Origin of the sequence: Tropicimonas sp. IMCC34043, from assembly GCF_003390845.1 — a bacterium.
Classification (GTDB): domain Bacteria; phylum Pseudomonadota; class Alphaproteobacteria; order Rhodobacterales; family Rhodobacteraceae; genus Tropicimonas.
The window spans coordinates 229036-1135533 of the sequence record NZ_QMEK01000001.1; the positions used below are offsets into that span (position 1 = coordinate 229036).

Below are 906498 nucleotides of genomic sequence, written 5' to 3' on the forward strand. Positions count from 1 at the left end.
ATGAAGATGGAGAACATCCTGCGCGCCGAGAAACACGCGACCGTGGTCAAGATCAACGCCGGGCCGGGCGACAGCCTGGCGGTGGACGACGTGATCATGGAGTTCGAGTGATCCCCGCGGGGATCATACCCTCGGGCCGCGGGCCGGAGTCTCCGGCCCTGGCCACCCCTGTGCGTCACGGGGCGGCCGGGGCGCGGTCTGTCGGGCGCCGGATCCGGCGTCAGCCTGCGGATTGGTCGTCTATCCGTTCCCGGATTTCGTCCTGCCGCAGCGGTGTCCGGTCGATTGACCGGGCAATCTCGCGGCTGTGCCAAGGACTGGGCTTGCGCAGCTTGACCGTGCCGTCCTTGTCGACCAGAACGAGAGAGAAGCCGCGCGGGCGCAGAGTCTTGCGAACGGCGCTGCCGTTGGCCGGGTCGGTGTCGATCACGACAACGACGTCACGGTCGCTGAGGTCGCGCGGCCATTGTTCGATGATCTGCATCTGCTTGATGAAACGAGGGTCGGCCGGCGTGTCTGCAAATATGACGAGCACCCGGTTGGTCCAGAGGAATTGTTCGAGCGTCACGTCTGCGGCGCTGAGGATGTCCAGCGTGACGACTGGCGCGGACTCGACGGGCGCCGGGAACGGCGTCTCTGTGGACCCGTCGGGCATTTCGGGCGCCGACGTGACCGGATCGAGGCCGGCTGGCGCATACGTCTGGGCGTCGCCCGAGGCCGGAATGGCCAGGGCGAGACTCAACAGAATGGCGCTCGACGACGGACGAAACACTCTCGGCACTCCCCTTGTCCCACAGGATATAGGCGTGTGGGCCATAATGGCCATGGGTGAAAGACGAAATTTGCGCACCGCGGGCAAGGCCGGCGATGCGATTGAGGTCCGGGGCAGATACCCGGACAGCCCGCGCAGAGCGCGGGAACCTGGACTGGAGGACTACCCCCGATGACCGATAAAAAGACCACCAAGGACTGGGAGGCGCTGGCCAGCAAGGAGCTGCGCGGTCGCCCGGTCGAAAGCCTGACCTGGGAAACGCTGGAAGGCATCGACGTCAAGCCGCTCTATACCGCCGAGGATACCGCGGACCTGCCGCATATGGGCAGCCTGCCCGGGTTCGAGCCCTTCACCCGCGGCGTGAAGGCGACGATGTATGCCGGCCGTCCCTGGACGATCCGGCAATATGCCGGCTTCTCGACCGCCGAGGAATCGAACGCCTTCTATCGCAAGGCGCTGGACGCCGGGCAGCAGGGCGTCTCGGTTGCCTTCGACCTGGCGACCCACCGTGGCTATGACAGCGACCATCCAAGGGTCGAGGGCGACGTCGGCAAGGCTGGCGTCGCGATCGACAGCGTCGAGGACATGAAGATCCTGTTCGACGGCATTCCGCTCGACAAGGTTTCGGTCTCGATGACCATGAACGGTGCGGTGATCCCGGTGCTGGCGAACTTCATCGTCGTCGGCGAAGAGCAGGGCCACGACAAGTCGGTGCTGTCGGGGACCATCCAGAACGACATCCTCAAGGAGTTCATGGTCCGCAACACCTATATCTATCCGCCCGAACCCTCGATGCGGATCATCGGCGACATCATCGAATACACCGCCAACGAGATGCCTAAGTTCAACTCGATCTCGATCTCGGGCTACCACATGCAGGAAGCCGGTGCGAACCTGGTGCAGGAGCTGGCCTACACGCTGGCCGACGGCCGCGAATATGTCCGCACCGCGATCAAGGCCGGGATGGAGGTCGACAAATTCGCCGGCCGGCTCAGCTTCTTCTTCGCCATCGGCACCAATTTCTTCATGGAGATCGCCAAGCTGCGCGCGGCGCGCACGCTTTGGGACCGGGTCATGACCGAGTTCGACGCGAAGGACCCGCGCTCGAAGATGCTGCGCACCCACTGCCAGACCTCGGGCGTCAGCCTGGCCGAGCAGGACCCCTACAACAACGTCATCCGCACGGCCTATGAGGCGATGTCGGCCGCGCTTGGCGGCACCCAGTCGCTGCACACCAACGCGCTCGACGAGGCGATTGCGCTGCCGACCGATTTTTCGGCCCGGATCGCGCGCAACACCCAGATCATCCTGCAGGAAGAGACCGGGATCACCAAGGTCGTCGATCCGCTGGCGGGCTCCTACTATATCGAGGCGCTGACCGGCGAGTTGATCGACAAGGCCTGGACGCTGATGCAGGAGGTCGAGGAGATGGGCGGCATGACTGCCGCTGTCAACTCGGGCATGCCGAAGCTCCGGATCGAGGAATCGGCCGCCAAGCGTCAGGCACTGATCGACCGCGGCCAGGACGTGATCGTCGGCGTCAACAAGTATCGGCTGGCCAAGGAAGATCCGATCGACATCCTCGATGTCGACAACGTCGCGGTGCGCAAGAGCCAGATCGCCCGGCTGGAGAAGATCCGGTCCGTACGCGACGAGGCAGCCTGCCAGGCGGCGCTGGAGGAAATCACGCGCCGGGCGAAAGAGGGCGGCAACCTGCTGGAGGCAGCGGTTGACGCCTCGCGTGCCCGGGCATCGGTGGGAGAGATCAGCATGGCGATGGAAAAGGTGTTCGGCCGTCATCGCGCCGAGGTCAAGACGCTCGCCGGCGTCTATGGCGCGGCCTACGAGGGGGACGATGGCTTTGCCGCGATCCAGAAAGCGGTCGAGGACTTTGCCGAGACCGAGGGCCGGCGGCCGCGGATGCTGGTGGTCAAGATGGGCCAGGATGGCCATGACCGCGGCGCCAAGGTAATTGCCACCGCCTTTGCCGACATCGGCTTCGACGTCGATGTGGGTCCGCTGTTCCAGACCCCGGAAGAGGCCGCGCAGGATGCCGTCGACAACGACGTGCATATCGTCGGGATCTCGTCCCAGGCTGCCGGCCACAAGACGCTGGCGCCGCGGCTGATCGAGGAGCTGAAGAAGAAGGGTGCAGAGGACATCATCGTGATCTGCGGCGGGGTGATCCCGCATCAGGATTATGATTTCCTCTATAACGCCGGGGTGAAGGCGATCTTCGGACCGGGCACCAACATTCCTTCGGCGGCGCAGGATATCCTGAAGCTGATCGGCGACCGACGCGTCGCGGCCGAGTAAGGCGGCGCAGATGGCACCTTCCGCCTTTGGCGGGGCTGTCTGAGCCGGAAAGAACGGGGGCGGGTCGGGCACGATCCGCCCCTTTTGCAATGGAGGGAAGGGATGTTCCGGTTCGATCATGTCGCAGTTAGCTGCGAAGTGCTGGAGGATGGGGCGGCAGCGGTTGCCGAGGCCCTCGGCGTGGCGCCGGGCGGCGGTGGGCAGCACCCGGATTTCGGCACCCACAACCGGCTTCTGTCGTTGGGGCCGGCGGAGTATCTGGAGGTCATCGCCATCGACCCCGACGCCCCGGCGCCGGGACGGGCACGCTGGTTCGGGCTCGACCATTTTGCGGGGCCGCCACGGCTGAGCAACTGGGTGCTGGCCTGCGAGGATCTGGATGCGGCCGTTGCCCGGCTTGGACCCCTTGTGGGGCAACCGATGCAACTGAGCCGCGGCGCCTATCGCTGGCGCATGGCGGTGCCCGAGACGGGCGTGCTGCCTTTTGACAATATTCATCCGGCGCTGATCGAATGGCAGGGGCCGCGTCCCGCGCCGACGCTGCCGGTCAGCGGCTGCGCGCTGGCCGAGCTGGTGGTGTCGCACCCCGAGGCGGGGCGGCTGGCCGCAACGCTGGGGCTTGACGACCCGCGAATCCGGTTCGCGGCGGGCAAGCCGGGGCTGCAGGCCCGGATCGACACGCCGACAGGCCCCGCGAGCCTTTGATGATCGCTCGCCGGGTGGGTCCCGGGGGCAGGGGGACCATCGCCGGATCGCTGGTTTACCGGGCTAGGACCCCGCCCTTGACTGCGGCGCGGCGACGCGGCGCCGACTGTCGGGGCGGCAGCCTGACGGGCGCAGAGCGGCGAAAAACCGGCCATACTCGCCTTTGAGGCGAGGAGAACGGCCTTGCGGAGCGGCGCATGTGTCCGCGCCGGCGGCATAATCGGCCGCCTTCCGCAGCTTGTGGCAACCAAAAAGCCCTGTCAGAGGCCCGGCGCCCGGGCTAGGGTCGGGCCATGTCGATCTGGTCGCGCATATCCGCGGCGCTTTCTGCGCTCAGCTCCGGGCAGCCTCTGTCCGAGGTGTTCAGCCACCTGCGCCGGCCGCCCGAGCGGACCGTGGCCTTTGCCATTGCGGTGATCGCGCTCGGGGCAAAGATCGCCAAGGCCGACGGGCAGGTCACGCGCGACGAGGTGCGCGCGTTTCGCGAGGTCTTCGTCATCCCGCCCGAGGAAGAGGCGAATGCCGCGCGGGTGTTCAACCTCGCCCGGCAGGATATCGCGGGCTATGCCGATTATGCCCGCCGGATCGCTGCGTTGTTCGACAGCGGGGATCCTGCACTTCGCGACCTGATGGAGGGGCTGTTTCACATCGCGACCGCCGACGGGGACTATCACGCAAACGAGGACAAGATCCTGGCCGAAGTGGCCGCGATCTTTGGCCTGAGCGACCGCGAGTTCCGCAGCCTGCGGGCCCGGTTCGTGCCCGATTGCGCCCACGATCCCTATGAGGTGCTGGGAGTCAGCCCGGAAATGCCGCTGGGCGATATCCGCCGGGCCTGGCATCGCGCGGTGCGCGACAGCCACCCCGACGTGATGATCGCCCGCGGCGTGCCGCAGGAAGCCGTACACATGGCCGAGCAGCGGCTGATTGCGATCAACCGCGCCTGGGAAGAGATCTCGTCGCGCGCCGACGCCTGAGACCGTCCCGCCCGATCCCGTCCCCTCCGGCCCGCCGGAGCCCCAACACGGCCGGGCTACACCGCCCCGCCGGATCTTTGGGCCGCGACCAGATCGTGCACGAAGCCGATCTTGCGCCGCACTTCCTGTGACAGCGAGAATGGATAAGGGTCGTGCTGCCCGATCGAGCGGTTGAGGGTGTTGAGCGCGACCGTCAGCGGCATCCACGACGCGATCAGCTCGCGCGATCCGGTGGGATTGTAGGGGTCGATATCGATATCGGCCGAAAGCTCGCCGTCCCTGTCCATCTCGGGGTCGATCAGGATGCCAAGCGCCGTTGCGGTTTCGAGCGTATCGACCATGTGCAGGTAATGCGCCCAGGTCTCGGCCCAGTCCTCCCACGGGTGCATGGTGGCATAGGCCGAAATATGGGCGGCCTCCCAGCCGGCCGGTGCGCCGGTCTGGTAGTGGCGTTCCAGCGCCTCGCCATAATCCGCCCGTTCGTCGCCGAACATTTCCCGGAAAGGATCCAGCGCGCCGCCGTCGCGGACCAGGATGTCCCAATAGTAATGCCCGACCTCGTGCCGGAAATGCCCCAGCAGCGTGCGATAGGCCTCGCCCATCTCGCTGCGCAACTTCTCGCGCGCGGCATCGTCGGCCTCGACCAGCGAGATTGTCACCACTCCCTCGGCGTGGCCCGTCATCACCCGCTTGGCGGAGCCCGGATCGTCGGCGAGAAAGTCGAAGACCAGCGGCTCGGGGTGGGCATCACCCGGCACCGGCCGCGGCAGGCCAAGCCGGATCAGGGTATAGATCAACCGCCGCTTCGATGCCTCGATCCGTTGCCAGCGGGCGTGGCGCTCGGGGTCCGACAGGTCGGGCACGGTGCGGTTGTGCTGGCAGGCCAGACAGAATGCCTCGCCTTCCTGCGACGCCTCCTCGGGCACCATCCAGTTGCAGGCGCTGAGTTCCCAGTTCCGGCAGAACCGCCAAAGCTGCGGCGACGCGACAGCCGCGTCGCCCGAACCGTCGGGCGACGGCGCGACGCGCCAGGCCGATCCGTCGGGCTCGACCGCGGCCATCCTGTCCAGTTCGGGCAGATAGCCGACGGTGTGGCCGCAATGCAGGCAGGTCGTGTTCTCGAAGAACAGCACCTGTCCGCAGCACTGACATTGAAACAGTTTCATCCAGTTCTCCTGATCTGCCGCGCGTGTCGTCGTGGCCTTCGCCGACCGCGGATCAGACCGCCGTGTTCAAGGGGTAACTATAGCATTCTCGGTGGTCCGGGCGAAAATCTCGTATCCGGGCAAACCGGGTGGCAGCCGATCTGCCGCTGCGCGGGCCATCACCGTCGTTTGAGTGTCGATACCACCCGTTTGCCTGTGGCATCGAGCAAACGAGGTGCGGGCCGAAATGTTCCGGATCTTGGCGGGCGCCCGCTACGGGTGGGTGTCCTCCGGGCCATCGATCTCTCCAGATTCACAAAAGACGGAAAAGGCCCGGAACGGCAGCGGTGCCACCATTCCGGGCCTAGCCTTCTCCCCGGGAAGTTCCTCGGGGGCCGGGGCGTCTCATGCCCCGGCCCCTGTCAAACGGTCTGGTCGCTGTCCTGCCAGGTGTCGGTGCGCATCTGGATGAAGCCCGTCGGGCATTCGTTGGCGCAGATCCCGCAGCCCTTGCAGTAGTCGAGATCGAACAGATAGTGCGAGCCGTCCGAGGCAAGCTCGGCAGTCTTGATCACGGCATTGTCGGGGCACATCACCCAGCAATTGTCGCAGGCCAGACAATTGCCGCAGCTCAGGCAGCGGGTGGCCTCGCGCAGCGCGCCCAGACGGCCGATGTCGCCCTCGATCTCGGCCTCGAAGGTGCGGTCTGCCACCGGCAGCTTCGGCACCCGTGCCCGCTCGATCGGGCCGAAATAGACGGTGTTGAGGCCCGCGGCCGGCATCTCGCCGCGGTCGTCTCTGACCGGATCGGGCAGGCCGAACAGCTTTGCCGCCACCGCCTCGACCGCCAGGCGGCCGTCGCCGATGGCCTCGGCCACGGTGCCGCGGTCGCCGCGGGCGTCGCCGATGGCAAAGACATTCTCCTGCGGCGTCCGCCCCCAGGGGTCGGTCGCGTCGAGGTAGTGCCGGCGGCTCAACAGGCTGTGCAGCCCGTCGGCCTTTACCCGTTCGCCGATGCAGGGGATCACCATGTCGACCGAAACCACCCTTTCGGTGCCCTCGAACTGGACCCGGTGCTTGCGCCCGTCGGTGCCGGTAAGCTTTTTCAGCGAGACGATCTCGACCCCGGTCACCCTGCTGCCCTTCATGATCAGCCGCTTGACGGTGGCGTGTTCGACAATCTCGATGCCTTCCTCAAGCGCCTCTTCCAGCTCGCGCGGGACGACGTTGATCAGGTCGGCCGGGTCGGTGTCGGGGCCGGGCAGGGCAGAGGCGGTGATCAGCGTCACCTGTTCGACCCCGTGCCGTTTCATCATCCGGCAAAGATCGATTGCGGTGTTGCCGCCGCCGTGGACGGCGACATGGTGCGCCGCCGGGAACTCGCCGTGGTCCATGAACTCGCGCAGCAGGTGCAGCCCTTCGTGCAGGTCGGTCGGCACTGCGCCGTCGACGTTCCACTCCTTGCTCTCCTGACAGCCGGGGGCGAGGATCACCGCGTCATGCGAGCGCCCGAGTTCGTCGAGCGTCACGTCGCGGCCAAGCTTGCAGCGCAGGTTGATCGTGATGCCGGGCAGCGCCAGCAGCCGGTTCAGTTCGGCGTCGAGCGCCGGCCGCGGCAGCCGGGTCGGCGGGATCGCCGAACGCAACAGGCCGCCCGCCTCGGGCAGCGCCTCGAAGATCTCCGCCCGCAGGCCGAGGCGGACGCAATGATAGGCCGCCGACAGACCGCCGGGACCGGAACCCACGATGGCCACGACCGGCGCATCCTCGGCCGGCGGTGCGACCGGATAGGCCCAGCCCTTGGCGATTGCCTCGTCGCCCAGCCAGCGTTCGACGTTGTGAATGGCCAGCGGCGCATCGATGGCATTGCGGTTGCACGCGGCCTCGCAGGGGTGCGGGCAGACCCGGCCGGTGACGGCGGGAAGCGGGTTCGCACGGACCAGTTCGCGCCAGGCCAGTTCGACATGGCCTTCCTGCAGCCAGGCGAACCAGGCCTGCTGATCCTCCCCCGCCGGGCAGGCGGCGTGGCAGGGCGCCTTGGTGTGCACGTGGCTCGGGCATTCGGTCGAGCGCCAGTTGCCGGTCTTGAACAGCAGCGATGTGCCCGGTTCGGCGTGGGCGCCGCGATTGATGACAACCATCTCAGCGTTCTCCTGCGGAACGGTCGCGGGCGACATGGGCGATGCCGGCGGTGTCGGCCGGATCCTCCCCTTCGCCGCGAAGATTGAAATGCGAGATGTTGTAGTCGGCCAGCGCCTGCAGATGGGTCAGCTCTTCGACCGCGCGGGGATCGTCGGGGTCCATCAGGTGGCCGAACCGGCCCTGCAGTTCCAGATAGTCCCTGACCGGGCGCACCTTGCGGATCGGCATCACGTTCGACAGGGCGCCGCGCTCCATCTCGACGATGGGGAACAGGCCGCAGTCGGCGGCGCGGCGCGCGACCTCGATGGTCAGGTGGCTGTCGTGTTTCCAGCCAAGCGGGCAGGGCGAATGCACGACCAGGAACGTCGGCCCCTCGATCCCCATGGCATAGCGCACCTTGCGCTGCAGGTCGGCCGGAAAGGCGACCGAGGCCGAGGCGGAATAGGGGATGTGGTGGGCGGCGATGATCGACAGCAGGTCCTTCTTGAGGTGCCGCTTGCCCATCCGTTCCGGCCCCGCCGGCGATGTCGTGGTCGAGGCCGCGTGCGGCGTCGAGGATGACCGCTGGATGCCGGTGTTCATGTAGGCCTCGTTGTCATAGCAGACATAGAGGATGTTGTGATAGCGCTCGAGCATCCCCGAGAGCGCCTGAAAGCCGATGTCATAGGTGCCGCCATCGCCGCCAAAGGCGAGGATCTTGGTGTTGCGGCCCTTGGCCTTCATCGCCGCCTCCATGCCCGAGGCAACGGCGGCCGAGTTCTCGAACAGCGAATGGATCCACGGCACCTGCCAGGCGGTCTGCGGCCAGGGGGTCGTGAACACCTCGAGACAGCCGGTCGCGTTGGCGACCATCACGTCGGGGCCGGCGCATTCCATCACAAGCCGTGCCGCCAGCGCCTCGCCGCAGCCCTGACAGGCACGATGTCCGCTTTCGAGGCCGCAGAACCGCGGCTGGCGGTCGCGCTGGCTGCCGCCCTGATGGAACCGGTCGGGCGGATCGACGGGATGGCGCCCGAATTTCTCGCGCAGCTCGGCAAGGCGCTCGTCCTTGCGGTCGGTTTCGTAAAGGCTCATCACCTGTCCTCCGGCGGCAGCATCGAGAGATCGGCGTCAAAGACCGAGAACGCCGGGGCATCCGGGTCCTCGATCGCGCTCAGCAGATCGGCGACGATGGTTTCGGGAATGTCGCGTCCGCCAAGGCCGATTGCGTGGTTGTGGATCCGCGGCGCGCCGGGCTGGCCGTAAAGCGCCGCGCGCACCTCGCAGCCGAGCACGCCGCCAAGCCCCGGGGAAATCGCCCGGTCGATCACGATCAGATGGTCGAGTCCCGCAACCGCCTGACGCAGGGCAGCTTCCGGGAAGGGACGGAAGGCGCGCAGCTTGATCAGTCTTGCGTCCGGCCCCTCGGTGCGGTGGGCAAGCCCGCTGCGCAGCGTCCCGACGGTCGATCCCATGGCAAGAAACCCGATCCGCGCCTCTTGCGGTCCCTCGACCGTCAACAACCCGCCGCAGTTGCGCTTGAAGGCCTTGCCCCAGGAGGCGTCGACCTTTTCGATGACCGGCAGGGCATTCTGCACGGCGGCATGGTGGGAATGGCGCACCTCGGGGAAGAACTCGGGCCCGACCAGCGCGCCGAGCGACTTCGGGTCGCTGGGGTCGAGCGCGCGCTTGAAGTTGAACGGCGGCAGCCACTTGCGCACCTGCGCCAGTGTCGGAAGGTCGATCACCTCCATGGTGTGGGTCAGCACGAAGCCGTCCATGCAGACCATGACCGGCAGGTCGGTGTCCTGGCTGATCTTGAAGGCCTGGACCGTGGTATCGACCGCCTCCTGGTTGTTCTCGCAATGCAGCTGGATCCAGCCCGAGTCGCGCACCGCCATGCTGTCGGAATGGTCGTTCCAGATGTTGAGCGGGGCCGAGACGGCGCGATTGGCAACCGTCATCACCAGCGGAATGCGCAGACCCGCGATATTGAACAGGACCTCGGCCATCAGCAGCACGCCCTGGCTCGACGAGGCGGTATAGGCCCGCGCACCCGAGGCCGCGGCCCCGAGCACCACCGAGGCGGCAGAGAATTCGCTTTCGACGCTGACGAATTCGGTGTGCAGATCGCCATCGGCGACAAGTTTCGAGAGGTTTTCGACGATATGGGTTTGCGGGGTGATCGGATAGGCCGCCACCACGTCGGGCTCGCACAGCGCCACCGCGCGGGCGATGGCCTGACTGCCTTCCAGCGCTTCACGCATCCTGCACCTCCCGCCAGCTTCCCTGCGGCATCAGTCCCGCGCTGTGTTCGATCAGTTCGAGGTTCCGGCTCAACGTTGTCCCCTTGAACCGCCCGCGCACCGCGGCGGCCAGCGCCTCGACCGGCAGATCGCCGGTCAGTGCCAGCAGTGCCGCCAGCAGTGCGGTATTGGGGATTGGCTTGCCAATATGTTCCAGCGCCAGTTCGGTTGCCGGAATGCATTTGGCGCGGCAGCCGAAGGTCTCGGACACCTCTTCGTCGGTTCGCTTCGTGTTGACGATCATGCTGCCGCCCGGCTTCAACCCCCCCGTTATGCCGCGATCCATCAGCAGGGTGTCGTCCTGGACGATCAGAAAGTCCGGGGCGCGCACCTGGCTGCGCAGATGGATCGGTTGATTGTCGATACGGACAAAGGCGGTGACCGGAGCCCCGCGTCTTTCCGCGCCAAAGGCCGGGAACGCCTGACAGGTGTGCCCCGCCTCGAATGCCGCGGATGCCAGAAGATAGGCTGCCGCCACACTTCCCTGTCCGCCGCGTCCATGGATGCGATATTCGATCATTGTGCTGCAAGGCTAGGCCCGCGGCGCAGGTCCAGCAATGATACGGGTCAATGCGAGCGCTGCAATTTGCGCATTCCCGAATCGATGTTAGCGTTCGTACCTAGACACTTGAAATCGCTTGAGAAACTATATTTCGCGTTTGGGCGCGATTCTATTTCATTTGCTTCTCGCAAGAAAGTTGCGAGCGTCCGGAACAGCGCTGAGTCTTGCCGAGGGGGGCATCATGCGGATCGCGACCTACAATGTCGAATGGATGAACGCGCTGTTCGACGACGACGGCCAGCCGCTTGCCGACGACGCCCCTTCGGCGCGCTACGGGATCAGCCGCGGCGCCCAGCTCGATGCGCTTGGCATCGTGTTCACGGCACTCGATGCCGACGCGATCCTGATCGTCGAGGCCCCCGACCAGAACCGCCGGCGCAGCACCGTGGCGGCGCTGCAGGCCCTTGCGCGAGGTTTCGATCTGCGGACCGGAACGGCAGTCGTCGGCTTTGCCAACGAGACCGAGCAGGAGATCGCGCTGCTCTATGACCCCGCGGCGGTGACCGCCCGCCACGACCCGCGCGGCACCTTCGCCGGCAAGAAGGGCTCGGGCGCCGCGCCGCGGTTCGACGGCACCTTCCTTATCGATCTCGACATCGACGCGACGCCCGATCTGGTGAAGTTCTCGAAGCCGCCGCTCGAGCTCGCGATGGCCGGTCCGGGGGGGCGCGAGTTCCGCATGATCGGCGTGCATGTGAAATCCAAGGCCCCCTATGGCGCCGCGACGCCGGACGAGATCATGCGGCGGTCGATCGCCAACCGGCGCAAGCAGCTTGCGCAGTGCATCTGGCTGCGCCAGCGGGTGGACGAACACCTGGCGGCGGGCGATCCGCTGATCGTGCTGGGCGATTTCAACGACGGCCCCGGACTGGACGAATACGAACGGCTTTTCGGCCGCTCGGGGATCGAGGTCGTTCTGGGCTCCGATCGCCCGATTTCCGAACGGCTGTACGATCCCAATGCCCATGTGGCGCATCTGGGTCCCGGCGTTGCCCGCCCGACCACCGCGCGGTTCTACAATGCGGCCAGCAAATGCTATCTCACGGCGCTTCTCGACTATATCATGGTCTCGCCCGGCCTGATGGCGCGTCGTCCGGCGTGGCGGGTGTGGCACCCGTTCGACGATCCGGCAATCTACAAGGTCCCCGAATTGCGCGAGGCGCTGCTGACGGCGTCGGACCATTTTCCGGTGACGCTCGACATCGAACTGTGACTTTCACTGCCGCCGGGGCAGCCGTATGATTGCGCCATGATCCGTTTCGCAACCCTCGTCCTGTTCCTTGCCCTGCCGGTCGGCGTGGCCGCGCAAGACACCGTGCCCGCGCCCGGCGTGATCCAGCCGCTGGACAACGCGCCCGCGCCCGAGATCGCCCCGCCGCCCGAGGATCCGGCCTCGAGCACAATCGAGAACGGGATCGACCTGCTTCAGCAGGGCGGCCGACAAGTGTTGCGCGGCCTTCAGGACCAGATGGCTCCGCTGATGCAGGACCTTGCGGACGAGGTGGAACCGAAGCTGCGGGCCCTTGCCGGGGAGATGCGGCCGATGTTCGAACAGCTATCGCAGATGATCGACGACATCACCGATTATGAGGCGCCCGAAAAGCTGCCGAACGGCGACATCCTGATCCGCCGCCGTCCGCGGCCGGATCCGGCACCGCCCGAACAGCCGGATGCCCCCGCGCAGGGCGACGAGATCGATCTGTGAGTGCGGCGCTGTCTGCGTGCCCGCGACTGCCGCCTCAGCCAAGGCGCTGGCTGGTCGAGCCGTGGTTCGTCATGGTGACGATGGTCTCGGCCCCGAGGGTCGTTGCCAGCGCGGCAAGCCGCGCCTCGGCCACTTCGCCGTAAAGCGGCTCTGCCTCGGGCAGCAATTGCAGTTCCAGGATCTTCATCTTGGGGCGGTATTTCAGCGTCCCCATCCGTTCGGGATTGGCGAACGAGAACATGGCGCCAAAGCGCATCGCCTTGCCCAGCACTTCGGCCTCGTGCATCAGCCGTTCGTCAAGCAGTTCCAGCAGCGGCGCGAACCGGTCACCGGGCCGCGCATTGCGATAGCGGTGCGACAGCGCCAGCCCGAGGAAGATCCGCCCCCGATGGTCGATGCCGCCGATGTTGCCGCGGATGGCATAGTCGAACCCCACCTCGGCGCGATAATCGGGGTGGGCGCGCCAGTTGACATCGTGCAACAGGCAGGCGGCCTTGATCCAGCGCATCTGCGTCGGCGGGACATGGAACAGCGGCGAGATGAAATCGAACAGGGTGCGGCCGAAGCCCGGCAGCCGCGACGAGGAATATTCGGCATAGCGCGCCGCCTCGATCAGCGGGTCGCGCGAGCGGATGCGATGGGGCATCTGTTCATAGAGCAGCCCCTCGCGGATGCCATAGCCCGAGGTCACGATCTCGTGGATGCGGAAGCTCGACATCAGCCGTCGCAGCACCTCGCCCGCCAGCGGCACCAGGCTGATCCGCGCCGAGGACAGGCTGGCACGAAGCCGCAGCGCCTCGAGATCCTGATCGGCGATCCAGTCGAGCGTGTCGCGCACGGACTTTGGCGTCATGCGATAGTCCTGCAGCACCAGCAGCGGATAATCGTGGCGCAGCATGTCGAGCCGGGCAATCGCGCGCCAGGACCCGCCGACAAGATACAGCCGGTCGTGGCGCTCGATCTTTCCGGCCAGATCGGCAATCACCTGCTTGATCTCTTTCGCGCGCGCCTTCTGCCCGCCGCCGAGCCCCTGCAGGCGCAGCGGCCCGAGCGGGCTGGTGGCCCGTTCCCAGACCCGGCTGCTTTCGATCCGCGCCAGTTCCATCGACGATCCGCCGATGTCGCAGACCAGCCCCTCGCCCTCGGGCCAGCCGAGCAGGACCCCCTGCGCCGAAAGCCGGGCCTCCTCGTCGCCGTCGATGACGTGGATCTTCTGGCCTGTCTCGCGTTCGACGTCGGCCTTGAACTCGGGGCCGTCCTCGGCCACCCGCATCGCCGCGGTCGCAACCGCGGTCAGGGGCATGATCCCCATGCCCTCGGCCAGCGCCACGAACCGCCGGATCGCCGCCATGGCGCGATCCTTGCCGCGAGGATTGAGCCGCCCGGTTTCGTTCATCCCGGCGCCGAGGCCCGCCATCACCTTTTCGTTGAAGAAATACGCCGGACTGCGGGCGGCGCCGTCGAAAACCACCATCCGAACCGAGTTCGAGCCAATGTCGATGACCCCCACACGTGCCAGCGCCCGCGCCGCCGGATCGTCAAAGATAGGTCGGCCGAAGGGGGCCCACTTGTCCTTTTCTTCGGGTGTCCCGCTCATATCGGTCTCCGATCGTCCCCTGGCCGAGAGTGCTCCGGGGGCGGTTGAAAGGTCAATCCCTGGTATGTGTAAGCTCCGGGACATCTGCCGCACCCGCCGAGCCACGGCCGGACAGGGACGGGTTTTCCAGGAAGAAGCGGTGGCAACTGAAGCCGCTGTCACCCTCGTCGGGTCTGCACCGCTCATAGCTTCCGTCGGGCTTCAGCATCCAGCTTTGCGCCTCGTCGGCCATGTTCGCGGCCATGATCTGGCTGACGATCTGCGCCTTCACGGTCGGGTTCTTGATCTCGACCATGGTCTCGACCCGGCGTTCGAGGTTGCGCCCCATCCAGTCGGCCGACGAAATGAAGACCTCGGAGCGTTTCGAGGGCAGGCCTGCGCCATTGCCGAAGCAGACGATGCGGGAATGTTCCAGAAACCGTCCGACGATGCTTTTCACCCGGATGGTTTCGGACAACCCCTTGATCCCGGGACGCAGCCCGCAGATGCCGCGGATCACGAGGCTGATGTTCACCCCGGCCTCCGAGGCGGCATAGAGCGCGTCGATCACCTCGGGTTCGATCAGCGAATTCACCTTGGCCCAGATCTCGGCCGGCTTGCCCGCGCGCGCAAACTCCGCCTCGCGCCCGATCAGGGCGATCAGCCGCTGCTTCAGGGTGTGGGGCGAGATTGCAAGGTTCTCCAGATGCTCGGGCCGGGCATAGCCCGACAGATAGTTGAAGACCTTGGTCGCGTCGCGACCGAGCGGCGGATCGCAGGTGAAGAAGCTGAGGTCGGTATATATCTTTGCGGTGATCGGGTGATAGTTTCCGGTGCCGTAATGGGTATAGGTCACCAGCCTGTCGCCCTCGCGGCGCACCACCGAACTGATCTTGGCGTGGGTCTTGAGCTTGGTGAAACCATAGACGACATGGGCGCCAGCGCGTTCGAGCTTGCGCGACTGCCGGATATTGGCGGCCTCGTCGAACCGCGCCTTGAGCTCGACCAGTGCCGTCACCGACTTGCCATCCTCGGCCGCCTCGCAAAGCGCGGCGACAATCGGCGAATCCCACGACGTGCGATACAGCGTCTGCTTGATCGCCAGGACGTTCGGGTCGCGCGCCGCTTGCTGCAGAAACCGCACCACCATGTCGAAGGTCTCATAGGGGTGGTGCAGCAGCATGTCCTTCTGGCTGATCGCGGCGAACATGTCGCCCTCGTGGTCCTGCACCCGTTCGGGCACCCGCGGCGTGAAGGAGGGCCACAGCAGGTCGGGCCGGTCATCGACCAGCAGTTCCTTGAGATCGGCCAGACCGATCAGGCCCTTGACTTCGACCACCTCGTCGCCGGTGATCGCGAGTTCATTCATGATCGTCGTGCGCAGGTTCTTGGGCGCCCCGGCGGTCAGCTTCATGCGGATCACCTCGCCGCGGCGGCGGCGTTTCAGCGCGGTCTCGAATTCGCGCACCAGATCCTCGGCCTCTTCCTCGACCTCGAGATCGCTGTCGCGCAACACCCGGAAGGCGCAGTGCCCCTCCAGCCGATAGCCGGGGAACAGCGATCCGAGATGCAGCACCAGCAGATCCTCGAGCGGGAAGAAGCGGTGCGCCCGGCTTTCGTCGGGCAACCGGATGAAGCGGGCGACCTGGGCCGGGATCGGCAGCAGCGCCTGACGCGCCACCCCGTCGCTGATCCGCGCGATCTGCAACGCGAGGCAAAAGCCGGTGTTGGGGATGAAAGGGAAGGGATGCGCGGGGTCGATTGCCAGCGGCGACAGCACGGGAAAGACCTGGGCCACGAAGTGCTGCTGCAGAAAGGCGCGGTCCGCTGCGGTCAGCTTGGAGGTTGTCAGCAGCTTGATGCCTTCGTCCTCGATTTCGCGCCTGAGCCCGTTCCAGGTGCTTTGCTGGGCTTGCAGCAACTCGCGCGCATCCGCGTCGATGCGTTCCAGTTGCTCGACCGGCGTCAGCCCGTCATGCGAGGTCGAAACATGCCCCTCGCGGGCAAGTTCGCGCAGGCCTGCCACCCGGACAGTATAGAATTCGTCAAGGTTGGTGGCCGAGATCGAGATGAACCGGACCCGCTCCAGCAGCGGCACCTTGGGGTTGCTGGCCTCTTCGAGAACCCGCCAGTTGAACGCGAGCCAGCTGAGTTCGCGGTTGAAGAACCGCTTCGGTCCGCTGGCATGGGCGGCCGGGACCTCGATCGGGTCGGGGAAGGGCGACTTCAGGAAGTCGGTCTGGGTCATCTTGCCTCGATGTCATCCTGGCGCCGCACGGCGGACCGGGCAGAGGCCCGGGGCTATGGCGTTACGCCTCTTTATCCTGCTCTGCGCCGGTCTCCAAGACTTCGGCGGCAAGCCTCGGGCCGATCGACCGTCCGGTGCCGAGTGCTTGCGCATCGAGTGCGGCGACAATCCGGCCGGCCGCCGCAAAGGATCGTTCCATGCGCCGCAGCAGCCAGGGGATCAGGCTGGGCTGCGGCACCAGTTGCCGGTCGGCGAACAGCTTGATCAGCACCGCCTGCAACAGCGCGTCGTCAGGTTCTGCAAGCCGCAGCGCCGGGGTGCCGCTGAGCCGGCTGGCAAGGTCGGGAAGCGCGATGCGCCAGCTTGCCGGCGGGGCGATCCCGGTCACCAGCAGCCGCCCGCCTTCGGCGAGAACGAAGTTGTGCAGATGAAACAGCGCCTCTTCGGCGGCGGCGTTGCCGGCAATCGTGGGAACGTCCTCGACCGCGATGTTGCCGGGGGGACAGTTCGGGTCGGGTTGCCAGCCTTCGATCCCGGCTGCGGGCAGGATCGTTGCGGCAGCGTCGTCGGCCCAGACCCGGGTCAGATGGCTTTTGCCCGCACCTTCGGGTCCGATCAGCGCCAGCTTGCCCGAAGGCCAGCTGCGCCAGCGGTCGATCTCGGCCACGGCGAGCGCATTCGACGGCGAGACATAGAAATCGTCGCGCCCGGTGGCAGTGCGCACCGGAAGGTTCAGTGGCAACTGGTTGCCCATCACCGGTCCTCGGCCCCGCCGGGCGCGGGCCTGTCGAGGTCGGTCTCGCCGGGGTCTGTCTGTCCGGGGTCTGTCTGGTCGTGCGTGGCGCGGCCGGCGGTGCCACGATACAGCAGCCCGCTTTTATACTGCTCGATCAGGAACCGCACGATGACCCCGATCACGGCCGAGACCGGTACCGCCACAAGCAGCCCGACGAAGCCGAACAGCGCGCCGAACACAGACAGCGCCATGAGCAGCCACACCGGGTGCAGCCCGACCGATCCGCCGACGAGCTTTGGCGTCAGCACATTGCCTTCGATCATCTGCCCGGACAGGAAGATTGCCGCGACCACCGCAATCATGGTCCAGTCGCCCCAGAACTGGAACAGCGCCAGCCCGATGGCGAGCGTGCCGCCGACCACCGAGCCGATATAGGGAATGAAGGTCAGGATGCCGGCCAACGCCCCGACCACCAGCCCGAAATCGAGACCCGCAAGCAAAAGCGCGATGGAATAGTATAGCCCGAGCAGGAAACACACGGTGCCCTGGCCCCGGACAAAGCCCGCGAGCGTGCTGTCTATATCGCTGGCAAGCCGGCGGATTGTCGGCGCATGGTCGCGCGGCAACAGATCGTCGAGCCGGGCCACGGCGCGATCCCAGTCGAGCAGCAGATAGAAACTGACGACCGGCACGATCACCAGCAGGGTGACGACCTGCACGAGGCTCGATACCGAACTGACCGCGCCCTTCACCAGTTCGCTGCCTTTGGACGAGACCATCTCTGCCAACGAGCCGATCGACTGGCGGATCGTCGAATCGGATTCGCTCAGCGTCGGAAACCGCGCCAGCAGCCACGCCTGCAGCTTCTGTGCCAGATCGGGGAGGGTCTCGATGAGCGAGGAGGCCTGATCGACCAGAAGCGGAATGATCAGCAGGATCGCTATGACGAACACGAGCGCGCCGCCGACGCTGATGATCGTGACCGCAAGCACGCGCGACAGTCCGCGCGCCTCGAACCAGTCGGCGACCGGGTCGAGCAGATAGGCGATGGCAGCGCCAAGGACGAAGGGCAACAGGACATTGCCAAGCAGCCACATGGCTACAAGGAAGGCCGCGGCGACGGCACTCCAGATCTTGACCTGTGACTGGGCGGATAGGGCCATTGGCGCTCCTTTCCCCCCTGATGTCGCCCAGGTGCCGGGAATTTGCAAGCAAGCCCGCAGCCAAAGCCGATGGGGCCGCCGAGGCCCCGCCGCGGGCCGCGCGGCAGCCCCCCGAGCGGCGGTGGCCCCGCGCTGGCCCGCGCAGTCGCTGCGGCACGGCCCCCGGACATGGGGCGGCTCGCCCGCCGGGTCCCGCCGCCATGGCGGAAATATTCCGTTCCGAGAGGCCGGGGGGTGGAAAACCGCCCGGCCATTGCGTAACGGGAGACAAACCTTCGAAAGGGACACCAGAGCATGCGCCTGAGCCGCTATTTCCTGCCCGTTCTGAAAGAAAATCCGTCGGAAGCGCAGATCGTCAGCCACCGCCTGATGCTGCGCGCCGGAATGATCCGGCAGCAGGCCGCCGGCATCTATTCCTGGCTGCCGCTCGGCTATCGCGTGCTGCGCCGGCTGGAGCAGATCGTGCACGAGGAACAGCAGCGCGCCGGTCACATCCCGCTGCTGATGCCGACGCTGCAATCGGCCGATCTGTGGAAGGAATCGGGGCGCTATGACGCCTATGGCCCCGAGATGCTGCGCATCCGCGACCGCCACGACCGCGACATGCTGTACGGGCCCACCAACGAGGAGATGATCACCGACATCTTCCGCAGCCATGTCGGCAGCTACAAGGACCTGCCGCTGACGCTCTATCACATCCAGTGGAAGTTCCGCGACGAGGTGCGGCCGCGCTTCGGGGTGATGCGGGGCCGCGAGTTCCTGATGAAGGACGGCTATAACTTCGACCTGACCAAGGAAGACGCGCTGCACGCCTATAACCGGCATCTGGTGAGCTATCTGCGCACCTACGAGCGCATGGGGCTGCAGGCGATCCCGATGCGGGCGGATTCGGGGCCGATCGGCGGCGACGACACCCACGAATTCCTGGTGCTGGCCGATACCGGCGAATCCGAGGTGTTCTATGACAGCCGCGTTACCGACATCCGGCTCGGCGCGCGCGACATCGACTATGACGACAAGGATCAGTGCCGCGGCGTGATGGAGGAGTTCACCGCGCTTTATGCCCGCACCGACGAGACCCACGATGCGGGACTGTTCGAGCAGATCCCCGAAGACCGCCGCCGGGTCGCGCGCGGCATCGAGGTCGGGCAGATCTTCTATTTCGGGACCAAGTATTCCGAGCCGATGGGGGCACTGGTCGCCACCCCGGACGGCGAGCGGGTGCCGGTGCACATGGGCTCGCACGGGATCGGGGTCAGCCGGCTTGTCGGCGCGCTGATCGAGGCCAACCACGACGACAAGGGCATCATCTGGCCCGAGGGGGTGACGCCGTTCCACGCCGGGATCGTCAACCTCAAGCAGGGCGATGCCGATGCCGATGCCGCCTGCGAGGGGCTCTATGCCGCGCTGCGCGCCCGCGGGCTCGACCCGCTCTATGACGACCGCGAGGAGCGGGCGGGGGCGAAGTTCGCGACCATGGACCTGATCGGGCTGCCCTGGCGGATCACGGTCGGGCCGCGCGGTCTGAAGGCCGGGGTCGTCGAACTGACCAGCCGCCGCACCGGCGAGAGCGAGGAACTGGCGCCCGAACTGGCTGTCGCGCGCATTGCCGAGATTTATGCCGGGCTGTGAGCGGGTGGGCGCATCGGGGCCGTCGGTGGGTTTTTGAGTAGGCTCGGAAACCCAAGTGGCCCCGTTCGGGTCGAGGCGTTTCCCTAGGGCAAGTCAGAAAGGCCGCCGCGCGGCCTTTCTCCGGCCGCAGCATTTGGCCAAGAGGAAGTAGTGATAATAGCAGCATCCGCGCTGTCGTCGGATGGGAACGCGAGCGTTCACACGATATCCCAAGGACCCTCGATCCGTCGGCACGGGCGCGGTGGCATTCGCCCTGTTTAACTGTGCCAAGCTGACCGCAAAGGAGCGCGTGCCCCGGTAACCGAGATCCAGGGCGTTTGTGGGATTTTCCCGCGCACTTTCCGGGCGTCTTCCGAATTCGAGCGGGCCTTGTCGGACGTGGAAGACCGGGTTGGATTCGCTTTGTGATGTTCGCGCAGGTAAATCCTGATCAATTGCGATAGTGATTTCCCGCTCGCATTGGTACCGGCGAGAAGCCACTCCTCGATCTCGGGAATGAGCGTTACTACCATGCGCTTGCTAGTCTTTGCGATCTCCGAGGAGGTCCCAAAGATTTGCCGCGGCGAAGGACAGCCCCAGAACGATCCCCATTTCCGAGATCGCGCTTCCGCCAAGTGGCAGGAAGCCAAAGAGATCGGGCGCCGCGCCTTGTGCGACGGTCAGAAGTACCAGCACGGCACTGCCGAATCCGAACATGATTCTCATCCGCGTCTCCATAGCAAATGGCGTCCAAGGAACATTAGCACAGGCAGAAAGCTCTCCCGGCCGAATTGCTGCAGTGCGGCATGGAAAGTCCTGCGACTAGTTTTCGACCGCAGGCGAAGCCTGCCCGGCCCAACGGCTGCCCCTGCTTCCTTGATGCAGGATCGGCGGGCGGGAGCGGCGCGGCTCCCGGTCGGTGCGGAATTCTCGGGCGGCATCGGAGCAGGCCCGGTCAGGCCCTTACAGCCCCAGATCGCGCAGCACCTGCGGCAGGCGCTCCGGCAGGTCCTCGGCAATCAGTCCGGGGCCAAAGCTGCGCGCGGCCTCGACATGCAGCCAGGCGGCGGTCTCGGCCGCAGTCACGGGATGCAGCCCGCGGGCGAGCAGGCCGGTGATCAGGCCCGACAGCACGTCGCCCGCACCCGCGGTCGCAAGCCAGGGGGCCGCACGGTCATAATGGGCCGAGTGGATCACCGCACGGCCGTCCGGATCGGCGATAATGGTATCGGCGCCCTTCAGCAGCACGGTACAGCGCGCCCGCGCCGCCGCCGCGCGCGCCGCGTCGAGCCGGGACATTGCCGGGCCGACCTTTGCGGGCTCTCTCAACTCGCGCCAGATCTCGGGGAACAGCCGGGCGAATTCTCCGTCATGCGGGGTCAGCACGACGTGCGAATGTACCATGGCAAAGAACCGCGGCTGTTCGGTGGCAAACGAACTGAGCGCATCGGCGTCAAGCACGGTGGGTCGCCGGCTGGCAAGCGCTGTGGCCACCAGATCGCGGGTACCGGCCCCGACGCCCAGCCCGGGGCCAAGGCACAGCGCGTTCAGCCGCGTGTCTTCCAGGATCGCTTCGAGTTCCGTGGAGCCGTTGCAGCGCGTCAGCATGACCGAGGTCAGGTGTGCGGCAGTTTCCGCCATGGCGGTGCCGGGGGCGGCCAGCGTCACCAGCCCCGCGCCGACCCGTAGCGCCGATCGGGCAGCAAGGCGCGCCGCACCGGTATGGCCCGGCCCGCCCGAGAGGATCAGCGCGTGGCCATAGTCGTATTTGTGGCGCGCCTCGTCCGAGGTCCCCTTGCCCAGCCGGGCAGTGGCGGGGCGGGCAAGACGGGTGGTTGCGACGGCGGGGGCTGCGCCGTCGGGCAGCGCGTCGAGGCCGATATCGGCCGTGGCGAGCGCGCCGCACCAATATGGTCCCTCGTCCAGCACATGGCCCAGCTTGGGGCGGTGGAACGACACCGTCAGGTCCTGGCGCAGCGGTTTCGCCCCCGTGGCGGCGCCCAGCACCCGGCCCGAATCCATGCACAGTCCCGATGGCGCATCGACCGCGACCCGCCGCGCCCGGCCCGGCGGCAGAGCAGCGTCGAGATCGTGCAGCTCGGTCATCAGATCCTCGGGCAGCGGCCGTGTCAGCCCGGTGCCGAAGATCGCGTCGATCACGAGGTCGGGCACCAATGGCTCGGCCGCGCCGCCGAGCCGGTGCATCATCCGCCAGTCGGCCAGCGCCAGGGTCGGCCCATAGGCGGCCCAGCGGTCGTGATTGATCGCGGCATCGGGCGGCAGCCGGTCCCTTTGGCCAAACAGGTAGCATTCGGCGCGCCAGCCGCGTTGCGCCAGCAGCCGGGCGATGACAAAGCCGTCGCCACCGTTGTTTCCCGGCCCGCAAAGCACCATCGCCTGACCCGGTTCGGTACCGAGATCGGGCCAGCGGGCAAAGACTGCCTGCAGCAGGCCGGCACCCGCGCGTTCCATCAGCGCAAGACCCGTGGTGCCGCCAGATGAAATCGCCGCCTGTTCGATGGCGCGCATTTGGGCAGAAGTCAGGACTTCGGTCATCGTACGACCCTCTCGTTTTCCCACGTTGTCTAAATTACACTCATATTGCCCAACTTTTAATCTCTCGGTTCCGAAACCGGCCTTTGGCATTGACCCACCCCGCGTCTTGAATTGTTCCTTGCCCGGTATGATGGTCTTTCCCGTTACCGGGACGGATCACAGGGGAGTCGGCCGCACCATGAAAAAAATCGAGGCGATCATCAAACCCTTCAAGCTGGATGACGTGAAAGAGGCCCTTCAGGACGTCGGTGTCCAGGGGCTGAGCGTTATCGAGGTGAAGGGCTTTGGCCGGCAAAAGGGTCACACGGAGCTGTATCGCGGTGCGGAATATGTCGTGGATTTCCTGCCCAAGGTGAAGATCGAGGTCGTTCTTCCGGACGATCAGGTCGAGGCGGCGGTGGATGCCATCATGGCGGCCGCCCGGACCGACAAGATCGGCGACGGCAAGATCTTCATCTCGAGCGTCGAGCAGGCAATCCGCATCCGCACCGGCGAAGAAGGCGACGACGCGCTCTGAGCCAACATCCTAAATGCGACCAGTACAACTGAAGACAAGGGAAACAAGGTCAAATGAGCAAAGAAGACGTTCTCAAGACCATCAAGGATGAGGAAGTCGCCTATGTCGACGTCCGCTTCACCGATCCGCGCGGCAAGCTGCAGCACGTGACCGTGATGTCGGACCAGGTCGACGAGGATTTCCTGGAAGATGGTTTCATGTTCGACGGCTCGTCGATCGCCGGCTGGAAGGGCATCGAAGAGTCCGACATGAAGCTGATGCCGGATGTATCCTCGAGCTACATGGATCCGTTCTACGCCGAGAAGACGCTCGCCATCCACTGCTCGGTCGTCGAGCCGGACACGGGCGAACCCTATGACCGCGACCCGCGCGGCACCGCCGAGAAGGCCGAGGCCTATCTGAAGTCGACCGGGATCGGCGATGCGGCCTATATGGGGCCCGAGGCCGAATTCTTCATCTTCGACGACGTGCGTTTTCAGGTCGGGATGAACAAGGTGTCCTTCGAGGTCGACGCGATCGACGCCTCTTGGAACACCGACACCCAGTACGAGATGGGCAACATGGGCCACCGGCCCGGTATCAAGGGCGGCTATTTCCCGGTCAACCCGATCGACGATGCCCAGGATCTGCGCTCCGAGATGCTCTCGACCATGAAGCGGATCGGGATGAAGGTCGACAAGCACCACCACGAGGTGGCGAGCTGCCAGCACGAGCTGGGTCTGATCTTCGGCACGCTGACCAAGCAGGCCGACGAGATCCAGAAGTACAAGTACATCGTGCACAACGTGGCCCATGCCTATGGCAAGACGGCGACCTTCATGCCGAAGCCGATCTCGGGCGACAACGGCACCGGCATGCACGTCAACATGTCGATCTTCAAGGATGGCAAGCCGGTGTTCGCCGGTGACAAATATGCCGACCTCAGCGACGAAGCGCTCTATTACATCGGCGGTCTGCTGAAGCACGCCAAGACGCTGAACGCCTTCACCAACCCCGGCACCAACTCCTACAAGCGCCTGATCCCGGGCTTCGAGGCGCCGGTGCTGCGCGCCTATTCGGCCTCGAACCGCTCGGGCTGCATCCGGATCCCGTGGGCCGAGAACCCCAAGGCCAAGCGCGTCGAAGCCCGCTTCCCCGATCCCTCGGCCAACCCCTATCTGGCCTTCTCCGCCCTGCTGATGGCCGGTCTGGACGGGATCAAGAACAAGATCCATCCGGGCGAAGCCATGGACAAGGACCTCTACGATCTTCCGCCCGAGGAACTGGCCGGCATTCCGACCGTCTGCGCCTCGCTGCGGGAAGCCATGGATTGCCTCGCGTCGGATCACGAGTTCCTGCTTGCCGGCGACGTGTTCACGCCGAGCCAGATCGAGGGCTACATGGATCTCAAGTGGGAAGAGATCTATGCCTACGAGCATTGCCCGCACCCGATCGAGTACAAGATGTACTACAGCTGCTGATCCGGCCCTTGCGGCATGGATCGAAAGGGGCGCCTCCGGGCGCCCCTTTTGCTTTGGCGATGCTGCCCTCAAAGCGCGAACAGCCGGTGCCGCAGGGCGACAGGGCATTCGCCGCGGAGCCCGGGACCTGCGTCTGCGCCGCCGCGCGCGCGAATTTCCGTGGGATGGTTGCGCAGCGCCAAAAGCTGTGATCCGCTTGGGGGGCAGGCGGCAGTGGCCGCCCGGCGGCGACAGGAGCGTGCGCAATGCAGGTCTTGATTCTGGTTTTTGTGGTCGGTCTGGCCGCCCTGCTGGTGGTGTTCCGTATGGCGCCCTCGGACCCGAAGCGATGGCACGTGGATCCGGCAACAGGCGTCTCAGGGAACGGGCGGTTCGTGGTCGCTCCTGCGGGCGGCGACAGGACGGGTCCTGTGGTGCCGCTCGCCCCGGAGGCGATGCTGCAGCAGATTGACCGCATTGCCGCGGCGACGCCGCGGACCTGCCGGCTGGCAGGCGATCCCGCCTCGGGGCGGGTTACCTATATCACTCGCTCGCGGGTCTTCGGGTTTCCCGATTATACCAGCGTCGCCGCGATGGCAGGCGACGGCGGGGCGCAGCCGGTGATCTTTGCGCGGCAGCGATTTGGAAAGTCGGACCTGGGCGTCAACCGCAAGCGGGTCGAAAGCTGGCTTGCCGCGCTGGAGCGGGGCGAGGGCGCCGCCGGTCCAACCTCGCAACCTTGCCAGCGCTGAGGACGCACCTGGTGCAGGCGCACGCGCGATGTCTGTCGGTCCCGACGCCCGGCGTCGGGGCCGTCGGAGCGAGGAGCATCGGTCGGATCCGGCCGAAACTGTCGCATTTCTTTCATTCGACATGCATCCCGTGCAGGAATATGCGAACAGACCAGCGATAGTTAAGCAAACCGGTCGGTGGCCGGAGGGAGATGACGATGCGTATTGCGGTTCTCGGCGGTGACGGTTTCTGTGGCTGGCCAACTTCGCTTCACCTGTCAAACCTCGGCCACGAGGTTCACATCGTCGATAACCTGTCGCGTCGCTGGATCGACACAGAGCTTGGCGTGCAGTCCCTGACGCCGATGGATTCGATCCAGGAACGCTGCCGGATCTGGAAACAGGTCTCGGGCAACGAGATCAAGTTCCACCTGCTCGACATTGCCAAGGAATACCAGCGCCTGCGCCTGTGGCTGGAGGAATACCGCCCCGACGCCCTGATCCATTTCGCCGAACAGCGCGCCGCGCCCTATTCGATGAAATCGGACCGCCACAAGGTCTATACCGTCGACAACAACGTCAGCGCGACGCACAACCTGCTGACCGCGATGGTCGAGACCGGGATCGACGCGCATCTGGTCCACCTCGGCACCATGGGCGTCTACGGCTATTCGACCATCGGCGCGCCGATCCCCGAAGGCTATCTGGACGTGTCGGTCGAAACCGACAGCGGCGCCAAGGGGATGGAGATCCTCTATCCGACGAAACCCGGCTCGGTCTATCACATGACCAAGTCGCTCGATCAGATCCTGTTCCAGTTCTATGCCCAGAACGACGGGGTGCGGATCACCGACCTGCATCAGGGCATCGTCTGGGGCACCAACACCGATCAGACCAGCCGCCACGAGCAGTTGGTCAACCGCTTCGACTATGACGGCGATTATGGCACGGTGCTGAACCGGTTCCTGATCCAGGCCGCGATCAACTATCCGCTGACCGTGCATGGCACGGGCGGACAGACCCGCGCCTTCATCCACATTCAGGATACCGTGCGCTGCATCGAACTGGCGCTCGGGGATGCGCCCGAGGCGGGCAACCGCGTCAAGATCTTCAACCAGATGACCGAAACCCACCGGGTGCGCGATCTGGCCGAAATGGTGGCGGGCATGACCGGCGCCAAGATCGCCTGGCTGCCGAACCCGCGCAAGGAAGCCGCCGAGAACGAGCTGATCGTGAAGAACGACAACTTCCTCGCCCTCGGGCTCGACCCGATCCGTCTGCAGGAAGGTCTTCTGGACGAGATCGTCCATATCGCCGAGAAATATGCCCACCGGGTCGACCGCAAGTTCGTGCCCTGCGTCTCGGCCTGGACCAAGGATCTGGCCAAGAAGGTCGTGCACGACCCCGAGGCGGCGCCGCAGCTCAAGTCGGTGTCCTGACCGACATGGCCGACGGACTGATCGCGGACCGCCCGGCCGGTGGTCCGCACGCCTTCGTGACGCTTGTCACCAATGCCGACTATGCGCTGGGGGCGAAGGCGCTCGTCCGGTCGATCCGCCTGACCGGCAGCACCGCAGATTGCGTGGTGCTGCATACCGGCGGCGTCGCGGCCGAGGATCTGGCGCCGCTCGTGTCGCTTGGCGCCCGGCTGGTGAAGACCGAGCTTCTGGCCACGTCGGACGCCTTCAACGAGGCCCATGCCCGGGCCCGGATCCACGGCCTGAACCCGTTTACCAAGGGCGAGAAGCCGCCCTTTCACACGCCACTCGACAATTTCGCCAAGCTGCGGCTGTGGCAACTGGTCGAATACGACTCGGTCGTGTTCATCGACGCCGATGCGCTGGTGCTGCACAACATCGACCGGCTGTTCGGCTACCCCGAATTCTGCGCCGCCCCCAACGTCTATGAAGGCCTCGCGGATTTCCACCGCATGAATTCCGGCGTCTTCACCGCCCGGCCGAATGTCACGACCTTCGAGTCGATGCTGGCCGCGCTCGACACGCCGGGGGCGTTCTGGAAGCGCACCGACCAGACCTTCCTGCAGCATTTCTTTCCCGGCTGGCACGGGCTGCCGGTGTTCGACAACATGCTGCAATATGTCTGGTTCAACATGCCGGACCTGTGGGACTGGGCCTCGATCCGCGTCCTGCATTTCCAGTACGAAAAGCCCTGGCAGGATCCCCACCCGAAGGCGGCCCAGCTTGCGCCGCTGATCGCGCTGTGGGAGGCCTTTGCCGGCGACGGGCCGGTGCCCGAGATTGCGAGCCTTCCGGGGCCTTTGGAGTGAGGGCCGCAGGGTGAGAATCGCCGTCACCGGCGGCACCGGGCTGGTCGGCCGGTTTGTCGTCGAGGCAGCGCTGGCTGCGGGCGACGAGGTTGTCGTGCTGGGGCGGACTGCGCCGCCGGAGAACTTCTTTTCCCGCCCGGTCCGATTCCTTGCCCACGATCTGCGTGCACAGGCACCGGCGCTCGACAAGTTCGAGGCGCTGGTCCACGCCGCTTTCAGCCATCTGCCCGGCCGCTATCGCGGCGGCGAGGGCGGAAACCCCGAGGGGTTTCTGGCCGACAACCTCGAGGGCAGCCTGCGGCTTTTCCGGGCTGCCAAGGCGGCAGGCGTGCGCCGGGCGGTGTTCCTGTCCTCGCGCGCGGTCTATGGCGCATATCCCCCCGGAACGGCCCTGAACGAGGCGACAGAGCCACGGCCCGACACGCTCTATGGTGAGGTCAAGCTGCGGGCCGAACGGTCGCTGGCGGCGCTCTGCGGCCCCGGATTTGCCACGGTCAGCCTGCGGGCCACCGGTGTCTATGGGCCGGCCGGCCCCGGGCAGCGGCACAAGTGGCAGGACCTTTTCGAGGCCTTCGCACGGGGCGAGGCGATTGCCCCGCGGGTCGCGACCGAGGTCCATGGTGCCGATCTGGCCGCGGCGGTTCGGCTTGCGCTGCACGCCGATCCGGCGGCGGTGTCGGGGCAGGTCTTCAACGTCTCGGACATCCTGCTTGACCGCCGTGATCTGCTGGGCGAGGTCGCGCGGCTGACGGGCACGTCTGCGCCGCTGCCGCCGCGGGCCGATGCGACGAAAGTCAATGCGATGGAATGCGACCGGCTGTTGGCATTGGGCTGGCGCCCGGGCGGCATGGATCGGTTGCGTGACAGCCTGCCCGGGATGCTCGGTCAGCCCTGAGGACCTGCGCGGGGCGTCCGGCGGGGCATTTTCAACAATTGGCTGGCGCCGGGACCGAAGCCCCGGCGCCCGATCTCTCGATCATCAGGCAGAAGGTTCGTCGCCGCCGGAATGGCCGGTGCTGTCCTTGCCCTTGCCAAGGCCGTGGACCCATTCGCGGAAGTTTTGCGCCACGACATAAAGCGACGGGATGACAAAGATCCCGACCGCGGCAGCGGCCAGCATCCCGTAGAAGACTGGCGTGCCGACGCCCTGACGCGCAAGTTGCGAGGCGCCTGTCGCCACCACCAGCGGATAGAGCCCGGCGACGAAGGCAAGGCTCGTCATCATCACGGCGCGGAACCGGGCCTTGGCGCCGAGGATCGCGGCCTCGGTGATCCCCATGCCGTGTTTGCGCCGATCCATCGCGAACTCGACGATCAGGATCGCGTTCTTGGCCGCCAGCGCGATCAGCACGACAAGCCCGATCTGCGCATAGAGGTTGTTGTCAAGCCCGGCGATCCGCAACCCGATCATCGCGCCCGCCATGCCAAAGCTGACCGACAGCAGCACCGCGACCGGGATCGACCAGCTTTCGTACAGCGCGACGAGGAACAGATAGGCGAACAGCAGGGCAAGCACGAGCACGATCTGGGTGGTTCCGCCGGCCTTGATCTCCTGGAGCGCGGTGCCGGTCCAGGCATAGGTATACCCGGGCGGAAGCGAACTGGCCGCGACCTCCTGCATCGCCGTGATCGCCTCGCCCGAGGCGACGCCGGGTGCTGGCCCGCCCGAGACCGTCACGCTGCGGTAATTGTTGAACCGCACCAGAGACTGCGGCCCGAGCACCATCTCGGGCCGGGCAATGGCCGCGACAGGCACCATTTCGCCGGCGGCATTTCGCACGTGCAGCCGCGAGATGTTGTCGACCGTGGTGCGATAGGGCGCATCGGCCTGGATGTTGACCTGCCAGGTCCGGCCGTAAAGGTTGATGTCGTTGACGTAATATCCGCCAAGGTTGGCCTGCAGCGCCGTGAACAGGTCCGACAGGTTGACGCCGAGGGTCTCGAGCCGCTCGCGGTCGATGTTGAGATAGACCTGAGGCGTGTTGGCGCGGAAGGTGGTATAGACCCCGGCAAGCCGCGGGTCGGAATTGGCCGCAGTGACCATCCCCACCGCCGTCGCGCCCAGATCGAGCGGGCTGCCGCCCTGCAGGTCGAGAAGCTGCATCTCGAACCCCGCGCCAGTGCCGAGCCCGATGATGGGCGGCAGGTTGAACGGGATCGCGATGCCGCCGGGCAGGCGCGAAAACGCCGCCCGCGCCTTTCCGATCGCGGCATCGACGGATTTGTCGGGGTCGGTGCGGTCCTCGAACGGCTCCATCATCGCAATGGCGAAGCCGCTGTTGGATTTCACCAGCCCGTCGACAAAGCTGTAGCCGGTGACGGTTGAGACATGCGCAACCCCGGGAAGGCCTGACAGGATGCTCTCGACCTCGTCCATCACGGCACTGGTGCGGTTGACGGAGGCCGCATCGGGCAGCGCGACCTCGGTGAAGAACACGCCCTGATCCTCGACCGGAAGGAATCCGCCCGGGGTCGTCTTGAACAGGTATCCGGTGGCGAAGATGCCGAAAGCCAGCAGCGCGAGGCCCAGCACCATGCGCCGGGCAATCGCCCCCATGACGACGCCATAGCCGTCGCGGGCATTGTCGATGCGCCGCGAGACCCAGGCCAGCGGGCCTTTGGGCGGCCCCGAGTGGCGTTTGAGCAGCAAGGCGCAGAGCGCAGGCGACAGGGTCAGCGCGTTGATCGCCGAGATCACCATCGAGAACGAAACCGCGACCGCGAATTGCTGGAACATGGTTCCGGTGATGCCCGGGATGAACGCCGTCGGCACGAAGACCGACAGCAGCACCAGCGTGATCGCGATGATCGGCGCGGTGATTTCCTGCATCGCGACCTCGGTCGCCTGCGGCACGGTCAGTTCTGGCCTGTCCGCCATCACCTTCTCGACGTTCTCGATCACCACGATGGCGTCATCGACGACGATGCCGATCGCCAGCACCAGCGCCAGCATCGACACGGTGTTGAGCGACAGCCCGAGCGCCAGCATGAAGGTCAGCGCACCGATCAGCGACACCGGGACGGCGATCAGCGGGATCAGCGTCATGCGGAAGCTGCCGAGGAACAGGAAGACCACGATGATGACCAGAACGAAGGCCTCGGCCAGCGTCACCAGCACCTCGTGGATACTGGCGTTGACGAAGGTGACCGAGTTATAGGGGATTGCCCATTTCACGTCCTTCGGGAACGAGTTCTCAAGCTCGGTGAGGGCGGTCTCGATGGCCGCCGCGCTTTGCAGGGCATTGGCGCCGGGCGCGAGATAGACGCCGATCATCGCCGCGGGCTTGCCGTCGAACTGGCTGTAGGAATCGCTGGTGCGTGCGCCAAGGTCGACGCGCGCGACGTCCCGCACCCGGACCTGTCCGCCCTGTTCGTCCGAGCGGATGATGACGGCGCCGAATTCCTCGGGCGTCGACAGCCGGCCCTTGGTCTGGATCGTCAGCTGAAGGGTCGGATCCTCGACCATGGGCTGGGCGCCGATCCGGCCGACCGCTGCCTGCACGTTCTGCGAGCGCAGCGCCGCGATCACGTCCGAGGCGGTCAGCGACAATGCGTTCATGCGGTTGACGTCAAGCCAGATCCGCATGGAGTAGTCCTGCGCGCCGAACAGCGAGGCATCGCCCACCCCGACCGACCGCTTGATCGTGTCGAGCATGTTGATGGTGGCAAAGTTCGACAGAAACAGCAGGTCGTGTTCGGGATTGTCCGAGGTCACGACGACCAGCATCAGCAGCGCGGACGACCTTTTCTTGGTGCTGAGGCCGGAACGGGCGACTTCGTCGGGCAGGGAGGACTCGGCCAGGCTGACGCGGTTCTGGGTGTTGACGGTGTTGAGGTCGGGGTCGCTGCCGGGCGCGAAGGTGACCGACAGGTTATAGCTGCCGTCCGATCCCGACGTCGACTTCATGTAGATCATGTCGCTGACGCCGATCACCTGCTGTTCGATCGGTTGGGCGACGGTGGCCTCGACCACCTCGGCCGAGGCGCCGGGATAGCGGGCGGAGACGGAAACCTGGGGCGGCACCACGTCGGGCAATTGTGCGACCGGCATCCGGGTCAGGGAAATCACGCCGGCAAGCGTGAGCACGATCGAGATGACCAGCGCCATCCGGGGGCGGGTGATGAAGACCTTCGAGATCATGGTCTAGTTCTGCTCGGTCGGAATGGGGGCCGCTTGCGCGGCGGGCTCTGCGTCGACCTTCATGCCGTCGCGGATCCGTTGCAGGCCCTCGGTCACCACCTGGTCGCCCTTCGCAAGGCCCGAGCCGACGATGGCGAGCGCGCCACTGGTGCGTGAAACCGCAATCGACCGCTTGGCGACGGTGCCGTCGCCATCGACGACCATCACAAAGTAACCGGCCTGATCCTTTTGCAGCGCCTCCAGCGGGATCGTCAGTTCCGGCGGCTGGTTCTGGTTGGCAAGGATGACCGTCACCAGCTGGCCGTCGCGTAACAGGCCGTTGGGGTTGGGAAAGCTCGCGCGGACGAGGATCGTGTCGGTGCCGCGCTGGACCTCGGCATCCAGCACCGCGAGGGTGCCTGTCTCGGGGTATTCCTCGCCGTTGGCAAGGATGAGCCGCGCGCTCGGGCGCTCGGCCACGTCATCGCCGCCTTCGGTCTTGAGACTGGCCTGATAGTCGAGCAGCAGCGCCTCGGCGATCGGCACGGTCACATAAATCGGATCGACGCTGAACAGCGACACGAGGGCGCCGGAATCGAGGCTGACAAAGGCGCCGACCGCAATATCCGTCAGGCCGACACGGCCTGCGAAGGGCGCAACGATCTTGGTATAGGACAGATCAAGCTGGGCCTGGCGCAGGCTTGCCTGCAGCTCCTGGATCTGGCCCACGACATTGCCCACCTGGGCCTCGGCCTCCTGTGCCGTCGCCTGCGAAACGGCCTGACGCTTGACGAGTTCGGTCTGTCGGTTGAATTCGATGTCGGCAAGCTTCTTTTGTGCTTCGGCCGAGGCGATCTGACCCTCGATCCGGGCGACCGCGGCTTCGTAGGCGTCGGGTTCGATCTGGAACAGCACGTCGCCCTCGGCCACATTCTGGCCTTCGCGGAAGTTCACCGACTGGACGAAGCCAGCACTGCGGGCGCGGAGCGCGACCCGGTCGACAGCATCGACCCGCCCGGTGAAATCAAGGCTGTTGCCGACACTCTGCATGCTCGCCGGCACCACGGTGACAAGCGGGGTCGGGGCAGCAGCCTGCTGGGCCGCGGCGGGCAGCGATACCGTACTCAGCGCCAGAAGGCAGAACGCGAGAAGGCGGGATGGGATCGTCCTGAACACGTCGAGACCTCGTCCTTGTCTGTGGAGGAGCCTGCAGCAAGCGGGCGGGCATCCTGCGGCTGGAATGGTGCGTCTGCCCATCCCGCTGGTTCGGTGCGGCGCCGAATTGCACATATCGGACCGGCACGGCCAAAGCGGCCGCCCTTTTCCGTCTATCCCGGCTGATGCCGTGGCGGCAAGGAAAAGCCTGCAGGGACGGGGCGATGGCCTGCGTCTGGGTGCCACGGGGGGCGGCAGGGCGGGTGTCGGTGCGAGCGGGGCGATCTGTCGCGCATTGCGGCTTCCCGGAAAATCCCTGCGATTTTCGCACCGCTCTGTGGCCGCCCGGCCGGTCCGACGCGGGTCTGGCGACCGGGACGGCGGGTCCGGTGGCGGCAGGTTGTTGCAACTGCCCATGGATGGACTAGGGTCCGCGAGTTCACTTCTCACAGGATCTGCCCGATGGTTAAAAGCCCCCGCCCGACTCTTCGCCTTCTGCCCTGTCTTGCGCTGGTTCTTGTGCTGGCGGCGGCCGGACCGGCGCTTGCGCATACCGGCGTGGGCTATGGCGGCGGTTTTACCTCGGGCTTCCTGCATCCGGTGCTTGGTTGGGACCATGTTGCCGCGATGGTCGCCGTCGGCCTCTGGGGCGCCTTCCTCGGCATGCCGGCAATCTGGGTACTGCCGGTGGTGTTTCCGCTCGTCATGGCGTTCGGGGCGATCCTTGGCATTCTCGACGTGCCGGTTCCGGCGATCGAGACCGGCATCGCGGCCTCGGCGGTGGTGCTGGGGGCGCTGATTGCCATGGCGGTCCGGGCGCCTTTGTGGATCGCGGCGGTGATCGTCGGATCCTTCGCGATCTTTCACGGCTATGCCCACGGCGCCGAACTGCCGGAATCGGCCAATGCCTTTGCCTTTGCGGTCGGGTTCGTGATCGCGACCGGGCTGCTGCATCTGACCGGTATCGCCTTTGGAATGCTGGTGAAGACGCCGGCGGGTGAAAAGACGGTGCGCGCGGCGGGAGCGGTGATCTCGCTTGCCGGTGTCGCGTTCCTGTTCGGTTGGGTCTGAGCCGCGGCATGCGCCGCTTTCCTGCGCTGGCGGCCGCGCTGGCAGTGATGCCGGCGCAGGCCTTTGCCCACAGTTCGGTCCCGGGGATCGAGGGTTTCTACACAGGCTTCATCCATCCCCTCACCACGCCGGCGCAGATCGTCGCCCTTCTGGCCACCAGCCTGCTGATCGGGCAGTTCCGGCCGTCGCGCTACGGGGTGCTGGGCGGTGGCTATGTCGCGGCACTGCTGGCGGGGCTGCTGTTCGGCGACCCGCTGGCCGACCTCGACCCGTGGCTGTTCGGAACGGCGACGCTGGCGGCCGGTCTTGCGGCGCTGCTGCCGGGGCGGGTCCTGCCGCTGGCCGCGGCGCTGGCGGTTGCCGCAGGCTTTCTGCTCGGCGCGGGGTCGGTGCCGGACGCAGGCGGGCCGCTCAAGGACCGGATCTTCACCATGGCGGGGTCGATGCTGGGTGGCACTGCGCTGATGCTCTATGCCGCCGGTCTGGCGACGGTCGCGCTCGACAAGATCCGCCGCAACTGGTTTTCGATCGGCCTGCGCATCCTGTCGGCCTGGGTCGCGGCAATCTCGGCGCTGATGCTGGCGCTCGCCCTTGCGGTGCCGGGGGCGAGCGTCTGAGCGCCGCTCCCCGCCTTTCGTGGGGCTTGGCAGCCCGGCGGCGGCACGGCTAGACACGAGAATGCGCCTGTTCCTGCTCGCAACCCTTGTCATGATTGCCTTTGCGGCCAATTCGGTCCTGATCCGGCTGGCGCTGGCGGGGGGCGAGATCGGAGCGCTGCCCTTTGCCACCCTGCGCATCGCCTCGGGCGGTGCGGTGCTGGCGCTGCTGGTTCTGGTCCGTCGTCGTGCGCTGCCCTTGCGCGCATCCGGGCGCTGGACCGGTGTGCTGTCGCTGACGCTCTATGTCATTGCGTTCTCGCTCGCCTATCTCGGGCTCGACGCCGGAACCGGCGCGCTGATCCTGTTCGGCTGCGTGCAGATCACCATGTTCTCCGCCACCGTGATCGAACGACAGCCGATCCCGCCGCTGCGCTGGCTTGGGGCGATGACGGCCTTTGGCGGGCTTGCCTGGCTGCTCTGGCCGCGCGGGGCCGATGCGCTGTCGCCGCTCCACGCCGGGCTGATGGCGGCGGCGGGCCTTGGCTGGGGGCTTTATTCGCTGGCCGGGCGGCGTGCGGGCCCGCCGCTGCCCGCGACGGCCGCGAACTTCGTGCTTGCAGCGCCGCTGTGCCTTTTGCTGCTGGTGCTGTCGCTTGCGGCCGCGCCCGCAGTGCCGATGACCGCTGCTGGCGTCGGACTGGCGCTCGCGTCGGGCATTGTCACCTCGGGCCTTGGCTATGCGCTTTGGTATGCGGTGCTGCCGCAGATCCCGGCGACGGTCGCGGCGCTGGCGCAGTTGTCGGTTCCGGTGATCGCCATGGCGGGCGGCATGGCGTTTCTGGGCGAGGCGCCGAGCCTGCGCTTTGCCGGCGCCACGGTGCTGGTTCTGGGCGGCATCGCGACCGGCCTGCTGGCGCGCAGGGGCTGAGCGTCGCAGAGGCGGCAAATTCGGTGCGGCGCCGTTGCCTTGGGCCCCCCCGGCGCCCATGATGGGGCCTGAGTTTCCGGACGAAAGGTAGGTCGGACAATGTCCATCATGCGCACGATTGCGATCCTGTTTCTGGCCCTGTCGGTCACGGCACCCTCGGCACGGGCCGAGGATGCGTCGGAGTACCGGATCGGTCAGGATGTCTTTGCCGCGGGCGAGCAGGTCAGCGCGGGCGGCGAGGCTGTCGACGACGTGTTCCTTGCGGGCGAGACGGTCAGCGTCTCGGGCCCGATCACCGGCAATGCGCACCTGGCCGGGCGCAAGATTTCGGTGCAATCGACGGTCGGCGGCGATATCTACGCCTTTGGCATGAATGTCGATGTCGCGGCGCCCGTCTCGGGCGATGTGACGGCCGCGGGCTTCCGCGTGACAATTGCCGACAGCGTGGGCGGCGATCTGCGGGCATCGGGCGCCCGGGTGACGGTGAAGGGCGATGTGGCGGGCTATGCGCTGATGGCGGGCGAAGACCTGCGACTCGACGGCGCGGTCGCGGGCGATGCGGCAATGGCGGGCGAGACCTTCCGCTTTGGCGATGCGGCGACGGTTGCGGGCAAGCTGACGATCTATGCCGATGATCCGCAGTCCGTGAGCGTGCCCGAATCCGTCGCCCCCGAGGCCCGTATCGAACGCCGCGAGGCAAAGGAATTCGACCGCAGCAAGGTGGCAAAGGCCGTTCCGGTCAGCAGCGGCGGCCTGATCGCGGGCTTCATCGGCGGCGTGATCTTCCTGGCGCTGATCGCGACGCTCATTGCAGCGCTGGCGCCCGAGGGCTTGGCGCGGCTGCGGCACGAGGCGCTGGCGCGGCCCGCTCGCACGATCTGGATGGGCATCCTCGGGCTGTCGGTGCCGCTTGGCGGCGCGATCCTGCTGGCCCTGACGCTGGTCGGCCTGATTGCCAGCCCGGCGCTGGTTCTGCTGGCAGTCCTGTTCGGGTTTGCGGGCTATATCGTCGGGGTCTATGCGCTTGGCGTCGCGGTCCTGATCGGCATCGGCCGGACCGAACCGCAGATCCTGCGCGAACGCGCGCTGGCGGCACTGGTCGGTGCGCTGCTCACCTCGCTGCTGCTGCTGATCCCGCTGCTTGGCTGGCTGTTCGGCTTCGGCCTGGCGCTGCTCGGCTGTGGCGCGATCCTCGAACGGGCGGTGCGGCCGCGGTTCTTTGCCGAGACCGTCTAGCGGCCCGTACCGCGATCACGAAACCAGGGGTTCCAGCGGGTCATAGACCAGGCCGGAGCCCCAGGCGACGGCGGCCAGACTGTCGGGCTTGACCCGCAGCGTCGCAATCTCGGTGCGGCTGACCCAGCGCCGGCGGCTGACGACGCCGGCGGGGTCGGGCCAGTCGTCCGACAAGGCTCCGGCGGTCAGGCGGCAGCGGAAGAACACCTCGACCTGATGGAACTTGCCTCCGGGGTCGTGGAATTCGTTGACGAGGCAAGGCTCGCCGACGTGGATCGAAAGCCCGGTCTCCTCGTGAATCTCGCGGGCGAGGTTCTGGGGCAGCGACCGGCCGCATTCGGCGCCGCCGCCCGGCGCGCACCACAGATCGCAGCGATCCCCCGGCCAGGCATTGACCAGCAGCAGCCGGTCCTCGTGCAGCAACACGGCCCGCACCGCCAGCCGAGGCCCGGTGTCGGCCACGCGATCAGCCCTCGGCACCCGAGGCCGGGCGCAGCCGATAGACCCCTTCGGGAAGGTTCAGCGCGGCCTGCAGGTCGCGCAGCTGGCCCAGCGAGAAGGTGATCTTCTGCACCCGGTCGCTGCGCGGATCGAGCTGTTCGATCGTCACGCAATCCTCGAAGGCATTGATGGTGATGTCCTCGAGGATCGGGGCAGGGCCCTCGTCGACGAGGGTGATGATGGTCGCGTCGAAGTCGTGTTCTATGGTAAACATGGACGCGACCCTAACGTCCCGGCGGTGCGCTGTCAGCCACATTGGTGTGATGGAACGGCACTGACCGGAACCTCGGCGCAAGCTCCATTGCGGGCGCGGGTGCCGGGCTGATAGGCTGGCGTCAGGTTCCCCCAAAGGTCGACATGCCCAGGCTTCCGATCCACTGCGCAGCCCTTGCCGGTCTTGTCCTTTTCGCGCTGTCGTCCTGCACGGTGGTGCCGCCCGGTGCCTTGCCCGCAGCCGATCCGAAGTTCGCCATGACGGACGAGGAACGCGCCGTCGCGCGGTTTTCTGCCGTGGCCGACCGGGTGGCGCCGGTGGCCGAGGATGTCTGCAAGGCCGAGGCGCGCGGGCGAAATTGCGATTTCCTGATCCTGATGGACGAAGAACCGGGCGCTGCCGCCAATGCCTTTCAGAGCCAGACCAGAGGCGGCCGGCCCGTCATCGTCTTTACCCTGCCGCTGGTCGAGGAGACTCGGAATGCCGACGAACTGGCCTTTGTCCTCGGCCACGAGACCGCGCATCACATCCTCGGTCATCTGGAGCGCACGGAATCGAATGCCCGCTATGGCGCGGCGATCCTGGCCGGGATGGCCGAGGCCGAGGGCTATGACGCGCAGATCGTCCAGAATGCGGCCGATCTGGGCGCCGAGATCGGCGCGCGCAGCTTTTCCCAGGACTACGAGCTTGAGGCCGATGCGCTGGGGGCGGTGATCACCAAACGTGCGGGCTATGATCCGGTGCGGGGGGCCGCCTATTTCACGCGCATCCCCGACCCCGGCGAGCAGTTTCTGGGGACCCATCCGCCAAATGCCGAACGCATGGCGCTGGTGCGGCGGGTAACGGCCTCGCTTCAATAAGCTTTTGACCTGCATCAATGTCTTTCCGGGCCAGCTGTGGCACGAGGTCGACGGACTTCAGAATGGGAAAGCGCGATGAAACCTCTTGGCCCGACACGCGAGCATTACTGGCTTGCCCTCGGAATGGCGAAGGCGGCAGGGGTGGACCTGCAGGGCGCCATCGACGACGGACGGTTCAGCCAGGAGAAATGGGCGAGGACCGTCGAGAGCTGCCGGGGCTGCGAATGGGGCGCCGACTGCAAGGGCTGGCTGCAGGAACACCCCGATGTCGAGAGGGCGCCCGAAACCTGCGTGAATGCCCAGCTCTTCGCACTTTTGAAATCCGCACAACAGGAGCCGGAGGACCCGCAGGAGGCCGGTGCGGTCTAGGTCCGGGGACGGAGTGAAACCATGTGCCTATCCGGTGAGATTGACCTGCATTTCTGGCTGACCCGCAGTGTCGGCCGCTGCATCGGGTTGAACTTTTGCCGCGCGCTCGATCAGGGCCGCTTGAGTCCTGAAACCTATATGCAACTGGTTCAGGCCTGCCGCGAATGCCCGCATGTCGCGTCCTGCCAAAGCTGGCTCGGCGATCAGCGGGGCGCGGCCAGCACCGACCGGGCGCCGGATTTCTGCCGCAACGGGCCGGCGCTCGATGCGTTGAATCATCCCTGAACCCGCGTCAATGTGCAGGGCAGGGCGGGCATGGTAGGCTTCCGATCACCTGAGGAGGAGAGCTTGGATGCGTGCGATACCCCTGCTTGCCCTGCCAGCCCTGCTGCTGGCCTGTGCGCCAACCCCGAAGACCCCGATCGAGTTGCCGATGATGGGCGGCTATCGCGACGCGGCCGACCAATGTCGGCGGGTCGGCGAAAGCGACTATACCAACCGGTTCCTCGGCGACGCCTCGGATCTGGTGGCCTGTCCGGCCGAGTATGAAGGCGTCGGTGTCTTCGTGACCGAGACCCGCGCCATCGAGGTCGACCGGGTGGGGGGATTTATCCTCTATACCGTGCCGCGCCGCTGATCGGGCGCCGCCGTCACGTATTGTCAGGCCAGGGGGGCCGCCGGGCGGGGCCCGAGCGGCGCTGGCGCCGCTGCGCGGCGCGGACCCGGCGTCTTCGGCTGGTCAGTCGACGAGCCGCCCCCAGAGGTCGTACTCGCCGGCCTCGTCCACCTCGACAGTGACGATCTGGCCCGGTTGCAGGCCCTCTTGATCCGTGTCGATGAACAGGTTGCCGTCGATCTCGGGCGCGTCGGCCATGGTGCGGCAGGTCGCGGCGTCTTCCTCGACCAGATCGACGATCACCTCGAGCCGTTGGCCGACCTTGGCGGCGAGCTTCGCCTCGGAAATCGCCTGCGCCTTTTCCATGAAGCGCTCCCAGCGCTCCTGTTTGACCGCATCGGGGACGTGGTCGGGCAGGGCGTTCGACCGCGCACCGGCGACATTCTCGTACTGGAAACAGCCGACCCGGTCGAGCCGCGCCTCGTCCATCCAGTCGAGCAGGTGCTGGAACTCTGCCTCGGTCTCGCCCGGATAGCCGACGATGAAGGTCGAGCGCAGGGTCAGGTCGGGGCAGATCGCACGCCAGGCTGCGATCTCGTCCAGTGTCCTTGCCGCCGCCGCCGGCCGGGCCATGCGCTTCAGCGTGTCGGGATGGGCGTGCTGGAACGGGATGTCGAGGTAGGGCAGCACCAGCCCCTCGGCCATCAGCGGGATCAGGTCGCGCACATGCGGATAGGGATAGACATAGTGCAGCCGCACCCAGGCCCCGAGCCGTCCCAGTTCGCGGGCCAGATCGGTGATGTGGCTGCGCACCTCGCCGCCCTTCCAGGGGCTCAGGTCATGCTTGCGATCGACGCCATAGGCCGAGGTATCCTGGCTGATCACCAGCAACTCCCGCACGCCGGACTCCACCAGTTTTTCGGCCTCGCGCAGCACTGCATGGGCCGGACGGCTGGCCAGACGGCCGCGCATGTCCGGGATAATGCAGAACTTGCACTTGTGGTTGCAACCTTCTGAAATCTTTAGATAGGAATAGTGGCGGGGCGTCAGTTTCACGCCCGAGGCCGGCATCAGGTCGATAAAGGGATGCGGATCGGGCGGGACGGCTGCGTGGACCGCATCGAGCACCTGTTCGTATTGATGCGGCCCGGTCACGGCCAGAACCCTCGGATGCACGCCCGTGATGAACTCCGGGTCGGCGCCGAGGCAGCCGGTGACCAGCACCTTGCCGTTTTCCTTCAGCGCCTCGCCGATTGCCTCGAGGCTTTCGGCCTTGGCGCTGTCGAGGAACCCGCAGGTGTTGACGATCACCGCATCGGCCCCGGCGTAGTCGGGCGAGATGCCATAGCCTTCGGCGCGAAGTCGGGTCAGGATGCGTTCGCTGTCCACCAGCGCCTTGGGACAGCCGAGCGAGACCATGCCGATCATCGGCTGGTCGGGCCGGGCATCGGGGCGGGCGGTTCCGGGCACTTGGGCGCGGGCAAGATCGGGGCGGAGGTCGGGCGGGTTCTGGCTCATTGCGGTCCTATAGGGCGCGCGGGGATCGGACGGAAGGCCCCGCAGACGCGGCCCCGGGGCTCAGACGGTCTCAGACTAGGCTCAGCTAGTCGCGGACGGGGCCTGGTCGGGGTCCAGTCGGGGCTCAGTCGGCCTCGACCCCGGCGGCGACCATCGAATCGACCCAGCGCGGATCGAGGTTGCGCCAGGTCGGCGGCAGGCAGGCAGTGAGATAGGACAGGGTCAGGCCGGGATAGGCCGCGCGCAGATGGCGGGCCGCCTGTGCCGCGGCGTCGTGATTGCCGGCCAGAGTGTGGATCGCGGCCAGCATCCGATAGGCCCAGGTGGCGCCCGGGGTGGTGCGGATGCCTTCGGTCACCAGGGCCGTCGCCTCGTCATAGCGGCCATGGGCGACCATGGTGCCGGCCTTCCCGAACAGGATCATGAAACGGTAGGGGTCGAGCGGGCTGAGCCGCTCGGCGCGTTCGAAACTGCGCAGGGCGCCGTCGGGGTCGCCCTTGTAGTTGGCGATCCAGCCCGCCTGCGTCCAGCCCCAGGCATTGTTGGGGTCGAGCCAGAGCGCGCGTTCGTTCAGATCCTCGGACAGCGCCAGATCGTCCGAAATCATGGATTTCGCAGCGGCGCAGGCGACCAGCGTCGGCGAATCCTCCAGCGTTTCGGCAATCGCGCGGGCAACGAGGGAATTTGCCATGGCGCGGTCGGCCTCGGGGTCGGCGGTCCAGAGATAGGCGCATTGCCCGGCGTGGCACCATGCCTTCATGCCCAGAGCCACCGGATAGGTCGGATCGCGGTCAAGTGCCTGACCGAGGATCGCGATTGCCTGGGCATTGTCCTCGCGCCGGTGGCGCCAGATATGGGGATAGGCGGTCAGCACCAGTTCATAGACCGAGCGGTCGGTCTCGCTGCGGCGCCGGGCGCGGTTGATCTCGGCGCTGCGCAGGCTGGGTCCGACGGCGATGGCGACATGTTCGGCAATCCGGTCCTGCAGGTCGAACAGATCGTCGATCCGGTCGTCATAGCGTTCCGACCAGATCGTGCGGCCCGATGCGGCCTCGACCAGCTGGGCCGTGATGCGCACCCGGTCGCCGGCCCGCCGCACGTTGCCTTCGAGAAGATAGTCCGCGCCCAGCCGCTTGCCGGCCGCGATGTGATCGAGCCGCTCGGCCTGCAGCGCGACGGTCGATTGCCGGGCGATGATATGGAACTCATGCGCCCGGCTGAGGGTTGCGGTGATTTCCTCGACAATGCCTTCGGCAAACATGTCGCCGGGGTCTGCGCCGATCTCGCCGAAGGGCAGGACCGCGAGCACCGGGCGCATGTTCTGCCAGCTTGCGTCGTGTCGCAGCTGATCGGCGGCACGGGCCGTGGGGCGGCGCAGGGCCTCGACCAGTTCCAGCGTCACCGAGGCGGGTTCGACATCGAGCTCGCGCTTCAGCGTGTCGCGGAAACGGGCGAATTCGGCGATGGTCCCGGCGCGATCCTCGACCTGTGCCGCGGCACGCAGCAACAACTGCATGGCGGTCTCGCTGGAGGGGTCGAGCCGAAGCGCCGTGCGGGCGCGGATCATGGCATCGCCCGGTTGGCCGTTGCGCAGGGCGGACTGTCCTTCGCCGATCGCGGCGTCCCGGCGGCGCAGCGCGCTGTTGAGGCGCGCATCGCGCAGCCAGTCGTCGAAATCGCCGGCATGCAGGTCGAACCCGTCGAGGAACGGCGCCTCGGCCTGTTCGACGATCGCGATGTTTGCGGGGTTCAGCCAGACCTGGCTGCGCGAGGCGTCAATCACGCCGTCGGGCAGGGCCTTGCGCAATTGCGAGAGTTCCTGGCGCAGCGAGGCGCGGGCCTGCTCTTCGCCGCGGTCGCCCCAGATCAGGCTGGTCAGCACCCCGCGCGGGGCGGTGCATCCGGGCTGGCTTGCCAGATAGGCAAGAATCGCCTGCCCGCGCCGAGGCAGGTTGTCGACCGCCGCGCCGCGCGAGTCGAGGGCGGCAAAGGGGCCGGATAGGTGCAGGGTCAGACGTGTTTCCATATGGGAGTCGATTTTCTGTTAAAATCGGCAGGGCGGAAAGGGAAATTTCGTCATCCAATCCGGCGCCCTGTTGCGGATGGTAATGACGCAACTGTCGATGAACCTGTCCAACGGTCGGTCCGGAGGGGTCTCTTGCGCCAGAATGATCGTTTTGACGGGTTTCTGACGGGTTGGATGACAGGGAACCCCAGGAAGTTTGCGGTCCTATGATGACCCAGGGGCAGGATTGATCCATCGCAAGGACTTTTGCCCCAAAGGAGATATCGACATGCTGAGAATCGCCCCCTCTTCCGTCATCGGTCATGTTCATACCGACGGCCTCGGCCACGTTGGCTCTCGGCGGCGCGGCCTGATCCTTCGCCTGCTCGACCGCCTCTCGCGGGCCGACCGGCGCTATCGCGACATGCGCGAGATGGAGCGCATGGACGACGACCGTCTGCGCGACATCGGCCTCAGCCGCAGCGAGTTCGTCCGGCAGTTCGAGTCGAATTTCGGTCGCCCACCCTCCGGCAAGGCGCCGCTGAATTTCTCGGGGCGTATGCCCTGGTGAACGATCCCTGCGGGACGGCTCCTCCCGCCAGGCTGCGCGTCCGGGGTCCGGCCCGGGCGCGCACTCAGGGCTTGATCCGCCAGCCGGTGCGGAAGATCGCCCAGATCACCACGAGGCAGATTGCGAGGAACGCCACGATTGCCGTGATCGACCAGCCCACGGGCACGTCTGCAACCTCGAAGAACGACCAGCGGAATCCCGAGATCAGATAGAGCACCGGGTTGAAAAAGCTCACTGCCCGCCAGGCCGGTGGCAGCATGCTGACCGAATAGAAAGCGCCGCCGAGGAACACCAGCGGCGTGATGACCAGCATAGGGATCAGTTGCAGCTGCTCGAAATTCTTCGCCCAGATGCCGATGATGAACCCGAGCAACGCAAAGCTGATCGCGGTCAGTACCAGAAAGGTCAGCATCCAGACCGGATGCGCCACCTGCAGCTCGACAAAGGCGCTTGCGGTCAGAAGGATGATCGCGGCGATCAACAGCGCCTTGCTGGCCGCGGCGCCGACATAGCCGATCACGATCTCGATGAACGACAGCGGCGCCGACAGCACCTCGTAGATGGTGCCGATGAACTTGGGGAAATAAATCCCGAACGAGGCGTTGGTAAGCGATTGCTGCAGGAGCGACAGCATCACCAGCCCGGGCACCAGGAAGGCGCCATAGGAGATACCCTCGACGGTTTCGATCCGTCCGCCAATTGCCGCGCCGAAGACGACGAAATAGAGCACCGTCGACAGCACCGGCGAGATCAGCGACTGGGCCACGGTGCGAAAGGTGCGGGCCATCTCGAACCGATAGATCGCCCAGATTGCGCGGCCGTTCATTGTGCCACCCCCGTCCGGTCCGCTGCGTCCCCGCCGTCCCGGACAAGGGTGAGGAACACCTCTTCCAGCGAGCTTTGCCGGGTCGAGAGATCGCGCAGGTCGAGCCCCGCGGCGGCGATGTCCGCCAGCAGCGGCGCAAGGCCCGGGCGGTCGGAATGGCCATCGAACTCATAGAGCAGCTGCATCCCGTCGGCCGAAAGCTGCAGCTTGTAGTCCGAAAGCCCGGCGGGCACGGCGTCCATCGGAACCGCGAGATCGAGCACCAGTTCCTTGCGGCCAAGCTGGCGCATCAGCTGTGCCGTCTGTTCGACCAGCAACAGCTTGCCGTGGTCGATCACCGCGATCCGGTCGGCCATCTCCTCGGCTTCCTCGATGTAATGGGTGGTCAGGATCACCGTCACGCCCGAGGCCCGCAGGTCGCGCACCACCGTCCACATCTCGCGCCTTAGCGTCACATCGACCCCGGCGGTCGGTTCATCCAGAAACAGCACCCTCGGCTCGTGGCTCAGCGCCTTGGCGATCAGCACCCGGCGCTTCATCCCGCCCGACAGTTCCCTGTTGCGGCTGTTGCGCCGGTCCCACAGCGACAGCGACCGCAGGATCCGTTCGATCACCGCATCGTTCCGCGGCCGTCCGAACAAACCGCGCGAGAATTGCACGGTGTTGATGACCTTCTCGAACGGTTCGAGGGTGATTTCCTGTGGAACCAGCCCGATCAGCGACCGCGCGGCGCGGAAATCGGCGATGATGTCATGGCCCGCCACGGTGACCCGGCCGGCGCTTGGTGTCACAAGACCGCAAATGATCGAGATCAGCGTCGTCTTGCCGGCCCCGTTCGGGCCGAGCAGTGCCAGGATCTCGCCCTCGGAGATCTCAAGGTCGACGCCCTTCAGCGCCTGAAAGCCGTCGTCAAAGCTCTTGGCGAGCGACTCGATCGAAATGATGGCCGGCACGATCCCCTCCCCGAACTCTTCCCCGACCGGCGCGCCGGCGTCGGACCTGCGCGCCCTCATTGGCATATGTCAGAAAAATCCCGGTCCACCCGCCGCCATTCGTGTGGCGGCGGCGCCGGTATTTGGCTCAGCGCCTGCGGTCGCGGCGGGCCGACATCGGCTGGAACGCGACGCCGACATGGGCCTCGCAATAGGGCTTGCCGGCCTTGACCGGCAGGCCGCAGAACCAGAAATCGTCGGTCGCCGGGTCGCCGATCGGCCATTTGCAGGTCCGTTCCGTCAATTCCATCAGCGACAGGCGGCGCGCCTTTTTCTCGATCTCGCGCACCGAGGCCAGCGCCTCGGGGCTGATCTCGTTGGCCGAGGGCTGCGGCGGCAGCGGCTGGCCGGCAGGAATGATCTGGCGACGCGCCGGAATGACCGGGGCGGGTTCCTCGGCCACAGTCTCGACCGGCGCTGGCGTTTCGGCAATCGCGGCGGCAGGCGCGGCCTCGACCACGGTCTCGGCCGCGACGGGCTCGGGCGCGTCGTGATGATCGGGGGCGGTATCGAGCCGCGCCTTGTCACCGACGGCGCCGCCATTGCGGTTCGACAGGCCAAGGCGATGCACCTTGCCGATTACCGCGTTTCGGGTCACGCCACCCAGTTCCTTGGCAATCTGGCTGGCGCTTTGGCCCTCGCTCCACATCTTCCTGAGGGTCTCGACCCGCTCTTCGGTCCAGGACATCGCAAGCCATCTCCAACTGCACAAGGGCAGCCCCCCGGATACCATCGCCAGGTGCCGCCCAATTATTTCGGATTGGCTCATTCTATGTTGCCGGCATCGGGGTTACAAGCGGGCGGCAACCCGGCGAGTGGCAGGAGCGCGTGATGACGGAAATATCGAATATGGGCGAGCGCCGGTTCGGGCGCGTCAACTGGCTGGGACTGGCCACGCTGACCGAACGCGAGATCCGCCGCTTCGTCAGTATCTGGATGCAGACGGTGCTGGCGCCACTGGTCACGGCGGGGCTGTTTCTGGCGATCTTCTCGATCGCCATCGGCCCGGCGCGGGGCGAGGTGATGGGGTTTTCCTATCTGCAGTTCATCGCGCCCGGCATCCTGACCATGACGGTGATCCAGAACGCCTTTGCCAATTCCTCGTCCTCGATGCTGGTCTCGAAGGTGCAGGGCAATATCGTCGACACGCTGATGCCGCCGCTGTCGGCGGGCGAAATCGTGGCGGGCTATATCGCGGGCGGCGTGGCGCGCGGGCTGTTCGTGGCGGTGCCATTGTGGCTGGTCATGCTGCCGGTGCTGGGGCTCGGGCTCGCGCATCCGTTGCTGGCGCTGATCTATGTGCTGCTTGGGGCGGCGCTGATGGCGGCGCTGGGGCTGCTTGGGGCAATCTACGCCAACAAGTTCGACCAGCTGGCGGCGATCTCGAATTTCATCATCACGCCGATGGCGTTCCTGTCGGGCACCTTCTATTCGGTCGAGTCGGTGCCGCCGGTGATGCGGCATCTGCTGCACTGGAACCCGATGTTCTATCTGATCGACGGGGTCCGGTTCGGCACGCTCGGCGTTTCCGACAGCCCGCCGATGCGCGGGCTTGCGGTTCTGGTCTGTGCGACGGTCCTGGTCACGCTGCTGTGCTGGCAGATGGTCCGCTCGGGCCACCGGCTGAAGCCCTGAGGCATTCCCGTGCCTTGGCATGGCCTGTTCCCGCGGCGCGAAATCCACTGGAACTGCGCCAGAAATTGCGTTATGCGCCCCCATGGCTTCTGTTTGTGCACCCCTCTGCCTGCGACGATTTCGACGTCGCGCCTGACCCTGAGTGTTTCAGGGCCGGCCACTGCCGTGCACCCCTTCCCCAAAAATCAGACGAGATCCTGCCCTGACCGGGCGACTCCTCATTTACTCGACGCGAGGACATCCGATGATCCCCTCCATCCTGCCGACCTATACCCGGGCGCCGCTTCACTTCGTGAAGGGCGAGGGCTCGTGGCTGATTGATCGCGACGGGCGCCGATTCCTCGATCTCGGCGCCGGGATCGCGGTCAATGCGCTTGGCCATGCCAACCCGGATCTGGTGGCGGCGCTGACCGAGCAGGCGGGGATGCTGTGGCACACCTCGAACCTCTATCCCATCGAACGGCAGCAGGCGCTGGCCGACCGGCTGGTCGATCTGACCTTTGCCGACACTGCGTTCTTCACCAACTCGGGGACCGAGGCCTGCGAACTGGCGATCAAGATGGCGCGCAAGTACTGGTCCGCAAAGGGCGAACCGGAACGGACCACGATCCTGACCTTCGAGGGCGCCTTCCATGGCCGCTCCTCTGCCGCGATCGCGGCCGCCGGATCTGCCAAGATGACCGACGGCTTCGGCCCGCTGCTGCCGGGCTTCGTGCATCTGCCCTTCGGCGCGCCCGAGGCCTTCGCCGAGGCGATGCAGGATCCGACCGTGGGTGCGGTCATGATCGAACCGATCCAGGGCGAGGGCGGCATCCGGGCGGTTCCGGAGGATTTCCTGCGCGCGATCCGGGCGGCCTGCGACGCCACCGGCGCGTTGTTGATCCTCGACGAGGTGCAATGCGGCATGGGCCGGACCGGGCGGCTGTTCGCCCACGAATGGGCCGGGATCGATCCCGATATCATGATGGTCGCGAAGGGCATCGGCGGCGGGTTCCCGCTGGGCGCGCTGCTGGCGACTGAGGCTGCGGCATCGGGCATGACCGCCGGAACGCACGGGTCGACCTATGGTGGCAATCCGCTTGGCTGTGCCGTGGGTCTCGCTGTGGTCGAGCGGATCGGAACGCCGGAATTTCTGGACGAGGTGTCGCGCAAGGCCGGGCGGATGCGTCAGGGGCTCGAGGCACTGGTCGGCGCCCATCCCGATGTCTTCGAGGAAGTGCGGGGGGTCGGGCTGATTCTGGGGCTGAAGTGCCGCGTGCCGAATGCGCGCCTCGTTCAGGCAGGCTATGACGAGGACCTTCTGATCGTGCCCGCCGCCGACAATGTGATCCGGCTGCTGCCCGCGCTCAACATCCCCGACGAGGATATCGCCGAGGGTCTGGCGCGGCTCGACCGCGCTGCGGCCCGGATCGAGGCCGCGCCCGACGCCTGAGCTTTGCCTTGGCGCGGGGCGGCCACAGGCGGCCCCGCGCTCCCCCCACCGCGAGACCATAGTGAGATAGTGAGAGTGCGATGAGACATTTTCTCGACATCAACACGACCGACGCCGGCGAACTGCGGGGGATCATCGACATGGCCCGCCAGATCAAGGCGGCGCGCCGCGGCCGGTTCAAGGGTGCGCCAGACGACGACCTGCCGCTCGACGGCCGGATGGTCGCGCTGATCTTCGAGAAGCCATCGACCCGGACCCGCGTCAGCTTTGACGTCGGCGCCCGCCAGATGGGGGCGCAGACCATGGTTCTGTCCGGCACCGACATGCAGCTTGGCCACGGCGAGACCATCGCCGACACCGCCCGGGTGCTGTCGCGCTATGTCGATCTGATCATGATCCGCACCTATGAGGAGGCGACGCTTCTGGAACTGGCCGAATATGCCGACGTGCCGGTGATCAACGGGCTGACCAACCGCAGCCATCCCTGCCAGATCATGGCCGACATCATGACCTTCGAGGAGCACCGCGGTCCGATCACCGGCAAGAAGGTCGTCTGGACCGGGGACGGCAACAACGTCTGTGCCTCGTTCCTGCATGCGGCGGCGGCGTTCGGCTTCGATCTGACCTTCACCGGGCCGCCGCCGCTCGACCCCGAGCCCGGCTTCGTGGCCGAGGCGCGGGCGAGGGGCGCGCATATCGAGATCGAACGCGATCCGTTCAAGGCGGTCGAAGGCGCCGATCTGGTGGTGACCGATACCTGGGTGTCGATGCACGATCCGCAGTCGGCGCGCGAGCGGCGCCACAACCAGTTGCGGCCCTACCAGGTCAACGAGGCGCTGATGGCGGCGGCACGGCCCGATGCCCTGTTCATGCATTGTCTGCCCGCGCACCGCGATGACGAGGCAACGAGTGCGGTGATGGATGGCCCGCAGTCGGTGATCTTTGACGAGGCCGAAAACCGGCTGCACGCCCAGAAGGCGATCATGCGCTGGTGCCTGGGGGTCTGAGCGGCGGCGGACACCTGCCGGTCAGCAGGGGCTGCGCGGAATCGCGCTGGCGCGCGATGCCTCCGGCGGAGGTATTTTCGCCAAGAAGAAGATCCGGTGCGAAGAGGGTTTGGGGCGAAGACGGCGGCAGTGACGCGGCGTGTCAACTGCCGCGCCGTTTGGCCCGCAGGGTGGGGTCGGCCTCGGTCGGGTCCTCGGGCCAGGGGTGGCGGGGATAGCGCGCGCGCATGTCCTTGCGCACGTCGGCATAGGAACTGGCCCAGAACCCCGGCAGGTCCTGCGTCGTCTGCACCGGCCGGCCGGCGGGCGACAGCAGCGTGATCCGCAGCGGCAGGTGGCGGGGGCCGATTGCGGGGTGGCGGGTGACGCCGAACATTTCCTGCACCCGGACCGCGATTTCGGGCGCCTCGCCCGCATAGTCGATCGGGATCCTGCGGCCGAGCGGCGTGGTGAAGGCGCCCGGCATCTCGCGATCGAGCCGGGCCATCGCATCCCAGCCGATATGCTGGCGCAGGGGTTCGAGCAGGTCGAGCGCGCGGATGTCCGCCTCGGTGCGCACCCTGTCGAGACAGGGCAGCAGCCAGTCCTCGGCGGTCTCCAGCAGCGCTGTGTCCGAAAGATCGGCGATGTCGCCGCCTTCGGCACGATAGAGCAATGCCCGCGCCTGAAGCCTGCGCGCGGCATCGTTCATCGGCAGGCCGATCTGGCGGATGCCGTCGAGCGCTGCGGCACCGAGCCGGTCGGCGGGGGCATCGCGCCAGATCCGGTCGGCAAGCACCAGCGCGCCGAAGCGTTCCTGCTGGCGGGCCACCACCTTGCGTTCGCGCCGCGACCATTCGGCGACATCGACCCAGGCGATCCTGTCGTCGAAAAGGCTGCGCAGCGCGCTTTCGGGCAGCGGCAGTGCCAGACGGATCCGCGCCTCGCGGGCGTCGCCGTCGAGATCGGTCGCGACCAGCAGCCGCTGGCCGGCCAGCGGGTCGCCCGGATCCATCGTCGCCCCCTTGCCGCCCGAGAGCAGCCAGCGCGGCGCGTCGCCCGGCCGGCGCAGCCCGATCCGGTCGGGATAGGCCAGCGCCGCCGCCTCGGCCGGTGTCGGGGCAGGGGCGCTGTCGGGCACCAGCCGGGCGAGCCGCTTTGCCTCGGTACGGATCCGGTCCAACGCGGCGCGGTTCGGCGCCCCCGGCGCGGCTCCGGGCCGGCGCAGCGCGTCGAGCCGCAGGCCGAGGTCGGCGGGCGCGCCGCGCAGCGGATCGCGGTCGGCCATCAGCGCCGCAAGCGGGGCCGCGCCGCGGCCTGCCCGCAACAGCATGTGTGCAAGCCGCGGATGCAGCGGCAGGCGCGCCATGGCGCGGCCGTGCTCGGTGATCCGGCCCGTGGCGTCGAGCGCACCGAGACCGGCGAGCAATGCCCGCGCCTCGGCCAGCGCGCCCTCGGGCGGCGGGGTCAGGAACGGAAGATCGTCGCCCCCCCAGAGCGCCAGATCGAGCGCGAGACCCGCGAGGTCGGCGACCTCGATCTCGGCGGGCGGGAAGGCGGCAAGCGCGCCCTCCTCGCCGCGGGTCCAGAGCCGGTAGCAGAGCCCGGGCGCCAGCCGTCCGGCGCGGCCCCTGCGCTGGGCGGCCTCGGCGCGCGTCACAGGCTCGGTCACCAGCCGCGACATGCCGGAATTGGGGTCGAAGCGGGCGCGGCGGGCGCGGCCCGCATCGACGACACAGGTGATGCCCTCGATGGTCAGCGAGGTCTCGGCGATTGCGGTCGCGAGCACGATCTTGCGCCCCTGTCCCGGCGGGGCGATGGCGGCGCGCTGGGCTGTGAACTCCATGGCGCCGAACAGCGGGTGCAGCGTGGTGCCTGCCGGCAGGCCGGATGACAGCGCCGCCTGCACGCGCCGGATCTCGCCCTCGCCGGGCAGGAACACCAGCAGGCTGCCGTCGGTCTCGGCCAGGGCCTGTCGGGTCAGATCCGCCACCGCGGGTTCGAGCCGGGTGCGGGGCGGCAGCGGGCGGTCGAGCCAGCGCGTTTCGACCGGATAGGTGCGGCCCTCGGCGGTGATCACCGGCGCCCCGCCCATCAGCTCTGCCACCGGGCCGGCATCGAGTGTCGCCGACATCGGCAGCAGGATCAGGTCCTCGCGCAGCGCGCCGCGAACCTCGAGGCAGAGCGCGAGGCCGAGATCGGCATTGAGCGAGCGTTCGTGGAATTCGTCGAAGATCACCGCGCCGATGCCATCGAGCCCGGGGTCGGCCTGCAGCATCCGGGTCAGGATGCCCTCGGTCACCACCTCGATCCGGGTCGCCTTGCCCACCCGTGCCTCGCCTCGGATGCGATAGCCGACGGTCTCGCCCACCGCCTGCCCGAGCGTCTCGGCCATCCGTTCGGCCGCGGCGCGGGCGGCAAGGCGGCGCGGTTCCAGCATCACGATCCGACCGCCGGTCAGCCCGGCCTGCAACAATGCCAGCGGCACGCGCGTGGTCTTGCCGGCGCCGGGCGGGGCCTGCAGCACGGCTTGGCCCGCGCCACGGAGCGCGGCGACAAGCGCGGGCAGGACGGCGTCGATGGGAAGTGGCTGCATCGGCCCGGGCGGATCAGCGGCGGTCGATGGTGACGCGGCCGAGCGTGGTCTGCAGCCGCACCTGCTCGACCCGCATCATCCCGTCGCCGATCGAACGATAGGTGACGGTGAAGGGCCAGTTGACCTTTTCCGCCATCTCCTTGGGGCTGAAGCCCGCGACGCGGGTGTACATGCCGGGGCAGACCAGCGTGTCGCCGTCGCGGGTGCCGCCAGCCATCCGGATCCTTGTCCGCTCGCGCCCGTCATAGGGGGAAACGTCGAGCTTGCAGGCAAGCGCCTCGGGCTGGTCGCGCAGGATCGCATAGCCGGCGGTCAGCATGTCGACGGTGCCGCCCTGTTCCTCGGGATTGGCATGCCAGGACCTGCGGCGGGTATCGGGCGGGTCCTTTTCGATCTGCGGCACGCCGGCGACATAGCGGATCCGGGTGCGCTTTGTCTCGCCTCTGGATTTCGATTCATCAATATATATCTGCGGATTATAGGTGTTTCCGCTGACCTGCCCGGTGACCGAGGCGGTGATGTCGGCGGGATAGAGCCCGCGTGTCAGGCCGGTGCTGCGCACCTGGCTCTGGGCCTTGTAGGTCCCGGCCGATTCGTCGCTGCGCAGCGACAGGGTTCCAAGGCGGAAACCGGCCAGCGAGATCGAATAGGTTGCCTGATCGGCGGCCTGCGCCGTGGCGGCGACAAACGCGAGCAGGATCGGCAGGGCGAGGCGGCGCATTTCTGACTCCCATCGGCGTCGTGACCCCAAGGGGCAGGAAAACGCCGGGGACGTCAACCGGGACGCTCGATCTGGACATTCACTGCATGGTGAGGGCAAGACAAGGCGCGATCCGCAGGCGGATCGCACCATGACAAGTGACGACAGGAAAGACGAGGGCAGGGGCCATGGATATCGATGATCTGGCACGCCGGGTACTGGATGGCGAACGCAGGGCGCTGGCCCAGTCGATCACACTGATCGAGAGCGCGCGCGCCGATCACCGGGCGAAGGCCGTGATGTTGTCGGACAAGCTGGCGGGATCGGGGCGGCAGGCGCTGCGGGTCGGGCTGTCCGGAACGCCGGGGGTCGGCAAGTCGACCTTCATCGAAAGCTTCGGGCTGATGCTGACCGAGCGCGGGATGCGCGTTGCCGTGCTGGCGGTCGATCCCTCGTCGGCGCGGTCTGGCGGGTCGATCCTTGGCGACAAGACGCGGATGGAGCGGCTGTCGCGCGACCCGAATGCCTTCATCCGGCCATCGCCAAGCCGCAGCCAGCTTGGCGGCGTCGCGCGCCGCACCCGCGAGGCCGTGGCGCTCTGCGAGGCGGCGGGGTTCGATGTGGTGCTGATCGAGACCGTTGGCGTCGGCCAGTCCGAAACCACGGTGGCCGAGATGTCGGATGTCTTCCTGCTGCTGCTGGCGCCCGCGGGCGGCGATGAGTTGCAGGGGGTCAAGCGTGGGATCATGGAGATCGCCGACATGATCGTGATCAACAAGGCCGACGGTGAGCTGAAACCGGTCGCAAACCGGACTTGTGCCGATTATGCGGGCGCCCTGCGGCTGCTGCGCAAGCGCCCCGAGGATCCCGAGGGGTTCCCCAAGGCGATGACCGTTTCCGCGGTGGCGGGCGATGGGCTGGAACAGGTCTGGGAAGAAATATCGGCACTGGCCGACTGGCGGCGCGAGACCTCGCACTGGCGCGCGCGGCGCGCCAATCAGGCCCGCAACTGGTTCGAGGAAGAGGTGCGGATGGGGCTGCTCGAGCGGCTGACCGCCACACCCGACATGCGGGCACGGATGAAGGCGCTTGGCCTGCGCGTGGCCGAGGGCCAGATCGCCCCGACCGCCGCGGCCTTCGAGATGCTCGACACGCTCGACGGCGCGCGGTGACACGCGCGAGGTTGCGCGGTCTTTCCGACAACCTCCGCGGTGCGGCCTTCATGGTCGCGGCGATGGCGGGATTTGCGCTCGAGGACATGAGCCTGAAGGGGGCAGCGCAAAGCCTGCCGGTCGGGCAGGTGATGATGCTGTTCGGGCTGGGCGGGACGCTGGCCTTCGCGCTGCTGGCCCGGCAGAAGGGCGAGCCACTGCTGCATCCCGATATGGTGGCGCCTCGGATGCTGCTGCGGATGGTGGCGGAATCGACGGGGCGGCTGTTCTATACCCTTGCGATTGCGCTGACGCCGCTGGTCAGTGCCTCGGCGATCCTGCAGGCGACGCCGCTTGTGGTGGTCGCGGGCGCCGCGCTGCTGTTCGGCGAAACCGTGGGCTGGCGGCGATGGGCGGCGATCCTTGCGGGACTTGCCGGGGTGCTGCTGATCCTGCGGCCGGGGCTTTCGGGGTTCGAGCCGGCCTCGGTGCTGGCGTTGCTGGGGATGCTCGGGTTCGCCGGCCGCGATCTTGCCACCCGCGCCGCGCCGAAACGCCTGTCGAACGCCCAGCTTGGGCTTTGCGGGTTTGCGGTGATCGCGCCGACCGGCGCGCTGCTGCTGGTGGTCATGGGGGCGCGGCCGGTCTGGAACGTGGCGGCCTTCGGGATGGTGGGCGCAGGCGTTCTGGTCGGCGTCGCCGCCTACTCGCTTCTGACCGCCGCCATGCGCTGTGGCGAGGTCTCGGTCGTCACACCGTTCCGCTATACCCGCCTGCTGTTTGGCATCGCACTTGGCATTCTGGTGTTCGGCGAACGGCCCGATGCGGCGATGCTGGCGGGCAGTGCCATCGTGCTGGCGGCGGGGCTTTATACCCTGCTGCGCGACCGGCGGGCCAGCCGCAGGGCCGGCGCGCCGGGTGGGTAAAGCTGACGTTTTGCGGCAGCTTCTGATCGGAGCGATCTGATTTATCGTGATTTCACTGTGGAGTTCTAGGTCCCCAGGGTCCGCTCCAGATGGGCCAACCAGTTCTCATGCGCCAGCTTTCGGATCAGCGCGCTGTCATAGCCATGCTCGCGCAGCGCGCCAATCAGCCGTTGCAGCCCGGCCGCATCGCCCAGCACCTCGGGGACCACGCAGCCGTCGAAATCCGAGCCGAAGCCGACGTGATCCTCGCCCAGCCTGCCGATCAGATGATCGAGATGGCGCAGCATCGGGTCCCAGCCGCAGTCCGTGCCGGGGCGTCCGTCGGGGCGCAGGAAGAAGGTGGCAAAGTTCAGCCCGACCATGCCGCCGCTGTCGGCGATGCGGTCAAGCTGGCGGTCGGTCAGGTTGCGCGGGCTGGGGCAGACCGCATGGGCGTTCGAATGGGTGGCAACCAGCGGTGCGGTGGACAGATCCGCCACATCGTCGAAGCCCTTTTCGTTCAGGTGCGACAGGTCGATCATGACCTTCAGCGCATTGCATTCCCGCACTAGGTCCTTGCCCGCCTCGGTCAGACCCGGGCCTGTGTCAGGGCCGCCCGGAAAGGCAAAGGGAACGCCATGGCCAAACACGGTCGGGCGGCTCCAGACCGGGCCGAGCGAACGCAGCCCGAGCGCGTGGAACACATGCAGCGCATCGAGGTCTGCGCCGATCGCCTCGGCGCCCTCCAGATGCAGCACGCCCGCGATCTTGCCCGCGGCCATCGCGGCGCGGATCTCGGCCGCGGTGGTGCAATGCGCGAAATCGTCGGGGGCAGACCGTGCCATCCAGAGCCATTGGCCCACCATGTCGAGCGTCTGGGTGATGGCGAGCGCCGGGTCGAGCGCCGGCGGCACGTTGATCTGATAGGGCGCGGCGGGCATCGGCCCCGATTCGTCGGGTCCGCCGCGATAGGGGGGCGAGGGCACGAAAATCGCGAACAGCCCGCCGGCAAAGCCGCCCGCGCGCATCCGCGGCAGATCGAGGTGCTTCTGGCCGCCCTGCGCAAGCCAGGTTGCCGCGCGCTGTGCGGGGTCGCGGGCAAGCCGCAGCAGGAAATCGTTGTGGCCGTCGAAGACCGGGACAGGTTCGTCCATGGCAGGCATTCCTCAGGCGCGGCAGAGGCCGCAGCCGGACGACACTAGACCGGTGCGGTATCGCGGGCCAGAGCCTGCGAAACGGTTGCGGGGAATCGGCTTGACACCGCCGGCAGGTTGGCTTTTAACGCGCGGACGGAATTCGGGGCGCCCCGGCCGGATCTGGCGCTGGTCATGCCAGCAGGATCAAGCCGATGGGACGGGCCCCATTTGTCATACGGAACTCGAGGAATAACCCATGTCGCGTGTCTGCGAACTGACCGGTAAAGGCCCGATGGTTGGCAACAACGTCAGCCACGCCAACAATAAGACCAAGCGTCGCTTCCTGCCCAACCTGCAGGTTGTCACGCTGATTTCGGACGCTCTGGGGCGTTCGTTCAGCCTGCGCATCTCGGCGGCTGCGCTGCGGTCGGTCGACCACCGTGGCGGGCTTGATGCCTATCTGGCGAAGGCCAAGGACGTCGAACTGTCCGAAAAGGCGCTGAAGATCAAGAAAGACATCGCCAAGCTTCAGGCTGCCGCCTGATCCAGATGCGATCCGGGCCTTGGCCCGAATGTCTGCCCGGCCCCGCTCTGCGGGGCCGTTTCGTTTTGACGGACGCAAGCGGTTGACGTCCGGTGCCCGATGGTCAGGATCTGCCGCTCGGCCGGGCTCCCTGCGGTGCAACATTTCCGACATTTCGCAGGTGAAGCGCGCCGTTCGACCCGGCATCGCAGCCCAAGCCTGCAATCCCCAGCCATTCCGGCCGATTCAAGGATTTCGGGCATTGCCATTGGGGGCGGTGCCCGTAGTCTGCGCGCCATGAATTCTCTGCGTCGCCTTCTGTTTTCCCTGTTGGTGCTGACCCTTGGCCTGTCGACCCACGCGGTCGGCATGGCGCGCGGGCAGATGCCGGCTGCGGGCGAGATCGTGCTGTGCACCGGGCAGGGGGTCGTCACGATCTCGGTCGATGACCGGGGCAACCCGGTCGAACGCCACACGCTCTGCCCCGAGAACTCTGCGACCCTGCTTGCGGCCGTGGCACTACCGGCGCCGGCATTGCCGGTGCTGCCGGTTGTCCATTGGCGGCGGGCGCGGCCCGTGGTGCTGGCATGCCCGCAGTGCGGCCTTGCGCGCACGCGCCACGCAAGGGCGCCCCCGGTCTGACCCTGGCTTGCGGTCCGTGCAACTGGCCGCCCCTTTCCACGTTTCAGACCTATTCGAGATTTCAGGAGACGACCCATGTCGTTCAAGCTTCTTGTGGCGGCCCCGACCGCCGTTGCCACCGTTCTTTCCCTCGCGCTCCCCGCGCTCGCGGATATCGAGATCCGTGATCCCTATGCCCGCGCCGCCATGGCCAATGCCAAATCGGGCGCCGCCTTCATGGAGATCGTCAATACCGGCCCCGAGGATGACCGACTGATCGGCGCTGATTCCGACATCGCGATGAAGGTCGAGCTGCACACCCATATCGAGGATGCGAACGGTGTGATGAAGATGATTCAGGTCGAAGAGGGCTTTCCGGTGCCCGCAGGCGAGAGCCACATGCTGCAGCGTGGCGGCGACCACGTGATGTTCATGGGCCTGACCCGGCCGATGGCGGATGGCACCGAAGTGGCGGTGACGCTGCATTTCGAGAAGGCGGGCGATGTGACGATCGAGGTTCCGGTCGACCTGCAACGCCAGCCGATGTCAGGCAACTGAGGTCCGACACCGCGTCGGGAGGTGTCGGCCCGCCTGGGCCGACGCCGCCGACAGGTCGCATGGCAGATTTCGATCAGACGTCGATCAGACGGTGGCCAGCAGATGATCGACCCATGCCGGAACGATCCGGGTCGCAGGGCCGATCAGGCTTTCCTCGAAGGCGTCGTTGCCGTCCGCGCCTTCGAGGTTGATATTGATCGTCCGCGCTCCTGCGGCGGCGGCAAGCATCACGAAGCCCGCGGCCGGATAGACCTGCCCCGAGGTGCCGATGGCGGCGAAAAGCTCGGCGTCGCGCAGATGGCGGTCGATCTCTTCCATGTGATAGGGCATCTCGCCGAACCAGACCACATCGGGGCGGGTCGCGACGCAGTCGCAGGCGGGGCAACGTCCCGCCGCCGACATCTCGCCCGCGACCGGCCAACGCGCGCCGCAGAGCACGCAGAGCCCCTGCATCAGCTCGCCATGCATGTGGATCACGGTTCGCTGCCCGGCACGTTCGTGCAGATCGTCGATATTCTGGGTAATCAGAACCACATCGCCGGGCCATTCGGCCTCGAGCCGCGCCAGCGCCGCATGGGCGGCATTGGGGCTTGCCGCCATGGCATTGGCGCGACGGGCATTGTAGAAATCATGCACCAGCGTCGGATTGCGAACGAAGCCGCGCGGGGTCGCGACATCCTCGAGATCGTATTGCGACCAGATCCCGCCGACGTCGCGAAAGGTCCCGAGCCCGCTTTCGGCCGAGATCCCGGCGCCGGTCAACAGGACGATCTTTCGCATGAAACCTGCCTTTGCTGAAACTGACCCCACGTCGTGCCCGTTTTCAGACCTAGGCGGCAGGGCCGTCTCCGTCGAGGCCTCCGAAAGTCGCAGGCGAATCGTGCCGGCCCTGCCATGCGGCGGGCGCCGGTCCGGTCGTGCCCGGGGGTCAGAATAGCTGCCTTGACCGCGCCGGGACGGGCGATATGGAAAGGGAATGTCGCTTGATGGAAATGCCAGACCGCCCAGTGTCCTGTTCGTCTGCCTCGGCAATATCTGCCGCTCGCCGACTGCGGAAGGCGTGGCGCGCCGCATGGCAGCCCTCGGCGGGGTCGAGGCGATCTTCGACAGTGCCGGAACCGATGCCTATCATGGCGGCTCCGCCCCCGATCCGCGAATGCAGAAGGCCGCGCGCGAGTACGGATATGACCTGAGGGGGCTGATCGCGCGGCAGTTTCTGGCCGAGGATTTCGAACGCTTCGATCTGATTCTGGCGATGGACCGCAACAATCTCAGGGCCATCGAGGATCTGCGTCCGCGCGGCAACACGACCCCGGTGCGGCTGTTTCTCAGCTATGGACCGTCAGAGCGGCTCGACGTGCCCGACCCGTATTATTCGGGCGGGTTCGATGCGGTGGTACGGCTGATCGAACATGGGGTCATGGGGCTGCTTGCCGATCTGCGCGAGATGCACCTATAGGTTCGCCGTCCCCGCAGCGGGGCCGGCAAGCAAGCGGCGCGGATACGCCGCGTCCCCGGCGGTGCCTATTGGCAGATGCTGCCGGCACTGACTCCGAAGGCCTTGTAGCGGCGCCAGAATTCCTCGTGCTGGTCGCGGTCGGACTGGCGGATGTCCTGCGCCTTCTGGGGATCCTTGAAGAACTTTGCCGCCTGGCGCTGGTCGGACGGCGTCAGCATCTGGTCGGCGACCCGCTGGATGCAATTGCACAGCGGCTTGGAAGCCGCGCGGCGGTCGGAGTTCATGCAGGCGCGTTCGATGGTGGAACGTGCCTCGGCGGTCTGTGTGGAGGAGATGACTGCCGGAACGGTCAATAGCGCTGCCACTGCGGCTGCGGTCAGGATTTTCATGGTGCTCTGCCTCAAATCGATAGGCCACCGTCTTGCTGCGGTATGGGCCCGAACGGGGTCCACCATGGCAGACTAGAAGCGATTCGCCAATTTTCGATGGAATGTTTCGCGACATTTGCTGTGTCGGCGGGGTTTTGCCGCCACGGACGAAACAGGCGCAGATCCCCCGCCCTGTCGCAACCTGTGCCTTCCGCAGCTAGATCGGCAGATCGGACGGCGAAAGCTGCCGACGAACTAGTTGCTGAGACTGTCTTTCCCGCCGGTAGAACGGGATGCTCCATTGGTTGTTTTCGACCTTCACGGCAAACGACCCAAGCTTGAACAGAACGGGCATCTCTTTGCCGCCGAAATCCGTGGCGTCGGCGCGGATGCACAGGATGAACGCGCCGGTTTCCAGTCTTATCCGGGGGACGGCAAGTGTGATCGACGTCGCCTTTCCAGGGTTGGCTATCCAGACGTCGTCGAGTTCGACCGAGGTGAGGTCTGGTGTCGTGTCCTCAGGGCAAGCGTCTTGTTCGGCGCCACGAAAGATCAAGAAGACCGGCGAATGGACCACAATGTCGCGCGTTCCGGTGTTCACAAGAACAAACTGCGCTTCGATGCTTGCCGGAACGTCCTGCTGCCTGTCCGTTCGTTGTACGGCATCCGTCAGGTGGATCAGGGTCGCCGCTGGCGTTGCCATCAGTCCGCGAACGTCGAACGCGAGCGTCGTTACTGATATCAGGAAGGCGGTGAAGGCGAAGAAAAGGGTGACGTAGTCTTTCGTTCCCATCGGTCGAAGATCCTGCTTGATGGCGTCACCCCTTCGAGCGAGACGGTGCGCCTGCTAACGAGATATCCGGAACCCCGCCGCCACGTCCTCGGACAGCGGATCGGTCTGAACGGCGTCGACCCTTGCGGCGGGCGGGCCCGACCACAACGCCCGCACCATCCCTGCCACGCGATCCGCAGGCCCGGCAATGACCGCCGCCACCGACCCGTCCCCCTCGTTGCGGACCCAGCCGTCGAGCCCGCGGGCCTGTGCCTCGGCACAAGTCCAGGCGCGAAAGCCGACGCCCTGAACCCGGCCGGTCACGCTGGCCCGGATTGCCACCCGTTTTGTCATCTGGCCCTCCCTCGCCGGACAGTCTGGCATGGCCTGCCGGGCACCGGCAAACCCATTCGACGGCCATTGACCAATCCTTGTTTCCCCCTCATATCCGGGCCATGACCGACCTTGATCACATCCGGAACTTCTCGATCGTCGCCCATATCGACCACGGGAAATCCACCCTTGCCGACCGGCTGATCCAGCTGACCGGCACGGTCGCCGAACGCGACATGAAAGAGCAGATGCTCGACGCCATGGATATCGAGCGCGAGCGCGGCATCACGATCAAGGCGAACGCGGTGCGGATCGACTATCCGGCGCGCAACGGCAAGACCTATGTGCTGAACCTGATCGACACCCCGGGCCACGTCGACTTCGCCTATGAGGTCAGCCGCTCGATGCGCGCGGTCGAAGGCTCGCTGCTGGTCGTCGATGCGACGCAAGGGGTCGAGGCGCAGACGCTTGCCAACGTCTATACCGCGCTCGATGCCGGCCACGAGATCGTGCCGGTGCTGAACAAGATCGACCTGCCGGCCTCCGAGCCGGACCGGATCAAGGCGCAGATCGAGGACGTGATCGGGCTTGACGCCTCGGAGGCGATCGAGATCTCGGCCAAGACCGGCGTCGGCATCCCCGAGGTGCTGGAGGCCATCGTCCACCGCCTGCCCGCGCCGACGGGCGAGCGCGACGCGCCCTTGAAGGCGATGCTGGTCGACAGCTGGTACGATTCCTATCTGGGCGTCGTCGTCATGGTACGGATCATGGACGGCGTGATGCGCAAGGGCGACCAGATCCGCATGATGCAGACCGGGGCGAAATACGGCATCGACAAGCTTGCCGTGCTGCGCCCGCAGATGACCGACATTGCCGAACTCGGCCCGGGCGAGATCGGCGTGCTGACCGCCTCGATCAAGCTGGTGCGCGACACCCGGGTCGGCGACACGATCACCCATGACAAGAAGCCCTGCGCCGAACCGCTGCCGGGGTTCAAGCCGTCGCAGCCGGTGGTGTTCTGCGGGTTGTTCCCGGTCGACAATGCCGAATTCGAGGATCTGCGCGACGCGATCGAGAAGCTGGCGCTGAACGACGCCTCGTTCAGCTATGAGATGGAGACCTCGGCCGCCCTCGGCTTCGGCTTCCGCTGCGGCTTCCTCGGGCTTTTGCACCTCGAAGTCATCCGCGACCGGATCGAGCGGGAATACGACATCGACCTGATCACCACCGCGCCCTCGGTGGTCTACAAGATCCACCTGCGCGATGGCACCGAGCTGGAACTGCACAACCCCGCCGACATGCCCGACCCCGCCACCATCGATCATATCGATGAGCCGCGGATCATCGCCACGATCATGGTGCCCGACGAATACCTCGGCGACGTGCTGAAGCTGTGCCAGGACCGCCGCGGCATCCAGCAGGACCTGACCTATGCCGGCAGCCGCGCCATGGTGGTCTATGACCTGCCGCTGAACGAGGTCGTGTTCGATTTCCACGACCGGCTGAAATCGGTCACCAAGGGCTATGCCAGCTTTGACTATCACCTGTCGGGCTATCGCACCGACAATCTGGTGAAAATGTCGATTCTGGTGAACGACGAGCCGGTCGATGCGCTGTCGATGATGGTCCACCGCGACCGCGCCGACGCCCGCGGCCGGCTGATGTGCGAAAAGCTGAAGGACCTGATCCCGCGCCACATGTTCAAGATCCCGATCCAGGCCGCCATCGGCGGCCGGGTGATCGCGCGCGAGACCCTGTCGGCCATGCGCAAGGACGTGACCGCCAAGTGCTATGGCGGCGACGCGACGCGGAAGAAGAAGCTGCTGGAGAAGCAGAAGGCCGGCAAGAAGAAGATGCGCCAGTTCGGGAAGGTGGATATCCCGCAGGAAGCGTTCATCAATGCGCTGAAGATGGATGGGTGAGTAGATATAAATTGCCTCCGATCTGACCGACATACTGGAGGGTATCGAGGCTAAGTCGGTGGACTCGAGAGCAAAAGGCCATTCATGCTTTTGGTGAGCACGAGCAACGCATTGAGGATCTGTGCAACTGGAAACGTCCGCATTTTTCGGCAGAGAATAAGAACTTTGGAGCGCCGGTGAGAAAGTTTTTCGTTTTCAAACAAAATGACATTGATCCAAACCCAGAGGTGCTTGAAGGTATTCGTAGGGCCTTGGATTTTGTATTTAAATTTGCCGAGTATGCTTTAGTCACTGGCGTTTTCATATTTTTGGCAATCACAACATCGAATTGGGCGGTTGGACTGATAGCGGTTATTCTGTTTTTTCTATTGTATTCCTATCTTGTCGCTTTGCTTACAGGGTTTCAATTTTTCTTCTGGCGAAGTGCCGGTTCATGGTGGACTAAAACTCTTCTCTTTGTTTTAGATTCATCGTTGTATGTTTTTTTATTTTTGACGCTACTCGCTGCGATGTATGCCGTGATTAAAGCAATGGCGGAAGGAGTAGGTATCTGAGTGCAGCGGCTACCAGAAAAAGTGTTCCGGGCTTTTTGCTCTCAATAGGTGGCCTGTGGCTCCGTCTACGGGCGACGTAAACGATTATGGTCTGGCGCTGTGGTCTGTTTCGATGATCGCGCACTAGATGCGGGAAGGAACGATCTATTGTTGCGGAAGATTCTCGTCTCCTGTTGAGTAGCAATCGCCGTTCAGGAAATATTGTCTTTTCCCACACGTAAGCTAGACAGGTGTTGTGGTTCGTCCACGGACGGACGCCATACCAAGCTGTTTCCACGTGCCGAAAGGGCCCAAGATGCTCCGCCTCAAAGTCTTCTCTGTCATCCCGATGATCGCTCTGGTCGCGGCCTGCTCGAACATGGGCGCCAATTATACGCCGATCATCGACGGCCCGGTGGGTCCGAACTATGCCAACGATCTGGCGCAATGTCAGGCGCTGGCGCGCCAGCAGGGCACGCTCGATGCGAATACGGCCGGCATGGCGCTTGGCGGCGCGGCCGTTGGCGGGGCCACGGCGGCAATCGTCAACAACAAGGGCAGCAATGCGCGCGACGCCGCGATGGTTGGCGCCCTGGTCGGCGGCGCGGCAAGTGCGGCCAGCAACGTCAACAGCAAGGAAGTCATCGTGCGCAACTGCATGCGCGGACGCGGCTATAACGTCGTCAAGTAAGGCTGACTGGAAGCGGCCCCTGCCTTTGTGGCGGGGGCCATCTGCGGGCGGGCCGAGCAGGGGGCATTCGCCCGCGGGGTCATGGCACGCTCCGGCCGTTGGCGGCCCCGCCGTCCGGTTTGACCTGGGTCAAGGCGGAAAAGGCATATCGCAGATAGAGGATCGGGCCGACAGCACCCCAGCCGGAGGCCAGGTCTCATGTACCGTCTTGCCATGCTCTTGTTTCTCGTGATCGGCGCCTCGATGGCCGGCATCCTCATCGTCGCGGTGCTGGTCGCCGGGATGGACACCAAGACGCCGATCCTTGTGGCGGCGATCTTGGGCTTTGCGCTGGCCGTACCGGTCAGCTGGATTGTGGCGCAGCGGCTGTCCTGAGCCGGGCCGACGCGGCGGTTCAGACCCGGCCGGTCCAGGCCAGCCAGGCGATCACCAGCGCGCCGATCAGCAGCAGATTGAACGCAAGCGGCGCCACGATGCCGAGGATGCGGCCGATCATCCGGTCGCGCGGGTCGATGGCGGTCAGATGGGCGCGCAGTTCGGCCTGGGCGCGGGCGACATGGTCGACGTCGATCTGACGGCGCAGCCGCGGGTGCTGCCACAGCTGCTCCATCTGAACCAGATAGGCGCCTTCCTGACGCAGCCGTCGCGGCAGCAACCGGCCGCCGCGGCGCATCTTGGCCGCAAGCGTTGCGTCCCCGCGCACGCCGAGTCTCTCGCGCATCAGCCGGGCAAGGTCGGCATTGGTCTCTGGCAACGATATGTCGATCATGGCGTGGTTCTAGCCTGTTGCCGGGGACGGGAAAACCGGGAATGAAGGGCGCGCGGCGCAGATCGCTCCCGCCTTGACCGAGAGGAACCGCCATGCTGAAGACCTATCGCTCCGGCCCCGAGACCGGCACGCCGCTGCTGATCGTGCACGGGCTGTTCGGATCGGCCCGGAACTGGACCGCGATCACCCGGCGGCTGGCCACGACGCGCCCGGTGATCGGCGTCGACATGCGCAACCATGGCGAGAGCCCGTGGCAGCCGACCCAGAGCTATGAGGACATGGCAGGGGATCTGGCCGAGGTGATCGCGGCGACCGGCGGGCCGGCCGATGTGCTGGGCCATTCGATGGGCGGCAAGGCCGCGATGGTGCTGGCATTGACGCGGCCGGACCTGGTGCGGCGCCTGATCGTTGCCGATATTTCTCCTGTGACTTATGGCCACACGCAGATGCCGCTGATCGAGGCGATGCAGCGGCTGGACCTGTCGGACCTGAAGACGCGCAGCGAGGCCGACCGGCGGCTGGCGGCAGAGGTCGACGAGCCCGCGGTGCGCGCCTTCCTGCTGCAGTCGCTGGACATGAAGGCCACGCCGCCGCGCTGGCGGCTCAACCTGAAGGTGTTGGCCTCCGACATGGAAAAGATACTGGGGTTTCCGAAGGTTTCCGGGTCTTTCGAGGGGCCGGTCCTGGTCGTCTCGGGCGGCAATTCGGACTATGTTCAGGCCGCGCATCGAGCCGAAACGACAGCGCTGTTCCCGCGGGCCCGCTTTGTGAAGATCCCCGGCGCCGGGCACTGGATCCACGCCGAGAAGCCGCAGGAATTTGCAGCGACGGTCGCCGCCTGGTTGGATCAGGCGGCCTGACGCTCACCCGCTTTTGATCGACATCAATGTTCGCTTAAGGAATTTTCTGCTAACGTTACGTCACGTGGGTCGCCGAAAGGGGAGGATAGGATGATCACACTTGACGATATCGAGGACATGAACAGCCTCGGCCGTGACCAGATTGCGGCAATCGCGGAACATGAACGCATCGGCGATTTCGATGCGTCCATGCTGGCGGAATATCTGATGCACATGCCGAAAGGCCCGCAGAAGGTGCAGCAGATGATCTGCGACGACATGCGCGAAGCGATGCGAAAGGCGGATCTGGACCATGCCAGGGCGCTGTTCCTGACGCTGCAGCGCTTCATGGTCGATCACCCCGAGGCGGTTCGCGGATCTGCATGAGCGCCAGGATCAGGCTGTTTAGAAACGACTACGCGGGTGTCAGTTCAACTCTCGTAGAGTTTCTTCGCAATCAGCCACGCCACCGGCAAGCCGAGGATCAGCCCGGCCACGATGGCAGCCACAATCGCCTGCGCGGTTACAAGGCCCATGACCAGCACGGTGACAATGCCCACGCCCATGATGACGGTTGAGGTAAGCGAATAGATCAGGGTGACCAGTCGAAGCATTCCGGGATCCTTCAGGACATCGGGTATATTCGCGCCGGGTAACAGCCCGTCCCGCAACAGTCCTTGATACCAATCAAAAGGCGCCTCTCGGAGGCGCCTTTTCTGTGAACAATCCTCTGTGCCCGGTTCCCTGCGCCCCGTTTTCTGAGCGCCGTTCTCTGCGCGCCGGGGCGTTCGCCGCCATATGACGTCTGGCGGGCGCCCATCCCCTGGGGCTGGTTCAGCAGGTCTGCAGCGGGCCGGTCGGGGCCAGCCGCCGCCCTTGCGGGCTAATGCCCGATCCGCTCGAGGAAGGTCACCAGCCTCTCGGCATAGTTGCGGGGCTGTTCGATCCCCGGCATGTGGCCTGCACCGCGGATCAGGTGAAACTCGGAGCCTTTCACAAGGGCTGCAGTCTCGCGCACCAGATCGGCCGGGGTCGAGCCGTCGTCGCTGCCGGCGATGGCGAGGGTCGGCAGTGTCAGGCCCGAGAGCGGGGTGTAGAAATCGGTGCCCGAGATCGCGTGGCAGCAGCCGATATAGCCCTCGAGCGGCGTCCGGGTCAGCATGTTGCGCCACAGCGAGACCTCGGGCGTGGCGCGATAGCCGGCGGTAAACCATTTCTCCATGGTCGCGTCGGCAATTGCCTCGATCCCGCTTTCGCGCAACGTGGCGATCCGCTGCTGCCAGATCTGGGCGGTGCCGATCTTGGCGGCGGTGTTCGACAGCACCATGGCGCGCACCAGATCGAGCCGCTTGATCGCCAGTCCTTGCGCCACAAGCCCGCCAATGGACAGCCCGACGAAGACACAGTCCGAGACGTCGAGCGCCTCGATCAGGCGTTCGGCGTCATGCACCAATGCGCCCATGGAATAGGGCGGGGCCGGGCAATCGGACAGGCCGTGGCCGCGCATGTCGTATCGGATCAGGCGATAGCGGTCGGGCAGGCGGTGGATCACCCGGTCCCAGATCCTGAGGTCGGTGCCGAGCGCATTGGCGAACACCACCGCCGGGCCCGTGGGGTCGCCGTCCTGACGCCAGTGAAGCGCGACGTCGCCAAGATCTGCCATCTGCATGGGCGCCTCCCTGGGGCCGGGGTCAGGATATTGCGGCGATCTCGGGCGCGAACCGCTCGAGCGCGGTCGCGAACAGCGCCGGGTCCACATTGCCACCCGAGGCGATCACGATCAACGGCCGGTCGGGCAATGCATCGCCGCGGAACAAGGCTGCTGCGAGGGCCGCCGCGCCGCCGGGTTCGACCACGATCTTGAGCCGCAGGAAGGCCTGTACCATCGCCTGCAGTGCCTCGTCGTCGGTGATCTGCAGTCCGGGGCCGCAGAGCCGCTGGAGTACCGGAAACGTCACCTGACCCGGTGCCGGGGTCAGGATTGCGTCGCAGATCGAACCATCGAGCCGTTCGTTGCGCAGGATCTCGCCCGCGGCGAGCGAGCGGGCGGTATCGTCAAAGCCTTGCGGTTCGGCCGGACGAACGCGGAACCCCGGCGCGCGCGCCTCAAGCGCCAGCGCCACCCCCGAGGTCAACCCACCGCCACCGCAGGGCACCAGAACCTCGGCCTCGGTGATCCCTGCCTCGGCGGCCTGTTCGGCGATCTCGAGCCCCGCCGTGCCCTGACCCGCGATCACCAGTGGTTCGTCATAGGGTTTGATCAGGGTCAGCCCACGGTCGGCGGCAAGTTTCAGGCCGATCTCCTCGCGGCTTTCCAAAGCGCGGTCATAGAGCACGACCTCGGCGCCAAGCGCGGCCGTATTGGCGCGTTTCAGTGCCGGCGCGTCCGAGGGCATGACGATCACCGCAGGCAACCCCCGCAGTCGGGCGGCCATCGCCACGCCCTGGGCGTGGTTGCCCGAGGAATAGGCGATCACCCCGCGCGTGCCCTCGGGCAGGACCGAGACCGCCGACCAGGCGCCGCGGAACTTGAAGCTGCCGGTATGCTGCAGGCATTCGGCCTTGATCCACAGCGGCCGGCCGACAAGCGCGTCGAGAAAGGGCGAGTTCAGCAGCGGCGTGCGCCGGACCCGGCCGGCGAGGCGGTGGGCCGCAGCCTCGATCGAGGCGATGGAGACGGGAGTTTCGGGAAGGTTGGTCATGTTGAAGGGCCTGCGAATGTTTGCGCGACGGGTCCCGTCATGGGCTGCGTGACCCGCGCAAGATAGGTTTCGATTGCCCCGATAGCCTCGGCTTCGTCGAGGAAGGGCACATGGCCGCGGTCGGGTACTGCGGCAAAGATGATGTCGGGCTTGCGCCGTATCATTTCGGCCGCCGTCTCGGCCGCCAGAACGTCGGAATTGGCGCCGCGTATCAGCGCCATGGGCAGCGGGGTCAGCGCGTCGAAAAGCGGCCAGAGGTCGGACAGCGCGCCATTCGCCGTCTGTTCGATCACCGCCTGCCGCAGCGCGGGGTCATAGCGCAGATCGAGCCCCTCGGGCGTCTCGATCCAGCGGTGGCGGGCAAAGGCAAGCCAGGTGTCCCGCGGCACGTTCCGGAACCGCGGTGCAAGCTGCTCGGGCAGTCGGTCGGCGGCGTCCTCATAGCTGCGGAACCCGGGTCTCGACCCGAGCTGGGCCATGATATGCGCCAGACCCGGGGTCTCGACGGCCGGGCCGATATCGACCAGGATCGCCCCGAGCAGCCGGTCGGCATGGGAGACCGCCAACGACAGCGCGATCAGCCCGCCACGCGAGGTGCCGAGGATCGTCGCGCGTTCGATCCCGAGGCGATCGAGCAGCGCCAGCGCGTCGCGGCCCTCGTGGATGATGTTGTAATTGCTGTGATCGGGGTCGAACTCCGACAGGCCGCGGCCGCGGTAATCCATGCGGATGATCCGCGCCCGGTCGGCGAAGGTCGCGACCACGGGGTCGAAGTCGGCCATGTTGCGGGTCAGGCCCGCAAGACAGAGGATCGGATGGCCCGCGCCCTGGTCGTCATAGGCAAGGCGCAGCCCATCTGGAGCGTTGAAATATTCGGTCATGGTCCCTTGACGAGTTCTGGAACGGGGGCGAGGTCCGGCAGGATGAAGCTCGGTCCCCAGGGAAGGCGGTCGACGGGCAGGCCCGCGCGGTTGACCCAGGCGGTGGCAAAGCCATAGCCGCGGGCGCCGGCGGCGTCCCAGCCGTTCGAGGACACGAACAGGACCTCGGACCGGTCGCAACCGAATTCTGCGCCGACGAGGTCATAGACCCGCGCGTCCGGTTTATAAACCCCGGCCGATTCGACGCTGAGCAGCGCATCGAGCATCGTGCCGACACCGGCCGAGGCGACGGCGGCCTCCAGCATCGCGGGACTGCCGTTCGACAGGATCGCGGTGCGCACGCCGGTCGCCTTGAGCGCGGCGAGCGTCGCGGGCACCTCGGGATAGGCATCAAGCTCGTCATAGAGCTTCAGCAGCCGGGTGCGAAGGGCGGGGTCGGCCAGTTCGAGCTGTTCGAGCGCATAGTCGAGCGCCTCGGCGGTCACCCGGGCAAAATCGGCATGGGCGCCGGTGATCGCGCGCAGCCAGGTGTACTGCAGCTGTTTGTCGCGCCAGAGCGTGGCAAGGCCCTGCCATCGCCCGGAAAGGGCGGCGCCCGCAGGTTCTGCGGCAGCCCGGCGTGCGGCCGCTGTCACGTCGAAGAGCGTGCCATATGCGTCGAAGACCGCGATCGGGAACCGCATTTCCGCTCTCCTGTCGTTGCGCTGCGACATTTGCACAGCGTTGCTGGCAAGGAAACCGGCCAAAGCGTCCCGCTGTGGCGCGACCGGGCAGCGCCTGTGCAGGCGGTTGCAACAGGTCTATGGTCAGGATGCGCGGACCCGGAAGCTGGAGGAGGAGCGATCATGAGCGTGAATCACGGGCTGATCTGGTGGAGCGAGTTGATGACCCGCGACGTGCAGGCGGCCAAGAGCTATTACCACGACGTCTGCGGCTGGAGTTTCGACACGATGCCGATGGGAGAGAACACCTATCTTGTGGCCATTGCCCACGGCAACCCGGTGGCCGGCATCATGGATGTCACCGGGCTGGACGGAATGGACAACGCTCAGCCGCATTGGTTCACCTACATCGCGGTCGACGATATCGACGCCGCGCTCGAGGGCACGGTCGCGACCGGCGGCGAAGTGCTGCGTGCGCCGTTCGACGTTCCCGACGTCGGTCGCATCGGGATCGTGCGCGATCCGTCCGGCGCGGCGGTGGGCCTGATGACCCCGGTGTTTCCGCTCGACGGCCAGGTCGACAGGGACTTGCAGGAGGAAATGGTCGATATGGATGCCCCGACGGACGACGAGAACTTTCCGATCTGACCGCTGGGGTCGGGCCGGCATGGCCGGTGCCTTTACCTTCGGCGCGGGCGGATCAGAGGTTCTCGGGCTGTGGCATTCCCAGAACGTGGAAGCCGCCGTCGACATGGATGATCTCGCCCGTGGTACAGGCGCCGGCATCCGATGCCAGATAGACAGCGGTGCCGCCCACGGCATCGAGCGTCGCGTTCGCGCGCAGCGGCGCATTGGTATCGCAATGCCGGAAAGTCGCCCGTGCGCCGCTGATGGCGGCACCGGCAAGCGTCTTCATCGGCCCGGGAGAGATCGCGTTGACCCGGATCCCCTCGGGGCCGAGGTCGTTGGCCAGATAGCGCACCGCCGATTCGAGCGCCGCCTTCGCCACGCCCATCACGTTGTAATAGGGCGTCACCCGGTTCGATCCCTGATAGGTGAGGGTCAGGATGCACCCGCCACCGGGCATCAGCAGCGCGGCGCGCCGCGAGACCTCGATCAGCGAATAGCAGGAGATCGTCAGCGAATTGCGGAAGTTCTCGCGCGAGGTGTTGATGAAGCGCCCGGCAAGCTCGTTCTTGTCGGAATAGGCAATGGCATGCACGAGGAAATCGAGCCCGCCCCAGCGTTCGGCGATGGTCGCAAAGGCTGCGTCCAGCGAGGCGTCGTTCATCACGTCGGCATCGACGAGGATCGTGGCCCCGAGCGAATCCGCCAGCGGTTTGACCCGCTTGCCAAAGGCCTCGCCCTGATAGGTGAAGGCAAGCTCGGCGCCTTCGGCAGCCATGGCTTTCGCGATCCCCCAGGCAATCGAGCGGTCGTTCGCGACGCCCATGATCAGCCCGCGCTTGCCCTTCATCAGATCAGCCATGGACCCTCACCCGTCAAATTTCGAAAGAAGCATGGACCCGTTGGTCCCGCCGAAGCCAAAGCTGTTGGTCATGACCGTATCCAGCCCGGCATCGAGGACAGTTTCGGTAGCGATCTCTTCCGGCTTCAGGTCCGGATCGAGGGTAGCGACATTGATCGAGGGGGCGATGAAATCGTCCCGTAGCATCAGAAGGCAGAACACCGTTTCCATCGCACCGGCAGCCCCCTGGGCGTGTCCGGTCATGGACTTGGTCGAAGACACCGGCGGGGTCGTGCCCGCGCCAAAGACCCGGCGCACGGCCGCGATCTCGCCGACATCGCCAACCGGGGTCGAGGTGCCGTGCGCATTGATATAGCTGATCTTGCGGCCTTCGGGAAGCCCGGTCAGCGCCAGGTTCATCGCGCGTTCGCCGCCCTCGCCCGAGGGTGCGACCATGTCGTGGCCATCCGAGGTGGCGGCAAAGCCCGTAACCTCGGCATAGATCTTGGCGCCGCGGGCCAGCGCGTGGTCGAGTTCTTCGAGCACCACCATGGCGCCGCCGCCCGAGATGACAAAGCCGTCGCGGCTGACATCGAAGGCGCGGGATGCGGTCGCGGGCGTGTCGTTGTATTTCGACGACATGGCCCCCATTGCATCGAACAGGCACGACAGCGTCCAGTCGAGTTCCTCGCCGCCGCCGGCGAACATCACGTCCTGCTTGCCCATCATGATCTGTTCCGCAGCATTGCCGATGCAATGCAGCGAGGTCGAGCAGGCCGAGGTGATGGAATAGTTGACGCCCTTGATCTTGTAGGCGGTGGCAAGGTTCGCCGAGATCGTTGAGGACATGCACTTCGGCACCGCGAAGGGACCGATCCGCTTGGTCGCGCCGGTCTTCAACACGCTCTGATGGGCGACGAGCAGTGCCGAGGTCGAGGGTCCGCCGGACCCCGCGACAAGCCCGGTGCGCGGGTTCACCACGTCTTTTTCCTCAAGCCCCGCGTCGGCGATCGCCTGGGTCATGGCGATATAGGCATAGGCCGCGCCTTGCCCCATGAAGCGCAGGGCGCGCTTGTCGATATGCTCGGCCGGGTCGATCCGAAGCTGGCCCGAGACCTGGCTGCGGAATCCGTGTTCGGCCATCGCCTCGTCGAAGACGATGCCCGACTGGCCGGCTTTCAGATTGGCGGTGACTTCCTCGGAGGAATTGCCGATCGGGGAAACGATTCCCAGACCGGTGACGACGACGCGACGCATTGGGATCTCCTCGAGCTCCGTTGCGGTTCAGGAGGCGGCTTCGGCGAGCCCCACCTTCAGACCCTTGACGTTATAGATCTCTTCACCATCGGCCAACACCCGGCCGTCAGCGACGCCGAGCTTGAGCTTGCGGTCGATGACCCGGGTGAAATCGATGAGGTAGGTGATCAGCTTGTTGGTCGGGCGGACCATGCCCGTGAACTTGACCTCGGCCGCGCCAAGCGCAAAGCCTTTGCCCTTCATGCCGCGCCAGCCCAGATTGAAACCGGTCAGTTGCCACAGGCCGTCAAGCCCGAGGCAGCCCGGCATTACCGGGTTGCCCGGAAAATGGCATTCGAAGAACCAAAGGTCGGGGGTGATGTCGAATTCTGCCACCACATGCCCTTTGCCATGCAGCCCGCCATCGTCAGAAATATCGGTGATGCGATCGGCCATCAGCATCGGCGGCAGCGGCAATTGTGCATTTCCGGGCCCGAACATCTCGCCGCGGCCACAGGCCAGCAGTTGTTCCTTGTCGAAACGTGTCGGTCTTTCCGCCATGCCACCTAGCCTCCCGTCATTATAGCCTGCTTTGCGCTCTCTATCACCCGCTGTCGATCCGGTGCAAGGCGGCAAGGACCGGGACGCACGCGGCGCGATCAGGTGTTTTTATTTGAATTCCAGCGACAAAGTGGCATATATCAGAAGATCAAAAGAGGTTAGCGACAACATCCGATGTTGGATCAGAGCTCAGGGCGCGGTGTAACATGGCTGGCGGGAGGTGCATTGCGCCCGACCCGGCAGCGGCTTGTTCTGGCCGAATTGCTTGTCGGCGACGGCATGAACCGCCACGTCACGGCCGAAAGCCTGTTCGATGCGGTGCGCGATGCCGGCGAGCGGGTGTCGCTGGCGACTGTCTACAACACCCTGCGTGCGTTCTGCGAGGCCGGGCTGATCCGCGAGATCACTGTTGACGGCACCAAGAGCTATTTCGACACGCGGACTGACGACCATCCCCATTTCTATTGGGAAGACACCCAGACCCTGACCGATGCCCCGGCTGCCGAATTGAAGATCGTCAGCCTGCCGGTTCCGCCCGCCGGCGCCGAAGTGACCAGCGTCGACGTCGTGATCCGGTTGCGGCGGGCCTGACCGCGGCAATTTGGCGTGACGCGTGACGCGGCGCCTGGCCTGCCGATGCGGGACGAGCCCTGAGCGGCCTCAATACCGCGCGCTGAGCCGTCCTGATGCCAATCGAATTCACCGTGTAAATTCCATCGTGTAACTGTGCGCCCGATGAGCAATCTGCCAAAAATACGGGCAGATCCCGTTCTGCGCCTCCGGGAAGCCGGCACGTGCTTGATCGCAGGGCACGACGTCGGCTGATTGGCAAGAAATTGGCAAGATGGGGACAGATACGATGAAGACGGCCATGATCGGCACGCCTGCACAGATGCGGGATCCGAATTTCACACCGCCCCTGGCAAAGACCATCCCGCTGGGGATCCAGCACGTCATGGCGATGTTCGTCGCCAACGTCACGCCGGCGATCATCGTTGCGGGGGCGGCAGGCTTCGGCTTTGGCTCCAATTCGCCCGATTTCCCGCAACTGCTCTACATGATCCAGATGTCGATGCTGTTTGCAGGCATTGCGACGCTGTTCCAGACTATCGGTTTCGGCGCCGTCGGGGCGCGTTTGCCGATCGTGCAGGGCACGAGCTTTGCCTTCATCCCGATCATGATCCCGCTGGTCGTCGGGCAGGGCGTTGCGGCGCTGCCGGCGCTGTTCACAGGCGTCTTCCTCGGCGGGTTGTTCCACGCCTGCCTCGGCTTCGTGATCGGCCGGATCCGCTTCGCCCTGCCGCCGCTGGTGACCGGGCTGGTCGTGTTGATGATCGGACTGGCGCTGGTTCAAGTCGGTATCCAGTATGCCGCAGGCGGCGTGCCCGCGCGCGGCACCGAAAGCTATGGCAGCCTGCTGAACTGGTCGGCGGCGCTGGTCGTCGTGTTCGTCACGCTGGGACTCAAGTTCTATGCCCATGGCATGATCGCGATCTCGGCGGTGCTGATCGGCATTCTTGCCGGCTATGTCTTCTCGATCTTCACCGGGATCCTCAGCATCGATTCGATCACGTCGAGCTGGACCAACGCCGCCGCGTTCTCGCTGCCGGCACCGTTCAAGTACGGTTTCGAGTTCAATATCGCCGCGGTCGTGGGCTTTTGCCTGATGGCCTTCGTGTCTGCGGTCGAGACGGTGGGCGATGTGTCGGGCATCACCAAGGGCGGCGCCGGGCGCGAGGCGACCGACAAGGAGATCCAGGGCGCGACCTTTGCCGACGGTCTGGGCACCGCAGTCGCGGGCGCCTTCGGCGGTCTGCCCAACACCTCGTTCAGCCAGAACGTCGGCCTGATCGCGATGACCGGGCTGATGAGCCGCCATGTGGTGACGGCGGGCGGGATCTTCCTGATCATCTGCGGTCTGGTGCCCAAGGTCGGGGCGGTGATCCGCACCGTGCCGATCCAGGTGCTGGGCGGCGGCGTGATCGTGATGTTCGGCATGGTCGTCGCGGCCGGTATCTCGATGCTGTCGGACGTGCACTGGAACAAGCGCAACATGGTGATCTTCGCCATCGCCCTTTCGGTGGGCCTGGGACTGCAGCTGGAACCGGGCGCGGTGCAGCATCTGCCGGATTGGTTGAAGGTGCTGGCAACCAGCGGCCTGCTGCCCGCGGCGCTGATCTCGATCGTCCTGAACCTCGTGCTGCCGGACCCGCTGGAGCCCGAAGCGACCGAGGAAATCTCGGGCGGCATGGCGCATACCGAGACCGCGGCCGAGTGATCTGCAGCGACCTCTCACGGCCGGCCGTGAGAGGACCCGCCGCAGAAGAACGCGTCGGGGTGGAAAGGGGGCGCTGCCCCCGTCGCGGCAGGCCGCGACCCCCCCGAGGTATTTCGCCCAAGAAGAAGCGCGAAGGGCCGCGAGCCGGCTTTTGCGAGGGCGGCGGGGACCGGGCGCTGTGGGCCGGTTTCGTGCCGCGACGTTGCGAAGTCGGCGCATCTCGGCTATGCCGCCCGCCAGCGGACAGGAGACCGGGCGATGACCGAGGCGCCGAAGAAGCTTTATATCAGGACCTATGGCTGTCAGATGAACGTCTATGACAGCGAGCGCATGGCCGAGGCCATGGGCGGGGTCGGCTATGAGCTGACCGACGCACCCGAGGGCGCCGACATGATCCTGCTCAATACCTGCCACATCCGCGAGAGGGCGGCCGAAAAGGTCTATTCCGAGCTTGGCCGGTTCAAGGCGCTGAAGACCGCGAACCCGGAGCTGAAGATCGGGGTGGCGGGCTGCGTGGCCCAGGCCGAGGGCGCCGAGATCATGGCGCGCCAGCCGCTGGTCGATCTGGTGGTGGGGCCGCAGGCCTATCACCGGCTGCCCGAGCTGGCAGCGCGGACGCGGGCGGGCGAACGCGCGCTCGACACCGAGTTTCCATCGGAACTGAAGTTCGACCATCTGCCGGCGCGCCCCAGACCGCGGCGCGGACCGACGGCGTTTCTGACCGTGCAGGAGGGCTGCGACAAGTTCTGCGCCTTCTGCGTCGTGCCCTATACCCGCGGCGCCGAGGTCAGCCGCCCCGTTGCCCGCGTGCTGGCCGAGGCCGAGGCGCTGGTCGGGCAGGGGGTGCGCGAGATCACGCTGCTCGGCCAGAACGTCAACGCCTATCACGGCGAGGATGGCGGGCGGGCGCTGGGACTTGCCGGGCTGATCCGGCGGCTTGCCGAGATCGACGGGCTCGACCGCATCCGGTTCACCACCAGCCATCCGCGCGACATGGAGGACGATCTGATCGCCGCCCACGGCGACTGCGCAAAGCTGATGCCCTATCTGCACCTGCCGGTTCAATCCGGCTCGGACCGGATCCTGAAGCGGATGAACCGCGGCCACACAGCCGAGGACTATATCCGGCTGGTCGAGCGCATTCGTGCCGCCCGCCCGGACATCGTCATGTCGGGGGATTTCATCGTCGGCTTCCCCGAAGAGACCGAGGCGGACTTTCAGGCGACGATGGATCTGGTCGCGGCGGTTGGGTACGGCCAGTGCTATTCCTTCAAGTATTCGGCCCGTCCCGGCACGCCGGCGGCCGAGCGACCCATGGTCGATGCCGCGGCGGCCGACGACCGGTTGCAACGCCTGCAGGCGCTTCTGACCCGCCAGCAGCGCAGCGTGCAGGACGCCATGGTCGGCCGCGAGGTCGGCGTGCTGTTCGAGAAACCGGGGCGGATGCCGGGCCAGATGGTCGGCAAGTCCGACCACCTGCACGCGGTGCATGTGCAGACCGACCTGCCGGTTGGCACGCTGGCGCGGGTGCGGATTACCGAAAGCGGCCCCAATTCGCTCGGTGGCGTTCTGGTCGATTGAGCCCGGGCAGCGAGCAATCCGACGGCAATGCCCTCGGGGCCCGGCCGGCGGCTTAGGTGTTTGAACAAAATTCACTTGATATGATCTTCCTGGTGGCGTTCCTATTTTGGCGGTGCAGGCGCAGTTTGTTCTGTCTCGATGCGGGGTGATCTCGACACCGGCGTCGTCAGTGCATCTGCAAAAACCGATCCGGCATGGGTGTATTGGTGCGGGGGAGGAAACTGTGCCGAGTCATCGTCAAGCTTCGCGCAGGTCGCGATCTTCGATACGCTTTCCTTCGACATGGGTGCGCAGGCTTCGACGACCGTTTCGATGACACTTCCCGTCGCGGGTTGGGCGAACATGTGGTTCGAAAGTGACGCCTACGCAGACGTCGAGGCACGAGCGATACTTCGACTCTACGATGTCACCGGCTCGGTATTCCCGTTCAAGGTGGCCGGAACCGACGGTGGCGTCGCGAACTCGATCCAGGCGAACACTCCTTCGATCGGCATCACCGACTATGCGAGCATCGAATTCCGGGGCGTCGCGGACGACGCATTCGACGATCTGCTCTCCGTGACGTTCGAGGCGCAGGCAGATCATGTCTATGCTCTCATGTACTTCATGAGCGGCGGGGTCTATGGCGAAGTCGCCAGCGCGTCCGCGGGAGCACGGGCGACGGGCCCTTTGCAGGTCCTTCTGGAGCCTGACGTGACAGTCCTGAGCGCGTCGGGTCGCTTGCCAGGCACTGTCTAGTCAGCGGATCTGGCAGATCTTCCGAGTGTTCCGCTGCCGCCGGCCATGGGTCTGCTGGCGGGAGGATTCGGCCTGCTCGGCCTTGCAGGGTGCCGCCGCCGGAAAACGGCCTGATCCGGCGGAGTGCCGTCTTGCGCCGGTCGGATCGGTCCGGCGCGAAAGCACTTGGCGGTGCGGCGACCACGTGTCGTGCGGCGAAACGGCGTTCGTTCCCTAGGTTTTGTGTCAGTCAGATGAATTTGCACTAAGATGCTTGCCAGAGCACCCCTTGTGGTTGCAGCATGGGGCCAAGAGAAACACCAGCATCGGAGCCGCATTTTTTGGGAATCACCGCGCTGACCGACCCTAGCAACGCCGAGGGTATCATCGAGCTCCCAGTGGAGTTTCCCGACAATCGCCTGCTGATAGAGCTTTGCGGACAGTTCGACCGCAACCTTTCCCAGATAGAGCATCAGCTTGGCCTGCAGATCATCCGCCGGGGCAATCACCTGGCGCTGATCGGCGAGGCCCCGGTCGCGGCACGCGGCGCGACGATCCTGCAGGAGCTTTACGAACGGCTGGAGGCGGGGCGGCAACTGGAGGCTGGCGATATCGACGGCGCGATCCGGCTTGGCACGCTCGAGGACGAAGCGGCCCCTCGGCCGGCCGACCAGCTCGAGATGTTCCATGGCGGCCGGGTCGAGATCAAGACCCGCAAGAAGATCGTCGAGCCACGGACCGAGGCGCAAAAGGACTATGTCCGCGCGCTGATGGCCAACGAGCTTTGCTTTGGCATCGGTCCTGCGGGTACCGGCAAGACCTATCTGGCGGTCGCCGTCGCGGTGAACCTGTTCATCGGCGGCCATGTCGACCGGATCATCCTCAGCCGGCCGGCGGTCGAGGCGGGCGAGCGGCTGGGCTTTCTGCCCGGCGACATGAAGGAGAAGGTCGATCCCTACATGCAGCCGCTCTATGACGCGCTGAACGACTTCCTGCCCAGCAAGCAACTGCCGCGTCTGCTGGAGGAAAAGCGGATCGAGATCGCGCCGCTCGCGTTCATGCGCGGCCGGACGCTGGCCAATGCGGCGGTGGTGCTGGACGAGGCGCAGAACGCCACCAGCATGCAGATGAAGATGTTCCTGACCCGCCTTGGCGAGGGCAGCCGGATGGTGATTACCGGCGACCGGACCCAGGTCGACCTGCCGCGCGGCGTGACCTCGGGCCTGTCCGAGGCGGAACGCCTGCTGAAAGGCGTCGCCGGGATCTCGTTCAGCTATTTCACCTCGAAGGACGTCGTGCGCCATCCGCTGGTCGCCCGGATCATCGAGGCCTATGACGCCGAGGCGCCTGTCGGCTGAACGGCCATCGGACTTGACGTTGAAAAGGGCACCCGTTGCGGGTGCCCTTTCGACGCTCCGGGTCGTGGGCGGCTTACTTGCGCCGGTTGCGTCGCACGAGGGCGAAAGAGCCGAGGCCAGCAAGGATCAGCGGCAGGGACGCAGGCACAGGCACCGCGGAGGGCGCGACATCCTCGGTAATGCCCGCGTAGCGGACGTTCTGCTGGGAGTAATTGTAAAAACCGAAAGATCCGTTTTCAAACGAGCCGGCGTAGCTGAGCACGGTCTCGCCGTTGACCGAAACCGCGATCAGGGACGAGGTGAATTCGAGATCGAAGGTATAGGTCTGATTGTCGACATACCCGACGTTGCCGTATGTCGTGGCGCGCAGGACTTCCTCCACAACGCCGGTATGGCTCCAGAAATCGACTTCGCCGGAACCGGTCAGGTCGCCGGTGACGTGGCTCAGCGCCAGGCCGGCCGGGGCAATGCCGGCGTAGGACTGAGTCGCCTGCTTCCAGTCGATCAGCCAGAAATCTGCATTTGTGCTTCCTAGCTCACCATCCTGATAGCCCAGAACGAAACCGACGAAGTCGTCATCGCTGGTGGTTTCGACCGTGATTGTTCCGGTCAGCGCCTTGCCCCGATCGTTGGCGCCCGGCTCGAAGAACACCGTGGGCAGACCATTGATGGATTGAAAGACCGTGTCGTTGTCGGCACCCTGCACCGTCCATGTCCCGGCACCATTGTTGCCTTTGAAACCATTCTCGGTCCATCCGGACAGATCGACCGTTGCGGCGCCGGCGACCATCGGAAAAGCCGCGACAAGCGCGGCCGAAAGAATTGACGTCTTCATAACATCTCCGTCGTGAAATTAAATTCGCGCATTAAGCGCTCTTAATTGTTTGGCAAATCTACTTCTGTGGGTCAATGGATTTGGTCGAGAGGCCGCGCGTGACGGTCTTCAGGCCGGGATGCCCCCCCGGATGCCCCCGGTCCGTGCCGGGCGCAGATGCCCCGATGTGTGTCGCATCCGGCGAGCGGGCGTCCTGAAACGCGCTGTTGCAACCTCTGGCTGAGACGGAAGCTTTGGCTTTGCGGGTCGTCTCGAACAGGGCTAGACCGCCCGTCATGACGACCGAGATTCTTTTCGAAGACGAGCGCTGGAAGGTCCTGGCGCTGGACGATCTGGCACGAACGGCCAGCCGCCAGACCCTTGCCCATCTGGGGCTGGATCCCGAGGCGTACGAGTTCAGCCTGCTTGCCTGCAATGACGCGCGCATTGCCGAACTGAACCGTCAGTTCAGGGGCAAACCCGCGCCGACCAACGTGCTGTCCTGGCCCGCCGAGGATCTGGCGGCAGAGCAGCCGGGGGGCACCCCCGATCTGCCAGAGCCGGACTTTCCGGACGAGCCGATCTTTCTGGGCGATATCGCGATTGCCTGGGAGACGTGCAGTGCCGAGGCCGAGACCGGCGGAAAACCGCTTGAAGCGCACCTCACGCATCTGATCGTTCACGGAATCCTGCATCTGTTGGGATATGACCACGTCCGCGAAGCAGATGCCGTCTTGATGGAACGGCTTGAGGTTGAGATACTTGTCGAACTGGGACTGCCGGACCCATATTAGAGGCACGATGCAGCCGGTGATTTTGGAAAGGATCGATGGGCGACACTTCCGAAGGCTCTCCTAGCGCAGCGCAGAGCGCGCAGGGGACCGAACAATCCTCAAACCGACAGGGGCTTTTCCGCCGCCTGGCGGATATATTTAGCGAAAACGGAGCGAGTGCACAGGACACCGGATCGGTGCCCCCCGTGCATGGCGCGCCTTCACCCGAACGGCGACGCGGGATGGCGAACCTGCGTCGGATGCGGGTCGAGGACGTGGGGACGCCGCGGGCCGAGATTACCGCAGTTCCGGTGGACATCGATCTTGCATCGCTGGTGGGGGTGTTCCGCGACAGCGGCAACACGAGGCTGCCGGTCTATGACGGCACGCTCGACACGCCGCTCGGGCTGATCCACCTCAAGGACGTGGCGCTGCGCTATGGCTTCAACGGCCACGAGCCGATGGAGTTCGACCTGCGCGACATGCTGCGGCCGCTGATCTTTGCGCCGCCCTCGATGCCGATTGGCGTTTTGCTGCAGAAGATGCAGACCGACCGCCGCCACATGGCACTGGTGATCGACGAATATGGCGGGGTCGACGGGCTGGTCACCATCGAGGACCTGATCGAACAGGTCATCGGCGAGATCGAGGACGAGCACGACGTCGAGGAAGAGGACTACTGGGTCGAGGAAAAACCTGGCTGCTATCTCGCCCTCGCGCGGGCGCCGCTTGACGAGTTCGAGGCCGAGGTTGGCATGAAGCTGGCCGAGGACGAGGACGAGGAAGACGTCGACACGCTGGGCGGTCTGGTCTTCATGGAGATCGGCCGGGTGCCGGCCCGGGGCGAGGTGATCATGCACCCTTCGGGGGCGCAGTTCGAAGTGGTCGATGCCGACCCGCGCCGGATCAAGCGGCTGAGGGTGCGCATGCCCGGATCGGCGCCGGCAATGGCGCCAGCGGTTCTGTCTCCGGCGGCCGAATAGGCCTCCATGATACTTGCGACATCGCAGACGGCCGCGCGCCGCGGCCGGGGGGTGGCCTTTGCCGCCGCTCTGGGGGCAATCGCGGCGACCGGGCAGGCCCCGCTGGGCTGGGCCTGGGTCAGTCTGGCGGCCTGGGCGGTGGCGCTTGGGTCTTTGTCGCGGATCGAGGCGTGGCGGGTGGCAGCATGGCGCGGCTGGGCGCTTGGCGCCGGATACTTCGCTGCGTCGCTTTTCTGGATTGTCGAGCCCTTCATGGTCGATCCGGCGCGCGACGGCTGGATGGCGCCTTTTGCGCTGGTGCTGATGGCGGGGGGACTGGCGCTGTTCTGGGCCGTGGCGAGCGGGCTTGCCATCGGGCTCGGCCGCGGGGCGCGATCGCGGGGGCTGTTGCTGGTGTCGGCCTTTGCCGCGGCCGAGATGCTGCGCTCGGTTGTCTTCACCGGATTCCCCTGGGCGCTGATCGGCCACATCTGGATCGGCTGGCCGCAGATGCAGCTTGCGGCCCTCGCGGGCGCCCACGGCCTGACCCTGCTGACGCTGCTGGCCGCCGCGATGCCGGTTCTGTTTGGTCCCAGACGGCTGGTTGCGGGCGTCGTGGCCGGTGCAGCCCTTGCCGCGCTGCCCGCGCTTTTTGCGATGCGCCATGTGCCCGCGGGGGCGGCGGTGCCGGCCGATCCGGCCGTCACGGTGCGGGTGGTGCAGCCCAATGCGGCGCAGCACCTGAAATGGCTGCCCGAGATGATCCCGGTGTTCTTCCAGCGCCAGATCGCGCTGACCGCCGCGCCCCCCGCAGCGGGCGGGCGCCGGCCCGACGTCGTCGTCTGGCCCGAGACGGCGGTGCCCGAGCTTTTGCGCTTTGCCGGCCCGGCCTTTGAGCAGATGGCCGCCGCGGCAGGCGGGGCCGAGGTTGTCGCCGGGGTGCAGCGTCAGGACCAGATCGGGCGCTGGTTCAATTCGCTTGTCGTGCTGGGGCCGGATGGCGGCGTCACAGCACTCTATGACAAGCACCACCTTGTGCCGTTCGGCGAGTACATGCCGTTCATGGATCTGTTCGCCGGCTGGGGGATCTTTGGCCTCGCCGCTCAGGACACCGGTGGCTATGCGTCGGGGCCGGGGCCGCAGCTGATCGACCTGAAAGCCGCAGGCACGGCCTTGCCGCTGATCTGCTACGAGGCGATCTTTCCCGGCGATATTGCGCGCGCGCCGGGGCGGGCGGACTGGCTGGTGCAGATCACCAACGATTCCTGGTTTGGTTCGCTGTCGGGCCCCTATCAGCATCTGGCGCTGGCGCGGCTGCGGGCGGTCGAACAGGGATTGCCGCTTGTGCGCTCGGCCCAGACCGGCGTCTCGGCCGTGATCGACCCCTATGGGCGCGTGGTGGCCTCGGTGCCGCTCAAGGTCGAGGGCTTTGCCGACGCCGCGCTCGCCGCACCGTTGAAGCCGACACCCTATGTGCGGTTCGGCGACTGGCCGGCGCGCGTGCTCTGCGCGATGCTGGCACTTTTCGGGCTTGCGCTGCGTCGTTGGCACCCAGGTGTGTGCAGTTGACCCTGTTGGGGAATGAGCCTAAGCGAAATCCATTCCGTCACAACGGCTTCCTGGCGTGACGAGGAATTACCCAACGGAGCGACCATGCCCAGACAGAACTATGTATTTACCTCTGAATCGGTGTCAGAGGGGCATCCCGACAAGGTTTGCGACCGTATCTCGGATGCGGTCCTCGATGCCTTCCTCGCCGAGGAAGCGAATGCGCGCGTTGCCTGCGAGACTTTTGCCACCAGCGGCATGGTCGTGATCGGCGGGGAGGTCGGGCTGTCCGACCGGGATCGCCTGAAGAGCTTCATGGGCGGGATCGGCCAGATCGCCCGCGACTGCATTCACGACATCGGCTATGAGCAGGAACATTTCCACTGGAACACCTGCCATGTGCTGAACTTCCTGCACGAGCAGTCGGCACACATTGCCCAGGGCGTGGATCGCGACGGGGCCGGCGATCAGGGGATCATGTTCGGCTATGCGGTCGATGAAACGCCCGAGCTGATGCCGGCGCCGATCCAGTATGCCCAGGCGATCCTGCGGCGGCTGGCCGAGGTGCGCAAATCGGGTGCCGAACCGACGCTGCGGCCCGATGCCAAGTCGCAGCTGTCGATCCGCTATGAGGATGGCAAGCCGGTCGAGGTGACCTCGATCGTGCTGTCGACCCAGCATGCCGACGAGGCGCAGACCTCGGACGATATCCGCGCCATCGTCGAGCCCTATATCCGCGAGGTGCTTCCCTCGGGCTGGATCACCGAGGCAACCGAATGGTGGGTGAACCCCACGGGCACCTTTGTGATCGGCGGGCCAGACGGCGACGCCGGGCTGACCGGACGCAAGATCATCGTCGATACCTATGGCGGCGCGGCACCGCATGGCGGCGGCGCCTTTTCGGGCAAGGACCCGACCAAGGTCGACCGCTCGGCGGCCTATGCGGCGCGCTATCTTGCCAAGAACGTGGTGGCCGCGGGTCTTGCCAAGCGCTGCGTGATCCAGCTCAGCTATGCCATCGGCGTGGCAAAGCCGCTGTCGATCTATGCCGATACCTTCGGCACCGGCGCGGTTGACGAGACGGCGATCGAGCGGGCGCTGGCGCGGGTCATGGACCTGACGCCGAGGGGTATCCGGACACATCTGGATCTGAACCGCCCGATCTATCAGCGCACCGCCGCCTATGGCCATTTCGGGCGCGAACCCGAGGCCGACGGTGGTTTCAGCTGGGAACGGCTGGATCTGGCCGAGGCGCTTAAAAAGGCGGTGGTCTGAGGCACGCGCCGGCACCTGTCCGGTTGCCCGGAACGCGGTGCCTGAACTGCCTTCCTGCGGGCCTTCGAACGTGAGGGCGCGATCCCGGCCATGGCGAATTGCCGTGACCGGGGCTCTCCCGCCCGGCCGGCGCCCCCTTGCGGGGGAGCCTCCGGTTGGGCCGGGCGCGCTTTCGCGCGCGGTCGTGCCGCTTGACGGCGTGGCCCCGGTTTGCGAAACCCGCGCCCCATGTCCACCCCCGACTCACCCCCCGCTGCGCCCTGGCGCAATTTGTATGGCCGCCGCCTGGGCAAGACCCTGCGGGCGAGCCAGCAGACCTATCTGGCCGAGGATCTGACGCGGCTTTCCCCCGGCCCGGTCGACCGGGAGGCCAACCCCGAACGGCGGCCGCTTGACCTTGATCGGCTGTTCGGCGGGCGTGAGGTCTGGCTCGAGATCGGCTTTGGCGGCGGCGAGCATCTGGTGCATCAGGCCGCCGCAAACCCGCAGGCCGGGATCATCGGCGCCGAGGCCTTCATCAACGGGGTGGCGATGCTGCTGGGCAAGATCCGTGCCGCCGGGGTCGAGAACCTGGCGGTACACCCTGACGATGTCCGCGATCTGTTCGACGTGCTGCCCGAAGCCTCGATCTCGAAGGCCTTCTTGCTTTATCCCGATCCCTGGCCAAAGGCGCGGCACCACCGGCGGCGGTTTGTGACGCCCGACTATCTTGTGCCCTTGGCGCGGGTGATGCGGCCCGGGGCCGAGCTGCGGGTCGCGACCGATATCCCCGATTATGTCCGCCAGACGCTGGAGCAGGTGCCGCAGCATGGCTTTCGCCTGCTCGCCGAACGGCCGGAGGATTGGCTCACGCCTTGGGACGACTGGATTTCGACCCGCTATGAACGCAAGGCGCTGCGCGAAGGGCGGGTGCCGCAGTATCTGACCTTCCGGCGGGTCTGACCTGCCGGAAGGCCAATGGCTGTTCGGGCACAGCGGGGGTCTTGAACTCGCGCGTGCGCAGCCGCAAGACCGCCATCCGGGTCAGAGCAGCCGGAACACCGACGGATCGGGACCGGTCCGCAGCCCGACGTCGAGCGTGGCGATTGCGGCCATTTCCGCCGCCGTCAGCTCGAAATCGAAAATGTCGAGGTTTTCGGCCTGACGCACCGGGTTGACCGACCGCGGGATCACCGAATTTCCCAACTGGATGTGCCAGCGCAGGATCACCTGGGCCGGGCTCTTGCCGGTGCGGGCCGCCGCCTCGGCAATCGGCGCTGCTTCGAACGAGCGGGCATTGCCAAGCGGCGTCCAGGCCTGACTGACGATCCCGTGGCGGGCATTCGCGGCCCGCAGTTCCGGCTGCTGAAGCGAAGGGTTCAGTTCGATCTGGTTGATCACCGGGACCTCGCCGGTCTCGCCCACGATGCGGTCGAGGTGATCGGCGTTGAAGTTCGATACACCGATCGACCGCACCAGCCCCTCGTCGCGCATCTCGATGAAGGCTTTCCAAGTTTCGACATAGAGGTCTTGCGTCGGCACCGGCCAGTGGATCAGCACCAGATCCAGCTGTTCGACGCCGATGGTCTTCAGACTGCGTTCCACCGAGGCGCGAGCCTTGGCCTGGCCCTGATCGGGGTTCCAGACCTTGGTGGTGATGAAGACCTCCTCGCGCGGGACGCCCGAGCGGCGCAGCCCCTCGCCAAGCCCCGCCTCGTTCCCATAGATATAGGCGCCGTCGATCAACCGATAGCCGGTTTCAAGCGCACTTTGCACGATCTCGGCGGCGGTTTCGGAGGGCACCTGCCAGATGCCGAAGCCGAGCTGCGGGATCGAATGGCCGTCGCGAAGCGGCAGGGTAGGAAGGTCGGTCATGTCTGTCTCCTGTAATGGCCGCACCGCATGGTGTTACCGGGCGTGGCGGATCCGCGCCCATTAAGTCCGTGGCGGTCGGGGGCCGCAAGGGCATCCGGCGCGAACGCGGCTTTCCGCCCTATTGCGACGGGTCGGCGGCGCGCACCGCCGCTGGACGCTGGGTCGCGGCTCCTGTAACCGACCGGAAATGACAGGACGAGGAGAACGCCCATGGGATCGCACGGCACGCCCGAGAAGATGACCGCCCAGAGCGCCGGGCCGTTGACGGGTGTGGCCGAGGTGCCGGGGGACAAGTCGATCTCGCACCGCGCGCTGATCCTCGGCGCGCTGTGCGTGGGCGAAACCCGGATATCGGGGCTGCTCGAAGGGCAGGACGTTCTCGATACGGCCCGGGCGATGGCGGCCTTCGGGGCCGGGGTGACCCGGCACGGGCCGGGCGACTGGTCGGTTGACGGCGTTGGGGTCGGCGGCTTTGCCGAGCCCGAGGATGTGATCGACTGCGGCAATTCCGGCACCGGTGTGCGGCTGATCATGGGGGCGATGGCCACCTGTCCGATCAGCGCGACCTTCACCGGCGATGCCAGCCTGCGCTCGCGCCCGATGGGGCGGGTGACCGACCCGCTGGCGCTGTTCGGGGCACGCGCGGTCGGGCGTGCGGGCGGTCGGCTGCCGATGACCATCGTCGGCGCCGAGGATCCGGTGCCCGTGGACTATGCAACGCCGGTCGCCTCGGCACAGGTCAAGTCGGCGGTCCTTCTGGCGGGCCTCAATGCGCCGGGGCGGACCGTGGTGACCGAACGCGTCGCAACCCGCGATCATACCGAGCGGATGCTGCGCGGCTTTGGTGCCGAGGTCGCGGTGGAGGAGGTGGCCTCGGGCCACCGGATCACCCTGACCGGGCGGCCCGAACTTAAGCCGCAGGTCATTGCGGTGCCGCGCGATCCCTCGTCGGCGGCCTTCCCGGTCTGCGCCGCGCTGATCGTGCCGGGATCGGACGTTCTGGTGCCGAACATCGGGCTCAACCCGACTCGCGCCGGGCTGTTCACGACCCTGCAGGAAATGGGCGCGGATCTGAGTTTCGAGAACGAACGCGAGGAGGGCGGCGAGCCGGTGGCCGACCTGCGGGCAAGGTTCTCGCCCGACATGAAAGGCATCGCCGTGCCGCCCGAACGCGCGGCCTCGATGATCGACGAATACCCGATCCTGTCGGTCGTCGCGGCCTTTGCCGAGGGCGCGACGGTGATGGCGGGGGTTCACGAATTGCGGGTCAAGGAAAGCGACCGGATCGACGCCATGGCGACCGGGCTGCGCGCCTGCGGCGTGACGGTGGACGAGACCGAGGACAGCTTCACCGTGCACGGGCAGGGCGCCGGCGGGGTTCCCGGCGGGGCGATCTGTGCCGCAAGGCTCGACCACCGCATCGCGATGTCGTTCCTGATCTGCGGTATGGCGGCGAAGAGGCCGGTTTCGGTTGACGATGCCGGGCCGATCGCGACCTCGTTCCCGATCTTCGTGCCGCTGATGACCGGGCTTGGCGCCGTGTTGACCCGCGACAACGGTTAAGGCCCGGGCGGCTTCACCTTGCGGCTCGGCTGCGCTATCAAGGCGTCCACGCAAGCGACCCGTGACTGGAAGGATCTTCCGCAATGAGCCTGACTGTTGCCATCGACGGACCCGCCGCGGCCGGCAAGGGCACCATCGCCCGCGCTGTCGCTGCGCGCTATGGCTTTGCCCATCTCGATACCGGGCTGCTTTATCGGGCCGTGGGGCTGCGGACCCTGCGCGGCGAGGCGGCTGTCGCGGCGGCGAAATCGCTGACGCGCGCGGATCTTGCCGACGAGGCATCGCTGCGTGCACCGGACGTGGCCCAGGCCGCAAGCCAGGCCGCGGCGCTGCCCGAGGTGCGCGCAGCCCTCGTGGATTACCAGCGCGCCTTTGCCCGCCGGCTGGGCGGTGCGGTTCTGGACGGGCGCGACATCGGCACGGTGATCTGCCCCGATGCCGAGGTGAAGCTGTTCGTGACCGCAACCGATGCGGTGCGTGCCGAGCGGCGGTTCCGGGAGCTTTCGGGCAAGGGACATGCGGTGACATTGCAGGACGTGGCGCTCGATCTGGCGCGGCGCGACGCCCGCGATGCGGCGCGGGTCACGGCGCCGATGGCACCGGCCGCCGATGCGCTGCAGCTCGACACCAGCGCGATGTCGATCGACGAGGCGATTGCGGCGGCCGCGCTGCAGGTCGACCGCGCGCTGGCACGGCTGCCAAAGCGTGCCGCGGCCGAGGGGCGATAGGCATTCCGGGCGGGTTGCTGCCGTCCCGCAATGCGGGCCTTCCCCCAACGCATTTACGCCGCGGTGGTCGGCTGGGGGAAACGAAGAATCGTCCCGAACCCATTGGAAAGATAAAGACATGTTGAAGCGCAGGATCGGACGGGATGGGCCCGAGGTCTCGGCCATCGGGATTGGCGCGATGTCCTTCTCCGACGCCTATGGACCGACCGACGAGGCGGCCTCGCACGCAATTCTGGACCGCGCCATGGCGCGCGGGGTCAGCCATGTCGATACCTCCAACATCTATGGCATGGGCCGGTCCGAGGCGGCGATTGGCAGCTTTCTGGCCGCAAGGGGACCGGTGGCGCGGGATTTCTTCCACATCGCGACCAAGGCGGGGATCACCCGCGATCCGGACACCGGCGCGCGGAAATTCGACAATTCGGCGGCACATCTGACCGCGGAACTCGAGGCCAGCCTGCGGCGGATGGGGATCGAGGCGGTCGATCTGTTCTATGTCCACCGGCGCGACCCTGAAGTGCCGATCGAGGCGGTGGCCGAGGCGGCGGCGGGTCTTGTGGCCGCCGGAAAGGCCCGCGCGATCGGGTTTTCCGAGATCGCGCCAAGTTCGCTGCGCCGCGCCGCGGCGGTGCATCCGGTGGCGGCGGTGCAATCGGAATACTCGCTGGCGACACGGTCTCCCGAACTGGGTCTGGTGCAGACTTGCGCCGAGCTTGGTACGACTCTGGTGGCGTTCTCGCCGGTCGGACGTTCGATGCTGACCGATGCGCCAATCGATGCCGACAGGATCCCGGGGCTGGCGTTTCTGTCGGCCTGTCCGCGGTTTCAGGCGCCGAACCATGCCGCCAACATCAAGGCAACGGCGGGCTTTCGGGCGCTGGCGGCCGAGATGGGGCTGCCCGCAGCCGGGCTGGCAGTGGCCTGGGTGCTGGCGCAGGGCGAGCAGGTGGTGGCGATCCCCGGCACCCGGTCGGTCGCGCATTTCGACGAGCTGCTGACCGGCGCCGGGCGGCGGCTGTCGGACGAGGATCTCGGGCGGATCGCGGCGGTGCTTCCGGTCGGCTGGGCCCATGGCGACCGCTATTCTGCGGCACAATGGGTCGGACCGGAGCGGTACTGCTGAGAACCGCCGAACCGGGGCTGCGGCGGAACATCCTTGCTCTGTGACGGATAAGAGCTTATATGGCCGCTGTCACATAAAGAGCGGTCAACGCCGGGATACGGGCAGGGTCGGGGCAACCTCCGGCCCTGATTGTTTATCCCGGGCAGACCGATCCGACCAAACCAAAGACCGGCGGAGACAACCGCTCGGCCAGCAAAATAGAAACGCAAGGAAAACCGACTGCATGTCAGCTAATGCGACCATGGAGGAATTCGAGGCCCTCCTTAACGAAAACCTCGAAATCGACACCCCGAACGAAGGTTCGGTGGTCAAGGGCAAGGTCATCGCCATCGAGGCAGGCCAGGCTATCATCGACGTCGGCTACAAGATGGAAGGCCGGGTCGATCTTAAAGAATTCGCAAACCCCGGCGAATCTCCCGAAATCGCCGTTGGCGATGAGGTCGAGGTGTTCCTCGATCGGGTCGAGAACGCCCGGGGCGAAGCGGTCATCAGCCGTGACAAGGCCCGCCGCGAGGAAGCCTGGGACCGTCTCGAAAAGGCCTATGCCGACGAGTCGCGTGTCGAAGGCGCCATCTTTGGCCGGGTCAAGGGCGGCTTCACCGTCGATCTGGGCGGTGCCGTGGCCTTCCTGCCCGGCAGCCAGGTCGATGTCCGCCCGGTGCGCGATGCCGGCCCGCTGATGGGTCTGAAGCAGCCGTTCCAGATCCTCAAGATGGATCGCCGTCGTGGCAACATCGTGGTCTCGCGCCGCGCCATCCTGGAAGAATCCCGTGCCGAGCAGCGCGCCGAGGTCATCGGCAAGCTGAACGAGGGCGATGCCGTCGACGGCGTGGTCAAGAACATCACCGAATACGGCGCCTTCGTCGATCTGGGTGGTGTGGACGGCCTGCTGCACGTCACCGACATGGCCTGGCGCCGCGTCAACCATCCCTCCGAGATCCTGTCGATCGGCGAGACCATCAAGGTCCAGGTCATCAAGATCAACAAGGAAACCCACCGTATCAGCCTGGGCATGAAGCAGCTTCAGGACGATCCGTGGAATACCGTCGAGCTGAAGTTCCCGCTCGAATCGGTCCACACCGGCCGGGTTACCAACATCACCGACTACGGCGCCTTCGTGGAGCTGGAGCCGGGGGTCGAGGGCCTTGTCCACGTCTCGGAAATGTCCTGGACCAAGAAGAACGTGCATCCCGGCAAGATCGTTTCGACCAGCCAGGAAGTCGAGGTCATGGTGCTCGAGATCGACACGGCGAAGCGTCGCGTGTCGCTCGGCCTCAAGCAGACCATGCGCAACCCGTGGGAGGTGTTCGACGAATCCTATCCCGAGGGCACCATGGTCGAGGGCGAGGTCAAGAACATCACCGAGTTCGGCCTGTTCATCGGCCTGCCCGGCGACATCGACGGCATGGTTCACCTGTCCGACCTGTCCTGGGATCAGCGCGGCGAAGAAGCCATCCAGCAGTATCGCAAGGGTGACATGGTTCAGGCCGTGGTCACCGAGGTCGATACCGACAAGGAACGCATCAGCCTGTCGATCAAGGCGCTTGGCGGCGACAAGTTTGCCGAGGCTGTCGGCGGCGTGAAGCGGGGCGAGATCATCACCGTGAACGTCACCGCGATCGAGGATGGCGGCATCGAGGTGGAATACGAAGGCATGAAGTCCTTCATCCGCCGCTCGGACCTGTCCCGTGACCGTTCCGAACAGCGCCCCGAGCGCTTCGGGGTCGGCAACAAGGTCGACGTGCGCGTCACCAACATCGACGCCAAGACGCGCCGTCTGGGTCTGTCGATCAAGGCACGCGAAATCGCGGAAGAACGCGAAGCGGTCGAACAGTTCGGCTCCTCTGATTCGGGGGCCTCGCTGGGCGACATCCTGGGCGCCGCGCTCAAGCGCGACGAGTGATCGCGACCCTTTGAAGGGTTCCGGAACCCCGCGGCATCTGCCGCGGGGTTTTTTCGTTTTTCGGTTACAATCCGGGGGAATTTCCCCGAATCTGATGGTCTGCCGGGCGTGTGCCGCAAGGTGTCGCGACGGAATTTCTGCGCCGCGGCGTTCATTTCCGTCCTGATTTCCGCGCCTTAGGGTGCAGATTTTCGCTCCGGGATCGTCTTTGGCGTTCCGCGAACGGGCGTTTACCCCTATAGTTCGCATTGCCGGGCGGCGTGCCGCCCGTATGCGGGCGCCCAGGGGGACATGTCATGATAAGATCGGAACTCATTCAGATCATTGCCGAAGAGAACCCGCATCTCTATCAGCGCGATGTGGAAAAGATCGTCAACACCGTGTTCGACGAGGTCATCGAAGCTATGGCGCGGGGGGATCGTGTGGAACTGCGCGGTTTCGGCGCCTTTTCGGTGAAGCGTCGGGATGCGAGGACAGGACGTAATCCACGCACCGGTGATGCGGTGGACGTGGAGCAAAAGCACGTACCCTTCTTCAAGACGGGCAAGCTGTTGCGCGACCGTCTTAATGGCAATGAGAGCTGAGAGGTTCAAGAGTCTGACCATGCTGCGTTTTCTTTGGTATGTTTTGCTGGCGGTCATTGTCGCCTGTCTTGTCGTCATGGCGATGGCAAACCGCGATTTCGTCACGCTGACCCTGCTTCCCCCGGCACTGGCCGAGGTGGCCCAATTCAACCTGTCAGTCTCGCTGCCGCTCTATTTTGTCGCCCTGGGCGGCGTCGCGGTCGGCCTGTTGATCGGCTTCTTCCTCGAATGGATGCGCGAGTCCAAGCATCGCTCGGAAGTCGCCAAGCGCCAGCGTCAGGTCAGATCGCTGAACCGCGAGGTCAACTCGCTGAAGGGCGAGAAGCACAGGGGCAAGGACGAGGTTCTGGCGCTGCTGGAAGAATCGCCCAAGAAGGCGGCGATCTGATTCCGCCATGGCATCCGGAATTCGTGTCAAGATCTGCGGCCTGACCAGGCCGCAGGACGTCTCTGCCGTGGTCGCGGCAGGCGCGGCCTATGCCGGGTTTGTCTTCTTCGCGAAATCGCCGCGAAATCTCGACCCCGCCGCCGCCCGCGCGCTGGCGCTGGAGGCGCCGTCCGGGTTGGCAAAGGTTGCGCTGACAGTCGATGCGACCGACGCGGAACTCGACCAGATTCTCGACATGGTGCCAATCGACATGCTGCAGCTTCATGGCAAGGAAAGCCCCGAGCGGGTAGCGCTGGTGCGCGAGCGCTATGGGCTGCCGGTGATGAAGGCGGTGGGCGTGGCCAGCGAGGCGGACCTGCCGGCAGTTGCGGATTATGGCCTTGTCGCAGATCAGCTTTTGATCGACGCGAAGCCGCCGAAGGGTGCGGTGCTGCCGGGTGGCAACGGTCTGTCGTTCGACTGGCGTCTGATTGGCGGGCGCCGCTGGGCCTTACCCTGGATGCTGGCCGGTGGTCTGACCCCCGACAATGTCGCCGAGGCGATCCGCCTGACCGGGGCGCGGCAGGTCGATGTCAGTAGCGGGGTTGAAAGTGCGCCGGGCGTAAAGGATGCGGCCCGGATCGCGGCCTTTGCAAAGGCGGCGATGGCGTGAGCGTGCTCTGGCGCGACGCGCGGCGCGAGGATGTGCCGGCGGTGATCGCGCTGCTTGCCGACGACATTCTGGGACAGGGGCGCGAAGGCATGGATCTCGCGCCCTATCTGGCGGCCTTCGATCGCATACAGGCCGAGGGCGGCAGCCGTGTCGTTGTCGGAGAAATCGATGGCGCGGTGGTCGCGACCTATCAGATCACGCTGATTTCCGGCCTGTCGCTGAAGGCCGCGCGGCGCGCCGTGATCGAAAGTGTACGGGTTGCGGCGCAGCATCGCGGCCAGGGCCTTGGGGCTGCGTTGATGGCGGATGCAGAGGCGCGCGCGCGGGCGGGCGGCTGCAGTCTGGTGCAGCTTACCTCGAACAAGGTGCGCGGCCGCGCACATGCCTTTTACGAAAGGCTGGGATATCAGGCGTCCCACATCGGCTTCAAACGCGTGCTTGACTGAGCCCTTTCGGCGGCGGCAAATCTGCTGCCGTTCTGGCCTCGAAACAGATCCTCGTGTCCCGATCGCGTGGCTTTACCCGGCGGGCCAATCGAACTAGACCGATGGATGGCCCAATTCGGAAGGCGGACCCAATGGCGAACGATCTCTTCAACTCTCTCATGAACGCTCCGGACGAGAACGGCCGGTTCGGGATATTCGGCGGGCGTTTCGTGTCCGAAACGCTGATGCCGCTGATCCTGGAACTGGAAGCCGAGTACGAACATGCGAAGACGGACGAGAGCTTCTGGGCCGAGATGGACGACCTGTGGAAGCACTACGTCGGCCGCCCCTCGCCGCTCTATTTCGCCGACCGGCTGACCGCGCGACTGGGCGGCGCCAAGGTCTATATGAAGCGTGACGAGTTGAACCACACCGGCGCGCACAAGATCAACAACGTGCTGGGCCAGCTTCTGCTGGCGCGCCGGATGGGCAAGACCCGGATCATCGCCGAGACCGGAGCCGGTCAGCACGGGGTGGCGACGGCGACGGTCTGCGCAAAGTTCGGGCTGAAATGCGTGGTCTACATGGGCGCGCATGACGTCAAGCGGCAGGCGCCGAACGTGTTCCGCATGAAGCTGCTGGGGGCCGAAGTGATCCCCGTGACCTCGGGCCGGGGCACGCTGAAGGATGCGATGAACGACGCCATGCGCGACTGGGTGACCAATGTGCGCGACACCTTCTATTGCATCGGCACGGTGGCGGGGCCGCATCCCTATCCGGCAATGGTGCGCGACTTCCAGTCGATCATCGGCAAGGAGGCGCGGGAACAGATGCTGGAGCGCGAAGGCCGGTTGCCCGACACGCTCGTCGCCTGCATTGGCGGCGGATCCAATGCCATGGGGCTGTTCCATCCCTTCCTGAACGATTCCGAGGTCGAGATTGTCGGCGTCGAGGCGGGCGGCAAGGGGGTCGACGACCGGATGCAGCACTGCGCCTCGCTCAGCGGCGGCCGGCCCGGGGTGTTGCACGGCAACCGGACCTATCTGCTGCAGGACGACGACGGGCAGATTCTTGAAGGATTTTCGATCTCGGCCGGGCTCGATTACCCCGGGATCGGGCCGGAACATGCCTGGCTGCACGACACCGGCCGGGCGAAATACGTCTATGTCACCGATGACGAGGCGCTGGCGGCGTTCCAGATGTGCTGCGAGACCGAAGGCATCATCCCGGCGCTGGAGCCAAGCCATGCGCTGGCGCATGTGATGAAGATCGCGCCCGACCTGCCGGCCGATCACCTCATCTGCATGAACCTGTGCGGGCGTGGCGACAAGGACATCTTCACCGTGGCGCGTGCGCTCGGTGTCGAGATGGGCACGGTGGCCTGATCGCCGGCACGCGCTGACCTGCTATAGCGGGATCAGCGCGTGTTCGCGCAGCACGTCGAGAGGGACGACCTCGAGCGTGCGCAGATGCGTCGCCTCAAGCACGACGGCCGGGGCGCAGCCTTCGTCATGCGCCTGCAGGAAACGGCTGGCGCAGAGGCACCAGCGATCGCCGGCCCTAAGACCCATGAAATGAAATTCGGGGCGCGGCGTGCTCAGATCGTTGCCGACGTATTTCGAATAGGCGAGGAACTCGTCGGTCATCACTGCGCAGACAGTGTGGAGCCCGCGATCTTCGCGGCAGGTGTTGCACGCACCGTCGCGGAAGAAGCCTGTCAGCGGCCGGGATGAGCAGGCGGTTAGCTCTCCTCCCAGCACATTGACCTGAGGGTCTTTCCTCATATGTGCCTCCTTCAGTGAGTCAGGGATTTGTCTGGGCAGGGCTGGCGCCGACAAATTGCCCTGTTGGCCCCGCACCCTATCACCCTGGCGGTGGATCTGGCCAGTTTTTTGCCTGGACAGTGTCGCTTGCGCGGCCCCGGGGCAGGCCGTTATTCGGCAGCGACGGGGGCAGCGACGGGGGCGGGGCCGTATTGACGCGAACGGCGGGCGCCGAGGTGGCGGCAGACCATGGCCACCGGCAACAGGCCCACGGCAACGATGACGAGGCTTGGCACCGCGGCGCCGTTGAGCCGTTCGTCCGAGGCGAGGCGATGGGCCTGCACCGCAAGGGTGTCGAAGTTGAACGGCCGCATGATCAGTGTCGCCGGCAGTTCCTTTGTCACGTCGACGAAGACGATCAGCATCCCGGTCAGAACCGAGGGGCGCAGGATTGGCAAATGGATGCGGGCCAGCATCGGCAGCGGCGACTGGCCAAGCGTGCGGGCAACGGCGTCGATATTGGGATGGATCGTGCCGAGGCCGCTGTCATAGGCATTGAGTGCTGCGGCCATGAAACGGACCATATAGGCGCAGACCAGAAGCCAGATCGAGCCGGTGAACAGCAGCCCGGTCGAAACGCCGAAATGGCTGCGCATGAAGGCGTCAAGCTGGTTGTCGAGGCCCGCGAAGGGCACCAGCAGACCGACCGCGATCACCCCGCCCGGCACCGCATAGCCGATCCGCGCCAGATGTCCCGCGACGGACGAGGCCGGACCGGGCCAGATCCGCTGGCGAAAGCCGATCAGGATGGCGCCAAGCACGGTCAGAACGGCGGCCGCGCCCGCCAGCGTCACCGTATTGCGCAGATACCCGATGTAGCGCGGGCTGAAGATGCTCTGATCCGACTTGAGCCCCATGCTCAGCAGAAGGATCACGGGCAGCACGAAACCGAGCAGAACGGGCAGCCCGCACAGCACCATCGCAGCCCATTTGCGCGGCCCGGCAAGTGTGGTTGGCGGGAGCCGTTCGAACCGTTTGCCGGCGCCGTAATGTCGGGCCGCCCCGCGCTGTGCCCGTTCGAACAGCGCCAGCGTCAGCGCAAAGCCCAGCAGGCACAGCGCAAGCTGGGCCGCCGCCGCGCGGTCGGCCATGGTGAACCAGGCGGTATAGATGCCGGTCGCGAAGGTCTGCACCGAGAAATACGACACCGTGCCATAGTCGGCGATCGTCTCCATGACCGCCAGCAGCACGCCGCCCGCAATCGCGGGCCGCGCCATCGGCAGGCTCACCCGGAAAAACGCCCGCCAGGGCCCGCTGCCAAGCGCGCGGGCGGCAAGGAAGGCGGTGGCGCTTTGCTGCAGGAAGGCGGCGCGGGCCAGCAGATAGACGTAGGGGTAGAACACGAGGATCAGCATGACCGCCGCGCCGGTGACAGACCGGATTTCCGGAAACCAGTAGTCGCGCGGCCCCCATCCGGTGACGGCCCGCAGCGTGGTCTGGACCGGGCCGGGATGGTCGAGGAAGTCGGTATAGGCATAGCCCATGACATAGGCCGGAAACGCCAGCGGCAGCGCAAGGGCGATTTCCAGCACGCGTGATCCCGGAAACCGGGTCATGGTGACAAGCCAGGCCGCGCCGGTGCCGATGGCCGCCGTGCCGATGGCAACGCTGATCACCAGCTGGAGCGTGGTCAGGGAATAGCGCGCCAGCACCGTATCGGCGAGGTGGCGCAGGGTCTCGGTCGAGCCGAGGAAGGCCGCGATGACCACCGCGACCATGGGCAAAAGGCAGAGCGCCGCGACGAGGAGCGCTCCTCCGCGCAGGAAACCGGTAGCGATATGTTCGACGGGTTTGCCCGGGGCGGCGGAGGAGCGGTGATTCATGTACTCTTTTTATCAGGCTTTCTGGAGCGCGTCGATAATGGCGCCGAAATCCGAGGCCTTGAGAGAGGCGCCGCCCACCAATGCGCCGTCGACATTCTCGACCGCAAAGATTTCGGTCGCGTTCGAGGGTTTGACCGAGCCACCGTAGAGCAGGCTGACGGCGGCGCCGACCTCGGCCCCGAATCGTTCGATGAGGCGGGTGCGGATGAAGTCATGGACCTCGGTGATCTGTTCGATGGTCGGGATCCGGCCGGTGCCAATGGCCCACACAGGCTCATAGGCGACGACAAGGGTGTCGCCGGTCACGCCCTCGGGGATCGATCCGGCAAGCTGGGTGCCGATCAGGTCGAGCGTCTCGCCCGCATCGCGCTGTGCCTCGGTCTCGCCGATGCAGACCACCGCGATCAGGCCGCCGGCAAGCGCTGCTTCGGCCTTGGCGCAGACGATGGCATCGGTCTCGCCATGGTCGGTGCGGCGTTCGGAATGTCCGACGATGGCATAGCTGCCGCCGGCATCCTTGATCATCTCGGCCGAGATGTCGCCGGTGTGGGCGCCCGAGGCCTTCATGTGGCAATCCTGCGACCCGGTTGCGATCGGGCCGTTGCCGGCACGCCTGGACAGCCGTTCGAGAAGCGTTGCGGGCGGGCAGATCAGCACCTTGCAGCCAGGGGCCGGGAAGGCCGCGATCATTGCGTCGATCTCGGCCAGCGAGGCCTCGGTGCCGTTCATCTTCCAGTTACCGGCGGCAAGTTTCTGCGCCATGGGACGTCCTTCCGTATGGGCTGTGCGGTTGGCGCCAATTTGCAGCGGTGGGGGGCGGGGTCAAGAGCAGTGGCCCGCGGCTCTTTGATGCCCATGCAGTGGCCACATGGCGGTTCTGGGCAGGGCGAGGGGGTTTCAACAATTTTGGACGCTGCTGCAGGGTCCCGGATACAGGCCTCGCCTTCGGGACCGGTTACGCAGGGTCGCGCAACGCCCCGGCAATGGCGTCGAGCGCTGCCCGCACCGGCGGATCGTTGCGCGCCTCGTGGTGGCAGACCAGCCATTCGTCGTGGCCGATCTCGGCGATCGGGTCGGACAGGCGGGCAAGCCCCGGTTCGGCATCGCCGGCAAAGCAGGGCAGCAGGATCCGGCCCGCCCCCTGAAGCGCGAGGTCGAGCGCGAGGCGGGCGTCGCTGGCAACCATGGCGATACGGTCTGCGTGGTTGGCCCGCAGCCAGCGTTCCGAAGGCGTGCCTGCGGAATCGGCCGGCTGGGTGACAAAGCCCGCGACCGAGGCGTCACGGCCGTATTCGGCGTAGTCGATCCGGCGGGTGCGGCGCCCGGCAAGCCAGCCCTGATCCGGCCTGCGGTTGCGGATGCCGATGTCGGCCTCGCGCCGGGCGATGTCCACATCCTTGTTCGAGGCGAGGAATTCCGGCGCCCAGGGCAGATCCTCGGTCCAGTAGCTGCGAAGCTTTCGGGCAAGGTGACGAGAGGTCCAGAGCCCGGCCGTGACGCGGACCCGCACCGCCCTTGGGCCGGCATCGCGCCAGCGCGCGATCCGGTGGGCGGCGGTCTGCAGATCGGCGGCCTCGGTTGCCAGCGCCCGCCCGTCGGCGGTCAGCGCATAGCCGGCGCTGCCGCGCCGGAACAGCCTGCGCCCCATCGCGACCTCGAGCCGGGTCATCCGCCGGCCGAGCGTCGGAAGGCTGGTGTCCGTTGCCCGCGCGGCGGCGGAAAGCGAGCCTGCCCCGGCCACCGCGAGGAAAAGGGCGAGATCGTCGAGGTCGAGCCTGGATTGATCGGGGGAAGGTTTCATTTCTGAAAGTCTGATTGAGATTTTCGCGGCTGCCCCAGAGCAGAACTTCATGAAATCTTAGGGCACGATTTGCAGAAATGAAAGGGTGTCAGGATGATCCTGCCAGAAATTGACCGGGCCCTCGATGGCTGGACAGCCTCGCCACAGGGTGAGGCGGCGCTGATCCGGGCACGAATCGAAAGCCGCCGAAAATGGCTTCGGCGGCGGCAATCCTTGAAGTTCAGGGTCTGGTTGTTCGGGCGCCGGAAGGCGCGATCCGGGCCTCAGGCCGGGCGGTCGGCGCCAATGGACGTGTCGAACTTGACCGACTCGCCACAGCCGCAGGCATCGGTGACGTTCGGGTTGCGAAACCTGAACCCGGCCTCGAGCAGCGAGCTTTCATAGTCGATCTCGGTCCCGAACAGGAACATCTGCGCCATCGGGGCGATCATCACCCGGGCGCCTTCCTGTTCCACGACCTCGTCCATCGGATCGACGGTGTCGGAAAATTCCATGGTGTATTCCATGCCGGCACAGCCGCCCTTCTTGATGCCGACGCGCAGGCCCGACTTGGCATCGCGTTTCATCAGCCGCACGATCTGTGCGACGGCGCTGGGAGTGAGGGTCACGGCTTGCTTGCCGGGAATGGAGAACATTGCGCGGATCCTTGGTGATTGCGGGTAAGATAGGCGCTGCCGGCGCATCACTCAAGGGGAAGTGGTGGGATGACCAAGTCCCAGCAACAGTGCCTCGGTCGAGAAAGCCACCAGCAGCGCCCAGCCGACCGAGGCGAGCGTGCCGATGATGACATATTCGGCGATCCGGCGGTCCTCCCTCGTGGCGTTGAACCGCAGCACGGATTTGGCGGCGATCAGGATCGCGACGCCGGTCGGGTAGCCCGCGATCACGAGGATGAAGGTCAGGCCGCGCTCCAGCTCGCCAATGCGGCGGCCGGCGTCCCGCAGTCCGCCCGAAAGCACGCGATAGCGGTTCCAGTAGCGTGCATAGGGCGCCAACAGGGCCGCGACCGCAAATCCGCCGGCGCGGACGGCAAAGATCATGCCGGCGGTCACCGCCATGGCCGCGGGCAGCCAGGTGGCACCCTGGTCGGCGGCAAGTGCGGCCCACCAGCCGCTGGCCCACAGCCCGGGGACCCAGGCGGCAACCAGCGCGATGGAGAGCAGATGGGCCGCCTGATCGAGCAGATAATAACGCAGGTCCTGACCGAGCCAGAGCTTGATCCGGTCGATTGCCAGATGAACGATCCCCAGCACCAGAACCGGCCAGGACCAGAGGTGACCGGCAACGAGGAGGCTGGCGGCCCAGGCGATGCCGGCGTGGAGCGCAAGCACCGGCAGGCGGGACTTGTTGGCGACCATCCAGCCGGTCTGGAACACGAAATCGGCCAGCGCATGGGCCAGCAGCAGGGCTGCGAGGGTCTCGATCATCGGCATGGCTCCGGAAAAATTGCGGGTGAAAAGGCTTGCAGTCGGGAAATGAAGGCGAGTTCGTATGTCATGTGCCGGCTGCCTCGATCATGTCGAGGGCGGCGGAAAGCGGGGCAAATCCGGCCCGGTCCAGCGCCTGTGTCACCGCCTGATGGGTGATCTGCAGGTCGCGGGCGATGTCGGCGTGGCGCGGGGGGGTAAGCGGGGTCAGCATCGGGTGCAGCGCGCGGGCCTGGGCGGCGGTCCAGCCCTGGGCAATGTGATCGGCAAGCCGTACCGCCGCGCCAAGCGCGCCGCCCGCGACGTGGCAGATCTGTTCGGGTGGCTCCATCGCGTCAAGCCCGCGGCCCGAGGCGACAAAGGCAGGCCCAGTCGCGCTGTTGAGGTCGGGACCGGGACCGGCGTCGCCCTCGTCCGTGGCGATCGAGATCCGGGTTGCCAGCCCCTTGCCAAGCGCACGCACGGCCGACTGGAAAAACAGGGCCGAGCGCAGCGCCAGTTCGGGGCGGGCCAGAACCACCTGCCAGCCGTCGCCGCGTTGCCGGGTGAACAGCAGGCTGCGCCCGTGCCAGGGTTCCATCGCCTCGGCGCAGCCGGCGAGGGCGCGCACAAGGTCTTCCTGCAGCGCGTGGGGCAGGGCGGTCGAGGCGACAATATCACCGGTCAGGACGGAAACGGCCATGGACCCCTCCTGAGACGATCCTGACGGCCCCGGCCTCAATTGCAAGCGATTTTGGTTGAGTTTCCGAAATGCAAGCGAATTAGCTTGCAAAATCTGCCCCGACAGCGGGGTGCTACATGAAGCCGAGTTCCAGCCGGGCCTCGTCGGACATCATGTCCATGCCCCAGGGCGGATCCCAGGCGAGCACGACGTCGACATGCTTGATCCCCGGCACCGGTTCGATCGCATCCGCGACCCAGCCGGGCATTTCGCCCGCAACCGGGCAACCCGGAGCGGTCAGCGTCATGGTCAGCCGCACCTCCGACGCCTCGTTGATCTCGATCGCATAGACGAGGCCGAGGTCGAAGATATTGACCGGAATTTCCGGGTCAAACACGGTGCGACAGGCCTCGACGACAGCGTCGTAAAGCGGGTGGTCGGTCGATGAAGGCGGAACCAGCGGCGCGCCTTCGATTTGTGTGGTCTGGTTGGTCATCGGGTTGGACTGCCCTCGATCCTAAACTTGACGGATTATATAAGGTAGCCGGAGCGATGCGTCCACCCTTTGTGGCGTTTCAGCCAGCCGCGGGCATTGCCCGGGCCGCGGGCCGCGCCCGGCGACGCACCCCGGTAACCCGCACACGCTTTTCTATCTCGTCATAGACGAGGCTGGCGAGGTTCTTGCCGGTGGCCTTCTCGATCCCCTCGAGCCCCGGCGAGGAATTGACCTCGAGCACCTTGGGCCCGGTCTCGGCGCGCAACAGGTCGACGCCTGCCATGTTGAGGCCGAAGGCACGCGCGGCCTTTACCGCCGCCTCGCGTTCGGGCTTCGAGATCCGCGCCGGCTCGGCATGGCCGCCCTGATGCAGGTTCGAACGGAACTCGCCGGGCTGGGCGACCCGGCGCATCGAGGCGACGACCCGTCCGCCGACCACCAGACAGCGAATATCCTCGCCCGCTGCCTCCTTGACGAAGTTCTGAACCAGAAAGTTGGCGTTCAGCCCGCGGAAGGCCGAGATCACCGATTGCGCGGCCTTGCGGGTCTCGGCCAGCACGACGCCCTTGCCTTGAGTCGATTCGAGCAGCTTGACGATCAGCGGTGCGGTGCCGACAAGATCGATCAGGTTGTCGGTGTCCTTGGGCGAGTTGGCAAACGCGGTCGCGGGCATCCCGATGCGGTGACGGGCAAGGATCTGGTGGGCGTGAAGCTTGTCGCGGCTTGCCGTTATGCCCTCGGATCCGTTGACGCAGTAGGTGCCGAGCGTCTCGAACTGGCGGACGAGCGCGGTGCCATAGGCGGTCACCGAGACGCCGATCCTTGGGATCACGGCATCATAGCGGGGCAGGCGCTTGCCGTCATAGTGGATTTCAGGTGCCAGAGTGTTGATCGCCATATAGCAGCGCGTGGTCTCGATCACCTCGACCACATGGCCGCGGCGCTCGCCTTCCTGCACCAGCCGGGTGGTCGAATAATTGTGCGCCTCGCGGCTGAGCACGGCAATGCGCAGCGCCCGGGCCGGAGCCACCTCGCGGATGTGCTGGGCGTGATAGGCCTCGTAACTGAGCGCGGGCTGGCAGAAGCCGTCGCTCGGGTTCACCAGAATGTCGTCGGACAGGGCCTGCCGGCCCAGCAGCATCCGATAGGCCATGCCGCCGCGGTCGGTCAGCGTCACCTCGATCGGCCAGCTGCGCGCGCCGACCCGGATCTCGGTGCCGATGACATAGCGCAGCTCGGATTCGCCGTTCGACGAGGTGACGTCGCGGCGGTCGACGATCTCGGCCGAACAGGGGATCGCCAGATCCTCCTCGCCCGGGATCGGATGGACCGAAAACCGCACCTTGGGGCTGTTGGCGGGGCCGAAGGGCTCGATGTCGAAGGCATGCAGCGCCGAGGTCCGCGCGCCGGTATCCACCTTGGCCTTCAGGGCAGGCAGGCCGAGGTCGGGCAAAGCCACCCACTCCTCCCAGCCCAGTCTGAACAATTCGGTCATCGCACGCTCCTTTTCGGGGGCCTTGTCGCGGGCCCCACTTGCACATTGCCGGAACCAAGAAAAGCCCTCGCGCCGGTCATTTGGTGGCGGTCGCTGCGAATCGGATATAATGGCCAAGCCTCACCGCTGCATGACGCCGCGGCGGGAATGCCGCCGGGAGACGGGCGGGACGTGGCATGACCGGTGCGCAGATGCGGCAGGGACGCTGTGCTGCAAAGCGCGGACAGGGGGAGCGGACAGATGGATGAAGCGACAGGGCAGACGCCCCTGGGGGTCGGACAACTGGTGTCAGACGTGTTCGGGATCTTCCGCGCGCGGTTTTCCGGCCTGTTCCTGTTCGGCCTGCTCTATTCGCTGTCGAGCATGCTGGTCGCGCTAATCCTGCGCGGGCCGAGGACCGTCTTTCACATCGAACAGCAGGTGGCGCGGGCCGATGGCACCGCGGTCATGTCGCAAAGCTCGGCCGCGTTCGGGATTGCCTCCGTCTCGGCCCAGGGGATCGGTGGCCTTGTCGAAGGCGCGTTGCAGATCCTGCTTTATGGCGTGCTTGTCGCCTCGGTTGCGCGGCTCGCGGTCGATTGCCTTGCCGGGCGGCGGGCCAGCACGGGCGATTACCTGCGTGCCGCGCTGCCGGTGATGGCCATGGTCGCCCTTCTGGCGTTGGTCGTTGGCATCGCGGGCTCGGTCGGCGCGGTCTTCATGATTGTCCCCGGCCTGTGGATCCTTGCCGTGCTCTGCGTCGCCCCGACGGTGGCGGTGTTCGAGGGCGCCGGGCTGAATGCGCTGGGGCGCAGCGCGGCGCTGACCAAAGGCTATCGCTGGCCGATCGTCGGCTTCGGCATCGTGATCGCGGCGATCTTCCTTGCGATGTCGCTGGCGATGACGGTTGTGATCGGTCTGCTTGGCTGGCTGACCATCGCCAGCGACGGCGGCATCAGCGTCGTTGGCGTCGTTCTGGCGGTGGCTTTGGGCGTGCTTGTCGGTGCGCTTTATACCGGCTTCGCGGCGCTGCCGATCCCGGTGCTCTATACCCGGCTGCGCCGGATCAAGGAGGGGGTCACGCCGGCCGAGATCGGCGGCTGAGCGAGCAAAACGTCGCGATCCGGCCTTTTCCTTGCAAGCCGATTGGCGCAGAGAGCGCCGGTCATGATGAAAGGCCCGCCCGATGTCCAACAGCCAGTCCGGATTTTCCTTCTCCCTCCATGCCACCGACGGCAAGGCCCGCACCGGGGTGATCTCGACCCCGCGGGGCGAGATCCGTACGCCGGCCTTCATGCCGGTCGGCACGGCCGCGACCGTGAAGGCGATGCTGCCCGAAAGCGTGCGCGCCACGGGTGCCGACATCCTGCTTGGCAACACCTATCACCTGATGTTGCGCCCGACCGCCGAGCGGATCGACCGGCTGGGCGGGCTGCACCGGTTCATGAACTGGGACCGGCCGATCCTGACCGACTCGGGCGGGTTTCAGGTGATGAGCCTTTCCGATCTGCGCAAGCTGACCGAGGACGGCGTGACCTTTCGCAGCCACATCGACGGCTCGAAGCATTTCCTCAGCCCCGAACGCTCGATGGAGATCCAGCGCCTGCTCGGCTCCGACATCGTGATGTGTTTCGACGAATGCCCGGCGTTGCCCGCAGACGAGGCGCGGGTTGCCGAAAGCATGCGGCTGTCGATGCGTTGGGCGGCACGCTCGCGCGAGGCCTTCGGCGACCGGCCCGGACATGCGCTGTTCGGGATCCAGCAAGGCGGGGTGACGCAAGATCTGCGCGCCGAAAGTGCCGAGAAGCTGACCGAGATCGGGTTCGAAGGCTATGCCATCGGCGGGCTTGCCGTGGGCGAGGGGCAGGAAGCGATGTTCGGCGTTCTCGACTATGCCCCCGACATGCTGCCCCGCGACCGGCCGCGATACCTGATGGGGGTCGGCAAGCCCGACGACATCGTTGGCGCCGTGAAGCGCGGCATCGACATGATGGATTGCGTGCTGCCCTCGCGCTCGGGGCGGACCGGGCAGGCGTTTACCCGCCGCGGCGTGGTGAACATCAAGAACGCGCGGCATCAGGACGATCCGCGGCCCCTGGACGAGGCCTGCACCTGCCCGGCCTGCCGCAACTATTCCCGCGCCTATCTGCACCATGTGTTCCGCGCGCAGGAAATCATCAGCTCGATGCTGCTGACCTGGCACAACCTGCATTATTTCCAGGAAATCATGGAAGGGATGCGGGGGGCCATCGCGGCGGGGCGGTTCGACGCCTGGGAGGCCGAGTTCCACGCCAACCGTGCCCTGGGCGATATCGCGCCGCTCGGCTGAGGCCGCATCGCGGCTTCACATCTGTGTCAGGTCTGCGTCCACTTTCATGCCGGACGCGTATATTCTTCTGCATGCAACAGGAGAGGACAGGAACATGGAACGCATGAAGGCGAGCGACTTCGACCCGAGGATCCTCGAGATATTCGATGGCTATGTGCATGGCCGGTTCAGCAAGCGCGAGTTCCTGAAACAGGCCGCGCAATATACCGCCGCGGGCGTCAGTGCCGCGGTGCTGCTCGAACAGTTGCGCCCGAATTATGCGCTGGCCCAGCAGGTGCCCGAGGACGATCCGTCGATCGAGACCGAATGGGTCACCTATGAGAGTCCCGAAGGCAACGGCACGATCCGGGCGCTGATGGCACGGCCCGCCGGGACCGAGGGGCCGTTGCCGGCGGTTCTGGTGATCCACGAGAACCGCGGGCTCAACCCCTATATCGAGGACGTGGCGCGTCGCCTTGCCAAGGCCGGCTATCTGGCGATGGCGCCCGACGGTCTGACGCCGCTCGGCGGCTATCCCGGCACCGACGAGGAGGGGCGCGAGATGCAGAGCCAGCTCGACCCGGCCAAGCTGATGCAGGATTTCTTTGCCGCCTTCGAGTATCTGCAGGCGCACGAGGGCACGACCGGCAGGATCGGCGCTGTTGGCTTCTGCTATGGCGGCGGTGTGGTGAACGCGCTTGCGGTGGCCTATCCCGAACTGGCTGCGGGCGTGCCTTTTTATGGCCGCCAGCCCGACGCGGCAGACGTGCCGAAGATCGAGGCGCCCCTGATGCTGCACTATGCCGGGCTAGACGAGCGGATCAACGCGGGCTGGCCTGCCTATGAGGCGGCGCTCGATGAGAACGGCAAGACCTATGAGGCGTTCATCTACGAGGGCGTCAACCACGGGTTTCACAACGACACCACGCCTCGCTATGACGCGGCGGCGGCCGAACTGGCCTGGCAGCGGACACTGGAACATTTCGACCGGTATCTGAACGGATAACCGTCGACAGGTGGCACCATGCAAAACGAACAAGGGGGGCCTTGTGGCCCCCCTCGGCATCACGGTCGGGATGGTGGCGCTCAAGCGGCACGACGACGACGGCGCGTGCCCACAAAAGCCAGCGCACCGCCCAGCAGCCAGACGCCGCCCGGCAGCGGGACGGCGGCCATTTCGTTCGGATCGTTGGCCAGCAGGAAGGCTTGCAGCCCCGACAGATCGTCGGTGTTGATCAGATCGACGTCGTGTTCGATCAGCTTTGCCCACAGCGCATCGCGCGCCGCGCCGGCGGCGTCGGGCGTGTTCCAGAACCGGACGATCTGGCCGTTCGCATGGGCCTTGGCGACATAGTCGGCCAGGAACTGTTCTTCGGTGGCCGACATCTCGCCGACGCCGCGCCAGCTGAACAGCTTTGTCCAGTTCTGGCTGACCATGGTGACAAGGTCGCCATCGAGCATGTCGCTGAACAGCAGATCGTTCGAGCGTCCGTCATAGCCGGCATAACGCAGATCGGAGTCAGCCATGGCGTCATAGTCGCGGTTGCCCGAGATATGCGCGGTGACGGCACCGTCGGTCCGGCCATCGCTGGTGCTGAAGGCGGTGAAGATGTCGGAATAGCTGGCAAGCACGCTGTCGAGCAGTTCCCAGGTGGCGGACGCACTCGACTTTACGTCAATCAGCAGGTTCATCTTGGTGCCGTCGCCATAGACCGACCCCTCGTTGGCTTCGATCATCTCGCGCAGCGGGTCGAGATAGAGCGATTGCAGAGTCTTCGAGGTGTCGATCTCGTCATAGTCGTGGGCGACATAAAGCTGACCGTCGACCAGCCAGACGTCGGCTTCGACCGAAGTGAAGCCGTTGTCGAGCGCGTCGAAAAGCGGGCGAGTGTGTTCGTAGTCGTTGTGTGCATGGGCCCGTTCGAGCGGTTGGACCGAGGTGGCGCAGGCAATGCCAGCCAGCGCCGGCGTCAGGGCGACGGCGGCTGCGAAAGGAAGAATCTTCATCGGAAACTCCGGATAAAGTGAAGCGTTGTGGCGTACCGCATATTGTTCCGTCTCCGGTAACGTGGCTGTGTAGTCTTCTTGAAGAATATTTGACTGCATTGATTCCATGCATTTTATCCGGCTTGCGCCGAACCCGGCGAAGGGCCTGGCTTCGTCGTTCCCTCAATGGGCGGACGAATTCCCGGTGCGGCGCCGGGATCGGGTGGCACCCGCTATCGCGTCTTCGAGATACCCCATCTGCACAGGATCATGGCGCAACGGGGCAAAAGACGTCTCGATTTTGACGCTTTGCGGGTTTTCCGGTGCGCGCCTGGCAGTGGGGGACCTGCGCCGTTCCGGCAGGGCGCTGTTCGGCCTAGACTCTCGGGAACGGCAGGGCATCCGCCCCAAGGCATCCCGAAACAGGAGGCGCGCGTGGAACATACTCACTACACAATCGTCGACGGCCATCCGTCGCTTTTCAACGACGACCTTGCACCGCTGGCACCGGCCGACCGGAAATGGGGCTGGTTCGAGATCTTCAATGTCTGGTCGAACGACATCCAGTCGCTGTTCGGATATACCCTCGCCGCGACGCTGTTCGTGTCCTCGGGGCTGAACGGCTGGTGGGTCTTTGCCGGGATCATCCTGGCCGGCGCCATCGTGATGGGGCTGGTGAACCTGACCGGCAAGCCGAGCGTGATGTACGGCATTCCCTATCCGGTGATGGCACGCGCGGCGATGGGGATCCGCGGGGCGAATTTTCCGGCCCTGATCCGCGGCACAGTCGCGATCTTCTGGTACGGGGTGCAGACCTATTTCGCCTCGACCGCGGTTGCCATGCTGCTGTACGCGCTGTTCGGCGGCGAGGGTGGCGCGACCTTCCTCGGGCTGACGGCGATGGACTGGATCGCCTATGTCTTTGTCTCGGTCTTCCAGGTGGCGCTGTTCATGCGCGGGATCGACTGGATCACCAAGTTCCTTAACTGGGCCGGGCCGCTCGTTTATGCGGTGATGATCGCGCTGGCGCTCTATATCTGGTTTGCGGCCGGCAATCAGATCTTCGGTGCGCTCGGCTCGATCTTTTCGCCGACCGAGGGCGAACGCGGCGGCATTGGCGCCTTCCTCGGCGTCGTCGGCACGATGATCGCCTATTTCGCCGCCGTCATCATCAACTACGGCGACTTCTCGCGTTTCGTGAAGACCGAGGGCGCGATGAAGTTCGGCAACTTCATGGGTCTGCCGGTCAGCCTGGCCGTATTCTCGTTTCTGGCGATGTTCATCACCGCCGGAACCGTCGTGATCTTTGGCGAGACGCTGACCAACCCGGCCGAGATCGTCGCCAAGGTCGATCACATCCTGTTGACCCTGATCGCGGCCGTGACCTTCTTTGCGGCGACCGTTGGGATCAACCTTGTCGCCAACTTTATCCCGCCGGCCTATGATCTGGCGAACCTTTCGCCGTCGCGGATCAGCGCCCGCACGGGCGGATTCATCACCGCCGGCATCGCGTTTTTCATCGGCGCGTTCTGGGTTTCGGTGATCTCGGCCATTGGCATCGCGGGGTTCGTCGACACGTTGGGCGCTGTGCTGGCGCCGCTCTATGGCATTCTCGTCGCCGACTACTATCTCGTGCACAAATCGCGGCTGAACCTGCAGGATCTGTTCGCAACCCCGCCATCGGGCGAATATTTCTATGACAATGGCTGGAACCGGCGCGCCATGATCGCCTTCGGCATCGCCGCCGTGTTCTCGGTCGCGACCGTGTGGGTCCCGGGGCTCGGGTTCCTTTCGGGCTTTGCCTGGATCATCGGGGCGATCGTCGGCGGCGCGCTGCATGTCTGGCTGATGCGCGACCGGATGCAGATGATCGCGCAGCGACTTGCCGGTGCATCCGTCGCGGAATAGCTTGAGGCATTCGCACCTGCGCCGGGCCTTCGACCCGATTGTGCGCTTGCCCTTGGTCGTTGGGCAGGTACACTCGGTCAGCCGAGTTGGCATGGTTGATTCAGGTGACTTTCGCCCCCACCTTATGTGACCATGACCGGAAAAGGCCGAGTGTCGCCGTCTGACGGGGCCGGGGCCTTTTTGCCAAGAACAGGAAAACGACCATGCAAGAGTCCCAGAGCCATTCCTTTCCCGTGCTGCCGCTGCGCGACATTGTGGTTTTTCCCCACATGGTCGTGCCGCTTTTCGTTGGACGCCAGAAATCGGTTCGGGCGCTCGAAGAAGTGATGAAGGACGACAAACAGATCCTTCTGGCCAGCCAGATCGACGCCGCCGAGGATGATCCCTCGGAGGAAAGCATCTATCGCACCGGGGTGCTGGCCAATGTGCTGCAGCTGCTGAAACTGCCCGACGGGACCGTCAAGGTCCTGGTCGAAGGCGTGGAGCGGGTGAAGATCGTCGAGTTCATTGCCAACGAGGACTATTTCGAGGCCAATACCGAAACCCTTGAGGAGACTCTGGGGGACGAGGACACCGTCCAGGCCTTGATCCGTTCGGTCGGCGAGGATTTCGAACGCTATTCCAAGATCAAGAAGAACATCCCCGAAGAGGCGCTGTCGGCGGTGTCCGAGACCCGCGAGGCGGCACGTCTGGCCGACCTCGTCTCGGGGCATCTCGGCGTCGAGGTGGCGCAAAAGCAGGAACTGCTGGAAACGCTCAGCGTCGCCGAGCGGCTGGAGAAGGTCTATGGCCTGATGCAGGGCGAGATGTCGGTCCTGCAGGTCGAGAAGAAGATCAAGACCCGCGTCAAGTCTCAGATGGAGCGCACCCAGCGCGAATATTACCTCAACGAACAGATGAAGGCGATCCAGCGCGAGCTGGGCGATGGCGACGAAGGCCAGGGCGAGATTGCCGAGCTGGAAGACCGCATCGCCGCCACCAAGCTGTCGAAAGAGGCGCGCGAAAAGGCCGAGGGCGAGCTGAAGAAGCTGAAGAACATGTCGCCGATGTCGGCCGAGGCGACGGTCGTGCGCAACTATCTCGACTGGATGCTGTCGATCCCGTGGGGCACCAAATCCCGCGTCAAGAAGGATCTGTACAAGGCGCAGGACGTTCTCGACAACGATCACTATGGCCTCGAGAAGGTCAAGGAACGGATTGTCGAGTATCTGGCCGTTCAGCAGCGCAGCCAGAAGCTGCGCGGACCGATCCTGTGTCTCGTCGGCCCTCCGGGCGTCGGCAAGACCTCGCTTGGCAAGTCGGTCGCACGGGCCACGGGCCGCGAATTCATCCGCATCAGCCTTGGCGGCGTGCGCGACGAATCCGAGATCCGCGGCCACCGGCGGACCTATATCGGCTCGATGCCCGGCAAGATCATCCAGGCGCTGAAGAAGGCCAAGACCACCAATCCGCTCATCCTGCTCGACGAGATCGACAAGATGGGGCAGGACTTCCGCGGCGACCCGGCCTCGGCGATGCTGGAGGTGCTCGATCCGGAACAGAACAACAGCTTCGTGGATCATTACCTCGAGGTCGAATATGACCTGTCGAACGTGATGTTCCTGACCACGGCAAACTCCTACAACATGCCGGGGCCGCTGCTTGACCGGATGGAGATCATCCCGCTTGCCGGCTACACCGAGGACGAGAAGCGCGAGATCGCAAAGCGCCACCTGATCGCCAAGCAACGCAAGAACCACGGCCTGCGCGATACCGAGTTCGTGCTGACCGACGGCGCGCTGACCGAGATCATCCGCACCTATACCCGCGAAGCCGGGGTGCGGAACCTCGAACGCGAGATCGCAAAGCTTGCCCGCAAGGCGGTGACCAAGATCGTCAAGAAAGAGGTCGAGACGGTCGTGATCGATGCCAAGGATCTGGAGGATTATCTGGGCGTCCCCCGGTTCCACTATGGCCTGGCCGAGCAGGAGGATCAGGTGGGCGTTGTCACCGGGCTGGCCTGGACCAGCGTTGGCGGCGATCTGCTGTCGATCGAGGCGCTGAAGCTGCCCGGCAAGGGACGGATGAAGACCACCGGCAAGCTCGGCGACGTGATGAAGGAATCGATCGATGCGGCCAATTCCTTCGTGCGCTCGATCTCGCCCGAGATCGGGGTGAAGCCGACCAAGTTCGACACCTTCGACATCCACGTTCACGTCCCCGAGGGTGCAACGCCCAAAGACGGACCGAGCGCGGGCGTGGCGATGGTGACCTCGATCGTTTCGGTGCTGACCCGGATCCCGGTTCGCAAGGACATCGCCATGACCGGCGAGGTCACGCTGCGCGGCAACGTGCTGGCGATCGGCGGGCTGAAGGAAAAGCTGCTCGCGGCGCTGCGTGGCGGGATCAAGACCGTGCTGATACCGGCAGATAACGCCAAGGATCTGCCCGAGATCCCCGACAACGTGAAGCAGGGAATGGTGATCATCCCGGTGGCCAATGTGCGTGACGTGCTGAAACATGCGCTGGTGCGCCAGCCCGAGCCCATCGAATGGGACGAGGTCGCCGAGGAAGAGGCCGCCGCCGCCCGGGCCCAGTCGCTGACGGCCGAAAAGGATGCGGCCGCACAGTCGGCCGCGCACTGACGGTCCGATCTTGACCCCCGATACCGGAAGGGCGCCCCATGGGGCGCCCTTTTTCCTGTCCGTTTCATCGTCCCCAAAGGGAAGGCGAAGCCATTGCGTGCCGCAGCCGGAGGTTGCCGGCCTGCCGGTATCGTGCAGCATGCGGAAAAACCCGCATAGACCCTTGCAGAGGGCGATCCGGGCCGCTAATGACAGCCCCCAAGGGTGATTAGCTCAGTGGTAGAGCGCTTCGTTCACATCGAAGATGTCGGGGGTTCAAATCCCTCATCACCCACCATTAACATCGGTAATGCATTGTTTTCGCGTTGTATTGTACGACCTGAAAATCTCTGCCCACCATTGTACCCCACAGCCCCGAAACGAACGCGCGCGACGAGGTGGTGCAGATAGATCGTCCTCCGGGTTCAGCATGTGCCGCCTGTGCGTGTCCTTATCCCGGTTTCCGGATCATATGACGAGGCGAATCAGCGTTGAACCCGCCTCTACCCAGCATTCACCGCCTCCGACTCGGATCAGAACCACCGCTCTCCCTTCTCGGTCGAGATGCGGGTGCGGTCGTAGGGGAGTGCGCCCCCTGCGGGTGGACAGGTCGGACCGGTTGAATTGCCCCCCCTCCGGGCTTTCAGCGGAAGAAAACTCGTGCCCGGACGCCAGCGAAGCCACAGTATCGAATTCAAGCGCCGGGTCGTCGCCGAGTTTCAGCGCCGACCAGACGCTCAACGCGCCCCGGCTGCCGTCTCTTGCATCAGCGGGACCGGTGCGGCCAGTTCGATCCCCAGCTCACGCATCATGCCAAGGACCGACAGCAGGATCCGCTCCTGTTCGGCCAGAAATACGTGGAAATCGACCGTCTGGACACGCGCCTGCAGCCGCACCCGGATCTGTCCGGGCAGGACGTCGACGGCGTAGATCCTCGGCCAGCCCTCTTTCTTTTCGATCAGGTCGCTGGCCTCGAACAACGCGCGCACCTGTACCAGAAGCCTCTCGATCGTTTCGGGCGCGCTGCTGTCTTTCACCGCCAGGGTCAGGTCCAGATAACAGCCGTCGCGCTGCGTGTAGTTGACGATGTGCATTCGGGCCAGATCGGCATTCGGCACCGTCCACAATGTACCGTCGCGGGCGCGCAGGCGGCTGGAGCGCGGGCCGATCCGTTCAGCGGTGGCGGACTGGCCGCCGATAAGGATGCTGTCGCCGATACGGAACGGCCGATCTGCAAACAGCGACAAGCCGCCGAACAGGTTTTCGAGCGTTGACTGAGAGGCGAGGGCAACGGCGAAGCCGCCGACGCCAAGGCCCGCCACCAGACCGAGGGCCGGTATGCCGACCCTATCGGCACCGATGGTCAGGATCGTGCCGACCGAGACGAAGCTGACGATCCGTGCCGTCAGGCGCAACAGATTGGCGTCATAGCTGTCGTTGGGAATACGCGGCGAAAGGATCACGGTCTCGACGGCGAAATGGATCAGCAACCACGCTAGCCAGGCCACCGTCGCGTACCAGACCAGCGTCGCGATCATCAGTTCGCTGGCGGCAAAGGTTCCGGCGGGATTGATCTGAGCGGCGACGAACCATTTGCTGCCCTGAAGCAGGACCAGAACCATCGCCGGAACGGTCAGGTGCCGCATGTACCGCCTCAGGGGGGGCTCGCCACGAGCACGGCGGAACGCCCGCAAGGTCCACAGCAGCGCGATCACCAGGACGGCGAAGATGATCCCGATGATGGCGAGGATCTTCCACGCCGGGGTGTCGAAATAGCTGGTCTTCAGAGCAGCGGGAAGCGATGCGACGAAGTCCTCGGAAATCAGCGGTCCGGTCGCGTTCATCTGTTCGGTATGAAAGCTGTCGTAGAGCCGCGGGTTCAGGACGTCGTTGGCCGAGACCTCCCGGTAGTACTCGGGAAAATTGGCGATGCTTTCGGCGGTGAACAGATAGTTTCCGCTGTGCGGACCGGTTGCGACATAGGCAATCTGGATGTCCGTGCCCGGAATGGTCCAGCTGGAAGGGGCGGCAGCGCTGTCGCCGTCAGGTCGGGATGCCGCGGGTGCGGGCGTGTCCGTGCCGGGAATGCTGGCCGGATCGAGCGGCGGCAGGCGGGCGAGAATGTCGTAGAGATAGCCGACGGCTGCATTGCCGACCTTGACACGTGTCGAGGGCGGCAGCGCGCTCAGGTCCATCAGTCGCCGGATCCGCCCGATCTGTCGGCGCAGGGAATGCACCTTTGCCGTGGTCTTGTCGGCGACATAGTCGGCGTAGCCTTCCTCGACCCTCCCGGTTGCCGCCAGAAAGGACTGATAGGTATCTCTCGGGCTCGAGCGGTTGATCGGCACGGTCAGCTCGCCCGTCTCGGCGGTGACCGGCGCGGGCAGGGACAGGGCAAGAAACAGCGTCAGGAATAGGTAAACAATGGCTCGCACCTGATACTCCTTTCGGGGCAGGCCCCGCGCGACCTTCCCTGTTCCTGCGGCGGGGGCGCGGAGCACGCGGCCATCCCCGGCATCGCCTAGGGCGCGGTGGCCCGCGCAGGCGATGCGCTCGATGTCATCGCACCCAGGGTGAATGCGAGGGTCGAGGCCGCAATCAGCGAGGCGGCATGGGCATCCGACCGGGCAAGCCGGGCATCCAGCAATCCCGATTCCGCGGCCGTCGCGTCGGTGACCGTGCCAATCCCGTTCTGATAGGCATCAAACGCCGCGTCATAGGTCAACTGCGATGCATCCGTCAGTGCGACGGCGGCGGCGTAGGATTCAAGCGCCGAGCGCAACGTGTCCGAGGCGACGATGATCTCGCGCATCGCGGCGTTGCGGGTCTGTTCGAAACTGGCGGCAGCGGCGGCGGTGGTCGATTTTGCCTGTCGCTTGCGGGCCTCGCGGATGCCGCCGTCATAGACCGGGATCGACACGCCGACCAGCACCCCCGAGGCGGTGGTCGCGCCGCCGATACTGGGCAGGTTTCCGGTCTGAAGGCTGGTATTGTTGGTGCCGGCCACGGCGCTGACATAGACCTTGGGCAGGAAATCGGCGTTGGCTGCGCGCACATTCGCCTCGGTCGCCTTCATCCCGGCATAGCTTGCCAAGACATCCGGCCGACGCGCCAGCGCGGTCTTGATCAGCGCGTCGGTCGGCAGGGCGCGCGGGCTCGGCAGCGGGGCGTTTGCCGAACTGGCGATCTCGATCCGCGATCTCGGCGAGATGCCGACGGCCCCGAGAAGATCCTGATAGGCATCGCGCAGACCGTCCTGCGCCTGCACCAGCCTCAGGTTCGACTGGGCGGCAAGCTGCTTGGCCTGCGCCACCTCGATCGAGGTGCCGGTTCCGTTGGCATACCGCGCTTCGGCGGCGTCCTGGATGCGGCGGCTGTTGGCCAGCGCCTGCTGGGCAATGGCAAGGCTGCTCTTTTGGGCGCCGTACATGTAATAGCTGCGGGTGACGTTGTAGATCAGCGCCTGGTGGGTGCCGTTGAAGTTGACGTTGGCGGCATAGGCATTCTGTTGCGCCGCCTGTCGCCAGGCCTGCCGCTGGCCAAAGTCGAAGATCAGCCATTGCAGGGCAAGGTTCGGCGCGACACCATTTGCCGTCGTGCTGACGTAGTCAGTGCCGCCTTCGAGGTTGGGCAAGGGTGTGACGATGTCTTGCCGCCCGCCGATCACGTTGGCGGTCAGGATCGGCAGGAACGTCGCCTCGACCATCCCGACCGCCAGTGCCGACTGACGTGCCTGCTCCCAGGCGATGCGGGTCGATGGATGGCTGCGTTGCGCAAGGTCGATCAGCGCGGGCAGGCCATAGGGCTTGCCGGACTGGATGCCGGCCGGCAGGCGCGCGACCTCGGGATTGGGCGGGACCGAGAAATCGCCCGCGCCCGTGCCATCCGGCGACCATGCCGTGTCCGGCGAGGCCGAGGTCTGTTTCAGCGCATCCGTCGCGCACCCCGGAACGCCGAATGCCAGCCCAATGAACAGGCCACACCGCGCAAACTTGCCTAAGTTCAGCATTCAAACCTTCGCAATCCGCTCGACCCGCGCAAGCTGTTGTTCAAGGTCACCATAGGTGACCTGTTCCTTTGGTAAACCGGAGGACGGGGCCGTTCCCGGATCGGCCTGTTCCGAAAGCATGTCCGCCGACAGCCGTGTCTTCAGAACATGCAGACGGCGCGCTATATCGCCCGCGTCCTGTTCGGCAAAATAGAGCCGGCTCGCAAGGCCGCGCGTCTCGTCAAGGATCTCGCCGAGACGGTCCAAAACCGCAGGCTCGGCGCGCTGCCGGGCCGGTTCGAACGGCGCCATGTCCAGCAGCTCTTCGGCCTGCGCAAGCGCGATCTGCGCGGCGGTCGCAGCCTCTGTCCGGGCGCGCTGATCGCTGTCGGGCAGGGTGCCGAGCCTGATCAGCGCATCGAACGCCGTCGACAGGTTCAGCAGCACGGCCTTGACCACGCTGCGTGGCCAGAACTGGGTAAAGATCACATAGATCACGAAGATCCCCAGCAGGATGCCATAGATCCGGTTGCTCGCCTGCGAGATCTCGAAGCTCGGCCCGAAGCCGTTCAGCGTGGTCAGCAGAAAGGCCAGCGCGATCTGCACGCCGGCGTAATAGATGCGCTCATTGCCCGACGAGACCCAGGCGCCGACCAGGATACCGCAGAAGACCATCGCCATCAGCCCGCCGATCGAGGTCAGATGCGGCATGACGAAGGCCAGCGCAAACGCCCCCATCGCCGCGCCGATCAGGCAGCCGACGATCCGCAACGTCAGCTTGCGCACGGTTTCGCCGGTGGTTCCAAGGGCCGCGACATAGCAGGTGATCATCGCGGTGTGGATGCCGTTCCACTGGATGCCGGTATAGATCAGGTAACACAATGTCGCCGCCACCGCGGTTTTCAGCGCATAGCGCTGATGGTCGGGATTGCTGAACGCATCGGCGGCCAGCAGCGGGATTTTCCGCGGGCGGGGATCGCCGCCGCCATCGGGCTGCGACAGCCCCGCCAGCGCCGCAAACGCCGTGCGCGTGGCAGCGTCTGCGGGGGGTGGCAGGATGTCGCCCGCGGCTTCGGGGCGACCGCCCCCGGCAATCACATGCGCCGCCGCCCGCAACCGCCCTGCAAGATCCGCCCTGACTTCATCGCCTGTCGTTTCCGGCAGCGCCTCGACCGCGATCAGGATCCGATAGCTGGTCTCGACCGCACCGTTCAGCCAGCGCGACCGGGCAGCCGGCACCAGATGCAGAACCCGGACCAGCATCATCTGTTGCAACGCCTGATCGTTGCCTTCGCCAAGCAGGTCGTCGAACGTGTCCGGCTTGTCCGCCCGGCCGATCCGGTCGGCGGCACAGCGCAGCCTGTCCACGATCTTGTTGCGCACATGGGTCTGGGCGGGAATGCCCAGCACAAGGTTGAACAGGATCATCAGGAACATCGGCATGCAGGCCATCTTCCAGGCCGCCAACAGGCCCTGGTTGCCGATCTGCCCGACCGGCACATTGCTCACCAGGGTCATGATGAACGCGATGATGAGCCCGACAATTGCCGCCTGTTCGCCCAGAGGCGTCGTGGAACTGAGGAACAGGAAGACGTAGGTGGCTAAGAAGATCACCGCAAGCCGCAGCGCCGGGCTGTCGATGCTGACATTGATAAGCGGGATCATCATCACCACGACCCCGGTGGCCAGCAGGATCAGACCGAAGCCCATGATGCAGTTCTGCACGGCATCCTGCTTCATCAGGAAGATGATCAGATAGCAACTGATCGAGGCTTCGGGGATCTTCAGGATCATCGCGGTCGCGGTGACGAAGGCACACAGCAACGCCACCCGCCAGGTCAGGCCGAACCGCCCCGGAAAGGGCTGCAGATCGTCCCAGGCCTGCCGGACGATCTGCGGCCAGGGAGATCTAGCAGCTGTCGTCATCGTGCACGATCGCAACCGCGGATGCGCCCGCGCGCATCAGATCCGCCGGTGGATCGATCAGCCGGATCCGCACGGGAAACCGTTGCTGGACCCGTACCCAGTCCAGCGATTTCGGCACAATCGGCAGCGCCGTCGGCAAATCGATCAGGCCTTTCGAGGCGACGCCCCAGCCAATCCCTTCGACGCGGCCCTGAATGGCGCGCTTTCGGTCGGCCAGCGCATAGACGGTGGCGCAGTCCCCGACGCTGATCTGCGGCAGGGTCGTTTCGGTATAATTGGCCGACGCGACCCAGGTTTGGGTGTCGATCAGGGTAAAGACGGTCTGGGCCGGCAGGATGAAATTGCCGACCGAGGTCGTCAAGCCGACAACGCGCCCGTCGTTCGGCGCGTAAAGCCTTGTCGCATCCAGATTGTGTTCGGCAATCGCGACGGCGGCCTGACGGGCGCGGATCAGCGCTTCGGCCCCGACGTCGTCCCCGATCAGCGCATCGGCGGCGTCGAGCTGACGCAGCGCCTCGTTCAGGCTGACCTCGGCGTCGCGCTGCGCGGTGCGGGCGTCATCGATCTGCTGGGTCGAGACATAGCCTTTGGACTGCATCGGCAACAGCCGGTCGAGGGTCTGCGTGGCAAGGCTCAGATTGGCGTTCGCGCGATTGACCTGTTCCTGTGCAATGGCGGCATTGGCCTCTTCGGCGCGGATATTGCGGGCCTGATCGCTGCTTGCCGCCATGGCAATGGCCAGATCGGCCCGGGTCTGTTCCACCGCCAGGCGATAGGACGTGTCGTCGAGCGTGACCAGAAGATCGCCCTTGTGGACGAAATCGTTTTCCCGGACCGGAATGGCCGTCACCCGCCCGGCAACCGATGGCGCGATTTGAACGACATCCGCGCTTAACGTCACATCGTCAGACATCGGGTTCGCGGCAGCAATAAGGTGGCTGCGATAGGCGAGGGCGGCTGCGGCGGCGATGATTGCAAGGCTGATCATCGCTCCGGCGATTGCCGCCACCCGGCCCGAAACAGGAAGTCTCATCAATCAGCGCCCGAAAAACAGATAGGAAAACAGAAAGGTCAGGCCCAGCGCCATCGACATGTAAACCGGGACGCGCCATTGCAGGATGTCGTCCAGCCGGATCACCACGAACAAGACCCGCAGAATGACAGTTGCGATCACTCCCGCGAAAAGACAGATCAGCCAGGACGGGAAAAAACTGCCAAACATCCCGATCGACGGCGCGGCGGAAATTGCGGGCGTTGCGGTCAGGCCCGACACAATGGCCGCGGCTGCGACGGCAAGATGCCGTGTTGACCAGATAGCACCCGTTTTCCGCACCAGAACCTCCTGTGCCCGGCAGGTTTCCCGGCATTGAAACCCAACGTGGAACGCCATCAGGCTGGCGGCTGACGTCACGGTTGTAGCTTAATTGCCATATAGTTAACGTCGTCGCGATAATTATGGCACGAGCGATTTGCGCTTGTCCAGACGTGAGCGTGGCGCCCTTGCGGCAGCCTTGCGCGGCGCAGCGGGTTTTGTATGAACGTCTCAGCCGGTCGTCGCAGGAAAGCCGCTTTGGCAAGACGTGGACCCTTGTCTCTGTCGGCAATCCTGTGTGGCCAGAGTGGCGCCCGTTTGGCACAGCAAGGGACGCGGCTCGCAAATCGCGGGCCGGGCCTTTCCAGTAGAGGACATTCAGTGTGCTTGCGATCTTTGTCGGAACCGGCGTCAGTCTTTTGAACATTGCCGTCCACGGTCTTTTGACCGTGGCGATGGTAAGTACACTGCACGCCCGCGCCAAACTGGATCACAACGCCAATGCGGTCTTGCGGGTAATCATGACCATGGTGGTGGCCGCCGCAATCCTGATGGCCGCGCATATCATCGAGGTCTGGCTGTGGAGTGTCTGCTACCAGATTGTGGGCGTCACGCCGGACGGCGAAGTGGATTTCACCTTTGCCTTCGTGAACTATACCACGCTCGGTTACGGAAACGTGGTGCCGGTGCCGCCGTGGAAGGTCATTGGACCGATGACCGCCATGAACGGGGTGCTGCTGTTTGGCTGGTCGACAGCGGTCCTGTTCCAGGTGCTTTCGCTCAGTTCGCGGCAGTTCGGCATAAAGTACTGAACGCTGTTGTGTTGAGGCGTCGGACGCTGCCGCGATCTGTGCCCGACCCCTCCGCGATGCCCGTCAAAGGGTGTTCTTGACGATCCGGCCACCCTTCATGACGACACGCAGCGTTGCCTCGGGGGTTGCAAGGAACGACAGGTCGGTCTCGGGATCGCCATCGACGACCAGCAGGTCGGCGAAGGCGCCGGGGACGATCCGGCCAAGCACCCCGTCATAGGGCGCTCTGGGACCCGACATGGCCAGCAGCCTGCCGTTTTCGCCGGTTGCGACGCGCAGGGCGGCAAGCGGGCTCGACATGAAACGGGCGGTCTTGGAAATCTGCTTGCCCTGTGTCTTCGTCGTCGCCGGATTCAGCAGGCTGTCGGTTCCGAAGGCCATCGGCACGCCGTATTTCTGCGCCCATTCATAGGCCTGCACCGTGCCCTGGGCGACCTTCCTTTGTTGCTCCTGCTGGGCGAGGGTCGGGTATTGGTTTGAATCCTCGTCGGCGAGGAAGGGCTGCAGGCTCCACCACACGCCGGCATCGGCCATCATCTGCACGGTTTCCTCATCGGCCAGTTGCCCGTGTTCGATGCTTTTCACTCCGGCGCGAACGCATTTCTGGATCGCGCGGGGAGTATAGACATGGGCGCAGACATAGGTGTTCCAGTCCTCGGCCGCCTCGACCGCGGCGCGCAGTTCGCGTTCGGTGTACTGGACCGTATCGAGCGGATCGTAGGACGACGCCACCCCGCCGCCGGCCATGACCTTGATCTGACTGGCGCCGCGCATAAGCTGCTCGCGGGCACGCAGCAGCACCTGATCGGCGCCGTCGGCAATGGCCGAGACCCCGACCTCGTCGGTATAGGCCAGATCGTCGGGACGCTTTGGCAGGTCGTGCAGCGACCGGAAGTCGCCATGCCCGGAGGTCTGCGAGATCATCGCGCCAGAGGGGAAGATCCGGGGGCCGCTGATGACGCCTTCGTCGATTGCCCGTTTCAGACCGAAGGCCGGCCCGCCGACGTCCCGAATGGTGGTAAACCCGCGCAAAAGCGTCGCGCCAGCCTCTTGCGCCGCCTTCATGTGGACATAGCTGATCTCGGCGGTCATCGCTGTCGCCACCGTGACGTTGCAAAGCGTCGCATGCCAATGCGCGTCGATCAGGCCCGGGATGACCGCGCGCCCCCCGCAATCGATGGTCTGTGCGTGCTCAGGTCCCTGACCGCGTTGCGGCAAGGCCGTGATGCGCCCGTTCTCGATCAGGACGTCGATGCCATCCTGCATGGCCAGTGTGTCGCCATCGAACAGGCGCAGATTGCTCAGAAGCAGCGGCTGACCCTCGCCGCTTGCCCGCGCCCAGGTCGGGGCAAGGCCGAACCCGGCGAACAGGCTCAACGTGGCCCCAAGCCCCCCCAGAAGCTCGCGGCGGGACAGATCCGCCTCGATCCTACGATAGGCGGCAAGCGTCACCGGGGCACCGCAAAGGCACCCGTTTCCGGCAAAGCCATGGCCGGGGGAGGGGTGATTGGGACAGGCACAATGTGTCATAGTCTACTCCGGTTCTGCTGTCTGTTCGGGTCCCGGCGCCCTCTGGCCCCGTCGTCTGCCGCGCGGGCTTGCCAGCATCGGTCTGCGTCAGCCCGTCGCTGCCTGCCGTGCCGGGGCCGACTGCGCGCTTTCGCGCATCAACAGCAGCGCCCCGGTCAGAAAGCCGAGCGCCCCAAGCCAGAGGCCCGCATTCGCCCCATAGGGCATCCAGCCCGGTTCCGGTCCTTCGGGGACATAGGCCAGGATGCCGCCGCCGAGAAAGAAGATGCAGCCCAGGAAGTTGATGAAGACGATCCACCAGTCGAGTTCCCGGGGCTTCCACGACCAGTAGCCGTGGCCCGCCTCGATATAGGCCAGATAGCCCGAAACCAGAAACAGCACCGACCCGATCATCCCCGGCACCCAGATCGTCAGGTCCTGCATCTCCCAGCCCCGGGCCGGGTGCAGCGCGTCGAACGTGTTGAAATTGAAGGCGACCGTGCCGACGAACTGGGTGAAGGTGGAAAGCCAGCCCGGGCTTTTCGGATGCCAGCCGATGAACGACACGCGCCCTGGCCGCGTGGCGTCCTTCGGATCGACGGTGAACTCCGGTGCATTCGCGGCCTGGAAATGCTGCATGTAGCCGGCCGTGGTGAATGGGAGCGACCCCAGGAAGAAGATGGCATTGATGGCGAAGGTCGAGGGCGTCATCGCCCAATGAGGCGGCAGCACCGAGACTGTCGCCCCCAGCATGAACAGCATCGAACCGATGGCAAAGAGCAGCCCGGTCAGCCAGTTGTAGCCGCGGGCCTGCCAGAAGGCGGGCGCGACGGCATCGTGCCCCCGCTCGGCCGGCAACAGGCCCTTGCGGCTTTGCCGCGCCCGCCACAGAAGCGGGCGGCCGCGGTGGACATAGCTGCGCCGTGTCACGAAGGGCCAGGGCCCTTCGATCAGCATCTCCGGCAGACCGCCGCTGCGGGCGCGCCCGCTCATCGCGGGTCTCGCGAAAGGAAGGGTGCGGGCATCGCGCGCCTCAGTGGTGGAAGCCCGAGGCCTCTTCGCTGGTCAGGGGCGTCTGGATCGGATGCGCGTCGAAATGCGCGATCGCGGCCGTCATGTCCTCGATCAGCAGCGCGCAGAGGTCATGGCTGACACCGTTGCGCACCAGGATCCGCTGGATCGCCTGGTCCTGGCAGTTCGCCGGCAGCGTATAGGCCGGCACCTGCCAGCCGCGCACCCGCAGCCGGTCGGCCAGATCGAACAGCGTGAAGCCGGGATCGGTGCCGTCCTTCAGCTTCCACGACACCGCCGGGATGCCCCGCGCCATGGCGCCGTCAAAGACGATTTCGAACGGTCCCATCGCGGCGATTTCCGCGGCAAGGTAGTTGGCGCTGTTGTAGCAGGCGGTATGAACCTTGCGGTATCCCTCGCGGCCAAGCCGCAGGAAGTTGTAGTACTGGCAGACGATCTGGCCGCCCGGGCGCGAGAAGTTCAGCGCGATGTCGCGCATGTTGCCGCCGAGGTAGTTGACCCAGAACACCATGCTGTCGGGCAGGTCGGCCTCCTGCCGCCACATCACCCAGCCGCAGCCAAGCGGCGCCAACCCGAACTTGTGCCCCGAGGCGTTGATCGAGCGGACCCGCGGCAGCCGGAAATCCCATTCGAGTCCGGGCGCGCAGAACGGCGCCAGAAACCCGCCCGAGGCGCCGTCGACGTGGATCGGAATGTCGATCCCGGTCTCGGCCTGATATTTGTCGAGCGCATCGCTGACCGCCTTCACGGGCTCGTATTCGCCGGTAAAGGTCACGCCCAGCGTCGGCACCACGCCGATGGTGTTCTCGTCGCACAGCTTCAGCACCTCCTCGGGCGTCATCAGCAGGCGGCCGTTCTCCATCGGGATCTCGCGATGTTCGATGTCCCAATAGCGGGTGAACTTGTGCCAGCAGATCTGCACCGGGCCGGTGATCAGGTTGGGCTTGTCGGTCGGCTTGCCCGCGGCCTTTTGGCGGGCTTCCCAGCGCCGCTTCATCGCCAGTCCGCCCAGCATCGCGGCCTCGCTCGAGCCCACCGTCGAGGTGCCGGTCGCGGCCCCGCCCGGCGCGTTCCACAGATCGGCCAGCATGCGCACGCAGCGCGCCTCGATCTCGGCGGTCTGGGGGTATTCGTCCTTGTCGACCATGTTCTTGTCGATGCAGGCATCCATCAGCTGGTGGATTTCCGGCTCTTCCCAGGTCTGGCAGAAGGTCGCGAGGTTCTGGCGCGAATTGCCGTCGAGCATCAGCTCGTCCCGGACCGCTGCCAGAACCCGGCGCGGGTCATGCTCGGCGGCAGGAAATTCCGCCTTGGGCAGCGCCGTCGACAGGTCGTTTGCGCCATAGATCTCGTCATCGGGGTTCTCGCGGTCCTGCACGAATTCATCCTGACTCAATGTTCCGTCTCCTTCAGCGCCGGAAATGGTTTGCGGCGAAAGCTGTGTCGCGGGCGTCCGGGTCACTCTGTGACGGGCGGAGCGCCGTCGCAACCGCGATTGCCCCGGCTGCGGGGCATCGCCTCATGCGGCCTTGGCGCCCTTCAGAATCTCGGTGCAATCGCCGGCCTGGCCATCGAGATGCCCGATCGGCAAAATCCTCGGTCCGTCGAGACCGGCCATTGCGGTCAGATCGAACCTAGTGAAGTTCAGGTTGCGGTAGGTTCGCAGATGGAACTGCTTGCGGTCGAGATCGGACAGATTGGTCCAGCAGGTGAACTCGGTGGCATAGGTCGTCTTCGACGTCTCCGTCAGGCCTGCCACTTCCAGATGCCCGCCACCCTCGGTCGGGTAATCGATTGTCACGCCACGGGCGCGATCGAAGTTGTTCATGATATGCGCCAGCGTCGCGACGGCCATATCCGGGGTGTCGGCCTTTTCGGTATATTGCGAATAGAACGCGGCGCGGACAAACCGGCCGACCGATGTGTTCGAGGCCGGCAATCCCGCGGTCGCGATGCCCGAATCCGGCTGCACGGCCTTGTAGGATCCGAAGACCGCGCTGGATTTGTCGACATTGCCGAGGAAGGTGTAGTTATTGAGATTGGTCAGGTGCCAGCTGAATTCGGGCCCGTTTGTCATCACGCCGACGGGGTTGTCATAGACGCTCATCTGGCCACGGTTGAATTCGATCACGAAGGCCTCGCCCGAGGCATCGTGCACGACATAATGGAACGGGGATTCGACGCCGCCCAACAGCGACAGCGCCTCCAGCATGACGGGCTGATCTTGCAGCGCTGCCTTGACCTCTGCGACCGTCGCAAACTGGCTCAGCGCCCAGGATCCCAAGTCCGATGCCGACAGCACCGCGCGCGTCGCATCGACCGATGCCTGCGTGCCGCCGGCCGCGGGATAGGACAGCAGGCTGAAGGTCAGGCCCTGATCGTTCATGCCTTCAAGCGCCTTGAAATCGGCAACCCCAAGCGGTGCATCGGGCGTTGGCATCCGGCCTGGCATGGTGACGGCGAGAAAACTGTATCTGGCGGTGTACTCGACGGCCGCATGGCCCTTGATGTCAGAGGAGAACGGCACTCCGCTTGGAAGAAACACGATCTGATAGGGCAAATCCGAAGTCAGTTCCAGGGTTCGACCGAAATAGACCTTGCCCGCGGTGTCACGGTACGTCAGCGAAGTGCACATAATACGCAGTCCAATCTTTTTACCTTGAGATTGCCGTAAAGGTGGGATGTCCGAACGCGCTGTTGTTGATGAGAGAAGGTTTATATGTCGTTTTGCCATTGTCAACCGATCGGCCCGGCGTTGTTTCGCAAATCCATTGGGGATTCATTTCGCAATTCCCTGGGGGATTCATCTCGTGAATTCCGCATGCTAGCGACCGGGCATGAGCAGACCTCCGAAGCCGACATGCAAGACCGCCAACTGGCAAAGCTACGATCAGGCTCTGAGGCAGCGGGGGTCGCTGACCGTCTGGTTCGATCCCCCGATGCCGTGGGAATCCGTGCCGTCCGGGCCGCGCGGCCGCCAGCAAGCCTGTAGCGACGCGGCAATCCAGGCCTGCCTGACCCTCAAGGTTCTGCTGGGGCTGCCTGCGTGTTGATAGCACCGGCATCAAGGTGGACGGCGAAGGCGAGTGGCACAGGCGCAAGCATGGCGGCTCGAAACGTAGGGTCTGGCGTAGGATCCACCTGGGGATCGACGAGGAAACGTTGGAGATCCGGGCGGTCGAGGTCCCCTCCAGCAATGTCGGCGACGCTCCTGCGCTTCCGGAACTGCTCGCCCGGATCCCGGCGGACGAGGTGATTGCAACCGTCACCGCCGACGGAGCCTACGACACGCGCGCCCGCCACGACACCACCGCTGCCCACGGTGCGGCTGCCGTTCGCCGGGCAAAAGGTCCCGCGGACCTTTTGCGGGCCCGCCTCCCTTCCGCCGAGGCGGAATGCGAGGCCCTGGAAACCGGACACGGCCGGAGCCCGGGCGCGCAACGAGGCCCTGCGGGCATCGAGATACCCCGGCCGCGCGCTCTGGCGGAACTGGAGCGGGTATCACCGCCGGCGCAGGGTGGAACCGAAAATGACCTGCGTGAAGCCGCTCTGGCAGCGACCGACGTCCCGGATCCCGGGACGACCACGCGGGGCGCCACGACAGGGCACCGGCCGTGGCACGTGACAGCGCTTGGACGCCGCTCAGGCGCGCGGGTGGGACTTGCGATAGACGTCCATCAGCCGGGCGGTATCGACCGCGGTATAGGCCTGCGTCGTCGACAGCGAGGCATGTCCCAGCAGTTCCTGGATCGTGCGCAAATCGCCGCCGGCGCCCAGCAGGTGGCTGGCAAAGCTGTGGCGCAGGGCGTGCGGGGTTGCCGTCGCCGGCAGGCCGAGCTGCATCCGCGTCTGTTCCATCGCGCGGGCGATCAGGCGGGCATTCAGCGGCCCGCCGCGCTTGCCCCTGAACAAGGCCTGATCGCGCTCCAGCGGAAAGGGGCAGAGCCGGGCATAGATCGCGACCGCCTCGCGGGCTGGCGGGATCACCGGCACGACCCGCTCCTTGCCGCCCTTGCCGACGATCCTGACGCTTTCGCCCAGCGGAAAATCGGCACCGGTCAGCCCGAGCGCCTCGGAGATCCGCAAGCCGCAGCCATAGAGCAGGGTCACGACGGCCGTATCGCGCGCCGCGATCCAGGCCTCGCCCGACTGCAGCGACACGGTGTCGAGAACGGCACGCGCGGCATCCTCGGCCAGCGGGCGCGGCAGCTTGCGGCGGAACTTCGGTGCCCGGGCCGACAGGATCGCGGTGGCGTCGAAACCCTCGCGCTCGGCCAGCCAGCCGGTGAAATTTTTGACCGCCGACAGCTCGCGCGCGAGCGACCGGGCGGAAAGCCCGCGTGCGCGTTCCTGTGCCATCCAGGCGCGCATGTCGCCCACCGTCAGCCGGGCCAGCACGCCAAGCCCGAGACTGTCGCCATGGTGCAGGGTCAGGAAGGTCAGAAACCCCAGCAGATCGTGGCCGTAGGCGACAGTCGTATTCTCCGCCACGCCGTCGATCGCTTTCAGGTGATCGAGCCAGCGGGCCAGCGCATCGGTCAGCGCCGGTGAGATATGGATCAGCTCAGCCAGCGTCGCATCTGCCGTTCGAAGATCCCTGCCAGAAATGCGAGCAGATCTGTCGCATGGCTGGGGCAGAAATGTTCGGGATCTTCGGCGCCCAGCACCAGCATGCCGGGCAGGCACCCGTCGCCGAAATCGAGCCGCAGCAGCGCCTCGGACCCCAGCCATGCCGCCGTCGGGCCATAGACCTCTGCAGCGTCCGGCCGGACCCGGCGCAGGACGATGTCGCGCCCGGGCGCCGCGCCGCGGCTGTTGCGCAGATAGCTGGCGACAAATCCGGGTTCTGTCAGCAACAGGCTGTCGCCATACTGGCCCGCCTCGACGGCGCCGCTTCCGGGCGCGGTTTCCAGCACCAGACGCAGGCAGTCGATCCTGAGGATCGACGCCACATCGCCGGCGAGGGTCGCGAGGAACTCCTCGAACGTCACGGGTTCCATGAGGGACAGGACGGCGCGGTGGATCTGCTGGGTTCCGGCAAGATTGTCATAGGCCGCGGCGATCACCGAACGGTGGGTATCCTCGAGCCGGTCGAGCCGGGTCTCCAGACGCGCCATCGCGACCCCGCGCAGGTCGATCACGTTGCCGCCCAGCGATCTGTCGTTGGCGGCAACGAGTGCCCGCATGATGTCGCGATCCTCGAGGATCACATCGGGTTCTGCGAGGATCTTGTCGCGAAACCCGTTCAGACTGCCGGCCTGATTGCTCATTCTTGCCTCATGACTTCAAGTTCGACCGGCAAGCCTGTGCCAGGTCAAAGAATTTTCTGTCCTGTTTTTGCCCAATCCTTGAGGAAGGCGTCCAGTCCTTTGTCGGTCATGACGTGGTTCGCCATGGATTTGATGACCGCTGGTGGCGCCGTTGCCACATCGGCGCCGATCAGGGCGGCCTCCTTCATGTGATTGGCCGAGCGGATCGAGGCGACCAGGATCTCGGTGCCGAAGCCATAATTGTCATAGATCTGGCGGATCTCGGCGATCAGATCCATGCCGTCGATGTTCAGATCGTCCAGCCGCCCGACGAAGGGTGAAATGAAGGTCGCACCGGCCTTTGCCGCCAGCAGCGCCTGGTTGGCCGAGAAACAGAGCGTGACGTTGACCATCCGGCCCTCGTCGGTCAGCACCTTGCAGGCCTTGAGCCCGTCCCAGGTCAGCGGCACCTTGATCGTGATGTTATCGGCGATCTTCGCCAGTTCGCGGCCTTCGGCGATCATGCCATCGGCATCGAGCGCCACGGTCTCGGCCGAGACCGGGCCGTAGATCATCTCGCAGATCTCCTTGGTGACTTCCTTGATGTCGCGACCGGATTTCATGATCAGCGACGGGTTGGTCGTGACGCCATCGACCATGCCGAGGGCATTGAGTTCGGCGATGGCCGCGACGTCGGCGGTATCAACGAAGAATTTCATGTCGTGTCTCCTCTGGGACTCCTGACGCGATGCGGCCAGTGTAACTCCAATCGCCTGCCGAAAGGGAGTCACGCGCCGAGGCCGAGGCGGCGGGCTGTTGTATGGCAGGGGGCAAGGACGACGCCTTGGGGGGCGATCCGGCACCTTGCCCTTGCGAGCGCTTGTGCGTTACCTCGGGTGGGTCCCGGCGGTGCCCCGCGGCGTTCGCGCGGGTGTCGGGGCAGGGCAGCCGGGAGCAGGCGGAATGCAGGGAAGCGAGGTCTTCGCAGAAGGCGCGCCGGTGGCGGTTCTGACCGCACAGCCGCTCGACCGGATGCTCGACTATGCCGCGCCCGAGGGCGGCTGTTCGGCGGGCAGCCTTGTCGTCGTGCCGCTGGGGCCGCGGCGGGTACTGGGCGTGGTCTGGGGGCCGGGGCAGGGCGGGTTCGATCCGGACCGGCTGCGCGCGGTCGAACGCGTGCTCGACGTCGCGCCGATGCGGGACGAGATGCGCCAGTTCCTGACCCGTGCCGCGGATTACACTATGACGCCGCTGTCGGCGATGCTGCGGCTTGCGACCCGGGCGCCGGGGCTGGCCGATCCGCCGGCGATGCGGCGGATCCTGCGGCGCGGCGAGGGGCAGCCCGACCGCAAGACCGATGCGCGGAGCCGGGTGATCGCGGCGCTGGAAGAATACGGCGGGCTCGCACTCACCCCGCGCGAATTGGCGGAAACGGCCGGGGTCGGCAGTGGCGTCATCAAGGGGCTGGTGGCGCAGGGCGTGGTGATCGAGGAGGCCGCGCCGCGCGATGCGCCGTTTTCGCGGCTCGATCCCGCACGGGCGGGGGTGCCGCTGAGCGAGGCGCAGGCGGCGGCGGCCGCGGCCCTGCGGGACGCCGTCAGGCGCGGCGCCTATGGCACCACGCTGCTGAAGGGCGTCACCGGATCGGGCAAGACCGAGGTCTATCTGGAGGCGGTGGCCGAATGCCTTGCCGCGGGTCGTCAGGCGCTGGTGCTGTTGCCCGAGATCGCGCTGACCGGCGAGTTCCTGTCACGGGTCGAGGCACGGTTCGGCGCGCAGCCCGCCGAGTGGCACTCGGGCGTCACCATGACCGAACGGCGCCGGGTCTGGAAGAGGGTGGGCGAGGGCGGGGCGCAGATGGTTGTCGGCGCCCGCTCGGCGCTGTTCCTGCCGTTCCGCGATCTTGGCCTGATCGTCGTCGACGAGGAACACGACGGGTCCTACAAGCAGGAAGACGGGGTTCTTTACAACGCCCGCGACATGGCGGTGCTGCGCGCCTCGCTGTGCGATGCGCAGGTGATACTGGCCTCGGCCACGCCAAGCCTTGAAAGCTGGGCCAATGCCGAGGCGGGCAAATACGCCCGGCTCGAGCTGTCGGCACGCCACGGCACCGCCGAACTCCCCGAGATGCGCGCCGTTGACATGCGGGCCGAGGCGCTGCCGACGGGGCGCTGGATCTCGTCGGTGCTGGCGCGGGCCGCGGCCGAGCGGATCGCCCAGGGCGAGCAGGCGCTGCTGTTCCTCAATCGTCGCGGTTATGCGCCGGTGACGCTGTGCCGGGCCTGCGGCCATCAGATCGGCTGCGAGCAGTGCGACGCGCGGATGGTCGAACACCGGTTCCTGAAGCAACTGGTCTGTCACCAGTGCGGCGCCACAAAACCCATGCCCGAGGCCTGTCCCGCCTGCGGGGTCGAGGGGCGTCTGGCGGCGGTCGGTCCCGGCGTTGAGCGGCTCGCCGAAGAGGTCGTGGGGCTGTTCCCCGATGCGCGGGTTGCGGTGCTGTCCTCGGATCTGTTCGGGTCGGCGCGGGCGCTGAAGGAACGGATCGCCGAGATCGCGGCGGGGGGCGCAGACCTGATCATCGGCACCCAGCTGGTCGCCAAGGGCCACAACTTTCCGCTGCTGACGCTGGTCGGGGTGATCGACGCCGATCTGGGGCTGCAGGGCTCGGACCTGCGCGCGGCCGAGCGGACATTCCAGCTGGTCCGCCAGGTGGCGGGCCGGGCCGGACGGGCCGAGGGGCGCCCGGGGCTGGCGCTGGTGCAGACCTATCAGCCCGAACATCCGGTGATCCGGGCGATCCTGTCGGGGGACGAGGAGGGGTTCTGGCGCGCCGAGGCGGCCGAACGCCGGGCCGCGGGCGTGCCGCCCTATGGCCGGATGGCCGGGATCGTGCTGTCGGCGACCGATGCGGCGCAAGCCTTTGAACTGGGGGCCGAGATGGCGCGCCGCGACGGCCCGCTGCGGGCGATCGGGGCGCAGCTCTACGGCCCCGCCCCGGCGCCGATTGCCCGGATCCGGGGCCGCCACCGGGTGCGGCTGCTGATCAAGGCCGACAAGGGCGCACCGCTGCAGGCCGCGTTGGCGCGCTGGCTGGCGCAGTTCCGGCCGCCGAACGGGCTGCGGCTGAGCGTCGATATCGACCCGCAGAGTTTCTACTGAGGGTTTGCCGGGCACCGGGGGGGGGGCGCCAGCGGGTCCTTTCAGGCGTCCCCGATGTCGGATCAGTCGTCGTCCGTTGTCGCGACGACGGCCAGACAATCGCCGGTCTGGATCAGGCCGGGAAAGTGCCGCGCCGCCAGAATGCCGGAGCGCTGCGCGAAATATTCGAGCGGCACCACACCCGTGCGATCCAGCGGCCAGATCCGGGCAATCGGCTCGCCCCGCACCAACCTGTCGCCGAGGTCGACCAGCGGCTCGACCAGCCCCTCGGTGGTAGCGAAGTGATAGCAATCCTGATCCGGCATATCGAGAACGCGGCTTCTTTCGACCTCGGGTTCGGCGTTCAATATCCCCATATGCGCCAGAACGTTTCGCGCGCCCCTGCGGCCGATGCGGGCCGACCGCGCCGTGGCGGTGCCGCCACCGCCAAGCTCGGTGGTCACGAAGATCTTGCCCTGGCTTTCCACCGCCGTGTCGTACATGCCGACATTGTCGATCTCGCGCAGCATCAGGGTGTAGGGCGCGTTGAACGCCTTGGTGGCGGCAACGCAGGCCTCCTGCTGGTCGGGATCGTCGAGGTGGTGGGCGCAGGCGAAGGGCAGGAAATCGAGGGTCTTGCCGCCCGAGTGATAATCGACCACGACATCGGCCATCGGCAGCAGGACGTCATTGAAATAGTTCGCGATCTTTTCGGTCGCGGTGCCGTCGGGCTTGCCCGGGAAGGCCCGGTTCAGGTTGACGTTGTCGATGGGCGAGACCCGAGTCGAGGCCCGGAACGCCGGATAGTTCATATATGGCACGATGATGACCCGGCCCGAGATCTCGTGCGGCTGCAGCTCCCACGCGAGCGATTGCAGGGCAATCGGCCCCTCGTATTCGTCGCCGTGGTTGGCGCCGGTCAGCAGGGCTGTCGGCCCCTCGCCATTCCGGATCACGCAGATCGGGATCATGACAGCACCCCAGGCGCTTTCGTTGCGCGAATGGGGCAGGCGGAGAAAGCCGTGGTACTTGCCGTCCTCGTCGAGCGGCAGCGTGGGCGTGATCGGGTTCTGGGGCATTAGTCTTTCACCATCAGCTTGCGCGGGACATCGGCAAGGCATTCGGGGGCGCCATCCTCGCGGATGACGATGCTTTCGGTGATCTCGAACCCCCAGTCGTCCATCCACAGGCCGGTCATGAAATGGAATGTCATGTTCGGCTGCAGCACGGTCTTGTCGCCGGGGCGCAGCGACATGGTCCGCTCGCCCCAGTCGGGCGGATAGCTGAGCCCGATGGGATAGCCGGTGCGGTTGTCCTTGACGATGCCATAGCGGTTGAGCACGGCGAAGAAGGCGTTGGCGATGTCCTCGCAGGTATTGCCGGCGCGGGCGGCGTCAAGTCCGGCCTCCATCCCCTCGAGCGTCGCCTTTTCGGCGTCGAGAAAGGTTTGGCTGGGTTTGCCCAGATAGATCGTGCGCGACAACGGGCAGTGATAGCGGTGATAGCAGCCGGCAATCTCGAAGAAGGTGCCTTCGCCCGATTTCATCGGCTTGTCGTCCCAGGTCAGGTGGGGGGCTGCCGCATCGGTGCCCGACGGCAGTAGCGGCACGATGGCGGCATAGTCGCCGCCGAAGCCGAGGCCGTCGTCATAGCGCAGCGCGGCATCGTAGATGTCGGCCACCAGATCGCATTTGCGCACGCCGGGCTCGCAGATCTCGAAGATACGGGCATGCATGCGCTCGACGATGCGGGCGGCATTGCGCATGTAGCTCAGCTCCTGCGGCGACTTCACCGCCCGCTGCCAGTTGACCAGCGCCGTGCCGTCGACGGGCGGATGCACCAGCAGCCGTTCGAGGATCTGGTGCCCGCGCGCGGTGTACCAGTAATTGTCCATCTCGACGCCGACGATGCCCTGGTCCCAGCCGCGTTCGGCCAGTTTGGCGGCGAGGTATTCGACGCTGTGGCGCTCGGCCGACTGAACGTAGTGGTCGGGATAGCCGATGATGTATTCGTCGGGCATATAGCAGGTGCGCACCGCGCCGTTCGCGTCCTGCCCGCGCCCGAACCAGACCGGCGGGCCATCGGGGCCGACGACGACGCATTGCTGCACATAAAAGGTCCAGCCGTCATAGCCCGTCAGCCAGGCCATGTTCGACGGGTCCGAGACGATCAGGGTGTCGATGCCGGCAAGGGCCATGGCCTTGCGGGTCTTGTCGAGCCGGGCCGCGTATTCTGCCGCGGTAAAGCGGGGTGTGGCATTGGGCATGGGGGCCTCTTCAGCTGTCGAACGGGGTGCCGGCGCCGGCGCGTTCGGCGCGGGCGAAGGCCAGGGTTGCGATGGCGGTGTCCTGAATGCCGGTGCCGGTCAGATCGGCAATCGTGATCTGGCTGTCCGATCCGCGTCCGGGGGCTGTGCCGCGCACCACCTCGCCCAGTTCGGGAAAGGCGGCATCCGGCGCGACAAGACCGGCGGCAATGGCGTTCTGCAACTCGCCAAGGTTGCGGGTCTGGCTGAGACGGTCGGGGACGTAGAGGTCGGCGCGAGCGATGCAGGCAGGCGCCAGCTCTCCCTTGCCATGCTGGTCCGATCCCATGGCGGTGACATGCTGGCCGGGCTGCAGCCAGTCGGCCTGCAGGATGGGCCGGGTGGCGGGCGTGGTTGTGACGATCACATCGGCGCCGCGCACGGCCGTCTCGGCGTCGGGTTCGGCCGTGACCGGGATGCCGAGGCTTTCGGAAAGCCCGGCTGCCAGCGCCGCGGCCTTGTCGGCATCGCGGCCCCAGATGCAGGCACTCTCCAACGTGCGAACCAGCGACAGCGCCGTCAACTGCAATCGCGCCTGCACGCCGGTGCCAAGGATGCAGGCCCGCCGCGCATCGCGGCGCGCCAGATGGCGCGCGGCCACGGCGCCTGCGGCCGCGGTGCGCACATCGGTCAAATAGCCGTTGTCGAGAAGCAGCGCCTGGGTCTGTCCGGTCCGGGCAGAGAACAGGATCATCAGGCCCGAGGTCGAGGGCAGGCCGATTTTCGGATTGTCGAAGAAACCGGGCGAGATCTTGATCGCGAAACCGTCGAGGCCGGGCACAAAGGCCGTCTTCACGTCGACCTCGCCATGGTGGGCCGCGATCGCCATCGACAGGATCGGCGGCATGACGACGCCACCGTCGGCAAGTGCGCCAAAGGCATCCTCGATGCAGGCAATGCTGTCGCGGTCGAGCGAGACCACGGCGCGCAGATCGGCCTCGGTCAGCAGCAGGATACGCGGCATCAGGCGGCCTCCTCTGCCATCAGGTCCACGTCTTCGCCGTTGACGATGCGGCGGTGCAGATCCATGTCGATGTTGCGCCCGGTGAGCGGCAGAACCAGCGGCCCCGTCACGCGCAGCTTTCCCGCCAGCAGGGCCGCGACGCCCACGGCGGCGGCGCCTTCGACGATCTCGCGTTCCGCGTGATAGCAATGCCGGATACCGGCGGCGATCTCGGGTTCCGACAGCACGATCACCTCGTCCACCAGATCGCGGACCATGGCAAAGCTGTGCCGGTTCTGCAGCCCGATGCCGCCGCCGAGCGAATCCGCAAGGCTGGGAAGCTCGGTCACCTGCACCGGCCGGCCCGCCTGCAGGCTTGCCTGCATCGCGGCGCCGCGTGCCATCGAGATGCCGATGACCCGCAGGCCCGGGCAACGCGCCTTCATCGCCGCAGCAACCCCGGCGATCAAACCGCCGCCCGACAGCGGCACGGCCACACAGGCTGCGTCCGGCACATCCTCGGCCATTTCCAGCCCCAGCGTGCCCTGACCGGCGATGATGCGCGGGTCATCGAAGGGCGGCACCATCTCCATGCCCCGCTCCTCGACCAGCCGCAGGGCTTCGATCTCGGCGTCGTCCTGGCTGTTGCCGATGATCCGTGCCTCGGCGCCGAGCGCCTCGATGGCCGCGATCTTGTTGCCGGGCACCAGCCGCGACATGCAGATGACACAAGGTACGCCAGCGCGGCGGGCGGCATAGGCGAGTGCCCGCCCGTGATTGCCGGTCGAGGCAGCGGTGACACCGGCCTTGCGCCCTTGCGCGCCAAGCTGGGCGACCGCATTCGACGCCCCCCGCAGCTTGAAGGCGCCGGTGTGCTGGCGATGTTCGAGCTTCAGCCAGACCGGGGCGCCCGCGATGTCGGTCAGAGCATCTGACAGGTCGCACTCGGTCCGCCGGATGACGTCGCGGATGCGCGCGCGGGCGGCTTCGATCTCGGTCACATCGACGCTCATGCTGTCCCCTTTACGTCAAAGACCCGGCCAAAGCCGCGCGGCATCGGCAGCCCCGCCTGGAGCAGTAGCGACCGGAACAGAACCTGGTTCGAGCAGAGGACAGGTTTGCCCAAAGCCGCCTCGATCCGTTCCACCAGCGGTACGGCCGGCAGCGCGGTGCAGGACAGAAACAGCGCCTCGGCCTGCGGATGGTCGGTGGCAAGCGCAGCCGCGATGACCTCGTCGGGGGCGATCCGCGCCATGTCGCGGTCGTCCGAAAAGCCGAGGCAATGAGCCTTGATCACGTCGATCCCGAAGTCCGCGAAATAGGCCACCATGGGTTCCGTCGTCTGCGGCAGATAGGGGGTCAGCAGCGCGATGCGGGTCAGCCCCATGTCTGCCAGCGCGCCGCGTGCCGCAAGGGTCGGGGTCATCACCGGGCAGGTAACGCCTGCACTGGCAACTGCGTCGGCGACGACTTTGTCCCCGATCACGGCCGAGGCTGCGGTACAGCCGAACCCCATCGCCGAGAACGGCCCGCTGTGCGCCAGCAGCCCGGCGGCGGCGGCCAGCCGCGGCTGCATCCGCGCCAGGTTTTCGGGCGTGGTCGGGTTGGCGTATTCGACCCGGGTGACATGCAGCGCCGCCTCGACCGGAAGCAGACGGCGCGCGTCGCCCTCGATGGTCAGATCGGTCGATAGCGCGATCAGCCCGATCCGCGTCACCGCCTCGGGCGGCAAAAGCCGTGGCTGACGATCTGCCACGGTGATCTGTCCGGAAGTTTCGGCGTGCATCATGGCCTCAGACCAGCATCACGGTGCACTCGGTGGTGCCCGGCACCTTGTGGGCGACGCTGCCGACCAGATAGCCCTCGATCGAGCCCAGCCCGCGCTTGCCCATGATGATCAGATCATAGTCGTGTTCCTTGGCAAAACCGGTGATCGTGCGCGAGGCATAGCCGGCCTTCACATAGGCCCGGACCTTGGAAACGTTGGAATCGAGCGCCTGCTGCTTGGCGAATTCGGCCACGTCGCGGGCATGGCCGCGCATGATGTCGTCCATGTTGCCGGGATCGCTCGGCCGTACCATCGAGAACGAGGCCTCGAGCATCGAATGATGCCGATAGACGGTCAGGATCGCCAGGTCGGCATCGCAGAGCTTTGCCAGCTCGATGGCCTTCCACAGCGCCTTTTCACTGCCCTTCGATCCGTCGAAGGGTACGAGTATCCGCTTGAACATTGTCCCTGCTCCTTATTTCGCGAATGCCAGATCCCGCAGGAACAGGGCGATCCCGGGGAAGAAGATCAGCGCCACGGACACGCTGAGCAGGATCAGGATGAAGGGCGGCGTTCCCTTGATCACCTCGATATAGGGCCGCTTGAACACCGCGATGGCCGTGAAGATATCGCAACCGAACGGTGGTGTTGCCGACCCGATGGCCACCTGCAGCGTGATGATCGTGCCGACCAGAACCGGGTCGAGGCCGACCGAATTGACCACCGGCGAAAAGATCGGCACCAGCACCAGGATGACCACGATCGGATCGACGAACATGCAGCCGATGAAGAAGGCGATCGAGATCACGAACAGCACGCCGATTGCCCCCATCTGGTCGATGCCGATGGAGCCGAGGATGTGCTGCGGGATCTGTGCGAAGGAGATGACCCAGGAAAACGCCGACCCGGCGCCGACAAGGATGAACACCACGGCGGTGATCAGGCCGGTCGATTTCGCCGTGTCCCAGACGCCCTGAAAATTCATCTCGCGAAACACTATGGTTTCGAGAAACAGCGCGTAGAGCACGCAGGCCGCCGCCGCTTCGGTGGGCGAGAAGACGCCGCCATAGATGCCGCCGATGATGATCGCGGGAAACCCCAAGGGCCAGATCGCGCCGCGCACGGCGCGCCCGCGTTCGCGCCAGGTCGCCTTCGGTTCGGTCGGCACGTTTTTCCGCAGCGCATAGATGTAGGAATAGATGCTGAACAGAACCAGGATCAGCAGCCCGGGTCCGACGCCGGCGATGAACAGCTCGGAAATCGAGGTGCCCGAGACGACGCCATAGATGATCATGCCGATCGACGGCGGGATCAGGAAGGCGATGTCCGAGGCATTCACGATCAGCGCCAGCACGAAGTTGTCGTTATAGCCGGCCTTCAGCATCCGCGGCCGCAGCGGCCCGCCGATGGCAACGACCGTCGCCTGGGTCGATCCCGAGACTGCGCCGAACATGGTGCAGGCCGCCGCCGTGGTGATGGCAAGCCCGCCACGCAGGTGGCCGACAAAGGACATCACCATGTCGATCAGCCGGTTGGCCGACTGGCCGCGGGTCATGATGTCGGCGGCAAAGATAAACAGCGGCACCGCGATCAGCGATGTCGGGCGGATCCCGGCCATGATCTGCTGGATCATGGTCTCCATCTGATCGAAGCCGCCGAAGAGCGAAAGAAATCCGACGAAGGAGCCGACGATCAGCGGGACCATCATGGGAAAGCCCAGCAACAGCAGGACGATCATGATGGAAAAGATTGCAGGTGCCATGGATCAGACCTCGAACTCGTCGCTTTCATAGCCGTCAAGCACGTTGGTGGAGAGGTAGATGTCCTTCTCCATGACGTTCTTGATGGCCGTGAGCGCGTATTGCAGCCCGGTCATGAGAAACCCGATGGGCGCCCAGACATAGATGATCCACTGCTTGATCCCGAGCGAGGGCAATACCTTGCCGTGGGATTGCAGGGTCAGGATGTATTGCAGCGAGTACCAGGCGAGCCCGAACATGAACACGGCCGTGACCACCGAAATCAGGATCATCAGCGCCTTGCGCAGGTGCGGGGTCAACTCGTCATAGATCGCCGACATGCGGATGTGTCGCCCTTGGCGGGCGGCATAGGAAATCCCGGCGAATGTGATCAGGATGATCAGGATCCGGTTCACCTCTTCGGTGAAAAACAGGCTCGACTGAAACACGAAGCGGCCGACGACATTGGCGATGGTGTTCGCCGCCATCAGCAGCACGCCGCTTGCCAGCAGCACCGCCTCGACCCGCGCGATCGTTGAATCGATCACGCCAAGGATGCCGGGCAGGCTGGAGACATAGGTATCGGCGGGCGGCTCAGCCGTGCCTGTCGCTGCGGTCTGTGTCTGGATCTCGGATTCTGTGCGATCTGTCACGCGGGTCTTTCCTGATCTGGAGATGCAAGGATCGGCGCGGGTGGGGTGGCCGCCCGCGCATCTGGCGCGGACGGACCTGCGATGGAGAAGGTCAGCTGCCGTTCGAGACGGAGTCGATGTCGGCCTTCATCTGGTCGAGGATCTTCTTGCCGCTGTCGCCCGTCATCTCGATGAACGCGGCCTCGACCTCGCCGGCAGCGGCCTTGAACGGCGCGCGCTGTTCGTCGGTCAGCACCGTGACGGTCATCGACGGCTTGGCGTCCATGATCTTCTTCAGGCTCTCTTCCTGAAGACCGCTCTGATAGTTCAGGATGTACTCGAATGCGGCATCCGTCGCGTCCTGAACCAGCTTCTTGTCGTCGTCGCCGAGGCCCTTGTAGAACTTCTGGTTCGCCATGACGGCGGTGGTGAAGTTGTTGTGGCCGGCGAAGGTGATGTAGTCGGTCACCTCGTACATCTTGGTCGACTCGATGAAGAACACCGGGTTTTCCTGGCCCTGGATGATGTTGGTCTGCAGCCCGCCATAGACCTCGCCCCAAGGCAGCGGCGTCGGTGTCGCGCCAAACGCCTTGTAGCTTTCGACCAGCAGCGGGTTGGTCATGACGCGGAATTTCACCTCGTCGAGATCCGCGGGGCCGGTCACCGGCTGCTTGGTGGTCATGGCCACCTCGCCTTCGGGGAACATGGTCAGAAGCTCGAGACCCTGTTCGGCATAAAGCTCGGGGAACATCTCGTTGATGGCGACCGAGGTGCGGAAGAATTCGAACAGCTCGTCGGATTTCTGCGGCAGCATGTAGGGCACGAAGAACACCTGCGCCTCGGGGATCAGCGCGCCGGTGAACCCTGGCGACTGGTCGACGAACTGCAGGATCCCGGCCTGCGCCTGTTCCATGATGTCCGCGGATTCGCCGAGCGTGCCATAGGGGAACAGCTGGATCTCGTGGTCCGAGTTCTCTTCGATGTATTCCTTGAACTTCTGGGCGTAGACGCCCTGAACCTCGTTGAGGGATTCCTCGAAGGCATAGCGCCAGGTATCGGCATGCGCCGCACCTGCCGTCACACCCAGAACAGCCAGTGCCGTGGTGGCAAGGAACTTTGCTCGGTTCATCGTCATTCTTGTCTCCTTGTTGGGTTGGTCGAGGTTGCCCCCGGTCGGCGGCTTCAGCCGCTCTCGCGTGTATCTGTGCCCAGTCCGCGTCCCGGCGGGCGCATGCGCCCTTGGCCAGACGTGCCAGCCTTGAGCCGGCAGACCAGTGTTCATTCCGGGCGCCCGCAAGACGCGGGCGCAGCCGGGGGCGTCTCTCGCCGCCAAGCATGTTTGGCTTGGCAAATCATGTCAAATGGAGAATTAAATCATAACAATTTGTGTCAACTTCCCGCACAAATTGCGGTCAGGTGCGCATAGGGACGCGGCATCGGCGCTGCAGCGGGCGCCGCAGCGGCGGTCAAATCGCGAAGTAGGACGGTTCGGCCGGGCTTTCGGCGAGTCGGCGCAACTGGACGAGGGCGCGATTGAGGTCGTGTTCGCTTGGCGCGCCCAGACAGATTCGCACGCCGTTTGCATATCGCTCGCCCATCGCGAAGGCCCGGCCAGAGGCGGTGGCGATGCCGTCCTGGCGCGCCCGCATCACGAAGGCGTCCGCCTCCCACGCGCGATCGAGCGGCAGCCAGACATGCAGCCCGCGTGGATTGCTGCGGATCGGGAGCCCGTCGAAGACCTTGCGGGCGATCCGGTTGCGGCGCGCCAGCGCCTGCCGCTGCCATTGCAACAGCCGTTCGGCCGTGCCCTCGCTGATCCAGTGCGCTGCCAGTTCCGACATCAGCGTCGTCGCCATCCATTGCAGCGCCAGATTGCGGGACGTGACCGCGTGGATCGACCGGTCCGGCACCACCAGCCAGCCGACGCGCATCCCCGGCATCAGGCATTTGGTCAGCCCGGTGATGTAGAACACCAGATCGGGCGCGAGTGCTGCCAGCGGCGAGGGGCGTCCCTGTTCCAGCGGGCCCCAGGCATCGTTTTCGATGATCTTCAGATCGAACTTGCGGGCGATCCGGCAGATCTCGCTGCGGCGGTTCAGATCCATCACCCGGGTTTCCGGGTGAGCGCCCGAGGGCATCAGAAAAAGTGCTTTGGGTTCAGACGTCTCGCAGGCTTTTGCCAGCGCGCCGGGATCCATCGCCTCGTTGTCGCTTGCCACTGTTCCAAGGCGCAGACCCAGATACCTCGCGGTCGAGCCGAGCATGTGGTGGCTCATCTCGTCGCACAGGATCAGATCGCCCGGCGCCGCGACCGAGATCAGGGCGAGCGTGATGGCAGCGGTGCAGCCGTTGGTGGTGACGACCCGGTCGGCATTGGTGCGGATGCCGCACCGTTGCAGCCAGTCGAGCGTCGCCCGGGTGTGCAGGCTGACCGATTGCCGGGCGCGGAACGAGAACAGCGCATCGGGCGAAAGCCGGCCCGCGACGGCAACCATCGCCTCGCGCATCGCCTCGCGGTGCAGGTCGTCCATGACCGGCGTCAGCATCGAACAATCGATGACATCCGCCCCGCGTTCCAGTCGCTGGAAGGGGATCGAACTGCCCTCGGCCGCGCGCGCGGTGACAAAGGTTCCCCGGCCGACATGGCCCGCGATCAGGTTCGAACGGATCAGCGCATCATAGGCCCGCCCGACCGTCTGCAGCGACAGGCCAAGGCTGTCGGCGAGGTCGCGCTGCGTCGGCAGCCGCGTGCCGGGCGGCAGCTCTCCGGCCTCGATTGCGGCAGTCAGTTGCTGCGCCAGCGAGCGATAGGCGGGGCGGGTCAGCGTGGATGGATCGGGGGGCCAAAGGGACATCAGGTCAGTCTGACAAGATCAAGACAATTGACAAGTCTTGTCCCCACCCAAATGTTACTTGTCATGGCACAATTTCCACTCGACTCGCGCGATATTGCAATCTTGTCTGCCCTCAGCCGGGAGGGACGGATGTCGAAGACCGAGCTTGCGAAGAGGGTCAACCTGTCCGCGACGCCGTGCTGGGAGCGGCTGCGCAAGCTCGAATCCTCGGGGCTGATCCGCAGCTATCACGCGGATATCGCCATCGAAAAGCTCGGCCCGCATGTCGTCGTCTTTGTCACGGTGGAACTCGAAAGCCACAAGGCCGAGAATTTCCAGACCTTCGAACGTGCGGTCGCGCTGCACGACGAGATCATTTCCTGCTGGGCGATTGGCGGCGGGTTCGACTATCTGCTGCAGATCGTGACCCGGGATGTCGGCAGCTATCAGGCGCTGATCGACGCGCTGCTGTCGGCACGGATCGGCCTCAAGCGCTATTTTTCCTATATCGTCACCAAGGAAGTGAAGCGCGTGCCGCTGCCGATCGAACGGCTTCTGGGGCAGGGCGAGTAATCCTCTGTATTCGGGGCCAATAAAAGAGAGTCTCTCTCTCAGGGCGCCAAGTCCAGACGATCTGCCTGCCAGGAGGACGGCATAGTCCCCGCAAGCACCGTGGGGGACGCCATGAACACCTATGCACCGCAGACATCCGAACAGCAGACGCCCGAACAGACGCTGATGCGCAGCGACGCCTTCATCAACGGCCGGTGGCTGGCCGGGAACGCGCGCTTTGCAGTGACCGACCCTGCCACCGGCGACAAGATCGCCGACGTGGCAAAGCTCGATGCAGCGCAGGCGCGCGCCGCCGTCGATGCGGCCGATGCCGCCTTTCACGGCTGGGCGATCCGGCTGCCGCAAGAGCGGTCGACGATCCTGCGCCGCTGGTTCGATCTGGTGCAGGCGAACCGCGAGGCGCTGGCGCGGATCCTGACCGCCGAGCAGGGCAAGCCCCTGTCCGAGGCGCTTGGCGAGATCGACTATGCCGCGTCCTTCATCGAATACTATGCCGAAGAAGCAAAGCGGCCCGACATCGAAGGCGTCACCTCGCACCTTGCGGATGCCGAGGTCGAGGTCTGGCGCGAGCCTGTCGGGGTGGCCGCCCTGATCACACCGTGGAATTTTCCCGCCGCCATGATCACCCGCAAGGCCGCCGCAGCCCTCGCGGCCGGCTGCACGGTCGTCATCCACCCCTCGGGCGAAACGCCGCTGTCAGCGCTCGCGCTCGCCGTGCTGGCCGAGGAGGCCGGGTTTCCCGCCGGCGTCTTCAATGTCGTGACCGGCGACGCGCCCGAGATCGTCGGCGCCTGGACCGCCGACACCCGGGTGCGGGCGCTGTCCTTCACCGGCTCGACCGAGATCGGCAAGCTGCTGTATCGCGACTCTGCCGAGACGGTGAAGCGCCTTGTGCTGGAACTTGGCGGCCACGCGCCCTTCATCGTCTTTGCCGACGCCGACCTGACGCAGGCGGTGGACGAGGCGATCAAGGCCAAGTTCGCCACCACCGGGCAGGACTGCCTTGGCGCCAACCGCTTTCTGATCGAGCGGCCGATCTACAACGCCTTCTGCGCGCTCTTCACCGAACGCGTGCGCAAGCTGACGCTTGGCCCCGGGATGCAGGATTGCGATCTTGGCCCGCTGATGAACGAAAAATCTGTGCGCAAGCAGGAGGCGCATGTCTCGGACGCGCTCGCCTGCGGCGCCAAGCTGTTGACGGGGGGCGAACGGGATCCGCAGGGGCCGTTGTTCTATCGGCCGACCGTTCTGTCGGACGTGCCGCCCCATGCGGCGATCATGAACGAGGAAACCTTTGGCCCGGTCGCGGCGCTGACCCCGTTCGATGACGAGGACGAGGTGATCGCCCGCGCCAATGCCACCGAATACGGGCTGGTCGCCTATGTGCACACGCTCGACCCGCGCCGGATCTATCGCGTCACGCGCGCCTTGCAATTCGGCATGGTTGCCGTCAACCGCACCAAGGTCACCGGCGCGCCGGTGCCCTTTGGCGGCATGAAGCAATCCGGACTTGCCCGCGAGGGCGCCCGTTGGGGCCTGCGTGCCTTTACGGACGTGAAATACGTCTGCCGCGACTGGGCCTGAGCCCGCGCGGCCGCTCTATCCACTCTGAAAGAAAGGTAGCCCATGTTGACCAATGACCAACTCGCCCAATGGGATCGCGAGAACTTCTTCCACCCGTCGACCCATCTGGCACAATTCGCCCGTGGCGAGGCCCCGCAGCGGATCGTGACCGGTGGCGAAGGCGTCTTCATCACCGACCGCGACGGCAACCGGCTGCTCGACGCCTTTGCCGGGCTTTATTGCGTGAATGTCGGCTATGGGCGGCAGGAGGTGGCGGAAGCCATCGCCAAGCAGGCGCGCGAGCTTGCCTATTACCACGCCTATGTCGGCCACGGCACCGAGGCCTCGATCACGCTTGCCAAGATGATCCTCGACCGGGCGCCGTCGAACATGTCGAAGGTCTATTTCGGCCTCAGCGGATCGGACGCGAACGAGACCAACATCAAGCTTGTCTGGTATTACAATAACGTGCGCGGGCTGCCGCAGAAGAAGAAGATCATCTCGCGCTGGCGCGGCTATCACGGCTCGGGGCTGATGACCGGCTCGCTGACGGGTCTCGACCTGTTCCACAAGAAGTTCGACCTGCCGCTCAGCCAGGTAATTCACACCGAGGCGCCCTATTACTATCGCCGCACCGATGCCGCGATGAGCGAGGAGGATTTCTCGACCCATTGCGCCGCGGAACTGGAAAAGCTGATCCTGGCGGAAGGACCCGACACCGTCGCCGCCTTCATCGGGGAACCGGCGCTTGGCACCGGCGGGCTGGTGCCGCCGCCTGCCGGTTACTGGAAGAAGATTCAGGCGGTTCTGGCGAAATACGACATCCTGCTGATCGCCGACGAGGTGGTGACCGGGTTCGGCCGTCTTGGCAGCATGTTCGGGTCCGATCACTACGGGATCGAGGCGGATTTCATCACCATCGCCAAGGGTCTGACCTCGGCCTATGCGCCGCTGTCGGGATCTATCGTTTCGGACAAGGTCTGGAAGGTGCTGGAGCAGGGGACCGACGAATACGGCTCTCTCGGTCACGGCTGGACCTATTCGGCGCATCCGATCAGTGCCGCCGCCGGGGTGGCGAACCTCAAGCTGGTCGATGACATGGGTCTGGTGGCCAATGCGGGCGTTATCGGGGCCTATCTGCGCGACAGCCTGCGGACCTCGCTTGGCGGTCATGGCAATGTCGGCGACGTGCGCGGCGAAGGGCTGATGATTGCCGTCGAACTGGTCGAGGACAGCGCGGCGCGCACGTTCTACAGCCCCGCTGGCAGCGTCAGCGGCAAGGTCGTGTCGGCGATGCTGAAACGCGGGGTTATCGCGCGGGCCATGCCCCAGGGCGACATCATCGGTATCGCCCCGCCGCTTTGCCTCACGCACGCCGAAGCCGACCGGATCGCCGAGGCACTGACCGAGGCCGTGACCGAAGTGCTTGGCTGACAGGACTGCGCCTCCCCGCATCGCGGGGAGGCCAATTTCGGTCCCTCGGGGGCGATCCGGGCGCCGCCGTTGAGGCCTCCTAGATGCCGCGGGTAAAGACGAGGCCCATCGAATCCTTCAGCGTGATCGGGCCGCCGGTATATTCCCCGCCGATGTTCGGACTGCGCATTGTCAGATGCCATCCGTCCCGCGACATCCCCTCTGGGGCAAGGTCGAACGGGTCGATATCCTCGGTCGGCAACCCCTCCATGTGGCAGAGCGAAAAGATCTCCTGCCCCTCGGGACCTTTGCGATGGGCAACGAACAGGGTGCGCCCGTCGATCGGTTCGGCATAGCGGAAATGATCTTCCGGGCCGAAGTTCTGCCGCAGCCAGGGGTTGGCAAGCCGGAACTCGCGCAGCTTTCGCATCGCGCCGATCTGTTGCGGGTCAAGCTTGGACAGCGAATGCGAGACGTTGCAGTATTCGTGCATGTCATCCATCCAGGCGCGGGCGATCTGCTTCAGCGCCTCGACCGTGACCGGGCTTGGCCCGGCCAGCGGCGGTTCGACCGCGTTCAGCAGCGTGGCGATGGTTTCCAGATCGTATTCGGTCACCTCGACCAGCGCCGGCAGGAACTCCATGAACCGGGCAAGGTCGTTGCGGGTCTCGAAGCCAAGCTCCTTGAGCCAGCGGAACGAGCCGGGCACCGAATAGCTGTAGGCGTCGACCTGCCATTTCAGGCTGATCGCTTCTTCGGCCACCACCTTCACCCCATAGCGGTCGTCCTGGTTGCGGATGAAGCCCCAGCTTGCGCGGGCGGTGGCGTTGAGGAAGTCCATTGGCACGCCGGGCAGGATCGCATAGGTCAGGATCGAGACCGCCGAATTGTCATAGGCCTTGTCGAGGATCTCCATCATCGTGTCGCCGAGGCGGGTGTTGATGTTGAGATTGGGGCTGAGCTGGGTGCCGCGACGCAGGGTGTCGTGGTTGGCGGTGCCGGAAATCCAGTTCGAGCCATGGGCGAGGATCTCGCGGATGCGCCAGTACTTGGACAGCCAGAAGGTATAGACGAAGGGGGTGTTGTGGGCAAAGGTCAGCGGCCCCCACTGGAACACGTCGTCGTCGCGCTGCCGGTCGATCACCGCGCGATAGCTCGAACTCAGCTCCCAGTCCTCCTCGGGCCAGGGGCGGCCATCCTCGAACACGAACCACGGCCGGTAGGATGTGCCGGCGACATTCTGAACGATGTCGGCCATTTCCTGCAGATAGTCGTCGTCATGCAGCATTTCCTGGGCCTGACGTTCCCACCATTTGAAATCCTGCGCCCCGTCGACCCGCACCCCATCGGCGCCGAAATCGACCTTGCGGCGCTGCATTTCCAGCAGGATCGCGCGCACGAAGGGGCTGCGATAGTCGAGGTTCTGGCCATACATGTTCGGGCCGGCGAAGTAATGGTGGTTCAGCGCGTCCAGCCCCTGATTGTCGGCGTGTCCGAAGACCACGTCGAGCACCAGCATCTTGGGGCGGCCCGGGAAGGTGTGCAGCGCCGCGGCAAGGTCCACCAATTCGTCCGGGCGTGCGGTTTCGAGCAGCACCGGGTTCACCGTTGCGGTGCCCGAGATCACCACGTCATAGCCCCAGTTCGTCGTGTCCGGCCGCATCAGGTGCGCCGACACGCTGTCATCGTCGGTGCCGGTCTCGGTCCAGAAGGCGGGGCCTGCCTCGTAGACGGTGGTCGGTTCGACCGGCAGCAGTTGCACCGCGTCATAGCCCATGAACAACTCGTCGTCGGGTTCGAGTTGCAGGTCGTTCGCCACCCGCCAGGCAATCCGTTCGATCTGCCGCGTCAGACTTGCAAGCGTGCCGCCAGAGGTCGCTGTCGGCACATGAACCTGCAGGATGCTGGTCGGCGGCGCGAACTTGTGCGGGACGTCGCCCTTCAATGCCTCGAAATACCCGGCGTCGGCGCGTCCCTCGTGCATCGAGGCGACGTCATAGATCTCGGCCGGGGCGAAGGCGCCATAGGGCAGCGACGCCGCCAAGGGGTCGAGGATGCGGTTGAGGTTGCCCTCCGTGTCGCGCCAGACCAGGGCATAGAAATCGCCAATCCGTTCGCGGCAACCAGCCGTCACACCGCGGGCCACGGCAAAGGTGAAGGCCTCGCAGCGCTCGACGGGCAGCAACACCCGGTCAAAGACCATATCCACCTTGCCGACCGTCAGGTCGATCGGCTCGCGCGGGGTCAGGATTTCCAGGAAAATGTCGCCATCCGGCACCCGCCAGTCCTGCAACTCCGGCGTCCAGAAGCCAAACGCCACGCGGTCGCCCTCGACACTGGCGCCAAGCTTCCGGGCGATCTTGCGGCCGGCGGCCAACCTGTCTTCGGCGGTGTTCAGCACCTCTTCGCACCAGACCGCCATCGCCGCGGCAGCCTCCGGATCCGCAGAAATGCGGCTCGTCTCTTGCAACATGAATTGTCCCTTCGTCTTTTGCTCGGCGATCAGGTCTCGGGGCGGAACATCACCACCGAAAGCGGCGGCAGCATCACCCGGGCGGCTGCGGGAAATCCCTTGCAGGCGCGCGCTTCAGCCGTGATCCGGCCCAAGTTGCCGCGCCCCTGACCGCCATAAATCTCGGCGTCAGTGTTCATCACTTCGGCCCATTCCCCGGTCTGCGGCAGCCCGATATCCCAGCCAGCGCGTTCGACCGGTGTTAAATTGCAGGCGATAACGACCGGCGGCTCGCCCGCATCGCCCATCCGCACGAAGGAATAGACGGATTCGTTGGCGGCATCGACGTCGCCCCAACGGAACCCGTCAGGCGAGGCGTCGTGGCGATGCAACGCCGGTGTTCCGCGATAAAGCGTGTTGAGATCGCGCACCAGCCGCTTCAGCCCGGCATGGCGCGGATCCTTCAGCGCTCCCCAGTCAAGCTCGCCCGCGTGGTTCCATTCCGCCGACTGGCCGAACTCCTGCCCCATGAACAGCAGCTTCTTGCCCGGATGCGCCCACATGAAGCCGTAATAGGCACGCAGGTTGGCGAATTTCTCGTCCGGGCTGCCCGGCATCTTACCCAGCATCGACCCCTTGCCGTGCACCACCTCGTCGTGGCTGATCGGCAGGATGAAATTCTCGGAAAACGCATAGGTCAGCCCGAAGGTCATCTTGTGGTGGCTTTGCTTGCGATAGAGCGGATCGGTCTGCATGTAATCCAGCGTATCGTGCATCCAGCCCATGTTCCACTTGAACCCGAACCCGAGCCCGCCGTCATGCACCGGGCGGGTGACACCGGGGAATGCGGTGCTTTCCTCGGCCACGGTCATCACCGAGGCGTCGTCGCCATAGGCCTCGATGTTCATCCGGCGCAGCAGGTCGATGGCCTCGTAGTTCTCACGGCCGCCATCCTTGTTGGGGATCCACTCCCCCGCCTTCCGCGAATAGTCGCGATAGAGCATCGAGGCGACCGCATCCACCCGCAGACCGTCGATATGGTATTCCGACAGCCAGAAGCGGGCGTTGGCCAGAAGGAAATTCGCCACCTCGGTGCGGCCGTAATTGTAGATGAAGGTGTTCCAGTCGTTGTGGAATCCCTCCTTCGGGTCGGCATGTTCATAAAGCGGCGTGCCGTCGAACCGGGCAAGCCCGTGAGCATCGGTCGGGAAGTGCGCGGGCACCCAATCCAGAAGCACGCCAAGCCCGGCGCGGTGCGCGGCGTCGATCAGGTCGCGAAATTCGTGCGGCGGCCCGTGGCGAACGGTCGGGGCAAACATCCCGACCGGCTGATACCCCCAGGACCCGTCGAAGGGATGTTCGGACAGCGGCAGGAACTCGATATGGGTAAATCCCATGTCGGTCACATAGGCGACCAGTTCCTCTGCCGCCTCCTTGTAGGAGATCGGCCTGCCGTTCTGGGTCGCGTCGCGTTTCCAGGACCCCAGATGCACCTCGTAGATCGAGATCGGGGCCGAGGCGGCGTTGTGCGCGGCGCGGCCCGACATCCAGGCGCCGTCATGCCAGCCGTAGCCCGAGATATCGCGCACGATGCTGGCCGTCTCGGGCGCGTGCTGCCCGCCAAAGCCCACAGGGTCTGCCTTCAGCGGCAGAACCTGACCGTCCGGGCCGAGGATCTCGTATTTATAGATCGTGCCTTCGCCCAGATCGGGCAGGAAGATCTCCCACACCCCGCTTGCGCCGCGACGGCGCATGACATCGCGCCGCCCGTCCCAGGCGTTGAAATCCCCGACGACGGACACCCGCTGCGCACTCGGCGCCCAGACCGCGAAATGCGTGCCCTCGATGCCTTCGTGTTCCATCACATGGGCGCCGAGCGCGTGCCACAGCTGGCCGTGGCGTCCTTCGCCGATCAGGTATTCGTCAAGCTCACCGAGCACCGGGCCAAAGCTGTAGGGATCGCGGTAGTCCATGGTCGTTCCGTCCTCGCCCGTGCGGTGCAACCGATAGCGGCCGTTCGCGGGGATCCGTCCGGTGAAAAAGCCCTGAGCGTCCGGTTCCTGGCTCAACTGGACCGGGACGCCGTCAACCATCGCAGACAGCGATGCGGCCCCCGGGGCGAAAGCTGTCAGAACGCGCGCACCCTCGACCGGGCGCGGTCCAAGCACGGCGAAGAGGTCGGAGGCCTTCCCCTGCAGAATCTCTGTATATGCTGATTTGGCCATTCGAATCTTGCCTCCTGTTCATTGCGGTCGTTGCAGGTGCGGTTCAGCGCAAATGCCTTGCGGGCTGGTGGTCGTTCGCGCTCCCTGCTGCCCTCGGTTCCAGGCCGGTTCTCCCAGCCCGTCGTTTCGCGCGGCCGCAGCGGGAGCCTTGCCCAATGCACAACCCAATGCACAACGTCTATGCCCAGTTTCCCGGACAGGACCTGACAAGCCTGCACCTGACGGGCCTGCGAATCGTAAAAAAATCGGGGGGAGCCTTCCCGGTCCGAGCAACTCGCTTCCTGCAACTTCGATCGTGGTCGCCTGTTTCAACGCGCGGCGGCGGAAAAAGTTTCAAACTTTATCGTCGCCTTGGAGTCAGCGACCCTGCCGCCGTTGCGGGGGATATTCTGGTGTCCGGGCTGAGCGCCGTTCAGAGCCACCTATCGAGGGGACTCTTCGAGATAGCTGGTCCGGGTTTGTGCACCGGCGGCTTCGACACGTCCGACAGCGCTGCGGCTACAGCACGGCCCCTATGTGCCAGGGCACGAACTCCGTGCCACCGAAGCCCAGGTCCTCGCTCTTGGTGCGGGCACCGCTGGCGACCGCGATCAGGGCTTCGAAGATCTCGGCCCCCTTCTCGGCAAGCGAGCGGCCTTCGGCGATGTCGCCGCAGTTGATATCCATATCCTCGCCCATCCGGGCATAGAGGTCTGAATTGGACGCCAGTTTCAGGCAGGGCGTCGGCTTGTAGCCCGACACCGATCCGCGGCCGGTGGTGAAGGCGATCAGATTGGCCCCCGACGCGACCTGTCCGGTGACCGAACAGGGGTCATAACCGGGGCTGTCCATGAAGACGAAGCCATGTGTCGTGATGGGCGCCGCATAGTCGTAGACCGCCGCCAGCGGCGCCTGTCCGCTTTTGGAAACGGCCCCGAGGGATTTTTCCAGGATCGTCGTCAACCCGCCGCGCTTGTTGCCGGGGCTGGGGTTGTTGTCCAGCTGCGCGCCATTGCGGGCGGTGTAGGATTCCCACCAGGCGACCTTGTCGACCAGGGCCTGACCGACGCTGTCGCTGACTGCCCGACAGGTCAGCAGGTGTTCGGCGCCATAGATCTCGGAGGTTTCCGACAGGATCGAGGTGCCGCCGTGCTGCACCAGCAGGTCGGATGCCACGCCAAGTGCCGGGTTGGCTGTGAAACCCGAATAGCCATCCGACCCGCCACATTGCATGCCGAGCATCAGATGCGACAGGGGTGCGGGCGCGCGGACGCACCGGTTGGCCTGATCGGCCAGTCCGGACAGTGCTTGCAGCCCCTTTTCGATGGTGCGCCTTGTGCCGCCCATCTGCTGGATCGTCATGTATTGCAGCGGTCCATCGGCGGTGATCTTCGCGTCGCCGACGAGTTCGGCCAGTTGCAGCACCTCGCACCCGAGACCGACCAGCAGGATGCCGCCGAAGTTCGGATGCCGCGCATAGCCCGCCAGTGTCCGCAGCAGGAGGTCATACCCCTCGCCTCGGTTCGACATTCCGCAGCCGCTGCTGTGGACGATGGGCATGATGCCATCGACGTTGGGGTAGGCGTCCAGCAGACCCGTTTTCTCGGCGGCCTCGACAATGAACCGCGCGACCGAGCCAGAGCAGTTCACCGACGTCAGGACGCCGATATAGTTGCGGGTGCCGACGCTGCCGTTGGCGCGGTGGTAGCCGTCGAATGTGCGGGTCGTGGTCGCTGCGGGCAGGGGGATGACCGCGCTGCCAAAGTCATGGGCCACGTGGTGATCGGACATTTCCAGATTGTGGCTGTGGACATGCGCCCCGGCGGCAATCGGCTGGCTGGCGCGGCCGATGATCTGGCCATAGCGCCGCACCGTCGCCCCGGCGGCAATATCGCTCAGCGCGACCTTGTGCGAGGCAGGCACCGTTTCGCAGGCGATGCTGTCGTCCGCCGCCGTCAAGGCAGTCAGGGCAATGGCGACGTTGTCTGCCTCGTGAAGCCGCAGAATGCCGGACATGGTGTTGGCCTTCACGACTGCATCTGGACGATGACCTTGATCAGGCTCGACCGATCCGCCGCGAGCTCACCGAAGGTCGCGGCGAATGCGTCGAGGCTCACTTGACTGGAACACAGCGCCGCGGCGTCGATATCTCCGGCGCCGAATGCCGCGATGACCCAGTCGAAATCCGCCCGCAATGCGTTGCGGCTGCCGATCAGGCGCAACTCGCGCTTGTGGAAGTCAGGGTCGTGGAAGGTGATGTCGTCCTTGACGACGCTGACCAGCGTATAGGATCCGCCGTGCGCGACGGCGGCAAAGCCCGCCTCGATCGCGCCGCCATGGCCGGTGGCGTCAAAGACGACGTCATAACCTTCGCCATGCGTCGCGGCGATTGCCGCATCGACGGACAGGTGGCCGCTGGCGAACCCGAACCGGTCCTGCGCCATCCGCAACCGGTCCGGGCTGTGGTCCAGCAGGGAAACCTCGGCCCCTGTCAGCCGCGCAAACAGGGCCGCGCCGATCCCGATGGGTCCGACGCCGGTGACCAGCACCCGGTCCCTTGCCGCGACCTCGGATCGACGCACCGCATGGGCGCCGATGGCAAGGAATTCGACCATCGCGGCCTGTTGCGGCGACAGGCCGTCGGCGGGATAGAGGTTTTCCGCCGGCACCGCCAGACGCCTCGCCAGACCGCCGTCACGATGCACGCCCAGCACCTGAATGTTGTAACAGCAGTTCGGTTTGCCCCGGATGCAGGCGCGGCAGGTGCCGCAGGACAGATAGGGGTTCACGACCACAAGATCGCCCTCGGCCCAGCCGTTGCCATCCTGCAGGACGCGTCCGCTCAACTCGTGCCCGATGATGCGGGGATAGGCGAGGAAGGGATGCTTGCCTTCGAGGATATGGTAATCGGTACCGCAGACCCCGACCGCGCAGATCTCGATCAGGACCCAGCCATCGGGGGCCGCCACCGGCAACGGGCGATCCTGCACCTCGAACGTTCCGGGGGCTGTGACAACGCCGACCTTCATCGTCTTCGCGCTCATTTGGTTGTGCCTCTCGGGGTCCAGTCGTCGGGCAGGGTGCCCTTGATGATCAGGCTCAGGACGTCGTCCTTGTTCACGTCTTCGATGCGGAAGGATCCGACGTTGCGGCCCTTGTTCATCACGACCACCCGGTCGCAGAGATCGAAGACGTCGTGCATGTCGTGGCTGATCAGAAAGATCCCGATCCCCTCGTCTTTCAGGCGCAGCGTCAGGTTGGACACCATCGCGGTTTCCGACGGGCCAAGTGCGGCTGTCGGTTCGTCCATGATCAGGACCTTGGCCTGAAAATAGATGGCCCGGGCAATCGCGATCACCTGCCGCTGACCACCGGAGAGGCACGACACCGGATCCTTGAGGTTGGTGAAATTGGGGTTCAACTGGCGCAAGGCGGCCTTTGCCTCGGCGAACATGCGCGCGTCGTCCAGATTGCCGAAGCGGGTCTTCAGTTCCCGCCCCAGAAACAGGTTTGCGGCTGCGTCCAGATGATTGGCGAGCGCCAGCGTCTGATAGATCGTCTCGATCCCGTATTTGCGGGCATCCTGCGGAGAGGTCAGCGTGATCTCTTCGCCGTTGACGAAGATCTGGCCGTCGCTGGCGGCAAGGGCACCGGACAGGATCTGCATCAGGCAGGATTTGCCCGCACCGTTGTGGCCGAGAACGCCCACGACCTCGCCGGGATAGAGGTCGACAGAAACGTCCTCGACGGCGTGCAACCCACCGAAGTGTTTGTAGATCCTCGACATCTCGACCATCGGTGTCGGGCGCGCGACCGTGTCAATCATGGGAAACCTGTGGGCATGGGGAAGGGGCCAGCGCGGTCACCGCGCTGGACCTGAACGGGTCAGTAGAGAACGTTCTGCGCTTCGGGACTGTCGATGTTGTCCTTCGTCACCATGACGACGCCGGTGTCGATGAAGGGTTCGACCGTCTCGCCGGCAAGCACGCCCATCACGGCCTGCACGCCCAGCTCGCCCATCTGGAACGAGCCTTGCACGGCGGTCGCCAGCAGCGTGCCGCTTTTGACCATGTCCTGCAGGTCCGCGTTGCCGTCAAAGCCGATGGCGGTCAGTTGACCGGCCTTGCCGGCCTGTTCGATGGCACGGCCCATGCCGATGGCCGTCGGTTCGTTGGCACCGAAGATCCCGACCAGGTCGGGGTTCGAGGCCAGAATGTCGGTTGTCTGGTTCAGTGCGGTCGCCATCTGCGACTGCGAATAGAACGGACCGACGATCTCGATCTCGGAGTTCTTGGCGAGATAGTCCACAAAGCAGCCGACGCGGCCGATTTCCGATCCGACGCCCGCGACATAGGACATGACGGCGACCTTTCCGGTGCTGCCGGCGGCATCGATCATCGTCTGGGCGGCGAGTTCACCGGCGGCGCAATTGTCCGTGGACAGGAAGGTCTGATAGTAGCCCTCGTTGCCTTCGGCCAGCATGCTGTCGATGATTGCGACCGGGATGCCCGCCTCGAATGCGCGCTTGACGACGGGGGCCAGCGCATCCGGATCGGAGGGGGCCAGCACGATGGCCGACACGCCGCGGTTGATGGCGTTTTCCACCAGCGCCACCTGATCGGCTACGGCGGCTTCGGATGCCGGGCCGTTGAAGCTGAGGGTATGTTCGCTCTGGCCCGCGATTGCGGCATCGGCGCCCTTGCTGACGTTCTGCCAGAAATTGGAGTTCGTCGTCTTCACGATGACGGCGATTTCACCGGCGGTGGCGACCGATGCAGTCAGCCCGATGATCCCGGTGGTCAGTGCTGCGGTAACAATGGTCTTCATGGTTTCCTCCCTGATGAAGCTTGGGTCGTGACGTTCAGTTGCGGTTGCGGATCTGGTCGATGAAGACCGCGCCGATGACCACGATTCCGATAATGATCTGCTGGATGAAGGCGCTGGTGCCGGCCATGTTCAGACCGTTGCGCAACACGCCGATGATGAATGCCCCGATCATGCTGCCCGAGATGCTGCCGACCCCGCCCATCAGCGACGCGCCACCGATCACGGCGGCGGCGATGGCGTCGAGCTCGTACATGACGCCCTCGTTCGGCTGCACCGTGACGAGGCGCGACATCAGGACCATGCCCGACAGACCGGCCAGGGCGCCCGATGCGGTATAGGCCCAGATCTTGGTGCGAGCGACGTTGACGCCCGACAGCCGGGCCGCTTCCTCGTTGGACCCGACTGCCAGGATATGCCGCCCGACCTGCCGCCGGGTCAGCACGTAGGACCCGAACAACGCCACGACCAGCAGCAGGACGGCGGGATAGGGGATGCCGGGAAAGATCACTTTGGGAAAGCCGTTGGCTTGCGTCTCGACGACGCGAAAGAACGATCCGTTGCCCAGCAGGCCAAAGCTCTCGCCAAGACGGCTGATCGGCGCGGCGCCGGTCAGTTGCAGCGCCAGACCGCGCGCAATCATCATCATCCCGAGGGTGGCAACGAAAGGCGTGATCCGCATTCTGGTGATGACCAGACCGTTCACCGCCCCGCACAGAGCGCCGGTCAGAACGCCCAGAGCCATCCCCGGCAGGACCGGCAGACCTGCCTTGATTGCAAGACCGGTAATGACGCCGGACAGGGCCAGCACGGAACCGACGCTCAGGTCGATGCCGCCGGTGATGATGACCATCGTCATTCCGATTGCCAGCAGGCCGATCACGGCGGTCTGCAACAGGACCGTCAGGCCATTGTTGACCGAAAGGAACGCCGGGCTGGAGAAGGAAAAGGCCATGACGAGCAGCAGCAGTGTGGCGACAGCCGACAGCTTGTGCAGCGCTGCACCTCCAAGGCGAAGGCGCGATATCCGCTGCGCCTGCAAGTCTGACATCCTGTCGTCTCCTCCCGACTGGTTATGGTTTTTATTATAATAAACATAGCGAGGCCTATGAAGAGGCGTCAAATGTTTTTAATGTTTTCTGAACAGCACATATAAACAGATACGATCGGCGCAGACCGAAGAGGACGACGGACCCATGGCACGCAACAACTCGCGATTTGTCGAGGCTCACAACAAACTTCTAACCATCTGCGATAAAATGGAAATCGGCGAAACCCTGCAGTCCGAAAACCTGCTCGCCGCCGATCTCGGGGTCAGCCGGACCGTCGTTCGCAGCGTGCTGGCACGGCTGGACGAGATCGGGCTCATTGCAATCGACGGCCGTGAAAAGGTGATACGGCGGCGGACGACACCGCAGGACCGCCTGGAAAGACCCGCGACCCTGCTGACCATCGAAGAACTCGAGGGGCGGTTCCTCGACTGGGTGCTGCGGATGGATGTGCCACCGGGCACGGCGCTCAACGTGGCGCAACTGGCCAAGGATTTTGCCGTCGCGCCGCACACGCTGCAGGAATTCCTGTCGTCGCTGTCGCGGTTCGGGATCGTCGTGCGCCGCCCCCGCGGCGGCTGGGTGCTGCACGGATTCACCAGGGAATACGCGCTCGAACTGTCCGATTTCCGCACGCTGCTGGAACTCAATTCGGTCCGGCATCTGGTGGCCTTGCCGCCAGAGCACCGGATCTGGGGACAGCTCGACGCGCTGGAGCAGGCGCATCTGGGGCTGCTGAACCGGATCGAGCGCGACTTCCACGACTTCTCGCTTCTCGACGAGAGGTTTCACGAGGCGATCAACAGCGTCGTGACGAACCGTTTCGTGAAAGAGTTCCAGAAGGTGATCTCGCTCGTGTTCCACTATCACTTCCAGTGGAACAAGGCGGACGAACGGACACGCAACGCCGACGCGATCCAGGAACATCTGGCCTATATCGATGCCTTGCGCAGTCGCGACCCGGAGCGGGCGCAGGCGGCAGCGCTGTGCCATCTGGCGACGTCGAAGCAGACGCTGCTGAAGGCGCTGAAGGCCAACAGCCACACGGATTAGGTGGTGACGAAGTCGAGCGCCGCATCCGACAAGGTCAGGGCCGCGGCATCAAGATTGCGTTGTAGTGACCGCACCTTGCCCGTGCCGAGCAGGATGGAACTGACCTGAGGTTGGTGCAGCGCGAACTGCAATGCGGCCTCCGCCAGGGTCAGACCCAACGCGCCGGCCCGATCCTGCAACACCCTCACACGGTCCAGAATGGCCTGCGACGCAGGGGCGTAGTCGAACCATGCGCCGGGCTGCGGCCCGGTCGCGAGAATGCCGGAGTTGAAGATGCCGCCCAGCACCAGACTGGTGCCCTGTGCGCTGCAAAGCTCCAGCAGACCCTCCTCGGCGCTGCGGTCGAGCAGGGTCAGCCGTCCCGCCAGAAGGATCACGTCAAGCGGGCTGTGCCGCATCACGTCGATGCAGACCTGACACTCGTTCACCCCGAGTCCGATCGTGCCGATCCGCCCGGATTGCCTGAGATCGTTCAGGGCACCCATGCCGGAGCCCAGCAGATCGTCCATGTGACGTGCGCCCTCGGCGGCGCCATGGGTGTAATCGCCGATGTCGTGGACATAGACGATGTCGATGTGATCGGTCCCGAGCCGTTCGCAGCTTTGCGCGAAGCTTTCCCGGATGCCGTCGGCGGAATAGTCATAGCGTACCGCGTTGGGAAGCGGGTCGACGAAGCCATCGGCTTCGGCCATCTGCGGTCCGGGCGACAGGACGCGCCCGACCTTGGTCGACAGCACATAGTCGGAACGGGGCAAGCCCCGCAGGAAGGCGCCGAGACGTTGTTCCGACAGGCCACGGCCATAGCGCGGCGCCGTGTCGAAATAGCGGATCCCGGCGTCCCAGGCGTGTTGCAGGACCGCGCGGGCATCGTCCTCGCTGACGACGCCACCAAGGTTGCCAATGCTCGCGCCCCCGAACGACAGCGCGGTCACGTGGACATCGGTCTGGCCGATCCGGTTCCGTTTCATGATGCCATGTCCGTGTTGCGGGCGACGATGGCCGACAGCGTGGGCTTGGCCGAAAGGTCGCCCTGCGCGCGGGCCCAGTCCAGCATCGCCGCAATCCTGCGACCGACCTTCTGTCCGTGGTTCTGCGCGATATCCGCAATGCGGTGGTCGAGGAACGGATTGGCGAACCGGTCGCGGGTGGTGACGACATAGGCATCGAAAGCCTCGGACAGGCCGGCTGCCACAAAGGCCGGGCGAACCTCGTCCTGCAACACGGCGTTCAGCGCGCCAAGCGTCACGGGGTCCGCCATCAACTGGCGCACCAGCACATCGTCCGGCCCCTGTGCCATGCGCCAGCGATCCGCCAGAAAGCTGTGCCCGAGGTTCAGAACGAACAGCTTCAGCGCTTCGATCTGCGCCAGCGACGGCAGGACCTGAATGGAGGGATGGCGGCAGGGCAGGCGCAGGCCCGGCTGATCCTCGATGGCCCAGAGCGCATAGGGTTCGGCCACCGCGCCGGCAGGTTCCAGCGGTTCGGACACGATCCGGTCGACCAGAGAGTTCACCCAGAGCACGTCATTCTGCAGCCAGTCACGCAGCGCTGCGGGATCATCGGCTGCGAGGTCAAGAACGCGCTGTCTGAGGACCGCGCCATTGTCGGCGATCAGTTCCATCGGCATGATCTGGATCGGGGCGGCCCCGGCGGCGTAACGTGCGCGCAGCAGGCACAGCAGCTTGGCGGGGTAGGACATGGATTGTTCGAACGTCGCCGCGGTATCGGCCGGTTGCGGCGCATAGCCTGCGTCGCCCGTGTTCGAGACCACGAACTCTGCCTCATTGACGAAGGTGCGGGTGATCGCGTCCCAGTCGGTGGCCGTCGACAGGGTTCGCGCGATGCTGCGGACGCTCACCTGCTGCTGCACCTTGGCTCCATTGGCCAGACCCTCGATCCTGACCGGATAGGCACCGACAAGGCCCTGCAACCGCCGCGCCCTGGCCGGATCGCCAGAGCTTTGCACCACCGTGATCGGCCCCACGTCCTGACCCTCGGCCATCGCCTCGGACACGAACAGATCGACATGTGCCTGCAGAAAGCGACTGGTGCCAAACTGGAGGATGGGGGTTGGCTGCATCGGGCTTCCTCTTGTTCCGAGCATTGACGGCGTCGGCATTCCGTTGCATTGTTTTTAATTATACAAAACATTACGAGTCAAGCGAGCAAACGAGGGGGACTGCAGATGGCGCAAGCCGACCGTATCGACGCCCATCAGCATTTCTGGAAGATCGCCCGCGGCGACTATGACTGGATGACCGACGAGGTGGCGGCGATCCGTCACGATATCCTGCCCTCGCAACTGGAGCCCTTGCTGCACCGTCACGTCATTGCCGGCACGGTCGTCGTGCAGGCCGCAGCGACCGTGGCCGAGACGGAATTCCTGCTCTCGCTCGCGCAGGATCACGCCTTCATCAGGGGCGTGGTCGGGTGGGTCGATCTTGCAGACCCCGCGGCGCCGGAAACGCTGGACCGCCTCTGCCTGAACCCAGCGTTCAAAGGTGTCCGGCCCATGCTGCAGGACATCGCCGACACGAACTGGATCGCGCAGCCGAGCGTCGTCGCCAACCTGCGCGCGCTGGCGGGTCGCGGCCTGCGGCTCGACGCGCTGGTGACGCCGCGCCATCTGGGGGTGCTGGCAGAGGTCGCGCAGCAGGTGCCGGAGCTACCGATTGTCATCGATCATTGTGCCAAACCCGTCATCGCCGGGGGTGCAGACCCCGGTGAGGACTGGCGTTCCGGCATGGCACGGCTTGCCGCGCTGCCGCAGGTGATGTGCAAGATCTCGGGCCTTGCCAACGAGGCGGGGGCGGGCTGGAGCGCCGCCAGCCTGCGTCCGGTCGTTGACCATGTCCTGTCGTGCTTCGGTGCGGATCGCGCGATGTGGGGCAGCGACTGGCCGGTGCTGAATCTGGCCGGGGACTATGGCCTCTGGTGCGCTGCGTCGGACCGGCTTTTCCGCAGCCTGTCCGAGGCCGAACGCCGTGCGGTCCATGGCGGCACGGCGACACGCTTTTACGGGCTGGAGGCAGCATGACCTGTCGCATCGTCTGTATCGGGGCGCCGCCGGCCGGGATTTCACTGACCCGCAAGCCGCTGCATGGCCAGCCTTCGTCGCCACAGGATCGTCAGAAAGGGGAGCTTCCATGAAGGATTTGACCGGACAGGTCGTGCTTGTCACCGCGGCGGCGCAGGGGATCGGGCGGGCCACTGCGCTGGCCTTTGCCCGCGCGGGTGCTGTCGTGCATGCGACCGATATCAACGAGGCGGGTCTCGCAGGGCTCGACGGTTGCACCACCCACAGGCTCGACGTGCTGGATGGGGAGTCGGTGCAGACGTTTTGTGCGGCAATCGGGAAGATCGACGTGCTGTTCAATTGCGCGGGCGTCGTGCACAACGGCAGCATACTGGACATGCCCGAGGGCGATCTCGACTTCGCCTTCGATCTGAACGTCAAGGCGATGGTGCGGATGATCCGTGCCGTGTTGCCGGGCATGCTCGACCGCACCGAGGGCTGCATCCTCAACATGAGCTCTGTCGCGTCGAGCCTGAAGGGCGTGCCGAACCGATGCGCCTATTCTGCAACCAAGGCGGCAGTGCTGGGCCTGACGAAATCCGTCGCGGCAGACTTCGTGGGGCAGGGGATCCGCTGCAACGCGATCTGCCCCGGCACCGTGCAGTCGCCGTCGCTCGACCAGCGCCTGACGGGCACCGGCGACTATGACAAGGCCCGTGCCGAATTCATCGCCCGTCAGCCCATGGGTCGCATCGGAGAGGCCGAGGAAATCGCCGATCTGGCTGTCTATCTTGCGGCGGCAACCTATACCACCGGTCAGGCCGTTTGCATCGACGGCGGCTGGACAATCTGAAGGACCTGAGATGAAACTCCTGCGTTACGGGCCTGCCGGGGCCGAAAAGCCCGGCCTGCTGCACACAGACGGCAGCATCCGCGACCTGTCGGGCCTGGTGCCCGATCTGGCGGGGGCGGTGCTGCACCCTGACGGGCTGGCAAGGATCGCCGCGGCCGACCCCGACAGCCTGCCAAAGGTGGCTGGAGATACGCGGCTCGGGCCCTGTGTGGCCGGCACCGGCAAATTCATCTGCATCGGGCTGAACTATGCCGACCACGCCGCCGAATCCGGCATGGACGTTCCGCCGGAACCGGTGATCTTCATGAAGGCGACCTCGGCCATCTGCGGGCCGAACGACCCGATCGTCATCCCGCGCGGCAGCGAAAAGACCGACTGGGAGGTCGAACTGGCCGTCATCATCGGCAAGCCTGCCAAATACGTCCCGGAAGCGGAGGCGATGGATCACGTCGCGGGCTATGCCGTGGCAAATGACGTCAGCGAGCGGGCGTTCCAGACCGAACGCGCCGGTCAATGGACCAAGGGCAAAAGCTGCGACAACTTCGGTCAGATCGGCCCCTGGCTGGTGACCAGGGACGAGGTCGCCGACCCGCAGGACCTGCAGCTGTGGCTGACCGTGAACGGCGAGAAGGTGCAGAACGGGTCGACACGGACGATGGTTTACGGTGTCGCCCATGTCGTCAGCTACCTGTCACAGTTCATGACGCTGCATCCGGGCGACGTGATTTCCACCGGTACCCCACCGGGCGTGGGGATGGGCATGAAGCCGCCGCGCTACCTCAAACCCGGCGATGTCGTCGAATTGGGGATCGACGGGCTGGGCCGGCAGCGGCAGGACGTAGTTGCTGACTGCTGAGATCGACTGAAGGTTTCCGTGGCCGCTTCGAACGGCCTTGACCACCGCCCGGGCGTCGAACCCCGTGGCGGCGGTCGCGCCCGGATCTCCTTTGAGACCGGAGAGCAGTGGCGCCGTTCGGAAGCTGTGGCCGCAAGAACTGGGGGAAGACGGGCTCAACACTGAGTCGCCTCGTCACATGATCCCGAAACCGGGATGAGGCAAATTGGGCGGCGCCACACGCGGGATCCGGAGGACAATCGGTCTGTCGCAATGTCTTGCGAGACCTCGTCCTGCGTATCTGGGGTACATTGCCGGGAAAACACTGGCGGACCAAACAAGGTCACCAAAATACAGTGCCTTACCACTGCGCGTGGTGGGCGACCCTGGAATCGAACCAGGCATGGGTCTCCCCGGCGGAGTTACAGTCCGCTGCCGCACCTTGCAGCTCGTCGCCCGACGCTGGGCGGGGATAGCCAAAGCGAGATTCGGGGTCAACAGGAAAATCGGCGTCGGCCGCGTTGTCCGATGGCGCCCGGGCGCAACCCTGCCCCTTGCCAACGCCCGCGGCTCGGGGCAGGACCGGGGAATGGAGGCCGCAAGATGAAGAAACCCGCCTGGGTGATCGAAAAGGAACGTGCCCGCCGCGGAGCCGAGGCCGAGACGCTGTGGCTCTTCGGTATGCATGCCGTGCGCGATGCACTGATGAACCCGGGGCGCGAGCGCCTGCGGCTGGTGCTGACCCGCAATGCCGCCGACAGGCTGGGCGAGGCGATAGCGTTTGCCGGCATGGAGCCCGAGATTGCCGATCCGCGCCGGTTTCCGGCGCCGCTCGACCCCGGCTCGGTCCACCAGGGGGCAGCGGTCGAGGTGCGGCCGCTCGACTGGGGCGGGGTCCGCGCGCTCTGCGAGCCGGGCGCGGGCTCGCCGCGCGTCGTCCTGCTCGACCGGGTCACCGACCCGCATAATGTCGGCGCGATCCTGCGCTCGGCCGAGGTGTTCGGTGCGCGGGCGGTGATCGCCCCGGCACGGCATTCGGCACCCGAAACCGGCGCCCTGGCCAAGACCGCCTCGGGCGCGCTGGAACGTCAGCCCTATGTCCGGGTCCGGAACCTCGCCGACACGATGCTGGAGCTGCGCGAGATGGGCTATCTTCTGTTCGGGCTCGATGGCGAGGCCGAGACCGGGCTGTCCGAGGCAGCGGCCGAGGTCGCGGATCTGCCGCTGGGGCTGGTGCTCGGGGCCGAGGGGCCGGGCCTGCGCGACCGCACCCGCACGACCTGCGACCGGCTGGTACGGATCGAGGCCGCGGGCGCCTTCGGCTCGCTCAATGTCTCGAACGCTGCCGCCCTCGCTCTCTATGCCACCCGGCCGCTGCCGCGGGCGGAGTGATGTTTCGTCCCACCAGGCGTGTCGCCTGCTGCCGTTGCGGCGCGTGCGCTGCGCTGCGCTGGTGCCGGATGCCGGGCATGAGAGGTTGAACTGTGCCAACTGCGGTGCCCATATCAGTGGTCTGAAAAGCCCGGGAAAACCAGAAAGCGCGCCGCGCGTGGGCCCGGGGTCCGCAGTGCCGAAAAGGCGAAGGCCGGCGGGCAGCGCGAGAGCCCGGAAAAGTCGCGGTCCGGCGAATGGCTCGATCAGATCGACGGTCGCCCGGATTGAACGGGACACCCCTTTACGCGCGTCAAACTCACGACCCCATCACAGTTTCATTACAAGGTCTTGGATGTTGACGCGCACAGCCTACATTTCTTGCATGAGTTGCGAAATTGGAACACCGCAACTCGCTGCACTGTCCCTCGTTCCATACCTGGCGCCCGTTTGCACGGGCGCCTTTTTCTTGGCAGAACGCTGTCATGACTGAGCTCGACGACATCCTGCGCCAGATATTCCGACGGACACGGGTGATTGCCTGCGTTGGCGCCTCGGCCAACCACGCCCGGCCGAGCCATTATGTCTCGCAATTCCTGGCGGATCGGGGCTACCGCGTGATCGGGGTCAACCCGGGCCTCGCCGGGCAGCATCTGTTCGGCGCCCCGGTGGTCGCCAGGCTGTCCGACATTGCCGAGCCGGTCGACATGGTCGACATCTTCCGTCGCGCCGGGGATGTCCTTCCCGTGGTTGTCGAGGCACTCGATGCCATCCCCGGCCTTTCCACGGTCTGGATGCAGCTTGGCATCCGCAATGCCGAAGCCGCCGCGACAGCGAGGTCCCGTGGCATTACCGTGATCGAGGACCGATGCCCCCGGATCGATTTTCCGCGCCTCTTCGGCAGTGCCACGCGCGCGCAGATCGACGCCGCTCAGTCCTGACGCGCTGCCTTTTCGGCAATGCCCGAGACGCCCTCGCGCCGCGCCAGTTCGGCCTCGATCTCTGCCAGCGTCACGTCGCGGGCCGCACACATGACCAGCAGGTGATAGAGCGTGTCCGCAGCCTCCGAAATCAGGCGTTCGCGGTCGCCCTTCACCGCCTCGATGATCGCCTCGACCGCTTCCTCGCCAAACTTCTCGGCGCATTTCTCGGGGCCGCGTGCCAGCAGGTTCGCGGTCCAGGAGCTTTCGGGATCCGCTCCCACGCGGGCCTCGATTACCCGGGCCAGACGCTCGATCGCATTCATCGCTCAGCCTCTTCTTCTGTTCATAAATATCCCGGGGGGTGCGGGGGGCTGGCCCCCCGCGGCGCCGCAGATCAGTTCAGCCGAACCGGGATCCCCGCTGCCGCCATGTGGTCCTTCGCCTCGCGGATGGTGAAGTCGCCGAAATGGAAGATCGACGCGGCAAGAACGGCACTCGCCCCGCCCAACGTTACGCCCTCGACCAGATGGTCGAGCGTGCCGACCCCGCCCGAGGCGATGACCGGGACATGCACCGCATCGCTGATCGCGCGGGTCAGCGGAATGTTGAAGCCCGCCCGCGTGCCGTCGCGGTCCATCGAGGTCAAGAGGATCTCGCCCGCGCCCTTGGCGACCACGGTTCTTGCGAATTCCACCGCGTCGATCCCGGTCGGGCGGCGTCCGCCGTGGGTGAAGATCTCCCACTTCCCCGGGGCCACCGTCTTGGCATCGATGGCGACCACGATGCATTGGCTGCCAAAGCGTTCGGCGGCGCGTGCCACGACGTCGGGGTCGGCCACGGCAGCGGAGTTGAAGCTGACCTTGTCGGCGCCCGCAAGCAGCAGGGCGCGCACGTCCTCGGGGGTGCGTACGCCGCCGCCGATCGTCAAGGGCATGAAGCACTGCTCGGCCGTGCGGGTGGCAAGGTCGTACATCGTGCCCCGGTTCTCGTGGGTGGCGTTGATGTCGAGGAAACACAGCTCGTCGGCGCCCGCGGCGTCATAGGCCTTGGCGGCCTCGACCGGGTCGCCGGCGTCGATCAGGTCGACGAAGTTCACACCCTTGACGACGCGGCCGTCCTTCACGTCGAGGCAGGGGATGATGCGGGTCTTGAGCATGGCGGAATCCTCGGATTGCAGCGCCGTTCTAGTGCAAGTCTCGCGGCGGGGAAACCGCTGTGTGGTTTGATCCCGGGGGAACATGGGGGCGCTGCCCCCGTCGCGGCAAGCCGCGACTCCCCCGGGATATTTTCGAACAGAAGAAGCACCGGCGGCGATGTGGCGTGGCCCTGGCCGGGCTTGCGTCAGGTCTTGAGCACCGCCAGCGCCTCGGCAAGGTCCAGTGCGCCGTCATAGAGCGCGCGGCCCGAGATCGCGCCCGCGATGCCGCCGACGTCGCGCAGCGCGGTCAGATCGGCAAGCGAGGAGACCCCGCCAGAGGCAATGACCGGCACCAGTGTCGCCCGCGCCAGCGCCGCGGTCGCGGCGACGTTCGGTCCCTGCATGGCGCCGTCGCGGTCGATGTCGGTGTAGATTATGGCGGCGATCCCGGCGTCCTCGAGCTGGCGGGCGAGGTCGGTCACCGAGATGTCGGTGGTTTCGGCCCAGCCGCGGGTCGCGACCATGCCATCCCGGGCGTCGAGCCCGACGGCGACGCGGCCGGGAAATTCGTAGGCGGCCTTGCGCACCAGATCCGGGTCTTCGACCGCAACGGTACCAAGGATCACCCTTGCCACGCCCTTGGTCAGCCACATCTCGATGGTCTCGAGGCTGCGGATGCCGCCGCCGAGCTGCACTGGGACCTCGACGGCGGCAAGGATCGCCTCGACCGCGGCGCCGTTCACCGGTCGGCCGGCGAAGGCGCCGTTCAGATCGACGAGGTGCAGCCACTGGCAGCCCGCGTCGGCAAAGCGGCGCGCCTGGGCTGCCGGGTCGTCGCCGAACACCGTGGCCTTGTCCATGTCGCCCTTCAGCAGGCGCACGCAGTGACCGTCCTTGAGGTCGATCGCGGGGTAGAGGATCATTCTCGGGGCCCTCCCGGATTTCTTGTCTGCGGCGGTCTCTGCCACGCCAGAGCGGCGAATGCAAAGCAATCGGAGCGTGGGAGAGGGTGCCGGGGGCGGGAGCCTCCGGCGGGGATATCTGGAAACAGAAGAAGCTGCGGGCCGCGAGATTGTCTTGCGGCGTGCCGAATTCTAGGGGGCCCAGGCGAGGAAGTTGGCGATCAGCTTCAGCCCGGCGCGTTGGCTTTTTTCCGGGTGGAACTGGGTGCCGACCATGTTGTCGCGGCCGATGATCGCCGTCACCTCGCCGCCATAATCGGCAAAGGCGAGGCGATGGGCCGGGTCTTTGACCCTGACCTGGTAGGAATGGACGAAATAGGCGTGATCGCCGGTTTCGAGCCCGTCGAGAACCGGGTGGGCCGTGGTCAGCACCAGATCGTTCCAGCCCATGTGCGGCACCTTGAGCGTGGGCTCGGACGGCTCTATCGGCACCACCTCGCCACCGATCCAGTCGAAGCCGTCGGTGTCGCGGTATTCGCGACCGAGCGTCGCCATCATCTGCATGCCGATGCAGATCCCGAGAAAGGGGTTTCCCTTGACGCGCACGACCTCTTCGATTGCCTCGTAAAGGCCCGAATGCCCGGCAAGGGCGGCCTTGCAGGCCGGGAAGGCGCCGTCGCCCGGCAGCACGATGCGGTCGGCGCGCAGCACGTCTTCGGGCCGCGAGGTGACGATCACCTCGCCGGCGCCAATTTCGCGCGCGACCCGTTGGAACGCCTTTTCGGCCGAGTGCAGGTTGCCGCTTTCATAGTCGACAAGGACCGTCAGCGGCATGTCACAGCGCCCCCTTGGTCGAGGGGATGGCGTCCGACTTGCGCGGGTCGGGCTCGACCGCCTCGCGCAGGGCGCGGGCCACGGCCTTGAACGCCGCCTCGGCGATATGGTGGCTGTTGATCCCGCGCAGCGCGTCGACATGCAGCGTGATGCCGCCGTGGGTCGAGAGCGCCTGGAAGAATTCGCGCACCAGTTCGGTGTCGAAGCTTCCGATCTTCTGGGTCGGGAATTCCACGTCCCACGCCAGCCAGGGCCGGGCGGACAGATCGAGGGCTGCGCGCACCAGCGTGTCGTCCATCGGCAGCAGGCAGGCGCCATAGCGGCGGATGCCGCGCTTGTCGGCGAGCGCGCGCATTAGCGCCTGGCCAAGCGCGATGCCGGTGTCCTCGACCGTGTGGTGATCGTCGATGTGCAGATCGCCCTCGGCGCGGACGGTCATGTCGATCAGCGAATGGCGCGCCAGTTGTTCCAGCATGTGGTCGAAAAATCCGACGCCGGTATGGCAATCGTAGTTGCCCGATCCGTCGAGGTCGATCTCGACGGCGATCCTGGTCTCGGTGGTGGACCGTTCGATCTGTGCCTTGCGCATTGGGGCCTCCGCTGGCTGACCTGCGCTCCATAGCGCCGGCCGCGGCCGGTTCCAAGGCCCGAGGCGCGCGGGACAGGATGTCCGCGACCGCCACGACACTTATCGAAGGGAAATTCTCTCTGGAGCGGGCGAGGCGATTCGAACGCCCGACCCTTACCTTGGCAAGGTAATGCTCTACCCCTGAGCTACGCCCGCATCAGAGAGTTTGCGGCAGGAACGGCCCACCGCGACCGGGCGTCAAACGGCACCATCCTGTGCCGCTGTCTGCCACTCTATGGAGCGGGCGAGGCGATTCGAACGCCCGACCCTTACCTTGGCAAGGTAATGCTCTACCCCTGAGCTACGCCCGCATCCTAGAGTGGGCGAGGATGTAGCGGCCCCGTCCGCGCTCTTCAAGTGGAAAATGCGCCGAGGCCGCGGATTTCCGGCGTGCCCTCTGCGTGGGTCCCGGCGCCTCTGCCGTGCCTTGTGCAGGGATCGCGCAACGCCGGTGTCGGCCACCGGCGGGGGGCGTGCATGGCGGTGCATGGTTTCGGGGTGTGGGCGGCTGAGGCGGCAAGGATCTGGCCGGATTGCGCCGCCAAGGGCCGGGACACAATACGATTCCCCACGCGATTCGGGACTGCCCGGTCAGGGTAGGGGGGCCGTGCGGATGAATGGCAGCAGGTAATCGCCGGATCGGAACAAGGCGGGACCCGGCGCGCGACCCGGAGTCTGACCCGAAACGCCATCCGAAGTCCCGGAAATGGCGTTGCCTTGATGTGCGTTTGGCGACCCCGGAAGGAATCGAACCCTCAACCTGGCGATTAGAAGTCGCCCGCTCTATCCAATTGAGCTACGGGGCCGCTGACGCACGGGTTGCCCCGGGCAGCAGTCATGTCCCATGCCCGAAACCGGCGCCGGAAATCAAGTGGCTTCTCCGGCGCAGGATGGGCAAGGATCAGTGGGTCCAGGGGGTTCTGCGGTCGGTGGCGAAGTTTTCGCCATACCCGCGGGGCCGGATGTTCGGCTTGCGGGTCTTCGGCTGCAGCGTGACAAAGTCGATCCCGTTCTCGCGGGCGTAGTCCTCTGCCTCCTGGCGGGTATGGAACCGCAGCTTCACCTGGCGGTCGGTGTCGGCACTGCCGATCCAGCCCATCAAGGGGTCGAGTTGCTGGGCTTCGGTGGGAACCATCTCCAGCACCCAGTGATGGGTCTTGCCCATGCCCGACTGCATGGCGTTCCGGGCTGGCTGATAGATTCGCGCGCGCATCGGCCTTGTCTCTCCTTCGCTGTGCGCAGACATATCACCATGGCGAGCGTCGGTCGCAAGGGGCCAATCTGTCTCGGTCCCGGTGAAAGCGGGCCTTTGTGACGCCGCCGCCGTTCGGCGGCCGGTTGACATGGAACAAAACAGGATCACATTGAGCATGCAGCCAGACGAGTCCTCCCCCATGTCCGATCCCCGTGCCGAACCGACCTCACCGTTGCTGAACGCCCCGGCGCCCGCCGGGCAGCGCCGCGAAAAGCTGGAAGGCGGCAAGCGGTTCGTCCTGCATGCCGGGTTCGAACCCGCCGGCGACCAGCCGACCGCCATTGCCGAACTGTCGGGCGGGATCAGGGGCGGCGAGCGCGATCAGGTGTTGCTGGGCGCGACCGGCACCGGCAAGACCTTTACCATGGCCAAGGTGATCGAGGAGACGCAGCGCCCGGCGATCATCCTCGCCCCGAACAAGACCTTGGCGGCCCAGCTTTACGGCGAATTCAAGCACTTCTTTCCCGAGAATGCGGTCGAGTATTTCGTCAGCTACTACGACTATTATCAGCCCGAGGCCTATGTCGCGCGCTCGGACACCTACATCGAGAAGGAATCGCAGATCAACGAACAGATCGACCGGATGCGCCACTCGGCCACGCGGGCGCTTCTGGAACGCGACGATGTGATCATCGTCGCCTCGGTCTCGTGCATCTATGGCCTCGGCTCGCCCGAGCTTTACATGGCGATGACGCTCGATCTGCAGGCGGGCCAGGAATACGACCAGCGCCGGATCATGGCCGACCTGATCGCCCAGCAATACCGCCGCAACGATCAGGCGTTCCAGCGCGGCAGCTTTCGCGTGCGCGGCGATGTGCTGGAGCTGTGGCCCGCCCACCTTGAAGACCGCGCCTGGCGGCTGAGCTTTTTCGGCGAAGAGCTTGAATCTATTACCGAGTTCGACCCGCTGACAGGCGCCAAGACCGACAGTTTCGACAAGATCCGGGTCTATGCCAATTCCCACTATGTGACCCCGAAGCCGACAATGAAACAGGCCATTGCCGGCATCAAGGCCGAGCTGAAACAGCGCCTTGCGCAGCTTGTCGACGAGGGCAAGCTGCTGGAGGCGCAGCGGCTGGAACAGCGCACCAACTTCGATCTCGAAATGCTGGAGGCGACCGGCGTCTGCAACGGGATCGAGAACTATTCGCGCTATCTCACGGGCCGCGCGCCGGGCGAGCCGCCACCGACGCTGTTCGAATTCATCCCCGACACCGCCATCGTCTTTGCCGACGAAAGCCACGTCTCGGTGCCCCAGATCGGCGGGATGTATCGCGGCGACTTTCGGCGCAAGTTCACACTGGCCGAGCATGGCTTTCGCCTGCCGTCCTGCATGGACAACCGCCCGCTGAAGTTCGAGGAATGGGATGCGATGCGGCCGCAGTCGGTGTTCGTCTCGGCAACCCCCTCGGCGTGGGAGCTGGAGCAGGCGGGCGGCGTCTTTACCGAACAGGTGATCCGCCCCACCGGCCTGTTGGACCCCGAGGTCGAGATCCGCCCCGTCACCACCCAGGTCGACGATCTGCTGGACGAGGTCCGCAAGGTGACGGCGCGCGGCATGCGCACACTGGTCACGACGCTGACCAAGCGCATGGCCGAGGATCTGACCGAATACATGCACGAACAGGGCATCCGCATCCGCTACATGCACTCCGACATCGACACGATCGAACGGATCGAGATCCTGCGCGATCTCCGTCTCGGGGCCTTCGACGTGCTGGTCGGGATCAACCTGCTGCGCGAGGGGCTCGATATTCCCGAATGCGGGCTGGTTGCGATCCTCGATGCCGACAAGGAGGGATTCCTGCGCTCGGAAACCTCGCTGATCCAGACCATTGGCCGGGCGGCGCGAAATTCCGAGGGCCGGGTGATCATGTATGCCGACCGGATCACCGGGTCGATGGAACGCGCGCTGAACGAGACCGATCGCAGGCGCACCAAGCAGATCGCCTATAACGTGGAACACGGGATCACGCCCGAGACGATCCGCAAGAACGTCGATGACATCCTGCAAGGGCTCTATCAGGGCGACGTCGACATGGCCCGGGTGACTGCCAAGATCGATGCGCCGATGCATGGCGCCAACCTCGAAGCACATCTGAACGGGCTGCGCGACCAGATGCGCAAGGCGGCCGAGAACCTCGAATTCGAGGAAGCCGCCCGGATCCGCGACGAGGTGCGGCGGCTGGAGGCAGTCGATCTTGCCGTGTCCGACGATCCGCTGGCGCGCCAGTCGGCGGTCGAGGCCGCGGCCGAGGCGGCGGTGAAGGGCAAGGGGCGGTCGACCGCCGGCCGGCCCGGGCAGCGCGGCGGGAATTTCAGCCGGCGCAAGAAGCGGTAGCGCGGGGCCAACGGGCCGCTGCGGTGGCGGCAGCGCGGTCCCTCAGGGCGCAAGGCCCGCTTCCTGCATCAACCGTGCGGCCTCGTCGGCCAGCAGGCGTTCGCGGCCCTGTCCGGCAATCGGCACCGTGCCGATTTCGAGCAGCAGCGGCGCGGCCAGCGGTGTCACGCGGCTCAGCCTGGCGTGGTCGATGCGGGACCCGACGCGGTCGAGCATCTCCTCGATCCGGCCGAAATCCACCAGCCCGCGCAGCGCCTCTTCGCGGGTGATCTGCATCAGCAGGTGACCCGGGTCGTATTTCAGCAGTGTGTCGTAAAGGATGTCGGAGGAGAACGTCGCCTGCCGGCCGGATTTGCGTGCCCCGGCCACGTTGCGTTCGATCAGCCCCGCGATGGTGGCCGAGGCCCGGAAGGTCCGCTTCATTACCGCGTTGCCGGCAAGCCAGGTGTCGAGCCCGTCTGTCAGCCTGTCGCGGGCAAACAGCGCCGCGGCGTCCTGCAGCGGCTCCAACCCCCAGATCAGCGTGGCATAATCGGTCGAGACGAAGCCGAGCGGGGCTAGCCCCAGATCCTCCATCCGCCGGGTCAGCAAAAGCCCCAGCGTCTGCTGCGCGTTGCGCCCGGCAAAGCCATAGACGCAGGTATGGGCCATGCGGTCGTGGGGGAAGCTCTCGACCAGCAGCCGGTTGCGTTCGGGCAGGCGCGATACCTCGCGCTGCAGGTGCAGCCAGTCGCGCGTGTGCGCGGGCAGGGCGGGCCAGTCGTCTTGCCGGAACATGGTCAGGATGCGGTCCATCAGCCGGGTCGAGGCGGCGAACTTGGTGCCGGCGAAGACCGCCACCTTGGGCTTTTTCGCAACGTGGCGCGTGACCTCGACGGTCATCTCGCGCAGGCCCTCATAGCGCACGATCCGGCCGCCGATCAGAAAGCTGTCGCCGGGGGTGAGGCTCGCGGCAAATGCCTCCTCGACCTCGCCCAAGGGCGCGCCGCCGCGCCCCTTCAGGCGCACCTTCAGCGTGTCGGTATCCTGGATCGTGCCGATGTTCATGCGGATCCGCTGGGCCGAGCGCGGATCGCGCAACTGCCACAGACCGTCCGCCCGGCGCATCAACCGTTGCCAGCGGTCATAGGCGCGAAAGGCATAGCCGCCGGTGGCGCAGAATTCGAGACAGGCGTCGAAGTCGGCCCGCGTCAGCCCGGCATAGGCACCCGCCGTGGTCATTTCGGCAAACAGCGCGGCTGCGTCGAACGGCCCGGCGCAGGCGGCGATCAGGATGTGCTGGCAAAGTACGTCACGGGGGCCGGGTCCGCGCGGCTCGCCATCCAGATCGCCCTCGCAGGCGGCCTCGAGCGCGGCCTGGCATTCGACGATCTCGAAGCGGTTTGCGGGCACCAGCAGTGCCTTTGACGGCGCGTTATAGCGGTGGTTGGCGCGCCCGATCCGCTGCACCAGCCGCTTGACGTTCTTCGGTGCGCCGACCTGGATCACCAGATCGACATCGCCCCAGTCGATGCCGAGATCGAGTGAGCCGGTGCAGACGATACCGCGCAACTGTCCGGCCACCATCGCCGCCTCGACCCGCTCGCGCTGTTCGCGCGACAGCGATCCGTGGTGGATGCCGATCGGCAGGTCATCGGTGTTGGCGAGCCACAGGTGGTGAAAGAAGATCTCGGCCTGGGCGCGGGTGTTGTGAAAGATCAGCGTGGTACGGTGTTCCTTGACCTGCGCCAGCACCTCGGGGATCGCATGCCGGCCGCCACCGCCGGCCCAGGGCGGCGGGGCGGCGGTGGCGAGCATGGCGATGTCGGGGGCGGGGCCAGGGTCGGCCTGCAGGATCTCGACCGGGTCGGGGTGGCGCGCCATCAGCCGGCCGATGCTGGCCGGGTCATCGACCGTCGCGGACAACCCGACCCGGCGCAGCCCCGGCGCCAGCGTCTGCAGCCGGGCCAGCGCCAACATCAACTGGTCGCCGCGCTTCGATTCTGCAAGCGCGTGGATTTCATCGACGATGACCCGCGACAGACCCGCGAACATGCGTGGCGCATCCTCGTAGGAGGTCAGCAGCGCGAGCGATTCGGGCGTGGTCAGCAGGATGTGCGGCGGGTCGGCGCGCTGGCGTTTCTTGGCCGTGGCCGAGGTGTCGCCGGTGCGATCCTCGATCCGGATGGCAAGGCCCATCTCGGCCACCGGCCCGGTCAGGTTGCGGCGGATGTCGGCGGCCAGCGCCTTGAGCGGCGAGATATAGAGCGTGTGAAGGCCGGGTCGCGGGGCCTCGGCCAGCTCGGTCAGCGTCGGCAGGAAGCCTGCCAGCGTCTTGCCGCCGCCGGTGGGCGCAATCAGCAGCAGCGCGGGCGATCCGGCGCGGTCGAGCATGGCCTGCTGGTGGGGGTGTATCGCCCAGCCGCGCGCCCCGAACCAGTCGGCCAGGGCAGGAGGCAGCGGGCGGGGCGGGGGCGGTGACATGGCGCAAATCTAGGGCTTCGCTGGGGCCGTCGCCAGAGGCACTGGGTGTATCTGCCCTTATCTGCGGCGTCATTGCCGTGCCTTGGCGCGGTCAGGGTCCGGGTTTCTGCCGCGGCACGTCGATCTCGTCCGGATAGGCGTGGTCGAGGCTTCGCCGCCCGTCCGAAATCGAGGTCAGGATCGCGATGGCAAGCCCGAGGACCGCGGCGCTCGTGACGATCCAGTCGATTGCCGGTGAACCGCTCTCACGTCTGAAGACCGCTCTCGGCTTTCCGTTCACTCGCATCTTCGGCTCTCCGCCACACCCGTTCAGACCTGTCGCCCGGCGGTTCGGCGTGTGCGTCCGGTTGCGGCCGCGGGCAAGTATGAACAAAGCCTTTGGATTGCGGCAGGAATGCGGCCCGCGTGGCGCGAAACCCGGTCTCATTCCGGCAAGTTGGAATCATCGCATCCGGGGCGGTCGCGCGCCCGGTTCCGGGGCGCGGGCAGATGGCGGGGCCCCTTGCCGGGGCCCCGCGGCGATCAGACGATCGCGGCTTCGGTCGAGGCCAGCATTTCCTCGCGGCTGACACCGGGGGCCAGTTCGACAATCTGGAGTCCGTTTTCGGTCACATCGAGCACCCCGAGGTTCGAGATGATGCGGTCGACCACGGCCTTGCCGGTCAGCGGCAGGGTGCATTCCTTCAGCACCTTGCTTTCGCCCTTCTTGTTGGTGTGGTCCATCACCACCACAACGCGGCCGACGCCGGCGACCAGATCCATCGCCCCGCCCATGCCCTTGACGAGCTTGCCGGGGATCATCCAGTTCGCAAGGTCGCCCTGTTCCGACACCTCCATCGCGCCAAGGATCGCCATGGCGATCTTGCCGCCGCGGATCATGCCAAAGCTTTGCGCGCTGTCGAAATAGGCGGTCTGCGGCAGTTCGGTGATGGTCTGCTTGCCGGCATTGATCAGGTCGGCGTCCTCTTCGCCCTCATAGGGGAAGGGGCCCATGCCGAGCATGCCGTTTTCGGATTGCAACGTGACCTCGACGCCCTCGGGGATATAGTTCGCGACCAGCGTCGGAATGCCGATGCCAAGGTTCACGTACATGCCGTTCTGCAGCTCTTGCGCCGCCCGCGCGGCCATCTGATTGCGATCCCAGGGCATCATGCGGTCTCCTTCTTGCGGGTGGTGCGCTGTTCGATGCGCTTCTCGTGCTGGCCCTGGACCAGCCGATGGACATAGATCCCGGGCAGATGGATGCTGTCGGGGTCGAGCGAGCCTGTCGGCACGATCTCCTCCACCTCGACCACGCAGACACGGCCGCACATCGCCGCCGGCGGGTTGAAGTTGCGCGCGGTCTTGCGGAACACCAGGTTGCCGGTGGCGTCGGCCTTCCAGGCCTTGACGATCGAAAGATCGGCAAAAATGCCGCGCTCGAGGATATAGGTCTCGCCGTCGAAGTCCTTGTGCTCCTTGCCCTCGGCGACGACGGTGCCGACGCCGGTCTTGGTGTAGAAGCCCGGAATGCCGCAGCCGGCGGCGCGCATCCGTTCGGCCAGCGTGCCCTGCGGGTTGAACTCAAGCTCGAGCTCGCCTGCCAGAAACTGCCGCATGAATTCGGCATTCTCGCCGACATAGGACGACATCATCTTCTTGATCTGCTTGGTATCGAGCAGCTTGCCCAGCCCGAACCCGTCGACGCCGCAATTGTTCGAGGCGACGGTCAGATCCTTGACGCCGCTGTCGACGATCGCGTCGATCAGAAGTTCGGGGATCCCGCAGAGCCCGAACCCGCCCGCAGCAATCAGCATTCCGTCCTGCAACAGCCCATCCAGCGCTTCGGCCGCGGACCCGTAAACCTTGTTCATCCAGAACCTCCCGGTTTTCCTGTCGTTGACGGTTTCTGAAGGCTTGCGCAGCCTCTGTCAAATGCTGGCTGCACCGCAGCGCGACGGGGCGCGCCTGCCGGGGGATCACGCCGCAACGGCACGCGCCGGCCGCGCGCGAAGCGCGCTCCGGGGCACAACGTCCTTGATCGGCTCGGGGTCTGGCGGGGTCAGCTTGCGTCGGTCTCGGCGCTGCCTGAGGTTTTCTTCGCCGTGGCCTTCTTCGCCGTGGTCTTCTTCGCGGCGGCTGTCTTCGGCGACGACTTTTTCGCGGCCGTGGTCTTTGACGCGGCCTTTTTTGGCGCCGCCTTCTTGCGCCCGCCCTTCTTTGCCGCCTTCTCCGAAATAAGCTGCAGCGCCTCTTCCAGCGTCACGCTGTCCGGGGTCGTGCCCTCGGGCAGGGTGGCGTTGACCTTTTCCCATTTCACATAGGGGCCATAGCGGCCGTCCATGATGCTGATCGCGCCGCCATCGGGATGCTCGCCCATCTCCTTCAGTGCCTTGGCGGCCGTTCCCCGCCGCCCGCCGCGGGCGGCCTTCTCGGCCAGAAGCTCCACGGCGCGGTTCATGCCGACCTCGAAGACCTCGTTCACGTCGGGCAGGTTTGCATAGACCTTGCCATGCTTGACGAAGGGGCCGAAGCGGCCGATCCCGGCCTCGATCATCTCGCCGTCCTCGGGGTGGGGGCCGATCTCGCGGGGCAGGTTCAGCAGCATCAAGGCCTTGGCAAGGTCGATGTCATCGGGCGACCAGCCCTTGGGCAGGCTGGCGCGCGGCGGCTTGGGGTTTTCCTCGGTCGCGTCGCCGCGCTGCACATAGGGGCCATAACGGCCGTCGCGCAGCGTGATCTTGTCCTCGTTGTCGTGGCCGAGCAGCTTGCCATCCGGTCCGATCCCGGATTCCTCGGTGCCCGGAGGGCCAAAGGGACGGGTATAGCGGCATTCGGGATAGTTCGAGCAGCCGATGAAGGCGCCGCCCGAACGCGCGGTGCGCATCGACAACCGGCCCGAGCCGCAGACCGGGCAGGCGCGCGGGTCGCTGCCATCGGCGGTTGGCGGAAACAGGTGCGGCTCCAGCACCTCGTTGATCTTTTCCAGCACCTCGGTGATCCGCAGTTCCGAGGTTTCGGCGATGGCGGCCGAAAAGTCGCGCCAGAACCGTGCCAGCACATCCTTGTAGTCGGCCTCGCCTGCAGAGACGTCGTCAAGCTCGCCCTCAAGCTCGGCGGTGAAGTCATAGCCGACATACTTGCGGAAATAGTTCATCAGGAAGGCAATCACCAACCGCCCCTTGTCCTCGGGGAACAGCCGGTTCTTGTCCTTGCGGACATAGCCGCGGTCCTGGATCGTGGTGACGATCGAGGCATAGGTGGAGGGCCGGCCGATGCCGAGTTCCTCCATCTTCTTGACCAGCGTCGCCTCGGTATAGCGCGGCGCGGGCTGGGTGAAATGTTGCAGCGCAAGCGTGGCGCCGTGATGGCCGAGCACGGCCGAGGCCACCATCTGCATGTCGCCAGCCGGCGCGTCGGCCTCGATCACCGCGTCGGTATCGCCCGATGTGGCGGCCTTGCGGAATTCGGCCACCAGTGCGCCCTGCGCCAGCTTGGCCGGCTCGCCCTGCATGATCTGCGGCAGACGGGCGCTGTCCTCGTCGTCGCCGGACTGGCTGTCGTCGCGGCCTTCTTCGTAGACGGCAAGAAAACCGTCGAACAGGATCACCTGCCCGGTGGCGCGCAGCACCACCTGGCCATCGTCGCTGGCCACGTCGACCGTCGTGCGTTCAAGCCGCGCGGCCTCCATCTGGCTGGCGAGCGTGCGCTTCCAGATCAGGTCATACAGCTTGCGCTGGTCGGGTTCGGACAGGCGCAGGCTTTCGGCATCCCGCGTCATCTCGGTCGGGCGAATGCATTCGTGCGCTTCCTGCGCGTTCTTGGCCTTGTTCTTGTAGATCCGCGGCGACTGCGGGACATATTCGGCGCCATAGCGATCCTTGATCGCCTCGCGGGCCGCGGTCACGGCCTCGGGGGCCATATCGATCCCGTCGGTCCGCATATAGGTGATATGCCCGGCCTCATACAGCCGCTGCGCCGCCGACATGGTCTGGCGCGCACCCATGCCGAACTTGCGGCTCGCTTCCTGTTGCAGGGTCGAGGTCATGAAGGGCGCCGAGGGATTGCGCGAGGCAGGTTTCGCCTCGACCGCCCGGACGGTCAGCGACCGCGAGGTGACGGCCTGCACGGCAAGCTCGGCTGCGGTCCGGTTGGCAATGTCGAAGCGGTCGAGCTTCTTGCCGCCCAGAACCGACAGCCGCGCCTCGAAGCTCTGGCCACGCGGGGTTTCGAGCATCGCCTTGACCGACCAGTATTCCTGCGGCCGGAACGCCTCGATCTCCATCTCGCGCTCGACGATGAGCCGCAGGCAGACCGATTGCACCCGGCCCGCCGAACGCGACCCCGGCAGCTTGCGCCAGAGAACCGGAGACAGGTTGAAGCCCACCAGATAGTCGAGCGCCCGGCGTGCCAGATAGGCATCGACCAGCGGCTGGTCGACCTGACGCGGGTTTTTCATCGCCTCGGTGACGGCGGATTTGGTGATTGCGTTGAACACCACGCGGCTGACCCCGGTGTCCTTCCGGATCGCCCGCCGCTTGCGCAGGGTCTCTTCCAGATGCCAGGAAATCGCCTCTCCCTCGCGGTCGGGGTCGGTCGCGAGGATCAGTTCGTTGTCGTCCTGCAGGGCGTCGGCAATCGCCTTTATGTGTTTGCGCGAATCGTTCCCGACCTCCCAGGTCATGTCGAATCCGTGCTCGGTATCGACCGAACCATCCTTGGCCGGCAGGTCGCGGACATGGCCGTAGGAGGCAAGAACGGTATAGTTGTCGCCGAGATATTTGTTTATTGTCTTGGCCTTGGCAGGCGATTCGACGACGACGACGGGCATGGGAGGGTCTTCCGTTGAGGCTGTTGCCAATTGGCGGCGGAAGATGTGGTGCCTTGACGGGGTTGTCAATGCCGCGCCGCGGCGGGTCGGGGCGGCCGGTTTTTCGCGATTTCAGCCGGCGCGGGCCAGAAGACCGCCGGGCTGGCGCTGCAGTGCGCCGTCCATCTCCATTTCCAGCAGTTCGTCGGCGATCTGGCGTTCGGGCAGCGACAAATCGCGTGCCAGCTGGTCTTCGGCGATCGGCGCGGCGCCGAGCAGGGCGAGGATCCGCTCGCGCAGCGATCCGCCGGCGGCCGTCGGGGCGGGGGCCGCGACCGTGATCTTCGGATGCTGCGCGGTGGTGGCGGCGGCGCGGGGCGCAGGGGTGTCGGCGATGCGGCGCGGGGCCGGGGTGCCCAGGGCCTCCAGCACATCGTCGGGGCCGCGGACCAGTGTGGCGCCGTCGCGCAGCAGCATGTTGCAGCCCGCCGCGCGCGGGTCGAGCGGATGGCCCGGCACCGCCAGCACCTCGCGCCCCTGGTCGAGCGCGTCGCGAGCGGTAATCAGGCTGCCAGACCGCGCCGCGGCCTCGACCACGACGACGCCGCGCGACAGGCCCGAAATCAGCCGGTTGCGACGGGGAAAATGGCGGGCCTGAGGCTGAAGCCCCGGGGGCATTTCGGACAGGATCAGCCCGCCATGGGCAATGCGCGCCGTCAGCTCGGCATTTTCCTGCGGATAGACGACGTCGACGCCGCCCGCGACCACTGCAATGGTGCCGGTTGCGAGCGCACCCTCGTGGGCGGCGGCATCGATGCCACGGGCAAGCCCCGAGACGACGACAAACCCGGCCCCCCCGAGCCCTTCCGACAGCGCGCGCGCCATGCGACGGCCAAGGCTCGATGTGTTGCGCGAGCCGACCAGCGCCACGGCGGGCAGGCGGGCCAGATCGACTTGACCGCGGGCCCACAGAACCGGCGGCGGGTCGGGCAGATCGGCGAGGCCGGCCGGATACTCCGCGTCGCCGTAGAACAGCGGCCGTGCACCGGCCTTGCGGCCTGCCTTCAGTTCGCGCTCGACGACCTCGGTCGGGCAGGGCGCATAGCCGTCGATCCCGGCGGCGCGGGCCATCTGCGGCAGGGCGGCGATTGCAGCATCGGCGTCGCCGTCATGTTCGGTCATCAGACGAAAGAAGGTCGCCGCGCCAACACGGCGGGAGCGCAAGAGACGGAGCCAGGATAGCCTGAGTCCTTCCGAGGTTGGTGGTGCGAGGGGGGGTGGGGAAACAAACAAATCCATTCCTTGCCACTCCGTCTCTTGCTGAGATCATGGCTAAGGCGAATCGGTTAACCGCACGTAAACGGCGATTGCGAGCGCGGATTTTTCTACCTGAAAGGGCAGGCGGCGCGGCGTTCTGCCGTCGCATTCGGCCGAATGCCGTCGCCTGCCCGGGATTTCAGCACGAATTCCTCGGGCCAGGCGCGGTGGCATGGCCCGATCATTGGCGGGCAGAAGTCAGGCGGCAGAGCCGCCCACGGTCAGCCCGTTGATCCGCAGCGTCGGCTGGCCCACGCCCACCGGCACCCATTGCCCGGACTTGCCGCAGTTGCCGATGCCGGGGTCGAGCGCCATGTCGTTGCCGATGGCGGTGATGCGTTTCAGCGCGGTCGGCCCGTCGCCGATCAACGTCGCGCCCCGAACCGGCGCGCCGATCCGGCCATTGCGGACCCGGTAGGCCTCGGTGCAGGAAAACACGAACTTGCCGTTGGTGATGTCGACCTGGCCGCCGCCGAAGCCGACGGCATAAAGCCCGTCCTCAAGGCCCGACAGGATCTCGGCCGGGTCGGTCTGACCGCCCAGCATATAGGTGTTGGTCATCCGCGGCATCGGCGCGTGGGCATGGCTTTCGCGGCGTCCGTTGCCGGTGGGGGCGACCCCCATCAGCCGGGCATTCTGGCGGTCCTGCATCAGCCCGACAAGGATCCCGTCCTCGATCAGCACGTTGCGGCCCGAGGGCGTGCCCTCGTCATCGACGCTGATCGAACCGCGGCGGTTCGGGATCGTGCCATCGTCCAGAACGGTGACCCCGGGGGCCGCGATCCGCTGCCCCATCAGCCCGGCAAAAGCCGAAGTGCCGCGGCGGTTCGCATCGCCCTCAAGACCGTGGCCGATGGCCTCGTGCAGCAGGATCCCGGGCCAGCCGGGGCCAAGCACCACATCCATGGCACCGGCGGGGGCAGGCTCGGCCTCGAGATTGACGAGCGCGATGCGCAAAGCCTCGCGCGCCATCGCCTCCCAACCGGTGTGGTCGATCAGGCCATCGAGCCCTGTCCGCCCGCCGCCGCCGGTTCCGCCCTGTTCGCGCCGCCCGTCCTGTTCGACGATGACGCTGACATTCAGCCGGCTCATGGGGCGGCGATCCTCGACCAGCGTTCCGTCGGGGCGCAGGATCGTGACCTCCTGCAGCGAGGCGGCGAGCGTCGCCGAGACCTGCACCACGCGGGGGTCGAGGGCGCGGGCGAAGGCGTCGATCTCGCGCAGGGTCTCGATCTTTACCGGGAACGCGGCATCGCCAATGGGGTTCGAATCACCATAGAGCCTGCGATTCGTCGCCAGTGGCCCGACGTCGAGCGCCCCGCCGCCATCGCCCACCGCGAGCCGCGCGGTTTCGGCGGCACGGCGCAGCGCGCCTTCGCTGATCTCGGTCGAATGGCCGTATCCCGCGGTCTCGCCGCGCACAGCGCGCAGGCCAAAGCCTTCTGAGGCGTCATAGCTTGCGGTGCGCAGGCGCGAATCGTCATAGACCAGCGCTTCGGAACGTCGCCGTTCGAGGAATATCTCGCCGTCGTCGGCGCCCTGCGTGGCGCCGCGCAGGACGGAAAGGGCCGTGTCCCGATCCAGATGGGTGTCGAACGGGCGGAAGGACGAGCTTTCGGCAGAGGTCACTGGGGACGCCTCCTTTCGGGGGATCGGGTCGATGGGAGTCTGGCGTGGCTTGCAGATGCAAATCACCGGCTTGTTTCGCAAAACGTAATATGGTCTCTAGATTTCAGGAGACAACGGGCATCTTCCCGATGGCATCGGCCGTCGGGGTGGTCGCCCGCAGCGGCCTTGGCTGCCATAGCGAACGGGACAAGACATGCGACTTTCAACGCTCAGGAGCGGCTTTTGGGCTGCGCTGGCCGGAATTTCATTTGCCGGCACTGCTCTGGCCCAGGACGGGCTGGGCGATCTCGAGGTGCGCGGCGCGCCTGTGCCGGGGGGGACAGGATTCCAGCCGGCGTCGACCGACATCGCGCGCGAGCTGCAGTGGCTCGACGGGATGCTGTTGTACATCATCACCGCCATTGCGCTGTTCGTGCTGGGTCTTCTGATCGTGGTGATCGTGCGCTACAATCGGCGCAGCAACCCGGAACCTGCTGGATTCACCCACAATTCGCCGCTGGAAATCGCCTGGACGATCGTGCCGATCCTGATTCTCGTGTTCATCGGCTCGTTCTCGCTGCCGGTCCTTTTCAACGAACAGACCATCCCCGAGGGCGACGTCGTCATCAAGGCGACCGGCAACCAGTGGTACTGGAGCTATGAATATCCCGACGAGGGCATCGCTTTCGACAGCTTCATGATCGGCGCCGACGCCGGCAACAAGATGACGCCCGAGGTCGAAGCGCAGCTGGAAGCGGCGGGCTACAAGAAAGAACATTTCCTGCTGGCGACGGACAATGCCGTGGTGGTGCCGATCAACAAGATCGTTGTGGTGCAGGTCACCGGCGCCGACGTGATCCATTCCTGGACCGTGCCTGCGTTCGGCGTGAAGCAGGACGGGGTCCCCGGCCGGCTGGCCGAATTGTGGTTCCGGGCCGAGAAGGAAGGCGTCTACTTCGGCCAGTGCTCGGAACTCTGCGGGATCGCGCACGCCTATATGCCGATCACGGTCAAGGTGGTGAGCCAGGAGGCCTATGACGCCTGGCTCGGCCGCGCCAAGGAACAATTCGCCGGCACGCCGCGCCCGTTCACGGTCGCATCGGCCGAATGATACGGTCTGAAACGCGAGGTCCGCGCGATGTCTGACAGCAGCCTGCACAGCCCGTCCCTCGGCCTTGCCGCCGAGCCGGAACTGAAGGACTATTTCGCCCTGCTGAAGCCGCGGGTGATGTCGCTTGTGGTGTTCACGGCGCTGGTAGGTCTGCTGGTGGCGCCCGTGCACGTGCATCCCTTCCTCGTCTTCACCTCGGTGCTGTTCATCGCCATCGGCGGCGGCGCCGCAGGAGCGCTGAACATGTGGTGGGATGCCGATATCGACGCCGTCATGCGCCGCACCCGGAACCGGCCGGTCCCGTCGGGCAAGGTCAGCCCCGGCGAGGCGCTGGGACTCGGCCTCGCACTTTCGGGGCTTTCGGTGATGATGCTGGCGCTGTCCGCAAACCTGCTGGCGGCCGGGCTGCTGGCGTTCACCATCTTCTTCTATGTCGTCATCTACACGATGTGGCTGAAACGCTGGACGCCGCAGAACATCGTTATCGGCGGCGCCGCCGGGGCGTTTCCGCCGATGATCGGCTGGGCGGTGGCGACGGGCGGCATATCGGTCGAATCGCTGCTGATGTTCACCTTGATCTTCATCTGGACGCCGCCGCATTTCTGGTCGCTCGCGCTGTTCATGAAAAGCGATTACGACGACGCCGGCGTGCCGATGCTGACGGTCACCCACGGCCATGACGCCACCCGCCGCCACATCCTGGCCTATTCGGTCGCGCTGGCGGCATGTTCGCTCGCACTGGCGCTGACTTCGATCGGCGGGCCGGTCTTTGTTGTCACCGCGCTGGTGATGAACGCCCGCTTTCTGCTGGGCGCGGTCCGGATCTGGCGGCGCGACACGGCGCAGGCCCAGGCCGATGCCTATGGCGTCGAAAAACGCTTCTTCAAGCTGTCGCTGTGGTACATGTTCCTCCTGTTTGGCGCGCTGCTGGCCGATGCCATGCTGCGCGGGCTTTGGGGAGGGTTCGCATGATCCGTGCCACCCATGAACTGCACCATCGCCGCCGCGGACGGAACGCCGGCATCGGGCTGCTGCTGTTTGGATTCGTGGCGATCGTCTTCGGCATGACCATCGTCAAGGTCGGCAAGGGCCAGGACGTGCTGGGGACCGGCATGGTTTCGGCCCCCGCACCGGCGACGGGGACGGGCGGATGATCTTTCGCCGTCTCACCGGACCCAACCGTACGCTTGCCCAGACCGTCACCGTGGTTCTGGTCATGGGCGCGCTCGCCTGGGCGGCCGTGCCGGCCTACAATATGTTCTGCAAGGTCACCGGCTATGGCGGCACCACCAGGACCGCCGATGCCGGCTCGGACGTGATCCTCGATCGGACCATCAAGGTCCGCTTTGACGGCAGCCTCGAACGCGGTATGCCGTGGCAATTCCATCCCGTTCAGCGCGAGATGGAACTGCGGATCGGCGAGACCGGCCTTGCCTTCTACGAGGCGCATAATCCGACCGACCGTGCCGTCGCCGGGCAGGCGAGCTATAACGTCTCGCCTTTCGAGGCCGGCAGCTTTTTCACCAAGATCGACTGTTTCTGCTTTACCGAACAGGTCCTGCAGCCGGGCGAGACCGTGCAGATGCCGGTCAGCTTCTACGTCGACCCCGAGATTGTCGCCGATCGCGATGCGAAATCGGTGACCCACATCACGCTTTCCTACACTTTCCACGAGATCGCCCTGCCGGAAGAGCAGGCGGCGCTGCATATTGCAGACTAGTCCAGGCGCGAGGGACCAGAACATGGCACACGAAAAGAACCACGATTATCACATCCTGCATCCCTCGATCTGGCCCTTCATGGGGGCTGTCGGGGCCGTGATCATGCTCTCGGGGGCGGTCGCATGGATGCACGACGGCCCGCCCTTCATCTTTATCGCCGGGCTGCTGGTGGTGCTCTACACCATGTATTCCTGGTGGTCCGAGACCGTCACCGAGAACCAGATCGGCGATCACACCCCGGTGGTGATGATCGGCCTGCGCTATGGCTTCATCCTCTTCATCATGTCCGAGGTGATGTTCTTCGTCGCCTGGTTCTGGGCCTTCTTCAAGAGTGCGCTCTATCCGATGGGGCCCGACTATCCGGCTGTCGACGGCGTCTGGCCGCCTGCGGGCATCGTCACCTTCGACCCCTGGCACCTGCCGCTGATCAACACCATGATCCTGCTTTGCTCGGGGGCTGCGGCGACCTGGGCGCACCACGCGCTGGTGCACGAGAACAACCGCAAGGACATGGCGACCGGACTGTTGCTGGCCTGCGCGCTCGGCCTGCTGTTCACCTTCTTCCAGGCCTATGAATACAGCCACGCCGCCTTCGGCTTCGCCGGAAACATCTATGGCGCGACCTTCTTCATGGCGACCGGGTTCCACGGTGCCCATGTCATCATCGGCACGATCTTCCTGTTCATCTGCTACATGCGGCTCCGGGCCGGTCACTTCACGCCGGATAATCACGTCGGGTTCGAGATGGCGGCCTGGTACTGGCACTTCGTCGATGTGGTCTGGCTGTTCCTGTTCTTTGCAATTTACATCTGGGGCGGCGCCTGACGGCATCGTCCCGGTGCCCGGAAATGGGGCGTCGGACCAAAGTACAGGATGGGGCGCGGGCCGACCGCGCCCCATTGCATTGCGCGACGTGCCGCCCGAAAACGGCCACATCGCAGGAGGCTCCGACATGCGCCGATACATCTTTCCGCTTCTCGTCGGCCTCTTCGGTGCCGCGGCCCTGATCGCTCTCGGGGTCTGGCAGCTGCAGCGGCTCGACTGGAAACGCGGCATCCTCGCCGAGATCGAGGGCCGCATCGTGGCCGATCCGGTGGCGCTGCCAAGCCATCCCGATCCGGCCGCCGACCGCTATCTGCCGGTCGAGGTGACAGGCGAGACCGGCCCGCGCGAACTCGACGTGCTGGTCTCGACCCATGACGTCGGTGCGGCTTTCCGGATCGTCACCGCCTTCACGCTCGACGACGGCCGCCGCATCCTGCTCGACGAAGGCATCGTGCCCGCCGAGGCCAAGGATGCCCCGCGCCCGCCGGCGCATCTGACGGTCATCGGCAACCTCCACTGGCCCGACGAGCATGACAGCTTCACCCCCGACAACGACACCGCGGCAAACTACTGGTATGCCCGCGACGTCGACACCATGGCGGCAGAACTTGGCACCGAACCCGTGCTCGTCGTGGCCCGCCAGATCATCGGCCCGGACGTCGGCGTCACACCGCTACCAGTCGATACCGCGGGCATCCCCAACAACCACCTCGGCTATGCGATCCAGTGGTTCGGGATGGCCGCGGTCTGGCTGGGGATGACAGCGCTGCTGCTTCGTCGTATGGCTCGCCCGAACCCCTAACCCGAAGCCCCAGGGCTTCTTCTTGGTCAAAATACCTCCGCCGGAGGCTCCCGAACCCGCAGCCCGCAAACGGCCGGGCAGGGAGCGTCCAGAACCTCAGGATGACCCATGCACTACGTCTCGACCCGCGGCCAGGCTCCGATTCTCACCTTTGAAGAGGCGATGCTGACCGGGCTTGCCCGTGACGGCGGGCTCTATGTCCCCGAAACCATCCCGACCCTGACATCTGACGAGATCGCGGCCCTCGCCGGGCTTCCCTATGAGGAAATCGCGATCCGCGTCATGCGCCCCTTCCTTGGCGAAAGCTTTACCGAGGATGAATTCGCCGGGGCCGTCGAGCGCGCCTATGCAGGGTTCGGCCATGCCGCGCGGGCCCCGCTGGTGCAGCTCGACGCCAATCACTTCCTGCTCGAACTGTTCCACGGCCCGACGCTCGCGTTCAAGGACTTCGCCATGCAGCTGATCGGCCAGCTGTTTCAGGTCGCGCTGGCGCGGCGCGGCGAGCGGGTGACAATCGTTGGCGCGACCTCGGGCGATACCGGCTCGGCGGCGATCGAGGCGTTCCGCGGCCTCGAGGCGGTCGACGTCTTCATCCTGTTCCCCGAGGGGCGGGTCTCGGAGGTGCAACGCCGCCAGATGACGACGCCGACCGAATCGAACGTCCACGCATTGGCGGTTGCCGGCGATTTCGACGATTGCCAGGCCCGGGTGAAGGACATGTTCAACGACTTTCCCTTCCGCGATGCGGTGCGGTTGGCCGGTGTCAACTCGATCAACTGGGCCAGGGTGCTGGCGCAGGTCGTTTATTACTTCTCGGCCGCAACGGCGCTTGGCGCGCCGTACCGTCCGGTCTCGTTCACCGTGCCGACCGGCAATTTCGGCGATATCTTCGCAGGCTATGTTGCCCGCCGGATGGGCCTGCCGATCGAACGGCTGGTTGTCGCGACCAACCAGAACGACATCCTGCACCGCGCGCTCAGCTGTGGCGACTATGTCACCTCGGCCGTCGCGCCCTCGATCAGCCCCTCGATGGACATCCAGGTCAGTTCCAACTTCGAACGGGTCCTGTTCGATGCCTATGGCCGCGACGGCAAGGCCGTGGCGCAGGTGATGGAGGAGTTGAAGCTTTCGGGCGGCTTTCACATCTCGCAGGGCGCGCTGCAGGTCCTGCAGGAAACTTTTGCCTCGGGCCGCGCCTCCGAGGCCGAGACCGCGGCCGCTATCGCAAGCATCTATGCCCGAACCGGACAGATCCTCTGCCCGCACGGCGCGGTTGGCGCCCATGTCGCCCAGTCCTATCTCGGGGCAACGCCGATGATCACGCTTGCGACCGCGCACCCGGCAAAGTTCCCCGATGCGGTCGAGGCGGCGATCGGTATCCGCCCCCCCCTTCCAAATCGCATGGCGGACCTGTATGAGCGTCCGGAGCGAGTGACATCGGTCGCCAACGACTTGACCGTCCTCGAAGATCTTGTACGCGAAAGGCGTGGCTTTTGAGCGTCAGACTTGACAGATTGCCGAACGGCCTCCGTATCGTCACCGAGACGATCCCGGGGCTTGAGAGTGCCGCAGTAGGCCTTTGGGTCAACGCCGGCGGCCGGCACGAGCGGGCGGATCAGAACGGGATCGCCCATTTCCTCGAACACATGGCCTTCAAGGGCACGGCACGGCGCAGTGCGCTGCAGATTGCCGAAGAGATCGAGGATGTGGGCGGCTATATCAACGCCTATACCTCGCGCGAGACCACGGCCTATTACGCGCGCGTGCTGAAGGACGACGTGCCGCTCGCGCTCGACGTGGTGGCGGACATCGTGCTGAACCCGGTGTTCGACGACAGCGAGATCGAGGTCGAGCGCGGGGTGATCCTGCAGGAGATCGGGCAGGCGATGGACACGCCCGACGACATCATCTTCGACTGGCTGCAGGAGGCCGCCTATCCGGGGCAGGCGCTGGGACGCACGATCCTTGGCCCTACCGAGCGGGTCAGCGGCTTTGCCCGCAAGGACCTGTCGCGCTTCGTGTCGGATCACTACGGGCCGCGGCAGATGGTGCTGTCGGCCGCGGGGGCGGTCGATCACGACGCAATCATGGCCTTGGCCGAAAAGCTGCTCGGGCATCTGCCGGTCAGCAATCTGTCGACCCATGATGTCGCGATCTTCACCGGTGGCGAGCGGTGCGAAACCCGCCAGCTTGAACAGGTGCATTTCGCGCTGGCGCTCGAAAGCTCCAGCTACAGCGCGCCCGACGTCTATACCGCGCAGATCTATTCGACGCTGATGGGCGGCGGCATGTCCTCGCGGCTGTTCCAGGAAGTGCGCGAGAAACGCGGGCTTTGCTATTCGATCTTCGCCCAGGCGGGCGCCTATACCGACACCGGCATGATGACCTTCTACGCCGGCACCTCGGCGCGGGACATCGGCCAGCTTTCCGAACTCGTTGTCGACGAACTGCGCCGGGCGGCCGACGATGTGACCGAGATCGAGGTGAACCGGGCGCGCGCGCAGATGAAGGCCGGGCTGCTGATGGGGCTGGAAAGCCCGACCAGCCGGGCCGAGCGGCTGGCGCGTCTGGTGGCGATCTGGGACCGGGTGCCGCCGCTGGCAGAAACCGTGGCGCGGATCGAGGCGGTCAGCCGCGATGACGTTGCGGGCTTTGCCCGACGGTTGAACCGGTCCGGGCGCACGGCGCTGGCCCTTTACGGGCCTGCCGACGGGGCCCCCGGGGTACGGGAATTGCAGGAGAGGCTTGCCGCCTGATGCGCCTCGGCCGGCGAAAGGTTCGGATCGTCACCGAACGCATGATCCTGCGTCCGCCGATGCACGTCGATTTTCGCGCCTGGAGCAGCCTGCGGACGGATTCGCGCGAGTTCCTTGAGAAGTGGGAGCCGCTCTGGGCGTCCGATCACCTGAGCCGCAAGGCCTTTACCAACCGGGTCTACTGGGCTCAGCGGGCGCTGAGTTCGGGCACGGCGGTACCGCTGTTCCTGATCCGGGCCGAGGACGAGGCGCTGGTCGGCGCGATCACGCTCGACAATATCCGCCGCGGACCGGCGCAGGCGGGAACCTTCGGCTATTGGGTCGGCGCGCCGTTTGCCCGCCAGGGCTATATGCGCGAGGCGATCACGGCGCTGACCCACCACGCCTTCGAGGCGCTGGATCTGAGCCGGATCGAGGCCGCCTGCCTGCCCGAAAATGCCGCCTCGCGCGGCGTTCTGGAGCGCTGCGGCTTCAAGTACGAAGGCGTCGCCCAAAGCTATCTGCAGATTGCCGGACGCTGGCGCAACCATGTGCTCTATTCCAACCTTCGCGCCGACCGGCGCGGGCGCACGGGCGTCGGGCAGGCCTGAGCCCGCAATTCGGACTCTCCCACGTCACGTTGAGCCACAGTGATCCGGGGCAAGGGGGGGCTGCGCGCGGCGCCTCGAGCGTCAGGATTATTCCAATAAAGACACCCGCGGCCACCATGGCCTGATCGCGATCTGACGAAAATGTCATATCTCGCGGCTGCGCGGTCGTGGAATGATGCTATCATGCCGCAGCAATCCGCCCTGCAATACCCGTCGATCCGCCCCGGAGTGTCGCCCGTGCCGTTCCTGCTCGCCCTTGTCCTGCTCCTCGCCTCGGCGCTTGCCGGTGCGGCGCAGGATCGCCGTCCCTCGCATTGCATCGCGATGGTGCAGGATGTTCCGGGGCTCGAGGTGATCTGGCGCGCCGGGTTCCGCGATCCGGTGCCGGACGAGACCGTGCGGCTGAGCTATATCGACCATTCGATGTATCTGATCCAGACCGCGGGCGGGCTGAACGTGGTCACGGACTACAACGGCTTCATCGGACCCGAACCGCTGATCCCCGACGTGGTGACGATGAACCACGCCCATTCCTCGCATTGGAGCCCGGCGCCCGACCCGGCAATCGCGCATGTTCTGCAGGGCTGGGGCGATTTCGGCGAGGCGGTCGAACACAACCTCGATCTGGGCGAAATGCTGATCCGCAACGTGACCTCCGATATCCGCTCGGCCTGGGGCGCGGGGGTGGAACCCAACGGCAATTCGATCTTCATCTTCGAGGTGGCGGGGCTCTGCATCGGCCATCTGGGGCATCTGCACCAGGAACCGTCGCCCGAGCAATACGCCGCCATCGGGCGGCTCGATGTGGTGATGGCGCCGGTCGATGGCGGGCTGACGCTGCCCTTGCCGGCGATGATCCGGGTGTTGAAGCGGTTGCGCGCCTCGGTGGTGTTGCCGATGCACTATTTCTCGAACAACTCGCTGACGGTCTTTCTGGATGGAATGGAAGCCGAGTTCCTGATCGACCGGCGGCCCGAACGGGCACTGGAGGTGTCGCTGCGCAGCTTGCCATCCGAGCCAACGGTCGTCGTGCTGACGCCGCGGCTGCTGGGGTTCAACGACGAGGATCTGTGAGCGCCCGGGAGGATCATTGCCGCGGCAGGTGACGCGCCCGGTGTCGGAACCCGGCAGCATCTTCCCGACAGGCAGCACCGGCGGTTCGTGCTGCTGCTCCGGGCCCTATTGCGCGACGACTGCTGCCGGTAGGGGGCACGTCGAATTTGTCCGGGGGGCAATGGAATGAGATGGCTGCTTGCAGCATGCATGATCCTGACCCTGCCGGGCGTGGCCTTGGCAAAGGATCGCCAGTCGAGCCGTTGCGTCACGCGGGGCGCCGAAATCTCGTCCCTCGGCGCGGCCCTTTTTGCGCAGTTTCGGTCGGTCCAGCGCGACGCCGGGGTGTGGCTGAGCTATGTCGGGCAATCGACCTATCGGATCGAAACCGCCGACGGTGTGAGTGTCTTGACCGATTTCGATGCCGGCACCGGCACCGGCACGGTGGCCCCTGACGTGGTGACAATCGACCGCTCCGCCGCCTCGAACTGGAGCGCCGTCGGAGAGCGCGAGGCCCCCTTTGTGCTGAAGGGCGGGGCCGATGCCGGAGGGGCGGCGGGGAGCCACCTGGTCCTTGGCGATATTCGTATCCGCAATGTGCCGACCTCCGCCACGCCATCGGGGGACACGGGGCCGGACGGCTCGTCGGTCTTCATCTTCGAGGTCGGGGGCCTCTGCATCGGCCATCTCGGCCGGCTGCAACGCAAGCTCGCGGAGGAGGAGCTTGTTGCGATCGGCCGGCTCGACGTGGTGATGGTGCAGGGCGATGCCAGCCTGCTGCCTCCGCGCGAGGAGATGATCGATCTGCTGTCGGAGGTCCGCGCCCTGCTGATCCTGCCGATGCATTATGCCCCGGATGGCTCGCCCGACGACTTCCTGACGGCGATGGATGGCGCACTTCCGGTCGTGCGGCGGGAAGAAGGCGCCATCGAGGTCTCGCTGCGGACTTTGCCCGGGGTGCCGACGATCATGGTGCTGGAGCCGCGCGGTGCGACGCCCGGTGACGACGACGCGGGAACAGGGGGTGACTTGCCCCTGCCGTTGCTCCGTGATTGATCGGGGCATGAGGTGCCCCATGACCAACCCCGTGACCCCGAAGATCGAAGCGGCTTTGCGCGCGGACCTGCCTGCAGCGGTCTTCCGGCCGCTGGAACCGCGCTATCTGGAGGAACCGCGGGGGCGGTTCCATGGCCAGGATGCGCTGCTGGTGGCACCCGGCTCGGTGGCCGAGGTGGCAACGGTGGTCCGCTGGGCGAATGTGCATCGCGTCGGCATCGTGCCCTATGGCGGTGGCACGGGGCTGGTCTCGGGGCAGGTTGCGACCGATCTGGCGCGGCCGGTGCTGCTGTCGCTCGAGCGGATGAACCGCATCCGCTCGGTGCATCCGGCCGAAAACGTGCTGGTGGCCGAGGCCGGCGTGATCCTCGCCAATGTCCAGCAGGCGGCGCGCGATGTCGATCGGATGTTCCCGCTGTCGCTGGCCTCGGAGGGCTCGGCGCAGATCGGCGGCCTGCTGTCGACCAACGCGGGCGGCGTCAACGTGCTGCGCTATGGCAATACCCGCGACCTCTGTCTGGGGATCGAGGCGGTGCTGCCCGACGGCACGGTGCTGAACGGGCTGAAGCGGCTGCGCAAGGACAACACCGGATACGATCTGCGCCATCTTCTGATCGGTGCCGAGGGCTCGCTCGGGGTGATCACCGCGGCCAGCCTCAGGCTTTATCCCCGGCCGGCGGCCAAGGGGGCGGCGATGATGGCGGTCGAAAGCCCGGCCGCGGCGCTGAAGCTTCTGGAAATGGCGCAGGGCCGGATCGGCGAGGGGGTCTCGGCCTTCGAGATCATGCACCGCACCGGGCTCGACTTCCTGCGGCAGAAGATGCCCGATGTGCGCCAGCCCTTTGCCGCACCGCCCGAATGGCTGGTGCTGATCTCGGTCGGGCTGTCGGGCGGCAGGTCGCCCGAGGAAGAACTGGTGGGCCTGTTCGAGGAGGCGCTGGGGGCCGGGCTTGTCGACGACGGCGTCATCGCCCAGAGCGAGGCGCAGCGGCTGGAATTCTGGCACCTGCGCGAAACGATCCCCGAAGCGAACCGCCGGATCGGCGCGGTGTCCTCGCACGATATCTCGGTGCCGATCTCGGCGATCCCCGAATTCATCGCGCGCGGCGGTGCGGTGGTGGCAGGCTTCGGGGACCTGCGGGTCAATTGCTTTGGCCATCTCGGCGACGGCAACCTGCATTATAACGTCTTCCCCGCCGAGGGACGCCGCCGCGAGGAATACGACAACCAGCGCGATGCGCTGAAGCGGGCGCTGCACGATCTGGTGCACGAGATGGAAGGGTCGGTCAGCGCCGAACACGGGATCGGCCGGCTGAAGGTCGGCGATCTGGAGCGCTATGGCGATCCGGGGATGCTGGCCGCGATGCGCGCGATCAAGGCGGTGCTGGACCCGGCGGGGGTGATGAATCCGGGGACGGTTCTGCGCGGCTGAGTGCCCGGGGGGGGCATCTGCGTCTGACTGTCAGGCAGGCAAATTCCCTTTGCGGCACCCTTTCATCCCCGCGGGACCCCGGCTAGCTTGCCCCCCGACAACCACCGAGGGAGTGCCGGATGGAAACGATGATCGGGGTGATCGGGGGCAGCGGCCTCTACGAGATCGACGGGCTGGCCGATGCGGTCTGGCAGAGCGTGCAGACCCCCTGGGGCGATCCCTCGGATCAGATCCTGACCGGATCGCTCGACGGCGTGCGGATGGCCTTCCTGCCCCGTCACGGTCGCGGCCATGTTCATTCCCCGACCTCGGTGCCCTATCGCGCCAATATCGACGCGCTGAAGCGGATCGGCGTGACCGACGTGATCTCGGTCTCGGCCTGCGGCTCGTTCCGCGAGGAGATGGCGCCGGGCCATTTCGTCGTCGTCGACCAGTTCATCGACCGCACCTTTGCCCGCGAGAAGAGCTTTTTCGGCACCGGCTGCGTTGCCCATGTCAGCGTTGCCCATCCGACCTGCCCGCGGCTTGGCGCGGCCTGCTTCGAGGCGGCCGAGGCGCAGGGCGTGACCGTCCACATGGGCGGCACCTATCTGGCGATGGAGGGGCCGCAGTTCTCGACACTGGCGGAATCGCGGATGTACCGCGAGCAATGGGGCGCCGACGTGATCGGCATGACCAACATGCCCGAGGCCAAACTCGCCCGCGAGGCCGAGCTTTGCTATGCCTCGGTCGCGATGGTGACCGATTATGACAGTTGGCACCCCGACCATGGCGCGGTCGACATTGCGCAGATCATTGCGACCCTTCACGGCAACGCCGACAATGCCCGCGGTCTGGTCGCCCGGCTTCCCACGCTTCTGGGCGCTGACCGCATGCCTTGTCCGCACGGCTGCGACCGCGCGCTCGACTTCGCGCTGATGACCGCCCCGGAAAAACGCGACCCCGCGCTGCTGGCAAAACTTGACGCGGTCGCAGGCCGGGTTCTCTAGGGCGCGCATAAGGGGCGGGGTGATCCGGCCGTGCGTGCCGATACCGGGCTGATCCACGGCGGCAAACTGGCACATCGCGGCCATGTGTCGTCGTGCCGCCCTTGCCCCGAGTGCTTCCCGGGGTTTTTGTGCCCCGGGCGATCCAACGTCCGGTGTCAACGGCAGGGGTTCAGGTATGGTTAACCACAAGACAGTCAAAGACTACATCCGGACAATTGCCGACTTTCCCCACGAGGGGATCCTGTTTCGCGATGTCACCACGCTGTTCGCCGATCCGCGCGGCCTCCGGATCGCGGTCGATCAGCTTCTGCACCCCTATGCGGGGGTGCCGATCGACTGCGTGGCCGGGCTCGAGGCGCGCGGCTTCATCCTTGGCGGTGCGATCGCTCACCAGCTGTCGGTCGGCTTTGTGCCGATCCGCAAGAAGGGCAAGCTGCCCGGCCCGGTGATTTCCGAGGCCTATACCCTCGAATACGGCGAGGCGGTGGTCGAGGTTCATGACGACGCGATCGAGCCCGGCGCACGGGTCCTGCTGGTCGACGACCTGCTGGCCACCGGCGGCACTGCTGCAGCCGGTATCCGCCTGATCGAACGGCTCGGCGGCGAGGTCGTCGGCTGCGCCTTTGTCATCGACCTGCCCGACCTCGGCGGCCGCAGCAAGATCGAGGCGATGGGCATGGATGTCCATGCGCTCTGTGCCTTCGACGGCGACTAGGCGCGGCAGACGAAGCGTCAGCCGGATCAGGGTCTGCGCGGCGGCGCGTGACTGCCACGCTCGACGAGCACACAGCCGAGTTCCACCCGATGTGCGGCCCGCGGGAGCCGCCCAGACAGCACGCGCTGTTCCAGCAGGTTCAGCGCCTCGGCGCCGAACTCGGCAAGCGGCACGACGACCGTGGTCAGTTGCGGCGAATGCATCTCGCCCAGGGCGACGCCATCGAACCCCAGCACCGACATGTCCGCGGGCACGGCAATGCCCGCCGCCTTCAGCGCCTGCATCGCCCCGAAGGCGAGGTTGTCGGCGGCGCAGAAGATCGCCGTAACACCGTCGAGGTCGGGATGCCGCGCCAGCCAGTCTGTTATCGCCGCCTCTCCGCAGGCCGGGGTAAACCCCTCGGCCAGCAGCACAACCGCATCTTCGGATGAAAGACCGGCCTCGGCAAATGCGTCGCGAAAGCCGTCGAGCCGCCGCTGCACCGTCTTGCGTCCGGACCATGTCAGATGAAGGACCCGGCGATGGCCAAGCGCGATCAGTGCGTTGGTTGCCTTTCGGGCGCCGAAACGGTTGCCCGCGGTCACGCTGTCGACGTGCATGTCCGGGTCCTCGCCGTTGATCAGGACGGCAGGAAGGCCGCTCGAGTCGATCGCCTGCAGAAGCGGTCCGCTGTCGTCGTTGATGACGATGATGCCGTCGGCGCCGATCTCGCGCGCGGTCGCGATCAGCGTCAGGGGCGGCCCGCCGGGCTCCAGCGCATGGGGCACAAGGCGCAGGCCCCGCGTCTCGCATTCCCGCGACAAGGCGCTGAGGATGGTCCACGAGACCAGATTGACGTCGTGCTGCGGCAGCGCGTCGGCGGGGGCTGCGACCAGCACCCTGGACAGCGCCGCAATCGCCCCCTTGGCCCGGCGGCGGGCAAGATAGCCCGTCTCGCGCGCGGCATCGAGAACGCGGGTGCGTACCTCGTCCGAGATCGGCGCGGTGCCGTTCAGTACGTGCGAGACGGTCGAGATCGCGACGCCGGCGCGTTCCGATATCTCGCGTATGCCGACCTTCTTGCCTGCCATCTTTCCCTCGCTTGGCTGCCCGGACATGCGGGACATAGCAACCATCGACCCGGAAGAGTCGACCACTCTCCCTAGGCCATGCCGGTAATGCAAAAAATTGCATTACCGATTTTCGACCCGAGGGTGCCATTCGGCCGCTCCTCGCTCGGTATTTATCTCGCTCAGGCTATTGAAAGCGACAACGAACATCAATAACCTCGCTGGAGTTGGCGCCTCAGGGTGCCATTCATGAAAATAATTCAAATGGATCACCCCATGCAATCTGTCCCCGAGATCCGCATTCCTGCCGGAGACGACGTTCAGACCGACCGGATACAGGCCGCGATCGACTGCGCTCCGGTCCGTGTCGTGCTCGAAGCGGGGGGGCATGTCAGCGGCGGGCTGCGCCTGCGTTCGGATGTCACGCTGCACCTCGATGCGGGGGCCGAGTTGCAGTTCCTGCCCGACTACGACGCCTATGCCGATACCCGGGTCGGGGTCGTGGCCGAGCAGAGCGATCGCGCCATGATCTGTGCCGAGAATGCCGAGCGGATCGCGCTGACCGGTGCAGGGCGGGTGATCTGCGAAGGCGTGCGCGCCTTCAGCCTCGGCGACGACGCCGAGATGGGCACGCGCATCCCGGCCGCGCTGCGGCCCCGGGTTCTGGTACTGGAACGGTGCCGCGAGGTGGCGCTGCAGGGGATCACCGTTTGCGATTCGCCAATGTGGACGCTGCATTTTGTCGGCTGCTCGGATGTCACCATCGCGGGCGTACACGTCGACAATGACCGTCGGATGCCCAACACCGACGGCATCGTGATCGACGGTTGCCAGCGCGTGAGCATCATCGGGTCCGAGATTCGTACCGCCGACGATGGCATCGTGCTGAAGACGAGTCTCGGCGCCGGCGGCGTGCCAGTCGGCCCGTGCAGCGACATTCAGGTGGCCGATTGTCTGATCGAAAGCCAGTCCTGCGCGCTGAAGATCGGCACCGAATCCCACGACGATTTCCGCCGCGTCCGGTTCGAGGATTGCGCGATCACCGGCTCGAACCGCGCGCTTGGCATCTTTTCGCGCGATGGCGGGGTGGTCGAGGATGTCCGCTTTGCCCGGATCCGTCTGGACAGTCACGAGACCCCGGCAGGGTTCTGGGGGTCGGGCGAGGCGCTGACGCTCAACACGCTCGACCGGCGCCCCGATACCCGTCCGGCGGGCGCGATCCGCGGCGTCGTTTTCGAGGACATCACCGGCCAAGCAGAGGGGGCAATCAACCTCTGGGCCGAACGTCCGGGCGGTATCGCCGACGTGCGGCTGAGCCGGGTTGCCCTGACGCAGACGCCCGGGGCGCTTGGCACGGCGCATTGCTATGATCTGCGGCCGACGCCGGCGGACCTTGAGGCCGCGCCCGAGGCGCAGGGCCGGATGAATGCCTGGCGCAAGGGGCCGGACGGGCGGATTATCGGGCTGATCGACTATCCGGGCGGAATGCCGGGTGTCTTTGCCCACAATGTGACGGGGCTGGCGGTCTCGGATCTGGCCATCACCCGGCCCGATCCCTTGCCCGAAGGCTGGAACCCCGTTCTGGTGGTCGAGGACTGACAGGACCGCCGGGCGAGGTCCCGCGCCCTGTCCTATGTCATCGCGTGGTGGATCGGGCAGAGCGACGCATAGAGTTGCCGGAAGTGGGCGAAGCGTTCGTCGGCCAGGGCGGCGCGGCCCGGATCGGGCTCGTACGTCGCATCGGTGGCGACAAGGCTGTGCGTCGCGTCCTCCAGCGTCGCGATCTGGCCGCAGGCGACGCCCGCCATGACCAGCGCGCCCAAGGCCCCCGACTCGGGCGCCGCAATACGCCGGAGCGGGCGGCCGAGCGCATCGGCGCGCAGCCGGTTCCAGCTGTCCGAACGTGCCCCGCCACCGCCGAGCGCCAGCGCCTCGATCCTTCGCCCGCCGCTTGCCTCAAGAGATTCCAGCGCCAGCCGGGCTGAGAAGGCGACCCCCTCCATCACGGCGGCGGTCATCTCGGCCGGGCCGGTGGCAGAGTTGAGCCCGGCAAAGGCGCCGCGGCTTTGCGGATCCCACAGCGGCGCGCGCTCTCCCTCCAGATGCGGCAGAAACAGCGGGCTTGCACGACCGATCCGAACCGGTGACGACAGCGTGTCAAGCGACGCGGCGTCCCTGCCCAGAAGCCCGCTGAGCCAGTCGAGCGAGGCGCCCCCGGCCTGGGTCGGTGCGGCGTGCAGCGTGATGCCCCGCCATTCGGGGAAGGTCACAGGTCCCGGTGCGCCGGTGCGGAGGGTCGAGATCAGCCCCAGCACCTCGCTCGACCCCGACAGATACATCGCTTCGCCCTCGCGCGCGACACCAAGCCCGAACATCGAGGCCCAGGCATCCATGGTTCCAACCGCCACCGGCACCCCGGCGAACGGCAGGCCCGGCCGCACCCGTCCCGCCGGCTCCAGCGGGTCGCGGAGCGGCGGCAACAGCGCTGCCGCCTCGGGGATCAGGCCCAGCACCGCGTCGGCATAGCCGAGATCGGCGCCGACCAGACCAACCGCGGCCAGCGGGTCGGCAAGCACCTCGCCGGTCAGCCGGGCGATGACATAGTCCTTGGGCAGCATGACTGCGCGGGTCGCGGCCCAGACCTCGGGCGCGGTGCGGGCGACAAGGGCCATGCGCGCCAATGCGTGGCTGGCGTCGATCGGGATCGGCGCGCCGAGCGCGCGGGTCTTGTCGGCGGTCGTGATCCGGGCGTCGAGGGTGGCGCCGTCGGGCGCCGCACGCGTGTCCTGCCAGGTGATCGCGGGGGCCAGCGCCATGCCCGCCGCGTCACAGAAGACATGGGTATTGACCTGGCTCGTGATGCCGATTGCCACCACGCCGGCCGCGTCGGGATGTCGGGCGAAACGGTCGAGCGCTGCCATGACCAGCGCCACCCAGTCCTCGGGCGCCTGCAATGCCGCGCCGCTTGCGGGCCGCTCGGTGGCATAGCCCTGACCAAAGCGCGCCAGCACCGTGCCGTCCGATGCCGCCATCACCGCCTTCACCGAGCTTGTGCCAATGTCGATACCGATGAGTGCCTGTTGCGTCATCTTCGCCTCCGATGCCGGTCTTTCTCTGGACGCCCCGAGGGTCGGGTGCCAAAGATGCCCAAGTCATACGAACCAGATCGCAGGGAGCAAGACGGACATGACCGCCAGAACGATTTTCACTGCGGGTGCGCTCGCTGCCCTTGTCGCCGGGGGCGCGGCGGCGCAGGAGGTGGCCGTTATCACCCCGTATCTCGCCCAGCCCGGCACTCAGTTCTATGTCGATGGCTTCACCGCCGCAGCCGAGAATTTTGGCTGGACGGTCAACGTGATCGACACCGCGGGCGATGTCGGCGCGGTGATCAGCCGGATCGAGGACGTGACGATCCAGGGGGTCGACGCCATCGTCATCAACGTCGATCCGGCGCAGATCGGGGCAGGGCTTGCGACCGCCGCCGATGCGGGCATTCCGGTCGTCGGCATGGACGCCGGCTCGGACCCGCTGGTTGCCGCGAACGTCACCTCGAACGGCTATGCCATGGCGGCCGAAACCGCCGTCTATGTCGCCGACCGCATCGGCGGTGCGGGCAATGTCGTCATGTTCACCTTCGATCCCTTCCCGCCGGTTCAGGCGCGCGGCGTCATTGCCGACGCGATTTTCGGCAACTTCCCCGACATCGAGGTTCTTGACCGGATCACGCCCGACGTCTCGGACGGCGGCATTGCCGACAGCCGTGCCCAGATGGAGGCGGTGCTGGCCGCCAACCCCGAGCCGGGCAGCATTGCCGCGGTCTGGGCTGCGTGGGACCAACCCGCCCTTGGCGCGCTGCAGGCGATCGAGGCCGCGGGCCGCGGCGGCGAGGGCATCGTCATCACCGGCATCGACGCCAATCCGCAGGCCCGTGACGCCATCGCCCAGGGCGGCAATTTCGAGGCCTCGGTCGCGCAGGATTTCGTCGGCATCGGCAGCGTGACCGCCGAGACGGTCAAGCGCCTGCTCGACGGCGAGGAGCTGCGCCAGAAGGTGATCTATGTGCCGACAGAACTGATCACCGCGGCCAATGTCGGTGCCGATTGACGCCGGCGGCGCGCATGAACTGAGGCTCGAGGGCCTCGGTCGGCAATTCGGCGCGGTGCGCGCGCTCGACAGCGTGGACCTTGTTCTGCGCGCGGGCGAGGTACATGCGCTGATGGGCGAGAACGGCGCCGGAAAGTCGACGCTGATCCGCTGTCTTGCGGGGCTGGAACGGCCGGATGCGGGCCGTATCCTGTTGGACGGATTGCCTCTGCCGTCCGGCCACCCGGCGGCGGTGCGCGCCGCGGGCCTGCGGTTCATCCACCAGGAATTGCATGCGGTCCGTGGCCTGTCGGTGGCCGAGAACATGTTTCTCGACCACCCCTATCCGCGTCGCGCGGGTCTGGTGAACTGGCGGGCGGTGAACCGCGCCGCGCAGGCCGCGCTTTCCCGGCTTGGTGTCGACGATCTCGACCCGCGCCAGCCGATGACGGGCCTCGGCCCGGGCGATCAGATGATCGCCCGCATCGCCGGCACGCTGATTGACGAGGGCGGCGCGCCGCCCTGGCTCTATGTCATGGACGAGCCCACCGCGGCGCTGACCGGGGCGGAATCGGAACGTCTGTTCGCCGTGATCGGCGAGATGATCGCGGCGGGTGCCGGCGTGCTCTATGTCTCGCATCGGATGCCCGAGGTGCTGCGTCTCAGCGACCGTGTCACGGTGCTGCGCGATGGCCGCCATATCTCGACCCGGCCGCTTGGGGAAACCGGGCAGGAACGGATCATCCACGAAATGACCGGGCGCGACCTGTCGGCGCTGTTTCCGCCGCGCGACGCGCTGCAGCACGGCGACACGGTGCTTGGGGTAAGGGGGCTGGCAGCCCCCGGCATCCGCGATGTTTCCTTCGATCTGCGGGCCGGCGAAATCCTTGGCGTCGTCGGGCTTGCAGGCGCCGGGCAGGGGGCCTTGCTGCGGGCGCTGATCGGCGCCGCGCCGCGCCGGGGCATGGTAACGCTCGACGGCCAACCGCTGAGCGCGACCCCGGCCGGAGCCTGGGCGCAGGGCCTTGCCTATGTCCCGCCCGAGCGTCGCAGTCAGGGGCTGATGCTCGGCCGTTCGATTACCGAGAACGTGGCGCTGCCGCATCTGGAACGGATGGCGCGCGGGCGCTTTTTCCTCAACCGGCGGCAGCAGGCGCGGCGGACCGGGGATCTGGGCGCGAAGGTCCGGCTGAAGGCCGCGACGCTGTCGCAGGGCTGCAGTCAGCTTTCCGGCGGCAATCAGCAGAAGGTGCTGTTTGCCCGCGCCCTGGCGGGTGCCCCCCGTGTGCTGCTTCTGGACGAACCGACGCGCGGGGTCGATATCGGCGCAAAATCCGATCTCTACCGGCTGATCCGGCAACTTGCCGATGACGGCGTGGCGGTTCTGCTGGCCTCGTCCGACCTGCCCGAGGTGCTGGGTCTTGCCGACCGGATCGCGGTCATGCAGGAGGGGCGCCTGACACATCTGAAGGAGAATTCGGGCATGACCGAGGCATCGCTTCTGGCAAGCTTCTACGATTCAGGGGATGCGGCGTGACCGGCCTTGTGCGCCGCTTTGGCGGCATCGCCGGAATGCTCGCGGTGGTGCTGTTCTTTGCCATCAACGTGCCGGACACTTTCCTGACCCTGCGCAACTGGCTGAACATCAGCCAACAGATCAGCATGTTGGCAGTGGTCGCCGCGTGCATGACGGTCGTGATGGTGATGGGGGATTTCGATCTTTCGGTGGGGTCGATGGCCTCGCTTTCCGGGGTCGTTGCGGCGACGCTGTTCACGCAGGACTGGTCGATCCCGGCGGCCCTTTCGGCCGCGCTGGCCGTCGGTCTGCTGGGGGGGCTGATCAACGGCGTGATGGTGTCGCTTGTGGGCATCCTGCCCTTCGTGGCGACGCTTGCGACGCTCACGATCTATTCTGGCGCCGCCTTCCTGATCAGTGACGGGCGCACGATCTTCGGTCGCGACATCCCGGCCGCCTTTGGCGATTTTGCCCGTGGCGGGCCGGTGATCGGCATGGCGGGCGAGCGGGCGCTGGTACTGCCCAATCTGACGCTGGTCGCGCTGGCGGTGGTGGCGCTGATCTGGCTGGTGCTGGAGCAGACAACCTATGGCCGGCGGCTCTATGCCATCGGTGGCAACAGCGAGGCGGCCCGGCTGGCCGGCGTGCCGGTGACCTGGCTGCGCCTGTCGGCGTTCCTGTTCACCGGTGTCGGCGCCGCGGTCGCCGGGCTGATGTACGCAAGCCGCGTCGCCTCGGCCAACCCGACCCAGGGCGACGCGCTGATGCTGACGGCCATTGCGGCGGTGTTCCTTGGCATGACGCTGACCCGCGACGGCCAGCCGGGGGTTCTGGCGACACTTGCGGGCGTCGTGGTGCTGGGCGTTCTCGACAACGGCCTGACGCAGATGCGCGTCGACAGCTATGTGCGCGAGGTGCTGGTGGGCGCGATCATTCTTGCTGCCGTAGGGTTCAGCGCACTCGGGCGCCGAGGGGTCCTTGGTCGGCGACCATAGCCTTTATCGCGACTGGATCCCGGCCCCAAAATCGGCGCCCATGGCGGCAGGCCTCGTCCGTCACTCGCTGAAAGCCGCGGCCTTCGCGGCCGAGTGCATTCCCTGCGATGCCGGTCACGGCGGACAACCGGGGCAGGTCAGCCTGAAATCTGGCGCACAGAGACTTCGACAGAGGCGGACATCCTTGCCATCGCAAGTGGTCGAGCAGTAGAGCGCCGCGCGATTCCACCATGCCAAGACCCGGCTCAGGCGGTTCATCAATACCGTCGGCGGCTGCGTCGAGCAGGTCAGGCACGCCATCCCCAGGGCCGAGAACCACGAGCCCTTCCTGAAACCCGACGGCAAGGCGATGGCCGGGCCGATTGCCCGCGCCCGGAACGGGGATTTTCAGGGTCCGACGGTCCTTCTGCACACCGGCGGACTCTGGCGATGGCGTGGATGCCTGTCGGCCACTGGTGCGACGGCGAGGTCGAGCGGAGCAACCGAACGATCGAGGTGGCGACGGTGAGACGCGTCCACCACAAAGGCCACCATCGGCTGCGAACGCAATTCGCCGAGGTTCATTCCGCGACCGGCCGGATCGCCAGCGAATTGCCGCCGAGACCGCGGAACGCCTTTTGCCTGCAAGACAGCACGATGATCTGCAGATCTGTCGCCTGCAGGGTGAGCGCGTCGAACATCGCCTCGATCCGTTCGTCGTCAGTGTAGACAATCGCGTCGTCGAGGATCACCGGGGCCGGGTTGCCGGACCGCGCCAGGATGCGGGCGAAGGCCAGCCGGACCAGCAGCGCGATCTGTTCCTGGGTGCCGCCGGAGAGCACGTCGAAGGGCTCCTCCGAGCCGGTTCGCACCAGACCCGAGGGCAGCAACGTGTCGGCATCGAAGCGCAACTCGGCCTCCGGCCAGATCATCCGGACAAGTGGCGCAAGCTCGGCCAGAACCGGCTGGACATAGCGGTCCCGCGCCGCCTGCCGGGCAGTCTCCAGCGCGGCTTCGAGGCGCTGCAGAACCGCGACCTCGAACTCCACCGCGTCGAGCGCGGCGCGCGCCGCCCCGAGCCGCTCCCATGTTTCGGCGAGTTCCTCGTCCACGGCTTCGCCCGCCTGAAGTGCGATGCGGGAATCGAGCCCCGCCAGATCCCGTTCGATCTGCCGGTCCCGTTCCTCGGTTGCCTTCCGGGCAGAATTCAGGCGATCGAGCGTCGCCCCGGTGGAGGCCAGGTCGGGTGCCGATGCGTCAAGCTCGTCCAGTGCAGCTTCGGCATCGGCCAGGGCATTTTCCCGCACGGGCAGGGCGGCGCGCAGGCCGGCGAGGGTTTGCTCGGGCGTTTGTGTGCGGGCGAGGGCCAGCACCGCGCGTTCCAGCCGCGCCGCGGCGCTCTCGAAATTTGTCGAGGCCCGGATTTCCGCCTGACGGGCCTGCTCGGCCTTGAGGCGCATTGTTTCCAGCGCCGTTTCGGTGCGTGAAAACGCGTCGCGTGCTGCGGTCTCGCGGGTTTCGGCCTCGGCCGCGGTCGGCAGATCTTCCGCGATCTCGACCGGCGCGGGCAATTCGGCAAGGGCCTGCCGCAGGGGTTCGAGCCCATCCGGCGCGGCAAGGCTGAAGGCCGCCTGCGCCTGCCGCAGCGCGGCTTCCGCACTCGCCCGGTCCTGCGCCGACTGCCGTGCCTGCTCGACGCTCTCGACACCCTGTGCGTCGAGCGCCCCGGCAAGTCGGCTTTCGGCCGTGTCCACGGTGCCGTCATCGACAGAAGCGCCCGGATGAACGGTCAGGACGCCGATCCCCTCGAGATCGAGGGCCCCGCCATCGGGCAGCGGCACCCGGGCGCCGTCAGGCAGCGGTGCGCCTTGCAGCAAGACCCCGTCGCTCCGCCCGCCGGCATAGCGCATCGTGACGGCTGGTGCGGCACGCTCGCGGGTCTTGCGGGCGACCGACAGCTCCAGCGCAAGGCGCTCGATCGCCTGCAGGGTATTGGCATCGACTCCGCGCCCGGCCTCTGCCGTCAGCCGTTCGATCGTCCGGCGGTGGCCCTCGGCGGCAGCCAGCCGCGCTTCGAGGCCCTTGCGTTGCGCCGCCGCATGGGCCGCCTGTTCCGCCTTGAGGGCGAGCCGATGCACCCGGGTCGCCTCGGCGGCCCTGGCGCTGGCATCACTATGCGCCTTGCGGGCGGTCTCGAGCGAAACCTCCCGCTCGGCAAGGAAGGTCTGTGCGTCCTGCCACACCGCCTGCGCCTCGGCATGGAGCCGGGCCGCGTCGCGGGATTCCGCCACCTGGTCGGCGAGCGTATCAATGCTCGCCCGGTGGCTCTCCAGGGTCGTGCGGGCGTCCTGAACCGCCCTGCGCGCCTGGTCGAGTTCTTCGGCATGGCGCCTTGCCATATCTTGTGCCGCCTGCGCCGCGGCAAGCCGTTCCTTCATGGCGGCTGTCTCAATAGGGTCGCGCAGGTCCTCGAGTTCGTGGCGCAGGCGCGCACGACGATCCAGATCCTCCCGCAGCGATCGGGCCCGGGCCTGCAGTTCGCCCTCGCGGGCCACCAGCGCCTCGACCTTTTCGAGGGCCTCGGCCAGCGGGCCCCCCTTTTTCGGGCCCCGCGTTGTAAGGTAGGTCTCGATCTCCCGCCGGCACTTTGCCCGAAACTCGTCCATCTGCCGGCCGACGGTTACCGTCTCGATCTCGCCCGAGACCGAGGTGACCAGCGACCGGCGCGCCGATTCCGTCTCCTTGTCGTCCTGAAAGGCGAGCAGCCCCTGCCGCACCCAGAGCATTCCGGCCGGTCCGCCATCCTTCGGCGCGGTGATCAGATCCGACAGCCAGACCTCGGCGTCGTCGGCCTGATGGATCAGATGGCCGCCCCGGAACACGCGGGTCTCGCCGCGGCGACCCTTGGTCCAGGACTTCACCACGCGGTACTGCGCGCCGTCCCGCTCGATCTCGACCGAGATCTCCGGATCGCCGCCGGCATGCGGGGCCAGCGACTTAACCTCCTTGTCCCAGCTTTTCCGGTCCTTGAAGAACATGGCATGCAGGGCGTCGAACACCGTCGACTTGCCGGTTTCGTTCGGGGCGGTCAGAACGTTGAGCCCCGCGCCGATACCGGCAATCTCGACCGGAGAGGTGAAGCGGCGCACGTTCTGCAGGCGGATGGAAACGAGTTTCATGCCGCACTCCCCTTCACGAAACCATACAGCCTGTTCAGCGCCGCCTCGGCGACATCCCGATCCCGCTTCGAGGCGTCGGGGTCTGCCGCCGCCGCGTGCAATTCGTCCGCGGCCAGCCGCAGCGCACCGCCGCGCGCGATGGCGTCGAGGTCGCCCGGGCTGTATTCGGTCTGCAACTGGTCCTCGACCAGATCGAAATGGCAGAACTCCGGGCGGATGCGGGCAATGGCCTCCATCAGCTCCTGCCGTTCGGACAGACGGACCCAGCCAGACAGGGTCAGCTTCATCAGCGTCTCGCGCCATGTCAGGCGGTCGGCAGGAAGCAGCGCCTCGAGCGCGGCGGCGGCGTTCGCACCGGGTGTCAGCGCGATCAAGCGTTGCCGCCAGTCGAGGCGCCCGATCTGGATCTCCTCGATCATGGGGGCGCCGCCGGGAGCGGTCAGCGTGACCGCGAGGCAGGATCCGCGCCCCTCGTGCTTGAAACGGTCGTGTTCCGGGGTGCCGGAATAGTGGCTGAGGTCGTTCAGCCGCCAGCGTCCGTGCCAGTCCCCGAGGGCGAGGTAGTCGAGACGTGCAAGTTCGGCGCGGTTTGGCGAAATCGTCTCGGAGGATCCTTCATCGCTGCCGAACTCCAGAACGCCGCCGTGGCCAAGTCCGATCCGCAGGTGACCCTCAGGCGTTTCGCAGCCGTCCATCCAGGCGGTCAGGTCGATGCCGGGAAAGCGGCGCGTTGCCGGGGCAGGGAGCAGCGTGACGCCCTGCGCGATGTCGACCGGCGCGGCCGACGTCAGGACATGGACGTTTGCCGGCGCGTGTTCGACGACACCCTGCCAGAGCGGCTCGGCGGAGAGACTGTCGTGGTTGCCGGGGATCAGCCACCAGTGCAGCGCGGCATCGGCGCCCATTGCGGTCAGCGCCTGACGGACCACTCGCTCGGACGGGGTTTCGGTATCGAAGGTGTCTCCGGCGACCAGAATGTGCCCGGCGCCAACACTCCGTGCGGCGGCAGCGAGGCGTTCGGGCAGGGTGGCGCGGGCAAGCACGAGTTCGGAGCGGGGCTCTTCCGGGAAGTTGCCGAACCTCTTGCCGAGGTGCAGGTCGGAGGTGTGAAGAAAACGGAATTCGGTCATCGGATCAATTCTCTTGGGAACGGGCGGAAAAGGGAACGGCGGGTGGGCCGTCGCCCGAGAAATATCTGGGCCATTGGGCTGTCCAGACCTGTCACAGCAGAACAGCGCAGGCTTCGGAATGGTGTTGCCTTGTGGAACAGATTGTAAACCCGTTCACGGAAATGCGCTGACAGGTTGTCGCGGGGCTCGATGGACGTTTCCGCGCAGCACGTACCCTCATCAAGACCGAAGGCATGCACCGCGCCGATCCGGAAGGCTGGCTGAGCTGGGGTGCGGACCCACAGCGCCGATCACAAGATCAACCGCATCGACGAACTGGCGCCGTGGAACTGGCTGTCGCGTCGAATGTCAACGGCGGTCACGCTGGACGGATACCGTCCGTTGACAGACCTCCGCCCGAACCTCGGCACGTCGCAGAAAAACGGGCCCTGGCCTGAAACAGCCAGAGCCCGCGTTCTCAATTGGCCCGGGAGAGAATGGCCCCCTGCCGGAGTCCTTGACTATTTCCGGTCTTTGAGCAGCTCATCGACATTGTCGTTGGACACGATCGTCCACGGAATATCGTAGCGTTTGGCCTGACCGTCATCCCAGGACAGCTCACCCGCGTATTGCGCCCAGATCTCGGATTCGGGCTGGTAATCTGCACCTTTGACGGCGCGCAGCGCGACGTCGATGCTGCCCTGCGCCTGACCACGGGCATCTTGCAGGATCGAGGTCATCTCACCGGCTTTGACGGCGCGAAGCGCGTCGGTGACACCGTCGACACCTGCGATGGCGAAGTCATGGACATCCAGATTGGCAGACTTGATCGCCTCGATGGCGCCGAGAGCCATCTCGTCGTTCTGGCCGATCACACCGTTGATCTGACCGGGGTGCTTCGAGAGCCAGTTCTGCATCAGGTCCAGAGCTTCAGCGCGCGACCAGTTGGCGGTTTTGCGTTCGAGCACTGTCACCTGGCCTTCGGGGCATTCGCCGATGGCCTTCATGTTGCCTTCGCCACGCTGGATTTCGCCCGAGCCGCCTTTCGGCCCCTCGATGATCACCACGTTGCCCTTGCAGCCGAGTTTTTCCATGACGGCCTTGGCTTCGAGATAGCCGCCCTGCACGTCGTCAGACACCACTTCGGAGGTCATTTCGGTGGTGTTCAGTCTTGCGTTGGTGACGACAATCGGAATGCCAGCGTCGTTCGCCATGGTCACGACGTCGATGTTGGCCTCGTAGTCCATCGGGTTGATGACGATCGCGTCCTGCATGGTGTTGACCGCCATCTGCCCCTGGTCGTTTTGAACCGAGGCGTCGTAACGGCCGTCATACATGGTCAGGATCACGTCACCGGACACGACTGCGGGGTGTTCCTTGGCGTAACGTTCCATCAGCTGAACGAATTCCGCCTTGTTGCCATACATCAGAAAGGCAACGCGCACCGGGTCGGCCTGAGCGACAGCAGCCGACAGCATCAGGCTGGACGCCAGCGTCAAGCTGGCGCCGATAAGTTTGAGTCTCATAGAGGTCTCCTCACCTTGGGTTGGTAGAAATGGGGTCACCGGCGCGGATCATGCCTGCCGGCGACTGTCGATAATCACCGCGAGCACGATCAGTGCGCCTTTGATGATCGACTGGTAAAAGCTCTCGACACCGAGGATATCGAGGCCGTTGTTCATGACGCCGATGATCAGGGCGCCAAAGAATGTGCCGGTCAGGCGACCGACGCCACCGGCGAGACTTGCGCCACCGATGACGACCGCCGCGATGGCATCGAGCTCGTAGGAGGTCCCTGCCGAGGTCTGTGCGGAACCCGTTTTCGCGGTCAGGATGATGCCTGCCACACCCGACAGGAAGCCGGCGAAGATATAGGTCCAGGTCAGCACCGAGGTGGTGTTCACACCCGATGTGCGGGCGCTCTTCTCGTTGCCGCCGACGGCATAGACATAGCGACCGAAGACGGTCTTGTTCAGCAGCACCCAGGCAAGCGCGAAAACGATGGCGAGGAACACGACCGGGACCGGCAGTGTGTCGAAGATCCGGCCGGTCCCGAACCAGCGGAACTCGGGGCTGAGCGCCGAGATCGGGTTGCCCCCGGTGACGGCCATGGTCAACCCTCGGGCGGCCAGCAGCATGCCCAGCGTCGCAATGAAGGGCTGGATGCGGAAACGGCTGACGATCAGGCCGTTGACGAGGCCGCAGAGCGCACCGGTGAACAGGGCGGCCAGCAGCGGGAAGGCCACGAAATAGACCCCGCTCCACGGTGTCACCCCGGTCGAGCGGGTGGCAAACGACGCCGCCATCATCCCCGAGAAGGCCAGCACCGAGCCGACGGACAGGTCGATCCCGGCAGAGATGACGACGAATGTCATGCCGACCGCGAGGATGCCGTTTACCGAGATCTGGTGCAGGATCAGCATCAGGTTGTTGACCGTCAGGAAGACGTTCACCGGCCAGACACCCTGCATGACCTTGATCTGGCAAATGGCGCTGACCAACGCGCAGAGCGCGAGGAAAGCGATGATGATTCCGTATTTCTGGAACGAGATACGTTTCACGGAGAGAGTTGGGCTGGTCATTGGGATTCGGTCTCCTGGTCTGGCCGGATATCTGGGAAGGGGGCGCCGTTCAGATCGCGGCCATCATGAGGTCTTTTTGAGTTGTGGCTTCGTGCTTGAATTCCTCGACAATCTCACCCGAGCGAAGGACGAGAATGCGGTCGCACATGCCGATGATTTCTTCGAGATCGGACGAGATCATCAGCGCTGCGCCGCCGCCGACAGTGAATTCGGAGATCAGCCGGTAGATATCCTTCTTCGCCCCGACGTCCACGCCGCGGGTCGGTTCGTCCAGCAGCAGGACTTTCGGGCCAACAGCCATGCAGCGGCCCAGAACGACCTTCTGCTGGTTCCCGCCCGAGAGGTTGGAAACGATCTCCTCCGGTCCCGGCGTCCTGATGTGCATCTGCCGGATCGCAAGGTCGACGCATTCGCGTTCCTTGCGCTCCTGCACCATCCCGAAGCTGTTGATGAAGCGCAGGTTCGACAGCGCAAGGTTGGCGCCGACCGAAGCCTTCAGAACCAGACCGCTTCTGGCACGGTCTTCGGTGACATAAGCGATGCCAGAGCGGATCGCCCCGTCCACATCGCCGGGCGTCAAGGGCCGGCCCTCGATCTGGACATCGCCGGAATCCGCAATTTCCAGCCCATAGAGCGTGTCCAGCAACTCGCTGCGCCCCGAGCCCACCAGGCCGTAGATCCCGAGGATCTCGTTGCCATGCAGCTGGAACGAGACATCGCGGAAGTAGGGCGCGCGGGTCAGGTTCTTGACTTCGAAGAGCGTCGCGGGTGCGGGGACGTTGTCCTTGACGAATTCGGTCCCGAGACTGCCACCGATCATGCTTTCGATCAGCATTTCGCGGGTGAGACCCTCGACCTTGCCTTCGATCACCGTCTCACCGTCCTTGAAAACGGTATAGGCGTTGGCGATCGTGAACACTTCTTGCAGGCGGTGAGTCACATAGGCGATCGCCTTGCCGTTCGCCGCCAGTTCGCGAATGACCTCGAACAGCCGCTGCGTATCCTTTTCGCCGAGCGCCGAGGTCGGCTCGTCAAAGATCAGGATATTGGCGTTTGAGTGCGACAGCGCCTTGGCGATTTCCACCAGCTGCTGTGTGGCAACTGCCAGATCTCCCAGCGTGGCACGGGGATCGATATCGAAACCCAGACGATTCAGAAGTTCCTCGGCATTGCGGTTCAGGGTGTCGAAATCGATAAAGCCGCGCCGGCGGGGCTCTGACCCGAGGTAGATATTCTCTGCAACCGTCAGTTGCGGCACGCCGCTCAACTCCTGCTGAACGATGGCGATGCCGGCCTCGAGCGCCTCATGAGCCGAGTTGAAGCTCTTCGCCTCGCCGTCGATCTCGATGACCCCGGAGTCGGGCTTGTAGAAGCCCATCAGGATGCTGAGGATCGTCGATTTCCCGGCCCCGTTGCCCCCGCAGAGCGCGTGAACCTCGCCGCTCCGCAATGTCAGGTTGCCATCCGTCAGCGCCTTGACCCCGCCAAAGCGTTTCTGGATCGAGCGCATGCTCAGTCGTGGTGTGTCCATGGGAGATGTACTCAATCTATGTCGGCGGCAGGATGTTCGGGAAACGTCCGGCAACAGGGTTCGGATTCGTTGCCGCCGACATCGCGGACGCAACCTCTCGGAGCCGATGAAACCGCCCCGGGTCCCTGGGCGCTGCTCCTATTGTCGATGAGCATTTTGGCTTTCCTCCCATCGGTGAGCGCGCACAATTCTGGTGACCGTCTCTCCGTGGCGCCACTGGGCGCGGAAATCGGTGGGAGACAGCCCGGTGAAGCGCTGAAAGTTTCGGTTGAATGTGGAAAGCGTGCCGTATCCGACTTCAAACGCGACGCTGCTGATGCGGATGTCGGTCTCGATGAGGATCTGGCAGGCCTTCGATATTCGCAGTCTGTTGATGTACTCGATGCAGCTGCAGTTCATGTGCCGCTCGAAAAATCGCGAGAAGTTCGACAGCTCCATGTTTTCCATCTGGGCGAGTTCGGAACAGCTCAGATCCTGCTCGCAATGCAGGTCGGCAATCCGGTGCAGGATGCCATCGAGCCGTTTGGGATTCTGGCAGCCGATATTCCGCCATTCCACCGACAACGGCATCTTTCCGGTGTCGGCGACCAGGTGGTCGATGATCTCGAAGAACAATGCGAGACGTCCGGGGCCGTTCTGGACGGTCAGCCGATCCATCAGGGGCAGGACCCTTTGCGAAGTATCGTCCGAGAACTGCACGCCGCCGACGGCCAGCCGCATCAGATCGCCCAGAGCCACGCAATCGCTGAACATGGCAACGCAATGCTCGGCGAACTCGGCCGAGAACTGCAGGACAAGGTCACGGTCGGGAATGAAGTCTCCGAACTGCGTTCCCTCGTCATAGCCGCTGTAATCGGTCACCCACATATGCGGCAGGTGCGGTCCGGCGAGAATGAGGTTTCCCGGTACGAACGGGCCGCTGTAGGCGCCCACATAGCACAATCCGCTGCTACGGCTGATCGCGTGCAGTTCGCATTCCGGATGGTAGTGCCAGACAGTGACGTCCGAAGGATAGCCATGCTTGTAGGCGCGGAATCCACGATCCAGCGGCATGGATATAACTTCGCGCAGTGGCTTTGTGCGCACTCTTTTGTCCCTCCCAAGACACTGTCTGCGTCCCAACCGTCCGGCTCATTGACCGGCGGTTGGTTTACGCGTCACGAACCCGCTGTCGCCGGCATGTTGATCTGCAGCTTGACGTCCTGCGGGCGGTGCTCTGCGGCCCGCTCGAATGCGGCGACGGAGTCCGCAAAGTCGTAGGTGCCCGAGAACAATGGCCCCGGTTTGATCTTGCCGCTGCCCAGCAGCTTCAGCGCCCGGTCCCAGACGTTGGCGTAACGGAACGTCCCGGTTACGGTGATCTCCTTGACCTGAAGCGCGACCACGTCGAGCTGCACCTTCTCGGCCGGCATGCCGACCAGAACGATCGTGCCACCCGGACGCACAAGGTCGATCATCGTTTCATAGGGCCTGGTGGAGCCGGAGCATTCGAAGAACACGTCGGCCCCGTTGCCGGCGGTCCGTTCGGCGACAACCTCGGCCAGCTTGCCGGAACGGGCATCGACGACGGTCACTTCCGGCAGGTCGGCGATCAGCGCCAGTTTTTCCTGGGCCACGTCGCTGACGATGACTTCGGCACATCCACCGGCAATCGCCGCGAAGACCAGCAGCAGACCGATGGTACCCGCGCCGGTCACGACGGCGATGTCGCCGGGATGAATTCGGGCCTGATCGACGGCATAGACTCCAACCGCCAGCGGCTCGACCAATGCGCCTTCGGCGAAGCTGACGGAATCGGGCATCTTGTAGGTCAGCGTGGCAGGGTGCACGACCTGCGGGGTCAGGCACCCGTGAACCGGCGGTGTCGCCCAGAACCGAACCGCCGGATCAAGGTTGTAGTGCCCCTGCAGAGTTTGCACAGACGAAAAGTTCGGAATGCCGGGTTCCATGCAGACACGGTCGCCAGGCGCCAGATGGGTGACGTTTTTTCCGACCGCATCGACCACGCCCGACGCCTCGTGGCCAAGGATCATGGGTTCGTTGACCACGAAGTCGCCGATGCGACCGTGTTCGTAATAATGCACGTCACTGCCGCAGATGCCGACGGTCCTGATGTCGATCCGGACCTCGTCTGGACCGGGTTCAAGCGTGCCCGGAACCTCGATATCACGGATGGCCAGCACCCCGGGGCGCTCTAGGACGAGACCTTTGATTTGCATGTAACCTCCGATGGCGACTCCTGTGGCCGCCAAGTCGCGCCGAGTGTTTTCGCGCTTTGGCAATGTCGTGGAACTGGCGCCATTTCACAAGGCGAGCATTGCAAGAGGCTGTGCAAAATTTGACATTCCGTAGGGGTATCCAGGCCGTCAACAGAGCCATGCGGTCCGGCAACTTTCTCTCGGTTCGATGAACATTGGGGCGCGCGAAGGCAAATCACGATCGAACAAGGGCGCTAGGCTGCGCGAAAAGTCCGCACGCGGACTCAGGCAAAACCGGAGAAAATCGAGCATGTTCAGGACGTCCATCCCCGTCGTCGCGCTGGTCCTTGCCGGACCGGCGGTGGCGCAGGATTCGCAATGGAGCTTCGAGGCCTCCCTCTATGGCTGGCTGCCGGGGGCTTCGACGACAGCCGACACCCGCTTTGGTACCGTCGAGTCGGACACAAGCGGAAGCGACGCGCTCTCCAATCTCGACATGGCCTTCATGGGAACGTTTCAGGCGCGGAATGGCCGATGGGGGGTAATTGGCGACCTGCTCTATGTCGATCTGGGGCAAAGCGCGGATTCCCCGCTGAATCTGCGTTTCAGGGACGCTGACGTGAACCTCAGCATGACGGCGTTCAGTGGATACGTTACCTATCGTGTTCACGAGGAAAACGGTGTCGGCGTGGATATTGCGGGGGGCTTCCGCTACTTCGACGCCACTCTCGATACGACGCTGAACTCGGCCGACGCCCGGCCGGATATCCACCTTGACGGCAGTGAAAGCTGGGCCGTGCCTCTGATCGGTGCCCGCGCGATTGTACCGTTCAACGACAAATGGTTTGGTACCGGTTTTGCGGACTTTGGCGGCACCGGCAACAACGATCAGACATGGCAGGCATTTGCCAGCGTCGGCTATAAATTCGACGAGCGCTGGTCCACGCAACTCGGCTATCGTTTCATGTCGGTCGAGAAAGAACTCGACAATGCAGACACGACCATCGATCTGTCCGGGCTGTTGCTGGGCGTCTCCGTGACGTTCTGATCCTGTCTGCGCCCCCCGGAGCTCTCTGCCTGAGCGGCCGCACGTCGGCAACCGCAACGGGGGGGCGCGACGGCCCGCCGAGACCGTCACGTCATTCGTCAGCCGAGACGATCCAGTGGACACGCCATAAGGCAACTCCAAAGCCCGCCGTGACCGCTTCGGTGCGCCTTTGGGCTGCCGCGGACAAGCGGAGTTCATCCGACACGGCGAGGCCACCAGACCCAGTCCAAAACAAGGACCCCGCGTCATGCGACGCGGGGCCTGTTGATCTGCAACTTCCAGTTGCTTGAAATTGCTTTGCAGTCGCAGCGTTACGCCGCCGCAAGCTCCATTACCACCGGCAGGCCCGAGGCCTTGACGGCAGCCCGGATCTCGGCGTCGGCCGCGTCGCCGAGGGCCTTCAGCGGTTCGCGAATGTTGACATTGTCAACAATTCCACGGGCGCGCAGGGCGTGCTTGAGGGCGACGCTCCCTTCCATGTGCGACCCACGATGATAGACGGCTTTCGTGATCGGCAGCAGTTGATCGTGAATCTTCTTGGCGGCGGCGTAGTCTTGCGCCTTGCCGGCCTTGATGTATTCGATCAGGGCTTCGGGCGCCATGTTGCCATAGCCGACCAGCAGGCCGTCGATGTCGAACATGGTGGGCAGCAACCACTCGTCGTGGCAGGACATGATGGCGAGGTCCGGGAACTCGTTCCGGAGCACCGGGATCTCGGTGTACCAACGCTTCATGTCGCGAACGCCGTTCTTGGTGGCGGTTACGCCGGGAATAGCCGCGATCTCAAGCTGGGTCTCAAGGTCGTAGGTCGCCTTGGTCGCGTTCGGATACTGGAACAGGATGCACTCGAGCCCGGATTCGGCGACCGCCTGGTAGCGGGTCTTGGGCGCGCCCTTCTGGTAGCCGAAGCGCAACCAGCCGTGGTTCGGATAGACGAGCGCGCCGCGCGCACCGGCGTCATACTTCTCCTTCGCCTCGATCTCGGCAACCTTGGTGCCTTCGCCCGTAATGCCGGCAACGATCGGGACGTCCACGGCGTCGGCATAGACGCGGATCATTTCCAACTGCTCGTCATGGGTCAGGAACGTGCCTTCACCCGCGTGGCCAAGGATGACCAGACTCTTCACGCCATCGATGCCGGCGAGCCACTTGGCCAGTTTGGCGTTTTGGTCGTAGTCGACGTCGCCGTTGTCCTTGAAAAGCGTGACGGGGGCCGGATTCAGTCCCTTCCAGTCAATTGCCATTGGTTTTCTCCCTGGGCTGCTAGGTGTCAGTGCTCCGGCTTTGATAACGTTGCCGGGAACGTTCCCATTTGTGAGCCAGTTCGGCCAGTCTGTCAAGGGTTGTATTGGTGCGGTACGGACCTCTCCTGTGTCAGACGAAACGTTTCAATGAATAACAACCGCTTGGATCATGGCGCTGAAAGTATGGTCCGAGGTGCGATTGAATGACCGGAAAGGTGGCAGCCGATTCCACCGTGCTTCTCTTTCGCGTGATTCCCCGCGAGTCTGGATTGAACGTGTTTCTGCCGCGCTGGAGGTCGGTCGCCCCTTTGCGGAACCTCGCGCCTTGCCGGCGCCTTGGCGCCGGTGCCGAGATCCGGAAAGGCGAGCTCGATCAGGCACATCGCGGGCAATGGAAGCAACAGAGCGAGCCCGGGACAGCATTCTTCTGTCCCGGGCTCGCCGTTTCGAAACAATGTCGCGATCCCTGGCCGGTCGCGTGGGCCTCAGGATTTCAGCTGTGCCACGTATACCTGCGCCGTCCCTGTCTTGTCGGAGGTAAAGACGACCTCGTCGCCGGACGGAGAGAAGCGCGGATGGGGATGGGTGTGCTGCGGGGCGTAGACCTTCACCGGACCATCATTATAGGGAAACGGATGGGCCCAGTGATCGCCGCGCGATGAGGCCTCGGGGGCGTGAAGGAACTGCGGCGGACGGACGCCGGTGAGATCGAGCAAGTGCAAACCGCGGTCCGGGAAGTTCGTATCGCAGACGAGCCGTTCGCCGCTGTAATCCGGTCCTCCGTGCCAGACCGGGAAATCGGTCACGCGCCTGACACCACCGCTGTCGGGATCGATCTCGCCCATGCCATTGGGCCAGTCCACGAACAGCACGGTGCGATGGCCGGGCCGCCAGACCTCGTGCGTGATCCACTGCAAGGAATGCTCGCGTTCAAAGATACGGCGGGCATTCCCGTTGCGGTCGGTTACCCAGACCCGATCCGTCATCGGACCGGCGAAGAGGATCAGGTTCTCGTCATCGGGGCAGAATTGCGGGTGTCCGATGGTATCTCGTTCAAGGAAAATCCCGGCGCTCTGCCGTTCGGTGTCGATCAGCCAGAAACGGCTGACCGCGCCGGTCTTGACCGGCACCGCCCAAAAGCGGCCGCTGGCCGAAAGAGCCGTGGTGCCCATGGCCGCGCCCACCATGCCGTCCTCGCGCATCTCGGCAGTGCCGAAGGAGACCAGCTCCTCCACGGTGCCGTCCGTCGCCGACACCCGCTTGCCGGTCTGACCCGAGACGAAATAGATCCAGGCGCCGTCCTTCGAGGGGATCACAGACCACTCGGCCAGGGAGTCCTCCTCGGTAAGTTGAACCAGTTCGCCACTGTCTTGCAGTTCGATGTAGATCTGCGGTGCGCCGGTCCGGTGCGACAGAAACACGAGGAACCGGCCGGCTGCATCCCACGCGTCGACAAAGAAGAAGGGATGGTGGTGGATCGAGGGATGGGATGTGACCTGACGCACCACCGCCGTTTCGGTTTCCGAGACGACCCGCGCCTCGGGCGGCAACAGCTTCCAGCTCATGCTTCAGTGCTCCGCCGGTTTTGCGTTGGGTGTCGTGGCAATGGCATTCCGCCGGGAAAGCACCACGATCACGCCGACCAGCGACCAGCCTACAACCATCGCGCCAAGCCATGTGAGCGTTCCAGAGGGCGCAAGGACGCCGAGCAGGCCGGCCAGACCGATCGGGATCCGGGTCGCCCAGGAAAGCTTGCGCCCGGACCATCCGACGAAAGCCACTGCCCAGAGCGCCGTCGAGACCAGCAGCGCCACGGTGCTGAGCGCGATCTGCGGCGCGCTGCCTTCTGCCAGGACGCCCGGGTCGAATACGAAGGCGAAGGGAATGAAGAAGGCGACAAGGCTGAGACCGAAGGCAGACAGGCTGGTCTTCATGGTCGAGGCCTTTCCGACGCCCGCCGCCGCAAAGGAGGCGAGCGCCACCGGCGGCGTCACCATCGAGAGCACGCAGTAGTAGAAGATAAAGAAATGCGCCGCGAGCGGCTCGATGCCCAGTTTCTCGATCGCCGGCACGAAGAGGACTGCGCCGATGATGTAGGCGGCGACCGTCGGAAGGCCCATGCCCATAATGATGCAACCGAACATCGCCAGCGCCAGCGAGGCATAGATAGACCCCTCGGAGAGAGACAGCAGCGAGCTTGCGAATTTCAGCGCCAGGTTCGACTGGACCGCGACAGCGATCACGATGCCGATAGCGGCGATTGGCACCGCCACCTCGGCAGCCTGACGCGGCGCGTCACGCAGCGCCTCCAGCACTTGATGTGTGCCAATCCATGTCTGGCGGCGCAGGAACGGGATGATGAAACAGGAGGCCGAGGCGATCACCGCGGAATAGGCGGCAGAATAGCCCCAGATAAGCAAGCCAATCAGTACCACCGCGGGCAGCAGCAGATGCAGCCGCGGCAGGATCGCCGGGGTGGCGGCAACCTCCTCGGCGGTCAGCGGCCGCACGCCGTCGCGGCGGGCGATCAGATCTACCACCATCAGCAAGGCAAGATAGAAGGCAAGGGCCGGGATCAGCCCGGCAAGCGCGATCCGCGTATAGGGAACGTTCAGCATCTCGGCCATGACGAAGGCTGCAACGCCCATCACCGGAGGCATGAGCTGGCCCCCGGTCGAGGCGATTGCCTCGATTCCGGCTGCGCGATAGTCGGGGATGCCGGTGCGCTTCATCAACGGGATCGTGAGAACGCCGGTCGAGACCACGTTGGCAACCGCGCTGCCAGAGATCGAACCCATCAGCGAGGAGCCGATGATCGCGGCCTTGGCTGTACCGCCGGTCGTTCGGCCCGCTGCGCGGATCGCGAGATCCATGAACAATTGACCGCCGCCGACCGCTGCATAGCAGGCGCCGAACAGGATGAAGTAGAAGACGAAACTGACCGAAGTCGAGGTGGTCACACCCAGCACGCCTGCTGTCGACATCGTCGTGATCTCGATCGCGGCAGGCAGCCCGAAGCCGCGAAAGCCCAGCCAGCCGGGAAGCATGTTGCCCCAGAACGCATAGGCGATGAAGGCGAGAAGCACCCAGACCAGGATCCACCCCACCGCACGGCGCGAACCTTCAAGGAGCAGGAATACCAGCGTGATACCGGCAGCAATATCGACGGGATAGATCGGCGAGACGTTCTCCATCCGCGTCGTCAGGCGCTCGAAACCCAGAATGTAGTAGGCGGCGACGGCGAGGGTGGCGAGGATCAGTGCAGCGTCGATGACGGCGCGTATCCGGGCCGAGAGTTTCGGCGCCTCAAGCGGCTTGATCAGGAACAGCACGACGAGAGCAGTGCACAAATGGACCGGACGCTCGAACAGGGGTTGCTGAGGATAGAACAGGATCCAGACCTGAAACAGGATGAACGCGATCCCGATGGCAAAGGCAAGTGTCTGGCCGTTGGAGCGGCTGGGTGCAGCAGTCATCGACTCCTCCCTGGAGCGGAATGTAGGGGTGGGCGGCGGGCAGTCGAGTCAGACGACGCCCGCCGGCTCGCTGATTACATCAGGCCCGCTTCCTTGTAGTAGCGGATGGCGCCCGGATGGAGCGGAATGCCGGTATTCTCGGGCTTCATCGCCTGGGTCGGGTCAAATTCAGACCAGGCCCCGTGGGAGGCTTTCAGCTCGTCTGCATGTTCGATGATTGCCTTGGTAACCTGATAGGCGGTCTCATCGTCGAGCGAGGCGTTTGCAATCAGGACCGTGCCAAGGTTTGCGCCGGTCGTGGGTCCGTCCTGCCCCTTGAACCATGGGCCATAGGTACCGACCTTGAGGCCGTTCTGGGACAGCACATCCTGAGCTTCCTGCGGCAGATCGAGGAAGGTGACATCGGCGGTCAGCGCGACCTCGGTGATGGTCGGATGGCCCTTGATGATCGTGTCGATGTAAAGATCGACGTTGCCGTTGCGAACCTGATCGGCGATCTGGCCGGCATCCACCTGGATTATGTCGCCGCCGTCGGCCTTGATCTTCTCGTCGCTGGTTCCGAGCGCGGCAAAGATCATTTCGGCCGTCGGCACTGCCGAGGAGCCGACCGGTTTCATCAGCACGCGGACCGGCTTGCCCGACTGCAGGATCTGTTTCAGATCCGTCGTCCCCATGTCTTCGAGAAACGCGTTCCGGGCGATCACCCCGACATAAACGTCGTTCAGACCGCCGACGAGTGAACGGATGTCAGGCGCAGACATGCCCTGGTAGACCTCGTTTCCCTTGGCCGCCCAGACGGCCGTTGCGACATTCGACAGCGCGATCTCGGCCTTGCCGGCCTGCACCACCATCGGGTTGGCGACACCGCCGCCGCGCGCGATCACCTCGACCGAGTTGTTTCCAAGGATCGGCTCGATCATTTGCTCGAGGGTCGCGGCGAAGACGTACCAGGACGTCCCTTCCCGCATCGCGCCGATGCGCACGTCCTGGGCAACCGTCGCGGTCGCCGTCAGCGCGACCGCGGTCGCGGCCAGTGCCACGCCCCGCAGGCGCTTGCACATAAAGTCAAACATGATTCTTCCTCCCATTGAGTTTTCCGGCCCCGATGCAGCAGATCGAGACTTGCCACCATTCAACGACCTGCTACGGCAACGGCCTCGCTCGGACCCCGCACATCCGTAGGTTTCATTCCGCCGCTCCTCCCGATAGGAACGTTAGTGGGAACGTTCCCGAGGTTGCCATTGCACCGTTCCCAAGTCAAGTGCTAGAATGGCCCATCCGGCAAGTCAGCCATTCCCAGCAAGGCATATCAAAGCAATGAGTCAGCAGAAAATGCCGAAAGGTCGGGTCACGCTGCACGACGTTGCGCGTGCCACCGGCGTATCAAAATCCACAGTTTCCAGAATGCTGGACGAAAGGCTTCCGCGGTCCGAAAGTGAAAAGGCGCGCCACGTCCGAAAGATCGCGGCCGAACTGGGCTATGTCCGCGACGTCTCGGCGGCGAGCCTGCGGCGGGGCACGACGGGCATGATAGGTGTGATCGTTTCGCGGCTCACCGACACGGTCGTCGCAATGATGTACGAATCTCTTGCACGCGCGGCGGCAAAATCAGGTCGGTTCACCATCGTCGCGACCACAGAGGACGAGCCGGACGCCGAACGGCTTGCCGCCGAGATGTTGCTGCGCCGCGGGGTGGACGGCCTCGTTCTTGCGACGGCCCGGGAAGGAAGCAACTTCACCGACGAACTTGCCGAACGCGGTATTCCCCATGTTCTCGTCCTGCGCCGCAATGGAACAAGCCGTGCGTCGATTGGCGACGATCCCCTTGGCGGCTATCTTGCCACGCGCCACCTGCTTGACCTGGGGCACCGGGACATCGCCATCCTGGGCGGGCCTGAATATGCATTGAACGCCCATGACCGCGTGACGGGCTATCGCAATGCGCTCGAGGAAGCGGGCGTCGAGATCAGGCCGGAATGGATCGTGTATTCGGCGTTTGGAATCGAGGCTGGCGCCGAGGCCGCGGAAACCTTGCTCGCATCAGAGGTGAGGCCCACCGCCATCTTCGCCGTCAACGACAATATCGCCATCGGCGCTTTGTCCACGCTGACCAGACGGGGTATCTCGGTGCCAGACGATATGTCTCTCGTCGGTTACAATGATATCCCGCTTGTTGCCCATCTTCCGGTGCCGCTGACATCCATGCGCGTGCCATTCGATCAGGTCGCAACTTCCGCGCTGGAACTGCTGAGCGCCGAATCCGTGACGGAGAAAGACCATATCCGGCTCGCGACACCGACGTTGATCCCGCGTCGCTCGACGAAAGCCCGGCGCTAATGCCCCAGGACCGCCTGTGGCGTTTGAAACGGCGTTGACCATGTGTCCGCGCCCCGGCGCGGTTCGCTTCACATCGACTCAATGAACGCGGGCGCTGGCCCTGCTATTCGACCGTGACGGATTTGGCCAGGTTTCGCGGCTGGTCGACGTCGGTGCCCTTTGCGACAGCCGCGTGATAGGCCAGAAGCTGGGCCGGAATGGCATAGAGCATGGGGGCAAGCTCGGCCGGAACCTCGGGCATCACGACCACCTTCCAGCAGCCTTCGCCGGCATGTCGGGCACCCGGCGCGTCGGTGATCAGCAGCACCTTGCCATCGCGTGCCATCACCTCCTGCATGTTCGACACGGTCTTTTCGAACAGGGCATCGGAGGGGGCGAGCACGATGACCGGTACACTGGGGTCAACCAGTGCGATGGGGCCGTGCTTCAGTTCGCCTGACGCATAGCCTTCGGCGTGTATATAGCTGATTTCCTTCAACTTCAACGCGCCCTCAAGCGCCAGAGGGTACATCGCCCCGCGACCCAGGAACAGCACGTCCTTCGCTTCGGCCACCGACTTTGCGACCTCGGCGATCTCGGCCGACTGGGCGAGGGCGGCGTTCATCAGCCCGGGCAGATGGCGCAAGCGGTCGATATGCGCGGCCTGTTCGTCGGGGTCGATCTTGCTGCGGTCGACGGCGGCCTTCAGCGCCAGCAGGTAGAGCACGGCGAGCTGGCAGGTGAAGGCCTTGGTCGAGGCGACGCCGATCTCGACCCCGGCACGGATCGGGAGCACCATGTCGGATTCGCGCGCGATCGAGCTTTGCACGACATTCACGACCGAAACGATGCGCGCCGCCTTGCCCTCGCAATAGCGCAGCGCGGCCAGCGTGTCGGCGGTTTCGCCCGACTGGCTTACGAACAGTGCCAGCGTCCGCGACGGGATCGGCGGCTCGCGATAGCGGAACTCGCTGGCGAAATCGACCTCGACGTTGAGGCCGGCGATCTGTTCGAACCAGTACTTTGCCACCACGCAGGCGTAATAGGCCGTGCCGCAGGCGACCATGGTGATGCGGTCATAGCGCAGGAAATCCAGCCCCGGCTCGGGCAGCACCAGCATGTCGTCGCGCAGATAATGGTTCAACGCGTCGCCAAGCACGGTCGGCTGTTCGGCGATCTCCTTGGCCATGAAGTGGCGGTGGCCGCCCTTTTCGGCCTGGCTCAGGTCGATGGTGACAATCTGCATCTGGCGCTCGACCTCGCGCCCCGAGGCGTCGTAGATCTCGATCCGGTCGCGGCTCAACACCGCCCAGTCGCCCTCGTCCAGATAGGTGATGCGGTCGGTCAGCGGCGCCAGCGCCAACGCGTCCGACCCGACAAAGACCTCGCCATCGCCATGCCCGATTGCCAGTGGCGAGCCACGGCGGGCGACGATCATCAGATCCTCCTGACCGTCGAAGATCATCGCCAGCGCGAAGGCGCCCTGCAGCCGGGCCAGCGCCTGCGCGGTGGCCGCGCGAAGGTCGAGCCCCTGGTCCAGCAGGTGCTGCATCAGCAGCGCGATGGTTTCGGTATCGGTCTCGGTCTGACAGCGCAGGCCGGCGGCGGCCAGGTCCGCCCGCAGTGCGCGATAATTCTCGATGATCCCGTTGTGAACCACCGCGACGGGGCCGGCGCGGTGCGGGTGGGCGTTCGACACGCTCGGCGCGCCATGGGTGGCCCAGCGGGTATGGCCGATGCCGATGCGGCCCGAAAGCGGCTCGTGCACCAGAAGGTCGCTGAGGTTCACAAGCTTCCCGACCGAGCGGCGGCGGTCGAGCGTGCCGTGATCCACCGTCGCAATCCCGGCGCTGTCATAGCCGCGATATTCCAGCCGCTTCAGCGCCTCGACCATAAGCGGCGCCGCCTGGTGATTGCCCAGAACGCCAACGATCCCGCACATTTCAGCTCGTCCCTTCCCGCTTGCTGTCCTTCAGTGCCCGCAGCCGGTCCATAAGCTTGCGCGCCAGCCCCGGCTTGTTGCTCTGCCGGCCGCGCGCCACGGCCAGCGCGCCCGCGGGCACATCGCCGGTGATGACCGAGCCCGAGGCCGTCAGCGCCTCGTCGCCCACCGTGACAGGTGCAACCAGCATGGTGTTCGACCCGATGAAAGCGCGCGCACCGATCTCGGTATGGTGCTTGAAGACGCCGTCATAATTGCAGGTGATGGTGCCTGCGCCGATATTGGTGCCGGCCCCGATAGTGGCGTCGCCGATATAGCTCAGGTGGTTCACCTTGGCGCCTTCGGCGATCCGGGCATTCTTGATCTCGACGAAATTGCCGATGTGCACGTCCTCGGCCAGTTCCGCCCCCGGCCGCAGCCGCGCATAGGGCCCGACAATCGCGCCGGCCGAAACATGGCAGCCCTCGAGATGGCTGAAGGCGCGGATCACGGCCCCGGTCTCGATCGTGACCTCGGGTCCGAAGACCACGAAGGGCTCGATCGTGGCGTCGCGGCCGATCACGGTGTCGAGGCTGAAATGCACGGTTTCGGGCGCGATCAGCGTCACCCCTTCGTCCAGCGCCAGCGCGCGCGCGCGGGCCTGAAACGCCGCTTCGGCCGCGGCAAGGTCGGCGCGCGAGTTGACGCCCAGCGTCTCGGCCGCGTCGCAGGTCACGGCGGTTGCGGTCATGTTGCGGGCGCGGGCGATCTCGACGATGTCGGTCAGGTAATATTCGCCCGAGGCATTGTCGTTGCCGACCGATTCGATGAGCGCGAACAGCGTATCCGCGTCGGCACAGACGACGCCCGAATTGCACAGCGGGATCGCGCGTTCGGCCGGGGTGGCATCCTTGAACTCGACAATCCGGTCGAGCAGATCGCCATCCATCACCAGCCGGCCATAGCGGGCGGGGTCGGCAGGCTCGAAGCCAAGGATGACGATGTCGAACGTCGCCCGCGCCTCGCTCATCGCCTGCAAGGTTTCGGGACGCACGAAGGGCGTGTCGCCGTAAAGCACGATCACATCGCCGGAAAACCCCTGCAGCGCGTCCCGTGCCTGCGCCACCGCATGGCCGGTGCCAAGCCGTTCCTGCTGCACCACGACGAGGGCCTCGGGGTCGATTTCATGCGCAGCGGCTTCAACCTGATCGGCGCCGTATCCGGCGACGATCACCGTGCATTCGGGCTCCAGCACGGCGCCGGCCTGCATGGCATGGTGCAAAAGCGGCGCGCCCGCGATCTTGTGAAGGACCTTCGGCAGGTCGGATTGCATCCGTGTCCCCTGACCGGCGGCTAGAATGACAAGGCTGGTCGGCATGGGCTGCTCTTCTCTTTCCGTTGGCTTCGTATTAACCGAGGCCGTGCCTGCCGCAAGGGGCAGGGGAATCAAATGCAGTGACACTCTGTTACAGCCGCGCGCGGCTGCCGCGGTTTCGCGCCGTGCCAGAGCAGCATCAAGGAACATGGGGACCGACATGCGAACCGTCATCTTCGATCTCGACGGCACCCTTGCCGATACCAGTGCCGATCTGATTGCCGCCGCCAACGCCTGCTTTCGCGACATGGGAGCGCTGCCGCAGCTCGATCCGGTAGCCGATGCCTCGACGGCGTTCCACGGCGGCCGCGCGATGCTGCGGCTCGGGCTGGGGCGGCTCGGGATGGCGGAGCCCGCGGCGGAAGCCGAGGTCGATCGCTGGTATCTGCCGCTGCTGCGCCATTACGAAGCAGCCATTGATACCCATACCCGGCTTTATCCCGGTGCGATGGCGGCGGTCGAGGCGCTGCGCGATGACGGATTCGCGGTGGGGATCTGCACCAACAAGCCCGCGGCGCTGGCCGAGATCCTGCTGACCCGGCTTGGTGTGCGGGACGCTTTCGGTTCGCTCGTGGGCGCCGATACGCTGCCGGTCCGCAAACCCGATCCGGCGCCGTTTCATGCAGCTGTTGAGCGGGCAGGGGGCAACTCGGCCCGCGCCCTGCTGATCGGCGATACCGCGACCGACCGCGAAACCGCGCGCGCCGCCCGCGTGCCCTGTGTCCTGGTCACTTTCGGGCCGGACGGGCAGGGGGTGGCTACGCTCGCCCCCGAGGCGTTGCTTGACAGGTACGAGGATCTGCCCGGTCTAGTCGTTGGGCTGCTCGGTTGAGCCGCGCGATGTACCAGCCAAGGGGATGTCGAAATCCGGGGGCGCAAGAGTAAACCCCGTGAACTGGAAGGCGGGCGAGACCGTGCACCCGACCAGCGTCCATGGCCCCTGGGAGACTGCCGAGATCCAATGGCCTTTCGGCACGATGATCTGCGGCAACTGGCCGAGGCCGAGGTTCGGGCCCAGCCGGTGTTCCTGTGCCGGGCCGCTTTCCGTCGCACTCAGCCGCAGAATCAGCGGATCGCCGCTATAGAAATGCCAGATCTCGGTGGCGTCAAGCCGGTGCCAGTGGCTGCGATCGCCGCGTTCCAGCAGATAGAAGATTGCGGTTCCCGCCGGCCGTCCTTCTGACCCTTCCTCGATCCATGTCTGGCGATACCAGCCGCCTTCAGGATGACGGATAAGTCCAAGATGGCTGATGATCTGGGCTGGGAACATGCGGGCGTACCTCCTGAACGACAAACAATGTCTCGAACAATAATTGTTGCCGCAGCGCGGCACACTGCCAAAGATGGTTCATCTCGTCGCACCCGGGCTGCGGGAAAATTCTCGAAATTTCTTTTGATTCAAGATAGTTGAGCGGCGGCCGCGCCAGAGGCATCGCCGAGTGGGAACAGGCTTTGCCCCTTGGACCGGGCGAATCCCGCCACGGCCCGCCGTGACGCGGTGCACTGCGAGCGTCGAACGCCCAGACGGGACCTGCTCTATCAGACGGCCATGTCCGGCCGCACTTCGTCGTGTTCCGCCAGCCCGTCGAACGCGTCGACCCAGTTCCAGCCATCGCGTTGCCGGTCTGCCGAAGCGGTCTGGCCCGACTGCGGATAGCGGGTGCAAAGCTGTCTGTCGGAGCCTTGGCCGGGGGGGGGGCGCGAATCTGCCATTCGCCAGGTTGCACGGCCTTGCCGCCCGGCGTGGCGCGAAAGGCGTCGCCATCCGTGGCAAGGTATTCGACCTGGGTGCCATTCCCCGGGCTGGGAGAGGTCGAGGCGGTGTTGCCGAGGAAGCTTGCCAGGCGGCTCGCGGACTGGGCGGCGGGCCGGGCATAGGTCATTGGGCTCACCCCGCGGGGCGCGTAGCGTCCCGCCGCGACGGACCCGCTGCAGGCTGCAACGGATCCGAGCGCGGCGAGCGCCGCGAGTGGTGGGCCGATCCGCCTTACTTGAGGATCGACTTGCCTGCGAAGACAGCGGTTTCGCCCAGCATTTCCTCGATCCGGATCAACTGGTTGTACTTGGCCATCCGGTCCGAGCGCGACATCGACCCGGTCTTGATCTGGCCGCAGTTGGTGGCGACCGCCAGGTCGGCGATGGTGGCATCCTCGGTCTCGCCCGAACGGTGCGACATCACACAGCTGTAACGGGCACGATGCGCCATCTCGACTGCGGCAAGGGTCTCGGTCAAGGTGCCGATCTGGTTGACCTTGACCAGCAGCGAATTGGCGACATCCTGGTCGATGCCCATTTTCAGCCGCTCGGGGTTGGTCACGAACAGGTCGTCACCCACCAGTTGCACCCGGTCGCCCAGGGTCTCGGTCAGGATTTTCCAGCCTTCCCAGTCGTCTTCCGAGCAGCCATCCTCGATCGAGAAGATCGGGTAGTCGTTCACCAGCGCCTCGAGGTACTTGACGTTTTCCTCGGAGCTGAGCGACAGGCTCTCGCCCTTCAGTTCGTACTTGCCGTTCTTGAAGTATTCGGTCGAGGCGGCGTCGAGCGCCAGAACCACGTCGTCGCCGGGCTTGTAGCCTGCGGATTCGATCGACTTCAGCACGAAGTCGAGCGCATCGCGGGTCGAGCTGATCGCCGGGGCAAAGCCGCCTTCGTCGCCGATGCCGGTGTTGTAGCCGGCCTTCGACAGCTCTTTCTTGAGCGTGTGGAAGATCTCCGAACCCATGCGGATCGCTTCGGCAACCGAGGTCGCCGAGACCGGCATGATCATGAATTCCTGAAAGTCGATCGGGTTGTCGGCATGTTCGCCACCGTTGATGATGTTCATCATCGGCACCGGCAGCACGCGCGCGGCGGTACCGCCGACATAGCGATACAGCGGTTGGGCGGTGTATTCGGCGGCGGCCTTGGCGGCGGCAAGCGAGACGCCGAGGATGGCGTTGGCGCCCAGGCGACCCTTGTTCGGGGTGCCGTCGAGTTCGATCATGGTGCTGTCGATGCCGACCTGATCGGTCACGTCAAAACCGACGATCTCTTCGGCGATCTCGCCGTTGACGGCGGCGACGGCCTGCAGCACGCCCTTGCCCATGAAACGGCCCTTGTCGCCGTCACGCTTTTCGACAGCTTCATGGACGCCGGTCGAGGCCCCCGAGGGTACGGCCGCACGGCCCATGGTGCCGTCTTCGAGGGTCACCTCGACCTCGACCGTGGGGTTGCCGCGGCTGTCGAGGATTTCGCGTCCGTGAATGTCGATGATAGTGCTCATGTCGACGGTCCTTTCCGAAAGGTCAGAATGCTCGGTGCCCTTTTATCTTTGGCGGGCGGCCGAGAAAAGTGCGCGTTCCCGCGCGAGGGTGTAGAGGCCGGACCCGATGATGAGCCCGGCCCCCGAAAGTGTCAGAAGATCGGGGCGTTCGCCGAACACGGCCATGCCGATGATCAGGGCGAAGAGCAGCCGCGAATAGCGGAACGGTGCGATGGCCGACAGATTGGCGATCCGCACCGACTCGACCAGCATGTAGTAGGAGACGACGCCGAGGCTGACGGCGGTCGTCAGCATCCCGCCGGAGGCAAGCGTGAAGGGCGCGGCCCCGCCGCTGAACAGCAGCAGGACGCCGCCAAGCGGCACCGTCATGAAAAAGCCCCAGGTTGCAACCTGAAGCCCGGTCATGGTTCTCGGGATCCGCGGCGTCACCACGTCGCGCGCGGCAAGCCCGACCGCGCCCAGCACCGCGAACAGGGCGGCCGGGTCGAAATCGGCGCCGCCCGGACGGATGATCAGAAGCATCCCGGCAAAGCCCACGAAGATCGCGGTCCAGCGCCGCCAGCCCACCGTCTCGCCCAGAAACAGCGCCGCCCCCATCGTCACCATCAGCGGGATCGACTGCTGGATTGCGGTCGCGGTCGAAATCGGGACCAGCGTCAGCGCGGTGACGAAACCGCCGGTTCCGACGATCTCGCACAGGTTGCGGCTGATCAGGGCACCGTTCAGAAGCTCGGGGGGAAACAGAGTCTGACGTTGCACAACCGTCAGGCAGGCGAATGCCAGCGTGCCCGCCAGCCCGATGAACAGAAGGATCTGTCCGACCGGCAGGCTGCTGGACACCTTCTTGATGAACATGTCTTCGAGGGCGAATCCGCCCATCGACAGGACCATCAATAGCGCACCGCGCAGGTTGTTCATGAAGAGGGCTCCCGACGGCCGGCGGCCGCTTTGGCACACCTGTAAAGCGGATTTGGGGCGATAACAAAGCGCCAATGCGCCGCTGGGGCGGGAAACCCGCCATGCACGGACTGCAAGCAATCGTCTGGGCGATCCGGCGCGACAGGGGCCGCGCCAGCGCCCCCTGCCGAAAGCGGCGTGCCAGACCCGATCAGCGCTGGCGGCGCGCCATGAAGGCAAGGCGTTCGAACAGATGCACGTCCTGTTCGTTCTTCAGCAGCGCGCCATGCAGCTTCGGCAGGGCCTCGGCACTGTCGCGGCGAAGATCCTCGGGGCCGAGGTCCTCGGCCAGCAACAGTTTCAGCCAGTCGAGCACCTCGGAGGTCGAGGGCTTCTTCTTCAGCCCCTGCTGGTCGCGGACCTGATAGAACTGGGTCAGCGCGGTGGTCAGCAGCGCCTGCTTTATGCCGGGAAAGTGAACCTCGACGATCTGCTTCATCGTCTCCATGTCGGGGAAGCGGATATAGTGGAAGAAACAGCGCCGCAGGAAGGCGTCGGGCAGTTCCTTTTCGTTGTTCGAGGTGATGATGACGACCGGGCGATGAACGGCGCGGATCGTCTCGCCGGTCTCGTAGACGTGAAACTCCATCCGGTCGAGTTCCTGCAGCAGGTCGTTGGGAAACTCGATGTCGGCCTTGTCGATCTCGTCGATCAGCAGAACCACCTTGCCGGGCGCCGAGAATGCCTCCCAAAGCTTGCCGCGCTTTATGTAATTTGCGATCTCGTGCACCCGTTCGTCGCCAAGCTGGCTGTCGCGCAGCCGGCTGACGGCGTCGTATTCGTAAAGCCCCTGCTGGGCCCGCGTGGTCGACTTGATGTGCCATTCGATCATCGGCAGATCGAGCGCCTGCGAGACCTGCCGGGCCAGCTCGGTCTTGCCTGTGCCGGGCTCACCCTTGACCAGAAGCGGCCGCTCCAGCGTGACCGCCGCGTTGACCGCAATCTTCAGATCGTCGGTCGCGACGTAGGAATCGGTTCCAGAAAATTTCATCTTTCTTTCCCGCCTCTTGTTTGGCGTCGCTAACATGGGTGCCGCACTCGCCCGAGGGCACACTGCCTGCGCTTTTTGCCAGTGACAAGGCTTCCACCATAGAGTAATGAGCGCGCCGAGGGAGACAGGATGCCTGTGACGGACGACCATGTACCAGACCCGATGTCGGACGACGGTGACGTTCCTTCGAGACGGGGGAAAACGCGAGAAGGACTTGGGATGAAGCAGGAAATATTTCTTCCTGAAGACTACCGCCCCGCGGAAGACGAACCCTTTATGAACGAGCGCCAGACGGAGTATTTCCGGCGCAAGTTGTTGGCCTGGAAGGATGACCTGATGGCCGACAGTCGCGACACAATCGAGGGGTTGCAGGAAGGTACCCGCAACATTCCCGATGTGGCAGACCGCGCCAGCGAAGAGACCGACCGGGCGCTGGAGCTGCGGACCCGCGACCGCCAGCGCAAGCTGGTGGCCAAGATCGACGCAGCGCTGCGCCGCATCGACGATGGCGAATACGGATACTGCGAGGAGACCGGCGAGCCGATCTCTCTCAAACGTCTCGATGCGCGGCCGATCGCGACCCTGAGCCTCGAGGCCCAGGAACGCCACGAGCGTCGCGAGAAGGTTCATCGCGACGATTGACATCGCCGGCGCCACCAAGCGGCGCGGCGGGACTGCAAGACCCCTGAACGCCGGACCGAACGTCCGGCGTTCCTTTTTTCCGGAATTCTGTGGAGTGCTGTCATGGTTCTGATCGGTCAACGGATAACCGTTCTCGGTGCCGGGATCGGCGGGCTTGCGGCGGCGCTGGCGCTGGCGTTGCGCGGGGCTTCGGTCCGGGTGATCGAACAATCCCCCGAGATCGCCGAGGTCGGGGCGGGTCTGCAGATTTCACCGAACGGGTCGGCGGTGCTGGAAGCCCTTGGCCTCAAGGACGCGTTCGAGGCGGTCTCGATGGCCTCGAACGGCGCGGTGCTGCGCGACTTTGCTCGCGGGGCCGAGGTGTTGCGGCTCGATCTGACCGGTTTCGGCCGCTTCGGTCTGGTGCATCGTGCCGATCTGATCGCTGTGCTCGAACGCGGGGCCCGCGAGGCCGGGGTCGAGATTGTACTCGACCGGAAGGTTGCCGATGTGCGGCTTGACGGGCCCGCACCGGTCCTGCGGTTCGAGGATGGCACTGAAGAGGACGCCGCGGTGCTGGTCGGCGCCGACGGGCTGCATTCGCGCACCCGCGCCGCAATTCTGGGCGAGGCTGTGCCGTCGTTCACCAACCAGGTTGCCTGGCGGGCACTGGTGCCCATCACGCCGGGCGAGGTCGCCGACGAGGCGCAGGTCTTCATGGGGCCGGGGCGGCATCTGGTGGCCTATCCGCTGCGCGGCGGTACGGTTTTGAACCTCGTCGGGGTCGAGGAATTCGCCGACTGGTCGGCGGAGGGCTGGAACCATCCCGGCGAGCCCAAGCGGATGCGCGCGATCTTTGCCCGGTTCGGCGGGCCGGTGCAGGACTGGCTGACGCGGGTCGAGGACGTTCGGGTCTGGGGCCTGTTTCGCCATCCGGTCGCGCCGCGCTGGATTGCGCCGGGCGCCGCGCTGCTGGGCGATGCGGCACATCCGACGCTGCCGTTTCTCGCCCAAGGCGCCTGCCTTGCGCTCGAAGATGCCTGGGTTCTGGGGCAATCGCTTGCCGGGCACGACGGCGTCGACGCCGGGCTTGCCGCCTATCAGGCGGCACGGATTGAACGGGCCCGCCGGACGGTTGCGGCCGCAACCGCCAATGCGCGCAACTATCACCTGCGTTCGGTGCCGGTCCGGCGTGTCGCCCATGCCGGGCTGAGGATGATCGGCCGGGTCGCGCCAGACTTTATGCCCGACCGCTTCGCCTGGCTTTATTCCCACGACGTGACCAAAAGCTGACGGGCAGCGCCGCGTTGACGGGGCGACGCTCAGTCGTCGCGCATCAACGGGTGGTGTTCCATCACCAGATCCTTCAGCCGTTCTTCGAGGACATGGGTATAGATCTCGGTGGTCGAGATGTCGGCATGGCCAAGCAGCATCTGGATCACCCGCAGGTCGGCGCCGCCCTCCAGCAGATGGGTGGCAAAGGCGTGGCGCAGGGTGTGCGGCGTCACCTTGTCGGGGTTGATGCCCGCGGCGACCGCCAGTTCCTTCACGAGGCCATAGAACCGATGCCGGGTCAGATGGCCGCTCTTGCCGCCCGAGGGAAACAGGAACTTCGACGCCGCACGTCCCTTGAGGCGGTCGGCCTCTTCGCGGGCATCGCGCAGCTCCAGCCACGCGGCCAGTGCGATGCGTGCGCCCCCGGACAGCGGCACCATGCGTTCGCGGCCGCCCTTGCCGCGCACCAGCAGCATTTCGGGCAGGCCGCGGGCCGCCGCCGCGGGCAGCGTCACCAGTTCGCTGACCCGCAGCCCGGTCGCATAAAGCATCTGCATCAGACAGCTGTTGCGAACCCGCTCGCCGTGGTTGCGCCCGCTGGTGGCCGCGGCCTCCATCAGCGCATCGACCTCGCCAAGGTTGAGCGTCTGCGGCAGCCGCGCCTCGCGTCCCGGACCCTTGATCTGGACTGCCGGGTTGTCCGTCCGCCAGCCCTCGTCGAACGAGAATCGATAGAGCTGGCGGATCGAGGACAACCGGCGCGCCCGGGTGGCCCGCGACAGGCCCTCGGCATCGCAGCCGATCAGATATCTTTCGACGTCATCGCGGGACGCATCCTGAAGGCTCAGCCGATTTGCGGCCAGCCAGCGGGCAAAGTCCTGCAGGTCGCGGCCATAGGCAAGAAGCGTGTTGCGCGCGGCGTTCAGTTCGGCCGCCTGTGCCTCGAGGAATGTCGAGATCCAGAGATCGGAGGTTGCCGGTCCCGTCATCTCGGTGGCTCCAGAAGCAGCAACTGCAGGGCTGCACGGCGCGCCGTGTCCTCGAGCCCGATGGAGCGCAGGAAAGCCAGATCGCCGGTGATATTGCGCGGATCGGCGCCGGATCCGTCGGCGAGGCCGCGCAGGGCGGTCAGCAGCGCCTCGCCGAGGCGCCCCTCCATCGCCAGTTGGGCGAGATCGTCGGGACGCGGCGGCATCGGGGTGGCAAAAGCTGCGGCAACGGCAGCAGACCGGGCATCCCCGGGGATGTCGGCCGGCATGCCGCGGGCGAGCGAGGTCAGGAACCGCAACTCGGGGTCCTGCGGCGTCGGCGCCAGTGCCACGGTTTCATAGCTTCGCGACAACAGCCCGATCCGGGTTGCCAGCGCGCCGGCGGACCCGCCGAGATCGAGCTGCACAAGCGGCAATCCGAACAACTCGGCAAAGGGGATCTGAAGTCCGACCGCCGCCATCGACTGCCAGGCGGGCTCCAACTGGCGTGCGACCGCGTCGCGGTCCTTGGCTGCGATGGCGTCCGACAGGCCCTGCACCGCAGCGATCCGGTCCCAGACCCCGCCAGAGGCCGCGGGGCTGCTTTCACGATAGATCGCCAGCAGCACTTCGGGCGGCAGCGCACCGGCGCGGGCCAGCCGTTCGGCGGCCTCGGCGCGGGCTTTCCAGCCGGCAAGGGGGCGCAGGTCGGAATAGGCGAAGGCCAGCGGCAGCGAGCCTGTGGGCATCGCCTCGCCGATTGCCTCCATCATCCGGAAGGTCAGCGGCGTCGGGCGCGCGGGCGCCGAGATCGGCGGCAGCAGTTCGGCCAGATCGGCGTCGAGGAACTGCGCCAGCAGCGCATCCTCTTCTGGCGTAAGCTGCCCCAGCGCCTTGGCGGATTCGAGCGTCAGCGCCGCCGCCATCCAGTCGCCGGTTCGCGCCAGGCAGAAGATCCGCACCGGATAGGAAGGCGAGATCCCGGGCAAAGCCCGCATCCGGGCACAGGCCGTCTGTTCGCGCCCGGTCAGCAGGCCGACGTCAAAGGCGCGGCGGAACAGTTCGGGCGCGTTCGATCCCGACCGCTCCAGCAGCGCCTCCGCTTCTTCCACGGCGCCCCGCGCCAGCAGCGCGTCAATCCGCGCCTGCAGCATCGGTGCCCTGCCGGTCGATCCGCGCGGCGGGACCAGTTCGGCCAGCAACAATTGGTGCAGCTCCACCTGAACCGCCGGCAGCGGTTCCACCGGGAATTCGGCCAGCATCCGGCTGAGCGTCGTCACATCGGACGCGCCCCACAGATCGGCCGGCAGGCCGGTGACCGATTGCGGCAACAGCCCGATGCCATCCGCCGAAGGCGGCTCCAGCGGCTCGATCGTGATGGTGTCGTCGGTGGCCGCGTCCGGGGCCAGCGAGGCGATGGTCTCCTGCGGCTTTGCTGCCGGAACCGGCGGGGCGGCCAGGCTGCGCGACAGCCAGTCGATCGACGACAGCGGCTTTCCCGGATCCTTGGCCCAGGCCTGCGGCGCGCCGATCACCAGGCAGACGACGAGCGCGGCGAGCTTCATGCGCGGCGCCCTCAGTCCACGTCCAGGGTCACGGGGGCGCTGACCCGCTGCTGTTCGGGCGCCAGATCGGCAAGATAGGCATAGCCCACCAACCCGATTGCACCGAGACTCACAAGCACCAGCAACATCTTGAGTAATCGCCACATTTCCTGCCTGACTTTCGTTCTGCCGACGCCTTCGTACGGGCGCCCAGGGTTTTTATACATGGCATCCCGGACGATTTCACGCCATTCAGGTGCAGAATGGGCGCTTCGGCAACACACTGCCGGGAAAGGGTAGCAGGGTGGCAACGAATTTGCGGAAGACGGTCGCGTTGGTGGGCATGATGGGGGCCGGAAAGACCGCTGTGGGCACGGCCCTGGCGCAGCGTCTTGGGGTTCCCTTCCTCGACAGCGACGCCGAGATTACCGCCGCCGCCCAGATGTCGATCGCCGAGATCTTCGAGCGCGACGGCGAGGCGTTCTTCCGCGACCGCGAGACCGAGGTCATCTCGCGTCTGTTGGGCGGCGTGCCCGGGATTCTTTCAACCGGTGGTGGCGCGTTCCTGGCCGAACGCAACCGCCGGATGATCCATGAGCGCGGGGTTTCGGTTCTGCTGGACGCAAGTGTCGATTTGCTGTGGCAAAGGGTGCGGCACAAGGATACCCGGCCATTGTTGCGAACTGCCAATCCGCGTGCGACGCTTCAGGTGATTTATTCCGAACGCGCCCCCATCTATGGCATGGCGGACCTCGCAGTGACGGCGAAACCGGAATACGCCATTTCGGACATGGTCGACCGGGTTATTGCGGTGCTTGCGACACGTCCCGATGTGCTGGAGGAGAACTGACAGGATGGAACTGGTTCAAGTGCCGCTGGGCGAACGAGCCTATGAGATCCGTATCGCAGAGGGACTGCTGGCGCGAACCGGTCATCAGATCGCGCCGCTGCTGAGGCGGCCGCGGGTTGCCATCGTGACCGATGCGACGGTCGCGGCGCTGCACCTCGACACGCTTGTGGGTTCGCTTCGCAAGGAAAAGATCGACAGCGCGGTTCTGGTGTTGCCCGCAGGCGAGGCGACCAAGAGCTGGGCGCATTTCTCGCGCACCGTCGAATGGCTTCTGGAAGAGAAGATCGAGCGCAACGATGTCGTGCTTGCCTTTGGCGGCGGTGTGATCGGCGATCTCGTCGGCTTTGCGGCCGCCGTGGTGCGCCGCGGTGTCCGCTTTATCCAGGTGCCGACGACTTTGCTGGCGCAGGTCGACAGCTCGGTCGGCGGCAAGACCGGGATCAACGCGCCGACTGGCAAGAACCTGATCGGCGCCTTTCACCAGCCAAGCCTGGTTCTGGCCGATGTGACGCTGCTTGGCACCTTGCCGAAGCGCGATCTTCTGGCGGGCTATGGCGAGGTGGTGAAATACGGGCTTCTGGGCGATGCGCGCTTTTTCGAATGGCTCGAGGTACATGGGCCCAGCCTTGCGGCGGGCGATCCCGGCGCACGGATCGCCGCGGTTCGCTGGGCCTGTCAGATGAAGGCCGCCATCGTGGTGCGGGACGAGACCGAGCAGGGCGACCGGGCACTGCTGAACCTTGGTCATACCTTTGGGCACGCGCTTGAGGCCGCGACCGGCTATTCCGACCGGCTTTTGCATGGCGAGGGCGTGGCAATCGGCTGCGCGCTGGCGGCAGAGCTTTCCTCGCGGCTCGGGCTGTGCGCGCAGGAGGATCCGAGCCGGATCCGCGCACATCTGCGGCACATGGGGATGAAGGTCGACATCGCCGACATCGAGGGCAGGCTGCCCGATGCCCGAGGGCTGATGGAGCTGATGGCACAGGACAAGAAGGTGGACGGCGGCCAGTTGCGCTATGTCCTGATGCGCGGGATTGGCCAGGCCTTTGTCAGCGCTGCGGTGCCGCAAGCCGAGGTTCTGCGCCTGCTGGAGCGCGAACTGGCAGGCCGGGCCTGACGCCGCCGACAACCGTCTTGCAAGGGGCCTCGACGCGACTTGTCCGCAGGTGACACCGGCGCCCGGTCATTCCGGGCGCCGTCCGTCGGTTCAGAACGGGATTTCGTCGTCGATATCGCCGCCGCCCGAGGGGGCGCCATATCCGCCGCTTTCGCTGCCGCCCGACGGCCCGCCATATCCGCCGCGGTCCTCATATCCGCCGCCACCGGCGCTGCCACCGCCGCTGCCGCCCTCGCTCCGGCTGTCGAGCAACGTCAGCTCGCCGCGGAACGGGCGTAGCACGATCTCGGTGGTGTACTTGTCCTGTCCGCTCTGGTCCTGCCATTTGCGGGTTTCGAGCTGACCCTCAATATAGACCTTCGATCCCTTGCGCAGATACTGCTCGGCGATGCGCGCGAGCGGTTCGGAAAAGATCGCGACAGAATGCCACTCGGTCCGTTCCCGACGCTCGCCGGTGTTGCGGTCCTTCCAGTTCTCCGATGTGGCGATGCGCAGGTTACAGACCTTGCCGCCGTTCTGGAATGTCCGCACTTCGGGGTCGCGGCCCAGATTGCCTACAAGGATCACCTTGTTCACCGATCCTGCCATGCCGGCTCTCCTGTCCTGTTGATTGTTGCTGTCTTGCACCGATTCCGGTTTGGAGCCAGACGCTACACCAGCCTTGCAATGCACAGAACCGCCATTTTCCCGATGCGGCTGTGTCCGGTCTGGAAATCTCGGCGTTTTTGCCTATACTCCGCCGCAATAATACAGGGGCAGAGCAGGTCGGATGGCCAGTGGGTTCAGGGTAGGGCTGATCGTGTCGCTTGTTGCGGCGTGTGCGATCTCTATGGGCGCGGGCCCCGGCGTCGCTGACAGTGTGTTGTCTTCCAAGAGCAAATCCCAGCTTTTCGCGTCGCAGACCCGGCTTCTCGACAGTCGCGCCGCCTCGCAATACGCGAATTCTACCCGCTATCAGCCCGCAGCCACAAAGCCGCTGATCAATTCCATCGTGACCTCGGCGGTTGCGGTCCCACAGTACCGTGGACGCTACAAGGGGCCCTATCTGCAGGTTGCCAAGGATGCGGCGCGCAAGCATGGCGTCCCCGAAAGCCTGTTTCTGCGGCTTGTCCAGCAGGAGAGCGGCTGGAACCTTGGCGCGAAGTCGCACAAGGGCGCGATCGGGCTGGCGCAGCTGATGCCCGAGACCGCGCAGCGGCTTGGCGTCGATCCTCTCGATCCGAAGGAAAACCTCGAGGGCGGGGCGCGCTATCTTCGGATGATGTACGAACGCTACAGTTCGTGGCGGCTGGCGCTGGCGGCCTATAACGCCGGACCGGGGGCTGTCGACAAATACGGTGATGTGCCGCCGTACCGCGAGACCACCAACTATGTGCGCAAGATTTGGGGTAGCTGACTTATTTCCGATTAAAAAACTCGGAAATTTGCGATGGATCAATTTCCAAGGGATGGAAATCGGGGTATCGGGGACGAATACGCCTCCGAGCCACCAACGGATCCGCCCATGTCTGCCTTCAGATCGCCTCTTCGCACCCTGTTCTGCCTGCTGGCCGTCGTCGTGCCGCCAACAACCGCCGCAACTGCCGGCCCCGCCTATGACACGCCCGAGGCCCTTGGCGGGGCGCTGTTCTTCGACACCGCGCTGTCGAAGAACCGGACCGAGGCCTGCGCCACCTGCCACGATCCGGCAACCGCCTTCGTCGACCCGCGCGAGACGCGCGTCGGTCGCGCCGTGTCGCTTGGCGATGACGGAGCCTCGATTGGCGACCGCAACACGCCGACAGCGGCCTATGCCATGTTCTCGCCGCCATTCCACCGCGATCCCGAGACCGGAAAATGGAAGGGCGGGCAGTTTCTGGACGGGCGCGAGCCCGATCTGGCGGGGCAGGCGGGGGGACCGCCGCTGAACCCGATCGAGATGGGAATGCCCGATCGCGCCGCCGTGGTCGAACGGCTGCAGGAAAACCCGGACTACGTGCTGTCGATGCAGGCGCTTTATGGTGCGGATGTTTTCGACGACCCCGACCGCGCGTACGAGGCGATGACCGGGGCCATTGCCGCCTTCGAGGGCACCGAGGTCTTCGCGCCCTTCGATTCCCGCTATGACCGCTATCTGCGGGGCGAGGAGTCCTTCACCGATCAGGAGGAACTGGGGCGGGTGCTGTTTTTCTCGCAGCAGTTCACCAGCTGCAACCTGTGCCACCAGCTTGGCCGCAGCGCGATGGACCCGGCCGAGACCTTCAGCAACTATGAATACCACAATATCGGCGTGCCCGAGAACACGGCCGTCCGGGCGGTGAACGGGGTCGCTGCGGATTTCGTAGACCGCGGCCTGCTGGACAACCCCGCCGTCGAGGATCCGGCCGAGGCGGGCAAGTTCAAGGTGCCGACGCTGCGCAATGTCGCGGTGACCGGCCCCTACATGCACAACGGCGTGTTTCAGGACCTGCGGACGGTCGTGCTGTTCTATGACAAGTACAACTCCAAGAAACCGGCCCGTCAGATCAACCCCGAGACCGGCGCGCCCTGGGGCGCGCCCGAAGTCGACGGAACGCTGTCGATGGAGCAGCTCGAAACCGGGCCGGGTCTCGACGATGCCAGGGTCGATGCGATCGTGGCGTTCCTGAAGACGTTGACGGACGCCCGCTATGAGCCGCTGCTGGAGAAGTGATCCCGGTCGCTCCCGTCTCTGAACGGGCGTGCAGGCGTCGAGAGGAAAACGCGCGTTGCTGTCCCTTGGCCGCACAAGGCCGGTTCGCCGGGCCAGAGGCGTCTATGCCGCCTGTTCCTTGCGACGCTGCCGTGACAAGCTGACCGGCACGGTTTTGCAAGGGGGCAGGGGATGACGGGGCTGGGACCGCGCCGGCTGGTGCCGGGGGTCTGCGGGGTGGCGGCGCTGCTGGCGGCGGCGGTTCTGGCGACAGGCGCCGCGGCTCAGGGGGCCGGGGCCGGGACGCTGCCGGTCTGGACGATGTTGCGCGGGCTCCTGGGCGGGCTGGCGCTGTTCCTGTTCGGGCTCGACCAGATGGCCGACGCGCTGAGGGCCGCGGCCGGTGGCCGGATGCGCCAGCTTCTGACGCGGGTCACGACGAACCGCGTCACAGGCGCGCTTGCAGGGGCTGTGGTGACGGCGATCATCCAGTCCTCCTCGGTCACGACGGTACTTGTGGTGGGCTTTGTCACTGCCGGGCTGATGTCGGTGGCGCAATCGGCCGGCGTCATCATTGGCGCCAACGTCGGCTCGACGGTCACCGCCCAGATCGTTGCCTTCAACGTCGATCAGGCGGCGCTGTTCATGATCGCCGGCGGCTTTGCGCTGCGGCTCATGTCGCGCCGCGATGCGCCGCGCCAGATCGGCAGCATGGTGCTGGGGCTTGGCCTGATCTTTTATGGCATGCAGCTAATGAGCGAGGGCATGGAGCCTTTGCGCAGCTATGCCCCCTTTACCGATGCCATGGCGGGGATGCGCCGGCCGCTGCCGGCGATCCTGATCGCCGCCGCCTTCACCGCGCTGATCCAGTCCTCGGCCGCCACCATGGGGATCGTGATCGCCATGGCGGGGGGCGGGCTGATCGGGCTCGACACCGGGATCGCGCTGATCTTTGGCGCCAATATCGGCACCTGTGTCACAGCCCTTCTGGCCGCGGTCGGCAGATCGCCCGTCGCCCTGCGGGCGGCCACGATCCACGTTCTGTTCAATCTGGCGGGAGTTGCGCTGTGGCTCGCGTTCATCCCCGAACTTGCGGCACTGACCCGCGCCGTATCGCCCCATGTGCCGGGGCTGACCGGGCCCGCCGCGCGGATGCTGGAGCTGCCGCGCCAGATCGCCAATGCCCACACGATCTTCAACCTCGCCAACGCCCTGCTGGCGCTGCCCTTGGCGAATGCGCTGGTCTGGGTCGCGTTCCGGCTGGTGCCCGACCGGCCCGATCCCGCGGATGCGGCGGGGCGGCCGAAATACCTCGACCCGATGCTGCTGGCCACGCCCGCGATGGCATTGATGGCCGCGCGGCATGAACTCGAACGGATGGCGGAGATCGCCCAGCAGGGGTTTGATACCGCGATCGAGGTATTGCTGACCGAGGGGCGCGATCCGGCGCGCGTCGTGCATCCGGCAATGGCGGGGCTCAGGGCGCTGCACCGGGCGGTGCTGACCTACCTGGCAGAGCTTGGCCGTGGCGATCTGAGTGCCGAGGACAGTGCCGACCTTGGCCGGCAGGTCGCAATCTCGCACAACCTGACCCGCATCGCCGAGATCATCGAATCCGATCTGGTGCCCGCGGTGATCCGTGCCCGCGATGGCGGCCCGTCCAAGGCGACGGCAGACCGGGGGCAGGCGATGGCGGCAACGGTCTCGACCGCACTTGGCGATCTGCGCGAGGCGCTGACAGCACCCGAGTCGGGCCGCGATGCGGCGGTCTGGCAATTGAAACCGATCGTCGACCAGGCGGTCGAGGATACGTTGGCGGCCGAGACCCGTTGGCTTGCCGGGCTGGGCCACCGGCTGCGCGACGACGAGATCGCCCAGATGCAGGCCGAAGTCGCGGTGGTCGAGGCGATCAAGCGGGTCTATTCCCAGGCCCGCCGCGCGGCGCGGGAATGCGTGGCGCATCCGCCGGAATGAGCCCGGTCGCTATTCCGCCGCCAGGGTAATCACCGGCTCCATCTGCGCCAGCATGTCTTCCGCCAGATGGCATTTCACCTGATGGCCGCCGCCCAGTTCGCGCATCGGCGGCAATTCGGTCTCGCACAGGTCCCCCGGCACCTGCGGCTTCCAGCGGCAGCGGGTCTGGAACGGGCAGCCCGGCGGCGGGTTCATCGCCGATGGCACGTCGCCTTCCAGCACGATGTGCCGCTTCGTGACGTTCGTGTCGGCAATCGGCACCGCCGACAGCAGCGCCTCGGTATAGGGGTGATAGGGGGGGGCAAAGACCTGATCGGTGGTCCCGATCTCGACCACATGGCCCAGATACATCACCAGCACCCGGTCCGAGAGATAGCGCACGATCGACAGATCGTGGGAGATGAACAAAAGCGTCGTGCGGTTCTGGCGCTGGATCTCCATCAGCAGGTCGGTGACCGCCGCCTGCACCGACACGTCGAGCGCCGAGACAGGCTCGTCGGCCACCACGATGCGGGCGCCGCCGGCGAAGGCGCGGGCAATCCCCACCCGCTGCTTCTGCCCGCCCGAGAGCTGGCGCGGCATCCGGGTCGCGAATTCGCGCGGCAGCTTGACCAGATCGAGCAGCTCGAGCATTCGTGCCCGGCGCCCGGCCTCGGTCTTCCCGACCCGGAAGACCTCGAGCGCGCGGGAAATCTGCCGCCCGATGCTCATCGACGGGTTGAGCGTGTCGAACGGGTTCTGGAACACCATCTGCACCGAGGAGACCAGATCGGTGCCGCGCTTTTCGATCGGCAGCCGTTCGATCGCCGCGCCGTCGAGCAGGATGCTGCCGCCCGTCGCGGTCTCAAGCCCCATCAGCACCTTGGCGAAGGTCGACTTGCCACAGCCCGACTCGCCGACGATGGCCAGCGTCTCGCCCTCGTGCGCGGTAAAGCTGAGGGTCTCGTTGGCCTTGACCACACGCCTGTGGCCGCCAAACAGCGCATTGGCCGCGACCTCATAGTATTTCTTCAACGCCTCGACCTGCAGCACCGGCGCGCCGATCTCGGCCGACGCCTGGGTTTCGGCGCGCGGCAGCGGCGCGTTCCAGTCGATCTCGCCGAACCTCAGGCAGCGGCTGCCATGGCGGTCGTTGCCCGGGACGGTCATCATGGGAATATCGCCGGCATCGCAGCGGCGGGGTCTGAAATAATCGCAGCGCGGGCCAAAGTTGCAGCCCGGCGGGCGTTCGTGGGGCAGCGGAAAGTTGCCCGGGATCGCCTTCAGGGGGCGCGTGTTCTTGTCCGCACCCGGCAGCGGGATCGACCGGAAAAGGGCCTGGGTATAGGGATGGCGCATCTCGTCGAACACATCGCCGATCGAGCCGCGCTCGACCGCCTCGCCCGAATACATCACGCAAAGCCGGTCGCAGACCTCCATGACGAGCCCCAGGTTGTGCGAGATGAACAGCATCGAGGTGCCGTATTTCTCGCCCAGTCCGCGCACCAGATCGACCACCGCCGCCTCGACCGTGACGTCGAGCGCGGTCGTCGGCTCGTCAAGGATCAGCAGCGCGGGCTTCGACATCAGTGCCATCGCAATGACGATCCGCTGTTGCTGGCCCCCCGAAAGCTGGTGGGGATAGGCATCGAGGATGCGCCCGGGGTCGGGCAGGCGGACGTCGCCGATGACGTCGAGCGCGCGGGCGCGCGCGGCGCGGCGCGAGATCCCCTCATGGATCATCGGCACTTCCATCAACTGGCGCCCGACAGTCATCGCCGGGTTCAGGCTCGCCATCGGCTCCTGATAGATCATGGCAATCTCGCTGCCACGGATGCGCCGCAACCCGGCCTCGTCCATGGCGGTCAGATCGCGGCCCTTGAAGCGGATCGCACCGCCGGTGACACGGCCGTTGACGCCCAGATCCTGCATGATCCCAAGCGCCACCGTGGACTTGCCACAGCCCGACTCGCCCACCAGCCCCAGCGCCTCGCCGGGCCGGATCACGGCCGAGAAATCCATCACCGCCGGGATCTCGCGCCGCCGTGTGAAAAACGAGATCGAGAGGTTCTCGATCTCGAGGATCGGGCCATCATCGTTGCGGTCGATCATCGCGCGCTCCCTGTCCCGTCGCATCTGCCCCGCCCGACCGCCCTTGCCGCACGCCCCTGCGAACCGCGAAGCGGCGCCGCCGGCCGCACGCCCCATACCCCAAAGGCCATGCCCCGCCTTCTTCTGTTCAGAAATATCCCGGGGGGAGTCGCGGCCTGCCGCGACGGGGGGCTGGCCCCCCTGCGCCGGTCGTCCAGAGGAACCGGCCGGCGGTATGGCGAAACCCGCAGGCTCAATCCCTCAGACTTTCTTCGCGCAGCCCGTCGGCCAGCAGGTTCAGCCCCAGAACCAGGCTCATCAGCGCCAGCGCCGGCGCAATCGCGGGGTGGGGATAGATCGACAGCAGCTTGCGCCCGTCGTTGATCGTGGTGCCCCAGTCCGGGCTTTCGGGCGCAAGCCCGAGGCCGAAAAAACCCAGCGTCCCCAGAAGGATCGTCGTATAGCCGATCCTCAGGCAGAAATCGACGATCAGCGGGCCGCGGGCGTTGGGCAGGATTTCCCACAGCATGGTGTACCAGGGACCCTCGCCGCGGGTCTGCGCGGCGGCCACATAATCCCGCGTCTTGATGTCGAGCGCGAGGCCGCGGACGATCCGGAACACGGTCGGCGAATTCACGAAGACGACCGAGACGAAGACGATCAGAATGTTTGGCGGCACCGAAATCAGGCCGAGCGGATCGGCGTTCCACGCCACCCCGAGATAGAGCCAGAGCCCCAGAACCAGCGTCACCGCCAGATAGGCCGCGCGCTTGCCTCTTTGAGTGAAATAGCGCGAGTTCCACAGCACCACCAGAAAGATGATCGGAAACAGGAACAGCACCCCCGCCATATAGGTCGGCAGGCCGGTCTGCACGATCTCGGGCGTCACCAGCAGATAGAACAGCAGGATGACCGGGAAGGCGAGGATCAGGTTCGCCAGAAACGACAGGAAGGTGTCGAGCCGGCCGCCGTAATAGGCCGCGGGCAGCCCCAGAGTGATCCCCACCATGAAGGCGAACAGCGTCGCCAGCGGCGCGATCTGCATCACGATGGTCGCGCCCGACACCATGCGGCTGAACACGTCGCGCGCCAGGTTGTCGCCGCCGAGCAGGTAATAGCGATAGCCCGCGACCGCTTCGGGCAGCGGGGTGCCGGGCACCTTGTTCTTCATCCCCGAGATCTGCTGCAGCGGATCGAAGGTGATGATCGTATCCGCGAAAATCCCGGTCAGGGCCCAGAACAGGACGATGGCAAAGCCGATCATGCCGATTGTCGAATCGAACAGCTGTCCGTACAGCCCAAGCCGCCGCTTGAACCCGAAGGACAGCGCGAAGACCGCGGCCATGCCGATCCAGACCGGCAGGAGCTGGCTCAGGAGGCGGGCGACAATGGCGCCCCAGGACAGGGTTTCCATGGCGGGCACTCCTCAGGCGATCCGGATCCGCGGGTTCAGCAGTACATAGCCCACGTCCGAAATCAGCTGCGTCAGTAGCACCACCACCACTGCCACGACCGAACAGCCAAGCAGCAGCGAGACGTCGTTGTTCGAAGCCGCCTGCACCAGCGTCCAGCCGAAGCCCTTGTAGTTGAACAGCGTCTCGACGATCACGACGCCATTCAGCAGCCAGGGGATCTGCAGCATGATCACCGTGAACGGCGCGATCAGCGCATTGCGCAGCGCGTGTTTCCAGACGATGGCGCCAAAGCTCAGCCCCTTCAGGCGCGCGGTGCGGATATATTGCGCCGTCATCACCTCGGCCATCGCCGCCCGCGTCATCCGCGCGACATAGCCCATGCCGAACAGCGCGATGGTTGCCACCGGCAGGGTGAAGTTGGCAAATGTCGCATCCTCCATGGCACCCGTCGCGGTGCCGTTGAACCATTTCAGCCCGACGGCCGACGAGGCGAAGACGGCGATCAGGATCACGCCCGAGACATATTCGGGGGTCGCCGTGGTCGCGATCGAAAACGTCGACAGCGTGCGGTCGAGCCGCGATCCCTCGCGCATGCCGGCCAGAACGCCGATCAGCAGGGCTGAAGGCACCATCACCAGCAGCACCCAGAACATCAGCTTGCCGGTCAGCCACAGCCGCTTGCCGATGATTTCGCTCACCGGTTCGCGAAACACGCTCGACTGGCCCCAGTCGCCCTGCAGCACGCCACAGCGGCGCGGGGCGTCTTCGGGGGCGATCCCGTCGCCAATGCAGCGCCCGGCCGCATTGCCGTAGCTGTCTTCATAGGTCCAGGCCGGGATCAGACCCAGCCATTCGGCATATTTCACCGGCAGCGGCCGCGCATAGCCGCGGGTTTCCAGCCAGCTTGCCGTCTGTGCATCGGTCATCCGCACGGTGCCCTGGGTCTTGGCAAGTTTCTCGAGGTTCGGCGGCAGGTTTGTCAGCCAGAATACGATGAAGGTCAGGCAGAGCGCGGTCAGCAGCATCAGGCCGACCCGGCGGATAAGGAATGGCACCATTCAGAACTGACCCCTGTCTCGCATCGTCGCTGGACCGGCGGGGGCCGGGGGCGCAGCTGTGCGCCTCCGGCCTGGTGCGGGCTCAGGCGGCGAAGCCGATCTTGTGGAAGTGGATCTCGTGCGCCGGATGTTTCTCGGCGCCGACCAGGGTGCCGTTATGGTGGTTGAACAGCTTGCGCCAGAACGGCTGGATGATGACCCCGTCGTCGCGCAGCTTCTGTTCGATTTCTGCCATGACCTCGCGGCGTTTGTCGGCATCGGCAATCGCCATTGCCTCATTCAGCAGCGCGTCGAATTCGGGGTTGGCATAGCCGGTCTCGTTCCAGGTCTCGCCCGAGCGATAGGCCAGCGCCAGCACCTGCACGTCAAGCGGGCGCTGATTCCAGTCGGTGGCCGAGAACGGGTATTTCAGCCAGTCGTTCCAGAACGTCGCGCCGGGCAGGATGGTGCGCTTGATGCTGATCCCGGCATCGCGCAACTGGGCGGCGATCACGTCGCCGGTGTTCTTGATCCAGTCGTCGTCGATGGTGATCAGCTCGTGTTCGAAATCCGCGGCCTCCGAGGCGTCCATCAGCGCCTTGGCCTCGGCGGGATCGAAGGGGGCCGGGCCGATGTCGGCATAGGCGGGATGCAGCGGGCAGACATGGTGGTTTGCCGCGACCAGACCGCGGTCGGAATAGCCGAGTTCGAGGCAGACGTTGTTGTCGACCGCCAGCGCCAGCGCGCGGCGGACGTTCGGGTCCGAATAGGGCACGAACCCGTCGACTTCGGCCACCTGGTTGGTGCGGAACACCGCCGTCGCCGCGGTCAGCGCCTCGGTCCGCGTCCAGCCGATGGCATCGAGGATCTCGAGGTAGTCGCCGAGGCTTTCATAGAGCAGGTCGACCTCGTCCGATTCGGCAGCCGCCACCCAAGCGGCAGGGTCGGTGCCATAGTCGATCATCTCGACCCGGTCGACATAGGGGCCGCCATAGACCTCGGTGCCCCACCATGTGTGCTCGGTGTCGCGTTCGATCACGCATTTCACCCCGACCTCTATCGAAACGGGTTTGAACGGGCCGGTGCCGATGCCGTGGTCGAACACGTCGCCGCCCTGATAGCTCGCGTCGGTGATCGCGGCGGGATAGTCCGACATGTTGGCGATCACCGTGATGTCGGGCGCCGACAGGTGCAGCTTGACGGTCAGGTCGTCGACGATCTCGATGGCGCCGTCGCGGGGCTGGCCGGTTTCGGCGTCGATCAGCCCGGTCATGCGGCCCGCCATGGAATTGTCTTCCATCGAGGTGTCGCACCAGCCTGCGATGTTGCGCGCCACGTCCTCGGCAGTGAAGGCGGTGCCGTTGTTCCACGTCACCCCGGGCCGGACGTGCAGCGTGTATTCGGTGGCGTCGTCGTTGACCTCCCAGCTTTCCAGCAGCATCGGGCGGAAACTGCCGTCGGGCTGGTATTCGACGAGGTATTCAAGGAAACCGCGGCTCTGGTTGGCGACCTCGGACCAGTCGTAGGCGCGCGGTTCCTTCATCGCCTTGACATAGGTTTCAAGCCGCAGCGTGCCGCCCTGCTGGATCGCGGGCTGTGCCTGCGCGGGCTGCGGGGCGCCGATCAACGCATAGGCTCCGGCGGCGGTCAGCCCCAGCGCGGTGGAACGGGTCAGGAACTCGCGGCGGCTCAGACGACCGGTCCGGTATTCCTCGGCGTACATCTCGGCGGCCGGATGGACCGGTTGGCCGAAGATCGTTGGATGGGTCATTCTCGTCTCCCTGTGACAGGTATCGTGTCGAACTGATCCGGGTGGCACGGCGCAACGCAGGGCGCCCCGGCGATGCTCTGGGGCAGTACAACTGCCCTTTGTGAAAGTGTCCCGGCCCGGTGTCGCATCCCGTCGTTGTGTTCGCGGCGCGGCGGGTCCGCGCCATTGCAAGGCGGCCCGAAAGCAACGTCCTTCCCAAGCAAAGGCGACAACGCCGCGGGACGCAACCCAAAAGCCCGTGGCCGATACCTTTCGCCGTTCCCCGTGGCGGTGCCGGGGCGCTGCCACGGCTCAATCTGCGGGTGCGATCCGCTGCCAGCCGGCCATCCGGGCGCGGAACCATGTGCGCTGGCGCTTGGCATATTGCCGGGATGCGGTCTTGGCCGCGGCCGCGGCAGCCTCAAGGCTTGTCTCGCCCTTCAGGTGGGCGATCAGTTCGGGCGCCCCGATCGCCTTGGCCGATGGCGCGCCGGGCGACCAGCCGGGCAGGTTGGCCCGCGCCTCGTCCAGCGCGCCAGCCGTGATCATCGCGTCGAATCGCCGGTCAATCCGCGGCGAAAGCCAGTCCTTCGGCGCCTCCATCACCAGGCACAGCGCCGCCGCCTCGGGCAGCAGCGGCGCGGGCGTGTCGGCCTGCCAGTCGGCCAGCCCGCGGCCGGTCGCGCGCTGCACCTCCCAGGCGCGCTGCACCCTGGCGCGGTTGGCGGTGTCGATCCGGGTCCGCGTCGGCTGGTCGAGTCCGGTCAGAAGGTCGTGCAACGTCATCGCATCGGCTTCGGCCCGCACATTGGCCGGAACCGGCGGGATCTCGACCAGACCCGATGTCAGCGCGGTGAAGTAGAGCCCGGTGCCGCCGACGATGATCGGGCGGTCTGGCCCGTTCAACAGCGGGGTCAGGTCGCGCAGCCAGTGGCCCACGGAATAGACCTGATCGCGCGCGACATGGCCGTAAAGCCTGTGGGCGGCGCGGGCCTCGTCCTCGGGCGAGGGGCGGGCAGTCAGGATCCGCCAGTTCTCGAACACCTGCAGCGCGTCGGCATTGACGATGACACCGCCCATCGCTTCGGCGATCCTCAGCGCCAGCCCGGACTTTCCGCTTGCCGTCGGGCCGGCAATCAGGATCGGCCGCTCGCGGTCGATCCGGGCATCGGGTATCCCATGAAGCGAAATCAACGGACCCCCCGACCTTGATGGTTGAAGCGCGAGCGGATTTCGGACAGGAAAGCGCTCAGGCAGCTCAGGAGATACCGATATGTTGGACACGAACGAGGATCAACCGAAGCCGACCTATCGAAGGGTTCTTCTGAAGATTTCCGGCGAGGCGCTGATGGGCGACCAAGGCTATGGCCTGCATCCGCCCACAGTCCAGCGCATCGCCAACGAGATCAAGTCGGTTCAGGACATGGGTGTCGAGATCTGCATGGTGATCGGTGGTGGCAACATCTTTCGCGGTCTCGCAGGATCGGCGCAGGGGATGGAGCGGACCACGGCCGACTACATGGGGATGCTCGCCACGGTGATGAACGCGCTGGCCATGCAATCGTCGCTGGAAGAGATCGGCGTTTTCACCCGGGTGATCAGCGCGATCCGCATGGACGAGGTGGCCGAGCCCTACATTCGTCGCCGCGCCGTCCGGCATCTGGAAAAAGGCCGGGTCTGCATCTTTGCCGCCGGCACCGGCAACCCCTATTTCACCACCGATACCGCCGCGACCCTGCGCGCCAACGAAATGGCCTGCGAGGCGATCTTCAAGGGCACCAAGGTCGATGGTGTCTATGACAAGGACCCGATGAAGTTTGCCGACGCGGTCCGCTATGACAAGGTCACCTATGACGAGTGTCTGCAAAAGCGGCTGAAGGTCATGGATGCCTCGGCGATTGCACTGGCGCGCGACAACAACCTGCCGATCATCGTGTTCTCGCTGGACGAGCCGGGCGGGTTCCGCGGCATTCTTGCCGGCCAGGGAACCTATACCCGCGTTCAGGGCTGAAATAACGGTCCTGTGGCCGGTCCCGGCGCCTGCGGCGCTGGCCGGCGTGGGGCCATGCGACCTATACATCTTCGTGTCCGGATTGTAGAAACGGCCCGAATGAAAAAGATGCTTGGAAAGGAACAGGCACATGGCAGCGGATTATGAAGATCCCGACATCCAGGATCTGACGCGGCGCATGGAAGGGGCCATGAACTCGCTCAAGAGCGAATTTCTCTCGCTCCGCACCGGACGCGCATCGGCCTCGATGCTGGAGCCGGTCCAGGTCGATGCCTATGGGCAGATGACGCCAGTCAACCAGGTCGGCACGGTCAACGTGCCCGAGCCGCGGATGATCACCCTGAACGTCTGGGACAAGGCGCTGGTGAACAAGGTCGAGAAGGCGCTGCGCGAAAGCGGGCTGGGGATCAACCCGGTGGTCGATGGCACGATCATCCGCCTGCCGATCCCCGAACTGAACGAGGAGCGCCGGCGGGAGCTGACCAAGGTCGCGGCCCATTACGCCGAAAATGCCCGGATCGCCATTCGCAACGTGCGCCAGGACGGCATGCATCAACTGAAGAAGGCCAAGGGCGGCGGCATGCCCGAGGACGATCAGAAGATCTGGCAAGACGAGATTCAGGCGCTGACCGACAAGCACATCGCTGCCGTCGACGCGGCCTTGGAAAGCAAGCAGGAAGAGATCATGCAGGTCTGACCTGCGCCCGCTGCCGAACCACGAAAGGGGCCGTGCATGCCCGCCGCCAAGACCGGTCAAAGGGCCGAACATGTTGCCATCATCATGGATGGCAACGGCCGCTGGGCACAGGCGCGGGGCCGTCCGCGCCTGTTTGGCCATCATGCCGGCGCGCGTCGGGTCAGCGAAATCGTCGAGGCCTGTCCCGAGCTCGGGGTGCGGTATCTGACGATCTTCGCCTTCTCGACCGAGAACTGGCGGCGGACCCAGTCCGAAGTGACTGGCCTGATGACGCTGTTCCGCCGTTATATCCTGAAGGAGGCGCAGCGCCTGCTGGACCGCGGTGTGAGGGTGCGCTTCATCGGCGACCGCGACCGGCTGGATCCCAAGCTGGTGCGCCTGATGGACGATCTCGAGGTGCTGACCCGCGGCAATGACCACGTCCACCTGACAATTGCGCTCAACTATGGCGGGCGCGACGAGGTGACCCGCGCCACACGCAGGCTTGCCCGCGAGGTCGCCGAGGGCAAGCTGAACCCCGAGGATGTCAGCGCCGAGACGCTGTCGCGGTTTCTCGACACCCACACGCTGCCCGACCCCGATCTGGTAATCCGCACTTCGGGCGAGGCGCGGATCTCGAATTTCCTGCTCTGGCAGTCGGCCTATTCCGAATATGAATTCATCGACACACTCTGGCCCGATTTCACCGCCGCCCACTTCGCCAGGATCCTCGACAGCTTCGGCAAGCGCGAACGGCGCTATGGAGCTGTCGGTGGCTGAGCCCTTGTCCTCCCCCCCGCAAGGCAACGCGGCTGCCGGTCGCTGGACCGACCTGCGTCAGCGGCTGTGGTCGGGCCTGTCGATGGTCCTGGTCGGCGTGATCGCGATTCGGCTCGGCGGCATCTGGTTTCAGATGCTCGTCGTCTTCGTCACCGGGGTGCTGATCTGGGAACTGGCGCGGATGATCCGCCCGGGGTGGGACGTGGGCGCGATGCTGCTGGCGGCGCTGACCGCCTCGGTCCTGTCGGGGTTGCTGGCGCAGGGGATCGACTGGCATGTCTTTCTGCTGTTCGTGCCGGCGGTTCTGGGCACGCCCTTCATGCGGCGCGAGCGGCTGACCTTTTTCCTCTATGCGCTTGGCATCACCGTGGCGGGCTGGGGGCTGGTCGTGACCCGCGAGCTCTATGGCGGCACCTGGCTGTTCTGGATGGTCCTTGTCGTCGTCGTCACCGATGTGCTGGGCTATTTCGCCGGGCGGATGATCGGCGGGCCAAAGTTCTGGCCGGCGATCAGCCCCAAGAAGACCTGGTCGGGCACGGTTGCGGGCTGGCTTGGCGCCGGTCTGGTGGGGGCGCTGTTTCTGACCTTCACCGATGCCGGGCGCGACCTCGTCTGGATCTCGATGCTGCTGTCGATGGCCAGTCAGGCCGGCGACATCATCGAAAGCACGCTGAAGCGGCGGGTGGGGGTCAAGGACAGCTCGGCCCTGATCCCGGGTCACGGAGGCCTGTTCGACCGGTTCGACGGGCTTCTTGGCGCGGTGCTGTTCATGCTGCTGTTGGCCTTGGTCGTCGATGTGCCGGAGGTGAGCATATGAAGCGGATTTCCATTTTCGGATCGACGGGGTCGATTGGCGAAAGCACGGTCGATCTGATCGCCCGCGCGCCAGAGGACTATGACGTCGTGGTGCTGACCGGCGGACGCAACGTGGTGCGTTTGGCCGAGCAGGCAATCGCACTGCGGGCAGACCTGGCGGTGACCTGTTATCCAGATAAGAAACAGGAACTTGAAAGCCGTCTTTCAGGTTCTGGTATAGCTGTCGCGGCCGGGCCGGAGGCGATTGTCGAGGCAGCAGCCCGGCCGGCCGACTGGCTGATGTCGGCAATCGTCGGGGCGGCCGGCCTGCCACCTGGGTTGGCCGCGCTGGAACAGGGCACGACGCTTGCGCTCGCCAACAAGGAATCCCTCGTCTGCGCCGGAGAGTTGTTGATGCGCACGGCCAGGGCGCATTCCGCGACGATCCTGCCGGTCGACAGCGAGCACAGCGCCGTCGCGCAAGCCCTTGTAGGGGAAGATATTTCCTCGGTCGAGCGGGTGATCATCACGGCGTCGGGCGGAGCCTTTCGCGACTGGCCGCTGGAGCGTCTGGTCGAGGCGACGCCCGAGCAGGCAAGCACCCATCCGAACTGGGCCATGGGGCAGCGGATCACGGTCGATTCGGCCTCCATGTTCAACAAGGCGCTGGAACTTATTGAAACCCGAGAATATTTCGGATTCAGCCCCGAGCAGATCGAGGTTGTGGTGCATCCGCAGTCGCTGATCCATGCGATGGTCGGGTTCCGGGACGGGGCGCTGATGGCGCATATGGGCCCGGCCGACATGCGCCACGCCATCGGCTATGCCCTGCATTACCCCGAACGGCGCACGCTGCCGGTCGAACGGCTGGATCTGGTCGCAATCGGCAAGCTGGAGTTTCGCGCGCCCTGCGAGGAACGTTGGCCGGCGTTGCGGCTGTCGCGCGAAGTGATGGCGACCCGCGGCCTTGCCGGGGCGGTTTTCAACGCCGCCAAGGAACATGCGCTCGACGCCTTTCTCGACCGCCGCATCAGGTTCACCGACATGGTGGCCGTGGTGGAAGAGGTTCTGGAGGCGATGGATCGCGATGGAATGCTCGATTGTGAGCAGATGACGCTTGATGCGGTGCTGCAGACCGACCATCTGGCTCGGATACGCGCGGCCGAAATTGTCGCGCATCTCAAAACGGATGCCTGACATTTCATGGACATGACTTCGCTGATCCCCCAGTTCGGGGGCGCCCTCTGGACCCTTGCCGCCTTTGTCATTGCGCTGAGTGTCATCGTCTTCGTGCACGAATACGGCCACTACATCGTCGGGCGCTGGTCGGGGATCAAGGCGGAGGTGTTCTCGATCGGCTTCGGGCCGGTGCTGATGTCGCGCGTCGACCGGCACGGCACCCGATGGCAGGTCGCCGTGCTGCCCTTCGGCGGCTACGTCAAGTTTCTGGGCGATGCGAGTGCGGTCAGCGACAAGGCGGGCGACGAGATCGAGGGGATGGATGCCGCGACCCTGCGCCAGACCATGCACGGCGCGCCGCTGTGGGCGCGGGCGGCGACGGTTGCCGCGGGGCCGGTGTTCAACTTCATCCTGTCGATCCTGATCTTTGCCGCCGTGATCATGGCCCAGGGCGTGCCCACGAGTCCGGTCGAGGTCGGTGTGCTGAAACCGATGCCGAACGTCAGCCAGGGCCTGCAACCGGGCGACCGGATCCTGTCGGTGGGTGGGCACGAGGCCGTGGACTATGCCGGCTTCTTCGAGGTGGTAAACGCGCTGCCCGTCACGCCCACGACCGAATTCGTGGTCGAGCGTGGTGGCAGCCGGTTGCAGGTCGAGGCACCCTATCCGTTCCCGCCCATCGTCGATGCGCTTCAGCCCGGTTCCGCGGCGATGGACGCAGGGATCGAGGTCGGCGATGTGGTGACGGCAATCGACGGCACGCCCGTCATTGCCTTCCGCCAGGTGCAGGACATCGTCGGCGGATCCGACGGCAGGCCGATGAAGGTGCAGATCTGGCGCGACGGCGAGACGCTCGATTTCGTTCTGGTGCCGCGTCGCGCCGACCTGCCCACCTCGAACGGCGGGTTCGAGACCCGTTGGCTGATCGGCATGACCGGCGGCATGATGTTCACGGCCGCGACCGCGACGCCCGGGCCGCTCGAGGCGCTGCGCCTTGGCGGGGATCAGATCGTCTATATCGTGACCTCGTCGCTGTCGGGGCTTTGGCACATGGTCACCGGGGCGATCTCGACCTGCAACCTCAGCGGGCCGATTGGTATTGCCGAAACCAGCGGTGCGGCGGCAAGCCAGGGCGCCGACAACTTCATCTGGTTCATCGCCGTGCTCAGCACGGCTGTGGGGATGCTGAACCTGTTTCCGATCCCGGTGCTGGACGGCGGCCATCTGGTGTTTCATGCCTTCGAGGCGCTGACCGGCCGCCCGCCGAGCGACCGGGCGCTGCGGGTTCTGATGGGGATCGGCCTGTCGCTGATGCTGGGCCTGATGGTGTTTGCGGTCACCAACGATCTGTTCTGCCCCTGAGGCCGGCCGCCGCGCGACCGAAAACGCCGCCGGGTGCGCGCGGCAGTCCCCGGATCTCGCTTGGGGCAAGCCAAGGGTGTTGCCGAACGCCGATCTAGGTGAGAAAGTTCAGTTGGGTCTTTTTGCCGTGGCTGCACGCAGGAAAGGAGACCAAGGGTGACCTTGGAGACTGAACCGGGCGCGCAGATCCCGATTGCTGCCTTGCCCAACATGCGAGATCTGGGCGGATGGCCGACAACGGACGGCCGCCGCGTTCGGCGGGGTCTGCTGTTCCGGTCGACCGATCTGGACCGGCTGGACGTTGCCGGCCGGGAAGAACTGGAACGCCGTAGCCTGCGCACGGTGATCGACCTGCGGACGGCCGCGGAACGTCAGGCCAAACCCGACCGTCTGCCCACCGGCGCGACGCAGATTGTCTGCGACGTGATGGCCGACGCCGCGGATTCCGCCCCGACCCAGTTGCAGAAGATCATAGCAAACCCCGAGGAATCTCTCGACCTGCTGAGCGACGGCAAGGTCGCCACCCTGTTCGAGCGCGGCTATCGCGATTTCGTTTCCCTGCCGAGCGCAATGGCGGGCTACAGCCGGATGTTCACCACCCTGGCGGAAGACGGCTATCTGCCGGCGCTGTTTCATTGCACCACCGGCAAGGACCGCACCGGTTGGGCAGCCGCGATCATGCTGACCGTTCTGGGTGTGTCGCGCGAGGATGTGCTGCGCGACTATCTGTTGACCAACGACCAGTTGCTGCCGGCGTTGCAACCGGTCATGGATCGCTTCGAGGTCGAGGGCGGCGATCCCGCGCTGCTGCTGCCGGTGCTCGGCGTGCGCGCGGCCTATCTGCAAGCGGCGTTTGACGAGGTGCAGCGGCGGTTCGGCTTCCTGCAAAGCTACCTCGTCGACGGACTTGGACTGGACACGGCGCTACAGCAGCAGTTGCGGGCCGCCTTTACCGAATAGCCATGCCCCCGTGGCCGCAGCAATGGACGGCGCTAGATTTCACCTTCGACGGTATAGTCTTCCCAGTCCTCTTCCGGCACGTCGAATTCCGACAGGGTGAGGCCGCGCACCGACATTCCGGCCTCGTGCACGCTTTCGGCCCGGCCCGAGATCAGCGGATGCCAGTCGAAAAGCGGTTGTCCCTCGGCCAGCAGGCGATAGGCGCAGGTCTGCGGCATCCAGTAGGCGTTGGTGCCGATGTTCTTGGGGGTCAGCGTCACGCATTCCGGCACGAATGAGTGGCGGATGTCATAATGTCCACAGTGGCAGGTCTCGTCGTCAAGCAGCCGGCAGGCAATGCGGGTATAGGCAACCTCGCCCGTGTCCTCGTCTTCAAGCTTGTTCAGACAGCACTTGCCGCAGCCGTCGCAGAGCGCCTCCCACTCGGGCTTGGTCATGCGGTCGAGCGACACCCGCTCCCAATAGCGCGGGCGCAGGCCGTCACGGACGATGGGATCCTTTGATTTGCTCATTTTGGGCAGCCTAGCAAGGGGACGGGCCATGGCAATAGCTCAGCCAAGACCGGCCAGCGCGGCGCGGGCACGGGCGCTGTCGGTGCCCATCTGCGCGACCAGCGCGTCGAGAGAGTCGAATTTCTGCTCCGGCCGCAGGTATTCCACCAGCCCGACCGAAAGATGGCTGTCATAAAGATCGCCCGTGAAGTCGAACAGATGGCTTTCGATGTTGGGGCGGTTCTCGCCGAACATCGGCCGCACGCCAAGCGAGCCGACGCCGCGGTAATTTCCGGCATGAGGCCCACACAGCACCTCGACCAGCACGGCATAGACCCCGAAACGGGGCGGGTGCAGCCCCTCGATCGACATGTTCGCCGTGGGATAGCCAAGCTTGCGGCCGCGTTTTTCGCCATGCAGGACCGGGCCGTCGATACGGTGCCAGTGGCCCAGCATCTCGCGCGCCCTGACCGGGTCGCCCTTGGCCAGCGCCTCGCGGATCGCGGTCGACGACACCCGCTCGCCGCTTGAGAGCGTCACAAGATCGGCGACGGTTACACCGAAACCCAGCGTTTCACCGGCCGCGCGCAAGCTGTCCACGTTGCCCGATCGCCCCTTGCCATAGTGAAAATCGCCGCCGACCGCGACATGCGACAGGCCCAGCCCCTCGGCCAGCATGCGGGTGCAGAATTCGCCGTCGGTCAGGTTGAAAAGCGACCGGTCGAAGCGCAGCTCGAACAGGATGTCGACACCGAGCTTGGCCAGGCGGTGCGCCTTCGATTCAGCGTTCGTCAGCCGGAATGGCGGGCCGTCGGGGTTGAAAACCTCGCGCGGATGCGGCTCGAAGGTCAGCACGGCAAGCGGTGCGCCCCTTGCGTCGGCCTCGGCGCGTGCAAGATCCAGCACCCTCCGGTGACCCAGATGCACGCCGTCGAAATTGCCCATGGCGGCACAGGCGCCACGGTCGTCTTCGGAGATATCGGCAAGGGACGTGATACGCTTCATGCGCTTCCCCTAGCCGCGAGGGCAGGGGAGCGCAAGCGGGGCAGAGGGTCCTGGCTCAGTCGAACTTGCGCGACGGTGCAAGGACGTTGGCCTCGCCCTTCAGTACGACCTGATCGCCGACCTTGGCGACGGTCGCGAGCCTGACCCGGCGCTTCTTGTGGTCGATTTCGAGGACCTCGACCTCGGCATGGACGATGTCGCCGGGGCGCACGGGGGCCATGAACTTCAGCGTCTGACCCAGATAGATCGTGCCGTGGCCGGGCAGCTGTTCGCCGATGACCGCCGAGATCAGCCCGGCGACCAGCATCCCGTGGGCGATGCGGCCGTGGAACATGGAGTCCTTGGCATAGTCCTCGTCGAGGTGCACCGGGTTGTGGTCGGTCGAGATCTCGGCGAACTTCTCGATGTCTTCGTCGGTGATCTGTTTGGTCAGATCACGCTTCATCCCGATCTCGAGATCCTCGATGCAGATCGTACCGCGGGGCATGTTGTCGAGCATCATGGCAATCCTTCAACCTTATCGGCGATGGTCCTACCCGAAAATCGATCGTGCTGCAATGCAGAAAGAAAGAATTAACAATTTTTAGTGTTAGCGCCGCAACATTCTTTCACGGCGTCGCGAGGGCTGGGGGCGGCCCTGGCCACCTGAAATCTGCGGCACCGGCGCGCAAACACTGCCGAACCGGGGGGCAAATGCCGGCCTTCCGGGCAAAGTCTGCGGCCGAAACCGGTCTAGCGGAAGGCGCCGATCGAATAGGTCGGGTCGAACTGCGCCTTCTTCAGAAATGTGTCGAGGGCCTGCGGGTCAGGATCACGTGTCGTCGAGGTTTCGTCCCGCGCCAGCCCGCCGGTGACGAAGATCACGTCCAGCGCCTCGCCCACGGCGCCGGCGACATCGGTCCCGATGCCGTCGCCGATACAGACGATTCGGTCGTCGGGGACGACCGCATATTCGGCCAGCCGGCGTCGGGCGAGGTCATAGATCGGCGGGTGGGGCTTGCCGAAATAGAGGCTCTCGCCGCCCATCTCGGTATAGAGCGCGGCAAGCGCGCCGGCACACCATTCGCGCCGTTCGCCACGGTCGACCACGATGTCGGGATTGGCGCAGAGCAGCTTCAACCCCTTGGTCTTGGCATAGAGGAACTGCGGGCGATAGACCGCCGGGTCGGCGTGGGGATCTTCGGGACCGGTGCAGACGATGCCTTCGGCTTGGTCCAGCGGCACGCGGCTGATCGGAACCGGATCGTTGTGGATCCTCAGCGGAGCAAAGAACGGCAGGTCTTCCTCGGTCCCGATGTGGAAGACCTTTTGCCCGACGGCGCCGGAAAACAGCGCGAAACGCGCGGAATCGCCCGAGCTAGCAATCGTGTCCCAGGTATCCTCGGGCACCCCGATCCTCGCCAGTTGCTGTTCGACCGATGCCCGCGGCCGCGGTGCATTGGTCACCAGAACCACCTTGCCGCCCTGACGGCGAAACGCCTGACAGGCCGCCACCGCCTCGGGGAAGGGGCGCAGGCCGTTGTGCATGCAGCCCCACAGATCGACAAAGGCGGCGTCGTACATGGACGAGATTTCGGCGAAGCTGTCGATGATGCGGGTCATGGGGCCTCCTGCTCGGTGTCGTTCCGACCTCGCACGAGACTGGCGCCGCGGCAAGTCTGGGCGCGCCAGGTTCCTGCGACTCCGCCACCAGATCGAGGATCACGTCGCCGGGCCGAATGGCCGCCCGCATGGTCGATGCCGAAACGACAGCGCCGATCTTCAGGGAAGATCGGCGCCATTTGAAATCGTCGATGTGTCCTGGGATCAGCACAGAACCGGGCGGCTGACCCCGGCAGGCGCCAGTCCTCAGATTTTCAACGAGGGGATGATCTGCTTCTTGCGACTCATCACGCCCGGCAGAACGACAGTGTCGCCCGAGACCGTGGCGCCAAAGCTCTTCTCGGCAATGGCCTTGACCAGATCGTTGGGCACGAGCAGCGTCGCTTCCTCGTTCAGGATGTCGATGACGAACAGCAGCACCTGATCGGCGCCGTCTTCCTTTGCCACATCGACCATGGAGGCCATCAGCGAGTCCTTGCGGTCGAGGATCAGCTTCGGCGCCGTGGTTTCCAGAACCGAGACGCGCAGTTCGGTGCCGTCGACGTTGTATTCCTTCGAGTCCATCCGCAGCAGCTCGGCGTCCGAGAAGGCGCCGACGTCGGACTTGGCCTCGAACAGCTCGTTGGCATAGGAGGTGACGTCGATGCCAAGCTCGGCGGCCAGCTTCTCGGCCAGCGCCCGGTCGGTCGGCGTCGTGGTGGGCGAGCGGAATTCCAGCGTGTCGGACAGGATGCACGACAGCATGGCGCCCTTGATCGCCTCGGGCATCTTCGCCGCGTCATCGCCCATCAACTCGTAGAGGATGGTGGCGGTGCAGGCGAGCGGACGCATGGTGATGTCGATCGGCGACTTGGTCTCGATCCCGCCGGTCAGCTTGTGGTGGTCGATGATCTGCAAAAGGTCCGCCGCGTTGATGTCGGCGGGCAGTTCGGCGGGATTGTTGGTGTCGACGACGACGCAGGGTTCGCCGGCGCCGGCCTCGGTGATGATCGCGGGCTTCGCAAGGTTCCAGCGCTTCAACACAAAGGCGGCCTCGGTGTTGGGCTCGCCCAGCAGCTTCGCTTCGGCCGGGGTGCCTTTGATTTCCGAGAGATACCAGGCCCAGATAATCGGCGAGCCGGTGGAGTCGGTGTCAGGGGCCTTGTGGCCGAAAACCTTGATGGTCATGGGAATGGTCCGATTCTGGATTGCAAATCGCCGCCCTTATAGGTGTCGGCAGCGGGGCTGTCATGAGGCGTTTGGGCGCAACGGCATCGCGCCGGGAAGCCGCCGGTCACGGTTGCAGTGCCAGAAACGGATGCTTCAGCGGCGCATCTTCCGAAATTCCGGACAGATTGCGCCGCATATCCGCGGCGCGTCGGCAGCATCGCATGCGTGCCGCCGCCTGATTGCAGGCAGGATCATTCGAACGGGTCCGGCGGCGGTGGCGCAGGGCCACCGCGCGCCGGCCGTCGACCGACGCTTCAGGGCAGCGGCATGGTGCGCAGCCACAGACTGAACCTAGGCCACCAGATCCGGATCCGCACATGCGGGGGACCGCGGCGCGGGGCTGCCCCGGGCATCAGTGCGTCCGAGTCGAGCAGTCGCGCCTCGATTTCGGCGCGCAGGTTCGATCCCTCGGGCAGCGCGACGTGCCGGAGGGCAGGGTGGGTCGTGACGTGAGGGTCAGGGTGCGACCGGGCGAGGTGCGCCGGCAGAAACATGGGATGGGGCATCGGAAGCCTCGGAATTCAACAAGACAAGAATGACGGCCCTGGGGCCGAAAAGAAGCGGGGCTTGCGCCGAATGACGCTCGCCGCAGCGGGCGCTGCGATGGAAGAGGCTGGTGATGAGACGGATCATGAAGAATGTCCTTTCGGGACCTGGTCTGTGAATGAAAGCGGGCGCCGCAGCCGGTCGCTGGGCGGCCGGTCGCGGGACGGATTGGGGCAGGGACCGGAACGCCGGATCAGCGCCGCGTGGAACGGGCGATGAAATCCGGCAGGCGCGGGCGCTGCGCGTGAACGGGGCATGTCATGGAAAGCTCGGGTCTTGCGGGATAAGGTGTACCGGGCCGTTACCCGGCCGGGTCGGATGCAGGCCGCGTCAGCGGTGTCGGAATGTCACTATCTGCATACAGGTATCCTCATCGCAGGAGGCGAGATGCGGCCCCTTAACATGAGGCGCGGCCGATTTCCACCCCTTGAGGAGGTCAAATGTGCCAGAGAATTTTCTGTTGCTTCCAGGTCGCCCTGACCGTTGACAGCGCCGGGGACAGTGCCTAGATCTCCCCGTGTTATCACTCACTTCGGTAGAGTGATAAAAGGGAGAAACAGAACGTAAGCGTAGGAGCGTTCCGAAATGGCATTCACACCGCTGCATGACCGGGTACTGGTCGAGCGAGTCGAAGGCGAAGAAAAAACCGCGGGCGGCCTGATCATCCCCGACAGCGCCAAGGAAAAGCCGGCAGAAGGCCTCGTCGTGGCCGTCGGTTCCGGCGCCAAGGACGAAGATGGCGAGCGTATCGCGATGGACGTCAAGGAAGGGGACAAGATCCTCTTCGGCAAGTGGTCCGGCACCGAGATCAAACTCGACGGCAAGGACCTGCTGATCATGAAGGAAAGCGACATCCTCGGGATCATCAACTGATCCCTGCCGCCCTTTCATCGACGCACACAGAAATTCAGGAGTAAGAACAGATGCCTGCCAAGGACGTCAAGTTCAACACGGATGCCCGCAACAAGATGCTCAAGGGTGTCAACATCCTTGCGGATGCGGTCAAGGTTACTCTCGGCCCCAAAGGCCGTAACGTCGTCATCGAGAAATCCTTCGGTGCCCCGCGCATCACGAAGGACGGTGTGACGGTCGCCAAGGAAATCGAACTGGAAGACAAGTTCGAGAACATGGGCGCGCAGATGGTGAAGGAAGTCGCTTCCCGCACCAACGACGAAGCCGGCGACGGCACCACCACCGCCACCGTTCTGGCCCAGGCGATCATCCGCGAAGGCCTCAAGGCCGTTGCCGCCGGCATGAACCCGATGGATCTGAAGCGCGGCATCGACATCGCCGTGTCGAAGGTCGTCGACAGCATCAAGGCCTCGGCCCGTGATGTGACCGACAGCGATGAAGTTGCCCAGGTCGGCACCATCTCGGCCAATGGCGAGGTCGAAATCGGCCGCCAGATCGCCGACGCGATGCAGAAGGTCGGCAACGAGGGTGTCATCACCGTCGAAGAGAACAAGGGCCTCGAGACCGAGACCGAAGTCGTCGAAGGCATGCAGTTCGACCGCGGCTATCTCTCGCCCTATTTCGTGACCAACCCCGAGAAGATGATCGCCGAGCTCGAAGACGTGCTGATCCTGCTGCACGAGAAGAAACTCTCGTCGCTGCAGCCGATGGTACCGCTGCTCGAGTCGGTCATTCAGTCGGGCAAGCCGCTGCTGATCGTTGCCGAAGACGTCGAAGGCGAAGCGCTGGCGACCCTCGTCGTCAACAAGCTGCGCGGCGGCCTCAAGATCGCTGCCGTCAAGGCACCGGGCTTCGGCGATCGCCGCAAGGCCATGCTGCAGGACATCGCGATCCTGACCGGCGGCCAGGTGATCTCGGACGACCTCGGCATGAAGCTCGAGAGCGTCACCATCGACATGCTCGGCTCGGCCAAGAAAGTGTCGATCACCAAGGACGAGACCACCATCGTCGACGGTCACGGCGACAAGGCCGAGATCGAGGCGCGCGTTTCCCAGATCCGTCAGCAGATCGAGGACACCACCTCGGACTATGACAAGGAAAAACTGCAGGAACGTGTTGCCAAGCTGGCCGGCGGCGTTGCCGTCATCCGCGTCGGCGGCATGACCGAAGTCGAGGTGAAAGAGCGCAAGGATCGCGTCGATGACGCGCTGAACGCCACTCGCGCCGCGGTTCAGGAAGGTGTCGTCGTTGGCGGCGGTGTCGCTCTGGTCCAGGGTGCCAAGGTGCTCGAAGGCCTGACCGGCGACAATGCCGACCAGAACGCCGGTATCGCCATCGTCCGCAAGGCGCTGGAAGCACCGCTGCGTCAGATCGCCGAGAACTCGGGCGTCGACGGCTCGGTCGTCGCCGGCAAGGTCCGCGAAAGCAACGACCCGTCCTTCGGCTTCAACGCGCAGACCGAAGAATATGGCGACATGTTCAAGTTCGGCGTGATCGACCCGGCCAAGGTGGTTCGCACCGCCCTGGAAGACGCCGCCTCGGTGGCCTCGCTGCTGATCACCACCGAAGCCATGGTCGCCGACAAGCCCGAGCCGAAAGGCCAGGGCGGCGGCATGCCCGACATGGGCGGCATGGGCGGCATGGGCGGCATGATGTAATCTGCCGCGTCGGAAAACTCCGGGGCGTCTTTCGAGGCCCCGGAACCCGCGTGCCGGGGCCATACCCCGGATCGGACCCGTCGCGAGCCTCGCGGCGGGTCTTTTTCGTTGTGGGATTGGCGTGCGATGCCCCGGGCCGCGGGACAGTTGGGGAATGTGACGGGGAAGGGCCTTGCGGGTTCGCTCGCCCGGATGCTCGCAGAGGTTGGCGCGATGCCGTGCGGCCCGGACCGTTCCTGCCTGCGGTGGCATGGATTGAAGGCCCTGACCGGCCTTCGAGCGCCAAGCGCCGCCTGTCCGCGCTAGATCACCCGCACGATAGAGGCATCCCCTGTGCCCTTGTCGCTTGTGTACCGGATCCGGTCGCCCAACACCTCGATTGCCTCGCAATCAAGGCCAAGGTCCTCGCCGTCGCGCTGCGCCGTCCGGCAGAAAAACCCCTCGCTCCAATACCACGTGCCGGTCAGATCCCCGCCGCCGATCCGGCCAGACATCCGCCCGTCGGCATGAAGAACGAACGCCATCCCGTCATCGACAAGGGACTTGCCGACGAGCAATCGCCGGACCTGCGCTTCGGTGGTCAGGGGGGGCCAGTCGGTGGTCAGGGTGGGCCTGAAGAGAAGGGTCGGGGTTCCCAGAGTGCTGAATTCAAGAGCTGCCTAAGCTGGTAGGTTATCCTGTTTAACAAAGAAGGGCTCACCTTCCAATTGATTCACGTAAGTGGCACCCTTTAGATTTCCGCCGCGCGAGTTGAAACGGGGCGTAAAGGCTTCAATTAGGATGGCTTCAAATGAGTCCAAAAGAAGATTCAGTTCGCTGTCTTTTTGACCTTGCTTGTATGGAACGAACTTCCAATTTGGGTGCCGTTTCATAAGTATTGATCTGTCGTCAAAGAATTTTATCGTGCTCTTGATCTGTTTTTCATCCAAGGCATCGAGAAAACCGAACCACGAAAAGAAACTCCAACCGTTTCTGTATTTTCCATGTTTGTGAGCACGCAAACGCTCGCCAAGGCATTTGCCGCCATTGTCGCTCTTTGCGGATGATTTAATCAATCCGGCCTGTCCCGTGTAGACAGGAATCAGATCTCGATCATAGAGGACATACACGCCTTTTTGGCCCCAGAAGTTGACGCTCATTATCGATCGGTCAAAACTCTCGGCAATTTTTCCTTTTCCAGTCCACCCATCCGGAAAGCCCGCCAAAGCCTCATCTTTCTTTTGATCGTATAGAAACTCCTTCTTCCAGTACAATCCGTAGAATTTCATGAAACCAGCGGAAGATGGACTAGCATCTTCCATCGGATCGACTTGATCCAAGTCGGCGTCTTCCGTCATCATTAAACTACCTCGTGAACTTCTTGTACTTCACCCGCTTCGGCTCCACGGAATCCGGCCCCAGACGGCGCACCTTGTCTTCCTCATAGGCCTCGAAGTTGCCCTCGAACCATTCCACATGGGCATCGCCCTCGAAGGCGAGGATGTGGGTACAGAGCCGGTCGAGGAAGAAGCGGTCGTGCGAGATGATGACGGCGCAGCCGGCGAAATCGTCGATGGCGTCTTCCAGTGCCCGCAGCGTTTCGACGTCCAGGTCGTTGGTCGGTTCGTCGAGCAGCAGGACGTTGCCGCCTTCCTTCAGCAGCTTGGCCATGTGGACCCGGTTGCGTTCGCCCCCCGACAGCAGGCCGACCTTCTTCTGCTGGTCGCTGCCCTTGAAGTTGAAGGCGCCGCAATAGGCGCGCGAGTTGATCTGCGCGTCGCCCAGCACGATGATCTCGCCGCCGCCCGAGATTTCCTCCCACACCGTCTTGTCGGGGTCGAGGGTATCGCGGGACTGGTCGACATAGGACAGATCGACCGTGGTGCCGAGCGTGATCGTGCCCTTGTCGGGCTGTTCCTGGCCAGTCAGCATCCGGAACAGCGTCGATTTGCCGGCGCCGTTCGGGCCGATCACGCCGACAATGCCGCCGGGCGGCAGCGAGAACGACAGGTTCTCGATCAGTTGCCGTTCGCCGTAATGCTTCGAGATGCCCTCGACCTCGATCACCTTCTGGCCCAGGCGCTGGCCGTTCGGGATCACGATCTGCGCCTTGCCGACGCGTTCGCGCTCGGACTGGTCGGCGAGCTTTTCATAGGCGCTGATCCGGGCCTTCTGTTTGGCCTGACGGGCCTTGGCACCGGCGCGGATCCATTCCAGTTCGCGCGACAGCGTCTTCTGCTTGGCCTTGTCTTCCTTGGCTTCCTGCTCCAGCCGCTTGGCCTTTTGCTCCAGCCAGGCCGAATAATTGCCCTCGTAGGGGATGCCGCGGCCGCGGTCGAGTTCGAGGATCCAGCTGGTGATATCGTCGAGGAAATAGCGGTCGTGGGTGACGATCAGGATCGTGCCCTTGTATTCCATCAAGTGCTTTTGCAGCCAGGCGATGGTTTCGGCGTCGAGGTGGTTGGTCGGTTCGTCGAGCAGCAGCATTTCCGGCTCTTCGAGCAGCAGCTTGCACAGCGCCACCCGGCGCCGTTCGCCGCCCGACAGGGTCGCGGGCATCGCATCGTCCGGCGGGCAGCGCAGCGCCTCGAGCGACACGTCGACCTGACTGTCCAGATCCCACAGGTTCTGGGCGTCGATCTGGTCCTGCAGCGCCGCCATCTCGTCGGCGGTCTCGTCGGTGTAGTTCATCGCAAGTTCGTTGTAGCGGTCGAGGATGTCCTTCTTTTCCTTGACCCCCAGCATGACGTTTTCGCGCACCGTCAGCGTCTCGTCGAGGTGCGGCTCCTGCGGAAGATAGCCAACGTGCACGCCTTCGGCGGCCCGGGTCTCGCCGGTGAAATCCTTGTCGATCCCGGCCATGATCCGCATCAGCGTCGACTTGCCCGAGCCGTTGACGCCGACGACGCCGATCTTGACCCCGGGCAGGAAGTTCAGGCGGATGTTCTCGAAACACTTCTTGCCGCCCGGATAGGTCTTGGAGACGCCGTCCATGTGATAAACGTATTGATAGGCTGCCATAGTGGTGCGCTCGCTGGTCCGAATGTGATGCTTCGGGGGGTTCTAGCCCTGAGGCGGGCAGGTTGCAATTGCCGGCATCCGAACCCCGCGCCCGGTCGGGCGGCGGAACGGCTACGGGGCACCCGGTCAGGGCGCCCCGCGGCAGGTCTGAAAATGGTCGAAGTCGCCGTTTGGTGACCCCACGCGAGCAGCGTTCAGATCATCGCCCAGTCGGTGAACCGATAGGGCGGTGTCGCGGGCTTTGCGGGTTTGCGGGAGGGAGTCGGGCGAACTGGCTTTGGCATTAATCTGATCCTCAATATACGAACAATATTCGGAAATGGTGCCGGAATTCCCGGCGCATGTCAGGTCCGGTATTCCGGAACGGACACGAACCGCAGCTCCCGGCCACGCAAGGATTGGTCCTTGGCGACCATACCCCGGGCCGCCCGGCCGCGGTGGGGCCGGCGCAGGGATGCGCCGGCCGGATGATGAAAACGTGGGGCCGGGCTGCCCGACCGCTTGCCTAGAAATACTGCCAGGGCGCGGGAACGAAGCGATAGCCTTCTGCCGCGGCCTCGACATAGCCGACGCCGGGAAAGCCCATGTGCATTCCGGCCACCATCTGGCCGCTGGCCGAGACGCTTGCCAGCAGGTCGGCCCGGGTCGTCGCGGCCATTGCGGGGTCGACGTCGAAGATGGCGCTGACCGCGGGCCGGGGGAGTTGCACCGGCCAGACGACCACGGCATCGCCCCAGAACAGCAGGCTCTCGCCGCCCGACTCGAGCAGGTAGCCGGTATGCCCGGGCGTGTGCCCCGGCAGCGGAACCGCCGTCAGCCCCGGCGCCACCTCGACCTCGCCCGAGACATAGCGCACCCGGTCGCCATAGGCCGCAAGCGCGCCCGCGGCCAGATCGAAGAACCCGCGCGCCGCCTCCGGGGCCGCGGCGCGTATCGCCTCCGAGGTCCAGAAGTCGCGTTCCGCCTCGGTCACGATCATCTCGGCAGTGTCGAAGACCGGTACGCCCGCAGCGGTCGCCCCGCCGATGTGATCGCCGTGCAGATGCGTGATGACCAGCCGGCTGACCCGCCCCGGATCGACCCCGAGCGCGCCGAGCGCCTCGCCCAGATGGCCAAGCGTCGGGCCGAACACCGTCCCGGTGCCGGTGTCGATCAGCCAGGTCTCGCCGCCGGTCTCGACCAGATAGGCATTCACCGGCCCGTGCAGGTCGGCCGGATCCTGATGGCTCTGCGCCACCAGCGTGTCGAATTCTGCCGGATCGACGCCGTTCAGCAACCCGGCCTGAAACATCAGGAACCCGTCCGACAACGCGGTCACGACGGCATCGCCAATCTGAAACCGCTGGGCGCCCAGAACCTGCCCGCCATCGTCCGCCGCCACCTGTGCGCCAAGCCGCAGCGGTCGCAGCCCGGTCGCGCCCGCGGCCAGCGCCGCGGCTGGCAGGGCCCTCAGGAAATCCCTTCTTTGCATGATGTCCTCCCATCTCTCCCGTGATTTCAGCATAGCCCGAGATTGACACCGGCGGTTAACGGAAACATCACACTGAAGTGGGACCTGACCGGGAGCTTTGACGAGTGAGACACGCATTGCCCCACGCCGGGCCCGGACAGGCGATCGGGCTGCTTGGCGGCTCGTTCGATCCGCCCCACGCTGGCCATGTCCACATCACGCGCGAGGCGCTCAAGCGGTTCGGTCTCGACCGGGTCTGGTGGCTGGTCAGCCCCGGCAACCCGCTCAAGGCCAACGGTCCCGCCCCGATCGAACGGCGGCTGGCGGCGGCGCGGTCGCTCGTCAGCCATCCCCGGGTCACCGTCACCGATATCGAGGCCCGGATCGGCACCCGCTATACCGCCCACACCCTGACGGTGTTGAGAGAGCTATATCCGCGGGTCGATTTCGTCTGGCTGATGGGGGCGGACAACCTCGCCCAGTTCCACCGCTGGGAGGACTGGGACCGGATCATCGAGACCGTGCCGGTGGGCGTGCTGGCCCGTCCCGGCGAACGGCTGCCCGCGCGAACCTCGAAGGCGGCCGAACGCTATGCCCGCTGGCGCCTGCCCGCGCGCGCGAGCCAGCGTCTCGCCCATGCCGAACCGCCGGCATGGTGCTTTGTCAACGTGCCGATGGTCGATATCTCGTCATCCGAGATTCGCGCCCGCGGCGATTGGGGATAGGCCGGGCACAGCACCCTCCGGCTCGGACGGGGCCAGGGACGGTGCATCCGTTGGCGCGGTCTCCGGGGGCTGCTGCCCGCAGGGTCCCAGCGCCCGGCTCGATCCGGCCAGCGGAAACGTCGCCGTTTCGCCGGTGGCGGTCATCACCTTGACGACATTCCCGCCCCGCAACAGCCGGACGGTGATCGCGAAAAGTTCGTCGCTGACCGGGTCAACGGCCTGGAATATTCCACCGCGCAGCATCAGGTTCACGCCGCCGCGACGGTCATCGAATTCGAGCCGCGTCCGGCCGTCGACCGGCGTTCCGCCCAGCGATATCGAAACCGAGTCCGGAAGCACGGCCGAGCCGATATTGCAGCTGACACCAAGACTGTCGCCGCCGCGTTCGATACGGGCGCTGTGCAATCCCTGACCCGCCTCGCCGTACCATTGCTGCGCCAGCGCCGGGCCGGCTGCAAGGGTGGCAAGGGCCGCCAGAATTGCCGGAAGCTCCGGGCCTCGAACCGCTTTCATTGCATCCTCCTGCGTCTTTCCAAAGGCGAGCGGCAGCGGCACCGGGAGGGCGCGCCCCTCGCGCCCCAGATCCTAGGGCCGAGAGGCCAGGGCCACACGCGTTGCAGGCCTGCCGCGACCACCCGCCGCGGGCCGGGCCGCGACGCCCCGCGCTGTCCCTGCGACACTCGCTGCAAACGTGATATTGAAACGGGATCCAGCTTTGCAACAGGTCTTGACCCATTTGGACCACGGGTTCGAGCACGTCGTGAGGCTGTGGGGGGCATCGATCCGATCGGCACCGTGCCGGTCCTTGCCGCCGTCATCGCAACCTTCACCGCGGCCGACCCTCGGTACACGGCGATGCGGGCCGCCCCGGTACGTGCTGGCGGCTGACGGTCTTCCTGCTGCTCGGCCAGCTTCTGATCGAGGCATTGGGGATCGGGAGGCACGCGTTCCAGGTGGCCGGCGGGGTCGTGCTGTTCCTGTTTGCGCCGACCATGATCTTCAATCAAAACCCGACCGCGATCTCGACCAGGCGGTCGAAGGGGGCCTGCGCGCCCCGTTGGACCGGACGGTCCGGGTGTTTCCGCGGGCGGTGGCCCTCGCTGGCCACGCCGGGCGCAATGCGCGTCATTGTACTGTTGACCGACATCCGGCGCACCATCCTGCCCGGACCGGCCGGCTCTCAGCCCTTCGGCACGCGCATCCGCGCCGCGCGCCGAACCGTTCCCGGCACATCGCACGTCCGGCCGACAGCAAAAACGCCGCCCGGTTTCCCGTGGCGGCGCTTTCCTGAATTTCCGGCCGTCGACTGACGAGGGATCAGTTCTGGGCGTAGTATTCGATGACCAGGTTCGGTTCCATGTGCACCGGATAGGGCACATCGCTCAGACCCGGGGTCCGCACGAAGGCGGCGGTCATCTTGGAATGATCGACTTCGAGGTAATCCGGCACGTCCCGCTCGGCGAGGCTGACGGCTTCCAGAACCGCTGCCATCTGCTTGGACCGGTCGCGGACTTCGATGACGTCGCCTTCCTTCACGCGGTAGGAGGGGATGTTGACGCGCGCGCCGTTCACCAGCACGTGGCCGTGGTTGACGAACTGGCGGGCGGCAAAGATCGTCGCCACGAACTTGGCGCGATAGACCACCGCATCCAGCCGGCGCTCCAGCAGGCCGATCAGGTTTTCGCCGGTGTCGCCACGGACCCGCGCGGCTTCGGAATAGATCCGCTTGAACTGCTTTTCGGTCAGATCGCCGTAATAGCCCTTCAGCTTCTGCTTGGCGCGCAGCTGGATGCCGAAGTCGGACAGCTTGCCCTTGCGGCGCTGGCCGTGCTGGCCCGGGCCGTATTCGCGGCGGTTGACCGGCGATTTCGGCCGGCCCCAGATATTTTCGCCCATGCGGCGGTCGATCTTGTATTTGGCAGAGGTGCGTTTGGTCACCGTCTGATCTCCTTCTTTCGGGCACCGCCCCGACGGGCGGCCATGAAGGGCGTTGTCCTCTCCCGTTGCCGGGCGACAGGCCTCCCCTCGCGGGGGCCCCCAACACCAATGAAACACCCGGCCGCAAGGGCCGGGTCGCAGCGTCCTAGAAGCCTTGGGCGGGGGTGTCAAGCGCGGCCGCCCCGATATCCCGTCCGCCTGATTTCTTCTGTTCGAAAATATCCCGGGGGAGTCGCGGCCTGCCGCGACGGGGGCAGCGCCCCCTCCGCCTGCAAAGCCTCACCCAGACCCTCAGATCAGCGCCGTGCTCACCGCGCTTTCGGGCAGTTCCTCGTTGAAGCAGCGCTGATAGAACTCGGCGACGGTCTGACGCTCGAGCTCGTCGCATTTGTTCAGGAACGTCAGTCGGAAGGCATAGCCGACCGAGCGGAAGATCAGCGCGTTCTGTGCCCAGTTGATCACCGTCCGCGGGCTCATCACGGTCGAAAGCTCGCCGTTCATGAAGGCGGTTCGCGTCAGATCGGCAACCGTCACCATGTGGCTGACGGTCTTTCGGCCCTTTTCGGTGTTGTAGGTCGGCGCCTTCGACAACACGATCGCGGTCTCGGCATCGTGGCTCAGATAGTTCAGGGTCGCGACCAGCGACCAGCGGTCCATCTGCGCCTGGTTGATCTGCTGCACCCCGTGATAGAGGCCGGTTGTGTCGCCCAGACCCACCGTATTCGCGGTCGCGAACAGCCGGAAAGAGGGATGCGGCGTGATCACCGTGTTCTGGTCCAGAAGCGTCAGCTTGCCGTCATGTTCCAGCACCCGCTGGATCACGAACATCACGTCGGCGCGGCCGGCGTCGTATTCGTCGAAGACGATGGCGACGGGGTTGCGCAGCGCCCAGGGCAGGATGCCTTCCTGGAACTCGGTCACCTGCTTGCCGTCCTTCAGCCTGATCGCATCCTTGCCGATCAGGTCGATCCGGCTGATGTGGCTGTCGAGGTTCACCCGTGCCGTCGGCCAGTTCAGCCGCGCGGCGACCTGTTCGATATGGGTCGACTTGCCGGTACCGTGATAGCCCTGGATCATCACCCGACGGTTGTGGGTAAAGCCCGCAAGGATCGCCAGTGTGGTGTCGGGATCGAACTTGTAGGTTGTGTCCAGTTCCGGCACCCGGTCGGTCCGCTCGGCAAAGCCCTTGACCACCATGTCGGTGTCGATGCCGAAGACATCGCGAACCGAAATCTCCTCGGTGGGTTTGCTTAGCTTTTCGCCGGTCTCAGCCATGGTCCTGTCCCTCGATTCCTGCCGCCGCCCGGCGCGGGCACCGGCGCAGCCGCCGTCCGGGATGCACCATATCCGGCAGGGGTGCAAGTGTCAGAGCCTGCGCGCGGCCGGGGGACCGGCGCCCGCATCCCTGTCCGCGCGCAAACCTCGGTGCGGCCGGATGCAGCCCGGGCCAGCGCGTTGACATGAATGGGCGCGCGCGCCGCCGCGGGGCCGTGACAGGGCGCGGCATCGCCGCAGATATCGTGGCGGACGAAGACTTATGCTTTCCCCGCGGCGGCTTACGGGGCAGGGTGGCACAATCACAGGTGGTATGGGGACGGCAGATGAACGGCAGGCAAGGGCGGGCGCGCGGTGCGGCGCCGCGGATCACGGTGGCGCTGGTCTCGGCGCTTGCGATGGCGGGTTTCGCGGTTCTGTTCCTGCTGCAGGAACGCCCCGAGGATCTCTCGACGGTCGATGGGCTTTGGGGCTTCGTCTTTGGCCGGCTGCTGTTTCAGGCAATCGGCGGCGCGGCGGCGGGCTGGCTGCTGGCCGGGCTGTTCGGGCGCCGCGGGATACAGGGGCTGGCGCTTGCGTTGATCGGGGGTGTTCTCGTCACCCTGCTCGCCGGGCTGATCGGCGGCGTTCTGGTCGGCATTCCCGGCCTATTGCGTCAGGGCTTTGCCGCCCCGGTTCTGATCCGGATGGGGATGGAATCGCTGATCGTGCCCATGGCCGGGGCCGGCCGTCCGCTGGTCTGGGCGGCCTGGGGCGGGACGGTGATCCTGACCCATCTGCTGGCGTGGCTGGCGCGGCGCTGACCGCACCCGACCCGGTCTGCTCTTGAAGCGCGCGGCCGGGCGCGCGTTGGCTCAGTACCGCAGTACGATCTCGACCCGGCGATTGGCCTGAAGCGCCGCGGGATCGAGCCCGCCGCGATCCGCGCCACTTTCCTCGGGCACCTTCAGCCGGGTCTCGCCAAAGCCGGTCGCGGCTATCGGAACCCCGGCAATCCGCGGCCCGCCCGGATCGTCGACCAGCCAGGTCCGCACCGCCTCGGCCCGGGCCTGCGACAATTCGAGGTTGAATTCGGCCGACCCGCGCGAGTCCGTATGCCCCTCGATCGAGACCGAGACCGGCCTGCGCGCGGCGATCGCCTGTGCGACCTGCTGCAGGTAATACTGGCTGCCTGGACGCAGCTCGGCCTTGGCGGTGTCGAACAGGACCTCGGCGCTCAGATCGATGTTCACGGCTTCGGGCGTTTGCGTCACCGTATAGGCGGGCAGGTTCGCGGCCACGGCGCCCAATGCCAGCCCCGCGGCAAACAGCGTGACCGTGGCGACGTAGACGGCGTGAAGCCGGCGGCGCGCGGATCGGTAGGACGCGGCGGTCCAGACCTGGCCCGGCTCGCGGCCGACATGATTGCAGAAGAAATCGGCATCCGACTGCGGTGCCGGTGGCGGGGTCACGGGATCCCCCGCCGCTGCCCCTGTTGCGGGTGGGGGCAGCAAAGGCGCGTCCGCGATCGCCCGGCGCGCCTGCGGCGTCAGCGTCGTGCCGCGCAGGAAATGCGTGCCTTCCTCGCCGCAGCGGAACACGAAGCGGTTGCGGACCGACACGCACCAGAAGATCCGCAGAGCGGCCGCAAGCAGCAACATGCCGCAAGCCGTCCGCAGGATCGGGATCTGCCATTGCGGGCCAGTGATGGCGAAATAGACCACGGCGACCGCAACCGCGACCACCAGGTTCGCAGTGCCATAGATCTCGCCGCGCTGCTCGTCGGGAACCGCGGGCAGCAATTGGACGGCGATATTCACCAGAACCATGGCAAACAGAATGATCGCGATGCCAAGCCCGAGGCTCGACTCGAAGGGCCCGATCCATTTCTCGACGCTCGGCATGACGCCGGTCAGAAAATCCAGCAGCCAGCTCAGCATGGGCCCCCCAAGGTCTTCATGGAATGCGGTTTTCAGAACGACGTCGCCGTCGCGGTCCGGAACGGTGTGCAGTGAAACGGCGTGGGGTCGCGCTGCGGCGGTTGAGCCGTGCTGGCGACGCCATAGAAGTAATAATAGCGATAGGCCTGCAGATAGCCGGTGACCGGCGACGACAGCGTATTGCCGAAATGCTGCGGCGACAGCAGGCTCGGTCCCGATCCGGTATAGCTGACGCCCGCCGACAGAACCTGCAATCCGCTGGCCTTCGACGTTACCACGACCCGGACAAGCCCCGGCGGTACGGCGCCAGCAGACGGGCCGCCCCCGCGCCGCAGCAGCGTGGCAAGCGGCGCGGCGATCTCCCATTGCATGGCTTCGGCCAGCAGATCGTCGTTGCCGCCGATGTGCAGGATTCCGGTCGCGTCGATCCGGTGCAGCCACGCCGCAAGATCCGTATCGGTATCGAAGATCCCGTCGTCCGGCAGGGCGATGCCGGAGCGATCTGCAAGCTCCGCCTGGATGACCGGGTTGAACACGTCAAGGATCAGCGGCCCGAGGCTGTTTTCCAGAATCGGCAATCCTCCCAGATCGCTGGTCTGCGCGAAGCGGTCGATCCTCAGCAGGCGCGACGCCGCCTCGGTTCCGGTCCGCACGAGCGGGCCGGTCTGGACAGCCATACCGCCGCCGCCGGTGCCCATTCCGATCCCCCGGAACCGCCCTGACGGCGCTTCGATGTGCGATATAAGCCAGTCGTCCGAAATCCCGGTGCCGGCACTGTACGAGGTACGGACCGTCATCGGTGCCAGAAGGTCGTCGGCGCCGAGACTGCCGCTCAGCCTCGCATCGTCGATCAGCCGGGTTGAGAAATCCCGTAGCCCACCAACCTCGTCAGACAGCAGGTCCAGGAACCCGACCATTTGAAACCTCGCAGAAATATCGCGAGGACGAGTCTTATCACGGATTGCCCGTGCCCCCAAACCGTACCGGGCTCAATCCTTGAAGTTGCGGCTTTCCTTGATCTGGTCCCAGGCCCAGACCACCTCCTGCAGGCGGTCCTCGTCGCTGCGGTCGCCGCCGTTCATGTCGGGGTGCAGCACCTTGATCAGCGCCTTGTAGGCCTTGCGGATCTCGATCTTGGTCCAGGTCTCCCGGGCCTCGAGGATCTCGAGCGCCCGGCGTTCCGTCGGCGGCAGCTTGCGCCCCGAGGTTGCGCGTCCGGGGTTGCGCGTCGAATTCTCGCCGAGCACCTGATGAGCGTCGTCGATCCCGAGCCGCGCCCAGGCCCGTTCCTCCGAGCTTTGACGCAGGGGCTTGGTCTCGCGCCCCCAGACCCTGTCGCTGTCGATCTGGGTCTGGAAATCGTCCTCGGTCGAACCGTCGAAGAAGTTCCACTTCAGGTTGTATTCGCGGACGTGCTGCTTGCAGAACCAGTAGAAGTCATCGAGCGAGTCGGGCGATTTCGGCGCCCGGTACTTGCCCGGCTCCTCGCAGCCCGGATGGTCGCATTGCCGCTGCGAGGTCTCGATGGCGCCGGACATGCCCCGTTTGCCACGCGTCCGTTTCTTCTTGTCGGTGCTGACACGTATATCAAAGCCGAAAGGATCGCTTTTTGCCATGGGTCAGGATCTCCGAAACATCTGCGCGTCTGCCGGGTGTTTCCGACTCGGACGGGGGAGTTTAAACTGTCCCCCGCATTGGGCAACAGAGGGCTGGCGAAAAAAGTGACTGTATCAGATGACATCCGAGAACGGCTGACCGCCGCCTTCTCGCCGCGCACGCTCGAGATCGTGAACGAAAGCGACAAGCACGCGCATCACAAGGGCCACGACGGCAGCGGTGAAAGCCATTTTCGCGTCCAGATCGCGGCCGATGCCTTTGCCGACATGACCCGTCTGGGACGCCACCGCGCGGTTCACGATGCGTTGGGCAAGGAGCTCACGAGCAAGATTCACGCCCTGGCGCTCGATATCAGCGGCTGATCCGACGCGCCCGGGGGATCGCGCCTGCAAAGGCCGGTTGCCCGGGGCGGCCGCGGCGCCGGCCTGATCCCGAGGGCGTCATCGCTGAATCCTGCCGGCCCGGATCGCGTGGGGCAGCGACAGTCCCGGGTCCTATCTGGTCTCGGGATCGTCCGATCCGTCAAGCTTCGGTCCCGGTTTCGTGCCGCGATAGGCCGACAGCGCGGCGGCGGCGGCCGCCGCGGCGGCTTCGGTGGTTTCCTTGGGCGGCTGCGGTGCATGGAGCGGCGGGAAGGATGCGACCGCGGCGGGCGCGGTCCGGGTCGGGGCGTCGACATGTGGCACCGGGCCAGTGTCCGACGGCATCCGGACCGGGGCGACCGGCGCGGCCATGGCCTGCGGCGCGGGCGCGACGGCCGCAGGCGTTTCAACAGCGGCCCGGACCGGGGTGAAGGTGCCCGATGCCTCCTGGTCGGCCAGCACGCGGCGGAACACCAGCATGTTGACATAGCTGGTCGCGGTCCCAGTCAGCCCGGTGCGTTCCTCGCACGGGAGCACGTCGGCGCGGACATAGTCCCAGCCCAGCAGCCCGAGTTCGTTCATCGCGGCCTCGAGCGCTGCGGCGAAGCGTTCCTTCGTCCCCTTGAGGCCCTTGGCCTTGATGCCCTTCTCGGGGGCGGGCACCACCTTGTATTCATAGACCGGCATTTTGCACTGTTCCCCAGAGGTTCGGTTTCGAGGCCCCTTACCTATACGATTCGGCCAGCGTCGTCCAAACTGTGCGCGTCTGTCGTGCGAGGTGTTGCCCCGGCGCGGCAGAACGGCCCGTCAGATCCGGCATTTCGGCGGCAGCAACACCCCGAACAACCCGGCTTGCCCGACTCAAGGCGTCGCGCGCGGGATCAGCAGCGCGGGCTGGCTCTGGTTAGGGGGGGGTCGTGGCAGTGCGCCATGAAGTTCACCCGATCATGTGGTTTTGGTGCGTGCAGCGTCGGGCTTCCGCGTTCGTGATGTTGCGCCCCCTCCACGTTGTCTCACAACCCGGAAGCGCCAAGGTAACAGCACCCACCCCACGGCCGTGGGACGGGTGTTTGTCGCTGACAATGCGGTATGGCGCGCGTCGGGTGGCCGGATCAGCCCAGCTTTTTCGCCACGATCTCGTTCACCGCCTGCGGGTTGGCCTTGCCGCCGGTGGCCTTCATCACCTGGCCCACGAACCAGCCGGCAAGCTTGGGGTTGGCCTTGGCCTTCTCGACCTGGGCGGGGTTGGCGGCGATGATCTCGTCGACCACGGTTTCGATGGCGCCGGTGTCGGTGACCTGCTTCATGCCGCGGGCCTCGACAATCTCGGCCGGGTCGCCGCCCTCGACATAGACGATTTCGAACAGATCCTTGGCGATCTTGCCCGAGATCGCGTCCGAGGCAATCAGATCGAGGATCCCGCCGAGCTGGGCTGCCGAAACCGGGCTGTCGGTGATGGCCCGGTCGTCCTTCTTCAGCCGGCCATACAGCTCGTTGATGACCCAGTTGGCGGCAAGCTTGCCGTCGCGGCCCGCGGCAACGGCCTCAAAGTAGTCCGCTGCCTCGACTTCGGCAGTCAGCACTGCGGCGTCATATTCGGTCATGCCGAAGTCGGCGACGAATCGCGCCTTCTTCTCGTCCGGCAGTTCGGGCAGCGAGGCGGCGATGTCGTCGACCCAATCCTGCTCGATCTCCAGCGGCAGCAGGTCGGGGCAGGGGAAATAGCGGTAGTCGTGCGCCTCTTCCTTGGACCGCATCGAGCGGGTTTCGCCCTTGTCGGGGTCGTAGAGCCGGGTTTCCTGATCGACCTTGCCGCCGTCCTCAAGCAGCGCGATCTGGCGGCGCGCCTCGAATTCGATGGCGGCCTGGATGAACCGCATCGAGTTCATGTTCTTGATCTCGCACCGGGTGCCGAGATGGCTGAAATCCTGGGTCGCCTGATAGCGTTCGTAATCGCCGGGACGGCAGACCGAAACGTTGACGTCGGCGCGCAGGTTGCCGTTTTGCATGTTGCCGTCGCAGGTGCCGAGATAGCGCATGATCTGGCGCAGCTTGACGACATAGGCCGCCGCTTCCTCGGGCCCGCGGATGTCGGGGCGGCTGACGATTTCCATCAGCGCGACGCCGGTGCGGTTGAGATCGACGAAGGACATAGCCGGGTCCATGTCGTGGATCGACTTGCCGGCGTCCTGCTCCAGGTGGATCCGTTCGATCCGGACCAGCCGCGCCACGCCCGGCCCCATGTCGACCAGCACTTCGCCCTCGCCCACGATCGGGTGATAAAGCTGGCTGATCTGATAGCCCTGCGGCAGGTCGGGGTAGAAGTAGTTCTTTCGGTCGAAGGCCGAGACAAGGTTGATCCCGGCTTTCAGCCCCAGCCCGGTGCGCACCGCCTGGGCGACGCAGAATTCGTTGATGACGGGCAGCATCCCCGGCATTCCGGCGTCGATGAAGGACACGTTCGAATTCGGTTCGGCGCCGAACCGGGTCGAGGCGCCGGAGAACAGCTTGGACTTCGACGAGACCTGGGCGTGGACCTCCATCCCGATCACCAGTTCCCAGTCGCCGGTGGCACCCGAGATCACCTTGGGCTTCGGGGTTTCGTAAGTCAGGTCGAGCATCGGAGGATCCCTTCGGCTGGTCGGCTAGGGTGATAGTTCAGCCCGGGCAGCAGGGCAAGATGGCCGGCGAATGGCGGCGGGTCGGCGGCTGCGCACGATTCGCACCGGGGCCGTAAGCAAAAAGACTCGGCCACCATGGGCCGTCGGCGGGAATCCGTCACGAGCGCGTCATCGATTCGGCGGCGACTCGCTGGTTTTCGCCGCTTCGGCCCTGATGGGTTGCCCGATCGGTTGGCATTGGCAACAACCCTGACGATTGGGAATGATCGACCAGGAACACTATATGCGATTTCGCCTGACTGCTTTGAAGGCAGCCATCGTTTTGATCCCGCTGGCGCTGTCTGCCTGCGCGGGGGTCGAAACCACACGAAACGCCACCCCGAGGCTTCATGCACCGGCCGACGCGTCGGCCTATTCCATGCGGTGGGATCATCGGCCCGAGGCCGATGCCTGGACCGAAACCGCCTTCATGGCGCTTGAAAGCTATGGTGCGACGCTGCCCAACATGGTTCCGCGCGACATCGAAACCTGGTGCCCGGGGTATGTCACGGCCAGCCAGGATGACCGCGAGGCGTTCTGGGTCGGGCTGATCTCGACCCTGGCCAAGCACGAGAGCACCTGGAACCCGGCCGCGGTCGGTGGTGGCGGCAAGTGGTTCGGGCTGGTCCAGATCGCTCCGGGCACCGCGCGGTCGTATGGCTGCAGCGCGAAAAGCGGCTCGGCACTGAAGAATGGCGCCGACAATGTCAGCTGCGCGATCCGGATCATGGCGCGGACCGTGCCGCGCGACGGCGTCGTATCGCAGGGTATGCGGGGCGTCGCGGCGGACTGGGGCCCGTTCCATTCCTCGTCAAAGCGGGCAGACATGATTGCCTGGACCCGGTCGCAGCCGTTCTGCCAACCGAAGGCCGAGGCAAAGGTACTGGCGCCGTTCAAGGCATTGGCAAGAAGCAAGAGCTGATAGAAGCAACCACTCGCAGCGAGAGGCGCAAGTACCGTACGGGTGCTTGCGCTTTTTCGATTCTGCCATCTGGTTTATTGACAAGATCCAATGTTTCCGGCAAAATTACGGACATGGATGAAATTGACCGGATGATATGCGGAATCCTGCAGGATAACGCGCGCGCCTCAAGTGCCGAGATCGCCGCCGCCGTCGGACTTTCGGTGTCGAGCGCCAATGAACGCGTGCGCCGTCTGGCGGCGCAGGGCACGGTTTCCGGGTGGCATGCGCGGCTCGATCCGGAGGCGGTGGACGCAGCCCTGTGCGCCTTTGTCTTCATCGACATGGCATTCGAAGGCGAGGCCGAGGCCTGCGCGGTGCTGGCAGCGCGGCCAGAAGTGATGGAGCTGCATCACGTCAGCGGGTCGCATTCCTATCTGATGAAGGTGCGGCTGCGCGATGCCCGGGCGCTGCAGGGGTTCCTGCAGGCGCATGTGAAACCGCTGCCGGCGGTGCATCGGACCGAGACGCTGATCTCTCTCGATGCGGTGAAGGAAAGCGCTGCGGTGCGGATCGGCGACGGGATCGCACGATGATCGAGGTATTGGTGAAAGGAATCGGCGCGGGATTGGCGGTGGCGGCTCCGGTCGGCCCCATCGGATTGCTCTGCATTCGCCGGACCGCGTTGCAGGGACGGGCGACGGGGCTTGCCACCGGGCTTGGCGCGGCGACTGCGGATGCGGTCTATGGGCTGATTGCTGCGGCAGGCTTTGCGGCAAGCGGGCTTCTGGTGACGCACGCGGGCATCATGGCGCTTGGCGGCGGGCTGTTGCTTGCGATGCTTGGCGCGCTGTCGCTCAAGCGGTTCTTGCAAGGGCAGGGGGCGGTATCCGGCGACGCGGCGGTCGCAGAGGCGACATCGGCGGGAGCGGGCGCCCCTTCTGTATCCGGGGTGCCAGCGGCCTATGCGACCGGCGTCGCCCTGACGCTATCGAATCCCGCAACCATCCTGACCTTCGTCGGGATGATTGCTGCCCTTGGCGCGACGGCGCGCGGGAGTGTTGCGGCGCCCTACTGGCTGGTGCTGGGGGTCTTCCTTGGCTCGGCGCTGTGGTGGCTGATCCTCGTGCACGGCACGCTGCTGGTCCGCGGGTGGATGACCGGAAGGGCGCTGCGATGGCTCGATCTGGTGTCGGGTCTGCTGCTGCTGATCTGGGGGGGGTGGATTGCGCTGGCTCAGGGGCTGACCTGGTGAGCGCGGGGAACCGCGCTGCGCGCGGTGCCTCCGGCGGAGGTATTTTCCCCAAGAAGAAGATCGGGTGCCCCCGGCCGGACGATCAGCCGCCGGACGATCAGCCGTTGTCTGGCAGACCTTGTCTGGTCGCGGGCCGGACGTCCGCCTTGCTCAGATCACCGACAGGGCCGAGCGGACCCAGCTCGGGCGGCGGGTCATTTCGGCCAGCGAGACAGTGGGCGCGTTGCGCCCGCCAAGGCGCAGGGTCTCGGCCCTGAGCTGTTCGATCGCCTCGTTGGAATTCGGAGACAGCGACTTTGCCGGGATCGGTCGACCGAAGGTCAGGCGATAGGGCTGACTTTCCTTGTTGAAGGTCTCGTGGAACAGCGTGATGTCGCGCAGGCTGGGATGGATCATGTCGAACAGATAGAACAGCGCCGAGTTGCGCGCCCGCACGTTGACCGGGATCACGTCGAGGTCGTATTTGCGCGCGATCATCGCCGCCGATGCCATCCAGTCGCGTTCGTGCAGCCGCAGCCAGCGCCGCTTGGCCAGGCGGCCCGAGGGGAAGATCACGCCGATCCGGCCCTCGCCGATCGCCTTGCGGGTATAGGCCATGGTCTCGCGGGTCTTGGCATGGCTGCGCTTGTCGAGACGCCATTCGACCGGCGCGATCATCGTGTGCATCTGCGGCATGACGCGCAGGATGTCGGAATTGGCATAGAAGAACGGGTTGGCGCGGCGCTGGGTGACGGCGTGCCACATGATGATGCCGTCGGCGATGCCGGTCGGATGGTTCGCAACCACCAGCGCCGGGCCGGTCTGGGGCAGGTTCTCGAGCCCCGAGATCTGCAGGTCCCGGGCAATCAGGCTGGCCATATGGCCCATGATCACTTCGGTTGGCTCGTCCTTCAGCAGCGAGCCGACCTCGATCGTGCGGTCATAGCTGAGCATCCGGTTCAGCAGCCGTCGGGCGGCATGGGCAAACAGATTGTCTTCGAACAGCCAAGCGGCACGTTCCTGGATGAGGGGATCGATTCTGCTTCGCATGGCACGCGCCTTCTAGATACATCCCTCGGGTCGAAGGGCACATCGACCGAAGCCGCGAATGGCGAAACCCGCCGCATGCTGTCGAGCCGTGGTCATGCCACCCTCTCCTCCCGTATTTAGTGGAGCTTAGCCTCCGGGGGAAGTCCAGTCAAAGCGACCTAACAGTCTGCCGTGACAGTTTGACGAAAGCTCGGCGGAAATGCGCGGGAAAAACCGGCGCCCCTGGGGCGCCGGCAGGGATCGATTGGCTGCGCGTCGCTCAGGCGGCGCGGCGACGGGTGCGGGCGACACCAAAGGCACCGAAGCCCGCGAGCAGCATCGGCAGGGCGGCCGGCAGCGGCACCGGCGCGACGGCCTCATACTTTGCAATCGCTGCGACTGCGAGGTCGGTGTAGTTTGTGAAGAACCCGTCGAGGCCCCAGCCGATGTAGGTCAGATACTGCTCCATCGCCGCATCCGGGTCGGTCAGGTTGAAGGTCCAGCCATGCACCTCGAGACCGAGGGCGTGGGCCGCGGCGATGAACTCGGCCGTCAGCTTTGCGTTCTTGTACACGCCGACGCCATCGGCGTAGGTCGCGATCTCGGACAGCGTCGAATAGCTGCCGTGGATGTAGTCATAAACGGCGTATTCGCCGTCCACGGTGCCGACATAGCCAAGGGCCGCAACCGCCACGTCCATGCCGAGGTCGTCTTCCATCGCCGAGAGTTCCTGCGCGGCGAGGTGATCGAAGGTCTGGAGGTAGCTGTTCTGGGTCGAGGCGGTGAAGCCGTAGGTCTTCATCGCTTCGACGATCTTCTGGTTCTTTTCGGTCGAGGAGACCGGCTTCGATTCCGGATAGATGCCGACATTGGTGCCGTTGGTCTCGTTGTAGTCGTTCACGAAGGTCAGGAATTCCTCGAAGGTCGGGACTTCGAAGGTGGAGACGCTGGGGGTGAAGCCCGGGTAGCTGGTCGAGGCGGTGCCGGTCGGCTCGACCGTCAGGGACTTGATCTCGGCCAGGGTGAAATCGGTCGTCGCGTAGCCGCCGTTACGGGGCGCGAACAGGTCTTCGACGTTGGTGGTGCGGGCGAGCGAATCGTCGTGCATGATGACGAGATGGCCGTCGGAGGTGATGGCGACATCGGGTTCGACGACATCGGCGCCAAGCTTGATCGCCAGTTCATAGCCCGCGAGGGTGTGCTCGGGCAGATAACCGCTGGCGCCACGGTGGGCGATGACCAGCGGGGCTTCGCCGCTCAACGTGTTGTAGGTAGTCGCGAAAGCGGGGGCCGCAAACGCCGCAAAACCGGCGACGGTGACAATGGTTCGGATCATGGTGGTGGTTCCCAATCTGGCTGAAAGACGTGCCGTGGGGCGCTTCTAGATCGTCAAGAAGACGCTTTTGCGATAGCCGGATGGAACATTTGTGTCAGGCCGCCGCGACGGCGACCCGACCGTTTCAAGAAGTCCGCGCCCCTAACGGCCGAGGATCCGCCCCACCATTTCGGCGGTATCGCGGCTGAGACCCGGCGTGGCCGCGATCCGTTCGAGCGTCTCGCCGATCAGCGCCTGGCGGTCGGCATCGTAGCGCCGCCATGTCTCGAACGCGGTGGTCATCCGGGCGGCGGTCTGCGGGTTGACCGGATCGAGCCGGATCAGCCAGTCGGCGACCAGGGCATAGCCCGCGCCGGAGGGATCGTGAAAGCCCGCGGCATTGGCCGAGAGCCCGCCGATCACGGCACGGAAGCGATTGGGGTTCTTCCAGTCGAAATCGGGATCGTTGGTCAGCGCACGTGTCACCGCCACCGCCTTGTCGGGCCGCGAGAGGTTTGCCTGCAGGCCGAACCACTTGTCCATGACCAGACGCTTGCCGTGCCATTGATGGCGGAAGTCGGCAAGTGCGGCGTCCGCCTGGTCGATGTCGAGCAGGCATGTCAGGGCGCCGACCTGGGCGGTCATGTTGTCGGCCTCTTCGAACTGACCCTTGGCGCGGGCGCCATCGTCGATCAGGCTGAGATAGCGCAGCGCGGTCTGGCGCAGCGCCCGGCGGCCGGCGGCCTCGGCGTCGGGCGAATAGCGTTCGTCGGGGACATGGAGGGCATCATAGAGGTCGGCGAGCGTGGTGCCGAGCCGGCCCGCGATGGCGCGGCCAAGCTGCCGTTCGGCGGCATGGATCCGGTCGGGGTCGGGCGTGGTGCCGGCGTCGAACAGGGTCTGGGCCATGTCGTCCTGCCCCGGCAGGCTGAGGGCAAGCGCCCGGAACGCAGGATCGAGGCTGTCGTCGCGGACAAGCGTGTCGAGCCCGTCGAGGAAGGCCGGCGCGGGGTCTGCCGCTTCGGTGACCAGCGCGACCAGCACGTCCTTGGCAAGAGACCGGCCGGCCTCCCAGCGGTTGAACGGGTCGGTGTCATGGGTCAGCAGGAAGGCGCGTTCGTCGGCCGAGCTTTCGCGCCGCAGGGTCACGGGGGCCGAGAAGTTGCGCAGGATCGAGGGCACGGGCCTTGCCCCGAGCCCTTCGAAGGTGAAGCTCTGGCGCGGCTTTGTCAGCTCCAGTACCCGGGTCGGCACGACCTCTTCACCGTTGGGCGACAGCAGGCCGACCGCGATCGGGATCAGCAGCGGCCGCTTGTCGGGCTGGCCCGGAGTGGGGGGCGTCGATTGGGAAAACGTCAGCGTGTAGGTGCCATCGGCAAAGGAGTCCTCGACCGATACCCGTGGCGTGCCGGCCTGGGAATACCAGAGCTTGAACTGGCTCAGGTCGCGCCCGGTCGCATCCTCGAACACCTTCAACCAGTCCTCGATGGTCGCGGCATGGCCGTCGTGACGTTCGAAGTAGAGATCGAGCGCCTTTGCATACCCTTCGTCGCCGACAAGGGTCTTCAGCATCCCGATCAGTTCGGCGCCCTTGTCATAGACCGTGGCGGTATAGAAGTTGTTGACCTCGACAAAGCTCTCGGGCCGGACCGGGTGGGCCAGCGGGCCATTGTCCTCGCGGAACTGGCGCGCGCGCAACGCCAGCACGTCGTCGATCCGCTTGACCGCGTGGCTGCGCATGTCGCCCGAGAACTGCTGGTCGCGGAAGACCGTCAGCCCTTCCTTCAGGCACAGCTGGAACCAGTCGCGGCAGGTGATCCGGTTGCCGGTCCAGTTGTGGAAATATTCGTGCGCAATGACGCTTTCGATCCGCTCGTAGTTGGCATCCGTCGCGGTTTCGGGGCTGGCAAGGACCAGCGCGGCGTTGAAGACGTTGAGCCCCTTGTTTTCCATCGCTCCGGCGTTGAAATCGTCCACCGCAACGATGTTGAAGACGTCGAGGTCGTATTCCCGGCCATAGACATCCTCGTCCCACGTCATCGACCGCTTCAGCGCATCCATGGCAAAGGCGCATTTGTCCTCGTCGCCCGACCGCACCCAGATGTTCAGTGCGACCTCGCGGCCCGAGCGGGTGGTGAAGCGGTCTTGATGGGCCACCAGATCGCCCGCGACCAGCGCGAACAGGTACGAAGGCTTCCGCCAGGGGTCGGTCCATTCGGCCCAGCCCGCGCCGTGGTCGGTCGGATTGCCGTTTGACAGCAAGACCGGCAGGTCGCCCTCGATGCGCACGGTAAAGGGGGCCATCACGTCGGGACGGTCGGGGTAATAGGTGATCTTGCGAAAGCCCTCGGCCTCGCACTGCGTGCAATACATGCCATTCGACATGTAGAGCCCTTCGAGCGCGGTGTTGGTGGCGGGGCTGATCTCGACCTCGGCCTCCCAGGTGAAACGCCCCTCGGGCACGGCACAGGTCAGGCCGGTGTCGGTGATCTCGGGCGTGACCTCGGCGCCGTCGATGGTGGCGCGGATCAGCGTCAGATCCTCGCCGTGCAGGAACAATGCGCCCGGTTCGGCAGCCGGGTTGGGGGCAAAGACGATGCGCGACAGGACCCGCGTCGCCTTTGGCGCCAGGCGGAAGGTCAGGTGCACCGACTCGATAACGTGGGTGAAGGGGCGATAGTCTGACAGGTGAATGGTCTGGGGGGCGGGTTGCTTCATCTCTGTTGGCTCCTTTGCCGTTGCGGGCAACCTATGGGCTGTGAGCAGCCGCTTCAACGCCCCGGCGCCGATCCTCTGGTGGTGCGGAGGATCGGGCCTGCGGCGGTTGCCTTGATATGGCCTGTGACCGAGGGGCGATGCGGGGAGCAAGTGTTCCGCCCGGTATGGCGCCGGGTCGGACGTGGATCCGGCCCCGACCGTCGATCCGCCGTGCCGTGATCCCGGCGCCGCAGTCGTCGGAATTCTCGCGGTCGCTCGGTTTCGGCGCTCCGGCGGATTGCAATCAGGTGGTAGAAATACGCTGTTGGTGTGGCCTAGGTCCTGACCGCCGGTGCTGCCCTGGTGGCGCGCAGAATGCGATGGGACGGTGGCCCCCGGAGTTCGGGGAGATCAGACATGAAACGGATCGTCAGCGCAGTCACTGGATTTGGGATGATCGCCACGTCATTGGCGACGGCCGTGGTGGCTGAGGAAAATCGAGTGACAGCAACGCCGGAGCCGGTGCCGACCCTGTCCACGCTCAACCCCGCGATCGCCGGCGACCCGTGGCGCTATGAGCTTCACTTCTATCTCTGGGCCACCGAGGCTGGCGGCGAGGCGCTCGGCCGCGATTTCACCATCAGCTTCAACGACATCATCGAGAACCTGAACTTTGCGCTCATGGGCGGGCTGTCTGCCTACAAGGGCAAATGGATGACGTACGGCGAACTGATCTATGCCGACATCCGACAGGACAGCGAAAAGAGCTACAAGATCTCGCGAGAAGATCTCGATTTCGACATCAAGGTCGATGCCGTGGCCGATGCCGACATCCAGACCACGGTGGTCAATTTCGGCGCCGGCTACAAGATGGTCGAGACCCCCACCTATCGGCTCTATGGCACCTTCGGGGTGCGTTACCTGGAGCTCGACTCGCAGCTGACGCTGAACCTCAACAAGCGGTCGTTCGATGCTGAAAGCAGCGACAGCTACTGGGATGCGGTGGTCGGCCTGAACGGCCGGGCGGCGATCAACGACCGCTGGTTCGTGCCCTTCGTGCTCGACGTCGGCACGGGCCAGTCCGACCTGACCTGGCAGGCCGCGGCCGGCGTCGGCTACAGCCTCGGTCGCAGCGACATCGTCGTGGGCTATCGCTACATGGACTGGGACCTGCCGGACGACGACCTTGTCACCGAATACTACATGGCCGGGCCGATGATCATGTGGAACTACCGGTTCTGAGACCGGGGCAGGGGGCACGGCCATTGCCGCAATGCGGGTAGACCCGCGAATGCACCGGCAAAGATCGCTGCAGACTTGACCCAGCGGCATCCAGTCCCTGTCGGCCGATGATGACGGCGAGACCCTTGCTCTGGCCAGATTGACGCCGCCGCAGGATGCTCGTCGCGGCCACCCAAGCCCTGTCGCGGGACCCGAGGTATTGCGCGACCGGGGTTTTGCGGGCACGTCTTGGATATGGAGCAGGATATCCAAGCGTTTCTGGCCGAGTTGCAGGCGCTGGGCAGGCAACTCGAACTTTCCGCCCGGCTGATGCTGCTGCCGTCGCGGCAGGCTCAGCTCGCGCTGATCGTTGTCCTGCTGGTGCTGTCGCGACTGACAAAGTGGCTGATCTCGCCGCGCATGCACAACTGGATCCGTGGGCTCGAGGGTCGCACCAGGGGCCAGCTTCGGTTGCTGGTGATGACCCAGCGGCGGATCGCGTTGATCAGCTTTGTGGTCATGTGCTGGGCGACGATCTTCGTCATGCGGCAGGTCATGGGGCTGTGGCCGTCGCGCAGCTATCTGCTGGTGGTCGTCGGCACCATCGCGTTGGCCTGGCTGGTGGTCGGCTTCGCAACCCGGCTGATCCGCAATCCGCTGATGCGGCGGATCGTGACCTGGGGCGCATGGATCTATGTCACGCTCTATTTCACTGGTCTGACCGACGAGGCGGCCTCGCTGCTCGACGCCGTGGCGCTGCAGATCCAGATGTTCCGGCTGTCGCTCCTCGATGTGTTGAAGGCGGTGGTGATCACCGGCGCGCTGGTGTTTCTCGCCCGCACGGCGTCGAACTCGGCCAGCCGCCGGATAAGAAGCAGCGAATACATCTCGCCGACCCTCGGCGTCTTGATGGCCAAGATCTTGCAGGCGCTGCTGTATGTGCTGGCGGTGTTCCTCGGGCTCCGGGCGGTCGGGTTCGATCCGACCGGGCTGACGGTGCTGTCGGGGGCCATCGGCGTCGGCATCGGGTTCGGGCTGCAGAAGATCGTGTCGAATATCGTTTCGGGGATCATCATCCTGATGGACGAGTCGGTTAAGCCCGGCGACGTGATCTCGCTTGGCGAGACCTTCGGATGGATCCAGTCGCTTGGCGCGCGCTATGTGTCGGTCGTCACCCGCGACGGGCGCGAATACCTGATCCCGAACGAGGATCTGATCACCAGCCAGGTGGTGAACTGGAGCCATTCCGACCAGTTCGTCCGCCTCGACATCACCTTTGGCACCGCTTACGCCAACGATCCCCATCTGGTGCGCCGCACGGCGATCGAGGCCGCAAAGACCGTGCCCCGGGTATTGACCACCCGCAACCCGGTCTGCCACATCACCGGCTTTGGCGACAGTTCCGTGGACTATATCCTGCGATTCTGGATCATAGATCCGACCAAGGGGCTGACCAATGTGCGCGGCGATGTCTATCTGGCACTCTGGGATGCGTTCAAGGAGGCGGGAATCGCGATCCCCTTCCCGCAGCGCGAGGTTCGTTTGCTGACCGAAGAAGCGGCGGTTGTCCCGTCTTCTGCTGCAATATGACGACAGAACGTCGCGGATCTTAACCTTTCTTGTGTCACGGGGCTTGAACTTTCCGACTGAAACCCTTTGTTAGGGCTAACACCCCAGCATGGTTGAGAAAGCAAGAGGCTTCCGATGCGTCGGATTTATAGAGACGTTCATATTGCGCTGATACTCGCGCTGCTGCTTTTCGCAACCGTCGGCGAGGTTGCGGCCCTTCACCCTGTGGCCGACGCGGCATCGGTGATCGGGTCGCAATCTGCTCTGGCTTTCTCGCATTGAGCCGGGTTTCGGCAGAATTCCGCGTGCCCGGAGCGTGTCGCGCGGCCGGATGCCGCCATCATTGAGCCGACGTCCGCTTGGTGCTATCCTAGCTCTACGCCCTGTGCCGGGGGTTACCGGCGCGTTATCAGGAGGACAATGTTCTGTCTCACCAAGCGGAGGCCGCCACGCAAACGGCGGCGCGAGTTGCACCGATGACGGTGCCGACCGATGTCAGCTACGAGATGCGCGCCTTTGGCGATGCCCTGCTCGAGCGAATCCTTTTCTCCCTCGACGAAGACAAGGCCGAAGACGTGGTTACCATCGACCTGCGCGGCAAGTCGGAAATGGCCGACCACATGGTGGTCTGCTCTGGCCGGTCCACGCGCCAGGTGGCGGCGATCTCGGACAAGCTCATCGAGCGGCTGAAGGCCGATTTCGGCATGACCTGCAAGGTCGAGGGCAAGGAAACTGGCGACTGGGTGCTGATCGACGCGGGCGACGTGATCGTCCACGTGTTCCGTCCCGAGGTGCGTGACTTCTATCAACTCGAGAAGATGTGGATGCCGACAGGCGCCGCGGGGCTCGCCCCCTCAATGAGTTGATGCGCCTGCATGTGGTGGCCGTCGGCCGGTTGCGGACGGGGCCGGAACATGCGCTTGTGTCCGATTATCTGACGCGCGCCGCCCGTGCCGGGCGGGCGTTCGGGTTCAGCGACGTCTCGGTGATCGAGGTCGACGATCGCAAAGGCGCGGGCAAGTCCGGCGAAGCGGCGCTTATCCGTGGCGTCCTGCCCAAGGGCGCCGTGGTGGTGGCGCTCGACGAACGCGGGACGCTGCTCGCCTCGACAGAGCTTGCGGAACATCTGGCGAAATGGCGCGACGGCGGGACCCGGGATCTGGCGCTGGTCATTGGCGGCGCCGACGGGCTTGACCCGAGCCTGGTGGCCGAGGCCGACCTGGCGCTGTCGTTCGGCCCGATGGTCTGGCCGCACATGCTGGCCCGGGTGATGCTGTCCGAACAGATTTACCGCGCAGTCTCGATCCTCGCCGGCTCTCCCTATCATCGGGTCTGAGAAGGCGTCTGGCGGTTTTGTCTGCGCAGGGGCAGGGGCGCCCGCCGCGGGCGGGCCTGCAGGCTTGGGCCATGCCGCGCCTGTCGGTGCGGCAAGCCGGACCGCATCGCAACCGGCATCCGTTGAACGGATATCCTGTCAAGGCTGCGATCTGCCCGGCCGTATCGACAATCTGTGACCTTGGGGAGGTGGCTGCGATCAACGCTCGCCTCGCTCCCGCGCAGGCGGTACGCAAGCTGCCACGGCCCAACCGCCGCGCGTGAAACGCGCGGCCCGGCCCAACGCCGTGGGCTGCATCTTTGATGCGTCTTCGGGGGCGGGAGCCCCCCCGATCTGCCGCGCCCGGCCTTGTACCGGCCCCGTCATGCGCTTCGCGAATGCGCGACTTGTCGGCCCGTCAGCGCGGTTTCGGTTCCCTTTCGGGCCATCCGCGTCTAGATACACGGCAATCAAGGAGACCTCCCCATGAGCATTCCGAAACCTGTCGTTCTGTGCATTCTCGATGGCTGGGGGATCGGCACCAAGCCGCCCGAAGTCGAAGGCAACTCGCCGGTTCTGGCAAACACGCCGACCTTCGACCGGCTCATGGCGACCTGCCCCCATGCCACCCTGGTGACCTTTGGCCCCGCCGTCGGCCTGCCGACTGGACAGATGGGCAATTCCGAGGTCGGCCACACCAATATCGGCGCCGGCCGGGTCGTTGCCATGGATCTCGGCCAGATCGACCTTGCCATCGAGGATGGCAGCTTTGCCAAGCGTGAGGCCCTGCAGCGCTTCATCGCGACGCTGAAGGAAACCGGCGGCACCGCCCACCTGATGGGCCTGACCTCGCCCGGCGGCGTGCACGCCCACCAGAACCACATCCTCGAGACGGTGAAGATCGTCGCCGCGGCCGGCGTGCCTGTTCAGATCCATGCCATCACCGACGGCCGTGACGTGCCGCCGAAATCCGCCGCCGAGCAGGTGGGCCGGTTCGAGGCCGCGCTTCCGAAAGGCGCCCATATCGGCTCGCTCATCGGGCGCTATTTCGCCATGGACCGCGACAATCGCTGGGAGCGTGTCTCGCAAGCCTTTGATCTCGTGGTCGCCGGCAAGGCCGAGAACGAGTCCTCCAGCGCCAAGGCCGCCTGCGAAGAGGCCTATGGCCGCGGCGAGAACGACGAATTCGTCAAGGCCACGAAAATCGCCGGCTATGTCCAACCGAAGGACGGCGACGGCCTGCTGTTTCTCAACTTCCGCGCCGACCGTGCGCGCGAGATCCTCGCGGCCCTCGCCGATCCCGACTTCGACGCCTTTGATGTTTCGGCGCGGCCGAAATGGGGTGCGGTCTGCGGCATGGTCGAATATTCCGAACGCCACAACACCTACATGGACGTGATCTTCCCCTCGCAGGACATCGTGAACACGCTGGGCGAATGGGTGTCGAAACAGGGGCTGAGGCAGTTCCGCCTCGCCGAGACCGAGAAATACCCCCATGTCACCTTCTTCCTCAACGGCGGGGTCGAAACCCCCTATCCGGGCGAGGACCGCTTCATGCCGCAATCGCCCAAGGTCGCGACCTATGACCTGCAGCCCGAGATGTCGGCGCCCGAGGTGACCGCGAAGTTCGTCGAGGTGATCGAGAAGGGCTATGACCTGATCGTGACCAACTTCGCCAACCCCGACATGGTCGGCCACACCGGCATTCTTTCGGCCGCGATGAAGGCTTGCGAGGCGGTCGACAGCGGGCTTGGCAAGGTCGTCGCGGCGCTCGAAAAGGCCGGCGGCGCCATGGTGGTGATTGCCGATCACGGCAATTGCGAGACCATGATTGCAGACGATGGCGGGCCGCACACGGCGCACACCACGAACCTCGTTCCGGTGATCCTGTTCGGCGGCCCCGCCGGTGCGACTCTCCACGATGGCAAGCTGTGCGACGTCGCCCCGACGCTTTTGCAACTCATGGGCCTGCCGCAACCGGCCGAGATGACCGGCGTCAGCCTGATCGACGACTGATCCTTGGGCGGCCGGCCCCGCCCGACACAAGTGCGGGCCGGCTACGCAATCGTGATCCCGGGTGATCCGAAGCGGGACAATTTCCGCGTGTCGGGCGAGCGTTTCAATGTCTATGGTGCGCTGCATCGGTGCCGGGTAGGCTCTGGCGCCGTAGCCCGGTTGACCGGGGTCCGCCACGATCCGGCCAAAGGTGGTGGCGCAACCCGGCCCCGACGGATTAGATGGGCCGAGACAGGGCGAGCCGCCGACGTGATGTCCGCGCCGCTGCACGAGAGGAAGAACGAGGATCGCATGAGGAAACTGGTTTGGGCCGCAATCGGCGGCACTCTGGCAGGCGCCGTGCTTACCACCCAGGTCGCCGGCCCGCTGATTGCCCAGGAGGCGGAGAAAAGCGGCTCGATCTATGAGCAGCTCGACCTTTTCGGCGACATCTTCGAACGGATCCGCGGCCAGTATGTCGAGCCGGTGGACGAGAAGAAACTGATCGAGGCCGCCATCAACGGCATGCTGACCTCGCTCGATCCGCATTCGAGCTATCTTCCCCCCGATGACGCCGAAGACATGCGGGTCCAGACCCGCGGCGAATTCGGCGGCCTCGGCATCGAGGTCACGCAGGAAGAAGGCTTCGTCAAGGTGGTCTCGCCGATCGATGGCACGCCTGCGGCCGAAGCCGGGATCCAGTCCGGCGACTTCATCACCCATGTCGACGGCGAAAGCGTGCTTGGCCTGACGCTCGACCAGGCGGTCGACATGATGCGCGGCCCGGTGGGGTCGGACATCGTCATCACCGTGGTGCGCGAAGGCACCGACGAGCCCTTCGACGTCACCATCACCCGCGACATCATCAAGCTTACCGCCGTCAAGACCCGGACCGAAGGCGATTCGGTCGTGCTGCGGGTCACCACTTTCAACGACCAGACCTATCCCAACCTCGAAAGCGGTCTCAACGAGGCGGTTCAGGAACTGGGCGGCATGGACAAGGTCAACGGATTCGTGCTCGATCTGCGCAACAACCCGGGCGGGCTTCTGACCCAGGCGATCAAGGTTTCGGACGCCTTCCTCGACAAGGGCGAGATCGTCTCGACCCGCGGCCGCAGCCCCGTAGACGGCGACCGTTACAACGCGACCGAAGGCGACCTGGCGATGGGCAAGCCGATGGTCGTGCTGATCAATGGCGGCTCTGCCTCGGCCTCCGAGATCGTCGCCGGTGCGCTGAAGGATCACCACCGCGCCGTCGTCGTCGGGACCAAGAGCTTTGGCAAGGGATCGGTTCAGACCGTGGTGCCGCTGCGCGGCGACGGGGCAATGCGGCTGACGACCGCGCGCTATTACACCCCCTCGGGCCGGTCGATCCAGGCGCTCGGCGTGTCGCCCGACATCGTCGTCGAACAGCCGCAGCCCAAACCCGCCGCGGCCGAGGAACCCGAAGAGAACACGGCGCTGAAGCGCTTCAGCCGTACCGAGGCCGATCTTCGCGGTGCGCTCGACAACGACAGCATGACCGAGGATGAACGCAAGCAGGCCGAGGAGGACCGCGCCAAGGCCGAGGAGGCTGCCGCACTGCGCGAGGAGGATTACCAACTCGCCTATGCGCTCGACATCCTCCGCGGGCTGTCGGTGCTCGAGGTCGATACCGGCGCCCAGGAATGATACCTGTCGGGGCGGCGTGTCCGCCCCGACCGCCTTCTGTCCCCGGTGGTGCCTTCCCCGGACCGTTCCGGCGCGACGGGGGTGCTTCAAATCGCCCGGCACCGCGGGATCGGCTCTGCTCTTGCAAGGCGCGCGCGCGCACCCGATAACGGCGCCATGAGCAACGATCCCGCACATCTTCCCTATCGTCCCTGCGTCGGCGTGATGCTCGCCAATGCGGCGGGCAAGGTCTTTGTCGGCCAGCGCATCGACAGCGATGTCCTGGCCTGGCAGATGCCCCAGGGCGGCATCGATCCCGGCGAGACACCGCGCCAGGCGGCATTGCGCGAGCTTCGCGAAGAGACGGGTGTGACCGCCGATCTGGTCGACTTCGTCGCCGAGACCGGAGATTGGTTCCGCTATGATCTGCCCGCCGAACTGATCGGCAAGATCTGGAAGGGCAGGTATCGCGGCCAGGAGCAGAAATGGATCCTGCTGCGGTTCCGGGGCGACGATGACCAGATCCGGATCGACACGGACCACCCGGAATTCTCGGAATGGTGCTGGCTTCCGGCGGATCAACTCGTGACCAGTATCGTCCCCTTCAAGCGTGCGGTCTACGAACAGGTCGTGGCAGCCCTCGTCCCCCACCTCTAGGCGCGTCAAGGCCCCGGAAGGCTCCGGCCGACAGGACTCCAATATAGAACAAAACGAGAATATCATGGGGCATGCGCGACTCGCCCCCCATTCCTTTTGTCCTCTTCTTCTTGGTGAAAATACCTGCGGTGCCACCGCGGGTGATCAGCCTGCTGCCAGAAATTTCAGGCCTCCGGCGGAGGTATTTCTTCCAAGAAGAAGCCCCTGTTTCGGAAGCGTGACATGCGGTTTGTCGAGCTGTCCGCCACCTCGAATTTCACCTTCCTGAACGGGGCTTCGCACCCCGAGGACTACATGGACCGGGCGGCCGAAATCGGGCTTGGCGGGGTGGCGATAGCCGACGAGAATTCGGTGGCGGGGATCGTGCGGGCGCATGTCGAGGTCCGCGAGATCGCCCGCAAGCGGGCCGAGGCAGAGATGTCGGGCGCGCCGCAGGGGTTCGCCTGCGTGCCGCGGCTTCTGCCCGCGGCGCGTCTGGTGCTCGAGGACGGCTTTGCCGCGACTGCCTTGCCGCGGGACCGGGCTGCCTGGGGGCGGCTGTGCCGGTTGATCTCGGACGGACGGCTCCGGGCCGGGAAGGGCAGCTGCCTGTTGCGTTTCCAAGACGTGCTGGACTGGGGCGAGGGGATGGAGTTTCTGCTGCACCCGCCCGGGGCGACGGGGCCAGAGGTGCCGCAATACAAGGGCGGCGCGGGCCGATGGCGGGCACAGGCCGAGCGGTTGACGCGCCGCTTTGGCGCATCGGTGCATCTGGTGCTCAGCCCCCGCTATGACGGCCGCGATGGTGCGCGCTTCGATGCCCTGGCCCGTCTCGCGCAAGGTCTCGGGATCGATACCGTTGCTGCTGCCGCGCCGCGGATGCACCATGGCGGCCGCCGCCGTCTGGCCGACGTGCTGACCGCGATCCGGACCGGCACGCGGGTCGAGGACCTGGGGCGGGCGGCACTTGCCAACAGCGAGCAGCGGCTGCGGTCGGAGGCCGAGATGCGCCAGATCCTCGGCGACCATGAGGCGGCCGTCGACCGCGTCGCCGGGATTGCCGACCGCTGCCGTTTCAGTCTCGATGAGCTGCGTTACGAATATCCCTCCGAGGTCGCGGACGGCGAGACCGCGGATGCCCGTCTGTCGCGGCTGGCAGAGGAAGGGCTCCGGTGGCGCTATCCCGCCGGCGCCTCCGAGAGGGTGCGCGCCATGCTGGCCCACGAACTCGACCTGATCGCCCGGCTGGGCTATGCGCCCTATTTCCTCACCGTGCGCGACATCGTCGCCTTCGCCCGGTCCCGCGGCATCCTGTGCCAGGGCCGTGGCTCTGCCGCCAATTCGGTGGTCTGCTATTGTCTCGGCGTCACCTCGGTCAGCCCCGAGGTCGGCACCATGGTGTTCGAGCGCTTCGTCTCGGAGGCGCGCGGCGAGCCGCCCGACATCGACGTCGATTTCGAACACGAACGCCGCGAAGAGGTGATCCAGCACATCTATGAACGCTACGGCCGCCACCGCGCCGGGCTTTGCGCCACGGTGATCCACTTTCGTGGCAAGCGTGCGGTGCGCGAAGTCGGCCGCGCCATGGGGCTTTCCGAAGACACGGTCGCGGCATTGTCGAGCCAGATCTGGGGCTGGGGCGCGGCAAAGGGCATGGAGGATGCGCGGATGCGCGAGATGGGGCTCGATCCGGCCGACCCGCGGCTTGCCCGCACCATGGAACTGGTGGCCGAGATCCAGGGATTTCCGCGGCATTTGTCACAGCATGTCGGCGGCTTCATCGTCACAGAGGGCCGGTTGGACGAGCTGTGCCCGGTCGAGAACGCCACCATGGAGGGCCGCACGGTCATTCCCTGGGACAAGGACGACATCGACGCGCTCGGCATCCTCAAGGTCGATATCCTGGCGCTTGGCATGTTGACCTGCATCCGCAAGGCCTTCGATCTGGTGGCGGCCCACCACGGACCCCGGCTGACGCTCGCCACCCTGCCGCCCGGCGACCCGGCGGTCTATGACATGCTGACCCGCGCCGATGCGCTTGGCGTCTTTCAGGTCGAAAGCCGGGCGCAGATGAACTTTCTGCCCAGGATGAAGCCGCGCTGTTTCTATGATCTGGTGATCGAGGTGGCGATCATCCGTCCCGGGCCGATCCAGGGCGACATGGTTCACCCCTATCTGCGCCGCCGCAATGGCGAGGAGCCGGTGAGCTTTCCCTCCGACGCGCTCGGCGCGGTGCTGGCCAAGACCCTTGGCGTGCCGCTGTTTCAGGAACAGGCGATGCAGATCGCCATTGTCGGCGCTGGGTTTTCCCCAGAGGAGGCCGACCGTCTGCGCCGCTCGCTTGCCACCTTCAAGAAGCATGGCAACGTCAGCGAATTCCGCGACCGGTTCATGGACGGCATGCGTGCGAACGGGCATGACGCGGATTTCTCGGCCCGCTGTTTCAGCCAGATCGAGGGCTTCGGCAGCTATGGCTTTCCTGAAAGCCACGCCGCCTCGTTCGCGCTGCTGGTCTATGCCTCGGCTTGGCTGAAACGCCATCACCCCGGCATCTTCGCCTGCGCGCTGCTCAACTCGCAGCCCATGGGGTTCTATGCGCCGGCGCAGATCGTGCGCGATGTCCGCGAACACGGGGTCAAGGTGCGGCCCGTGTGTATCAACGCCTCGTACTGGGACAATGTGATGGAGCCCGATGGCAACGGCGGGCTGGCGCTGCGGCTCGGCTTTCGCCAGATCAGGGCGATGCGCGAGGAGGAGGCGGGCTGGATCGCCGCCGCCCGCGGCAACGGCTATCTCAGGGTCGAGGACGTCTGGCGCCGTGCCGGACTGGCGCCCGCGCTGATCGAGGTGCTGGCCGAGGCCGATGCCTTTGCAAGCCTCGGGCTGTCCCGCCGCGAGGCGCTGTGGGAGGCAAAGGCGCTGCGCGGACCCGCCCCGCTGCCGCTGTTTGCCGGCGATATCGACGGCGAGGGGATCCGCGAGCCTGCGGCAAGCCTGCCTGCGATGACCCTGGGCGAGCAGGTGGTGGAGGATTATGCCACGCTGCGCCTGACCCTCAGGGCGCATCCGCTGGCGCTGCTGCGCTCGCGCCTGACCCCGCGCGGTCCGGCCCCGGGACATGGGCGCTGACAGGCCGCCGCGCAGGACATCGCCACTGCCCGATGCCGCTTGATTCAGGTCATGTCTGAGCGCACCATGACGTGCCAACATATCTGCGGTCGAAACCTGGGGAGGAGAGACCATGCCGCATCGCATCCGGCTGCAGGGCGACGCCCGCCGCATCGCGGGGGCATATTCCACCATTTAGGAGCGTCCGGGGGAGGGACATCCATGACCACCGAATTGCGCAAGGCGCCTGTCGCCAGACCCACCGCCGCAAGGCCCGGAACCGATCCGGCGCCGCACGAGAGGGTGCCCGAGGCGGCCGAGAACATCGAACACACGCTGCGCCGCCTGAACACCGAGAAGGAAGAGAAGCGCGCGAAGAACCCCGGGCTTTATCGCTAGAGACAGGTTTCACGCCGCATGGCGGCCGCAGCACCCCGGGCGAGCCTCGGGCCTTGTCCGGGGCGTGTCATTCGGCTGGCCGGAAGTCCCTGAAGAACCGGCATATCTTGTGGATAAGGGGTCCTGTCACGCCATATGCAGGGCCAATCCCTTGACTCTGATCCGATCCGTGCAACACTAGCACGTCCTATTCGAGCACACAGGATCGCGCCATGCGTTTCACCCGGCTTCGCCTCAACGGCTTCAAAAGCTTTGTCGACCCGACCGACCTGGTGATCGCCGACGGTCTGACCGGCGTCGTCGGCCCGAACGGCTGTGGCAAGTCGAACCTGCTCGAGGCGCTGCGCTGGGTGATGGGCGAAAACCGTCCCACCGCCATGCGCGGCGGCGGCATGGAGGATGTGATCTTCGCCGGCGCCTCGAGCCGGCCGGCGCGCAACTTTGCCGAGGTCTCGCTTCAGATCGACAATGCGGAACGTCTGGCGCCTCCGGGCTTCAACGATCTCGACACGCTGGAAGTTATCCGCCGGATCACCCGCGATGTCGGCTCTGCCTACAAGGCCAATGCCAGGGACGTGCGGGCGCGCGACATCCAGATGCTGTTCGCCGATGCCTCGACCGGCAGCCATTCGCCGGCGCTGGTCCGCCAGGGCCAGATCAGCGAACTGATCAATGCCCGGCCGCAGAACCGTCGCCGCATCCTCGAGGAAGCCGCCGGGATCTCGGGGCTCTATCAGCGCCGCCACGAGGCCGAGCTGAAACTGACCGGAGCCGAGCAGAACCTTGCCCGGGTCGATGACGTGGTCGAACAGCTCGCCAACCAGCTGGCGCAGTTGTCCCGTCAGGCCAAGCAGGCGGCGCGCTATCGCGCCATTGGCTCCGAACTGCGTCAGGCCGAGGGGATGCTGCTCTATCGCCGCTGGCGCGAGGCCGAGGAGGCGCTGGAGGCCGCAAGGGCCGAGTTGCGCGAGCGCACCCTGCAGGCCTCGGCTGCCGAGCGCGCGGCACTGCAGGCGCAGGCGGCGCGCGAGGCGGCCGATGCCGGGCTGCCGCCGCTCCGCGAGGAGGAGGCCATCGCCGCCGCGATCCTGCAGCGGCTGCAGGTCGAACTTGGCACGCTTGGCGAAGAGGAAAAGCGCGCCACCGCCGCCATCGTCGGTCTGGAACGCCAGATCGCCCAGATGTCCAAGGACATGGACCGCGAGAGCGGGCTCAATCGCGACGCAGGCGAGACCATGGCGCGGCTCGAAGCCGAACATGCCGACCTGGAACGGGCCCATGCCGGGCATGACGACAAGCTGGCCGCGGCCATCGAGGCGGCGCGGATCGCGGCCTCGAACCTCGAGGGCCGCGAGACCGAGATGACCCAGGCCGCCGAGGATGCGGCCCGGCTTGCCGCCCGTCACCAGTCGGCCGAACGGCTGGAGGCCGACGCCGCCCGCGCCGTGACCCGGCACGAGGAAGAGACGCGCAAGGCCAGCACCACCGCGGCCGAGGCGCGTGGCGTGCTGGCTCGTTCCGACGAGGCATTGGCCGCAGCCGAGTCCGAGCTGGAGATTGCGACCGCTGCCGCTGAAGCGGCCGAGGATGCATTGAACGACGCCGATGCCGCCCGCGCCGATTGCGCCGCGCGCGAGGCCGATGCCCGCGCCGACCGCGCCGGGGCCGAAGGCGAGGCGCAGGCGCTGCGCGCCGAGGTTGCGGCGCTGACCCGCCTGGTGGACCGCGACCGCGCCGATGGCGGGCAGGTGCTCGATGCGCTGACGGTCGCGGCAGGCTATGAAAAGGCGCTGGGTGCGGCACTTGCCGACGATCTGCGGGTGCCCGCCGTGGGGCCCGAGGCCGCGACCGGCTGGGCCGATCTGCCCGATTACGACGCGCCGCAACCCTTGCCCGAAGGTGTCGAACCGCTTGCCGCCCATATGCAGGTGCCGAGCGTGCTGGTCCGCCGCATGGCGCAGGTGGGCGTGGTCGATGCCTCTGAGGGCGCGCGGCTGCAGCCGCTGCTGCGCCCGGGCCAGCGGCTGGTCAGTCTGGCGGGCGATCTCTGGCGTTGGGACGGGTTCCGGGCCGGCGCCGAGGATGCGCCCTCGGCCGCGGCCCTGCGTCTGCAACAGATCAACCGCCTGTCCGAACTGGCCCGCGATCTTGAAGCCTCGGTCGCCCGTGCCGCGGCTGCCTCCGAGGCCCATCAGACGCTCGATGCACGGCTGCGGTCGCTGACCGAAGTCGACGCCCGCGCCCGTCAGGCGCGGAAAGAGGCCGACACCGCGGTCGCCAACGCAAGCCGCGCGCTCAGCCGGGCCGAGAACGAACGCGCGATGGCCGAGACCCGGCTGGAGGCCGCCGAACTGGCCGCACAACGCCACGAGGACGAGGCCGCCGACGCAAGGATCCGGCTGGAAGAGGCCCGCGAGGCCCGCGCCGAACTGGCCGATCTCGATGCCGCCCGCGCCGGGGTCGAGGCGGTGCGTGCGTTGGTCGAGGGCTCGCGCAGCGACATGATGGCCGCGCGCGGTGCCCAGGACGACCTGCGCCGGATCGGCGAGGCGCGCCGCCGCAGGCTCGAGGAAATCGCCCGCGACATCGCCAGCTGGCAAAAGCGGCTCGAGACCGCCGAGGCGCGCAGCCGCGATCTGGAACATCGCAGGATGGCGGCCGAGGAGGACCTCGAAGTTGCCATGGACGCGCCGCAGGACATCGCGATCCGGCGCGAGAAACTGGCCGAAGGGCTCGAGGTGGCCGAAGCGCGGCGCCAGCGGGCGGCCGATGCACTGGCCGCGGGCGAAGCCGCCTGGCGCGCCGCCGATACCGCCGGGCGCGAGGCGGAGAAAGAGGCGGGTCACGCCCGCGAGGCCCGCGCCGGTTCGGCCGCGCGCGCCGAGGCAGCCGAAGAACAGCTTCACGCCGCGGCCGGCTGGATCCGGGACGAGCTTGAAACCACACCCGAAGCGCTGCTGCAGAAACTCGACACCGATCCTGCCGTCATGCCGCCCGTCGAGACCATCGAGGCCGACATCGCCCGGCTGCGCCGCAGCCGCGATGCGCTTGGCGCCGTCAACCTGCGGGCCGAGGAGGATGCCCGCGAGGTTGCGGAAGAACACGGCAGCCTGGTCGCGGAGAAGGCCGATCTGGAACAGGCGATCCGCACCCTGCGCACCGCGATCAACAGCCTGAACCGCGAGGGCCGCGAACGGTTGCTGACCGCGTTCGAGCAGGTCAACGACAACTTCCGCACGCTGTTCACCCACCTGTTCGGCGGCGGCGAGGCGCGGCTGGAACTGGTCGAGTCGGACGATCCGCTGGAAGCCGGGCTCGAGATCATGTGCATGCCGCCGGGCAAGAAGCTTGCGACACTGTCGTTGTTGTCGGGCGGCGAGCAGACGCTGACCGCCCTTGCGCTGATCTTTGCGGTGTTTCTGGCGAACCCCGCTCCGATCTGCGTGCTCGATGAGGTCGACGCGCCGCTCGATGATGCCAACGTGACGCGGTTCTGCGACATGCTCGACGAAATCACCCAGCGCACCGATACCCGGTTCCTGGTCATCACCCACCACGCGATCACCATGAGCCGGATGGACCGGCTGTTCGGTGTGACCATGCAGGAACAGGGGGTGAGCCAGCTTGTCTCGGTGGATCTGAAGAAGGCCGAGTCGCTGGTGGCCTGACGGAGAGGTGGGCGTGCGGCCCCCGTCGCGGACAGACTGGTTTCGGCAGGTGCCGGGACCGAACACCTAGCGGAAGGCTTGCGTCGAGGAAGACCTGTAGCTACTTAGTTGGTAACTGAAGTTGGAGGGCGTGACATGGCGCCCAAGCGTCCCGACGGTGCGGGCGCGTTCCCGAAGCCGGTAGAATCTCCTGCACCGATACCGCCCGATCCTGTCGAGCCCTATGCGGCACTGGATCTGGGAACGAATTCTTGTCGAATGCTGGTGGCCCAACCCAAGGGGTCCCAGTTCCATGTCGTGGACAGCTTCTCGAAGTCCGTGCAACTCGGTGCCGGGCTGGAAGCCTCCGGTCGGCTGTCGCGTGCCTCGATGCGTCGCACCGTGCAGGCGTTGAAGATCTGCAACGCGAAGTTCCAGAAGCACAAGGTCCGGCGGATGCGTCTGGTGGCGACCGAAGCCTGCCGGCGCGCCCACAACTCCCGTGACTTCATCCGTATGGTTCGCAAGGAGACCGGCCTCTGGCTCGAGATCATCGAGCCCGAGGAGGAAGCGCGGCTCGCCGTGGTCTCCTGCGCGCCGCTGGTGTCGGTCCGGACCGAGCAACTGCTGGTCGTCGATATCGGCGGGGGCTCGACCGAGCTTGTCTGGATCGACCTCAGCCGGGTTCCGGGGCCGGACCGGCCGCGGGCGATCATGCGGCTGCACAAGGGGTTCGACACCGGCGACCACCCGTTTCCGACCGCCAAGGTGGTGGACTGGATCTCGGTGCCGCTGGGAGTGGCGACGCTGAAGGACCAGTTTCGCGATGTTGCCGACGATTCCGGCCGTTTTGCCCTGATGAGCTGGTATTTCGAGGAGCAACTGGCGAATTTTTCGCCCTATGTTCGCGAGCAGGCCCGCGAGGGGTTTCAGATCATCGGCACCAGCGGAACGGTCACGACGGTCGCGGCAAGCCACCTCGGGCTGCGCCGCTATGACCGGACCAAGGTCGACGGGCTGCGCATGACGTCGGACCAGATCGACACGGTGATCCGTGACTATCTCAGCCTCGGCGAGGCCGGCCGCCAGGCCGACCCGCGGATCGGAAAGGACCGTCAGGCGCTGATCATGTCCGGCGCGGCGATCCTGCAGGCATTGATGCGGATCTGGCCGACCGACCGGCTTTCGGTGGCCGACCGTGGGCTGCGCGAGGGGCTTCTTTATGCCCAGATGTCGGCAGACGGGGTGCTCGAGGACGGGCCGTTCTGAAGCCGCCTGCGGCGGCTGCCTTCGGCGAGGATATTTGTGAACAGAAGAAGGGGCCGGGCTTGCCTTCTTCTTCTGTTCGGAAATATCCCCGCCGGAGGCATGAAATCTTGTACGGATGACGCTGGAGGCGCGGTATGGCGAAGAAGACGAGCGGGCGCGGCGAGCGTGATCTGAAGGTCAAGGTCAAGACTGCGCGGGGGCGCAAGCTGAGTTCGACGCTCTGGCTGGAGCGGCAGTTGAACGACCCCTATGTGGTGCGGGCCAAGCGCGAGGGCTATCGTGGGCGCGCGGCGTTCAAGATCGTCGAGCTCGACGACAGGTTCCGGTTCCTGGTGCCAGGGGCTCGGGTCGTTGATCTTGGCTGTGCACCGGGGGGCTGGTGCCAGGTCGCGGCGAAGCGGGTCAATGCGCTCGGTGAGGCAAAAGGCAAACCGGTGGGCCGGGTGATCGGCGTCGATCTCAAGGAGGTGGAGCCGATCTCGGGGGCCGAAACCCATGTGCTCGATTTTCTGGCGGACGGTGCCGATGCCCAGGTCCGCGACTGGCTGGGCGGTCAGGCCGATGTGGTGATGTCGGACATGGCAGCGGCGTCTTCCGGGCACAAGCAGACCGATCACATCCGGATCATCGCGCTCTGCGAGGCGGCGGCCCAATTGGGTTTCGATGTTCTGGCACCGGGCGGGACCTTCGTGGCAAAGGTCCTGGCAGGCGGCGCTGAAGGCGGGTTGCAGGCGCTTCTGAAGCAGCGGTTCGAAAAGGTCTTCAACGTGAAGCCGCCGGCAAGCCGGTCGGATTCGTCGGAAAAGTTCGTGGTCGCCACGGGATTCCGGCCAGCGCCCGAGGGGTAGACCGAGCCTCTGCGGCACTCTGGCCATGCGATGAAATTTTGTCATCGAGTGATCCCATCCGATTCTGTGGCAGAGTAGCTTTTGAGTGCCTGCAGGGAGGATCCTCCACGATGCCGCCGATTCGCCGGGCCGCCCGGACCTTTGCCACTGCTGCCACAGTGTTGATGCCCATTCTCTACATTGGCGCCGGATCGCTGACGGTGGCTGTGCCTGCTGCCGCCCAGCAGGCACAGCCCGCTGTTGCGGTTGCGGTTGCTGCAGTCTGGAGCGAGCCGCTGATCGACGAATCGCGGTTCATCGGGCAGGCACGGGCAATCGATGAGGTGCAGATCCTGCCGCGGGTCAGCGGCTTTCTCGAGGCGGTGCTGGTACGCGACGGGGCCGAGGTCGCCGAGGGCGATCCGCTGTTCCGGATCGAGCCCCATGCCTATCAGGCGGCTGTCGATGCGAGAAAGGCCGAGCTTGCCGGGGCACAGGCAAACCTAGATCTCGCGATCATAGAACGCGAGCGGCGCGAGGAACTGCTGCGCCGCGGGACGACGCCGCAGCGCGAGGTCGATATCGCCCGCGCCAACGAGGCCGTGGCGTCCGCCGCGGTCGAGGGCGCGCGCGCGGCGCTGCGCACCGCCGAGCTGAACCTCGGCTACACCCAGATTGCGGCGCCGTTTCCGGGCCGGATCGGCGCCGTCGCCCGCTCGGTCGGCGATCTCGTGGGGCCGGGCTCGGCTCCGCTGGTTCGGCTGGTGCGGGAACGGCCGATGCGGGTGGCGTTCTCGCTGTCGGAACGACAGCTGATCCGGGTTCTCGAGGTTCTGAAGGCCGATGTCACCGATCTGACCGACCCGGCGCTAACCCCTGAAGTGTTCCTGAACCTGCCGAACGGCCGCCAGCTCGACGAGGCGGGCAGGGTCGTCTTCATCGACAACCGGATCGACCCGACCACCGGGACGATCACGTTGATGGCCGAATTTCCCAATGCCGACCGGCTGATTGTCGACGGCGCCTTCCTCGACGTCCGGATCCGGTCGCTGGAGCCGGTGGAGCGGCTGCTGGTGCCGCAGGCGGCAATGCAGCGCGACCAGCGCGGCGACTTTGCCCTGGTCGTCACCCCCGATGGCCGGGTCGAACAGCGCTATGTGACGCTCGGCCGCCAGAACGGCACCGCGGTCGTCGTGGAGGACGGGATGCGCGAGGGCGAGCTGGTGATTGTCGAGGGGCTGCAACGGGTGCGCCCGGGCGTTCAGGTCGAAGCGGTCCTTGCCGGACGGGGCGAGGAATAATCCCGTGTTTTCATCCATTTTCATCCGGCGGCCCAAGACCGCTGTCGTGATTTCACTGGTGGTGACGATCCTGGGGCTGCTTGCCTACATGGTGCTGCCGGTCGAACAGTTTCCCGACATCACCCCGCCCGTCGTGCGGGTGTCGGCAAGCTTCCCCGGTGCCAGCGCCGAGGTGGTCGAAAACACCGTGGCCGCCCCGATCGAGGCGCAGGTGAACGGCGTCGACAACATGATCTACATGGCGTCGAGTTCCTCGGATTCGGGCAGCTATTCGCTGGCCATCACCTTCGAGGTCGGCACCGACCCCGATCTGGCCGCGGTCAATGTGCAGAACCGGGTTGCCCAGGCCGCCGGTTCGCTGCCCGCCGAGGTGACCGCCCGCGGCGTGGTGACCCGGAAATCTGCGACCAACATCCTGATGGTGGCGGCGCTCTATTCGCCCAAAGGCACCTATGACGAGGTGTTCCTGTCGAACTATGCCTCGATCAACCTGCGCGATGCGCTGGCGCGGGTACCGGGCGTTGGCGATGCCGAAGTGCTGACCAATCTTGAATACGCGATGCGGATCTGGATGGACCCCGACCGGATGGCAAGCCTCGGTCTGACGCCCGGCGATCTGGTCGCGGCGATCCGCGAGCAGAACCTCGAGGTTTCGGCAGGCCAGATCGGCGCGCCGCCCGCCCCCGAGGGCCAGCAGTTCCAGTACACGGTGCGCGCCAAGGGCCGGCTGGCCTCGCCCGAGGAATTCGCCAACATCGTGGTGCGCACGGGCGACGCCGGCAGCATCGTCCGGCTGGGCGACGTTGCGCGGATCGAGCTTGGCGCCACGTTCTACGGCGCCTCGGGCCGGTTCGCGGGCAACCCCTCGACCGTCATGGCGATCTATCAGGCGCCGGGGGAAAGCGCGCTTGCCGTCTCCGAACGGGTGAGCGCCGAACTCGAGCGGCTGTCGCGGCTGTTTCCCGATGACATCGCCTATGCGATCCCCTTCAACTCGACCGACTTCGTGCGGCAGTCGCTGAACGACGTGATCACCACCCTGATGCTGACCTTCGCGCTGGTGATGTCGGTCGTGTTCGTCTTCCTCGGGTCCTGGCGGGCGACCGTGATCCCGATGGTGGCGATCCCGGTGTCGCTGATCGGCACCTTCGCGGTGCTGCTTGCCTTCGGCATGACGCTGAACACGGTGTCGCTGTTCGCGCTGGTGCTTGCGATCGGGATCGTCGTCGACGACGCCATCGTGGTGGTCGAGAACGTCGAACGGCTCATGGCGCAGGAAGGGCTGCCGCCACCTGCGGCGACTGCGAAGGCGATGGTTCAGATCACCGGGCCGGTCATTGCGACCACGCTGGTGTTGCTGGCGGTCTTCGTGCCCGTGACCTTCATGCCCGGGATTGCCGGCAGGCTCTATTCCGAATTCGCGATCACGATCTCGGTCGCCGTGGTGATCTCGTCGATCAACGCGCTGACGCTGTCGCCGGCGCTCTGTGCGCTGGTGCTGCGGCCGCGCCGCGGGCCGCCGCGCGGGGTCCTTGCGGTGTTCGAGAAAGGCGTCGCTGCGGCCGGCGGCGCCTATGTCGCTATCGTTCGTCGCTTTGTCAGGGTGGCGCTGCTGAGCCTTGTCGTGCTGGCCGGTGTGATCATGGCGACCGGCGGGCTTTTGTCGTTCATTCCCAAAGGGTTCCTGCCGCAGGAGGACAACGGGGGGTTCTTTGTCGACATCCAGCTTCCCGATGCCGCCTCGCTTGGCCGGACCGAGACGGTAACGGCGCGCCTGAACCGCGAGATCGAGGCGATCCCGGGTGTGGCGAACACGGTTCTGGTGAACGGCTTCAGCCTGATGAACGGGGCAGGGGCGAACGGCGCCATGGTGATCGTCAACCTCGATCCATGGGACGAGCGCACCACGCCCGACCTGTCGGTCGACGGGATCCTTTCGCAGGTCATGCGGATCGCGGGCGGCGAAGTGGCGGCAAGCGTGATCGCCTTCAACCCGCCGCCGATCCCCGGGCTCGGCCTGACTTCGGGCGTCGAGATGGAGGTGCAGCAGACCGGCGGTGGAACCGCGCAGGAATTGTCGGCAGCGCTCGGGGGCCTCGTCTATGCCGCCAACCAGCGGCCCGAGATCGCGCGGGCCTTCACCACGTTCCGCGCCAACGTTCCGCAACTGTTCGTCGATCTCGACCGCGACAAGGCGCGCTCGCTCGGCGTGCCGATATCTGAGGTGTTCCTGACCCTGCAGGCCTATCTCGGCTCTTTCTATGTCAACGACTTCACCCTGTTCGGACGGGTGTTCCGGGTGATGGTTCAGGCCGAGGGCGACTATCGCGCAGAAGCCGACGACATCGCGCGGTTGCATGTGCGCAGCCGCGGTGGCCAGATGGTGCCGCTTGGCACGCTGCTGACGGTCGAGAATATCCTCGGGCCGACGGTGATCGACCGCTACAACCTGTTCCGGGCGGCGACAGTGACCGCAGTGCCGGCGCCGGGCTTTTCCACCGGCGACGCGATTGCCGTGCTGGCCAAGGAGGCCGCAACGAAGCTGCCGCCGGGGTATGCCTATGAATGGACCGGCACGGCGCAACAGCAGCTTGCCTCGGGCGGGATGGTGCAGATCATCCTCGGACTTGCGATCCTGTTCGGCTATCTGTTCCTGGTGGCGCAGTACGAAAGCTGGACCATGCCGGTGGCGATCCTGCTGTCGGTCACGGTGGCGCTGTTCGGGGCGGTGGCGGCGGTGGGCGTCGCTGGCGCGGACGTCAATCTCTATACCCAGATCGGGATGATCATGCTGGTGGGGCTTGGCGCCAAGAACGCGATCCTGATCGTCGAGTTCGCGGTCGAGCGGCGGGCGGCGGGTCTCAGCATCCGCGAGGCGGCGGTCGAGGCGGCGCAGCAGCGGTTTCGCGCGGTGATGATGACGGCACTGTCGTTCCTGCTGGGTGTGGTGCCGTTGCTGGTCGCGACCGGGGCGGGGGCGGCCAGCCAGCGTGCCATCGGTACCGCCGTCTTTGGCGGGATGCTTGCCGCGACGCTTGTCGGCGTGGTGCTGGTGCCGGTGCTTTATGTGGTGATGCAGTCGCTGCGCGAGCGGATCAAGGGCCGGCCCGCGGCGCTGCCCGAACCTCCGGCCGAGCCCTAGAACGAACCGGTCTTCCCGCCGATGGCGCCGCGTTTGCGCGACCGGCGGGCAGCGCCCGCGGCCCTCAGGCCGTCCAGGACAGCCGCTCGGCCAGTACGTCGCCAAGCGGCGTGGTCGGGCGGCCGATCAGCGTCGACAGGGTCGTGCCCTCGTCATAAAGCGCACCCTCCGCGATCTGGGCGTCGATCCGCGCCAGAACCTTCGGCCAGGGCGCGGCCAGGCCCGAGTCCGCCAGCGCCTCGGCATAATCCGCTTCGGTCATGTCCCGATAGCCGATCTGCTGGCCGCTGATCTTTGAAAGCTCGGCGGCCAGATCGGCCAGCGTGAAGGCCGTGTCGCCGGAAAGCTCATAGGTCGCGCCTTCGTGGCCCTCGCCGGTCAGGACCGCCACGGCAGCCGCGGCATAATCCGCCCGCGCCGCGGCCGAGATGCGCCCGTCGCCCGCAGCACCCGCCAGTATGCCCGCCGCAAGCGCCGAGATTGCCGTGTCGACATAGTTTTCGATGTACCAGCCATTGCGCAGGATCGTGCAGGCGATGCCGCTTTCGCCCAGGATCAGTTCGGTCGCCAGATGCTCCTGCGCCAGACCGAGCGGCGAGGTGTTCGCCCGCAGCAGGCTGGTATAGACGATCCGCCCGAGGTTTTGCTCCATCGCGCCGAAGATCACGTTGCGGTGCTGCACCTCGCGAAGGCCAATGTCGCTGCCCGAGATCAGAAGCAGGCTGTCGATGCCTTCCAGCCCCGCCAGGATCTGGTCGGGGTCGTTATAGTCGAACGGGCGGACCTCGACCCCGAGGTCCAGCGCTGCCGCCTTCGCCGGGTCGCGCGCCAGGGCGACGATCTGGTCTGCCGGCATCCGTTCCTTCAGCAATCCGATGACAATCTGGCCGAACTGGCCAGTGGCTCCCGTAACCCCGATCATGGCATTCCTCGCGCCTGCGTTCACTCGGGACGGTATGTCGGGGTGCTCCGTCCCTCGGCCAGACGGCGCCGCTGCTTGGCACGGGGTTTCGCCGGGGCGGGGCGGGGGCGACCGGATTTCGGGCCGATGTGCGGACCTCTGCCCAAGCCTTCACCGTCTGTCGAACGCCAGGGCGTCGCCCGCAGCGGCATCCCGGACGACCCGCGTCCATTTGGATCTGGACCTCGGCGCCTGCCTGCGCCATGACGGAAGGCAAAGACGCATCGGAGGCATGTATGAGTTTCCTTAAATCGGTGCTGCGCGCCATCACATGGTGGGACGGGCAGACCTATGGCACTCAGATCTTCACCTCGCGCCATGGTGTGAAGGTTGGCGAGGACGAGTCCGGCAACGTCTATTACCAGACCAAGGACGACAGCAAACGCTGGGTAATCTTCAACGGCGAGGTCGAGGCGAGCAAGATCACGCCCGACTGGCACGGCTGGCTGCACAAGACCTTTGACGAGCCGCCGACGTTGCGGCCGCTGGTGCACAAGGTCTGGGAAAAGCCGCATATCGAGAACCTGAGCGGCACGCCGCTGGCCTATGCGCCGCCGGGGTCGCTGCGTCAGGCCGCGCCCGAGGCGCATCGCGAATACGAGGCCTGGTCGCCGGAATGATCCGTTCGGACCAAACCGCAATTCGGGCCGCAGGTGTCTGCGGCGGGAGTATCCATGTCTGAAAGCCCGGCCGAGATCATTGCCGGCGGCGTCACCCTGATCGTGGCCGCCGGTTTTCTGTTCTATACCACCCAGATTGCGGGCTCGATCGGCACGCAGGGCAATGGCTATCCCCTGACCGCAAGCTTCCGGTCGATCGAGGGCGTGGGCGTTGGCACCGACGTGCGGCTCGCCGGCGTCAAGGTCGGGACCGTCACCGACGTCAGCCTGAACCCCGAGACGTTTCGCGCCGACATGACCGTGAACGTGCAGGACACGATCACGCTGCCCGAGGACAGTTCGATCTCGATTTCGTCCGAGGGACTGCTCGGCGGGAATTTCGTCGAACTGGTGCCGGGCGGATCGCCGTTCAACCTCAACGCCGGAGACGAGATCGAGGACACGCAAGGCGCGCTCAGTCTGCTGGCGCTGCTGGCGAAGTTCGTCTCCTCCTCGGACAGCAACTGATGACCACGGTGCGGGCGATTGCCTTGGCGATGGCTGTCGGGGCGGGCGCTGCAGCCGGAGTATCGGTTCTGCCTGCTGGCAGGGCTGCGGCCGAGCAGGTGCTGCAGGTGCCGGCAACCAGTGCGCCATCGGCGACCTTGCGGGTGCTCGACAAGATCACCGGCGATACGACCGACCTTGAGATCGGGCGCGGCCAGACGCGGATGGTCGGCCGGTTGCAGATCGTTCTGGGCGATTGTCGGTTTCCCACCAACAACCCCAATTCCGATGCCTATGCCTGGCTCGAGATCCGTGACGATTCGCTGACAGGCACGGTGTTTTCGGGCTGGATGGTCGCCTCGTCGCCGGCGCTGAGCGCGCTTGACCACCCGCGCTATGACGTCTGGGTCTTGCGCTGCAACAATTCCTGAGGCGTCGGCACCGCGCCCGCCCGGTCGAAATCGGCATCGAGCCGCAACGCCTTTTCCAGCATCGCCCCATAGCGGCCGCGACTGATCTCGACCGCGCCGAGACTGGCCAGATGCGGGGTCAGGAACTGGGTGTCGAACAGCCGGAAGCCGCCCTGCCACAGCCGGTCGGTCAGATAGGCCAACGCGATTTTCGAGGCATCGGTCCGGCGCGAGAACATGCTTTCGCCGAAGAAGGCACCCCCCAAAGCCACCCCATAGACCCCGCCGACCAGCGCGTCGCCCTCCCAGACCTCGATCGAATGGGCCCGGCCGCGCGCGTGCAACGCGACATAGAGCGCGAATATCGTGGCGTTGATCCAGGTTTCCGACCGGTCGGCGCAGCCGGTGACAACACCGATGAAATCCAGGTTGGTGGTGATGCGGAACGGCTCGCGCAGCAGCACCCGGCGCAACGAGCGCGAGATATGAAAGCCGTCAAGCGGGAAGATGCCGCGACGTTCCGGGGCGAGCCAAAAGATCTCCTCGGCCTCGCGGCTTTCGGCCATCGGAAAAACGCCCGCCGCATAGGCGCGCAGCAACAGATCGGGGGTCAGGTCCTGCGACATGGCGCTGACCTTTCTGTGCCGCAGGTGTCGGCATCGGCCGTTTGAGCAACCCCTGCAGGACGGCAGTGGTGCGTGGCGCGATGGTGGGAAGCTGGCGTTGGCGGCGGGTTTGTTCGTCCGAAAACGGGCGCCATGCGCTCACCGACGCAATCCTGCGCGATCCCCGGTTCCTGACGACATCCGATCACCAGCTCCGGGGTCCGCTTCCTGTCGGCGTCCGGCCGGGCGGAACGATCCGCACGTCCAGACAGCTCATTCGAGATTTCCGGCCAGCCATTTCTCCAGCCAGTGGATGTCATAGCTTCCGGTCTGGATCGCAGGCTCGCGCAACAGCGCGTCGAACAGCGGCAGCGTCGTGTCGATGCCTTCGATCACCAGCTCGCTCAGCGCCCGCTGCAGCCGCGACAGCGCCTCGGGCCGGTCGCGGCCACGCACGATCAGCTTGGCGACCAGACTGTCGTAATAGGGCGGGATGGTATAGCCGCTGTAAAGCGCCGAATCCATCCGCACGCCAAGCCCGCCCGGGGCATGGTACATGCCGACGTTGCCGGGGCTCGGGGTGAAGTTCGGCAGTTTCTCGGCATTGATCCGCACCTCGATGGCGTGGCCCAGAACCTCGAGTTCGTCCTGCACGAAGGACATCGGCTCGCCCTGTGCGACGCGGATCTGCTCGCGGACCAGATCGACGCCGAAGACCGCTTCGGTCACCGGATGTTCGACCTGCAGGCGGGTATTCATCTCGATGAAAAAGAACTCGCCGTCCTCATAGAGGAATTCGATGGTGCCGGCGCCGATATAGTTGATGCCGGCCACCGCATCGGCACAGACCTTGCCGATGTGCGCGCGCATTTCGGCGGTGATCGCGGGGCCAGGGGCCTCCTCCATCACCTTCTGGTGGCGGCGCTGCAGCGAACAGTCACGCTCGCCCAGATGCACCGCGCGTCCCTTGCCGTCGCCAAAGACCTGAACCTCGATGTGGCGCGGCCGGGTCAGATATTTCTCGAGATAGACTTCGTCGTTGCCGAAGGCGGCCTTGGCCTCGGACCGGGCGGTCTGGAACGCGTGTTCAAGGTCATCTGCTGTCGGGGCAAGTTTCATGCCGCGGCCGCCGCCGCCGGCGGTTGCCTTGACGATCACCGGATAGCCGATCTGGTCGGCCACGATCCTTGCCGTTTCGACATCGGGCACACCGCCGTCCGAGCCGGGGACGCAGGGCACGCCAAGGGCCTTCATCGTCTCCTTGGCGGCAATCTTGTCGCCCATGACCCGGATGTGTTCGGCGGTCGGGCCGATGAAGGCAAGACCGTGATCCTCGACGATCTGGACGAAGCTGGCATTCTCGGACAGGAACCCATAGCCCGGATGGATCGCGTCGGCCCCGGTAATCTCGCAGGCCGAGATGATGTTGGGGAAGGCGAGATAGCTTTGCGAGGATGGCGGCGGGCCGATGCAGACGCTTTCGTCGGCAAGCCTGACATGCATGGCATCGCTGTCGGCGGTGGAGTGGACCGCGACCGACCGGATGCCCATCTCTCGGCAGGCCCGGATGACGCGGAGCGCGATTTCGCCCCGATTGGCGATCAGGATCTTCTGGAACATCACTCGATGATCATCAGGGGGGCGCCGAATTCGACCGGGGCGCCGTTTTCGATCAGGATGCGTTTCACCATGCCGGCCCGCGGTGCGGGGATCTGGTTCATGGTCTTCATCGCCTCGATAATCAGCAGGGTCTGGCCCTCCTCGACCAGGTCGCCGATGGCGACGAAAACCGGCGTGCCGGGTTCGGGCGAGAGATAGACGGTTCCGACCATGGGCGATGTGACGGCACCGGGCAGTTGCGCCGGGTCCTCGACCTCGAGGGCAGGGGCGGCGACAGGGGCCGGGGCCGGGGCGCCCGAGGGCGCGGCCATCATCTGCGGGGCCGCCGGAGCGGCAGGCGCGGCGGCGAAGTATTGCGGGACCGGAAACTGGCGCGAGACCTTGACGGTAAGATTGTCGTTGTCACCGTATTCGCGCTTCACCTCGAGCTCGGTGAGATCGTTGGCTCGAAGGAGCGCCGCGAGCGCCTCGATGAAGGCGACGTCCGCGTCCTGACTCTTGTTGGTCATATTGCCCTTGCCTCGTGTTGTCCGAAAACTGTCTTCCCTTAGCTGAAGGTGGCAGAGGAGGAAAGGGAAGGATAGGGTGCCAAACTGCGTGCGACCGACGCGGGCAACCAGGGATCAGGCCTGAATCCGCACGCAGGAGTATCCGTTGCCGGAAAGCCCGCGCGGGGTGACGGGTGCCCGGACCAGTATGTTCGGGGGTGCGAATCGCCGCCCGAGCGCTGGTTTCGGGCGGCCCCGGTGGTTCGCCGGGGGCACCCCGGTCCGGCTCAACTGCCGTCGTTGCAGGTGCCAAGGTCGCCGCCTGCGAACATCGGATTGTCCGGCTCGTACCAGATCTGTGCTGTCGGCGTGACCTCGACAATCTCGAGCAGGTCGAACTCTGAACTCGGGCGTTCCTTGCCGCGCACCACCAGAACGTCCTTGAAACACTGATGGTCGGCGCCGCGATACAGCGTCGGGCCATTGCCGAGCCCGTCGAACAGAAAGCCCTTGTTGGCCCCCGAGGATATGCCGGGCAGGGAACTGTCGCCGCCGGCCAGCGCCTCGACCACCGCGCAGGGGGCGAATGACCCGGCGCGCGTCACCGCATCGGCATAGAGCAGGGTCTGGACATAGCAGGTATGGGCCGCCTGGCTGGGCGGGGCACCATAGCGGGCGGTGAAAGACTTGGTCAGGGCTTGCGATCCGGCATCGGGCAGCGACCAGTGCCAGTTCGTGGTCCCGAGGATCCCCTTGACGTTCTCGCCCGCGCCGCTCGCCATCAGCCGCGAATAAAGCGGCACCACGATCTCGACCTGCTTGCCGTTGACCTGACGGTCGCGCAGCCCCGATTGCACGGCATTTGTCAGCGAGTTGACCATGTTGCCGCCGTAATGGTTCAGGATCAGCACATCGGCGCCCGACTCCATCGCCTGCTGGACGAAGTCCGAGAAATCGCTGGTATCGAGAGGTGTCAGAATATTGTCGACGGTCTGCCAGCCAAGCGCCTCTGTCGCGGCCTGGATCGATGCCTGCTGGGTCCAGCCCCAGGTATAGTCGGCGGTCAGATGGACGGCCTTGCGGTCGGCGCCGTACTGCTTGACCAGCACAGGCGCCAGCGCGGCGCCCGACATGTACGCGTTGAAAAACTGCCGGAAACCGTTCGCACGCTTGTTGCGCCCGGTGGTGTCGTTGGAATGGCTGAGCCCGGCCATGAAGATCACGCCTGCGTCCTGGCACAGATCCTGCACCGTGATCGCGACGTCCGAGGACGACCCGCCGGTGATCATGACCGCGCCGTCCTTGCCGATCATTCCCTTGACCGCGTCGCGCGCGGCGTCCGGGTCGGTCCGGGTGTCGCCGGCAACGAAGTCGACCTTGCGGCCGAGGATGCCGCTGCCGTCGAGGGCGGTCGATGAAAAGGTCGCAAGCATGCCGCCATCGCCGCCGCCGTTCAGATGTTCGACCGCAAGCTGCAGCGCGCGCAGCTCGTCATCGCCTTCGTCGGCATAGGGGCCGGTCTGTGGCACGGCAAACCCGAGCGTCACCGTCTTGCCACGCGGTTCGTTGGTGAAGGCGCGGGCGGTGCCGGTGAAGATCGTCGGCAGGGCCAGCCCTGCCGCGGCGGCCGCACCGCGACCGAGGGCACCGCGTCGTGTGAGGTTGCTTGCCGACATCCTATCCTCCCTCAAGTGCCCGACATTGCGGGGGAACTGCCCCGATGCCGGTGTGATCGAGGCCAGACTTTATCGGAGCCTCCAGGCAAACACGACAACAACCTCTTTCCGGCACGGCAATTTCGGTAAATAGTTTACAAAATGGCGGCGGGGATCGGTAAATTCACCCGCGCTGCGACGGGAAGCCCATGGAATGATGGAAGAACGCTGATGGCGCGGGGGTCTTTGACCGGCAGCCGGATCCGCGAGAGGCGGACGATGCAGGGCCGCAAGCAGGCGGATCTGGCGCGTTCGGTCGGCATCTCGCCGTCCTACCTCAATCTTATCGAACACAACCGCCGCAGAATCGGCGGCAAGCTGATCACCGACATCGCCCATGAACTGGGGGTGGAGCCGGCCGCGCTGACCGAGGGCGCCGAGGCGGCGCTGCTCGACGGTCTGCGCGAGGTGCTGGCCGATACAGAAAAGACCGACGAGGCGCTGTCGCAACTGGAGGAATTCGTCGGCCGGTTTCCCGTCTGGGCGCGGCTTCTGGTCGAAACGCGGCGGCGTGCCAGCGATCTGGAACATTCGGTCGAGGTGCTGTCGGACCGGATGGCCCACGATCCGTTCCTGTCGACCTCGCTGCACGAGGTGATCTCGACCGTCACCGCGATCCGCTCGACCGCGACGATCCTGGCCGAGACCCGCGATATCGACCCGCAATGGCGCGACCGGTTCCACCGCAACATGGCCGAGGAAAGCGCGCGGCTGGCCGAATCGGCCGAGGCGCTGGTGCGCTATCTCGACGAGGCGAGTTCGGTCGAGTTCGAGGCGTCGACCCCGCAGGAAGAACTGGACGGCTGGCTGCGCGAGTCGGGCTATCACGTCGCCGAAATGGAGCGCGCGCTGCCACCCGAGCCAGAGCGGCTGGTGGCGCACCAGCCGCGTCTGCGCAGCGCGGCCGCGCGTTCGCTGGCAGTGCGCTACCTGCGCCGCTATCGCCGCGATGCCGAACACATGCCGCTGGCGGCGTTTCTCGAAGCGGCGCTGCAGACCGGGTTCGATCCGGCGGCGCTGTCGGCGCGTTTCGGCGTCGATCTGGGGGCGGTGTTTCGCAGGCTCGCGGTCCTGCCGGCGGGGAAGGTCGGCGGGCAGATCGGGCTGGCGATCTGCGACGGGTCGGGCACACTGACCTTCCGCAAGTCGGTCGAGGGGTTCCAGTTGCCGCGGTTCTCGGCCGCCTGTCCGCTGTGGCCGCTCTACAAGGCGCTGGCACGTCCGATGGCGCCGGTCCGGCGGCGGGTCGAGATGGGCGGGCGGTCGCTGCACCGGTACCTGACCTATGCGATCTGCCAGCCAAGCCAGCCCGCGGGGTTCGACGGGCCGCAGGTGCTCGAGGCCGCGATGCTGATCCTGCCCGAGGGTCTGTCCGAACTTGGCGCGAGCGAGCCGCTGCTGGGCATCGGCACCTCGTGCCGGATCTGCCCGCGGGCCGGCTGCGCCGCGCGGCGCGAACCTTCGATCATGGCGGAGGCGTTTTGACTCGGTTCCCCGAACCGGCAATAGTACTGTTTGCAACGGATCGTCCGGGGGGCGCGCGGTTCGATGTGGGGGAGTTCAATGAACAAGCGTGTGTTGCTGGTCGAAGATGAGCCGAACATCATCGAGGCCATCCGTTTTATCCTGTCCCGCGACGGCTGGACGGTCGAAACCCATCTGGATGGGGCAACCGCGGTCGATATGGTGACAGCCGCCGCACCCGATGTGCTGGTGCTCGATGTCATGCTGCCCGGCAAGTCGGGGTTCGAGATCCTGAAGGAATTGCGCGCGCTGTCTGCGACGGCCGCCCTGCCGGTCTTGATGCTGACCGCCAAGGGGCAGGGGCGTGACCGCGAACTGGCCGAACGCTATGGCGTGACGCGCTACATGACCAAACCGTTTTCCAATGCCGAGGTGCTCGAGGCGGTGAACGCGCTCCAGACCGGCGGGCGCTAGCGGCGATGGCCGGCGGCGCGGATCCCCGGACCCGTGCGCCGCTGCGCGGCAGCGCAAGCGCGGGCCAACGCGTCGCTTCCGACGCCGGGCGGGTGGCGGCGGGCGCCGCCGATGGCACGTCGCCGCCGACGCTGTTTGTTGCACGCGATCTCTATCGCCGGCGGCGGATCATGGATGCGGCCCGCCTGCTGCCTGCCTTCGGCACGGTGCTGGTGTTGCTGCCGATCCTGTGGGCGCGCGAACACGGGACCGCGAATGGCGCGGTCTATCTGTTCCTCGTATGGGCCGTGCTGGTGCTGGCAGCGGCGATCCTGGCGCGGCGGCTGTCCGAACCGTTGCGCGAACGCGGGCAAGCGGGACGCGTTACCGATCTGCGCTCCGGTCCGGTGCCGGGGGCGGCGGATGGCGCGCCGCCTGACGAGGACGGCGGTGGCGGGGAGGCCGGCTGAATGGCCTTCAACGTGCTGCTGCTGATCTCGCTGACCTATGTCGCCTTCCTGTTTCTGGTGGCGGCGATGGCCGATGCCCATGCCCGGCGCGTTGGCGGCGGCTGGCTGCGCCGGCCGCTGGTCTATACCCTGTCGCTGTCGGTCTATTGCACGGCCTGGACCTTCTATGGTGCGGTCGGCTATGCGGCGCGCTCTGGCCTTGAATACCTGACGATCTACCTCGGCCCGACGCTGGTCTTCGTCGGCTGGTGGCTATTGCTGCGCAAGCTGGTGCGGGTCGGGCAGGCGCAGCGGATCACCTCGATCGCCGACATGATCTCGTCGCGCTATGGCAAGTCGAACTGGCTCGGGGTGTTGGTCACCACGCTCGCCGTCGTCGGCACCACACCCTATATCGCGCTGCAACTGCAATCGGTGACGCTGGCCTTCGGCGTCTTCGCCTCGGGCGAAGACGAGCTCTGGTCGCCGGCAAATCCGGCCTCGACCGGGCTTTGGGTCGCGGGGGGGCTGGCGCTCTTTACCATCCTGTTCGGCACCCGAAACCTCAACAGCAATGAACAGCACCATGGCGTGGTGATGGCGATTGCGGTCGAGGCTGTGGTGAAGCTCGCCGCCCTGCTGTCGGTGGGGATTTTCGTGGTCTGGGGGCTGGCCGACGGACCGGTCGACATCCTCGCCCGGATCGAACAATCGCCGATTGCCGAATGGCAGATCGAGCCGACCCGCTGGGCCGGGCTGATCTTCACCTCGGCCGCCGCGATCCTGTGCCTGCCGAGGATGTTCCAGATCATGGTGGTCGAGAACGCCGACGAGGCGCATCTGGCCGTCGCCTCCTGGGCCTTCCCGCTCTACCTGTGTCTGATGAGCCTGTTCGTTGTGCCGATTGCCGTCGTCGGGCTCGAACTGCTGCCGGCGGGCGCAAACCCCGACCTCTTCGTGCTGACGCTGCCGCTTGGGCAGGGGCGCAACGGGCTGGCGGTTCTGGCCTTTCTTGGCGGCTTCTCCTCGGCCACCTCGATGGTGATCGTCGCGGCGCTGGCGCTGGCCACGATGGTGTCGAACCACATCGTGATGCCGCTCTACCTGTCGACCCGGCGCGACGGGCCGACGATGGCGGGCGACGTGCGCGGGCTGGTGCTGCGCGCGCGCCGCTTTGCCATCGGGGGCGTGCTGGGACTTGGCTATTTCTATTACCGCTTCTCGGGCGGGACCGAGGCGCTGGCTTCGATCGGGCTGATCTCGTTCATCGGCGTCATACAGGTGCTTCCGGCGCTGCTCGGCGGGCTGTTCTGGCGCGGCGGCAACCGGGCCGGGGCGGGGGCCGGGCTGATCGTCGGCTTCGCGATCTGGCTTTACACCCTGTTCCTGCCAAGCTTTGGCGCCGCCGGGCCGGTCGGGCCCGAGCTGATTGCCCATGGTCCCTTCGGGATCGCCTGGCTGCGGCCCCAGGCGCTGTTCGGGATCGAGGGCATCGACCCGCAGATGCACACGGTGTTCTGGTCGATGCTGCTGAACACCGCCGCCTATTGCTTCTTTTCCATCGCGACCTTCCCGACCCCGTTGGAGCGGTTGCAGGGCGCGCAGGTGGTCAATGTCTTCGAACACACCCTCGGCGCCCGCGGCTGGTCGCGTGGCAATGCCGCGGCCGAAGACCTGCTGATGATGGCGCAGCGCATTCTTGGTTCGGCCGAGGCGCAGGCGCTGTTCCATGCCGAGGCGATGGCCCAGGGCAAGGCGGGCTATCTGCCCGACACCACGCCCGATTTCCTCGACCGGCTGGAGCGCGAGCTGTCGGCAAGTGTGGGCGGGGCCACCGCACATGCCATGGTCGGCCAGATCGCCGGCAATTCGGCGGTGCTGGTCGAAGACCTGATGCGGGTCGCAGACGAGGCGCAGCAGATCCTCGAATATTCGAACCGGCTGGAAAGCCAGTCCGAGGAGCTGTCCCGCACTGCACGGCAACTGCGCGAAGCCAACCAGAAGCTGACCGAGCTGTCGATCCAGAAGGATGCGTTTCTCAGCCAGATCAGCCACGAGCTGCGCACCCCCATGACCTCGATCCGCGCTTTCGCCGAGATCTTGCGCGAGGGCGGGCTCTCGGGCGACGAACACACGCGCTATTCCGGCATCATCCACGACGAGTCGATCCGCCTGACCCGGTTGCTCGACGACCTGCTCGACCTCAGCGTGCTCGAGAATGCGCAGGTCAGTCTGACGCTCGGATTGGTGCGGCTCTCCGACCTGCTCGACCGCGCGGTGGCGGCCTCGGGTGCGGTGACCGAGGTCGGCCGCACCCGCGCGCTCGCGATCGAGCGCGACCGCAGCGCGGAAGAGGCCGTGCAGCTGATGACCGATGCCGACCGGCTGACCCAGGTCTTCATCAACCTGATCGGCAATGCGCGGAAATACTGCGATGCGCCCGCGCCGGTGCTGCGGATCGGGGTGCGGCGGGCGGATGACCGGGTGATCGTCGATTTCATCGACAATGGTTCGGGGATTCCCGAACGCAGCCAGGCGATCATTTTCGAGAAGTTCTCGCGGCTGTCCGATCAGGCGGCGGCGGGCGGCGCGGGCCTCGGGCTGGCAATCTGCCGCGAGATCACGCAACGGCTTGGCGGGACGATCGAATACCTGCCGGGTCAGGGCGGCGCCGCGTTCCGGGTCGAGGTGCCGCTGGCATCGAGCAAGCCGCAGGTGCGCGCGGCGCAGTAACCATCCCTGCCGATGCCCGACCGGACTTAACGCTTTGCCAAGACAAGTCTGCAAGATCTGTGGGGGCATGTCCCGGTCCCTGTCCGGGGCCGGGCAACGGATTGGCAAGATGGACAAGGCGACCGGACAATCGGTGTTGCGGCGGATGGCCGGGGCGGGGCGCAACCGGGCGCCCGACGCGCGGGCCGTCCTTCCGGCCCGGGCATTGTCGAGCGCGCTGGCCAAGGCCGCATCGTCGGTCGTGTCCATCGCGGTGCGGGTGACCAGTTGTTCGGAACGCATCGCCTCGCTGTCCGACCTGCTTGAAACGCTGCCCGAACGCGGTCTGCTGGCGCTGCTCGAGGGGCCGGAGGATGGCCAGGGGATCGCGGTCTTCGATTTCGGCCTGCTGTCGGCGGTGGTCGAGATGCAGATGACCGGCGCCCTGTCGCCCGGCACGCCGCCGCCCCGCCGGGTGACGCGCACCGATGCGGCACTGGCGGCCGACCTGATCGACGCCGTGTTGATCGGGTTCGAAACCGCACTGCTCGGGCGGGAGGAGTCGCGATGGGCCTCGGATTTCGGCTATGCCAGCCATGTCGAGGATCTGCGCCCGCTCGGGCTGATGCTGGAGGATGTGGATTACCGGATCTTCGGGCTGTCGGTCGATATCGAATCGGGCGGCCGCAAGGGGCAGTTCGTGCTGGCCTTGCCGGCACGCGGCCGCGGGCCGATCCGGATGCCGCCCGATGCCGGTGAGGGCACAGCGGCGGAAGATCCTGACGAGGGCCTGTGGCGCAGGGCGCTGGAAGACAGCGTTCGGGACGGCGACGTGCGCCTCGATGCGGTGTTGCACCGGATCCGGCTGCCGATCTCGACAATTGCCAACCTGCGCCCGGGCGACGAACTGCCAATCCCGTTTGCGGCCATCGACCGCGTCCAGTTGACCGCCGGGGGGCTCCAGGGGTTTGGCCGCTGGCGGCTGGGACAGAGCCACGGCCACAAGGCGCTGCGCCTTGGCCAGGACGGTGGGGCGCTGCAGGGCAACCTGCCGCGCGACGACAGAGTGGGCCATGGCTGTGCCGCCGAAGCATCGCGGGATGCCGTACCGCTGCGTGACATCACGCCGGGAGGGGCCGAGGATGCGCAGATCGCACCGGCAGCCCGGGCCGCGAAATCCACAACCCCGGTATCCCAGGGCGGCGGTCCGGCGCCAAATGCCGGAAGCGATGGGGCAGGCGCCATCCCCGATGCGCAGGCTACAACCGCTGCAAGCCCCGGAAATGCGCCCGAGGAGGGCGCGGGCGCGCTGGAAGGCGACAGGTGATCCGGCGCGGATTCTTTCAGGCGCAACGGCGCGGGCGGCGCGGCAGGGCGCGCGGCCCCAAAGCGGTCACCCGCGGCTTGCCGCCTCGATCATCGGACGCAGGTGGTCGAGCTGATAGCCGGCACGACCAGCCTTCGCCATCAATTCGTCCACCGGGGCGGTTCCCGCCATCAGCAGCAACCAGACGATGGTCGAGCGCGTGCCGGATTGGCAATAGGCCAGAACCGGCCCCTCGGCCTGGTCCAGCGCGGCATGCTGGCGGGCAACATTGTCGGCGGTAAAGTCGCCGGGCAGCACCGGATTGACGACAAAGGTCAGCCCGGCCGCCTCGGCCGCGGCCTGCATCGACGCTGCGCGCAGGGCGGGCGGAACCTCGATATCCGGTCGGTTGCAGATCAGGGTTCGAATGCCGGCCGCCGCAATCGCCGGGATGTCCTCGGGCGCGATCTGGGGTGAAACGGCATAGGCGGGGGTAATGCTGCGCATGTCCATTCCGCCTTGAACGACGACCAAACGAGAGCGTCAAGAGCCATGGCTTGATTTGCGTCAAAGACGCCGGCAAACTCGGCAGATTAGCGTGTCAAACCACCCTGAGCGATCAGGAAATAGCCGGGAGGAGCAGGCGATGACGGACATTCTGGCACGCAAGGCCCAACTGCAGGACCGTCTGGAAGCATTGCAGGTACGGCTGCTGGAGATCGACGCCGAGCTCGACAGTCACCAGTCGCGCGACTGGGAGGAGCTGGCCGTGGAACGCGAGGGCGACGAGGTGCTCGAAAGCGAGGGTCGCGCCGGCAAGGCCGAGATCCTGGCGATCCGCGCCGCACTCGACCGGATCGACAACGGCAGCTATGGCGACTGCGTGCGATGCGGCGAGCCAATCTCGGAACCGCGGCTCGACCTGCTACCCTTCACCCCGTTCTGCGCGGATTGCGCCCACACGGTCGAGAAGTAGCCTCGGGTCGTCGGCTGTTCCGTCTCAACTCAGGAAAATGCCGACGATCACCATCATCAGCCCCAGCGCCGAGACCAGCAGCGAGGCGAGGTTGAGGGCGACGACCTTTTGCAGCCGTGCCTTCAGCGCCGCCTCGTCTAGGCCCTGCGCCTTGGCGCGCGCCACGGTCAGGATGCAGCCCATCAGACCGAGCAATCCCAGAACCGATACTGCCGCCCCGGCCCAGATCAGATACTCCATCGTCGCCTCCGCCGAACGCCCGCATTCGCGCTATCGTCAACCGGCCGGGGATGCAACCGCTCTTGCGGGCCGGCCCCGGTCTGGCTAGGACGTGGCCCCGGCCCGGGTTCCGGGCCGAACCGCAAGCAAGGGGCAGGGTGCATGAGCGATACGACCACCAACTTTGGCAACAAGGGCTCGGACGACGCGACTTACGGCGTTGCTGCGGCAGAGTTGCGCCAGTTCATCGAGCGCTATGAGCAACTGGAAGTCGAGAAAAAGCAGATCGCCGACGACCAGAAAGAGGTCATGGCCGAGGCCAAGGGGCGCGGCTATGACACCAAGGTGCTGCGCAAGGTCATCGCGCTGCGCAAGCGCGACGCCGACGACATCGCCGAGGAAGAGGCGGTGCTGGAGATGTACAAGGCCGCGCTCGGCATGGTCTGAGGCGGATCACACCGTAAAATCAGGTATCTGGGCGGCGATCTTCGCGTAAATGTCGAGCGGCGTCAGACCCTCGGCCCGGTATGTGGCAAGCGCGCGCGCGTCGTCGCGCTTGGCCAGCCGGCGGCCGGCCGCATCGCGGATCAGCGCATGATGGTGGTATCGCGGCGTCGGCAGGCCGAGCAGCGCCTGCAGCAACACGTGGATCGCTGTGGCGTCAAACAGGTCCTGACCGCGCACCACATGGGTGATGCCTTGATGGGCGTCATCGACCACGACTGACAGGTGATAGGACGTGCCCATGTCGCGGCGTCCCAGAACCACGTCGCCGATCTGGTGGATCAGGGTGTCGGGCAGCACGCCGATGGACCCGTGTTCCGCGCCAGGTCCGGATCCTTCCTCAACAAATCCAACCTCACCAACGGCTTCAGCCGCCTTTCTCATGTCAAGTCTCAGCACCGCGTCCGCAGGCAACGGGCCACGCCGGTCCGCCCCGCGGCAGGTGCCGGGATAGACCAGCCCATCGGGACCGTGGACAGGCCCCGCGCCTTCCTGCGGGGCGCTCGCCGCGGCCTCGATATCGCGGCGCCGGCAGGTGCAGGGGAACAGCAGGCCCCGGTCCCACAGTGCGGACAGCGCCGCGCGATAGGCCGGCAGGCGGTCGGATTGGCGCAGCACCGGCCTCGGCCAGTCGAGCCCCAGCCAGCGCAGGTCGTCGAATATCTGTGCATCCCATTCCGGGCGGGCGCGGCCTTGGTCGATGTCCTCGATCCGCAGCAGGAACGTCCCGCCGGCGTCACGTGCCAGCCTGTGGGCCAGCAGCGCCGAATAGGCATGGCCGAGGTGCAGCGGACCTGTGGGAGATGGGGCGAACCGGGTCTTCATGCCGGTGCGGCATCGGGGGCAAGGACCGGGCGGATCGAGGGCAGCGACTGCAACCGGCCGTCGGACAGGCGCCGGGTGATCAGCTTCAACACCGCCAGCCCGAAGGACGGGTCCTGGAAATAGAGCCGCAGGAAGGTCGCCTCGTCCACCGAATGGATCCGGCCCGCCTGCGAACAACTGGCGCTGGCGCTGCGTTCCTTGGCATCGGTGAAGAACGAGATTTCGCCGAAGATCTCGCCTGCGCCGAGCCGGATCCCAAGCTCATCGAGCAGGACCTCGCCCGAGGCGATGTAATAGAGCCTGTCCGGGCGGTCGCCGCGGGAAAAGATCCGCTCGCCCGGGACCATCGCCTGCGCGCGGCTGTAGGCCTTGATCAGCGAGAAATCCGGCGGATCAGCTCGCCGTGCCGCCGTGACCTTGCGACGAAGCTGCAGGATCTGCCCGACCCGCCACAGGTTGAAGGGCAGCAGCACGAGTTCAAGCGCCAGAAGCGGCCAGAGACCGAGCAGGCTGGTGTAGGCGATGAAGAACAGGCCCGAGGCGATCGCCGCCAGCCGAAGTGGCAGCATGGTCTTCATGGCATAGGCTGTCAGGGTGAAGGCCGATCCGGCCCAGCCTATCATTTCCACCGGGTCCAGCATCCAATCGTCCTCCCTTTTCCTGGGGTTATCGGATGCCCGTGGGCGGGCGGTCAAGCGATTGGCCGGCACAGGGGGCAGGCCACCCGCCCGCCGGGACGGGCAGGAGGACGCCGGGGTCAGCTTTCGGCGGGATCGGCCAGTTGCCGCGATGCGTCCGGTTTGGCGCAGGCAGCGAGCCAGCCCTGCCAGGCCTCCTTGGCGCGGTCGGTATAGGCCTTGTAGCGCTCCTTGCGGCCACGCCGGCCGCCGCGGGCATCGATCGGGCGGAACAGGCCGAAGTTGACGTTCATCGGCTGGAAGGTCTTTGCATCCGCGCCGCCGGTGATGTGGCTCAGCAGCGCGCCCATGGCGGTGTCCTCGGGCACCGGCGGCAGCGACAGGCCCAGCACCTCGGCCGCGGCAAGCCGGCCCGCCAGCAGCCCCATGGCGGCACTTTCGACATAGCCCTCGACCCCGGTGATCTGGCCGGCAAAGCGCAGATGCGGTTTCGATTTCAGCCGCATCTGGCTGTCGAGCAGTCGGGGCGAATTCAGGAACGTGTTGCGGTGGATGCCGCCAAGACGCGCGAACCGGGCCTCGGTCAATCCTGGAATCATACGGAAAACAGAGGTTTGCGAGCCGTATTTCATCTTTGTCTGGAAGCCGACGATATTGTAGAGCGTTCCCAGCGCGTTGTCGCGGCGCAGCTGCACCACGGCACAGGCCTTTTCATCCGGCTTGTGGCTGTTGGTCAGCCCGATCGGTTTCATCGGACCGAACCGCAGGGTCTCGCGGCCGCGCTCGGCCATGACCTCAATGGGCAGGCAGCCGTCGAAATACTGCGCCGTCTCGCCATCGTGAAACTCGGTCTTTTCGGCGGCGAGCAGCGCGTCGATGAAGGCCTCGTATTCCTCGCGCGTCATCGGGCAGTTGAGGTAGGCTGTGCGCTCCTCCTCGGTCTCGCCCTTGTCATAGCGCGACTGCATCCAGGCCACGTCCATGTCGACCGACTCGAAATGCACGATGGGCGCAATGGCGTCGAAAAAGGCGAGCGCATCCTGCCCGGTCTCGGCCGCAATCGCCTCGGCCAGCGCGCCCGAGGTCAGCGGGCCGGTGGCGATGATCGTGGGGCCGTCTGCGGGCAGGGCCGTCACCTCGCCCTCGGCCACGGTGACCAGCGGGTGGCTGCGCAGCCGGTCGGTCACGGCCTGCGAGAACAGGTCGCGGTCGACCGCCAGCGCGCCGCCTGCGGGCAGCGCGTGGGTGTCGGCCGTCGCCATGATCAGCCCGTCTGCCACCCGCATCTCCCAATGCAGCAGTCCGACGGCGTTGTTCTCGTCGTCGTCCGAGCGGAAGGAATTGGAACAGACCATCTCGGCCAGATTGCCGGTGCGGTGGGCGAAGGTGCCGGTGTGGGGGCGCATTTCATGCAGGACGACAGGTACGCCCATGCGGACGATCTGCCAGGCGGCCTCGGATCCGGCCAAGCCGCCGCCGATGATATGAATGGGATGTGTCATTCCGGGGATCTAGGCGATCGGTGGGCGATTGGGAAGCGGGCTGCGCCGCGGGATTGCAGGTTTCACGCGCGCGCCCGTGGGCGCGGGACGTGAAACCTGGGGTCCCGGCCACGGGCGGAACAGGTGCGGCCGGGATCGAACCGGGACTCTGCCATGCCGTTGTCGTTCGCCAGACAGGTGACAGACCAGAGCTTACGCGGGCTCGCCCTCGTCGTCCTCGGTTCCGTTTTCGGTCCCGTCTTCGACAATCCTCGCGACCGTCACGACCTCTTCGCCCGCGGCGGTATGGAAGACCTTGACCCCGCCTGCGCCGCGCGAGCGGAACGAGATGCCTTCGACCGGGCAGCGGATCGACTGGCCGGTCGAGCTGGCCAGCATGATCTGGTCGTCGATCTCGACCGGGAAGCAGGCAACCAGAGCCCCGCCGCGCATGGCGCGGTCGATTGCGACCACACCCTGGCCCCCGCGTCCGCGCACAGGATAATCGTGGCTCGACGAGATCTTGCCCGATCCCTTGGCGGTGATGGTCAGGATCAGGTCCTCGGCTGCCGACATCTCGGCATAGCGTTCCTGGCTCAACTGGCCTTCGGCGGCGGCGTCCTCTTCCTCGTCGATCTCGGCTTCGACCTCGATCTCTTCCTCGACATTGCCGGCCATCAGGCGGCGCTGCTTGAGATAGGCGGCACGTTCGCCCGGGCTGGCCTCGAAATGGCGGATCACCGACATCGAGACCACCTCGTCGCCCGCGCCGAGCCGCACGCCCCGCACGCCGACAGAACTGCGGCTGTTGAACACGCGGACATCGGTGCTGGGGAAACGGATCGCCCGGCCTGCCTTGGTCACCAGCATCACGTCGTCATCTTCGGAACAGATGCGGGCGTTGATCAGGCGGGTCTCGGCATGTTCATCCTCGAACTTCATCGCGATCTTGCCGTTGCGCATGACGTTGGTGAAATCCGACAGCTTGTTGCGCCGCACGGTACCGGCGGAGGTGGCGAAGACGATCTGCAGGTCGTCCCAATCCTCCTCGGCGCGGTCGACCGGCATTATTGCGGCAATCGAAACGCCGGGCGGGATCGGCAGGATGTTGACGATGGCCTTGCCGCGCGCGCCGCGACCGCCCGCAGGCAGGCGCCAGGTCTTGAGCTTGTAGGCCATGCCATCGGTGGTGAAGAACAGAAGCTGGGTATGGGTATTGGCGACGAAGAGCGTGGTCACCACGTCGTCGTCTTTCAGCGCGCCACCCGACAGCCCCTTGCCGCCGCGCCGCTGGGCGCGGAAATCGGTCAGCGGCGTGCGCTTGATATAACCCGTCTGGGTGACGGTGACGACCATGTCCTCACGCTCGATGAGGTCCTCGTCCTCCATGTCACCGGCCCAGTCGGCGATCTCGGTGCGGCGGGGGACGGCGAATTGGGCGCGGATATCGCGAAGTTCTTCGGCGATGATGGCAAGGATCCGTTCGCGCGAGCGCAGGATCTCGAGATAGTCGCGGATCTTTCCGGCCAGTTCCTGCAGTTCGTCGGTAACTTCCTTGACGCCCATCGCGGTCAGCCGCTGCAGCCGCAGATCAAGGATGGCGCGGGCCTGAACCTCGGAAAGGTTGTAGGTCCCGTCCTCGTTCATCGTGTGGCTCGGGTCGTCGATTAGCCGGATATAGTCGGCGATGTCGGAGGCGGGCCAGCGCCGGGTCATCAGCCGTTCGCGGGCCTCGGCGGGGTCGGCCGAACTGCGGATCGTGGCGACGATCTCGTCGACGTTCGACACCGCGACGGCAAGGCCGCAGAGGATATGGCTGCGCTCGCGGGCGCGCCGCAGTTCAAAGGCGGTGCGCCGCGCCACGACCTCTTCGCGGAAATCGAGGAATGCGGTCAGGAAGTCGCGCAGTGTCAGCTGCACCGGCCGGCCGCCGTTCAGCGCCAGCATGTTGCAGCCGAACGTGGTCTGCATCGGCGTAAAGCGCCAGAGCTGGTTCAGGACCACGTCGGGGGTCGCGTCGCGCTTCAGCTCGATCACCACGCGCACGCCGATGCGGTCGGATTCGTCCTGAATGTGGGCGACGCCCTCGATCCGCTTGTCGCGGACCATCTCGGCGATCTTCTCGATCATGGTCGCCTTGTTGACCTGATAGGGGATCTCGTCGAGGATGATCGCCCAGCGGTCCTTGCGAAGCTCCTCGAACCGGGTCTTGGCGCGCAGGATCACGCTGCCGCGGCCTTCGAGATAGGCCTTGCGGGCGCCGGAACGGCCCAGCATCACGCCGCCGGTCGGGAAATCGGGGCCGGGGACGTATTCGATCAGCTGTTCCGAGGTCAGATCCGGGGTCTCGATCAGCGCCAGCGTCGCGTCGATCACCTCGCCCAGGTTGTGCGGCGGAATATTGGTCGCCATGCCGACGGCGATACCGCCCGCACCATTGACCAGCATGTTGGGAAAACGCGCGGGCAGGACGGTCGGTTCGCGGTCCTTGCCGTCGTAGTTGTCCTGAAAATCGACCGTGTCCTTGTCGATGTCGGCCAGCAGGAAGGCCGCCGGCTTGTCCATGCGGACCTCGGTGTAACGCATGGCCGCCGCGTTGTCGCCGTCCATGGAGCCGAAGTTGCCCTGACCGTCGAGCAGCGGCAGCGACATCGAGAACGGCTGCGCCATCCGCACCAGCGCGTCATAGATCGCGCTGTCGCCGTGCGGGTGGTATTTGCCCATCGTGTCGCCCACGGGGCGGGCCGACTTGCGATAGGGCTTGTCGTGGGTGTTGCCGGTCTCGGACATGGCATAGAGGATGCGCCGGTGCACGGGCTTGAGCCCGTCGCGCAGATCGGGGATCGCGCGGGACACGATCACGCTCATCGCGTAATCGAGGTAGGACGTCTTCATTTCTTCGGCGATCGAGATCGAGGGCCCGTCGTAGCTGGGTCGATCTGGGCGGTTTGCATCGCCGTTGTCGCCGTCGTCCGGAATCTCGGGGGTGTCAGTCATTCTCGGCCTGTTTTTTTGGCGAACGCCATATCTTGTTGGCGCATACTAGCCGATCCGCGAGATCAGGTGCAATGCCGCCGAGAGCCTCGTTCTGGCAGCCGCTGGATTTGAGTGACAACAGTTTGTTTTCATTGATAAGTTACTGCAAGCTGGCATCCTGCATCTGTACGGTATCAACGGAGGCAGAACCGCAGTGAGCGAAACCGAACTGATGTTGCGCGGCTATGGGCTTACGACCGCCGAAATTTTCTATCGGATGCCCGATTTCCGCAACGTCCTGAACACTTTCATCTGGCAGGACTATGACCTTGCCCCGGACCACCCGAAACTGTTCCAGTTCATCGAATTCTGGCAGGAAAAGATCGAAGGTCCGCTGCATTCGGTGCGCTTCGTCCACCGGCGCGAGATTGCGCCGGGGGAATGGCGCAACGTGACGGGCGAGTTCACCCTGCACTGAGGCCGGGCCTCAGCCGCGGCGGGCAATGGCAATCCAAAGCCAGACGAGGCCGAGGCACAGGATCAGGTTGATGTTGGCCAGCGACAGGCCGAGGACCTGCAGCCCGACCTCGTCGCAGCGGATGATCGGCGAGGGCGTCGAGAAATCGAGCAGGTCGGCCCCTGAAAGGCCGCTGAGGTTCTGGCCGCCGGTGCAGTCGGTCGGGCCGGCCCAGAACTTGCGTTCGACCCCGCTGTGATAGAGCGCAATGCCGGCGCCGACGAGGGCGGTTGCGGCCGCGGCGAGCGGCAGCAGCCGGCCGGGCACGGCAAAGGCCAGCGCGGCGAGCACGATCAGGACGGCATGGGGCCATCGCTGCAGCAGGCACAGATGACAGGGCAGGAAACCCAGCACGTATTGCACGTAGAAGGCGCCAAGAAGCGTTGCCGCCGAGGCGGCGCCAGCGGCGAGGGTCAGGTAGCGGCGGGACAGGGTCAAAGGTATTTCACCAGCACGAAGCCGCCGACCAGAACGATCACGAAAACAGTGAGCACCAGGCCGAGGCGTTTTTCGATGAAGCCGCGGATCGGTTCGCCGAATTTCCACAGCAGCGCCGCCACCAGGAAGAAGCGGCCGCCGCGGGCGACGATAGAGGTTATGAGGAAGGTCGCAAAGGGTAACCCGGTCCAGCCTGACATGATCGTGATGACCTTGTAGGGGAAGGGGGTCAGCCCGGCGATCAGCACCGCCCAGAAACCGAAGTCGTTGAATTTCTGGTTGAAGGCATCGATCTGGTCGCCCTTGCCAAGGCTTTCGAGGATCGGCCTTCCGATCTGTTCAAAGGCGAAGGCGCCGATGAAATAGCCGAGGATCCCGCCGAGTACCGAGGCGACCATGGCGACCCCTGCGATCAGGAAGGCGCGGTCGCGCCGGGCGATGATCATCGGTATCATCAGCACGTCGGGCGGGATCGGGAACACCGAGCTTTCGATGAAGGCGACGGCTGCCAGTGTCCAGAGCGCATATGGACCGGAGGCCAGAGAGATCGTCCGGTCATAAAGTCGTCGAAACATCGATATTCTTTCTGTCATGCTTGCGGTGCAAACATCACCGGGAATCACGCCGGGTCAAGCGGAAGGGGATGCGATGAAATGGCAGGGACGGCGCGGCAGCCGCAATATCGAGGATCGGCGCGGCAGTCGCGGTGGGGCTGCCCGCATTGGCGGCGCCGGTGGAATCGGTGTTCTGGTGATCGTGCTGATCGGCTGGTTCCTCGGGGTCGACACCTCGTTTCTGACCGACCCGCAGGGCGGGGCCCCGGTTTCGCAGACGGGATACCAGCCCGCGGGCCAGGACGACGCCGCGGCGCAGTTCGTCTCGGTGGTGCTGGCCGATACCGAACAGGTCTGGTCGGGCATTTTCGAAAGCCAGCTCGGGCAGCGCTATGACCCGCCGGTGCTGGTGCTGTTCTCGGGGGTGACGCCCTCGGCCTGCGGCAATGCCTCGGGCGCGACCGGGCCGTTCTATTGCCCGGTCGATCAGAAGGTCTATCTCGACACCGCCTTTTTCGCCGAACTGCGTCAGCGGTTCGGTGCGAACGGCGACTTTGCCGCCGCTTATGTGGTGGCCCACGAGGTCGCGCATCACGTTCAGGACGAGCTTGGCATCCTCGGCAAGACAACCGACCTGCGCCAGCGGGTCAGCGAGGCAGATTCGAACGCCATCTCGGTGATGGTCGAATTGCAGGCCGATTGCCTGTCCGGGGTCTGGGCGCGGGCGGCGCAATCGCAGCTTGGCACGCTGGAACGCGGCGATCTGGAGGAAGCGCTGAACGCCGCGGGACGGATCGGAGACGACACGCTGCAGCGCCAGTCCGGCCGCGTGCCGCGCCCCGACAGCTTTACCCACGGCAGTTCCGAGCAGCGCCAGCGCTGGTTTGCCCAAGGCTATCAGAGCGGCGATATCGGAGGTTGCGACACCTTCGGGGCAAGTGCGCTCTAGTCGGCCGACGCGGTCGTTTCATGGGGAGCATGCATGGGGGCCATGCCGTGATCTCGGGTTGCAAACCGGGGACGTCGCATCGCATAGGAGGTCATCCAGCGTGAACATCGGAGAACCCTGTCCATGACCGTCCTCATTTGTGGTGCCGGGATTTCCGGCCTGACCCTCGGACTGAGCCTGCATCAGATCGGCGTGCCGTTTCGCATCATCGAGGCGATTGCTGAGCTGCGCCCGCTCGGCTTTGGCATCAACCTGCAGCCCCACGCGGTGCGCGAATTGTACGATCTGGGGCTGGAGGCGGGGCTGGATGCCGCCGGCATTCCGACCGCCGAGATCGCCTATTTCAACGCCAAGGGGCAAAAGATCTGGGACGAACCGCGCGGCATCGCCGCCGGCTATGCCTGGCCGCAGTATTCGATCCACCGTGGTGCGCTGCAGATGCTGCTGCACAATACGCTTTTGAAGCGCTGCGGCCCGAAAGCGATCCTGGGCGGCGCCAAGGTCAGCGAATGGTACGAGACCCCGCACGGGATCGAGGTGGTGTTGACCGACCATGCGGTCGGGGCGGAACTCGGCCGCGAGCGGGGCAGTGTGCTGGTGGCCTGCGACGGCGTGCAGTCGACGATCCGCAGCACGATCTTTCCCGAACAGGGCCAGGCCAACCTGCGCCGATCGATGATGTGGCGCGGGCTGGTACGGGGCAAACGCTTTCTCGACGGCCGCACCATGACGATCAGCGGGGCCAAGGGCGCCAAGTTCGTCGCCTATCCGGTCGCCGACAGCGGCAAGGAAGGCAGCCTGATCAACTGGATTGCCGATATCGACAAGCCGATGGACCGCGACTTCACCCGTCAGGACTGGAGCCGTCGTGGCAAGGTCTCGGACGTGCTGCCGACATTCGCGGACTGGCATTTCGACTGGCTCGACATCCCCGAGCTGATCGCGTCGACCGAAGCGGTCTGGGAATATCCGATGCTCGACCGCGATCCGCTGCCGCGCTGGACCGACGGGCGGATCGCGCTGATGGGCGATTCGGCGCATGCGATGTATCCGATCGGCTCGAACGGCGCCTCGCAGGGGATCCTCGACGCAAGGGTGCTGGCACGCGAGCTGCGCGACCACGGCGAGACGCCCGAAGCGCTGGTGGCCTACGAGGAGGTGCGGCGCGACCCGGTCAACGAGATCATCCTCGCAAACCGCCAGCAGGGCCCCGATGTGGTGCTCGACGCGGTGGCCGAACTGGCCCCTGACGGGTTCGATGACATCGACGCGGTGCTGCCCGAGGCCGAGCGGCGCGAGCTTGCCGAACGCTACAAGCAGGCGACCGGGCTTGGCGTCGAGGAGATCAATGCCAAGCCCGCGATCCTGGGCCCAGTCGGGCACTGACTCCATGGGGGCAAGCCGGGCCGGGCGCGTGATCGAAGGCGCTGCCCGCGCGCTGGCCTGGTGCGGCGGGGCGATCATGGCCGCGCTGTCGGTGCTGACCGTGGTTTCGATCCTCGGGCGGGCGCTCGACGGGCTGGGCCTTGGCGCCATACCGGGCGATTACGAGTTGATGGCCCACGGCTGTGGCATTGCGGTGTTCTTCTTTCTGCCCTGGTGCCAGCTGAAGCGTGGCCATGTCACCGTCGACATCGTGACCGAACGCTTCCCGCCGCGGGTGCAGGCGCTGTTCGGTCTGTTTGGCGACGCGCTGATCACCTTCGCCTCGGTGGTGATCCTGCGACAGCTCTGGTTTGCGTTCGGACAGAAATTCCCCTTCGGGTCCGACACGCTGCGGGGGGCGCTGGGGCTCGGCCATCGTCCGTTCTATGTCGAGACGACCTATGAATTGCAGCTGCCGCTCTGGATCCCCTATGCGCTGGCGCTGGTGGGGGCGGCGATGATGGTGGTCGTCGGGCTTTACACCGTGCTGCGCGCCGCCATCTGGGTGCGGGCCGGGCAGGAAGGCCGGGTGTGAGCGGCCCGACCCTTGCCCTGACCGGCTTCGGGCTGATGCTGGTCGCGGTCTTCCTGCGCGTGCCGGTGGCCGTCGCGCTGGGGCTTGCCGGGTTCTTCGGCACCTGGCAGGTGACGGGAACGGCCGCGGCGCCGATGGCGCAGCTCAGGACGCTTGGCTACGAGACCTTCTCCAACGCCGGTCTGGCGGTTGTGCCGCTGTTTCTGATGATGGGCCAGATCGCCACCCGTACCGGCCTGTCGGCGGCGCTGTTCCGGGCGGCCTCGGACTGGCTTGGCCATCGCCGTGGCGGGATAGCGCTGGCCTCGGTCGGGGCCTGTGCCGGGTTCGGGGCGATCTGCGGCTCCTCGCTCGCGACCGCCTCGACCATGGGGCAGGTGGCGCTGCCCGAGATGCGCGCGCGCGGCTATTCGGATGCGCTGTCGACGGGCGTGCTGGCCGCGGGTGGCACGCTGGGCATCCTGATCCCGCCCTCGGTCATTCTGGTGATCTATGCGATCCTGGCCGAGCAGAACATCGTCAAGATGTTCATGGCGGCGCTGGTGCCGGGGCTGCTGGCGGCGGCGGGATACATGCTGACCGTCGCGGTCTATGTCCGGCTGCGGCCTGAGGCCGCGCCGGCGGCCGAGCGGGTGCCGATCTCTGCTCGCTGGGGCAACCTCTGGGCGACCTGGCCGGCGCTCGCGATCTTCGGTCTGACCATTGGCGGCATTGCGTTCGACTGGAACTGGGCAAAGCCCGGGGGGCAGGCGCTGTTCACGCCGAACGAGGCGGCGGCTTTCGGGGCGACCGCAACGGCACTTTATGGCTTTGCCGTGGGGCGGCTGACCTTCTCGGGGCTGGGACAGGCATTTCTGGAGACCGCGAGGGCGACCGGCATGATCTTTGCCATCCTGCTTGGCGCCGAGGTCTTCAAGGGCTTTCTCGCGCTGACCCGCGCGCCTGACGCGCTGGCCGGATGGGTCACGGCGCAGGGCATCGCGCCGCTGCTTGTGCTGCTCGTCATCCTCGTCTTCTATCTGCTGCTCGGCTGCGCGATGGAAAGCCTGTCGATGATCCTGCTGACGGTGCCGATCTTTTTGCCGGTGATCGTGGCGCTCGATTTCGGAATGCCTGCGGACGACACCGCGATCTGGTTCGGGGTGCTGGCGCTGATCGCGGTCGAGGTCGGGCTGATCACCCCGCCGGTCGGATTGAACCTGTTCATCCTCAGAAGTGTCGCCCCGGAAATCCCGCTGCGGCAGACCTATGCCGGCGTGCTGCCCTTCGTTGTCTCGGATCTCGTGCGGGTCGGTCTGCTGATCGCCTTTCCGGGGCTGACGCTCTGGCTGGTTTCAATCGCCGCCTGAGCGATATTGCGGCATTTTCCTGTGGCGCAGCCCGCGGACGAGGGCTAAACAGGGGTCCGGCGGCCCGAGTGGTGGAATGGTAGACGCAGGGGACTCAAAATCCCCCGCCGCAAGGCGTGTCGGTTCGAGTCCGACCTCGGGCACCACAATTTATTCAATGGGATACGACTGTTCGGACTGGCGTGTTCCGGCGACGGTGCGCGTGACGTCAAACATCGAAGTCAAACAGTCCTGTTCTGTTCATGTTCTGTCCCCGCGCTCCTGCGTGGGTCTCGACAGTGCCTTCCGGCTGGCCCGCTTGCGGTAATAGGCGACCATCTCTGCGCTCTGGTTTGTGATGGCCTGGATCTGTGCATCCGAACGGCCGGCTTCGGCGAGTCGGACAATTGCCAGCTTCCGCAGACCATGAAGCGAGAATCGCCTGGCTTCGTCGCCAAGCTTGGACCGCCATTTCCTGAAAGCCTTCTCGATCGCGCTGTAGCCAAGAGGTTCGGTGAGGTTCTTTGCCAGGACGTAGGCCCCGGTAACGGGCAGGGCGGCCAGATAGGACCGAAGGTTCTCCGGGCAAAACCCCTCGAATTCCTCGGCGCCCTTTTCATCCGTCACGCGAATCCATTCGCCGTCGAACCGGTTGCGGCGCATCCCGATTGCCGCATTGGGCCGCCGCCCGGTTCCAAGGATCAGTTCTGCTGCTGTGCGAACCGCAACCGGTGCTTCGGAGAGCTTCTCGATCATCCAGTCTGGCCACGGCTCGAACTCGCTTCTTGCCATAGGGTGTTATCCCTGACGCCGGGTTTGGGCCGATGGGCCAGTCAAGCTGGTTCACCGCATAGTTCCAGATCAGGGATACGACGGACAGGTATTTGTCTGCCTTGCGTGTCGTGTCGGCCATCTTGGAATGTGCAGCGCGGACGGCCTGTCTGGTCGTCTTGCTCATGTCCTTGCCGCCGTTCTTTTCGGCGATGCGGTCCATGTCGCGACGGTAAGATGCCTTTGTGCTGGGTGCCAGTTTCATCTGGATTCGCGGATCCGAGCGCCATTGCCTGATGGCCTCTCCCTAGGTGTGCTTCTGTGGAGCCACCTGCGGCTGGTGCCTGCCCGCCTCACACATCCAATACAGACGATCAAGCTCTTGCGGGTCGCCACCCCATGCAAGCTTGATAGCGCGTTGTTTCCTCTTTCCGTCCGCGGTCGATCTCACAAGATGGTATGGCTCCCACCTGCCGGCCTGCAATTTTCATGTCAGGTGCAGGCGCGAAATCCGTGGCTTTGACGGGGGTCTCACAGTTCGAAATCTTCACTTGGCATGGCGGCATTGCCTGAAACGATAGCCTCAAGATCCGCAACGCGCCATCGATCCATGCCGCCTACGCGCTTTGGTAGCGGCAGGGCGCCGAAGTTGACGAGCTTGCGGAATTCTGTCGTTTTCATGTCGAGCAGTCTGGCTGCAGTTCGTTCTGAGGCGCAGATTATTGTCATCGTTTTCCACCACTTCGATCACGGTGCCCTCGGTTAATCAGCAAACAGGTTAGAGGCTCGGCACGCTCTCGTCGGTGCTTTCCAGCACGCGGGACGCGCCCTGAAGAGTCGAAGGTAGGGTTGCAAGTCATGCGGCGATCTTCCTTTCCACGAGGTGGTGGCAGTTTGCCTCGACCAGCGCGGCGGCGACGGGCGGGCAGACGCTGTTTCCGCAGCAGCTGATCTGGACGTTCTTCGGGAAGGCGCGCCATTCCCATTCGCCGTTCCGGGTCTCCCAGACCCCGTCGATCACGTAGTCGTCGGGGAAGCCCTGGGCGCGGAACAGCTCGCGCGGGGTCAGCATCCACATGCCGATATCGACCACGACATAGTCGGCGCCAGCGATGGTGAGGGTGACGAGGTCGCCGCCGTCCCAGGCGTCGTGGGTGCGCAGGAAGGCCGCGACCTCGCGGGCGCGGTCCGCGTGCTCTGCGCCGAAGGTGGGCGCCTCCAGCACCGCCTGCATGTGCGCGAAGCGGTCTTTGGTCGTGGTGGTGTGACATGGCGCGTCGTGCCGCGCGCCGTCGCCGGTGCCGTAGTATTTCGCGAACCACGCCGCGACCGGCATCTGATGGCTGCCGGTGCCGGCGATGGTCGACAGCGGCGCGCGGGCATCGTGGCCGGTGACGCTGGTGTGGTGCTGGGCGAGAAAGGCCGCGGCGGCCGCATGCTTGACGCCGCCTGCGACGACGGTGCCGAGCGGGGCATGCGGGTCGAGCGACCGCGGCGCCTGCCCGGGGCGTTCGCCATAGCCGGTCTGGACCAGCGCCGGGACGATGACGGCCTTTTCGCCGCGGTTTGCGCCGGTGATGGTGCGGAACGGATCGGCCAGATCTTCGGTCCGGCAGCCGTGGGTCAGGTTCACGATGAAGGGACGCTCGGCTTCGAGCACATAGCGCCTCATGCCGCGGGCGATCCGCGCCAGCGTCGCCGGTGCCAGCGGCCGGATGGCGCGCAGGCCGTGCCTCGCCATGATCTGCTCGGCGGTGTCGAAGATGGACGGGCAGGGCAGCGACCAGTCGATGCATTCGGCCGCGGTGCGCCAAGGCTTCAGCTTTCCCTGCTTCACCGCGTCCGATTTCGGATCGCCATGGGTCTGCTTCGGCCAGACGATGGGGCGGCCGTCGCAGCGGGCGACGACGAACAGCCGCATCCTCGTCCGCCAGTTGGAACGGGAGGGCGCGTGATGGGATGCGCGTCGCACACTCACGGAATCCGGGCGATCCTCCCCGCCCGGTGGGGCCTGCAGGCGGCGTTGGGGACGTCCGCCGCCTGCGGGTCGACCGTTTTCATGGGGGAGGCGTGACGATGTTCGGACGTGAGCCGGATTGGGACCGGATCGAGGCGACTGCCGGCGACTGGCCGGATCTGCACCTGGGCCAAAGCGTCGAGACTGTCGGATTTCGGGCGCAGACCGGCATCAGCTATCTGGCGACGCCCTACAGCAAGCTCGCGGGCGGCGACGGCGGATGGTCGTCCGATCTGTCGCAGCGCGCTGCCGCCGCGGCGGCGGTCTGGGCGTCGGATCTCGCGCAGCGGGGCGTGACCGCGGTGTCGCCGATCGTGAGCGCGCATTCGATGGTGGTGGAATCGTTCCTCGCCGGCGGGGCGCATCCGGACCCGATGGATCACGGCTTCTGTGTGCGCTGGTGCCGGCCGCTGCTGTTCGCCAGCGCCCGGGTGATCGTGCCGCCGATCGACGGCTGGCGCGCGTCGGTCGGGGTCTGGAAGGAAGTCGAGCGCGGATCGCCAGCGGCGCCCCGATCAACATGTCAAAGCAGCGCCGCACAAGGGCCGATCCGCATCGGCGCGCGGCATGAGCCGCCCTCCGATCCAGCGCCGGCCGGGCGAACGCAACCCGGTCGCGGGGCAATGTGCAATCCACCTGCGCCGGATCTGCGGGGTCTGCGTGCATTTCGACGGCGAGACGATCCGCGGTGCCGGGACCTGCGGCCGGCTTGGCGGGTGGCGCAGCGGGCTGTGCCGGGCATGGGAGTGCAGCCTGTGGGCAAGGAAGTGACGCTGATCGCGCACAACATCCGCGACGTCGATGCGTTGCCGGAATATCCGATACCGCCCGGCGAACGGCTGGAATCGCATTCCTATTTCGCCTTCCATCATCGCCGCTGGCTGAACTCCGTTCTCGGGCGGCTGGGGGAATGGGACGTCAAGGGCATGGCGGTCGAGCTGTGGTGCCTGGCGCAGGACCAAGACCCGGTCGGGACGCTGCCGAACGACGATCGCATGATCGCGGCGCTGCTGCATATCTCGACCGACGAATGGCGCGGGATGCTGCGCCGGGATCCGAACCCGCTGCATCGCTGGACGCAATGCCGCGCGGGTGGCGAGGTGCGCCTGATGCACCCGGTGGTGACCGAGGTCGCGCAGGCGGCGCTGAGCGGCAAGGCGCGGTCCGCCGACCGGAAGTCGGCCGATTCCGAACGAAAGCGTCTGGACAGATTGCGCGCGGTCGCCGCCCAGCACGTCGGGCCCGAGTTCGCGGCCAAGGGGCTTTATATCGCGCGGCTGGACGAGGTCCTGGCCGAGATGTTCCCGGAAGGCAACCGGACAGAGGCCCGTATTCTCAAGGCAATCCAGTCGCTTAACGGCCGGTACTGATCCATTCAATTCCTTCCCGGTTTTGTCCGACGGACAGAATGGGACAGTCCGCGGACAGAAATTTCTGTCCGCTGCATGAGAGGATAGGAGAGGAAAAGAAATGAAAGGAAAGGATATTCGGGACGGACCAGCCCAAACCGGCGCGCCTGCTGTGGATAACTTCGGGCCATGCAATGAGAGGGCGATTGCCGAAGACGGCGCACCGTTCTGGTCGGCGCCGAGGGCGAGACCTACCGGACCCGCACAGGCGGCATCGCGCGGCGGCCATTGCGCGGCACCGGGCATCGCGAGTTCCTGCCCGAGGTCGTACTGCGCCGCGCCGGGTTCGAGGTGTTCCTGCCGGTCAAGAAGGTCTGGCGGCGCAAGTCGCGGGTATCGGCCGAGAAGGTGCTGATCCGGATGCCGCTGGTGCCGGGCTGGATCTTTGTCGGGATCGATGGCGGCGTGGCGCGGTGGGCGGATCTGATGGCGACCGGCGTCGTCGCGGGCGTGATCGGAACGGGCGGGCGGCCGCTGCGGGTCGGTCTCCGGGTGATCCTCGATCTGATGCGGCGGTGGGGCGGCCGGGAGGGGGCCGATCGCAGGCGGCTGATCCGGCGGTCGGTGAAGATCAAGCGGTCGTCCTGGCGCAATCTTCGCTATGAGATGCTGTCCTCTGGCGGCGACGTGGCGCTGAAGTACTTCAGGAAGCGGGAGACGAAGGCCGGTGTCGTGGCAAACCTTGGCGCGCTGCGCGGGCGGGTGCTGTTCCCGCGGACGTTCTTTCGCGGTGGCAAGTTCCCGAGCCGGGTCGATATCGACATGGGCGGGCATGTCTATGACCGGCTGAGCGAGCGGCGCTTTCATCTGAAGAAGGTCAGGTCGGGCGTGTTCATCCCGAGGACATGGCCGACGGCGCGGCGTCGCGAGCGTTCGACGAGGTCATCGCCAGCCACCTCGAGACCCGCCTCGATCACGAAATCACGCGCCATCTGTCATGAAATCCTGCCCCCTGAGAGAAAAGGGACCGTACCCCGGAAAGGTGGTAGCGGTGTCCGTACAGCCCGGGGTTCCGCCAGTTTGTCCGGGGTTGTGAAGTCTTAACTCGGACAGGCCGTTAACTGTCCGGAGGGTGGTCGCCGTTGCGCTTGAACCCGCCGCCGTCCGTTATGGCAGGAGGCCGACCGGCGGTTCTGCCGGGCACTGTAGCCAGGAAGAGTGTGAGCCGATTGAGAGAAAGCTGGCATTCAGGTTGACAGCTGGCAACGTCAGCAGTGCGGGCGAAGTGAGCTTTCGCTTCGGCTGCGCCGGCGGCAGCCTTCCAGAATCAGTCATTCGTGGTAGAATGTGCAATTGCGGCGTGAACATAACAATGACGGTATCTGGTTGGATCGTCACGGCTCGGCCCGGCTTTTCTGTCGAAGTCGCAAGACCAGAGGCACGCTAAGCGCGTAGATGGCGACGACGGTCAACCAGATTGCGCCCGGCCAATAGGGCTGCGCTGCGAAATAGACGCTCGCAAACCCCAATGGCGCGGCAATCGAGGCGACGCTGACCACAGATGCCAACACGCCTTGGAGTTGCCCTTGGAAAGATTGATCCACCTGCCGTGTCGCCAGAGATTGCAGCGCAGGCACACCAATGCCGCCGAGAGCAAAAAGCGGCAAGATCGCAAACACGATCCAGCCGTGTCTGGCAAAAGCCATGGTGATCAGGGCTGTACAGGCGCATGCAATGCCGGTCAGAATTGCGCCCCGCTCGCCCAGCAGTTTGACCGCAGGGCCGGGCAGAAAGGCCTGCGCCAAGGCCTGACAGGCCCCGAAAGTGCCAAGCGAGAGACCGATCATCAGGCCACTCCACTGGAAGGTATCGCTGCCCCAAAGCGCCCAGCAAATCGCATAGGCCTCACCTGTCGCGCTGAACAGAAAGAACAACAGCAGGATCGGGAGAACGTGTTTCATCCCGAGCGCCCAGCCCAGCGGCCGCAGGGGGTTAAGTGCCGAAAGGTCGATTTTCTTGCCGCCGGTTTTGCGCGATTCTGGCAGCAGGAAAAAGGTCAGGGCGAGGTTGCCGGCGTTCAAAATTGCCGCCACGATGAACGGCAGGCGCAGCCAGTGGTCGCCCAAGGCGCCGCCCAGGACCGGCCCGACAATAAAACCCATGCCGAACATGGCGCTGAACAGGCCAAAGCGGCGCGCGCGTTGATCCTCGGCCGAGACGTCGGTGATATAGGCCATGGCGACCGCGACATTGGCGCTTGTCAGCCCCGCAATGGCGCGGCCCAGAAACAGCAGCCAAAGGCTGGGTGCTACCGCCATCAGGAGGTAGTTGATAGCCGCTCCGCCGAGCGAGATCAGCAACACGGGACGGCGCCCGATCCGGTCGCTCAAAGCGCCAAGAACCGGCGCAAAGACGAACTGCATGACGGCATAAAGGGCTATCATGGTCCCAATATAGGGCGCTACGTTTTCGGAATTCGTCACCTCGCGCAGCAGCGCCGGCAGGATGGGGAAGATCAGGCCGATGCCGATGGCATCAAGGCTGATGGTGATGAAAATAAGGACGAGGGGTCTGTTCATATGCGTTCCGATCCACGCAAAACAGCCGCACCTGATGGCACGAATGAGTGGCGATAGGACCCGGTTGATGCCGGGCGATTTCAGGGAGACGCTGACCGAGCCACGCAGAAGACTGCGCACCGGCGTGTATTCGAAGTGCTTTCCTGTCCGTCTAAAATCTTAGCAGGCAAGCCATCGTTTTTCGCGATGCCTGCCGGTTACGCCGAATGCTGATGTGCTGCAAGCCTTTCCTGAACAGCCATCTCACCACCGACTTTTTTGGGAAAATGGACGCTCGTTGAGTGGCGCAGCACTCCCAAAATGCCCATTTTGGACCATACGCGAACCGCTACATCTGAGTTCGCCACACCCCCACTCTAAACCTAAGAATCTATTGAAGTTTTCTACCTCTATTGGAGCGTCAGACATAAGCGGCGGCGCAGAATTTCAGTGGACTGAGCTCGGACCGGGCTTTTACCGTGGTTCCCACGACCGCGTGGTTCGTGCATCCACAACGTGACCGAAGTGGCCGTCCGGTCTCACCAATCATTGGCGGGTCCGCACCTGCCGATCCAGGCGACCCCGAGTGATCCGCGGTGACGACCGGCGGCTGTGGCTAATCATTGGCGGAGGCAAATCGGCCTGCGGGTTGAGACCGGCCCGGCGCGGGCGGCGTTGGGGGTTTCGATGGAGGTTGAGCAGGTGGCGGGATCGGCCGTTGTCCCGGCGGGGGTGATGACCAAGGCGCGAGTTCGCGGAGTTCATGAACGTCTCGCGCCCGGCGGTCAGCCAGTGGATCACGCGCAAGGTGCTCGACGGGGATGGTGCGGTCATCCGAGGCAATCTTTCGGACTACCGCAATGAGCGCACTTTGAACGATGCTGCGCGGCTCATGAACGACTGCTTTCCGTCATAGCCTACCGCGACCCGTATCTTGCTGTTTCAGTGCAAGGCATTCCATCTGCGCAAGAAACGGGTCGATCCAGAGACGACGACCCCTTTAGTCAACGGTCATGCAAAGAGAGAAAGGCATGACCGTGGAATTGAAAGGCAAGACCATCATAATAACTGGGGCAAGTAGCGGCATCGGTGCTGCGGCAGCATTGCTGTTCGCTGCGAGGGGCGCGAATGTCGTTCTGGCCGCGCGGCGGGAGGCCGAGCTTAAAACGATCGTTGGCCAAATCATTCAGAGTAGTGGAAATGCGATTTACCTTGCAGGCGATGTCCGGGAGGAAACATTTGCGAAAGATCTTGTTGATCTTGCGGAGGACGAGTTCGGAGGTGTCGATGGGGCGTTCAACAACGCCGGAACGACAGGCGATATGGGACCTATCCCTGATATGGACGGCGGCAATTGGCATGATGTGATCGCCATCAATTTGAACAGCGCCTTTTACGCAGCGAAGTATCAGGTTCCAGCGATGCGCAGACGCGGTAGCGGGGCCATTGTGTTCACATCTTCCTTCGTGGGCCACACCATCGGGTTGCCAGGAATGGGCGCGTATGCGGCTGCCAAGGCGGGCCTGATCGGACTGACGCAAGTGCTTGCGGTTGAAAATGGTGCCGAAAAAATCCGAGTGAATGCCCTGCTCCCGGGCGGAACGATGACACCTATGGCCGGAGATGATGCGAATCTCCATGAGGTCGTGCGCGGTTTCCATGCGTTGAAACGCATGGCCGAACCGTCTGAAATCGCGCAAGCCGCCCTCTTTTTGCTTTCAGATCAGGCGTCTTTCGTGACGGGTAGTGCAATGATCGTAGATGGCGGAAATTCCGTAAACAAACTGTAGGTTGCGGCTGAGCGGACATAGGCATCGCGCAGGTCTATGTCTGTTTCGTCCCGCACTGCGGACAGCGACCAGCTCGTCGGTGAAGGTCCGCTGGGGCGCGCTCAGCGGCCAGAGCTCAAGCGTCTCTGTGACCGGCTATTTCGACCGTTTTTGGCGCATAGGTTCTGGGAAGGGGGGGTGCCCGACAGCGGCCATTCGTGACCCGCGCGGCGAATGCCGGGTCCGAGCTCTTCTTTGACATTGGCCGACTGTGTTCTCTCAGTAGCGATGGCTAAATTTGCTCGGTTCATTCTGCCCTAAATGGTCTGGACCGCCCCCTGAGCGATGGCACATGCAATTAAGAATGCGTCCCGAGGTTGAGAGACAAGATCCTTCAGGTCAGTTTTGTCGGCGTACAGAAACCCACCTGCCGCCGCGGCGTATATCGACATTAGCATGGGCGCCTGAAATGCCAGCAAGGGCAGGTGCGACAACCTTTCCCGCTCTGCGGCGAAGGACAGTGGCGCATAGGAGACGCCGAGAGATTGCGCGATGTCGCTTACGGCAAATGCGGATTCGCCCGAGAGCTCATAGCAACGTCCGGCGTGAGACGCGGGCGACTTCAGTACCGCAAGAGCCGCCTCTGCCAGATCCGCCCGGGCTACGGTAGAGATACGACCCTGCCCGAACGGAGCGGTAATGCGAGCATCTCGGGAGACGGCCAAGCTGCCAATCAGTTCCGCGTAGAGGCCGTTGCGGAGGATGGTCCACGCCAAGCCGCTGTCCTTTATGGCACGCTCTGTCCAGCGATGGGCCAGTGCGAAGCCCAGATGATCGCTGTGGCAACTCAGGCTAGAGTAGACGATATGCCTGACCCCTTGATCGCGCGCTGCGGCTACTACCGCACCATGACGGCGCATCACGACGTCATCTTCGGCGTAGCCTGCCGAGGTCAGGAACAGCGTCTCGATCCCGCTGAAATCGAGCGTTTCTGGGCTGTCGAAATCCATCTGCCGGTCGGCATCCGGAGATCGACTGGCGGTAATGACCGCAAGGTCGACCGATCTTGCCGCTGCAACCAGTGTTGATGCAAGCTGGCCCGAGGCCCCGGTCACGAGTATCATTGAACTTCCTTTCCTACGACGTTCGCCAATAACATAGGGAGGTCGCGGTTCCTGCATAAGAAGGCACAAACATGTCCGTCACGCACACAGATGTTCGCGATGATACTGCTCTGACGCCCTGTGGATCCACCGATCATGTGGATTGCGGTCTCGGGCTGGTTCTCGACCGTTTGGGGGAAAAATGGACCGTCATGACCTTGGCCGAGCTATCTGCGGGTCCGCAGCGGTATCGCGAGTTGGAGAGGTCACTAGTCGGCATCTCGCAGCGCATGATGACCCTGACCTTGCGGCGACTCGAGCGAGACGGTCATGTCTTGCGCCACGTCACACCGACCATCCCACCCACCGTCACCTACGAATTATCGTTTCTCGGTCGTTCCTTTGCTTCGCAGGTTGCGGCACTGGTTAGCTGGAGTGCGCAAGCCAAATCAGCGATAGAAGCCGCTCAAATCGACTTCGATGAGCACAGACCAAAGTGATAAGTTCCGATTTTACACGGGCATATTTCATCTAAGACCTTTTCGGATGCATCTTGCCTGAAGTCAGCCCGGGCCTCTTCGTTCAAGCATTTGCTATGATTCTGCATGCCCGAAAGGCAACCTTCTCATGGGTTAGGCGAAAGTCCGTTCCGTCCGCACTGCGGACAGTGGCCAGCCCATCGGTGAAGGTCCGCTATGCCGCGCTCAACGGTCAAAACTCATCCGTTTTTGTCACCGGCGGAATCCACCGTTTCTGTCCCTTGAGCGAAGCCGACATCCGAGGGATGGCAGCTTCGTCCGCACATCTGCCCTCTGCCTGATGCTGGGGGCCTCGGACGCCGCAGCCACAGCCACAGCGATGTCCTTGGGGGACGTCGTCGCGATGATCGGGCAGCTCGAAGACCTGCGCCGGCATCACGTTTACGGAGACTTCGATGGCGTACCAGACGAACCTGCTCGGGCCGGACGGACGGCCGCTGCGCGCAGCGGCGCCAGCGCCCCGGCCGCGGGCGCAGTATCTGCGCGACACCCGCTCGGGTGTGATCGCCTCGCGGGCGGCGAGCCTTGTTCCGAGCCGGGACGAGATCCGCCGGGTGTGGTCGCGGACCTCGACGCTGGCGCTCGACATGATCCAGAACTCGGGCCAGCTGAAGGGGGCGGTCGACCAGGTGATGGCCGACACCGTCGGCGTCGGCCTGACCCTGACGCCGATGCCGGATCTGGCGGCCCTCGGCTACAGCAGGGAACAGGCCGCCGAGTGGATCCGCAATGTGCGCCAGCGGTGGGAGCGCTGGTCGCGGACCCCTGAGGAATGCGATGCGCGCGGGCGGCTGACGGTCGCCCAGATGGTCGATATCTCGCTGCGCTGGAACATCGCCTATGGCGAGGCGCTGGCGATGTTCGATTTCTTCGGCACCGCGCAGCGCCGCAGATACGGGATCGAGACCGGCACCAAGGTCAGGATGATCACGCCCTCGCGGCTGGTGCAGGACACCAATTATTCCGAGCGGCTGTTCCAGGGGGTGCGCCACGACGAGATCGGCCGGCGCCTGTCCTACCGCTTCGAGGTCTGGGACCGCGGCGTCCGGTCGGTGAAGGACTTTGCCGCGTTTGATTCAGATGCAAGGCCGGCGGTCGTGCATGTCTTCGATCCGGTCGATGCCGACGATGTGCGCGGGATCAGCCAGCTGGTGTCGGCGTTCCGCAAGTATCTTCAGGCGGAGATCCTGGACGATTCAACGCTGCAGATGGCGATCCTGCAGACGATATTCGCGATCACGCTGACCTCGGATGCGCCAAGCCAGGATGCCTTCGAGGCGCTGCAGGCGCTGAGCGACAGCGGCGACAAGGGCCGGGCGCTGTCGGAAGAGTTCGTGGCCTATATGGGATCGAAGCTCGATGCCGCCGCGAGCAGCCGGATCAGCGTCGGGGCCGATCCGCAGGTCAGCCACCTTGGCCCGGGCGAGGACCTGTCGCTGAAGGGGGCGAGCGTTCCGGGGCCCGAGTACCTGCCGTTCCGCTCGTCGATGGACCGCGAGGTCGCGCGTGCGATCGGCATCACCTATGGCGCCTTCACCATGAACAACTCGGACGCGACCTATTCGAGCGTGCGGATGGATGTGGCGTCGATCTGGCCGGTGGTGATGCGGCGGCGCGAGCGGGTCGCGGCGCCGATCTGCCAGCCGATCTATGCCAACTGGCTCGACGAGGAAATCGGCGAGGGGCGCATTCCGCTGCGCGGCGGCTACGCGGCCTTCAGGGCGCATCGCGCCGCGATCACGCGGGCGCAATGGCAAGGCCCGCCGCGGCCGACCGCTGACGACAAGAAAACGGCCCAGGCCGCGAGCGAGCGGCTGCGCAACGGCACATCCTCGATCGAGATCGAGACCGGCGATCTTGGCACCGATGCCGATACGCTCTTCGAGCAGCGCCAGCAGGAGCATCGGCGCTATGTCGAGGCCGGGATGGCATCGCCCTATGACGCGACCGCCGGTGGGTCGCAACAGATCGAGATGGTGGCACCATGAGCGTGACGACAACGGTCAGGATCGGCACCGATAGTGTCGATATCAATGCCCCCTGCGATGTGGTGACCGCGCTGCGGAAGCTGCAGCTGCGGTTGGGCACGGGCGCTGTGGCACAGACCGTGCGGCTCGACGACGAGGAGGTCACGTTCAACCGGGCAGACGATGCAAGGTTGGCGAAGATGATTGCGCAGTACGAGGACGCCTGCGCGCGCGCCTCGGGCGGGCGGCGGCGGCGCTATGCCATGAAGGTCAGGTTCAGCTGAGGCAGGGGCGCCCGCGGCGCCCGCGGACATTTCCGAACAGGGGAACCTTCGGACGCCCGGGCAGAGCCCGCAGGCGGCAGCGCGTGCGCGCGCACATCAGACAGGAGATTTGCATGCCGGTTTTGGTCGACGGAGAGCTGGTGCTCTACGGATACGTCGGGGACGCCTGTTGGGACGGGTTCACGGCGCGCGAGGTGCTCGAGGCGCTGGCCGAGCTTGGCCGCGATACCGACGTGACGGTCAGGATCAACTCGGGCGGCGGCATCGCCGACGAGGGGATCGCGATCTACAACGCGCTGCAGGCGCACCGCGGCAAGGTTGCGGTGTCGATCGATGGCGCAGCGGTGAGTTCCGCCAGCATCATCGCCATGGCCGGCGACACGATCACCATGCGCAGCGGAGCGCTGATGATGATCCATGACCCGGCGGGCTGGGTCGACGGGACCGAGGCCGATCATGTCAGGGCCGCCGCCGTTCTCGACAAGTTGGGCAACCTGATGGCCGGGATCTATGCCGATGTCACCGGCGGCGATGCGGCGGCGATCCGGTCCGAGATGAAGGGCGAGTTGTGGCTGACCGGCCCGGAAGCGGTCGAACGCGGCTTTGCCACGGCGACCGACGCGACCGACGCGATCGAGGCCGCAGCCTTCAATTACCGCGCCTATGCACATGCGCCGGAGCGGCTGGTCGCCCTGGCCGACACCAAACGCTGGGCAGGCGGGCCCGGGCGCCAGGGGGCCAGCGCGCCCGCACGATCCAACCGTCAGACACAGGAGACAACGATGACAAAGACCACCCCCGCCCCGAGGCGGACAACGACGCTGTGCCGGGGTCCGGGGCGGCGGCGCTCGTGCCGACCGCTTCGGATGAACGCGGCCGGATCAAGGCGATCCTCGGATCGGACAACGCAAAGATGCTGCCGGGCCTCTCTGCACATCTGGCCTTCGAAACGGCGATGACCGCCGCGGCGGCCGAAAGCCTTCTGGCGAAGGCGGCGGCGGATCTGCCGGCGGGCACCGCAAGCGCGCCCAAGGATCCGTCGGTCGAGACGCCGACGCCCGAGACCTATCGGCAGAGCCGGACGGCCGCGCTGGCCGAGCCGGCCCCGGCCGGCGGCGGCGCGAAGCCCGCGGCCGCGATTAACCACAACAAGATCCGGGCGAGCCGCCGTGCCGCGATGGAGGGCAAGTGATGCTGACCAATGAGACCATGGCGCCGCGGGCGCTGGCCTTCCTGCTGTCGGAAGCGAACGGCAACCGCAGCCGGGCTGTCGCGACGATCGCGAGCGGCGCGGGCGTGCTCGATGCGGGAACCGTGCTCGGCAAGATTGCGGCGAGCGGCAAGTTCACCGCAAGCCCCGCGGCCGAGACCGCCGGGATCGAGGGGGCCGAGGTTGCGCTCGCCATCCTCGCCTATGGCGTCGACGCGACCGGCGCCGATGTCGATGTGACCGTCGTGGACCGCGATGCCGTCGTGAAGGCCGCTTGCCTGATCCATGACGCATCGGTCGATGACACGACCAGGATCGCCGCGAAGGCGGCAGAACTCGATGCCGTCGGCATCCGCGTGCGCTGAAAGGGCCCATGATGGAACAATTCAACGACCTGAGCTTCAGCGTCATCGCCCTGACGGCGGCGCTGAACGAACGGCCCTATGCCCCCGGGCAGATCAGCGCCTCGGGGATCTTCGAGGAGGATTTCCAGGCGGTGACCACCGTCAAGATCGAGCGCGAGGGCAAGTTCCTGAACCTGGTCGAACCGTCGCCGCGCGGCGGCCCGGGCGAGACCTTCGGTGGCGATGACCGCGAGCTGGTTCCGTTCGAGATGCACCACTTCCAGATAGATGACGCGATCTTTGCCGAAGAGGTGCAGGGCGTGAAGATGCTCGGCAGCGTCAACCAGCTGGAAACGCTGCAGGCCCGCATCGACAGCCGCATGGACCGCTATGCGCGCTCGCTCGACGCCACGCTCGAGCATCAGCGCGTCGGCGCCATCAAGGGGCTTGTGACCTCGAAGTCCGGCAAGGTGCTGCATGACCTTTACGCGCGCTTCGGTCTTGCGGCACCGGCGCCTGTGGCGATCGGGATCGATGCCGATGTGGCGGGCCTTGCCTCGGCCCTCAAGGCCGAGGTGATCCTCCCGCTCGAGGACGATCTCGACGCCACCTACAGCGGTCTGCACGCCTATTGCGGGCCCGAGTTTCATGCCGCGCTCTGGGATCAGAAGGAAGTGCGCGAGACCTTCATCGGCTGGTCGGACGCGGCCACGCTGCGCAATGGCGCCCCCGATACCTTCACCTTCGGCGGCGTCGTCTGGGAGCGGTATCGCACCGGCAAGAGCGCGAGGGCGCAGGCGGGCGCGGTCGATTTCATCGCGCCCGACTCGGCGCGGATCGTTCCGGTCGGTGTGCCGGGTCTCTTCATGACGATCTTCGGGCCGGCCGATTACGAGGAGACGGTGAACACCATCGCGCTGCCGCGCTACATGCGCCAATACCCGATGCCGAACGGCAAGGGGCGCAACCTCGAGGCGCAATCGAACAGCCTGTCGATCTGCACGCGGCCGGCGGCGCTGCGCCATCTGACCATCGGCTGACGTTGGCTGACTGCCCCGGCGCCGCGGCGCCGGGGACAGTCGAAGGAACAGGAGGCTCGACATGATCGAGGATCTCGCGGGACTGCTGCGAGGGGCGGTCGACGAGGTGTTCGCCGAACCGCTGCGCCATCTGCCGATGGCGGCGGGCGTGCCGGACACCGGCCGCAGCCCGCGCGAGATCGCGGCGACCTTGCGCAGCGGGGAGCGCGCGGCGACGGGTGCGGGTCGGCAACGGCGCACCGATCAATGGGCCGACGGCGGCGAGTTGCGGATCGATCGCGAGGTCTTTGCCGATCTCGACATCCGGCAAGGCGACCGCATCGCTGCCCTGGCGCGGGCCGGTCAGCCGATGTTCGAGGTGATGTCCGTCGATGCCAGAAGTCATTTGCGCCTGATCTGCAGGCTTGGAGATATCTGATGTCGCTGGCGATGTGGGCCTTGCGCACGGCGGCCGTCGAGGCGCTGCGCGGCGCAACGCTGGTCGGGGACAATGTTCTCGACAGCGAGATCGCGCCGCTCGATCTGGGGCCGGACGGCCGCGTGACGACGGATAGAAAGCAGCCGTTCATCGCGGTCTATACCGATGCCGCCGATCACACGTTGGACGCCACAACACGGCTGCGCGGCAACGGGGTGGTCGAGGTCGTGTTCAACACCGGCGTTTCGGCGGCGATGGCTGTCGCCGATCGCGAGACCGGGCGGAGCGAGATCGTCGAGGGGCTGCCCGCGACCGACGCCAGCCTCGAGCTGATCCTCGATATTCTGGCCTGCCAGATCTGGCGGGTCCTGAGCGATCCCGGCAACCCCTGGGCGCAGGTATTCCTCGAGCTCGGCCAGATCCGCGGCAAGTCGCAGGCACGGTCGAGTTCCGGGGCTGAACGGCTGCGGCTGGCGGCGGGACAATTGCGGATCTCGGTCGAGGCGCTGCCCGATCCGATCCTCGGGCAGGATCTGCCGCCGGCGAGCCCCTGGCGGCGGTTGCTGGCACTGATGCTGGCGGCAGAGCATCCCAACGCGGCGCTCTTCGCGATGATGCTCGGGGAGCATGAGCCAGCACTCTATCCGCAGGTCGAGCGGCTGCTTGGCGCCCCGGTTCGGAATGTCGAGGCGATGGGCGTCTATGAGTTCGGCGGCGTTGGCCGCGATGTCGCGGTGACGGACGCGGCGCTGGAGACAGGAGCGGACTGACATGGATCTCGCCTCGCTTCTCGACGACATGCGCCGCCGCATCGGCGAGCTTGAGCGCCGGCAGCGCGGGTTGACCCGCACCGGCGTGATCACCGCGATCAATGCAGCCGACGGCCGGGTCCGGGTCCGGATCACCGGCGGCGGCACGCCCCTGATCACCGGCTGGATTCCGTGGGAGGAATCGGCCGCCGGCGCCGCCAAAACCCATATCCCGCCATCGGTCGGGCAACAGGTTCGGGTGCGGTCTGAATCGGGGGATCTGACCGACGCGACGGTGCAGGGATCGGTCAATTCGGAGGCCAATGCGCGTCCGGCCTCGGCGGGAAACGAGTATGTGATCCTGCAGGTCGGGGCGGCGCGTATCGCGGTGACAGGCGGCGGCAACGAGATCGTGTTCGAGGTCGGCGCCAGTGCGCTCCGGATCACGGATGCGGGCATCGTCGCCGTTGCCCCGCGGATTGATCTGAACTGATGCCCGCCGTCACGCGACGCGGCGACATGGGGACAGGCCATGCGGACTGGCCGGCACGAGCATCGGTCGGCGGCAGTGGCGATGTCTTCGTCAACGGCATCCCGGTGCATCGCAATGGCGATGGCTGGGCGGTGCATTGCAATCCGCCGGGGCAATGCCACGCCAGTGCGCTGGCCGGCGGGTCATCGACGGTATTCGCCAACGGCAAGGGGGGCGGGCGGGTCGGCGACGCGGTCGCCTGCGGATCGAAAGTTGCAACAGGCTCCGGCAACGTCTTTGCCGGGTAATCAGGAGAGACAGATGATCAAGGTGAACACCACGGTCTCGGCCCGGAAGACGGCCGCAAAGACGGCGAAGGCCGCGACCGCCACCGGACCGAAGGCCGTGACCGAACGGCCTGGAACGCAGCGCTATCGCGTCAACGAGGCACGCCCTATCGCGGGCAAGCTGCGCGCCATCGACGACGAGATCGACCTGCTGCCGGTCGAGGCCAAATACATGCAGATGCTGGGCGCTCTGACGCTTGTCGACGCCACGCCCGTGGTCGTGATCGACAGCGGCGACTGAGCATCGTGGATCTGAACGACGAGACCGGCGGCACCGTCGAAGGATGGCCGCATGTCGTGCAGTCGATCCGGACGCTGCTGGCGACCCGGCTCGAGACGCGGGTGTTTCGCCGCGACTTCGGATCGGACGTGCCGCAGATGATCGACGCCCCGGCGAACGATGCCGGGACTATGGCGCTCTATGTCGCCGTGGCCGAGGCAATCGACACCTGGGAGCCGCGGTTCGATCTGAGCGACGTCGGGCTTGCGATCTCGGCCGACGGGGTGGCCGAGATCCGCCTCCACGGCAGCTATCTGCCGCGCGGGCACCTGGGCGACACGACGCGCGCCAGCGACGGGTCGATCACCGTGTCGCTGGCGGAGGGGTCCGTCAAATCATGGAGTGACGCATGAGCCGCTATGCCGCCCTCGACCTCTCGACGCTGCCGCAGATGACGGCGATCGAGGTCCTGAGTTTCGACGCGATGCTCGCAGCCCGCCTCGACGAACTTGAACAGCGGCTGGCCGAGCGGTTCACCGCAACCAAAGTCGCCGAGATCATGGCGCTGGCGCGCAATATCGCGGCAAGCCCGATGCGCTATCTGAACGAGGCCGCCGCGGCGCGCGAGATCTATCTGACCAACCGGCTGAACGAGGCGGTGCGCGCGATCTTTCTGGCAAGCGCCAGGGAGGGCGATCTCGACCAGATCGGCGCCAATCGCGGCGTCGTCAGGAAGATCCTCGACGACAGCGATCCCGACAATCCGGTCCTCGAGGACGATGACGAGTTCCGGGCGCGGATCCAGCTCGTCATCGAATCCTACTCGCCGCACGGCACCGAGGGCTCCTATGTCTATTGGGCGCTCGATGCCGACGACCGGGTGCGCGACGTGGCGGCCTATGGCCCGAACCACGAGGTGACGCCCGCCATCGTGCCGGGCAATGCCGAGATCGTCATCCTGTCGCGCGAGGGCGACGGATCGGCGCCCCCCGATCTGATCGACGCGGTCCATGCCAACCTGATCCCGGACAAGCGCCGGCCGGTTGCCGACAAGGTGACCGTGCTCTCGGCGACGCCTGTCGCCTATCGGATCGAGGCCGAGCTGCAGGTAACGAGTGCCGAAGCCGCGGCAATCGTGCTTGCCGCGGCGCAGGCATCGGTCGCGGCCTTCGTGTCAAAGCGGCTGGCGATCGGACGCAAGCTCTACCGCACGACGCTGGCCGCGGCCCTGAAGGTCGATGGCGTGGTCGACGTGATCGTCACCGAGCCCCCGGAGGACGTCCCGATCGGGCCCTATGAGGCGCCGCATTGCACCGACATCGCGCTGACGGTCACCGCGATCACCGGAGGCTGGTGGAATGTCTGACGGCATCCCGATGCTGCCGCAGACCGCGACCGGGCTTGCGAAGGCCATGGACCTGCTCGAGGAGCGGCTGCTGGCGCTGCCGGTCGAGATGGTCACCAAGGATCCGTGGGCTGTTCCGGCCTCGCTGCTCGACTTCCTTGCCTGGGAGAACAGCGTCGACATGTGGGACGACGGCTGGCCCGAGGACGTCAAGCGCAATGTGATCGCGGTGTCGGCCGAGGTGCATCGCTACAAGGGCCCGCCGCATGCGGTGAAGACGGCGATGTCGGTCTTCGGGGTCGAGGTCGAGCTGGTCGAGTGGTGGCAGGAGGGCGGCAGCGGCGTGCCGGCGACCTATCGCGTTCTCGCCGTGGCGGGCAGCCCGACGACGGGCGAGGCCGAGCTCGAGGTCAACGGACCCGTGGTGCGCGCGATGCGCCAGGTGCTGGCCTCGGCGGCCCCGGTCTCGCGGGGCTGGGATCTGGCCATCGGGGTGCGCGTCGATGCCCCCGCCCGCCGGGCCGCCTGGCCATCGGCGATCATCCGGACGGTCGCAAATACCAGAATCGAACCCGCGCCGGTCGTCGAGATCGCGCGGGGGCACACGGTCGTGTCGATCGTCAGGATGATCGCGACCATAGGGTCATAGGAGAGCACATGGGTTGGACTGCACTGATCACGGATGTCGGCCGCAACAAGGAGGCGGCGGCACTGGCAAACGGCACCGAGCTGGCGATCTCGGAGATCGCCTGGGGCAGTGGCGTTCCGCCGATGTCGGGGGCGGAAACGGCGCTTGCCAACGAGACTGGCCGCAAGGCGGTGCAGGCGCAGGGCGTTGTGCCGGGCCATACCGACACGACGTTCTTCGAGATCGAACTGACCGCGGGCGAGGGGCCGTTTACCATTCGCGAGGCGGGGCTCTTCGATGCCGACGGCGAGTTGTTCGCGATCGCCTGCTATGACACGCCGGTCTACAAGCCCGTCGATCTGGCGACCGTCGTTCTGCGGATGAACGTCGTCTTCTCGGATCTCGACAATCTGGTGATCGTGGTGCCGTCCTCGGACGCCTATGTGCCGGTCGAGCGCCTGGTCGACACCGGCTCCGGCCTGACCGGCGGTGGCAGCCTCGCGCAGAACCGGACGCTCGCGGTCGATTTTGCGACGCAGGCCGAGGCCGATGCCGGGGTTGTAACGGCGAAGGCGGTGTCGCCGGGCAGGCTTTATAACGCGCTTGCCGCACTGGCCGTGAAGGCCGGCTTCTCGGTGTTCTGGGGGGCAAATGGCTTCCTCGTTGCACCGGCCTGGCTTGGTGGGCTGGTGATACAATGGTGTTCCGTCACATTCACGGAATCGCAGAGCACGGTCACGGCCCCCTGGCCGATCGAGTTTCCGATTGCCGCCCTTCAGGCGGTCTCGACACGCTCCACCGGAACGGTGGCCCTGTCTGACGACATCGTCGGTATCGATACGTACCGGACGATTTTTTCCCTCAAACGCGCACAGCCGGCACCTGCGGTAAACAGCTGGCGCATCATCGCGATAGGACACTGACATGATGATGTATGCGCCATCGACGGGCGGCTTCTACAAGCGCGAGGTGCACGGCAAGAATATCCCCTCGGACGCGGTCGATATCGAGGATGCCGCCTACAGGGGGCTGCTGGCCGGGATTGCGCAGGGCCAACGGATCGTCGCCGGGGCGGGCGGCGTTCCGGTGCTCGAAGATCCAGTCGTCGATCCATACGACGAACGGCTGGCGCGCTGGCGGACCACGGCCGAGCTGTCTTCCGTGCAGCTGCGGCTTGCCCTGCGTGCCTGTGCAGACATTGCCGAGATGGCGCCGCTCGCCGCAGCCTTCCCCGAGGCCGGCAATCTGCTCGACCTCGTCCAGCGCCATGTCGCAACGCTGCCCGCCGACGATCCGGCCGCGGTGATCTGGGAATATGCGACCCGCTTCGTGCGCGGCGACGAAGACACCGCGACGCTGTTCTCGGCCGCGACCGGCGTCGACGATCCTTGGATCGACGATCTCTATGACGGCGTCCTCGGAACGATGCCCGCGGCCTGACCGATCTGCCCGATCTTGCCGATCTGACAGGGCAGGCCGAGCTTTCCCGGGGGACCGGGACCACACCCAAAGCAGGAGACAATCATGGCATTCACGGGGTTCCATCACGGCACCCGGCTGGAGGAGTCTGCCGAAACCCCGGTGCTGGTGCGCACCGCGGATTCGTCGGTCATCGGACTGGTCGGGACTGCGCCGGACGCGGATGAGACGGACTTTCCGGCAAACACGCCGGTGTTGCTGCCGGGCGATGCGACGCTTGCCCAAAGCCTTGGTGCGACTGGCACGCTCTTTGACGCCATCGAGGCGATCTTCGATCAGGGCGCGACCAATGTCGTCGTGGTGCGGGTCGAGGAGGGTGCCGACACCGCAGAGACGATCAGCGCCATCGTCGGCACCTCGATCGGCGGCACCGGGCTGCATGCGCTGAAGCTCGCCAGGGAACTCCTTGGCGTGCAGCCGCGGATCATCATCGCGCCGGGCTTCACCACGGCCGACAATACCGCCGTGCTGGCCGAACTGCCGGCGATCCTGCAGGATCTGGAGGCCGTCGCCTTGATGGATGCGCCCTCCGCCATTGCGACCGACGCCATCGCGTTCCGCGCCAATATCGCGTCCGAGCGGATCAAGTTGCTCTGGCCCGGCACGGTGCGGGTCTGGGACACCGGGACGAGCCTTGCGGTGCAAAAGCCGACCTCGCCCTATTTTGCCGGCGTCATGGCCCATGTCGATCGCACCAGGGGCTTCTGGGTTTCGGAATCGAACAAGCCGATCAACGGCATCATGGGCGCCGACACGCCGGTCGGCGGCATTCAGGCCGATCTGCTGAACGAAAACGAGGTCGCGACCATCGTCAACCATGGGGCGGGCTATGTCACCTGGGGCAACCGCGGCTGCGGGGCGGCAAGCCTGACCGCGTTCTTCTCGGTCCGGCGCACGATGGACTTCATCAACGGCGCGATCCGCGATGCCTTCCTCGAGTTCGTCGACCGGCCGTTCAGCGCCGCCAACATCCGGCTGATGGTCGCCAGCGCCAATTCCGCGCTGTGGAACTACAAGAACGAAGGGGCGATCATCGGCGGCAAGTGCTGGTTCGATGCGACCCGGAACGATCCGACGCAGATGGCCGATGGCAAGATCACCCTGTCGATCAAGTTCGAGCCGCCGGCTCCGATGGAGGACATCCGCTTCATCGCCTATCGCGACATCGACTATTACCTCGACCTCGTGCGCGAGGCCGCTGCCGCCGCCTGAGCGCGGCCTGACCCTCTGCCCGGCCGACACTGGCCGGGCGGCATCGCCATGACAGGAGACGGCAGATGAAGACCACACTCGCCTATGTGCTGCGCGATTGCACCGCGTGGCTCGACAACGATTCAAAGCTCGGCCAGGTCCCCGAGATGACCATCGCCAAGCCGCGCGAGATCACCGAGAAGTTCCGCAATGGCGGGATGATCAAGGAGCGGACGGTCGCGATGGGCTACGAGCTGAGCGACCTCTCGGTCAAGATGACTGGCGTCGATCCGCACACCCAGGGCCTGATGACCGGCAAGCCCGGCACCGAAAACACCTTCATGTTCGCGGGCGCCCTGGTCGACGAGGACGGCACGGTGCACCAGGCCGTCTACACCAGCCGCGGCCGGCTGATCGACCCGAGCGACGAGACCTGGGCGCCGGGCCAGAAATCCGAGGGCGAATACAAGATCACCCAGAACTATGCCCGGTTCGAGATCGACGGCGCCGAGATCTGGGAGATCGACGATTTCGACTATTCGGTGAACGGCGAAAGCCAGCGCGAGAGCATTCGCGCGGCGCTGATGGTGTGAGGGCCAACATGAACTATCCGATCAAGGTTGCCCTGAAGCGGCCCCTGACCCGCGACGGCGCGGTCGTCGATCACTTGGTCTTCGACGAACCGACGCTGCGCGTGAATATCGAGGTGCAGCAGCTCGACACGCTTTACGACCAGATGGTCGCGCTGCTGGCCGGCATGGCGGGCGCGCCGAAGGATACGATCCTCGATCTGCGCGACAGCGACATGGACAGGGTCCGGCGCGAGGTGCTGGAGCCCTATTACGCAAGTGTCGGCGTTGAATCCGACATGCTGCAACTCGACCGCCTGACACGGGCCGAGGCGCTGGCGGCAGTCGAGGCGTACTATGGCCCGGAGCAGACTGGCCCGGAGGATCCCGCGGCGGCGTGACGCCTCATGATCTGCGCAGGGCGTGCGGTCTGGTCGCGCATGCCCTCAGCACCCCGCTGAACGAGGTTCTCGATCTGCCGATGTCGGAGTTCCGGGACTGGCTGAAGGTCGCGCAAGAGATCCTGGCCATGAGACCCGTGCCGGCCTGATGGCCTAGGGTTCGCCATCTGACGCAGGAGTCCCGGTGAGCGGTTTCCGGTCGTTCGCTGCGCTGGACACGAACGGCAGGGATACGCCGGAAGCGGACCATTTTGATAAATTGCCGCGAAGAAACGCTCGGGCCGACAGGCATTTCCGCAGGAAGTTTGAGAGGTGGGCGCACCCAGAAACTATGCTATCGTGTCTTTTACACCAAGATCGCGAGGAGGAGCGGGGTTTTGTTGCACAATGCTCTTTTGCGGGATGCCGTGGGGCAGCGGGTGCGCCACGAGGGCACAACGCGGTCTGCGGATTGGGATGAGGTCGAGGCCTTCTGCCAATCGGTCTACATGCCCTTCCGGGTCCGGCCCCTGGTGAAGCTGTCACGTCCGGACGCCACGATGATCAGCGCCCGTGCCGGGCGTCTGACGATGACGCGGTTTTCCTACGGTACGGGAATTCATCTCGACCGGTTCGATCCGCAGGCCGGAAACATCCTTGTGCTCAACACCCTGCAAGGCGCTCTGGAGCATCAGGTCGATGGCGGATCCGTTGCCACGGGCGCGGGGGAAAGCTTCGTTGTGGATTGCTCGCGCACGGATTACTGGCTGGAAGGCGATCCCAACCATATGCAACTGAACCTGACCATACCGCACGAGGTCATGGCCGACACGGCGGAACGCTGGTTCGGGTTCGTTCCGGATGACGGTTTATGGACCAGGCGGGTCAAGTTCGGGGGGCCGGATTCGGCCTGGCTGGCGCTGCTCGATTACGCGGCCAGAGCGCTTGTGAAGGCGGGCGGAGGATCTGCCCATGCCGCCTTGGCCCGCCACATCGAGGAGCTGCTCTGCGTCGAACTGCTGCGGCACTGGGCAGGCGCGGCAGGTATCTCGCTAGAAACCGGCGCGCGCCGTGCCGCGCCCGGATACGTGCGGCGCGCTGAGGAAATCATGACGGCCGAGGCACGAGACGCGCCGTCGATCGGTGACGTCGCGCGGCGGGTGGGGGTCACGGCGCGAACCCTGTCGGGCGGCTTCAAATCGTTCCGGGGCACGACGCCGCGCGGGTTCCTGGCGGCTCGGCGGCTGGAGGGGTTCCGCGCCGACCTCCAGACCCTCACGCAGGAAATGACCGTGACCACCATCGCGACGGCCTGGGGCTTCAGCAATTTCGGTGCATTGGCAGGGCGCTACCGCGAACGGTTCGGCGAGACGCCGTCGCAAACACGCGCCCGCGCCTCACGCGCGTAATTCGGCTTCCGATTCAGGACAGGGGCTGCCGATCAGTGACAGCAGGGCCTTCTCGGGACGGGCATCATCCGATGCACCATTCAAGGGAGGACACCATGAAGGACATACACACAGGAAACCTTGCCACGGCGCTGGACAGCGTCTTGCGCGGCGTCACCGAAGGACCGGCCCGCGTGCCGGGCGTCGTTGCCATGGTCACGGACCGGGAGAGCGACATCTACAGCGGTGCGGCGGGAGAGCGCCGTGTGGGCGGCACGCCGATGACCGAGGACACTGTCTTTGCCATTTTCTCGACCACGAAGGCCATCACCGGCACCTGCGCGCTGCAATGCGTGGAGGAAGGGCTGCTCGACCTCGACGCGCCAGCCAAGGACTACGCGCCCGCCATCGGCAACCTGCAGGTTCTAGAGGGCTTCGACGCAGATGGCCGGCCGCGCCTGCGCGCGCCGAAATCGGATGTTACGACCCGGCAACTGATGCTGCACACGGGCGGCTTCGGCTATGACTTCTTCAACGAGATGTACAAGCGCATGGCGGAGGAGCATGGCCAGCCCTCCGTCGTGAGCGGCACCCGCGCCGCCATCGAGACGCCGCTGCTGTTCGATCCGGGCACCAAGTGGGAATACGGAACCAACATCGACTGGGTCGGTCAGGTCGTCGAGGGCATCCGGGGCAAGCGGCTGGGCGCGGTCATGCGCGAGCGCGTCTTCGACCCGCTGGCCATGGACGAGATCGCCTTCACCCGCACGGATGCCATGAAGGACCGCTCGGCGACGATCCACGCGCGCGGGGCGAACAACGCTCTGACGCCGATGGACGATTTCGCCCTGCCGGACGACCCGGAGGTCGACATGGGCGGGCACGGTCTTTATGGCACGGTCCCCGAGTACATGAAGTTCATCCGCATGTGGCTCAACGACGGCAACGGCCCGAAGGGCCGCGTGCTCAAGCCCGAGACGGTGGACTGGGCCGTGAAGGGTGCGCTGGTACCGCCGCAGAAGGTCACTATGTTGCCCGGCGTGATCCCGTCCCTGTCGAACGACGCCGAATTCTTCCCCGGTCTAGGCAAGGACTGGTCCTATACCTTCATGGTGAACCGCGAGGAAGCCCCCACAGGCCGGCCCGCGGGGGCCATCGGCTGGGCAGGACTGGCCAACAGTTTTTACTGGATCGACCGCGCGACGGGTGTGGGCGGATACTGGGCGACGCAGATCCTCCCCTTTGGCGACCCGACCTCCTTCACCGGCTACCTCGATTTCGAGACCGCGGTCTACAAGGCGATCCACAACGGCTGATCGCCCTTCGACGGGGGTGGCCTTGCCACCCCCGTCTTCGTTTCCGCATGTCTTTGGGAGGAGGATGCGTGATGAGCGAATTCATCAATTACGAGGAACTGCCGGATTGGGTGCCGGGCCGGGTCCTGCTGGCGAGCGATGGGCTCGGTTGGAAAAGCGTGGCCTGCCGGTCGTATCACTACGAGGGGCAGGATGTGATCGTACCGGGCATGAAGGACTTCATGCTTGTCGGGTACCGCGGCGGGGTTACGCCGATGCAGCGGCGCTATGACGGGCGCTGGACGCGGGAAACCATCGGCCCCGGATCCGCGTCCCTGTTGACACGGGCGCAGCGTGTGAACTGGACCTGGAATAAGCCCATCGACGTCACGCACGTCTATCTGTCCGGCGCACTGGTGGCGGACGTGGCGAGCGAGGTGATGGACTGCGCCGTCACGGAGGTGGCGCTTGCCGACGTGCTGCGAACGGACGACCCCGTCATGACCCAGGCCATGGAGCAGATCGCGCGCGAAGCCGAGACCAAGGGCCTTGGCGGCGCGCTCTATGTCGACAGCGTGGCGCGGGCGCTGGTCGTACATCTGCTGCGGCGTTACGCTAATATCCAAAGTCCCGCCCGCGGCAGGGGCGGGACGCTGTCCACCGCGCAGAAACGCCGGATCGTCGAGTTCATCGACGCGCATCTCACGAGCAGCCTCGACCTGAAGATCATGGCGGATGTGTTGGGGCTAACGCCCTGCCTGTTCGCCCGTCAGTTCCGCAGCAGCTTCGGCAAACCGCCCTATGCCTTTGTCACCGCACGGCGCTTGGAGCGGGCGCGGTACCTGTTGGCCCGGACCGATGCGCCGATCAAGACCATCGCCCTCGATTGCAGCTTTTCCGACCAGGCGCATCTGACGCGGATGTTTCGCGCAGCGACCGGCAAAACGCCTGCCGTCTTCCGACGACAGGCGCAATAGACCGCCCGCAGCGACGGCGGGGTCCATCACCGGGACGCGGCGGGTCGGGGAGCGCGACCCGCCGCATTGAGGCTCACTCCGCCGGTTCCGCCATCTCGGTCGAACCGGACATGGCAAACCCTTTGTACCCGTTGTCGGCGACCTCCTGACACTTCGCCCGGTAGGTCCCGACGCCGCCCGTATAGGACAGGACACGGCGCGGTTTGCCCGGCACGTTCGATCCGGTGTACCAGCTGTTCGTCTTCGCGATCAGCGTGGCATTCGCCGTCTCGTCGTGATGCTTCACCCAGGCGTCTTCGCCTTCCGCCGTGGGTTGGATGACCGAAGCCCCCTCGGCACGCATGGCCTTGATGCAGTTTGTGATCCACTCGGTCTGCTGCTGCAGGCAGGTTGTCATGTTGCACAGCGCCGCGGAGGGTGCGAGCGGTGCGCCGGTCATGAAGAGGTTCGGGAAGCCGTACTTCTGCATGCCGAGAGTGGTGCGGATGTCCTTCTCCCACTCGCCTTTCAGCGTCATGCCATCGCGCCCGCGAATATCGATCCGCGACAGCGCGCCGCTGCCTGCGTCGAAGCCCACCGCCATGATGATCACATCGAGCGGATAGACGGTGCCGTCCTCCAGCCTGACCCCCTCGGGGACGATCTCTGCGATGGGGTTGTCCTTCACGGAGACGGCCTCGACATTGTCCCGCAGGTAAACTTCGAGGTAGTTCGTCTCCAGCGGCACGCGGTGGGTTCCGAAACCGTAGTCACTCTTCTTGGGCACGAGGACGTCGATCAGCTTCGGGTCCTTGAGACGGGCCGCCATCTTCTCGCGCACGAACTGGCTGATCTCCTCGGAGACCGCCTCATCGAAGAACATCTCGGCAAAGGATGCCAGCCAGAGCTTCAACGACCCGTCGGCATGGGTCTCTTCGAGGATCGCGCGGCGCTGCTCCGGGGTGCAGTCGGCCCAGGTGTGCTCAAAATCGTATTCGAACCCGGTGAAGCTGTGCGGCAGGTTGGCGCGAAGCTCGTCCCAGCGCGCCTTGTAGGCGGCGGCCTCGCTCGGCCCGTACTTGGGGTTCTTCATGGGCAGCACGTATTGCGGCGTGCGCACGAAGACGGTCATGGATCCGACGACGGGCGCGATGGTCTGGATCACCTGAATGCCCGTCGCGCCGATGCCGATCACGCCCACGCGCTTGCCTTCAAGATCGAGCCCGCTTTTCGGATAGCGCCCGGTATGGACGATCTGACCCTTGAACGTGTTCTGCCCCGCAAAGCGATCGGTCAGCGGCGCGGACAGCATGCCCGTGCAGCCGATGAGGAATTGCGTGTCGTAGGTGTCGCCGGTGTCGGTCTCGACCGTCCAGCGCCCGGTGTCCTCGCCATAGACGGCCTTTGTCACTTTGGACGAAAAGGTGATGTCCTTGCGCAGGTCCAGCCTGTCGGTCACGTAGTGCATCCAGCGCTCGATCTCGGGCTGGGCCGGGAAGCGCTCGGACCAGGTCCAGTCCTTGTAAAGCGTTTCGTCGAACAGGTACTGGTAGATATAGCTTTCGCTGTCGAACTTGGCGCCCGGGTAGCGGTTCCAGTACCAGGTCCCCCCAACGTCGGAGCCTGCCTCGACCCCATGGACCGCCATTCCCGTCTCGCGCAGCTGGTGAAGCTGGTACAGCCCCGCCACGCCGGCACCGATCACGAGTGCATCAATCTTGCGCGTCATCTCTCTCTCTCCCTTCGGGTTTCATCGCAGCGGGGGCGGTCTCTCGTGCCGCGGGTCCGGTGCTGAGGATCGAGCCTAGCCGGGGGGAATGATCGCGTATTGAACGTTTCACCCTCGCGCTTTGAACGAAACGGATGGCCGTCCGAAGCCTTCAAAACCGGCGTTGCAAACGTTCAAGACGCCTGCCTAGCCCGCTCCGACCGATCAAGGGAGGACGGATGAATGAAGGCATTCCTCTACAAAGGCGTCGGGGAAAAGGCCTTGGTGGACAAGTCCATGCCCACCATCAAGGCGGCCACGGATGTTATCGTGAAGATCACGGCGACCACGATCTGCGGCACCGACCTGCACGTCCTGAAGGGCGAGGTGCCCACCCTCGCCCCCGGCATCACGCGGGTCACGAAGGCGTCGGCGTTGTCGAAGAGGTTGGTGCGGATATCCGGGGCCTCAAGCCCGGCGGCCGCGTGCTGATCGCCTGCATCACCGCCTGCGGCTCCTGCGGGAACTGTCGCAAGGGGGTGCATTCGCATTGCCTCGACGGTGGTGGCTGGCAATTGGACCACCTGATCGACGGCACGCAGGCCGAATACGTGCGCATCCCGCACGGCGACTTCAGCCTGCACCGCATCCCCGAGGGCATGGACGAGGAGGCGCTCGTCATGCTGTCCGACATCCTGCCAACCGGCTTCGAGATTGGCGTGCTGACGGGTAAGGTGTCGCCGGGCGCTACGGTCGTCATCGTCGGGCCGGGCCGGTCGGCATGGCCGCGCTTCCGACCGCCGGGTTCTATTCGCCGGCGCGGATCATCATGGTCGACTCGGACCGCAAGCGCCTCGCCCTGGCGCGGCAGTTCGGCGCGACCGACACCATCGATGCCTCCGAGGGCAACGCTGCAGAGGCCATCATGGGCATGACAGGCGGCGTAGGGGTGGACGTGGCAATGGAGGCCGTGGGATCCCTACGGCCTTCGACCTCTGTCAGGTCATCATCGCGCCCGGCATTGAGCGGCCGGCCTACGCCAAGCACGAGCCGCTGGCCGGCGGCCGAACCGATCTCGGTGCAGGATCCGCCGATCTCGCTGGTCCCCCGGTGGACCGTCAGGGATGGACTCAAGTGGTGACCTCTGCGGCACGAAGGCGCGGAAGGATCGCCTCGTTCGGAGAAGAGACCTGATGAACCGTTATACCGAGGTCTTCGAGCTTCTTGCGGTGCGGACCAAAGCTTTTGTGAGCGTTTTCGATCTTTCTTCGCTTCGTCATATCGGCGGCACCCTGCGGGAAATAGTCACCGATCACGACGCCTGGGGATGCCAGGATTCCGGGATCCGCATCGGTAATCCTTTCCCAGATCGCCACGCATTCGGGGCGGGCTTCGGGAGCAGGAATAAAGTGCTGGTAGAAACGCAACAGGATCGACGCCGTGGAGCGACAGGCGGCCTGAACCGCTTCGACATTGCCGTCGATGTTCACCCAGTGTTGGTATTTCCTGACTTGGGAAACGACCTTGGCAGCGCCCTCGCTGCAACGAAGTTCGCCGTTCGCCGCGGTTTTGACCTCCCAGAAGGCGATCTCGAGACCACCGTCTCCCTCTTGTGCGATGACGAGATCCATCTTCGAGCCGTGGCTGGGAAGCGCCATCTCCAGATCGATCGTATTCGGATGTCGCGACATCAGGTCATCGACAAACGACTTTTCAGCTCCGGCATAGGTTAGGGCGGTCCGAGTCCAGATGTCGACCCTTTCGGCTGTCTCAGGGTTGGCAAGCATCTCCATCGACAAGGTTTGACTGCCAAGGGTACCCGTCCCATGCGGCGGCTTCTCCACGCCTTTGAGATAGGCGACCGCGATCTTGGCACTGACGCCGGACTCGCTGCAATCCAATTTCGCGACCGATTGGCCCCTCGCATAGAAACTTAGGTAGCCGTTGCGCACACACAAGCGGAGCATACGCTGGTCGTCCGGCTCGTGTCCGGGCAGGCACCATCGGTCGAACAGCGCTCTGACCGCATTTCCGGGATTGGCTTTGTCCCATTCGAGGAGACCGTCGATCTTCATATTTCTCGCGAACTTGCTCATCTATTCCTCCAGAGCTGCATCAGCAATATTCACGCAGCCCACCAGAAAATTTACACCTCCTGGGCGATTTCCGATCGGTGTGTCTCGCGTAGCACGGAGGACGTGACTGACGGCCAGATTAAATCGAGGATCGAGCGCCATATGGATCATTGCCAAAGACGCTGAAGGCTGATTCTTCGATCTGCTGCGCTCGTCGCCCATTTGCACTGCCCGCCTGAACCATGTGCCAGAAGCGCCTGCATCAATCAGATTGGACGAATGTCTGTTTCGGGGCTGGTGGCAACGGAAGTCGCGAGGCACTTGAAAGGTCGGCTAAGGGCCGTTTGTGTCAGTTGGGGATGACCCGGGGAACGTCTTCTTTGTCCGCATAGCTGCCCCCTAGACCGTCGTCCGAACAACCGAGGGCCCCCGGAGACAGAACGGGAGCCTTTTCAGGTAGCGAACACTAGATCTTGTCGTGCCGCCCGGCATGGCGCTGAAACGCGTTGGTGCCAAAGCGTGGCGCGGCGCCCGGTTGCTCGGTCTCGCGGCCGAGTCGCAGCACGATGGCCGCGGCAATGACACCGAAGGCCACGGCACCAATCACACCGAAGGCGACATAGCCCGCGACAGCCGCGGCAGCGACGGTCGCCAGCATGGCCAACACACAAACGAACAGGATGAGGTTCCACATCGATCTGATGTGGGGCGTTCTGCACCTGCCATCAAGGGATCGATATGGGCAAGCGGATCGAAACCAAGCTGGTCCTGACGGCGGTCGATCAGTATTCGGCGACCGTCAAGGGCATGAGCAAGGTCACCGGCCGGTTTTCGGACACGGTGCGGACAAAGCTCGGCGAGATGCAGAAGCTGCGCGGCCCGATCAAGCTGATCGGCGATTTCAGCAAGATGCGCACGACCGTCGCCGCCAGCGCCAAAGATCTCGACAAGGCACGCGAGCGGGTCCGGCAGCTGAAGACGCAGCTGACCTCGGCGGCCAAACCGACGGCTGCGCTGCGCCGCGAGTTCGATGGCGCCCGCCGCGCCGCCGGGCAGATGGAGGAAAGGCACCGCGCCAACATGACGGCGCTGAATGGTCTGAAGCGGGGCCTGACGGCCGCGGGCGTGAACGTTCGCGATCTGGCCGGTGACGAACGGCGGCTGGTGTCGAGCCTTGATGCCACGACGCAGGGGTTCGAGCGGCAGATCGGCAAGATGCAGCGCCTGGCCGCGGCGCAGGAGAAGATGGCCGGGGCGCGGCGGCTGTTCGACGAACGGATGGGGCGTTCGGCCAACATGGCCATCGCCGGCATGGCGACGCGGCAGGTCGGCCGGCGGGTGATCGGCGGCGTGATGTCGCCGGTCAGGAAGGCGGTCGCGTTTGAATCTGCCATGGCCGATGTGCGCAAGGTGGTCGATTTCACCGGGCCGGACGACCAGCGGGCGATGCAGAACAAGATCCTCGACATGTCGACGCGGATCCCGATGTCGGCCGAAGGCATCGCGCAGATCGTGGCGGCTGGCGGGCAATCGGGCATTGCGAAGGACGATCTCGACACGTTCGCCGAGAAGGCGGCGAAGATCGGCGTTGCTTTCGACATATCCGCGGACACCGCCGGCAGTGCCATGGCCGAGATCAAGACGCAGCTGAGTGCGACGCTCGACGAAACCGGCCAGCTCTTCGATGCCATGAACCATCTGTCGAACAACTCGGCCGCCTCGGCGCCGAAGGTTCTGGAGTTCATGCGGCGGGCGGGCGACATGGGCACGGGCTTTGGCATGTCCCGGACCGAGGCGATGGCGATGGGATCGGCGATGATCGCCGGCGGCGCCGCACCGGAAGTGGCCTATACCTCGTTCAAGAATGCGGGCCAGGCACTGGTTCGGGGCAAGTCCGCGACAAAGACCCAGAAGACCGCGTTCAAGGCCATCGGGCTCAATTCCGTCGATGTCGCAAAGCGCATGATGGTCGACGGCACCGGCACCATGATCGACGTGATCGAGCGGCTGAACAAGCTGCCCGACTACATGCGCAAGAGCGTGCAGTCGGACCTGTTCGGTAACGAGGCGCAGGGCCTCAACATGCTGATCGCCAACACCGACCTGTTCCGCGAGGCGCTGGCACTGGTCGCCGACGAGACGGATTATGCCGGCAGCGCCCAGAAGGAATACGAGACACGCTCGAAGACGACGGTAAACGCGCTCGAGCTGATGAACAACCAGCTGTCGGTCATCGGCATCCTGCTCGGCGATGCGCTGTTGCCGGGGCTGAACGATCTGCTGGCGATCACCGGCAAAGTCGCGAAGCGGTTCGCCGATTGGGCCAAGGATCATCCGCGGCTGACCCGGGCGATCGCCATGGGGACCGTGGCGCTCGGCGCCGCGGCTGTGGCGGCCGGCAGCCTGTTGGCGTTGGCCGCAGGGGCAATCGCGACGCTGGCGATGTTCCGGTTCGGGCTGACCGGCATCGGGATCAAGGCGGGTCTTGCGGCCAGCGGCCTGCGCGGTCTTGGCGGGGCAGTGCCGAACTTTGGCCCGGCCATCAGCGGCGCGCAGGCGTTCTCGAGCGGCATGGCACGCGAGATGGAGGCGGCAGCCCTTGCCGCCGAGCGCACCCGCACGCGGATCAATGCCGCGACCCGCGCGATCCGGTGGAAGGGCGTGATGAGTTCGATCCTGATGGCCGAGGCCGCGTCGCGCATCCCGACCGACCCGACGGAGGTGGCCGCCTTCATGGCCGCGAATGGCGAGGATTTCAAAGCGAAGATGGGCTGGGCGATGGGCAACCTGCCGGGCCTGAAGCAACTGGTCGAGGCGCAGAACAAGCTGCGCGGCCTGTTCGGGCTGGACCCGATGGACGGCACGCCGGGCGCCGGCATGGGGAAGGTCACCGAGGATCTGGGGGCAGTCGAGGCTGGCGCCGACAGCGCGGCCGAAAGTGCCGATGGTCTGAAAGGATCGCTCGATGCGGTCGGAGAGACCGTGGTTGCCCCGAAGATCGACACGCTGTCGATCGACGAGGCGGCGGCCGCGGTGCGGGCGCTGAGCCAGCAATACCAGTCGATTGCCAATGTCGGCCACACCCGACCGCCCGCACGCGGCAAGGGCAGGGGCGAGCAGCGCCGCGCCTCGGGCGGCCAGTATGGCCCGGGGCCGGTAATTGTCGGCGAGCGCGGACCCGAGGCATGGTTTGCCTCGCGCTCGGGATTCATCGCCAACAACCGCCAGTTGCTGGCAATGGCGCGCCATGCCTCGGTTGCCGCCACGATCGGGGCGGCGCTGCCGGCGGCGGCCGCCGGCCATGGTGGCGGCATGCGCCCCGCGGTCGGGACGCTCAACATCACGATCCCGATCGCCATGCCCGCGGGCAGCAATGCCGCGGATGTCGTCGACACCGTTCGCCACGACCTCGGCCGCGAGATCGCGGCGATGTTCGGCGGCAGTTTCTCGGACTAAGGGAAGGACAAGACATGTCGTCTGGACCCGTCACGATGGCGCTGGGGCCATTCCTGTTCCGGTCGATCGGCTTTGGCCACACCGGATTGTCGCGCGCGCTCGAAACCCCGTGGTCGGAGGTTCAGACCGCCGGGAAATACCATGCCCAGCAATGGACCGGGCCCTCGACGGATTCGGTCACGATCACCGGGGTCCTGTTCCCGTCGGCCTATGGCGGGCTGACGACGCTGCGCGGGCTGCAGATCGCGGCGAAGAACGGCATTCCGCTGATGCTGGTCTCGCTCCGCGGGCAGGTGTTCGGCCGCCATGCCGTGCAGCGGATATCCGAGGATCAGAGCCTGCATGACCGCTACGGCACGCCGCGGCGCGATGCCTATTCGATCGAGTTGAAGCGCCTCGGCGCGGTTCTGAACATCGCAGGGATCTCGATATGACCGCGACCACCCATGTCGCCTCGGAGGGCGAGGCGCTCGATCTGATCTGCTGGCGCCACTACGGCTATACCTCGGGCGCGGTCGAGCAGGTGCTGGAGGCAAATCAGGGGCTTCGGGCCGTGGCGCAGCGCCTGCCCCAGGGCGCGCTGGTGATCCTGCCCGATCTTGTCGATGCGCAGGCCGAAGCGACCGGCCTGAAGCTGTGGGACTGAGCCATGGCCGGAGTTCAGGACACACCGCAGATCGCCGTCAGCGTCGATGGCACCTCGGTTGCCGGGGCCGCGTGGGAGCGGCTGGTGCGGCTCGAGGTGACCGACCGCGAGGGGATCCGCTCTGACGCGGTCTCGATCGCGTTCGACGATTCCGAGCCGCGGTTCATCTCGCCCCGGCGCGGCGCGGTGCTGCAGGTCTCGATCGGCTTTCGCGGCGAGGACTTCCGCGGCGACTATGTCGTCGATCAGGTCGAGTTCGCCTGCCTGCCGCACAGGATCTCGGTCAGTGGCCATGCGGCGGACTTCCGGGCCGAGATGAAGACCACCAGATCGCGGCATTGGGACGATACCAGCGTCGGCCGGATCGTGGCGCAGATCGCGGGCGAGCACGGGCTGATCGCCTCGGTGGCGGACATCCTTGGCGAGTTGTGGTGGATCGGCGCGCTGGCGCTGGCCGCCCTCGTCATCTGGGGCCTGTTCGGGCGCATTCAGGCGGCGCGGGTCGACGATGCCCGCAGCGGCGCGAATCTCGGCCGATGACATCATGGTGACATGGCTGCTTTCAACGCGCCTCGGCCGCGGGTTTCTTGCCGCGGTCGGGGCGCTTGTCGGGCTGGCAGCGGCTGCAGGCGCGCTGTTGCTGGCCCTCGGTGCTGCGCGCAGGGCGGGGCGGAAGGAGGTGCGAGGTGAGATGCAGATCGAGGATCTGGAGCGCGCTGTTGCTGTCCGTCGCGCTGCCGGCGGGGCACTGCGCGATGACGGGTCCGGCTACCGAGACTGAGGCGGCGCTCTGCGATGCATGGCGCGACAGTCTGCCGACCCGGTCGCACGCCGACACCGAGCGGACACAGCAGGAGATCGGCCGCAATCGCGCGGCATGGCGCGCGATCTGTGAAGCGCGATGATCGAAAGGACGGGAACAAGAGATGACGGAATGGAAACAGGTCGACGCGGTCTTCCCGGCGTCCGGCAAGGGCTTCGGGCCTTACGGCGGGGTCGCGACGCTGCAGGTCGATCCCGGCAGCGGGACGGTCGAGATCCAGCTGCAGGATGCCGCAAGTACCTGGGTGACGGGCAGCGACCTGACCTTCTCGGAGGCCGGGGTCTACAAGATCGACGTGGAAAACACGCCACCGCTTCGGGTCCATGTCACCGGCGATGCGAAATATCGCTTCACCTGGCGCAGGCCCTGAAGCCATGGCGCGCCCATCGGAACACTCACAATCGGCCGGGACGACACCGGCCACCGGCCGGGACCAGCGGGGCAGGAGCGAGGCTGGGGGCGCGGTCAGGATGCGGCGGCAACCGATGCAGACGATCGTGTCGCTGAAGCGCAAGGGCCTGCTGACCGAGCAGCAGGTGCTTGCCGCCTACAGGTTCTACAGGAACCCGAATGCCTTCGTGATCGCACCGACCCTCTACCGGGTGTTGCACGATGCAATCCTGCAGGACGAACCGCTCGAGGCGATGGAGAAGCGGCGCGGCTGGCCGGCCCGGTCGGCAAAGGCCATCGTCGGGCTGACGCTTCACGCCCTGCAGGAAATGAACGCGACCCATCAGGAGATCGACGAGGACGCCGCCACCGCGCGCGAGACGGTCGAGTATCTTTCGGCGGACGATGTCCGGGATCTGATCCCGCTGATGGAGCGCTTCGGGTTCAGCCAGCGCGAGGCGCGGCTGTTCCGGATCCTGCAACGCTCGGTCGACCGCAGCATCGGGAAGGACGCGCTGCTCGCGCGGCTCTATGCCGACCGGCCCGACGATCCGCCCGATCACAAGATCCTCGACGTCTATGTCAGCAAGATCCGCAAGAAGCTGGAAGGCTCGCCCTATCAGATCAGGACCGAACATGGCGTCGGTTTCTGCCTGGTCGAGCGGGCCCCGGACCCTTCGGACCGCGCGCTGTCGTGGTATGTCCAGCACGTCTATGAGGGCCGGTCCTATCGCGAGATCGCCGGCAGCTCTGGCGTGCATGCCTCGAGCGTGATGCGCAGCGTGCATCGCACTGCCGAGACCCATGACCCAGATGCGCTCGAGCAGGCCGCAAGGGAACTTCTGGCACGGGGCGCGTGAGAATGGCGGTGCGCTTGGCCTTGCCTGCTGTCGATCAACGACTGTACAGAGGTCTGCGAGTTGTTTGGCGGGTCCACCGTCGCACAGGTGCGGCTCCGATAATCGGTCTCATGCGGTTCCGCGACCGAAGCACAGGAGTTGATCCTCTCGAGCTGGTACGACTTGTCAGTGCTGTTGATCGCATCTCGGAGCGGTGAAAGCGACAGGTCGACAGAGGTCATCGGGTGTCTATTCCTGCCTCGTGTGCGCGGCCATTGGGGCATTATTGCTCTTGGTCGCAGGCCAATCCAGTCTTTGCCGTCCTCTGCGCCTGCGGCCACAATATCCGTAAGATCCTCGCACACTTTGGATATCTGAGATTCCCAAACGGATAAAAATATTTGGTTTGACGGCCGAATCGCTTATGCTTGTAAAAATTGAAGGCTAGGAGTATTTTAGAATGCTTGGACGGCTCTTAAGTGAGGAATATACAGACCCGCGTTATGTGCTGGCAGTATACTTGGGCGACTTGGTTCGATTCCTTGGATTAATCGCTTACAATGATGAGGAGAATTGGAAACCCCCATTCAGCGAGGCGCTCCTCGATCCAATGCGCGCGGCATTGGAACGGCTTCCGGTGCATGCGTCTGAAGTCGAGACGAAAATATTAGAGTTGACTGATGATCAAATCCAAAGGCATGGCCTGGCCGGGCCCGAACTTACGTTCAAGTTTGCGGTTATAGATGAGGCCTACCTTGCCGGTCGAGGCGGCTGGAGTTTTTTTGGTTGGCGTCGCTTAATCGATGCACTCGATGTTTTGCTTAATTCTATCTTGTCGGCGACGGGGGCTGGGACGGCGATCTCGGAAATAAAAGATTATATTGGTCTGAGCATTAGAAAACCCTAGCGTTGGTTTAGCAGCCATTGCGTGACTGGCTGGGGCGGTTCAGATGCTGAAGAAACTTCGCTAGTGGACGGACAGGGCTCCGCACAAGCACTTTGCGGGGGGCAATTCGCATGGATCGAGAATGCCGGCTCCAGGTTCGAAAATTTGTCAAGCAACAACGCGGCGATCTGGCCACGTCTGGCTCCCCGGCACTTCGAAATGGCACGCCCATCGCTACTTTTCCAATGTCGTGGGCCAGCCTTAGAGATCGGCCATTTTGGCATTCCACGGCAAGCAAGGCTTGCCAAGCCACTGCAGTGTTTTCGAGGTGCGCCATTTTCTTCAGCTATCCAGAATGGGCTAGAGGAAGATCCCTCAGGACGCCATGATCTGCTGAGAGGTCCACAGATTTTGGGACCTTCGAAGGGGTGAGGCTTGAGTATAGCGTTTCGAAAGCCTGAACGGCACCGCGATCTGGTCACAGCGGTCAGGGAGACCGTCTTCTTGCTACTAGGGGCCTCGAGTGCCGCCACACCCGATGGTTTCGCGAAGTTCCTTCCGCGGGCCTATGGTCATGCCGAGAAGATCACGAAGGCCTTCAAGGGAGTGGACGAGGCCGCGCCTGAGAACCTCGCCTGGAAATGGCTGTCGATGACGCTGTCCCAGGCGACCGCCCAGTTCCTCGTCGTGTTGCGTCGGCAGACCAAACTGGTTGGTACGGAGTTGGACGGCGCGGTCGCAGCGTTCATCGACGACGCGATGGACCTTCCCGATACCGCGCATTTCGAGGCGGCGACGTTCCTGCACACAGCAACCCACCCGGCCTTTGAGCCCGCCAGAGGCGCCCTTCAGCCGCTCATTCAGGCTGTAACGACTTGGACGCAATTCGACATGGTTCGGCTGCAGGCTGACTTCGACCGATGCCTACATGCTGCTTCTGCCCATGTCTGCGCCGCGAACCACGAGGAATTCGCGCCTTTGGTCGCGACAGTTGCCGGCCCGGCCGGCGAAGCGGCAAGAGCCGGATGATATCTGCGGCGCGACGATCCTCGGCGGCAACCGGCGCCGCGGTGAGCTTGCGGATCTTCTGTTGGCTCAGGAACCCGCCAGCACGACGCGGACGGCGCGCAGACTTCTCCAGGGACGATTAATTCAAACCGGGCACAAAGGTTCGGGTCTTGAACTGAGAGGTTCCAATTACCTTATCAGCGATGGAATGCCTGCCAAGGGTTCTGTCGCAAACGGCTGGTCCGGCCCGAGGGCGGACTGCGGATGGCTTGCCGGTTTTACGGGGCCTCCGAAGTCGAAGTGGCGATCCGGAGCGATCGCCGCCAGGGCGGACAAAGGTTTGCAGTCTCCACGCGGGCAGACCGCGGCGCGTGCGCCCGAGGCACACGGCCGCTGAAACGTCCCTAACGTGAGGAGGCCAACATGCTGACACCCGCTTCTTCCTTTTTCAGAAACGATCCCTTCGCGCAGCTGGAGCGCATGACGCGCGACATGGATCGCATGTTCCCCGGCAACTGGTCGAATGCTCCGGGGTTTCCGGCAGTAAATGTCTGGCGCGGCGACGAGGCCGTCGCGATCACGTCGGAGCTGCCCGGCGTCGAACTGGAAGACATAGAGATCACGGTGAAGGACACCACCTTCACCCTCTCCGGCGAGCGCAAGGCGCCCGACGCGCCCAAGGGCGCCCGCTGGCATCTGCGCGAGCGCAGCCACGGCAAGTTCAGCCGGGCGGTGAAGCTGCCCTTCGTGGTCGATCCCGACAAGGTCGAGGCGCGCTTTAAGAACGGTGTGCTGCAAGTGGCGCTGCACCGGCCGGACGCCGACAAGCCGCGGCGGATCGAGATCCGGGGCGAGTGAGAGGAGGTACATGAGATGAACGACCAATTGACCAAGCCAGAAACCAAGGCCGAGTCCACGCCAGCCGAGAGCAGAGCTCGGGTTCCAGTTTACAGGCCGCTGACGGATATCGTCGAGACGGACGACGGCGTGTCGCTGATGCTCGAAATGCCGGGCGTTGGCGCGGACGATCTCGATATCTCGCTGGAGCGCCGGGTTCTGACGATCCGCGGCACGGTCCGGATTTTCCGACCCGAGAATGTGGAGCTGGCCCATCTGGAATATGGCGAAGGTGACTATGAGCGCGCCTTCACCCTTTCGGAGGATCTCGACCCCGAGCGGATCGAAGCCGAACTGCGCAACGGGGTGCTGACGCTCAGCCTGCCGCGCGCAGAGCAAAAACTTCCCAAGAAGATCGCGGTAAAGACCGCGTGAGCAACGCCGAGAAAGGAGAGATGAGATGCAAATCAAGGATCTGGTCCCCTGGGCACACAAGGAAAAGGTCCCTGAGGGGAAAACCGAAAACGATAGCCCGATCACCTCGCTGCAACGCGAGATGAACCGGGTCTTCGAGGACTTCTGGGGTCGGCTCGACAGGCCTACAGGTCCTTTCGACTGGACCTGGGACAAGAGCGGGACTCGAGCCGATGTGGTCGAGACCGACGATGCAGTTGAACTGTCGATCGAGCTTCCGGGTATGGAGATGAAAGACATCGACCTGACCGTGAGCGACGATCTGCTCACTCTGAAGGGCGAGAAGAAGGTCGAGCGCAAGGAAGAAAAGAAGGGCTACTACCTCTCCGAGCGCAGCTACGGGTCGGTCTATCGGACCGTGCCGTTGCCTCCGGGCGTCGACAGCGACAAGGCGGAGGCTTCGTTCAAGAACGGTGTGCTGACGGTCAAGGTGCCGAAGACCGAGGAGGCCCAGGCCAAGCTGAAGCGCATCGAGGTCAAGCCCGCGTAGTAGCATCGTGGGAGGGGAAGAACAGCCCTTCCCCTCCCATTCGGAATGCCGTGGCGGAGCTGATTGACTTGCCGCGGGCTGACCGACTGCGGCCGTTGGTTCATGGCAGTTGCGCAGGGCGTGATTGCGGCCAGTGAACTGACACCAATTAGAGTCTTGCGAGGTCCGGGTTGAGAGAAAATCTTGCCCGGCGTGTCTTGATAGCGTGTCTGGCCATTCCGAAATCCCGCCCCTTCGCACGCGAAATTCAGGAGTGACAAAACTTCACAACGTGTATGGAGGCGCGTTCACGATGCCATTCACACCGTTGCACGAAAGAGGCCTGGTGCAGGCGTCAGTGGCGCTGGCGCAGTCGGCGCGATGCTCTTGAAAAAAGCGAACACCGCGTTCGCGCAGTTCGGCTGGAAAGGCGGGGTGAAGCTTCGAGTCGTCGTCAGGCTCATCCTTTGAGTGTTCTATTCCCCGGTAAGCGCGGGGCGGTCCAGTGCATTCCGCCGTCCTCTTTGCGCCAGCGACAACAGGTTTGAACCGTCACGCCGATCTGACGGAGCGCCTTCTGAACCGATTTTCCCTGACCCTGCAGCACCTCAACCTGCCGCAGCTTCAAGACGTCGTTTTCCGGCTTCTCCCGCTTTCCGGCCATTTTCAGGTCCTCCAGAAATCGGATCATGCCATCCCACTTGGTGGACCATTTCCGTGAGGGCACTCCAACCGCAACAAAACCGGGCGAGGTTCGAGCCGTTTCAGATCGGGCGCGAAATCCAATGACTCGCAGCCGATCAGATGATATTTTTTATTACCGCGTGCAGTTCAGGGTCGCTTTCCGTTCCTCCTCTTCGCCTCATCTTGAGCGATGAAAGCATGGCTCGTTTGGCTCTCTACGTACTCGGCCAGGAGCGCCTCGTGAAAGGCGGTTCCACTGTGCCGGACCTGCCCGACCTGTTCTGGTCCGTGATCGGCTGCCTGCTGACCGTGCGAGGGCGAAGTCTGAGCCGGGCGCGCATCGCGGAACGGCTGTGGCCAGACAAGGAGCATGAGGCAGCGCGTCATTGCCTGGCCAGCGCGCTGTGGCGGATCCGGATGCGGCTTGATCCTGACACGACCCCTTTGGTGACCGACGGCAACCTTGTCGCACTGTCCCGTAAGGTCTCGATCTGGGTCGATGCGCTGGCCTTCGAGCATCGCGCGAGGCCGCTGGTCGAACGGCCGTCGCTGCTTTCCGAACGGCGGAACCGGGCAAGGCTCGCACGGGTGCTCCACGCCCATTGCGGCGAATTTCTTGGCCATATCGATCAGGAGGACATCGCCATCGAACGCGCCCGGCTGCGGGCGCTCTATCTCGATGCGCTCTATGAACTTTCCCGGGCACAGGCCGACGCGGAAGAATGGGCAGGGGCAATTCGCTCGGCCCGGGTTCTCTGTGCGGCCGAGCCGCTGCGTGAGGATGCTCAACGCCTGCTCATCGAAGCCTATTCGCGTCGCGGAAACCGCGGGCTTGCGCTGCGCCAGTTCCAGATCTGCGAGGCGACCTTGGCGCGTGAATTGCAGGTTCCGCCGATGCCGGAAACACTGGCGCTGCGTGCCCGCCTTCTGGATGCGCGAGGCGAAGCGCCTTTGACGCCAGCGACGGCGATCCCGCCGGATGGACATCGCGATACGTTGATCCATGCCCGCGACAGCCTCGTAGATGCGCTCTGGGCCATCGAGCGGACGCTCGGGACCATCTGACCCTCCCACACCGCACCGTTCCGACATTGTGTCCTCGCCGCCGGGGCCATGGCCGCGCCTGCGCCGGTGTCGGACTTGAACCGGCGCGGTGTCGCCCGGGTGATCCACGCGTGACGGCCCGGTGATGCCGTGATGGCAGCGTGGAACGATTCGGCCGAGCGCGAAGGAATCGGGGGCGTGAATGGCGGTAGACCAGAGGACAATCGCGGGGATCGGGCGGCGGGCAATCTGCTCCTGCGCTACTGGCGCGAGGTCGGACCGCACGGTGCGGGGCGCCTGCGCGGGACGATCCGCGACTTGTCCGGCGCCATGCTGGGCGCTTTCGAGACGGAGCAGGGGCTGTTCGCCTTGCTCCACCGCCTTATCGGCGCCAAGCCGCAGACCCGCAACGACAACGATCCGGAGGGACCACCATGAGCGACGCTGATTTCCCGCTCCTGCGCGCGAGCCTCGCGCCGGAATATGCCGGGCTTCCGGCTGCCGATCTCGACCAGCTGGTGCGCCAGATCTATGGCCCCGAGGCAAGTGCCGAGGATGTCGAGGGGCTGTTCGACGATATCGGCCGCGGCCTGAGCCATGCTGCCCGGGGTGTTGGCCGGTTCGCCCAGCAGGCCGCTCCGGTGATCCAGCGGGCGCTGCCTGCGGTGGCGCAGGGCGCGGCGGCCGGATCGGCGTTCGGTCCCTGGGGGGCGCTGATCGGCGCTGCCGCGGGTGCCACGGGGGGAATACTCTCGCAGTCGCGCAACCGCACGGCGCGTGACATCGGCGGTGCCATCCATGGCGCGGGAAGTCTTGTGTCAACCGTGCGCGGTGGCGGTGCAACCGGGGCACTGGGGGCGTTGACGTCGGTCGGGTCGGGGGCACTCGGTGCGACGCCGGGTGGCCGTCAGGCGGCCGCGGCCATGCAGCGAGGGCAATCTCGCGGCTCTTCGGGCACAAGCGGGGCCGCCAACGCACTGGCGGGTCTGCTGGCGCGGCCCGAACTGCTGCAATCGCTGACCGCGGCGATGATGGGGCGCTATGCCCGGCAAACGACTTCGGTTGCCGGACAACAGGTGCCGGTCAGTCAGTTGCTCGCGGCATTGTCGACGGTGGCGCAGCGCGCCGCGCACGAGGCGGCCGAGTTCGAGCCCGGGGCCGAACGGACCCCGGCCTATGCCGAAGCCGCCGAGGCGGCGCTTGGCGTCGATGCCGAGGACGCCGAGGGCCGCACCGATGCCCTGCTGACGCTGCTGGCACTGGCGCCCTCGATCTGGATGCAGCGCCCGCCGGTTACGGTGCAGCTTGCGCCACCCGATCCGTATTTCGGCTTCGGCGGCGCGGACGCCGGGGGCCTCGGCGAGGATTGGGAGGGCGATCCGCTCGAGGATCTGGATTGGGAATGGGACGAGGACCCGGCCGAGGTCGGCTGGGACGAGGATGAAGAAACCGAGGATTGGGATCCCGGTGACGCCGCCATGGAGGAGATCCGCTATGCTTGAACTGCCGAGGGACCTGATACAGCCCGACCCGTCCCAGCCTGCAGGCGATCCGGCGTCGATCATGGCGCAACTCGCCGGCAGCGATCCGCGGCTTGCGATGTTGATGCAGCTTCTTCAGTCCGGCCGCGCCAGGGAGGGCGCCGCGCCGGAACCGGTCGATGACCGGACCGAGACCATCGTCGATCTGAGCGAGCGTCTGGAAGCCGCCGAGGCGCAGATCCTGCGGCTGAAGACCAGCGGCCGGCGGTTGCTGGAACGGGCGCGCGCCAGCGAGGAACGTCTGTCCGAGCTTGCCGCCGCGCTTGGCGCCTGCGGCCTGTGTTGGGGCGAGGATCCGGGCTGCCCGAGTTGCCGGGGCCGCGGCCGTCCCGGCATGACCCGACCCGACCCGGACCTGCGTCAGCAGCTTTTCGGACCACAGCGCTCCCGCGCGGGGCGCAGCGACGAACCGGCGGCACACTGAAACCATGCGGAAAGGGAGTAGAAGACCATGGTTGATACTTATTCCTATGAATCAGACTACGAGGACGAGTTCGAAAGCGCCGAGGACGTCTTCGACGAGGTCGAGTCGGATGACGAGGCCGACATGTGGGCTGAAGCCCGGCCAAGGCGCCGCATTCGACTGCGCCCGCCAATCAAGACCCCGCCCAGGGGAAATGCCGTCGCCCGGCTGACGCCCGGAGGTTTTGCCACCAAGGCCGAACTGGCGGCCACGGCGAAGAAGCTGGATGGCCGGATCGGTGTGCTGTCGACCTCGGTCAAGACCCTCGGCACGCGGACCCGCAGCCTTGAGGTCGAGACAGGGCGGACGAGCACGGCGCTGCGCCGCGAGATCGCTTCGCGCAAGAAGACCACCGACGATCTGAAGCGCACGCTGGACGAGACACGGCAGATCTCGATTCTGATGCCGCTGCTCAGCAGCCCCGGCACGGTCACGGTCGGCGGCAATACCATCCCGGTGAACGAGGGCGACACCTTCTCCAAGTTACTGCCCATCCTGTTGTTTTCCAGCTCCGGCTCGTCCGGGTCCGGCGGCGGGATGTTTGGCGGCGACAACAGCAGCATGATGATGCTGGCGCTCGTCCTCGCATTTTCCGGCAACAAATAGCGAACCGAAAGGAGCCGGACCATGAGTATGAACCTGGCACTGGGATTGGCCCTTGGCCAGAAGTTGGCCGAGAGCCGCGGCGTCGAGAGCGTCGAGGCGCGGCGCAGGGCTGGCGTCCTTCTGGGGGTGATGGGCTCGACACCGGCGAGCTTCGTCGCCACCAAGGTCGTGATCGACCAGCAACTGAGACTCGAACAGAACAATCGTGGCGACAAGGGCGACAAGGGCGACGATGTGGCCGGCGCAGGCGACGCCGGACCGGACGTGATCGACGACGCCGCATTCGCCGCGTTGGTCGAGGAAACGGTCCATGCCGAGTTCGAGAAGGCCGTTCCGCTGATCCAGGCCGAGGTCGGGACGATCGGAGCCAAGCTCGACCCAAAGGCGCTGGCGATGGTACTGGGTCCGATCATCCGGGACGCGGTTGTCGAGGGGATGAAACAGGCGCAGGCGGCCGCCGCGACCGCCTCGCCGGGTAACAAGCAGCCCTGAGCCCGCCGGAACGGAATGGGGATACTCCCATGACATCGACCCAATCGCGAATGGACCCCGCGCTTGAGGAACTGATCGCCGAAGGCGCCGCCGAGGATCACGTTGCGATCATCGTCCGGCTGCACGAGGGGGCGGAACCGCCGCCGGGGCTCCATCTGGTGGCGCGCTTCGGGACCATCGCAACCGGGCGGGCGGATCGCGGCGCACTGCGGGCGATCCACGATCATCCGTCGGTCGCAAGCCTCAAGGCACCGCGTACCTATGCCGGCGAGCTTGGGGGGGGGCTGGCCGAGGGTCCGGACGAACCCGGCCTGAGCGAAGCCGACCCCACGCCGACCGACGAGGACCGCCGCCGACCCGAGGGGCTGCCCGAGACCGGACGCGGCGTGGTGGTCGCGGTCATCGACTGGGGCTGCGATTTCGCGCATCCCGACTTTCGCGCCAGTGACGGGCGCACGCGGCTGATCGGGTTATGGGATCAGCGTGCCTCGGGGTCCTCGCCCCGGCCCTATGGCTATGGCCGCCTGCACGGACCGGCGGCCATCGACCGGGCGCTGGCGGGGCGCGATCCTTTCGCGGCGCTGGGCTATGCGCCGTCGATCGGCGATGCACCGACCCACGGCTCCCATGTCCTCGGCATCGCTGCGGGCAACGGCCGGGCAGGCGGACCGCAGGGGATCGCACCCGAGGCGGATCTGTTCTTTTGCCATCTCGGGCCGGGTCTGGGCGAATTGGGCGACTCGATCGGGTTGATGGAGGCCGTGGATTGTGCAGTCCGCGTGGCCGGTCGGCGGCCGGTTGCGATCAATCTCAGCATCGGCCGGCATGCGGGTCCCCACGATGGCTCGTTGCTGATCGAACGGGCCATCGACTGGCTGATCACCAATCGCCCGGGTACCGTCGTGGTCCAGAGCACCGGCAACTATTATGCCCGCGACGTTCACATGGCGGGACGGCTGCACGAGACCCAGACCGATACGGTGCCGTTCCGGTTGGAAAAGCGCGACGATACCGCGATCACGGTCGAGGTCTGGTACAAGGCGGCCGACACCTTTCATGCCCGGGTCGTCGCGCCCGATGGGCAAATGGCTGCGGCGCCTCGCGGCGAAAATGCGGTGCTACGTGGGCCGGACGGCGACTTCGGCACACTCTATCACCGCGCTTTCGATCCGAACAACGGCGACCATCTGATTCAATTGGTGCTGCGGCCGGTGGCACCTTCCGGCGACTGGCGGCTGGAATTGACCGGGATCGACGTGGTGGACGGCCGATGGCACGCCTGGATCGAGCGCAACCCGCGCTGTCCGCCCTGCCAGGTGCGTTTCCCTGACGACCGGGCCGAGCCGAGCGGCTCCACCGGCAGCATATGCAATGCGCTGCGCACCATCGCGGTCGGGGCCTATGACGGCCATTCGGACCGGCCGAGGCTCGCGCGTTTCTCCAGCGTCGGGCCGACCCGGGACGGGCGGCCGAAACCGTTGCTGGTCGCGCCGGGGGTGCGGGTATTGTCGGTGCGCTCGCGCGGCGATGCCGCAGCCGAGCCGGGATATGTGCGCATGAGCGGCACCAGCATGGCCGCACCGCATGTCACCGGGACCGCGGCGCTGATGCTGCAGGCCGCCGGTGCGCATCCGATCGCGATCCTGCGTGCGGCGCTTTTCGCCACGCTCGCGCCGCCGCCCGAGGCGGATCCGCGATGGGGATACGGGCGGCTCGACATTTCCGCGGCGGTTGCCCGCGCCCGCAGGATCGGCACGGCAGCGAGCGGGGAGGGTGGTGCAACAGAGGAGGAAGGGATCATGGCCGAAGCCGAGGACGCGTCTGCGCCCGTGCAGCGCACGGCCTGGACTGTGGGGCGCGACTTTACCCAGCCGACCGTGCAGCAGCGCGTGCTCGGCGCGATGAGCGAGGCCGAGCTTGAGGCGGTTCTGGGTGAAGGTCCGCCGCTTGTTGCTGCGGTCACACGCGAGGCGGCGCCGGAAGGGTATCCGGAGACGGTGGCTGCGGACGATCCGCTGCAGGTGCTCGACCGGGCAATCGATCCCGAAGATCCGAGCCTTGCCGTCGTCGCCTGGCCGGGATTGCGCCCCGCCGGGCCGCTGATGCCGGGCGATCTGGTGGTGCAGGGTCTGGGCGCCGCGCGACCGACCTGCCGGATCGTCCTCGACCCGAGATTGCGGCCGCGCAGCGCAGTCGCGCCGGGCGAGAGCGCGGCGGACCTCGCGCTGGGATATCCGGGATACTATGTCCGGGTCGCCGAAACGACTGGCGAGGGCGCGCTGCGGCGGATCATGGGCCCTGACGGTCTGGTTCTGCCCGGAACTCTGGTGCTGCGAAGCGGCGAGGCGGGCGATGCGCCCGACGGCCGCCCGACCCTGCGCCGCGGCGCCTCGGGGCCGGCGGTGCGCGAGGCTCAGGTCCGACTGAACCGGCTTGACGCCGCGCGGCGCCTGCTGGGTGAGGCGCCGCTGCTCGACGCGCCGTTGGCAATCGACGGGCGCTATGGCGCGCGTACCGAGGCCGCTGCCAGGGCGTTTCAGCGCGTCGCGTTCCCCGACGCCCCGGACCAGTGGGACGGCGTTCTGGGACGACGCAGCTGGGCGGCGTTGCTCGACGCGACCCGGGGCGGTGGGCACGACGATCTGCCCGGGACGACGCTGCCGCCCGAGGTCGAGGTCGCAGCGCGGCCCGCGGCGCGCACGATCCCGATCATTGCCCTGCCCGGGGTCATGGGCACGCGGCTGCGCCTGGCCGGAGGCAGGCTGCCCGACTGGGACCCCGACAGCAGACTCACCATGCTGCGCTGGTTCCGCGCCTCGGCCACCGACAAGCTGGCCGGACTGGATGCCCGCAATACGGCTCGGCGGATCGACGACACTTCGGATGTCGTCGCACATTCACGGGGCTGGGATCATTTGTCTTCCGGCTTCTATCGCCCGCTGCTTGCAGCGCTCGAGCGCACGTTCAACCCGGGAAGATCGGGCAGGGCCGGCGTGCGCTCTCCGGTCTATGCCTTCGGATATGACTGGCGACAATCCTGCGGCAACCACGCACGGGCGCTGGAACGCTTCATCGACAGCGTGCTGGAACGCGAACGGGCCGAGGAGGTGGTGCTGGTCACCCACTCGATGGGCGGGCTCGTGGTGCGCGGCGCGCTGCCGCTGATTGCGGCGCGGGTGCGCGGGGTGGTGCATTGCGTGATGCCGGCTGCCGGGGCGGTCGTTGCGGCGCGGCGCATGCGCACCGGGTTCGATCCCGCAATCGACGGCAATCTGGGCGAGATGGTGGCCGAAATGGCCGCCGAGGCGCTCGGGCTCGATCCGGTGGAGCGCGATGACGCGGACGAGGGGATCGGAGATTTCATCACCACCCGGCTTTTCGCGGCGATCTTCAGCGACTCGCTGTTGCGCCCCAATCCGCTCTATTATGGGCGACTTATGGCGCGCCTGCCGGGCGCCGTGGAGCTTCTTCCCTCGAACGCGCTCGGCCGGCGCTGGTGGGGGCATCTCGCGCATCCCCGCGCGCCGGCATCGGTCTATGACGCCTATGCCGCCCCGGCACCGGCCGGCCTGGTGCATGCGGGCCTCAGCACGGCGGAAAAGTCCGCATTGCGCGCGCGGTTCGCCGACGCCGGGCGGTTTCATGCCGGCCTTGGCTATCATCCCCGTACCGGCGTTCTGGCATCGAGCGGACTGACCACCGATGTGGCGCTGGAACCGAACGCGATCCGGCGCGAAGGCGACGGGACCGTGCCGCTGGCCAGCGCAAGCTGTCCTGGGCTGACACGGCCGCTGTTTGCCCGCGTGTTCTCGCGGGTCGAGCATTCGGAATGCTTTTCGGATCCGGGATTTCTCGACGGTGTGCTTGACGGTGTGGCCTATGCGCTCGGCAGCGGCGCGCCGTTGGGAAGCGCCGCGCCGCCGCGCCGCAGCCGCGCCGGGGCGACGGCGCCCTGAATGGCGATTTGGGAGGGGGGACAGGCAATGGAGAGCGACGACCTTATGCACGCCGAGGCAGCCGAGGCTTTGGGCCTGTCCGAAACCATCGATGGTGGCGCGCTCTATATCCGGGCGATCGATCCTGGCGATCGCGGCGTTCTCGTGCTGGCTCGGCCGGGGGAGCGTCTGCGCGACGTGGCCCGTACCGGCGACCTTCTTTTGCGCCTCGGCGGCGACGGACGCGCGCGGGTCGCGATACTGGTTGGGCCAGAAGCCGGCGTTCCGCGCCGGCCCGGCGATCTTCCGGGCCGCTACGTGCATGTCCGCGAGAGCGGAGCGGGCGCGATGGTGCCGGTCGCATTGCGCCTTGCCGGGCCTGACGGGCTGATGCTGCCGGGACGGATGCTGGTGCGTCGCGTCCCGGACGCCGAGGCCGAAGAGTTGCCGCAAACGCACCGGCCGACGCTGCGCAACGGCTCGCGCGGTCCTGCGGTCGCAGAGTTGCAGGCCCGGCTGAACGCGGTTCACGCACGTCGGCAGTCGGCCGGAAGCCCTGGTCTGGATCGCTGCCCGCTGACCCTTGATGGTGCATTCGGCACCAATACCCGCCGTGCTGTCATTGCGTTCCAGCGCCTCGCCTTTCCCGAACGGCCGTCGGAATGGGACGGGGTTGTCGGCGCACGAACCTGGGCCGCGCTCGAATCCTTCCTGCGTGAGCAGCCGCCGCTTCCGATCGTGCCGCCGTTGCCGATCCTGCCCGTGGTCCATGTGCCGCTCGATCCGTCGCGGTGGGGGCCGATCCTTCGGCCGCATCTGTCGGCGCGCGCCGTCCTGCGCAGCGGCAATGCGGTGCATGCCCTGATCGACGGGCCTCAGACCTTCCGGATGATGACGACCGACATCCGCGCTGCCTCGGGAACGCGCGACTTCGTCTATCTGCTGGGCTGGGACAACTTCGACGATTTCGAACTGGTGCCGGGCGATGCTGGATCGACATTTCGCGCGCTCTTCACCGCGGCGGCCGCGCGCGGGGTCGAGGTTGCAGCGATGCTATGGCAGCAACCTCTGCCCTCGATCACCCCGCCGGGGATCAATCCGGCGCGGATCAGCGCCGAGCAGGTGGTGCGGCACATCTCGGCTTTGCCGGGCGGCAAGGCAATTCTGGACGACCTGACCACCAACAACACGCTGGCTTCGCGGGCCCGGCTTGCTGCGGCGCTGGCGGCGGCGCGCGTCAGTCCGCTGCTGGTCCCGGTGATCCTGCGGCTGATCAAGGACGATCTGGCCCGGCTCGGCGGCTCGCACCATCAGAAGGTGTTGGTGGTGCGGCGTGGCGAAACGCTGGTCGGCTACTGCGGCGGGCTGGATATGAATCCCAATCGGCTGCGCGTGGTCGATCCGCACACCGGCCAGCCGCACCACGACGACCATTGCCGGGTCATTGGGCCGAGCGCCTTCGACCTGCTTTCGACCTTCCTGTCGCGCTGGCGTCACCATCCGGCAAGCGCGGCCAGGGGCCGGCTGCGCGGCGAAACACAGGCGCTGCCCGCCCCGATCACCCATCCTTCAGCCAACGACGCGCCTCATGGCGGGCCGGTCTCGGTCATCGTCGCGCGCACCTTCAACCCGACCCGCAACCTGCCGCCACTGGTGCAGCGCGAGCGCGACATCAAGCCGTTGCTGCTTGCCGCGATCGGGGCTGCGCGGCGGTTCATCTATTGCGAGGATCAGTATCTGATCGACCTCGACACCGCCGATGCGCTGCGCCGGGCGCTGGGGCGGGTGGCGCATGTGACGATCCTGATCCCGGGCACACCGATCTCGGACCTGCCCTTCGCCAAGGAGTACCGTCGCGATTTCGTCGAACGTGTGGTGTCGGGGCTTTCCGCGCCGCTGCGCGCCAAATTCGGGGTGTTTCAGCTGTCGCGGAGCAGGCGTCCGCCGCCGATCTTCGGCGATCATACCTATGTCCACGCAAAAAGCTGGATCTTCGACGATGAACTTGCGGTCATCGGCACGGCAAACTGCAATCGTCGCGGCTATACTTTCGACAGCGAGGTCGATGCCTTCGTCTTTGACGATGCGGCGTCGCCCACGGTCTTCACGGCATCGCGCGAACAGGCGGCGGCCGAAGTCCTGCCGCTCGGGTTCAGCTTTGCTCAGTCATATCGCGTCGATCTGTGGCGTCACCACCTGGGCGTGCCAGCCGGTGCAGTCGCCGACGGCGTCGCCTCGGCCGCGCTCTGGCGCGGGGCGGCTCGGCCACCCAGCGCGCGCGTGGTCGAATTCGATCACCGTATTGCGACACCAACCCGCCGCGCCGTTCTCGAACAGCGCATCATGGACATCGCCTCGGACAAGCTGCGCGATCTGGTCGATCCGGTCGGGCCATAGCAGGGCGGCGCCGGGTTTGCTTGAGGCTCCAACTCCTGAGCAGGATGGAGCATCCTGAGCGAGACCACGAAGAAGTTTTCCCCTGAAGTGCGCGAGCGTGCGGTTCGGATGGTTCTCGACGGCGAGGGCGCGCCCGGAGCAGACCCGCCCGGAGCAGACTGGCCCGGAGGATCCCGCGGCGGCGTGACGTCTCATGATCTGCGCAGGGCATGCGGTCTGGTCGCGCATGCCCTCAGCACCCCGCTGAACGAGGTTCCCCTCTGCCGATGTCGGAGTTCCGGGACTGGTTGAAGGTCTCGCAAGAGATCCTGGCCATGAACCGTGCCGGCCCGATGGCCTAGGGTTCGCACATGATACAGGAGCCCCGAAGGGAGCAGGATATCGGCCGCGGGTCCAGTATCCCCAGGCATAGTTTTCAGATGACGGTCAGAGCCCCAATTTGCCCTATGCTGCACTGTTCACGTGGTGCACGAAGGGCGGAAACCGGTCCTTAGCTGCTTCTGCGAAGGCGCCATGCCAAACAGGAAAAAGCGGCCATTCAAGCGCTAGCAACCGAAATCTACATGCTGCGCCGCGCACCAAGGTCGGCTATGCGCAGGAAGCGGATTTGGCTGCAGCCCGGTCCATGCCGGGCTTCGCGGCTCTTCCTGCCCTTCGCAAGGATCACCATTGCCACAGCGCGGCTTCCCCATACCAGACTTCCATTGAAGCACGCAGCATCGTCTCGGAGCCCAAGGCCTCCAGTGCGAACAAAGCGGTCATGGCGAATTGCCACTAACTTTCCTTAAAAATCGATGGTGACTGACGGCGTGTTGCGCGTTGCCTCGCCTTGATAGACAGCTTCTATGTTGTTGCCATCGGGGTCCAACACGAATGCGGCGTAATACCCCGGATGATAGGCCCGGATACCGGGTGCCCCATTGTCGCGCCCACCATGCGCTAGCGCCGCTCTGTAGAAGGCATCAACCGTTTCGCGATCCTTGGCCTGAAATGCAAGGTGGTGCCGCCCGGTCAACTCGCCCGTCGAGGTTGGGCTGTCGGCGGCGGCTACGGTAAGTTCATCCGCAATGAAGTAGCCATTATCCGTGCTGAGAACCGGTATCTCCAACACGGTCATCACCGCTTTGTAGAAGCTCTCGCTCGCGTGCAGGTCGCGCACCACAAGCTGAATATGATCAATCAGGCGACCACGGTGCAATTGCATTGGCTTACATCTCTTTCCACGACGTTTTCAGGGCGAAGCTACGCACAATTCTGAGTGACTGGACAGGGCTCAGAAGCAAACATGCGGCGGTGCGGCGGTCCAGGCCAACGGCTCTAGCCAGGCACTCTGTTACTTCCGGCCCTTCGCCGACCTTCACGACAGGCGCAGCGGACGACCGGTCTCAGCCCAAAGTGACATTCGTGCGAGACGCAGCATGACACCAAGCACTGACACGAAGGGCGGTTCGTGTCAGTTGGGGCTGACCCGGGGAACGCCTTCTTCGTCCGCATAGCTGCCCCCTAGACCTTCGTCCGAGCAACCGAGGGTCCCCGGAGACAGAACGGGAACGTTTTCAGGTGGCGAACACTAGACCTCGTCGTGCCGCCCGGCATGGCGCTGAAAGGCGTTGGCGCCAAAGCGCGGCGCGGCGCCCGGGCGCTCGGTCTCGCGGCCGAGCAGCAGCACGATGGCCGCGGCAATGACACCGAAGGCCACGGCACCAATCACACCGAAGGCGACATAGCCCGCGACAGCCGCGGCGGCGACGGTCGTCGGCATGGCCAGCACACAAACGAACGGGATGAGGTTCGACATCGATCTGACGTGGGGCGTTCTGCACCTGCCATCAAGGGATCGATATGGGAAAGCGGATCGAACCCAAGCTGATCCTGACGGCGGTCGATCAGTATTCGGCGACCGTCAAGGGCATGAGCAAGGTCACCGGCCGGTTTTCGGACACGGTGCGGACAAGGCTCGGCGAGATGCAGAAGCTGCGCGGCTCGGGCAAAGCTGCCGCCTCACTTCGATTGGGCTCAAGTCCTCGTTCGCTTATCCTCTCTGGCCCCTTCGGTCCGCATGAACCGGCCCGGTGGCATCCCGGCGTGGCGGCTGAAAGCCGTACTGAACGTGCTGGCCGAGCCATAGCCGACCCGCCGCGCGACCTCCTCCAGCGCAATTGGGCCAGCCTTCATAATCTCTTTGGCAACAGCCATCCGCCATTTCTGCAGATACTCCATCGGCCGCATCCCGACTGCACGCGAGAACCGCTCGAAGAAGACCGAGCGGGACATTCCGGCCTCTCGGGCAAGACGTTCGACAGTCCATGACTGGTCTGTCGGGCCATGAATTTTCCGCAGGGCGATGGCAATCCGGTCATCGGCCAGCCCGCGCAACAGTCCCGGCTGAAGGGCGTTCTCCGGGGAATGTCTCAGCGCTTCGATCAGCAGGATTTCGACAAGCCGCGCCAGAATTAGGTTCCGGCCCGCGTTTTCCGTGGACGCTTCCTCGCCCACCATTCTGATGAGCTGAGCCAGTCTTGGCACGCCACGGATATGGATCATCCGCGGCAACAGCCCCGCGAACAGCGCCGCGTCCTCAGACTCGAACGTGAAATACCCGCCGAACTGCCGCACGTCGGGTGGTCCGGTCCGCCGCCCATAGCGAACCTCTTCATCGGCGGGTGAGGCCTGTCGAGGGTCGATCATCTGTGGCGGCGCGGTCTCCATCCCCGACATGGTAAAGGCAGGGGTTGCGGGCAGCAGGACAAAGTCCCCTTCCTCAAGGATGATCGGCGTCTCGCCGTCAACCGCCAGCCGACACCGCCCTTCGGTCACCGCGCAAAAGCCCGGATGCCCGAACGCGCCATAGCGCACGGCCCACCGGCCCGCGCCCGTTATCCCTTTCGAGAACACGGCGCGTGGGCGCAAAAGCTCGATCACCTGGGCAAGCGGGTCGGACATTCGGACTGTTTCAAATAATTTCCGGACTTTCGTTGGGGATCATCCAGATATCGGCGGTTAATCCTCAAGCGTCAACACGAAAAACAGGAGTTCGACATGAATACCGTCCTCATCACTGGCTGCTCTTCCGGCTATGGGCTCGAGACCGCGCGCCACTTTCACGCGCAAGGCTGGTCCGTCATTGCCACCATGCGCTCCCCAAGCGCAAACCGACTGCCGGAATCGGACCGCATCCGCCTCTTGCCCCTCGACATCACCGACCCTGACAGCATCGCAGCCACGATAGACGCGGCGGGGCCCGTGGACGTTCTCGTGAACAATGCCGGTATCGGCCTCGTCGGCGCCGTCGAAGCGACTCCAATGGCCCTTGTGCGGAAAGTGTTCGAGACCAACACCTTTGGCACGATCGCGATGACCCAGGCGGTGGTCCCGCAAATGCGCGAACGCAGGTCGGGCGTGATCATCAACGTCACTTCCAGCGTGACCCTGACGCCGATGCCGCTTGCCGCTCTCTATACCGCCAGCAAGCAGGCCATTCAGGGGTTCACCGGCTCGCTGGCGCATGAACTCGGGCATTTCGGAGTGCGGGTCCGACTGGTCGAGCCCGGCTATGGCCCGACGACCCGATTTGCGCAAAACTCGCAGTTCCGCATCGAAGATCTTATCCCCGAGAGCTACGCCGCCTTTGCCGGGCCGGTCTTTGACTCCTACGCAGCTCCCGGCCTGTCAACGCGGGAAACCGATGTGGCGCAGGCAGTCTTTCACGCTGCGACCGACATCACGGACAGGCTGCATTATCCGGCCGGTGCGGATGCCGTGGCCCTGGCAATAGCAAGCTGACACCTGACGAGTGCCGCAGCTGCGAACGCCGGTCAGCCTGTTCGACACGCGTCGCGCCTGTCAGAGCCGGAACGCCGGTCGCGGGGCCGGTGCAGTCAAGGCATCTTGTGCGAGCAAATTGATCGCGCCGAAGCTGCATTCGGGCGGAGGCCGGGGCGCGAGCCTCGATATCCGTACAGTCGCCACAGTTGCCGCAGCAACAATGTGACGGGGGAAATGGAAACGGCGGCCTTCAACCGATGTCTGCGACGGCGCCAGAATGGCGCAGAGTCGGGGAACACGAGTGATTGCCGGTCGATCCGGATTGCCAGGCGCTCCCGGGTGAACCTGTCGATGAGGTCGGGCAGGCGGAATGTCCTGACTCGCCCCGGCTTTCGACGATCCGCAGCGCCAGCTTGCGCAGGGCTTCGCCGGTGGTGGCAAGGGCCGCGACGTCGCGGGTGATCATCGCGATGTGGATGCCGTTCCACTGGATGGCGGTACCGATCCGCGCATCAGATCCGCCGGTGGATGCGCCTTGGGGGCCGATGCCGATCTGCCGGAAGCCCAGCACCAGCAGGTCGGCGAAGCGGGGCAAGACCTGTCCCTGCCTGCTGAAGGGGCCGAGGGAAGAGCAGCCGGCCCAGGTCTGGTGCGCCGACATCACCGACCTGCCGATGTGGCGCGGGGTCCTCCAGCCGGTCGCCATCATGGACTGGCACAGGCGAGTGTTCTGTCCCGGCGTATCCAGACCACGCTGGAGGCCGGCCTCTGTGTCGAGGCGCTGAACGAGGCCATTCAGACGTTTCGCCCGCCCGAAATCAAACCTGTTGAAACGGCGGGTGTAGAAAGAAAGGACGACGGCCGGGTCCGCTATTCCCCAGGGACATTCTGAACAGAGGATGCGCCGCGGGCGGCGTGGTTTGCCGGGTGGGGTGTTTTGCCGGGGCGGCCGCTGTCGGCCTTGTCCTACGGTCAGTCTGATGCGCGTGCCCCGAAGATTTCGGCGAAGCCGAAGGTCTCGGCGATTTCGGCGCGGCGCGCGGGATCCGTCACCGGGTTGACGTCGAAGTGCATCATCTTGCCGGCCATCTTGCCGCGTTTCTGGCGCAGGTTGTCGCCGTGGTTCATCACATAGATCGCGGCATGGAACGGGACCATGGCCATGCGGAAGCCGAAATACCCCATGTTGCGTGCCACCTTGCGGTGGTTGCCGCGCCGCGCCAGCACGGTGGCGAAATCCGCGCCCTGCGACAGGTCGAACCATAGGGCGGAGCTCGATCCGCAACTGCGATAGAACTCGGTCGCTTCGGGAAATTCGCTGTCCGCCGGTTGCAGCACCGCCAGATCGAGGCTGGCGTGATCGAGCATGTAGCCGCGGTCGATCAGATATCCCTGCCGGTTGTTGTCCGACAGCATGTAGCCGACGAGCCCCGGGTGCAGAAGGTCGTCGGCATCGAGTTGGAAGTAGTATCCTGCGCCCGTCTCCTCGCGCAGCAGGGTGGCGCGCATCTGGGCGTATTTCTGGTGATTGTCATAGCGCGCGTCGCTGCCCGCATAGGGCAGGAACCGGACCCGGTCGTCGAACGCGACGGCATCGGGGCGGTCCTGACAGCAGACGATCGCCTGCCACCGCCCGTCACCTTGCCGCCGCAGGCTGGTGAGCGTCGCCACAAGGTTTGCCTGCACCTGGTCCCAGTCGGCGGCCTTGCGGCGCGAGATCAGCGGAATTGCGAAGACGACCTTGCCGAGGGCCGGGTCAGGCGGCGGTGCGGACAGCGCCACGGCATTGGCGTGGCGCCACCTGAGGCCCTGCCACCACCGTTGCACCCGCAGGTCGCGGTTGGACAGATCCTTGCGCAGCTCTGCCAGCGAATATCCCATTGCGCCGCCCCCATGACTCCGGTCCCGTCCGGCATCTAGGCCGTCCGGGGTCCGCTTGTCCAGAAAGCGGCTAGAGACGCCCGAGCAGATCGGCCGTCGGCCAGGCGTCCGCCGGAAGGCCAAGGCGGATCTGTTCGGCCTGCACCGCCTCGCGCGTCCTCTCGCCCAGAATCCCGTCGATCCCGCCGACGTCGTATCCGCGGTCAGAGAGCTTTTGCTGCAGCGCCATCAACTGTTCGCCCGACAGCGCCGGGTCGGGCGTGCCGGGATCATAGGGCGGTGCGCCTTCGAGTTCGGTCGCGAAATAGGCCGCGGTGGTGACATAGACCATCGACTGGTTCCATTCGAGGAAGACCGCGAAGTTCGGATAGGTCAGGAACGCGGGCCCGTGCCGGCCCTGTGGCAGCAGGATCGAGGCCGGCAGGTCGGGGCGCAGCAGCGGGCCATTGCGCCCGCGCACGCCAAGCGCCTGCCAGTCCGTGGCGGTCTTGGTGTGGTTCAGCCCGGTCTCGGCCCAGTCGAGTCCCTCGGGCACGACGATTTCCTGCAGCCAGGGTTCGTTCGGCCGCCAGCCGAGCGCACGCAGCATTGCGCCCCCCGACATCAGTGCATCCGGCACCGAGGTCTTGAGCGCGATCAGCCCGTCGCCGTCGCCATCGACGCCGTTTTCCAGAATATCCTGGGGCAGCATCTGCACCATGCCGACCTCGCCCGCCCAAGCTCCGGTGGTGGCGGGGTCGAAATCGCCCATCTCGTAGAGCGTCAGCGCGGCCATGACCTGGGGCTGGAACAGCTCGGGCCGGCGGCAATCGTGGCTGAGCGTCATCAGCGAGTTCAGCGTGTTGAAGTCGCCCTGAAAGCCGCCATAGTCGGTTTCGAAGGCCCAGAAGGCCAGCAGCACGCCGGGGCTGACGCCATAGGTCTGCTGCACCCGCGCGAAGGTGTCGGCGTGTTTCTCGAGGTTCGCCTTGCCGTGGTCGATCCGGTTCTGGCTGATCAGCCGTCGCGAGAAATCGGTGAAGGGCAGTTGAAACACGCCTTGCGCACGGTCGGCTCTCAGCACCTTGGGGTCCTGGGAGGCGCGGGCGAAGAACTGTCGCGCCGCCGCCGGGTCATGGCCCTGCGCCACCGCCTCGGCCTGCATTGCCGCAACGAATTCGCCGAAGGACCCGCCGCAGGGCACTTGCGCCAGAGTCGGCGCGGCAAGGGCGGCCAGAAGGGCCGAAAGGGCGAATGTGCGTGTCATCGGGGTCTCCGTTTGGGCGGACTATGTCGTGCGGGTGCGGTGCCGGTTTGGGGATTTGCCAGGGGCGCATCCGGCCCGCCACAGGGCCGGCGCGATCCCTGATGTTCCTTCGTCCCGGTTTGCCCCCGCTCGCCGCCCGTTCTAGCGTCGCGGGCGCGGTGGGCAACCGCGACGCCACAGTCAGGCGCGAAAAACCGCCGCGAATTGATCACATCAGCGCCAGCAGGACGGTTGCAGCCAGCAGGACACCCCATGCCCGCCACAGCGCCCGGACGCTCGATGCGATCTCGGCCGGGCCGGGGGTGCGGCAGCCCTGAGGGTGAACGAAGGCAAAGCTCTGCATCTGTCCGCCATAGCTGCGCGGCCCCGACAGGGCCACATCGATGCCGCGTGCCATCGCGGCCTCGGGCCAGCCCGCGTTGGGCGAGCGGTGCTGTCTTGCATCACGCACGATTGGCCCCCAGCCGCCGGGTCGGCCGAGCCCCAGCCCGATCAGCATGGCCGTCACCCGCGCCGGCACCCACATCAGCACGTCGTCAAGCCGCGCCGCCGCCCAGCCGAACTCTGCGTGCCGGGGGGTGCGGTGGCCGATCATGCTGTCGGCTGTGTTGACCGCCTTGCAGATCAGGATGCCGGGCAAGCCGCCTGCCAGATACCACAGCGCCGGGGCGATCACTCCGTCCGACAGGTTCTCGGCCCCGCTTTCGATGGCCGCGCGCGCGACGCCCGCCTCGTCGAGCACCTGCACGTCGCGCCCGACGATCATTGCCACCGCCAGCCGGCCTTCGGCGAGGCCCTGGCGCAGGCCCTTGGCGACGGCGCCGACGTGGTCGGTCAGGCTGCGCTGCGCCACCAGGATCGCCACCACGACCACATCGGCCCAGTGTCCGGGCAGCGCCTGCAGGGCAAGCCCGATGCCGCCCGCGCCGATGACCAGCAGTGCCACCGCCAGCACGCCTCTGGCGCGCCGGTGGCTGCCGCGGTTCAAGCGGTTATCGAGCCAGCCCACGGCACGACCCATCAGGACCGCAGGATGGGGCAGGCGCGACCACAGCCAGCCGGGTTCCCCCAGCGCCGCGTCAAGCAGCAGCGCCGCGATCAGGACCACAGCAGAGCCGGTCATGCCAGCGCCGCCGTCAGCCGTGCCCGACCCGCGTCGTCCCCCGGTAGGCCAAGCCGCAGCCATTCTGCGCAATAGGGAAAGGTCCGGGTCCAGATCCGGGCGTCCGCCAGCCGCGCCTGCCAGGCCGCTGCATCCCCGACGTCATAGAGCCGGAACAGCGTTGTGCCGCCGATCGCCCTTGCCCCGGCTGCGGTCATCGTGGCGTCGAGTTCTTCCGCATCGCGGTTCAGCCGTGTCCGCGTCGCCGCGGCCCAGCCGAAATCCGCCAGCGCCGCGGCACCGATGGCCAGCGCCGGGCCCGACACTGCCCATGGCCCGATCATCTCGGCCAGCGGCGCGATCCGCTCGGGCGCGCCGATGACGAAGCCGAGCCGCAGCCCGGCAAGCCCCCAGAACTTGCCAAAACTCTTCAGCACCAGCGTGTCGGGCCGGTCGGCCGCAGCCCGCAGCAGGCTGGCCTCGGGGCAGGTGTCGCAAAAGCTCTCGTCGAGGATCAGAAGCCCGGACCGGGGCAGATCCGCGCTGCGCCACAGCCGGCCATCGGGATTGTTCGGATGCACCAGAACCGTCGCTTCGGCATCCGTGCTTTCGGTCAGTTCCCAGCCCCCGGCACGGAAGCCCGCGGCATGTTCATTGTAGGTCGGGGCAGGGATCCGCACCCGGCCCGCCGCCGCAAGTGCGGGGATCCGTGCAATCGCGGCAGAGGCGCCGGGCACGGGCAGGATCTGCAGGCTCTCGGGGACCTGCCAGAAATCCCGCGCTGCCGCGATCAGCGCGGCCCCGGCCGCGCGGTCGGGCAGGGCGGTCCAGGCATCATGGGGCAGATCTGGCACCGGCCAGGGGCAGGGGTTGATCCCGGTCGAAAGGTCGAGCCATTCGTCCCGCGCCCCACCCCACCGGGCCGCGGCCGCATCGACCCCGCCGCCATGATCGCGTCCGTTGCCGCTGGGGCAAGTTTGCTTGGCCATGTTCTCTCCGATTCGTTTGCTTGCGAGACTCCCTGCCGGGACTCGCCGCGCGCGCCGACATAAGTGGATTTTCGCTGAGAACGGAAGCCGTTAAGGAACATGATGAAATCGTTAACACTTGGTTAGCGATTTATGACCAATGTCCTTCAAATAACGCTGGGTCAACTTGGGGAGGTCGGCAAGCGATGCAGGTTCTTATCGTAGAGAGCAACAAGGATCTTGGCTGGGTCTGGAAGCGTCATCTGGAACGCAGTGGCCAGTCGGTGACGCTGGCGCAAAGCCAGGAAGAGGCGGTCGATGTGGTCTGTGGTGCAGATCTCGACGTGATCATCCTCGACGTTGTGCTCGAGGAAGGCAGCGCCTTCGCGATTGCCGACTATGCGTCCTATCACAGCCCGCGCACCAAGGTCGTCTTCGTCACCAACACGACGTTCTTCTCGGATGGCTCGATCTTTCAGATCGCGCCCAATGCCTGCGCCTACCTGCGGACCGCGACGCCACCCGAGGATCTGGCGCTGATGGTCGAGCATTTTGGTGGCGTGCGGATGTGAACCTTCGTGCGGCCGCGATCAGGGCCGGATCACCACGTCGGTTCCGGTCGGTATCACGCGCCACAATTCCTCGATCGCCTCATCGGTGATGGCCACGCAGCCGGCGGTCCAGTCGCCGGCCAGTGCCGGCATGCCCTTGCGCCGGTTCGGCTGGCCGTGGATGAAGATGTCGCCGCCCGGCGACACGCCGGCCGCCCGGGCAAGTCTGCGGTGTTCGGGCAAGGGATAGTTGATCCCCAGCGACAGGTGATAAGCGCTCTTCGGATTGCGCCGGTCGATGCGATAGACGCCCTCGGGCGTGCGCCCGTCGCCTTCCTGCATCTTCGCCCGCCGCGGCGCATAGCCGAGCGCGACAGGATAGGATTTCACCGGGCGTCCGTCGCTGAACAGCGTCATCCGCCGGTCGCTCTTGTCGATCAGCACCAGATCGATCTGCTCGGCAATCGGGCGTGGGGGAAACGGCGCCTGTGGCGCGTACTTCACCCACGCCGCGATCCCGCTGCCGCCCGGCGCCAGAAATCCCGCCAGCATCAGGATGTGGATGAGACCGGTCATTGCAGATCCGCGAAGGCTGCAGACAGCCGTTCCAGCGCCTCGGCCACCCGCGCACGCGGTGTGCCGAAGTTGAATCGCAGAAATCTCTCGCCACCCGAACCGAAGGTCGGGCCGCGATTGACCGCGATCCTGGCCCGGCCTTCGACGCGGGCCAGAACCTCGTCCTGCGTCATGCCGGTTCCTGCGGTGTCGACCCAGCCGAGATAGGTGGACTGCAGCGGCATGGCGCGCAAGCCGGGGATCGCGGCGATACCGGCGTCGAACAGCCGGCGGTTGCCGTCGAGATAGCTGACCAGATCCTCGACCCAGGCCGCGCCTTCGGGCGAATAGGCAGCCGTCGTCGCGATCAGCCCAAAGGAGTTTGGCGACAGCCCAAGCCCCGCCATCGTCGCCGCAAACCGCGCCCGCAGCGCCGCGTCGGGGATCGTCACCTGCCCGGTGTGGGCCCCCGCGATGTTGAAGGTCTTCGAGGGCGCGGTCAGCATCACCAGCCGATCCTCCACCCCCTCGATCCGCGCCATCGGGATATGGGTTGCGCCGGGAAACACCAGATCGTGGTGGATCTCGTCCGAGATCAGCAGCAGATCATGCTGCCGCGCGAATTCTGCCACTGCCTCCAGTTCGTCCTTGGTCCAGACCCGGCCGCCGGGATTGTGCGGCGAACACAGGATCACGATCTTCTCGCGCCCGGTCAGCAACGCGCCATAGGCATCGAAATCCATCTGATAGCGGCCATCGACCTCGACCAGTGGGCATTCGACCACCTCGCGCCCGGCGGCACGGATCACCTTGGCAAAGGCGTGATAGACCGGGGTGAACAGCACGACGCCGTCGCCCGGGTCGCTGAACGTCGAAAGGCAGAGGCCGACTGCGTTGACGATCCCTGCGGTGGTGAAGATCGTGGCCGGGTCGACCTCCCAGCCGTGACGCTGTTTCATCCACCAGACGATGGCGGCGCGATAGGCACTGTCGTCGCCGAAATAGCCGAAGATCCCGTGATCGATCATGTCCTGGAGGGCATTGCTGACACAGGCAGGTGGGCGGAAATCCATGTCGGCCACCCACATCGCGATTCCGTCAGTCGCCGGCACGCCGAAAAGCGGTTCCATCATGTCCCACTTGGAACAATGGGTGCCACGGCGCTCGATGAGTTCGTCGAAGGGCGAATAGGGATTGTCGAGGGACATGAAGTACGGGCCTTTCGTGCAGATTCGCTCCCACGCTAGCCTGCCATGCGGCGGCCGCAAAGACCTCAGGTTGCAACAATCCGAACCATCGCCTAAATGGCGCTCATGGCCCTGAAGAATATCCTGATTCACCCTGATCCCCGCCTGAAGAAGGTCTGCGAACCTGTGGCCGATCTGACGGACGAATTGCGGATGCTGGCCGACGACATGCTCCAGACCATGTACGATGCGCCGGGCGTCGGGCTTGCCGCGCCGCAGGTCGGCGTCATCAGCCGCCTGATCGTGCTCGATTGCGTCAAGGACCCGGACTCGGCGCCACGCCCGCTGATCATGTTCAACCCCGAGGTGATCGCCGCCTCGGAGGAAAAGAACACCTACGAGGAGGGCTGCCTGTCGATCCCCGAGCAATATGCCGACGTGACCCGCCCGGCAGAGGTGACGGTGCGCTGGATCGACCGGGACGGCACCGAGCGGCAGGAAGATTTCGACCGGCTCTGGGCGACCTGCGTGCAGCACGAGATCGACCATCTGAACGGGGTGCTGTTCATCGACTATCTGACGCCGCTGAAACGGCAGCTGATCACCCGCAAGATGCAGAAGCTCAAGCGCGAACGCGCGCGGGACTGAGCGCGCGATGGTGGTGCGCCCCTTCGTGCCCTGGCCCGATCGCCGGCTGAGGAGCCCTGCGGCGCCGGTGGGCGAGGTGACGGACGCGGTGCACGCGATCTGGACCGACATGATCGACACGATGGAGGCAATGCCGGGGCTCGGCCTTGCCGCCCCGCAGATCGGCGTGATGCTGCGTCTTGCCGTCGTCGATTGTTCGACCGGGCGTGGGCAGGCGGTGCGAATGGCCGACCCCGAGATTGTCTCGGCCGGGGATGTCCTGCGCCGCCATGACGAGGCAAGCCCCAACCTGCCCGGTGTCTGGGCAAGCCTGCAGCGGCCGGCACGGGTAGAAGTTGCCTATACCGACGAGTCTGGTGCGCGGGTGATGCGGGTCTTCGAGGATCTCTGGTCGACCTCGGTCCAGCACCAGATCGACCACCTCGCAGGGCGGATGTACTTTGATCGGCTCAGCCGGACGAAACGCGAGATGCTGCTGAAAAAGGCGCGAAAGGGGCGGGGATGAGACTGGTCTTCATGGGAACGCCGGAGTTTTCGGTGCCGGCCCTCGACGCGCTGGTTGCGGCGGGTCACGATGTCGCCTGCGTCTATACCCAGCCGCCGCGCCCCGCCGGACGCGGCAAGAAGGACCGCCCCAGCCCGGTTCAGGCCCGTGCCGAGGCGTTGGGTCTGCCGGTCCGCCACCCGGTCTCGCTGCGGCGCCCGGCCGAGGTCCTGGCCGATTTCGCGGCGCTGAAGCCCGACGTTGCGGTGGTGGTCGCCTATGGCCTGATCCTGCCCCAGGCGATCCTCGACGTGCCGGCAAAGGGCTGCCTCAACATCCACGCCTCGCTGCTGCCGCGCTGGCGCGGCGCTGCACCGATCCATCGCGCGATCTTAGCCGGTGACACCGAGACCGGTGTCTGCATCATGCAGATGGAGGCCGGGCTCGACACCGGCCCGGTGCTGCTGCGCGAGGCGACCCGGATCGGATGCGAGGAGACGACCGCCGCCCTTCACGACCGGTTGTCCGACATGGGCGCCCGCCTGATCACCGAGGCCCTCGGCCGGCTCGACACGCTTGCGCGCAATCCCCAGCCGGACGAGGGCGTGAGCTATGCCGACAAGATCGACAAATCCGAGGCGAGGATCGACTGGACCCGCCCCGCGGTCGAGATCGACCGCCAGATCCGCGCACTTTCGCCCTTCCCGGGGGCCTGGTGCGAGGTCAAAGGCGAACGGGTGAAGTTTCTGCGCTCGCGCCTCGCCAGCGGCCAGGGCCGCCCGGGCGAGGTGATCGCCGGCCTCACCATCGCCTGCGGTGACGGTGCGGTCGAGGTGCTCGAGGCGCAGCGGCCGGGCAAGCGGCCGATGCCGACCGAGGACTTCCTGCGCGGCACCATCCTGCCCGAGGTGCTGGACTGAGAGCGTCGCGTCAGGACTTCTGCCTCCGGCGGGGATATTTAGGAACAGAAGAAGTAACGGGCTTTTAACCCTGGGATGCGAGCCTTGCAGGGCGGTACAGGCGGGGACGCCGATGACCGCAACAGGAGAAGTCGCCCGGCCTGCCTCATCGGGTCGGGCGCGCCGTTCCGGCTTCTTCTGTTCCTAAGTATCCCCGCCGGAGGCATCGCCCGAAGGGCGATCTCTCACTTGAATGGCGCCATTCCGCTGCGGGCCAGTGCGTCGGCCCGCTCGTTCTCTGTGTGTCCTGCGTGCCCCTTGACCCACTTCCAGACCACCTGATGGCGCGCCTGCACGGCATCGAGCCGCTTCCACAGCTCTTCGTTCTTCACCGGTTTTTTCGCCGCAGTCTTCCAGCCGTTCTTCTTCCAGCCGTGGATCCAGCCGGTCACGCCGTTCTTCACATAGGCCGAGTCGGTGATGATCGTGATCTCGGAGGGCCGCGACAGGCTTTCGAGCGCCGAGATCGCCGCCAACAGCTCCATCCGGTTGTTGGTGGTCAGCGCCTCGCCGCCGGACAACTCCCGCTCCTTGACGATGGTCTCGCCGTCGCGGGCCTGCAGCAGAACGCCCCAGCCGCCGGGGCCGGGATTGCCGGAGCAGGCTCCGTCGGTGAAGGCGAGAAGTTCGGACATGGGCGCCGGATACGTCAGCCGGGGGCCGGGTGCAAGGCGCGCCGGTCAGACGAGCCGCGCGTGATACATAGCAAAGCGATGGGTCGAGCCGTCAAAGCCGCGGTCGGTGCCAAACCGCGCCGCTGTCACGACGAACCCCGCCGCTGCAAGCAGCGCCTCAAGCTCTGTCGCCGCATAATAGGTATAGAACCGCCCCTTGCCGTCGCGCCCCTCGCCGGTCCCGAGCTTCATTGCCAGAAACAGGCGCCCCTGCGGTTTCAGCGCTCGGGCGAGGGTGGCCAGATGCCCCGCGAAGGCGTCCCGCGGGGCGTGCAGCAGGCTGTAATGCGCCCAGACCCCGTCATACTGTGAGACCTCCGTCACCGTATCGAACGTGCCGACCCGCACCGTGATCCCATGGCGCGCGCGCGCCACGGCGGCCATGCCCTCGGAGGCGTCGATGGCATCGACGCTGAAGCCCTGTGCAATCATCCGTGCCGCCCAGAGCCCGGTGCCGCAGCCGAGATCCAGCACGCGGCCGCCCGGCGGCAGATCTCGCAGAAACCTCTCCAGCACCGGATAGGGCCGGTCCGAGCCGACCATCGCGGCATAGGCCTCGGCCTCGGCATCATAGACGGCGAGCGTGGGGTGGTCCGGCATCAATCAAACGCCACGACGGCAAGGCAGGCGACGATCACCAGGGTCAGCGGCGCCCGGAACCCGATCCACCAGCCCGGCGCCATGCCGCTGCGCCAATAGAACCAGTCGATCCCCAATATCGCCCAGAAGCCTGCCATCAGGTAGAGCGCGCTGCTGACCGGGCCGTTGCCGGTGAACAGGAACGCCCAGAGCGCCGGTACGACCGACAGCGCGAACCCGAGGCTTGCCACCTCGCGGTCGCGCTGCGCGGCCAGACCCCAGAGCACCCCGGACTGGAACGCCAGCACGATGGTGCCGAAGTAAAGCTGCACGTAGGGCCCTACGAACCGGGGACCTGCCCACTCGAGCGTCAGGTCCTGCGCCGCCGGAACATAGCGGGTCACGACGCCCCAGAGGAAGGGCAACAACCCGAGAAGCCCCAGCGCCAGTGCGGTGCGGGGGATCGGCTGCGCGTCGGTCACGCCCGTTCCAGCGCCAGCCTGACACCGAGCGCGGCAAAGACCGCCGCGAAGGAGCGGTTGAGCCAGCGCATGATCCGCGGCCGGGACAGGATCAGCTCGCGGGCCGAAGCGGCGAACAGGCCATAGCCGAGGAATACCACAAAGGTCATGGCGACGAAGACCGCGGACAATGTCACCATCTCGGCCGTTGCGGTCGCCGGATTGCCCGACAGGAACGGCGGCAGCAGCGCCAGGAAGAAGATCGACAGCTTGGGGTTCAGCAGGTTCAGCAGCACGCCCCGGCGCGCGGTCGCAAGCGCGCTTTCCGATTTTCCGGCGGCGCTGAGCGCAAGTGCCCCGTCGGCGCGGACCGCCTGCCAGGCCAGCCACAGAAGGTAGGCGACGCCCAGGAACTTCACGGTCTGAAACAGCAGCGCCGAGGCATGCAGCACCGCCGCCAGCCCGAGGATTGCCGCCGCCATATGGGGCAGGATCCCGATGGTACAACCGAGCACCGCTGAGATCGCCGCGCGGCGGCCACGCCCGAGCCCGATTGCGAGCGTGTAGAGCACGCCGGTCCCCGGCGCCAAGACGACGACCAGGCAGGTCAGCAAGAATTGCAGCGACAGCATTCGTTCCCCCTCAGACCGGCTCGCGCAGCACGCGCGGCACCTTGAATTCGACCCGTTCCACCGCGGTCTCGACCTGTTCGACCGTCACGTCGAAACGCGCGCCGAAGGCGTCGAGCACCTCGCGGACCAGAACCTCGGGGGCAGAGGCGCCGGCGGTGATGCCGACCGACCCAGCACCCTGAAGCGCCCGCCAGTCGATGTCGACGGCGCGCTGGACGAGTTGGGAATAGCTGCAGCCGGCCCGCGCCCCGACCTCGACCAACCGGCGGGAGTTCGAGGAATTGGGCGCTCCGATCACCAGGATCGCATCGACCAGTGGCGCCATCGCTTTCACCGCTTCCTGGCGGTTCGTGGTGGCATAGCAGATGTCTTCCTTGTGCGGACCGACGATTGCGGGAAACCGTGCGACAAGGGCCGCCACCACCTCGGCGGTGTCGTCGATCGACAGTGTCGTCTGGGTGACATAGGCAAGCCGCGCGGGATCGCGCACGGCCAGTCGCGCCACATCCTCGGGCCGTTCTACCAGCAGCACGTCTCCGGGGGGCAGTTGGCCCATGGTGCCGATGGTCTCGGGGTGGCCGGCGTGGCCGATCATGACAATCTGCAGCCCCGCCTCGGCGTGGCGCTCGGCCTCGATATGGACCTTGCTGACCAGCGGGCAGGTGGCGTCGACATAGATCATCTGGCGTCGCTCGGCCTCGGCCGGAACCGCCTTTGGCACGCCATGTGCCGAAAAGATCACCGGCCGGTCCGGCGGGCAGTCGTCGAGTTCCTCGACGAATACCGCACCCTTGGCCTTGAGCCCTTCGACGACAAAGCGGTTGTGGACGATCTCGTGGCGGACATAGACCGGCGCGCCCCATTTTTCGAGCGCCATCTCGACGATCTTGATGGCCCGGTCGACTCCGGCGCAAAAGCCGCGGGGCGCGGCAAGATAGAGTATCAGGGGTGGTTTGGTCATCGGCAGCCTCCGGAGCCAGAGGTAAGGGGCCGATGCCGCGAGGTCCAGCAGGATTTGGGCGAAGGAAATAGGGCAGGGCGCCGCGTCCGGGCGGCTCGACTTAACCGCGCGAGCGACCGCCGATCCCTGCCGGCGCTGCCCCGAAAAGAAAACTGGCCCGCAGAGCCTGCGAGCCAGTATCGATTGCGATCAAGCAGATGCGATCAGTCGCGGACAAGCGCCTCGGTCTCGGCGTGGTGTTCCGGACGCGGTTCGCGCGGCGGCCGGCCGATCACGTCCTTCAACTCGTCGAGTTCGATGAAGTTGTCGGCTTGCCGGCGGAGTTCGTCGGCGATCATCGGAGGCTGGCTGCGAATGGTCGAGACCACCGAGACGCGCACGCCCGACCGCTGCAAGCTTTCGACCAGCGGACGGAAATCGCCATCGCCCGAGAACAGCACGATGTGATCGACCCGCGGCGCCAGTTCCATGGCATCGACCGTCAGCTCGATGTCCATGTTGCCTTTCACCTTTCGGCGGCCCTGGCTGTCGATGTATTCCTTGGCGGGTTTGGTCACCATGGAGAACCCGTTGTAGTGCAGCCAGTCCACCAGCGGGCGAATCGGAGAATAGTCGTCATTCTCTAGAAGAGCCGTATAGTAAAATGCCCGCAGCAACTTGCCGCGCCGCATGAACTCCTGACGAAGAAGCTTGTAGTCGATGTCGAAACCCAGGGCCTTTGCGGCCGCGTATAGGTTCGATCCATCGATAAAGAGCGCAAGTCGCTCATCCCTGTAGAACATCAATTAACCTTTCGGTATTCACTGCCCGTGCTGAGAGTGGTCGGATGTGAGTGGTTGGGTCAGATTGTCGAGTGGGCAGTGCGCGAAAAATAAGGAAAATCACCCATGTCCCAATATATAACACGTCATAATTGCGATACAAAGTGCATACTCGGCATTGGGTCAAATCTGGCTGGAGACTTCGGCGGACTGACGCCGATAGTTGTTGCCGCATGTGATGAAATTCATGCAGAAATAGGTCAAATTGTTTCTGCAAGTCGGTTGTTCAGCACACCATCTTTCCCGCCCGGAACCGGACCTGATTACGTTAATGCTGCATTGATCCTGTCCACGAGTTTGCCCGCAGAAGACCTGCTGGGACGCTTGCACAAAATCGAACAGCGCTTCGCGAGGGTGCGGAACCGGCGGTGGTCGGCTCGAACTCTCGACCTCGACTTGCTCGATTTTGGCGGAATAATCCAGCCCGATCTTGCAGTATGGACCTATTGGCACGATCTCGCGCCCGAAGAACAGGCGCGGCTGGCGCCGGATCGCTTGATTTTGCCCCATCCGCGCATTCAGGACCGTGCCTTCGTGCTGGTTCCGCTTGCCGATATCGCGCCGGACTGGGTACACCCGATCCTTGGACGCAGCGTCATGCAGATGCTGCAGGACTTGCCCGCCGATGACATTTCCGCCATTCATGCTCTTGACAGTCCCGCAAGCCTTGCACTCCCCGGCGCAGGACGATAAATAGCGCTCTCCCACCCTTGCCAGGATTGGAGTTTCCTAATGGCCCGCGTAACGGTCGAAGATTGCGTTGACAAGGTTCCGAACCGGTTCGAACTGGTCATGCTTGCCGCCCATCGGGCGCGCGAGATCGGATCGGGTGCCGCAATCACGCTCGACCGAGACAACGACAAGAACCCGGTAGTTTCGCTGCGCGAGATCGCCGAGGAAACCCAGAGCGCCGATGATCTGCGCGAACGCATGATCGAGTCTCTGCAGACCCAGATCGAGGTCGACGAGCCTGAAGAGGACTCGATGGCGCTGTTGATGGGGGCCGAAACGCCCGATCGACCGTCCGATGACGATATGGACGAGGAAAAGATGTTGCGCGCCTTGATGGAAGCGCAGGAGTCTCGCTGACCACAGCGAGAGAGAGCCGGCGCGAATGATCGACGTTGAAGACCTTATCGCGCTGGTCACTGCCTATAATCCGCGCAGCGACACCGGCAAGATCCGCGAGGCCTATGCTTTCGGAAACGAAATGCATGAAGGCCAGATGCGGCATTCGGGTGAGTCCTATTTCACCCATCCGGTGGCCGTTGCGGCGCTTCTGACCGAAATGCGGCTGGACGATGCGACAATCGTCACGGCACTGCTGCACGACACGGTCGAGGATACCCGCGCAAGCTACACCGACATTGCCGAACGCTTCGGCACCGACGTGGCCGAGCTTGTCGATGGCGTCACCAAGCTGACCAATCTTCAACTCGGTTCGACCGAGACCAAGCAGGCGGAGAATTTCCGCAAGCTTTTCATCGCCATGTCGCGCGACCTTCGGGTGATCCTGGTCAAGCTTGCAGACCGTCTGCACAACATGCGGACGATCAAGTACCAAAGCCCCGACAAACAGGCCAAGAAATCCCGCGAGACGATGGAGATCTTTGCGCCGCTCGCCGGGCGCATGGGCATGCAATGGATGCGCGAGGAACTCGAGGACCTCGCCTTCCGGGTGCTGAACCCCGAGGGCCGCGCCTCGATCATCCGCCGTTTCATCACGCTGCAGCGCGAGACCGGCGATGTGATCCACAAGATCACCGCCGATGTGCGCGCCGAGCTTGACCGGCTGGGGATCGAGGCCGAGGTTTTCGGCCGCGCCAAGAAGCCCTATTCGATCTGGCGCAAGATGCAGGAAAAGGGGCAGGGGTTCTCGCGGCTTTCCGACATCTACGGCTTCCGCATCATCACCGAAAACGAGCTGGATTGCTATCTGGTGCTCGGCGCCATGCACCAGCGCTGGAAGGCGGTGCCGGGCCGGTTCAAGGATTATATCAGCCAGCCGAAGTCGAACGGCTATCGCTCGATCCACACCACGGTTTCGGGCCGCGACGGCAAGCAGGTCGAAATCCAGATCCGCACCCGGCAGATGCACGAGGTGGCCGAGGCGGGCGTCGCTGCACACTGGTCCTATCGCGACGGCGTCCGGGCCGAAAACCCCTTTGCGGTCGATCCGGCGCGCTGGATCAGTTCGCTGTCGGAACGCTTCAACGACAGCGACAACGCGGAATTTCTCGAGCACATGAAGCTCGAGATGTACTCCGACCAAGTGTTCTGCTTCACGCCAAAGGGCGATGTGGTCAAGCTGCCCAAGGGCGCGACCCCGCTCGATTATGCCTATAACATCCACACCCGCATCGGCGAAAGCTGCGTCGGGGCCAAGATCGACGGTGTCCGGGTGCCGCTCTGGACCCGGCTCAAGAACGGCCAGTCGGTCGAGATCATCACCGCCGAGGGGCAGCGCCCGCAGGCGACCTGGCTCGACATCGTGGTCACGGGGCGGGCGAAATCGGCGATCCGGCGGTCACTGCGCGAAGAGGATCGCGAACGCTACATCCGCCTCGGTCAGGAACTGGCGCGGGTTGCCTTCGATCACATTGGCAAACGCTCGTCGCAGAAGGCGCTGAGGACCGCAGCACGCCGGCTTGGTGTCGAGGATACCGACGAGCTGCTGGCGCGTCTCGGCAGCGCCGAGCTGTCGGCTCGCGAGGTCGTGAATACGCTCTATCCCGAGCTTGCCGCGCGCGAGGGCGAAGAGGTCGATGCCGCCCGCGCCGTGCTTGGCCTCGACGCCGACCAGACCTCCACCCGCGGCGCCTGCTGCCAACCGGTGCCGGGCGAACGTATCATTGGTATTACCCAGCGAGGGCAAGGGGTTATCGTCCACGCCATCGACTGCCCGACGCTCGTCGAATACGAAGACCAGCCCGAGCGCTGGGTCGATCTGCACTGGCATTCGGGTCGCCATGCGGCGGCTTATGCGGTGACGCTCGAACTGACGATCAGCAACGACGCCGGTGTCCTGGGGCGAATCTGTACATTGATTGGCGAACAGAAGGCGAATATTGCGGACCTGCAATTCGTCGACCGAAAGCCCGATTTCTTCCGGCTCCGGATCGACGTGGAGCTACGGGACATGGAGCACCTGCACATGGTCATGACCGCGCTCGAGGCGGACAACGATGTTGCAGAAGTCGCGCGAGTGCGAAACGCAGTGCACAGGCCCTGATCAGGGCGGATCGACAGGGGAACGCAGGCCTTGGTCTTCAAACGCAGAGACAGGCGCAGCTGGAAGCGGATCATCGTAGAATCCGTCTGGCCGCGCGGCGGTTGGGGGCGGGCGGCGCTCTATTTCAAGCACCGTCTGGGGCGTCTGCCGGACCGGCCGCACCGGATTGCGCGCGGCATCTTCGCCGGGGTCTTCGTCTCGTTCACGCCGTTCTATGGCCTGCATTTCCTGACCGCGTTCATCATGGCACGGATCGTCGGGGGCAATCTGCTTGCGGCCCTGACCGCCACCTTCGTCGGTAACCCGATCACCTTCCCCTTCATCGCCGCGATCAGCCTCAAGACCGGCTACTGGATCCTCGGGCTGGAACCCGATCCGCTGGTGCGCCACCATCTCGAGAACGAGTTTCCAAAGGGGATGAACACCAGCCTGATCCAGAAGTTCTCGGGCGCCTTTGGCGATCTCTACCACAATTTCGGCACCGTCTTTACCGGCGATCCGGCACATTGGCAGCGGCTCGAGATCTTCTATCATCAGGTCTTCCTGCCGTTTCTGGTCGGCGGGATCATCCCCGGATTCATCGCCGGCTGCATCGCCTACAAGATCGCCCTGCCGATCATTACCGCTTATCAGAACCGGCGGCAGAAGATGCTGGAGAAGAAGCTGGCCGAGATCCGCGCCGCCGCGGTCGCGAAACGCGCCAAGCCCGAACACTGAATCACGGCGCGCCGCAAGGCGCCGAGCCGGACACGTCGCTGGCGCTAGCATGGGCTTCGCCCGCGTCGGACCTTCTGATCAGGTAAACCTGTTGTCCCGCGGGAACCCGTGCGGCGGCGCCTTGCCGACGCCCGCCCGCTTGCCGATCCAGGGGCTCAGGTCGGTCTCGCGCCGGGTCTGGCCGTTCGGCATCTGCCAGCTCAGCCCCTGTTCCATGGCAAAGGTGCGGATGTCCGACAGCCCGCCGTCGAGTTCGAGAACGCCCTGCTTGCCGCGGGCCATGTTGTATTTCTGCAGCCGGACGCCCTTGCCGCGGGTCATCTCAGGCAGTTCCTCCAGCGGGAAGACCAGGAACTTGCGGTTCTTCGAGATGATCGCGACATGGTCGCCATCGACCGGGATGCAGGCCGCCGCCACGGTCTTGTCGCGGACGTTCAGCACCTGCTTGCCCGAGCGGGTCTGTGCCAGCACCTCGTCGGCGGGCACGACAAAGCCGTCGCCGGCGCTCGATGCGACCAGCAGCCTGTCGCCCGGCCGATGGATCCGCAGCGTCACGATCTCGGCCTCGTTCGGCAGATCGACGATCAGGCGCACGGGTTCGCCCATCCCGCGGCCGCCGGGCAGGGTTGCCGCGGACAGCGTATAGAACCGGCCGTTCGAGCCGAAAATCAGCAGCTTGTCGGTCGTTTCGCCGTGGAACACGAACCGCGCCTCGTCGCCATCCTTGTATTTGAGATCGCTGTCGAGCGGCAGGTGCCCCTTCATCGCCCGGATCCAGCCCATCTTCGAGCAGACGATCGTCACGGGCTCGCGGTCGATCATCGCCTCAAGCGGCACCTCGGCCACCTCGCGGGCTTCGGAAAATGCGGTCCGCCTTGCTCCGCCCACGGCCTTCTTGCCGAATTTCGTGCGGATCTCGCGAAGCTCGCTGGCGATCCGGTCCCATTGCAGCCCGTCGTCGTCGAGCAGGTCTTGCAGCCCGGCGCGCTCTTCCATCAGTGCGGACTGTTCTGCCAGCAGCTCGATTTCCTCCAGCCGTCGCAACGACCGCAGCCGCATGTTCAGGATCGCCTCGGCCTGCACATCCGAAAGCGAGCCATCCTCGCCATCGCGCAGCGGGGCGGGCGGCACATAATCGGCCTCGGAATTCGCCCTTACGAAGTCGCCGCCCCAGCGTTCGCGCATCAGCGCGTCCTTCGGGGCCTCGTCATAGCGGATGATGTCGATCACCCGGTCGAGGTTGAGGAAGGCAATGATGAAGCCTTCCAGCACCTCAAGGCGATGGTCGATCTTTTCCATCCGATGCTCGGAGCGGCGCCGCAGCACCTCGCGCCGGTGGTCGAGGAAGGCGCGCAGCACTTCCTTGAGCGAGCAGACCTTGGGCGTGCGCCCGTCGATCAGCACGTTCATGTTCATCGCGAACCGGGTTTCCAGGTCGGAATTTCGGAAGATCGAGGCCATCAGCACCTCGGCGTCGACATTGCGCGACCGCGGCTCCAGCACGATCCGGATGTCCTCGGCGCTCTCGTCGCGGACATCAGCAAGAATCGGCAGTTTCTTCAACTGGATCAGTTCGGCCAGCTTCTCGATCAGCTTCGATTTCGGCACCTGATAGGGGATCTCGGTCACCACGACCTGCCACTGGCCGCGGCCAAGATCCTCGATCTCCCACTTGGCCCGGATGCGGAAGCTGCCGCGCCCGGTGCGATAGGCCTCGGCGATGTTCTCGGGCGGTTCGACGATCACGCCGCCGGTCGGAAAATCGGGGCCGGGCACGAACTGCAACAGCGTGTCGTCGCGGGCATCGGGCGACTTGATCAGATGCAGGCAAGCGCCGATCAACTCGTCGAGGTTGTGGGGCGGGATATTGGTCGCCATGCCCACCGCGATGCCGCTCGACCCGTTGGCCAGCAGGTTGGGGTAGGCTGCCGGCATCACCTCGGGTTCGGTCAGGGTGCCGTCGTAGTTGTCGCGGAAATTGACCGCGTTCTCGGCCAGCCCCTCCATCAGCGCCTCGGCCGCCGCGGTCAGGCGGGCCTCGGTGTAGCGGCTGGCGGCCGGGTTGTCGCCGTCGATATTGCCGAAATTGCCCTGACCGTCGACCAGCGGGTAGCGGATCACGAAATCCTGCGCCAGCCGCGCCATGGCGTCATAGATCGCGGCATCGCCATGGGGGTGATAGTTGCCCATCACGTCGCCCGAGATCTTGGCCGACTTGCGGAAGGCGCTGGTGGCGCCGAGCCTGAGTTCGCGCATCGCAAAAAGGATCCGGCGATGCACCGGCTTCAGCCCGTCGCGGGCATCGGGCAGCGCCCGGTGCATGATCGTCGACAGCGCATAGGTCAGATAGCGTTCGCCGATCGCCTTGCGCAGCGGCTCGGGCGTTTCTGCGGACTCCGATTTAGGCGTGTCGGGATCGTCGTTCATGGAGCGTGTCTATCCAAGCACCCGTGCCGGAACAAGCGCTTCCGGGCGAGCGGCGGCTGGTCAAAACCGGTAGGGTTCATGATAGCATTCGAAAAGTTCATGAAACGGTGCCGATTCTTTCTGGGTTTGCGTCGGGAGACGATTCGATGCTGGGACGCTATGTGGCGGGAACGGTGCTGATCCTCGGTGTGGCCATGCTGCTCGCACCGGACGCGCCGACTGACAGACTATCGACCGGAAAACCGGCCGCGCCGCGCCCGGCCGCCGAGAAGGTGGCGGAGAGGGCGGCAGAGAAGCTTCCCGCGCCCGTGGCGGTGCCCGAGACCGCAAGTTCCGCCCCGGCCGCGCCCCAATCGGCAGAGACCGCGGCGCCTGTCGCCCGAAACGTGCCGGACGCCGTGCCGGATCCGCTGCCGGAGACCGGGACCCAGAGCGCGGTCGAGGCCGCAGTGATCGAGGCCATGGGCCTCGACATGGCCGATTCCGTGCCGTCGCTGGCAGACCCGGCAAGCTTTGCCACGACCCTTGCGCCGGGGATTGCCGCCGCCCCGCAAACCGAAGCCGGATCCACGGCTGCCCCCGTGGCCGATCCCGCGGGCGAACGGATGTTTGTCACCGCGACGCGGGTCAATGTCCGCGCCGGCCCCTCGACCGATTTCCAGGTGGTGGGGGCCATCGACTATGGCGATCCGGTCGATGTCCTGTCGCGTGAGGGTGGAAACTGGGTCCAGATCCGCTTTGCTGGCGGCGAAAGCGGCTATGTCTCGCGCCGGTTCCTGGCCGCGGATCTGACCGGCGGCTGACCCTTGCGCCCGGAACGGCGAGGCGCGAAGAGAAGGCGCCCTTGCAGGAGGTTTCCGACGTGGCGCAACGTTCCATTCTGATCACAGGCTGTTCCTCGGGGATCGGCAATGCCGCGGCCCACGGGCTGCGCGACCGCGGATGGCGGGTCTTTGCCAGTTGCCGGCAAGAGGCCGACGCCGAGCGTCTGCGCGGCGAGGGGTTCGAAAGCCTGCGGCTCGATTATACCGATACAGCCAGCATCCATGCGGCGCTGGCCGAGGTGCTGTCGCGCACCGGCGGGACGCTGGACGCGCTTTACAACAACGGGGCCCATGGCCTGCCGGGGGCGGTCGAGGATCTGCCGACCGACGCCCTGCGCGCCACCTTCGAGGCGAACTTTTTCGGCTGGCACGAACTGACCCGGGCGGCGATCCCGGCGATGCGGGCGCAAGGGCACGGCAGGATCGTCAACTGCTCGTCGGTGCTGGGCTTTGTCCCCTACAAGTGGCGCGCGGCCTATACCGCCACCAAATACGCGCTCGAAGGGCTGACGGACACGTTGCGGCTCGAGATGTCGGATACGCCGATCAAGGTGATCCTGATCGAACCGGGCCCGATCCGCAGCAACATCCGCAAGAACTCCATCGTCCATTTCGAACGCTGGATCGACTGGCAGGCCTCGCCGCGCGCAGATCAATACCGCGAGACCTTGCTCAAGCGGCTCTACGACGATCCGGCGCGCGACCGGTTCGAAAAGGGACCCGAGGCTGTGGTGAAGAAACTCGTCCATGCGCTCGAATCCCGCAATCCGCAGCCACGCTATCTGGTGACCACGCCGACCCATGTGATGGCGGCGCTGCGCCGGCTGCTGCCGACGCGCGCACTCGATGCGCTGATCCGGATGGGGTAAGGGGGCTTCGCATTCTGTCCCGCCGCCTGTAGGCTCGGGCAACGCCCCGGTCCGGGGCATTCTGGGGGAACACCATGCTGCACGATCCGCTGTTCATCCTTGTCGCGGCGGCCGTTCTGGTCGTGTTGTTCATCCTGCTCACCGGCATCACGGGTTTTGCCCGCGGCGGCGATTTCAACCGCAAGCATGCCAACCGGATCATGCGCTATCGTATTGCGGCCCAGTTCGTTGCGGTGCTGCTGATCCTGCTGTTCGTTTATCTGCGCGGAAGGAGCTGACCTTGGTCGTCCTCAACAAGATCTATACCCGTACCGGCGACGCCGGGCAGACCGCCCTTGGCAACGGTGCCCGGGTGCCGAAGCAGGCGCTGCGGGTCGAGGCCTATGGCACGGTCGATGAATGCAACGCCACGCTGGGCCTTGCGCGGCTGCATGCGACGGGGTCGATGGCCGGGCGGCTGGCGGCGATCCAGAACGATCTGTTCGATCTGGGCGCCGATCTCTGCCGGCCCGAGATGGCAAAGGATGCCGACGCCGAATATCCGCCGCTGCGCATGGTCGCGAGCCAGGTCGAGCGGCTCGAGTCCGAGATCGACGAGATGAATGCAGACCTCAGCCCGCTGCGCAGCTTCATCCTGCCCGGCGGCACCCCGTTGGCGGCGCATCTGCACCTGTGCCGCACGGTCTGCCGGCGGGCCGAACGGCTGGCGGTGGCTCTGGCGGGCGAAGAGGCTGTGAACCCGGTCGCGGTGACCTACCTCAACAGGCTGTCCGACTGGTTCTTCGTCGCCGGTCGGGTCGCCAATGGCGGTGGAACGGCCGATATCCTGTGGGTTCCGGGCGCGCATCGCTAGGCGCGCATCCAACGCAAGGCCTGTCAGAAAACGCTGCGTTCCGAACGCTGCGGCGCGTCGCTTTGGCTCTGTTGCAGCGCGGCATGCTCCGATAAGTCATGGTCGGATGGAGTAGGAACGAAACAGCCGGCCGCCGACGACACGGTGCAAGCCGGCATGAATGGAGGCTCACGTATGAAGATCCTTGTGCCCGTCAAGCGGGTGATCGATTACAACGTGAAGGTCCGGGTGAAGTCGGACGGGAGCGGTGTCGATCTTGCGAATGTGAAGATGTCGATGAACCCCTTCGACGAGATTGCCGTCGAAGAGGCGATCCGTCTGAAGGAAAAGGGTGTCGCGACCGAAATCGTTGCAGTGTCGATCGGCGTCAAGCAAGCGCAGGAAACACTGCGCACGGCGCTTGCCATGGGGGCGGACCGGGCGATCCTGGTCGAGGCGACGGACGATGTGACGACCGATATCGAACCGCTGGCGGTGGCGAAGATCCTCAAGGGGATCGTCGAGGCAGAGGCGCCGGGGCTGGTGCTGTGCGGCAAGCAGGCGATCGACAACGACATGAACGCGACGGGCCAGATGCTGGCCGCGCTGCTTGGCTGGGCCCAGGCGACCTTTGCCAGCGAGCTGACCGTCGAAGGCGACAGCGCGCTTGTCACCCGCGAGGTCGATGGCGGGCTGCAGACCATCAAGGTCGCGCTGCCGGCAATCGTGACGGTGGACCTGCGGCTGAACGAACCGCGCTATGCCAGCCTGCCGAACATCATGAAGGCCAAGAAAAAGCCGCTCGATATCAAGACGCCGGCCGACTTCGGCGTCGATACCGCGCCGCGGCTCGAGGTCGTGAAGACCGCAGAGCCCGCGACGCGCAAGGCGGGCGTCATGGTCGGGTCGGTCGACGAACTGATCGCGAAACTCAAGGACGAGGCGGGGGTGCTCTGATGGCGGTTCTTCTTCTGGCCGAAGTGACGAATGGCGAACTGTCGCGCGATGCAACCGCCAAGGCGGTGACGGCGGCGGCGCTACTGGGCGAGGTGACGGTTCTCTGTGCCGGGGCCTCTGCGGCGGCAGCGGGCGAGGCCGCGGCGAAGATCGCGGGCGTCTCGAAGGTGCTGGTGGCCGAGGATGCGTCCCTGGGCCATCGTCTGGCCGAGGCGACCGCGGCGTTGATCGTCGGGCTTGCCGGCGATTACAGCCACATTGTGGCGCCGGCGACGACGGATGCCAAGAACATCCTGCCGCGGGTTGCGGCGCTTCTCGATGTCATGGTGATCTCGGACATTTCGGCCGTGATCGACGCCGACACGTTCGAGCGCCCGATCTATGCCGGCAATGCGGTCCAGACCGTGCGCTCGACAGACAGCGTGAAGGTCGCCACCATCCGCACCTCGACCTTCGAGGCGGCGGGCGAGGGCGGGCCGGCCCCGGTCGAGGCGATTGCGGGCAGCTCGGCCCAGGCGCTCAGCCAATGGGTCGAGGACACGGTCGCGGCTTCGGACCGCCCCGAACTGACCGCCGCCAAGGTGGTGGTCTCGGGCGGCCGCGGTGTCGGTTCGGAAGAGAACTTCGCACTGATCGAGGCGCTGGCCGACAAGCTTGGCGCCGCGGTCGGTGCCTCGCGCGCGGCCGTCGATTCAGGCTTTGCCCCGAACGACTGGCAGGTCGGGCAGACCGGCAAGGTGGTGGCCCCCGAGCTTTACATCGCCGTCGGCATCTCGGGTGCGATCCAGCATCTTGCGGGGATGAAGGACAGCAAGGTCATCGTCGCGATCAACAAAGACGAGGAAGCCCCGATCTTCCAGGTCGCCGATTACGGCCTTGTCGCGGACCTGTTCCAGGTGCTGCCGGAACTGACCGAAAAGCTCTGAGCCTGCTTTGACGCTGAATACGAAAGGCCCGGTCCAGGCGACCGGGCCTTTTGCTGTCACGCTGGCGCAATGTCCGTGGCGGCCCCCGGGGCTAGCTCAGATGGCGCGCGATCACCGGGGCGAGCCGCCTGGCCACGATCTGGTGAACCGCGACCCCCGGGGTCTGTGCCGCCGCCGGGGCGTCGAGATCCGGAAACACCATGCAGCGCGTGCAGCGGATGCAGGTGGTCGGGCCGGGCACAACCTCGACAAGATCGTCGATCTCGGTCTGCAGCGCCTTGAGCATGGGACGGCTCACGAACAGGGGATCGGCATCGAGCCTGTCGGCCGATCCCGTTTCAGGGGCGTGGTCCGACAGCCACAGCACCACCCTGGGCGCCTCGATCCGACGCAACAGCCGGCGCATCCGCCGGACCCAGAGGGCCTGCAACTCCTCCACCAGCGCCGCGAACCGTTCGGGCGCCAGATCATGCAGCGCGCGGACCAGATGCCCGGTGAAGGCGAAGTCGGTGAAGTCGACCTCGGGGAAGCGCGCCCGCATTTCGGGCGAGGCCGCGACAAATCGGTCGTTGCGGCGCGGATGAACCGAATAGAAACGGTTCGAGCCATAATGTGCGCCCATGACCTGGATCACCGCGGCCTGCCCGCGCCTTGCGATTGAAAGGATCGTCGGATCGCCAAGGTAGACATCCGTCCCGGCATTGATGCAGCCAAGGTTCACGGTCTCGCAGCCCAAAGCCTGTTCCAGCAGATCGGGAAAGGGACGGCGCAGGAACTTTCCATAGGTCTCGGTTCCGCCAAGAAACGCCACATATCGGCCGGTCAGGTCCTTGCGCGGACCGCGCAACACCAGTTTCGAGCTGCCATACCGGCAGGGCCGATAGTCGAGGGCCTCGCCCCAGCGACGCTCGAAAGCCATCCCACCACCCATAATTCCCATCACACCCGAAGGACATGCTGGCGGCGGCGTCTTGCCAATTTCCTAATCGGCGCGGTCTTTAAACACTCGGGTCGAGACGATTTTTAGCGGTTGGCCAAAGCTGCTCTCACTTGGATATCTCGCGGCTGCAGCATATGGTCTTGGCGAATGAAGCGTCCGCTGAGGTGGGAACCATGGAAATCAAGACTGTAGGTATCGTCGGCGCCGGACAGATGGGCAACGGCATTGCCCATGTCTTTGCCATGTCCGGCTATGAGGTCAAGCTGACCGACATCAGCCAGGACGCGCTCGACCGCGGTCTGGCCGTGATCCTCAAGAACCTCGAACGTCAGGTCAGCCGCGAGAAGATCTCGGCCGAGGAGCGGGACGCGACCATGGGGCGGATCTCGACCACGCTGAGCCTGATCGACATCGGACCCTCGGATCTGATCATCGAGGCCGCCTCGGAGCGGGAAACCATCAAGACCGCGATCTTCGAGGATCTGCAGCCACATCTGAAGCCGACGACGATCCTGACCTCGAACACTTCCTCGATCTCGATCACCCGTCTGGCAAGCCGCACCGACCGGCCCGAGAAGTTCATGGGGCTGCATTTCATGAACCCGGTTCCGGTGATGAAGCTGGTCGAGCTGATCCGCGGCATAGCGACCGATGATCCGACCTATCAACTGATGCTGAAGGTGGTGGACAGCATCGGCAAGACCGCCGCAAGCGCCGAGGATTTTCCGGCCTTCATCGTCAACCGCATCCTGCTGCCGATGATCAACGAGGCGGTCTATACGCTCTACGAGGGGGTCGGAAACGTGAAGTCGATCGACCTGTCGCTGAAACTCGGCGCCGGTCACCCGATGGGGCCGCTGGAACTGGCCGATTTCATCGGGCTCGACACCTGCCTTGCGATCATGAACGTGCTGCACGACGGGCTGGCGGACACCAAGTACCGGCCCTGTCCGCTGCTGACCAAATATGTCGAGGCCGGCTGGCTGGGCCGCAAGTCCGGCCGCGGATTCTATGACTATCGCGGCGAGACCCCGGTTCCGACACGCTGAACGCCTCGCGCGGGTCCATCGGGGGGCAGGGGGCGCCGCCCCCGTCGCGGCGGGCCGCGACTCCCCCGGGATATTTTCGAACAGAAGAAATGGTTCGCGGAGGGTGCAGAGCCACGCCGGTTCCCTCGAGGGGGCGGCTTGTCAGGCGTCGCGGAGCGCCAGGGTGCGCTCGCGCAGCCAGGCCATGAAGCCGCGCGGGTTGTTCGACCAGGAGCGGATTTCGGCAGGGTCGAACACCTGTCCCACCACCGGCGCCTGCGGTTTGTTGAGGGCGTGCACCACCTCGTAGAGCAGCAGCCCCTGGCGCAGGGTCGCCGAGACCCGGTTGGCGATCTGGTACGCGCGCGAATTCTGTCCCGGAAAGAAGATCGGCAGTACGGCGGCGCCGGAGCGCTGGATCATCTTGGCGGTGAAGGGGTTCCAGTCGCGTTCGACCGGCGGGCCGAACAGGGTTTCGGAGGCGGCGACCACGCCCGAGGGGAACAGCACGACGCAGCCGCCGTCGCCGAGATGCTCCATCGCGGTGCGCCGCATCGCCAGGTTCTGTTTCTGCGCGTCCTGTTCATGGGCGAAGGGCACCGGGATCATGAACTGGTCGATCTCGCCGACGCCGGTCAGCAGCGAGCGGGTCAGGATTTTGTAGTCGGTGCGCCGCCGGCCGATCAGTTCGGCCAGCACCATGCCGTCGACGAGGCCGTGCGGATGGTTGGCGACGACGACGAGCGGGCCCTCGCGCGGGATCCGGGCGATCTGGGCGGGCGGGGTCTGAAGCGCGATCCCCATCACCTCGAGCGCCTGGTTCCAGAACGGCTGGCCCTGAGGCACGCCCATCGATTCAAAGCGGCGGATCAGCCGCAGCAGGTGCATCTTGCCGGTCAGAAACTCCATCGCATGGATGGTCGCGACCTGAAGCGGGTTCTCGAACGTGTTGGCGTAGGACAGGCGGCGCCGGTCATAGCTCTGGCCCGACAGGTTTGCCCCGTCGCCCTGACCGCGCAGATGTCCTGGGTGCCGGTGCAGGAGCGCAGGCCGGGGCTGAGTCGAGTCCACCACGTTTCCAGGTCTCCTCGCCGCTTGGTCCTACATTCCCTCGCCGAACCGGTCCGCGACAAGATCGGCCAGAGCCTTGGCAAGCTCCAGCGCTTGCGGCCCGCGGGTCTCGACCTCAATAGTGGTTCCGCGGGAGGCTGCCAACATCAAAAGCCCCATGATGCTGTCGCCCGAGGCGTCAAGCCCGTCCTTGGTCACGGTGGCCGAGGCGTCGAAGCCTTCGACCGTCTCGACAAATTTGGCCGAGGCGCGGGCGTGCAGGCCCTTTTCGTTGACGATCTCGAGCCGCTGCACGATGGCCTTGCTCATGCGTCGGTCTTTCCGGGGATTCCGTCAAAGCAGTTGATGTACTTGCGCCCTGCGAGCAGTGCGGTGTCGACCGCATCCTGGACCGACATCTGACGTGACTTTGCCAGCTTGATCAGCATCGGCAGGTTCGCCCCGTACAGGATCTTGCGGTCGCCGCTGTTGCAGGCGCTGAGCGAGAGGTTCGAGGGCGAGCCGCCGAACATGTCGGTTACCACCACCACCCCGTCACCGGTATCGACCGAATTGGCGGCCTCGAAGATCTCGGCCTGCTTGCTCTTGCGGTCGTGTTCGGGAGCGATCGCTATTGCCCGCATGCCCACCTGTTTCCCCACGACATGCTCGACCGCGGCCAGGTATTCCCTTGCCAGGCCGCCATGCGCGACGATCACGATCCCGATCACCCCGTCGTCTCCGATCTGCTGGCGCCGCCGTCGGTGGCGGCGCGTCGCTCAAGTTCCCGGTGCCTAGTTGACACTTGCCAACCGGCGTCTGCAAGTGTCTTCCCCAGCCGCTCGGCCAACGTCACCGAACGGTGTTGCCCGCCGGTACAACCGAAGCCGATCGAGAGGTGCGATTTGCCTTCGTCGACATAGGCCGGCAGCAGCAGTCGGGTCAGATCGAGCACCTTGTCGAAGAAAGCGTCGTAGAGCGGGTCGGCCGCGACATAGGCTGCAACCTCGGGCGAAAGGCCGGACAGCGGGCGCAGCGCCGGCTCCCAATAGGGGTTTCTCAGGAACCGGCAGTCGAAGACCATGTCGGTGCCGTGCGGCAGCCCGCGCTTGTAGGAAAACGATTGCACCGAGACGGCCAGTCGCGGCCCGGTCGACAGATCGAACCAGCCGGTGATGGCGGCCTTCAACTCGTGGACGGTCAGCTCGGAGGTGTCGATGACGATGTCGGCGCGGCCCCGGATCGGTTGCAGAAGGTCGAACTCGCGGGCGATGCCAACGCCGGGCGCCTCGGCCGGTGCCATCGGATGGCGTCGCCGGGTTTCGGAATAACGCCGCAGCAGCACATCGGCGCTGCAGTCGAGATAGAGCAGATCGACCCGGTCGCCGGCCAGCCGCTCGACCAGATTGAGGCAGGCCTCGGTCGAGAAGTCACGATTGCGCGGATCGATTCCGAGGGCAAGCGCAGGGCCATGCTGAGGCCCCTCGAGCAGCCGCGGGATCAGGCTGAGCGGCAGGTTGTCGATGACCTCATAGCCCAGATCCTCGAGCGCGCGGATCGCGGTGCTGCGTCCCGCGCCCGATGGGCCGGTGACCAAAACGATCCGCGGTGCCGGAGCCTGGCGGCCGGTGAGGGGCCGGTCGTCGTTCATGGAATCTCCCGCCGTTGAAGCAGGCATTGAAGGATGGCGCCGGTTGAATGTCCAGCGGGAGGACGAAAAAGCACGGGAATCGTCTTTCCGAGCAGGTCGATGTTGCGCAACGGCGGCAGCCGGTCGGGTTCGGGCCGGTCGAGGTCGAGCGCGAGGGTGACTTCGGCGCGGGCCCGGTAGGGCAGGCGCAGCAGCCCGACGTGGCGTGCCTCGATCAGCCCGGCGATGGGCGCGGGGGGCTCGGCCCAGAGCTGGCCGCCCTGGTACCGGATCCGGGTCCGGTCGTCGGCCACAAGCACTGCCCCGAGCGCGATCAGATCGAGCGCCAACGCCGATTTCCCGCTGCCCGACCGGCCAAGGATCAGCAGGCCGCGACCCTGCAGAGCGACACAGCCGGCATGAAGGATCGTGCTGCGCTCTGGCCCCGGCTCGGGCGGGCTCATGGCCGGCCCCGGGTCACAACGGCAATCCGACGACAAAACGCGCCCCGAGCGGTTCCGAGGTGATGTCGGCGTCGGTCGGGCGAATGTTCTCGGCCCAGATCACGCCGCCATGGGCCTCGACGATCTGTTTCGAGATCGCAAGCCCGAGGCCCGAATGATCGCCGAACTGGCCCGCCGGGCGTTCTGAGTAGAATCGCTCGAAGATCTTGCTCAGCGCCGCTTCGGGAATGCCGGGACCGGTGTCTTCGAAAACCGCCAGCACCCGAGCGCCACGGCGCCGGACCCAGATCCGCACCGCATCGCCCTCGTCGCAGAGGCTGAGCGCATTGGTGATCAGGTTGACGAAGACCTGCGCCAGCCGCGCCTCGAGCCCGAGGATCTCGATCCGGCCCTCCGGCAGGTCGGTGATGAACCGGATGCCGCGGCGGGAGGCCTCTTCGGCATGATGCCTGGCCAGATTGCCCAGCAGCGCCAGCAGATCGAACCGCTCCTCTTCCTCCTTCACCAGCTCGCTGTCGAGCCGCGAGGCGTTCGAGATGTCGCTGACCAGCCGGTCGAGGCGGCGCACGTCGTGTTCGATCACCTCCAGCAGCTTTTCACGCTGGTCCTCGCGCTGCGCCACCCGCATCGTGCCCACGGCCGAGCGCAGAGAGGCGAGCGGATTCTTGATTTCATGGGCCACATCGGCGGCAAATTGTTCGTTGGCGTCGATCCGGTCATAGAGTGCGCCAACCATGCCGCGCAGCGCCCCCGAGAGCCGGCCGACCTCGTCATGGCGGGCGGTCAGGTCGGGGATCCTCACCCGCGCAGGCGGCAACCGGCGGGCATCGGGTTCGCGGCCGTTCTCGGCGGCACGGGCGAGATCCGACAGCGGTTTGGCGATGGTCGAGGCCAGCAACAGGCTGAGGCCGATCGAGACCAGGATCGCAAAGATCACCATCTTCAACACATCCTGACGCTGTTCCCGCACCAGGCGGTCGATCTCGCCCGCGGCCGAGACGACGGCTACGACGCCTGCGACCCGGCCATCGCGCAGCAGCGGCTGCGCCACGGCAAGCTGGATCTCGCCCGTTGCGTCGGTGCCGCTTGCCGAGACCAAACCGCCGGTGCCGACGCGAGGGGCCAGCCGGCCGGCGAGGCTCGTGGCGTCGATGTCGCAGAAATCCGTCCGATCCGGTACGAGCCGGTGCAAGAGGCGTTGCCGAAGTCCGCCCGAAGGCTCGGTGCAACCGGTCGCGGGCCGCGGCCCCGACGCGTCCGGCGGCGCAGTCGTGGCGGCGGTGGTGGCCACCAGCCGGCCACCCCCCGGCGCATAGACAAAGACCTGGACCCCGGGCGACAGGCTCAGTTCCTCCAGCGTCTCCGCCACGATCCGGTCGGGATCGCCGGTGCCGTTTGTCTGCGGATCGGAACCCCGGAGCGTGAGGATGTCGGCGATCAGGGCCGCTTCGGTGTGCAGCCCCTGCAGCCGCAGGGTCGCGAGGCTTTCGCGAAACGGATTGGCATAAAGCATGCCGGCAACGAGAATCAGCAGTCCCAGAAGGTTGAAGACGACGATCTTGCGGGCGAGCGGCGAGCCGTTGAACAGCGCATGCCCGCGACGGCGCAGACCGGGCCCGGCGAGCGGCTCTTGCGCGCCGTCCTCCGGCGCCGCCCAGCCGGGCGTCCGGCGCGATCCCGCGTCGCTGCTGGAACTCTGCACCTGCCCGGGTGTCCTTCGATTCTGAGATCAGTCCTCGTTGTACCGGTAGCCGATACCATAGAGCGTCTCGATTGCAGAGAAACCGCAGTCGATGGCGCGCATTTTCTTTCGCAGCCGCTTGATGTGGCTGTCGATGGTGCGGTCATCGACATAGACCCGTTCGTCATAGGCGACGTCCATCAGCTGCTCCCGGCTTTTGACGAAGCCGGGGTGGATGGCCAGCGCATGCAGCAGCAGGAATTCGGTCACTGTCAGCGACACGACCTGATCCTTCCAGGTCACCGAATGGCGCAGCGGGTCCATCCGCAGCGGGCCGCGTTCGATCGTCTGGGCGGACTCGGCCGTGCCGAAGGGATCGGCGGCACACAGGTCCTGCCGGCGCAGCAGGGTGCGGATCCGTTCGACCAGCAGGCGTTGCGAGAACGGCTTCTTGACATAGTCGTCAGCGCCCAGACGCAGCCCCAGGACCTCGTCGATCTCGTCGTCCTTCGAGGTCAGGAAAATGACCGGCATCGTGCTTTTCAGGCGCAGGCGCTGCAACAGGTCCATGCCGTCCATGCGCGGCATCTTTATGTCGAGGATGGCAAGGTCCGGCATCTGCCGGTTGAAACCGTCGAGCGCCGACTGGCCGTCATTGTAGGTCTCGACCTCAAAGCCCTCGGCCTCGAGCGTCATGGCGACCGAGGTCAGGATATTGCGATCGTCATCCACCAGTGCGATGCGCGACATGGGCCTTTCCTCATCCCGCTTGAAATGGGCGCTTCGGCAACTTCTCCCGCGTTCGGATACCGGAATCAACGTGCGAAGCGAATCAATTCCGGATCGTTCCCCTAGGGAATGTTGAAATGGGAAAGGAATGAATAACGTTTGCCGAAATTCGGTCCAAAATCGGTTTGGACCCATGCAGTGACAGAAAACCCGACAGTCAGACAGGGAAACTGCGACTTGGTAGCGCTAAAATGCGCTTTGTGTCTCAGTGTCAAACCGGGCGTCAGGTTGGTATACGGTTGGCGCCGGGCCAGGGTGGTTCGGGCTGGCAGGCGTTGCGCCCGCCATCGAACAAGATACGGAGCGACCGCCGCAAAGCGGACGCAGGAGCGATCATATGACAATCGGACGTGTGAACCCGGCACAACGCCTGGAAGACCAAGGCATCACTGGACTCGGCAACGTCTATTACAACCTGCTTGTATCCCAACTGATGGAACACGCCGTTAAGAACGACGAGGGCAAGATCGGCCTCGGCGGCACCATTCTGGTTGATACCGGCAAGTTTACCGGCCGCTCGCCCCAGGATAAACACGTGGTGCGCGACGAGGTCACCGAAGACACCATCTGGTGGGAAAACAACCGGCCGATGACGCCCGAGGGATTTGCCAACCTCAAGGCCGACATGCTGGAATACATGAAGGGCAAGGACTATTTCGTCGAGGATCTCTACGGCGGCGCAAGCCTCGATCACCGTCTGAACTGCCGGATGATCACCGAGATGGCCTGGCACGGGATCTTCATGCGCCACATGCTGCGCCGTCCGGCGCGGGTCGAGCTTGATACCTTCATGCCCGAACTGACCGTCATCAACATCCCGTCGTTCAAGGCCGATCCGGCCCGCCACGGCTGCCGGACCGACACGGTCATCGCGCTCAACATCAAGGAAAAGCTGATCCTTGTCGCCAACACCGAATATGCTGGCGAAAACAAGAAGTCGGTGTTCACCTGGCTGAACTACCTGCTGCCCGGCAAAGGCGTGATGGCGATGCACTGCTCGGCCAACCATGCCGTTGGCAAGCCCGAGGATGCGGCCGTGTTCTTCGGTCTGTCGGGCACCGGCAAGACGACGCTGTCGGCTGACCCCAACCGCGTGCTGATCGGCGACGACGAACATGGCTGGGACGACAAGGGCATCTTCAACTTCGAAGGTGGCTGCTACGCCAAGACGATCAACCTGTCGGCCGATGCAGAACCCGAGATCTATGCCACGACCACGAAGTTCGGCACCGTCATCGAGAACATGGTCTATGACGAAGACACGTTGAAGCTCGACTTCGACGATGACAGCCTGACGCCGAACATGCGCTGCGCCTATCCGCTGTTCTACATCGACAACGCCTCGCCGACCGGCGTTGCGGGTCATCCGAAGAACGTCATCATGCTGACCTGCGATGCCTTCGGCGTTCTGCCGCCGATCGCAAAGCTGAGCCCCGAGCAGGCGATGTACCACTTCCTGTCGGGCTTCACCTCGAAGGTGGCCGGGACCGAGCGTGGCGTGACCGAGCCGCAGCCGACCTTCTCGACCTGCTTTGGCGCCCCCTTCATGCCGCGTCGTCCGGAAGTCTACGGCGATCTGCTGATGAAGAAGATCCACGATTCGGGTGCAACCTGCTGGCTGGTCAACACAGGCTGGTCGGGCGGAGCCTATGGCGTCGGTTCGCGGATGCCGATCAAGGCGACCCGTGGTCTGCTGTCGGCCGCACTCGACGGCACGCTGAAGACTGTTGCCTTCCAGAAGGACCCGTTCTTCGGCTTCGACGTTCCGGTCGAAGTGCCGGGGATCGATACCGATCTGCTGCATCCGAAGACCACCTGGAAGGACAAGGAAGCCTATGACGCCCAGGCCCAGAAGCTGGTCGGCATGTTCCAGAAGAACTTCGAACAATATGTGCCCTACGTCTCCGATGCGGTGAAGGCCGTCGCCATCGGCTGACCGCGGACATGGCCGGGTGCGATGCGTCCGGCCCAGTCACAATCTTGCGGCCCGGGATCTTCCCGGGCCGTCTGCTTTTCCAGCGGGCCTCTTCGGGTCTTCGGGGGAGGGCGCCAGTTCAGAACAGCGCCCGGCGCAGCAGGTTCAGCCCCGCGACCACCAGCACCGCCAGCGTCAGGCGGCGGAACCCGGCCTGATCCAGCCGGTCGTGGGCGCGCAGGCCGAGCCACATGCCCGCCAGCGCCGGACCGAGCAGCAGCAGCGAAAACGGCAGTGTCCGGGCATTCAGCACGCCGGTCTGAAGGTGCGTCGCCAGCAGCAGCACCGCGCCCGCGCCAAAGGCCACGCCCTGAACCCGCATCTGTTCGGCCTTTGGCGTGTCGATTGCGGTCAGATAGGCGACCAGCGGCGGCCCCCATATCCCGGATACCCCGCCCACGGTGCCCGACAGCACGCCAAGCCCGATCTCGGCCCGCCGCCGGTGGCCCGGCGCGATTCGCATATTCACCCCGGCAAGCTGGGTGATCCCGAACAACATGATCATGCCGCCGATGACGGCGTAGAGGACCCGCGGATCGATGCTGCGCACCAGTTGCCCCGATGCGATCAGGCAGATCGCGCCGATGCCCAGAAACAACCGATAGCGGTGCAGCGAGCCGCGCGCTGCTGGCAGCCCGTCGCGCAGCGCCTGCAACCCGTTGGTGACCAGCGTCGGCACGATCAGACCGGCAAGCGCCAGTTCCGGCGACAGGAACGAGGCCAGGCCCGAGACCATGATCATCGGCATTGCAAAGCCGGCCGTGCCTTTCACGAAGCCTGCCAGAAAGGCGATAGCACAGGCGAGCAGCAGAATCTGGGCACCGAACGGCGCAGGAAAGGCGGATGTCATTGCGGCGGTCCTCAAGTGTCCTGACGGGGACATAGCTGAAAAATCACGATGGCACAGCCGCTTGGGAGTCGGACAGATTCCGAGCAAACGGCCGCGCAATTTGAAACTATGTTGCGCTGCACCTGCAAAGGCCTTATGTGCAGACAAGATCGAGAAACGAGGAACAGAGACATGGCGCACGATGGACAGGAGCCTGCCGTGGCTGCGGCGGCCGGCCCGATTCTGAACGACTTGCTGGAGTTGACGGCGGCGGCGATTGCGCCGGTCGGGGATCTTCTGGCCTTGGCGACCGATGCGGTGCGTGCGCAGGTCAGCGACGGCGGCAAGGTCTCGGGTGCGCTGATCGAACAGAACCAGACCGCGGCCCATGCGCTGGCCTGGCTTGCGACCTACGATCAGGCGCTGCGCCAGATGCAGGCCTGGGCCGGCCGGTTGGTCGAGTCCGGCAGGTTCGGCGAAATCGAGCAGCTGATCCACCAGATCGCCTTTGGCGAATACCTCGCCCAGATCCGCGGCGGCATCCCGATGAGCCAGGGCGAGATCGTGCGGGTCACCGACATGGGTCTCGACAGCGCCGTCCTGAACGGGTTGCAGACCCCTGCGATAGAGACGCTGACCCGTGCGGGCAACAGCCAGGCGGCGCGAAGCCGTCTGGTGGTTCTGATGCAGGAGCAATCGGCCAACATCACCGTCGGCGCGACCGGGCTCGAAGACGAGCTCGAGATGATCCGCGAGCAGTTCCGCCGCTATGCCGTCGACCGGGTAGAGCCAAACGCGCACGAATGGCATCTGAAGGACCAGCTGATTCCGATCGAGATTATCGAGGAACTGGCCGAGATGGGTGTCTTCGGTCTGACGATCCCCGAGGAATACGGCGGCTTTGGCCTGACGAAGGCTTCGATGGTCGTGGTCTCCGAGGAATTGTCGCGCGGCTATATCGGCGTCGGCTCGCTTGGCACGCGCTCCGAGATCGCGGCCGAACTGATCCTCGCTGGCGGCACCGACGCGCAGAAGGAATACTGGCTGCCGAAGCTCGCCAGTGCCGAGATCCTGCCGACGGCCGTGTTCACCGAGCCGAACACCGGTTCGGATCTGGGCTCGCTTCGGACCCGCGCGGTCAAGGACGCGGCCGGCGACTATGCCGTGACCGGCAACAAGACCTGGATCACCCACGCCGCCCGCACCCATGTGATGACCCTGCTGGCGCGGACCGATCCGGGCAGCAGCGATCATCGCGGCCTGTCGATGTTTCTGGCCGAGAAGACCCCCGGCACCGAGGAGGATCCGTTCCCGACGCCCGGCATGACCGGCGGCGAGATCGAGGTTCTGGGCTATCGCGGCATGAAGGAATACGAGCTTGGCTTCGACAATTTCCATGTGAAGGGCGAAAACCTGCTCGGCGGCGTCGAGGGGCAGGGCTTCAAGCAGCTGATGAAGACCTTCGAGGCGGCACGGATCCAGACCGCGGCGCGCGCGATCGGCGTCGCGCAGTCGGCACTCGATATCGCGACGCGCTATGCCGAGGATCGCAAGCAGTTCGGCAAGGCGCTGATCGCGTTTCCGCGGGTCTCGGGCAAGCTTGCCATGATGGCGGTCGAGATCATGGTGGCGCGCCAGCTGACCTATTTCGCCGCCTGGGAAAAGGACCACGACCAGCGCTGCGATCTCGAGGCCGGGATGGCCAAGCTGCTGGGGGCACGCGTCGCCTGGGCTGCGGCCGACAACGGCCTTCAGATCCACGGCGGCAATGGCTTTGCGCTCGAATACACCATCAGCCGGGTGCTCTGCGACGCCCGGATCCTGAACATCTTCGAGGGCGCGGCCGAAATTCAGGCGCAGGTGATTGCGCGCCGTCTGCTGGGGTAGCTGCGAGGCGGTCGCGGGCAAGCCGACGAATGCCGATTGATGACACGGACTTGACGGATGGCGCAGGGATTGCGCCATCCGTTTTTGGTTCGGGGCCCGTCCGACCGCAATGACGTGGCCACCGTTCGGTGGCGGGATCGGGGCGTGGAATCAGTCCCGCGGCAACCGGGCAAGGCGGATCAGATAGACCGGAAGCGCCGCCGCCTCGCGCAGCCAGTATCCCGCCCGGCGCAGCGGCGCCTTGCCGTCCCATCGGGCGGCGGCTCCGCCCGCCTCGACGCCAAGACGGCGGAACGTCAGGATGGCGCGGGGCAGATGGTAGGCATCGCTTACGACCAGCGCCCGGGTCAGGCCGTGGGCGCGCATCAGGGCAATGCTGTAGCGGGCGTTCTCGAACGTGTCGGTCGATCTCGGTTCGGTCAGGATGCGCTCGGCCGCGACGCCCTGGGCGACGAGCTCGCGGGCGATCACCAGCGCCTCGGCCGGTGGCTCGCGGCCGAGCCCGCCCGAGCCGATCACCCGCGCCCCGGGGCGGCGCGCCGCCTCGGCCGCGCCCTGTGCGATGCGCCGCGCGAGCGTCGGGCTGGGACGGCCGTCCTGCCAGACAGCGGCCCCGAGGATGACGATGGCGAGCGTGTCGTGGCTCGGCGGTTCGGTCGGGGTCGGGGTTGGGGTCGGGGGCATCGGGAGATTGCCTCGTTCGGCGCGCGCTCAGTCCCAGTCGGTTGGCAGGGCAGGGCTGTGGTGATGGACAAGCGCGCGGGCCACGTCATCGGGGGTCGAACGGCCCATCGACATCTCGGGCAGGTCCGCAGGATCGAAGAAGGCGGCATCGAGCGTCTCGGGTCCGGGTCCGGGGGCCGTGTCGTCGCTCGGGTCGGCCAGAAAAAAGAACTTGTAGAAGTCGCGGTGGTCGGGCTCGTCCTTCTGGCGGGCGCGGTGGCGGACCTGATAGAGCTTGCTTGCGCGGACGGTCAGGTTCGCCTCCTCCCGCGTTTCCTTCACGGCGCATTGCGCGGCGCTGAGCCCGATGTCGGCGAACCCGCCGGGCATGGTCCAGCGGCCATCGACCTTCTCGCGCACCAGAAGGACGCGGCCGTCGCGGAACACCGCGGCGCGGACGTCGATCTTGGGGGTGGCATAACCCTCGTGCGGTTCGGCGAGCCCCTTGAGATGGGCAATCGGCACCTGCCCGAGCCGGGCCATCATCTCGCGCGCGATAAGGTCGATCTCGGCGAAGCGTTCGAGATCGAAGTCGTTGGTGCCATAATGCAGGCCGGTGGCGGCAAGCGCCTGCAGGCGTTTGGCATACCCAAGCCAGAGGTCTTCCACGTCGAGGTCCTTTCGATGGTCGGGTCCTTGGTGCGATGTGGCAGGACGGCCGTCGATGGCGCGTTTCGTCCCGGTTCGGGAAAACGGGGGCGCTGCCCCCGTCGCGGCAGGCCGCGACTCCCCCGGGATATTTGGGAAACAGAAGAAATGGGGCGGATGGAGCCGAAGGCAGCGGGAAACACGCGCTCGGGGCGCGCGGCTGTCTGGGAGGGCTCGGGCTGCATCGGGTCCTATTCGCGGGCGGCCTCGCGTGCCAGCACCTCCACGAAGCGGCGGCGCGCTGCCGGCAGCGGGCGGTTGCCCATCGCCGGGGCGAGCCGTCTTTCCAGAAAATGCCCGGTCGTCTGCAGCCCTTCGAGCAATTCGGCGGTCGAGCCCGGCGGCGTGCCGCGCAGGCAGGGGGGCAGGGGCAACAGCTTGTCGGCCCAGATGCCGGCGCTGGCGCGGCTGACCGCGCGGCCCGATTTCGGCGAGACATGGACGAGATCGTCCGTGGCGCCGCTGACCGCGCAGGCCGAGAGGTCGAGCCCGAAGCCGAGGGTCTCGAGCAGGCCGAGTTCCCACAGCAGGTAGAGACCCGGCCAGCCCTGATCCTGGCCAAGCGCGTCGAGCAGATACTGGGTCGCGGCGTAAAGCGGCGGCTGAGGCTCTCGCTCCGGCAGGCTGAAGGCCAGCAGCGCGCAGGCCGATCCGAGCGCGAACAGCGACCGACGGTCGGAGGCGGCATTCGTCCGCGCGCGCAGCGGTTCCACCCGGAAGCTGCCGATATGGTCCTCGAGTCTCGCGTGCCATTCGACGGCAACCTGGGTGCCGGGCTGCAGCACCGCGGCGAGCTTGCGCGAGCTGCCGCCGCGGACGACACCGGCGTGGCGTCCATGCAGGGCGGTGAAGACTTCGACGATCGCCGAGGTCTCGCCATGGGGGCGGGCCGAAAGAAGCGCGCCTTCGTCGCGCCAGTCCATCTGCAGTTTCATCCTTTCGCAGTCGTGCCGCCTGGGCGGGGCGATCCGGGCGCGGCCGGGCGCCATCCTCGTCCGTTTGTGGCGGATCGGCGGGCTGTTGCAAGCGGCGATTGTGCCGATCGAGTCGCGGCTTGACCCGGGTGGCAATCGTTGCGCGGCCGCGATAATTCAATTCTTTAACGAATCGGGCAAGAATGCTATAAATTCAGAGTTATTGTTGATCGTATCATTTAATTTGCTTTGCGTTCGTTCCAAAATTTGGAGGGAATAAGTGGATCAGAGATACTGGATTTCGCTGGCTGTTGCTGTCGTGCTTTCCGCATCGATCTGGGTCGGGATCGGTCCTGCGGCGGTTGCCCAGCATGCGCCGTGCAACCCGGCAGTGCAAACCTGCCCCTGATGGACGGCTGACGGCACGAGCGGCGTGCGGGACGTGACAATTCGGTCAGGTCAAACTGGACGACCATCGCCGCCGCAGTGACGGCCATTGCTGAAGCAGTCATTCGTGACATTGGAGGAGCGGCGCGATGTCTCCTTTTGCATGGTCCTTCGCGGCCGGATTGATCGTCATTTTCCTGTTTGCCTGGGACCAGTTCAATCTGAAGTCCTGGAAGGCCCAGAAGAAGTTCGCGCTGATGCTGTCGGTGTTGAACCCGGCCGACCTGCGCGGCGGCGCGGCGCTGCGCCGGGCCTTCCTGATCTATGCCACGATCCTGTCGCTGGTCTATGCCGGCGCCGTCTTCCTGCTGTCGATGGGGGTGATTGCCTTCGACCCAGCGATCGGGGGCTTTGCGCCCGGCACGACAGGTGGCGGCAACCTGCCGCCCGCGGCCAGCGGCGCGACGGTCACGTCCGGCGGCGCCGAAAAGGCTGCAGTTGGCGGAACCGCCGGCGGCACGCGGCCCGAGCCCTGGGTGCCGCTTGCGATCAGCCTCGCCATGGTCGGGCTCGCGCCCCGCACCCCCGGCTTTGCCCGTGGCGAAGAGCGGCTGCGCGCCTTGACCCATGCGCTGATGGGGATCCCCTCGGCGTTGAACTCGGCCAGCCGTGACATTGCGCTCGCGCCGCTCAGCCTGCAGCAGATCGGCGAGGACTGGGTCGCGAACGAGCAGCGGGTGGAGATCCGGCGCTATCTCGATGCGGCGGAACTGGCGCTGGGGAAGGGGGCGTGGTCGGCGCGGCTGGAAAAGTCGCTGATGAAGATCCTCGCCTTCCGGGTCTGGGTGCTGGACCAGGAGATTTTTCCCGATACCGGCGTGCGCGAGCGCTATGCGCTGATCGAGGAGGATGTGACCGCGGCACTTGCGGGAATGTTCGAGGATCTCGACGATCTGGCCGGCCAGACCCTCGCCGAGCCACAACCGATCGCCGAGGCAAAGCGTCTGACCCTCGTCAAACGCTGGGAAAGCCGGATCCGCGCCACCGGCGATCTGAGCGACGATGTCTGCGCGCTGATGTACGTCTATTTCGAGAAATCCCGCGGCAAGGCGGGCGATGGCGCCGTCATGGACTATCTCAAGGACGTGCTGCGCACCGAACATGCAGTGGTCGACCAGCTCAACATGCTGCTGACGTCGGTGATGGCGGCGGTCGGCATCGCCTTTGCCTGGGGCTATGCCCAGGGCCGCTACCTTTGGATAGACTTTCGCCACGATCAGGCGCTCGGGCTTGCGACAACGGCGCCAAACTACGGCGCCTCGCAATCGGCCCTGCTGTTCGCGCTGACCGCGTTCTTCACCTATGGTCCGGCGACGCTGTCAGCGATCTGGTGGCGCGGGGCGCACGAAGACGGCGGCGGCCGGGCGCGGCGCAGCGGCGAGGCGCCGGTGTTTCCCGCACTTCGGCTGCTGACGCTGTTTCTGGCATCTGCCGGGATCACGCTGGCCGCCCTGGTCGTGCTGAACGTGGCAAATTCGATCAATGCGGTGGGGTTGGAAAAGGTCGCGGACAACCTGCGCGCTGTCCTGATCTGGGCCTTTCGCAGCGAGCTTCCCTATTGCGTGCTGGGGGGGCTGCAGGGGGTTTTCATCGCCCGGATGCTGGATCTGGACCGCGAGTCGCTGCTTGGCGCGCCGGGCTGGCGTCTGTTGCTGCTGCATGGGGTGGCGCTGATGGCCTGGGGCGCGCTGGTCGTCGATCTGACCAGCAGCGGCGAGGCGAGCCTGCGGGACTTCCTGCTGGCGGCGCCGGTTGCGGGCGTCATTGGCTGGGTATCAAGCTGGACGCTGCTTTCCTCGATGCGGCGGGCGATTGCGCTCGAGCGCCCGGAACACGCCGCGGCGGCCGAGCCGGCGCCGGGAGCCGCATCATGATCGCCCGGGGCCTGGTGATGCTGTTTCTCGGCCTGATGGCACCGGTCGCCGGGATGCCGCCGGCGCTCGCCGATGTGGTGCGCATGGGGGTGCGCGCCGATGCCAAGCCTTTCGTGTTTCGCGATGATGCGGGCTATACCGGATTCCTATATGACATCTGCATGGCGGCGGTGTCGGCAAGCGGGCACAAGGTCGACCTGGTCGAGGTGACGGCGCGCGACCGCTTTGCCCGGCTCGGCGCCGAGGAGGGCGGGATCGACATGCTCTGCGATCCGACCACGATCACGCTGGCCCGCGCCGGACGCTGGGATTTCACCCAGATCGTCTTCATCGCCAACGCGACCTTCGCCCAGCGGACCCAGGCGCGGCCGATGCCGGCCGACCGATTTGAGGGCTGCGCGGCGGCTGCGGGCGAAGAGATCCTCGGGGCCGGATGGCTGCGCGACACGACCTCCGAGGGGTTGCTCGAGGCCGCGCTCGACAGCGGCGCGATACGACCCGGGCGCAACCGCGTGGTCTGCGGGGTCGCGGTCGACGACCACCGCGCCGGGATCGAGCGGTTCTGTTCGTCCGACGGCGATTTGAGCTTCTACTTCGGCGACGGCGATATCCTGGCCGCCCAGATCGCAGCCTATGAGGCGCAAAGCGGCGCCGCCTGTCCCGCGGTCTTCGCTGCCCGCGGATTCCTGACCTACGAACCCTATGCGATCGCGCTCAGCGAGGCTCGGCTGCCCGGCCTGTCGCAGGAGCTGCGCCGCAACCTCTATTCGGTGTTCCGCTCGCCCCTGGTTGCCGACAGCTTCACGGCCAATTTCGGCGAGGATCGGTCGCCATCCGAGGCGGTCGAGGCATTATGGCGGATGTACCGGATCCCGGAAGGGGCGCCGCAATAGCGGCACCCAGCCGGCCTTGGCGTCTTCTTGGCCAAAATACCTCGGGGTCCGGGGCAGCGCCCCGGCACGCGCCGCCGCCGCAGCGGTCCACCGTCGCGCGGCGCCTCAATCCAACCCGGGTTCGTCCAGCAGATGGCGGCCGTCGCGGCTCTCGACCTCGATCACCCAGAGGTCGGGGTCGGATCGGCGCTGACGCGCGATCAGCGCATCGACGTCCGCCTCGGGGCCGTCCGCCAGCACGTCCCAGGGCCGCGAGCCGTCCATCGACATGATGCGCTGGAACACCCGTGCGGTGCCGTCGAGCCGCGAAAGCTTGACCAGTATTGCCCCCGCAGTCTCATCGCCATGGGCCGTGACATAGGCCGGAATGCAGGCCAGCTGCAGCCGCATCAGATAGGCCTGCACCCAGAATCCCGCAGCCAGTCGGCTCACCCCTCGTGGCCCCCGGTATTGCCGTCCTTGAATTCCAGCCCCATCTCGGAATAGCGCTCGGCGTCCTCCAGCCAGTTGGGCCGGACTTTGACCTGCAGGAACAGGTGGATCCTGCGGCCGAGGAATTCTTCCAGCTCGGCGCGGGCGGCCTGCGACACCGCCTTGATCGTCTCGCCGCCCTTGCCGAGCAGGATCCCCTTGTGGCCGTCGCGGGCGACATAGATCATCTGGTCGATCCGGGCCGAACCGTCCTTGCGCTCGTCCCAGTGCTCGGTCTCGACGGTCAGCTGATAGGGCAGTTCCTGATGCAGGCGCAGCGTCAGCTTCTCGCGGGTGATCTCGGCCGCGATCATCCGCATCGGCAGATCGGCGATCTGGTCTTCGGGATAGAGCCAGGGGCCTTCGGGCAGCGAGCGGGCAAGCCAGGTGCGCAGCCCCTCGACGCCATAGCCCTTTTCGGCCGAGATCATGAAGGTCTCGGTGAAGGGGAAGGCGGCGTTCAGCTTTTCGGACAGCCCCAGCAGCACCTCGGCCTTGACCCGGTCGATCTTGTTGATGGCAAGCGCCACCCGCCGTCCCATGGTCCGGTCTCCAAGTGCATCGAGGATCGCCTGCACGCCCGGGGTCAGGCCGCGGTGCGCCTCGACCAGCAGCACGACAAGATCGGCATCTGCCGCGCCGCCCCAGGCGGCCGCGACCATGGCGCGGTCGAGCCGGCGGCGCGGGCGGAACAGGCCGGGCGTGTCGACAAAGACGATCTGTGTCTCGCCCTCCAGCGCCACGCCACGGATCCGGGCGCGGGTCGTCTGCACCTTGTGGGTGACGATCGAGACCTTGGCCCCGACCATGGTATTCAGAAGCGTGGACTTGCCCGCATTGGGCTCGCCGATCAGGGCCACAAATCCGCAACGTGTCGTCATGGCCATACCTCCAAGGCGGGCGCTCAGGGCCTCGGGCATATCCCATCTCGCCGCCCTGTGCCAGCGCAGCGTTGCACGCGCGAGACTGTCTTAGACGGCACCGCTGCCCGCCGCATTGCCGGACGGCAGGTCAGGCGCGGGTCAGGACCGCGGTCATCAGCGCATAGCGTTCGCGCATCCGGAACCCGAGCCTTGCATAAAGCGCATCGACCGGGCTTTCGCGGTCGACCTCGAGGTGCAGCGCACAGACGCCCGCCTCGCGCAGCGCCGGCAGCAGGGCCGCCAACGCCTCGCTGCCCATGCCGCGGGCGCGCACCGCCCGACGGATCCAGAACTCGTCGACATAGCCTTCGATGCCGCCCATTTCGATCGACCAGCCAAAGCTGATGGCGATATAGCCGACCGGCGAATTGCGCGGCCCGATCAGATAGACCGCACCATGCGGGCTGCCCTCCAGCAAGGGGATCAGCGCCGCGGCGCGGGTCTCGTCATCCTGAGCGATGCCGAATTCTTCGTGAAAGGCGACGACCATGGCGGTCAGCCGGGGCAGGTCGTCGGGCTGGGCCAGATGAAGCCTGGTCTTGGTCGGCTGCGTGGCTGCCATCTCAAAGCCGCCCCAGGCGTTCGGTGATCAGCGCGAACAGCCGCTCGGCATCGACATCGCCGATGAACAGCGCATTGGCCTCGCGTGTGGTGACGTGCCACCAGTCGGCGACGGTCATGCCACGGGTCAGATCGCTCCCGGTCTCGATCTCGACATTGATCTTCCGGCCGCTGAACAGCGTCGGGTCGAGCAGCCAGGCAATCACGCAGGGGTCGTGCAGTGGCCCGCCCTCGCCGCCGTATTTCTCGACATCGAAGCGTTCGTAGAAATTCAGCCAGCTTGCGACGGTGCGGGACACCGGCGTGCCAAGGGCGACGATGCGCTCGAGCCGCGGCGCGGTGATCAGCGCCTTGTGGGTCGCGTCAAGCGGCAGAACGGTGATGTCGATACCGGATTTGAACACAATTTCTGCGGCTTCCGGGTCGACATAAATGTTGAACTCGGCAGCCGGGGTGACATTGCCAACTTCGAAATACGCGCCACCCATCAGCACGATCCCGGCAAGCCGGCTGGCGATCTCGGGGTCGCGCCGCAGCGCCGTGGCAACGTTGGTCAGCGGTCCGAGCGCGCAGAGCGTCACGGTCCCCGGCGGTTCGCGCCGGATATGGTGCAGGATCGCCTCGACCCCGTCCATGGCGGCCAGCGCCATCGTCGGCGCGGGCAGGTCGACACCGTCGAGCCCGGACTTGCCGTGGACATTCTCGGCCGTCACCAGCTGGCGGATCAGCGGCCGGTCGCAGCCTGCATGGACCGGCACATCGCTGCGCCCGGCCAGTTCGCAGATCACCCGCGCATTGCGCTGGGTCAGCGCCAGCGGCACGTTGCCGGCGACCGCCGTGATTGCCAGCACCTCGATCTCGTCGGGGCTGGCAAGCGCCAGAAGGATCGCGACGGCGTCGTCCTGGCCTGGGTCGGTGTCGATGATGATCTTGCGCGGCGGCATTTCGGGGCTCCTGGGGATTCGGCGCGGACACTGGCGGTCTCGTCCCGGGATGTCCAGATGGCGGCGACCGATTGCAGGGACCTGATCAGTCTGCGAGCTGCGTCTCGATCTTGGCCCCGGAGGCAAGCGTCTGGTGAACCGGGCAGCGATCGGCGATCTCCAGCAGCCGGGCGCGCTGATCGGCGTCGAGCGTGCCTTCCAGCCGGATCAGGCGACTGAACCGGTCGATCCGGTTCGGGCCGGTCAGGTCGCTGTCCTGGGCATGAACCTTGTCGTGGGTCACGTCGACCGAGACATGGCTCAGCGGCCAGGATTTGCGCCGTGCATACATGCGGATCGTCATCGAGGTGCAGGCCGCCAGCGCCGCCGCCAGCAGGCCGTAGGGCGACATCCCCCGGTCGCTTCCGCCATAGGCGCGCGGCTCGTCGGCAAGAATGTGGTGATAGGGTCCGGCCGAGATGTCCTGCAGGTATCCTCGGCGGTCGGATTCCGAGGCCCGCACCACGCCCTCGGGGGCACCGGGCGGCGGTGCGGGCGGGCGCAGATCGAGATAGCGGCCCGACCAGGCGGCGATCACCTCGGCGACGTATTCGGCATCCGCGGCACGGGTGATCAGGTGATCGGCGTCGTCGAGGGTCACGAAGCTTTTCGGATGCTTGGCGGCGGCGAAGATCCGCGTCGCATTGTCGATCCCGACCACCGCGTCGCGCGGGGCGTGCAGCACCAGCAGCGCCTTGCGCAGCCCGGCGATCTTCGGGGTCAGGTCGGTTTCCAGCACATCATGGACGAATTCGCGGCCAATGCAGAACGAACGCCCGCCCAGATCGACCGGCGCCATGCCTTCGGCCTCGATCCGGGGCAGGGCATCGCGGAAGGCGTGGGTGACATGGCCCGGATCGAAGGGGGCTGCGATTGTCACCACAGCGCGCAGACCGTCGATTGCGCCCGCCGCCTGCAGCACCGCCGCCCCGCCCAGCGAATGGCCGATCATCAGGGTGGGCGCCATGTTGCGACCGCTCAGATAGCGGGCAGCCGCAATCAGATCCTCGGCATTGGAACTGAAGGTCGTGTTGGCGAATTCGCCGCCCGAATGGCCAAGTCCGGTGAAATCGAACCGCAACACGGCAATCCCCATGCCCGCCAGCCGCTGCGCGATCCGGCGGGCGGCGGCGATATCCTTCGAGCAGGAAAAGCAGTGGGCGAAGATCGCGGTGGCAAGCTGCGGACCTTCGGGCATGTCGAGGCGCGCGGCCAGGTCAAACCCGTGGGCGCCCGGGAAAGCGATCCGTTCCATCGCGGCCTCGTTGGGTGGAAGAGCAAGATGTGTTGCGTCAAGAGTGGTCCCGGGGCAGATCAAACCCAAGCCCTGTGTCAGCCGCGTAACGGGAAGGTGACATTCTCGGGCCGAGAGGAGAGTGGAATGGAGTTCTGGCCGTTTGTGTATTGGACCTTCGCCTTCGCCGGTCTGGCGGCGCTGGCCGGCGGGTATCTGGGGCGCTGGCATCCCGCGGGCGACTCGCTGGCCGTATTTCGCGGACATCTTGGTCTGGCTGGCATCGTCTGGTTTCTTGCCGGTGCGGCGCTGGGGCTTGCGCCCGGCTGGTCTGTTGCCCTGCCGATACTGGCGTTGGTGCCGGTGCTGGCCGCGCGGCTTCGACCGGAACGCGCGGGGCCGGTCACGCTCTATCAAAAGAACATGTCCTATCAGATGCCCGACGTGGCACCGCTCGCCGCCGACATCCGCGCTGTTGCCCCCGATCTGCTGACACTGCAGGAGGTGACGCCCGCCAATGCGGTTTTGCTGCAGCAGCTTGCCGACATCCTGCCCCACACCCACCTCTGCCGGTTCGAGCATGTGGGCGGGATCGCCATCGCCTCGCGCTGGCCGATCCTGCCCGGCAGCCTGCGCTGCGCCCACGGGCTGGCTGCCGCGCAACTCGACACACCCGAAGGGCCGCTGTGGCTGGTCTCGCTCCACCTGCACTGGCCCTGGCCCGACCGCCAGCCGATCCAGCATCCGCAGATCCTCGAAGTGCTGGACGGGCTCGACGGTCCGGTGGTTCTGGCCGGGGATTTCAACATGGTGCGCTGGTCGTACTCGGTGCAAAGCATCGCGCGCGCTATCCGGGCCGAACCGGCGGGCAGGGCGCGTACGACGTTCCGGATCAAGCGGGCGATCGGCATCGCCATCGACCAGATCCTTGTCCCTTCGGGCCGCCGCGGCGCGACCGAGACCCGGCCGATGCTCGGATCGGACCATCTGGGCTTCGTGGCCCGGTTCTGAGGGGTCGTCCCGCCACCGGACCTGCAAGCCATCGGATCGGGACACGCCGCTTTCCCGGCGGGCCGTGGCTCGACGACGGAGTCCGCCGGCGTGGAATGGCAGAGGGCGGCATTGCGCCGCCTTTCCCAATCGAGCCGCGCGCGCAACTAACTTCGCCCATGATAATGCCTGTGTGCCAGTCCGCTCCGATCCTGAATCGCCACGTTCCGAACGCGCCATGGCTCGGCGCGCGGTTCGGAGCCTTGCCCGGTGTTGCGCCGCTTGACCCCGACGACTGGATCTGGGTGCTCGACAGCTACTCCGGTCAGATGAACGAACGCGAACGGCTCTTGGCGACCAGCCCGGACCTGGTGCTGGGCCAGCTTGCCGGTGCCGAGGCCGCGGTGGCAGAACTGTTCGACACGGTGCTCGAACGGCTCGACGCGCGGCCCGACTTTCACCGCGAGCGCGGCGCCATGATGCACTGCCCCGACGGGCGCTGCGTGCCGCTCGACCGGACGCAGCCGCTTGCCACACTCGGCCGGCTTGTGCAGGAGGATCTCTGCGTGCTGCAAAAGCCCGAGGGTGCCGACGAGCATGTCCTGACCGCCGCGGTGCTGTGTTTCCCCGCGCAATGGACGCTGGCGCAGAAGCTGGGCCATCCGCTGGTCCGCATCCATCGCCCGGTCGCCCCCTATGACGAGGGGGTCGCACAGCGGGTGCAGCGGTTGTTCGACGGGATCCAGCCGGGCCGTCCGCTCTGGCGTGCAAATCTGCACCCGGCGATACGGCCCGACCTGTTCGCCCCGAAACGCGAAGAGGACGAGCGGCCGCCGCTTGGGGCCGACGCGCAATATCGACGGTCCGAGCGCCAGTGTCTGGTGCGCCTGCCGGAAAGCCGCGCGGTGGTATTCTCGATCCACACCATGATGCTGCGCCAGCGCGATCTCGCAGGGGACGGTGGTCCTGGGGGCGTGTGATCCCCTGCAATCCGGCGTGCGCCCGACTGTAGACCGGTCAGGACGAGGCGCCTTCCGGTTGCCCGATTGGCGCCCCGCCCCCGCACGTGAGTGGTGCAATTCGCAGCGGGACGCTCGCGCAATATCGAGGTCCTGTTCGCTGCGAAGGTTCTGATAAGCGGTCTGGTTGCGCTATCGCAGTCCCGGAGTTACGTGACCGTGCCGTCGCGGTGCCTTCCCCTAGGTAAGGAAGCGGCGGTCGGGAATTGTGGACGCGACGCGGATGACGTGCTATCGACGCCCCTCATCGGGCGCGATCGGGGAGAACACGCCATGATCAAGACACTGAAATGCTCTGATATCATGCCGGGTTGCGACTTTGTCGTGCGGGCATGGACCGAAGAGGCGTTGCTGGAAAAGGCCGCCGCCCACGCCCAGAAGGTGCACAGGGTACAGCTGACCCAACAACTGGCCGACAAGATACGTACCGCCATTCGGGTGGAACAGGCCCGTGGATCGGACAAGCGGCCGACCCTTTCGGGCCTGACCGCCGAGGGCTTTGCCACCGATTGACCGGCCATGGCCGGGTTTGCGTCAGCCGGGCCTAGCCCTTGACGACCTTGCCGCCGGCCGATTGCCAGGCTGCGATCGAGCCGAGGTTGTAGACCTCGCCATACCCCAGTTTCAGCAGCAGCTTGCCGGCCATCGCCGAGCGGCTGCCAGAGGCACAGAACAGGATCAGCGGCCGGTCCTTTCTGAGCGCTGGGTGGACATTCGGGCTGGCCGGATCGGCGGTGTGCGCCAGCGTGCCGAGCGGCAGGTTGATCGCGCCCTGGGCCGTGCCTTGCGCCATCTCGTCCGGGCCGCGCACATCGATCAACAGCGCGTCGCGGGTCGCGAGCAGGGTCTGTGCCGCGGCGGCGTCGATGGCATCGGGGGACCGGGCGAAGGGGTTCAGAAGGGTCAACAACATGGCATTCTCGCCTTACATATCATGCAAGGCGAATATATCCGCCGGCCGGCACAGACAATGGCCGAATGTCCTGCCGGCTGCGTCGTTCAGTCCGACAGCGGCAGCGCCCGTTCGACGAGCCGTGCAAAGAAGCTGGCACCAATCGGGGCAATCTCGTCGTTGAAGTCGAATTCCGGGTGGTGGCAGTAGGGCCCGACCCCCTGACCGATGAACAGGAAGGCGCCCGGCCGGGATTCGAGCATGAACGAGAAATCCTCGGCGCCCATCCGGGGCGCGGCATCGATATCGACCCGGTCGTCGCCGACGATCTCGCGTGCCACGCTGGCGGCGAATTCGGTCTCGCGGGCGTGGTTGACGGTGGCCGGATAATCGACGCGATAGTCGAGCACGGCCTCGCAGCCCATGGCAGCCCCGATGCCGGCGACAATTTCCTCGATCCGCCGGCGCACCATCTTTTGCGTGTCCTTGCGAAAGCAGCGCACGGTGCCACTCAGCGTGGCGGTGCCCGGGATCACGTTATAGGCGCTGCCGGCGTTGATGCGGGTCACCGAGACGACAATGCTGTCGAGCGGGTCGACATTGCGGGCCAGGATCGTGTTCAGCGCCGTCGCGATCTGGACCACGGCCGCCACCGGATCGACCGTCGTGTGCGGGTGCGCCGCGTGGCCGCCCCGTCCAGTCAGCACGATGTCGAAATCGTCCACCGCGGCCAGAAGCGGGCCGGCGCGGGTGGCGAAAAGGCCCGCCTCGCGGTCGGGCGCGGTGTGGATGCCATAGACCTGTTCGATCCCGAAGCGGTCCATGATGCCCTCCTCGCACATGACCCGCCCGCCGCCCCCGGCCTCTTCGGCGGGCTGGAAGATCAGCGCGACGGTTCCCGCGAAACGCCGGGTCTCGACCAGGTATTTCGCGGCGCCAAGCAGCATTGCCGTATGCCCGTCATGACCGCAGGCGTGCATGGTTTCCGGCGTCTCGCTGGCATGGTCGGCGCCGGTCTCCTCGGACATGGGCAGGGCATCCATGTCGGCCCGCAGCCCGATCACCGGCCCCGCGGCCTGACCGCGGATCAGTGCCACCATGCCGGTCCGGGCGATCCCCTCGTGCAGCTCGTCGACCCCGATCTCGCGCAGCCGTTCGGCCACGAAGGCGGCCGTTTTCGGCAGATCGAAGCCAAGTTCCGGGTTGCGGTGCAACCAGCGCCGCCATCCCTTCATCTCGTCGGCATAGCTGGAGATCCGGTTGAGAACGGGCATGGACATGTCCTTTGAAAGTGTCGAGAACTTGCCGCAACCTAGTCGATACCCGAAGGAGCCACCATGAAAGATGCGCCCCAAGATCCGGTGTTCGACCCCAAGGGAGGGATCGAACGTCTGCTGGCGATCATGGCCCGACTGCGCGATCCGGCGCGGGGCTGCCCCTGGGACATCGACCAGACCTGGGACACGATCGCGCCCTATACGATCGAGGAAGCCTATGAGGTTGCCGACGCCATCGAGCGCCGGGCCTGGGACGAATTGCAGGGCGAATTGGGCGATCTGCTGCTGCAGGTGGTCTATTTCGCCCAGTTCGGGACCGAGGAGGGGCGGTTCGATTTCTCTGCCATCGCCAATACCGTGTCCGACAAGATGATCGCCCGCCATCCTCATGTTTTTGGTGAGGAAAGTCGCGACAAGACCGCCGAGCAACAGACCCGCGACTGGGAGGTGCAGAAGGCGGCCGAGCGCGAGGCGCGCGGCGAGGCGCGGGTTCTTGATGGTGTGGCGCTGGGGCTGCCGGCTTTGATGCGTGCCGCAAAGCTTCAGAAACGTGCGTCAAGAGTTGGATTTGACTGGGAAAATCCGGAAGACGTGGCTGCGAAGGTTGTCGAGGAGGTGGCAGAGCTTGCCGCCGCCGCCAGCCCCGACGCGGTCGAGGACGAGATGGGCGACCTGCTGTTCTCGGTCGTCAATCTGGCCCGCCATCTTGGCGTCGACCCGGAGCAGGCGCTGCGTCGGACCAACGACAAATTCTCCCGCAGGTTCAATGATCTGGACGGAAAACTTCGGGCAATTGGTTCGTCGCCGGCAGAGGCCTCGGCCGAGCAGATGGAGGCGCTTTGGGAAGCGGCGAAGCGGGCCGAGCGGCGTTGACGTGGTGGACGCCGTGCGAGCCTCGCGCCAGCACGGCGCTGGTGGCAGGAGAGTCAGGCCATTGCGCGGGTTGCGTCACGATCGCGCTATGAGACCGGACCATACAGTGATCTGTGCCCCGCCAGAATGCACCGCGATCGCCATAAATATCCAATATACTGTCGTTATTTCGTATTTCACGAATCCCGGCGACGGGTCCGGCAATCGACTTTGCCGCGCCGCATTGACGCGACGGCCGGTTGACGACCGACCGCCAGCGTTCCATTGAGACGAAAATATCGGAGCCGGACCATTGGCGCAGACGCCCCCACCTTTTGCCGCTTACGAATGGATGATCGCGTGGCGCTATCTGCGCGCCAAGCGGGCCGAGGGTGGTGTTTCGATCATGACCTGGATCAGCCTGCTGGGGATCACGCTGGCGGTCTTCGCCCTGATCGCCACGCTTTCGGTCCGCTCGGGATTCCGGGCCGAGTTCGTCGACACGATCCTTGGCGCCAACGCCCATGTCACGATCTATCAGTCGGTCGCGGTCACCGAGGAGGGCCAGTCGAGCCGGGTGATCGACGATTACGCCGCGATGGTCGACAGGCTGCGCGCGGTGCCGGGCGTGACCCGGGTCGCGCCGCTGATCAAGGGTCAGGTCATGGCCAGCCATGGCGGCCAGAACGCCGGTGTCGAGGTCTTCGGGATCTCGGCCGAGGATCTGGCGACGATTCCGCGCATTGCCGTGCCCGAGAAATCCATGGGCGATCTCAGCCAGTTCGGCAGCAATGGCGATGGCATCGCCATCGGCTGGGGGGTCGCACAATCGCTGAATGTGGGCGTCGGCGACCGGATCAGGCTGATCTCGCCCAACGGGGTGCAGACGCCGTTCGGTTCGACCCCGCGGGTCAAGGCCTATGACGTGGTCTATGTCTTTCAGGCCGGACGCTGGGATATCGACCGCACCCGGATCTACATGCCCTTCACCGAGGCGCAGAGCTATTTCAACCGCGAAGGCGTTGCGGACGAAATGGAGGTCATGGTCGCCGACCCCGACAGTGTCGACCGCATGGTGCCGCAGCTTTTGCGCGCGGGTGGCGAGCGGACGCTTCTGTGGACCTGGCGCGATGCGTCTGGCGCCTTCCTGCGCGCGCTCGACGTCGAGGACAACGTGATGTTCGTGATCCTCTCGATCCTGGTACTGATCGCGGCGATGAACATCGTCTCGGGGCTGATCATGCTGGTCAAGAACAAGGGGCGCGACATCGGCATCCTGCGCACCATGGGGCTGACCGAGGGGGCGGTGATGCGGGTATTCTTCCTGTGCGGCGCCGGGGTCGGCACGGTGGGAACGCTTGCGGGCGTGATCCTCGGCTGCCTGTTTGCAATCTATATCGACCCGGTCTTCAGCTTCGTGAACTATGTGATGGGCGGCGGGGTCTGGGATCCGTCGATCCGCGGGATCTATACCCTGCCGGCAAAGCTGGAACTGGGCGATGTGATGTCGGCGGTCTCGCTGTCGCTGGTGTTGTCCTATGTGGTCACGGTGTTCCCGGCGCGCCGGGCGGCGCGGATGGATCCGGTGGAGGCGCTTCGCTATGAGTGAGCCAGTATCGCGGCGCACCGACAACGAGGTCGGCGGGATGCAGGCACCGGCGGCGAGCGAGCCCGTGCTGGGCCTGCGCGGCATCGCCAAGACCTACAACCGCGGCACGCCGGGCGCAGTGAAGGTACTGAGCGAGGTCGATCTGCAGGTCGTCGCGGGCGAAGTCGTGGCGCTGGTCGCGCCCTCCGGGGCGGGCAAGTCGACGCTGTTGCACATCTCCGGTCTGCTCGATACGCCCGACGCGGGCGAGGTTCAGTTGAGCGGCCTGCGCATGACCGGCATGGCCGACAGTGCGAGGACCGCGGCGCGGCGGCGCGAGATCGGCTTTGTCTATCAGTTCCACCACCTGCTGCCCGAATTCTCTGCGGTCGAGAACATCATGCTGCCGCAGCTTGCCAATTCGGTGCCGACAGCCGAGGCGCGGGCGCGCGCCGAGGAGTTGCTGGAACTCGTCGGGCTTCAGGCGCGGGCGGCGCACCGGCCGGCGCAGCTGTCGGGCGGGGAACAGCAGCGCGTTGCCTTCTGCCGGGCGCTGGCCAACCGGCCGCGGCTGTTGCTTGCCGACGAACCGACCGGCAATCTTGACCCGGGCACCTCGGAAACCGTGTTCGGGGTGCTGGTGGGGCTGGTGCGCGAGACCGGCCTTGCGGCGCTGATTGCCACCCACAACACCCAGCTTGCCGCTCGGATGGACCGCGTTGTGCGGCTGGAGGCCGGGCGCATCGTTCCTGCCTGAGGTCGCCTTGCGCGTGGCACGGCACCCCCGTCATCGGCGGCGGTTTCGTCAAAGCGTCACCTGTCCCTGACCGAGATCAACGACAGGGCGCGTTCCTGGCGTGAGACTTCGGTGTCGATCGGAGGGGAACATGATCCGCACGGCCATCGCGATCTTGCTGCTGTCGCCCGGACTGGTCTGGGGCGAGGCGGACCTGGGGCAGCAGACCTATCTTGACGCCTGCGCCGGTTGCCATGGCGTGACAGGCCATGGTGACGGGCCGAATGCAGCGCTGCTGACGGTGCCGGTGCCCGACCTTACCCGGTTTGCCGCGCGCAATCGCGGCGCGTTCGACACGCTCCGCATGGTGCGGCTGATCGACGGGACCGCAGGGCTCGGTGCCCATGGCGGGCCGATGCCGATGTTCGGCGGCCTGCTGGTCGGACCTTCTGTGGTGATCGATGCCCCCGACGGCAGCCCGGTCACCACTACCGAGCCGATCCTTGCGGTGGTGCGGTGGGTCGAAAGCCTGCAGGAGGTGCCGGGTGACTAGGTGGCTTCATCGGCTCCCGGCGTTGGTCGGGATATTGCTGGCGTTGCCCGCACCTGCACAGGATGCCGCGGCGGGGGCGGCGCTCTATTCCCGCTTCTGCGCGACCTGCCACGGCGTTGAGGGACGGGGCGACGGACCGACCGCTGCGGTGATATCGGTCCCGCCCGTCGATCTGGGCGGGCTGGCGGCGGCGAACGGCGGTGTGTTTCCCGTCGCGCGGGTCCTGCGGCGGATCGACGGGCGCGACGAGGTGCTTGCCCATGGCAGCCCCATGCCGATCTATGGTGCGTTTTTCGAGGCCGGCCGCAAGGTTCCGGTCCCGACCGACGAGGGTGAGATGTTCGTGACGTTGCCGGTTCTGGCGATCGTGAGATATCTCGAAACGCTGCAGCGCTAGCGCCGTCGAAATGACGAATCCGTGACCCAATCACGACAGACGAAAGCCTATACTTTTCCATGCTTTGATTCATGGCGCTGCAAGGCTAGTTTAATTCGGGATCTCTGCCGCTGCCAAACTGATTCGGGACGTTCATGATGCAAAAACGATATGCCGCGCTCTTTGCCGCGCTGGCGGTTGCTGCCGCACCGCTCGCCGCGCAGGAGACGGAAACACCCACCGTGACCGAGGTCGGCCCGGCGCGGACGGTCCCGATCCAGTACAGCAATTTGATCGACCCTTCGAAGAACTTCGTGCTGGCCTATGACATCCGCGTCGGCACCGTGACCCGGCCGGCCTATCTGGGTTCGGACGAATATGTCACTGCCCCGGATTTCGCGATCCATTTCAATTATGCACGGCTCAAGGGGTTGGGCGAATACGGCGACCCGACCGGTACCGCGCGGCCGCGCGCCTTCGGTGTGCGCGGCTCGCTGCGGTACATCCCCGGACGCGACGCCTCGCAACACGACGATCTGAAGGGGCTTGATGACATCGACCCGACGGTCGAACTGGGCCTTGGCGCGGTCTATCGCACCCGCAACTTCGAAACCTTCGCCGACGTGCGCTATGGCTTTGTCGGCAGCGAGGCGTTCTATGGCGAGCTTGGGGCCGATGGCATCATCTATCCGACCAACAGGTGGGAATTCCGCTTTGGCCCGCGGCTTGGGTTTGGCGCCGACGGCTTTGCCCAGACCTATTTCGGCGTGACCTCGGACGAGTCGGCGAAAAGCGGGCTTGAAGTCTATGATGCCAGCGGCGGGCTGTTGAGCGCGGGTCTGGTTGCATCGGCGCGCTATCGCTTCACCGATCTCTGGGGGGTCGAGGCGACGGTGCGTGGCGACCGGCTGCTGAACGACGCGGCGGATTCGCCGATCACCGGTACCGGCAGCGCCGATCAGTACCAGTTCAGGCTCGGCATCACGCGGGAACTGATGCTGCAGTTCTGATCCATCCGTCAGACCTTGCGTGGACGACACCTGGTTCCGGAATTATCGGGTCGCGAAACTGACCCTACGACCAAGTCAGCGGCCCGTGCCAGGGCCGCTCAGACGTTCTTCCATTTGCCGGGGCCGCCGCCTTCGATCCCGCACTCGATGCCGGCGTCCCGGGGCATGGCGCCGTTGAACTGGCCCACCGGGCTGCCGTTCGGGGTGAACCAGGTCACCTGCAGGATCCCGCGGCCCTCGGCAATGCCCTGCACGTGGTAGGAGGTGACGTTGGCAAAGAAGGCTTCCCAGGAATTATAGGCGGTATACATGAACCCGAGCGCCGTGCCGCCAGCGGTGCCAAGGCCCCACGAGCTGACGTGATATTCGAAATGCTTGTAGGGGTCGGTCTGTACCCGGACGGTCAGATCGCCGTAAATCACCACGTGAATGATGTTGGCTGTCGCCTGCAGCACCGGGGCGCTTGACGCCTCGAGTGTCTTCGGCAGGGTCCGGGCCGCGTCGAGATCGACGCCCTTGAGGCGGCCGAGCGCGTCGATGGTTGCGGATTCGATGGCCGGCCGGGTTGGACGAACCAACTCGGGCGTCACGAGATCCTTCATGGTGGGGTCCTCTCTGAATGTGGGCGTGGGTCGCCCCGCCGCTCTGCAAGCCTCGAATGCCGCGGTCTGCCGGGTGCATCCTCAGGATCGCTGCCGGCCCGCCGGAATGCGTTTCGTGGCCAAGGCCCCATGCAATCCTGTGTCACGCTGTTCCGGGGTCCCTTCAGAGCACCTGCCGCTGTCCAAAAAATCCTGACAGTGGCCCGGAGGGGTGTCAAATCGGGCAGGGCTGTGAGTTGAGCAATCAAATGATTGAATTATTTGGGGAAAAATTCGATTTGCGATGCAGGTAACGCTGGCATGGCGATCTTTTCACGAAGAAATTGCGCAAGCGTGGCGTGGGGGGCTGCGAGGTCTGATGCCGAAGCGGGCAACCCGCGGTGGCAGGCAGCGGAAGGTATTGGTGCGGCGCGGGATTCCTGTTCAGGTGCCCGGCGTTTGCGCCGCGCCATGCGGAGTTCTGGCTGGATGCAGATCCCGCCCTGCGGATATTCGAACCGGCCTCGTCACCGCACGCCGTTCGAGCCATGGCCCGGGCGACCAGCCCGGGCCGCGCCTTCGGGCCGCGAAACGGTCCCCCGGACCGTTTCGACATGGTCGCCTACCCCTCGCCTCGGGGAGGGCGCCTTGGCGATGTCGGTTTCGCAGTCGTTCCGGGCTTTGGGATAAGGCGCGCGGCATGTGCGTTGCGAAAGCGCCGACCCAAGGTCGGGCGCTGCCCTCAGAGCCGCTGTTTGTCCGCGGCATCCGGCGCATGCAAATGCGGCCATGCCGCTGCCGATAGAGTCAAAGTCAGTCCCAAAGTTCCCTTCGCGCGTCTCCGGTCTGATAAAACTGTCTCACGAGACGGATGAACTCCCGAAAGTCTGAGTTTTGTTGAACTAGGCGATTCACTGAACCCCAATCAATATCTTGTCTTTCAAATGCTGGAATGAGGATTTGGCTCTCGCTTACATTTTCTGGGTCAAGCTTTATGACGCCAATCCCGTGCAGACCCGAAAGTATTCTCAGTTCAGTTAGGGCGCTTTGAATCTCTGTAGTAACAAGATACGAAATATTTGCCCAAGTTGAATTGCTAACGGCTTGAAAGAAGCTTTCCCGAACATTGGAGCTATTAATTCGAAGTTTAACCTCAAACGACCAAAGCTTGGTGCGTTTGTCCGCGTATTCCCGCGCACAATCTGTGACTTCTCTATCCCAACTCACACTAAGATCTTCCATGCCAACAATGTCGGGAAACAGCCACCTATTGCCATTGGTCCCACGGGTATTGGATGAACGGCGCTCATCTATGCGTTTTGCTAGTACTGAAAGTTCCTTCTTGAGAAACTCTACCAGAAGTGGATAGGTGTCAGCTTCAGATATAGCTTTCGCTTCTATGGTAGGAGTAGTTTCATCGAAGGTCGCACTTGCAGGTAGCGAATCTGATTGGGCCTCTTCTTCTTCGGATTTTTGGCTGTAGTAGTATTTCCGTGGACGCCCTTCCGTCGTGCGGATTCCGTGCTTTTGTTCGAGCCTGGGTCGTTGAGCGCCTATTTCCGCAACGATTTGCTGAATCATTGCCGAATCACTTTCCAGAGGTGTCTTGCTCGCCTTGCTACGTTGGCGTTTCTGTTCAACAGAGTACGGGTATTCTTTCAGAATCCAATTTGCAATTTCCCGTGCAGTAAAGCGTTCATCTGAATGCTTCCTCAGTAACTCTGGGACGAATGTCCCAATGCTAAATTTCGGCGATTCCATCACACATCCAGCTCCTCCACGAACCGCGCGTTCTCCTGAATATACTGGAACCGCAGTTCGGGCTTTTTTCCCATCAGGCGTTCGACCAGATCGGCGGTTTCTCCGGGCACGTCGTCGCCGACGGTAACGCGGATCAGCTTGCGGCTGGCCGGGTCCATCGTGGTTTCCTTCAGGTCCTTGGCGTCCATCTCGCCGAGGCCCTTGAAGCGGCTGACGTCGATCTTGCCCTTGCCGCCAAGCCCCTTGGCCAGCCAGTCGTCGCGCTCGGCCTGATCGAGGCAATAGACCCGGCGCGCGCCCTGGGTCAGGCGGAACAGCGGCGGGCAGGCGAGGTAGAGGTGGCCTGCGTCGATCATCGGCCGCATCTGGGTGAAGAAGAACGTCATCAGCAGCGAGGCGATATGGGCGCCGTCGACGTCGGCGTCGGTCATGATGATGACCTTGTCATAGCGCAGATCGTCGAGCCGGAATTTCGTGCCCATGCCGGTGCCAAGCGCCTGGGTCAGGTCGCTGATCTCGGCGTTCGAGCCGAGTTTGGCCGATGCCGCGCCCAGAACGTTCAGGATCTTGCCGCGCAGCGGCAGCAGCGCCTGGATCTTGCGGTCGCGCGCCATCTTGGCGGACCCGCCCGCGCTGTCGCCCTCGACAATGAACAGCTCGGTGCCGGCGCGGGCGGTGGCCGAACAATCGACCAGCTTGCCGGGCAGGCGCAGCTTTTTCGTTGCGGTCTTGCGGGCGGTCTCCTTCTCCTGCCGGCGGCGCAGGCGTTCCTCGGCCCGCAGCACCAGAAAGTCGAGGATCGCACCGGCCGAACGGGTGTCGGTCGCCAGCCAATGATCGAAATGGTCGCGCACCGCGTTCTCGGTCATCCGGGCCGCGGATTCGGTCGACAGCCGGTCCTTGGTCTGCCCGACGAAGGAGGGGTCGGCGATGAAGCACGAGACCAGCGCACAGCCGCCCGAGGTCAGGTCCTCGCGGGTGATCTGGGTGGCCTTGCGATTGTTCGAAAGCTCGCCATAGGCGCGGATGCCCTTCAGGATCGCGCCCCAGAATCCCTGCTCGTGGGTGCCGCCCTCGGGCGTCGGGACGGTGTTGCAGTAGGACTGGATGAAGCCGTCCTTGGCCGGCGTCCAGTTGATCGCCCATTCGACCGAGCCGGGCTCGCCGAACTTCTCGCGGAAGTCGACCTTGCCGGCAAAGGGCGCCTCGGCATAGGTCGTGGCGCCGCCAAGCGCCTCTTTCAGATAATCGGCGAGGCCGCCGGGGAAGTGGAAGGTCGCCTCGGTCGGGGTCTCGCCATCGTCGATCTCGGACTTCCAGCGGATCTCGACCCCCGAGAACAGATAGGCCTTGGAGCGGATCGTCTTGAACAGCCGCGCGGGCCGGAACCGGTGATGGCCGAAGATTTCCTCGTCGGGGTGGAAGGTGATGGTAGAGCCGCGCCGGTTCGGGGCGTTTCCGACAATGGCGATGGGGCCAAGCGGGATGCCGCGCGAGAAGCGCTGTTCATAGAGCTGGCGGTCGCGGGCGACCTGCACCACGAGGGAATCGGACAGCGCGTTGACCACCGAGGCACCGACCCCGTGCAACCCGCCCGAGGTCTGATAGGCCTTGCCCGAGAACTTGCCGCCCGCATGCAGCGTGCAGAAGATCACTTCGAGCGCCGACTTGCCGGGAAATTTCGGGTGCGGATCGACCGGGATGCCGCGGCCGTTGTCGCGCACCGTGAACGAGTTGTCGGCGTGCAGTTCGACCTCGATCCGGTTGGCGTGGCCTGCGACCGCCTCGTCCATCGAGTTGTCGAGAACTTCGGCCACCAGATGGTGCAGCGCCCGTTCGTCGGTGCCGCCGATATACATGCCCGGGCGCTTGCGAACCGGCTCCAGACCTTCGAGGACTTCAATCGAGGAGGCGTCATAGACCGCAGCAGGGTTCTGCGCGAAAAGGTGGTCGTCGGCCATTTGTGCTGCTCGTTTCTCTTGTTTGGCGGGCATTAGAGCAGGTGCAGCGGTGTCAGGCAATGGCCGAGCCCTGCGGTGGCGGCAGGGCCGGTGTCCGCCGCCCCAAAGTCGTGCGACTTGCGCAGTCTGCGCGCCAAAGATACTGGGCATGCATGTCTGCGACGCTTTCATACCCAGGGCACATGCGTGCCCTTCTGACCCTCGGCGTTCCGCTGATCGGTGGCCACCTGGCGCAGTTTGCGGTCCAGGCGACCGATACGATCATGCTGGGCTGGTACGATGTCGAGGCGCTGGCCGCGGTGGTGCTGGCAGGCTCGCTGTTTTTCGTGATCTTCATCCTCGGGGCCGGGTTCGGCTTTGCCGTGATGCCGCTTGTCGCCGAGGCGAGCGCGAACGACGAGGGGGCGGTGCAGGTGCGGCGCGTGACCCGGATGGGGCTGTGGCTGTCGCTGATCTTTGCCGCGCTGGCGATCGTGCCGATGCTGCTGTCCGAACCGATCCTGCTTGCAATGGGGCAGACGCCCGTGATCGCGCGGGCCGCGTCCTCCTATCTGCAGATCGCGGGGTGGGGGGTGGTTCCGGCGCTGGGGGTCATGGTGCTGAAGTCCTATCTGGCGGCGCTGGAGCGGGCACAGGTGGTGCTGTGGGTCACGATCCTTGCCGCCGTCGTCAATGCGGCGGTGAACTGGGTGCTGATCTTCGGCCAGTTCGGCTTCCCCGAGATGGGGATCCGCGGCGCGGCCATTGCCTCGGTCATGGTGCAGGTCGTGTCCTTCATCGGGCTGGTGATCTATGCGCTGCGGGCGTTTCCCGAACACGCGCTGTTCCAGCGGTTCTGGCGGCCGGATTGGGGCGCATTTGCACAGGTGTTCCGGCTGGGCTGGCCGATCGGGCTGACCAACCTGACCGAGGTCGGGCTGTTTGCCGCCTCGGCGGTGATGATCGGTTGGCTGGGGCCGATCCCGCTGGCCGCGCATGGCATCGCGCTGGAACTGGCCTCGGCGACGTTCCTTGTCCACCTCGGGCTGTCGAACGCGACCACGATCCGGACCGGCAAGGCGATGGGCCGGGGCGATATCGTGATGCTGCGCCGGGGCGGGCTGGTGGCAATCGCGCTGTCGGGGATGTTCGCGCTGCTGGGGATTACCGTCTTCCTGATCTGGCCCGAGCCGCTGATCGGCCTGTTCCTGTCGCCCGAGGACCCCGAGCGGCCGTCGATCTTGCTGCTTGGCACCACGCTTCTGGGCATGGCGGCCCTGTTCCAGTTGGCCGACGGCGCGCAGGTGATGGCGCACGGGCTGTTGCGCGGGGTGCAGGACACCCGGGTGCCGATGGTGATCTCGGCGCTGGCCTATTGGGGGATCGGCATGAGCTGCGGCTACATGCTGGGCTTTGTCGCGGGCTATGGCGCGGTCGGGGTCTGGACCGGGCTCGTCATCGGGCTCGTCGTTGCCGCGGCCTGGCTGATGTACCGGTTCTGGGCACAGACGCTGCCGCGGATGACGCGCAGGTCACTGGAGATTGCGGCCTGAACGGATCCGTCGGGACGGCGCGGGCGCATTCGCTGAAATCAACTCGGGGCAGGTCCCGGCGCAGCCTCAGGCAACGGCAATCGGCAGCCCGGCGATGCAAAGGGAGACGGCGATGAAGAACAGGACACTGCCCGCCAGCACGAAGACATGCCAGATCGTGTTGTGGAACGGCAGCCGTTTGAGCAGAAAAAACGCGACGCCGATGGTATAGACGACACCGCCGACGATCATCAGTGTCAGCACCGAGCGAGGAAGCTCTGCCAACATCGAGCCGCCGGCATAGAGCGCCGCCCAGCCCATCCCGAGATAGAGCGAGAGCGCAAACCACTTGAACCGCCCCGGCGCGACGATCTTCATGCACGAGCCAAGCGCCGCAGAGCCCCAAAGCCCGGCAAGAAGCCCCGGCACCTGACCGCCGGACAAAAGCAGGAACGGCGTGTAGGTTCCGGCAATCTTGATGTAGATCGCCGAGTGATCGAGACGCCGCAGCAGCCCGGTCCACCGGGCGCTGTCGATCATGTTGTAAAGCGCCGAGAAGAGCAGCATCAGGATCAGCGTCGCGCCATAGACAGAGGCCCCAACGATGGCGGCAGGCTCGGTGCGCGACAGGGCGGTAAGGGTGATCAGCACCGGCACCGCAATCAGCGCCAGCGACACGCCCAGAAGGTGAACGACACCATCGGAGACGCGCTCTGCGCGGCTATAGGCCGGACGGATGGATGCTATTGGCAACATGCCAACAGCCTACGCCCGATGCGGAAATGCGGCAATGACCAACCCCGCGGAGCGCCAACACAATGACGGGATGCCCGCGTGCCGCTGCCCGCTGATCGGATTTCATGCAGGTCGGCCAGCAATGGGGCAGGGTGCGGCGCAACCCTGTCATGCAATCGGCCCCGGAGGGAACTCCCCCGAGGCCGATGCTGCGCGATTTCGGTCCCGGGTCTGACCCGGTGTCGGCTCAGTCCGGTTCAGCTCAGCCCGGCGCAGAACGTCTGGATGCGCTTGCAGGCCTCGACCAGGTTTTCATCCGAGGTGGCATAGCTGACCCGGAAACAGGGCGAGAGGCCGAAGGCCGCACCGAAGACGACGGCAACGCCGGTTTCCTCGAGCAGCGCCTTGGCGAAGGTCTCGTCGGTGTCGATCAGGGTGCCGCCGGCGCTGGTCAGGCCGATGCAGCCGCCGATCGAGGGATAGACGTAGAAGGCGCCCTCGGGCGTCGGGCAGGTGATGCCTTCGGCCGCGTTCAGCATCTCGACCACCAGATCGCGGCGGCGCTTGAAGATGCCGTTGTTGATCGGGATGAAGTCTTGGCTGCCGTTCAGCGCCTCAAGCGCGGCCCACTGGCTGATCGAGCAGGGGTTCGAGGTCGATTGCGACTGGATCTTGCGCATCGCCCCGATCAGCTCTTTCGGACCGCCGGCATAGCCGATCCGCCAGCCGGTCATGGCATAGGCTTTCGACACGCCGTTGCAGGTCAGCGTGCGGTCATAGAGCGCGGGCTCGACCTGTGCGGGCGTGCAGAACTCGAAGTCGTCATAGACGAGGTGCTCGTACATGTCGTCGGACATCACCCAGACATGGGGATGGCGCATCAGCACGTCGGTCAGCGCCTTCAACTCGTCCCAGGTATAGGCAGCACCGGTCGGGTTCGACGGCGAGTTGAAGATGAACCACTTGGTCTTCGGCGTGATCGCGGCCTCGAGCTGTTCGGCCGTCAGCTTGTAGGCGGTCTGCGAGGAGGCCTCGGCAATCACCGGCTCGCCGCCTGCCAGCAGCACCATGTCGGGATAGCTGACCCAGTAGGGCGCGGGGATCACCACCTCGTCGCCCGGGTTCAGCGTTGCCATCAACGCGTTATAGAGGATCTGCTTGCCGCCGGTGCCGACGCTGATCTGCGCGGGTTCATAGCTCAGGCCATTCTCGCGCTGGAACTTGGCGCAGATCGCCTTCTTCAGCTCGGGCATCCCGTCGGGGGCGGTGTATTTGGTCTTGCCGGCGTCGATTGCGGCCTTGGCGGCGGCCTTGATGTTCTCGGGCGTGTCGAAATCGGGCTCTCCGGCTCCCAGACCGATGACGTCCTTGCCGGCCGCCTTCAGCTCGTTGGCCATGGTGGTCACGGCGATCGTCGGCGAGGGTTTTACCCGGGCAAGGGTCTCGGACAGGAAGGACATTCTCGGTCTCCGGAGGGGAATCTATGGTTGCGCTGCCATGTTTCTTAGGCTTGCGCCCGAGGCCGTTCAAGGTTTAACCGGCGGGGGTGAGGCCCCGACGGCGGACGGCCCGGTGCGGGCACCGCCGTTGCGGCGGAAAGGAACGAGGACGATGGACCCACAGGACGAATCGCGCGAGACACGTTTGAAGCGGCTGCACATGCGGTCGTGGCGGCGTGGCATCAAGGAAATGGACCTGGTACTGGGGCGTTTTTCGGACGACCGGCTTGCGGCGCTGACCGCAGGCGAGCTCGACCTCTACGAGGCGCTGCTGCACGAGAACGATCAGGACATGCTGCGCTGGATCACCGGCCAGGATCCGGTTCCTGCACAGTATGACGCCCTGTTCGCGCAGATCGCCGAGCACGCGCGGACGCATGGAACCTCCGGCGCCTGAAAAAATTGAAGCGACTTAACCGGTTATTTGCAGATTCGGCCCTAGGACTGTCGCCAGCAAGTCAAGGCGGAGCCCAAGATGTCGATCCACAGTAGCCTCGTTCCCGGACAAACCCACGGCTTCATGGCGGGGTATCTCGAAACACTTGCCCTGCTTGAACGGCTGCATCGCCTGCTTCTGGATGTCATCAAGGACGAGTTCGAACGTGTCGGCATCCTCGACATCAACGCGGTGCAGGCGCTGCTGCTGTTCAACATCGGCGAGAACGAGGTGACGGCGGGCGAGTTGAAGACCCGCGGCTATTACCAGGGCTCGAACGTCTCCTACAATCTCAAGAAGCTGGTCGAGATGGACTACATGCACCACCAGCGCTGCGAGATCGATCGCCGCGCCGTCAGGGTGCGGCTGACCGAAAAAGGGCGCAACATCCGCCGTATCGTGGCCGAATTGTTCGAGCGTCACGCCAGCGGGCTGATCGAGCGCGAGATCATCGGGATCGAGGGCATCGAGGATATCACCTGCTCGCTGCGCCGGATGGAGCGCTACTGGAGCGACCAGATCCGATACATCTATTAGGCGGTTGAACCGCCGAATGGCCGGGCGGGCGAACCGCCGGGCCCGGGGGTGGCAAAGCCGCCCGGACGAACAGGCGGTCGAACCGCCGAACCAGCGGGGGCGTCGGCAACGGCGCCCCCGTTCGCGTTCCTCGCGTCCTGCAAGCGGCCCGGTCCCGTCAGTGGCCCGATCCTCCCAGTGGCGCGCGCTGCCAGTGGCCCCGTCTTACCAGTGGCCCAGTCTTACCAGTGGCCAGTGTTTTCCATGCTGGCCCAGGGCTCTTGCGGCGGCAGCCGGTCGCCGGCTTGCAGCAGCTCGATCGAGATATTGTCGGGCGAGCGGACAAAGGCCATGTGGCCATCGCGCGGCGGACGGTTGATGGTGACGCCGTTGTCCATCAGATGCTGGCACATCGCGTAAATGTCATCGACCGCATAGGCGAGGTGGCCGAAATGCCGGCTGTCCGAGGGCAGCCCCTCGTCGCCATCCCAGTTCCAGGTCAGCTCGACCGGGCAGTCGGGCTGGTCGGGCGGGGCCATGAAGACAAGCGAGAATCGGCCGGCCTCGTTGTCGGTGCGCCGGGTCTGCTGCAGCCCCAGCAACTCGTAGAACGCCATGGATTTCTCGAGGTCCGCCACACGGACCATGGTGTGCAGATATTTGGTCGTCATTGCGCAGTTCCCTTCCCTAAGATCCGCGGGACCATAGCCCGCTGGCCTCGGGTGGCAAGCCCCCGACAATCTTTGGTCCGTTTGGTGTCGGTATGGTGGTTGGAGTATCCGAATGCACCAGATATGGTTTCGGACGACTCGCCGTGCCGCTGGAGGACCTCATGCCGCTGACCGATGACCAGATTGCCGAGATCGCGGAGCTGCGCGCGCACCCGCAGCCGACGCTGCGCGCCACCGCGCCGGGAATGGAGAAGCATCTCTACCTCGCACATGACGTGCTCGACCACGGTTTCGTCCGGGTCGTCGATTACATGGGCGACGACAGTGCCATCGTGCAGGCGGCGCGAGTCTCCTATGGCGCCGGCACCAAGAAGAGCCGCGACGATTCAGGGCTGATCCGCTATCTGATGCGGCACTGGCATTCGACCCCGTTCGAGATGTGCGAGATCAAGCTGCACGTGAAGCTGCCGGTCTTCGTCGCCCGCCAGTGGATCCGTCACCGCACCGCCAACGTGAACGAATACTCGGCCCGCTACTCGATCCTCGACCGCGAATTCTATATTCCCGCGCCGGAACATCTGGCTGCCCAGTCGACCGTCAACAACCAGGGCCGCGGCGATGTGCTGGAAGGCGACGAGGCCGCCCGGGTGCTGGAAATCCTCAAGGCGGATTCGACCCGCGCCTACGACAGCTATGAGGCCATGCTCAGCCAGGACGGCCAGCAGGGTCTGGCGCGCGAACTGGCGCGCATGAACCTGCCCGCGAACATCTATACCCAGTGGTACTGGAAGGTCGATCTTCACAACCTGTTTCATTTCCTGCGTTTGCGCGCCGATGCTCATGCGCAGTACGAGATTCGGATCTATGCCGAAACGATCTGCCGAATCGTCGCCGACTGGGTGCCCGCGGCCTATGCCGCCTTCGAGGATTATCGCCTCGGCGGCGCAACGCTGTCAGGAAAGGCGCTCGAATGCGTCAAGCGGAAGCTGGCGGGCGAAGCGGTAACCCAGGAGACCTCGGGGATGTCGAAGGGCGAATGGCGGGAGTTCGAGGCGCTGCTGGGCCAGACCCCGCGCTAGGTCAGGGATTGCAGCGGTGACAAATGCAGCTTCGCCTTCCGTCTTCTCCCAGTTCCTGAAGGCGCACTAGGCGATCCTGTTCCTGGTGGCTAGAACAATGAAATCACTCGTATATCTGCCCTCGATCACGAGGTGCGGCGCCCGCAGAAGCGGACGCCGCACTGTCAATGATTGGGTGCATCGCGGCGACCCTGACGGCTGAAACAACTTTACTGAAATATGACCACTGTAATGCTACCGTTTAATATGACCGCACCTCTTCCAAGTTCATAAACATTAACGCACTTTGCCGGAGGCGGGCGTGAATTGCGTGTGAACCGAGGCGCCGCTCCGTGAAATGCTCGTAAATTAGTCTTGGGAGGCGATTTCTGCCGTGAAAATCTACGGACTTGCGACCTGCGACACCTGCCGAAAGGCCAGAAAGGCGCTTGAGGCGGCCGGTTTTGACGTGGAGTTTCGCGATCTCCGGGCCGATCCTCCGGATTCTGCCGAATGGGCCGATCTGCTCGCGGCCTTTGGCACCGAGTTGGTCAACCGCCGCTCGACCACCTGGCGCGGCCTGTCCGAGGCGGACAGGCAACAAGACCCGGTCACGCTTCTGGCTGCGCACCCGGCCTTGATGAAACGCCCGGTGGTCATCGACGGGTCGGCGATGACCTGCGGATGGGATGCTGCGACGCGGGCACGCTGGGGCGCATAGGGGCGAGGGCGATATCGCATCGACTCCGCGGCTCGTCGGGATCGGGGAACCGATGGCAGGCCCGATCGGCCCGGCGGCCTGACAGAGGATTGCGGCAAGGGGGAGAAGAGGCAGGGGCGCGATCCGGAGGGAATTCGCGCGCAGGGAGGGAAGCCGCGCGATTGCGCCCCTGCCTCCCCTTGTCACGCCGTCGGTCCCGGCGCTGACTGATCATAGCACGAAAATGCTGCGACGCAGCGTAAAATCGAACGGGCCACTCAATAAATCCGTGAGTGGTTTTGCCGTCGGCTCAGTTGACCCGGGCCAGTTGATCCGGCCGGACAACGGCATCGACAAGCGCCTTTCGCTTGAGCACAGCGACGATGTCTGGGTTTGCCGCCTGCCAGGAGGTGAACCGCAACTGGCCCTTCTGAAGCCGCACCGCGCGATCGGGGCCGAGCCTGCAGCACAGGATCCGACGCTCTTTTGGATCGAGAAACCCTTCGATTACGGCATCCAGCTCTGGTTTTGCGTAGATGGCGCATTCGCCGGGCATGGCCCCGGTCAGGGCACTGACCGCCATGGCCTGATAATATGCGAAGATCGCAGCATAGTCGGGCATCGTCTCTACCTGCCTTGTGGTTTGGGAAGGCAAGAGACAGAGGAAGGAAGGCCGTCCGCCTCGAACCCTCCCCCTTTTCGACAGGAACAGGGTACCAGCCGGACGCTTGCAAGTCCATCGATTTGCTGCGCTGCAGAATGAATTGCTGCAGTGAGGCGACGGCCGGTCAGTCCAGACGCCGCCGGGCTCGCATCCTACAAGGCCCTGAGATCGGTGGCCGAAGCCCGGCCATCGCGCCCTTCGCGCAATTCGTATTCGACTTTCATATTGTCGGCGAGTCCGGTCAGACCGGCGCGTTCCACGGCACTGATGTGCACAAACACGTCCTTGCCACCCTCGTCGGGCGCAATGAACCCGTACCCCTTCGTCGTATTGAACCACTTCACGGTGCCAGTCGGCATTCCCGCGTCTCCTTCGTCTGGTCTTTGTCGTCACGCCGGCGAAATCGCGACGGCATGGGCAGACGGCCAGGCGCTCGGGCAAAGCCAACGAGTCGGTCATGGCATCGTTGCCGAACCCAGCCTGACGCATGCCAGAAATAAAACAAGCCTCTTTGCGACTCAGCCAGCGGCACGCCGGTCCATGCCAAGTGCCCGGTCGACCGAGATCGGGCCACCCCCTCGCAACACGAGGGTAAGAAGCACAAATACCCAGAAGGCGCGCTGGTCCAGGATCAGCGAATCGGGGGTCCGGTCGAACCAGGCGCCGATGGTCATGGGGTCGGCGCCGTGGCCGTGGATGTCGGTCAGCGACTGCAGGGTGACGAAGCCGATCATGCCGGCTGCGGCAAGCCGGGTGAACAGGCCGACGACGATCAGCAGCGGCAGCAGGAACTCTGCCCAGGTGCCGGCGACGACCAGCAATGTCTCGGGCAGCGAGAACTGGCCGGGATCATACAGCACTGCCTCGGCCTTCTGTGGCAGGATCTGCGCATAGGCACCGGGCGAGGGGCGGAAAGCGCCGAACAGGCCCTCGCCGAGCTTCGATCGCGCCGAAGACCAGTAATATCCCAGCAGCACCGCGGCAAAGGCAAGCCGCGCGAGGGTCGGCAGCAGCCAGGGGGCGAGCCATCGTTCACACCAGCCGAAGATACGGTCGTGCAGCGCGATCACCGCGCCAGGACCGCGACGGCGTGGCCTGGGTGCCGGAGCAGGGGAAAGGTCGGCGGTCATCGCGGTGCCTCCTCGTCGAGCGCGATCAGGGCGTTGCCGGCGATCAGGGCGCTGAGGCACCCGGTCGGGTTGAAATCGGGGTCGCGGCTGTGTGCAGCTTCAAGCGCCGCGCCAAGGGGGGCGCCACCCGCCAGCGCCGAAGCAAACTGTCCGCCTGCGGGGCCGATGTCGGTGACAACCGGATCGTACCCCGGCCGGGTGATCAGGGCGGTCTCGGCGCGCATGGCGGGCTTTGGCGCGCCGGGTTCGCGGTGGAACCGCCGGATCGCGACAATGGGCCAGTCGGACGCGACGAGACGGACCGACGGCGCCAGCGTCAGCCGCGCCAAAGCCAGGCGTTCGGGCGGCAGCGCCGTCAGCCGGGCCGGGTCCATCGGGTCGGCATCGGCGGCATGATAGGACTGGCGCAGTGCGACCTCGAGCCGTGCCACATCGGCAAGGTATCCAAATGACCGGACCTGCGGAAACCCCGCGAGGAAGGCGGGAAATTCGCTGCCGTATTCGGCCAGCAACGGCGACTGCGGCGGGTGTCGGCGCAGGAAGGCGCGGGCGAGAATGGCGAAATTGTGGTCCCCGAGAAGCGTCGCGATGACCGGGAACGCCTCGGCCAGCGCACGGGAAAGGCCCACGACCACATTGTTGCGATAGACGTCGAACCGGACACCTGCGTCGCCTCCCTGCGGGCCGACCAGCCCCGCGGGCACCGCTGCCGCAGGATCGAGCAGCGCCGCGCGGAACTCGGCCTGACCGACCCTCATGACGCGACCCGCGCAATCAGGCGGGCAGCGCGATCTGCCTCGGCCGCCAGCGCGGGCCAGTCGGGCACGTCGTTGTCCCATTCGATCAGGGTCGGGCGCGGACCCGTTGCTGCCAGGGTTTCGGCATAAAGCGCCCAGACCGGATCGACCACTTCGGTGGCGTGGCTGTCGATCAGAAGCGGCGCGCCATGGTCGTCCTCTTGCGCGTCATGCCCGCCCAGATGCAGCTCGCCCACCAGATCGAGCGGAAAGTCGGCCAGATAGGCGCGCGGATCGGTCTGCCCGTTGGTGCAGGCGACAAAGACGTTGTTGATGTCGAGCAGCAGGCCGCAGCCGGTCCTGCGGGCGATCTCGCGCAGGAACGCCGTTTCCGCCATCTCGGTCTCGGCGAAGGCGAGATAGGTCGCGGGGTTCTCCAGCAGCATTTGCCGCCCCAGCGTCTCTTGCACCTGATCGATATGGCGGGCGACGCGCGCGAGCGTCGCCTCGGTATAGGGCAGCGGCAGCAGGTCGTTCAGAAAGGCCGCGTCGTGGCTCGACCAGGCGAGATGCTCGGAAAAGCTTGCCGGCTGCAACCAGCCCAGAAGATGGGACAACCGCGCGAGGTGGTCGCGGTCGAGCGGCGCCTCGCCGCCGATTGACAGCCCGACGCCATGCACCGAGATCGGGAACCGATCTGCCAGATGCCGAAGCTGGGCAATGGGGCGGCCGCCGTCGCCCATGTAGTTCTCGGCATGGATCTCCAGCCACTGCACTGGGCCGGGGTCGGCCGCGATTGCGGCAAAATGCTGGGGCTTGAATCCGACGCCGACGGCGGGCGGCAGATCGGGGCGCGGGCTTGCATCGTACATCGGGGAGGCTCCCTTGAGGCTGAACGAGGTCCGGGCGCGGCGGCCCGGACCCCGCGACGATCACGCGGGCAGATCGCGGGTCAGCGCCTCCAGCGCCCCCATGCGGCCGCCCGGCAGCTCCATCGTCTCGCAGGTGCCGGCATCAACGAGTTTCCAGGAATTTCCCTGATAATCGACCTTCGAAGTCCCGGCGCAGGTGGTGCCGGGGCCGGCGGCGCAATCGTTCTGGCCGGCCAACGCGACGCCGAAGCATTTCTCTTTCGCCATCTCCTCGGCGGAGGCAAAGCTGGCCATCGACACGGCTGCGGCAACGGACCCGACAAGTGCGAAAGCCTTGATGTGGTTCGACATGAATATTTCCTTTCCCTGTGGTTCTGTTCAATGGGCGCCCCACATTGCGTGCGGCACAGACAGAGATTGGGCCGCGTCGGCGATAACCTGCCAGTCACAGGGGTGTGCAACACGGGCCCGTCAGGGCGTGAAACAAACCTCGCCCCGAGACCCATTCCGGCGAGGGAATGTGTCTTCAGGGGCAGGGGGATTGAATGAAAATGGCGTCAGCAGCCGATCATGGAAATTTACCGCGCCATTTCAAATGCCTGCGCTAACCCGGCCGGGACGTGCCGGGCCTGCGCCAGGATGGCTTTGTGGTGACGGTTCCCATGGCGTGGATTTGGCGCTTGCCGCGGCATCCGCCGCGAGCAGCCTGCGCCCGGTCCGGGATTGAAACACTGCCGCTCTGTCCGGGCAGGGTCCGCACCTGTCGGTAACGCAAGGTGCAGGGGCTGTAACATTGCCCCTGCACCTTTATCGTGGCGAAATCACTCCGGGGTGCGGGGGCTGAGGCCCCCGCGCAACGGTCGAACTCAGGCCTTGACCAGATCCGGCGGCGTCGCCTCCAAGCTCAATTGCGCCAAGATCTGGTCAAGCGGCATCGTTTCGGTCCGGGTCTCGCCCAGCCGGCGAACGGTGACCGTGCCTTCGGCGACCTCGCGCTGGCCGATGGCGAGGATCACCGGCACCTTGCCGACCGAATGCTCGCGAACCTTGTAGTTGATCTTCTCGTTGCGCACGTCGGCCTCGGCGCGCACGCCGGCTGCGACCAGCCGGGCCACGGTATCGTGCACGAAGTCATCCGCGTCCGACACGATCGAGGCCACGACGACCTGCCGCGGTGCCAGCCAAAACGGCAGCTTGCCAGCCCAGTTCTCGATCAGGATGCCGATGAACCGCTCGAAGCTGCCCAGACAGGCGCGGTGCAGCATGTAGGGGCGGTGCTTTTCGCCGTCTTCGCCGATGTAATTGGCATCAAGCCGTTCCGGCAGGTTCGGATCGACCTGGAAGGTGCCGCATTGCCAGACCCGGCCAATCGCATCGGTCAGCTTGAAATCGAGCTTCGGTGCATAGAACGCGCCTTCGCCGGGATCGAGCGTATAGGCGCGCCCGGTCTTCCTGATGGCGCCCTCAAGCGCCGCCTCCATCTTGTCCCAGCTTTCCTCGGTGCCGACACGCTTTTCCGGCCGGGTGGCGAACATGATCTCGAACGTGTCAAAGCCGAGATCCTTGTAGACCGACGACAGGAATTCGATGAAGCGCGCGCATTCCTCCTCGATCTGGTCCTCGCGGCAGAAGATATGCGCATCGTCCTGGGTAAAGCCGCGCACCCGCATGATGCCGTGCAGGGCGCCCGATGGCTCATAGCGGTTGCACGAGCCGAACTCGGCCATGCGCAGCGGCAGGTCGCGATAGGATTTCATCCCGACGTTGAAGATCTGCACGTGGCCGGGGCAGTTCATCGGCTTCAGCGCGTTGACCGTCTTTTCTCGGGCGTGTTCTTCGTCCACTTCGACAATGAACATGTTTTCACGATAATTGGCCCAGTGACCGGATTTTTCCCACAGGGTCCGGTTCACCACCTGCGGCGTGTTCACCTCGACATAGCCGCCGGCGCGCTGCTTGCGGCGCATGAAATCCTGCAGGGTGGTATAGATGGTCCAGCCGTTTGCATGCCAGAAGACCTGGCCCGGCGCTTCCTCCTGCATGTGAAACAGGTCCATCTCGCGGCCCAGCCGGCGATGGTCGCGCTTGGCCGCTTCCTCCAGCATATGCAGGTGCGCCTTGAGGTCCTCGCGGTTCTTGAACGCAACGCCATAGATCCGCTGCAACATGGCGCGGTCGCTGTCGCCACGCCAATAGGCGCCCGCGACCGACATCAGCTTGAAGGCGTCCGCCGGGACCTGACCGGTGTTCTGCAGATGCGGCCCCCGGCACAGATCCTGCCAATGGCCGTGCCAGTACATCCGCAGCGGCTCGTCGCCCGGAATCGCCTCGATCAGCTCGACCTTGTAGGGTTCGTTCGACGCCTCGTAGAAGGCGATGGCGCGGTCGCGGTCCCAGACCTCGGTCGTCACCGGATCGCGGCGGTTGATGATCTCTTTCATCCGCGCCTCGATCAGGCCCAGATCCTCGGGCGTGAACGGCTCGGCGCGGTCGAAGTCATAGTACCAGCCGCCCTTGATGACCGGACCGATGGTGACCTTGACGCTCGGCCACAGCTCCTGCACCGCGCGGGCCATGATATGGGCAAGGTCGTGCCGGATGAGTTCGAGCGCCGGGGCCTCGTCCTTCATCGTGTTGATGGCGATCGCGGCGTCCGCGGCGATCGGCCATTGCAGATCCCAGTGCTTGCCATCGACGCTGGCAGAGATCGCCTTCTTGGCAAGCGAGGGGGAAATGGCGGCGGCAACTTCGGCGGGCGTCACGCCCTGCGGGAAGTCACGGCTCGCGCCATCGGGGAATGTGAGGGAAATGTCGGCCATGTCGGCGCTCCTCGTCAGTTTGGCGCCCACGGAACGCCCGGTTGCAGGATATATGTGCGCGGGCTCTGTGCGCCCGCAGGGCGAGGATGTCAACGATGGCTTTGCCGGCGCGCGCGCCTGTCGGCGGCCTTGTCACACTGACGGGTGCTCGGACCCCTCACACCGTGGCCGGCACCCCTGTCAGGGCACAGGCCACGGTGTGAGGGGTCAGGCCAGTTCCGCCAGCCGGTCGAGCGCCTGCTGCAGCTTGCCCGCCTCCGACCGCCGCGCGGCGAGGTTGTCCTTCACCTCCTCGACCACTTCCTCGGGGGCGCTTTCCGCGAACTTTGGATTGTCGAGCCTCTTTGCAAGCCCGCCGATCTCCTTGTCGAGCTTGGCAAGGCTCTTCTCCAGCCGCGCCCGCTCCTCGCCGACGTCGATGATATCGGCGACCGGCAGGCCAAAGGTGGCGCCGGGCACGGGCACGGTGATGCAGCCCTTGGGCATCGCATCGAACCCCTGAAGGCTGGCAATCCGGGCGATGCGGGTGATCAACGCCTCGTTGCGCGCCCAGGCCTGCTGCGCCAGCGGGGCAAGCCCCGTGTGCACCATCGGCACCTGCAGGCCCGCCGGCACATGCACCTGCGCGCGGGCCGACCGCACGCCCTCGATCAACGCAATGACCCAGTTCATCTCGGCATCGGCCTCGGCATCGACCAGATCCGCGGCGGTATAGACGGGCCAGTCGCTGTGGACCAGCATCTTGCTGCCGCAGCCCAGCGTTTGCCACAGCTCTTCGGTGATGAAGGGCATGATCGGGTGCAGCATGGTAAAGCACTGCTCCAGCACCCAGCGCATGGTGGCGCGGGTCTCGGCCTGCTCGGCGGCATCCTCGCCCTGCAGAAGCGGTTTCGAGAATTCGACGTACCAGTCGCAGACCTTGCCCCAGACAAAGCCGTAAAGCGCCAGCGCCGCATCGTTGAAGCGATAGCTTTCGAAGGCTGCATCGACCTCCTCGCGCACCTTGGCGGTCTCGCCGATGATCCAGCGGTTGACCGGCGCCGAGGGGGTCGAGGCCGGGTCGATGGGCGCGACCGAGGCCTCGAAACAACCGTTCATCTCGGCAAAGCGCGCCGCGTTCCAGATCTTGGTGCCAAAGTTGCGATAGCCCGCGATGCGGTCCTCGGACAGCTTCAGCACGCCCCCCAGGGCCGCCATGGCCGTGTTGGTGAAGCGCAGCGCATCGGCGCCATACTTGTCGACAATGTCGAGCGGGTCGATGACATTGCCCGTCGTTTTCGACATCTTCTTGCCCTTCTCGTCGCGGACAAGCTGGTGCAGATAGACGGTGTGGAACGGCACCTCGCCCATGACGGCAAGCTGCATCATCATCATCCGGGCGATCCAGAAGAAGATGATGTCAAAGCCCGTGATCAGCACGTCGGTCGGGAAATACCGCGCCAGTTCCGGCGTCTGGTCCGGCCAGCCAAGGGTTCCGATCGGCCAGAGGCCCGAGCTGAACCAGGTGTCGAGCACGTCGGGATCGCGCCATATCGGATAGACCAGTTCGGTCGGATCCTGGCTGAGGTTGTATTCGGCAAGGCTCGACGCCAGCAGCTCGATTGCCGCCGCCTTGTCCGCGACCTCGACGATCCGCGCGGCATAAAGCGGCGCGGGCAGGGCACCCAGATCGGCGCGGAACTTCTCGCCAACCGCGTCGAGATCGGGGGCGCAGTGAAACGTCGGGTCGGCCTGATTGAATTCGCCTTCCTCGAGCAGGCGGAAGATCTCGACCTCGTCGAGCGCATTGTCGCCCTCGTCGTCGCGGAACCCCGTCGGCCAGATATCGAGCCCGTACCACACCGGGATCTGATGGCCCCACCACAGCTGGCGGCTGATGCACCAGGGCTCGATATTCTCCAGCCAGTGATAATAGGTCTTCTCGCCCGACTCGGGCAGGATCACGGTGTCGCCATTGCGCACCGCGGCCAGCGCAGGACCGACGACCTTCTCGGCATCGACATACCACTGGTCGGTCAGCATCGGCTCGATCACGACCTTCGAGCGGTCGCCAAAGGGCTGCATGATCGGCTTGTTCTCGACCAGCGGCACGAGGTCCGTGACCTCGATGCCGAGCTCCTCGTCCTTGCGGGTGATACTCTGCATCACCGCCAGCCCCTCGTCGGTGATCTGCTGCACGACGATCTTGCGCGCCTCGAACCGGTCGAGCCCGCGAAGCTCGTCGGGTACGAGGTTCAGCGTATCGACCTCGGCCCCGGTAAAGGCCGCACCCTCGGCGATCGCCTGCGCCCGGGTGGCGCAGTCGGCATAGGGGGCACCGTCGGCGCGCATGTGGCCGCTCGTGTCCATCAGCCGGTACATCGGAATACCGCCGCGCGAGGCGACGCCATAGTCGTTGAAATCGTGCGCGCCGGTGATCTTGACCGCGCCCGAGCCGAACGTCGGGTCGGGGTAGTCGTCGGTGATGATCGGGATCAGCCGCCGATGTTCCTTCGGTCCGACCGGAATTTCACACAGCTTTCCGACGATTGGCGCATAACGTTCATCCGACGGATGAACCGCGACTGCCCCGTCGCCCAGCATGGTTTCGGGCCGCGTCGTCGCGATCGAGATATAGTCGCGCTCCTCCTCGAACACGATGTTCCCATCCTCGTCCTTCTCGACATAGGTATAGGTCTCGCCGCCCGCCAGCGGATACTTGAAGTGCCACATATGGCCCGCGACCTCGATGTTCTCGACCTCGAGGTCGGAAATCGCGGTCTCGAAATGCGGGTCCCAGTTGACCAGCCGCTTGCCGCGATAGATCAGGCCCTTCTCGTACAGGTCGACGAAGACCTTGATCACCGCATCGTGGAAGTTCGGCGAATTCTCGTGCCCCTTGCGCGGGTCGCCCGGCGCGCCCGCCATCGTGAAGGCGTTGCGTTCCCAGTCGCAGGAACACCCGAGCCGCTTCAACTGGTTGATGATGGTGCCGCCGTACTGGCCCTTCCATTCCCAGACTTTCTCCAGGAACTTCTCGCGCCCCAGCTCGCGCCGGCCTTCGTTGCCCTGGGCTGCCAGCATCTTTTCGACCTGCAGCTGGGTCGCGATGCCGGCGTGGTCCTGACCCGGCTGCCACAGCGTGTCGAAGCCGCGCATCCGGTGCCAGCGCACCAGGATGTCCTGCAGCGTGTTGTTGAAGGCGTGGCCCACATGCAGCGCGCCGGTCACGTTGGGCGGCGGGATCATGATGCAGAAGGTCTCGGGGCGCGAGGCATTGGCCCCGGCCCGGAAGGCCCCGGCCTGTTCCCAGGCGGCATAGATCCGGGCCTCGGCCTCGGCGGCGTCGAATGTCTTTTCCATCGGCATGTGTCGGTCCTCGATCGGTCGCCTGATGCTCTAGCGAATGCAGGCGCCGAGGAAAAGCCGAGCCTGCCCGAAATTCGGCCCTTGCGCGCAGCCCCGTGACTTCTTCTGTTCGGAAAATATCCCCGCCGGAGGCTCCCGCCGCTTCCACCGGCGCCGGGGCCGGTTCGGTGCGCAACCCCGCGCTACTCGCCGTACCCCGTCATTTCCAGATATCCGACACCCGGATGGCTGCCCGTCACCCGCACCGGCCCCTCCCAATAGGCAAAGTCGAGGTCGTTCCAGGCCCGCGGGTTGAGCGCGCGGAGGTGGATCTCGAGGCCCTTCTCGGGCAGTGCGATGTCCCATTCGGTCGGGATTTCCGCGTGGCCGATCCTTGTGGTGGCGCCCGGGGTCATGGTGACCGCACCATCGGGCAGCGGGGTCGGCGTGCCATCGGCCGCGATCCAGGTGGCCGGCGTGAAGGGGGCGGCCTTCGCATCGCGCAGCCTGTAGGCCATCAGTTTCGCGCCGCTCTCGAAATGCAACGACACCCAGTCCCAGCCCTGCTGCGTCTCGCTCAACGGCTGCGAGGACCATTCGCGGTCGAGCCAGCCCTGCCCGGCAACCGGGACCGTCGTGTCCTCGAGCGTCAGCGTGCCGTCGATGCGGTAGAAGGGTTGCGAATAGTAATGGCTCGCCTGACCCTCGGGCGACTTGACCGAATAGCCATTCCTGCCCTGCGGCACGATCGGGCCGGTGGCGGTGAGCGCGAGGTCATAGGCGAAATCGGCGGTCGAGGCAGTCAGCCGGAGCCGGTCGAGGCCATCGCCATCGTCGTTGTCATCGTCGTTGTCATCGCCGGGGGCGGCCAGGCGCCACTGGTCGATCCAGGCCTCGAACGGCTCTGCCGTAACGCCAGCCTGGCCAATGCCGCCGCGGGCGAATTTCTGTGCCGCCTCGTGGCGCCCGGGAGTCGTGACGGCGGCGTGTCCCATCCAGATCTCGGGGCTGAGCCAGCCCTCGCGTTCCCCCCCCGGCGCAAGCGCCGAGCGAAACAGCGTCCACTGAACTCCGTAAGGCGCTCCGTCGGGTCCGGTCAGGTTGGCGGTCAGATACCACCATTCGAGCCGGAAGTCGTAATGCGGGCCGTGATCGGCGGGAAAGCCGAAACGACGGTCGGGATCGGGCAGGGCGAAACCCGCCGCAGTCTGGGCCATGCCGGCATAGCCCTGGGCCGGGACAGCACCCGGGCTGGCGAGCGTCGCTGCGGCGGCGAAGGCGGCGATCAGGTATTTTTGCCAAGAAGAAGGGGCGGGGTCAGCGCTCATCGGCGAACACCTTGAGGAAGGCCGCGGGGGCGGTGCGGGCGAGCCTTCGCGCCGGCAGGGCAGCCGCGGCGAGGGCGGCGAGCAGGGCCGCGGCCAGCAGCCAGATCCATTGCGCCGGAAACAGGTGCATCGGCAGCCGCCAGCCGAAGGCCGCGACGTTCACGACGGCAAGCAGGCACCAGGCGAGGATCAGGCCGAGCGGCAGCGCGAAGACGAAGGTGAGGGCAGCAAGCGCAAGGCTGCGCGCGGCCTCGAGCCGGGCAAGCCGGGACCGGGTCAGGCCGAGTGCCCAGAGCGGGGCAAGTTGCGGCAGCCGCATGGTCGAAAGCGTCAGAAGCGCTGTCAGCATCGCGAAGGCCGCAACCGCAAGCGTCAGCCCGTCGAGGGCTGCGGTGACCGCGAAGGTGCGTTCGAAGATCGCGAGCGACTGCGCCTTGAGCGACGCCTGGTCGATCAGGTGGTCGGGCGGCAGGCCGAAATCCTCGGCGAGGGCACGGGAAAGGGCTTGCGGGTCGTCGGTCAGGATGCCGATGCGCAGGCCGGGCAGGTCGGGGTGGCGCGCGGCCAGTGCCGTGGCCGAGACTGCGGCCTGACCGACCGGATTGCCATAATCGGCATAGATGCCTGCCACCGGCAGCCGCCAGTCCGGCCCGATCTCGATCATGTCGCCAAGGCCGAGGTGGCCGCGGTTGGCAAGCTGTTCGCTGATCAGCGCGGCCTTGCCGGCGTTCAGCGCCTCCCAGGCGCCGGGGCGGGCCGACAGCAGCGGCCAGGCATCGCGGGCGGCGGCATTGTCGGAGAGGCCCCGGACCTCGCCCATGGTTCCGTTCAGCGGCAGATCGAGCGACCGGATCGGCAGGAGCGCGGTCGCGCGCGGGGCAAGGAAGGCGCGCAGGCGGGCGGCTTCGGCCTCGTCCCTGGCGCTGACATAGAGGTCTGCGGCAAGGCGCTGGTCGATCCAGTGGGTGAAGCTCAGCCGGAACGACCCGACCATGGTCGAGACGCCGATATTGGTTGAAAGCGCCAGCAGCAGCGCCATCAGCGCCAGCGACAGCCCGGGAAGCTGCTGGCGGGTGTCGGCCCAGAACCATTGCGCCACGGGGCTGCGGGCGCGGGCGGCGGCCAGTGCGAGCAGACCTGCCAGCAGCAGGGGCAGGATCAGCGCTGCGCCCATCAGCAGCCCGCCGAGCAGGGCAAAGCCGGCGACGAGCCCGGAGAACACGCGCAACGCCACCAGCCCGAGAAATATCAGCACGACGCCCGCGACCGCCTGCCGGGCAAGTGCGCGGGCCGAGACCGTGGCCCAGGCGCGCGGCTGGGCGCTTGCCAGCAGCGGCATGCGGCGCACCCGGGTCAGCGCGCTTGCCGCCGCAGTGAGCGCCCCGATCAGCGTGACCGCCATCCCCGCCGCAGCCCAGGCCGGATCGAAGCGCAGGCTGCCCGGAACCTCGGCGCCGTAGAGCCCGCGCAGGGTGGCGGCGACATCGGGCAGCAGCGCCCCGGCCACCAGATAGCCAAGCGCCAGCCCTGCCGCGCCGGCGACAAGCGCAAGCAGCAGAACCTCGGCCAGCAACAGCGCCTGAAGGTCGCGCGCCGCCAGGCCAAGCGCGCGCAGGGTGCGAAAGCTCGCCCGCCGCTGCTCGAAGGCAAGGCCGATGGCGCCGTGGACGATGAAGAGGCCGACGCCGAAGGCAAGCAGGCCGAAGGCCGTGAGGTTGAGGTGGAAGGACTGTGTCAGGCGGGACAGGTCCGCCGTTTGCTGGCCCTCGCGCCGCACCAGATCGGGGGCGATCCGGTCGAGCGGCGGCAGGCCGCGCGACTGGCCGGGCAGGATGAGCAGCCGGTCGATCTGGCCCGGGGCATCGAGCAGGCGTTCGGCCACGCCGATGTCGGTGACGATCCGGCCCGGCGGGATGGCACGGTTGGCAAGGATCAGCGGCAGACCGGGCAGGCCCGCAATCGCTGCGGCGGTCGCGGGCGCCGCGAAACCGACGCCGGGCTGGCCGAACAGCTCGGCCGGGGTCACATCGGTGCCGGTGTCGAGCCCCTCGGGCAGGGCATCGCGGGGCACCGAAAGCAGATCGAAGCCTGTGACGTCGATGGGCGCTCCGGCAAGCGTCACCGTGCCTTCGAGCAGGGGCGTGACCGCCCATCCGGCGCGGCGCAGGGTGACGAAACGGGCAAGCGGCATCCGGCCCTCGGGGACGGCGAGCGAGGCGTAGCGATCCTGCCCCATGGCAGAGGCCGCGGCGTCATAGCTGCGCCGCGCCTCGGAATTGATCGCCTGCACCGCCGACCAGAGCGCTGTCGCAAGCGCCAGTCCGGCGATCAGGGTCAAAAGCTGGCCCGGCTGGCGGCGCCAGTGCGAGAGCAGGGCCGAAAGGGCTGCGCGCCTCATGCCAGTTGGCCGCGGGACAGGTGCAGCTGCCGCGACATCCGGGCTGCAAGCCGGTGCGAATGGGTGGCCATCAACAGGCCCGCGCCGGTTTCGGTGGCAAGCGCGATCATCAGGGCACAGACCCGGTCCGAGGTTTCCTCGTCCAGATTGCCGGTCGGTTCGTCGGCCAGCAGGATCCGTGGCCGCGCGGCCAGCGCCCGGCCGATTGCGACCCGCTGCTGTTGCCCGCCCGAAAGCTGTTCGGGATAGCGGTGGGTCAGCTCGGCCAGACCGAGGCGGTCCGACAGGCGCCCGGTCCAGTCCGGGTCCTCGCGCCCCGCAAGCCGGGCCTGAAAGGCCAGATTGGCGCCGACGGTCAGCGAGGGGATCAGGTTGAACTGTTGAAAGACAAGACCGATGGTGTTGCGCCGGATCGCGGCGCGGGCGGCGTCGCCTAGTGCCGTGATCTCGGTTCCGTCGAGCCGGATGGTGCCGCTGTCGGGCTGGTCGAGGGCCGCGAGCAGATGCAGCAGCGTGCTTTTCCCGCTGCCCGATTCGCCGGTCAGCGCCAGCGTCTCGCCCGGGGAAAGCGTCAGCGAAACCCCGCGCAGCACCGCCGTCTGGCTTTGTCCCGGCGCATAGGATTTTTGGATGTCGGTGGCGTCGATCAGCATGGGCTCAACATCGAGAACGGGATCCGATGCCGGGGCTGAGGGCGGGCATTCTCGCCTTGCGCATGCACGAGGCGCAAAAGCGCCGCCGGACCATCGCCCCGGTCGGGCAGGGAACCCCCCGCGGATGGCGGGCGCGGCCCGGCGTGGCCGCCGGGCGCAACGAGGGGCTGGGAAAGTCGAATATCCACATCGCAGATCTAACCCGGACTTGGGCAGGTTGCTACTGCGAAGGGACTTCGAGCGTGGTGCCGCCCGCTATCGCTGCCCCGAGAACTTCTCGGCCCAGCCTTCGCGTTCTTCGTCGGTGATCTTGGCAAACAGCGTCTCGGGCACGACAAACCCGTGGAGCGGGGGCAGGACCTGCAGCGCCCGGCCGATATCCTCGGGCCAGCCGGTCTCGTCGCTGCGCATCGCCTCAAGCAGCTTGGCCGCGGCATCGGGCAGGAACGGCGCCGAAATGACCGCATAGACCCGGATCAGGTTCAGGGCGAGCCGGGTGTCGGCGGCGGCCCGGTCGCGGTCGGTCTTGATCGTGCTCCAGGGCGCGGCGGTTTGCAGGAACTCGTTTCCGGCGACCCACATGGCGCGCAGCTCGGCCGCGGCCTTGCGGACCTCGATTGCTTCGAGGTGGCCGGTGTAGGCGGCCAGACGCGCGGTCAGATCGGCCACAAGCCGTGCGCCGCCCTCGGTCAGTTCGCCGCCCTCGGGTACCTCTTCGCCGAATTTCGTGCGGCAGAACTTGGTCACCCGGCTGACGAAGTTGCCCAGCACATCGGCCAGATCCTTGTTCACGCCGGTCTGGAATTTCTCCCAGGTGAATTCGCTGTCCGAGCTTTCGGGGGCGTTCGACAACAGCCACCAGCGCCAGTAATCGGCCGGCAGGATCTCGAGTGCCTGATCCTGAAAGATGCCGCGTCCCTGGCTGGTCGAAAACTGGCCGCCGTCATAGTTGAGGTAGTTGAACGACTTGATGTAGTCGACAAGCTTCCACGGATCGCGGCTGCCGAGCATCGTCGCGGGGAATGACAATGTGTGGAACGGCACGTTGTCCTTGCCCATGAACTGGACATAGCGCACGTTCTCGGCGCCCGCATCCGTGCGCCACCAGCGCCACCAGTCTTCTTCGTCCTTGCCCTGGGCCTCGGCCCATTCCGCGGCGCAGGCGATGTATTCGATCGGCGCATCGAACCAGACATAGAAGACCTTGCCCTCCATCCCCGGCCAGTCCTGATCGCCGCGTTTCACCGGGATGCCCCAGTTCAGATCGCGGGTAATGCCGCGGTCCTGCAGACCGTCGCCGTCGTGCAGCCATTTCTTGGCGATCGAGGTGGTCAGGATCGGCCAGTCGGCCTTGCTGTCGATCCAGGCGTCGAGTTCGTACTTCAGGCTTTGCTGCCGCAGGAACAGGTGGGTTGTCTCGCGGATCTCGAGGTCGGTCGAGCCCGAGATCGCCGAGCGCGGGTTGATCAGGTCGGTCGGGTCGAGCTGTTTGGTGCAGTTCTCGCACTGGTCGCCGCGGGCCTTGTCATAGCCGCAGTTTGGGCAGGTGCCCTCGATATAGCGGTCGGGCAGGAAGCGGCCGTCGGCGAGGGAATAGACCTGCCGTTCGCTCACCTCGTCGATATAGCCGTTGTCGGCCAGCCGGCCCGCGAAATACTGGGTCAGGCGGTGGTTCTGGGGCGAGGACGAACGCCCGAAGTGGTCGAACGACAGGCGGAAGCCCGCCGCCATCCGGGCCTGGACCCGGTGCATCTGGGCGCAATATTCGGCAACCGGCATCTCGGCCTTGGCGGCGGCCAGTTCGGCCGGTGTGCCGTGTTCGTCGGTGGCGCAGAGAAACAGGACCTCGTGCCCGCGGGCGCGGCAATAGCGGGCAAAAAGGTCGGCTGGGAGCTGGCTTCCCACCAGATTGCCCAGATGCTTGATCCCGTTGATGTAGGGAAGTGCCGAGGTGATCAGGATGCGGGACATTGGCAGCTCCGGTTGCAAGTTGCGCGTGGCTTAGCCGATGGCGCGCGCAAGGGCCAGAGGTGCGACGCGTTCCCCGGGGTCGCTGGCGGATTGCAGGTGGCGCAGGCATAGACGGCGCCGAAATGCGGCGCCGTTCGGATTGTCTTGTTGTATCCGTGGGATCCGGCCGCAGCGGCAGCCGATTTGCGGCTCTTTCGCAAAGGCGCCGCATCGCCCGCCAGCAGCGCCAGCAACATCCCGCCAGTGGCAGGAAGCGGCACCGGCGACAGGGTGCCATAGGCGGTTGCCGTCAGCCCGACCCGGCTGGTGGTATCGCCGGCAGTGAACCGGATTGTGGTCGGCCCCGCGTCGACTGAAACCGGCAACGACCCGAACGCCTGGGCAAGCGACGGGCTGTTCAAGATGCGTCTCAGGGCGTGAGGACCGGCCCCATCATGCCCTGCGGTGCGCGACGCGAAAACTGCGCCGCCGTGCAACGGCTCCGGCAGCGCAATCGCCGCCCTGCCGCACCGAATGCGGGGATCGGCCGATGCGATCAGGTTGCGAATCGGTCCGGGCGCGTCAGTCGCAGCCGCAGTCGCCGCCGCCCATCGCGGGCAAGTCGCTGAGAATGTTGATCACGCCCTGTGCGTTGAGGTCGATCGTGCCTTGAATGACAAAGCCCAGGTCGCCGCCACCAAAGTCGCGGAAGCCGCCGCTGTCGACACGGGCGTCGAGTTGTTTCAGCGGATCGGGCATGTCGAGGCACATCTGACGCCGGTTGAGCGCCTCGTTCAGGCCGCCGCGCACGCGTTCCGAAACGCGCTCGGTCAGATTGAGCAGGTTCATGATGGTGCCCGGGATGCCGCCGGGCTGGATTGAAAGGGTTTCGAGCTGTGCTGTCAGGCAGTTGTCGGCAATCTGGCCGTCAAGCAGGGCATTGATGTCCGCGGTGTTGGAAAACCGCCGCCAGCGCCGGTCGAAATCGCCCGCCCTGTTGCAGCCGTAGGTCACGACCTGCACCTTGCCGGTCAGGCGGATGTGATCGACCTCGGGGGTGGCGTCGTCGATCTGCAACGTGATGGTGCGTTCGCAGCTGTCCTCGACGACCGCGGACAGAAGGCCCGGAATGTTCAGCTGGATCGTCTTGAGGTTGCCTGCAACCTTGACCGCGATCTTGGTGCGGCTCGCGGCCTCCAGATAGACCTCGAGGTAGACCGGCAGGCGGTGGCCCCGGACCGTCAGGAATTCGGTGAATGTCAGCGGTGCGGCAAGCGAAGGCATCGCGAGGACCATCGCGATGCCGGCGGCACCAAGGAGCTTCATCGGCTGCATTTCGAACTCCGGCTCCGGGATCGTTTCTTCCCGTTTGGCCAAGTATGCCTGTCGATTGTCAATCCCCTGCAGGCTTTTGCTGCGGCAATTGCGGCGGCGCGCCGTTCCGCGGCTGCGGTTGCGGAAAACGGCCGTTTTGCGGGCGATCGGTCTCGGTTGTGCGACGGTCTATCACATTGTGATTTCTCGATATGTGCAGCACCAGTGCCGCGCCCGCGCTGCCGGCACCACCCGACGCGCGGCCTTGCCTCCCCGGGGTGCGGACCCATGTTTCCTGCCCCCTTTGATAAGGACCGGATTCCATGGACTGGAAAGACTTCATCGACGACATGAGCGGCAACTTGCGCGAGCTGAACAAGACCATTCCCGATACCACCAAGGGGTTCAGCGCGCTGACGCGCGGCGCGATGGATAACGGTGTGCTCGACCACAAGGTCAAGGAACTCATCGCCCTCGGGATCGCGATCGCCATGCGCTGCGAGCCCTGCATCGGCTTTCACATCAAATCCCTCGCCCGCACCGGCGCCACCCGCGAGGAGATGGCCGATGTGCTGGCGGTCGCGGTCCAGATGGGCGGCGGTCCGTCGCTGATGTATGCCGCCAAGTCGCTCGCCGCCTGGGACGAACTGGTCGGCGAGAAGGCCTGAGTTTCGGGCAGCCCACGGCCCGATACGGCGGAACAGCCGCGAAAATACCTTGCCAGAAACACCGATCCGCGGATCAATGGGTGCTGAGGCAGGCAAGGGCGGGAAAATCCGCTGATCGAACGGGAGTGTGGCGATGCGGTGGATGGCCCTGGCATGTGTCGTTGCGGCGCTTTCGGGCTGCGGCGGCGGTGATCGCCCTGCGGCCGGGCGTGGCGGCGGCGAAGTGGCGGTGACACGGGGCGCGGTGCGCTCGCCCGATTTCGGCGATGCCCGCCCGCACGACTGGAGCGGCCGCCACCCGGGCGCCTATGCGGTCCATGGCATCGATGTGTCGCGCTGGCAGCCCGAGGTCGACTGGCACCGGGCCAGCGCGTCGGGCGTGTCCTTCGCCTTCATCAAGGCGACCGAAGGGGCCGAGGACCTCGACCCGAGATTCGAGGCGCATTGGGCGGGGGCAGGGCGTGCCGGGGTCCGGCGCGGCGCCTATCACGTGTTCTACTTCTGCCGCTCGGGGGCCGACCAGGCGCGCTGGTTCATCCGCAACGTGCCGCGCGATCCGGGCGGCCTGCCGCCGGTGCTCGATATCGAATGGAACCCGTTTTCACCGACCTGCGCGATCCGTCCGCCGGCGGCAGATGTGCGGCGCGAGGCGCAGGACTTCATCAACCTGCTCACGCAGCACTATCACCGCACCCCGGTGCTCTACACCACGGTGGATTTCGAACGTGACACCGGCATCGGCAGCCTGCCCGGCGTGCGGCTGTGGCTGCGCTCGGTGGCCGGTCACCCGTCCGAGGTCTATCCGGGACGGGACTGGACGTTCTGGCAATATACCAGCACCGGGCTGGTGCCGGGCGTGCAGGGCAAGGTCGACATAAACGCCTTTGCGGGATCGGCCGAGGCCTGGCAGCGTTGGGGCGGCTAGGCCGGGCCAAGGCCGGAGTGGTCCGGCCGGCGATCCCCTGGGTCGGTGCCGCAACAGATGCAATCCTGCAGCATCGCTTGGTCATGCCGAATGACGCGGGCGCGGCCCTTCCGGTAACATTTGAAAAGCCGCTCGCTTTGCGCTAGGCGCGCCGCCATGGAAACCTGCAGAACCTCGGCTGCCCTGCGCAGCCACATCGCTGCGCTCCGGTCCCGTGGCCTGAGCGTCGGCTTCGTGCCCACCATGGGCTATCTCCATGCCGGGCACATGGAACTTGTCGAACGCGCCGCGCGCGAGACCGACCGCGTGGTGGTCTCGATCTTCGTCAACCCGACCCAGTTCGGCGATCCGCGGGATCTGGACCTCTATCCGCGCGACACCGACCATGACCTTGCCATGCTGCGCGCCGCAGGCGTCGCGGCCGTGTTCCTGCCCGAGGTGGCCGAGATCTATCCCGCCGGTGCCGAGACATTCGTCGAGACGACGCGGCTGGCCAACATGCTGCATGGTGCGGTCCGGCCCGGCCATTTCCGTGGCGTCGCGACCGTCGTCACCAAGCTTTTCAACATCGTCCAGCCCGACCTCGCCTGTTTCGGCGAGAAGGATTATCAGCAGCTTCAGGTGATCCGCACCATGGTGCGCGACCTGCATGTGCCGGTCCGCATCCTCGGCTGTCCGACGGTGCGCGAGCCTGACGGGCTTGCCATGTCCTCGCGCAATGTGCGCCTTTCGCCCGAAGACCGGCAGGCCGCCCTTGTGCTGAACCGGGCGCTGGGCCGTGCCGAGGCGCTGGTCGCCGGGGGCACCACGGTCGAGGCGCTTGCCGCCGCGGTGGCCGAGACCATCGCCGCCGAACCCCGTGCCACGCTGCGCGCCGTCGACGTGACCGAGGCCGAGACGCTCGCCCCGGTCTCGGGGCCCGTCACCGGGCGGCTTGCCCTGATGATCTCGGCCGAGTTCGGCGGCATCCTTCTGATCGACCAGCGCGAGGTTCAGCCATGAGCGTCCACAAGACGGTCCGCCGGATCACCGTGCCGCAGATCGCCGCCCGAAAGGGCGCCGTCCCGATTGTGGCGCTGACCGCCTATCACGCCCCGGCTGCCGCCCTCGTCGATGCCCATGCCGACGTGATCCTGGTGGGCGACAGCCTCGGGATGGTACTCTACGGGTTCGACAGCACGCTTGGTGTCACGCTCGAGATGATGATCGCCCATGGTGCCGCGGTGGTGCGCAGCTCGTCCCGGGCGCTGGTTGTGGTCGACATGCCCTTTGGCAGCTACGAGGAATCCCCCGAGCAGGCGTTTCGCAATGCCGCGCGGGTGATGCGCGAGACCGGCTGCGGTGCGGTGAAGCTCGAAGGCGGCACGCGGATGGCGCCGACGATCCGGTTTCTGACCGAACGCGGCATCCCGGTCATGGCGCACACCGGGCTGACGCCGCAATCGAGCGCCACCTTCGGCGGATTCAAGACTCAGGGACGCGACAGCGATAGCTGGCCCGCGCATGAGGCCGATGCGCAGGCGGTGGCAGAGGCTGGCGCCTTTTCGGTCGTGCTCGAAGGCATGGTCGAGCCGCTGGCCGCCCGCATTACCGGCCAGATCGCGATCCCGACCATCGGGATCGGCGCCAGCGCGCTCTGCGACGGCCAGATCCTGGTGCTGGAGGACATGCTGGGGATGACCCCGCGGGCGCCGCGGTTCGTCAGGCGCTATGACGACCTTGCGGCGCGGATCGACGATGCCGTCGGCACCTATGCCGAGGAGGTGCGGGCGCGGACGTTTCCGGGACCCGAAAACGTCTATTCCTGACCCTTGCGGGTTGAGAACATTTGCGGAACATTCTAGGCTGCGGCCATGATGAACGCAGCCGCCCTGTTGTCCCATGCCGGCCATGACCGGCGCCCCGCCCTGAGTGTGTCGGAGGGCATGACGCTGACGCTGGCGCGGGCGCACGAGCTGTGCGGCCCGGCGCGGCGGCTGCTGGCGCTGGCTGTGGCCGCGGCCAGCAGCGGGCCGGTTCTGTGGATCGCGCCGGCCTGGGCGCCCGAGCGATTGAACGGCGAGGGCGTGACCGAATGGATCGACCCGGGCCGGCTGTTGCTGTTGCGGGCCCCGCGGCCCGAGGACCTTTTGTGGTCGATGGAGGAGGCGTTGCGGTCGGGTCAGGTGCCGCTGGTGGTGGCCGAATTGCCAGAACCGCCGGGGCTGACCCCGGTGCGGCGGCTGCATCTGGCGGCCGAGGCCGGCGCCGCTGCAGCGCTGGAGGGGGCGGCCCGGCCGCTCGGCCTGTTGCTTGGCCCGGGCGATGGTGGCGCGCAGGGGGTCGAAAGTCGCTGGCATCTGGCGCCCCGGCATGACGGGACCGTGACAGGGGCAGGGTCCGGAGAGTTCCGCTGGTGGCTGGAGCGCCGTCGCGCCCGCACCGCCCCGCCGGCCGGCTGGATGCTGGGCCAGCAACGCCAGCGCCGCACGGGCCGGCTGCGGCTGATGCCGCTTGCGCCGGGGGTGACGGGCGAGGCGGCGGCGCGGGCCGGTTGAGCGCGGGGTCTGACAGCGCCGGCAAGTGACACAGGGACGGTGCGCAACGCCGCGCCCGCGTACGGGCGTGACCGTTCCGGCGGTGGCAGACCCTCAGTGTCGCGCCGGCCGACTGATCCCGTGGGCGTCGAGTTTCAGATACAGCGTCGAGCGCGCGATGCCGAGCTTGCGCGCGGCGGTCGTCAGGTTGCCCTCCGCCTCGGCAATCGCATCGAGGATGCGCGCGCGTTCGCTGTCGCGCAGCGTCGCCTCGGGCCGGTCGGGGCGGCGGGCGGTGATCTCGCGCGGCAGGTCGCCCAGATCGATCAGCCGGCTCAGCGACAGCGCCGAAAGCTGTTCGATCAGGTTTCGCAACTGACGCACATTGCCCGGCCAGTCGAAGTCCTGCAGACGGCGCATGACGGCGGGGGTAAAGCGCAGCGCCGGGCGATCGGTGGCCAGGACGGCGCGGTCGGCAAAGTGCCGGACCAGCCGCGCCACGTCGGCCGGCCTGTCGCGCAACGCCGGCACCTCGAGGCGCGCGCCGCAAAGCTGGAAGAACAGGTCGCTGCGGATCTCGCCACGGCTGCGCGCGGCGGCCAGATCCGAGGCGGCAAGCGAAATCACCCGGCCGCCGCTGCCGCCCGGCTGTGCCGCGCCTTCGGCCTCGAGAAACTGGAACAGCAGCGGTTGCGCCTGCGCCGGGGTCGCGGCCGGTTCGTCGAGGCACAGCGTCCCGCCCGCGCGCAGCAGCGCCGCAAGCCGGCCCTCGCCGGCCAGATCCCGGCGCATCGCGTCGGCCGTCAACTCGCCGCAATAGACCAGCTCGAACGGCCGCTCCGGCCGGTCGGCCAGATGGATCGCCCGCGCCATCAGCTCCTTGCCGGCGCCGGTCTCGCCCTCGATCAGCAAAGGCAGGCGGCTGGCCGTCAGCCGCTCCGCCGCTTCGCAGAGCCTGCGCATCCCGGGCCCGCCGGCGGCGATCCAGTCAAGCCCCAGCGCCGGATCGTTGCGCGCCCGCCGCCGCCGGTCGGGCGCGGGCAGGGTGATCATCAGCCCCAGCGCCGTGCCGCCCTCCTCGATCAGTTCGACCCCGGCACCGGGCAGGCTGCGCGCCAGGTCCTGCACAACCTGGTCGGGCCGCTCGCTGTACAGGCTGCCGGCACGCTTGCGCAGTTCGACCACTTCGCCCAGAGGTGCGATCAGCCGGGCGAAGTTGCCGGTCGCGAACACCTCGCCGCCAAAGCGGTCGAGCAACAGCACGCCGTCTTCTCCCAGTTGCCGGCGCAGCGCCAGCAGCCGTTCCAGCAGCCGTCGCTGGTCCTGTTCGTGGCTTTGACGCAGCGCGCCGGTGATCTGCGCCGTCAGCGCCGCCGACAGCAGCGCCGAATGCCGCTGGTCACCACCCGCGGGTCCCGAGATGTCGACCACGCCCAGCAGCGCGCCGTTCGCGGGGTGCAGGATCGGCGTCGCCGCACAGCTCCAGCGCTGGATCTCCTCGCAGAAATGTTCGACCCCGGCGATCTGCACGGGGCGCCGGGTGTGAAGCGCGGTGCCGATGGCGTTGGTGCCGATTGCGTCCTCGTCCCATCGGCCGCCGAGATGCAGGTGGTTTTCGTTGGCACGTTCAAGGATCGCCCGGTCGCCCGTCGCCTCCATCACGATGCCGCAGGGATCGCAGAGCAGAAAGATCGAGCCGGCCTCGCGCAGCAACTCGGACGTGTTCTGCAGCACAGGGCGGGCCGAGCTGCGCAGCACCCGGTTCTGCTCGCGCAGGGACTCGAGTTCCCTAGACGTGACCCGGGGGGCACGTTTCAACGACGGAATCTCCCGCCGCGACTCTGCGCGTCTCCAGGACTGGAGAACGATCTCCCTTATGCTTGGCGGTACTTTTCCAAGCGCACGGAATCGCTCCCAGTCCTCCTTCTGGATGCTCTCCGCCATCATTCCTCCCCTTGCCCATCAATGCAGCACAGAACGTGGCGCCGGGCAAGCGGCCTGACGGAGGGGCAAAGGACACCGGCGGCAAGCCGCAGGCGTGCGGATCACAGCTCGGCTGTCTCCAGATAGGTCCAGAGCCGGGCGCTGCGGATCTCGATCCGCCCATATTGCCGAACCAGGCAGCCCGCTGCCTCGAGCTGGCCGAGCGCCCGGCCGACGCTGTTGCGCGAAACACAGGCGAGTGTGGCCAACTCGTCCTGGGTCAGATGCAGCGCGACCCAGATCTCCCGCGGGTCGCGGCCGATCATTCGCGCCAGCGTTCCCGCCAGCCGCAGGGTCGGATCGGCGGTTGACAGGCAGGCCGCATGGAACAGCGCATCGTCGAGGTGCCGCAGTATCAGCGAGGCGAGGTCAGCCCGCAGTTGCGGTTTCTCGGACACGATCCGTTCCAGATGCTGCGCGCTCACCTGCAGGACCGAGGCGTCGCTGCGAACCGTCAGTTCGGCAACTCGCCTTGTGCCCGCGGGGGTCATCGTTTCGCCAATCCACCAGCCCGGACGCAGGACCTGCACCAGACGGGCAGGGAAGGGACCCGGGGCCACCACCACGTCGATCATCCCGGCCGCAATGCCATAGATCCCGTCCGGTAGTGCGTCGTTTCCATAGAGCGACTCACCGGCGCGCACCCGGATCAGCCGAGCGTCGCGCAGCAACCGGTCCTGAAACGCCAGCGGCTGAAGCGACAGCCAGCCGACGCGCCGAACAACCTCGTGGGCCTCGGGCGGGGTCATACGGAATTCCTTAAAAGCACCTGCATGGGCAATCTAGCGACGAAGCCAAGTACAAACAACTGTATACACCGGCTCTGGCGCCCGGCATTCCGTCACAGGGGCGCAAAGACCCGCCAGCGCTGGCCGACCGCGGCCGGTGGAGCGGCCAGCGCCGGGACCGAAGCGCGTCGTCGGGTGTTGCGGCCATGCCCGCCGCCGCCGCTGTCCGCTTCGGTGGCATTGCGGGACCGGGCGCTGCCTGTGCCTAATGGCCGGGATCATCGCAAAGAGGCAGCAGGATGAACGACAGCGGTCCCGGGCTTGGCACCTTCTCGACACTCTCGATCGGCATCGGTGGCATGGTGGGCGGCGGCATCTTTGCCGTGACCGGCCTGACCATAGAGATGACGAAGGGAGCCGCGCCGCTGGCGTTCCTGGTTGCCGGGATCGTGGCGCTGCTGACAAGCTATTCCTACCTCAAGCTGACGCTCGCCTTCCCGGGCGAGGGCGGCACGGTCGATTTCCTCAACCGCGCCTTTGGCGGCGGCATCCTGACCGGGGCGGCCAATATCCTGCTGCTGCTCAGCTATGTCGTGCTGCTGGCGATCTATGCCTATGCCTTCGGCAGCTATGGCGCCGACCTGTTCCCCGAGGCGCATCAGGGCGTCTGGCTGCATGGGCTGACCAGTGGCGTGATCCTCGGCCTGCTGGCGCTGAACGTGCTGGCCGCGCGCGCCGTGATCCGGTCCGAGAATGCCTTCAACGCGATCAAGATGCTGCTGCTCGGCGGCTTCATTGTCGCCGGGCTCGTGATGCCGGGCGACTGGTCGCGGCTTGGGCCGGTCGATGCGGTGTCGCCGGTGGCGCTGATCTCGGGCGCCATGCTGATCTTTCTGAATTACGAGGGGTTCGAACTGATTGCCAACAGCGCGGCCGAGGTGAAAAACCCGCGCCGGTCGCTGCCCATCGCCTATATCGGTGGGGTGTTGATCGTGATCGTGCTTTACATGCTGATCACCGCGGTCGTTCTGGGGCACATGACGCTGGAACAGGTCGGGCAGAACAGCGACACCACCTTGTCGGCGGCAGGCCGGGCGATCCTTGGCCCGCCGGGATACCTGGCAATCGTGCTCGCGGCGCTGCTTGCCACCAGTTCGGCGATCAACGCCACCTTCTACAGCACCGGCCGGCTTGCCTATGTGGTGGCCAAGACCGGCGAACTGCCGCGCGAGCTTGAACGGTCGATCCGCGGCGAGCACAGCGAGGGCACGTTCCTCTGTGCGTTGCTGGCGCTGGTTCTGGCCAATTTCGTGCCGCTCGAGGCGATTGCGACCATGGGCAGCGCGGGGTTCCTGATCCTGTTCGCGCTGGTGAACCTCGCCAATGTCCGGCTGGCCCGCCAGACCGGCAGCCGGGCCTGGATTTCGGCGCTGGCGGCACTTGCCACAATCGGGGCGCTGGTCGTGCTGTGCGTCAGCGTCGACGAGAACCCGGCCAGCCGCAATCACCTGTGGATCCTTGGCGGCATGATCGCGGCCTCGCTGGCGATCGAGGCCGTCTATCGCGGCATCACGGGGCGGAAGATCCGGCTGCACCGCCATCGGCGGGATGCGATCTGAGCGAAGCGGCGGGGCGCACCGCACGCTCAGCCCGGCAGGATCAGATCCTGCCGGCCCGAAACGATGACCCGCGACATCGCCTCGGACGCGCGGGTGGGGGCGCGGGCGGCAATTGCAGCCACGATCTCGCGATGTTCGGCCGCCACGCGGGCCAGGTCCTCGGGACCTTTCGGCGCCCCGCCGCGGGTCTCGGTTTCCAGCAGCGCAATCAGCGCCACCTGCACCAGATCGCCCAGCGACTGCAGGAACCGGTTGCCCGACAGATGCAGAATCGCCTTGTGGAATTCGAGATCGGCCATGGCAAAGGCCATCCGGCTGTTCGCCCCCGCAAGGGCATCGCAGTGGCGGGTCAGGATCTCCTGCGCGGCAGGGCCCGCGTGGCGTGCCACCCGCGCTGCCGCCGGGGGTTCGAATATCAGCCGCACTTCGAACAATTCGTCGAGGAACCGGCGCGGATTGCGCAGGCGCGAATGCCAGCGCAGCACGTCGGGGTCGAACATGTTCCAGTCCGTCGAGGCGCGCACCCTTGTGCCGACCTTGGCCTTCGATTCGAGCAGCCCCTTGCCGATCAGAGTCTTCTTCGCCTCGCGGACCACGGTACGCGACACCCCGAACATCTCTTCAAGATCGGGGTCGAGCGGAATCATCGTCTGTTCGGGGTATTCACCGGCGACAATCGCGATCCCGATCTGTTCGACCACATTGGCTGTGTGGGTGAACGCCCGGTCCGCGGTGGCCCCGGGCGCTGCGAGGCTCATGATCGCGTGGCGAATTCGGCCGCGGGTTTTCTGCGCATCGTCGTTGCCCAACTCAAGCCCTTTTGCAGCATGATGAAGGCAAACAACAGGCCTCCGATCACGATCTTGGTCCACCAGCTCGACAGCGATCCGTCAAACACGATGTAGGTCTGTATCAGTCCCATGATCAGGATGCCAAAGAAAGTGCCCGCGACGAACCCGCTGCCACCGCTCAGAAGCGTGCCGCCGATCACCACCGCGGCAATCGCATCGAGCTCGACCCCCACGGTGGCCAGCGAATAGCCTGCCGAGGTGTAAAGCGAATAGACGATGCCGGCGAGCCCGGCGAGCCCGCCCGAGACCGCGTAGATGCCGATGGTGGTCTTGGCGATCGGCACGCCCATCAGCTTGGCCGTGACCGGGCTGCCGCCGATGGCATAGACGTTCTGGCCGAACTTGGTGCGATGCAGCACGATCATCGCCACCACATAGGTCAGGATCATCAGCCCGCCGATCATCCGGAACCGGCCGCCGCCCGGCGCCTTCCAGTAGATCCCCTGCAGCGTGTTGTAGAAGTCGTGGGTGACCGGCACCGAATCCGTCGACATCACATAGGCAAGGCCGCGCATCAGGAACATGCCGGCCAGCGTGACGATGAAGGGCGGCATCTCGAGATAGTGGATGATTGCACCCATCGCGGCACCGAAGCTGATGGTGATTGCCAGCACCATCGCGAAGGCGACCAGCGGATGGACCGGGAAATCGCGCATCACGACCGCCAGGAACACCCCGGTGAAGGCGATGACCGAGCCGACCGACAGATCGATGCCGCCCGAGATGATGACAAAGGTCATGCCGGCCGCGGCGATACCCAGAAAGGCGTTGTCGGTCAGCAGGTTGGCGACCACCCGTGTGGACAGCATCGCGGGATACTGCGAGACGCAGATCGCGAAGGCCAGGATGAAGGTCGCGATGGTGATATAGAGGGGCAGGCGGGGCGAACGGATCATGGCCGGCTCTCCTTTGCCACGGGGTCTGTGTCGTGCAGCGTCGTCTCGCGCGGGGCGGGTCCGGCAGATGCACGCAGCAGATACAGCGTGTGCTTGATGCGGGGGCTCTGGATCACGAGGATCACGATGATGATCAGCGCCTTGATGACCAGGTTGAACTCGGGCGGCATCCCCGACAGCAGGATGACCGAATTGACCGACTGGATGATCAGCGCCCCGATCAGCGAGGCGACGATGGAAAACCGTCCGCCAAGCAACGAGTTGCCGCCGATCACCACCGCGAGGATCGCGTCAAGCTCCATCCACAACCCGGCGTTGTTGGCGTCCGCGCCCTTGATGTCGGCGGCCACGATCACGCCGGCAATCGCCGCCCCGAGGCCCGAGATCAGATAGACCGCGATCAGCAGCGCGCGCGAGTTGATGCCGGCAAGCCGCGAGGCGGTCTCGTTGATGCCAATCGATTCGATCAGCATTCCCAGCGCCGTGCCGCGCACGATTGCAGTGACGATGATCCCCGCCGCGATCCAGATCAGGATCGGTGTCGGAATGCCCGCGACGGTACCGGCGCCAAGGTGGATCAGCCCGGGGTTGAGGAAGGTCATGATCTTGCCTTCGGTGATCAACTGGGCGATCCCGCGCCCGGCGACCATCAGAACCAGCGTCGCGACGATGGGCTGGACCCGCAGGATGGCCACCAGAATGCCGTTCCAGGCACCGCAGAGCAGCCCGGCCGCAATCGCGGCCAGAAGGGCGGTCAGCCAGCCGCCGCCGCCGGTAACGACGGCCGCCGCAACCGCGCCCGCAATCGCCATCACCGCGCCGACCGACAGGTCGATCCCCTTGGTGGCGATGACCAGCGTCATGCCGATCGACAGCAACGCGACCGGCGCCCCACGGTTCAGCACGTCGATCAGGTTGCCGAACAGTCGGCCGTTCTGGAATTCGATATGGAAGAACCCGGGGAACACCGCGAAGTTCATCAACAGCACCACAGCGAGGATCACCAGCTGTGGCGCCACACGTTTCAGGGTTGCCGAAATCATGCCAACGCCTCCTGCTGCGTGATCGCCCGGACGATGGCGCCAGTGTTGATCGCGTCGCCTTCGAGCTCGCGCACATGGTGGCGGTCGCGCAGGACGATGATCCGGTTCGAATAGGTCACAAGCTCGGCCATTTCCGAGGACGCAACCACCAGCGCCATGCCGTGGGCGCGCAGATGCTCGATCAGTTCGATGATCTCGGCATGCGCGCCGACGTCGATGCCGCGGGTCGGCTCGTCGAGGATCAGAAGCTCCGGTTCGGTCGCAAGCGCACGGGCCAGCAGCGCCTTTTGCTGGTTGCCGCCGGACAGAAGCCGGATCGGCATGTCGGGACTGGCAAGCCGGATATCGAGCGCCTTGACATAGTGATCGACGATCTCGTTGATCTTCGTGCGGGTCAGCGGCCGGTGCCAGCCCTGTCGGGCCTGCAGCGACAGGATGATGTTCTCGCGCACCGACAGGTCGCCGACGATGCCGTCGGTCTTGCGATCTTCGGGACACATGCCAAAGCGCATGGCGATGCTCTCCCGCGGGTTCGCCATCTTGACCGGCTTGCCGCGCAGTTCGGCGTTGCCCTGATCGGCCGCCGTGACCCCGAAGATGACCTTGACCGTCTCGGTGCGGCCAGAGCCAAGCAGGCCCGCGAGCCCGACGACCTCGCCCTCGTGCAGGTCCAGATCGAAGGGCTCGATCATGCCGCGCTTGCCGAAATTCTTCAGTTTCAGAAGGGATTTGCCCGGGGCAGACCGGTCGCGTCGGCGCAGGTGGGTCTCGAGATGGCGGCCAAGCATCATCTCGACGATGTCGGACTGGGTGACATCGTCCATCTGCCGTGTGCCGACCAGCCGGCCATTTCGCAGCACGGTGACCCGGTCCGCGATCTCGAAGACCTGATCGAGGAAATGGGTGATGAAGACGACGGCGATGCCGCGCGCGGTCAACTGGCGGACAACCGAAAACAGCAGGTCGATCTCGTCGCGGTCAAGGCTTGCCGTCGGTTCGTCGAGGATCAGCACCTTGCCCGATTGTTCGACGGCGCGTGCGATGGCGACGACCTGCTGGATTGCGATGGGATAGGCCGACAGCAACAGACTGGGGTCGATCTCCAGCCCGAAGCCCGACAGGATCTCGCCGGCGCGCCGGACCATGGTCTTGCGGTCGAGCAGCCCGTGCCGGGTCGGTTGCCAGCCGAGGAACAGATTGTCGGCGACGGTCAGGTTGGGCAGGAGGTTCACCTCCTGATAGACCGTGCCGATGCCAAGCGACTGGCTGTCGAGCGGTCCGCGCGGGTCGATCTCTTGCCCGTCCAGACGGATCATGCCGGCATCGCGGCGATAGGCGCCGGTAAGGCATTTGATCAGCGTCGACTTGCCGGCGCCGTTCTCGCCCAGAAGGGCATGCACCTCGCCGCTGTACAGCGTCAGCTCCACGTCATCGAGTGCAATCGAGCCCGGGAAAAACTTGCTGATGCCCGCGGCATGCAGCACGGGCGCGCTCGTGGTGTTCATCATCTTGTGCTCCGAGCGTCACAACAGCCGCCGACCAGTTTGCAGGCCGGCGGCGTTTCGGGCCGTCAGGTTGGGGAGGACGGCCCGGGCAGTAGTCGATCAGTAGCCGAGGCTCTTCTTCATGTCGTAGATGGCCTTGTTGTCATCGGCGACGGTGTAGAGCTTCGACTCGGTCTGGATCCACTTCGGCGGCATCGTGCCCTCGGTCCAGTAGGCTTCCAGCGCGTCAAAGGCGGGCCCGGCCATGTTGGGGGTCAGCTCGACAGTCGCGTTGGCCTCGCCATTCGACATCGCAAGATGCATGTCGGGCACGGCGTCGATTGCGACGACAACGATGTCTTCGCCCGGCTTCACGCCAGCTTCCTTGATCGCCTGGATGGCGCCCACGGCCATGTCGTCATTGTGGGCATAGAGCGCGCAGATATTCGCGGCGCCCTCGGCTTTCAGGAAGCTCTCCATCACCACCTTGCCCTGGGCACGGGTGAAGTCGCCGGTCTGGCTGCGGACGATCGTGATGTTCGGCGCGTCGGCGATGGCCTTTTCGAAGCCTGCCTTGCGGTCGATGGCCGGCGACGAGCCGGTCGTGCCCTGCAGCTCGACGACCCGGCAGTCCTTGCCGGCTTCGTGATCCACCAGCCACTTGCCTGCCACTTCGCCTTCATAGACCGTGTCCGAGGTGACGGCGGTCATGTAGAGGTCGTCAGGCGCGTCGACCTTGCGGTCGAGCAAGATCACCGGAATGTCGGCGTCCTTGGCTTCTTCCAGCACTTCGTCCCAGCCGGTCGCCACGACGGGCGCGAGCAGGATCGCATCGACACCCTGGGCAATGAAGCCGCGCAGCGCCTTGATCTGGTTTTCCTGCTTTTGCTGCGCATCGGCAAATTTCAGGTCGATGCCGCGTTCTTCGGCCTGCTGTTTGGTGACTGTGGTTTCAGCTGCCCGCCAGCCCGATTCCGAGCCGATCTGAGAAAAGCCCACGGTCTTGCCCTGGGCGCCTGCTGCCATTGCGCCAAACGGGGCCAAAAGCACCGCAGTGGCAAGAAGAGTAGTTCTGAGTTTCACGATAACCTCCCAAGTTACACGTCCTCCGTCCTCAATAAGTATGACTTTTGGACGGGGGTAAATGGACGTTTCTGCCACAGACATGGCCGATTCGTGCAGCGGGTGATGCGAGCTTGGGCGGAGTTGGAATGATAGCGGTCACATCCCGACCCCGCCGCATCGGCGGTGTGGGTCGGGGCTGCCTGCCCGGTGACGCGTTGTCCGGCGGCGGCTCAGACCGGGGGTGTGGCGGCTGCGCTGCGGCGGATCTCGGCACCGTCGCGGCCGGGCGGGGCGCCGAACAGCCGGCGATACTCGCGACTGAACTGCGACGGGCTCTCATAGCCGATGGCAAATCCGATCCGCGAGACATCGGCGCCTTCGGCCAGCAGCAGCCGGCGCGCCTCCTGCAGGCGCAGGGTCTTCTGGAACTGCAGCGGGGTCATCGCCGTCACCGCCTTGAAATGGCGGTGGAAGGTGGCCGGGCTCATCCCGGCCAGACCCGACAGATGCGGCACGCTCAAGGTCTGGTCAAAGTTCTCGCGGATCCAGGCGATGGCGCGGCCCAGCCGCGTCGTCCGGCTGTCGGCCAGACCGATCTGGCGCAGCATCGCGCCCTGCGGCCCGTTCAGCAGATGCCACACGATTTCGCGCCGGATCATCGGCGCCAGCACCGGGATGTCCCGCGGCCGGTCGGGCAGTGCGAGCAGCCGTTGCAGCGGCCCGGACAGTTCGTCGGGCAGCGACTGTACCCCGAGTGCCGGCCCCTCGCGCAGCACCGCCTGCGCGGGGCCTTGCTCGAGCATCAGTTCGGCCACGACCGCAGGCTCGATCCCGAGCGCAAAGGCGACATAGGGCGCAGCGGGTCCGGCTTGCGTGATCTCGGCCCGGATCGGCACGTCGAGCGAGGCAATCAGGCATTTGCCCGCGTCATAGCGGAAGACCCGGTCGCCCAGCCGGCTGACCTTGGCCCCCTGCAGCACGACGCAGAGCGAGGGCGTATAGACACCGTGAAACGGCCCCGTCGGCCCGTCTGCCACCGTCAGGCGCAGCCCGGGCAGCGGCGTTTCGCGGCCATGGCGCTGCCACAGCTTCAGCACCTGGGTTTTCAGGTGGTCAAGATTGCTTCTGTCCATGTCCCCAATCTAGTCCACACCGCCGCGCTGACCAGTGCCGTTCTGGCGGGTTTGAGAGGATCGTGCAGAAATTCGAGAGGATCGGCGTGGCCCCGGGCGGCACGTCGGCCCATCTTCCAGTCATGCCATGGCCACCCGGCCCCGGCACCAATCTGACAAAGGACGACACCATGCGTTACCGTCGCCTCGGCCACAGCGGCCTTTTCGTTTCCGAGCTTTGCCTCGGCACCATGACCTTCGGCGGCTCGGAGGGGATGTGGGGCCAGATCGGCCAGCTTCAGCAGGACGAAGCCGATCAGCTCCTGCGCACCGCGCTCGACGCCGGCATCAATTTCATCGACACCGCCAACATCTATGCCGATGGCAAAAGCGAGCAGATCCTCGGCCAGTCCCTGAAGAACCTCGGCATCGCCCGCGAGGATGTGGTGATCGCAACCAAGGTCCTCGGCCCGATGGGCAAGGGGCCGAACGCGCGCGGCGCCTCGCGCGGCCATATCATGGATCAGGTCAAGGCAAGCCTGTCGCGGCTTGGCACCGACCACATCGACCTCTACCAGATCCACGGCTTTGATCCCGCAACGCCGATGGTCGAGACGCTCGAGGCGCTCGACACCCTCGTCCGCCACGGTCACGTCCGCTATATCGGGCTGTCGAACTGGGCCGCCTGGCAGATCATGAAGGCCATCGGCATCGCCGAGGCGCGCAGGCTTGCCCCCATCGTCTCGCTGCAGGCCTATTACACGCTCGCCGGCCGCGACCTCGAACGCGAGGTCGTGCCGATGCTGCAATCGGAAAATGTCGGCCTGATGGTCTGGAGCCCGCTTGCCGGCGGCTTCCTGTCGGGCAAGTACGACCGCGACGGCAAGGCCGCCGACGGCCGCCGCGCGAACTTCGACTTCCCGCCGCTCGACAAGGGCCGCGCCTATGAGGCGATCGAGGTAATGCGCGGCATTGCCGAAAGACACGCGGCGACGGTCGCGCAGGTGGCGCTCGCCTGGCTGCTGCACCAGCCGGTGGTGACCAGCGTCATCGTCGGCGCGAAGCGGATCGGCCAGCTGACCGACAATATCGGTGCCACCGATGTCCTGCTCTCGGAGGACGATCTGACCGCCCTCGATCTGGTCAGCAGACTGCCGGCCGAATACCCGGGCTGGATGCTGGAACGTCAGGGCGAATACCGCGCCCACATGATGACCGAAGGCGCCTGAGCCCGCGACCTTGACCGGACGGGCCGCCGCCCGTCCGGTTCGGCTCTCCGGCCTGGCCGCACTTCTTCTGTTCGAAAATATCCCGGGGGAGTCGCGGCCTGCCGCGACGGGGGCAGCGCCCCCCTCGACGCTTGACATCCCGCGCCGCAACCTTCGTCCTTCTTGCGGGCGGGTGCTTTGCGCCCCGAATGCGATCAGGTGCGCACGTCCGGTTCCGGCCGCCCGGTGCGTTCGCGGATCCCGGCGATGGCATCGGCCGCGGCGATGATGTCGGCCAGCGCCTCCTGCGGGTCGCGGTTCATCGCCTCGGGGTCCTCGCAGACGTCTTCGAGATAGACCCGCAGCGTCGCTCCGACGGTGCCCGTGCCCGACAGGCGGAACACAGCCCGTCCGCCACCCTCGAACCCGATGCGGATCCCCTGACCGGCCGAATGCGATCCGTCGACCGGATCGTCATAGGCGAACTCGTCGGCACTGGCGACGGTCTTGCCGGCAAAGCTCCGGCCCGGCAGGGTCGCGAACTGCGACCTGAGGTTGTTCATCAGCGCCTCGGCCGAGGCCTTGTCGACACCCTCGTAGTCGTGGCGCGAATAATAGTTCCGGCCGAACTCGGCCCAGTGATCGGCCAGCATCTGCGACACCGACCTGCCGGTCACGGCAAGGATGTTCAGCCACAGCAACACCGCCCATAGCCCGTCCTTCTCGCGCACGTGGTCCGAGCCGGTGCCGGCACTTTCCTCGCCACACAGCGTCACCCGCCCGGCATCGAGCAGGTTGCCGAAGAACTTCCAGCCCGTCGGCGTCTCGTAGCAGTCAAGCCCGCGGGCGGCAGCAACCCGGTCGACAGCCCCCGAGGTCGGCATCGAGCGTGCGACCCCGGCGAGCCCCCTGGCATAGCCCGGGGCGAGATGGGCGTTGGCGGCCAGAACCGCGAGCGAGTCGGAAGGTGTGACATAGGCCCCGGCGCCGAGGATCATGTTGCGGTCGCCATCGCCATCCGAGGCGGCGCCAAAGTCGGGCGCGCCGGCGCGGAACATCTCTCGCATCAGGTCCTTGGCCCAGATCGGGTTCGGATCCGGGTGGCCGCCACCGAAATCGGGCGAGGGAACGGCGTTGATCACGGACCCCGCGGCTGCCCCCAGCCGGTCTTCGAGGATTGCCCTGGCATAGGGGCCGGTGACGGCGTGCATGGCATCGAACCGGATCCGGAAGCCCGATTTCAGCAGACCCGCAATGGCGTCGAAATCGAACAGGCTCTCCATCAGCTCGGCATAGTCGGCGACCGGGTCCACGACTTCGACCACCATGTCGCCAAGCTTGATCTCGCCGACCGTCGACAGGTCCAGATCCTCCGTGACCGCGATGTCATAGCATTCGATCACCTTGGTCGCCTCGAAGATCCGGTCGGTCACCTCCTCGGGCGCCGGGCCGCCGTTCGGGGTGTTGAACTTCACCCCGAAATCCTCGTCCGGGCCGCCCGGGTTGTGGGAGGCCGACATGATGATCCCGCCGTCGGTCTTGCGCTTGCGGATCACGTTCGAGGCCGCAGGCGTCGACAGCAGCGCATTCTGTCCGACGATCACCCGGACCGCCCCCTGGGCCGCGGCCATCCGCAGGATCACCTGCGCCGCTCGGTCGTTGAAATAGCGGCCGTCGCCGCCAAGCACCAGGGTCTTGCCCGCGACCCCGCCGATCCCGGTAAAGATCGACTGGATGAAATTCTCAAGGAAACGCGGTTCCATGAAGACGCGGGTCTTCTTTCGCAGGCCCGAGGTTCCGGGCTTTTGTCCTTCGATCGGCTGGGTCTGAACGGTCAGGGTTTCCATCGCTCACTCCTGTCGGCCGGTCTTGCGGCCAGTCTCTTTCATGATTTTGGCGGCGTGCGCCAGTTCCGGCAGCCCCGCCAGCGCCTCGGCCGTCACTGGCAGGCGGCGGCGCCAGTTCGGATAGCTGTCGATCGTACCGGGCAGATTTGCCTGATCGGCAAGGCCGAGCAAGTCCTCGATCTGCAACGCGACCAGCCGGCTTTTGGTCCGGCCGAGAAACCGGTGCATCGGGTCGGGCCCGTCGCCGTTGCTGCCAGCGAGCGCGTCGAAGCCTGCGACCTCGTCGCGGCGCCAGTCCTGCGCGCTTTCTGCCTCGGCATCGTCAAGGATGCCGATCCGGTGGCGCGCCTCGATATCGCGCCCCTCGCGCCAGCCCGCCCAGGTCGGAAGATCGTGGGTGCTGAACGAGGCCAGCGCGATCTCGGTATATTCTTCGGGGGGGCGAAACGAACCATGGCCCTGCTGTTCGAACATCGCCACCCGGCAGCCCATGATCCCGGCATCCTCGAGCGCGCCTTGCAGTCCTTCGGGGATATTGCCCAGATCCTCGCCGATGACCGATGCGCCCGCGCGCGCCGCCTCGATCCGCACCACTGCCAGCATCGCGTCGCGCGGCATGGCGACATAGGTTCCGGGAATGCTGCGGTCGTCCGGCGCCCAGAATGCACGCTCGAAGCCCAGCACGTGGTCGATCCTGAGCAGCCCGGCATAGCGAAGCTGCCGGCGCAAGGTTTCGGCCAGCGGGCGAAAGTTCATGCGCGCCAGCGCATGGGGATTGAACGGCGACAGCGCCCAGACCTGACCATCGGGGGAAAACGCGTCGGGCGGCGCGCCGAGCGAGACGCCTTTGGCAAAGACCTCGGGTTCGGACCAGGTCTCGGCGCCATGGGGATGGGTTCCGACGGCAAGATCGAGGTAAAGCCCGAACCGCATCCCCGCAGCCTTTGCTGCCTCGGCCGCCGCCAGAAGCTGGCGATCGGCCAGATACTGCAGCCAGGCATGAAACCGGATCTGGCGCGGATTGGCGGCACGGAACTTGGCGACTTCGGCCGAGGCGGCGTTCTGATAGGCGGCGGGCCAATGACACCAATAGGAGCCGTCGATGTCCGACAGCGCCTGATGGGTGGCGAACCGCAAAAGCGAGGCGCCGCCGGTCTCGAGAAAGGTCTCGAACGCGGGGTCGGGGCCATCGGCCTCGGCAAGGTCGAACACGGTCTCGAGCGCCTCGCGCTGATGGGCGAGCGTTGCGGGATAATCGATCAGCGCGCCCGAGGATTTCAGCCGGAACCCCGGCACCGCGATGTGGCTGGTCGAGAGCCTGCGGCGGTGGCTGGGCGAATAGGGGCTGAAGGCATTCGGATCGGCGGGAAACCCGGCATGGACCGGATTCAGCCCGACAAAGGCCGCGCCCGCGGCGCCAAGACCCGCGGCTGCCACCGCCAGATCGCGATAATCCCCGATCCCGCCTTCGTCCGCGGTTCGCAGACCATAGAGCGGCAGCGTCACGCCCCAGTCGCGTTCGGGCAGCGGCAGCCGCGCCGGTGCGACCAGCAACGTCGTCTGATGGCCGTCGACGACCAGGATGTGGATGCCGAGCGGCAGCGCCGGCAGCCCGATCTCGGCGCCGGGGGCAAGCGCGATTTCCGTGCCGTCCTCATGGATCAGCCGCATAGAGGCGACTGTGCGGGGCAGGGTGTGGTGTGACGGGGTGTCGGGTTCCAGCACCAGCCACCAGGGCAGGGGGCGAGCGGCCGCCTCGGCCTGCACGGCGGCAAGGGTCGCGGCCGCCTCGGCATCGGTGCCGGCCGGCCGGCCCATCGCAGCAAGAAGCGCCCGCGCCGTGTCCGGTGCGGTTTCGATCCTTCGGCCGGAAAGGTCCCAGAAATCCTCGTGGATCCCCGAGATCCGGGCCAGATCGTGCAGCGGATCGCTCATGCAAAGGGCTCCAGCACGAAGACCGAGACTGACTGAGCGGGCACCTTCACCTCGGTCTTGCGCACCGGACCAAGCGGCAGTTCGACCCCGGCGGATTCGATCTCCCACAGCCAGCGCTGGCCCTTGGGCGGGCTCGGCAGTCGTACGGTTGCGTCGCCGCCGGCGTTGAAGACGGCGAAAATCGCCGATTCCGTGGCCGAAAACAACGGAGTGCCAGAGGCGGTGCGCATCTCGACACAGACGATGCGCAGCGCCGGATCGACCCAGTCGGCCGTTGACATCGGCTTGCCGTCGGCGCGCCACCAGAACAGGTCCTCGCGGCCGTCGATGCGGCGTTCGCGGGCGTGCAGGAACACCTTCTGGCGCAGGATCGGATGTTCCTTGCGGAACTTGATCAGCATCGCGGTAAAGGCCTGGAACTCGTGGTCCGCATTGTCCCAGTCGATCCAGCTGGTCTCGTTGTCCTGGCAATAGGCGTTGTTGTTGCCGCCCTGGCTGTGGCCCATCTCGTCGCCCGCAAGAATCATCGGCGTGCCCTGACTCATCAACAGGGTGGCCATGATCGCCCGCTTGCGGCGGTCGCGGGCGGCGCGGATGTCGGGGTCGTCGGTCGGACCTTCCCAGCCGAAATTGTCCGAATAGTTCTCGGAATGGCCATCCCGGTTGTCTTCGCCATTGGCGCTGTTGTGCTTGCCGTTGAAGCTGACCACGTCTTCCAGCGTGAAGCCGTCGTGCGCGGTGACCAGGTTGACCGAGGCGGTGGCGGGCCGGCCGGAATGGTCGAACTCGGCGGCAGACCCCGTCAGACGGCCGGCCAGATCGGGGGCACGCCCCGGATCGCCGCGCCAGAACCGGCGCACCCCGTCGCGGAACCGGTCGTTCCATTCGTGAAACGGCGGCGGGAACCCGCCCAGCCGATAGCCGCCCGGGCCGATATCCCAGGGCTCGGCGATCAGCTTGACCTGGGTCAGCACCGGATCCTGCCGGATCGCATCGAAGAACGACGCGCCGGAATCAAAGCCGTAATCCGTGCGTCCCAGCGTCGAACACAGGTCGAACCGGAAGCCGTCCACATGCATCACCTGCACCCAGTAGCGCAGGCTGTCCATCACCAGCCGCAGCACCATCGGATGGTCGAGGTTCAGCGTGTTGCCGGTGCCGGTGTCGTTGATGTAGTACCGCTTGTCCTGCAGCAGCCGGTAATAACTGCGGTTGTCGAGCCCGCGGAAGGACAGCGTCGGGCCAAGCTCGTTGCCCTCGCAGGTGTGGTTGTAGACCACGTCGAGGATGACCTCGATGCCGGCATGGTGCAGGCGGGCGACCATCTGCTGGAACTCGCTGATCCGGTCTTCGGACAGGTACCGCGGATCGGGCGCGAAGAACCCCAGCGTCTGGTATCCCCAGTAGTTGGTCAGCCCCTTGTCATAGAGAAACCGGTCGGTCAGGAACGACTGCACCGGCAGCAGTTCGATCGCCGTGATCCCGAGCTTGGTGAAATAATCCAGCATCGCATCGTTGGCGATGCCAAGGAACGTGCCCTCGGGTGCCACGTCCGGATGCAGCTTGGTCAGCCCCTTGACGTGCGCCTCGTAGATCACGCTCTCGGCGACGGGTGTGCGCGGCGGGTGGTCATAGCCCCACGAGAACGCCGTGTCCTCGACCACGCATCGCGGCATGTAGGGGGCGCTGTCACGGGTGTCGAACGACAGGTCCCGCGCGTTCGACCCGATCTGATAGCCCATGACCGCATCGTGCCAGACCGGCATGCCGGTCAGCCGTTTCGCATAGGGGTCGAGCAGCAGCTTGTTGGGGTTGAACCGGTGCCCGATGTCGGGGCGATAGGGTCCGTGGGCGCGCAGGGCGTAATACTGCCCCGGCCGCAGGCCCGAGACATAACCGTACCAGACATCCCCGTCCCGCTCGGGCAGGCGCAGGCGCTGTGTCTCGGTCTTGCCATCGGACGAGAACAGGCACACTTCCATCGATGTGGCGTTTTCGGAGAAGACCCCGAAATTTACGCCGTCGCCATCGAAGGTTGCCCCAAGCGGGTTAGGCCGCCCGGCGGACATGACATATTCGGGATGTCTCAACAGCACCTCACGGAGTTTTGGCAGCTTCCGCATAAAGCGCGGCATAGGCGGCAGCAGAAACGTCCCAGCCCACCGGATGCTTCATGGCGGCCTGCTGCATCCGTGTCCAGACCTCTGGCTCGGAATAGACGGTGCAGAGCTGGGCAATGGCGCCTCGCAATGCATCGCTGTTGCCGGAGCGGAACTGAATCCCGGTGGCGGCCCCCGCAAGCCGGGTTGCCACGGTCAGCGGGATCACGGTGTCGACCAGCCCGCCGGTCGTCGCGACGACGGGGATCGTGCCATAGCGCAGCCCGTAAAGCTGTGTCAGGCCGCAAGGTTCGAACCGCGACGGCACCAGGATCGCATCGCCCCCGGCGATGATCCGGTGTGACATCGGTTCGTCATAGCCGATCCGCACCGCGACACGGCCGGGGTTTGCTGCCGCCGCCGCGAGATATCCCTGTTCGAGCGCGGGATCGCCCGAGCCCAGCAGCACCAGTTGGCCGCCGCGATCCAGCAGCTCCGGCAGCGCATCGAGCAGCAGGTCGAGCCCCTTCTGTTCGGTCAGCCGCGAGACCACCACGCAGATCGGCCCCTGATCGGGCAGCAGCCCGAATTCCGCGACCAGTGCGGCCCGCGCCCTCGTCTTGGTGCGCGGGGACTTGAAAGTCTCGATTGCCGGGTCGGTCGCGGGATCCCAGACATCGGTGTCGATGCCGTTCAGGATGCCGCTGAAATCGGCACCCCGCGCCCGCAGCGCCCCGTCAAAGCCCATGCCGAACTCGGGCGTCATCAGTTCCTGGCCATAGGTCGGCGAGACCGTGTTGACCTTGTCGGAATAGGCGATGCCGGCCTTCAGCGCGCTGATCCGGCCAAAGAACTCGAAGCCGCCGGGGTTGTAGCCCTCGGCCGGCAGGCGAAGCCAGCCCAGCCTGTCGGCGCCGACCGAGCCGGTGAAGGCGATATTGTGGATCGTCAGCACCGAACCGACGCTTTGCGCGCCGCCCAGCCGCTGCAGATAGACCGCGGCAAACCCGCCCTGCCAGTCGTGCGCCTGCAGCACATCGGGCTTCCAGCCCGCGGCGCCATAGGTACAGAGCTGCGCCGCCACCCAGTCGAGCGCCGCGAACCGGTCGGCATTGTCCCACCAGTCGAACCCGTCGGGCGCGGCATAGGGCCCGCCCTCGCGATAGAACAGGTGCGCGGCATCGAGCACATAGACATCGAGCCCAGCCGCCGTCCCGTGCAGAACCTGTGCCGGGCCGCCGAACAGGTTGCTGTCGGTCATCACCTGGGTGCCGCCTTCCAGCGCGTCATGCACCGCCGGATAGCCCGGCAGCAAGGTGCGCATCTCGACCCCCTGCCGCGCCAGCGCGCCGGGCAGGGCGCCCGCCACATCGGCAAGCCCGCCGGTCTTGATCAGCGGTGCGCATTCAGACGCGACCGAGAGTACCTTCATGAGAGCGCCGCCGCCCGCCGATCGAGCATTGCCTGGGTAATCAGCGTGACCCCGCCCGATGACACCCGGAACCAGCGTGCATCCTCTTCGGGATCCTCGCCCACGACCAGCCGTTCGGGAATGATCACCCCGCGGTCGATCACGACGTTCTTCAACTGGGCATACCGGTTGATCGTGGCGTAGGGCAGGATCACCGCATGGTCGAGCACCGCATAGGAATTGGTGCGCACCATGGTGAACATCAGCGAATTGCGCACCTCGGTCCCCGACACGATGCAACCGCCCGAGATCATCGACGATACGGCCGTCCCGCGCCGGCCTTCCTCGTCATGGATGAACTTTGCCGGCGGTACCGACTCGGAATAGGTCCAGATCGGCCAGGTGTGATCCCACAGGTCGAGATCGGGCACGAAATCGGTCAGGTCGATATTCGCCTTCCAGAAGGCGTCGATGGTGCCGACGTCGCGCCAGTAGGCCGGGGCCTCGGGCGTCGACTTCACGCAGCTGTCGGTGAAACGGTGCGCCACCGCCTTGCCGCCCTTGACGATCATCGGGATCAGGTCGGTGCCGAAATCGTGGCTCGAATTGGGGTCCTCGGCATCCTTGCGCAGCAGTTCGCGCAGGAAGGGCCAGGAAAAGACATAGATCCCCATGGATGCCAGCGTCATATCGGGGTCATCGGGGGTCCCCGGAGGATCGGCCGGCTTTTCGATGAAGGCGATGATCCGCCCGGTCTCGTCCACGTCCATGACGCCAAAGGCACTGGCCTCTTCGCGCGGCACGGTCAGGCAGCCGATGGTGACATCGGCCCCGCTGTCCACGTGCTGCTCGAGCATCATTTCATAGTCCATCTTGTAGATATGGTCGCCCGCCAGAACCAGCAGGTAGTCGATCTCGTAGCCATCGATGATGTCGATGTTCTGGCTGACCGCGTCGGCAGTGCCCCGGTACCACCTGTCATCGACCCGCTGCGAGGCGGGCAGGATGTCGAGGAACTCGTTGCGTTCGGACCGGAAGAAGTTCCAGCCGCGCTGGCAATGGCGGATCAGCGAATGCGCCTTGTACTGGGTCGCCACCGCCATCTTGCGGATGCCGGAATTGAGCGCGTTCGACAGGGCGAAGTCGACGATCCGCGTCTTGCCCCCGAAATAGACCGCGGGCTTTGCGCGGGTATCGGTCAGTTCCTTCAACCGGCTGCCGCGTCCGCCAGCCAGGACGAAGGCCATGGTCCGGCCAGACAGCCGCGTGTGAACGAGTGCTGGTTTCATATGGGGTTTCTCCTCTCCTCGGCGCCGGACTGTCACTCCCCTTCACAGGCCAGCATGAGTGTGCTCAACGGCGGCAGGGTCACGCACGCCGAATGGGACTGACCCATCCAGGGAATGTCCTCTGCGACGATCCCGCTGCCGTTGCCACGTCCCTGTCCATCGTATTTGGTATCGTCGGTGTTGATCAATTCGCGCCAGCGGCCGCCCCGGGGCAGGCCCAGGCGATAGCTGTTGCGCTCGATCGGGGTCATGTTGCAGGCCACGACCACTTCGCCGTCCTTCGGTTTGCCGCGACGCACCCAGGCATAGACCGAATTGTCGGTGTCGTTCGATTCGAGCCACTCGAAGCCGCCTGGCTCGCAATCCTTGACATAAAGCGCCGGCGTCGCGCGATAGAGCAGGTTCAGGTCGCGCACCAGCGACTGCACCCCGGCGTGGGTCCGGTATTCGGCCGCGGCCCAGTCGATCTGGCCATTGTGGTTCCACTCCGACCACTGGGCGATCTCGCAGCCCATGAACAGCAGCTTCTTGCCGGGATGACCCCACATGAAGCCGTAATAGGCGCGCAGGTTGGCGAACTTCTCGCCCTCGAGCCCCGGCATCTTGGTGAGCATGCTGCCCTTGCCGTGCACCACCTCGTCATGGCTGATCGGCAGGATGAAGTTCTCGCTGAAGGCATAGTGGATGCCGAAGGTCATCTGATGATGGTGGTGCTGGCGGTGGATCGGATCGCGCTCGATGTAATCGAGCGTATCGTTCATCCACCCCATGTTCCACTTGAACCCAAAGCCGAGCCCGCCGGCATCGACGGGCTTCGACACGCCCGGAAAACTCGTGCTTTCCTCGGCCGCGGTCATGATGCCCGGTACCTGACCGTAGCAGATCGAGTTGGTCCGCTGCAGCATCGAGATCGCTTCGTAGTTCTCGCGACCGCCATCCCTGTTGGGAATCCACTGGCCGTCCTCGCGGGAATAGTCGCGATAGAGCATCGAGGCGACCGCATCCACGCGCAGACCGTCGATATGGTATTCCTCGAGCCAGTAGAGCGCGTTCGAGATCAGGAAGTTCGCAACCTCGGTGCGGCCGTAGTTGTAGATCAGCGTGTTCCAGTCGCGGTGGAACCCCTCGCGCGGATCGGCATGTTCGTAGAGCGCCGTGCCGTCGAACTGCGCCAACCCGTGCACGTCGGTCGGAAAATGCCCCGGCACCCAGTCGAGGATCACCCCCAGACCGGCCTCGTGGGCGGCGTCGATCAGGTCGCGGAATTCGTGCGGCGGCCCGTGCCGAATCGTCGGCGCGAACAGTCCGATCGGCTGATAGCCCCAGGAGCCATCGAACGGAAATTCGCTGAGCGGCAGGAACTCCAGATGGGTGAAACCCATGTCCTTGGCATAGGCGACCAGCTCGACCGCCGCTTCCTTGTAGGACAGCGGTCGATTTCCGTCTTCCGGCAGGCGCTTCCACGACCCCAGATGCACTTCGTAGATCGAGATCGGTGCGTCAAAGCGGTTCTTGGCGGCGCGCTCGTGCATCCAGTTGTCGTCGTGCCAGCCATAGCCGCGGATGTCGCGCACGACGCTCGCGGTCTCGGGCGGATGCTGCGAGCCGAAGCCGACCGGATCGGATTTCAGCGCCATCAACTGGCCCTGCGCGCCGATGATCTCGTATTTGTAGGCCGCACCCTCGGCAATGCCGGGGATGAAGATCTCCCACACGCCGGTCGCCCCGCGCAGCCGCATCGGCGAGCGCCGTCCGTCCCAGGAATTGTAGTCGCAGACCACCGACACGCGCTGTGCGTTCGGCGCCCAGACCGCGAAATGCGTGCCCTCCACGCCCTCGTGTTGCATCACGTGGGCGCCGAGAACGGTCCAGATCCGCTGGTGCGTGCCTTCGGCAAGCAGGTATTCGTCGATCTCGCCGATCACCGGGCCAAAGCGATAGGGATCGTCGTTCTCCCAGCTCTGGCCGGCCGCCGAGGTGCCGCGCAACAGATAGGGGACGCGCGCCGGTATCTCGCCGCAGAACACCCCGTGCGCGCCGCGCACCGGGGTCAACGGCCAGGCGGTGCCATCGATCATGGCATCCATCGACACCGCTCCCGGATCGAAGGTCGTGACCCAGATCTTGCCCGCCGAGTCGTGGGGGCCGAGGATCGCAAAGGGATCACGCAGAGCGCCTGCGGCAATCTGCTGAGCCGATTCCGGGGAGAGGGGCAATTGCGGGTACAGAGCAGGTGTGTCGGTCATGTACACAGGCTACTCTTTCGTGGTCAGGCCGCAAGCCCGGCGTCTGTTCCTATTGTGCGGCGTCTTCGCCCGTTGATGCCGCCTCGGCCTTCCAGATGTCGGCCATGTAGCCGCGGATTGTCCGGTCCGACGAGAAATACCCCGAACGCGCGGTGTTCAGCGCCGCCATCCGGCCCCATTTCGCGGTGTCCAGGAAGACCCCGTCGATTTCGCGCTGGGTGCGGTAGTAATCGGTGAAATCCGAGCAGACCATGAAATAGTCGTGGTGAGTCAGGTTGTCGACGATGCCGTGATAGCGGCCCGGCTCCTCGGCGCTGAACCGGCCCGAGCGGATCGCCTCGATCGCCCGGCCGAGCCGTTCGTCGGCGGCGATCGCCTCGGCCGCGTGGCCCCCGACCTGGCGCCGTGTCATCACCTCTTCGGCGGTCATCCCGAACAAGAAGAAGTTTTCGGCGCCCACGCATTCGCGGATTTCGACATTGGCGCCGTCGAGCGTGCCGACCGTCAGCGCGCCGTTCAGCGTCAGCTTCATGTTGCCGGTGCCCGACGCCTCCTTGCCCGCCGTCGAGATCTGTTCGCTGAGATCTGCAGCCGGGATCAACCGTTCGGCAAGGCTGACGTTGTAGTTCGGCGGATAGACCACCTTCAGATAGCGGCTGGTCAGCGGGTCGCTGTTCAGCACGCGGGCGACGTCGTTGACCAGCCGGATGATGTCCTTGGCAAAGAAGTATCCCGGCGCCGCCTTGCCGCCGAATATCTTGACCCGCGGCGTCCAGCCGGCGTTCGGGTTGTCGCGGATCGCCTGCCAGTGGGCGATGGTCTCCAGCACGTTCAGGTGCTGGCGCTTGTATTCGTGGATCCGCTTGATCTGGATGTCGAAGATCGCATCGGGATCGACGCTGATCTGCAGCTTCTCGGCGATCCACGAGGTCAGCTCGACCTTGTTGGCGCGCTTGGCGGCCATGTAGCGGTCGACAAAGCCCGCATCCTCGACGAAAGGCTCGAGCTTCTCCAGCTGGTCCAGATCGTCGATCCAGCCCTCGCCGATTGCCTCGGTGATCAGCCCCGACAGGCGCGGGTTGCACGACAGCAGCCAGCGCCGCGGCGTCACCCCGTTGGTCTCGTTCACGATCCGCTTCGGATGCAGGTTGTGCAGGTCCTTGAACACCGTGGTTTTCATCAGGTCGGTATGCAGCGCCGAGACCCCGTTGACGTTGTGCGCCATGATGAAGCTCAACTCGCCCATCTTGACCTGGCCGTGTTCCAGCACCCGCACGTTCTGGCTGCCGGTCTCGCGCTTGTGCAACTCGTCGATCCGGCCGATCAGTTGCAGATGCCGCGGCAGCAGCCGGCCCATCAGCCCCTCCGACCAGCGCTCCAGCGCTTCGGGCAGCAGGGTGTGGTTGGTGTAGGACAGCGTCGCCTGGGCGATCCGAACCGCCTCTTCAAAGGTCATCCCGCGTTCGTCGTGCAGGATCCGCACCAGTTCGGGACCCGCAATCGCCGGATGGGTGTCGTTCATCTGGATCGCGGCCTTCTTCGGCAGCTGTTTCAGATCGGTGTATTCGCTTTCGAACCGGCGCAGGATGTCGCGCAGCGAGGCCGAGGTGAAGAAGAACTCCTGCTTCAGCCGCAGTTCCTTGCCCTGTTCGGTGGTGTCGTCGGGATAGAGCACCCGGCTCAGCGTCCGCGCCAGAGCCTCGGGTTCGGCGGCCGCCGCATAGTCGCCGCGGTTGAACCGCTGCAGGTCGAACCCGTGCATCGGCCGCGCCTCCCACAGGCGCAGCGTGTTGGCCCAGCGGCCGTCCCAGCCGATGATCGGCGTGTCGTGGCCCATGGCGATCAGCATTTCCGACGGATACCAGTTGGCCCGGCTGCCGATCTCCTGCACATGGCCGCCAAAGCCGATGTCGATCGACACCTCGGGGCGCTCGAACTCCCAGGCGTGGCGCTGGTTCAGCCAGTCCTCGGGTTCCTCGACCTGGCGGCCGTTCTCGAACCGCTGCCGGAACAGCCCGTTCTCATAGCGGATGCCATAGCCCATGGCCGGGCAGCCGATGGTTGCCATCGATTCCATGAAACACGCGGCCAGACGCCCGAGCCCGCCATTGCCAAGCGCTGCGTCGGGTTCGTCCTCCAGCAGTTCGCGATAGTCGATCTTCAGTTCCGTCAGCGCATCGATTGCCGCTTCTTCCAGCCGCATATTGATGATCGCGTCCTTCAGGAGCCGGCCGATCAGGAATTCCATCGACAGGTAATAGACCCGCTTCAGGCCGCCGCCATAGCTGCGCCGCGTTGCGGCAAACCAGCTGTCGACGATCTGGTCGCGCACCGCAAAGGACAGCGCCATGCGCCAGTCATAGGTCTTGGCATGACCGGCGTCCTTGCCAAGCGTATAGACCAGATGGTGCAGGATCGCGTCTTTCATTTCGGCTGGTGTCATGTCGGGAAACCTCGTTTCAGCCACGGGGAGGAGGGCGCGGCGCATTTCACCCCGGTTATTCCCGAGCCCGCAGGGGCACGCAAGCCCCCGCCGGTCGGGGGCATCGATACGGATCGACGCGGCAGTGCAGCAATCGGGTAGCGCCGGTCGGCTGGGCAGGGTGTGACGCAGTCTGCCCGCGAAACGGGCAGGCCAGGGATGGCCGCGCAGGTGCCTGCAAACATTCCGAAAAATGGCGGCGAATGCGGGGTCGGAGGAGCGATCCGTGGCGACGTCGGCCGCCCGCCCGGTGCAGGATCGCCTGAAATGGGGCAGGAAACGGGTGCCCCCGATAGCCATCAAAAGATGGAATTTCCGCCGAAAATCCCGAGCTGTCCGGCCAGCAATGCTGCGTCAGCCGCGTATTGCGATCGCTCAGGCAGCCGGTCAGGCCGTGCAGTCGGGCGGAAGTTTCAATTGCCGGAGGGACCATTCCTGCGCAACAATCGGGGGCTTTCACGGGTCTTGGAACGGTTGCGCGCCTTGGCAGGTCCGCATCGAGATCCCAAAAGGGGAGGCGTGATGTTGCCACGGAAAATGCGCCTGACGGAAGAGCTGGTCGCCCTCGTGCCGCCGCATGACGGCAAGAGCGGCGGTCTGGCGGGGCGCGGCGACCTGCCTTCGGACGCAGATTATGCCGGTGCGGTGGCAGACCTGCTGGCGGGGGCGCCGGCGTCGGGGGATGTCTGGATCTTTGCCTATGGCTCGCTGATCTGGGAGCCCGGTTTCGACTTTGTCGAAGAACGGCCTGGCACGATCTCGGGGTGGCGGCGGTCCTTCTGTGTGGGTTGGGTGCGGATCTATCGCGGCACGCCGGAACGGCCCGGGGTCATGCTGGCGCTCGACCGGGGCGGGTCCTGCCGCGGCGTGGTCTATCGCCTCGCGCCCGAAACGATGGAACAGAACCTGACGGCCATCGTTCGGCGGGAACATCCGGTGCGCTGGAAGAGCCTGCACATGCGCTGGGTCAACGCCCGCACCGATGCCGGAACGGTCCGGGCGCTCGTGGTCGTCATGGACAGATCGCACCCCGCCTATCTGCCGGACCTGACCGAAGATGTGGTTGTCGAAGCCCTGGCGACCGCGGCTGGCGAGCGCGGCTCGATGGCGGAATACCTCCGCAGCACGGTCGTGCATCTGGAGGAGCGCGGCATCCATGACCGCTATCTCTGGCGGCTGCAGGAGCGGGTGGCCGAACGGCTGGAACGCGGCGCACAGCAGAGGTGACAGGGTGGCGGGGGCCGTTCGCCCCGCCAGCCCGGAATGCGACAGGTTCTGGGCGAGTCCGGGTTCGCTGTGGGATCAGATTTCTTCGTCGAACCGTCCGTAACTTCCCAGTGCGAACACCAGCGGCGCGCCGGGGGTGTGCACCACCCGTTCGACCTGGCCCAGCACGATGGTATGATCGCCCCCCGGATAGGTCGCGAACAGCCGGCAATCGAGCCGGCTCGGGCAATCCGCAAGCAACGGCACGCCGGCCGGACCCTCGGACCAGTCGACGCCGGTGAAATCCCGCGCGTCCATGGCAAAGCGGTCCGACAGCGCCCGCTGATGAACCCCGAGCACGTGGATCGAGAAATGTTCGGCTGCGGCAAAGGCATCGTGCCGGGGCGAGGTCACCGCCGGGCACCACAGAACCAGCGGCGGATCGAGCGAGACCGAGGTGAAGGAACTTGCGGTAAACCCGAGCGGTCCCTCGTCGCTGCGGCAGGTCACCACCGTGACCCCGGTCGCAAAGGCCGCAAGTGCGGTGCGATAGGCGCGTTGTTGGCCCGGTCCGGGCATGAATGTCTGGGTCATCGCGGTTTCCTGCACTTGCCGCTCTTGTGGCGCGCTCATCTCAGGGCACGTCCTGCCCAAGCGCCGCGGCATAGAGCAGGTACCACGTCTCGCGGTCCATGGTGACCCGGAAGGCGTCGGAAAATGTCTTGATCCGTGCCAGGGTGTTGGTGCCGAGCACGGGCAGGATGCAGGCCGGATGCGCCAGCAGCCAGGCGATGGCGACCGCGGTCGGATCGACCCCGTCGCGCGCGGCGACCTCTTCGAGCGTCTCGTTCATCCGGCTCAGCCCCGAGGACAGAAGCGAGCCGCCGGCAAGCGGCGACCAGGCCATCGGCGCGACCCCGCGTTCCTGCAGGAAGGCGACATCGCCGTTGGTCAGTGGCGTGTGGGCCAGCAGGCTGATCTCGATCTGGTTGGTCACCAGCGGGTTGTCCATCGCGCTTTCCAGCAGTTGCCAGTCGTGGGGCCGGAAGTTCGAGACACCGACCGCCCGCACCTTGCCCGAGGCCACCGCCTCGTCCAGGGCGCGGCCGGTGTCGAACGGGTCCATCAGAAGGTCGGGGCGGTGGATCAGCAGCAGGTCGATCCGCTCGACCGCGAGATTGCGCAACGACCGGTCGATCGACGCAGCGATGTGCGCGGGGCTGCTGTCATAGTGGTTGACCCGCCGGTCGGCAAAGGGACCGGACTTTGCCACGATGCCGCATTTCGTGATGACCTCGATCTGCCCGCGCAGATGCGGCGCGGCCTTCAGCGCTGCGCCGAACAGTGCCTCGGTGGTATAGCGGCCATAGATGTCGGCATGATCGAAGCTGGTCACGCCCTGTTCCAGACAGGCTTCGATCTTGGCCTGGATATGGCTTGGCGAGGTGTCGCGGTCGTCTGCAAGCCGCCACATGCCATAGACGATCCGGCTGAGCTCCAGCCCGACCGTCAGTTCGACCCGTTCCATCCTGTGCACTCCCTCGTCCGGCGACCCCGCGCTCACACCACCACGCCGGGTGCATGGGGACAAGCCCCTGACGCCGGATCGATGCGGCGTTGCGACGGTTTCACCATCGGCATTTCGGCGCGACTGGACTATGGCTCTGGAAACAGGCGGCGATGTGCGGATGCCCGAGGCCACCGGTGCCGGACGGGCCCGCAGTAGGTTTCGGGGCCGGCAGCCGCCATGGCGCCTGGCGAACGAGTGCGAACAGGAGAGCGGGCATGAACGGTGCGGAAAGTCTGGTGAAGACACTGCTGGCGGGGGATGTCGATGTCTGCTTTGCCAACCCCGGCACGTCCGAGATGCACTTTGTGGCGGCCCTCGATCTGCATCCCGAGATGCGCTGTATCCTGACCCTGTTCGAGGGCGGGGCGACCGGGGCGGCGGATGGCTATTTCCGCATGACCGGGCGTCTGGCGGCGACGCTTCTGCACCTCGCACCCGGTTTCGGCAATGGCTATGCCAACCTCCACAACGCGCGCAAGGCGCACAGCGCGGTGCTGAACATCGTCGGCGACCATGCCGATTATCATCTGCGCTATGACGCGCCGCTGAAGGGCGACATTGCGGGCGTGACGCGGTCGGTCTCGCATTGGGTGCGGTCGTCCACCGATGCGGCGTCGGTCGCCTGGGACGGCGCCGACGCGATCCGTGCCGCGATGTCCGGGAACGGCCGGATCGCGACGCTGGTGCTGCCGGCCAATGCAGCCTGGGACAAGGCCAAGGGCATTGCCTCCTCGCGCGCGCCGGTGCCGCCGCAGCGCCCGAGCAAGACGCTGGTTGCCGCGGCGGCCGCGGCGCTGTGGCGCCCGGGGGCCGCGTTGTTCGTCGGCGGTGCGGCGCTTTATGGCGATCTTTCCAGGGTGGCGGGACAGATCGCCGCCCGGACCGGATGCCGGCTGATGAGCGACTACTTCGTGCCGCGGATCGAACGCGGGGCCGGCGCGGTCGATATCGAATGCCTGCACTATCCGGTGCTCGAGAACGCCGCGATCCTGAAGGATGTCTCCGAAATCGTGCTGCTGGGGGCGGGCCGGCCGGTGGCGTTCTTCGCCTATCCCGACAAGCCATCGACGCCCGAACCCGCGGGCTGCCCGATCCTCGATCTTTGTGCGCCGGACATGGATATCGCCTGGACGCTGAAGGCGCTGGCTGACTTGACCGGCGCCGAGGCTGTCGAACCGGCGCTGCTGTCGCTCGACCTGCCCGAACTGCCGCAGGGGGCGATGAGCATCGAAAATCTGGGGCAGGCCCTTGCCGCGCTGCTGCCCGAGGATGCGGTCGTGGTCAATGAGAGCGTGACCGCCGGTCAGCCGCTGGCCGACGCCACCCGCCATGCCCGGCGCCACGACTGGCTGAACAATCCCGGTGGCGCCATCGGCGAGGCGTTGCCGCTGGCGGTGGGGGCGGCGGTCGGCTGCCCGGACCGCAAGGTGGTGGTGCTGACGGGCGACGGGTCCGCCATGTACACGCTGCAGGCGCTGTGGACGATGGCGCGCGAGGAACTGGACGTGACGGTCGTGGTACTGGCGAACCGCGGCTACAAGATCCTTTGGGGCGAGCTTGCCAATGTCGGGGTCGAAAAGCCGGGCGAAACCGCGGCGCAGATGTTCGATCTGACAGACCCGGTGCTTGACTGGGTGTCGCTTGCCCGCGGGCATGGGGTGCCGGCGGCGCGGGCGGTCGACATGAGCCAGTTCATTGCCGCCTTGCGCGAAGGTCTGGACCGGCCGGGCCCCTATCTGATCGAGGCTGTCTGCTAGGCCGCGGCGTCGCGGCCCTGCGGCCCCGGGCTGTGCCGGGGCCATCGGAGGTTTGCTTGCCGCGGCCGGTTCAGCGGCGGCGGCGCACCGCGCCGAACCCCGCGAGGGCGGTTCCAAGCAGGATCGCGCCTGCAGGCAGCGGCACGGCCGGGACCAGATCGTTGATCGTATAGGCGGTGCCGGCGAAGTCGAAGACCTCGAAATTCGTCAGGTCCAGATCGCCCAGCCCGACCGCATCGCCAAAGGCGAGTGTCAGGATGCCCGCGTCGAGCGTCGCCGTGGCCAGGTTCGAGATGTCGAAGGTAAAGCTGACGGTGTCGGTGCCCTCGCCGCCGTCGAACAGGCTGTCGAAGCCGTCCGTGCCATAGGACAGGCTGGAAAAGATCAGGCTGTCGTCATCGTCGCCTAAGTCCGACAGTCCATCGACGATGGCGCCGTCGAGCAGCTCGAGCACGTCGTTGCCTTCACCGAGCAGCAGCGCGGTGCCGCCGGTGCCGCGGATCGTGCCGGCATTCAGGATCTTCTGGACAGCGACGTTGCCGACCTCGCCATTCGGGTTGCCGGCTGCGTCGAGGCCGGTCTCGACCATGATGCCCTCGACGCCTTCGATCAGGCCATAGTTCTCGACGCTGCTGTCGCCGCCCGCGTCATAGTCGATCCCGGCCGACCCCGCGACGGTGATCGAGGCGCCCGCATAGTTGATGATCGTACCGTCGTCGATGTCGATGCCGTCGCCGTCATTCCCGGTGCTGACAATCGCTCCGTAGTTGTCGATCCGGGCGCCGGTGCCGACCTGTACGCCGTCCTCGAACGCGGTGATCGTGCCCTTGTTGGTGACCCGCGCGTCATTGCCGGCCTCGAAGGCCTCGTTGCCGGAATCGATCGTGCCTTCGTTAAAAAGCCAGACGCCGTCGCCGACGGTGATCGCCTTGTCCTCGGTGTCGATCAGCCCGGAAGCGCCGTTCAGAATGCCGATCGTGCCCGATCCCTTGCCGTTGCCGGCCTGAATTCCGTCGTCGCCCGCCTCGATGGTCCCGAAGTTCTCGATGTGGAAATCGTCGGCGGCGTTGATCCCGTCCTTTGCGGCGGTGAGCTTGCCATTGTTGGTGATCGAAAGGTCTGTGCCGGTGCCGTTGTCGATGTCGCCCCAGTCGATGGCGTCCTTGCTGTCGCTGATCACCGTGCCGTCGTTGGTGATCGTGACCCCGTTGCCTTCGCCCTTCAGCGTATCGCCATTATCCTGCACGGTTGCGCCGGACTCGACCAGGATGCTCAGCCCGTCGGTGTCATCCTCGAAACCGGAACTGACGCCCGAACAGGTCACGGACAGCGCCGAGACCGAGCAGGCGAGGGCAGGGCTTGCGGCAAAGGGCAGGGTCAGAAGGGCGGCGGTGCAAAGGAGATGGCGGTTCATGATGTCCTCGTATCCGCTGGCGCGGCGGCCAGGGCAGGTTGTTGGCAGGAATGGAAAGCAGTGGTTAAGGCGGTTCCGGCACAGTTTTGTGACGAGCTTGCCGAAAAAAATGGAGCACCCCTTGGGGTGCTCCGATCGGCTATGGAAAATGGACGGATGAAACTCAGTTCAGACCCATGCAGGAGGCATAGTAGCTGACGGTCGCGGGCCAGTCCGAGAAGATGCCGACGACGCCCACGTCCTGGGCCAGCACGTCGACCAGTTCGTACATCTGGCCGTCGCTGTGAATGATGTCGTTGGTGGACAGATAGTACCAGCCACCGCCCCCGGGGGCAGACAGCGGGCCGGAGCGTTCGAGCGACCAGGTGATCAGCTTCAGGCCCGCGGCCTTGGCGGCCTTGGCATACTCGCTCGCCGCGATCTTGTCGCCGTCGGCGGTGACGAGCATGTTCATGGAGGGGGCAAGGTAGTTGACGCCCTTGGCCTTCAGATCGGCGAAATCCTCGTTCCAGGTGCTCGGGTCCTGCTCGTCGAACACGCCGTCTTCCCATTCGACCAGATAGACCGCGTTGGCGCCGTATTCCGGTTCGTTGGCGATCCAGTAGAGGATGTCGTCGAGGTTGAACGACTGCGCGAAGACGTCGGAGCCCGGGATGCCGGCGGTCTTGTATTCGTCGATCAGCTTCTGGGCATAGTCGGCCTGGGTCATGCCGTCGAACGGCATATCGACCGAGGCGCTTTTCAACTCGGGGGTAAACTTGGCCCCGAGCGACTTGAACAGCGCAATCGACTCGGCGTGGGTCATGATGGTGGTCGGCTCGACGGCATAGAGATCGGTGCGCCAGCCCGCCGTGGCGTTCATGTAGTCCGCGACATTGGTCGCGGTCTTGTCGGCGGCGTCCATCTTCGGCGTCAGCGACTTGAACTCGTCGACCGTCAGTTCCGAGGTCCGGCATTCGGCCGTCGCGGGCTGATCGCCCGAGGCCGGCGTGAAGGGCGTGACGCACGTTTCGGCCAACGGCGTGGCCAGGATGTTCGTCGTGGTGTGCAGGTCGTTCTGGGCGTGACGGCAGACGAGGGTCTTGTCCTTGGTGAAGGTCACGTCGCATTCGAGCACGCCGGCGCCCTGACGGGCGGCCGCGATATTGGCCTCGGCGGAATGCTCGGGGAATTGCATCTGTGCCCCGCGGTGGCCGATCGAGAACTGGGTGCGGTGTACCGGCTGGCCCATGCAGGCGGTCAGCTTGTCCTTGAGCGGGCCGTCTTCCATGCGGTCGACCAGATAGAGCGGGCGAACGCCCACCTCGATCACGTCGTTGGCCATGGCGGCGCCGGCAAGCAGCGCGAAGGGCAGGACTAGAGCGGCAGTTGTCTTTTTCATCTCGATCCCCGGACAGGTGTTTCGAGGCGGGTATGACGCGGGATATTGTCAGTCCGGTAAGGGATTGGTGACGGAAGGATGTGGTTTCCGTAAACCTTTCGTGACGGCGCGCTGTGCCGTCTGTCGGCTATTCTGCCGCGATGTCGAGGATCTGCGGCGCGCGGGTAAAACGGCACGCGGCGCCCTGGGCGAGATAGGTCAGCACACCGCCCGCAATCGTCATTTCGACGGCACGTGTATGGACGTTCACCGCCACCAGGTCGGCGCGGCGGCCGAAATCGAGCGTGCCGCGGTCGTGCAGGCGCAGGATTTGCGCCGGCTTCGACGAGATCATGGCCCAGGCCGCCGGCAAGTCGCGCAATCCGCTGTCGGCCAGCTTCCACGCCGCCTGCGCAAGTGCGGGATAGTAGAAGTCCGACACCAGCGCGTCGCAAAGACCCTGGGCGATCATGTCGGCGGCCCGCAGGTTGCCGGCATGGCTGCCGTCGCGGACCACATTGGGCGCGCTCAGCAAGACCGGATCGTTCATCGCCTTGGCGGCGGCGGCGGCACGGCGGCTCAGCGGAAATTCCGCGATGCTGGCGCCGATCATCGAATAGGTCTCGCGGGTCTCGCCATCGGGATCGTCGTGCGAGCCATAGCGCACGCCCAGAATGTCGAAGGCATCGGCCAGCCGGCAGAGATGGCGCGGCACCTCGCGGTCGCGCGCCTTCAGCGCGGCGATCAGCGCGGTCTGCTCGGCGCCGCTGCGTCCGGCCCGCGCGGCGTCGATCTCGGCCTCGCCCGGGCGGTCGCGGGCACGGTCGATTGCCCGTTCCAGATGGTTGTTGAAGACGACATAGCCGACGTCGTGGCGCCGGATCGCCGCCAGCATCCGGTCGGCGGTATCGATCAGATGGGTCTGGCAGCGCAACTGGATCCTGAGGTCGGTGCCCGCCTGCGCACGATAGAGCGCGTGTGCCGCCAGCACCCGTTCGGCAAAGTCCGGATCGCGCGGCCCGCCCTCCCAGGACCAGCCCTGCGCCAGCCAGGCGGTCGTCACGCCGTTGGCGGCGGCTTCGCGGTCAACGGCCGCCAGGGCAAGCCGAAGGTCGAAGTCGGCGTGCGAGTGCGGGGCGATGTGGCGTTCCAGCGTGTCGCTGTGCAGATCGATGATCCCGGGCAGCAGCAGATAGCCGTGCATGTCGACCTCGGGCAGCGGACCCTTGGTGATCCGGCCATCGGCAATGGCCAGGGAACGACGCTGCAATTCGCCGTCGCGCAGGATCTGGGCGCCGGTGAAGCGCATGGGCGGAAGCAGCTTGTGCATCGCGGTCTCGGGATTGTCTCGACTGACAGTGTTTGCTGTGGATAGCTCGCAACTGTATCGGCCGTGTGACAACAAGTTGCCGCAGGATCACAGTCGATTGACCGAAGGGCATTCGCGCAGCGCTGGCTGCCGTGACAGGCCCCGAGCCTGCCGCCTTCCGGACCGGACTGGGCCGGGCGCAGCCCGCGCCGCGCAGCGGCGCCATCGCCGCGCGGGTCCCCGCCCGGCGGCAAGGCCCGGCCGGGGATCAGCCCATGCGTTCCGAGGCATAGCTTCCGGGGCTGGCCGGAAACACCACCGTCTTGTGCCCGTTCACGAACACCCGGTGGTGGATATGGGCATGGATCGCGCGCGCCAGCACCAGGCATTCCACGTCGCGCCCGATCGAGACATAGTCGGCCGCAGACTGGGCATGGGTCACCCGGACCGTGTCCTGTTCGATGATCGGCCCCTCGTCGAGGTCTGCGGTGACATAATGCGAGGTCGCCCCGATCAGCTTCACCCCCCGCTCATAGGCCTGACGATAGGGGTTCGCGCCCTTGAAGCTTGGCAGGAAGGAGTGGTGGATGTTGATCAGCCGCCCCGACATCGCCTTGCACATCTGTTCCGACAGAACCTGCATATAGCGGGCGAGCACCACAAGTTCGGCGCCGGTCTCCTCGATGATCGCCATTTGCTGGGCCTCGGCCGCGGCCTTGGTGGCCTTGGTGATCTTGACATAGAAGAACGGAATGTCGTGGTTCACGACCAGTTTCTGGTATTCCAGATGGTTCGACACCACGCCGACGATGTCGATCGGCAGCGCCCCGATCCGCCAACGATAGAGCAGGTCGTTCAGGCAGTGGCCGAAGTGCGAGACCATGATCAGGACCTTCATCTTCTGCGTCATGTCGTGGAAGGCAAAGTCCATACCGAACCGTTCGGCGATGGCGGCAAACTCATGGCTCAGTTCGTCGGGCGTGCGGCCCTCCTCGCTGCCAAAGCCGACGCGCATGAAGAAGCGGTTGGTCTCCTGATCGTCGAACTGGTGGGAATCCGTGATGTTGCAGCCATGATCGGAGAGAAAGGTCGAGATCGCGGCCACGATCCCGCGGGTCGTGGAGCAGGTGACGGTCAGGGCGAAGGTCGTCATTGGGTGTCCGGGGCAGGTTCAGGGTGGCGCATCTTTGCCCCGTAAGGCGCCGGGCCAAAACCCCAAAAGCACCGCAAGCGTGTCGCGACCAGTGTCGCGGCGCCAGGCAGCCGGCGCCTTCATTCCGATCCGCGCCGCAGATTTCCGATCCGCGCAGGGCGGCGTGCCTTCCGCGTCCGACGCAACAGTCAGGTCCCGGGACCGGCCGCAGCCCGCGCCGTGGCGTGGTGCGCGGTCATCCGAGCCCGCCGAACCATGCGCCGACATATCCGGCAAACAGGGACGGATCCTCGATGTTCATGGAGTGGCCGACGCCCGGCACCTGCACCAACCGGCAATCGGGCATCTCGGCCGCCATGCGCTTCATGTCCGCCAGCGGAATGATCCGGTCGAGCGCGCCCAGCAACACGAGATGGGGATGGGCGATCTCGGCCATCCGGCGGACAAGCTCGCCGCTGGCATGTTCCTTCGTCAGATTGATCGGGGTGCCGACCAGCACACCCTCGGATACGCCGAGTGCCTGATCGACGCAGGCCTCGAACAGCGCCGCCTCGGGGCTGTCGGGCAGTGCATATTCGGGCCGCTGGCCGGGGACGAGGGTTTCGGGCCGGAACAGGGTCGGCGCCGCGGTGCTGCCCAGCACGGTCCGCATCAACTCGCGATCCTGTCCCATGGCGCGGAAGATCTCGATGGTCCCGGACGCGAATGGCAGGCCCATCGGAGCCACGGGGTCAAGCGCCAGCACCCGGCCAAAGCGCGCGGGCTTTTCCAGCAGCATGCGGGTCGAGATGATGCCGCCGGTCGAATGCGTGAGAAGGTGGCAGAACGGAATGTCGAGCGCATCGAGCGCCGCCAGCATGTCCTCGGCGTGGCGGGCAATGGCATAATCGGCACAATCCTCGCCCGCCGGCGGCCGGTCGCTGTCGCCACAGCCGCGCCAGTCGATTCCGACCACGCGCAGGTCGGCCGGGAAATGCGGCGCGGCCAGGCTGATCCAGTCCTTGCTGGCAAGATTGCCGTGGATGAACACCACGGTCACCGGCCCGTCGCCCCAGATCCGAAGCCCCAGCCTCAGCCCGCCAATGTCCACCTGTGTCACGTGCCCCTCCGCCGAACCCGGTGTGATATGCTTGCCGGCAGGATGGCTGCCGGGCGGCCGCAGGTCCAGCGATTCCGGGGCTTTGGGCGGTGCAATGCCGATCGGCGCTGTCTTCCGATCGGCGCTTGCGTTAGAACACCGCGAACGTGGCAATGTCCGGTGCGGACGGGAGGGCTCGGAATGGTCTCAGCGCTTTCTCTCATTGATCGGCCGCGGCTGTGACCCCCGAGGCGCGGGTTGCCGCGGCGGCCGGGATCCTCGACAGCTATCTCGCCGGAGAACCGGCGGAAAAGGTGCTGACCACCTGGGCGCGGCACAGCCGCTTTGCGGGGTCGAGCGACCGTGCTGCCCTGCGCGATCTGGTCTACGATGCAATCCGCCAGCGCCGCTCGGCCGCGGCGCTTGGCGGGGCCGAAACCGGGCGTGGCCTGATGATCGGGCTGCTCAGGGCGCGCGGCGCGGCGCCCGAGGCGCTTCTGACCGGGATAGGCCATGCGCTTGCCCCGCTGACTGCCGCCGAGGCGGATCATGTGGCGCAGATGACCGAGGCCGAGGCGCTCGATTGCCCCGACTGGATCGTGCCCGATCTGCGCGGCAGCCTCGGAGAGGATTTCGACGCGGTGATGGCGCTGTTCCAGAGCCGGGCCGAGGTGTTTTTGCGCGTCAACACCGCCCGCGGCGACCGCGAGGCGGCGCAGGCGGCGCTTGCCCGCGACGGCGTCGAGGCCGAGCCACATGCGCTGGCCGATACCGCGTTGCGCGTCACCGCGGGTGCGCGACGGGTACAGGGATCGGCCGCCTGGCGCGACGGGCTGGTCGAGTTGCAGGACGCCGCGTCGCAGGCGGTCTGTGCGGCGATCCCGCTGCCCGGACCCGGCGCGGCGATCCTCGATTATTGCGCCGGCGGTGGCGGCAAGGCGCTGGCGCTTGCGGCTCGCTCGGGGCAGCCGATACGCGCCCATGACATCGACCCCGGGCGAATGCGCGATCTGCCCGAGCGCGCCCGGCGGGCCGGCGCCGATATCCGGGTTCTCGCCCCGCATGAGGCCGCGCAACAGGGACCTTACGCGCTGGTCGTGGCCGACGTGCCCTGTTCCGGCAGCGGCGCCTGGCGGCGGCAGGCGGAGGCGCGCTGGCGGCTGACGCGCGAGCGGCTCGATGAACTGGCCGGGCTGCAGCATCAGGTCCTTGCGCAGGCGGCGGCGCTGACGGCGCCGGGCGGAGCGCTTGCCTATGCCACCTGTTCGGTGCTGCGCCAGGAGAACGAGGATCAGGCGGATCGGTTCCTTTCCGAGCATCCCGGGTGGCAGGAGGAAAGCCGCCTGCGGCTGTCCCCGCTGGCCGGCGGCGACGGCTTCTTCTTGGCGGTTTTCCGCAGGAAATCCGTGGGATGATCCAGAATCCGCCGGATGAAACGGAGTTTAAGCGGCGGTTAACGATTTCTCGGCGCAATGGCCGCACCCGAGTCGCAACGGAGGAAAACGTGTCGAGTTCTGCCATGGCGTCTAACCCGGCAATTCGGCTGGCCGAAGCCTATGGCGGGCGGCTGCCCCACCTGATTGCCGGGGCTCTGGTCCTGTTCTGCGCGGCGATTCTGGTCGAGGGCGAGGTGTCAAGGTGGATGCTGCGCTCTGCCGGCGCGGCACTGGCGTCGCTGGCGGTAATCATCTCCTGGGCGACGCGACGCATGACGGCGCGGCAGCGCGCGATCGGCGGGTCGATCGAGACCTTCATGGAAAACGACACCAGCCCGAGCTTTTCGACCGATGGCGAGGGGCGAATTCTGGTGCGAAACCGTGCCGCCACGGCCCGGTTCGGCGCCAGCGACGGTGATACCCTGGCGCGGGTCCTGCGCGATCTGTTCGCCAATCCGGCCGCGGTCCTCGCTCGGCTGCAGAACATGGTCGAAGCCGGTGGCGCAGGGCGCGAGGATCTTCATACCCCTCAGGGTCATGCGCGCCTGTCGGTGCACCAGATCGGCCGCGACCGGTTTCTGTGGCGGCTTGAGGACCTGAGCGATACCGACGGGTCCGAAGACACCGCGGCCGAGTTGCGCCTGCCGATGCTGACGACGAACCGCAGCGGCGCGATCCTGTCGATGAACGGTGCGATGCGGTCCTTCCTCGGACGCCCTGCGAAGACGCTCGACCAGGTGTTCCGCGACCTCCCGCTGGTCTCGGACCGGGTGATCGATGTGGTGACCGCCGAGGGTGAGCGGCGTGTGCGCGCGATTGCCCTCGACGACGCCGGCGGGCGCCGCGAGGTCTTTGTGGTCCCGCTCGATGGACTGGCGGCGACCGCAGACCCTGCGCCGACCGATGCCAGCCTCGACGGGCTTCCGGTGGCCTTGTTGCGGCTGAGCCGCGAAGGATGCCTGGAGGCAGCGAACCGGCAGGCGCGGGCGCTTCTTGGACCGGCGGCGACGCCGGGGCGCGAATTGCATACCATCGTCGAAGGGCTTGGCCGTTCGGTGACCGACTGGCTGGGCGAGGCAGCCGCCGGGCGCGGCCTCGGCCGGCCGGAATTCGTGCGCGCCAGCACCGGCGACAAGGAGCTCTATCTTCAATTCACCCTCGGCCGGGTGGTCGAAGACGGCGAGATCCATCTGGTGGCGGTGCTGAACGATGCCACCGAGCTCAAGACGCTCGAGGCCCAGTTCGTGCAGAGCCAGAAGATGCAGGCGATCGGCCAGCTTGCGGGCGGCGTGGCGCATGACTTCAACAATCTGCTGACGGCGATCTCGGGGCATTGCGACCTGCTGATGCTGCGGCACGACCAGGGTGACCCCGATTATGGCGATCTGGTGCAGATCAACCAGAACGCCAATCGTGCGGCGAGCCTCGTTGGCCAGCTTCTGGCGTTTTCGCGCAAGCAGAACCTGCAGCCCGAGGTGCTCGACCTGCGCGATACGCTGTCCGACCTGACCCATCTTCTGAACCGCCTGGTGGGCGAGAAGGTGACGCTGACGCTGACGCACGATCCCGCGATGCGACCGATCCGGGCCGACAAACGCCAGCTCGAGCAGGTGATGATGAACCTCGTGGTCAACGCCCGCGACGCCATGCCCGACGGCGGCCAGATCCGGATCGCGACCGAGGCCGTGCGGATCACCGAGACGCTGGTACGCGACCGCGCCAAGGTGCAGCCGGGCGATTATGCCGTGGTGCGCGTCATCGACAGGGGTGTTGGCATTCCCGTCGACAAGCTGACCAAGATCTTCGAGCCGTTCTTCACCACCAAGCGCACCGGCGAGGGCACGGGGCTGGGGCTGTCGACGGCCTACGGCATCGTCAAGCAGACCGGCGGCTATATCTTCGTCGACTCGGTGGTGGGCGAAGGGACGACGTTCTCTCTCTATTTCCCCGCCTACGAGACGCCGGCGAGCGTCGTTGCGGCGGCCACGGTGGCGGCGAAGGCCCAGTCCTTCCATCAGGGCGAGGGCGTTGTCCTGCTGGTCGAGGACGAGGCGCCGGTCAGGGCCTTTGCCTCGCGCGCGCTGCGCCTGCGCGGCTATACCGTGCTCGAGGCCGAGAATGCGGAAGAGGCGCTGCGCATACTGGAAGACGATGACCTGGCGGTCGACGTCTTTGTCACAGACGTGGTGATGCCGGGCATCGACGGGCCGACCTGGGTCCGGATGGCACTGGAAAAACGCCCCGATACAAGGGTGGTCTTCGTGTCGGGCTATGCCGAGGAGAGTTTCTCGAACGAACAGGCGCGGATCCCGAACTCGGTCTTCCTGCCGAAGCCGTTCTCGCTCAACGAACTGACGGCCACGGTGCGCGACCAGATCCAATAGCTGTCGCCGGTCCAGCCGAAGACAGCCATTCACCACTCCTTAACCACTCGCCGGCAAGGTTGATTTCACACGAATTTACTTGAAATGTTCTCCTTTTGACCTCATAGAGGGTGAGAACAAGAGGCGAACATGAGCGGTCATTGCCGCCGCGCGCGGCCTGTGAAATAAGGACGGAAATAATGGCGACGGCGAACCTTCTGGATATGGCTGACAAGCGACCCACCGACAAAGAGAAGGCGCTCGACTCGGCGCTGGCGCAGATCGAACGGCAGTTCGGCAAGGGCTCGATCATGCGGCTGGGCAGCGACAATCCGGTGGCCGAGATCGAGTCGACCTCGACCGGCTCGCTCGGGCTCGATATCGCGCTTGGCATCGGCGGCCTGCCCAAAGGACGGATCATCGAGATCTATGGCCCCGAAAGCTCGGGCAAGACGACGCTGACGCTGCACTGCATTGCCGAAGAACAGAAAAAGGGCGGGGTCTGCGCCTTTGTCGATGCCGAACACGCGCTTGATCCGCTCTATGCCAGGAAGCTCGGGATCGATCTTGGCGAATTGCTGATCTCGCAACCCGATACCGGCGAACAGGCGCTCGAGATCACCGACACGCTGGTCCGGTCCGGTGCGATCAGCATGGTGGTCATCGATTCTGTCGCGGCCCTTACCCCGAAGTCCGAACTCGAAGGCGATATGGGCGACAGCTCTCTTGGCGTTCACGCCCGCCTGATGAGCCAGGCCATGCGCAAGCTCACGGGTTCGATCTCGCGCTCGAACTGCATGGTGATCTTCATCAACCAGATCCGGATGAAGATCGGCGTGATGTTCGGCAGCCCCGAGACGACGACGGGCGGCAACGCGTTGAAATTCTACTCCTCGGTGCGGCTCGATATCCGCCGGATCGGCGCAATCAAGGATCGGGACGAGGTTGTCGGCAATTCCACCCGCGTCAAGGTGGTCAAGAACAAGGTTGCGCCGCCGTTCAAGCAGGTCGAATTCGACATCATGTATGGCGAGGGGATCTCGAAGACCGGCGAGTTGATCGACCTTGGCGTCAAGGCCGGCGTGGTCGAGAAATCCGGCGCCTGGTATTCCTATGGCGACGAGCGGATCGGTCAGGGCCGCGAAAATGCCAAGACCTTTCTGAAGGAAAACAAGGCCATGGCGCTCGAGATCGAGGACAAGATCCGCGCCGCCCACGGGCTTGATTTCCACATGAACGAGCACGACAGCGGCGACGAGGATGTCGTCGAGGCCTGAGGCCTTTGCCTTGAGGGCAGGGCGCGCGGCGCCGGCTGCCATGGGCTGAACCGGAAAGGGCGGGGACCGACAGGGTTCCCGCCCTTTTTCTGTCCGTCAGTCTCGCTGTCTCGCTGTCTCGCTGTCTCGTGGCGCGGGCGCGGCACGACGACGGCGGCCTCGCGCCCGCGATCCCGCACGCCATTCAGCGCAACCGCACCGCCGCAGGCGGTGCCCGGCCCAACCGGCGAGAGCGCATCTGCGATGCGCTGCTCGCGGGCGGGAGCGCCGGGGTCGCCTCTGCCTGCGCCGCACACTCCCGGTGGACACCCAAGGGACGCTCGGCTACACCTTCGCGGCCCACCGCCGGAGACCCAAATGCCCACGCTGAACGATATCCGATCCACCTATCTCGATTATTTCCGCCGCCAGGGTCACGAGGTGGTGGCAAGTTCGCCGCTCGTGCCGCGCAACGATCCCACGCTGATGTTCGCGAACTCCGGCATGGTGCAGTTCAAGAACCTGTTCACCGGGGTCGAACAGCGGGACTATACGCGCGCCACGACGGCGCAGAAATGCGTGCGCGCCGGCGGCAAGCACAACGACCTCGACAATGTCGGCTATACCAACCGGCATCACACGTTCTTCGAGATGATGGGCAACTTCTCGTTCGGGGATTACTTCAAGGATCAGGCGATTCCCTTCGCCTGGGAAGTTGTCACCAAGGAACTGGGGATCGACCCCGCGCGGCTTCTGGTGACGGTGTTTCACACCGACGACGAGGCGGCCGATCTGTGGAAGAAGGTCGCGGGCCTGCCCGACGACCGGATCATCCGCATCCCGACCAACGACAATTTCTGGCAGATGGGCCCGACCGGCCCCTGCGGTCCCTGCACCGAGATCTTCTATGATCACGGCGATCACATCTGGGGCGGCCCTCCGGGCAGTCCCGAAGAGGATGGCGATCGCTTTGTCGAGATCTGGAACCTCGTCTTCATGCAGTTCGAGCAATTCGAGGACGGCTCGCGCATCGAACTGCCGAAGAAGTCGATCGACACCGGCATGGGGATCGAACGGGTTGCGGCGCTGCTGCAGGGCACCAATGACAACTATGCGACCGATCTGATGCGGGCGCTGATCGAGGCCAGTGCCAACGCCACTTCGAGCGACCCTGACGGGCCGGGCCGCACCCATCACCGGGTGATCGCCGACCACCTGCGCTCGACCTCGTTCCTGATTGCCGACGGGGTCATGCCGTCGAACGAAGGCCGCGGCTATGTGCTGCGCCGGATCATGCGCCGCGCCATGCGCCATGCCCATCTGCTGGGCGCGCAGGATCCGCTGATGCACCGTCTGGTGCCGGAACTGGTGCGCCAGATGGGCGGCGCCTATCCCGAGCTGCAGCAGGCCCAGGCGATGATCGCCGAGACCCTGAAGACCGAGGAAACCCGGTTCCGCCAGACCCTTGAACGCGGCCTGCGGCTGCTCGACGAAGAACTGACGCATCTGCCCGACGATGCCGAATTGCCGGGCGAGACGGCATTCAAGCTTTATGACACCTATGGCTTCCCGCTCGACCTGACCCAGGATGCGCTGCGCGAAAAGCAGCGAACCGTCGATACCAAGGGGTTCGACGCCGCCATGTCGGCGCAAAAGGCGATGGCGCGGGCGGCCTGGGCCGGCTCGGGCGAGACCAAGGATGCCACGATCTGGTTCGATCTGGCCGAGGCCCATGGCGCCACCGATTTCCTCGGCTATGACACCGAGACCGCCGAGGGCCAGATCCTGGCGCTGGTGCGCGACGGCGCCGAGATCGACGCGGCCGTTCCGGGCGAAACCGTCCAGATCGTGCTGAACCAGACCCCGTTCTATGCGGAATCGGGCGGTCAGGTCGGCGACACTGGCTGGATCGTCAGCGAGGACGGCAAGGCAAGGGTCACCGACACCAGAAAGGCCGCGGGTGTCTTCATCCATGTCGCCGAGGTGACCGAGGGCAAGATTGCGAAGGGTATCGGGGCGATGCTGGAGGTCGATCACGACCGCCGCAGTGCGATCCGCGCCAATCACTCGGCGACTCACCTGCTGAACGAAGCGCTGCGCGAGCGGCTGGGTAGCCATGTCGCACAGCGCGGCTCGCTCAACGCCGCCGACCGTCTCCGCTTTGACTTTTCGCACAACGCGGCGCTGACGGCCGAGGACCTCGAGGCGATCAGTGCCGAGGTCAATGCCTTCATTCGCCAGAACGCGCCGGTCGAAACCCGGGTGATGAGCCCTGACGACGCGCGCGCGATCGGGGCGCAGGCGCTGTTCGGCGAGAAATACGGCGACGAGGTGCGGGTGGTTTCGATGGGCCGCGCGCCCTCGGGCAAGGGTGCGGACGGCCAGACCTGGTCGCTGGAGCTTTGCGGCGGCACTCATGTCAAGCGGACCGGCGACATCGGCCTCTTCGTGCTTCTGGGCGACAGCGCGTCGAGCTCGGGCGTGCGCCGGATCGAGGCGCTGACCGGCGAGGACGCGCGCCGCCATCTGGCCGAGCAATCCCGCCATCTGGCCGAGATCGCCGCGGCCATGAAGGCGCCGCAGGCCGATGCGGTCGAACGCGTCCGCAGTCTGGTCGAGGAACGCAAGGCGCTGCAGGCCGAGGTGGCCCAACTGCGTCGGGATCTGGCGATGGCGGGCGGTGGCAAAAGTGGGGCAGGCCCGGAAACGCGCGAGATCAACGGCGTGCCGTTTCTGGCCCAGGTGCTGCACGGCGTGACCGGCAAGGACCTGCGCAGCCTGATCGACGAACACAAGTCCCGCATGGGCTCGGGCGCGGTGCTGCTGATCGCCGATGGCGACGGCAAGGCGGCCGTGGCCGCCGGTGTGACCGAAGACATGCTCGCCCGGGTGTCGGCAATCGAGCTTGTGAAAGCGGCTGTGGCCGAACTGGGCGGCGTCGGCGGCGGTGGCCGGCCCGACATGGCGCAAGGCGGCGGCAAGGACATTGCCAATGCAAGCGCCGCCATCAAGGCCGCCGAAGCCGTGATCGGAGGATAGACCATGCCGGCACTATGGATCGCTCATGTCGCCGTCACCGACGAGGTGGCCTATGGAAAATACGCCGCCATCGCCACCGAGGCGATCGCCGAACATGGCGGGGTCTTCATTGCCCGTGGTGGACGCTATGTGCAACTCGAAGGCAGGGACAGACCGCGCAACGTGGTCGCGCGGTTTCCAAGCGTCGAGGCGGCCGAAGCCTGCTATCGCTCGCCGCGCTATCAGGAAGCGCTGAGCCATGCCCGCGGCGCATCCGAGCGTGATCTCCTGATCGTCGAAACCAGCGAGTGAGGGCGGCGCACGCCGCCCCTGCATGCGGGGTCAGCCGATGATCGGCTGACGCGAGACGCGTGGGGTCGGACGGGCCATTGGCGCCAGGGCCAGCAGCAGAAAATCCGACGCCAGGCGGCCGGCTGGGGCGATCCAGGGCAGGGGTCCGTCGTCCGGGCCAAGCGGCGTCGTGCGGCAGATGTACTGCATGCGCGGGCTCTCGGGCATAAAGAACGGCGGGCTGACCCGAATTTCCGGAAGCCTGTTGTCATGCAGGGCCCGTGCCAGGGCCGCTTGCGCCTGAGGTTCGACGAATCGCAACTGTGCGTTCCAGTTGACCTGAACGACGCGCCCCTCGCGGCAGAGTTTTTCGCCGCGGGAGTTTGTATAATGAAGCCGGCCGTTCCGGTCGAGTGCCAGGATGGCCGAGATCTCGGGGTCGAGGCTGTCACGCAAGACCCGGTTCTCGAGCGCCAGCTCGCCGAGGGTGCGCGACACCGTCATTGCGTTCTGCAGGGCCGGGGCAAGGCGCTGCAGCAGCCGGACGAAGGGTGCCTCCAGCCTGCTGCGGTCGCAGCGACGGATGCTGCCCCCGATCGCGGTCAACCGGCCAGCGCCGCGTTCGAGTACCATGACGCCGCCGCCGAGGATGTCTTCCTGCGGCCGCAACCATTCGGCATAGAACTCGGTCCTCATCATCTCCTCGTCGGATAACACGTCCCGGTTGATCACGGCCCGTCCGACGGGAAGCCGCGCAATCCTCGACGAACGAACGTCCATCGTGCGGTAGTAGGTCTCGAAACTGTCGAGATATTTTGAATCATAGCCATGGGTAATATGGCTAAGGACCGAACGCGTGGTCTGGTCCTGACTGAACAGGTGAAGCTTGATCCCTCCCGCCGCATCCGAGAGCGCTTGCAGGAACCAGGCCCATTTACGTTGATCAAGTGCCGCAGCGTTGGCCAGACTCGTCAGAAGGTCGAAGTTGCTGTCGGTATCGCTCGGCATCGTCTGGATTTCACACACCATCTGCTTAAAGCTTTCCGATTGAGTATTTCGCAGATGCCGCGGTGGCACCTGCTATGGACAGCTTTAGCGTCGAAATGCGAGGAATCCACGAAGGAATTCGGCCCGATATGACGAAATCCCGGAAATTTCACGATAGCGGCAAAACACTCTGCCGCAGTGCGGCAGATTGATTACGCTTGCAGCGACAATCGGCTTCAGATCGAAGAACGTGCCTGTCTCTTGCGTTCATGCGGATCCAGAAGCCTCTTTCGCAGGCGAATTGCGTTTGGCGTGACCTCGACCAGCTCGTCATCGTCGATATAGGCGATCGCCTCTTCGAGCGTGAACTGGATATGCGTGGTCAGGCGCACCGCCTCGTCAGTGCCCGAGGCGCGGACGTTCGTCAGCTTCTTGCCCTTAAGCGGGTTCACCTCGAGGTCGTTCTCGCGGCTGTGCTCGCCGATGATCATGCCCTGATAGACCTTCTCCTGCGGGCCGATGAAAAGCCGTCCGCGTTCCTCGAGGTTCCACAACGCATAGGCGACTGCCTCGCCATCTTCGATTGAAATAAGCACGCCGGCGCGGCGCCCCTGGATCGGCCCCTTGTGCGGTGCCCAGGTATAGAACACCCGGTTCAGCACCCCGGTGCCGCGGGTGTCGGTCAGAAACTCGCCGTGATAGCCGATCAGCCCGCGCGACGGGACATGGGCGATGATCCGGGTCTTGCCCGCGGTCTGCCGCATGTCCGTCATTTCGCCCTTGCGGGGGCCGGTGATCTTTTCGATCACGGCACCTGCATATTCGTCGTCGACGTCGATGGTGACCTCTTCGATCGGCTCCAGCGTCTTGCCGTCTTCCTCGCGCAGCAGAACCCGAGGCCGCGAGATCGAAAGCTCGAAGCCCTCGCGGCGCATGTTCTCGATCAGCACGCCCATCTGCAGCTCGCCGCGGCCGGCAACGTCAAAGGCTTCGCCGCCCGGCGTGTCGGTGACGCGGATCGCGACGTTGGTCTCGGCCTCGCGCATCAACCGCTCGCGGATGACGCGGCTTTGCACCTTCTTGCCGTCCCGTCCGGCAAGCGGCGAATTGTTGATCCCGAAGCTGACCGAGATCGTCGGCGGATCGATCGGCTGCGCCGGCAGCGGTACATCGACGGCCAGTGCGCAGATCGTGTCGGCAACGGTTGCCTTGGACATGCCGGCAAGGGTCACGATATCGCCTGCAGAGGCCTCGTCGATCTCCTGCATCGAAAGCCCGCGAAAGGCCTGGATCTTCGACACCCGGAACTGTTCGATCTTCTGCCCGACGCGGCTCAGCGCCTGGACGGTGGCGCCGACCCTCAGGTGGCCCGACTCGACCCGACCGGTCAGGGTGCGGCCGATGAAGGGATCGGCGCCGAGCGTGGTCGCCAGCATGCTGAAATCGTCGTTCTTGTGGGCGATCTGGCGCGGCCGTGGCACGTGGTTGACGATCAACTGGTAGAGCGCCGTCAGATCCTTGCGCGGCCCGTCGAGTTCGGCGTCAGCCCAACCCGCGCGGCCCGACGCATAGAGGTGCGGGAAATCGAGCTGGTCCTCGTCGGCATCGAGGCTCGAGAACAGGTCGAACACCTCGTTCAGCGCCCGGTCGGGTTCGGCATCCGGCTTGTCGACCTTGTTGAGCACCACGATGGGGCGCAGACCGAGCGCCAGCGCCTTCGAGGTAACGAACTTCGTTTGCGGCATCGGCCCTTCGGCGGCATCGACCAGCAGCACGACGCCGTCGACCATCGACAGGATCCGCTCGACCTCGCCGCCGAAATCGGCGTGGCCCGGGGTGTCGACGATATTGATGCGCATGCCCCGCCATTCGACCGAGGTCGCCTTGGCAAGAATGGTAATCCCGCGCTCGCGTTCGATGTCGTTGCTGTCCATGGCGCGTTCGGCCACGGCCTGATTTTCCCGAAAGGCGCCGGATTGTTTCAGCAACTCGTCGACGAGGGTGGTCTTGCCGTGGTCAACGTGGGCAATGATGGCGATGTTGCGCAGATCCATGAGGTGTCCTTCTGGTGTTGGCGCGGCGATAGCGTGCAACCGCAGAAAAGGCCAGCGGGAAAGCAGACACACGCTTCCCGCGGCCCACCCGGCCCTTCTTCTGTTCGAAAATATCCTCGGGGGGGCGCCGGCACGGCGCGCGGGGGGCGGAAAGCCCCCCGTCCGGCCGACCCGAAACGCCGCCGCGGGGCGCGGGACTCGGACGGCCGGCCGCGAGGTTCAGATCGAAAAGCTGGTGCCGCAGCCGCAGGATGAGGTCGCGTTCGGATTCTCGATCACAAAGCGGGCACCGATCAGTTCGTCGGCGAAATCAATCGTGGCGTCTGCAAGAAACGGCAGCGACACGGTATCGACCACGACCTTCTGGCCCTGTCCCTCGATCACCAGATCGTCGTCCGCGGGTTCGTCGAGCGTGATGTCGTATTGAAACCCCGAGCAGCCGCCGCCCTCGACCGCGATGCGCAGCGCCTTTGGCGCGGCGCCGATCTCGGCCAGACGGGCAAAGGCGCGCTCGGTCACTTTGGGGGGAATGGTCAGTTCCATGGGCAGCCTCTTGCGGTCGGTCGCATTTCCTTGATTTCCGGGATATATGCGCGATAGCCCGTTGCAACAAGGATTCCCATGGACCTGGCCCCCTATGCCTGCGACCCGGCGCAAAGCCGCGGCCGACTCTTCGCCGAGGAATCGAGCACATTCCGCTCGCCGTTCCAGCGCGATCGCGACCGTATCATCCATTCCTCGGCGTTCCGGCGGCTGAAACACAAGACCCAGGTGTTCGTCGAACACGAGGGGGATTATTTCCGCACCCGGCTGACCCATTCGATCGAGGTCGCCCAGGTGGCGCGGACCATCGCGGGGGCGCTTGGGCTGAACTCCGAGCTGACCGAGGCGGTGGCCCTGGCGCATGATCTCGGCCACACGCCCTTCGGGCACACCGGCGAAGAGGTCCTCGATGCGCTGATGGCGCCGCATGGCGGGTTCGATCACAATGCCCAGGCGATCCGGATCGTCACGACCCTCGAACGCCATTATGCGGACTTCGACGGTCTGAACCTGACATGGGAGACCCTTGAAGGCATCGCCAAGCACAACGGGCCGGTGTCGGATCCGCTGCCTTATGGACTGGCGGACTACAATGCCCGCCACGATCTGGAGCTTTCGACCCACGCCGGGGCAGAGGCGCAGGTGGCGGCCCTGGCCGATGACATTGCCTATAACAATCATGACCTTATGGACGGGCTGCGCGCCGGGCTGTTCAGCGATGCCGAGGTCGCGGCGCTGCCGATCGTCGGGCCGGCCTATGCCGCGGTCGACCGGCTCTGGCCCGGGCTCGACACAAAGCGGCGGCGCCACGAGGCGCTGCGCCGGGTCTTCGGTGTCATGGTCTGCGATGTGATCGACACCTCGCGGGCGCGGCTGGCCGGGGCCGCGCCAAAGGATGCACAGGCGGTGCGCCTGCTTGGCCACCCGGTCATCGCCTTCTCACCGGCCGTGATGCGAGAGATCGACGAGATCCGTGCCTTTCTTTTCAAACACATGTACCGCGCACCGTCGGTGATGCTTGAACGCGAGCAGGTCTCGGTCGTGATCGCGGATCTGTTCCCGCTCTACATGCAGGACCCGGGCCTGTTGCCCGAGGATTGGCAGGGCGCCATTGAGCGGGCCGAGGGCACGACGGCGCTGGCGCGAATCGTGGCCGACTACATCGCGGGCATGACCGACCGATTCGCGCTGCAGGAACATGCGCGGCTGGTCGGTTGCGCCTGACACCGTCGGCGCGCTGACCGCCCATTCCGGGCAGCTTCCGAATCCGGGATCGGCGCATTGCCCGGTTGCGCCGCCTCAGCGGATCAGCGTGACCAGCGCGTGGCGCTTCCTGCCGGCCGAAAGCTTGACCGGCGAGGCCAGCGCTGTCGCGTCCAGCATCAGGCCCGCATCGGTCAGCGGCGCGTCGTCGAGCCTTGCGCCGTGATCGGCGATCAGCCGCTTGGCTTCCTTGCCGGTCTTGGCAAGGCCCGAGCGGACAATGAGCTGGATGATCGAGATCCCCTCGCCAATCTCGTCGGCAGACAGTTCGAGCGTCGGCAGATCGTCGCCGACGCCCCCCTTTTCGAACACCTCGCGGGCGGTCGCCTCGGCCGCCTCGGCCGCCTCGGCGCCGTGCAGCAGGGCTGTCACCTGATTGGCCAGCAGGATCTTGGCCTCGTTGATCTCGGAGCCTTCAAGCGCCCCGAGCCGGTCGCATTCGTCGACGCCAAGCTCGGTATAAAGCTTGAGGAACCGGCCGACATCGGCGTCGGTCGTATTGCGCCAGAACTGCCAGAACTCATAGGGGCTCAGCATCGCGCTGTTCAGCCAGACGGCGCCGCTCTGGCTCTTGCCCATCTTCTTGCCGTCCGAGGTGGTCAGCAGCGGCGAGGTGAGGCCGAAGATCTCCTGATCCAGCACCCGGCGGGTCAGGTCGATCCCGTTGACGATATTGCCCCACTGGTCCGATCCGCCCATCTGCAGCGCACAGCCATAGCGGCGGTTCAGTTCGAGGAAATCGTAGGCCTGCAGGATCATGTAGTTGAATTCGAGAAAGCTCAGCGACTGTTCGCGGTCGAGCCGCGACTTCACCGATTCGAAGGCGAGCATGCGGTTGACCGAGAAATGCCGGCCGATGTCGCGCAGGAAATCGAGATAGTTCAGATCGTCGAGCCATTCGGCGTTGTTGATCATCAGCGCGCCGGTGGGGCTGTCGTCATACGAGACATAGGCCGAGAACACCTGCTTGATGCCGGCGATATTGGCGTCGATCTGCGCGGGCGTCAGCAGCGGGCGTTCGTCGGCGCGGAACGAGGGATCGCCCACCTTGGTGGTGCCGCCGCCCATCAACGTGATCGGCTTGTGGCCGGTCTTTTGCAGCCAGCGCAGCATCATGATCTGGATCAGCGAGCCGACATGCAGCGATTTCGCCGTCGCGTCGAAGCCGATATAGGCCGGAACCACGCCCGCGATCATGGCATCGTCGAGGCCCTGCAGATCGGTGCAGTCGGCCATGAAGCCCCGTTCGATCATCACGTTGATGAAGTCGGATTTCGGGTGGTAGGTCATGCGTCTTCGGTCCATATCTCGGGCTGCGAAAGTCGTGACCGCCGACGCAACCAGGGTGTGTCTTGGGCGGGTTTCTAGCGGCGCGGGCAGGCAAGGGAAAGTGGATGTTGACGGAAGGCACGGTTCGGGTGCTTGGCACCATGTCGGGCACCTCGCTCGACGGGGTCGATGTGGCGGTGATCGAGACCGACGGGATCACGATCGCGGGCTTCGGTGAAAGCGCGTATCGGCGCTATGAACCCGAGGAACGGGAACTGCTGCGTGCGGCCCTGGGCCGGTGGCCCGGCGAAACCCGCGAGGCCGAGGCCGCCGAGGTCGTGGAAGACGTCCATGCCGAAGTGATGGCGGGCCTTGCCGGCAAGGTCGAGCTGGCCGGGTTTCACGGCCAGACCCTGGCCCACGATCCGGGCGGGCGCGGCACCTATCAGGCGGGCAACGGGGCAAAGCTGGCGCGCGAGCTCGGGCTTCCCGTCGTGTGGGATTTCCGGACTGCCGATGTGGCGGCGGGCGGTCAGGGGGCGCCGCTGGCGCCGGCCTATCACTTTGCGCTGGCCAAATGGCTGGGGGCCGAGGCGCCGCTGGCGTTTCTGAATCTCGGCGGGGTCGGGAACCTGACCTGGGTCGATCCGCGGCTCGACCGGGTCGAGGAGGCGGGCGCGGTGCTGGCCTTTGACACTGGCCCCGCGAATGCTCCGCTCAACGATCTGATGCAGGCGCGGCTTGGCCTTGCCTTCGACGAAGGCGGGGCGCTGGCGGCGCAGGGCACGGCCGATGCCACGGTGCTGACGCGGTTTGCCGCCCACCCGTGGTTCGAGGTGGCGCCGCCAAAGTCGCTCGACCGTGACGATTTCGCGACCCTGATGGCGCAGGTTGCGCCGCTCGACAATGCCGATGCGGCGGCGACCCTGACCGCAGCGGCGGCCCTGTCGGTCTGCCGCGGGGCCGAGTTTTTTCCGGCCCCCGTGGCGCGGGTGCTGGTAACCGGCGGCGGGCGGCTGAACCCGGTGCTGATGGCAGGAATTGCCGAGGGCCTTGGCGTTCCGGTCGATGCGGTCGAGGCGGTGGGCCTCGATGGCGACATGATCGAGGCGCAGGCCTTCGCCTATCTGGCGGTGCGCTCGGCCCGGGGGCTGGCGCTGACGTTTCCGGCCACCACGGGGGTTGCGGCGCCGCTGACCGGCGGGCGCGTTTCGCTGCCGGACGACTGAGCCTGCGCTGGCGTGTCGCCGCCATTGGGGCGGGGCGCGCCATTGACCCGCGCGGCCCGTCGCGGCAGACCTCGGCCCATGACAGACACCGCGCGCGAGACCTTCGAAGGCAGCTTTACCCAGCAGGAGCCGATCCCCGAGGCGGGGATTGCCGCGGCCCTCGAGGTGCTGCGCCATGGCCGGCTGCACCGCTATAACGTTGCGTCGGGCGAGGCGGGCGAAGTGGCACTGCTGGAGCAGGACTTCGCGGAGTTCGTGGGTGCGCGCTATTGCCTTGCGGTGGCCTCGGGGGGCTATGCGCTGGCAACGGCGCTGCGTGCGGTGGGGGTTGGCCCCGGCGACCCGGTGTTGACCAATGCCTTCACTCTGGCGCCCGTGCCCGGCGCCATCGCTGCGGTCGGTGCATGCGCGATATTCGTCGAGGTGACCGGGGATCTGACCCTCGATCTGCATGACCTTGCAGCTAAGGCGGGGCAGGCGAAGGTGCTGCTGCTGAGCCACATGCGCGGCCATCTCTGCGACATGGAGCGGCTGATGGCGATCTGCGATTCGGCTGGCGTGACCGTGATCGAGGATTGCGCCCACACCATGGGAGCTGCGTGGAACGGCGTCGCCTCGGGCCGGCATGGCGCAATCGGCTGCTATTCGACCCAGACCTACAAGCACATGAACTCGGGCGAGGGCGGGCTGCTGGTGTCGGACGATGCCAAGATGATGGCCCGCGCGGTCCTGCTGTCGGGCAGCTATATGCTCTATGACCGGCATCTCGCGGCACCGCCCGTCGAGGCCTTCGAGGGGCTGCTGTTTGACACGCCGAACATCTCGGGGCGGATGGACAACCTGCGCGCGGCGATCCTGCGGCCGCAACTGGCAGCCCTCGGGGCGCAATGCGCGGCCTGGACCGACCGCTATCGCGTGGTCGAGGCGGGGCTTGCGGGTACGCCCGGTCTGCGGCTGATTGATCGGCCGGCGGCCGAGGATTTCGTCGGCTCCTCGTTCCAGTTCCTGTTGCCCGGCTGGTCCGCCGCGGCGATCCGCGATCTGGTTGCGCGTGCGGCGGCCCGGGGGGTCGAGCTGAAATGGTTCGGCGCCGACCGCCCGGCGGGCTTTACCTCGCGCTACGAGCACTGGCGCTATGCCGACCCTGTGGCCTTGCCCGCGACCGACCTTGTTCTGGCCGGGCTGGTCGACATGCGGCTGCCGCTGACCTTCAGCCTTGAGGACTGCGCGCAGATCGCCCGCATCATCCGGGCCGAGGTGACGCAGGCCGAGGGTGCGGCGCGCGCGGAGGCGACGACGACGCCCTGAGCGGGGGATCAGCCGTTTTGCGCGGGCCTGTCCTCTACCACGGCCTGAGCTGTCGGGGCCTGTTTCATCGCCTCGGCCAGCGTCGTCCATATGGTGACGAACAGCGCCGCCACCACCGGACCCAGCACCAGCCCGACGGCTCCGAACATCCCAAGCCCGCCGAAGGTCGAGATCAGGATCAGGATGTCGTGCATCTGGGTGTCGCGGCCGACAAGGATCGGGCGCAGGATGTTGTCGATGGTGGTCACGACCAGCCCCGACCAGAGGCCAAGCGCGATGGCCGCCGTGGTCTGGCCGGAGGCGGCCAGAAAGATCACGCCGATGGCCAGCACCAGCCCCGGCCCGATCCCCGGCACGATGGACACGATGGCCATGACCACGCCCCAGAAGGTCGCGCCCTCGATCCCCGTCGCCCAGAACCCGATGGCGCCAAGCAGTCCCTGCACGATGCCGATCACCAGGGTGCCCTTGATCGTCGCCCGGCTGACCGAAACCGCCCGCTCGGCGATCTTGTGCTGGGTCTCCTGTGCCAGCCCGGTGAAGCGCAGGATCTGGGTCATCACCGGCTCCTCCATCTGCAGGAAGAAGAACATCGCATAGAGGAAGATGAAGGTGTCGAGGAAGAAGACCGCGGTGCCGCGGGTGACCGAAGACAGCGTGCCGATCATGAAACGTGCGACCGCCGTGATCAGATCCGCGACCTTCGAGGCGATATCGGGGCCGAGGTCGTCGATGCTGTCGTAATAGGGCACCCAGTGGGGCAGCTTGAATTCGGCGGCGGCGCCGCTCAGCGTGTTGACGATGCCGACGACCGAGCGCGACATCGAGACGGCCTGCTGGCCGGCGATGGTGGCGACAAGAAACACCGGCAGCACGACCAGAAGCAGGATCAGACACAGCGTGATCCCGCTTGCCAGACTGCGGCGGCCGCCAAGCGCATCGCGGATCCGGCGAAATACCGGCCGCGTCAGTTCGGCCACGATAGCCGCCATCAGCAGCGAGATCAGGAAACCCTTGACCATGCCGAAGAAGATCAGCGTGATCAGCACAGTCACCAGAACCAGCGCCACCGGGCGCAGGGTTTCAGGCGACAGGAAAGAGGCGCGGGTCGGCGGCTGGGCCATGCGGGGTCCGGTGTTTGGGGGAACTCTAGCCGCTTGGCCGCCGACCGGAAAGCCGGTTTCGCCCGGGTGGGGGGCGACCGCTGCCAGACCAACGCTGGCGCAATCCGGACCTTTCAAGACGCGGTGTAAAATACGGCCCACCGGATTCACCCGATTGACCGGCCGCGCGATCCGTGTCTAGTATTTGAACGATCGTTCAATAAAGGGGGAGGGGAGGCCCTGGGCGATGTTCACCGCAACGATGTCGTTTGGACTGGATGAGGATGTCGCCGCCTTGCGCGACATGGTGCATCGCTGGGCCCAGGAGCGGGTCAAGCCGATCGCGGCCGAGGTCGACCGCAGCAACGAATTTCCGTCCGAGCTGTGGCGCGAGATGGGCGATCTGGGGCTGCTCGGTATCACCGTGCCCGAGGAATACGGCGGCGCCGGCATGTCCTATCTGGCCCATACGATTGCGGTCGAGGAAATCGCGCGGGCCTCGGCCTCGGTCTCGCTGTCCTATGGCGCCCACTCGAATCTTTGCGTCAACCAGATCAAGCTGAACGGCAACGAGGCGCAAAAGCGCCGGTATCTGCCCGGGCTGCTCTCGGGCGAGCATGTCGGTGCGCTGGCAATGTCCGAGGCGGGCGCAGGCTCCGACGTGGTGTCGATGAAGCTGCGTGCCGAGAAGAAGAACGATCGCTACGTCCTGAACGGCACCAAGTACTGGATCACCAACGGCCCCGACGCGGACACGCTGGTGGTCTATGCCAAGACCGATCCCGAGGCGGGCGCAAAAGGCATCACCGCCTTCATCGTCGAGAAGACCATGACGGGGTTTTCGACCTCGCCGCATTTCGACAAGCTCGGGATGCGCGGGTCCAATACGGCCGAACTGATCTTCGAGAATGTCGAGGTGCCGTTCGAGAACGTGCTGGGCGAGGAGGGCCGGGGTGTCCGGGTGCTGATGTCGGGGCTCGATTACGAACGGGTCGTGCTGGCGGGCATCGGGGTCGGCATCATTGCGGCCTGTCTGGACGAGGTCATGCCCTATCTGCGCGACCGCAAGCAATTCGGCCAGCCGATTGGCTCGTTCCAGCTGATGCAGGGCAAGATCGCCGATATGTACACGGCGCTGAACACTGCGCGAGCCTATGTCTATGAGGTCGCGCGCGCCTGTGATCGCGGGCAGGTGACGCGCGCGGATGCGGCGGCCTGCGTGCTTTATGCCTCGGAGGTTGCGATGACCCAGGCGCATCAGGCGGTGCAGGCAATGGGGGGAACCGGATTCATGAATGAATCGACCGTCAGCCGGCTGTTCCGCGATGCCAAGCTGATGGAGATCGGGGCCGGAACCTCGGAGATCCGGCGCATGCTGATCGGGCGCGAGCTGATGGGGGCGATAAGCTGACATCCGGCATGGACATGCGGTATGTTATTACATACTACAGAGGCGGGCGCGCGCCTCTGGAGATACTTGATGCGACTGACCTGCCTTGTCGTCGCCGTCACCCTTGCCGTGCCGGTTCCGATCCATGCCCAGACACTCCCCTTCAGCCCGTCGCAGACCGCGGACTGCCTGAAAAAGTCACCGACCCGCGCAAAGCGGCGCGACTGCGTCGGCGCCTCGGCCGAGGCCTGCCGGGTAAAGCTGAAATCCAACGCGCCCGCCGATATCGCGCTCTGCATGACCAGCGAAACGGCCTTTTGGGACAAGCGCATGGGAGAGGCCTACGACGCGATGCAACGGAAGGCCGCCGAGGCCGATGCCCAATTCGACACGGCGAAGAACACCACGGCGGCGCCCTTCAAGCTGACCGACGATCTTGCCGCGCAGATGGCCGCCTGGAAGGACTGGCGCCAGAAGACCTGCGCCGTCGAGGCGATGTTGCGCCGGGGTACGCCCTATGGGGTGACGGCCGCGGCAAGCTGCATGATGAAGCTGACCGGAGAGCAGGCGTTGTTCCTCGAGAAGGCGTTGGCCTATCGCTAGGCCGCCCCGGTAATGCGGCGGCGCCAATGGCGCGCCGCCCGGGCTTTTTCGCGCACCGTATCGTGACCATATCGGGTCCGAGTGCCCGGCGCGTCTTGCGCCGGCGCATGCCTGAAGGAGATGCCCGATGAGCCCGACCGAGGGGAGCCCGTCGCAGATGGCGGCAGAGATGTTGCGCGAGGCGCTGGAGCGCCAGCGCAGGTTCGAGCAGCGCCGCCAGACCCGCATGGGCCGCGGCGCCGAGCGCTTGACCGCCCCGATCGGCGGGCTGCTCGGGCGGCTGTTGCCACCGGCCCTGATCCGGCGCGGACTGGCGCTGGCCGACCGGGCGATGGGGCCGACGGTGCCGCGGGCGGCGACGGCGCATTCGGTCGACGATCTTGCGGCCTGCGAGGCTGCGGCGATGCGGGTGCAGGCCTGGGCCTCGGGCACCAATGCCGCGACCGGCGGCGCCTCGGGCTTTTTCGGCGCGGCGGGCATGACGGCCGACATTCCGGCGACAATCGCGCTGGCCGCCCGCAACGTGCGCGCCACCGGCGCAGCCTTCGGCTTTCACGGCGACGACGCTGAAGAACGGCTCTATCGCTTGATGGTGCTGGAGGTCGCGGCAACCGCGGCCGAGGACGGGCGGCGGCGCAGTATCGAGAACCTGAACGCGATGGCGGCCTTTCTGGCCAGTCCCGAGGGGCGGCTGGTTCTGGAACGTGGCGGGACATGGGTATCGGACAAGGTGGTCGAACGCATTGCCCGCCAGCTTGGGTTCAGCCTGGCGGGCCGCAAGGCCGGGCAGATGGTGCCGGTGATCGGCGGGGCGGTCGCCGCCGTCGTCAACGCCAGTTTCCAGACCGATGTTGCCCGCGCCGCGCGCTATGCCTATCGCCAGCGCTGGCTGATGGAACGGCGGATGATCGCGGGTGTCGCGGAACAGGGCGAGAGCACATGAGGGGGAGCGCATGAGCGGTGGGAGCGGGACAGGGGCGGGGCAGCGGGTCGCGAACAGGGCACCGGCGTGCTACCTTTCGCGCGTCGAGGCGCACATTGGGGCCGCCCGGCGCAGAGCCGTGAAACAGAAGAGGTGGCATGATGGGTATCGGTCGATACGGGCAGGTTTGCGGGGCAGTTCTGAGCCTTGGTGTTTTGGGATCAGGGGTGTTTCAGGCCTCGGCCCAGTCGCTGCCGATACTCGAGGACTGCATCGCCGGCAACGGGGTGGCCACCCCCACGCTGACCGCCGAGGCCTGCAGCCAGCAGCTCTACAATGCCTGCATCGATTTGAAGGGCAGCGAGACGACGCCCGACATCGGCGCGTGCATGCAGGAAGGCGGTGCCTTGTGGGACCAGCTTCTGAACCAGTTGTGGCCGCAGATGAAGGCCAGGGCCGAGGCGATGGAAATCCTGGACAGCCAGTTGAAAACCCAGCGCGCCTGGATCGCCTATCGCGATGCCAGGTGCCAGCAGGAATACGACGAGTATGCCGGCGGAACCATGCGGTCGATCGCGCCCGTTGCCTGTGTGCGGGACATGACGGCCGAACGCGCGATGGAATTCTATCGCACGCTGAGCCAATAGCCGCTGTCCGCCCGGCCTGCGGGGGGCGTGTCTGATGCGGATCCACTCCTCTGTCCTGACCGGCAGCGAAATTTCTGCCGCCAACCGGGCCGCGCATCTGGCAGCCCTTGCCGAGATCGCGGCGGCGGCAGAGCTGGCGGCGGCAGGCGGCGGCGAACGGGCGCGGACCCGGCATGTCTCGCGCGGCAAGATGCTGCCGCGGGACCGAGTGGCAGGGCTGCTCGATCCGGGCTCGCCCTTCCTCGAGATCGGGGCCACAGCGGCGCACGGGCTTTACGATGGTGCGGCCCCCGGTGCCGGGGTTGTCGCCGGCATCGGCCGGGTGGCGGGGCGCGACGTGATGGTGGTGTGCAACGACGCCACCGTGAAGGGCGGCTCCTACTATCCGATGACGGTCAAGAAGCATCTGCGCGCGCAGGAGATCGCCGAGGAATGCCATCTGCCCTGCGTCTATCTGGTCGATTCGGGCGGGGCCAACCTGCCGCAGCAGGACGAGGTGTTCCCCGACCGCGACCATTTCGGGCGGATCTTCTATAATCAGGCGCGGATGAGCGCCAAGGGCATCGCCCAGATCGCGGTCGTCATGGGGTCGTGCACCGCGGGCGGCGCCTATGTGCCGGCAATGTCCGATGTCACCATCATCGTCCGCGATCAGGGCACGATCTTTCTGGCCGGTCCGCCGCTGGTGCGCGCGGCGACGGGCGAGGTGGTAACGGCCGAAGAGCTTGGCGGCGGCGACGTGCACACGCGGCTGTCGGGTGTCGCCGATTATCTTGCGGTCGATGACGCCCATGCGCTGGTGCTGGCACGGCAGGCGGTGGCCTCGCTCGGGCCCGCGCCGGCGGTCGGCAGCGACTGGGCCAGCCCCGAGCCGCCGGCCTATGACCCCGACGAGATCCTGTCGGTGGTGCCGGCAAAGCTCTCGACCCCCTACGACATCCGCGAGGTGATCGCCCGGATCGTCGACGGTTCGCGGCTGGACGAGTTCAAGGCGCGGTTCGGAGATACGCTGGTGACGGGCTTTGCCCATGTCCATGGCTGCCCGGTCGGGATCGTTGCCAACAACGGCGTGCTGTTTTCCGAGGCCGCCCAGAAAGGCGCGCATTTCGTCGAGCTGTGTTCGCAGCGGCGGATCCCGCTGGTGTTCCTGCAAAACATCACCGGCTTCATGGTGGGCAAGAAATACGAGAACGAGGGGATCGCCCGGCACGGCGCCAAGATGGTGACGGCGGTCGCCACGACCGCGGTGCCGAAGATCACCATGCTGGTCGGGGGGTCCTTTGGGGCCGGAAACTATGGCATGGCCGGCCGGGCCTATCAGCCGCGATTCCTGTGGACCTGGCCCAATTCCCGGATATCGGTCATGGGCGGGCCGCAGGCCGCGGGCGTTCTGGCGCAGGTGCGGCGCGCGGGCATCGAGGCTGCCGGTGGGGAATGGTCGGCCGAGGACGAGGCCGCGTTCCGCCGCCCCACCGAGGCGATGTTCGAGACCCAGGCGCACCCGCTCTATGCCTCGGCGCGGCTGTGGGACGACGGGGTGATCGATCCGAGGAAGAGCCGCGATGTGCTGGGCCTGTCGCTGCGCGCGGCGCTGAATGCGCCGGTCGAGGAGACACGCTTTGGCGTGTTCCGGATGTGAGCGGAATGTCGGGGCATGTGGCGGCGTGCGGCAGCGAGGGGCCAGCCCCTCGCGCTCCCCGGGATATTTCCGAACAGAAGAAGGGCAGGGGTCGGCACCGAGAGGGTGAGGGTCGGCACGGAAAGGTCGGGGCAGGTGGCACGAAGAGAGCGACGCGTCGTCAGGTTCAGCCGGCACGATCGCCGACATCCGAAATACGATCTGGGGACGCCGCCGCGACGGCGGCGCGGGGGCAGGATCTGGCGCAGGACCTCGCTCGGACGGATCCTTGCGGCAGCGGTCGCCGCGGTTCTGCTGTTGCCGCCGGCGGTCACATTCGGTGTCGGGCTGTTGAAGCCAACCGAACAGGGATGCCGGGTGATGTGGGTCGTCGATGGCGACACTGTCTGGATCCGCTGCCCGAAGGATGGCGCCATGAGCACGCGGCTTTCGGGCTTCGACACGCCCGAGTTCAAGGGGGCGTGTGGCAGCGAGCGGATGAAGGCCATGGCGGCGAGCTATGTGCTGCGCTGGCAGATCTGGACCGCAGGAGAGATCGGGCTGACGCCGCTCGGAAGCGACCGCTATGGCCGGCGGCTGGCTGTGATGTCGGTCGATGGTGTGCCGGTCGCCGAGCGGATGATCGCGACGGGGCTGGCGCGGGCCTACGACGGCGGCAGGCGCGCCGGCTGGTGCAATTCGTGACGGGAGGAGGGGACCGATGATCAAAAAGCTGCTGATCGCCAATCGCGGCGAGATTGCCTGCCGCATCATGCGCACGGCGCGCGGCATGGGGATCGCGACGGTCGCGGTCTATTCCGATGCCGATGCCGGGGCGCTGCATGTCGAGATGGCCGACGAGGCGGTGCGGATCGGCGGGCCGGCGCCTGCCGACAGCTATCTCGATGGAAGCCGTATGATAGCCGCGGCGCTGCAGGTCGGCGCGGATGCGATCCATCCGGGCTATGGCTTTCTGTCCGAGAACCCCGATTTTGTCGATGCGGTGGAGGCGGCGGGGCTGGTCTTTGTCGGGCCGAGTTCCGATGCGATCCGGGCCATGGGGCTGAAGGATGCCGCCAAGGCCTTGATGGAAAAGGCCGGGGTTCCGGTGGTGCCGGGCTATCACGGTGCCGATCAGGACCCGGGGCGGCTGGCCGCGGAGGCCTCGCACATCGGCTATCCGGTGTTGATCAAGGCGGTTGCGGGCGGCGGCGGCAAGGGGATGCGCCGGGTCGAACAGGCGCTGGAATTCTCGGCGGCACTGGCCTCGGCCCGGGCCGAGGCGCAGGGCGCTTTCGGCAATTCCGACGTTCTGATCGAGAAATATGTCGAACGGCCGCGGCATATCGAGGTGCAGGTGTTCGGCGATGCCCACGGCAATGCCGTCCATCTGTATGAACGCGACTGTTCGCTGCAGCGCCGCCACCAGAAGGTGATCGAAGAGGCGCCGGCCCCTGGCATGACCGACGAGATGCGCGCCGCCATGGGGGCTGCGGCGGTGACGGCGGCGCTGGCGATCGGCTATCGCGGCGCGGGCACCGTCGAGTTCATCGTCGACGGATCGCGGGGGCTGCGGCCTGACGGGTTCTGGTTCATGGAGATGAACACGCGGCTGCAGGTCGAACATCCGGTGACCGAGGCTGTGACCGGGCTCGATCTGGTCGCGTGGCAGTTGCGGGTTGCAGGCGGCGAGCCGCTGCCGCTTGCCCAAGATCAGATCGCGCTGAACGGCCATGCCTTCGAGGCGCGGCTTTATGCCGAGGACGTGCCGGCGGGTTTTTTGCCCGCGACCGGGCGGCTCGACCATCTGCGGTTCGCGCCGGGCGCGCGCTGCGACAGCGGGGTGCGCGAGGGCGACGAGATCAGCCCTTGGTACGACCCGATGATCGCCAAGATCGTCAGCCATGGCCCGAGCCGGGCGGTGGCGCTGAGCCGGTTGCAGCAGGCACTGAGCGGGACCGAAGTCGCGGGGACGGTCACCAACATCGGGTTTCTGGCGGCGTTGTCGCGCCACGCGGGCTTTGCCGCCGGAGAGGTCGACACCGGGCTGATCGGCCGGGATGTGGCGGATCTGGTCGCAGAGGGACCCCCAGCGCCCGCCGTGGTGATCCGCGCCGCACTGGCGGCGGCCGGTCTTGACGCGCCGGGGACGGGGTTCGAGGGCTTCAGCCTGTGGCACCCGCTGACACGGCAGATCCACCTGTTGCGGGCCGAGGACGATTTCCGGGTGTCGCTGGCCGTGACCGGACCCGGGCAAGCGGTGGCCGGGTTCGAGGGGCAGGAGCATCTGTGCCGGCGCGACGGTGCGGGCTGGCGGATCGGCGGGACCGGACCGATGCTGACGGCGGTGGCGCTGGCGGATACGGTCACGGTCTTTGCCGGGCGGCCCTGGGAGTTTGCGCTGCCCGATCTGCGCGACGACTGGGACGAGGCGGGTGCGGCCGGCAATCTGGTCGAGGCGCCGATGCCGGGCGTAGTGCGCGAGGTCTGTGTCGCCCGCGGCGATGCCGTCGCGGCTGGCGACCGGCTGGTGGTGCTGGAGGCGATGAAGATGGAACATGTCCTGACCGCCCTCCGCGACGGGGTGGTCGCCGAAGTGCTGGCCGGGGTGGGCGGACAGGTCTCGGCCCACGATGCGCTGATCCGGTTCGAGGATGTGCCGGAGCAGGCGGTGGCGTCGTGACTGCGCGGAACGGGCACTATGGTCGGGCAAAGGGGCTCTCCCGCCCGGCTTTGCCCCTTATGGGGCGCGTCCCGATGGGCCGGGCGCGCCTTTGGCGCGCGGTCGTGCCGGGTCAGGGGGCCTGTCTTGCTGCCCTGGGGAGACGTGAATGACGGACCGGGTGGAGATTGTCGAGGTTGGCCCCCGCGACGGGTTGCAGAACGAGACGCGGCTGATCCCCTTGGCCGAGAAGATCGCGCTGGTCGATCTCCTCGGCACCGCCGGGTTCCGCCGGATCGAGGTGGCGAGCTTCGTCAGCCCCAGATGGGTGCCGCAGATGGCCGACTCGGCGCAGGTTCTGGCGGGCATTGCCCGTGCCCCGGGCGTGTCCTACATGGCGCTTGTGCCCAATCTGCGGGGCCTTGAACGGGCGCTGGCCGCGGGGGCCGGCGAGGGCGCGATCTTTGTCAGCGCCTCCGAGGGTTTCAGCCGGGCCAACCTCAACTGCTCGATCGACGAGAGCTTTGACCGGCTCGCCCCGGTCGCAGCCGAAGCGCGCGCGGCCGGGCTGCCGCTTCGCGGCTATGTCTCCTGCGTGACCGACTGCCCCTATGACGGGCCGGTGGCGCCCGCCGCGGTGGCGGCGGTCGTCGCCCGGTTGCGCGCGCTTGGGGTCTATGAGGTCTCGCTTGGCGAAACCACTGGTCGGGGCCTTCCCGAAAGGGTCGGGCAGATGCTGGCGGCGGTCACCTCCGAGGTGCCGGCCGCGGCGCTTGCCGGGCATTTTCACGACACCTCGGGGCGGGCGCTCGAAAACGTCGCGGTGGCACTCGAACAGGGCCTGCGGGTCTTCGATGCGGCGGTGGGCGGGCTCGGCGGGTGTCCCTATGCCCCGGGGGCGAAGGGCAACGTTGCGACCGAGCGGTTGCTCGGCTGGCTCACCGGGCAGGGGATCGAGACCGGGCTTGATGCCGATGTCGTGGCGCGCGCGGCGGCGATGGCGCAATCGATGCGGCACGCGCCGGCCTGAGAGCGAGCGGAGACAACGGACGGGCATATCCGGACGCCACCGCAGCGCCGTGGGCGCTGCCCGGCCCAACGCCTGACAAGGCGGCCGCGCCGCTGCGCCCCTGGGGGCGGGGGCTGGCCCGGGGGCGGCGGGCAACGGACACGGAACGCGGGAACTGGCAGGGGGGCTCAAATCATGGCCGCAATGGAAACGATCACTGTCGAACAGGACGCGCGCGGCGTGGCGCGTCTGAGCCTTGCGCGGGTTGACAAGCGCAACGCCCTGTCGGCCGCGATGATGGACGAGATCCACGCCGCGATCCTGCAGCTTGGCGCCGATCCGGCGGTGCGGGTGGTGATCCTTGCCGCCGAAGGTCCGGTCTTTTGCGCCGGCGGCGATCTTGGCTGGATGCAGCGCCAGATCGAGGCCGACGCCGCCACCCGCGCCGGTGAGGCCGGGCGGCTGGCGCAGATGCTGCAGGCGCTCAACACCTGTCCGAAGCCGGTGATCGGCCGCATCCACGGCAATGCCTTTGGCGGCGGCGTCGGCATGATGGCGGTCTGCGATGTCGCGGTCGGTGCCACCGGCGCCAGCTTTGGACTGACCGAGACCCGGCTCGGGCTGATCCCTGCCACCATCGGTCCCTATGTGGTCGCGCGCATGGGCGAGGCACGGGCGCGGCGGGTCTTCATGTCGGCGCGACTGTTCGACGCCGCCGAGGCCGTGGAGCTTGGGCTGCTGGCACGCGCGGTGGCGCCCGAGGCGCTCGATGCGGCCATCGAGGCCGAGGTTGTGCCCTATCTGGCGACCGCACCCGGCGCTGTGGCCGAGGCCAAGGCGCTGATCCGCCGGCTTGCACCGGGGGTCGACGAGGACGCCATCGCCGCCTCGATCGCGGCGCTGGTGAAACGCTGGGAGCATGACGAGGCCGCCGAAGGCATCGCGGCCTTTTTCGAAAAGCGCCCGGCATCCTGGGTTCGCGCCTGACTTTGCGGCGTCTGCAGGCCGGACAGCAAGAAAAAGGCGCCCCTGCGGCGCAGCTTTCTGCCCGGCCTGTGCCGAGCGGCTCTGCGCCTGCAAAGCCTGCGGACAGCCGCAGGACCTGCAAGACATGGCGATCTGCCGGGGTTTGCGCGCATCCGAGCGGTTTCGGCCGGCCGGGCCGCGGCATCCTGTACAAGGTTTTGACCGGTCAGGGCGCATTGCCGCGGCATGCCGCCCGTTGACCCCGCCGGGTGCCACGCGTAAACCGCAAAATAGCCCCAGACCACCTGGCCGGGCGCCGGGCAGACAAGGAGCCGACTGTGGACGACCTTCTCAGAAACTATCTTCCCGTTCTCATCTTTCTGGCCATTGCGGTCGTGATGGGCGCGGGCATGGTTCTCGCTGCCGTCGTCGTGGCACCCCACGACCCCGACCCCGAGAAACTCAGCGCCTATGAATGCGGTTTCAACGCTTTCGACGACGCGCGGATGAAATTCGATATCCGGTTCTATCTGGTGTCGATCCTGTTCATCATCTTCGACCTCGAGGTTGCATTCCTGTTTCCCTGGGCGGTCGCGTTCGGCGCGCTGTCTGTCGCCGCCTTCTGGTCGATGATGATCTTCCTGATCGTCCTGACCGTGGGCTTTGCCTATGAATGGAAAAAGGGAGCCCTGGAATGGGAGTGAGCACGTCCCGCTTCGACGCCGGTCCCGACAAGGAAGCCGCGACCCAGGCGCTGAACCGCGAATTGAGCGACAAGGGGTTCCTTGTCACCTCGACCGCCGATGTCATCAACTGGGCCCGTACCGGCAGCCTGCACTGGATGACCTTCGGTCTGGCCTGCTGTGCCATCGAGATGATCCACGTCTCGATGCCGCGCTATGACCTTGAACGGTTCGGCACCGCGCCGCGCGCCAGCCCGCGCCAGTCCGACATGATGATCGTCGCGGGCACGCTGACCAACAAGATGGCGCCCGCGCTGCGCAAGGTCTATGACCAGATGCCCGAGCCGCGCTATGTGCTGTCCATGGGCTCCTGTGCCAATGGCGGCGGCTATTACCACTACAGCTATTCGGTGGTGCGCGGCGTTGATCGCATCGTGCCGGTCGATGTCTATGTGCCGGGCTGCCCGCCGACGGCCGAGGCGCTGCTGTATGGTATCCTGCAGATGCAGCGCAAGATCCGCCGCACCGGCACCATTGTTCGCTGAACGCCGCGCGCGGGTTCCGCGCGCTGCCACGACGAGACCAACCACGAGGACGACGCCGAGATGAGCGAAGCACTGCAGGTTCTGGGAGAGTACATCGCCGGTCGCCGCGACGATAACGTCTTGAACTGGCACGTGGCGCTTGGCCAGCTTACGGTCGAGATCGCCCCGGCCGGTTTGGTGGATTTCGTCGAGTTCCTGAAGGTCGATCCCTCCTGCCGGTTCAACCAGCTGATCGACATCACGGCGGTCGACCTGCCCGAGCGCGAGAAGCGCTTCGACGTGGTCTATCACTTCTTGTCGATGCACCAGAATCAGCGCATCCGGCTGAAGGCGGCGGTACGCGAGGACGAGCCCGTCGTTTCGCTGACCGGTGTCTTCCCCTGCGCCAACTGGTACGAGCGCGAGGTCTTCGACATGTTCGGGATCCTGTTCTCGGGCCATCCCGACCTGCGCCGGATCCTGACCGACTATGGCTTTCGCGGCTATCCGCTGCGCAAGGATTTCCCGACCACCGGCTATACCGAAGTTCGCTATGACGATCTGCAAAAGCGGGTGGTCTATGAGCCGGTGAAGCTGGTGCAGGACTATCGTCTGTTCGACTTCATGTCGCCCTGGGAGGGCGCGCAATACATCCTGCCCGGCGACGAGAAGGGGAAGGGCTGATGAAGCCCGGTCTCGCCGTCGGCGATCGGGCGAGCTTTGCCCGCAAGGTGCGCCCCGAGGAGGTCGTCTGCCGGCTGTTTCCGGACGCCCGGATCATGGACGACATGCCCGAAGTGCTGGCGAGCGCCTACATGATCGGGTTGTTCGAATGGGCCTGCGTCGAGCAGATCGCGCCTTATTACGAGGCCGGCGAAGGCTCGCTTGGGATCGGGTTCGATCTGACCCATGTGGCGCCGACACCGCCCGGGCTGACCGTGACGGTCGAGACCGAAATAGACGAGATCGACGGCCGGTTCATCCGCTTCAGGGTGCGCGGCCATGACGGGCAGGACATGATCGGCGAGGGCCACCACCGCCGCGCGGTCGTGGCCTGGGACAAATTCAACGCCAAGGTGGCCGCCAAGGCCGCGGCGGCCGAGCAATAGGGGCAGAGCTATGGACGGCGATACCCGGATCAACAAGTACGACGACGGCTCGACCGACGCGCTGACAGGCGAACAGCAGATCCGCAACTTCAACATCAACTTCGGGCCGCAACACCCTGCGGCGCACGGGGTTCTCAGGCTTGTCCTCGAATTGGACGGCGAGATCGTGGAGCGCGCCGACCCGCATATCGGCCTGCTGCACCGCGGTACCGAAAAGCTGATGGAAAGCCGCACCTATCTGCAGAACGCGCCCTATATGGACCGGCTCGATTATTCCTCGCCGATGGCGCAGGAACACGCCTATTGCATGGCGATCGAGAAGATGTGCGGGGTCGAGATCCCGCGCCGCGCCTCTCTGATCCGGGTTCTGATGTCGGAACTGACCCGCATCGGCAACCATGTGATGAACGTCACCACCGGGGCCATGGACGTCGGCGCGCTGACGCCGCCGCTCTGGGGGTTCGAGGTCGGCCGCGAAGAGCTGTTCGTGTTCTTCGAACGGGCCTCGGGTGCGCGGATGCACTGCAACTATTTCCGCCCCGGCGGGGTGCACCAGGACCTGCCGCCGGGCCTTCTCGACGATATCGAGGAGTGGAGCGGGCGGTTCCTGTCGATGCTCGACGATCTTGACGGGCTGCTGACCGAAAACCGGATCTTCAAGCAGCGCGTGGTCGATATTGCCATCGTCACCGAACAGGACGTTTACGACTGGGGCCTGACCGGGCCGATGGCGCGGTCGGCCGGGCTGGCCTGGGACCTGCGCCGCACGCAGCCCTATGAATGCTATGACGAGTTCGACTTCCTCGTGCCGACCGGCAACAACGGCGACTGCTATGACCGCTATCTGATCCGCATGGAAGAGATGCGCCAATCCGTCCGCATCGTTCTGCAGGCGATCGAAAAGCTGCGCTTGCCCGAAAACCAGGGCGACGTGCTGGCGCGTGGCAAGCTGACGCCGCCGAAGCGGGCCGACATGAAGACCTCGATGGAAGCGCTGATCCATCACTTCAAGCTGTATTCCGAGGGCTTCAAGGTGCCGGCGGGCGAATTCTATTGTCCGGTTGAGGCGCCGAAGGGTGAATTCGGGGTCTATATTGTTTCGGACGGCAGCAACAAGCCGTACCGCTGCAAGCTGCGGGCGACCGGCTTCGCCCACCTGCAGGCCGCCGACCACCTTGGCCGCGGCCACCAGCTGGCCGACATGACGGCGCTGATCGCCACGCTCGATCTGGTGTTCGGCGAGGTCGACCGATGAACTGGCCGGCGATCCGCGGGGCGCGGGGAACTGAACCATGATGATCGCCGATAAATCATGGCTGTGTCTGTCGCTCGTGCTTGGCGCGGGCGCGGCCTCGGCCGAGCCGGTGGATACGCCGCGCAAGCAGTTGCTGATCGTGCTGACCGGCGAAAGCGCCGGTCTGGTGCAGACTGTGGCCGCGGATGCGGCCTTGCCGGGGCTCGTGCCGGTTGAACCCCGCCCGATCGTGGCGGAATGGATGAAGGGCAGCCACGCGACGATCGTCCCTGTGCGCGGCGCCATCGACCCAAGCCAAGAAGAGCGTTCCTGATGCTTCGCCGCCTTTCCCACGAACAACCCGAGAGCTTTGACTTCACCCCGGCCAACCTGGCCTGGGCCGAAGCGCAGATCACCAAATATCCCGAGGGCCGGCAGGCCAGCGCGATCATTCCGCTGCTGTGGCGCGCCCAGGAGCAGGAGGGTTGGCTGTCGCGGCCGGCGATCGAATACGTGGCCGACATGCTGGGGCTGGCCCATATCCGGGCGCTCGAGGTCGCAACCTTCTACTTCATGTTCCAGCTGCATCCCGTTGGATCGGTTGCCAATATCCAGATCTGCGGCACCACGACCTGCATGATCTGCGGATCGGGCGAACTGATGGCTGTCTGCCGCGAGAAGATTGCCGAGAAGCCGCACACGCTGTCGGCGGATGGCAAGTTCAGCTGGGAAGAGGTCGAATGCCTCGGCGCCTGCACCAACGCGCCGATGGTCCAGATCGGCAAGGATTTCTACGAGGATCTGACGGGCGAACGGCTGGCCGAGATCCTCGATGCGCTCGCCGCGGGCGAGGTGCCGACCCCCGGGCCGCAGAACGGCCGGGTGGGGGCAGAGCCCTTGGGCGGCCCGAAGGTGTTGACCGAGGGCAACGAGGCCGATCGGGTGAATGCGTCGGTCGAGCTGGCGCTGGCGCTTGGCGATACCGTGCGCCGGATCGACGGCAGCGAAGTGCCGCTGTTGCACCCCTGGGCCGACCGCGGCGGCCGCCCCGTCGGCGTCAAATCGCGACCGGCGTCGGCCCAACCGGAGCCGGCGCGTGTCGAACCGGCCCCGGCGCTGGATCATCCGGTCGACGAGACCGGCGTGACGGTGCAGGAGGCCCCGGTCGAAAGTGTCGGAAAGCCTGATACGCCGGTCGCGGATGTGGCCGACGATAAGCCCGAGCCGGTGCGCCCGCCCTGGATCGGCGCGCCGCTTGCGGATACGCCCGAGGATCTGATCTCGATCAAGGGTATCGGGCCGAAGCTGGTTGCGGTGCTGAACTATCTTGGGATCTATCACATATCGCAGATCGCGGCCTGGACGCCGGCCGAGGTGGCGTGGATGGATGCGAACATGTCCGGCTTCCCGGGCCGTGTCAGCCGCGACGACTGGGTCGGGCAGGCCAAGGCGATGCTGGCCGACAGGGATGCGGGCTAGGTGACCGGGGGCGCGGCGCAGATGCAGGGTCCGGGCGAGGCTGACAAGGCGCAAGCCCGGCAGGGCCGGATCGTGGCGCTGGTCATTGCGGCGTCCGGTCTGCTGGCGATCCTCGCCCCATTTATCGTCGCGGTTTCCGGCTTGCCGGCGCGGTATGAGATGCTGTTTTATTTCGTGGCCCTGGGCGGCTTCGTCTGGGCGCTGGTGGTTGCGATCCGGATGTTGCGTGCGGCCCGGACCGGCGACAAGCGTTGAGAGGACTTGAGAGATGCTGCAGGACAAAGACAGGATCTTTACCAATATCTACGGTCTGAAGGACCGCAGCCTCGCCGGCGCAAAGTCGCGCGGGGCATGGGACGGCACGTCCGAGATCATTGGCAAGGGCCGCGACTGGATCGTGGACGAGATGAAGGCCTCGGGCCTGCGCGGCCGTGGCGGTGCGGGGTTTCCGACCGGCCTCAAATGGTCCTTCATGCCGAAGGAAAGCGATGGCAGGCCGAGCTATCTGGTTATCAACGCTGACGAATCAGAGCCCGCGACCTGCAAGGATCGCGAGATCATGCGCCACGATCCGCAGCTGCTGATCGAAGGGGCTCTGATTGCGTCCTTCGCGATGGGGGCGCATCAGGCCTATATCTATATCCGCGGCGAATTCATCCGCGAACGCGAGGCGCTGCAGGCGGCGATCGACGAGGCCTATGACGCGGGGCTTCTCGGCCCCAATGCCGCCGGGTCGGGCTGGGATTTCGATCTCTACCTGCACCACGGTGCCGGCGCCTATATCTGCGGCGAGGAAACCGCGCTGCTGGAAAGCCTGGAAGGCAAGAAGGGAATGCCGCGGATGAAGCCGCCGTTCCCCGCGGGGGCCGGGCTCTATGGCTGTCCGACCACCGTGAACAACGTCGAATCGATTGCCGTGGTGCCGACGATCCTGCGCCGCGGCGCCAGCTGGTTCGCAAGCTTCGGGCGGGCAAACAACACCGGCACCAAGCTGTTCGCGATCACCGGGCATGTGAACACGCCCTGCGTGTTCGAGGAAAGCATGTCGATGTCGATGCGCGAGATGATCGAAAAGCACGGAGGCGGCGTTCGCGGCGGCTGGTCGAACCTGAAGGCCGTGATCCCCGGCGGCGCGTCCTGCCCGGTGCTGCCGGCCAGCATGTGCGGCGATGCGATCATGGATTTCGACTGGATGCGCGAGAACAAGTCCTCGCTTGGCACCGGCTGCATGATCGTGATGGATCAGTCGACTGACGTGGTAAAGGCGATCTGGCGACTTGCCGCCTTCTTCAAGCACGAAAGCTGCGGCCAGTGCACGCCTTGCCGCGAGGGTACGGGCTGGATGATGCGGGTCATGGACCGGCTGGTGCGGGGCGAGGCCGAGGTCGAGGAAATCGACATGCTGCTCGACGTCACCAAGCAGGTCGAGGGGCACACGATCTGTGCGCTCGGCGATGCCGCGGCCTGGCCGATCCAGGGTCTGATCCGGCACTTCCGGGACGAGATCGAATGGCGGATCAAGAACAAGCAGGGCATCGCCGCCGAGTGACGGCGCTGCCGCGGCAGGAGCATTGCAGGTGGCCCAAGCCTATTCGCTTTCCATTGCGGCACTCGTGATCTACGCGCTGCTGGTGCAGGTGCTCAGCCCGATGGAGGGCATGTCGAAGGCGCGGTCGGGGCTGGTCTCCGGTGCGACGCCCGCGCCCGACTATGGCTCGGTCGTCTACCGGATCCACCGTGCCTATCAGAACAGCGTCGACAATGTCGGCACGTTCACGGCGGTCGTCATGGCGGCGATCCTTGCCGGGGCGCCGCCATTCTGGGTCAACCTGCTTGCAGTGATCGCGGTTCTGGCCCGCATCGGCATGGTCGTGGTGCATGTCCGCGGGATCGGTCGCGCCGAGAATGGCCCGCGCAGCATGCTCTATGCGCTTGGCGTGCTGATGACGATCCTGATCGGGCTGCTGGCGCTCGTCGCACTTTTCGGCTGATATCCCGACCGGGCGGCGGACCCGGCCGTGTCGGGGCCGCCCCGCCTTTTGCCATCCCAATTGCGATACATTTTTCCGCGGCAGTGCCGGCGGATGCGAAATTGCGCCGATTGACGCTGCGTCTACCGGCAGTCTCTGGCCGGTTTGGCAGCCCTGCACAGCTCCGTGACCGGGACGGTCATTGAACCCTTCCCCGACGGCCCCAAGTCGAAAGACAGAGCCGGCCGCCTTTGCGCAGGGCCGCGGACAGCAGGACAGGAGCCACCGATGTTTCGCAAGATTACGATTGCCGCCGCCGCATTGACTGCGTTCACGCTGATGCTCAGCCTGACCCAGTCTGTGGCCGACCGCGACGCTGCGCCTTCGGTGCGACAGGCGCATGTCGAAACGCTGCATGTCGGCCCGCTCGATACGTTGCACCGCCAGATTCACCAACCGTCCTGATTGCGGCGCGCCATTTCGGCGCCCGCCACGATACAGCCGCGACGAAACTGCCACCGGCAGAGGGCCATCGCGGCGAAATCGCAGATTGGACTTCCCCCGAGAAGACGCTAGGAAGAATCCGAAAACAGGATTCCGGAGGGCGCTCACATCTCCGGTGGCCTTGATGGGAGCAATCCCGCGAAGGAGCTGGAGGCAGCGCATGAGTGACCTACGCACAATCATAATCGACGGTCGGGAAGTGAAATGCGACCCCGCCCTGACCCTGATCCAGGCCTGCGAACAGGCCGGGATCGAGGTTCCGCGGTTCTGCTACCACGAGCGGCTGTCGATTGCCGGCAATTGCCGGATGTGTCTGGTCGAAGTGGTCGGTGGCCCGCCGAAGCCGGCGGCATCCTGCGCCATGCAGGTCAAGGATCTGCGGCCCGGCCGCAACGGCGAGCCGCCCGAGGTCAGGACCAACTCGCCCATGGTCAAGAAGGCCCGCGAGGGGGTGATGGAGTTTCTGCTCATCAACCACCCGCTCGACTGCCCGATCTGCGATCAGGGCGGGGAATGCGACCTTCAGGACCAGGCGATGGCCTATGGTGTCGACTTCAGCCGCTATCGCGAGCCGAAGCGCGCCGCCGAGGACCTGAACCTCGGCCCGCTGGTCGAAACCCACATGACCCGCTGCATCTCGTGCACCCGCTGTGTGCGATTCACCTCCGAAGTCGCCGGGATCTCCCAGATGGGCCAGACCGGCCGCGGCGAGGACAGCGAGATCACCAGCTATCTGAACCAGACGCTCGACAGCAACCTGCAGGGCAACATCATCGACCTCTGCCCGGTCGGTGCGCTGGTCTCGAAGCCCTATGCCTTTACCGCCCGGCCTTGGGAACTGACCAAGACCGAGACCATCGACGTCATGGATGCGCTCGGGTCGAACACCCGTGTCGACACCAAGGGCCCCGAGGTCATGCGAATCCTGCCGCGCAACAACGACGCGGTGAACGAGGAATGGCTGTCGGACAAATCCCGGTTCGTCTGGGACGGCTTGCGCCGGCAACGGCTCGATACACCCTATGTGCGGGTGGACGGCAAGCTGAAGCCCGCGACCTGGGCCGAGGCGATGGGCGCTGCTGCGACCGCAATGAAGGGCAGGAAGGTCGCTGGCCTTGTCGGCGATCTTGCCCCGGTCGAGGCGAGCTTTGCGCTGAAGCAGTTGATCGAGAGCCTGGGCGGGACGGTCGAATGCCGCACCGATGGTGCCCGGCTGCCCGCGGGGAACCGGCTTGGCTATGTCGGCAATGCCCGGATCGAGGATATCGACACGGCGCAGACGATCCTGCTGATCGGTACCGACCCGCGCAACGAGGCGCCGGTGCTGAACGCCCGCATCCGCAAGGCCTGGATTGCCGGTGCCAATATCGGACTGGTCGGCCAGCCGGTCGATCTGACCTATGACTATACCCATCTTGGCACCGATCGTGCGGCGCTCGAGAAACTGGCGGGCATGGACCACTCGGACAAGCACGGCGATGCCGGGCTGATCATCCTGGGGCAGGGCGCGCTGAACGAGGCCGATGGCGCCGCGGTGCTGGCCACCGTGCTGCGCATGGCCGAGGTGGCACAATCGAAGGTGCTGATCCTGCACACCGCCGCGGGCCGGGTCGGCGCGATGGATGTGGGCGCCGTCACCGAAGGCGGGATCGAGGCCTGCATCGCGGGTGCCGAGGTGATCTATAACCTGGGCGCCGACGAGGTTGACGTCGCCGCCGGTCCCTTCGTGATCTATCAGGGAAGCCATGGCGACCGCGGCGCACATCGCGCAGACGTGATCCTGCCCGGCGCTGCCTGGACCGAGGAACGCGGGCTGTTCGTCAATACCGAGGGTCGGCCGCAACTGGCGATCCGCGCGGGCTTCCCCCCGGGGCAGGCCAAGGAGAACTGGGCGATCCTGCGGGCGCTGTCGGCCGAACTGGAGGCGACCTTGCCCTGGGACAGTATCGAACAGCTTCGGCGCGCGCTGGTTGCGGCTGTGCCGCACCTCGGGATGATCGATCAGGTGCCACAGAACGAAGGCTCCGTGCCGGATGCCGGGCCGCTCGGCGATGCCGATTTCCGGCTGGCGATCCGGGACCACTATCTGACCAACCCGATCGCCCGGGCGAGCGCTTTGATGGCCGAATTGTCGGCCATGGCCAAGGCCCGGGGCGCAACCTCGCTGGCGGCGGAGTAGCGTGGTGGCGCGGCAGTGCGACGCCGCGGTGTCACGGACAAGCGACGTCGCCAGGCTGAAACCCGCATCGCCGGGGCGCTCTGCCCCGGCCTTTGCGGCGGTCATTTGTGCAGGTTGCGACCGGTTCGGACAAAGCCCTAGAAACATGCTTCGAATCGCGCGACATCTGCGCACAAGACCCCCACTAGAGGCTGGCGTTTGGGTTCGGGATGCGGTTTACACGATCTCGCCAGCGTTCCGCAGCGACGGCCGGCCCGATCCGGAACGGGGGCGCCGATTGGCGCGCCGCGCGGGACATACCTACGGTCTGAGGAAGATGAGGCACCATGGCTGACTTTCTGAACACGGGGCTGGGGACTGTCGTGCTGATTGCACTCGAATGTCTCCTGTTCACGATCATCCTCTTCGTCTCGCTGGCTTTCCTGATGTATGCGGACCGCAAGATCTGGGCCGCGGTGCAGCAGCGCAAGGGCCCGAACGTGGTGGGCGTCTTCGGCCTGCTGCAAAGCTTTGCCGACTTCATCAAGTACATCGCCAAGGAAATCGTCGTGCCCTCGGGCGCCGACAAGGTGGTGTTCTTCCTGGCACCGATGATCTCGTTCGTCCTGGCGCTGATCGCCTGGGTGGTGATCCCGTTCAACGACGGCTGGGTGATCGCCAACATGAACGTTGCGATCCTCTATGTCTTCGCCATGTCCTCGCTCGAGGTCTATGGCGTCATCATGGGCGGCTGGGCGTCGAACTCGAAATACCCGTTCCTCGGGTCGCTGCGGTCGGCGGCGCAGATGATTTCCTACGAGGTCTCGATCGGGCTGATCATCATCGGCGTCGTGATTTCGACCGGGTCCATGAACTTCTCGGATATCGTCGAGGCGCAGCGCGGCCATTTCGGGTTGCTGAACTGGTACTGGCTGCCGCACCTGCCGATGGTGTTCCTGTTCCTGATCTCGGCGCATGCCGAAACCAACCGTCCGCCGTTCGACCTGCCCGAAGCTGAATCGGAACTGGTCGCGGGCTATCAGGTGGAATATTCCTCGACGCCCTTCCTGCTTTACATGATGGGCGAGCTGATCGCGATCGTGCTGATGTGCGCGCTGATGTCGATCCTGTTCTTCGGTGGCTGGCTGTCGCCGATCCCCGGTCTGCCCGACGGGATCCTGTGGCTGATTGCCAAGATGGGCTTCTTCTTCTTCATCTTCTCGATGACCAAGGCGATCGTGCCGCGGTATCGCTATGACCAGCTGATGCGGATTGGCTGGAAGGTGTTCCTGCCGATGTCGCTCGGCTGGGTCGTGCTGGTGGCGTTCCTTGCGAAATTCGGGGTTCTCGGCGGCTTTTGGGCCCGCTGGGCGATTGGAGGCTGACCGATGACGGCAATAGACTGGAACCGGGCCGGCAAGTACTTTCTGCTGGTGGATATCTTCAAGGGCTTCAGGCTCGGGATGAAGTATTTCATGGCGCCGAAGGCGACGCTGAACTACCCGCACGAGAAGGGACCGCTCAGCCCGCGATTCCGCGGCGAACATGCGCTGCGGCGCTATCCGAGCGGCGAGGAACGCTGCATCGCCTGCAAGTTGTGCGAGGCGATCTGTCCGGCCCAGGCCATCGTGATCGACGCCGAGCCGCGCGCCGACGGCAGCCGCCGCACCACGCGCTATGACATCGACATGACCAAGTGCATCTATTGCGGCTTGTGTCAGGAGGCCTGCCCGGTCGATGCCATCGTCGAGGGGCCGAACTTCGAGTTCACGGCCGAGAACCGGGAAGAGCTGTTCTTCGACAAGCAGAAGCTGCTCGACAACGGTGACCGCTGGGAGGCCGAAATCGCCCGCAACATCGAGCTGGATGCACCCTACCGATGAATGATTTTGCAAAGCTCTTCCAGCAGATGATCCAGCAAAGCCAGGAGATGGCCAAGGCCATGAATCCGGCGCTTGAAAAACTGCAGCTGCCGGACTTCACCGCCATGCTGCCGACGATGCCCAAGGACGCCATGGAAATGTCCTTCGGCAAGACCTTCAACCCCGGCGGGCTTGACGCAAAGACGCGTCTGTTCGTGACGCTGGGGGCGCTGGTCGCGCAGGGCGCGCAGATGGAGCCGCAGATCAAGGTCACGGTCCGCCATGCGATGCAGGCCGGTGCGACACCGCAGGAGATCGCCGAGGTGATCGGCCAGATGTCGATCTTCGGCGGCGTGCCGGCGATGACCAAGGCCATGCAGCTTGCGCAATCCGTGATCGCAGAGAAGAAGGAAGGCTAGTCCAGTGACCGCAGTCGATTTCACCTTTCTCCTGTTCTCTATCACGCTGATCTGCGGCGGGTTGTTCACCGTAATCTCGCGCAGCCCGGTGCATTCGGTGCTGTGGCTGATCCTCGCGTTCCTGTCCGGCGCCGGTCTGATGGTGCTGCTTGGCGCCGAGTTCGTCGCCATGCTGCTGATCATCGTCTATGTCGGCGCGGTCGCGGTGCTGTTCCTGTTCGTCGTCATGATGCTCGATGTCGATTTTGCCGTGCTTCGCGCCGAGATGGCGAAAAGCCTGCCGCTGGCGCTGGTGATTGCGCTGGTGCTGGTGATCCAGCTCGTCATGGTGTTCGGCAACTGGCAGACCGGCGCCGGCGTCGTCATGAACGACCTGCCCAACTCGGTCGGTGCGGGGCCGCACAATACCGCCTCGATCGGGCTGCTGCTCTATGACAAGTACTTCCTGCTGTTCCAGCTTGCCGGCCTGATCCTGCTGGTCTCGATGATCGGCGCCATCGTGCTGACCCTGCGCCATCGCCGGGACATCAAGCGGCAGGACATCCTGGCGCAGATGTACCGCGATCCGGTCAAGGCGCTGGACATGCATGACATCAAGCCTGGTCAGGGGCTGTGACCGACTGAGCCAGCCCGGCACCCGGCGTGTCGGATAGCGAATAACGGCAGCGGCGCGACCGGCGCCGTAACCAACCGCCCGACAAGGGGCGCGGACTAAGGATCGAGGGACCGCACATGGTCGGATTGGAACATTACCTGAGTGTCGCGGCGATACTCTTCGTCATCGGCATCTTTGGCATCTTCCTGAACCGGAAGAATGTCATCGTCATCCTGATGTCGATCGAGCTGGTTCTTCTGTCGGTCAACATCAACCTCGTCGCCTTCTCGGCCTATCTGGGCGATCTCACCGGCCAGGTATTCGCGCTGTTCGTCCTGACAGTCGCCGCCGCCGAGGCCGCCATTGGCCTCGCCATTCTGGTCTGCTTCTTCCGAAACCGCGGCACGATCGCGGTGGAAGACGTCAACAACATGAAGGGGTAAGGGTCCATGACCGCGATCATACTCTTTGCCCCGCTGGTCGGCGCAATCATTTGCGGCCTGTTCTGGCGGATGATCGGCGAACGCGCCGGAATGATCACCGCAACGGGCCTGCTGTTTCTGGCCTGCTTCCTCAGCTGGATCGTCTTCTTCACGGTGGGCGAGCCGCAGAGCATCACGCTGCTGCGCTGGATCGACTCTGGCAGTCTGGTCGCCGACTGGGCGATCCGGCTCGACCGTCTGACCGCGATCATGCTTGTGGTCGTCACCACGGTGTCTGCCTTCGTGCATCTCTACAGCTTCGGCTACATGGATCACGACATCAACTTCCCCGAGGGCGAGCCCTACAAGGCGCGGTTCTTCGCCTTCCTGTCGCTGTTCTCCTTCGCGATGCTGGCGCTCGTGACCGCAGACAACCTGGTGCAGATGTTCTTCGGCTGGGAGGGCGTGGGCCTCGCCTCCTACCTGCTGATCGGCTTCTATTATCGCAAGGAAAGCGCGGGCGAGGCTGCGATGAAGGCCTTCATCGTCAACCGTGTCGGTGACTTCGGCTTTGCGCTTGGCATTGCGGGCCTGTTCTTCATGGTCGACTCGGTGCAGCTGAACGATGTCTTTGCCGCCGCGCCGACGCTTGCGGAAAGCACCGTCAGCTTCCTGTGGCGCGACTGGAACGCCGCGAACCTGCTCGCCTTCCTGCTGTTCGTCGGCGCCATGGGCAAGTCGGCCCAGTTCTTCCTGCACACCTGGCTGCCGGACGCGATGGAAGGCCCGACACCGGTCTCGGCGCTCATCCACGCTGCCACCATGGTGACGGCGGGCGTTTTCCTGGTCTGCCGGATGTCGCCGCTGATGGAATATGCGGCCGATACGCGGACCTTCATTGTCTATATCGGGGCCATCACCGCCTTCTTCGCGGCGACGATCGGTCTGGTGCAGAACGACATCAAGCGCGTGATCGCCTATTCGACCTGCTCGCAGCTTGGCTACATGTTCGTGGCCGCCGGCGTCGGGATGTATTCGGCGGCGATGTTCCACCTGCTGACCCACGCCTTCTTCAAGGCGATGCTGTTCCTTGGCGCCGGTTCCGTGATCCACGGGATGCACCACGAACAGGACATGCGGAACTATGGCGGGCTGAAGGCCAAGCTGCCGGTGACCTACTGGATCATGATGATCGGCACGCTTGCGATCACCGGGGTCGGCATCCCGCTGACGGGCATCGGCTTTGCCGGGTTCATCAGCAAGGACGCGATCATCGAAAGCGCCTGGGCCGGCGGCACCACGGCCTCGAGCTTCGGCTTCTGGATGCTGGTCATCGCGGCCGCCTTCACGAGCTTCTATTCCTGGCGGTTGATGTTCATGACCTTCTACGGCAAGCCGAAGGGGGATCATCACACCCACGAGCATGCCCATGAAAGCCCGCGTGTCATGCTGATCCCGCTGGTCGCGCTCGCCTTCGGCGCGGCGTTCTCGGGGATGATCTGGCACGGATCCTTCTTTGGGCACACCGAGCAGGTGGCGCGGTTCTTCGAGATCCCGCTGGCCGCAGAGGCCACGGCCGAAACCAATGGCGCAGTTGCCACCGAGGAACATGCCGAGGCCGCAACCGAGGGCCATGGCGCCGACGCCGGCGCCCAGCACGAAGCCTTTGGCGGTGCGCCGGGGCAGGGCGCGATCTTCTTCGGGCCGGACAACCACGTGCTGACCAACGCGCATGAGGCACCGGTCTGGGTCAAGGTCAGCCCCTTCATTGCCATGCTGCTTGGCTTTGGCCTGTCCTGGCTGTTCTATGTCCGCTCGCCGCAACTGCCGGCGCAACTGGCCAAGAACCAGCCGGTTCTCTACCGCTTCCTGCTGAACAAGTGGTATTTCGACGAGATCTATGACGCGATCTTCGTCCGGCCGGTGCGAGCGCTTGGCCGCCTGCTGTGGAAACGTGGCGACGTGTCGATCATCGACGGCGGTATCAACGGACTCGCCATGGGGATCATCCCCTATTTCACCCGGCTCGCCGGCCGGGCACAGAGCGGATACATCTTCCACTATGCTGCCGCGATGGTCGTGGGGATCGTGGTCCTGGTCACCTGGATGTCGATCGTGGGGAATTGAGCGATGCAAAACCTAATCTCGATCATCATCTTCCTGCCGCTGGTTGCGGCGCTGATCCTCGCCTTCTTCCTGAAGGGAGACGATGCGGCGGCCCGGCGGAATGCCAAGTGGCTGGCGCTGATCGCGACCTCGGCGACCTTCCTTGTCTCGCTGTTCCTGCTGTTCGGCTTCGATCCCTCGAACACCGGCTTCCAGTTCGTCGAGGAACGCGACTGGCTGCTGGGGCTGCACTACAAGATGGGGGTGGACGGCATCTCGGTCCTGTTCGTGATGCTGACCACATTCCTGATGCCGATCACCATCGGCGCCTGCTGGAACGTCGAGGTGCGCGTCAAGGAGTACATGATCGCCTTCCTGGTGCTCGAAACCCTGATGCTCGGCGTCTTCACCGCGCTCGATCTGGTTCTGTTCTACCTGTTCTTCGAGGCGGGCCTCATTCCGATGTTCCTGATCATCGGCATCTGGGGCGGTCCGAACCGGATTTACGCGACCTTCAAGTTCTTCCTCTATACCTTCCTCGGCTCGCTGCTGATGCTGGTGGCGATGATCGCGATGTATGTCGATGCCGGCACCACCGACATTCCGACGCTGCTGGCCCATACCTTCGCCTCGGACACGCTGTCTGTGCTCGGGTTCCAGGTCGTGGGGGGGATGCAGACCATCCTGTTCATCGCCTTCTTCGCCAGCTTTGCGGTCAAGATGCCGATGTGGCCGGTCCATACCTGGCTGCCTGACGCCCACGTTCAGGCGCCGACGGCGGGGTCGGTGGTTCTGGCGGCGATCCTGCTGAAGATGGGCGGCTATGGCTTCCTGCGGTTCAGCCTGCCGATGTTCCCGGTCGGGTCCGAGGTGATGAGCACCTTCGTGTTCTGGCTGTCCGCGATCGCGATCGTCTATGCGGCGCTGGTGGCGCTGGCGCAGGAGGACATGAAGAAGCTGATCGCCTACAGCTCGGTCGCGCACATGGGCTATGTGACCATGGGGATCTTCACGGTCAGCCAGCAGGGGCTCGACGGTGCGATCTTTCAGATGCTCAGCCACGGCTTTGTCGCCGGCGCGCTCTTTCTCGTCGTCGGCGTGGTCTATGACCGGATGCACACCCGCGACATCACCGCTTACGGCGGTCTGATGGTGCGGATGCCGGCCTATGCGCTGGTCTTCATGGTGTTCACCATGGCCAACGTCGGCCTGCCGGGCACTTCGGGCTTCATCGGCGAGTTCCTGACCCTGGTCGCGATCTTCCAGGTCAACACCTGGGTCGCGGTCGTGGCGACCTCGGGCGTGATATTCTCGGCCTGCTACGGGCTCTGGCTTTATCGCAAGGTGATGCTGGGCGACCTGATCAAGGAAAGCCTGAAGACGATCAAGGATCTGTCCGCCCGCGAAAAGGCGATCTTTGCGCCGCTTGTCGTGATGACGCTCTGGCTTGGCGTTTACCCGTCGGTGGTGACCAATGTGATCGGCCCCTCTGTCACGTCCCTGATCGGCCAGTACGAAACCGCCCTGAACGACTATCAGCCGGACGTCCGGCTGGCCCAGTCCGGAGACAACTGAGATGACCTCTGCCGATCTTGCAACGATCCTGCCCGAGATCTTCCTCGCGGTATACGCGATGGTGGCGCTGCTGGTGGCTGTCTACACCGGCAAGGACCGCGTCGCCTCGTTGCTCAGCTGGATCTCGGCCGCGGTGCTGATCGCGGTGGCGATCTGGATCTCGGTATCGGGCGACCTTACGCGCGTCGCCTTCGGCGGCATGTTCGTCGACGACGGTTTTGCCCGCTTTGCCAAGGTGACGGTGCTGTTTGCCGCCGCCATCGTGCTGATCCTGTCCGAGGGGTTCTTCTCGCGCCGGGGCTCGTTGATCTTCGAATATCCGATCCTCGTGGTCCTGTCGGTGATCGGCATGATGATGATGATCTCGGCGGGCGATGTGATCGCGCTCTACATGGGGCTCGAGTTGCAGTCGCTGGCACTTTACGTCGTCGCCTCGATCCGCCGCGACAGCGTGCGCTCGACCGAGGCCGGCCTGAAGTACTTCATCCTCGGGGCGCTCAGCTCGGGCCTGCTGCTCTATGGGGCTTCGCTGACCTATGGCTATGCCGGCACCACGTTGTTCTCGGGGATCTATGCGGCGGCGACCGACGGGCACGTGGGCATCGGCCTGTTGCTCGGCCTGACCTTCATGCTTGCGGGCATGGCCTTCAAGGTTTCGGCGGTGCCCTTCCACATGTGGACGCCCGACGTTTACGAGGGCGCACCGACCCCGGTCACGGCCTTCTTTGCGACGGCGCCCAAGATGGCTGCCATGGCGATGATCGCGCGCGCGCTCTATGACGCCTTCGGCGCCGCGGTGGCCGACTGGCAACAGATCCTGGCGCTGCTTGCGGTGCTGTCGATGTATCTCGGCGCGCTTGCCGGGATCGGGCAGCGCGACATCAAGCGGCTGATGGCCTATTCCTCGATCACCCACATGGGCTTTGCGCTGATGGGCCTTGCCGCCGGGACCGAGCGGGGCGTGCAGGCGATGCTGATCTACATGGCGATCTATGTCACCATGAACATCGGCACCTTCGCCTTCATCCTGTCGATGGAACGCGACGGCCAGCACGTGACGCGGATCGACGGGCTGAACATGCTGTCGAAACGCGAGCCGGTGAAGGCCATGGCGATGCTGGTGCTGCTGTTCAGCCTGGCGGGCGTACCGCCGCTGGTCGGCTTCTTCGGGAAGTTCGCGGTGCTGACCGCGGCGCTTGACGCCGGCCTCGTCTGGCTTGCGGTTCTCGGCGCCATCGCCTCGGTCATCGCGGCGTTCTACTATCTGCGGATCGTCTATTACATGTATTTCGGCAGCGACGAGGGTCCGGCAATCGATGGCTCGATGAGCGTCGTTCAGGTCACCGTCCTGGTTGGGGCCGCGGCGCTGATGGTGCTGGGGGTTGTGAACCTGTTCGGTCTTGACGGGATGGCCGCATCTGCAGCAGCCTCTCTTGTCAACTGAGGCCTGGCCTGCAGGCTATGACCGGCTGGTGCTGCCCGAGGTTGACAGCACCATGGCCGAGGCGGCGCGGCGGGCGCCCGCGCTCAGCGGGCCGACCTGGATACTGGCACTGAGACAGACGGCGGCCCGCGGCCGCCGTGGTCGTCCCTGGACCAACCCTGCGGGCAACTTCGCGGCGACTCTGGTCGTGCGGCCGTCGCACGGGCCGCAGCAGGCGGCGCTGCGCAGCTTTGTCGCCGCGCTTGCGCTGTATGATGCGTTCGTGACCGTGACCGGGCGGGCCGAATCCTTTGCGCTGAAATGGCCGAACGACGTGCTGCTGAACGGTGGCAAGGTGGCGGGCATCTTGCTCGAATCTTCCGGCCACAGCGGTGCGCTCAGCTACCTGTCGGTCGGGATCGGGGTGAACCTTGCCGCGGCCCCGACGGCCGGCGAGGTCGAACCCCGCGCGGTGCCGCCGGTGTCGCTGGCCGGGGCGATGGGGGTGCGGATTGCACCCGAGGCGTTTCTCGACGCCCTCGCGCCCGCCTATGCCCGGCACGAGGCGCAGCTTGCGACCTTCGGGTTCGCGCCGGTCCGCGCCGCCTGGCTGGCCCGCGCCACGCGCCTTGGCGCCGAAGTGACTGCCCGGATGCCAAGCGAAGAAGTCACCGGAATCTTCGAGACCATCGACACGTCGGGCAGCCTTGTGCTGAAAACTCCGCAAGGCCGCCGCGCGATCGCCGCGGCGGAGATCCATTTCAACTGATCCGGGAGGCGCGGGCCGCATGCTTTTGTGCATCGACACCGGCAATACCAACACTGTCTTCTCTGTCTGGGACGGCGAGAAATTCCTGACCACCTTGCGCACCGCGACCGAGCACCAGCGGACGGCCGACCAGTACTTCGTCTGGTTCTCGACCCTGATGGCCCATGCGCGCATCCCGGTCGACATCGACGAGGTCATCATCTCGTCGACCGCGCCGCGGGTGGTATTCAACCTGCGGGTGCTGGCCGATCGCTATTTCAATTGCCGGCCGCTGGTGGTGGGCAAACCCGAATGTCTGCTGCCGAGGCCACCCCGGGTCGATCCCGGCGTGCAGGTCGGGCCGGACCGGCTGGCCAATACCGTCGGCGCCTTTGATCGCCACGGCGGCGACGTGATTGTGGTAGACTTTGGCACGGCAACGAATTTCGACGTGGTGGATGTGGACGGCGCCTATATCGGCGGGGTGATTGCGCCGGGGGTAAATCTGAGTCTCGAGGCGTTGCATCTGGCCGCAGCGGCGCTGCCGCACGTCGATGTGACCAAGCCCGCGCAGGTGATCGGTACAAATACCATCGCCTGCATGCAGTCGGGTGTATTCTGGGGCTATGTCGGACTGGTGCAGGGGATCTGCTCGCGCATTCTCACCGAACGGGGCCGGCCGATGAAAATCATTGGCACCGGAGGGCTTGCGCCGCTTTTCTCACAGGGCGATGTACTGTTCGACCTAATTGAAGACGATCTGACGATGCACGGCCTGACGGTCATCCATCGCTACAACAAGGAAAATAATGCGGATGAGCGATGAAGCACGGCTGATCTATCTCCCCCTCGGCGGGGCCGGTGAAGTGGGGATGAACGCCTATGTCTATGGGTATGGCAAACCGGGGAAGGAACGCCTGATCCTGGTCGATCTGGGCGTGACCTTCCCCGACATGGACACAACCCCCGGCGTCGACCTGATTTTCCCCGATATTTCGTGGCTGATTGAACGCGCCGACCGGCTGGAGGCGATCGTCATCACCCATGGTCACGAGGATCACATTGGTGCGCTCGGGCATTTCTGGAACGACCTGCGGGTGCCGGTCTATTGCCGGAAGTTCACCGGCAATCTGGCCGCGCGCAAGATGGACGAACATGGCGCTGACCCCGAACAGATCTGTGTGGTCGGTGCCTGGCCCGAAGTGACCGAGGCCGGGCCGTTCAGGATCGGCTTCCTGCCGGTGTCGCATTCGATCCCCGAAAGCTCGGGGTTGGTGATCGACACGCCGGCGGGCCGGATCGTCCATACGGGCGATTTCAAGCTCGACGGTGCGCCGGGGGTGGGCGAGCCCTTCGATGCCGAACTTTGGCACAGCGTTGCCGGCGACGGTGTCCGGGCGCTGGTGTGCGACAGCACCAATATCTTCGTCGAAACCCCGGGCCGGTCTGAATCGACGCTGAGCGACAATATCCGCGCCCTTGTCGCCAGCTCCAAGGGCATGGTGATATCGACGACTTTCGCCTCGAACGTTGCCCGGGTGAAGACCCTGGCCGAAGCCGGGCGCGATGCCGGTCGGTCGGTCTGTCTGCTCGGCCGCGCGATGCAGCGGATGGTGGCGGCGGCGATCGAGACCGGCGTGCTGACCGATTTCCCGACGATGATCAATCACGAGGAAGCCGAACAGCTGCCGCGCGAGCATGTGATGCTGATCGTCACCGGCAGCCAGGGCGAACGCCGCGCCGCGACAGCGCAGTTTTCCCGCGGCAAATACCTTGGGTTGGAACTCGCCGCTGGCGACACCTTTCTGTTTTCGTCAAAGACCATCCCGGGCAACGAACGCGCGGTGCTGAAGATCCTGAATGCCTTTTCCGAAAGAGGCGTCGATGTGGTCGACGACAACTACGGGCTCTATCACGTTTCGGGTCACGCAAACCGCCCCGACCTTGAGGCGGTGCACGATCTGATGCGGCCTCGGATGCTGATCCCGATGCATGGCGAACACCGCATGTTGCGGCGTCATGCCGAGGCCGGCGAGGCAAAGGGGATCGCCTCGATGGTGGCGGTCAACGGCACGATGCTCGATCTGACCGGCGATCGCCCGGTCGTTGTCGACCGGATCGAGACGGGCCGGGTCTATCTGGACGGCACGCGCAAGATCGGGGCCCTCGGCGGGGTGGTTCGCGACCGGATCCGGATGGCGCTGAACGGGCTCGTCATGCTGAACGTGATCTTCGACGAAAAGGACGAACCCTTGGGCGATCCCTGGGCCGAGATCCGCGGCCTGGCCGAAAAGGGTCGGACCGGCACGGCACTCGTTGAGATGATCGAGACCGAAACTGCGGAATTCATGGCGCGGGCCGGGGCGAAGGTGCTGAGGGACGACGAGAAGCTCGAGACCTCGCTGCGCCGGGTCGTGCGGCAGGTTGCGGTCGAGGAGATCGGCAAGAAGCCCGAAGTGACGGTGGTGATCTCGCGGCTCGCATGACGGACGGATCCGGGGAACCGGGGCCAGCGGACGGGCCGGAACCTCGTCTGACCAAAGCCGAAATCCGCCGTGGTTGGCGCTGCAGCCTGATGCTAGGCTTGCTCGACACCGCGGCGGGGCAGGGATGTGGCGCGCGCCGCGCAAGGCCGGGAGATATGAGATGGCATTCGAGGAAACATTTGGCGCGGATTGGCCGGACGTTCTGCAGGCGCCCATGCTGGCGGGGCTGGCGATCACGGCGGCAGATCCCGGTGGTCTGATCGGCGCGGTACGGGAAAGTGCGGCGTTGGCGCATTCGCTGAAATCGGGTCTTGATGCCGCGGCCGACGGATCTCTGATTGCCGAGGTTGTCGCGGCCTACGGGACCAGCGACGGCCGGTCGATGACGACCCATGGTTTGCGCTCGCTGGTCAAGGGCAAGGCGCCGGCCGAGGCCTGTGCGGCGGCCATTGCGAGGCTTGCCGAGATCATGGCGCTGGTGCGCCAGAAGGCCCCAGGCGAGGCACCAGCCTTTGCGGAATGGCTGCACGCAACGGCCGCGCGGGTCGCAGAGGCCGCCTCCGAAGTCGGATTTCTTGGCATCGGCGGTGAGCGGGTGTCAGAGGCAGAACGCAAGACTCTGGTGGATCTGGCTGTCGCACTGGCGGCGCCGACGGTCTGACCCGGGGCACGCTGCGCCGGGCGCCGTGGCGCGTTGCGATGCCCGAAGTCCTGTCGTCAAAAATGAGGCCGCCCGGAACCTTTGGCAAAGGTTCCGGGCGGCCTCATTTGTCTTTGACGGCGCCGTCTGGCTGTCAGACTTCCTTCGGGTCGGCCGCGAAGGAGCGGAGCAGGAAGTCGGGGACGTGATCGCCCATGCCGACAACCGGACCACCGCCATCACGGCCGCCATCGCGCGCCTCGCCTCGGCCAGTTCGGCTGGAGCTGCGGCGCGATTGTCTCCGCTCGGGCCGTTCCGGCCTTTCAGCGACTTCGGCAGGGGCCGCCACGACATTGACTTCGGCAACCGGCGCTTGCGCCACGGGGGCTGCGACGACGGGGGCCTCGGCAGCCTGTGCCTCTGCCGCCGGTGCCGACGAAGACCTTACCTTGCGCGGATTTCGGCGGCGTGTCGGTTCGCGTTCGGTCTCTGGCTCGGGGCGGCTCGGCTCTTTCCGGCTGTTTTCTGGCATGCCGGCGGGGGCCTCGACCCGGGGGATCGGCTGCTTCACCAGATCCTCGATTGCGGCCAGATACTTGTCGTCTGCAGGCGTGGCGAGCATGTAGGTGATGCCAGTCTTTCCGGCGCGCCCGGTGCGGCCGATGCGGTGGACATAGTCTTCGGCGTGGGTTGGCACGTCGAAGTTGAAGATGTGGCTGACATTCGGGATGTCGAGCCCGCGGGCTGCGACGTCGGACGCGACAAGGAAGGTGATCGAACCGTCGCGGAACCCGTCGAGCGTGCGCGTGCGATGCGACTGGTCGAGATCGCCGTGGATCGGCTCGGCGTTATAGCCGTATTTCTTCAGCGACTTCGCGACGACATCGACCTCGACCTTGCGGTTGCAGAAGATGATCGCATTGCGGAAGGCGTCGCCCTCGGCTTCGATCAGCGCCCGCAGCATGGTGCGCTTTTCGCTGGCTGTGCGATCCTTGCGCGACGGACGGAAATGCACCAGCCGCTGCGAGATCGTCTCGGAGGTCGTCGCCTGGCGCGCCACTTCGATCTTTACCGGCGCGTTCAGGAAGGTGTTGGTCAGGCGTTCGATCTCGGGCGGCATGGTGGCCGAGAAGAACAGGGTCTGCCGGGTGAACGGGGTCAGCTGGAAGATCCGCTCGATGTCCGGGATGAAGCCCATGTCGAGCATCCGGTCAGCCTCGTCCACCACCATGATCTGCACGCCGGTCAGAAGCAGCTTGCCACGTTCGAAATGGTCGAGCAGACGGCCGGGCGTTGCGATCAGAACATCGACGCCACGGTCGATCAGCTTGTCCTGTTCGTTGAACGAGACCCCGCCGATCAGCAGCGCCTTTGTCAGCTTGGTGTATTTGGAATAGGTGTCGAAGTTCTCGGCGACCTGGGCGGCAAGCTCGCGAGTCGGCGCCAGCACAAGGCTGCGCGGCATCCGTGCCCGGGCGCGGCCCTTGCTGAGCAGCGTTACCATGGGCAGGGTGAAACTTGCGGTCTTTCCGGTGCCGGTCTGGGCGATGCCAAGCACATCCTTGCCAAGAAGGGCGGGCGGAATCGCCTGCGCCTGAATCGGTGTCGGGGTCAGGTACCCCGTTTCTTCGATGGCTTGCAGGACCTTGGGGTCCAGATTCAGTTCGGAAAAGTTGGTCATATGCGTCCAGTTTTGGCAACCCGGTCAGGATTGCAGTAGGTGGGACGCATCAGATCGACGCCCCGACGGCTCGGGCCCGCGCGGTTCGCGGACAGATGCCGTTTACCGCAGGCCACCCAAGGCGTCAACCAAAGCCGCAAAAAGTCGCGGCAGACCTGCGGTTTGGGGCATTGTTGACCGACCTTTTCGGCCGTCACCCGGCGCGGATGTCCGCGTGGAATGAAAAAAAACAGGCGCCACCGACGCCTGTTCCGCTTTGCGACCTGTCGCCAGGGTTCAGCCCGATTTCGAGCGGCGGCGGTTCAGACCGGCCATGGCCCCGAATCCGCCCAGCAAAAGCCAGGCTGCCGCCGGCAGCGGCACCGCGCTGACCGGGTCGGGATCGGTGTGATCGACATTCTCGTCGGGGGCGACGAAATTGCCAAAGCTGGCCGAAATGTAGGGGATAGCGCCCGAAGTCGGCGAGGAATGGCCGAAGTGGAACCGCATGTCGAGCCCGTTGGGCTGGATGCCGAGCGAGACATGGCCCACCGACTGGCCGGCCGCCCAAAGCTCGCTCGCCACAACCCCGTCAAGCAGAACCGATGCCGGATCATAGCTGTTGACGGCCTGGCTGTGCATGCCGCTGATCGGGTTGAACCCAAGCTCGGTCAGCACCGGGTTTGCGTTCTGCGTCCAGCCAGGAGCATGGTCGGTGCCGACCCAAAGGCCGCCGCCGTGGACATCGAGCTGTTCGGCGACATTCTGGATCAGCGCCACTTCGGACGCGTTCGAGCCTTGGAAATTATAGCCATAGGACCGCGCATCCTGAACGATATTCTGATGACTGGAAAAGAACGTGCCGATTGCCGAAATGTCGGCATCGTTCACATAGCGCGTAGAGGTAAGATCGTAGAAGAAGAGCAAGTCGTAACTACTGGAGGTGAGCGCGGTCGCGATCGACCCTCCGGTTTTGCCGTTAACGATATCGACCGTGTGCCCTTTGGCCTCCAAAGCGGTCTTGATGTCGGAATAGCCGGACGGGCCATAGTCGAATTGTGTCAAAAGCACAGTTGCGGCCCAGGTAGATGATGTTCCCGCCGCCGTACAGAAAACGGCAGCACTCATAAGGAGCATTTTTCGCATGTCTATTACCTTGATTAGCTTCAAAAAGTCAGTTTTCGGGAATCAATTGGCTCCCTCGGCAGATAATTGCCGAACCGGGAAAATTTATCAATATTCCGTGTTAAGGGGTTCTTTAAGTTTGTTGTCTCAGGCGAGACCGTTGAAAATGTCAATGAAAGCGGTTCGTTTCGCATGTTCCTGGCGGAGCCGGGCCGAACAGCGGTGGACTTAAGCTCTCTGGCGGCTCCGGATCGGGCGCGGTCAGACCATGCGGTCAGACCATCATTTCCTTGGTGGCCGACAGCCGGACCTTTGGGTGATCGCGTTCGATGCGGTCGATGTCCCATTGCAGCCGGGTCAGGTAGACCAGATCGCCATCGTTGTCGTGCGCCATATGGCCCCTGTTTTCCTTGACGAAGGCCTCGACCGCGTCTTCGGCGCCGTGGACCCAGCGCGCAGATGTGAACTGGGAGGGTTCGAACCGGACGGGCAGGCCGTATTCCAGCTCGATCCGGCTGGCCAGAACCTCGAATTGCAGTGCGCCGACGACACCGACGATAAAGCCCGAGCCGATCGCCGGCTTGAAGACCTTGGCGGCGCCTTCCTCGGCGAACTGCATCAGGGCCTTGTCGAGATGCTTGGCTTTCATCGGGTCGCCCGCGCGGCAGGTGCGCAGCAATTCGGGCGCAAACGAGGGGATGCCGGTGACCCGCAATGCCTCGCCCTCGGTCAGGGTGTCGCCGATGCGCAGTTGGCCGTGGTTCGGGATGCCGATGATGTCGCCGGCCCAGGCCTCTTCGGCCAGTTCGCGGTCGGCGGCGAGGAACAGCACCGGGTTGGTGACAGCCATCGGCTTCTTCGAGCGGACATGCATGAGCTTCATCCCGCGCCGGAAGTGTCCCGAGGCCATGCGGACAAAGGCAACGCGGTCTCGGTGCTTTGGATCCATGTTCGCCTGAACCTTGAAGACAAAGCCGGAAACAGCTGTTTCTTCGGGGGAAATCTGCCGCGGTTCGGCGCGCTGGATCTGCGGCTCGGGGCCATACCGGCCGATACCGTCCATCAGTTCCTTCACCCCGAAGGAGTTGATCGCCGAGCCGAACCAGATCGGCGTCATGTGGCCCTCGAGCACCGATTGCGGGTCGAGCGCGGGCAGAAGCTCGCGCGCCATCTCAAGCTCTTCCTGAAGCTGCTCCAGCAACTGCAAGGGAACATGTTCGCTCAGCTTCGGGTCGTCGAGCCCGTCGATCTGGATGCTGGCCGAGATCCGGTTGCGGTCGGCGCGGTCCATCAGTTCCAGCCGGTCGCGCAGGATGTCGTAGCAGCCGATGAAATCCTGCCCGCGCCCGATCGGCCAGGAGGCCGGAGTGACGTCGATGGCGAGGTTCTCCTGGATCTCGTCGATGATATCGAAGGTATCGCGGCTTTCGCGGTCCATCTTGTTGCAGAAGGTCAGGATCGGCAGGTCGCGCAGGCGGCAGACCTCGAACAGCTTGCGGGTCTGGCTTTCGACCCCCTTGGCGCCATCGATCACCATGACCGCCGCATCGACCGCGGTCAGCGTGCGATAGGTGTCTTCGGAAAAATCCGAGTGGCCCGGCGTGTCGACCAGATTGAAGCGGAACGAATTGTAATCGAAAGACATCGCGGAGGCCGAGACCGAGATCCCGCGGTCCTTTTCCATCTGCATGAAATCCGACCGGGTGCGCCGCGCCTCGCCCTTCGCGCGGACCTGTCCGGCCATCTGGATCGCGCCGCCGAACAGCAGGAACTTTTCGGTCAGCGTGGTCTTGCCGGCGTCGGGATGCGAAATGATCGCAAAGGTCCGGCGGCGGGCAATTTCGGGCGGCAATTCGGGGCGGTTGGTGTCACGGTCGGGCATGGCCGCGATATAGCGACGGGCCGGGGCGGGGGCAATCGCCATCGGGTCGGGGCCGTTGTCCGCGAGGCCGGGGCACACCCTGACCTCGGCCAAAGGCAGCGCGGCCCGGTATGCCATAGACGGGACGGTGCGGCGATCAGGGACCGGCTGTTTCGCGCCATAGCACTTCTGCAGCGTGGTGAAAGCGCAGGGCCGGCCGGCGACTGGTTCACTGGTGTCGAAGCATTGCATTCCGTGCATGGCGGGTTGGCCGGTTCGGCGATTGTTTAGCGCTAACATAGGGTCCATCTATCTGGTGTCGGAAACGAAACACACAACCGACCATATGGAGATAAAGATGACCTTCTTCGAAACGATCCGCAGCTTCGCCGCCAAACGCGCCCATTATGCCCGCACGATCCGTGAACTGCGCAGCATGTCGAATGGCGTGGCCCGCGACCTTGGCATCAACCGTGACGACGTTGCCAATATCGCCTATCGCGCCGTCTACGGCGCCTGACGGGCATGACGGCCCGCACAGGCGGCGTGCCGGCGCCTTGGACACCGGACCCGATCAACCAAGTCTAATGGGCAGGCCCGCGCGCCTGCCCATTGTCGTTCGTGGCCCCCGTTTTCTGATCCCGTTTATCATGGCCCGCATTTTCGGGTATGCACCGCTCCCTGACTTTGGATCGCCGGATCGAGGATGAAGTCGAAATGGGAACGCCATTGGGTCACATCCCCGGGGGATGGCTCGACCCGGGCGACCAACGAGGCTTTCACACCGAAAACGGCATCAGATTCGAGATATTGGTCGCCGTCCACGAAGGTGTGAGTGACCAGTTTCTGAAATCCCGGCGCGGTCACCAGGAAATGCATATGCGCCGGGCGATAGGGATGACGATCCAATGCGTCCAGCATCCTGCCGACCGGGCCATCGTCCGGGATCGGGTACGAGGTGGGCTTGATGCCGACAAAGGCATACGCCCCGTCCTTGTCCGTCAGAAAAGTGCCGCGGTTGTTCCATCTGGGCTGACGGCCGGGCTGCTGAACATCGTAATACCCCTCGGCATTGTCAGACCAGACTTCCACCCGTGCATCGGCGATTGCCACCCCGGTTGGGTCGAGGACCCGGCCTTCGAACAGGCAGCTTTCGCCTTTTCCATCGAGGGTAATGGTGTCGCCCATTGCCCGCAGCGGGGCTTTTTCGACGTGGAACGGCCCGAGAACCGCATTCTCAGTCGCACCCGGGGAGCGGGGGTGTCGCACCCGGAAAGCGGGGGGTGTCGAGCGCATCGACCAGCATCGAAAGACCAAGTACGTCCGAAAGCAGAATGAACTCCTGCCGTTCGTCGCTGCACGTCTTGCCGGTCTGCGTCAGGAACTCGATGCCGAGATCCCATTCCTGCTGCGTCAACCCGGTCTCCTTGGCAAAGGCGTGCAGATGGCGGACCAGCGAGGCCATGACCTCGGCCATACGCGGGCTTGCATCGGGACCAATGCGGGAATTCACCACCTCGACCGATTTTTCTTCCGTGAAATACCTGATGTTCATGTGTCCTTGCCCTCGATCCAGATTTGCCGGCGGCCGATCCTATTGCGGCCCAAGCATGGCTGCCACGGCCCCGGCCTGTTCGGTCTGAAACGGCGAGGACAGAACCAGCACCCGCCTTGCCCCCATCCGGGACAGCTCCTCGGGTAACCGCGCCAGGGTGCCGACGCCAAAGACAATTCGTGCCGGCTGAACTGTCAGCGTGAAGCTCTCCACCAGGTGGGCCATCTATTGCTCCTCCATCATATGCGCTGTGGTGCGGCGCTCAGGCCGAGTTCGGCGTGATGCGCGGGTCGGGGCGATCTTTCTCGACAAAGACAACGCTGTCCTCGCTTGGAATTGGCAGCGGATCGGCGTCACGCGTCCGCCGCAGCCGGATCCGCCGTTCGAGCAGCGCAACGAGCCGGGACAACGAGAAGCAGAGGATAAAGTAGATCAGCGCCAGGATCGCATAGACCGACAGGGCCTCGGTCATCAGCAGCGCGTTCACACGGCCGGCAACATAGGTCAGTTCGCCAAGTGCGATGACATAGCCAAGGGACGATTCCTTAACGATGATCGTGAACTGGTTCACGATCCCCGGCACCACGTTGTAGATCGCCTGCGGCAGGATCACCTTCCAGACGATCAGGCGGCGCGACAGACCCAGCGACAATGCGGCGTCGGTTTGCCCGGTCGGCAAGGCCAAGATGCCGCCGCGGATCACCTCGGACAGATAGGCGCCCTGATAGACGACGATGGCAATGACCACCGACCAGAACGGCGAGATCGGCGCCCCGACGATCAGCGGCACCAGCAGGTACACCCAGAGCAGCAGGAACAGCAGCGGCAGTCCGCGCATCGCATAGACATAGATCGTGGCGAACCAGATGAGCCCCTTGTGTCGCGAGGTGCGGCAGAGCGCGATGAGCAGGGAGACCGGAATCGCCAGGATCAGGCTGACGACCGAGATCATGATCGTCATGGCCAGTCCGCCGATCGGGCCTTCGGGGAAGCTCCCCATCAGGAGATAGGACCAGAATTTCTGGATGATATCGATCATCGTGACGACCTGATTGCAAAGCGCCGGCCGGCATAATCGCCCAGGATCATCATCGGGATCGTCACGGACAGATAGACCAGACTGGCCAATGTGAAGACTTCGAACACGCGGAACGTCGCGCTTTCGATCTGCTCGGTCTGATAGGTCAACTCGGCCACGCCGATGACGCTGGCAATGGCGGTCCCCTTGAACAACCCGATCGAGTCGCCGATCAGCGCCGGCAGCGCATGGCGCCAGGCCTGCGGAATGATGATCCAGATCATCGTCCCGAACTGGCTGAAACCCATCGCCTCGGCTGCCTCGAACTGCACTGGCGGGATCGCCCGAAGTCCGCTGCGGATATTCTCGGAGATGTAGCTTGAGGAATAGAGCGACAGCGCGATCATCGCATAAACGAACTCCGAATTCCTGAGGTTGATCCAGTCGGTGATCACCGAGGGGAAGATCTGCGGAATGGCGAAGTACCAGAACAGAAGCTGCACCAGCAGCGGCACGTTTCGATGGTACTCGACATAGAAGCGCACCAGAAAGTTCAACGGCCAGAACTTGATCCGTCCCAGCGTCACAAGCACTATTCCCAGAGCGAAGGCCAGGAACCAGCAGATCACGAACAGAAGGAACGTGGTCCTCACGCCGGTCAGGAAGTAGCTTCCGTAGACTCCGGTCAGTACGGACGAGAAGTCGAATTGGTAGTTCACAACAGGGTTTCCTCGCTTCTCGTCCGCACCGTTCGATTATTTGATCGGATCGCCCAGGGTAAAGCCGGGCTCGGTACCAAGATCGCCGAAGTAGGTCTCGTACAGCTTCGCGCCATCGCCCGACGCGCCTGCCTCGGCAAGATAGGCATTGGCCGCCGCGACCAGATCGTCGCTGTCCTTGCGGAAGGCAAAGCCGACCGCGGCCGAAAACAGCGGCTCCGGCAAGAGCGTCATCTGATCTTCGCCGATCTTCAGCTGCAACTCGCGCAGGTTGCCCTTTCGGCCCGCCATGGCGACCACCTTGCCTTGCTCGAAGGCGAGGTATTCCTGGTCAGGCGCGTCGAACGAAATCTGCGTCGCATCGGGAAACTTCGACGCGATCACCGGTTCGAGAAGCGAGCCCTTCACACCGCCGATCCGGGCGCTGGTCAGGCCGGAGAAGTCCGTGATGCCGGAGTCGTTGCGCACCGCGATCACAAACGGTTCCACGAAATAGGCATTGCTGAACGCGAGGATTTCGTTGCGCTCCTCCGAGTAGGTGATCAGGGCGGCCAGCAGGTCGACGCGGCCCTGTTGCAGTTCCGGGATCCGGTTGCGCGACGAGACGACCTTGTACTCGACATCGACGCCGATGCTCTTGGCGAGCCCGGCGCAGAGATCGACTTCGTAGCCGACAAGCTTCCGGCTCAGCGGGTCCTCGAAACTGTAGCGGGGCGAGGTGCCTTGTGTGCCGCAGATCAACTTGCCGCGGGCCTTCACCTCGTCAAGTGTTCCGGCCGTGGCCGGAAGGACCATGAAAAGGCCGACCCCGGCAGCCGCTGCCGCAAGGACCATGCCCCGAAAATTCCCAGCACCAAACATCACAACTCCTCCTCTTATTGTCTGTTTGTTCAGATGTCGTCTCGTGTCTTGGGTCGTGCAGTCACCTCTGACCGATGTTTTGGGGCAGGCCGGCGGGTTACCCGTCGCGCTCGCCGGCAAGGGCGACGACGGCATCCATTTCGATCCTTGCCGCCATTGGCAGGCCCGCTACCTGAAATGTCGCCCGGGCCGGGTATGGGGCACGGAAGAAATCCGCATAGACCGCGTTGACCTCTTGCATGCGGTCGAAACCGGTCACCATCATGGTCACCCGAAGGATCTGGTCGCGGGTCGCCCCGGCGGCCTCGACGATGGCGTTGAGGTTGTTCAGACACTGGGCGGTCTGCTCGACCACGTCGTCAGAGATAAGCGCGCCCGTCGCGGGGTCGATCGGCAATTGTCCCGACAGATAGGCGACCCCCTGATGGACACGGGCCAGCGAATAGGGCCCGATCAACGCGGGGGCCTTGTCTGTCACGATGGTCTTTGGCGTGATCACTTTGAACGGCCTTTCAGGACTTTGCGGAGTGGAGGGTTGAGGGCGCTGCGCGCCCTGCGGCCAGCCAGATCAAACCCTGCGGACACCGTCGAGGGCGCGATGGTTCAAGAAAACCGGACATCAGCCGGGCAGGGCCGCAACGATCCTGCCAAGCATCTCGTCGCGGCGCGGCACGTCGTACCAGCGCAGCACGACGATCAGATCGTGGCCGGGATCGATGGCGATGAAGTTGGCGATGCCCGATCCCCATATAGCCTGCGGCGACAGGGCAGGGATCGTTCCGCCATGGTTGTTCCACCACATCAATCCGAAATCGGGGTTGGTCCAGCCGGGTGCGCGCATTGCGTCGAACCAGAGTTCGGGCACCAGCCTTTTGCCGTCCCATAGCCCGCGGTTGAGTTGCAGCTGTCCGAGCCGTGCCAGATCGAGCGCCGAGACGATCATCCCGCCGCCCCAATGCGCGCCTCCCGCGACCACGGTTACGGTGCGGCCCGCAAGTTCGATCTCGGCGCCGTTGTAGCCGTTCCATTGCCAGTCGGAACTGGCGCCGATAGGATCCATCACCCGCTGCCGCAACACGGTCTCAAGCGAGTCGCCGAAGACATGGGTCAACGCCAGCGCCAGCACGTTCACCCGGACATCGTTGAATTCCCAGTATCGCCCCGGAGCCTGACGTTCGCGCGGCGTGCCCTTGGCAAGCGAGTCGGGGCGCTTCGGGACAGCGCGGTTGAAGTCGATGCTGTCGGGGATGCCCCAGAGGCTTCCCTTCCACTCGCTGGTCAGCGTCAGGAGATGACGCCAGGTGATGCTGTTATTTGGAGCGCCGGAAAACTCTGCCGCCTTGACGGTCTGCGAAACCGGCGCATCGAGGGCAGGGATCAGTCCCTCGCCGAGGGCGATGCCGGCGAGGGTCGCAAGGCAGGTCTTGGTGACACTGAAGGCGATGTCGGCACGTTCGGGCCTACCCCATTGTCCGAGGATCGCCTGCCCCTGCACCACGAGCCCCGTCGCGGGGCCACGTTCGGGCAGCGGTCCGATCAGGGCGGCATGCGGCCCCTCCTGATACTCGTCCCGGTTTTCGCTCAGCTTGAAAGCTGCAAGATCGCGGGGCACCGAAGTCTCCCAGCAGCCGATCTCGGCGACCACCGCGTCCATTTTCGGGCTGGGCCGCCGTGTCCATGCGGCCGACGCTGCGTTTTGGTCCATTGATCCCCCCTCGGCACGCCGCGTTCCCGGCGTGCGGAAGGGACTAGCTCGCTTCTCGGAACGTTTCAAGAAAATTCCATTGTATTTTCATCCATGCGAGCGAATTTTTCGCCTATATCCCTATAAAATATGGAAAGAAGGAGTGGTTTCATCCAAATTTTGTTTCTGAAACAAAAAATAATTTCTTGAAACAATACGGACGATGTGCGAGCAGGATCCAACTGGCGCAGACTGGCGCGACGAAATCCTGGTGGAGGGCAACTGTCTTGAAGCGTGTTCTTTTGACTGGCGCGGCAGGTGGTGTCGGGACGCGCCTCAGACGCATCCTGGCCGGACGGTTCCCGACATTGGTGCTGTCCGACATCCGGGAGCCAGCCGACCTGTTGCCTGGCGAAACCTTTGTCGAGGCCGACCTGTCGAACAGCGAGGCGGTGATGCGCGCCGTCGACGGCTGCGATGGCATTATCCACCTTGGCGGGCTGCCGTTCGAATACGAATGGGACAAGATGCTCGAGGCCAATATCATCGGCACTTACAACGTGTTCGAGGCGGCCCGGCTGGCTGGGGTCAGGCGCATGGTGTTTGCCTCGACCAACCAGGTGGTGGGGTTCTATCCGCGCGACCGACGTTTTGGTGTCGACGTTCCGCTGCGCCCGAGCAGCCGCTATGGCGTCACCAAGGCATTCGGCGAATCGCTGGCGGCGCTTTATGCCGACAAGCATGGCCTCAGGTCGCTTTGCATCCGGATCGGCCGGGTCGCGGACCAGCCCGAGGATTTGCGGCGGCTGGCCCTGTGGATACATCCCGAAGATCTGGCGCAGCTGATGTGCATCGGCCTTGAGCATCCCGACATTCACTACGACATCGTCTATGGGGTCTCGCATAACGAACGGTCCTGGTACGACAACAGGCGCGCCGGCGAACTCGGCTATGCACCGATCGGGCGTGCCGAGGATTTTGCCGCCGAGGCGGCCGAATCGCAAAAGACGGCCTACAGCGACCCGATCTCGGATCGCTTCATGGGCGCCAAGCTCTGTTCGCTTGAATATTCCGGCGACCCGGAGCGTTCGGGAACATGATGGCGGGGCAGGCGGAAAGCAGGATCGTATCGGTCTCGCATCTGACGGCGCTCGAGGCGTCGCCCGAGGATTTCATCGACCATGCCGCCGCCGCGGGCTTCAACGCTGTCGGTTTGCGGATCAACCCGCCTGCCCATACCGCAGATCGCTGGCCGGTCGCGGGCGATCCCGGTCGGGCGAGGGCGCTCAGGACCAGAGCGGATGATGCGGGGATCCGCATCTTTGAGGTCGAGACATTCTCGATCTGGCCGGATTTCGACATTGAAAAGCTGCTGCCGGGGCTCGAGGCTGGCGCCGTGATGGGCGCGTCGATGATGGTCTGCGCGGGCATCGACGACGACGAGCCGCGGATGATCGACAGCTTTGGCCAGCTTGCCGACCGGGCTGCCGGATTCGGGCTGAGCGTCGGCATCGAATTCATGCCGTTTCGCCCGATGGCGACGCTGGCCTCGGCGCGGCGCGTCTGGACGGCCGTGGCCCGACCGAACGCAAGGATCCTGATCGACGCGCTGCATCTGTTCCGCTCGGGCGGCAGCATTGCCGAGGTGGCGGCACTCGACCCGGCTTCGGTCGGATATCTGCACCTGTGCGACGCGCCGCTGCAGTCGCCGTCCGCCGGCGGTTTCGCCGAGGAGGCCCGCGGGCACAGGCTCTATCCGGGCGAAGGCGGGTTGCCGCTGGTCGAGCTTTTGTCGGCGCTGCCGCCGGAGCTGCCGGTCAGCGTCGAGGCCCCGACCCGGAACCATGCGCACGCGCCCATGGCCGAGCAGATCCGTCGCGCCGGCGCGGTGACCATGGAACTGTTGGCGGGACTGTCCACCAAGCAATCTGCAGAAACTGCCTGATCCCAGGTCGAGGAGAGAAGATGATCTACGAACTCAGAAACTACAGCGCCATGCCCGGCCGCTTGCCGGATTTGCTGAAACGGTTCGGGACGGTGACCTTGCCGCTCTGGAAAGAGCACGGAATCCGGCCCATCGGTTTCTGGACCGTTGCGGTGGGCGACAGCAACAACCGCCTCTACTATATGCTGCAATGGGACTCGATGGCCGACCGGGAAGAGAAGTGGAACAAGTTCATGCGTGATCCCAACTGGCTGGGTCCGCGCGCAGAATCGGAAAAGAACGGGCCACTGATCTCGGAGATCGTGAACTCGTTTCTGGAACCGACGGCCTTTTCGCCACTCCAGTGACCGCGCTCAGCCCCTCATCGCCTGCCGCCGCATCGGACCCGGTCATCCGGTTCGATCGGGTGAACAAGCGTTACGGCGCGTTCCAGGCCCTGACCGACATCAATGGCGAGGTCGCGAAGGGGCAGGTCATCGTCCTGTGCGGACCCTCCGGATCGGGAAAATCCACGCTCTTGCGCACCGTCAACCGGCTTGAAAGGATATCGAGCGGCCGGGTGACGGTGAATGGCGTCGACATCAACGCCCGGGACACGCCGCTTCAGGCGATGCGGTTGCGCATCGGCTTTGTCTTCCAGCAGTACAACCTGTTCCCGCATCTGACGGCGTTCGACAACATCGTGATCGGCCTCACGAAATCCGCCGGAATGCCGGAAGCCGAGGCTCGCAGCCGGGCAGCCAGACTGCTGGAGCGGGTCAACCTGACGGCGCGGGCGGGCAACTACCCCTCCCGGCTGTCGGGTGGCGAGCAGCAGCGTATCGCGATCATCCGGGCGCTGGCGTTCGAGCCCGAGATCATGCTGTTTGACGAGCCGACAAGCGCACTCGATGCCGAGATGGTGGGGGAGGTTCTGTCGCTGATCCGCGAACTGGCCGACACCGGCATGACCATGATGTGTGCCACGCACGAGATGAACTTTGCCCGCGAAGTCGCCGACCGGATCTGGTTCATGGAACGCGGCAAGATCGTCGTCGATGTCCCGCCGTCGGAATTCTTCGGCGGCACCGGAAACGAACGTGTCGAGAGATTCCTGGGCAACTTCCTGTAGGGGGCTCGATGAAGAAGGACGTGCAGCAAAGGGTCAACCACAGTTCGCACTGGGGTGCGTTCCTTGGCCGGATTGAGGAATACACCCTTGTGGTCGATCCGCCTTTAGACGATCCGCGTCCATCGCCGATCCTGCAAAATATCGCGACCGCGGTGCGCCATCCGGCGCGGGTGCACCACCCGATGGCGCGGCGCGGCTGGCTCGAGCATGGTCCCGGCCGCAGCAACGGCCGCGGCAAGGACGAGTTCGTTCGCCTGTCCTGGCCCGAAGCCACCGAACGGGTCGCCGCCGAGTTGCAGCGCGTCTATGACGCCCATGGTGCAGAGGCGGTATTCGGCGGCTCCTATGGCTGGGCCAGTGCGGGCCGCTTTCATCACGCGCAAAGTCAGATCCACCGATTCCTGAATACCCTTGGCGGCTATGTGCGGTCGCAAAACACCTACAGCGCCGGGGCCGCGATGGTCATCCTGCCCCGGGTGCTGGGCGATTTCGAGGAAATCTACCTGCACAGCGTGCGCTGGGACGAGATCGTCGAGGCCACCGATCTGGTATTGTCCTTCGGTGGCATGGCCGCGAAGAACCAGATGATCTGCGGTGGCGGCACCAGCCGGCATGTGATCCCGGACATTTTGGCCAGGGCCCGACAGAGGGGCACCGAATTTCATCTCGTCAGCGCGCTCAGGGACGATTTCGACGCTGACCTCGGCGCGCATTGGCATGCAGCGCGCCCGGGGACCGACACCGCGCTGATGCTGGGGCTGGCCCATGCGCTGGTTGCCAATGACCTGCATGACCGCGCGTTCCTGAACGAATATTGTACCGGCTACCCGGCTTTCGAGGCCTATCTGACGGGAAGGGCCGACGGTCAGGCGAAAGACGCTGTCTGGGCGTCGGCAATCTGCGGCCTTCCGGCCGGGCAGATCCGGGCCCTGGCCATGAAACTTGCGGAAGGTCGCACGCTGATTTCGGTCAGCCAGTCGATTCAACGCGCCGAGCATGGCGAGCAACCGATCTGGATGGCGATCGTTCTGGCGGCGATGCTGGGCCAGATCGGTCTGCCGGGGGGCGGTTTCTGCTATGGGCTCGGCTCGATGGCCGATTGCGGAAACAGCACGGTTGGCATCGCGTTGCCGCGGCTTGCTCAGGGCACAAACCCGGTCACCGGCTTCATCCCGGTGGCGCGGATCGCGGATATGCTGCTGCACCCGGGCGAAGCGTTCGACTATGATGGCCAGCGACTGACCTATCCCGACATCAAGCTGGTGTATTGGGCAGGCGGCAATCCGTTCCACCACCATCAGGATCTGGGAAAGCTGATCCGTGCCTTCGAGCGCCCCGAAACGATCATCGTCCACGAGACCGCCTGGACTGCCAGCGCCCGCCACGCCGATATCGTGCTGCCTGCGACGATGACGGTCGAGCGCGAGGATATCGCCGCCTCGCGCGCCGACCCGAATGTGATCGCGATGCACAAGCTGATCGAGCCGGTCGGTGAAGCCAAGGATGACTACGACATCTTCGCCGCATTGGCCCATCGCCTGCACCTTGGCGCGGCGTTCACGCAAGGCCGGGACACGGCCGCTTGGCTGCGCGCATTTCACGCCGAGATCGTTGCGGCCTGCGCCGCGAAAGGACACGGGTTCCCGGATTTCGACAGCTTCTGGGCGGCCGGTTCCGCACCGGTCCCGTTGGCGCGGTTCGATGGCGGGCGGCTTGCCAGATTTCGCGCCGATCCGGTCAGGCATCCGCTCGCGACCCCCAGCGGGCGGATCGAGATCTTCTCGCCCACCATCGCAGGCTTCGGGTATGACGACTGCCCCGGCCATCCCGTCTGGCTTCCGCCCAGCGAAGGCGTCGGATCGGCGCGTGCAAAATCCTGGCCGATCCAGTTGATCGCGAACCAGCCGGCGACGCGTCTGCACAGCCAGCTCGACTTTGGCGCCACCAGCCTTGCCGCGAAGATCCGGGGGCGCGAGCCGATGCGCCTTTCGCCCGCCGACGCGGCCGAGAGGGGTATCGCGGATGGCGACATCGTCCGGGTCTTCAACGACCGGGGCGCCTTTCTTGCCGCGGCGGTCATCAGTGACGCCCTGCGCAAAGGTGTTGCCCAGATCGCGACCGGAGCCTGGTTCGACCCGCAATCGACCAAGGACGGGTCGGTCCTGTGCGGTCACGGCAACCCCAATGCCGTGACGCGCGATGCCGGAACATCGCGGTTGGCCCAAGGGACAACTGGTCAGCTTTGCCTGGTCGAGATTGAATGCTACGATGGTCCGCTGCCACCGATGTTGGCCCATCAGCCGCCGTGCGGGGCGGCGTGACGGGGACGGATCCACACTGGACGGTCGGTCGGGAAAGTCAGAGTGGAGGAGTTTGGTGACCAAGCCGCCGACAAAGCGCAGCAGCGACAAGGTTGCGAGCAAGCCAGCGACGATCCGCGATGTTGCCGCGCAAGCCGGGGTCTCGATCGGCACCGTCTCGCGCGTGGTCTCCGGGTCCATTCCGGTCAGCGCGGAACTGAGCCAGCGCGTTGTCGAGGCGGTGGACAGGCTCAACTATCGGCCGCGGTCGCGGACCAGACCCGCGCCCCTGGCTGATACGGGCGTGAAGCTGATAAGCTGCTTCGTCTCTGACATTTCGAACCTGCTCTATGGCCAGGTGGTCAGCGCCGCCGAGGAACGACTGGCGCAATCCGGCTATGTCCTTGTCGTCGCAAACACCGGCAACGACCTGCAACGACAGGACAAGCTGCTGTCGCTGCTGCGCGAACGTCGCGTCACCGGGGCGATCATCTCGTTCGGCGAGGAAACCCATCCCGGACTGGGCGCAGAGCTGAAAAGCGCCGGGGTGCCGGTGGTTATCCTGGATCGCACCGCGCCGCCGGGCATCGACAGCATCCACGTCGATCACCGCGGTGGCGCGCTGGACGCCTGCAGCTATCTTGTCGGTCTGGGCCACCGCCGCATCGGAATGATCATCGCCTCGTCCCGCATCCGTCCTGGAATCGATCGGATCGCCGGCTTCCGCGAGGCCCACAGGCGGGCGGGACTGGCCGCGCCCGACGCGCTGATCCGGACCGATTGTATCACCGCAGATGCGGCCTTTGCCGAAGTGACCCGGCTGCTGCGGATGCCCGAGCGTCCGACCGCGCTGATCTCGCTGGGAAGCCAGGCACTGGGCGGGACGCTCCGGGCGATCAGGGAAATGGGCCTCGAAATTCCGAAGGACGTTTCGGTGATCTGCCTCGGTGATACCGAGCTGGCCAAAGTCATGACGCCGTCCATTACCTGTATCCAGTGGGACCGCTGGCAACTTGGCCGGCAGACCGTCGACATGCTTTTGCATCGCATGGCGAACCCGGGCGCCGAGGCCAGGACCATGACCCTGCCGACCGAGTTCATCTTGCGCAACTCCTGTCAGGAAGTGTCTCCGCCCACGCGAGCCTGAGGTCGCAGATGGCCGCAGCGGGCGTGGCTGTGCAGGCGCCGGCCCGGAGCAGCCAGCCACCGGGCATTCTCGCGCTCTTTCAGCACGATGGCACATAGCGCTTCGGTCAATAGGTCGAACGTCCGCCCGAGACATCGAACACCCCCCCGGTCGAAAACGAACAATCCGGCGAGCAGAGCCAGCAGACCATCGCCGCGACTTCATCGACCATGCCGAGCCGCCCCATCGGGATCCGCGTCGGCGCATTCTGGCGCCCGGCCGGACCTGCGCTGCGGTCGAACAGGGCGCTGTCGAGCGCCGCCGGGGTGACGCAGTTGACCAGTATGCCGGTCTGCGCGAGTTCCTTCCCGATCGATTTTGCCGCCGTCATGATTGCCGATTTGGACGCGGAATAGGCGGCGCCAAAGGCGTTTCCGTCCTTGCCGGCGGTCGATCCCAGAAAAACGATCTTGCCATAGCCGTTCAGGCGCATCACCGGAATCGCGTATTTCGCCGCGATCAGCGGAGCGGTCACGTTGATCTCCATCACCCGGCGCCAAGCGGCGATATCTTGTTCTTCGGTGCTGGTGCGGAGCCCCTCGATACCGACGCAGTTGGCAAGGATGTCCAGACGCCCGGCGTCCTGCTGCACCGTTGCAAAGGCCGCGCGGGTCCGGGCCTCATCCAGCAAATCGACGGTTATGGGGCGCAGACCCGGCAAGTCCGCCGCGGCGGCGGCCAGCGCCGCGGCATTCAGGTCGAACGCATAGACCGTGGCACCGTCCGCCAGCATCCGGGCCGCGACGGCGCGGCCGACGTCCCCCGAGCCGCCGGTGATGACGGCGACATGTCCAGCGATGTCCATCTTGTTCATTTCAGGTCTCTTTCCGAATGTCGTGGCAGATCAAAGCCAGCCCTGGCTGGCGAGGAAGCTTCGCGTTGCCGCGCCAAGATGGCGGGCCCGGTCGTTGAACGGCAGCGCCGCATCGGCGGCCACCGGCGCCTCGATGCTCAGATGCCGGTCGCGAGGCAGCATCGGCATCAGCCGGTCAAGCCAGAGACTGCCCTCGCCCGGGGCGAGCCGGTCGGTCCGCGCCTCGCGGACGAGATCCGCATAGGCCGGGCGCAGGGCGCGGGCATCGCAAAGCTGCACGAAGGCAAAATCCCGAGACGTCAAGCCGGCCAGTTGCTCGGGCGCGCCGCCACTTCGGCTGAAATGGAGCGTGTCCAGCAGCAGGCCCGCATTGGGCTGATCGGCCTGCCACAGCAGGTCGCGCGCCGCGCCGAGCGTCTTGAGCGCCAGATAGGGAATGAACTCCAGCCCGACGGTGATTTTCCGGGTCGCGGCCCGCTGGCAGAAGGCCGCGAACCTGTCGCGCAGCCGCACCGGATCTTCGTCGGGGCCGGTGCAGAGCAGGTTCTTCGCCCCCAGTTCGGCCGCCAGATCCAGGGCCGGTTCGAAGCCGTCGAGATCCACGGTTGGCGTCAGGCCGAAGGCTTCGACGTCGAGGACCTTCAGTCCGGTCGCATCGAGCCGGTGCCTGAGATCGGCACGCGCCTTGCGATCGTTCACCAGATCGACCTCGCCCGGCAGACCGAGTGTCGTGTTGATGCGCAGGCCCACGCCATCGAAGCCACCGGCTGCAGCGGCCTCGACCAGCTGGTCCGGCCGGGCGTCGATCATCGACAGATGTGCAAGCGAGACGGACGGCATGGCTGATCCTTGAACCAGAGGGCGGGCGAAAGCCGGCGGGTCCTGGAGTGCGCCGACGGGTGTCGACGCGGAGATTTGCACCAAATCCCGGCGCCATCAAGCCTTGAGTTGCGTTTGTGGTTGCTGAATATACAACTTAAGGCCAACAGCGTGACTTTGCGGGATGTCGAAGGATTCTGCGGGACGGCGAGGCGCTGATCGATGCGGCGCGGCCCGCCGGACGGCGCTGATCCGGCATGTATGGAGTTCTCTCACGGCAGTTGGCCGAGACGCAGATCCGCGATGCGGCCGCAGGATCGATTGGCTTTGGTTGACAGCGCGACGGATGCTTGACAATATAATCAACAATAGTTGTGTATGTAGCAACTTGTGGCGACCCAATGGGATGCCGTGCAGTGCGACGATGCCTTGACCGGCAATAAGGGTGCCCGTCGCAGGCCGGTGCCCGACAGGTCAAAAATCGCCGCAAGACGCGGCCGAAGGATACAGGAATGCCCAAACCGATCGACTTTTTCTTCGCCATTGGATCCCCCTATGTCTATCTCGGCCTCGATCCGATTGCCGAGCTTGCCAGTCGGCATGACGTACTGCTCGAGGCGCGCCCGGCGCTGCTGATCCCCGAAAACGGCGGCATCTTTTCCAGGGACCGGCCCGAGCCGCGCCGGCAATACTGGTTGAAGGAAATCGCACGCTGGGCGGAGCTGCGCGGCAAGACCCTGGTGATGAGCGACCGCGGCCACCTGTCGGATCCGACCCCGGCCTCGATGATGATCGTCGCCGCCGCATTGCAGGGACTCGACTGGCTGACGTTGACCGACGCCTTGCAGTCGGCGTTCTGGTCGGAGGAGAGGGCCGATATCGGCAAGCCGGAGGTGCGCGGTGCCTTGGCCGACAAGGCCGGATTTGACGGCGCGGCGCTGCTTGCGCTCGAATCCTCGGACGAGGTTATGGCCCGCTGGGAGGAAAACCTTGCCATGTCGAAAAGGCTGGGCGTCTTCGGGATGCCGACCTTTGCCTATGACGGCGAGCTTTACTGGGGTCAGGACAATCTCGACTTTCTCGAACGCCATCTCAATAGCGCGCCGCTCGGCGTTCAATGACGCCCCGGTCGATCCCGGTGTCGCAGGAGCTTGCGGCGCTGGTGCCTCTGGTTCTGCCGATCCGCACCACGGACGGAAGCCGGGTTGCCTTTGCGCAGGCGGTCGATCACAGCGACAGGGCTGACAAGCCGGTCCTGTCGGTTGCCGCCGCGCGCGGTCGCAGCGGGGCCGCGATGGTCTCGACGCTCGAACGTCACCCCCACAGCGGTCAGACTTTCCTGCCGCTCGCTCCGGTGCGCTGGTTGATCGCTGTCGCGCCGGACGATGCGCAGGGGCAGCCCGACCTGTCCCGGCTGCGCGCCGCCGTGGCCGGGCCGGGCGATGCGGTGATCTTCCCCCGCAATGTCTGGCACGCGCCCCTGACCGTTCTGGACGGGGATGCTGCCGATTTCGTCATGCTGATGTGGCGGCTCGATCCGGCCGAGGATACCCAGACCTTTGTCTTGCCGGTCCCGGTCGGATTGGGCGACGTCGCGACATGATCGATGATCGGTTCGCCATCCGGGTCTTAATAGCCCTGGGTGACGTCCACGGCGCCCGGGATCTCCTTGCCGTCAAGAAACAGGGATATGTTGCGCAGCAGGAGGTCGGACATCCGCGCATCCGTCGCCTCGGACATCCCGCACACATGGGGCGTCAGACGGACCTTGGGATGCGTGAACAGCGGGTGGCCGGCGGGCAGCGGCTCGGGGTCGGTCACGTCGAGCGTTGCGGCGCCAATCTGTCCGGCGTCCAGCGCTGCAATCAGCGCATCCTGATCGATGGTTGCACCGCGGCTGACGTTGATCAGATGCAGATGCGGTTGCGCCAGGGCGAGCGTCTCGGCATTGATGCAATGCCGGGTCTCGGGGGTCAGCGGCAGGCTGAGCGCGACATGATCGCTCTCGCGCATGACGCTCGCCAGATTGGCGGCGCGCACCCCGTCCAGGCCGATCCGGCCCGACCGGGTCACGGCAAGGACCTTCATGCCGATCGCAAGGGCGGTTTTTGCCACTTCGGTCCCGATGCCGCCCATGCCGACGATGCCGAGCGTCTTGCCGGCAACTCCGCCCAGCATCTTGTGGTTCCAGTCCTCGACCCGGCGCACCGGACCGTCCCAGAACCTCTTTTCATGGGCATAGATCGTCCCGATGACGAATTCGCCGATTGCCGGCGACTGAATGCCGGGACCGCGCGTGACCAGCGCCACATCGAGCGCCCAGCGTGGAAAGGTATCTACCCCGGCCGATGGTATCTGAATCCACTCGAGGCCGAAGGGCCAGCCCGGCGGAGGGTCGGCGGGGGCCTGTTTCCAGTGGCTTTGAAAGGTGAACAGCGCATTCGCTTCCGGTGGCGGCATCCAGGGATCGCCCGTCATGGCGATCACCTCGGGGTGACTGGAATGGCCCCGGAGCGCCATGTTCTGGCCCTCGGGCAGCGTGCTGGCAATGGTCAGGCGTTTCACGCGCGGATCTCCCGGTTCTTCCGCGATCCGAATACCACGGGTTGAGGTTGTGCGCATCAAAAAATGCACCATATATTGTGACATGAGAAACAAGTGAAGGTAATATTGCCAGATTATGGCAAACAAGTGCATATGTGACAACTAATACCACCAAACCACACCCTTCGCGGTCCCGGATCGCAATCGGGCAGAAAGGAGCCGCAATGCGTACGTTGATCTCTACCTCTGAACTGGCTGTGCTGCTGGACCGCGATGCCGTGGTCTTGCTGGATGCCACCTTCACAATGCCCGGAGTCCAGCCTGACGCCGCACAGCTTTATGCCACCCGCCACATCCCCGGCGCGGTCTTTTTCGACATCGATGCCGTGGCCGATACAGCGTCGGACCTGCCCCACATGTTGCCATCGCCCGAACAATTCGCGGCGCAGGTCGGTGCAATGGGGATCTCCAACGACAGCCTGGTGGTGGTCTACGACACCCCCGGCATGGTGTCGGCGGGCCGGGCCTGGTGGATGTTTCGTGTGATGGGCCATGACAATGTCCGGGTTCTGGATGGCGGCCTCAAGGCCTGGCTTGCCGAAGGGCGCCCGGTGACCGCCGAGCTCCCGGTTCCGGTGGCCGCGTGCTTTATCGCGCAGTTGCACCAGGGCAAGGTTCGCAACCGCGACCAGATGCTGGCCAATGTCGGCACAGGGGTTGAGCAGGTCATCGATGCCCGCAGCGGGGATCGGTTTCAGGCCAGGGTTCCAGAACCGAGACAGGGGCTGCGCAGCGGGCATATTCCGGGAAGTCTGAGCTTGCCGTCCGATCAGCTCAGCGATGCGCAGACAGGTCGGATGCTGGGTCCCTCGGCACTGCGGCAGCTCTTTTCCGAGGCCGGGCTGTCCTGGGATCAGCCGGTCATCACCACGTGCGGCTCTGGCGTGACGGCCGGGGCACTGGCGCTTGGCCTGCATCTGGCCGGTCATCCCGCAGTCGCGCTCTACGACGGGTCCTGGACCGAGTGGGGCGCCGGGTCGGAGACCCCGGTCGAGACCGGCCCCGCACGGGTCAGACGCGGCAGGATCGCACCGGCCGTCGAGGCATTGCGCGAGGTCTTCGGTGATCGTCTCAGCACCGCGCAGGGGATACGCGATCATCACGGCAAGGATGTCACCCACCATCCCGGCCAGTCGCCCGATGCGGTTGTCTTCGCGAAATCCACCGCAGAGGTGCAAGCGGCGGTGACGATTTGCGCGGACCATGGCGTGCCGGTGATCGCCTATGGCACCGGCTCGTCGTTGGAGGGTCATATCACGGCACCCTACGGCGGCGTGACCATCAACCTGTCAGGAATGGACCAGATTCGCGCGGTCAGTCCGGAGGATATGGATGTGACGGTCGAGGCCGGCGTGACCCGCGAGGCCCTGAACACATATCTCCGCGATACCGGCCTGTTCTTTCCCATCGATCCGGGCGCCAATGCCAGCCTTGGCGGCATGATCGCAACCCGCGCCTCGGGCACCAATGCGGTGCGCTATGGCACGATGTCCGACAATGTGCTGGCGCTCGAGGTGGTTCTGGCCGACGGCTCGGTGATCCGGACCGGAAGCCGGGCGCGGAAATCCTCTTCAGGCTATGATCTCACACACCTTATGGTCGGTTCCGAAGGAACGCTCGGCATTGTCACCGCGGCGACCTTGCGCCTGCATGGCCGACCGGACAGCGTCTCTGCGGCGACCTGCGCATTCGAAACCCTCGACGGGGCCGTGACAACGGCGATCGAGACCATCCAGAGCGGTGTGCCGATCGCGAGGATCGAGCTTCTGGACGCGGGAGCGGTGGATGCCGTGAACCGGCATTCCGGCATGACGCTGCCGTTGAAGACGACGCTGTTTCTGGAATTCCATGGCACCGCCACCGGCGTTGCCGAGCAGACCGACCTGTTCCGCGCCCTGGCGCAGGCCAACGGCGCCAGCGATTTTGCATGGGCCGTCAAGGAGGAGGACCGCACGGCGCTCTGGACCGCCCGGCATCAGACGCTGTTTGCGGTCAAGGGGCTGCGCCCCGGCTCGGAGGTGTATATCTCGGATGTCTGCGTGCCGATCTCGCAGCTGGCTGATTGCATTCTGGACGTTCAGCGCGACATCCTGGCCGAGAACCTCGTCGCTCCGATCATCGGTCATGTCGGGGACGGCAACTTTCATGTCCTGTTCCTGAATGATCCCGACAATGCCGAGGAACAGGCGCGGATCCATGCCGTGAACGACCGGATGCTGGAACGTGCCTTGGCGGCCGGCGGCACGGCGACCGGCGAACACGGCATCGGGATCGGCAAGCGGGACTACCTGCGCAAAGAGCATGGCGCCGCCGTTGACCTAATGGCGGCGATCAAGGCTGCTGTCGATCCGGGCAACATCATGAATCCGGGCAAGATTCTTTGACCGAAATGGCCGCCCGGACAGTTGGCATGTGGCCCAAGGAGGAACTTGCAGGTTAAGGTTGCACCCAATCCGGTCGAAGACTGCACATCGCGAAACCCGACGGACCAGAGAGAGCGTGAAATGGCTGAAGATCTTCCGCAATCAGAGCAACCCGAGCTTGTTGCCGAAAGACAGACGCCGATGAAGTCCCTGCACCGGGGGCTTCTCGCCCTGCAGGCGCTGGACGAGGCGAGGACGTTGCGGACGGTGGATCTGGCGCAGCGGCTTGGCATCGACAAGGGGCTGGCCTCGCGAATACTGCAAACCCTGACCGCCACAGGCTTTGCCGAACGCACGCCGGATCGCCGCTATCGCGCGACGCGGCCTTCGAGCGCGATGACCGAACGCCGTACCGGAGTGGCACTTCGGACCGTTACCCGCAGCCTTTTGCAGCAGCTTTGCGAAAGCTCGGGCGAATCCGCGCATCTGGGCGTTCTGGCAGATGACCGCGTGGTCTTTGTCGAACGCGCGGTTCCGTCCGTGGCGCTGCTGGTCGACAGGCCCGTCGGGACATTGGTCAGCCTCTACAACTCGGCCATCGGCAAGGTCTTTCTGGCCCATTTCGGTGTCGGAGTCGCCGGTCTGCCAAAGGACGATCCGCTGCTGCCAGACGCCGAAGGCCTGAACGTCATCCGCGAACAAGGGTACGCGACGGACGATGAGGAACTGTTTGCCGGCGTTCGCTGTGCGGCCGCACCGGTCTTCGACGCCAACGGTCTGATGGTCGCGGCAATCAGCCTGTCGGGCCCCTCCAGCCGGATCAGCAGCGCGCGCATGCATGAGCTTGGACGAATGCTGAAGGCGTCCATTCCCACGGTCTGAGGCGCCCGAATTCGGCAATTGCCGTCTGAAGAGTCGCGGTTCCGGCCTCGAACCGGTTGGGCAGCCACGCCCTCGCAAGAGGACCGACGCGGCCCGTGCGGTTGCTTCCGGCCCGGAAGACGACGGCCCTGTGGGAATGATGGGCGTCCACCGCCCGTGCCGGAACGCGCAGGATCTTTTGCGCGAGCGGATCACAGGGGCGACGCATTGGGCGGCGCGCCGGAACTGAGGCCGGTGCAAGCTGACCGGAGCGCTTTGGCAGGTCAGGACCTGCTGGCAAGACGGACGGTCCGGCGTGATCCATTCCATCAACCCGACCGCAACGATCTGCGTAGACGACACAAAAAGGCTTCAGCCTGACGCCGGTGGTCGGGCTGAAGCAGCGACGACGAGGTCGCTGGCCAGCGTCAGCTTGTGGTCTGCGGTACGCAGGAGCCGGCTGTGCTGTCGAAGGTCTGGCCCTGGGGGCACTGGCTCGCGCTCTGGTTCGTGTTGTGCCAGCTGCAGTCGGCCATGGCGACGGCGGGCAGGGCAACGAGGGCAAGTGTGGCGAGAATGGCTTTCAGTTGCATCGGGTGTCTCCAGTCCAAGGATCCGCCGATGATATCACGAGACTGGCACTACCCAAAGTGCTTACCGCAAGGTCATCTTCAGCCGACAGGCGTCGGGTCGACGGCGGCAGAGACGGCGTTGACGACGATGCCGAGGGCGCGCGCCGACGCCGGCCAGCCGCCAGAGGGCAGATCCGCCGAACCCGGCACCAGCCAGACCGTGACGCGGCCGGCGGCCGCCTCGTCCAGCAGCCGCACCGAGCCATCCGTGCCCGGCGCCAGGCTGACCCGTTCGGCATCACGGCGGGCGAGCTCAAGGATCTCGGGGCCGGTGCCGTCCGTGACCAGCAGAATATCCGCCTCCTGCAGATGGCGCATGGCGCGCAGGCTCAGCAGGTCGGCCGCGCCGGTGCCTGTGCCGATCACCGTGATCGACCCGCTCCGCGATTGCCCCGGCGCGCCGCCTGCGGCGATGGCGGCGTCGATGCGCGCGCGCGCGGCCGCAAGATCGCCCGCGGCCTGCAGCCGCCGTGGCGCATCGCCAAAGACCCAGCGCCAGAACGGGCGCCGCGCTGCCTCGGGCACGTGTTGCGCGACCTCGGGGCGAAGGCGACCGGCCAGGGCGGCAAAGGCGCCAAGGCTGGGTTCAAGCAGCGTCTCGATCCGGGCGCGCACCATCCGGCCGAGCACCGGCGCATTGCCTTCGGTGCCGATTGCCACCACCAGCGGGTCGCGGTCGACGATCGAGGGCGTGAAGGCGTCGCAAAGGGCGGGCTGATCGACGACGTTGACAAGCGCCCGTGCCTCGACCGCCAGGGCCTGCATTGCGGCGTCGGCCCCGGGGCACCCGGTGGCGATGAAGACCAGCACCGCCCCCTCGAAGGTTTCCGGCCCCACCCGACCGGCGTCGTGATCTGCGCGCCCCGCGGCAACAACGCCCGCGAGTTCCGGTTCGAGCCTTGGGGCAAGGATCAGCAGCCGCGCCTCGGTCCGCGCGATGAGGCGTGCCTTCTGGGCCGCCTGCTCGGCGCCACCGACAACGACCACATGCCGCCCGGTCATCTTCAGAAACATCGGAAATGTCTTCACGAAGGACGATCCTCAGGCCGCGACGCGACGGTCGCGGGTTTCCCACAATTGGCGGGCAAGCGCATCCGCCGCGGCCACATCGGGCGCCGCGCCAAGCGCCATCAGGGCAAGACCTGCGGTGCCGCAGACGATTGCCTCGGCAAAGATGTCGCGTGCAGCCCCCGACCACAGCGCGGTCAGGGACGCCGCCGCGAGCGGCAGTTCCGGCCCTTCGGCAAGCCGCACAGAGGTCTCGGCCAGAAGTTCCGGCGCGACAATCTCGAAGGCTGCATTGCCACGCAGCCCGCTCACCGGGACATCCTTGGCGGGGTTGCGTTCGAACTCGCCACCGCCGCCCTTGATGATCGCAAGGTTCGGCTGGCCGAGGATCGCCGCCGCCGCCTGTTGAAGCTGCAGGTAGGGCGGGTGAAACACCCCCTGCACCAGCGTCGGGGCCGCGCCGGGGTTCACCATCCGCGCCACCGTGTTCATCGCCGAGCGCAGCCCGAGGATGTCGCGCAATTGTAGCACCTCAAGCACCTTCGGCGCGTAGGATTCAAGCGGCAGATAGACGATCCCGCGTCGCGCCAGCAGCTCGCCCGCCGATCCCATGTCAGCGGCGATCGCGATGCCCAGATGGGGCAGGGCGGCCGCGACCGAGGCGGCCTCGCCCTGATGCCGGGCCGAGTTCCAGCCGTGCAGCAGCACCGGATGCCCGGCTTCGGCGACCAGCCGTGCCGACAGCAGGAACCACGGCAACCCGCGCGAGCGTCCGGCCGCAAGACTTGGCCAGTCGAGTGCCGGCTGCGGCCCGGACCAGACCGGCAGCGCGTCGCGCACCGCGCGGGTAAAACCCGCGATCTCGCCCGGGCTTTCGCCGCGATAGCGCATCAGCATCAGCAGCGCGCCGACCGCCGCCGGCTCGGCCGTGCCGTCGAGGATCTGACGCATGGCGTCCTGCGCCTCGTCCGCTTCCAGCGACCGGGCACGGCTCGGACCGCGGCCCATGGCGCGGATATAGGGGGTCAGGCTCATTGCGCCGCGACCTTCAGGGGGGGCAGCGCCTGAAGCCTGGGCTTGCAGGATCCGCGGTGGCTGACTGTGTTCAGCGCGGTGCCGATTTCGTCCACGATGGTCAATCCTTTGGTGCTGGTCGCAGTCAGGACAGTGTTAACCCCAACATCGCAGCGGGCGCAAACGGTCAGCCCCCGATGCGGGCCTCGGTCCGGCACCACTCGGCCAGCGCCGCGGGATCGCAGGGCAGGCGGGTGGCAAGATCGCCGGCAAAGGCGAGGAAGTCGGCCAGTTGCGCCCCGGCAAGGCCCACCACCACCGGCACCTCGCGCTCTGCCGCGGCGGCGATGAGTTGGCGAAAGCCGTGGCCCTCGGCCTCGTGGTGACCGAATTTGTTGACGATCACCACGTCTGCGCCGTCGGCAAGGCGGGTATCGGCAGCCTGCACCACGTGTTCCAGCCGGTCCGGGTCAAGCCGGCAGCCGGTCGATCCCGGGCCGAGCGCCTGCGAGATGCAGACCTGCGGCCCATCCGGCAGCAGCAGCAGATCCATCTGGCAGGTCGCATCGGGGTCGCATTCAAGCTGCACGGCACCGACCGCGTGCAGCCCGGAAGCCTTCAGCGCTTCGGCCAGCGCCCGCAGGGTGGCGTTCCGTTCTCCGGGACGGTCGGTGAGGATATAGGCAAGCTGCATCGGTCTTCCCGTGGAAATCGGGTCAGGCGGGGCCCGCGGTTCGCATAGCACGGCCATGCCGTCGCGAAAAGGCCGCGACCTGCGCCGCAGCGGTGGCTTGTCGCGGCGGCGCGGTCTTGGTCTTGTGGCCAGGACGAGGCAACGAGGCGGGGAATCGATGGCGCGGATCGTGTTGGTGCATGGGGCCTGGGGCAATGCGCGCAGCTGGGGGCGGGTGCGCACGCGGCTGCGCGCGCTGGGGCATGCGGTCGAGGTCATGGACCTGCCCGGGCATGGCGCCGACCCGACCCCGGTCGAGACTGTCGGGCTGGCCAGCTATGGGCGTGCGGTGGCGGAACGGGTGTCGGCCGGGGAGCCCGCGCTGCTGGTTGGCCATTCCATGGGCGGCATGGCGATTTCGGCCGCGGCAGAGCTGGCGCCCGAGGCGATCGCCCGGCTGGTCTATGTCTGCGCCTTCCTGCCGCGATCCGGGGAAAGCCTGCTCGACCTGATGCGGCGCCAGCCGCTGACCATTGCCGCGGCGGTGCGGACCGGCCCGGTGCCGGGGACAACCCGGCTCGACCCCGAACTTGCGGCCGGGGTTCTGTTCCACGATGCCAGCCCCGAGCAGAAGAAGGCCGCCATGGCGGAACTTGGGGTGCAACCCAATGCGCCGCAGACCGACAAGGCGGTGTTGAGTGCCGAACGCTTCGGGCGGGTGCCGCGGGCCTATATCCTCTGCGCGCAGGACCGAACCATCACACCCGCGCTGCAACGTGCCATGATTGCCGACAGCCCCTGCGATCCGGTGCTGGAACTGGACGTGGGGCATCTGCCGCAGCTGACGGCGCCAGAGGAACTGGCGGCGCTGATCGACGGGCTGGCGGGCTGAGCGGCGGGCGCTCGGCCGTCCGGGGCCGACCCCAGCGTGCGGATGCGGGTCAAGGCAGCGCGTCAGAGCCGGCCCACCACCGATTCAATCACCTTTTGCAGATCGAGGATAGCGAAGGGCTTGGCGAGAAACTGGTTCATGCCCAGCACCCTGCCGGCCGCGATGACATGCGGTTCGGCGCGGCCCGAGATCAGGATGAAGGCTGTGGCGCCGAGCCCCGGGTCCTGACGCAGGGCCTGCAGCAGTTGCAGCCCGTCCATCCCCGGCATGCAGAAGTCCGAGATTACCAGATGCGCGGGCCGGCGCCACAATGCCCGAAGCGCCGCGTTGCCGTCCGGGGCGTGGCGCACGTGCAGCACGCCCATGACGTCGAGCGCCTGGACCAGCATGCCGCGGCTGGTCGACATGTCATCGACAACCATGATCTCGAGAACTTCGCGCAGGGCCATCGGACTAGCGCGTTTCGTCGATCTGGTGGCGCTGGGGCTGGCGCGGCCGCGGTTTCCCTGTTTCGCATGTCGAACCCGCCGTGCCGCGCTTTCGCCGGCAGGGCGGCGACAGACCGGACCTCCCGGTTCTGTTGGGGGGATCCTGCGGCCAACACAGGTTCCTTGCCCACCGCATGGCTCGGGTGGTGGTGTCCGCGGGCGCGGATCGACTGCCTGCAGATCGCGGCACGGGCCTTCCCCTGAGTAAGGTTTCCTCACTCTGGCCTAGCGCGCGTGCCCTTAAGATCGGGTTTCGACCCGGTCGAATTCAGCCAAGCGTCAACAGGGTCTGGATATGCAGGGCCATCCCGGTCAGGGCCGCGTCGTCGTCCGAGACGACCGTCACCGGGAATTGCTGCAGGAAGGTGCCAAACCGCCCCTTGTCGCGCAGCGCCTCGACGAAGCCTCCGCCGACCAGATAGGGCGCCATTGCGCGGGCGACGCCGCCGATCAGGAAGATCCCGCCGAACGGCAGCATGGTCAGCGCCAGATCCCCGACCACAGCCCCCAGCAGCCGGGAGAACAGGGCCGCGGTCTCGACCGCCCGCGCATCTCCGCGCGCGACCTCGGCCATGATCTCCTTGCCTTTCAGCACCGCCTTGCCGGGTTCTCCGGCCTCGGCGCAGAGGAACTGGTGCAACGCCACAAGGCCGCGTCCCGACAGCGCATCCTCGACCGAGGGGAACCCGTGGGCGCGTTCGAGGAAGGCGCCAAGCCGCATGTCGCGTTCGCTGCGCAGCGGCAGGCCGGTATGGCCGGTTTCGGCCGGCGGCACGAACCGCCCCGCGGGAGTCTGGAACACCGGTGCTGCGTTGAATCCGGTGCCGATGCCGACGACAAGCTGGGTCGCGTCAAGCTGCGGCGGCGTGCCGGGGATCACGGGATCGAGTGCCGAGGACGGGATGTGCCCCAGCGCATGGCCCTGCGCCTGCAGGTCGTTCAGCAAGGTCACCATGCCCGCCCCGGTCGCGGCGGCCAGCACGTGGCTGTCGATCGTCCAGTCGAGGTTGGTCATTGCGCCGACCCCGTCGCGCACGGGTCCCGCCATCGCCAGACAGGCCGCGGCCGGGGTCGCGGTGCCGGTTTCCTCGAGATAGCGATGCAGCACCGGCTCGAGCGCCGCGAACTGATCGTTGGGATAATGGCGCACCGAACCGTGGACCACCTTGCCGCCGCGCGACAGGGCCACGCGGGTGTTGGTGCCGCCGATATCGGCAAGAAGAGACAGATCGGACATGGGTGGGCTCCTCCGCTCGCCCCCGGTCAACGCGACAGGGCGGTTTTCAGGGCATGGTAGGAGGCCTTTGGCGTCCGCACCAGCGTGTCGAAATCGACATGGACCAAGCCAAAGCGCTTTTCATAGCCGAGCGCCCATTCGAAGTTGTCCATCAGCGACCAGACGAAATAGCCCTCCAGCGGTACGCCCTCGTCCATCGCACGTTTTGCGGCGGCAAAGTGGGCGGCAAGATAGTCGATGCGTGCGCTGTCATCGACCGCGCCGTTCACCACGGTATCGTCATTCGCCATGCCGTTTTCGGTGACATAGAGCGGCAGTCCGCCGGCGTAGTCGTTCGCGAGATGCAGGAAGTGGTGCAGCCCCTCGGGATAGATCTCCCATCCCATCTGGGTCTTCGGCAGCGGACCGGGAACCGATTTATTGGCAGGCCAGGGGCCGGGTGCGGGCGCCAGGATCTCGCGGGTGTAGTAGTTCACGCCAAGCCAGTCGACCGGCGTGCCGATCACGTCGAAATCGTCCTGCCAGCGGTCGGGCAGGTGGCGTTCGAGCGCGGACAGGATGCGGTCGGGGTATTTCTTGCGAAAGAACGCCGACAGGAACAACTGGTTGTAATGGGCATCGAAGGTCGCTGCCGCCTCGGCCGCCTCGGGGCTGTCGTCGGCGGGTTCTGCATAGGAAAAGTTGCAGACCGCGCCGATATCGCCGTGGCCCGCGGCGCGCAACGCCTCGGTCGCCATGCCATGGGCCAGCAGCACGTGATGGACAGATCGCGCGGTGGCGCGGATGTCGCGCAGACCGGGGGCGTGTTCGCCAAAGAAATGGCTCAGGAAACTGACGCACCACAACTCGTTGATGGTGGCGGTCTTCCAGATCCGGTCGCCGAGCCGGTCCATCAGCAGCACCGAATAATCGGCAAACCAGGATGCGACATCGCGGTTGCGCCAGCCGCCGAGGTCGGCCAGCGGCGAGGGCAGTTCCCAGTGATAGAGCGTCAGCATCGGCTTGATCCCGCGCTCGAGCATCCCGTCGACCAGCCGGTCGTAGAAATCGAGCCCCTCGGGGTTGAGGGTGCCACGGCCCTCGGGCAGAACCCGCGCCCAGGACGCCGAGAAACGATAGGCGCCATAGCCGCCGTCGCGGATCAGGTCGAGGTCTTCGGCCCAGCGGTTGTAGTGGTCGCAGGCAATCGAACCGTTCTCGGCCCGTACGACGTTTCCCGGGGTTTCGGCGAAATCGTCCCAATGGGTGCGTCCCGAACCACCGAAGGCCTGCCCCTCGATCTGATAGGCGGCGGTGGAGACTCCGAAAACGAAGTCTTCGGGGAAATCATTACGTTGCAGCATGAAGTGGGACCTCAGGTTGTGGGGGCCGGTCCACTGGAATGGCCGATGACGAAGGTGGAAGTGAGAAGGGTCTGCAATGGAGCGCAGTCGGGGTCGTCGATGATCCGCATCAGCATGTCGGCCGAAAGGTGGCCGGCATCGCGCACCGAGGAATGGGTCGAGGTGAAGATCGGCGCGCCGGGGTCGCCGTTGGGAAAATAGGACAGGCCGTCATCGTGGGTCACGACCGAGACGTCACGGCCCATCTTCAATCCCCGCGCCTCGATCGCGCGCCGCGCGCCAAGCGCGACAAGCAGCGACGAACACAGGAAGGCGGTGGGCGGGGCAGGCTGGTCGAGCATTCGTGCCGCTGCGGCATGGCCGTAGGTCTCGGTCATGAACTGGCAGGCGATCAGCGCCGGATCCTCGGCAATACCGCTTTCGGACAACGCTTGCGAATAGCCGAGGTGGCGGCGGCGGGCAAAGTCCATCTCCTCGACCCCGTTCAACAATGCGATCCGGCGGTGGCCGAATTCCAGCAGATGGCGGGTGGCGGCACGGAACGCGGTCGTGTTGTCGGTGTCGAGCCAGGAATAGCTGTCGTCATGATCCGATGTCCGGCCGTGGACGACAAAGGGCAGGCCGGTCTGCTGCAGAACCGCGATCCGCCGGTCGGATGTCAGCGGCGCCTGCATGAGCAGCCCGTCGACCCGGCCACGCGTCGTCGGCGCGCGATAGGCCCGTTCCTCGTCGGCATTGGCGACGAGCGACAGCACAAGGTCATAGCCGCGCGCGGCAAAGGTCTCGGCAGCGCCCGCGATGAAATCGGCGAAGACCGGGTTCACCATTTCCTGTTTGGCAGACATCGGGATCACCAGACCGATCGCCATGGCGCGGCCAGTGGCCAGCGACCGGGCGCGGCTGTCGGGGCGGTAGCCATACTGCTGGGCGGCGTCGCGGACACGCACGCGAGTCGCTTCGCTGACCTCGGGATAGCCGTTCAGCGCGCGGCTGACGGTGGTCTGACTGAGGCCGAGCATGGCGGCCAGATCCTTGAGGTTCATGATGGGTGATTCCGGTCGTTGTTCCGAACCGTACGCTCGGGAAGGGGATCAGTCAAAGGGCTTTGGAAACAAGAATCGAGCAGACCCGCGCAATTTCGCGCTGGTTTTGTGCAGAGCTCGCACCTAAGCTGGATGCATTGACAGCTATCGCACCGGGAGTATGGTGGCGTTGCTCAAAGCGCTTTGGACGTGAGTCCCGCGTGAGCTCTATACAGGCTCGGGGGCGGGCGTTCCCGGCGGGAACAATCGGGAGGATATTTCATGAAACAACGCTTGATGGTCGGTGTGGCGAGCCTTGCCCTGCTGGCCGGAGCTGCCTCTGCGCAGGACCTTATCTTTGCCCCTGGCGAGGGCGAGTTCACCTGGGACAGCTATACGCCCTGGCAGGATGTCGATCTGTCCGGGCAGCAGATTACCGTCTTCGGCCCATGGCTCGGCCCCGACCAGGAACTTGTCGAAAGCGTGCTGGATTATTTCCGCGCCGCCACCGGCGCTGACGTGCGCTACACCGGCTCGGACAGTTTCGAACAGCAGATCGTGGTCGATCTCGAAGGCGGCTCGCCGCCCAATATCGCGATCTTCCCGCAGCCCGGGCTTGCCGCCGACATGGCGCGCCGCGGATTTCTGACGCCGCTTGGCGACGACACCGCGGCCTGGCTGACCGAGAACTACGCCGCCGGCCAGTCCTGGGCCGATCTCGCGACCTTCGCGGGGCCGGACGGCACCAAGGCAGTCTATGTCTTTCCCTTCAAGATCGATGTGAAGTCGCTTGTGTGGTACGTGCCCGAGAACTTCGAGGACGCGGGCTATGAAGTGCCGCAGACCATGGAGGAACTGAAGGCGCTGACCGAACAGATCGCGGCCGACGGCGAAACGCCGTGGTGCATCGGGCTCGGCTCGGGCGGTGCCACGGGCTGGCCTGCCACCGACTGGGTCGAGGATATGGTGCTGCGCACCCAACCGCCCGAGGTCTATGACGGCTGGGTCAGCAACGAGGTCAAGTTCAACGACCCGCGGATCGTTGCGGCAATCGACGATTTCGGCTGGTTCGCCCGCAACGACGCCTTTGTCGCCGGTGGCGCCAATTCGGTCGCGGCGACCGACTTCCGCGACAGCCCCAAAGGGCTCTTCTCGTCGCCGCCGCAGTGCTACATGCACCACATGGCGTCGTTCATCCCGACCTTCTTCCCGGAAGGCACCGTCGTTGGTCAGGACGTGGATTTCTTCTACTTCCCGGCCTCTGCCGAGCTTGGTCTGGGCAAGCCGGTGCTGGGCGCAGGCACGATGTTTGCCATCACCAACGATTCGCCGGGTGCCGAACAGCTGATCAAGTTCCTCGAGTCGCCGATCGCGCATGAGATCTGGATGGCGCAGCGCGGCTTCCTGACCCCGTTCAAGGGCGCCAATCAAGAGGTCTTTGGTGATCCGACGCTGAAAAAGATGAACCAGATCCTGCTGAATGCAGATACGTTCCGGTTTGACGGGTCGGATCTAATGCCGGGTGCCGTGGGCGCCGGGTCGTTCTGGACCGGGATGGTCGATTATGTGGGCGGCAAGAGCTCGCAAGATGTGGCGGACGAGATCCAGCGCTCCTGGGACGCGCTGAAGTAAGGTCCGGCTCGATACTGCGTCTGGCCGCCCGAGGAAGGCGGCCAGGCATCTTCATAGTGCATCCGGTCGAAAGGGGAGTCGCCATGCATCCGGCCTTGCAGGGTCTTGTTACAATCGCGATCGGCGTCGGCGGTTGTATGGGATACTTCTATCTTTCGAATTTCTTGCTCGACCGCTTCCTGCTGCCAGCGCGCGCGCTGACCGCGGCGGAGGCGGCGACGCGGCGGCGGCTGGGCACGATCTTCCTGCTGGGTGTGCCGGGCCTGCTGCTGGCGGCGCTTTATCTGGCGTTTTTCCTGCCGCGCGGCATTTTCAACGTCACCGGGCTGTTCTGGATGGCCGTCACCGCGCTGCTGATCTACGGGCTGTGGCGGCTGCGCGACTATGTCTTTGCGAACGGCGAACTGACCGCAGGGCGCAATATCAGCCATGCCAACATGATCCGGCCCTGGCTGTTCCTGCTGCCTGCAATCATCGCCCTCGGGCTTTATCTGACCTATCCGGTGTTCGAGACCCTCAGGCTGTCGCTGACCGAACGGGTCCCCGGCGGCGGCTCGCGCTGGGTCGGGCTCGCCAACTACATCCAGATGGCCGACGAGCCGAAGTTCTGGGAAGCGATGCGCAACAACATGGTCTGGCTTGTCGTGGTGCCGGCGATGTCGACGCTGTTCGGCCTGCTGGTGGCGCAACTGACCGACCGGATCGCCTGGGGCAGCATTGCCAAGATGCTGATCTTCATGCCGATGGCGATCTCGTTTGTCGGCGCCTCGGTGATCTGGAAGCTGGTCTATGACGCGCGTCCGGTCGATCTCGACCAGATCGGGATCATGAACGCGATCTGGGTCGCGGTCGGCGGCGATCCGCAGCAATGGCTGACACTGCCGTTCTGGAACAACTTCTTCCTGATGGCGGTGCTGATCTGGATCCAGACCGGCTTTGCCATGGTGATCCTGTCGGCGGCGCTGCGCGGTATCCCCGAGGAAACGATCGAGGCCGCCATCGTCGACGGGGCAGGGCCGTTCCAGGTGTTCTTCAAGATCATGGTGCCGCAGATCATGCCCACGATTGTCGTGGTCTGGACCACGATCACACTGGTGGTGCTGAAGGTCTTCGATATCGTCTTCGCCATGACCAACGGCCAGTGGGGCACCCAGGTCCTGGCAAACTACATGTATGACAAGTTGTTCCGTGCCAACGACTGGGGTGTGGGATCGGCGAGCGCCATGGTGATCATGCTGCTGGTTACGCCGATCCTTGTCTGGAACGTGCGCAATGCGCGCAAGGAAATGCGCTGAGGCCGGGGGAAAACGATGGACAATATCGCTGGTACGAAATCCAGTCTGACATGGGCGGTCCACCTTTCGGTGGTCGTCCTTGTCGTGCTCTGGCTGTTCCCGACCGTGGGGCTGTTCGTGTCGTCGTTCAGGACAAGCGACCAGATCGCCTCGTCGGGCTGGTGGGCCAGCATGTTCCCGACCGAACAGAACCTGGTGCTGCGGGCGGCCGCGCCCTCGGCGCAGGTGCAGGAGGGGACCGACTTCGTGATCTCGGGCAACCTGTTCGAGGGCAGTACGGCGGGTCGGATCTCGCGCTGGGGCACCTCGTCGCGGGCGATTGACGTCTACAAGGCGGGCGAGACCGCGGATCTGGGCGATGACAAGATGCTGACCGTCGAGGCCGACGGCAGCTATCGCATGGTCAGCCCGACGGAAATGACGGGCGGCCGCGGCGAGCGGGTTTTTGTGACCGCAAAGACACCGCCGGAGTTCACGTTTGACAATTACCGCAACATGCTGTTCGACCCCTCGAACCGCGAGGGCATGTCGCGGGCCTTCATCTCGACCCTGACCGTCACCATCCCTGCGACCGTCATCCCCATCGTGATCGCGGCCTTTGCGGCCTATGCGCTGGCGTGGATGGAGTTTCCGGGCCGCGCGCTGCTGATTGCCGCCGTTGTCGGGCTGCTGGTCGTGCCACTGCAGCTTGCCCTGATCCCGCTGCTGAAATTCCACAACGCCATCGGAATCGGCAAGGGGTTCCTCGGGGTCTGGCTGGCGCACACGGGCTTTGGCCTGCCGCTGGCGATCTATCTGTTGCGCAACTACATGGTCGGGTTGCCGCGCGACATCATCGAAAACGCAAAGGTCGATGGTGCGACCGACTTCCAGATCTTCATCAAGATCATCCTGCCGCTGTCGTTCCCGGCGCTGGCCAGCTTCGCGATCTTCCAGTTCCTTTGGACCTGGAACGACCTGCTGGTCGCCATGGTGTTCCTGGTCGACTCGACCGGCGAGACCACGGTCATGACCAAGGCCATTGTCGAATTGCTGGGCACCCGCGGCGGCAACTGGGAGATCCTCGCAACTGCGGCCTTCATCTCGATGGCGGTGCCAATTGCCGTCTTCTTCGCAATGCAACGCTATCTCGTCCGCGGCCTGCTGGCCGGGTCGGTGAAATAAGAGACCGTCATGAGCTTTGTCGAACTCCACCCCGATACGGGGCCCGCACCCACGACCCTGCCAGTCGATTCCGACTGGTGGCGGGGCGCGGTGATCTATCAGATCTATCCGCGGTCGTTTCAGGACACCAACGGTGACGGTGTCGGGGACCTTGCCGGCATCATCCACCGGCTGCCGCACATCGCCTCGCTCGGGGTCGATGCAATCTGGATCTCGCCGTTCTTCCGCTCGCCGATGCTGGATTTCGGCTATGACGTGTCGGATTATTGCGACGTCGATGCGATGTTCGGCACGCTCGGGGATTTCGATGCGCTGATCTCGCACGCCCACGAACTGGGGCTGCGGGTGCTGATCGATCTGGTGCTGTCGCATACCTCGGCACAGCATCCCTGGTTTCAGGAAAGCCGGCAGAGCCGCGACAACGCGCGGGCCAACTGGTATGTCTGGGCCGAGGCCAAGCCCGACGGTTCGCCGCCCAACAACTGGCTGTCGATCTTCGGCGGTTCGGCCTGGGAATGGGACGGCGAGCGGATGCAGTATTATCTGCACAACTTCCTCAAGGAACAGCCCGACCTGAACTTCCACGAACCCGCGGTGCAGGATGCGCTGCTCGATGTGGCGCGCTTCTGGCTTGACCGCGGGGTCGACGGCTTCCGGCTCGACACGGTCAATTTCTATGTCCACGACAAGCAGTTGCGCGACAACCCGCCGCTCGATCCCGGCCTGCGCAACGAGAATACGGCGCCGGCCGTAAACCCCTACAACTTCCAGGACCACCTCTACGACAAGACCCAGCCCGAGAACCTGCTGTTCCTGCACCGGCTGCGCGAGTTGATGGATCGCTATGGCGCCATCACCTCGGTGGGCGAGGTCGGGGAAAGCCAGCGCGGTATGGAGGTTCAGGCGGCCTATACCGCTGGCGACGACTATCTGCACATGTGCTACGACTTCGCGTTTCTGTCGAACGCGCGCCCGACCGGAACCCATGTGGCCGAGACGCTCGAGGCGTTCGACCGCATCGCGCCCGACAGTTGGGCCTGCTGGGCGTTCTCGAACCACGACGTGGTGCGATGGGTCACGCGCTGGAACGTGCCGCCGGAAAAGGTGCGGGTGCTGGCCGGGCTGCTGCTGTCGATGCGCGGCTCGATCTGCCTTTATCAGGGGGAAGAGCTGGGCCTGGGCGAGGTCTATGTGGCCTACGAGGATCTGCAGGATCCCTATGGCAAGCGGTTCTGGCCCAAGTTCCGCGGACGCGACGGTTGCCGGACGCCGATGCCATGGAACCGCGACAACCAGAACAGCGGTTTCACCGAAGGCAAGCCCTGGTTGCCGGTCTCGGTCGAGCATCAGAACCATGCGGTGAACCTGCAGGAAGCGGACGAGGACAGTATTCTGGTCTTTTACCGCCGGATGATCGAACTTCGGAAACACCATCCGGAATTGACCAAGGGCAGCTTCCGGACCGTCGAGGCGGAGGAGGATTTCCTGTCCTTCGTGCGCGAACATGACGGCAAGCGGATGTTCTGTGCCTTCAACATGTCGGACCAGTCCCGCGATGTGGCACTGCCCGAGGGAAACTGGATCAAGGACGAAGCCGCGCCATTCGTTTCGACACCGACCGAACACGGCATCACGCTCCCGCCTTATCAGGCGGTGTTTGCGGTCGAGCGCAGCGCATAGGGCAAGGGGGAGCAGGATATGGCCGGACTGAAACTTACCGATATTGCCAAGAGCTATGGCGAAGTCGAAGTGCTGAAGAACATCAACCTCGACGTGTCGGCGGGCGAACTGATCGTCTTTGTCGGCCCCTCGGGCTGCGGAAAATCAACCCTGCTCAGGATGATCGCGGGGCTTGAAAAGATCACTGGCGGCACGCTCGAGATCGACGGATTGGTGGTAAACGACGTGCCACCGGCGCAACGCGGGATCGCCATGGTGTTCCAGAGCTATGCGCTCTACCCGCATATGACGGTGCGCGACAACATGGCCTTCGCGCTGAAACTTGCGAAGAAGTCGAAATCCGAGATTGAGGCCGCGGTGAAGAAGGCCGCCGACATCCTGCAGCTTGCCCCCTATCTCGACCGGCTCCCGAAGGCGCTGTCAGGCGGGCAGCGCCAGCGGGTGGCGATTGGCCGCTGCATCGTGCGCGACCCCAAGGTGTTCCTGTTCGACGAGCCGCTGTCGAACCTCGATGCGGCGCTCAGGGTCGCGACGCGGCTCGAGATCGCGCAGCTGAAGGAATCGATGCCTGACCGCACGATGATCTATGTCACCCACGATCAGGTCGAGGCGATGACACTGGCGAGCCGCATCGTGGTGCTGGCCAACAAGGGGATCAGTCAGGTCGGCACGCCGCTCGAACTTTATGAAAAGCCGCAGAACGAATTCGTCGCGACCTTCATCGGCTCGCCGGCGATGAACCTGTTCACCGGCGAGATTGCGGGCACCGGACAGCAGACCTCGATCAAGCTCGATGGCGGCGGGTTCCTTGCATCGGCCTATCCCACCAACCACGACGACATGGGGATGAAGGTGAAGGTCGGGATCCGGCCCGAGGATTTCATGCCGACCGAGGATCCGGGCACCGGATTCTCGGGCACCGTCGACGTGCAGGAGAATCTGGGCGAGGTGACGCTGCTGTTCTTCGTGCCGGTGACACCGGGCGCCGAGCCCGTGATCGCCAAGCTGCCGGGTATCCATCTGGGCATGAAGGGCAAGAAGGTGAATCTGACGGCAAAGCCCGAAAAGGTCCACGTCTTCTCGAACGGTCTGTCGCTGCTCTATCGCTGACACCGTCCTGCCGATTTCGGGCCAGCGGGCCGTGCCGTACTTCGTCTGCGCAAACCCGGATCCGGCGCTTTGCCGGATCCGGCGCGGGGCGCGGCTAGATCCGCGCCAGAAGTTCGGCCTTTTTGGTCGCGAATTCCTCGTCTGTCAGAATGCCCGCGTCGTGCAGCGCAGCGAGCTTCTCGATCATCGCGATAGGGTCGCCGGCGCCGCGATCCGGTGCCTTCGGGGCGGTCTCGGGCACAGACGTGGCGGGGCGGGGGGCCGGGGTCCCGGCCGGCCGCACCGGGTCGCTTTCGACCGAGGATGTCGGGTCGCTGTAGACTGAGGGGTTATGGGCCACGGGCTCTGGCGTCTGACCTTGGAACTGACCCTGCGTGGCCGCAGACCCGACCCGAGGCAGCGAGGACAGCGCGAACTGGCCCGCCTGGCTGGAGAAGGTCAGCCCGTGGAACCCGTCCTGGCTGCCGGACTGCTGCTGGCTGAAGCCGCCGATATCGTGACCGGTGGTGTCGAGCACCACAAGCGGGCTGCCATTGCCGGCATCATAGACAAGGCGGCGGGTCTGGGGAAAATAGGCATAGCGCATCTGGTTCTGCCCACCGACCGAAGACGGCGAGCCGAGGTCTGCCGGCCACCAGCCGCTGCCTCCCATCGTCTGCGGAGAGCTGAACATCGCCCCCGCCGCCATTGCCGAGGTCAGATCGTAGCAAAGCGATTCGACCCGCGCTTTCAGACCGTTGTTGAACATGTCCCCGACCATCGTCATGCCGCCCGCCATCCACTGGCCGGAGCCGCCGAGTTCGGGGATGTTGAACTGCGCCATGCTGCCGCCACCGCGCTGGATCGACCGCGCCATCTGTTCGACCGCGGCCTGTGACAGCCCGTGCGCCCGGGAAAGCTCATCGATTGTCCGTCGGCCGTGATCGGTGATGTCCGTCATGTTCGCGGTTCCTGTTTGGGTGTATTCGGCTCAGCTATGGCATAGACCAAGGCCGAGTACGAAGAACGTTTTCGGGTCCCGCCGGTGATAGGGCGCGGCGCGACACAAAATATTGATGCGATCCGGTGCCGTGCCCATAATCCGGGGTTTCACGCAACCGGAAAGCGTGTATAGGGGATGCGCCAAACGACCCCCACAAGGAGAGTGAGATGGAGATTCGTGAGGCACTGACCTTCGATGACGTTCTGCTTGTTCCCGCCGAAAGCCGGGTACTGCCGTCCCAGGCGGATGTGACCACCTGGGTAACCAGAACGATCAGGATGAACATCCCGCTCGTTAGTTCGGCAATGGACACGGTGACCGAGTCCGGAATGGCGATTGCCATGGCGCAGGCAGGCGGCATCGGCGTGCTGCACCGCAACCTCGGTATCGAGGAGCAGGCCTCGCAGGTCCGAAAGGTCAAGCGGTTCGAAAGCGGCGTGGTCTACAGCCCGGTCACCCTGACCCCCGAACAGACGCTCGCCGATGCCAAGGCACTGCAGGCGCGCTACAACGTCTCGGGTTTCCCGGTGGTGGACGAGCGCGGGCTTGTCGTCGGCATCGTCACCAACCGTGACATGCGCTTTGCCAACGACGATGCGACCCCGGTCAAGGCGATGATGACCGCCGACAACCTCGCGATCCTGAACGAGCCTGCCGACCTCGATACCGCCCGCGACATGATGCGGGAACGCCGGATCGAAAAGCTTCTGGTGACCGACAAGTCGGGCAAGCTGACCGGGCTGTTGACCCTGAAGGACCTTGAACAGGCGGTGCTGAACCCGCAGGCCTGCAAGGACGAGCTTGGCCGGCTGCGCGTCGCCGCCGCCTCGACCGTTGGCGATGCGGGGTTCGAACGCACACAGGCGCTGGTCGATGCCGGCGTCGACATGATCGTGATCGACACCGCACATGGCCATTCCGAAGGCGTGGCGCGGGCGGTCGAACGCGCCAAGCGGCTGTCGAACATTGTCCAGATCGTTGCCGGCAACGTTGCGACCGGCACAGCGACCCGGGCGCTGATCGATGCCGGGGCCGACGCGGTCAAGGTCGGGATCGGGCCGGGATCGATCTGCACCACCCGTATGGTCGCGGGCGTGGGCGTGCCGCAACTGACCGCGATCTCCGATTGCGCCGAGGCCGCGGACGCCGCCGGGGTGCCGATCATTGCCGATGGCGGCATCAAGTTCTCGGGCGATTTCGCCAAGGCAATCGCGGCGGGGGCAAGCTGCGCCATGGTCGGTTCGATGCTGGCCGGCACGGACGAAAGCCCGGGCGAGGTGATCCTCTATCAGGGCCGGTCGTTCAAATCCTATCGCGGCATGGGATCGCTTGGCGCCATGGCGCGCGGCTCTGCCGACCGCTATTTCCAGCAGGATGCGGCCAGCGACAAGCTGGTGCCAGAGGGGATCGAGGGGCAGGTTCCCTACAAGGGCGCGGCGAGCGCGGTGGTGCACCAGCTCGTGGGCGGACTGCGCGCCGCGATGGGGTATACCGGCAAGGCGACCATCGCCGACATGCGGCGGGGCTGCGAATTCGTCCGCATCACCGGCGCCGGGTTGAAGGAAAGCCACGTCCACGACGTGCAGATCACGCGCGAGAGTCCGAACTACCGGCTGGGATAGTCCAATTCCAGTTCGATATGGTGCGTTCCGGCCCTTGCGCGATTTCGCGCAAGGTTTCGGATCAGGGCGGGAACCGCCGGCAATTCGGATGCATGGCGCAACGACAGCTCACCTGGAAGCGAGAGCTGGGACTCTGACTGCGGGTCGTGCGACCCGCAGCCTTTCCGCAAGCCTGTTGCAAAATCGCGGTCGACGCCCGCTTGCCAGCGTCCCTGTCCGGCGTTGCCGCGCGAGCCTTCGGGATTCCCTCCAAAGCGCTGTCGCCGCAGTGAGCAGGGGGCCGTAGAAGGCTTTGGGGTTGCCGGCGGTGCAAGGACGGCCCCGGTCCCGCAGGAGAAACGGTGGGCTCGGAAGGGCGGCAGGAAAGCCACACGTTTCCGGACCGACGTCAGTGACGACCGCCTATCTTCAGCAACCGGTCTGCCCCTTCGCGTCGATGCAAAAAGGCGTCGCGGCGCGACGCTGCCGGTCAGCTGACTCGGATGTCTGTTGGGTGATGCCAATGACCTGTGGGGTCAATGACTGGCAAAACGCACATAAGCTGTAGGTCTTGTGGTACCGCCTCCCTGGCTTGAACAGGGGACCTCTGGATCCACAATCCAGCGCTCTAACCAACTGAGCTAAGGCGGCACAGGGCGGTCGTATATTCTGGGAGCGAGCGCGGTGCAAGACCCCCGGCGAGGTCAGAGGTCGATTTCCCAGGACAGTTCCACAAGCGATTGGCCAAAGTGCTGGACCGGGCGGCGATCGGTCAGCCGAAAGCCGGTCGCGGCATAGAGCGCACAGGCGGCTCGGTGACTTTCATGGGTCCAGAGCTTCATGCGGGCATAGCCGCAGGCACGGGCGTGGTCGAGACATTCGGCAAGCAGGCGGCGGCCAAGCCCGGTGCCACGCGCCTCGGGTTCGACAAGGAACAGGCGAAGCTGGGCTGTCCGGTCGTCGAGGTGGAAACAGAAAATGCAGCCAAGGCGGCGGTCGTCGAGGCCCCTTGCGATCCAGCAGCGGGCACGCCCGGAGTCGAGATTTCTGAGGAAGTCAGCGACAATCTCGGCCACGAGCGCCTCGAAGTCGGTGTCGAAGCCCTCGTCCCGCGCATAGAGCTCGCCGTGGCGCTGGATGATCCAGCCCGCATCGCCCGGGCGCGGGGCCTCAAGGCGGATTTCGGGGGCCTGCGGTGGGGTCGGCGAGGCGTCGAGAAGGGCGTCTATCTGTTCCATGGCTGTCACCATCCGGGTTCGTTGAGTGGCATCGAGGTGGCCGATCTGATTGGCGATTGCCGCGCGCGAGGTCGCTTCAAGCGGCGCAAGCCGGGCGCGTCCGGCGTCGGTAAGGCCCAGAATGCGCCGCCGGGCGTCGCCCGGGTCGGGAACACGGGCAACCCAGCCTCTGGCCTCCAGACCCGCGATCAGGCGGCTGACGTGCCCCTCGTCGAGCGCCAGCGCACGGCTGATTTCGCGGGCCGTCCATCCGCTTTCGCCAGAGTGCAGGTCGTGCAGGATCCGCGCCTCTGTCAGGGTCAGTTCAGAGCCCAGAAAGCTGCTGTCGAGGACGCCGATGCGGCGGGTATAGCGACGATTGAATGATCGGATCTGGTCGATCTGGTCCATGTCTCCGGTTCCTGTCCGGTGGTTGCAACGGCGACCAAATCTCATTTACTTGCGTCGGGCAAGTAAATTCCACGGCGCGGCGACTTGTCCGCAACTGGCCGGCGGGCTACGCGGTATCTTTCAATCATGGAGTGACGCCGCGATGGGCATCGATTCGGAAAGCGATATCTCTGCCAATCTGCAGATCGGGCCAACGACGCTTGGAATGGTGCGAATCTATGTCCAGGCCGACGGCGTCGACCTGCCGCTGGATTTCGAGCCGGAAGAGGCCGAGGAAATCGCCGAGGAACTGCGGATGGCGGCGGCCAGTGCACGCGGCATGACGAAGAAATAGCACCATGCGGGCGGCAGTTGCGCCTCAGTCCGCGAGAAGCCCGGCCACGCCCGGGTCGCGCAGGGCCTGCAGCCGCCGTGCCGCGTGGCGCGCGAATTTCTGGGTCATGACCTTGCGCCGGGCGCCGGCCAGCCGCGTCTCGGGTCCCATGCGCAGGATCTCGGCATCATAGGCGTCGGCCAGGATCAGCCCGGTCTCGTCGGGCAGAAGATCGACCGGGAAATCGGAATCGACGGCCCAGAAGAACCGGTCGCACCATTCCAGATAGCCCTGCCACTTGTGGTCGGCGGCATAATCGGCCCGGCTCGATTTGCATTCGACCACCCAGAGCTCGCCCTTCGGACCCAGCGCCATGACATCGACGCGCAGGCCGGGGCAGGGAACCAGTTCCTCGACCGTCACAAACCCCAGACCGGCCAGATGGCGGCAGGTGCCACGGGCCAGAAGCTGCCCGGGCATCAGGGTTGCGAGTGGAATGGCAGAGGGCGAGATCATGGCCTCAATGTGAACAATGGGGGAACATCTTTCAAGCCCGTTGCGCGGCGGTGCGGCTGGTGCGCCAAGGCGCCACATTGCCGTGAAATCGCAGCGGGAGGCCGTCACGGCCCTTGCCGGGCAGGGCCACAGGGCCTAGCTATGTCGGGTGGCGGATCTGTCCTTCTCGCGACGGGCCAAATTCCAGTGGCCTTAAGCAATTCCGAGGGAGCTGGCTCTGTCCGGACCCTGGTTCGGTTACCTGGCGCCCACCTGTACACACAGGTCCTCGGGAATTAGTTGCCCCAACGGTTGCGTACGGTCCCCGCCACACTTCTGGAGTACCTCGTCCTGTCGCAAGACACTTTCCGCCCGGCGTTTCAGTCGGGCGGAGGGCGTTGGCGATGTCGTCCCGGACAGCCATTCCAAAGCCTGCCGCACGAAAAAGGCGCCCCGCGGGGCGCCTTCTGCCAAGTCCTGCATGTGTGCCGTCAGCGACGGCTGTCGTTCGCCGGCACTGCGACCCGGCCGTCCGACGGAACCCGCGGTGTGTCAAAGCCGATTCGCTTGCCGCGGCCGGCGTCGCGGGGATTTTCCGACATCCGCATGATCGAAATGCCGAACTGCACGCCGGCAAAGACGACGCCATTGAAGAAAACCAGCATCACCACCGCAATCCAGCCACCCTGGGTGTGGCTGACGAGATGCCACAGGTTGGCGACGTTCAGCGACAGCAGCAGCGTCACGAATCCGGCCGAGAGTGCAAATCCGAAAGCGACCTGTCGGATGTAGAGGCGAACGAGTTGCGGCATGTGCGGTCCTTTGCTTGGCAGTCGCGCGGTAGATTCCAGCATAGCGCGGACGGGTCATTAAGAAAAACAAAATCTGAATGTGTTCGCAGGGCCGCGTGTCGAGGATCAGGCGGGCGTGCCGAATGCAAGCTGTTGCAGGTCGGTCCGCAGGCCTGCACCGTTGTCCTCGCCAAGCAGGGTGTCGATCCGGTCGTGGGTCTGCCGCCACACCGGAACCGCGCGCACCAGCAGCGCCTCTCCGGCGGCTGTCAGAACGAGGCGGCGGCTGCGCCGGTCGTCCGGGTCGGGCTGCACATTCAGCAGACCGCGCCGCTCCAGCGGCTTCAGCGCGGCGGTCAGTGTGGTGCGGTCCATGGCAAGCAGCCGCGCCACATCCGAGATCCGCGGCGGTTCGGGCCGGTTCAGCGACACCAGCAGCGAATATTGCCCGTTGGTCAGACCGAGCGGGCGCAGCGCATCGTCAAACATCCGGCCGACGGCGCGCGCTGCCCGTTGCAGATGCAGGCACAGGCACCGGTCGCGGACCTCGTGGGTGGTGCTCAACGGCAGGTCATCTCGCATGAGCGTCAAATTAGTTGACATCAACCTAATTGGCAAGAAAGCTGAACCCAACGTGATCCGAGAGGGGAATCGGCGGAGGGGGCGATGAACACCTTTATCAATCTGGCCGTTGCCGATCTGGCGCGCAGCCGCGCGTTCTTCGAGGCGCTCGGCTTCGGTTTCGACGAACGCTTCTGCGACGACACCGCGCTTGGCATGGTGATCTCCGAAACGAGCTTTGCCATGTTGCTGACCGCTGACAAGTTCGCGGGTTTCACGCCGCGCACGCTCGCGGATGCGACAAAGGTCAGCGAGGTGCTGGTTGCCCTGCAGCTTGAAAGCCGGGAAGCGGTCGATGCGATGATGGCGACCGCGATGGCGCATGGCGCGACCACGGTGCGCCCGCCCGAGGATCACGGCTTCATGTATGGCCACGCCTTTGCCGACCCCGATGGCCATATCTGGGAGCCGTTCTGGATGAACGTCGATGCCCTGACCGATCTGCAGGAGGATCCAAGATGACCGAACAATGCCCCGTCGTGCATTTCGAAATGCCCTATGAGGATGCCGGGCGGATTGCCGGATTCTACGAAACCGCCTTTGGCTGGAAGCTGCACCAGCTTGGCCCCGAGATGGGCGACTATGTGACCGCCGAAACGGCCGAGAGCCGCGACGGTCGGTCGGTGACGCCCGGCGTCATCAACGGCGGGTTTTTTGCGAAAACGCCGGACTTGCCGGCGCAGCACCCATCGGTTGTGATCGGTGTCAGCGACATTGCCGCCGCCATGACCCGGCTGACAGAGGCCGGCGGCACGGTGCTGGGCGAGCCGATGGAGATCCCGGGCGTCGGGCTCTACGTTGCCTTCACCGATACCGAAGGCAATCGCGCGAGCCTGCTGCAACCTGTCGGCCAGGGCTGAGCCATGCCGGCCCCGGCAAAGGTCTGCACCTGCCTGTGGTGCAATGGCGATGGCGAGGCGGCGGCGCAGTTCTATGTCGCGCTGCTGCCCGACAGCCGGATCGAGGCCACCAGCCAGGTCTTGCCCGGTGCACCGCCGCTGGTGATCGAATTCACGCTGGCGGGCAGCCCCTTCATGATCCTGAACATGGTCCCATCCGAAGGCGCATCGCCCGTGCGCCATGGAATTGCGGCCTCGATCTCGGTGCGCACCGAGGACCAGGCCGAGACCGATCGGCTCTGGGCGGCGCTGCTCGATGGCGGCGGGGAGGAGCGCCGCTGTGGCTGGCTGACCGACCGCTTCGGCATCCTGTGGCAGATCGTGCCAGACGTGCTGCCGAAGATGCTGAACGACACGGATCGCGCCGCGGCGGGCCGGGCCCGGGAGGCCATGATGAAAATGCGCAAGATCGACATCGCGGCGCTGGAGGCAGCGTTCGGATAAACCAGAAGGGAGGACACGATGACCTATATTGCCGGTTTCGTTGCGGCGGTCGAAGACGCCAGGAAGGACGAGTATCTCGAAATTGCGCGCCGCTCCTGGGCGTTGTTCCGCGATCATGGCGCGGTGGAATTCCGGGAATGCTGGGGCGATGCGGTGCCCGATGGCGAGCTCACCTCGTTTCCGATGGCGGTGAAGGCCAGAGAGGGGGAGACGGTGGTGTTTTCCTGGATCGGGTTTGCGGACAAGGCGGCACATGACGCCTGCATGGCCTCGATGCAGACCGACCCGCGCTGGAAGGAGTTCTCGGACCCCGACAAGATGCCCTTCGATATGAAGCGCATGATCTATGGCGGGTTCGAGGTGGCATACGAGGGCGACTGAGCGCGCAGTACCCGGTGTGGGGCTGCTTGTTGGGGGTGCGTCAGGTGCGGCCCGACCGGCGGTGGCGCCGCGGCTCGACGCCCGGTCCAACGCTGTCGCCGGGCGCCCGGATGGGCGAGGGGCGGGGCGGGCGTGTCCCCCCGGGATTGCTCGGAGCGGGCCGGATGAACCCTCCCGCCCCTGCAGTTTCATTCAGCGGACGGATCAGAAGCGTTCGGGCTGAGCCTCGCGCGCCATGTGGTCGAGTACGGCATTGACGAACTTCGGCTCGCGTCCTTCGGGGAAAAAGGCCTTCGCGATGTCGACAAATTCGTTGATCACCACCTTGGGCGGGGTTTGGGTCATCACCAGTTCGGCGCCTGCGGCACGAAACAGCGCCCTGAGCGTCGGGTCGATCCGGGCGATCGGCCACTTGGCGACCAGCGCCCGGTCGGTCATCTGGTCAATCTTGGACTGCTCGTTCACCGCGGTGTAGACGAGCTTGCGGAAGGTATCGGTATCGCCCTCGGCCATCTCGTCGCCATCATAGACGGCGCCGAAACGGATATCCTCGAACTCGTAGGTGATCGCCTCGATGGTCTGGCCCGAGGCCTCCATCTGAAACAGCGCCTGCACGGCATAGAGCCGGGCGGCGGATTTCATCTGCCGCTTGTCGTTTTTCCCGGCGCTCATGCTGTGGCCGGCCTTTCGGGCTCGCCTGCGATCTGAACTTCGCCGCGCAGTGGTTTGAACCCGATATCTTTTTTCTCGGATCCGAAACGGCGGGAAAGGGCGATCAGATGCAGCGCGGCTGCGGCTGCGCCGCCGCCCTTGTTCTGGCCGGCGGCCTCGGCGCGGGCTGTTGCCTGCGCGCGGTTCTCGACCGTCAGGATGCCGTTGCCAATGCAGGCGCCCTCGAGCCCCATCAGCATCAGCGCCCGCGAGCTGTCGTTGCAGACCGTGTCGTAATGCGTGGTCTCGCCGCGGATCACGCAGCCAAGCGCCACGAAGCCGTCGAAGTTCGACTGCCGCCAGGCGATGCTGATGGCGGTCGGAACCTCGAGCGCGCCCGGCACCTCAACCAGTTCGTGGCTTGCGCCGGCCTTGTCGAGCTCGGCCTGGGCACCGGCCACGAGCTGATCGGCGATATCCTTGTAGTAGGGCGCGACCACGATCAGGACCTTCACGGGGCGGTCGAATTCCGGCAGCGGCAGCACGTGGTGGGTTTCGGCCTGTGCCATCAACGGGTCTCCGTGGTGATCGGGCGGGTGCCTTCGATGGTCAGCCCGTATCCGTCCAGTCCGACATAGCGGGTTGCCGGCGAATCGGTCAGCAGCACCAGCCGGGTCAGACCGAGCGAGGCGAGGATCTGGGCACCGGCGCCGACATGGCGGATCTTCTGCGGCGCCTTGCCCTCGTCGAGTTGCAGCCGCTGGCCCGGGTTCTGGAACAGGCAGACAACGCCGCGGCCCTCTTCGGCGATGATCTCCATCGCCCGGCCAAGGGTGTCGGGGCGCGCAACGCCGATCCCGAGCAGGTCGCCCAGCACATCGAGCGCATGGGTGCGCACCAGCACCGGTTCCGGCGTGGTGATGTCGCCCTTGACCAGCGCCATGTGTTCGGTGCCCTCGGCCTCGTCGGTAAAGATCCGCAGCGTCCATTCGCCGCCGAAGATCGAGGTGATCTGCCGGTTGGCGGTTTCGCGCACCAGATTGTCGTGGCGGCGGCGATAGGCGATCAGATCGCTGATCGTGCCGATCTTGATGCCGTGGCGCTGGCCGAAGGCGATCAGGTCGGGCAGGCGGGCCATGGTCCCGTCCTCGTTCATCACCTCGCAGATCACGCCCGAGGGGTTCAGCCCGGCAAGGCGCGCAACGTCGACCGCGGCTTCGGTATGGCCGGCACGCACCAGCACGCCGCCATCGCGGGCGCGCAGCGGAAAGACGTGGCCCGGCGTGGCGATGTCGGCCGCGGTCGAGCGGCTGTCGATGGCGACCGCGACGCTGCGCGCCCGGTCATGCGCCGAGATCCCCGTCGTCACCCCTTCGCGCGCCTCGATCGAGACGGTGAAGGCGGTTTCGTGGCGCGAGGAATTGTAGGATGCCATCAGCGGCAGCCCCAGCGCGTCGATCCGCTCGCCGGTCAGCGACAGACAGATCAGCCCGCGGCCATGGGTGGCCATGAAGTTGATCGCATCTGGCGTGGCCATCTGCGCGGGGATGACGAGGTCGCCCTCGTTCTCGCGATCCTCGCGGTCGACCAGGATGAACATCCGGCCGTTGCGTGCATCTTCAATGATTTCGTCGATGGACGAGATCGCGTCGCTGTAGGTAGTGGGCGTGGTGTCGGTCAACTTCGGCTCTCCCGATTTTCCGCAGGGAGATAGACCATGGCGGCGGGCTTGGCCAGTGGCCCGGCGCCACGTCGTGGCGAGCGCCGCAACCGCGCCGCTCCGGGCGGGTGCCGGGGCAGGGTCGTGTGGCCCTCAGGCGGCCGCGCCGCCATCCCTGCCGGCAGCGGTTGCGAACAAGGCTGCGGCGGCATCATAGAGCGCCAGCCGGGTCTCGGGCCGTTCCATCATGATCTCGTGCGCGGCGCCGGCGACCTCGACCAGCCGGCCATCGGGCCAGCGCGCCACGAGGGCGCGAATCGACTGGCTGTCGACGATGCGTTCGCCCGAACCGATCCAGGCCTCGCAGCGGATCGCGGGCGGCGGCAGGGTCTGCAATTCGCGGATCTCGCGCAGGGCGGCATTCAGCCAGCTCATCGACGGGCCGCCGAGAGACAGCTCGGGCTGGGCCGCAATCTGTTGGCGCATCCAGTCGAACATCTCGGGATCTGTGGTCAGGGTGTTGTCCGCAAAGGGCGTGACCGAGATATAGTTCGCCGGCCGCGTGCCCGGCGCATAGGTGTGGCCATAGCCCGTCGCGTGGCTGAGTGCCGAGAGGATACGCGCGACGGGGCGTATCGCGGGATGCAGCCGGATCCCCCACATCGGCGCGGTGAACAGCGCGGCCGCAACCGGCAGCCCCTGATGAATGGCGCGCAACCCGATTGCGCCCCCCATGGAATGGCCGATCAGAAAATAGGGGCGCGGCAGGTTCCAGGCCTCGACTGCCGCCATCAGGGCATCGACGTCGCGCTGATATTCCGCGAACGTGCCGACATGGCCGGTTGCCGGATCGTCGAGCATCCGGTCCGACAGGCCCTGACCGCGCCAGTCGATGCTGACGCAGGCAAAACCCCGCCGGGCCAGATCGGTCGCGGCGGGGCCGTATTTCTCGACGAATTCGGTGCGCCCGGGAAACAGCAATACAGTGCCGAGGCAACGCGCCCCGGTCGCTGGCCCCAGTACCGCCAGCCTGAGCCGGACGCCATCCGCCGATTCGGTCCAGACCGCCATTGCGCCCTCGGGCGCTGTTGTGATCTCGCCGTGAAAAGGGGCAGGTTGCATCCGGATTGGGCTCAGGACAGCACGGATCCCAGTTGCATCGCCATGCCCATATCGCCCTCGACGGTCAGCTTGCCCATCATGAAGGCCGCCGTCGGGTTCAGGTCGCCATCGAGGATCGAGCGGAACGTGTCGGCATCGGCGGTCAGAACGACGTCGGCCTCGTCGTCGCCGGCCCGAACGCCCGCGCCGTCGATCATGATCGTGCCTTCGCCGGGGATCACGAACTTCGCCGTCCCATCGATTTTGCCATCGATCCGTTCGCCGAGGGCCGTAACGGCCTTGTCGATCATGTCGCTCATCGCTGGTTCTCCGCTTGTTGTGATTGCGGGAAAGATTGGCTTTCCCCGGATATGCGCTAGTCTTGCGACGTTATGATTGCACGCGCCACTCGCCACAACAAAGTCTTTGCCGCACTTGTTGCCGCATCCGCAGGCATTGCCGTGGGGTCATTTCCCTGCGTGGCCCAGCAAGGTCCTGACGGCGCCGCGCCGTCGGATCTGCAGACCCCGCTCGAGATGCAGCGGCCGGTCGAGCCGGAACCTGACATCGCGGCGCCGGCCGAGATCGATCATCTTCTGGCGGAACTGGCACGACCCGATCAGCCGGGATGGGAGCAGATCGAACAGAGCATCCTGCGGGAATGGTCGCATTCCGGCTCGGCCTCGATGGATCTGCTGCTGCTGCGGGGCAGAAAAGCCATGGCCGAAGGCGATCTCGACGCCGCAATCGAACATTTCACGGCGCTGACCGATCACGCCCCGGACTTTGCCGAGGGCTGGAACGCCCGCGCGACCGCCTATTTCTATGCCGGCTACTACGGTCTTTCGATCTCCGACATCCAGCACGCGCTGATGCTGAACCCCAGGCATTTCGGCGCGCTCTCGGGGCTTGGCTTCATGCTCGATACGCTTGGCTACGAGAGCGAGGCGCTCGAGGCGCTGCGGGCGGTCGAAGCTATACATCCGCACCGGCCGGAAGTAATAGACGCGATAGAGCGGCTTGAGAAAACCGTCGAGGGCGAGCGGCTCTGACGTCGCCGCCCCGGCCTGAAGGGACCCCGGATGTTGCGCAACACCACCGTGACCGCGGTGCTGGGTCCCACCAACACGGGCAAGACCCACTATGCCATCGACCGGATGCTGGCGCACCGCACCGGCGTGATCGGCCTGCCGCTGCGTCTGCTGGCGCGCGAGGTCTATGACCGGATCGTCGCCCTGCGCGGCCCCTCGGTGGTGGCGCTGGTCACCGGCGAGGAACGCATCGTGCCCGAGCGCACCCAGTACTGGGTCTGCACGGTCGAATCGATGCCGACCGATATCGGCGCCGATTTCCTTGCCGTGGACGAGATCCAGCTCTGTGCCGACCCCGAGCGTGGCCATATCTTTACCGACCGGCTGTTGCATGCTCGCGGCCTGCACGAGACGCTGTTCCTTGGCGCCGACACCATGCGGGGCGCCATCGCGACGCTGGTGCCGAACGTCCAGTTCCTGTGGCGCGAGCGATTCTCGGAACTGACCTATTCGGGATCGCGCAAGATCAGCCGGATGCCGCCGCGCGCGGCCATTGTCGGGTTCTCGGTCGAGAACGTCTATGCCATCGCCGAACTGCTGCGCCGGCTCAAGGGCGGGGCGGCCGTGGTGATGGGGGCGCTCAGCCCGCGCACCCGAAACGCCCAGGTCGAGCTTTATCAGAACGGCGATGTCGATTATCTGGTGGCGACAGACGCGATCGGCATGGGCCTGAACCTCGATGTCACCCATGTCGCCTTTTCGGCGCTGCGGAAGTTCGACGGCCACCGCATGCGCGAACTTTCGCCGAACGAACTCGCGCAGATCGCCGGGCGCGCCGGGCGCTACAAGACCGATGGCACCTTCGGGGTCACGGGCGAGGCAAGCCCGCTTGACGACGAGGTGGTCGAGGCAATCGAGAACCACCGCTTCACCCCGGTGCGCAAGCTGCAGTGGCGCAATTCCGATCTGAGCTTCGGCTCGATCGACCGGCTGATGGCCTCGCTCGAGGCGCCCGCAACCGATGAATTGCTGACCCGAACCCGCGATAACGACGATATTATGGCGCTGCGCACCCTGTCGCGCCTGCCCGAAGTGACGATCCGGCTGCGCGGGCCGCAGGATGTGCGCAAGCTGTGGGATGTCTGCCGGATCCCCGATTTCCGCGGCATCAGCCACTCGGAACATGCTTCGCTTCTCGAACGGATTTTCGGCTTCCTGCACGAATGGGGGCGGGTGCCCGACGATTGGCTGGCCGATCAGGTGCGCAGGATCGACCGGACGGAAGGCGACATTGACACACTTTCCAAGAGATTGGCCTATATTCGCACATGGACATATGTCGCGCAGCGCCATGGCTGGGTCGATGACGAAAGCCATTGGCGCGGCGAGACTCGCGCGATAGAAGACCGCCTGTCAGATGCCCTTCACGGCGCGCTGACACAAAGATTTGTTGACCGGCGCACTTCGGTTCTGTTGCGGCGGTTGAAGCAGAAGGAGGGCCTTGTGGCCGAGGTGAACGACAAGGGCGAAGTGACGATCGAAGAGCAGTTCGTCGGCCGTCTGCAGGGGTTCCGGTTCCACCAGGACCCGAACGCCACCCCCGAGGAAGCCAAGACCCTGCGCCAGGCTGCGTTGCAGGCGCTGGCTCCGGAATTCAACCTGCGTGCGGATCGCTTCTACAACGCGCCGGACACCGAGATCGACTTTACCGAGCAGGGCGGCCTGATGTGGGGCCAGAATGCTGTCGGCAAGCTCGTGAAGGGCAGCGATGCGCTGAAGCCGCAGGTCCAGCCCTTCGTCGATGAAGAGGCCGGCCCCGATGTCGCCGCCAAGGTGGCGCGCCGGTTGCAGCACTTCATCGACCGCAAGGTCGCAACCCTCTTTGAACCGCTGCTGGCGATGGAGCGTGACGAGGGCCTGTCCGGGCTGTCGCGCGGCTTTGCCTTCCAGCTTGCCGAGTCGTTCGGTGTCCTGACCCGCGACCGGGTGGCCACCGACGTCAAGGCGCTCGATCAGGAATCCCGCGGCGCGCTGCGCAAGCATGGTGTCCGCTTCGGGCAATACACGATCTTCCTGCCGCTGCTGCTGAAGCCGGCGCCAACCCGGCTGCGGCTGGTGTTGTGGTCGCTCTGGAACGGGCTCGATACCTTCCCCGAGGCGCCGCCGCCGGGGCTGGTGACGGTGCCCGTGCCCGAAGGCACGCCCGACGCGCACGCGACCATGGCGGGCTATCGGATCTCGGGCCTGCGCGCGATCCGCATCGACATGCTCGAACGTCTGGCCGACCAGCTTCGCGCCGAGGACAGCCGTGCCGGGTTCGAAGCCAAGCCCGACATGCTCTCGATCACCGGAATGACGCTCGAACAATTCTCCGAGCTGATGCAGGGGCTCGGCTATCGTGCCGAGCGCGGTGAACGGCCAAAGGTCAAGAACCCGCCCGAGGGTGCCGCACCAGAGGCGGCCGCCGACGCGACCGGGGAGGGGGCAGATGCCCCCGCCGTCGAGACCGAGGGTGCCACGCCCGACGCAGACAGCGATTCCGAGGCGTCGAAGGCCCCTGTCGAAGCACTGGAGACGCCCGAAGCCCCTGACGTTGCAACGGCAGAGGTCGCAGAGCCGGTCGAGACCGATCCGGTCGCCGAGGCCCCGGCCGAGGCCTCGTCCGACGTTGCCGCAGAGCCCGCAGATGAAGCTGTCGCCGAAGCCGTGACCGACCCCGAAGCTGTTGCAGACCAGGAACCCGCCCCGGCTCCCGAACTTGAAGTGTTCTACACCTTCACCTGGGCGCCGCGGCGCCAGGGTGGTGGCCGGCCGCGTCGCGATCACGGGCACGGCGGGCGCGGTGCCGCGGCCGACGGCGCGAAGCCCGAGGGGCAGGGCGAACGGCACGAGGGCAAGCCGCGCGGCAAGGGTGGCAAACGTCCGCCGCGGGGCCAGGACGGCGGCAAGCACGGTCAGGGCGGACCCAAGGGCAAGCCCAAGGGCGACCGCGGCCAGGAGCCCCGGAGCTATGAGGCCCGCCCGCCCCGCAAGGAAAAGCCGATCGATCCCGACAACCCCTTCGCCGCCGCGCTGATGGGGTTGAGAGACAAGAAGTGACAGCGACCGGGCGGACGAGGATGGCAACGCCATGACCTTGCCCGCCCCAAGCCTGCGGATCGACAAGTGGCTCTGGCAGGCGCGGTTCTTCAAGACCCGCAGCCTGGCGGCAAAGCAGGTCTCGGACGGCAAGGTCCGGGTCAATGCGGTTCGCATCACCAAACCCGCCCGCACGGTCGGCCCGGGGGATGTGCTTACCTTTGTGATGGGCGACGATATCCGCGTCGTGCGGGTGCTGGCGCTTGGCGCTCGTCGCGGTCCGGCCGCCGAGGCACGCCTGCTTTACGAGGATCTGGCCCCGCCACCGACCCGTGCAGAGGCCGCAGAGGCGGCGTCGATGTCCGGCGCGCCGGTTGCCATTCCCGGTCCCAGGCCGACGAAAAAAGAACGCCGCAGATTTACCATTTCCCGGGGCGACCTGCTTGAATAGCCCGGACCGTTGGACTAGGTCACACCAAACGTTGTTCGGAGCCTGCCATGACCTATGTCGTCACGGAAAATTGCATCGCCTGCAAATATACGGATTGTGTCGAGGTCTGCCCCGTCGATTGCTTCTATGAGGGCGAGAACTTTCTGGTGATCCATCCGGACGAGTGCATCGACTGTGGCGTCTGCGAACCGGAATGCCCCGCTGACGCGATTCGGCCCGACACCGAGCCCGAGATGGAGAAGTGGGTCGAGTTGAACCGCAAGTACGCCGAGCTTTGGCCCGTGATCGTGACAAAGAAGGACCCGCTGCCGACCGCCGACGACATGGATGGCAAGCCCGGCAAGATGGATCTGCTGTCCGAAACCCCGGGCGAGGGCGGCTGACAGAGCCACTGGCCTGCAGGGCGGCCGCAATTCCCTGCGCGGGGCCGATGCGCCCTGGGCCCCGGTTCTCCGGGGATATCGCGGCTGCGTGATGTGCCGCAGCGCGGCGCTTTCATTCCGTCGAAAAATGTGGTATACACATCTCACGATGAAAGATCACGACTGACACCCGCAGCAGGGGTATCCGCCTCTGTGGCGGTTTCGTTTGCCCCGAGACCTGAACCTCACCGGTAACATCTGTTTTCCGGCGGGGTTTTTGCCGGTTTGGTGGCTGCCTTGCAAGAGGACGACATGACAAAGACCAAGAAACCCGAGTTTCGCCCCAATGACTTCGTGGTCTATCCTGCCCACGGCGTCGGCAGGATCATTTCCATTGAGGAGCAAGAGATTGCTGGCCTCTCGCTCGAACTGTTCGTCATCTCCTTCGAGAAGGACAAGATGACGCTTCGCGTGCCGACCCACAAGGCCACCGAAATCGGGATGCGCAGCCTCAGCTCGCCCGACGTCGTATCCCGGGCGATGAAGACGCTCAAGGGCAAGGCCAAGGTAAAGCGCGCGATGTGGTCGCGCCGGGCCCAGGAATACGAACAGAAGATCAACTCGGGCGACCTGATCTCGATCGCCGAGGTTGTCCGCGACCTGCATCGCACCGATGACCAGCGCGAGCAATCCTATTCCGAGCGGCAACTCTATGAGGCCGCTCTCGAACGGCTGACCCGCGAGATCGCCGCCGTTTCGGGCCTTGGCGAGGGCGATGCCCAGAAGGAAGTCGACGAGGTTCTGGTCAACCGCGCCGCCTGATCCTTTCCAAAGCACTGCAGATCGAGGCCGTGGCATCCGCCGCGGCCTTCGTCGTTTCGGGGCTCAACCCGGCAACGCGGTCGCAAGCGTCAGGCAGGCGATCTCGGCCATCTGTTGCGTGGCGCCCAGGATGTCGCCGGTCTGTCCGCCGATTTTGGCGCGCGCGATGGCCGCAGAGCCCGCAGCCGCCGCAACGGCCACCAGCGCCAGTGCCAGCGCCGCAGGCCCCGCCACCGCCACCGAGAGCCCGAGCGCCAGCATCGCCGCCAGCACTGCCGTTGCGGTGCGCGGGCGGCCGATCCCGCGCGACAATCCGCCGTCGCGCGCATTCGGCAGCGCGGCCATGACCCCGACCATGACCGCCCGGCTCAGCAGGGCGGCCGCCACCATCGCCGGCAGCAGCATCGCCGGGTCAAGCGCGGCCAGCGCCGCCCACCGCAACCCGACCGACAGGATCAGCGCCAGCGTGCCATAGGCACCCATCCGGCTGTCCTTCATGATCTCGAGCCGCCGCTCGCGGCTCCAGCCGCCCCAGAGTCCGTCGGCGGCGTCGGCCAACCCGTCCTCGTGCATCGCGCCCGTCAGCACGATCTGCGCAGTCAGCGCCAGTCCGGCGGCAACCCCGGCGGGCAGCCCCAATGCGGCGGCGCCCCAACCGATCCCGCCCGCAATCATGGCCGCGGCCAGGCCCGCCAGCGGATAGGCCCAGGCCGCCCCCGCGCCGCGGGCCTGCGCGAAACCGGCATCGACCGGCACCGGCAACCGGGTCAGAAGCCCCAATGCCAATGGGATATCGCGCCGCGCGACGAGGGCTGTGGGTGTCTGCATGGGCCGGCTCCTTCATCGGGGATAACCCCTTGTCTTCACGGGCATAGAAGCCCAGACACGCCGAAACAAGAGTGAGGCTGATCATGTCAGAACGTCCCCCCCTTTCCGATCTTGCCGCTGTGCGGGCCGCGTTGAGCGATCTTCCGGCGCCCGATGCGGCCGCGATGGCGGCAGCGTCCGAGCGTAACGCGATGCTGACCAAGCCCGCGGGCTCTCTCGGGCGGCTGGAGGATCTGGCGCAGTGGTATGCGGGCTGGCGCGGAAGTGCCACGCCGGTGATCGCCCGGCCCCAGGTCATCGTCTTTGCCGGCAACCATGGCGTCGCTGCGCGCGGTGTCTCGGCCTTTCCGGCCGACGTGACGGCGCAGATGGTGGCCAATTTCCGGGCCGGTGGTGCCGCGATCAACCAGTTGGCGGGGCTTGCCGGGGCACGAATCGATGTGGTCGCGCTCGACCTCGACCGCCCGACGGCGGATTTCACCGAAACCGCCGCGATGACCGAGGCGGATCTGGCCGCGGCCCTCAACGCCGGCAGCGCCGCGGTCGATCCCGAGGCCGACCTGCTGGTCGTGGGCGAAATGGGGATCGGCAATACAACCGCGGCGGCGGCAATCGCGGCGGCGCTCTATGGTGGCGATGTCGCAACCTGGGTCGGCCGCGGCACCGGTGTCGACGATGACGGCATCGCGCGCAAATGCGCGGTCGTCGCGGCCGGGCTTGCCACCCACAGCGCCGCGCTTGGCGATCCGCTCGAGGTGCTGCGCCGGCTTGGCGGACGCGAGATTGCGGCGATGTCGGGTGCAATCCTGGCCGCGCGCCATCTGCGCATTCCGGTGATCCTCGACGGCTTCATCTGCACCGCCGCGGCCGCGGTTCTCGAATCCGCCTGCCCGGGCGCGCTCGATCACGCGATTGCCGGGCATGTCTCGGCCGAGACCGCGCATCCGGTGCTGCTGGAACGGCTGGGCAAACAGCCGTTGCTGTCGCTCGGGCTGCGGCTGGGCGAGGGGACGGGCGCGGCCCTTGCCATCGGTATCCTGAAGGGGGCTGTCGCCTGCCAGACCGGCATGGCGACGTTTGCAGAGGCGGGCGTTTCGGCGGGCTAAGCCGCAGGGCCGCTCACGCCACCGTCTTCGGGACGGTTTCGGCGCGGGTGGCCTGCTCCTCTTCCTCCATCACAGAGACAAACGCGGTTTCGAGTTCCTTGTTCAGTTCTCGGGCCCGCGCCATGTAGGCGGCGTTCTGCCGCAGTGGCAGGTTCGGTTTCCAGAGCGGCGCAAGCTCGCGCATCGTCATCCGGTCGTGCTTATAGAAAGCATGTTCGATCTCGCTTGCCTCGAATTCTGAAAAATCCATGTTTTCCAGAACATACCGGGCGGCACGAAGGGATGAGTCGAACATCTCGCGGACGATGTCGTCGGCCCCTGCCTGGAACAGTTCATAGACATGCACCCGGTCATGGGCGCGGGCGACGATATGCAGGTCGGGCCGCTGAGAGCGGGCATATTTGACCAGCCGGGTGGTGGCATGGGGGTCGTCGAGCGCCGCGACCAGCACGCGCGCCTCCTTCAGCCCGGCTGCATGCAGAAGCACCGGCCGCGTCGGATCACCATAGAATGCCTTGAACCCGAACTGGCGCATCAATTCGACCGCCGCCAGATCGTGGTCGAGCACGGTCGGCTTCACCCCGCCCATTTGCAGCATCCTGTTGACGATCTGCCCGAACCGGCCGATCCCGGCGATGATGACCGGGCCCGTGTGGTCGATCTGATCCGGGCTGTGGGTGTCGGTGGCGTCCTTGTGTTCGCCGATCCGGTGGGCAAGCCAGTCGTACAGAATGAACAGCAGCGGGGTCAGCAGCATCGACAGCGCGATCACCAGCAGCATGATCTGGCTGAGCCGGGGCGGCAGCACGTTCTCGACCCGCGCGAAGGACGTCATCACGAAACCGAATTCGCCGGCCTGCGCAAGCCCGAGGGTGAACAGCCATTTGTCGCGCCGCTTGAGCCTGAAGGTGCGGGCCAGAAGATAGAGAACGCCGCCCTTGATCAGCACCAGTGCCAGCGTCACCCCGACCACGATGCCGGCATTGTCCGCCATCACCTGAAAATCGATCCCGGCCCCGACGGTCATGAAGAACAGGCCGAGCAGCAGGCCCTTGAAGGGTTCGATATTGGCCTCGAGCTCGTGGCGGAACTCCGACGAGGCCAGCACGACGCCGGCAAGGAAGGCGCCAAGCGCGGGCGACAGCCCGATCATCGTCATCAGAAGCGCGATCGAGATCACGATCAGCAGGGCCGCGGCGGTGTGGATCTCGCGCAGCTTGGCCATATGAATGTACCGGAAGATCGGCCGCGACAGATAGGTTCCGGCGAGGATCACCGCGACGATGGTCGACAGGATGACCAGAGTCGCCTGCCAGCCCGGCAGGCCGTGGATCAGCGTGGCAGGGGCATGCGCCTCGGCCGCCCCGGCGATTGGCGAGCTGCGCACAATCGCCCCCGAGGCGTCCAGATAGGGCGCCGCGGGCAGCGCCAGCAGCGGCATCAGCGCCAGCATCGGGATCACGGCGATGTCCTGGGTCAGCAGAACCGAGAACGTCGCCTTGCCGCCCGTGGTCCGCATCAGCCCCTTTTCCGACAGCGTCTGCAGCACGATTGCTGTCGAGGACAGCGACAGGATCATCCCCAGGACCAGCGCGACGTTGAAGGTCTGGCCGAAGGCAAAGGCCAAACCCGTCACCGCGGCCGTCGTCAGTGCGATCTGCATGCCGCCGAGCCCCAGCAGCTTGTCGCGCATCGCCCACAGCACCCGCGGCTCCAGTTCGAGCCCGATCAGGAACAGCATCATCACCACGCCGAATTCGCCGTAGTGCTGCAAGGTTTCGGTCTCGGCCCCGATCAGGCCCAGCAGCGGACCGATCGCAATCCCGGCCAGAAGATAGCCCAGAACCGAGCCGAGCCTGAGCCGCGCGGCAATCGGAACGCCCACCACGGCTGCCACCAACAGCAACGTCGCCTGGTCGAAGAATCCTTCCATTGCCCGTCCTCTGCCCGTCGCGGCGGGGCCTGCGTCCGCTTTGTCGTCCGACTTTCCGTCGCCGGGCGGGGCCGGCGCGCTCAAGGCGATCCAGATTCTCCTACCCGCTTGCCGGGGCCGATGTCCACGCACAGGACGGGCAATCATCGACAGGCCAGGGGCCGTGACGGTCGCGGCGGCGCCATTGGGGTCTGGCGGCCTAGCCCTTGGGCATGTTCAGCGTGACGTTCCGCCCGCTCTTGGAATAGATCAACTCGCTGTCGCCGATTGCGGCGACCCGGCCGCCGTCGATCCTGTCGCCGATCTTGACCTTGATGTATTTGCCCGAGGGCAGGCGGACCAGCGCCCGCCGGTCGTTCGATCCGCCGTAGACGCCAATCAGCGCCACCTTGTTCAACGCAATCGCGTTGTTCAGCGTCGCCCGCCGCGCCACCGAGGCCGAGGTCGGGACGGCAGGCGAAACCCGCTGGGCGCGCGAGACCGCCGGCCCCTTCGATTCGCCCTCGTCATCGGACAGTTCCTCGGCGGTTGCTGTCGATGCCGCGGCTGCTGCGGCGACCTTTTTCTGTCGCGCCAGTTCGGCTGCCGCCTTCGCCTCGGCGTCGGCCTGCGCCCTGGCGGCGGCCTCTGCGGCTTTTGCCTCGCGGCGTTCGTCGCGCTCGTTCAGCCGCTCGGCCCGGTCGGCCAGTTGCGCCATGTTCGACGGACGATCCTGCGGCACCGGCGAGACAGGGATCGCGCGCCGTGTGGCACCGGCGAGGTCGGCGGCAAGGGCCTCCTTCTGGGCGGCCACGGCTGCCGCAAGCGACGCCGCGGCCAGTTTCTGCGGGTTCGGCACCGGAGCTGCCGCCTGGCGCACGGCATCGTCGGTCGCGAGCCTGTCAATGGCCGCAGCCGAGGCCGCATCGGCCGCTCTCTGGGCCTGTTCGGTGGCGTCGCTCTGCGTCTTGCTCAGGGCGGCGGCGGTTTCCTGGATCGACGGCGGCCGGACCTTGGGCCGCAGCTGCGCCAGCTCGACCTTGGTCAGTCCGCCCAGCACCGCCTTCTCGTTGGTTTCGACCAGATCTCCGGGCCGACCCTTGGGCCGGATACCGGCAAGCGGATCGTCCGCCTTGCCGACAAGGGGCGTCTCCTCGGGTTGCAGCGATTGCGGCCGGGCGGGGGGCACCACCACCGGCGCGCCGCTGTAGATCCGGATCCCGTCGGGCGTCACGCTGCCCGCCTCGGTCGGAACGACACGTCCGTCGGGGCCGAGCGCGGGTTTCTGCGCCGGATGCGGCGGAGCGGCGGGGATCCGCGGCCGGCTGTCGACCGCCGGCAGGTCGTCGGGCAGCAGGAAGGCGTCGTGTTCGGGCACGTCGGGGTCGATCGAGGCGATATACACATCGTCGATCTGGTCGTCGCCGGGGACATAGCCCTGATCGGGCGCACGCTGCCAGATGCCGCTGGTGGCATAGGCGGCCTGGGCCTCGATCGGATTGAGCAATGCCGCCGACGCGTCTTCGGCTGCCAGCGGCAGGTCGGCCAGCGCCTCGGGGTCGATCCCCTCGTCGGTCGTCGAGGACGCCCCGTATTCGGCCAGATCGGTCACGGTCTGGTCAGCATCCGGGTCAAAGGCGGGGTCGGCGGACAGCTCCGCGGCCGAGGTTCCGCCCGGCTCGGTCAGTGCGCTGTCCGTGGTCAGATCGCTTTTGCCGTCAAAGACAAGGCCGCGCAGCGCCCAGACACCAAGGGCAAGGACGATCATGGCGACGGCGGCTGGAATGATCCGGCGCGAAAGGCTTGGACGGCGCGGGGCGCCGCGGGCGCCGAAGATGGTCAGCGCCTCGGCCTCGCTGCGACGCTCGGCCCGCAGCGTGGCGGCACTTGGGGCGGCGGGGCCGGTGGCCTTGCTTGCAACCTTGGTGTTGACCGCGGGTCTTGCGGGGGCCGCGGCGACGGTTTGGGACGCGGCGAAAGTCTGGGCTGCAGCCGCTGCGGAACCGGCGGTCGTGCGCGCGAGGCTGGCAGACGGGGTGGGGGGAGAGGAAACCGGAACCGATGCGGCGGCGGGATCCGTCTCGGCGACGGGCATCGTGCTGCCGGGCCGCTGGGCGACCATGGCCGCACCCTTGACCTTTTCATTGGCCGTCCGGCTCTGAGGGCCGAGCGTCGGCACACCGGGCCGGACCACGGGGCCGGTGGCCGTCACCGGCGGTGCGGCCGACAGCGGCCGGTCCTGCGACGCCTCGGCGGTGGAAGGCAGCGGCGATCCCCGCCGGATCGAGGCAAAGGTCGGGGTCGGCACAGGGGGCGTGGACCGGGACGGAGCCTCGGCAGGCGCGCCGTCAAGAAACGGCGCGTCGCCCGCCGGAAGACCCGGCGCCACAGCCGCCGCCGGCACCGGGTCAGGCTCTGGCAAGGGGGGCAGAGGGGCCGGGGATTCGGCCGCCGCGCCTGCATCGGTTTCAGCGTTGGCGACGTTGCCGGGTCCTGGCGCAATGTGGCCGGGCAGATCGCCGCGGGCGTCAGAATCCGCGGCAACGGGCGCCTGCATCCCGGAGCCAGAGAGGACCACGTCGGCTTCGGCCGGCCCCGCATCAGTGTCCGGCGCTGCCACCTCCGGTTCGGGGCCTTCCACGATTGGCTCGGGCTCGGTGCCTTCGTGTTCGACGGCCTCGTCGTCGTCCAGCAGTTCTTCGGCCATCAGGGTCGCGCCGAACCAGGGTTCGCCCGGATAATCGCCCGGATCGGGGCGGGCGACGAAGGCCACCGGGTTGAACCCATGCTCGCTGGCGAAATCCTCGGCCTCGTCCAGCGTTTCGCGCGCGACCGCCGCGACATGAAGCTGGCCATCCAGCCGAACCCAGTCATAGACCAGATCGACCAGCGCATAGGGGGTCGCCCCGTCGAGCGCATCGGCCACCAGCTGGCCATCGGCGATATCGCCGTCGCCGCCGGCCGGAAGCGTGCTGTAGAGGATCTGGGAATTGGGGACCACGAGTTCGGTGACCAGCGGCGCATCGCCGGCATGGGCCAGCCCGAGCGCGCGCAGATCTTCCAATGCAGCCGCAAGATCCTGTGTGTCGAGCCCAATTCGCCCCAATACCTGCCAGCCGCCCGGCGTGCGTTGCAGCAGGGCGATTTCCTCGTGGCTGAGGGTGAGGGCAAATTTCGGGGTCATCGCGGAGTTCCGGTCCCGTTGGGTTGGCCTCGCAGGCCGCCCGTTGATATCTTCGTTTCGTATAGCAGCATTTTTCTAAAAGAAACAGAATCGGGCCGGAATGACGAGGCCCCGATCACAGAGACTCCGAAGAGGAAAGCAGGATGCGAAGAATACCCACGCTGGCCCTGATACTGGCGCTGATCGCCCCGGTCACCGGGGCATCGGCACAGGATGGCGTCGCGCAACAGGACCCGGGCCGGCTGACGGTAACCGCCGAGGGCAGGGTCGAGGTCGCGCCCGACATGGCGGTGGTGACGCTTGGCGTTGTGGCCGAGGATCCCGACGCCGAGGTCGCGATTGCCCGGATGACAGAGGGCATGGAAGGCGTCATGTCGGTGGTCGAAGCCGCCGGGATCGCGCCGCGCGATGTCCAGACCAGCAGCCTGACGCTGTCGCCGCGCTGGAGCGAGCGGCGCGATGACGATGCCACGCCGCCAAAGATCGAAAGCTTCGTCGCCTCGATGCAGGTCACGCTGCGGCAGCGCGACCTCGACGGGCTCGGGGCGCTGCTGGACCAGGTCGTGAAGGGCGGTGCCAACAGCTTCCGCGGTCTCAGCTTTGATCTGCAAGAACCGCAGGAGGCGGAAGATGCGGCGCGTCTGGCCGCGGTGGCCGAGGCGCGGCGGCGCGCCGAGCTTTATGCCGGGGCGGCGGGGGTGCGGCTTGGCCCGATCCTGACCATCGACGAGATCGGCGGCTCAAGCCCGATGATGTTCAAGTCCGACATGGCGGAGTTCCGCGGTGCCGCGGCAAGCATTCCCGTCGCCTCGGGCGAGTTGTCGATAAGTTCGACCGTCGCCATCACCTGGAGCCTTCTGCCCGCCGAGTGATGACCCTTTGCGGCGCACAAGGCGCGCCGTTCCGGTGCAGATCCGGGGGCCGGGCGATTGTTGCCGGCCCCCGGACCCCGCGATCAGGCAGTGGCCTTGGCAAGCCCCTGGTCGAGATCGGCGATGATGTCATCGGCATCCTCGATCCCGATCGAGACGCGCACCATGTTCGGCGCGGCCCCCGCGGCCACCAGTTGTTCGGGCGACAGCTGGCGGTGGGTGGTCGAGGCCGAGTGGATGATCAGCGACCGCGTGTCGCCAAGGTTGGCCACATGGCTGAACAGTTCGAGCGAATCGACCAGCTTGACGCAGGCCTCGTAGCCGCCCTTGACCGCAAAGGTGAACAGCGCCCCGGCACCCCTCGGGCAGATCCGGGCGGCGCGGTCGTGATAGGGCGAGGAGGGCAGACCGGCATAAGTGACCGAGTCGATCCGGGGATCGTTCTCGAGCCATTCCGCAACCTTGACGGCGTTCGCGACATGTTTCTGCATGCGCAGGCTCAAGGTCTCGATCCCCATCAGCGTATAGTGCGCGCCCTGCGGGTTCATGGTCATGCCGAGATCGCGCAGCCCGACCGCGATCGAATGGAAGGTGAAGGCCATCGGCCCCAGCGCCTCGTGGAACTTCAGCCCGTGATAGGCGGGTTCGGGCGCACTGAGCGAGGGGAACTTGTCGCTGGCCGACCAGTCGAACTTGCCCGAATCGACCACCGCGCCGCCGGTGACGGTGCCGTTGCCGGTCAGGTATTTGGTGGTCGAATGGACGACCAGCGTCGCACCCATCGCGATCGGGTTGCAGAGGTAGGGCGAGGCCGAGGTGTTGTCGACGATCAACGGCACGCCGGCCGCATCGGCAATCGCGGCAAGCGCGGGGATGTCGCTGACATAGCCGCCGGGGTTGGCGATGGTCTCGCAAAAGACCGCCCGCGTGTTGTCGTCGATGGCCGCCGCGACGGCGTCGAGATCGTCGGTGTCGACGAACCGTGCCGACCAGCCAAAGCGTTTGATGGTCTGGCTGAACTGGGTGATCGTGCCGCCATAAAGCCGGGTCGAGGCGACGATGTTCAGACCGGGCCCCATCAGCGGGAACAGCGCCATGATCTGGGCCGCATGCCCGGACGAGCAGCACACAGCGCCCGCGCCACCCTCGAGCGTCGCGATCCGTTCGGCAAGGACCGACACCGTCGGGTTGGTCAGGCGGGAATAGATATAGCCCACCTCCTGCAGGTTGAAGAGTGCCGCGGCGTGGTCGGCGTCCCGAAAGACATAGGCGGTGGTCTGATAGATCGGTGTCTGGCGGGCACCGGTTGCAGGATCGGGGCTGGCCCCCGCATGGATCTGCAGCGTGTCGAATCCGGGTGTGCGGGCGTCGGTCATGGGGCGTTCCTCCTGTTTCGGCCGGAACCCTAGGGGATGGCAGGGACCGGGACAATGTGTGGAAAAGTTCGAATACGGGCTGCGGCTCAGACCCGGGCGGCGAGACGATTCATGATCTCGGCCAGCGCTGCCCGTTCGGCCGCGCCCCAGGGCGCGCGCAGGGATCGGAACAGCGTTGCCTGGCTGCGGTGGATCATCCCGTCCGACAGAACCTTCAGGTGGTTTGCGCGCAGCGTCTCGCCAGTCGAGGTGATGTCGGCCACTGCCTCGGCGGTCAGGTTCTTGACCGTGCCCTCGGTTGCACCCTGACTGTCGACCAGTTGATAATCGGCCACCCCGGCGCCGCGCAGGAATTCCCGCACCAGCCGGTGGTACTTGGTCGCGACCCGCAGCCGGTGGCCATGGACCTTGCGGAACGCCGCCGCCGCCGCGTCGAGGTCTTCGAGCGTGTCGACGTCGATCCAGCATTTCGGCACTGCGATCACCAGATCGGCCTGCCCGAATCCCATGGCGGCGACTTCCTTGACCGTGTCGTCCCAGCCCGCGATCCTTTCGCGCACCAGATCGGTGCCGGTGACGCCCAGATGGATCCGCCCCGCCTCCAGCTCGCGCGGGATCTCGCCTGCGGACAGCAGGACCAGATCGACGCCCTCGATGCCGCCGACGGCGCCTGAATATTCCCGCTCCGACCCGGTGCGGCGAATGTCGAGCCCGCGTGCCCCGAACCAGTCGAAAGTCTTTTCCATCAGCCGGCCCTTCGAGGGCACGCCAAGTTTCAGCCCGCCGTCGGTTTTGCGCAGTGCCGCGCTCGTCGTCGTCACGTCCATGTCGCGCCTCCCGCGATCTCTGCGCCAAGCTCCAGCGCCAGCCCGGGCCGGATCATGCCGCCCACCGCCGGGATCTCGCGGCCACGGCCGAGGATCCGGGTCAGCGCGTCATAGCGCCCGCCCGAGGCGACGGGGGGCAGGTGTGGCCGCCCCGGCGCATAGAAGCCAAACACGAAGCCGTCGTAATATTCCATCGAGGTGCGGCCATAGCTTGCCTCGAACTCCACCCGATCCAGATCGACGCCATGGGCGCGCATCGCGTCGAGCCGCCGTTCCAGCCGGTCGAGCGCGGGGTCGAGCGCCGCCAGATCGACCGCGATGTCGCGCAGCCGCGCCAGCGCATTCGCCGGCGTCTCGCGGATCGACAGCAGATCGTCGATCAGCGCCACCTGACGGGCGGCCAGCGGCGGCGTGCGCGCCTCTTCCTGCAGGGTCTCGATCCGGTGCGCGATCTCGGCCGGCGTGCGCAGCCCGATCACAGGTCCTGTGGCCGCGATCGCCTGCGCCGGCACCTCTTTGCGCATCCGTTCGAGCAGTGCGGTCCGGCTTGCCGCCACCGGCCGGCGCCCGGCATAGCGGTCGAGCAGGGCGCGGAACCGTTTCGGGCGCCAGATGTGGCGCATCAGCGCCGCGCGCCGCGCCGCGGTGGTATCGAGCCCCCTGACAACCGCCGTCAGAAGCCCCATGTCCCCCATCGCCGCGCGCAGACCGAGCGGCGACATCAGCTCGGCGAAACGGGCAAAGACCTCGGCCTCGGCCGCGGCCGGGTCGGGGGCGTCAAAGACCTCGAATCCGGCCTGGAAATATTCGTTGGACCGGCCCGGTTCGGCCACTTCCTGGCGGCGGAAGACCTCGCCCGCATAGGTATAGCGCGCCGGTCCGTTGCCGCGCGCCACATGCATCTGCACCACCGGAACCGTGAAATCGGGGCGCAGCATCTGTTCGCCGCGCAGCGGATCGGCGGTGACATAGGCGCGCGCGCGAATATCCTCGCCATAAAGGTCAAGCAGCGTGTCGGCAGGTTGCAGCACGTCGGGGTCGACGGCTGTGGCGCCGGCCGCCACAAAGGCCGCCTTCAGCCTTGCGGCCTCGGCGCGGACCTGATCCTTGCTTGGCATCTCAGCGCTCCCGTGCCAGCATCGCGGCCACTTCGGCCACAAGATCGGCGCGCGCAATCTCGCGCTGCGCCGGCTGGCTTTTCCATTCCTCAAGGCTCGCCTCGGAGGCGATCTTCGCCCCCAGCACCAGATCCTTGATCTGCACCACGCCGCGCGCCGCCTCGTCCTCGCCCTGGATTACCGCGATGGGCGAGGCCCGTTTGTCGGCGTATTTGAGCTGGTTGCCAAAGTTCTTCGGATTGCCGAGATAGACCTCGGCCCGGATCCCGGCGTGGCGCAACTCGCCCACCATCGCCTGATAATCGGCCATCCGGGCGCGATCCATCACCGTCACGATCACCGGCCCGGCCGAGGCGCCGTCAAGCCGCCCCTTGGCGCGCAGCGCCGCCAGCAGCCGGTCGACCCCGATCGAGATCCCCGTCGCCGGCACGGCCTGCCCGGTGAAGCGCTTGACCAGATCGTCGTAGCGCCCGCCACCGGCGACAGACCCGAAGGACCGCGGGCGGCCTTTCTCGTCCAGCACCTCGAAGGTCAGTTCGGCCTCGAACACGGGCCCGGTGTAGTAGCCAAGGCCACGCACCACGGAGGGGTCGATGACCGCGCGGTCGGGACCGATGCCCTGGGCGCGCAGCAATCCCGCGATCTCTTCGAGTTCGTCGACGCCAGCCTGGCCGGTCGCCGAGGCGCCGACCAGATGACGCAACCGGGTCAGCAGCACATTCTGCGGCACGCCGATCTGCTCGGCCGCTTCCAGTGCGAATTCCGATGACTCGGCCATCAGCGCGGTCAGTTCGTCCGGGGAGATTCCGCCAGCCTCGCCAGCCTCGACAAACGATATCACGATCTCGGCCTGCTCGTCGGACAGCCCGGCGCCATCGGTGAAATCGCCGCTTTCGTCCTTGCGCCCCTCGCCCAGCAGGGCGCGGACGCCCGCAGTGCCCAGCCGGTCAAGCTTGTCGATGGCGCGCAGCACGATGCCGCGTTCGTGCGCGAATTTCTCGGGATCGGCGGGGTCGAGCACGCCGGCGGCTTCCATCACCCCGTTCAGCACCTTGCGGTTGTTGATCCGCACGATGTAGTCGCCGCGCGGGATCCCGACCGCCTCGAGCGTGTCGCAGAGCATGGCGCAAACCTCGGCATCGGCGGCGACGGACGGCGCCCCCACGGTATCGGCATCGCATTGATAGAACTGGCGGAACCGCCCTGGTCCCGGCTTCTCGTTGCGCCAGACCGGCCCCATGGCATAGCGCCGATAGGGGCTTGGCAGGTCGTTGCGATATTGTGCGGCGACCCGGGCGAGCGGGGCCGTCAGGTCATAGCGCAGCGCCAGCCAGTCGCCGTCCTCCTCCCAGGCAAAGACGCCCTCGTTCGGGCGGTCGACATCGGGCAGGAACTTGCCAAGCGCCTCGACCGTCTCGACTGCCGAGGTTTCCAGCGGCTCGAAGCCGTAAAGATGATAGACTTCGGCAATCTTGCCCAGCATCCGGTTGCGCTCGGCCACTTCCGCGCCAAGATAGTCGCGGAAGCCCTTCGGCGTCTCGGCCTTGGGGCGGCGGGGCTTTGTATCCTTGGCCATGGGGGGCGATCCTCGGGTCGGCGTGTCGGGGCTGCGTCTAGCCCAAGGGGGGCTGACCCGCAAGCCGGGCCGGACCCCCGATGGGTGTGGGCAAGACAAGGGAATGATGATGGACTCTACAACAGAGCTTCGGCGGATCGAGGAAGAACTGGCGCATCTGCACCGGCTGGGCGACGAGTTGTCGGACATCGTCGCCCGCCAGTCGGCCGAGATCGATCTGCTGACCCGCCGGGTTGCGATGTTGATGGACCGTGCCGCAAGGTCCGAACAGGAACAGACGGGCGGCGCCGTCTTTGCCGACGAACGCCCGCCTCATTATTGACCGTGCGGGTGCGGGTGCGGGTGTGGGGCCTCGGGGGCCGCTTGGCGATTTGCCGCTGATGCCGGGCAGGGCGGATGCGCCCCCGGTTGGCGGGCAGGGGCATGCGCGGGGGGCGGATCAGCGCAGCAGGTCGCGAAACGCCCGCCGCAGTTCGGCCACGCCGTTCGTCTCGTACCAGCGGCCATGGGCCAGGATCACCCGCTCGGGCCCCCAGCCGATCATCTGTTCCACGGCGGCGCGAAGGCGTTTACGCCCCTTGCGGAAGGTCCAGGCCATGTCCCGCGGCATCTTTCCGTCCGGATCGCGATTGCCGGCCAGCCGCAGCAGCGGCCAGACCCACCACGCCACTTTCGCGCGCTCGAAATTCTCGATCAGGTCGGTCAGGATCAGGGTTCGGCTTGCGGCATGAAAGAACACCGCCTCGCGATGGACCTCGCTGCCCTCGACCAGCATCCAGGCGATCTCGGGCTCCCATGGCGTCGCCGTGCCGGGTTCCAGCAGGTGATCGATCCGCGGCGTTGTGCCGTGGCTCGCCGCGCGCTCGGCCACGCCGGGGGCGGCCCAGACCGTCGCCTCGGGGAATGCCGTGGCCCAGTCGCCCAGGGCCGCATAGTGGATCCAGTTCGGCGCCACCAGATGCGCGACCGGCCCGAGTGCGGTCACGGCCTCCCGTACCGCCGCATTCAGCCGGATCGGCGAATGGACCCAGAGGCTGCCATCGCGCAGCCGGATCACGGTCATCCGGGTCGGGAACGGCAGGTGCAGGAAGGAAATCTCGGGGCCGTCCACCACCCAGATGTCCGGCGCCACCGGTTTCGGCAGATCGAGCGGATCATAAGGCATGGCACCGTTCCCCGTTTTCACCGGCCGCGCCTGATGCGGCGCAACCGTATTCCATCGTCTCTGAATCTTGTGTCAGATATATGAAATTTCTGACACTTGAGGCGGAAACCTAATGCAGAACCTTCACGCCGTGACCAGATTACCCGCCAGCGCCGCGTCGATCAGCGCCACGGTCTCGTCGACACCAAACAGCGCGATGAACCCGCCGAACCGCGGCCCTTGGCTTGCCCCCATCAGCACTTCGTAGATCGCCTTGAACCAGTCCCTGAGCGGATCGAAACCATGCTCCTTGCCGACGGCAAAGACGAGGCCCTGCAGCGCCTCGGCATCGAGCCCGCCATCCCAGCTGCGAAGCCGCTCGGCCAGATCGGCAAGGGCTGCGCGTTCCATGTCGGTCGGTGCCCGGAACACCTTCTCGGGCTTCACGAAGTCGTTGTAATAGCGCACCGCAAATCCCGCCGCCTGATCGAGACCGGGATGGGTTTCGGGCGCGGCATCGGGCGCGTAGCGGCGGATGAAGCCCCAGAGCGTTTCCTTGTCGTCGGCGCCGGCGACAGAGGCGAGGTTCAGCAGCATGGCAAAGCTGACCACCATGTCCGAGGCCGGCACCTCGCCGCCATGGATATGCCAGACCGGATTGGCGAGCCGCGCCTTGGCGTCCTGCCCCGCATAGGCCTGCAATTGCTGATGATATTCGTCGACCGCCTTCGGGATCACGTCGAAATACATCCGCTTGGCGGTCTTCGGCTTTTGGAACATGAAATAGGCAAGGCTTTCGGTCGAGGCATAGGTCAGCCATTCGTCGATCGACAGCCCGTTGCCCTTCGACTTCGAGATCTTTTCGCCGTTCTCGTCGAGGAACAGTTCATAGGTGAAATGCTCGGGTGCAGGCGTGCCGAGGATCTTGCAGATCGCGTCATAGATCGGCGTGTTGGTCGAATGGTCCTTGCCGTACATCTCGAAATCGACACCGAGTGCGGCCCAGCGGGCGCCGAAATCGGGCTTCCACTGCAGCTTCACGTTGCCGCCCGTCACCGGCAGGGTCCATTCGCGCCCCGTCTCGTCGTCGAAGGTGATGGTGCCGTCCTTGGCATCGACATGCTTCAACGGCACATAGAGAACCCGGCCGGTCTCGGGGTGGATCGGCAGGAAGATCGAATAGGTCTGCTGACGCTCCTCGCGCAGCGATTTCAGCATCACCTGCATCAGCGCGTCATAGCGTTCGGCGCAGCGCAGCAGGATCTCGTCGAACTGGCCCGAGCGATAGAAGTCGGTGGCCGAGATGAATTCGTATTCGAACCCGAAGGTGTCGAGGAACCGCCGCAGCATGGCGTTGTTGTGGTGTCCGAAGCTGTCGAACTCGCCGAACGGGTCGGGGACCGAGGTCAGCGGCCGCTGCAGGTGTTCGCGCAGCATCTCCTGGTTCGGCACGTTGTCGGGGACCTTGCGCATCCCGTCGAGGTCGTCCGAGAAACAGAACAGCCGGGTCGGGATGTCGCTGATCTGGGTGAAGGCGTGGCGGATCATCGTGGTGCGCGCGACCTCGCCGAAGGTGCCGATATGGGGCAGGCCAGAGGGGCCATAGCCGGTCTCGAACAGGACATATCCCTTCTCGGGGGGCGTTGTTTCGTACCGTTTCAGCACCCGGCGTGCCTCTTCGAAGGGCCAGGCCTTGGAGGTCATCGCGGCGTCGCGGAATTCGGGCATCTGAAACGGTCTTTCCTGGTCTGACGCGGCCCCATGCCGCGCAAAAGCGGACGGACCCGTTGGTCCGACCGCCGCACTCCCTATTGCGGGGTGGGCTTCGCGTCAATAAATCTGCAGCGACCAAGACCCAAGAAGGAACCGAAAATGGCCCACGACCCGAACCCGATTTCGCCCCAGGACGCGCTGGTCGCGGTCATGATTGCCACCTCGGTCTCGGACGAGAACATCCGGACCTCGGAGCTTGTCACCATCGAGCGGATCGTGAATCACCTGCCCATCTTTGGCGAGTACGATGCCGACCACATCCGCTCCATGGGCGAACTGGTGTTCGATCTTTTCGAGGAGGAGGACGGGGTCGACGCGCTTCTCGGGCTTTGCAGCAAGGCGCTGCCCGAAGAGTTGTACGAGACCGCCTATGCACTGTGTTGCGACGTGGCGGCATCCGACGGGCGGCTTTCGGACCAGGAACTTCAGTTGCTTGCCGAGATTCGTTATGCCTTCAATATCCCGCGGCTGCATGCGGCGTCGATCGAGTGGGGCGCGCGGGTTCGGCATCGGACGATCTGAGGAATCGGGCGACAGATCTGTGTCTGGGCCGATTGTGTCTGGGCCGATGGGTCGCTTGACGACAGGGTGACCCGACACGTGTTGCCCGCGCAGGACGGCGCGGGATTCGGTTCGCGGTGCCGCTACAACGCTTGTGGCGCGTGGACCTTGCACCAGCGGTCGATCAGGCGAAGCTGCAGATTGCGCGAACGGCCGAGCCAGGGCTGCAGGCCCTCGGGGCCCTCGCGCTGGTCGATGGTGAGGGCGTCACGCCGGGGCACGTCGGCGGTGAAGATGGTGAAGGCAAGCTTCCTGCCCTCGGGCAGGGTGGCATAGCCCGCCAGCGCACTGACAAAATTCAGTGTCCCGGTCTTGCCCTGAATCGTCACCGGATAACCCGGGTCCGGCCTTCCGTGGTCGTCCTTCATCCGGATCGGCTTCAGAATCGGCTCAAGATCGACCTCGGGGCCGATCTGGACCAGCGCCTGCACCATGTCGTTGGCGGTGATCCGGCTGGTCCCGCCAAGCCCGGAATGATCGACCAGCGTGGGCGGCGGCAGCGTGATGCGCTCGCCAAGCCAGTCGCCCATCTGTGCCGCCGACACCGGCAGCGGCTCGGGCCTTCCGGCACGGGCGGCGGTCGTCGTCAGCCCCACCGCCTCGGCGGTCATGTTGGTGGAATATTTCAGCATGTCGCGCAGGATCTCGCGCAGATCCTCGCTTTCAACCTCGGCCAGAACGGTGCCTTGGGGGGCGGAGGCGGCCTCTTCGGCGGTGGGCAGGACGATTCCGTGAAGCTTGGCGAAATCCTGCAGCACCTCGGCGGTATAGGCGGAAGGCCGGCGCACCGGCAGCCAGCGGCTGCCACTCTCGCCAAGCGCCCAGGAGGCCACGGACCAGACCTCGGCATCGCCGTTGTCGGCATAGGTATAGATCGGCATCTTGCGGGGATCGACGCTCATCCGTGCGGTCGTGACCGCGGGGCGATAGCTGTCCGATCGGGCATCCATCGTCGTGTCCCAGCCCTTGCCGGCGCGATGCCATTCGAAATGCACCCGGTTGAAATTGAGGTTCAGCCCCGAAATGCCAGGGTTATAGCCGACCTGCACCGGCTGGTCGGGGTCGATGGCGTTGATCTGCGGCAGCGCCTGGCTCCAGGTCAGGAACAGACCCTCGACCGCGGTCACGCCAGCGGCCTTCAGCCCCACGGCAAGCTCTGCCAGACGGTTGGTGTCGAGCGTCGGGTCGCCCGAGCCCACCAGCGCCAGATCGCCCTTGAGCACGCCGTCCTCGATCGGTCCTGTGGCAATGAGCCGGGTCTTGAAGCGATAGCTCGGGCCAAGCGTTTTCAGCGCATAGAGCGAGGTGATCGTCTTCATCGTGCTCGCCGGCGGCAGGCCGAGGTCCGGGTTCATGACCTCCAGCACCTCGCCGGTCGCGGCATCGGCCACGACAAAGCCGACCTGCGACGCCTCGCCAAGCCGCGCCTTTTCAACCAGCGATTCCGCGGAAGGGGCGGATGGGCCGGCGGGCTTTGCGGGTGCGACTGCCACGCCGCGTTCGCTCGGCCGCGGCGGCGGGCGATGCGAAACCTCGGGAGCTTCGGCAATGGCCAGACTTGCACCGCTGGTCAGCAGACCAGCAAGAACCGCCCGGCGCGAGAGGGTGAAAGGAAATCGAGACATGCGGGGGTGGTACCGAATGCGCCGCTGGTCCCGCAAGCGGTCTTGCGGCTCTGGATCGAATTGTCACGAATTCTTGGGCCGGAACCTGCAGGGCGAACTCGGCGATACAGACTTTTGGGCAGGGTGCGGGCGCGGCCTTGCCGCCGCCCCGTCGCACTGGCGCAGCCGCGGGCCTGCCGCTATATCGGGCCCGCAAGGAGAGTCCAATGACCGCCATCAAACCCCAGCCCGGCATTCTCGAGATCGCGCTCTATCAGGGCGGCCAGAGCCGCATCGAGGGGGTCGAGGACGTGCTGAAGCTGTCGTCGAACGAAAACCCCTTTGGCGCCAGCCCGAAGACCAAACAGGCCATCGCCGACGCTATCGCCGAGGTGCACCGCTATCCCAACACCGACCATGGTCCCTTGCGCCAGGCGATCGGCGAGGTGCACGGGCTCGACCCCGACCGGATCATTTGTGGTGTGGGCAGCGATGAGGTGATCCAGTTCCTGTGCCAGGCCTATGCCGGGCCGGGGGACGAGGTTCTGCACACCGAACACGGGTTTGCGATGTACCGGATCTCGGCGCTGGCGGCCGGCGCGACGCCGGTCGAGGTGAGAGAGCGCGAGCGGGTCACCGATGTCGATGCGCTGCTTGACGCCGTGACGCCGCAGACAAGGCTCGTTTTCATCGCCAATCCGAACAACCCCACCGGCACGATGATCGGCGGCAACGAGGTGGCGCGGCTGGCGGCAGGCCTGCCCGAGGGCGCGATCCTCGTGCTAGACGGTGCCTATGCCGAGTTCGTCGAGGGCTTCGACGGCGGCGCGGCCCTGGTCGATGCGCGCGACAATGTCTTCATGACCCGGACCTTCTCCAAGCTCTACGGGCTTGGCGGTTTGCGGATCGGCTGGGGCTATGGTCCGCGCGCGATCATCGACGTGCTGAACCGGATCCGTCAGCCCTTCAACCTGTCCGAGCTGCAGATGGCCGCCGCCATTGCCGCGGTACAGGACCGGGACTGGGCCGAACGCTGCCGGATCGAGAATGCACGGATGCGGGTGTGGCTGGCCGAGGAACTGGCCGCCCTCGGCGTGGCCTCGGACACGAGCCTTGCCAATTTCGTGCTGGCGCGCTTTGCCGACGCGGCCGAGGCCGAGGCGGCGGATGCGCATCTGAAATCTCTGGGCGTGATCGTGCGCCGTGTGGCGGGCTACAAGCTGCCGAACTGCCTGCGCATCACGGTGGGCGACGAGGCCGGCTGCCGGCGGGTGGTCGAGGGCGTGAAGTCGTTCCGGGCACGGCCGCGATGACCGCGATCTATGATCGTGTGGCCTATATCGGGCTGGGGCTGATCGCCTCGTCGATGATCCATGCCGGTCGGCGCGCCGGGCTGCAACGGATGATCGTCGGCACCGCGCGCTCGGCCGAGACCCGCGCCATCGCCCGCGAGGACGGGCTCTGCGATCTGGTGACCGAGACCGCGGCCGAAGCGGTCGCTGATGCCGATCTGGTGGTTCTTTGCGTGCCGGTCGGCGCGATGGCGGCCGTGGCCGAGGAAATCGGGCCGCACCTGAAACCGGGCTGCACGCTCAGCGACGTCGGCTCGGTCAAGCGGGCGGTGATCGAGGCTGTCCGGCCGCACCTGCCCGACGGCGTGCATTTCATCCCCGCCCACCCGCTGGCCGGGACCGAACATTCCGGGCCGCGGTCGGGCTTTGCCGAGCTTTTCGACAACCGCTACACGCTCGTCGTGCCCGATGGCGCGGTCGATGCCGATGCGCTCGACCGGCTGACCCGGTTCTGGGAGGGCATGGGCGCCCATGTCGAGGTGATGGAGCCCGAGCACCACGATCTGGTGCTGATGGTGACAAGCCACGCGCCGCACCTGATCGCCTATACGATGGTGGGCGTCGCCGACGATCTGCGCCGCGTGACCGACAGCGAAGTGATCAAGTATTCCGCGGCCGGGTTTCGCGACTTCACCCGCATCGCCGCGTCGGACCCGACCATGTGGCGCGATGTGTTCCTGAACAACCGCGAAGCCACGATGGAGATCCTCGGCCGGTTCATCGAGGAACTGATGCGGCTGCAGCGGGCGATCCGCAAGGGCGATGGCGATCTGCTGTTCGACTATTTCACCCGGACACGGGCGATCCGGCGTAGTATCATCGAGGCGGGGCAGGACACTGCCGCCCCCGATTTCGGCCGCGGCGGCAGGCCCGGCCAAAGGACAGGCGAGAGCGGAGAGGGCGAGACCACGTGAGAGCCATCTGGATGCCGGCGGCAACGGTCGCCCTGGCTGCGGGAGCCGCTCTGGCCGACCCGCCCGATGTCTCGCCCCGCCCGGTACCCAGAAACGCCATGACCGCGGCTCAGGCGCAACCCGACCTGCATCAGGTCGTTGTGCCGGTTGGTGTGCTGGTCGCGGTGATGGCCGATGGCGAACGCGGCGTGCCACAGCCCGAACCGCGCCCTTCCGTTCCGCCCGAGGCGGTCGCTGTGGCCGTGCCCGTGGCGGTGCCGCAGATCGCATTCCCCGAGGCCCCGCGCCCCGAGGCCCGGCCGACCGGATTTCTGAAGAATATGCTCCCCGGTGGGGCAAACACTGCTCCGGCCAAAGGCGCGGTCTGCGGCGTTCGGACGATCCGCGGCACCGAGCTTGCCGACATCGGCAACCCGGCACGCGGCTGCGGTATCGACGATCCGGTGAAGGTGACCGAAGTGGCCGGCGTGTCGCTGTCGACCTCGGTGACGATCGACTGCCCGACCGCCAGGGCGCTGAACAGCTGGGTCGAAAAGGGGCTGAAGCCGGCGATCGGACGGCGCGGCGGCGGGGTCGTCGAACTGACCATCTTTGCAAGCTATGCCTGCCGGAGCCGCAACAACATCCCGGGCGGCAAGCTGTCGGAACATGGCCGCGGCCACGCGGTCGATGTCGGCGGCCTTACCCTGAAGGACGGGACCAAGGTGACGGTCCTCGACCACTGGCGCAGCCGCAAGTACGGCGCACCTCTGCGCAAGGCCCACGCCGCGGCCTGCGGCCCCTTTGGCACCGTGCTCGGCCCGAAGGCGGACAAGTACCACCGCAACCATTTCCACCTCGACACCGCGCAGTATCGCAGCGGTCCCTTCTGCCAATAGACCACCGCACAGCGGCAAAACCGTCGAACGACCGCCCCGCCGACAGCCGCAGAGCCGCCCCTACACCTTCTTCTGTTCGAAAATATCCCGGGGGTGTCCCGCAAGGCGGGACGGGGGCAGAGCCCCCTTCTTGCCGTCGCCGCCAGCTCACCGCAGCCGCAGCACCGGCGCCGGCCCGACCGGCAGGATGCCGATCCTCGTGCGGCCGTTGCGGAAGGTCACCGGGATATCGAGCGTCTTCTTGCTGCCGGCAAATCCGCTGGCGATCTGCAGCGCCGATTCGAGGCCACTGACCACGGCGCCCGGGACGCTGCCGCTTTCGCGCAGCAATTCCAGCATGTCGCGCCAGTTCGTGGCCTTCACCAGGATCTCGCCGCTGACCTGACCTGCCGCGTCGAGCGTCAGATCGCCCGCCACCCGCAGATCGAGCTGGCCCCACCGGGCGCCGAGATCGCGGATGTCGATCTCGCGGGGCTGCGGCGTCAGGCCTTCCAGCGCCGTGCGGTCGAGCGGGCGGTCGAGCCGCAGCGCCAGATCGGCGTTCAGCCGCTCGATCGTGCCCGGCGCCATGCCCATACCCGCCAGCCGTGCCAGAGGCCCCGAGCCCGGCGTCAGCCCGCTCACCTCGACCCCGAGGTCGTACCAGCCGTCGCGCCCCGCGGTCGGCCGCACGGCGAGCCGCGTCTCCGCGACCGTCCCGGCCCATCCGGCGTCCGAGACAAGCGACAGGTCCTTGAAGATCGCCACCGCCTCGTCGATCGCGCGGGCTTGCCCCGGCAGGAAGTTGACGCTGCCGCGCAGATCCTCGCCGGTCATCTCGATCCGCTCATAGGGGGTCTGCAGCGTCATGGTATCGGCCGAGACCAGAACATAGTGGTTGTTTTCATAGTTCAGCCCGAGGATCTGCAGGAACGGTGTGCTCCAGACCCAGCCGGCTTCGGTATTCGCGAGCGTCAGATCGCTGATCGTGGTGTCGATCCGGGTGGGAAAGCCCTGGATCGAGATATCGGACCACTCGGCCTGCCAACCGGCGGCGCGGCGTTCGTTCAGCCAGGCATGGACGTTGCGCGAGGTGGTCCAGACACCCCAACCCCACCACAGCCCCCAGGCCACAGCCACCAGCAGGACGAGCCACAGCAATCGCATCGGTTTCATGTCGGCCCCTTTCGCCCTGCACGGTTTCGGGGGTAATAGGGCCCCAGTGCGCGAGGGCCAACATATGCAGGACATCGATATTTCCAAGCCCTTGTGGGTGTTCGGCTATGGCAGCCTGATCTGGCATCCGGGCTTCGAGGTGGCTGAGCGGGCGGTGGCGCGGCTGATCGGATTTCGCCGCGCCTTTTGTATGACGTCGATCCACTATCGCGGCACGGTCGATGCTCCGGGTCTGGTGCTGGCGCTCGATGCTGCCGAAGGCGCCCATTGCGACGGTGTTGCCTTTCGCGTCGCGCCCGAAGGTGCCGCCCTGGCGCTGCAGGGCCTGCGCGAACGCGAGCTGATCTCGGCGGCCTATCTGGAGGAACGGGTCGAGGTCGCGTTGTGCGACGGCCGGCGGGTGATGGCGCTGACCTATGTGATGGACCGTGCCCATGCCCAGTATTGCGGCGACACGACGCTTGAACAGCAGGCGCAGATCATCGCCCGTGCCCGCGGCGGGCGCGGGCCGAATGCCGAATACCTGTTCAACACCGCCGCCCATCTGGCCGAGCTTGGCCTTGCCGATCCCGACCTCGACTGGTTGGCGGCGAGGGTGCGTGCCCTGAGCGCATCGGATTCCAGCTAAGTCTTGTTTGGACATTGCTTTCTCGCGCTTGGTGCCTATCGTTGCGGCATATTCTGACCACCAGTGCCGGGACCCAATGAGCGCAGTCGAGGCCGAACCGCAATTCTCGCAGCCGATCCGGCAAACGGTGCAGATGCTGATCGTTGTCGCCCTCGCGGGCGTCGGCGGCTGGATGATCTATCCCAGCGTCAAGCCGGTGTTCTTCGCCAACCCCTATCTCAACGGCGCGATCGGGCTGGTGTTTGTCTTCGGGGTCCTGAACTGCTTCCTGCAGGTGGCACAGCTCAGCTCCTCGGTGCGCTGGATCGAAGCCTTCGCCCGCGATCACCGCGCTGCCGAAACCGCGCGGCCGCCACGGATGCTGGCGCCGCTTGCTGGTCTGCTGCGTTCGCGCGGGGTCAACCGCCAGATTAGTTCCACCTCGGCAAGCTCGATCCTCGATTCGGTCGGCACCCGGATCGAAGAGGCGCGGGATATCACCCGCTATATCGGCAACCTGTTGATCTTCCTCGGTCTTCTCGGCACCTTCTATGGCCTCGCGACGACCGTGCCGGCGGTGGTCGACACGATCCGCTCGCTCGCCCCGCAAGAGGGCGAAAGCGGCGTCGATATCTTCGCCAAGCTGATGAACGGGCTCGAGGCGCAACTTGGCGGCATGGGCACGGCCTTTGGATCCTCGCTGCTCGGCCTGACCGGGTCGCTGGTGGTGGGGCTGCTCGAACTCTTCGCCTCGCGCGGGCAGAACCGGTTCTATCGCGAGCTTGAGGAATGGCTGTCGACGATCACGCGGCTCGGCTTTGCCGGCGCCGAGGTCGAGGGGGCAGGTGACGCCGGGCCGGTGCTGCTGGTGCTCGACCACATGGCCGAACAGATGTCGTCGCTGCGTGAGATCATGGCGCAGTCGGATCTGGGCCGGGCGGTGATCGACGACCGGCTGTCGGAGGTCGCAACCGCGGTGACGGCGCTGACCCGGACCTTGCAGCATGGCGACCGGTCTACCGCGGTGCTGGAACGGATCGCCGAGGGGCAGGACCGGATCGCCGAGGGCCAGGACCGGGTGGCGGATGTCCAGTTGCGGATCGCTGACGGGCAGGCGCGCATCGCCGAGGGCCAGGAAGCGCTGGTCGAGCGGCTGTCGGCGCCGCCGGCCGCGGCCGAAGAAGGTGCCGATCACGAGGCGCGGATGCGGCTGCGGTCGATCGACGTGCAGCTGTTGCGGGTGCTCGAGGAGCTTGCCGCCGGCCGTCAGGAAACGGTGGCCGAGATCCGTGCCGAGATTGCCGGGCTTGCGCGCGAAGTTCGCAAGGGCCGGGCGCCGGCGCTGCCGCAGGGCTCGACAGGCACCGTCGTCGGCCCGAGGGACTAGGCCCATGGGGTTGTCACGGCGCAGGAGCGGCGACCGGTTCTCGGCCTCGATCTGGCCCGGGTTCGTCGACGCGATGACGGCCCTGCTGCTGGTGCTGATGTTTGTCCTGTCGATCTTCATGATCGTGCAGTTCATGCTGCGCGAGACGATCTCGGGGCAGGAAACCGAGCTTGACGCGCTGTCGGCCGAGGTTGTGCAACTGTCCAATGCGCTGGGGCTGGAACGCGGCCGGGCCACCGATCTGGGCGGGCAAGTCGGCACATTGACCGCAGCGCTGGCCGAGGCGCGCGAGACCACGGCGCAGCAATCGGACCGGATCGAGGCCCTGGCGGCCGAGCGCGACAAGCGCGCCGGAGAGCTCGAAATCGCCTCGGCCCGGATCGACCAGGTCAAGGCCGAAGCGGCGGAACTGGCCAAGGCGCGCGATGCGCTGGCAGCCGAACGTGCCGAACTTGCCCAGGATCGCGAAGCCTTGAAGGCGGCCCTTGCCGGCGCCCGCGAGGAGATCGACGCGCAGGTCGAGACTGCCCGGCTGGCCGCGGCCCGGCGTACGGCGCTCGAGGCACTGGTTGCCGATCTGCGCCAGCGCGCGGACGAGACGGCGACGGCGCTGGAGAACCAGAAACAGACTGCGGCGGGTCTGCAGCAGCAATTGTCCGAGGAAGAGGCCGGGCGCTTGGCCGAAGCGGCGGCGGTTGCGGCCTTGCGCGACAAGCTGGCGTCGGCCGATACCGAACGCACGGCGATGACCCTCGCGCTGGAAGAACAACGCCGCAAGGCCGAGGAGACGCTGACGCTTCTGGCCGCCGCCGAGGCCGCGCGTGCGCAGGCGGAGACGGCACAACAGGCTGCCGAACAGGCCAAGGTCGCGCAGATGACGGCCGCCGAGGAGCGCGCGGCGCTGCTGGCCGCGGCCAAGGCGCAACTGTCGCAGGTCGAGGGTCAGTCCGAGGCGCAACAGCGCCGGGTCGCGCTGTTGAACGCCCAGGTCGCCGAATTGCGCAAGCAGCTGAGTTCGATCCAGAGCCTGCTCGATGCCTCGGAGAGCCGCGAAGGCGATGCGCAGGGCAGGATCGAGGATCTGGGAGAGCGGCTGAACGTGGCGCTGGCGCAGGTCGCGTCCAAGGAAAGGGCGCGGGCGGCGCTGGAAGAGGCCGAACGCAAGCGGCTGGAGCAGGACAAGACCCGGCTGGAGGCGGAAGCGCGGGATCTGAAGAACTATCGTTCGGAGTTCTTCGGGCGTTTGCGCGATATCCTCGGTGGCCGCGAAGGCGTGCGGATCGAGGGCGACCGGTTTGTGTTTTCCTCGGAAGTTCTGTTCGAATCCGCCTCGGCGCGGCTTTCGCCCGAGGGCAAGGACCAGATCGCGCGGGTCGCCGATATCCTGACCGAAATCGCGGGCGAGATCCCGCCCGAGATCGACTGGGTGATCCGGGTTGACGGCCATACCGACAATGCGCCGCTGAGCGGTCAGGGGTCCTATGCCGACAACTGGGAACTGAGCCAGGCCCGCGCGCTTTCGGTCGTACGCTACATGACCCAGGATCTGGGGTTCCCGCCAAACCGGCTTTCGGCGAACGGATTTGGCGAATACCAGCCGCTCGACCCCGGCGACACGCCCGAGGCGCGGGCGCGCAACCGGCGCATCGAGTTGAAGTTGACCGAGCGGTAATGCGGGTCCGGGCGGCGAGGGATACGGCGGGGCCCTGGCTGCAGGCAAGGCGGCGCGTCAGGGCAGGGTGAAGCTCACGCTGCGCCGGTCGATCTCGATTCCGCCGCGCAGGTGACGGATGCGGGCCCGATAGGCGCCGGCCGGAAATCCCGCCGCGGGCGCGCGCAGGCCCCAGGCGCGGTAGAGCAGCGGCTGGTCCTTTTCCAGTGTCATCACCTGATGACCAACCGAACCTTCGGGGCCGTCGAGCGCGAGATCGATCACGTCGCCGCTGTGGCCGGCAAAGGCCAGCGCCCAGACCACCAGCGCATCGGGCGGGTCATCGGGCAGGGCGACGGTGGCCAACCCCTCCTTGATCTCGGCGAAATCCGGCACGCGGTCCAGAACGCCCGCCGACACCAGCCCGCCATCGCGGTAGGGGATGGGAGGATCCCACAACGGCGCGCCTGCATCCATGCCGCAGGGCACCGACATGTCGGGTCCGAAAGGGTCGACGACCCGGTTGTCCTGTCGCAGCGACAGATGCAGGTGCGGGAAGGTCGCGCGCCCGCTCATTCCGACACGGCCGAGCGTTGCGCCGGCTTCGACCCGCTGGCCCATGGCGACAGCGATACTGCCCTGGCGCATGTGGCAATACTGGGTCTGCCAGCCGTCACCGTGATCGAGCGTCACGCCATTGCCGCATTCCCGACCGTCGAGGTTGGGGGCGGCGGGCAGCGAGGCGTCGATGTCGGGCATCCCGTCGCGCAGCCCCTGCACCAGGCCGCCTGCTGCGGCACGAACCTCGACACCCGCGCGCATCGCCTGAAGGTCCGGCAATGCGAAATCGGTGCCTTTGTGGCCGTCGTTGGCAAGCGCGCCGCAGCCGACATCGCGGCTGCCGGGGCCCGGGTCGCGGTCGACGTATTGCTGGATTCGGCAGCTCGTGCCCGGCACGCAGTCAATTGGCAGCATCAGTCGCGGCGGACCATCCGCGGAGACGGGCGCTGCCGTCAGGGCAAAAAGAAGGGGCGCCGCAAGGCGCCCCCGTTTTCTTCCAGCCACCATCTGTCTCAGTCGGCGGTAAGAAGCGGCGGCTTGCGGCTGGCGAGCCGCAGCTTGACCGGTTCTTCGACGATGAGGTCGATCTTGCCGTCCTTCAAGGTGACCTTGACGATGCCACCCTTGGTCAGCTTGCCGAACAGAAGTTCTTCGGCGAGCGGCTTCTTGATATATTCCTGGATCACCCGGCCGAGCGGGCGGGCGCCCATGCGGCTGTCATAGCCCTTGTCGGCAAGCCAGGCGGCGGCCGGATCGGTCAACTCGATCGTCACGTTGCGGTCCATCAACTGGGCCTCGAGCTGCAGCACGAACTTCTCGACCACTTTCAGGATCACATCCTCTCCGAGCGGCGCGAAGGAGATCACCGCATCCAGACGGTTGCGAAACTCGGGCGTGAAGGTCCGCTCGATTGCCGCCGTGTCCTCGCCCTCGCGGGTCTCGCGGCCGAAACCGATGGCCGATTTTGCCAGTTCCGAGGCCCCGGCGTTCGAAGTCATGATCAGGATCACGTTGCGGAAGTCGACCGACCGGCCGTTGTGGTCGGTCAGCGTGCCGTGGTCCATCACCTGCAGCAGGATGTTGAAAACATCCGGGTGCGCCTTTTCGATCTCGTCGAGCAGCAGAACGCAATGCGGGTGCTGGTCGATCCCGTCGGTCAGAAGCCCGCCCTGATCGAAGCCGACATAGCCCGGAGGCGCACCGATCAGCCGGCTGACCGCGTGTTTCTCCATGTATTCCGACATGTCGAAACGGATCAACTCGACCCCCAGCGAACTGGCGAGCTGCTTGGCGACCTCGGTCTTGCCGACGCCGGTCGGACCCGCGAACAGGTAGTTGCCGATCGGCTTTTCCGGTTCGCGCAGGCCGGCGCGAGCGAGCTTGATCGAGGCGGTCAAAGCGCCGATTGCAGCATCCTGACCGAAGACAACGCGCTTGAGCGTGGCTTCGAGATCCTTGAGCGTCGCCGCATCGTCCTTGGAGACATTCTTCGGCGGGATGCGGGCGATCTTGGCCACCACGGCCTCGATCTCCTTGGTGCCGATGGTCTTGCGGCGGCGGCTTTCCGGCACCAGGTGCTGGGCGGCACCGGCCTCGTCGATCACGTCGATCGCCTTGTCGGGCAGCTTGCGGTCGTTCATGTAGCGCGCCGACAATTCGACCGCGGTGCGGATCGCGTCGGCGGTGTAGCGGATGTCGTGATGCTCCTCGAAATAGGGCTTGAGGCCCGTCAGGATCTTGACGCTGTCCTCGACCGAAGGTTCGTTGACATCGATCTTCTGGAACCGGCGGCTGAGCGCGCGGTCCTTTTCGAAGTGCTGGCGGAACTCCTTGTAGGTGGTCGAGCCCATGCAGCGCAGCTTGCCGCCCTGCAGGGCAGGCTTGAGCAGGTTCGAGGCATCCATCGCCCCGCCCGAGGTGGCACCGGCGCCGATCACGGTGTGGATCTCGTCGATGAAGAGCACGGCATCGGGGTGATCTTCGAGTTCGGTGACAACGGCTTTCAGCCGTTCCTCGAAATCGCCGCGATAGCGGGTGCCGGCCAGCAGCGCGCCCATGTCGAGCGAGAAGATCGTGGCGCCGGATAGAACGTCCGGGGTCTCGCCCGAGACGATCTTGCGCGCCAGCCCCTCGGCGATGGCGGTCTTGCCAACGCCCGGGTCGCCCACCAGAAGCGGGTTGTTCTTGCGCCGGCGGCAGAGGACCTGCACGCAGCGTTCAACTTCGGAATCGCGCCCGATCAGCGGATCGACATCGCCGCGGCGGGCCTTCGCATTCAGATCGACACAAAATTTCGACAAGGCCGATTCCTTCTGGTCGCTCGCGGACGGGCCGGAGCTTGCTTCTTCGCTGTGGGAACTCTCCTCCTCGTTCTCGCCCGCGCCTGTGACCGGGCGGCTTTCGCCAAAGGTCGGATTCTTGGCCACACCATGGGCGATGAAGTTGACCGCGTCATAGCGGGTCATGTCCTGTTCCTGCAGGAAATAGGCGGCGTTCGATTCGCGTTCGGCGAAGATCGCGACCAGAACGTTGGCGCCAGTGACCTCGGTCCGGCCCGAAGACTGGACATGGATCGCGGCGCGCTGGATCACCCGCTGGAAGGCGGCGGTCGGCACGGCTTCGGAGCCTTCGACCTCGGTCACAAGCGTCGCCAGATCCTCTTCGATGAATTCGAGAAGCGTGCGGCGCAACTCCTCGAGATTGACATCGCATGCCTGCATGACCTTGGCGGCATCGGGTTCGTCGATCAGGGCCAGCAGCAGGTGTTCGAGGGTGGCGAGTTCATGGCGGCGCGCGTTGGCGAAGCCCAGTGCAGCGTGAATGGCTTGCTCGAGAGTATTAGAAAACGATGGCACGGACGCGCTCCTTTTCCTGTCGGACCGGGTTGGGGACCCCCCGGTCGCGAGTGTGGGCCCTAAGTTCTAAGGTTTGGTAGGCGAGGCTCAGCTTCAAGTGTTTTTTTACAATGAGCGCCGTTGTGTTTTGCGAATGCACAAATTGTGATCGCTGCAGGGCGGTGAGAACGGCCGTCCGGTCCTTCGTCGGGCGGTTTTCAGAAGCTGTCCTTTCGTCGACGCACCTCGGCGAAGACTTCGACATCCGCGGCAGAGGCCATGCCTATATGGTGTCGAATTGACGGATCGGAAGCCCGCAGGAACGGGTTCGTGGCAAGTTCGAGTTGCAGCGTCGAGGGAACGGTCGGCTGCCCTGCCGCGCGCGCCCGTTTCACATCCGCGACCCGCGCCAGAAGGGCGGCATTGTCGGGATCGACGGTCAGCGCGAAGGCGCCGTTCGATGCGGTATATTCGTGGCCCGAACAGACCAGCGTCTCGGGCGGCAGGGCGGCGAGCTTTGACAACGACCCCCACATGGTGGCGGCGTCGCCCTCGAACAGCCGGCCGCAGCCAAGCGCCATCAGGCTGTCGCCGGTAAAGACGGCGCCCGGGAAGGCAAAGGCGATATGGCCCATGGTATGGCCCGAGACGTCAAGCACCCGGCCGGTGATCCCGCCGACCGAGACCGCGTCGCCCTCGGCCACGGCCCGGTCGAGGCGGGGCAGGCGATGGGCGTCTGCCTTGGCGCCGGTCACCTTGGCGCCGGTCGCGGCGCGCAGTTCCTCGACGCCGTCGATATGGTCCGAGTGGTGGTGGGTGATCAATATGTCGGACAGCGTCCAGCCGCGCGCGTCGAGAGCGGCCTTGATCGGCGCAGCCTCGGGAACGTCGATCACGGCAGTGGCGCCGGTTTCCGCATTGTGCAACAGGAACGCATAGTTGTCGGTCCGACAGGGGACTGTGACGATTTCAGGGGACATGGCGTTTCCTTTTCCGGGTGACCGGCTATGGTTGCGCAACACGATGAATGGGGAGCCGGCCGGGCGCAATGCATCTCGATGTGCTGGACCTAAGAAATTTCTACTACAAGACCAGGCTGGGCCGAGTGGCGCAGCGGGCGATCCGTGAACAGTTGGTCCGGTTCTGGCCGCCGGCCGAGTCGCGGGGGCAGACCGTGGTCGGCTTCGGCTTTGCCGTGCCGCTTTTGCGGCCCTACCTGGCGGAATCGCGTCGGGTCGTCGCCCTGATGCCGGCCCCGCAGGGCGTGATGCCCTGGCCCGGCGGCCGGCCGAACATCTCGGCGCTCTGCGAGGAGATGCAGTGGCCGCTCGATACCGGCAGCGTCGACAGGCTGGTGTTGATGCACGGGCTCGACACGACCGACCATCCCGGGGCGGTGCTGGAGGAATGCTATCGCGTGCTCGGTCCCGGCGGGCGGTTGACCGTGGTGGTGCCGAACCGCAGCGGGTTGTGGGCGCGGCGCGATGTGACTCCCTTCGGCTATGGTCGGCCCTATTCCGTCGGTCAGCTTGAAGAACAACTGCTGCGGCAGAACTTCCGTCTCGAACGCCATGGGGCGGCGCTCTACGGTCCGCCGTCGACGCGGCGGTTCTGGCTGCGCAGCTCCGGGCTGTGGGAGAATGTCGGGCGCAAGGTCACGTCACTGGCGGGCGGTGTTCTCATGGTTGAATTCACCAAGACACAGCAGACCCCGCGGGGCACGACGGTTCGGGAATCAGCCCGCTATCCGCTGCGCATCCTCGAGGGGATCCCCAGTCCGGGGGGCGAACCCGCCGGCGTCTAACCCCGCGGGCATCTGACGCAGGCCCCGCGGTCGCGGTTTGCGGGTCGGCGGCGGGGTCGGGGCGACAAAGATGCGCGGCGTCTTGTTAGCGCTAGCCTCGATCCGCAAGGCGTTTTGGTATACAATCGCACGCCGAAATCCTCGAGATTCTGCCGCAATGCAGCAGCTTCAAACGGTCGCATCGGTTCACCGGATTGTTAGAGGCCTTCTATGGTAGGAATTTCGGCAATGAAATTGCGCGGTCCAAGAGAGTTGCGGGGTGGAAACGGGTCTGTTACATCGCAGGCGATTTGTGGGGGCAGCCGCGGTTGCCGCCCAAAAGTAGGTTGCGTTCCGCGTCGCCGGGTCCGGATTGCGCACAAGATAAAAGGGGGTGGACGTGTCAGAAACGGCTTCAATCACATCCAGCATTGCCACGCGTTACGCGTCGGCCTTGTTTGAACTGGCCAAGGACGAGGGCGGGCTCGATGCCCTCGAAGCCGACATCGACGCGCTCTCGGATGCGCTCGCGGCGTCGCGGGATCTGACTGCTATGATCCATTCGCCGGTCTACACCCGCAGCGACCAGGCGGCTGCGATCACCGAGCTTGCGACCCGCATGGGGCTGTCTTCTGTCGCCCGCAACGGTCTGGGCCTGATGGCGTCGAAACGCCGGCTCTTCGCCCTTCCGGCCGTGCTTGAAAAGCTGCGTACACGGATTGCCGAAGAGAAGGGTGAGGTCAGCGCCGACGTGACCTCCGCCGTCGCGCTTTCCCCGGCCCAGGCCACGGCCGTTGCAGAAATGCTGAAGTCGCGGTTCGGCAAGGAAATCAAATTGAACACTTCCGTCGATGAGAGCCTCATCGGCGGCCTCGTTGTAAAGGTAGGCTCCAAGATGATCGACACGTCGGTCCGAGCGAAGCTCGCCGCACTCCAGAATGCTATGAAAGAGGTCGGGTAAATGGCACTGCAAGCTGCGGAAATTTCCGCGATCCTGAAGGACCAGATCAAGAACTTCGGTCAGGAAGCCGAAGTTGCGGAGGTTGGCCGGGTGCTGTCTGTCGGGGACGGCATCGCCCGTGTCCACGGGCTCGATAACGTCCAGGCCGGCGAAATGGTGGAATTCCCCGGCGGGATCCGCGGCATGGCGCTGAACCTCGAGGTCGACAACGTCGGCATCGTGATCTTCGGCTCTGACCGCGACATCAAGGAAGGCGACGTCGTCAAGCGCACCAAGTCCATCGTGGACGTGCCCGTGGGCGACGTGCTGCTTGGCCGCGTGGTCGATGCGCTCGGCAATCCGATCGACGGCAAGGGCCCGATCGAGGCCACCGAACGCCGCGTCGCGGACGTGAAGGCCCCGGGCATCATCCCGCGGAAGTCGGTGCACGAGCCGATGGCGACCGGCCTGAAGGCCGTCGACGCGATGATCCCGATCGGCCGCGGCCAGCGCGAGCTGATCATCGGCGACCGTCAGACCGGCAAGACCGCGGTCGCGCTCGACACCATCCTGAACCAGAAATCCTACAACGAGGCCGCTGGCAGCGACGAGAGCAAGAAGCTCTATTGTATCTATGTCGCCATCGGCCAAAAGCGTTCGACCGTCGCGCAGCTGGTGAAGCGGCTCGAGGAATCGGGTGCGATCGAATACACGACCATCGTCGCGGCAACAGCGTCGGATCCGGCGCCGATGCAGTATCTGGCACCCTATTCGGCAACCGCGATGGCAGAATTCTATCGTGACAACGGCCGCCACGCCCTGATCATCTATGATGACCTCTCCAAACAGGCCGTGTCCTATCGCCAGATGTCGCTGCTGCTGCGTCGTCCGCCGGGGCGTGAAGCCTATCCGGGGGACGTGTTCTATCTGCACTCCCGCCTGCTGGAGCGTTCGGCGAAGCTGAACGACGAACACGGCTCGGGCTCGCTGACGGCGCTGCCGATCATCGAAACCCAGGGCGGCGACGTTTCGGCGTTCATCCCCACCAACGTGATCTCGATCACCGACGGCCAGATCTTCCTGGAAACCGAGCTGTTCTATCAGGGCATCCGCCCGGCAGTGAACACCGGTCTGTCGGTGTCGCGGGTCGGCTCCTCGGCGCAGACCAACGCGATGAAGTCGGTCGCAGGCCCGGTGAAGCTGGAACTGGCACAATACCGCGAAATGGCGGCGTTTGCGCAGTTCGGCTCGGACCTCGATGCGGCCACCCAGCAGTTGCTGAACCGCGGCTCGCGTCTGACCGAACTGATGAAGCAGGCGCAGTATTCGCCGCTGACCAACGCCGAGATCGTTCTGGTGATCTTTGCCGGTGTGAACGGCTTCCTCGACAAGATCGCGGTCAAGGACGTCAGCCGGTTCGAGGCAGGGCTGCTGACCTTCGTGCGCTCCCGGCATCCCGAATTGCTGGAATGGATCACCAACGAGGATCCGAAGGTGAAGGGCGATGCTGCCGACCGTATCAAGGCCGTGGTGCAAGACTACGCCAAGGGCTTTGCGTGAGCCGCGAGGACAGCTAGATGCCAAGCCTCAAGGATCTCAAAAACCGGATCGAAAGCGTCAAGTCGACGCGAAAGATCACGAAGGCCATGCAGATGGTGGCCGCCGCAAAACTGCGGCGGGCACAGGATGCGGCAGAAAACGCACGGCCCTATGCCGAGCGTATGCAGGCGGTGATGAGCGGTCTTGCCGCCTCCGTCGGCGCCACCGACAACGCGCCCCGGCTTCTGGCCGGGACGGGCAGGGACCAGGTGCATCTTCTGGTCGTGATGAGTTCGGAACGCGGCCTTTGCGGCGGCTTCAACACGACGATCGTGCGGGCAGCCCGCCACAAGATCGAAGAGTTGCTGGCGGCCGGAAAGACGGTCAAGATTCTGACCGTCGGCAAGAAGGGTCGCGAACAGCTCAAGCGTGAGTTTGGCCAGTACTTCGTGGCCCATGTCGACATGAGCGATGTGAAGCGGGTTGGCTATGACCGTGCGGCCTCGATCGCGCAGAACCTGAGAGATCGCTTCGCGGACGGCGAATTCGACGTCTGCACGATCTTCTACAACCGGTTCGTATCGGTCGTCACCCAGGAGCCGACGGTTCTGCAGGTGATCCCGGCCGTGTTCGACGCGGATCCCGAGCAATCGGATTCGGGCGCGCCCTATGACTATGAGCCGAGCGAGGAAGGCGTGCTGGCCGACCTGCTGCCACGCGCGGTGGCGACGCAGATCTTCACCGCATTGCTCGAAAACGCGGCCTCGGAGGAGGGGTCCCGGATGTCGGCCATGGACAACGCGACGCGCAACGCGGGCGAGATGATCGACAAGCTGACGATCCAGTTCAACCGCACGCGTCAGGCCGTCATCACCAACGAGCTCATCGAAATCATTTCGGGCGCCGAGGCGCTCTGAGACACCGGAGACACATAATCAATGGCTAACAAAGGCAAAGTGACCCAGGTCATCGGCGCCGTTGTCGACGTTCAGTTCGACGACGAACTGCCCGAAATCCTCAACGCGCTCGAAACCGAAAACAACGGCAAACGCCTGGTTCTGGAAGTCGCCCAGCACCTTGGCGAAAGCACCGTACGCGCCGTCGCCATGGACGCCACCGAAGGTCTGGTACGTGGCGCCGAAGTGACCGACCTCGGCGAGCCGATCTCGGTGCCGGTGGGCCGTGCGACGCTGGGCCGGATCATGAACGTGATCGGCGAGCCGGTTGACGAAAAGGGCCCGGTCCTTTCCGAGACCCGTCGCTCCATCCATCAGGAAGCGCCGGACTTCGCGGATCAGGCAACCGAATCCGAAGTGCTTGTCACCGGCATCAAGGTCGTCGACCTGCTGGCCCCCTACGCCAAGGGCGGCAAGATCGGCCTGTTCGGCGGCGCCGGCGTTGGCAAGACGGTTCTGATCATGGAACTGATCAACAACATCGCCAAGGTGCACTCGGGCGTGTCGGTGTTCGCCGGTGTCGGCGAGCGGACCCGTGAGGGCAACGACCTTTACCACGAGATGATCGAGTCGGGCGTTATCGTCCCCGACAACCTCGAGGAATCGAAGATCGCCCTGGTCTACGGTCAGATGAACGAGCCGCCGGGAGCCCGCATGCGGATCGCCCTGTCGGGTCTGACCCTGGCCGAGCAGTTCCGCGACGAGACCGGTGCCGACGTGCTGTTCTTCGTCGACAACATCTTCCGCTTCACGCAGGCGGGTTCGGAAGTGTCGGCGCTTCTTGGCCGTATTCCCTCGGCCGTGGGCTATCAGCCGACGCTGGCGACCGACATGGGCGCGATGCAGGAACGCATCACTTCGACCAAGGCCGGGTCGATCACCTCGGTGCAGGCCGTCTATGTGCCCGCCGATGACCTTACCGACCCTGCGCCTGCGACCTCGTTTGCCCACCTCGATGCCACGACGGTTCTGTCGCGTGCAATCTCCGAGCTTGGCATCTATCCGGCCGTGGACCCGCTCGACTCGACCTCGCGTCTGATGGACCCGAAGGTTCTGGGCGAAGAGCACTATCAGGTTGCCCGTGACGTGCAGGGGATCCTCCAGCGCTACAAGTCGCTGCAGGATATCATCGCCATCCTCGGCATGGACGAACTGTCGGAAGAGGACAAGCTGGTCGTGGCCCGCGCCCGGAAGATCCAGCGTTTCCTCAGCCAGCCGTTCGACGTGGCCCAGGTGTTCACCGGCTCTCCGGGCGTGCAGGTGCCGCTCGAGAAGACGATCGCGTCCTTCAAGGCTGTGGTTGCCGGCGAATACGACCACCTTCCCGAAGCTGCCTTCTACATGGTCGGCGACATCGAAGAGGCGGTTGCCAAGGCCGAAAAGATGGCGGCAGCCGCCGCATAAGGAGGGCCCATGGCCAACACGATGCAGTTCGATCTGGTCAGCCCGGAAAAGCGGCTCGCGTCGCTGGTGGCCACCCAGGTCCAGATCCCCGGCGCCGAAGGCGACATGACGGTGATGCCCGACCACGCGCCGGTCATCACCACGCTTCGGCCCGGACTGGTGATTGTCTCGGGTGCCGACGGGTCGACGGCCCAGTTCGCGGTGACCGGTGGCTTTGCCGAGATCAACGCCGAGTCGACCTCGGTGCTGGCGGAGCACGCCTTTGTCGGTGAAGTGGCAAGCCGCACGGCACTCTCCGGCTTTGTCGAAGATGCAAGAAAGCGGGCCGCGGACGCCGAGGGCGAACACAAGGACGTCGCCGAGAAATTCGTCGCCGACCTCGTGCACCTGATGGAAGCGATGGAATAGCGCCCGAACCGGCCCCCGGTTCACGCACAGGAAAAGAGCCCCCGGGGTTGCACCCCCGGGGGTTTTCTTTTTGTCTGGTTACTCTGCGCAACAGGATCCGGATCGCATGCCCGCCATCGCCATCGGCGGGTGGGTCCCGGACAGGAGGACTGATGTCATATCCACTCGCGAGGCCGCCCGGTATCGGGGCGGTCATTCTGGCAAGTTTTGCCGCAATCTGGTTGTCTCTCGTGCCGGCTCTGGCGCAGGACGCCACCGGCGTGCCACCGGCCGACTCAACGGCGACCGCTGCCCAAGAGGCGGATGCCGGCCCGGCCTATCCGCCGGAACTCGACAATGCGTCCATGCCGATCGAGGAGTTTCAGCTTCGGCTGCTGCCGCTGACGGCCGATCAGCTTTCGGCGCTGGCCGAACACTGGCAGGCCGTGGCCCGCGATCAGACCCAGGCTGTGGTCGAAGCGACGATTGCGGCCAAAGGGACCGATGGCGTCGCGGCGCAACCCGATGCGGTCGAAAAGGTCGTCGAGCTGACCACCACAAGGGGCACGTCCTTCGCGCGGCTGAAATCGGTGGTCGACAACCTCGAAAAGAAGGGTGGCGACGAAGCGACCATCGCGGCCCTGCGGGCCTATCGCAGTGCGATCCTCGTCGAGGAAAAGCAGCGCGCGGACTGGAAGACGCTGCTGCGTCAGGCACAGAACTGGGCCCTGTCGAAAGAGGGCGGGCAACGCATGGTGGTACGGACGGGCGTGATCGTCGGGTCCTTCATTGCACTGCTGCTGGTGGCGCGGATCGTGCGCGCCTATGCCAGACGGGCGTTCAACCGGGTTCCGAACCTGTCGCGGCTGCTGCAGGCATTCCTTGCGATGGTGGTCTACTGGATCACGATTGCCGTGGGGCTCATGGTCGTGCTCTCGGCACTCGGGATCGACGTCTCGCCAATGTTCGCGATTGTCGGCGGTGCCTCCTTCATTCTGGCCTTTGCCATGCAGGACACGCTCGGCAACCTCGCCGCCGGATTGATGATCATGTTCAATCGGCCGTTTGACGAAGGCGACTATATCACCGCTGCAGGGACGTCGGGGACGGTGAAGTCGGTGTCGGTCTTTTCCACCACGGTGGCGACGCCGGACAATCAGGTGATCGTTGTCCCCAACAGCAAGGTCTGGGGCGACGTCATCATCAACACCAATGCCTCGACCACCCGTCGGGTCGATATGGTCTTTGGCATCGGCTACGACGATTCGATCGAAGAGGCGCAGGCCGTACTCGAAGACCTCGTGAACGCCCATCCCATGGTGTTGAAGGATCCCGCGCCCGTCATCCGGGTGAACGAACTGGCCGACAGCTCGGTCAACTTCGTCGTCCGGCCCTGGGTTCGGCGCGAGGATTACTTCGCGGTTCTATGGGACCTGACCCGCAGCGTGAAGGAAGCCTTCGACGCCCGCGGCATCTCGATCCCGTTCCCGCAAACCGACATGCACATTCGTGTGCGCGAGGGCGAGGCGGTTCCCGGAGCGATGATGCAGGCGCCGACGGCACCGATAGCTGCGAAGGCGGCCGCGGGATATGCCGCTGGCGACGATGGTGCCGAAGAGGATGGCAACCGCGGGGGGTGATCCCGGTCGGGAAAGCGGCCCCAAAAGCAACCGGGCGCCCGAAGGGGCGCCCGTATGTGTTCGGAATGCGCCCCCGTGGCTCAGTAGGTGCCTTCGTAGATCGCCGCCAGATGGGCATGGTCGAACAGCGAGGACACCGAGGTGCCGTTCCAGATGTTCAGGATCGCCTGCGCGAACATCGGTGCCACCGGAACGATGCGGATGTTGTCGGCCTTCAGCACCGCTTCTGTCGGCTCTATCGAGTCGGTGATGACCAGCGATTTCATCGACGACTTGGTGATCCGCTCGACCGCCGGGCCGCTCAGCACGCCATGGGTGATGTAGGAATGCACTTCCTTGGCGCCGGCCTTCAGCAGCACGTCGGCCGCCTTGCAGAGCGTTCCCGCAGTGTCGCAGATGTCGTCGACAATGATGCAGGTCTCGCCCTTCACGTCGCCGATCACCGTCATCTCGGCCACTTCGCCCGCCCGTTCGCGCCGCTTGTCGACGATGGCCAGCGCACAGCCGATCCGCTGGGCAAGCTCGCGCGCCCGCGCGACGCCGCCGACGTCGGGGCTGACCACGGTCACCTTGTCGAGCTTCTTGCGGAACTCGTGCTTGATATCGAGCGCAAAGACCGGGGCGGCATAGAGGTTATCCACCGGGATATCGAAGAAACCCTGGATCTGCGTGGCGTGCAGATCGAGCGTCAGCACCCGGTCGATGCCGCTTGCCGTGATCATGTTGGCGACCAGCTTGGCGGTGATCGGGGTGCGGGCCTTGGTGCGCCGGTCCTGCCGGGCATAGCCGAAATAGGGGATCACGCCGGTGATCCGCTGGGCCGAAGACCGGCGCAGCGCGTCGGCCATGATCAGCAGCTCCATAAGGTTGTCGTTCGCAGGGTTCGAGGTCGGCTGGATGATGAACATGTCCTCGCCCCGGACGTTCTCGTAGACCTCGACGAATATCTCCTGGTCGTTGAAGCGTTCGACGCGTGCTTCGACAAGACTGACGCTGGTTCCGCGGGCCATCGAAACGCGGCGGGAGATGGCATTGGCCAGCGTCTTGTTGGCGTTGCCAGAGATCAGCTTGGGCTGGATCTGGTGTTGCATTTGGTGGAGCTCCGGGTGGCGGATTCTTGACGGGGATATGACATCTTCGGCCTAGCCTACGGGCGGCAGGATGGAAACCGCGAAGGCTGTCTGCGGCAAAGACTTTCGGTCGCGTGAAGTGGAAAACGAGGTTTCTTTCGCCGCGCGGATCAATCCGGGCGTGCGGCCGTGTCGCCGTCAGCGGGATCCTCGCATTCGGGCCAGATGTCCGGACCCCAGAGGGCGAGCAGGTTCACGCCTTGGTAGATCAGGCAATCGGGTGCCGGAACAGCCGGCGCGAAAGTCCTATGCCATTCAGCCGCGGGCATTGCGGCATAAACCTGTTTGGACGATCCGATCGCGCGTCGCAGCCGCTCTGGCGTCGCATCGAGCACCCCGGGCCGGGTCCGCTCGTGCGGCGTGTCGAGCATCGCCAACACCAGTTCGACCTTCAGTCTGGTGGACCACGGTTCCCAGGCCAGAACCTCGCGCGCCCTTACCGGCGAACGAGATACGATGGGGGCGAAGACGACAACCTCATCGCCGGAGCCAGCGTCGGGAGACAGGGACTGGTTGAGCCCGGCCGCCACCTGAAACACTGCGAGGGCCGCGACGGCAATCGCGCCGCGCCACTGCCGCGAAAGGTCGGCCATTCCAAGCGCCGCGAGAGCAAGGGCGGGTTGCCAGGCCGGCAGGAAATAACGCTCGATCAACACGCTGGTCGAGATGCTCGACACCACCAGCAGCCCTGCATATCCCGCGGCCAGGCCAACGAGGGGACGGCAGAGGTGGCGCAGACCGGGCCTGCGGGCGCCATGGACGATGAAGAAGACCAGCAGGACGGACAGCACGACCTCGATGCCCGAACTCCACAGATCGGGAAGTCGCCTGTGATAGGGCAGGCTCTGAAGCGCGCTGCCCTGCAGCAACGACAGCCACAGTTCCTTGAGGCTTTCCAGACCGAAGGGACGCAAACGATCGGCCCAGTAGTCGCCAATGTTGCCGACGACGTTTCGGCGGCTGACCAGCATGTAGCTCAGAAACGCGATCAGACCCGGAGCGATCAGCGCCCGTTGCCAGACCTGACGGAAGGCGCGGTTCCGGCGAAGCGCGGGGAGTGCATAGGGCGTCAGGGCGACGGCAACAAAGGCAAAGACACCCGCCGTCATTGTGGCCGCCGCGCCGCCAAAGCCGAACGCAAACAACACCCTGTCGCGTCGCAGGTCAGCATGGCGGGCGGGCCGTTCGGCCGTGGCAAAGAGGCCGAAGGCGCCAGCGAGGCCGATCGAGAGAAACAGCATCATCAAGCCGTAGGGACGGGCGTTCTGTCCGCCCCACTGGATCATGACCGGCGAAAAGGCATAGAGAAGGCCGAAGAACAGGGCAGACCGCAGACCCGCGTGAACGGCCAGCGCCGCGGCCAGGATGGCGCAGCCGAGCGCATCGAGCACGGCGGTTGCTAGCCGAAGCTCCAGCAGATCATGCACGTCGAACCGCAGGGCTTTCAGGAACGCGAAATAGGTCGGTGTGTGGCCATGGTCGACCCGCTCCTTCACAAGTCCCGCCCAGTCGCGCGAGATTGCAAACTGGGTATAGGCCTCGTCCAGCCAGACGACGCGACTGTCCAACCCGATCAGACGGGCGGCCAGCGCTGCGGCAAAGGCGAGCAGACCGACAAGCAGCACCTGGCGCATCTGCAGTTTCAGTTCAGCTTCCATCGCAATCGGCAGTCCGTTTCTTGCGCGATCTTCGACGCCACTGGCCCCATGCCGACCAGCCTCACCCAACTTGGTGATACCCGTTCGACCCGGATGCGCAACCCTGACGGCCGATCGACGGCCCACACGCCCGGCGCAAGGACCCGCGACATCGCCGAGCCTCCGCGCGGCAGAAAGCCCTTGTCTCGCCGTCCCGTGCGGGTACCGTCGCGCCAAGCCAAGGAGCCGCCGCATGCCGCATATCGATTATTTCTTCGCCATCATTTCGCCCTTCACCTATCTTGCCGGCACGAGGCTCGAAGAGATCGCGGGCCGCCACGGCGCGACCGTCGCCTACAAGCCCTTCGATCTGATCGGTCTTTCTGCTCTCACCGGTGGCGTGCCGCTGAAGGATCGGCCGCCGGCAAGACAGGAGTATCGCCTGCAGGAACTGCGTCGCGGTGGGCTGAAGGCCGGGATGCCGATCAATCTGCGCCCGGCGCATTTCCCCACCAACATGGCGCCGGCCTCCTATGCGATCATCGCCGCGCAAAAGGCGGGTGGTGGCGATCTGGCGGCGTTGACCCACGGCTTGCTGCGGGCCTGCTGGGCCGAGGAGAAGGACATCGCCGAGGATGCGGTGATCCGCGATTGCCTTGGCGCGGCGGGGTTCGATCCGGGTCTTGCCGACAGCGGGTTGCTGCTGGGGGCAGAGGTCTATGCCTCGAACCTCGAAGAGGCGGTGCGCCGCGGCGTCTTCGGTTCGCCGTTCTATATCACCGACGGAGACGAACGGTTCTGGGGTCACGACCGGCTCGACGATCTGGACGCGCATCTTTCGGGCAAGCTTTAGGCCGGATCAGCCGGCCGCAAGCAGAGCAAGGAATCGGTCGATTTCCGAGTCGGTGGTGTCAAACCCACAGACCAGCCGCGCGGTCAGGGGTTCGTCCTCGGGGCCATCGTCCAGTTCGCCTTCCCACAAGTGATAGTCTGCGCCCGCGGCCAGAAGCTGGCGGTGCAGACCCCGCGGCCAGGCCGCGAAGACGATATTGGCGTCGGCCGGATAGAGCAGCCGGACGTCCGGATGCCGTGACAGCCCCCGGGCGAGCGCAGCACAGGCGGCATTCGCGTCCGCCGCCATCTGCAGCCAGAGCCCGTCTTCCAGATAGGCGACCATCTGGGCGGCGAGGAAGCGGTGCTTCGAGAACAGATGCGCGCCGCGCTTGCGCCGCAGCTCGAACTCCCACGACCGCGCCGGGTCGAACTGAACCGCCGCCTCGACCCCCAGCAACCCGTTCTTGGTGCCGCCAAAGCTGAGCGCGTCGATGCCGGCGCGCCATGTCATGTCTGCCGGCGTGCCGCCCCCTGCCGCCAGTGCATTGGCAAAACGCGAGCCGTCCATGTGGACGGGCAGGTCGAAGCCGTGGGCAAGTTGCGTGATCGCGGCCAGTTCGGCATGCGTATAGATCGTGCCCTTTTCGGTCGCCTGCGTGACGGTGACAGGCCCGCGCTGCGGCCCGTGGACGCCGCGGTTTTCCTCGCCCTCGATCCGGGCACGCAGGCGGTCGGGCCGGATCTTGCCGCCGTCGTGGGGCACCAGTGTCAGCTTGGCGCCGCCGGTGTAAAACTCGGGCGCCGCGCATTCGTCCTGATGAACATGGGCGACGTCGCTGCAAAACACCGTCTGCCAGGGTTGGCACAGCGAGGCGAGCAGCAGCGCATTCGCCGCGGTGCCGGTGGCGACCAGATGCACGGCAGCGTCTGGGGCATCGAATGCCTCGCGGATTAGGGCCGTGGCGCGCGCGGTCAGCGGATCTTCGCCATAGGAGGGGACGTGCCCCTCGTTGGCGTCAGCGAGCGCGGCAAGAACCTTGGGGTGGGCGGGACCGGTGTTGTCAGAGGCAAAGAACATACACCGGCTCTAGCCGCGACGCGGGGGATTGTGAAGGGATCGTACACGCCAAGGTTCGAACCCGCGTCGCTGCAGCCCGGTCGGGGAGGGCGGCGGCACGAAAGACCGAATGCTGGCCCAATGTGCGGTGGGGCCGAGCCGCTTCAGTTCTGTCCCAAGGGCAGCCGCCAGGACTAGCCGTCGATCTGGGATCCCATCGAGGCCAGCGACTGCTGATAGACGGTTGCCGCGTTCCATTCCTTCAGCACTTCGTAGTTGTGCGTGCCGGGCTGGTAGCTCGCGCCCGGGGTCCAGCCCTTTTGGCGCAGGTAATTGGCGGTCGAGGCGAGCGCGTCGGCCTGGTTGTTGAAGTCGACCCGGCCGTCGCCGTTGCCGTCGCGGCCATAGCGCAGTGCGTTGCCGGGCAGGAACTGGGTATGGCCAAGTTCGCCGTGCTTGGCGCCGATCGCGCCCGGGGACATCATGCCGCGGTCGATCATCACCAGCGCGCCGATCAGGTGGGGGCGGAAGAAATCCGGCCGCCGGCAGTCGTAGGCCAGAGTCGCGGTGGCGTTCAGCACGTTCGAGTCGCCCATGTAGTTGCCGAACCCGGTCTCCATTCCGTGGATTGCCAGAACCACGCCCGAGGACACGCCATAGGTGTTTTCAAGCGAGTTGTAGAAGGCGGGATCCTTGGCCTTGCGCTTTCTGGCCTGGGACACGATCACGTCGCAGCCGCGCTTCTGGCAGAACTGGTTGTAGCTGAGCTTGAAGCTTTTCTGACCGCGATCGGCGTTGATGGTGGATTGCGAATAGCTGGTGCCGGCCAGCGCCTGCAACCCGCGCTGGCCGACGCCGGCCTGCGCGGCGGTGGTGGCGAACTGCTGCTTCCACGCGTCGAAGCCGGCGGCCGAGTTGCCGCAATCTGCCGCAAGGCTCGGGCTGGCGAGCCCGATGGCGCAACCGATGGTCATGGCGAACAGACGGCGAAACATTTCTATATCCTCCGGAAAAATCACCGGAAACATACTTCACTCCACCGGAGCCAGAAAGGGACGATTGAATCGTTTCGAAATGAAACGATGCCACAGGCGGCGTCAAAGGCGGGTGGAAGGGGGTGTTGGGGTCCCGAAAAAGAAGAGGCCGAGAACAAGTCTCGGCCCAAGTCCAACAGGGAGGTATGAACAATTGCAACATGCAGTTGCCCATGCGTCAAATCTAGGCAACCGGGCCGGTCAACTCAACTGTTTTGTGCTGCAGATGCAAATGGGCGCCAGCGCTGTGTCAGATTGGCAACGGCGGATTGGCGCGCGGGATCAAACGTCGGGAACCTCGGGCTTGCGGCGCGATTCCATGATTTCTTCGACCACGAAGTCCCGAAAGGCGCCGATCCGGCGGGATTGACGCAGTTCTTCGGGGTAGGCGAGGAAGACCGGGACCTCGGCGCTTTCCACCTCGGGCAGGACACGCACAAGTTGTGGCGCAGTCTCGATCACATAGTTCGGCAGCACGCCGATCCCGAGATGGTTGATGACGCATTGCAGCACCCCGAAGTAGTTATTGACGTTCAGGGTCGAGGTGATGTCGTGGGCCAGCAGCCATTGCACCATGGCAGCCCCGGCCGCGACCTGAGTCGACGAGGTGCCCTGGCAGATCAGCCGATGGCTGCGCATGTCGTCGGCGGCCGTGGGCGTGCCGAACTTGTCGAGATAGACGGGCGACGCGTAGAGCCGCATCCGCACCGTCATCAGGCGCTTGCGAATCAGGTCGGCCTGAGAGGGTTCCTTCATCCGGATCGCAACGTCGGCCTCGCGCATCGGCAGATCGAGGACGCGCTCTTCGAGCATCAGGTCGATGTTGAGGTCGGGATAGCGTTCGTAAAGCTTGGCAAGCCGGGGCGCGAGCCAGAGCGAGCCGAAGCCGTGGGCGGTCGTCACCCGCAGATCGCCGAAGACCTCTTCCTCGCTGTCGCGGATCCGTGCCGAGGCCGCTTCGAGCCGTTTGCTCATGCTGCGGGTCGCATCGAACAGAAGCTCGCCCTGTTCGGTCAGAATCAGGCCGCGGGCGTGGCGGTGAAACAGCGTGGTGTTGAGGCTTTCCTCGAGCGCGCGGATCTGGCGCGAGACCGCAGACTGGGACAGATGCAGGGAGTCGCCGGCATGGGTCAGGCTGCCCGCCGACGCCACCGCGTGGAATATTCTCAGTTTGTCCCAGTCCATCCGGTATTCCCAGTTCAAAGCGCTTTAGCCAGTCGCGGGGAGGTACATGCCACGGCCTGAAGCGGGTTCCTATCGGTATCGTCCGAAAAATCGGAATTGTGGCGCGATGACGCCGGGTTTTGTCGCTTAGAGGTCCGAAACGGGAACGCTGGAGCGCCACGCCAGGCGCTGGCATCCGGATCCCGATCTCTTCCTACGTGATTTCACTGTCACTTGATCTTCATATATGATGGAAAAACTCGCAGAGTCGCGCTGTTTCACGTTCGGGCAGGGAGATATTTTCGATGCGTGACCGTCACGCCGGCCGTCATGTCGCCCGCGACATTACCTACGCGACCAGCGTGCGGTCGCGGGGCGGCCGGGCCATCGTGCGCGTGCTCGAGAATGCGACCGGGCGGATCTCGCTGATCCGGCGCGCCGAGGGTTACGAGAGCGAGGTCGCCGCGGGCAAGGATTTCTGGGGCGTGATGGTGGCGCGCTATGGGCTCAGCCTCGACGTCGTCGGTGGCAGTATCGACAACATCCCGACCGAAGGGCCGTTGGTGATGATTGCCAACCACCCCTATGGCATCCTCGACGGGTTGATGATGGGCCATGTGCTGAGTGCCGTGCGCGGCGATTTCCGCATTCTCGCCAACAGCGTGTTCCGCCGGGCCGAGGACCTGAACCGGGTCATCCTGCCGATTTCCTTCGACGAATCGAAGGAGGCGATGCGCGAGAATCTGGCCACCCGCAAGGAGGCGCTGCGCTATCTGTCTGCTGGCGGCGCGATAGGGGTCTTTCCCGGCGGCACCGTTTCGACCTCGGCGCGTCCGCTGTCGCCGCCGATGGACCCGGGCTGGCGGAGTTTTACCGCCAAGATGGTCGCGAAGTCGGTCGCCACGGTCGTTCCGATGTTCTTTGTCGGCCACAACAGCCGGTTGTTCCAGTTCGCCAGCCATCTGCATTCGACCCTGCGGCTGGCGCTGTTGATCAACGAATTCCGGCAGCGGGTGGACGAACCGGTGCGCGTGGTGATCGGCGAGCCGATTGACCGCGACAAGCTGGCCGCGCGCGCGGGCGATGCCCGGGCGATGATGGACTTCCTGCGGGCCGAGACATATGCGCTGTCCCCAAGACCTCTGAAGTCGCTCGATTACGGCTTCGAGTTCGAGGACAGGAAACGGGACGCAAAGGGGCACCGGATTTACTGATGTCGGTGGGAATCTTCGATAGCGGGCTGGGCGGCCTGACGGTGCTGGACGCCGTAACCAAACGCCTGCCCGAGGTGCCGTTCGTCTATTTCGGCGACAATGCCCATACGCCCTATGGGGTGCGGACCTCGGACGACATCTTCGGTCTGACCACGCGGTCGGTCGAGCGGATGTGGGAGGAAGGCTGCGATCTGGTGATCCTCGCCTGCAACACGGCAAGTGCCGCGGCGCTGCGTCGGATGCAGGAAAGCTGGGTGCCCCACGACAAGCGGGTGCTCGGGGTCTTCGTGCCGCTGATCGAGGCGCTGACCGAGCGGCAGTGGGGCGACAACTCCCCGCCGCGCGAGGTTGCGGTCAAGCATGTGGCGCTGTTTGCCACGCCGACAACCGTGGCGAGCCGCGCGTTCCAGCGCGAGTTGGCGTTTCGCGCCATCGGTGTCGATGTCGAGGCGCAGGCCTGCGGCGGCGTTGTCGATGCGATCGAGGAAGGCGACATGATCCTCGCCGAGGCGCTGGTGCGGTCGCATGTCGAGGCGCTGAAGCGCAAGATGCCCTCGCCCGAGGCGGCGATCCTTGGCTGCACCCATTATCCGCTGATGGAAGAGGTGTTTCAGGAAGCACTGGGGCCAGAGGTCGCGGTCTATTCCCAAGCCCGGCTGGTGGCCGACAGCCTGTCGGATTATCTGACACGCCACCCCGCCATGATCGGGACGGGCACCCGGCCCGCGTTCCTGACCACAGGCAATCCGCGCAAGGTCTCGGACCGGGCGACCCAGTTCCTGCGCCGACGGATCGAGTTTACCGCGGCCTGAGGGGCTTTCAGGGCGACCGTCCGTGAAGTCGCGGCACACCACCATCCGTTGACCCTGTCGGCGGTTGGCATTAGCCCATGCTAAACCTCGTCAACGGACTGATCCATGACCCATTCGATCGCAATTCTCGGTGCCTCGGGCTATACCGGGGCCGAACTGATCCGCCTGATCGCCACCCACCCGGGCATCGAGGTGCGGGCGCTGTCTGCGGACCGAAAGGCGGGAATGGCGATGGCCGAGGTGTTCCCGCATCTGCGGCATCTCGATCTTCCGGAACTGGTGCGGATCGAGGACATCAATTTCGACGGCATCGATCTGTGTTTCTGCGCCTTGCCCCATGCCACCAGCCAGGCGGTGATCTCCGAGTTGCCCGAGGATCTGAAGATCGTCGATCTGAGCGCCGATTTCCGGCTGCGCGACCCCAAGGTCTATGAAATCTGGTACGGCAAGCCGCATGCGGCGCCCGAGCTGCAAAAGCAGGCGGTCTATGGGCTGACCGAGTTCTACCGCGACGAAATCCGCGGCGCCCGGCTGGTCGCCGGAACCGGGTGCAACGCGGCCACAGGTCAGTTTTCGCTGATCCCGCTGATCCGGGCGGGCGTGATCGGGCTCGACGATATCATCATCGACATGAAATGCGGGGTATCGGGGGCGGGCCGGTCGTTGAAGGAAAACCTGCTGCATGCCGAGTTGTCGGAGGGCTGGTACGCCTATGGCACCGGCGGCAGCCACCGGCACCTCGGCGAGTTCGACCAGGAGTTCTCGAAGGCGGCCGGGCGCGACGTTCGGGTGCAGTTCACGCCGCATCTGGTGCCCGGAAACCGCGGCATCTTTTCGTCGAGCTACCTCAGCGGCGATGCACGCGAGATCCACGATGTGCTGGTCGCGGCCTATGCCGACGAGCCCTTCATCGAAGTGCTGCCGGTTGGTGCCGTGCCGCAGACCAAGCATGTGCGCGGATCGAACTTCGTTCATGTCGGCGTGGTGGAAGAACGCGCCTCGCGTCGGGCGACCGTTTATGCCGTTCTCGATAATTTGACCAAGGGGTCTTCGGGTCAGGCGCTGCAGAATGCCAATCTGATGCTAGGAGAACCCGAGACGACGGGTCTGATGCTGGCGCCGCTGTATCCGTGATGTTACATTTGGCTTTGTGAATGTTTCTCGGAGCGGTGGCGAGGGGGGAAAGACGACGATGGCCGGAATGAAGGGACTTAAGAAGCGGCGGCGGGTACAGATCATCGTGCTGGCCTTCGTGGCGCTGGCGGGCAGCACGGCCCTGATCGGTTATGCAATGCGCGACGGGATCAACTATTTCCGCGCGCCCTCGGCCGTGGTTCAGGATCCGCCCTCACCGAACGAGACGTTCCGGATCGGCGGGTTGGTCGAGGACGGCAGTATCGTGCGCGGTCAGGGCAAGTCTGTGACATTCGTTGTCACCGACGGCGGCGCCTCGGTTCCCGTCAGCTATACCGGCGTGCTGCCTGACCTGTTCGGCGAAGGCCAGGGCATGGTCGGGACCGGCCATCTGGTCGACGGGACGTTCATCGCGACCCAGATTCTCGCCAAGCACGACGAGACCTATATGCCCAAGGAAGTCATGGATGCGCTGAAGGAACAGGGTGTCTATCGCGATCCGGCCGAGACGGGCGGCTCCTGACTCGGACCTCTGTTCTTTGGCGCACCGATCCTGCGCCCTGATGCGAGTTTTGTGCAAGTGTGCCCAGGTCTATCTTGGGATCATGTCAACACAGGAGCGCGACAATGAGCTGGAACCCCGCCCTTGATCCCGAAATCCCGGTCGGCGACGCTGTCGATGCGATCGAGACCCTGATTGTTCCCCGGGCCCGCGACCTTGGCGGGTTCGAGGTACGGCGTGCGCTGCCGGCACCGAAACGCCAGATGGTCGGCCCCTTCATCTTCTTTGACCAGATGGGTCCGGCAGAGTTTCTGACCGGGCAGGGGCTCGACGTGCGGCCGCACCCGCATGTGGGCCTCGCGACCGTGAGCTATCTTTACAGCGGACGGATGCATCACCGCGACAGCCTGGGGGTCGATCAGTGGATCGAGCCCGGCGCCGTCAACCTGATGACCGCCGGCCATGGCGTGACCCATTCCGAACGCACCGACGGCGAGATGCGCACCCGGCCCTCGGGCCTGTTCGGGATCCAGACGTGGCTCGCGCTGCCCGAGGAAGCCGAGGACAAGCCCGCGGATTTCGTCCATGTCGGCAAGGCCGAATTGCCGCTGCTGGAAGGCGAGGGCAAGGAGGTGCGGCTGATTCTGGGCGATGCCTGGGGCGAGCGGGCGCCGGTCCCGACCAGTTCCGAGATGTTCTATGCCGATGCGGTGCTGCAGCCCGGTGCGTCGATCCCGCTGCCCGACAATCACGAGGATCGCGGCGTCTATGTGGTGTCGGGCGAGGTCGCGGTCGCGGGCGAGACCCATGCCGCCGGCCGGATGATGGTGTTCCGCCCAGGCGACCGTGTGTCGCTGAAGGCGGGGCCACAGGGCGCGCGGCTGATGCTGCTTGGCGGCGCGACGATGGGTGGGCCGCGCTATATCTGGTGGAATTTTGTCGCCTCTTCGAAGGAACGTATCGAGGCCGCCAAGGAAGCCTGGCGGGCTGGCGACTGGGAGCATGGGCGCTTTCAGCTTCCGCCGGGCGACAACGCGGAGTTCATTCCGCTTCCCGACCGCTGAGACCACTGGCCGGGACCATCCCGGCCAGGCGGCATCTGAGAGCCATCCATTCTGACAGGGATAGGGCGCGCCGGGGATGGTGCGCTCGCTGCTGTCCTTGCTGCCAGGGCTGTCGTTCGGCTGTTCAATCGGGCTGCGCAGGCACGTTCGCCAAGCGCTGCCCGCTGCCCGGGGCGCGCGCCCTGCTTTACCTTCCTTAAACCATTTCGCGGAGCCTTCCGGACGGGATTTTGACCGGAGGATTGGCTCCATGAAGGACATTCAAACGATCGCGCGCGAGATCATTGCGCGCGAGGGCGGCTATGTGAACGACCCCGACGACCCCGGGGGGGCGACCAAATACGGGGTGACGCTGGAGACGCTGCGGCGTCTCGGCGTGGATCTGGACGGCGACGGAAAGATCACCGCCGAGGATGTGAAGCGGCTGGACCGCGGGCGGGCCGAAAAGATCTTTGTCGACCATTATTTCCGGGCGCCGCGGATCGACGCCCTGCCAGAGCCGCTGCAACCGAGCGTTTTTGACATGTATGTCAACGCCGGCACCAATGCGGTGAAGGTGCTGCAGCGGTTGCTGGGCCAGATGGGCGAGGCGGTTGCGGTCGACGGGGTGATCGGGCCGCAGACGGTGGCCGCCGTTGCCCGTGTCGCGGGCCGCGCGCCGGATCTTCTGGCCGATGCCTACGGGATCGAGCGCCGAAATTACTACTACGCGCTGGCCGACCGGCGCCCGGCCAGCCGCAAGTACGCCCGTCGCCGCGATGGCGGCAAGGGCGGCTGGATCGTTCGGGCGGAGGAGTTCATTTCGCCGCGGTTTCACCTGACGGAGGCCCAGCATCGGGCCCGGGTGGCGGCATGGGCGTGATCGGTCAGATCGTCTCGACCCTGTTCGGCCCGGGGCGAAATGCTGTGGTCGAAGCGGTGGAGGTGTTTCGCGAGAACACCGAAAAGGGCGCCGAGCGCGACCATGCAAGGGCGGCGGCGGCGCTGACCCAGTTCTCGGCCGAATTCGCCGGATCGCGTCCATCGGCCTTTGACCGCCTCATTGACGGGCTGAACCGGATCCCGCGGCCGGCAATGGCGCTTGGCACACTGGCGCTGTTTGTCGCGGCGATGGTCGATCCGATCTGGTTCGCCTCGCGGATGCAGGGCATCGCGCTGGTGCCCGAACCGATGTGGTGGCTGCTGGGGGCGATCGTCGGGTTCTATTTCGGCGCGCGCCACCAGGCCAAGGGGCAGGAGTTCCAGCGCTCGATTGCGACAACGCTTGCCCGCGCCGGCGAGGTGACCGAGGGGATCGCCGCGCTGCAGGCGCTGGAAAGCGGATCGGGCGGGCGGCCCGATGCCGCAGCGGTCGCCGAGGCCGATGGGACCAGCCGCTCTGCCCGGCCCGAGGCCCCCGGGATCGGTGACAATCCGGCGCTGGTCGAATGGAGGCAGGCGCGTGCCTGAGAATTTCTGGCTCACCCTCGTCTCGGAGCACGGGCCCTGGGTGGTCCTGACCTTCTATCTGCTGTTCCGGGACCATCAGAAGGACGAGGCGACCCGGATCATCCTGAACCGCAATACCGAGATCATCGTCGAGATCACCACGATGATCCGCGAACGCCTGCCGCGCGACCGCGCCTGGGGCGGGGGAGAGAGACGATTTTGAGACAGGCATTGACCATCCATGTCGTGGTTCTGGCCGCGATGCACAGCGCCTTTCTGGTTCAGGGATATGACGGGGCTGCCGGGATCCTCTATGGCGCGCTGACCATCATGGGCGTGATGATTGCGGCGACCTTTCTTTGGCTCTGGGCCATGAAGATGTCACCCTTGGCGCTGGGGCTGGCGTTCGCCTGGGCGGGGGCGGCGATGGTGGCGGGCTGGTGGTGGCTGTTCAGCCTGCTCGACGCCCCCGAACGGATGCTGCGCAGCGAGGCGCTGCTGGTGCTGGCGGCCCTGTTGATGACGGGAGCCGTGTTGCACATGCAGGTGCTCGGCGGGACCTTCGGCTTTCGCGGCCGCGCTTATCTGGCGCCGGTGGTGGCCGCGGTGATCGTCTCGGCGCTTGTGCTGGCGCTGGTCGGGTGAGGCGGGGGATGGGACTTTCGTGTGCGGCCGCTCTGGTCCGGTGGCTGCTGGCGCAGGCACCGGCGCTGCGCCGGGGCTGGCGTGGTCTGCTGCTCGGGCGTGAATTCGCCCGCAGCCTCGAACGCCATCGCGAGGCGGCAGATTGCCTCGACCGGACGCTGAAGGAGATGCTGGGGCGCTGAGCCGCCGCCCCGGCGCGCCGGGGCGGCGCCACGGGCTCGCAGCTTCGTGAGCCCGCGACCTTTCGGCCCCGTTGCCCGCGAACGGGGGCTGCAGTAGTGTCCGGGCATGATCGCAGAACTCGGCCATTTCGCCCTTATCCTCGCCGGGCTTGTCGCCCTCGTGCAGATGATCGTGCCGTTGATCGGTGCGCACCGGCTATGGCCGGGGTGGATGGCCGTGGCGGTGCCGGCGGCGATCCTGCAGTTTGCCCTCGTCGCAACGGCCTTCGGGGCGCTGACCTATTCCTTCGTGACCTCGGACTTTTCGCTGCGGCTCGTGGTGCTGAATTCGCACACGGCAAAGCCCATGCTTTACAAGGTGGCAGGGGTCTGGGGAAACCACGAAGGCTCGATGTTGCTGTGGGTACTGATCCTGTCGATGTTCGGCGCGGCGGCGGCGGCCTTCGGGCGGAACCTGCGGCCCTCGTTCAAGGCGCGGGTGCTGGCGGTGCAGGCCTCGATCGGGGTCGCGTTCTATGGCTTCATCCTGTTCACCTCGAACCCGTTCTGGCGACTGGCGACGCCGCCGATGAACGGCGAGGATCTGAACCCGCTGCTGCAGGACCCCGGGCTCGCCTTTCACCCTCCCTTCCTCTACCTCGGCTATGTCGGGCTTTCGATGGCCTTCTCCTTTGCCATGGCGGCGCTGATCGAGGGCCGCGTCGACGCCGCCTGGGGCCGTTGGGTGCGACCCTGGACGCTGGCTGCCTGGGTCTTCCTGACCATCGGTATCGCGCTTGGCTCCTGGTGGGCCTATTACGAGCTGGGCTGGGGCGGCTTCTGGTTCTGGGATCCGGTCGAGAATGCCTCGTTCATGCCCTGGCTGCTGGCAACCGCGCTGGTCCATTCGGCGGTCGTGGTGGAAAAGCGCGAGGCGCTGAAAAGCTGGACCATCCTTCTGGCAATCATGGGCTTCGGGTTTTCCTGGATCGGCACGTTCCTGGTGCGCTCGGGTGTCATCACCTCGGTGCATGCCTTTGCCAACGATCCCGAGCGCGGGATCTATATCCTCGCGATGCTGGCGGTCTTCATGGGCGGCGCACTGACGCTGTTTGCGGCGCGTTCGGGCGCGATGCAGGCTAAGGGCATTTTCGGGATTGTCAGCCGCGAAAGCGCGCTCGTCGTCAACAACATCCTGCTGGCCGTCTCGGCCTTTGTCGTCTTCTTCGGCACGGTCTGGCCGCTGGCCGCCGAGATCTTCTTTGGCCGCAAGCTGAGCGTTGGTGCGCCTTATTTCGACGCGGCCTTTACCCCCTTCATGGTGGCGCTGGCGGCAATCCTGCCGATCGGGGCCATGCTGCCCTGGAAACGGGGCAGTATCGCGCGCACCATGCAGCCGCTTTGGGGCGTGCTGGCGCTGAGCATGTCGGGCGGCGCGCTGGTCTGGGTGTTGCAGACCGGCGGCTCGATGCTGGCGCCTATGGGCTTTATCCTCGCGACCTGGGTGATTGGCGGTTCGCTGGTCGACCTCTGGTCGCGCACCGGTCGCAGCGGCGGGGCGGCCAGCCGGATCAGACGGCTGCGCAACCTGCCGGGCGCCGACTGGGGCAAGGCGATTGCGCATTCGGGTCTGGCGGTCGCCGTGATCGGGATCGCGGCAATGACATCCTGGCAGACCGAGGACATTCGTGTCGTTCAGGTGGGTGAGCGGTTTTCTCATGCCGGTTACGAGATCGAGCTGCAGGATGTGAATCAGGTGCAGGGGCCGAACTATTCCTCGACCATGGCCACCATGGCGGTCTATCGCGACGGTCGCGAGATCGCCTTGATGCACCCCGAGAAGCGGGTCTATCCGGTGGCACAGATGCCGACGACCGAGGCGGCAATCGACAACGGCATCTTCCGCGACATCTATCTGGTGATCGGCGATCCGCAGGATGGCGGCGGCTGGGCTGTCAGGACCTATATCAAGCCGCTGGCGAACTGGATCTGGTCGGGATGTATCATCATGGCGATTGGCGGTCTGTTCTCGTTGTCTGACCGGCGCTATCGCGTCGCGGCAGGCGCACGGCGGCAACGCACGGCGCCCTCGGCCGGGGTGCCCGCAGAATGAAACGCGCACTGGTCATTTTGATGCTGCTGGCGTCGGTTCTGGCCGCGCCGGTGCTGGCTGTCACGCCCTCCGAGATGCTGAGCGATCCGGCGCTGGAGGCGCGGGCGCGCGACATCTCGAAGGGGCTGCGCTGTCTGGTCTGCCGCAACGAGAACATCGACGAAAGCAATGCCGATCTGGCGGCCGACCTGCGGGTGCTGGTGCGCGAACGCCTTGTCGCCGGCGACAGCGATGAGGCGGTGGTCGGCTATATCGTCGGGCGCTATGGCGAATACGTGCTGCTGAAGCCGACGGCGACCGGGGCAAACCTGGCACTGTGGCTGGCGGGGCCTGCGATGCTGATCCTCGGCGGGCTGATCGGATGGCGGTTCGTGCGGTCGCGCCGCAACGCATCGGCCGAGTCGGAACGTGCGCTGAGCCCTGAGGAAGAGGTTCAGTTGAAGGAAATCCTCGACCGGTAGCCCTCAGGCTGACTGGGCGGTCCTCTCGGGTCGCAGGGCAGATCGGGTCGGGGAGAATGCGCCCGCCAATGACGTTCCGTCGCGATTGCGCCGACTTCCCTCTGGCGGGGCGCAGACTATGCTGGCGGCGCGTCAACGGGGGGATCTGCAGGATGCACTACGAGACCATCGGCTACGAGGTGCGGGAGGGCGTGGCGATTGTCACCCTGAATCGTCCGGCGGTGAAGAACGCGCTCAACACCCAGATGCGGGCCGAGATCACCCATGCGGTGCAGCGCGCCGGGACCGAGGCGCGCGTCGCGGTGTTGACCGGGGCGGGCAATGCGTTCTGCTCGGGGCAGGATCTGGGCGACCGCGCGAATGTCGCGAACATCGACCTCGAACGCACGCTGCGCGACGAATACCTGCCGATGATCCGGATGATCGTCGACAGTCCGGTGCCGACCATCGCCGCCGTCAATGGCGCCGCGGCCGGTGCGGGTGCGAACCTCGCGCTGGCCTGCGACGTGGTGATCGCGACCGAAAGTGCCGTGTTCCTGCAGGCCTTTGCACGCATCGGGCTGATCCCCGACGCCGGGGGCAGCCATTTCCTGCCGCGCCAGATCGGGCTTGCCCGGGCGATGGGGGCGGCATTGTTCGCCGAACCGGTTCCGGCGCGCAAGGCCGAGGCCTGGGGGATGATCTGGGAGGCGGTGGCAGACGCCGATTTCGCCGCGCAGTGGTGGCACCGGGCGCTGCATCTGGCAAAGGGGCCGACGCGCGCCTATGCGGCCGCGCGCGAGGCGCTGCGGGCGAGCTCGCAAACCGATCTGCAGACCCAGATGGAGCTTGAGGCGCAGCTGCAGGGGCGCTGTGGCCTGACGCGGGACTTCAAGGAAGGAGTGGTCGCCTTTCTGGAAAAGCGGCCGGCACATTTCGAAGGGCGCTGAATCACGCGCGTATTTTCGAAGTCGGGCCGGGGCCCGGCACAGGATGGCGCAGGCTAGGGCAGGGCATCTCCCGCCCCCTTCGACAGGGCTTGCGCCCTTGCTGCGGCGTTGGGCAGGGCGGGCACCCCTTGCGGGGCGCCCGCGCGCGATGGCTCAGAGCACGTTCTCCAGACGGAAATGCGGCGCGCCATCCGAGGTTTGCTGTGGCGAGACGCCGGTCGTGTCGATCGTCGCGTTGACCCGCCGCCGCAGCGACGAGAAGCTTTCGAACTTGACCACATCGACCGGCTCGTCGAACTGCACGGTGATGCGATAGTGGCTGCCGCCGTTCATCTGCGCGATCCCGAGGACCTCGCCGGTGAAGGGCTGGCCGAGGTAGCGCCCGGCGATCCGGTCGCCGGTCTGCACCGGCGGCAGCGGCCGGTTGGGCCGGGCGGTCGGTTCGGGCAGGGCAGGCCGGTCGGCTGCGGCGCGCAGCGTGTTCCAATCGCGATAGCCGAGTTGCCGCGCCAGAACCTCGAGGCTGCGGCTGTGGCTCATGGCTGAACCCGCCTCGGTCAGCGTTTCGCGCAGGCGGCGCGCCTGCGCCTTCAGCGTCTCGACCGAGGGCAGTGCGGGGGTATCGTTCGGTGTCATCCTGTCAGTCCAATGTCGACAAGGGCGTTCGGCGGGGGCTCGCGTTGCCATCCTGCCGGGGTCGACCTGGGGCTGGATGATCGTTCTACCTCGGGACTTCACCTTGCGCCTGTGGCGTGCGAGCGGCCGGCGTCCCTGACCGTGGCCAAAGATCGGGGATCGGCACGGGGATTTCAAGGGGCGGCTGGATCGGGGCGTTGCACCGTGGCGGCGCAACGACTGCACGTCGCGCCGTCAGCTCAGTTCCGCAGCACGAAGCAGCCGACGCCCGACTTGCGCAGTTTCCAGCAGATCCCGTCGGCCGCCTTCCGGGTCCCGGCACCGATCTGGGCGATGTACTGCCGGCTGGAGCGGGCGGGCAAGGTCATGCGGACATAGCTGACCTTCTGGCCGCGCAGCACCGGGTGGGCACGACTGAGTGCGGCATATTTCTGCTCGACGCCGGCCCGGCTGGGATTGGCGGCCACGATCACACCCCAGGCGCCCAGCCGGACCGGGCTGTGGTATTCGCGAATGCTGCGGGTGCCGGCGAGGGTCACGCAGGCGTCCTGAAACGGGCGCGCCTTGTCGAGCCTCAGATCGATGCCCTTGGGCGGCTCGTCGCGCCAGGCCTCGCCCGAGAACCCAGTGATCGAGCGCACGTAGTCGCGGGTTTCGGGCGGCAGGCTGCGGCGGCTCCGGACAAAATCGTCGACCCGCGCCTCGCCCGCGTTATAGGCCGCCGCCGCAAGCCCGAGGTTGCCATAGAAATCGCGCAATTCGGCAAGGTAGTGGGCCGAGGCGCGCAGGGCCTTGGCCGGGTTGAACGGATCGTCCAGCCCGCGCAGCTGCGCCGTATAGGGCATGAACTGGGCGATGCCCTGGGCGCCGACCGGGCTGATCGCGGCGGGGTCATAGAGGCTTTCTTTCCACAGCAGCCGGGCGAAGAAATGCACGTCGAGCCCGGCCTCGGTCGCGGTCTCCTCGATGGTGCGGCAGACGTCGGGGATATAATTGGCCTGCGAGATGCAGTGGCTGCCGTCGGCCGTGCACCGAACCCCTGTGCGGCTGGCCAGCGACGGCCGCGGCCGGGGATGCGGGGTCGCTTCGGTCGCGGTTGCGACAACGATCTCGATATCGGGATCGATGCGGAATTCCGCTGTCTCCGAATCTGCGGGAGCTTCTGGCGTCGTATCGGCCGTGGCTTCGGGGGCGGCATCCGCGGCGCCCGGCGTGGCGCTGTCCTGCAGCGGCGTCTCCGTGGTCTGTCCCGGCAGATCGGCTGTCGCGGCGGCGGGCGATGGTGGGGCGGAGCCGAGCGCTTTAGCGGGCAGCGAGTCCGGTCGGGCAGGGGCTGCGGCGGTCGGATCGGAACTGACAGCATATCGGGGTGCCGCCGCCGGCAGCGCTGCGGACGGATCCTCGGCAGCCGGGGCCGCGCCGGCCACAAGGCAGAACACGGCCGCTGCGGCCATGCGCCCCAATCCGGTCCGGAACTGTGCCAGCGGCATCGTGTCGTCGCCTCTTGCCCTCGTCGCTTCGTTCGTACCCGGGCGCGTGCCGCGCGACAAGCGCCGCCTTCGGGTCCGGCTGCCCCGCACCGGAATGGCGGTGCAAAGCCACGAAAAAACGGCGCCCATCGGGCGCCGCCTGGCAGATCGTTGCGCGCGCGGGGCCTTGCCCCGCACGACATGCGCCTCAGCGCTTTTCGATATCGACGTAGTCGCGGAAGGGCTCGCCGATATAAAGCTGACGCGGGCGGCCGATCTTGTGCTCTGGATCTGCCAGCTGTTCCTTCCACTGCGAGATCCAGCCCACGGTCCGCGCCAGCGCGAAGATCGGGGTGAACATCGAGGTCGGGAAGCCAAGCGCATCGAGGATGATGCCGGAGTAGAAATCGACGTTGGGATAGAGCTTCTTCTCGGCGAAGTAGGGATCTTCCAGCGCCAGCTTTTCCAGTTCCTTGGCGGTCTGCAGCACCGGGTTGTCGTGCACGCCGAGCAGGTCCAGCACTTCGTCGGCGGATTGCTTCATCACCTTCGCGCGCGGATCGAAGTTCTTGTAGACCCGATGGCCAAAGCCCATCAGGCGGAACGGATCGTTCTTGTCCTTCGCCCGGGCGATGAACTCGGGGATCCGGTCGGGGGTGCCGATCTCGCGCAGCATCTCGAGGCAGGCCTGGTTGGCGCCGCCGTGGGCCGGGCCCCAGAGGCAGGCGATGCCGGCCGCGATGCAGGCAAAGGGGTTCGCGCCCGAGGACGAGGCCAGACGCACCGTCGATGTCGAGGCGTTCTGTTCGTGATCGGCGTGCAGCGTGAAGATCCGGTCCATCGCGCGCGCGATGATCGGGTCGACCTCGTAGGGTTCGGCCGGCACCGAGAAGCACATGTGGATGAAGTTCGCCGCGAAGGACAGGTCGTTGCGCGGATAGACGAAGGGCTGGCCGATCGAATACTTGTAGGCCCAGGCCGCGATCGTCGGCATCTTGGCGATCAGCCGGTGCGAGGCAATCTCGCGGTGGCGCACGTCCGTGATGTCGGTCGAGTCGTGATAGAACGCCGACATGGCACCGACGACGCCGACCATGGTCGCCATCGGGTGAGAGTCACGCCGGAACCCGCGGAAGAAATACTGCATTTGCTCGTGCAGCATGGTGTGGCGGGTGATCGTGCTTTCGAACCATTCGAGCTGATCGGCGGTCGGCAGTTCGCCGTAGAGCAGCAGGTAGCAGACCTCGAGGAAATGCGACTTCTCGGCCAGCTGGTCGATCGGATAGCCGCGGTGCAGCAACTCGCCCTTGTCGCCGTCGATGAACGTGATCGTCGACTGGCAGGAGGCGGTCGAGGTGTATCCGGGGTCGTAGGTAAAGACGTTGGCCTGGCCATAGAGCTTGCGGATATCGACCACGTCGGGTCCGGCCGTGGGAGAAAGAATCGGCAAATCGATCGTCTTGTCGTCAAGCGTGATCGTCGCTTTCTTGGGCGAATCTGACATGGGCATCCCTTTCTGACTTATTCCCTGAGGTCCGGCAGGGCCGAACCGGAAAACAGCTGTAACTTGCGGGCCGGCGGGGTCAGTCCCCGTTTCGCCCCGCGGCGTCCCTTACTCGGTCGATGGTCTCCTCGCGACCGATCACGAGCATCATGTCGAAAATGCTCGGCGTAACACTACGCCCGGCAAGCGCCGCGCGCAGCGGCGGTGCGATCTTGCCAAGCTTGATATTCTCCCCTTCGGCGAAGTTGGAGATTGCCATCTCCAGCCCTTCGCGCGTCCAGCTAGCACTTCGCAGGTGCGGCGTCAATTCTGTCAGTATACCACGGGATACTGGATCGAGGGCCTTGGCTGCCTTCTCGTCCGGCTCGAATGGGCGCTGTCCCAAGGCAAAGTGTGCATTTTCAAGAAGTTCTCCGAATGTCTTCGCGCGTTCCTTCAGGCAGTACATGGCCGACGACAGAAGGTCGGCCTGAGTATCTGTCAGGGGTGCGGCATCTGTGGCCGAAAGATACGCCACAATCTCGCCCATCAGATCTGCATCCTCCGCCGCGGCGATGTGCTGACCACACAGATTCTCCAGCTTCTTGAAATCGAAACGTGCCGCCGATTTGTTAATTCCGTCAAGATCGAACCATTCAAGTGCCTGCGCGTCGCTGAAAAATTCGGCATCGCCGTGGCTCCAGCCAAGCCGCGCCAGATAGTTGCGCATGGCGGCGGCGGGATAGCCCATCTTCTGGTACTCATCGACCCCGGTCGCGCCGTGGCGTTTCGACAACTTCTTGCCATCAGGGCCAAGGATCAGCGGGATATGGGCATAGACCGGCAGCGGCCAGTCCATCGCCTTGTAGATCAGCGACTGGCGGGCGGCATTTGCCAGATGGTCGTCGCCGCGGATCACGTGGGTCACCCCCATGTCGACGTCGTCGACCACAACCGCCAGCATGTAGGTCGGCGTGCCGTCCGAGCGCAGCAGGATCATGTCGTCAAGATCGGCATTCTTCCAGCGCACGCTGCCCTGCACCGCGTCGTCGATCACGGTCTCGCCCTCGCGCGGGGCACGGATGCGGATCACATAGGGCAGATCGGGGTGGCTGGCGGGATCGGCGTCGCGCCAGGGGCTTTGGAAGTTGGTGTTGCGGCCTTCGGCGCGGGCCGCTTCGCGAAAAGCCGTGATTTCCTCGGGCGTTGAAAAGCACTTGTAGGCCGCGCCGCGGGCCAGAAGCGCGTGGGCAACCTCGGCGTGGCGGGCGGCGCGTTCGAACTGGCTGACCGCGTCGCCGTCCCAGTCGAGCCCAAGCCAGCGCATGCCCTTCAGGATCGCCTCCGTCGCCTCGGGGGTCGACCGTTCGCGGTCGGTATCCTCGATCCTGAGCAGGAACTTGCCGCCACGGCCGCGGGCATAGAGCCAGTTGAACAAGGCCGTGCGGGCGGTGCCGATGTGCATGAAGCCGGTTGGCGAGGGGGCGATACGGGTGACGACGGGGGTCGCGTCGGGCATGGATCCTTGGGCCTTTCGAAGTCTTGCGGCAGTGACTGGAGGGGGCAGAGAGCGGCTCTGCCGGCCCCGGTCAGCCGGCCTGTCTGCGCCGGTATAGAGAAGCCTCCGCGCGATGGGAACCGGGGATGGAACGGTGGCAAGCCCGCCCCCGTCGCCAGCCGGCGCCGGGATCATATAATGCGCTGTTCCAGTTCCGACGGATCTGCGACAGAGACCTGCCAGAACGCCGCAGCCCCGTCCGGAAAGGTCGCCAGCAGCCGGTCCATATCGGATTGCCGAAGGTGCCGACGCAGCGCCCAGGCCACATCCTCGATGGCGGTCGCCGGTGTCAGGTTGTGGTGGGGCCGGATCTGGCGGACCTCCAGCGCCAACGCCTCGCGCGGGCCGAAGGGAAGCGGCGCCTCGGACGGGGTCCAATGGGCAAGGAAAATCGCGCGCAGCACGCAAGGCAGATGATCGGCGAAGCGCAGCCCCTGTTCGGCGGTCAACCGGCGCCGGAACACCTGAAACACCGCATCGACCGCGGTATATGTCATGTTGTCCGAGGTCAGGTTCATCCGCTCCTTCGCGTCGTCGAGAAAGGCGCGGAACTCCTTGCTGGCGTGGCGATAGGTCCAGGGCATCGGCATTCCCGGGCACTCCCAGTCCGGTCGGAACCGCCCGCAGTCTGGCCGTTTTGGCACGTTGCTGCAAGCTTCCGGTCCGGCGACCGAGGGGCCGTGTTAACGAACCGTCAACCACGCTGGCGCTAGCCTCTGGCGCGATGGTGGACGGGTCGGTCGCCCTGCGTCCCGGGTCCCGGGCGGGCGCAGCATGGCAGCGCATGACCGGGGCGATGTTGGCGCAGCGCGGCTTTCTGCTGCCCTGGGTGCCGGTGTTCCTGGGCGTCGGCATCGGGATCTGGTTTTCCCTTCCGGTCGAACCGGGCGCTGCCTTCTATGCCGCGGCGGCCGCCGCGACGATTGGGCTCGGGTTTGCCGGGCGTCGCGCGGGCGAGGCCTGGGCGCCGCTTGTCTGGGCGCTGTCGCTAGTGCTTGCCGGATCGTTGCTCGCCGGGCTGCGCGCGCATTCGGTGGCCGCCCCGGTCCTCGGCTTTCGCTATTACGGGGCGATCGAGGGCCGGGTCGTCGATATCGATCGCTCGGCCTCGGACGCGCCGCGGCTGACGCTCGACCGTGTGGTGATGGAGGATATGTCGCCCGCGCGGACCCCGGCGCTGGTCCGGGTCTCGTTGCATGGCGATCAGGATTATGTCGCGCTCGAACCGGGCCTGACGGTGATCCTGACCGGGCATCTGTCGCCGCCAAACGGGCCGGTGGAACCCGGCGGTTTCGATTTTCGCCGGCTCGCCTGGTTCGACCGGCTTGGCGCCGTCGGCTATGTCACCACGCCGGTGCTGGCGCTGATCCCGGCGCGCGACGGGCAGGCGGGGTTGCAGGTGTTCCGGCTGCGCATGGCGTTCAGCGCGTGGTTGCAGCGCCGGATCGCGGGTCAGGCCGGCGCCCTTGCCGCGGCGATCCTGGCAGGCGACCGTTCGGGGCTCGACCGGCCGACCATCGACACGCTGCGCAACTCGAACCTCGCGCATCTGCTGGCGATCTCGGGGCTGCATATGGGGCTGCTGACCGGCGTGGTCTTTGCCACGCTGCGCGCCGGGATGGCGCTGATCCCATGGCTCGCACTGCGGTTTCCGATCAAGAAGATCGCGGCGCTTGGCGCGCTGACGGTCGGGGCGGGCTATCTGGCGCTGTCGGGCGGATCGGTTTCGACCCAGCGGGCCTTTGTCATGATCGCGGTGATGTTCGGCGCGGTGCTGCTGGAAAAACGTGCGGTCTCGCTGCGCTCGGTCGCGATCGCCGCACTGCTTCTGCTGCTGTTCCGCCCCGAGGCGCTGCTGGGCGCGGGGTTTCAGATGTCATTTGCCGCCACCACGGCGCTGGTTGCGGCCTTCGGGTGGCTTCGCGACCGGCGCGAGGGCCTGCCACAGCCGCCGCGCTGGCTGGCGCCGGTGCTGGCGGTGGTGATCTCGTCCGCCGTCGCCGGGGCCGCCACGGCGCCGTTTTCGGCCGCGCATTTCAACCGGCTTGCCGACTATGGCCTGTTGGCCAATCTGCTGTCGGTGCCGGTCATGGGCGCGGTGGTGATGCCCGCGGCGGTGGCGACGGCGCTGCTGTGGCCCTTCGGGCTGGCCGGGATCGGGCTTTGGGTGCTGCAGCTCGGTCTCGACTGGATCCTGACAGTGGCCGCGCGGGTCGCAGCGATCGAGGGCGCGGTCAGCCATGTGCCGGCGCCCGGTCCCGCGGTGCTGCCGGCGATTGCGGCGGGGTTCCTCGTCGTGATCCTCTGGCAGGGGCGTTGGCGCTGGCTCGGTGTCTTGGGCATTCTGGCCGGTCTGGCGCTTTGGCCGATGGCCGAGCGGCCGGCGGGGTTGATCGCCGATACCGGCGGTCTGGTCGGGGTGCTCGGCCCGGAGGGGCGGGCGCTGTCAAAACCGCGCGGCGACAGCTATGCAGCGCTTGCCTGGCTCGAGAATGACGGCGACGGCGCGGATCAGGAAGTGGCCTTCGCCCGGCCCGGATTCAGCGGCGAAAAGGGCGATCTGCGCGCATCGCTCGGCGGGGTGACCTTGCGCGTGCTTGGCGGGCGGGGGGTGCGCACGCGGCTTGGCGCGACTTGCGGGCCAGAGATCGTCGTGATGAGCCAGCCGCCGGACCGCCGGCCCGATGGACCTTGCGTGATCTTCGATCCCGAGGCTTTGCGAAAGACCGGCGCAGTGGCGCTGTTCAACGGGCCCGAGGCGCTTCGCATCGTCACCGTCGCCGAGCGGGCGGGACAGCGATTGTGGACTTCACGGCAACGCTAGCACCGCCGTTCCCGTGGCGGTGCTGTCGGTCGGCCCGCCAACCGCGCCTGTCTGCCGCCGTTGCGCGGAAACCGCGCAGCGCTTCAATAGGTTCGGATCAGCCCGACCAGACGGCCCTGCACCTTGACCTGATCGTCGCGGAACAGCCGGGTTTCATAGGCCGGGTTGGCGGCTTCGAGCGCGATGGTCCGACCGCGGCGGCGGAAACGCTTCAGCGTCGCCTCCTGCCCGCCGACCAGCGCCACCACGATGTCGCCGTCATCTGCGGTGTCCTGTTCGCGGATCACCACGACATCGCCATTGTTGATCCCGGCCTCGATCATCGAATCGCCCTGAACCTCGAGCGCATAGTGATGGCCCTTGCCGATCATCTGTCCGGGCACGGCGACGGTGTGGCTGACCTCGCTGATTGCCTCGATCGGCACACCGGCGGCGATCCGGCCCATCACCGGAAGCTCGATCGCATGGATAGTGATATCCCGGGCGCCCGCAGGGCTGGCGGCGGGGCGCGATGCAACCTTGTGGCGGGTCGGGGGCGGCGCCTTGCCGTCGACCACCACGGGGCGGAACACGGTCTTGGCCTGCAGCGCATCGGGCAGCTTCACGATCTCGATGGCACGGGCGCGGTGGGCGAGGCGGCGGATGAATCCGCGTTCCTCGAGCGCCGTGATCAGCCGGTGGATGCCGGATTTCGAGCGCAGGTCCAACGCCTCCTTCATCTCGTCGAAGGACGGAGGAACGCCGTCGCGCTGCACCCGCCTGTGGATGAATTCCAGAAGGTCGAGTTGCTTCTTGGTCAGCATGGCACCCCCTTGGACCGCGCGAAGAGCGTCGCGCCTGCATCGGTGTTCTGCCAGTGTTCACGTTTTGTGTCAATGCCCCGGGGCGAAACAGCGGGCAAGGGACGGCTCAAATGGGCAGAATATCGACCATTTCGCCGATCCGACGCGGCCCGTCGGCCACGGGCCGGATCAGCAGCGCATCGGCATTGGCCAGAACCGTCAGCAGCGCACTGTCCTGGCGATTGAACGGTGTCACGGTTCCGTCGGGGGCCAGCGTGGCACGCATGTAGTGTTCGCGGTTTCCGTTCGCAGGCAGGTTGACCCCCAGCGGGGCGCTGCGGCGCTGTGCTGCCTCAGCCGGAAGACCCTGCATCGCGCGCAGCAGCGGAAGGATGAAGATGTGCCCGCAGATCATTGACGAAACGGGATTTCCGGGAAGTCCAATGACCATCTTTCCGGCCAGCATGCCGGCCATCAGCGGCTTGCCGGGCCGCATCGCAACCTTGTAGAAGGCGCGCGCCATTCCAAGCGTTTCCGCGACCTTGCCGACAAGGTCATGCTCGCCGACCGAGGCGCCGCCGATCGTCACCAGAAGATCGGCGTCGCCCGAGAGCGCAAAGGCCGTCCCGAGGCTTGCCTCGGTGTCGCGCGCGATCGGCAGCAGCCGGACCTCGGCGCCCTCGGCCTCGCAGATCGCCTTCAGCCCGACGCCGTTCGAGGCGATGATCTGATCGGGTCCCGGCGTCTCTCCGGGCATCACCAGCTCGTCGCCGGTTGCCAGGATCGCGACCACGGGGCGGCGGAACACGACAAGGTCGGGGGCGTTCATCGCCGCGGCCAGCGCCAGATCCGCAGCTCGCAGCCGGCGCGGGGCCGGCAGCGTGTCGCCGGGGCGAAAATCGCCGCCTGCGGGACGGATGTTGTCGCCGTGACCGCCCGGCGCGGCGGTCAGCGTTACCCAATCGCCGTCGCGAACGGCGTCTTCCTGGATCGCCACGGCGTCGGCGCCGGCGGGCACCGGGGCGCCGGTGAAGATCCGCACCGCCTCGCCGGGGTCCACCTTGCCGTCAAAGGCACGGCCGGCCGGTGCCTCTCCGATCACCCGCAGCCGGGCGCCTGCCACATGATCGGCGGCGCGGATCGCATAGCCATCCATGGCCGAGGCAGCGAAGGGCGGCTGGGCGCGGGTTGCGACCACAGGCTCTGCCAGAACCCTGCCGGCTGCCCGGGCAAGCGGCACGCGCTCGGTCCCGAGCGGTCGGGTCAGTGTGAACAGGCGCGTCAGCGCTTCGGTCACTGATATCATGGCTCAGCCTCGAAACGGCCCGACTTGCCGCCATCCTTGAAGGTGACGCGGATGCCGCCGATTTCCATGCCGCGTTCCGCGGCTTTCAGCATGTCATAGATCGTCAGGGCGGCGACCGAGACGGCGGTCAGCGCCTCCATCTCGACGCCGGTGCGGCCGGTCGTCTTGACCGTCGCGACGATCCGGACCCCCGGCAGATCGGCGTCTGGGGTCAGTTCGACAGACACCCGCGTCACCGGAAGCGGATGGCACAGCGGGATCAGATCGGCGGTGCGCTTTGCCCCCATGATACCGGCCAGCCGCGCAACGCCCAGCACATCGCCCTTGGCGGCGGTGCCGTCCTCGACCAGCGACAGGGTCGCTGCGGACATCCGCACATGGCCCTCGGCCACGGCGGTGCGGGCGGTCTCGGCCTTGTCCGAGACGTCGACCATATGGGCCTTGCCCGAGGCATCGAAATGGGTCAGCGGCATCCCGGCCTCCGGTCCCGGACTCACATGCCCCCGCCATGGGCGGCGGTCAGCGGATTGGCGAGCATCTTGCGGGTTGCTTCCTTGACGTCGGCCTCGCGCATCAGGCTTTCGCCGATCAGGAAGCAGCGGGCGCCATACATGGCAAGCTCGGCCAGCTCCTTCGGTCCGGAAAGCCCGGATTCCGAGACGATCAGCCGGTCTGCCGGGACGTGCTTGATCAGGCTGCGGGTCACGTCGAGCGAGGTCTCGAAGGTGTGCAGGTTGCGGTTGTTGATACCGATCAGACGCGATTTCAGCGCGCTGGCGCGTTCAAGCTCCTCAAGGTCATGGACCTCGATCAGCGCGTCCATCCCCCAGGCCGCCGCCGCCGATTCAAGTTCGGCCGCCTGCGCGTCCGAGACGGCCGCCATGATGATCAGGATGCAGTCGGCGCCAAGGGCGCGGGATTCGGGCACCTGATAGGGCTCGAACAAGAAATCCTTGCGCAGCACCGGCAGGTCGGTTGCATCGCGCGCGGCGCCAAGGAAACTGTCCTCGCCCATGAAGGACGGCCCGTCGGTCAGCACCGACAGGCAGGTCGCGCCGCCGTCCTGATAGGCGTGCGCAAGGCTTGGCACATCGAAATCCTCGCGGATCAATCCCTTCGAGGGACTGGCCTTCTTGATTTCGGCGATCAGGCCATAGCCGGTCTTGGTTGCCCGGGCGAGCGCATCGGCAAAGGGCCGCACGGCGGGGGCGGCACGGGCCGCGGCCTCGACATCCTCCAGCGGGCGCGCGGCCTTTCGGGCGGCAACGTCCTCGAGCTTGTAGGTTCTGATTTGGTCCAGGATGGTTGGGGTCGTCATGCCGCCTCCGGAGTCGTCCAGTTGATGGGGGCCTGACCGCGGTCGGTGAGCCAGGTATTGATGCGCGAAAAGGGGCGCGAGCCGAAAAAGCCGCGCCGCGCCGACAATGGCGAGGGGTGGGCGGTCTCGATCCTCAGATGATCGGTGCCGGTGACCGCGCGGGCGGCCGTGGCCTGAGCCTCGCGGCCCCAGAGCAGGAAGGCGCGCGGCGCGCTCGACAGATGCTGCAGCATCTGCATGGTCAGCCGCTGCCAGCCAAGGGCCTTGTGGCCGTGGGCGGCCCCGGCCGGAACGGTCAGCACGGCGTTGAGCAGCAGCACGCCCTGCGCGGCCCAGAACCGCAGGTCGCCATTCGGCGGTGCGGCGCCAAGATCCTCGGTCAGTTCGGCATAGATATTGGCCAGCGACCGGGGCAGGGGCCGCACCTGCGGCTCGGCCGAAAACGCCAACCCATGGGCATGACCCGGCGTCGGATAGGGGTCTTGCCCCAGGATCACGACCCGAACCGCCTCGGGCGCCGTCAGCGACAGCGCGGCAAAGACTTGGCCCGCGGGCGGCAGCACGGGCCGGGTCTCGGCGCTCAGCGCGGCCTCGATCGCCGGAAGATCCTCGCGAAAGAACGGAAGCTCGCCCCAACTGCCTATGGACTCGGTTGGCAATCTCATGTCGCGCTGGACGTCATCCGTGCCAACCCCTCGACCCTGGCCTTTGCGGCACCGCTGTCGATGCTGGTCCGCGCGATCTCGACCCCGGCCTTCAGATCCGCCGCCATGCCAGCCACGATCAGCGCGCCCGCGGCATTCAGCAGCACCGCATCGCGATAGGCTCCGGGCTCGCCTGCCAGCAGCGCGGCAAAGGCGCGGCCGTTTTCCTCGGGCGTGCCACCGAGAATTGCCTCGAACGGATGCACCGGCAGGCCCGCATCCTCGGGGCCGACCTCGAATTCCGAGATCCGGCCGCGGTTGAGTTCGGCGACGATGGACGGCCCGGCGATCGACAGCTCGTCGGTGCCGTCCGCGCCATGGACAAGCCACGCCGCGTCCGATCCCAGCGCCTGCAGCGTCTCGGCCATGGGACGAACCAGCGCGGCGCTGTAGGTGCCGGTCAACTGGCGTTTGACCCCGGCGGGGTTGGTCAGCGGGCCGAGGATGTTGAAGATCGTGCGGGTGCCAAGCTCGGTTCGCGTCGGCATGACGTGGCGCATCGCCGGGTGATGCATCGGCGCCATCATGAAACCGATGCCGATCTCGACCAGGGCACGTTCGACCACATTCGGGCCGACCATGACGTCGATCCCCATGGCGCCAAGTGCGTCCGCCGAGCCCGACTTGGAGGACAGGTTGCGGTTGCCGTGCTTGGCGACCGGAACGCCGGCGCCTGCGACCACAAAGGCGGCGGCGGTCGAGATGTTGAGTGTGCCCTTGCCGTCGCCCCCGGTGCCGACGATGTCGATGGCGCCGGCGGGGGCGTTCACCTTGTTGCACTTGGCGCGCATCACGCGGGCGGCGGCGGCGATTTCCTCGACCGTTTCGCCACGGGTGCGCAGCGCCATCAGGAAGCCGCCAATCTGGCTGGGGGTCGCGGCGCCCTCGAACAGCGCGTCAAAGGCCGCTTCGGCCTCGGCCGCGGTCAACGGGCGGCTGGCGGCGATACCGATCAGGGGCTTCAGGATCTCGCTCATGCCGGCACCCTCACCATCTCGAGGAAATTCTTCAGCATCAGGCGGCCATGTTGCGAGCGGATGCTTTCGGGGTGGAATTGCACGCCCTCGAAAGGCAAGGTCCGGTGGCGCAGCCCCATGATCGTGCCGTCGTCGAGCCAGGCCGAAACCTCAAGGCAGTCGGGAAGGCTGTCGCGGTCGACCACCAGCGAGTGATAGCGCGTCGCCTCGAACGGGCCGTCGATGCCCTGAAACAGCCCTTTGCCGTCGTGGTGGATATGGCCCATCTTGCCGTGCACGATCTCGTGGCAGCGCACGACCTTGCCGCCAAAGGCCGCGCCGATGGTCTGATGGCCAAGGCACACCCCAAGCAGCGGGATCCCGGTTTCGGCCGCAGCCGTCGCAAGCGGCATGCAGATGCCGGCGGACGGCGGGTCGCAGGGCCCGGGAGACAGCACGATCGCCTCGGGGCGCAGCCCCATCGCCTGCTGAACGTCGAGTGCATCGTTGCGCCAGACATCGACCTCAGCCCCCAGCTCGCCCAGGTAGTGGACGAGGTTGTAGGTAAAGCTGTCGTAGTTGTCGATCAGGAGCAGCATGGCAGAATTTCCGGGCAAATGGGCCGATCAATTGGGGGTGAACCGGCGTAGCGGTCGCGTTATACATGTTCAGAGGCATCCGCCGGGGTCAAGCGCATCCGCCCCCGCGACAGGGCGCCCGAGGCGACAGAGCAACGACGCGAGGGGCGAGAGGAACATGGGACGCGGGATCCTGGCGGGCCTGGTCTGGGGCAGCATTCTCTCGGTTCTGGTGCTTGGCGTCGCCTCGCAGATGGCGCCGTTGCCCGACCGGCAGGGCCGCGATGCGGCGGGCCCGGACACCTCAGGCGATGCCGTGTCTGACCCGGCGCCGGGATCTGGCATGGCTCCGGCAAAGGCGACCGATGCCGTCACCGCCCCGGTCGGCCCCGAGGATCCGGCCGTGCCGCGGCTGCCGGTACCGGCGCTGCGCGAGGCGCCGGGTTCTGCGCCGATGGCACGGCTGGCGCAGCCCGAGGCCGACACACTCCCCGAGGCTGCGAGTTCGCTTGCCTCGGGTGATGCAACGTCCGGGCAGGCCCCAGTGTCCGCTTCGGTGTCAGGGACGACGACAGCCACCACGAGACCCGTAGAAACCGGCGCAACAACCGATGCGGCGAAGGTCGACCGTGGGGCGCCGTTGCCCAACTCACGTTTGCCGTCAGGATCCGCCGCGCAGTCCGACGCAGTCTCCGCCCCGGGGGCCGTCGCCTCGGAAGTGGCGGTTCCGGCGGGGTCAGAGTTTCGCCGGGCGCTGCCCGACACCGAAGCGCGGTTGCCCGCGGCGACCGACCCGCTGGCCAATCCCGAACTGCCTGTCGCGCCCGCGGCGGTGACAAAGCCTGCGGCCGCAGGCGCCTCGCTGCCAGCGGCAGGCCAGCCCGCGCGACCGGCGACGCCCGGGATGGGGATCGATGCCCCCTCGGCGCCCGACGCCGACGAGGCCGCGCCGACCGCGGCCGAGATCGCGCCTGCCGATCACGAAACGACGGCCCCTGCGGTGGTCAGCCCCGCCGAACCTGATCTGCCCGAGATCACGCCCGAAGCCCCGGCTGCCGCAGCCGACCTGCCAGCGTCGGCACCGCTTTCGGGCGAGGATGCCGAGGCCCCGAAGCTTGCCCCTCCCGAGCCGGGAGGGGCGCTGCCCGCCGTGGCGCCTTTGGGCGACGCCGAGGTGCCGCGCGCCGCCGCCGCCGGCCGTGTGCTCGCCGCGGATTCGGTGGCAGAGGACCCGGCGCTGCAGCCTGTCGTCATTGCCGCCGCGAAGGAGCCCGACGTTGCTGCGCCAGGCCGCCCCGGCGCGGCCCCTCCGGACGACGAACCCGCCGCATCCGCGCATGCCGCCGACCCGGAGCCGGACAGATCGCGCCCGCAACTCTCTTCGGACGAGCGGTTGCCGCGCACTGCCCCGACCGCCTTGCGGGGTCCGTCGCCGGCACGGCCCAGGGCGATCCCGGCTGCAACATTCGCGGTGCCGCTGGGCGATGCCCTGACCCGCAACGCGGCGCCCTTCGATCCGCCGAAGGACAAGCCACTGGTCTCGGTGGTGCTGATCCACAGGCCCGCGGGCGCGGCGTTGCCGTTGCAGGACTTGCGCGCGGTCGGGGTGCCGGTTGCGGTGGCGCTCGACCCCGCCGATCCCGGGGCTGCTGCGGCCGCCGCCAGCCTGCGCAGCGCGGGGATAGAGGTGCTGGCGCTCGGCCCGGCGCTCGCTCCCGATCTCTATGCCGCCGATGCCGAAGCCCGGATCGTGGCCGATCTCAATGCGCTGCCCGGGGCGCTTGCGCTGATGGAGCCCGACGCGGGCGATTTTTCCGGAAGTCCGGCGCAGGCGGTCGCGGTGACAGAGGCCGCTGCCCGGAACGGCCACGGCATTGTCGTCTGGCCCGACGCGCACGACCGGATCGGCCCGGCGGCGGCGCTGGCCGACCGTCCGCTTGCCCGCATCTTCGCGCCGCTCGATGCAGGCGGCGAGGACGCGGCGGCGATACGGCGCGCGCTCGATCAGGCGACGGACAGCGCGGTGGCGACGGGCCGAACGCTGGTCGTCGGTCACACGCGGCCCGGGACGCTTGCGGCGCTGAGTGGATGGGCCGCGACGCCGGGCCTGCGTGGTCTTGTGGCGCCGGCCCCGGTGTCTGCGCAGTTTACCGCGCAATGACGCCGGATCGGGGCGCCGGGACGTCCCATCGCATGACAGCCGCCGCCAGATCAGGCAGGTTTGCCCGAAGCGGTGCCGCTGCGCGGCCGGTGGAGACGGTGAACATGGCAATTGACGAGACGCTCGCGGCCCGGATGCGAGACGGCTTGGCCGGGCAGGCGGGTCTGTCGGAAAAGCGGATGATGGGCGCGATCTGCATCTTCGTCGACGGCAACATGCTGGGCTGCACACATCGCGATCGCAGCACCGGGATCGGCTATTTCATGTTTCGCATCGGCCGGGATCAGGCGCGCGAAGTTGCAGGCCGTGCCGAAGCCGAACCGATGATGCAGGGCCGCCGGCCGATGCCGGGCTTTTTTCGCGTCGCCGAGAGCGATTGCGGCGACCGGGTTCTGGGCGAATGGCTGGTGATGGCGCTGCGCCATGCCCGCAGCCTGCCGCCGAAATGACGCGAAGCGCCGCGATCCCATGACGAGGGGTTGCGGGCACAGGATAGGCCCGCGGACAGCGGGCGGAACAACGAGACGGCAACCGGGAGGATCGGACGAGTCATGTGGATCACGCTTTACGCACTGGGGTATTTCCTGCTGGAGGTCACGGCGATCTGGTTTGCCTATCGCGCGGTGGCGCGGGCACGCACGCCGCAGGGATCGATCGCCTGGATTCTGTTCCTGATCCTGACACCGGTGCTGGCGGTCCCGGCGTTCCTTGTGCTCGGTCACTTCAACTATCCGGGGTATGTCATAGCGCGCCGGGATTCGGCCGAGGCCATCGCCGAGATGGACGTGATCGGCCGGCATTGCCCGGCCAAGGGCGACGGCGGCCCCTTCGGCCTTTCCGCGTTCGAAGGGCTTGCCCGGCTGCCTGTGGTCTCGGGAAACACGATCGATCTGCTGATAGACGGCGAGACCATCCTCGATGCACTCTGCCGCGGCATCGACGCTGCCGAATCCTATGTGCTGTCCCAGTTCTACATCCTGCGCGACGACGAGACCGGCCGGATCTTTGCCGATAGCCTGAAGGCTGCGGTCACGCGCGGGGTCTCGGTGCGGCTTCTCTACGATTCGGTGGGCTGTGCGGGGCTGTCGCAACGCTATCTCGACGATCTGAAGGCCGGCGGGGTCGAGGTAGTCGATGCCAACCGGATCTATGGCCCGAAGAACCGGCTGCAGATGAACTTTCGCAACCACCGCAAGTCGGTGATCGTCGATGGCCGCGAGGCCTATACCGGCGGCATGAACATCGGCGACGAATACCGCGGGCTGGTGGCGAAATACGGCGACTGGCGCGACACCTTCTGCCGGCTGCGCGGGCCGGCGGTGCAGCAGTTGCAGCTGGTCTTTCTGGAGGACTGGCACTGGGCGACCAAGACGCGGCCGTCAGGCGGGCTGAACTGGGAGGTCTCCCCGACCGAAGGGGCCGCCGATGCGCTGGTGCTGGCCTCTGGCCCCGGCGATCCGATGGAGACCGGCAGCCTGTATTTCTGTGCCTGCATCACCCGGGCGCGCAAGCGGCTGTGGATCGCGAGCCCCTATTTCGTGCCCGACATCGACATCCTGAGTGCGCTGAAGATCGCCGCGCTGCGCGGGGTCGACGTGCGGATTCTGGTGCCCGAGATCATCGACCACAAGGTGACTTGGCTTGCCGCGTTCGCCTATTTCGACGAGGTGCGCGCAGCCGGGGTGCAGATCTGGCGCTATACGCCGGGCTTTCTGCATCAAAAGATCGTGCTCGTGGACGACGAACTGGCCTCGATCGGCACCACGAACATGGACAACCGCTCCTGCAGGCTGAATTTCGAACAGACCGTGCTGGTTTTCGACAAGGCGGTTGCAGCCGAAGTGGCGCGGATGCTGGAAGACGATTTCACCCGTGCCTATCTGTTGGAGACCGATCTGTCCGGCCAGCCCTGGTCGCGGCGGGTCGGCGCGCCCTTTGCCCGGCTGCTTGCGCCGATACTCTGAGGGACAACCGGGGAACCCGATGGTCACACGCCTGAGACTTGTCAGCTACAATATCCAGAAGGCGGTCGGCATCGACTTTCGCCGCGATCCCATGCGCATTGTCGAGGTGGTGAACGCGATGGACGCCGATGTCGTGGCGCTGCAGGAGGTCGACAAGCGGTTGGGCGAGCGGCCCTCGGTGCTGTGCCGCCGCCAGATCGCGGCGGAGACGGATTTCGAGATCGCGCCACTTTCCACCAACGAGGTGAGCCTTGGCTGGCACGGCAATGCGGTGCTGGTTCGGCGCGGGCTGCGGGTCACCGCGACCGACCGGATCGACCTGCCGGGGCTCGAGCCGCGCGGCGCGGTGCGGGTCGAGATCGAGACCGGATCGGGCGCGCTGTCAGTGGTCGGCGTGCATCTGGGGCTGGTCCGGTACTGGCGGCGGCTGCAACTGGAGGCGATCCGGGTGCGTCTGGGCGCGGCGCCACGGCGGGCGGTGGTGATGGGCGATTTCAACGAATGGTCGCAGGATCGCGGGCTGGAAGCCTTTGACGAGGACTTCGACGTGGTAAGCCCGGGGAAGTCGTTTCACGCGGCGCGGCCGATTGCCGGGCTCGACCGTTTCGCGCTCGGGCGCGATCTGGCGCTGCTTGATGCCGGGGTCGAGACCGGGCCGCTGGCAAGCCGCGCCTCGGATCACTTGCCTATCTGGGGTGATGTCGAACTGGAAGCATCGCAACCAGCGCCAGGCCGATCAGGACCCGGTGACGATGCCGGGCCTGTTGCCTGACGCGCTAGAGGTCCTTCTGGTCGGGCAGCAGCAGATCCGCGCCCGGCTTGTTGTCGATCCAGTAGGCAAACAGCCGGTGAAACACCGACAGGATCACCGGGCCGATGAAAATGCCCACCACACCATAGGCGATCAGACCGCCGAGGACGCCGACGATGATGACCAGCATCGGGGTCTGCAGCCCGCGCGACATGAAGATCGGTTTCAGGATATTGTCGACGATGGTGACCGGCGCAATCAGCACCGTGAACAGCAGCGCCTCGCGGGTGTCCATCGTTACCCATGCCCAGATCACCACCGGGATCAGGACCGGTCCGGCACCGATCTGGATGACCGCCAGCAGCAGCACCGCGAGCGCGAGCGGCCCCGCCGCGGCGATCCCGAAGGCGCCCATGACGATGCCCGCCATCAACGCCTGAATCACCGCCACCCCGATCACCCCGCGCGAGACGTTGCGCACCGTGGCGCCGGCCATGTCGACCAGCGCCGGGCCGTTGCCCTCGAAGACCCGGTCGGCAAAGCGGCGCGCGGTGTCGAGCAGTCCCGGCCCGACGATCAGCAGGATCCCCATCAGCAACACCGCCAGCAGCATGGTCAGCAGCCCGAGCCCGACACCTGCCGCGCGCTCCAGCAGCACGGTGGCGGTCTTCACCAACGTCGGGCCGAACTGCGATGTCATCGATTCGAGGTTGCCGTGGGCACCCGTCCAGAGCGCATGCAGCTGCGGCCCGATCACCGGCCAGCCGCGGATCGTTTCGGGCGGCAGCGGCACATGGAACGACCCGGTCTTGAACCCCGCGGTCACGATCTGGCTCGCCTCGACGATCCCGGTGGCCAGCAACGCGACCGGTCCGAGCGTGATCGCCAGCCCGGCGAAGGTCAGCAGCCCCGCCGACAGCCGCGCCGCGCCGCCAAGCATCCGGGTCAGCCAGGCGTGAATCGGAAACACCGCAACGCACAGGATCACGGCCCACAGCACGAGCCCGATCAAGGGGCGGACCAGCACCAGCACGGAATAGAGAAACAGCGCGAGAATTCCGAAGCGGATGGCAAGGTCGATCGCGTGACTGTCGGTTTGGCGCGACATGGCACTGCTCCTGATGACGGGTTTGGGCCAATAACACACGCCGCCCAGCGGCTTGCAAGAAAAAGCCGACCGCTCGCTGCACCTGCAGCGCTTGTACCCGGGCGGGCGGATCGCCACATTCCCCGCATGGAAAACACGCTGATACGGCCCGCCGAGGCTAGGGATGCCACAGACTTTGTCCGAGTGATCCGCGCCGCCTATGGCCCCTGGATCGGCCGGTTGCAGGGCTTGCCCGATGTCGATGCCGGGGTCGCCGAGGAAATCGCGCGCCACCCGGTCTGGGTTGCCGAAGACCCCGACACGGGCCGTATCCTTGGTGGTCTGGTCCTGCACGAGGGGGAGGAGGCGGCCGTGATCGCGAACCTTGCGGTCGATCCCGATTGCGGCGGCAGGGGGATCGGGCGCGGCCTGATGGCCGCGGCCGAGGCCCATGCGCTGGCACAAGGCCAGCACCGCATGACGCTGTCCAGCCACCGCGACATGACGCCGACGCTGCAGTTCTATCTCAGGGACGGCTGGGTCGAGACCGGGCGCGAGGGCTATCGCGTCTTCATGGAAAAGCGGATCTGATCAGCTGTTGCCGCCGCGCACGAACCGCCCTGCATCCTGTGCCGCGGCGCGGATCGCGCGCGACTTGTTCACGGTCTCCTGCCACTCGGCTTCGGGGTCGCTGTCATAGACGACGCCGCCACCGGCCTGGATATAGAGCTTGGCATCCTGCAGCACTGCCGTGCGCAGGGCGATGCACATGTCCATGTCGCCATCGGCCGCGAAATAACCCACCCCGCCGCCATAGACGCCGCGCTTTTCGGGTTCGAGTTCGTCGATGATCTCCATCGCGCGCACCTTGGGGGCGCCCGAAACGGTGCCGGCGGGCAGGCCGGCCAGAAGCGCCGACAGCGCATCCTCGTCCGGTTTCAACGCGCCCTCGACGTTCGAGACGATGTGCATGACATGGGAATAGCGCTCGATCACGAATTCCTCGGTCGGGCGCACGGTGCCGATCCGGGCGACCCTTCCGACGTCGTTGCGCCCCAGATCGAGCAGCATCAGATGCTCGGCCATCTCCTTCTCGTCGCTCAGCAGGTCCGCCTCGAGCGCGCGATCCTCGGCCTCGGTCTCGCCGCGCGGCCGTGTGCCGGCGATCGGGCGGATCGTCACCGTGCCGTCGCGCAGCCGCACGAGGATCTCGGGGCTGGCGCCGATCACCTGGAACCCGCCGAAGTTGAAGAAGAACATGAAAGGCGACGGGTTGGTGCGGCGCAGGCTGCGGTAAAGCGCGAAGGGCGGCAGCGGGAAATCCACCGTCCAGCGCTGCGAGGGCACGACCTGAAAGATGTCGCCGGCGCGGATATAGTCCTTGGCCTTCTCGACCGCGGCCTTGTAGCCCGGTTTGGTAAAGTTCGAAACGGGTTCGCCGACCACAGCCGCCTCGGACAAGGTCCGGGTGCCGTCCGACAGCGGGCATTCAAGGCTGCGCACTGCGTCCATCACCCGCTCGGCCGCCTGGGCATAGGCCGCGCGCGCCGGAATCCCGGCGCCGGCAAACGCGGGCGCAACCACGATCACCTCGCCCTTGACCCCGTCCAGCACCGCAACGACCGAGGGCCGCATCAGCACCGCATCTGGCAGGCCGAGCGGATCCGGATTGACGTTGGGCAAGTGTTCGACCAGCCGGATCATGTCGTAGCCGAGATAGCCAAACAGCCCCGCCGCGGACGAGGGCAGGCCGTCGGGCAGCTCGATCCGGCTTTCGGCGATCAACGCCCTTAGCGAGTCGAGCGGCGGTACGGCCTCGTCCAGAAAGGCGTCGGAGTCGAACCGCGCCTTGCGATTGATCCGCGCCCGCGTTCCGTCGCAGCGCCAGATCAGGTCGGGCTTCAGTCCGACGATGGAATAGCGGCCGCGCGATTCTCCGCCAGTGACGGATTCGAGCATGAAACTGTCGGTGCCCGCGGCGGCGAGTTTCAGCATCAACGACACCGGGGTGTCGAGATCGGCCGCGAGGCGGGCATAGACGACCTGATTGTGCCCGGCATCAAACCGGGAGGCAAAGGTCTCGAAGTCGGGGAAAAGCTGGGCCATGGCGATCAGCGGAAGACCTGACTGTGCACGGAGTTCACTCCGGCATCGTTGACCGAGACCCCGGCCTGACCGACCAGCGCCTGCACGTAATAGAGGAAGGCGTCCGAGGCGATCCCTTGGGTGATCTGGTTGCCAATGGCCGCCTGCAGCTGGGCCGTGCGCGGATCGGAGGCGTCGGGTTCGGCAATCGACTCGAGCTGGACCAGCACCGCGCCGTCGGGCAGGCCAACGACCTTGCTTTCGCCCTCTGAAAGGCTGAACAGCGCATCCGACATTACCGTTTCGCTGGCCTCGGCCAGTTGCATGCGGGTGGTGCCGTCCGAGGTTTCGACCTCGGCGCCAAGATCGGCAATCGGTGTTCCGGCGTCGAGCTGCGCCTTGGCGGCCTCGGCATCGGCCACGGCCGCGGCAGCGGCCTGCGTCTGCCTCCAGGCTGCGACGACCTCTTCACGGACCTCGCCCAGGTCCTGCTGACGCGGCGGCAGTACTTCGTCGAGCCGCAGCGCAAACACCCCGCCGCCGTCAAGTTGATCAATCTGCGGGAAATCGCCGTCGCCCAGGGCCTCGGCGGCACTGCGGAAGGCAGCGTCCTCAAGGATCGGGTCGGTCGAACCGTCCCAGACATCGACGGTGGCAATCTGCATCGGCGTCTCGGCGGCAAGATCCTCGAGCGTCGCGCCGCCCGCGAGACGGTCGTCGAAATCGCTCGCCATGTCGGCGATCTTGCGCTTGGCCGCATCCTCGCCCAGTTCGGCCCGCAGCTCGGGCGCGGCAGCCTCGAACGAGATCTCGCGTGCCGGCAGCACCCCGTTCATGCGATACAGCGCCGGGCCGAGGTCGGAGGGATAGGGGCCAACGACGCCGGGGTCCGTCAGCCCGAAGACCGCATCGCCCGCCTGGCCAAGGTCCTCGCGGCTGACCGCACCCTCGTCCACATCCTGAAGTGTCAGTCCGCGGCCTGCGACAAGCGCCGCGAAATCGGTGTTGCCGGCATCAAGCTGGGCCTTGGCGGCCGCGGCCTCGTCGGCCGTGCCGAACACCAGCCGTTCGACCAGCCGCCGTTCGGGGATCGCATATTGGTCCATCCTATCGGCATAAAGCGTGCGCAGCGCCGCCTCGTCGATATCGACGCTGTCCAGCACCATGTCCGGGGTCAGTACCGCATAGGTCACGCGCTTCATCTCGGGCAGAATGTAGGCGGCCTTGGTCTCGTCGAAAAAGGCGGAAAGCTCGGCGTCGGTGGGCGTGCCGATTGCCGCCAGACGGCTGTCGGTATCGAACCGGATCGCGCTGAACCCGCGGCGCTCGCCAAGCCAGGCAAAAATCAGTTCGAGCCCGCCCCGCGGCGGCGCAAGACCCGCGGCGACCGAGGTCTGCAGGATCTGGCGCGCGGCTTCTTCGCGCACATTGCTTTCGAACTCGGGCACCTTGAATCCGGCACGGCCGATCGCGTCCTCATAGGTTGCCTTGTCGAACTTGCCGGTCGGGCCGGCAAAGGCGGGCAGGGCGGTGATCCGGCGCGCGACTTCCTCGTCGCCGACCGAAATGCCCATATGCGACGCCTCGTTGTCCAGCGCGGCCTCGGCCACCAACTGGCCGCGGATCTGCGCAGGCAGGCCCTTTGCCTCCATTGCGGCAAGGCTGACGTCGCCGGCACCGGCGGCCTGTTGGGCCCGCACCGCCTGATTCAGGGCGCGGAAATACTGCTGTGCCGTGATATCCCGGTCGCCCACGGTCGCAACCGTGGTGGCGGTCCCGCCGAAATTCCGGATACCGAAGCCGCCGAGGCCTGCAAACAGCAGGGCCATCAGCCCGTAGACGAGGATATGTCCGGGCTTTTTCCTGCTCATGGTCGCACTCAGCCTCCTGCGATTTCAGTGGCGTTTGTCTAGGACGCCCTGCGCGGGGAGGCAAGCGCCCATGCCGAGGCGCCGCCATGGCGGTGCCCTTGCGGCAGGCATAGCCGGCTTTGCCTGCCCAAAAGGTCAACAACGGATGGAATCGGCTTGCTGCGCCGCAGCAATTCGAGCGGTCCATTCGGTGCCAGATGATAGATTTGTGACGCAGACACCGAATTTACGCCAACCATGGTCGTGTGCGACATCGTGTCAGGCATCCGCGCGCCGGGAAAGATCCGGACCGCGCCTGAATGTCCGGACCGCGCCATCGACCTTGCCACGGCACGAGCCCGCCGGGACCTGCCAATGACAGATCCGCCGCCCGAACCAGGCCTCGGGCCAATGCGGCAGAAGACAGGGAGACCATGGAAACAGCGCCACAGGCGTAGCAACGAAAGGCATAGCGATGCGAAGGAGCCGGGAGACAAGCAGACGAAATGTTCTTGGCTGGCTGGCCGGGGGTGGGGCGGCCCTGGCAATGGGCCCGCTCCGGGCCGACACGGATACCGATCAGGACAGCGGCGTTGTCGGTGGTGTCGGCTATGAAGCCAGTCAAAGCCCGATGCTGGTCACCGTCGACGGAATGACCCCTGACCTCGACGGACCGCTCGATCTGGTGCTGTGCCTGTGCATGGACGTCAGCCATTCGGTCAAGCGCGGCACCAATGGCGAACCCGACGAGTTCCGGCTGCAACTGGAAGGCACCGCGACCGCGCTCGAGACGCCGTCGGTCCGCGACGCCATCCTGGCCAACCCGGGCGGGGTCGGGGTGCTCTGCACCCAGTTTTCCGACCGGGCCGCACAATCGGTTGGCTTTGCCGTACTGCGAAGCGAGGCAGACATCGCCCGATATGCCGATCTGATCCGCACGAGCCCCGCGGTCCTGCCGCGCGGCGGAACCTCGATTGCCCGCGGTCTCAGCCTCAGCGGCGCCAAGATCCGGCAGGTGCATACCGTCCTCGGCTACGAGTATTCCCGTGCCGTGATCGACATCAGTGGCGATGGCCGCCAGAGCGCCGACTACTGGTATCAGGCGCTGCCGACCGTGATTCAGCAACTTGCGGTGCAACATGGCATCGTGGTCAACGGAATGGCCATCCAGAGCCCCGACGACGATCTCGATGTGCTGGCCTATTATCAGGAACGGGTCGATACCCCCGCGGGGTTCGAATATGTCTCGCCGGGCAGCCAGTGGGGCGATCCTGTCACCGCCGGACGCTCGTGGTCGGCCAACTCGCCAGAAGATTTCGTGCGCAACATGGAGATGAAGCTGCGCTACGAGGTCTCGGAAATGGCGCCGCCGCACCGGCAACGACGGGTGGTGCCGGTCTAGCGCGGGCGCAAGGTACGCCACCGCGACAGACCGTCAGGTCCGTCTCGTCAACAGGCCGATCTCGCCGATCTTTGTCCCGCCGCCCGACCGGTGCGGCAGCCGCCACTTCTTCTGTTCGAAAATATCCCGGGGGAGTCGCGGCCTGCCGCGACGGGGGCAGCGCCCCCAGGCGACCGTGCCGCAATCCCTACCACCGGTCCGTCGCCGCTGCCGGTCACTCGGTTCCGCGATAGGGCTCGACGTATTGCAATGCCATGTCCCAGGGGAAGAAGATCCAGGTGTCCTGGCTGACCTCGGTGATGAAGGTATCGACCATCGGCCGGCCCTTCGGCTTGGCATAGACGGTCGCGAAATGCGCCTTGGGATACAGCCGGCGCACCAGTTCCAGTGTCCGCCCACTGTCAACGAGGTCGTCAACGATCAGGATCCCCTCGCCGTCGCCCATTGTCGCGGCATCGGGGGCCTTCAACACGATCGCGTCCATCCGGGTCTGGTGGTTGTAGGATTTCACTGAAATCGTATCGACGATGCGAATGTCGAGTTCGCGCGCGACAATCATTGCCGGCGCCATGCCGCCGCGGGTGATCGCGACCACCGCCTTCCAGGAACCGCCCTCGATCGGCCCGTGCCCGTCGAGGCGCCAGGCCAGCGCCCGGCTGTCGCGGTGGATCTGGTCCCAGCTGATGTGGAACCCTTTTTCATGAGGCAGGCGGTCGGTCATGGCGCGTTCCTTGGCTTGCCGCCCGTGCTCGGGCGCGCTTGCGTCAGCGGGCTTACTTGCGGGGGGCGGTGGCGTCGATGTCGGGCGCGTCGACGGCCTTCATCCCGACCGCATGATACCCTGCATCCACATGGTGGACCTCGCCGGTCACGCCGGCGCCAAGATCGGACAGCAGATACAGCGCCGACTTGCCCACGTCGTCGATCGTCACGTTGCGCCGCAGCGGCGAATTCAACTCGTTCCAGCGCAGGATATAGCGGAAATCGCCGATGCCGCTCGCCGCCAGCGTCTTGATCGGCCCGGCCGAGATCGCGTTGACGCGGATGCCGTCCTTGCCGAGGTCCTCGGCCAGATAGCGCACGCTTGCCTCGAGCGCCGCCTTGGCTACGCCCATCACGTTATAGTGAGGCATCACCTTCTCGGCGCCGAAATAGGTCAGCGTCAGGCACGAACCGCCGTTGGTCATCAGCTTCTCGGCCCGCTGGCACATCGCGGTGAAGGAATAGACCGAGATGTCCATCGACATCGAAAAGTTGCCGCGGCTGGTATCGACATAGCGGCCGCGAAGTTCGTTCTTGTCGGAAAATCCGATGGCGTGGACGATGAAGTCGAGACTGCCCCAGGCCTTCCCGAGCTGGTCGAACACGGCATCGAGCGATGCCTCGTCGGTGACGTCGCAATCGGCCATCTGGGTCACGCCCAGTTGTTCGGCCAGCGGCAGCACGCGCTTCTTGAACGCCTCGCCCTGATAGGTCAGCGCAAGTTCCGCGCCGGCACCGGCGCAGGCCTTGGCGATCCCCCAGGCGATGGATTTGTCATTCGCCAGACCCATGATCAGGCCGCGCTTTCCGGCCATCAGCCCTGTTGTCATCCGATCCTCCGCCGCTGGGTTCGCCTTTGGGGTCCTTTAGGGCAAGCGACGGGTCAGAGGCAAGAGGACGCGCAACCGCGCGGGTCGGTGGCAGGTTGGCTCTGGCCTGCGCGGCACACCGGGTGTAGCCAGTAGAGGCAACGGGAAAAGGCAGGACATGAGCGACCGCAGCGGCATCTTTGCAGGAGACGATCCTTTCGATCTGGCACGCGCCTGGCTTGCCGAGGCCGAAGCGAGCGAACCCAACGACCCGAACGCGATCGCGCTCGCCACGGTCGATGCCGAGGGCCTGCCGAACGTCCGCATGGTGCTGTTGAAGGAAATCGAGGGGCAGGGGACCGACGGCGCCTTCCTCTTCTATACCAACTACGGCAGCGTGAAGGCGGTCGAGATCGATCAGTCGGGCAAGGCCGCGTTCGTGATGCACTGGAAAAGCCTGCGCCGTCAGATTCGGGTGCGCGGCACCCTGACCCGCGAAGACGGTGCAAAGGCTGACGCCTATTATGCCTCGCGGTCGCTGAAATCCCGGCTCGGCGCCTGGGCCTCGCACCAGAGCCAGCCTCTGGCCTCGCGCGCGGCGCTGTTGGCCGAGGTGGCGCGGGTGACAGCCGACAAGGGGATAAGCCCGCCGCGGCCGCCATTCTGGGGCGGCTACCGGCTGCGACCGGTGGAAATCGAGTTCTGGGCCGATGGTGCGTTTCGTCTGCATGACCGGTTCCGCTGGTGCCGCGCGGGGGAAACCGGGTGGCAGGCGACCCGACTTTCACCGTGAATCGGCGGAAACTCGCAGATCCGCGGGGGGTGTTGGTCTGACCTTAGGTAAAAGTATCGGGGCGCCTTGATGCGGCAAGGCGACCACACTACAGTCGGGATCGATAGACAGACCGAGGTTTTCTCCGGTAATGTTCCTTAATAGGCTTTGTTTCGTACAAAAGTCCGCTCAGTAGCTCGCCCTGGAAACAGGGCATGGAAATGGTGGCCAATTGGGAACCGACAAGGATGACATTGGAAGCGCGCTGCCGGTTGTCGGGCGCGTGAAGTGGTTCGATCCCGGCAAGGGGTTTGGGTTCGTGGTAGCCGATCTGGGCGGACCGGATATCCTGTTGCATGCGAATGTCCTGCGAAACTTCGGCCAGTCTTCGGTTGCGGACGGGGCCGAGGTCGAGGTGATGGTGCTGCAGACCCTGCGCGGAATGCAGGCGATCGAGGTGCTGCGGATACTGCCGCCGGAAGAATCCGGTGCGCTGCCGCTCGAGGACATGGCGGCGATTTCGCCTGAAGAACTTGCTGCGCTGCCGCTGGAGCCTTCGCGTGTGAAGTGGTTCGACAAGGGCAAGGGCTTTGGCTTTGCCAATGTCTTTGGCCGCGACGAGGATGTGTTCCTGCATGTCGAGGTCTTGCGCCGGTCCGGGCTGGCCGACCTGCAGCCGGGCGAGGCTGTGGCCTTGCGCGTGGTGCAGGGACCGCGCGGCCGCATGGCGTTCGAGGTCGCGGCCTGGGAAAAGGCGATCCGGAACGGCGAGCGATGAGTCGCCGCCTGGTGCGGGGTCGGTTGGTCACGGGGCGCATCGCCGCGGCGCGCGCGGCCTTGGTCCGCGGCGGCCGGATCGGGTTTCTGGCATTGCTGGTCGGGGCGTCCTGCGGGGCGGCACAGGCGGCCTGCGATCCCGGCGAGGTCGCAATGCGCGGCGATTGGGGCCGCGCCCGCTTTGCCGTCGAGATCGCTGACGACAACGCCGAACGGGCCCAGGGGCTGATGTTTCGGGAAGACATGCCAAAGTCGGCCGGTATGCTGTTCGTCTACGAGGCGCCGCAGCATGCCAGTTTCTGGATGAAGAACACACTGATCCCGCTCGACATGATCTTTGTCGATGCCCGGGGCGTGGTGACCCGCGTTCACTCCGGGGCTGTGCCGGGCGATTTGACCCCGATTGACGGCGGTTCCGGCGTGCTCGCAGTGGTCGAGATCAACGCCGGCCTCGCCAGGGCGATGGGAATCGGCCCGGGGACCGAGTTGCGTCACCCGGCCTTCGGTGACTCGGCGGCCTGGCCCTGCACCGAGTGAAAATCCCGGCCGACTGAATGCCTCGGCTGGGTGGCGACTGGCGCACCAGCAGGCCAGTCGCAGCGTGAGACTCGTCTCCTCGTCAAATTGCCGATGCTCCTGCCCGTGGCACGGGGCCGAAGCCGCGGGGCTCCTGCCCGTCGGATGCGCCACGCCGGTTCGGCCAGGCACGCTGCGCGTGCGATTGCGCCGGCTTCCGGCAGAGTGCCTTTGGGCCCAGATCGGCGAACGAGGGGGCTTCCCAAGGGTGCGCTCCTTGCGTAGGAAGGCCGGTGTCGGGGCGTGGCGCAGCTTGGTAGCGCGACGGTTTTGGGTACCGTAGGTCGTAGGTTCGAATCCTATCGCCCCGACCATTTTCCTATGAGCATCGGACTAAGAGGCACAGGCCCGGTGCGGGCCAACGGGTCGGATGCGCTCGCCCTCTCGCGGTTCGAGCCAGCCAGGCACCAGATGTGGTGTGTCCATTCCGCTACTGCGCCGGGCCATGCTGCGGGTGCAGCATTTGCGGCTTCTCGCGCAGACTATCCCGCGCCTCCCCCTCAGAATCCCATATTTTGTTGATGCTGCCACGCAGAATACCTTAACTTGCGGATTGTTAACGAATTTTCCAAGAATCGGGCAGGGGCCACGCGCCTGATACGGGTCGGTAGGTCAAGCGAAAAATCTGGGTCGGGAGACGGATATTTCCGTTGACCATCGGTGCCCATATACGTCAGTTTGTGTTGGCGGGCGAGAGATCCACAATATGTTGTAGCCGAAACGACATGGACTGGATCACGCAGCGGAGGAGGATCGCAGGGTCGGCCAAGAGGACAGTTGGCCCTGATGCGTCCCCTCCGCTGCCGAACCGCCCGACCAGTTTCACAAGACCGCCACAAAGGCGGACCGGACCGCGGCAAGGGGACAGGCGCAATGAAAATCGAGCGGAAATTCACCAAGGCCAATGAGGATGCCTATGCGGGGGTGGCGTTCACGACCACCAACTCCGAGATTCGCAATCCCGACGGCACCATCGTGTTCCGCCTCGACGATATCGACGTGCCCGCGGGCTGGAGCCAGGTCGCCTCGGACGTCATTGCCCAGAAATACTTCCGCAAGGCCGGTATTGCCCGCCATCTGAAGCCAGTGCGGGAAAAGGGCGTGCCGTCGTTCCTGTGGCGCTCGGTCCCCGATAACAAGGCGCTGGCCGACCTGCCCGAGGACGAGCGTTTTACCGGCGAGACCTCGGCGCGCCAGGTATTCGACCGGCTGGCGGGTGCCTGGGCCTACTGGGGCTGGAAGGGCGGCTATTTCACCTCCGAGGACGACGCCCGCGCCTATTTCGACGAAATGCGCCATATGCTCGCCACCCAGCGGGCGGCACCGAACAGCCCGCAGTGGTTCAACACCGGGCTGCACTGGGCCTATGGCATCGACGGGCCGAGCCAGGGCCATTTCTATGTCGATTTCAAGACCGGCGAGCTGGTGAAGTCCGCATCGGCCTATGAACATCCCCAGCCCCACGCTTGCTTCATCCAGTCGGTGAAGGACGATCTGGTGAACGAGGGCGGCATCATGGACCTCTGGGTCCGCGAGGCGCGGCTGTTCAAATACGGCTCGGGCACCGGCACCAACTTCTCCAGCTTGCGCGCCGAGGGCGAAAAGCTGTCGGGCGGTGGCAAGTCCTCGGGCCTGATGGGGTTTCTCAAGATCGGCGACCGCGCGGCGGGGGCGATCAAGTCGGGCGGCACCACGCGGCGCGCGGCCAAGATGGTAATCTGCGATGCCGATCACCCCGATATCGAGGAATTCATCAACTGGAAGGTGAAGGAGGAGCAGAAGGTCGCCTCCATCGTTGCCGGATCGAAGATGCACGAGGCGAAGCTGAACGCGATCTTCGCCGCCATCCGCGGCTTCGACGGCCTCGAGGGGCAGGCGGCCGATCCGTCCGCGAACCCGCAACTGAAGGCCGCGATCCGCGACGCCAAGAAGGTCGCCATTCCCGAGACCTATATCAAGCGCGTGCTGCAATACGCGGCCCAGGGCTATGCCTCGATCGAATTCCAGACCTATGACACCGATTGGGACAGCGAGGCCTATGCCTCTGTCTCGGGCCAGAACTCCAACAACTCGGTCCGCGTGACCGATGCCTTCCTGCAAGCTGTGCGCGAGGATGGTGACTGGGAACTGATCCGCCGCACCGACGGCAAGACCGCCAAGACCATCAAGGCGCGCGACCTGTGGGAACAGATCGGCCACGCCGCCTGGGCCTGCGCCGACCCGGGCATCCAGTTCCACGATACCGTCAATGCCTGGCACACCTGCCCGGAAGACGGGGCGATCCGGGGCTCGAACCCGTGTTCGGAATACATGTTCCTCGACGATACGGCCTGCAACCTCGCCTCGTTGAACCTGCTGACCTTCCTGCGCGACGGGCAGTTCCAGGCCGATGAATACACCCATGCAACGCGGCTCTGGACGCTGACGCTGGAAATCTCGGTGACCATGGCGCAGTTCCCCTCGAAGGAGATCGCGCAGCTTTCCTATGATTTCCGCACCCTTGGTCTTGGCTATGCCAATATCGGCGGGCTGCTGATGAACATGGGCTACAGCTACGACTCGGCCGAGGGACGGGCGCTCTGCGGTGCGCTGACCGCTGTCATGACCGGTGTCGCCTATGCCACCTCGGCCGAGATCGCGGGCGAGCTTGGCCCCTTCGCGGGCTATGAGCGCAACGCGCACCACATGCTGCGCGTCATCCGCAACCACCGCAACGCCGCCTATGGCCATGCCGAGGGCTATGAGGATCTGGCGGTCACCCCGGTGCCGCTCGACCACGCATCGAACCCCGACGCGGCGCTTGGCGATCTGGCCCGCAAGGCCTGGGACGAGGCGCTGCGTCTGGGCGAGCTGAACGGGTATCGCAACGCGCAGGCCACGGTGATCGCGCCCACGGGCACCATTGGCCTCGTGATGGATTGCGACACCACCGGCATCGAACCCGACTTCGCGCTGGTGAAGTTCAAGAAGCTTGCAGGCGGCGGCTATTTCAAGATCATCAACCGCTCGGTCCCCGGCGCGCTGGAAAAGCTCGGCTATGCGCCCTCGCAGATCGGCGAGATCGTGGCCCACGCGGTCGGTCACGGCAGCCTCGGCAATGCGCCCGGGATCAACCACACCTCGCTTGCCGGCAACGGCTTCAGCCAGACCGAGATCGACAAGATCGAGGCAGCGCTGCCGTCGGCGTTCGACATCCGCTTTGTCTTCAACCAGTGGACGCTGGGGACGGAGTTCTGCACCGACGTGCTGGGGATCCCGGCGGCCAAGCTGAACGACCCGAGCTATGACCTGCTCGGCGATCTCGGCTTCACCAAGGCGCAGATCGAGGCCGCCAACGACCACGTCTGCGGGACCATGACCCTGGAAGGCGCGCCGCACCTGAAGCCCGAGCACTACGCCATCTTCGATTGCGCCAATCCCTGTGGCCGCAAGGGCAAACGCTTCCTGTCCGTCGACAGCCACATCCGCATGATGGCGGCGGCGCAAAGCTTCATCTCGGGCGCGATCAGCAAGACGATCAACATGCCCAACGACGCCACGATCGCGGATTGCCAGAAGGCCTATGAACTCTCGTGGTCGCTGGGCACCAAGGCGAACGCGCTGTACCGCGACGGCTCGAAACTCAGCCAGCCGCTGGCCGCGGCCCTGGTCGAGGACGACGACGAGGCGGCCGACGTGCTCGAATCCGGCACGCCCACCGAAAAGGCCAAGGTGCTGGCCGAGAAGATCATCGAGAAGGTGATCGTCAAGGAGATCGTGCGCTCGCACCGCGAGAAGATGCCGCAACGCCGCAAGGGCTATACCCAGAAGGCGACGGTCGGCGGCCACAAGGTCTATCTGCGCACTGGCGAATATGCCGACGGCACCCTGGGCGAGATCTTCATCGACATGCACAAGGAAGGCGCGGGCTTCCGGGCGATGATGAACAACTTCGCAATCGCGGTGAGCGTCGGGCTGCAATACGGTGTTCCGCTTGAGGAATTCGTCGACGCCTTCACCTTCACCAAGTTCGAGCCGGCCGGGATGGTGCAGGGCAACGAGACGATCAAGTCCGCGACCTCGATCCTCGATTACATCTTCCGCGAACTGGCGGTCAGCTATCTCGACCGCACCGATCTTGCCCACGTCAAGCCGGCTGGCCACAGCTTTGACGACCTCGGCCATGGCGATCCCCACGAGGGCCTGTCGAACATCCAGGAACTGAGCGAGACCGCCGCCAGCCGATCGCTGGAAGTCTTGAAGCAAATCAGTTCGACCGGCTACCTGCGCAAGCGCCTGCCGCAGGAACTGGTGGTGCTGAACGGCGGGGTCGAGGCGATGGCGGCCGGCATTGCGCCCGGCGGCGCGCTCGACCGTGCCGCCAACCTGCGCGGCATCGGCGCGGCCCAGACCGCCATCGCCACCGTCACGGCACTCGACGACCGCACCAAGGCGCGGATGCAGGGCTATGAAGGCGAGGCCTGCGGCGAATGCGGCAACTACACGCTGGTCCGCAATGGCACCTGCATGAAGTGCAACACCTGCGGCGCGACGAGCGGGTGTAGCTGACCGTTGCACGCGGCACCGGCGTTCCAAGGGGCTGCGCCAGGCAAGGGTGATGCCTCAGGCCAGACGGATCGGGCCAGAGGCAAACAAACCGGGCGATGTCTCCGAACGCGCCGGATCAGCCAGACCGGGGCGCCCTTGGGCGCCCCGTTTCATTCGGCAGGGCACCACGCGATGATCTGACCCGCGTCAAAGGCCGCAAGAATCCGGCCTCTGCCGCCGAGACCGTTCAAAATTCGTGCTGGATCGCAGCAATCTTCGCCACGGCCTTCGCGGGACCCTCGACATAGGCCTTGTGGGCGGGGCTGGCGATATAGCGGCGGAATGCCTCCATGTCGTCGAAATCGGCAACCACGGCAAAATCGTGGTGGTTCGGGCTGCTACCGATGTTGTCGCCGCAGACCAGCGCACGCAGCTCTGGCACCTGATCGCGAAATCCCTCGACCGCCGCCCGCACCGCGGCACGGTCCTCCGCAGTCGCCTCGGGCTTGAAACTCAGCAAGACGATGTGCCGCAACATTCCGAACTCCCGCCCGCGTTGGATTGCCATTGCCGAAGTGTCCGGCGCCCGGCGCCACTGTCAAGTGCCCCCTGACCGCCGCCACAGGCACCCCCGCCGCTGCTGCACCCGAAACCCGGCCCTTCTTCTGTTCGAAAATATCCCCGCCGGAGGCACCGCGCGCCAGCGCGGTTCGCTGCCTCAGGCGTCGAGCTCGACCCAGACCGGCACGTGGTCCGACGGCTTCTCCCGCGCCCGCACGTCCTTGTCGATCCGGCAGTCGGTCATCAGGTCGGCCGCCTGCGGGGTCAGCAGCAAATGATCGATGCGGATGCCGTTATTGCGCTCCCATGCGCCGGCCTGATAATCCCAGAACGTGTAGTGGCCCGGCCCCTGACTGCACGCGCGGAAGGCTTCGGTGAAACCGAGGTTCACGATCTCGCGGAACGCGCGGCGGCTTTCGGGCCGTGCCAGCGCATCCTCGCGCCAGGCCTCGGGGCGCGCGGCATCCTCGTCCTGCGGGATCACGTTGTAGTCGCCCGCCATCAGCGCCGGCGCCTCCGCGCTCAACAACGCCGTGGCGCGCGCCTTCAGCCGGTTCATCCAGGCGAGTTTGTAGTCGAACTTCGGCCCCGGCGCCGGGTTGCCGTTGGGCAGATAAAGCCCGCAGAGCCGCACCGCCGCCTTCTCGCCCACCACCGTCGCCTCGATCCAGCGCGCCTGTTCGTCGGCCGCGTCGCCGGGCAGGCCGCGCGTCACATCCTCGAGCGGCAGTTTCGACAGGATCGCGACCCCGTTGAACCCCTTCTGGCCATGGGTCGCGACGTTATAGCCACGCTCCTCGAACGGCTCGGCCGGGAAGCCCTCGTCGACCGACTTGATCTCCTGCAGCAACGCCACATCGGGCTGCGCCTCGTCCAGCCAGTCGCAGAGCGCGGGCCCGCGTGCCTTGATGCCGTTGATGTTGAAGGTCGCGATCTTCATGGGGACTCCCGGGGCCACTGTTTCGCGGCGAAGGTGGGGCAGGGGCGCGAGCTTGTCCATACTCGGCGCTTGATCTGTTTCTGCCGTTGGGGAAATCTGAACGGAGAAGCGGGGGGCAAACATGGACCAGATCATACTTTTTCGGATCGCCGAGCGGATGACGCTGACCCTCGTCGTTCTGATCGTCGCGTCGGTGGTCATGGTCGGCTTCTGGCGCACGGTGCAGAAGCTCGATGTGCAGAACACCGGCGGCATCGGCGGCAGCTTCGTGTTCTCGACCCCAGTCTTCGTGCTGCTGGCGATCATCGGCTATGCCTGGGTGTCGCTCGAACACCCGATCCAGGTCGGCCCGGCGGCGGGCGGGGAGGAGGCGCTGCAAACCGCTTCGGCCGGCGCGGGGGCCTTCATCGGTGCGGCGCCGGGCGGGGCGCCCGCGCGCGATCCCGACTTTGCGCTGCACCAGGCCGAACTCAAGGTCCGCAGCCTCAATTGCCTTGCGCGCGGTCAAGACCTGAGCCCGCAGGTCGAGGACGATCTGGTGCAGGTCAAGCTGGGGTTGCTGGAGCCGGTCTGGCCGGCGGCCTGGGGCGGCTTCGGCGCCTTCGCCGACTGGGCGACGGGGCGCAGCACGGCCGCCCCCGACGCGGGCGCCCGAACGGCCTTCGACAAGGAACATCTGGCATGCTGATGCGGGCGCTGACGCTGCTTGCGCTTTCCGCCACGCCGGCTTCGGCCCAGTTCTATACCGACGCCGAATTGCAGCGGGTGCAGGACCGCGCGGTGCCAAAGCTCGAACTGGTGCTGCACGAGGACATCGTCGGCCTGCTGCCGCGGGCCGAGCGCCCGCTTGCCGCCCGGATCGCGCTGGAGTTTCCCGCCAAAGGCCCCGATCCGCTCGCCTTCTATGCCGAGCCCGACCGGCTGACCATCACCATGCCGCTCGAATCGATCCGCTTCTTCGACGACATCGCGACACTCTTCGCGTGGTTTCAAAGCAAGGGCTGCGCCTTCGAGCCGACCCAGAGCTATCTGCACGCGCTGTTGCGCGAGCATCAGCCACTGCCGCCGCCGCTCGTGGCCTTCGGCATCGACCGCGACGCGGCCTTTGACGATGAATATACCTATGATCTGTCGTCCAAGATCTATTCGGCGGGGCTGCTGTTCATCCTTGCCCACGAGGTCGGCCATCTGGTGCTGGGCCACGAGGTCGGCCTGACCGGACCCGCAAGTCAGGCGCAGGAGATCGCAGCCGACGCCTTTGCGATGGACCATTTCGCGCGGGTGGGCACCATGCCGGTCGGGATCCTGTTTTACTATATCGCGGCCTGGTGGCGCGATCCGGTGGGGCCTGCGGCCGCGGCCAGCACCCATCCGGTCTCGCCCGGGCGCATGGCGGCGCTGGCCCGGCGGATGGCCGACACGCCGATGGACTTTGCCCATGGCGAACCCGACCCCGAGGCGGCGGCCGTACGCGTCACGGCGACCGCCGGGCAGATCGCGGTCTTTGCCAACCTTGCCTCGGACGAGGGAATGCTGACGCTGATGCCGCTCGGGTTGCAGCGCGATTTTCCGCTATCGAGGCTTCAGACCGTCTGCCCCTCGGACTAGGGTTGGCGTCGTCGACATCTCGTGACGCGCACAAGGAGCCGGTTGACCATGCCCCACGGATCCGGGCTTTCGCCCGAGATTGCCTTTGCCCTGATCGGCCTTCTGGGGGTCGGGTCGCAATGGCTGGCCTGGCGGCTGCAGTTGCCGGCAATCGTGCTGATGCTGGCCACGGGGCTTCTGATCGGGCCGGTCACCGGCGTCATGGTGCCCGCGCGCGACATCGGCCCGCTGGTCAGCCCGCTGATTTCGATTGCCGTGGCGGTGATCCTGTTCGAGGGCGGGTTGACGCTGCGCCTTGGCGGGCTCAGCGATGCCGCGGCGGGGGTGCGTCGGCTGGTGCTGATCGGGGCGCCGCTCGGCTGGCTGCTGTCGGCGCTGAGCCTGCATTTTATCGCCGGGCTGGGGTGGGAATCCTCGGCCGTCTTCGGCGGCATCATGATCGTGACCGGCCCCACGGTGATCGCGCCGCTGCTGCGCCAGGCGCGGCTGGCGCGCCGGCCGGCGGTGATGCTGCAGTGGGAGGCAATCGTCAACGACCCGATTGGCGCCCTTGCCGCCCTTGCCGCCTTCAAGCTGGCCGAGGTCTGGCACAACGACCTGCAATTGTCGGAATCGCTGCTGCTGATGTTGGTGCGGGTGACGCTCGCCGCCATTATCGGCTGGGCCGCGGGCAAGGCCATCGTGCTGGCGTTCCGGCGCGCGCTGGTGCCCGAATACATGAAGGTGCCGGTGCTGTTCGTGGCCGTGCTCGCCGCCTTCGTGCTGGCCGAGACGATCACCCACGAAACCGGGCTGCTGACCGTCACGTTGATGGGCCTTGTCATCGCCAATTCCGATCTGCCCTCGTTCGTCGAATTGCGCCGGTTCAAGGAGCAGGCGACGATCCTACTGGTCTCGGGCGTGTTCATCCTGCTGGCGGCGGGGATGGATCTGAAAACGCTCGCCGCACTCGACTGGCATGCCGCGGCCTTCATCGTCGTGGTGATCCTGGTCGCGCGGCCGCTCAGCGTGCTAGCGGCGCTGGCCGGATCCGGGCTGCCGCGCAACGAACGGCTGCTGATCGCCTTCACCGGTCCGCGCGGCGTCGTTCTGGTCGCGGTTGCCGGATTGTTCGCCGAGCGGCTGGTGCGGGTCGGGATCGAGGATGGCGCGCGGCTGGTTCCGCTGGCCTTTGCGCTCGTTGTCGCAACCGTCGTGCTGCATGGCTTCACGCTCGCCCCGCTTGCGCGGGCGCTCGGCCTTGCGGGGCACGAGGCGCCGGGGCTGATGATCGCGGGTGGATCGCGCTTTGCGACCGCCCTCGGGGTGGCGCTGAAGGCCGCGGGCATCCCGGTGCTGGTGACGGACCGAAACTACACCCGTCTGCGAAGCGCGCGCGAGGCGGGGCTGGCCAACTATTACGGCGACATCCTGTCGGAAAGCGCCGAGCACGGGGTGGAAATGGTCAGCTTCGGCCTGCTTCTGGCCGCGACCGAAAACGACGCCTACAACACGCTTGTCGCCACCGACCTTGCCCCGGAATTCGGCCGCGAGAACGTGTTCCAGTTGAAGCGCGCCGGCGAACAGAGCCGGCGCCATGCGCTGCCTGCCTCGCTGGGTGGTCAGGCGGTGGGGCAGGGCGAGGGATTTTTCGACCTCGACCGCAAGATGGCCGAGGGCTGGGAGGTCAAGGTGACCCCGATCAGCGAGGAATTTCCGGTCGCGGAATGGCGCCGGACCCATCCCGAAGCGGTGGTGCTGGGAACCATCGGCTCGGCCGGGCTGCGGCTGCGCACCGACGAGGCCGAACCGAAGGTCGGGCCGGGCGCGAAGATCGTGGCCATGGTGCCGCCCGAGGCCGCCGGTCCGCATCATGGCGGCGCCGACATCCGTGGTGCCGGTTGAGGCGGATTGACGCCGGACAATCCCGTGATACACCCCGGCCATGAACATCTATACCGACATTCACGCCCTGGTCGTCGGGGCGTTGCAGCGGATCACCGCCGAGGGCGGTCTGCCCGCCGGGCTCGATCTGTCCAACGTCTCGGTCGAACCGCCGCGCGACCCCGCCCATGGCGACATGGCCACCAACGCCGCGATGGTGCTGGCCAAGCCCGCCGGGATGAAACCGCGCGACATTGCCGACCGTCTGGCCGCCGAACTTGCAAGCGATCCGCGCATTGCCACCGCCGAGGTTGCGGGGCCGGGGTTCCTGAACCTGCGGCTCGCGGGCGAGGTCTGGGCCGCCGTGACGCGCGCCGTGCTGACGCTTGGCGGCGATTATGGCCGATCCACACTGGGGCAGGGCCGGCGGATCAACGTCGAATTCGTCTCGGCCAACCCGACCGGGCCGCTGCATGTCGGCCATACCCGCGGTGCCGTCTTTGGCGATGCGCTGGCCTCGGTGCTCGACTTTGCCGGCTTTGACGTCACCCGGGAATATTACATCAACGATGGCGGCGCACAGGTCGATACGCTGGCACGCTCGGTCTATCTGCGCTATCTCGAAGCCTTCGGCGAGACGGTCGATTTCCCGGCCGGCACCTATCCGGGCGATTATCTGATCGAAGTCGGCGAGGCGCTGAAGGCCGAGGTGGGCGACGCCTATGTCGGCCAGCCCGAGGATGTCTGGCTGGCGCCGGTGCGCGATTTTTCGACCGACCGGATGATGGTGCTGATCCGCGCCGATCTGGCCTCGCTCGGCGTCACCATGGACCGGTTCTTTTCGGAGAAATCGCTCTATGGCACGGGCCGGATCGAGGCGGCGCTGAAGGCGCTCGACGCCAAGGGGCTGATCTATCAAGGCGTGCTCGAACCGCCGAAAGGCAAGCTGCCTGAGGATTGGGAACCGCGCGAGCAGACCCTGTTCAAGTCGACCGATCATGGCGACGACGTCGACCGGCCGGTGAAGAAATCGGACGGCGCCTGGACCTATTTCGCCCCCGACATCGCCTATCACTTCGACAAGATCGAACGCGGCTACGACGGGCTGATCGACGTCTTCGGCGCCGATCACGGTGGCTATGTCAAACGGATGAAGGCGGCGGTCTCGGCGCTGTCGGACGGCCGCGTGCCGCTCGACATCAAGCTGACGCAGCTGGTCAAGCTCTACAAGAACGGCGAACCGTTCAAGATGAGCAAGCGGGCAGGGACCTTTGTTACCCTGCGCGATGTGGTCGAACAGGTCGGCCCGGACGTGACCCGCTTTGTCATGCTGACGCGCAAGAATGACGCGCCGCTCGACTTCGATTTCGACAAGGTGCAGGAGCAATCCAAGGAAAACCCGGTCTTTTATGTGCAATATGCCCATGCCCGGGTGAATTCGGTGCTGCGCAAGGCAATCGAGGCCGGGATCGCGGTTGACGACGCGAGCCTCGCCGCGACCGACCTTTCCGGCATGACCCATCCCGCCGAAATCGCCATGGCGGCGAAACTTGCCGAATGGCCGCGGTTGATCGAGATCGCTGCGCGCACCAATGAGCCGCATAGAATTGCCTTCTATCTCTACGAGTTGGCGGGTCTTCTTCATGCGCTGTGGAACCGTGGCAACGACGAGTCCGGGCTGCGGTTCCTGCAGGAGGGCGATCCGGTCACGTCTCAGGCGAAAATCGCCCTGGCACGTGCTGTCTCCGTTGTGATTTCTGCCGGTCTTGGTATCCTGGGGGTGACCCCGGTCGAGGAAATGCGCTGAAGAACAGGCGCAGGCGGGGTCAGGCAGGCAAGACCTCGCGCAGCGTCTCCGCATCCGGCGGCGCAGATGGCGCGGAAGGATAACGAGGCGGAGCATGACGAACCCGGCAACGCAGCACGGGATCCGAACGGGCAATCCGGCGCCTGATCCGGATATCCAGGATTTCGACGACGGTGGTATTGCGCCGGTCGAGGTCTATCGCACGACGACCCCGGGAAACGGCCTGCGCGGCACCCTGCACATTCTGGGTGCGGTTCTGTCGCTGGTGGTGCTGGGGTTCGGTGGTTACTGGGGCTACAAGCAGACCATGCGCGACCTGCACGGGGTGCCGGTGGTGCGCGCGCTCGAAGGCCCGATGCGGGTTGCCCCCGACAATCCGGGCGGGCAGATCACCGATCACGCCGGGCTTTCCGTCAACGAAGTGCAGGCCAGCGGCAGCGCGGCCGCCCCCGAATCCGAACTTGTGCTGGCGCCCGATCCGGTGCCGCTGACAGACGAGGACCTTGCCGGTTCGGTGTTGAATTCACCGACCGCGGACGCCGAGGCGGGCGATGGTCCGCTGATCGACCCGGCCGAACGCGCCGAACGGCTGCAGGCCGCGATCCGCGCCGACGACCCGATTGCCCAGGCGCTGGCCGATGCCGGTGTCTTCGACGAATTCCTCGAACCCCAGGTCGAGGAAGAAACGACTGCAGGCATCGAGGACGAGACCGCCGCGGCCGACACCCCCGACATCCCCCGCCCGGAGCCGCGCCCCGGATCCGCCGCTGCCGCCGGCATCTCGCCCGAGATGCTGGCGCTTGTCCCGCCGAGCCCGGCGAAAGAGGTCGATGCCGCCTCGATCGACCCCGGGACACGATTGGTTCAGCTTGGGGCCTTCGACACGCCCGACGATGCGCGGGCGGCCTGGAACACGCTTGCCGGCCGGTTTGCCGGGCTGATGCAGGACAAGTCGCGTGTGATTGTCGAGGCGCAGGCCGGTGGCCGCAGCTTCTGGCGGCTGCGGGCGCTTGGCTTTGACGATCTGTCGGCGGCGCGGCGGTTCTGCGCCGCACTTGTCGCCGAGCGTGCCGACTGCATTCCGGTCGTCGTCCGGTGAGGGCTGCAAGCGCCACAATCCTCGGCTGCGCGGGGACAGCGCTTTCCGCTGATGAACGCGACTTCTTTGCCGAGGCGCAGCCCTGGGGATTCATCCTGTTTGCCCGCAACGTCGAGACGCCCGACCAGATCCGCCGCCTGACCGGCGATCTGCGCGCGGCTGTCGGGCGCGACGCCCCGGTGCTGGTCGATCAGGAGGGCGGGCGGGTCCAGCGGATGCGCGCGCCGCACTGGCGCGAATGGCTGCCGCCGCTCGACCAGATGGCCCGGACGCCCGACCCTGAACGGGCGGCGCGTGCGATGTTCCTGCGCTATCGCCTGATTGCCGAAGAACTGCGCGCGGTCGGCATCGACACCGATTGCGCCCCGATGGCCGACATTGCCCGCCCTGACACCCATCCGTTTCTGAGAAACCGTTGCTTTGGCGAGGATGTCGCGACTGTGGTTGCCGGCGCCCGTGCCGCGGCCGAGGGGCTGATGGCGGGCGGGGTGCTGCCGGTTCTGAAGCACGTCCCCGGCCATGGCTTGTCGCGGCTCGACAGTCATCTCGACCTGCCCGTGATCGACGCGCCCGCGGATCTGCTCCGCGCCGAGGATTTCGCCGCCTTTGCCGGGCTTGCCGACCTGCCGATGGCGATGACCGCGCACCTGACATTCACGGCGTTCGACCCCGATCGCCCGGCCACCCAGTCGGCGCGCATGGTCGGGTTGATCCGCGACGAGATCGGCTTTGACGGGTTGCTGATGTCCGACGATCTGTCGATGCAGGCGCTCCGCGGCGGACCGGCCGAAAGGGCAGAGGCGACGATTGCCGCGGGCTGCGATCTGGTGCTGCATTGCAATGGCGTGATGGCAGAGGCGGCGGAGGTGGTTGCGGCCGCGGGCAGGTTGACCCCGTCCGCCGAACGCCGCGCCAGGGTCGCGCTTGCCCGCCGCGGGGCCGCGCAACCGATCGATGTGGCAGCCGCGGACGCCGAGCTTGCCGCCCTGCTGGAGGGAGACCCACATGGCTGAGGACGGATTTCGCGTAGCCGCCGACGAGGCGGTGGCCGAGCGGCTGGCAGCCGAGGCGTTCATCATCGATGTCGACGGGTTCGAGGGGCCGCTCGACCTGCTCTTGATGCTGTCGCGAACCCAGAAGGTCGATCTGCGCAAGATCTCGGTGCTGAAACTCGCCGAGCAGTACCTCGCTTTCGTCAATCAGGCAAAGTCGCTCCGGATCGAGCTTGCCGCCGATTATCTGGTGATGGCGGCCTGGCTTGCCTATCTCAAGTCCCGCCTGCTGCTGCCGCCCGATCCGACCGAGGATGGCCCGACGGGCGACGAGCTGGCCGCGCATCTCGCGTTTCAGCTTGAACGCCTGCAGGCGATGCGCGACGTCGCAGCAAGGTTGATGGCGCGCGACCAGAAAGGGCGCGATTTCTTTGTGCGCGGTGCCACCGAGACGGTCGAGCGCACCCGGCGCGTGACCTTCACCGCGACACTTCTCGACCTGATGCAGGCCTATGCCCGCATTCGCACCAAGGACGAATTCCGCCCCTTCGTGATGGACCGCAAGGATCTTTACACGATGGAGGAGGCGTTGGCGCGGCTGAGGCCGCTGGTCGGCTATGCCGGCGAATGGACCGACCTCATGTCCTATCTCCCCGAGGGCTGGGAGCTTGACCCGATGCGGCGGCGCACCGCGACCGCTGCCACATTTGCGGCCTCGCTGGAACTGGTGAAGGCCGGCCGCATCCACATTCGCCAGCCCGAGAGCTTTGCCCCGATCCAGATCCGCGCGGTGGAACGGGATGATGGCTGAGCACGACGGCCGGGAGCCCGAGCAAAGCCTGTTCGAGGCGCCGCCCGAGGCCGAGCAGGAGCGCATGGTCGAGGCGATCCTGTTTGCCGCAGCCGAACCTGTGACGGTCGCCGAACTGAATGCCCGGATGCCGCATGGCGCCGATGCGGCCCGCGCGCTTGAATCGCTGCGCCGCCGCTACGACGGCCGCGGTGTGCAGGTCGTGCGGATCGACACCGCCTGGGCCATTCGCACCGCCCCCGACCTTGGCTTTCTGATGCAGAAAGAAGTCGTCGAGACCCGCAAGCTTTCCCGCGCGGCCATCGAGACGCTGGCGATCATCGCCTATCACCAGCCGGTCACCCGCGCCGAGATCGAGGAAATCCGCGGCGTCGCGGTCAGCCGCGGTACTGTCGATCAATTGCTGGAGATGGAATGGATCCGGTTCGGCCGCCGCCGCATGACCCCGGGCCGGCCCGTCACCTTCGTGGTGACGTCGGAGTTCCTCGATCATTTCGGGCTTGAAAGCGCCCGCGATCTGCCGGGCCTGCGGGATCTGCGCGCTGCCGGATTGCTGGAGAACCGCCCGCCGCCCGGTACCGACGACGGCGAAGACGGGGATCAGGGGCAGTCCGAGATGTTCACGCCCGATCCCGAGGATGGCAACGACGGCGAGCCGCCAGCCTGAGGCATTGCCGCCCGAAGCCCATGTCCTGAAATAACTGGCATTGGGCTGGCTTCAGAGGTAAGCGTGTATACACGTTGGCGGCGTTGGTGACCATGTCACGATTGCCCGAAACGTTCCTGCGACTTTGCCCTGGGGCGATGCACCTTTGGGGTATCTATCACGTAAGCGAATGCCTCGGCCAAAAAATTCCACTTATTTGCATCTTGCGGTAGGCTGTCACGCATTCAACAGGCTAAGACGATTGTAATTCCCTCAAAACCCTCATACGACGTATATCATGTGTGCCGATATCCCCACCGATCCCCCACCGTCGGCGGCGCCTCTCGAGATCATACCCGGCCTGTTCATGCAGGTGGCTGCGCGTCTTGCGCAGGATCTTTGTGTCGAGGCCAGTCGAACTGCTCCGCTGAGGCCCCCGTTTCTGGGGGTTCTTGCATTGATAAAGGCCAATCCCGGTATACGGCAGGGGCTTTGTGCCTCTGCCCTGGGGTTTGATGCCACGACCTTTGGCCGTTACGTGGACCGTATGGTGCGCGATGGCTATGCGGAACGTTCGGTCCCTACCGAGGACCGGCGCGCCGTATGCCTGAGCCTGACACCCACGGGACTCGAAGCGCTGGAGGCAACCGAAGACGAGCTTGCAAACATGGGCGACATCTTCCGCCAAAGGATGGGTGCGCGTGACTGGGATCGGCTGAACAGCCTCCTGGTGCGCTTCCTGACCGTCCATGATCACCCCTTGCCAAGCCTGGCTCAGGAGGAAAGGCTGCCGAACGATACCTTTCCCCTCGAATAGGAGCTTGCCATGCCCGTGAAGAACCGCTTTGCCGAAATGCTGGACGAGATCAGCGCCTGGCGGCGGGACATTCACACGCATCCCGAGCTTCTGTTCGACACGCATCGCACCGGCGCCCTGGTCGCCGAAAGGCTGCAGTCCTTTGGCTGCAACGAGGTCGTTACCGGGCTTGCGCGGACCGGCGTCGTGGGCGTGATCCATGGCCGGACCAAGCGCTCGGGCCGGGTGATCGGGCTGCGCGCCGACATGGACGCGCTGCCGATCGCCGAGGCGACGGGGCTGCCCTATGCCTCGAACACCCCCGGCGTGATGCACGCCTGCGGCCATGACGGCCACACGGCGATGCTGCTTGGCGCTGCGAAATATCTGGCCGAAACCCGGAACTTCGATGGAACCGTCGTGGTCGTCTTCCAGCCCGCCGAAGAGGGCGGTGCCGGCGCCAAGGTGATGTGCGACGAAGGTCTGATGGACCGCTTCGGTATCGACGAAGTCTATGGCCTGCACAACTGGCCCGGAATGCCCACCGGCAGCTTCGCGATCCGTCCGGGCCCGTTCTTTGCCGCGACCGACGAGTTCCGGATCGTGATGGAGGGCAGGGGCGGCCATGCCGCGAAGCCGCACGAGACGGTCGACGCCACGGTGATGGCGGCCCATGCGGTGGTCGCGCTGCAAAGCATCGTTGCCCGCAACGCCGATCCGGTCGAGCAACTGGTGGTTTCTGTCACCTCGTTTCAGACATCGAGCAACGCCCACAACGTGATCCCGCAGAAAGTGTCGCTGCGCGGCACCGTGCGGTCGCTGACGCCCGCGATGCGCGACATGGCCGAGGCGCGGCTGACGCAGATCGTCAGCGGAACCGCGGCGATGTTCGGCGGCACCGCGACAATCGACTATCAGCGCGGCTATCCGGTGATGGTGAACGCCGATGTCCAGACCGAATTCGCGGCCGAGGTCGCGGCGGCGGTGGCGGGCAGTTGCGCCGAGGCGCCCCTGGTCATGGGCGGCGAGGATTTCTCCTATATGCTTCAGGAGCGGCCGGGGGCCTATATCCTGCTTGGCAACGGCGATACCGCCGCGGTGCATCATCCGGCCTATGATTTCTCGGACGAGGCGATCCCGGCGGGCTGTTCCTGGCTGGCCGAGATTGTCGAACGTCGGATGCCTGCTGCCTGAAGCGTCCCGCCGACGGGGCCGGGGCTGGCGGTTCCGGACGACGCGGGCTAATGGATGGCAAAGGAGGCCCGCATGTCCATTGCCAACGTCATCTGCATCAAATGGGGCGACCTCTTCGGGCCGGAATACGTGAACCGGCTCTATTCCGGGGCGCGGCGCAACTTGTCGGGACCGGTGCGGTTTTTCTGCATGACCGAGGATGCGGACGGGCTGCACCCGGATATCGAAGTGCTGGAGCTGGCGCGCGAACCCTATCTTGACGAGATGGACGCAGCCCTTGCCGTTGCCAACCGCCAGGGCGCGATGCGCAAGGTCAGCCTGTTCCGCCCCGGGCTGATCCCCGATCTCGACGGGCCGCTTTTGGGCTTCGACCTCGACGCGGTAATCACGGGCTCGCTGGACGAGATCCTGCACTTTGCGCCGGGCAAGGTTGCCATGCGTGCCGACTGGGTCGAGGCGCGGCGCGGCCGCCCGACAGGCCATGGTTCGGTCTTCCGCTATGATCCGGCGCTGCACGGCTGGCTTTATGACACGCTCGCCGCCGATCCGAAGGGCGAGGTCGAGCGGGCGCGCGGCTCCGAGCAGCGCTATACCTCGACACTGGCGCAGGCCAAGGGAGCCTTCGCCTATCTGCCGCCCGATCAGGTGGTCAGCTTCAAGCACGGTTGCCTCAGGCTTCCGCCGATGAACTATCTGGCCGAACCGCGGTTGCCTGCGAATGCGCGTATCGTCTGCTTTCACGGACGGCCGAAAATGAGCGAGGCGGTCGAAGGCTATCACGGCTCGATCCTGCGCCACAGCCTGCCCTGTGGCTGGTTGAGGGATCACTGGATCGACCGGACCCGGGACGATCTGGGAAGCGACTGGGGGTAGGCCCGGACCCGGCCGGTATCCTTGCAACCGGTCCGGCAATGACCTTTTGAGGCGACGCCCGAAGGGGGTCGGCCGGCCAACCCGATCGCGCCGCGATCATAAACAGGGCCGCAAGGCTGTTGCACGAACGGGTCGAGGATCTGTCGCGCACCATGACGCTCGAAATGTGCAAGCGCATCGGCGAGGCGCGGGGCGCGCTACCGCAGCAGTGGACCGTCCTGATCCAGATAGGCGTGGTCGAACTCGGCCAGATCGACCAGCGCCTCGAAGTTGTGGATGATCACTTGGCCTTTCTGGAACGTCAGCAACTCGCATTCGCGCAGTTCGCGCAAAACACGATTGACGTGCACCGGGCTCAGACCCAGCGCATCGGCCAGGTGGTATTGCGTAAGCGGGCAGGCGAACCCGGCGCGCGTGCCGCGTCCCACCAGGATCAGCCGCGCGCTGAGTTCAAGCAGGAAATGCGCCGTGCGCTCCAATGCGTCGCGCCGTCCGATGCTGACCAGATGTTCGACCACCATCGCCTCGTCCCGCGACGCGGCCCACAGCACTGCCGTCGCCAGGCGCGGGGTTGTATTGAACGCGTTCAGAAGGTCGCTTTCCTGCACTTCCGAGGCCTCGACCTCGGTCACCGGTTCGATATTGTGGTCGGCCGTGCGGAAAAGTACCGACCGCAGGCCCAGAAAATCGCCCGGGATCTGGAAGTCGACAATCTGCCGGGAGCCGTCGCGCAACAGCTTGTAGGAACAGACCCAGCCTTCGGCGAGGATGTATGCGGCGGCACTTACCTGGCCCTCGTGAACCAGATCGCGGCCCGCGGCAAAGGTGCGTCGCCGCCGGTGCAGACCTTCGAGGACCTTCAGATCGCCATCTGAAAGGACGACGAAGTTTCCAAGTTTACGGATCAGTGGACTTTGCGCAATGTTCATCGAATGCCTTTTCGGCCCTTGGCCGGTTGGAACGGATTTTGCCAATCATGAGTTGTGGCCGCTCGTCCCGACAATCGCGGCATGAATATAGGCATGTATAATTCAACGCTGCAATGATGACGATGTTCCATTTTTTTGCGGATCGGAATGCCACACGCCGCTGAAAAAGGCAGGTGCGCTACGCCATTGTTTCCGTGTGCGGGTTTTCATGGCATCTGCCACTATATAGGTCGAAAATGGGACAGATGCAGGTTCCAATTCGGGCTTTGGGTATTTTGTGCGATCTTTTGCGGTCCGACGCCCTTTCGTTCCGCTGCGGAGGCCGGGGTCAGGTATGCCCGACCTCGCCGGCGCGGTCGGCGACAATGACACCGCGCTGCGTCGTGTTGGGCAATTCTCTGCACCGACCCGAAAGATGTCAGCAGGCCAGTTGATCGAGGATCCGACCAGGGCGATGCGCCCGCGTTCCGGCGCGGGGCGCGGGGCGCGGGTCAAGGCAAGGCCTGCGGCCGCGAACGGGCAGGGACGGGCAGTATCCAACGAGGCCGGGAGACGCCCGATCCTTCACCTGCCTGCCGCGATCGGATAGGCCAAAGGTCAGAATCGATGACGGGACTGCAACATGCTGCCATGGACGCAACTGGCGACAGCGACCGCCCCGCAGGGAGGGGCGCTCAGGCTTTTTCGGCGGGGCGAGGAATTCTCGATCCGGCTCGAAGGCGGAAACGAACTGATGAACAGCCGCCTCGGCGGATCGGAAGAGGCGTTGGCCAGGCTTGCGCTGGATCGTCTGGCGGACCGGCGCGCGCCACGCGTGCTGATCGGCGGCCTCGGCATGGGATTCACGCTGCGCGCCGCGCTGTCGGTCGTGCCGTCCGATGCCCGCCTGATCGTTTCGGAAATCGTGCCAGAGCTGATCGACTGGGCCTCGCTGCACATGGGAGCGGTGTTCGGGGCGTGCCTTTCGGACCCGCGGGTCGAGGTGAGACAAGGCGACGTCGCCATGGCGATTGCAGAGGCGACCGGGGCGTTCGACGCCATCCTGCTTGACGTCGACAATGGCCCCGATGGCCTGACGCGTGCGGGCAACGACGCTCTCTATGGGCTTGTGGGGCTGCAATCCGCGCGCCGGGCGCTGACCGCGGGCGGCGTCCTTGCCGTCTGGTCCGCCGCGCCGGACCAGAGCTTTTCAAAGCGGCTGTCTCAAGGCGGGTTCGATGTCAGGGAGCAAACGGTTCGCGCCGGCCGCACCAGACGCGGCCCCCGGCACACGATCTGGACCGCCGTTCGAAACGGGACCTGACGTCCCGGAGCCGCCGTTCGCGTGCTGGGCCGGCAACCCGGCCCGGGCGTGACAAATCGCGAAGTAGACCAGTTTGGCGTCAATGACGTCGGGAGAAGATAGTGCAAATCGCTTTGCTTGGATCGCAAAAGGACAAGACCGCAGGGATCGTGATGATGTGCGCCGGCGTTGCATGTCTCAGCGTCAATGACGCCCTCGCGAAAACTCTGACCGCGGGCTATTCACCGCTCCAGATCCTGTTCCTGCGAAATCTGATCGCTCTGCCCTTCACGCTGCTTATCGCGCTGACGATGGGCGGGACGGCGGCACTGCGGTCTCATCGGCCTGTTGCACATCTTCTGCGCGGGGGGCTGTCGATCGGCGCGGCTATCCTGTTTTTCACAAGCCTCATGCACCTCGGGCTGGCAGAGGCGACAGCGCTGATCTTTGTCGCGCCGTTTTTCATCACCGTACTCTCGGCCATCTTTCTTGGCGAGCATGTGGGCTGGCGGCGCTGGGTGGCGGTAGTTGCAGGCTTTCTGGGGGTCCTGATCGTTATCAGGCCCGGCACAGCGGCGTTTCAGCTTGTCTCGCTGTTGCCGGTCGCGACGGCGCTCCTTTATGCGCTGCTGATGCTCAGCGCGCGGTGGGTCGATCCGCGCGAGAGCGTCTGGACGCTGCTGCTTTATCTGACCGGGGCGGGTGCCATCCTGAGCGCAATCATCGTGCCGTTCGTCTGGATTCCTGTCGGGGCAGGCGATCTCTGGCTTTTTGCCGCCATCGCGCTGTTCGGAACAGCCGGCATAACGCTGATCACGCAAGCATTTCGACTTGCCCCTGCCGTCGTTGTGGCGCCGCTGGACTATACGGGTCTGATCTGGGCGACGGCTTTGGGCTGGCTTGTCTGGAACGAGATCCCGGACAGCCTGACATTCGTCGGCGCGGCCATCATCATCTTAAGCGGCGTGGTGACGATATTGCGGGAACAGGCATCACATGACTGATGTCTCGGCAGATCCGCGCCGCAACCTTCGTCCGCCGGAAGCTCGATATTTCACGGTCTGCAGATCCGTCGAACCTTGCCGCGCGTGCATGGATTGAAATTTTTCCGTTGGACCTGGTAAGTGTAATTGCCTCCCGAATGGCGCAAACAACTGCGAGCCGTGTGCCGATCTATTGAAACCGTCGGAGGGTCTCAGAAAATAGCGACGTCTCAATGCGGGCAAGCGGACTTCTGAATTCTGCACTCGAATGGTCCGTCGCTGGCATAGATGGGTTTCTGCGGGCGACTCGCGGTCGGGCTGATATGGACGTTCGACGTGGCGCCTGCCGGGCCGGACTGTCCGGTCAAATGGCAGTGGCAGGTCAGGGCCATTCCGGGCCGAAGCACGGGGCGTGGTTTGCCGGCACTACCGCGCGTCGTGCGCCGCGGCGGCACCTGTGCCGAGTTCGATGATCTCTTCGGTGATTGCTTCCTGCCTGACCCGGCGCAGCGTGGCCTCGAAGGTTTCAAGCTCGCGCGCAATCTGGCTGCCCGCGGCGGCCATGGCCTCCATCCGCGCTTCGTTCTCGGCCGCGAAGGCGTGAAGCGCGGTTCTGCAGACAAGCGCGTGAAAATAATCTGCCCCCAGACGGTCGATCAACGCGTCGACGGGGATTTGCATCAGCGGGCGTTCGCCCACGGGCGCCGGAAGATCGGACAGATCGATCGGGAAAAGGGTCTGGCGCGCGACCGTCGGTCGCCCGGCAACCAGGCTGGTGAAAACGACATCGAGGCGGTCGATGCGGCCTGTGCCGACCGCATGATAGATCGCGCGCGTCGCCCTGTCGGCGAGCTTGGGGATGCCGGCTGTGTGCGATGGCATGGCAGCGCTCCAGACCGGCAATAGGCCGCGGGCCGCGGCAATGCCAATGCCGCGGGTTCCGATCAGAAACAGGGTCTCGGGATCGGGCTTTGCGCCGATGCTGTCGAGCACGCGTTCGCTGAAGGCGCCGGCAAACCCCTGTTCGGCGCAGAACGCCAGCAGACCGGTCTTGCCCGGGTCCGGCCCGGGGTCTTCAGAGGGCTTGGTTCCCGGGCCAAGCGCGCTCGCCATCGCAGCCGCAATGGTCGCGGCATAACTGTCGACGGCATCGATCTGGGTCCGGGCCACACGGGCGCGTGCCGCGGCGATGCCCTTCATGGCGTTCACGACCGCCCCCAGTTGTCGGATGCCGTCGATCCGGGCGCTGATATCGGCCAGCCGTTCGGTCATGGCACTGCGGCGGCTTCGCGCGCGTCTGCCTTGCCGTCCGCCAGGGATGCGGCAAGGCGGGCGAGCACGCCTGTCAGATCCTCGCGCGCCTTCGGGTCGAGTTTGCCCGTCTCGGCCAGCGCCCGCAGGACCCCGCCCGCATCACTGTCGAGCGCCGCAGGCAGGCCCGCGCAGAACGCCGTGACGGCGGTCAGCGGCAACGGATCGAGCAGACCGGACTGAACGGCCAGCATCAGCGCAACCTCGTCGACAAGCCGGAACGGCATATGCTGAGGCTGGCGCAGGGCCTCGCGGATCCTTGCGCCACGGGTCAGTTGCTGGCGCACCCGGCCATCGGGCATGCCACCGAAGCGGGTGAAAACCTCAAGCTCCAGAAACTGCGCATAGTCGAGCCGCAGCGTGCCTGCCGCATCTCGCAGACCGGGCGCCTGGGTCTTGCCGCCAACCCGGCTGACGCTCAGCCCCACATCTATGGCCGGCTTCTGGCCCTGCTGGAACAACGCGGCGTCCAGCACGATCTGCCCGTCGGTGATCGAGATCAGGTTGGTCGGGATATAGGCCGACAGGTTGCCTGAATCCGTCTCGGCAATCGGCAGGGCGGTCAGCGACCCGCCGCCGCGATCCGGCGACAGCTTTGCCGCCCGTTCCAGCAGCCGGGCGTGAATATAGAAGACATCGCCGGGATAGGCCTCGCGCCCCGGCGATTGCCGGGTCAGCAGCGCGATCTCGCGGTGTGTGGCGGCGTGCTTGGACAGATCGTCGATCACGATCAGGGCGTGCTGGCCCTTGTCGCGAAAATACTCGGCCATCGTCATCCCGGCATAGGGGGCGATCCACTGCAACCCGGGCGCGCTGGCGGCACCTGCCACCAGCACGATGCAGCGCGCGAAATCGCCCTTGGCCTGCAGCGCGTCGATGGCGCGGCGCACGCTCGACGTCTTTTGCCCGACGGCGACATAGATGCAGATCACATCGCTGTCGCGCTGCGCAACCAGCGCGTCGATGGCCAGCGTCGTCTTGCCGGTCGAATGGTCGCCGACGATCAACTCGCGCTGACCGCGGCCCAGCGCGAACAGCGTGTCCATGGCGACGATCCCGGTCTGCATCGGTTCGGTCACCAGATCGCGTTCGATGATCGCGGGGGCAGGGCGTTCGATCGGCAGCTGGGTCTCGGCCACGATGTCGCCTTTGCTGTCGAGCGGTCGGCCGAGCGGGTCGACGATCCGCCCCAGAAGGACCTCGCCGACGGGAACCTGCACCACCGCGCCGGTGCCGAACACCGCGTCGCCTGCCTCGACATCGGTTGCGGCGTCAAGCAGGACACAGCCGATCCTGTCGGCGTCGAGCACGCGCGCGAAGCCGACCTGACCGCCCTGGAACCGCAGCACCTCGTCGAGCCGTACGTCGCGCAGCCCCGAGATTATCGCGACCCCGTCGCCGATTTCCTCGACCCGGCCACGGTGTTCGGCGCGCGGCCCCAGTGGGGCGGCGCGCAGCGCCCCTTGTGCGGCGGCAAGCCAGTCCGAAGTATCGTCAGGCCGCATCCTTCATCTCCTTCAGGATCGCGGCAAGGTCCGCCTGCCAGCTGTTGCGCAGCACGAAATGCGCGCTGCGCAGTTCGAGGCCCGCGATCAGATCGGGGTCGGTGGCGAAAGTCAGCCTCGGCGCCCCGCCAAGCGCAGCGCTGATCGCCGTCCCGATCTCTGCCCACTCGGCGTCGGTCAGGGCGGCGGCGGTCACGATCTCGATCTCGGCGGCAGAGGCGACAAGCGAAGCGCGCTCCGCAGCCGACATGCCGGCAATGGCCTTCAGCAACCGGGCAAGGAAGGCCGTCTGGACCGCGGGGCCGTTCAACTGACCCAATAGCCTTGCGGCAATGTCCACCGACAGCGCCGAGGCCTCGGCTGCGGTTTCCCTGCGCGCCGCCGCCCTGTCGCGGTCGATGGCGGTTTGCGCGTCTGCCAGCAGCGTCTCGGCCTTGGCCCGCGCCTCGGCCAGGGATGCCTGCGCCGCGGCCTCGGCCTTTGCTGCGGCCTCGGCGAGCAGCGCCCTGCGTTCTGCTGCAATGCCGTCGCGGGCCTTGCCAACCTCGGCCAGTGCGGCACCGGCCTTGACCTCCGCCGCCTTTGCCGCGGCGAGCATCGCCTGCGTGGTTTCCTGACGCCGGGCAATGGCCCCTGCGACCGGGCGCCAGAATACCCGCGACAGAAGCCAGACCAGGATCAGGACATTGACCGCCTGCAACCCCAGTCCCCAGAAGTCGATGGTCATGGCATCACGCCAGCAGCGGGTTGGCGAACAGCAGCAGCAGCGCAATCACCAGACAATAGATCGCCGTCGTCTCGATCATCGCGAGACCGACGAACAGCGTGCGAGAGATCGTGTTTGCGGCCTCGGGTTGTCGCGCGATGGCGTCCATCGCGGCGGCGACGGCACGACCCTCGGCAAGGGCGGGACCGATCGCCCCGAACGCGACGGTAAATGCCGCGCAGACGATGCTGGCAAGGGGAAGATAGTCCATCATGGATCCTTTTGCTTTGGGGAAGGGACCGGCCCGGCTTCGGCCCGCCTCGGCTGGCCGTCCTCGACCGCCGAGGTGATGAAGACCATCGCCAGAACCGCGAAGATGTAGGCCTGCACCAGCCCGGTCAGCAGATCGAGCGCGATAAGCGGGATCGGCACCAGAAGCCCCGCCAGCGAGGCGACGATGCCGATCACGAAGACGCCGCTCATCACGTTGCCGAAGAGACGGACGAACATCGAAAAGACCCGGGTCACGCTTTCCAGCATGTTGAGCGGGATCATCACCACGTTGGGCGCGGCGAAGGATTTGAGGTAGCCGCGCAGGCCTGCGCCGCGCACGCCGAACCAGATTACCGACAGGAAAACGAGGAGCGCGAGGGCCGCATCGGTTTCGAGTTTTGCGGTCGGCGGGTCGACCCCCGGCACCAGCGAACTCCAGTTCGCCACGAGGATGAACAGAAACAGCGTGCCGATGAAGTCGCGATAGGGCGCGGGTGCGGCCCCCGTCGTCTCGCGGATCTGGGTGTCGAGCATCGCGACCAAAAGCTCGAGCGCGGCCTGACGCTTGTCCGCGATCAGCGCAAGCCGACGGGTCAGCAGCTTGGCCCCAAGCACCAGCACCGCCATGATCGCCCAGGTCGTGAGGATTGCCTGCGTGATCGGCACCGGTCCGATGTAGAACAATGCGACCGATTCAAGCGGCGAGTTCATGTGTCATGCCTCCGCACCCGGCGCAGCATCAGGGCCTTGGCACCAAGCACGCCCGCGAGCGCCGCGAGAAGCGCAAAGGCCCCGGCCTGCACGGCCAGATAGAACCCCGCAGCCAGCAGCGTCAGACGCCCCAGCGTCAGCGCCAGCCCGAGCAGGGGGCGACCCTGGCCAACGATCAGATCCGCGGTCATGCGCAAGGCGCGGAAATAGGTGTAGCCCAGAACAAGCCCGCCGAGAAGGCAGACCGGCAGGACGACAGACAAGGGCAGGGCAGCGAGATCGATCATGGTGCGTTCATCCATTTCCAGGCGATCCAGCCGCCAAGGCACAGCCCCAGCACCAGGAAGGGCGCAGTCCAGAAGATGCCGGTGCCGAGCCGCGCGTCGAGCCAGCGGCCAAAGAACATCCCGCCGAGCGTCGGAACCACAAAGATCCAACCCAACACACCGATCTGCGCCAGACGGCGGCCGACCGACATGTCGCCCTCGCGCAGCCACCGGTCGCGCCGGTCGCGGCGCAGGCGGGTTTCGCGGACAAGGGGATCTTCCTCGGGCGGGTCTGGCCGGTCATCGCTCATCGGAACTCTCCCGCGCTCGACCCCGGCCGCAACCGGCTGATCATCCGGCGGATCGCGTGCAGTTGCAGGCGCACCGTCTCGACATGTTCGACGCGTTCCTCGTCGGCGTCGCTCTGGAACCGGGCCAGCACCTCGGCATCGAGCGTGGCGAGGTCCGTGCCCGCCACGGCCTCGCGCGTTGCAATGGCGATGGCGGTCCCGGCCGTCACGGTCAGCACCCCGCCGCGCACGGCGCAGAACCGCTCCGCGCCGGCCCTGCGCCAGCTGACGATCGAGATCGCAAGCGCCGTCAGGAACGGGGCGTGGCCGGACAGGATGCCGAAGCTGCCGCTGGCGTCCTCGGCACGCAGGCTGTCGATGTCCTCATCGATCACGACCGACAACGGTGTCACGATCCTCAGCCTCATGCCGCAGCCCCCGCGTCCGAAGTCTCCGCTGCCTTTGCCTCGGCCTCTTTCCTGCGCGCATCCTCGAAAGTGCCGATCATGTAGAGCGAGCGCTCCGACCAGTCGTCGGCCTCGCCATCCAGAATGGCGCGGCACCCCGCCAGCGTGTCGGCCAGCGGGACGCTGGCGCCCGGTGTGCCGGTAAAGGCCTCGGTCACCATGAAGGGCTGGGTCAGGAAGCGTTGCAGCCGTCGCGCGCGCCTGACGATCTGGCGGTCGGCGGCCCCCAGTTCCTCGATCCCGAGCAGCGAAATGATGTCGGTCAGTTCGCGAAACCGCGCCAGCGCCTGACGGACGGCTTCGGCGGTCCGGTAATGCGCCTCGCCGACGACCAGCGGGTCGAGCAGCATCGAGGACGACGACAGCGGATCGATCGCCGGATAAAACCCCTCGGCCGCCTGCGCGCGCGACAGCACGATGACACAGTCCATATGGCTCGAGATCGTCGTGACGGCGGGATCGGTGAAATCGTCGGCGGGGACATAGACGGCCTGAATGGCGGTCACCGCAGAGCCGGCGACCGACGCGATCCGTTCCTGCAGCCCCGCAACCTCGGTCGCGAGCGTTGGCTGGTATCCGACGCGCGACGGCAGCCGTCCGAGAAGGCTCGATACCTCTGCGCCCGCCTGGACAAAGCGGAACACGTTGTCCATCAGCAAAAGCACGTTCCGGTGCTGCTGGTCGCGAAAATGCTCCGAGATCGTCAGCGCCGTCAGTGCCGCCCGCCAGCGCGCGCCGGGCGGCTCGTTCATCTGGCCATAGACCAGCACGGTGCGTTCCAGCACGCCGGAGCCTTGCATCTCGGTCAGAAGCTCGTGGCCCTCGCGCGAGCGCTCGCCAATGCCGGCAAAGACCGAGATGCCTTCGTATTTTTCGACCATGGCGCGGATCAGTTCCATCACCAGAACCGTCTTGCCAACCCCGGCGCCGCCGAACATCGCAGCCTTGCCGCCCTGTGCCATCGGCGTCAGCAGGTCGATCACCTTGATGCCGGTCTCGAACATGTCGATGGCACCGGTCTGGGACTTCAGCGGTGGCGGCAGGGCGTGGATCGACCGCCGCGGCGTGTTTTCGGGCAGCGCCGGCCCGTTGTCCTGCGGATCGCCAACGACATCGAGAAGCCGCCCGAGCACGGCCTTGCCCACGGGCACCGCCACCGGCGCGCCGGTCGCGCGCACCGAGACCCCGCGCGCAAGGCCCGAGGTTGATTGAAACGCCACGGCGCGCAGGGTGGTCCGGTCCAGATGGCTGTGAACTTCGAGGATGAGCGGCGATGGCCGGTGCCATTCGACCACCAGCGCAGAGTCGATCGGCGGCAAATCGGCGTCTGGAAAGACGACATCGACGACCGCGCCTCTGACGGCATGGACGATGCCAGCCGCCTGCCGCGGTGTGTCCGATGTCGCCTGTTCCGTCTGCATGGCTTCGAGATCTCCCCAGAATGGACGATTCGCTCGCGCCTGACGTATCCAGCCTACGCTTGGTCCGGGCGGAGTTGGTTGATCTGAATCAGCCGTTGCTGCAATGCGGCGGCGCCGGGACGGGACCTGCCGCCAAGGGTCGCTAACCCCGATCAGTGCGGGCGGGAGGTAATTGCGGCAGACAGACCCCACGCAGACCGCAGACAGACCGCAGACAGACCGTTGTCGAAGTCGCGGACGATGCTACGATCAGGGCCGCGCAGAGATCGGTTGGGCCACCGACCTCAGGGTTCTGAGCGACGAGAACACCGGCTTTGGTCCCCCACAAACATGGAGTTCACGATGATACATGACAGCAAGACCACCAAAGGCGCTTCGGTCGACAGTGATCTCGAAGAGGTAAGCCGTCAGATGGCGGCGCTGCGGGAGGATATGGCGAAGCTTGCACAATCCGTCACCGGGATTGCCGGACGCCGCGGCAGCGGCATGGCTGCGGACCTCGCGGAGGGGTTCGGCGAGGCCAGGAACTATGCCGTGAAGACGGGCAGGTCGGCAGAGGCCCGACTTGAGGGCACGGTCGCCGCGCACCCCCTTCTTGTCATTGGCCTTGCGGTGGGCGCGGGCCTTCTGATCGGTGCCTTGTCGCGGCGGTAAGGCAAGCCGCCCTGCGGCGGTTGCTCGATAATGCTGCGGACGGGTGCCATGGCCCGGCGGGTGGCGCGGCTGGACCAGCCGCCTCAGCCGCCGGTGTGGCTCATGTGCCGGCTCATCTCGCCGGCGATCTCTTGCCGCGAGTAATCGAAATCGTGGCCCTTCGGCTTGCGGGCGATGGCGGCGCGGATCGCAGACTCGAGCGCCTCGGGATCGCCCGGCGCGTTGCGCAGGGGCGCGCGAAGGTCGGCGCAGTCCTCTTGCCCGAGGCACATGAAAAGCTCGCCGGTGCAGGTCAGCCGCACGCGATTGCAGCTTTCGCAGAAGTTGTGGGTCAGAGGCGTGATGAAGCCGATCTTTTGCCCGGTTTCCTGCAGGCGCACATAGCGGGCGGGTCCACCGCTGGATTCGTCGAGATCGATCAGGGTAAAGCGCCCGGCCAGGCGCGCGCGCAGATCCTTCAGCGGCCAGTATTGATCGCGCCGGTCCTCGGCGCCAAGATCGCCCATCGGCATGACCTCGATAAAGGTCAGGTCCATGTCGCGGGCCGCGCACCACGCCGTCAGGTCGAACAGCTCGTCCTCGTTGAAGCCTTTCAGCGCCACGGTATTGATCTTGACCCGCAGCCCCGCGGCAAGCGCCGCATCGATGCCGCGCTGCACCTGGTCGAACCGGCCCCATCGGGTGATGCGGGCGAATTTCTCGGGCTGGAGGGTGTCGAGAGAGACGTTGATCCGGCGCACCCCGACCTCGGCCAACGGCGCGGCAAAGCGCGTCAACTGGCTGGCGTTGGTGGTCAGCGTCAACTCGTCCAGCGCACCGCTGTCGAGATGCCGGGCCATCGCCTCGAAATAGGTCATGATCCCGCGCCGGACCAAGGGCTCGCCCCCGGTAATCCGCAGCTTTTGCACCCCGAGCCGGATGAAGGCCGACGAGAGGATGTCGAGCTCCTCAAGCGTCAGCAGGTCCTTCTTGGGCAGAAAGGTCATGTTCTCGGCCATGCAATAACTGCAGCGGAAATCGCAGCGGTCGGTCACCGAAACCCTCAGATAGCTGACGCTACGCCGGAACGGGTCGACAAGCGGGGCGGCAACAGGCATGGCAAGGGGCGCGTTCATGGCAGCGACGCTACGCAGAGGCGGCAATGCTTGCAAGGGGCGGCTTGGCGATTGTCGGAATGGTGAGGGACCGGGTAAACTTGCCGCAAAGGCAACAGGCGGGAGCGAGAGAATGAATCCGAATGTCTGGACTGCCCTTGCTGCGGTGGCCTTGCTGGCCGGCTGCAGCGAGCTGTCACAATTCGGCGGGCCTGGAAAACCGCTCGGTGCGCCGATGCAGACCGTTGCCGGCGGAAACGGTGGTGCCAGCGTCACCCCCGCCGCAATGCAGGCGCCGCCGCCACCGAAAGCGGCCGTGACCCCCGAACAGTTCGACACCACGACCGAGGCGCAGCGCGCCGCTGCCGCGACGGCCCCCGCGGCGACCGGCGAAAGGCGGCTTGGCACCACCATCGCCTCGCTCGGCGATCCGGCCGATCCGGGGTTCTGGGCCGAGACCGGGCTGGTCACGGAGCGCGTATCCGGGCGGCTTCAGAACCCGATCACGGGCGAATCGGTGCAGGTGGAACTGCGCCCCTCCGGCGCGGCGCCGGGGGCGGGAACGCGGGTCAGCCTGCCGGCGATGCGGGTGCTTGAATTGCCGCTGACCGGGCTGCCCGAACTGATCGTCTATAGGAACTGAGGCGTCCTCGCCGGCTCAGGCGTCTGGGCCGGCGCATCTGGGGCGGGGCTGCCGCCGGGCAGGGCCCGAGCGGCGGTGGCGCCGCTGGCGCGGCGCGGCCCCGCGCGACACAGATGTCAGGCGTTGAACAGGAAGTGCAGGACGTCGCCGTCCTTGACCGCATAGGTCTTGCCCTCGACGCGCATCTTGCCCGCATCCTTGGCGCCCTGTTCGCCGCCAAGGGTAACGAAGTCGTCATAGCTGATGGTCTCGGCGCGGATGAAGCCGCGTTCGAAATCGCCATGGATGACGCCCGCCGCCTTTGGCGCCAGATCGCCCTTGTGGATCGTCCAGGCGCGCGCCTCTTTCGGCCCGACCGTGAAATAGGTCTGAAGCCCCAGCAAGGTGTGACCGACACGGATCAACTGGTCGAGCCCGGCCTCTTCGAGACCGAGTTCCGACAGGAACATCCCCGCCTCTTCGGGGTCGAGCTGCGCGATCTCTTCCTCGATCCGGGCCGAGATCACCACCGCCGCCGCACCCTCGGCCGCGGCCATCTCCTGAACGGCACGCGACAGATCGTTGCCGCTGGCGGCGTCCTCCTCGGCGACGTTGCAGACATAGAGGATGGGCTTGGAGGTCATGAGCTGCAGCGTGGCCCAGACCCGGGCATCCTCGGCATCGACGGCGACAGTGCGTGCCGGGCGGCCGTCTTCCAGCGCCGCAAGTGCCGCCTTCAGCAGGCGCTCCTGCTGCAGGGCTTCCTTGTCGCCGCCACGCACCTTGCGCGACAGGTTCTGCAGCCGCTTCTCGATCGATTCCATGTCCGCGAGCATCAGTTCGGTCTCGATGGTCTGGGCGTCCGCGACCGGATCGACGCGGCCGTCGACATGGGTCACGTCGTCGTCCTCGAAACAGCGCAGCACATGGGCGATGGCGTCGCATTCGCGGATGTTGGCGAGGAACTGGTTGCCGAGGCCTTCGCCGCGGCTGGCGCCCTTCACCAGACCCGCAATGTCGACAAATGTCATGCGGGTCGGAATGATCTGTTTCGATCCGGCGATGGCGGCGAGTTTCTCGAGCCGCGGGTCGGGAACGGCGACATCGCCGACGTTCGGTTCGATGGTGCAGAAGGGAAAGTTCGCGGCCTGCGCCGCGGCGGTGCGGGTCAGTGCGTTGAACAGGGTGGATTTGCCGACGTTCGGCAGGCCCACGATACCGGTCTTGAAGCCCATCGTCAGATCCTTCGGGAAAACTTGGCGCCTTCTAGTGCCTGGGGGCAGGCGCCGCAAGCCGGGCTGTCCGGGATGGCGGATTCGGGATAGACTGCGCGGGCGAACATCAGGGAGGACATCCATGCCATCCATCAGCCCCTATCTGTTCTTCGACGGCACCTGCCGGGAGGCGATGACCGCCTATGCCGAGATCCTCGACGCCGAGATCCTGTCCATGATCCCGTTTTCGGAAGCCCCCGAGGGCGAGGGGATGCCCGATGTGCCGGGGGATCTGATCATGCACGCCGGCCTCGGCTTCCACGGCCAGTACCTGATGGCCTCGGACGACATGCCGGGGCGCAACAAGGTGCCGGCCTCGAGCCATGTCATGGTCTCGCTGGCAGATCTCGATGCCGCGCACGAGGTATTCGACCGGCTTGCGGAGGGCGGCGAAGTCAGGATGCCGTTTGCGCCGACCTCGTGGTCTGCGGGCTTTGGTGTTTTGCGGGACCGCTGGGGCCAGTTGTGGATGGTGGGAACGGACGAGACCGCCGCCTGATCGGCCATCCGCATCGATTGTCGCCAGGGTTCCGCCTTGATCTTCCTGCCGATTGTCTGCAGGAGAGAGCGGATCACTCGCGAGGACTCCCGACATGACCCGGATCGACGACACGTTCACCCGCCTGAAAGCCGAGGGAAAGAAGGCCTTCGTGGCCTATGTCATGGCGGGCGATCCCGATTACGAGACGTCCCTTGAGATCGTGAAGGGGCTGCCTGCCGCTGGCGTCGACATCATCGAGCTTGGCGTGCCCTTCACCGATCCGATGGCCGACGGGCCGACCATCCAGCTTGCCGGTCAGCGGGCGCTTGACGGCGGCCAGACGCTGGAGAAGACGCTGGCGATGATTGCGGCGTTCCGCGAGGGCGATGCGACGACCCCGATCGTGCTGATGGGCTATTACAACCCGATCTATAACCGGGGCGTGGCGCGATTTCTGAAAGATGCCGTGCTGGCCGGGGTCGACGGGCTGATCGTGGTCGATCTGCCGCCCGAGGAAGATGCCGAGCTGTGCATTCCGGCGCAGGCGGCAGGGCTGAACTTCATCCGGCTGGCGACGCCGACGACCGACGACAAGCGGCTGCCGAAGGTGCTGCAGAATACTTCGGGCTTTGTCTATTACGTCTCGATCACCGGAATCACCGGGTCGGCGGCGGCCGAGGCCGGCGATGTCGGACCCGAGGTGGCGCGGATCAAGGCCATGACCGACCTTCCCGTGATCGTGGGCTTCGGAATCCGCACGCCCGAGGCGGCCGAAGCGATTGCCGCCGTTGCGGATGGCGCCGTCGTCGGCTCGGCCATCGTCGGCCAGATCGCCGAGGGGCGGGCGGTCGACGAGATCCATGCCTTCGTCAAGCGGCTGGCCGAGGGCGCGCACCGGGCGTGAGCCCGATGGCACTGTCACGGAGCCTGTCCTGCAGGCGCTTGCCCTGACACGACTGGCAAGGGCAGGCGCGGTTCGGCCACCGGGTGACCCGATTTGGCTCCGCGACCTGCAAGGGTTCAACGGATACCGGAACGTCCCGTGGCCGACCTTGGTAGAGGCAGGGGTGCTTCATTCCGCGTCAAGCGGATGAACAACCGAAAGTCTACCTAAAACAGTTGCAAGAATCTTTAAACGCGAATTATCTTTCCCCAAGGTCCTGTCCACCCACGGATTTCATTTCAGGACAGTGTCGGCATTGCACCGGGACCCTATACGTAATTTTCGCCGCCGCCGCCGCAGCAGCCTGGAGTGGAGCATTATCATTTTGGAACTTGAGACACATGAAGACGCAAATTTCCGCGCTCTGCGCCTTTCTGGCGATCGCGCCTTGTTCGGCTTCGGCCCTTGCCATCGGATCGCTTGACGCAAGCCGCAGCTATGGCGGGAGCTTTCTTGAAGGCTCCGATCTGGCTGACCTGAAATCCATGATCTTGGCGGACGGGCATACGGTCGTCGCCCCTGTCGCAACCCTGACGGCATCCTATCTTTCCGGCCTCGATGCGGTCTTCATCGGCGTGACGAGCTCAGACTTTGAAACGAACGGGGCGGCTTCGGCCGAGGAGGCCCTGGCGCTTGCGAATTTCGTGTCTGGCGGCGGGATTGCCTTGATTCTCGGCGAGAACGGCCAGTTCGATGCCAACACCAACACCTGGCTCGCTCCCTTCGGGCTGGCCCTTGCGAGCAATCAATACCTTTGGGGCGGAACATGGGAGACGTCCGTCGACCCGCTGCTGAGCGGCGGCGTTTCGGGATCGGATCTGGGGTACTATTCGGGATCGACCTTCGCGTCGGGCAGTTACGACATCTATGCGACGCTGAATGGCGATGCGGCCGTCGTGGGCAAGGCCTTCGGGTCCGGCCATGTCTATGCCACGGGGGACGGCGATTTCCTGTATCTGAATGACGCAACGAGCGGGTACAGCCAGACCTTCATCCTGAACGCATTGACCGCGGCGAGCGTTCCGGCGGTTCCGCTGCCCGCGGGTCTTCCCCTGGCGCTTGGCGGCTTTGGCGTGCTGGCGCTGACGCGCCGGCGGCAACGCAGCGCCTGAACGGCAGGGCGGGGGCGCGGACGGGATCATTCCCGTCCGGCACCGACCCCGCATCCTTGCCGACAAGATTGCCCGACTGCCTCCCGCTTGCTACCCCTTGGCGACGGACACTGTGCGCAAGGGGTAAGCCATGCCTGTCATCACCTGCATCGACGATCTGAAGCCGATCTATCGGCGGCGGGTGCCGAAGATGTTCTATGACTATGCCGAATCCGGAAGCTGGACCGAGCAGACCTTTCGCGAGAACGTCACCGACTTCGACCAGATCCGGCTGAAGCAGCGGGTGGCGGTGGACATGACCGGGCGCTCGACCGCCACGACCATGCTGGGGCAGGAGGTGGCGATGCCGGTGGCGCTGGCACCCGTCGGTCTGCTCGGGATGCAGCATGCGGATGGTGAAATTCTTGCCGCGAAGGCGGCCGAGGCATTCGGCGTGCCGTTCACGCTGTCGACGCTCTCGATCTGTTCGATCGAGGATGTGGCCGAGAACACGACAAAGCCGTTCTGGTTTCAGGTCTACACCCTAAAGGACGACGATTTCATGCGCCGGCTGATGGAACGGGCGCGGGCGGCCGGCTGTTCGGCCATCGTCATCACGCTCGATCTGCAGGTGCAGGGGCAGCGCCACAAGGATCTGAAGAACGGCCTGTCGGCGCCGCCGAAACCGACGCTGAAGACCTGGGCGAACCTTGCCACCAAATGGGCCTGGGGCATCGACATGCTGCAAACTAAGCGGCGCAGCTTCGGCAATGTGATCGGCCACGCCAAGGGGGTGAGCGACCCGTCCTCGCTGACCTCCTGGACCGCCGAGGCATTCGACCATGCGCTCGACTGGAAGCGTGTGGCTGAACTGATGGAGATGTGGGGCGGCAAGGTCATTCTGAAAGGGATCCTCGACCCCGAGGACGCACGCCGTGCGGCCGAACTGGGTGCCGATGCGATTGTCGTGTCGAATCACGGCGGCCGGCAGCTCGACGGCGCGCTGAGCGCAATCCGGATGCTGCCGCAGATCGTCGATGCAGTCGGCGACACCACCGAAGTCTGGATGGACAGCGGGATCCGGTCGGGACAGGACGTGCTGAAGGCGCTGGCGCTGGGGGCGAAGGCAACGATGATCGGCCGCGCCTTTGTCTATGGGCTGGGGGCGATGGGACAGGCCGGCGTGACCCGGTCGCTGGAGGTGATCCAGCGAGAGCTCGACGTGTCGATGGCGCTCTGCGGGCGGCGGCGGATCGCGGATCTGGGGCGCGACATGTTGCTGGTGCCAGAGGATTTCGAAGGCCGCTGGAAGACCTGGTGACAGGCGCCGCGGCGCGAGTCGCGGCGGGCCGTTCGGCGCAGGATCGGGGACGGTGCAGGGACGGCCTTCGCCTCAACATGCCGATTTGTCGCGCGCGCCCGGTTCGCCGCACCGTGGCCCGATCACCCGGGGGGCTGCCTGTACCACTCGAAACTTTACCGATTCGGTCCGAGTCAAATGCCTGAGTCGAAAAGATTTTGTCCTCGATGGCTGAAGCGTATTGACCGATTGACTGTTTTTTCCGTCAATGAGTTTACAAAAAAACCTTTCCTGAAAAAAGGGTTACGACTTTTTTGACGAATAGAGTATGATCTCCCCAAGCCGCGGCTGGGGGAGGCGCGTCGAGGGGTGCAATTGATTGCACCGCGTGATTCCCTCAGCAATTGCGGAGAGAGTCACAAGGGAGGAATTCTCAATGTCTGCTAAATCGAAGGGCGCTCCGGAAACGGGCGCGATTCCGGCCGATTTTCTGGCCAAGGCCCATCTGGACGCGGCCGGCTATGAAAAGATGTATGCAGAATCGATCAATGATCCTGAAAAGTTCTGGGGGGAACAGGGCAAGCGCCTGGACTGGATCAAACCCTATACCAAAGTGAAAGATACCAGCTTCGCGCCCGGCAATGTGTCGATCAAGTGGTTCGAGGACGGCACGCTGAACGTTGCCGCCAACTGCATCGATCGCCATTTGGCCAAGCGCGGCAATCAGACCGCCATTATCTTCGAACCCGATGACGTGCACGAGCCGGCGCAATACATCACCTATCGCCAGTTGCACAATCAGGTCTGCAAGTTCGCCAACGTGCTCGAGACCCTGGGCATTCGCAAGGGCGACCGGGTGGTCCTGTATCTTCCGATGATCCCCGAAGCGGCCTATGCGATGCTGGCCTGCGCGCGGATCGGCGCGATCCATTCGATCGTCTTCGCCGGTTTCTCGCCCGAGGCACTGGCCGCCCGTGTCAACGGCTGCGACGCCAAGCTCGTCATCACCGCCGACTATGCCCCCCGCGGCGGCCGCAAGACCGCGCTGAAGGCAAACACCGACGCCGCGATGCTGCACGTGATCCACGACCCGAGCGTTCTGGTTGTCCGCCGCACCCGCGAGCAGACCACCTGGGTCGAGGGCCGCGACTTCGACTATGGCGAGATGATGCTGGAGGCCAGCGACGTCAACACGCCGGCCGAGATCGGTGCCGAGGATCCGCTGTTCATCCTCTACACCTCGGGGTCGACCGGCCACCCGAAGGGTGTGGTTCACACCTCTGGCGGCTACCTGCTTTATGCCGCGCTCACCCATGAATACGTGTTCGACTATCACCCGGGCGACGTGTTCTGGTGCACGGCGGACGTGGGCTGGGTAACCGGGCACAGCTATATCGTCTATGGCCCGCTGGCGAACGGCGCGACGACGGTGATGTTCGAGGGCGTGCCGACATTCCCCGATGCCGGCCGGTTCTGGGAGGTCTGCGAGAAGCACAAGGTCAACCAGTTCTATACCGCGCCGACCGCAATCCGGGCCCTGATGGGGCATGGCGACGAGTGGGTCGCCAAGCACGACCTCAGCTCGCTGCGGCTGCTCGGCTCGGTCGGCGAGCCGATCAACCCCGAGGCATGGCACTGGTACAACGAGAAAGTCGGCAAGGGCAGATGCCCGATCGTCGACACCTGGTGGCAGACCGAAACCGGCGGCCACCTGATCACGCCGCTGCCGGGTGCGATCCCGACCAAGCCCGGCTCGGCCACGGTGCCGTTCTTCGGCGTGCAGCCGGTGGTTCTCGACCCGCAGACCGGCGAGGAGATCCAGCAGACCGAAGCCGAGGGCGTGCTGTGCCTGAAGGACAGCTGGCCGGGCCAGATGCGCGGCGTCTGGGACGACCATGGCCGGTTCGAAAAGACCTATTTTGCCGATTACAAGAACTATTACTTCTCGGGTGACGGCTGCCGGCGCGATGCCGACGGCTATTACTGGATCACCGGCCGGGTCGATGACGTCATCAACGTCTCGGGTCACCGGATGGGCACGGCGGAAGTGGAAAGCGCGCTGGTCGCGCACCCGAAAGTCGCCGAGGCCGCGGTGGTCGGTTATCCGCATCAGCTGAAGGGGCAGGGCATCTATTGCTATGTCACGCTGATGAACGACGTCGAACCCAGCGACGAGCTCTACAAGGAATTGCGGACCTGGGTCCGTCACGAGATCGGCCCGATTGCGACACCCGACCTGATCCAGTGGTCGCCCGGGCTGCCAAAGACACGATCGGGCAAGATCATGCGCCGCATCTTGCGGAAGATTGCCGAAAACGACTACGGCACGCTTGGAGATACCTCCACGCTCGCCGACCCTTCCGTCGTCGAGGATCTGATCAACAACCGCATGAACAAGGGCTGAGCAATGAGCGAAGCGAACACGCCTCCCGTATTGATCCTGTTGGGGCCTCCGGGCGCCGGCAAAGGCACCCAGGCGCGCATTCTCGAAGAGAGATTCGGGTTGGTCCAGCTATCCACCGGCGATCTGCTGCGTGGTGCTGTGGCCGCGGGGACCGAGGCTGGCAAGAAGGCCAAGGCAGTGATGGAAGCCGGGGAGCTGGTGAGCGACGAGATCGTTCTTGCGGTTCTGCACGATCGTCTGGCCGAGCCCGACGTCGGCAAGGGGGTGATCCTTGACGGATTTCCCCGCACCACCGGCCAGGCCGAGGCGCTTGACACGATGCTGGCCGACACCGGCCAGAAGATCAACGCCGCGATCAGCCTCGAGGTCGAGGATGAGGCGATGGTCGAGCGGGTTTCGGGCCGCTACACCTGCGCCAACTGCGGCGAGGGCTATCACGACACGTTCAAGAAGCCCGAGGTCGACGGCGTCTGCGACAAGTGCGGCGGCACCGAATTCAAGCGTCGGGCCGACGACAATGCCGAGACCGTGCGGTCGCGGCTGTCGGCCTATCATGAACAGACTGCACCGCTGATCGATTTCTACAAAAGCCGCGGGCAGTTGAAAGAAGTGGATGCGATGGGTGAGATCGACGCGATCTCGGACGCCCTCGCAGGTATCGTCGAGAAGGTTCAGGCCTGATCGGCTGGTCGGGGGCCGATGGTCCCCGGCCGCTTCCGGACCGACAGGTCCGGGCAAAGGGAACGCCGCGAGCGGGAGGCTCGGGGTGGGAGTTGCAACCCATTAGGGGGGAGGGCCGCATGTCGGACAATCCTGAAAATAACACGTACTGGTCGGCGAATATTCGTATCGTCACCTGGTGCCTTGTGATCTGGGCAATTGTGCCTTTCGGCTTCGGCATTCTGCTGAGGTCGATGTTCTCCGGAGTGATGATCGGCGGTGCGGACCTGGGCTTCTGGGTCGCGCAGCAAGGCTCGATCCTCGTCTTCCTTGCGATCATCTTCTTCTACGCCTGGCGGATGAACAGGCTCGACGCCCAGTACGGCGTGGACGAGCAATAAGATCAGGGGAACAGGGACAAATGGATCAGTTTACAATCAACCTGCTGTTTGTGGGGGCCTCTTTTGCGCTCTACATCGGCATCGCGATCTGGGCCCGCGCGGGTTCGACCAGCGAGTTCTATGCCGCCGGCCGCGGCGTTCACCCGGTTCTGAACGGCATGGCCACCGGTGCCGATTGGATGTCGGCGGCCTCGTTCATCTCGATGGCGGGCCTCATCGCCTTCGTGGGCTATGACAACTCCACCTATCTGATGGGCTGGACCGGCGGCTATGTGCTGCTGGCGCTGCTGCTTGCACCCTATCTGCGCAAGTTCGGCAAATACACCGTGCCCGAGTTCATCGGCGACCGGTTCTACAGCCCGACCGCCCGCATGGTGGCGGTGCTGTGCCTGATCATCGCCTCGGTCACGTACGTGATCGGCCAGATGACCGGCGTCGGCGTGGCCTTTGGCCGCTTTCTCGAAGTCTCCAACACCACTGGCCTGCTGATCGGTGCAGTCGTCGTTTTCGCCTATGCGGTGTTCGGCGGCATGAAGGGGGTGACCTATACCCAGGTGGCGCAATACTGCGTGCTGATCCTGGCCTACACGATCCCCGCAGTCTTCATCTCGCTGCAACTGACCGGCAAGGTGATCCCCGGGCTTGGCCTCTTTGGCACCGACATGTCGTCGGGCGAGCCGCTGCTGCTCAAGCTTGACCAGATCGTCACCGACCTCGGCTTCAAGTCCTACACCGGTCACCACACCGACACGCTGAACATGGTTCTGTTCACCCTGTCGCTGATGATCGGCACCGCCGGATTGCCGCACGTTATCATGCGGTTCTTTACGGTGCCGCGCGTGGCCGATGCACGCTGGTCCGCGGGCTGGGCGCTGGTCTTCATCGCGCTGCTCTATCTGACGGCCCCGGCCGTGGGCGCGATGGCGCGGTTCAACATCACCAACCAGTTCTGGCCGAACGGGACCGAAGGCGAAGCGGTGTCTCTCGAAACCATTGCCAACGATCCGGCCTATCACTGGATGGCGACCTGGGAGAAGACCGGTCTTCTGAAATGGGAAGACAAGAACGACGACGGCAAGATCCAGTACTACAATGACAAGAACCCCGACATGGAAGCCCGTGCCACGGCGAACGGCTGGGTCGGGAACGAGCTGACGAAGTTCGACAACGACATTCTGGTTCTTGCGAACCCGGAAATTGCAAACCTGCCGGGCTGGGTGATCGGTCTGGTGGCTGCCGGTGGCCTTGCCGCCGCGCTGTCCACGGCTGCGGGTCTGCTGCTGGCGATCTCGTCGGCCGTGTCGCACGACCTGATGAAGGGGCAACTGACGCCGAACATGTCGGAATCCTCGGAACTGATGTCGGCGCGGGTTGCCATGGCGGTTGCCATCGCGGTTGCGACCTATCTCGGGCTCAACCCCCCGGGCTTTGCCGCCCAGACGGTTGCACTCGCCTTCGGTCTGGCCGCCGCGTCGATCTTCCCGGCGCTGATGATGGGGATCTTCACCAAGCGGATCAACAACGTGGGTGCGGTTGTCGGCATGCTCGTCGGCCTGCTGTTCACCATGGTGTACATCTTCCTGCACAAGGGCTGGTTCTTCATCCCCGGCACCGCAAGCTTCCCCGACACTGTCGAGGGCTCGCTGTTCGGGATCCAGTCGACCGCCATCGGTGCGGTCGGGGCGCTGCTCAACTTCGTCGCCGCGTTCGTGGTGTCGAGCATGACGGCCGCACCGCCGAAGGAGATCCAGGATCTGGTCGAAAGCGTCCGCATTCCGCGCGGCGCCGGGGCTGCGACGGATCACTGATCGGTTGGCAGCGGTCCGGCTGACGCAAGCATCCGGGCCGCCGCTTGCACAATGACCGGCGCGTCTCCTTTCCCGAGGGGGCGCGCCGATGTCTTTCAGTCCCCAATTGCGATGGTGATCCGATGTCAGACCCGGTCTCTGCCGACCACAAGCGCGTCATGCGGTTTCTCGAAGGCGTCCATCCCTATGACAGTCTCGAACGCGAGGAATTGCGTCGGCTTGCCGGCATCTTCCGGCAGCGCGAGGTTGGACCGGGCGAGGTGGTCTATCGGATCGGCGACGTGCTCGAAGGTCTTTTCCTGATCGAGACCGGCGGGATCGAGATCACCGACGAAAACGACGCGCCGGTGTCGTTGCTGCGCGGGCGCAATTCCTTTGGCGAACGTGGGCTGGTGCGCGAGGGCGCGGCGATGACCAATGCGCGCGCGATCGAGGAGACCCGGCTGCTGCTGTTGCCGGTCGAGGAATTTCGCCGCCTGATGCAGTCGAGCCCGGTCTTTGCCCGGTTTTTCGACCGCGGCCGCACCGTGCTGCGCGAACGCCGCGGCGAGCTGGCGACACAGCGGGTCGGCGACCTGATGGCGCGCGACCCGATCACCGTTCCGCCTGAAACCCCGATCCGCCGGGCGGCGGAACTGATGCGCGACAACCATGTGTCGAGCCTTGCCATCACGGTGGACGAGGGGCGGCTTCTGGGCATCGTCACGTTGCGGGACATGGCCACACGGGCGGTCGCCTCGGGCCTGCCGGGCGATATTCCGGTCAGCCGGATCATGACCACCGATCCGGTCAGCCTTTCGCCATCGGCGCTCGGTTCGGACCTGTTGCACGTGATGCTGGAACGCCGGGTCGGCCATGTCACCGTGACCGAGGGCGACCGCATTGTCGGCATTCTGACCCAGACCGACCTGACCCGGTTTCAGGCCGTCAGTTCGGCCTCGATGGTCAGCGACATCGCCATGGCCGAGACACCGCAGCAGATGGCTGCGGTGACCGCCCGGTTGCCGCAACTTCTCATGCATCTGGTTGGCGCCAGCAGCCGGCACGAGGTTGTCACCCGGCTGATGACCGACATCGCCGATGCCTGCACCCGCCGGCTGCTGGCACTGGCCGAGGCAGAGCTCGGTGCGGCGCCGGTCGGCTATCTGTGGCTGGCCTGCGGATCGCAGGGCCGGCAGGAACAGACGGGCGTGTCCGACCAGGACAACTGCCTGATCCTCGACGATGCGGCGACCGACGACGATCTGGTCTATTTCGACAGGCTGGCAAAGTTCGTGTCCGACGGGCTCGACGCCTGCGGATACTTCTATTGCCCGGGCGAGATGATGGCGACGACGCCGCGCTGGCGGCAGCGCGCCGCGACCTGGCGCAGCTATTTCCGCAGCTGGATCGAAACGCCCGACCCGATGGCCCAGATGCTGGCCTCGGTCATGTTCGACCTGCGCCCGATCGGCGGCGCGACCCGGCTGTTTCAGGACCTGCAGCTCGACACGCTCAGGCTCGCCCGCGCCAATTCGATCTTCGTCAGCCATATGATCGCCAATTCGCTGAAGCACACGCCGCCTCTGGGCCTGTTTCGCGGCTTTGCCACGGTCAAGTCGGGCGAACACAAGAACGAACTGGACCTGAAGATGAACGGCGTCGTGCCGGTCGTCGATCTGGGGCGGATCTATTCGCTGCGGGGCACGCTGACCCAGGTCAACACCCGGGCGCGGCTGGAGGCAGCCGAGGCGCAGGGGGTCATCTCGCGCTCGGGCGCGCATGATCTGATTGACGCCTACGACCTGATCGCCGAGACCCGGCTGCGCAATCAGGCAAGCGAGATCCGCAATGGCCTGAAGCCCGACAACTTCATGCCGCCCTCGGATCTGAGCGATCTGGAACGCAGCCACCTGCGCGATGCCTTCGTCGTGGTGCGCACGATGCAGTCGGCAATCGGGCAAGGCAAGGGTATGCTGAGTTGAAAGGGTCCGTCCGGGGTTTGCCCCCGGAGCGGACCGGAGCGCGCCGCCCGGGGCGGACGCGCGTATCGTGGGAGGGGACATGTTTCTGGAATTGATTGCCGCCGTCGTTGCCGGGATCATGACCGCCGGCATCGTGATGGGGCTGTCGCGGCTGAGCGGTGGGCGCCTGCCGCGCTGGCTGACACCTGTGGCGGCCGGCTTGGGGATGATCTTTGTCGCCATGGTACTGGAATACACCTGGTTCGAACGCACCAAGGCCGATCTGCCCGAGACCTTCGTGGTCACGGCGACCCATGGCCTGCGTCAGGCCTGGCGGCCCTGGACCTATGGCTATCCGATCGTCGACCGCTTCGTTGCCGTCGATGCCGGGTCGGTGCGCCGCCATCCCGGTGCGCCGGGGCTGCGGATCGCCGATCTGCTGGCGTTCGGTCGCTGGGCGCCGGTGCGGAAGGTGACCATGATCTGGGATTGCGAGGGGCGCCGCGTCGCGCCGCTGGTCGAGACCGTGACGCTGGAGGAGAGCGGCGCGGTGACCGGTGCGGTCTGGGTGCCGCTTGCCGAGGATGACACCGCAGCAGAAGCTCTGTGCAAGGAGGAGCAATGAGATGCATGCAGAGACCCGTCCCGCCCGCATCCTGATTGTCGAGGACGAGGACAATATCGCGCTTGCGCTGATCCATGTGATGGGGCGCGAGGGATGGGCGGTCAGGCGGGTCGACGCCGGCGAGGCGGCGATGACCGAGATCGCGACCGAGCGACCGGATCTGGTGCTGCTCGATGTCATGCTGCCGGGGATCTCGGGCTATGAGGTCTGCCAGCAGATCCGCCTCGATCCCGAGCTTGCGAGCGTGAAGATCCTGATGATGACGGCGCGCGGCAATGCGATGGAGCGGCGCAAGGGGCTGGCACTCGGGGCCGACGGGTTTGTCGCCAAGCCCTTCAACCTGTCGGATCTGATGGCCGAGGCGCGCCGCCTGCTGTCGGGTGCAACGGAGGAAAGCGATGCTTGACCGAATGGAACGGCTGAGCCTGCGCCTCAGGGTGTTCCTGTTTTTCGTCGTGCTGGCATTGGGCGGCGTCGGGGTGATCCTTGCCGGTCTCTGGATCGGATACAACAAGGTGCCGCCGGGGGTCGAGGCAGCGCCAGCCTTCATCGACGCCGGTCTGGTGGCGATCTTCGGTCTGCTGGGGCTGATCGTCTGGATCTGGCTGATGTTCGACGAACATGTCGCAAAGGCAATCCTGAAGCTTGCCGGGCTGTTGCGGGCGCGGGCCCACGCCGAGGTGGCGGGCGATATCGATCTGAAACACGTACGCTATCTGGGCGATCTGGCGCCGGCCGCACAGGCGATTACCGGCACCCTGGCCGAGACCCGCAATGCGCTTGCCGAGGCGGTCGAGCGCGAAACCACGCGGCTCGCGATCGAAAACGCCCGGTTGCAGGTGCTGTTGGCCGATGTGCCGGCGGGCGTCATGCTGTGCTCGTCCGACCACCAGATCGTGTTCTACAACGGCACAGCCCACGGGCTGTTGTCGGGCGAGATGACGCCGGGGCTCGACCGGTCGGTGCTGGATTATCTGAGCCAGGGACCGATCTGCAACGCCTATGACCGGCTTGTGCAGAGCCAGCAGCGCGATGCGGCCTGCGATGTGCTGTGCGTGGCGGTGCAGTCGGGCCAGATGCTCGCGGGGCGCATGCGCCTGGTCACGTTGCCCGGCCGCAGCGCCGAGGCGCCGGGATATGTCTTGACGCTGCGGGACGTTACCGCCGATCTTGCACTGCACGCGGGCCGCGAGGCACTGCTGGAGGAGTTGTTCGACCGGGTGCGTCGGCCGGCGGCAAATTTGCAGACCGTTCTCGCCTCGGGGGCGGGCGAGGCGGGCGAGGGGAGGGCGGCGCTGATGAGCGAGGTGGGGTCTTTGAGCCAAGCGATTACCGATCTGGCGCAACGCTATGACACCGAACACGGCAACTGGTGGCCCATGGAGGACGTGCAGGCGTCGGAACTGGTCGAGAGCGTCGTGGCGCTGATGGCACGCGACCGCGTCACGCTGATCGCAGAGGCGGAACCGCTCGTGTTGCATTGCGATGCCTTCCAGATCGGCGCGCTGCTGACCCACCTGTGCGAGCGGCTGGTCACCGTTCTCGGCGCCCGCGCGCTGTCGCTCAGGATCGCTGTTGACGACGACGGGGCCGGAGCGTTGCTGACGCTCGGCTGGCAGGGGCCGGTGTTGCAGATCGGGCTGCTGGAGGGCTGGCTCGACGTGCCGCTCGAAGTGGGGCTTGCAAATGTCACCGGGCGCAGCGTGCTCGAGGCGCATGGCACCGAGGCCTGGCCGGAGCCCGGGATGGCGGGGCGCGCGATCCTGCGCATGCCGCTGCCGGTGGCACGGCCGGCCAAGGCGGCGGTGGCTCCGGCACGGCGTTCGGCGGTCTATGACTTCGACCTGCTCGACCGCGAGCCGAGCGGAGAACTGGCAAAGACCCCGTTGCGCGATCTGACCTGCGTGGTCTTCGACACCGAGACCACCGGGCTTCTGCCATCCTCGGGCGACGAGATCGTTCAGATCGCGGCGCTGCGGCTGCTTGGCGGCAAACGCGTGCCGGGCGAGGAATTCGAGAGCCTGGTCAACCCCGGCCGGACGATCCCCGCGGCCTCGACCGAGGTGCATCACATCACAGACGCGATGGTGGCCGATGCACCGCCGATTGCCGTCGCCGGGCGCAGGTTTCATGCCTTTGCCAAGGGGGCGGTGCTGGTCGCCCACAACGCGCCCTTCGATCTGGAGTTCCTGCGCCGGCATGAGGCGGATATCGGCGTGCAGTTCGACAACCCGGTGCTCGACACCGTGCTGCTGTCGGCCGTGGTGTTCGGGCAGTCCGAGACCCATACGCTCGACGCGCTGACCGAGCGGCTGGGGATCGTGATTCCGGCCGAGGCGCGGCACACCGCGATGGGCGACACGATTGCGACCGCGGCCGCGCTGGAAAAGATGATCCCGATGCTGGAGGGCAAGGGCTGCCGCACCTTTGGCGATGTGATTGCGGCGGTGCGCAAACATGGCCGGCTGCTGAAGGATCTCAACAGCCCCGAGCACGCCCCGGAGTAGGGGACGGGGGCTGCTCCCGCCAGTTCCGGCCGCATTGCCCATGCGGCCGTGACAGTTGGGCATGGCACCGCCTACAGCGGTGCGGTCCGGGCGATGTCGCAGCCCGGCATGGCTCCCACCGGGGCTGGCAGGGACTTTCCGGCAAATTTGCACCGAATGGGTGTATTTGCGGAGAATTTCTGCATTCTTATTGGTGCGCAGCTTGATCGCTCTTGCGCGGCAGTGCCAGTCTGCGGGCATTGCCAACGGCCCATTTGTCGCGATCGGCCACCACCCGAAAGGACCCCCGCATGACATTTCTGTCCGCAACCCCCACCTGGAGACAGGCGGCCCTCGCCCTGTGCGTTGCCACCACGCCCGGTCTTGCGGCCGCCGAAGGCGCAGAACAGGCGATGCTGGACGACATCGCGCAGATGTACGAGATTTTGCTCGAATATCAGGTCGATCCGCCGGCGGGCGTCCTTGTCGCCGTCATGGGCGATGCGTCCTACATCGGCACGGTCGGCAGTGGCCCGGGCGGCGAGCCGCCGGCTGCAGACAGCATCTTTCGCATCGGGTCCGTCACAAAGGTGCTGACGGGGCAGGTGATGGCGGCGATGATCGCCGCGGGCAAGATTGCGGCCGAGGATCCGGTGACGACGTATCTGCCCGATCTGCCCGGCGCAGAGCTGAATGGTGTGCCGCTGCGGCTGATCGATCTGGTGGGTCAGGCTTCGGGGCTGCCGCGGGACCTGCCGGTGGAACCGGGGCCGGATGGCAACCCGGATATGGCCAGGACGCTGCCCGCCATCGAAGCCTGGATGGGCGCGCACGATCTGATGTTCGAACCGGGGTCGCGGATCCTCTATTCGAACTTCGGCTTCCAGATCCTCGGCGCGGCGCTCGGCGCGGCGAACGGCACCAGCTATACCGAGGCGCTGGCCGAATACGTGACTGGACCGCTCGGAATGGTCGACACCGCGAACGAGGTTGCGCCCGCGGCGATGGACCGGCTGCTGCCGTCCTATTTCTTCGACGGGTCGGAACTGCCGATGGTGCCGGGAAGCGATCTGGTCGGGGCCTCGGGCGGGATCTTCACCACCGCGCAGGATCTGCAGACCTGGATGCGCTGGAACCTTGCGAGCGGCGACGGCACCGGCGATGACCGGGTGCGAAAGATCTACCATGCGCCGCATGGCCGGCGGTCCGACTACAAGTCGGTGTCGTTGATGGACGAATCCGGTGCGCTCGATGCGATGGGGATGGGCTGGGTGTTCATGGACGGCACCGATCACACCCCCGCCACGATGCAGAAGGCGGGCGCACATGCGGGTTACATGGCCTATGTCGCCTTTGCCCCCGAAAAGCAGGCGGCGGTGTTCATGGCAATCAACAAGTTCGATTTCGACATGGACGAGACCATGACCGGGCTGGCCAATTCGATGCTGGCAAGCCTGCCGGGCGCGATGGACTGATGCCGCAACGGGTGCGAGCGCGTGCGCCAGCACGCGCCCGGCCCAACCGGAGGCGGCGCAGCAAGGCGCCGGACGACGGGCGGCAGGGCTGCCGCCAAAGGGCCCGTGCAGCCCTCAGGTGGCACAGACAGGCACGACCGGCACGCGGCCGCGCAGGCTCAGTCCTTGCGCTCAAGCGCGCGCCAGCCGATGTCGCGGCGGAAAAAGCCCTCGGGCCAGTCCACCGCCTCGGCCAGCGCATAGGCGCGCTCGCGTGCCTCGGCGAGCGTCCGGCCGCGCGCCGTGGCGTTCAGCACCCGGCCTCCGGTTGCGGTGACCTTGCCATCGACCAGCGTCGTGCCGGCGTGAAACACCTTTTCCCAGCTCGTCTCGGGCAGGCCGTCGAGCCCGCCGATCACGCTGCCCTTCGGATAGTCGCCGGGATAGCCCTTGGTTGCCAGAACGACCGTCAGGGCAAAATCTTCCGCCCAGTTGACCTTGCGCGCGCCGAGCCGGCCCTCGGCCGCAGCAAGCAACAGATCGAGCGCCTGCGCGCCAAGCCGCATCATCAGCGCCTGACATTCGGGATCGCCGAAGCGGACGTTGTATTCGACAAGCCGCGGTTCGCCGTCCTCGATCATCAGCCCGACGTAGAGCACGCCCTTGTAAGGCGTGCCGCGGCGCGCCATCTCGGCCATCGTCGGCTTCACGATACGCTCGAGCGCGCGTTCGGTCACTTCGGGCGTCATCACCGGGGCCGGGGAATAGGCGCCCATGCCGCCGGTATTGGGGCCGGTGTCGCCCTCGCCGACGCGCTTGTGATCCTGCGCTGTGCCGACGGGCAGCACGGTTTCACCGTCGCAAAGAACGAAGAAGCTTGCCTCTTCGCCCTCCATGAATTCCTCGATCACCACTTCGGCGCCGGCCGCGCCGAAGGCGCCCGAGAACATCTCGTCAATCGCCGCCAGTGCCTCGTCCTCGGTCATCGCCACGATCACGCCCTTGCCGGCGGCAAGCCCGTCGGCCTTGACCACGATCGGGGCGCCCTGGTCCCTCACATAGGCCTTTGCAGGGCCGGCCGCGTCGAACCGCGCCCAGGCAGCGGTTGGGGCGCCGGCGGCGTCGCAAATTTCCTTGGTGAAGCGCTTCGACGCTTCGAGCCGCGCGGCCGCGGCCGAGGGACCGAAGACCGGGATACCGGCCTCGGCCAGCCGGTCGGCGACGCCCGCGGCAAGCGGCGCCTCGGGGCCGACGACGACAAAGTCGATTGCCTCGGCCTCGGCGAATTCGACCACAGCGCCGCCATCGCAGATGTCGAACGAGGCGCATTCGGCGATCTGTTCGATCCCGGCATTGCCCGGCGCGACGATCAGTCGGTCGCATTTCGGGTTCTGCAGGATGGCCCAGGCGAGGGCATGTTCGCGGCCGCCGCCGCCAAGGATCAGGATGTTCATGGCTTTCCCCGGTATGCTCGTCGGTTCCCGATACCGAACGCGGCCCGCGCGGACAAGCGCTGGAACCCCGTGCCGATCCATGGGAAAGATCGGCAAGCGCGCGTTTCGAGGGAGGCCTGCCATGGGCAAGACCAACAAGGACTGGCACGGGGACCATCCGATGCCGAAGAACCCGACCGAAGAGCAGCGTCTTGCCTGGCATCTCGATCATGCCGCCCATTGCGGCTGCCGCGGGATCCCGGGCACGATCCTGGCGCTGATGGAAGAACGCGGCATTGCGGTGCCGGAATTGCAGCAACCGGAGTTGCGCTGAGCATGTCCGATCTTCTTGACGACGATTTCGAGGATGCGGGCGGTCAGGGCCCGGGATCGAACGCGCCGGAATACACCGTGTCCGAAATCTCGGGCGCGGTGCGCAAGACGCTCGAGGGCGCCTTTGGCCGGATTCGGGTCAGGGGCGAGGTCGGCCGCGTGTTTCGCGCCCGCTCGGGGCATCTTTATTTCGACATCAAGGATGCGCAGAACGTTCTCGCCTCGGTGACCTGGAAAGGGCAGTTGCCCGGCCTGACCGTGATGCCCGAGGAAGGGATGGAGGTGGTGGCAAGCGGCAAGCTGACCACCTTCGGTAGCCAGTCGAAATATCAGCTGACCGTCGATCAGGTCGAACCTGCGGGCGTCGGCGCGCTGATGGCAATGCTCGAGAAGCGCAAGAAGCAGCTCGAGGCCGAAGGACTGTTCGCGGCGGAACTCAAGCGCCCCTTGCCCTATCTGCCCGAGGTCATCGGGGTTGTCACCTCGCCCTCGGGCGCTGTCATTCGCGACATCCTGCATCGCCTGCGCGACCGGTTTCCCCGCAAGGTGCTGATCTGGCCGGTGGCGGTGCAGGGCCGGGACTGCGCGCCCCAGGTCGCGGCCGCGATCCGTGGCTTCAATGCGCTGGCCCCTGGCGGGGCGATCCCGCGGCCCGATGTGCTGATCGTCGCCCGCGGCGGCGGCTCGATCGAGGATCTGTGGGGCTTCAACGAGGAGATCGTGGCCAGGGCGGCGGCGGCCTCGCAGATCCCGCTGATTTCGGCTGTGGGGCACGAAACCGATACGACGCTGATCGACTATGTCTCGGACCGCCGGGCTCCGACGCCGACCGCGGCGGCCGAGATTGCGGTGCCGGTGCGGCTCGAACTGATCGCGCAAAGCGATGCGCTGGGGGCGCGGCTGTCGGGGGCGCTGGCGCGGGGAATGGGGCGGCGCGGCGAACGGCTGCGCGACCTGAGCCTTGCGCTGCCCGGGGCCGAGAGCCTGCTGGCCGGCCCGCGACAGCGGCTCGACATGGCGGCCTCCCGGCTGCCTGCCGCGCTGCAGGCCTGGGTGTTGCGGCGTCAGGCGCGGCTGGCGCAGGTGTCGGCGGTGTTGCGGCCGGGCACCTTGCGCGCGCGGCTTAGGGACCTGTCCGAGCGGGTCGCCGGGCTCGACGCCCGCAGGCTTCCGGCGCTGGCCCGGCGGCAGGGGCTGGCCCGGCGCGAGGTCGACCAGCTTGCCGCGCGTCTGGTGCCGGCGATGATCGAACGTGAAAACCGCCGCCGCCGCCGCGAGATGGAGGATATTGCGCGGCGGCTGGCCGCCGACGGCGCGCGCCGCACCGGACAATGGCGCGACCGGCTGGCGGGGCTCGACCGGGTTCTGCAGAGCCTGAACTATGAAGAGACGCTGAAGCGCGGGTTTGCCGTCGTGCGCGCCGAGGGGCGGGTGATTGCAACGGCCGCCGCCGCCGAAGCCGCAGCGGCGCTGGAGATCCAGTTCCAGGACGGGCGGGTCACGGTTTCAACGGGCGGAAGCCCCACGGCCGCGCCGGAAACCGATGCCGGGGGGCAAAAGCCTGCGCCGCGGCGTAAGAAACCCAAGCCCGAGCAGGGAAGCCTGTTCTGAGCCTTGAGGTTCGGGCTGCGGCCCGTGAGGCCCGCGGCCTCAGGCGCCGACTTCGGGACCGAGGCACATCATCGGCTGGTCAGCCTCGCCTGCCTCGTAAAGCTCGGTTTCGCCCGGGCGATCCTCGAACAGGGCGCGCAGCCGGTCGCCCTCGGCATAGAAGGTCCAGCATTGGGGCTCGGGAACGTCGTCATAGGCGAAACAGATGAACCGCCCCTGTTGATACCAGCGGCCGTCCTTGCAGCGGCCATCGAGGAACGACCAGGTCACGCGGTGGTCGGGACGATAGCGTTCGATGCCATAGGCCTGACCCTCGGCATAGAAGTAAAGCGTCCTTCCCTGGGTATGGGCATCGAACTCTTCCGCGGTCATCGGCGGTTCAGCCGCCCGGGCCTCGGGCAGGGAGATCAGCAGAAGCGCGGGCGCCAAGACGAGGGCAAGGGCTGGATTCATGTCGGACCGGGTGTTGACTGCACCCCCAGCATGGCAGATCGGGAACGCACGATCCAGTCACCTTGCAGGGACCCGACCCGCCCGGACCCAGATCCTGCCAAACCGGAGGCTTCCATATTCTCCCGCGTGTGATTAGGTGATCTCATGCCTAGCGGAAGGACACGACCATGGCATTCTTCAAGAAACTCAAGGACAGGATGTTCAAGTCCTCCTCGAAGATCGGGGAGGGGCTCGACGCCATCGTTCAGGATGGCGGCAAGGCAGAACTTCTGTCCGCAGCAGACCCGGTTCCCGAGATCGAGGACGAGCTTCGCGCCCGCGTCGGTGCGCCGGCCGGGACCGAAGCGGGTGACGACGAGGACGGAGCGATCCCCGATCGGGTGCTCGAAACCGCGCGCGTCGGGGCAAGCGACGATCCAGACTGGTCTGACCCGCCCGTCGAGGTGCCCGACATCCCCGATCCGATGCCCGACCAGCCGCCTCCCGGCAACCCGCAGCCGACCGACCCCGAGCCCATCGATCCGGGCGGGCCCGGTCCCGACCTGCCGCCCGAGAGCCCGCCGCAAGAGGTGCCGCCGGAGTATCGGCCGGGGTTCCTCGGCCGATTGCTCGGCCGGGGCGGCGCCGAGCCGCGCACGGTCATGCGGCGGGTGCTGGACGACACGATGCTGGAAAGCCTCGAAGAGCTTCTGATCGCCTCGGACATGGGGGTCGACACCGCGCTGAGGGTGACGGCGAACATTGCCGAGGGCCGCTTCGGCAAGAAGCTTTCGACCGACGAAATCAAGGACCTGCTAGCAACCGAAGTGGCGCGCATCATGGAGCCTGTGGCGCGCCCGATGCCGATCTATCCGAAAAAACCGCAGGTGGTGCTGGTCGTCGGCGTCAACGGATCGGGCAAGACCACCACCATCGGCAAGCTCGCCAGCCAGTTCCGCGCCGCCGGCAAGACCGTGGTCATTGCAGCGGGCGATACCTTTCGGGCCGCTGCCGTCGAACAGCTGCAGATCTGGGGTGAGCGCGCCGGGGTGCCGGTGCTGACCGCGCCCGAGGGCTCGGACCCCGCCAGCCTTGCCTGGGACGCGATGGAAAAGGCGCAGCGCGACGGCGCCGACCTTTTGATGATCGATACCGCCGGCCGGCTGCAGAACCGCGCCGATCTGATGGAAGAGCTTGCCAAGATCGTCCGCGTGATCCGCAAGAAGGATCCCGACGCCCCGCACAACACGCTGCTCGTGCTTGACGCCACCACCGGCCAGAACGCGCTGAGCCAGGTCGAGACCTTCTGCAAACTCGCCGATGTCTCGGGCCTTGTCATGACCAAGCTTGACGGCACCGCAAAGGGCGGCGTGCTGGTGGCGCTTGCCGACCGTTTCGGCCTGCCGATCCACGCCATCGGCGTCGGCGAGCAGATCGACGATCTGCAGGCCTTCGACCCCGACGACTTCGCCCGCGCGCTGACCGGTGCTGCTGCGTGATCACTTGTCGTGCGGCGGCCTTTCCAGCCATTTCAACGGACCCAGTATGACGACTGCCAACGCCGTCGCGATCAGCGCGAGGCCGAGGCTGCCGATGCCAGTGGCCAGTCCGACCGCCCCCGCCAGCCACATGCCGGCCGCCGTGGTCAGACCCTTCACCCGGTGGAGCGCGACGATGATCGTGCCGGCACCGAGGAACGCGACACCGTTGGTGATCGCCGCGACCAGGCGCAGCGGATCGAATCGCATGTCAGGCCCCGTCGCGGACATTGTGACGGTGATGTGCTGGGCAATCAGCGCGAAAAGACAGGCGGCCAGTGCGACGAGGATATGGGTGCGCATCCCCGCGGGTTTGCCCGTCACCTCGCGTTCAAAGCCGATCACAGCCCCCATCAGGCTTGCCATCACCAGCCGCAGCGTCGCCACCCGCCAGTCGGTGCCGGCGAACGACCCCGCCAGTTCGGCGGAGAGGAGATCGAGGATCTGTTGCATCGCCTGTGACCCTAGCACGGGCCGCGCCTGATGGTCAGCAATCCGGCCGACTGGATCCAGTCCCTCGAAGGGACAGACGCCGGACGCCAGATGGCGATGGTGTTGGCGCTTTCGGCGGCCCTGCTGCACGCCATTTTCGGTGCATTGCAGAAGGGCCGGTTCGATCCCTGGCTGAGCCGCGGCATGATCGATGCCTGGCTGGCGGTGCTGTCGGCGCCGATCGCGCTGTTTCTGGTGCCCTGGCCCGAGGGCGGGGCCTGGCTGATTCTCGGCGGCGCCATGGTGATCCATTTCGCCTACAAGGTCGGGATGGCGCTGGCGTTCTCGCGCGGGGCCTTCACCGTGGTTTATCCGGTCGTGCGCGGTTCGGGGCCGCTGTTTGCCGTGATCGGCGCCTGGCTGATCTTTGGCGAGACCTTCGCGCCCTTGCAGTGGCTTGGCATGGCAGTGCTGCTGTCGGGGATCTTCGGACTTGCCGTCTATAACCTGATCCATGTCGAGGTCGACCGCGACACGCTGGTTCATGCGCTGATGCTGGCGGTCGGAACCGGCGCGCTGGTGGCACTTTATACCACCTACGACGCCTATGGCATTCGCTTCACCCCCGATCCCTTCACCTTCCTTGCCTGGTTCTTCATGATGACGGCACTCGACATGCCGGTGATTGCAGCACTGCGCTGGAAGAACCTGCGCCACCGCCCCGATCCTCGTCCATTGATCTGGCGCGGGCTGATCGGCGCCTTCGTCGCCTGGGGCAGCTTCGGTTCGATCATGCTGGCGACGCGGCTCGACAAGGTCGGCGAGGCGGCGGTGCTGCGCGAGACCTCGACCGTCTTCGCCGCGGCAATCGGCTGGCTGTTTCTGAAGGAAACCGTCGGCCCGCGGCGGCTGGCCCTGATGATCGTCATCGCGCTCGGTGCCGTGATCGTGGAGTTCGGCGGTTGACAGGATGGTTGACACGGCCCCGAAAACGCGGTGTCAGCGGCCAAGGCATTTCCCGCCCCGAGAGGACGACATGCAAGAAAAGACCGTGAACCCGATCCTGCGGCAGGCGCTCGAACTCGGACCGCCGCTGGCGTTCTTCGTTGCCTACCTGTGGATGCGCGACAGCACCTTCCACATCATGGGGCGCGACTACGACGGTTTCATCGTCGCGGCTGCCGCCTTCGTGCCGATCCTGCTCGTCGCGATGGCAGTGCTGTGGAAGCTGACCGGGCAATTGTCGCGACTGCAGGCAATGACGGCAGTGCTGGTGATCGTGTTCGGCGGGCTGACGGTGTGGTTCAACGACGAAACCTTCTTCAAGATGAAGACGACCATCGTCTATGGCATCTTCGCGATCATGCTCGGCATCGGGCTGTTGCAGGGCAAAAGCTACCTCGCCTGGGTGCTGGGAGATTTCCTGCCCATGGCACAGGAAGGCTGGATGAAGCTGACCCGTCGCCTTGCCCTTGGCTTTGCCGTGCTGGCCATCGCCAACGAGGTGGTGTGGCGCACCATGTCGACCGACGCCTGGGTCAAGATCGAGACCTTCGGCTTTCCGATCGCGCTGATGGTCTTTCTCTGGCTGCAGATCCTGGGACTGCAGAAATACCTCGAGGTCGATCAGGAAGAGGACGCGAAATAGCGTCCGGCGCCGCGGTGGCCGGACAGGGCCGTCAAGGCGACGGCGCCTGACGCCACGCGCGGCCCTCGCGGTAAAAGCCGATCTCGCCCACAGTTTCGAACGCGTCCGACTCGGCCCCGAAGGTGGTGATCCGTACCGACTGGCGCGAGACGTCGAGCAGGTTGAAGGTGTTGGGCTCGCCGCGCAGCCGGGTCGACAATCCGGTGCCTGCCTGCACGAACAGCAGCCCCGGCGCCGCGGCAAAGGGGGTGGTGCGCAGATTGTGCAGATGCCCCGACAGCACCAGATCCGCGCCGCAGGACTCGAACTCGGCCAGCGCCCCGCGCGCGCCCCGCATCAACCGCTTGTCGATGTCGGGACCATGCTCCAGCGGGTGGTGCAGCACCAGGATCCGCACCCTGTCGCCCGCGTCCTCAAAGGCCGCACAGACCCGGCCAACGGCACGGGAAGAGATCCGCCCGCGCTGCCAGGCGAAGCGGTTCACGGTGTTGACGCCCACAACCGCGATCCTGTCGTCGCAATAGCGCGGCTCCAGATCCCGCGCGATGGCGGCGCGATAGCGCGCCCAGGGCCAGAGCATCCGCACGAACAGATTGTCGAGCGGCGTATCGTGGTTGCCGGGTACCGCCAGCACCCTGGCCCCGATCCGGCCGAGGAAGGCGCGGGCGCGTTCGAACTGCGAGATCCGCGCCCGCTGGGTAAAATCGCCCGAGATTGCGACCAGATCGGGCGCCAGCCGGTCGATCTCCGCCAGCAACGGCGCCTCAAGCTCGGGCCTTTCGCGACCGAAATGCAGGTCGGACAGGTGCAGGATCCGGCTCATGTGCTGGCCGTTCCCCCGGACAGGGCCGCATGTTGTGGCGGTAGCACGATCTGCAGCCGGTCCTCGGACATCCGGAACGTGAACGGCGTTGGCGCGCGCCGCTTCTCGCCGTCATAGGCAAGATAGAGGTGACGCCGCGACGGTGCCTCGATCACCAGTTCGGACGCGCTGTGAAAGTCATAATCGCTGCCCGGTTCGGCCACCCGCGCGGCAAGCTTGGCGGCGGTGCGCCACAGATCGCGGCGGCGGTCGGCCCGTGCCACCAGCACGGCGAACCGATCGTCCGAGATGGCCGCCTCTCCCGCCAGTCCGAAGCGGTCGAGCTGGAACGTCGAGCGGGCGATGAACACCAGCGCGGTGCGGTGGATCGTTTCGGCGCCGTCGATGCGCAGCCGCAGTCGCATCGGCTTGCGGAACCGCAGGAAGCACCGGATCACCGACCAATGTGCCGCCAGCCGGCTGCGGCCCCAGGTGGCATAGATGCTTTCCCGCTCGCGCAGGATCCGCGGATACAGCCCGATGCTGGCATTGTTGAGAAAGACCTGGCCGTTCACGACCCCGATCCGGATCGGGTGCACGCCACCGGCAAGGATCTGCTGCGCCGCTTCGGCCGGATCCTCGGAAAATCCCAGTCCGCGGGCAAAATAGTTGAAGGTGCCAAGCGGTAGCACCGCCATCGGCACCTCGCGCCCCAGCATTGCCGCGGCAACCCCGTTCGCGGTCCCGTCGCCGCCAGCCGCCACGATCAGCCCCGCACCCTGCTGGCAGGCATCCTCGACCAGCGTTTCGATGCTTTTGCCGGGGCCGAAGCGGGCAAGATGCACACGCTCGCCCAAGACCTGCAGCGCGGCGTCAAGCGCACCGCGATCGCGGGCATTGGTGCCCGACCGCGGGTTGGCGATGACATGGATCGGCCGGTCGTCGCCGGCGGCGAACGGGATGGCGACGGGAGCGGAACTGGCGGTCTCGGCATGGATCAGCAAGGGCGTCGGCCTTCGGTTGGAACAGGGGACCCGGAGTGCAAGTCGGTCAAGACATGGGGTCACAACGCGGTGGCGGGGGTTCTGTTCCAGGGCATGTCACGGGAGGCGGGATCGGGGCGGCACAGCCCCGGGCGACGCGGCTGGCGCGCCGTCCCGTGTCGACCGAGGCGACCGTCGTCCCCGTCCGGCAGTGTCAGGATGCCTGACCCCGTGCCAGCAGCAGGGGGCGAAGCGCTGCCTGTCCCAGCCGCGCGCGCAGCGACGGTGCGGATGGCGGCGCCGGCTGGCGCAGTGCCGAAAGCGGCAGCCGGCGGTCCAGCACGGCGCGATAGAACGGGAAAAGACCGGGCCTCAGATAGACCGACCAGTGGCAGACCCAGGATTTGCGCGGCGCGATCCGGTGGCCATGGGCGGCGAGCGTGCGGCGCACCTCAGGCCGGTCGATGTCGAGGCTGGTCCAGTTCGGCGCCGGGGCGGCGGCAAGACCGAGCGCCCTGTCGCCGATCCGGTGCGGCGCCACCAGCCAGCCGAGCGCGCGGTCATAAAGGCCGTTCTCGCCGGTCCGCACCGCGAGGATCTCGACCGTGCGGCCGGCGGGCGTGGCAAGCCAGGCCGCGGCAGGCGAACACATCTCGGCCGGTGCCAGCAACACGGCGCGACCCATCGCGCCGGCGGGCAGGTGCGGCAGGGCGGCAAGGGCGACACGGGCCCCGAAGGAATGCGCCAGCACATCGACCGGCCGGCCCGGACAGATCTGCCGGATCAGCGCGATCAGACGGGCCAGCGCCTGTCCGGTTTCGGCGGCCCGTCCATAGGCCTGCCAAAGCGTGCCGCGCGCCTCCCATCCGAACGCGATGCAGAGCGGTTCGTCCGGCGCGTCATGGCCGATCCCCAGCGCGCGCGGCCAGGACAGGGTCTTCCAGTCGGACCGCACGGGATCGAGGGACAGGATATGCGTGTGGGGGCTGGTCTTGGCCCGGGCGGGCGAGAACTTGTAGCCATGGATCAGCACCACCACCGGCGCCTCGGGACTGGTGGCGGCAAGCGCTGCCCGCAGCCCTGCATCGAGCTCTGCGAGGTTGGCAAGCTGGCCTGCGGTGGCATTGACCTTGAACAGTGGCATGACACGGGTTCCACAACATCTTGTGGTAACAATACCGCGAGACTGCTTCAGTCCGGTGAAGCTGGTGTTACAGCATCGTGACGGCGGGGTAACGGATCGGCAATCGGTGGCCTTCGGTTGCTTGACGCCACCACCGTTCCGGGGCTACGGGGAGCCACGTGGCGATTTGGGCACCGGCTTGCGGACCACGTTAAACAATCCGCTAAAGAGGTCAGAGACGTGGGATACCCCGCCGCTGGCTTGCGGTGGGGTTCTTTGTTTGGAGGTCCTCCGATGGACGACTGGAAAGCGCGCACGAAACTCGTTCACTCCGGCACCCGCCGTAGCCAGTACGGCGAAGTGGCCGAAGCGATCTTCATGACCCAGGGCTTCGTCTATGACAGCGCCGAACAGGCCGAGGCGCGGTTTATCGAGGCGGGCCCCGACGAGTTCATCTATGCCCGCTATGGCAACCCGACGGTGCGGATGTTCGAGGACCGGATCGCAGCACTTGAAGGCGCCGAGGATGCCTTTGCCACGGCAAGCGGCATGGCGGCCGTGAACGGGGCGCTGACGGCACTGCTGAAGGCGGGCGATCATGTGGTCGCGGCGCGCGCGCTGTTCGGGTCGTGCCTGTATATCCTCGAGGACATTCTCGGCCGCTTCGGGGTCGAGGTCAGCTTCGTCGACGGCACCGATCTTGACGCCTGGGCCGCGGCAATCCGGCCCGACACCAAGGCGGTGTTCTGCGAGACCATTTCGAACCCGACGCTCGAGGTCATCGACCTGCCGGCGGTGGCCGAGATCGCCCACAAGGTCGGCGCCACAGTGATTGTCGACAACGTCTTTGCCACGCCGGTCCTGTCGCGGGTGCTCGATCAGGGCGCCGATGTGGTGATCTATTCGGCGACCAAGCATATCGACGGGCAGGGCCGGGCGCTGGGAGGCGTGATCCTTGGCAGCAAGGCGTTCATCCGCAAGATCGTCGAGCCCTATCTCAAGCATACCGGCGGATCGATGAGCCCCTTTACCGCCTGGATCATGCTCAAGGGGCTCGAAACCATGGACCTGCGGGTCAGGGCACAGGCCGCCACGGCGCAGGCCATGGCCGAGGCGCTGCAATGGGACGGCCGGCTCGATCGGGTGATTTATCCGGGGCTCGAAACCCATCCCCAGCACGCACTGGCGGGCCGTCTGCTCGAAAAGGGCGGCACGGTGCTGGCGCTCGACCTCAAGGGCGGGCAGGCGGCGGCGTTCCGGTTCCTGAACGCGCTGAAGATCGTGCTGATCTCGAACAACCTCGGCGACGCCAAGTCGATCATCACCCATCCCGCGACCACGACCCATCAGCGGCTGTCCGATGCGCAGAAGGCCGAACTGGGGATCACGCCCGGTCTGGTGCGGCTGAGCCTTGGGATAGAGGATACGGACGACCTGATCGCCGACGTCAAGCAGGCGCTCGACGCGGTCTGAGCGGATGCCTGTCGTGACCGGCCGGGTGCTGATGTGGGGGCTCTGGGGCGGGGTGCCTGATCTTTGGCGGCAGCTTGCGACAACAGTCGCGGCGTCAAGGAGGATGCGATGACGAAACCCTTCCTTATCCTGCAGTTGCGCCCCGAACCTGAGGCATCGGACAACGAGTTCGAGGCGATTCTGGACAAGGGCGGGCTGCGCGACGATCAGACTCGCAGGCTGCGGCTCGAACGCGAGGCGATCCCGGACGATCTGGACCTGACGGACTATGCCGGGGTGATCGTCGGCGGGGGGCCGGGCTGCGTCTCGGACCCTGACGAGGGCAAACCTGCGGTCGAGAAGCGGATCGAGGCCGGGATCCTCGGCCTGATGCCGCAGATCACCGCGCAGGACATTCCGTTCCTCGGCTGCTGCTATGGCATCGGGATCCTTGCGCATCATCTCGGCGCCGAAGTTTCCAAGGCGCGATATGGCGAGCCGGTAGGCGCCGTGGCCTGCAATGTGACAGCGGCCGGCCGATCCGATCCGATCCTTGCCGGTCTGCCCGACCGGTTCGAGGCGCTCGTGGGCCACAAGGAGGCGGTGCAGGCGCTGCCGCGCGGTTGTGTGCAGATCCTCGGTTCAGAGCCATGCCCGTTCCAGATGATCCGCCACGGCCAGAACGTCTATGCCACCCAGTTCCACCCCGAAGCCGACGGACCGGTGTTTGCGCTGAGGATCGAGATCTATAAGCACAAGGGCTATTTCCACCCCGACGAGGCCGCGGCGCTGACAGCCGCCGTGCTGGCCAGCGACACCTCCCACGCGCCACGGATCCTGCGGAACTTCGTGGCGCGGTATGGCTGAGGGCGGAAGGGCCATCGCCCCTGTGTCACGCGAATGGCCGGACGGACGAGGGCAGGGACCATGGGCAGGGCGGCCGGGTATCTCCCCGGGGCGCGCAGGCATCCAAGGCAATTTCCCCGACGTCCTGCGCGCACCGTGCCCCCAGACTGATCCGATCCGTGCCAACGCCCGTATAAAAGTCTATCTGACACTGGACAAATCGGCCCCCAGTCCCGACTTTGGTCGGGCGCCAGGCTGACTGACGAGGTTTGCAATGAATCTGCACCTGACCGACATGTTCCGGGATCCGACCCGGGAGGAGGCGCGCCAGGCGCTGGAGTTGCTGCGCAGCTGGGCTGCGGCCGCAAGCGACGTCGAGATCACCGATCTCGACCCGGCCGTGGCCGGACTTGTCGCGCAGGGCAGCGGCAATCTCTATCCGGCGCTCAGCCGCGCCTATCCCGAGGCATTCGATGCCGACGACGACTATCGTGCGACCATGCCCGATCTGCAGAATGGCCCCGAGAGCCTGATCCGTGGCGACAAGCGGCGCATCGAGCATGTCGGGATCTCGAACTTTCGCCTGCCGATCCGCTATCGCCGTCGCGATGGCGGCGAGTGGACGCTCGAGACTTCGGTCACAGGCACGGTCAGCCTCGAGGCCGGGCGCAAGGGTATCAACATGTCGCGCATCATGCGCAGCTTCTATCGCTCGGCAGAAGATACCTTCAGCTTCGAGGTGATCGAGCGGGCGCTCGAGGACTACAAGCGCGACCTCGACAGTTTCGACGCCCGGATCCTGATGCGGGTCTCGTTCCCGATGAAGGTCGGTTCGCTGCGCTCGGGGCTCGAGGGCTATCAGTACTACGACATCGCGCTGGAAATGGTGGACCGGGACGGCGTTCGGCTGAAAATCCTGCATCTCGATTATGTCTATTCCTCGACCTGCCCCTGTTCGCTGGAACTGTCGGAACACGCGCGCCAGCAGCGCGGCCAGTTGGCCACGCCGCATTCCCAGCGCTCGGTCGCGCGGATCTCGGCTGTGATTGCGCCTGATGCGGGGTGCCTGTGGTTCGAGGACCTGATCGAACTCTGCCGCCGCGCGGTGCCGACCGAAACCCAGGTCATGGTCAAACGCGAGGACGAACAGGCCTTTGCCGAGCTGAACGCCGCCAATCCGATCTTTGTCGAGGATGCGGCCCGGTTGTTCGCGGCAGAACTGCAGGCCGATCCGCGGATCGGCGATTTCCGCGTGGTTGCCAGCCATCAGGAAAGCCTGCACAGCCATGACGCGATCGGGCTTCTGGTCGAGGGAACGACGTTCGACGCGCAAAGCCTCGATCCGCGGCTGTTCCAGACCCTTTCCCACGTCGGCTGACGCCGCGGGTCCGCTTGACAGCCGGCGCGCCGACCGCCAACGCTGCGCGCATGATCGACTTGCGTCCGGTGGGATACGTCGTGGGCCTTCTGGTCGCCACGCTTGGGGTGGTTATGCTGGTGCCGCTGGCGGTGGATCTGTATTCCGGCAACGGCCACTGGACGGTGTTCTTCGAATCCTCCGTCATCACCATCATGTGCGGCACGATCATGGCAATCGCCTGCCGCAATGTGGTCAGCGCGGGGCTGACGATCCAGCAGACCTTCTTTGTCGCCACCAGCGTCTGGGCGGCGCTGCCGCTGTTCGGGGCGCTGCCCTTCATCTTCGGCGCGACCGAGGCAAGCTTTACCGATGCCTATTTCGAGGCGATGTCGGGCGTGACAACGACCGGCGCGACCGTGTTCGTGGACCTCGAGTCGCTGCCGAAAGGGCTGTTGCTGTGGCGTGCGCTGCTGCAGTGGCTGGGCGGTATCGGGATCATCGTCGTCGCGATGGTGTTTCTGCCAGAGCTTCGGGTCGGCGGCATGCAGATCTTTCGCACCGAGGCCTTCGAGACCATGGGCAAGATCCTGCCGCGTGCGGCCGAGATCGCGGGGCGCATTACCTGGATCTATATCGGGCTGACGATCTTTGCGACCGTCGGCTATGTGGCGCTGGGGATGGACACCTACAACGCCTTCTATCACGCGATGACGTCGATCTCGACGGGGGGGTTTTCGTCCACCGATGCCTCGTTCGGGCCCTATCAGGGCGCGCCCGAATACTTTGCCACGCTGATCATGATCCTTGCCAGCATCCCGTTCGTGCGCTTCATCCAGCTGCTGGCCGGGCAGGCGCAGCCGCTCTGGCGCGATACCCAGATCCGGACCTATCTGGGGTTCATCTTCACGGTGGCGCTGGTGCTGGCGCTGTTTCAGGTCGCCTTTGACGAACGCGGGTTCGAGGAGAGCTTTCGCGAGGCGCTGTTCAACTCGGTCTCGATCATCTCGGGCACAGGCTATGCCAGCGTCGACTATCAGCTTTGGGGTCCGTTCCCGATGATCCTGATTTTCTTTGCCGGGCTCGTCGGCGGCTGCGCGGGCTCGACTGCCTGTTCGGTCAAGATCTTTCGCTATCAGATCCTGTTCGGCGCGATCATGACCCAGATCCGCGCGCTGCATTCGCCGCGCGGGGTGTTCCCGCTGCGCTATGACGGGCGGCGGGTCGGCGAGGATGTGGTCAGTTCGGTCATGTCGTTCTTCCTGTTGTTCACGGTCTCGCTCGGGATCCTGTCGGTCCTGCTGGCCATGACCGGGCTCGATTTCACCACCTCGATCTCGGGGGCGGCGACGGCGCTGGCGAACATCGGTCCGGGGCTTGGCGACGTGATCGGACCCTCGGGGAATTTCGGGCCGCTGAATTCGACCGCAAAATGGCTGCTGTCGGCGGCGATGCTGATTGGACGGCTCGAGGTGCTGACGGTCTACGCAATCTTCACCGTCGCCTTCTGGCGCGGCTGAGGTGCCACCGGAGTTCAGCCCGCTATCCTGCTGCCATTGAAGCAGTTTTTGCCAACTCCCGGCTTCTTGGATCGGGTGCGTCCGCCATGCGGTAAAGGGCCATCGCGCCCTTGCCATACGGCGTCGAACGCTGCGGCAAGTCCGATGCGCGGGACGGGTTCGAGCGAAAAAATCTCCACCTCTCAACCCGGTCGAGTCGAGGAAACGCGACGTATCCTGTCGTATTTCGGCAATGTCGGGTTGGAATCTCGGACATAGTCGAATAAAGACATGTCATGTGATCTTGATGAATGCTGCGACAGACCGTTCAAGTGCTGGTGAGACCGGCGCTGCGGATCTCTGCAGATCCTTTTATCGTTCGGGTTGAAACCGATCCGGACATGACCGCTGCGGCCACCATCGCAGATCATTCACAAATGACGCATCCGTCCCGGCGGCCCTGACAGCGAACGCTGTCACGAGGGCACGTGGGGGCATCCAAAAAATGCCAAAGGAGCATCCTATGAACCGCAAGACACTGTTTTGTGCCTCGGTCCTCACACTGGGCCTTCCGCTCGCCGCACATGCCGATTGCGGCGAGGTGTCGATCGCCGAAATGAACTGGGCCTCGTCCGAGGTCGTGACCAATGTCGAAAAATTCCTGATGGAACAGGGGTATGGCTGCGAGGTTTCGGTCGTGCCCTCTGATACCGTTCCCGCGATCACCTCGATTGCCGAAAACAACGAACCCGATACCGTGTCCGAACTCTGGGTCAATTCCGCCGGCGACGCCTATGCCAAGCTCAAGGCGGGCGGCAAGGTTGAGGAACTTGGCAGTGTGCTCGATCCGGGTGGGGTCGAGGGCTGGTGGATCCCGTCCTACCTGGCCGAAGCGCATCCTGAACTGAAGACGATCGAGGGCGTTCTGGCCAATCCCGAGCTGGTTGGCGGTGTCTTCAACAATTGCCCCGACGGCTGGGGCTGCCGCATCGTCAATGACAACCTGATCCCGGCCTTCGACCTGCAGGGTCACGGCATCGAGGTCTTCAGCCACGGGTCGGGCGAGACTCTGGCGACCTCGATGGCCTCGGCCTACGAAAAGAAAGAGCCCTGGTTCGGGTACTACTGGGCACCGACCCCGCTGCTTGGCAAATACGACATGGTTGCGGTCGACCTCGGCCCGTATGACGCCGAAATCCATGCCGCCAACCAGAACCGGAACACCCCCGATCCGAAGGCATCGTCATTCCCGGCTGCCCCCGTGGTCACCGTTGTCACCGCCGATTTCGCCGAACGGCAGCCCGAGGTCGCAGAACTGCTGCGGAACGTCACCTTCAACGTCAACGACATGAACACCGTCATCGCCTGGATGGATGAAAACAACGCCTCGGGCGAAGAGGCGGCGGTCTATTTCCTGACCAATTACAAGGATGTCTGGTCGAGCTGGCTGAGCGACGACGCGCGCGAGAGGCTCTCCGCGGTTCTCAACTGAAGTCTTCCTTCAACGGGGTGGCGTGCGCGCCACCCCGACTTCTTTCGTCCGGCGCACCCCGTCGGATGACATGGCCTTTGGCCCGAAAGTGGAGACCAAGCCAGCATGGCAAGCTACGATTTCCTGTTCAACGCGCTCGGACTGCGTGACTGGTGCGACGCCGGCAGCTCAACGGCGCCGATGTCCATGGCGGACCTCATCGGCAAGACCAAGGGCGCTGATGCTCCTGCCGCGTCGTTCTGGGATTTCCCGTTCCCGTCAATGGACGCCCTCAACCACGCCTGTGGTTCCTTCCCGCAATCGCGCGCGGTGACAAAGGGGCTGGAGGACGGATTCCTGTCGATCAAGGACGGGATGAGCGTGGTGCTCGACCCGATCACCCAGCCGCTGAGTTGGTTTCTCGAAGGTGCGCTGTGGCTGTTTGCAACAACGCCCTGGTGGATCATGATCCCGCTGATGATGCTGGTGGTTCAGCTTGTCGCGCGCTCGGTGGCGCTGACCTCGTTCGTCGGTGGCTGCATCGCGCTGCTCGCCTTCATCGACTATTATGAATATGCCATGCAGACGCTGGCGATCATCTTCGTCTGCGCCACGATCTGCGTGGTGATCGGTGTGCCGATCGGGATTGCCATGTCGCGCAGCGACAAATTCCAGAGAATTGCCATTCCAATCCTCGACATGCTGCAGACCTTGCCAACCTTCGTCTATCTGATCCCGCTGATCTTCCTGTTCTCGGTGACGGAGCCCAAGCTCTACGGCATCGCGATCATTCTTTATGCCATCGTCCCGGTGATCCGGCTGACCAACCTTGGCATCCGGCTGGTCGACGAGCGCGTGATCGAGGCGGCGGACGCCTTCGGCATGACGTCACGGCAAAAGCTGCTGCGCGTGCAGATCCCGCTGGCCCTGCCCAACATCATGGCCGGCGTCAACCAGACCATCATGATGAGCCTCGCCATGGTCGTCATCGCCTCGCTGGTCTCGGCGCCGGGACTTGGCGTGCTGGTTCTGCGCGGCATCCGAAATCTCGAACTGGGGGTCGGTCTGGTTGCGGGCCTCGGGATCGTGCTGCTCGCTGTCATCCTCGACCGGGTGACAAAGGCGGCCCTGGCCCGCGTGAACGTGGCGCATCAACAATGAGGAACGGAACATGAGCGACGAAATCAAGATCTCGATCCGGAATCTCTACAAGATCTTCGGCCCCGAGCCCGAACAGGCGCTGGAACATGTCCGCGACGACATGGACAAGACCGAGTTGCTGGAGGCCCACGGCCACGTTCTGGGCCTGAAGGACATCAGCATCGACATGCTCGCCGGCAAGATCACAGTCATCATGGGGCTATCAGGATCGGGCAAGTCCACCCTGATCCGCCACCTCAACCGGCTGATCGAACCCACGGCGGGCGAGGTCATCGTCGATGGCGAGGATGTTCTTGCCTATGACGAAACCCAGCTTCGCGAGCTTCGGCGCGAGAAGATGTCGATGGTCTTCCAGCATTTCGCCCTGCTGCCGCACCGCACGGTTCTGGAAAATGCCGCAACGCCTCTCGATGTCGTGGGGGTTCCGCGCAGCGAATGGGAGGACGAGGCCCGCAAGTGGCTCGAACGTGTCGGGCTCGAGGGTCAGGACAACCAGCATCCCCACCAGCTTTCGGGCGGGATGCAGCAGCGGGTCGGGATTGCACGGGCGCTGACGTCGAATTCCGACATCATGCTGATGGACGAGGCGTTCTCGGCGCTCGATCCGCTGATCCGCACCGACATGCAGAACCTGCTGCTGGCACTGCAGGAAGAACTGCACAAGACCATCATCTTCATCACCCACGATCTGGACGAGGCGCTGAAACTGGCCGACCATCTGGTGATCCTGAAGGATGGCATGGTGATTCAGCAGGGCGAGCCGCAGAAGATCCTGATGCACCCCAACGATCCCTATATCACGGACTTCATTTCGGACATCAACCGCGCCCGGGTATTGCGGGTGCGCTCGGTCATGGAGCCGGAATCCGGGCCGCGATCGGGGCTGGCCGGGGAAGTCGATCTCAACGAAAATCTCGAAACCGTCATTGCCATGTCGGGTGGCGACACCAACCTTTCCTACCGCGTGACGAAAGAGGGCGAGCCGGTCGGCATCCTGTCGGTGAAGAAGCTGGTCCGCGCGCTTGTGCCCTCTGCGGCGTCGGACGAGGGCATCCGCGCCAAGGCAAGCTGACGCCGCAGCGACGGGGCGGCGCTCGGCGCGGCCACGCCTGCCGGCTTCAGTGTCTCGGGCCAGTCGGCTTCGTGGCGACTGGGGCCTGCGGCGCACGGTGCTGCACCAGGCCCATCTCTGCGCGGCGGCGGGCGGGGTCGACGCCCACCTCATCGGAACCGAGATACCGGGGCTGACGACAGCCCGCTCAAGCCCGGCGACAACCTCACGATCCGCGTCTTCCTGTTGTCCGTCCTCATGGGGCGGGGCAATTCCGAGACCGTCACCCTCACTGTCTGAAGGCCATCCCATGTCCGAGGCCACGGCCCGTCGGCTGCTGCCCTACATCCTCGCGGCGCGGGCCCGGAAGCCCGTCGCCCACGACGAGGCGCTGCGGCTGCTTGATGGGCAGGTCCAGCTCTCGCCGCTTGAGGGCGTCATTGTCGGACTTCCGGTTCGTCCTGCGGCAGTCGGCAGGTTCTGGCCTGCGCATGGCAAGCTGTGGACCCGCCGGTTTCACCCAGTGAATCCAGAAACTTGGAGAGTTCTCAACACTGCCGATGCCGACAGGTGTTGATTTGAAGACGTTCGCTTTTCAGTGGTTTGGATCGCACCGAGACGTCGTTTCGGACAGCCTGGGATAGCCCAAAATCATTCCCACTCGATGGTTCCCGGCGGTTTCGAGGTGATGTCATAGGTCACCCGGTTGATCCCTTGCACCTCGTTGATGATCCGGGTCGCGGTCTCACCAAGGAATGTGTGGTCAAAGGGATAGTAATCGGCGGTCATGCCATCGACGCTGGTCACCGCGCGCAGCGCGCAGGCATAGTCATAGGTCCGCCCGTCGCCCATCACGCCGACGGTGCGCACGGGAAGCAGGGCGACAAAGGCCTGCCAGATCTCGTCGTAAAGCCCATGCTTGCGGATCTGGTCGATATAGACGGCATCGGCCTCGCGCAGGATCGCGAGCTTTTCGCGGGTGATCTCGCCCGGACAGCGAATGGCAAGGCCGGGGCCGGGGAATGGGTGGCGGCCGATAAAGCTAGCGGGCAGGCCAAGTTCGCGGCCAAGCGCGCGGACCTCGTCCTTGAAAAGCTCGCGCAGCGGCTCGATCAGCTTCAGGCCCATCTTCTCGGGCAGGCCGCCCACATTGTGGTGCGACTTGATGGTGACCGAGGGACCGCCCGAGAAGCTGACGGATTCGATCACGTCGGGATAGAGCGTTCCCTGCGCCAGGAACCGCGCGCCCTCGATCTGGTCGGCATATTTCTGGAACACGTCGATGAAGAGCTTGCCGATGATCTTGCGCTTGGTCTCGGGGTCCGAGACACCGTCGAGCGCGCCGAGGAACAGTTCCTGCTCTTCGGCGTGAATGACATGCAGGTTCATGTGGTCGCGGAACATCCCCACGACCTCTTCGGCCTCGTTCAGCCGCAGCAGACCGTGATCGACGAACACGCAAGTGAGCTGATCGCCCACGGCCTCGTGGATCAGCGCCGCCGCGACCGAGCTGTCGACCCCGCCCGAAAGCGCGCAGATCACCTTGGCATCGCCGACCTGGGCCTGGATCTTTGCGATGGCCTCTTCGCGATAGGCGCCCATGGTCCAGTCGCCGGTGAAGCCCGCAAGCCGGACGAAGTTCTCGTAGATCTTCGCGCCGTTCGGGGTGTGGTGCACTTCGGGGTGGAACTGCACGGCATAGAAATGGCGCGCCGGGTCGGCGGTAATGGCAAAGGGCGCGTTGGGCGAGGTTCCGAAAACCTCAAAGCCGGGGGCGATGACCGAAACGTGGTCGCCGTGGCTCATCCAGACCTGTTCGCGGCCCTCATTGAACCAGCCCTTGAGGATGTCGAGCCGGGCCTCGGTCGGGGTCACATAGGCGCGGCCGAATTCGGCAGTGCCGTGCCCGCTTTCGACCTTGCCGCCAAGCTGGTGCATCATCACCTGCTGGCCATAACAGATCCCGAGCACGGGAAGGCCCATCTCGAACAATGCCTGCGGCGCGCGCGGGCTGCCCTCTCGGGTCACACTGTCGGGACCGCCCGAAAGGACTACGGCCTTCGGGGCCATCTCTTTCAGGAAGGCCTCGTCGACGGTCTGATAGGGGTGGATTTCGCAATAGACGTTCAGCTCGCGCAGACGCCGTGCAATCAGCTGCGTCACCTGGGAGCCGAAGTCGATGATCAAAAGCCGGTCGTGGCCGGGCGTCGCGATGGGGCTGGTCATGGCGTCTGACTAGGGCGCCCGCGCGGCCTGCGCAAGAGGGCGGCAGGCGGGGCCGGTCAGGGAATGGAGGGAAATCGTCCGGTTCGGGGCAGCGGCGCGGCAGCAGGGGCCGCCGCCCCCCGGAGGCCGCGCCTCAGGCCGTGGCGGGTCTGCGCAGGATCAGCCGGGCCTCGGCCATCAGGGCGATCAGGATGTCGACGTGACGGACGACCGAATAGGTCGCAAGCCCCTCGCGCCGGCAGATCTCCAGATCGGCCTCGAGGTCGAGCAGTTGGCGCAGCGCCTTCTCTGGCGCTGGCAGCTCGGTGCCGAGGGTGATCCGCTTCAGGTCGCGCCGGCGGTTGTAATCGGACAGTCCGTAGCGGGCGGCGCGGATCAAAAGCCGCGGGCGGCGAAGATTGGTCAGAGTCTGCAGAAAGTCGGTCATTTCAGGTCTCCAGATTGTGACCAAAACGTGGCACAAATCCGGCGGCGTTGCGTCAACGCAGCGATCAGCGCACGCAACGCTCAGAAATGTTTGCGAATTTTAAAGAAATATGGCGACAGGTTCCGAAGTTAACGAACGCGTAACCAATTCAACCCTAGGAATTGTTTCGCGTGCAATGACTTCGCTTGAGGGAGAGGGCGGGACAGACATGGCTGTGTATCGGACAAAGGCAGGACAGGACGAACTGCCCAGCTGGGTTCCGGAAGCGGCGATGGACTATCTACGGCATACCGAGCTTGGCATGTCGATCCGCGAGGTTGCCCGGGCAGAGGGCTGCCATGCCTCGACAATCCTGCGGCGGGTCCGGCGATTCGAACAGCGCCGCGACGACCCTCTGGTCGACGAGGCGCTTGCCTTGATCGGCGCGAAACATTTCGGAACCGGCGACCCCCAGATGTCTTGCAACGAGGATGCCGATCCGATGAGTTCCCATTTTGCGCCCCGCCTGATGTCCAATTCCACCGTCTGCGACGAACAGACCGTCATCCGTGAGGCGCGGCGGATCCTGCGCCGGCTGTCGGAAACGGGCGCTGTGCTGGCTGTCGCCGGCGAGATGGACAAGGCGGCGGTGCTGCGCAACATGCCCGACGGCACCACGACGCGGATTGCGGTCGTGGACCGTGCCGTCGCGCAGGCCTTTGCGCTGAAGGAGTGGATTGCCTGCCGCACCGCAGGTCGGGTGGCGAGCTATACGATCACTGCGACCGGGCGCTCGGCGCTCAAGCGGTTGCTGTCCGAGGATCGCGGCACCGAGGCCGGCTTTGCCGAAGCCGCCGCGCCCTTTGGCGACCAGCATCGCGACTGGGGCGAAAAGGTCGTGATCGACGACGACCAGCGACCCCGGCGGGTGCGCTACAACACCGCCGAAAGCCCGGTGATGACGCTGGCACGGCGGCGCGAAAAGGACGGCACGGCGTTTCTGACGGCCGATCAGGTTGCCGCGGCCGAGCGCCTGCGCGAGGATTTCGAACTGGCCCAGATGGGGCCGCGGGTGGCGCAGAACTGGGAACGCTTCCTGACCGGCGGCGGCCGGGGCGGGTTTGGCGCCGGCGACCGGCCGAGCGGGCCCGAGGTGGCGCGCGACCGGGTGGCGCGGGCGCTGCACGAACTTGGACCCGGGCTCGGCGACATGGTGCTGCGCTGCTGCTGCTTTCTCGAGGGGCTCGAGGCGACCGAACGGCGGATGGGCTGGTCGGCCCGGTCCGGCAAGATCGTGCTGCGCATCGCCCTGACGCGGCTCGTGCGCCACTATGAAGAGGAATACGGCCCCGGACGCGGGATGATCGGATAAAAGGGTCAACGAGAAGGCCAATACAGGCAGGCCCGGCAGTGAGGGGCGCCCGGAAAGGGGCGCCCCTGTTACATCCGGTGAGGCGCTTGCATGGCGACGGTGGCGCACCGGCCGTTGTGCAAGGTCGCGCCAGCAGGAAGGCGGCGGCAGGGCGCGGACCCACGGGACGACCGGGCGGGACCGTCTTGCAGAGGGATCGGCCGGCACTGGTCCGGGACAGCGCAGGCCTGCCGGGGACAACCGCGAAGTGCTGAGGGCGCCACCTGTCGGTGACGCCCTTTCGTCTGCGCACTGTTGGTCGGAAATGACCGTCGGCGCTCCGCGAGTGAGACGAGGCGGCTGACGGGCGACCGGGGAGGGGGGCGAACCCGTCAGCCTTGTCACAAGGTCATCGTGAGGACCCTGCGCGATCCCGGCTTCGGATCAGAAGAAGCCGAGCTTGTTGGGGTTGTAGCTGACCAGCATGTTCTTGGTTTGCTGATAGCTATCGAGCATCATCTTGTGATTCTCGCGCCCGATACCCGACTGCTTGTAGCCGCCGAAGGCAGCATGGGCAGGATAGGCGTGATAGTTGTTGACCCAGACCCGGCCTGCCTGGATGTGGCGGCCAAAGCGATAGCAGGTGTTCATGTCGCGCGACCAGACGCCGGCGCCAAGGCCGTACATCGTGTCATTCGCGATATGCAGCGCCTCGTCTTCGTCCTTGAAGGTTGTGACCGACACGACCGGGCCGAAGATCTCTTCCTGGAAGACCCGCATCTTGTTGTGGCCCTTCAGGATCGTCGGCTGGATGTAGAAGCCCTTCGACAGATCGCCGTCGAATTCGGCCGCACCACCCCCTGTCAGCACCTCGGCACCCTCGTCACGGCCGATCTGCAGATAGGACAGGATCTTGTCCTGCTGCTCCTGGCTGGCCTGGGCGCCGACCATTGTTTCCATCAGCCGCGGGTCGCCCTGCTTGATCGCCTTGACCCGGGCGATGGCGCGTTCGATGAACGCCTCGTAGATGTCTTCCTGGATCAGCGCGCGCGACGGGCAGGTGCAGACTTCGCCCTGGTTGAAGGCGAACAGCACAAAGCCCTCGATCGCCTTGTCGAGGAAGGCGTCGTCCTCGCGCATCACGTCCGAGAAGAAGATGTTGGGCGATTTTCCACCCAGTTCGAGCGTCACAGGGATCAGGTTCTCGGTGGCGTATTGCATGATCATCCGACCGGTCGAGGTCGAGCCGGTGAAGGCGATCTTGGCGATGCGCGGGGACTTCGCCAGCGGCGCACCGACCTCGGCGCCATAGCCGTTGACGATGTTCAGCACGCCGGGCGGCAGCAAGTGGCCGATCAGTTCGGCCAGCACGAGGATCGCGGCCGGGGTCTGTTCGGCCGGCTTCAGCACGATGCAGTTGCCGGCGGCAAGTGCGGGGGCGAGCTTCCAGGCTGCCATCAGCACCGAGAAGTTCCAGGGAATGATCTGGCCCACCACGCCCAGCGGCTCGTGATAGTGATAGGCGACCGTGTCGGCGTCGATTTCCGACATCGTGCCTTCCTGGCCGCGCAGCACACCGGCGAAATAGCGGAAGTGGTCGACCGACAGCGGGATGTCCGCGGCCATCGTCTCGCGGATCGGCTTGCCGTTGTCCCAGGTCTCGGCGGTGGCGATCAACTCGAGGTTCTGTTCGATCACGTCGGCGATCTTCAGCAGCGTCATGGCACGCTCGGCCGCCGAGGTGTGGCCCCAAGCCTCGCGGGCGGCATGGGCGGCGTCGAGTGCTGCCTCCACGTCGGCGGCATCCGAACGGGCGACCTCGCAGACGACCTCGCCGGTGATCGGGGTGATGTTATCGAAATAACGCCCGTTCACAGGGGCGACGAACTTGCCGCCGATATAGTTGTCATAGCGCGCCTTGAACGGCGAGGCGAAGCCTGCTGCCGTGGTTTGGGTCATCTCGTTCATTGGTTTCCTCCCGGATTGGCCGAAACTCGGCCGGAACAGTTTCAGGTCAGGCAATTGTCGCAGCCGCCAAGGGACGCGCGCAGATCGAGGCCGCGGCGGCGGATCAGCGCCGGCGCTTGGTGCGCCATGCTCGTCCGAGGGCTTGCGTTTCCTTCTCCTGAAGGCAGGTTACGCAATCGGAGGCGGCCGCGACATTCGACTTTGGTCTCGTGACACCCGCCGGGAGGGGGCGGTTCGATCACGGACCGGACGCAGGCGGCGATGGCAGCGGCCAAAGAAAAACCCGGCGGGATCCGCCGGGTTCGAGTGCCTCAAAGACAGGGTTCGGCCGATCAGGCCGCAGCACCCTTGGCCGCATCCTTGAGCCAGGACAGCACGTTCTCGGGCGAGGAAACGCCATAGGGATCTTCGCCGTGGTTGTCGCACAGGCCCGGCTCTTCGAACCAGGCTTCGATCTCGCCGTCCTTGACCACGGCAGCATAGCGCCAGGACCGCAGGCCGAAGCCGAGGTTGTCCTTGCGCACCAGCATGCCCATGCGGCGGGTGAACTCGCCCGAACCGTCGGGGATCACCGTGACGTTCTTCAGGCCCTGGGCCTCGGCCCATTTGTTCATCACGAAGCTGTCGTTGACCGACATGCAATAGATCGCGTCGATGCCGTGCTCGGCGAAGTCGGCAAAGCCGTTCTCGAATCCCGGAAGCTGATAGGTCGAGCAGGTCGGCGTGAAGGCGCCGGGCAGCGAGAACAGGATCGCGCGCTTGCCGGCGAAGTAGTCCGCGGTGGTCACATCCAGCCAGCGAAACGGGTTCGGGCCGCCGATGGTTTCGTCACGGACGCGGGTGTGGAAGGTGATTTCGGGAAGCTTGTAGCCGACTTTCATGTGATATTGCCTCGAGTTGCATTTCGGTCCGGCGAGCGCCGGCTCGAAGCCGAGATAATTGGAATGGTTCTAAAAGACAACGCGATTCTGCGGCAGCGATGCCGCAGGAGCAAATATCCGTCTGTTTTGGTGCGTTATTCGGCGCCGCGTGCAGGATGCGATCAGAAATTGAGCAGATGCTGACCGGGCGCCGGATCCGACCTGCTGCATGGCGGGCTTGCAGGACAGATTGATGGATTGGTTTTGCCCGTCGGCACCTGTATCTAGGAGGAAACGCGAGGTGTGACATGCGCGACCTGAAGATCCCCGACCAACGCCACCCGGAAAAAGCCCATCGTCCCGACAATGCCCAGCCGAAGAAGCCGGACTGGATCCGTGTCCGGGCGCCGGGCGGGAAGGGGTACAACGACACGTTCAAGATCATGCGCGAACACGGGATGTCGACGGTCTGCGAAGAGGCCGGTTGCCCGAACGTCGGCGAATGCTGGAGCCAGGGTCACGCCACCATGATGATCATGGGCGAGATCTGCACCCGTGGCTGCACCTTCTGCAACGTGGCGACGGGCCGGCCAAACGTGCTTGACGCGTTCGAACCCGGCCGGGTCGCTCATGCGGTCGAGAAGCTAGGCCTGAAACACGTGGTCATCACATCGGTCGACCGCGACGATCTTGAGGACGGCGGGGCCGAGCATTTCGCCCAGACGATCCGCGCGATTCGGCATCGCTCGCCCGACTCGACGATCGAGATCCTGACGCCCGATTTCCTGAAATGTGCCCCCGAGGTGCTGGAGGTCGTGGTCGCGGCCAAACCGGACGTCTTCAACCACAACCTCGAAACCGTGCCGGGGCTTTATCCCACGGTGCGTCCGGGCGCGCGGTATTTCCACTCGCTGCGGCTGTTGCAGCGGGTGAAAGAGATCGACCCGGCCATGTTCACCAAATCGGGAATCATGGTGGGCCTTGGCGAAGAACGCCAGGGCGTTCTGCAGGTGATGGACGACATGCGCTCGGCCGGGGTGGATTTCCTGACCATCGGGCAATACCTGCAGCCAACGCCCAAGCATCACGCGGTAGAGCGCTTCGTGACGCCCGAGGAGTTCAAGTCCTATGAGAAAGCGGCCTATGGCAAGGGCTTCCTGACGGTTTCGGCCACGCCGCTGACCCGCTCTTCCTATCACGCAGGCGACGATTTCGCCCGGCTGCGGACGGCCCGTCTGGCCAAGCTCGGGCGTGCGTGAGCCAGGGTTTGCGGGCGGACGAATCTGTCGGCGGACAGGCGATGACCTGGGCGGCCCTGATCGAAGGGCGACCGGCGCGGGATCGGCGCGACGGCCGGGCGCTGCGAAGTTCCTTGACCGCAACGAATTGCGGGTGCCTTCTTGGCGCAGGACACACTCAATCCGCCCGTCGGCCCCGTTCAGTGGCCTTCGCTTGTCTGAAAGCACTTTCGTGATCTCTTGCAGCGGCGATAATTCGCCGGGGGCATACGCAATTTGCTTGCCAACCGTTCCCAAATACCCGATAAGGAACCGGCACTCTGAATATCGCGAACCTGTTCCTTACCGGCCAGCATTCGACGTTGGGCTGCCGGGTCGCCGCATGTCGTGGGCGACAATCTAGACTGAAGGAACATTCCAATGGCGAATGGCAAAGTAAAATGGTTCAACGCAACCAAGGGTTTCGGCTTCATTGAGCCCGAAGGCGGCAAGCGCGACGTGTTCGTTCACATCTCGGCAGTCGAGCGCGCTGGTCTGACCACGCTGGCCGATGGCCAAGCTGTGACCTTCGACATCGAAGCCGGCCGTGACGGTCGCGAATCTGCTTCGAACCTGGCTCTGGCCTGAGTTCACACGCGGCGGTGCTTTCGGGCACCCGCGCAGACAGTTTCGAACAGGGCGCCTTGGCGCCCTGTTTTTTTTGGTGAGATCGCGTTTGCTTGGCAGGGCGGTGCACGGGATGCGCAGGGCCGTTGGTCGATTGAAGGACCAGGCTGCCTGGGCCGTGAGCCAAGCCTGACACGGGGGAGCTATCCCGAATCGAGCGGATCGCCGCCACGGCCATGGTCACGCGCTGCCGCGGGCCGGGGCCATTGGTGTTTTGCGCACCCTCGACGCCCGCGACGCCAGACTCATCCCGAAAGGGCGGGCCACGCGCTTTCGCCGTGGCCCACCGGGTATCAGCCCATCAGCGCGTGGTTGAGATTTTCGTCGATCTTCTCGAGGAATCCCATCGTGGTCAGCCAGCCCTGATCGGGACCGACCAGCAGCGCCAGATCCTTGGTCATGAAGCCGCTTTCCACGGTCTCGACAATGACCTTCTCGAGGGTCGTGGCAAAGGACATCAGCGCGATGTTCTCGTCGAGCTTGGCGCGATGCTTCAGACCGCCGGTCCAGGCAAAGATCGAGGCAATCGAGTTGGTCGATGTCTGGTGACCGGCCTGATGCTGGCGATAGTGGCGGGTCACGGTGCCGTGGGCGGCCTCGGCCTCGACGATCTTGCCGTCCGGCGTCATCAGCACCGAGGTCATGAGCCCGAGCGAGCCGAAGCCCTGGGCCACGGTGTCGGATTGCACGTCGCCGTCATAGTTCTTGCAGGCCCAGACGAATCCACCGTTCCACTTCATGCAGCAGGCGACCATATCGTCGATCAGGCGGTGTTCGTAATGGATCCCGAGCTTCTTGAACTGATCTTCGAACTCGGCCTCATAGACCTCCTGGAAGATGTCCTTGAAGCGGCCGTCATAGGCCTTGAGGATTGTGTTCTTGGTCGACAGATACAGCGGCCAGCCCCGGTGCAGGGCGTAGTTCATCGAGGCGCGGGCAAAGTCGCGGATCGAGTCGTCGAGGTTGTACTGGGCCTGGGCGACGCCGGCGCCGGGGCTGCGATAGACCTCGTGCTCGATCACCTCGCCATCGTCGCCGACGAACTTGATCGAAAGCGTGCCCTTGCCGGGGAAGCGGAAGTCGGTCGCCTTGTACTGATCGCCAAAGGCGTGGCGGCCGACCACGACGGGCCGCGTCCAGCCCGGCACCAGCCGCGGCACGTTGCGGCAGATGATCGGCTCGCGGAAGATCACGCCGCCGAGGATGTTGCGGATCGTGCCGTTGGGCGACTTCCACATCTTCTTCAGGCCGAATTCCTCGACCCGCTGTTCATCGGGGGTAATGGTGGCGCATTTCACGCCGACACCGACTTCCTTGATCTTTTCGGCGGCATCGACGGTGATCTTGTCCTCGGTACGGTCCCGTTCCTCGATCCCAAGGTCGTAGTACAGGAGGTCGACGTCCAGATAGGGCAGGATCAGCTTCTTCTTGATGAAGTCCCAGATGATGCGGGTCATCTCGTCGCCGTCGAGCTCGACAATCGGGTTCTCGACCTTGATCTTGGTCATGGCTTCCGTCCTCTCAGAATACGGGTGAATCGGGCTGAATGCGTCTTAGCCCAAAGCACTGGCTCCGAGAAGATGGTATGCGAAGGTATACCGCTTTGCCGCAGCGACGCGGTCGCTTGGCATCTGGCAGGAACGTGGGCCGCTTGGATTGTAGACTGCAGCGTCCCGACTCACCCTGGTGCCGCAGCGCAAGACCACGCGACACGGGCATTTCACAAAAAGCAGGATTGTCCCGGTTTTTCGCGCGATTCATGCATGAAATACGGTCGGAGACAGGAAAATCTTCGGATATTTGCAGCTAAGTATTGCAAACTCATTCACGAGAGCTAATGTCTGTCGCACGCAGAGATGCGTACCTTCGTTATGAGGTACTGGGTGCGAGCGAGTGGTATGGTTCGATATCCGATTTTATGAGTAGGCATCCCGGGCACTGATACTGCCCGGGATGTTTGATTCAGGGAGGCGGGCGTTTTGTCAGGGTGGCGCCGGCGCGGCGATGACAGGCAGCGACGCCAGCGACACAGGCCACAACGAGTTTAGCGGGAAAAGAACGGCGCAACGAGGGCCCGGACATGGGTCCAGAGCGCGGGTGCGCCGCGTTCGACCTTGGCGCCGACCCGGCTGTCGATCTGATCCAGCGTGACGTCATAGTCGAGCCAGCTGCCGCCGCCCGAGGCGAGGTTCTGCAACAGCGGCTGAACCCGATCGATCGATTTGGCAAACACCGCGTCAGGGGTTTCGGCTGCTTCGAATTCGTCCCAGAGCGCCCGGAAGGCCACGGCCTGATCGGCGGGCAGAAGCCCGAAGATGCGGGTCGCGGCGGCCTGTTCCTTGGCCTCTTGCTCGGCCGGGTCGAAAACGGCGTGGATCGGCATGTCGCCGGCATCGATTTCGACGATGTCGTGCAACATCAACATTTGCAGCACCCGGTCGATCCGCACGCCGGGGCCGGCCTGATCGACCAGAACCAGTGCATACATGGCAATGTGCCAGGAATGCTCGGCCGAGTTCTCGGGGCGCGAGGCGTCGCCGATGGGCGAGGCGCGCAGAATGGTCTTGAGCCGGTCGATTTCCTGCAGAAAGGCGATCTGGGCCGAGAGACGCGTCTCGGCCCCGTCGTCGGGGCATGTGCTTGCCGGGAGTTGCATGACGTCAGCGGCTGGTTTCGGTCAGCCGGCGGCGCACATAGCTGTCGACGGAGGCCAGCATCGGCTGCATGTAGGGATCCTCGAAGAAATGCCCGGCGCCCTCCATCTCCTCGTGCGTGATGGTGATGCCGCGCTGTTCGTGCAGCTTGGCGACCAGGGCCTGGGTGTCGCGCGGCGGTGCCACGCGATCGGCGGTGCCGTTGATCACCAGACCCGAGGCCGGGCAGGGGGCGAGGAACGAGAAGTCGTACATGTTGGCCGGCGGCGAGACCGAGATGAACCCGGTGATCTCGGGGCGCCGCATCAGCAGCTGCATGCCGATCCAGGCGCCGAAGGAGAAGCCCGCGACCCAGCAATGCTTGCTGTTCTGGTTCATCGACTGCAGGTAGTCGAGCGCCGACGCCGCATCCGACAATTCGCCGATGCCCTGATCGTATTCGCCCTGGCTGCGCCCGACGCCGCGGAAATTGAACCGCAGCACCGTGAAGCCCATCTTGTGGAAGGTATAATGGAGGTTGTAGACCACCTTGTTGTTCATCGTTCCGCCGAATTGCGGATGCGGATGCAGGATGATGGCGATCGGGGCGTCCCGTTCCTTCTGCGAATGGTAGCGGCCTTCCAGCCGTCCTTCGGGGCCGGGGAATATGACCTCGGGCATGCCTGCCTCTTTCCTGTCTTGGGCCTGCGGCGCTGGCGCTGTTGACGCTTTCCGTCAGGCAATCTAGAAAGTTTCTAATCTTTGTTTTTTCGGCGCCTCGCGGCCGGCTAGGAGGCAGTTAAGCGTCCCGGCGCCCGGCGTCAACCTTGTCACGGCCTTGTCGGAGTGCAGGCGATGAAACTGAGTACCAAGGGCCGCTATGCCATGGTCGCGCTGATCGATCTGGCATTGGTCGCGGAGGGGGAGCTTGTGACCCTGTCGGAGATCAGCGAACGCCAGGATATCTCGCTTCCCTATCTGGAACAGCTGTTTGTGAAGCTGCGCCGGTCGGGTCTGGTCGAGTCGGTGCGCGGCCCGGGCGGTGGCTATCGGCTGGCGCGGCCGGCCGAGCAGATCCGGGTTTCCGAGGTTCTGTCGGCGGTCGACGAGACGGTGAGCGCGCTGCACACCGGGGCGGGTGCCAAGGGCGGAATTTCGGGCAGCCGGGCACAGTCGTTGACCAATCGGCTGTGGGAAGGGCTGTCGGCCCATGTCTATGTCTTCCTGCATCAGGCGCGGCTGTCGGACGTGGCCCGGAACGACATGGCGCCATGCCCGGCGGTGCCCTCGCTGTTTCATGTGGTGGATGAGGCGGGCGAGGTCCCGGAGCGCGAGCCGAGCGATGCCTGAGGCGGTGCGCCGCCTGAAGGCGGGGCGCCCTGCGGACGCCCCGGAACGCCTCCGGCGGAGGTATTTCAACCAAGAAGAAGAGCGGGAACGGGGCCGATGAGTCGCGCCTATCTGGACTGGAACGCCACGACGCCCTTGCGGCCCGAGGCGCGGGCGGCAATGGCGGCAGCGATGGATCTGGTCGGCAATCCCTCGTCGGTTCATGCCGAGGGACGGGCGGCCAAGGCATTGCTGGAACGCTCGCGGAGCGAGATTGCGGCAGCCCTTGGCGCCGAGGGCGCCGACATCGTCTTCACGTCGAGCGCAACCGAGGCGGCAGCCCTGGCGCTGGAAGGGCGCGATCTGGGCTGTTCCGGGGTCGAGCATGATGCGGTCGGCGCCTGGTGTGTCGAACGGCTGGCTTGCGACGCCGCGGGCCGGGTCGCCGTGCCCGACCCCGGCCGCGCGACGCTGCAACTGGCCAATTCCGAAACCGGCGTCGTGCAGGACCTGCCCAAGGGGCTCGCGGTGAGCGATCTGACCCAGGGCTTTGGCAAGGTGCCCTTTGCCTTTAACTGGCTCGGGTGCGAGATGGGGTTCGTTTCGGCCCACAAGGTCGGCGGCCCGAAAGGGGTGGGCGCATTGGTGCTGCGGCGCGGACGGAACCTGACGGCGCGGCTGCGCGGCGGCGGGCAGGAAATGGGGCGCCGCGCGGGCACGGAAAACCTGATCGGGATTGCCGGTTTTGCCGCCGCTGCCACCGCTGCACAGCGGGATCTGGCCGATGGCGTCTGGGAGCGGGTGGAAAAACTTAGAAGCATTCTAGAAAAAGCACTGGCAACTTCGGAAAAAGAGATTATTTTTGTCGGGAACTCGGAGCGCCGACTCCCCAACACCTCGTGTATCGCGGTGGCGGGGTGGCGCGGCGAGACCCAGGTGATGCAGATGGATCTTGCAGGCTTTGCCATTTCGGCCGGATCTGCCTGTTCGAGCGGCAAGGTCCGCGTCAGCCGGGTACTGAAGGCGATGGGGCATGACGACAGGGTCGCGGGCAGCGCGATCCGGGTTTCAATCGGCCCCGAGACGACAGAAGACGAGGTGCTGCGCTTTGCCGAAACCTGGTTGGCGCAGTACCGCAAGTTCAAGGCGAAAGCGGCCTGAGCCGCCAGTCGGGCCGCCGCGGTCTGGCGCAACGGATTGGATCACAGGATGACGGCACTGGACAAGGACAGCGACGTTCGGGACGGGGTGGATCGCGAGACGGTCGAGACCGTCAAGTCCATGGGCACCTATAAGTACGGTTGGGAAACCGAGATCGAGATGGAGTACGCTCCCAAGGGCGTCAACGAGGACATCGTCCGGCTGATCTCGGCGCGCAACAACGAGCCCGACTGGATGACCGAATGGCGGCTGCAGGCGTTCCGGCGCTGGCAGCAGATGGAATCGCCCGAATGGGCGATGCTGAAGATCCCCGAGATCGACTATCAGGACCAGTATTACTATGCGAAGCCGGTCTCGATGCACGAGAAGCCGAAGTCGCTCGACGATGTCGACCCGAAGCTTCTGGAGACCTATGCCAAGCTCGGGATCCCGTTGAAGGAACAGTTGATCCTGGCGGGCGTCGAGACCGGCGCCCCGGCGAGCGCGCAATCCGAAGGGCTGTCCGGGATCGACGATCTGGCGGCGACGGCGGGCACCGCGCGCAAGGTCGCGGTCGATGCGGTCTTCGACTCGGTCTCGGTCGGCACCACGTTCAAGAAGGAACTGGCCGAGGCGGGCGTGATCTTCTGTTCGATTTCGGAGGCCATTCAGGATCATCCCGACCTGGTCCGGAAGTACCTCGGATCGGTTGTGCCGCAGTCAGACAATTTCTTCGCGACGCTGAACTCGGCGGTGTTTTCCGACGGTTCCTTCGTCTATGTGCCCGAAGGCGTGCGCTGCCCGATGGAGCTGTCGACCTATTTCCGGATCAATGCCGAGAATACCGGCCAGTTCGAGCGCACCCTGATCATTGCCGACAAGGGCGCCTATGTGTCCTATCTCGAAGGCTGCACCGCGCCCAAGCGCGATATTGCCCAGTTGCACGCCGCGGTGGTCGAGATCGTGATCCTCGACGATGCCGAGGTGAAATACTCGACGGTCCAGAACTGGTACCCCGGCGACGAGGACGGCAAGGGCGGGATCTATAACTTCGTCACCAAGCGTGCGGACTGCCGCGGTGCCCGGTCGAAGGTCATGTGGACCCAGGTCGAGACCGGATCGGCGATCACCTGGAAATACCCCTCGTGCCTGTTGCGCGGCGAGGAGAGCCAGGGCGAGTTCTATTCGATCGCAATCACCAACAACTATCAGCAGGCCGACACCGGCACCAAGATGGTGCATCTGGGCAAGAATTCGAAAAGCCGGATCGTGTCGAAGGGGATCAGCGCCGGCAAGGCGCAGAATACCTATCGCGGCCTCGTCTCGGTGCATCCGAAGGCGCAGAACTGTCGCAACTACACCCAGTGCGACAGCCTGCTGATCGGCGGCGACTGCGGGGCGCACACGGTTCCCTATATCGAGGTCAAGAACAACAGCAGCCGGGTCGAGCACGAGGCCACAACCTCGAAGGTCGATGACGACCAGTTGTTCTATTGCCGCAGCCGCGGCATGGACGAGGAAGAGGCGGTGGCGCTGGTGGTCAACGGGTTCTGCAAGGACGTGTTGCAGGCGCTGCCGATGGAATTCGCCATGGAGGCGCAGCAGTTGGTTGCGATCTCGCTTGAAGGCTCAGTGGGGTAGATGGGGTCCAGTGTCCGGGTGGATGCAAACAGATGCTGAACGCTGTCCTGCGGCCGGGGACATGGCCATATGTGGCGCCGATCCTGCTGTTGCTGGCATCGAACGTCTTCATGACCTTCGCCTGGTACTGGCACCTGAAGTTCAAGTCCATGGCGCTGTGGTCGGTGGTGCTGATCAGCTGGTCGATCGCGCTGATGGAATACAGCCTCGCCGTGCCGGCGAACCGGATCGGGCATTCGGTTTATTCGGCGGCACAGCTCAAGACGATCCAGGAAGTCCTGGCCCTGACCATCTTCACCGGTTTTTCCGTCTTCTATCTGCGGGAAAGCCTGAGCTGGAACATTCTCGCCGGATTTGCGCTGATCGTGGCCGGCGCGGCGCTGGTTTTCAAGGGCTGACATCGGCTCTTCACGAGGAAAATAGATATGCTTGAGATCAAGAACCTGCACGTCAAACTTGAAGAAGAAGACAAGCAGATCCTGAAGGGAGTGGACCTGTCGGTTGAGTCGGGCAAGGTGCATGCGATCATGGGGCCGAACGGATCGGGCAAGTCGACGCTGTCCTATGTCCTGTCGGGGCGCGGCGGCTATGTCGTGACCGATGGCAGCGCCACGCTTGACGGGATCGACCTGCTCGAGATGGAGCCCGAGGCGCGTGCCGCGGCGGGCCTGTTCCTCGCGTTCCAGTATCCGGTCGAGATCCCCGGGGTCGGCAACATGACCTTCCTGCGCACCGCGGTGAACGCGCAGCGCAAGGCCCGCGGCGAGGCCGAGATGTCCTCGACCGAGTTCCTCAAGGAGGTTCGCGCCAAGGCCAAGACCCTGAAGATCGACGCCGAGATGCTGAAGCGTCCCGTCAACGTCGGCTTTTCGGGCGGCGAGAAGAAGCGCAACGAGATCCTGCAGATGGCGATGCTGGAGCCGAAGATGTGCATTCTTGACGAGACCGACTCCGGCCTCGATGTCGATGCGATGAAGCTGGTCGCCGACGGCGTCAACGCGCTGCGCGACGCGGGCCGGGCGTTTCTGGTCATCACCCACTACCAGCGGCTGCTCGACCATATCCGGCCCGACGTCGTCCACATCATGGCCTCTGGCCGGATCGTAAAGACCGGCGGCCCCGAACTGGCGCTCGAGGTCGAGAACAACGGCTATGCCGACATTCTGGCGGAGGAAGCCTGAGATGGCGGTCCGGCGGCAGAACCGACTGCAACCCAAGCTCGACGCGGCCGAGGCGCGGCTGGCGGCGACAAGCCTGCCCGAGGGCGGGGTCTGGATCACCGAGGCGCGCAATCAGGCGCTGGCGCGGCTGCGCACCACGGGCCTGCCGAATGCGCGTGACGAATACTGGAAATACACCCGCCCCGACACTCTGGTTCAGCCCGAGCCTGTCGCGGCGGCGTTGTATCGGCCCGACGAGAAGACGATCTTTGCCGATCTCGACCGGCTGCACCTGACCTTTGTCGATGGCGTGCTCGACGTTGCCGCCTCCGATCCCCGGGCGCTCGATGGGGTTGAGATTCAGACCCTGGCCGATGCTGCGGCCGCCGATATCCACTGGGCGCGCGAGGTCTATGGCGTGCTCGAGGCCCGCGGGCAGGACCCGGTCGAACGGCCGCTTGCGGCGCTGAACACCGCGGTCGCGACCGAGGGGCTGGCGATCCGGGTGACCGGAAAGGCGGCGCGACCGATCCAGCTGACCTATCTGCAAAGCGCGCCCGACAGCGACGCGATGATCCACCACGTGATCCGGCTGGAGCCCGGAGCCGAATTGACGGTGCTGGAAAACGGGCCGGCGGCGGCGCGGCTGACCCAGGTGATCGAGGTCGAGGTGGCCGATGGCGCGGCCTTCCACCACATTCGCGCCCAGGGCCGGACCCACGAACGGCGTGCGGCGACCCATATCTTTGCCCGGCTCGGCCGTGAAAGCGCGTTCAAGTCGTTCACGCTGACCGCCAACGGGGCGCTCACCCGCAACGATGTAGTGATCGAGTTTACCGGCGACGACGCGCTGGCCCATGTCGCCGGTGCCGCCCTTGGCGATGGCTCGGACCGGACCGGGTTTCATCACGACGACACGATCTTCATCACCCATGACGCACTGAATTGCGAAAGCCGACAGGTGTTCAAGAAGGTGCTGCGCAACGGCGCGACCGGGGTGTTTCAGGGCAAGATCCTGGTCCGAAAGGGAGCGCAGAAGACTGACGGCTATCAGATCAGCCAGGCGCTGCTGCTCGACGGCGACAGCCAGTTCCTGGCCAAGCCAGAGCTTGAGATCTATGCCGACGATGTCGCCTGTTCGCATGGCAGCACCTCGGGTGCGATCGACGAGGACGCGCTGTTCTATCTTCGCTCGCGCGGGGTGCCCGAAGGGCCGGCGACCGACCTGCTGATCCTCGCTTTCGTCGCCGAGGCGATCGACGAGATCGACGATCCGGCGATTGCGGCGGCGTTGCTCGAACGGCTCGAGTCCTGGCTGTCGCGGCATCGGGGCTGAACCGTGGCAGTTACGTCCGAGATCCTGCGCAGCTATCGCGCGCCCCGCAAGGTGATGCGGCGACTGCTGGCCGCGGCCGAGCGGGACGACCGCCCCGAGGCGCGGGCGCTGGCCTATCTGTTTCTGGGCTGCCTGATCATCTTCCTGTCGCAACTGCCGTCCCTGGTGTCGTTTCACGCCGTGTCGGCGGATGCGCCGCCGGTCGAGGCGCTGGTTGGGGTCACGTTCTTCAGCTGGATGTTTGTCTGGCCGCTGCTGTTCTATCTGCTTGCGGCCATCGTGCACCTGATCGCGCGCGCCTTTGGCGGCAAGGGCAGCTTTTCCCGGGCCCGGGTGGCGCTGTTCTGGACCGTACTGGCGGTGTCGCCCCTGATGCTGCTGCGCGGGGCCGTTGAAAGCGTGGCGGGTCAGGGTGGCGCGCTTGCCGTCCTCGACGGGGCGATCGCCCTTGCCTTCTGTGCGCTCTGGGCCGTATCGCTGATCGAGGCCGAAGCGCCCTCGACCGTGTGAAAGAAACGACCATGTCCTCGCGTCCGCTGCCCCTTGCAGGCCTTGTCCTTGCCACATTCCGCAACCCCCGCGGGACGTTGCGGTTCCTGATGGACCGCTCCGTTCCCGTGACGGCGCTGTGGCAGGCGCTTGTCCTGCTGGCGGTGCTGATCGTGCTGTTCGAACAGACCCTGCAGCACCTTGCGGGCGGCACCATGCCGCCTGTGACAGACGATGCCGCGGCCGATCCGGTCGCCGCGATGATCTGGAGCCTGCAGTCGACGGTGCTTGGCAACCCGCTGATGGTCGCGAGCTTTCAGGTCCTGTTCTGCGCGCTGGGGGTGCTGGCGCTGTACCGCGTCGGCCGGATGTTCGGCGGCACCGGCACATTGCAGCAGTCGCTGACCGCGATGAACTGGTTTCTGGTCATCTATCTGGCGATGCTGCTCGTCTCGTCCATCCTGGTCATGGTGGTGCCGGTCGTGGGGCTGATGGCGGTGCTTGCGATCGTGGTGGTGAACGGCTGGCTTGCCACCGTCTTCACCTGCGAGCTGCACGGCTTTCGCGAGCCGTTTCTGGTACTTCTTGGCATTGTCGCCACCACGGTACTCATACTTCTTGCGCTGGGAATGCTGGTAAGCATCGTCCTGTCCGGCACGATCGGGGATACCAATGTCCTATGATGTGAACACGATACGGCGCGACTTTCCGATCCTGTCGCGGCAGGTGAACGGGCGGCCGCTGATCTATCTCGACAACGGCGCCTCGGCGCAAAAACCGCAGGCGGTCATCGACGCGATGACCCGCGGCTATGCCGAAGAATACGCCAATGTTCACCGTGGGTTGCACTTTCTGTCTAATCTTTCGACCGAACGCTACGAGGCGGTGCGGAGCAAGATTGCGCGGTTCCTGAACGTGCCTTCCGAGGACGAGATCGTCATGACCTCGGGCAGCACGGAAGGTATCAACCTCGTCTCCTATGGCTGGGCCGCGCCGCGGATCGAACCGGGAGACGAGATCGTGCTGAGCGTCATGGAGCATCACGCCAACATCGTGCCCTGGCATTTCCTGCGCGAACGTCAGGGGGCAGTGCTGAAATGGGTCGAGACGGCGCCGGACGGATCGCTCGATCCACAGGCGGTGATCGACGCCATCGGACCGAAGACCAAACTGGTCGCCGTCACCCACATGTCGAACGTGCTCGGCACGCTCGTTGACGTAAAGGCGATTGTGGCCGGCGCCCATGCCCTGGGTGTGCCGGTGCTGATCGACGGCAGTCAGGCGGCGGTGCATGCCCCGGTCGATCTGACCGACATCGGCGCCGATTTCTATGCCATCACCGGCCACAAGCTTTACGGCCCCTCGGGCTCGGGGGCGATCCATATCCGCGCCGAGCGGCTGGCCGAGATGCGCCCCTTCCTTGGCGGCGGCGACATGATCCGCGAGGTGCATCGCGACAGCGTGACCTATGCCGATCCGCCGATGAAATTCGAGGCCGGCACCCCGGGGATCGTACAGCAGATCGGGCTGGGCGTTGCGATCGACTACCTGATGGATCTGGGGATGGAGAATGTGGCCGCCCACGAGCGCGTGTTGCGCGACTATGCCATGGACCGTCTCGGTGGCCTGAACTGGCTGCAATTGCAGGGCAGGGCGCCGGACAAGGGGGCGATCTTTTCCTTCACGCTCGACGGCGGGGCGCATCCCCACGACATCTCGACCGTGCTCGACAAGAAGGGCATCGCGGTACGGGCGGGCCACCACTGCGCCGGGCCGCTGATGGATCACCTGGGCGTCACTGCAACCTGCCGCGCCTCGTTCGGCCTCTACAACACCCTGGGCGAGGTCGACAGCCTGATCGAGGCGCTGGAGTTCTGCCACGAGTTGTTCGCCTGAACAACTTTGCCAAGGCCGGTTGCCTTGTCTTGACGCGGGGGGAGGGCATCGGCCCCGGGGAAATGACGGGTTCGCGCCGCCCTCTAGTGGGCATAGCCATAAGCGATGGCTACCGCGCCAAGCAGCATGAGCGGGAACCCCCAATAGGTGACGTGCCAGTCGACGGCCTTCGCGCGCGCCTCGCGACCCGATGTCGCCGCCCGGTGCAGCGCCACGTTATAGGCCACCGCGCCAGCCGAGATCAGGAAGGTCGCCAGCATCAGCACGTCGATGAAGGTCAGATATCCCAGCCGCGGCAACTCGCCCGCAATGGTGAAGTTGAAGGCGATGAAGGCCAGCAGGTTGCCGCTGGCGACGTCGATGCGGCGCCGGTAATCCTGGATGAACAGGTTTGCCCAGGCCACGCCCATCAACAGGATCAGCGGCGTAAAGATCCGCGCCCAGTAATACAGCATATGGCGGCTGGCCTCGAATCCCATCGAATACCGTGCCGAGGCCAGGCCGGTCAGGCCCGGGACCTCGTCGGTCTCGGTCCAGACCCTGCGCACCACCCACTCCTCCTCGCCAAGCTTCGTGCCCATTCCGCTGGCCTCGGGCAGGGCGGTGAAATCGATGAAATCGGACGGCGCATTGGCGAGGATCCGGACATAGAATTTCTGGCTGTCGAAGGGAAACGCGCGAAAGTCGAAGTCGGGCGCCTGCAGGGTGACGATCACCTCGCCGGCATAGGTCGCCGTCCCGTCGGCGAACCACGTCACCCGGGCGGATTTGTCAAAGCTGCGGGCCTGCTGGTTCTCGATCGTCATGGCCGGAACGTTCAGCCCCTGTTCGCGGGCCATGCGCAGGAAACCGGCAGAATCGAGGGTCCGGTACTTGCGCCCCGTGGCCTCGGCATCGAAGGCCAGCGCAGGATCGTTCCAGACCATGCGGATCCGGGCCACGACGCCGAAGTTCTCGGCCTTCTGGTCGACCGACGTCAACTGGGTCACCATCACCCCGATCCCGACGTCAAGCGGGGTCTCGGGCGCCACGCTGTCGGCGAGGGTATCGAGCTCTGCCATGGCCTGGGCGCGCAGGGCAGGCGCACCCTGAAGCGTCGTCAGGGTGAGGACAAACACGAAGATCAACCTGCGCATCAAGGACCCCACAGCGCGCCGGCGAAAATTCTGCCGTTCCCAAGCAGAACACGACTCCCTGCGAGATGGCAATCGGGCGCGATCTGGTACCGTGGCGAAAGACCAGGGCCCTGGACGTCCCAAGGATTTCCCGTGCGGCCTGGTGCAGCTTGATGTTGCAGAGGGCCAGCAATGCCGGTATAGCCCTGCGGCACGCACCCATAGCTCAGCTGGATAGAGTGTCGCCCTCCGAAGGCGAAGGTCGTAGGTTCGAATCCTACTGGGTGCACCAAATTTTGAAACGCAGCGTTCTTGGGCGAACTACCTTCTATTGTCCGTGCTCGATGATGATCCAAATGCGGTCATGGAAAAAGCAATAAAACTACGCAAGCGTGGCGTCATGCGCCGATCGCGTTGGTAGAGAAGCCACATGGGTCTTTCACCCAGTCGCCAATCCGGGAAGAGCCGAACCAGGCAGCCGGTCTCAAGGTCGCGTTTCACGAGGATTTCCGGCTGCATGATGATACCAAGACCTGCGCGTGCTGCGGCACGGACAGCTTGGCCGTTATTAACGGTGATCATCCGTGGAGGTGTAACCGCCTTCTCTTCGCCCTCCCTGGCGAACTTCCATGGCGACCTCGCTGACGGCGTGAAGGCGATGGTATCATGGCCAGACAGCTCATCGGGGTGAATCGGGACTCCTCGGCGGGAGAGATAGTCGGGGGCGGCGCAGACGGCCATGCGGTAAGGGGCCAAAGGTCTGGCAATCATCGCGCTGTCCTGCATCACGCCGATGCGGAAGGCGATATCGAAGCCTTCCTCCACCAAGTCGACGGTACGATCGGACAAGGCGATGTCGAGTTCTACATCGGGCGCGGACAGTCGGTAGGCGGCGAGTGCCGGCATCAACGCCTCCGAGCCGAAGGTGGTGGGCGCGGTGATACGCAATCGACCTTGCACCCGCGTCTGCTCAAGCTCTGCAGCCTCTTCTGCAAGCGCGATACGGCCCAGAATATCGCGACACTGCTCAACGTAGCTCGCCCCGAAATCCGTCAGGCTTTGTCGCCGTGTCGTGCGATTGAGAAGGCGCGTTCCGAGACGGTTCTCCAAAGCCGCGATCTGCTGACCGACCATGGCTGCAGATTGGCCCAGCGCCGCGGCCGCAGCACTCATCGAACCCGACTGAACCGTTGTGACGAAGGCTTGCATACAGCGCACGACGTCCATTCAATGGCATTCCTTTATAATGATAGCTTAATGATGCCGATTATCATCAAATTTCCCATCAGTTACAACAGCTCCGAAAGTCGTCCTTGAAGGAGTTGGATATGACACTGACGCGATTTGCGGGAAAAACGATTGTCATCACGGGTGCGGGAACAGGCATGGGGCGGGCGGCGGCGATCCGCCTCTCGAAGGAAGGCGCACAGTGCGTTCTCGTCGGCCGCCGTCAGGCACCCCTTGAAGAGGTTGCAGCCGAGATCGTTGCTGAAGGCGGTAAAGCCTTGGCAATTGCCTGCGATATTGGAAACGCCGCTGCGGTTGAGGCGATGGTACGGTTGGCGAAGAGCGCCAACGGTCGCATCGACGGCCTTTTTGCGAATGCTGGCGTCTTGGGCGCGTTCAAGCCTCTCGCCGAGACGGAGACTGCCGACTTCGAGGAGCTTGTCAGTACGAACCTCCTGGGAACCTTCCTATCGATCAAGCACTCTCTGCCACATCTTGAGGGCGGCGCCGTCGTCATCAACGCCTCATGGACCGTCAACAGCGTCATGCCCGGCGCGGGTGCCTATGCGGCGACCAAGGGGGCGTTGATCGCCATGATGCACACGCTTGCCATGGAACAAGGAGCCCGCAACGTTCGCGTCAACAGCATCAGTCCCGGCATCATCCTGACGCCGATGGCCGACGAGGTTCTGGACCCGGCATTCTCCGCCAAGCTTGCCGCCCACACGCCCTTGGGGCGAAACGGAACTCCCGTCGACATTGCCGGCACCGTCGCATGGCTGCTCTCCGACGATGCCCAGTTCATTACAGGTCAGGATATTCTGATTGATGGCGGCTTCACACTCGGAGGACCGCGACTGTGAGCGATGCACTCAACAGACCCCAGAGCGGCCTTTGAGACGCGGATCTGCACGATTTTCTACGAATGCGGACATAAAAGGGGGCTTAGAGGGCTATGGCGTAGACATAGTTCTCATCATCACCCGGCGCGGTGCACCATTACCCTCGAACTTCCAAGACGTTGGGTTGGTCTGACCTCCAAGCCGAGCCCCTGTGCGCCTTGGGTCCGGCGCAGGCACGCCATTCAGCCGCATCACCACATATTGGCGGCAAAGCTCAGTGGTGCCGTTCTGAAGGCTCGCGAGATCGTCGAACAATGCCGGACGAGACATAGGGGGACCAGTTCCCACATCGGATCAAGGACCGGAGCATAAGCCTCTGGTGCCCGTCGCTGAAACGCCCCCGTTCGCCAGGAGCATTCAGTGGCCCGCAACAGGAGCATCCGTCTCTCGATACCGGCTCCTGTGTCTTAGCCGACAAGCCGTGCGCGTGCCGCTTCAAACCGCTCACGTAGATCATCATGATCGGCGCCAAGGCCATCGACGCAATCGCGGTTCAAGAACTGCCGGCCGGCAAAAAGCTTCCTGTCGGTCTCGGTCAATATGGCTGCCTCACAGACCCCGGTCCATTCGCCCGCGATCGTTGCCAGCTGGTCTGCAATGATGGCCATGGCGTCATCCTCCTTGATCGAGAAATCAGGGGCCGCGTCGAGACAGATTCGGAGCGTGCTCATGCGGTTCTCGCCCTACAGGAAGTCGCCTGGCACCGGCGCGATGCTGTGCTTCATGGGGCATGCGCTGATGGAGAACCGCAGCGTGCCTGCGGTCGAGGGCGACCTGACCCTGGCCGACGGCCGGGCTGAACGCAAGGCAGCGCTCGACATGATGCACCGGCAATCGCCGGGATCGACGAGACGGCTGACGCTGGGCGCAGACAAGACATATGACGCTGCCGGGTTCGTGGCCGATTGCCGTCAGGCCTGCATCATCCCACATGTCGCTCAGAGGGCGCGGTTCTCGGCATCGACGGACGCACCACGCGGCACAAGGGCTATGCGACGTCGCAGAAGCACCGGAAACGCATCGAGGAGCTTTTCGTCCGGTCAAAGACGGTCGGTGGTGCGGCGCAGACGGTCTGTCGCGGCCTCGAGCGGGTGCGGTCGCGCTTCATCCTCACGCTGGCGGCGGCAAACCTTGCGCGGCTGCCGCGTTGTTGGCTGTCTGAAGGCGAGGACCGCCGCGCAATTCACGCCGAGCGGCCAAGACAGGCCGGAAAATCGTATTCCCGCGCCAAGCAAGGCGGAAACCGCTCCGCTCGCACGACTATTTCAGCACCCTTCTAGGACATCCAAATGTCCTCATATCCGTTCGCTTTGAAGTGATCGGAGAGGAACTCGATGAACAGCCGGGTCTTGGCGGGCATGTGTCGGCGTGCGGGGAAGGCCATGTTGATGGTAAGCTGCGGGAGATCCCAATCGTCGAGGACGCGGACCAGACGGCCTGCTTCCAGATCCTTCTGCACGATGTAGGACGGCTGCGCGATGATGCCCATGCCGTCGCGGGCGGCCGCCATAAGAAGCTGGCCCTCATTACTGGTCAGCACCGGCGTCACGTTGATCGTCGTGCGCGAGTTGCCCTTGTGCATGTGCAGCCGCAGCGGGTCGTCGGCCAGCATGTAGATCAGCAGCCGGTGACGTTCGAGATCCTCCGGGTGGCGCGGCATCCCCATCTCGTCGATATAGTCCGGCGAGGCGACAAGACGGCGGCGCGTCCGGGCCAGCTTGCGCATGGTGATGGAGCTGTCCTCTTCGACCCGGCGGGTGCGGATCGCGAGATCGACACCGGTCTCGATGATGTCGTGATAGCGGTTGGAGGCGGAAACATCGACCTGAATACGCGGGTATTTCCGGGTGAATTCCGGGATCAGCGGCATGAGGTGCAGCAGCGAGAAAGAGGTCGAGGCGGTCAGCTTCAGCGTGCCCGAGGGCGAATGCGACACACTGCCGATCAGCGACTCGGCGTCCTGAAGCTCGGCAAGGATGGATTTGCCGTAGGAACAGAAGAGCTCGCCCTCCTCGGTGAAGGAGATGCGCCTCGTGGTGCGGTTGACCAGACGCACGCCCAGCCGTTCCTCCAGCGAGGCGAGGTAGCGGCTGGTGGCCGAGACGGACTGGCCCAGCACCTCGGCCGCCTTGCTGATGCTGCCCTGTTCGACGATCTGAACAAGCACCTCGATTTCGGTGAAACGGTCCATTTTCCCCTCTTTCGCCTGTCCGCCACCCTTGTGGGACACGGGTGGGAGCAAGCTGAGTTCAGTTCATTATTGCGTCAGGTGCAAATATCTTTTGCCTGCGGGGGCGATTTCTTTCGGAATTCGGAAAGGTAGTTTGGGCGGGACAGTTTGGGAAGAGGCGGATGCGGCTGCGGGACGGCCGGGACCGCAACGGAGGGAACATCATGATCAAGCATATCGTCATGTGGAACATGTCCGGTGACACGGCGGCGGAACGGGACGACGCCGCGCGCTTCGTCCGGGAGCAGTTCGAAGGGCTGCGCGGCGCGGTGCCGGGGCTGATCGAGCTGGAAATCGGCATCGACGAAAGCAAGGTCGATTATGCCTGCGACGTGGTGCTTTATTCCGTCTTTCAGTCGCGCGAGGCGCTCGACGCCTATGCGGCACATCCGCTTCACCTCAAGGTGCGCGAGCAGCTCGGAAATATCCGCATCGCCCGCTACCAGGTGGATTACATCCCGGCAGACCCCGCCTGACGGGGGGGCTGGGGCGGGCCCTGCTTGACCCGCCCAAGACGGCTCAGTGGCGCTGCGGCGGGTGCCCGTGATAGGCGTCCTCCAGCAGCCTGGTCAGCGCGTCGCGTTCCAGCGGACGCGGGTTCCAGTAGGGATCCCTGAGGCTCAGCTCGACGATGCGCGCGATCCCGTCCTCGGGCATTCCGAGGGCCTTCAGTCCGTCCGGCGCGCCGATCTCGTGCCCGATCTCGTAAAGGCGCAGCGCCGGGTCGTCGCAGCCCAGCGTCTCGCCCAGCCGGGTCATGACCTCGGGGATGGCGGGCGCGGTATAGGCCAGCGCATGCGGCAGGACGATGGCATGGGTGGCCGCATGCGGCGTGTCGAAGGCGCCGCCGATCGCGTGGCAGAGCTTGTGGTGCAGCGCCATGCCGACCGTGCCGAGGCAGGTGCCGCAGAGCCAGGCACCGTAAAGCGCATCCGACCGCGCCTCGCGGTCCGCGCCGTCCTGCGCGATCCGGGGCAGAGCGCCGGTCAGCGCGCGAATGCCCTCCGCCGCGATCAGCGAGGTGATCGGGTTGGCCTCCTTGCAGTAAAGCGCCTCGACCGCGTGGGCGACGGCATTCATGCCGCTCAGTCCCGACATCTCGACCGGCAGGCCCATGGTCAGCTCGACATCATAAAGCACGGTTTCGGGCAGCACCTCGTCGCTGCGCAGGGTGCGTTTTACACCATCCGTGGTCTCGCCCAGAATTGGGGTCATCTCGGACCCGGCATAGGTGGTGGGAATCACGATCTGCGGCAGGTTCGTGCGCAGCGCCAGCGCCTTGCCGAGCCCGATGGTCGACCCGCCGCCAAGCGAGACGATGCCATCCGCGCGGAGCGATTTCAGCGATTTCAGCGCCCGTTCGGTGACCTCGGCGGGCGTGTGCATGCGGGCGTCGCTGAATACCCCGGCGCTGAGATCGCCGAGGCTCTTGGCAACAGCCTGCACCTGATCTGCCTGATGCGGCGTCGAGAGCAGCAGCACGCGGGTCATGCCGGCGGCGCGGATTTCCCCGGCCAGTTTCTCGAGCGTGCCAAAGCCGAACAGGATGCGTCCGGGATTCGCGGTGTAGGTGAAATTCTGCATGTCTTCCTCCCCGATCTCGCGCCGGACTCCTGCCGGATCTCCGGGGGCGAGTTCTGTGTCGTTCGGCGGGAAACTTGGCAGTTGCGCATGGCCCTGGGAACGCCGGGTGGGTGGGAAACATCTTTGCGAATTCTGCAAGTATGCCGCTTTGAGAGGTCTTTTGATGGATGGAGCCGGGCAGAAATCCGGTGCGCCAGTGTGGGGCGTGATGATCCAGGTAATCCCATTAGTAAATTGATATTAAATTATAAAAACCCTCTTTCTCCGGTGAAGTCTTTCGCCGGCTTCGCCGCATATCCTGCCGTCCCCCGACTTGTGCGAAATCCGGGTGAATGGCGCGTCCGACCGGATTTGTGGCGGGCCGGACGTCTGGACAGCGCAAGGATCGCGCTCCTAGGATCACCGGCAATTGGAGGGGCGCCACGCCAGCCTGGCAAGGCCTGGCGGCGCCTTTCGGGGAGACGCAGCCGACGCGGGCCGACACAACCGCCGGGGCAGGGAGGACGAACTATGAACAAACCGCGGATCGCCTATCTGGGCACCGGCGCGAACGGCGCCGGGATCGCCGCCGACATGACGCGCGCGGGCCATGACGTGACCCTGATCGAGCAATGGCCCGACCATGTGGAGGCGATGCGCCGCGCGGGCATCATCGTCGCTCTGCCGGGCGGGCGCTCGGAGACCACCGAGGTGCATGTCCGGCATCTCTGCGAAGTGGCCGAGATGCGCCAGCCTTTCGATCTCGTCTATCTCGGGATGAAAGCCTACGACACAAAATGGGCGGTCGAGCTGATCAAGCCGATGCTGGCCGAGGACGGTGTGGTGATCGGCATGCAGAACGGCATGACCCGGGGCACCATTGCGTCCATCGTCGGGCCGGAGCGCTGCCTTGGTGCGGTGATCGAGGTCACCGCGAACATGTACACGCCGGGCCGGGTCGACCGGCAGAGCCCGCGCGAGGAAAGCTGGTTCGCTCTGGAAGACAGTGTTGCCGTCGGAGCCGAGCGCGTGGCGCTTGCCGCCGAGGTATTGCGCGCGGCGGGGCGTGTCGACCTGGTGGCCGATATCCACTCGGCGAAATGGATGAAGCTCGCGGTGAATGCCGCCGAGCTGGTGACCTCGGCGCTGGTCGGGCTACCGCTGATGCACGCGGCGAAAGACCCCGCGCTGCTGAACTTCATGCTGGCCACGGGCCGCGAGGCGGTCGCGGCGGCGGCGGCGGACGGGGCGGTTCTGATGCCGATCCTGGGCATGCCCGAGGATGTGGATACCACCGATCCCGGTGCTTTTGCCGATGCGCTTTTCGGCAAGGTGCTGTCGTCGTTCTGCCTGCCCGACACCGAAACCACCTGTTTGCAGGACTGGCGCAAGGGGCGGCGCAACGAGGTCGAGGAGCTGAACGGCTTTGTCGCCGGGATTGCCCGCGCCAACGGGCTGAAGGCACCGCTCAATATCTTTACCGTCGAGATGGCCCGCCGCATCGAGCGCGGCGAGCTGCCCTTCGACGAAACCAATCGTGACGCGATGGCGGCGGCGCTGGCCGAGCATTACCCGGAGCTGGGCAATCTCGCCGGACTGCCCCCGCATCTGGCCAGCGCCTAGGCGCCGCCGCACCGCTTCATGTGAAAGAGACCGGCCGGCCTTTGCCGCGCTATGCGCCTGCGCGCACGCCCACGGAGGAGGGGCCGAATGTTCAAGGGAGAGAGACCATGACAAGACTTCTGATCAAGAATGCCGCCACCGTCACCATGGATGACGCGCTCGGCGATTTCGAGAAGGCGGATATTCTGATCGAGGACGGCGCGATCAAGGAGATCCGCCCCGATATGGATGCCGATGCGAGCATCGACGCAGAGGTGATCGACGCCGAGGGCATGATCGCCATTCCCGGCCTGTGGGACGCGCATCGCCACACCTGGCAGACGGGGCTGCGCGGCATCCTCGCCGATGGCCGCATCCCCGACTATCTGCGCGGTTTCCGCCTCCAGATGGCGACGCTCTACCGTCCCGAAGACATGTATGCGGCGAACTATGCCGGCGGGCTCGACTGTCTTGAGAACGGCGTGACCGGCCTTGTCGATTACTGCCACAACATCATCGACGAGGCGTATGCGCGCGCCTCGGTCGAGGGGCTTATGGCGTCGGGCGTACGTGGGCTTTACGGCCATGGCATGGTGCCGGTGACCGAGAACACCTTTGCCGATGGCAAGGGGCTGGCCGAGGGCAACGAGCTGTCGGATCTCAGCCACAACTGGCGCTATGTGCTGGCCCGCAAGATCCGCAGCGAATATTTCTCCGACGACAGCCTGCTGCGCTTCGGCATCGCGCCGCAGGAGCTGGCGATTGCGCCCGCCGCCGAGGTGGCGCAGGAGTTCGAACTGGCGCGCGAACTGAATGCACGGATCACCTTCCACAGCAACCAGGTCGCGGTGCCGAATGGCGGGATGTGCGACATGCACACCCTGTCGGAACACGGGCTGCTGGGGCCGGATGTGAACCTCGTGCACATGACCTTCACCAACCCGGATGAATGGGACATCGTGGAGGGGTCCGGTGCCTCGATCACACTGTGCGCCGAGACCGAGATGCAAATGGGCATGGGCTTTCCCGTGGCCATCGAGGCTACCCGCTACACCGAGGCAGGCCCGAGCCTTGGTATGGACTGCACCAGCAGCACCAGCGGCGACATGCTGGCCCATGCGCGGCTGGTGCTGCAATGCACCCGCTGGTTGGGCGATGCCCCGCATTACGAGAATTTCAGCCACCCGAAAAAGATCCACTGGACGACGCGCGACGCGCTGGCCTGGGTCACGATCAACGGCGCCCGCGCGGCGGGGGTGGACGATATCACCGGCTCGCTGACGCCGGGCAAACGCGCCGATATCGTGCTGCTCGACATGCGCGGCATCGCCTTTGCGGGCTGGAACCGCAAGGATCCGTGCAGCATGGTCGTGTCGCAAGCCAACAGCCGCAACGTGCACACGGTTATGGTGGATGGGAAGATCGTCAAGCAGGGCGGGCCGCTGCTGCATGTCGATCCCAAGGCCGCTGTGGCGACGCTGGAAAGCTCGCATGATTTCCTCAATGAAATCATGGCGGAAAAAGGCGGGTTCATCCCGCAGCCGCCGGTGCCGCTGCCGCTTTACGAAGCCTGATCCGGTCAAGCTGCGGCCCGCATGACCAAGGCGGGCCGCCTCATTCAACGATGCGCGCAGACCCTTGCGCACATCGGGTGCCCGGCGTGTGTCTGCCGCGAGTATCTTGCGGATATCGCAAAAATATTTCCCGAAAATGCCGAATTATCCCGCGTTTGGGGAAATGCCATGATGTTTTGAACCAAACGGTCCGGGCTTCGGATCGCGCCGCATCGGGCTCCGGGAGGGAGCTGCGGCGGGAAGAGGAGAGACCATGCTGTTCGCGATCCACTGTGTCGATCATCCGGGGAAAGTCGAGGACCGGCTGGCCCATTACGACGCCCACAAGGCCTATCTGGCGTCGGCGCCGGTGGCCTCGGTGATCTCCGGCCCGCTGCTGGCCGGGGACCATGAAACCATGATCGGCTCGCTTTTCATCGTCGAGGCCGAGCACATCGAGGACGTGCGGGCGTTCAACTCCGCCGACCCGTTCAACAAGGCCGGCGTCTGGAAAGAGATCAACATTCACCCCTTCAGCATGCGCGTCGACAACCGGGCGCCACGCTGAGGGACACCGGGGCCACGGGATGTGGCCCTGCCGCAATCGAGGGTCCTTGGGGGGGCCATCAGGGAGGGAAAGTTATGACTTATTTCAACAGGACAGCTCTGCGCACTGTCTCGCTGACCGCGATGCTCGCGGGCGCGGCTCTGGCGCAGCCGGCGCTGGCCGATGACATGCTGGCCGAGGCGAAAGCCATGGTCGAGCAGGGTTATGCCGGGCTCTACGAGGCGCCGCCGGAAACCGGCCCCGCCGCCGTCAGCGGCAAGACGATCTGGTATATTTCCTGCGGTCAGGCTTTTGTGCTTTGCGCCCAGCAGGCCGAGGGCTTTGCCGAAGCGGCGGAGCATCTGGGCTGGCAGGTCAGCGTTCAGGACGGCAAGGCGACCCCTTCGGTCGCCAGCGATATCATCCGTCAGGCGGTCGCCGCCAAGGCCGATGGCATCGCGATTTCCGCCTTCGACTGTCCGGGCGTGAAAAGCGCGCTGTTGCAGGCCAAGGCCGAGGGCGTGCCGGTGGTCTCGGTCCAGTCGATTGACTGCAGCGCCGACGTGTTCGGCAGCGAAGAGCCGCTTTTTACCGCGTCCGTCAATATGCTGGGCTCCACCGATGCGCGCGATTTCTACTATCGCTTCGGCGAACTGCGCGCCAACTACGTGATCGCCAGGACCGAAGGGCAGGGCAAGGTGATCTCCATCGCCGAGACCAGCCAGCAGGTTCAGCAGATAAACCACAAGGGCTTCATGGACACCATCGCCAAATGCGAAGGCTGCGAGGTCGCGGAATCGACGTTCAACTTCGGTCAGGTGCCAAGCCCCGCGACGCAGATCTGGCAATCGGCGCTGCTGCAAAACCCCGACGCGGTTGCGGTGGAATACGGCATCGACGCGCTGATGGAGCTGGGGCTGCAAACCGCCGTTCGGCAATCGGGCCGCACCGATCTCGTGGTCGGCGGGGGCGAGGGGTTCCCGAACAATTTCGACCTCATCCGCCGGGGCACGCAGACCTTCTCTGTCGCGCTGCCGTTCAAGTGGTTCGGCTGGGCCGTGGCCGACACGATGAACCGCGTGCTGGCGGGGGAAGATCCCGCCGAGATGCCGAACCAGGGCACCGGATTCATCTTTGTCGATGCCGAGCACAACCTGCCGGAACCGGGCGAGATGCTGGAGCCGAAGCTCGATTTCCGCGCGGCCTATCTGTCGGTCTGGAACGGATAAGCCCACGCCGCGCCCGGAGAGGATCCGGGCGCGGTCTGGCAGGCGCAGGATGCCCCTGATCGCCGTTCCACACCCGCTGCGGAAGAGGGAGGACCCAATGCAAAAGATGACAGAGCGGGCAGAGGTGACCTCTGCACTGCGGATAAGAAACCTGTCGAAATCCTTTGGCCAGACGCAGGCGCTGGACAAGGTGAGCTTCGAGATCCGGCCGGGGACCATTCACGGGCTGCTGGGCGGCAACGGCTCGGGCAAGTCGACGCTGATCAAGGCGCTGGCCGGGGTGCAGCCGGCGGATCATGGCGGCAGTTTCGAGTTTCTCGGCACCACGGTCAGCGCCGACCACATGACGCCCGAGCTGTCGCGCGCGCTGGGGCTGCGCTTCGTACACCAGAACCCGGCGGTCTTCCCGTCGATGACCGTGGCCGAGAACGTCGCCATCGGCGCCAGCTTTCCCACCACGGCGGGCAAGATCCGCTGGAAGGCGCTGCGGCGCCACACGCAGGAGCTTCTCGACAGGTTCGAGATCCATGCGCGGGCGGGCGACATGGTGGGCGATCTGCGGCAGGCCGAACAGACGATGATCGCCATCGCGCGGGCGCTTCAGGACGCCGATGAAAACGCCGTCTCGGCGCTGGTACTGGACGAGCCCACCGCCTCGCTGCCCGACCATGAGGTCGAGATTCTGCTGGATGCGGTGCGCCGCTTTGCCGCCGCCGGACACACGATCGTCTATGTCAGCCACCGGCTGGACGAGGTGATCCAGCTCACCGACGACGTGACCGTCCTGCGCGACGGGCGCCATGTGGTGACGCGCCCGTCCGAGGGGCTTTCGGAAAGCGGGCTGATCGAGCTGATCGTGGGCCACAGTCTTGAAAAATCCTATGCCTCGGCGCAGGCGGCTCCCGCCCCGCTGGGCGCGCCCCGGCTGGAGGTGCGCAACCTCTCGGGCGGTCCGTTGCGCGACGTGTCCTTCGATGTCGGGCGCGGCGAGGTGCTGGGCATCGCCGGGCTGCTCGGCTCGGGCCGCACGGAACTGCTGCGGATGCTCTTCGGCGATCTCGACCGCGAGGGAGGGACGATGACGCTCGACGGCAACGCGGTGGAATTCGCCGAGGTGCGCGAGGCGATGGGGACAGGCGTCGCGCTGGTGCCCGAGGACCGCAACCGCGAGGGCGTGTTTCAAGGGCTCTCTGTCCGGCAAAACCTGTCAATTGCCGATCTCGGGCGCTTCACCCGCGCGGGCCGTATCAATGGCACCCGCGAGCGGCAGGAGGTTCGGCAGTCGATCAACGATTACCGGATCAAGACCGCCGACGACGCGGCGCTCATTTCGTCGCTCTCGGGGGGCAATCAGCAAAAGGTGGTGATGGCCCGGTGGCTGCGGCGCAAGCCCCGGCTGCTGCTGCTCGACGAGCCGACCCAAGGCGTCGACGTGGGCGCGCGCGAGGATCTTTACGCCGCGATCCGCGCCAGCCTGAGCGACGGCATGTCCGTCATCGCCGTCAGCTCGGATTTCGACGAGCTGGCGCAGATCTGCGACCGCGTGGTCGTGCTGCGCGACGGCTGCATCACCGCCGAATTGCGGGGCAAGGACATCACCCGCCAGCAAATGACACATCTGGTACTCGCCAGCGGAAAGGATGCCGCATGACCATGGTCAAAGAAGCCAAACATTTCGCAAACGCGCCCAAGGGCAGCGGCTCGGTCAACTGGACCGAGTTCTTCGAACGCTCGGGGCTGATCCTGCTGCTGCTGCTGGTGATCGTCGTCTTCGCCATCCTGCGGCCGAACACCTTTGCCACCTACGCGAATTTTCGCAGCATTGCGACGGTGCAGCCGGTCATGGCAGTCACCGCCATTGCGCTTATCGTGCCGCTGATCGGCGGGCGGTTCGATGTGTCGGTGGGGGCGACGCTGGGCCTGTCGGCCATCGTGACGGCCTCGGCCATGAGCCATTTCCAGCTTCCGCTGGCGGCGGCCATTGGCCTCGGCGTTCTGGCCGGCGCGCTGATCGGCACGATCAACGGCACCATCGTCGCCTATCTCGGGGTGAACTCGATCATCGGTACGCTGGGCATCGCCACCATCCTCGGCGGCGTCGTGACCGGCTATACCAACGGCATTCCGATCAGCAGCGGCCTGTCGCCCATCCTGACGGATATCTCGATCCAGTCGGTGCTGGGCATCCCGGTGCTTTTCCTCCTCATGGCGGTGATCGCTGTAGCGGTCTGGTTCGTGCTGACCCAGACGCCCTATGGCCGCAACCTGGCCGCTGTCGGTGCGAACGCGGATTCTGCCCGACTGGCCGGCATCCGCAGCAAAAGCGTGGTGATGCGGAGCTTTGTCATCGCCGGTGCGCTGGCGGGCATCGCGGGCGTGCTTCAGATCGGTGCGCAGGGCAATGCCGGACCGCAGCTCGTGGGCATCACCTTTATCCTGCCCGCCCTGGCCGCCGCCTTCCTCGGGGCGACCACCTGGCAGCCGGGCCGCTTCACCGTGCAGGGCACGATCATCGGCATCTTCTTCCTCGGCACCACGATCAGCGGCTTGTCGCTGGTTGGCATTCAGCCCTGGATCACCGATGTGTTCAACGGCGCCGCCGTGGTGCTGGCAATCGCGCTCTCCGCCCAGCTGCGCCGCCGCCGGACCGGATCGCTCGATATCGGAAGCTAAGCCGGGAAAGGACGCACGCATGACGAAGTATTTTTCGGAAGACCGGTCGGTCGACGTTGTGAACGCCCGCATGGGCGGGGAGATCAATCCCCGCCTGCGCGAGGTAGTGACGAGCCTCGTCAGCCACCTGCACGCCTTCGCCAAGGAGGTAGAGCTGACCCAGGCGGAATGGGATCTGGCCATCGATTTCCTCACAAGGACCGGCCAGATCTGTACCGAGGAACGGCAGGAGTTCATTCTGCTTTCGGATGTGCTGGGCCTTTCGATGCTGGTGGATGCGATCTGCAATCGAAGGCCCGATGGGGCGACCGAAAACACGGTCTTCGGCCCGTTCCACGTCGCCAATGCGCCGATGCGTGAGTTCGGCGATACCATCTCGCTCGACGGCAAGGGCGAGTCCTGTCTCTTCGCCGGGCGGGTGCTGGATCTGGAGGGTAACCCGATTGCCGGGGCCTGCGTCGATGTCTGGAGCGACAATTCGGACGGTTACTACGATGTCCAGCAGCCGGATATTCAGCCGAAATGGAACAACCGGGGCCGGTTCATGAGCCGCGAGGACGGCAGCTACAGCTTTGTCGGGATCAAGCCGGTCAGCTATCCCATCCCCGACGACGGCCCGGTCGGCAAGCTGCTGACTTCGCTGGGGCGGCATCCCTACCGGCCGGCGCATATGCATTTTCTGGTCACGGCGGAGGGGTATGACACCATCGTCACGCATACCTTTGTCGGCGATGACGACTATATCGGAGATGACACGGTGTTCGGCGTCAAGGCGTCGCTGGTCGCTCCGTTCATCCGGAACGAGACCGGCACCACCGAATGGCGCTCTGACTACGACTTCGTGATGGTCCCGGCCCGGAACGGGGGAGCTTCAGCCTAGATGGGATGAGACAGGTCATCCCACGACGATGCCGATAGTCCCGGCCTGTGGGACCTGCGAAGGTTGCTGGCAGAGCGCTCCGGTCGTCGGGGCGCTCTGCTGTTTCGACTTGTCCTGGAACCGGGGCGGCGGCTGCACCGAAGAGCGAAAGAGGATTTCGCCCGCCGGTGAGAGGTTCAGAGCGCTTCGAGCGCGATGGAGATGCCCTGGCCGACGCCGATGCACATGGTCGAGAGAGATTTCTCGCACGGCTTCAGGTCGAGCATGGCGGTGCCGGTGATGCGGGCGCCCGACATGCCGAGCGGGTGGCCGATGGAGATCGCGCCGCCATTCCGGTTCACGCGCGGGTCGTCATCGGCGATGCCCAGATCGCGCAGCGTGGCGAGACCCTGCGAGGCAAAGGCCTCGTTGAGCTCGATCACCGCGAAATCCTCCTGCGTCAGCCCGAGCCGCGCCATCAGCTTTTTCGAGGCGGGTGCGGGGCCAAAGCCCATGATGCGCGGTGCGACGCCGGCGGTGGCGCCGCCCAGAACGCGGGCGATGGGGCGCAGCCCGTGCTTTTCCGCCGCCGCCTTGCTGGCCAGCACAAGCGCCGCCGCGCCGTCATTGACGCCCGAGGAGTTGCCCGCCGTCACCGTGCCGTCGGCCTTCACGAAGGTCTTGAGATTCTGCAGCGCTTCGAGCGTGGTTTCGGGGCGCGGATGCTCGTCGCGATCCACCACCAGAGGGTCGCCCTTTCGGCGCGGGATGGTCACCGCGACGATCTCCTGCGCGAGGCGGCCATTCTCCATCGCTGCGCCCGCCTTTTGCTGCGAGCGCAGGGCAAAGGCATCCTGATCGGCGCGCGAGACGCCGAAATCCTCGGCCACATTCTCGGCCGTCTCGGGCATGCTGTCGACGCCGTATTGCGCCTTCATCAGCGGGTTGACGAAGCGCCAGCCGATAGTGGTGTCCTCGACGCTGTTGGCGCGCGTGAAGGCGGCGGTGGCCTTGGGCATGACGAAGGGCGCGCGGCTCATGCTTTCGGCACCACCGGCGACGATCAGCTCGGCCTCGCCGGCCTTGATGGCGCGGGCGGCGGTGATCACCGCATCCATGCCCGAGCCGCAAAGCCGGTTCATCGTCGTGCCGGGCACGGTTTCGGGATAGCCCGCGAGCAGCAGCGCCATGCGCGCCACGTTGCGGTTGTCCTCGCCCGCCTGGTTGGCGCAGCCCATGATCACCTCGTCGATGGCGGCGAGGTCCATTCCCGGGTTGCGTTCGGCCAGCGTGCGCAGCGGGATCGCCGCCAGATCGTCGGCCCGCACCGAGGAAAGAGCGCCGCCATAGCGGCCCACGGGGGTGCGGATATAGTCGCAGATATAGACGTCGGTCATCAGAGATCCTCCGGTACGATCAGGTCGCCGACGGGGCCGTCGGTATGCAGCGTGGCGCCGGTCACCGCCTGAAGCGCCTCCATGGAGATGGCGGGCAGCTTTTCGCGCAGCACGAAATGGCCGTCCTGCACATCGACCACCGCGAGCGAGGTATAGACGCGGGTGACACAGCCGACGCCGGTCAGCGGAAAGGTGCAGGCCTCGACCAGCTTGGGGCCGCCATCCTTGGTGACATGGTCGGTGATCACCGCCACGCGCTTGGCGCCATGCACCAGATCCATCGCGCCGCCCACGGCGGGCACGCCCTTGGAGCCGACGCGCCAGTTGGCCAGATCGCCGTTTTGTGCGACCTGATAGGCGCCCAGAACCGCAAGATCGAGATGCCCGCCGCGCACCATCGAGAAGCTGTCGGCATGGTGAAAGAAGGATGCGCCGGGTTTCAGCGTGATCGCCTTCTTGCCGGCATTGATCAGATCCCAGTCTTCCTGCCCCGGCTCGGGGGCTGCACCAAAGCCCAGCACGCCGTTTTCGGTGTGATAGGTCACGTCGCGACCCTCGGGCTGGAACTTGGCGATGAGCTCGGGAAAGCCGATGCCGAGGTTCACATAGGAGCCGTCCTCGATATCCTGCGCCGCGCGCCAGGCGATCCGGGCGTTCGAGAGCTTGTCGTCCATCAGGTTGAAATCGGACATCAGTAAACCACTCCCGTGCGCACGAGCACTTCTTCCTGCTGCGGTTCTGGCACCTCGACGAGGGTGTCGACAAAGATGCCGGGGGTGATGACCTGCTCGGGGTCGATGCTGCCGGGCGCGCCGAGCTCGGCCACCTGCGCGATGGTCCGGTCGGCGGCCATCGCCATGAGCGGGTTGAAGTTGCGTCCGGCCAGACGGTAGGTGAGGTTGCCCATCGGGTCGCCCTTCTGGCCCTTGATCAGCGCGACATCGGCCTTGAGCCAGCGCTCGCGCACATACATCTTGCCGTCGAATTCCTCAGTCGGTTTGCCTTCGGCCAGCTCGGTGCCGTAGCTCGACGGCGTGTAGAAGGCCGGGATGCCGGCGCCGGCGGCGCGGATGCGTTCGGCCAGCGTGCCTTGCGGCACCAGCGACAGCTCGATCTCGCCGGCGAGGTATTTCTCGTTGAACGCCTCGGCATTGGAGGAGCGCGGGAAGGAACAGACCATCTTGGCCACCATGCCCGACTTGATCATCGCGGCGATGCCGATGTCGCCGTTGCCGGCATTGTTGTTGATGACGGTGAGGTTCCCGGGGCGGCCGGTGGCGCGAAAGCGGTCGATCAGCGCGTGGATCAGCTCGATCGGCGCGCCGGAGCCGCCGAAACCGCCGATCATCACCCGGGCGCCGTCGGGGATCGACGCGACCGCCTCGGCCGTGGTGGACGTGACTTTGTTCATATGAGGCCCTCCATTTCTGCCGCTGGAGTACTTCCGCAGCGGGCAGGCGGGCGAGTCGATTTGTTCATATATTGATATTTGTTCATATCGTGGATAGCCTTGTTCACATGTCGAACAAGCCAACCGATTTCATCGCCTCGCTGGCCAAGGGACTCCGGGTGATCGAGGCCTTTGGCAGTGACACGCCTCGCCTCTCTATCGCCGAGGCCTCCGCCGCAAGCGGGCTCGACCGTGCCACCGCGCGGAGAGTGCTGCTGACGCTGCACCGCGAGGGCTATGCCGATTACGACGGCAAGTTCTTCACCCTGACGCCACGCATCCTGCGCCTGGGCGTGGCGGCGCTGGCTTCGCTGCCGCTGTCGCAGGTCGTGCAGCCCTGGCTTGATCAGCTCTCGGAACAGATTGGGCAAAGCTGCTCGGTCGCGCTGCTGGACGAGACCGAGATCGTCTATATCGCCCGAGCGGCGCAAAAGCGGGTGATGTCCATCGCGCTGATGCCCGGCTCGCGGCTGCCGGCTTGTAGCAGCTCGATGGGCCGGGTGCTGCTGGCGGCGCTGCCACGCGAAGAGGCACGGGCACGGATCGAGGCTTCCGACCTGTCGCCGCGCACCGCCTTCACGATCTCCGATCCGGACGAGATCATGGCGCGCGTCGATGCGGTGCGCAGCCTAGGCTACGCGATTATCGACCAGGAGATCGAGATCGGGCTGCGCTCGATCGCGGTGCCGCTGCTCGACGGGCGCGATCGCGTCGTCGCGGCGCTCAACACCGGCATGGCGGCCACCTCCGAACATTCACAAGAGATGGTCGCAACCTTTTTGCCGCGACTCTTGAAGGTGCAGGGAGGTCTCAAACGTATTATCTAGCTTCGCTCCTTATGAACTCAGGCAGCAAGCTAGATCGACATGTTCTTATTGGGTTGAGAATAACCTTGGTGCAGACTGACCAGCTTCACCTGTCTAATCCTGCGCATGCTGGAGATGAGTGCCGTGCAGTTCTTTCATGATCCTAAAACGAAACCTCGTCGAGAATTTCTTCAACAAGGTCAATCGCTTCCGGATGGTTTCTACCGGAGACGAGAAAACGGCATGAAACTATCTCGCAACCGTTCCGATCTCTTGACCTGAGACCCGACTCTCGTCCGTATTGAAGTGCGTCCGCGAGTTCATTTCTGATGCTAGGCGGCGCGCAGTCGTCCATAGCGGGCAATTTCTGTCAAAGGGAATGCCCCGGCCACAGTGTCGGCTGTGTGGCCGGGGCTGAGACTACCGCTCTTGTGTCAAGCCGAACGCGGAATGATGGATCAGTTCGCCCTTCGGTTCGCTGCCATCGAACGGCAGTGCCTGAACGAACCGAGGTGGGCAGCCGTCCACCTGCAGTTGCGGATAGGCCCTGAACCCAAAGCGGCCATAATAGCCGGGGTCGCCGACAAGTGCGGCACCTTTGCAGCGAGCCCGCAACTGCAGGAGCGCCTCGGCCATGAGGGCGCTACCGATCCCTTGCCCATGCCGCGCGGGAAGGACGGCAAGCGGTCCGATCAATCCCCAGCCGGATACGGCACCGATCCGGGCACCCGACGCTGCCAGATAGCCGACCACGTCTCCTCTGTCCTCGGCAACGAGCGACAGGCTGAGCGCGTCGTCAGCCCTGAGCCTGTCGATAATGTCAGCCTCGGCTCCGCTGGCCTGCGGCAGAAGCTTCATGGCCTCGGTAACGACGGTACGGATCGCAGAAACATCGATGTCGATTTCGTTTCTGATCAACATGTTATACCCCTTTAGTGTCGAGTTGCGCGCGAACGAAAAAAACGCCGTGTTTCGAGATGTGGTAATGCACCGCCGCTTCTGTGCGAGAGCCCGCTGTATCTCGAAGATCGGCGAGGACTGTCTGCGACACCACCAGTCGTTCCCGGGTTCGATGGAGGCGTCTCATAGCCAGACAGGGAACGACAGCAAGACCTGCCACGGGTTTCGGGATTTTTCCGACACATGTGAACGTGTCTACGGCCATTCAGTGGAGTAGGGCCACGCGATATGCTGTTCAGATTCGCACCAGAAAAAGACTGCATGCTTGACCCCGCAGCAGACCCGTCCGGTGGACTGATCGAACGGCTGGATCTCGCCCCATTGCGCAAAGGACCGCTTGATGGGCTGGAGTTCACGGCAAAAGACAACATCGACCTCGCGGGATATCGGACGTCCTATGGCAGTCCGGCGTGGCGAGACGCGCATCCGGCCCCGGTCTACAACGCCCTTTGTGTGGATCAGCTGCTTGGCGCTGGTGCCCGGTGCGTCGGGAAGGTCGTCGCGGACGAGTTCACATATAGCCTCGACGGGGAGAGCTTCTATTTCGGCACCCCCCGCAACGCGAAAGCGCCAGATCGGGTCCCGGGCGGCTCATCCAGCGGTTCTGCGGCGTCGGTCGCCAATGGTCTTGCGGATTTCTCGCTTTGCACGGATGCAGGAGGTTCGACCCGTTTCCCGGCAAGCCTTTGCGGCCTTTGGGGGATGCGTCCTTCCCTGCATCGGATTTCCGAGGCTGGAGTCTTGCCGTTTCAACCAAGCGTCAGCACCGTCGGTGTGCTGGCGGATCGTTTCCATGTGCTCGATGCCACGATGCGCGTCTTGCTTGACAGCCCGACATCACCAGTTCCGTCGCCAAGGCGCATCCTTGTGCTGAAGGACGCGCTGGAGATCGCCGATCCCTCCGTCCAGGATCAAGTCACCATCGCATTGGATCGAATTGCAGAAAGCACCGGCGTCGCTGTCGAGCAGGTAGGATTTTCCGAGATCGTCGGCCGGCAGTGCGAGCTGAAAGCGTGCAATCTGGATGGACTGCGCGATCTGCAAACGGCCGAATTTCAAAGCACTGTCGGCAATTGGATCGAAGCCTGCAAGCCGGACCTCGGCGCCACGTTCTCGATGGCCTATGGAAATGTCCAGACGTTCGACCGCATCGCAGCGCTGGACAACATGGCGAGGTGTGAACGCCTTTTCAGGCAGATCAATGCCTTCTTCGCCCCGGAAACAGTGATCTGCTTTCCCACGACACCGAAGATCGCTCCCCTCAAAGGGTCTCTGAACACGCTCGATGCGGTAATGGACTTCTACGACCCGACAATGACAATCACCGCGTTTTCCGGCGTTGCGCGGCTGCCGGAAATCTCTGCGCCGCTGTTGACTGTGGAAGGTTGTCCGGTTGGCCTGTCATTCGCCGCAGGCCATTATCAGGACGAGTTCTTGTTGAGCGCGGTGAGGCACCTGGCCTGCTGATTTGTCGCGATCGACCTGAAACCCGCATCGACGGCGACTGGATCAGTTTTCACAACAACCCCCGCCCTCATCAGGCTCTTGGCGGGAGAAGTCCGTCAGGGCAGCGCGGCGGATCCATGAGATCCCAGGATCGGCGCGATCCCCGCGCCATTTCCGCCCTGCGCCAACGCGATCCCGACCGAGGTGCAGTTCTCTACGCATCCTTGGCAGCCGGCCTCGGATGGCAGCGGTGAAAGCGGCTGTCGCGCGCTGGACGTTCTGTAGCCTGATCTCCGCCATGGGGCCGTCTGCGGGGCAGGGTCGGCCTGTCGCATCGGTCGGGACGCGGTTCAGTCCAGCTCTGTCCAGGGCCAGGGCTTGACCTCGCTGCCGCCGGTCTGGAAGCGCGCGGCCTTGGCGATCCAGACGCCGAGGTCGGTGCCGAAATCGGCCAGCCGTTCGTTTGGCTGCCGCCGGTTCAGGACCATGATCACGAACTGGATGACGGTCGCAACGCCCAGGATCGTGTTGGCGATGCTGATCATGAAGGCGATGATGACCATATAGACGAGCCGCAGCAGCAGAGGCTCGGTTGCGCCGGGATCTGGCTGTGGCCCGTGCAGGCGTCCATCGATGTCTTCGTTGCGCATGGCGGCCTCCGGGCGGGTTCGGGGCAGAGTGTACCCGTCGCAGCGGGCCATGCAACGCCCCTGCGGGGCTGAATGTGCGATGCCGGGACGCGGCCACGCCAGCTGCGGCCGTGGTGCATCAGGCGCGGCGCGCCGTTTTTTTGGGCAGGGCAGAGCAAAGCCGACGGGCGCGCGTCCTATCGTGCGCGGCGATGGCCACGCAGTCGGTTGCTCGCTTTTCTTGGCAAAGCTGCTAGGCAGGATAGGTGACGTAACGAAACAGGGAGCGGCCCGAAACATGCGCGACGCAGGCGAGACCAGCAACGCCGCCGAGGACGCCGGAGCCTCGCCCATCGACGCCTATCTGCGGGATCTGCTGGAACGCCTGACCGAGGATCGCCGCGGCGCGGTCGCCGACTATATCCCCGAACTCGGGTTGGCCGACCCCGAGGACTTCGGCATCTGCATCGCAACGGTCGATGGCACGATCTATGCCGTGGGCGCTGCCGACAAGCCCTTTACCATCCAGTCGATGTCAAAGCCCTTCACCTATGGCCATGCGCTGAACGAGTTGGGCCGCGAACGGGTGATGGACCAGGTCGGGGTCGAGCCGACCGGCGAGGCGTTCAATTCGATCGTGCTCGACGACAAGGGCAACCGCCCGTTCAACCCGATGGTCAACGCCGGTGCCATTGCCGTGGCCGAACTGATCCAGGGCGAGACGGCAGAGCAACGCGAGGCGGCGATGCTGGGGTTGTTCTCGCGGCTTGCCGGGCGGCCGCTGGTCCTCGACGAAACGGTCTATGTCTCCGAGCGCGAGACCGGGCATCGCAACCGCGCCATCGCCTATCTGATGCTGAACACCGGCATGATCACCCGCCCGCCCGAAGAGGTGCTGGACCTGTATTTCCGCCAGTGTTCGGTGCTGGTCACGGCCCGCGACATGGCGGTGATGGGCGCGACGCTGGCCAATTTCGGCCGCAACCCGCTGACCGGCGCCAAGATCTATAGCTCGGCTGCGGTGCGCGACATGCTGACGGTGATGAGCACCTGCGGGATGTACAATTATGCCGGGCAATGGGCCTTTGACGTCGGCATCCCGGCGAAAAGCGGGGTTTCGGGCGGGATCGTCGCGGTGGTGCCGGGGCAGCTTGGTCTGGCGGTCTATTCGCCCCGGCTCGATGCCCATGGCAACTCGATCCGCGGCGTGCGCGCCTGCCAGGCGATTTCGCACGATTTCTCGTTGCACGGCTATTCCGGCCATGATGGCGGCGGCACGGTCATCCGTCGGCGATATACCGGGGCGAGCCTGCCGTCAAAACGCGCCCGGTCGAGGCGCCAGCGCGATTTTCTGGCCGATTCCTCGGGCTGCATCAGCGTGATCGAGGCGCAGGGCGCGCTCTATTTCGGGTCGGCCGAGCGGTTGATCCGGGCGATCTCGGACACGTCACGGCGCTGCCGCTTCCTGATCGTCGATTTCCGCCGCGTCGGCTATTGCGATCCGGCCGCGCGGCGGCTGCTGTTGCAAGCGGTCAACTCGGCCGCCGCGCGGGGCTGCGAGATCACGTTCTCCGGGTTGACGGGCGATGCCTCGAAGGAACGGCTGCGCGAGGAGTTCCTGCACGCACCGGGCTGTTCCGGCCAGCGCGCGGTCGAGGATTGCGATGCCGCACTCGAGACCTTCGAGGACAGGCTGCTTGCCGACATGCCGGGCCACCGCGCATCCGAGAAATATGCGCTGAGCGATCTGGAACTGTTCGCCGGGCTCGGCTCGGACGCGATCCGGCAATTGCAGTCGGTGGCCGAGACCTTCCAGTTCGATCCGGGCGAACAGATCCTGGCCGAGGGCGACGCGGCCAACCTGTTCTTCATCCTCGCCCGCGGCAGCGCCACGATCTCGATCGCGCTGCCGGGGACCGGGCGCAAGCGGATCGACTCGGTCGGTCCCGGCGAGTGCTTTGGCGAGATGGCGTTGCTTGATGGCGGCACACGTTCGGCCGATGTCCATGCCGACGGTCAGGTCGTGTGCTATGGCTTCTCGGTCGAACAGATCCGCGAGATCTCGCAGGCGCATCCCGAGATCCACGCCACGATCCTTGCCAATCTGGCCCGCATCCTGACCGCGCGCCTGCGCGCCGCCAACGAGGAGATCCGAGCGCTGGAATGACGCCCGGCCCGCTTAACCCTTGCCGGCAGCGGCGAAGAAGGCGTCGATCATCTCCTCTGTGCCGCGGCTGAATTCGAGCGGGCAGGGATAGGGCGTGCCGTTGCGCAGGCTTTCGCCGAAGGCCTCGACTTGCAGGACGTACTGGTTCACCGCGGGCCAGCGTTCGATGGTGATCGTGCCATCGGGGGCCAGCAGTTCGATCCGTGCCTCACCGGCGGAATTGGCGTTGAACGGGACCGGAACCCGCAGCACGCCCTTGTCGCCGTGGAAGACCATCTCCTGGAACGGGCAGAGCCGCATCGACAGCAGCATGTCGAAGGCGAAGCTGTCGGATCGCGCCCGCGCGCGCGAGGTCACGTCGACCTCGTTCTCCCAGGTGACATCCCAGTCGATGACCTCCGGCATCGCGCCGGTGACAAACCGCATGGTGCCGATCGGATAGACCCCGATGTCGCGCATCGCCCCGCCGCCGGTCTCGGGCCGGTTGCGGATGTTGGCGGGGTCGGGGTTGTTGTAGCAAAACGCCCCGCGCACATTTTCGAGCTGGCCGATGGCGCCGTCGCCGACAAGCCGCCGGGCGCGTTGCCATTGCGGGTGATGCACGACCATATAGGCCTCGGCCGCCAGCAGCCCCGAGGCGTCGCGCGCCGCAATCAGCCGGTCGAAATCGGACGCCTTCAGCGCCATCGGTTTTTCGCACAGAACCGCCTTGCCGGCGGCCAGTGCCTTCAGCGACCATTCCACATGCAGATGGTTCGGCAACGGCAGATAGACCGCGTCGATCTCTGGGTCGGCCAGCAGCGCCTCATAGCTGGCGTGCAGCCGCAGATCCGGGCAGAAATCCAGAAACGGCGCCGCCTTTGCCAGATCGGAGGTCGCCAGCGCCTGCAGCCGCGCGCCCTTTGCGGCATGGATCGCCGGCGCCATCTCCCGGCGTGCGAAGTTCGCCGCCCCAAGAATTCCCCAACGGATAACGTCCATCCGACCCTCCCGGCTGTTTTGTGGCAAGACCACCTCTGCCAGAGGCACGATGCCCCTCGCGGTCGCTGCGATCCTCGGGCAGGACGGCACGCGTGTCAAAGAGACGTGGCCGCGCGGGTGCACAGGGCAATCGATTCTGCCGATCCGGCGCCTTGTCTTCAACAAATCCCAATAATTGCATATATACTTCACCTGCCGGGCGCAGGCGTATCCTGCGGGCGCTAACGGTGAGCGCTGACGGTGCGGGATGGTCGCAGTTACATCGACCTCCCGACGGGTAAGAACAGATCGATGTTGCGGTGCGGCATGAAGCCGGCCGTCAGTACGATGAACGAGGTAGCGACGATGACGAGCGGTTTTGCAGTCCAACACGCCCCCAAGACTGCGGTGGACGACGCAGGAGCGGTGCCAAAGACCGTTCTTGCCCGGCCGTTGGCGGAGGGCAATGCCCTTCAGCAACCCACTGCGGCGGAGGCGAACCTCCATCGACGCTATGAAAACCTCGACCGGGCGATCCGCGCCCGCAGCGCGCAGTTGACCAACGGTATTTCCCCCAATGCCTCGCGCGCGGCCTGGGTCGACTGGGCCACCCACATGTCCCGCGCCCCCGGCCGGCGGCAGGAGCTGATGGAGCTTGCGGCGCACAATGCGACCCGGTTCTGGCTTGGCGCCTTCGGGTTGGAAACCGGATTCGAGGCCAAGGCGGGCGATAGCCGCTTCGCTCACAAGGGATGGGAGAACCCGCCATTCGCTTTCTGGAAACAGGGCTATCTGGCGATCGAGGACTGGTGGGAACACGCCACGACCGAGGTTCGCGGCATGCGCCACAAAAGCACCGAGCGCGTCGCCTTTCAGGTGCGGCAGGTCCTTGACGCCTGCGCGCCATCGAATTTCCCGCTGACCAACCCCGAGGTCGTCGACGCGGCGCTTGAAACCGGCGGCAAGAACTTTGTTGCCGGCGCCCACAGCCTTGCCGAGGATGTCTCGCGCACCCTGATGGGCGAGCCCGACCCGATGCCCGAGGGCTTCAGCGTCGGTCAGAATATCGCCTGCACACCCGGCAAGGTCGTTCATCGCAATGCGTTGATGGAGCTGATCCAGTACACGCCGACCACCGACAAGGTGCAGGCCGAGCCGGTGCTGATCGTGCCCGCCTGGATCATGAAGTACTACATCCTTGATCTCAGCCAGACAAACTCGCTGATAAAGTACCTGGTCGATCAGGGCTTTACCGTATTCTGCATCTCCTGGGTCAACCCCGACGCCTCTTATGCCAACATGGGGCTCGATGATTATCGCAAGCTCGGGGTGATGGATGCGCTTGACGCGATCTCGGCGATCGTGCCGGGACCCCGGGTTCACGCCTGCGGCTATTGCCTCGGCGGCACGATCCTGTCGATTGCCGCGGCGACCATGGCCCGCGATGAGGACGACCGCCTCGCCTCGATCACGCTGCTGGCGGCGCAGACCGACTTCACCGAGGCGGGCGAAGTGATGATGTTCCTCGACGAAAGCCAGATCGCCTATCTCGAGGACATGATGTGGGATCAGGGCTATCTGGACCAGAAGCAGATGGCGGGCGCGTTTCAGGCGCTGCGCGCAGAGGACCTGATCTGGACCAAGGCGGTGCGCCGCTATCTGCTGGGTCTGCAGGAAAAGCCGTTCGACATCGCTGCCTGGAACGCGGACGCGACGCGGATGCCCTATCGCATGCATTCGGAATACCTGCGCGGGCTGTTTCTGGAAAACCGGCTGACCGCCGGGCGGTTCTCTGTCGAGGGCCGGGTGATTGCGCTTAAGGATATCGAGGCGCCGTTCTTCGTGCTGGGCACCGAGAAGGACCATATCGCGCCGTGGCGGTCGGTCTACAAGATCGCGCTGTTCAGCGAGGCCGAGATGACCTTCGTTCTGACCAAGGGCGGCCACAACTCGGGCATCCTGTCCGAGCCCGGCCACCGCGGCCGCGGATTTCGCGTCGGTTTCCGCAGCCCCGAGGACCGCTATGAGGATCCGATAAGCTGGATGGAGAACCACCCGTTTCAGAACGGCTCGTGGTGGCCGGTCTGGGTGGATTTCCTGAAGGCCCAGAGCAGCCCCGAAACCGTTGCCGCGCCTGCCATGGGCGCGCCCGATCAGGGGTTTGCCGCAATCTGCGACGCGCCCGGGACCTACGTGTTTCAGGAATAGCCAGGACCGCGCAGGCTGGTCTGGTGCGCGATGGTCCGACCCCGCGGCGGCGATCCTTGCCCTAGATCGGCGTTGGGGGTGCCGGAAGACAGTGGGGCCGGGGGCAAAGGCTCTCCGGCCTCATCCATCATGGCCGCGCGCGGTGTGATCGGCGCATCGGCCGTCTGGCCCCGGTCGCTGTTATGGCCTGCGCCAGGCCCGGCCACCGGTGCCAAGGCCTTCGGTCTGCTTGAAGTAACTGTGCCCGTCCATCAGCCAGCTTGTCGGGGGCAAGGCAAACAGCGCCGTGGCCGCGATCAGCAGCACCGCCAGAAACGCAATCAGGGCCTCGACCCGGTGCCCCGCCGGATGGGCGGGCGTGGCCGTCAGAAGGGTCTTGTAGACCCTGAGATGGAGGAGGAAGTGCCAGGCGACACAGGCGGTGAAGAGCAGGGCCATTCCGAGGTGCAGCGCCTCCCAGCCCTGGCGGTCGAGGCCGAGCCAGCGCCAGTCGAGATCCTGGGCGACACGCCCGCCCGGCGCCAGATAAAGAGCCACCCCGCTGGCCAGCATTATCGCAAAGGCGGTCCCGACCCCAAAGGCTGCCACGGCCCTGCCGGACAGATGCACACGATGTCCGTCCGGATGTTGCCCGACCGGCTTGCCGGTCGGAAGGTGGCTACGCTCCACATTTTCCATGATGCCCTCGCGATAGGATGTGCCGCGAGGCGAGGCAAAAATTTCAACGACCCGCGGCACTGATCCGGCCACCAACCGAATCATTGTAGACACTACAACATCATGTGCGAATTTGCATTGATATAGGTCATGGGCCGGAGCGGCGCGTGAATTTCCTTGCGTCACTCCGGCCGCGCTGGTTCAGGCCGGCGTCAGCAGGCCCTTTTCCCGGGCCAGATCCTTCATCCGTTTCTGAAGTTTCTCGAAGGCGCGCACCTCGATCTGGCGGATCCGCTCGCGGCTGACATCATAGGTGCCGCTGAGCTCCTCGAGCGTGACGGGCGGCTCTGCCAGCCGGCGCTGGGTCAGAATGTCCTTCTCGCGGTCATTCAGGACATCCATCGCCTCGAGCAGCAGTTCGCGGCGCACCGACATCTCGTTGTTTTCGGCATAGGCCTCGGCCTGGTTGGCATCGGTATCCTCGAGCCAGTCCTGCCACTGGGTGGAGGAATCGCCGTCGCTGCCAACGGTCGCGTTGAGCGAGGCATCGCCGCCCGAAAGCCGGCGGTTCATCGAGATTACTTCTTCCTTGGTCACACCAAGGTCGTTGGCGATCCGCTCGACGTTCTCGGGCCGCAGGTCGCCTTCCTCCAGCGCGCCGATCCGGTTCTTGGCCTTGCGCAGGTTGAAGAACAGCTTTTTCTGCGCCGAGGTGGTGCCGAGTTTCACAAGGCTCCACGACCGCAGGATGTATTCCTGGATCGCGGCGCGGATCCACCACATGGCATAGGTCGCCAGCCGGAAACCTTTTTCAGGGTCAAAACGCTTGACCGCCTGCATGAGGCCGACATTGGCCTCGGAAATTACCTCGGCCTGCGGCAGACCATAGCCGCGATAGCCCATGGCGATCTTGGCGGCGAGGCGCAGGTGGCTGGTGACCATCTTGTGGGCCGCTTCGGCATCCTGATGATCCACCCAGCGCTTGGCCAGCATGTATTCCTGTTCCGGCTCCAGCATCGGAAACTTGCGGATTTCCTGCAGATACCGGTTAAGCCCCTGTTCCGGAGACGGGGCAGGAAGGTTGGCATAGGTCGACATTTCGTCCCTCCAGTCCTGTTGGGGTCCTGGCACGTCCATGGTGCATAGAACTCAAGATATGATTTAGAAACTGAACCGTTCGGTTCAAGGTCTTTCAACCATGTCCTGGGCGGGATGCGCCGAGGCGGCCCTTGAAGATCGTCTGCTTCAGTTGCAGCGCATCCCTTGCAGGGAGCAAGTCCTATCGCGGCCGGTCGCGCAGTTGTGCGGGACATTTCAGAAATGTGACGGGGTCCCAGTGGCTTGCGATCAGCCGGACCCGCGCTGGGTCCGCATCGCAGCAAGCAGCGTTGCCAGATCGTCGGGCAGGGGGCTTTCAAATGCCATCGGCGCGCCGCTGAGCGGATGGACAAAACCGAGCGTGGCGGCGTGCAGCGCCTGACGTGGAAACGCCTGTGCGGCGGCCGCCGCGGCGTCCCCAAGCGCCTTTGCCGACAGCCTTCGCTTGCCGCCATAGGTCGGATCGCCGATCAGCCCGTGACCGGCATAGGCCATGTGGACGCGGATCTGATGGGTGCGCCCGGTTTCCAGCCTGCATTCGACCAGGGACGCGGCGGTGGGCGAGCCCAATGGCTCGATTACCCGCGCCCGGGTGACGGCATGGCGGCCGCCCGACCACAGCACCGCCTGGCGCTGCCGGTCATGGCGGTGGCGGGCGAGCTGGGTGGTGATGCGCAGCACGGCGCCCGGCTCCCATGCGATGCCGCGCAGGCCGGCAAGCCGCGGGTCGGCCGGGTCGGGGCAGCCGTGGACCAGCGCCAGATAGCGGCGGTCGACCGAATGCGCCTCGAACTGGGCGGCAAGCCCGTGGTGGGCGGCGTCGTTCTTGGCGACCACGAGCAGGCCCGAAGTCTCCTTGTCGATCCGGTGGACGATGCCCGGCCGGCGTTCGCCGCCGATGCCCGACAGCGCCTCGCCGCAATGGTGCAGCAGCGCATTCACAAGGGTGCCATCGGCCGATCCCGGGGCAGGGTGGACGACCATGCCGGCCGGTTTGTCGATGACGATCAGGTCGTCATCCTCGAAAACGATGTCGAGTGCGATTTCCTGCGACAGCGTTTCGGTCGCGACCGTCTCGGGCAGGTCAATCTCGATCACCTCGCCCTCGTCGACGCGGGCGGTCTGATCGCGCAGAACCTCGGCGCCGCGGCGCACGCAGCCCTCGGCAATCAGCCGGGCCAGCCGCGAGCGGCTGAGCGCGGCTTGCTCTGGCACGTCGCGCGCCAGTGCCTTATCAAGACGTGCGGGCGGATCGGCGGCGATCACGACCCGGATCAGCCGGAGCGGACCCGACATGGATGACCCTTCCCTCAGCAAGGAGGATGCGCGGACGCTTGCGTTCCTGCGCGGCCTCGTTCTGGTACTGACCGCGACGATGATCATCGGGATCGGCGTTCTGGTGGTGCTGTTCGCAACCCGCTTTCCCGGGGTCAAGTCCCGGCCTGCGGTCAGCGCACAGCGCATCGTCCTGCCCGATACGCTGGAACTGCCGGCGGGCGCAACCGTCACCGCCTTCACGCAGGGCGACGGCTGGTGGGCGGTGGTGACAAATGGCGACGAGATCCTGATCTTCGACGCGGCCAGCGGCGCATTGCGCCAAAGGGTGGCGGTCGAGCACTGAACCGGCGGCCTTCTGCGGCGGCAATTCGCGGGCACTGACATGAATCCGACATCTGGTAGGGTCATGATCATGTATCTACGATCACAGGACCGGGCCGCTGCGGCCCCCGAGACGGAAACGGATTCATGAACGACAGCCCCGAGAAACCCGCAGACCCCCGCAACGATCTGGTCGCCGCGATCGAGGACATATCCGAGGCCGTCAGCGATCTGCCGCTCGATGACCTGCACCGCGACTGGCTCGAATCCGAGCTTGAAGAGACTCTGGACGAGACCTTCGAGATGGAATTCAGCGAACCGATGCTGAGCCGGGAGATCCGCAAGATCTATCTCAAGGCGCATCCGGAATCGCTCGACCGCCGGGTCTATTTCTCCAACCTGCTGCGCCTGCAGGCCGAACTGATCAAGATGCAGGACTGGGTCGAACATACCGGCGCCAAGGTCTGCATCCTGTTCGAGGGCCGCGATTCGGCCGGCAAGGGCGGGGTGATCAAGCGGATCACCCAGCGGCTGAACCCGCGGACCTGCCGGGCCGTGGCGCTGCCCGCCCCGAACCGGCGCGAGCAGAGCCAGTGGTATTTCCAGCGCTATGTTCCGCACCTGCCGGCGGGCGGCGAGATCGTGCTGTTCGACCGCTCGTGGTACAACCGCGCCGGGGTCGAGCGGGTGATGGGGTTTGCCACCGAACCGCAGGTCGAGCAGTTCTTCCAGGACGTGCCGGAGTTCGAGCGGATGCTGGTGCGCAATGGCATCATCTTGCTGAAATACTGGTTCTCGATCACCGATGCCGAACAGCAGCTTCGCTTCCTGGTGCGGATCCACGACCCGATGAAGCAGTGGAAGCTGAGCCCGATGGACCTGCAATCCCGCGTCCGCTGGGAGCAGTATACCATGGCCAAGGAGGACATGTTCGCGCGCACGAACATCCCCGAGGCGCCCTGGTACATCGTCGAGGGCAACGACAAGAAACGCGAGCGGCTGAACTGCATCGAACACATCCTGACAAAGATCCCCTATGAACCGGTCGAGGCCGAGAAGGTGGTGCTGCCCGAGCGGGAGTATAACCCCGACTACGAACGCAAGGTGCTGCCCGACGAGCTCTATGTGCCGAAGATCTATTGAGTTCCGGCGCGGTCGCGGGAACCGGAGGCGAGGGGGCAGCCCCTCGCTTTTGGCCCGACCCGCTTGCCTCGGAGTTCGCAGTTTTTTCGCTCTGTTCGGGAATTGGTCCTTTGGGGAGTGTTGACAGTGCCTCGTTTGGCTTTCGCGGAGCCTCCGAGCTGCCACCCGAATGGAGTGTATGGGGCTCCACAATTCGCCTTTTAATTCTGGGCGTTAGCAGGAATTTCAATGCCAAAAAGCGAGATGGTGCCCCCAGAGAGACTCGAACTCCCGACCCTCTGATTACAAATCAGATGCTCTACCAGCTGAGCTATAGGGGCATTTGGCGCCAGATACGCCGAAATCGGCATGCCTTTCAAGAGCGACGGTCGCGCGTGTCGCCATAAGGCAGCGTAGAAAGTGGCGCCGGCGGTTGTGCCCGACCCTTGCGTCCGCCGGGACGCGGGCGAGCCTCGCAGACGCGAGAAAGCGTTTGCCCCCACTCGGAGGCTCCACTAAACCCGGTGAACGAACGGGATGGCGAATGGATGGCGTGAGACTTCCCGGCAATTGCCGCTGCCGCACCTGATGTCGCGCGATGATTCCATCCGGAGATCGGACAAGGACGCATGGCCAAGAAAAAAGCCAAATCGAAAATCGAGCCCGAAGACGCCAAGCTGATACGACGGCTGCTGACAGAATCGATCCCGCCGCGTTGGCGGCTCTATCTGCTGTCGCTGGCCTTCATGATCGGGGTCGCGAGCTTTACCTCGGCGCTTGCCTATTCCACCAAGCTGATCGTCAACGAGGTCTTCGTGGCGGGCAACCTGTCGCGGGCCTGGAGTGTGTCGTTGTTGGTGATCGGGGTGTCGTTCGGCGCCGCCCTGTCGGACTATGGCAACACCGTGGTCGGCAAGATGCTGAACCGCTCCATTGCCTCTCATTATACACGTCTTGTGTTCGAGACGCTGATCGGAAGGGATGTTGCCACCTTCACCGGCGTCCATCCCGCCAAGATGATGAACCAGGTCCTGATGTTCGGGCGCGCGGCTGCGACGATCGTGCTGCGGGTCTCGAACAACATGCTGAGCGATGCGCTCATCCTGATCGGCCTTGTCAGTGTCATGGTGATGCAGGATCCCGGCATGTCGATCTTCTCGGCCACGCTGTTCCCGGTGATCTTCCTGCTGGTGGGCTGGCTGTCGCGGCAGATCAAGAAGGTGGCCAAGTCGGAAACAGAGCTTTCGGGGGCGATGTATTCGATCGGCTCCGAGACCTTCGAGGGGATCAAGACGGTCAAGAGCTATGGGCTCGAGGATCGCTCGCGTCTTCGCTTCGCCGATGCGGTCATGGACCTCGAGAACCGGGTGCTCAGCATTGCACGGTGGACCGCTGCGACCGTGCCGTCGATGCAGCTTCTGGGCGGCGTCGTCATCGGCATGTTCGTAATGTATGCAAGCTGGCAGACCGTCGCGAACGGCAAGACCCCGGGCGAGTTCACCGCCTTCATCACCGCCTTTCTGCTGGCCTATCAGCCGGCCGAGCGCCTGTCGAAGGCGTTTGTCGACATCCAGCAGCAACTCGTGCAGGTCGAAAACATGTACCGGTTGGTCGATGCCCCGCCGGCGCGCAAGCTCGACGGCACCGAAAGCCTGGCGGACCGGCCCGCGACGCTGCGCTTCGACAATGTTTCGTTCCACTACGGCCACAAGATCCCGGCCTTGATCAACGTCGACTTCGAGCTGAAGCCGGGCGAGAAGATCGCGATTGTCGGGCGGTCCGGTGCCGGCAAGACGACAACCATCGACCTTGTACAGCGCTTCTTCGACCCGACCGCCGGGCGGGTGATGATCGGCGGGGTCGACCTGCGCGATGTCACGGTGGAGTCCCTGCGCGAAAGCGTGGCGCTGCTGTCGCAGGAGGTGTTCCTGTTCGAAGGTTCGATCCGCGAGAACATCCTCGATGGCAATCGCGACGCCAGCCGCGAAGCGGTCGAACTGGCCGCGCATCTGGCCATGCTCGATGAACTGGCGGCGGCACTGCCCAAGGGGCTCGACTCCGAGGTCGGACCGAAGGGCAACCAGTTGTCGGGCGGGCAGAAACAGCGCGTCGGCATTGCCCGGGCGCTGCTGAAGGAAGCCAAGGTCTATATCTTCGACGAGGCCACAAGCGCGCTCGACGGCGAGAACGAGCGTGAAATCGTGCAGAAGGTGATCGCCTCGCGGCCCGACCGGACGATGCTGTTCGTCACCCACCGGCCTGCAACGCTGAACTGGGTCGACCGGATCATGCTCCTGGAAGGCGGCCGTCTGGTGGCGCTCGACACCCACGAGAACCTGCTGGCGAACTATCCGATCTATCGCAGCCTGTTCAACCTGGCCGAAGCCGAAGGCGGTTTGTCAAACGACATCGACGAGACCGAAGACGAAGACACGCTGGCCGACGATACCGACGACTTCGATGAGGACTTCGGATCCGAGGATGGCCCGGACGACGATGCAGCGCGTCGGCGAGTGGTAAGCTGATCCCAGCAAATGGCGCGCCCGGCCCGAGGGCGTGCCCTGACCCGGCGCGCCAGCCGAGCGGAAACGGCGCGGCGGCGTCACGGCCCCGAGCGGCTCAGGGGCGTCCACGTGGACCGTCCGTGACGGGACGCGCGGATGCAGTGTCCGCGCAAGGTCATGCGTTGCCGGCGCCCGCCGGCAACCCGTCACTTCCAGCAGCTGAGCGAAACAGTGACGTTTCCAGCAAGCGCCGCGATGTCTTCGGGGGCCATTGCATCAATGCTGTCCGAGGCCATCGGCGTCAGCCCGGAGCGGTCCAGAAAATCGGCGATTGCAAGAACATCGACGGCAAAGTTCACGTCCGCCGGTAGCTGTCGTTCAGCCGCGTCCGGGCGTGCCTGCAGCATCCCCAGCACCGCGCCCTCGGGGCCGAAGACCGGCCCGCCGGCGTCGCTTTCCATCGCCACCAGATGCAGCCGGTCAAGCGAGGTTTCGCCGTTCAGTCCGCGGATGTCCTGAAGCTGGCCATAGCTCATCACCGGCAGGTCGAGCACGTCGCCATAGGAAAACCCCGCCACCGTCACGTCGGTCCCGAGCCGCGGAACCTTGGCGCGGAACCGCGCCACATCGATCGGCACCAGCGGCTCGACGGGGACCAGCAGGGCCAGACCCAGCGTCTTGTCCACGGCCGTCACCTGCGCCTCGGTCTCGGGGCCGATGGTCAGCTTGCTGCACCCGGCAAGCAGATCGGTCGTGGTCAGCACCGTGCCCGTTGCGTCGACATAGAACCCGCTGCGGGTCCGTTCGGGGCGGCGGATCTCGAGCCCCGACAGAAGGTCGATGCTCTGACCTTCGCCATTGCCGAGGCCGGCATTGTCGGGCAGCACGACCCCGGGAACGGGGCGGAACGAGGCCTGCATGGCCTCGGCGATGCGCTGCATCGCTGCATCGCGCCGCGGGGTCCAGGCCAGCGTGAATCCCTTGACCGCGCCATCCGAGACCACCGCATAGGTGTAGGAGTTCAGATCGGCGGATTGTCCGGTCAACACGAAGCTGTCGTCCTTCAATTCGCGAAAGCCCTCGGTCGGCACGATTTCCAGCGTCTGCAGCACATCGTAGAGCGCTGCGAGCGTTTTTGCGCTGCCGCTCTGGCTGATCAGGACCAGTTGCAGCCCGTCCTTGCCGTCATAGCGGACGAAGGGCGCCTCGGTGCCGGCTTGGGCAAGCTTGGCCATCGGCGCCAGGATCTCGATCCCGGCGGCGTCGTCGCGCAGCTCGGTCAGGCCGAATTCGCGGAACACGGCCTGATACTGGTCGATCAGTTCAGCGCGTTGCGACGTGGTCAGGATACCGGTCGGGGTGTGACCCTGCGCGTTCTGCCAGTCGACCATGGCGCGGCGGGTGCCGGGGCCAAAGGCGCCGTCGATCTGACCGTCATAGACCCCGGCCCATTTCAGCGCTTCCTGGATCTGCTGGCGCCCCGCAAGGTCGAGCAGCGCCTCGCTGGCCTGGGCCTCGCGCACGGTTTCGTCCTGCTTTGCTGCGTCGGGGCCGTTCTTCATCGCGGCGTTTACGGCGGCCTCCATGGCGGCTCTGTCCGGCAGGCCCGCGGCAGCGTCGGGCGCCGCGGGCAGGGCGGCCGACTGGCGCTCGGGGACGACGGGCGGGGCGTTCAGACTATTGGCGCCGACCGGCCAGAACTGCAGACCATAGGCATCGGGCTCGGCGACGAAGGCGTCAGACGGGATCCGTCCCGCGCCCCGAAGCGCTGCGAGTTGTTCGGCCGCGGTCTCGGGCTCGTAGGGACCAAGCGCGATGGCGTACCAGCCGTTGTCGACCCGAAAGCCGCCGATATTGCGGAACTCGCCGGCATAATCGCGGGCACGCGACTGCGCCAGCGCCAGCGTGCGCGCGGATTCGAGTTGAACCCAGACGGTCTGCTGGGCCCCGGCCGGGGTGCAAAGCCAGATCAAGGCAAGGGCGGTTGAAAGCAGGGTGGGGGGCGTCGGGAAACGGCGGGGGATCGGCAAATTATGGGTCCGGATGCAGTTCGGGGATGCGTCGCAACGGACGCAGAGGCAACGATACCAGACAGGCCCGCCGCCGCAGTGCCAATCCACCATTCCGGGACCCGGTTTCGCCGCAACGTGACCCGGTTGCATCGCGTCGGGGCATGTCAGGCCCGTCGCAATGCCCCTCGGCTTGATTGACCCGCTCGCGGCCCGCGCCTATTGAGGCGCGGCAACACCAAGACCCCGGGGGCAGCGCCATGACCCAGACGACCCGACCCACCTGTTTTCAGGACGTGATCCTGCGGCTTCAGTCCTATTGGGCGTCGAAGGGCTGTGCGATCCTGCAGCCCTATGACATGGAAGTCGGGGCAGGGACCTTTCACCCGGCGACAACGCTGCGCTCGCTCGGCTCGACCCCCTGGGCCGCGGCCTATGTCCAGCCCTCGCGGCGGCCGACCGACGGCCGCTATGGCGAAAACCCGAACCGTATGCAGCATTACTATCAGTACCAGGTGCTGATCAAACCCAGCCCGCCCGAGCTGCAGACGCTCTATCTGGGCAGCCTTCAGGCCATCGGCATCGACATGGCGCTGCACGACATCCGCTTTGTCGAGGATGACTGGGAAAGCCCGACACTGGGGGCCTGGGGGCTGGGCTGGGAGGTCTGGTGCGACGGCATGGAGGTCAGCCAGTTCACCTATTTCCAGCAGGTCGGCGGGCATGACTGTCACCCGGTTTCGGGCGAACTGACCTATGGGCTGGAACGGCTGGCGATGTATGTGCTTGGCGTCGATCACGTCATGGACATGCCGTTCAACGCTCCCGACGCGCCGATCCCGCTGACCTACGGCGATATCTTCCGCCAGACCGAGGCCGAATACAGCCGCTGGAACTTTGACGTGGCCAATACCGAGGTGCTGCTGAAACAGTTCGAAGAGGCCGAGGCGCATTGCGCCTTCATCCTCGGCCAGCCCGAGGTCGACCCGAAGACCGGCAAGCGCATCGTCATGGCGCATCCCGCCTATGACCAGTGCATCAAGGCCAGCCACATCTTCAACCTGCTCGACGCGCGCGGCGTGATCTCGGTCACCGAACGGCAGGCCTATATCGGCCGGGTGCGGACGCTGGCAAAGCTTTGCGCCGACGCTTTCGTGACGACCGAGGCCGGGGGCTGGCAGCCGTCGTGACAACCGTCAGCAATTCCCCCATTCGGAGCCCGCTTGCCGGACAACTGCCGAGGACCTGCGCATGAGCGGCAAGATCATCGCCGGCGGCATCGTCGTCATTGCGCTGCTGTTCGGGGTGGCGGTCTATTATTTTCAGGAATTCTACTATTACCGCAGGGTCGAACCGGCTGCGGACGAGATCGCGCTGACCGCCCTTGCGGGCGGCGTCGCGCCGATCCCGGCGGCCGGGGTTCAGGCCATCGACGCCAGTTCCTCGCCGATCCGTTATCGGGCCTGTTTCACGACGCAGCTCGCCCTGGCGGATCTGGAAGCAAGCTATCGGCCCTATCCCGCGGCCGAGCCGCTGAACGCCCCGTTCTGGTTCGAATGTTTCGACGCCAAGATGGTCGGCGCGGCGCTCGAGTCCGGGCAGGCCAGGGCATTCCTCGGTACCGCCGACATCCACCGCGGCGTCGACCGCGTGGTGGCCGTGCTGCCGGATGGCCGCGGCTTTGTCTGGCATCAGGTCAACGGGGAGATCGCGCATTGACCGAACCTCTTGCGCTCGACGCCTTCGCGTCGGTCACCACCGCAGTGACCAAGCGCTATGGCCCGTCGCCGATGGCCTTCGGGGTGCTGCCGCTGGTCTCGGCCTTCTTCATCGACATCGTGACTCTTTCGCGATCCAGTTCTTCCTCCCGTTCTGAGGTGCCGTCATGCCCGATCTGCTGATCGAACTCCTGTCCGAAGAAATTCCTGCCCGGATGCAGGGACGCGCCGGCGCCGACCTGAAGAAGCTGGTGACAGACGGGCTGGTCGAGGCGGGGCTGACCTATGCCTCGGCCGAGGCCTTCGCGACGCCGCGGCGCCTGACCCTGACGGTCGAGGGGCTGACCGCCGAAAGCCCGACGCTGATCGAGGAACGCAAAGGCCCCCGGGTCGACGCGCCGGAAAAGGCGCTGGACGGTTTTCTGCGTGCGACGGGGCTCAGCAAGGACCAGCTTGAGGCGCGCGACGACAAGAAGGGGCAGGTCTGGTTCGCCAAGATCACCAAACCGGGCCGTCCGGCGGCCGAGATCGTGGCCGAGGTGCTCGAAACCGCCATCCGGACCTTCCCCTGGCCAAAGTCGATGCGGTGGGGTGCGGGCACGCTGCGCTGGGTGCGGCCGTTGCACGGGATCCTGTGCATCCTGACCGACACAGCCAGCGGGACCGCGGTGGTGCCGCTGCAGATCGACGGGCTGGTTGCGGGGGACGCGACCGTGGGACACCGGTTCATGGCACCCGACGGCTTTGCCGTCAGCGGTTTCGATGACTATGTGGCCGCGCTGAAGCGCGCCCGCGTCATGCTCGACCCCGCCGAGCGGGCGAACCACATCCGGCACGACGCGGCCAACATGGCCTTTGCCCAGGGGCTCGATGTCGTCGAGGACGCAGGCCTGCTGGCCGAAGTGGCGGGGCTGGTCGAATGGCCGGTGGTTCTGATGGGCCCGATCGGCGAGGAATTCCTCAATCTGCCACCCGAGGTGCTGCAAACCTCGATGCGCGAGCATCAGAAGTTCTTCTCGGTGAAGAACCCCAAGTCGGGTCGGATCGAGAAATTCGTCACCGTCGCCAATGTTGAGACCGCGGACCATGGCGCGACGATCCTTTCCGGCAACCGCAAGGTGCTGGCGGCGCGGCTGTCGGACGCCAAGTTCTTCTGGGAAAACGACCTGCGGGTCGCCAATGCCGGGATGGCGCCGTGGCTGGACAGCCTCGAAAACGTCACCTTCCACAACAAGCTCGGGTCACAGAAGGCGCGGATCGACCGGATCGCGGCACTGGCCAGCGAGATTGCGCCGCTGGTCGGGGCCGATCCCGAGCTGGCCGAGCAAGCCGCACAGGTGGCCAAGGCCGACCTCAGTTCGGAAATGGTCTATGAGTTCCCTGAACTGCAGGGCACCATGGGCAGCTACTACGCCCGCGCCGCGGGCCTTGCGCCCGAGGTCGCTGCGGCCTGCAAGGAACATTACTCGCCACTCGGCCCCTCGGACGACGTGCCGACCGCCCCGGTGTCGGTCGCCGTGGCGCTGGCCGACAAGCTCGATACGCTCACCGGCTTCTGGGCCATTGACGAGAAGCCGACCGGATCGAAGGACCCGTTTGCGCTGCGGCGGGCGGCGTTGGGGGTGATCCGGTTGTTGCTGGAAAATGGGCGCCGCCTATCGCTCGCCAAGGTGGCTGCCCGCGGGTACGCTGGCTGCTTTACGGCGGCCTACTGCAACACCGCCATCGCGGAATCGGACGACCGCGGCAACCTTATCAACTATCGACCAAAAGAGCCCGAAGAGAGCGTCGTTTCCGACCTCCTCTCCTTCTTCCACGACCGCCTCAAGGTCTTCCTCCGCGACGAGGGTATCCGCCACGACGTGATCGACGCCTGCCTCGCCTTGCCCGGCAACGACGACCTGACGCTGCTGGTCACCCGTGCCCGGGCGCTTTCGGCGTTCCTGAGGACCGAGGATGGCGGCAACCTGTTGCAGGGCTTCAAGCGGTCCAACAACATCCTGACCCAGGCCGAGGCCGAGGACGGGGTGGCCTATGAGTTCGGGCCCGACATCAAGTTCGCCGAGAGCGACGAGGAAAAGGCGCTGTTCGCCGCCCTTGATTCGGCCGAAGTGGCGATCGAGGGCGCCATCGCGGCCGAGGATTTCGCCTCGGCCATGGCAGCCATGGCGTCGTTGCGCGCGCCGATCGATGCCTTCTTCGAGGCGGTGCAGGTCAATGCCGAAAATCAGATCGTGCGGCGCAACCGCTTGAACCTGCTGCACAGGATCCGCCAGATCTGTCTGTCCGCGGCCGATCTGACCCGGATCGAGGGCTGAGCCGACTATTGCCGGGCCTGTGGCAGTTAGGGTACGGTGTAGCATAGCACCAACGTCGCGCTTGCCGGACTGCAGGACTGACGTATGATCTCGCCGGCCATGAGAGGAATGCCGCAGTGCAGCATGCCGGGGAGTTCCGCGATTTCACGCTGATCACGCCGACCGCCGAGATCGCAGATGCGACCCACGGCGGCCGGGCGAAATGCCTGCAAAGGCTGATCCGGCTTGGCCTTCCGGTGCCGCGCTCGGCTGCCGTCTCGTTCGACACCGTGCATCGCATCGCCGACGGCTATCGTCCCGATTGCGCCCGGCTGCTGGCGGTCTTCGGACCCACGCCGCGGGTCTCGGTCCGGCCCTCCAGCGGCGATCCCGACTGGGGCGGGCCGGGGGCGATCCTGAACATCGGGATGAACGATGCGCTCTGCGCCGAGCTTGCGGGGCGCCTTGGCGATGAGGTCGCGCGCCGGCTTTATGTCCGCTATATCCACCGTTTCGCGATCGAGGTCGCGCGGCTCGACCCCGAGCCCTTTGACGAGGCGGCCGAAGCGGCCGATCCGGTCGAGGCATCGCTGACCGCCTTCGAGGCCGAAACCGACGAGCCGTTCCCGCAAGAACCCGACCGCCAGCTTCTGGAAGTGCTGCGCTCGATGGCGCGGGCCTGGGAGGGCGTCTCGGCCCGGCTGCTGCGTCAGGCCCGCGGTGCGCCGGTCGATGCGGGCCTCGGCTTCGTGGTGCAGGAAATGGCGCCGGGGATCGGCCATGGCGAAAGCGGCTCGGGCCGGATCCGGCTGGTCGACGGAGTGATCGGCACCCGCCAGGTCGGCGGGCTTTATAAATGCAAGTCGCTCGACCGCGGCTATGCCGGGCATCTGGCCGAGGTGCTGCCGCTGATCTCGGCGCCCGACGGGCGGTCGCTGCAGGACTGGGCGCCCGAACACTTCGCCCGGCTGGTGGAATTCGCCGAAACCTGCCGTGCCCGCCTGCGCCAGGAGATGGATCTGAAGTTCACCGTGACCAACGGCGAACTCGCGGTGCTCGACGCCGTGGTGGCGGGGATGAATGCCCAGGCCAACCTGACCGCTGCGGTCCGGCTGCAGGCAGACGGGATCATCAGCCGCGAGGAGGCGCTGTTGCGCGTCGATCCGCATTCGCTGGGCGAGATGCTGCACCATCAGATCGACCCGACCGCAGAGCGGGACGTGATCCTGACCGGCATCGGGGCCAGTCCCGGCGCGGCCTCGGGTCAGCTGGTGTTCTCGTCCCGTGCCGCCCAGACCTGCGCGGCGCAGGAGATCCCCTGCGTGCTGATCCGGCGCGAGACGACGCCCGAGGACGTGCGCGGGATGCACGCGGCCGAGGCGATCATTACCGAACGCGGCGGCATGGTCAGCCACGCCGCGGTGATCGCCCGCGGCCTCGGGCTGCCCTGCATCGTCGGCGCCGCCGGGCTGCACCTGTCGACACGCAAGCGGACGCTGACCACCGCCGATGGCCGCGTGTTCAGCGAAGGCGACATGGTCACGGTCGATGGCACCACCGGCCAGGCGCTGGCCGGCACCATGCCGATGCTGGAACCCGCCCTCGACGCGCCATTCCAGACCCTGATGGGCTGGGCCGACGAGGTGCGCGACATCGGCATCCGCGCCAACGCCGACACGCCCGACGACGCCCGCGTGGCGCACCGCTTTGCGGCCGACGGCATCGGGCTGTGCCGGACCGAACACATGTTCTTTGAACCCGCGCGCCTGACGGTCATGCGCGAGATGATCTTTGCCGACACCGCGGTCGACCGCGAGGTGGCGCTCGAACGCCTGCTGCCGATGCAGCGGGCGGATTTTGTCGATCTGTTCCGCATCATGGCCGGCCTGCCGGTCTGCATCCGCCTGTTCGACCCGCCGCTGCACGAGTTCCTGCCGAACGACCGTGACGGCCAGATGGCGATGGCCGAGGCGCTCGACCTGCCGATCAGCCGGGTGATGGAACGGGTCGAGGCGATGACAGAGTTCAACCCGATGCTGGGGCTGCGGGGGGTACGCCTTGGCGTGACCTTCCCCGAGATCTACGACATGCAGGTGCGCGCGATCTTCGAGGCGGCGGTGGTGGCAAACCGCGATGCGGCGGCTCCCGTCGTGCCCGAGATCATGATCCCGCTGGTCTCGGCCCGGCGCGAGGTCGAACTGGTCAAGACCCGGATCGACCGGGTCGCTGCGGCGGTGCAGGTCGAGTCCGGCGCCAAGGTGACCTATCGGCTGGGCGTCATGGTCGAGACGCCGCGCGCCGCGCTGCGCGCCGGCGAGATCGCCGAATATGCGGACTTCCTCAGTTTCGGAACCAACGACCTGACCCAGATGACCTATGGGCTGTCGCGCGACGACGCCGGGCGGTTCATGTCGATCTATGTGCGCGAGGGTGTCTTCCCCGAAGACCCGTTCCATACGCTCGACCGCGACGGCGTCGGCGAGCTGCTGCTGATTGGTGCCGAACGCGGGCGCCGCACCGATCCCGGGATCACGTTGTCGGTCTGCGGCGAACACGGCGGCCATCCCGAGACCATCGCCTTCTGCCGCGAGGCGGGCTTCGATTATGTGTCGTGCTCGCCATTCCGGGTGCCGGTGGCGCGGCTTGCCGCCGCCCGGCTGACCCTTACCGCCCGCGCGGCCGCTGCCGCCACCGAGTGAGGTCGCTGCCCGGAAATTTGCGAAAATCCGCCGGGGTGGCAAAAATCCGCTGAGTTCTGTTCAATTTTGCGAACTTTTCGTCGCATCTGTGGGGATGCGAGCGGTTTTGTTCATGGTCCGAGGATTTACACCGCCGCGTGACTCGGTTTATCGGCGTTGGGTCGGCGCGGTTAACGCGTCTTAACGATTAAGGACCCATGCCGGAACTCAGGATCCTCGCTGTTCTGCTCGCGTTTGGCGTGCTGTCGAACCCCGGGCTGGCCGGTGCGGAGAGTCGGCTTTCGACCTCCACCGATCCGACCTCGATCGTCGAGGGTCCGGCCGGCGCCGATGAACAGCTCGAGGCGATGATCGGCTCGGAGAACCGGGCGATCGAGATGCTCGGGCCCGAGCATCTGAGCGCCTTGAGCCCGGCGTTCAGCGAACGGGCAAAACCGCGGCCCGAGGGGTTGGCCGCCCATTTCGTCAGATACGACCGCTCCTGGCTCGACCAGTTGCCGAAGGCAAACGGCGGCGCGCAATGGCAATGCCTGGCCGAGGCGCTGTATTTCGAGGCCCGCGGCGAAAGCGTGAAGGGCCAGTTCGCGGTGGCCGAGGTGATCCTGAACCGGGTGTCGAGCCCGGCGTTTCCAAATTCGGTCTGCGGCGTGGTCAAACAGGGCACGGGCAAGCGCTATCAGTGCCAGTTCACCTATACCTGCGACGGCCGGGCCGAGACGATTTCCGAACCCAAGGCCTATGCGCGGGTGGGCAAGATCGCCCGGGTGATGCTCGACGGGGCGCCGCGGGCGCTGACCGAGGGCGCAACCTTCTATCACACGCTGGGTGTCCGTCCCTCGTGGTCGCGGAAATTCGCCCTGACGGCGACAATCGGCGCGCACCATTTCTATCGCAACTCCCGGTCCTGATCCGGCCGCCTGCGGCCGGACAGCGTGGAAAGCGCGCGTGGCTTTTCGCGCCTGCTGTGGCATGAAGCGGCCATGACATCCGATTCCCAGCTTGCCTTTGCGCACCCTGATGCCCGCGCCGCTGCGACCTCGCCCGAGGCGATCTCGCAGGACCGGATCTCTCTGCGCGATTATGTTTGCCCGGTCGAGATCGGCGCCTTTCAGGAAGAACGCGGCATCCGCCAGCGGCTGCGGTTCAACATCGTGGTCGAGGTGCGCGCCGCCGCGGCGCCGCTAGCCGACGATGTGGACCGGATCCTGAGCTATGACAGCATCGTCGGCGCGGTCGACCGGGCGCTGTCCGAGGAACGCCTGAGCCTGCTCGAGACCCTGGCCGAACGCATCGCCGAGATCCTGCTGGCCGAACCGCGGGCGCTGCGGGTCTTTGTGCGGATCGAAAAGCTCGACCGCGGTCCCTTTGCGCTGGGGGTCGAGATCGAGCGCCGCCGCGAGGGTCAGCCGGCGGCAGAGCCCGCAGCCGAGCCGATGCCGCAGCCGCTGGTTCTCTATCTTGCGAATGCCGCCATAACCGATCCCCGGCTGCCCGGCTGGCTCGACCAGCTCGAGGCTTTGCACCGACCCGTGGTGCTGACCGTGGGCCTGCCCGACACGCCGCTGCCCGAGGCCGGCATGGCGCTGCCGCAGCGCCGGATCGACCTGCTGGCGCTCGAGCAGAATGCCTGGGTTCTGGCCGCGCGCGACCGCCGCTGTCTGGTGGTCGGCACGCGGACCGAGATTACCCATGCGATCCACGCCGGCCGCATCGTGGTCTGGGCGCCCTCGAAGATCGTGCTCGACGCCGTGCGCGCGCCCGAGGCGGGGCCGCGCGACCCCGGCGGGCTTGCCGCCTGGTTCGCCGCCACACTCGACGCCGCGCGCCTGATCGGGCTGGGCACCGAGCTGCCGGGGGGCGAACGGCTGCAGCTTGCCGACCGGCTGGCGCTCTAGACGGCAGCGGGCAGGCCGCAAGCGCCCGCAACTGACAAAGGCAGCGACGCGATGCGCAAATATTTCCGCCCCATTCCCAGCCTCGATCCCGCCCGACCGCCAGAGGCAGTGTCGCTGGCCGGCGGCTGGGCATGGTTCGACCGGGTCGAGTGCCTGAGCCGCGGTGCCCTGCCACAGATCCTGCCCGCACGCGCGGTGCCGGAGGGCGTGCTGCGCGCGCTGACGGCACCGCGCCCGGCAGTGGCAGGACTGTCGATGGACCGGCCGCGGCTGATGGGGATCCTCAACGTCACGCCCGACAGTTTCTCGGACGGCGGCGCACATCTCGGGCTTGCCGCGGCACTCGCCCGTGCCCGGGCGATGGCGGGGGATGTCGATGTGATCGACATCGGCGGGGAATCGACCCGGCCCGGTGCCGCCGATGTCTCCGAGGACGAAGAGATTGCGCGCACCGCCCCCGTGATCGCCGCGATCCGCGAGGCGGGGATTGCCCTGCCGGTCTCGATCGACACCCGTAAGGCATCGGTCGCAATGGCGGCGCTGGCTGCAGGCGCCGATATCGTCAACGATGTCTCGGGACTGCGCCATGACCCTGACCTAGCGCCGTTGACCGGGGCCGCCGGGGTGCCGCTGTGCCTGATGCATTCGGTCGCCACCCCGGCGACCATGCAGGCCGACCCGCGTTATGACGACGTGCTGCTTGACGTCTACGACTTCCTCGAGGCGCAGATCGCGGTGGCCGAGGCTGCGGGTATTGCGCGGGGGCGGATCATCGTCGATCCGGGCATCGGTTTTGGCAAGACCACGGCTCACAACCTTGCCCTGCTGTCGCGGCTGTCGCTGTTTCACGCGCTTGGCTGCCCGATCCTTCTGGGCGCTTCGCGCAAGCGCTTCATCGGCGCCATCGGCGGGGCCGAGCCGCCGCGCGACCGGATGCCGGGATCGGCTGCAGTGGCCCTTGCGGCAATGGCGCAAGGGGCGCAGATTCTGCGTATCCACGATACCGCCGAGACGGCGCAGGCCCTGCGCCTGTTTCAGGCGTCAACAACAGGAAAAGGGCCGGAGGAGGCAGTATGACCAGGACGCTGTTCGGAACCGATGGTGTGCGCGGCCGCGCCAACACCCACCCGATGACCGCCGAGATGGCGCTGAGGCTTGGCGCCGCCGCCGGGCGCTATTTCCGGCAGGACGGTTCGCCCGCCCACCGGGTGGTGATCGGCAAGGACACGCGGCTGTCGGGCTACATGTTCGAGAACGCGCTGACCGCGGGGCTGACCTCGACGGGAATGAACGTTTTGCTGCTCGGCCCGATACCGACGCCCGCGGTGGGATATCTCACGACCTCGCTGCGCGCCGATCTGGGGATCATGATTTCGGCCAGCCACAATCCGCACCAGGACAATGGCATCAAGTTCTTCGGCCCCGATGGCTTCAAGCTGAGCGACGAGGCCGAAGCCGAGATCGAGGCGCTGGTATTTGCCGGCACCGAACCCGCGCAGGCCGACAACATCGGCCGGGCGCGCCGCATCGACGATGGCCGCTTCCGCTATGTCGAGCGCGCCAAGGCGAGCTTTCCCCTCGGCCTCAGGCTGACCGGGCTGAAGGTGGTCATCGACTGTGCCAATGGCGCGGCCTATCGCACGGCGCCCGACGTGCTGTGGGAACTGGGCGCCGAAGTGGTGCCGCTTGGCGTCACGCCGAACGGGCTCAATATCAACAAGGAATGCGGCTCGACCCATGTCGAGACGGCGGCCGCGGCGGTGGTGGAGCAGGGCGCCGACGTCGGGATCTGCCTCGATGGCGATGCAGATCGGGTGATGATCATCGACGAGGCCGGCAATGTCGCCGATGGCGATCAGATCATGGCGCTGCTTGCCGATCGCTGGGCGGCGTCCGGACGGCTGCGGGGCGGGGCGCTGGTTGCGACCGTGATGTCGAACCTCGGGCTCGAACGGTTCCTGGGGGCGCGCGGGCTCAGGCTCGAACGCACCGCGGTCGGCGACCGCTATGTGGTCGAACGGATGCGGCAGGGCGGCTTCAACCTCGGTGGCGAACAATCGGGGCACATCGTGATGACCGATTACGCCACCACCGGCGACGGGCTGATGGCAGGGCTGCAGTTTCTGGCCGCGATGGCGCAAAGCGGCCAGCCCGCCTCGACGCTGGCACGGAGTTTCGAGACAGTGCCGCAGCTTTTGAAAAACGTCCGCTATGACGCCGGCGCGACACCGCTCGACAGCACGGCGGTGCGGGCCGCAATCGCCGCGGCCGAGACACGGCTGAACGGCAACGGCCGGCTGCTGATCCGCAAGTCGGGGACCGAGCCGCTGATCCGGGTGATGGCGGAAAGCGTCGATCCCGTGCTGCTCGAGCATGTCGTCGAGTCGGTCGTCGCGGCGGTCGAAGAGGCCGCAGCCTGACCGGGCACCGGCCCGTGCCTCCCGCAAAGTGCCTTTGCGGCAACTACAGACCCGCGCAGACAGCTTCCGCGCGGGCAACGCAGGCCCGGGACCGCGACCAGATGTCCTGCATGCATCGGAATGCCGTGCAATTGCCGCTGCAAGGGTGCATCCGTTAGCGGGAACAACCGGCAGGATCCGGACCGACCAACAACCATCGCGCGGGCCTGACACCGCGCCAGGAAATGGGACGACGGCCCCACAAAGGACCGCGATATCGGATGCAGGGCGAACGACCGCTAAAGGCTACAAACGTGCGCGAGTTGCGCGATCTGGTCGCGCTTGCCGTGCTGGCAACGCTGGTCGGGTTGATCGCGGGTGTCGTCTGCGTCGGCTTTCGGCTGGCGCTCGAATCGGGCGAGGGGCTGCGCCACGCGGCCGTCGACTGGGCCCAGGGACGCGCCTGGCAGGGGCTTGCGCTCCTGGTCGCGGGCTGCGCGGCGGCAACGGCGGTTGCCGCAAGCCTGGTTCGGCGGATCGTGCCCGAAGCCTCCGGCAGCGGCATTCCCCGGGTCGAGGCGGTGCTCGACGGCGAGATCAAGGCAGCACCTGCCTATCTTGCCCCGATCAAGTTCGTCGGCGGCTTTCTTGCGATCAGTGCCGGCCTGGCCCTTGGCCGCGAGGGGCCGAGCGTCCAGATGGGCGCGAACATCGCCGATGCGATCAGCCGGTTGTTTCGCCGCAGCTGGCAGGACAACCGGGCGCTGATGGCCGGCGGCGCGGGGGCAGGGCTTGCCACCGCCTTCAACGCACCGGGTGCCGGCGCAATCTTTGTCATCGAGGAACTCGTCGGCCGGTTCGAACCGCGGGTTGCCGTCGTGGCGCTTGGCGCCTCGGTCGGCGCGATCACGGTTTCGAACATCATGGTCGGGTCCGAGCCGGTGCTGCTGGCGCCAGAGCTGCCGGTCGGAAGCGCAGCCATCCAGCCGCTGTATCTGTTGCTCGGTCTGCTGCTTGGCGTTCTGTCGGTCTTCTACAGTCGCAGCCTGCTCGCCACGTTGAACCTGTTCGAACGCATCGGCGGCCCGATGGAGCTTCGCGCTGCGGCCATCGGCGCCGTCATAGGCGTCGTCGCCTTCGTCGCGCCCGAGATGCTTGGCGGCGGCGATCACATCACGCAGAGCGCGCTGAACGGCGAGCTTTTGCTGATGACCCTGCCGATGATCTTCCTGCTGCGGCTGCTCCTTGGCGCGATCTCCTATGCCGCCGCGACGCCGGGCGGGCTGTTTGCGCCGATGCTGGTGCTCGGCTCGGTCGCGGGGCTCGGCTTCGGCATGATCGCCGATCAGATATTTCCAGGCCTCTCGATCGATCCCGAGGCCTTCGCTGTCGTCGGAATGGGCGCGTTCTTTGCCGGTGTGGTGCGTGCGCCGCTCACCGGCATCGTGCTGGTGACCGAGATGACGGGCAGTTCCAGCCTGCTTCTGCCGCTGCTGTCGGGCTGTTTCGGGTCGATGCTGGTGAGCGAGGCGCTTGGCGATCATCCGATCTATACCTCGTTGCGCCGCCGCGCCGCCCGGTCCGAACGCTGAACGGATCGCCGCCGCGCGACCCCCATGTCAGGGACGACATGGGGGCTTTTCACAGATCCTTTCGGGGCCTTCCGGCCCCGCGCCCGGCCGAACCGATGTCCGCCCGGGCCCGTGATCAGGGTCGCAATCAGTTCCGCGACTTGTCGACCATCTTGCCCGCGGTGATCCACGGCATCATGGCGCGCAGCTTCTCGCCGACCGATTCGATCTGGTGGGCGTCGTTATTGCGGCGCGTCGCCTTGAAGAACGGCTTGCCGACGGCGTTTTCCTGCATGAAGTCACGCACGAACTTGCCGTTCTGGATGTCGGTCAGGACCGCCTTCATGTTCGCCTTGGTCTCGTTATAGGGCAGAACCCGCGGGCCCGACACGTATTCGCCGTATTCCGCCGTGTTCGAGATCGAGTAGTTCATGTTGGCGATGCCGCCTTCATAGATCAGATCGACGATCAGCTTCACCTCGTGCAGGCATTCGAAATAGGCCATTTCGGGGGCATAGCCCGCCTCGACCAGGGTCTCGAAGCCCATGCGGATCAGCTCGACCAGCCCGCCGCACAGCACCGCCTGCTCGCCGAACAGGTCGGTCTCGCATTCTTCCTTGAACGTGGTCTCGATGATGCCCGAACGGCCGCCGCCAATGGCCGAGCAATAGGAGAGCCCGAGTTCCAGCGCCTTGCCCGAGGCGTCGTTGTCGACCGCAACGAGGCAGGGGACGCCGCCGCCCTTGGTGTATTCGCCGCGCACCGTGTGGCCCGGACCCTTGGGCGCCATCATGATCACGTCGACGCCAGGCTTCGTCTCGATCAGACCGAAGTGGATGTTGAGGCCGTGCGCAAAGGCGATGGCCGCACCGTCCTTCAGGTTGTCGTGCACGTATTTGCGATAGGTTTCGGCCTGCAGTTCGTCGGGCATGGTGAACATGATCAGGTCGCACCAGGCAGCGGCCTCGGCAATGCCCATCACCTTCAGCCCTTCGCCTTCGGCCTTGGCGGTCGAGGGCGATCCCTCGCGCAGGGCGACGACGACGTTGCGGGCACCGCTGTCGCGCAGGTTCAGCGCATGGGCGTGGCCCTGGCTGCCATAGCCCAGAATCGCAACCTTCTTGTCCTTGATCAGGTTGATGTCGCAATCGCGATCATAATACACGCGCATGATGTTCTTCCTTTTCTGCAGCGGTGTTGATGGGTGCATTCTAGGTACTTTCAGCGAATAGACGTTTCAGTCTTGCAAGAATTTCGCTAGATATGCGCAGGTCAATTCGCCAAATCTCCAAGACTGCAAGAATTCATGCTCGACGATCTCGACCGGCGCCTGCTGCGCCATCTGCAACACGCGCCCGACGGCGCCATGGCGGACCTTGCCGAGGCCGCCGGCACCACGCCCGCGGTCTGCTCGCGCCGGATCGCCCGGCTGCGCGCGCGCGGCATCCTCAAGGGGCAGGAGGCGGTGATCAATTGGGCAGCGCTCGGCTATTCGGTGCGGGTCTCGTTGCGCTTCACCCTCGACAAGACCCAGACCAACGCCTTCGACGTATTCATCCGCGAGGCAAGGAAGGTTCCGGAAGTGCTTGAGATCCAGACATTTCTCGGCCGCGTCGATATCCGCCTCGTGGTCATTGCCCGCGACATGGCGCATTACCAGCACCTCTATCGCAGCCGCATCCTGACCCTGCCGCATATCGCCGATATCGAGGCCTTGGTGCATGTCGCCACGATCAAGGACGAAGAGGTGCTGCCGCTGTGACCGATCCTGCCATCGACCTCGACCAGGTCGACCGCCAGTTGCTGGCCGCGCTGCGCGCCGACGCGACTGCCAGCACCGGCGCCCTTGGCCGCCGCCTCGGCCTGTCGCAACCGGCAACCTGGCGCCGGATCCGGCGCCTGACCGCGGCCGGCGTCATTTCCGGCCGTCGCGTGGTGCTCGACCGCGAGGCGCTCGGCTTCGGGGTTACCGTCTTTCTCGGCGTCAAGCTTGCCACCAAGGGCCGTGTCAGCCTCGACGAATTCGAACGCGCCGCCCGTGCCATCCCCGAGGTGCTCAGCATCGACCATGTGCTGGGTCTGTTCGACTACCGCCTGCGCGTCGTCGCCCGCGACCTGTCCGATTTCGAACGCATCCTGCGGCGCCGGGTGATGACCCTGCCTGGCGCCGGCAATGTCGAGGCCAACGTCCTGCTCAGCGAAGAACGCCTGCCCGGGCCACTCTGATCGCGACAGCCCACATCGGCGCGCCCGCCCCGATCTTCTTCTGTTCGGAAATATCCCGGGGGGAGTCGCGGCCCTGCCGCGACGGGGGGCTGGCCCCCCCGACGAGCCTTATTGGCCCATGCCCGCCCGCATCACCATCTGGCGCAGACCGCCCAGATCGTGCACCGCCTTCATCCCCATCAGCCGCAGCATCTGGACCTGCGGGTTGGGCGAGCGGGTGACGCGGTTGAAGATGTCGATGGCGGCAACCCGCCTGCGAATATCGGCGCCGCGGGTGCGGTCATACTCGGCCAGCATCTTCTCGTTACCAAGGCCCGCACGGCCCGCCATCAGCGCCAGATCGCGCAGCAGGATCAGATCGCCCATCGAAGTGTTCAGTCCCTGCGCGCCGATCGGGGGGATCACATGCGCGGCCTCGGCCATCAGCGCCACACGCTGTGACGTCAGCCGCTCGGCCCGGCGGCCGACGATCGGCCACAGCCTGCGTTCCGAGCGCAGCTTCAGCGGCCCGAGGATATAACACGAGCGTTCCGACATCCGGGCCTCGAACGCGCCGACCTCCATCGTGGCCAGCTCCTCGGCACGGGGGCCGGGGTTCATCCAGACCACCGCCGAGGCAGGCTCGCCATCGAGGTCGGGCAGGGGGACCAGAGTGAAGGGACCGCCCTCGTTGTAGATTTCGGTCGAGATGCTGGCGTGGGGTTTGGGGTGACTGACCACGAAGGCCAGCGTCTTCTGGCCATAGTGGATCGTGTGCGCGGCAATTCCCGCGGCCTCGCGCACCGCCGAATCGCGTCCGTCTGCACCGACTACCAGTTCCGCGCGAACCGAGGTCCCGTCGCTCAGCCGCACCAGTGCGCCGCTCTGGCGGGCGACCATCGAGGCGAAGCCCGCGCCATAGCGCTGGGTCACCCGGTCGTTGCCCTCAAGCGCCGCGCTGAGGCCGGCGAGCACGCGCCAGTTCAGCAGGTTCCAGCCAAAGCTGCGCTGACCGACGTCGGATGCATGGAAATCGCGCGAATCCCTCACCCGTGGCGGCCAGCCGACCGTGTCGACCACCCGCAGCACGTTGAGCGGCATCGCCTCGGGCGCAAGCGACTCCCACAGGCCGATCTCTTCGAACAACTGCTTTGCAGGCTGCAGGAATGCGGTCGAGCGCAGGTCCGATCCATCGGCGTCGCCGGCAATGACCGGCGGCCGGGGAGAGACCACAAGTGTCTGATATCCGGCGCGTCCGAACGCCTGCGCGGCGCAGAGTCCGGCGATTCCGCCGCCGACGATCAGGACCTCGGTGTCGATACGTGCCATTGCCGATGCCTCCTGGCTTTGAACCGCCCCGGCAGCCGGCCGGGACCCTGCCAAGGTCTAGGACCTCGGCCCGGGAAGGTGCAAGCGGCAAAGGCCGCGTCGCCTAGCCGCCGTAGGAGATGATGACGAGGATCGCGAGCGACAAGAAGGTCAGCGCGACAAAGATCAGCAGGACGCCGGCGATTCCGGCAGTGAACCCAACGATCAGGATCAGCGCCACCAGGGCTGCCACGATCCCGTAGGCAACGCCTTCGCCCTCGGTGCGGGCCAGCCCCCTCCAGCCGCGGTCGCCGGCAAAGGGGGTAAGGCTCTCCTGCGGAGTGCCGTGGTGATCTGTTTCGGTCATCGTTGTCTCCAGGCTCGTCATCTCGCTCAGTCTATCCCATAAAGTTCCGGTGCGCCGCGCACAACATGCCGCAGCCGCAACCTGGCCCCGGATCAGGGGGTCCCGGCCGGCACGACCGGTTCAGCGAGCAAGCAGCCGCGCGAGAAAGCCTGCTAGGTCGTCGGTGTGGTGCTCGATATGCGGGGCCACAACCGCATGCGGGGCCACGTGCACCGTTCGCATCCCCATGGCATGGGGCACGGCCAGATTGCGCGGGTCGTCCTCGAACATTGCGGCATGGCCGGGGTCGAGCCGGTCTGCCGCGAACACCGCCTCGAAGGCGGCGCGCTCAGGCTTGGGGCGGAACCCGGCGTGCTCGACGCCATAGACCGCATCGAAGAGGTGCCGCAGCCCGCGCGCCTCGAGAACGTTCTCGGCATAGGGCTGCGAGCCATTGGTGAACACGATCCGGCGTCCGGGCAGCGCCGCAATAGCGGCGTTGAGGCCGGGGTCCGGTGTCAGCGCGCCGAAGTCGATGTCGTGAACCTCGGACAGATAGGGGCTGGGGTCGGCACCATGTTCGGCCATCAGCCCCGCCAGCGTCGTGCCATAGCGCTGCCAGTAGTCGAGCCGCAGCCGGTCGGCTTCGGCATGATCGACCCCGAGCACGCGCATCACCCAGGCGGTCATCCGGCGCTCGATCTGGTCGAACAGCCGGACCTCGGGCGGGTAAAGCGTATTGTCGAGGTCGAAGACCCAGGTCGTCACATGAGAGAATCGATCAGCCACCATGGCGCGGACGGTAGGTGCGGGCGGGAGCGTCGGCAAGGCGGCTCGCTCTGGCCGACCCGGCATTGTCGCCGGCGCCGTCCACAAACCACCTGTCCCCGCGCCAAAGCCGCGCAGGGTCGCCGCCTGCGGGATCTACCTGCGGGCCGACGGAGGGTTCGATGCGCCGTTCGAGATCGAGGACACGGAAGGGGAGAATACCGGCGTCTGGAGTGAGTTGATCGAACGCGGAAGGTCTGTCTTCGCAGACGCCCATGCCAATGACCGAAAACCCGTGCCCGACCCGCTCGTGACCGCGATATGGCTGTTCGCGGATGCCCCGAAATGCGTCCCGCGCCAGACCGCCATCGCACGCCACGGGTCAGCCAAGCCGCGCGGGACCCGCGAGGATATGGGTTCCGTCGATGGCTCGGTCACGGTTGCGGCCCCGCTCGAGGCCTGTGCCCCGCGCCGGGCGGCGACTTCAGGCCCGTCGCCTGGGACAATCTGGCCGGTTTCGATGTTTCTTCGGGACAGTTTCTTGAAGTCCCGAGCGATTTCGCTAGCTTGTAGCCCTCCGCCGCAGAGGACAGCCAGATGCCGAGTGACAGGCCCGCCCAGAAGGACGCATACGAGTTGATCCTCGATGCGATCGACATGGGGCTTTATCGTCCGGGCGACCGATTGGTCGAATCCGAACTGGCCGAGCGCTTCGGGGTGTCGCGCACGCCGATCCGCGAGGCGCTGCAGCGGCTCGAAACCCAGTCGCTGCTGGCCCGCGACGGGCGCAGCCTGATCGTCGCCTCGCTCGATCACAACCAGTTGGCCGAACTGTACGTCGTGCGCTCCGAGCTCGAGGCGCTGGCCGCCCGGCTCGCCGCGCGCCATGCCGCGCCCGAAGAGGTGCGGGTGCTGGAGAACATGATTGCCAGCGACCGGCGGTTGCTGAACGAACCCTCCGCCCTTGCCCGTTCGAACCGGCGCTTTCACCGCCAGATCCATCTGGCGTCGCACAACCGCTATCTGGTGCAGCAACTGGACCTCGTCTATCGCTCGATGGCCCTGATGGCGACCACCTCGCTTGCCGCCGAAGGGCGTGGCGAGACCGCCCTTGCCGAACACGAGGGGATCGTGGCGGCGATCCGCGCCCGCGACGAACAGGCGGCCCAGGAAGCGCTGAGGGCGCATATTTCGAACGCCTTCATCCAGCGCCTGACCCAGGACAGCGGCGCGACCGGCTAGATCGCTGCGCTGGCTTGCGGGCCGGGGTCGCGCTGGCCTGGCCGCCGGGGCGCGGCTCAGGCGATGGCAAGTTCGGCAAATACCGGGATCTCGGCCTCGTCGTAGAGACCGTGGCAGGTCTTGTGCCAGTGGAACGGCCTGAATGACAGCTCGTAGAACGCCTTGTAGGAGGCCAGCGCTGCCAGCGGGAAATACAGGCCGAGGGTCAGCACCCAGGGGGTCAGGAACCGGTGTTCGCGGCCGCGGACCGCAAAGGCGGCGGTGCCGAGGTTTACCAGTTCCGACAGGGCAAACAGACCCATCAACGGCAGCAGGAGGGACCCCGGGATCAGGCTTGCCAGCGGATGCGGCAGACCAAGCGCCAGCAGCCAGAACGACCACAGCACCGGGGCCAGGATGAACTGCGTCAGCGTGCCGAGGAACAGGATCTGGAACCCGAGAAAGCCGCGCGGACCAAGTTCGCGCCAAAGCCTGCCGGGGTCGCGCATATGCACGCTCCAGGTCATGGCATAGCCCTTGAGCCAGCGCGAGCGTTGCGTGATCCAGGGCCGCACCCGGCAGTTTGCCTCTTCCTTCGTCACGGTATCGATGATCTCGGTCCGGTAGCCCATGCGCACCAGCCGCATGCCCAGATCGGCATCCTCGGTGACGTTGTGGGCATCCCAGCCGCCAATCTTTTCCAGCGCGGCGCGGCGGAAGAACAGCGTCGTTCCGCCCAGCGGCACCGGCATTCCCATCCGTTGCAGCCCCGGCAGCAGGACCCGGAACCAACTGGCGTATTCGATGGTGAAGCACCGGCTCAGCCAGTTCGTTCGCGCATTGTAATAGTCGAGCACGCCCTGAAGGCAGGCGACCTCGGGCCCGCGTTCGTGGAACCGGCGCACCACCTTGTGAAGCTGGTCGGCATCGGGCGCATCCTCGGCATCCCAGACACCGACGATCTGGCCGCGGCAGAATTCGAGCGCATAGTTCAGCGCCCGCGGCTTGGTCTTGACGCCGCCTTCGGGCACCGTCACGACCCGGATCCAATGCGGCAGCCGTGTGCGCGACAGCGCCTCGGCGGTGCGTTCGTCGTGCTCCTCGACCACCAGCAGCACATCCATCAGTTCCTTGGGATAGGCCTGACGCGACAGCCGCCCGATCAGCTTGTCGGCGATGTCTTCCTCCTGCAGCAGCGGAACCAGGATCGAGACCGTGGGCAGACGCGCGATGTCCGGTCCGCGCCGCCGGATCGTCTGGAACATCCGCGCCGATTTGCGCATCGACTGGTGAACGGCATAGCCCGCGGCAATCAGCTTCAGCCCGGCGGTCGCCGCAAGGGTGACGATGGCCCAGATTGCCAGCAGCGAGAAGACCGCCACCGGGAACACTGCGGCGATCAGCGACCCAACCAGTGTCGCGGCCACCATGCGGCGGGCCAGCAACTGGCGGTCCCAGTTCCGGCACGAGAAGGCCGCGGGAACCCGGGTTTCGGCCATCTGCGCCAGCGCGGGGTTGCGCACGCGGGTCAACGCGCGATGCAGGGTGGCCTCGCTGGTCAACGCCATGCTGACAGACCCCAGCGCCTGTTCGAGTTCGGACCGGTGGTTGAGGAATTTCTCGGGGCGACTGGTGGCGACGACGACCGTGCTCCCTTCGCGTCGCCAGGGCAGCAACCCCTCGCGCAGGCACCGGGTGGCGCCATAGGCGTCGACAAGGCGCGGATCGGCCGGCCGCAAATCGAGGTCGACCTCGCCCGTCCCCCATTGGTCGCAGAGCGCGTCCATCAGCGCCCGTTCCGAAACCATGTTGTTCGACAGCAGGATATTGCCGAGCCGCGTGTCCTGCCGGGCCTGCAGGGCAAGCGCCTTGACCAGATCGCCGGGATCGATCGCCCCGTTCTCGACCAGGCGCTGCCCAAGCAGTTCGCCATTGCCGCGGCCACCGGCAATGAGCCGGCCCGGCGCTGCCGATGCAAAATGCGGATCTCGATCCCGCCAGCGCGAGACGTTGGGAGTGTGAAGCGGGCTTGTGGTGGACATTTACGTCACGTAACTACCGTTAATACAACGGAAATTTGCGACGACATGGTTAAGATTGTATTAACTGAGACGACTTTGCGGACCCGTGCCGTCAGGCAAAGGCCGCTTGTTGTTGCATCGCCGCCACGAAGCGTTCGAACAGGTAATAGCTGTCCTGCGGTCCGGGGCTGGCTTCGGGGTGGTACTGCACCGAAAACACCGGCCGGTCGGCCAGACGAATGCCACAGTTCGACCCGTCGAACAGCGAGATGTGGGTCTCGACCACGCCGGCAGGCAGGCTCTGGCTGTCGACGGTGAAGCCGTGGTTCATCGAGGTGATCTCGACCTTGCCGGTCTCGAGATCCTTCACCGGATGATTGGCACCGTGGTGGCCGTGGTTCATCTTGATCGTGCGCGCGCCAAGTGCGAGCGCCAGCATCTGGTGGCCAAGGCAGATCCCGAACACCGGCATGGCAGAGCGGTCGAGGACCTCGCGGATCATCGGCACGGCATAGGCACCGGTCGCCGCCGGATCCCCGGGGCCGTTCGACAGGAACAGGCCTTCGGGAGAATGGGCGAGGATATCGTCGGCGGTGGCGGTGGCGGGCAGAACCGTCACGTCGCATCCGGCCGAGGCGAGGCAGCGCAGGATGTTGCGCTTGGCGCCATAGTCGATGGCGACGACCCGGTGGCCCGGGGTCGCGCGCGGCAGGTAGCCTTCGGGCCAGGCCCACCGCATCTCGTCCCAGCGATAGGACTGGGCGCAGGTGACTTCACGGGCAAGATCGAGCCCGACCAGACCCGAAAACCCGCGGGCTGCGGCGACCAGCGCCTCGATGTCGAAAACACCCTCGGGGTTATGCGCAAGGGCGACATGCGGGGCGCCCTGCTGCCGGATCGCCCGGGTCAGCCGGCGGGTATCGATCCCGCCGATGCCGATCCGGCCGCGACGCGCCAGCCATTCGGTCAGCGGCCCGGTGGCGCGCCAGTTGGACGGCAGGGTCGGATCCCATTTCACCACCATGCCGGCGGCGACAGGTTCTGCGGCCTCGTCATCCTCGTCGGTCACACCGACATTGCCGATGTGGGGGAAGGTGAAGGTCACGACCTGACCGGCATAGGAGGGATCCGTCATGATCTCCTGATAGCCGGTCATGGCGGTGTTGAAGCACAGCTCGGCCACCGTCTGGCCATGGGCGCCGAAGCCCTGACCGAAAAACAGCGTGCCGTCGGCCAGAGCGAGGCAAGCGGTGGGTCTGGGGTGGGGCATCGACGAACTCCTGCGGGCAAATCGGCCGCACCCTATGAGCGCAGGCGCAGCCCGTCAAGGCGCCCGCGTCGCCACCGGCCTTCACCATGACGTGCCGGATCGGGCCGCTTGCGATGGCAGACGATATTAACTAAATCTCGCGTTCTGGATTGGAACGCTCGAGGATGACGATGACACTGTTGAGAGATCGGGTAAGCGCCGGCCTGAAGGACGCGATGCGCAACAAGCAGGCCGACCGTCTGTCGACCCTGCGACTGATCACGGCAGCGATCAAGGATCGCGACATCGCAACCCGGAGCGAGGGCGTGGTGGATGGCGTGCCGGATACCGAAGTGCTGCAGATCCTCGGCAAGATGGTCAAGCAGCGGCAGGAAAGCGTCCGCGCCTATGAGGAAGGCGGAAGGCTGGAACTGGCCGAGAAGGAACGCGCCGAGATCGCAGTGCTGGAGGAATTCCTGCCCCGCAAGTTGACCGCAGAAGAGATTGAAAAGGCTGTCGGATCGACGATCGCCGCGACCAAGGCCACGAGCATCCGCGACATGGGCAAGGTCATGGCCGCGCTGAAGGCCGAATATACCGGACGGATGGATTTCGGGGTCGTCGGGCCGATGATAAAGGATCGGCTTGGCTGAGCCGCAGTTCGCGTGCTGCATTGCCATCAATCGCCATTCTAATGAAAATATTCGATTTTTGATCGGATGGTGGAGCCGGGAAAGCGCCGCGGGCCGCTGTAGCGACGGTCTATAACGGTTTGCTCGCGGGCCGGGCAGAGATGCCCAAATGCGGGCAGGTCTTCCGCATTCGCCGTGTTGCCGCAACGGCAGAGGCATGCGGAGCATTCCCTTTTCCGGACAAGCCTGCTTCGTTGCCGCCGCCCGGGATGAACGGAAGGGGGGCAAGGGATGAGCGACCTGATAGTGCGCGCGGCAGAGCCGGCCGATATGGCCGCGATCCACAGGATCTATACCCACGAGGTGCTGCACGGCATCGCCACCTTCGAGGAAGTGCCGCCAGACCTGTCGGAAATGACGCGGCGCTGGCAGGCGGTTTGCGACGCCGGACTGCCGTGGCTGGTGGCCGAGCGTGCCGGTGCGGTCGTGGGCTATGCCTATGCCGGACGCTATCACGCCCGGTCGGCCTATCGCTTCACGCTCGAGGATTCGGTCTATATCGCCCCCGAGGCGCGGGGGGCCGGGGTTGGCAAGGCGCTGCTGCGCCGGTTGATCGCGCTCTGCGGTTCCGGTGGGGCGCGCCAGATGTTGGCGATCATCGGCAATTCGGGCAATGCAGGCTCGGTCGGGCTGCACCGCAGCCTCGGCTTTGCCGATGTCGGCGTGCTGCGCTCGGTCGGGTTCAAGCATGGCCGCTGGATCGACGTGGTGGTCATGCAGCTTGCCCTTGGGGCAGGGGACGCCACGCTGCCCTCGGACTAGTCGACCGGATGGCGGTTCATGGGCGTCGATGGCCGGAGAAGGCCGGTTTCCGACGGACAGATCGCTGCGGAACGGCGACGACGCTGCAGGTTCGGCGAGGCTGGCCAGCCCGCAAGACGGCGTGAAAACGTTGCCACCGGCAACTGGCTCGGCTCTTTGGCTCTGTAACGTAATGTTCTGTCAAATGGCCAAAAATTACCTTGCCCCATGGCCGTCGCGATGCTTCCATGCCCGCAAGCGCGAGGAGGACGCGGCACCGTATCAAGGCGCCGCGCTGGCAGCGCAAAGGGGGAGAGGATTTGATCATTCGCATCATTGATGCTGTGAATGAGGCGGTTGGCCGCGTCGTGTCCGTGGTGGCAATCGTCTTTGCAGCAATCATCATCTATGACGTCATCATGCGGTACGTGTTCAATGCGCCGACACGCTGGGCATTCGATGTCACCAAGCAGATGTACGGGTTCTATTTCGTCATGCTCGGTGGCTATGCGCTCCGGCATCAGGCCCATGTCCGCGTCGATCTGGTGACGGAAATGCTTGCCCCCAATCCGCGCCGCTGGGTCGAGATCATCGGCTACGTGATCTTCTTCTTTCCGTTTGCCTGGGTGTTCTTCACCCGCTCCTACGACTTCGCCCTGCGGTCCTGGTCACAGGGCGAGACCACGTATGGTTCGGTCCAGTTGCCGGTCTATCCGCTGAAGATGGCGATGTGCGTCGCCGCCGGACTTTTGCTGTTGCAGGGCATTTCCGAGTTCCTGAAACTTGTCCTTCGCTATCCGGTGCACCTCAATGACGCCTGAAATCGTTGCGCTTTGCATGTTCGGCCTGCTGCTGCTGGGCCTGTTCATGGGCCATCCGCTTGCCTTTGTTCTGGGCAGCACCGCGGTTCTGGGCGCGCTGATCGCCGGCAAGCCGATGGCGCTCGGCATCGTCATCAACCGGATCTTCGGCGACGTTCTCGACAATTACACGCTGATCGCGATCCCGCTTTTCGTGTTGATGGCGCGGTTCCTGTCGGATTCCGGCGTCACCGACCGAATGTTCGAGACCCTGCGCCTGCTGCTGTCGAACGTCCGCGGCGGGCTGGCGCTGGCCGTCGTTTTCATCTCGATCCTGCTGGCGGCGACAACCGGCATCATCGGCGCCTCGATCACCGTGATGGGCGTCATGGCGCTGCGCCCGATGCTGCAATACGGCTATTCACCCACCCTGACGACCGGCGTGATCGCGGCCTCGGGGTGCCTTGGCATCCTGATCCCGCCCTCGATCATGCTGATCCTGATGGCCAGCTATTCGCCGCTTTCGGTGGGCGAGCTTTTTGCCGGCTCGATGGTGCCGGGGGTCCTGCTCGGCCTGCTCTATGGGGTCTGGGTCGCCGTCGTGGCGATGGTGCGGCCCGACATGGCGCCCTCGGTCCAGCCCGACGAACAGGTCAGCCGCGGAACGCTGCTGCGGTTGCTGGCGCTGGAAGCGATGCCGCCGCTGGTGTTGATCCTCGGGATCCTCGGCTCGCTGCTGGCGGGTATCGCGACGGCGACCGAGGCCTCTGCCATCGGCGCGTTCCTGGCGCTTGCCATCGTGCTGCTGCGCGGGCGGTTCGAATGGCAGACCTTCTATGGCGCACTGATCGAGACCGGGCGAACCTCGGCGATGATCCTGTTCATTGTCGTCGGTGCCACGGCCTTCACCGGGGTGTTCAACATCACCGGCGGTCTGCGCGCCACGCAGGAGATCATTCGCGGCCTCGACATGGAGCCCTGGCTGCTGATCACCGTGATGATGGGGATCGTGTTCATTCTTGGCGCCTTCCTCGACTGGACCGGGATCGTGCTGCTGTCGTTCCCGATCTTCCTGCCGATCGTGCAGGAGCTCGATATCAACCTGTTGTGGTTCGTGGTGCTGATGGCGGTGGTGCTGCAGACCTCGTTCCTGACACCGCCTTTCGGCTATGCGCTGTTCTATCTGCGGGCCATCGCACCAAAATCGGTGCGCACCCGGGATATCATCGTGGGCGTCGTGCCGTTCATTGTTCTGATTGTGCTGATGTGCATTTGCGTGGCGGTCTTCCCGGCCCTGGTGACCTGGTTGCCGCACGCGCTTTATGGCACGAATTGAGGAAACTGAGGAGGAGTTCCCCATGAATATCAAGACGCTTTACCTTTCCGGTGCGGCCCTTGCCACGGTGTTTGCATCGCAGGCGATGGCAGCGGAAAGCTGGACGATGACCACGACCTGGCCGTCGTCTCTGGAACTGATCGCGACCGACCAGCATTTCGTGGAGCTTGCCAACAAGCTGACCGCGGGCGAGCTGTCGATCGACTTCTACGAGGGCGGGTCGCTGGTGCCTGCGGGCGAAGTGTTCGGGGCGGTCGAATCCGGCACGATCCAGGCCGGCGCGGACTGGCCCGGGTACTGGGCCGGCCGCGATTCCGCGTTCTCGCCGCTTGCCACCACCGCGAGCCTGTTCAACGCCGTCGATTACGTGAACTGGATCGAGGAATGGGGCGGGGCGCAGATGTATAACGACATCTACGGCCAGTTCGGCATGGTCTATCTGCCCTATGGCGTGACCAACAACGAGTCGGGTTTCCGCACCAACGAGCCGATCCGCACCCTCGAAGACCTCAAGGGCAAGCGGCTGCGGGTTTCGGGCCTCGAACAGGGCCGGCTTCTGGAACAGCTGGGCGGCAGCCAGGTCTCCATGGCCGGTGGCGAGATCTATCAGGCGCTCGAACGCGGCGTGATCGACGGCGCCGAGTTCTCGACCCCGAACGTGGACTGGTCGGCCGGCTTTCAGCAGGTGACCAAGGCCTGGGCCACGCCCGGCTGGCACCAGTCGGCGTCGGTCTTTGGCGTGATGATCAACAAGCAGGCCTGGGATGCGCTGTCCCCGGAAACGCAAGAGAAGCTTCAGATTGCCGCCGACGCGACTCTGGTCTGGTCGCTCGCCTTCACCGAAAAACGCGCCACCGACGCCTACAAGGAGTTCAAGGAGGCCGGAATCGAGATCACGCGCTATGACGACGAAACCCTGGCGAAGATCCAGGAAATGGCGAACGCGGTGATCGAGCAGACGGCCTGCGAGAACCCGAATTCGGCCAAGGTCTATCTCAGCCAGCTCGAATATCTGCAGGATTATGCCAATTGGCGCGACGCCTCGGCGCCGTTCAACCTTGGCCGCACGCCGAACGGTCCGGATATCGAAAAGATCCGCGCCTGCACCCAGTAAGCTCGCGGTCCGGGCCGGTGCTGCCGGCCCCGGTCGCCGCCGGTCGATCGGCGCGAATGATCGACCCTGCAATGACAGACGCCCCGCCGGGATCCGGCGGGGCGTTTTTGTTCGTGTAAAGCCGACAGCAATTGGCTGGCCGATCTCAGGTCAAGGTCTGGTCGAAATCCTGACGCGCCGCGCGGATCCGGTCGTGGCTGTCTTCGGCCCAGGCGACAAGCTGCGCAATCGGCTCCAGCAAAGACTGGCCAAGCGGCGTCAGGCTGTATTCGACGCTGGGCGGCTTGGTCGGAAAGACCGTTCGCGCGGCGATGCCGTCGCGCTCCAGCAGGCGCAGGGTCTGGGTCAGCATCCGTTTCGAGATGTCGGGGACGCTGCGGTGCAGGGCGCTGAACCGCCGTGGCCCCTCGGACAGGTTCATCACGATCAGCGTCGTCCATTTCTCGCCCAGCCGGTCCAGCACGTCGCGCACCGGGCAGGCCGAAGGTCCGGCGCCGTCGGCGGGATAGCTCAGATAGGGGGCGAAGCGGGTCGCGAGGTTACTCTCGGGTTCCCTGGTCATGTGAAACTGCCTCCTTACCGATCCCGATCGTATGGTCTACGTAAGAGACCATATCCCGATTCGAGACTTTATAGAACAGAAAAGGACGACCCCATGACCACCCCCAGAATTCTCGTCACCGGTGCCAGCGGTCAGCTTGGCACGCTTGTGATCGACGGCCTGCTGGCCGAGCTTCCCGCCGCAGATATTGCCGGGCTCGTGCGCAGCGAAGCCGCGGCAAAGGCACTGCAGGCCAAGGGTGTCGCGGCCCGGATCGGCAGCTATGATGATCCGGCCAGCCTCGATGCCGCCATGACCGGCATTGAGCGCGTGCTGCTGATTTCCGGCAGCGAGATCGGCAAGCGCGTGCCGCAGCACCGCAATGTCATCAAGGCGGCCGTTCGTGCCGGCGTCAAGGGGCTGGCCTATACCAGCATCCTGCGCGCCGACACATCGGCCATGAAACTGGCCGTCGAGCACCGCGAGACCGAGGCCCTTCTTGCCGCCTCGGGCCTGCCCCATGTGCTTTTGCGCAACGGCTGGTATGTCGAGAATTACACCGGGTCGATCCCGACCGCACTGGCCCATGGCGCCCATGCCGGGGCCGCGGGCGAGGGGCGCATTTCTGCCGCGACGCGGGCAGATTACGCCGCCGCGGCGGTCAAGGTGCTGGCGGCCACGGAGTTCGACGCCGGTGCGGTGCTGGAACTTGCCGCCGACGAAGGATTCACCCTGGCCGAGTTCGCGGCCGAGCTGTCGCAACTCGCCGGCCGGCCCGTCGTCTATGCCGACATGAGCGAGGATGCCTATCGCGAGCTTCTGGTGGGCGCGGGCCTTCCGGCCGGGTTTGCCGATATCCTGGCCGACAGTGACCGGCAGGCGGCAGACGGATCGCTCAAGGACAACGGCAAGGCGCTGTCACGCCTGATCGGACGTCCGACAACGCCCTGGCGTGACGCGGTTGCAACGGCCTTTGCCGCGTTGCAGCCGGCCTGAGCCGAAACCCGCAAAATGGAACCGCCGGCCGAAATGGCCGGCGGCGCCGTCGATGGGATCAGTCCATCGCCTTGAAGTGGAACTCGCCGCCTTCCTTGAGGCCCGAGGGCCAGCGCGACGTCACGGTCTTGGTCCTGGTGTAGAACCGGAAGGCGTCCGGCCCGTGCTGATTCAGGTCGCCAAAGCCCGATTTCTTCCAGCCGCCGAAGGTGTGATAGGCCAGCGGCACCGGGATCGGCACGTTGATGCCCACCATGCCGATGTTGATCCGGCTGGCGAAATCGCGGGCGGTGTCGCCGTCGCGGGTGAAGATCGCGGTGCCGTTGCCATATTCGTGGTCCATGGCCAGCCCGAGCGCTTCCTCGTAGGACCCGGCGCGAACCGTCGACAAGACCGGGCCGAAGATCTCCTTGCGATAAATCTCCATGTCCGGCGTGACCTTGTCGAACAGGCAGGGGCCGACGAAATAGCCGTCTTCATAGCCTTGCAGCGAGAAGTCGCGGCCGTCGACCACCAGTTCGGCGCCTTGTTCGACGCCTGAATCGACCAGACGCAGGATGTTGGCCTTGGCCGCGGCGGTTACCACGGGGCCGTAATCGACGTCGTCTCCAGCGGTATAGGGCCCGACCTTCAGCTTCTCGATCCGCGGCAGAAGCTTTTCGATCAGCCGGTCGGCGGTTTCATCGCCCACCGGCACCGCGACCGAAATCGCCATGCAGCGTTCGCCCGCCGCGCCAAAGCCCGCGCCGACCAGCGCATCGGCCGCCTGATCCATGTCAGCGTCGGGCATGATGATCATGTGGTTCTTCGCGCCGCCAAAGCACTGGGCGCGTTTGCCGTTCTCGGCTGCGCGATGATAGATGTAATGCGCAATCGGGGTCGAGCCGACGAAGCCCACGGCCTGGACGGTCGGGTTGTCGAGGATGGCGTCGACCGCCTCCTTGTCGCCGTTGATGACTTGCAGGATGCCATCGGGCAGGCCGGCTTCGGTGCAAAGCGCAGCCAGCATCATCGGCACGGAGGGGTCGCGTTCCGAGGGCTTGAGGATCATCGCGTTGCCCGCAGACAACGCCGGACCCATCTTCCACAGCGGAATCATCGCCGGAAAGTTGAACGGCGTGATGCCTGCAACGACCCCCAGCGGCTGGCGCATCGAATACATGTCGATGCCGGGACCGGCCGAATCGGTGAACTCGCCCTTCAGCATCTGCGGCGCGCCGATGCAGTATTCGATCACCTCGAGCCCGCGCTGCACGTCGCCCTTGGCATCGGGAAGGGTCTTGCCGTGTTCGCGGCTCAGCGCTTCGGCCAGCTTGTCCATGTCGCGGTTCAACAGCGACACGAGCTTCATCATCACCCGGGCGCGACGCTGCGGGTTGGTGGCACCCCAGGCGACCTGGGCTTCGGCTGCGGCGGCGATCGCCGCGTCGAGTTCGGCTTTCGAGGCGAGCGCAACCTTGGCCTGCACTTCGCCCGTCGCCGGATTGAAGACATCGGCAAAGCGGCCGGACGTTCCGGCGACCTGCTTGCCACCAATGTAATGACCAATTTCCTGCATGTGCTCCTCCTGCATGTTTCGCCCAGACCCTAGCCTTGCGGGAATGCCCTGAGAAGTGGCAGGTTGCCAAAAAGAGTTTGCAGAATTGCAGGATGGATACGATGGGGCCAAGTTGGGACGATCTGCGCGTGTACCTGGCGGTGGCCAACAACGGCAGCCTGTCAGGGGCAGGCGCAACGCTGAAACTCGATCCCGCGACCGTAGGGCGGCGCGTCGGGCGGCTGGAGGCCGCGCTAGGTGTGCCCTTGTTCCTGAAATCGCCGCAGGGCTATGCCCTGACCGAGGCAGGCGAGCGGCTGTTGCCGCGCGCCGAAGAGGCGGCGCAGGCCATGGCCTATGCCGAGGATGCGGTGCGCGGGCAGGGCGACCGGCTGTCCGGCACGGTGCGGATCGGCGCCCCCGACGGTTGCGCCAACTTCCTTCTGCCAAAGGTTCTCGCGCGCATCGTGTCAGACCACCCCGAACTGGAGGTCCAGCTTGTCGCGCTGCCGCGGGTCTTCAATCTGAACCGGCGCGAGGCCGACATGGCAATCGCGGTCAGCGTTCCGACGGCCGGCCGGCTGACGGTTCAGAAGATCGTCGACTATCGCCTGATCCTTGCCGCCTCGCGCGATTATCTCGCCGAGACGCCGGTAATCGGCTGTCTCGAGGATCTCAAGCAGCACCGCCTGATCGGCTATATCCCCGAGATGATCTTTGACAAGGAACTCGACTATCTCGGCAAGATCGGCGCCGACCGTCCGCGGCTCGCCTCGAATTCGGTCGCCGTGCAGTTCCACATGGCGCGCCAGGGGGCCGGGGTGGCGGTCGTCCACGATTTTGCCCTGGTCGGCGACGATGTGCTGGTTCCGGTCCTGCCCGAGGAATTTTCGCTCGACCGCAGTTTTTTCCTGATCCGCCATGCCGACGATGCAGGCGTGCGCCGTCTGACCCGATTTGCCGAACTTCTGCTCGTCGGCATCCGCCAAGCCATGGTTCGCGTTCGAGACTGTTGACAAGGGTACGCACCAGCGATGACGCTGCGTGAAGGGAACAACCTGCGGCAGGTATGGAGGAAATGCAGAAATGATTGTGAGAGACATTCTCAAGGGCAAAGCGGCCGAAGGGGTGATCACCGTCGCCCCGGGGCTGTCGGTGGAAGAAGCGGCAAGGATCCTTTCGGAAAAGCGGATCGGCTCGGTCGTGATCTCGAAGGACGGCAAGGATTGTGCCGGTATCCTGTCCGAACGTGACATCGTGCGCGAGCTTGGCCGGCGCGGGTCCGCCTGCATGGCCGACAAGGTCGACGACATGATGACCCGCAAGATCGAAACCTGCGACCTGAGCGAACAGGCCGAATCCGTACTGATCCGGATGACCGAGGGCCGGTTCCGCCACATGCCGGTGATCGAAGGCGGCGAAATGGTCGGCATCATCACCATCGGCGACGTGGTGAAGGCGCGGCTTCTCGAACTCGCGATGGAAAAGGACGCCCTGGAAGGGATGATCATGGGCCATTGAACCCGGGTCAGCAGCGCATTTCCGGCCGTGACATCGGATGCGGCCGGCCGATGCCTGCGGCAGATCGTGGCTGGGCCTGAAATCCGATATGGAGTGCTGCATCGCGGCATGCTAGATGTTCCTCCGGGAAAGAGGATATGGCACCTGCAGCGGCAATAGCAGGGCGAGGGTGTCGTATCCTTGTGGAGGAGAGCAGGGAGCGCAGTTGATGCGTATCGGACTTTATCCCGGAACCTTTGATCCGGTCACGCTGGGGCATCTGGATATCATCCGTCGCGCCACCGTACTGGTCGACCGACTGGTTCTGGGGGTTGCCATCAACCGCGACAAGGGCCCGCTGTTCAGCCTCGAGGAACGGGTCGCGATGATCGAGATCGAATGCCGCCGCGTGTCCGAAGAGACCGGCTGCGAGATCGTTGTGCATCCGTTCGAGAATCTGCTGATCAACTGCGCACACGATGTCGGGGCGCAGATGATTATCCGCGGTCTCCGCGCGGTGGCCGATTTCGAATATGAATTCCAGATGGTTGGCATGAACCGCAAGCTCGACGATTCCGTCGAGACCGTGTTCCTGATGGCCGAGGCGCAGCATCAGGCGATCGCCTCGCGGCTGGTCAAGGAAATCGCCCGGCTTGGCGGCAATGCCTCGAAATTCGTGACACCCCATGTCTATGCGGCCCTCTGCGACCGTTTCGGACAGCCCAAGAACAGCGTCAGTCACCGCCCCGAGGTGGTGATTGCAGAGCGTGGCGCAAGAGGCTAGGGCTCGACCCGTCGAACAAGGACGAGGCGGCGCGATGGCCGAAGCCTTCGGAAAACAGATCTCCAACCTGCTGAAAGGCAAGACCGGGCCGCAGATGCGGGCCGGCGGCTGGCTGTGGCGGCAATGGGCGCAGGCCCTGCCACCCTCGGACCGGCCACAGATGTTCTTCGCGGTCCCGCTGGTCTCGCGCCGGCGTGCCGGTGACTGGGGGATGGTCGAGGCGAACCTCGCGCGCACCCTTGCCTCGTTCCGCGCCCAGAGCCGTGGCGACTGGCAGGCCGTGGTCTGCGGCCAGGACCGGCCCGATGCGGGCCTTTTCGACGACAGGGTCAGCTTTCTGCCGTTCGACGGCTCGGACAAGTTCTATGACAAGGGCGACAAGCGCGTGGCACTGCTGCGCCATATCTCGCGGACCGTGGCGGCCGACGGCTATTACATGCAGTTCGACGCCGACGACATCCTGCACCCGCGCTTTGTCGAACACGTGCTGTCTGACGACAACGGCCGCGGCTATCTGATCGACACGGGCTATATGGCCGATCTGGCAGCGGGGCTGTTCGCGCGTCTGGCACCGAAATCCCCGGACGCCGCCAGCAATATCCCCTTCAACCGCTATTGCGGGTCGAGCAACGCGATCCGGGTCGATTTCCGTGCCGGCGCCCGTGGCTCGGCCAAGCTTCTGACCAAGCTGCGCGCCCATGGCCGGATCCCGGCGCAGATGGCGGCGCATGGCTTGGCGATGGATCCGGTGCCGTTTGCGGCCGCGATCTATCTGGTCAATCACGGCGAGAACATGGTCGAACGCCGCGGCAACCTTGGCGGCAAGCTCGACTACATGCAGCGCCATCTGGTGCCCGAGGCCGAGGTTGCCGCAATCCGCCGCGACTTTGGGCTCGACAGCCTGCCCGGGGTCTGAGCCGCAGGGTAAAAGCGGTGCCGCGCCCGGCTCCCCTTGGCGCCGGCGCCTCGGCCCCTTAGGGTCACAAGCGAAACCTGTCAGCGCACGAGGTCATGATGAGCGGTTTGCTCGCCCTTCTGGACGATGTGGCCGCACTGGCCAAGGTGGCCGCGGCCTCGATCGACGATGTGGCCGGGCAGGCGGCCCGGACCACCGTCAAGCTTGCCGGCGGGGTTGTCGACGACGCGGCAAAGGCCGGGGCCAAGGCCGCGGGGGCGCTGATCGACGATGCCGCGGTGACGCCGAAATACACCCACGGATTCCCGGCTGCGCGCGAGTTGCCCATCGTCGGGCGGATAGCGCTCGGGTCTATCCGCAACAAGCTTCTGGTGCTGCTGCCCGCGGCGCTGCTGCTTGGTGCCTTCGCGCCATGGCTGGTTACGCCGCTGCTGATGTTGGGCGGGTCCTATCTGTGTTTCGAGGGCGCCGAGAAGGTGCTGCACTCGCTCAGTCCCGGCCATCACAGCGGCGAGAATCTGGCTGAGACCGCCGATGGCCCCTCGCTCGAAGAAAGCCGCGTCGCCGGGGCGATCAAGACCGACTTCATCCTGTCGGCCGAGATCATGACCATCGCGCTTGCCGCGATCCCAGATTCGAGCCTGCTGGAAGAGGCGCTGACCCTCGCCATTGTCGGCATCGGCATCACCGCGTTGGTTTATGGCTCGGTCGCGCTGATCGTGAAGGCTGACGATGTCGGGCTGTTTCTGGCCCGGCGCGGCCATTTTGCGCCGACCCGGGCGTTCGGGCGCGGCGTCGTCCGCTTCATGCCGGTATTCATGCGTCTTCTGATGCTGGTCGGCACGGCGGCGATGCTGTGGGTCGGCGGCAGCATCGTGATCCACGGGGCAGAGGGTCTGGGCTTTGCCGCGCCTGCCCACTGGATCCACGAAACCGCCCAGACTGCGGCAAAGGCCGTTCCGCCGGAATTGGCCGGGGCTGTCGCCTGGTCGGTCTCTGCCTTTGCCAGCGGGGTGTTCGGGATCGTCTTGGGGGCGGTTCTGGTGCCCGTGGCAACCTATGTGCTGGTCCCGTTTGCGGGCCTGTTCCGCCCGGCGACCCGACACTGACCGTTTCGGCGGGCCGGTCGACCCGGCGAGGTCCGGCCGGGCGGGAGCCGCTGGCCCCCGCCCGGTCGCGTGTCGATCAGAGCAGCGCCTTGACCTTTTCGGCGGTGGCTTCCGGCGTGATCCCGAACAGCTCGTACAGCGCCTTGTCCGGCGCCGATGCGCCGAAGGTCTTCATGCCGACAAAGGCTGCCTTGGCGGATTTGCCGCCGTCGCCACACAGCCAGCGCTCCCAGCCCTGTTCGACACCGGCCTCGATGGCCACCCGTACCGGACCGGCGCCGCCAAGAACACGGCGGCGATAGCTGTCGTCCATGTCCGAAAACAGCTCCATGCAGGGCATCGAGACGACGCGGGTGCCGATCCCTTCGGCCTGCAGCAGGTCGCGGGCGGCAAGCGCGATCTGGATCTCGGATCCGGTCGCCATCAGCACAGCCTGACGCTTGCCCTCGGCTTCGGCCAGCACATAGCCGCCCTGGGCGCTCTGGTTGGCCGTCTTGTGCACCAACCGGACCGTGGGCAGGTTCTGCCGCGACAATGCCAGAACCGACGGTGCGTCGGTCAGCGTCAGCGCAAGTTCCCAGGCCTCGGCGGTCTCGACCGCATCGGCCGGGCGGAACACCCGCATGTTGGGCGTCGCGCGTAGCATTGCCAGATGTTCGACCGGCTGGTGCGTCGGCCCGTCCTCGCCCAGACCGATGCTGTCGTGGGTCATGACATAGACCACCGGCACCGCCATCAGCGCCGACAGACGCATCGCGGGGCGGGCATAGTCGGTGAAGCACATGAAGGTGCCGCCATAGGGGCGCACACCGCCGTGCAGCACCATGCCGTTCATCGCCGCGGCCATCCCATGCTCGCGGATGCCATAGCGGATATAGCGGCCCTTGCGGTTGGCGGGCCCGAAATCCTCCATGCCCGAGGATTTGGTGTTGTTCGACCCCGTCAGGTCCGCAGACCCGCCGAGCGTTTCGGGCATCAGCGGGTTGATGACCTCGAGCGCCATTTCGCTGGCCTTGCGGGTCGCGACCTTGGGGGCGTCCGCGACAAGCTTCTTGCGATAGCTGCGCAGCGCACTCGCCAGCCGCGCCGGAGCCTCGCCCGCAATCGCGCGTTCGATCCGCGCCTTCTTGGCGCCGGGCAGGGCGGCAAAATGGGCCTCCCATTCGGCGCGGGTTGCGCTGCCGCGGGCGCCGATTGCCTCCCATGCCTGCTTGATCTCGGCCGGAATCTCGAACGCACCATAGGGCCAGCCATAGGCGGCCTTGGTATCGGCGACGAGCTTGGGATCGCTCAGCGCGCCGTGGCCCTTCGAGGTGTCCTGCGCCGACGAGCCAAGCGCGATATGGGTCTTGCAGGCGATCATGGTCGGCCGGTTCGAGGCCTTGGCGGCGGTCAGGGCCGCGTCGATCGCGTCAGGATCGTGGCCGTCGCATTCCAGCACCTCCCAGCCCGACGCCTTGAAGCGCATCTTCTGGTCGGTGCGGTCGGCGATATCGACCTTGCCGTCGATGGTGATGCCGTTGTTGTCCCACAGCACGATCAGCCGGTTCAGCTCCTGGCGGCCGGCGAGTGCGATGGCTTCCTGGCTCACGCCCTCCATCAGGCAGCCGTCGCCGGCGATCACATAGGTATAGTGGTCGCAGACCGCCTTGCCCCAGGTCGCGCGCAGATGCGCCTCGGCGATGGCAAAGCCGACCGAATTGGCGATGCCCTGGCCCAGCGGGCCGGTCGTGGTTTCGACGCCGCGGGCGTGGCCATATTCCGGATGACCGGCCGTGATCGCGCCAAGCTGGCGAAAATTCTTGATCTGTTCCAGCGTCATGTCGGGCGAGCCGGTCAGGTGGAGCAGCGAATAAAGCAGCATCGAGCCATGGCCCGCCGACAGGATGAACCGGTCGCGGTCGGGCCATTCGGGGTTGGTGGCATCGAACTTCAGGTGCTTTTCGAACAGAACCGTGGCAACGTCGGCCATGCCCATCGGCATGCCGGAATGGCCCGAATTCGCCGCGGCGACGGCGTCGAGTGTCAGAGCTCGGATGGCACAGGCTTTCTGCCAATGATCGGGGTGAGCTTCTCTCAAGGCTGCAATATCCATTGCGTTTTCCTTTACTTTTTCGCCGCGCCGGGCCGGTTTGGCGGGGGTCGGGACCGAGGGCCGGTGTAACAGCGGCGGCGAAGGGGTCAAGCCGCCGTGACCGACTTGAAGTATGTTGGCTAAGTGCCTGAGCACAAGAGGCGAGCATTCCGGGCGCGTGTTGGGTAAACTTGTCCCTACGCAACGGCATGCCGATTCGCGGCGACAGGCGGGCCGGTGCCGAATGATAAATCAAAGACGATGGGGAAGGCAGCATGAACGAATTCGCCGATTTGGAGGCACGGCTGGCAATGGCCATGACGCGGATCGGCCGCGCCATGGACGGGCTTGTCGCGGCCCCCGCAGCGACAGCGCTTGACGAAGCACAGGCAGAGGCCGCGTCCGCGCGGGCCGAAGCAGAGGCCGAACGTGCGCGTGGCGCTGCCAGTGATGCAGAGCTTGCCCGCCTGCAGGAGACGCTCGAGGCGCAGGCACGGACCGAATCCGATCTGCGCCAGCGGATCGAGACGCTCGACGCAACCAAGGTACGGCTGCAAGAACGGCTTGTGGGCCTTGAGGCCGAGCTTGAAGCCGTGCTCGACGCCCGCAACGCCGATCGCGCCGAGCTTGACGAGCTGATCGCGGCACTGGAGCCGCTGGTAAAGGAGGGGATCGATGCCTGAGGTCAAGATCACGATCGGCGGCAAGGATTTCGCCGTTGCCTGCCAGGAAGGCGAAGAGCCGTTCCTGCAATCCGCCGCCGCCATGCTCGACCGCGAGGCCCAGACCGTCATGAGCCAGATCGGGCGGATGCCCGAGGTGCGGATGCTCTTGATGGCCGGGCTGATGCTGGCCGACCGCACGGCGGCTTATGAGGAACGGGCCGAGGCGGCCGAAGAAAAGCTTGCCCGGCAGGAACGGCTGATCGAGGAGATGAAGTCGATGCCGAGGCCCGAGCCCGAGCGGATCGAGGTTGTGCCCGCCGGACTGACCCGCAGTCTTGCAGACATGGTGGTCCGGGCCGAAGCGCTGGCCGACCTTGCCGAGGAGAAGATGCCTGGCTGAGGTGGCAGGGGTGAGTCGTCAGGCCCCGCGCCAGACGCTCCCGCCCCTTGTCAAAGCCTTACGGCACCTTCGCGCCTTGGGCGTGGCACGCGTTCCGCGTGCCGGCTGCCTGTCTGGCGGGGCGCGCAAATCCCGGGCCCGGATGCTGTTTCGGACAGGGATCGTTTTGCCGAGAGGCGCTTGAGGCGCAGACTTGCGCCTCAAGCGCCATTTCGATTGTGGGGCGTCCCCAAAGCCTGAACGACGCTCGGCGCCGTCTCCGGCGGTGGCCGCTGCAGTGGCCATCCCTGACCCTTCGCGGACCTGCCGGATCGGGTGTGAAAAACTCAGGCGTTGGCGGCGCGGATCTTTTCAGCGGCGTCCTTGTTGTAGGTCACGCCGTTGTCTTCGAACAGCTTGTCGAGTTCGCCCGACATGGTCATCTCGGTGATGATGTCGCAGCCGCCGACGAATTCGCCCTTGACGTAGAGCTGCGGGATCGTCGGCCAGTCGGAGAATTCCTTCACGCCCTGGCGGACGTCGTCGTCGGCCAGAACGTTCACGTCGAGAAACTCGACGCCCATGTAGTTCAGCACCCCGGCGACTCGCTGCGAAAACCCGCATTGCGGCGCCATCTTGGTGCCCTTCATGAAAAGAACGACATCGTTGTCGGTGACGGTCTGCTTGATCTGGTCCTGTGCGCTCATGGTCGCGTCCTTTGAGAGGGTTCGGTTAACGGCCCCGGAGGGCTGGTCAGTCGGGGGCCTTCGTGGTCAGGGCCAGGGCATGAAGCTCGCCGTCGGCGCCATCCATCTTGCCCTTGAGTGCGGCATAGACGGCGCGCTGCTGCTGGACTCGGTTCATGCCACGGAAGCTTTCGTCCTGCACTTCGGCAGCGAAGTGGTTTCCGTCGCCGGCCATGTCTGTGACGGTGATACTGGCCTGTGGGAAGGCTTCGCGAAGAAGATTTTCGATTTCGTGGGCCTGCATGGCCATGGAGGGCGTCCCTGCTGGTTCTTTTCCCCTCTGAAGGTAAGGCCGCCGGGGCGGGGCCGCAAGAGTGCTGGTAATCACATTGGCATGGCCTGGAAGTATCTGTTTTTGAAGGACTATACTTGGGCGGGTGCGGGTTCGGTGCGGCGGCGCCCCGAGGCTGTGCCGAAGAAGTGCGACAGGAAATGCGGCAGGCGTCCGCGAAATCGGCCCCGAAGCGCTGCCGCGTGCCGGGGCGGTCGGACGCAGCACAGTCCCTGCCGAAACGGTATGCCGTCGGCTACAACCAAAGCGCGTCGGCTGGTCGCGGGCCTGCGACGGCGGTTTCCCTTTATCTCTCGTCCAGAAGAGCGCAATAAGCACCCCGCCAGAAGGGAGCATCTTCTCGCGGGCCAGTGACCCCAGCGCCGTAACGGCAGCTTCGGAACGCCCAAGAGGACGGCCTCCACGCGGGGAATGGCCCCGCCACTCTCCGGAAAACGCCGTATCCAGCTGGATGCGGCCCTAGCAAAGCGGTTTTATCATGGCGATCTCGAAGGCTCTCGCGGACGAGTTGGAGAAGCGGCGCGCTGTCGCACTGGAAGGCGGCGGCAAAAGCAAGGTCGAGGCCCGGCATGCCAAGGGGCGCTTGACGGCCCGTGAACGGCTCGACGCGCTGTTCTCGCAGGGCACGTTTCAGGAATTCGGTCTGCATGCCCAACACAAGACCCGCCACTTCGGGATGGAAAAGAAATCCATCCCCACCGACGCAGTCATCACCGGTACCGGATTTGTCGACGGCCGCCCGGTCGCGGCATTCAGCCAGGACTTTGACGTGGCGGGCGGCTCGCTGGGCGAGATCCACTCGAAGAAAATCTGCCACACGCTCGATCATGCGGTGAAGGCGGGCATTCCTGTCATCGGCTTCAACGATTCGGGCGGGGCGCGCATTCAGGAAGGCGTCGGCGCGCTGTCGGCCTATGGCCAGGTGTTCTATCGCAACGTCCAGCTTTCGGGTGTGGTGCCGCAGATCTCGGTGATCGCGGGGCCCTGCGCCGGCGGCGCGGCCTACAGCCCGGCGCTGACCGACTTCCTGATCATGACCCGCGAACATGCACAGATGTTCATCTGCGGGCCCGAAGTGATCCGCGCCGTCACCGGGCAGGTCACCACGATGGAAGAGATCGGCTCGGCTCAGGCCCATGCCTCGGTCTCGGGCAACATCCACTTCATCGCCGAGAACGACGCCCATGCCGTCGCCATCGTGCATCGGCTGCTGTCGTTCCTGCCGTCGAACAACATGATGGACCCGCCGCACCGGATCGAACCCGACCTGTCGATTGCCGACGATCCGGTCATCGACGATCTGGTGCCGGAAGATTCGAAGACCCCGTTCGATTGCCGCAGGGTGATCGAGCGTCTGGCCGACGACGGGGATTTCCTGGAGGTGATGGAATCCTTCGCCGCCAACATCGTCATCGGCTTTGGCCGGATCGGCGGCATGGTGGTGGGCTTCGTGTCGAACCAGCCGACGGTGAAGGCCGGCACGCTCGACATCGATGCCTCCGACAAGGCGGCGCGCTTCGTGCGGTTCTGCAACGTGTTCAACATCCCGCTTGTCACCCTTGTCGATGTCCCGGGCTTCCTGCCCGGCGTCAACGAGGAGCGCCGTGGCATCATCCGGCACGGCGCCAAGATGCTGTTTGCCTATGCCTCGGCCACCGTGCCGAAGATCACGGTGATCATGCGCAAGGCCTATGGCGGAGCCTATCTGGCGATGTGCAGCCAGGACATGGGCGCCGACAGGGTGCTGGCATGGCCATCTGCCGAGATCGCCGTGATGGGGGCGGACGGGGCGGTCAACATCCTTTACCGTAAGGAACTGGCCGAGACCGAGGACAAGCAAGCCAAGGCAAAGGAACTGGCAGACGACTATCGCGCCGAATTTGCATCGCCCTATCTTTCGGCGGGAATGCTGTTCGTGGCGGACGTCATCCAGCCGCGCGAGACGCGCAGTGCGATCGCTCTGACGCTCCGCGGCCTGATGTCCAAGCGCGAGACCCGGCCGCCCAAGAAACACGGCAACATCCCGCTGTAAGAGAAGGTTCTTCTCCATGCTCGACAATCTGGAACTGATCGGCACGGGCTTTGCGGTTGTGATGCTGGTTTTGGCCTCGATCTGGGGGGCCTGCGCACTGGTGGGCAGCGTCTTCATCCGCATCGCCGACAGGGCCGCGGCCGCTGCCGCAGCGGCAGCAGCCCAACCTGTGGCCTCACCTGCGGCGGCGAGTACCGCCGCCGCAGGGGTGCCGGCCCATCATCTGGCCGCCATCGCCGCAGCCGTTGCCCATACACTTGGTGCAGGCTACCGCGTGACCCGCGTTGCCGCACCCGGCCACAAGGTCAGTGAGTGGCCGCTGGAAGGCCGAATTCAGACCTTTACGGGCCACCGTATCCGAACCGACTGGGGTCCGACCCGGCCCACGCTGGGTGGTGAGACCCCCAATATTCTGAGAGGAAAAAATCAATGAAACGTTTGCGGATCACCGTAGAAGGCATCGCCTACGACGTGACGGTGGAAGATCTCGACGCGACCTCTGCCCCCGCCGCCGCCGCGCCCGTCGCGGCAAGCCCCGCCCCCGCAGCCCGTCCCGCTGCAGCGGTTGCTGCGGCAGCCCCGGCTGCGGCGCCTGCCGCCGCTGCCGGTCCGGGCGGTGTTCCGAGCCCTCTGGCCGGCACCGTGATCAGCGTCGCGGTCGCTGTTGGCCAGAAGGTCAGCATCGGCGACGAGCTGCTGGTTCTGGAGGCCATGAAGATGAACACCTCGATCGGTGCGCCCCAGGACGGCACCGTCGCCGCCATCAACGTGACCCCCGGCACGACAGTGACCGAGGGACAGGTCCTTATCACCCTTTCCTGACAAGGGGGCCCTTCCATGGAAGGCACCATCACGGAACCCTCCAAGCTCCTGCAGCTCTGGAATCTGACCGCCATCAACGATGTAACACTGCAGATGATGGTGATGTGGGTGGTTATCGCCCTGCTGCTGTATCTTGGGGTCTTTAAGAAGTTCGAACCGCTGCTGCTGATCCCGATCGCGTTCGGTGCGCTGCTTGCGAACCTTCCGACCGAAGGTCTGGTCAACCCGCCAATGGGCGAGGAGAGCGGCGGGCTTTACTACTATATCTCCATGGGCGTGAAGCTTGAGATCTTTCCGCCCCTGATCTTCCTCGGAGTGGGAGCGCTGACCGACTTCGGTCCGCTGATCGCCAACCCGCGCACGCTGCTGCTTGGCGCCGCGGCCCAGTTCGGGGTCTTCGCGACGTTCCTCGGCGCGAACCTGCTCGGCTTCTCGCCGATGGAAGCGGGGGCAATCGGCATCATCGGCGGCGCCGACGGTCCGACCTCGATCTTCCTTGCGAACAAGCTCGCGCCGCATCTGCTCGCCCCCATCGCCGTGGCGGCCTACAGCTACATGGCGCTGGTTCCGATGCTGCAACCGCCGATCATGCGCGCCCTGACGACCGAAAAAGAGCGCAAGATCCGCATGAAATCGCTGCGGCAGGTATCGCGGCTTGAAAAGCTGATCTTCTGCGGCATGGTCACGATCGTTGTGATCCTGCTGGTCCCGGCAGCCTCGGCGTTGATCGGCATGCTGATGCTGGGCAACTTCCTGCGCGAAAGCCTTGTCACCGAGCGCCTGACCAAGGCGGCCCAGAACGAGGTCGTCAACGTGGTGACGATCTTCCTTGGCACCTCGGTCGGCATCACGATGACCGGCGAGCGGTTCCTGAATGCGCAGACGATCGAGATCCTTGGACTTGGCGTCGTTGCCTTTGGCGTCGCCACGGCAGCCGGGGTCTTGATGGCAAAGGTCATGAACGTGTTCAGCAAGAACAAGATCAACCCGTTGATCGGTTCGGCCGGGGTCTCGGCCGTGCCCATGGCAGCACGGGTCAGCCAGGTCGAAGGCCAGCGCGCAGACCCGGGCAACTTTCTGCTGATGCACGCCATGGGTCCGAACGTGGCAGGCGTGATCGGCACCGCGGTCGTCGCCGGGTATTTCATCGCCTGGTACGCCAACTAGATCTGAACGTTGCACAAAATGAAACGCGGGGGGCTGCAAGGCCCCCCGCGTTTTGCGTTCTGCGGGTCGGTCGCGGCGACCCGGAACCGACCGCCCCGATCAGGCCCCTGTCGCAGGCGTTATCCCACCCATGCACAGGTATTTCAGCTCCATGAACTCGTCGAGCCCGTGGCGAGATCCCTCGCGGCCGAGGCCGGACAGCTTCACGCCGCCGAAGGGCACCTCGGCGGTCGAGATGAGCCCTGTGTTGATGCCGACCATGCCATAGTCGAGCGCCTCGCCGACGCGCCAGACCCGCGCCAGATCGCGGGAATAGAAATAGGCGGCGAGGCCGAATTCGGTGTCGTTGGCGGCTTTTACCGCCTCGGCCTCGGTCTCGAACCGGAACAGCGGCGCGACGGGGCCAAAGGTCTCTTCACTGGCCACAGCCATGTCCGCGGTAACCCCGGTCAGGATCGTCGGTTCAAAGAAGGTGCCGCCAAGCGCATGACGATGCCCGCCCATGGCCACCTGCGCCCCCTTGGCCTTGGCGTCGGCGATATGCTCTTCGACCTTCGCCACGGCCTTGTCGTCGATCAGCGGGCCGAAGGTGACGCCTTCGTCGAACCCATTGCCGGTGCGCAACTCGGCCAGCCGTGCCGACAGGCGTTCGGCAAAGGCGTCATAGACCCCGGACTGGATATAGATCCGGTTGGCGCAGACGCAGGTCTGGCCATTGTTGCGGAACTTCGCGATCAGCGCGCCGTCGACGGCGGCATCGAGGTCGGCATCGTCAAAGACGATGAAGGGCGCATTGCCGCCCAGCTCCAGCCCCAGTTTCTTGATCGTCGGCGCGCATTGGGCATAGAGCATCGCGCCCACCTCGGTCGAGCCGGTGAAGGTCAGCTTGCGTACCAGCGGATTGGCCGTCATCTCGCCGCCGATGTCGCCGGCCGAACCGGTCAGGACCGAAAACAGCCCGGCGGGAATGCCGGCGCGTTCGGCCAGAACCGCAAGTGCCAGCGCCGAAAGCGGGGTCTGCGAGGCGGGTTTCAGAACCATCGCGCAGCCCGCGGCCAGCGCCGGACCGGCCTTGCGGGTGATCATGGCATTGGGGAAGTTCCAGGGCGTGATCGCGGCGACGACCCCGATCGGCTGCGAAATCACCACCAGCCGCTTGTCGGCCATGTGGCCCGGGATGGTCTCGCCATAGGCGCGGCGGGCTTCCTCGGCGAACCATTCGATGAAGCTGGCGCCATAGGCGATCTCGCCCTTCGCCTCGGGCAGCGGCTTGCCCTGTTCGGCGGTCAGGATGCGGCCGAGGTCATCCTGGTTCTCCATCATCAACTCGAACCAGCGGCGCAGGATCGCCGAGCGTTCCTTGGCCGTGCGGGCAGCCCAGGGGTGGCGTGCGACCTCGGCGGCGGCGATCGCCTCGCGGGTCTCGGTGGCGCCAAGCCTTGGCACATGGGCCAACACCTTGCCGGTCGCGGGATCGGTGACCGCGATTCCGGTGCCCGGGTCGGCTTCGATCCAGCGCCCGGCGACATAGGCCGCATGGCGCAGCAGGCTTGGATCCTTCAGGGGCAGGTCGGTCATTGCGGCAATCCTCTCTGGTCAGGTGCTTTGGCCGCCCGGCATCGGCGCGGACGGCTTCCTCGGCCACAGATGGCACCGGACGCGGCGGGGTTCAACGCATCTCGCCGCACGGAAACGCCCCGGCTTCAACGAAGCTGGCCTTGCAACTGCAACAGGCCGGGATCGTTCGGGTTTGCCGCCAGTCCCTCGGCCAGGGCGGCGCGCGCCGCCGGGGCGCCGCCCGCGATCATCTGGAGCCGCACGACCATCGACCAGGCCTGCGTCAACTGGGGGTCGAGCCGCACCGCCTCGTGAAAGGCCGTCAGCGCGCCCTGCAGGTCGCGGTCGGTCAGCGCGATGCCGCCAAGCACCATCTGGGCCTCGGGAAAGTCGAGTTGACTCGACAGCGAGGTCTGCCATTCGGCCATCGCCGCCGCCAGTGCCGCGGTCTCGTCCGCCGGAACGTCGGCGGGCGGGACGGTCAGCATCTCGCGCGCCGCGGCAATCCTTACGCTGCGCATCGGATCGACCAGCAGCGGGGCCAGCCGCGGCGCGCGATCCTTGGGCGGGGCAGCGCGCTGCACCCCGGCGGCATTCGCCCGCACCAGCGGATCCGGGTCGCGCAGCAAGGGTGCCATCCGTGCCGCAGTTTCGGCCGTCGCCGAGGCCGCCAGCATCTCGAGCGCGGTGGCGCGCACGATGCCGGGCTGTGCCGCGGTCGTGGCGATCTCGGCCAGGCCCGCATCGGCGCGCGGGTCGCCCTGTTCGGCGGCGTGGAAGGTGGTGGCAAAGCTTGCGCCGCGGTGGATCGGGTCGGGGAACCGCTTTTCGATCTCGGCCGCCGCCCAATAGGGGCCTTCGGTGGCATGGCAATCGGTGCAGGCGTTCGGCGCCCCGGTCGCGATCGTCAGGTCGGGCCGCGGGATCCGGAACGAATGGTCGCGCCGCCCGTCGATGCCCATATAGGTGCGCTTGATCATGTGGCAGGAAACGCATTGCGCGCCCTCGCTGCCCTGCTCGTGAAAGTGATGCTCGGGCGTGTCGTAATCGGCCAGCCGGAGCGATGGGAACCGGGGGTTGCCGGCGGGCGAGTGGCAAGCGAGGCAGATGCCGTTGCCCTCGGCATAGCGCTGGCCGCTGTGCACGTCGTGGCAATCCGAACAGCGCACCCCGTTCGCGTTCATCTTTGACTGAAGGAACGAGCCGTAAACGTATACTTCGTCGCGAATTTGTCCGTCCGGCCAGTAGAGCGGGTTGCGCAAGGTCGAGAGCCGGTAGGCGTCGTGATAGGGGGTGCCGGGCAGCGGCGAGCCCTCCTCGAGGATGCCGCGGCGGGAATGGCAGCCGGCACATTGCTGGATCTGGGTCTCGGCAGTCCCGCTGGCGTAATCTATGGTCAGCCCGGTCGGAGACAGCACCGCCCAGTCCCAGCCTTCGGGCCGGACCACGTCGCCTGCACCTGTGCCGCCGGCCTCTGCCCAGGCCAGATGCGCGGCACCGGGACCGTGACACGCCTCGCAGCCGACGCCGATCTCGGACTGGGTGCTGTGATAGGCGCGAGTCGCAGGATCGTAGTTGCGCTTGAAATCCGTCGAATGGCATTCGGCGCAGCGGTTGTTCCAGGTCTTGTAGGGGCCGGTCCAGTGAAAGGCGTCCGAGGCCGGCAAATGCTGGTCGGGATACATGTGATACCAGCGATCGAGCTTGGTATCCCAGGGGATGTCGAAGCTCTGGTATCTGCCGGGTTCGGTCTCGACGAAATACTGCTGCAGCGGGGTGATGCCGATCACGCCCGCCACGGGCCATTTCGTGATCTTCCCGTCGGGTCCGTCGCTTTCGATGTAGGATGTGTCGCCCTCGCGCGTGAACCGCGTGGTCACACCGCGATGGCTGAAGGTTACATCGTTGAAATCGCCAAGGATATTGTCGGGTGTCGGCTCGGTCCAGGCAAGGTCGTGGTGCGATCCGGTCCAGGCCTCGGCCTCGGCGGTGTGGCAGGCAACGCAGGCGTCTGTCCCGACATAGGCCGGAACAGGTACGTCGGCCGCCGCGGCCGATCCGACAGCCGCGAACACCCAGAGGGCAATGAGGGTGCAACTTGGGCGATTCATGGCTTTGTCCGGATTGCTGGAATTGACCGACCATAGCGTCCGGGTGGCCCGGGTCACACCGGATTTTCTTCGGCCGGATATTCTGTGACTAGCGGTTGCATCGGGCGATCAGCCCGGCTCGGTCGTTGACGCGGATCTTGCCATATCCGACCTCGATGCAGCCCGTTGCCACCAGGTTCCGCAACGCCCGCTGCAGCGTCGGCAGCGAGACGGCGATCAGATCGGCGAGGGCTTCCTGATTGAGGGGGATCCAGTCGCCGTCAGAGCCGGCAATTTCGTCGTAATGCAGCAGCCGCATTGCAAGGCGGCGTTCCGACCCGCGGATCGTCAGATTGACCAGAAGCCGAACCGCGGTAACCCAGTTTCGACGCGACAGCGCATAGAGGTCGTCATGGAGCGTCGGATTCGACTCGACGACCCGGACAAGGTCGTCGCGCGTCAAGTGCAGCGCCACGGTCGGCTGGGTGGTCACCAGAGAGATCAGCCGCGGGCCACCGGAGAGGCTGGTCATTTCGCCGATCCAGTAGCCGGGTTCGGTGCGATGAAGCCAGACAGCCTCGCCGCCGCCGTCCGGCGCCAGAATCCGCAGGCCCCCGGTCACGAAGCCGTAAAGCCCGTCGGGTTCATCGCCGATCCGGAAAACCGCCTCGTGCGACGGATATCGCCGCAATTGCATGTCATGAAGCAGAAGTTTCTGTACCGCAGGCGCACATTCCGCCAGCCATCCGGTGCGACTGAGAAAGTCGCGCGCCTCGGCCAGATGCAACTCGCCCGGAGAGGTATCGGGGGACTCGGAACCAATCGGCGTGTCATTCATCCAATCCACCTCACCGTAATCCGCACGGACAAATCTGCGACGGGTTAAATCCAGCCAGATCGATGATAGCGCACTATCACGAACCTTAAAGCCGCAAGAACCGCCGCCGGCCGATTTTCCAGCGATCTGCAATTAGACATAGCCGAATGGAAGGACTTTCGAAAGCGGGTAGTCCGTTGCTTTGGAAGCAAAAACTGCCTATGCGCGAGTTTCCGTTGCGGCAAGAATCCATTTATGCACACATATAACGCAATTTTTCGGGAAGACCGTGTTCGGCAAACCGGCGGGCCTGAGGATGGCGTGGCTTTTGCGGAGGGTTTGGCTTTCCGGGATCGCGCGGGATGTTGGGCGATTGACGGGGGCGATCCTGCACCGGGGCTGTGACAGAGCCATTCCGATCGGCCGGGGAATTCGTCCCATGGTGCCATGGGGGCCGCAAGTCTAGGATCTCGGTAATGCAACAATTGAGGTGTTTGATGGACACGACCCATATCCCCGAGATCCGTGAGGGGGAAGAAACCCTCGATTTCGCACCGGCTCAGGACGCCAGCGTCACCTTCATCGGCCGGATCCGTTCGCCCTGGGGGCCGGGAAACTGCCCCAGAAACATTGCAGGCGCCCGCGAGGACGGGCGCGGCGCCACAATCGAACTGGCGCCGGGCTATGTACGCGGGCTTGGCGGTCTTGCGGTGGGGCAGGGGTTGCTGGTGCTCTACTGGATGAATCACGCCCGGCGCGACCTGATCGTGCAGGCCCCGGGCCATGTCAGCGCGCCGCGCGGCACCTTCGCCCTGCGCTCGCCCAACCGGCCCAATCCGATCACCTTGTCGGCGGTGACAATCACCGCGATCGATGCCGCAGCCGGCCGGGTTGAAATCGACGCCATCGATTGCTTCGATGGCACGCCGGTGGTCGACTTGAAGCCCTGGTTGCCCGGCATCGACATCCCCGCCGGCGCCGCAATACCCTGACGTAACGGGGGCATCCGGCCAAGGCGACGTGGCGGAAATGACTCAGTTATCCACAATCTCTGCAACGATTCGCCGGGTCGCTTCGTCTGCGAATCGGCCTCGGGTAATCTGGCTTAACAAAAGGTTTCCGCGCGAAAGCGGACGAGAGAGGCAGCGATGACCGAGCAGTTCAAATCCGTTCCGGCGCGGCCGGGGCGCGGGGGTCATCCCCGAACGATGATCCTGACCTTTGCCGCCGGGCGGCAGATCCGCACCACGCGAGGAGAAATCCGCGCCGACGAGTTGCAGCCCGGCGACCGGCTGCTGTCGGGTCAAAGCGGCGGCATGACCGTTTTTTCGGCCACGGAATGCGACGATTTCGGTCCCGCGGGGCATCGCGCCGTGGTCCGGGTGATCGTGGGCCAGCCCGTCGGATCGAGCGTGCCGGAAAAGGCGGTTCCGGTGGCGGGCCGGGTGTCGCCCCACGACGGACGTCTGCACCTGTCGGCGCCGGCGTCCGGCATTCGCCCGCACTGACGTGTGCCCGGGGGCGGCCGGTGGCATGCGAGACTGTCGCCAACCGGAAACCAGTCACTCGGCCCAGTCGGGCTTTCGCTTTTCCAGAAACGCCGCGATGCCCTCGTCCGTGTCGCGCCACAGCATGTTCTCGGTCATCACCGTCGCGGCATGGGCATAGGCATCGTCGAGGTCCATGTCGATCTGGTCGTAAAACGCCCGCTTGCCGATCTTGACCGCGGCGCCAAGCTTGCCCGCAACGACATCTGCAAGCGCCCGGGTCCGGTCGGTCAGGTCCTCGGCGGGGACGACGTGGTTCACGAGCCCGATCTGTTCGGCGCGCGCCGCGTCGATAAAGCCGCCGGTGGTCAGCATTTCGAAGGCATGTTTGCGCGGCACATTGCGGGACAGCGCCACCATGGGGGTGGAGCAGAACAGCCCGATATTGACGCCGTTGACGCCAAATCGCGTGCCCTCTGCCGCCACCGCCATGTCGCAGGACGCCACAAGCTGGCAGCCCGCGGCCGTGGCGATCCCGTGAACCTCGGCGATGACAGGCTGGGGCAGGCGGGTCAGCCCCGACATTACCGCCGCACACCGGGCGAAGAGATCGGCGAAATAGTCTGCCCCCCGATCCTCGGCCTGACGGCCGGCCTGCATCTCGCGCAGGTCATGGCCGGCGCAGAACGCCTTGCCCGCCCCGCGCAGAATCACCACCCGGATATCGCGATCCGCTGAAAGTGCCACGATCTGACGGGTCATCGCGGCAAGCATGTCGTCGGACAGCGCGTTCAGCGCCGCGGGCCGGTTCAGTGTCAGTTCCGCAACGTAATTACGATCCTGACGCAAAAGAATGTCGTCTTCCATGGCCTCCCCCTTCGATGCTGCGGCAGCTTATCGAAATCGGACGGAAAGGAAATATGCATGACCCTGGCGATGGATGGCACGGCCCTGGCACAGTTCATGGAGCGGGAATTTCCCCAGCTTGCGGCCGATTTCGTCATCGAACGGCTGGCGGAACAGGGGCTGTTGCTGCGGCTGAGGGTCGAAGATCGCCACCTCAGGCCCGGCGGCACGGTTTCGGGGCCGTCGATGTTTGCGCTGGCCGATTGCGCCTTTTACCTGACGATCCTGGCCCGGGTCGGGCCCGAGGCGCTGGCCGTGACGACGAGTTGCGCCATCGACTTTCTGCGCAGACCCGAGGCAGGGCGGGATCTGTTGTGCGAGACGCGGCTGCTGAAGCTCGGGCGCGCTCTGGTCGTGGGTGACGCGCTGATCTTTTCCGAAGGCGACGAGGCCGCGCCGGTCGCCCGCGCCAGCCTGACCTATTCGCGACCGCCACGGCGCGAGGCCGCGGCGGGATAGGCGAGCGGTGCCGCCATCAGGGAGCCGGCGGGGTGCCTGCTAGATGCGCCAGAACGGCAGCGAGGATTCCGTGCGTGCCATTTCGGGACTGATCCCGACATCGCGCAACTGGTGCGGCGTCAGATGCGACAACGCAATTCGCGAGCGGCGGCGCTGGTCCCATGTGGCAAGAATCACCGCAAGTCGCAGGGCCAGCGCGGCCGCGGGCGGCAACGGTTTCAGGCCAAGCAGGTGCTCGATCTGGCGGGCAGGGGAGGTGCGAAGCTGCTCCATGGGGTGTTCCAACATTGTATTGACACAAGCGCGCATTGTGCGCAATAAATTGATACATTCCAAAATGTGCCCGGTCTAGGAAAGTATTGTGCTCGATACAAAGTGGATGGAAGACCTGCAGCTTGAAGGCGGGACAAAATACAAGGTCCTGGCCGACCGGCTTGAGGCGGCAATCGAAGATGGCACGCTGACGGTGGGCGACCGGCTTCCGCCGGTGCGGGAACTTGCCTGGCAGATCGGTATCACGCCCGGCACCGTGGCGCGCGCCTATGCGCTGCTGACCGATGCCGGACGGCTCGAAGCGGTGGTTGGCCGCGGCACCTTTGTCGCCGCCAGGCGCAGGCCCGTGGTCGACGATGTCTGGCAGCGTCCGGTGCCGCCCGAGGAAACCGGCAGCGTCAACCTCTACAGTCCGCGGTTGCCCGACATGGGGCAGGTGGCCGCCATCCGCCGGGCGTTCGAGGCGGTCGCCCGGGGCCCCGAGTGCGATCTGACCGAATACCCCACCCGCGACGGGTTTCGCCCGGCGCGCGAGGCGGTCGTTACCTGGCTGTCCGATGTCATGCTGGGGCGGGTCGACGAACAGGACGTGGTGCTGGCGCATGGCGGCCAGAACGCCATTTCGCTGGTGCTGCAGGCGGCCGTGCGGGCGCCGCGCCCGGTGATCCTGGTCGAAGATCTCAGCTATGCCGGGTTCCGCCGTGCGGCCGAGATGCTGCGGATCGAGGTGGCGGGCGTTCCCTCGGACGCTGACGGCATCATCCCGGAGGAACTGGAGCGGATCGCCCGGCGCACGGGGGCAAGCCTTTTGTGCACCTCGCCCGAGGTCCACAACCCCACCGGCTGCCACACGCCGATGCCGCGGCGCCAGGCGCTGGCGGCCATTTGCAAGGACGCAGGCGTGCAGATCCTCGAGGACGACTGCTATCGCATCGGGCCCGCCCGGGCGCCCAGCTATCGCGCGCTCTGGCCGGAGGGGGGCTGGTATGTCTCGTCGATTTCCAAGACCATAACGCCTGCCCTGCGCATCGGTTTCGCGATTGCCGCCGAGGGCCACACCGGCGCGTTGCGCCGCGCCGCCGAATACGGATTTTTCGGGCTTGCCCGGCCGTTGGCCGAGGTTGCCCGCATCGTGATGAGCGATCCCGAGACCAAGGCCACGGTGGTGCGGGTCAGCGCCCGGTTGCAGGAATACATCCAGGCTGCGGTCAACATCCTCGGGCGCTATGACCTGCGCTGGAATGCCGATGTTCCGTTCCTGTGGCTCGCGCTGCCGCTGGGCTGGCGGGCGTCCGATTTCACCCTGGCGGCAGAGCGGGTCGGGGTCCAGTTGCGTTCGGCCGAGGAATTCGCGCTGCGCGAGGGCCGCGCACCCCATGCCGTGCGGATCGCCGTGAACGGCCGCATCCCGCTTGCCCGGTTCGAGGAGGCGATGGGCCGGCTGCGCGACCTGCTGGACGATCCGCCCTGCCGAATGTCCGTCTGATTTTTGGGGTATCATTATACCCAAATTGCAAGGCATTGAAATTACAATGCTAAATGCCGCTTAACCGGCTTGACTGCGCGCCGCAAATCCTTAGAAACACGCCATCAAACATGCCGGGTGCGCCCGTCGCCCCGAATTTGTCATTACAAGAGCAACAAACATGAAGACCTACACCGCTACTCCGGCGGAGATCGACAAGAAATGGATCCTGATCGACGCCGACGGCATCGTTCTGGGCCGTTTGGCCTCGATCATCGCATCTCGCCTGCGCGGCAAGCACAAGGCGACTTTCACCCCGCATATGGACATGGGCGACAATGTCATCGTGATCAACGCCGACAAGGTACAGATCACCGGCAACAAGCGCACCGAGAAGAACTACTGGCACACTGGCTATCCGGGCGGCATCAAGTTCCGCACCACCGGACAGATCCTCGATGGCAAGTATCCCGAGCGGGTGCTCACCCAGGCAGTCAAGCGCATGCTTCCCGGCAACCGGTTGAGCCGCCAGCAGATGACCAATCTGCGCGTCTACGCCGGGACCGCACATCCGCACGAGGCACAGCAGCCTGAAGTGCTCGATGTGAAGTCCATGAACAAGAAGAACACCCGGATCTGAGGACATGGTCGAAGAAATCAAAACGCTCTCCGAGCTGAACACGGTCGCCGATGCAAGCGTCGTCGCCGTGATCGAACTCGAGGCCCCGCGGGAACCTCAGCGCGACGAACTTGGTCGCTCCTATGCCACCGGCAAGCGCAAGGACGCGGTTGCCCGGGTCTGGATCCGCCCCGGTTCGGGCAAGGTGGTCGTGAACGGCAAGGAAATGGCCGTCTACTTCGCCCGCCCCGTGCAGCAGCTCATCCTGCGTCAGCCGTTCCAGGTTGCCGGTGTCGAAGACCAGTTCGACGTCATCGCCACCGTCAAGGGTGGTGGACTTTCGGGTCAGGCCGGTGCGGTCAAGCACGGCATCTCGAAGGCGCTGCAGCTTTACGATCCCAGCCTGCGTGCACCGCTGAAGGCCGCGGGCTTCCTGACCCGCGACTCCCGCGTCGTGGAACGCAAGAAGTTTGGCCGCCGCAAGGCACGCCGCAGCTTCCAGTTCTCGAAGCGCTGATCGCTTCGGCTTCGGCCGGGCCTTCCAGTTCAGGATCAAAGACCGAAAGGGACCGCTTTTGCGGTCCCTTTCCTTTTGGGCCAACGCCCTAGACCTCTGGGCACGACGGGCACGGCGCGCCGGAGACCGGCGACCGCTGCCGCCGCAGAGGACTCCGTCGCCTCGCGAGACCGTTATTAACTACCATTAAGAATTTTGTTGTAGGCGCACAAAGTCCATGCTATTGCAACGAACTGTAGAACAAGTTCCTCATTTTAGTGAGATATCATGTACAAAGTACCCTTCGTTGCTCTTGCCATCGGACTTGCATTGAGTGTTCCCGCTTCCGCCCTTTCGACTCTGGTGGAAAGTAACGTGAGCGGAAACGATTGCTCCGGCGTTTTGGGGAAATTCCCGACGTGCAGCTATGATGGCGCCGATGCGCTGATCAAGCTGGAACCAGGAGACGACAAAAAAGGAACGGAGTTCAATTCCTCTTTCGGTACGCTCGACGGCTCGGAATTCGAGATCGAGGAGACCGGCAAGGGGACCGGGTCGTTTCGCTATACCCCCGGCGAAGGCGACCCGATCTTGAGCTATATTGCGGTCAAGGGTGGCAAGGGCTTCAACCTCTTTTCAATCACGGGGTTCGATGGCGTTGCCTATTCGGGCGAGTGGTTCACCCCGGTCAAGAATGTGGGTCAAACGTCGAACAAGCATTACGAGCTGTCGCACATGACCTTCTTCGGCGCGTCTGTTCCGGTGGCGCCTGTGCCGCTTCCGGCAGGCATCGTGCTGATGGCCTCGGCCCTCGGTGCCCTCGGGATCGCCCGCGGCCGCCGCAAGGCCGCCTGAACGCTGGCAGCGGCCCCCGGCCGACGGCCTACGTTGCATCTGCCAAGGGCCGCGACGCCGGGACAGACCCGCTGCCAGGACGGTGCCAGAGAGATCTGGCACCGTTTTTTCGTGGGCTCAGTCCTCGTACCACCAGACGTCGGGCTGGAACCCGTCCCAGTCGCCATAGATCTGGGTGTGACGCTCGGGGTACCGATAGGGGAGCCAGTGGGCGATTCGGCCGACCGGCGAGTACCACACCGGGATGACATAGCGCCCGGTCGTCAGCACCCGGTCGAGCGCGTGGACCGCCGACGTGAAGTCTTCCTTGTCCTTGCTGTTCAGCATGGTGTCGATCATCGCCTCGGCGGCGGGGCTGTCCATGCCCATCCAGTTGAGGGTGCCGGGGGCGTCGACGCCATCGTGACCCCAATAGAGCATCTGCTCGTTGCCGGGGCTCAGCGACATGGTCCGGACGTAGAACGCCATGTCAAAGTCATAGTCGCCGGTACGCTGCTGATACTGGGCTGAATCGACCGTCACCAGATTGGCGGTCACGCCGATCCGTTTGAGTTGTTCGGAATAAAGCTCGGCGATGCTGTCGGCGGAGGGCACCAGAGAATTCCCGCCCGAGCGCAACAGGATGTCGAAGGCAAGCGGCTCGCCGTCGGCGTTCTGCATTATACCATCGGGCTGCACCTGCCATCCGGCGTCGGCCAGCAGTTTCAATGCGGCGCGCACATTCTTGCGGTTGGCCGCCGAGCCGTCCGAGACCGGCAGGTCATAGCCGTCGAGCGCGCCCGGCAGCAGCGTGTCGGCATAGGGTTCAAGCAACTCGCGCACCCGTCCCGTCGCCGGCCCGTGATCCATCGACAGATCCGAGTTGGAGAAATACGAGGTAATGCGCGGTTCGGTGCCGCCGGTCAGTGCGGCATTGATGAATTCGAAGTTGAAGGCGTGGATCAACGCGTCGCGCACCCGCCAATCGTCGAATGGCGCGCGGCGGGTATTCATCACCAGTCCGCGAATCCCCGATGGCCGCTGGTTGGGGATTGTCGACAGCACCACATCGCCGGATTTGACGGCGGGAAAGTTGTAGGACGAAAACCATTTGCTGAGATTCGATTCGCGATAGGACGACAGGGCGCCGGCGCGAAACGCCTCGAAGGCGACGCCGGCATCGCCATACCATTCGTACCGTATCTCGTCGAAATTGTGCTGGCCGCGGTTGAACGGCAGATCGACGCCCCACCAGTCGGGATTCTTCTTCAGCGTCATGTAGCGGCCGTATTCGAAATCACCGATCCCGTAGGGGCCGGAGCCGATTGGCGCGACATCCGAAACCTCGTCGAACGGCCGGCCGCCGAAATCCTGTTTTTTCATGATCGGACGCAGCCCGAGAATCAGCGGCAATTCACGGTCTTCAACGTTGAAATTGAAGCGCACCGAGCGCGGCCCGGTCTGTTCGACCGAGGCGACCTTTTTCCAGGCGCCCTGATAGCGGGGGTGGCCGTCGGTGCCGAGCGTTTCCATCGACCAGATCACGTCTTCGACAGTCACCGGCGAGCCGTCCGAGAATCGGGCCTCGGGGCGCAGGGAGAATTCTACCCATTCTCGATTCGGGCCGGTCTCGACCGTTTCGGCCAGAAGCCCGTAAAGCGTGAAAGGTTCATCCCAGCTTCGGCCCATAAGCGTCTCGTACCCATACATACGCTGGCCAAAGACCGAGCGGCCCTTGAGGATGAAGGGGTTGAGGCTGTCAAAGCTGCCGATCTCGGGAAGCACGATTCGCCCGCCCTTCGGTGCATCTGCATTGACATAGGGCAAAGACACAAAATCCGGTGGCAGGGCCGGGTCCCCATACATAGCTATGCCATGCGCGGGATCGGCGGCAACGGATCCCGCGCAGGGAATCATGGTTGCGACGGCAAGTGTCAGGGCACGGCAGACAGGGTGAAAACCACGTAGCATTCTGGCAACAATCCTTCTTCGCCGTTGATTTGCTCGGCCGAACCGTAGTCGTCGATGTCAACCATTTCAAACTTTTAACTTGGCGGCGGCAGTGCCAACGCGTATAAAGACCTTACTGCTCGATAGGTTTCTTGCCTGTATGAAACCTGCCTCAATGACTTGACGCCCGCCTTGTGCGGGCGTTTTTTTTGGCAAGAGTTCAGGCGGGCGCCGATCCATTCCGCGCCCCTGCGACCAACCGAAGCGCATACCGGAAGAAACCGGCGCCGGATCCTGCCCGCGGCATCGCGCAATCTTCATGACGCTGTAGAAGCCCCTATCTAGGATGGACGTCGAAACATCATCGAGGAAGCACGACATGTCGCTCAAAGGTAAGACCGCGATCATCACCGGATCGAATTCCGGCATCGGCCTGGGGATCGCCTGGGAAATGGCCCGCGCCGGCGCCCATGTGGTGCTGAACTCTTTCACGGACAACGACGAGGACCATGCCCTGGCCGAAAAGATCGCCAAGGAAACCGGCACCGAGGCGAAGTACATTCAGGCCGACATGTCCAAGGGCGACCAATGCCGGGCACTGATCGAAAAGGCCGGTGTCTGCGATATTCTGGTCAACAATGCGGGCATCCAGCACGTGGCGCCGATCGATCAGTTTCCGGTGGCGAAATGGGATGCGATCATCGCCATCAACCTGACCTCGGCCTTTCACACCACCGCTGTGGCGCTGCCGATGATGCGCAAGGCGGGCTGGGGCCGGGTGGTCAACATCGCCTCGGCGCACGGGCTGACCGCCTCGCCCTTCAAGTCGGCCTATGTCTCGGCCAAGCACGGGCTTGTCGGCATGACCAAGGTGGTGGCCCTCGAGACGGCCGAAGAGCCGATCACGGCCAATGCGATCTGTCCGGGCTATGTGCTGACACCGCTGGTCGAGGCGCAGATCCCCGACACGATGAAAGAATACAAGATGTCCCGCGAGGAGGTCATTCGCAACGTGCTGCTGGAACGCCAGCCCAGCAAGCAGTTCGCGACCGTCGAGCAACTGGGCGGTGTTGTCGAGTTTCTCTGCTCGTCGGCGGCCGACCAGATCACCGGGACGACGATCAGCGTCGATGGCGGCTGGACGGCACTCTGAGCGCGCGAGGATAGTACAGGGGGCGGGGGCCAGCCCCCGTCCCGGGCCGGGGCCCGGGACTCCCCCGGGATATTTTCGAACAGAAGAAGGCTGGGGCGAGCATGGGCGTGAAGCGGATCAATCTGGCCCTGCAGGGCGGCGGCGCCCATGGTGCCTTCACCTGGGGCGTGCTTGACCGGCTGCTCGAGGACGAGGACATCGAGATCGCCGGGATCTCGGGCACCTCGGCGGGGGCGCTGAATGCGGCGGCACTGAAGGCGGGGCTGGTGGCCGAGGGTCAGGACCACAACCGGGCCATGGCGCGGGCCAATCTGGACTGGCTTTGGCAGCAGGTTGCGGGGGTGCAGGACCTGCGCCTGACCAGCTGGTTTGCGCCCTTCGCGCCGCCGACGCAGGTCTATGTCGAGATGCTCGACAAATCGCCCGCCATGCTGATGGCCGATGCGGCCAGCCTGGTCGTCAGTCCCTATTCCTATGGTCCGTTCTACCGCAATCCGCTGGAGCGCATTGTCAGCGCCTTTGCCTTCGATCGGGTCTGCGCCCATCGCGGGCCGGCGCTGTATATCTCGGCCACCAACGTGCGCACCGGAAAGATCCGGGTCTTCGGGGGCGCAGAGATCTCGACCGATGTCATCCTGGCTTCGGGCTGTCTGCCCTCGGTCTTCCAGGCGATCGAGTTCGAGGATCCGGCGACCGGGCAGGTGGAGGCGTTCTGGGACGGCGGCTATACCGGCAATCCGGCGATCTTTCCGCTATTCTGCGAGGGTCTGCCGCCCGATGTCGTGATCATCAACATCAACCCGTTGTTTCGCCCGGACGTGCCGAAGCTTGCAGCTGAAATAAATAATCGGGTCAACGAGATAAGCTTCAACTCTTCACTGTTGAGTGAACTTCGTGCGATCCAGTTCGTGCGCGAGCTGATCGCCGACGGCCGGATCGGCCGCGGTGAAATGCGCGACGTCCTGGTCCACATGATCGCCGACGACGAGCTGATGCGGGAGCTGAGCGTTTCGACCAAGATGGTGCCGTCGCCGGTGATCCTGACCCGATTGAAGGCCGCGGGCCGCGCCGCGGCCGATGGCTTCCTGCAGGCGCACAAGGACGATCTGAACCAGCGCGGTTCGGTCGACCTGAAGGCGCTGTTCGGCTAGGCCCACAGGCCCGTTGCCGATCAAGCCGGGCAAGTGCGCCCGGAGCTTAGCCGTGGGCGCGGTCCTGCGACGCCGTGGTGTCTGGTGCCGGTTCGGGCCGGGGGGTGGCTGCAAGCGCTGCCGCGCGGTCGCTGGGATAGACGAGACCTGCCGAGATCACGAGCTTTGCCGCGTCCTCGACCGTCATGTCGAGATAGACCAGTTCGTTCTCCGGAACGAACAGCAGGAAGCCCGAGGTCGGGTTGGGTGTGGTCGGAAGGAACACCGACATCACCGGCACGTCGTTTTCGATCTGGCGGCGGATCTCGCCCTTGGCCGAGGTCGAGACGAAGGCGATGGCCCAGAGCCCGGGGCGCGGGTATTGCACGAGGCAGGCGCGGTCGAAATTGCTTTCGGTCTGGGCGAAGACGGTCTCGGCCAGCTGCTTCACGCCGTTGTAGATCGACCGCACGATCGGCATCCGGTCGACCTGACGTTCGCCCCAGGCGATCAGCGACCGGCCGATCACCCCCTTGGCAATCCAGCCGATGACCACGGTGAACCCGAGGAAGAAGACAACGCCGACGCCGCGGACGTTGATCGTGGTGTCCTCGCCGAAGACCTCCTTGATATAGGTCTCGGGCTGGTAGGCTGCCGGTACGAAGGGCAGCACAAAGGCATCGACCCAGCCGACCACGGTCCAGATCAGCCAGACCGTCAGCCCGACCGGCGCGATGACGACAAGTCCGGTCAGGAACGAGGCCCTGAGGTTGGCCATGATCCCTGGCCCACGGCGCGGGCTTTGGCCGGACGTATCGGGGGGAAGGAGGTTCTTCGAGCGCTTATGTGACATGATGTTGGGGATGCAGACCGGTTTCTGGCTAGCTATTCAGCGGGCCGGCGTTGCGCAAGTCTGTCAAGCGCTTTGCCGTGTGTTTCGGGACTGCGCGGCGATTTCGGTGGCGATTGCCGCCGCAAGCCGCGCATTGTTGAGGACGAGTGCGATATTGGTGGCAAGCGACTGGCCCTCGGTCAGCTCGAAGATCCGGTTCAGCAGGAAGGGCGTGACCGCCTTGGCGGCGATCCCCTGGGCTTCGGCCTCGTTCTGGGCGCGGGCAATGATCGGGGCGAGCGTGCGGGGCGCAATCTCGTCCTCGACCGGCACCGGGTTGGCGACAAGCTGCCCCCCCGGCAGACCAAGGGCCGCGCGCATCCGGTGGGCCGCGGCGATCTCGGCCGCAGAGTCGAGCCGCAGCGGCGCGCGCAGGCCAGAATCGCGCGACCAGAAGGCCGGCAGCGTATCCTGACCGAATGCGATGACCGGCACGCCGAGGGTTTCGAGAACTTCGAGCGTCTTTGGCAGATCGAGGATCGCCTTGGCGCCGGCGGCAACCACCGTGACCGGCGAGGCGGCCAGTTCCTGCAGGTCGGCCGAGATGTCAAAGCTGTGTTCCGCGCCCTTGTGCACGCCGCCGACGCCGCCGGTCGCAAAGACCTCGATGCCGGCGAGGCGGGCGGCGATCATGGTCGCGGCAACCGTCGTCGCGCCGGTCCCGCCGGTGGCGAGGCAGACCGCAAAATCGGCGCGGCTGAGCTTTGCAACATTCTCGGCCCTGGCGAGGGCTTCCAGCGCTGCATCGGACAGCCCGACATGCAGCTTGCCCGCGATGACCGCAATGGTGGCCGGGACGGCGCCACTGGCGCGCACCTCGGCTTCGACCGCCCGCGCGGTGTCGAGGTTCTGTGGCCAGGGCATGCCATGGGTGATGATGGTGCTTTCAAGCGCCACCAGCGGCTGGCCATCGCGGCGGGCGGCCGCGACCTCGGGCGAGAAGACAAGGGGCAGGGTGGTCATTTGGCGGTTTCCTTCGGGATAGGGCCGGTGGCAAGGGCCGCAGCCGCCGACCCCGCCGCAACATAGGCCGCCGTGATCCCGAGTGCAGCCTCGAGTGCGAAGATCCCCGCGAGACCGCGGCTTTCGGCTGCGATATGGGCGGCCATGAAGGTGTCGCCGGCGCCGGTGACCCGGGCGACGACCACCGGTGGGGGCGTGGCGCTGAGGACGCCATCAGGCGTCGCATGGGCAAGCGGGGCTGCGCCGTCGGTGACGATCACCCGTCGTGCGCCCTGCGCGACGAGCGCCAGCGCGGCCTGTTCGGCCGAGGCAAAGGTGGTGCCACAGATCAGACCGGCCTCGATTGCGTTCACATAGACGGTGGCGCGGGGATGCGGCAGCAGCGGCAACAGGCGCCGCGCCTTGCCGGGCGAAGCCGGCGCGATGCGCAGATCGGCCTGCGCAAACAGCGGGTTGCCGGCAATGTCTGTCAACAGCGCGGTCGTCAGATTGCCGTCGAGCGCGATCATGCCGGGAAAGGGCGCGGCATCGCTGCCAAGCCGACCGTCGGCGAGCGGCGCCAGGATCTGCGCGCCCGCGTGTTCCAGCGACCGGGCATCGGCGACGGCCGCGACCAGCCCGCCTGCGCCCTCGATTGCCATGTAGCTGTCCGTCGGCAGGCTGTCCGACCAGGTTACGAAGCCGGTGTCGAGCCCAAGGGACTCGGCCTGCGCGGCAAGCGCGCGGCCTTCCTCGTCGGTGCCGAGCAGGGTCAAAAGGGCCGGGCGCAGCCCCTCGCGCGCCAGCGCCATGGCGATGTTCATGGCCACCCCGCCGGGCGTCCTGGTGATCTGGCCCGGGACGTCGTGACCTATGTCCATGCGCCGGTCGGTCCGACCGATCGTGTCCCACAGGGCCGATCCGATACAAAGAATGTCGGGCACATATGTCATGACAACCTTCTGGGGCGATCCGCGCGCCTGCGCAAGGCCCGCGCGGCCGTCAATGGGCCGTCAATGGCATGCCGCCGCGTCGCAATCGCCTTGCCGGCCGTTTTGCCGATGCCATCGGAACGGGCATCGCGTAGCATGGGCGCGGCGGACGCGAGGCCTGCGGTGCCAGACACCGAAAATGAGGCCTCGACTTCCGTGCCTATTCCGACCCCGGGGGTTGCCAGCGGGGTGCAAATGCACTATGTGCGCCCCACTTCACAGGCAGGGCCTGGGCCTCTCGGGGGAGAAATCCCCGTGTGGTCCGCCGGTTGGGAATGATCCTGAACGCTCTGCCGAGGACGCGAAACCGGAAAGGATATGACATGGCGCTTCCTGAGTTTACTCTTCGTCAGCTGCTTGAGGCTGGTGTTCACTTTGGTCACCAGACCCAGCGTTGGAACCCGCGGATGGGCCCCTACATCTATGGGGACCGCAACGGCATCCACATTCTCGATCTGACCCAGACCGTTCCGATGCTGGACCAGGCGCTGCAGGTCGTGCGCGACACCGTCGCCAAGGGCGGCCGCATCCTGTTTGTCGGCACCAAGCGGCAGGCACAAAAGCCGATTGCCGACGCCGCCGAGCGCTGCGCGCAATATTACATGAACCACCGCTGGCTGGGCGGCACGCTCACCAACTGGAAGACCGTGTCGCAGTCGATCAACCGCCTGCGTTCGATCGACGAGGCGATGTTGAACGGGGCCGAGGGCCTGACCAAGAAGGAACGCCTTCACATGGAACGCGATCAGGCCAAGCTGCAAGCCAGCCTGGGCGGGATCCGTGAAATGGGCGGCGTGCCCGATCTGCTGTTCATCATCGACGTGACCAAGGAAGACCTTGCCATCCTCGAGGCCAAGAAGCTTGGCATCCCGGTCGTGGCCATCGTCGACTCGAACGCCTCGCCCGATGGTGTCGACTATATCATCCCCGGCAACGATGACGCCGCCCGCGCCATTGCGCTTTATTGCGATCTGGTCAGCCGCGCCGCGCTTGACGGGATGTCGGCACAAATGGACGCCGCCGGCATCGACGTTGGCGAGATGGAAGAGGGCTTCCTCGAGGAAGTCATCGGCGATGCGGGCGAGGCGCCTGCCGCGGAAGAAGTTACCGAAGAGGCCTGAAGCCTCAGGTCCGTGGCTTTGTCACGGACCCGACATGTGCGGCAGGCTATTGCCTGCCGCAGTACGACGCAAACCTGAGGAGAGCCGACAATGGCGATCACCGCGAAACTCGTGAAAGAGCTGCGCGACATGACCGGCGCAGGCATGATGGATGCCAAGAAGGCGCTGACCGAAGTCGAAGGCGACATGGAAGCAGCCGTCGACTGGCTGCGCACGAAGGGTCTGGCCAAGGCCGCCAAGAAATCGGGCCGCACCGCCGCTGAAGGGCTCGTGGGTGTACGGGTCGAGGACGGCAAGGGTGTTGTGGTCGAGGTGAACTCGGAAACCGATTTTGTCGCCAAGAACGCCGACTTCCAGAAGATGGTTGCCGCGATTGCCGAAGCCGCCGCAAACGTCGCGGATGTCGAGGCGCTGGCTGCAGCCGATCTGGGCGGCAAGAGCGTTGCCGACACCATTACCGACAAGATCTCCACCATCGGCGAGAACCTGACGCTGCGCCGCATGGCCCGGGTCGAGGGCGACACGGTCGTTTCCTATGTCCACAACGCCGCCGCACCCGGCCTTGGCAAGATCGGCGTGCTGGTCGCGCTGACGGGCGCTGACGAGGGCTTTGGCAAGCAGGTCGCGATGCACATCGCCGCCGCCAACCCGGCATCGCTGGGAGCAGCCGACCTTGACCCCGCCATCCTTGCGCATGAGCGCCAGGTCCAGATCGACATCGCCCGCGAATCCGGCAAGCCCGACGCGGTGATCGAGAAGATGATCGAAGGCCGGATGAAGAAGTTTCTGGCCGATGTCACGCTGCTGGGTCAGGCCTTCGTGGTCAACCCCGACCTGACCGTCGAGGCCGCCGCCAAGGAAGCCGGCGCCGAGATCACAGGGTTCGTCCGCATGGAAGTGGGCGAAGGCATCGAGGTCGAGAAAGAGGATTTCGCGGCCGAAGTTGCCAAGGTGGTTCAGGCCTGAGTGCTGCGGCCTGCATTCCGAGGCCGCAGACCGAAAACGATAAGAACTTGCGGGGCGTCCGAGTCGGGCGCCCCGTTTGCGTTCGCACTGCGTTGAGGTCGTTTTCTATCCCCCTTGAAATTGTGCGACCTTTTTGCCCCGCACCATCGCAACAACCGGTTTGCAGCTTCGCGTCGCTTGTACCGTGTAGGATCTCGGAATAGGGTTGCAACCAGCCACTAAAGTGGCAAGGTGTTGAAACAAAACCTTCTAGGGAGTTTACCCAATGACCCGTCTTCTTTCCGCCGTTGCCATCGTTGCGCTGACCGCTACCACGGCCTTCGCTGCGTCGCACAATACCGCACTCAAAGCGAAAATCTCCACCTACCTGACCCAGCAAAACATCGACTACGATGTGGATACCCTGTCCGACGAGCAACTGGCCTCGATCGACAACATCCTCAACCAGTCGGGCAGCCTGGACATGACCAAAAAAGCCGCGATTGCCAAGATCCTCGGCATGAAAGAGTAATTTTTGGTGTTTTGCCGTTAAGGCAGACCAAATTCAGGAAAGCGCCGCTCTTCGGAGCGGCGCTTTTCATTTGGACCTCGCACTTTTCTTGCTGGATCCCGTTGCCTGAAGACGGATGGCACCTGCGGGCCAGCGGTCTGAAACGGGCCCCCACACGGGGTCGCAACCGGCCGTGACAGGCAAGCGCATGTCGTGGCGTTGGTGCAGTCAATTGCAGGGACGAACCCCAGCGGCGGCGAGGGCGCACAGCCCCCGAGATCGCCGGTGCAAAGGGGGCACAGAAACATCGTCGCGAGTTCGGCGAAACCCGCCGGCTGCTGATATCCGCAAAGGGCAGGGTGCCTGCTTCCGTGCTGCCTTGCGACGCTGGAAGCAAAATCATCGAGCGACGATTGAAAAAGGTCGAGATTCGCGAAGGTTGTAATGTTGTGAGACCTGCAACGCCGTTTGCCGGCACTATGAGTCAGAAACGGCGCAGCCACCACCACTGCGCCGTTCCTGCCATATGTACCACGCGCGCTTTTGGGATGTCCGCGCGAGGACTGTGGCGCCGGTCCGGAGAGCTTAAAATACGCCTCCGAACCGACAATTCCGGTCTCCCGGTGCATTCCGGACCACCTGAAATCGCAGGGTCAGCCGGTTTGCTGTTCCTAGGCTAATTGCCACCACTCACGGAACAACCTGAACATCCTCCAAAACGAGGGGGAAAGGTAAGTCGGGAATCCCTGACCTTGCCAGCATTTATCGGGAAATTTTCGTGAATTCTCCGAGAATTGGGATCGTCACGCCCGGGATCTGCGCAATCTGTGAACGTCAGTCCCGCAGCGCATAAATCTGGTTCAGAAACGAAGCCTTCAGTACGGCTTGGGCTGTGGTCGAAACGTCCAGGACTTCGCGGGCCAGACGCAGGTGTTTTTCCACCGTTGCGACGGTCAGCCCCATGATTTCGGCAATGTCGGCGGTGGTCTTGCCGTCGCCAACCCATTCCAGCGCTTCGCGCTGGCGCGGTGTCAGCGGCCTGCGTTCTCCAGGATTCGGCATTGAAATCAACCGCAGGTGGAGAACGTTGTTCATCGCCTCGATCACGCGGCCGTGTTCGGCCCAGATCGCGTCAGCCTCGTCATAGGACATCCCCGGGACCGAGGTCAGCGCCATCGCACCCTTGGCGCGGACCGAGTTGGTCAGGAAACTGATGGTGTATCCGGCGCCAAAACCCTGGGACTTGTTGAACTCCCAGATCCGGCGCGCGGCCGGGGGCAGGGTACCCTCTTGCGCCATTATGGCAGTGTCGCGCCAGGATCGGGCGCCGACGTTGTTCAGCGCCCACAGCGTCATGGGAGCGTTCAGGTAAAGCCCGTCGTCCAGGAATGGTCGGATATAGGCCCGGTCGTGGTTGGTCAGGATCAGCATGTCCTGCAGGTCGCCCAGCGAATTTGCCGTCCGAAACCGGGTGAAGCCGTAAAGCACCCGGTTGAACCCAAATTTAGCCATCACATCCTTGTGGTATTCCCACAGATCCTGCATCTCGGTCATCGAGGTGACCTTTTCGACGTAGTCCAGGATCAAGGAGACACCTCGAGTTTCTCCACCATCGCCCGTATCGCCAGCGGATAGCCGGCCGGCCCGAAACCGCAGATCAGGCCGATGGCAACCTTGGAGATGTAGGACCGATGCCGGAACGGTTCGCGGGCGTGAACGTTCGACAGATGCAGTTCGATCGTCGGGATCTCGACCGATGCAATGGCGTCCATCAGCGCGATCGAGCTGTGCGTATAGGCGCCGGCGTTCAGGACGATGCCGTCATGCACCCCTTTGGCGCCATGGATCAGGTCGATCAGCACGCCTTCGTGGTTCGATTGCTCGAACTCCAGCGCCACCCCGAGTTCCCCGGCCGTCGCGCGGCAAAGAGATTCGACTTCGGCCAGCGTTGTCACGCCATAGACCTCGGGTTGCCGGCTTCCCAGGAGGTTCAGATTTGGACCGTTAAGAATGAGTATAGAGGTCATCATGTGCGCCATTGTCTCGTACGATCCTAATCGGCTGAATCGGCTCTGTCGAGCCTCGATGCGGTCAGTCAAGTCTGGTTTTCAATAGGATGCCGGAAAAGCCGGCCGCAGACCATGACCGAGTTTCGGGCGCTGGCGCCGAAAAAGTGCAGCGTTGCAGCCACAGCCTGACGGACATGCGGAAACAAGTGGCAATTCGCGGGTTTGCCGCATTTCACTTGTTGCGCGGCCGGATTAGGGTCTTGCCTGATGGAAAGGGATGGAGCAATCCGCGCCAGTCGGAAACACCAGGGTGTCGCCGGTAACGCATATCCCAAGCTTCAGTCCCGCTGTTTCGCATGAACCGAATCAGCATCGCACACGAATGGAAAGGTTAGGCGATGACGGCCAGTATCGACGTCAGAATTAAACCCAATGAAAATCTGGCGCGGACGCCAACCGCCATCGAGCCTGAGGTTCCGAAGTTGCCGGACTATCTGGTCGATGTCTACACATGGGCCTATGTCGCCCGTCCGAACGTCGAATTTCTTGACCGCGAACCGGTTGTCGCGCTGATCCTCTGGGGCCAGCAGAACCGTCTGATGCGCGCCGCCCGCGACGAGATCGAGCCCGGCGAGCGGGTGCTGCAGCCCGCGGCGGTCTACGGCAAGCTCTGCACCCAGATCGCCGAACACATCGGCCCTGATGGCGAATACCACGTGACCGACATCCAGCCGATCCAGATCGAGCATGTCGGGCGCAAGACCCGCGGCCTCAAACAGGTCCGCACCGGACTGTCGGACGCGCGCACCACCGGAGACGGCCTCTATGACACGGTCTGCTGCTACTTCCTGATGCACGAAGTGCCCGAGGATTATAAACGCGATATCGCCAACAACCTGGCTGCGCATGTGAAGCCGGGCGGAAAGCTGATGTTCGTGGACTATCACGAGCCGGCGCTGCTGCATCCCATGCGGCCGGTGATCTGGTTGGTGTTCAAATGGCTCGAGCCCTTTGCCAAGGCGCTCTGGAGCAACGAGTTGAAAGACTACCTCGATGACAGCGACGCTTTCACCTGGCGGAAAAAGACCATCTTCGGTGGGCTCTACCAGAAGGTCGTTGGGGTGAAGAAGGCCTGAGGCGCGCCCAGGGTGCGCCGGACAACGGGGCACCCTGAGACGTCACCGCAGCCTTCGGCCGTATGGCCTTGAAATCATGCTGATATGTAGCCACAGGGTCGCCGTTCCCCGTGGTTACAATAATTACATAATACCGATTACACGCCAAAGGTCAGGACGCCTGAGGGTGTTCGACCGAACACCCTCACAGCACGCCTACGTCACGTGGCCGCCTTCCTGCTCGCATCGTCAGCCGTCAGCCGAGCGCATATCCCGCGCCGCGCACGGTACGCACCGGATCGTCACCGCCGTGCTGGCACAGCGCCTTGCGCAGTCGGCCGATGTGCACGTCGACCGTGCGGGTATCGACATAGATGTCACGCCCCCAGACCCGATCAAGCAACTGCTCGCGGCTCCAGACCCGGCCCGGTTTTTCCATGAAGGTCGTCAGCAACCGAAATTCCGTCGGCCCCAGCTTCAACAGGTTTTCGCCGCGGAACACCTTGTGGGTTTCGGCATCCAGAACGATGTCGCTGAACTCCAGCCGCTCACCAACGCTGGCGGGCCGCGTGCGGCGCAGCTGGGCGCGGATCCGCGCCATCAGCTCGACCACCGAATAGGGTTTCACGACATAGTCGTCGGCCCCGGTTTCGAGGCCGCGCACCCGGTCCACTTCCTCGGACCGGGCGCTCAGCATGATGATCGGAACATTGCGCGTGTCGGGCCGCATCTTCAGCCGCCGGCAGATCTCGATCCCCGAGACATTGGGCAGCATCCAGTCCAGAACGATCACGTCCGGCGCATCTTCGTCGACCAGAAGCAACGCCTCCTCGCCGTTCTCGGCCCTCGAGACCCGGAAGCCCTCGGCCTCGAGGTTATAGGCCAGAACCTCGCGCTGCGCGGGTTCGTCCTCGACCACAAGTACGCTCGGTTGTTCCGACGGTGACATTACATTTCCCCGATCGGCTCGACCGAGGTGCGGTCTGCCTTGGGCCTTGGGCTGCCGGGCTTCTCGCCGGTGGAGAGATAGATAACCTGTTCCGCGATTGCCGTCACGTGATCGCCCATCCGCTCGATGTTCTTGGCGATGAAATGCAGGTGCATGCAGGCGGTGATGTTGCGCGGATCCTCCATCATGTAGGTCAGGAACTCGCGAAACAGCGTGTTGTACATAAGATCGACTTCGTGATCGCGCTGGCGCACATCTTCGGCCAGTTCGGCATCGCGCTGCACGAAGGCATCGAGCGCGTCCTTCAGCATCACCTCGACCGCCTTGGCCATCCGCCGGATCGCCGCGTTGCCGCCTTCGATCTCGCTCATCTGCACCAGCACGCCGGTCCGCTTTGCCATGTTCTTGGCATAGTCGCCAATCCGCTCGAGATTGGTCGAGATCTTCATCACCGCCAGAAGCGTGCGCAGATCGAACGCCGCGGGCTGGCGCATGGCGATGGCGCGGGCGCATTCGTCGTTTATCAGCGAGTCGAGTTCATCGATCGCCCGGTCGCCGGCGCGCACCTTCTCGGCCATCTCCTCGTCGCGCTCGGCGAGGCTCTCCGAGGCGTCGAGGATCGCGGCTTCGACCAGCCCGCCCATCTTCATAATGCGGGCCTGGATCGCTTCAAGGTCGCGATCATAGGCCGTCGCGATATGCTGTTCGTTGATATCCATGTCGGTTCTCTCCGGTTCGCCGTTTTGGATCAGCCAATGCGGCCGGTGATGTAGCTTTCGGTCCGGGGATCCTTCGGATTGGTGAAGATCTCCCCGGTCTCGCCGAATTCCACCAGATTGCCGAGATGGAAGAAGGCTGTTTTCTGGCTGACGCGGGCGGCCTGCTGCATCGAGTGGGTCACGATGACCACCGAATAGTTCGCGCGCAGCTCGTCGATCAGTTCCTCGACCTGTGCGGTCGCAATCGGGTCGAGCGCCGAGCACGGTTCGTCCATCAACAGAACTTCCGGTTCCGTGGCAACAGCGCGCGCAATGCACAGGCGCTGCTGCTGACCGCCCGAAAGCCCGGTGCCCGGCGAATCGAGCCGGTCCTTGACCTCGTCCCAGATCGCTCCGCGGCGCAGGGACCTTTCGACGATCTCGTCCAGTTCCGCCTTGTTCTTGGCCAGGCCGTGGATCTTCGGCCCATAGGCGACGTTGTCGTAGATCGACTTGGGGAACGGGTTCGGACGCTGGAACACCATGCCGACCTTGGCGCGCAGCTGCACCGGATCGACGCGACGGTCATAGATATCCTCGCCGTCGAGCAGGAAGCCGCCCATGACGCGGGCCGCGTCGATGGTGTCGTTCATGCGGTTGAGACAGCGCAGGAACGTTGACTTGCCGCAGCCCGATGGGCCGATGAAGGCGGTGACGGTCTTGTCCTCGATGTCGACGCTCACATCCTTGATCGCGTGCTTGTCACCGTAATAGACTTGGCAGTCGCGGCACTCGAACTTGATTTCCTTGGTATCCACGGCTCGCTCCAGAGGTCGCATATCGTTCATTTTTCGGGTCCCACCATTACCAACGGCGCTCGAAGCGGCGGCGCAAGATGATTGCAAGGAAGTTCATGCTGAGCAGGAAAATCAGCAAAACGATGATCGCGCCCGAGGCACGTTCAGTAAAGGCCGGGTCGGCGCGCTGGGTCCAGTTATAGACCTGCACCGGCAACGCCGAGGCGGGATCGAAGAAGCCTTCGGGCGGGGCTGCCGGGAATTCGCGCACGAAAGCCACCATGCCGATCAGCATCAGCGGGGCGGTTTCACCCAGTGCCTGCGCCAGACCGATGATGGTTCCGGTCAGGATACCGGGCATCGCCAGCGGCAGCACGTGATGGAACACCGACTGCATTTTCGAGGCCCCTACCCCCAGCGCCGCATCGCGGATGCTTGGCGGCACCGATTTCAGCGAGGCACGGGTCGAGATGATAATCGTCGGCAGCGTCATCAGCGTCAGCACGAGGCCACCGACAATCGGCGCCGACTGCGGCAACCCGGCCCAGTTGATGAAGATCGCAAGGCCGAGGATACCGAAAACGATCGAGGGCACCGCGGCGAGGTTCGAGATATTGACCTCGATCAGGTCGGTGAACCAGTTCTGCGGTGCGAACTCCTCCAGATAGATCGAGGCCGCGACGCCAATCGGCAGCGCCAGGCACAGCACGATGATCATCATGTAAAGCGAGCCGATGATCGCGACCCCGATGCCCGCGGCCTCGGGCCGGTTCTCGGAAGCGTCGGGGTTCGTGATGAAGCCCCAGTTGAAGCCGACCTTCAGCACGCCCGCCTTTTTCAGCGCGTCCGCAAGTTGCAGCTGCGCCGGCGACACGTTGCTGTCGAGCTTTGCCGAGGCCATCGAGACCCGGCCCTTGAAGTAACCGTCGATGCGGCTGTCGGCGAGGAACTTGAACTCTACCGTCTGGCCGATCTGGTCGGGGTGAGCGATGACGAAGTTCCGAAGCTGCGCGGCGCCTTCCTTCGAGATCATCTCCTCGGCGGCCTTCTCGGACAGGCCGAATTTCTCGGGGTCGATCCCGTTCGCCGTCATCGTTTCCTGCATCGCCGCCCGGATCAGCGGGGCATACCCGAAGGTCGAGACCTTCTTGATCTGCTCGATGTCGCGGGTGCCGGATTTGTCGAGCTTGGCGGGGTCGAGATAGACCTTCATGGTGACGAAGGTCTGGGAAAAGGCCGGCAGGCCCTGGCTGAGGATCGAGACCAGCAGCACGATCAATGCGGCAAGGCCGATACCGATTGCCGCCAGACCATAGGCCCGGAAGCGTTTTTCAGCATTGTTGCGCCGGCGGGTACGCGCGGTGTGCTCCATGAGCGAGCCGGAATGCTTGCGATCCGGCAGCGCGGGGCTGTTGGCGGTTGCGTCGGTCATTCGTACTGCTCCCGGTACTTGCGCACGATAATCAGGGCCAGGACGTTCAGACCCAGCGTGATGACGAAAAGCGTCAGGCCAAGCGCGAAGGCGACCAGCGTCTCAGGGCTCGCGAAATCGGTATCGCCGGTCAACTGGCTGACGATCTTGACGGTGACGGTGGTCATGGCCTGGAACGGGTTGATGATCGCCCCCAGCCCCTGATCCATCTGGGCCGCCGCGGCCCCTGCCCCCATGACCACGATCATGGTCTCGCCGATGGCCCGCGAGGCGGCCAGCAGAATGGCCCCGACGACACCCGGCAGCGCGGCCGGCAGGACGACCTGACGAATGGTCTCGGATTGGGTCGCGCCCAGCCCGAACGAGCCGTCCCGCATGGATTGCGGCACCGCATTGATGATGTCGTCGGACAGCGACGAGACGAAGGGGATGAGCATGACCCCCATCACAAGGCCCGCGGTCATCACCGAGTTGGTGTTGTTGCCAAGCCCCAGCGGGCTTGCGATGGCATCGCGCAGGAACGGGCCGACGGTGATCAGGGCGAACAGACCGTAGACGATGGTCGGGATGCCGGCGAGGATCTCGATCATCGGCTTGGCGACGGCCCGCAGGCGCGGTCCGGCGTATTCCGACAGATAGATCGCGGCGAACAGACCGATCGGCACCGCGACCAGCAGCGCCACGGTCGAGATATATAGCGTGCCCCACAGCAGCGGCAGCATCCCGAGGGCCGAGTTGCCGCGGAAGTCTGGCGCCCATTTCGTGCCGAAGAAGAAGCTCTGCCAGGGATATTGGTCAAAGAAGTTCGCGGTCTCGAACAGCATCGACAGCACGATGCCAAGCGTCGTCAGGATCGCGATCGACGAGGCAAGGATCAGGATCGACTTGATGCCGATCTCGACCGTGTTGCGGGCGCGGAAATCGCGGTTCGTGCGTAGCAAGGCATAGATCAGACCGACCACGGCCAGAACCACCACCAGCACGCTCATGATCAGGTTCGATGTGCTCGACATGACCCGGTATTGCTGCGCGGCGCGCAGCACCGGCTGGGTCACATCCTGGGTGATGATCGATCCGGTGGCCTTCAGCCGCCCGGTGACATCGGTGAACTCGGCGCGCAGATTGCGCGAGAACGCATCGTCCATGGTGCCCTGTTGCACCGCAAGATCGAGCGCGTCCGCAGCCCGCCGCACCTCGGACATCAACAGGCTGGTGCTGCCCGATTGCTCGAGCGTGGCCTGCGGAAGGGTCGCCGCGATCCGGTTCTCGATCAGCGTCGGGGCGAACAGCAGCCAGAGCGCCAGCACGATCAGGGACGGGACGACCGTGAACATGAAGGCGTTCCAGCCATAGTAGCTGGGCAGGGAATGGAGCTGACGGATGTCACCTCCGGCGGATCCAAGGGCGCGGGAACGCCCGACAAAATATCCGATCAGTCCGAGTCCGAGGACTGCTAGGACGATCCAGAGAACCGGCATCGGGCCACCTCAATCAAAGGTCGGTTTCGCGTGGGGGGTGCGGACGCGCGCCCCGGCACTGTGAAGGCCGCAGGGCCCCCGAAGGGGCCGGCTGCATGATTTCGGGCCTGCCCTTGCGGCAGAAAGAAGGGGAGGCTCGCGCCTCCCCCTCGACCGGTTGTCCGGTTACTCGCCCATTACCTTATCGGCGGCAACCAGGGCCTGGGTCTCGGCCAGCTGCGGATCCGACACGAGGCCATAGGCCGCGAGCGGGCCGTCAGGACCGGCGATCTCGTCGGAGACGAAGAACTCGGCATATTCCTGCAGGCCGGGGATCACGCCGACATGGGCCTTCTTGATGTAGAAATACAGCGGACGCGACACCGGGTATTCGCCAGTGGCGATCGACTCGGTCGAAGGCAGGACCCCCGACATGGTCGCGACCTGCAGCTTGTCCATGTTGTTTTCATAGAAGGCCAGGCCGAAGACGCCGAGCCCTTCGGGGTTGGCAGCGATCCGGGCGAGCGTCTCGGTGTAGTCGCCGTCGATGTCGGTCGACACGCCGTCGGTGCGCACGCCGACGCACTTCGAGGTGGCTTCCTTCTTGTCCATGCCGGCAGCGGTCATGGCCTCGAACGCGCCCGCTTCCTCGCAGCCCGCCAGCAGAACCTTCTCTTCGAAGACTTCACGGGTGCCGTGCTTGGTGCCGGGGATGAACGCGAGGATCTTCTGGTTGGGAAGATCGGCATTGACCTCCGACCAGCTGGTGTTCGGGTTGGCGACCAGCTTGCCGTCGGCGTCGGGCAGCTCGGCGGCCAGGGCCTTGTACCAGTCTTCCGGGGTGAAGACGAATTTCGCGCCCTTGATGTCCGAGGCAAAGACGATCCCGTCATAGCCGATGCGGACTTCGACGATATCGGTCACGCCGGCGTCGGCACAGGCCTTGACTTCCGAGTCCTTGATCTTGCGCGAGGCATTGGCGATGTCGATGGTGTTTTCGCCCACGCCCTCACAGAAGCGCTTCAGACCGGCCGAGGAGCCGCCGGATTCGACCACGGGGGTCGGGAAATCGAAGTTTTCGCCGAAGGCTTCGGCGACGATCGATGCATAGGGAAGCACGGTCGAGGAGCCGGCGACCTGAACGTTGTCGCGGGCGGCGGCGGCGGTGGCCGAAACGGCAGCGACCGCCAGGGCGGAGGCGGTCAGCTTGACGAGAGACATGAGTGTTCTCCATGGCAGTGGTTAAGAGACCGCCATCCCGACGGCCTTGGGGGCGTCGTAGGCGCCGCACGTTTGCCTTTTGTGTCAGTTTTGTAACGACTTTATGACAATGTCCGGAAAAGCCGCAGTTCGTTAACGAATTGACGCCAAGTGACCCGGATCCGCCGCCGTTGAAATCAATCCGGTTTCAGATGGTTGCAATTCGCCGGGCGGGTGCCGCCGCCTCACGCGATGGCCGGCAGCAAGACAGTGAACTTCGCCCCTGCCCCCGGTGCGCTTTCGATTCGGAACCGGCCGCGATGGCGATTCACGATGTGCTTGGCAATTGCCAGCCCCAGCCCGGTGCCGCCGACCGCCCGCGAGCGATGGCTGTCGACGCGATAGAACCTTTCGGTGAGGCGCGGAATGTGGATCGCGTCAAAGCCCTCGCCATAATCCACGACCTCGATCTGAACTCCGGGGCCGCGAAACGCCAGTTCGCGCTCCCTGCGGATGACCCGGATCGTGACCCGGCCGCCGCTGGCGCCGTATTTGATCGCATTCTCGACCAGATTGGTCAGAACCTGCTGCAACTGGTCGACGTCGCCCGGAACGTCAAAGCCACCCGTTCCCTCGCGCTCGATCTCCAGCGCCACACCGACGCCCTCGGCCAGTGGCCGCAGCGTCAGAATCGTCGATTCGACCAGTTCGTCGACCCTCACCCGGCCGGTCGGGCGCTGTCGTTCGGCCGATTCGACCCGGCTGAGCGACAGCAGGTCCGACACCAGACGGTTCATCCGTTCGGCCTCGCGCGCCATGATCGACAGGAACCGTTCCCGCGCCTCGGCATCGTCGCGCGCCGCCCCCCGCAGGGTCTCGATAAACCCCAGCAATGCGGTCAGCGGGGTCTTCAGTTCGTGGCTGACGTTGGCGACGAAATCGCGCCGCATCTGGCCCGCCTGTTCCAGCTCGGTCAGATCCTCGAACGAGACCAGGACGCCAAGTATCCCCTCGCCCTCGACCGGTGCGGCCAGCACCTTGTAGGTGGCCTCGCGGTTGAGGGTCTTCTCGATATAGCGCGCGCTGGCCGGCTGCCGTGTCCGCATCACCTCCTCGATACAGTTCAGCAACGCCGGTTGCCGCAGAACGGTGACATGGTGCCGCCCGGCCCCGGCCTTGCCGAAAATGTCGGTGGCTGCCGGATTCATCGCCGAGATCCGCTCGTCCGGTCCGATCAGGACCAGCGGCATCGGAATGACTGCAAGTAGCGAGGCGGAGAGTTCGGAGTTCATTGCCAATCCGGAAACCGTGGCGAGGTGGGCGCGGCAAAGATGGGCGTGCCGCGGCGTCCGGGCAAGGTGGCGATCGGTCACCTGAGGCGCACCCGTCGCGTTTCACCGATGCTTAGCAAATTATTCGAAAAGCGCTTGCGAGCGCCGGAAGAACTGCCTACGCATGGAGTGGTATGACCACCTTCCATGGTTGTGCGTTTGTGCGGGTAACAAGTCGATTCGATGCGAAATATCGCAAGGCATCAAGGTATTGACCTTGCGGTGTAAACGACGAAGGGATCCGGGCGAAGTGAATGTGCAGCGCCGATTCAAGGAAATCCAGACTTTCCCCGAAGCGAGTGGGCATCAGGCCGAAAATGGGGCCATTCTCTGGATTGGGCGAGCAATTCTTCCGCTGTCGTTGCAGAATGATCTGCGCCACGCGTTCGACTGCAAAACAGCGCCCCTGCTGCAAAGACCGCTTCAGTCGATCAACAGTGACCTGATATCGCGAATCACACCCTGCGGCATCCTCTCGACCCTGATGTGGTCGTCCGGCGATGTCCTTGACGCCGCGCGGGTGCTGTCCGCCGTCGGCTATCGCGGCCCCTATCGTGCGCTCACCCCGCCACTGCCCAACGCAAGTCTGATCGTGGCCGAAGTCGCCGCATCCTGGCCGAACGTCGATTTCAACGTGCTCGAGCTCGGGGAGCGACATCTGCGCTGCACACCCTTCGCCTGACACCAGAACCCGCCTGCCCCGACGCCGTGGCATAGACCCCGGACCTCAGAGCGCCACCAACCCGGCACGATAACGCCGGGCATTGTCCTGATAGTGCCGGGCCGACCCCAGAAGCCCCGCGATCGCCGCCTCGTCAAGCATGCGCACCACCTTGCCGGGCGCGCCCATGACCAGACTGCCGTCCGGGATCGTCTTGCCTTCGGTTATCAGCGCGCCGGCCCCGATCAGGCAGTTTCGGCCGATCACCGCCCCGTTCAGCACCGTCGCCCCCATGCCGATCAGGCTTTGCTCGCCAACGATGCATCCATGCAGCATCGCCTTGTGGCCGATGGTGCAGTTCCGTCCGATTTCAAGCGGATAGCCGATGTCGGTATGCAGCACGCAGTTCTCCTGCACATTGCTGCCCTCGCCGACCGTGATCCGTTCGTTGTCGCCCCGGAGCGTGCAGCCGAACCAGACCGAGGCATCGGCCGCAAGTGTCACCTTGCCGATCAGGTTGGCGTCCGCCGCCACCCAGGCGCTCGGGTCGATCTCGGGCGCGATTCCGTCGAGTGCATAGATCATGCCTCTCCCTCCTCTTCGAATTCCGACTGCAGGGCGCGAACGTGATCGCGCAGCCGTGGCTGCTGCGGCCGTCGCATCCGCTCGGCCTTCACGATGCTCACCAGCCGTTCGAACGTGGCCTCGAGATCCTCGTTGATCAGGACATAGTCATAGCTGTCCCAATGGCTGATCTCGTCCCAGCTTTTCTGCATCCGCTTGCTGATCACCTCGGGCGCATCCTGGCCGCGGCTGATCAGCCGCCGGCGCAACTCGGTGATCGACGGCGGCAGGATGAAGATCGACAGCGTGTGGCCGCCAAGTTCCGAGGTGCGGATCTGCTGCGCGCCTTGCCAGTCGACGTCGAACAGGACGTCGCGGCCGGCCTCGATCGCTTCGCGCACCGGGCCCACCGGCGAGCCATAGAAGTTGCCAAAGACATGCGCGTGTTCCAGCATCTCGCCGTTCGCGACCATCTTCTTGAAGGCATCGACGCCGAGGAAATGGTATTCCTTGCCGTCTGTCTCGCCGGGCCGTGGCGTTCGCGTCGTCGCCGAGATCGAAAACGACAGGCTCGGATCCCATTCCATCAGCCGCCGCGCCAGCGTCGACTTCCCGGCCCCCGAGGGCGAAGACAGGATGATCAGCAATCCCCGGCGTTCGGCAAGCATCTGGCGTTACTCCACATTCTGGACCTGCTCGCGCATCTGATCGATCACTGCCTTGAGGTCAAGGCCGATGCGGGTCAGCGCGACATCCTGGGATTTCGAGCAGAGCGTATTGGCCTCGCGGTTGAATTCCTGGGTCAGGAACTCGAGCTTGCGCCCGATCGGGCCGGGCTCGGCCAACAGCGCGCGCGCCGCATCGACATGCGCGGCCAGCCGGTCGAGCTCTTCGGTGATGTCGGCCTTGACCGCGATCAACGCCAGTTCCTGGGTCAGGCGCGTTTCGTCCAGCCCCTCGGCGGCGTCGAGAACACGGGCAAGGGCCGCGCGCAGACTCTCCCGCGCCTGCTCCGTCCGCGCCATGGCGGCCGCGCTCGCCGCGCGGGTCAGCGCCTCGATCTGGTCCAGCTGGTCGGCAAGCACCGTGGCCAGCGCTGCACCTTCGGCGGCCCGCATGGCCGCAAAATCCACCAGCAGACGGTCGAGATCGGCCAGCAACTTCTCGCGCAGACTGTCGGTCGCCGCCACCTCTCCCGCTGGCGCCAGCACCCCCTTCATCGCCAGAACGTCGACCGCCGTCGGCGGGGTCAGGGCAAGCCCGCGCCTGTCGGCCCGGTCCGCAACCCGTGCCAACAGCGCCAGCGCCCGGTCGAGCCCCGCGGGATCCAGCGCCTCCTCGGCCGTGTCGTCAAGCCGCGCAAGCCGGAGAGTCAGGGTGACGCTGCCGCGACGGACAACCCCGGCAAGGCGGGCGCGCAGGCCGGCCTCCAGCCCCTCGATCCAGTCCGGCACCCGCAGCCGCAGGTCCTGACCCTTGCCGTTCAGGCTGCGCAGGTCCCATATCCAGCTGAAATCCGCGCCCTGGTCCGAGTGCCCTGCATAGGCGGTCATAGATTTAACCATTTGCGATCTTTTTCCAGACAATTTCTCGGAAATATGCCAAGTTTACACACAGGTAATCATTGTGCCGTCAAGGGTTAACGGACACCCGCAGGATGGCGAACTCACAGCGGCGGTGCCTTCGCGCCCGAAGCTGGCTTTGTGTGATGGAGTTTTCAAATGCTGGACGAGTTGACCGATTTCAGGAATATCGTGGCGTTTGCCGATGCAGGACGGGCCACCCTGCGCTTCCCCGAGATGAAGACCGTTGAAACCTATTGGGACAATCTGCGCGGGCCGCGGCAGATGCCGCTGCGCAGCGAGGTCGATCCGCGCGGGATCGGCCGGATGCTGGATCGCTGCTTCGTCCTCGAACGCCTTGCGCCCGGCGTCGCCAGATTTCGCCTTGCCGGCAGCCATCTGAACGCCTTGCAGGGTATGGACGCACGGGGCATGCCGCTGACCACCTTCTTTCTGCCGCAGGCCCGGCACATTGTGGCGGCCGCGCTGCAACGCGTGTTCGATACCCCGGCCAAGGCCTGGATCACGCTGTCGGCCGCCCGCGGCCTTGGCAAGCCGCCGATGGACGGCGCGATGCTTCTTTTACCGATGCAAAGCGACACCGGCGCAATCGATCGGATCATCGGCTGCCTTGCAACCCTCGGCCCGGTCGGCCGGGCGCCGCGCCGGTTCGATCTGCGCGATGTTCAGATCACGCCGCTGTCCGAAGGCAATGGCCGCGAGCACCCGATCGAAAGCGGCTGGATGGATCGCGCCCCGGGGATCCGGGATCGTGCCGCACCTGACCTGATCGAGGGTCCGGCCGCCTGCGCAGCACCGCGCCCGGCCCGGGTCGAACCGGGACAGCGCCCGCATCTTTATCTTGTTAACACGTGACGTTAGATTAGAACTGTAAGTAATTGTTAAAATTAAATTTTATCGGGAGTATCCGGGCGAAGTCTGGCTCCGGCCGATATGAAAACACCCGCCGGAAACCGGCGGGTGTCTGCATCAGGTATTGCCTGCAAGTCGGCGATTCAATTGCCGTTCTGCGCCATCTGAACCGAATCGCGCCGGTTCGACAGTTCCTCGGCGACCAGGAACGCCAGTTCCAGCGACTGGCTGGCATTCAGACGCGGATCGCAGGCCGTGTGGTAGCGGTCCGAGAGATCCTCGTCCTTCACCGCACGGACGCCGCCAGTGCATTCGGTGACGTCCGCGCCGGTCATCTCGAAATGCACGCCGCCCGGGATCGTTCCCGCCTGACGATGCGCGGCAAAGAACTCGCGGACCTCGGACAGCACCCGGTCGAACGGCCGGGTCTTGTAGCCCGAGGACGACTTGATCGTATTGCCGTGCATCGGATCGCAGACCCACAGCACGTTGGCACCCTCTTCCTGCACCGCCTCGATCAGCCGTGGCAGGTTCTCGGCCACCTTGCCGGCGCCGAACCGTGTGATCAGCGTCAACCGACCGGGTTCGTTGGCGGGGTTCAGCGCGGTCATCAGCGCCTTCAGGTCCGCCGCCGTCATCGTGGGACCGCACTTCAGACCGATCGGGTTGATCACGCCCTTGCAGAATTCCACATGGGCACCGTCCGGCTGCCGGGTGCGGTCGCCGATCCAGATCATGTGGCCGGATCCGGCAACGGTCTGGCCGGTGGTCGAATCGACCCGGGTCATCGCCTCTTCGTACTCGAGCAGCAGCGCCTCGTGGCTGGTGTAGAAGCTGACCGTGCTCATCGATTCGATCTTGGCCGAATCGAGGCCCGCCGCACTCATGAACGCCAGCGCGTCCGAGATCCGGTTCGACAGCTCGCGATAGCGGTCGGCCTTGTCGACGTCGGCAAAGCCCGTGGTCCAGGCGTGCACCCGGTGGATGTCGGCAAAGCCGCCGGTCGAGAAGGCGCGCAACAGGTTCAGCGTGCCCGCAGCCTGGGTGTAGGCCTGCAGCATCTTCTGAGGGTCGGGGATCCGCGCCTCGGGGGTGAAGTCGAGGTCGTTGATGATGTCGCCGCGATAGGACGGCAGTTCCAGCCCATCCTTCGACTCGGTCGGGGCCGAGCGCGGCTTGGCGAACTGGCCGGCCATCCGGCCGACCTTTACCACCGGCACCTTGGCGCCATAGGTCAGCACCACCGCCATCTGCAGCATGATCTTGAAGGTCTCGCGGATCGCGTCGGCCGAGAAATCGGCAAAGCTCTCGGCGCAGTCGCCCCCCTGCAGCATGAAGGCCTCGCCGCGGCTCGCCTTGGCAAGCTCGCTGCGCAGCCGACGCGCCTCGCCGGCAAAGACCAGCGGCGGATATTTCGACAGACGCGCCTCGACCGCCGCAAGCGCGGCCTGATCGGGATAGTCGGGCATCTGAACCCGCGGCTTCGCGCGCCAGTCGGACTTGCTCCAGACCCGTGTCATGTCATCCTCCGCCAATCGGTTTCTCGGGGTGCAGGGTGTATATCCGCTCGGGCAGACCTTGGAAACGACAATATTCCGGCAATCCTCGGCGGCTTTGCCGGGATGGTCGACACTTGCGGCCGACCCGCGCGGTCGCGACCCGAGGCGCATCGGCCCGGCCGAGCGGCCGCGGGCTCAGCGGGCGTAGGTCAGCAGATCCTCGACCCGCGCCCGACCCAGCATGATGCGGCAGGATTCGATGGCAATCCCGGTTCCCGAGCCGCCGCCATAGGTCGCGCCGACAAAGGCGCAATGGGCATCGCGATAACCCGCCCAGGCCGCCTGCCCGGCCGTCAGCGCCGGTTCCGCGACCGACCGCCCGGTTATCCGGTCAAGCTCGACCGCCGAGGTCATCGCAAATCCCAGCGCGGCGTCGACGGCCGCATCGACCCGGCCGAGCGTCTCGTGCACGCAAGCGCCGATCTCTATCTGGCTGCTGCCGGGACATTCCATGTCGGGTCCTGCCAAAGCGCCCGAGGCGAGAAGGAAAAGGGCTGCGGCAAACTTGATCGTTCGGGTCATCGCGGTCCCCTATGCTGCACACTGTCGCTGACAGGCACCGGGCAGAGGCCCGATCCGTCACCCGCCGGTGTCAGCCGACGGACCCTGCAGATTGCGCCATTTCCCTGCAATGCGGTCAAGAGCGCTCGTATTGGCGACTTTTGTCGCGGCACGGTCGCCGAAGGCTCTCTGGATGCCGTGTCGCGACCTTGTTCAGAACCCGCACGACCGGCCCAAACCCCTGCACCGCCACGGGGGATGGCACCGGCTTTAGCCATTGGGAACGCTTTTCAATCGGCAAAATGACGCCTAACCTCCGCCCCGGGACGACCTGAAACAGGGAGATTACGTATGAGGAAACTTCTGCTGGCAAGTGCAGCGACAATGCTCGCCACCGCCGCGACCGCCGAAGAGGTAAAGATCGGTGTTCTGCTGGGCTTCACCGGTCCGATCGAATCCATGGCGGTTCCGATGGGGGCTGGCGCCGAACTCGCCCTCAAGGAAGTCAGCGACAGCGGCAAGCTTCTGGGCGGCGATACCGTCGTGCCGGTGCGTGCCGACTCGACCTGCGTCGACGCCGCAGCGGCCACCGCAGCGGCCGAACGGCTGATCACCTCGGATGGGGTCAAGGGCATTGTCGGCGCGGCCTGCTCGGGCGTCACCGGCGCGGTTCTGGCCAATGTCGCGATGCCGAACGGCATGGTCATGATCTCGCCCTCGGCCACCTCGCCGTCGCTGTCGACCGCCGAGGACAACGGCCTGTTTTTCCGCACCGCGCCGTCCGATGCCCGTCAGGGCGAAGTGATGGCCGACATCCTGATCGGCAACGGCATCAAGTCGGTTGCCCTGACCTATACCAACAACGACTACGGCAAGGGCCTCGCCGACAGCTTTGAACAGGCGTTCACGGCCGCGGGCGGCGAGATCACCATTTCGGCCGCGCACGAGGACGACAAGGGCGACTATTCGGCCGAGGTCGGCGCGCTGGCCTCTGCCGGCGGTGACCTGCTGGTGGTCGCAGGCTATGCCGACCGCGGCGGCGCCGGCATCGTGCAGGCCTCGCTCGATACCGGCGGGTTCGACACGTTCCACTTCCCCGACGGCATGGTGTCGGATTCGCTGACCGCCAAGTTCGGCGACGCGATCGACGGTTCGACCGGGCAGATGCCGGGCAACGACACGCCGGGCGCCGAGAAATACGCCGAGCTTGTCAACGGCGCCTTCGACGCGACCGCGATCTTCTCGGGCGAAAGCTATGACGCGGCGGCGCTGATCCTGCTGGCGATGCAGGCGGCGGGCTCGGCCGACCCCTCGGTCTACAAGGACAAGGTGATGGATGTCGCCAACGCGCCGGGCGAGCAGATCTTCCCCGGCGAGCTTGTGAAGGCGCTCGATATCCTCGCCGCGGGCGGTGACGTCGACTACGTCGGCGCGACCGCGGTCGAGTTCCTGCCGGTCGGCGAATCGGCTGGCAGCTATCGCGTGGTCGATGTCGAGGACGGCAAGTTCGTGACGCTCGGCTATCGCTGAGCAGCCGTCCGAACGGCAACTAGTGCCGTTCCGGCCACAATTTGCGCAGTGTCGAGCGGCCCGGATCTTTCCCGGGCCGTTCGTCTGTCCTAAGACGACGCGCCAGCACGAAGGAACGCGAATGATACGGGTCGAGAACCTGCACCGGCATTTCGGCGGTTTCCATGCCGTCGACGGGGCCAGCATCGAGATCGCCGAAGGCTCCATCACCGGGCTGATCGGCCCCAACGGCGCCGGCAAGTCGACCCTGTTCAACGTCATCGCGGGTGTGCTGCCGCCGACTTCGGGGCGGGTCTTCATGGGCGATCACGACATTACCGGGCTGCCGCCGCACGAGCTGTTCCACAAGGGCCTGCTGCGGACCTTCCAGATCGCGCACGAGTTCGGATCGATGACGGTGCGCGAGAACCTGATGATGGTGCCGGGCGACCAGGCCGGCGAAACCCTGTGGAACACCTGGACCCAGCGCCGCCGGATCGCGCGCGAGGAAAAGGCGCTGCGCGCCAAGGCCGACGAGGTGCTGGCCTTCCTGACCATCGACCATCTGGCCGACGAGAAGGCCGGCAATCTTTCGGGCGGGCAGAAAAAGCTGCTGGAACTGGGCCGCACCATGATGGTCGATGCGAAGATCGTCTTCCTCGACGAGGTCGGCGCCGGGGTGAACCGGACGCTTTTGCGCACCATCGGCGACGCCATTCTGCGCCTGAACCAGGAACGCGGCTATACCTTTTGCCTGATCGAGCACGACATGGATTTCATCGCCCGGCTTTGCGATCCGGTGATCTGCATGGCCGAGGGCAAGGTGCTAGCAGTGGGCAAGGCCCAGCACATCATGGAGAACGAGGCAGTGATCGAGGCCTATCTGGGCACCGGGCTGAAAAACCGCGTCAAGGCGGAGAGCCAGGCATGAGCGGCGCCGACCCGCAGATGGCGGGCAAACCCGAGCCTTTCCTGATCGGCGAGGCGATGACCGGCGGCTATGGCCGCGGCGCGGACATCCTGCACGACTGCACCATTGCCGTCGACAAGGGCCAGATCGCGGTGATCGTCGGCCCGAACGGCGCCGGCAAGTCGACGGCGATGAAGGCGGTGTTCGGCATGGTCGATCTGCGGCTTGGCGCGGTGCGGCTCGACGGACAGGACATCACCGCGCTGACCCCGCAGGCCCGGGTCGCCATGGGCATGGGCTTCGTGCCCCAGACCCACAATATCTTCACCTCGATGACGGTCGAGGAAAACCTCGAGATGGGCGCCTTCCTGCGCCAGGACGA

The 906498-nt window shown here is 65.6% G+C and carries 856 protein-coding genes, 10 tRNA genes, 5 pseudogenes and 2 riboswitches (2 of these 873 cut by a window edge); of the genes and pseudogenes, 475 read left to right on the top strand and 396 right to left on the bottom strand.

Going from position 1 to position 906498, the window contains the following annotated elements; all coding sequences use genetic code 11:
- Window positions 1-111: the end of an acetyl/propionyl/methylcrotonyl-CoA carboxylase subunit alpha gene (locus DQG17_RS01005; protein ID WP_116130900.1), read on the top strand. 1887 nt of this gene lie to the left of the window's left edge; only the last 111 of its 1998 coding nucleotides appear in the window; its start codon lies off the left edge, out of view; it ends in the stop codon at window positions 109-111.
- 109 nt (window positions 112-220) lie between these two features.
- On the opposite strand, the gene DQG17_RS01010 is transcribed toward DQG17_RS01005, so the two are convergent.
- The gene (locus tag DQG17_RS01010; protein WP_369907965.1) at window positions 221-826 is read right to left on the bottom strand and encodes a DUF4174 domain-containing protein; all 606 of its coding nucleotides are present in this window, start codon (window positions 824-826) and stop codon (window positions 221-223) included.
- Between the two features lie 117 nt (window positions 827-943).
- Here DQG17_RS01010 and scpA point away from each other — a divergent pair, with 117 nt between their 5' ends.
- The 3 genes from scpA to DQG17_RS01025 all read left to right on the top strand — a co-directional run bounded on the left by scpA (window position 944) and on the right by DQG17_RS01025 (window position 4770).
- Window positions 944-3088: a methylmalonyl-CoA mutase gene (scpA, locus tag DQG17_RS01015; protein ID WP_116130901.1), complete on the top strand. Its 2145-nt coding sequence runs from the start codon at window positions 944-946 to the stop codon at window positions 3086-3088.
- 102 nt (window positions 3089-3190) lie between these two features.
- A complete protein-coding gene (locus tag DQG17_RS01020; RefSeq protein WP_116130902.1) occupies window positions 3191-3793 on the top strand; it encodes a VOC family protein in 603 nt (200 codons plus the stop codon).
- Between the two features lie 293 nt (window positions 3794-4086).
- Window positions 4087-4770: a molecular chaperone DjiA gene (locus DQG17_RS01025; RefSeq protein WP_116130903.1), complete on the top strand. Its 684-nt coding sequence runs from the start codon at window positions 4087-4089 to the stop codon at window positions 4768-4770.
- Between the two features lie 56 nt (window positions 4771-4826).
- Here the strand turns inward: DQG17_RS01025 and DQG17_RS01030 are convergent, their stop codons facing one another.
- The 5 genes from DQG17_RS01030 to DQG17_RS01050 all read right to left on the bottom strand — a co-directional run bounded on the left by DQG17_RS01030 (window position 4827) and on the right by DQG17_RS01050 (window position 10862).
- Complete coding sequence (locus DQG17_RS01030) at window positions 4827-5936, bottom strand: putative zinc-binding metallopeptidase (RefSeq protein ID WP_116130904.1); 1110 nt, start codon at window positions 5934-5936, stop codon at window positions 4827-4829.
- A gap of 401 nt (window positions 5937-6337) precedes the next feature.
- Window positions 6338-8056: an FAD-dependent oxidoreductase gene (locus DQG17_RS01035; RefSeq protein WP_116130905.1), complete on the bottom strand. Its 1719-nt coding sequence runs from the start codon at window positions 8054-8056 to the stop codon at window positions 6338-6340.
- Window position 8057: 1 nt separating this feature from the next.
- A complete protein-coding gene (locus DQG17_RS01040) occupies window positions 8058-9131 on the bottom strand; it encodes a thiamine pyrophosphate-dependent enzyme (RefSeq protein WP_116130906.1) in 1074 nt (357 codons plus the stop codon).
- Window positions 9131-10303, bottom strand: coding sequence for a pyruvate ferredoxin oxidoreductase (gene porA, locus DQG17_RS01045; RefSeq protein ID WP_116130907.1), 1173 nt, complete (start codon window positions 10301-10303; stop codon window positions 9131-9133). The genes DQG17_RS01040 and porA overlap by 1 nt, the downstream gene beginning before the upstream one ends.
- Window positions 10296-10862 (bottom strand): 2-oxoacid:acceptor oxidoreductase family protein, encoded by a 567-nt coding sequence (locus DQG17_RS01050; RefSeq protein WP_116130908.1) that lies wholly within the window; start codon window positions 10860-10862, stop codon window positions 10296-10298. The genes porA and DQG17_RS01050 overlap by 8 nt, the downstream gene beginning before the upstream one ends.
- A gap of 223 nt (window positions 10863-11085) precedes the next feature.
- Here DQG17_RS01050 and DQG17_RS01055 point away from each other — a divergent pair, with 223 nt between their 5' ends.
- Together DQG17_RS01055 and DQG17_RS01060 are read left to right on the top strand one after the other, a co-directional pair.
- Window positions 11086-12117 (top strand): endonuclease/exonuclease/phosphatase family protein, encoded by a 1032-nt coding sequence (locus DQG17_RS01055; protein ID WP_116130909.1) that lies wholly within the window; start codon window positions 11086-11088, stop codon window positions 12115-12117.
- Between the two features lie 36 nt (window positions 12118-12153).
- A complete protein-coding gene (locus DQG17_RS01060; protein WP_116130910.1) occupies window positions 12154-12609 on the top strand; it encodes a hypothetical protein in 456 nt (151 codons plus the stop codon).
- 34 nt (window positions 12610-12643) lie between these two features.
- On the opposite strand, the gene DQG17_RS01065 is transcribed toward DQG17_RS01060, so the two are convergent.
- From DQG17_RS01065 to DQG17_RS01080, 4 genes are all read right to left on the bottom strand, one after another.
- Window positions 12644-14206 (bottom strand): Ppx/GppA family phosphatase, encoded by a 1563-nt coding sequence (locus DQG17_RS01065; protein ID WP_116130911.1) that lies wholly within the window; start codon window positions 14204-14206, stop codon window positions 12644-12646.
- Window positions 14207-14258: 52 nt separating this feature from the next.
- Entirely contained in the window at window positions 14259-16433 is a 2175-nt protein-coding gene (locus tag DQG17_RS01070; protein WP_116130912.1) for an RNA degradosome polyphosphate kinase, read from the bottom strand.
- Between the two features lie 61 nt (window positions 16434-16494).
- Complete coding sequence (locus DQG17_RS01075; RefSeq protein WP_116130913.1) at window positions 16495-17187, bottom strand: chromosomal replication initiator DnaA; 693 nt, start codon at window positions 17185-17187, stop codon at window positions 16495-16497.
- Window positions 17187-18332 carry an AI-2E family transporter gene (locus DQG17_RS01080; protein ID WP_116130914.1) on the bottom strand — a complete coding sequence of 382 codons (1146 nt, stop codon included), beginning with the start codon at window positions 18330-18332 and terminating at the stop codon, window positions 17187-17189. The genes DQG17_RS01075 and DQG17_RS01080 overlap by 1 nt, the downstream gene beginning before the upstream one ends.
- A gap of 294 nt (window positions 18333-18626) precedes the next feature.
- Here DQG17_RS01080 and proS point away from each other — a divergent pair, with 294 nt between their 5' ends.
- Window positions 18627-19964, top strand: coding sequence for a proline--tRNA ligase (proS, locus tag DQG17_RS01085; RefSeq protein WP_116130915.1), 1338 nt, complete (start codon window positions 18627-18629; stop codon window positions 19962-19964).
- Between the two features lie 519 nt (window positions 19965-20483).
- Here proS and DQG17_RS21560 read toward each other — a convergent pair.
- Window positions 20484-20669, bottom strand: coding sequence for a hypothetical protein (locus DQG17_RS21560; protein WP_157973476.1), 186 nt, complete (start codon window positions 20667-20669; stop codon window positions 20484-20486).
- Window positions 20670-20906: 237 nt separating this feature from the next.
- Complete coding sequence (locus DQG17_RS01090; protein WP_116130916.1) at window positions 20907-22499, bottom strand: NAD(P)H-hydrate dehydratase; 1593 nt, start codon at window positions 22497-22499, stop codon at window positions 20907-20909.
- Window positions 22500-22677: 178 nt separating this feature from the next.
- Here DQG17_RS01090 and DQG17_RS01095 point away from each other — a divergent pair, with 178 nt between their 5' ends.
- The 6 genes from DQG17_RS01095 to DQG17_RS01120 all read left to right on the top strand — a co-directional run bounded on the left by DQG17_RS01095 (window position 22678) and on the right by DQG17_RS01120 (window position 28368).
- Window positions 22678-23016: a P-II family nitrogen regulator gene (locus DQG17_RS01095; RefSeq protein ID WP_116130917.1), complete on the top strand. Its 339-nt coding sequence runs from the start codon at window positions 22678-22680 to the stop codon at window positions 23014-23016.
- 53 nt (window positions 23017-23069) lie between these two features.
- Window positions 23070-24476: a type I glutamate--ammonia ligase gene (glnA, locus tag DQG17_RS01100; RefSeq protein ID WP_116130918.1), complete on the top strand. Its 1407-nt coding sequence runs from the start codon at window positions 23070-23072 to the stop codon at window positions 24474-24476.
- 245 nt (window positions 24477-24721) lie between these two features.
- Window positions 24722-25207: a DUF1499 domain-containing protein gene (locus tag DQG17_RS01105; protein ID WP_116130919.1), complete on the top strand. Its 486-nt coding sequence runs from the start codon at window positions 24722-24724 to the stop codon at window positions 25205-25207.
- Window positions 25208-25404: 197 nt separating this feature from the next.
- Window positions 25405-26625 (top strand): NAD-dependent epimerase/dehydratase family protein, encoded by a 1221-nt coding sequence (locus DQG17_RS01110; RefSeq protein ID WP_116132517.1) that lies wholly within the window; start codon window positions 25405-25407, stop codon window positions 26623-26625.
- Window positions 26626-26630: 5 nt separating this feature from the next.
- The gene (locus DQG17_RS01115; RefSeq protein ID WP_116130920.1) at window positions 26631-27473 is read left to right on the top strand and encodes a glycosyltransferase; all 843 of its coding nucleotides are present in this window, start codon (window positions 26631-26633) and stop codon (window positions 27471-27473) included.
- 10 nt (window positions 27474-27483) lie between these two features.
- Window positions 27484-28368: an NAD(P)-dependent oxidoreductase gene (locus tag DQG17_RS01120; RefSeq protein WP_116130921.1), complete on the top strand. Its 885-nt coding sequence runs from the start codon at window positions 27484-27486 to the stop codon at window positions 28366-28368.
- Window positions 28369-28452: 84 nt separating this feature from the next.
- Here DQG17_RS01120 and DQG17_RS01125 read toward each other — a convergent pair whose 3' ends face one another.
- Together DQG17_RS01125 and DQG17_RS01130 are read right to left on the bottom strand one after the other, a co-directional pair.
- Entirely contained in the window at window positions 28453-31614 is a 3162-nt protein-coding gene (locus tag DQG17_RS01125; RefSeq protein ID WP_116130922.1) for an efflux RND transporter permease subunit, read from the bottom strand.
- A 3-nt stretch (window positions 31615-31617) separates the two neighbouring features.
- Window positions 31618-32769 carry an efflux RND transporter periplasmic adaptor subunit gene (locus DQG17_RS01130; RefSeq protein ID WP_157973477.1) on the bottom strand — a complete coding sequence of 384 codons (1152 nt, stop codon included), beginning with the start codon at window positions 32767-32769 and terminating at the stop codon, window positions 31618-31620.
- Window positions 32770-33210: 441 nt separating this feature from the next.
- Here DQG17_RS01130 and DQG17_RS01135 point away from each other — a divergent pair, with 441 nt between their 5' ends.
- From DQG17_RS01135 to DQG17_RS01150, 4 genes are all read left to right on the top strand, one after another.
- A complete protein-coding gene (locus tag DQG17_RS01135) occupies window positions 33211-33819 on the top strand; it encodes a HupE/UreJ family protein (protein WP_116130924.1) in 609 nt (202 codons plus the stop codon).
- Window positions 33820-33827: 8 nt separating this feature from the next.
- Window positions 33828-34436, top strand: coding sequence for a HupE/UreJ family protein (locus tag DQG17_RS01140; RefSeq protein ID WP_116130925.1), 609 nt, complete (start codon window positions 33828-33830; stop codon window positions 34434-34436).
- Between the two features lie 61 nt (window positions 34437-34497).
- Window positions 34498-35346: a DMT family transporter gene (locus DQG17_RS01145; protein WP_116130926.1), complete on the top strand. Its 849-nt coding sequence runs from the start codon at window positions 34498-34500 to the stop codon at window positions 35344-35346.
- A gap of 99 nt (window positions 35347-35445) precedes the next feature.
- A complete protein-coding gene (locus tag DQG17_RS01150; RefSeq protein WP_116130927.1) occupies window positions 35446-36582 on the top strand; it encodes a hypothetical protein in 1137 nt (378 codons plus the stop codon).
- Window positions 36583-36597: 15 nt separating this feature from the next.
- Here the strand turns inward: DQG17_RS01150 and DQG17_RS01155 are convergent, their stop codons facing one another.
- Both DQG17_RS01155 and DQG17_RS01160 read right to left on the bottom strand, forming a co-directional pair.
- Entirely contained in the window at window positions 36598-37044 is a 447-nt protein-coding gene (locus DQG17_RS01155) for an NUDIX domain-containing protein (RefSeq protein ID WP_116130928.1), read from the bottom strand.
- A 4-nt stretch (window positions 37045-37048) separates the two neighbouring features.
- Window positions 37049-37297 (bottom strand): hypothetical protein, encoded by a 249-nt coding sequence (locus DQG17_RS01160; RefSeq protein WP_116130929.1) that lies wholly within the window; start codon window positions 37295-37297, stop codon window positions 37049-37051.
- Between the two features lie 143 nt (window positions 37298-37440).
- Here DQG17_RS01160 and DQG17_RS01165 point away from each other — a divergent pair, with 143 nt between their 5' ends.
- The 4 genes from DQG17_RS01165 to DQG17_RS01180 all read left to right on the top strand — a co-directional run bounded on the left by DQG17_RS01165 (window position 37441) and on the right by DQG17_RS01180 (window position 39163).
- Window positions 37441-38157 carry a M48 family metalloprotease gene (locus tag DQG17_RS01165; RefSeq protein WP_116130930.1) on the top strand — a complete coding sequence of 239 codons (717 nt, stop codon included), beginning with the start codon at window positions 37441-37443 and terminating at the stop codon, window positions 38155-38157.
- Window positions 38158-38232: 75 nt separating this feature from the next.
- Window positions 38233-38526: a DUF6455 family protein gene (locus DQG17_RS01170; RefSeq protein ID WP_116130931.1), complete on the top strand. Its 294-nt coding sequence runs from the start codon at window positions 38233-38235 to the stop codon at window positions 38524-38526.
- A gap of 21 nt (window positions 38527-38547) precedes the next feature.
- Window positions 38548-38811 carry a DUF6455 family protein gene (locus tag DQG17_RS21815; protein WP_116130932.1) on the top strand — a complete coding sequence of 88 codons (264 nt, stop codon included), beginning with the start codon at window positions 38548-38550 and terminating at the stop codon, window positions 38809-38811.
- A gap of 67 nt (window positions 38812-38878) precedes the next feature.
- Window positions 38879-39163, top strand: a complete 285-nt coding sequence (locus DQG17_RS01180; RefSeq protein ID WP_198666002.1) for a hypothetical protein — start codon at window positions 38879-38881, stop codon at window positions 39161-39163.
- Window positions 39164-39265: 102 nt separating this feature from the next.
- Here the strand turns inward: DQG17_RS01180 and rimO are convergent, their stop codons facing one another.
- A complete protein-coding gene (gene rimO, locus DQG17_RS01185; RefSeq protein WP_116130933.1) occupies window positions 39266-40660 on the bottom strand; it encodes a 30S ribosomal protein S12 methylthiotransferase RimO in 1395 nt (464 codons plus the stop codon).
- A gap of 124 nt (window positions 40661-40784) precedes the next feature.
- On the bottom strand, window positions 40785-42686 hold the full coding sequence (locus tag DQG17_RS01190; RefSeq protein ID WP_116130934.1) for a BTAD domain-containing putative transcriptional regulator: 1902 nt from the start codon (window positions 42684-42686) through the stop codon (window positions 40785-40787).
- A gap of 268 nt (window positions 42687-42954) precedes the next feature.
- On the opposite strand from DQG17_RS01190, the gene DQG17_RS01195 reads away from it, so the two are divergent.
- Entirely contained in the window at window positions 42955-43236 is a 282-nt protein-coding gene (locus tag DQG17_RS01195) for a DUF1127 domain-containing protein (RefSeq protein ID WP_116130935.1), read from the top strand.
- Between the two features lie 64 nt (window positions 43237-43300).
- On the opposite strand, the gene DQG17_RS01200 is transcribed toward DQG17_RS01195, so the two are convergent.
- The 3 genes from DQG17_RS01200 to DQG17_RS01210 all read right to left on the bottom strand — a co-directional run bounded on the left by DQG17_RS01200 (window position 43301) and on the right by DQG17_RS01210 (window position 45742).
- Window positions 43301-44062, bottom strand: a complete 762-nt coding sequence (locus DQG17_RS01200) for an ABC transporter permease (RefSeq protein ID WP_116130936.1) — start codon at window positions 44060-44062, stop codon at window positions 43301-43303.
- A complete protein-coding gene (locus DQG17_RS01205) occupies window positions 44059-45015 on the bottom strand; it encodes an ABC transporter ATP-binding protein (RefSeq protein WP_116132519.1) in 957 nt (318 codons plus the stop codon). The genes DQG17_RS01200 and DQG17_RS01205 overlap by 4 nt, the downstream gene beginning before the upstream one ends.
- A gap of 127 nt (window positions 45016-45142) precedes the next feature.
- Window positions 45143-45742 carry a GcrA family cell cycle regulator gene (locus DQG17_RS01210; RefSeq protein ID WP_116130937.1) on the bottom strand — a complete coding sequence of 200 codons (600 nt, stop codon included), beginning with the start codon at window positions 45740-45742 and terminating at the stop codon, window positions 45143-45145.
- Between the two features lie 143 nt (window positions 45743-45885).
- Between DQG17_RS01210 and DQG17_RS01215 the strand changes: the two genes are divergently transcribed.
- From DQG17_RS01215 to argF, 3 genes are all read left to right on the top strand, one after another.
- Window positions 45886-46689, top strand: coding sequence for an ABC transporter permease (locus DQG17_RS01215; protein WP_116130938.1), 804 nt, complete (start codon window positions 45886-45888; stop codon window positions 46687-46689).
- 244 nt (window positions 46690-46933) lie between these two features.
- Window positions 46934-48121 carry an aspartate aminotransferase family protein gene (locus DQG17_RS01220; protein ID WP_116130939.1) on the top strand — a complete coding sequence of 396 codons (1188 nt, stop codon included), beginning with the start codon at window positions 46934-46936 and terminating at the stop codon, window positions 48119-48121.
- 80 nt (window positions 48122-48201) lie between these two features.
- Window positions 48202-49128, top strand: coding sequence for an ornithine carbamoyltransferase (gene argF / locus DQG17_RS01225; RefSeq protein ID WP_116130940.1), 927 nt, complete (start codon window positions 48202-48204; stop codon window positions 49126-49128).
- 142 nt (window positions 49129-49270) lie between these two features.
- Here the strand turns inward: argF and hrpB are convergent, their stop codons facing one another.
- Together hrpB and DQG17_RS01235 are read right to left on the bottom strand one after the other, a co-directional pair.
- Complete coding sequence (hrpB, locus tag DQG17_RS01230; protein WP_116130941.1) at window positions 49271-51703, bottom strand: ATP-dependent helicase HrpB; 2433 nt, start codon at window positions 51701-51703, stop codon at window positions 49271-49273.
- Window positions 51704-51716: 13 nt separating this feature from the next.
- On the bottom strand, window positions 51717-52424 hold the full coding sequence (locus tag DQG17_RS01235) for a DUF3108 domain-containing protein (RefSeq protein WP_157973479.1): 708 nt from the start codon (window positions 52422-52424) through the stop codon (window positions 51717-51719).
- A 167-nt stretch (window positions 52425-52591) separates the two neighbouring features.
- Between DQG17_RS01235 and meaB the strand changes: the two genes are divergently transcribed.
- On the top strand, window positions 52592-53575 hold the full coding sequence (gene meaB, locus DQG17_RS01240; protein WP_116130943.1) for a methylmalonyl Co-A mutase-associated GTPase MeaB: 984 nt from the start codon (window positions 52592-52594) through the stop codon (window positions 53573-53575).
- Window positions 53572-54480: a DMT family transporter gene (locus tag DQG17_RS01245; RefSeq protein WP_255415622.1), complete on the top strand. Its 909-nt coding sequence runs from the start codon at window positions 53572-53574 to the stop codon at window positions 54478-54480. Before meaB ends, DQG17_RS01245 begins: the two co-directional genes overlap by 4 nt.
- Before the next feature lie 65 nt (window positions 54481-54545).
- On the opposite strand, the gene DQG17_RS01250 is transcribed toward DQG17_RS01245, so the two are convergent.
- Window positions 54546-55613, bottom strand: a complete 1068-nt coding sequence (locus DQG17_RS01250; protein WP_116130944.1) for a dipeptidase — start codon at window positions 55611-55613, stop codon at window positions 54546-54548.
- 238 nt (window positions 55614-55851) lie between these two features.
- Between DQG17_RS01250 and rpmB the strand changes: the two genes are divergently transcribed.
- The 3 genes from rpmB to DQG17_RS01265 all read left to right on the top strand — a co-directional run bounded on the left by rpmB (window position 55852) and on the right by DQG17_RS01265 (window position 57297).
- Window positions 55852-56139, top strand: coding sequence for a 50S ribosomal protein L28 (gene rpmB / locus DQG17_RS01255; protein ID WP_116130945.1), 288 nt, complete (start codon window positions 55852-55854; stop codon window positions 56137-56139).
- A 276-nt stretch (window positions 56140-56415) separates the two neighbouring features.
- Window positions 56416-56760, top strand: coding sequence for a hypothetical protein (locus DQG17_RS01260; RefSeq protein WP_116130946.1), 345 nt, complete (start codon window positions 56416-56418; stop codon window positions 56758-56760).
- 75 nt (window positions 56761-56835) lie between these two features.
- Complete coding sequence (locus DQG17_RS01265; protein WP_116130947.1) at window positions 56836-57297, top strand: copper chaperone PCu(A)C; 462 nt, start codon at window positions 56836-56838, stop codon at window positions 57295-57297.
- Between the two features lie 84 nt (window positions 57298-57381).
- On the opposite strand, the gene DQG17_RS01270 is transcribed toward DQG17_RS01265, so the two are convergent.
- Window positions 57382-58077 carry an NAD-dependent deacylase gene (locus tag DQG17_RS01270; protein WP_116130948.1) on the bottom strand — a complete coding sequence of 232 codons (696 nt, stop codon included), beginning with the start codon at window positions 58075-58077 and terminating at the stop codon, window positions 57382-57384.
- A gap of 196 nt (window positions 58078-58273) precedes the next feature.
- On the opposite strand from DQG17_RS01270, the gene DQG17_RS01275 reads away from it, so the two are divergent.
- On the top strand, window positions 58274-58756 hold the full coding sequence (locus DQG17_RS01275; RefSeq protein ID WP_116130949.1) for a low molecular weight protein-tyrosine-phosphatase: 483 nt from the start codon (window positions 58274-58276) through the stop codon (window positions 58754-58756).
- 65 nt (window positions 58757-58821) lie between these two features.
- On the opposite strand, the gene DQG17_RS01280 is transcribed toward DQG17_RS01275, so the two are convergent.
- The 3 genes from DQG17_RS01280 to DQG17_RS01290 all read right to left on the bottom strand — a co-directional run bounded on the left by DQG17_RS01280 (window position 58822) and on the right by DQG17_RS01290 (window position 60250).
- A complete protein-coding gene (locus DQG17_RS01280) occupies window positions 58822-59145 on the bottom strand; it encodes a hypothetical protein (protein WP_116130950.1) in 324 nt (107 codons plus the stop codon).
- A gap of 196 nt (window positions 59146-59341) precedes the next feature.
- Complete coding sequence (locus tag DQG17_RS01285) at window positions 59342-59917, bottom strand: hypothetical protein (RefSeq protein WP_116130951.1); 576 nt, start codon at window positions 59915-59917, stop codon at window positions 59342-59344.
- 54 nt (window positions 59918-59971) lie between these two features.
- A complete protein-coding gene (locus tag DQG17_RS01290; RefSeq protein ID WP_116130952.1) occupies window positions 59972-60250 on the bottom strand; it encodes an acylphosphatase in 279 nt (92 codons plus the stop codon).
- Between the two features lie 101 nt (window positions 60251-60351).
- Between DQG17_RS01290 and lepA the strand changes: the two genes are divergently transcribed.
- The 4 genes from lepA (at window position 60352) to DQG17_RS01305 (ending at window position 63750) form a co-directional block, all read left to right on the top strand.
- A complete protein-coding gene (lepA, locus tag DQG17_RS01295; protein ID WP_116130953.1) occupies window positions 60352-62151 on the top strand; it encodes a translation elongation factor 4 in 1800 nt (599 codons plus the stop codon).
- Between the two features lie 176 nt (window positions 62152-62327).
- Window positions 62328-62705: a hypothetical protein gene (locus tag DQG17_RS21570; RefSeq protein ID WP_157973480.1), complete on the top strand. Its 378-nt coding sequence runs from the start codon at window positions 62328-62330 to the stop codon at window positions 62703-62705.
- A gap of 295 nt (window positions 62706-63000) precedes the next feature.
- On the top strand, window positions 63001-63375 hold the full coding sequence (locus DQG17_RS01300) for a glycine zipper family protein (protein ID WP_116130954.1): 375 nt from the start codon (window positions 63001-63003) through the stop codon (window positions 63373-63375).
- Between the two features lie 198 nt (window positions 63376-63573).
- The gene (locus DQG17_RS01305; RefSeq protein ID WP_116130955.1) at window positions 63574-63750 is read left to right on the top strand and encodes a CTP synthetase; all 177 of its coding nucleotides are present in this window, start codon (window positions 63574-63576) and stop codon (window positions 63748-63750) included.
- 19 nt (window positions 63751-63769) lie between these two features.
- Here the strand turns inward: DQG17_RS01305 and DQG17_RS01310 are convergent, their stop codons facing one another.
- The gene (locus DQG17_RS01310; RefSeq protein ID WP_116130956.1) at window positions 63770-64144 is read right to left on the bottom strand and encodes a hypothetical protein; all 375 of its coding nucleotides are present in this window, start codon (window positions 64142-64144) and stop codon (window positions 63770-63772) included.
- 92 nt (window positions 64145-64236) lie between these two features.
- On the opposite strand from DQG17_RS01310, the gene DQG17_RS01315 reads away from it, so the two are divergent.
- Window positions 64237-65004: an alpha/beta fold hydrolase gene (locus tag DQG17_RS01315; protein WP_116130957.1), complete on the top strand. Its 768-nt coding sequence runs from the start codon at window positions 64237-64239 to the stop codon at window positions 65002-65004.
- A gap of 90 nt (window positions 65005-65094) precedes the next feature.
- A complete protein-coding gene (locus DQG17_RS01320) occupies window positions 65095-65370 on the top strand; it encodes a hypothetical protein (RefSeq protein WP_116130958.1) in 276 nt (91 codons plus the stop codon).
- Between the two features lie 44 nt (window positions 65371-65414).
- Here DQG17_RS01320 and DQG17_RS01325 read toward each other — a convergent pair whose 3' ends face one another.
- The 5 genes from DQG17_RS01325 to DQG17_RS01345 all read right to left on the bottom strand — a co-directional run bounded on the left by DQG17_RS01325 (window position 65415) and on the right by DQG17_RS01345 (window position 69249).
- Window positions 65415-65597: a hypothetical protein gene (locus DQG17_RS01325; protein WP_116130959.1), complete on the bottom strand. Its 183-nt coding sequence runs from the start codon at window positions 65595-65597 to the stop codon at window positions 65415-65417.
- A gap of 269 nt (window positions 65598-65866) precedes the next feature.
- On the bottom strand, window positions 65867-66652 hold the full coding sequence (gene pcaD, locus DQG17_RS01330) for a 3-oxoadipate enol-lactonase (RefSeq protein WP_116130960.1): 786 nt from the start codon (window positions 66650-66652) through the stop codon (window positions 65867-65869).
- 22 nt (window positions 66653-66674) lie between these two features.
- Complete coding sequence (locus tag DQG17_RS01335) at window positions 66675-67685, bottom strand: threonine/serine dehydratase (RefSeq protein ID WP_116130961.1); 1011 nt, start codon at window positions 67683-67685, stop codon at window positions 66675-66677.
- A complete protein-coding gene (locus tag DQG17_RS01340) occupies window positions 67682-68566 on the bottom strand; it encodes an alpha/beta fold hydrolase (RefSeq protein ID WP_116130962.1) in 885 nt (294 codons plus the stop codon). The genes DQG17_RS01335 and DQG17_RS01340 overlap by 4 nt, the downstream gene beginning before the upstream one ends.
- Window positions 68563-69249 (bottom strand): haloacid dehalogenase type II, encoded by a 687-nt coding sequence (locus DQG17_RS01345; protein ID WP_116130963.1) that lies wholly within the window; start codon window positions 69247-69249, stop codon window positions 68563-68565. Before DQG17_RS01345 ends, DQG17_RS01340 begins: the two co-directional genes overlap by 4 nt.
- A 162-nt stretch (window positions 69250-69411) precedes the next feature.
- On the opposite strand from DQG17_RS01345, the gene DQG17_RS01350 reads away from it, so the two are divergent.
- Complete coding sequence (locus DQG17_RS01350) at window positions 69412-69876, top strand: VOC family protein (protein ID WP_116130964.1); 465 nt, start codon at window positions 69412-69414, stop codon at window positions 69874-69876.
- Window positions 69877-69928: 52 nt separating this feature from the next.
- Here DQG17_RS01350 and DQG17_RS01355 read toward each other — a convergent pair whose 3' ends face one another.
- Genes DQG17_RS01355 through fabA form a run of 3 tightly spaced genes read right to left on the bottom strand, consistent with a single transcriptional unit; the run spans window position 69929 to window position 72493 of the window.
- Window positions 69929-70717, bottom strand: coding sequence for an enoyl-ACP reductase (locus tag DQG17_RS01355; protein ID WP_116130965.1), 789 nt, complete (start codon window positions 70715-70717; stop codon window positions 69929-69931).
- A gap of 6 nt (window positions 70718-70723) precedes the next feature.
- Window positions 70724-71953: a beta-ketoacyl synthase N-terminal-like domain-containing protein gene (locus tag DQG17_RS01360; protein WP_116130966.1), complete on the bottom strand. Its 1230-nt coding sequence runs from the start codon at window positions 71951-71953 to the stop codon at window positions 70724-70726.
- Window positions 71954-71980: 27 nt separating this feature from the next.
- A complete protein-coding gene (gene fabA, locus DQG17_RS01365; RefSeq protein ID WP_116130967.1) occupies window positions 71981-72493 on the bottom strand; it encodes a bifunctional 3-hydroxydecanoyl-ACP dehydratase/trans-2-decenoyl-ACP isomerase in 513 nt (170 codons plus the stop codon).
- A 174-nt stretch (window positions 72494-72667) separates the two neighbouring features.
- On the opposite strand from fabA, the gene irrA reads away from it, so the two are divergent.
- The 5 genes from irrA (at window position 72668) to DQG17_RS01390 (ending at window position 78427) form a co-directional block, all read left to right on the top strand.
- Window positions 72668-73084, top strand: coding sequence for an iron response transcriptional regulator IrrA (gene irrA, locus DQG17_RS01370; protein WP_116130968.1), 417 nt, complete (start codon window positions 72668-72670; stop codon window positions 73082-73084).
- Window positions 73085-73352: 268 nt separating this feature from the next.
- Window positions 73353-74771, top strand: coding sequence for a uracil-xanthine permease family protein (locus DQG17_RS01375; RefSeq protein ID WP_116132521.1), 1419 nt, complete (start codon window positions 73353-73355; stop codon window positions 74769-74771).
- A gap of 258 nt (window positions 74772-75029) precedes the next feature.
- Window positions 75030-76352: a tRNA (N6-isopentenyl adenosine(37)-C2)-methylthiotransferase MiaB gene (miaB, locus tag DQG17_RS01380; protein WP_116130969.1), complete on the top strand. Its 1323-nt coding sequence runs from the start codon at window positions 75030-75032 to the stop codon at window positions 76350-76352.
- Between the two features lie 138 nt (window positions 76353-76490).
- Window positions 76491-77090, top strand: a complete 600-nt coding sequence (locus DQG17_RS01385) for a hypothetical protein (RefSeq protein ID WP_116130970.1) — start codon at window positions 76491-76493, stop codon at window positions 77088-77090.
- Window positions 77091-77371: 281 nt separating this feature from the next.
- A complete protein-coding gene (locus DQG17_RS01390) occupies window positions 77372-78427 on the top strand; it encodes a PhoH family protein (protein WP_116130971.1) in 1056 nt (351 codons plus the stop codon).
- Between the two features lie 73 nt (window positions 78428-78500).
- On the opposite strand, the gene DQG17_RS01395 is transcribed toward DQG17_RS01390, so the two are convergent.
- A complete protein-coding gene (locus DQG17_RS01395) occupies window positions 78501-79217 on the bottom strand; it encodes a VPLPA-CTERM sorting domain-containing protein (RefSeq protein ID WP_157973481.1) in 717 nt (238 codons plus the stop codon).
- Window positions 79218-79537: 320 nt separating this feature from the next.
- Between DQG17_RS01395 and ybeY the strand changes: the two genes are divergently transcribed.
- The 5 genes from ybeY (at window position 79538) to DQG17_RS01420 (ending at window position 84741) form a co-directional block, all read left to right on the top strand.
- A complete protein-coding gene (gene ybeY / locus DQG17_RS01400; protein WP_116130972.1) occupies window positions 79538-80035 on the top strand; it encodes an rRNA maturation RNase YbeY in 498 nt (165 codons plus the stop codon).
- A 35-nt stretch (window positions 80036-80070) separates the two neighbouring features.
- Window positions 80071-80997 (top strand): transporter associated domain-containing protein, encoded by a 927-nt coding sequence (locus DQG17_RS01405; RefSeq protein ID WP_116130973.1) that lies wholly within the window; start codon window positions 80071-80073, stop codon window positions 80995-80997.
- Between the two features lie 6 nt (window positions 80998-81003).
- Complete coding sequence (gene lnt, locus DQG17_RS01410) at window positions 81004-82545, top strand: apolipoprotein N-acyltransferase (RefSeq protein WP_116130974.1); 1542 nt, start codon at window positions 81004-81006, stop codon at window positions 82543-82545.
- Window positions 82546-82576: 31 nt separating this feature from the next.
- Window positions 82577-82626: riboswitch (SAM-SAH riboswitch) on the top strand.
- A 3-nt stretch (window positions 82627-82629) separates the two neighbouring features.
- Complete coding sequence (gene metK / locus DQG17_RS01415; RefSeq protein WP_116130975.1) at window positions 82630-83799, top strand: methionine adenosyltransferase; 1170 nt, start codon at window positions 82630-82632, stop codon at window positions 83797-83799.
- Between the two features lie 228 nt (window positions 83800-84027).
- Entirely contained in the window at window positions 84028-84741 is a 714-nt protein-coding gene (locus DQG17_RS01420) for a tRNA (guanosine(46)-N(7))-methyltransferase TrmB (RefSeq protein ID WP_116130976.1), read from the top strand.
- A gap of 81 nt (window positions 84742-84822) precedes the next feature.
- On the opposite strand, the gene DQG17_RS01425 is transcribed toward DQG17_RS01420, so the two are convergent.
- On the bottom strand, window positions 84823-85653 hold the full coding sequence (locus DQG17_RS01425; RefSeq protein WP_116130977.1) for an aldo/keto reductase: 831 nt from the start codon (window positions 85651-85653) through the stop codon (window positions 84823-84825).
- 210 nt (window positions 85654-85863) lie between these two features.
- Here DQG17_RS01425 and aroA point away from each other — a divergent pair, with 210 nt between their 5' ends.
- From aroA to trpB, 9 genes are all read left to right on the top strand, one after another.
- A complete protein-coding gene (gene aroA, locus DQG17_RS01430; protein ID WP_116130978.1) occupies window positions 85864-87216 on the top strand; it encodes a 3-phosphoshikimate 1-carboxyvinyltransferase in 1353 nt (450 codons plus the stop codon).
- A gap of 83 nt (window positions 87217-87299) precedes the next feature.
- The gene (locus DQG17_RS01435; protein ID WP_116130979.1) at window positions 87300-87944 is read left to right on the top strand and encodes a d(CMP) kinase; all 645 of its coding nucleotides are present in this window, start codon (window positions 87300-87302) and stop codon (window positions 87942-87944) included.
- A 118-nt stretch (window positions 87945-88062) separates the two neighbouring features.
- A complete protein-coding gene (locus DQG17_RS01440) occupies window positions 88063-89067 on the top strand; it encodes an aldo/keto reductase (RefSeq protein ID WP_116130980.1) in 1005 nt (334 codons plus the stop codon).
- Window positions 89015-90970, top strand: a complete 1956-nt coding sequence (gene rpsA, locus DQG17_RS01445; RefSeq protein WP_255415623.1) for a 30S ribosomal protein S1 — start codon at window positions 89015-89017, stop codon at window positions 90968-90970. Before DQG17_RS01440 ends, rpsA begins: the two co-directional genes overlap by 53 nt.
- A 296-nt stretch (window positions 90971-91266) precedes the next feature.
- Window positions 91267-91554, top strand: coding sequence for an integration host factor subunit beta (gene ihfB / locus DQG17_RS01450; RefSeq protein ID WP_116130982.1), 288 nt, complete (start codon window positions 91267-91269; stop codon window positions 91552-91554).
- Between the two features lie 19 nt (window positions 91555-91573).
- Window positions 91574-91942 (top strand): LapA family protein, encoded by a 369-nt coding sequence (locus DQG17_RS01455; protein ID WP_369907966.1) that lies wholly within the window; start codon window positions 91574-91576, stop codon window positions 91940-91942.
- A gap of 7 nt (window positions 91943-91949) precedes the next feature.
- Window positions 91950-92594: a phosphoribosylanthranilate isomerase gene (locus DQG17_RS01460; protein WP_116130983.1), complete on the top strand. Its 645-nt coding sequence runs from the start codon at window positions 91950-91952 to the stop codon at window positions 92592-92594.
- Window positions 92591-93040, top strand: a complete 450-nt coding sequence (locus DQG17_RS01465; RefSeq protein ID WP_116130984.1) for a GNAT family N-acetyltransferase — start codon at window positions 92591-92593, stop codon at window positions 93038-93040. The genes DQG17_RS01460 and DQG17_RS01465 overlap by 4 nt, the downstream gene beginning before the upstream one ends.
- Before the next feature lie 131 nt (window positions 93041-93171).
- Entirely contained in the window at window positions 93172-94404 is a 1233-nt protein-coding gene (trpB, locus tag DQG17_RS01470; protein WP_116130985.1) for a tryptophan synthase subunit beta, read from the top strand.
- A gap of 21 nt (window positions 94405-94425) precedes the next feature.
- Here the strand turns inward: trpB and DQG17_RS01475 are convergent, their stop codons facing one another.
- The 9 genes from DQG17_RS01475 to rimK form a co-directional block, all read right to left on the bottom strand.
- Window positions 94426-94803, bottom strand: coding sequence for a DUF2237 family protein (locus DQG17_RS01475; RefSeq protein WP_116130986.1), 378 nt, complete (start codon window positions 94801-94803; stop codon window positions 94426-94428).
- 149 nt (window positions 94804-94952) lie between these two features.
- The gene (locus tag DQG17_RS01480; protein WP_116130987.1) at window positions 94953-96665 is read right to left on the bottom strand and encodes an iron ABC transporter permease; all 1713 of its coding nucleotides are present in this window, start codon (window positions 96663-96665) and stop codon (window positions 94953-94955) included.
- A 12-nt stretch (window positions 96666-96677) separates the two neighbouring features.
- Window positions 96678-97427, bottom strand: a complete 750-nt coding sequence (tpiA, locus tag DQG17_RS01485; protein ID WP_116130988.1) for a triose-phosphate isomerase — start codon at window positions 97425-97427, stop codon at window positions 96678-96680.
- Between the two features lie 193 nt (window positions 97428-97620).
- Entirely contained in the window at window positions 97621-98466 is an 846-nt protein-coding gene (locus tag DQG17_RS01490) for a LysR family transcriptional regulator (RefSeq protein WP_116130989.1), read from the bottom strand.
- A gap of 263 nt (window positions 98467-98729) precedes the next feature.
- A complete protein-coding gene (locus DQG17_RS01495; protein WP_116130990.1) occupies window positions 98730-99101 on the bottom strand; it encodes an iron-sulfur cluster assembly accessory protein in 372 nt (123 codons plus the stop codon).
- A 51-nt stretch (window positions 99102-99152) separates the two neighbouring features.
- Entirely contained in the window at window positions 99153-99893 is a 741-nt protein-coding gene (locus DQG17_RS01500; protein ID WP_116132524.1) for a DUF3307 domain-containing protein, read from the bottom strand.
- A gap of 67 nt (window positions 99894-99960) precedes the next feature.
- Window positions 99961-100575 (bottom strand): MarR family transcriptional regulator, encoded by a 615-nt coding sequence (locus DQG17_RS01505; RefSeq protein ID WP_116130991.1) that lies wholly within the window; start codon window positions 100573-100575, stop codon window positions 99961-99963.
- A gap of 112 nt (window positions 100576-100687) precedes the next feature.
- Window positions 100688-101050, bottom strand: a complete 363-nt coding sequence (locus DQG17_RS01510) for an SUF system Fe-S cluster assembly protein (RefSeq protein ID WP_116130992.1) — start codon at window positions 101048-101050, stop codon at window positions 100688-100690.
- A 79-nt stretch (window positions 101051-101129) separates the two neighbouring features.
- Window positions 101130-102545, bottom strand: coding sequence for a 30S ribosomal protein S6--L-glutamate ligase (rimK, locus tag DQG17_RS01515; protein ID WP_116130993.1), 1416 nt, complete (start codon window positions 102543-102545; stop codon window positions 101130-101132).
- A 240-nt stretch (window positions 102546-102785) separates the two neighbouring features.
- Here rimK and DQG17_RS01520 point away from each other — a divergent pair, with 240 nt between their 5' ends.
- From DQG17_RS01520 to yghX, 3 genes are all read left to right on the top strand, one after another.
- Window positions 102786-103628 carry a hypothetical protein gene (locus tag DQG17_RS01520; RefSeq protein ID WP_116130994.1) on the top strand — a complete coding sequence of 281 codons (843 nt, stop codon included), beginning with the start codon at window positions 102786-102788 and terminating at the stop codon, window positions 103626-103628.
- An 82-nt stretch (window positions 103629-103710) separates the two neighbouring features.
- Window positions 103711-104853, top strand: coding sequence for a tRNA guanosine(34) transglycosylase Tgt (tgt, locus tag DQG17_RS01525; RefSeq protein WP_116130995.1), 1143 nt, complete (start codon window positions 103711-103713; stop codon window positions 104851-104853).
- A gap of 94 nt (window positions 104854-104947) precedes the next feature.
- Complete coding sequence (gene yghX / locus DQG17_RS01530) at window positions 104948-105838, top strand: YghX family hydrolase (protein ID WP_116130996.1); 891 nt, start codon at window positions 104948-104950, stop codon at window positions 105836-105838.
- Between the two features lie 80 nt (window positions 105839-105918).
- On the opposite strand, the gene DQG17_RS01535 is transcribed toward yghX, so the two are convergent.
- Complete coding sequence (locus tag DQG17_RS01535) at window positions 105919-106839, bottom strand: hypothetical protein (RefSeq protein ID WP_198666003.1); 921 nt, start codon at window positions 106837-106839, stop codon at window positions 105919-105921.
- Window positions 106840-107253: 414 nt separating this feature from the next.
- Between DQG17_RS01535 and DQG17_RS01540 the strand changes: the two genes are divergently transcribed.
- From DQG17_RS01540 to DQG17_RS01550, 3 genes are all read left to right on the top strand, one after another.
- Window positions 107254-108726 (top strand): NCS1 family nucleobase:cation symporter-1, encoded by a 1473-nt coding sequence (locus DQG17_RS01540; protein WP_232829286.1) that lies wholly within the window; start codon window positions 107254-107256, stop codon window positions 108724-108726.
- A gap of 203 nt (window positions 108727-108929) precedes the next feature.
- Window positions 108930-111350, top strand: a complete 2421-nt coding sequence (gene lon / locus DQG17_RS01545; protein ID WP_116130998.1) for an endopeptidase La — start codon at window positions 108930-108932, stop codon at window positions 111348-111350.
- Window positions 111351-111552: 202 nt separating this feature from the next.
- Window positions 111553-111627: transfer RNA gene (locus DQG17_RS01550), tRNA-Val, on the top strand.
- Window positions 111628-112066: 439 nt separating this feature from the next.
- On the opposite strand, the gene DQG17_RS01555 is transcribed toward DQG17_RS01550, so the two are convergent.
- The 5 genes from DQG17_RS01555 to DQG17_RS21820 form a co-directional block, all read right to left on the bottom strand.
- A complete protein-coding gene (locus tag DQG17_RS01555) occupies window positions 112067-113764 on the bottom strand; it encodes a mechanosensitive ion channel family protein (RefSeq protein WP_116130999.1) in 1698 nt (565 codons plus the stop codon).
- Between the two features lie 86 nt (window positions 113765-113850).
- Window positions 113851-115338 (bottom strand): TolC family protein, encoded by a 1488-nt coding sequence (locus tag DQG17_RS01560; RefSeq protein WP_116131000.1) that lies wholly within the window; start codon window positions 115336-115338, stop codon window positions 113851-113853.
- Window positions 115339-117243: an FUSC family protein gene (locus DQG17_RS01565; RefSeq protein ID WP_116131001.1), complete on the bottom strand. Its 1905-nt coding sequence runs from the start codon at window positions 117241-117243 to the stop codon at window positions 115339-115341. It lies immediately after the preceding gene.
- Window positions 117227-118276 carry a multidrug transporter subunit MdtN gene (mdtN, locus tag DQG17_RS01570; RefSeq protein ID WP_116131002.1) on the bottom strand — a complete coding sequence of 350 codons (1050 nt, stop codon included), beginning with the start codon at window positions 118274-118276 and terminating at the stop codon, window positions 117227-117229. Before mdtN ends, DQG17_RS01565 begins: the two co-directional genes overlap by 17 nt.
- Before the next feature lie 3 nt (window positions 118277-118279).
- Window positions 118280-118576, bottom strand: a complete 297-nt coding sequence (locus tag DQG17_RS21820; protein ID WP_198666004.1) for a YtcA family lipoprotein — start codon at window positions 118574-118576, stop codon at window positions 118280-118282.
- Between the two features lie 362 nt (window positions 118577-118938).
- Between DQG17_RS21820 and DQG17_RS01580 the strand changes: the two genes are divergently transcribed.
- Entirely contained in the window at window positions 118939-119367 is a 429-nt protein-coding gene (locus DQG17_RS01580) for a potassium channel family protein (RefSeq protein ID WP_198666005.1), read from the top strand.
- Window positions 119368-119430: 63 nt separating this feature from the next.
- Here DQG17_RS01580 and DQG17_RS01585 read toward each other — a convergent pair whose 3' ends face one another.
- The 4 genes from DQG17_RS01585 to DQG17_RS01600 all read right to left on the bottom strand — a co-directional run bounded on the left by DQG17_RS01585 (window position 119431) and on the right by DQG17_RS01600 (window position 124543).
- Window positions 119431-120897 (bottom strand): amidohydrolase family protein, encoded by a 1467-nt coding sequence (locus DQG17_RS01585; RefSeq protein WP_116131003.1) that lies wholly within the window; start codon window positions 120895-120897, stop codon window positions 119431-119433.
- Window positions 120898-120984: 87 nt separating this feature from the next.
- Window positions 120985-121869 (bottom strand): hypothetical protein, encoded by an 885-nt coding sequence (locus tag DQG17_RS01590; RefSeq protein ID WP_116131004.1) that lies wholly within the window; start codon window positions 121867-121869, stop codon window positions 120985-120987.
- A 40-nt stretch (window positions 121870-121909) separates the two neighbouring features.
- On the bottom strand, window positions 121910-123304 hold the full coding sequence (locus DQG17_RS01595; RefSeq protein WP_116131005.1) for a glutamate decarboxylase: 1395 nt from the start codon (window positions 123302-123304) through the stop codon (window positions 121910-121912).
- A 123-nt stretch (window positions 123305-123427) separates the two neighbouring features.
- A complete protein-coding gene (locus tag DQG17_RS01600) occupies window positions 123428-124543 on the bottom strand; it encodes a linear amide C-N hydrolase (protein WP_116131006.1) in 1116 nt (371 codons plus the stop codon).
- Window positions 124544-124745: 202 nt separating this feature from the next.
- Between DQG17_RS01600 and DQG17_RS01605 the strand changes: the two are divergent.
- Window positions 124746-125479: pseudogene (locus DQG17_RS01605) on the top strand (IS5 family transposase); the annotation flags it as partial.
- Between the two features lie 71 nt (window positions 125480-125550).
- Here DQG17_RS01605 and DQG17_RS01610 read toward each other — a convergent pair.
- The 3 genes from DQG17_RS01610 to fsa are packed head-to-tail and all read right to left on the bottom strand — an operon-like array spanning window position 125551 to window position 127876.
- Entirely contained in the window at window positions 125551-126480 is a 930-nt protein-coding gene (locus tag DQG17_RS01610; protein WP_369908010.1) for a tyrosine recombinase XerC, read from the bottom strand.
- Window positions 126468-127178: a DUF484 family protein gene (locus DQG17_RS01615; protein ID WP_116131007.1), complete on the bottom strand. Its 711-nt coding sequence runs from the start codon at window positions 127176-127178 to the stop codon at window positions 126468-126470. Before DQG17_RS01615 ends, DQG17_RS01610 begins: the two co-directional genes overlap by 13 nt.
- Before the next feature lie 44 nt (window positions 127179-127222).
- Window positions 127223-127876: a fructose-6-phosphate aldolase gene (gene fsa / locus DQG17_RS01620; RefSeq protein ID WP_116131008.1), complete on the bottom strand. Its 654-nt coding sequence runs from the start codon at window positions 127874-127876 to the stop codon at window positions 127223-127225.
- Window positions 127877-128120: 244 nt separating this feature from the next.
- Here fsa and DQG17_RS01625 point away from each other — a divergent pair, with 244 nt between their 5' ends.
- The gene (locus DQG17_RS01625; protein WP_116131009.1) at window positions 128121-130319 is read left to right on the top strand and encodes a primosomal protein N'; all 2199 of its coding nucleotides are present in this window, start codon (window positions 128121-128123) and stop codon (window positions 130317-130319) included.
- Window positions 130320-130381: 62 nt separating this feature from the next.
- On the opposite strand, the gene doeB is transcribed toward DQG17_RS01625, so the two are convergent.
- The 10 genes from doeB to DQG17_RS01675 all read right to left on the bottom strand — a co-directional run bounded on the left by doeB (window position 130382) and on the right by DQG17_RS01675 (window position 140540).
- Window positions 130382-131377 (bottom strand): N(2)-acetyl-L-2,4-diaminobutanoate deacetylase DoeB, encoded by a 996-nt coding sequence (doeB, locus tag DQG17_RS01630; RefSeq protein ID WP_116131010.1) that lies wholly within the window; start codon window positions 131375-131377, stop codon window positions 130382-130384.
- Window positions 131377-132564, bottom strand: a complete 1188-nt coding sequence (gene doeA, locus DQG17_RS01635; RefSeq protein WP_116131011.1) for an ectoine hydrolase DoeA — start codon at window positions 132562-132564, stop codon at window positions 131377-131379. Before doeA ends, doeB begins: the two co-directional genes overlap by 1 nt.
- Window positions 132565-132574: 10 nt before the next feature.
- Entirely contained in the window at window positions 132575-133567 is a 993-nt protein-coding gene (eutC, locus tag DQG17_RS01640) for an ectoine utilization protein EutC (RefSeq protein ID WP_116131012.1), read from the bottom strand.
- Window positions 133567-134559 (bottom strand): hydroxyectoine utilization dehydratase EutB, encoded by a 993-nt coding sequence (gene eutB, locus DQG17_RS01645; protein WP_116131013.1) that lies wholly within the window; start codon window positions 134557-134559, stop codon window positions 133567-133569. The genes eutC and eutB overlap by 1 nt, the downstream gene beginning before the upstream one ends.
- The gene (locus DQG17_RS01650) at window positions 134556-135302 is read right to left on the bottom strand and encodes an ectoine utilization protein EutA (protein WP_157973482.1); all 747 of its coding nucleotides are present in this window, start codon (window positions 135300-135302) and stop codon (window positions 134556-134558) included. Before DQG17_RS01650 ends, eutB begins: the two co-directional genes overlap by 4 nt.
- Window positions 135303-135339: 37 nt before the next feature.
- Window positions 135340-135777 carry a universal stress protein gene (locus DQG17_RS01655; protein WP_116131015.1) on the bottom strand — a complete coding sequence of 146 codons (438 nt, stop codon included), beginning with the start codon at window positions 135775-135777 and terminating at the stop codon, window positions 135340-135342.
- 12 nt (window positions 135778-135789) lie between these two features.
- A complete protein-coding gene (locus tag DQG17_RS01660; protein WP_116131016.1) occupies window positions 135790-137076 on the bottom strand; it encodes a TRAP transporter large permease in 1287 nt (428 codons plus the stop codon).
- Window positions 137077-137079: 3 nt separating this feature from the next.
- Window positions 137080-137706, bottom strand: coding sequence for a TRAP transporter small permease (locus DQG17_RS01665; protein ID WP_198666006.1), 627 nt, complete (start codon window positions 137704-137706; stop codon window positions 137080-137082).
- Between the two features lie 91 nt (window positions 137707-137797).
- Window positions 137798-138814 carry a TRAP transporter substrate-binding protein DctP gene (gene dctP / locus DQG17_RS01670; RefSeq protein ID WP_198666064.1) on the bottom strand — a complete coding sequence of 339 codons (1017 nt, stop codon included), beginning with the start codon at window positions 138812-138814 and terminating at the stop codon, window positions 137798-137800.
- Between the two features lie 337 nt (window positions 138815-139151).
- Window positions 139152-140540 carry a PLP-dependent aminotransferase family protein gene (locus DQG17_RS01675; RefSeq protein WP_116131018.1) on the bottom strand — a complete coding sequence of 463 codons (1389 nt, stop codon included), beginning with the start codon at window positions 140538-140540 and terminating at the stop codon, window positions 139152-139154.
- Window positions 140541-140603: 63 nt separating this feature from the next.
- On the opposite strand from DQG17_RS01675, the gene DQG17_RS01680 reads away from it, so the two are divergent.
- The 3 genes from DQG17_RS01680 to DQG17_RS01690 all read left to right on the top strand — a co-directional run bounded on the left by DQG17_RS01680 (window position 140604) and on the right by DQG17_RS01690 (window position 144089).
- Window positions 140604-141092, top strand: a complete 489-nt coding sequence (locus DQG17_RS01680; RefSeq protein ID WP_116131019.1) for an Lrp/AsnC family transcriptional regulator — start codon at window positions 140604-140606, stop codon at window positions 141090-141092.
- 111 nt (window positions 141093-141203) lie between these two features.
- Window positions 141204-142676 carry an NAD-dependent succinate-semialdehyde dehydrogenase gene (locus DQG17_RS01685; RefSeq protein WP_116131020.1) on the top strand — a complete coding sequence of 491 codons (1473 nt, stop codon included), beginning with the start codon at window positions 141204-141206 and terminating at the stop codon, window positions 142674-142676.
- Window positions 142677-142718: 42 nt separating this feature from the next.
- Window positions 142719-144089: an aspartate aminotransferase family protein gene (locus DQG17_RS01690; protein WP_116131021.1), complete on the top strand. Its 1371-nt coding sequence runs from the start codon at window positions 142719-142721 to the stop codon at window positions 144087-144089.
- 79 nt (window positions 144090-144168) lie between these two features.
- Here DQG17_RS01690 and gghA read toward each other — a convergent pair whose 3' ends face one another.
- From gghA to DQG17_RS01725, 7 genes are all read right to left on the bottom strand, one after another.
- Window positions 144169-146541, bottom strand: a complete 2373-nt coding sequence (gghA, locus tag DQG17_RS01695) for a glucosylglycerol hydrolase (protein ID WP_232829287.1) — start codon at window positions 146539-146541, stop codon at window positions 144169-144171.
- A gap of 29 nt (window positions 146542-146570) precedes the next feature.
- The gene (gene glgB, locus DQG17_RS01700) at window positions 146571-148745 is read right to left on the bottom strand and encodes a 1,4-alpha-glucan branching protein GlgB (protein ID WP_116131022.1); all 2175 of its coding nucleotides are present in this window, start codon (window positions 148743-148745) and stop codon (window positions 146571-146573) included.
- 498 nt (window positions 148746-149243) lie between these two features.
- Window positions 149244-150740, bottom strand: coding sequence for a UxaA family hydrolase (locus tag DQG17_RS01705; protein WP_116132530.1), 1497 nt, complete (start codon window positions 150738-150740; stop codon window positions 149244-149246).
- 11 nt (window positions 150741-150751) lie between these two features.
- Window positions 150752-151768, bottom strand: coding sequence for a zinc-binding alcohol dehydrogenase family protein (locus DQG17_RS01710; protein ID WP_198666007.1), 1017 nt, complete (start codon window positions 151766-151768; stop codon window positions 150752-150754).
- Window positions 151765-152550 carry an ATP-binding cassette domain-containing protein gene (locus tag DQG17_RS01715; protein ID WP_116131023.1) on the bottom strand — a complete coding sequence of 262 codons (786 nt, stop codon included), beginning with the start codon at window positions 152548-152550 and terminating at the stop codon, window positions 151765-151767. The genes DQG17_RS01710 and DQG17_RS01715 overlap by 4 nt, the downstream gene beginning before the upstream one ends.
- Window positions 152551-152609: 59 nt before the next feature.
- Complete coding sequence (locus DQG17_RS01720) at window positions 152610-153551, bottom strand: ABC transporter substrate-binding protein (protein ID WP_116131024.1); 942 nt, start codon at window positions 153549-153551, stop codon at window positions 152610-152612.
- 34 nt (window positions 153552-153585) lie between these two features.
- A complete protein-coding gene (locus tag DQG17_RS01725; RefSeq protein WP_116131025.1) occupies window positions 153586-154599 on the bottom strand; it encodes an ABC transporter permease in 1014 nt (337 codons plus the stop codon).
- 145 nt (window positions 154600-154744) lie between these two features.
- On the opposite strand from DQG17_RS01725, the gene DQG17_RS01730 reads away from it, so the two are divergent.
- Window positions 154745-155650: a GntR family transcriptional regulator gene (locus tag DQG17_RS01730; protein WP_116131026.1), complete on the top strand. Its 906-nt coding sequence runs from the start codon at window positions 154745-154747 to the stop codon at window positions 155648-155650.
- Here DQG17_RS01730 and DQG17_RS01735 read toward each other — a convergent pair.
- Window positions 155647-156618: an aldo/keto reductase gene (locus DQG17_RS01735; RefSeq protein WP_116131027.1), complete on the bottom strand. Its 972-nt coding sequence runs from the start codon at window positions 156616-156618 to the stop codon at window positions 155647-155649. The two genes, DQG17_RS01730 and DQG17_RS01735, sit on opposite strands and share 4 nt — an antisense overlap.
- The gene (locus DQG17_RS01740; protein ID WP_116131028.1) at window positions 156615-157730 is read right to left on the bottom strand and encodes a mannitol dehydrogenase family protein; all 1116 of its coding nucleotides are present in this window, start codon (window positions 157728-157730) and stop codon (window positions 156615-156617) included. The genes DQG17_RS01735 and DQG17_RS01740 overlap by 4 nt, the downstream gene beginning before the upstream one ends.
- 105 nt (window positions 157731-157835) lie before the next feature.
- Here DQG17_RS01740 and DQG17_RS01745 point away from each other — a divergent pair, with 105 nt between their 5' ends.
- From DQG17_RS01745 to DQG17_RS01755, 3 genes are all read left to right on the top strand, one after another.
- Window positions 157836-158687 (top strand): amidohydrolase, encoded by an 852-nt coding sequence (locus DQG17_RS01745; RefSeq protein ID WP_116131029.1) that lies wholly within the window; start codon window positions 157836-157838, stop codon window positions 158685-158687.
- Between the two features lie 109 nt (window positions 158688-158796).
- A complete protein-coding gene (locus DQG17_RS01750; protein WP_116131030.1) occupies window positions 158797-159519 on the top strand; it encodes an SDR family oxidoreductase in 723 nt (240 codons plus the stop codon).
- 10 nt (window positions 159520-159529) lie between these two features.
- The gene (locus DQG17_RS01755; protein ID WP_116131031.1) at window positions 159530-160375 is read left to right on the top strand and encodes a fumarylacetoacetate hydrolase family protein; all 846 of its coding nucleotides are present in this window, start codon (window positions 159530-159532) and stop codon (window positions 160373-160375) included.
- A 353-nt stretch (window positions 160376-160728) separates the two neighbouring features.
- On the opposite strand, the gene DQG17_RS21575 is transcribed toward DQG17_RS01755, so the two are convergent.
- A tRNA-Tyr gene (locus DQG17_RS21575) sits at window positions 160729-160812 on the bottom strand.
- A 145-nt stretch (window positions 160813-160957) separates the two neighbouring features.
- Here DQG17_RS21575 and DQG17_RS01760 point away from each other — a divergent pair.
- Both DQG17_RS01760 and DQG17_RS01765 read left to right on the top strand, forming a co-directional pair.
- On the top strand, window positions 160958-161746 hold the full coding sequence (locus DQG17_RS01760; RefSeq protein WP_116131032.1) for an RNA methyltransferase: 789 nt from the start codon (window positions 160958-160960) through the stop codon (window positions 161744-161746).
- A gap of 464 nt (window positions 161747-162210) precedes the next feature.
- On the top strand, window positions 162211-162666 hold the full coding sequence (locus DQG17_RS01765) for a CoA-binding protein (protein WP_116131033.1): 456 nt from the start codon (window positions 162211-162213) through the stop codon (window positions 162664-162666).
- Here DQG17_RS01765 and DQG17_RS01770 read toward each other — a convergent pair.
- From DQG17_RS01770 to DQG17_RS01810, 9 genes are all read right to left on the bottom strand, one after another.
- A complete protein-coding gene (locus DQG17_RS01770) occupies window positions 162657-162971 on the bottom strand; it encodes a phosphoribosyl-ATP diphosphatase (protein WP_116131034.1) in 315 nt (104 codons plus the stop codon). The genes DQG17_RS01765 and DQG17_RS01770 overlap by 10 nt on opposite strands.
- A 71-nt stretch (window positions 162972-163042) precedes the next feature.
- On the bottom strand, window positions 163043-163804 hold the full coding sequence (gene hisF, locus DQG17_RS01775) for an imidazole glycerol phosphate synthase subunit HisF (RefSeq protein ID WP_116131035.1): 762 nt from the start codon (window positions 163802-163804) through the stop codon (window positions 163043-163045).
- 185 nt (window positions 163805-163989) lie between these two features.
- Complete coding sequence (gene hisA / locus DQG17_RS01780; protein WP_116131036.1) at window positions 163990-164709, bottom strand: 1-(5-phosphoribosyl)-5-[(5-phosphoribosylamino)methylideneamino]imidazole-4-carboxamide isomerase; 720 nt, start codon at window positions 164707-164709, stop codon at window positions 163990-163992.
- Between the two features lie 171 nt (window positions 164710-164880).
- Entirely contained in the window at window positions 164881-165522 is a 642-nt protein-coding gene (gene hisH / locus DQG17_RS01785) for an imidazole glycerol phosphate synthase subunit HisH (protein WP_116131037.1), read from the bottom strand.
- Between the two features lies 1 nt (window position 165523).
- Complete coding sequence (gene hisB, locus DQG17_RS01790; protein ID WP_116131038.1) at window positions 165524-166111, bottom strand: imidazoleglycerol-phosphate dehydratase HisB; 588 nt, start codon at window positions 166109-166111, stop codon at window positions 165524-165526.
- A gap of 120 nt (window positions 166112-166231) precedes the next feature.
- Window positions 166232-166306: transfer RNA gene (locus DQG17_RS01795), tRNA-Gly, on the bottom strand.
- Window positions 166307-166386: 80 nt separating this feature from the next.
- Window positions 166387-166461, bottom strand: a tRNA-Gly gene (locus DQG17_RS01800).
- Between the two features lie 418 nt (window positions 166462-166879).
- Window positions 166880-166956 (bottom strand) — tRNA-Arg (locus tag DQG17_RS01805).
- Window positions 166957-167051: 95 nt separating this feature from the next.
- Window positions 167052-167363: an ETC complex I subunit gene (locus DQG17_RS01810; protein WP_116131039.1), complete on the bottom strand. Its 312-nt coding sequence runs from the start codon at window positions 167361-167363 to the stop codon at window positions 167052-167054.
- Window positions 167364-167544: 181 nt separating this feature from the next.
- Between DQG17_RS01810 and uvrB the strand changes: the two genes are divergently transcribed.
- Entirely contained in the window at window positions 167545-169746 is a 2202-nt protein-coding gene (uvrB, locus tag DQG17_RS01815; protein WP_116131040.1) for an excinuclease ABC subunit UvrB, read from the top strand.
- Window positions 169747-169788: 42 nt separating this feature from the next.
- On the opposite strand, the gene DQG17_RS01820 is transcribed toward uvrB, so the two are convergent.
- The 7 genes from DQG17_RS01820 to tldD form a co-directional block, all read right to left on the bottom strand.
- Window positions 169789-172209 (bottom strand): ligase-associated DNA damage response DEXH box helicase, encoded by a 2421-nt coding sequence (locus tag DQG17_RS01820; protein WP_116131041.1) that lies wholly within the window; start codon window positions 172207-172209, stop codon window positions 169789-169791.
- Window positions 172210-172300: 91 nt separating this feature from the next.
- Complete coding sequence (locus tag DQG17_RS01825) at window positions 172301-172495, bottom strand: hypothetical protein (RefSeq protein ID WP_116131042.1); 195 nt, start codon at window positions 172493-172495, stop codon at window positions 172301-172303.
- Between the two features lie 236 nt (window positions 172496-172731).
- Entirely contained in the window at window positions 172732-173358 is a 627-nt protein-coding gene (locus DQG17_RS01830; RefSeq protein ID WP_116132532.1) for a CoA transferase subunit B, read from the bottom strand.
- A complete protein-coding gene (locus DQG17_RS01835; protein WP_116131043.1) occupies window positions 173358-174062 on the bottom strand; it encodes a CoA transferase subunit A in 705 nt (234 codons plus the stop codon). The genes DQG17_RS01830 and DQG17_RS01835 overlap by 1 nt, the downstream gene beginning before the upstream one ends.
- Window positions 174063-174250: 188 nt before the next feature.
- Entirely contained in the window at window positions 174251-177019 is a 2769-nt protein-coding gene (topA, locus tag DQG17_RS01840) for a type I DNA topoisomerase (protein ID WP_116131044.1), read from the bottom strand.
- 111 nt (window positions 177020-177130) lie between these two features.
- Entirely contained in the window at window positions 177131-178297 is a 1167-nt protein-coding gene (dprA, locus tag DQG17_RS01845) for a DNA-processing protein DprA (protein ID WP_116131045.1), read from the bottom strand.
- Between the two features lie 216 nt (window positions 178298-178513).
- Window positions 178514-179944: a metalloprotease TldD gene (gene tldD, locus DQG17_RS01850; protein WP_116131046.1), complete on the bottom strand. Its 1431-nt coding sequence runs from the start codon at window positions 179942-179944 to the stop codon at window positions 178514-178516.
- A gap of 193 nt (window positions 179945-180137) precedes the next feature.
- On the opposite strand from tldD, the gene coxB reads away from it, so the two are divergent.
- From coxB to DQG17_RS01920, 14 genes are all read left to right on the top strand, one after another.
- Window positions 180138-181034 (top strand): cytochrome c oxidase subunit II, encoded by an 897-nt coding sequence (gene coxB / locus DQG17_RS01855; protein ID WP_116131047.1) that lies wholly within the window; start codon window positions 180138-180140, stop codon window positions 181032-181034.
- A gap of 27 nt (window positions 181035-181061) precedes the next feature.
- Complete coding sequence (gene cyoE / locus DQG17_RS01860) at window positions 181062-182006, top strand: heme o synthase (RefSeq protein ID WP_116131048.1); 945 nt, start codon at window positions 181062-181064, stop codon at window positions 182004-182006.
- On the top strand, window positions 182003-182188 hold the full coding sequence (locus DQG17_RS01865; protein WP_116131049.1) for a hypothetical protein: 186 nt from the start codon (window positions 182003-182005) through the stop codon (window positions 182186-182188). The genes cyoE and DQG17_RS01865 overlap by 4 nt, the downstream gene beginning before the upstream one ends.
- Window positions 182185-182754, top strand: a complete 570-nt coding sequence (locus DQG17_RS01870) for a cytochrome c oxidase assembly protein (RefSeq protein ID WP_116131050.1) — start codon at window positions 182185-182187, stop codon at window positions 182752-182754. Before DQG17_RS01865 ends, DQG17_RS01870 begins: the two co-directional genes overlap by 4 nt.
- Before the next feature lie 22 nt (window positions 182755-182776).
- A complete protein-coding gene (locus DQG17_RS01875; protein WP_116131051.1) occupies window positions 182777-183580 on the top strand; it encodes a cytochrome c oxidase subunit 3 in 804 nt (267 codons plus the stop codon).
- Window positions 183581-183707: 127 nt separating this feature from the next.
- Complete coding sequence (locus tag DQG17_RS01880; protein WP_116132533.1) at window positions 183708-184382, top strand: SURF1 family protein; 675 nt, start codon at window positions 183708-183710, stop codon at window positions 184380-184382.
- 108 nt (window positions 184383-184490) lie between these two features.
- Window positions 184491-185879 (top strand): threonine synthase, encoded by a 1389-nt coding sequence (gene thrC / locus DQG17_RS01885; RefSeq protein WP_116131052.1) that lies wholly within the window; start codon window positions 184491-184493, stop codon window positions 185877-185879.
- Window positions 185876-187138, top strand: coding sequence for a pitrilysin family protein (locus tag DQG17_RS01890; protein WP_116131053.1), 1263 nt, complete (start codon window positions 185876-185878; stop codon window positions 187136-187138). Before thrC ends, DQG17_RS01890 begins: the two co-directional genes overlap by 4 nt.
- Entirely contained in the window at window positions 187138-187728 is a 591-nt protein-coding gene (locus DQG17_RS01895) for a GNAT family N-acetyltransferase (protein ID WP_116131054.1), read from the top strand. The genes DQG17_RS01890 and DQG17_RS01895 overlap by 1 nt, the downstream gene beginning before the upstream one ends.
- A gap of 183 nt (window positions 187729-187911) precedes the next feature.
- The gene (locus DQG17_RS01900) at window positions 187912-188802 is read left to right on the top strand and encodes an MBL fold metallo-hydrolase (RefSeq protein WP_198666008.1); all 891 of its coding nucleotides are present in this window, start codon (window positions 187912-187914) and stop codon (window positions 188800-188802) included.
- A gap of 165 nt (window positions 188803-188967) precedes the next feature.
- Window positions 188968-189837 (top strand): MBL fold metallo-hydrolase, encoded by an 870-nt coding sequence (locus DQG17_RS01905; RefSeq protein ID WP_116131055.1) that lies wholly within the window; start codon window positions 188968-188970, stop codon window positions 189835-189837.
- Window positions 189838-189856: 19 nt separating this feature from the next.
- Complete coding sequence (locus DQG17_RS01910) at window positions 189857-191269, top strand: FAD-binding oxidoreductase (protein WP_116131056.1); 1413 nt, start codon at window positions 189857-189859, stop codon at window positions 191267-191269.
- Window positions 191270-191388: 119 nt separating this feature from the next.
- Window positions 191389-192258 carry an S-methyl-5'-thioadenosine phosphorylase gene (locus DQG17_RS01915; protein WP_116131057.1) on the top strand — a complete coding sequence of 290 codons (870 nt, stop codon included), beginning with the start codon at window positions 191389-191391 and terminating at the stop codon, window positions 192256-192258.
- A 175-nt stretch (window positions 192259-192433) separates the two neighbouring features.
- A complete protein-coding gene (locus DQG17_RS01920) occupies window positions 192434-192973 on the top strand; it encodes an adenine phosphoribosyltransferase (protein ID WP_116131058.1) in 540 nt (179 codons plus the stop codon).
- A gap of 26 nt (window positions 192974-192999) precedes the next feature.
- On the opposite strand, the gene DQG17_RS01925 is transcribed toward DQG17_RS01920, so the two are convergent.
- The gene (locus DQG17_RS01925) at window positions 193000-194043 is read right to left on the bottom strand and encodes a LacI family DNA-binding transcriptional regulator (RefSeq protein WP_116131059.1); all 1044 of its coding nucleotides are present in this window, start codon (window positions 194041-194043) and stop codon (window positions 193000-193002) included.
- Between the two features lie 228 nt (window positions 194044-194271).
- Here DQG17_RS01925 and DQG17_RS01930 point away from each other — a divergent pair, with 228 nt between their 5' ends.
- Complete coding sequence (locus DQG17_RS01930) at window positions 194272-195621, top strand: glycoside hydrolase family 28 protein (protein ID WP_232829289.1); 1350 nt, start codon at window positions 194272-194274, stop codon at window positions 195619-195621.
- A 32-nt stretch (window positions 195622-195653) separates the two neighbouring features.
- Here the strand turns inward: DQG17_RS01930 and DQG17_RS01935 are convergent, their stop codons facing one another.
- Window positions 195654-197111, bottom strand: a complete 1458-nt coding sequence (locus DQG17_RS01935; protein ID WP_116131061.1) for an FGGY-family carbohydrate kinase — start codon at window positions 197109-197111, stop codon at window positions 195654-195656.
- A 97-nt stretch (window positions 197112-197208) separates the two neighbouring features.
- Here DQG17_RS01935 and DQG17_RS01940 point away from each other — a divergent pair, with 97 nt between their 5' ends.
- Genes DQG17_RS01940 through DQG17_RS01950 form a run of 3 tightly spaced genes read left to right on the top strand, consistent with a single transcriptional unit; the run spans window position 197209 to window position 200616 of the window.
- Window positions 197209-198126 carry a substrate-binding domain-containing protein gene (locus tag DQG17_RS01940; RefSeq protein WP_116131062.1) on the top strand — a complete coding sequence of 306 codons (918 nt, stop codon included), beginning with the start codon at window positions 197209-197211 and terminating at the stop codon, window positions 198124-198126.
- On the top strand, window positions 198116-199642 hold the full coding sequence (locus tag DQG17_RS01945) for a sugar ABC transporter ATP-binding protein (protein WP_232829290.1): 1527 nt from the start codon (window positions 198116-198118) through the stop codon (window positions 199640-199642). Before DQG17_RS01940 ends, DQG17_RS01945 begins: the two co-directional genes overlap by 11 nt.
- Entirely contained in the window at window positions 199639-200616 is a 978-nt protein-coding gene (locus DQG17_RS01950) for an ABC transporter permease (RefSeq protein ID WP_116131064.1), read from the top strand. The genes DQG17_RS01945 and DQG17_RS01950 overlap by 4 nt, the downstream gene beginning before the upstream one ends.
- A 560-nt stretch (window positions 200617-201176) precedes the next feature.
- Here the strand turns inward: DQG17_RS01950 and DQG17_RS01955 are convergent.
- The 7 genes from DQG17_RS01955 to DQG17_RS01985 all read right to left on the bottom strand — a co-directional run bounded on the left by DQG17_RS01955 (window position 201177) and on the right by DQG17_RS01985 (window position 211209).
- Window positions 201177-203774, bottom strand: coding sequence for an AAA family ATPase (locus DQG17_RS01955; RefSeq protein WP_116131065.1), 2598 nt, complete (start codon window positions 203772-203774; stop codon window positions 201177-201179).
- Complete coding sequence (locus tag DQG17_RS01960) at window positions 203771-204904, bottom strand: metallophosphoesterase (RefSeq protein WP_116131066.1); 1134 nt, start codon at window positions 204902-204904, stop codon at window positions 203771-203773. The genes DQG17_RS01955 and DQG17_RS01960 overlap by 4 nt, the downstream gene beginning before the upstream one ends.
- A gap of 500 nt (window positions 204905-205404) precedes the next feature.
- Complete coding sequence (locus DQG17_RS01965) at window positions 205405-206409, bottom strand: substrate-binding domain-containing protein (protein ID WP_116131067.1); 1005 nt, start codon at window positions 206407-206409, stop codon at window positions 205405-205407.
- A gap of 48 nt (window positions 206410-206457) precedes the next feature.
- On the bottom strand, window positions 206458-207465 hold the full coding sequence (locus DQG17_RS01970; protein ID WP_116131068.1) for an ABC transporter permease: 1008 nt from the start codon (window positions 207463-207465) through the stop codon (window positions 206458-206460).
- Between the two features lie 49 nt (window positions 207466-207514).
- The gene (locus DQG17_RS01975; protein ID WP_116131069.1) at window positions 207515-208996 is read right to left on the bottom strand and encodes a sugar ABC transporter ATP-binding protein; all 1482 of its coding nucleotides are present in this window, start codon (window positions 208994-208996) and stop codon (window positions 207515-207517) included.
- 138 nt (window positions 208997-209134) lie between these two features.
- The gene (locus DQG17_RS01980; RefSeq protein WP_198666009.1) at window positions 209135-210118 is read right to left on the bottom strand and encodes an AraC family transcriptional regulator; all 984 of its coding nucleotides are present in this window, start codon (window positions 210116-210118) and stop codon (window positions 209135-209137) included.
- Window positions 210119-210153: 35 nt separating this feature from the next.
- On the bottom strand, window positions 210154-211209 hold the full coding sequence (locus tag DQG17_RS01985; RefSeq protein WP_198666065.1) for an NAD(P)-dependent alcohol dehydrogenase: 1056 nt from the start codon (window positions 211207-211209) through the stop codon (window positions 210154-210156).
- Between the two features lie 295 nt (window positions 211210-211504).
- Between DQG17_RS01985 and DQG17_RS01990 the strand changes: the two genes are divergently transcribed.
- Window positions 211505-212242: an outer membrane protein gene (locus tag DQG17_RS01990; protein ID WP_157973483.1), complete on the top strand. Its 738-nt coding sequence runs from the start codon at window positions 211505-211507 to the stop codon at window positions 212240-212242.
- Window positions 212243-212553: 311 nt separating this feature from the next.
- Here the strand turns inward: DQG17_RS01990 and DQG17_RS01995 are convergent, their stop codons facing one another.
- The 4 genes from DQG17_RS01995 to DQG17_RS02010 all read right to left on the bottom strand — a co-directional run bounded on the left by DQG17_RS01995 (window position 212554) and on the right by DQG17_RS02010 (window position 218035).
- The gene (locus tag DQG17_RS01995; protein ID WP_116131073.1) at window positions 212554-213486 is read right to left on the bottom strand and encodes a dihydrodipicolinate synthase family protein; all 933 of its coding nucleotides are present in this window, start codon (window positions 213484-213486) and stop codon (window positions 212554-212556) included.
- Between the two features lie 485 nt (window positions 213487-213971).
- Window positions 213972-215051, bottom strand: a complete 1080-nt coding sequence (locus DQG17_RS02000) for an oligogalacturonate lyase family protein (protein ID WP_116131074.1) — start codon at window positions 215049-215051, stop codon at window positions 213972-213974.
- A 3-nt stretch (window positions 215052-215054) separates the two neighbouring features.
- Complete coding sequence (locus DQG17_RS02005) at window positions 215055-216962, bottom strand: TRAP transporter fused permease subunit (protein WP_116131075.1); 1908 nt, start codon at window positions 216960-216962, stop codon at window positions 215055-215057.
- A 74-nt stretch (window positions 216963-217036) separates the two neighbouring features.
- Window positions 217037-218035, bottom strand: a complete 999-nt coding sequence (locus DQG17_RS02010; RefSeq protein WP_116131076.1) for a TAXI family TRAP transporter solute-binding subunit — start codon at window positions 218033-218035, stop codon at window positions 217037-217039.
- 244 nt (window positions 218036-218279) lie between these two features.
- Between DQG17_RS02010 and DQG17_RS02015 the strand changes: the two genes are divergently transcribed.
- Window positions 218280-219299, top strand: a complete 1020-nt coding sequence (locus DQG17_RS02015; protein WP_116131077.1) for a LacI family DNA-binding transcriptional regulator — start codon at window positions 218280-218282, stop codon at window positions 219297-219299.
- A 103-nt stretch (window positions 219300-219402) separates the two neighbouring features.
- Here the strand turns inward: DQG17_RS02015 and glmS are convergent, their stop codons facing one another.
- Together glmS and glmU are read right to left on the bottom strand one after the other, a co-directional pair.
- On the bottom strand, window positions 219403-221220 hold the full coding sequence (gene glmS, locus DQG17_RS02020; protein ID WP_116131078.1) for a glutamine--fructose-6-phosphate transaminase (isomerizing): 1818 nt from the start codon (window positions 221218-221220) through the stop codon (window positions 219403-219405).
- Between the two features lies 1 nt (window position 221221).
- Window positions 221222-222577, bottom strand: a complete 1356-nt coding sequence (gene glmU / locus DQG17_RS02025) for a bifunctional UDP-N-acetylglucosamine diphosphorylase/glucosamine-1-phosphate N-acetyltransferase GlmU (RefSeq protein ID WP_116131079.1) — start codon at window positions 222575-222577, stop codon at window positions 221222-221224.
- Between the two features lie 157 nt (window positions 222578-222734).
- Between glmU and DQG17_RS02030 the strand changes: the two genes are divergently transcribed.
- Window positions 222735-223406, top strand: coding sequence for an HAD-IA family hydrolase (locus DQG17_RS02030; protein ID WP_116132535.1), 672 nt, complete (start codon window positions 222735-222737; stop codon window positions 223404-223406).
- Here DQG17_RS02030 and DQG17_RS02035 read toward each other — a convergent pair.
- From DQG17_RS02035 to DQG17_RS02050, 5 genes are all read right to left on the bottom strand, one after another.
- Window positions 223383-223844 (bottom strand): cupin domain-containing protein, encoded by a 462-nt coding sequence (locus DQG17_RS02035; RefSeq protein ID WP_116131080.1) that lies wholly within the window; start codon window positions 223842-223844, stop codon window positions 223383-223385. The two genes, DQG17_RS02030 and DQG17_RS02035, sit on opposite strands and share 24 nt — an antisense overlap.
- A 269-nt stretch (window positions 223845-224113) precedes the next feature.
- Window positions 224114-224287: a hypothetical protein gene (locus DQG17_RS21580; protein WP_157973484.1), complete on the bottom strand. Its 174-nt coding sequence runs from the start codon at window positions 224285-224287 to the stop codon at window positions 224114-224116.
- Between the two features lie 274 nt (window positions 224288-224561).
- Window positions 224562-225836, bottom strand: a complete 1275-nt coding sequence (gene eno / locus DQG17_RS02040) for a phosphopyruvate hydratase (RefSeq protein WP_116131081.1) — start codon at window positions 225834-225836, stop codon at window positions 224562-224564.
- Between the two features lie 42 nt (window positions 225837-225878).
- Complete coding sequence (locus tag DQG17_RS02045; protein WP_116131082.1) at window positions 225879-226754, bottom strand: DMT family transporter; 876 nt, start codon at window positions 226752-226754, stop codon at window positions 225879-225881.
- A gap of 190 nt (window positions 226755-226944) precedes the next feature.
- Window positions 226945-227784, bottom strand: a complete 840-nt coding sequence (locus DQG17_RS02050; protein WP_116131083.1) for a MoxR family ATPase — start codon at window positions 227782-227784, stop codon at window positions 226945-226947.
- Window positions 227785-228003: 219 nt separating this feature from the next.
- Here DQG17_RS02050 and dksA point away from each other — a divergent pair, with 219 nt between their 5' ends.
- Window positions 228004-228426, top strand: a complete 423-nt coding sequence (gene dksA / locus DQG17_RS02055; RefSeq protein WP_116131084.1) for an RNA polymerase-binding protein DksA — start codon at window positions 228004-228006, stop codon at window positions 228424-228426.
- A 102-nt stretch (window positions 228427-228528) separates the two neighbouring features.
- A complete protein-coding gene (locus tag DQG17_RS02060) occupies window positions 228529-229698 on the top strand; it encodes an FAD-dependent monooxygenase (RefSeq protein WP_116131085.1) in 1170 nt (389 codons plus the stop codon).
- 29 nt (window positions 229699-229727) lie between these two features.
- Here the strand turns inward: DQG17_RS02060 and DQG17_RS02065 are convergent, their stop codons facing one another.
- The gene (locus tag DQG17_RS02065; protein WP_116131086.1) at window positions 229728-230669 is read right to left on the bottom strand and encodes a site-specific tyrosine recombinase XerD; all 942 of its coding nucleotides are present in this window, start codon (window positions 230667-230669) and stop codon (window positions 229728-229730) included.
- Entirely contained in the window at window positions 230666-232213 is a 1548-nt protein-coding gene (locus tag DQG17_RS02070; RefSeq protein WP_116131087.1) for a hypothetical protein, read from the bottom strand. Before DQG17_RS02070 ends, DQG17_RS02065 begins: the two co-directional genes overlap by 4 nt.
- Before the next feature lie 283 nt (window positions 232214-232496).
- Between DQG17_RS02070 and DQG17_RS02075 the strand changes: the two genes are divergently transcribed.
- On the top strand, window positions 232497-233042 hold the full coding sequence (locus tag DQG17_RS02075) for a shikimate kinase (RefSeq protein ID WP_116131088.1): 546 nt from the start codon (window positions 232497-232499) through the stop codon (window positions 233040-233042).
- A 4-nt stretch (window positions 233043-233046) separates the two neighbouring features.
- Entirely contained in the window at window positions 233047-234159 is a 1113-nt protein-coding gene (gene aroB, locus DQG17_RS02080; RefSeq protein ID WP_116131089.1) for a 3-dehydroquinate synthase, read from the top strand.
- 90 nt (window positions 234160-234249) lie between these two features.
- On the opposite strand, the gene ssb is transcribed toward aroB, so the two are convergent.
- Window positions 234250-234747, bottom strand: a complete 498-nt coding sequence (gene ssb / locus DQG17_RS02085) for a single-stranded DNA-binding protein (protein ID WP_116131090.1) — start codon at window positions 234745-234747, stop codon at window positions 234250-234252.
- Between the two features lie 181 nt (window positions 234748-234928).
- Between ssb and DQG17_RS02090 the strand changes: the two genes are divergently transcribed.
- The 3 genes from DQG17_RS02090 to DQG17_RS02100 all read left to right on the top strand — a co-directional run bounded on the left by DQG17_RS02090 (window position 234929) and on the right by DQG17_RS02100 (window position 238783).
- Complete coding sequence (locus DQG17_RS02090; RefSeq protein WP_369907969.1) at window positions 234929-235555, top strand: lytic transglycosylase domain-containing protein; 627 nt, start codon at window positions 234929-234931, stop codon at window positions 235553-235555.
- Between the two features lie 108 nt (window positions 235556-235663).
- Complete coding sequence (locus DQG17_RS02095; RefSeq protein WP_116131091.1) at window positions 235664-236830, top strand: cytochrome-c peroxidase; 1167 nt, start codon at window positions 235664-235666, stop codon at window positions 236828-236830.
- 171 nt (window positions 236831-237001) lie between these two features.
- Window positions 237002-238783 (top strand): Na/Pi cotransporter family protein, encoded by a 1782-nt coding sequence (locus DQG17_RS02100; protein WP_116131092.1) that lies wholly within the window; start codon window positions 237002-237004, stop codon window positions 238781-238783.
- Between the two features lie 9 nt (window positions 238784-238792).
- Here the strand turns inward: DQG17_RS02100 and DQG17_RS02105 are convergent, their stop codons facing one another.
- From DQG17_RS02105 to miaA, 5 genes are all read right to left on the bottom strand, one after another.
- The gene (locus DQG17_RS02105) at window positions 238793-240874 is read right to left on the bottom strand and encodes an ABC transporter ATP-binding protein (protein ID WP_116131093.1); all 2082 of its coding nucleotides are present in this window, start codon (window positions 240872-240874) and stop codon (window positions 238793-238795) included.
- A 232-nt stretch (window positions 240875-241106) separates the two neighbouring features.
- Complete coding sequence (locus DQG17_RS02110) at window positions 241107-242267, bottom strand: ABC transporter permease (protein WP_116131094.1); 1161 nt, start codon at window positions 242265-242267, stop codon at window positions 241107-241109.
- A 12-nt stretch (window positions 242268-242279) separates the two neighbouring features.
- Window positions 242280-243326, bottom strand: coding sequence for an ABC transporter permease (locus tag DQG17_RS02115; RefSeq protein WP_116131095.1), 1047 nt, complete (start codon window positions 243324-243326; stop codon window positions 242280-242282).
- 82 nt (window positions 243327-243408) lie between these two features.
- Window positions 243409-245076: an ABC transporter substrate-binding protein gene (locus DQG17_RS02120; RefSeq protein ID WP_116131096.1), complete on the bottom strand. Its 1668-nt coding sequence runs from the start codon at window positions 245074-245076 to the stop codon at window positions 243409-243411.
- 291 nt (window positions 245077-245367) lie between these two features.
- Entirely contained in the window at window positions 245368-246249 is an 882-nt protein-coding gene (gene miaA, locus DQG17_RS02125; protein ID WP_116131097.1) for a tRNA (adenosine(37)-N6)-dimethylallyltransferase MiaA, read from the bottom strand.
- A gap of 79 nt (window positions 246250-246328) precedes the next feature.
- Between miaA and pyrH the strand changes: the two genes are divergently transcribed.
- The 7 genes from pyrH to DQG17_RS02160 all read left to right on the top strand — a co-directional run bounded on the left by pyrH (window position 246329) and on the right by DQG17_RS02160 (window position 252818).
- Window positions 246329-247066, top strand: coding sequence for a UMP kinase (pyrH, locus tag DQG17_RS02130; RefSeq protein WP_116131098.1), 738 nt, complete (start codon window positions 246329-246331; stop codon window positions 247064-247066).
- 130 nt (window positions 247067-247196) lie between these two features.
- Window positions 247197-247763 carry a ribosome recycling factor gene (gene frr / locus DQG17_RS02135; RefSeq protein ID WP_116131099.1) on the top strand — a complete coding sequence of 189 codons (567 nt, stop codon included), beginning with the start codon at window positions 247197-247199 and terminating at the stop codon, window positions 247761-247763.
- Between the two features lie 36 nt (window positions 247764-247799).
- Window positions 247800-248522: a polyprenyl diphosphate synthase gene (gene uppS, locus DQG17_RS02140; RefSeq protein ID WP_116131100.1), complete on the top strand. Its 723-nt coding sequence runs from the start codon at window positions 247800-247802 to the stop codon at window positions 248520-248522.
- Window positions 248515-249339 (top strand): phosphatidate cytidylyltransferase, encoded by an 825-nt coding sequence (locus tag DQG17_RS02145; protein ID WP_255415625.1) that lies wholly within the window; start codon window positions 248515-248517, stop codon window positions 249337-249339. Before uppS ends, DQG17_RS02145 begins: the two co-directional genes overlap by 8 nt.
- Window positions 249336-250514: a 1-deoxy-D-xylulose-5-phosphate reductoisomerase gene (gene dxr / locus DQG17_RS02150; protein ID WP_116131102.1), complete on the top strand. Its 1179-nt coding sequence runs from the start codon at window positions 249336-249338 to the stop codon at window positions 250512-250514. The genes DQG17_RS02145 and dxr overlap by 4 nt, the downstream gene beginning before the upstream one ends.
- Before the next feature lie 6 nt (window positions 250515-250520).
- Entirely contained in the window at window positions 250521-251858 is a 1338-nt protein-coding gene (rseP, locus tag DQG17_RS02155; protein ID WP_116131103.1) for an RIP metalloprotease RseP, read from the top strand.
- Between the two features lie 156 nt (window positions 251859-252014).
- Window positions 252015-252818, top strand: a complete 804-nt coding sequence (locus DQG17_RS02160) for a tyrosine-protein phosphatase (RefSeq protein ID WP_116131104.1) — start codon at window positions 252015-252017, stop codon at window positions 252816-252818.
- A gap of 32 nt (window positions 252819-252850) precedes the next feature.
- Here the strand turns inward: DQG17_RS02160 and DQG17_RS02165 are convergent, their stop codons facing one another.
- The 6 genes from DQG17_RS02165 to DQG17_RS21585 all read right to left on the bottom strand — a co-directional run bounded on the left by DQG17_RS02165 (window position 252851) and on the right by DQG17_RS21585 (window position 257631).
- Window positions 252851-253330, bottom strand: a complete 480-nt coding sequence (locus DQG17_RS02165) for a YcgN family cysteine cluster protein (RefSeq protein WP_116131105.1) — start codon at window positions 253328-253330, stop codon at window positions 252851-252853.
- A 39-nt stretch (window positions 253331-253369) separates the two neighbouring features.
- Window positions 253370-254314, bottom strand: a complete 945-nt coding sequence (locus DQG17_RS02170; protein ID WP_116131106.1) for a bifunctional riboflavin kinase/FAD synthetase — start codon at window positions 254312-254314, stop codon at window positions 253370-253372.
- A gap of 55 nt (window positions 254315-254369) precedes the next feature.
- On the bottom strand, window positions 254370-254813 hold the full coding sequence (locus tag DQG17_RS02175) for a MaoC family dehydratase (protein ID WP_116132537.1): 444 nt from the start codon (window positions 254811-254813) through the stop codon (window positions 254370-254372).
- Between the two features lie 233 nt (window positions 254814-255046).
- Window positions 255047-255916 (bottom strand): TIGR01459 family HAD-type hydrolase, encoded by an 870-nt coding sequence (locus DQG17_RS02180; protein WP_116131107.1) that lies wholly within the window; start codon window positions 255914-255916, stop codon window positions 255047-255049.
- Between the two features lie 246 nt (window positions 255917-256162).
- Window positions 256163-257083 (bottom strand): manganese-dependent inorganic pyrophosphatase, encoded by a 921-nt coding sequence (locus DQG17_RS02185; RefSeq protein WP_116131108.1) that lies wholly within the window; start codon window positions 257081-257083, stop codon window positions 256163-256165.
- A 296-nt stretch (window positions 257084-257379) separates the two neighbouring features.
- A complete protein-coding gene (locus DQG17_RS21585) occupies window positions 257380-257631 on the bottom strand; it encodes a hypothetical protein (protein ID WP_157973485.1) in 252 nt (83 codons plus the stop codon).
- A gap of 625 nt (window positions 257632-258256) precedes the next feature.
- Between DQG17_RS21585 and groES the strand changes: the two genes are divergently transcribed.
- Window positions 258257-258544, top strand: coding sequence for a co-chaperone GroES (groES, locus tag DQG17_RS02190; protein ID WP_116131109.1), 288 nt, complete (start codon window positions 258257-258259; stop codon window positions 258542-258544).
- Between the two features lie 50 nt (window positions 258545-258594).
- Window positions 258595-260241, top strand: a complete 1647-nt coding sequence (gene groL / locus DQG17_RS02195; RefSeq protein ID WP_116131110.1) for a chaperonin GroEL — start codon at window positions 258595-258597, stop codon at window positions 260239-260241.
- A 302-nt stretch (window positions 260242-260543) separates the two neighbouring features.
- On the opposite strand, the gene DQG17_RS02200 is transcribed toward groL, so the two are convergent.
- The 4 genes from DQG17_RS02200 to DQG17_RS02215 all read right to left on the bottom strand — a co-directional run bounded on the left by DQG17_RS02200 (window position 260544) and on the right by DQG17_RS02215 (window position 264712).
- Entirely contained in the window at window positions 260544-260765 is a 222-nt protein-coding gene (locus DQG17_RS02200; protein ID WP_157973486.1) for a hypothetical protein, read from the bottom strand.
- A 135-nt stretch (window positions 260766-260900) separates the two neighbouring features.
- On the bottom strand, window positions 260901-261581 hold the full coding sequence (locus tag DQG17_RS02205) for a GIY-YIG nuclease family protein (RefSeq protein ID WP_116131112.1): 681 nt from the start codon (window positions 261579-261581) through the stop codon (window positions 260901-260903).
- Between the two features lie 4 nt (window positions 261582-261585).
- Window positions 261586-263241, bottom strand: a complete 1656-nt coding sequence (ettA, locus tag DQG17_RS02210; RefSeq protein WP_116131113.1) for an energy-dependent translational throttle protein EttA — start codon at window positions 263239-263241, stop codon at window positions 261586-261588.
- Window positions 263242-263746: 505 nt separating this feature from the next.
- Window positions 263747-264712, bottom strand: coding sequence for an MBL fold metallo-hydrolase (locus DQG17_RS02215; RefSeq protein ID WP_157973487.1), 966 nt, complete (start codon window positions 264710-264712; stop codon window positions 263747-263749).
- Window positions 264713-264816: 104 nt separating this feature from the next.
- Here DQG17_RS02215 and DQG17_RS02220 point away from each other — a divergent pair, with 104 nt between their 5' ends.
- The gene (locus DQG17_RS02220; RefSeq protein WP_116132538.1) at window positions 264817-265416 is read left to right on the top strand and encodes a nicotinate-nucleotide adenylyltransferase; all 600 of its coding nucleotides are present in this window, start codon (window positions 264817-264819) and stop codon (window positions 265414-265416) included.
- Here the strand turns inward: DQG17_RS02220 and DQG17_RS02225 are convergent.
- Window positions 265381-265929, bottom strand: coding sequence for a hypothetical protein (locus DQG17_RS02225; protein ID WP_116131115.1), 549 nt, complete (start codon window positions 265927-265929; stop codon window positions 265381-265383). The two genes, DQG17_RS02220 and DQG17_RS02225, sit on opposite strands and share 36 nt — an antisense overlap.
- A gap of 413 nt (window positions 265930-266342) precedes the next feature.
- On the opposite strand from DQG17_RS02225, the gene DQG17_RS02230 reads away from it, so the two are divergent.
- Window positions 266343-266726, top strand: coding sequence for a hypothetical protein (locus tag DQG17_RS02230; protein ID WP_232829292.1), 384 nt, complete (start codon window positions 266343-266345; stop codon window positions 266724-266726).
- A 7-nt stretch (window positions 266727-266733) separates the two neighbouring features.
- On the opposite strand, the gene rpsD is transcribed toward DQG17_RS02230, so the two are convergent.
- Entirely contained in the window at window positions 266734-267354 is a 621-nt protein-coding gene (rpsD, locus tag DQG17_RS02235) for a 30S ribosomal protein S4 (protein ID WP_116131117.1), read from the bottom strand.
- A gap of 291 nt (window positions 267355-267645) precedes the next feature.
- Window positions 267646-268629, bottom strand: coding sequence for a cobaltochelatase subunit CobS (cobS, locus tag DQG17_RS02240; RefSeq protein ID WP_116131118.1), 984 nt, complete (start codon window positions 268627-268629; stop codon window positions 267646-267648).
- Between the two features lie 326 nt (window positions 268630-268955).
- On the opposite strand from cobS, the gene DQG17_RS02245 reads away from it, so the two are divergent.
- Complete coding sequence (locus tag DQG17_RS02245) at window positions 268956-269432, top strand: hypothetical protein (RefSeq protein ID WP_116131119.1); 477 nt, start codon at window positions 268956-268958, stop codon at window positions 269430-269432.
- A gap of 51 nt (window positions 269433-269483) precedes the next feature.
- Here the strand turns inward: DQG17_RS02245 and DQG17_RS02250 are convergent, their stop codons facing one another.
- From DQG17_RS02250 to DQG17_RS02260, 3 genes are all read right to left on the bottom strand, one after another.
- A complete protein-coding gene (locus tag DQG17_RS02250) occupies window positions 269484-270548 on the bottom strand; it encodes an OmpA family protein (protein ID WP_157973488.1) in 1065 nt (354 codons plus the stop codon).
- A gap of 32 nt (window positions 270549-270580) precedes the next feature.
- Window positions 270581-271465 carry a hypothetical protein gene (locus DQG17_RS21590; RefSeq protein WP_157973489.1) on the bottom strand — a complete coding sequence of 295 codons (885 nt, stop codon included), beginning with the start codon at window positions 271463-271465 and terminating at the stop codon, window positions 270581-270583.
- A 72-nt stretch (window positions 271466-271537) separates the two neighbouring features.
- Window positions 271538-272164: a DnaJ domain-containing protein gene (locus DQG17_RS02260; protein ID WP_116131122.1), complete on the bottom strand. Its 627-nt coding sequence runs from the start codon at window positions 272162-272164 to the stop codon at window positions 271538-271540.
- 105 nt (window positions 272165-272269) lie between these two features.
- Here DQG17_RS02260 and DQG17_RS02265 point away from each other — a divergent pair, with 105 nt between their 5' ends.
- Window positions 272270-272527, top strand: coding sequence for a BolA family transcriptional regulator (locus DQG17_RS02265; protein WP_116131123.1), 258 nt, complete (start codon window positions 272270-272272; stop codon window positions 272525-272527).
- Window positions 272528-272659: 132 nt separating this feature from the next.
- Here DQG17_RS02265 and DQG17_RS02270 read toward each other — a convergent pair whose 3' ends face one another.
- Entirely contained in the window at window positions 272660-273214 is a 555-nt protein-coding gene (locus DQG17_RS02270) for a DUF4177 domain-containing protein (protein WP_116131124.1), read from the bottom strand.
- A 425-nt stretch (window positions 273215-273639) separates the two neighbouring features.
- Window positions 273640-275148, bottom strand: a complete 1509-nt coding sequence (gene gatB, locus DQG17_RS02275; RefSeq protein WP_116131125.1) for an Asp-tRNA(Asn)/Glu-tRNA(Gln) amidotransferase subunit GatB — start codon at window positions 275146-275148, stop codon at window positions 273640-273642.
- 262 nt (window positions 275149-275410) lie between these two features.
- On the opposite strand from gatB, the gene DQG17_RS02280 reads away from it, so the two are divergent.
- The 3 genes from DQG17_RS02280 to DQG17_RS02290 all read left to right on the top strand — a co-directional run bounded on the left by DQG17_RS02280 (window position 275411) and on the right by DQG17_RS02290 (window position 277343).
- Window positions 275411-276109 carry a transglycosylase SLT domain-containing protein gene (locus tag DQG17_RS02280; RefSeq protein WP_232829293.1) on the top strand — a complete coding sequence of 233 codons (699 nt, stop codon included), beginning with the start codon at window positions 275411-275413 and terminating at the stop codon, window positions 276107-276109.
- A 113-nt stretch (window positions 276110-276222) separates the two neighbouring features.
- Entirely contained in the window at window positions 276223-276684 is a 462-nt protein-coding gene (locus DQG17_RS02285; protein ID WP_116131126.1) for an Lrp/AsnC family transcriptional regulator, read from the top strand.
- Window positions 276681-277343, top strand: a complete 663-nt coding sequence (locus tag DQG17_RS02290; RefSeq protein ID WP_198666010.1) for a LysE family transporter — start codon at window positions 276681-276683, stop codon at window positions 277341-277343. Before DQG17_RS02285 ends, DQG17_RS02290 begins: the two co-directional genes overlap by 4 nt.
- Window positions 277344-277493: 150 nt before the next feature.
- Here the strand turns inward: DQG17_RS02290 and DQG17_RS02295 are convergent, their stop codons facing one another.
- From DQG17_RS02295 to pepN, 3 genes are all read right to left on the bottom strand, one after another.
- Window positions 277494-278372: a 1-acyl-sn-glycerol-3-phosphate acyltransferase gene (locus DQG17_RS02295; protein WP_116131127.1), complete on the bottom strand. Its 879-nt coding sequence runs from the start codon at window positions 278370-278372 to the stop codon at window positions 277494-277496.
- 259 nt (window positions 278373-278631) lie between these two features.
- Window positions 278632-279687: a glycerophosphodiester phosphodiesterase family protein gene (locus tag DQG17_RS02300; RefSeq protein WP_116132541.1), complete on the bottom strand. Its 1056-nt coding sequence runs from the start codon at window positions 279685-279687 to the stop codon at window positions 278632-278634.
- A 141-nt stretch (window positions 279688-279828) separates the two neighbouring features.
- Window positions 279829-282384, bottom strand: coding sequence for an aminopeptidase N (gene pepN / locus DQG17_RS02305; RefSeq protein ID WP_116131128.1), 2556 nt, complete (start codon window positions 282382-282384; stop codon window positions 279829-279831).
- A 480-nt stretch (window positions 282385-282864) separates the two neighbouring features.
- Between pepN and DQG17_RS02310 the strand changes: the two genes are divergently transcribed.
- From DQG17_RS02310 to DQG17_RS02370, 15 genes are all read left to right on the top strand, one after another.
- On the top strand, window positions 282865-283605 hold the full coding sequence (locus DQG17_RS02310) for a hypothetical protein (RefSeq protein ID WP_116131129.1): 741 nt from the start codon (window positions 282865-282867) through the stop codon (window positions 283603-283605).
- Between the two features lie 234 nt (window positions 283606-283839).
- Window positions 283840-285174, top strand: a complete 1335-nt coding sequence (locus DQG17_RS02315; protein WP_116131130.1) for a mechanosensitive ion channel family protein — start codon at window positions 283840-283842, stop codon at window positions 285172-285174.
- 114 nt (window positions 285175-285288) lie between these two features.
- On the top strand, window positions 285289-285435 hold the full coding sequence (locus DQG17_RS21595; RefSeq protein WP_157973490.1) for a hypothetical protein: 147 nt from the start codon (window positions 285289-285291) through the stop codon (window positions 285433-285435).
- A gap of 194 nt (window positions 285436-285629) precedes the next feature.
- Window positions 285630-286019: a ribosome silencing factor gene (gene rsfS / locus DQG17_RS02320; RefSeq protein WP_232829294.1), complete on the top strand. Its 390-nt coding sequence runs from the start codon at window positions 285630-285632 to the stop codon at window positions 286017-286019.
- Window positions 286019-286489, top strand: a complete 471-nt coding sequence (gene rlmH / locus DQG17_RS02325; RefSeq protein ID WP_116131131.1) for a 23S rRNA (pseudouridine(1915)-N(3))-methyltransferase RlmH — start codon at window positions 286019-286021, stop codon at window positions 286487-286489. The genes rsfS and rlmH overlap by 1 nt, the downstream gene beginning before the upstream one ends.
- Before the next feature lie 465 nt (window positions 286490-286954).
- Window positions 286955-288484 (top strand): 2,3-bisphosphoglycerate-independent phosphoglycerate mutase, encoded by a 1530-nt coding sequence (gene gpmI / locus DQG17_RS02330; RefSeq protein WP_116131132.1) that lies wholly within the window; start codon window positions 286955-286957, stop codon window positions 288482-288484.
- 291 nt (window positions 288485-288775) lie between these two features.
- Window positions 288776-290134: a S41 family peptidase gene (locus DQG17_RS02335; RefSeq protein ID WP_116132543.1), complete on the top strand. Its 1359-nt coding sequence runs from the start codon at window positions 288776-288778 to the stop codon at window positions 290132-290134.
- 156 nt (window positions 290135-290290) lie between these two features.
- Complete coding sequence (locus DQG17_RS02340) at window positions 290291-290770, top strand: RNA pyrophosphohydrolase (protein ID WP_116131133.1); 480 nt, start codon at window positions 290291-290293, stop codon at window positions 290768-290770.
- A 222-nt stretch (window positions 290771-290992) separates the two neighbouring features.
- Window positions 290993-293878 carry an error-prone DNA polymerase gene (locus tag DQG17_RS02345; RefSeq protein WP_116131134.1) on the top strand — a complete coding sequence of 962 codons (2886 nt, stop codon included), beginning with the start codon at window positions 290993-290995 and terminating at the stop codon, window positions 293876-293878.
- 201 nt (window positions 293879-294079) lie between these two features.
- Window positions 294080-294256: a hypothetical protein gene (locus DQG17_RS21600; RefSeq protein ID WP_157973491.1), complete on the top strand. Its 177-nt coding sequence runs from the start codon at window positions 294080-294082 to the stop codon at window positions 294254-294256.
- A gap of 212 nt (window positions 294257-294468) precedes the next feature.
- Window positions 294469-297924 carry a chromosome segregation SMC family protein gene (locus DQG17_RS02350; RefSeq protein ID WP_116131135.1) on the top strand — a complete coding sequence of 1152 codons (3456 nt, stop codon included), beginning with the start codon at window positions 294469-294471 and terminating at the stop codon, window positions 297922-297924.
- 135 nt (window positions 297925-298059) lie between these two features.
- Window positions 298060-299172, top strand: coding sequence for a Ppx/GppA phosphatase family protein (locus DQG17_RS02355; RefSeq protein WP_116131136.1), 1113 nt, complete (start codon window positions 298060-298062; stop codon window positions 299170-299172).
- A gap of 134 nt (window positions 299173-299306) precedes the next feature.
- The gene (locus DQG17_RS02360; protein ID WP_116131137.1) at window positions 299307-300020 is read left to right on the top strand and encodes an RlmE family RNA methyltransferase; all 714 of its coding nucleotides are present in this window, start codon (window positions 299307-299309) and stop codon (window positions 300018-300020) included.
- A gap of 110 nt (window positions 300021-300130) precedes the next feature.
- Entirely contained in the window at window positions 300131-301300 is a 1170-nt protein-coding gene (locus DQG17_RS02365; RefSeq protein ID WP_116131138.1) for an efflux RND transporter periplasmic adaptor subunit, read from the top strand.
- 4 nt (window positions 301301-301304) lie between these two features.
- The gene (locus tag DQG17_RS02370; protein WP_116131139.1) at window positions 301305-304442 is read left to right on the top strand and encodes an efflux RND transporter permease subunit; all 3138 of its coding nucleotides are present in this window, start codon (window positions 301305-301307) and stop codon (window positions 304440-304442) included.
- Between the two features lie 64 nt (window positions 304443-304506).
- On the opposite strand, the gene DQG17_RS02375 is transcribed toward DQG17_RS02370, so the two are convergent.
- Entirely contained in the window at window positions 304507-305364 is an 858-nt protein-coding gene (locus DQG17_RS02375) for an NAD(P)H-binding protein (protein ID WP_116131140.1), read from the bottom strand.
- A gap of 275 nt (window positions 305365-305639) precedes the next feature.
- On the opposite strand from DQG17_RS02375, the gene DQG17_RS02380 reads away from it, so the two are divergent.
- From DQG17_RS02380 to DQG17_RS02390, 3 genes are read left to right on the top strand one after another with little or no spacing between them, the layout of a single operon-like run.
- Window positions 305640-306023 (top strand): NADH:ubiquinone oxidoreductase subunit NDUFA12, encoded by a 384-nt coding sequence (locus DQG17_RS02380; protein ID WP_116131141.1) that lies wholly within the window; start codon window positions 305640-305642, stop codon window positions 306021-306023.
- A 54-nt stretch (window positions 306024-306077) separates the two neighbouring features.
- Window positions 306078-306530: an outer membrane lipid asymmetry maintenance protein MlaD gene (gene mlaD / locus DQG17_RS02385; protein ID WP_116131142.1), complete on the top strand. Its 453-nt coding sequence runs from the start codon at window positions 306078-306080 to the stop codon at window positions 306528-306530.
- Window positions 306530-306940: a DUF2155 domain-containing protein gene (locus DQG17_RS02390; protein ID WP_232829295.1), complete on the top strand. Its 411-nt coding sequence runs from the start codon at window positions 306530-306532 to the stop codon at window positions 306938-306940. Before mlaD ends, DQG17_RS02390 begins: the two co-directional genes overlap by 1 nt.
- On the opposite strand, the gene aat is transcribed toward DQG17_RS02390, so the two are convergent.
- From aat to DQG17_RS02410, 4 genes are all read right to left on the bottom strand, one after another.
- Window positions 306904-307545, bottom strand: coding sequence for a leucyl/phenylalanyl-tRNA--protein transferase (gene aat, locus DQG17_RS02395; protein WP_116131143.1), 642 nt, complete (start codon window positions 307543-307545; stop codon window positions 306904-306906). The genes DQG17_RS02390 and aat overlap by 37 nt on opposite strands.
- Before the next feature lie 252 nt (window positions 307546-307797).
- Window positions 307798-309144, bottom strand: coding sequence for an acetyl-CoA carboxylase biotin carboxylase subunit (gene accC, locus DQG17_RS02400; RefSeq protein WP_116131144.1), 1347 nt, complete (start codon window positions 309142-309144; stop codon window positions 307798-307800).
- The gene (accB, locus tag DQG17_RS02405; protein ID WP_116131145.1) at window positions 309144-309653 is read right to left on the bottom strand and encodes an acetyl-CoA carboxylase biotin carboxyl carrier protein; all 510 of its coding nucleotides are present in this window, start codon (window positions 309651-309653) and stop codon (window positions 309144-309146) included. Before accB ends, accC begins: the two co-directional genes overlap by 1 nt.
- 266 nt (window positions 309654-309919) lie before the next feature.
- Window positions 309920-311308 carry a substrate-binding protein gene (locus DQG17_RS02410; protein WP_116131146.1) on the bottom strand — a complete coding sequence of 463 codons (1389 nt, stop codon included), beginning with the start codon at window positions 311306-311308 and terminating at the stop codon, window positions 309920-309922.
- Window positions 311309-311518: 210 nt separating this feature from the next.
- Between DQG17_RS02410 and DQG17_RS02415 the strand changes: the two genes are divergently transcribed.
- From DQG17_RS02415 to DQG17_RS02435, 5 genes are all read left to right on the top strand, one after another.
- On the top strand, window positions 311519-312832 hold the full coding sequence (locus DQG17_RS02415) for a helix-turn-helix transcriptional regulator (RefSeq protein ID WP_116131147.1): 1314 nt from the start codon (window positions 311519-311521) through the stop codon (window positions 312830-312832).
- Between the two features lie 78 nt (window positions 312833-312910).
- Complete coding sequence (locus DQG17_RS02420; RefSeq protein ID WP_116131148.1) at window positions 312911-313285, top strand: response regulator transcription factor; 375 nt, start codon at window positions 312911-312913, stop codon at window positions 313283-313285.
- Window positions 313286-313290: 5 nt separating this feature from the next.
- The gene (locus tag DQG17_RS02425; protein ID WP_232829296.1) at window positions 313291-313734 is read left to right on the top strand and encodes a hypothetical protein; all 444 of its coding nucleotides are present in this window, start codon (window positions 313291-313293) and stop codon (window positions 313732-313734) included.
- The gene (locus DQG17_RS02430; RefSeq protein ID WP_116131149.1) at window positions 313735-316446 is read left to right on the top strand and encodes an ATP-binding protein; all 2712 of its coding nucleotides are present in this window, start codon (window positions 313735-313737) and stop codon (window positions 316444-316446) included.
- A gap of 109 nt (window positions 316447-316555) precedes the next feature.
- A complete protein-coding gene (locus DQG17_RS02435) occupies window positions 316556-317752 on the top strand; it encodes a FliM/FliN family flagellar motor switch protein (RefSeq protein ID WP_157973492.1) in 1197 nt (398 codons plus the stop codon).
- A gap of 66 nt (window positions 317753-317818) precedes the next feature.
- Here DQG17_RS02435 and DQG17_RS02440 read toward each other — a convergent pair whose 3' ends face one another.
- On the bottom strand, window positions 317819-318238 hold the full coding sequence (locus tag DQG17_RS02440) for a TIGR01244 family sulfur transferase (protein ID WP_369907970.1): 420 nt from the start codon (window positions 318236-318238) through the stop codon (window positions 317819-317821).
- Between the two features lie 139 nt (window positions 318239-318377).
- Here DQG17_RS02440 and DQG17_RS02445 point away from each other — a divergent pair, with 139 nt between their 5' ends.
- Window positions 318378-318707 carry a TraR/DksA family transcriptional regulator gene (locus DQG17_RS02445; RefSeq protein ID WP_116131152.1) on the top strand — a complete coding sequence of 110 codons (330 nt, stop codon included), beginning with the start codon at window positions 318378-318380 and terminating at the stop codon, window positions 318705-318707.
- 24 nt (window positions 318708-318731) lie between these two features.
- On the opposite strand, the gene DQG17_RS02450 is transcribed toward DQG17_RS02445, so the two are convergent.
- Window positions 318732-318947, bottom strand: coding sequence for a hypothetical protein (locus tag DQG17_RS02450; RefSeq protein ID WP_116131153.1), 216 nt, complete (start codon window positions 318945-318947; stop codon window positions 318732-318734).
- A 141-nt stretch (window positions 318948-319088) separates the two neighbouring features.
- Here DQG17_RS02450 and DQG17_RS02455 point away from each other — a divergent pair, with 141 nt between their 5' ends.
- Window positions 319089-319373 carry a DUF2312 domain-containing protein gene (locus tag DQG17_RS02455; protein ID WP_116131154.1) on the top strand — a complete coding sequence of 95 codons (285 nt, stop codon included), beginning with the start codon at window positions 319089-319091 and terminating at the stop codon, window positions 319371-319373.
- 6 nt (window positions 319374-319379) lie between these two features.
- Here DQG17_RS02455 and gluQRS read toward each other — a convergent pair whose 3' ends face one another.
- The 4 genes from gluQRS to gyrA form a co-directional block, all read right to left on the bottom strand.
- Window positions 319380-320255, bottom strand: a complete 876-nt coding sequence (gene gluQRS, locus DQG17_RS02460; RefSeq protein WP_116131155.1) for a tRNA glutamyl-Q(34) synthetase GluQRS — start codon at window positions 320253-320255, stop codon at window positions 319380-319382.
- Entirely contained in the window at window positions 320252-320896 is a 645-nt protein-coding gene (locus DQG17_RS02465; RefSeq protein WP_116131156.1) for a Crp/Fnr family transcriptional regulator, read from the bottom strand. Before DQG17_RS02465 ends, gluQRS begins: the two co-directional genes overlap by 4 nt.
- Before the next feature lie 116 nt (window positions 320897-321012).
- Entirely contained in the window at window positions 321013-322395 is a 1383-nt protein-coding gene (gene trmFO, locus DQG17_RS02470; protein WP_116131157.1) for a methylenetetrahydrofolate--tRNA-(uracil(54)-C(5))-methyltransferase (FADH(2)-oxidizing) TrmFO, read from the bottom strand.
- A 192-nt stretch (window positions 322396-322587) separates the two neighbouring features.
- Window positions 322588-325371 (bottom strand): DNA gyrase subunit A, encoded by a 2784-nt coding sequence (gyrA, locus tag DQG17_RS02475; RefSeq protein ID WP_116131158.1) that lies wholly within the window; start codon window positions 325369-325371, stop codon window positions 322588-322590.
- A gap of 211 nt (window positions 325372-325582) precedes the next feature.
- Between gyrA and DQG17_RS02480 the strand changes: the two genes are divergently transcribed.
- Window positions 325583-325828, top strand: a complete 246-nt coding sequence (locus DQG17_RS02480) for an usg protein (protein ID WP_116132546.1) — start codon at window positions 325583-325585, stop codon at window positions 325826-325828.
- 9 nt (window positions 325829-325837) lie between these two features.
- Here the strand turns inward: DQG17_RS02480 and DQG17_RS02485 are convergent, their stop codons facing one another.
- Together DQG17_RS02485 and DQG17_RS02490 are read right to left on the bottom strand one after the other, a co-directional pair.
- Complete coding sequence (locus DQG17_RS02485) at window positions 325838-326305, bottom strand: disulfide bond formation protein B (RefSeq protein ID WP_232829297.1); 468 nt, start codon at window positions 326303-326305, stop codon at window positions 325838-325840.
- Window positions 326302-326880 carry a YqaA family protein gene (locus DQG17_RS02490; RefSeq protein ID WP_116131159.1) on the bottom strand — a complete coding sequence of 193 codons (579 nt, stop codon included), beginning with the start codon at window positions 326878-326880 and terminating at the stop codon, window positions 326302-326304. The genes DQG17_RS02485 and DQG17_RS02490 overlap by 4 nt, the downstream gene beginning before the upstream one ends.
- Window positions 326881-326953: 73 nt before the next feature.
- Here DQG17_RS02490 and DQG17_RS02495 point away from each other — a divergent pair, with 73 nt between their 5' ends.
- From DQG17_RS02495 to DQG17_RS02515, 5 genes are all read left to right on the top strand, one after another.
- On the top strand, window positions 326954-327808 hold the full coding sequence (locus DQG17_RS02495) for a neutral zinc metallopeptidase (protein WP_116131160.1): 855 nt from the start codon (window positions 326954-326956) through the stop codon (window positions 327806-327808).
- Window positions 327809-327931: 123 nt separating this feature from the next.
- Window positions 327932-329194 (top strand): flavin-dependent oxidoreductase, encoded by a 1263-nt coding sequence (locus tag DQG17_RS02500; protein ID WP_116131161.1) that lies wholly within the window; start codon window positions 327932-327934, stop codon window positions 329192-329194.
- Window positions 329157-329768, top strand: a complete 612-nt coding sequence (locus DQG17_RS02505) for a TRAP transporter small permease (protein ID WP_198666011.1) — start codon at window positions 329157-329159, stop codon at window positions 329766-329768. Before DQG17_RS02500 ends, DQG17_RS02505 begins: the two co-directional genes overlap by 38 nt.
- Window positions 329765-331117 carry a TRAP transporter large permease gene (locus tag DQG17_RS02510; protein WP_232829298.1) on the top strand — a complete coding sequence of 451 codons (1353 nt, stop codon included), beginning with the start codon at window positions 329765-329767 and terminating at the stop codon, window positions 331115-331117. Before DQG17_RS02505 ends, DQG17_RS02510 begins: the two co-directional genes overlap by 4 nt.
- 62 nt (window positions 331118-331179) lie before the next feature.
- A tRNA-Leu gene (locus DQG17_RS02515) sits at window positions 331180-331263 on the top strand.
- A 94-nt stretch (window positions 331264-331357) separates the two neighbouring features.
- Here DQG17_RS02515 and DQG17_RS02520 read toward each other — a convergent pair.
- The 3 genes from DQG17_RS02520 to DQG17_RS02530 form a co-directional block, all read right to left on the bottom strand.
- Window positions 331358-331888 (bottom strand): tyrosine-type recombinase/integrase, encoded by a 531-nt coding sequence (locus tag DQG17_RS02520; protein ID WP_116131163.1) that lies wholly within the window; start codon window positions 331886-331888, stop codon window positions 331358-331360.
- Window positions 331889-332398: 510 nt separating this feature from the next.
- Window positions 332399-332548 (bottom strand): hypothetical protein, encoded by a 150-nt coding sequence (locus DQG17_RS02525; RefSeq protein ID WP_232829299.1) that lies wholly within the window; start codon window positions 332546-332548, stop codon window positions 332399-332401.
- 175 nt (window positions 332549-332723) lie between these two features.
- The gene (locus tag DQG17_RS02530; protein ID WP_116131165.1) at window positions 332724-333788 is read right to left on the bottom strand and encodes a DNA cytosine methyltransferase; all 1065 of its coding nucleotides are present in this window, start codon (window positions 333786-333788) and stop codon (window positions 332724-332726) included.
- Window positions 333789-333943: 155 nt separating this feature from the next.
- On the opposite strand from DQG17_RS02530, the gene DQG17_RS02535 reads away from it, so the two are divergent.
- The gene (locus DQG17_RS02535) at window positions 333944-335254 is read left to right on the top strand and encodes a DUF1937 family protein (protein ID WP_157973494.1); all 1311 of its coding nucleotides are present in this window, start codon (window positions 333944-333946) and stop codon (window positions 335252-335254) included.
- 267 nt (window positions 335255-335521) lie between these two features.
- Window positions 335522-336337, top strand: coding sequence for a transcription termination/antitermination protein NusG (locus DQG17_RS02540; protein ID WP_157973495.1), 816 nt, complete (start codon window positions 335522-335524; stop codon window positions 336335-336337).
- A gap of 290 nt (window positions 336338-336627) precedes the next feature.
- Here DQG17_RS02540 and DQG17_RS02545 read toward each other — a convergent pair whose 3' ends face one another.
- Window positions 336628-337812 carry a TCR/Tet family MFS transporter gene (locus tag DQG17_RS02545; RefSeq protein ID WP_116131168.1) on the bottom strand — a complete coding sequence of 395 codons (1185 nt, stop codon included), beginning with the start codon at window positions 337810-337812 and terminating at the stop codon, window positions 336628-336630.
- Between the two features lie 1016 nt (window positions 337813-338828).
- Here DQG17_RS02545 and DQG17_RS02550 point away from each other — a divergent pair.
- Window positions 338829-339581, top strand: coding sequence for an SDR family oxidoreductase (locus tag DQG17_RS02550; RefSeq protein WP_116132549.1), 753 nt, complete (start codon window positions 338829-338831; stop codon window positions 339579-339581).
- Window positions 339582-339877: 296 nt separating this feature from the next.
- Here DQG17_RS02550 and DQG17_RS02555 read toward each other — a convergent pair whose 3' ends face one another.
- Window positions 339878-340684, bottom strand: a complete 807-nt coding sequence (locus DQG17_RS02555; RefSeq protein ID WP_157973496.1) for an NAD(P)H-binding protein — start codon at window positions 340682-340684, stop codon at window positions 339878-339880.
- A 71-nt stretch (window positions 340685-340755) separates the two neighbouring features.
- Here DQG17_RS02555 and DQG17_RS02560 point away from each other — a divergent pair, with 71 nt between their 5' ends.
- The 24 genes from DQG17_RS02560 to DQG17_RS02670 all read left to right on the top strand — a co-directional run bounded on the left by DQG17_RS02560 (window position 340756) and on the right by DQG17_RS02670 (window position 357505).
- Entirely contained in the window at window positions 340756-341163 is a 408-nt protein-coding gene (locus DQG17_RS02560; protein ID WP_116131170.1) for a helix-turn-helix domain-containing protein, read from the top strand.
- A 434-nt stretch (window positions 341164-341597) separates the two neighbouring features.
- The gene (locus DQG17_RS02565; protein WP_116131171.1) at window positions 341598-343190 is read left to right on the top strand and encodes a phage portal protein; all 1593 of its coding nucleotides are present in this window, start codon (window positions 341598-341600) and stop codon (window positions 343188-343190) included.
- Window positions 343187-343453: a hypothetical protein gene (locus DQG17_RS02570; protein ID WP_116131172.1), complete on the top strand. Its 267-nt coding sequence runs from the start codon at window positions 343187-343189 to the stop codon at window positions 343451-343453. The genes DQG17_RS02565 and DQG17_RS02570 overlap by 4 nt, the downstream gene beginning before the upstream one ends.
- 113 nt (window positions 343454-343566) lie before the next feature.
- Entirely contained in the window at window positions 343567-344412 is an 846-nt protein-coding gene (locus DQG17_RS02575) for a head maturation protease, ClpP-related (protein ID WP_116131173.1), read from the top strand.
- Complete coding sequence (locus DQG17_RS02580; protein ID WP_157973497.1) at window positions 344409-344645, top strand: hypothetical protein; 237 nt, start codon at window positions 344409-344411, stop codon at window positions 344643-344645. The genes DQG17_RS02575 and DQG17_RS02580 overlap by 4 nt, the downstream gene beginning before the upstream one ends.
- Complete coding sequence (locus tag DQG17_RS02585; RefSeq protein ID WP_232829300.1) at window positions 344645-345028, top strand: head decoration protein; 384 nt, start codon at window positions 344645-344647, stop codon at window positions 345026-345028. Before DQG17_RS02580 ends, DQG17_RS02585 begins: the two co-directional genes overlap by 1 nt.
- A gap of 8 nt (window positions 345029-345036) precedes the next feature.
- Window positions 345037-346047 carry a major capsid protein gene (locus DQG17_RS02590; RefSeq protein ID WP_232829301.1) on the top strand — a complete coding sequence of 337 codons (1011 nt, stop codon included), beginning with the start codon at window positions 345037-345039 and terminating at the stop codon, window positions 346045-346047.
- A 61-nt stretch (window positions 346048-346108) separates the two neighbouring features.
- Complete coding sequence (locus tag DQG17_RS02595; RefSeq protein WP_116131176.1) at window positions 346109-346465, top strand: hypothetical protein; 357 nt, start codon at window positions 346109-346111, stop codon at window positions 346463-346465.
- Window positions 346465-347235 carry a hypothetical protein gene (locus DQG17_RS02600; protein ID WP_116131177.1) on the top strand — a complete coding sequence of 257 codons (771 nt, stop codon included), beginning with the start codon at window positions 346465-346467 and terminating at the stop codon, window positions 347233-347235. Before DQG17_RS02595 ends, DQG17_RS02600 begins: the two co-directional genes overlap by 1 nt.
- A gap of 1 nt (window position 347236) precedes the next feature.
- On the top strand, window positions 347237-347707 hold the full coding sequence (locus tag DQG17_RS02605) for a phage baseplate assembly protein V (protein ID WP_116131178.1): 471 nt from the start codon (window positions 347237-347239) through the stop codon (window positions 347705-347707).
- Window positions 347707-347994 (top strand): PAAR domain-containing protein, encoded by a 288-nt coding sequence (locus tag DQG17_RS02610; protein WP_116131180.1) that lies wholly within the window; start codon window positions 347707-347709, stop codon window positions 347992-347994. Before DQG17_RS02605 ends, DQG17_RS02610 begins: the two co-directional genes overlap by 1 nt.
- 13 nt (window positions 347995-348007) lie before the next feature.
- The gene (locus tag DQG17_RS02615; protein ID WP_116131182.1) at window positions 348008-348274 is read left to right on the top strand and encodes a hypothetical protein; all 267 of its coding nucleotides are present in this window, start codon (window positions 348008-348010) and stop codon (window positions 348272-348274) included.
- 5 nt (window positions 348275-348279) lie between these two features.
- Window positions 348280-348666: a GPW/gp25 family protein gene (locus DQG17_RS02620; protein WP_116131184.1), complete on the top strand. Its 387-nt coding sequence runs from the start codon at window positions 348280-348282 to the stop codon at window positions 348664-348666.
- Window positions 348663-349619: a baseplate J/gp47 family protein gene (locus DQG17_RS02625; RefSeq protein WP_116131186.1), complete on the top strand. Its 957-nt coding sequence runs from the start codon at window positions 348663-348665 to the stop codon at window positions 349617-349619. Before DQG17_RS02620 ends, DQG17_RS02625 begins: the two co-directional genes overlap by 4 nt.
- Entirely contained in the window at window positions 349612-350247 is a 636-nt protein-coding gene (locus tag DQG17_RS02630) for a phage tail protein I (RefSeq protein WP_116131188.1), read from the top strand. The genes DQG17_RS02625 and DQG17_RS02630 overlap by 8 nt, the downstream gene beginning before the upstream one ends.
- Before the next feature lie 8 nt (window positions 350248-350255).
- Window positions 350256-351149 carry a phage tail protein gene (locus tag DQG17_RS02635; protein ID WP_116131190.1) on the top strand — a complete coding sequence of 298 codons (894 nt, stop codon included), beginning with the start codon at window positions 350256-350258 and terminating at the stop codon, window positions 351147-351149.
- Window position 351150: 1 nt separating this feature from the next.
- Window positions 351151-351666, top strand: a complete 516-nt coding sequence (locus DQG17_RS02640; RefSeq protein ID WP_116131192.1) for a hypothetical protein — start codon at window positions 351151-351153, stop codon at window positions 351664-351666.
- An 84-nt stretch (window positions 351667-351750) separates the two neighbouring features.
- Window positions 351751-352917 (top strand): phage tail sheath subtilisin-like domain-containing protein, encoded by a 1167-nt coding sequence (locus DQG17_RS02645; protein WP_116131194.1) that lies wholly within the window; start codon window positions 351751-351753, stop codon window positions 352915-352917.
- 65 nt (window positions 352918-352982) lie between these two features.
- Window positions 352983-353489, top strand: coding sequence for a phage major tail tube protein (locus tag DQG17_RS02650; protein WP_116131196.1), 507 nt, complete (start codon window positions 352983-352985; stop codon window positions 353487-353489).
- Between the two features lie 8 nt (window positions 353490-353497).
- Entirely contained in the window at window positions 353498-353866 is a 369-nt protein-coding gene (locus tag DQG17_RS02655) for a hypothetical protein (RefSeq protein WP_116131198.1), read from the top strand.
- Window positions 353863-354015 carry a hypothetical protein gene (locus DQG17_RS21605; protein WP_157973498.1) on the top strand — a complete coding sequence of 51 codons (153 nt, stop codon included), beginning with the start codon at window positions 353863-353865 and terminating at the stop codon, window positions 354013-354015. Before DQG17_RS02655 ends, DQG17_RS21605 begins: the two co-directional genes overlap by 4 nt.
- 270 nt (window positions 354016-354285) lie before the next feature.
- Window positions 354286-355254 carry an AraC family transcriptional regulator gene (locus tag DQG17_RS02660; RefSeq protein ID WP_232829302.1) on the top strand — a complete coding sequence of 323 codons (969 nt, stop codon included), beginning with the start codon at window positions 354286-354288 and terminating at the stop codon, window positions 355252-355254.
- Between the two features lie 95 nt (window positions 355255-355349).
- Entirely contained in the window at window positions 355350-356549 is a 1200-nt protein-coding gene (locus DQG17_RS02665; protein WP_116131200.1) for a serine hydrolase, read from the top strand.
- A 71-nt stretch (window positions 356550-356620) separates the two neighbouring features.
- A complete protein-coding gene (locus DQG17_RS02670; RefSeq protein WP_116131201.1) occupies window positions 356621-357505 on the top strand; it encodes a helix-turn-helix domain-containing protein in 885 nt (294 codons plus the stop codon).
- A 73-nt stretch (window positions 357506-357578) separates the two neighbouring features.
- Here the strand turns inward: DQG17_RS02670 and DQG17_RS02675 are convergent, their stop codons facing one another.
- A complete protein-coding gene (locus tag DQG17_RS02675; protein ID WP_116131203.1) occupies window positions 357579-359213 on the bottom strand; it encodes an NAD(P)/FAD-dependent oxidoreductase in 1635 nt (544 codons plus the stop codon).
- A 276-nt stretch (window positions 359214-359489) separates the two neighbouring features.
- Between DQG17_RS02675 and DQG17_RS02680 the strand changes: the two are divergent.
- Together DQG17_RS02680 and DQG17_RS21915 are read left to right on the top strand one after the other, a co-directional pair.
- Window positions 359490-360127: pseudogene (locus DQG17_RS02680) on the top strand (alcohol dehydrogenase catalytic domain-containing protein).
- Window positions 360022-360333, top strand: coding sequence for a zinc-binding dehydrogenase (locus DQG17_RS21915; protein ID WP_232829303.1), 312 nt, complete (start codon window positions 360022-360024; stop codon window positions 360331-360333). The pseudogene DQG17_RS02680 and the gene DQG17_RS21915 overlap by 106 nt, the downstream one beginning before the upstream one ends.
- Here DQG17_RS21915 and DQG17_RS02685 read toward each other — a convergent pair.
- Together DQG17_RS02685 and DQG17_RS02690 are read right to left on the bottom strand one after the other, a co-directional pair.
- Entirely contained in the window at window positions 360323-361288 is a 966-nt protein-coding gene (locus DQG17_RS02685) for a hypothetical protein (RefSeq protein ID WP_116131205.1), read from the bottom strand. The genes DQG17_RS21915 and DQG17_RS02685 overlap by 11 nt on opposite strands.
- A 445-nt stretch (window positions 361289-361733) precedes the next feature.
- On the bottom strand, window positions 361734-361961 hold the full coding sequence (locus tag DQG17_RS02690; RefSeq protein ID WP_116131207.1) for a hypothetical protein: 228 nt from the start codon (window positions 361959-361961) through the stop codon (window positions 361734-361736).
- Between the two features lie 44 nt (window positions 361962-362005).
- Here DQG17_RS02690 and DQG17_RS02695 point away from each other — a divergent pair, with 44 nt between their 5' ends.
- From DQG17_RS02695 to DQG17_RS02750, 12 genes are all read left to right on the top strand, one after another.
- The gene (locus DQG17_RS02695; RefSeq protein ID WP_116131209.1) at window positions 362006-364723 is read left to right on the top strand and encodes a phage tail tape measure protein; all 2718 of its coding nucleotides are present in this window, start codon (window positions 362006-362008) and stop codon (window positions 364721-364723) included.
- Between the two features lie 14 nt (window positions 364724-364737).
- The gene (locus DQG17_RS02700; protein WP_116131211.1) at window positions 364738-365157 is read left to right on the top strand and encodes a phage tail protein; all 420 of its coding nucleotides are present in this window, start codon (window positions 364738-364740) and stop codon (window positions 365155-365157) included.
- A complete protein-coding gene (locus DQG17_RS02705) occupies window positions 365154-365369 on the top strand; it encodes a tail protein X (RefSeq protein ID WP_116131213.1) in 216 nt (71 codons plus the stop codon). Before DQG17_RS02700 ends, DQG17_RS02705 begins: the two co-directional genes overlap by 4 nt.
- A 3-nt stretch (window positions 365370-365372) precedes the next feature.
- Window positions 365373-365909, top strand: coding sequence for a phage late control D family protein (locus tag DQG17_RS02710; RefSeq protein WP_116131214.1), 537 nt, complete (start codon window positions 365373-365375; stop codon window positions 365907-365909).
- Window positions 365910-365913: 4 nt separating this feature from the next.
- Window positions 365914-366150, top strand: coding sequence for a hypothetical protein (locus DQG17_RS02715; RefSeq protein ID WP_157973499.1), 237 nt, complete (start codon window positions 365914-365916; stop codon window positions 366148-366150).
- Between the two features lie 145 nt (window positions 366151-366295).
- On the top strand, window positions 366296-366562 hold the full coding sequence (locus tag DQG17_RS02720) for a hypothetical protein (protein ID WP_116131217.1): 267 nt from the start codon (window positions 366296-366298) through the stop codon (window positions 366560-366562).
- A gap of 115 nt (window positions 366563-366677) precedes the next feature.
- Complete coding sequence (locus tag DQG17_RS02725) at window positions 366678-367442, top strand: helix-turn-helix domain-containing protein (protein WP_157973500.1); 765 nt, start codon at window positions 366678-366680, stop codon at window positions 367440-367442.
- 439 nt (window positions 367443-367881) lie between these two features.
- A complete protein-coding gene (locus tag DQG17_RS02730) occupies window positions 367882-368328 on the top strand; it encodes a hypothetical protein (RefSeq protein WP_116131221.1) in 447 nt (148 codons plus the stop codon).
- Window positions 368329-368742: 414 nt separating this feature from the next.
- Window positions 368743-369336 (top strand): hypothetical protein, encoded by a 594-nt coding sequence (locus DQG17_RS02735; RefSeq protein ID WP_116131222.1) that lies wholly within the window; start codon window positions 368743-368745, stop codon window positions 369334-369336.
- Between the two features lie 402 nt (window positions 369337-369738).
- A complete protein-coding gene (locus tag DQG17_RS02740) occupies window positions 369739-370173 on the top strand; it encodes an Hsp20/alpha crystallin family protein (protein ID WP_116131224.1) in 435 nt (144 codons plus the stop codon).
- A gap of 15 nt (window positions 370174-370188) precedes the next feature.
- Window positions 370189-370587: an Hsp20/alpha crystallin family protein gene (locus DQG17_RS02745; protein WP_116131226.1), complete on the top strand. Its 399-nt coding sequence runs from the start codon at window positions 370189-370191 to the stop codon at window positions 370585-370587.
- A gap of 25 nt (window positions 370588-370612) precedes the next feature.
- The gene (locus DQG17_RS02750) at window positions 370613-371116 is read left to right on the top strand and encodes an Hsp20/alpha crystallin family protein (RefSeq protein ID WP_116131228.1); all 504 of its coding nucleotides are present in this window, start codon (window positions 370613-370615) and stop codon (window positions 371114-371116) included.
- Window positions 371117-371555: 439 nt separating this feature from the next.
- Here the strand turns inward: DQG17_RS02750 and DQG17_RS02755 are convergent, their stop codons facing one another.
- Window positions 371556-371786: a hypothetical protein gene (locus tag DQG17_RS02755; RefSeq protein ID WP_116131229.1), complete on the bottom strand. Its 231-nt coding sequence runs from the start codon at window positions 371784-371786 to the stop codon at window positions 371556-371558.
- A gap of 233 nt (window positions 371787-372019) precedes the next feature.
- Between DQG17_RS02755 and DQG17_RS02760 the strand changes: the two genes are divergently transcribed.
- From DQG17_RS02760 to DQG17_RS02795, 8 genes are all read left to right on the top strand, one after another.
- A complete protein-coding gene (locus tag DQG17_RS02760; RefSeq protein ID WP_157973501.1) occupies window positions 372020-372844 on the top strand; it encodes a bacterial transcriptional activator domain-containing protein in 825 nt (274 codons plus the stop codon).
- Between the two features lie 132 nt (window positions 372845-372976).
- A complete protein-coding gene (locus tag DQG17_RS02765) occupies window positions 372977-373261 on the top strand; it encodes a hypothetical protein (protein WP_116131233.1) in 285 nt (94 codons plus the stop codon).
- On the top strand, window positions 373258-374325 hold the full coding sequence (locus tag DQG17_RS02770) for a hypothetical protein (protein WP_116131235.1): 1068 nt from the start codon (window positions 373258-373260) through the stop codon (window positions 374323-374325). The genes DQG17_RS02765 and DQG17_RS02770 overlap by 4 nt, the downstream gene beginning before the upstream one ends.
- Window positions 374318-374788: a hypothetical protein gene (locus tag DQG17_RS02775; RefSeq protein WP_116131237.1), complete on the top strand. Its 471-nt coding sequence runs from the start codon at window positions 374318-374320 to the stop codon at window positions 374786-374788. Before DQG17_RS02770 ends, DQG17_RS02775 begins: the two co-directional genes overlap by 8 nt.
- A 27-nt stretch (window positions 374789-374815) precedes the next feature.
- On the top strand, window positions 374816-375433 hold the full coding sequence (locus DQG17_RS02780) for a hypothetical protein (RefSeq protein ID WP_116131238.1): 618 nt from the start codon (window positions 374816-374818) through the stop codon (window positions 375431-375433).
- A 21-nt stretch (window positions 375434-375454) separates the two neighbouring features.
- Window positions 375455-375925, top strand: a complete 471-nt coding sequence (locus DQG17_RS02785) for a hypothetical protein (protein ID WP_157973502.1) — start codon at window positions 375455-375457, stop codon at window positions 375923-375925.
- 29 nt (window positions 375926-375954) lie between these two features.
- A complete protein-coding gene (locus DQG17_RS02790) occupies window positions 375955-379881 on the top strand; it encodes a S8 family serine peptidase (RefSeq protein WP_116131242.1) in 3927 nt (1308 codons plus the stop codon).
- 27 nt (window positions 379882-379908) lie between these two features.
- A complete protein-coding gene (locus tag DQG17_RS02795) occupies window positions 379909-382257 on the top strand; it encodes a phospholipase D-like domain-containing protein (RefSeq protein WP_198666012.1) in 2349 nt (782 codons plus the stop codon).
- 784 nt (window positions 382258-383041) lie between these two features.
- Here the strand turns inward: DQG17_RS02795 and DQG17_RS02800 are convergent.
- The 3 genes from DQG17_RS02800 to DQG17_RS02810 all read right to left on the bottom strand — a co-directional run bounded on the left by DQG17_RS02800 (window position 383042) and on the right by DQG17_RS02810 (window position 385200).
- Window positions 383042-383461 (bottom strand): VOC family protein, encoded by a 420-nt coding sequence (locus tag DQG17_RS02800; protein ID WP_116131244.1) that lies wholly within the window; start codon window positions 383459-383461, stop codon window positions 383042-383044.
- 366 nt (window positions 383462-383827) lie between these two features.
- Window positions 383828-384055, bottom strand: a complete 228-nt coding sequence (locus DQG17_RS02805; protein WP_116131246.1) for a hypothetical protein — start codon at window positions 384053-384055, stop codon at window positions 383828-383830.
- Window positions 384056-384273: 218 nt separating this feature from the next.
- Window positions 384274-385200 carry an AraC family transcriptional regulator gene (locus DQG17_RS02810; RefSeq protein WP_116131248.1) on the bottom strand — a complete coding sequence of 309 codons (927 nt, stop codon included), beginning with the start codon at window positions 385198-385200 and terminating at the stop codon, window positions 384274-384276.
- 96 nt (window positions 385201-385296) lie between these two features.
- Between DQG17_RS02810 and DQG17_RS02815 the strand changes: the two genes are divergently transcribed.
- Window positions 385297-386040 carry an SDR family oxidoreductase gene (locus DQG17_RS02815; protein ID WP_116131250.1) on the top strand — a complete coding sequence of 248 codons (744 nt, stop codon included), beginning with the start codon at window positions 385297-385299 and terminating at the stop codon, window positions 386038-386040.
- Window positions 386041-386272: 232 nt separating this feature from the next.
- Here the strand turns inward: DQG17_RS02815 and DQG17_RS02820 are convergent, their stop codons facing one another.
- The 5 genes from DQG17_RS02820 to cobD form a co-directional block, all read right to left on the bottom strand.
- A complete protein-coding gene (locus DQG17_RS02820) occupies window positions 386273-386617 on the bottom strand; it encodes a hypothetical protein (protein WP_157973503.1) in 345 nt (114 codons plus the stop codon).
- Between the two features lie 377 nt (window positions 386618-386994).
- Window positions 386995-387903, bottom strand: coding sequence for a glycosyltransferase family 2 protein (locus DQG17_RS02825; protein WP_116131254.1), 909 nt, complete (start codon window positions 387901-387903; stop codon window positions 386995-386997).
- A 70-nt stretch (window positions 387904-387973) separates the two neighbouring features.
- A complete protein-coding gene (locus tag DQG17_RS02830) occupies window positions 387974-389149 on the bottom strand; it encodes a lytic murein transglycosylase (RefSeq protein ID WP_116131256.1) in 1176 nt (391 codons plus the stop codon).
- 208 nt (window positions 389150-389357) lie between these two features.
- Window positions 389358-390272: an adenosylcobinamide-phosphate synthase CbiB gene (cbiB, locus tag DQG17_RS02835; RefSeq protein WP_116131258.1), complete on the bottom strand. Its 915-nt coding sequence runs from the start codon at window positions 390270-390272 to the stop codon at window positions 389358-389360.
- The gene (gene cobD, locus DQG17_RS02840) at window positions 390269-391240 is read right to left on the bottom strand and encodes a threonine-phosphate decarboxylase CobD (RefSeq protein ID WP_116131260.1); all 972 of its coding nucleotides are present in this window, start codon (window positions 391238-391240) and stop codon (window positions 390269-390271) included. The genes cbiB and cobD overlap by 4 nt, the downstream gene beginning before the upstream one ends.
- Window positions 391241-391425: 185 nt before the next feature.
- On the opposite strand from cobD, the gene DQG17_RS02845 reads away from it, so the two are divergent.
- Complete coding sequence (locus DQG17_RS02845; protein WP_116131262.1) at window positions 391426-391791, top strand: response regulator; 366 nt, start codon at window positions 391426-391428, stop codon at window positions 391789-391791.
- A gap of 18 nt (window positions 391792-391809) precedes the next feature.
- On the opposite strand, the gene DQG17_RS02850 is transcribed toward DQG17_RS02845, so the two are convergent.
- Together DQG17_RS02850 and DQG17_RS02855 are read right to left on the bottom strand one after the other, a co-directional pair.
- On the bottom strand, window positions 391810-392346 hold the full coding sequence (locus DQG17_RS02850; RefSeq protein WP_116131264.1) for a murein L,D-transpeptidase family protein: 537 nt from the start codon (window positions 392344-392346) through the stop codon (window positions 391810-391812).
- Window positions 392343-393533 (bottom strand): MalY/PatB family protein, encoded by a 1191-nt coding sequence (locus tag DQG17_RS02855; protein WP_116131266.1) that lies wholly within the window; start codon window positions 393531-393533, stop codon window positions 392343-392345. The genes DQG17_RS02850 and DQG17_RS02855 overlap by 4 nt, the downstream gene beginning before the upstream one ends.
- A 105-nt stretch (window positions 393534-393638) precedes the next feature.
- Between DQG17_RS02855 and def (DQG17_RS02860) the strand changes: the two genes are divergently transcribed.
- From def (DQG17_RS02860) to fmt, 3 genes are read left to right on the top strand one after another with little or no spacing between them, the layout of a single operon-like run.
- Window positions 393639-394160 carry a peptide deformylase gene (def, locus tag DQG17_RS02860; protein WP_198666013.1) on the top strand — a complete coding sequence of 174 codons (522 nt, stop codon included), beginning with the start codon at window positions 393639-393641 and terminating at the stop codon, window positions 394158-394160.
- Window positions 394161-394167: 7 nt separating this feature from the next.
- Window positions 394168-394665 carry a peptide deformylase gene (def, locus tag DQG17_RS02865; protein ID WP_116131267.1) on the top strand — a complete coding sequence of 166 codons (498 nt, stop codon included), beginning with the start codon at window positions 394168-394170 and terminating at the stop codon, window positions 394663-394665.
- On the top strand, window positions 394662-395564 hold the full coding sequence (gene fmt / locus DQG17_RS02870; RefSeq protein WP_116131268.1) for a methionyl-tRNA formyltransferase: 903 nt from the start codon (window positions 394662-394664) through the stop codon (window positions 395562-395564). The genes def (DQG17_RS02865) and fmt overlap by 4 nt, the downstream gene beginning before the upstream one ends.
- A 224-nt stretch (window positions 395565-395788) precedes the next feature.
- Here the strand turns inward: fmt and rnhA are convergent, their stop codons facing one another.
- From rnhA to DQG17_RS02900, 6 genes are all read right to left on the bottom strand, one after another.
- Window positions 395789-396238, bottom strand: a complete 450-nt coding sequence (gene rnhA, locus DQG17_RS02875; protein WP_116131269.1) for a ribonuclease HI — start codon at window positions 396236-396238, stop codon at window positions 395789-395791.
- Between the two features lie 45 nt (window positions 396239-396283).
- Complete coding sequence (locus DQG17_RS02880; RefSeq protein WP_116131270.1) at window positions 396284-396877, bottom strand: class I SAM-dependent methyltransferase; 594 nt, start codon at window positions 396875-396877, stop codon at window positions 396284-396286.
- A complete protein-coding gene (locus tag DQG17_RS02885; protein WP_116131271.1) occupies window positions 396877-397338 on the bottom strand; it encodes a DUF3429 domain-containing protein in 462 nt (153 codons plus the stop codon). Before DQG17_RS02885 ends, DQG17_RS02880 begins: the two co-directional genes overlap by 1 nt.
- On the bottom strand, window positions 397335-397949 hold the full coding sequence (locus DQG17_RS02890) for a LysE family translocator (protein ID WP_116131272.1): 615 nt from the start codon (window positions 397947-397949) through the stop codon (window positions 397335-397337). The genes DQG17_RS02885 and DQG17_RS02890 overlap by 4 nt, the downstream gene beginning before the upstream one ends.
- 10 nt (window positions 397950-397959) lie before the next feature.
- Window positions 397960-398910 (bottom strand): 4-hydroxy-3-methylbut-2-enyl diphosphate reductase, encoded by a 951-nt coding sequence (ispH, locus tag DQG17_RS02895; RefSeq protein ID WP_116131273.1) that lies wholly within the window; start codon window positions 398908-398910, stop codon window positions 397960-397962.
- Between the two features lie 203 nt (window positions 398911-399113).
- A complete protein-coding gene (locus DQG17_RS02900; RefSeq protein WP_116131274.1) occupies window positions 399114-399692 on the bottom strand; it encodes an NYN domain-containing protein in 579 nt (192 codons plus the stop codon).
- Between the two features lie 105 nt (window positions 399693-399797).
- Between DQG17_RS02900 and folK the strand changes: the two genes are divergently transcribed.
- Genes folK through DQG17_RS02920 form a run of 4 tightly spaced genes read left to right on the top strand, consistent with a single transcriptional unit; the run spans window position 399798 to window position 403680 of the window.
- A complete protein-coding gene (gene folK / locus DQG17_RS02905; protein WP_116131275.1) occupies window positions 399798-400424 on the top strand; it encodes a 2-amino-4-hydroxy-6-hydroxymethyldihydropteridine diphosphokinase in 627 nt (208 codons plus the stop codon).
- Window positions 400425-400463: 39 nt separating this feature from the next.
- The gene (gene rpoZ / locus DQG17_RS02910) at window positions 400464-400820 is read left to right on the top strand and encodes a DNA-directed RNA polymerase subunit omega (protein ID WP_116131276.1); all 357 of its coding nucleotides are present in this window, start codon (window positions 400464-400466) and stop codon (window positions 400818-400820) included.
- A gap of 25 nt (window positions 400821-400845) precedes the next feature.
- Window positions 400846-402963: a bifunctional (p)ppGpp synthetase/guanosine-3',5'-bis(diphosphate) 3'-pyrophosphohydrolase gene (locus DQG17_RS02915; protein WP_116131277.1), complete on the top strand. Its 2118-nt coding sequence runs from the start codon at window positions 400846-400848 to the stop codon at window positions 402961-402963.
- 30 nt (window positions 402964-402993) lie between these two features.
- Window positions 402994-403680 (top strand): DUF2062 domain-containing protein, encoded by a 687-nt coding sequence (locus DQG17_RS02920; RefSeq protein WP_116131278.1) that lies wholly within the window; start codon window positions 402994-402996, stop codon window positions 403678-403680.
- Window positions 403681-403758: 78 nt separating this feature from the next.
- On the opposite strand, the gene DQG17_RS02925 is transcribed toward DQG17_RS02920, so the two are convergent.
- A complete protein-coding gene (locus DQG17_RS02925) occupies window positions 403759-406107 on the bottom strand; it encodes a DNA topoisomerase IV subunit A (protein ID WP_116131279.1) in 2349 nt (782 codons plus the stop codon).
- 146 nt (window positions 406108-406253) lie between these two features.
- On the opposite strand from DQG17_RS02925, the gene DQG17_RS02930 reads away from it, so the two are divergent.
- The 6 genes from DQG17_RS02930 to DQG17_RS02955 all read left to right on the top strand — a co-directional run bounded on the left by DQG17_RS02930 (window position 406254) and on the right by DQG17_RS02955 (window position 410515).
- The gene (locus tag DQG17_RS02930) at window positions 406254-406910 is read left to right on the top strand and encodes an SH3 domain-containing protein (RefSeq protein ID WP_116131280.1); all 657 of its coding nucleotides are present in this window, start codon (window positions 406254-406256) and stop codon (window positions 406908-406910) included.
- Window positions 406911-406969: 59 nt separating this feature from the next.
- Window positions 406970-407800: an SDR family oxidoreductase gene (locus DQG17_RS02935; protein WP_116132553.1), complete on the top strand. Its 831-nt coding sequence runs from the start codon at window positions 406970-406972 to the stop codon at window positions 407798-407800.
- A gap of 74 nt (window positions 407801-407874) precedes the next feature.
- The gene (locus tag DQG17_RS02940) at window positions 407875-408078 is read left to right on the top strand and encodes a twin transmembrane helix small protein (protein WP_116131281.1); all 204 of its coding nucleotides are present in this window, start codon (window positions 407875-407877) and stop codon (window positions 408076-408078) included.
- Window positions 408079-408080: 2 nt separating this feature from the next.
- Window positions 408081-408653, top strand: coding sequence for a cob(I)yrinic acid a,c-diamide adenosyltransferase (locus DQG17_RS02945; RefSeq protein ID WP_116131282.1), 573 nt, complete (start codon window positions 408081-408083; stop codon window positions 408651-408653).
- A 174-nt stretch (window positions 408654-408827) separates the two neighbouring features.
- On the top strand, window positions 408828-409589 hold the full coding sequence (locus tag DQG17_RS02950) for an electron transfer flavoprotein subunit beta/FixA family protein (RefSeq protein WP_116131283.1): 762 nt from the start codon (window positions 408828-408830) through the stop codon (window positions 409587-409589).
- A complete protein-coding gene (locus DQG17_RS02955) occupies window positions 409589-410515 on the top strand; it encodes an FAD-binding protein (RefSeq protein WP_116131284.1) in 927 nt (308 codons plus the stop codon). The genes DQG17_RS02950 and DQG17_RS02955 overlap by 1 nt, the downstream gene beginning before the upstream one ends.
- Before the next feature lie 91 nt (window positions 410516-410606).
- Here the strand turns inward: DQG17_RS02955 and DQG17_RS02960 are convergent, their stop codons facing one another.
- Window positions 410607-411434 (bottom strand): DUF6473 family protein, encoded by an 828-nt coding sequence (locus tag DQG17_RS02960; protein ID WP_116131285.1) that lies wholly within the window; start codon window positions 411432-411434, stop codon window positions 410607-410609.
- Window positions 411435-411628: 194 nt separating this feature from the next.
- Between DQG17_RS02960 and DQG17_RS02965 the strand changes: the two genes are divergently transcribed.
- Window positions 411629-412504 carry a 3-hydroxybutyryl-CoA dehydrogenase gene (locus DQG17_RS02965; RefSeq protein WP_116131286.1) on the top strand — a complete coding sequence of 292 codons (876 nt, stop codon included), beginning with the start codon at window positions 411629-411631 and terminating at the stop codon, window positions 412502-412504.
- A 141-nt stretch (window positions 412505-412645) separates the two neighbouring features.
- On the opposite strand, the gene DQG17_RS02970 is transcribed toward DQG17_RS02965, so the two are convergent.
- From DQG17_RS02970 to DQG17_RS03000, 7 genes are read right to left on the bottom strand one after another with little or no spacing between them, the layout of a single operon-like run.
- Window positions 412646-413557, bottom strand: a complete 912-nt coding sequence (locus DQG17_RS02970; RefSeq protein ID WP_369907972.1) for a lysophospholipid acyltransferase family protein — start codon at window positions 413555-413557, stop codon at window positions 412646-412648.
- 27 nt (window positions 413558-413584) lie between these two features.
- The gene (locus DQG17_RS02975) at window positions 413585-413863 is read right to left on the bottom strand and encodes an HPr family phosphocarrier protein (protein WP_116131287.1); all 279 of its coding nucleotides are present in this window, start codon (window positions 413861-413863) and stop codon (window positions 413585-413587) included.
- Window positions 413860-414264 (bottom strand): PTS sugar transporter subunit IIA, encoded by a 405-nt coding sequence (locus tag DQG17_RS02980; RefSeq protein ID WP_116131288.1) that lies wholly within the window; start codon window positions 414262-414264, stop codon window positions 413860-413862. The genes DQG17_RS02975 and DQG17_RS02980 overlap by 4 nt, the downstream gene beginning before the upstream one ends.
- On the bottom strand, window positions 414261-415184 hold the full coding sequence (rapZ, locus tag DQG17_RS02985) for an RNase adapter RapZ (protein WP_232829304.1): 924 nt from the start codon (window positions 415182-415184) through the stop codon (window positions 414261-414263). Before rapZ ends, DQG17_RS02980 begins: the two co-directional genes overlap by 4 nt.
- A complete protein-coding gene (locus DQG17_RS02990) occupies window positions 415181-415627 on the bottom strand; it encodes an HPr kinase/phosphorylase (protein ID WP_116131290.1) in 447 nt (148 codons plus the stop codon). Before DQG17_RS02990 ends, rapZ begins: the two co-directional genes overlap by 4 nt.
- Before the next feature lie 13 nt (window positions 415628-415640).
- Window positions 415641-417329, bottom strand: a complete 1689-nt coding sequence (locus DQG17_RS02995; protein ID WP_116131291.1) for a sensor histidine kinase — start codon at window positions 417327-417329, stop codon at window positions 415641-415643.
- A 27-nt stretch (window positions 417330-417356) separates the two neighbouring features.
- Window positions 417357-418058 carry a response regulator transcription factor gene (locus DQG17_RS03000; RefSeq protein ID WP_116131292.1) on the bottom strand — a complete coding sequence of 234 codons (702 nt, stop codon included), beginning with the start codon at window positions 418056-418058 and terminating at the stop codon, window positions 417357-417359.
- 376 nt (window positions 418059-418434) lie between these two features.
- Between DQG17_RS03000 and DQG17_RS03005 the strand changes: the two genes are divergently transcribed.
- On the top strand, window positions 418435-420033 hold the full coding sequence (locus tag DQG17_RS03005; protein WP_116131293.1) for a phosphoenolpyruvate carboxykinase: 1599 nt from the start codon (window positions 418435-418437) through the stop codon (window positions 420031-420033).
- Window positions 420034-420151: 118 nt separating this feature from the next.
- Here the strand turns inward: DQG17_RS03005 and DQG17_RS03010 are convergent, their stop codons facing one another.
- Window positions 420152-420922, bottom strand: coding sequence for a sulfite exporter TauE/SafE family protein (locus DQG17_RS03010; RefSeq protein WP_116131294.1), 771 nt, complete (start codon window positions 420920-420922; stop codon window positions 420152-420154).
- Window positions 420923-421093: 171 nt separating this feature from the next.
- Between DQG17_RS03010 and DQG17_RS03015 the strand changes: the two genes are divergently transcribed.
- Window positions 421094-422788, top strand: a complete 1695-nt coding sequence (locus DQG17_RS03015; protein WP_116131295.1) for an acyl-CoA dehydrogenase family protein — start codon at window positions 421094-421096, stop codon at window positions 422786-422788.
- Between the two features lie 150 nt (window positions 422789-422938).
- Here the strand turns inward: DQG17_RS03015 and DQG17_RS03020 are convergent, their stop codons facing one another.
- The 3 genes from DQG17_RS03020 to recO form a co-directional block, all read right to left on the bottom strand.
- Window positions 422939-423472 carry a YdcF family protein gene (locus DQG17_RS03020; RefSeq protein WP_116131296.1) on the bottom strand — a complete coding sequence of 178 codons (534 nt, stop codon included), beginning with the start codon at window positions 423470-423472 and terminating at the stop codon, window positions 422939-422941.
- Between the two features lie 27 nt (window positions 423473-423499).
- Window positions 423500-424120, bottom strand: a complete 621-nt coding sequence (locus tag DQG17_RS03025) for an NUDIX hydrolase (protein ID WP_116131297.1) — start codon at window positions 424118-424120, stop codon at window positions 423500-423502.
- Window positions 424121-424350: 230 nt separating this feature from the next.
- On the bottom strand, window positions 424351-425082 hold the full coding sequence (gene recO / locus DQG17_RS03030; RefSeq protein WP_116132555.1) for a DNA repair protein RecO: 732 nt from the start codon (window positions 425080-425082) through the stop codon (window positions 424351-424353).
- Between the two features lie 527 nt (window positions 425083-425609).
- Between recO and DQG17_RS03035 the strand changes: the two genes are divergently transcribed.
- Window positions 425610-427394: a hypothetical protein gene (locus DQG17_RS03035; RefSeq protein WP_116131298.1), complete on the top strand. Its 1785-nt coding sequence runs from the start codon at window positions 425610-425612 to the stop codon at window positions 427392-427394.
- Window positions 427391-428287, top strand: coding sequence for a transporter substrate-binding domain-containing protein (locus DQG17_RS03040; protein ID WP_116131299.1), 897 nt, complete (start codon window positions 427391-427393; stop codon window positions 428285-428287). Before DQG17_RS03035 ends, DQG17_RS03040 begins: the two co-directional genes overlap by 4 nt.
- Before the next feature lie 105 nt (window positions 428288-428392).
- Here DQG17_RS03040 and DQG17_RS03045 read toward each other — a convergent pair whose 3' ends face one another.
- The 5 genes from DQG17_RS03045 to DQG17_RS03065 all read right to left on the bottom strand — a co-directional run bounded on the left by DQG17_RS03045 (window position 428393) and on the right by DQG17_RS03065 (window position 432480).
- The gene (locus tag DQG17_RS03045) at window positions 428393-428719 is read right to left on the bottom strand and encodes a DUF1491 family protein (RefSeq protein WP_116131300.1); all 327 of its coding nucleotides are present in this window, start codon (window positions 428717-428719) and stop codon (window positions 428393-428395) included.
- Window positions 428716-429639 carry a GTPase Era gene (gene era / locus DQG17_RS03050; protein WP_116132556.1) on the bottom strand — a complete coding sequence of 308 codons (924 nt, stop codon included), beginning with the start codon at window positions 429637-429639 and terminating at the stop codon, window positions 428716-428718. Before era ends, DQG17_RS03045 begins: the two co-directional genes overlap by 4 nt.
- Before the next feature lie 130 nt (window positions 429640-429769).
- On the bottom strand, window positions 429770-430243 hold the full coding sequence (locus DQG17_RS03055) for a GNAT family N-acetyltransferase (protein WP_116131301.1): 474 nt from the start codon (window positions 430241-430243) through the stop codon (window positions 429770-429772).
- A 1-nt stretch (window position 430244) separates the two neighbouring features.
- Complete coding sequence (locus DQG17_RS03060; RefSeq protein WP_116131302.1) at window positions 430245-431186, bottom strand: nucleoside hydrolase; 942 nt, start codon at window positions 431184-431186, stop codon at window positions 430245-430247.
- An 85-nt stretch (window positions 431187-431271) separates the two neighbouring features.
- On the bottom strand, window positions 431272-432480 hold the full coding sequence (locus DQG17_RS03065; protein ID WP_116131303.1) for a bifunctional alpha/beta hydrolase/OsmC family protein: 1209 nt from the start codon (window positions 432478-432480) through the stop codon (window positions 431272-431274).
- Window positions 432481-432606: 126 nt separating this feature from the next.
- On the opposite strand from DQG17_RS03065, the gene DQG17_RS03070 reads away from it, so the two are divergent.
- The 3 genes from DQG17_RS03070 to DQG17_RS03080 all read left to right on the top strand — a co-directional run bounded on the left by DQG17_RS03070 (window position 432607) and on the right by DQG17_RS03080 (window position 434981).
- Window positions 432607-433470, top strand: a complete 864-nt coding sequence (locus DQG17_RS03070; RefSeq protein ID WP_157973504.1) for an endonuclease/exonuclease/phosphatase family protein — start codon at window positions 432607-432609, stop codon at window positions 433468-433470.
- Window positions 433471-433634: 164 nt separating this feature from the next.
- Window positions 433635-434429 carry a DUF3445 domain-containing protein gene (locus tag DQG17_RS03075; protein WP_116132557.1) on the top strand — a complete coding sequence of 265 codons (795 nt, stop codon included), beginning with the start codon at window positions 433635-433637 and terminating at the stop codon, window positions 434427-434429.
- A 312-nt stretch (window positions 434430-434741) separates the two neighbouring features.
- Window positions 434742-434981 (top strand): DUF1059 domain-containing protein, encoded by a 240-nt coding sequence (locus tag DQG17_RS03080; RefSeq protein ID WP_198666014.1) that lies wholly within the window; start codon window positions 434742-434744, stop codon window positions 434979-434981.
- A 31-nt stretch (window positions 434982-435012) separates the two neighbouring features.
- Here DQG17_RS03080 and DQG17_RS03085 read toward each other — a convergent pair whose 3' ends face one another.
- Window positions 435013-435381, bottom strand: a complete 369-nt coding sequence (locus tag DQG17_RS03085; protein WP_116131305.1) for a rhodanese-like domain-containing protein — start codon at window positions 435379-435381, stop codon at window positions 435013-435015.
- A gap of 86 nt (window positions 435382-435467) precedes the next feature.
- Window positions 435468-436634, bottom strand: coding sequence for a M20 aminoacylase family protein (locus DQG17_RS03090; RefSeq protein WP_116131306.1), 1167 nt, complete (start codon window positions 436632-436634; stop codon window positions 435468-435470).
- A gap of 63 nt (window positions 436635-436697) precedes the next feature.
- Here DQG17_RS03090 and mazG point away from each other — a divergent pair, with 63 nt between their 5' ends.
- The 6 genes from mazG to DQG17_RS03120 all read left to right on the top strand — a co-directional run bounded on the left by mazG (window position 436698) and on the right by DQG17_RS03120 (window position 441752).
- The gene (gene mazG, locus DQG17_RS03095) at window positions 436698-437510 is read left to right on the top strand and encodes a nucleoside triphosphate pyrophosphohydrolase (RefSeq protein WP_116131307.1); all 813 of its coding nucleotides are present in this window, start codon (window positions 436698-436700) and stop codon (window positions 437508-437510) included.
- 292 nt (window positions 437511-437802) lie between these two features.
- On the top strand, window positions 437803-439098 hold the full coding sequence (locus tag DQG17_RS03100) for a lipoprotein-releasing ABC transporter permease subunit (RefSeq protein ID WP_116131308.1): 1296 nt from the start codon (window positions 437803-437805) through the stop codon (window positions 439096-439098).
- A 37-nt stretch (window positions 439099-439135) separates the two neighbouring features.
- Window positions 439136-439834 carry an ABC transporter ATP-binding protein gene (locus DQG17_RS03105; RefSeq protein ID WP_116132559.1) on the top strand — a complete coding sequence of 233 codons (699 nt, stop codon included), beginning with the start codon at window positions 439136-439138 and terminating at the stop codon, window positions 439832-439834.
- 130 nt (window positions 439835-439964) lie between these two features.
- Window positions 439965-440366 carry a cytochrome c gene (locus DQG17_RS03110; protein WP_116131309.1) on the top strand — a complete coding sequence of 134 codons (402 nt, stop codon included), beginning with the start codon at window positions 439965-439967 and terminating at the stop codon, window positions 440364-440366.
- Window positions 440359-440763, top strand: a complete 405-nt coding sequence (locus tag DQG17_RS03115) for a c-type cytochrome (protein ID WP_232829306.1) — start codon at window positions 440359-440361, stop codon at window positions 440761-440763. The genes DQG17_RS03110 and DQG17_RS03115 overlap by 8 nt, the downstream gene beginning before the upstream one ends.
- Before the next feature lie 137 nt (window positions 440764-440900).
- Complete coding sequence (locus DQG17_RS03120; protein WP_157973505.1) at window positions 440901-441752, top strand: MipA/OmpV family protein; 852 nt, start codon at window positions 440901-440903, stop codon at window positions 441750-441752.
- Window positions 441753-441850: 98 nt separating this feature from the next.
- Here the strand turns inward: DQG17_RS03120 and DQG17_RS03125 are convergent, their stop codons facing one another.
- From DQG17_RS03125 to parE, 3 genes are all read right to left on the bottom strand, one after another.
- A complete protein-coding gene (locus DQG17_RS03125) occupies window positions 441851-442354 on the bottom strand; it encodes a hypothetical protein (RefSeq protein WP_116131312.1) in 504 nt (167 codons plus the stop codon).
- A gap of 792 nt (window positions 442355-443146) precedes the next feature.
- Complete coding sequence (locus DQG17_RS03130; protein WP_116131313.1) at window positions 443147-444094, bottom strand: COG2958 family protein; 948 nt, start codon at window positions 444092-444094, stop codon at window positions 443147-443149.
- Window positions 444094-446055, bottom strand: a complete 1962-nt coding sequence (gene parE / locus DQG17_RS03135) for a DNA topoisomerase IV subunit B (RefSeq protein ID WP_116131314.1) — start codon at window positions 446053-446055, stop codon at window positions 444094-444096. The genes DQG17_RS03130 and parE overlap by 1 nt, the downstream gene beginning before the upstream one ends.
- A gap of 152 nt (window positions 446056-446207) precedes the next feature.
- Between parE and DQG17_RS03140 the strand changes: the two genes are divergently transcribed.
- Window positions 446208-447587: an MATE family efflux transporter gene (locus DQG17_RS03140; RefSeq protein ID WP_116131315.1), complete on the top strand. Its 1380-nt coding sequence runs from the start codon at window positions 446208-446210 to the stop codon at window positions 447585-447587.
- Between the two features lie 66 nt (window positions 447588-447653).
- On the opposite strand, the gene DQG17_RS03145 is transcribed toward DQG17_RS03140, so the two are convergent.
- Both DQG17_RS03145 and DQG17_RS03150 read right to left on the bottom strand, forming a co-directional pair.
- Window positions 447654-448322 (bottom strand): hemolysin III family protein, encoded by a 669-nt coding sequence (locus tag DQG17_RS03145; protein ID WP_116131316.1) that lies wholly within the window; start codon window positions 448320-448322, stop codon window positions 447654-447656.
- A gap of 236 nt (window positions 448323-448558) precedes the next feature.
- Window positions 448559-449761 carry a pyridoxal phosphate-dependent aminotransferase gene (locus DQG17_RS03150; protein ID WP_116131317.1) on the bottom strand — a complete coding sequence of 401 codons (1203 nt, stop codon included), beginning with the start codon at window positions 449759-449761 and terminating at the stop codon, window positions 448559-448561.
- A 151-nt stretch (window positions 449762-449912) separates the two neighbouring features.
- Here DQG17_RS03150 and DQG17_RS03155 point away from each other — a divergent pair, with 151 nt between their 5' ends.
- Both DQG17_RS03155 and DQG17_RS03160 read left to right on the top strand, forming a co-directional pair.
- Complete coding sequence (locus DQG17_RS03155; RefSeq protein ID WP_116131318.1) at window positions 449913-450197, top strand: succinate dehydrogenase assembly factor 2; 285 nt, start codon at window positions 449913-449915, stop codon at window positions 450195-450197.
- A gap of 78 nt (window positions 450198-450275) precedes the next feature.
- Window positions 450276-450773, top strand: a complete 498-nt coding sequence (locus DQG17_RS03160; RefSeq protein WP_116131319.1) for a winged helix DNA-binding protein — start codon at window positions 450276-450278, stop codon at window positions 450771-450773.
- Between the two features lie 221 nt (window positions 450774-450994).
- On the opposite strand, the gene DQG17_RS03165 is transcribed toward DQG17_RS03160, so the two are convergent.
- Window positions 450995-451423, bottom strand: coding sequence for a VOC family protein (locus DQG17_RS03165; RefSeq protein ID WP_116131320.1), 429 nt, complete (start codon window positions 451421-451423; stop codon window positions 450995-450997).
- Window positions 451424-451584: 161 nt separating this feature from the next.
- Here DQG17_RS03165 and thyX point away from each other — a divergent pair, with 161 nt between their 5' ends.
- Together thyX and DQG17_RS03175 are read left to right on the top strand one after the other, a co-directional pair.
- Complete coding sequence (thyX, locus tag DQG17_RS03170; protein ID WP_116131321.1) at window positions 451585-452502, top strand: FAD-dependent thymidylate synthase; 918 nt, start codon at window positions 451585-451587, stop codon at window positions 452500-452502.
- 373 nt (window positions 452503-452875) lie between these two features.
- On the top strand, window positions 452876-453202 hold the full coding sequence (locus tag DQG17_RS03175) for an arsenate reductase family protein (protein WP_116131322.1): 327 nt from the start codon (window positions 452876-452878) through the stop codon (window positions 453200-453202).
- 289 nt (window positions 453203-453491) lie between these two features.
- Here the strand turns inward: DQG17_RS03175 and DQG17_RS03180 are convergent, their stop codons facing one another.
- The 13 genes from DQG17_RS03180 to DQG17_RS03240 form a co-directional block, all read right to left on the bottom strand.
- A complete protein-coding gene (locus tag DQG17_RS03180) occupies window positions 453492-453803 on the bottom strand; it encodes a hypothetical protein (RefSeq protein WP_116131323.1) in 312 nt (103 codons plus the stop codon).
- A 194-nt stretch (window positions 453804-453997) separates the two neighbouring features.
- Complete coding sequence (locus DQG17_RS03185) at window positions 453998-454204, bottom strand: cold-shock protein (RefSeq protein ID WP_116131324.1); 207 nt, start codon at window positions 454202-454204, stop codon at window positions 453998-454000.
- A gap of 159 nt (window positions 454205-454363) precedes the next feature.
- Window positions 454364-454975 carry a DoxX family protein gene (locus DQG17_RS03190; protein ID WP_116131325.1) on the bottom strand — a complete coding sequence of 204 codons (612 nt, stop codon included), beginning with the start codon at window positions 454973-454975 and terminating at the stop codon, window positions 454364-454366.
- Window positions 454972-455733 (bottom strand): DNA-binding domain-containing protein, encoded by a 762-nt coding sequence (locus DQG17_RS03195; RefSeq protein ID WP_116131326.1) that lies wholly within the window; start codon window positions 455731-455733, stop codon window positions 454972-454974. Before DQG17_RS03195 ends, DQG17_RS03190 begins: the two co-directional genes overlap by 4 nt.
- The gene (locus tag DQG17_RS03200; protein ID WP_116131327.1) at window positions 455730-456584 is read right to left on the bottom strand and encodes a DUF692 domain-containing protein; all 855 of its coding nucleotides are present in this window, start codon (window positions 456582-456584) and stop codon (window positions 455730-455732) included. Before DQG17_RS03200 ends, DQG17_RS03195 begins: the two co-directional genes overlap by 4 nt.
- Before the next feature lie 60 nt (window positions 456585-456644).
- The gene (locus tag DQG17_RS03205) at window positions 456645-456935 is read right to left on the bottom strand and encodes a DUF2282 domain-containing protein (protein ID WP_116131328.1); all 291 of its coding nucleotides are present in this window, start codon (window positions 456933-456935) and stop codon (window positions 456645-456647) included.
- Window positions 456936-457450: 515 nt separating this feature from the next.
- A complete protein-coding gene (gene thrS / locus DQG17_RS03210; RefSeq protein ID WP_116131329.1) occupies window positions 457451-459403 on the bottom strand; it encodes a threonine--tRNA ligase in 1953 nt (650 codons plus the stop codon).
- Window positions 459404-459610: 207 nt separating this feature from the next.
- Complete coding sequence (locus tag DQG17_RS03215) at window positions 459611-462751, bottom strand: valine--tRNA ligase (protein ID WP_116131330.1); 3141 nt, start codon at window positions 462749-462751, stop codon at window positions 459611-459613.
- Between the two features lie 182 nt (window positions 462752-462933).
- A complete protein-coding gene (locus DQG17_RS03220; RefSeq protein WP_116131331.1) occupies window positions 462934-464058 on the bottom strand; it encodes a lipocalin-like domain-containing protein in 1125 nt (374 codons plus the stop codon).
- Window positions 464048-466456, bottom strand: a complete 2409-nt coding sequence (locus tag DQG17_RS03225) for an FtsX-like permease family protein (RefSeq protein ID WP_116131332.1) — start codon at window positions 466454-466456, stop codon at window positions 464048-464050. Before DQG17_RS03225 ends, DQG17_RS03220 begins: the two co-directional genes overlap by 11 nt.
- Window positions 466453-467109 (bottom strand): ABC transporter ATP-binding protein, encoded by a 657-nt coding sequence (locus DQG17_RS03230; RefSeq protein ID WP_116131333.1) that lies wholly within the window; start codon window positions 467107-467109, stop codon window positions 466453-466455. The genes DQG17_RS03225 and DQG17_RS03230 overlap by 4 nt, the downstream gene beginning before the upstream one ends.
- A gap of 255 nt (window positions 467110-467364) precedes the next feature.
- Window positions 467365-469080 (bottom strand): methionine--tRNA ligase, encoded by a 1716-nt coding sequence (gene metG, locus DQG17_RS03235; RefSeq protein WP_116131334.1) that lies wholly within the window; start codon window positions 469078-469080, stop codon window positions 467365-467367.
- A 561-nt stretch (window positions 469081-469641) separates the two neighbouring features.
- Window positions 469642-470394: a hypothetical protein gene (locus DQG17_RS03240; protein ID WP_116131335.1), complete on the bottom strand. Its 753-nt coding sequence runs from the start codon at window positions 470392-470394 to the stop codon at window positions 469642-469644.
- Window positions 470395-470696: 302 nt separating this feature from the next.
- On the opposite strand from DQG17_RS03240, the gene DQG17_RS03245 reads away from it, so the two are divergent.
- The 5 genes from DQG17_RS03245 to DQG17_RS03265 all read left to right on the top strand — a co-directional run bounded on the left by DQG17_RS03245 (window position 470697) and on the right by DQG17_RS03265 (window position 474503).
- A complete protein-coding gene (locus tag DQG17_RS03245) occupies window positions 470697-471041 on the top strand; it encodes a carboxymuconolactone decarboxylase family protein (RefSeq protein ID WP_116131336.1) in 345 nt (114 codons plus the stop codon).
- Window positions 471042-471174: 133 nt separating this feature from the next.
- The gene (locus DQG17_RS03250; RefSeq protein ID WP_116131337.1) at window positions 471175-471966 is read left to right on the top strand and encodes a GH25 family lysozyme; all 792 of its coding nucleotides are present in this window, start codon (window positions 471175-471177) and stop codon (window positions 471964-471966) included.
- Window positions 471967-472122: 156 nt separating this feature from the next.
- Complete coding sequence (gene panC, locus DQG17_RS03255; RefSeq protein ID WP_116131338.1) at window positions 472123-472968, top strand: pantoate--beta-alanine ligase; 846 nt, start codon at window positions 472123-472125, stop codon at window positions 472966-472968.
- Window positions 472965-473774, top strand: coding sequence for a 3-methyl-2-oxobutanoate hydroxymethyltransferase (gene panB, locus DQG17_RS03260; protein WP_116131339.1), 810 nt, complete (start codon window positions 472965-472967; stop codon window positions 473772-473774). The genes panC and panB overlap by 4 nt, the downstream gene beginning before the upstream one ends.
- Window positions 473775-473822: 48 nt before the next feature.
- Window positions 473823-474503: a hypothetical protein gene (locus DQG17_RS03265; protein WP_369908011.1), complete on the top strand. Its 681-nt coding sequence runs from the start codon at window positions 473823-473825 to the stop codon at window positions 474501-474503.
- Between the two features lie 93 nt (window positions 474504-474596).
- Here DQG17_RS03265 and DQG17_RS03270 read toward each other — a convergent pair whose 3' ends face one another.
- On the bottom strand, window positions 474597-476300 hold the full coding sequence (locus tag DQG17_RS03270) for a sigma-54-dependent Fis family transcriptional regulator (RefSeq protein ID WP_232829309.1): 1704 nt from the start codon (window positions 476298-476300) through the stop codon (window positions 474597-474599).
- A 227-nt stretch (window positions 476301-476527) separates the two neighbouring features.
- Window positions 476528-477214, bottom strand: a complete 687-nt coding sequence (locus DQG17_RS03275) for a Crp/Fnr family transcriptional regulator (RefSeq protein ID WP_116131341.1) — start codon at window positions 477212-477214, stop codon at window positions 476528-476530.
- Window positions 477215-477492: 278 nt separating this feature from the next.
- Between DQG17_RS03275 and DQG17_RS03280 the strand changes: the two genes are divergently transcribed.
- Complete coding sequence (locus tag DQG17_RS03280; protein WP_116131342.1) at window positions 477493-478812, top strand: APC family permease; 1320 nt, start codon at window positions 477493-477495, stop codon at window positions 478810-478812.
- 26 nt (window positions 478813-478838) lie between these two features.
- Here DQG17_RS03280 and DQG17_RS03285 read toward each other — a convergent pair whose 3' ends face one another.
- From DQG17_RS03285 to DQG17_RS03310, 6 genes are all read right to left on the bottom strand, one after another.
- A complete protein-coding gene (locus DQG17_RS03285) occupies window positions 478839-479570 on the bottom strand; it encodes a FadR/GntR family transcriptional regulator (protein ID WP_116131343.1) in 732 nt (243 codons plus the stop codon).
- The gene (gene yjfF, locus DQG17_RS03290) at window positions 479567-480559 is read right to left on the bottom strand and encodes a galactofuranose ABC transporter, permease protein YjfF (protein ID WP_116131344.1); all 993 of its coding nucleotides are present in this window, start codon (window positions 480557-480559) and stop codon (window positions 479567-479569) included. The genes DQG17_RS03285 and yjfF overlap by 4 nt, the downstream gene beginning before the upstream one ends.
- Window positions 480556-481602 (bottom strand): ABC transporter permease, encoded by a 1047-nt coding sequence (locus tag DQG17_RS03295; RefSeq protein ID WP_116131345.1) that lies wholly within the window; start codon window positions 481600-481602, stop codon window positions 480556-480558. The genes yjfF and DQG17_RS03295 overlap by 4 nt, the downstream gene beginning before the upstream one ends.
- Window positions 481599-483110 carry a sugar ABC transporter ATP-binding protein gene (locus tag DQG17_RS03300; protein ID WP_232829310.1) on the bottom strand — a complete coding sequence of 504 codons (1512 nt, stop codon included), beginning with the start codon at window positions 483108-483110 and terminating at the stop codon, window positions 481599-481601. The genes DQG17_RS03295 and DQG17_RS03300 overlap by 4 nt, the downstream gene beginning before the upstream one ends.
- Before the next feature lie 96 nt (window positions 483111-483206).
- The gene (gene ytfQ, locus DQG17_RS03305) at window positions 483207-484169 is read right to left on the bottom strand and encodes a galactofuranose ABC transporter, galactofuranose-binding protein YtfQ (RefSeq protein WP_304466271.1); all 963 of its coding nucleotides are present in this window, start codon (window positions 484167-484169) and stop codon (window positions 483207-483209) included.
- Between the two features lie 212 nt (window positions 484170-484381).
- Window positions 484382-485284: an AraC family transcriptional regulator gene (locus DQG17_RS03310; RefSeq protein ID WP_116131347.1), complete on the bottom strand. Its 903-nt coding sequence runs from the start codon at window positions 485282-485284 to the stop codon at window positions 484382-484384.
- 170 nt (window positions 485285-485454) lie between these two features.
- Between DQG17_RS03310 and DQG17_RS03315 the strand changes: the two genes are divergently transcribed.
- Complete coding sequence (locus tag DQG17_RS03315) at window positions 485455-486492, top strand: aldo/keto reductase (RefSeq protein ID WP_116131348.1); 1038 nt, start codon at window positions 485455-485457, stop codon at window positions 486490-486492.
- A gap of 194 nt (window positions 486493-486686) precedes the next feature.
- Here DQG17_RS03315 and DQG17_RS03320 read toward each other — a convergent pair whose 3' ends face one another.
- Genes DQG17_RS03320 through DQG17_RS03350 form a run of 7 tightly spaced genes read right to left on the bottom strand, consistent with a single transcriptional unit; the run spans window position 486687 to window position 499741 of the window.
- Window positions 486687-488318: an alpha-D-glucose phosphate-specific phosphoglucomutase gene (locus DQG17_RS03320; protein WP_116131349.1), complete on the bottom strand. Its 1632-nt coding sequence runs from the start codon at window positions 488316-488318 to the stop codon at window positions 486687-486689.
- Between the two features lie 3 nt (window positions 488319-488321).
- Window positions 488322-490253, bottom strand: a complete 1932-nt coding sequence (malQ, locus tag DQG17_RS03325) for a 4-alpha-glucanotransferase (protein ID WP_116131350.1) — start codon at window positions 490251-490253, stop codon at window positions 488322-488324.
- A complete protein-coding gene (gene glgX, locus DQG17_RS03330; RefSeq protein WP_116132561.1) occupies window positions 490250-492322 on the bottom strand; it encodes a glycogen debranching protein GlgX in 2073 nt (690 codons plus the stop codon). The genes malQ and glgX overlap by 4 nt, the downstream gene beginning before the upstream one ends.
- A gap of 28 nt (window positions 492323-492350) precedes the next feature.
- Window positions 492351-493784 (bottom strand): glycogen synthase GlgA, encoded by a 1434-nt coding sequence (gene glgA, locus DQG17_RS03335; protein WP_116131351.1) that lies wholly within the window; start codon window positions 493782-493784, stop codon window positions 492351-492353.
- Window positions 493781-495052, bottom strand: a complete 1272-nt coding sequence (glgC, locus tag DQG17_RS03340; protein WP_116131352.1) for a glucose-1-phosphate adenylyltransferase — start codon at window positions 495050-495052, stop codon at window positions 493781-493783. Before glgC ends, glgA begins: the two co-directional genes overlap by 4 nt.
- A 32-nt stretch (window positions 495053-495084) precedes the next feature.
- Window positions 495085-497298, bottom strand: coding sequence for a 1,4-alpha-glucan branching protein GlgB (gene glgB / locus DQG17_RS03345; RefSeq protein WP_116131353.1), 2214 nt, complete (start codon window positions 497296-497298; stop codon window positions 495085-495087).
- Window positions 497299-497347: 49 nt separating this feature from the next.
- Window positions 497348-499741, bottom strand: a complete 2394-nt coding sequence (locus DQG17_RS03350) for a glycogen/starch/alpha-glucan phosphorylase (protein ID WP_116131354.1) — start codon at window positions 499739-499741, stop codon at window positions 497348-497350.
- A gap of 561 nt (window positions 499742-500302) precedes the next feature.
- On the opposite strand from DQG17_RS03350, the gene DQG17_RS03355 reads away from it, so the two are divergent.
- Window positions 500303-501007 (top strand): gamma-glutamylcyclotransferase, encoded by a 705-nt coding sequence (locus tag DQG17_RS03355; RefSeq protein ID WP_157973506.1) that lies wholly within the window; start codon window positions 500303-500305, stop codon window positions 501005-501007.
- 75 nt (window positions 501008-501082) lie between these two features.
- Here the strand turns inward: DQG17_RS03355 and DQG17_RS03360 are convergent, their stop codons facing one another.
- Together DQG17_RS03360 and DQG17_RS03365 are read right to left on the bottom strand one after the other, a co-directional pair.
- Window positions 501083-501580: a flavin reductase family protein gene (locus DQG17_RS03360; protein ID WP_116132562.1), complete on the bottom strand. Its 498-nt coding sequence runs from the start codon at window positions 501578-501580 to the stop codon at window positions 501083-501085.
- A gap of 40 nt (window positions 501581-501620) precedes the next feature.
- Entirely contained in the window at window positions 501621-502514 is an 894-nt protein-coding gene (locus DQG17_RS03365; protein ID WP_116131356.1) for an aldo/keto reductase family oxidoreductase, read from the bottom strand.
- 257 nt (window positions 502515-502771) lie between these two features.
- Here DQG17_RS03365 and DQG17_RS03370 point away from each other — a divergent pair, with 257 nt between their 5' ends.
- Window positions 502772-504313 carry an acetolactate synthase large subunit gene (locus DQG17_RS03370; RefSeq protein ID WP_116131357.1) on the top strand — a complete coding sequence of 514 codons (1542 nt, stop codon included), beginning with the start codon at window positions 502772-502774 and terminating at the stop codon, window positions 504311-504313.
- Window positions 504314-504383: 70 nt separating this feature from the next.
- Here the strand turns inward: DQG17_RS03370 and DQG17_RS03375 are convergent, their stop codons facing one another.
- The 5 genes from DQG17_RS03375 to DQG17_RS03395 all read right to left on the bottom strand — a co-directional run bounded on the left by DQG17_RS03375 (window position 504384) and on the right by DQG17_RS03395 (window position 510648).
- A complete protein-coding gene (locus DQG17_RS03375; protein ID WP_116131358.1) occupies window positions 504384-505727 on the bottom strand; it encodes a VPLPA-CTERM sorting domain-containing protein in 1344 nt (447 codons plus the stop codon).
- 163 nt (window positions 505728-505890) lie between these two features.
- The gene (locus DQG17_RS03380) at window positions 505891-507108 is read right to left on the bottom strand and encodes a glycerophosphodiester phosphodiesterase family protein (RefSeq protein ID WP_116131359.1); all 1218 of its coding nucleotides are present in this window, start codon (window positions 507106-507108) and stop codon (window positions 505891-505893) included.
- A gap of 127 nt (window positions 507109-507235) precedes the next feature.
- The gene (locus DQG17_RS03385; RefSeq protein WP_116131360.1) at window positions 507236-508417 is read right to left on the bottom strand and encodes an alpha-D-ribose 1-methylphosphonate 5-triphosphate diphosphatase; all 1182 of its coding nucleotides are present in this window, start codon (window positions 508415-508417) and stop codon (window positions 507236-507238) included.
- A 247-nt stretch (window positions 508418-508664) separates the two neighbouring features.
- Window positions 508665-509549 carry a formyltetrahydrofolate deformylase gene (gene purU, locus DQG17_RS03390; protein ID WP_116131361.1) on the bottom strand — a complete coding sequence of 295 codons (885 nt, stop codon included), beginning with the start codon at window positions 509547-509549 and terminating at the stop codon, window positions 508665-508667.
- A gap of 235 nt (window positions 509550-509784) precedes the next feature.
- Window positions 509785-510648: an alpha/beta fold hydrolase gene (locus DQG17_RS03395; RefSeq protein WP_116131362.1), complete on the bottom strand. Its 864-nt coding sequence runs from the start codon at window positions 510646-510648 to the stop codon at window positions 509785-509787.
- A gap of 218 nt (window positions 510649-510866) precedes the next feature.
- Between DQG17_RS03395 and DQG17_RS03400 the strand changes: the two genes are divergently transcribed.
- The 5 genes from DQG17_RS03400 to DQG17_RS03420 all read left to right on the top strand — a co-directional run bounded on the left by DQG17_RS03400 (window position 510867) and on the right by DQG17_RS03420 (window position 519012).
- On the top strand, window positions 510867-512042 hold the full coding sequence (locus DQG17_RS03400) for an RsmB/NOP family class I SAM-dependent RNA methyltransferase (RefSeq protein ID WP_116131363.1): 1176 nt from the start codon (window positions 510867-510869) through the stop codon (window positions 512040-512042).
- Window positions 512043-512146: 104 nt separating this feature from the next.
- The gene (locus DQG17_RS03405; RefSeq protein ID WP_116131364.1) at window positions 512147-514447 is read left to right on the top strand and encodes an ATP-binding protein; all 2301 of its coding nucleotides are present in this window, start codon (window positions 512147-512149) and stop codon (window positions 514445-514447) included.
- Between the two features lie 179 nt (window positions 514448-514626).
- Entirely contained in the window at window positions 514627-515703 is a 1077-nt protein-coding gene (gene recA, locus DQG17_RS03410) for a recombinase RecA (RefSeq protein ID WP_116131365.1), read from the top strand.
- 357 nt (window positions 515704-516060) lie between these two features.
- On the top strand, window positions 516061-518721 hold the full coding sequence (gene alaS / locus DQG17_RS03415) for an alanine--tRNA ligase (RefSeq protein WP_116131366.1): 2661 nt from the start codon (window positions 516061-516063) through the stop codon (window positions 518719-518721).
- A gap of 3 nt (window positions 518722-518724) precedes the next feature.
- Window positions 518725-519012 (top strand): DUF1330 domain-containing protein, encoded by a 288-nt coding sequence (locus DQG17_RS03420; RefSeq protein ID WP_116131367.1) that lies wholly within the window; start codon window positions 518725-518727, stop codon window positions 519010-519012.
- Window positions 519013-519042: 30 nt separating this feature from the next.
- Here the strand turns inward: DQG17_RS03420 and DQG17_RS03425 are convergent, their stop codons facing one another.
- The 3 genes from DQG17_RS03425 to DQG17_RS03435 form a co-directional block, all read right to left on the bottom strand.
- Window positions 519043-519999: a hypothetical protein gene (locus tag DQG17_RS03425; protein ID WP_157973507.1), complete on the bottom strand. Its 957-nt coding sequence runs from the start codon at window positions 519997-519999 to the stop codon at window positions 519043-519045.
- Between the two features lie 215 nt (window positions 520000-520214).
- On the bottom strand, window positions 520215-522032 hold the full coding sequence (typA, locus tag DQG17_RS03430) for a translational GTPase TypA (RefSeq protein WP_116131369.1): 1818 nt from the start codon (window positions 522030-522032) through the stop codon (window positions 520215-520217).
- 219 nt (window positions 522033-522251) lie between these two features.
- On the bottom strand, window positions 522252-522575 hold the full coding sequence (locus DQG17_RS03435; protein WP_116131370.1) for an iron-sulfur cluster assembly accessory protein: 324 nt from the start codon (window positions 522573-522575) through the stop codon (window positions 522252-522254).
- 78 nt (window positions 522576-522653) lie between these two features.
- On the opposite strand from DQG17_RS03435, the gene DQG17_RS03440 reads away from it, so the two are divergent.
- The gene (locus DQG17_RS03440; protein ID WP_116131371.1) at window positions 522654-523799 is read left to right on the top strand and encodes a deoxyguanosinetriphosphate triphosphohydrolase; all 1146 of its coding nucleotides are present in this window, start codon (window positions 522654-522656) and stop codon (window positions 523797-523799) included.
- A 75-nt stretch (window positions 523800-523874) separates the two neighbouring features.
- Here the strand turns inward: DQG17_RS03440 and tyrS are convergent, their stop codons facing one another.
- Window positions 523875-525128, bottom strand: coding sequence for a tyrosine--tRNA ligase (gene tyrS / locus DQG17_RS03445; protein WP_116131372.1), 1254 nt, complete (start codon window positions 525126-525128; stop codon window positions 523875-523877).
- Window positions 525129-525232: 104 nt separating this feature from the next.
- Here tyrS and DQG17_RS03450 point away from each other — a divergent pair, with 104 nt between their 5' ends.
- Together DQG17_RS03450 and DQG17_RS03455 are read left to right on the top strand one after the other, a co-directional pair.
- Window positions 525233-526336 (top strand): anhydro-N-acetylmuramic acid kinase, encoded by a 1104-nt coding sequence (locus tag DQG17_RS03450; RefSeq protein WP_116131373.1) that lies wholly within the window; start codon window positions 525233-525235, stop codon window positions 526334-526336.
- A 78-nt stretch (window positions 526337-526414) separates the two neighbouring features.
- Window positions 526415-527644 (top strand): DegT/DnrJ/EryC1/StrS aminotransferase family protein, encoded by a 1230-nt coding sequence (locus DQG17_RS03455; RefSeq protein ID WP_116131374.1) that lies wholly within the window; start codon window positions 526415-526417, stop codon window positions 527642-527644.
- A gap of 8 nt (window positions 527645-527652) precedes the next feature.
- Here the strand turns inward: DQG17_RS03455 and DQG17_RS03460 are convergent, their stop codons facing one another.
- Complete coding sequence (locus DQG17_RS03460) at window positions 527653-528768, bottom strand: AI-2E family transporter (RefSeq protein WP_116131375.1); 1116 nt, start codon at window positions 528766-528768, stop codon at window positions 527653-527655.
- Between the two features lie 226 nt (window positions 528769-528994).
- Between DQG17_RS03460 and DQG17_RS03465 the strand changes: the two genes are divergently transcribed.
- From DQG17_RS03465 to DQG17_RS03620, 33 genes are all read left to right on the top strand, one after another.
- Window positions 528995-530158, top strand: coding sequence for an isovaleryl-CoA dehydrogenase (locus DQG17_RS03465; RefSeq protein ID WP_116131376.1), 1164 nt, complete (start codon window positions 528995-528997; stop codon window positions 530156-530158).
- Window positions 530159-530227: 69 nt separating this feature from the next.
- A complete protein-coding gene (locus DQG17_RS03470; protein WP_157973508.1) occupies window positions 530228-530740 on the top strand; it encodes a lysozyme inhibitor LprI family protein in 513 nt (170 codons plus the stop codon).
- Between the two features lie 127 nt (window positions 530741-530867).
- On the top strand, window positions 530868-531683 hold the full coding sequence (locus tag DQG17_RS03475) for an EcsC family protein (protein WP_116131378.1): 816 nt from the start codon (window positions 530868-530870) through the stop codon (window positions 531681-531683).
- A 137-nt stretch (window positions 531684-531820) separates the two neighbouring features.
- Window positions 531821-532309 carry a lysozyme inhibitor LprI family protein gene (locus tag DQG17_RS03480; RefSeq protein ID WP_116131379.1) on the top strand — a complete coding sequence of 163 codons (489 nt, stop codon included), beginning with the start codon at window positions 531821-531823 and terminating at the stop codon, window positions 532307-532309.
- A 34-nt stretch (window positions 532310-532343) separates the two neighbouring features.
- The gene (locus DQG17_RS03485) at window positions 532344-533948 is read left to right on the top strand and encodes a carboxyl transferase domain-containing protein (protein WP_116131380.1); all 1605 of its coding nucleotides are present in this window, start codon (window positions 532344-532346) and stop codon (window positions 533946-533948) included.
- A 135-nt stretch (window positions 533949-534083) separates the two neighbouring features.
- A complete protein-coding gene (locus DQG17_RS03490; RefSeq protein WP_157973509.1) occupies window positions 534084-534632 on the top strand; it encodes a thermonuclease family protein in 549 nt (182 codons plus the stop codon).
- A gap of 16 nt (window positions 534633-534648) precedes the next feature.
- Entirely contained in the window at window positions 534649-536610 is a 1962-nt protein-coding gene (locus DQG17_RS03495) for an acetyl/propionyl/methylcrotonyl-CoA carboxylase subunit alpha (protein WP_116131382.1), read from the top strand.
- 148 nt (window positions 536611-536758) lie between these two features.
- Window positions 536759-537619, top strand: a complete 861-nt coding sequence (locus DQG17_RS03500; RefSeq protein WP_116131383.1) for a hydroxymethylglutaryl-CoA lyase — start codon at window positions 536759-536761, stop codon at window positions 537617-537619.
- 174 nt (window positions 537620-537793) lie between these two features.
- Window positions 537794-538585 (top strand): crotonase/enoyl-CoA hydratase family protein, encoded by a 792-nt coding sequence (locus tag DQG17_RS03505; RefSeq protein WP_116131384.1) that lies wholly within the window; start codon window positions 537794-537796, stop codon window positions 538583-538585.
- Between the two features lie 317 nt (window positions 538586-538902).
- Complete coding sequence (locus DQG17_RS03510; RefSeq protein ID WP_116131385.1) at window positions 538903-539268, top strand: NADH-quinone oxidoreductase subunit A; 366 nt, start codon at window positions 538903-538905, stop codon at window positions 539266-539268.
- On the top strand, window positions 539259-539792 hold the full coding sequence (locus DQG17_RS03515) for an NADH-quinone oxidoreductase subunit B family protein (RefSeq protein ID WP_116131386.1): 534 nt from the start codon (window positions 539259-539261) through the stop codon (window positions 539790-539792). Before DQG17_RS03510 ends, DQG17_RS03515 begins: the two co-directional genes overlap by 10 nt.
- A gap of 60 nt (window positions 539793-539852) precedes the next feature.
- On the top strand, window positions 539853-540455 hold the full coding sequence (locus DQG17_RS03520) for an NADH-quinone oxidoreductase subunit C (protein WP_116131387.1): 603 nt from the start codon (window positions 539853-539855) through the stop codon (window positions 540453-540455).
- Window positions 540455-540880 carry a thioesterase family protein gene (locus DQG17_RS03525; protein ID WP_116131388.1) on the top strand — a complete coding sequence of 142 codons (426 nt, stop codon included), beginning with the start codon at window positions 540455-540457 and terminating at the stop codon, window positions 540878-540880. The genes DQG17_RS03520 and DQG17_RS03525 overlap by 1 nt, the downstream gene beginning before the upstream one ends.
- A 10-nt stretch (window positions 540881-540890) precedes the next feature.
- Complete coding sequence (locus DQG17_RS03530) at window positions 540891-542135, top strand: NADH-quinone oxidoreductase subunit D (RefSeq protein ID WP_116131389.1); 1245 nt, start codon at window positions 540891-540893, stop codon at window positions 542133-542135.
- 37 nt (window positions 542136-542172) lie between these two features.
- Complete coding sequence (locus DQG17_RS03535; RefSeq protein ID WP_116131390.1) at window positions 542173-542448, top strand: hypothetical protein; 276 nt, start codon at window positions 542173-542175, stop codon at window positions 542446-542448.
- Window positions 542448-543593 (top strand): NADH-quinone oxidoreductase subunit E, encoded by a 1146-nt coding sequence (locus tag DQG17_RS03540; RefSeq protein ID WP_116131391.1) that lies wholly within the window; start codon window positions 542448-542450, stop codon window positions 543591-543593. The genes DQG17_RS03535 and DQG17_RS03540 overlap by 1 nt, the downstream gene beginning before the upstream one ends.
- Complete coding sequence (locus tag DQG17_RS03545) at window positions 543594-543848, top strand: DUF5337 domain-containing protein (protein WP_232829312.1); 255 nt, start codon at window positions 543594-543596, stop codon at window positions 543846-543848.
- A gap of 13 nt (window positions 543849-543861) precedes the next feature.
- Window positions 543862-545142 (top strand): NADH-quinone oxidoreductase subunit NuoF, encoded by a 1281-nt coding sequence (nuoF, locus tag DQG17_RS03550; protein WP_116131392.1) that lies wholly within the window; start codon window positions 543862-543864, stop codon window positions 545140-545142.
- Window positions 545143-545170: 28 nt separating this feature from the next.
- Window positions 545171-545584: an MAPEG family protein gene (locus tag DQG17_RS03555; protein WP_232829313.1), complete on the top strand. Its 414-nt coding sequence runs from the start codon at window positions 545171-545173 to the stop codon at window positions 545582-545584.
- Window positions 545585-545851: 267 nt separating this feature from the next.
- Window positions 545852-546028 carry a hypothetical protein gene (locus tag DQG17_RS21610; protein ID WP_157973510.1) on the top strand — a complete coding sequence of 59 codons (177 nt, stop codon included), beginning with the start codon at window positions 545852-545854 and terminating at the stop codon, window positions 546026-546028.
- A gap of 199 nt (window positions 546029-546227) precedes the next feature.
- Window positions 546228-548246 carry an NADH-quinone oxidoreductase subunit NuoG gene (nuoG, locus tag DQG17_RS03560; protein WP_116131394.1) on the top strand — a complete coding sequence of 673 codons (2019 nt, stop codon included), beginning with the start codon at window positions 546228-546230 and terminating at the stop codon, window positions 548244-548246.
- A gap of 326 nt (window positions 548247-548572) precedes the next feature.
- On the top strand, window positions 548573-549610 hold the full coding sequence (gene nuoH, locus DQG17_RS03565) for an NADH-quinone oxidoreductase subunit NuoH (RefSeq protein WP_116131395.1): 1038 nt from the start codon (window positions 548573-548575) through the stop codon (window positions 549608-549610).
- A gap of 3 nt (window positions 549611-549613) precedes the next feature.
- Window positions 549614-550108, top strand: a complete 495-nt coding sequence (gene nuoI / locus DQG17_RS03570; RefSeq protein ID WP_116131396.1) for an NADH-quinone oxidoreductase subunit NuoI — start codon at window positions 549614-549616, stop codon at window positions 550106-550108.
- Entirely contained in the window at window positions 550105-550506 is a 402-nt protein-coding gene (locus DQG17_RS03575) for a carboxymuconolactone decarboxylase family protein (RefSeq protein ID WP_116131397.1), read from the top strand. Before nuoI ends, DQG17_RS03575 begins: the two co-directional genes overlap by 4 nt.
- Before the next feature lie 4 nt (window positions 550507-550510).
- A complete protein-coding gene (locus DQG17_RS03580) occupies window positions 550511-551122 on the top strand; it encodes an NADH-quinone oxidoreductase subunit J (protein WP_116131398.1) in 612 nt (203 codons plus the stop codon).
- A gap of 116 nt (window positions 551123-551238) precedes the next feature.
- The gene (gene nuoK, locus DQG17_RS03585; protein ID WP_116131399.1) at window positions 551239-551544 is read left to right on the top strand and encodes an NADH-quinone oxidoreductase subunit NuoK; all 306 of its coding nucleotides are present in this window, start codon (window positions 551239-551241) and stop codon (window positions 551542-551544) included.
- A gap of 6 nt (window positions 551545-551550) precedes the next feature.
- Window positions 551551-553650 carry an NADH-quinone oxidoreductase subunit L gene (nuoL, locus tag DQG17_RS03590; RefSeq protein WP_116131400.1) on the top strand — a complete coding sequence of 700 codons (2100 nt, stop codon included), beginning with the start codon at window positions 551551-551553 and terminating at the stop codon, window positions 553648-553650.
- A 3-nt stretch (window positions 553651-553653) separates the two neighbouring features.
- Window positions 553654-555204, top strand: a complete 1551-nt coding sequence (locus DQG17_RS03595) for an NADH-quinone oxidoreductase subunit M (protein ID WP_116131401.1) — start codon at window positions 553654-553656, stop codon at window positions 555202-555204.
- A gap of 1 nt (window position 555205) precedes the next feature.
- Entirely contained in the window at window positions 555206-556648 is a 1443-nt protein-coding gene (gene nuoN, locus DQG17_RS03600; RefSeq protein ID WP_116131402.1) for an NADH-quinone oxidoreductase subunit NuoN, read from the top strand.
- The gene (locus DQG17_RS03605) at window positions 556638-557396 is read left to right on the top strand and encodes a biotin--[acetyl-CoA-carboxylase] ligase (protein WP_255415631.1); all 759 of its coding nucleotides are present in this window, start codon (window positions 556638-556640) and stop codon (window positions 557394-557396) included. Before nuoN ends, DQG17_RS03605 begins: the two co-directional genes overlap by 11 nt.
- A 19-nt stretch (window positions 557397-557415) precedes the next feature.
- Window positions 557416-558201, top strand: coding sequence for a type III pantothenate kinase (locus DQG17_RS03610; protein ID WP_116131403.1), 786 nt, complete (start codon window positions 557416-557418; stop codon window positions 558199-558201).
- Window positions 558191-559861 carry a ribonuclease J gene (locus tag DQG17_RS03615; protein WP_116132565.1) on the top strand — a complete coding sequence of 557 codons (1671 nt, stop codon included), beginning with the start codon at window positions 558191-558193 and terminating at the stop codon, window positions 559859-559861. Before DQG17_RS03610 ends, DQG17_RS03615 begins: the two co-directional genes overlap by 11 nt.
- A 160-nt stretch (window positions 559862-560021) precedes the next feature.
- Entirely contained in the window at window positions 560022-560522 is a 501-nt protein-coding gene (locus DQG17_RS03620) for a hypothetical protein (RefSeq protein WP_157973511.1), read from the top strand.
- 133 nt (window positions 560523-560655) lie between these two features.
- On the opposite strand, the gene DQG17_RS03625 is transcribed toward DQG17_RS03620, so the two are convergent.
- The 3 genes from DQG17_RS03625 to DQG17_RS03635 form a co-directional block, all read right to left on the bottom strand.
- Window positions 560656-562182 carry a DEAD/DEAH box helicase gene (locus DQG17_RS03625; protein WP_116131405.1) on the bottom strand — a complete coding sequence of 509 codons (1527 nt, stop codon included), beginning with the start codon at window positions 562180-562182 and terminating at the stop codon, window positions 560656-560658.
- Window positions 562183-562458: 276 nt separating this feature from the next.
- Complete coding sequence (locus DQG17_RS03630) at window positions 562459-563232, bottom strand: VPLPA-CTERM sorting domain-containing protein (protein WP_157973512.1); 774 nt, start codon at window positions 563230-563232, stop codon at window positions 562459-562461.
- A 328-nt stretch (window positions 563233-563560) separates the two neighbouring features.
- Window positions 563561-565168 (bottom strand): peptide chain release factor 3, encoded by a 1608-nt coding sequence (locus DQG17_RS03635; RefSeq protein WP_116132566.1) that lies wholly within the window; start codon window positions 565166-565168, stop codon window positions 563561-563563.
- 337 nt (window positions 565169-565505) lie between these two features.
- Here DQG17_RS03635 and DQG17_RS03640 point away from each other — a divergent pair, with 337 nt between their 5' ends.
- Entirely contained in the window at window positions 565506-565667 is a 162-nt protein-coding gene (locus DQG17_RS03640; RefSeq protein WP_116132567.1) for a DUF1127 domain-containing protein, read from the top strand.
- Between the two features lie 128 nt (window positions 565668-565795).
- Here DQG17_RS03640 and DQG17_RS21920 read toward each other — a convergent pair whose 3' ends face one another.
- The 8 genes from DQG17_RS21920 to DQG17_RS03675 all read right to left on the bottom strand — a co-directional run bounded on the left by DQG17_RS21920 (window position 565796) and on the right by DQG17_RS03675 (window position 571005).
- The gene (locus tag DQG17_RS21920) at window positions 565796-566335 is read right to left on the bottom strand and encodes a hypothetical protein (protein WP_232829314.1); all 540 of its coding nucleotides are present in this window, start codon (window positions 566333-566335) and stop codon (window positions 565796-565798) included.
- A gap of 49 nt (window positions 566336-566384) precedes the next feature.
- Entirely contained in the window at window positions 566385-566702 is a 318-nt protein-coding gene (locus DQG17_RS21925) for a dioxygenase (RefSeq protein WP_232829315.1), read from the bottom strand.
- A gap of 39 nt (window positions 566703-566741) precedes the next feature.
- Window positions 566742-566927, bottom strand: a complete 186-nt coding sequence (locus DQG17_RS03650; protein ID WP_116131407.1) for an iron-containing alcohol dehydrogenase — start codon at window positions 566925-566927, stop codon at window positions 566742-566744.
- 37 nt (window positions 566928-566964) lie between these two features.
- Window positions 566965-567741, bottom strand: a complete 777-nt coding sequence (locus tag DQG17_RS03655; protein WP_116131408.1) for an amino acid ABC transporter permease — start codon at window positions 567739-567741, stop codon at window positions 566965-566967.
- Entirely contained in the window at window positions 567738-568439 is a 702-nt protein-coding gene (locus DQG17_RS03660; RefSeq protein WP_116131409.1) for an amino acid ABC transporter permease, read from the bottom strand. Before DQG17_RS03660 ends, DQG17_RS03655 begins: the two co-directional genes overlap by 4 nt.
- 36 nt (window positions 568440-568475) lie before the next feature.
- On the bottom strand, window positions 568476-569273 hold the full coding sequence (locus DQG17_RS03665; protein ID WP_157973513.1) for a transporter substrate-binding domain-containing protein: 798 nt from the start codon (window positions 569271-569273) through the stop codon (window positions 568476-568478).
- Window positions 569274-569397: 124 nt separating this feature from the next.
- Window positions 569398-569799, bottom strand: a complete 402-nt coding sequence (locus DQG17_RS03670; RefSeq protein ID WP_116131411.1) for a Rid family detoxifying hydrolase — start codon at window positions 569797-569799, stop codon at window positions 569398-569400.
- Between the two features lie 120 nt (window positions 569800-569919).
- Window positions 569920-571005, bottom strand: a complete 1086-nt coding sequence (locus tag DQG17_RS03675; protein WP_116131412.1) for a serine hydrolase — start codon at window positions 571003-571005, stop codon at window positions 569920-569922.
- A gap of 266 nt (window positions 571006-571271) precedes the next feature.
- Here DQG17_RS03675 and DQG17_RS03680 point away from each other — a divergent pair, with 266 nt between their 5' ends.
- The 6 genes from DQG17_RS03680 to DQG17_RS03705 are packed head-to-tail and all read left to right on the top strand — an operon-like array spanning window position 571272 to window position 577487.
- Window positions 571272-572084 carry an NAD(P)-dependent oxidoreductase gene (locus DQG17_RS03680; protein WP_116131413.1) on the top strand — a complete coding sequence of 271 codons (813 nt, stop codon included), beginning with the start codon at window positions 571272-571274 and terminating at the stop codon, window positions 572082-572084.
- Window positions 572081-572929: a sugar phosphate isomerase/epimerase gene (locus DQG17_RS03685; protein WP_116131414.1), complete on the top strand. Its 849-nt coding sequence runs from the start codon at window positions 572081-572083 to the stop codon at window positions 572927-572929. Before DQG17_RS03680 ends, DQG17_RS03685 begins: the two co-directional genes overlap by 4 nt.
- A gap of 20 nt (window positions 572930-572949) precedes the next feature.
- On the top strand, window positions 572950-573276 hold the full coding sequence (locus DQG17_RS03690) for an NIPSNAP family protein (RefSeq protein ID WP_116131415.1): 327 nt from the start codon (window positions 572950-572952) through the stop codon (window positions 573274-573276).
- A 59-nt stretch (window positions 573277-573335) separates the two neighbouring features.
- On the top strand, window positions 573336-574040 hold the full coding sequence (locus tag DQG17_RS03695) for an amino acid ABC transporter ATP-binding protein (protein WP_232829316.1): 705 nt from the start codon (window positions 573336-573338) through the stop codon (window positions 574038-574040).
- A gap of 8 nt (window positions 574041-574048) precedes the next feature.
- A complete protein-coding gene (locus tag DQG17_RS03700) occupies window positions 574049-576361 on the top strand; it encodes a molybdopterin-dependent oxidoreductase (RefSeq protein ID WP_116131417.1) in 2313 nt (770 codons plus the stop codon).
- Between the two features lie 55 nt (window positions 576362-576416).
- Window positions 576417-577487 (top strand): LacI family DNA-binding transcriptional regulator, encoded by a 1071-nt coding sequence (locus DQG17_RS03705; RefSeq protein ID WP_198666016.1) that lies wholly within the window; start codon window positions 576417-576419, stop codon window positions 577485-577487.
- Window positions 577488-577593: 106 nt separating this feature from the next.
- Here DQG17_RS03705 and DQG17_RS03710 read toward each other — a convergent pair whose 3' ends face one another.
- Both DQG17_RS03710 and DQG17_RS03715 read right to left on the bottom strand, forming a co-directional pair.
- Entirely contained in the window at window positions 577594-578340 is a 747-nt protein-coding gene (locus tag DQG17_RS03710) for an SDR family NAD(P)-dependent oxidoreductase (protein WP_116131419.1), read from the bottom strand.
- Between the two features lie 30 nt (window positions 578341-578370).
- Window positions 578371-579180: a sugar phosphate isomerase/epimerase gene (locus DQG17_RS03715; RefSeq protein ID WP_116131420.1), complete on the bottom strand. Its 810-nt coding sequence runs from the start codon at window positions 579178-579180 to the stop codon at window positions 578371-578373.
- Between the two features lie 491 nt (window positions 579181-579671).
- Here DQG17_RS03715 and DQG17_RS03720 point away from each other — a divergent pair, with 491 nt between their 5' ends.
- Both DQG17_RS03720 and DQG17_RS03725 read left to right on the top strand, forming a co-directional pair.
- Window positions 579672-580280, top strand: coding sequence for a 2-hydroxychromene-2-carboxylate isomerase (locus DQG17_RS03720; protein WP_116131421.1), 609 nt, complete (start codon window positions 579672-579674; stop codon window positions 580278-580280).
- Complete coding sequence (locus DQG17_RS03725) at window positions 580277-580762, top strand: ureidoglycolate lyase (RefSeq protein ID WP_116131422.1); 486 nt, start codon at window positions 580277-580279, stop codon at window positions 580760-580762. The genes DQG17_RS03720 and DQG17_RS03725 overlap by 4 nt, the downstream gene beginning before the upstream one ends.
- 26 nt (window positions 580763-580788) lie before the next feature.
- Here DQG17_RS03725 and DQG17_RS03730 read toward each other — a convergent pair whose 3' ends face one another.
- The gene (locus tag DQG17_RS03730) at window positions 580789-581724 is read right to left on the bottom strand and encodes an NAD(P)-dependent oxidoreductase (RefSeq protein WP_198666017.1); all 936 of its coding nucleotides are present in this window, start codon (window positions 581722-581724) and stop codon (window positions 580789-580791) included.
- A 203-nt stretch (window positions 581725-581927) separates the two neighbouring features.
- Between DQG17_RS03730 and DQG17_RS21930 the strand changes: the two are divergent.
- The 3 genes and pseudogenes from DQG17_RS21930 to DQG17_RS03740 form a co-directional block, all read left to right on the top strand.
- Window positions 581928-582749, top strand: a pseudogene (locus DQG17_RS21930) (sulfurtransferase); the annotation flags it as partial.
- A gap of 39 nt (window positions 582750-582788) precedes the next feature.
- Window positions 582789-584147, top strand: a complete 1359-nt coding sequence (locus DQG17_RS21935) for an FAD-binding oxidoreductase (protein WP_232829382.1) — start codon at window positions 582789-582791, stop codon at window positions 584145-584147.
- A gap of 120 nt (window positions 584148-584267) precedes the next feature.
- The gene (locus DQG17_RS03740) at window positions 584268-585008 is read left to right on the top strand and encodes an IclR family transcriptional regulator (RefSeq protein ID WP_116131424.1); all 741 of its coding nucleotides are present in this window, start codon (window positions 584268-584270) and stop codon (window positions 585006-585008) included.
- 407 nt (window positions 585009-585415) lie between these two features.
- On the opposite strand, the gene DQG17_RS21825 is transcribed toward DQG17_RS03740, so the two are convergent.
- The 4 genes from DQG17_RS21825 to DQG17_RS03755 all read right to left on the bottom strand — a co-directional run bounded on the left by DQG17_RS21825 (window position 585416) and on the right by DQG17_RS03755 (window position 588335).
- Window positions 585416-585580 (bottom strand): hypothetical protein, encoded by a 165-nt coding sequence (locus tag DQG17_RS21825; RefSeq protein ID WP_198666018.1) that lies wholly within the window; start codon window positions 585578-585580, stop codon window positions 585416-585418.
- A 78-nt stretch (window positions 585581-585658) separates the two neighbouring features.
- On the bottom strand, window positions 585659-586648 hold the full coding sequence (locus DQG17_RS03745) for an NAD(P)-dependent oxidoreductase (RefSeq protein ID WP_157973514.1): 990 nt from the start codon (window positions 586646-586648) through the stop codon (window positions 585659-585661).
- Between the two features lie 12 nt (window positions 586649-586660).
- Window positions 586661-587662, bottom strand: coding sequence for a glycosyl transferase family protein (locus DQG17_RS03750; protein WP_116131426.1), 1002 nt, complete (start codon window positions 587660-587662; stop codon window positions 586661-586663).
- Window positions 587663-587828: 166 nt separating this feature from the next.
- On the bottom strand, window positions 587829-588335 hold the full coding sequence (locus tag DQG17_RS03755; protein WP_157973515.1) for a DUF2478 domain-containing protein: 507 nt from the start codon (window positions 588333-588335) through the stop codon (window positions 587829-587831).
- A 157-nt stretch (window positions 588336-588492) separates the two neighbouring features.
- Here DQG17_RS03755 and DQG17_RS03760 point away from each other — a divergent pair, with 157 nt between their 5' ends.
- Complete coding sequence (locus DQG17_RS03760; protein ID WP_157973516.1) at window positions 588493-589206, top strand: alpha/beta fold hydrolase; 714 nt, start codon at window positions 588493-588495, stop codon at window positions 589204-589206.
- Between the two features lie 62 nt (window positions 589207-589268).
- Here DQG17_RS03760 and DQG17_RS03765 read toward each other — a convergent pair whose 3' ends face one another.
- From DQG17_RS03765 to DQG17_RS03780, 4 genes are all read right to left on the bottom strand, one after another.
- Window positions 589269-589655, bottom strand: coding sequence for a response regulator (locus tag DQG17_RS03765; RefSeq protein WP_116131428.1), 387 nt, complete (start codon window positions 589653-589655; stop codon window positions 589269-589271).
- Between the two features lie 307 nt (window positions 589656-589962).
- Window positions 589963-590931: a glucokinase gene (locus DQG17_RS03770; RefSeq protein WP_116131429.1), complete on the bottom strand. Its 969-nt coding sequence runs from the start codon at window positions 590929-590931 to the stop codon at window positions 589963-589965.
- 26 nt (window positions 590932-590957) lie between these two features.
- A complete protein-coding gene (locus DQG17_RS03775) occupies window positions 590958-592274 on the bottom strand; it encodes a GH1 family beta-glucosidase (protein ID WP_116131430.1) in 1317 nt (438 codons plus the stop codon).
- 11 nt (window positions 592275-592285) lie between these two features.
- Window positions 592286-593317, bottom strand: a complete 1032-nt coding sequence (locus tag DQG17_RS03780) for a LacI family DNA-binding transcriptional regulator (protein ID WP_116131431.1) — start codon at window positions 593315-593317, stop codon at window positions 592286-592288.
- A 261-nt stretch (window positions 593318-593578) separates the two neighbouring features.
- On the opposite strand from DQG17_RS03780, the gene DQG17_RS03785 reads away from it, so the two are divergent.
- From DQG17_RS03785 to DQG17_RS03810, 5 genes are all read left to right on the top strand, one after another.
- Complete coding sequence (locus tag DQG17_RS03785; protein ID WP_116131432.1) at window positions 593579-594928, top strand: ABC transporter substrate-binding protein; 1350 nt, start codon at window positions 593579-593581, stop codon at window positions 594926-594928.
- 83 nt (window positions 594929-595011) lie between these two features.
- Window positions 595012-596223, top strand: a complete 1212-nt coding sequence (locus tag DQG17_RS03795; RefSeq protein ID WP_232829317.1) for a carbohydrate ABC transporter permease — start codon at window positions 595012-595014, stop codon at window positions 596221-596223.
- Between the two features lie 15 nt (window positions 596224-596238).
- Window positions 596239-597387 (top strand): carbohydrate ABC transporter permease, encoded by a 1149-nt coding sequence (locus DQG17_RS03800; protein ID WP_116131433.1) that lies wholly within the window; start codon window positions 596239-596241, stop codon window positions 597385-597387.
- 9 nt (window positions 597388-597396) lie between these two features.
- A complete protein-coding gene (locus tag DQG17_RS03805) occupies window positions 597397-599067 on the top strand; it encodes an alpha-glucosidase family protein (protein WP_116131434.1) in 1671 nt (556 codons plus the stop codon).
- 18 nt (window positions 599068-599085) lie between these two features.
- On the top strand, window positions 599086-600177 hold the full coding sequence (locus DQG17_RS03810) for an ABC transporter ATP-binding protein (protein ID WP_116131435.1): 1092 nt from the start codon (window positions 599086-599088) through the stop codon (window positions 600175-600177).
- Between the two features lie 94 nt (window positions 600178-600271).
- Here DQG17_RS03810 and DQG17_RS03815 read toward each other — a convergent pair whose 3' ends face one another.
- On the bottom strand, window positions 600272-601117 hold the full coding sequence (locus tag DQG17_RS03815) for an SHOCT domain-containing protein (protein WP_116131436.1): 846 nt from the start codon (window positions 601115-601117) through the stop codon (window positions 600272-600274).
- Between the two features lie 209 nt (window positions 601118-601326).
- Here DQG17_RS03815 and guaB point away from each other — a divergent pair, with 209 nt between their 5' ends.
- A complete protein-coding gene (gene guaB / locus DQG17_RS03820) occupies window positions 601327-602781 on the top strand; it encodes an IMP dehydrogenase (protein ID WP_116131437.1) in 1455 nt (484 codons plus the stop codon).
- Window positions 602782-603334: 553 nt separating this feature from the next.
- On the opposite strand, the gene DQG17_RS03825 is transcribed toward guaB, so the two are convergent.
- Together DQG17_RS03825 and DQG17_RS22125 are read right to left on the bottom strand one after the other, a co-directional pair.
- Window positions 603335-603411: transfer RNA gene (locus tag DQG17_RS03825), tRNA-His, on the bottom strand.
- A 53-nt stretch (window positions 603412-603464) separates the two neighbouring features.
- Window positions 603465-604388 (bottom strand): bifunctional helix-turn-helix transcriptional regulator/GNAT family N-acetyltransferase, encoded by a 924-nt coding sequence (locus DQG17_RS22125; protein WP_198666019.1) that lies wholly within the window; start codon window positions 604386-604388, stop codon window positions 603465-603467.
- Between the two features lie 142 nt (window positions 604389-604530).
- Here DQG17_RS22125 and DQG17_RS03835 point away from each other — a divergent pair, with 142 nt between their 5' ends.
- Window positions 604531-604722, top strand: coding sequence for a DUF6324 family protein (locus DQG17_RS03835; RefSeq protein ID WP_116131439.1), 192 nt, complete (start codon window positions 604531-604533; stop codon window positions 604720-604722).
- A gap of 24 nt (window positions 604723-604746) precedes the next feature.
- On the opposite strand, the gene DQG17_RS03840 is transcribed toward DQG17_RS03835, so the two are convergent.
- From DQG17_RS03840 to DQG17_RS03850, 3 genes are all read right to left on the bottom strand, one after another.
- A complete protein-coding gene (locus DQG17_RS03840; RefSeq protein ID WP_116131440.1) occupies window positions 604747-605217 on the bottom strand; it encodes an MmcB family DNA repair protein in 471 nt (156 codons plus the stop codon).
- A gap of 470 nt (window positions 605218-605687) precedes the next feature.
- A complete protein-coding gene (locus DQG17_RS03845; RefSeq protein WP_198666020.1) occupies window positions 605688-606008 on the bottom strand; it encodes a hypothetical protein in 321 nt (106 codons plus the stop codon).
- A gap of 105 nt (window positions 606009-606113) precedes the next feature.
- Complete coding sequence (locus tag DQG17_RS03850; RefSeq protein ID WP_116131441.1) at window positions 606114-606569, bottom strand: MarR family winged helix-turn-helix transcriptional regulator; 456 nt, start codon at window positions 606567-606569, stop codon at window positions 606114-606116.
- An 84-nt stretch (window positions 606570-606653) separates the two neighbouring features.
- Between DQG17_RS03850 and DQG17_RS03855 the strand changes: the two genes are divergently transcribed.
- Genes DQG17_RS03855 through DQG17_RS03870 form a run of 4 tightly spaced genes read left to right on the top strand, consistent with a single transcriptional unit; the run spans window position 606654 to window position 608332 of the window.
- Window positions 606654-607070: a VOC family protein gene (locus DQG17_RS03855; RefSeq protein ID WP_116131442.1), complete on the top strand. Its 417-nt coding sequence runs from the start codon at window positions 606654-606656 to the stop codon at window positions 607068-607070.
- Window positions 607067-607468, top strand: a complete 402-nt coding sequence (locus DQG17_RS03860) for a VOC family protein (RefSeq protein WP_116131443.1) — start codon at window positions 607067-607069, stop codon at window positions 607466-607468. The genes DQG17_RS03855 and DQG17_RS03860 overlap by 4 nt, the downstream gene beginning before the upstream one ends.
- A gap of 3 nt (window positions 607469-607471) precedes the next feature.
- Window positions 607472-607951 carry a VOC family protein gene (locus tag DQG17_RS03865; protein ID WP_116131444.1) on the top strand — a complete coding sequence of 160 codons (480 nt, stop codon included), beginning with the start codon at window positions 607472-607474 and terminating at the stop codon, window positions 607949-607951.
- Window positions 607952-607969: 18 nt separating this feature from the next.
- The gene (locus DQG17_RS03870; RefSeq protein WP_116131445.1) at window positions 607970-608332 is read left to right on the top strand and encodes a DUF1428 domain-containing protein; all 363 of its coding nucleotides are present in this window, start codon (window positions 607970-607972) and stop codon (window positions 608330-608332) included.
- Window positions 608333-608536: 204 nt separating this feature from the next.
- On the opposite strand, the gene nusB is transcribed toward DQG17_RS03870, so the two are convergent.
- The 5 genes from nusB to DQG17_RS03895 all read right to left on the bottom strand — a co-directional run bounded on the left by nusB (window position 608537) and on the right by DQG17_RS03895 (window position 612064).
- Window positions 608537-609004, bottom strand: a complete 468-nt coding sequence (gene nusB / locus DQG17_RS03875) for a transcription antitermination factor NusB (protein WP_116131446.1) — start codon at window positions 609002-609004, stop codon at window positions 608537-608539.
- Entirely contained in the window at window positions 609001-609552 is a 552-nt protein-coding gene (locus DQG17_RS03880; RefSeq protein WP_116131447.1) for a 6,7-dimethyl-8-ribityllumazine synthase, read from the bottom strand. The genes nusB and DQG17_RS03880 overlap by 4 nt, the downstream gene beginning before the upstream one ends.
- The gene (ribB, locus tag DQG17_RS03885; RefSeq protein WP_232829318.1) at window positions 609552-610664 is read right to left on the bottom strand and encodes a 3,4-dihydroxy-2-butanone-4-phosphate synthase; all 1113 of its coding nucleotides are present in this window, start codon (window positions 610662-610664) and stop codon (window positions 609552-609554) included. Before ribB ends, DQG17_RS03880 begins: the two co-directional genes overlap by 1 nt.
- Window positions 610665-610796: 132 nt before the next feature.
- On the bottom strand, window positions 610797-611765 hold the full coding sequence (locus tag DQG17_RS03890; protein ID WP_116131448.1) for an alpha/beta fold hydrolase: 969 nt from the start codon (window positions 611763-611765) through the stop codon (window positions 610797-610799).
- A gap of 11 nt (window positions 611766-611776) precedes the next feature.
- Window positions 611777-612064, bottom strand: coding sequence for an SCP2 sterol-binding domain-containing protein (locus tag DQG17_RS03895; protein ID WP_116131449.1), 288 nt, complete (start codon window positions 612062-612064; stop codon window positions 611777-611779).
- A 141-nt stretch (window positions 612065-612205) separates the two neighbouring features.
- Between DQG17_RS03895 and DQG17_RS03900 the strand changes: the two genes are divergently transcribed.
- The 5 genes from DQG17_RS03900 to DQG17_RS03920 all read left to right on the top strand — a co-directional run bounded on the left by DQG17_RS03900 (window position 612206) and on the right by DQG17_RS03920 (window position 617488).
- Window positions 612206-612796 (top strand): tetratricopeptide repeat protein, encoded by a 591-nt coding sequence (locus tag DQG17_RS03900; RefSeq protein WP_232829319.1) that lies wholly within the window; start codon window positions 612206-612208, stop codon window positions 612794-612796.
- Window positions 612797-612826: 30 nt separating this feature from the next.
- Window positions 612827-615874: a helicase-related protein gene (locus DQG17_RS03905; protein WP_116131450.1), complete on the top strand. Its 3048-nt coding sequence runs from the start codon at window positions 612827-612829 to the stop codon at window positions 615872-615874.
- 31 nt (window positions 615875-615905) lie between these two features.
- On the top strand, window positions 615906-616304 hold the full coding sequence (locus DQG17_RS03910; protein ID WP_116131451.1) for an RNA-binding S4 domain-containing protein: 399 nt from the start codon (window positions 615906-615908) through the stop codon (window positions 616302-616304).
- Between the two features lie 47 nt (window positions 616305-616351).
- A complete protein-coding gene (gene fdxA, locus DQG17_RS03915) occupies window positions 616352-616687 on the top strand; it encodes a ferredoxin FdxA (RefSeq protein ID WP_116131452.1) in 336 nt (111 codons plus the stop codon).
- Window positions 616688-616978: 291 nt separating this feature from the next.
- Complete coding sequence (locus tag DQG17_RS03920; RefSeq protein ID WP_116131453.1) at window positions 616979-617488, top strand: CarD family transcriptional regulator; 510 nt, start codon at window positions 616979-616981, stop codon at window positions 617486-617488.
- Between the two features lie 63 nt (window positions 617489-617551).
- On the opposite strand, the gene DQG17_RS03925 is transcribed toward DQG17_RS03920, so the two are convergent.
- Window positions 617552-618316 carry an adenosylcobinamide-GDP ribazoletransferase gene (locus tag DQG17_RS03925; protein WP_116131454.1) on the bottom strand — a complete coding sequence of 255 codons (765 nt, stop codon included), beginning with the start codon at window positions 618314-618316 and terminating at the stop codon, window positions 617552-617554.
- A gap of 83 nt (window positions 618317-618399) precedes the next feature.
- Here DQG17_RS03925 and cobT point away from each other — a divergent pair, with 83 nt between their 5' ends.
- Window positions 618400-619422, top strand: a complete 1023-nt coding sequence (cobT, locus tag DQG17_RS03930) for a nicotinate-nucleotide--dimethylbenzimidazole phosphoribosyltransferase (protein ID WP_116131455.1) — start codon at window positions 618400-618402, stop codon at window positions 619420-619422.
- 13 nt (window positions 619423-619435) lie between these two features.
- Here cobT and DQG17_RS03935 read toward each other — a convergent pair whose 3' ends face one another.
- Together DQG17_RS03935 and DQG17_RS03940 are read right to left on the bottom strand one after the other, a co-directional pair.
- Window positions 619436-621355: a cation:proton antiporter gene (locus DQG17_RS03935; RefSeq protein WP_116131456.1), complete on the bottom strand. Its 1920-nt coding sequence runs from the start codon at window positions 621353-621355 to the stop codon at window positions 619436-619438.
- Window positions 621356-621554: 199 nt separating this feature from the next.
- Entirely contained in the window at window positions 621555-624518 is a 2964-nt protein-coding gene (locus DQG17_RS03940; RefSeq protein ID WP_116131457.1) for a hypothetical protein, read from the bottom strand.
- A 143-nt stretch (window positions 624519-624661) separates the two neighbouring features.
- Here DQG17_RS03940 and DQG17_RS03945 point away from each other — a divergent pair, with 143 nt between their 5' ends.
- Window positions 624662-625390, top strand: a complete 729-nt coding sequence (locus DQG17_RS03945; protein WP_116131458.1) for an SIMPL domain-containing protein — start codon at window positions 624662-624664, stop codon at window positions 625388-625390.
- A gap of 83 nt (window positions 625391-625473) precedes the next feature.
- On the opposite strand, the gene DQG17_RS03950 is transcribed toward DQG17_RS03945, so the two are convergent.
- The 4 genes from DQG17_RS03950 to hisS all read right to left on the bottom strand — a co-directional run bounded on the left by DQG17_RS03950 (window position 625474) and on the right by hisS (window position 630287).
- Window positions 625474-626766, bottom strand: a complete 1293-nt coding sequence (locus DQG17_RS03950; RefSeq protein ID WP_116131459.1) for an O-acetylhomoserine aminocarboxypropyltransferase/cysteine synthase family protein — start codon at window positions 626764-626766, stop codon at window positions 625474-625476.
- An 86-nt stretch (window positions 626767-626852) separates the two neighbouring features.
- The gene (gene hisG / locus DQG17_RS03955) at window positions 626853-627593 is read right to left on the bottom strand and encodes an ATP phosphoribosyltransferase (protein WP_116131460.1); all 741 of its coding nucleotides are present in this window, start codon (window positions 627591-627593) and stop codon (window positions 626853-626855) included.
- Window positions 627584-628711: an ATP phosphoribosyltransferase regulatory subunit gene (locus DQG17_RS03960; RefSeq protein WP_116131461.1), complete on the bottom strand. Its 1128-nt coding sequence runs from the start codon at window positions 628709-628711 to the stop codon at window positions 627584-627586. Before DQG17_RS03960 ends, hisG begins: the two co-directional genes overlap by 10 nt.
- Before the next feature lies 1 nt (window position 628712).
- Complete coding sequence (hisS, locus tag DQG17_RS03965) at window positions 628713-630287, bottom strand: histidine--tRNA ligase (RefSeq protein ID WP_116131462.1); 1575 nt, start codon at window positions 630285-630287, stop codon at window positions 628713-628715.
- A gap of 109 nt (window positions 630288-630396) precedes the next feature.
- Between hisS and DQG17_RS03970 the strand changes: the two genes are divergently transcribed.
- The gene (locus DQG17_RS03970) at window positions 630397-630609 is read left to right on the top strand and encodes a SlyX family protein (RefSeq protein WP_116132573.1); all 213 of its coding nucleotides are present in this window, start codon (window positions 630397-630399) and stop codon (window positions 630607-630609) included.
- A 117-nt stretch (window positions 630610-630726) separates the two neighbouring features.
- On the opposite strand, the gene DQG17_RS03975 is transcribed toward DQG17_RS03970, so the two are convergent.
- Complete coding sequence (locus DQG17_RS03975; protein WP_116131463.1) at window positions 630727-631452, bottom strand: DUF4336 domain-containing protein; 726 nt, start codon at window positions 631450-631452, stop codon at window positions 630727-630729.
- A 123-nt stretch (window positions 631453-631575) separates the two neighbouring features.
- On the bottom strand, window positions 631576-633159 hold the full coding sequence (locus tag DQG17_RS03980; protein WP_116131464.1) for a lysine--tRNA ligase: 1584 nt from the start codon (window positions 633157-633159) through the stop codon (window positions 631576-631578).
- Window positions 633160-633303: 144 nt separating this feature from the next.
- Between DQG17_RS03980 and DQG17_RS03985 the strand changes: the two genes are divergently transcribed.
- Complete coding sequence (locus tag DQG17_RS03985) at window positions 633304-633726, top strand: tellurite resistance TerB family protein (protein WP_116131465.1); 423 nt, start codon at window positions 633304-633306, stop codon at window positions 633724-633726.
- Window positions 633727-633848: 122 nt separating this feature from the next.
- Here DQG17_RS03985 and dacB read toward each other — a convergent pair whose 3' ends face one another.
- A complete protein-coding gene (gene dacB, locus DQG17_RS03990) occupies window positions 633849-635390 on the bottom strand; it encodes a D-alanyl-D-alanine carboxypeptidase/D-alanyl-D-alanine-endopeptidase (protein ID WP_116131466.1) in 1542 nt (513 codons plus the stop codon).
- A gap of 206 nt (window positions 635391-635596) precedes the next feature.
- Between dacB and hisC the strand changes: the two genes are divergently transcribed.
- Genes hisC through DQG17_RS04005 form a run of 3 tightly spaced genes read left to right on the top strand, consistent with a single transcriptional unit; the run spans window position 635597 to window position 638513 of the window.
- Window positions 635597-636682 (top strand): histidinol-phosphate transaminase, encoded by a 1086-nt coding sequence (hisC, locus tag DQG17_RS03995; RefSeq protein ID WP_116131467.1) that lies wholly within the window; start codon window positions 635597-635599, stop codon window positions 636680-636682.
- On the top strand, window positions 636679-637635 hold the full coding sequence (locus DQG17_RS04000) for a prephenate/arogenate dehydrogenase family protein (protein WP_116131468.1): 957 nt from the start codon (window positions 636679-636681) through the stop codon (window positions 637633-637635). The genes hisC and DQG17_RS04000 overlap by 4 nt, the downstream gene beginning before the upstream one ends.
- Window positions 637632-638513 carry an extensin family protein gene (locus DQG17_RS04005; protein WP_232829320.1) on the top strand — a complete coding sequence of 294 codons (882 nt, stop codon included), beginning with the start codon at window positions 637632-637634 and terminating at the stop codon, window positions 638511-638513. Before DQG17_RS04000 ends, DQG17_RS04005 begins: the two co-directional genes overlap by 4 nt.
- A 147-nt stretch (window positions 638514-638660) precedes the next feature.
- Here the strand turns inward: DQG17_RS04005 and DQG17_RS04010 are convergent, their stop codons facing one another.
- Complete coding sequence (locus DQG17_RS04010) at window positions 638661-639668, bottom strand: DUF2125 domain-containing protein (RefSeq protein ID WP_157973517.1); 1008 nt, start codon at window positions 639666-639668, stop codon at window positions 638661-638663.
- A gap of 64 nt (window positions 639669-639732) precedes the next feature.
- On the opposite strand from DQG17_RS04010, the gene DQG17_RS04015 reads away from it, so the two are divergent.
- From DQG17_RS04015 to DQG17_RS04025, 3 genes are all read left to right on the top strand, one after another.
- Window positions 639733-640296, top strand: coding sequence for a gamma-glutamylcyclotransferase (locus DQG17_RS04015; protein ID WP_116131470.1), 564 nt, complete (start codon window positions 639733-639735; stop codon window positions 640294-640296).
- A gap of 76 nt (window positions 640297-640372) precedes the next feature.
- Entirely contained in the window at window positions 640373-641662 is a 1290-nt protein-coding gene (locus tag DQG17_RS04020) for a biopolymer transporter ExbB (protein ID WP_116131471.1), read from the top strand.
- A gap of 4 nt (window positions 641663-641666) precedes the next feature.
- Complete coding sequence (locus tag DQG17_RS04025; RefSeq protein ID WP_116131472.1) at window positions 641667-643334, top strand: peptidoglycan -binding protein; 1668 nt, start codon at window positions 641667-641669, stop codon at window positions 643332-643334.
- Between the two features lie 57 nt (window positions 643335-643391).
- On the opposite strand, the gene DQG17_RS04030 is transcribed toward DQG17_RS04025, so the two are convergent.
- From DQG17_RS04030 to gloB, 3 genes are all read right to left on the bottom strand, one after another.
- Complete coding sequence (locus DQG17_RS04030; protein ID WP_232829321.1) at window positions 643392-644288, bottom strand: M23 family metallopeptidase; 897 nt, start codon at window positions 644286-644288, stop codon at window positions 643392-643394.
- 98 nt (window positions 644289-644386) lie between these two features.
- The gene (clpA, locus tag DQG17_RS04035; protein ID WP_116131474.1) at window positions 644387-646729 is read right to left on the bottom strand and encodes an ATP-dependent Clp protease ATP-binding subunit ClpA; all 2343 of its coding nucleotides are present in this window, start codon (window positions 646727-646729) and stop codon (window positions 644387-644389) included.
- A 197-nt stretch (window positions 646730-646926) separates the two neighbouring features.
- A complete protein-coding gene (gene gloB, locus DQG17_RS04040) occupies window positions 646927-647688 on the bottom strand; it encodes a hydroxyacylglutathione hydrolase (protein ID WP_116131475.1) in 762 nt (253 codons plus the stop codon).
- A 68-nt stretch (window positions 647689-647756) separates the two neighbouring features.
- Here gloB and DQG17_RS04045 point away from each other — a divergent pair, with 68 nt between their 5' ends.
- The 7 genes from DQG17_RS04045 to DQG17_RS04075 all read left to right on the top strand — a co-directional run bounded on the left by DQG17_RS04045 (window position 647757) and on the right by DQG17_RS04075 (window position 655357).
- The gene (locus DQG17_RS04045; RefSeq protein ID WP_116131476.1) at window positions 647757-648512 is read left to right on the top strand and encodes a methyltransferase domain-containing protein; all 756 of its coding nucleotides are present in this window, start codon (window positions 647757-647759) and stop codon (window positions 648510-648512) included.
- A 379-nt stretch (window positions 648513-648891) separates the two neighbouring features.
- Window positions 648892-649452, top strand: a complete 561-nt coding sequence (locus DQG17_RS04050) for a F0F1 ATP synthase subunit delta (RefSeq protein WP_116132575.1) — start codon at window positions 648892-648894, stop codon at window positions 649450-649452.
- Window positions 649453-650991, top strand: coding sequence for a F0F1 ATP synthase subunit alpha (gene atpA / locus DQG17_RS04055; protein ID WP_116131477.1), 1539 nt, complete (start codon window positions 649453-649455; stop codon window positions 650989-650991). It begins immediately after the preceding gene.
- A gap of 17 nt (window positions 650992-651008) precedes the next feature.
- Complete coding sequence (locus tag DQG17_RS04060) at window positions 651009-651887, top strand: F0F1 ATP synthase subunit gamma (protein ID WP_116131478.1); 879 nt, start codon at window positions 651009-651011, stop codon at window positions 651885-651887.
- A 21-nt stretch (window positions 651888-651908) separates the two neighbouring features.
- Window positions 651909-653330 (top strand): F0F1 ATP synthase subunit beta, encoded by a 1422-nt coding sequence (atpD, locus tag DQG17_RS04065; RefSeq protein ID WP_116131479.1) that lies wholly within the window; start codon window positions 651909-651911, stop codon window positions 653328-653330.
- 9 nt (window positions 653331-653339) lie between these two features.
- A complete protein-coding gene (locus DQG17_RS04070) occupies window positions 653340-653738 on the top strand; it encodes a F0F1 ATP synthase subunit epsilon (RefSeq protein WP_116131480.1) in 399 nt (132 codons plus the stop codon).
- Between the two features lie 152 nt (window positions 653739-653890).
- On the top strand, window positions 653891-655357 hold the full coding sequence (locus tag DQG17_RS04075; protein ID WP_116131481.1) for a mechanosensitive ion channel family protein: 1467 nt from the start codon (window positions 653891-653893) through the stop codon (window positions 655355-655357).
- Window positions 655358-655437: 80 nt separating this feature from the next.
- Here DQG17_RS04075 and DQG17_RS04080 read toward each other — a convergent pair whose 3' ends face one another.
- Both DQG17_RS04080 and DQG17_RS04085 read right to left on the bottom strand, forming a co-directional pair.
- Entirely contained in the window at window positions 655438-656448 is a 1011-nt protein-coding gene (locus tag DQG17_RS04080; protein WP_116131482.1) for a ribose-phosphate pyrophosphokinase, read from the bottom strand.
- 149 nt (window positions 656449-656597) lie between these two features.
- Window positions 656598-658145: a hypothetical protein gene (locus tag DQG17_RS04085; protein ID WP_116131483.1), complete on the bottom strand. Its 1548-nt coding sequence runs from the start codon at window positions 658143-658145 to the stop codon at window positions 656598-656600.
- A 232-nt stretch (window positions 658146-658377) separates the two neighbouring features.
- Here DQG17_RS04085 and DQG17_RS04090 point away from each other — a divergent pair, with 232 nt between their 5' ends.
- Window positions 658378-658977 (top strand): 2-hydroxychromene-2-carboxylate isomerase, encoded by a 600-nt coding sequence (locus tag DQG17_RS04090; RefSeq protein ID WP_116131484.1) that lies wholly within the window; start codon window positions 658378-658380, stop codon window positions 658975-658977.
- Between the two features lie 6 nt (window positions 658978-658983).
- Here the strand turns inward: DQG17_RS04090 and DQG17_RS04095 are convergent, their stop codons facing one another.
- The 3 genes from DQG17_RS04095 to DQG17_RS04105 all read right to left on the bottom strand — a co-directional run bounded on the left by DQG17_RS04095 (window position 658984) and on the right by DQG17_RS04105 (window position 662234).
- The gene (locus DQG17_RS04095; protein WP_116131485.1) at window positions 658984-660036 is read right to left on the bottom strand and encodes a low specificity L-threonine aldolase; all 1053 of its coding nucleotides are present in this window, start codon (window positions 660034-660036) and stop codon (window positions 658984-658986) included.
- 173 nt (window positions 660037-660209) lie between these two features.
- Complete coding sequence (locus tag DQG17_RS04100) at window positions 660210-661010, bottom strand: lytic transglycosylase domain-containing protein (protein WP_116132576.1); 801 nt, start codon at window positions 661008-661010, stop codon at window positions 660210-660212.
- A 321-nt stretch (window positions 661011-661331) separates the two neighbouring features.
- Window positions 661332-662234: a LysR family transcriptional regulator gene (locus DQG17_RS04105; RefSeq protein WP_116131486.1), complete on the bottom strand. Its 903-nt coding sequence runs from the start codon at window positions 662232-662234 to the stop codon at window positions 661332-661334.
- A 284-nt stretch (window positions 662235-662518) separates the two neighbouring features.
- On the opposite strand from DQG17_RS04105, the gene DQG17_RS04110 reads away from it, so the two are divergent.
- The 13 genes from DQG17_RS04110 (at window position 662519) to DQG17_RS04165 (ending at window position 672676) form a co-directional block, all read left to right on the top strand.
- Complete coding sequence (locus DQG17_RS04110) at window positions 662519-663427, top strand: lysophospholipid acyltransferase family protein (RefSeq protein ID WP_116131487.1); 909 nt, start codon at window positions 662519-662521, stop codon at window positions 663425-663427.
- Entirely contained in the window at window positions 663427-664239 is an 813-nt protein-coding gene (locus tag DQG17_RS04115) for a glutamate racemase (RefSeq protein ID WP_116131488.1), read from the top strand. The genes DQG17_RS04110 and DQG17_RS04115 overlap by 1 nt, the downstream gene beginning before the upstream one ends.
- A gap of 105 nt (window positions 664240-664344) precedes the next feature.
- The gene (gene argC / locus DQG17_RS04120; protein WP_116131489.1) at window positions 664345-665373 is read left to right on the top strand and encodes an N-acetyl-gamma-glutamyl-phosphate reductase; all 1029 of its coding nucleotides are present in this window, start codon (window positions 664345-664347) and stop codon (window positions 665371-665373) included.
- A gap of 67 nt (window positions 665374-665440) precedes the next feature.
- Entirely contained in the window at window positions 665441-665896 is a 456-nt protein-coding gene (gene ccmE / locus DQG17_RS04125; RefSeq protein WP_116132577.1) for a cytochrome c maturation protein CcmE, read from the top strand.
- A gap of 104 nt (window positions 665897-666000) precedes the next feature.
- A complete protein-coding gene (locus DQG17_RS04130; RefSeq protein WP_116131490.1) occupies window positions 666001-666939 on the top strand; it encodes a pirin family protein in 939 nt (312 codons plus the stop codon).
- A 250-nt stretch (window positions 666940-667189) separates the two neighbouring features.
- Complete coding sequence (locus DQG17_RS04135) at window positions 667190-667801, top strand: holin-associated N-acetylmuramidase (RefSeq protein ID WP_116131491.1); 612 nt, start codon at window positions 667190-667192, stop codon at window positions 667799-667801.
- The gene (locus DQG17_RS04140; protein ID WP_116131492.1) at window positions 667792-668388 is read left to right on the top strand and encodes a holin family protein; all 597 of its coding nucleotides are present in this window, start codon (window positions 667792-667794) and stop codon (window positions 668386-668388) included. The genes DQG17_RS04135 and DQG17_RS04140 overlap by 10 nt, the downstream gene beginning before the upstream one ends.
- Window positions 668381-668590, top strand: coding sequence for a hypothetical protein (locus DQG17_RS04145; protein ID WP_116131493.1), 210 nt, complete (start codon window positions 668381-668383; stop codon window positions 668588-668590). Before DQG17_RS04140 ends, DQG17_RS04145 begins: the two co-directional genes overlap by 8 nt.
- The gene (locus DQG17_RS04150; RefSeq protein ID WP_157973518.1) at window positions 668587-669012 is read left to right on the top strand and encodes a hypothetical protein; all 426 of its coding nucleotides are present in this window, start codon (window positions 668587-668589) and stop codon (window positions 669010-669012) included. The genes DQG17_RS04145 and DQG17_RS04150 overlap by 4 nt, the downstream gene beginning before the upstream one ends.
- A gap of 8 nt (window positions 669013-669020) precedes the next feature.
- Window positions 669021-669194, top strand: coding sequence for a hypothetical protein (locus DQG17_RS21615; RefSeq protein WP_157973519.1), 174 nt, complete (start codon window positions 669021-669023; stop codon window positions 669192-669194).
- 106 nt (window positions 669195-669300) lie between these two features.
- Window positions 669301-671286, top strand: coding sequence for a heme lyase CcmF/NrfE family subunit (locus tag DQG17_RS04155; RefSeq protein ID WP_116131495.1), 1986 nt, complete (start codon window positions 669301-669303; stop codon window positions 671284-671286).
- Entirely contained in the window at window positions 671283-671747 is a 465-nt protein-coding gene (locus DQG17_RS04160; RefSeq protein ID WP_116131496.1) for a cytochrome c-type biogenesis protein, read from the top strand. The genes DQG17_RS04155 and DQG17_RS04160 overlap by 4 nt, the downstream gene beginning before the upstream one ends.
- Before the next feature lie 152 nt (window positions 671748-671899).
- Complete coding sequence (locus tag DQG17_RS04165; RefSeq protein WP_116131497.1) at window positions 671900-672676, top strand: enoyl-CoA hydratase-related protein; 777 nt, start codon at window positions 671900-671902, stop codon at window positions 672674-672676.
- A 153-nt stretch (window positions 672677-672829) separates the two neighbouring features.
- Here the strand turns inward: DQG17_RS04165 and DQG17_RS04170 are convergent, their stop codons facing one another.
- The 5 genes from DQG17_RS04170 to DQG17_RS04190 form a co-directional block, all read right to left on the bottom strand.
- On the bottom strand, window positions 672830-673312 hold the full coding sequence (locus tag DQG17_RS04170; RefSeq protein WP_116131498.1) for a glyoxalase superfamily protein: 483 nt from the start codon (window positions 673310-673312) through the stop codon (window positions 672830-672832).
- Between the two features lie 239 nt (window positions 673313-673551).
- Window positions 673552-674766 carry a transglycosylase SLT domain-containing protein gene (locus DQG17_RS04175; RefSeq protein WP_157973520.1) on the bottom strand — a complete coding sequence of 405 codons (1215 nt, stop codon included), beginning with the start codon at window positions 674764-674766 and terminating at the stop codon, window positions 673552-673554.
- A 223-nt stretch (window positions 674767-674989) separates the two neighbouring features.
- Window positions 674990-676285: a citrate synthase gene (locus tag DQG17_RS04180; RefSeq protein ID WP_116131500.1), complete on the bottom strand. Its 1296-nt coding sequence runs from the start codon at window positions 676283-676285 to the stop codon at window positions 674990-674992.
- A 79-nt stretch (window positions 676286-676364) separates the two neighbouring features.
- On the bottom strand, window positions 676365-677783 hold the full coding sequence (gene gltX / locus DQG17_RS04185; protein ID WP_116131501.1) for a glutamate--tRNA ligase: 1419 nt from the start codon (window positions 677781-677783) through the stop codon (window positions 676365-676367).
- A 170-nt stretch (window positions 677784-677953) separates the two neighbouring features.
- A complete protein-coding gene (locus DQG17_RS04190) occupies window positions 677954-678412 on the bottom strand; it encodes a DUF2267 domain-containing protein (RefSeq protein WP_116131502.1) in 459 nt (152 codons plus the stop codon).
- A 194-nt stretch (window positions 678413-678606) separates the two neighbouring features.
- Between DQG17_RS04190 and DQG17_RS04195 the strand changes: the two genes are divergently transcribed.
- Window positions 678607-680646 (top strand): ComEC/Rec2 family competence protein, encoded by a 2040-nt coding sequence (locus DQG17_RS04195; RefSeq protein WP_116132578.1) that lies wholly within the window; start codon window positions 678607-678609, stop codon window positions 680644-680646.
- Window positions 680647-680729: 83 nt separating this feature from the next.
- Here DQG17_RS04195 and lexA read toward each other — a convergent pair whose 3' ends face one another.
- The 7 genes from lexA to DQG17_RS04230 form a co-directional block, all read right to left on the bottom strand.
- Complete coding sequence (gene lexA / locus DQG17_RS04200; protein ID WP_116131503.1) at window positions 680730-681449, bottom strand: transcriptional repressor LexA; 720 nt, start codon at window positions 681447-681449, stop codon at window positions 680730-680732.
- Between the two features lie 106 nt (window positions 681450-681555).
- Window positions 681556-682734 carry a gephyrin-like molybdotransferase Glp gene (gene glp, locus DQG17_RS04205; RefSeq protein ID WP_116131504.1) on the bottom strand — a complete coding sequence of 393 codons (1179 nt, stop codon included), beginning with the start codon at window positions 682732-682734 and terminating at the stop codon, window positions 681556-681558.
- Window positions 682731-683207 carry a cyclic pyranopterin monophosphate synthase MoaC gene (moaC, locus tag DQG17_RS04210; protein WP_116131505.1) on the bottom strand — a complete coding sequence of 159 codons (477 nt, stop codon included), beginning with the start codon at window positions 683205-683207 and terminating at the stop codon, window positions 682731-682733. Before moaC ends, glp begins: the two co-directional genes overlap by 4 nt.
- A 20-nt stretch (window positions 683208-683227) precedes the next feature.
- The gene (gene trpC / locus DQG17_RS04215) at window positions 683228-684052 is read right to left on the bottom strand and encodes an indole-3-glycerol phosphate synthase TrpC (RefSeq protein ID WP_116131506.1); all 825 of its coding nucleotides are present in this window, start codon (window positions 684050-684052) and stop codon (window positions 683228-683230) included.
- Window positions 684049-684717 (bottom strand): uracil-DNA glycosylase, encoded by a 669-nt coding sequence (locus DQG17_RS04220; RefSeq protein ID WP_116131507.1) that lies wholly within the window; start codon window positions 684715-684717, stop codon window positions 684049-684051. The genes trpC and DQG17_RS04220 overlap by 4 nt, the downstream gene beginning before the upstream one ends.
- The gene (gene trpD / locus DQG17_RS04225) at window positions 684714-685733 is read right to left on the bottom strand and encodes an anthranilate phosphoribosyltransferase (RefSeq protein ID WP_116131508.1); all 1020 of its coding nucleotides are present in this window, start codon (window positions 685731-685733) and stop codon (window positions 684714-684716) included. The genes DQG17_RS04220 and trpD overlap by 4 nt, the downstream gene beginning before the upstream one ends.
- Window positions 685730-686311, bottom strand: a complete 582-nt coding sequence (locus DQG17_RS04230; protein ID WP_116131509.1) for an aminodeoxychorismate/anthranilate synthase component II — start codon at window positions 686309-686311, stop codon at window positions 685730-685732. The genes trpD and DQG17_RS04230 overlap by 4 nt, the downstream gene beginning before the upstream one ends.
- A 157-nt stretch (window positions 686312-686468) precedes the next feature.
- Between DQG17_RS04230 and DQG17_RS04235 the strand changes: the two genes are divergently transcribed.
- From DQG17_RS04235 to DQG17_RS04250, 4 genes are all read left to right on the top strand, one after another.
- A complete protein-coding gene (locus DQG17_RS04235; RefSeq protein WP_116131510.1) occupies window positions 686469-688451 on the top strand; it encodes a divergent polysaccharide deacetylase family protein in 1983 nt (660 codons plus the stop codon).
- Between the two features lie 104 nt (window positions 688452-688555).
- Window positions 688556-688900 carry a TfoX/Sxy family protein gene (locus DQG17_RS04240; protein WP_157973521.1) on the top strand — a complete coding sequence of 115 codons (345 nt, stop codon included), beginning with the start codon at window positions 688556-688558 and terminating at the stop codon, window positions 688898-688900.
- A gap of 102 nt (window positions 688901-689002) precedes the next feature.
- Window positions 689003-690415, top strand: coding sequence for a cardiolipin synthase (cls, locus tag DQG17_RS04245; protein ID WP_116131512.1), 1413 nt, complete (start codon window positions 689003-689005; stop codon window positions 690413-690415).
- Window positions 690416-690434: 19 nt separating this feature from the next.
- Complete coding sequence (locus tag DQG17_RS04250; RefSeq protein ID WP_116131513.1) at window positions 690435-691187, top strand: endonuclease/exonuclease/phosphatase family protein; 753 nt, start codon at window positions 690435-690437, stop codon at window positions 691185-691187.
- Window positions 691188-691191: 4 nt separating this feature from the next.
- Here the strand turns inward: DQG17_RS04250 and DQG17_RS04255 are convergent, their stop codons facing one another.
- Window positions 691192-692274: an AI-2E family transporter gene (locus DQG17_RS04255; protein WP_116131514.1), complete on the bottom strand. Its 1083-nt coding sequence runs from the start codon at window positions 692272-692274 to the stop codon at window positions 691192-691194.
- Window positions 692275-692400: 126 nt separating this feature from the next.
- Here DQG17_RS04255 and DQG17_RS04260 point away from each other — a divergent pair, with 126 nt between their 5' ends.
- Window positions 692401-692844: a GNAT family N-acetyltransferase gene (locus DQG17_RS04260; RefSeq protein ID WP_116131515.1), complete on the top strand. Its 444-nt coding sequence runs from the start codon at window positions 692401-692403 to the stop codon at window positions 692842-692844.
- Here DQG17_RS04260 and trpE read toward each other — a convergent pair whose 3' ends face one another.
- Together trpE and DQG17_RS04270 are read right to left on the bottom strand one after the other, a co-directional pair.
- Window positions 692845-694359 carry an anthranilate synthase component I gene (gene trpE / locus DQG17_RS04265; protein ID WP_116131516.1) on the bottom strand — a complete coding sequence of 505 codons (1515 nt, stop codon included), beginning with the start codon at window positions 694357-694359 and terminating at the stop codon, window positions 692845-692847. It abuts the gene before it with no gap.
- A 5-nt stretch (window positions 694360-694364) separates the two neighbouring features.
- Entirely contained in the window at window positions 694365-696209 is a 1845-nt protein-coding gene (locus DQG17_RS04270; protein WP_116131517.1) for a peptidylprolyl isomerase, read from the bottom strand.
- 526 nt (window positions 696210-696735) lie between these two features.
- Between DQG17_RS04270 and DQG17_RS04275 the strand changes: the two genes are divergently transcribed.
- Window positions 696736-697590 carry a DUF1194 domain-containing protein gene (locus DQG17_RS04275; protein WP_157973522.1) on the top strand — a complete coding sequence of 285 codons (855 nt, stop codon included), beginning with the start codon at window positions 696736-696738 and terminating at the stop codon, window positions 697588-697590.
- Window positions 697591-697804: 214 nt separating this feature from the next.
- On the opposite strand, the gene gpt is transcribed toward DQG17_RS04275, so the two are convergent.
- Both gpt and fabI read right to left on the bottom strand, forming a co-directional pair.
- Window positions 697805-698311, bottom strand: a complete 507-nt coding sequence (gene gpt, locus DQG17_RS04280; protein WP_116131519.1) for a xanthine phosphoribosyltransferase — start codon at window positions 698309-698311, stop codon at window positions 697805-697807.
- Window positions 698312-698363: 52 nt separating this feature from the next.
- Window positions 698364-699182, bottom strand: coding sequence for an enoyl-ACP reductase FabI (gene fabI, locus DQG17_RS04285; protein WP_116131520.1), 819 nt, complete (start codon window positions 699180-699182; stop codon window positions 698364-698366).
- Between the two features lie 157 nt (window positions 699183-699339).
- On the opposite strand from fabI, the gene pdxH reads away from it, so the two are divergent.
- The 5 genes from pdxH (at window position 699340) to DQG17_RS04310 (ending at window position 705834) form a co-directional block, all read left to right on the top strand.
- Window positions 699340-699954, top strand: a complete 615-nt coding sequence (gene pdxH / locus DQG17_RS04290; protein ID WP_116131521.1) for a pyridoxamine 5'-phosphate oxidase — start codon at window positions 699340-699342, stop codon at window positions 699952-699954.
- 211 nt (window positions 699955-700165) lie between these two features.
- Complete coding sequence (locus DQG17_RS04295; protein ID WP_116131522.1) at window positions 700166-700711, top strand: cold-shock protein; 546 nt, start codon at window positions 700166-700168, stop codon at window positions 700709-700711.
- Window positions 700708-701247 carry a DUF192 domain-containing protein gene (locus tag DQG17_RS04300; protein WP_116131523.1) on the top strand — a complete coding sequence of 180 codons (540 nt, stop codon included), beginning with the start codon at window positions 700708-700710 and terminating at the stop codon, window positions 701245-701247. Before DQG17_RS04295 ends, DQG17_RS04300 begins: the two co-directional genes overlap by 4 nt.
- A 276-nt stretch (window positions 701248-701523) precedes the next feature.
- Window positions 701524-701600, top strand: a tRNA-Pro gene (locus tag DQG17_RS04305).
- A gap of 559 nt (window positions 701601-702159) precedes the next feature.
- Complete coding sequence (locus tag DQG17_RS04310; RefSeq protein ID WP_116131524.1) at window positions 702160-705834, top strand: vitamin B12-dependent ribonucleotide reductase; 3675 nt, start codon at window positions 702160-702162, stop codon at window positions 705832-705834.
- 226 nt (window positions 705835-706060) lie between these two features.
- Here the strand turns inward: DQG17_RS04310 and DQG17_RS04315 are convergent, their stop codons facing one another.
- Together DQG17_RS04315 and xth are read right to left on the bottom strand one after the other, a co-directional pair.
- Window positions 706061-706351, bottom strand: coding sequence for a Dabb family protein (locus DQG17_RS04315; protein WP_157973523.1), 291 nt, complete (start codon window positions 706349-706351; stop codon window positions 706061-706063).
- A gap of 180 nt (window positions 706352-706531) precedes the next feature.
- Complete coding sequence (gene xth, locus DQG17_RS04320; RefSeq protein ID WP_116131526.1) at window positions 706532-707314, bottom strand: exodeoxyribonuclease III; 783 nt, start codon at window positions 707312-707314, stop codon at window positions 706532-706534.
- 121 nt (window positions 707315-707435) lie between these two features.
- Here xth and DQG17_RS04325 point away from each other — a divergent pair, with 121 nt between their 5' ends.
- From DQG17_RS04325 to DQG17_RS04375, 11 genes are all read left to right on the top strand, one after another.
- Entirely contained in the window at window positions 707436-708002 is a 567-nt protein-coding gene (locus DQG17_RS04325) for a hypothetical protein (protein WP_116131527.1), read from the top strand.
- A complete protein-coding gene (locus DQG17_RS04330) occupies window positions 707996-708922 on the top strand; it encodes a hypothetical protein (protein WP_116131528.1) in 927 nt (308 codons plus the stop codon). The genes DQG17_RS04325 and DQG17_RS04330 overlap by 7 nt, the downstream gene beginning before the upstream one ends.
- A 48-nt stretch (window positions 708923-708970) precedes the next feature.
- Entirely contained in the window at window positions 708971-710806 is a 1836-nt protein-coding gene (locus DQG17_RS04335) for a sodium:proton antiporter (RefSeq protein WP_116131529.1), read from the top strand.
- Window positions 710807-710846: 40 nt separating this feature from the next.
- On the top strand, window positions 710847-712592 hold the full coding sequence (argS, locus tag DQG17_RS04340; RefSeq protein ID WP_116131530.1) for an arginine--tRNA ligase: 1746 nt from the start codon (window positions 710847-710849) through the stop codon (window positions 712590-712592).
- 94 nt (window positions 712593-712686) lie between these two features.
- A complete protein-coding gene (locus tag DQG17_RS04345) occupies window positions 712687-713691 on the top strand; it encodes an SPOR domain-containing protein (RefSeq protein ID WP_116131531.1) in 1005 nt (334 codons plus the stop codon).
- Window positions 713688-714704, top strand: a complete 1017-nt coding sequence (gene nagZ / locus DQG17_RS04350) for a beta-N-acetylhexosaminidase (protein ID WP_116131532.1) — start codon at window positions 713688-713690, stop codon at window positions 714702-714704. The genes DQG17_RS04345 and nagZ overlap by 4 nt, the downstream gene beginning before the upstream one ends.
- Window positions 714697-715494, top strand: coding sequence for a ScpA family protein (locus DQG17_RS04355; protein ID WP_116131533.1), 798 nt, complete (start codon window positions 714697-714699; stop codon window positions 715492-715494). The genes nagZ and DQG17_RS04355 overlap by 8 nt, the downstream gene beginning before the upstream one ends.
- Window positions 715487-716161, top strand: a complete 675-nt coding sequence (gene scpB / locus DQG17_RS04360) for an SMC-Scp complex subunit ScpB (RefSeq protein ID WP_116131534.1) — start codon at window positions 715487-715489, stop codon at window positions 716159-716161. Before DQG17_RS04355 ends, scpB begins: the two co-directional genes overlap by 8 nt.
- A 277-nt stretch (window positions 716162-716438) precedes the next feature.
- A complete protein-coding gene (locus DQG17_RS21620) occupies window positions 716439-716957 on the top strand; it encodes a MarR family winged helix-turn-helix transcriptional regulator (protein WP_157973524.1) in 519 nt (172 codons plus the stop codon).
- Between the two features lie 9 nt (window positions 716958-716966).
- A complete protein-coding gene (locus DQG17_RS04370) occupies window positions 716967-718130 on the top strand; it encodes a M20 aminoacylase family protein (protein ID WP_116131536.1) in 1164 nt (387 codons plus the stop codon).
- Window positions 718131-718202: 72 nt separating this feature from the next.
- Complete coding sequence (locus DQG17_RS04375; protein WP_116131537.1) at window positions 718203-719003, top strand: glycosyl transferase; 801 nt, start codon at window positions 718203-718205, stop codon at window positions 719001-719003.
- A 197-nt stretch (window positions 719004-719200) separates the two neighbouring features.
- On the opposite strand, the gene DQG17_RS04380 is transcribed toward DQG17_RS04375, so the two are convergent.
- A complete protein-coding gene (locus DQG17_RS04380; protein ID WP_116131538.1) occupies window positions 719201-719932 on the bottom strand; it encodes a Crp/Fnr family transcriptional regulator in 732 nt (243 codons plus the stop codon).
- Between the two features lie 622 nt (window positions 719933-720554).
- Between DQG17_RS04380 and DQG17_RS04390 the strand changes: the two genes are divergently transcribed.
- Window positions 720555-721235: a spermidine synthase gene (locus tag DQG17_RS04390; RefSeq protein WP_116131540.1), complete on the top strand. Its 681-nt coding sequence runs from the start codon at window positions 720555-720557 to the stop codon at window positions 721233-721235.
- Between the two features lie 101 nt (window positions 721236-721336).
- Complete coding sequence (locus tag DQG17_RS04395) at window positions 721337-722218, top strand: DMT family transporter (protein ID WP_369907978.1); 882 nt, start codon at window positions 721337-721339, stop codon at window positions 722216-722218.
- Window positions 722219-722623: 405 nt separating this feature from the next.
- Here DQG17_RS04395 and DQG17_RS04400 read toward each other — a convergent pair whose 3' ends face one another.
- Genes DQG17_RS04400 through atpD (DQG17_RS04440) form a run of 9 tightly spaced genes read right to left on the bottom strand, consistent with a single transcriptional unit; the run spans window position 722624 to window position 729147 of the window.
- Window positions 722624-723469, bottom strand: coding sequence for a F0F1 ATP synthase subunit gamma (locus tag DQG17_RS04400; RefSeq protein ID WP_116131541.1), 846 nt, complete (start codon window positions 723467-723469; stop codon window positions 722624-722626).
- Window positions 723466-725013, bottom strand: coding sequence for a F0F1 ATP synthase subunit alpha (locus DQG17_RS04405; RefSeq protein ID WP_116131542.1), 1548 nt, complete (start codon window positions 725011-725013; stop codon window positions 723466-723468). The genes DQG17_RS04400 and DQG17_RS04405 overlap by 4 nt, the downstream gene beginning before the upstream one ends.
- Window positions 725003-725740, bottom strand: coding sequence for a F0F1 ATP synthase subunit delta (locus tag DQG17_RS04410; protein ID WP_116131543.1), 738 nt, complete (start codon window positions 725738-725740; stop codon window positions 725003-725005). Before DQG17_RS04410 ends, DQG17_RS04405 begins: the two co-directional genes overlap by 11 nt.
- A gap of 4 nt (window positions 725741-725744) precedes the next feature.
- Window positions 725745-725990, bottom strand: coding sequence for a F0F1 ATP synthase subunit C (locus DQG17_RS04415; RefSeq protein ID WP_116131544.1), 246 nt, complete (start codon window positions 725988-725990; stop codon window positions 725745-725747).
- Window positions 725990-726703 carry a F0F1 ATP synthase subunit A gene (locus tag DQG17_RS04420; RefSeq protein ID WP_116131545.1) on the bottom strand — a complete coding sequence of 238 codons (714 nt, stop codon included), beginning with the start codon at window positions 726701-726703 and terminating at the stop codon, window positions 725990-725992. The genes DQG17_RS04415 and DQG17_RS04420 overlap by 1 nt, the downstream gene beginning before the upstream one ends.
- A complete protein-coding gene (locus tag DQG17_RS04425; RefSeq protein WP_116131546.1) occupies window positions 726700-727005 on the bottom strand; it encodes an ATP synthase subunit I in 306 nt (101 codons plus the stop codon). The genes DQG17_RS04420 and DQG17_RS04425 overlap by 4 nt, the downstream gene beginning before the upstream one ends.
- Window positions 726987-727280: an AtpZ/AtpI family protein gene (locus DQG17_RS04430; RefSeq protein ID WP_116131547.1), complete on the bottom strand. Its 294-nt coding sequence runs from the start codon at window positions 727278-727280 to the stop codon at window positions 726987-726989. The genes DQG17_RS04425 and DQG17_RS04430 overlap by 19 nt, the downstream gene beginning before the upstream one ends.
- Window positions 727277-727687 carry a F0F1 ATP synthase subunit epsilon gene (locus DQG17_RS04435; RefSeq protein ID WP_116131548.1) on the bottom strand — a complete coding sequence of 137 codons (411 nt, stop codon included), beginning with the start codon at window positions 727685-727687 and terminating at the stop codon, window positions 727277-727279. Before DQG17_RS04435 ends, DQG17_RS04430 begins: the two co-directional genes overlap by 4 nt.
- A complete protein-coding gene (gene atpD, locus DQG17_RS04440; protein WP_116131549.1) occupies window positions 727684-729147 on the bottom strand; it encodes a F0F1 ATP synthase subunit beta in 1464 nt (487 codons plus the stop codon). The genes DQG17_RS04435 and atpD (DQG17_RS04440) overlap by 4 nt, the downstream gene beginning before the upstream one ends.
- A 342-nt stretch (window positions 729148-729489) precedes the next feature.
- Between atpD (DQG17_RS04440) and DQG17_RS04445 the strand changes: the two genes are divergently transcribed.
- Window positions 729490-729801: a YqjD family protein gene (locus DQG17_RS04445; protein ID WP_157973526.1), complete on the top strand. Its 312-nt coding sequence runs from the start codon at window positions 729490-729492 to the stop codon at window positions 729799-729801.
- Between the two features lie 83 nt (window positions 729802-729884).
- Here DQG17_RS04445 and moaA read toward each other — a convergent pair whose 3' ends face one another.
- A complete protein-coding gene (moaA, locus tag DQG17_RS04450; RefSeq protein WP_232829323.1) occupies window positions 729885-730916 on the bottom strand; it encodes a GTP 3',8-cyclase MoaA in 1032 nt (343 codons plus the stop codon).
- Window positions 730917-731028: 112 nt separating this feature from the next.
- On the opposite strand from moaA, the gene DQG17_RS04455 reads away from it, so the two are divergent.
- Complete coding sequence (locus DQG17_RS04455; RefSeq protein ID WP_116131551.1) at window positions 731029-731538, top strand: D-galactarate dehydratase; 510 nt, start codon at window positions 731029-731031, stop codon at window positions 731536-731538.
- 116 nt (window positions 731539-731654) lie between these two features.
- On the opposite strand, the gene ychF is transcribed toward DQG17_RS04455, so the two are convergent.
- Window positions 731655-732752: a redox-regulated ATPase YchF gene (gene ychF, locus DQG17_RS04460; protein ID WP_116131552.1), complete on the bottom strand. Its 1098-nt coding sequence runs from the start codon at window positions 732750-732752 to the stop codon at window positions 731655-731657.
- A gap of 121 nt (window positions 732753-732873) precedes the next feature.
- Between ychF and DQG17_RS04465 the strand changes: the two genes are divergently transcribed.
- The 13 genes from DQG17_RS04465 (at window position 732874) to DQG17_RS04525 (ending at window position 748408) form a co-directional block, all read left to right on the top strand.
- Entirely contained in the window at window positions 732874-733290 is a 417-nt protein-coding gene (locus tag DQG17_RS04465; protein ID WP_116131553.1) for a VOC family protein, read from the top strand.
- Window positions 733291-733384: 94 nt separating this feature from the next.
- Window positions 733385-734176 (top strand): tryptophan synthase subunit alpha, encoded by a 792-nt coding sequence (gene trpA / locus DQG17_RS04470; protein WP_116131554.1) that lies wholly within the window; start codon window positions 733385-733387, stop codon window positions 734174-734176.
- A 380-nt stretch (window positions 734177-734556) separates the two neighbouring features.
- Window positions 734557-735327 (top strand): VPLPA-CTERM sorting domain-containing protein, encoded by a 771-nt coding sequence (locus DQG17_RS04475; protein ID WP_116131555.1) that lies wholly within the window; start codon window positions 734557-734559, stop codon window positions 735325-735327.
- Between the two features lie 130 nt (window positions 735328-735457).
- Complete coding sequence (locus DQG17_RS04480; protein ID WP_116131556.1) at window positions 735458-736627, top strand: alpha-hydroxy acid oxidase; 1170 nt, start codon at window positions 735458-735460, stop codon at window positions 736625-736627.
- Window positions 736628-737042: 415 nt separating this feature from the next.
- Window positions 737043-739010, top strand: a complete 1968-nt coding sequence (gene acs, locus DQG17_RS04485; RefSeq protein WP_116131557.1) for an acetate--CoA ligase — start codon at window positions 737043-737045, stop codon at window positions 739008-739010.
- Between the two features lie 3 nt (window positions 739011-739013).
- Complete coding sequence (locus tag DQG17_RS04490; protein ID WP_116131558.1) at window positions 739014-739691, top strand: adenylate kinase; 678 nt, start codon at window positions 739014-739016, stop codon at window positions 739689-739691.
- A gap of 119 nt (window positions 739692-739810) precedes the next feature.
- A complete protein-coding gene (locus DQG17_RS04495; RefSeq protein ID WP_116131559.1) occupies window positions 739811-740071 on the top strand; it encodes a DUF4212 domain-containing protein in 261 nt (86 codons plus the stop codon).
- Between the two features lie 20 nt (window positions 740072-740091).
- Complete coding sequence (locus DQG17_RS04500; RefSeq protein WP_116131560.1) at window positions 740092-741879, top strand: sodium:solute symporter family protein; 1788 nt, start codon at window positions 740092-740094, stop codon at window positions 741877-741879.
- A gap of 122 nt (window positions 741880-742001) precedes the next feature.
- On the top strand, window positions 742002-743843 hold the full coding sequence (locus DQG17_RS04505; protein WP_116131561.1) for a DUF294 nucleotidyltransferase-like domain-containing protein: 1842 nt from the start codon (window positions 742002-742004) through the stop codon (window positions 743841-743843).
- A 79-nt stretch (window positions 743844-743922) separates the two neighbouring features.
- Window positions 743923-744447, top strand: coding sequence for a hypothetical protein (locus DQG17_RS04510; protein ID WP_116131562.1), 525 nt, complete (start codon window positions 743923-743925; stop codon window positions 744445-744447).
- Between the two features lies 1 nt (window position 744448).
- Window positions 744449-744853 carry a response regulator transcription factor gene (locus DQG17_RS04515; protein WP_116131563.1) on the top strand — a complete coding sequence of 135 codons (405 nt, stop codon included), beginning with the start codon at window positions 744449-744451 and terminating at the stop codon, window positions 744851-744853.
- Window positions 744846-746954 (top strand): exonuclease domain-containing protein, encoded by a 2109-nt coding sequence (locus DQG17_RS22130; protein ID WP_369907979.1) that lies wholly within the window; start codon window positions 744846-744848, stop codon window positions 746952-746954. The genes DQG17_RS04515 and DQG17_RS22130 overlap by 8 nt, the downstream gene beginning before the upstream one ends.
- A gap of 290 nt (window positions 746955-747244) precedes the next feature.
- The gene (locus DQG17_RS04525) at window positions 747245-748408 is read left to right on the top strand and encodes a serine hydrolase (RefSeq protein WP_116131564.1); all 1164 of its coding nucleotides are present in this window, start codon (window positions 747245-747247) and stop codon (window positions 748406-748408) included.
- Window positions 748409-748566: 158 nt separating this feature from the next.
- Here DQG17_RS04525 and purD read toward each other — a convergent pair whose 3' ends face one another.
- Window positions 748567-749841, bottom strand: coding sequence for a phosphoribosylamine--glycine ligase (gene purD, locus DQG17_RS04530; protein WP_116131565.1), 1275 nt, complete (start codon window positions 749839-749841; stop codon window positions 748567-748569).
- Between the two features lie 121 nt (window positions 749842-749962).
- Between purD and DQG17_RS04535 the strand changes: the two genes are divergently transcribed.
- Together DQG17_RS04535 and xseA are read left to right on the top strand one after the other, a co-directional pair.
- On the top strand, window positions 749963-750154 hold the full coding sequence (locus DQG17_RS04535) for a hypothetical protein (RefSeq protein WP_116131566.1): 192 nt from the start codon (window positions 749963-749965) through the stop codon (window positions 750152-750154).
- Window positions 750155-750156: 2 nt separating this feature from the next.
- Window positions 750157-751764, top strand: a complete 1608-nt coding sequence (gene xseA / locus DQG17_RS04540) for an exodeoxyribonuclease VII large subunit (RefSeq protein ID WP_116131567.1) — start codon at window positions 750157-750159, stop codon at window positions 751762-751764.
- A gap of 39 nt (window positions 751765-751803) precedes the next feature.
- On the opposite strand, the gene DQG17_RS04545 is transcribed toward xseA, so the two are convergent.
- Window positions 751804-752217 carry a hypothetical protein gene (locus DQG17_RS04545; protein ID WP_116131568.1) on the bottom strand — a complete coding sequence of 138 codons (414 nt, stop codon included), beginning with the start codon at window positions 752215-752217 and terminating at the stop codon, window positions 751804-751806.
- Window positions 752218-752384: 167 nt separating this feature from the next.
- On the opposite strand from DQG17_RS04545, the gene ftsY reads away from it, so the two are divergent.
- Window positions 752385-753695, top strand: a complete 1311-nt coding sequence (ftsY, locus tag DQG17_RS04550; protein WP_116131569.1) for a signal recognition particle-docking protein FtsY — start codon at window positions 752385-752387, stop codon at window positions 753693-753695.
- Here the strand turns inward: ftsY and DQG17_RS04555 are convergent, their stop codons facing one another.
- Window positions 753696-754187 carry an MgtC/SapB family protein gene (locus tag DQG17_RS04555; protein ID WP_116131570.1) on the bottom strand — a complete coding sequence of 164 codons (492 nt, stop codon included), beginning with the start codon at window positions 754185-754187 and terminating at the stop codon, window positions 753696-753698.
- A gap of 30 nt (window positions 754188-754217) precedes the next feature.
- Here DQG17_RS04555 and DQG17_RS04560 point away from each other — a divergent pair, with 30 nt between their 5' ends.
- Together DQG17_RS04560 and DQG17_RS04565 are read left to right on the top strand one after the other, a co-directional pair.
- On the top strand, window positions 754218-755132 hold the full coding sequence (locus tag DQG17_RS04560) for a DMT family transporter (protein ID WP_116131571.1): 915 nt from the start codon (window positions 754218-754220) through the stop codon (window positions 755130-755132).
- Between the two features lie 70 nt (window positions 755133-755202).
- Window positions 755203-755814 carry an inner membrane-spanning protein YciB gene (locus tag DQG17_RS04565; protein WP_116131572.1) on the top strand — a complete coding sequence of 204 codons (612 nt, stop codon included), beginning with the start codon at window positions 755203-755205 and terminating at the stop codon, window positions 755812-755814.
- Window positions 755815-755845: 31 nt separating this feature from the next.
- Here DQG17_RS04565 and DQG17_RS04570 read toward each other — a convergent pair whose 3' ends face one another.
- The 3 genes from DQG17_RS04570 to DQG17_RS04580 all read right to left on the bottom strand — a co-directional run bounded on the left by DQG17_RS04570 (window position 755846) and on the right by DQG17_RS04580 (window position 758743).
- Window positions 755846-756637 carry a metallophosphoesterase gene (locus tag DQG17_RS04570; protein WP_116131573.1) on the bottom strand — a complete coding sequence of 264 codons (792 nt, stop codon included), beginning with the start codon at window positions 756635-756637 and terminating at the stop codon, window positions 755846-755848.
- Window positions 756634-757620 (bottom strand): diacylglycerol kinase family protein, encoded by a 987-nt coding sequence (locus tag DQG17_RS04575; protein ID WP_232829324.1) that lies wholly within the window; start codon window positions 757618-757620, stop codon window positions 756634-756636. The genes DQG17_RS04570 and DQG17_RS04575 overlap by 4 nt, the downstream gene beginning before the upstream one ends.
- A gap of 193 nt (window positions 757621-757813) precedes the next feature.
- Complete coding sequence (locus tag DQG17_RS04580) at window positions 757814-758743, bottom strand: alpha/beta hydrolase (RefSeq protein WP_116131574.1); 930 nt, start codon at window positions 758741-758743, stop codon at window positions 757814-757816.
- Between the two features lie 148 nt (window positions 758744-758891).
- A riboswitch (SAM riboswitch) is annotated at window positions 758892-758970 on the top strand.
- Between the two features lie 46 nt (window positions 758971-759016).
- On the opposite strand from DQG17_RS04580, the gene metZ reads away from it, so the two are divergent.
- From metZ to DQG17_RS21955, 8 genes and pseudogenes are all read left to right on the top strand, one after another.
- On the top strand, window positions 759017-760195 hold the full coding sequence (gene metZ, locus DQG17_RS04585; RefSeq protein WP_116131575.1) for an O-succinylhomoserine sulfhydrylase: 1179 nt from the start codon (window positions 759017-759019) through the stop codon (window positions 760193-760195).
- Window positions 760196-760303: 108 nt separating this feature from the next.
- Window positions 760304-761041, top strand: a complete 738-nt coding sequence (locus DQG17_RS04590; protein WP_116131576.1) for a glutamine amidotransferase — start codon at window positions 760304-760306, stop codon at window positions 761039-761041.
- A 253-nt stretch (window positions 761042-761294) separates the two neighbouring features.
- Window positions 761295-762398: a GTP cyclohydrolase FolE2 gene (folE2, locus tag DQG17_RS04595; RefSeq protein WP_116131577.1), complete on the top strand. Its 1104-nt coding sequence runs from the start codon at window positions 761295-761297 to the stop codon at window positions 762396-762398.
- 50 nt (window positions 762399-762448) lie between these two features.
- Window positions 762449-763897, top strand: a complete 1449-nt coding sequence (locus DQG17_RS04600; RefSeq protein ID WP_116132583.1) for a TrkH family potassium uptake protein — start codon at window positions 762449-762451, stop codon at window positions 763895-763897.
- A gap of 502 nt (window positions 763898-764399) precedes the next feature.
- Window positions 764400-765368 (top strand): ABC transporter substrate-binding protein, encoded by a 969-nt coding sequence (locus DQG17_RS04605; RefSeq protein WP_116131578.1) that lies wholly within the window; start codon window positions 764400-764402, stop codon window positions 765366-765368.
- Window positions 765369-765473: 105 nt separating this feature from the next.
- Window positions 765474-766508 carry a proline/glycine betaine ABC transporter permease gene (locus tag DQG17_RS04610; RefSeq protein WP_116131579.1) on the top strand — a complete coding sequence of 345 codons (1035 nt, stop codon included), beginning with the start codon at window positions 765474-765476 and terminating at the stop codon, window positions 766506-766508.
- A gap of 10 nt (window positions 766509-766518) precedes the next feature.
- Complete coding sequence (locus DQG17_RS04615) at window positions 766519-767580, top strand: glycine betaine/L-proline ABC transporter ATP-binding protein (RefSeq protein ID WP_116131580.1); 1062 nt, start codon at window positions 766519-766521, stop codon at window positions 767578-767580.
- A 15-nt stretch (window positions 767581-767595) separates the two neighbouring features.
- A pseudogene (locus DQG17_RS21955) lies at window positions 767596-767782 on the top strand (glycoside hydrolase TIM-barrel-like domain-containing protein); the annotation flags it as partial.
- A 428-nt stretch (window positions 767783-768210) separates the two neighbouring features.
- On the opposite strand, the gene guaA reads toward DQG17_RS21955, so the two are convergent.
- On the bottom strand, window positions 768211-769785 hold the full coding sequence (gene guaA / locus DQG17_RS04625) for a glutamine-hydrolyzing GMP synthase (protein WP_116131581.1): 1575 nt from the start codon (window positions 769783-769785) through the stop codon (window positions 768211-768213).
- 133 nt (window positions 769786-769918) lie between these two features.
- Window positions 769919-770212, bottom strand: coding sequence for a DUF6477 family protein (locus DQG17_RS04630; protein WP_116131582.1), 294 nt, complete (start codon window positions 770210-770212; stop codon window positions 769919-769921).
- A gap of 271 nt (window positions 770213-770483) precedes the next feature.
- Between DQG17_RS04630 and DQG17_RS04635 the strand changes: the two genes are divergently transcribed.
- Window positions 770484-771563 carry a DUF6456 domain-containing protein gene (locus DQG17_RS04635; RefSeq protein WP_232829325.1) on the top strand — a complete coding sequence of 360 codons (1080 nt, stop codon included), beginning with the start codon at window positions 770484-770486 and terminating at the stop codon, window positions 771561-771563.
- A gap of 423 nt (window positions 771564-771986) precedes the next feature.
- Here the strand turns inward: DQG17_RS04635 and adh are convergent, their stop codons facing one another.
- Together adh and DQG17_RS04645 are read right to left on the bottom strand one after the other, a co-directional pair.
- A complete protein-coding gene (adh, locus tag DQG17_RS04640; protein ID WP_116131584.1) occupies window positions 771987-773510 on the bottom strand; it encodes an aldehyde dehydrogenase in 1524 nt (507 codons plus the stop codon).
- 332 nt (window positions 773511-773842) lie between these two features.
- Entirely contained in the window at window positions 773843-774391 is a 549-nt protein-coding gene (locus DQG17_RS04645; RefSeq protein WP_116131585.1) for a peroxiredoxin, read from the bottom strand.
- 287 nt (window positions 774392-774678) lie between these two features.
- On the opposite strand from DQG17_RS04645, the gene lipA reads away from it, so the two are divergent.
- Together lipA and DQG17_RS04655 are read left to right on the top strand one after the other, a co-directional pair.
- The gene (gene lipA / locus DQG17_RS04650; RefSeq protein WP_116131586.1) at window positions 774679-775629 is read left to right on the top strand and encodes a lipoyl synthase; all 951 of its coding nucleotides are present in this window, start codon (window positions 774679-774681) and stop codon (window positions 775627-775629) included.
- Window positions 775630-776028: 399 nt separating this feature from the next.
- A complete protein-coding gene (locus DQG17_RS04655; RefSeq protein ID WP_116131587.1) occupies window positions 776029-776235 on the top strand; it encodes a cold-shock protein in 207 nt (68 codons plus the stop codon).
- A 332-nt stretch (window positions 776236-776567) separates the two neighbouring features.
- On the opposite strand, the gene DQG17_RS04660 is transcribed toward DQG17_RS04655, so the two are convergent.
- From DQG17_RS04660 to DQG17_RS04670, 3 genes are all read right to left on the bottom strand, one after another.
- Window positions 776568-777782 carry an NADP-dependent isocitrate dehydrogenase gene (locus tag DQG17_RS04660; RefSeq protein WP_116131588.1) on the bottom strand — a complete coding sequence of 405 codons (1215 nt, stop codon included), beginning with the start codon at window positions 777780-777782 and terminating at the stop codon, window positions 776568-776570.
- 536 nt (window positions 777783-778318) lie between these two features.
- Window positions 778319-778930, bottom strand: a complete 612-nt coding sequence (locus DQG17_RS04665; RefSeq protein WP_116131589.1) for an HD family hydrolase — start codon at window positions 778928-778930, stop codon at window positions 778319-778321.
- Window positions 778931-778934: 4 nt separating this feature from the next.
- On the bottom strand, window positions 778935-779588 hold the full coding sequence (locus DQG17_RS04670; protein ID WP_116131590.1) for an alpha/beta hydrolase: 654 nt from the start codon (window positions 779586-779588) through the stop codon (window positions 778935-778937).
- 174 nt (window positions 779589-779762) lie between these two features.
- Between DQG17_RS04670 and DQG17_RS04675 the strand changes: the two genes are divergently transcribed.
- The 9 genes from DQG17_RS04675 to DQG17_RS04715 all read left to right on the top strand — a co-directional run bounded on the left by DQG17_RS04675 (window position 779763) and on the right by DQG17_RS04715 (window position 787898).
- Entirely contained in the window at window positions 779763-780257 is a 495-nt protein-coding gene (locus tag DQG17_RS04675) for an Rrf2 family transcriptional regulator (protein WP_116131591.1), read from the top strand.
- A 96-nt stretch (window positions 780258-780353) separates the two neighbouring features.
- Window positions 780354-781397 carry a cysteine desulfurase family protein gene (locus DQG17_RS04680; protein WP_116131592.1) on the top strand — a complete coding sequence of 348 codons (1044 nt, stop codon included), beginning with the start codon at window positions 780354-780356 and terminating at the stop codon, window positions 781395-781397.
- A gap of 48 nt (window positions 781398-781445) precedes the next feature.
- Window positions 781446-783017: a Fe-S cluster assembly protein SufB gene (gene sufB, locus DQG17_RS04685; protein ID WP_116131593.1), complete on the top strand. Its 1572-nt coding sequence runs from the start codon at window positions 781446-781448 to the stop codon at window positions 783015-783017.
- 32 nt (window positions 783018-783049) lie between these two features.
- Entirely contained in the window at window positions 783050-783415 is a 366-nt protein-coding gene (locus tag DQG17_RS04690; protein WP_116131594.1) for a DMT family protein, read from the top strand.
- A 27-nt stretch (window positions 783416-783442) separates the two neighbouring features.
- Window positions 783443-784198 carry a Fe-S cluster assembly ATPase SufC gene (sufC, locus tag DQG17_RS04695; RefSeq protein ID WP_116131595.1) on the top strand — a complete coding sequence of 252 codons (756 nt, stop codon included), beginning with the start codon at window positions 783443-783445 and terminating at the stop codon, window positions 784196-784198.
- Between the two features lies 1 nt (window position 784199).
- Window positions 784200-785513 carry a SufD family Fe-S cluster assembly protein gene (locus DQG17_RS04700; protein ID WP_116131596.1) on the top strand — a complete coding sequence of 438 codons (1314 nt, stop codon included), beginning with the start codon at window positions 784200-784202 and terminating at the stop codon, window positions 785511-785513.
- Between the two features lie 3 nt (window positions 785514-785516).
- Window positions 785517-786023: a YIP1 family protein gene (locus DQG17_RS04705; RefSeq protein ID WP_116131597.1), complete on the top strand. Its 507-nt coding sequence runs from the start codon at window positions 785517-785519 to the stop codon at window positions 786021-786023.
- 11 nt (window positions 786024-786034) lie between these two features.
- Window positions 786035-786685: a YIP1 family protein gene (locus DQG17_RS04710; RefSeq protein ID WP_116131598.1), complete on the top strand. Its 651-nt coding sequence runs from the start codon at window positions 786035-786037 to the stop codon at window positions 786683-786685.
- Window positions 786675-787898 (top strand): cysteine desulfurase, encoded by a 1224-nt coding sequence (locus DQG17_RS04715; protein ID WP_116131599.1) that lies wholly within the window; start codon window positions 786675-786677, stop codon window positions 787896-787898. Before DQG17_RS04710 ends, DQG17_RS04715 begins: the two co-directional genes overlap by 11 nt.
- 83 nt (window positions 787899-787981) lie before the next feature.
- Here DQG17_RS04715 and DQG17_RS04720 read toward each other — a convergent pair whose 3' ends face one another.
- A complete protein-coding gene (locus DQG17_RS04720; protein ID WP_116131600.1) occupies window positions 787982-789034 on the bottom strand; it encodes a hypothetical protein in 1053 nt (350 codons plus the stop codon).
- A gap of 194 nt (window positions 789035-789228) precedes the next feature.
- Here DQG17_RS04720 and DQG17_RS04725 point away from each other — a divergent pair.
- A tRNA-Arg gene (locus DQG17_RS04725) sits at window positions 789229-789305 on the top strand.
- 29 nt (window positions 789306-789334) lie between these two features.
- Here the strand turns inward: DQG17_RS04725 and DQG17_RS04730 are convergent.
- The gene (locus tag DQG17_RS04730; RefSeq protein ID WP_116131601.1) at window positions 789335-790240 is read right to left on the bottom strand and encodes a LysR family transcriptional regulator; all 906 of its coding nucleotides are present in this window, start codon (window positions 790238-790240) and stop codon (window positions 789335-789337) included.
- Window positions 790241-790341: 101 nt separating this feature from the next.
- Here DQG17_RS04730 and DQG17_RS04735 point away from each other — a divergent pair, with 101 nt between their 5' ends.
- Window positions 790342-791103, top strand: a complete 762-nt coding sequence (locus DQG17_RS04735) for an SDR family NAD(P)-dependent oxidoreductase (RefSeq protein WP_116131602.1) — start codon at window positions 790342-790344, stop codon at window positions 791101-791103.
- A 446-nt stretch (window positions 791104-791549) separates the two neighbouring features.
- Here the strand turns inward: DQG17_RS04735 and DQG17_RS04740 are convergent, their stop codons facing one another.
- On the bottom strand, window positions 791550-791750 hold the full coding sequence (locus DQG17_RS04740; protein ID WP_157973527.1) for a hypothetical protein: 201 nt from the start codon (window positions 791748-791750) through the stop codon (window positions 791550-791552).
- Window positions 791751-791826: 76 nt separating this feature from the next.
- Here DQG17_RS04740 and DQG17_RS04745 point away from each other — a divergent pair.
- Window positions 791827-792290, top strand: a pseudogene (locus DQG17_RS04745) (IS5/IS1182 family transposase); the annotation flags it as partial.
- A 128-nt stretch (window positions 792291-792418) separates the two neighbouring features.
- Here the strand turns inward: DQG17_RS04745 and DQG17_RS04750 are convergent.
- Window positions 792419-793333 carry a LysR family transcriptional regulator gene (locus DQG17_RS04750; protein ID WP_116131604.1) on the bottom strand — a complete coding sequence of 305 codons (915 nt, stop codon included), beginning with the start codon at window positions 793331-793333 and terminating at the stop codon, window positions 792419-792421.
- A 203-nt stretch (window positions 793334-793536) separates the two neighbouring features.
- Here DQG17_RS04750 and DQG17_RS04755 point away from each other — a divergent pair, with 203 nt between their 5' ends.
- The gene (locus tag DQG17_RS04755; protein WP_116132584.1) at window positions 793537-793848 is read left to right on the top strand and encodes a Dabb family protein; all 312 of its coding nucleotides are present in this window, start codon (window positions 793537-793539) and stop codon (window positions 793846-793848) included.
- 43 nt (window positions 793849-793891) lie between these two features.
- On the opposite strand, the gene DQG17_RS04760 is transcribed toward DQG17_RS04755, so the two are convergent.
- Window positions 793892-794956: a maleylacetate reductase gene (locus tag DQG17_RS04760; protein WP_116131605.1), complete on the bottom strand. Its 1065-nt coding sequence runs from the start codon at window positions 794954-794956 to the stop codon at window positions 793892-793894.
- Between the two features lie 510 nt (window positions 794957-795466).
- Here DQG17_RS04760 and DQG17_RS04765 point away from each other — a divergent pair.
- The 7 genes from DQG17_RS04765 (at window position 795467) to DQG17_RS04795 (ending at window position 803419) form a co-directional block, all read left to right on the top strand.
- The gene (locus DQG17_RS04765; RefSeq protein WP_116131606.1) at window positions 795467-796558 is read left to right on the top strand and encodes a ketopantoate reductase family protein; all 1092 of its coding nucleotides are present in this window, start codon (window positions 795467-795469) and stop codon (window positions 796556-796558) included.
- A 107-nt stretch (window positions 796559-796665) separates the two neighbouring features.
- Window positions 796666-798111, top strand: coding sequence for an amidohydrolase family protein (locus DQG17_RS04770; protein WP_116131607.1), 1446 nt, complete (start codon window positions 796666-796668; stop codon window positions 798109-798111).
- A gap of 253 nt (window positions 798112-798364) precedes the next feature.
- Window positions 798365-798658, top strand: a complete 294-nt coding sequence (locus tag DQG17_RS04775; RefSeq protein ID WP_116131608.1) for a YciI family protein — start codon at window positions 798365-798367, stop codon at window positions 798656-798658.
- Between the two features lie 74 nt (window positions 798659-798732).
- Window positions 798733-799866, top strand: coding sequence for a sugar ABC transporter substrate-binding protein (locus DQG17_RS04780; RefSeq protein ID WP_116131609.1), 1134 nt, complete (start codon window positions 798733-798735; stop codon window positions 799864-799866).
- A 97-nt stretch (window positions 799867-799963) separates the two neighbouring features.
- Window positions 799964-801517 carry a sugar ABC transporter ATP-binding protein gene (locus DQG17_RS04785; RefSeq protein ID WP_198666021.1) on the top strand — a complete coding sequence of 518 codons (1554 nt, stop codon included), beginning with the start codon at window positions 799964-799966 and terminating at the stop codon, window positions 801515-801517.
- Window positions 801514-802539 (top strand): ABC transporter permease, encoded by a 1026-nt coding sequence (locus DQG17_RS04790; protein ID WP_116131610.1) that lies wholly within the window; start codon window positions 801514-801516, stop codon window positions 802537-802539. Before DQG17_RS04785 ends, DQG17_RS04790 begins: the two co-directional genes overlap by 4 nt.
- 19 nt (window positions 802540-802558) lie before the next feature.
- Entirely contained in the window at window positions 802559-803419 is an 861-nt protein-coding gene (locus DQG17_RS04795) for an intradiol ring-cleavage dioxygenase (protein WP_116131611.1), read from the top strand.
- Between the two features lie 176 nt (window positions 803420-803595).
- Here the strand turns inward: DQG17_RS04795 and pcaF are convergent, their stop codons facing one another.
- The 3 genes from pcaF to DQG17_RS04810 are packed head-to-tail and all read right to left on the bottom strand — an operon-like array spanning window position 803596 to window position 806206.
- Window positions 803596-804795: a 3-oxoadipyl-CoA thiolase gene (gene pcaF / locus DQG17_RS04800; protein WP_116131612.1), complete on the bottom strand. Its 1200-nt coding sequence runs from the start codon at window positions 804793-804795 to the stop codon at window positions 803596-803598.
- The gene (locus tag DQG17_RS04805; protein ID WP_304466272.1) at window positions 804795-805487 is read right to left on the bottom strand and encodes a 3-oxoacid CoA-transferase subunit B; all 693 of its coding nucleotides are present in this window, start codon (window positions 805485-805487) and stop codon (window positions 804795-804797) included. Before DQG17_RS04805 ends, pcaF begins: the two co-directional genes overlap by 1 nt.
- Window positions 805487-806206 (bottom strand): 3-oxoacid CoA-transferase subunit A, encoded by a 720-nt coding sequence (locus DQG17_RS04810; protein ID WP_116131613.1) that lies wholly within the window; start codon window positions 806204-806206, stop codon window positions 805487-805489. Before DQG17_RS04810 ends, DQG17_RS04805 begins: the two co-directional genes overlap by 1 nt.
- Window positions 806207-806313: 107 nt before the next feature.
- On the opposite strand from DQG17_RS04810, the gene DQG17_RS04815 reads away from it, so the two are divergent.
- Entirely contained in the window at window positions 806314-807072 is a 759-nt protein-coding gene (locus DQG17_RS04815; protein WP_116131614.1) for an IclR family transcriptional regulator C-terminal domain-containing protein, read from the top strand.
- Between the two features lie 399 nt (window positions 807073-807471).
- On the opposite strand, the gene DQG17_RS04820 is transcribed toward DQG17_RS04815, so the two are convergent.
- Window positions 807472-807972: a GNAT family N-acetyltransferase gene (locus DQG17_RS04820; protein ID WP_116131615.1), complete on the bottom strand. Its 501-nt coding sequence runs from the start codon at window positions 807970-807972 to the stop codon at window positions 807472-807474.
- Between the two features lie 300 nt (window positions 807973-808272).
- Between DQG17_RS04820 and DQG17_RS04825 the strand changes: the two genes are divergently transcribed.
- Window positions 808273-809478, top strand: coding sequence for an amidase family protein (locus tag DQG17_RS04825; protein WP_116131616.1), 1206 nt, complete (start codon window positions 808273-808275; stop codon window positions 809476-809478).
- 329 nt (window positions 809479-809807) lie between these two features.
- Here DQG17_RS04825 and DQG17_RS04830 read toward each other — a convergent pair whose 3' ends face one another.
- A complete protein-coding gene (locus DQG17_RS04830) occupies window positions 809808-810107 on the bottom strand; it encodes a DUF4389 domain-containing protein (protein WP_116132587.1) in 300 nt (99 codons plus the stop codon).
- Window positions 810108-810384: 277 nt separating this feature from the next.
- On the opposite strand from DQG17_RS04830, the gene glsA reads away from it, so the two are divergent.
- Window positions 810385-812253, top strand: coding sequence for a glutaminase A (gene glsA / locus DQG17_RS04835; RefSeq protein ID WP_198666022.1), 1869 nt, complete (start codon window positions 810385-810387; stop codon window positions 812251-812253).
- A 12-nt stretch (window positions 812254-812265) separates the two neighbouring features.
- Here the strand turns inward: glsA and DQG17_RS04840 are convergent, their stop codons facing one another.
- Entirely contained in the window at window positions 812266-813234 is a 969-nt protein-coding gene (locus tag DQG17_RS04840; protein WP_116131618.1) for a Gfo/Idh/MocA family protein, read from the bottom strand.
- 405 nt (window positions 813235-813639) lie between these two features.
- On the opposite strand from DQG17_RS04840, the gene DQG17_RS04845 reads away from it, so the two are divergent.
- On the top strand, window positions 813640-815421 hold the full coding sequence (locus tag DQG17_RS04845) for an alpha/beta hydrolase (protein ID WP_232829326.1): 1782 nt from the start codon (window positions 813640-813642) through the stop codon (window positions 815419-815421).
- Between the two features lie 180 nt (window positions 815422-815601).
- Here the strand turns inward: DQG17_RS04845 and DQG17_RS04850 are convergent, their stop codons facing one another.
- The 3 genes from DQG17_RS04850 to DQG17_RS04860 all read right to left on the bottom strand — a co-directional run bounded on the left by DQG17_RS04850 (window position 815602) and on the right by DQG17_RS04860 (window position 818472).
- Window positions 815602-816099, bottom strand: a complete 498-nt coding sequence (locus DQG17_RS04850) for a DUF4405 domain-containing protein (RefSeq protein ID WP_116132589.1) — start codon at window positions 816097-816099, stop codon at window positions 815602-815604.
- Window positions 816100-816279: 180 nt separating this feature from the next.
- On the bottom strand, window positions 816280-817176 hold the full coding sequence (gene rpoH, locus DQG17_RS04855; protein WP_116131619.1) for an RNA polymerase sigma factor RpoH: 897 nt from the start codon (window positions 817174-817176) through the stop codon (window positions 816280-816282).
- 249 nt (window positions 817177-817425) lie between these two features.
- Entirely contained in the window at window positions 817426-818472 is a 1047-nt protein-coding gene (locus tag DQG17_RS04860) for a pseudouridine synthase (protein ID WP_116131620.1), read from the bottom strand.
- Between DQG17_RS04860 and DQG17_RS04865 the strand changes: the two genes are divergently transcribed.
- Window positions 818471-818797: a DUF6476 family protein gene (locus DQG17_RS04865; protein ID WP_116131621.1), complete on the top strand. Its 327-nt coding sequence runs from the start codon at window positions 818471-818473 to the stop codon at window positions 818795-818797. The two genes, DQG17_RS04860 and DQG17_RS04865, sit on opposite strands and share 2 nt — an antisense overlap.
- Window positions 818798-818922: 125 nt before the next feature.
- On the top strand, window positions 818923-819918 hold the full coding sequence (ppk2, locus tag DQG17_RS04870; protein WP_116131622.1) for a polyphosphate kinase 2: 996 nt from the start codon (window positions 818923-818925) through the stop codon (window positions 819916-819918).
- A 244-nt stretch (window positions 819919-820162) separates the two neighbouring features.
- On the opposite strand, the gene DQG17_RS04875 is transcribed toward ppk2, so the two are convergent.
- Window positions 820163-820238 (bottom strand) — tRNA-Thr (locus DQG17_RS04875).
- 288 nt (window positions 820239-820526) lie between these two features.
- Between DQG17_RS04875 and DQG17_RS04880 the strand changes: the two genes are divergently transcribed.
- The gene (locus DQG17_RS04880) at window positions 820527-822422 is read left to right on the top strand and encodes an ABC transporter ATP-binding protein (RefSeq protein WP_116131623.1); all 1896 of its coding nucleotides are present in this window, start codon (window positions 820527-820529) and stop codon (window positions 822420-822422) included.
- A gap of 185 nt (window positions 822423-822607) precedes the next feature.
- Here the strand turns inward: DQG17_RS04880 and DQG17_RS04885 are convergent, their stop codons facing one another.
- Window positions 822608-824431 carry a peptidoglycan-binding protein gene (locus DQG17_RS04885; protein WP_198666023.1) on the bottom strand — a complete coding sequence of 608 codons (1824 nt, stop codon included), beginning with the start codon at window positions 824429-824431 and terminating at the stop codon, window positions 822608-822610.
- A 239-nt stretch (window positions 824432-824670) separates the two neighbouring features.
- Between DQG17_RS04885 and DQG17_RS04890 the strand changes: the two genes are divergently transcribed.
- The 10 genes from DQG17_RS04890 to clcA all read left to right on the top strand — a co-directional run bounded on the left by DQG17_RS04890 (window position 824671) and on the right by clcA (window position 837010).
- Window positions 824671-825600, top strand: coding sequence for a glycine--tRNA ligase subunit alpha (locus DQG17_RS04890; RefSeq protein WP_116131625.1), 930 nt, complete (start codon window positions 824671-824673; stop codon window positions 825598-825600).
- Between the two features lie 61 nt (window positions 825601-825661).
- Window positions 825662-826129, top strand: coding sequence for a DUF6446 family protein (locus tag DQG17_RS04895; protein ID WP_116131626.1), 468 nt, complete (start codon window positions 825662-825664; stop codon window positions 826127-826129).
- Entirely contained in the window at window positions 826126-826311 is a 186-nt protein-coding gene (locus tag DQG17_RS04900; RefSeq protein ID WP_116131627.1) for a hypothetical protein, read from the top strand. Before DQG17_RS04895 ends, DQG17_RS04900 begins: the two co-directional genes overlap by 4 nt.
- Window positions 826296-828446 (top strand): glycine--tRNA ligase subunit beta, encoded by a 2151-nt coding sequence (gene glyS, locus DQG17_RS04905; RefSeq protein WP_116131628.1) that lies wholly within the window; start codon window positions 826296-826298, stop codon window positions 828444-828446. Before DQG17_RS04900 ends, glyS begins: the two co-directional genes overlap by 16 nt.
- 116 nt (window positions 828447-828562) lie before the next feature.
- Complete coding sequence (locus DQG17_RS04910) at window positions 828563-831124, top strand: putative PEP-binding protein (protein WP_116131629.1); 2562 nt, start codon at window positions 828563-828565, stop codon at window positions 831122-831124.
- Window positions 831125-831321: 197 nt separating this feature from the next.
- A complete protein-coding gene (locus DQG17_RS04915) occupies window positions 831322-832032 on the top strand; it encodes a cell wall hydrolase (RefSeq protein WP_116131630.1) in 711 nt (236 codons plus the stop codon).
- Between the two features lie 72 nt (window positions 832033-832104).
- Window positions 832105-833019 (top strand): dihydroneopterin aldolase, encoded by a 915-nt coding sequence (locus DQG17_RS04920; RefSeq protein ID WP_116132590.1) that lies wholly within the window; start codon window positions 832105-832107, stop codon window positions 833017-833019.
- Window positions 833020-833070: 51 nt separating this feature from the next.
- A complete protein-coding gene (gene folP, locus DQG17_RS04925; protein WP_116131631.1) occupies window positions 833071-834096 on the top strand; it encodes a dihydropteroate synthase in 1026 nt (341 codons plus the stop codon).
- Complete coding sequence (gene glmM / locus DQG17_RS04930; RefSeq protein ID WP_116131632.1) at window positions 834093-835439, top strand: phosphoglucosamine mutase; 1347 nt, start codon at window positions 834093-834095, stop codon at window positions 835437-835439. Before folP ends, glmM begins: the two co-directional genes overlap by 4 nt.
- A 293-nt stretch (window positions 835440-835732) precedes the next feature.
- Window positions 835733-837010 (top strand): H(+)/Cl(-) exchange transporter ClcA, encoded by a 1278-nt coding sequence (clcA, locus tag DQG17_RS04935; RefSeq protein ID WP_198666024.1) that lies wholly within the window; start codon window positions 835733-835735, stop codon window positions 837008-837010.
- Window positions 837011-837137: 127 nt separating this feature from the next.
- Here clcA and ilvC read toward each other — a convergent pair whose 3' ends face one another.
- Window positions 837138-838160 carry a ketol-acid reductoisomerase gene (gene ilvC / locus DQG17_RS04940; protein WP_116131634.1) on the bottom strand — a complete coding sequence of 341 codons (1023 nt, stop codon included), beginning with the start codon at window positions 838158-838160 and terminating at the stop codon, window positions 837138-837140.
- 135 nt (window positions 838161-838295) lie between these two features.
- Between ilvC and DQG17_RS04945 the strand changes: the two genes are divergently transcribed.
- Window positions 838296-838751, top strand: a complete 456-nt coding sequence (locus tag DQG17_RS04945) for an Lrp/AsnC family transcriptional regulator (protein ID WP_116131635.1) — start codon at window positions 838296-838298, stop codon at window positions 838749-838751.
- The gene (locus tag DQG17_RS04950; protein ID WP_198666025.1) at window positions 838748-839215 is read left to right on the top strand and encodes an Lrp/AsnC family transcriptional regulator; all 468 of its coding nucleotides are present in this window, start codon (window positions 838748-838750) and stop codon (window positions 839213-839215) included. The genes DQG17_RS04945 and DQG17_RS04950 overlap by 4 nt, the downstream gene beginning before the upstream one ends.
- A gap of 108 nt (window positions 839216-839323) precedes the next feature.
- Here DQG17_RS04950 and DQG17_RS04955 read toward each other — a convergent pair whose 3' ends face one another.
- From DQG17_RS04955 to DQG17_RS04965, 3 genes are all read right to left on the bottom strand, one after another.
- A complete protein-coding gene (locus tag DQG17_RS04955) occupies window positions 839324-840523 on the bottom strand; it encodes an FAD-dependent monooxygenase (protein ID WP_116131636.1) in 1200 nt (399 codons plus the stop codon).
- Window positions 840524-840626: 103 nt separating this feature from the next.
- On the bottom strand, window positions 840627-840869 hold the full coding sequence (locus DQG17_RS04960) for a hypothetical protein (protein ID WP_157973528.1): 243 nt from the start codon (window positions 840867-840869) through the stop codon (window positions 840627-840629).
- Window positions 840870-840989: 120 nt separating this feature from the next.
- Window positions 840990-841640, bottom strand: a complete 651-nt coding sequence (locus DQG17_RS04965) for a pyrimidine 5'-nucleotidase (protein ID WP_116131638.1) — start codon at window positions 841638-841640, stop codon at window positions 840990-840992.
- A 573-nt stretch (window positions 841641-842213) separates the two neighbouring features.
- Between DQG17_RS04965 and DQG17_RS04970 the strand changes: the two genes are divergently transcribed.
- The gene (locus tag DQG17_RS04970; RefSeq protein WP_116131639.1) at window positions 842214-842858 is read left to right on the top strand and encodes a GntR family transcriptional regulator; all 645 of its coding nucleotides are present in this window, start codon (window positions 842214-842216) and stop codon (window positions 842856-842858) included.
- Window positions 842859-842914: 56 nt separating this feature from the next.
- Here DQG17_RS04970 and DQG17_RS04975 read toward each other — a convergent pair whose 3' ends face one another.
- On the bottom strand, window positions 842915-844879 hold the full coding sequence (locus DQG17_RS04975) for a glycosyltransferase family 2 protein (RefSeq protein ID WP_116131640.1): 1965 nt from the start codon (window positions 844877-844879) through the stop codon (window positions 842915-842917).
- Window positions 844880-844970: 91 nt separating this feature from the next.
- The gene (gene carA, locus DQG17_RS04980) at window positions 844971-846128 is read right to left on the bottom strand and encodes a glutamine-hydrolyzing carbamoyl-phosphate synthase small subunit (protein WP_116131641.1); all 1158 of its coding nucleotides are present in this window, start codon (window positions 846126-846128) and stop codon (window positions 844971-844973) included.
- Window positions 846129-846292: 164 nt separating this feature from the next.
- Here carA and DQG17_RS04985 point away from each other — a divergent pair, with 164 nt between their 5' ends.
- The 5 genes from DQG17_RS04985 to dctP (DQG17_RS05005) all read left to right on the top strand — a co-directional run bounded on the left by DQG17_RS04985 (window position 846293) and on the right by dctP (DQG17_RS05005) (window position 850790).
- Complete coding sequence (locus DQG17_RS04985; RefSeq protein ID WP_369907980.1) at window positions 846293-846760, top strand: GatB/YqeY domain-containing protein; 468 nt, start codon at window positions 846293-846295, stop codon at window positions 846758-846760.
- Window positions 846761-847030: 270 nt separating this feature from the next.
- Window positions 847031-847561, top strand: coding sequence for a GNAT family N-acetyltransferase (locus DQG17_RS04990; RefSeq protein ID WP_116131643.1), 531 nt, complete (start codon window positions 847031-847033; stop codon window positions 847559-847561).
- Between the two features lie 299 nt (window positions 847562-847860).
- On the top strand, window positions 847861-848361 hold the full coding sequence (locus tag DQG17_RS04995) for a TRAP transporter small permease subunit (RefSeq protein ID WP_116131644.1): 501 nt from the start codon (window positions 847861-847863) through the stop codon (window positions 848359-848361).
- Window positions 848351-849676, top strand: coding sequence for a TRAP transporter large permease subunit (locus DQG17_RS05000; protein WP_198666026.1), 1326 nt, complete (start codon window positions 848351-848353; stop codon window positions 849674-849676). Before DQG17_RS04995 ends, DQG17_RS05000 begins: the two co-directional genes overlap by 11 nt.
- A 22-nt stretch (window positions 849677-849698) precedes the next feature.
- Complete coding sequence (dctP, locus tag DQG17_RS05005; protein ID WP_116131645.1) at window positions 849699-850790, top strand: TRAP transporter substrate-binding protein DctP; 1092 nt, start codon at window positions 849699-849701, stop codon at window positions 850788-850790.
- Window positions 850791-850935: 145 nt separating this feature from the next.
- On the opposite strand, the gene DQG17_RS05010 is transcribed toward dctP (DQG17_RS05005), so the two are convergent.
- On the bottom strand, window positions 850936-851352 hold the full coding sequence (locus DQG17_RS05010; protein ID WP_116131646.1) for a helix-turn-helix domain-containing protein: 417 nt from the start codon (window positions 851350-851352) through the stop codon (window positions 850936-850938).
- Window positions 851353-851445: 93 nt separating this feature from the next.
- Between DQG17_RS05010 and DQG17_RS05015 the strand changes: the two genes are divergently transcribed.
- The gene (locus tag DQG17_RS05015; RefSeq protein ID WP_116131647.1) at window positions 851446-852327 is read left to right on the top strand and encodes an NAD(P)H-binding protein; all 882 of its coding nucleotides are present in this window, start codon (window positions 851446-851448) and stop codon (window positions 852325-852327) included.
- Between the two features lie 58 nt (window positions 852328-852385).
- On the opposite strand, the gene DQG17_RS05020 is transcribed toward DQG17_RS05015, so the two are convergent.
- Window positions 852386-853885 (bottom strand): CoA-acylating methylmalonate-semialdehyde dehydrogenase, encoded by a 1500-nt coding sequence (locus tag DQG17_RS05020; protein WP_116131648.1) that lies wholly within the window; start codon window positions 853883-853885, stop codon window positions 852386-852388.
- A 101-nt stretch (window positions 853886-853986) separates the two neighbouring features.
- Between DQG17_RS05020 and DQG17_RS05025 the strand changes: the two genes are divergently transcribed.
- From DQG17_RS05025 to DQG17_RS05045, 5 genes are all read left to right on the top strand, one after another.
- Entirely contained in the window at window positions 853987-854880 is an 894-nt protein-coding gene (locus DQG17_RS05025) for a LysR family transcriptional regulator (RefSeq protein WP_116131649.1), read from the top strand.
- 70 nt (window positions 854881-854950) lie between these two features.
- Window positions 854951-855385: a CBS domain-containing protein gene (locus DQG17_RS05030; protein ID WP_116131650.1), complete on the top strand. Its 435-nt coding sequence runs from the start codon at window positions 854951-854953 to the stop codon at window positions 855383-855385.
- A 208-nt stretch (window positions 855386-855593) separates the two neighbouring features.
- Entirely contained in the window at window positions 855594-856148 is a 555-nt protein-coding gene (gene coaD / locus DQG17_RS05035) for a pantetheine-phosphate adenylyltransferase (RefSeq protein WP_116131651.1), read from the top strand.
- Window positions 856149-856182: 34 nt separating this feature from the next.
- Window positions 856183-857064, top strand: a complete 882-nt coding sequence (locus DQG17_RS05040; protein WP_116131652.1) for a glycosyltransferase family 2 protein — start codon at window positions 856183-856185, stop codon at window positions 857062-857064.
- A gap of 98 nt (window positions 857065-857162) precedes the next feature.
- Complete coding sequence (locus DQG17_RS05045; RefSeq protein WP_116132593.1) at window positions 857163-858173, top strand: DUF808 domain-containing protein; 1011 nt, start codon at window positions 857163-857165, stop codon at window positions 858171-858173.
- A 76-nt stretch (window positions 858174-858249) separates the two neighbouring features.
- On the opposite strand, the gene tkt is transcribed toward DQG17_RS05045, so the two are convergent.
- Window positions 858250-860268: a transketolase gene (gene tkt, locus DQG17_RS05050; RefSeq protein WP_116131653.1), complete on the bottom strand. Its 2019-nt coding sequence runs from the start codon at window positions 860266-860268 to the stop codon at window positions 858250-858252.
- A gap of 254 nt (window positions 860269-860522) precedes the next feature.
- Between tkt and DQG17_RS05055 the strand changes: the two genes are divergently transcribed.
- Both DQG17_RS05055 and DQG17_RS05060 read left to right on the top strand, forming a co-directional pair.
- Window positions 860523-860930 carry a hypothetical protein gene (locus DQG17_RS05055; protein ID WP_116131654.1) on the top strand — a complete coding sequence of 136 codons (408 nt, stop codon included), beginning with the start codon at window positions 860523-860525 and terminating at the stop codon, window positions 860928-860930.
- Window positions 860923-861312, top strand: a complete 390-nt coding sequence (locus DQG17_RS05060; protein WP_116131655.1) for a cell division protein ZapA — start codon at window positions 860923-860925, stop codon at window positions 861310-861312. Before DQG17_RS05055 ends, DQG17_RS05060 begins: the two co-directional genes overlap by 8 nt.
- A 326-nt stretch (window positions 861313-861638) precedes the next feature.
- Here DQG17_RS05060 and grxD read toward each other — a convergent pair whose 3' ends face one another.
- Both grxD and DQG17_RS05070 read right to left on the bottom strand, forming a co-directional pair.
- Window positions 861639-861998: a Grx4 family monothiol glutaredoxin gene (gene grxD, locus DQG17_RS05065; protein ID WP_116131656.1), complete on the bottom strand. Its 360-nt coding sequence runs from the start codon at window positions 861996-861998 to the stop codon at window positions 861639-861641.
- Window positions 861999-862044: 46 nt separating this feature from the next.
- Window positions 862045-862287 (bottom strand): BolA/IbaG family iron-sulfur metabolism protein, encoded by a 243-nt coding sequence (locus tag DQG17_RS05070; protein WP_116131657.1) that lies wholly within the window; start codon window positions 862285-862287, stop codon window positions 862045-862047.
- A gap of 520 nt (window positions 862288-862807) precedes the next feature.
- On the opposite strand from DQG17_RS05070, the gene DQG17_RS05075 reads away from it, so the two are divergent.
- From DQG17_RS05075 to DQG17_RS05090, 4 genes are read left to right on the top strand one after another with little or no spacing between them, the layout of a single operon-like run.
- Window positions 862808-864361: an acyl-CoA carboxylase subunit beta gene (locus tag DQG17_RS05075; RefSeq protein WP_116131658.1), complete on the top strand. Its 1554-nt coding sequence runs from the start codon at window positions 862808-862810 to the stop codon at window positions 864359-864361.
- Window positions 864362-864377: 16 nt separating this feature from the next.
- Window positions 864378-864794: an OadG family transporter subunit gene (locus tag DQG17_RS05080; protein WP_116131659.1), complete on the top strand. Its 417-nt coding sequence runs from the start codon at window positions 864378-864380 to the stop codon at window positions 864792-864794.
- The gene (locus DQG17_RS05085) at window positions 864791-865183 is read left to right on the top strand and encodes a biotin/lipoyl-containing protein (protein ID WP_116131660.1); all 393 of its coding nucleotides are present in this window, start codon (window positions 864791-864793) and stop codon (window positions 865181-865183) included. Before DQG17_RS05080 ends, DQG17_RS05085 begins: the two co-directional genes overlap by 4 nt.
- A 15-nt stretch (window positions 865184-865198) precedes the next feature.
- The gene (locus tag DQG17_RS05090) at window positions 865199-866350 is read left to right on the top strand and encodes a sodium ion-translocating decarboxylase subunit beta (RefSeq protein WP_116131661.1); all 1152 of its coding nucleotides are present in this window, start codon (window positions 865199-865201) and stop codon (window positions 866348-866350) included.
- Between the two features lie 99 nt (window positions 866351-866449).
- Here the strand turns inward: DQG17_RS05090 and DQG17_RS05095 are convergent, their stop codons facing one another.
- From DQG17_RS05095 to DQG17_RS05105, 3 genes are all read right to left on the bottom strand, one after another.
- The gene (locus DQG17_RS05095) at window positions 866450-867928 is read right to left on the bottom strand and encodes an NAD-dependent succinate-semialdehyde dehydrogenase (protein WP_255415634.1); all 1479 of its coding nucleotides are present in this window, start codon (window positions 867926-867928) and stop codon (window positions 866450-866452) included.
- A 125-nt stretch (window positions 867929-868053) separates the two neighbouring features.
- Window positions 868054-870018, bottom strand: a complete 1965-nt coding sequence (locus tag DQG17_RS05100; RefSeq protein ID WP_116131662.1) for a multiheme c-type cytochrome — start codon at window positions 870016-870018, stop codon at window positions 868054-868056.
- A gap of 88 nt (window positions 870019-870106) precedes the next feature.
- Window positions 870107-870835 carry a Crp/Fnr family transcriptional regulator gene (locus DQG17_RS05105; RefSeq protein WP_116131663.1) on the bottom strand — a complete coding sequence of 243 codons (729 nt, stop codon included), beginning with the start codon at window positions 870833-870835 and terminating at the stop codon, window positions 870107-870109.
- 476 nt (window positions 870836-871311) lie between these two features.
- Here DQG17_RS05105 and DQG17_RS05110 point away from each other — a divergent pair, with 476 nt between their 5' ends.
- Both DQG17_RS05110 and DQG17_RS05115 read left to right on the top strand, forming a co-directional pair.
- Complete coding sequence (locus tag DQG17_RS05110; RefSeq protein WP_198666027.1) at window positions 871312-871806, top strand: TrmO family methyltransferase; 495 nt, start codon at window positions 871312-871314, stop codon at window positions 871804-871806.
- 156 nt (window positions 871807-871962) lie between these two features.
- Entirely contained in the window at window positions 871963-872322 is a 360-nt protein-coding gene (locus tag DQG17_RS05115) for a hypothetical protein (RefSeq protein WP_116131664.1), read from the top strand.
- Between the two features lie 54 nt (window positions 872323-872376).
- Here the strand turns inward: DQG17_RS05115 and DQG17_RS05120 are convergent, their stop codons facing one another.
- Window positions 872377-873168, bottom strand: coding sequence for an enoyl-CoA hydratase (locus tag DQG17_RS05120; RefSeq protein ID WP_116131665.1), 792 nt, complete (start codon window positions 873166-873168; stop codon window positions 872377-872379).
- 57 nt (window positions 873169-873225) lie between these two features.
- Here DQG17_RS05120 and DQG17_RS05125 point away from each other — a divergent pair, with 57 nt between their 5' ends.
- Window positions 873226-873666, top strand: a complete 441-nt coding sequence (locus tag DQG17_RS05125; RefSeq protein WP_116131666.1) for a PaaI family thioesterase — start codon at window positions 873226-873228, stop codon at window positions 873664-873666.
- Between the two features lie 39 nt (window positions 873667-873705).
- Here the strand turns inward: DQG17_RS05125 and DQG17_RS05130 are convergent, their stop codons facing one another.
- Window positions 873706-873939 (bottom strand): DUF1127 domain-containing protein, encoded by a 234-nt coding sequence (locus tag DQG17_RS05130; RefSeq protein WP_116131667.1) that lies wholly within the window; start codon window positions 873937-873939, stop codon window positions 873706-873708.
- Window positions 873940-874045: 106 nt separating this feature from the next.
- Between DQG17_RS05130 and DQG17_RS05135 the strand changes: the two genes are divergently transcribed.
- The 4 genes from DQG17_RS05135 (at window position 874046) to DQG17_RS05150 (ending at window position 877374) form a co-directional block, all read left to right on the top strand.
- Window positions 874046-875425: a PLP-dependent aminotransferase family protein gene (locus DQG17_RS05135; protein ID WP_116131668.1), complete on the top strand. Its 1380-nt coding sequence runs from the start codon at window positions 874046-874048 to the stop codon at window positions 875423-875425.
- A gap of 160 nt (window positions 875426-875585) precedes the next feature.
- The gene (rplM, locus tag DQG17_RS05140) at window positions 875586-876044 is read left to right on the top strand and encodes a 50S ribosomal protein L13 (RefSeq protein ID WP_116131669.1); all 459 of its coding nucleotides are present in this window, start codon (window positions 875586-875588) and stop codon (window positions 876042-876044) included.
- A 4-nt stretch (window positions 876045-876048) separates the two neighbouring features.
- Window positions 876049-876540 carry a 30S ribosomal protein S9 gene (rpsI, locus tag DQG17_RS05145; RefSeq protein WP_116131670.1) on the top strand — a complete coding sequence of 164 codons (492 nt, stop codon included), beginning with the start codon at window positions 876049-876051 and terminating at the stop codon, window positions 876538-876540.
- Between the two features lie 267 nt (window positions 876541-876807).
- A complete protein-coding gene (locus tag DQG17_RS05150) occupies window positions 876808-877374 on the top strand; it encodes a VPLPA-CTERM sorting domain-containing protein (RefSeq protein ID WP_116131671.1) in 567 nt (188 codons plus the stop codon).
- Between the two features lie 117 nt (window positions 877375-877491).
- On the opposite strand, the gene DQG17_RS05155 is transcribed toward DQG17_RS05150, so the two are convergent.
- Window positions 877492-879324 (bottom strand): extracellular solute-binding protein, encoded by a 1833-nt coding sequence (locus DQG17_RS05155; RefSeq protein WP_116131672.1) that lies wholly within the window; start codon window positions 879322-879324, stop codon window positions 877492-877494.
- A gap of 358 nt (window positions 879325-879682) precedes the next feature.
- On the opposite strand from DQG17_RS05155, the gene DQG17_RS05160 reads away from it, so the two are divergent.
- The gene (locus DQG17_RS05160) at window positions 879683-880456 is read left to right on the top strand and encodes a 3-hydroxybutyrate dehydrogenase (protein WP_116131673.1); all 774 of its coding nucleotides are present in this window, start codon (window positions 879683-879685) and stop codon (window positions 880454-880456) included.
- 101 nt (window positions 880457-880557) lie between these two features.
- Complete coding sequence (locus tag DQG17_RS05165) at window positions 880558-881607, top strand: patatin-like phospholipase family protein (RefSeq protein WP_116131674.1); 1050 nt, start codon at window positions 880558-880560, stop codon at window positions 881605-881607.
- A 46-nt stretch (window positions 881608-881653) separates the two neighbouring features.
- On the opposite strand, the gene DQG17_RS05170 is transcribed toward DQG17_RS05165, so the two are convergent.
- The 3 genes from DQG17_RS05170 to DQG17_RS05180 all read right to left on the bottom strand — a co-directional run bounded on the left by DQG17_RS05170 (window position 881654) and on the right by DQG17_RS05180 (window position 884373).
- Complete coding sequence (locus DQG17_RS05170) at window positions 881654-882364, bottom strand: DUF502 domain-containing protein (RefSeq protein WP_232829327.1); 711 nt, start codon at window positions 882362-882364, stop codon at window positions 881654-881656.
- 138 nt (window positions 882365-882502) lie between these two features.
- Window positions 882503-883441 carry a pseudouridine-5'-phosphate glycosidase gene (locus tag DQG17_RS05175; protein WP_116131676.1) on the bottom strand — a complete coding sequence of 313 codons (939 nt, stop codon included), beginning with the start codon at window positions 883439-883441 and terminating at the stop codon, window positions 882503-882505.
- Window positions 883438-884373, bottom strand: coding sequence for a PfkB family carbohydrate kinase (locus DQG17_RS05180; protein ID WP_116131677.1), 936 nt, complete (start codon window positions 884371-884373; stop codon window positions 883438-883440). The genes DQG17_RS05175 and DQG17_RS05180 overlap by 4 nt, the downstream gene beginning before the upstream one ends.
- Window positions 884374-884735: 362 nt before the next feature.
- On the opposite strand from DQG17_RS05180, the gene rpsB reads away from it, so the two are divergent.
- From rpsB to DQG17_RS05195, 3 genes are all read left to right on the top strand, one after another.
- Window positions 884736-885533, top strand: coding sequence for a 30S ribosomal protein S2 (gene rpsB / locus DQG17_RS05185; RefSeq protein WP_116131678.1), 798 nt, complete (start codon window positions 884736-884738; stop codon window positions 885531-885533).
- Window positions 885534-885623: 90 nt separating this feature from the next.
- Window positions 885624-886499, top strand: coding sequence for a translation elongation factor Ts (tsf, locus tag DQG17_RS05190; protein ID WP_116131679.1), 876 nt, complete (start codon window positions 885624-885626; stop codon window positions 886497-886499).
- A gap of 265 nt (window positions 886500-886764) precedes the next feature.
- Window positions 886765-887010: a hypothetical protein gene (locus DQG17_RS05195; protein WP_116131680.1), complete on the top strand. Its 246-nt coding sequence runs from the start codon at window positions 886765-886767 to the stop codon at window positions 887008-887010.
- Between the two features lie 813 nt (window positions 887011-887823).
- Here DQG17_RS05195 and DQG17_RS05200 read toward each other — a convergent pair.
- A complete protein-coding gene (locus DQG17_RS05200; protein WP_369907983.1) occupies window positions 887824-888576 on the bottom strand; it encodes a helix-turn-helix transcriptional regulator in 753 nt (250 codons plus the stop codon).
- On the bottom strand, window positions 888573-889016 hold the full coding sequence (gene aroQ, locus DQG17_RS05205) for a type II 3-dehydroquinate dehydratase (protein WP_116132596.1): 444 nt from the start codon (window positions 889014-889016) through the stop codon (window positions 888573-888575). The genes DQG17_RS05200 and aroQ overlap by 4 nt, the downstream gene beginning before the upstream one ends.
- Window positions 889017-889396: 380 nt before the next feature.
- Between aroQ and rquA the strand changes: the two genes are divergently transcribed.
- The gene (gene rquA / locus DQG17_RS05210; RefSeq protein ID WP_116131681.1) at window positions 889397-890134 is read left to right on the top strand and encodes a rhodoquinone biosynthesis methyltransferase RquA; all 738 of its coding nucleotides are present in this window, start codon (window positions 889397-889399) and stop codon (window positions 890132-890134) included.
- Between the two features lie 235 nt (window positions 890135-890369).
- Here the strand turns inward: rquA and phoB are convergent, their stop codons facing one another.
- The 7 genes from phoB to DQG17_RS05245 all read right to left on the bottom strand — a co-directional run bounded on the left by phoB (window position 890370) and on the right by DQG17_RS05245 (window position 897938).
- Window positions 890370-891062, bottom strand: coding sequence for a phosphate regulon transcriptional regulator PhoB (gene phoB, locus DQG17_RS05215; protein ID WP_116131682.1), 693 nt, complete (start codon window positions 891060-891062; stop codon window positions 890370-890372).
- The gene (gene phoU, locus DQG17_RS05220; protein WP_116132598.1) at window positions 891062-891775 is read right to left on the bottom strand and encodes a phosphate signaling complex protein PhoU; all 714 of its coding nucleotides are present in this window, start codon (window positions 891773-891775) and stop codon (window positions 891062-891064) included. The genes phoB and phoU overlap by 1 nt, the downstream gene beginning before the upstream one ends.
- A 35-nt stretch (window positions 891776-891810) precedes the next feature.
- On the bottom strand, window positions 891811-892608 hold the full coding sequence (gene pstB, locus DQG17_RS05225; protein WP_116131683.1) for a phosphate ABC transporter ATP-binding protein PstB: 798 nt from the start codon (window positions 892606-892608) through the stop codon (window positions 891811-891813).
- A gap of 16 nt (window positions 892609-892624) precedes the next feature.
- Window positions 892625-893989 (bottom strand): phosphate ABC transporter permease PstA, encoded by a 1365-nt coding sequence (gene pstA, locus DQG17_RS05230; RefSeq protein WP_116131684.1) that lies wholly within the window; start codon window positions 893987-893989, stop codon window positions 892625-892627.
- Window positions 893986-895467, bottom strand: a complete 1482-nt coding sequence (gene pstC / locus DQG17_RS05235; protein WP_116131685.1) for a phosphate ABC transporter permease subunit PstC — start codon at window positions 895465-895467, stop codon at window positions 893986-893988. Before pstC ends, pstA begins: the two co-directional genes overlap by 4 nt.
- A gap of 165 nt (window positions 895468-895632) precedes the next feature.
- On the bottom strand, window positions 895633-896667 hold the full coding sequence (locus tag DQG17_RS05240; protein ID WP_116131686.1) for a substrate-binding domain-containing protein: 1035 nt from the start codon (window positions 896665-896667) through the stop codon (window positions 895633-895635).
- Between the two features lie 224 nt (window positions 896668-896891).
- The gene (locus DQG17_RS05245; protein WP_116131687.1) at window positions 896892-897938 is read right to left on the bottom strand and encodes a cell wall metabolism sensor histidine kinase WalK; all 1047 of its coding nucleotides are present in this window, start codon (window positions 897936-897938) and stop codon (window positions 896892-896894) included.
- Window positions 897939-898101: 163 nt separating this feature from the next.
- Here DQG17_RS05245 and DQG17_RS05250 point away from each other — a divergent pair, with 163 nt between their 5' ends.
- The gene (locus tag DQG17_RS05250) at window positions 898102-898659 is read left to right on the top strand and encodes a hypothetical protein (RefSeq protein ID WP_157973529.1); all 558 of its coding nucleotides are present in this window, start codon (window positions 898102-898104) and stop codon (window positions 898657-898659) included.
- Between the two features lie 45 nt (window positions 898660-898704).
- Here DQG17_RS05250 and DQG17_RS05255 read toward each other — a convergent pair whose 3' ends face one another.
- From DQG17_RS05255 to DQG17_RS05265, 3 genes are read right to left on the bottom strand one after another with little or no spacing between them, the layout of a single operon-like run.
- A complete protein-coding gene (locus tag DQG17_RS05255; protein WP_116131689.1) occupies window positions 898705-899223 on the bottom strand; it encodes a gamma carbonic anhydrase family protein in 519 nt (172 codons plus the stop codon).
- A complete protein-coding gene (gene gmk / locus DQG17_RS05260) occupies window positions 899220-899870 on the bottom strand; it encodes a guanylate kinase (protein WP_116131690.1) in 651 nt (216 codons plus the stop codon). Before gmk ends, DQG17_RS05255 begins: the two co-directional genes overlap by 4 nt.
- A gap of 6 nt (window positions 899871-899876) precedes the next feature.
- Window positions 899877-900767 (bottom strand): YicC/YloC family endoribonuclease, encoded by an 891-nt coding sequence (locus tag DQG17_RS05265; RefSeq protein ID WP_116131691.1) that lies wholly within the window; start codon window positions 900765-900767, stop codon window positions 899877-899879.
- A gap of 156 nt (window positions 900768-900923) precedes the next feature.
- Between DQG17_RS05265 and DQG17_RS05270 the strand changes: the two genes are divergently transcribed.
- Window positions 900924-901640, top strand: a complete 717-nt coding sequence (locus DQG17_RS05270) for a PAS domain-containing protein (RefSeq protein ID WP_116131692.1) — start codon at window positions 900924-900926, stop codon at window positions 901638-901640.
- A gap of 140 nt (window positions 901641-901780) precedes the next feature.
- On the opposite strand, the gene DQG17_RS05275 is transcribed toward DQG17_RS05270, so the two are convergent.
- Both DQG17_RS05275 and DQG17_RS05280 read right to left on the bottom strand, forming a co-directional pair.
- A complete protein-coding gene (locus DQG17_RS05275; RefSeq protein WP_116131693.1) occupies window positions 901781-903157 on the bottom strand; it encodes a class II 3-deoxy-7-phosphoheptulonate synthase in 1377 nt (458 codons plus the stop codon).
- 174 nt (window positions 903158-903331) lie between these two features.
- Entirely contained in the window at window positions 903332-903718 is a 387-nt protein-coding gene (locus DQG17_RS05280) for a lysozyme inhibitor LprI family protein (RefSeq protein ID WP_232829329.1), read from the bottom strand.
- A gap of 330 nt (window positions 903719-904048) precedes the next feature.
- On the opposite strand from DQG17_RS05280, the gene DQG17_RS05285 reads away from it, so the two are divergent.
- From DQG17_RS05285 to DQG17_RS05295, 3 genes are all read left to right on the top strand, one after another.
- The gene (locus DQG17_RS05285; RefSeq protein ID WP_116131695.1) at window positions 904049-905227 is read left to right on the top strand and encodes an ABC transporter substrate-binding protein; all 1179 of its coding nucleotides are present in this window, start codon (window positions 904049-904051) and stop codon (window positions 905225-905227) included.
- A 121-nt stretch (window positions 905228-905348) separates the two neighbouring features.
- Window positions 905349-906137: an ABC transporter ATP-binding protein gene (locus tag DQG17_RS05290; protein WP_116131696.1), complete on the top strand. Its 789-nt coding sequence runs from the start codon at window positions 905349-905351 to the stop codon at window positions 906135-906137.
- On the top strand, window positions 906134-906498 hold the 5' portion of the coding sequence (locus DQG17_RS05295) for an ABC transporter ATP-binding protein (protein ID WP_198666028.1). Its footprint extends 385 nt past the window's final position; 365 of the gene's 750 nt are visible here — the first part of the coding sequence; it begins with the start codon at window positions 906134-906136; its stop codon lies off the right edge, out of view. The genes DQG17_RS05290 and DQG17_RS05295 overlap by 4 nt, the downstream gene beginning before the upstream one ends.

Bases quoted from the DNA above. Each gene is read 5' to 3' on its own strand.
- DQG17_RS21825 (WP_198666018.1), bottom strand. From the start codon at position 585,580: ATGCAACTGAAAGCCATTCTCGCCACACTTGCCCTCGTTGCCCTGCCC.
- DQG17_RS01290 (WP_116130952.1), bottom strand. From the start codon at position 60,250: ATGACAAAACGGGTGGCAATCCGGGCCAGCGTGACCGGCCGGGTTCAG.
- DQG17_RS03870 (WP_116131445.1), top strand. From the start codon at position 607,970: ATGACCTATATTGCCGGTTTCGTTGCGGCGGTCGAAGACGCCAGGAAG.
- DQG17_RS02280 (WP_232829293.1), top strand. From the start codon at position 275,411: ATGATCGACCAGGAACACTATATGCGATTTCGCCTGACTGCTTTGAAG.
- hrpB (WP_116130941.1), bottom strand. From the start codon at position 51,703: ATGCAGCCACTTCCCATCGACGCCGTCCTGCCCGCGCTTGTCGCCGCG.
- DQG17_RS03810 (WP_116131435.1), top strand. From the start codon at position 599,086: ATGGCCGGACTGAAACTTACCGATATTGCCAAGAGCTATGGCGAAGTC.
- adh (WP_116131584.1), bottom strand. From the start codon at position 773,510: ATGAACGAGATGACCCAAACCACGGCAGCAGGCTTCGCCTCGCCGTTC.
- DQG17_RS01905 (WP_116131055.1), top strand. From the start codon at position 188,968: ATGAGATGGCTGCTTGCAGCATGCATGATCCTGACCCTGCCGGGCGTG.
- DQG17_RS02665 (WP_116131200.1), top strand. From the start codon at position 355,350: ATGAAGGACATACACACAGGAAACCTTGCCACGGCGCTGGACAGCGTC.
- DQG17_RS04375 (WP_116131537.1), top strand. From the start codon at position 718,203: ATGTCCATTGCCAACGTCATCTGCATCAAATGGGGCGACCTCTTCGGG.
- DQG17_RS04030 (WP_232829321.1), bottom strand. From the start codon at position 644,288: ATGCTGCCAATTGACTGCGTGCCGGGCACGAGCTGCCGAATCCAGCAA.
- DQG17_RS05030 (WP_116131650.1), top strand. From the start codon at position 854,951: ATGATTGTGAGAGACATTCTCAAGGGCAAAGCGGCCGAAGGGGTGATC.
- DQG17_RS21620 (WP_157973524.1), top strand. From the start codon at position 716,439: ATGTGTGCCGATATCCCCACCGATCCCCCACCGTCGGCGGCGCCTCTC.
- DQG17_RS21610 (WP_157973510.1), top strand. From the start codon at position 545,852: ATGTTTCGCAAGATTACGATTGCCGCCGCCGCATTGACTGCGTTCACG.
- DQG17_RS03795 (WP_232829317.1), top strand. From the start codon at position 595,012: ATGCATCCGGCCTTGCAGGGTCTTGTTACAATCGCGATCGGCGTCGGC.
- DQG17_RS03370 (WP_116131357.1), top strand. From the start codon at position 502,772: ATGAACGGTGCGGAAAGTCTGGTGAAGACACTGCTGGCGGGGGATGTC.
- hisC (WP_116131467.1), top strand. From the start codon at position 635,597: ATGACCGCCATCAAACCCCAGCCCGGCATTCTCGAGATCGCGCTCTAT.
- DQG17_RS04760 (WP_116131605.1), bottom strand. From the start codon at position 794,956: ATGCAGAATTTCACCTACACCGCGAATCCCGGACGCATCCTGTTCGGC.
- DQG17_RS03440 (WP_116131371.1), top strand. From the start codon at position 522,654: ATGGACCTGGCCCCCTATGCCTGCGACCCGGCGCAAAGCCGCGGCCGA.
- DQG17_RS01355 (WP_116130965.1), bottom strand. From the start codon at position 70,717: ATGGCTGATCTGATGAAGGGCAAGCGCGGGCTGATCATGGGCGTCGCG.
- DQG17_RS03525 (WP_116131388.1), top strand. From the start codon at position 540,455: ATGAAGCCCGGTCTCGCCGTCGGCGATCGGGCGAGCTTTGCCCGCAAG.
- DQG17_RS03595 (WP_116131401.1), top strand. From the start codon at position 553,654: ATGCAAAACCTAATCTCGATCATCATCTTCCTGCCGCTGGTTGCGGCG.
- DQG17_RS05155 (WP_116131672.1), bottom strand. From the start codon at position 879,324: ATGCTACGTGGTTTTCACCCTGTCTGCCGTGCCCTGACACTTGCCGTC.
- DQG17_RS02915 (WP_116131277.1), top strand. From the start codon at position 400,846: ATGATCGACGTTGAAGACCTTATCGCGCTGGTCACTGCCTATAATCCG.
- DQG17_RS04675 (WP_116131591.1), top strand. From the start codon at position 779,763: ATGAAACTGAGTACCAAGGGCCGCTATGCCATGGTCGCGCTGATCGAT.
- gpmI (WP_116131132.1), top strand. From the start codon at position 286,955: ATGAGCATTCCGAAACCTGTCGTTCTGTGCATTCTCGATGGCTGGGGG.
- DQG17_RS04315 (WP_157973523.1), bottom strand. From the start codon at position 706,351: ATGTTGCGGCACATCGTCTTGCTGAGTTTCAAGCCCGAGGCGACTGCG.
- DQG17_RS03110 (WP_116131309.1), top strand. From the start codon at position 439,965: ATGATCCGCACGGCCATCGCGATCTTGCTGCTGTCGCCCGGACTGGTC.
- DQG17_RS03375 (WP_116131358.1), bottom strand. From the start codon at position 505,727: ATGAACCGCCATCTCCTTTGCACCGCCGCCCTTCTGACCCTGCCCTTT.
- hisG (WP_116131460.1), bottom strand. From the start codon at position 627,593: ATGGACGTGACGACGACGAGCGCGGCACTGCGCAAAACCGACGGCGGG.
- DQG17_RS03800 (WP_116131433.1), top strand. From the start codon at position 596,239: ATGGACAATATCGCTGGTACGAAATCCAGTCTGACATGGGCGGTCCAC.
- DQG17_RS02855 (WP_116131266.1), bottom strand. From the start codon at position 393,533: ATGTCCCTCGACAATCCCTATTCGCCCTTCGACGAACTCATCGAGCGC.
- DQG17_RS03720 (WP_116131421.1), top strand. From the start codon at position 579,672: ATGCCCAAACCGATCGACTTTTTCTTCGCCATTGGATCCCCCTATGTC.
- DQG17_RS04335 (WP_116131529.1), top strand. From the start codon at position 708,971: ATGCCCCACGGATCCGGGCTTTCGCCCGAGATTGCCTTTGCCCTGATC.
- DQG17_RS03160 (WP_116131319.1), top strand. From the start codon at position 450,276: ATGTCGATCCACAGTAGCCTCGTTCCCGGACAAACCCACGGCTTCATG.
- DQG17_RS05055 (WP_116131654.1), top strand. From the start codon at position 860,523: ATGAACGAATTCGCCGATTTGGAGGCACGGCTGGCAATGGCCATGACG.
- DQG17_RS02710 (WP_116131214.1), top strand. From the start codon at position 365,373: ATGGCCGGAGTTCAGGACACACCGCAGATCGCCGTCAGCGTCGATGGC.
- DQG17_RS04825 (WP_116131616.1), top strand. From the start codon at position 808,273: ATGCTTGACCCCGCAGCAGACCCGTCCGGTGGACTGATCGAACGGCTG.
- DQG17_RS04410 (WP_116131543.1), bottom strand. From the start codon at position 725,740: ATGACCATCGACTTCTGGGGACTGGGGTTGCAGGCGGTCAATGTCCTG.
- DQG17_RS01460 (WP_116130983.1), top strand. From the start codon at position 91,950: ATGGCATCCGGAATTCGTGTCAAGATCTGCGGCCTGACCAGGCCGCAG.
- DQG17_RS02430 (WP_116131149.1), top strand. From the start codon at position 313,735: ATGGCCTTCAACGTGCTGCTGCTGATCTCGCTGACCTATGTCGCCTTC.
- DQG17_RS02645 (WP_116131194.1), top strand. From the start codon at position 351,751: ATGGCATTCACGGGGTTCCATCACGGCACCCGGCTGGAGGAGTCTGCC.
- DQG17_RS03540 (WP_116131391.1), top strand. From the start codon at position 542,448: ATGCTTCGCCGCCTTTCCCACGAACAACCCGAGAGCTTTGACTTCACC.
- DQG17_RS21590 (WP_157973489.1), bottom strand. From the start codon at position 271,465: ATGGTCGGGTTCCTGGACCTGCTGTCTGACGAGGTTGGTGGGCTACGG.
- DQG17_RS03495 (WP_116131382.1), top strand. From the start codon at position 534,649: ATGATCAAAAAGCTGCTGATCGCCAATCGCGGCGAGATTGCCTGCCGC.
- DQG17_RS04165 (WP_116131497.1), top strand. From the start codon at position 671,900: ATGCACTACGAGACCATCGGCTACGAGGTGCGGGAGGGCGTGGCGATT.
- DQG17_RS04630 (WP_116131582.1), bottom strand. From the start codon at position 770,212: ATGACCGACTTTCTGCAGACTCTGACCAATCTTCGCCGCCCGCGGCTT.
- atpD (WP_116131549.1), bottom strand. From the start codon at position 729,147: ATGCAGACGGAACAGGCGACATCGGACACACCGCGGCAGGCGGCTGGC.
- DQG17_RS05020 (WP_116131648.1), bottom strand. From the start codon at position 853,885: ATGCAGGAAATTGGTCATTACATTGGTGGCAAGCAGGTCGCCGGAACG.
- DQG17_RS02775 (WP_116131237.1), top strand. From the start codon at position 374,318: ATGCTTGAACTGCCGAGGGACCTGATACAGCCCGACCCGTCCCAGCCT.
- DQG17_RS03655 (WP_116131408.1), bottom strand. From the start codon at position 567,741: ATGATCGATATCATCCAGAAATTCTGGTCCTATCTCCTGATGGGGAGC.
- DQG17_RS01705 (WP_116132530.1), bottom strand. From the start codon at position 150,740: ATGTCCGGCATTCTGCGGCTTCACGAGGCAGACAACGTCGCCATTGCC.
- DQG17_RS01825 (WP_116131042.1), bottom strand. From the start codon at position 172,495: ATGCGAGTGAACGGAAAGCCGAGAGCGGTCTTCAGACGTGAGAGCGGT.
- DQG17_RS21815 (WP_116130932.1), top strand. From the start codon at position 38,548: ATGTGCCTATCCGGTGAGATTGACCTGCATTTCTGGCTGACCCGCAGT.
- DQG17_RS03365 (WP_116131356.1), bottom strand. From the start codon at position 502,514: ATGGAACGGGTCGAACTGACGGTCGGGCTGGAGCTCAGCCGGATCGTC.
- DQG17_RS03065 (WP_116131303.1), bottom strand. From the start codon at position 432,480: ATGGAACGGATCGCTTTCCCGGGCGCCCACGGGTTTGACCTGGCCGCG.
- DQG17_RS01190 (WP_116130934.1), bottom strand. From the start codon at position 42,686: ATGGAAACACGTCTGACCCTGCACCTATCCGGCCCCTTTGCCGCCCTC.
- DQG17_RS02380 (WP_116131141.1), top strand. From the start codon at position 305,640: ATGAGTTTCCTTAAATCGGTGCTGCGCGCCATCACATGGTGGGACGGG.
- acs (WP_116131557.1), top strand. From the start codon at position 737,043: ATGTCTGCTAAATCGAAGGGCGCTCCGGAAACGGGCGCGATTCCGGCC.
- mdtN (WP_116131002.1), bottom strand. From the start codon at position 118,276: ATGAGACTTCCTGTTTCGGGCCGGGTGGCGGCAATCGCCGGAGCGATG.
- glmM (WP_116131632.1), top strand. From the start codon at position 834,093: ATGACCAGGACGCTGTTCGGAACCGATGGTGTGCGCGGCCGCGCCAAC.
- DQG17_RS01390 (WP_116130971.1), top strand. From the start codon at position 77,372: ATGGGGCCAAGAGAAACACCAGCATCGGAGCCGCATTTTTTGGGAATC.
- DQG17_RS22125 (WP_198666019.1), bottom strand. From the start codon at position 604,388: ATGGACCAGATCGACCAGATCCGATCATTCAATCGTCGCTATACCCGC.
- DQG17_RS02350 (WP_116131135.1), top strand. From the start codon at position 294,469: ATGCGTTTCACCCGGCTTCGCCTCAACGGCTTCAAAAGCTTTGTCGAC.
- DQG17_RS03005 (WP_116131293.1), top strand. From the start codon at position 418,435: ATGACAATCGGACGTGTGAACCCGGCACAACGCCTGGAAGACCAAGGC.
- DQG17_RS04475 (WP_116131555.1), top strand. From the start codon at position 734,557: ATGAAGACGCAAATTTCCGCGCTCTGCGCCTTTCTGGCGATCGCGCCT.
- DQG17_RS05165 (WP_116131674.1), top strand. From the start codon at position 880,558: ATGGGCGTGAAGCGGATCAATCTGGCCCTGCAGGGCGGCGGCGCCCAT.
- DQG17_RS03785 (WP_116131432.1), top strand. From the start codon at position 593,579: ATGAAACAACGCTTGATGGTCGGTGTGGCGAGCCTTGCCCTGCTGGCC.
- trmFO (WP_116131157.1), bottom strand. From the start codon at position 322,395: ATGACACATCCCATTCATATCATCGGCGGCGGCTTGGCCGGATCCGAG.
- fabI (WP_116131520.1), bottom strand. From the start codon at position 699,182: ATGACAACAGGGCTGATGGCCGGAAAGCGCGGCCTGATCATGGGTCTG.
- DQG17_RS02440 (WP_369907970.1), bottom strand. From the start codon at position 318,238: ATGCGCAGCATTACCCCCGCCTATGCCGTTTCACCCCAGATCGCGCCC.
- DQG17_RS21560 (WP_157973476.1), bottom strand. From the start codon at position 20,669: ATGAGAATCATGTTCGGATTCGGCAGTGCCGTGCTGGTACTTCTGACC.
- aroB (WP_116131089.1), top strand. From the start codon at position 233,047: ATGGAACTGGTTCAAGTGCCGCTGGGCGAACGAGCCTATGAGATCCGT.
- pcaD (WP_116130960.1), bottom strand. From the start codon at position 66,652: ATGCAGATGGCAGATCTTGGCGACGTCGCGCTTCACTGGCGTCAGGAC.
- DQG17_RS03405 (WP_116131364.1), top strand. From the start codon at position 512,147: ATGGCGTCTAACCCGGCAATTCGGCTGGCCGAAGCCTATGGCGGGCGG.
- DQG17_RS01710 (WP_198666007.1), bottom strand. From the start codon at position 151,768: ATGAGCGCGAAGACGATGAAGGTCGGCGTTGTCACAGCCCCCGGAACG.
- DQG17_RS04890 (WP_116131625.1), top strand. From the start codon at position 824,671: ATGACCCAGACGACCCGACCCACCTGTTTTCAGGACGTGATCCTGCGG.
- DQG17_RS04070 (WP_116131480.1), top strand. From the start codon at position 653,340: ATGGCCAACACGATGCAGTTCGATCTGGTCAGCCCGGAAAAGCGGCTC.
- cbiB (WP_116131258.1), bottom strand. From the start codon at position 390,272: ATGACCGGCTCTGCTGTGGTCCTGATCGCGGCGCTGCTGCTTGACGCG.
- DQG17_RS02100 (WP_116131092.1), top strand. From the start codon at position 237,002: ATGACGGGGCTGGGACCGCGCCGGCTGGTGCCGGGGGTCTGCGGGGTG.
- rimK (WP_116130993.1), bottom strand. From the start codon at position 102,545: ATGACCGAATTGTTCAGACTGGGCTGGGAGGAGTGGGTGGCTTTGCCC.
- DQG17_RS04465 (WP_116131553.1), top strand. From the start codon at position 732,874: ATGCCATCCATCAGCCCCTATCTGTTCTTCGACGGCACCTGCCGGGAG.
- DQG17_RS04490 (WP_116131558.1), top strand. From the start codon at position 739,014: ATGAGCGAAGCGAACACGCCTCCCGTATTGATCCTGTTGGGGCCTCCG.
- DQG17_RS02465 (WP_116131156.1), bottom strand. From the start codon at position 320,896: ATGCTGGACCCGGTGGAAATGATAGGCTGGGCCGGATCGGCCTTCACC.
- DQG17_RS02480 (WP_116132546.1), top strand. From the start codon at position 325,583: ATGTTGCGCGGCTATGGGCTTACGACCGCCGAAATTTTCTATCGGATG.
- uvrB (WP_116131040.1), top strand. From the start codon at position 167,545: ATGTCCGATCCCCGTGCCGAACCGACCTCACCGTTGCTGAACGCCCCG.
- lnt (WP_116130974.1), top strand. From the start codon at position 81,004: ATGATACTTGCGACATCGCAGACGGCCGCGCGCCGCGGCCGGGGGGTG.
- DQG17_RS02965 (WP_116131286.1), top strand. From the start codon at position 411,629: ATGGAAATCAAGACTGTAGGTATCGTCGGCGCCGGACAGATGGGCAAC.
- DQG17_RS03530 (WP_116131389.1), top strand. From the start codon at position 540,891: ATGGACGGCGATACCCGGATCAACAAGTACGACGACGGCTCGACCGAC.
- DQG17_RS01900 (WP_198666008.1), top strand. From the start codon at position 187,912: ATGCCGCAGCAATCCGCCCTGCAATACCCGTCGATCCGCCCCGGAGTG.
- DQG17_RS04810 (WP_116131613.1), bottom strand. From the start codon at position 806,206: ATGAACAAAGTCACGTCCACCACGGCCGAGGCGGTCGCGTCGATCCCC.
- rplM (WP_116131669.1), top strand. From the start codon at position 875,586: ATGAAGACCTACACCGCTACTCCGGCGGAGATCGACAAGAAATGGATC.
- DQG17_RS04850 (WP_116132589.1), bottom strand. From the start codon at position 816,099: ATGGAAAATGTGGAGCGTAGCCACCTTCCGACCGGCAAGCCGGTCGGG.
- DQG17_RS03805 (WP_116131434.1), top strand. From the start codon at position 597,397: ATGAGCTTTGTCGAACTCCACCCCGATACGGGGCCCGCACCCACGACC.
- DQG17_RS02570 (WP_116131172.1), top strand. From the start codon at position 343,187: ATGAGCGTGACGACAACGGTCAGGATCGGCACCGATAGTGTCGATATC.
- DQG17_RS02115 (WP_116131095.1), bottom strand. From the start codon at position 243,326: ATGGTGCCATTCCTTATCCGCCGGGTCGGCCTGATGCTGCTGACCGCG.
- DQG17_RS01995 (WP_116131073.1), bottom strand. From the start codon at position 213,486: ATGGCAATTGACTGGAAGGGACTGAATCCGGCCCCCGTCACGCTTTTC.
- DQG17_RS04960 (WP_157973528.1), bottom strand. From the start codon at position 840,869: ATGACCGAAACAGATCACCACGGCACTCCGCAGGAGAGCCTTACCCCC.
- DQG17_RS01305 (WP_116130955.1), top strand. From the start codon at position 63,574: ATGTACCGTCTTGCCATGCTCTTGTTTCTCGTGATCGGCGCCTCGATG.
- DQG17_RS01320 (WP_116130958.1), top strand. From the start codon at position 65,095: ATGATCACACTTGACGATATCGAGGACATGAACAGCCTCGGCCGTGAC.
- DQG17_RS02585 (WP_232829300.1), top strand. From the start codon at position 344,645: ATGCTGACCAATGAGACCATGGCGCCGCGGGCGCTGGCCTTCCTGCTG.
- DQG17_RS02690 (WP_116131207.1), bottom strand. From the start codon at position 361,961: ATGTGGAACCTCATCCTGTTCGTTTGTGTGTTGGCCATGCTGGCGACC.
- cyoE (WP_116131048.1), top strand. From the start codon at position 181,062: ATGTCTGACAGCAGCCTGCACAGCCCGTCCCTCGGCCTTGCCGCCGAG.
- DQG17_RS03280 (WP_116131342.1), top strand. From the start codon at position 477,493: ATGAACGACAGCGGTCCCGGGCTTGGCACCTTCTCGACACTCTCGATC.
- alaS (WP_116131366.1), top strand. From the start codon at position 516,061: ATGCCCACGCTGAACGATATCCGATCCACCTATCTCGATTATTTCCGC.
- DQG17_RS03470 (WP_157973508.1), top strand. From the start codon at position 530,228: ATGCGACTGACCTGCCTTGTCGTCGCCGTCACCCTTGCCGTGCCGGTT.
- DQG17_RS05195 (WP_116131680.1), top strand. From the start codon at position 886,765: ATGACCCGTCTTCTTTCCGCCGTTGCCATCGTTGCGCTGACCGCTACC.
- DQG17_RS01495 (WP_116130990.1), bottom strand. From the start codon at position 99,101: ATGTTCTCCATTCCCGGCAAGCAAGCCGTGACCCTCACTCCCAGCGCC.
- DQG17_RS04965 (WP_116131638.1), bottom strand. From the start codon at position 841,640: ATGGTGGCTGATCGATTCTCTCATGTGACGACCTGGGTCTTCGACCTC.
- DQG17_RS02435 (WP_157973492.1), top strand. From the start codon at position 316,556: ATGGACAAGGCGACCGGACAATCGGTGTTGCGGCGGATGGCCGGGGCG.
- DQG17_RS01590 (WP_116131004.1), bottom strand. From the start codon at position 121,869: ATGAGCGGGCGCGCCCGCAGCGGCGGTCTGCCGGAGATGCTGATCGAA.
- DQG17_RS05255 (WP_116131689.1), bottom strand. From the start codon at position 899,223: ATGATCTATGCACTCGACGGAATCGCGCCCGAGATCGACCCGAGCGCC.
- pstA (WP_116131684.1), bottom strand. From the start codon at position 893,989: ATGACCGACGCAACCGCCAACAGCCCCGCGCTGCCGGATCGCAAGCAT.
- dxr (WP_116131102.1), top strand. From the start codon at position 249,336: ATGAAGCGGATTTCCATTTTCGGATCGACGGGGTCGATTGGCGAAAGC.
- ppk2 (WP_116131622.1), top strand. From the start codon at position 818,923: ATGAACGACAGCCCCGAGAAACCCGCAGACCCCCGCAACGATCTGGTC.
- DQG17_RS04660 (WP_116131588.1), bottom strand. From the start codon at position 777,782: ATGACCAAGATCAAGGTCGAGAACCCGATTGTCGAGCTCGACGGCGAC.
- DQG17_RS05135 (WP_116131668.1), top strand. From the start codon at position 874,046: ATGGAAGACCTGCAGCTTGAAGGCGGGACAAAATACAAGGTCCTGGCC.
- DQG17_RS03300 (WP_232829310.1), bottom strand. From the start codon at position 483,110: ATGATGAACACCACGAGCGCGCCCGTGCTGCATGCCGCGGGCATCAGC.
- DQG17_RS01600 (WP_116131006.1), bottom strand. From the start codon at position 124,543: ATGTGCACTTCGCTGACGTACCGTGACACCGCGGGCAAGGTCTATTTC.
- DQG17_RS01150 (WP_116130927.1), top strand. From the start codon at position 35,446: ATGTCCATCATGCGCACGATTGCGATCCTGTTTCTGGCCCTGTCGGTC.
- purD (WP_116131565.1), bottom strand. From the start codon at position 749,841: ATGAACATCCTGATCCTTGGCGGCGGCGGCCGCGAACATGCCCTCGCC.
- DQG17_RS03880 (WP_116131447.1), bottom strand. From the start codon at position 609,552: ATGGCACAGGCCGAAACCCACCACGTGCTGCCGCTGCCGGAATTCGAC.
- DQG17_RS03130 (WP_116131313.1), bottom strand. From the start codon at position 444,094: ATGGAATCGCCGAAATTTAGCATTGGGACATTCGTCCCAGAGTTACTG.
- DQG17_RS01025 (WP_116130903.1), top strand. From the start codon at position 4,087: ATGTCGATCTGGTCGCGCATATCCGCGGCGCTTTCTGCGCTCAGCTCC.
- DQG17_RS02530 (WP_116131165.1), bottom strand. From the start codon at position 333,788: ATGCGGCTGTTCGTCGTCGCCCGCTGCGACGGCCGCCCCATCGTCTGG.
- moaA (WP_232829323.1), bottom strand. From the start codon at position 730,916: ATGAACGCGCCCCTTGCCATGCCTGTTGCCGCCCCGCTTGTCGACCCG.
- DQG17_RS04700 (WP_116131596.1), top strand. From the start codon at position 784,200: ATGGCGGTCCGGCGGCAGAACCGACTGCAACCCAAGCTCGACGCGGCC.
- DQG17_RS02300 (WP_116132541.1), bottom strand. From the start codon at position 279,687: ATGATCCGAACCATTGTCACCGTCGCCGGTTTTGCGGCGTTTGCGGCC.
- fabA (WP_116130967.1), bottom strand. From the start codon at position 72,493: ATGGCGGAAAGACCGACACGTTTCGACAAGGAACAACTGCTGGCCTGT.
- ihfB (WP_116130982.1), top strand. From the start codon at position 91,267: ATGATAAGATCGGAACTCATTCAGATCATTGCCGAAGAGAACCCGCAT.
- groL (WP_116131110.1), top strand. From the start codon at position 258,595: ATGCCTGCCAAGGACGTCAAGTTCAACACGGATGCCCGCAACAAGATG.
- DQG17_RS02615 (WP_116131182.1), top strand. From the start codon at position 348,008: ATGATCAAGGTGAACACCACGGTCTCGGCCCGGAAGACGGCCGCAAAG.
- DQG17_RS02520 (WP_116131163.1), bottom strand. From the start codon at position 331,888: ATGGCAAGAAGCGAGTTCGAGCCGTGGCCAGACTGGATGATCGAGAAG.
- scpA (WP_116130901.1), top strand. From the start codon at position 944: ATGACCGATAAAAAGACCACCAAGGACTGGGAGGCGCTGGCCAGCAAG.
- DQG17_RS03220 (WP_116131331.1), bottom strand. From the start codon at position 464,058: ATGAGCGCTGACCCCGCCCCTTCTTCTTGGCAAAAATACCTGATCGCC.
- dksA (WP_116131084.1), top strand. From the start codon at position 228,004: ATGAAGCAGGAAATATTTCTTCCTGAAGACTACCGCCCCGCGGAAGAC.
- DQG17_RS01880 (WP_116132533.1), top strand. From the start codon at position 183,708: ATGCGCCGATACATCTTTCCGCTTCTCGTCGGCCTCTTCGGTGCCGCG.
- DQG17_RS01685 (WP_116131020.1), top strand. From the start codon at position 141,204: ATGAACACCTATGCACCGCAGACATCCGAACAGCAGACGCCCGAACAG.
- folP (WP_116131631.1), top strand. From the start codon at position 833,071: ATGCGCAAATATTTCCGCCCCATTCCCAGCCTCGATCCCGCCCGACCG.
- DQG17_RS04565 (WP_116131572.1), top strand. From the start codon at position 755,203: ATGCAAGAAAAGACCGTGAACCCGATCCTGCGGCAGGCGCTCGAACTC.
- DQG17_RS03450 (WP_116131373.1), top strand. From the start codon at position 525,233: ATGTTGACGGAAGGCACGGTTCGGGTGCTTGGCACCATGTCGGGCACC.
- DQG17_RS21925 (WP_232829315.1), bottom strand. From the start codon at position 566,702: ATGAACATCAGGTATTTCACGGAAGAAAAATCGGTCGAGGTGGTGAAT.
- DQG17_RS03360 (WP_116132562.1), bottom strand. From the start codon at position 501,580: ATGACCCAGACATTCATGCCCGGACCGGGCCAACAACGCGCCTATCGC.
- DQG17_RS03070 (WP_157973504.1), top strand. From the start codon at position 432,607: ATGGAGTTCTGGCCGTTTGTGTATTGGACCTTCGCCTTCGCCGGTCTG.
- DQG17_RS02805 (WP_116131246.1), bottom strand. From the start codon at position 384,055: ATGTCGAACCTCATCCCGTTCGTTTGTGTGCTGGCCATGCCGACGACC.
- DQG17_RS04170 (WP_116131498.1), bottom strand. From the start codon at position 673,312: ATGACACCGAACGATACCCCCGCACTGCCCTCGGTCGAGACGCTGAAG.
- glp (WP_116131504.1), bottom strand. From the start codon at position 682,734: ATGATATCAGTGACCGAAGCGCTGACGCGCCTGTTCACACTGACCCGA.
- cls (WP_116131512.1), top strand. From the start codon at position 689,003: ATGTGGATCACGCTTTACGCACTGGGGTATTTCCTGCTGGAGGTCACG.
- DQG17_RS03920 (WP_116131453.1), top strand. From the start codon at position 616,979: ATGACAAAGACCAAGAAACCCGAGTTTCGCCCCAATGACTTCGTGGTC.
- DQG17_RS01060 (WP_116130910.1), top strand. From the start codon at position 12,154: ATGATCCGTTTCGCAACCCTCGTCCTGTTCCTTGCCCTGCCGGTCGGC.
- DQG17_RS02010 (WP_116131076.1), bottom strand. From the start codon at position 218,035: ATGTTTGACTTTATGTGCAAGCGCCTGCGGGGCGTGGCACTGGCCGCG.
- DQG17_RS01360 (WP_116130966.1), bottom strand. From the start codon at position 71,953: ATGCGTCGCGTCGTCGTCACCGGTCTGGGAATCGTTTCCCCGATCGGC.
- DQG17_RS04330 (WP_116131528.1), top strand. From the start codon at position 707,996: ATGCTGATGCGGGCGCTGACGCTGCTTGCGCTTTCCGCCACGCCGGCT.
- DQG17_RS03690 (WP_116131415.1), top strand. From the start codon at position 572,950: ATGATCTACGAACTCAGAAACTACAGCGCCATGCCCGGCCGCTTGCCG.
- DQG17_RS02770 (WP_116131235.1), top strand. From the start codon at position 373,258: ATGAGCGACGCTGATTTCCCGCTCCTGCGCGCGAGCCTCGCGCCGGAA.
- DQG17_RS04600 (WP_116132583.1), top strand. From the start codon at position 762,449: ATGATCGACTTGCGTCCGGTGGGATACGTCGTGGGCCTTCTGGTCGCC.
- DQG17_RS04815 (WP_116131614.1), top strand. From the start codon at position 806,314: ATGTCGAACAAGCCAACCGATTTCATCGCCTCGCTGGCCAAGGGACTC.
- DQG17_RS04235 (WP_116131510.1), top strand. From the start codon at position 686,469: ATGGGACGCGGGATCCTGGCGGGCCTGGTCTGGGGCAGCATTCTCTCG.
- DQG17_RS03520 (WP_116131387.1), top strand. From the start codon at position 539,853: ATGAGCGAAGCACTGCAGGTTCTGGGAGAGTACATCGCCGGTCGCCGC.
- nusB (WP_116131446.1), bottom strand. From the start codon at position 609,004: ATGAGCGCCGGGAAAAACGACAAGCGGCAGATGAAATCCGCCGCCCGG.
- DQG17_RS01260 (WP_116130946.1), top strand. From the start codon at position 56,416: ATGAATTCTCTGCGTCGCCTTCTGTTTTCCCTGTTGGTGCTGACCCTT.
- DQG17_RS02610 (WP_116131180.1), top strand. From the start codon at position 347,707: ATGCCCGCCGTCACGCGACGCGGCGACATGGGGACAGGCCATGCGGAC.
- DQG17_RS03650 (WP_116131407.1), bottom strand. From the start codon at position 566,927: ATGGCCCACCTGGTGGAGAGCTTCACGCTGACAGTTCAGCCGGCACGA.
- DQG17_RS01565 (WP_116131001.1), bottom strand. From the start codon at position 117,243: ATGACGACAGCTGCTAGATCTCCCTGGCCGCAGATCGTCCGGCAGGCC.
- sufC (WP_116131595.1), top strand. From the start codon at position 783,443: ATGCTTGAGATCAAGAACCTGCACGTCAAACTTGAAGAAGAAGACAAG.
- DQG17_RS03435 (WP_116131370.1), bottom strand. From the start codon at position 522,575: ATGGAACTGACCATTCCCCCCAAAGTGACCGAGCGCGCCTTTGCCCGT.
- DQG17_RS01725 (WP_116131025.1), bottom strand. From the start codon at position 154,599: ATGTCAGACTTGCAGGCGCAGCGGATATCGCGCCTTCGCCTTGGAGGT.
- tpiA (WP_116130988.1), bottom strand. From the start codon at position 97,427: ATGGCGCAGAAACTTGCCGCCGGTAACTGGAAGATGAACGGCACCGAG.
- DQG17_RS04140 (WP_116131492.1), top strand. From the start codon at position 667,792: ATGGGCGTGATCGGTCAGATCGTCTCGACCCTGTTCGGCCCGGGGCGA.
- DQG17_RS02180 (WP_116131107.1), bottom strand. From the start codon at position 255,916: ATGACCCGCATCATCGACAGCTTCGCCGAAATCTCGTCCATGTACGAC.
- DQG17_RS05010 (WP_116131646.1), bottom strand. From the start codon at position 851,352: ATGACCAGGGAACCCGAGAGTAACCTCGCGACCCGCTTCGCCCCCTAT.
- rquA (WP_116131681.1), top strand. From the start codon at position 889,397: ATGACGGCCAGTATCGACGTCAGAATTAAACCCAATGAAAATCTGGCG.
- DQG17_RS04405 (WP_116131542.1), bottom strand. From the start codon at position 725,013: ATGCGGCCTGACGATACTTCGGACTGGCTTGCCGCCGCACAAGGGGCG.
- DQG17_RS02420 (WP_116131148.1), top strand. From the start codon at position 312,911: ATGAACAAGCGTGTGTTGCTGGTCGAAGATGAGCCGAACATCATCGAG.
- nuoF (WP_116131392.1), top strand. From the start codon at position 543,862: ATGCTGCAGGACAAAGACAGGATCTTTACCAATATCTACGGTCTGAAG.
- DQG17_RS01920 (WP_116131058.1), top strand. From the start codon at position 192,434: ATGGTTAACCACAAGACAGTCAAAGACTACATCCGGACAATTGCCGAC.
- DQG17_RS03700 (WP_116131417.1), top strand. From the start codon at position 574,049: ATGAAGAAGGACGTGCAGCAAAGGGTCAACCACAGTTCGCACTGGGGT.
- DQG17_RS03940 (WP_116131457.1), bottom strand. From the start codon at position 624,518: ATGACCCCGAAATTTGCCCTCACCCTCAGCCACGAGGAAATCGCCCTG.
- DQG17_RS04075 (WP_116131481.1), top strand. From the start codon at position 653,891: ATGTCATATCCACTCGCGAGGCCGCCCGGTATCGGGGCGGTCATTCTG.
- DQG17_RS04880 (WP_116131623.1), top strand. From the start codon at position 820,527: ATGGCCAAGAAAAAAGCCAAATCGAAAATCGAGCCCGAAGACGCCAAG.
- DQG17_RS02670 (WP_116131201.1), top strand. From the start codon at position 356,621: ATGAGCGAATTCATCAATTACGAGGAACTGCCGGATTGGGTGCCGGGC.
- glgB (WP_116131022.1), bottom strand. From the start codon at position 148,745: ATGGCCAAATCAGCATATACAGAGATTCTGCAGGGGAAGGCCTCCGAC.
- DQG17_RS03505 (WP_116131384.1), top strand. From the start codon at position 537,794: ATGGCCGCAATGGAAACGATCACTGTCGAACAGGACGCGCGCGGCGTG.
- DQG17_RS02215 (WP_157973487.1), bottom strand. From the start codon at position 264,712: ATGCAAAGAAGGGATTTCCTGAGGGCCCTGCCAGCCGCGGCGCTGGCC.
- DQG17_RS03500 (WP_116131383.1), top strand. From the start codon at position 536,759: ATGACGGACCGGGTGGAGATTGTCGAGGTTGGCCCCCGCGACGGGTTG.
- DQG17_RS04180 (WP_116131500.1), bottom strand. From the start codon at position 676,285: ATGTCAGATTCGCCCAAGAAAGCGACGATCACGCTTGACGACAAGACG.
- DQG17_RS03125 (WP_116131312.1), bottom strand. From the start codon at position 442,354: ATGAAGGATCTCGTGACGCCCGAGTTGGTTCGTCCAACCCGGCCGGCC.
- DQG17_RS02635 (WP_116131190.1), top strand. From the start codon at position 350,256: ATGGGTTGGACTGCACTGATCACGGATGTCGGCCGCAACAAGGAGGCG.
- DQG17_RS02825 (WP_116131254.1), bottom strand. From the start codon at position 387,903: ATGGGATATTCGCTGGCAGAGCTGCGCAAGGATCTGTCCAACCGCGAC.
- DQG17_RS01280 (WP_116130950.1), bottom strand. From the start codon at position 59,145: ATGAAAATCCTGACCGCAGCCGCAGTGGCAGCGCTATTGACCGTTCCG.
- recO (WP_116132555.1), bottom strand. From the start codon at position 425,082: ATGGACTGGCGCGACGAAGGCGCGCTTCTTTCGGCCCGCCCCCATGGC.
- DQG17_RS21580 (WP_157973484.1), bottom strand. From the start codon at position 224,287: ATGGCAGATTCGCGCCCCCCCCCCGGCCAAGGCTCCGACAGACAGCTT.
- DQG17_RS05115 (WP_116131664.1), top strand. From the start codon at position 871,963: ATGACCGAGCAGTTCAAATCCGTTCCGGCGCGGCCGGGGCGCGGGGGT.
- folE2 (WP_116131577.1), top strand. From the start codon at position 761,295: ATGAATCTGCACCTGACCGACATGTTCCGGGATCCGACCCGGGAGGAG.
- carA (WP_116131641.1), bottom strand. From the start codon at position 846,128: ATGCCCCACCCCAGACCCACCGCTTGCCTCGCTCTGGCCGACGGCACG.
- DQG17_RS01715 (WP_116131023.1), bottom strand. From the start codon at position 152,550: ATGATTGACACGGTCGCGCGCCCGACACCGATGGTCGAGATGTCGAGG.
- gatB (WP_116131125.1), bottom strand. From the start codon at position 275,148: ATGCTCGACCTGACTTACGAAACCCCGAAGCCCAAGGTGATCTCGGGT.
- DQG17_RS03465 (WP_116131376.1), top strand. From the start codon at position 528,995: ATGTTCACCGCAACGATGTCGTTTGGACTGGATGAGGATGTCGCCGCC.
- DQG17_RS03775 (WP_116131430.1), bottom strand. From the start codon at position 592,274: ATGCTGCAACGTAATGATTTCCCCGAAGACTTCGTTTTCGGAGTCTCC.
- DQG17_RS03200 (WP_116131327.1), bottom strand. From the start codon at position 456,584: ATGTACGATGCAAGCCCGCGCCCCGATCTGCCGCCCGCCGTCGGCGTC.
- DQG17_RS21915 (WP_232829303.1), top strand. From the start codon at position 360,022: ATGGTCGACTCGGACCGCAAGCGCCTCGCCCTGGCGCGGCAGTTCGGC.
- glgX (WP_116132561.1), bottom strand. From the start codon at position 492,322: ATGTCCGCCGGGCGGCCTAACCCGCTTGGGGCAACCTTCGATGGCGAC.
- gyrA (WP_116131158.1), bottom strand. From the start codon at position 325,371: ATGACTGACACCCCCGAGATTCCGGACGACGGCGACAACGGCGATGCA.
- rsfS (WP_232829294.1), top strand. From the start codon at position 285,630: ATGACGGTGCCGACCGATGTCAGCTACGAGATGCGCGCCTTTGGCGAT.
- DQG17_RS02060 (WP_116131085.1), top strand. From the start codon at position 228,529: ATGGTTCTGATCGGTCAACGGATAACCGTTCTCGGTGCCGGGATCGGC.
- DQG17_RS01210 (WP_116130937.1), bottom strand. From the start codon at position 45,742: ATGTCCTGGACCGAAGAGCGGGTCGAGACCCTCAGGAAGATGTGGAGC.
- def (WP_116131267.1), top strand. From the start codon at position 394,168: ATGGTGGTGCGCCCCTTCGTGCCCTGGCCCGATCGCCGGCTGAGGAGC.
- DQG17_RS04790 (WP_116131610.1), top strand. From the start codon at position 801,514: ATGACCATGGTCAAAGAAGCCAAACATTTCGCAAACGCGCCCAAGGGC.
- DQG17_RS03150 (WP_116131317.1), bottom strand. From the start codon at position 449,761: ATGTCCTTCCTGTCCGAGACCCTTGCCCGGGTAAAACCCTCGCCGACG.
- DQG17_RS01315 (WP_116130957.1), top strand. From the start codon at position 64,237: ATGCTGAAGACCTATCGCTCCGGCCCCGAGACCGGCACGCCGCTGCTG.
- DQG17_RS04605 (WP_116131578.1), top strand. From the start codon at position 764,400: ATGAACCGCAAGACACTGTTTTGTGCCTCGGTCCTCACACTGGGCCTT.
- DQG17_RS04095 (WP_116131485.1), bottom strand. From the start codon at position 660,036: ATGTTCTTTGCCTCTGACAACACCGGTCCCGCCCACCCCAAGGTTCTT.
- DQG17_RS02790 (WP_116131242.1), top strand. From the start codon at position 375,955: ATGACATCGACCCAATCGCGAATGGACCCCGCGCTTGAGGAACTGATC.
- DQG17_RS03985 (WP_116131465.1), top strand. From the start codon at position 633,304: ATGGCCCACGACCCGAACCCGATTTCGCCCCAGGACGCGCTGGTCGCG.
- DQG17_RS02695 (WP_116131209.1), top strand. From the start codon at position 362,006: ATGGGCAAGCGGATCGAAACCAAGCTGGTCCTGACGGCGGTCGATCAG.
- DQG17_RS02975 (WP_116131287.1), bottom strand. From the start codon at position 413,863: ATGAGCAAGGCCATCGTGCAGCGGCTCGAGATCGTCAACGAAAAGGGC.
- DQG17_RS01080 (WP_116130914.1), bottom strand. From the start codon at position 18,332: ATGGCCCTATCCGCCCAGTCACAGGTCAAGATCTGGAGTGCCGTCGCC.
- lon (WP_116130998.1), top strand. From the start codon at position 108,930: ATGCAAGAGTCCCAGAGCCATTCCTTTCCCGTGCTGCCGCTGCGCGAC.
- DQG17_RS04105 (WP_116131486.1), bottom strand. From the start codon at position 662,234: ATGGACTGGGACAAACTGAGAATATTCCACGCGGTGGCGTCGGCGGGC.
- lexA (WP_116131503.1), bottom strand. From the start codon at position 681,449: ATGCTGACCAAGAAGCAACTCGACCTTCTGGAATTCATCCACAGGCGG.
- DQG17_RS03835 (WP_116131439.1), top strand. From the start codon at position 604,531: ATGGGCATCGATTCGGAAAGCGATATCTCTGCCAATCTGCAGATCGGG.
- rpsA (WP_255415623.1), top strand. From the start codon at position 89,015: ATGGCGACCGCTATTCTGCGGCACAATGGGTCGGACCGGAGCGGTACT.
- irrA (WP_116130968.1), top strand. From the start codon at position 72,668: ATGTTGGATCAGAGCTCAGGGCGCGGTGTAACATGGCTGGCGGGAGGT.
- DQG17_RS01730 (WP_116131026.1), top strand. From the start codon at position 154,745: ATGGCACGCAACAACTCGCGATTTGTCGAGGCTCACAACAAACTTCTA.
- DQG17_RS04970 (WP_116131639.1), top strand. From the start codon at position 842,214: ATGCCGAGTGACAGGCCCGCCCAGAAGGACGCATACGAGTTGATCCTC.
- DQG17_RS02715 (WP_157973499.1), top strand. From the start codon at position 365,914: ATGGTGACATGGCTGCTTTCAACGCGCCTCGGCCGCGGGTTTCTTGCC.
- DQG17_RS04500 (WP_116131560.1), top strand. From the start codon at position 740,092: ATGGATCAGTTTACAATCAACCTGCTGTTTGTGGGGGCCTCTTTTGCG.
- DQG17_RS02600 (WP_116131177.1), top strand. From the start codon at position 346,465: ATGTCGCTGGCGATGTGGGCCTTGCGCACGGCGGCCGTCGAGGCGCTG.
- DQG17_RS04000 (WP_116131468.1), top strand. From the start codon at position 636,679: ATGACCGCGATCTATGATCGTGTGGCCTATATCGGGCTGGGGCTGATC.
- DQG17_RS02675 (WP_116131203.1), bottom strand. From the start codon at position 359,213: ATGACGCGCAAGATTGATGCACTCGTGATCGGTGCCGGCGTGGCGGGG.
- DQG17_RS01510 (WP_116130992.1), bottom strand. From the start codon at position 101,050: ATGACCAACCAGACCACACAAATCGAAGGCGCGCCGCTGGTTCCGCCT.
- DQG17_RS02535 (WP_157973494.1), top strand. From the start codon at position 333,944: ATGTTCGGACGTGAGCCGGATTGGGACCGGATCGAGGCGACTGCCGGC.
- dprA (WP_116131045.1), bottom strand. From the start codon at position 178,297: ATGGATTTGTTTGTTTCCCCACCCCCCCTCGCACCACCAACCTCGGAA.
- DQG17_RS01385 (WP_116130970.1), top strand. From the start codon at position 76,491: ATGCGGGGTGATCTCGACACCGGCGTCGTCAGTGCATCTGCAAAAACC.
- DQG17_RS03265 (WP_369908011.1), top strand. From the start codon at position 473,823: ATGAACGCAGCCGCCCTGTTGTCCCATGCCGGCCATGACCGGCGCCCC.
- DQG17_RS04370 (WP_116131536.1), top strand. From the start codon at position 716,967: ATGCCCGTGAAGAACCGCTTTGCCGAAATGCTGGACGAGATCAGCGCC.
- DQG17_RS04310 (WP_116131524.1), top strand. From the start codon at position 702,160: ATGAAAATCGAGCGGAAATTCACCAAGGCCAATGAGGATGCCTATGCG.
- DQG17_RS04090 (WP_116131484.1), top strand. From the start codon at position 658,378: ATGCCGCATATCGATTATTTCTTCGCCATCATTTCGCCCTTCACCTAT.
- cobS (WP_116131118.1), bottom strand. From the start codon at position 268,629: ATGGCTGAGACCGGCGAAAAGCTAAGCAAACCCACCGAGGAGATTTCG.
- ettA (WP_116131113.1), bottom strand. From the start codon at position 263,241: ATGGCAGCCTATCAATACGTTTATCACATGGACGGCGTCTCCAAGACC.
- DQG17_RS03895 (WP_116131449.1), bottom strand. From the start codon at position 612,064: ATGAGCGACATGATCGACAAGGCCGTTACGGCCCTCGGCGAACGGATC.
- DQG17_RS02500 (WP_116131161.1), top strand. From the start codon at position 327,932: ATGACCGTCCTCATTTGTGGTGCCGGGATTTCCGGCCTGACCCTCGGA.
- DQG17_RS04270 (WP_116131517.1), bottom strand. From the start codon at position 696,209: ATGAGCAGGAAAAAGCCCGGACATATCCTCGTCTACGGGCTGATGGCC.
- DQG17_RS04080 (WP_116131482.1), bottom strand. From the start codon at position 656,448: ATGCAACACCAGATCCAGCCCAAGCTGATCTCTGGCAACGCCAACAAG.
- argS (WP_116131530.1), top strand. From the start codon at position 710,847: ATGAACATCTATACCGACATTCACGCCCTGGTCGTCGGGGCGTTGCAG.
- DQG17_RS02955 (WP_116131284.1), top strand. From the start codon at position 409,589: ATGGCGGTTCTTCTTCTGGCCGAAGTGACGAATGGCGAACTGTCGCGC.
- DQG17_RS02750 (WP_116131228.1), top strand. From the start codon at position 370,613: ATGCAAATCAAGGATCTGGTCCCCTGGGCACACAAGGAAAAGGTCCCT.
- DQG17_RS02290 (WP_198666010.1), top strand. From the start codon at position 276,681: ATGATCGAGGTATTGGTGAAAGGAATCGGCGCGGGATTGGCGGTGGCG.
- DQG17_RS02950 (WP_116131283.1), top strand. From the start codon at position 408,828: ATGAAGATCCTTGTGCCCGTCAAGCGGGTGATCGATTACAACGTGAAG.
- DQG17_RS03845 (WP_198666020.1), bottom strand. From the start codon at position 606,008: ATGCCGCAACTCGTTCGCCTCTACATCCGACAGGTCGCTTTCGGATTT.
- recA (WP_116131365.1), top strand. From the start codon at position 514,627: ATGGCGACGGCGAACCTTCTGGATATGGCTGACAAGCGACCCACCGAC.
- hisB (WP_116131038.1), bottom strand. From the start codon at position 166,111: ATGCGCAAGGCACAGATCGAACGGTCCACCACCGAGACCAGGATCGCC.
- DQG17_RS05150 (WP_116131671.1), top strand. From the start codon at position 876,808: ATGTACAAAGTACCCTTCGTTGCTCTTGCCATCGGACTTGCATTGAGT.
- DQG17_RS02780 (WP_116131238.1), top strand. From the start codon at position 374,816: ATGGTTGATACTTATTCCTATGAATCAGACTACGAGGACGAGTTCGAA.
- DQG17_RS02720 (WP_116131217.1), top strand. From the start codon at position 366,296: ATGACGGAATGGAAACAGGTCGACGCGGTCTTCCCGGCGTCCGGCAAG.
- DQG17_RS03080 (WP_198666014.1), top strand. From the start codon at position 434,742: ATGATCAAGACACTGAAATGCTCTGATATCATGCCGGGTTGCGACTTT.
- DQG17_RS04580 (WP_116131574.1), bottom strand. From the start codon at position 758,743: ATGCCACTGTTCAAGGTCAATGCCACCGCAGGCCAGCTTGCCAACCTC.
- DQG17_RS02800 (WP_116131244.1), bottom strand. From the start codon at position 383,461: ATGCAATTGCACCGTGGTCGCCTGATTGATCATATTCAGCTTGTGGTG.
- DQG17_RS03925 (WP_116131454.1), bottom strand. From the start codon at position 618,316: ATGCAGACACCCACAGCCCTCGTCGCGCGGCGCGATATCCCATTGGCA.
- DQG17_RS01505 (WP_116130991.1), bottom strand. From the start codon at position 100,575: ATGGCCGTTTCCGTCCTGACCGGTGATATTGTCGCCTCGACCGCCCTG.
- phoB (WP_116131682.1), bottom strand. From the start codon at position 891,062: ATGTCACCGTCGGAACAACCGAGCGTACTTGTGGTCGAGGACGAACCC.
- DQG17_RS05045 (WP_116132593.1), top strand. From the start codon at position 857,163: ATGAGCGGTTTGCTCGCCCTTCTGGACGATGTGGCCGCACTGGCCAAG.
- DQG17_RS03635 (WP_116132566.1), bottom strand. From the start codon at position 565,168: ATGCCCGACCGTGACACCAACCGCCCCGAATTGCCGCCCGAAATTGCC.
- groES (WP_116131109.1), top strand. From the start codon at position 258,257: ATGGCATTCACACCGCTGCATGACCGGGTACTGGTCGAGCGAGTCGAA.
- DQG17_RS02260 (WP_116131122.1), bottom strand. From the start codon at position 272,164: ATGGCAAAAAGCGATCCTTTCGGCTTTGATATACGTGTCAGCACCGAC.
- DQG17_RS02705 (WP_116131213.1), top strand. From the start codon at position 365,154: ATGACCGCGACCACCCATGTCGCCTCGGAGGGCGAGGCGCTCGATCTG.
- folK (WP_116131275.1), top strand. From the start codon at position 399,798: ATGTCCCAATATATAACACGTCATAATTGCGATACAAAGTGCATACTC.
- ispH (WP_116131273.1), bottom strand. From the start codon at position 398,910: ATGACCAAACCACCCCTGATACTCTATCTTGCCGCGCCCCGCGGCTTT.
- pstC (WP_116131685.1), bottom strand. From the start codon at position 895,467: ATGCCGGTTCTCTGGATCGTCCTAGCAGTCCTCGGACTCGGACTGATC.
- rimO (WP_116130933.1), bottom strand. From the start codon at position 40,660: ATGAGCCAGAACCCGCCCGACCTCCGCCCCGATCTTGCCCGCGCCCAA.
- accB (WP_116131145.1), bottom strand. From the start codon at position 309,653: ATGACCAACAAGAGTCAGGACGCGGACGTCGCCTTCATCGAGGCGCTC.
- DQG17_RS03770 (WP_116131429.1), bottom strand. From the start codon at position 590,931: ATGTCCGATCTGTCTCTTCTTGCCGATATCGGCGGCACCAACACCCGC.
- rlmH (WP_116131131.1), top strand. From the start codon at position 286,019: ATGCGCCTGCATGTGGTGGCCGTCGGCCGGTTGCGGACGGGGCCGGAA.
- DQG17_RS03575 (WP_116131397.1), top strand. From the start codon at position 550,105: ATGAATGATTTTGCAAAGCTCTTCCAGCAGATGATCCAGCAAAGCCAG.
- DQG17_RS01170 (WP_116130931.1), top strand. From the start codon at position 38,233: ATGAAACCTCTTGGCCCGACACGCGAGCATTACTGGCTTGCCCTCGGA.
- DQG17_RS05085 (WP_116131660.1), top strand. From the start codon at position 864,791: ATGAAACGTTTGCGGATCACCGTAGAAGGCATCGCCTACGACGTGACG.
- DQG17_RS01405 (WP_116130973.1), top strand. From the start codon at position 80,071: ATGGGCGACACTTCCGAAGGCTCTCCTAGCGCAGCGCAGAGCGCGCAG.
- DQG17_RS01215 (WP_116130938.1), top strand. From the start codon at position 45,886: ATGACGGAAATATCGAATATGGGCGAGCGCCGGTTCGGGCGCGTCAAC.
- DQG17_RS03190 (WP_116131325.1), bottom strand. From the start codon at position 454,975: ATGACCGCCGACCTTTCCCCTGCTCCGGCACCCAGGCCACGCCGTCGC.
- DQG17_RS01975 (WP_116131069.1), bottom strand. From the start codon at position 208,996: ATGGACACACCACGACTGAGCATGCGCTCGATCCAGAAACGCTTTGGC.
- DQG17_RS03715 (WP_116131420.1), bottom strand. From the start codon at position 579,180: ATGCCGTCCGTCTCGCTTGCACATCTGTCGATGATCGACGCCCGGCCG.
- dctP (WP_116131645.1), top strand. From the start codon at position 849,699: ATGAATATCAAGACGCTTTACCTTTCCGGTGCGGCCCTTGCCACGGTG.
- DQG17_RS03350 (WP_116131354.1), bottom strand. From the start codon at position 499,741: ATGACACCAGCCGAAATGAAAGACGCGATCCTGCACCATCTGGTCTAT.
- DQG17_RS04275 (WP_157973522.1), top strand. From the start codon at position 696,736: ATGGGCCCGCTCCGGGCCGACACGGATACCGATCAGGACAGCGGCGTT.
- panC (WP_116131338.1), top strand. From the start codon at position 472,123: ATGGAAACCTGCAGAACCTCGGCTGCCCTGCGCAGCCACATCGCTGCG.
- DQG17_RS01765 (WP_116131033.1), top strand. From the start codon at position 162,211: ATGACTGAGCTCGACGACATCCTGCGCCAGATATTCCGACGGACACGG.
- aat (WP_116131143.1), bottom strand. From the start codon at position 307,545: ATGTCGCAGGACCTGACCCCCGATCTGTTGCTGCGCGCCTATGCGGCG.
- rpsI (WP_116131670.1), top strand. From the start codon at position 876,049: ATGGTCGAAGAAATCAAAACGCTCTCCGAGCTGAACACGGTCGCCGAT.
- DQG17_RS02120 (WP_116131096.1), bottom strand. From the start codon at position 245,076: ATGACCCATCCAACGATCTTCGGCCAACCGGTCCATCCGGCCGCCGAG.
- DQG17_RS01490 (WP_116130989.1), bottom strand. From the start codon at position 98,466: ATGAAACCTTCCCCCGATCAATCCAGGCTCGACCTCGACGATCTCGCC.
- DQG17_RS03515 (WP_116131386.1), top strand. From the start codon at position 539,259: ATGGGAGTGAGCACGTCCCGCTTCGACGCCGGTCCCGACAAGGAAGCC.
- DQG17_RS03245 (WP_116131336.1), top strand. From the start codon at position 470,697: ATGGACTGGAAAGACTTCATCGACGACATGAGCGGCAACTTGCGCGAG.
- DQG17_RS04805 (WP_304466272.1), bottom strand. From the start codon at position 805,487: ATGTCCGATTTCAACCTGATGGACGACAAGCTCTCGAACGCCCGGATC.
- DQG17_RS02640 (WP_116131192.1), top strand. From the start codon at position 351,151: ATGATGATGTATGCGCCATCGACGGGCGGCTTCTACAAGCGCGAGGTG.
- DQG17_RS02490 (WP_116131159.1), bottom strand. From the start codon at position 326,880: ATGTTTCGACGACTTTATGACCGGACGATCTCTCTGGCCTCCGGTCCA.
- DQG17_RS04380 (WP_116131538.1), bottom strand. From the start codon at position 719,932: ATGAACATTGCGCAAAGTCCACTGATCCGTAAACTTGGAAACTTCGTC.
- DQG17_RS03535 (WP_116131390.1), top strand. From the start codon at position 542,173: ATGATGATCGCCGATAAATCATGGCTGTGTCTGTCGCTCGTGCTTGGC.
- DQG17_RS02205 (WP_116131112.1), bottom strand. From the start codon at position 261,581: ATGATGACGGAAGACGCCGACTTGGATCAAGTCGATCCGATGGAAGAT.
- DQG17_RS05250 (WP_157973529.1), top strand. From the start codon at position 898,102: ATGGAGTGGTATGACCACCTTCCATGGTTGTGCGTTTGTGCGGGTAAC.
- DQG17_RS04985 (WP_369907980.1), top strand. From the start codon at position 846,293: ATGACGATGACACTGTTGAGAGATCGGGTAAGCGCCGGCCTGAAGGAC.
- DQG17_RS04505 (WP_116131561.1), top strand. From the start codon at position 742,002: ATGTCAGACCCGGTCTCTGCCGACCACAAGCGCGTCATGCGGTTTCTC.
- DQG17_RS03205 (WP_116131328.1), bottom strand. From the start codon at position 456,935: ATGTCGAACCACATCAAGGCTTTCGCACTTGTCGGGTCCGTTGCCGCA.
- era (WP_116132556.1), bottom strand. From the start codon at position 429,639: ATGACGACACGTTGCGGATTTGTGGCCCTGATCGGCGAGCCCAATGCG.
- DQG17_RS01180 (WP_198666002.1), top strand. From the start codon at position 38,879: ATGCGTGCGATACCCCTGCTTGCCCTGCCAGCCCTGCTGCTGGCCTGT.
- DQG17_RS02175 (WP_116132537.1), bottom strand. From the start codon at position 254,813: ATGCTCGACAACATGCCCCGCGGTACGATCTGCATCGAGGATCTCGAG.
- DQG17_RS04510 (WP_116131562.1), top strand. From the start codon at position 743,923: ATGTTTCTGGAATTGATTGCCGCCGTCGTTGCCGGGATCATGACCGCC.
- DQG17_RS02200 (WP_157973486.1), bottom strand. From the start codon at position 260,765: ATGGCGTTCGTTCTTCATGCCGACGGGCGGATGTCTGGCCGGATCGGC.
- rapZ (WP_232829304.1), bottom strand. From the start codon at position 415,184: ATGAACGACGACCGGCCCCTCACCGGCCGCCAGGCTCCGGCACCGCGG.
- DQG17_RS04615 (WP_116131580.1), top strand. From the start codon at position 766,519: ATGAGCGACGAAATCAAGATCTCGATCCGGAATCTCTACAAGATCTTC.
- parE (WP_116131314.1), bottom strand. From the start codon at position 446,055: ATGGCCGACGACCACCTTTTCGCGCAGAACCCTGCTGCGGTCTATGAC.
- DQG17_RS04255 (WP_116131514.1), bottom strand. From the start codon at position 692,274: ATGTCGCGCCAAACCGACAGTCACGCGATCGACCTTGCCATCCGCTTC.
- DQG17_RS05090 (WP_116131661.1), top strand. From the start codon at position 865,199: ATGGAAGGCACCATCACGGAACCCTCCAAGCTCCTGCAGCTCTGGAAT.
- DQG17_RS02745 (WP_116131226.1), top strand. From the start codon at position 370,189: ATGAACGACCAATTGACCAAGCCAGAAACCAAGGCCGAGTCCACGCCA.
- uppS (WP_116131100.1), top strand. From the start codon at position 247,800: ATGCCCGCCGCCAAGACCGGTCAAAGGGCCGAACATGTTGCCATCATC.
- gltX (WP_116131501.1), bottom strand. From the start codon at position 677,783: ATGCCCGACGCGACCCCCGTCGTCACCCGTATCGCCCCCTCGCCAACC.
- DQG17_RS04190 (WP_116131502.1), bottom strand. From the start codon at position 678,412: ATGCCGATGCCCTGGACCTATCGCCACGCCAGCAAGGAGTTCCGCGCC.
- cobT (WP_116131455.1), top strand. From the start codon at position 618,400: ATGTCAGAACGTCCCCCCCTTTCCGATCTTGCCGCTGTGCGGGCCGCG.
- DQG17_RS02700 (WP_116131211.1), top strand. From the start codon at position 364,738: ATGTCGTCTGGACCCGTCACGATGGCGCTGGGGCCATTCCTGTTCCGG.
- ccmE (WP_116132577.1), top strand. From the start codon at position 665,441: ATGAAGGGACTTAAGAAGCGGCGGCGGGTACAGATCATCGTGCTGGCC.
- DQG17_RS04480 (WP_116131556.1), top strand. From the start codon at position 735,458: ATGCCTGTCATCACCTGCATCGACGATCTGAAGCCGATCTATCGGCGG.
- DQG17_RS03750 (WP_116131426.1), bottom strand. From the start codon at position 587,662: ATGAGCCTGACCCCCTATATCCGCGCCATGGGCCGCGGTCCGAGCCGT.
- DQG17_RS02415 (WP_116131147.1), top strand. From the start codon at position 311,519: ATGGCGCGGGGGTCTTTGACCGGCAGCCGGATCCGCGAGAGGCGGACG.
- trpE (WP_116131516.1), bottom strand. From the start codon at position 694,359: ATGGCCCAGCTTTTCCCCGACTTCGAGACCTTTGCCTCCCGGTTTGAT.
- DQG17_RS04420 (WP_116131545.1), bottom strand. From the start codon at position 726,703: ATGAACTCGCCGCTTGAATCGGTCGCATTGTTCTACATCGGACCGGTG.
- DQG17_RS04860 (WP_116131620.1), bottom strand. From the start codon at position 818,472: ATGTCGGGTCCGCTCCGGCTGATCCGGGTCGTGATCGCCGCCGATCCG.
- DQG17_RS03105 (WP_116132559.1), top strand. From the start codon at position 439,136: ATGCAGGCACCGGCGGCGAGCGAGCCCGTGCTGGGCCTGCGCGGCATC.
- DQG17_RS04435 (WP_116131548.1), bottom strand. From the start codon at position 727,687: ATGAGGCTGAGGATCGTGACACCGTTGTCGGTCGTGATCGATGAGGAC.
- DQG17_RS04025 (WP_116131472.1), top strand. From the start codon at position 641,667: ATGGGGTTGTCACGGCGCAGGAGCGGCGACCGGTTCTCGGCCTCGATC.
- DQG17_RS03840 (WP_116131440.1), bottom strand. From the start codon at position 605,217: ATGATCTCGCCCTCTGCCATTCCACTCGCAACCCTGATGCCCGGGCAG.
- DQG17_RS02410 (WP_116131146.1), bottom strand. From the start codon at position 311,308: ATGTCGGCAAGCAACCTCACACGACGCGGTGCCCTCGGTCGCGGTGCG.
- DQG17_RS01475 (WP_116130986.1), bottom strand. From the start codon at position 94,803: ATGAGGAAAGACCCTCAGGTCAATGTGCTGGGAGGAGAGCTAACCGCC.
- DQG17_RS04770 (WP_116131607.1), top strand. From the start codon at position 796,666: ATGACAAGACTTCTGATCAAGAATGCCGCCACCGTCACCATGGATGAC.
- DQG17_RS21585 (WP_157973485.1), bottom strand. From the start codon at position 257,631: ATGCCCCATCCCATGTTTCTGCCGGCGCACCTCGCCCGGTCGCACCCT.
- DQG17_RS01195 (WP_116130935.1), top strand. From the start codon at position 42,955: ATGCTGAGAATCGCCCCCTCTTCCGTCATCGGTCATGTTCATACCGAC.
- rnhA (WP_116131269.1), bottom strand. From the start codon at position 396,238: ATGTCCGAACTTCTCGCCTTCACCGACGGAGCCTGCTCCGGCAATCCC.
- DQG17_RS02365 (WP_116131138.1), top strand. From the start codon at position 300,131: ATGCCGCCGATTCGCCGGGCCGCCCGGACCTTTGCCACTGCTGCCACA.
- DQG17_RS02630 (WP_116131188.1), top strand. From the start codon at position 349,612: ATGTCTGACGGCATCCCGATGCTGCCGCAGACCGCGACCGGGCTTGCG.
- DQG17_RS02245 (WP_116131119.1), top strand. From the start codon at position 268,956: ATGAACGGCAGGCAAGGGCGGGCGCGCGGTGCGGCGCCGCGGATCACG.
- DQG17_RS02765 (WP_116131233.1), top strand. From the start codon at position 372,977: ATGGCAGCGTGGAACGATTCGGCCGAGCGCGAAGGAATCGGGGGCGTG.
- DQG17_RS05025 (WP_116131649.1), top strand. From the start codon at position 853,987: ATGGGGCCAAGTTGGGACGATCTGCGCGTGTACCTGGCGGTGGCCAAC.
- DQG17_RS01345 (WP_116130963.1), bottom strand. From the start codon at position 69,249: ATGCGGTTCCCGATCGCGGTCTTCGACGCATATGGCACGCTCTTCGAC.
- DQG17_RS01335 (WP_116130961.1), bottom strand. From the start codon at position 67,685: ATGACCAACCTTCCCGAAACTCCCGTCTCCATCGCCTCGATCGAGGCT.
- DQG17_RS01035 (WP_116130905.1), bottom strand. From the start codon at position 8,056: ATGGTTGTCATCAATCGCGGCGCCCACGCCGAACCGGGCACATCGCTG.
- DQG17_RS04920 (WP_116132590.1), top strand. From the start codon at position 832,105: ATGACATCCGATTCCCAGCTTGCCTTTGCGCACCCTGATGCCCGCGCC.
- proS (WP_116130915.1), top strand. From the start codon at position 18,627: ATGCGCCTGAGCCGCTATTTCCTGCCCGTTCTGAAAGAAAATCCGTCG.
- DQG17_RS03155 (WP_116131318.1), top strand. From the start codon at position 449,913: ATGGACCCACAGGACGAATCGCGCGAGACACGTTTGAAGCGGCTGCAC.
- DQG17_RS21600 (WP_157973491.1), top strand. From the start codon at position 294,080: ATGACCACCGAATTGCGCAAGGCGCCTGTCGCCAGACCCACCGCCGCA.
- DQG17_RS04590 (WP_116131576.1), top strand. From the start codon at position 760,304: ATGACGAAACCCTTCCTTATCCTGCAGTTGCGCCCCGAACCTGAGGCA.
- DQG17_RS04765 (WP_116131606.1), top strand. From the start codon at position 795,467: ATGAACAAACCGCGGATCGCCTATCTGGGCACCGGCGCGAACGGCGCC.
- DQG17_RS01300 (WP_116130954.1), top strand. From the start codon at position 63,001: ATGCTCCGCCTCAAAGTCTTCTCTGTCATCCCGATGATCGCTCTGGTC.
- topA (WP_116131044.1), bottom strand. From the start codon at position 177,019: ATGCCCGTCGTCGTCGTCGAATCGCCTGCCAAGGCCAAGACAATAAAC.
- DQG17_RS03230 (WP_116131333.1), bottom strand. From the start codon at position 467,109: ATGCTGATCGACGCCACCGACATCCAAAAATCCTATGCGCCGGGACAA.
- tyrS (WP_116131372.1), bottom strand. From the start codon at position 525,128: ATGACCTACCACCCGAAATCCGACTTCATCAACGTGATGATCGAACGG.
- DQG17_RS05280 (WP_232829329.1), bottom strand. From the start codon at position 903,718: ATGACCCGAACGATCAAGTTTGCCGCAGCCCTTTTCCTTCTCGCCTCG.
- DQG17_RS01930 (WP_232829289.1), top strand. From the start codon at position 194,272: ATGAAAATAATTCAAATGGATCACCCCATGCAATCTGTCCCCGAGATC.
- DQG17_RS01440 (WP_116130980.1), top strand. From the start codon at position 88,063: ATGTTGAAGCGCAGGATCGGACGGGATGGGCCCGAGGTCTCGGCCATC.
- DQG17_RS04785 (WP_198666021.1), top strand. From the start codon at position 799,964: ATGCAAAAGATGACAGAGCGGGCAGAGGTGACCTCTGCACTGCGGATA.
- sufB (WP_116131593.1), top strand. From the start codon at position 781,446: ATGACGGCACTGGACAAGGACAGCGACGTTCGGGACGGGGTGGATCGC.
- coxB (WP_116131047.1), top strand. From the start codon at position 180,138: ATGCGACTTTCAACGCTCAGGAGCGGCTTTTGGGCTGCGCTGGCCGGA.
- DQG17_RS04610 (WP_116131579.1), top strand. From the start codon at position 765,474: ATGGCAAGCTACGATTTCCTGTTCAACGCGCTCGGACTGCGTGACTGG.
- DQG17_RS02005 (WP_116131075.1), bottom strand. From the start codon at position 216,962: ATGACTGCTGCACCCAGCCGCTCCAACGGCCAGACACTTGCCTTTGCC.
- DQG17_RS05290 (WP_116131696.1), top strand. From the start codon at position 905,349: ATGATACGGGTCGAGAACCTGCACCGGCATTTCGGCGGTTTCCATGCC.
- DQG17_RS02795 (WP_198666012.1), top strand. From the start codon at position 379,909: ATGGAGAGCGACGACCTTATGCACGCCGAGGCAGCCGAGGCTTTGGGC.
- DQG17_RS01270 (WP_116130948.1), bottom strand. From the start codon at position 58,077: ATGCGAAAGATCGTCCTGTTGACCGGCGCCGGGATCTCGGCCGAAAGC.
- DQG17_RS01745 (WP_116131029.1), top strand. From the start codon at position 157,836: ATGGCGCAAGCCGACCGTATCGACGCCCATCAGCATTTCTGGAAGATC.
- DQG17_RS04570 (WP_116131573.1), bottom strand. From the start codon at position 756,637: ATGAGCCGGATCCTGCACCTGTCCGACCTGCATTTCGGTCGCGAAAGG.
- DQG17_RS02000 (WP_116131074.1), bottom strand. From the start codon at position 215,051: ATGAGCTGGAAGCTGTTGCCGCCCGAGGCGCGGGTCGTCTCGGAAACC.
- DQG17_RS03620 (WP_157973511.1), top strand. From the start codon at position 560,022: ATGGCATTCGAGGAAACATTTGGCGCGGATTGGCCGGACGTTCTGCAG.
- DQG17_RS02375 (WP_116131140.1), bottom strand. From the start codon at position 305,364: ATGATCGGGGTTACGGGAGCCACTGGCCAGTTCGGCCAGATTGTCATC.
- DQG17_RS03725 (WP_116131422.1), top strand. From the start codon at position 580,277: ATGACGCCCCGGTCGATCCCGGTGTCGCAGGAGCTTGCGGCGCTGGTG.
- DQG17_RS03640 (WP_116132567.1), top strand. From the start codon at position 565,506: ATGACCTTCTTCGAAACGATCCGCAGCTTCGCCGCCAAACGCGCCCAT.
- DQG17_RS01830 (WP_116132532.1), bottom strand. From the start codon at position 173,358: ATGCCCTGGGATCGCAATCAGATGGCCGCGCGGGCGGCGCAAGAGCTG.
- metG (WP_116131334.1), bottom strand. From the start codon at position 469,080: ATGTCCCGCATCCTGATCACCTCGGCACTTCCCTACATCAACGGGATC.
- glsA (WP_198666022.1), top strand. From the start codon at position 810,385: ATGCGCGACGCAGGCGAGACCAGCAACGCCGCCGAGGACGCCGGAGCC.
- DQG17_RS02105 (WP_116131093.1), bottom strand. From the start codon at position 240,874: ATGATCGACCGCAACGATGATGGCCCGATCCTCGAGATCGAGAACCTC.
- DQG17_RS21920 (WP_232829314.1), bottom strand. From the start codon at position 566,335: ATGGGCGACACCATTACCCTCGATGGAAAAGGCGAAAGCTGCCTGTTC.
- DQG17_RS04130 (WP_116131490.1), top strand. From the start codon at position 666,001: ATGAGCTGGAACCCCGCCCTTGATCCCGAAATCCCGGTCGGCGACGCT.
- guaB (WP_116131437.1), top strand. From the start codon at position 601,327: ATGGAGATTCGTGAGGCACTGACCTTCGATGACGTTCTGCTTGTTCCC.
- DQG17_RS02390 (WP_232829295.1), top strand. From the start codon at position 306,530: ATGACCACGGTGCGGGCGATTGCCTTGGCGATGGCTGTCGGGGCGGGC.
- eutB (WP_116131013.1), bottom strand. From the start codon at position 134,559: ATGAGCGTCGATGTGACCGAGATCGAAGCCGCCCGCGCGCGCATCCGC.
- DQG17_RS21595 (WP_157973490.1), top strand. From the start codon at position 285,289: ATGCGTCGGATTTATAGAGACGTTCATATTGCGCTGATACTCGCGCTG.
- DQG17_RS01420 (WP_116130976.1), top strand. From the start codon at position 84,028: ATGTCCACCCCCGACTCACCCCCCGCTGCGCCCTGGCGCAATTTGTAT.
- DQG17_RS02845 (WP_116131262.1), top strand. From the start codon at position 391,426: ATGCAGGTTCTTATCGTAGAGAGCAACAAGGATCTTGGCTGGGTCTGG.
- DQG17_RS02810 (WP_116131248.1), bottom strand. From the start codon at position 385,200: ATGTCCGACCCGCTTGCCCAGGTGATCGAGCTTTTGCGCCCACGCGCC.
- DQG17_RS01955 (WP_116131065.1), bottom strand. From the start codon at position 203,774: ATGAAACTCGTTTCCATCCGCCTGCAGAACGTGCGCCGCTTCACCTCT.
- DQG17_RS05245 (WP_116131687.1), bottom strand. From the start codon at position 897,938: ATGAACTCCGAACTCTCCGCCTCGCTACTTGCAGTCATTCCGATGCCG.
- DQG17_RS03020 (WP_116131296.1), bottom strand. From the start codon at position 423,472: ATGCCCCCGACCCCAACCCCGACCCCGACCGAACCGCCGAGCCACGAC.
- argC (WP_116131489.1), top strand. From the start codon at position 664,345: ATGACCCATTCGATCGCAATTCTCGGTGCCTCGGGCTATACCGGGGCC.
- DQG17_RS04240 (WP_157973521.1), top strand. From the start codon at position 688,556: ATGGCAATTGACGAGACGCTCGCGGCCCGGATGCGAGACGGCTTGGCC.
- DQG17_RS04495 (WP_116131559.1), top strand. From the start codon at position 739,811: ATGTCGGACAATCCTGAAAATAACACGTACTGGTCGGCGAATATTCGT.
- lepA (WP_116130953.1), top strand. From the start codon at position 60,352: ATGACCGACCTTGATCACATCCGGAACTTCTCGATCGTCGCCCATATC.
- DQG17_RS03890 (WP_116131448.1), bottom strand. From the start codon at position 611,765: ATGCAACCTGCCCCTTTTCACGGCGAGATCACAACAGCGCCCGAGGGC.
- DQG17_RS04780 (WP_116131609.1), top strand. From the start codon at position 798,733: ATGACTTATTTCAACAGGACAGCTCTGCGCACTGTCTCGCTGACCGCG.
- DQG17_RS01040 (WP_116130906.1), bottom strand. From the start codon at position 9,131: ATGAGCCTTTACGAAACCGACCGCAAGGACGAGCGCCTTGCCGAGCTG.
- DQG17_RS03480 (WP_116131379.1), top strand. From the start codon at position 531,821: ATGATGGGTATCGGTCGATACGGGCAGGTTTGCGGGGCAGTTCTGAGC.
- DQG17_RS03180 (WP_116131323.1), bottom strand. From the start codon at position 453,803: ATGCCCGACTATGCTGCGATCTTCGCATATTATCAGGCCATGGCGGTC.
- DQG17_RS03615 (WP_116132565.1), top strand. From the start codon at position 558,191: ATGAGCGATGAAGCACGGCTGATCTATCTCCCCCTCGGCGGGGCCGGT.
- DQG17_RS03950 (WP_116131459.1), bottom strand. From the start codon at position 626,766: ATGACCGACGCCCGCACACCCGGATTCGACACGCTGCAGATCCATGCG.
- DQG17_RS03935 (WP_116131456.1), bottom strand. From the start codon at position 621,355: ATGGAAGGATTCTTCGACCAGGCGACGTTGCTGTTGGTGGCAGCCGTG.
- moaC (WP_116131505.1), bottom strand. From the start codon at position 683,207: ATGCCGCTGACCCATTTCGATGCCTCGGGCAAGGCCCATATGGTCGAC.
- DQG17_RS01970 (WP_116131068.1), bottom strand. From the start codon at position 207,465: ATGACCAGCCCAACTCTCTCCGTGAAACGTATCTCGTTCCAGAAATAC.
- DQG17_RS02445 (WP_116131152.1), top strand. From the start codon at position 318,378: ATGACGGACATTCTGGCACGCAAGGCCCAACTGCAGGACCGTCTGGAA.
- DQG17_RS05040 (WP_116131652.1), top strand. From the start codon at position 856,183: ATGGCCGAAGCCTTCGGAAAACAGATCTCCAACCTGCTGAAAGGCAAG.
- DQG17_RS05240 (WP_116131686.1), bottom strand. From the start codon at position 896,667: ATGTCTCTCGTCAAGCTGACCGCCTCCGCCCTGGCGGTCGCTGCCGTT.
- DQG17_RS02555 (WP_157973496.1), bottom strand. From the start codon at position 340,684: ATGATACTCGTGACCGGGGCCTCGGGCCAGCTTGCATCAACACTGGTT.
- DQG17_RS03960 (WP_116131461.1), bottom strand. From the start codon at position 628,711: ATGCCAAGCAAGGATCAGGTCCGCGCCGAGGCCGCAAGGCTGAAGGCG.
- DQG17_RS01740 (WP_116131028.1), bottom strand. From the start codon at position 157,730: ATGCAGCCAACCCCCATCCTCCAGTTTGGCACCAGTCGCTTTCTGCAG.
- def (WP_198666013.1), top strand. From the start codon at position 393,639: ATGGCCCTGAAGAATATCCTGATTCACCCTGATCCCCGCCTGAAGAAG.
- DQG17_RS01275 (WP_116130949.1), top strand. From the start codon at position 58,274: ATGTCGCTTGATGGAAATGCCAGACCGCCCAGTGTCCTGTTCGTCTGC.
- DQG17_RS02590 (WP_232829301.1), top strand. From the start codon at position 345,037: ATGATGGAACAATTCAACGACCTGAGCTTCAGCGTCATCGCCCTGACG.
- DQG17_RS04710 (WP_116131598.1), top strand. From the start codon at position 786,035: ATGTCCTCGCGTCCGCTGCCCCTTGCAGGCCTTGTCCTTGCCACATTC.
- DQG17_RS03710 (WP_116131419.1), bottom strand. From the start codon at position 578,340: ATGAACAAGATGGACATCGCTGGACATGTCGCCGTCATCACCGGCGGC.
- DQG17_RS05070 (WP_116131657.1), bottom strand. From the start codon at position 862,287: ATGGCCATGCAGGCCCACGAAATCGAAAATCTTCTTCGCGAAGCCTTC.
- DQG17_RS04250 (WP_116131513.1), top strand. From the start codon at position 690,435: ATGGTCACACGCCTGAGACTTGTCAGCTACAATATCCAGAAGGCGGTC.
- glmS (WP_116131078.1), bottom strand. From the start codon at position 221,220: ATGTGCGGGATCGTTGGCGTTCTGGGCAATCACCAGGCGGCGCCGCTT.
- DQG17_RS04345 (WP_116131531.1), top strand. From the start codon at position 712,687: ATGACGAACCCGGCAACGCAGCACGGGATCCGAACGGGCAATCCGGCG.
- scpB (WP_116131534.1), top strand. From the start codon at position 715,487: ATGGCTGAGCACGACGGCCGGGAGCCCGAGCAAAGCCTGTTCGAGGCG.
- DQG17_RS03420 (WP_116131367.1), top strand. From the start codon at position 518,725: ATGCCGGCACTATGGATCGCTCATGTCGCCGTCACCGACGAGGTGGCC.
- DQG17_RS03085 (WP_116131305.1), bottom strand. From the start codon at position 435,381: ATGTTGTTGACCCTTCTGAACCCCTTCGCCCGGTCCCCCGATGCCATC.
- DQG17_RS04430 (WP_116131547.1), bottom strand. From the start codon at position 727,280: ATGAGCGATGACCGGCCAGACCCGCCCGAGGAAGATCCCCTTGTCCGC.
- DQG17_RS01395 (WP_157973481.1), bottom strand. From the start codon at position 79,217: ATGGTCGCCGGCGCCGCAACGGTCGATCTGTCCGGATGGACCGAGAAT.
- trpB (WP_116130985.1), top strand. From the start codon at position 93,172: ATGGCGAACGATCTCTTCAACTCTCTCATGAACGCTCCGGACGAGAAC.
- DQG17_RS01480 (WP_116130987.1), bottom strand. From the start codon at position 96,665: ATGAATCACCGCTCCTCCGCCGCCCCGGGCAAACCCGTCGAACATATC.
- DQG17_RS01285 (WP_116130951.1), bottom strand. From the start codon at position 59,917: ATGGGAACGAAAGACTACGTCACCCTTTTCTTCGCCTTCACCGCCTTC.
- DQG17_RS01165 (WP_116130930.1), top strand. From the start codon at position 37,441: ATGCCCAGGCTTCCGATCCACTGCGCAGCCCTTGCCGGTCTTGTCCTT.
- DQG17_RS02110 (WP_116131094.1), bottom strand. From the start codon at position 242,267: ATGGAAACCCTGTCCTGGGGCGCCATTGTCGCCCGCCTCCTGAGCCAG.
- DQG17_RS05285 (WP_116131695.1), top strand. From the start codon at position 904,049: ATGAGGAAACTTCTGCTGGCAAGTGCAGCGACAATGCTCGCCACCGCC.
- DQG17_RS02925 (WP_116131279.1), bottom strand. From the start codon at position 406,107: ATGAACGACGATCCCGACACGCCTAAATCGGAGTCCGCAGAAACGCCC.
- grxD (WP_116131656.1), bottom strand. From the start codon at position 861,998: ATGAGCGCACAGGACCAGATCAAGCAGACCGTCACCGACAACGATGTC.
- DQG17_RS05060 (WP_116131655.1), top strand. From the start codon at position 860,923: ATGCCTGAGGTCAAGATCACGATCGGCGGCAAGGATTTCGCCGTTGCC.
- DQG17_RS01520 (WP_116130994.1), top strand. From the start codon at position 102,786: ATGGATGAAGCGACAGGGCAGACGCCCCTGGGGGTCGGACAACTGGTG.
- tsf (WP_116131679.1), top strand. From the start codon at position 885,624: ATGGCGATCACCGCGAAACTCGTGAAAGAGCTGCGCGACATGACCGGC.
- DQG17_RS04915 (WP_116131630.1), top strand. From the start codon at position 831,322: ATGCCGGAACTCAGGATCCTCGCTGTTCTGCTCGCGTTTGGCGTGCTG.
- DQG17_RS05170 (WP_232829327.1), bottom strand. From the start codon at position 882,364: ATGGCCAACCTCAGGGCCTCGTTCCTGACCGGACTTGTCGTCATCGCG.
- DQG17_RS03610 (WP_116131403.1), top strand. From the start codon at position 557,416: ATGCTTTTGTGCATCGACACCGGCAATACCAACACTGTCTTCTCTGTC.
- ilvC (WP_116131634.1), bottom strand. From the start codon at position 838,160: ATGCGCGTGTATTATGATCGCGATTGCGACATCAACCTGATCAAGGAC.
- DQG17_RS01935 (WP_116131061.1), bottom strand. From the start codon at position 197,111: ATGACGCAACAGGCACTCATCGGTATCGACATTGGCACAAGCTCGGTG.
- DQG17_RS03855 (WP_116131442.1), top strand. From the start codon at position 606,654: ATGAACACCTTTATCAATCTGGCCGTTGCCGATCTGGCGCGCAGCCGC.
- DQG17_RS01455 (WP_369907966.1), top strand. From the start codon at position 91,574: ATGCTGCGTTTTCTTTGGTATGTTTTGCTGGCGGTCATTGTCGCCTGT.
- DQG17_RS02655 (WP_116131198.1), top strand. From the start codon at position 353,498: ATGAACTATCCGATCAAGGTTGCCCTGAAGCGGCCCCTGACCCGCGAC.
- glyS (WP_116131628.1), top strand. From the start codon at position 826,296: ATGCCCGATCTGCTGATCGAACTCCTGTCCGAAGAAATTCCTGCCCGG.
- panB (WP_116131339.1), top strand. From the start codon at position 472,965: ATGAGCGTCCACAAGACGGTCCGCCGGATCACCGTGCCGCAGATCGCC.
- DQG17_RS01160 (WP_116130929.1), bottom strand. From the start codon at position 37,297: ATGTTTACCATAGAACACGACTTCGACGCGACCATCATCACCCTCGTC.
- DQG17_RS02930 (WP_116131280.1), top strand. From the start codon at position 406,254: ATGCTGGGACGCTATGTGGCGGGAACGGTGCTGATCCTCGGTGTGGCC.
- dacB (WP_116131466.1), bottom strand. From the start codon at position 635,390: ATGTCTCGATTTCCTTTCACCCTCTCGCGCCGGGCGGTTCTTGCTGGT.
- DQG17_RS04115 (WP_116131488.1), top strand. From the start codon at position 663,427: ATGTCGGTGGGAATCTTCGATAGCGGGCTGGGCGGCCTGACGGTGCTG.
- DQG17_RS01915 (WP_116131057.1), top strand. From the start codon at position 191,389: ATGGAAACGATGATCGGGGTGATCGGGGGCAGCGGCCTCTACGAGATC.
- trpC (WP_116131506.1), bottom strand. From the start codon at position 684,052: ATGACGACCCCAACCATCCTGGACCAAATCAGAACCTACAAGCTCGAG.
- DQG17_RS03425 (WP_157973507.1), bottom strand. From the start codon at position 519,999: ATGCCGAGCGATACCGACAGCAACTTCGACCTTCTGACGAGTCTGGCC.
- DQG17_RS03755 (WP_157973515.1), bottom strand. From the start codon at position 588,335: ATGCAGCTTGCCTATATCCTCACCGACCGTCCCGGAGAACGGAACGCC.
- thrC (WP_116131052.1), top strand. From the start codon at position 184,491: ATGCACTACGTCTCGACCCGCGGCCAGGCTCCGATTCTCACCTTTGAA.
- DQG17_RS03905 (WP_116131450.1), top strand. From the start codon at position 612,827: ATGTTGCGCAACACCACCGTGACCGCGGTGCTGGGTCCCACCAACACG.
- DQG17_RS03000 (WP_116131292.1), bottom strand. From the start codon at position 418,058: ATGTCGCGCATCGCACTGGTGGATGACGATCGCAATATCCTGACCTCG.
- DQG17_RS02450 (WP_116131153.1), bottom strand. From the start codon at position 318,947: ATGGAGTATCTGATCTGGGCCGGGGCGGCAGTATCGGTTCTGGGATTG.
- DQG17_RS05095 (WP_255415634.1), bottom strand. From the start codon at position 867,928: ATGACCGACCTGCCCCTGAAGGATCCAAGCCTGCTGCGCCATGCGGCC.
- DQG17_RS04100 (WP_116132576.1), bottom strand. From the start codon at position 661,010: ATGTTTCGCCGTCTGTTCGCCATGACCATCGGTTGCGCCATCGGGCTC.
- DQG17_RS02250 (WP_157973488.1), bottom strand. From the start codon at position 270,548: ATGCTGAGCTGGCTGCTGGATTTTCTGACCGGCGTCATGCCGAGCGTC.
- DQG17_RS01750 (WP_116131030.1), top strand. From the start codon at position 158,797: ATGAAGGATTTGACCGGACAGGTCGTGCTTGTCACCGCGGCGGCGCAG.
- metK (WP_116130975.1), top strand. From the start codon at position 82,630: ATGCCCAGACAGAACTATGTATTTACCTCTGAATCGGTGTCAGAGGGG.
- DQG17_RS03865 (WP_116131444.1), top strand. From the start codon at position 607,472: ATGCCGGCCCCGGCAAAGGTCTGCACCTGCCTGTGGTGCAATGGCGAT.
- DQG17_RS01760 (WP_116131032.1), top strand. From the start codon at position 160,958: ATGAAGAAACCCGCCTGGGTGATCGAAAAGGAACGTGCCCGCCGCGGA.
- DQG17_RS02495 (WP_116131160.1), top strand. From the start codon at position 326,954: ATGAAATGGCAGGGACGGCGCGGCAGCCGCAATATCGAGGATCGGCGC.
- DQG17_RS04135 (WP_116131491.1), top strand. From the start codon at position 667,190: ATGAAGGACATTCAAACGATCGCGCGCGAGATCATTGCGCGCGAGGGC.
- DQG17_RS03120 (WP_157973505.1), top strand. From the start codon at position 440,901: ATGCAAAAACGATATGCCGCGCTCTTTGCCGCGCTGGCGGTTGCTGCC.
- DQG17_RS03140 (WP_116131315.1), top strand. From the start codon at position 446,208: ATGTCTGCGACGCTTTCATACCCAGGGCACATGCGTGCCCTTCTGACC.
- DQG17_RS03035 (WP_116131298.1), top strand. From the start codon at position 425,610: ATGTCTCCTTTTGCATGGTCCTTCGCGGCCGGATTGATCGTCATTTTC.
- DQG17_RS01220 (WP_116130939.1), top strand. From the start codon at position 46,934: ATGATCCCCTCCATCCTGCCGACCTATACCCGGGCGCCGCTTCACTTC.
- DQG17_RS04110 (WP_116131487.1), top strand. From the start codon at position 662,519: ATGCGTGACCGTCACGCCGGCCGTCATGTCGCCCGCGACATTACCTAC.
- DQG17_RS04840 (WP_116131618.1), bottom strand. From the start codon at position 813,234: ATGGACGTTATCCGTTGGGGAATTCTTGGGGCGGCGAACTTCGCACGC.
- DQG17_RS01265 (WP_116130947.1), top strand. From the start codon at position 56,836: ATGTCGTTCAAGCTTCTTGTGGCGGCCCCGACCGCCGTTGCCACCGTT.
- trpA (WP_116131554.1), top strand. From the start codon at position 733,385: ATGACCCGGATCGACGACACGTTCACCCGCCTGAAAGCCGAGGGAAAG.
- nuoL (WP_116131400.1), top strand. From the start codon at position 551,551: ATGACCGCGATCATACTCTTTGCCCCGCTGGTCGGCGCAATCATTTGC.
- DQG17_RS02095 (WP_116131091.1), top strand. From the start codon at position 235,664: ATGTCTGCCTTCAGATCGCCTCTTCGCACCCTGTTCTGCCTGCTGGCC.
- frr (WP_116131099.1), top strand. From the start codon at position 247,197: ATGGCAGCGGATTATGAAGATCCCGACATCCAGGATCTGACGCGGCGC.
- DQG17_RS04220 (WP_116131507.1), bottom strand. From the start codon at position 684,717: ATGAGATTGCCAACCGAGTCCATAGGCAGTTGGGGCGAGCTTCCGTTC.
- ychF (WP_116131552.1), bottom strand. From the start codon at position 732,752: ATGGGCTTCAAGACCGGTATCGTGGGCCTGCCGAACGTCGGCAAATCC.
- DQG17_RS04655 (WP_116131587.1), top strand. From the start codon at position 776,029: ATGGCGAATGGCAAAGTAAAATGGTTCAACGCAACCAAGGGTTTCGGC.
- DQG17_RS01200 (WP_116130936.1), bottom strand. From the start codon at position 44,062: ATGAACGGCCGCGCAATCTGGGCGATCTATCGGTTCGAGATGGCCCGC.
- DQG17_RS04680 (WP_116131592.1), top strand. From the start codon at position 780,354: ATGAGTCGCGCCTATCTGGACTGGAACGCCACGACGCCCTTGCGGCCC.
- DQG17_RS03250 (WP_116131337.1), top strand. From the start codon at position 471,175: ATGCGGTGGATGGCCCTGGCATGTGTCGTTGCGGCGCTTTCGGGCTGC.
- DQG17_RS04355 (WP_116131533.1), top strand. From the start codon at position 714,697: ATGGCTGAGGACGGATTTCGCGTAGCCGCCGACGAGGCGGTGGCCGAG.
- lipA (WP_116131586.1), top strand. From the start codon at position 774,679: ATGCGCGACCTGAAGATCCCCGACCAACGCCACCCGGAAAAAGCCCAT.
- DQG17_RS01965 (WP_116131067.1), bottom strand. From the start codon at position 206,409: ATGAGACTCAAACTTATCGGCGCCAGCTTGACGCTGGCGTCCAGCCTG.
- DQG17_RS03910 (WP_116131451.1), top strand. From the start codon at position 615,906: ATGACCTTGCCCGCCCCAAGCCTGCGGATCGACAAGTGGCTCTGGCAG.
- gpt (WP_116131519.1), bottom strand. From the start codon at position 698,311: ATGACCGACCGCCTGCCTCATGAAAAAGGGTTCCACATCAGCTGGGAC.
- pepN (WP_116131128.1), bottom strand. From the start codon at position 282,384: ATGAAGCAACCCGCCCCCCAGACCATTCACCTGTCAGACTATCGCCCC.
- DQG17_RS04545 (WP_116131568.1), bottom strand. From the start codon at position 752,217: ATGAATCCAGCCCTTGCCCTCGTCTTGGCGCCCGCGCTTCTGCTGATC.
- DQG17_RS04400 (WP_116131541.1), bottom strand. From the start codon at position 723,469: ATGACCGAACGGCTGGCCGATATCAGCGCCCGGATCGACGGCATCCGA.
- DQG17_RS03215 (WP_116131330.1), bottom strand. From the start codon at position 462,751: ATGCCGATGGAAAAGACATTCGACGCCGCCGAGGCCGAGGCCCGGATC.
- DQG17_RS02880 (WP_116131270.1), bottom strand. From the start codon at position 396,877: ATGCCGGACCACCCCACGCTCGCCGTCTATGATGCCGAGGCCGAGGCC.
- DQG17_RS02625 (WP_116131186.1), top strand. From the start codon at position 348,663: ATGAGCCGCTATGCCGCCCTCGACCTCTCGACGCTGCCGCAGATGACG.
- DQG17_RS01235 (WP_157973479.1), bottom strand. From the start codon at position 52,424: ATGCGCCGCCTCGCCCTGCCGATCCTGCTCGCGTTTGTCGCCGCCACG.
- DQG17_RS01350 (WP_116130964.1), top strand. From the start codon at position 69,412: ATGAGCGTGAATCACGGGCTGATCTGGTGGAGCGAGTTGATGACCCGC.
- DQG17_RS04195 (WP_116132578.1), top strand. From the start codon at position 678,607: ATGACCGGGGCGATGTTGGCGCAGCGCGGCTTTCTGCTGCCCTGGGTG.
- DQG17_RS01770 (WP_116131034.1), bottom strand. From the start codon at position 162,971: ATGAATGCGATCGAGCGTCTGGCCCGGGTAATCGAGGCCCGCGTGGGA.
- DQG17_RS22130 (WP_369907979.1), top strand. From the start codon at position 744,846: ATGCTTGACCGAATGGAACGGCTGAGCCTGCGCCTCAGGGTGTTCCTG.
- DQG17_RS04755 (WP_116132584.1), top strand. From the start codon at position 793,537: ATGATCAAGCATATCGTCATGTGGAACATGTCCGGTGACACGGCGGCG.
- DQG17_RS04415 (WP_116131544.1), bottom strand. From the start codon at position 725,990: ATGGACTATCTTCCCCTTGCCAGCATCGTCTGCGCGGCATTTACCGTC.
- DQG17_RS04820 (WP_116131615.1), bottom strand. From the start codon at position 807,972: ATGTTGATCAGAAACGAAATCGACATCGATGTTTCTGCGATCCGTACC.
- DQG17_RS03970 (WP_116132573.1), top strand. From the start codon at position 630,397: ATGGACTCTACAACAGAGCTTCGGCGGATCGAGGAAGAACTGGCGCAT.
- yjfF (WP_116131344.1), bottom strand. From the start codon at position 480,559: ATGATCCGTTCGCCCCGCCTGCCCCTCTATATCACCATCGCGACCTTC.
- DQG17_RS02605 (WP_116131178.1), top strand. From the start codon at position 347,237: ATGGATCTCGCCTCGCTTCTCGACGACATGCGCCGCCGCATCGGCGAG.
- atpD (WP_116131479.1), top strand. From the start codon at position 651,909: ATGGCTAACAAAGGCAAAGTGACCCAGGTCATCGGCGCCGTTGTCGAC.
- porA (WP_116130907.1), bottom strand. From the start codon at position 10,303: ATGCGTGAAGCGCTGGAAGGCAGTCAGGCCATCGCCCGCGCGGTGGCG.
- DQG17_RS04555 (WP_116131570.1), bottom strand. From the start codon at position 754,187: ATGCAACAGATCCTCGATCTCCTCTCCGCCGAACTGGCGGGGTCGTTC.
- DQG17_RS03380 (WP_116131359.1), bottom strand. From the start codon at position 507,108: ATGAAAAAGACAACTGCCGCTCTAGTCCTGCCCTTCGCGCTGCTTGCC.
- DQG17_RS04795 (WP_116131611.1), top strand. From the start codon at position 802,559: ATGACGAAGTATTTTTCGGAAGACCGGTCGGTCGACGTTGTGAACGCC.
- DQG17_RS01020 (WP_116130902.1), top strand. From the start codon at position 3,191: ATGTTCCGGTTCGATCATGTCGCAGTTAGCTGCGAAGTGCTGGAGGAT.
- DQG17_RS05000 (WP_198666026.1), top strand. From the start codon at position 848,351: ATGACGCCTGAAATCGTTGCGCTTTGCATGTTCGGCCTGCTGCTGCTG.
- DQG17_RS01810 (WP_116131039.1), bottom strand. From the start codon at position 167,363: ATGCGCGCGCGAATCTATCAGCCAGCCCGGAACGCCATGCAGTCGGGC.
- DQG17_RS04560 (WP_116131571.1), top strand. From the start codon at position 754,218: ATGGTCAGCAATCCGGCCGACTGGATCCAGTCCCTCGAAGGGACAGAC.
- DQG17_RS01755 (WP_116131031.1), top strand. From the start codon at position 159,530: ATGAAACTCCTGCGTTACGGGCCTGCCGGGGCCGAAAAGCCCGGCCTG.
- DQG17_RS04645 (WP_116131585.1), bottom strand. From the start codon at position 774,391: ATGAAAGTCGGCTACAAGCTTCCCGAAATCACCTTCCACACCCGCGTC.
- DQG17_RS01135 (WP_116130924.1), top strand. From the start codon at position 33,211: ATGGTTAAAAGCCCCCGCCCGACTCTTCGCCTTCTGCCCTGTCTTGCG.
- pcaF (WP_116131612.1), bottom strand. From the start codon at position 804,795: ATGACCGACGTCTATATCTGCGACTATATCCGCACCCCCGTGGGCCGC.
- DQG17_RS02650 (WP_116131196.1), top strand. From the start codon at position 352,983: ATGAAGACCACACTCGCCTATGTGCTGCGCGATTGCACCGCGTGGCTC.
- DQG17_RS02035 (WP_116131080.1), bottom strand. From the start codon at position 223,844: ATGTTCCCAGCCCAGATCATCAGCCATCTTGGACTTATCCGTCATCCT.
- DQG17_RS05265 (WP_116131691.1), bottom strand. From the start codon at position 900,767: ATGGTTAAATCTATGACCGCCTATGCAGGGCACTCGGACCAGGGCGCG.
- DQG17_RS04720 (WP_116131600.1), bottom strand. From the start codon at position 789,034: ATGCGCAGGTTGATCTTCGTGTTTGTCCTCACCCTGACGACGCTTCAG.
- DQG17_RS03455 (WP_116131374.1), top strand. From the start codon at position 526,415: ATGACAGACACCGCGCGCGAGACCTTCGAAGGCAGCTTTACCCAGCAG.
- DQG17_RS01690 (WP_116131021.1), top strand. From the start codon at position 142,719: ATGTTGACCAATGACCAACTCGCCCAATGGGATCGCGAGAACTTCTTC.
- DQG17_RS02815 (WP_116131250.1), top strand. From the start codon at position 385,297: ATGAATACCGTCCTCATCACTGGCTGCTCTTCCGGCTATGGGCTCGAG.
- DQG17_RS04975 (WP_116131640.1), bottom strand. From the start codon at position 844,879: ATGTCCACCACAAGCCCGCTTCACACTCCCAACGTCTCGCGCTGGCGG.
- hisF (WP_116131035.1), bottom strand. From the start codon at position 163,804: ATGCTCAAGACCCGCATCATCCCCTGCCTCGACGTGAAGGACGGCCGC.
- mlaD (WP_116131142.1), top strand. From the start codon at position 306,078: ATGTCTGAAAGCCCGGCCGAGATCATTGCCGGCGGCGTCACCCTGATC.
- DQG17_RS01075 (WP_116130913.1), bottom strand. From the start codon at position 17,187: ATGGGCAACCAGTTGCCACTGAACCTTCCGGTGCGCACTGCCACCGGG.
- DQG17_RS03075 (WP_116132557.1), top strand. From the start codon at position 433,635: ATGCCTGTGTGCCAGTCCGCTCCGATCCTGAATCGCCACGTTCCGAAC.
- DQG17_RS01425 (WP_116130977.1), bottom strand. From the start codon at position 85,653: ATGACCGACCTTCCTACCCTGCCGCTTCGCGACGGCCATTCGATCCCG.
- coaD (WP_116131651.1), top strand. From the start codon at position 855,594: ATGCGTATCGGACTTTATCCCGGAACCTTTGATCCGGTCACGCTGGGG.
- DQG17_RS02730 (WP_116131221.1), top strand. From the start codon at position 367,882: ATGCTTGGACGGCTCTTAAGTGAGGAATATACAGACCCGCGTTATGTG.
- DQG17_RS03850 (WP_116131441.1), bottom strand. From the start codon at position 606,569: ATGCGAGATGACCTGCCGTTGAGCACCACCCACGAGGTCCGCGACCGG.
- DQG17_RS04300 (WP_116131523.1), top strand. From the start codon at position 700,708: ATGAGTCGCCGCCTGGTGCGGGGTCGGTTGGTCACGGGGCGCATCGCC.
- DQG17_RS01960 (WP_116131066.1), bottom strand. From the start codon at position 204,904: ATGACCGAATTCCGTTTTCTTCACACCTCCGACCTGCACCTCGGCAAG.
- DQG17_RS02165 (WP_116131105.1), bottom strand. From the start codon at position 253,330: ATGAGCAAATCAAAGGATCCCATCGTCCGTGACGGCCTGCGCCCGCGC.
- DQG17_RS03780 (WP_116131431.1), bottom strand. From the start codon at position 593,317: ATGAACCTCAAGGATCTGGCCGCCATGCTCGGCCTCAGTCAGACCACC.
- DQG17_RS03145 (WP_116131316.1), bottom strand. From the start codon at position 448,322: ATGTTGCCAATAGCATCCATCCGTCCGGCCTATAGCCGCGCAGAGCGC.
- DQG17_RS04990 (WP_116131643.1), top strand. From the start codon at position 847,031: ATGAGCGACCTGATAGTGCGCGCGGCAGAGCCGGCCGATATGGCCGCG.
- gmk (WP_116131690.1), bottom strand. From the start codon at position 899,870: ATGCTTGCCGAACGCCGGGGATTGCTGATCATCCTGTCTTCGCCCTCG.
- DQG17_RS02755 (WP_116131229.1), bottom strand. From the start codon at position 371,786: ATGATCCGATTTCTGGAGGACCTGAAAATGGCCGGAAAGCGGGAGAAG.
- DQG17_RS05075 (WP_116131658.1), top strand. From the start codon at position 862,808: ATGGCGATCTCGAAGGCTCTCGCGGACGAGTTGGAGAAGCGGCGCGCT.
- DQG17_RS03685 (WP_116131414.1), top strand. From the start codon at position 572,081: ATGATGGCGGGGCAGGCGGAAAGCAGGATCGTATCGGTCTCGCATCTG.
- DQG17_RS04425 (WP_116131546.1), bottom strand. From the start codon at position 727,005: ATGGATGAACGCACCATGATCGATCTCGCTGCCCTGCCCTTGTCTGTC.
- DQG17_RS01940 (WP_116131062.1), top strand. From the start codon at position 197,209: ATGACCGCCAGAACGATTTTCACTGCGGGTGCGCTCGCTGCCCTTGTC.
- DQG17_RS02850 (WP_116131264.1), bottom strand. From the start codon at position 392,346: ATGACCGGTCTCATCCACATCCTGATGCTGGCGGGATTTCTGGCGCCG.
- DQG17_RS03475 (WP_116131378.1), top strand. From the start codon at position 530,868: ATGAGCCCGACCGAGGGGAGCCCGTCGCAGATGGCGGCAGAGATGTTG.
- DQG17_RS02225 (WP_116131115.1), bottom strand. From the start codon at position 265,929: ATGAAAGCGGTTCGAGGCCCGGAGCTTCCGGCAATTCTGGCGGCCCTT.
- DQG17_RS01110 (WP_116132517.1), top strand. From the start codon at position 25,405: ATGCGTATTGCGGTTCTCGGCGGTGACGGTTTCTGTGGCTGGCCAACT.
- DQG17_RS03385 (WP_116131360.1), bottom strand. From the start codon at position 508,417: ATGCACAAGCTGCTTCCGCCCATGCGCTTCACCGGCGCCCAGATCCTG.
- DQG17_RS04175 (WP_157973520.1), bottom strand. From the start codon at position 674,766: ATGGCCGCAGCGGCCGTGTTCTGCCTTGTGGCCGGCGCGGCCCCGGCT.
- DQG17_RS03185 (WP_116131324.1), bottom strand. From the start codon at position 454,204: ATGCCGACTGGCACCGTGAAGTGGTTCAATACGACGAAGGGGTACGGG.
- metZ (WP_116131575.1), top strand. From the start codon at position 759,017: ATGGACGACTGGAAAGCGCGCACGAAACTCGTTCACTCCGGCACCCGC.
- gloB (WP_116131475.1), bottom strand. From the start codon at position 647,688: ATGTCCCCTGAAATCGTCACAGTCCCCTGTCGGACCGACAACTATGCG.
- DQG17_RS01500 (WP_116132524.1), bottom strand. From the start codon at position 99,893: ATGATCGAGACCCTCGCAGCCCTGCTGCTGGCCCATGCGCTGGCCGAT.
- DQG17_RS03195 (WP_116131326.1), bottom strand. From the start codon at position 455,733: ATGAGGGTCGGTCAGGCCGAGTTCCGCGCGGCGCTGCTCGATCCTGCG.
- accC (WP_116131144.1), bottom strand. From the start codon at position 309,144: ATGTTCCAGAAGATCCTGATCGCCAATCGGGGCGAAATCGCGCTCCGC.
- DQG17_RS04085 (WP_116131483.1), bottom strand. From the start codon at position 658,145: ATGGAAGCTGAACTGAAACTGCAGATGCGCCAGGTGCTGCTTGTCGGT.
- DQG17_RS01660 (WP_116131016.1), bottom strand. From the start codon at position 137,076: ATGGCACCTGCAATCTTTTCCATCATGATCGTCCTGCTGTTGCTGGGC.
- rpoZ (WP_116131276.1), top strand. From the start codon at position 400,464: ATGGCCCGCGTAACGGTCGAAGATTGCGTTGACAAGGTTCCGAACCGG.
- DQG17_RS04535 (WP_116131566.1), top strand. From the start codon at position 749,963: ATGGGCAAGACCAACAAGGACTGGCACGGGGACCATCCGATGCCGAAG.
- DQG17_RS04750 (WP_116131604.1), bottom strand. From the start codon at position 793,333: ATGGACCGTTTCACCGAAATCGAGGTGCTTGTTCAGATCGTCGAACAG.
- DQG17_RS03760 (WP_157973516.1), top strand. From the start codon at position 588,493: ATGGCGCGGATCGTGTTGGTGCATGGGGCCTGGGGCAATGCGCGCAGC.
- DQG17_RS01820 (WP_116131041.1), bottom strand. From the start codon at position 172,209: ATGTCACCGCCCCCGCCCCGCCCGCTGCCTCCTGCCCTGGCCGACTGG.
- DQG17_RS01865 (WP_116131049.1), top strand. From the start codon at position 182,003: ATGATCCGTGCCACCCATGAACTGCACCATCGCCGCCGCGGACGGAAC.
- DQG17_RS03060 (WP_116131302.1), bottom strand. From the start codon at position 431,186: ATGCCGCCGCGCAAGATCATCATCGACACCGACCCAGGCCAGGACGAC.
- DQG17_RS02285 (WP_116131126.1), top strand. From the start codon at position 276,223: ATGGATGAAATTGACCGGATGATATGCGGAATCCTGCAGGATAACGCG.
- DQG17_RS04665 (WP_116131589.1), bottom strand. From the start codon at position 778,930: ATGCAACTCCCGGCAAGCACATGCCCCGACGACGGGGCCGAGACGCGT.
- DQG17_RS02580 (WP_157973497.1), top strand. From the start codon at position 344,409: ATGACCGCCGCGGCGGCCGAAAGCCTTCTGGCGAAGGCGGCGGCGGAT.
- DQG17_RS02990 (WP_116131290.1), bottom strand. From the start codon at position 415,627: ATGAGCCCGCCCGAGCCGGGGCCAGAGCGCAGCACGATCCTTCATGCC.
- DQG17_RS02315 (WP_116131130.1), top strand. From the start codon at position 283,840: ATGGAGCAGGATATCCAAGCGTTTCTGGCCGAGTTGCAGGCGCTGGGC.
- ybeY (WP_116130972.1), top strand. From the start codon at position 79,538: ATGACGACCGAGATTCTTTTCGAAGACGAGCGCTGGAAGGTCCTGGCG.
- DQG17_RS04690 (WP_116131594.1), top strand. From the start codon at position 783,050: ATGCTGAACGCTGTCCTGCGGCCGGGGACATGGCCATATGTGGCGCCG.
- nuoN (WP_116131402.1), top strand. From the start codon at position 555,206: ATGACCTCTGCCGATCTTGCAACGATCCTGCCCGAGATCTTCCTCGCG.
- DQG17_RS01615 (WP_116131007.1), bottom strand. From the start codon at position 127,178: ATGAGCAATCAGGCCGGCAGTCTGAACGGGTTTCGCGACAAGATCCTC.
- DQG17_RS02740 (WP_116131224.1), top strand. From the start codon at position 369,739: ATGCTGACACCCGCTTCTTCCTTTTTCAGAAACGATCCCTTCGCGCAG.
- DQG17_RS01140 (WP_116130925.1), top strand. From the start codon at position 33,828: ATGCGCCGCTTTCCTGCGCTGGCGGCCGCGCTGGCAGTGATGCCGGCG.
- rpmB (WP_116130945.1), top strand. From the start codon at position 55,852: ATGTCGCGTGTCTGCGAACTGACCGGTAAAGGCCCGATGGTTGGCAAC.
- DQG17_RS01735 (WP_116131027.1), bottom strand. From the start codon at position 156,618: ATGAAACGGAACCGGATCGGCCAGACCGATGTCCACGTGACCGCGCTG.
- xth (WP_116131526.1), bottom strand. From the start codon at position 707,314: ATGAAGATCGCGACCTTCAACATCAACGGCATCAAGGCACGCGGGCCC.
- DQG17_RS02785 (WP_157973502.1), top strand. From the start codon at position 375,455: ATGAGTATGAACCTGGCACTGGGATTGGCCCTTGGCCAGAAGTTGGCC.
- malQ (WP_116131350.1), bottom strand. From the start codon at position 490,253: ATGAGCGATCCGCTGCACGATCTGGCCCGGATCTCGGGGATCCACGAG.
- DQG17_RS01835 (WP_116131043.1), bottom strand. From the start codon at position 174,062: ATGAACAAGGTTTACGGGTCCGCGGCCGAAGCGCTGGATGGGCTGTTG.
- DQG17_RS02070 (WP_116131087.1), bottom strand. From the start codon at position 232,213: ATGAAGCTCGCCGCGCTCGTCGTCTGCCTGGTGATCGGCGCGCCGCAG.
- ssb (WP_116131090.1), bottom strand. From the start codon at position 234,747: ATGGCAGGATCGGTGAACAAGGTGATCCTTGTAGGCAATCTGGGCCGC.
- DQG17_RS01895 (WP_116131054.1), top strand. From the start codon at position 187,138: ATGCGCCTCGGCCGGCGAAAGGTTCGGATCGTCACCGAACGCATGATC.
- gghA (WP_232829287.1), bottom strand. From the start codon at position 146,541: ATGTTGCAAGAGACGAGCCGCATTTCTGCGGATCCGGAGGCTGCCGCG.
- DQG17_RS04010 (WP_157973517.1), bottom strand. From the start codon at position 639,668: ATGAAACCGATGCGATTGCTGTGGCTCGTCCTGCTGGTGGCTGTGGCC.
- DQG17_RS03860 (WP_116131443.1), top strand. From the start codon at position 607,067: ATGACCGAACAATGCCCCGTCGTGCATTTCGAAATGCCCTATGAGGAT.
- DQG17_RS04775 (WP_116131608.1), top strand. From the start codon at position 798,365: ATGCTGTTCGCGATCCACTGTGTCGATCATCCGGGGAAAGTCGAGGAC.
- thrS (WP_116131329.1), bottom strand. From the start codon at position 459,403: ATGGCCGACATTTCCCTCACATTCCCCGATGGCGCGAGCCGTGACTTC.
- DQG17_RS01310 (WP_116130956.1), bottom strand. From the start codon at position 64,144: ATGATCGACATATCGTTGCCAGAGACCAATGCCGACCTTGCCCGGCTG.
- DQG17_RS03310 (WP_116131347.1), bottom strand. From the start codon at position 485,284: ATGGACAGAAGCAATCTTGACCACCTGAAAACCCAGGTGCTGAAGCTG.
- DQG17_RS02170 (WP_116131106.1), bottom strand. From the start codon at position 254,314: ATGAAGCGTATCACGTCCCTTGCCGATATCTCCGAAGACGACCGTGGC.
- fsa (WP_116131008.1), bottom strand. From the start codon at position 127,876: ATGAAATTCTTCGTTGATACCGCCGACGTCGCGGCCATCGCCGAACTC.
- DQG17_RS03945 (WP_116131458.1), top strand. From the start codon at position 624,662: ATGCGAAGAATACCCACGCTGGCCCTGATACTGGCGCTGATCGCCCCG.
- DQG17_RS04325 (WP_116131527.1), top strand. From the start codon at position 707,436: ATGGACCAGATCATACTTTTTCGGATCGCCGAGCGGATGACGCTGACC.
- DQG17_RS03315 (WP_116131348.1), top strand. From the start codon at position 485,455: ATGCGTTACCGTCGCCTCGGCCACAGCGGCCTTTTCGTTTCCGAGCTT.
- DQG17_RS03275 (WP_116131341.1), bottom strand. From the start codon at position 477,214: ATGACCCCGCCCGAGGCCCACGAGGTTGTTCGGCGCGTCGGCTGGCTG.
- DQG17_RS04020 (WP_116131471.1), top strand. From the start codon at position 640,373: ATGAGCGCAGTCGAGGCCGAACCGCAATTCTCGCAGCCGATCCGGCAA.
- DQG17_RS01095 (WP_116130917.1), top strand. From the start codon at position 22,678: ATGAAAAAAATCGAGGCGATCATCAAACCCTTCAAGCTGGATGACGTG.
- doeA (WP_116131011.1), bottom strand. From the start codon at position 132,564: ATGCCCAATGCCACACCCCGCTTTACCGCGGCAGAATACGCGGCCCGG.
- DQG17_RS01055 (WP_116130909.1), top strand. From the start codon at position 11,086: ATGCGGATCGCGACCTACAATGTCGAATGGATGAACGCGCTGTTCGAC.
- DQG17_RS02575 (WP_116131173.1), top strand. From the start codon at position 343,567: ATGCCGGTTTTGGTCGACGGAGAGCTGGTGCTCTACGGATACGTCGGG.
- DQG17_RS01030 (WP_116130904.1), bottom strand. From the start codon at position 5,936: ATGAAACTGTTTCAATGTCAGTGCTGCGGACAGGTGCTGTTCTTCGAG.
- DQG17_RS01065 (WP_116130911.1), bottom strand. From the start codon at position 14,206: ATGAGCGGGACACCCGAAGAAAAGGACAAGTGGGCCCCCTTCGGCCGA.
- DQG17_RS04865 (WP_116131621.1), top strand. From the start codon at position 818,471: ATGGATGACCCTTCCCTCAGCAAGGAGGATGCGCGGACGCTTGCGTTC.
- nuoI (WP_116131396.1), top strand. From the start codon at position 549,614: ATGACGGCAATAGACTGGAACCGGGCCGGCAAGTACTTTCTGCTGGTG.
- DQG17_RS02685 (WP_116131205.1), bottom strand. From the start codon at position 361,288: ATGAGCAAGTTCGCGAGAAATATGAAGATCGACGGTCTCCTCGAATGG.
- DQG17_RS03625 (WP_116131405.1), bottom strand. From the start codon at position 562,182: ATGACCAACTTTTCCGAACTGAATCTGGACCCCAAGGTCCTGCAAGCC.
- DQG17_RS03055 (WP_116131301.1), bottom strand. From the start codon at position 430,243: ATGGCAGCCACGCAGCCGACCAAGACCAGGCTTCATCTGGCCCAGCCC.
- pstB (WP_116131683.1), bottom strand. From the start codon at position 892,608: ATGAACGATATGCGACCTCTGGAGCGAGCCGTGGATACCAAGGAAATC.
- DQG17_RS02015 (WP_116131077.1), top strand. From the start codon at position 218,280: ATGAGTCAGCAGAAAATGCCGAAAGGTCGGGTCACGCTGCACGACGTT.
- DQG17_RS01125 (WP_116130922.1), bottom strand. From the start codon at position 31,614: ATGATCTCGAAGGTCTTCATCACCCGCCCCCGGATGGCGCTGGTCATC.
- DQG17_RS02295 (WP_116131127.1), bottom strand. From the start codon at position 278,372: ATGCGAAGCAGAATCGATCCCCTCATCCAGGAACGTGCCGCTTGGCTG.
- DQG17_RS02830 (WP_116131256.1), bottom strand. From the start codon at position 389,149: ATGACACGCACATTCGCCCTTTCGGCCCTTCTGGCCGCCCTTGCCGCG.
- DQG17_RS03295 (WP_116131345.1), bottom strand. From the start codon at position 481,602: ATGATTTCGGCAACCCTGAAACGTGTGGCGCCACAGCTGGTGATCCTC.
- DQG17_RS03320 (WP_116131349.1), bottom strand. From the start codon at position 488,318: ATGGAAACCCTGACCGTTCAGACCCAGCCGATCGAAGGACAAAAGCCC.
- tgt (WP_116130995.1), top strand. From the start codon at position 103,711: ATGTCCAACAGCCAGTCCGGATTTTCCTTCTCCCTCCATGCCACCGAC.
- DQG17_RS05100 (WP_116131662.1), bottom strand. From the start codon at position 870,018: ATGAATCGCCCAAGTTGCACCCTCATTGCCCTCTGGGTGTTCGCGGCT.
- DQG17_RS04635 (WP_232829325.1), top strand. From the start codon at position 770,484: ATGGACTATCTACGGCATACCGAGCTTGGCATGTCGATCCGCGAGGTT.
- DQG17_RS05125 (WP_116131666.1), top strand. From the start codon at position 873,226: ATGACCCTGGCGATGGATGGCACGGCCCTGGCACAGTTCATGGAGCGG.
- rpoH (WP_116131619.1), bottom strand. From the start codon at position 817,176: ATGTCGACCTATGCCAACCTTCCTGCCCCGTCTCCGGAACAGGGGCTT.
- DQG17_RS02030 (WP_116132535.1), top strand. From the start codon at position 222,735: ATGCGAACCGTCATCTTCGATCTCGACGGCACCCTTGCCGATACCAGT.
- DQG17_RS03675 (WP_116131412.1), bottom strand. From the start codon at position 571,005: ATGGACCAAAACGCAGCGTCGGCCGCATGGACACGGCGGCCCAGCCCG.
- hisH (WP_116131037.1), bottom strand. From the start codon at position 165,522: ATGCCGCTGACGGTCCTTGTCGACTATGAAAGCGGCAACCTGCACTCG.
- glgC (WP_116131352.1), bottom strand. From the start codon at position 495,052: ATGAAACCAGCACTCGTTCACACGCGGCTGTCTGGCCGGACCATGGCC.
- glgB (WP_116131353.1), bottom strand. From the start codon at position 497,298: ATGACCGACACACCTGCTCTGTACCCGCAATTGCCCCTCTCCCCGGAA.
- argF (WP_116130940.1), top strand. From the start codon at position 48,202: ATGAGACATTTTCTCGACATCAACACGACCGACGCCGGCGAACTGCGG.
- DQG17_RS01990 (WP_157973483.1), top strand. From the start codon at position 211,505: ATGTTCAGGACGTCCATCCCCGTCGTCGCGCTGGTCCTTGCCGGACCG.
- DQG17_RS01435 (WP_116130979.1), top strand. From the start codon at position 87,300: ATGAGCCTGACTGTTGCCATCGACGGACCCGCCGCGGCCGGCAAGGGC.
- DQG17_RS05120 (WP_116131665.1), bottom strand. From the start codon at position 873,168: ATGGAAGACGACATTCTTTTGCGTCAGGATCGTAATTACGTTGCGGAA.
- DQG17_RS01720 (WP_116131024.1), bottom strand. From the start codon at position 153,551: ATGAAGACCATTGTTACCGCAGCACTGACCACCGGGATCATCGGGCTG.
- meaB (WP_116130943.1), top strand. From the start codon at position 52,592: ATGGATATCGATGATCTGGCACGCCGGGTACTGGATGGCGAACGCAGG.
- DQG17_RS03975 (WP_116131463.1), bottom strand. From the start codon at position 631,452: ATGCCTTATGATCCGCTCGATCTGCCGAAACCGGTGGCGCCGGACATC.
- DQG17_RS02455 (WP_116131154.1), top strand. From the start codon at position 319,089: ATGAGCGATACGACCACCAACTTTGGCAACAAGGGCTCGGACGACGCG.
- DQG17_RS04060 (WP_116131478.1), top strand. From the start codon at position 651,009: ATGCCAAGCCTCAAGGATCTCAAAAACCGGATCGAAAGCGTCAAGTCG.
- DQG17_RS02940 (WP_116131281.1), top strand. From the start codon at position 407,875: ATGCTGCACGATCCGCTGTTCATCCTTGTCGCGGCGGCCGTTCTGGTC.
- DQG17_RS04735 (WP_116131602.1), top strand. From the start codon at position 790,342: ATGACACTGACGCGATTTGCGGGAAAAACGATTGTCATCACGGGTGCG.
- DQG17_RS04160 (WP_116131496.1), top strand. From the start codon at position 671,283: ATGAAACGCGCACTGGTCATTTTGATGCTGCTGGCGTCGGTTCTGGCC.
- DQG17_RS04670 (WP_116131590.1), bottom strand. From the start codon at position 779,588: ATGCCCGAGGTCATATTCCCCGGCCCCGAAGGACGGCTGGAAGGCCGC.
- rseP (WP_116131103.1), top strand. From the start codon at position 250,521: ATGGACATGACTTCGCTGATCCCCCAGTTCGGGGGCGCCCTCTGGACC.
- DQG17_RS02045 (WP_116131082.1), bottom strand. From the start codon at position 226,754: ATGAACAACCTGCGCGGTGCGCTATTGATGGTCCTGTCGATGGGCGGA.
- DQG17_RS04445 (WP_157973526.1), top strand. From the start codon at position 729,490: ATGATACATGACAGCAAGACCACCAAAGGCGCTTCGGTCGACAGTGAT.
- DQG17_RS02960 (WP_116131285.1), bottom strand. From the start codon at position 411,434: ATGGCTTTCGAGCGTCGCTGGGGCGAGGCCCTCGACTATCGGCCCTGC.
- DQG17_RS05180 (WP_116131677.1), bottom strand. From the start codon at position 884,373: ATGACATATGTGCCCGACATTCTTTGTATCGGATCGGCCCTGTGGGAC.
- fmt (WP_116131268.1), top strand. From the start codon at position 394,662: ATGAGACTGGTCTTCATGGGAACGCCGGAGTTTTCGGTGCCGGCCCTC.
- doeB (WP_116131010.1), bottom strand. From the start codon at position 131,377: ATGCCCCAGAACCCGATCACGCCCACGCTGCCGCTCGACGAGGACGGC.
- DQG17_RS03765 (WP_116131428.1), bottom strand. From the start codon at position 589,655: ATGGCCCTGCGCGAAGTTCTCGAGATCATGGTTGTCGATGACATGTCG.
- DQG17_RS01625 (WP_116131009.1), top strand. From the start codon at position 128,121: ATGCAGGGAAGCGAGGTCTTCGCAGAAGGCGCGCCGGTGGCGGTTCTG.
- xseA (WP_116131567.1), top strand. From the start codon at position 750,157: ATGTCCGATCTTCTTGACGACGATTTCGAGGATGCGGGCGGTCAGGGC.
- DQG17_RS02270 (WP_116131124.1), bottom strand. From the start codon at position 273,214: ATGCCGGTCTATGAATACAAGGTGGTGCCCGCCCCCGAGAAGGGCATC.
- DQG17_RS01115 (WP_116130920.1), top strand. From the start codon at position 26,631: ATGGCCGACGGACTGATCGCGGACCGCCCGGCCGGTGGTCCGCACGCC.
- DQG17_RS02065 (WP_116131086.1), bottom strand. From the start codon at position 230,669: ATGACGGGACCGGCAACCTCCGATCTCTGGATCTCGACATTCCTCGAG.
- glmU (WP_116131079.1), bottom strand. From the start codon at position 222,577: ATGCCGACCAGCCTTGTCATTCTAGCCGCCGGTCAGGGGACACGGATG.
- DQG17_RS04830 (WP_116132587.1), bottom strand. From the start codon at position 810,107: ATGCGCAACGAAGACATCGATGGACGCCTGCACGGGCCACAGCCAGAT.
- DQG17_RS02355 (WP_116131136.1), top strand. From the start codon at position 298,060: ATGGCGCCCAAGCGTCCCGACGGTGCGGGCGCGTTCCCGAAGCCGGTA.
- DQG17_RS01910 (WP_116131056.1), top strand. From the start codon at position 189,857: ATGACCAACCCCGTGACCCCGAAGATCGAAGCGGCTTTGCGCGCGGAC.
- thyX (WP_116131321.1), top strand. From the start codon at position 451,585: ATGCCGCTGACCGATGACCAGATTGCCGAGATCGCGGAGCTGCGCGCG.
- DQG17_RS05080 (WP_116131659.1), top strand. From the start codon at position 864,378: ATGCTCGACAATCTGGAACTGATCGGCACGGGCTTTGCGGTTGTGATG.
- glgA (WP_116131351.1), bottom strand. From the start codon at position 493,784: ATGAAGGTACTCTCGGTCGCGTCTGAATGCGCACCGCTGATCAAGACC.
- DQG17_RS04045 (WP_116131476.1), top strand. From the start codon at position 647,757: ATGCATCTCGATGTGCTGGACCTAAGAAATTTCTACTACAAGACCAGG.
- typA (WP_116131369.1), bottom strand. From the start codon at position 522,032: ATGGATCTGCGCAACATCGCCATCATTGCCCACGTTGACCACGGCAAG.
- trpD (WP_116131508.1), bottom strand. From the start codon at position 685,733: ATGAGCGAGATCCTGAAGCCCCTGATCGGTATCGCCGCCAGCCGCCCG.
- DQG17_RS02565 (WP_116131171.1), top strand. From the start codon at position 341,598: ATGGCGTACCAGACGAACCTGCTCGGGCCGGACGGACGGCCGCTGCGC.
- DQG17_RS03355 (WP_157973506.1), top strand. From the start codon at position 500,303: ATGTTGCCACGGAAAATGCGCCTGACGGAAGAGCTGGTCGCCCTCGTG.
- yghX (WP_116130996.1), top strand. From the start codon at position 104,948: ATGGAACGCATGAAGGCGAGCGACTTCGACCCGAGGATCCTCGAGATA.
- DQG17_RS01560 (WP_116131000.1), bottom strand. From the start codon at position 115,338: ATGCTGAACTTAGGCAAGTTTGCGCGGTGTGGCCTGTTCATTGGGCTG.
- miaB (WP_116130969.1), top strand. From the start codon at position 75,030: ATGACCGAGGCGCCGAAGAAGCTTTATATCAGGACCTATGGCTGTCAG.
- DQG17_RS01870 (WP_116131050.1), top strand. From the start codon at position 182,185: ATGATCTTTCGCCGTCTCACCGGACCCAACCGTACGCTTGCCCAGACC.
- DQG17_RS03010 (WP_116131294.1), bottom strand. From the start codon at position 420,922: ATGACATCCGCCTTTCCTGCGCCGTTCGGTGCCCAGATTCTGCTGCTC.
- DQG17_RS01925 (WP_116131059.1), bottom strand. From the start codon at position 194,043: ATGGCAGGCAAGAAGGTCGGCATACGCGAGATATCGGAACGCGCCGGC.
- DQG17_RS04390 (WP_116131540.1), top strand. From the start codon at position 720,555: ATGCTGCCATGGACGCAACTGGCGACAGCGACCGCCCCGCAGGGAGGG.
- eutC (WP_116131012.1), bottom strand. From the start codon at position 133,567: ATGCCGCGTATCCTGCTGCTGACCGAGGCCGATCTGCGCGCCGTGGTC.
- DQG17_RS01675 (WP_116131018.1), bottom strand. From the start codon at position 140,540: ATGTCCCTTTGGCCCCCCGATCCATCCACGCTGACCCGCCCCGCCTAT.
- hisS (WP_116131462.1), bottom strand. From the start codon at position 630,287: ATGGCCAAGGATACAAAGCCCCGCCGCCCCAAGGCCGAGACGCCGAAG.
- atpA (WP_116131477.1), top strand. From the start codon at position 649,453: ATGGCACTGCAAGCTGCGGAAATTTCCGCGATCCTGAAGGACCAGATC.
- DQG17_RS01535 (WP_198666003.1), bottom strand. From the start codon at position 106,839: ATGAAGATTCTTCCTTTCGCAGCCGCCGTCGCCCTGACGCCGGCGCTG.
- DQG17_RS03980 (WP_116131464.1), bottom strand. From the start codon at position 633,159: ATGCCCGAATTCCGCGACGCCGCGATGACCTCCAAGGCCTGGCCCTTC.
- DQG17_RS03240 (WP_116131335.1), bottom strand. From the start codon at position 470,394: ATGCAGCCGATGAAGCTCCTTGGTGCCGCCGGCATCGCGATGGTCCTC.
- DQG17_RS02560 (WP_116131170.1), top strand. From the start codon at position 340,756: ATGTCCGTCACGCACACAGATGTTCGCGATGATACTGCTCTGACGCCC.
- DQG17_RS02505 (WP_198666011.1), top strand. From the start codon at position 329,157: ATGCCAAGCCCGCGATCCTGGGCCCAGTCGGGCACTGACTCCATGGGG.
- DQG17_RS03090 (WP_116131306.1), bottom strand. From the start codon at position 436,634: ATGCCCGTTCTCAACCGGATCTCCAGCTATGCCGACGAGATGAAGGGA.
- aroQ (WP_116132596.1), bottom strand. From the start codon at position 889,016: ATGACCTCTATACTCATTCTTAACGGTCCAAATCTGAACCTCCTGGGA.
- DQG17_RS02890 (WP_116131272.1), bottom strand. From the start codon at position 397,949: ATGCTGTCGCTGCAATTCTTGCTGACCTGCCTGGTCGTCGTCTTGGCG.
- DQG17_RS03665 (WP_157973513.1), bottom strand. From the start codon at position 569,273: ATGGTCCTTGCGGCAGCGGCTGCCGGGGTCGGCCTTTTCATGGTCCTT.
- DQG17_RS02525 (WP_232829299.1), bottom strand. From the start codon at position 332,548: ATGAAAACGACAGAATTCCGCAAGCTCGTCAACTTCGGCGCCCTGCCG.
- DQG17_RS01090 (WP_116130916.1), bottom strand. From the start codon at position 22,499: ATGACCGAAGTCCTGACTTCTGCCCAAATGCGCGCCATCGAACAGGCG.
- DQG17_RS03015 (WP_116131295.1), top strand. From the start codon at position 421,094: ATGGCGCACGATGGACAGGAGCCTGCCGTGGCTGCGGCGGCCGGCCCG.
- DQG17_RS01070 (WP_116130912.1), bottom strand. From the start codon at position 16,433: ATGACCCAGACCGACTTCCTGAAGTCGCCCTTCCCCGACCCGATCGAG.
- DQG17_RS01105 (WP_116130919.1), top strand. From the start codon at position 24,722: ATGCAGGTCTTGATTCTGGTTTTTGTGGTCGGTCTGGCCGCCCTGCTG.
- DQG17_RS02335 (WP_116132543.1), top strand. From the start codon at position 288,776: ATGAGGAAACTGGTTTGGGCCGCAATCGGCGGCACTCTGGCAGGCGCC.
- DQG17_RS04955 (WP_116131636.1), bottom strand. From the start codon at position 840,523: ATGGCACGTATCGACACCGAGGTCCTGATCGTCGGCGGCGGAATCGCC.
- DQG17_RS04455 (WP_116131551.1), top strand. From the start codon at position 731,029: ATGAATCCGAATGTCTGGACTGCCCTTGCTGCGGTGGCCTTGCTGGCC.
- DQG17_RS02595 (WP_116131176.1), top strand. From the start codon at position 346,109: ATGATCGAGGATCTCGCGGGACTGCTGCGAGGGGCGGTCGACGAGGTG.
- DQG17_RS02425 (WP_232829296.1), top strand. From the start codon at position 313,291: ATGGCCGGCGGCGCGGATCCCCGGACCCGTGCGCCGCTGCGCGGCAGC.
- nuoK (WP_116131399.1), top strand. From the start codon at position 551,239: ATGGTCGGATTGGAACATTACCTGAGTGTCGCGGCGATACTCTTCGTC.
- hisA (WP_116131036.1), bottom strand. From the start codon at position 164,709: ATGATCCTCTACCCCGCGATCGACCTCAAGGACGGTCACTGCGTGCGC.
- DQG17_RS04895 (WP_116131626.1), top strand. From the start codon at position 825,662: ATGAGCGGCAAGATCATCGCCGGCGGCATCGTCGTCATTGCGCTGCTG.
- DQG17_RS02340 (WP_116131133.1), top strand. From the start codon at position 290,291: ATGAGCAACGATCCCGCACATCTTCCCTATCGTCCCTGCGTCGGCGTG.
- pyrH (WP_116131098.1), top strand. From the start codon at position 246,329: ATGTTGGACACGAACGAGGATCAACCGAAGCCGACCTATCGAAGGGTT.
- purU (WP_116131361.1), bottom strand. From the start codon at position 509,549: ATGACGACCTTCGCCCTGACCGTCACCTGCTCCACGACCCGCGGGATC.
- DQG17_RS02725 (WP_157973500.1), top strand. From the start codon at position 366,678: ATGCAGACGATCGTGTCGCTGAAGCGCAAGGGCCTGCTGACCGAGCAG.
- DQG17_RS05015 (WP_116131647.1), top strand. From the start codon at position 851,446: ATGACCACCCCCAGAATTCTCGTCACCGGTGCCAGCGGTCAGCTTGGC.
- DQG17_RS03815 (WP_116131436.1), bottom strand. From the start codon at position 601,117: ATGACGGACATCACCGATCACGGCCGACGGACAATCGATGAGCTTTCC.
- DQG17_RS04740 (WP_157973527.1), bottom strand. From the start codon at position 791,750: ATGGCCATCATTGCAGACCAGCTGGCAACGATCGCGGGCGAATGGACC.
- DQG17_RS02545 (WP_116131168.1), bottom strand. From the start codon at position 337,812: ATGAACAGACCCCTCGTCCTTATTTTCATCACCATCAGCCTTGATGCC.
- ftsY (WP_116131569.1), top strand. From the start codon at position 752,385: ATGGCATTCTTCAAGAAACTCAAGGACAGGATGTTCAAGTCCTCCTCG.
- DQG17_RS04525 (WP_116131564.1), top strand. From the start codon at position 747,245: ATGACATTTCTGTCCGCAACCCCCACCTGGAGACAGGCGGCCCTCGCC.
- DQG17_RS02050 (WP_116131083.1), bottom strand. From the start codon at position 227,784: ATGAAATTTTCTGGAACCGATTCCTACGTCGCGACCGACGATCTGAAG.
- DQG17_RS03740 (WP_116131424.1), top strand. From the start codon at position 584,268: ATGGCTGAAGATCTTCCGCAATCAGAGCAACCCGAGCTTGTTGCCGAA.
- DQG17_RS04230 (WP_116131509.1), bottom strand. From the start codon at position 686,311: ATGCTGCTCCTGATCGACAACTACGACAGCTTTACCTACAACCTCGTC.
- DQG17_RS03225 (WP_116131332.1), bottom strand. From the start codon at position 466,456: ATGAGGCGCGCAGCCCTTTCGGCCCTGCTCTCGCACTGGCGCCGCCAG.
- DQG17_RS01250 (WP_116130944.1), bottom strand. From the start codon at position 55,613: ATGGACGAACCTGTCCCGGTCTTCGACGGCCACAACGATTTCCTGCTG.
- DQG17_RS02900 (WP_116131274.1), bottom strand. From the start codon at position 399,692: ATGTTCTACAGGGATGAGCGACTTGCGCTCTTTATCGATGGATCGAAC.
- DQG17_RS01340 (WP_116130962.1), bottom strand. From the start codon at position 68,566: ATGACCGAATATTTCAACGCTCCAGATGGGCTGCGCCTTGCCTATGAC.
- DQG17_RS04260 (WP_116131515.1), top strand. From the start codon at position 692,401: ATGGAAAACACGCTGATACGGCCCGCCGAGGCTAGGGATGCCACAGAC.
- cobD (WP_116131260.1), bottom strand. From the start codon at position 391,240: ATGGCCAAGCAAACTTGCCCCAGCGGCAACGGACGCGATCATGGCGGC.
- DQG17_RS03460 (WP_116131375.1), bottom strand. From the start codon at position 528,768: ATGGCCCAGCCGCCGACCCGCGCCTCTTTCCTGTCGCCTGAAACCCTG.
- nuoG (WP_116131394.1), top strand. From the start codon at position 546,228: ATGAGTGACCTACGCACAATCATAATCGACGGTCGGGAAGTGAAATGC.
- tkt (WP_116131653.1), bottom strand. From the start codon at position 860,268: ATGGATATTGCAGCCTTGAGAGAAGCTCACCCCGATCATTGGCAGAAA.
- DQG17_RS01875 (WP_116131051.1), top strand. From the start codon at position 182,777: ATGGCACACGAAAAGAACCACGATTATCACATCCTGCATCCCTCGATC.
- DQG17_RS04730 (WP_116131601.1), bottom strand. From the start codon at position 790,240: ATGGACGTCGTGCGCTGTATGCAAGCCTTCGTCACAACGGTTCAGTCG.
- DQG17_RS02345 (WP_116131134.1), top strand. From the start codon at position 290,993: ATGCGGTTTGTCGAGCTGTCCGCCACCTCGAATTTCACCTTCCTGAAC.
- DQG17_RS01050 (WP_116130908.1), bottom strand. From the start codon at position 10,862: ATGATCGAATATCGCATCCATGGACGCGGCGGACAGGGAAGTGTGGCG.
- DQG17_RS02185 (WP_116131108.1), bottom strand. From the start codon at position 257,083: ATGACCATCAAGGTTTTCGGCCACAAGGCCCCTGACACCGACTCCACC.
- DQG17_RS03165 (WP_116131320.1), bottom strand. From the start codon at position 451,423: ATGACGACCAAATATCTGCACACCATGGTCCGTGTGGCGGACCTCGAG.
- nuoH (WP_116131395.1), top strand. From the start codon at position 548,573: ATGGCTGACTTTCTGAACACGGGGCTGGGGACTGTCGTGCTGATTGCA.
- DQG17_RS04715 (WP_116131599.1), top strand. From the start codon at position 786,675: ATGTCCTATGATGTGAACACGATACGGCGCGACTTTCCGATCCTGTCG.
- DQG17_RS05175 (WP_116131676.1), bottom strand. From the start codon at position 883,441: ATGACCACCCTGCCCCTTGTCTTCTCGCCCGAGGTCGCGGCCGCCCGC.
- DQG17_RS21615 (WP_157973519.1), top strand. From the start codon at position 669,021: ATGGGACTTTCGTGTGCGGCCGCTCTGGTCCGGTGGCTGCTGGCGCAG.
- DQG17_RS01010 (WP_369907965.1), bottom strand. From the start codon at position 826: ATGGCCATTATGGCCCACACGCCTATATCCTGTGGGACAAGGGGAGTG.
- DQG17_RS05130 (WP_116131667.1), bottom strand. From the start codon at position 873,939: ATGGAGCAGCTTCGCACCTCCCCTGCCCGCCAGATCGAGCACCTGCTT.
- DQG17_RS01145 (WP_116130926.1), top strand. From the start codon at position 34,498: ATGCGCCTGTTCCTGCTCGCAACCCTTGTCATGATTGCCTTTGCGGCC.
- DQG17_RS04515 (WP_116131563.1), top strand. From the start codon at position 744,449: ATGCATGCAGAGACCCGTCCCGCCCGCATCCTGATTGTCGAGGACGAG.
- DQG17_RS05270 (WP_116131692.1), top strand. From the start codon at position 900,924: ATGCTGGACGAGTTGACCGATTTCAGGAATATCGTGGCGTTTGCCGAT.
- rpsB (WP_116131678.1), top strand. From the start codon at position 884,736: ATGGCGCTTCCTGAGTTTACTCTTCGTCAGCTGCTTGAGGCTGGTGTT.
- DQG17_RS01655 (WP_116131015.1), bottom strand. From the start codon at position 135,777: ATGTTCAAGCGGATACTCGTACCCTTCGACGGATCGAAGGGCAGTGAA.
- DQG17_RS02360 (WP_116131137.1), top strand. From the start codon at position 299,307: ATGGCGAAGAAGACGAGCGGGCGCGGCGAGCGTGATCTGAAGGTCAAG.
- pdxH (WP_116131521.1), top strand. From the start codon at position 699,340: ATGAGCGACCGCAGCGGCATCTTTGCAGGAGACGATCCTTTCGATCTG.
- mazG (WP_116131307.1), top strand. From the start codon at position 436,698: ATGAAAGATGCGCCCCAAGATCCGGTGTTCGACCCCAAGGGAGGGATC.
- gluQRS (WP_116131155.1), bottom strand. From the start codon at position 320,255: ATGAAGACCCGGTTCGCCCCATCTCCCACAGGTCCGCTGCACCTCGGC.
- DQG17_RS03040 (WP_116131299.1), top strand. From the start codon at position 427,391: ATGATCGCCCGGGGCCTGGTGATGCTGTTTCTCGGCCTGATGGCACCG.
- DQG17_RS04155 (WP_116131495.1), top strand. From the start codon at position 669,301: ATGATCGCAGAACTCGGCCATTTCGCCCTTATCCTCGCCGGGCTTGTC.
- dctP (WP_198666064.1), bottom strand. From the start codon at position 138,814: ATGAACCGAGCAAAGTTCCTTGCCACCACGGCACTGGCTGTTCTGGGT.
- DQG17_RS01680 (WP_116131019.1), top strand. From the start codon at position 140,604: ATGGCACAATTTCCACTCGACTCGCGCGATATTGCAATCTTGTCTGCC.
- aroA (WP_116130978.1), top strand. From the start codon at position 85,864: ATGGGATCGCACGGCACGCCCGAGAAGATGACCGCCCAGAGCGCCGGG.
- DQG17_RS01585 (WP_116131003.1), bottom strand. From the start codon at position 120,897: ATGACACATTGTGCCTGTCCCAATCACCCCTCCCCCGGCCATGGCTTT.
- fdxA (WP_116131452.1), top strand. From the start codon at position 616,352: ATGACCTATGTCGTCACGGAAAATTGCATCGCCTGCAAATATACGGAT.
- guaA (WP_116131581.1), bottom strand. From the start codon at position 769,785: ATGACCAGCCCCATCGCGACGCCCGGCCACGACCGGCTTTTGATCATC.
- DQG17_RS04015 (WP_116131470.1), top strand. From the start codon at position 639,733: ATGCAGGACATCGATATTTCCAAGCCCTTGTGGGTGTTCGGCTATGGC.
- DQG17_RS03285 (WP_116131343.1), bottom strand. From the start codon at position 479,570: ATGAGCCTCGCAGCGCCCGGGGCCACCGCGGACCGGGCGTTCACCCAC.
- DQG17_RS05160 (WP_116131673.1), top strand. From the start codon at position 879,683: ATGTCGCTCAAAGGTAAGACCGCGATCATCACCGGATCGAATTCCGGC.
- DQG17_RS05105 (WP_116131663.1), bottom strand. From the start codon at position 870,835: ATGAATGACACGCCGATTGGTTCCGAGTCCCCCGATACCTCTCCGGGC.
- glnA (WP_116130918.1), top strand. From the start codon at position 23,070: ATGAGCAAAGAAGACGTTCTCAAGACCATCAAGGATGAGGAAGTCGCC.
- DQG17_RS04945 (WP_116131635.1), top strand. From the start codon at position 838,296: ATGCTCGACGATCTCGACCGGCGCCTGCTGCGCCATCTGCAACACGCG.
- DQG17_RS01375 (WP_116132521.1), top strand. From the start codon at position 73,353: ATGAAGACGGCCATGATCGGCACGCCTGCACAGATGCGGGATCCGAAT.
- DQG17_RS01325 (WP_116130959.1), bottom strand. From the start codon at position 65,597: ATGCTTCGACTGGTCACCCTGATCTATTCGCTTACCTCAACCGTCATC.
- eno (WP_116131081.1), bottom strand. From the start codon at position 225,836: ATGAGCACTATCATCGACATTCACGGACGCGAAATCCTCGACAGCCGC.
- DQG17_RS03485 (WP_116131380.1), top strand. From the start codon at position 532,344: ATGCGGATCCACTCCTCTGTCCTGACCGGCAGCGAAATTTCTGCCGCC.
- DQG17_RS02090 (WP_369907969.1), top strand. From the start codon at position 234,929: ATGGCCAGTGGGTTCAGGGTAGGGCTGATCGTGTCGCTTGTTGCGGCG.
- DQG17_RS05275 (WP_116131693.1), bottom strand. From the start codon at position 903,157: ATGACACGGGTCTGGAGCAAGTCCGACTGGCGCGCGAAGCCGCGGGTT.
- DQG17_RS05110 (WP_198666027.1), top strand. From the start codon at position 871,312: ATGGACACGACCCATATCCCCGAGATCCGTGAGGGGGAAGAAACCCTC.